The 913,350-nt window shown below is 55.8% G+C and carries 872 protein-coding genes, 17 tRNA genes, 7 rRNA genes, 3 other RNA genes, 7 pseudogenes, 1 riboswitch and 1 other annotated feature (2 of these 908 cut by a window edge); of the genes and pseudogenes, 531 read left to right on the forward strand and 375 right to left on the reverse strand.

Annotated features, from left to right (window positions below):
- Both malP and malQ read left to right on the forward strand, forming a co-directional pair.
- Window positions 1–85, forward strand: partial view of a maltodextrin phosphorylase gene (malP, locus tag D5067_RS01605; RefSeq protein ID WP_119937590.1) — the 3' end only. Its footprint begins 2,309 nt before the window's first position; only the last 85 of its 2,394 coding nucleotides appear in the window; its start codon lies off the left edge, out of view; it ends in the stop codon at window positions 83–85.
- Window positions 86–94: 9 nt separating this feature from the next.
- Window positions 95–2,176 carry a 4-alpha-glucanotransferase gene (malQ, locus tag D5067_RS01610; protein ID WP_119937591.1) on the forward strand — a complete coding sequence of 694 codons (2,082 nt, stop codon included), beginning with the start codon at window positions 95–97 and terminating at the stop codon, window positions 2,174–2,176.
- 86 nt (window positions 2,177–2,262) lie between these two features.
- On the opposite strand, the gene gntT is transcribed toward malQ, so the two are convergent.
- From gntT to gntX, 3 genes are all read right to left on the reverse strand, one after another.
- Window positions 2,263–3,579, reverse strand: coding sequence for a gluconate transporter (gntT, locus tag D5067_RS01615; protein ID WP_119937592.1), 1,317 nt, complete (start codon window positions 3,577–3,579; stop codon window positions 2,263–2,265).
- Between the two features lie 394 nt (window positions 3,580–3,973).
- Window positions 3,974–4,549, reverse strand: a complete 576-nt coding sequence (nfuA, locus tag D5067_RS01620; RefSeq protein WP_014072124.1) for a Fe-S biogenesis protein NfuA — start codon at window positions 4,547–4,549, stop codon at window positions 3,974–3,976.
- Between the two features lie 61 nt (window positions 4,550–4,610).
- Window positions 4,611–5,294: a DNA utilization protein GntX gene (gntX, locus tag D5067_RS01625; RefSeq protein WP_119937593.1), complete on the reverse strand. Its 684-nt coding sequence runs from the start codon at window positions 5,292–5,294 to the stop codon at window positions 4,611–4,613.
- 36 nt (window positions 5,295–5,330) lie between these two features.
- Between gntX and bioH the strand changes: the two genes are divergently transcribed.
- On the forward strand, window positions 5,331–6,104 hold the full coding sequence (gene bioH / locus D5067_RS01630; RefSeq protein ID WP_119937594.1) for a pimeloyl-ACP methyl ester esterase BioH: 774 nt from the start codon (window positions 5,331–5,333) through the stop codon (window positions 6,102–6,104).
- Between the two features lie 111 nt (window positions 6,105–6,215).
- Window positions 6,216–6,485, forward strand: a complete 270-nt coding sequence (locus tag D5067_RS01635; RefSeq protein ID WP_119937650.1) for a YdgH/BhsA/McbA family protein — start codon at window positions 6,216–6,218, stop codon at window positions 6,483–6,485.
- 33 nt (window positions 6,486–6,518) lie between these two features.
- Here the strand turns inward: D5067_RS01635 and feoC are convergent, their stop codons facing one another.
- The 5 genes from feoC to greB all read right to left on the reverse strand — a co-directional run bounded on the left by feoC (window position 6,519) and on the right by greB (window position 12,524).
- Complete coding sequence (feoC, locus tag D5067_RS01640; protein ID WP_119937595.1) at window positions 6,519–6,755, reverse strand: [Fe-S]-dependent transcriptional repressor FeoC; 237 nt, start codon at window positions 6,753–6,755, stop codon at window positions 6,519–6,521.
- Between the two features lie 11 nt (window positions 6,756–6,766).
- Window positions 6,767–9,085, reverse strand: coding sequence for a Fe(2+) transporter permease subunit FeoB (gene feoB, locus D5067_RS01645; RefSeq protein ID WP_119937596.1), 2,319 nt, complete (start codon window positions 9,083–9,085; stop codon window positions 6,767–6,769).
- A 29-nt stretch (window positions 9,086–9,114) separates the two neighbouring features.
- On the reverse strand, window positions 9,115–9,342 hold the full coding sequence (gene feoA, locus D5067_RS01650; protein ID WP_010436417.1) for a ferrous iron transporter A: 228 nt from the start codon (window positions 9,340–9,342) through the stop codon (window positions 9,115–9,117).
- 290 nt (window positions 9,343–9,632) lie between these two features.
- Window positions 9,633–11,963, reverse strand: coding sequence for a Tex family protein (locus tag D5067_RS01655; RefSeq protein WP_119937597.1), 2,331 nt, complete (start codon window positions 11,961–11,963; stop codon window positions 9,633–9,635).
- A gap of 87 nt (window positions 11,964–12,050) precedes the next feature.
- Window positions 12,051–12,524, reverse strand: coding sequence for a transcription elongation factor GreB (gene greB / locus D5067_RS01660; protein WP_119937598.1), 474 nt, complete (start codon window positions 12,522–12,524; stop codon window positions 12,051–12,053).
- A 228-nt stretch (window positions 12,525–12,752) separates the two neighbouring features.
- Between greB and ompR the strand changes: the two genes are divergently transcribed.
- Entirely contained in the window at window positions 12,753–13,472 is a 720-nt protein-coding gene (ompR, locus tag D5067_RS01665; protein ID WP_001157751.1) for an osmolarity response regulator transcription factor OmpR, read from the forward strand.
- Window positions 13,469–14,815, forward strand: a complete 1,347-nt coding sequence (envZ, locus tag D5067_RS01670; RefSeq protein WP_119937599.1) for a two-component system sensor histidine kinase EnvZ — start codon at window positions 13,469–13,471, stop codon at window positions 14,813–14,815. Before ompR ends, envZ begins: the two co-directional genes overlap by 4 nt.
- A gap of 92 nt (window positions 14,816–14,907) precedes the next feature.
- Here the strand turns inward: envZ and pckA are convergent, their stop codons facing one another.
- Window positions 14,908–16,524 (reverse strand): phosphoenolpyruvate carboxykinase (ATP), encoded by a 1,617-nt coding sequence (gene pckA, locus D5067_RS01675; RefSeq protein ID WP_119937600.1) that lies wholly within the window; start codon window positions 16,522–16,524, stop codon window positions 14,908–14,910.
- 376 nt (window positions 16,525–16,900) lie between these two features.
- Here pckA and D5067_RS01680 point away from each other — a divergent pair, with 376 nt between their 5' ends.
- Entirely contained in the window at window positions 16,901–18,658 is a 1,758-nt protein-coding gene (locus D5067_RS01680) for a DUF4153 domain-containing protein (protein WP_119937601.1), read from the forward strand.
- Between the two features lie 122 nt (window positions 18,659–18,780).
- Here the strand turns inward: D5067_RS01680 and hslO are convergent, their stop codons facing one another.
- From hslO to D5067_RS01700, 4 genes are all read right to left on the reverse strand, one after another.
- Window positions 18,781–19,659: an Hsp33 family molecular chaperone HslO gene (hslO, locus tag D5067_RS01685; RefSeq protein WP_119937602.1), complete on the reverse strand. Its 879-nt coding sequence runs from the start codon at window positions 19,657–19,659 to the stop codon at window positions 18,781–18,783.
- Window positions 19,660–19,682: 23 nt separating this feature from the next.
- Window positions 19,683–20,084, reverse strand: a complete 402-nt coding sequence (gene hslR, locus D5067_RS01690; RefSeq protein WP_119937603.1) for a ribosome-associated heat shock protein Hsp15 — start codon at window positions 20,082–20,084, stop codon at window positions 19,683–19,685.
- A complete protein-coding gene (gene yrfG, locus D5067_RS01695; protein ID WP_119937604.1) occupies window positions 20,081–20,764 on the reverse strand; it encodes a GMP/IMP nucleotidase in 684 nt (227 codons plus the stop codon). The genes hslR and yrfG overlap by 4 nt, the downstream gene beginning before the upstream one ends.
- Before the next feature lie 63 nt (window positions 20,765–20,827).
- Window positions 20,828–22,966 carry an intracellular growth attenuator family protein gene (locus D5067_RS01700; protein WP_119937605.1) on the reverse strand — a complete coding sequence of 713 codons (2,139 nt, stop codon included), beginning with the start codon at window positions 22,964–22,966 and terminating at the stop codon, window positions 20,828–20,830.
- A gap of 320 nt (window positions 22,967–23,286) precedes the next feature.
- Here D5067_RS01700 and nudE point away from each other — a divergent pair, with 320 nt between their 5' ends.
- The gene (gene nudE / locus D5067_RS01705; RefSeq protein WP_008503041.1) at window positions 23,287–23,847 is read left to right on the forward strand and encodes an ADP compounds hydrolase NudE; all 561 of its coding nucleotides are present in this window, start codon (window positions 23,287–23,289) and stop codon (window positions 23,845–23,847) included.
- A gap of 88 nt (window positions 23,848–23,935) precedes the next feature.
- Here nudE and mrcA read toward each other — a convergent pair whose 3' ends face one another.
- On the reverse strand, window positions 23,936–26,488 hold the full coding sequence (gene mrcA, locus D5067_RS01710; RefSeq protein ID WP_119937606.1) for a peptidoglycan glycosyltransferase/peptidoglycan DD-transpeptidase MrcA: 2,553 nt from the start codon (window positions 26,486–26,488) through the stop codon (window positions 23,936–23,938).
- A gap of 120 nt (window positions 26,489–26,608) precedes the next feature.
- Between mrcA and D5067_RS01715 the strand changes: the two genes are divergently transcribed.
- The 12 genes from D5067_RS01715 to trpS all read left to right on the forward strand — a co-directional run bounded on the left by D5067_RS01715 (window position 26,609) and on the right by trpS (window position 36,566).
- Complete coding sequence (locus D5067_RS01715) at window positions 26,609–27,385, forward strand: type IV pilus biogenesis protein PilM (protein ID WP_119937607.1); 777 nt, start codon at window positions 26,609–26,611, stop codon at window positions 27,383–27,385.
- Window positions 27,382–27,876: a PilN domain-containing protein gene (locus D5067_RS01720; RefSeq protein WP_119937608.1), complete on the forward strand. Its 495-nt coding sequence runs from the start codon at window positions 27,382–27,384 to the stop codon at window positions 27,874–27,876. The genes D5067_RS01715 and D5067_RS01720 overlap by 4 nt, the downstream gene beginning before the upstream one ends.
- 3 nt (window positions 27,877–27,879) lie before the next feature.
- Window positions 27,880–28,341, forward strand: a complete 462-nt coding sequence (locus tag D5067_RS01725; RefSeq protein WP_162844788.1) for a HofO family protein — start codon at window positions 27,880–27,882, stop codon at window positions 28,339–28,341.
- Between the two features lie 40 nt (window positions 28,342–28,381).
- Window positions 28,382–28,732 carry a HofP DNA utilization family protein gene (locus D5067_RS01730; RefSeq protein ID WP_374208570.1) on the forward strand — a complete coding sequence of 117 codons (351 nt, stop codon included), beginning with the start codon at window positions 28,382–28,384 and terminating at the stop codon, window positions 28,730–28,732.
- Window positions 28,644–29,882, forward strand: coding sequence for a DNA uptake porin HofQ (gene hofQ / locus D5067_RS01735; protein ID WP_119937610.1), 1,239 nt, complete (start codon window positions 28,644–28,646; stop codon window positions 29,880–29,882). Before D5067_RS01730 ends, hofQ begins: the two co-directional genes overlap by 89 nt.
- 287 nt (window positions 29,883–30,169) lie before the next feature.
- Window positions 30,170–30,691 carry a shikimate kinase AroK gene (gene aroK / locus D5067_RS01740; protein ID WP_010436374.1) on the forward strand — a complete coding sequence of 174 codons (522 nt, stop codon included), beginning with the start codon at window positions 30,170–30,172 and terminating at the stop codon, window positions 30,689–30,691.
- Between the two features lie 57 nt (window positions 30,692–30,748).
- Entirely contained in the window at window positions 30,749–31,837 is a 1,089-nt protein-coding gene (gene aroB, locus D5067_RS01745; RefSeq protein ID WP_119937611.1) for a 3-dehydroquinate synthase, read from the forward strand.
- 92 nt (window positions 31,838–31,929) lie between these two features.
- Window positions 31,930–33,216, forward strand: a complete 1,287-nt coding sequence (gene damX / locus D5067_RS01750) for a cell division protein DamX (protein ID WP_119937612.1) — start codon at window positions 31,930–31,932, stop codon at window positions 33,214–33,216.
- A 67-nt stretch (window positions 33,217–33,283) separates the two neighbouring features.
- Window positions 33,284–34,096 (forward strand): adenine-specific DNA-methyltransferase, encoded by an 813-nt coding sequence (gene dam / locus D5067_RS01755; RefSeq protein ID WP_119937613.1) that lies wholly within the window; start codon window positions 33,284–33,286, stop codon window positions 34,094–34,096.
- Window positions 34,097–34,137: 41 nt separating this feature from the next.
- Entirely contained in the window at window positions 34,138–34,815 is a 678-nt protein-coding gene (rpe, locus tag D5067_RS01760; RefSeq protein WP_119937614.1) for a ribulose-phosphate 3-epimerase, read from the forward strand.
- The gene (gene gph / locus D5067_RS01765; protein ID WP_119937615.1) at window positions 34,808–35,569 is read left to right on the forward strand and encodes a phosphoglycolate phosphatase; all 762 of its coding nucleotides are present in this window, start codon (window positions 34,808–34,810) and stop codon (window positions 35,567–35,569) included. Before rpe ends, gph begins: the two co-directional genes overlap by 8 nt.
- A complete protein-coding gene (trpS, locus tag D5067_RS01770; RefSeq protein ID WP_119937616.1) occupies window positions 35,562–36,566 on the forward strand; it encodes a tryptophan--tRNA ligase in 1,005 nt (334 codons plus the stop codon). Before gph ends, trpS begins: the two co-directional genes overlap by 8 nt.
- A 142-nt stretch (window positions 36,567–36,708) precedes the next feature.
- Here trpS and D5067_RS01775 read toward each other — a convergent pair whose 3' ends face one another.
- From D5067_RS01775 to nirB, 4 genes are all read right to left on the reverse strand, one after another.
- Window positions 36,709–36,879, reverse strand: a complete 171-nt coding sequence (locus tag D5067_RS01775; protein WP_008503029.1) for a YhfL family protein — start codon at window positions 36,877–36,879, stop codon at window positions 36,709–36,711.
- A 143-nt stretch (window positions 36,880–37,022) separates the two neighbouring features.
- Window positions 37,023–38,396 carry a siroheme synthase CysG gene (gene cysG / locus D5067_RS01780; RefSeq protein WP_119937617.1) on the reverse strand — a complete coding sequence of 458 codons (1,374 nt, stop codon included), beginning with the start codon at window positions 38,394–38,396 and terminating at the stop codon, window positions 37,023–37,025.
- 135 nt (window positions 38,397–38,531) lie between these two features.
- Window positions 38,532–38,858, reverse strand: a complete 327-nt coding sequence (gene nirD / locus D5067_RS01785; RefSeq protein ID WP_119937618.1) for a nitrite reductase small subunit NirD — start codon at window positions 38,856–38,858, stop codon at window positions 38,532–38,534.
- Window positions 38,855–41,398: a nitrite reductase large subunit NirB gene (gene nirB / locus D5067_RS01790; protein ID WP_119937619.1), complete on the reverse strand. Its 2,544-nt coding sequence runs from the start codon at window positions 41,396–41,398 to the stop codon at window positions 38,855–38,857. Before nirB ends, nirD begins: the two co-directional genes overlap by 4 nt.
- A gap of 240 nt (window positions 41,399–41,638) precedes the next feature.
- On the opposite strand from nirB, the gene D5067_RS01795 reads away from it, so the two are divergent.
- Window positions 41,639–42,955, forward strand: a complete 1,317-nt coding sequence (locus D5067_RS01795) for a cytosine deaminase (RefSeq protein WP_119937620.1) — start codon at window positions 41,639–41,641, stop codon at window positions 42,953–42,955.
- A gap of 3 nt (window positions 42,956–42,958) precedes the next feature.
- Here D5067_RS01795 and tsgA read toward each other — a convergent pair whose 3' ends face one another.
- The gene (gene tsgA / locus D5067_RS01800; RefSeq protein ID WP_119937621.1) at window positions 42,959–44,143 is read right to left on the reverse strand and encodes an MFS transporter TsgA; all 1,185 of its coding nucleotides are present in this window, start codon (window positions 44,141–44,143) and stop codon (window positions 42,959–42,961) included.
- Between the two features lie 278 nt (window positions 44,144–44,421).
- Between tsgA and ppiA the strand changes: the two genes are divergently transcribed.
- From ppiA to argD, 4 genes are all read left to right on the forward strand, one after another.
- Entirely contained in the window at window positions 44,422–44,994 is a 573-nt protein-coding gene (gene ppiA, locus D5067_RS01805; protein ID WP_023309471.1) for a peptidylprolyl isomerase A, read from the forward strand.
- A 107-nt stretch (window positions 44,995–45,101) separates the two neighbouring features.
- Window positions 45,102–45,686: a putative adenosine monophosphate-protein transferase Fic gene (locus D5067_RS01810; RefSeq protein WP_119937622.1), complete on the forward strand. Its 585-nt coding sequence runs from the start codon at window positions 45,102–45,104 to the stop codon at window positions 45,684–45,686.
- Window positions 45,687–45,715: 29 nt separating this feature from the next.
- Window positions 45,716–46,279: an aminodeoxychorismate synthase component 2 gene (gene pabA / locus D5067_RS01815; protein WP_119937623.1), complete on the forward strand. Its 564-nt coding sequence runs from the start codon at window positions 45,716–45,718 to the stop codon at window positions 46,277–46,279.
- A gap of 86 nt (window positions 46,280–46,365) precedes the next feature.
- The gene (gene argD / locus D5067_RS01820) at window positions 46,366–47,586 is read left to right on the forward strand and encodes a bifunctional acetylornithine/succinyldiaminopimelate transaminase (RefSeq protein ID WP_210433805.1); all 1,221 of its coding nucleotides are present in this window, start codon (window positions 46,366–46,368) and stop codon (window positions 47,584–47,586) included.
- Here argD and D5067_RS01825 read toward each other — a convergent pair.
- Window positions 47,583–49,670 (reverse strand): YccS/YhfK family putative transporter, encoded by a 2,088-nt coding sequence (locus D5067_RS01825; protein ID WP_119937625.1) that lies wholly within the window; start codon window positions 49,668–49,670, stop codon window positions 47,583–47,585. The two genes, argD and D5067_RS01825, sit on opposite strands and share 4 nt — an antisense overlap.
- Window positions 49,671–49,726: 56 nt before the next feature.
- Window positions 49,727–50,359 carry a cAMP-activated global transcriptional regulator CRP gene (gene crp / locus D5067_RS01830; protein WP_000242758.1) on the reverse strand — a complete coding sequence of 211 codons (633 nt, stop codon included), beginning with the start codon at window positions 50,357–50,359 and terminating at the stop codon, window positions 49,727–49,729.
- Window positions 50,360–50,670: 311 nt separating this feature from the next.
- Here crp and D5067_RS01835 point away from each other — a divergent pair, with 311 nt between their 5' ends.
- Window positions 50,671–51,075 (forward strand): OsmC family protein, encoded by a 405-nt coding sequence (locus D5067_RS01835; protein ID WP_119937652.1) that lies wholly within the window; start codon window positions 50,671–50,673, stop codon window positions 51,073–51,075.
- Between the two features lie 86 nt (window positions 51,076–51,161).
- On the opposite strand, the gene D5067_RS01840 is transcribed toward D5067_RS01835, so the two are convergent.
- Genes D5067_RS01840 through D5067_RS01850 form a run of 3 tightly spaced genes read right to left on the reverse strand, consistent with a single transcriptional unit; the run spans window position 51,162 to window position 53,299 of the window.
- A complete protein-coding gene (locus tag D5067_RS01840; protein WP_119937626.1) occupies window positions 51,162–52,031 on the reverse strand; it encodes a phosphoribulokinase in 870 nt (289 codons plus the stop codon).
- A 30-nt stretch (window positions 52,032–52,061) separates the two neighbouring features.
- A complete protein-coding gene (locus tag D5067_RS01845; protein WP_119937627.1) occupies window positions 52,062–52,280 on the reverse strand; it encodes a YheU family protein in 219 nt (72 codons plus the stop codon).
- Window positions 52,277–53,299, reverse strand: a complete 1,023-nt coding sequence (locus tag D5067_RS01850; RefSeq protein ID WP_119937628.1) for a hydrolase — start codon at window positions 53,297–53,299, stop codon at window positions 52,277–52,279. Before D5067_RS01850 ends, D5067_RS01845 begins: the two co-directional genes overlap by 4 nt.
- Before the next feature lie 228 nt (window positions 53,300–53,527).
- Here D5067_RS01850 and mdcA point away from each other — a divergent pair, with 228 nt between their 5' ends.
- The 8 genes from mdcA to mdcH all read left to right on the forward strand — a co-directional run bounded on the left by mdcA (window position 53,528) and on the right by mdcH (window position 60,578).
- The gene (gene mdcA / locus D5067_RS01855; RefSeq protein WP_119937629.1) at window positions 53,528–55,183 is read left to right on the forward strand and encodes a malonate decarboxylase subunit alpha; all 1,656 of its coding nucleotides are present in this window, start codon (window positions 53,528–53,530) and stop codon (window positions 55,181–55,183) included.
- A complete protein-coding gene (locus D5067_RS01860) occupies window positions 55,183–56,040 on the forward strand; it encodes a triphosphoribosyl-dephospho-CoA synthase (protein WP_119937630.1) in 858 nt (285 codons plus the stop codon). The genes mdcA and D5067_RS01860 overlap by 1 nt, the downstream gene beginning before the upstream one ends.
- A gap of 9 nt (window positions 56,041–56,049) precedes the next feature.
- Window positions 56,050–56,349: a malonate decarboxylase acyl carrier protein gene (mdcC, locus tag D5067_RS01865; RefSeq protein ID WP_119937631.1), complete on the forward strand. Its 300-nt coding sequence runs from the start codon at window positions 56,050–56,052 to the stop codon at window positions 56,347–56,349.
- On the forward strand, window positions 56,342–57,175 hold the full coding sequence (locus tag D5067_RS01870) for a biotin-independent malonate decarboxylase subunit beta (protein ID WP_032662309.1): 834 nt from the start codon (window positions 56,342–56,344) through the stop codon (window positions 57,173–57,175). The genes mdcC and D5067_RS01870 overlap by 8 nt, the downstream gene beginning before the upstream one ends.
- A complete protein-coding gene (mdcE, locus tag D5067_RS01875; RefSeq protein ID WP_119937653.1) occupies window positions 57,175–57,975 on the forward strand; it encodes a biotin-independent malonate decarboxylase subunit gamma in 801 nt (266 codons plus the stop codon). Before D5067_RS01870 ends, mdcE begins: the two co-directional genes overlap by 1 nt.
- 127 nt (window positions 57,976–58,102) lie before the next feature.
- The gene (locus D5067_RS01880; protein WP_119937632.1) at window positions 58,103–59,062 is read left to right on the forward strand and encodes an AEC family transporter; all 960 of its coding nucleotides are present in this window, start codon (window positions 58,103–58,105) and stop codon (window positions 59,060–59,062) included.
- 2 nt (window positions 59,063–59,064) lie between these two features.
- The gene (locus D5067_RS01885; protein ID WP_119937633.1) at window positions 59,065–59,682 is read left to right on the forward strand and encodes a malonate decarboxylase holo-ACP synthase; all 618 of its coding nucleotides are present in this window, start codon (window positions 59,065–59,067) and stop codon (window positions 59,680–59,682) included.
- Complete coding sequence (gene mdcH, locus D5067_RS01890) at window positions 59,682–60,578, forward strand: malonate decarboxylase subunit epsilon (protein ID WP_119937634.1); 897 nt, start codon at window positions 59,682–59,684, stop codon at window positions 60,576–60,578. The genes D5067_RS01885 and mdcH overlap by 1 nt, the downstream gene beginning before the upstream one ends.
- Window positions 60,579–60,663: 85 nt before the next feature.
- On the opposite strand, the gene D5067_RS01895 is transcribed toward mdcH, so the two are convergent.
- Window positions 60,664–61,596 carry a LysR family transcriptional regulator gene (locus D5067_RS01895; protein WP_119937635.1) on the reverse strand — a complete coding sequence of 311 codons (933 nt, stop codon included), beginning with the start codon at window positions 61,594–61,596 and terminating at the stop codon, window positions 60,664–60,666.
- A gap of 15 nt (window positions 61,597–61,611) precedes the next feature.
- On the reverse strand, window positions 61,612–63,516 hold the full coding sequence (locus D5067_RS01900; RefSeq protein ID WP_119937636.1) for an ABC transporter ATP-binding protein: 1,905 nt from the start codon (window positions 63,514–63,516) through the stop codon (window positions 61,612–61,614).
- 138 nt (window positions 63,517–63,654) lie between these two features.
- Between D5067_RS01900 and kefG the strand changes: the two genes are divergently transcribed.
- The 4 genes from kefG to slyD all read left to right on the forward strand — a co-directional run bounded on the left by kefG (window position 63,655) and on the right by slyD (window position 66,910).
- Complete coding sequence (kefG, locus tag D5067_RS01905) at window positions 63,655–64,206, forward strand: glutathione-regulated potassium-efflux system ancillary protein KefG (protein ID WP_162844789.1); 552 nt, start codon at window positions 63,655–63,657, stop codon at window positions 64,204–64,206.
- A complete protein-coding gene (kefB, locus tag D5067_RS01910; RefSeq protein ID WP_119937638.1) occupies window positions 64,206–66,011 on the forward strand; it encodes a glutathione-regulated potassium-efflux system protein KefB in 1,806 nt (601 codons plus the stop codon). The genes kefG and kefB overlap by 1 nt, the downstream gene beginning before the upstream one ends.
- A gap of 13 nt (window positions 66,012–66,024) precedes the next feature.
- A complete protein-coding gene (locus tag D5067_RS01915) occupies window positions 66,025–66,225 on the forward strand; it encodes a YheV family putative zinc ribbon protein (RefSeq protein ID WP_029741376.1) in 201 nt (66 codons plus the stop codon).
- A 94-nt stretch (window positions 66,226–66,319) separates the two neighbouring features.
- A complete protein-coding gene (slyD, locus tag D5067_RS01920) occupies window positions 66,320–66,910 on the forward strand; it encodes a peptidylprolyl isomerase (protein ID WP_119937639.1) in 591 nt (196 codons plus the stop codon).
- Window positions 66,911–67,041: 131 nt separating this feature from the next.
- On the opposite strand, the gene D5067_RS01925 is transcribed toward slyD, so the two are convergent.
- The gene (locus D5067_RS01925; protein ID WP_010436296.1) at window positions 67,042–67,260 is read right to left on the reverse strand and encodes a protein SlyX; all 219 of its coding nucleotides are present in this window, start codon (window positions 67,258–67,260) and stop codon (window positions 67,042–67,044) included.
- A gap of 238 nt (window positions 67,261–67,498) precedes the next feature.
- Here D5067_RS01925 and fkpA point away from each other — a divergent pair, with 238 nt between their 5' ends.
- From fkpA to bfr, 11 genes are all read left to right on the forward strand, one after another.
- Entirely contained in the window at window positions 67,499–68,317 is an 819-nt protein-coding gene (gene fkpA / locus D5067_RS01930) for an FKBP-type peptidyl-prolyl cis-trans isomerase (protein ID WP_119937640.1), read from the forward strand.
- 166 nt (window positions 68,318–68,483) lie between these two features.
- On the forward strand, window positions 68,484–69,206 hold the full coding sequence (locus tag D5067_RS01935; protein WP_023333674.1) for a helix-turn-helix transcriptional regulator: 723 nt from the start codon (window positions 68,484–68,486) through the stop codon (window positions 69,204–69,206).
- Window positions 69,206–69,592: a sulfurtransferase complex subunit TusD gene (gene tusD / locus D5067_RS01940; RefSeq protein WP_119937641.1), complete on the forward strand. Its 387-nt coding sequence runs from the start codon at window positions 69,206–69,208 to the stop codon at window positions 69,590–69,592. Before D5067_RS01935 ends, tusD begins: the two co-directional genes overlap by 1 nt.
- A complete protein-coding gene (tusC, locus tag D5067_RS01945; protein WP_119937642.1) occupies window positions 69,592–69,951 on the forward strand; it encodes a sulfurtransferase complex subunit TusC in 360 nt (119 codons plus the stop codon). The genes tusD and tusC overlap by 1 nt, the downstream gene beginning before the upstream one ends.
- 7 nt (window positions 69,952–69,958) lie before the next feature.
- Window positions 69,959–70,246, forward strand: coding sequence for a sulfurtransferase complex subunit TusB (gene tusB, locus D5067_RS01950; RefSeq protein WP_119937643.1), 288 nt, complete (start codon window positions 69,959–69,961; stop codon window positions 70,244–70,246).
- Between the two features lie 124 nt (window positions 70,247–70,370).
- Window positions 70,371–70,745, forward strand: a complete 375-nt coding sequence (gene rpsL / locus D5067_RS01955; protein ID WP_000246815.1) for a 30S ribosomal protein S12 — start codon at window positions 70,371–70,373, stop codon at window positions 70,743–70,745.
- A gap of 96 nt (window positions 70,746–70,841) precedes the next feature.
- Entirely contained in the window at window positions 70,842–71,312 is a 471-nt protein-coding gene (gene rpsG, locus D5067_RS01960; RefSeq protein ID WP_004106370.1) for a 30S ribosomal protein S7, read from the forward strand.
- Window positions 71,313–71,408: 96 nt separating this feature from the next.
- Window positions 71,409–73,523 (forward strand): elongation factor G, encoded by a 2,115-nt coding sequence (fusA, locus tag D5067_RS01965; RefSeq protein ID WP_119937644.1) that lies wholly within the window; start codon window positions 71,409–71,411, stop codon window positions 73,521–73,523.
- A 69-nt stretch (window positions 73,524–73,592) separates the two neighbouring features.
- Window positions 73,593–74,777, forward strand: a complete 1,185-nt coding sequence (gene tuf / locus D5067_RS01970; protein WP_243544814.1) for an elongation factor Tu — start codon at window positions 73,593–73,595, stop codon at window positions 74,775–74,777.
- A gap of 178 nt (window positions 74,778–74,955) precedes the next feature.
- A complete protein-coding gene (gene bfd, locus D5067_RS01975; protein ID WP_101738389.1) occupies window positions 74,956–75,150 on the forward strand; it encodes a bacterioferritin-associated ferredoxin in 195 nt (64 codons plus the stop codon).
- 72 nt (window positions 75,151–75,222) lie between these two features.
- Window positions 75,223–75,699 (forward strand): bacterioferritin, encoded by a 477-nt coding sequence (bfr, locus tag D5067_RS01980; RefSeq protein WP_119938531.1) that lies wholly within the window; start codon window positions 75,223–75,225, stop codon window positions 75,697–75,699.
- On the opposite strand, the gene D5067_RS01985 is transcribed toward bfr, so the two are convergent.
- The gene (locus D5067_RS01985) at window positions 75,683–76,156 is read right to left on the reverse strand and encodes a prepilin peptidase (RefSeq protein WP_119938530.1); all 474 of its coding nucleotides are present in this window, start codon (window positions 76,154–76,156) and stop codon (window positions 75,683–75,685) included. The genes bfr and D5067_RS01985 overlap by 17 nt on opposite strands.
- Before the next feature lie 381 nt (window positions 76,157–76,537).
- On the opposite strand from D5067_RS01985, the gene rpsJ reads away from it, so the two are divergent.
- From rpsJ to D5067_RS02140, 31 genes are all read left to right on the forward strand, one after another.
- Window positions 76,538–76,849 (forward strand): 30S ribosomal protein S10, encoded by a 312-nt coding sequence (gene rpsJ / locus D5067_RS01990; protein WP_001181005.1) that lies wholly within the window; start codon window positions 76,538–76,540, stop codon window positions 76,847–76,849.
- A gap of 32 nt (window positions 76,850–76,881) precedes the next feature.
- Window positions 76,882–77,511 carry a 50S ribosomal protein L3 gene (rplC, locus tag D5067_RS01995; RefSeq protein WP_042714858.1) on the forward strand — a complete coding sequence of 210 codons (630 nt, stop codon included), beginning with the start codon at window positions 76,882–76,884 and terminating at the stop codon, window positions 77,509–77,511.
- A gap of 10 nt (window positions 77,512–77,521) precedes the next feature.
- Entirely contained in the window at window positions 77,522–78,127 is a 606-nt protein-coding gene (rplD, locus tag D5067_RS02000; RefSeq protein ID WP_003031119.1) for a 50S ribosomal protein L4, read from the forward strand.
- On the forward strand, window positions 78,124–78,426 hold the full coding sequence (gene rplW, locus D5067_RS02005) for a 50S ribosomal protein L23 (RefSeq protein ID WP_097164996.1): 303 nt from the start codon (window positions 78,124–78,126) through the stop codon (window positions 78,424–78,426). The genes rplD and rplW overlap by 4 nt, the downstream gene beginning before the upstream one ends.
- Window positions 78,427–78,443: 17 nt before the next feature.
- On the forward strand, window positions 78,444–79,265 hold the full coding sequence (rplB, locus tag D5067_RS02010) for a 50S ribosomal protein L2 (RefSeq protein WP_119938529.1): 822 nt from the start codon (window positions 78,444–78,446) through the stop codon (window positions 79,263–79,265).
- Between the two features lie 16 nt (window positions 79,266–79,281).
- A complete protein-coding gene (rpsS, locus tag D5067_RS02015) occupies window positions 79,282–79,560 on the forward strand; it encodes a 30S ribosomal protein S19 (protein WP_001138117.1) in 279 nt (92 codons plus the stop codon).
- 14 nt (window positions 79,561–79,574) lie between these two features.
- Entirely contained in the window at window positions 79,575–79,907 is a 333-nt protein-coding gene (gene rplV, locus D5067_RS02020; protein ID WP_002919773.1) for a 50S ribosomal protein L22, read from the forward strand.
- Between the two features lie 17 nt (window positions 79,908–79,924).
- Window positions 79,925–80,626 (forward strand): 30S ribosomal protein S3, encoded by a 702-nt coding sequence (gene rpsC, locus D5067_RS02025; protein WP_000529945.1) that lies wholly within the window; start codon window positions 79,925–79,927, stop codon window positions 80,624–80,626.
- 12 nt (window positions 80,627–80,638) lie between these two features.
- Entirely contained in the window at window positions 80,639–81,049 is a 411-nt protein-coding gene (gene rplP / locus D5067_RS02030) for a 50S ribosomal protein L16 (protein WP_002919759.1), read from the forward strand.
- Window positions 81,049–81,240, forward strand: coding sequence for a 50S ribosomal protein L29 (gene rpmC / locus D5067_RS02035; RefSeq protein WP_006817276.1), 192 nt, complete (start codon window positions 81,049–81,051; stop codon window positions 81,238–81,240). Before rplP ends, rpmC begins: the two co-directional genes overlap by 1 nt.
- Entirely contained in the window at window positions 81,240–81,494 is a 255-nt protein-coding gene (gene rpsQ, locus D5067_RS02040) for a 30S ribosomal protein S17 (protein WP_008503489.1), read from the forward strand. The genes rpmC and rpsQ overlap by 1 nt, the downstream gene beginning before the upstream one ends.
- A 166-nt stretch (window positions 81,495–81,660) precedes the next feature.
- On the forward strand, window positions 81,661–82,032 hold the full coding sequence (gene rplN / locus D5067_RS02045; RefSeq protein WP_004160583.1) for a 50S ribosomal protein L14: 372 nt from the start codon (window positions 81,661–81,663) through the stop codon (window positions 82,030–82,032).
- Between the two features lie 10 nt (window positions 82,033–82,042).
- On the forward strand, window positions 82,043–82,357 hold the full coding sequence (rplX, locus tag D5067_RS02050) for a 50S ribosomal protein L24 (protein WP_003863287.1): 315 nt from the start codon (window positions 82,043–82,045) through the stop codon (window positions 82,355–82,357).
- Between the two features lie 14 nt (window positions 82,358–82,371).
- Window positions 82,372–82,911 (forward strand): 50S ribosomal protein L5, encoded by a 540-nt coding sequence (rplE, locus tag D5067_RS02055; RefSeq protein ID WP_001096206.1) that lies wholly within the window; start codon window positions 82,372–82,374, stop codon window positions 82,909–82,911.
- A gap of 14 nt (window positions 82,912–82,925) precedes the next feature.
- Window positions 82,926–83,231 carry a 30S ribosomal protein S14 gene (rpsN, locus tag D5067_RS02060; protein ID WP_003863291.1) on the forward strand — a complete coding sequence of 102 codons (306 nt, stop codon included), beginning with the start codon at window positions 82,926–82,928 and terminating at the stop codon, window positions 83,229–83,231.
- Window positions 83,232–83,261: 30 nt separating this feature from the next.
- Window positions 83,262–83,654 (forward strand): 30S ribosomal protein S8, encoded by a 393-nt coding sequence (gene rpsH / locus D5067_RS02065; RefSeq protein ID WP_006178918.1) that lies wholly within the window; start codon window positions 83,262–83,264, stop codon window positions 83,652–83,654.
- A 12-nt stretch (window positions 83,655–83,666) separates the two neighbouring features.
- The gene (gene rplF / locus D5067_RS02070; protein ID WP_006178917.1) at window positions 83,667–84,200 is read left to right on the forward strand and encodes a 50S ribosomal protein L6; all 534 of its coding nucleotides are present in this window, start codon (window positions 83,667–83,669) and stop codon (window positions 84,198–84,200) included.
- A gap of 9 nt (window positions 84,201–84,209) precedes the next feature.
- The gene (gene rplR / locus D5067_RS02075; protein ID WP_003863297.1) at window positions 84,210–84,563 is read left to right on the forward strand and encodes a 50S ribosomal protein L18; all 354 of its coding nucleotides are present in this window, start codon (window positions 84,210–84,212) and stop codon (window positions 84,561–84,563) included.
- A gap of 14 nt (window positions 84,564–84,577) precedes the next feature.
- Window positions 84,578–85,078 carry a 30S ribosomal protein S5 gene (gene rpsE, locus D5067_RS02080; protein ID WP_003863299.1) on the forward strand — a complete coding sequence of 167 codons (501 nt, stop codon included), beginning with the start codon at window positions 84,578–84,580 and terminating at the stop codon, window positions 85,076–85,078.
- 6 nt (window positions 85,079–85,084) lie between these two features.
- Complete coding sequence (gene rpmD / locus D5067_RS02085; protein ID WP_003863301.1) at window positions 85,085–85,264, forward strand: 50S ribosomal protein L30; 180 nt, start codon at window positions 85,085–85,087, stop codon at window positions 85,262–85,264.
- Window positions 85,265–85,267: 3 nt separating this feature from the next.
- Complete coding sequence (gene rplO / locus D5067_RS02090; protein WP_003863304.1) at window positions 85,268–85,702, forward strand: 50S ribosomal protein L15; 435 nt, start codon at window positions 85,268–85,270, stop codon at window positions 85,700–85,702.
- A gap of 7 nt (window positions 85,703–85,709) precedes the next feature.
- A complete protein-coding gene (gene secY, locus D5067_RS02095) occupies window positions 85,710–87,041 on the forward strand; it encodes a preprotein translocase subunit SecY (RefSeq protein ID WP_014171896.1) in 1,332 nt (443 codons plus the stop codon).
- Between the two features lie 31 nt (window positions 87,042–87,072).
- Window positions 87,073–87,189 (forward strand): 50S ribosomal protein L36, encoded by a 117-nt coding sequence (gene rpmJ / locus D5067_RS02100; RefSeq protein WP_000868187.1) that lies wholly within the window; start codon window positions 87,073–87,075, stop codon window positions 87,187–87,189.
- Between the two features lie 146 nt (window positions 87,190–87,335).
- The gene (rpsM, locus tag D5067_RS02105) at window positions 87,336–87,692 is read left to right on the forward strand and encodes a 30S ribosomal protein S13 (RefSeq protein WP_003863308.1); all 357 of its coding nucleotides are present in this window, start codon (window positions 87,336–87,338) and stop codon (window positions 87,690–87,692) included.
- Between the two features lie 16 nt (window positions 87,693–87,708).
- Entirely contained in the window at window positions 87,709–88,098 is a 390-nt protein-coding gene (gene rpsK, locus D5067_RS02110; protein ID WP_003863312.1) for a 30S ribosomal protein S11, read from the forward strand.
- 33 nt (window positions 88,099–88,131) lie between these two features.
- Window positions 88,132–88,752, forward strand: coding sequence for a 30S ribosomal protein S4 (gene rpsD / locus D5067_RS02115; protein ID WP_003863314.1), 621 nt, complete (start codon window positions 88,132–88,134; stop codon window positions 88,750–88,752).
- Between the two features lie 25 nt (window positions 88,753–88,777).
- Window positions 88,778–89,767, forward strand: coding sequence for a DNA-directed RNA polymerase subunit alpha (locus tag D5067_RS02120; protein ID WP_002919219.1), 990 nt, complete (start codon window positions 88,778–88,780; stop codon window positions 89,765–89,767).
- A 40-nt stretch (window positions 89,768–89,807) separates the two neighbouring features.
- Window positions 89,808–90,194, forward strand: coding sequence for a 50S ribosomal protein L17 (gene rplQ, locus D5067_RS02125; protein WP_001216372.1), 387 nt, complete (start codon window positions 89,808–89,810; stop codon window positions 90,192–90,194).
- 106 nt (window positions 90,195–90,300) lie between these two features.
- Entirely contained in the window at window positions 90,301–90,669 is a 369-nt protein-coding gene (locus D5067_RS02130) for a DnaJ family domain-containing protein (RefSeq protein ID WP_119938528.1), read from the forward strand.
- A gap of 2 nt (window positions 90,670–90,671) precedes the next feature.
- A complete protein-coding gene (gene zntR / locus D5067_RS02135; RefSeq protein ID WP_119938527.1) occupies window positions 90,672–91,103 on the forward strand; it encodes a Zn(2+)-responsive transcriptional regulator in 432 nt (143 codons plus the stop codon).
- A gap of 57 nt (window positions 91,104–91,160) precedes the next feature.
- On the forward strand, window positions 91,161–91,403 hold the full coding sequence (locus tag D5067_RS02140; protein ID WP_119938526.1) for an alternative ribosome-rescue factor A: 243 nt from the start codon (window positions 91,161–91,163) through the stop codon (window positions 91,401–91,403).
- Here the strand turns inward: D5067_RS02140 and mscL are convergent.
- The 5 genes from mscL to def form a co-directional block, all read right to left on the reverse strand.
- Window positions 91,377–91,790: a large-conductance mechanosensitive channel protein MscL gene (gene mscL, locus D5067_RS02145; protein ID WP_119938525.1), complete on the reverse strand. Its 414-nt coding sequence runs from the start codon at window positions 91,788–91,790 to the stop codon at window positions 91,377–91,379. The genes D5067_RS02140 and mscL overlap by 27 nt on opposite strands.
- A gap of 145 nt (window positions 91,791–91,935) precedes the next feature.
- Window positions 91,936–93,312, reverse strand: a complete 1,377-nt coding sequence (gene trkA, locus D5067_RS02150) for a Trk system potassium transporter TrkA (protein WP_119938524.1) — start codon at window positions 93,310–93,312, stop codon at window positions 91,936–91,938.
- A 22-nt stretch (window positions 93,313–93,334) separates the two neighbouring features.
- Entirely contained in the window at window positions 93,335–94,621 is a 1,287-nt protein-coding gene (gene rsmB / locus D5067_RS02155) for a 16S rRNA (cytosine(967)-C(5))-methyltransferase RsmB (RefSeq protein ID WP_119938532.1), read from the reverse strand.
- A gap of 52 nt (window positions 94,622–94,673) precedes the next feature.
- Complete coding sequence (gene fmt / locus D5067_RS02160) at window positions 94,674–95,621, reverse strand: methionyl-tRNA formyltransferase (protein ID WP_119938523.1); 948 nt, start codon at window positions 95,619–95,621, stop codon at window positions 94,674–94,676.
- A gap of 22 nt (window positions 95,622–95,643) precedes the next feature.
- Window positions 95,644–96,153: a peptide deformylase gene (gene def, locus D5067_RS02165; protein ID WP_119938522.1), complete on the reverse strand. Its 510-nt coding sequence runs from the start codon at window positions 96,151–96,153 to the stop codon at window positions 95,644–95,646.
- A 127-nt stretch (window positions 96,154–96,280) separates the two neighbouring features.
- On the opposite strand from def, the gene dprA reads away from it, so the two are divergent.
- Genes dprA through D5067_RS02195 form a run of 6 tightly spaced genes read left to right on the forward strand, consistent with a single transcriptional unit; the run spans window position 96,281 to window position 100,065 of the window.
- Complete coding sequence (dprA, locus tag D5067_RS02170; RefSeq protein ID WP_119938521.1) at window positions 96,281–97,405, forward strand: DNA-protecting protein DprA; 1,125 nt, start codon at window positions 96,281–96,283, stop codon at window positions 97,403–97,405.
- On the forward strand, window positions 97,377–97,850 hold the full coding sequence (gene smg, locus D5067_RS02175; RefSeq protein ID WP_119938520.1) for a DUF494 family protein Smg: 474 nt from the start codon (window positions 97,377–97,379) through the stop codon (window positions 97,848–97,850). Before dprA ends, smg begins: the two co-directional genes overlap by 29 nt.
- Before the next feature lie 27 nt (window positions 97,851–97,877).
- Window positions 97,878–98,432, forward strand: coding sequence for a DNA topoisomerase family protein (locus D5067_RS02180; protein ID WP_119938519.1), 555 nt, complete (start codon window positions 97,878–97,880; stop codon window positions 98,430–98,432).
- Window positions 98,425–98,997 carry an L-threonylcarbamoyladenylate synthase type 1 TsaC gene (tsaC, locus tag D5067_RS02185; protein WP_162497952.1) on the forward strand — a complete coding sequence of 191 codons (573 nt, stop codon included), beginning with the start codon at window positions 98,425–98,427 and terminating at the stop codon, window positions 98,995–98,997. Before D5067_RS02180 ends, tsaC begins: the two co-directional genes overlap by 8 nt.
- A gap of 4 nt (window positions 98,998–99,001) precedes the next feature.
- Complete coding sequence (gene aroE, locus D5067_RS02190; RefSeq protein WP_119938517.1) at window positions 99,002–99,820, forward strand: shikimate dehydrogenase; 819 nt, start codon at window positions 99,002–99,004, stop codon at window positions 99,818–99,820.
- Window positions 99,817–100,065: a DUF1488 family protein gene (locus tag D5067_RS02195; RefSeq protein WP_119938516.1), complete on the forward strand. Its 249-nt coding sequence runs from the start codon at window positions 99,817–99,819 to the stop codon at window positions 100,063–100,065. The genes aroE and D5067_RS02195 overlap by 4 nt, the downstream gene beginning before the upstream one ends.
- Here the strand turns inward: D5067_RS02195 and D5067_RS02200 are convergent.
- Window positions 100,041–100,595 carry a gamma carbonic anhydrase family protein gene (locus tag D5067_RS02200; RefSeq protein WP_119938515.1) on the reverse strand — a complete coding sequence of 185 codons (555 nt, stop codon included), beginning with the start codon at window positions 100,593–100,595 and terminating at the stop codon, window positions 100,041–100,043. The genes D5067_RS02195 and D5067_RS02200 overlap by 25 nt on opposite strands.
- 471 nt (window positions 100,596–101,066) lie before the next feature.
- Between D5067_RS02200 and D5067_RS02205 the strand changes: the two genes are divergently transcribed.
- From D5067_RS02205 to rrf (D5067_RS02230), 6 genes are all read left to right on the forward strand, one after another.
- Window positions 101,067–102,606: ribosomal RNA gene (locus tag D5067_RS02205) — 16S ribosomal RNA — on the forward strand.
- 87 nt (window positions 102,607–102,693) lie between these two features.
- A tRNA-Glu gene (locus tag D5067_RS02210) sits at window positions 102,694–102,768 on the forward strand.
- Window positions 102,769–102,962: 194 nt separating this feature from the next.
- Window positions 102,963–105,868 (forward strand): 23S ribosomal RNA (locus D5067_RS02215).
- Window positions 105,869–105,944: 76 nt separating this feature from the next.
- Window positions 105,945–106,060 (forward strand): 5S ribosomal RNA (gene rrf, locus D5067_RS02220).
- Window positions 106,061–106,074: 14 nt separating this feature from the next.
- Window positions 106,075–106,150: transfer RNA gene (locus D5067_RS02225), tRNA-Thr, on the forward strand.
- Between the two features lie 43 nt (window positions 106,151–106,193).
- Window positions 106,194–106,309 (forward strand): 5S ribosomal RNA (gene rrf, locus D5067_RS02230).
- Together the 16S, 23S and 5S rRNA genes with 2 tRNA genes alongside form the textbook arrangement of a ribosomal RNA operon.
- Window positions 106,310–106,415: 106 nt before the next feature.
- On the opposite strand, the gene D5067_RS02235 is transcribed toward rrf (D5067_RS02230), so the two are convergent.
- From D5067_RS02235 to D5067_RS02265, 7 genes are all read right to left on the reverse strand, one after another.
- A complete protein-coding gene (locus D5067_RS02235) occupies window positions 106,416–107,174 on the reverse strand; it encodes an amino acid ABC transporter ATP-binding protein (RefSeq protein WP_119936753.1) in 759 nt (252 codons plus the stop codon).
- Between the two features lie 7 nt (window positions 107,175–107,181).
- A complete protein-coding gene (locus D5067_RS02240; protein WP_119936754.1) occupies window positions 107,182–108,285 on the reverse strand; it encodes an amino acid ABC transporter permease in 1,104 nt (367 codons plus the stop codon).
- 9 nt (window positions 108,286–108,294) lie between these two features.
- Entirely contained in the window at window positions 108,295–109,476 is a 1,182-nt protein-coding gene (locus D5067_RS02245; RefSeq protein ID WP_119936755.1) for an amino acid ABC transporter permease, read from the reverse strand.
- A 67-nt stretch (window positions 109,477–109,543) separates the two neighbouring features.
- On the reverse strand, window positions 109,544–110,569 hold the full coding sequence (locus D5067_RS02250; RefSeq protein ID WP_119936756.1) for an amino acid ABC transporter substrate-binding protein: 1,026 nt from the start codon (window positions 110,567–110,569) through the stop codon (window positions 109,544–109,546).
- 478 nt (window positions 110,570–111,047) lie between these two features.
- The gene (locus D5067_RS02255) at window positions 111,048–111,269 is read right to left on the reverse strand and encodes a lipoprotein (RefSeq protein WP_006178893.1); all 222 of its coding nucleotides are present in this window, start codon (window positions 111,267–111,269) and stop codon (window positions 111,048–111,050) included.
- A gap of 250 nt (window positions 111,270–111,519) precedes the next feature.
- On the reverse strand, window positions 111,520–114,633 hold the full coding sequence (locus D5067_RS02260; RefSeq protein ID WP_119936757.1) for an efflux RND transporter permease subunit: 3,114 nt from the start codon (window positions 114,631–114,633) through the stop codon (window positions 111,520–111,522).
- An 11-nt stretch (window positions 114,634–114,644) separates the two neighbouring features.
- Window positions 114,645–115,784, reverse strand: coding sequence for an efflux RND transporter periplasmic adaptor subunit (locus tag D5067_RS02265; RefSeq protein ID WP_119936758.1), 1,140 nt, complete (start codon window positions 115,782–115,784; stop codon window positions 114,645–114,647).
- Between the two features lie 396 nt (window positions 115,785–116,180).
- Between D5067_RS02265 and envR the strand changes: the two genes are divergently transcribed.
- The gene (gene envR, locus D5067_RS02270; RefSeq protein ID WP_119936759.1) at window positions 116,181–116,828 is read left to right on the forward strand and encodes an acrEF/envCD operon transcriptional regulator; all 648 of its coding nucleotides are present in this window, start codon (window positions 116,181–116,183) and stop codon (window positions 116,826–116,828) included.
- Here envR and D5067_RS02275 read toward each other — a convergent pair.
- The 14 genes from D5067_RS02275 to acuI form a co-directional block, all read right to left on the reverse strand.
- Window positions 116,823–118,907, reverse strand: coding sequence for a putative bifunctional diguanylate cyclase/phosphodiesterase (locus D5067_RS02275; RefSeq protein ID WP_119936760.1), 2,085 nt, complete (start codon window positions 118,905–118,907; stop codon window positions 116,823–116,825). The two genes, envR and D5067_RS02275, sit on opposite strands and share 6 nt — an antisense overlap.
- Before the next feature lie 139 nt (window positions 118,908–119,046).
- Window positions 119,047–119,211 (reverse strand): DUF2556 family protein, encoded by a 165-nt coding sequence (locus tag D5067_RS02280; RefSeq protein WP_119936761.1) that lies wholly within the window; start codon window positions 119,209–119,211, stop codon window positions 119,047–119,049.
- Window positions 119,212–119,389: 178 nt separating this feature from the next.
- Window positions 119,390–119,686 (reverse strand): DNA-binding transcriptional regulator Fis, encoded by a 297-nt coding sequence (fis, locus tag D5067_RS02285; protein WP_000462905.1) that lies wholly within the window; start codon window positions 119,684–119,686, stop codon window positions 119,390–119,392.
- Between the two features lie 23 nt (window positions 119,687–119,709).
- Window positions 119,710–120,675: a tRNA dihydrouridine synthase DusB gene (dusB, locus tag D5067_RS02290; protein WP_119936762.1), complete on the reverse strand. Its 966-nt coding sequence runs from the start codon at window positions 120,673–120,675 to the stop codon at window positions 119,710–119,712.
- A 330-nt stretch (window positions 120,676–121,005) separates the two neighbouring features.
- Window positions 121,006–121,746 (reverse strand): carbonic anhydrase, encoded by a 741-nt coding sequence (locus tag D5067_RS02295; protein ID WP_119936763.1) that lies wholly within the window; start codon window positions 121,744–121,746, stop codon window positions 121,006–121,008.
- Between the two features lie 137 nt (window positions 121,747–121,883).
- Window positions 121,884–122,765, reverse strand: coding sequence for a 50S ribosomal protein L11 methyltransferase (gene prmA / locus D5067_RS02300; protein ID WP_119936764.1), 882 nt, complete (start codon window positions 122,763–122,765; stop codon window positions 121,884–121,886).
- Window positions 122,766–122,776: 11 nt separating this feature from the next.
- Complete coding sequence (panF, locus tag D5067_RS02305) at window positions 122,777–124,228, reverse strand: sodium/pantothenate symporter (protein ID WP_119936765.1); 1,452 nt, start codon at window positions 124,226–124,228, stop codon at window positions 122,777–122,779.
- Entirely contained in the window at window positions 124,218–124,460 is a 243-nt protein-coding gene (locus D5067_RS02310) for a YhdT family protein (protein WP_119936766.1), read from the reverse strand. Before D5067_RS02310 ends, panF begins: the two co-directional genes overlap by 11 nt.
- Window positions 124,461–124,567: 107 nt before the next feature.
- Complete coding sequence (gene accC, locus D5067_RS02315) at window positions 124,568–125,917, reverse strand: acetyl-CoA carboxylase biotin carboxylase subunit (protein ID WP_119936767.1); 1,350 nt, start codon at window positions 125,915–125,917, stop codon at window positions 124,568–124,570.
- A 10-nt stretch (window positions 125,918–125,927) separates the two neighbouring features.
- On the reverse strand, window positions 125,928–126,392 hold the full coding sequence (gene accB, locus D5067_RS02320; protein ID WP_119936768.1) for an acetyl-CoA carboxylase biotin carboxyl carrier protein: 465 nt from the start codon (window positions 126,390–126,392) through the stop codon (window positions 125,928–125,930).
- 21 nt (window positions 126,393–126,413) lie between these two features.
- The gene (gene aroQ / locus D5067_RS02325) at window positions 126,414–126,866 is read right to left on the reverse strand and encodes a type II 3-dehydroquinate dehydratase (RefSeq protein WP_119936769.1); all 453 of its coding nucleotides are present in this window, start codon (window positions 126,864–126,866) and stop codon (window positions 126,414–126,416) included.
- Window positions 126,867–127,099: 233 nt separating this feature from the next.
- The gene (gene msrQ / locus D5067_RS02330; protein ID WP_119936770.1) at window positions 127,100–127,699 is read right to left on the reverse strand and encodes a protein-methionine-sulfoxide reductase heme-binding subunit MsrQ; all 600 of its coding nucleotides are present in this window, start codon (window positions 127,697–127,699) and stop codon (window positions 127,100–127,102) included.
- Window positions 127,700–128,701: a protein-methionine-sulfoxide reductase catalytic subunit MsrP gene (msrP, locus tag D5067_RS02335; RefSeq protein WP_119936771.1), complete on the reverse strand. Its 1,002-nt coding sequence runs from the start codon at window positions 128,699–128,701 to the stop codon at window positions 127,700–127,702. It abuts the gene before it with no gap.
- 77 nt (window positions 128,702–128,778) lie between these two features.
- The gene (gene acuI, locus D5067_RS02340) at window positions 128,779–129,753 is read right to left on the reverse strand and encodes an acrylyl-CoA reductase (NADPH) (RefSeq protein ID WP_119936772.1); all 975 of its coding nucleotides are present in this window, start codon (window positions 129,751–129,753) and stop codon (window positions 128,779–128,781) included.
- Between the two features lie 183 nt (window positions 129,754–129,936).
- Here acuI and csrD point away from each other — a divergent pair, with 183 nt between their 5' ends.
- The 8 genes from csrD to tldD all read left to right on the forward strand — a co-directional run bounded on the left by csrD (window position 129,937) and on the right by tldD (window position 142,189).
- Complete coding sequence (gene csrD, locus D5067_RS02345) at window positions 129,937–131,877, forward strand: RNase E specificity factor CsrD (protein WP_119936773.1); 1,941 nt, start codon at window positions 129,937–129,939, stop codon at window positions 131,875–131,877.
- Between the two features lie 281 nt (window positions 131,878–132,158).
- Window positions 132,159–133,202 (forward strand): rod shape-determining protein MreB, encoded by a 1,044-nt coding sequence (gene mreB / locus D5067_RS02350; protein WP_000913396.1) that lies wholly within the window; start codon window positions 132,159–132,161, stop codon window positions 133,200–133,202.
- A 62-nt stretch (window positions 133,203–133,264) separates the two neighbouring features.
- Complete coding sequence (gene mreC, locus D5067_RS02355) at window positions 133,265–134,269, forward strand: rod shape-determining protein MreC (RefSeq protein ID WP_119936774.1); 1,005 nt, start codon at window positions 133,265–133,267, stop codon at window positions 134,267–134,269.
- Window positions 134,269–134,757, forward strand: a complete 489-nt coding sequence (gene mreD, locus D5067_RS02360) for a rod shape-determining protein MreD (protein ID WP_119936775.1) — start codon at window positions 134,269–134,271, stop codon at window positions 134,755–134,757. Before mreC ends, mreD begins: the two co-directional genes overlap by 1 nt.
- 9 nt (window positions 134,758–134,766) lie before the next feature.
- Window positions 134,767–135,360, forward strand: coding sequence for a Maf family protein (locus D5067_RS02365; RefSeq protein ID WP_119936776.1), 594 nt, complete (start codon window positions 134,767–134,769; stop codon window positions 135,358–135,360).
- Window positions 135,350–136,819, forward strand: coding sequence for a ribonuclease G (gene rng, locus D5067_RS02370; protein WP_119936777.1), 1,470 nt, complete (start codon window positions 135,350–135,352; stop codon window positions 136,817–136,819). The genes D5067_RS02365 and rng overlap by 11 nt, the downstream gene beginning before the upstream one ends.
- A gap of 42 nt (window positions 136,820–136,861) precedes the next feature.
- Window positions 136,862–140,659: an AsmA2 domain-containing protein YhdP gene (gene yhdP, locus D5067_RS02375; protein ID WP_119936778.1), complete on the forward strand. Its 3,798-nt coding sequence runs from the start codon at window positions 136,862–136,864 to the stop codon at window positions 140,657–140,659.
- Between the two features lie 84 nt (window positions 140,660–140,743).
- Window positions 140,744–142,189, forward strand: coding sequence for a metalloprotease TldD (tldD, locus tag D5067_RS02380; RefSeq protein WP_119936779.1), 1,446 nt, complete (start codon window positions 140,744–140,746; stop codon window positions 142,187–142,189).
- A gap of 48 nt (window positions 142,190–142,237) precedes the next feature.
- Here tldD and D5067_RS02385 read toward each other — a convergent pair whose 3' ends face one another.
- The gene (locus D5067_RS02385; RefSeq protein ID WP_119936780.1) at window positions 142,238–142,852 is read right to left on the reverse strand and encodes a YagU family protein; all 615 of its coding nucleotides are present in this window, start codon (window positions 142,850–142,852) and stop codon (window positions 142,238–142,240) included.
- A 217-nt stretch (window positions 142,853–143,069) separates the two neighbouring features.
- A complete protein-coding gene (aaeR, locus tag D5067_RS02390) occupies window positions 143,070–143,996 on the reverse strand; it encodes an HTH-type transcriptional activator AaeR (RefSeq protein ID WP_119936781.1) in 927 nt (308 codons plus the stop codon).
- Between the two features lie 179 nt (window positions 143,997–144,175).
- On the opposite strand from aaeR, the gene aaeX reads away from it, so the two are divergent.
- The 5 genes from aaeX (at window position 144,176) to D5067_RS02415 (ending at window position 149,129) form a co-directional block, all read left to right on the forward strand.
- Window positions 144,176–144,379: a p-hydroxybenzoic acid efflux pump operon protein AaeX gene (aaeX, locus tag D5067_RS02395; protein ID WP_003860416.1), complete on the forward strand. Its 204-nt coding sequence runs from the start codon at window positions 144,176–144,178 to the stop codon at window positions 144,377–144,379.
- A 7-nt stretch (window positions 144,380–144,386) separates the two neighbouring features.
- Window positions 144,387–145,319 carry a p-hydroxybenzoic acid efflux pump subunit AaeA gene (aaeA, locus tag D5067_RS02400; protein ID WP_119936966.1) on the forward strand — a complete coding sequence of 311 codons (933 nt, stop codon included), beginning with the start codon at window positions 144,387–144,389 and terminating at the stop codon, window positions 145,317–145,319.
- Between the two features lie 5 nt (window positions 145,320–145,324).
- Window positions 145,325–147,292, forward strand: a complete 1,968-nt coding sequence (aaeB, locus tag D5067_RS02405; RefSeq protein ID WP_119936782.1) for a p-hydroxybenzoic acid efflux pump subunit AaeB — start codon at window positions 145,325–145,327, stop codon at window positions 147,290–147,292.
- 88 nt (window positions 147,293–147,380) lie between these two features.
- Window positions 147,381–148,835: an NAD-dependent succinate-semialdehyde dehydrogenase gene (locus tag D5067_RS02410; protein WP_119936783.1), complete on the forward strand. Its 1,455-nt coding sequence runs from the start codon at window positions 147,381–147,383 to the stop codon at window positions 148,833–148,835.
- An 18-nt stretch (window positions 148,836–148,853) separates the two neighbouring features.
- Window positions 148,854–149,129 (forward strand): barstar family protein, encoded by a 276-nt coding sequence (locus tag D5067_RS02415; RefSeq protein WP_119936784.1) that lies wholly within the window; start codon window positions 148,854–148,856, stop codon window positions 149,127–149,129.
- A gap of 57 nt (window positions 149,130–149,186) precedes the next feature.
- On the opposite strand, the gene yhcN (D5067_RS02420) is transcribed toward D5067_RS02415, so the two are convergent.
- The 3 genes from yhcN (D5067_RS02420) to argR form a co-directional block, all read right to left on the reverse strand.
- Window positions 149,187–149,453: a peroxide/acid stress response protein YhcN gene (yhcN, locus tag D5067_RS02420; protein WP_119936785.1), complete on the reverse strand. Its 267-nt coding sequence runs from the start codon at window positions 149,451–149,453 to the stop codon at window positions 149,187–149,189.
- A 102-nt stretch (window positions 149,454–149,555) separates the two neighbouring features.
- On the reverse strand, window positions 149,556–149,819 hold the full coding sequence (gene yhcN / locus D5067_RS02425; RefSeq protein WP_119936786.1) for a peroxide/acid stress response protein YhcN: 264 nt from the start codon (window positions 149,817–149,819) through the stop codon (window positions 149,556–149,558).
- Window positions 149,820–150,196: 377 nt separating this feature from the next.
- Window positions 150,197–150,667 (reverse strand): transcriptional regulator ArgR, encoded by a 471-nt coding sequence (gene argR, locus D5067_RS02430; protein WP_010436133.1) that lies wholly within the window; start codon window positions 150,665–150,667, stop codon window positions 150,197–150,199.
- 389 nt (window positions 150,668–151,056) lie between these two features.
- Between argR and mdh the strand changes: the two genes are divergently transcribed.
- Window positions 151,057–151,995: a malate dehydrogenase gene (gene mdh, locus D5067_RS02435; RefSeq protein ID WP_119936787.1), complete on the forward strand. Its 939-nt coding sequence runs from the start codon at window positions 151,057–151,059 to the stop codon at window positions 151,993–151,995.
- Between the two features lie 93 nt (window positions 151,996–152,088).
- On the opposite strand, the gene degS is transcribed toward mdh, so the two are convergent.
- The 3 genes from degS to zapG form a co-directional block, all read right to left on the reverse strand.
- Complete coding sequence (degS, locus tag D5067_RS02440) at window positions 152,089–153,156, reverse strand: outer membrane-stress sensor serine endopeptidase DegS (protein WP_119936788.1); 1,068 nt, start codon at window positions 153,154–153,156, stop codon at window positions 152,089–152,091.
- 92 nt (window positions 153,157–153,248) lie between these two features.
- Window positions 153,249–154,616 (reverse strand): serine endoprotease DegQ, encoded by a 1,368-nt coding sequence (degQ, locus tag D5067_RS02445; RefSeq protein WP_119936789.1) that lies wholly within the window; start codon window positions 154,614–154,616, stop codon window positions 153,249–153,251.
- A gap of 171 nt (window positions 154,617–154,787) precedes the next feature.
- Complete coding sequence (gene zapG, locus D5067_RS02450; protein ID WP_119936790.1) at window positions 154,788–155,186, reverse strand: Z-ring associated protein ZapG; 399 nt, start codon at window positions 155,184–155,186, stop codon at window positions 154,788–154,790.
- 189 nt (window positions 155,187–155,375) lie between these two features.
- On the opposite strand from zapG, the gene zapE reads away from it, so the two are divergent.
- The 11 genes from zapE (at window position 155,376) to nanQ (ending at window position 164,587) form a co-directional block, all read left to right on the forward strand.
- Window positions 155,376–156,500: a cell division protein ZapE gene (zapE, locus tag D5067_RS02455; RefSeq protein ID WP_119936791.1), complete on the forward strand. Its 1,125-nt coding sequence runs from the start codon at window positions 155,376–155,378 to the stop codon at window positions 156,498–156,500.
- Window positions 156,501–156,790: 290 nt separating this feature from the next.
- Complete coding sequence (gene rplM, locus D5067_RS02460; RefSeq protein WP_006178824.1) at window positions 156,791–157,219, forward strand: 50S ribosomal protein L13; 429 nt, start codon at window positions 156,791–156,793, stop codon at window positions 157,217–157,219.
- Window positions 157,220–157,234: 15 nt separating this feature from the next.
- Entirely contained in the window at window positions 157,235–157,627 is a 393-nt protein-coding gene (gene rpsI / locus D5067_RS02465) for a 30S ribosomal protein S9 (protein ID WP_003860436.1), read from the forward strand.
- A gap of 308 nt (window positions 157,628–157,935) precedes the next feature.
- Window positions 157,936–158,574, forward strand: coding sequence for a stringent starvation protein SspA (gene sspA / locus D5067_RS02470; protein WP_014071978.1), 639 nt, complete (start codon window positions 157,936–157,938; stop codon window positions 158,572–158,574).
- 5 nt (window positions 158,575–158,579) lie between these two features.
- Entirely contained in the window at window positions 158,580–159,077 is a 498-nt protein-coding gene (sspB, locus tag D5067_RS02475) for a ClpXP protease specificity-enhancing factor (RefSeq protein ID WP_119936792.1), read from the forward strand.
- Between the two features lie 92 nt (window positions 159,078–159,169).
- On the forward strand, window positions 159,170–159,952 hold the full coding sequence (nanR, locus tag D5067_RS02480) for a transcriptional regulator NanR (protein ID WP_119936793.1): 783 nt from the start codon (window positions 159,170–159,172) through the stop codon (window positions 159,950–159,952).
- A 125-nt stretch (window positions 159,953–160,077) separates the two neighbouring features.
- Window positions 160,078–160,971, forward strand: coding sequence for an N-acetylneuraminate lyase (gene nanA / locus D5067_RS02485; protein ID WP_119936794.1), 894 nt, complete (start codon window positions 160,078–160,080; stop codon window positions 160,969–160,971).
- Window positions 160,972–161,082: 111 nt separating this feature from the next.
- Entirely contained in the window at window positions 161,083–162,573 is a 1,491-nt protein-coding gene (locus D5067_RS02490; protein ID WP_119936795.1) for an MFS transporter, read from the forward strand.
- 4 nt (window positions 162,574–162,577) lie between these two features.
- Window positions 162,578–163,282, forward strand: a complete 705-nt coding sequence (locus D5067_RS02495) for an N-acetylmannosamine-6-phosphate 2-epimerase (protein ID WP_119936796.1) — start codon at window positions 162,578–162,580, stop codon at window positions 163,280–163,282.
- The gene (gene nanK, locus D5067_RS02500; RefSeq protein WP_119936797.1) at window positions 163,263–164,123 is read left to right on the forward strand and encodes an N-acetylmannosamine kinase; all 861 of its coding nucleotides are present in this window, start codon (window positions 163,263–163,265) and stop codon (window positions 164,121–164,123) included. Before D5067_RS02495 ends, nanK begins: the two co-directional genes overlap by 20 nt.
- Window positions 164,120–164,587, forward strand: a complete 468-nt coding sequence (gene nanQ / locus D5067_RS02505) for an N-acetylneuraminate anomerase (RefSeq protein WP_119936798.1) — start codon at window positions 164,120–164,122, stop codon at window positions 164,585–164,587. The genes nanK and nanQ overlap by 4 nt, the downstream gene beginning before the upstream one ends.
- A gap of 34 nt (window positions 164,588–164,621) precedes the next feature.
- Here nanQ and D5067_RS02510 read toward each other — a convergent pair whose 3' ends face one another.
- Both D5067_RS02510 and gltB read right to left on the reverse strand, forming a co-directional pair.
- The gene (locus tag D5067_RS02510; protein ID WP_119936799.1) at window positions 164,622–166,040 is read right to left on the reverse strand and encodes a glutamate synthase small subunit; all 1,419 of its coding nucleotides are present in this window, start codon (window positions 166,038–166,040) and stop codon (window positions 164,622–164,624) included.
- A gap of 9 nt (window positions 166,041–166,049) precedes the next feature.
- Window positions 166,050–170,510, reverse strand: a complete 4,461-nt coding sequence (gene gltB / locus D5067_RS02515) for a glutamate synthase large subunit (RefSeq protein WP_119936800.1) — start codon at window positions 170,508–170,510, stop codon at window positions 166,050–166,052.
- A 687-nt stretch (window positions 170,511–171,197) separates the two neighbouring features.
- Between gltB and mnmL the strand changes: the two genes are divergently transcribed.
- A complete protein-coding gene (mnmL, locus tag D5067_RS02520) occupies window positions 171,198–172,139 on the forward strand; it encodes a tRNA modification radical SAM protein MnmL/YtqA (RefSeq protein ID WP_119936801.1) in 942 nt (313 codons plus the stop codon).
- Here mnmL and D5067_RS02525 read toward each other — a convergent pair.
- Window positions 172,119–173,621, reverse strand: coding sequence for a helicase HerA-like C-terminal domain-containing protein (locus D5067_RS02525; protein WP_119936802.1), 1,503 nt, complete (start codon window positions 173,619–173,621; stop codon window positions 172,119–172,121). The two genes, mnmL and D5067_RS02525, sit on opposite strands and share 21 nt — an antisense overlap.
- Window positions 173,622–173,758: 137 nt before the next feature.
- Between D5067_RS02525 and D5067_RS02530 the strand changes: the two genes are divergently transcribed.
- A complete protein-coding gene (locus tag D5067_RS02530) occupies window positions 173,759–175,396 on the forward strand; it encodes a glycerone kinase (RefSeq protein ID WP_119936803.1) in 1,638 nt (545 codons plus the stop codon).
- A 90-nt stretch (window positions 175,397–175,486) separates the two neighbouring features.
- On the opposite strand, the gene ahr is transcribed toward D5067_RS02530, so the two are convergent.
- The 5 genes from ahr to pepA form a co-directional block, all read right to left on the reverse strand.
- Complete coding sequence (gene ahr, locus D5067_RS02535; RefSeq protein WP_119936804.1) at window positions 175,487–176,506, reverse strand: NADPH-dependent aldehyde reductase Ahr; 1,020 nt, start codon at window positions 176,504–176,506, stop codon at window positions 175,487–175,489.
- 83 nt (window positions 176,507–176,589) lie between these two features.
- Window positions 176,590–177,093: a GNAT family N-acetyltransferase gene (locus D5067_RS02540; RefSeq protein ID WP_119936805.1), complete on the reverse strand. Its 504-nt coding sequence runs from the start codon at window positions 177,091–177,093 to the stop codon at window positions 176,590–176,592.
- Window positions 177,094–177,216: 123 nt separating this feature from the next.
- Entirely contained in the window at window positions 177,217–180,072 is a 2,856-nt protein-coding gene (locus D5067_RS02545) for a valine--tRNA ligase (protein ID WP_119936806.1), read from the reverse strand.
- The gene (holC, locus tag D5067_RS02550) at window positions 180,072–180,515 is read right to left on the reverse strand and encodes a DNA polymerase III subunit chi (protein ID WP_119936807.1); all 444 of its coding nucleotides are present in this window, start codon (window positions 180,513–180,515) and stop codon (window positions 180,072–180,074) included. Before holC ends, D5067_RS02545 begins: the two co-directional genes overlap by 1 nt.
- A gap of 118 nt (window positions 180,516–180,633) precedes the next feature.
- Window positions 180,634–182,145: a leucyl aminopeptidase gene (gene pepA, locus D5067_RS02555; protein ID WP_119936808.1), complete on the reverse strand. Its 1,512-nt coding sequence runs from the start codon at window positions 182,143–182,145 to the stop codon at window positions 180,634–180,636.
- Between the two features lie 265 nt (window positions 182,146–182,410).
- Here pepA and lptF point away from each other — a divergent pair, with 265 nt between their 5' ends.
- The 5 genes from lptF to mtgA all read left to right on the forward strand — a co-directional run bounded on the left by lptF (window position 182,411) and on the right by mtgA (window position 188,670).
- Window positions 182,411–183,511: an LPS export ABC transporter permease LptF gene (gene lptF, locus D5067_RS02560; RefSeq protein WP_119936809.1), complete on the forward strand. Its 1,101-nt coding sequence runs from the start codon at window positions 182,411–182,413 to the stop codon at window positions 183,509–183,511.
- Window positions 183,511–184,593 carry an LPS export ABC transporter permease LptG gene (gene lptG, locus D5067_RS02565; RefSeq protein WP_119936810.1) on the forward strand — a complete coding sequence of 361 codons (1,083 nt, stop codon included), beginning with the start codon at window positions 183,511–183,513 and terminating at the stop codon, window positions 184,591–184,593. The genes lptF and lptG overlap by 1 nt, the downstream gene beginning before the upstream one ends.
- Before the next feature lie 135 nt (window positions 184,594–184,728).
- Entirely contained in the window at window positions 184,729–187,062 is a 2,334-nt protein-coding gene (arcB, locus tag D5067_RS02570) for an aerobic respiration two-component sensor histidine kinase ArcB (protein ID WP_119936811.1), read from the forward strand.
- 232 nt (window positions 187,063–187,294) lie between these two features.
- Window positions 187,295–187,948 (forward strand): isoprenoid biosynthesis glyoxalase ElbB, encoded by a 654-nt coding sequence (elbB, locus tag D5067_RS02575; protein WP_119936812.1) that lies wholly within the window; start codon window positions 187,295–187,297, stop codon window positions 187,946–187,948.
- Window positions 187,945–188,670: a monofunctional biosynthetic peptidoglycan transglycosylase gene (gene mtgA, locus D5067_RS02580; RefSeq protein WP_119936813.1), complete on the forward strand. Its 726-nt coding sequence runs from the start codon at window positions 187,945–187,947 to the stop codon at window positions 188,668–188,670. The genes elbB and mtgA overlap by 4 nt, the downstream gene beginning before the upstream one ends.
- Window positions 188,671–188,707: 37 nt before the next feature.
- Here mtgA and npr read toward each other — a convergent pair whose 3' ends face one another.
- The 11 genes from npr to D5067_RS02635 form a co-directional block, all read right to left on the reverse strand.
- Window positions 188,708–188,980 carry a PTS phosphocarrier protein NPr gene (gene npr / locus D5067_RS02585; RefSeq protein ID WP_003861872.1) on the reverse strand — a complete coding sequence of 91 codons (273 nt, stop codon included), beginning with the start codon at window positions 188,978–188,980 and terminating at the stop codon, window positions 188,708–188,710.
- Window positions 188,977–189,831, reverse strand: a complete 855-nt coding sequence (rapZ, locus tag D5067_RS02590; RefSeq protein ID WP_119936814.1) for an RNase adapter RapZ — start codon at window positions 189,829–189,831, stop codon at window positions 188,977–188,979. The genes npr and rapZ overlap by 4 nt, the downstream gene beginning before the upstream one ends.
- A gap of 45 nt (window positions 189,832–189,876) precedes the next feature.
- On the reverse strand, window positions 189,877–190,368 hold the full coding sequence (ptsN, locus tag D5067_RS02595; protein ID WP_119936815.1) for a PTS IIA-like nitrogen regulatory protein PtsN: 492 nt from the start codon (window positions 190,366–190,368) through the stop codon (window positions 189,877–189,879).
- An 82-nt stretch (window positions 190,369–190,450) separates the two neighbouring features.
- Window positions 190,451–190,738, reverse strand: a complete 288-nt coding sequence (gene hpf, locus D5067_RS02600) for a ribosome hibernation promoting factor (protein ID WP_119936816.1) — start codon at window positions 190,736–190,738, stop codon at window positions 190,451–190,453.
- A gap of 22 nt (window positions 190,739–190,760) precedes the next feature.
- Window positions 190,761–192,194, reverse strand: a complete 1,434-nt coding sequence (gene rpoN, locus D5067_RS02605) for an RNA polymerase factor sigma-54 (protein ID WP_119936817.1) — start codon at window positions 192,192–192,194, stop codon at window positions 190,761–190,763.
- Between the two features lie 47 nt (window positions 192,195–192,241).
- Window positions 192,242–192,967, reverse strand: a complete 726-nt coding sequence (gene lptB, locus D5067_RS02610; RefSeq protein ID WP_119936818.1) for an LPS export ABC transporter ATP-binding protein — start codon at window positions 192,965–192,967, stop codon at window positions 192,242–192,244.
- Window positions 192,968–192,973: 6 nt separating this feature from the next.
- On the reverse strand, window positions 192,974–193,528 hold the full coding sequence (gene lptA, locus D5067_RS02615) for a lipopolysaccharide ABC transporter substrate-binding protein LptA (protein ID WP_119936819.1): 555 nt from the start codon (window positions 193,526–193,528) through the stop codon (window positions 192,974–192,976).
- Window positions 193,497–194,072: an LPS export ABC transporter periplasmic protein LptC gene (gene lptC, locus D5067_RS02620; protein ID WP_119936820.1), complete on the reverse strand. Its 576-nt coding sequence runs from the start codon at window positions 194,070–194,072 to the stop codon at window positions 193,497–193,499. Before lptC ends, lptA begins: the two co-directional genes overlap by 32 nt.
- Entirely contained in the window at window positions 194,069–194,635 is a 567-nt protein-coding gene (gene kdsC, locus D5067_RS02625; protein WP_119936821.1) for a 3-deoxy-manno-octulosonate-8-phosphatase KdsC, read from the reverse strand. Before kdsC ends, lptC begins: the two co-directional genes overlap by 4 nt.
- 14 nt (window positions 194,636–194,649) lie before the next feature.
- Window positions 194,650–195,636, reverse strand: coding sequence for an arabinose-5-phosphate isomerase KdsD (kdsD, locus tag D5067_RS02630; protein WP_119936822.1), 987 nt, complete (start codon window positions 195,634–195,636; stop codon window positions 194,650–194,652).
- A 13-nt stretch (window positions 195,637–195,649) separates the two neighbouring features.
- Complete coding sequence (locus D5067_RS02635; RefSeq protein ID WP_119936823.1) at window positions 195,650–196,627, reverse strand: calcium/sodium antiporter; 978 nt, start codon at window positions 196,625–196,627, stop codon at window positions 195,650–195,652.
- Between the two features lie 226 nt (window positions 196,628–196,853).
- On the opposite strand from D5067_RS02635, the gene mlaF reads away from it, so the two are divergent.
- From mlaF to murA, 7 genes are all read left to right on the forward strand, one after another.
- Complete coding sequence (mlaF, locus tag D5067_RS02640) at window positions 196,854–197,666, forward strand: phospholipid ABC transporter ATP-binding protein MlaF (protein ID WP_119936824.1); 813 nt, start codon at window positions 196,854–196,856, stop codon at window positions 197,664–197,666.
- Between the two features lie 7 nt (window positions 197,667–197,673).
- Window positions 197,674–198,456 (forward strand): lipid asymmetry maintenance ABC transporter permease subunit MlaE, encoded by a 783-nt coding sequence (gene mlaE, locus D5067_RS02645; RefSeq protein ID WP_119936825.1) that lies wholly within the window; start codon window positions 197,674–197,676, stop codon window positions 198,454–198,456.
- Window positions 198,457–198,460: 4 nt separating this feature from the next.
- Entirely contained in the window at window positions 198,461–199,009 is a 549-nt protein-coding gene (mlaD, locus tag D5067_RS02650) for an outer membrane lipid asymmetry maintenance protein MlaD (protein ID WP_119936826.1), read from the forward strand.
- 18 nt (window positions 199,010–199,027) lie between these two features.
- Complete coding sequence (mlaC, locus tag D5067_RS02655) at window positions 199,028–199,663, forward strand: phospholipid-binding protein MlaC (protein WP_119936827.1); 636 nt, start codon at window positions 199,028–199,030, stop codon at window positions 199,661–199,663.
- Complete coding sequence (gene mlaB / locus D5067_RS02660; RefSeq protein ID WP_119936828.1) at window positions 199,663–199,956, forward strand: lipid asymmetry maintenance protein MlaB; 294 nt, start codon at window positions 199,663–199,665, stop codon at window positions 199,954–199,956. The genes mlaC and mlaB overlap by 1 nt, the downstream gene beginning before the upstream one ends.
- 126 nt (window positions 199,957–200,082) lie before the next feature.
- Window positions 200,083–200,337, forward strand: a complete 255-nt coding sequence (gene ibaG / locus D5067_RS02665; protein WP_042322109.1) for a BolA family iron metabolism protein IbaG — start codon at window positions 200,083–200,085, stop codon at window positions 200,335–200,337.
- Between the two features lie 51 nt (window positions 200,338–200,388).
- Window positions 200,389–201,648, forward strand: a complete 1,260-nt coding sequence (murA, locus tag D5067_RS02670; RefSeq protein WP_119936829.1) for a UDP-N-acetylglucosamine 1-carboxyvinyltransferase — start codon at window positions 200,389–200,391, stop codon at window positions 201,646–201,648.
- 63 nt (window positions 201,649–201,711) lie between these two features.
- Here murA and sfsB read toward each other — a convergent pair whose 3' ends face one another.
- Together sfsB and ispB are read right to left on the reverse strand one after the other, a co-directional pair.
- Window positions 201,712–201,999, reverse strand: coding sequence for a DNA-binding transcriptional regulator SfsB (gene sfsB / locus D5067_RS02675; RefSeq protein ID WP_119936830.1), 288 nt, complete (start codon window positions 201,997–201,999; stop codon window positions 201,712–201,714).
- Window positions 202,000–202,229: 230 nt separating this feature from the next.
- Window positions 202,230–203,201: an octaprenyl diphosphate synthase gene (ispB, locus tag D5067_RS02680; protein WP_119936831.1), complete on the reverse strand. Its 972-nt coding sequence runs from the start codon at window positions 203,199–203,201 to the stop codon at window positions 202,230–202,232.
- A 257-nt stretch (window positions 203,202–203,458) separates the two neighbouring features.
- Here ispB and rplU point away from each other — a divergent pair, with 257 nt between their 5' ends.
- The 4 genes from rplU to cgtA all read left to right on the forward strand — a co-directional run bounded on the left by rplU (window position 203,459) and on the right by cgtA (window position 206,299).
- Complete coding sequence (gene rplU, locus D5067_RS02685) at window positions 203,459–203,770, forward strand: 50S ribosomal protein L21 (RefSeq protein ID WP_095284390.1); 312 nt, start codon at window positions 203,459–203,461, stop codon at window positions 203,768–203,770.
- A gap of 19 nt (window positions 203,771–203,789) precedes the next feature.
- Window positions 203,790–204,047 carry a 50S ribosomal protein L27 gene (gene rpmA / locus D5067_RS02690; protein WP_004385076.1) on the forward strand — a complete coding sequence of 86 codons (258 nt, stop codon included), beginning with the start codon at window positions 203,790–203,792 and terminating at the stop codon, window positions 204,045–204,047.
- Between the two features lie 95 nt (window positions 204,048–204,142).
- A complete protein-coding gene (locus D5067_RS02695; protein WP_119936832.1) occupies window positions 204,143–205,108 on the forward strand; it encodes a DMT family transporter in 966 nt (321 codons plus the stop codon).
- Between the two features lie 15 nt (window positions 205,109–205,123).
- On the forward strand, window positions 205,124–206,299 hold the full coding sequence (gene cgtA / locus D5067_RS02700; RefSeq protein WP_119936833.1) for an Obg family GTPase CgtA: 1,176 nt from the start codon (window positions 205,124–205,126) through the stop codon (window positions 206,297–206,299).
- Window positions 206,300–206,333: 34 nt separating this feature from the next.
- Here the strand turns inward: cgtA and pmrB are convergent, their stop codons facing one another.
- Genes pmrB through dacB form a run of 3 tightly spaced genes read right to left on the reverse strand, consistent with a single transcriptional unit; the run spans window position 206,334 to window position 209,472 of the window.
- Window positions 206,334–207,377, reverse strand: a complete 1,044-nt coding sequence (gene pmrB, locus D5067_RS02705) for a two-component system sensor histidine kinase PmrB (RefSeq protein ID WP_119936835.1) — start codon at window positions 207,375–207,377, stop codon at window positions 206,334–206,336.
- The gene (gene pmrA, locus D5067_RS02710) at window positions 207,374–208,036 is read right to left on the reverse strand and encodes a two-component system response regulator PmrA (protein WP_119936836.1); all 663 of its coding nucleotides are present in this window, start codon (window positions 208,034–208,036) and stop codon (window positions 207,374–207,376) included. The genes pmrB and pmrA overlap by 4 nt, the downstream gene beginning before the upstream one ends.
- Before the next feature lie 2 nt (window positions 208,037–208,038).
- Complete coding sequence (dacB, locus tag D5067_RS02715; protein WP_119936838.1) at window positions 208,039–209,472, reverse strand: serine-type D-Ala-D-Ala carboxypeptidase; 1,434 nt, start codon at window positions 209,470–209,472, stop codon at window positions 208,039–208,041.
- Between the two features lie 247 nt (window positions 209,473–209,719).
- Between dacB and greA the strand changes: the two genes are divergently transcribed.
- Window positions 209,720–210,196: a transcription elongation factor GreA gene (greA, locus tag D5067_RS02720; protein WP_119936839.1), complete on the forward strand. Its 477-nt coding sequence runs from the start codon at window positions 209,720–209,722 to the stop codon at window positions 210,194–210,196.
- 151 nt (window positions 210,197–210,347) lie between these two features.
- Here the strand turns inward: greA and yhbY are convergent, their stop codons facing one another.
- Window positions 210,348–210,641 carry a ribosome assembly RNA-binding protein YhbY gene (gene yhbY, locus D5067_RS02725; protein WP_032614629.1) on the reverse strand — a complete coding sequence of 98 codons (294 nt, stop codon included), beginning with the start codon at window positions 210,639–210,641 and terminating at the stop codon, window positions 210,348–210,350.
- A 127-nt stretch (window positions 210,642–210,768) separates the two neighbouring features.
- Between yhbY and rlmE the strand changes: the two genes are divergently transcribed.
- From rlmE to D5067_RS02755, 6 genes are all read left to right on the forward strand, one after another.
- Window positions 210,769–211,395 (forward strand): 23S rRNA (uridine(2552)-2'-O)-methyltransferase RlmE, encoded by a 627-nt coding sequence (gene rlmE, locus D5067_RS02730; RefSeq protein WP_010436004.1) that lies wholly within the window; start codon window positions 210,769–210,771, stop codon window positions 211,393–211,395.
- 102 nt (window positions 211,396–211,497) lie between these two features.
- Window positions 211,498–213,432: an ATP-dependent zinc metalloprotease FtsH gene (gene ftsH, locus D5067_RS02735; RefSeq protein WP_119936841.1), complete on the forward strand. Its 1,935-nt coding sequence runs from the start codon at window positions 211,498–211,500 to the stop codon at window positions 213,430–213,432.
- A gap of 98 nt (window positions 213,433–213,530) precedes the next feature.
- The gene (gene folP / locus D5067_RS02740; protein ID WP_119936842.1) at window positions 213,531–214,379 is read left to right on the forward strand and encodes a dihydropteroate synthase; all 849 of its coding nucleotides are present in this window, start codon (window positions 213,531–213,533) and stop codon (window positions 214,377–214,379) included.
- Window positions 214,372–215,709, forward strand: a complete 1,338-nt coding sequence (gene glmM / locus D5067_RS02745) for a phosphoglucosamine mutase (protein ID WP_119936843.1) — start codon at window positions 214,372–214,374, stop codon at window positions 215,707–215,709. The genes folP and glmM overlap by 8 nt, the downstream gene beginning before the upstream one ends.
- A gap of 224 nt (window positions 215,710–215,933) precedes the next feature.
- Window positions 215,934–216,266 carry a preprotein translocase subunit SecG gene (gene secG / locus D5067_RS02750; protein WP_003861803.1) on the forward strand — a complete coding sequence of 111 codons (333 nt, stop codon included), beginning with the start codon at window positions 215,934–215,936 and terminating at the stop codon, window positions 216,264–216,266.
- A 9-nt stretch (window positions 216,267–216,275) separates the two neighbouring features.
- Window positions 216,276–216,362 (forward strand) — tRNA-Leu (locus D5067_RS02755).
- Window positions 216,363–216,540: 178 nt separating this feature from the next.
- On the opposite strand, the gene argG is transcribed toward D5067_RS02755, so the two are convergent.
- Window positions 216,541–217,887, reverse strand: a complete 1,347-nt coding sequence (gene argG / locus D5067_RS02760) for an argininosuccinate synthase (protein ID WP_119936845.1) — start codon at window positions 217,885–217,887, stop codon at window positions 216,541–216,543.
- Between the two features lie 286 nt (window positions 217,888–218,173).
- Between argG and D5067_RS02765 the strand changes: the two genes are divergently transcribed.
- The 12 genes from D5067_RS02765 to mtr all read left to right on the forward strand — a co-directional run bounded on the left by D5067_RS02765 (window position 218,174) and on the right by mtr (window position 231,860).
- Window positions 218,174–218,250 (forward strand) — tRNA-Met (locus tag D5067_RS02765).
- Window positions 218,251–218,457: 207 nt separating this feature from the next.
- Window positions 218,458–218,910, forward strand: coding sequence for a ribosome maturation factor RimP (rimP, locus tag D5067_RS02770; protein ID WP_148102658.1), 453 nt, complete (start codon window positions 218,458–218,460; stop codon window positions 218,908–218,910).
- A gap of 28 nt (window positions 218,911–218,938) precedes the next feature.
- Window positions 218,939–220,441 (forward strand): transcription termination factor NusA, encoded by a 1,503-nt coding sequence (gene nusA, locus D5067_RS02775; protein ID WP_119936847.1) that lies wholly within the window; start codon window positions 218,939–218,941, stop codon window positions 220,439–220,441.
- 24 nt (window positions 220,442–220,465) lie between these two features.
- Entirely contained in the window at window positions 220,466–223,156 is a 2,691-nt protein-coding gene (infB, locus tag D5067_RS02780) for a translation initiation factor IF-2 (RefSeq protein WP_119936848.1), read from the forward strand.
- 89 nt (window positions 223,157–223,245) lie between these two features.
- On the forward strand, window positions 223,246–223,650 hold the full coding sequence (gene rbfA / locus D5067_RS02785; protein ID WP_003024988.1) for a 30S ribosome-binding factor RbfA: 405 nt from the start codon (window positions 223,246–223,248) through the stop codon (window positions 223,648–223,650).
- Window positions 223,650–224,600 (forward strand): tRNA pseudouridine(55) synthase TruB, encoded by a 951-nt coding sequence (gene truB, locus D5067_RS02790; protein ID WP_119936849.1) that lies wholly within the window; start codon window positions 223,650–223,652, stop codon window positions 224,598–224,600. Before rbfA ends, truB begins: the two co-directional genes overlap by 1 nt.
- A 155-nt stretch (window positions 224,601–224,755) precedes the next feature.
- A complete protein-coding gene (rpsO, locus tag D5067_RS02795; RefSeq protein ID WP_002434239.1) occupies window positions 224,756–225,025 on the forward strand; it encodes a 30S ribosomal protein S15 in 270 nt (89 codons plus the stop codon).
- A 242-nt stretch (window positions 225,026–225,267) separates the two neighbouring features.
- Window positions 225,268–227,403, forward strand: a complete 2,136-nt coding sequence (pnp, locus tag D5067_RS02800) for a polyribonucleotide nucleotidyltransferase (protein WP_119936850.1) — start codon at window positions 225,268–225,270, stop codon at window positions 227,401–227,403.
- Between the two features lie 110 nt (window positions 227,404–227,513).
- Window positions 227,514–228,398 (forward strand): lipoprotein NlpI, encoded by an 885-nt coding sequence (gene nlpI / locus D5067_RS02805; protein ID WP_119936851.1) that lies wholly within the window; start codon window positions 227,514–227,516, stop codon window positions 228,396–228,398.
- Between the two features lie 107 nt (window positions 228,399–228,505).
- Complete coding sequence (gene yrbN / locus D5067_RS02810) at window positions 228,506–228,586, forward strand: protein YrbN (protein WP_097397692.1); 81 nt, start codon at window positions 228,506–228,508, stop codon at window positions 228,584–228,586.
- The gene (locus D5067_RS02815; RefSeq protein ID WP_119936852.1) at window positions 228,579–230,474 is read left to right on the forward strand and encodes a DEAD/DEAH family ATP-dependent RNA helicase; all 1,896 of its coding nucleotides are present in this window, start codon (window positions 228,579–228,581) and stop codon (window positions 230,472–230,474) included. The genes yrbN and D5067_RS02815 overlap by 8 nt, the downstream gene beginning before the upstream one ends.
- Before the next feature lie 141 nt (window positions 230,475–230,615).
- The gene (gene mtr, locus D5067_RS02820; RefSeq protein WP_119936853.1) at window positions 230,616–231,860 is read left to right on the forward strand and encodes a tryptophan permease; all 1,245 of its coding nucleotides are present in this window, start codon (window positions 230,616–230,618) and stop codon (window positions 231,858–231,860) included.
- 89 nt (window positions 231,861–231,949) lie between these two features.
- On the opposite strand, the gene D5067_RS02825 is transcribed toward mtr, so the two are convergent.
- The 3 genes from D5067_RS02825 to ubiU all read right to left on the reverse strand — a co-directional run bounded on the left by D5067_RS02825 (window position 231,950) and on the right by ubiU (window position 234,917).
- The gene (locus D5067_RS02825) at window positions 231,950–232,957 is read right to left on the reverse strand and encodes a luciferase-like monooxygenase (protein WP_119936854.1); all 1,008 of its coding nucleotides are present in this window, start codon (window positions 232,955–232,957) and stop codon (window positions 231,950–231,952) included.
- A 78-nt stretch (window positions 232,958–233,035) separates the two neighbouring features.
- Complete coding sequence (locus D5067_RS02830) at window positions 233,036–233,914, reverse strand: U32 family peptidase (protein ID WP_119936855.1); 879 nt, start codon at window positions 233,912–233,914, stop codon at window positions 233,036–233,038.
- A 7-nt stretch (window positions 233,915–233,921) separates the two neighbouring features.
- Window positions 233,922–234,917 (reverse strand): ubiquinone anaerobic biosynthesis protein UbiU, encoded by a 996-nt coding sequence (gene ubiU, locus D5067_RS02835; protein WP_119936856.1) that lies wholly within the window; start codon window positions 234,915–234,917, stop codon window positions 233,922–233,924.
- Between the two features lie 220 nt (window positions 234,918–235,137).
- Between ubiU and ubiT the strand changes: the two genes are divergently transcribed.
- Together ubiT and D5067_RS02845 are read left to right on the forward strand one after the other, a co-directional pair.
- Window positions 235,138–235,662: a ubiquinone anaerobic biosynthesis accessory factor UbiT gene (gene ubiT / locus D5067_RS02840; protein ID WP_119936857.1), complete on the forward strand. Its 525-nt coding sequence runs from the start codon at window positions 235,138–235,140 to the stop codon at window positions 235,660–235,662.
- Window positions 235,656–236,159: a GNAT family N-acetyltransferase gene (locus tag D5067_RS02845; protein WP_119936858.1), complete on the forward strand. Its 504-nt coding sequence runs from the start codon at window positions 235,656–235,658 to the stop codon at window positions 236,157–236,159. The genes ubiT and D5067_RS02845 overlap by 7 nt, the downstream gene beginning before the upstream one ends.
- Here D5067_RS02845 and D5067_RS02850 read toward each other — a convergent pair.
- On the reverse strand, window positions 236,146–236,475 hold the full coding sequence (locus D5067_RS02850; protein ID WP_119936859.1) for a GIY-YIG nuclease family protein: 330 nt from the start codon (window positions 236,473–236,475) through the stop codon (window positions 236,146–236,148). The genes D5067_RS02845 and D5067_RS02850 overlap by 14 nt on opposite strands.
- A gap of 14 nt (window positions 236,476–236,489) precedes the next feature.
- On the opposite strand from D5067_RS02850, the gene D5067_RS02855 reads away from it, so the two are divergent.
- Window positions 236,490–236,924: a YhbP family protein gene (locus D5067_RS02855; protein ID WP_119936967.1), complete on the forward strand. Its 435-nt coding sequence runs from the start codon at window positions 236,490–236,492 to the stop codon at window positions 236,922–236,924.
- Here D5067_RS02855 and D5067_RS02860 read toward each other — a convergent pair.
- Window positions 236,904–237,422 (reverse strand): type 1 glutamine amidotransferase domain-containing protein, encoded by a 519-nt coding sequence (locus tag D5067_RS02860; RefSeq protein WP_119936860.1) that lies wholly within the window; start codon window positions 237,420–237,422, stop codon window positions 236,904–236,906. The genes D5067_RS02855 and D5067_RS02860 overlap by 21 nt on opposite strands.
- 129 nt (window positions 237,423–237,551) lie before the next feature.
- Between D5067_RS02860 and D5067_RS02865 the strand changes: the two genes are divergently transcribed.
- The gene (locus D5067_RS02865; protein ID WP_119936861.1) at window positions 237,552–238,196 is read left to right on the forward strand and encodes an NAD(P)H-binding protein; all 645 of its coding nucleotides are present in this window, start codon (window positions 237,552–237,554) and stop codon (window positions 238,194–238,196) included.
- A gap of 40 nt (window positions 238,197–238,236) precedes the next feature.
- Window positions 238,237–239,274, forward strand: coding sequence for a permease (locus D5067_RS02870; RefSeq protein ID WP_119936862.1), 1,038 nt, complete (start codon window positions 238,237–238,239; stop codon window positions 239,272–239,274).
- A 51-nt stretch (window positions 239,275–239,325) separates the two neighbouring features.
- Here the strand turns inward: D5067_RS02870 and dolP are convergent, their stop codons facing one another.
- From dolP to D5067_RS02890, 4 genes are read right to left on the reverse strand one after another with little or no spacing between them, the layout of a single operon-like run.
- Entirely contained in the window at window positions 239,326–239,901 is a 576-nt protein-coding gene (dolP, locus tag D5067_RS02875; protein WP_119936863.1) for a division/outer membrane stress-associated lipid-binding lipoprotein, read from the reverse strand.
- 9 nt (window positions 239,902–239,910) lie between these two features.
- The gene (diaA, locus tag D5067_RS02880; protein WP_003861754.1) at window positions 239,911–240,501 is read right to left on the reverse strand and encodes a DnaA initiator-associating protein DiaA; all 591 of its coding nucleotides are present in this window, start codon (window positions 240,499–240,501) and stop codon (window positions 239,911–239,913) included.
- A 20-nt stretch (window positions 240,502–240,521) separates the two neighbouring features.
- Window positions 240,522–240,917 (reverse strand): YraN family protein, encoded by a 396-nt coding sequence (locus D5067_RS02885; RefSeq protein WP_119936864.1) that lies wholly within the window; start codon window positions 240,915–240,917, stop codon window positions 240,522–240,524.
- A complete protein-coding gene (locus D5067_RS02890) occupies window positions 240,875–242,995 on the reverse strand; it encodes a penicillin-binding protein activator (protein WP_119936865.1) in 2,121 nt (706 codons plus the stop codon). The genes D5067_RS02885 and D5067_RS02890 overlap by 43 nt, the downstream gene beginning before the upstream one ends.
- Before the next feature lie 62 nt (window positions 242,996–243,057).
- Here D5067_RS02890 and rsmI point away from each other — a divergent pair, with 62 nt between their 5' ends.
- Entirely contained in the window at window positions 243,058–243,921 is an 864-nt protein-coding gene (gene rsmI, locus D5067_RS02895; protein ID WP_119936866.1) for a 16S rRNA (cytidine(1402)-2'-O)-methyltransferase, read from the forward strand.
- Between the two features lie 67 nt (window positions 243,922–243,988).
- Here rsmI and D5067_RS02900 read toward each other — a convergent pair whose 3' ends face one another.
- The 11 genes from D5067_RS02900 to kbaZ form a co-directional block, all read right to left on the reverse strand.
- A complete protein-coding gene (locus D5067_RS02900) occupies window positions 243,989–245,878 on the reverse strand; it encodes an alpha-galactosidase (protein WP_119936867.1) in 1,890 nt (629 codons plus the stop codon).
- A gap of 15 nt (window positions 245,879–245,893) precedes the next feature.
- Window positions 245,894–247,066 (reverse strand): MalY/PatB family protein, encoded by a 1,173-nt coding sequence (locus D5067_RS02905; protein WP_119936868.1) that lies wholly within the window; start codon window positions 247,064–247,066, stop codon window positions 245,894–245,896.
- A gap of 12 nt (window positions 247,067–247,078) precedes the next feature.
- Window positions 247,079–248,650, reverse strand: coding sequence for a maltose/glucose-specific PTS transporter subunit IIBC (malX, locus tag D5067_RS02910; protein WP_119936869.1), 1,572 nt, complete (start codon window positions 248,648–248,650; stop codon window positions 247,079–247,081).
- Window positions 248,651–248,766: 116 nt separating this feature from the next.
- The gene (kbaY, locus tag D5067_RS02915; protein WP_119936870.1) at window positions 248,767–249,639 is read right to left on the reverse strand and encodes a tagatose-bisphosphate aldolase subunit KbaY; all 873 of its coding nucleotides are present in this window, start codon (window positions 249,637–249,639) and stop codon (window positions 248,767–248,769) included.
- Window positions 249,640–249,651: 12 nt separating this feature from the next.
- Complete coding sequence (locus D5067_RS02920; RefSeq protein WP_119936871.1) at window positions 249,652–250,800, reverse strand: SIS domain-containing protein; 1,149 nt, start codon at window positions 250,798–250,800, stop codon at window positions 249,652–249,654.
- A 246-nt stretch (window positions 250,801–251,046) separates the two neighbouring features.
- Window positions 251,047–252,180 (reverse strand): N-acetylglucosamine-6-phosphate deacetylase, encoded by a 1,134-nt coding sequence (gene nagA, locus D5067_RS02925; RefSeq protein ID WP_119936872.1) that lies wholly within the window; start codon window positions 252,178–252,180, stop codon window positions 251,047–251,049.
- Window positions 252,177–252,611: a PTS galactosamine/N-acetylgalactosamine transporter subunit IIA gene (gene agaF, locus D5067_RS02930; protein WP_119936873.1), complete on the reverse strand. Its 435-nt coding sequence runs from the start codon at window positions 252,609–252,611 to the stop codon at window positions 252,177–252,179. The genes nagA and agaF overlap by 4 nt, the downstream gene beginning before the upstream one ends.
- A 16-nt stretch (window positions 252,612–252,627) precedes the next feature.
- Window positions 252,628–253,506, reverse strand: coding sequence for a PTS N-acetylgalactosamine transporter subunit IID (gene agaE, locus D5067_RS02935; protein WP_029739649.1), 879 nt, complete (start codon window positions 253,504–253,506; stop codon window positions 252,628–252,630).
- Window positions 253,496–254,275, reverse strand: a complete 780-nt coding sequence (gene agaW, locus D5067_RS02940; RefSeq protein ID WP_023309308.1) for a PTS N-acetylgalactosamine transporter subunit IIC — start codon at window positions 254,273–254,275, stop codon at window positions 253,496–253,498. The genes agaE and agaW overlap by 11 nt, the downstream gene beginning before the upstream one ends.
- 10 nt (window positions 254,276–254,285) lie before the next feature.
- On the reverse strand, window positions 254,286–254,759 hold the full coding sequence (gene agaV / locus D5067_RS02945) for a PTS N-acetylgalactosamine transporter subunit IIB (protein WP_119936874.1): 474 nt from the start codon (window positions 254,757–254,759) through the stop codon (window positions 254,286–254,288).
- Window positions 254,760–254,779: 20 nt separating this feature from the next.
- Window positions 254,780–256,075, reverse strand: a complete 1,296-nt coding sequence (kbaZ, locus tag D5067_RS02950; RefSeq protein WP_119936875.1) for a tagatose-bisphosphate aldolase subunit KbaZ — start codon at window positions 256,073–256,075, stop codon at window positions 254,780–254,782.
- 247 nt (window positions 256,076–256,322) lie between these two features.
- Here kbaZ and D5067_RS02955 point away from each other — a divergent pair, with 247 nt between their 5' ends.
- Window positions 256,323–257,126 (forward strand): DeoR family transcriptional regulator, encoded by an 804-nt coding sequence (locus tag D5067_RS02955; RefSeq protein ID WP_119936876.1) that lies wholly within the window; start codon window positions 256,323–256,325, stop codon window positions 257,124–257,126.
- A gap of 73 nt (window positions 257,127–257,199) precedes the next feature.
- Here D5067_RS02955 and garD read toward each other — a convergent pair whose 3' ends face one another.
- A complete protein-coding gene (garD, locus tag D5067_RS02960; protein ID WP_119936877.1) occupies window positions 257,200–258,771 on the reverse strand; it encodes a galactarate dehydratase in 1,572 nt (523 codons plus the stop codon).
- 412 nt (window positions 258,772–259,183) lie between these two features.
- On the opposite strand from garD, the gene D5067_RS02965 reads away from it, so the two are divergent.
- The 11 genes and pseudogenes from D5067_RS02965 to D5067_RS03015 all read left to right on the forward strand — a co-directional run bounded on the left by D5067_RS02965 (window position 259,184) and on the right by D5067_RS03015 (window position 271,977).
- The gene (locus D5067_RS02965) at window positions 259,184–260,518 is read left to right on the forward strand and encodes an MFS transporter (RefSeq protein ID WP_119936878.1); all 1,335 of its coding nucleotides are present in this window, start codon (window positions 259,184–259,186) and stop codon (window positions 260,516–260,518) included.
- Window positions 260,519–260,533: 15 nt separating this feature from the next.
- On the forward strand, window positions 260,534–261,304 hold the full coding sequence (gene garL, locus D5067_RS02970) for a 2-dehydro-3-deoxyglucarate aldolase (RefSeq protein WP_119936879.1): 771 nt from the start codon (window positions 260,534–260,536) through the stop codon (window positions 261,302–261,304).
- Between the two features lie 20 nt (window positions 261,305–261,324).
- Window positions 261,325–262,215 (forward strand): 2-hydroxy-3-oxopropionate reductase, encoded by an 891-nt coding sequence (gene garR / locus D5067_RS02975; protein ID WP_119936880.1) that lies wholly within the window; start codon window positions 261,325–261,327, stop codon window positions 262,213–262,215.
- A gap of 76 nt (window positions 262,216–262,291) precedes the next feature.
- On the forward strand, window positions 262,292–263,437 hold the full coding sequence (gene garK, locus D5067_RS02980; protein ID WP_119936881.1) for a glycerate 2-kinase: 1,146 nt from the start codon (window positions 262,292–262,294) through the stop codon (window positions 263,435–263,437).
- A gap of 32 nt (window positions 263,438–263,469) precedes the next feature.
- Window positions 263,470–263,849, forward strand: an RNA gene (gene rnpB, locus D5067_RS02985) — RNase P RNA component class A.
- Between the two features lie 663 nt (window positions 263,850–264,512).
- Window positions 264,513–265,433, forward strand: a complete 921-nt coding sequence (gene tdcA, locus D5067_RS02990) for a transcriptional regulator TdcA (protein ID WP_119936882.1) — start codon at window positions 264,513–264,515, stop codon at window positions 265,431–265,433.
- 100 nt (window positions 265,434–265,533) lie between these two features.
- Window positions 265,534–266,523: a bifunctional threonine ammonia-lyase/L-serine ammonia-lyase TdcB gene (tdcB, locus tag D5067_RS02995; protein ID WP_119936968.1), complete on the forward strand. Its 990-nt coding sequence runs from the start codon at window positions 265,534–265,536 to the stop codon at window positions 266,521–266,523.
- Window positions 266,524–266,532: 9 nt separating this feature from the next.
- Entirely contained in the window at window positions 266,533–267,864 is a 1,332-nt protein-coding gene (gene tdcC / locus D5067_RS03000; protein WP_119936883.1) for a threonine/serine transporter TdcC, read from the forward strand.
- 30 nt (window positions 267,865–267,894) lie between these two features.
- Window positions 267,895–269,103, forward strand: a complete 1,209-nt coding sequence (gene tdcD, locus D5067_RS03005; protein ID WP_119936884.1) for a propionate kinase — start codon at window positions 267,895–267,897, stop codon at window positions 269,101–269,103.
- 15 nt (window positions 269,104–269,118) lie between these two features.
- Window positions 269,119–271,413, forward strand: a complete 2,295-nt coding sequence (gene pflB / locus D5067_RS03010) for a formate C-acetyltransferase (protein WP_119936885.1) — start codon at window positions 269,119–269,121, stop codon at window positions 271,411–271,413.
- A gap of 153 nt (window positions 271,414–271,566) precedes the next feature.
- Window positions 271,567–271,977, forward strand: a pseudogene (locus D5067_RS03015) (Spy/CpxP family protein refolding chaperone).
- Window positions 271,978–272,052: 75 nt separating this feature from the next.
- On the opposite strand, the gene D5067_RS03020 reads toward D5067_RS03015, so the two are convergent.
- From D5067_RS03020 to D5067_RS03030, 3 genes are read right to left on the reverse strand one after another with little or no spacing between them, the layout of a single operon-like run.
- Window positions 272,053–272,538: an Hcp family type VI secretion system effector gene (locus D5067_RS03020; RefSeq protein ID WP_119936886.1), complete on the reverse strand. Its 486-nt coding sequence runs from the start codon at window positions 272,536–272,538 to the stop codon at window positions 272,053–272,055.
- Between the two features lie 21 nt (window positions 272,539–272,559).
- Window positions 272,560–272,877 (reverse strand): DUF1493 family protein, encoded by a 318-nt coding sequence (locus D5067_RS03025; RefSeq protein ID WP_119936887.1) that lies wholly within the window; start codon window positions 272,875–272,877, stop codon window positions 272,560–272,562.
- A gap of 2 nt (window positions 272,878–272,879) precedes the next feature.
- On the reverse strand, window positions 272,880–273,329 hold the full coding sequence (locus D5067_RS03030) for an STM2901 family protein (RefSeq protein ID WP_119936888.1): 450 nt from the start codon (window positions 273,327–273,329) through the stop codon (window positions 272,880–272,882).
- Window positions 273,330–273,670: 341 nt separating this feature from the next.
- Between D5067_RS03030 and D5067_RS03035 the strand changes: the two genes are divergently transcribed.
- Window positions 273,671–275,002 carry an SLC5/6 family protein gene (locus D5067_RS03035; RefSeq protein WP_119936890.1) on the forward strand — a complete coding sequence of 444 codons (1,332 nt, stop codon included), beginning with the start codon at window positions 273,671–273,673 and terminating at the stop codon, window positions 275,000–275,002.
- 20 nt (window positions 275,003–275,022) lie between these two features.
- Complete coding sequence (locus D5067_RS03040; RefSeq protein WP_119936891.1) at window positions 275,023–276,327, forward strand: L-cysteine desulfidase family protein; 1,305 nt, start codon at window positions 275,023–275,025, stop codon at window positions 276,325–276,327.
- 79 nt (window positions 276,328–276,406) lie between these two features.
- Here D5067_RS03040 and D5067_RS03045 read toward each other — a convergent pair whose 3' ends face one another.
- On the reverse strand, window positions 276,407–277,108 hold the full coding sequence (locus D5067_RS03045) for a pirin family protein (protein WP_119936892.1): 702 nt from the start codon (window positions 277,106–277,108) through the stop codon (window positions 276,407–276,409).
- 104 nt (window positions 277,109–277,212) lie between these two features.
- Between D5067_RS03045 and yhaJ the strand changes: the two genes are divergently transcribed.
- Complete coding sequence (gene yhaJ / locus D5067_RS03050) at window positions 277,213–278,115, forward strand: DNA-binding transcriptional regulator YhaJ (RefSeq protein ID WP_119936893.1); 903 nt, start codon at window positions 277,213–277,215, stop codon at window positions 278,113–278,115.
- A 41-nt stretch (window positions 278,116–278,156) separates the two neighbouring features.
- On the opposite strand, the gene D5067_RS03055 is transcribed toward yhaJ, so the two are convergent.
- From D5067_RS03055 to D5067_RS03105, 11 genes are all read right to left on the reverse strand, one after another.
- Complete coding sequence (locus tag D5067_RS03055) at window positions 278,157–278,522, reverse strand: DUF805 domain-containing protein (protein WP_119936894.1); 366 nt, start codon at window positions 278,520–278,522, stop codon at window positions 278,157–278,159.
- Window positions 278,523–278,629: 107 nt separating this feature from the next.
- Window positions 278,630–279,616, reverse strand: a complete 987-nt coding sequence (locus tag D5067_RS03060; protein ID WP_119936895.1) for a glutathione S-transferase family protein — start codon at window positions 279,614–279,616, stop codon at window positions 278,630–278,632.
- A 72-nt stretch (window positions 279,617–279,688) separates the two neighbouring features.
- The gene (locus D5067_RS03065; protein WP_003862651.1) at window positions 279,689–280,081 is read right to left on the reverse strand and encodes a DoxX family protein; all 393 of its coding nucleotides are present in this window, start codon (window positions 280,079–280,081) and stop codon (window positions 279,689–279,691) included.
- 253 nt (window positions 280,082–280,334) lie between these two features.
- Window positions 280,335–280,631: a YqjK-like family protein gene (locus tag D5067_RS03070; protein WP_119936896.1), complete on the reverse strand. Its 297-nt coding sequence runs from the start codon at window positions 280,629–280,631 to the stop codon at window positions 280,335–280,337.
- Window positions 280,628–281,026: a phage holin family protein gene (locus tag D5067_RS03075; RefSeq protein WP_119936897.1), complete on the reverse strand. Its 399-nt coding sequence runs from the start codon at window positions 281,024–281,026 to the stop codon at window positions 280,628–280,630. Before D5067_RS03075 ends, D5067_RS03070 begins: the two co-directional genes overlap by 4 nt.
- Before the next feature lie 2 nt (window positions 281,027–281,028).
- Entirely contained in the window at window positions 281,029–281,334 is a 306-nt protein-coding gene (locus D5067_RS03080) for an ElaB/YgaM/YqjD family protein (RefSeq protein ID WP_008503141.1), read from the reverse strand.
- 29 nt (window positions 281,335–281,363) lie between these two features.
- Entirely contained in the window at window positions 281,364–281,732 is a 369-nt protein-coding gene (locus tag D5067_RS03085) for a DUF1090 domain-containing protein (protein ID WP_119936898.1), read from the reverse strand.
- 143 nt (window positions 281,733–281,875) lie between these two features.
- Entirely contained in the window at window positions 281,876–282,259 is a 384-nt protein-coding gene (gene mzrA, locus D5067_RS03090; protein WP_119936899.1) for an EnvZ/OmpR regulon moderator MzrA, read from the reverse strand.
- 2 nt (window positions 282,260–282,261) lie between these two features.
- Window positions 282,262–282,924: a DedA family general envelope maintenance protein YqjA gene (yqjA, locus tag D5067_RS03095; protein ID WP_119936900.1), complete on the reverse strand. Its 663-nt coding sequence runs from the start codon at window positions 282,922–282,924 to the stop codon at window positions 282,262–282,264.
- A gap of 344 nt (window positions 282,925–283,268) precedes the next feature.
- Window positions 283,269–284,045 (reverse strand): transcriptional regulator ExuR, encoded by a 777-nt coding sequence (gene exuR / locus D5067_RS03100; RefSeq protein WP_119936901.1) that lies wholly within the window; start codon window positions 284,043–284,045, stop codon window positions 283,269–283,271.
- A 182-nt stretch (window positions 284,046–284,227) separates the two neighbouring features.
- Window positions 284,228–285,526 (reverse strand): MFS transporter, encoded by a 1,299-nt coding sequence (locus D5067_RS03105; RefSeq protein ID WP_119936902.1) that lies wholly within the window; start codon window positions 285,524–285,526, stop codon window positions 284,228–284,230.
- Between the two features lie 476 nt (window positions 285,527–286,002).
- Here D5067_RS03105 and uxaC point away from each other — a divergent pair, with 476 nt between their 5' ends.
- Both uxaC and D5067_RS03115 read left to right on the forward strand, forming a co-directional pair.
- Window positions 286,003–287,415: a glucuronate isomerase gene (gene uxaC / locus D5067_RS03110; protein ID WP_119936903.1), complete on the forward strand. Its 1,413-nt coding sequence runs from the start codon at window positions 286,003–286,005 to the stop codon at window positions 287,413–287,415.
- Window positions 287,416–287,432: 17 nt separating this feature from the next.
- Window positions 287,433–288,920, forward strand: coding sequence for a UxaA family hydrolase (locus D5067_RS03115; protein ID WP_119936904.1), 1,488 nt, complete (start codon window positions 287,433–287,435; stop codon window positions 288,918–288,920).
- A 78-nt stretch (window positions 288,921–288,998) separates the two neighbouring features.
- Here D5067_RS03115 and sstT read toward each other — a convergent pair whose 3' ends face one another.
- From sstT to D5067_RS03135, 4 genes are all read right to left on the reverse strand, one after another.
- On the reverse strand, window positions 288,999–290,240 hold the full coding sequence (gene sstT, locus D5067_RS03120; RefSeq protein WP_119936905.1) for a serine/threonine transporter SstT: 1,242 nt from the start codon (window positions 290,238–290,240) through the stop codon (window positions 288,999–289,001).
- A gap of 240 nt (window positions 290,241–290,480) precedes the next feature.
- Window positions 290,481–291,446 carry a TerC family protein gene (locus tag D5067_RS03125; protein WP_119936906.1) on the reverse strand — a complete coding sequence of 322 codons (966 nt, stop codon included), beginning with the start codon at window positions 291,444–291,446 and terminating at the stop codon, window positions 290,481–290,483.
- Between the two features lie 250 nt (window positions 291,447–291,696).
- Window positions 291,697–292,695, reverse strand: a complete 999-nt coding sequence (locus D5067_RS03130; RefSeq protein WP_119936907.1) for a Gfo/Idh/MocA family protein — start codon at window positions 292,693–292,695, stop codon at window positions 291,697–291,699.
- A gap of 70 nt (window positions 292,696–292,765) precedes the next feature.
- Window positions 292,766–293,269: a YgjP-like metallopeptidase domain-containing protein gene (locus tag D5067_RS03135; RefSeq protein WP_119936908.1), complete on the reverse strand. Its 504-nt coding sequence runs from the start codon at window positions 293,267–293,269 to the stop codon at window positions 292,766–292,768.
- Window positions 293,270–293,352: 83 nt separating this feature from the next.
- On the opposite strand from D5067_RS03135, the gene rlmG reads away from it, so the two are divergent.
- On the forward strand, window positions 293,353–294,489 hold the full coding sequence (rlmG, locus tag D5067_RS03140; protein WP_119936909.1) for a 23S rRNA (guanine(1835)-N(2))-methyltransferase RlmG: 1,137 nt from the start codon (window positions 293,353–293,355) through the stop codon (window positions 294,487–294,489).
- A gap of 74 nt (window positions 294,490–294,563) precedes the next feature.
- Here rlmG and D5067_RS03145 read toward each other — a convergent pair whose 3' ends face one another.
- The 3 genes from D5067_RS03145 to lsrR form a co-directional block, all read right to left on the reverse strand.
- On the reverse strand, window positions 294,564–296,585 hold the full coding sequence (locus D5067_RS03145; protein WP_119936910.1) for an NADPH-dependent 2,4-dienoyl-CoA reductase: 2,022 nt from the start codon (window positions 296,583–296,585) through the stop codon (window positions 294,564–294,566).
- 157 nt (window positions 296,586–296,742) lie between these two features.
- Window positions 296,743–298,335 carry an autoinducer-2 kinase gene (gene lsrK, locus D5067_RS03150; RefSeq protein ID WP_119936911.1) on the reverse strand — a complete coding sequence of 531 codons (1,593 nt, stop codon included), beginning with the start codon at window positions 298,333–298,335 and terminating at the stop codon, window positions 296,743–296,745.
- 33 nt (window positions 298,336–298,368) lie between these two features.
- Window positions 298,369–299,340, reverse strand: a complete 972-nt coding sequence (gene lsrR / locus D5067_RS03155; RefSeq protein ID WP_023295481.1) for a transcriptional regulator LsrR — start codon at window positions 299,338–299,340, stop codon at window positions 298,369–298,371.
- Window positions 299,341–299,555: 215 nt separating this feature from the next.
- On the opposite strand from lsrR, the gene lsrA reads away from it, so the two are divergent.
- The 6 genes from lsrA to lsrG are packed head-to-tail and all read left to right on the forward strand — an operon-like array spanning window position 299,556 to window position 305,241.
- On the forward strand, window positions 299,556–301,043 hold the full coding sequence (lsrA, locus tag D5067_RS03160; RefSeq protein WP_119936912.1) for an autoinducer 2 ABC transporter ATP-binding protein LsrA: 1,488 nt from the start codon (window positions 299,556–299,558) through the stop codon (window positions 301,041–301,043).
- Window positions 301,040–302,071, forward strand: a complete 1,032-nt coding sequence (gene lsrC, locus D5067_RS03165; RefSeq protein ID WP_119936913.1) for an autoinducer 2 ABC transporter permease LsrC — start codon at window positions 301,040–301,042, stop codon at window positions 302,069–302,071. The genes lsrA and lsrC overlap by 4 nt, the downstream gene beginning before the upstream one ends.
- On the forward strand, window positions 302,072–303,049 hold the full coding sequence (gene lsrD / locus D5067_RS03170) for an autoinducer 2 ABC transporter permease LsrD (RefSeq protein WP_119936914.1): 978 nt from the start codon (window positions 302,072–302,074) through the stop codon (window positions 303,047–303,049).
- 1 nt (window position 303,050) lies between these two features.
- Window positions 303,051–304,052 (forward strand): autoinducer 2 ABC transporter substrate-binding protein LsrB, encoded by a 1,002-nt coding sequence (gene lsrB, locus D5067_RS03175; RefSeq protein WP_119936915.1) that lies wholly within the window; start codon window positions 303,051–303,053, stop codon window positions 304,050–304,052.
- Window positions 304,053–304,063: 11 nt separating this feature from the next.
- Window positions 304,064–304,951, forward strand: coding sequence for a 3-hydroxy-5-phosphonooxypentane-2,4-dione thiolase (lsrF, locus tag D5067_RS03180; RefSeq protein ID WP_119936916.1), 888 nt, complete (start codon window positions 304,064–304,066; stop codon window positions 304,949–304,951).
- Window positions 304,948–305,241 carry a (4S)-4-hydroxy-5-phosphonooxypentane-2,3-dione isomerase gene (gene lsrG, locus D5067_RS03185; RefSeq protein WP_044597614.1) on the forward strand — a complete coding sequence of 98 codons (294 nt, stop codon included), beginning with the start codon at window positions 304,948–304,950 and terminating at the stop codon, window positions 305,239–305,241. The genes lsrF and lsrG overlap by 4 nt, the downstream gene beginning before the upstream one ends.
- A 96-nt stretch (window positions 305,242–305,337) precedes the next feature.
- Here lsrG and D5067_RS03190 read toward each other — a convergent pair whose 3' ends face one another.
- Complete coding sequence (locus D5067_RS03190; RefSeq protein ID WP_119936917.1) at window positions 305,338–306,027, reverse strand: B3/B4 domain-containing protein; 690 nt, start codon at window positions 306,025–306,027, stop codon at window positions 305,338–305,340.
- A 42-nt stretch (window positions 306,028–306,069) separates the two neighbouring features.
- Between D5067_RS03190 and D5067_RS03195 the strand changes: the two genes are divergently transcribed.
- Window positions 306,070–306,672 (forward strand): helix-turn-helix domain-containing protein, encoded by a 603-nt coding sequence (locus D5067_RS03195; protein WP_119936918.1) that lies wholly within the window; start codon window positions 306,070–306,072, stop codon window positions 306,670–306,672.
- An 85-nt stretch (window positions 306,673–306,757) separates the two neighbouring features.
- Here D5067_RS03195 and ygjG read toward each other — a convergent pair whose 3' ends face one another.
- Complete coding sequence (ygjG, locus tag D5067_RS03200) at window positions 306,758–308,137, reverse strand: putrescine aminotransferase (RefSeq protein WP_167456769.1); 1,380 nt, start codon at window positions 308,135–308,137, stop codon at window positions 306,758–306,760.
- Between the two features lie 434 nt (window positions 308,138–308,571).
- On the opposite strand from ygjG, the gene D5067_RS03205 reads away from it, so the two are divergent.
- Together D5067_RS03205 and D5067_RS03210 are read left to right on the forward strand one after the other, a co-directional pair.
- Window positions 308,572–310,092, forward strand: a complete 1,521-nt coding sequence (locus tag D5067_RS03205) for a methyl-accepting chemotaxis protein (RefSeq protein WP_119936920.1) — start codon at window positions 308,572–308,574, stop codon at window positions 310,090–310,092.
- A 239-nt stretch (window positions 310,093–310,331) separates the two neighbouring features.
- Entirely contained in the window at window positions 310,332–311,891 is a 1,560-nt protein-coding gene (locus tag D5067_RS03210; RefSeq protein WP_119936921.1) for a methyl-accepting chemotaxis protein, read from the forward strand.
- Here the strand turns inward: D5067_RS03210 and D5067_RS03215 are convergent.
- Window positions 311,888–312,382, reverse strand: a complete 495-nt coding sequence (locus D5067_RS03215) for a PadR family transcriptional regulator (RefSeq protein WP_119936922.1) — start codon at window positions 312,380–312,382, stop codon at window positions 311,888–311,890. The genes D5067_RS03210 and D5067_RS03215 overlap by 4 nt on opposite strands.
- Before the next feature lie 146 nt (window positions 312,383–312,528).
- Here D5067_RS03215 and D5067_RS03220 point away from each other — a divergent pair, with 146 nt between their 5' ends.
- On the forward strand, window positions 312,529–313,293 hold the full coding sequence (locus tag D5067_RS03220; protein ID WP_119936923.1) for a siderophore-interacting protein: 765 nt from the start codon (window positions 312,529–312,531) through the stop codon (window positions 313,291–313,293).
- Here the strand turns inward: D5067_RS03220 and D5067_RS03225 are convergent, their stop codons facing one another.
- Window positions 313,294–314,463, reverse strand: coding sequence for a J domain-containing protein (locus tag D5067_RS03225; protein ID WP_119936924.1), 1,170 nt, complete (start codon window positions 314,461–314,463; stop codon window positions 313,294–313,296).
- 474 nt (window positions 314,464–314,937) lie between these two features.
- On the opposite strand from D5067_RS03225, the gene D5067_RS03230 reads away from it, so the two are divergent.
- On the forward strand, window positions 314,938–315,552 hold the full coding sequence (locus D5067_RS03230) for a Fic/DOC family protein (protein WP_119936925.1): 615 nt from the start codon (window positions 314,938–314,940) through the stop codon (window positions 315,550–315,552).
- On the opposite strand, the gene D5067_RS03235 is transcribed toward D5067_RS03230, so the two are convergent.
- Together D5067_RS03235 and D5067_RS03240 are read right to left on the reverse strand one after the other, a co-directional pair.
- The gene (locus D5067_RS03235) at window positions 315,549–315,707 is read right to left on the reverse strand and encodes a hypothetical protein (protein ID WP_162844785.1); all 159 of its coding nucleotides are present in this window, start codon (window positions 315,705–315,707) and stop codon (window positions 315,549–315,551) included. The genes D5067_RS03230 and D5067_RS03235 overlap by 4 nt on opposite strands.
- A gap of 159 nt (window positions 315,708–315,866) precedes the next feature.
- Window positions 315,867–315,942 (reverse strand) — tRNA-Ile (locus D5067_RS03240).
- Window positions 315,943–316,067: 125 nt separating this feature from the next.
- Between D5067_RS03240 and mug the strand changes: the two genes are divergently transcribed.
- Window positions 316,068–316,574, forward strand: a complete 507-nt coding sequence (mug, locus tag D5067_RS03245; protein WP_119936926.1) for a G/U mismatch-specific DNA glycosylase — start codon at window positions 316,068–316,070, stop codon at window positions 316,572–316,574.
- 30 nt (window positions 316,575–316,604) lie between these two features.
- On the opposite strand, the gene D5067_RS03250 is transcribed toward mug, so the two are convergent.
- The 5 genes from D5067_RS03250 to rpsU form a co-directional block, all read right to left on the reverse strand.
- Window positions 316,605–318,602 carry a TonB-dependent receptor domain-containing protein gene (locus D5067_RS03250; RefSeq protein ID WP_119936927.1) on the reverse strand — a complete coding sequence of 666 codons (1,998 nt, stop codon included), beginning with the start codon at window positions 318,600–318,602 and terminating at the stop codon, window positions 316,605–316,607.
- 10 nt (window positions 318,603–318,612) lie between these two features.
- Entirely contained in the window at window positions 318,613–319,662 is a 1,050-nt protein-coding gene (gene yncE / locus D5067_RS03255) for a 7-bladed beta-propeller protein YncE (RefSeq protein WP_119936928.1), read from the reverse strand.
- 161 nt (window positions 319,663–319,823) lie between these two features.
- Window positions 319,824–321,665, reverse strand: a complete 1,842-nt coding sequence (rpoD, locus tag D5067_RS03260; protein WP_119936929.1) for an RNA polymerase sigma factor RpoD — start codon at window positions 321,663–321,665, stop codon at window positions 319,824–319,826.
- Between the two features lie 153 nt (window positions 321,666–321,818).
- Window positions 321,819–323,564 carry a DNA primase gene (gene dnaG / locus D5067_RS03265; protein ID WP_119936930.1) on the reverse strand — a complete coding sequence of 582 codons (1,746 nt, stop codon included), beginning with the start codon at window positions 323,562–323,564 and terminating at the stop codon, window positions 321,819–321,821.
- A 115-nt stretch (window positions 323,565–323,679) separates the two neighbouring features.
- A complete protein-coding gene (gene rpsU / locus D5067_RS03270; protein ID WP_001144069.1) occupies window positions 323,680–323,895 on the reverse strand; it encodes a 30S ribosomal protein S21 in 216 nt (71 codons plus the stop codon).
- Between the two features lie 236 nt (window positions 323,896–324,131).
- On the opposite strand from rpsU, the gene tsaD reads away from it, so the two are divergent.
- Entirely contained in the window at window positions 324,132–325,145 is a 1,014-nt protein-coding gene (gene tsaD / locus D5067_RS03275; protein ID WP_119936932.1) for a tRNA (adenosine(37)-N6)-threonylcarbamoyltransferase complex transferase subunit TsaD, read from the forward strand.
- Window positions 325,146–325,188: 43 nt separating this feature from the next.
- Here tsaD and ureG read toward each other — a convergent pair whose 3' ends face one another.
- The 9 genes from ureG to D5067_RS03320 form a co-directional block, all read right to left on the reverse strand.
- The gene (ureG, locus tag D5067_RS03280) at window positions 325,189–325,806 is read right to left on the reverse strand and encodes an urease accessory protein UreG (RefSeq protein ID WP_119936933.1); all 618 of its coding nucleotides are present in this window, start codon (window positions 325,804–325,806) and stop codon (window positions 325,189–325,191) included.
- Between the two features lie 9 nt (window positions 325,807–325,815).
- On the reverse strand, window positions 325,816–326,490 hold the full coding sequence (locus tag D5067_RS03285) for an urease accessory protein UreF (RefSeq protein WP_119936934.1): 675 nt from the start codon (window positions 326,488–326,490) through the stop codon (window positions 325,816–325,818).
- Window positions 326,490–327,029, reverse strand: coding sequence for a HupE/UreJ family protein (locus D5067_RS03290; RefSeq protein ID WP_119936935.1), 540 nt, complete (start codon window positions 327,027–327,029; stop codon window positions 326,490–326,492). The genes D5067_RS03285 and D5067_RS03290 overlap by 1 nt, the downstream gene beginning before the upstream one ends.
- Before the next feature lie 9 nt (window positions 327,030–327,038).
- On the reverse strand, window positions 327,039–327,497 hold the full coding sequence (gene ureE / locus D5067_RS03295) for an urease accessory protein UreE (protein WP_119936936.1): 459 nt from the start codon (window positions 327,495–327,497) through the stop codon (window positions 327,039–327,041).
- A gap of 9 nt (window positions 327,498–327,506) precedes the next feature.
- On the reverse strand, window positions 327,507–329,210 hold the full coding sequence (gene ureC, locus D5067_RS03300) for an urease subunit alpha (RefSeq protein WP_119936937.1): 1,704 nt from the start codon (window positions 329,208–329,210) through the stop codon (window positions 327,507–327,509).
- The gene (locus tag D5067_RS03305) at window positions 329,203–329,517 is read right to left on the reverse strand and encodes an urease subunit beta (RefSeq protein WP_119936938.1); all 315 of its coding nucleotides are present in this window, start codon (window positions 329,515–329,517) and stop codon (window positions 329,203–329,205) included. The genes ureC and D5067_RS03305 overlap by 8 nt, the downstream gene beginning before the upstream one ends.
- Window positions 329,518–329,527: 10 nt before the next feature.
- Window positions 329,528–329,830, reverse strand: a complete 303-nt coding sequence (locus D5067_RS03310; RefSeq protein WP_014071807.1) for an urease subunit gamma — start codon at window positions 329,828–329,830, stop codon at window positions 329,528–329,530.
- A gap of 10 nt (window positions 329,831–329,840) precedes the next feature.
- The gene (locus D5067_RS03315) at window positions 329,841–330,668 is read right to left on the reverse strand and encodes an urease accessory protein UreD (protein WP_119936939.1); all 828 of its coding nucleotides are present in this window, start codon (window positions 330,666–330,668) and stop codon (window positions 329,841–329,843) included.
- Between the two features lie 145 nt (window positions 330,669–330,813).
- Window positions 330,814–331,827 carry an alpha/beta hydrolase gene (locus tag D5067_RS03320; protein ID WP_119936940.1) on the reverse strand — a complete coding sequence of 338 codons (1,014 nt, stop codon included), beginning with the start codon at window positions 331,825–331,827 and terminating at the stop codon, window positions 330,814–330,816.
- Between the two features lie 147 nt (window positions 331,828–331,974).
- On the opposite strand from D5067_RS03320, the gene D5067_RS03325 reads away from it, so the two are divergent.
- Complete coding sequence (locus D5067_RS03325; protein WP_119936941.1) at window positions 331,975–332,397, forward strand: MarR family winged helix-turn-helix transcriptional regulator; 423 nt, start codon at window positions 331,975–331,977, stop codon at window positions 332,395–332,397.
- A 40-nt stretch (window positions 332,398–332,437) separates the two neighbouring features.
- On the opposite strand, the gene D5067_RS03330 is transcribed toward D5067_RS03325, so the two are convergent.
- Window positions 332,438–333,904 (reverse strand): MFS transporter, encoded by a 1,467-nt coding sequence (locus D5067_RS03330; protein ID WP_119936942.1) that lies wholly within the window; start codon window positions 333,902–333,904, stop codon window positions 332,438–332,440.
- Between the two features lie 92 nt (window positions 333,905–333,996).
- Entirely contained in the window at window positions 333,997–334,611 is a 615-nt protein-coding gene (plsY, locus tag D5067_RS03335; protein WP_119936943.1) for a glycerol-3-phosphate 1-O-acyltransferase PlsY, read from the reverse strand.
- 107 nt (window positions 334,612–334,718) lie between these two features.
- Between plsY and folB the strand changes: the two genes are divergently transcribed.
- Window positions 334,719–335,087 carry a bifunctional dihydroneopterin aldolase/7,8-dihydroneopterin epimerase gene (folB, locus tag D5067_RS03340; RefSeq protein ID WP_119936944.1) on the forward strand — a complete coding sequence of 123 codons (369 nt, stop codon included), beginning with the start codon at window positions 334,719–334,721 and terminating at the stop codon, window positions 335,085–335,087.
- Window positions 335,088–335,192: 105 nt separating this feature from the next.
- Entirely contained in the window at window positions 335,193–336,014 is an 822-nt protein-coding gene (gene bacA, locus D5067_RS03345) for an undecaprenyl-diphosphate phosphatase (RefSeq protein WP_119936945.1), read from the forward strand.
- Between the two features lie 13 nt (window positions 336,015–336,027).
- Here bacA and D5067_RS03350 read toward each other — a convergent pair whose 3' ends face one another.
- Entirely contained in the window at window positions 336,028–337,269 is a 1,242-nt protein-coding gene (locus D5067_RS03350) for a multifunctional CCA addition/repair protein (RefSeq protein WP_119936946.1), read from the reverse strand.
- Between the two features lie 60 nt (window positions 337,270–337,329).
- Complete coding sequence (locus tag D5067_RS03355; RefSeq protein WP_119936947.1) at window positions 337,330–337,950, reverse strand: TIGR04211 family SH3 domain-containing protein; 621 nt, start codon at window positions 337,948–337,950, stop codon at window positions 337,330–337,332.
- Window positions 337,951–338,187: 237 nt separating this feature from the next.
- Between D5067_RS03355 and D5067_RS03360 the strand changes: the two genes are divergently transcribed.
- Genes D5067_RS03360 through hldE form a run of 3 tightly spaced genes read left to right on the forward strand, consistent with a single transcriptional unit; the run spans window position 338,188 to window position 343,833 of the window.
- On the forward strand, window positions 338,188–339,486 hold the full coding sequence (locus D5067_RS03360; protein ID WP_119936948.1) for a CYTH domain-containing protein: 1,299 nt from the start codon (window positions 338,188–338,190) through the stop codon (window positions 339,484–339,486).
- 20 nt (window positions 339,487–339,506) lie between these two features.
- Entirely contained in the window at window positions 339,507–342,362 is a 2,856-nt protein-coding gene (glnE, locus tag D5067_RS03365) for a bifunctional [glutamate--ammonia ligase]-adenylyl-L-tyrosine phosphorylase/[glutamate--ammonia-ligase] adenylyltransferase (protein WP_119936949.1), read from the forward strand.
- Between the two features lie 40 nt (window positions 342,363–342,402).
- Window positions 342,403–343,833 carry a bifunctional D-glycero-beta-D-manno-heptose-7-phosphate kinase/D-glycero-beta-D-manno-heptose 1-phosphate adenylyltransferase HldE gene (gene hldE, locus D5067_RS03370; protein ID WP_119936950.1) on the forward strand — a complete coding sequence of 477 codons (1,431 nt, stop codon included), beginning with the start codon at window positions 342,403–342,405 and terminating at the stop codon, window positions 343,831–343,833.
- Window positions 343,834–343,948: 115 nt separating this feature from the next.
- Here the strand turns inward: hldE and ubiK are convergent, their stop codons facing one another.
- On the reverse strand, window positions 343,949–344,245 hold the full coding sequence (gene ubiK / locus D5067_RS03375) for a ubiquinone biosynthesis accessory factor UbiK (RefSeq protein WP_014071796.1): 297 nt from the start codon (window positions 344,243–344,245) through the stop codon (window positions 343,949–343,951).
- A 120-nt stretch (window positions 344,246–344,365) separates the two neighbouring features.
- A riboswitch (FMN riboswitch) is annotated at window positions 344,366–344,516 on the forward strand.
- A gap of 106 nt (window positions 344,517–344,622) precedes the next feature.
- Here ubiK and ribB point away from each other — a divergent pair.
- Window positions 344,623–345,276, forward strand: a complete 654-nt coding sequence (gene ribB / locus D5067_RS03380; protein ID WP_023309208.1) for a 3,4-dihydroxy-2-butanone-4-phosphate synthase — start codon at window positions 344,623–344,625, stop codon at window positions 345,274–345,276.
- A gap of 44 nt (window positions 345,277–345,320) precedes the next feature.
- Here ribB and D5067_RS03385 read toward each other — a convergent pair whose 3' ends face one another.
- The 5 genes and pseudogenes from D5067_RS03385 to zupT all read right to left on the reverse strand — a co-directional run bounded on the left by D5067_RS03385 (window position 345,321) and on the right by zupT (window position 351,335).
- On the reverse strand, window positions 345,321–346,382 hold the full coding sequence (locus D5067_RS03385; RefSeq protein ID WP_119936951.1) for a fimbrial protein: 1,062 nt from the start codon (window positions 346,380–346,382) through the stop codon (window positions 345,321–345,323).
- A gap of 1 nt (window position 346,383) precedes the next feature.
- Window positions 346,384–347,126: pseudogene (locus D5067_RS03390) on the reverse strand (fimbrial biogenesis chaperone).
- A gap of 9 nt (window positions 347,127–347,135) precedes the next feature.
- On the reverse strand, window positions 347,136–349,574 hold the full coding sequence (locus D5067_RS03395; protein WP_119936952.1) for a fimbria/pilus outer membrane usher protein: 2,439 nt from the start codon (window positions 349,572–349,574) through the stop codon (window positions 347,136–347,138).
- A 76-nt stretch (window positions 349,575–349,650) separates the two neighbouring features.
- Complete coding sequence (locus tag D5067_RS03400; protein ID WP_119936953.1) at window positions 349,651–350,211, reverse strand: fimbrial protein; 561 nt, start codon at window positions 350,209–350,211, stop codon at window positions 349,651–349,653.
- A gap of 350 nt (window positions 350,212–350,561) precedes the next feature.
- A complete protein-coding gene (zupT, locus tag D5067_RS03405; protein ID WP_119936954.1) occupies window positions 350,562–351,335 on the reverse strand; it encodes a zinc transporter ZupT in 774 nt (257 codons plus the stop codon).
- Between the two features lie 196 nt (window positions 351,336–351,531).
- Between zupT and ygiD the strand changes: the two genes are divergently transcribed.
- Window positions 351,532–352,320, forward strand: a complete 789-nt coding sequence (gene ygiD / locus D5067_RS03410) for a 4,5-DOPA-extradiol-dioxygenase (RefSeq protein ID WP_119936955.1) — start codon at window positions 351,532–351,534, stop codon at window positions 352,318–352,320.
- Window positions 352,321–352,399: 79 nt separating this feature from the next.
- Here the strand turns inward: ygiD and D5067_RS03415 are convergent, their stop codons facing one another.
- The 3 genes from D5067_RS03415 to tolC all read right to left on the reverse strand — a co-directional run bounded on the left by D5067_RS03415 (window position 352,400) and on the right by tolC (window position 355,860).
- Window positions 352,400–353,560 carry a glutathionylspermidine synthase family protein gene (locus D5067_RS03415; protein ID WP_119936956.1) on the reverse strand — a complete coding sequence of 387 codons (1,161 nt, stop codon included), beginning with the start codon at window positions 353,558–353,560 and terminating at the stop codon, window positions 352,400–352,402.
- Between the two features lie 2 nt (window positions 353,561–353,562).
- Entirely contained in the window at window positions 353,563–354,228 is a 666-nt protein-coding gene (locus D5067_RS03420; protein ID WP_119936957.1) for a DUF1190 family protein, read from the reverse strand.
- Between the two features lie 153 nt (window positions 354,229–354,381).
- Window positions 354,382–355,860, reverse strand: a complete 1,479-nt coding sequence (gene tolC / locus D5067_RS03425; RefSeq protein ID WP_119936958.1) for an outer membrane channel protein TolC — start codon at window positions 355,858–355,860, stop codon at window positions 354,382–354,384.
- A 203-nt stretch (window positions 355,861–356,063) separates the two neighbouring features.
- On the opposite strand from tolC, the gene nudF reads away from it, so the two are divergent.
- The 5 genes from nudF to parE are packed head-to-tail and all read left to right on the forward strand — an operon-like array spanning window position 356,064 to window position 360,472.
- Complete coding sequence (nudF, locus tag D5067_RS03430) at window positions 356,064–356,696, forward strand: ADP-ribose diphosphatase (protein WP_119936959.1); 633 nt, start codon at window positions 356,064–356,066, stop codon at window positions 356,694–356,696.
- Window positions 356,693–357,115, forward strand: coding sequence for a DUF1249 family protein (locus D5067_RS03435; RefSeq protein WP_045330081.1), 423 nt, complete (start codon window positions 356,693–356,695; stop codon window positions 357,113–357,115). Before nudF ends, D5067_RS03435 begins: the two co-directional genes overlap by 4 nt.
- A 27-nt stretch (window positions 357,116–357,142) precedes the next feature.
- Window positions 357,143–357,970, forward strand: coding sequence for a 3',5'-cyclic-AMP phosphodiesterase (gene cpdA / locus D5067_RS03440; protein WP_119936960.1), 828 nt, complete (start codon window positions 357,143–357,145; stop codon window positions 357,968–357,970).
- On the forward strand, window positions 357,970–358,551 hold the full coding sequence (yqiA, locus tag D5067_RS03445; protein ID WP_119936961.1) for an esterase YqiA: 582 nt from the start codon (window positions 357,970–357,972) through the stop codon (window positions 358,549–358,551). The genes cpdA and yqiA overlap by 1 nt, the downstream gene beginning before the upstream one ends.
- Before the next feature lie 28 nt (window positions 358,552–358,579).
- Window positions 358,580–360,472: a DNA topoisomerase IV subunit B gene (gene parE, locus D5067_RS03450; RefSeq protein WP_119936962.1), complete on the forward strand. Its 1,893-nt coding sequence runs from the start codon at window positions 358,580–358,582 to the stop codon at window positions 360,470–360,472.
- A gap of 59 nt (window positions 360,473–360,531) precedes the next feature.
- Here the strand turns inward: parE and D5067_RS03455 are convergent, their stop codons facing one another.
- The 3 genes and pseudogenes from D5067_RS03455 to D5067_RS03465 all read right to left on the reverse strand — a co-directional run.
- Window positions 360,532–362,628 (reverse strand): fimbria/pilus outer membrane usher protein, encoded by a 2,097-nt coding sequence (locus D5067_RS03455; RefSeq protein ID WP_235843294.1) that lies wholly within the window; start codon window positions 362,626–362,628, stop codon window positions 360,532–360,534.
- 82 nt (window positions 362,629–362,710) lie between these two features.
- Entirely contained in the window at window positions 362,711–363,145 is a 435-nt protein-coding gene (locus D5067_RS03460; protein ID WP_119936964.1) for a DUF1090 domain-containing protein, read from the reverse strand.
- 250 nt (window positions 363,146–363,395) lie between these two features.
- Window positions 363,396–363,542 (reverse strand): annotated as a pseudogene (locus D5067_RS03465) (N-acetyltransferase); the annotation flags it as partial.
- A gap of 497 nt (window positions 363,543–364,039) precedes the next feature.
- Between D5067_RS03465 and D5067_RS03470 the strand changes: the two are divergent.
- Window positions 364,040–364,360 carry an alpha/beta hydrolase family protein gene (locus tag D5067_RS03470; protein ID WP_308446510.1) on the forward strand — a complete coding sequence of 107 codons (321 nt, stop codon included), beginning with the start codon at window positions 364,040–364,042 and terminating at the stop codon, window positions 364,358–364,360.
- Window positions 364,361–364,447: 87 nt separating this feature from the next.
- Window positions 364,448–364,843, forward strand: coding sequence for a DUF4354 family protein (locus D5067_RS03475; RefSeq protein WP_119936965.1), 396 nt, complete (start codon window positions 364,448–364,450; stop codon window positions 364,841–364,843).
- A gap of 196 nt (window positions 364,844–365,039) precedes the next feature.
- Here D5067_RS03475 and D5067_RS03480 read toward each other — a convergent pair whose 3' ends face one another.
- From D5067_RS03480 to D5067_RS03490, 3 genes are all read right to left on the reverse strand, one after another.
- On the reverse strand, window positions 365,040–368,207 hold the full coding sequence (locus D5067_RS03480) for an ATP-binding protein (protein WP_243544816.1): 3,168 nt from the start codon (window positions 368,205–368,207) through the stop codon (window positions 365,040–365,042).
- Window positions 368,194–368,829 (reverse strand): response regulator transcription factor, encoded by a 636-nt coding sequence (locus tag D5067_RS03485; RefSeq protein WP_243544817.1) that lies wholly within the window; start codon window positions 368,827–368,829, stop codon window positions 368,194–368,196. The genes D5067_RS03480 and D5067_RS03485 overlap by 14 nt, the downstream gene beginning before the upstream one ends.
- A 251-nt stretch (window positions 368,830–369,080) precedes the next feature.
- On the reverse strand, window positions 369,081–371,210 hold the full coding sequence (locus tag D5067_RS03490; RefSeq protein ID WP_119936270.1) for a TonB-dependent siderophore receptor: 2,130 nt from the start codon (window positions 371,208–371,210) through the stop codon (window positions 369,081–369,083).
- A 384-nt stretch (window positions 371,211–371,594) separates the two neighbouring features.
- Between D5067_RS03490 and D5067_RS03495 the strand changes: the two genes are divergently transcribed.
- From D5067_RS03495 to D5067_RS03515, 5 genes are read left to right on the forward strand one after another with little or no spacing between them, the layout of a single operon-like run.
- Window positions 371,595–372,407 carry an ABC transporter ATP-binding protein gene (locus D5067_RS03495; protein WP_023306964.1) on the forward strand — a complete coding sequence of 271 codons (813 nt, stop codon included), beginning with the start codon at window positions 371,595–371,597 and terminating at the stop codon, window positions 372,405–372,407.
- Window positions 372,404–373,387 carry a FecCD family ABC transporter permease gene (locus D5067_RS03500; RefSeq protein WP_119936269.1) on the forward strand — a complete coding sequence of 328 codons (984 nt, stop codon included), beginning with the start codon at window positions 372,404–372,406 and terminating at the stop codon, window positions 373,385–373,387. The genes D5067_RS03495 and D5067_RS03500 overlap by 4 nt, the downstream gene beginning before the upstream one ends.
- A complete protein-coding gene (locus D5067_RS03505) occupies window positions 373,384–374,424 on the forward strand; it encodes a FecCD family ABC transporter permease (protein WP_119936268.1) in 1,041 nt (346 codons plus the stop codon). Before D5067_RS03500 ends, D5067_RS03505 begins: the two co-directional genes overlap by 4 nt.
- Before the next feature lie 9 nt (window positions 374,425–374,433).
- Window positions 374,434–375,384 carry an iron-siderophore ABC transporter substrate-binding protein gene (locus D5067_RS03510; RefSeq protein ID WP_119936267.1) on the forward strand — a complete coding sequence of 317 codons (951 nt, stop codon included), beginning with the start codon at window positions 374,434–374,436 and terminating at the stop codon, window positions 375,382–375,384.
- Window positions 375,381–376,256 carry a MurR/RpiR family transcriptional regulator gene (locus D5067_RS03515; RefSeq protein ID WP_119936266.1) on the forward strand — a complete coding sequence of 292 codons (876 nt, stop codon included), beginning with the start codon at window positions 375,381–375,383 and terminating at the stop codon, window positions 376,254–376,256. The genes D5067_RS03510 and D5067_RS03515 overlap by 4 nt, the downstream gene beginning before the upstream one ends.
- Window positions 376,257–376,344: 88 nt before the next feature.
- On the opposite strand, the gene D5067_RS03520 is transcribed toward D5067_RS03515, so the two are convergent.
- Entirely contained in the window at window positions 376,345–377,184 is an 840-nt protein-coding gene (locus D5067_RS03520; RefSeq protein WP_119936265.1) for a helix-turn-helix transcriptional regulator, read from the reverse strand.
- Window positions 377,185–377,350: 166 nt separating this feature from the next.
- On the opposite strand from D5067_RS03520, the gene D5067_RS03525 reads away from it, so the two are divergent.
- Genes D5067_RS03525 through D5067_RS03535 form a run of 3 tightly spaced genes read left to right on the forward strand, consistent with a single transcriptional unit; the run spans window position 377,351 to window position 381,678 of the window.
- Window positions 377,351–379,165 carry a DUF2264 domain-containing protein gene (locus tag D5067_RS03525; RefSeq protein WP_119936264.1) on the forward strand — a complete coding sequence of 605 codons (1,815 nt, stop codon included), beginning with the start codon at window positions 377,351–377,353 and terminating at the stop codon, window positions 379,163–379,165.
- 32 nt (window positions 379,166–379,197) lie between these two features.
- A complete protein-coding gene (locus tag D5067_RS03530) occupies window positions 379,198–380,463 on the forward strand; it encodes an oligosaccharide MFS transporter (protein WP_119936263.1) in 1,266 nt (421 codons plus the stop codon).
- A gap of 27 nt (window positions 380,464–380,490) precedes the next feature.
- Window positions 380,491–381,678, forward strand: a complete 1,188-nt coding sequence (locus D5067_RS03535; protein WP_119936262.1) for a glycoside hydrolase family 88 protein — start codon at window positions 380,491–380,493, stop codon at window positions 381,676–381,678.
- 31 nt (window positions 381,679–381,709) lie between these two features.
- On the opposite strand, the gene lysM is transcribed toward D5067_RS03535, so the two are convergent.
- The 5 genes from lysM to qseB form a co-directional block, all read right to left on the reverse strand.
- A complete protein-coding gene (gene lysM / locus D5067_RS03540; RefSeq protein ID WP_015571878.1) occupies window positions 381,710–382,150 on the reverse strand; it encodes a peptidoglycan-binding protein LysM in 441 nt (146 codons plus the stop codon).
- Between the two features lie 153 nt (window positions 382,151–382,303).
- A complete protein-coding gene (locus tag D5067_RS03545) occupies window positions 382,304–382,618 on the reverse strand; it encodes a putative quinol monooxygenase (protein WP_119936261.1) in 315 nt (104 codons plus the stop codon).
- Window positions 382,619–382,648: 30 nt separating this feature from the next.
- Window positions 382,649–383,230, reverse strand: coding sequence for an NAD(P)H-dependent oxidoreductase (locus tag D5067_RS03550; protein WP_119936260.1), 582 nt, complete (start codon window positions 383,228–383,230; stop codon window positions 382,649–382,651).
- 105 nt (window positions 383,231–383,335) lie between these two features.
- On the reverse strand, window positions 383,336–384,673 hold the full coding sequence (qseC, locus tag D5067_RS03555) for a quorum sensing histidine kinase QseC (protein ID WP_119936259.1): 1,338 nt from the start codon (window positions 384,671–384,673) through the stop codon (window positions 383,336–383,338).
- Complete coding sequence (qseB, locus tag D5067_RS03560) at window positions 384,670–385,329, reverse strand: quorum sensing response regulator transcription factor QseB (protein WP_119936258.1); 660 nt, start codon at window positions 385,327–385,329, stop codon at window positions 384,670–384,672. Before qseB ends, qseC begins: the two co-directional genes overlap by 4 nt.
- A 138-nt stretch (window positions 385,330–385,467) precedes the next feature.
- Between qseB and D5067_RS03565 the strand changes: the two genes are divergently transcribed.
- The 5 genes from D5067_RS03565 (at window position 385,468) to D5067_RS03585 (ending at window position 392,927) form a co-directional block, all read left to right on the forward strand.
- Window positions 385,468–385,869 carry a YgiW/YdeI family stress tolerance OB fold protein gene (locus D5067_RS03565; protein ID WP_119936286.1) on the forward strand — a complete coding sequence of 134 codons (402 nt, stop codon included), beginning with the start codon at window positions 385,468–385,470 and terminating at the stop codon, window positions 385,867–385,869.
- Window positions 385,870–385,987: 118 nt separating this feature from the next.
- A complete protein-coding gene (gene parC, locus D5067_RS03570) occupies window positions 385,988–388,246 on the forward strand; it encodes a DNA topoisomerase IV subunit A (protein ID WP_119936257.1) in 2,259 nt (752 codons plus the stop codon).
- A gap of 163 nt (window positions 388,247–388,409) precedes the next feature.
- Window positions 388,410–389,147 (forward strand): 1-acylglycerol-3-phosphate O-acyltransferase, encoded by a 738-nt coding sequence (gene plsC, locus D5067_RS03575; protein ID WP_119936256.1) that lies wholly within the window; start codon window positions 388,410–388,412, stop codon window positions 389,145–389,147.
- 59 nt (window positions 389,148–389,206) lie between these two features.
- On the forward strand, window positions 389,207–390,619 hold the full coding sequence (gene ftsP / locus D5067_RS03580; RefSeq protein ID WP_119936255.1) for a cell division protein FtsP: 1,413 nt from the start codon (window positions 389,207–389,209) through the stop codon (window positions 390,617–390,619).
- 130 nt (window positions 390,620–390,749) lie between these two features.
- Window positions 390,750–392,927: a YgiQ family radical SAM protein gene (locus D5067_RS03585; RefSeq protein WP_119936254.1), complete on the forward strand. Its 2,178-nt coding sequence runs from the start codon at window positions 390,750–390,752 to the stop codon at window positions 392,925–392,927.
- A gap of 96 nt (window positions 392,928–393,023) precedes the next feature.
- Here D5067_RS03585 and dkgA read toward each other — a convergent pair whose 3' ends face one another.
- Together dkgA and yqhD are read right to left on the reverse strand one after the other, a co-directional pair.
- A complete protein-coding gene (gene dkgA, locus D5067_RS03590; protein ID WP_119936253.1) occupies window positions 393,024–393,851 on the reverse strand; it encodes a 2,5-didehydrogluconate reductase DkgA in 828 nt (275 codons plus the stop codon).
- Between the two features lie 105 nt (window positions 393,852–393,956).
- Window positions 393,957–395,120 carry an alcohol dehydrogenase gene (yqhD, locus tag D5067_RS03595; protein WP_119936252.1) on the reverse strand — a complete coding sequence of 388 codons (1,164 nt, stop codon included), beginning with the start codon at window positions 395,118–395,120 and terminating at the stop codon, window positions 393,957–393,959.
- A gap of 195 nt (window positions 395,121–395,315) precedes the next feature.
- On the opposite strand from yqhD, the gene D5067_RS03600 reads away from it, so the two are divergent.
- On the forward strand, window positions 395,316–396,215 hold the full coding sequence (locus tag D5067_RS03600; RefSeq protein ID WP_119936251.1) for an AraC family transcriptional regulator: 900 nt from the start codon (window positions 395,316–395,318) through the stop codon (window positions 396,213–396,215).
- 44 nt (window positions 396,216–396,259) lie between these two features.
- Here D5067_RS03600 and yghB read toward each other — a convergent pair whose 3' ends face one another.
- A complete protein-coding gene (yghB, locus tag D5067_RS03605) occupies window positions 396,260–396,919 on the reverse strand; it encodes a DedA family general envelope maintenance protein YghB (RefSeq protein WP_119936250.1) in 660 nt (219 codons plus the stop codon).
- Window positions 396,920–397,062: 143 nt separating this feature from the next.
- Window positions 397,063–398,250, reverse strand: coding sequence for a cystathionine beta-lyase (metC, locus tag D5067_RS03610; protein ID WP_119936249.1), 1,188 nt, complete (start codon window positions 398,248–398,250; stop codon window positions 397,063–397,065).
- 251 nt (window positions 398,251–398,501) lie between these two features.
- On the opposite strand from metC, the gene exbB reads away from it, so the two are divergent.
- Both exbB and exbD read left to right on the forward strand, forming a co-directional pair.
- A complete protein-coding gene (exbB, locus tag D5067_RS03615) occupies window positions 398,502–399,233 on the forward strand; it encodes a tol-pal system-associated acyl-CoA thioesterase (RefSeq protein ID WP_119936247.1) in 732 nt (243 codons plus the stop codon).
- Between the two features lie 4 nt (window positions 399,234–399,237).
- A complete protein-coding gene (gene exbD, locus D5067_RS03620) occupies window positions 399,238–399,663 on the forward strand; it encodes a TonB system transport protein ExbD (protein WP_010435590.1) in 426 nt (141 codons plus the stop codon).
- Between the two features lie 39 nt (window positions 399,664–399,702).
- On the opposite strand, the gene D5067_RS03625 is transcribed toward exbD, so the two are convergent.
- Complete coding sequence (locus tag D5067_RS03625) at window positions 399,703–400,143, reverse strand: cytoplasmic protein (protein ID WP_374208607.1); 441 nt, start codon at window positions 400,141–400,143, stop codon at window positions 399,703–399,705.
- A 4-nt stretch (window positions 400,144–400,147) separates the two neighbouring features.
- Window positions 400,148–400,552, reverse strand: a complete 405-nt coding sequence (locus D5067_RS03630; protein WP_119936245.1) for a hypothetical protein — start codon at window positions 400,550–400,552, stop codon at window positions 400,148–400,150.
- 102 nt (window positions 400,553–400,654) lie between these two features.
- On the opposite strand from D5067_RS03630, the gene D5067_RS03635 reads away from it, so the two are divergent.
- The gene (locus tag D5067_RS03635) at window positions 400,655–401,158 is read left to right on the forward strand and encodes an ESA_00282 family adhesion-associated protein (protein ID WP_119936244.1); all 504 of its coding nucleotides are present in this window, start codon (window positions 400,655–400,657) and stop codon (window positions 401,156–401,158) included.
- Window positions 401,159–401,239: 81 nt separating this feature from the next.
- Window positions 401,240–401,728, forward strand: coding sequence for a TIGR00645 family protein (locus D5067_RS03640; RefSeq protein ID WP_119936243.1), 489 nt, complete (start codon window positions 401,240–401,242; stop codon window positions 401,726–401,728).
- A 68-nt stretch (window positions 401,729–401,796) separates the two neighbouring features.
- On the opposite strand, the gene D5067_RS03645 is transcribed toward D5067_RS03640, so the two are convergent.
- Entirely contained in the window at window positions 401,797–402,837 is a 1,041-nt protein-coding gene (locus D5067_RS03645; protein ID WP_119936242.1) for an aldo/keto reductase, read from the reverse strand.
- Window positions 402,838–402,919: 82 nt separating this feature from the next.
- Between D5067_RS03645 and yghX the strand changes: the two genes are divergently transcribed.
- Complete coding sequence (gene yghX / locus D5067_RS03650) at window positions 402,920–403,807, forward strand: YghX family hydrolase (protein WP_119936241.1); 888 nt, start codon at window positions 402,920–402,922, stop codon at window positions 403,805–403,807.
- Window positions 403,808–403,855: 48 nt separating this feature from the next.
- Here the strand turns inward: yghX and D5067_RS03655 are convergent, their stop codons facing one another.
- Entirely contained in the window at window positions 403,856–406,447 is a 2,592-nt protein-coding gene (locus D5067_RS03655) for an autotransporter outer membrane beta-barrel domain-containing protein (RefSeq protein WP_119936240.1), read from the reverse strand.
- A gap of 507 nt (window positions 406,448–406,954) precedes the next feature.
- On the opposite strand from D5067_RS03655, the gene D5067_RS03660 reads away from it, so the two are divergent.
- Both D5067_RS03660 and D5067_RS03665 read left to right on the forward strand, forming a co-directional pair.
- Window positions 406,955–408,502: a methyl-accepting chemotaxis protein gene (locus D5067_RS03660; RefSeq protein WP_119936239.1), complete on the forward strand. Its 1,548-nt coding sequence runs from the start codon at window positions 406,955–406,957 to the stop codon at window positions 408,500–408,502.
- A gap of 104 nt (window positions 408,503–408,606) precedes the next feature.
- The gene (locus D5067_RS03665) at window positions 408,607–408,894 is read left to right on the forward strand and encodes a DUF2623 family protein (RefSeq protein ID WP_119936238.1); all 288 of its coding nucleotides are present in this window, start codon (window positions 408,607–408,609) and stop codon (window positions 408,892–408,894) included.
- On the opposite strand, the gene fucR is transcribed toward D5067_RS03665, so the two are convergent.
- The 3 genes and pseudogenes from fucR to D5067_RS24095 form a co-directional block, all read right to left on the reverse strand.
- The gene (gene fucR, locus D5067_RS03670; protein WP_119936237.1) at window positions 408,876–409,592 is read right to left on the reverse strand and encodes an L-fucose operon activator; all 717 of its coding nucleotides are present in this window, start codon (window positions 409,590–409,592) and stop codon (window positions 408,876–408,878) included. The two genes, D5067_RS03665 and fucR, sit on opposite strands and share 19 nt — an antisense overlap.
- Entirely contained in the window at window positions 409,589–410,572 is a 984-nt protein-coding gene (locus D5067_RS03675) for a sensor domain-containing diguanylate cyclase (RefSeq protein ID WP_119936236.1), read from the reverse strand. The genes fucR and D5067_RS03675 overlap by 4 nt, the downstream gene beginning before the upstream one ends.
- A gap of 123 nt (window positions 410,573–410,695) precedes the next feature.
- A pseudogene (locus tag D5067_RS24095) lies at window positions 410,696–410,806 on the reverse strand (glycine zipper family protein); the annotation flags it as partial.
- A 164-nt stretch (window positions 410,807–410,970) separates the two neighbouring features.
- On the opposite strand from D5067_RS24095, the gene D5067_RS03685 reads away from it, so the two are divergent.
- The gene (locus D5067_RS03685) at window positions 410,971–412,023 is read left to right on the forward strand and encodes an ABC transporter substrate-binding protein (protein WP_119936235.1); all 1,053 of its coding nucleotides are present in this window, start codon (window positions 410,971–410,973) and stop codon (window positions 412,021–412,023) included.
- Entirely contained in the window at window positions 412,023–412,706 is a 684-nt protein-coding gene (locus D5067_RS03690) for a molybdate ABC transporter substrate-binding protein (protein WP_119936234.1), read from the forward strand. The genes D5067_RS03685 and D5067_RS03690 overlap by 1 nt, the downstream gene beginning before the upstream one ends.
- Before the next feature lie 76 nt (window positions 412,707–412,782).
- Here the strand turns inward: D5067_RS03690 and yghU are convergent, their stop codons facing one another.
- Complete coding sequence (gene yghU / locus D5067_RS03695; protein WP_119936233.1) at window positions 412,783–413,649, reverse strand: glutathione-dependent disulfide-bond oxidoreductase; 867 nt, start codon at window positions 413,647–413,649, stop codon at window positions 412,783–412,785.
- Window positions 413,650–413,894: 245 nt separating this feature from the next.
- Between yghU and D5067_RS03700 the strand changes: the two genes are divergently transcribed.
- Genes D5067_RS03700 through D5067_RS03720 form a run of 5 tightly spaced genes read left to right on the forward strand, consistent with a single transcriptional unit; the run spans window position 413,895 to window position 419,277 of the window.
- Entirely contained in the window at window positions 413,895–415,484 is a 1,590-nt protein-coding gene (locus tag D5067_RS03700; RefSeq protein ID WP_119936232.1) for an ABC transporter substrate-binding protein, read from the forward strand.
- 44 nt (window positions 415,485–415,528) lie between these two features.
- Window positions 415,529–416,482 (forward strand): ABC transporter permease, encoded by a 954-nt coding sequence (locus D5067_RS03705; protein WP_119936231.1) that lies wholly within the window; start codon window positions 415,529–415,531, stop codon window positions 416,480–416,482.
- 5 nt (window positions 416,483–416,487) lie between these two features.
- Entirely contained in the window at window positions 416,488–417,333 is an 846-nt protein-coding gene (locus D5067_RS03710; RefSeq protein WP_119936230.1) for an ABC transporter permease, read from the forward strand.
- Entirely contained in the window at window positions 417,326–418,303 is a 978-nt protein-coding gene (locus D5067_RS03715) for an ABC transporter ATP-binding protein (protein ID WP_119936229.1), read from the forward strand. Before D5067_RS03710 ends, D5067_RS03715 begins: the two co-directional genes overlap by 8 nt.
- The gene (locus D5067_RS03720) at window positions 418,300–419,277 is read left to right on the forward strand and encodes an ABC transporter ATP-binding protein (RefSeq protein WP_119936228.1); all 978 of its coding nucleotides are present in this window, start codon (window positions 418,300–418,302) and stop codon (window positions 419,275–419,277) included. The genes D5067_RS03715 and D5067_RS03720 overlap by 4 nt, the downstream gene beginning before the upstream one ends.
- Before the next feature lie 78 nt (window positions 419,278–419,355).
- Here D5067_RS03720 and D5067_RS03725 read toward each other — a convergent pair whose 3' ends face one another.
- On the reverse strand, window positions 419,356–419,904 hold the full coding sequence (locus D5067_RS03725; protein ID WP_119936227.1) for a DsbA family protein: 549 nt from the start codon (window positions 419,902–419,904) through the stop codon (window positions 419,356–419,358).
- A 153-nt stretch (window positions 419,905–420,057) separates the two neighbouring features.
- Here D5067_RS03725 and gss point away from each other — a divergent pair, with 153 nt between their 5' ends.
- Window positions 420,058–421,920, forward strand: a complete 1,863-nt coding sequence (gene gss / locus D5067_RS03730; protein ID WP_119936226.1) for a bifunctional glutathionylspermidine amidase/synthase — start codon at window positions 420,058–420,060, stop codon at window positions 421,918–421,920.
- A gap of 52 nt (window positions 421,921–421,972) precedes the next feature.
- On the opposite strand, the gene pgaD is transcribed toward gss, so the two are convergent.
- The 4 genes from pgaD to pgaA are packed head-to-tail and all read right to left on the reverse strand — an operon-like array spanning window position 421,973 to window position 428,112.
- On the reverse strand, window positions 421,973–422,407 hold the full coding sequence (gene pgaD, locus D5067_RS03735; protein WP_119936225.1) for a poly-beta-1,6-N-acetyl-D-glucosamine biosynthesis protein PgaD: 435 nt from the start codon (window positions 422,405–422,407) through the stop codon (window positions 421,973–421,975).
- Entirely contained in the window at window positions 422,404–423,735 is a 1,332-nt protein-coding gene (gene pgaC / locus D5067_RS03740) for a poly-beta-1,6-N-acetyl-D-glucosamine synthase (RefSeq protein WP_119936224.1), read from the reverse strand. The genes pgaD and pgaC overlap by 4 nt, the downstream gene beginning before the upstream one ends.
- A complete protein-coding gene (gene pgaB, locus D5067_RS03745) occupies window positions 423,728–425,665 on the reverse strand; it encodes a poly-beta-1,6-N-acetyl-D-glucosamine N-deacetylase PgaB (protein ID WP_119936223.1) in 1,938 nt (645 codons plus the stop codon). Before pgaB ends, pgaC begins: the two co-directional genes overlap by 8 nt.
- A gap of 8 nt (window positions 425,666–425,673) precedes the next feature.
- Complete coding sequence (gene pgaA / locus D5067_RS03750) at window positions 425,674–428,112, reverse strand: poly-beta-1,6 N-acetyl-D-glucosamine export porin PgaA (protein ID WP_119936222.1); 2,439 nt, start codon at window positions 428,110–428,112, stop codon at window positions 425,674–425,676.
- A 672-nt stretch (window positions 428,113–428,784) separates the two neighbouring features.
- On the opposite strand from pgaA, the gene D5067_RS03755 reads away from it, so the two are divergent.
- On the forward strand, window positions 428,785–429,312 hold the full coding sequence (locus D5067_RS03755; RefSeq protein WP_119936221.1) for a helix-turn-helix domain-containing protein: 528 nt from the start codon (window positions 428,785–428,787) through the stop codon (window positions 429,310–429,312).
- Window positions 429,313–429,737: 425 nt separating this feature from the next.
- Entirely contained in the window at window positions 429,738–430,160 is a 423-nt protein-coding gene (locus tag D5067_RS03760; RefSeq protein WP_235843279.1) for a coiled-coil domain-containing protein, read from the forward strand.
- A gap of 140 nt (window positions 430,161–430,300) precedes the next feature.
- On the opposite strand, the gene D5067_RS03765 is transcribed toward D5067_RS03760, so the two are convergent.
- Together D5067_RS03765 and D5067_RS03770 are read right to left on the reverse strand one after the other, a co-directional pair.
- Window positions 430,301–430,376 (reverse strand) — tRNA-Phe (locus D5067_RS03765).
- Window positions 430,377–430,471: 95 nt separating this feature from the next.
- A complete protein-coding gene (locus D5067_RS03770) occupies window positions 430,472–431,185 on the reverse strand; it encodes a DUF554 domain-containing protein (RefSeq protein ID WP_119936219.1) in 714 nt (237 codons plus the stop codon).
- 181 nt (window positions 431,186–431,366) lie between these two features.
- Between D5067_RS03770 and D5067_RS03775 the strand changes: the two genes are divergently transcribed.
- The gene (locus tag D5067_RS03775; protein ID WP_119936284.1) at window positions 431,367–433,502 is read left to right on the forward strand and encodes an ornithine decarboxylase; all 2,136 of its coding nucleotides are present in this window, start codon (window positions 431,367–431,369) and stop codon (window positions 433,500–433,502) included.
- Window positions 433,503–433,601: 99 nt separating this feature from the next.
- On the opposite strand, the gene D5067_RS03780 is transcribed toward D5067_RS03775, so the two are convergent.
- Together D5067_RS03780 and D5067_RS03785 are read right to left on the reverse strand one after the other, a co-directional pair.
- Entirely contained in the window at window positions 433,602–434,294 is a 693-nt protein-coding gene (locus tag D5067_RS03780; RefSeq protein WP_119936218.1) for a response regulator, read from the reverse strand.
- Entirely contained in the window at window positions 434,284–435,921 is a 1,638-nt protein-coding gene (locus D5067_RS03785) for an ATP-binding protein (RefSeq protein WP_119936217.1), read from the reverse strand. Before D5067_RS03785 ends, D5067_RS03780 begins: the two co-directional genes overlap by 11 nt.
- Before the next feature lie 334 nt (window positions 435,922–436,255).
- On the opposite strand from D5067_RS03785, the gene D5067_RS03790 reads away from it, so the two are divergent.
- From D5067_RS03790 to citG, 8 genes are read left to right on the forward strand one after another with little or no spacing between them, the layout of a single operon-like run.
- Window positions 436,256–437,617 carry a 2-hydroxycarboxylate transporter family protein gene (locus tag D5067_RS03790; RefSeq protein WP_119936216.1) on the forward strand — a complete coding sequence of 454 codons (1,362 nt, stop codon included), beginning with the start codon at window positions 436,256–436,258 and terminating at the stop codon, window positions 437,615–437,617.
- Between the two features lie 17 nt (window positions 437,618–437,634).
- Entirely contained in the window at window positions 437,635–438,498 is an 864-nt protein-coding gene (locus tag D5067_RS03795; RefSeq protein ID WP_119936215.1) for a fumarylacetoacetate hydrolase family protein, read from the forward strand.
- Window positions 438,499–438,508: 10 nt separating this feature from the next.
- Entirely contained in the window at window positions 438,509–439,531 is a 1,023-nt protein-coding gene (citC, locus tag D5067_RS03800; RefSeq protein WP_119936214.1) for a [citrate (pro-3S)-lyase] ligase, read from the forward strand.
- 16 nt (window positions 439,532–439,547) lie between these two features.
- Window positions 439,548–439,841 (forward strand): citrate lyase acyl carrier protein, encoded by a 294-nt coding sequence (citD, locus tag D5067_RS03805; RefSeq protein WP_119936213.1) that lies wholly within the window; start codon window positions 439,548–439,550, stop codon window positions 439,839–439,841.
- Window positions 439,838–440,713 (forward strand): citrate (pro-3S)-lyase subunit beta, encoded by an 876-nt coding sequence (citE, locus tag D5067_RS03810; protein WP_119936212.1) that lies wholly within the window; start codon window positions 439,838–439,840, stop codon window positions 440,711–440,713. The genes citD and citE overlap by 4 nt, the downstream gene beginning before the upstream one ends.
- Before the next feature lie 10 nt (window positions 440,714–440,723).
- Window positions 440,724–442,247, forward strand: coding sequence for a citrate lyase subunit alpha (gene citF / locus D5067_RS03815; RefSeq protein WP_119936211.1), 1,524 nt, complete (start codon window positions 440,724–440,726; stop codon window positions 442,245–442,247).
- Window positions 442,244–442,783, forward strand: a complete 540-nt coding sequence (gene citX, locus D5067_RS03820; RefSeq protein ID WP_119936210.1) for a citrate lyase holo-[acyl-carrier protein] synthase — start codon at window positions 442,244–442,246, stop codon at window positions 442,781–442,783. Before citF ends, citX begins: the two co-directional genes overlap by 4 nt.
- Complete coding sequence (citG, locus tag D5067_RS03825) at window positions 442,761–443,564, forward strand: triphosphoribosyl-dephospho-CoA synthase CitG (protein ID WP_119936209.1); 804 nt, start codon at window positions 442,761–442,763, stop codon at window positions 443,562–443,564. The genes citX and citG overlap by 23 nt, the downstream gene beginning before the upstream one ends.
- 79 nt (window positions 443,565–443,643) lie before the next feature.
- On the opposite strand, the gene D5067_RS03830 is transcribed toward citG, so the two are convergent.
- From D5067_RS03830 to mutY, 4 genes are all read right to left on the reverse strand, one after another.
- On the reverse strand, window positions 443,644–444,900 hold the full coding sequence (locus D5067_RS03830) for a nucleoside permease (protein ID WP_119936208.1): 1,257 nt from the start codon (window positions 444,898–444,900) through the stop codon (window positions 443,644–443,646).
- A gap of 282 nt (window positions 444,901–445,182) precedes the next feature.
- Window positions 445,183–446,259 (reverse strand): membrane-bound lytic murein transglycosylase MltC, encoded by a 1,077-nt coding sequence (gene mltC, locus D5067_RS03835; RefSeq protein ID WP_119936207.1) that lies wholly within the window; start codon window positions 446,257–446,259, stop codon window positions 445,183–445,185.
- A 124-nt stretch (window positions 446,260–446,383) separates the two neighbouring features.
- Window positions 446,384–446,656, reverse strand: coding sequence for an oxidative damage protection protein (locus tag D5067_RS03840; protein ID WP_003862425.1), 273 nt, complete (start codon window positions 446,654–446,656; stop codon window positions 446,384–446,386).
- Between the two features lie 26 nt (window positions 446,657–446,682).
- Entirely contained in the window at window positions 446,683–447,735 is a 1,053-nt protein-coding gene (mutY, locus tag D5067_RS03845; protein ID WP_168192645.1) for an A/G-specific adenine glycosylase, read from the reverse strand.
- Window positions 447,736–447,879: 144 nt separating this feature from the next.
- Between mutY and trmB the strand changes: the two genes are divergently transcribed.
- The 3 genes from trmB to D5067_RS03860 are packed head-to-tail and all read left to right on the forward strand — an operon-like array spanning window position 447,880 to window position 449,698.
- The gene (trmB, locus tag D5067_RS03850) at window positions 447,880–448,599 is read left to right on the forward strand and encodes a tRNA (guanosine(46)-N7)-methyltransferase TrmB (RefSeq protein WP_119936205.1); all 720 of its coding nucleotides are present in this window, start codon (window positions 447,880–447,882) and stop codon (window positions 448,597–448,599) included.
- Window positions 448,599–448,925, forward strand: a complete 327-nt coding sequence (locus D5067_RS03855) for a YggL family protein (RefSeq protein WP_028014375.1) — start codon at window positions 448,599–448,601, stop codon at window positions 448,923–448,925. The genes trmB and D5067_RS03855 overlap by 1 nt, the downstream gene beginning before the upstream one ends.
- 56 nt (window positions 448,926–448,981) lie before the next feature.
- Entirely contained in the window at window positions 448,982–449,698 is a 717-nt protein-coding gene (locus tag D5067_RS03860) for a YggN family protein (RefSeq protein WP_119936204.1), read from the forward strand.
- A 75-nt stretch (window positions 449,699–449,773) separates the two neighbouring features.
- Here the strand turns inward: D5067_RS03860 and D5067_RS03865 are convergent, their stop codons facing one another.
- The 6 genes from D5067_RS03865 to D5067_RS03890 all read right to left on the reverse strand — a co-directional run bounded on the left by D5067_RS03865 (window position 449,774) and on the right by D5067_RS03890 (window position 453,514).
- Entirely contained in the window at window positions 449,774–450,136 is a 363-nt protein-coding gene (locus D5067_RS03865; RefSeq protein ID WP_119936203.1) for an endonuclease domain-containing protein, read from the reverse strand.
- Between the two features lie 63 nt (window positions 450,137–450,199).
- A complete protein-coding gene (gene hemW, locus D5067_RS03870; protein ID WP_119936202.1) occupies window positions 450,200–451,342 on the reverse strand; it encodes a radical SAM family heme chaperone HemW in 1,143 nt (380 codons plus the stop codon).
- Window positions 451,335–451,928, reverse strand: coding sequence for an XTP/dITP diphosphatase (locus D5067_RS03875; protein WP_119936201.1), 594 nt, complete (start codon window positions 451,926–451,928; stop codon window positions 451,335–451,337). The genes hemW and D5067_RS03875 overlap by 8 nt, the downstream gene beginning before the upstream one ends.
- Before the next feature lie 3 nt (window positions 451,929–451,931).
- Window positions 451,932–452,228: a DUF167 family protein YggU gene (yggU, locus tag D5067_RS03880; protein ID WP_014885193.1), complete on the reverse strand. Its 297-nt coding sequence runs from the start codon at window positions 452,226–452,228 to the stop codon at window positions 451,932–451,934.
- Window positions 452,225–452,791, reverse strand: coding sequence for a YggT family protein (locus tag D5067_RS03885; RefSeq protein ID WP_023333348.1), 567 nt, complete (start codon window positions 452,789–452,791; stop codon window positions 452,225–452,227). Before D5067_RS03885 ends, yggU begins: the two co-directional genes overlap by 4 nt.
- A 21-nt stretch (window positions 452,792–452,812) precedes the next feature.
- Complete coding sequence (locus tag D5067_RS03890) at window positions 452,813–453,514, reverse strand: YggS family pyridoxal phosphate-dependent enzyme (RefSeq protein WP_119936200.1); 702 nt, start codon at window positions 453,512–453,514, stop codon at window positions 452,813–452,815.
- Between the two features lie 17 nt (window positions 453,515–453,531).
- Between D5067_RS03890 and D5067_RS03895 the strand changes: the two genes are divergently transcribed.
- Window positions 453,532–454,512, forward strand: coding sequence for a type IV pilus twitching motility protein PilT (locus D5067_RS03895; protein ID WP_119936199.1), 981 nt, complete (start codon window positions 453,532–453,534; stop codon window positions 454,510–454,512).
- A gap of 10 nt (window positions 454,513–454,522) precedes the next feature.
- Here D5067_RS03895 and ruvX read toward each other — a convergent pair whose 3' ends face one another.
- The 8 genes from ruvX to metK all read right to left on the reverse strand — a co-directional run bounded on the left by ruvX (window position 454,523) and on the right by metK (window position 461,600).
- Window positions 454,523–454,939 (reverse strand): Holliday junction resolvase RuvX, encoded by a 417-nt coding sequence (ruvX, locus tag D5067_RS03900; protein WP_014171567.1) that lies wholly within the window; start codon window positions 454,937–454,939, stop codon window positions 454,523–454,525.
- Complete coding sequence (locus D5067_RS03905; RefSeq protein ID WP_119936198.1) at window positions 454,939–455,499, reverse strand: YqgE/AlgH family protein; 561 nt, start codon at window positions 455,497–455,499, stop codon at window positions 454,939–454,941. Before D5067_RS03905 ends, ruvX begins: the two co-directional genes overlap by 1 nt.
- A 74-nt stretch (window positions 455,500–455,573) precedes the next feature.
- Window positions 455,574–456,521, reverse strand: a complete 948-nt coding sequence (gene gshB, locus D5067_RS03910) for a glutathione synthase (protein ID WP_119936197.1) — start codon at window positions 456,519–456,521, stop codon at window positions 455,574–455,576.
- Window positions 456,522–456,540: 19 nt separating this feature from the next.
- Window positions 456,541–457,272: a 16S rRNA (uracil(1498)-N(3))-methyltransferase gene (gene rsmE / locus D5067_RS03915; RefSeq protein ID WP_119936196.1), complete on the reverse strand. Its 732-nt coding sequence runs from the start codon at window positions 457,270–457,272 to the stop codon at window positions 456,541–456,543.
- A 52-nt stretch (window positions 457,273–457,324) separates the two neighbouring features.
- Window positions 457,325–458,032 (reverse strand): deoxyribonuclease I, encoded by a 708-nt coding sequence (gene endA / locus D5067_RS03920; RefSeq protein WP_119936195.1) that lies wholly within the window; start codon window positions 458,030–458,032, stop codon window positions 457,325–457,327.
- A gap of 94 nt (window positions 458,033–458,126) precedes the next feature.
- Window positions 458,127–458,624, reverse strand: a complete 498-nt coding sequence (locus D5067_RS03925; protein WP_119936194.1) for a SprT family zinc-dependent metalloprotease — start codon at window positions 458,622–458,624, stop codon at window positions 458,127–458,129.
- A gap of 60 nt (window positions 458,625–458,684) precedes the next feature.
- The gene (gene galP, locus D5067_RS03930; RefSeq protein ID WP_119936193.1) at window positions 458,685–460,082 is read right to left on the reverse strand and encodes a galactose/proton symporter; all 1,398 of its coding nucleotides are present in this window, start codon (window positions 460,080–460,082) and stop codon (window positions 458,685–458,687) included.
- Window positions 460,083–460,445: 363 nt separating this feature from the next.
- Window positions 460,446–461,600, reverse strand: a complete 1,155-nt coding sequence (metK, locus tag D5067_RS03935; RefSeq protein ID WP_119936192.1) for a methionine adenosyltransferase — start codon at window positions 461,598–461,600, stop codon at window positions 460,446–460,448.
- Between the two features lie 492 nt (window positions 461,601–462,092).
- Between metK and yqgB the strand changes: the two genes are divergently transcribed.
- From yqgB to speB, 3 genes are all read left to right on the forward strand, one after another.
- Window positions 462,093–462,224, forward strand: a complete 132-nt coding sequence (yqgB, locus tag D5067_RS03940) for an acid stress response protein YqgB (RefSeq protein ID WP_127312443.1) — start codon at window positions 462,093–462,095, stop codon at window positions 462,222–462,224.
- An 8-nt stretch (window positions 462,225–462,232) separates the two neighbouring features.
- Window positions 462,233–464,209: a biosynthetic arginine decarboxylase gene (speA, locus tag D5067_RS03945; RefSeq protein WP_119936190.1), complete on the forward strand. Its 1,977-nt coding sequence runs from the start codon at window positions 462,233–462,235 to the stop codon at window positions 464,207–464,209.
- A gap of 263 nt (window positions 464,210–464,472) precedes the next feature.
- Window positions 464,473–465,393, forward strand: coding sequence for an agmatinase (gene speB, locus D5067_RS03950; RefSeq protein ID WP_006811917.1), 921 nt, complete (start codon window positions 464,473–464,475; stop codon window positions 465,391–465,393).
- A 3-nt stretch (window positions 465,394–465,396) separates the two neighbouring features.
- Here speB and D5067_RS03955 read toward each other — a convergent pair whose 3' ends face one another.
- The gene (locus D5067_RS03955) at window positions 465,397–466,608 is read right to left on the reverse strand and encodes an MFS transporter (RefSeq protein WP_119936189.1); all 1,212 of its coding nucleotides are present in this window, start codon (window positions 466,606–466,608) and stop codon (window positions 465,397–465,399) included.
- Window positions 466,609–467,022: 414 nt separating this feature from the next.
- Between D5067_RS03955 and D5067_RS03960 the strand changes: the two genes are divergently transcribed.
- The 14 genes from D5067_RS03960 to D5067_RS04025 all read left to right on the forward strand — a co-directional run bounded on the left by D5067_RS03960 (window position 467,023) and on the right by D5067_RS04025 (window position 479,718).
- Complete coding sequence (locus D5067_RS03960; protein ID WP_023333340.1) at window positions 467,023–467,346, forward strand: Rieske (2Fe-2S) protein; 324 nt, start codon at window positions 467,023–467,025, stop codon at window positions 467,344–467,346.
- Window positions 467,343–467,651, forward strand: a complete 309-nt coding sequence (locus tag D5067_RS03965) for a recombinase-like helix-turn-helix domain-containing protein (RefSeq protein ID WP_119936188.1) — start codon at window positions 467,343–467,345, stop codon at window positions 467,649–467,651. Before D5067_RS03960 ends, D5067_RS03965 begins: the two co-directional genes overlap by 4 nt.
- Window positions 467,652–467,661: 10 nt before the next feature.
- Window positions 467,662–468,684 carry a Rieske 2Fe-2S domain-containing protein gene (locus D5067_RS03970; RefSeq protein WP_119936187.1) on the forward strand — a complete coding sequence of 341 codons (1,023 nt, stop codon included), beginning with the start codon at window positions 467,662–467,664 and terminating at the stop codon, window positions 468,682–468,684.
- Window positions 468,684–469,433 (forward strand): SDR family oxidoreductase, encoded by a 750-nt coding sequence (locus D5067_RS03975; RefSeq protein ID WP_119936186.1) that lies wholly within the window; start codon window positions 468,684–468,686, stop codon window positions 469,431–469,433. Before D5067_RS03970 ends, D5067_RS03975 begins: the two co-directional genes overlap by 1 nt.
- A gap of 12 nt (window positions 469,434–469,445) precedes the next feature.
- The gene (locus tag D5067_RS03980; RefSeq protein WP_119936283.1) at window positions 469,446–470,234 is read left to right on the forward strand and encodes an IclR family transcriptional regulator; all 789 of its coding nucleotides are present in this window, start codon (window positions 469,446–469,448) and stop codon (window positions 470,232–470,234) included.
- A 78-nt stretch (window positions 470,235–470,312) separates the two neighbouring features.
- A complete protein-coding gene (locus tag D5067_RS03985) occupies window positions 470,313–471,239 on the forward strand; it encodes a VOC family protein (RefSeq protein WP_119936185.1) in 927 nt (308 codons plus the stop codon).
- Window positions 471,236–472,423, forward strand: a complete 1,188-nt coding sequence (locus D5067_RS03990) for an NAD(P)/FAD-dependent oxidoreductase (protein ID WP_119936184.1) — start codon at window positions 471,236–471,238, stop codon at window positions 472,421–472,423. Before D5067_RS03985 ends, D5067_RS03990 begins: the two co-directional genes overlap by 4 nt.
- Before the next feature lie 25 nt (window positions 472,424–472,448).
- Window positions 472,449–473,705: an MFS transporter gene (locus tag D5067_RS03995; protein WP_119936183.1), complete on the forward strand. Its 1,257-nt coding sequence runs from the start codon at window positions 472,449–472,451 to the stop codon at window positions 473,703–473,705.
- A 10-nt stretch (window positions 473,706–473,715) separates the two neighbouring features.
- Entirely contained in the window at window positions 473,716–474,246 is a 531-nt protein-coding gene (locus tag D5067_RS04000) for a cupin domain-containing protein (protein WP_119936182.1), read from the forward strand.
- 9 nt (window positions 474,247–474,255) lie between these two features.
- Window positions 474,256–475,026, forward strand: coding sequence for an alpha/beta fold hydrolase (locus tag D5067_RS04005; RefSeq protein ID WP_119936181.1), 771 nt, complete (start codon window positions 474,256–474,258; stop codon window positions 475,024–475,026).
- Window positions 475,010–475,804 carry an SDR family oxidoreductase gene (locus tag D5067_RS04010; protein WP_119936180.1) on the forward strand — a complete coding sequence of 265 codons (795 nt, stop codon included), beginning with the start codon at window positions 475,010–475,012 and terminating at the stop codon, window positions 475,802–475,804. The genes D5067_RS04005 and D5067_RS04010 overlap by 17 nt, the downstream gene beginning before the upstream one ends.
- 9 nt (window positions 475,805–475,813) lie before the next feature.
- Complete coding sequence (locus tag D5067_RS04015) at window positions 475,814–476,584, forward strand: aspartate dehydrogenase (RefSeq protein WP_119936179.1); 771 nt, start codon at window positions 475,814–475,816, stop codon at window positions 476,582–476,584.
- A gap of 9 nt (window positions 476,585–476,593) precedes the next feature.
- Entirely contained in the window at window positions 476,594–478,063 is a 1,470-nt protein-coding gene (locus tag D5067_RS04020) for an aldehyde dehydrogenase (protein ID WP_119936178.1), read from the forward strand.
- Window positions 478,064–478,077: 14 nt separating this feature from the next.
- Window positions 478,078–479,718, forward strand: a complete 1,641-nt coding sequence (locus D5067_RS04025; RefSeq protein WP_119936177.1) for a thiamine pyrophosphate-binding protein — start codon at window positions 478,078–478,080, stop codon at window positions 479,716–479,718.
- 89 nt (window positions 479,719–479,807) lie between these two features.
- On the opposite strand, the gene D5067_RS04030 is transcribed toward D5067_RS04025, so the two are convergent.
- Both D5067_RS04030 and loiP read right to left on the reverse strand, forming a co-directional pair.
- Window positions 479,808–481,076: an OprD family outer membrane porin gene (locus D5067_RS04030; protein ID WP_119936176.1), complete on the reverse strand. Its 1,269-nt coding sequence runs from the start codon at window positions 481,074–481,076 to the stop codon at window positions 479,808–479,810.
- Window positions 481,077–481,286: 210 nt separating this feature from the next.
- Window positions 481,287–482,045, reverse strand: a complete 759-nt coding sequence (loiP, locus tag D5067_RS04035) for a metalloprotease LoiP (protein WP_119936175.1) — start codon at window positions 482,043–482,045, stop codon at window positions 481,287–481,289.
- A 270-nt stretch (window positions 482,046–482,315) separates the two neighbouring features.
- Here loiP and tkt point away from each other — a divergent pair, with 270 nt between their 5' ends.
- The 11 genes from tkt to mscS all read left to right on the forward strand — a co-directional run bounded on the left by tkt (window position 482,316) and on the right by mscS (window position 494,726).
- Window positions 482,316–484,307, forward strand: coding sequence for a transketolase (tkt, locus tag D5067_RS04040; protein WP_119936174.1), 1,992 nt, complete (start codon window positions 482,316–482,318; stop codon window positions 484,305–484,307).
- 315 nt (window positions 484,308–484,622) lie between these two features.
- Window positions 484,623–485,066 (forward strand): PTS mannitol transporter subunit IIA, encoded by a 444-nt coding sequence (gene cmtB / locus D5067_RS04045; protein WP_119936173.1) that lies wholly within the window; start codon window positions 484,623–484,625, stop codon window positions 485,064–485,066.
- 27 nt (window positions 485,067–485,093) lie between these two features.
- On the forward strand, window positions 485,094–486,473 hold the full coding sequence (locus D5067_RS04050; RefSeq protein ID WP_119936172.1) for a PTS mannitol transporter subunit IIBC: 1,380 nt from the start codon (window positions 485,094–485,096) through the stop codon (window positions 486,471–486,473).
- 23 nt (window positions 486,474–486,496) lie between these two features.
- Complete coding sequence (locus D5067_RS04055) at window positions 486,497–487,774, forward strand: zinc-binding dehydrogenase (RefSeq protein ID WP_119936171.1); 1,278 nt, start codon at window positions 486,497–486,499, stop codon at window positions 487,772–487,774.
- Complete coding sequence (glpX, locus tag D5067_RS04060) at window positions 487,771–488,742, forward strand: class II fructose-bisphosphatase (RefSeq protein WP_119936170.1); 972 nt, start codon at window positions 487,771–487,773, stop codon at window positions 488,740–488,742. Before D5067_RS04055 ends, glpX begins: the two co-directional genes overlap by 4 nt.
- Before the next feature lie 15 nt (window positions 488,743–488,757).
- A complete protein-coding gene (locus D5067_RS04065; RefSeq protein WP_119936169.1) occupies window positions 488,758–489,267 on the forward strand; it encodes an MltR family transcriptional regulator in 510 nt (169 codons plus the stop codon).
- Window positions 489,264–489,974 carry a nucleoside/nucleotide kinase family protein gene (locus D5067_RS04070; RefSeq protein ID WP_119936168.1) on the forward strand — a complete coding sequence of 237 codons (711 nt, stop codon included), beginning with the start codon at window positions 489,264–489,266 and terminating at the stop codon, window positions 489,972–489,974. The genes D5067_RS04065 and D5067_RS04070 overlap by 4 nt, the downstream gene beginning before the upstream one ends.
- A 304-nt stretch (window positions 489,975–490,278) precedes the next feature.
- Entirely contained in the window at window positions 490,279–491,298 is a 1,020-nt protein-coding gene (epd, locus tag D5067_RS04075) for an erythrose-4-phosphate dehydrogenase (protein WP_119936167.1), read from the forward strand.
- 49 nt (window positions 491,299–491,347) lie between these two features.
- Window positions 491,348–492,511, forward strand: a complete 1,164-nt coding sequence (pgk, locus tag D5067_RS04080) for a phosphoglycerate kinase (protein ID WP_100779013.1) — start codon at window positions 491,348–491,350, stop codon at window positions 492,509–492,511.
- A gap of 92 nt (window positions 492,512–492,603) precedes the next feature.
- The gene (gene fbaA, locus D5067_RS04085) at window positions 492,604–493,683 is read left to right on the forward strand and encodes a class II fructose-bisphosphate aldolase (RefSeq protein WP_119936166.1); all 1,080 of its coding nucleotides are present in this window, start codon (window positions 492,604–492,606) and stop codon (window positions 493,681–493,683) included.
- Window positions 493,684–493,871: 188 nt separating this feature from the next.
- Complete coding sequence (gene mscS, locus D5067_RS04090; RefSeq protein WP_119936165.1) at window positions 493,872–494,726, forward strand: small-conductance mechanosensitive channel MscS; 855 nt, start codon at window positions 493,872–493,874, stop codon at window positions 494,724–494,726.
- Here the strand turns inward: mscS and D5067_RS04095 are convergent.
- On the reverse strand, window positions 494,701–495,807 hold the full coding sequence (locus tag D5067_RS04095; protein WP_235843277.1) for a type 2 periplasmic-binding domain-containing protein: 1,107 nt from the start codon (window positions 495,805–495,807) through the stop codon (window positions 494,701–494,703). The genes mscS and D5067_RS04095 overlap by 26 nt on opposite strands.
- 200 nt (window positions 495,808–496,007) lie before the next feature.
- Between D5067_RS04095 and argO the strand changes: the two genes are divergently transcribed.
- Window positions 496,008–496,643, forward strand: a complete 636-nt coding sequence (gene argO / locus D5067_RS04100) for an arginine exporter ArgO (RefSeq protein WP_119936164.1) — start codon at window positions 496,008–496,010, stop codon at window positions 496,641–496,643.
- Between the two features lie 93 nt (window positions 496,644–496,736).
- Window positions 496,737–497,471, forward strand: coding sequence for an oxidative stress defense protein (locus D5067_RS04105; protein WP_119936163.1), 735 nt, complete (start codon window positions 496,737–496,739; stop codon window positions 497,469–497,471).
- Window positions 497,472–497,513: 42 nt separating this feature from the next.
- Here the strand turns inward: D5067_RS04105 and argP are convergent, their stop codons facing one another.
- Complete coding sequence (gene argP / locus D5067_RS04110; RefSeq protein WP_119936162.1) at window positions 497,514–498,407, reverse strand: DNA-binding transcriptional regulator ArgP; 894 nt, start codon at window positions 498,405–498,407, stop codon at window positions 497,514–497,516.
- A gap of 127 nt (window positions 498,408–498,534) precedes the next feature.
- Here argP and rpiA point away from each other — a divergent pair, with 127 nt between their 5' ends.
- Both rpiA and serA read left to right on the forward strand, forming a co-directional pair.
- Complete coding sequence (rpiA, locus tag D5067_RS04115; RefSeq protein ID WP_062772996.1) at window positions 498,535–499,194, forward strand: ribose-5-phosphate isomerase RpiA; 660 nt, start codon at window positions 498,535–498,537, stop codon at window positions 499,192–499,194.
- 266 nt (window positions 499,195–499,460) lie between these two features.
- Entirely contained in the window at window positions 499,461–500,693 is a 1,233-nt protein-coding gene (gene serA / locus D5067_RS04120) for a phosphoglycerate dehydrogenase (protein ID WP_119936161.1), read from the forward strand.
- Between the two features lie 102 nt (window positions 500,694–500,795).
- On the opposite strand, the gene D5067_RS04125 is transcribed toward serA, so the two are convergent.
- From D5067_RS04125 to zapA, 3 genes are all read right to left on the reverse strand, one after another.
- On the reverse strand, window positions 500,796–501,392 hold the full coding sequence (locus tag D5067_RS04125; RefSeq protein WP_119936160.1) for a 5-formyltetrahydrofolate cyclo-ligase: 597 nt from the start codon (window positions 501,390–501,392) through the stop codon (window positions 500,796–500,798).
- Window positions 501,393–501,416: 24 nt separating this feature from the next.
- Window positions 501,417–501,600, reverse strand: a non-coding RNA gene (ssrS, locus tag D5067_RS04130) — 6S RNA.
- A 41-nt stretch (window positions 501,601–501,641) separates the two neighbouring features.
- Window positions 501,642–501,971, reverse strand: a complete 330-nt coding sequence (gene zapA, locus D5067_RS04135) for a cell division protein ZapA (RefSeq protein WP_006811891.1) — start codon at window positions 501,969–501,971, stop codon at window positions 501,642–501,644.
- Between the two features lie 167 nt (window positions 501,972–502,138).
- Between zapA and D5067_RS04140 the strand changes: the two genes are divergently transcribed.
- The 8 genes from D5067_RS04140 (at window position 502,139) to D5067_RS04175 (ending at window position 512,174) form a co-directional block, all read left to right on the forward strand.
- Window positions 502,139–502,717 (forward strand): YecA/YgfB family protein, encoded by a 579-nt coding sequence (locus D5067_RS04140; protein ID WP_125914856.1) that lies wholly within the window; start codon window positions 502,139–502,141, stop codon window positions 502,715–502,717.
- A gap of 31 nt (window positions 502,718–502,748) precedes the next feature.
- Window positions 502,749–504,062 carry a Xaa-Pro aminopeptidase gene (gene pepP, locus D5067_RS04145; RefSeq protein WP_119936282.1) on the forward strand — a complete coding sequence of 438 codons (1,314 nt, stop codon included), beginning with the start codon at window positions 502,749–502,751 and terminating at the stop codon, window positions 504,060–504,062.
- Window positions 504,059–505,237, forward strand: a complete 1,179-nt coding sequence (gene ubiH / locus D5067_RS04150; protein WP_119936158.1) for a 2-octaprenyl-6-methoxyphenyl hydroxylase — start codon at window positions 504,059–504,061, stop codon at window positions 505,235–505,237. Before pepP ends, ubiH begins: the two co-directional genes overlap by 4 nt.
- 12 nt (window positions 505,238–505,249) lie before the next feature.
- Window positions 505,250–506,452: an FAD-dependent 2-octaprenylphenol hydroxylase gene (gene ubiI / locus D5067_RS04155; RefSeq protein ID WP_119936157.1), complete on the forward strand. Its 1,203-nt coding sequence runs from the start codon at window positions 505,250–505,252 to the stop codon at window positions 506,450–506,452.
- 397 nt (window positions 506,453–506,849) lie between these two features.
- A complete protein-coding gene (gene gcvT / locus D5067_RS04160) occupies window positions 506,850–507,944 on the forward strand; it encodes a glycine cleavage system aminomethyltransferase GcvT (RefSeq protein WP_119936156.1) in 1,095 nt (364 codons plus the stop codon).
- A 23-nt stretch (window positions 507,945–507,967) separates the two neighbouring features.
- Window positions 507,968–508,357 carry a glycine cleavage system protein GcvH gene (gene gcvH, locus D5067_RS04165; RefSeq protein WP_006811885.1) on the forward strand — a complete coding sequence of 130 codons (390 nt, stop codon included), beginning with the start codon at window positions 507,968–507,970 and terminating at the stop codon, window positions 508,355–508,357.
- A 123-nt stretch (window positions 508,358–508,480) separates the two neighbouring features.
- Window positions 508,481–511,354, forward strand: coding sequence for an aminomethyl-transferring glycine dehydrogenase (gene gcvP / locus D5067_RS04170; protein WP_119936155.1), 2,874 nt, complete (start codon window positions 508,481–508,483; stop codon window positions 511,352–511,354).
- Between the two features lie 76 nt (window positions 511,355–511,430).
- Window positions 511,431–512,174, forward strand: a complete 744-nt coding sequence (locus D5067_RS04175; protein ID WP_119936154.1) for an SDR family oxidoreductase — start codon at window positions 511,431–511,433, stop codon at window positions 512,172–512,174.
- On the opposite strand, the gene D5067_RS04180 is transcribed toward D5067_RS04175, so the two are convergent.
- From D5067_RS04180 to D5067_RS04205, 6 genes are all read right to left on the reverse strand, one after another.
- Window positions 512,175–512,663: a protein disulfide oxidoreductase gene (locus D5067_RS04180; protein ID WP_374208608.1), complete on the reverse strand. Its 489-nt coding sequence runs from the start codon at window positions 512,661–512,663 to the stop codon at window positions 512,175–512,177.
- Between the two features lie 4 nt (window positions 512,664–512,667).
- Complete coding sequence (locus tag D5067_RS04185; RefSeq protein ID WP_119936152.1) at window positions 512,668–513,270, reverse strand: DsbA family protein; 603 nt, start codon at window positions 513,268–513,270, stop codon at window positions 512,668–512,670.
- A 1-nt stretch (window position 513,271) separates the two neighbouring features.
- A complete protein-coding gene (locus D5067_RS04190) occupies window positions 513,272–515,281 on the reverse strand; it encodes a protein-disulfide reductase DsbD family protein (RefSeq protein ID WP_119936151.1) in 2,010 nt (669 codons plus the stop codon).
- Window positions 515,282–515,329: 48 nt separating this feature from the next.
- On the reverse strand, window positions 515,330–515,689 hold the full coding sequence (locus D5067_RS04195; RefSeq protein ID WP_119936150.1) for a copper resistance protein: 360 nt from the start codon (window positions 515,687–515,689) through the stop codon (window positions 515,330–515,332).
- Window positions 515,690–515,813: 124 nt separating this feature from the next.
- Window positions 515,814–517,247, reverse strand: a complete 1,434-nt coding sequence (locus D5067_RS04200) for a 6-phospho-beta-glucosidase (RefSeq protein WP_119936149.1) — start codon at window positions 517,245–517,247, stop codon at window positions 515,814–515,816.
- A 116-nt stretch (window positions 517,248–517,363) separates the two neighbouring features.
- The gene (locus tag D5067_RS04205; protein ID WP_119936148.1) at window positions 517,364–518,095 is read right to left on the reverse strand and encodes a MurR/RpiR family transcriptional regulator; all 732 of its coding nucleotides are present in this window, start codon (window positions 518,093–518,095) and stop codon (window positions 517,364–517,366) included.
- Between the two features lie 50 nt (window positions 518,096–518,145).
- On the opposite strand from D5067_RS04205, the gene yqfB reads away from it, so the two are divergent.
- Complete coding sequence (yqfB, locus tag D5067_RS04210; RefSeq protein ID WP_119936147.1) at window positions 518,146–518,457, forward strand: N(4)-acetylcytidine aminohydrolase; 312 nt, start codon at window positions 518,146–518,148, stop codon at window positions 518,455–518,457.
- A 164-nt stretch (window positions 518,458–518,621) separates the two neighbouring features.
- Complete coding sequence (gene trhA, locus D5067_RS04215; RefSeq protein ID WP_119936146.1) at window positions 518,622–519,281, forward strand: PAQR family membrane homeostasis protein TrhA; 660 nt, start codon at window positions 518,622–518,624, stop codon at window positions 519,279–519,281.
- Between the two features lie 119 nt (window positions 519,282–519,400).
- Here the strand turns inward: trhA and ygfZ are convergent, their stop codons facing one another.
- Complete coding sequence (ygfZ, locus tag D5067_RS04220) at window positions 519,401–520,381, reverse strand: tRNA-modifying protein YgfZ (RefSeq protein ID WP_119936145.1); 981 nt, start codon at window positions 520,379–520,381, stop codon at window positions 519,401–519,403.
- Between the two features lie 291 nt (window positions 520,382–520,672).
- Between ygfZ and sdhE the strand changes: the two genes are divergently transcribed.
- The gene (gene sdhE, locus D5067_RS04225) at window positions 520,673–520,939 is read left to right on the forward strand and encodes an FAD assembly factor SdhE (protein WP_010435322.1); all 267 of its coding nucleotides are present in this window, start codon (window positions 520,673–520,675) and stop codon (window positions 520,937–520,939) included.
- On the forward strand, window positions 520,920–521,330 hold the full coding sequence (locus D5067_RS04230; RefSeq protein WP_119936144.1) for a protein YgfX: 411 nt from the start codon (window positions 520,920–520,922) through the stop codon (window positions 521,328–521,330). Before sdhE ends, D5067_RS04230 begins: the two co-directional genes overlap by 20 nt.
- Before the next feature lie 7 nt (window positions 521,331–521,337).
- Here D5067_RS04230 and fldB read toward each other — a convergent pair whose 3' ends face one another.
- Entirely contained in the window at window positions 521,338–521,859 is a 522-nt protein-coding gene (fldB, locus tag D5067_RS04235) for a flavodoxin FldB (protein WP_119936143.1), read from the reverse strand.
- A gap of 101 nt (window positions 521,860–521,960) precedes the next feature.
- Here fldB and xerD point away from each other — a divergent pair, with 101 nt between their 5' ends.
- From xerD to lysS, 5 genes are all read left to right on the forward strand, one after another.
- Window positions 521,961–522,857, forward strand: a complete 897-nt coding sequence (xerD, locus tag D5067_RS04240; RefSeq protein ID WP_119936142.1) for a site-specific tyrosine recombinase XerD — start codon at window positions 521,961–521,963, stop codon at window positions 522,855–522,857.
- Window positions 522,858–522,885: 28 nt separating this feature from the next.
- Window positions 522,886–523,599 (forward strand): bifunctional protein-disulfide isomerase/oxidoreductase DsbC, encoded by a 714-nt coding sequence (gene dsbC, locus D5067_RS04245; RefSeq protein WP_119936141.1) that lies wholly within the window; start codon window positions 522,886–522,888, stop codon window positions 523,597–523,599.
- A gap of 5 nt (window positions 523,600–523,604) precedes the next feature.
- Window positions 523,605–525,338, forward strand: a complete 1,734-nt coding sequence (recJ, locus tag D5067_RS04250; protein ID WP_119936140.1) for a single-stranded-DNA-specific exonuclease RecJ — start codon at window positions 523,605–523,607, stop codon at window positions 525,336–525,338.
- An 89-nt stretch (window positions 525,339–525,427) separates the two neighbouring features.
- A protein-coding gene (gene prfB / locus D5067_RS04255; protein WP_119936139.1) for a peptide chain release factor 2 occupies window positions 525,428–526,526 on the forward strand; the annotation gives its coding sequence in 2 pieces (ribosomal slippage) (window positions 525,428–525,502 and window positions 525,504–526,526; 1,098 coding nt in all).
- A gap of 9 nt (window positions 526,527–526,535) precedes the next feature.
- Window positions 526,536–528,053 (forward strand): lysine--tRNA ligase, encoded by a 1,518-nt coding sequence (gene lysS, locus D5067_RS04260; RefSeq protein ID WP_119936138.1) that lies wholly within the window; start codon window positions 526,536–526,538, stop codon window positions 528,051–528,053.
- Window positions 528,054–528,092: 39 nt separating this feature from the next.
- Here the strand turns inward: lysS and idi are convergent, their stop codons facing one another.
- Window positions 528,093–528,635, reverse strand: coding sequence for an isopentenyl-diphosphate Delta-isomerase (gene idi, locus D5067_RS04265; RefSeq protein WP_119936137.1), 543 nt, complete (start codon window positions 528,633–528,635; stop codon window positions 528,093–528,095).
- A gap of 162 nt (window positions 528,636–528,797) precedes the next feature.
- Between idi and actS the strand changes: the two genes are divergently transcribed.
- The 6 genes from actS to D5067_RS04295 all read left to right on the forward strand — a co-directional run bounded on the left by actS (window position 528,798) and on the right by D5067_RS04295 (window position 534,585).
- Window positions 528,798–529,541 carry an amidase activator ActS gene (gene actS, locus D5067_RS04270; RefSeq protein ID WP_119936136.1) on the forward strand — a complete coding sequence of 248 codons (744 nt, stop codon included), beginning with the start codon at window positions 528,798–528,800 and terminating at the stop codon, window positions 529,539–529,541.
- Between the two features lie 80 nt (window positions 529,542–529,621).
- Window positions 529,622–529,695, forward strand: a tRNA-Gly gene (locus D5067_RS04275).
- A 122-nt stretch (window positions 529,696–529,817) separates the two neighbouring features.
- Window positions 529,818–530,993, forward strand: coding sequence for an OmpP1/FadL family transporter (locus D5067_RS04280; protein ID WP_119936135.1), 1,176 nt, complete (start codon window positions 529,818–529,820; stop codon window positions 530,991–530,993).
- 63 nt (window positions 530,994–531,056) lie between these two features.
- The gene (locus D5067_RS04285) at window positions 531,057–531,686 is read left to right on the forward strand and encodes a helix-turn-helix domain-containing protein (protein WP_119936134.1); all 630 of its coding nucleotides are present in this window, start codon (window positions 531,057–531,059) and stop codon (window positions 531,684–531,686) included.
- 97 nt (window positions 531,687–531,783) lie between these two features.
- Entirely contained in the window at window positions 531,784–532,398 is a 615-nt protein-coding gene (locus tag D5067_RS04290; RefSeq protein ID WP_119936133.1) for an outer membrane beta-barrel protein, read from the forward strand.
- Window positions 532,399–532,602: 204 nt separating this feature from the next.
- A complete protein-coding gene (locus tag D5067_RS04295) occupies window positions 532,603–534,585 on the forward strand; it encodes an alkyl/aryl-sulfatase (protein WP_119936132.1) in 1,983 nt (660 codons plus the stop codon).
- Window positions 534,586–534,618: 33 nt separating this feature from the next.
- Here D5067_RS04295 and D5067_RS04300 read toward each other — a convergent pair whose 3' ends face one another.
- Window positions 534,619–535,503 carry an SDR family oxidoreductase gene (locus D5067_RS04300; RefSeq protein ID WP_119936131.1) on the reverse strand — a complete coding sequence of 295 codons (885 nt, stop codon included), beginning with the start codon at window positions 535,501–535,503 and terminating at the stop codon, window positions 534,619–534,621.
- A 67-nt stretch (window positions 535,504–535,570) separates the two neighbouring features.
- Complete coding sequence (locus D5067_RS04305) at window positions 535,571–535,960, reverse strand: YdeI family stress tolerance OB fold protein (protein ID WP_119936130.1); 390 nt, start codon at window positions 535,958–535,960, stop codon at window positions 535,571–535,573.
- A 139-nt stretch (window positions 535,961–536,099) separates the two neighbouring features.
- Here D5067_RS04305 and D5067_RS04310 point away from each other — a divergent pair, with 139 nt between their 5' ends.
- Genes D5067_RS04310 through D5067_RS04325 form a run of 4 tightly spaced genes read left to right on the forward strand, consistent with a single transcriptional unit; the run spans window position 536,100 to window position 538,583 of the window.
- A complete protein-coding gene (locus D5067_RS04310) occupies window positions 536,100–536,603 on the forward strand; it encodes a hypothetical protein (protein WP_119936281.1) in 504 nt (167 codons plus the stop codon).
- 9 nt (window positions 536,604–536,612) lie between these two features.
- The gene (locus tag D5067_RS04315) at window positions 536,613–537,059 is read left to right on the forward strand and encodes a DUF421 domain-containing protein (protein ID WP_119936129.1); all 447 of its coding nucleotides are present in this window, start codon (window positions 536,613–536,615) and stop codon (window positions 537,057–537,059) included.
- 11 nt (window positions 537,060–537,070) lie between these two features.
- Complete coding sequence (locus tag D5067_RS04320; protein WP_119936128.1) at window positions 537,071–537,586, forward strand: 2-oxo-tetronate isomerase; 516 nt, start codon at window positions 537,071–537,073, stop codon at window positions 537,584–537,586.
- Between the two features lie 10 nt (window positions 537,587–537,596).
- Complete coding sequence (locus D5067_RS04325) at window positions 537,597–538,583, forward strand: SDR family oxidoreductase (RefSeq protein ID WP_119936127.1); 987 nt, start codon at window positions 537,597–537,599, stop codon at window positions 538,581–538,583.
- Here D5067_RS04325 and D5067_RS04330 read toward each other — a convergent pair whose 3' ends face one another.
- The 7 genes from D5067_RS04330 to D5067_RS04360 form a co-directional block, all read right to left on the reverse strand.
- Window positions 538,584–540,209 (reverse strand): alpha-amylase family protein, encoded by a 1,626-nt coding sequence (locus D5067_RS04330; RefSeq protein ID WP_119936126.1) that lies wholly within the window; start codon window positions 540,207–540,209, stop codon window positions 538,584–538,586.
- A gap of 8 nt (window positions 540,210–540,217) precedes the next feature.
- Window positions 540,218–541,228 (reverse strand): cytochrome d ubiquinol oxidase subunit II, encoded by a 1,011-nt coding sequence (gene cydB / locus D5067_RS04335; protein WP_119936125.1) that lies wholly within the window; start codon window positions 541,226–541,228, stop codon window positions 540,218–540,220.
- Window positions 541,228–542,631: a cytochrome ubiquinol oxidase subunit I gene (locus D5067_RS04340; RefSeq protein WP_119936124.1), complete on the reverse strand. Its 1,404-nt coding sequence runs from the start codon at window positions 542,629–542,631 to the stop codon at window positions 541,228–541,230. The genes cydB and D5067_RS04340 overlap by 1 nt, the downstream gene beginning before the upstream one ends.
- A gap of 68 nt (window positions 542,632–542,699) precedes the next feature.
- Window positions 542,700–543,572, reverse strand: coding sequence for a manganese catalase family protein (locus tag D5067_RS04345; RefSeq protein WP_119936123.1), 873 nt, complete (start codon window positions 543,570–543,572; stop codon window positions 542,700–542,702).
- A 15-nt stretch (window positions 543,573–543,587) separates the two neighbouring features.
- On the reverse strand, window positions 543,588–544,094 hold the full coding sequence (locus D5067_RS04350; RefSeq protein ID WP_119936122.1) for a ferritin-like domain-containing protein: 507 nt from the start codon (window positions 544,092–544,094) through the stop codon (window positions 543,588–543,590).
- Window positions 544,095–544,156: 62 nt separating this feature from the next.
- Window positions 544,157–544,654: a YciE/YciF ferroxidase family protein gene (locus D5067_RS04355; protein ID WP_119936121.1), complete on the reverse strand. Its 498-nt coding sequence runs from the start codon at window positions 544,652–544,654 to the stop codon at window positions 544,157–544,159.
- Between the two features lie 89 nt (window positions 544,655–544,743).
- Window positions 544,744–544,929 carry a con-10 family general stress protein gene (locus tag D5067_RS04360; RefSeq protein WP_119936120.1) on the reverse strand — a complete coding sequence of 62 codons (186 nt, stop codon included), beginning with the start codon at window positions 544,927–544,929 and terminating at the stop codon, window positions 544,744–544,746.
- A 625-nt stretch (window positions 544,930–545,554) separates the two neighbouring features.
- Here D5067_RS04360 and yjdI point away from each other — a divergent pair.
- Window positions 545,555–545,785, forward strand: a complete 231-nt coding sequence (gene yjdI / locus D5067_RS04365) for a 4Fe-4S mono-cluster protein YjdI (RefSeq protein WP_119936119.1) — start codon at window positions 545,555–545,557, stop codon at window positions 545,783–545,785.
- Window positions 545,786–545,795: 10 nt separating this feature from the next.
- Window positions 545,796–546,068: a GNAT family N-acetyltransferase gene (locus tag D5067_RS04370; RefSeq protein WP_010435212.1), complete on the forward strand. Its 273-nt coding sequence runs from the start codon at window positions 545,796–545,798 to the stop codon at window positions 546,066–546,068.
- 35 nt (window positions 546,069–546,103) lie between these two features.
- Here D5067_RS04370 and D5067_RS04375 read toward each other — a convergent pair whose 3' ends face one another.
- Window positions 546,104–547,333 carry an amino acid permease gene (locus D5067_RS04375; RefSeq protein WP_119936118.1) on the reverse strand — a complete coding sequence of 410 codons (1,230 nt, stop codon included), beginning with the start codon at window positions 547,331–547,333 and terminating at the stop codon, window positions 546,104–546,106.
- A gap of 120 nt (window positions 547,334–547,453) precedes the next feature.
- Window positions 547,454–547,915, reverse strand: a complete 462-nt coding sequence (locus D5067_RS04380; protein WP_119936117.1) for a multidrug/biocide efflux PACE transporter — start codon at window positions 547,913–547,915, stop codon at window positions 547,454–547,456.
- Window positions 547,916–548,016: 101 nt separating this feature from the next.
- Here D5067_RS04380 and D5067_RS04385 point away from each other — a divergent pair, with 101 nt between their 5' ends.
- From D5067_RS04385 to D5067_RS04395, 3 genes are all read left to right on the forward strand, one after another.
- Window positions 548,017–548,883, forward strand: coding sequence for a LysR family transcriptional regulator (locus D5067_RS04385; RefSeq protein ID WP_119936116.1), 867 nt, complete (start codon window positions 548,017–548,019; stop codon window positions 548,881–548,883).
- A 93-nt stretch (window positions 548,884–548,976) separates the two neighbouring features.
- Window positions 548,977–550,155 (forward strand): acetyl-CoA C-acetyltransferase, encoded by a 1,179-nt coding sequence (locus tag D5067_RS04390; RefSeq protein ID WP_119936115.1) that lies wholly within the window; start codon window positions 548,977–548,979, stop codon window positions 550,153–550,155.
- Between the two features lie 317 nt (window positions 550,156–550,472).
- Complete coding sequence (locus tag D5067_RS04395; RefSeq protein ID WP_119936113.1) at window positions 550,473–551,156, forward strand: oligogalacturonate-specific porin KdgM family protein; 684 nt, start codon at window positions 550,473–550,475, stop codon at window positions 551,154–551,156.
- Between the two features lie 185 nt (window positions 551,157–551,341).
- On the opposite strand, the gene D5067_RS04400 is transcribed toward D5067_RS04395, so the two are convergent.
- Window positions 551,342–552,517, reverse strand: a complete 1,176-nt coding sequence (locus tag D5067_RS04400; RefSeq protein WP_119936112.1) for an oligogalacturonate lyase family protein — start codon at window positions 552,515–552,517, stop codon at window positions 551,342–551,344.
- A 298-nt stretch (window positions 552,518–552,815) separates the two neighbouring features.
- On the opposite strand from D5067_RS04400, the gene kduI reads away from it, so the two are divergent.
- The 3 genes from kduI (at window position 552,816) to araE (ending at window position 556,205) form a co-directional block, all read left to right on the forward strand.
- The gene (gene kduI / locus D5067_RS04405; RefSeq protein WP_119936111.1) at window positions 552,816–553,652 is read left to right on the forward strand and encodes a 5-dehydro-4-deoxy-D-glucuronate isomerase; all 837 of its coding nucleotides are present in this window, start codon (window positions 552,816–552,818) and stop codon (window positions 553,650–553,652) included.
- Between the two features lie 63 nt (window positions 553,653–553,715).
- On the forward strand, window positions 553,716–554,477 hold the full coding sequence (gene kduD / locus D5067_RS04410) for a 2-dehydro-3-deoxy-D-gluconate 5-dehydrogenase KduD (protein ID WP_042717044.1): 762 nt from the start codon (window positions 553,716–553,718) through the stop codon (window positions 554,475–554,477).
- Window positions 554,478–554,789: 312 nt separating this feature from the next.
- Complete coding sequence (gene araE, locus D5067_RS04415) at window positions 554,790–556,205, forward strand: arabinose-proton symporter AraE (protein ID WP_119936110.1); 1,416 nt, start codon at window positions 554,790–554,792, stop codon at window positions 556,203–556,205.
- Here araE and D5067_RS04420 read toward each other — a convergent pair whose 3' ends face one another.
- Window positions 556,206–557,201: a LacI family DNA-binding transcriptional regulator gene (locus D5067_RS04420; RefSeq protein WP_119936109.1), complete on the reverse strand. Its 996-nt coding sequence runs from the start codon at window positions 557,199–557,201 to the stop codon at window positions 556,206–556,208.
- A 235-nt stretch (window positions 557,202–557,436) separates the two neighbouring features.
- Between D5067_RS04420 and D5067_RS04425 the strand changes: the two genes are divergently transcribed.
- Together D5067_RS04425 and D5067_RS04430 are read left to right on the forward strand one after the other, a co-directional pair.
- Window positions 557,437–558,675: an MFS transporter gene (locus tag D5067_RS04425; RefSeq protein ID WP_119936108.1), complete on the forward strand. Its 1,239-nt coding sequence runs from the start codon at window positions 557,437–557,439 to the stop codon at window positions 558,673–558,675.
- Window positions 558,676–558,694: 19 nt separating this feature from the next.
- Window positions 558,695–560,128, forward strand: a complete 1,434-nt coding sequence (locus D5067_RS04430; protein ID WP_119936280.1) for a glycoside hydrolase family 32 protein — start codon at window positions 558,695–558,697, stop codon at window positions 560,126–560,128.
- 85 nt (window positions 560,129–560,213) lie between these two features.
- On the opposite strand, the gene D5067_RS04435 is transcribed toward D5067_RS04430, so the two are convergent.
- From D5067_RS04435 to D5067_RS04450, 4 genes are read right to left on the reverse strand one after another with little or no spacing between them, the layout of a single operon-like run.
- Window positions 560,214–561,500: an ABC transporter substrate-binding protein gene (locus D5067_RS04435; RefSeq protein ID WP_119936107.1), complete on the reverse strand. Its 1,287-nt coding sequence runs from the start codon at window positions 561,498–561,500 to the stop codon at window positions 560,214–560,216.
- A 13-nt stretch (window positions 561,501–561,513) separates the two neighbouring features.
- Window positions 561,514–562,641 carry an ABC transporter ATP-binding protein gene (locus tag D5067_RS04440; RefSeq protein ID WP_119936106.1) on the reverse strand — a complete coding sequence of 376 codons (1,128 nt, stop codon included), beginning with the start codon at window positions 562,639–562,641 and terminating at the stop codon, window positions 561,514–561,516.
- A gap of 12 nt (window positions 562,642–562,653) precedes the next feature.
- The gene (locus tag D5067_RS04445) at window positions 562,654–563,556 is read right to left on the reverse strand and encodes a carbohydrate ABC transporter permease (RefSeq protein ID WP_119936105.1); all 903 of its coding nucleotides are present in this window, start codon (window positions 563,554–563,556) and stop codon (window positions 562,654–562,656) included.
- Window positions 563,549–564,439 carry a carbohydrate ABC transporter permease gene (locus D5067_RS04450; RefSeq protein WP_119936104.1) on the reverse strand — a complete coding sequence of 297 codons (891 nt, stop codon included), beginning with the start codon at window positions 564,437–564,439 and terminating at the stop codon, window positions 563,549–563,551. The genes D5067_RS04445 and D5067_RS04450 overlap by 8 nt, the downstream gene beginning before the upstream one ends.
- A gap of 543 nt (window positions 564,440–564,982) precedes the next feature.
- On the opposite strand from D5067_RS04450, the gene wzz(fepE) reads away from it, so the two are divergent.
- The gene (wzz(fepE), locus tag D5067_RS04455; RefSeq protein ID WP_119936103.1) at window positions 564,983–566,122 is read left to right on the forward strand and encodes an LPS O-antigen length regulator Wzz(fepE); all 1,140 of its coding nucleotides are present in this window, start codon (window positions 564,983–564,985) and stop codon (window positions 566,120–566,122) included.
- A gap of 43 nt (window positions 566,123–566,165) precedes the next feature.
- Here wzz(fepE) and D5067_RS04460 read toward each other — a convergent pair whose 3' ends face one another.
- The gene (locus D5067_RS04460) at window positions 566,166–566,489 is read right to left on the reverse strand and encodes a cupin domain-containing protein (RefSeq protein WP_119936102.1); all 324 of its coding nucleotides are present in this window, start codon (window positions 566,487–566,489) and stop codon (window positions 566,166–566,168) included.
- Window positions 566,490–566,624: 135 nt separating this feature from the next.
- On the opposite strand from D5067_RS04460, the gene D5067_RS04465 reads away from it, so the two are divergent.
- A complete protein-coding gene (locus D5067_RS04465; RefSeq protein ID WP_119936101.1) occupies window positions 566,625–567,317 on the forward strand; it encodes an aspartate/glutamate racemase in 693 nt (230 codons plus the stop codon).
- Here the strand turns inward: D5067_RS04465 and D5067_RS04470 are convergent.
- Window positions 567,312–568,238 (reverse strand): LysR family transcriptional regulator, encoded by a 927-nt coding sequence (locus D5067_RS04470; protein WP_119936100.1) that lies wholly within the window; start codon window positions 568,236–568,238, stop codon window positions 567,312–567,314. The genes D5067_RS04465 and D5067_RS04470 overlap by 6 nt on opposite strands.
- Before the next feature lie 123 nt (window positions 568,239–568,361).
- Between D5067_RS04470 and lysA the strand changes: the two genes are divergently transcribed.
- Window positions 568,362–569,624: a diaminopimelate decarboxylase gene (gene lysA / locus D5067_RS04475; RefSeq protein WP_119936099.1), complete on the forward strand. Its 1,263-nt coding sequence runs from the start codon at window positions 568,362–568,364 to the stop codon at window positions 569,622–569,624.
- On the opposite strand, the gene D5067_RS04480 is transcribed toward lysA, so the two are convergent.
- The gene (locus tag D5067_RS04480; RefSeq protein ID WP_119936098.1) at window positions 569,594–570,631 is read right to left on the reverse strand and encodes a LacI family DNA-binding transcriptional regulator; all 1,038 of its coding nucleotides are present in this window, start codon (window positions 570,629–570,631) and stop codon (window positions 569,594–569,596) included. The genes lysA and D5067_RS04480 overlap by 31 nt on opposite strands.
- A 299-nt stretch (window positions 570,632–570,930) precedes the next feature.
- Between D5067_RS04480 and D5067_RS04485 the strand changes: the two genes are divergently transcribed.
- From D5067_RS04485 to D5067_RS04500, 4 genes are all read left to right on the forward strand, one after another.
- Window positions 570,931–572,256 (forward strand): PTS sugar transporter subunit IIC, encoded by a 1,326-nt coding sequence (locus tag D5067_RS04485; RefSeq protein WP_119936097.1) that lies wholly within the window; start codon window positions 570,931–570,933, stop codon window positions 572,254–572,256.
- A gap of 7 nt (window positions 572,257–572,263) precedes the next feature.
- Window positions 572,264–573,691, forward strand: a complete 1,428-nt coding sequence (locus tag D5067_RS04490; RefSeq protein WP_119936096.1) for a glycoside hydrolase family 1 protein — start codon at window positions 572,264–572,266, stop codon at window positions 573,689–573,691.
- A 78-nt stretch (window positions 573,692–573,769) separates the two neighbouring features.
- Window positions 573,770–574,543: a GntR family transcriptional regulator gene (locus D5067_RS04495; protein ID WP_119936095.1), complete on the forward strand. Its 774-nt coding sequence runs from the start codon at window positions 573,770–573,772 to the stop codon at window positions 574,541–574,543.
- Entirely contained in the window at window positions 574,540–575,016 is a 477-nt protein-coding gene (locus D5067_RS04500) for a GNAT family N-acetyltransferase (RefSeq protein WP_119936094.1), read from the forward strand. The genes D5067_RS04495 and D5067_RS04500 overlap by 4 nt, the downstream gene beginning before the upstream one ends.
- On the opposite strand, the gene galR is transcribed toward D5067_RS04500, so the two are convergent.
- A complete protein-coding gene (galR, locus tag D5067_RS04505) occupies window positions 574,977–575,993 on the reverse strand; it encodes an HTH-type transcriptional regulator GalR (protein ID WP_119936093.1) in 1,017 nt (338 codons plus the stop codon). The genes D5067_RS04500 and galR overlap by 40 nt on opposite strands.
- Before the next feature lie 621 nt (window positions 575,994–576,614).
- Between galR and aas the strand changes: the two genes are divergently transcribed.
- Entirely contained in the window at window positions 576,615–578,774 is a 2,160-nt protein-coding gene (gene aas, locus D5067_RS04510) for a bifunctional acyl-ACP--phospholipid O-acyltransferase/long-chain-fatty-acid--ACP ligase (protein ID WP_119936092.1), read from the forward strand.
- Window positions 578,767–579,960, forward strand: coding sequence for a lysophospholipid transporter LplT (lplT, locus tag D5067_RS04515; RefSeq protein WP_119936091.1), 1,194 nt, complete (start codon window positions 578,767–578,769; stop codon window positions 579,958–579,960). Before aas ends, lplT begins: the two co-directional genes overlap by 8 nt.
- A 93-nt stretch (window positions 579,961–580,053) precedes the next feature.
- Here lplT and D5067_RS04520 read toward each other — a convergent pair whose 3' ends face one another.
- From D5067_RS04520 to D5067_RS04535, 4 genes and pseudogenes are all read right to left on the reverse strand, one after another.
- Window positions 580,054–581,094: an NADP(H)-dependent aldo-keto reductase gene (locus tag D5067_RS04520; protein ID WP_119936090.1), complete on the reverse strand. Its 1,041-nt coding sequence runs from the start codon at window positions 581,092–581,094 to the stop codon at window positions 580,054–580,056.
- A gap of 131 nt (window positions 581,095–581,225) precedes the next feature.
- Window positions 581,226–581,444: a YgdI/YgdR family lipoprotein gene (locus tag D5067_RS04525; RefSeq protein ID WP_119936089.1), complete on the reverse strand. Its 219-nt coding sequence runs from the start codon at window positions 581,442–581,444 to the stop codon at window positions 581,226–581,228.
- 129 nt (window positions 581,445–581,573) lie between these two features.
- Window positions 581,574–582,266, reverse strand: coding sequence for a DNA mismatch repair endonuclease MutH (mutH, locus tag D5067_RS04530; protein WP_119936088.1), 693 nt, complete (start codon window positions 582,264–582,266; stop codon window positions 581,574–581,576).
- A 154-nt stretch (window positions 582,267–582,420) separates the two neighbouring features.
- Window positions 582,421–582,507: pseudogene (locus D5067_RS04535) on the reverse strand (hypothetical protein); the annotation flags it as partial.
- A 442-nt stretch (window positions 582,508–582,949) separates the two neighbouring features.
- Between D5067_RS04535 and rppH the strand changes: the two are divergent.
- The 12 genes from rppH (at window position 582,950) to recD (ending at window position 601,290) form a co-directional block, all read left to right on the forward strand.
- Window positions 582,950–583,480: an RNA pyrophosphohydrolase gene (gene rppH / locus D5067_RS04540; RefSeq protein WP_119936087.1), complete on the forward strand. Its 531-nt coding sequence runs from the start codon at window positions 582,950–582,952 to the stop codon at window positions 583,478–583,480.
- Window positions 583,481–583,492: 12 nt separating this feature from the next.
- The gene (gene ptsP, locus D5067_RS04545) at window positions 583,493–585,739 is read left to right on the forward strand and encodes a phosphoenolpyruvate--protein phosphotransferase (RefSeq protein WP_119936086.1); all 2,247 of its coding nucleotides are present in this window, start codon (window positions 583,493–583,495) and stop codon (window positions 585,737–585,739) included.
- Window positions 585,740–585,944: 205 nt separating this feature from the next.
- A complete protein-coding gene (lgt, locus tag D5067_RS04550) occupies window positions 585,945–586,820 on the forward strand; it encodes a prolipoprotein diacylglyceryl transferase (protein WP_119936085.1) in 876 nt (291 codons plus the stop codon).
- Between the two features lie 6 nt (window positions 586,821–586,826).
- On the forward strand, window positions 586,827–587,621 hold the full coding sequence (gene thyA / locus D5067_RS04555) for a thymidylate synthase (RefSeq protein WP_119936084.1): 795 nt from the start codon (window positions 586,827–586,829) through the stop codon (window positions 587,619–587,621).
- A gap of 185 nt (window positions 587,622–587,806) precedes the next feature.
- The gene (locus D5067_RS04560) at window positions 587,807–588,271 is read left to right on the forward strand and encodes a prepilin peptidase-dependent protein (protein WP_119936083.1); all 465 of its coding nucleotides are present in this window, start codon (window positions 587,807–587,809) and stop codon (window positions 588,269–588,271) included.
- On the forward strand, window positions 588,262–588,819 hold the full coding sequence (locus D5067_RS04565) for a prepilin peptidase-dependent protein (protein WP_119936082.1): 558 nt from the start codon (window positions 588,262–588,264) through the stop codon (window positions 588,817–588,819). The genes D5067_RS04560 and D5067_RS04565 overlap by 10 nt, the downstream gene beginning before the upstream one ends.
- Window positions 588,816–589,217, forward strand: coding sequence for a DUF2509 family protein (locus D5067_RS04570; protein WP_119936081.1), 402 nt, complete (start codon window positions 588,816–588,818; stop codon window positions 589,215–589,217). Before D5067_RS04565 ends, D5067_RS04570 begins: the two co-directional genes overlap by 4 nt.
- Window positions 589,202–589,525 carry a prepilin-type N-terminal cleavage/methylation domain-containing protein gene (locus D5067_RS04575; RefSeq protein WP_119936080.1) on the forward strand — a complete coding sequence of 108 codons (324 nt, stop codon included), beginning with the start codon at window positions 589,202–589,204 and terminating at the stop codon, window positions 589,523–589,525. The genes D5067_RS04570 and D5067_RS04575 overlap by 16 nt, the downstream gene beginning before the upstream one ends.
- 12 nt (window positions 589,526–589,537) lie before the next feature.
- Complete coding sequence (gene recC, locus D5067_RS04580; protein WP_119936079.1) at window positions 589,538–592,912, forward strand: exodeoxyribonuclease V subunit gamma; 3,375 nt, start codon at window positions 589,538–589,540, stop codon at window positions 592,910–592,912.
- 139 nt (window positions 592,913–593,051) lie between these two features.
- The gene (gene ptrA / locus D5067_RS04585) at window positions 593,052–595,934 is read left to right on the forward strand and encodes a pitrilysin (protein WP_119936078.1); all 2,883 of its coding nucleotides are present in this window, start codon (window positions 593,052–593,054) and stop codon (window positions 595,932–595,934) included.
- On the forward strand, window positions 595,931–599,473 hold the full coding sequence (gene recB, locus D5067_RS04590; protein WP_119936077.1) for an exodeoxyribonuclease V subunit beta: 3,543 nt from the start codon (window positions 595,931–595,933) through the stop codon (window positions 599,471–599,473). Before ptrA ends, recB begins: the two co-directional genes overlap by 4 nt.
- A complete protein-coding gene (gene recD / locus D5067_RS04595) occupies window positions 599,470–601,290 on the forward strand; it encodes an exodeoxyribonuclease V subunit alpha (protein ID WP_119936076.1) in 1,821 nt (606 codons plus the stop codon). Before recB ends, recD begins: the two co-directional genes overlap by 4 nt.
- A 34-nt stretch (window positions 601,291–601,324) precedes the next feature.
- Here the strand turns inward: recD and argA are convergent, their stop codons facing one another.
- Window positions 601,325–602,656, reverse strand: a complete 1,332-nt coding sequence (gene argA, locus D5067_RS04600; RefSeq protein ID WP_119936075.1) for an amino-acid N-acetyltransferase — start codon at window positions 602,654–602,656, stop codon at window positions 601,325–601,327.
- Between the two features lie 227 nt (window positions 602,657–602,883).
- Here argA and amiC point away from each other — a divergent pair, with 227 nt between their 5' ends.
- On the forward strand, window positions 602,884–604,137 hold the full coding sequence (gene amiC, locus D5067_RS04605; RefSeq protein WP_119936074.1) for an N-acetylmuramoyl-L-alanine amidase AmiC: 1,254 nt from the start codon (window positions 602,884–602,886) through the stop codon (window positions 604,135–604,137).
- A gap of 92 nt (window positions 604,138–604,229) precedes the next feature.
- On the opposite strand, the gene D5067_RS04610 is transcribed toward amiC, so the two are convergent.
- From D5067_RS04610 to D5067_RS04620, 3 genes are all read right to left on the reverse strand, one after another.
- Window positions 604,230–604,306 (reverse strand) — tRNA-Met (locus D5067_RS04610).
- Between the two features lie 44 nt (window positions 604,307–604,350).
- Window positions 604,351–604,427 (reverse strand) — tRNA-Met (locus D5067_RS04615).
- 44 nt (window positions 604,428–604,471) lie between these two features.
- Window positions 604,472–604,548, reverse strand: a tRNA-Met gene (locus tag D5067_RS04620).
- A 208-nt stretch (window positions 604,549–604,756) separates the two neighbouring features.
- On the opposite strand from D5067_RS04620, the gene mltA reads away from it, so the two are divergent.
- Together mltA and tcdA are read left to right on the forward strand one after the other, a co-directional pair.
- Window positions 604,757–605,854 carry a murein transglycosylase A gene (mltA, locus tag D5067_RS04625; protein WP_119936072.1) on the forward strand — a complete coding sequence of 366 codons (1,098 nt, stop codon included), beginning with the start codon at window positions 604,757–604,759 and terminating at the stop codon, window positions 605,852–605,854.
- Window positions 605,855–605,929: 75 nt separating this feature from the next.
- Window positions 605,930–606,742, forward strand: coding sequence for a tRNA cyclic N6-threonylcarbamoyladenosine(37) synthase TcdA (gene tcdA, locus D5067_RS04630; RefSeq protein WP_119936071.1), 813 nt, complete (start codon window positions 605,930–605,932; stop codon window positions 606,740–606,742).
- On the opposite strand, the gene csdE is transcribed toward tcdA, so the two are convergent.
- Window positions 606,727–607,173 carry a cysteine desulfurase sulfur acceptor subunit CsdE gene (gene csdE, locus D5067_RS04635; RefSeq protein WP_119936070.1) on the reverse strand — a complete coding sequence of 149 codons (447 nt, stop codon included), beginning with the start codon at window positions 607,171–607,173 and terminating at the stop codon, window positions 606,727–606,729. The two genes, tcdA and csdE, sit on opposite strands and share 16 nt — an antisense overlap.
- Window positions 607,173–608,378 carry a cysteine desulfurase CsdA gene (gene csdA, locus D5067_RS04640; protein ID WP_119936279.1) on the reverse strand — a complete coding sequence of 402 codons (1,206 nt, stop codon included), beginning with the start codon at window positions 608,376–608,378 and terminating at the stop codon, window positions 607,173–607,175. The genes csdE and csdA overlap by 1 nt, the downstream gene beginning before the upstream one ends.
- A gap of 192 nt (window positions 608,379–608,570) precedes the next feature.
- Here csdA and D5067_RS04645 point away from each other — a divergent pair, with 192 nt between their 5' ends.
- The 4 genes from D5067_RS04645 (at window position 608,571) to rlmM (ending at window position 611,591) form a co-directional block, all read left to right on the forward strand.
- Entirely contained in the window at window positions 608,571–608,798 is a 228-nt protein-coding gene (locus tag D5067_RS04645; protein ID WP_119936069.1) for a YgdI/YgdR family lipoprotein, read from the forward strand.
- Window positions 608,799–609,145: 347 nt separating this feature from the next.
- Entirely contained in the window at window positions 609,146–610,063 is a 918-nt protein-coding gene (gene gcvA / locus D5067_RS04650; RefSeq protein ID WP_119936068.1) for a glycine cleavage system transcriptional regulator GcvA, read from the forward strand.
- 39 nt (window positions 610,064–610,102) lie between these two features.
- On the forward strand, window positions 610,103–610,498 hold the full coding sequence (locus tag D5067_RS04655) for a DUF423 domain-containing protein (RefSeq protein WP_014071581.1): 396 nt from the start codon (window positions 610,103–610,105) through the stop codon (window positions 610,496–610,498).
- Window positions 610,491–611,591: a 23S rRNA (cytidine(2498)-2'-O)-methyltransferase RlmM gene (gene rlmM, locus D5067_RS04660; protein WP_119936067.1), complete on the forward strand. Its 1,101-nt coding sequence runs from the start codon at window positions 610,491–610,493 to the stop codon at window positions 611,589–611,591. The genes D5067_RS04655 and rlmM overlap by 8 nt, the downstream gene beginning before the upstream one ends.
- Window positions 611,592–611,630: 39 nt before the next feature.
- On the opposite strand, the gene xni is transcribed toward rlmM, so the two are convergent.
- The 5 genes from xni to queF form a co-directional block, all read right to left on the reverse strand.
- Window positions 611,631–612,389, reverse strand: coding sequence for a flap endonuclease Xni (gene xni / locus D5067_RS04665; protein ID WP_119936066.1), 759 nt, complete (start codon window positions 612,387–612,389; stop codon window positions 611,631–611,633).
- Between the two features lie 112 nt (window positions 612,390–612,501).
- A complete protein-coding gene (locus D5067_RS04670; RefSeq protein WP_119936065.1) occupies window positions 612,502–613,869 on the reverse strand; it encodes an L-serine ammonia-lyase in 1,368 nt (455 codons plus the stop codon).
- A 63-nt stretch (window positions 613,870–613,932) separates the two neighbouring features.
- On the reverse strand, window positions 613,933–615,222 hold the full coding sequence (locus tag D5067_RS04675) for an HAAAP family serine/threonine permease (protein WP_119936064.1): 1,290 nt from the start codon (window positions 615,220–615,222) through the stop codon (window positions 613,933–613,935).
- 514 nt (window positions 615,223–615,736) lie between these two features.
- The gene (gene ppnN / locus D5067_RS04680) at window positions 615,737–617,101 is read right to left on the reverse strand and encodes a nucleotide 5'-monophosphate nucleosidase PpnN (protein ID WP_119936063.1); all 1,365 of its coding nucleotides are present in this window, start codon (window positions 617,099–617,101) and stop codon (window positions 615,737–615,739) included.
- A gap of 116 nt (window positions 617,102–617,217) precedes the next feature.
- The gene (gene queF, locus D5067_RS04685) at window positions 617,218–618,060 is read right to left on the reverse strand and encodes an NADPH-dependent 7-cyano-7-deazaguanine reductase QueF (protein WP_119936062.1); all 843 of its coding nucleotides are present in this window, start codon (window positions 618,058–618,060) and stop codon (window positions 617,218–617,220) included.
- 69 nt (window positions 618,061–618,129) lie between these two features.
- Here queF and syd point away from each other — a divergent pair, with 69 nt between their 5' ends.
- From syd to D5067_RS04725, 8 genes are all read left to right on the forward strand, one after another.
- Complete coding sequence (gene syd / locus D5067_RS04690; RefSeq protein ID WP_119936061.1) at window positions 618,130–618,675, forward strand: SecY-interacting protein; 546 nt, start codon at window positions 618,130–618,132, stop codon at window positions 618,673–618,675.
- A gap of 632 nt (window positions 618,676–619,307) precedes the next feature.
- The gene (locus D5067_RS04695; protein ID WP_119936060.1) at window positions 619,308–619,637 is read left to right on the forward strand and encodes a YqcC family protein; all 330 of its coding nucleotides are present in this window, start codon (window positions 619,308–619,310) and stop codon (window positions 619,635–619,637) included.
- Complete coding sequence (gene truC, locus D5067_RS04700) at window positions 619,634–620,419, forward strand: tRNA pseudouridine(65) synthase TruC (protein ID WP_119936059.1); 786 nt, start codon at window positions 619,634–619,636, stop codon at window positions 620,417–620,419. The genes D5067_RS04695 and truC overlap by 4 nt, the downstream gene beginning before the upstream one ends.
- A gap of 15 nt (window positions 620,420–620,434) precedes the next feature.
- Window positions 620,435–620,884 carry a flavodoxin gene (locus tag D5067_RS04705; RefSeq protein ID WP_119936058.1) on the forward strand — a complete coding sequence of 150 codons (450 nt, stop codon included), beginning with the start codon at window positions 620,435–620,437 and terminating at the stop codon, window positions 620,882–620,884.
- A 359-nt stretch (window positions 620,885–621,243) separates the two neighbouring features.
- Window positions 621,244–622,599 carry a galactarate/glucarate/glycerate transporter GudP gene (gene gudP / locus D5067_RS04710; protein ID WP_119936057.1) on the forward strand — a complete coding sequence of 452 codons (1,356 nt, stop codon included), beginning with the start codon at window positions 621,244–621,246 and terminating at the stop codon, window positions 622,597–622,599.
- Window positions 622,599–623,939, forward strand: coding sequence for an enolase C-terminal domain-like protein (locus D5067_RS04715; protein ID WP_119936278.1), 1,341 nt, complete (start codon window positions 622,599–622,601; stop codon window positions 623,937–623,939). Before gudP ends, D5067_RS04715 begins: the two co-directional genes overlap by 1 nt.
- 15 nt (window positions 623,940–623,954) lie before the next feature.
- Window positions 623,955–625,292 (forward strand): glucarate dehydratase, encoded by a 1,338-nt coding sequence (gudD, locus tag D5067_RS04720; protein WP_119936056.1) that lies wholly within the window; start codon window positions 623,955–623,957, stop codon window positions 625,290–625,292.
- 77 nt (window positions 625,293–625,369) lie between these two features.
- Entirely contained in the window at window positions 625,370–626,509 is a 1,140-nt protein-coding gene (locus D5067_RS04725; protein WP_119936055.1) for a glycerate kinase, read from the forward strand.
- Between the two features lie 95 nt (window positions 626,510–626,604).
- Here the strand turns inward: D5067_RS04725 and barA are convergent, their stop codons facing one another.
- Window positions 626,605–629,364, reverse strand: a complete 2,760-nt coding sequence (barA, locus tag D5067_RS04730) for a two-component sensor histidine kinase BarA (protein ID WP_119936054.1) — start codon at window positions 629,362–629,364, stop codon at window positions 626,605–626,607.
- A gap of 57 nt (window positions 629,365–629,421) precedes the next feature.
- On the opposite strand from barA, the gene rlmD reads away from it, so the two are divergent.
- The 6 genes from rlmD to queE all read left to right on the forward strand — a co-directional run bounded on the left by rlmD (window position 629,422) and on the right by queE (window position 637,907).
- A complete protein-coding gene (gene rlmD, locus D5067_RS04735; RefSeq protein ID WP_119936053.1) occupies window positions 629,422–630,720 on the forward strand; it encodes a 23S rRNA (uracil(1939)-C(5))-methyltransferase RlmD in 1,299 nt (432 codons plus the stop codon).
- A gap of 51 nt (window positions 630,721–630,771) precedes the next feature.
- A complete protein-coding gene (gene relA / locus D5067_RS04740) occupies window positions 630,772–633,003 on the forward strand; it encodes a GTP diphosphokinase (RefSeq protein ID WP_119936052.1) in 2,232 nt (743 codons plus the stop codon).
- A gap of 66 nt (window positions 633,004–633,069) precedes the next feature.
- Window positions 633,070–633,861, forward strand: a complete 792-nt coding sequence (mazG, locus tag D5067_RS04745) for a nucleoside triphosphate pyrophosphohydrolase (protein WP_119936051.1) — start codon at window positions 633,070–633,072, stop codon at window positions 633,859–633,861.
- A 223-nt stretch (window positions 633,862–634,084) separates the two neighbouring features.
- Window positions 634,085–635,722 carry a glutamine hydrolyzing CTP synthase gene (gene pyrG / locus D5067_RS04750; RefSeq protein WP_119936050.1) on the forward strand — a complete coding sequence of 546 codons (1,638 nt, stop codon included), beginning with the start codon at window positions 634,085–634,087 and terminating at the stop codon, window positions 635,720–635,722.
- An 82-nt stretch (window positions 635,723–635,804) separates the two neighbouring features.
- Window positions 635,805–637,103 (forward strand): phosphopyruvate hydratase, encoded by a 1,299-nt coding sequence (gene eno / locus D5067_RS04755; protein WP_119936049.1) that lies wholly within the window; start codon window positions 635,805–635,807, stop codon window positions 637,101–637,103.
- Window positions 637,104–637,235: 132 nt separating this feature from the next.
- Entirely contained in the window at window positions 637,236–637,907 is a 672-nt protein-coding gene (gene queE, locus D5067_RS04760; protein ID WP_119936048.1) for a 7-carboxy-7-deazaguanine synthase QueE, read from the forward strand.
- A gap of 85 nt (window positions 637,908–637,992) precedes the next feature.
- On the opposite strand, the gene queD is transcribed toward queE, so the two are convergent.
- Window positions 637,993–638,358 carry a 6-carboxytetrahydropterin synthase QueD gene (gene queD, locus D5067_RS04765; RefSeq protein WP_119936047.1) on the reverse strand — a complete coding sequence of 122 codons (366 nt, stop codon included), beginning with the start codon at window positions 638,356–638,358 and terminating at the stop codon, window positions 637,993–637,995.
- Between the two features lie 303 nt (window positions 638,359–638,661).
- Between queD and cysJ the strand changes: the two genes are divergently transcribed.
- From cysJ to cysH, 3 genes are all read left to right on the forward strand, one after another.
- Window positions 638,662–640,467 carry an NADPH-dependent assimilatory sulfite reductase flavoprotein subunit gene (gene cysJ, locus D5067_RS04770; RefSeq protein ID WP_119936046.1) on the forward strand — a complete coding sequence of 602 codons (1,806 nt, stop codon included), beginning with the start codon at window positions 638,662–638,664 and terminating at the stop codon, window positions 640,465–640,467.
- Window positions 640,467–642,179 (forward strand): assimilatory sulfite reductase (NADPH) hemoprotein subunit, encoded by a 1,713-nt coding sequence (cysI, locus tag D5067_RS04775; RefSeq protein ID WP_119936045.1) that lies wholly within the window; start codon window positions 640,467–640,469, stop codon window positions 642,177–642,179. The genes cysJ and cysI overlap by 1 nt, the downstream gene beginning before the upstream one ends.
- 76 nt (window positions 642,180–642,255) lie before the next feature.
- Entirely contained in the window at window positions 642,256–642,990 is a 735-nt protein-coding gene (gene cysH, locus D5067_RS04780; protein ID WP_119936044.1) for a phosphoadenosine phosphosulfate reductase, read from the forward strand.
- A gap of 93 nt (window positions 642,991–643,083) precedes the next feature.
- Here the strand turns inward: cysH and D5067_RS04785 are convergent, their stop codons facing one another.
- A complete protein-coding gene (locus D5067_RS04785) occupies window positions 643,084–644,127 on the reverse strand; it encodes an aminopeptidase (protein ID WP_119936043.1) in 1,044 nt (347 codons plus the stop codon).
- 237 nt (window positions 644,128–644,364) lie between these two features.
- On the opposite strand from D5067_RS04785, the gene cysG (D5067_RS04790) reads away from it, so the two are divergent.
- From cysG (D5067_RS04790) to rpoS, 13 genes are all read left to right on the forward strand, one after another.
- On the forward strand, window positions 644,365–645,723 hold the full coding sequence (gene cysG, locus D5067_RS04790) for a siroheme synthase CysG (RefSeq protein ID WP_119936042.1): 1,359 nt from the start codon (window positions 644,365–644,367) through the stop codon (window positions 645,721–645,723).
- Window positions 645,724–645,732: 9 nt separating this feature from the next.
- Window positions 645,733–646,641, forward strand: a complete 909-nt coding sequence (gene cysD, locus D5067_RS04795; protein WP_119936041.1) for a sulfate adenylyltransferase subunit CysD — start codon at window positions 645,733–645,735, stop codon at window positions 646,639–646,641.
- Between the two features lie 9 nt (window positions 646,642–646,650).
- The gene (gene cysN / locus D5067_RS04800; protein WP_119936040.1) at window positions 646,651–648,075 is read left to right on the forward strand and encodes a sulfate adenylyltransferase subunit CysN; all 1,425 of its coding nucleotides are present in this window, start codon (window positions 646,651–646,653) and stop codon (window positions 648,073–648,075) included.
- Window positions 648,075–648,680: an adenylyl-sulfate kinase gene (gene cysC / locus D5067_RS04805; RefSeq protein WP_032643097.1), complete on the forward strand. Its 606-nt coding sequence runs from the start codon at window positions 648,075–648,077 to the stop codon at window positions 648,678–648,680. The genes cysN and cysC overlap by 1 nt, the downstream gene beginning before the upstream one ends.
- A gap of 58 nt (window positions 648,681–648,738) precedes the next feature.
- Entirely contained in the window at window positions 648,739–649,065 is a 327-nt protein-coding gene (locus D5067_RS04810) for a DUF3561 family protein (RefSeq protein WP_119936039.1), read from the forward strand.
- Window positions 649,066–649,231: 166 nt separating this feature from the next.
- Window positions 649,232–649,543, forward strand: a complete 312-nt coding sequence (gene ftsB, locus D5067_RS04815) for a cell division protein FtsB (protein ID WP_003862095.1) — start codon at window positions 649,232–649,234, stop codon at window positions 649,541–649,543.
- A 19-nt stretch (window positions 649,544–649,562) separates the two neighbouring features.
- Window positions 649,563–650,273 (forward strand): 2-C-methyl-D-erythritol 4-phosphate cytidylyltransferase, encoded by a 711-nt coding sequence (gene ispD / locus D5067_RS04820; protein WP_119936037.1) that lies wholly within the window; start codon window positions 649,563–649,565, stop codon window positions 650,271–650,273.
- A complete protein-coding gene (gene ispF / locus D5067_RS04825; protein ID WP_119936036.1) occupies window positions 650,273–650,752 on the forward strand; it encodes a 2-C-methyl-D-erythritol 2,4-cyclodiphosphate synthase in 480 nt (159 codons plus the stop codon). The genes ispD and ispF overlap by 1 nt, the downstream gene beginning before the upstream one ends.
- Window positions 650,749–651,798 (forward strand): tRNA pseudouridine(13) synthase TruD, encoded by a 1,050-nt coding sequence (gene truD / locus D5067_RS04830; protein ID WP_119936035.1) that lies wholly within the window; start codon window positions 650,749–650,751, stop codon window positions 651,796–651,798. Before ispF ends, truD begins: the two co-directional genes overlap by 4 nt.
- Entirely contained in the window at window positions 651,779–652,540 is a 762-nt protein-coding gene (gene surE, locus D5067_RS04835) for a 5'/3'-nucleotidase SurE (RefSeq protein WP_119936034.1), read from the forward strand. Before truD ends, surE begins: the two co-directional genes overlap by 20 nt.
- Window positions 652,534–653,160: a protein-L-isoaspartate(D-aspartate) O-methyltransferase gene (locus D5067_RS04840; RefSeq protein WP_119936033.1), complete on the forward strand. Its 627-nt coding sequence runs from the start codon at window positions 652,534–652,536 to the stop codon at window positions 653,158–653,160. Before surE ends, D5067_RS04840 begins: the two co-directional genes overlap by 7 nt.
- A gap of 115 nt (window positions 653,161–653,275) precedes the next feature.
- Complete coding sequence (gene nlpD / locus D5067_RS04845; RefSeq protein WP_119936032.1) at window positions 653,276–654,400, forward strand: murein hydrolase activator NlpD; 1,125 nt, start codon at window positions 653,276–653,278, stop codon at window positions 654,398–654,400.
- 60 nt (window positions 654,401–654,460) lie between these two features.
- Window positions 654,461–655,453: an RNA polymerase sigma factor RpoS gene (rpoS, locus tag D5067_RS04850; protein WP_013098493.1), complete on the forward strand. Its 993-nt coding sequence runs from the start codon at window positions 654,461–654,463 to the stop codon at window positions 655,451–655,453.
- Window positions 655,454–655,505: 52 nt separating this feature from the next.
- Here rpoS and D5067_RS04855 read toward each other — a convergent pair whose 3' ends face one another.
- Complete coding sequence (locus tag D5067_RS04855) at window positions 655,506–655,883, reverse strand: DUF4440 domain-containing protein (protein ID WP_119936031.1); 378 nt, start codon at window positions 655,881–655,883, stop codon at window positions 655,506–655,508.
- Window positions 655,880–657,082 (reverse strand): MFS transporter, encoded by a 1,203-nt coding sequence (locus D5067_RS04860; RefSeq protein ID WP_119936030.1) that lies wholly within the window; start codon window positions 657,080–657,082, stop codon window positions 655,880–655,882. The genes D5067_RS04855 and D5067_RS04860 overlap by 4 nt, the downstream gene beginning before the upstream one ends.
- A 109-nt stretch (window positions 657,083–657,191) precedes the next feature.
- Here D5067_RS04860 and D5067_RS04865 point away from each other — a divergent pair, with 109 nt between their 5' ends.
- Window positions 657,192–658,079 carry a LysR family transcriptional regulator gene (locus D5067_RS04865; protein ID WP_119936029.1) on the forward strand — a complete coding sequence of 296 codons (888 nt, stop codon included), beginning with the start codon at window positions 657,192–657,194 and terminating at the stop codon, window positions 658,077–658,079.
- On the opposite strand, the gene D5067_RS04870 is transcribed toward D5067_RS04865, so the two are convergent.
- Complete coding sequence (locus D5067_RS04870) at window positions 658,076–658,483, reverse strand: MarR family winged helix-turn-helix transcriptional regulator (RefSeq protein ID WP_119936028.1); 408 nt, start codon at window positions 658,481–658,483, stop codon at window positions 658,076–658,078. The two genes, D5067_RS04865 and D5067_RS04870, sit on opposite strands and share 4 nt — an antisense overlap.
- A gap of 172 nt (window positions 658,484–658,655) precedes the next feature.
- Here D5067_RS04870 and D5067_RS04875 point away from each other — a divergent pair, with 172 nt between their 5' ends.
- The 3 genes from D5067_RS04875 to D5067_RS04885 are packed head-to-tail and all read left to right on the forward strand — an operon-like array spanning window position 658,656 to window position 660,907.
- Complete coding sequence (locus D5067_RS04875) at window positions 658,656–659,258, forward strand: non-oxidative hydroxyarylic acid decarboxylases subunit B (RefSeq protein ID WP_119936027.1); 603 nt, start codon at window positions 658,656–658,658, stop codon at window positions 659,256–659,258.
- Window positions 659,248–660,675, forward strand: a complete 1,428-nt coding sequence (locus D5067_RS04880) for a non-oxidative hydroxyarylic acid decarboxylases subunit C (protein ID WP_119936026.1) — start codon at window positions 659,248–659,250, stop codon at window positions 660,673–660,675. The genes D5067_RS04875 and D5067_RS04880 overlap by 11 nt, the downstream gene beginning before the upstream one ends.
- Before the next feature lie 10 nt (window positions 660,676–660,685).
- Window positions 660,686–660,907, forward strand: a complete 222-nt coding sequence (locus D5067_RS04885; protein ID WP_003862116.1) for a non-oxidative hydroxyarylic acid decarboxylases subunit D — start codon at window positions 660,686–660,688, stop codon at window positions 660,905–660,907.
- A 92-nt stretch (window positions 660,908–660,999) separates the two neighbouring features.
- Here D5067_RS04885 and mutS read toward each other — a convergent pair whose 3' ends face one another.
- The gene (gene mutS / locus D5067_RS04890) at window positions 661,000–663,561 is read right to left on the reverse strand and encodes a DNA mismatch repair protein MutS (RefSeq protein ID WP_119936025.1); all 2,562 of its coding nucleotides are present in this window, start codon (window positions 663,559–663,561) and stop codon (window positions 661,000–661,002) included.
- A gap of 217 nt (window positions 663,562–663,778) precedes the next feature.
- Here mutS and D5067_RS04895 point away from each other — a divergent pair, with 217 nt between their 5' ends.
- Window positions 663,779–665,062, forward strand: coding sequence for a tyrosine-type recombinase/integrase (locus tag D5067_RS04895; RefSeq protein ID WP_119936024.1), 1,284 nt, complete (start codon window positions 663,779–663,781; stop codon window positions 665,060–665,062).
- 273 nt (window positions 665,063–665,335) lie between these two features.
- Here D5067_RS04895 and D5067_RS04900 read toward each other — a convergent pair whose 3' ends face one another.
- A complete protein-coding gene (locus D5067_RS04900; RefSeq protein ID WP_119936023.1) occupies window positions 665,336–666,595 on the reverse strand; it encodes a hypothetical protein in 1,260 nt (419 codons plus the stop codon).
- A 58-nt stretch (window positions 666,596–666,653) separates the two neighbouring features.
- Here D5067_RS04900 and D5067_RS04905 point away from each other — a divergent pair, with 58 nt between their 5' ends.
- Window positions 666,654–667,244 (forward strand): hypothetical protein, encoded by a 591-nt coding sequence (locus D5067_RS04905; protein ID WP_119936022.1) that lies wholly within the window; start codon window positions 666,654–666,656, stop codon window positions 667,242–667,244.
- Window positions 667,245–667,695: 451 nt separating this feature from the next.
- Here D5067_RS04905 and D5067_RS04910 read toward each other — a convergent pair whose 3' ends face one another.
- From D5067_RS04910 to D5067_RS04920, 3 genes are read right to left on the reverse strand one after another with little or no spacing between them, the layout of a single operon-like run.
- On the reverse strand, window positions 667,696–668,031 hold the full coding sequence (locus D5067_RS04910; RefSeq protein WP_119936021.1) for a hypothetical protein: 336 nt from the start codon (window positions 668,029–668,031) through the stop codon (window positions 667,696–667,698).
- Between the two features lie 30 nt (window positions 668,032–668,061).
- Window positions 668,062–668,421 (reverse strand): acyl-CoA dehydrogenase, encoded by a 360-nt coding sequence (locus tag D5067_RS04915; RefSeq protein ID WP_160117939.1) that lies wholly within the window; start codon window positions 668,419–668,421, stop codon window positions 668,062–668,064.
- Window positions 668,422–668,435: 14 nt separating this feature from the next.
- Window positions 668,436–668,963 (reverse strand): hypothetical protein, encoded by a 528-nt coding sequence (locus D5067_RS04920; RefSeq protein ID WP_119936020.1) that lies wholly within the window; start codon window positions 668,961–668,963, stop codon window positions 668,436–668,438.
- Between the two features lie 190 nt (window positions 668,964–669,153).
- On the opposite strand from D5067_RS04920, the gene D5067_RS04925 reads away from it, so the two are divergent.
- The 5 genes from D5067_RS04925 (at window position 669,154) to D5067_RS04945 (ending at window position 672,186) form a co-directional block, all read left to right on the forward strand.
- Window positions 669,154–669,528 carry a helix-turn-helix domain-containing protein gene (locus D5067_RS04925; protein ID WP_119936019.1) on the forward strand — a complete coding sequence of 125 codons (375 nt, stop codon included), beginning with the start codon at window positions 669,154–669,156 and terminating at the stop codon, window positions 669,526–669,528.
- Window positions 669,529–669,782: 254 nt separating this feature from the next.
- Window positions 669,783–670,172, forward strand: a complete 390-nt coding sequence (locus D5067_RS04930; protein ID WP_119936018.1) for a DUF2787 family protein — start codon at window positions 669,783–669,785, stop codon at window positions 670,170–670,172.
- Window positions 670,173–670,294: 122 nt separating this feature from the next.
- Window positions 670,295–670,756: a hypothetical protein gene (locus D5067_RS04935; RefSeq protein WP_119936276.1), complete on the forward strand. Its 462-nt coding sequence runs from the start codon at window positions 670,295–670,297 to the stop codon at window positions 670,754–670,756.
- Window position 670,757: 1 nt separating this feature from the next.
- Entirely contained in the window at window positions 670,758–671,210 is a 453-nt protein-coding gene (gene radC / locus D5067_RS04940) for a RadC family protein (protein ID WP_016248784.1), read from the forward strand.
- 46 nt (window positions 671,211–671,256) lie between these two features.
- Window positions 671,257–672,186: a tyrosine-type recombinase/integrase gene (locus D5067_RS04945; RefSeq protein WP_119936017.1), complete on the forward strand. Its 930-nt coding sequence runs from the start codon at window positions 671,257–671,259 to the stop codon at window positions 672,184–672,186.
- On the opposite strand, the gene D5067_RS04950 is transcribed toward D5067_RS04945, so the two are convergent.
- On the reverse strand, window positions 672,173–672,787 hold the full coding sequence (locus D5067_RS04950; RefSeq protein ID WP_119936016.1) for a hypothetical protein: 615 nt from the start codon (window positions 672,785–672,787) through the stop codon (window positions 672,173–672,175). The genes D5067_RS04945 and D5067_RS04950 overlap by 14 nt on opposite strands.
- 225 nt (window positions 672,788–673,012) lie before the next feature.
- Between D5067_RS04950 and D5067_RS04955 the strand changes: the two genes are divergently transcribed.
- The 6 genes from D5067_RS04955 to D5067_RS04980 all read left to right on the forward strand — a co-directional run bounded on the left by D5067_RS04955 (window position 673,013) and on the right by D5067_RS04980 (window position 683,821).
- Window positions 673,013–673,210 carry a helix-turn-helix transcriptional regulator gene (locus D5067_RS04955; protein ID WP_119936015.1) on the forward strand — a complete coding sequence of 66 codons (198 nt, stop codon included), beginning with the start codon at window positions 673,013–673,015 and terminating at the stop codon, window positions 673,208–673,210.
- Between the two features lies 1 nt (window position 673,211).
- On the forward strand, window positions 673,212–673,658 hold the full coding sequence (locus D5067_RS04960) for a hypothetical protein (protein ID WP_119936014.1): 447 nt from the start codon (window positions 673,212–673,214) through the stop codon (window positions 673,656–673,658).
- A 99-nt stretch (window positions 673,659–673,757) separates the two neighbouring features.
- Complete coding sequence (locus D5067_RS04965; RefSeq protein ID WP_119936013.1) at window positions 673,758–674,612, forward strand: hypothetical protein; 855 nt, start codon at window positions 673,758–673,760, stop codon at window positions 674,610–674,612.
- 641 nt (window positions 674,613–675,253) lie between these two features.
- Window positions 675,254–676,627, forward strand: coding sequence for a hypothetical protein (locus D5067_RS04970; RefSeq protein ID WP_210433795.1), 1,374 nt, complete (start codon window positions 675,254–675,256; stop codon window positions 676,625–676,627).
- Window positions 676,628–676,796: 169 nt separating this feature from the next.
- Window positions 676,797–679,865 carry a DISARM system SNF2-like helicase DrmD gene (drmD, locus tag D5067_RS04975; protein WP_119936011.1) on the forward strand — a complete coding sequence of 1,023 codons (3,069 nt, stop codon included), beginning with the start codon at window positions 676,797–676,799 and terminating at the stop codon, window positions 679,863–679,865.
- The gene (locus tag D5067_RS04980; protein WP_119936010.1) at window positions 679,865–683,821 is read left to right on the forward strand and encodes an Eco57I restriction-modification methylase domain-containing protein; all 3,957 of its coding nucleotides are present in this window, start codon (window positions 679,865–679,867) and stop codon (window positions 683,819–683,821) included. The genes drmD and D5067_RS04980 overlap by 1 nt, the downstream gene beginning before the upstream one ends.
- Here D5067_RS04980 and drmC read toward each other — a convergent pair.
- From drmC to D5067_RS05015, 7 genes and pseudogenes are all read right to left on the reverse strand, one after another.
- Window positions 683,818–684,636 carry a DISARM system phospholipase D-like protein DrmC gene (gene drmC / locus D5067_RS04985; protein WP_119936009.1) on the reverse strand — a complete coding sequence of 273 codons (819 nt, stop codon included), beginning with the start codon at window positions 684,634–684,636 and terminating at the stop codon, window positions 683,818–683,820. The genes D5067_RS04980 and drmC overlap by 4 nt on opposite strands.
- Window positions 684,637–684,648: 12 nt before the next feature.
- Window positions 684,649–686,529 (reverse strand): MrfA Zn-binding domain-containing protein, encoded by a 1,881-nt coding sequence (gene drmB, locus D5067_RS04990; RefSeq protein WP_119936008.1) that lies wholly within the window; start codon window positions 686,527–686,529, stop codon window positions 684,649–684,651.
- Between the two features lie 5 nt (window positions 686,530–686,534).
- A complete protein-coding gene (gene drmA, locus D5067_RS04995; RefSeq protein ID WP_210433794.1) occupies window positions 686,535–689,978 on the reverse strand; it encodes a DISARM system helicase DrmA in 3,444 nt (1,147 codons plus the stop codon).
- Window positions 689,971–691,218, reverse strand: a complete 1,248-nt coding sequence (locus D5067_RS05000; protein WP_210433793.1) for a DNA cytosine methyltransferase — start codon at window positions 691,216–691,218, stop codon at window positions 689,971–689,973. Before D5067_RS05000 ends, drmA begins: the two co-directional genes overlap by 8 nt.
- Window positions 691,215–691,430 (reverse strand): helix-turn-helix domain-containing protein, encoded by a 216-nt coding sequence (locus D5067_RS05005; protein ID WP_119936007.1) that lies wholly within the window; start codon window positions 691,428–691,430, stop codon window positions 691,215–691,217. Before D5067_RS05005 ends, D5067_RS05000 begins: the two co-directional genes overlap by 4 nt.
- A 275-nt stretch (window positions 691,431–691,705) precedes the next feature.
- Window positions 691,706–692,623, reverse strand: a pseudogene (locus tag D5067_RS05010) (IS3 family transposase).
- 397 nt (window positions 692,624–693,020) lie between these two features.
- Entirely contained in the window at window positions 693,021–693,251 is a 231-nt protein-coding gene (locus tag D5067_RS05015) for a SymE family type I addiction module toxin (protein ID WP_119936006.1), read from the reverse strand.
- 175 nt (window positions 693,252–693,426) lie between these two features.
- Here D5067_RS05015 and D5067_RS05020 point away from each other — a divergent pair, with 175 nt between their 5' ends.
- Entirely contained in the window at window positions 693,427–693,771 is a 345-nt protein-coding gene (locus D5067_RS05020; RefSeq protein ID WP_119936005.1) for a nitrous oxide-stimulated promoter family protein, read from the forward strand.
- Window positions 693,772–693,788: 17 nt separating this feature from the next.
- On the opposite strand, the gene flhA is transcribed toward D5067_RS05020, so the two are convergent.
- From flhA to hypA, 6 genes are all read right to left on the reverse strand, one after another.
- Window positions 693,789–695,861: a formate hydrogenlyase transcriptional activator FlhA gene (flhA, locus tag D5067_RS05025; protein ID WP_119936004.1), complete on the reverse strand. Its 2,073-nt coding sequence runs from the start codon at window positions 695,859–695,861 to the stop codon at window positions 693,789–693,791.
- Between the two features lie 63 nt (window positions 695,862–695,924).
- Window positions 695,925–696,935: a hydrogenase expression/formation protein HypE gene (gene hypE, locus D5067_RS05030; protein WP_119936003.1), complete on the reverse strand. Its 1,011-nt coding sequence runs from the start codon at window positions 696,933–696,935 to the stop codon at window positions 695,925–695,927.
- Window positions 696,932–698,053 carry a hydrogenase formation protein HypD gene (gene hypD / locus D5067_RS05035; protein ID WP_119936002.1) on the reverse strand — a complete coding sequence of 374 codons (1,122 nt, stop codon included), beginning with the start codon at window positions 698,051–698,053 and terminating at the stop codon, window positions 696,932–696,934. Before hypD ends, hypE begins: the two co-directional genes overlap by 4 nt.
- A gap of 3 nt (window positions 698,054–698,056) precedes the next feature.
- Complete coding sequence (locus D5067_RS05040) at window positions 698,057–698,329, reverse strand: HypC/HybG/HupF family hydrogenase formation chaperone (protein ID WP_119936001.1); 273 nt, start codon at window positions 698,327–698,329, stop codon at window positions 698,057–698,059.
- A complete protein-coding gene (hypB, locus tag D5067_RS05045; RefSeq protein WP_119936000.1) occupies window positions 698,320–699,183 on the reverse strand; it encodes a hydrogenase nickel incorporation protein HypB in 864 nt (287 codons plus the stop codon). Before hypB ends, D5067_RS05040 begins: the two co-directional genes overlap by 10 nt.
- A 3-nt stretch (window positions 699,184–699,186) precedes the next feature.
- On the reverse strand, window positions 699,187–699,537 hold the full coding sequence (gene hypA, locus D5067_RS05050; RefSeq protein ID WP_119935999.1) for a hydrogenase maturation nickel metallochaperone HypA: 351 nt from the start codon (window positions 699,535–699,537) through the stop codon (window positions 699,187–699,189).
- 211 nt (window positions 699,538–699,748) lie between these two features.
- Between hypA and hycA the strand changes: the two genes are divergently transcribed.
- The 9 genes from hycA (at window position 699,749) to hycI (ending at window position 707,527) form a co-directional block, all read left to right on the forward strand.
- Window positions 699,749–700,213 carry a formate hydrogenlyase regulator HycA gene (gene hycA, locus D5067_RS05055; protein ID WP_119935998.1) on the forward strand — a complete coding sequence of 155 codons (465 nt, stop codon included), beginning with the start codon at window positions 699,749–699,751 and terminating at the stop codon, window positions 700,211–700,213.
- 70 nt (window positions 700,214–700,283) lie between these two features.
- Window positions 700,284–700,892 carry a 4Fe-4S dicluster domain-containing protein gene (locus D5067_RS05060; protein WP_119935997.1) on the forward strand — a complete coding sequence of 203 codons (609 nt, stop codon included), beginning with the start codon at window positions 700,284–700,286 and terminating at the stop codon, window positions 700,890–700,892.
- Entirely contained in the window at window positions 700,889–702,703 is a 1,815-nt protein-coding gene (gene hycC, locus D5067_RS05065; protein ID WP_119935996.1) for a formate hydrogenlyase subunit 3, read from the forward strand. The genes D5067_RS05060 and hycC overlap by 4 nt, the downstream gene beginning before the upstream one ends.
- A gap of 1 nt (window position 702,704) precedes the next feature.
- Window positions 702,705–703,628 (forward strand): respiratory chain complex I subunit 1 family protein, encoded by a 924-nt coding sequence (locus D5067_RS05070; RefSeq protein ID WP_119935995.1) that lies wholly within the window; start codon window positions 702,705–702,707, stop codon window positions 703,626–703,628.
- A 15-nt stretch (window positions 703,629–703,643) separates the two neighbouring features.
- The gene (gene hycE / locus D5067_RS05075; protein ID WP_119935994.1) at window positions 703,644–705,353 is read left to right on the forward strand and encodes a formate hydrogenlyase subunit HycE; all 1,710 of its coding nucleotides are present in this window, start codon (window positions 703,644–703,646) and stop codon (window positions 705,351–705,353) included.
- A 9-nt stretch (window positions 705,354–705,362) separates the two neighbouring features.
- Window positions 705,363–705,905 carry a formate hydrogenlyase complex iron-sulfur subunit gene (locus D5067_RS05080; protein ID WP_119935993.1) on the forward strand — a complete coding sequence of 181 codons (543 nt, stop codon included), beginning with the start codon at window positions 705,363–705,365 and terminating at the stop codon, window positions 705,903–705,905.
- Window positions 705,905–706,672, forward strand: a complete 768-nt coding sequence (locus D5067_RS05085) for an NADH-quinone oxidoreductase subunit B family protein (protein ID WP_119935992.1) — start codon at window positions 705,905–705,907, stop codon at window positions 706,670–706,672. Before D5067_RS05080 ends, D5067_RS05085 begins: the two co-directional genes overlap by 1 nt.
- Window positions 706,669–707,079 (forward strand): formate hydrogenlyase maturation HycH family protein, encoded by a 411-nt coding sequence (locus D5067_RS05090; protein ID WP_119935991.1) that lies wholly within the window; start codon window positions 706,669–706,671, stop codon window positions 707,077–707,079. Before D5067_RS05085 ends, D5067_RS05090 begins: the two co-directional genes overlap by 4 nt.
- A complete protein-coding gene (hycI, locus tag D5067_RS05095) occupies window positions 707,072–707,527 on the forward strand; it encodes a hydrogenase maturation peptidase HycI (protein WP_119935990.1) in 456 nt (151 codons plus the stop codon). Before D5067_RS05090 ends, hycI begins: the two co-directional genes overlap by 8 nt.
- A gap of 88 nt (window positions 707,528–707,615) precedes the next feature.
- Here the strand turns inward: hycI and D5067_RS05100 are convergent, their stop codons facing one another.
- Window positions 707,616–709,040, reverse strand: coding sequence for a 6-phospho-beta-glucosidase (locus D5067_RS05100; RefSeq protein WP_119935989.1), 1,425 nt, complete (start codon window positions 709,038–709,040; stop codon window positions 707,616–707,618).
- 18 nt (window positions 709,041–709,058) lie between these two features.
- On the reverse strand, window positions 709,059–710,510 hold the full coding sequence (ascF, locus tag D5067_RS05105) for a PTS cellobiose/arbutin/salicin transporter subunit IIBC (RefSeq protein ID WP_119935988.1): 1,452 nt from the start codon (window positions 710,508–710,510) through the stop codon (window positions 709,059–709,061).
- 213 nt (window positions 710,511–710,723) lie between these two features.
- Here ascF and D5067_RS05110 point away from each other — a divergent pair, with 213 nt between their 5' ends.
- From D5067_RS05110 to D5067_RS05125, 4 genes are all read left to right on the forward strand, one after another.
- Window positions 710,724–711,737 (forward strand): LacI family DNA-binding transcriptional regulator, encoded by a 1,014-nt coding sequence (locus tag D5067_RS05110; protein ID WP_119935987.1) that lies wholly within the window; start codon window positions 710,724–710,726, stop codon window positions 711,735–711,737.
- 135 nt (window positions 711,738–711,872) lie between these two features.
- Window positions 711,873–712,418, forward strand: a complete 546-nt coding sequence (gene hydN, locus D5067_RS05115; RefSeq protein WP_119935986.1) for an electron transport protein HydN — start codon at window positions 711,873–711,875, stop codon at window positions 712,416–712,418.
- Between the two features lie 6 nt (window positions 712,419–712,424).
- Complete coding sequence (gene hypF, locus D5067_RS05120; protein WP_119935985.1) at window positions 712,425–714,641, forward strand: carbamoyltransferase HypF; 2,217 nt, start codon at window positions 712,425–712,427, stop codon at window positions 714,639–714,641.
- Window position 714,642: 1 nt separating this feature from the next.
- The gene (locus D5067_RS05125) at window positions 714,643–715,665 is read left to right on the forward strand and encodes a HoxN/HupN/NixA family nickel/cobalt transporter (protein WP_119935984.1); all 1,023 of its coding nucleotides are present in this window, start codon (window positions 714,643–714,645) and stop codon (window positions 715,663–715,665) included.
- Here D5067_RS05125 and D5067_RS05130 read toward each other — a convergent pair.
- The 4 genes from D5067_RS05130 to norV all read right to left on the reverse strand — a co-directional run bounded on the left by D5067_RS05130 (window position 715,638) and on the right by norV (window position 720,478).
- The gene (locus tag D5067_RS05130; protein WP_119935983.1) at window positions 715,638–717,302 is read right to left on the reverse strand and encodes an SgrR family transcriptional regulator; all 1,665 of its coding nucleotides are present in this window, start codon (window positions 717,300–717,302) and stop codon (window positions 715,638–715,640) included. The two genes, D5067_RS05125 and D5067_RS05130, sit on opposite strands and share 28 nt — an antisense overlap.
- 159 nt (window positions 717,303–717,461) lie before the next feature.
- Complete coding sequence (locus D5067_RS05135) at window positions 717,462–717,620, reverse strand: hypothetical protein (RefSeq protein ID WP_162844783.1); 159 nt, start codon at window positions 717,618–717,620, stop codon at window positions 717,462–717,464.
- A gap of 279 nt (window positions 717,621–717,899) precedes the next feature.
- Window positions 717,900–719,033, reverse strand: coding sequence for an NADH:flavorubredoxin reductase NorW (gene norW, locus D5067_RS05140; RefSeq protein ID WP_119935982.1), 1,134 nt, complete (start codon window positions 719,031–719,033; stop codon window positions 717,900–717,902).
- On the reverse strand, window positions 719,030–720,478 hold the full coding sequence (gene norV / locus D5067_RS05145; RefSeq protein ID WP_119935981.1) for an anaerobic nitric oxide reductase flavorubredoxin: 1,449 nt from the start codon (window positions 720,476–720,478) through the stop codon (window positions 719,030–719,032). The genes norW and norV overlap by 4 nt, the downstream gene beginning before the upstream one ends.
- Before the next feature lie 187 nt (window positions 720,479–720,665).
- On the opposite strand from norV, the gene norR reads away from it, so the two are divergent.
- A complete protein-coding gene (gene norR / locus D5067_RS05150) occupies window positions 720,666–722,180 on the forward strand; it encodes a nitric oxide reductase transcriptional regulator NorR (RefSeq protein ID WP_119935980.1) in 1,515 nt (504 codons plus the stop codon).
- On the opposite strand, the gene gutQ is transcribed toward norR, so the two are convergent.
- From gutQ to srlA, 7 genes are all read right to left on the reverse strand, one after another.
- On the reverse strand, window positions 722,177–723,142 hold the full coding sequence (gutQ, locus tag D5067_RS05155; RefSeq protein ID WP_119935979.1) for an arabinose-5-phosphate isomerase GutQ: 966 nt from the start codon (window positions 723,140–723,142) through the stop codon (window positions 722,177–722,179). The genes norR and gutQ overlap by 4 nt on opposite strands.
- Window positions 723,135–723,908: a glucitol operon DNA-binding transcriptional repressor SrlR gene (gene srlR, locus D5067_RS05160; RefSeq protein ID WP_119935978.1), complete on the reverse strand. Its 774-nt coding sequence runs from the start codon at window positions 723,906–723,908 to the stop codon at window positions 723,135–723,137. The genes gutQ and srlR overlap by 8 nt, the downstream gene beginning before the upstream one ends.
- A 63-nt stretch (window positions 723,909–723,971) precedes the next feature.
- Window positions 723,972–724,331 (reverse strand): transcriptional regulator GutM, encoded by a 360-nt coding sequence (gutM, locus tag D5067_RS05165; protein WP_119935977.1) that lies wholly within the window; start codon window positions 724,329–724,331, stop codon window positions 723,972–723,974.
- Between the two features lie 67 nt (window positions 724,332–724,398).
- A complete protein-coding gene (gene srlD, locus D5067_RS05170; protein ID WP_119935976.1) occupies window positions 724,399–725,178 on the reverse strand; it encodes a sorbitol-6-phosphate dehydrogenase in 780 nt (259 codons plus the stop codon).
- A gap of 14 nt (window positions 725,179–725,192) precedes the next feature.
- Window positions 725,193–725,555 carry a PTS glucitol/sorbitol transporter subunit IIA gene (gene srlB / locus D5067_RS05175; RefSeq protein WP_119935975.1) on the reverse strand — a complete coding sequence of 121 codons (363 nt, stop codon included), beginning with the start codon at window positions 725,553–725,555 and terminating at the stop codon, window positions 725,193–725,195.
- Between the two features lie 12 nt (window positions 725,556–725,567).
- Window positions 725,568–726,527 (reverse strand): PTS glucitol/sorbitol transporter subunit IIB, encoded by a 960-nt coding sequence (gene srlE, locus D5067_RS05180; protein WP_119935974.1) that lies wholly within the window; start codon window positions 726,525–726,527, stop codon window positions 725,568–725,570.
- The gene (gene srlA / locus D5067_RS05185; protein WP_119935973.1) at window positions 726,524–727,087 is read right to left on the reverse strand and encodes a PTS glucitol/sorbitol transporter subunit IIC; all 564 of its coding nucleotides are present in this window, start codon (window positions 727,085–727,087) and stop codon (window positions 726,524–726,526) included. Before srlA ends, srlE begins: the two co-directional genes overlap by 4 nt.
- A 272-nt stretch (window positions 727,088–727,359) precedes the next feature.
- Between srlA and mltB the strand changes: the two genes are divergently transcribed.
- From mltB to D5067_RS05280, 19 genes are all read left to right on the forward strand, one after another.
- On the forward strand, window positions 727,360–728,460 hold the full coding sequence (gene mltB, locus D5067_RS05190) for a lytic murein transglycosylase B (protein ID WP_168192644.1): 1,101 nt from the start codon (window positions 727,360–727,362) through the stop codon (window positions 728,458–728,460).
- A gap of 268 nt (window positions 728,461–728,728) precedes the next feature.
- Window positions 728,729–729,382: a metal ABC transporter ATP-binding protein gene (locus D5067_RS05195; protein WP_119935971.1), complete on the forward strand. Its 654-nt coding sequence runs from the start codon at window positions 728,729–728,731 to the stop codon at window positions 729,380–729,382.
- Window positions 729,379–730,239: a metal ABC transporter permease gene (locus tag D5067_RS05200; RefSeq protein ID WP_119935970.1), complete on the forward strand. Its 861-nt coding sequence runs from the start codon at window positions 729,379–729,381 to the stop codon at window positions 730,237–730,239. Before D5067_RS05195 ends, D5067_RS05200 begins: the two co-directional genes overlap by 4 nt.
- 14 nt (window positions 730,240–730,253) lie before the next feature.
- Window positions 730,254–731,132: a metal ABC transporter substrate-binding protein gene (locus D5067_RS05205; RefSeq protein ID WP_119935969.1), complete on the forward strand. Its 879-nt coding sequence runs from the start codon at window positions 730,254–730,256 to the stop codon at window positions 731,130–731,132.
- 128 nt (window positions 731,133–731,260) lie between these two features.
- Window positions 731,261–731,758: a nicotinamide-nucleotide amidase gene (gene pncC, locus D5067_RS05210; RefSeq protein ID WP_119935968.1), complete on the forward strand. Its 498-nt coding sequence runs from the start codon at window positions 731,261–731,263 to the stop codon at window positions 731,756–731,758.
- An 89-nt stretch (window positions 731,759–731,847) separates the two neighbouring features.
- Window positions 731,848–732,906: a recombinase RecA gene (gene recA, locus D5067_RS05215; protein WP_119935967.1), complete on the forward strand. Its 1,059-nt coding sequence runs from the start codon at window positions 731,848–731,850 to the stop codon at window positions 732,904–732,906.
- 68 nt (window positions 732,907–732,974) lie between these two features.
- Window positions 732,975–733,475 carry a recombination regulator RecX gene (recX, locus tag D5067_RS05220; protein ID WP_119935966.1) on the forward strand — a complete coding sequence of 167 codons (501 nt, stop codon included), beginning with the start codon at window positions 732,975–732,977 and terminating at the stop codon, window positions 733,473–733,475.
- Between the two features lie 131 nt (window positions 733,476–733,606).
- Window positions 733,607–736,234: an alanine--tRNA ligase gene (gene alaS / locus D5067_RS05225; RefSeq protein ID WP_119935965.1), complete on the forward strand. Its 2,628-nt coding sequence runs from the start codon at window positions 733,607–733,609 to the stop codon at window positions 736,232–736,234.
- 241 nt (window positions 736,235–736,475) lie between these two features.
- Window positions 736,476–736,661, forward strand: a complete 186-nt coding sequence (gene csrA, locus D5067_RS05230) for a carbon storage regulator CsrA (protein ID WP_000906486.1) — start codon at window positions 736,476–736,478, stop codon at window positions 736,659–736,661.
- A 342-nt stretch (window positions 736,662–737,003) separates the two neighbouring features.
- A tRNA-Ser gene (locus D5067_RS05235) sits at window positions 737,004–737,096 on the forward strand.
- A 4-nt stretch (window positions 737,097–737,100) separates the two neighbouring features.
- A tRNA-Arg gene (locus D5067_RS05240) sits at window positions 737,101–737,177 on the forward strand.
- A gap of 64 nt (window positions 737,178–737,241) precedes the next feature.
- Window positions 737,242–737,318 (forward strand) — tRNA-Arg (locus D5067_RS05245).
- A 29-nt stretch (window positions 737,319–737,347) separates the two neighbouring features.
- Window positions 737,348–737,424: transfer RNA gene (locus D5067_RS05250), tRNA-Arg, on the forward strand.
- Window positions 737,425–737,489: 65 nt separating this feature from the next.
- Window positions 737,490–737,566, forward strand: a tRNA-Arg gene (locus D5067_RS05255).
- A gap of 250 nt (window positions 737,567–737,816) precedes the next feature.
- The gene (gene yqaB, locus D5067_RS05260; RefSeq protein WP_119935964.1) at window positions 737,817–738,383 is read left to right on the forward strand and encodes a fructose-1-phosphate/6-phosphogluconate phosphatase; all 567 of its coding nucleotides are present in this window, start codon (window positions 737,817–737,819) and stop codon (window positions 738,381–738,383) included.
- The gene (locus D5067_RS05265) at window positions 738,380–738,808 is read left to right on the forward strand and encodes a YqaA family protein (protein ID WP_048957994.1); all 429 of its coding nucleotides are present in this window, start codon (window positions 738,380–738,382) and stop codon (window positions 738,806–738,808) included. Before yqaB ends, D5067_RS05265 begins: the two co-directional genes overlap by 4 nt.
- 83 nt (window positions 738,809–738,891) lie before the next feature.
- Entirely contained in the window at window positions 738,892–740,436 is a 1,545-nt protein-coding gene (gene gshA, locus D5067_RS05270; protein WP_119935963.1) for a glutamate--cysteine ligase, read from the forward strand.
- Between the two features lie 154 nt (window positions 740,437–740,590).
- Window positions 740,591–741,106 carry an S-ribosylhomocysteine lyase gene (gene luxS, locus D5067_RS05275; RefSeq protein ID WP_119935962.1) on the forward strand — a complete coding sequence of 172 codons (516 nt, stop codon included), beginning with the start codon at window positions 740,591–740,593 and terminating at the stop codon, window positions 741,104–741,106.
- Between the two features lie 53 nt (window positions 741,107–741,159).
- The gene (locus tag D5067_RS05280; RefSeq protein ID WP_119935961.1) at window positions 741,160–741,924 is read left to right on the forward strand and encodes an AraC family transcriptional regulator; all 765 of its coding nucleotides are present in this window, start codon (window positions 741,160–741,162) and stop codon (window positions 741,922–741,924) included.
- Here D5067_RS05280 and leuA read toward each other — a convergent pair.
- The 13 genes from leuA to D5067_RS05345 all read right to left on the reverse strand — a co-directional run bounded on the left by leuA (window position 741,911) and on the right by D5067_RS05345 (window position 756,730).
- Complete coding sequence (gene leuA / locus D5067_RS05285; RefSeq protein WP_119935960.1) at window positions 741,911–743,566, reverse strand: 2-isopropylmalate synthase; 1,656 nt, start codon at window positions 743,564–743,566, stop codon at window positions 741,911–741,913. The genes D5067_RS05280 and leuA overlap by 14 nt on opposite strands.
- Window positions 743,567–743,725: 159 nt before the next feature.
- Window positions 743,726–745,273, reverse strand: a complete 1,548-nt coding sequence (emrB, locus tag D5067_RS05290) for a multidrug efflux MFS transporter permease subunit EmrB (RefSeq protein ID WP_119935959.1) — start codon at window positions 745,271–745,273, stop codon at window positions 743,726–743,728.
- A gap of 16 nt (window positions 745,274–745,289) precedes the next feature.
- Entirely contained in the window at window positions 745,290–746,462 is a 1,173-nt protein-coding gene (gene emrA, locus D5067_RS05295) for a multidrug efflux MFS transporter periplasmic adaptor subunit EmrA (RefSeq protein ID WP_119935958.1), read from the reverse strand.
- Window positions 746,463–746,589: 127 nt separating this feature from the next.
- Entirely contained in the window at window positions 746,590–747,120 is a 531-nt protein-coding gene (mprA, locus tag D5067_RS05300) for a transcriptional repressor MprA (protein WP_119935957.1), read from the reverse strand.
- Between the two features lie 313 nt (window positions 747,121–747,433).
- Window positions 747,434–748,618: an MFS transporter gene (locus tag D5067_RS05305; protein ID WP_119935956.1), complete on the reverse strand. Its 1,185-nt coding sequence runs from the start codon at window positions 748,616–748,618 to the stop codon at window positions 747,434–747,436.
- A gap of 206 nt (window positions 748,619–748,824) precedes the next feature.
- A complete protein-coding gene (proX, locus tag D5067_RS05310; protein ID WP_119935955.1) occupies window positions 748,825–749,820 on the reverse strand; it encodes a glycine betaine/L-proline ABC transporter substrate-binding protein ProX in 996 nt (331 codons plus the stop codon).
- A gap of 9 nt (window positions 749,821–749,829) precedes the next feature.
- Window positions 749,830–750,900 carry a glycine betaine/L-proline ABC transporter permease ProW gene (gene proW / locus D5067_RS05315; RefSeq protein WP_119935954.1) on the reverse strand — a complete coding sequence of 357 codons (1,071 nt, stop codon included), beginning with the start codon at window positions 750,898–750,900 and terminating at the stop codon, window positions 749,830–749,832.
- A complete protein-coding gene (gene proV, locus D5067_RS05320) occupies window positions 750,884–752,095 on the reverse strand; it encodes a glycine betaine/L-proline ABC transporter ATP-binding protein ProV (protein ID WP_119935953.1) in 1,212 nt (403 codons plus the stop codon). The genes proW and proV overlap by 17 nt, the downstream gene beginning before the upstream one ends.
- A gap of 332 nt (window positions 752,096–752,427) precedes the next feature.
- Window positions 752,428–753,387 (reverse strand): class 1b ribonucleoside-diphosphate reductase subunit beta, encoded by a 960-nt coding sequence (gene nrdF / locus D5067_RS05325; protein WP_119935952.1) that lies wholly within the window; start codon window positions 753,385–753,387, stop codon window positions 752,428–752,430.
- 9 nt (window positions 753,388–753,396) lie between these two features.
- On the reverse strand, window positions 753,397–755,541 hold the full coding sequence (gene nrdE / locus D5067_RS05330; RefSeq protein ID WP_119935951.1) for a class 1b ribonucleoside-diphosphate reductase subunit alpha: 2,145 nt from the start codon (window positions 755,539–755,541) through the stop codon (window positions 753,397–753,399).
- Window positions 755,514–755,924, reverse strand: a complete 411-nt coding sequence (gene nrdI, locus D5067_RS05335; RefSeq protein ID WP_119935950.1) for a class Ib ribonucleoside-diphosphate reductase assembly flavoprotein NrdI — start codon at window positions 755,922–755,924, stop codon at window positions 755,514–755,516. The genes nrdE and nrdI overlap by 28 nt, the downstream gene beginning before the upstream one ends.
- Window positions 755,921–756,160 (reverse strand): glutaredoxin-like protein NrdH, encoded by a 240-nt coding sequence (nrdH, locus tag D5067_RS05340; protein WP_119935949.1) that lies wholly within the window; start codon window positions 756,158–756,160, stop codon window positions 755,921–755,923. The genes nrdI and nrdH overlap by 4 nt, the downstream gene beginning before the upstream one ends.
- Window positions 756,161–756,403: 243 nt before the next feature.
- Complete coding sequence (locus D5067_RS05345) at window positions 756,404–756,730, reverse strand: ElaB/YgaM/YqjD family protein (protein WP_119935948.1); 327 nt, start codon at window positions 756,728–756,730, stop codon at window positions 756,404–756,406.
- A gap of 158 nt (window positions 756,731–756,888) precedes the next feature.
- Here D5067_RS05345 and D5067_RS05350 point away from each other — a divergent pair, with 158 nt between their 5' ends.
- Window positions 756,889–757,233, forward strand: a complete 345-nt coding sequence (locus D5067_RS05350; RefSeq protein ID WP_119935947.1) for a DUF2002 family protein — start codon at window positions 756,889–756,891, stop codon at window positions 757,231–757,233.
- A 32-nt stretch (window positions 757,234–757,265) separates the two neighbouring features.
- Here D5067_RS05350 and alaE read toward each other — a convergent pair whose 3' ends face one another.
- Complete coding sequence (gene alaE, locus D5067_RS05355) at window positions 757,266–757,715, reverse strand: L-alanine exporter AlaE (protein ID WP_119935946.1); 450 nt, start codon at window positions 757,713–757,715, stop codon at window positions 757,266–757,268.
- A gap of 494 nt (window positions 757,716–758,209) precedes the next feature.
- On the opposite strand from alaE, the gene stpA reads away from it, so the two are divergent.
- On the forward strand, window positions 758,210–758,614 hold the full coding sequence (stpA, locus tag D5067_RS05360; protein WP_119935945.1) for a DNA-binding protein StpA: 405 nt from the start codon (window positions 758,210–758,212) through the stop codon (window positions 758,612–758,614).
- 37 nt (window positions 758,615–758,651) lie between these two features.
- On the opposite strand, the gene D5067_RS05365 is transcribed toward stpA, so the two are convergent.
- Both D5067_RS05365 and D5067_RS05370 read right to left on the reverse strand, forming a co-directional pair.
- Window positions 758,652–758,831 carry a GDFGVC terminal motif YodC-like protein gene (locus tag D5067_RS05365; RefSeq protein ID WP_119935944.1) on the reverse strand — a complete coding sequence of 60 codons (180 nt, stop codon included), beginning with the start codon at window positions 758,829–758,831 and terminating at the stop codon, window positions 758,652–758,654.
- A gap of 78 nt (window positions 758,832–758,909) precedes the next feature.
- A pseudogene (locus D5067_RS05370) lies at window positions 758,910–759,134 on the reverse strand (hypothetical protein); the annotation flags it as partial.
- A 171-nt stretch (window positions 759,135–759,305) separates the two neighbouring features.
- On the opposite strand from D5067_RS05370, the gene D5067_RS05375 reads away from it, so the two are divergent.
- On the forward strand, window positions 759,306–759,464 hold the full coding sequence (locus D5067_RS05375) for a YqaE/Pmp3 family membrane protein (protein ID WP_119935943.1): 159 nt from the start codon (window positions 759,306–759,308) through the stop codon (window positions 759,462–759,464).
- On the opposite strand, the gene D5067_RS05380 is transcribed toward D5067_RS05375, so the two are convergent.
- Window positions 759,461–760,390, reverse strand: coding sequence for a LysR substrate-binding domain-containing protein (locus tag D5067_RS05380; protein ID WP_119935942.1), 930 nt, complete (start codon window positions 760,388–760,390; stop codon window positions 759,461–759,463). The genes D5067_RS05375 and D5067_RS05380 overlap by 4 nt on opposite strands.
- Before the next feature lie 320 nt (window positions 760,391–760,710).
- Between D5067_RS05380 and D5067_RS05385 the strand changes: the two genes are divergently transcribed.
- The 7 genes from D5067_RS05385 (at window position 760,711) to D5067_RS05415 (ending at window position 769,191) form a co-directional block, all read left to right on the forward strand.
- Window positions 760,711–761,316: an ankyrin repeat domain-containing protein gene (locus D5067_RS05385; protein ID WP_119935941.1), complete on the forward strand. Its 606-nt coding sequence runs from the start codon at window positions 760,711–760,713 to the stop codon at window positions 761,314–761,316.
- A gap of 107 nt (window positions 761,317–761,423) precedes the next feature.
- On the forward strand, window positions 761,424–762,965 hold the full coding sequence (fdrA, locus tag D5067_RS05390; protein WP_119935940.1) for an acyl-CoA synthetase FdrA: 1,542 nt from the start codon (window positions 761,424–761,426) through the stop codon (window positions 762,963–762,965).
- Window positions 762,965–764,380 carry a YlbE family protein gene (locus tag D5067_RS05395; protein ID WP_210433792.1) on the forward strand — a complete coding sequence of 472 codons (1,416 nt, stop codon included), beginning with the start codon at window positions 762,965–762,967 and terminating at the stop codon, window positions 764,378–764,380. Before fdrA ends, D5067_RS05395 begins: the two co-directional genes overlap by 1 nt.
- Window positions 764,381–764,391: 11 nt before the next feature.
- Complete coding sequence (locus D5067_RS05400; RefSeq protein ID WP_119935939.1) at window positions 764,392–765,936, forward strand: xanthine permease; 1,545 nt, start codon at window positions 764,392–764,394, stop codon at window positions 765,934–765,936.
- A 119-nt stretch (window positions 765,937–766,055) separates the two neighbouring features.
- Window positions 766,056–767,012: a carbamate kinase family protein gene (locus tag D5067_RS05405; RefSeq protein ID WP_119935938.1), complete on the forward strand. Its 957-nt coding sequence runs from the start codon at window positions 766,056–766,058 to the stop codon at window positions 767,010–767,012.
- A 1-nt stretch (window position 767,013) separates the two neighbouring features.
- Complete coding sequence (locus D5067_RS05410) at window positions 767,014–768,393, forward strand: amidohydrolase family protein (RefSeq protein ID WP_119935937.1); 1,380 nt, start codon at window positions 767,014–767,016, stop codon at window positions 768,391–768,393.
- Between the two features lie 63 nt (window positions 768,394–768,456).
- A complete protein-coding gene (locus D5067_RS05415; protein WP_119935936.1) occupies window positions 768,457–769,191 on the forward strand; it encodes a class I SAM-dependent methyltransferase in 735 nt (244 codons plus the stop codon).
- On the opposite strand, the gene D5067_RS05420 is transcribed toward D5067_RS05415, so the two are convergent.
- Window positions 769,185–769,787 (reverse strand): short chain dehydrogenase, encoded by a 603-nt coding sequence (locus D5067_RS05420; RefSeq protein WP_119935935.1) that lies wholly within the window; start codon window positions 769,785–769,787, stop codon window positions 769,185–769,187. The two genes, D5067_RS05415 and D5067_RS05420, sit on opposite strands and share 7 nt — an antisense overlap.
- A 97-nt stretch (window positions 769,788–769,884) precedes the next feature.
- On the opposite strand from D5067_RS05420, the gene D5067_RS05425 reads away from it, so the two are divergent.
- Together D5067_RS05425 and D5067_RS05430 are read left to right on the forward strand one after the other, a co-directional pair.
- Window positions 769,885–770,772, forward strand: a complete 888-nt coding sequence (locus tag D5067_RS05425; RefSeq protein ID WP_119935934.1) for a LysR substrate-binding domain-containing protein — start codon at window positions 769,885–769,887, stop codon at window positions 770,770–770,772.
- A 20-nt stretch (window positions 770,773–770,792) separates the two neighbouring features.
- On the forward strand, window positions 770,793–771,974 hold the full coding sequence (locus tag D5067_RS05430) for an aminotransferase-like domain-containing protein (RefSeq protein WP_119935933.1): 1,182 nt from the start codon (window positions 770,793–770,795) through the stop codon (window positions 771,972–771,974).
- 46 nt (window positions 771,975–772,020) lie between these two features.
- Here the strand turns inward: D5067_RS05430 and nudI are convergent, their stop codons facing one another.
- The 5 genes from nudI to D5067_RS05455 form a co-directional block, all read right to left on the reverse strand.
- Window positions 772,021–772,446 carry a nucleoside triphosphatase NudI gene (nudI, locus tag D5067_RS05435; protein ID WP_119935932.1) on the reverse strand — a complete coding sequence of 142 codons (426 nt, stop codon included), beginning with the start codon at window positions 772,444–772,446 and terminating at the stop codon, window positions 772,021–772,023.
- 233 nt (window positions 772,447–772,679) lie between these two features.
- Window positions 772,680–773,849, reverse strand: coding sequence for a beta-barrel domain-containing protein (locus D5067_RS05440; protein ID WP_119936272.1), 1,170 nt, complete (start codon window positions 773,847–773,849; stop codon window positions 772,680–772,682).
- 10 nt (window positions 773,850–773,859) lie between these two features.
- Window positions 773,860–776,052 carry a type I secretion system permease/ATPase gene (locus D5067_RS05445; protein WP_119935931.1) on the reverse strand — a complete coding sequence of 731 codons (2,193 nt, stop codon included), beginning with the start codon at window positions 776,050–776,052 and terminating at the stop codon, window positions 773,860–773,862.
- A complete protein-coding gene (locus D5067_RS05450; RefSeq protein ID WP_119935930.1) occupies window positions 776,049–777,452 on the reverse strand; it encodes a TolC family outer membrane protein in 1,404 nt (467 codons plus the stop codon). The genes D5067_RS05445 and D5067_RS05450 overlap by 4 nt, the downstream gene beginning before the upstream one ends.
- 77 nt (window positions 777,453–777,529) lie before the next feature.
- On the reverse strand, window positions 777,530–789,571 hold the full coding sequence (locus tag D5067_RS05455; protein ID WP_119935929.1) for a BapA/Bap/LapF family large adhesin: 12,042 nt from the start codon (window positions 789,569–789,571) through the stop codon (window positions 777,530–777,532).
- Between the two features lie 771 nt (window positions 789,572–790,342).
- Between D5067_RS05455 and D5067_RS05460 the strand changes: the two genes are divergently transcribed.
- From D5067_RS05460 to D5067_RS05470, 3 genes are read left to right on the forward strand one after another with little or no spacing between them, the layout of a single operon-like run.
- Window positions 790,343–790,870, forward strand: coding sequence for a tetratricopeptide repeat protein (locus D5067_RS05460; RefSeq protein WP_119935928.1), 528 nt, complete (start codon window positions 790,343–790,345; stop codon window positions 790,868–790,870).
- 16 nt (window positions 790,871–790,886) lie between these two features.
- Window positions 790,887–791,408 (forward strand): RNA polymerase sigma factor, encoded by a 522-nt coding sequence (locus D5067_RS05465; protein ID WP_119935927.1) that lies wholly within the window; start codon window positions 790,887–790,889, stop codon window positions 791,406–791,408.
- Window positions 791,405–792,193, forward strand: coding sequence for an anti-sigma factor family protein (locus D5067_RS05470; RefSeq protein WP_119935926.1), 789 nt, complete (start codon window positions 791,405–791,407; stop codon window positions 792,191–792,193). The genes D5067_RS05465 and D5067_RS05470 overlap by 4 nt, the downstream gene beginning before the upstream one ends.
- On the opposite strand, the gene D5067_RS05475 is transcribed toward D5067_RS05470, so the two are convergent.
- From D5067_RS05475 to cspG, 3 genes are all read right to left on the reverse strand, one after another.
- The gene (locus D5067_RS05475; RefSeq protein WP_119935925.1) at window positions 792,175–792,726 is read right to left on the reverse strand and encodes a YceI family protein; all 552 of its coding nucleotides are present in this window, start codon (window positions 792,724–792,726) and stop codon (window positions 792,175–792,177) included. The two genes, D5067_RS05470 and D5067_RS05475, sit on opposite strands and share 19 nt — an antisense overlap.
- A gap of 96 nt (window positions 792,727–792,822) precedes the next feature.
- The gene (locus D5067_RS05480) at window positions 792,823–793,179 is read right to left on the reverse strand and encodes a KPN_00521 family repetitive protein (RefSeq protein ID WP_119935924.1); all 357 of its coding nucleotides are present in this window, start codon (window positions 793,177–793,179) and stop codon (window positions 792,823–792,825) included.
- Between the two features lie 260 nt (window positions 793,180–793,439).
- Entirely contained in the window at window positions 793,440–793,652 is a 213-nt protein-coding gene (gene cspG, locus D5067_RS05485; RefSeq protein ID WP_019212363.1) for a cold shock protein CspG, read from the reverse strand.
- 1,307 nt (window positions 793,653–794,959) lie between these two features.
- Between cspG and D5067_RS05490 the strand changes: the two genes are divergently transcribed.
- From D5067_RS05490 to D5067_RS05500, 3 genes are read left to right on the forward strand one after another with little or no spacing between them, the layout of a single operon-like run.
- Window positions 794,960–795,871, forward strand: coding sequence for a hypothetical protein (locus tag D5067_RS05490; RefSeq protein ID WP_119935923.1), 912 nt, complete (start codon window positions 794,960–794,962; stop codon window positions 795,869–795,871).
- Window positions 795,872–795,875: 4 nt separating this feature from the next.
- A complete protein-coding gene (locus D5067_RS05495) occupies window positions 795,876–796,202 on the forward strand; it encodes an STAS-like domain-containing protein (RefSeq protein ID WP_119935922.1) in 327 nt (108 codons plus the stop codon).
- Between the two features lie 9 nt (window positions 796,203–796,211).
- Window positions 796,212–796,871 (forward strand): hypothetical protein, encoded by a 660-nt coding sequence (locus D5067_RS05500; protein ID WP_235843272.1) that lies wholly within the window; start codon window positions 796,212–796,214, stop codon window positions 796,869–796,871.
- 6 nt (window positions 796,872–796,877) lie between these two features.
- Here the strand turns inward: D5067_RS05500 and D5067_RS05505 are convergent, their stop codons facing one another.
- From D5067_RS05505 to D5067_RS05540, 8 genes are all read right to left on the reverse strand, one after another.
- Window positions 796,878–798,044 carry a site-specific integrase gene (locus D5067_RS05505; RefSeq protein ID WP_119935920.1) on the reverse strand — a complete coding sequence of 389 codons (1,167 nt, stop codon included), beginning with the start codon at window positions 798,042–798,044 and terminating at the stop codon, window positions 796,878–796,880.
- Window positions 798,005–798,211 (reverse strand): excisionase, encoded by a 207-nt coding sequence (locus D5067_RS05510; RefSeq protein ID WP_071882644.1) that lies wholly within the window; start codon window positions 798,209–798,211, stop codon window positions 798,005–798,007. Before D5067_RS05510 ends, D5067_RS05505 begins: the two co-directional genes overlap by 40 nt.
- Before the next feature lie 34 nt (window positions 798,212–798,245).
- A complete protein-coding gene (locus D5067_RS05515; RefSeq protein WP_119935919.1) occupies window positions 798,246–798,815 on the reverse strand; it encodes a 3'-5' exonuclease in 570 nt (189 codons plus the stop codon).
- The gene (locus D5067_RS05520) at window positions 798,812–799,102 is read right to left on the reverse strand and encodes a hypothetical protein (RefSeq protein ID WP_119935918.1); all 291 of its coding nucleotides are present in this window, start codon (window positions 799,100–799,102) and stop codon (window positions 798,812–798,814) included. Before D5067_RS05520 ends, D5067_RS05515 begins: the two co-directional genes overlap by 4 nt.
- Window positions 799,099–799,296, reverse strand: coding sequence for a hypothetical protein (locus D5067_RS05525; protein WP_119935917.1), 198 nt, complete (start codon window positions 799,294–799,296; stop codon window positions 799,099–799,101). The genes D5067_RS05520 and D5067_RS05525 overlap by 4 nt, the downstream gene beginning before the upstream one ends.
- Window positions 799,284–799,823 carry an HD family hydrolase gene (locus D5067_RS05530; RefSeq protein ID WP_119935916.1) on the reverse strand — a complete coding sequence of 180 codons (540 nt, stop codon included), beginning with the start codon at window positions 799,821–799,823 and terminating at the stop codon, window positions 799,284–799,286. Before D5067_RS05530 ends, D5067_RS05525 begins: the two co-directional genes overlap by 13 nt.
- A 135-nt stretch (window positions 799,824–799,958) precedes the next feature.
- Window positions 799,959–800,789, reverse strand: a complete 831-nt coding sequence (locus D5067_RS05535; RefSeq protein WP_119935915.1) for a YfdQ family protein — start codon at window positions 800,787–800,789, stop codon at window positions 799,959–799,961.
- A 53-nt stretch (window positions 800,790–800,842) separates the two neighbouring features.
- Window positions 800,843–801,214, reverse strand: coding sequence for a YfdP family phage-associated protein (locus D5067_RS05540; RefSeq protein WP_023294084.1), 372 nt, complete (start codon window positions 801,212–801,214; stop codon window positions 800,843–800,845).
- A 125-nt stretch (window positions 801,215–801,339) separates the two neighbouring features.
- Here D5067_RS05540 and D5067_RS05545 point away from each other — a divergent pair, with 125 nt between their 5' ends.
- Window positions 801,340–801,990 carry a hypothetical protein gene (locus tag D5067_RS05545; protein ID WP_133302820.1) on the forward strand — a complete coding sequence of 217 codons (651 nt, stop codon included), beginning with the start codon at window positions 801,340–801,342 and terminating at the stop codon, window positions 801,988–801,990.
- Here D5067_RS05545 and D5067_RS05550 read toward each other — a convergent pair.
- A complete protein-coding gene (locus D5067_RS05550; protein WP_119935914.1) occupies window positions 801,933–802,628 on the reverse strand; it encodes an XRE family transcriptional regulator in 696 nt (231 codons plus the stop codon). The two genes, D5067_RS05545 and D5067_RS05550, sit on opposite strands and share 58 nt — an antisense overlap.
- 97 nt (window positions 802,629–802,725) lie before the next feature.
- On the opposite strand from D5067_RS05550, the gene D5067_RS05555 reads away from it, so the two are divergent.
- The 9 genes from D5067_RS05555 to D5067_RS05595 all read left to right on the forward strand — a co-directional run bounded on the left by D5067_RS05555 (window position 802,726) and on the right by D5067_RS05595 (window position 809,457).
- Entirely contained in the window at window positions 802,726–802,989 is a 264-nt protein-coding gene (locus tag D5067_RS05555; protein WP_119935913.1) for a helix-turn-helix domain-containing protein, read from the forward strand.
- A complete protein-coding gene (locus D5067_RS05560) occupies window positions 802,982–803,530 on the forward strand; it encodes a YmfL family putative regulatory protein (protein WP_119935912.1) in 549 nt (182 codons plus the stop codon). Before D5067_RS05555 ends, D5067_RS05560 begins: the two co-directional genes overlap by 8 nt.
- A gap of 172 nt (window positions 803,531–803,702) precedes the next feature.
- Window positions 803,703–803,882, forward strand: a complete 180-nt coding sequence (locus D5067_RS05565; protein ID WP_020690687.1) for a DUF4222 domain-containing protein — start codon at window positions 803,703–803,705, stop codon at window positions 803,880–803,882.
- Entirely contained in the window at window positions 803,872–804,726 is an 855-nt protein-coding gene (locus D5067_RS05570) for a conserved phage C-terminal domain-containing protein (protein ID WP_119935911.1), read from the forward strand. Before D5067_RS05565 ends, D5067_RS05570 begins: the two co-directional genes overlap by 11 nt.
- The gene (locus tag D5067_RS05575; RefSeq protein ID WP_119935910.1) at window positions 804,723–806,057 is read left to right on the forward strand and encodes a phage N-6-adenine-methyltransferase; all 1,335 of its coding nucleotides are present in this window, start codon (window positions 804,723–804,725) and stop codon (window positions 806,055–806,057) included. The genes D5067_RS05570 and D5067_RS05575 overlap by 4 nt, the downstream gene beginning before the upstream one ends.
- A gap of 102 nt (window positions 806,058–806,159) precedes the next feature.
- Complete coding sequence (locus tag D5067_RS05580; RefSeq protein WP_119935909.1) at window positions 806,160–806,852, forward strand: phage antirepressor KilAC domain-containing protein; 693 nt, start codon at window positions 806,160–806,162, stop codon at window positions 806,850–806,852.
- Window positions 806,849–807,910, forward strand: a complete 1,062-nt coding sequence (locus D5067_RS05585) for a DUF968 domain-containing protein (RefSeq protein ID WP_119935908.1) — start codon at window positions 806,849–806,851, stop codon at window positions 807,908–807,910. The genes D5067_RS05580 and D5067_RS05585 overlap by 4 nt, the downstream gene beginning before the upstream one ends.
- A gap of 16 nt (window positions 807,911–807,926) precedes the next feature.
- The gene (locus D5067_RS05590; RefSeq protein WP_119935907.1) at window positions 807,927–808,313 is read left to right on the forward strand and encodes an antiterminator Q family protein; all 387 of its coding nucleotides are present in this window, start codon (window positions 807,927–807,929) and stop codon (window positions 808,311–808,313) included.
- 148 nt (window positions 808,314–808,461) lie between these two features.
- Window positions 808,462–809,457: a pesticin C-terminus-like muramidase gene (locus tag D5067_RS05595; protein ID WP_119935906.1), complete on the forward strand. Its 996-nt coding sequence runs from the start codon at window positions 808,462–808,464 to the stop codon at window positions 809,455–809,457.
- A gap of 27 nt (window positions 809,458–809,484) precedes the next feature.
- Here D5067_RS05595 and D5067_RS05600 read toward each other — a convergent pair whose 3' ends face one another.
- Window positions 809,485–809,895 carry a hypothetical protein gene (locus tag D5067_RS05600; protein ID WP_119935905.1) on the reverse strand — a complete coding sequence of 137 codons (411 nt, stop codon included), beginning with the start codon at window positions 809,893–809,895 and terminating at the stop codon, window positions 809,485–809,487.
- A 149-nt stretch (window positions 809,896–810,044) separates the two neighbouring features.
- Here D5067_RS05600 and D5067_RS05605 point away from each other — a divergent pair, with 149 nt between their 5' ends.
- The 24 genes from D5067_RS05605 (at window position 810,045) to D5067_RS05720 (ending at window position 832,670) form a co-directional block, all read left to right on the forward strand.
- Window positions 810,045–810,260: a class II holin family protein gene (locus tag D5067_RS05605; protein WP_119935904.1), complete on the forward strand. Its 216-nt coding sequence runs from the start codon at window positions 810,045–810,047 to the stop codon at window positions 810,258–810,260.
- Window positions 810,260–810,796 carry a lysozyme gene (locus tag D5067_RS05610; RefSeq protein ID WP_119935903.1) on the forward strand — a complete coding sequence of 179 codons (537 nt, stop codon included), beginning with the start codon at window positions 810,260–810,262 and terminating at the stop codon, window positions 810,794–810,796. Before D5067_RS05605 ends, D5067_RS05610 begins: the two co-directional genes overlap by 1 nt.
- Window positions 810,793–811,308 carry a hypothetical protein gene (locus tag D5067_RS05615; RefSeq protein ID WP_119935902.1) on the forward strand — a complete coding sequence of 172 codons (516 nt, stop codon included), beginning with the start codon at window positions 810,793–810,795 and terminating at the stop codon, window positions 811,306–811,308. The genes D5067_RS05610 and D5067_RS05615 overlap by 4 nt, the downstream gene beginning before the upstream one ends.
- 159 nt (window positions 811,309–811,467) lie before the next feature.
- Entirely contained in the window at window positions 811,468–811,662 is a 195-nt protein-coding gene (locus tag D5067_RS05620; protein WP_119935901.1) for a hypothetical protein, read from the forward strand.
- A 253-nt stretch (window positions 811,663–811,915) separates the two neighbouring features.
- Window positions 811,916–812,404, forward strand: coding sequence for a DUF1441 family protein (locus tag D5067_RS05625; protein ID WP_119935900.1), 489 nt, complete (start codon window positions 811,916–811,918; stop codon window positions 812,402–812,404).
- Window positions 812,404–814,506, forward strand: a complete 2,103-nt coding sequence (locus D5067_RS05630) for a phage terminase large subunit family protein (RefSeq protein ID WP_119935899.1) — start codon at window positions 812,404–812,406, stop codon at window positions 814,504–814,506. The genes D5067_RS05625 and D5067_RS05630 overlap by 1 nt, the downstream gene beginning before the upstream one ends.
- Window positions 814,503–814,718 carry a DUF6148 family protein gene (locus D5067_RS05635; protein WP_001704123.1) on the forward strand — a complete coding sequence of 72 codons (216 nt, stop codon included), beginning with the start codon at window positions 814,503–814,505 and terminating at the stop codon, window positions 814,716–814,718. Before D5067_RS05630 ends, D5067_RS05635 begins: the two co-directional genes overlap by 4 nt.
- The gene (locus tag D5067_RS05640) at window positions 814,715–816,214 is read left to right on the forward strand and encodes a phage portal protein (protein ID WP_010429887.1); all 1,500 of its coding nucleotides are present in this window, start codon (window positions 814,715–814,717) and stop codon (window positions 816,212–816,214) included. Before D5067_RS05635 ends, D5067_RS05640 begins: the two co-directional genes overlap by 4 nt.
- The gene (locus D5067_RS05645) at window positions 816,141–818,174 is read left to right on the forward strand and encodes a ClpP-like prohead protease/major capsid protein fusion protein (RefSeq protein ID WP_374208582.1); all 2,034 of its coding nucleotides are present in this window, start codon (window positions 816,141–816,143) and stop codon (window positions 818,172–818,174) included. The genes D5067_RS05640 and D5067_RS05645 overlap by 74 nt, the downstream gene beginning before the upstream one ends.
- An 83-nt stretch (window positions 818,175–818,257) precedes the next feature.
- Window positions 818,258–818,584, forward strand: coding sequence for a DUF2190 family protein (locus tag D5067_RS05650; RefSeq protein ID WP_119935898.1), 327 nt, complete (start codon window positions 818,258–818,260; stop codon window positions 818,582–818,584).
- Between the two features lie 25 nt (window positions 818,585–818,609).
- A complete protein-coding gene (locus tag D5067_RS05655; protein WP_001704119.1) occupies window positions 818,610–818,852 on the forward strand; it encodes a hypothetical protein in 243 nt (80 codons plus the stop codon).
- A 9-nt stretch (window positions 818,853–818,861) separates the two neighbouring features.
- The gene (locus D5067_RS05660) at window positions 818,862–819,440 is read left to right on the forward strand and encodes a phage tail protein (protein ID WP_119935897.1); all 579 of its coding nucleotides are present in this window, start codon (window positions 818,862–818,864) and stop codon (window positions 819,438–819,440) included.
- Entirely contained in the window at window positions 819,437–819,838 is a 402-nt protein-coding gene (locus D5067_RS05665; protein WP_119935896.1) for a phage minor tail U family protein, read from the forward strand. The genes D5067_RS05660 and D5067_RS05665 overlap by 4 nt, the downstream gene beginning before the upstream one ends.
- A 9-nt stretch (window positions 819,839–819,847) precedes the next feature.
- Complete coding sequence (locus D5067_RS05670) at window positions 819,848–820,591, forward strand: phage tail protein (protein WP_112000960.1); 744 nt, start codon at window positions 819,848–819,850, stop codon at window positions 820,589–820,591.
- Window positions 820,592–820,601: 10 nt separating this feature from the next.
- The gene (gpG, locus tag D5067_RS05675) at window positions 820,602–821,033 is read left to right on the forward strand and encodes a phage tail assembly chaperone G (protein ID WP_119935895.1); all 432 of its coding nucleotides are present in this window, start codon (window positions 820,602–820,604) and stop codon (window positions 821,031–821,033) included.
- A gap of 50 nt (window positions 821,034–821,083) precedes the next feature.
- Window positions 821,084–821,356, forward strand: coding sequence for a phage tail assembly protein T (locus D5067_RS05680; RefSeq protein WP_235843270.1), 273 nt, complete (start codon window positions 821,084–821,086; stop codon window positions 821,354–821,356).
- Window positions 821,340–824,477 (forward strand): phage tail tape measure protein, encoded by a 3,138-nt coding sequence (locus D5067_RS05685; protein ID WP_119935893.1) that lies wholly within the window; start codon window positions 821,340–821,342, stop codon window positions 824,475–824,477. Before D5067_RS05680 ends, D5067_RS05685 begins: the two co-directional genes overlap by 17 nt.
- A 3-nt stretch (window positions 824,478–824,480) precedes the next feature.
- Window positions 824,481–824,828: a phage tail protein gene (locus tag D5067_RS05690; protein ID WP_119935892.1), complete on the forward strand. Its 348-nt coding sequence runs from the start codon at window positions 824,481–824,483 to the stop codon at window positions 824,826–824,828.
- Window positions 824,825–825,580 (forward strand): phage minor tail protein L, encoded by a 756-nt coding sequence (locus tag D5067_RS05695; RefSeq protein WP_119935891.1) that lies wholly within the window; start codon window positions 824,825–824,827, stop codon window positions 825,578–825,580. The genes D5067_RS05690 and D5067_RS05695 overlap by 4 nt, the downstream gene beginning before the upstream one ends.
- A gap of 1 nt (window position 825,581) precedes the next feature.
- Window positions 825,582–826,289 (forward strand): C40 family peptidase, encoded by a 708-nt coding sequence (locus D5067_RS05700; RefSeq protein ID WP_119935890.1) that lies wholly within the window; start codon window positions 825,582–825,584, stop codon window positions 826,287–826,289.
- A 33-nt stretch (window positions 826,290–826,322) separates the two neighbouring features.
- Window positions 826,323–826,736, forward strand: a complete 414-nt coding sequence (locus D5067_RS05705; protein WP_119935889.1) for a hypothetical protein — start codon at window positions 826,323–826,325, stop codon at window positions 826,734–826,736.
- Window positions 826,737–826,793: 57 nt separating this feature from the next.
- Complete coding sequence (locus D5067_RS05710) at window positions 826,794–827,384, forward strand: tail assembly protein (protein WP_119935888.1); 591 nt, start codon at window positions 826,794–826,796, stop codon at window positions 827,382–827,384.
- A 51-nt stretch (window positions 827,385–827,435) separates the two neighbouring features.
- Window positions 827,436–831,293, forward strand: a complete 3,858-nt coding sequence (locus D5067_RS05715) for a TipJ family phage tail tip protein (RefSeq protein WP_243544820.1) — start codon at window positions 827,436–827,438, stop codon at window positions 831,291–831,293.
- Window positions 831,294–831,359: 66 nt separating this feature from the next.
- Complete coding sequence (locus tag D5067_RS05720) at window positions 831,360–832,670, forward strand: tail fiber domain-containing protein (protein WP_119938495.1); 1,311 nt, start codon at window positions 831,360–831,362, stop codon at window positions 832,668–832,670.
- Between the two features lie 391 nt (window positions 832,671–833,061).
- On the opposite strand, the gene D5067_RS05725 is transcribed toward D5067_RS05720, so the two are convergent.
- From D5067_RS05725 to D5067_RS05735, 3 genes are all read right to left on the reverse strand, one after another.
- Window positions 833,062–834,120 carry a phage exclusion protein Lit family protein gene (locus D5067_RS05725; protein WP_133302845.1) on the reverse strand — a complete coding sequence of 353 codons (1,059 nt, stop codon included), beginning with the start codon at window positions 834,118–834,120 and terminating at the stop codon, window positions 833,062–833,064.
- A 291-nt stretch (window positions 834,121–834,411) separates the two neighbouring features.
- Entirely contained in the window at window positions 834,412–834,984 is a 573-nt protein-coding gene (locus D5067_RS05730; protein WP_119938493.1) for a TetR/AcrR family transcriptional regulator, read from the reverse strand.
- Between the two features lie 87 nt (window positions 834,985–835,071).
- Window positions 835,072–835,935: an arginase family protein gene (locus tag D5067_RS05735; protein WP_119938492.1), complete on the reverse strand. Its 864-nt coding sequence runs from the start codon at window positions 835,933–835,935 to the stop codon at window positions 835,072–835,074.
- A gap of 319 nt (window positions 835,936–836,254) precedes the next feature.
- Between D5067_RS05735 and D5067_RS05740 the strand changes: the two genes are divergently transcribed.
- Window positions 836,255–836,494, forward strand: coding sequence for a hypothetical protein (locus D5067_RS05740; protein ID WP_119938491.1), 240 nt, complete (start codon window positions 836,255–836,257; stop codon window positions 836,492–836,494).
- Window positions 836,494–836,814 carry a hypothetical protein gene (locus D5067_RS05745; protein ID WP_119938490.1) on the forward strand — a complete coding sequence of 107 codons (321 nt, stop codon included), beginning with the start codon at window positions 836,494–836,496 and terminating at the stop codon, window positions 836,812–836,814. Before D5067_RS05740 ends, D5067_RS05745 begins: the two co-directional genes overlap by 1 nt.
- Window positions 836,815–836,918: 104 nt before the next feature.
- Here D5067_RS05745 and D5067_RS05750 read toward each other — a convergent pair.
- From D5067_RS05750 to smpB, 3 genes are all read right to left on the reverse strand, one after another.
- Window positions 836,919–837,013 (reverse strand) — tRNA-Pro (locus D5067_RS05750).
- A 953-nt stretch (window positions 837,014–837,966) separates the two neighbouring features.
- Window positions 837,967–838,329, reverse strand: a transfer-messenger RNA (tmRNA) gene (ssrA, locus tag D5067_RS05755).
- An 89-nt stretch (window positions 838,330–838,418) separates the two neighbouring features.
- Window positions 838,419–838,901: an SsrA-binding protein SmpB gene (smpB, locus tag D5067_RS05760; RefSeq protein WP_006178063.1), complete on the reverse strand. Its 483-nt coding sequence runs from the start codon at window positions 838,899–838,901 to the stop codon at window positions 838,419–838,421.
- 156 nt (window positions 838,902–839,057) lie between these two features.
- On the opposite strand from smpB, the gene D5067_RS05765 reads away from it, so the two are divergent.
- Together D5067_RS05765 and D5067_RS05770 are read left to right on the forward strand one after the other, a co-directional pair.
- The gene (locus D5067_RS05765) at window positions 839,058–839,495 is read left to right on the forward strand and encodes a type II toxin-antitoxin system RatA family toxin (protein ID WP_199746135.1); all 438 of its coding nucleotides are present in this window, start codon (window positions 839,058–839,060) and stop codon (window positions 839,493–839,495) included.
- Window positions 839,485–839,772: an RnfH family protein gene (locus D5067_RS05770; protein WP_119938487.1), complete on the forward strand. Its 288-nt coding sequence runs from the start codon at window positions 839,485–839,487 to the stop codon at window positions 839,770–839,772. The genes D5067_RS05765 and D5067_RS05770 overlap by 11 nt, the downstream gene beginning before the upstream one ends.
- A 108-nt stretch (window positions 839,773–839,880) precedes the next feature.
- Here the strand turns inward: D5067_RS05770 and bamE are convergent, their stop codons facing one another.
- The 3 genes from bamE to nadK all read right to left on the reverse strand — a co-directional run bounded on the left by bamE (window position 839,881) and on the right by nadK (window position 842,983).
- Complete coding sequence (gene bamE / locus D5067_RS05775; RefSeq protein WP_014884883.1) at window positions 839,881–840,219, reverse strand: outer membrane protein assembly factor BamE; 339 nt, start codon at window positions 840,217–840,219, stop codon at window positions 839,881–839,883.
- A 138-nt stretch (window positions 840,220–840,357) separates the two neighbouring features.
- On the reverse strand, window positions 840,358–842,019 hold the full coding sequence (gene recN, locus D5067_RS05780; RefSeq protein ID WP_119938485.1) for a DNA repair protein RecN: 1,662 nt from the start codon (window positions 842,017–842,019) through the stop codon (window positions 840,358–840,360).
- An 85-nt stretch (window positions 842,020–842,104) separates the two neighbouring features.
- Window positions 842,105–842,983 carry an NAD(+) kinase gene (nadK, locus tag D5067_RS05785; RefSeq protein ID WP_119938484.1) on the reverse strand — a complete coding sequence of 293 codons (879 nt, stop codon included), beginning with the start codon at window positions 842,981–842,983 and terminating at the stop codon, window positions 842,105–842,107.
- A 122-nt stretch (window positions 842,984–843,105) separates the two neighbouring features.
- On the opposite strand from nadK, the gene grpE reads away from it, so the two are divergent.
- Window positions 843,106–843,699, forward strand: coding sequence for a nucleotide exchange factor GrpE (grpE, locus tag D5067_RS05790; protein ID WP_148102656.1), 594 nt, complete (start codon window positions 843,106–843,108; stop codon window positions 843,697–843,699).
- A gap of 52 nt (window positions 843,700–843,751) precedes the next feature.
- Here grpE and D5067_RS05795 read toward each other — a convergent pair whose 3' ends face one another.
- Together D5067_RS05795 and D5067_RS05800 are read right to left on the reverse strand one after the other, a co-directional pair.
- Entirely contained in the window at window positions 843,752–845,038 is a 1,287-nt protein-coding gene (locus D5067_RS05795) for an HlyC/CorC family transporter (protein WP_119938482.1), read from the reverse strand.
- 18 nt (window positions 845,039–845,056) lie between these two features.
- On the reverse strand, window positions 845,057–845,848 hold the full coding sequence (locus D5067_RS05800; protein ID WP_063865323.1) for a cytochrome C assembly family protein: 792 nt from the start codon (window positions 845,846–845,848) through the stop codon (window positions 845,057–845,059).
- 166 nt (window positions 845,849–846,014) lie between these two features.
- Between D5067_RS05800 and ffh the strand changes: the two genes are divergently transcribed.
- The 7 genes from ffh to D5067_RS05835 all read left to right on the forward strand — a co-directional run bounded on the left by ffh (window position 846,015) and on the right by D5067_RS05835 (window position 851,434).
- Complete coding sequence (ffh, locus tag D5067_RS05805) at window positions 846,015–847,376, forward strand: signal recognition particle protein (RefSeq protein ID WP_119938481.1); 1,362 nt, start codon at window positions 846,015–846,017, stop codon at window positions 847,374–847,376.
- Between the two features lie 116 nt (window positions 847,377–847,492).
- Entirely contained in the window at window positions 847,493–847,741 is a 249-nt protein-coding gene (gene rpsP / locus D5067_RS05810; protein ID WP_022649067.1) for a 30S ribosomal protein S16, read from the forward strand.
- A 15-nt stretch (window positions 847,742–847,756) separates the two neighbouring features.
- Window positions 847,757–848,296, forward strand: a complete 540-nt coding sequence (gene rimM / locus D5067_RS05815; RefSeq protein WP_119938480.1) for a ribosome maturation factor RimM — start codon at window positions 847,757–847,759, stop codon at window positions 848,294–848,296.
- 31 nt (window positions 848,297–848,327) lie between these two features.
- A complete protein-coding gene (gene trmD / locus D5067_RS05820) occupies window positions 848,328–849,095 on the forward strand; it encodes a tRNA (guanosine(37)-N1)-methyltransferase TrmD (protein ID WP_119938479.1) in 768 nt (255 codons plus the stop codon).
- A 43-nt stretch (window positions 849,096–849,138) separates the two neighbouring features.
- Complete coding sequence (rplS, locus tag D5067_RS05825) at window positions 849,139–849,486, forward strand: 50S ribosomal protein L19 (RefSeq protein WP_006178051.1); 348 nt, start codon at window positions 849,139–849,141, stop codon at window positions 849,484–849,486.
- A gap of 133 nt (window positions 849,487–849,619) precedes the next feature.
- Window positions 849,620–850,024, forward strand: a complete 405-nt coding sequence (locus tag D5067_RS05830; protein ID WP_119938478.1) for a DUF2946 domain-containing protein — start codon at window positions 849,620–849,622, stop codon at window positions 850,022–850,024.
- A gap of 39 nt (window positions 850,025–850,063) precedes the next feature.
- On the forward strand, window positions 850,064–851,434 hold the full coding sequence (locus D5067_RS05835) for a PepSY-associated TM helix domain-containing protein (protein WP_119938477.1): 1,371 nt from the start codon (window positions 850,064–850,066) through the stop codon (window positions 851,432–851,434).
- Window positions 851,435–851,436: 2 nt separating this feature from the next.
- On the opposite strand, the gene D5067_RS05840 is transcribed toward D5067_RS05835, so the two are convergent.
- From D5067_RS05840 to D5067_RS05855, 4 genes are all read right to left on the reverse strand, one after another.
- On the reverse strand, window positions 851,437–851,922 hold the full coding sequence (locus tag D5067_RS05840; RefSeq protein ID WP_119938476.1) for an OmpA family protein: 486 nt from the start codon (window positions 851,920–851,922) through the stop codon (window positions 851,437–851,439).
- Window positions 851,923–851,935: 13 nt separating this feature from the next.
- Window positions 851,936–853,156 carry a diguanylate cyclase DgcN/YfiN gene (gene dgcN / locus D5067_RS05845; RefSeq protein WP_119938475.1) on the reverse strand — a complete coding sequence of 407 codons (1,221 nt, stop codon included), beginning with the start codon at window positions 853,154–853,156 and terminating at the stop codon, window positions 851,936–851,938.
- A complete protein-coding gene (yfiR, locus tag D5067_RS05850; RefSeq protein WP_210433817.1) occupies window positions 853,149–853,685 on the reverse strand; it encodes a regulatory sequestration protein YfiR in 537 nt (178 codons plus the stop codon). Before yfiR ends, dgcN begins: the two co-directional genes overlap by 8 nt.
- Before the next feature lie 153 nt (window positions 853,686–853,838).
- Window positions 853,839–854,213, reverse strand: a complete 375-nt coding sequence (locus D5067_RS05855; RefSeq protein ID WP_119938473.1) for a DUF2799 domain-containing protein — start codon at window positions 854,211–854,213, stop codon at window positions 853,839–853,841.
- A 213-nt stretch (window positions 854,214–854,426) separates the two neighbouring features.
- Between D5067_RS05855 and aroF the strand changes: the two genes are divergently transcribed.
- The 3 genes from aroF to D5067_RS05870 are packed head-to-tail and all read left to right on the forward strand — an operon-like array spanning window position 854,427 to window position 857,598.
- A complete protein-coding gene (gene aroF / locus D5067_RS05860) occupies window positions 854,427–855,497 on the forward strand; it encodes a 3-deoxy-7-phosphoheptulonate synthase AroF (RefSeq protein ID WP_119938472.1) in 1,071 nt (356 codons plus the stop codon).
- Between the two features lie 10 nt (window positions 855,498–855,507).
- Complete coding sequence (gene tyrA, locus D5067_RS05865; protein ID WP_119938471.1) at window positions 855,508–856,629, forward strand: bifunctional chorismate mutase/prephenate dehydrogenase; 1,122 nt, start codon at window positions 855,508–855,510, stop codon at window positions 856,627–856,629.
- A gap of 60 nt (window positions 856,630–856,689) precedes the next feature.
- The gene (locus tag D5067_RS05870; protein WP_119938470.1) at window positions 856,690–857,598 is read left to right on the forward strand and encodes an SMP-30/gluconolactonase/LRE family protein; all 909 of its coding nucleotides are present in this window, start codon (window positions 856,690–856,692) and stop codon (window positions 857,596–857,598) included.
- On the opposite strand, the gene pheA is transcribed toward D5067_RS05870, so the two are convergent.
- The 4 genes from pheA to bamD form a co-directional block, all read right to left on the reverse strand.
- On the reverse strand, window positions 857,559–858,719 hold the full coding sequence (gene pheA, locus D5067_RS05875) for a bifunctional chorismate mutase/prephenate dehydratase (RefSeq protein ID WP_119938469.1): 1,161 nt from the start codon (window positions 858,717–858,719) through the stop codon (window positions 857,559–857,561). The genes D5067_RS05870 and pheA overlap by 40 nt on opposite strands.
- Window positions 858,720–858,749: 30 nt before the next feature.
- Window positions 858,750–858,875, reverse strand: a sequence feature (Phe leader region).
- Window positions 858,827–858,874 carry a pheA operon leader peptide PheL gene (gene pheL, locus D5067_RS05880; protein WP_100249759.1) on the reverse strand — a complete coding sequence of 16 codons (48 nt, stop codon included), beginning with the start codon at window positions 858,872–858,874 and terminating at the stop codon, window positions 858,827–858,829. Its footprint overlaps the feature before it by 48 nt.
- A gap of 103 nt (window positions 858,876–858,978) precedes the next feature.
- A complete protein-coding gene (raiA, locus tag D5067_RS05885; protein WP_008502470.1) occupies window positions 858,979–859,320 on the reverse strand; it encodes a ribosome-associated translation inhibitor RaiA in 342 nt (113 codons plus the stop codon).
- 270 nt (window positions 859,321–859,590) lie between these two features.
- Window positions 859,591–860,328 (reverse strand): outer membrane protein assembly factor BamD, encoded by a 738-nt coding sequence (bamD, locus tag D5067_RS05890; RefSeq protein ID WP_119938468.1) that lies wholly within the window; start codon window positions 860,326–860,328, stop codon window positions 859,591–859,593.
- Window positions 860,329–860,458: 130 nt separating this feature from the next.
- On the opposite strand from bamD, the gene rluD reads away from it, so the two are divergent.
- From rluD to D5067_RS05935, 9 genes are all read left to right on the forward strand, one after another.
- The gene (gene rluD, locus D5067_RS05895; protein ID WP_119938467.1) at window positions 860,459–861,439 is read left to right on the forward strand and encodes a 23S rRNA pseudouridine(1911/1915/1917) synthase RluD; all 981 of its coding nucleotides are present in this window, start codon (window positions 860,459–860,461) and stop codon (window positions 861,437–861,439) included.
- On the forward strand, window positions 861,436–862,167 hold the full coding sequence (gene yfiH / locus D5067_RS05900; protein ID WP_119938466.1) for a purine nucleoside phosphorylase YfiH: 732 nt from the start codon (window positions 861,436–861,438) through the stop codon (window positions 862,165–862,167). Before rluD ends, yfiH begins: the two co-directional genes overlap by 4 nt.
- A 129-nt stretch (window positions 862,168–862,296) precedes the next feature.
- Window positions 862,297–864,870 carry an ATP-dependent chaperone ClpB gene (gene clpB, locus D5067_RS05905; protein WP_119938465.1) on the forward strand — a complete coding sequence of 858 codons (2,574 nt, stop codon included), beginning with the start codon at window positions 862,297–862,299 and terminating at the stop codon, window positions 864,868–864,870.
- Window positions 864,871–865,299: 429 nt separating this feature from the next.
- Window positions 865,300–866,839, forward strand: a 16S ribosomal RNA gene (locus D5067_RS05910).
- An 87-nt stretch (window positions 866,840–866,926) separates the two neighbouring features.
- Window positions 866,927–867,001 (forward strand) — tRNA-Glu (locus D5067_RS05915).
- A 194-nt stretch (window positions 867,002–867,195) separates the two neighbouring features.
- A 23S ribosomal RNA gene (locus D5067_RS05920) occupies window positions 867,196–870,101 on the forward strand.
- A 76-nt stretch (window positions 870,102–870,177) separates the two neighbouring features.
- A 5S ribosomal RNA gene (gene rrf, locus D5067_RS05925) occupies window positions 870,178–870,293 on the forward strand.
- 127 nt (window positions 870,294–870,420) lie between these two features.
- On the forward strand, window positions 870,421–870,873 hold the full coding sequence (locus D5067_RS05930) for a DUF4385 domain-containing protein (RefSeq protein ID WP_119937499.1): 453 nt from the start codon (window positions 870,421–870,423) through the stop codon (window positions 870,871–870,873).
- Window positions 870,874–871,023: 150 nt separating this feature from the next.
- The gene (locus tag D5067_RS05935; RefSeq protein ID WP_119937498.1) at window positions 871,024–872,331 is read left to right on the forward strand and encodes an MFS transporter; all 1,308 of its coding nucleotides are present in this window, start codon (window positions 871,024–871,026) and stop codon (window positions 872,329–872,331) included.
- On the opposite strand, the gene D5067_RS05940 is transcribed toward D5067_RS05935, so the two are convergent.
- The 5 genes from D5067_RS05940 to trxC all read right to left on the reverse strand — a co-directional run bounded on the left by D5067_RS05940 (window position 872,328) and on the right by trxC (window position 878,049).
- Window positions 872,328–872,651 (reverse strand): YfiM family lipoprotein, encoded by a 324-nt coding sequence (locus D5067_RS05940; RefSeq protein WP_119937497.1) that lies wholly within the window; start codon window positions 872,649–872,651, stop codon window positions 872,328–872,330. The genes D5067_RS05935 and D5067_RS05940 overlap by 4 nt on opposite strands.
- Before the next feature lie 46 nt (window positions 872,652–872,697).
- On the reverse strand, window positions 872,698–874,053 hold the full coding sequence (gene pssA, locus D5067_RS05945; protein ID WP_119937496.1) for a CDP-diacylglycerol--serine O-phosphatidyltransferase: 1,356 nt from the start codon (window positions 874,051–874,053) through the stop codon (window positions 872,698–872,700).
- A gap of 109 nt (window positions 874,054–874,162) precedes the next feature.
- Window positions 874,163–876,826, reverse strand: a complete 2,664-nt coding sequence (locus D5067_RS05955) for a bifunctional acetate--CoA ligase family protein/GNAT family N-acetyltransferase (protein WP_119937495.1) — start codon at window positions 876,824–876,826, stop codon at window positions 874,163–874,165.
- A gap of 35 nt (window positions 876,827–876,861) precedes the next feature.
- Window positions 876,862–877,560, reverse strand: a complete 699-nt coding sequence (gene tapT / locus D5067_RS05960; RefSeq protein ID WP_119937494.1) for a tRNA-uridine aminocarboxypropyltransferase — start codon at window positions 877,558–877,560, stop codon at window positions 876,862–876,864.
- Between the two features lie 69 nt (window positions 877,561–877,629).
- The gene (gene trxC / locus D5067_RS05965; protein WP_119937493.1) at window positions 877,630–878,049 is read right to left on the reverse strand and encodes a thioredoxin TrxC; all 420 of its coding nucleotides are present in this window, start codon (window positions 878,047–878,049) and stop codon (window positions 877,630–877,632) included.
- A 204-nt stretch (window positions 878,050–878,253) separates the two neighbouring features.
- Between trxC and D5067_RS05970 the strand changes: the two genes are divergently transcribed.
- Window positions 878,254–879,384 carry a tRNA/rRNA methyltransferase gene (locus tag D5067_RS05970; RefSeq protein WP_119937492.1) on the forward strand — a complete coding sequence of 377 codons (1,131 nt, stop codon included), beginning with the start codon at window positions 878,254–878,256 and terminating at the stop codon, window positions 879,382–879,384.
- A 39-nt stretch (window positions 879,385–879,423) separates the two neighbouring features.
- On the opposite strand, the gene ung is transcribed toward D5067_RS05970, so the two are convergent.
- Window positions 879,424–880,113 (reverse strand): uracil-DNA glycosylase, encoded by a 690-nt coding sequence (gene ung / locus D5067_RS05975; protein WP_119937491.1) that lies wholly within the window; start codon window positions 880,111–880,113, stop codon window positions 879,424–879,426.
- 314 nt (window positions 880,114–880,427) lie between these two features.
- On the opposite strand from ung, the gene grcA reads away from it, so the two are divergent.
- Entirely contained in the window at window positions 880,428–880,811 is a 384-nt protein-coding gene (gene grcA, locus D5067_RS05980) for an autonomous glycyl radical cofactor GrcA (protein WP_119937490.1), read from the forward strand.
- 54 nt (window positions 880,812–880,865) lie between these two features.
- Here the strand turns inward: grcA and srmB are convergent, their stop codons facing one another.
- Window positions 880,866–882,194, reverse strand: a complete 1,329-nt coding sequence (srmB, locus tag D5067_RS05985) for an ATP-dependent RNA helicase SrmB (RefSeq protein WP_119937489.1) — start codon at window positions 882,192–882,194, stop codon at window positions 880,866–880,868.
- Window positions 882,195–882,326: 132 nt separating this feature from the next.
- Between srmB and trmN the strand changes: the two genes are divergently transcribed.
- The gene (trmN, locus tag D5067_RS05990) at window positions 882,327–883,064 is read left to right on the forward strand and encodes a tRNA(1)(Val) (adenine(37)-N(6))-methyltransferase TrmN (RefSeq protein ID WP_119937488.1); all 738 of its coding nucleotides are present in this window, start codon (window positions 882,327–882,329) and stop codon (window positions 883,062–883,064) included.
- Here the strand turns inward: trmN and nadB are convergent.
- On the reverse strand, window positions 883,049–884,668 hold the full coding sequence (gene nadB / locus D5067_RS05995) for an L-aspartate oxidase (RefSeq protein WP_119937487.1): 1,620 nt from the start codon (window positions 884,666–884,668) through the stop codon (window positions 883,049–883,051). The genes trmN and nadB overlap by 16 nt on opposite strands.
- 364 nt (window positions 884,669–885,032) lie before the next feature.
- On the opposite strand from nadB, the gene rseD reads away from it, so the two are divergent.
- The 12 genes from rseD (at window position 885,033) to acpS (ending at window position 894,472) form a co-directional block, all read left to right on the forward strand.
- The gene (rseD, locus tag D5067_RS06000) at window positions 885,033–885,098 is read left to right on the forward strand and encodes a rpoE leader peptide RseD (RefSeq protein ID WP_233606904.1); all 66 of its coding nucleotides are present in this window, start codon (window positions 885,033–885,035) and stop codon (window positions 885,096–885,098) included.
- The gene (rpoE, locus tag D5067_RS06005; protein ID WP_006176728.1) at window positions 885,095–885,670 is read left to right on the forward strand and encodes an RNA polymerase sigma factor RpoE; all 576 of its coding nucleotides are present in this window, start codon (window positions 885,095–885,097) and stop codon (window positions 885,668–885,670) included. Before rseD ends, rpoE begins: the two co-directional genes overlap by 4 nt.
- Window positions 885,671–885,701: 31 nt before the next feature.
- Window positions 885,702–886,352, forward strand: coding sequence for an anti-sigma-E factor RseA (gene rseA / locus D5067_RS06010; protein ID WP_119937486.1), 651 nt, complete (start codon window positions 885,702–885,704; stop codon window positions 886,350–886,352).
- A complete protein-coding gene (gene rseB / locus D5067_RS06015) occupies window positions 886,352–887,305 on the forward strand; it encodes a sigma-E factor regulatory protein RseB (RefSeq protein ID WP_119937485.1) in 954 nt (317 codons plus the stop codon). Before rseA ends, rseB begins: the two co-directional genes overlap by 1 nt.
- Entirely contained in the window at window positions 887,302–887,778 is a 477-nt protein-coding gene (gene rseC / locus D5067_RS06020) for a SoxR-reducing system protein RseC (protein ID WP_119937484.1), read from the forward strand. Before rseB ends, rseC begins: the two co-directional genes overlap by 4 nt.
- Before the next feature lie 185 nt (window positions 887,779–887,963).
- Window positions 887,964–889,763, forward strand: coding sequence for a translation elongation factor 4 (gene lepA / locus D5067_RS06025; protein WP_119937483.1), 1,800 nt, complete (start codon window positions 887,964–887,966; stop codon window positions 889,761–889,763).
- A gap of 16 nt (window positions 889,764–889,779) precedes the next feature.
- Window positions 889,780–890,754 carry a signal peptidase I gene (lepB, locus tag D5067_RS06030; RefSeq protein WP_119937482.1) on the forward strand — a complete coding sequence of 325 codons (975 nt, stop codon included), beginning with the start codon at window positions 889,780–889,782 and terminating at the stop codon, window positions 890,752–890,754.
- 222 nt (window positions 890,755–890,976) lie between these two features.
- A complete protein-coding gene (gene rnc, locus D5067_RS06035; RefSeq protein ID WP_119937503.1) occupies window positions 890,977–891,657 on the forward strand; it encodes a ribonuclease III in 681 nt (226 codons plus the stop codon).
- Entirely contained in the window at window positions 891,654–892,559 is a 906-nt protein-coding gene (gene era / locus D5067_RS06040) for a GTPase Era (RefSeq protein WP_119937481.1), read from the forward strand. Before rnc ends, era begins: the two co-directional genes overlap by 4 nt.
- Window positions 892,560–892,577: 18 nt before the next feature.
- Complete coding sequence (gene recO / locus D5067_RS06045) at window positions 892,578–893,285, forward strand: DNA repair protein RecO (RefSeq protein ID WP_119937480.1); 708 nt, start codon at window positions 892,578–892,580, stop codon at window positions 893,283–893,285.
- Between the two features lie 75 nt (window positions 893,286–893,360).
- Window positions 893,361–894,092 (forward strand): pyridoxine 5'-phosphate synthase, encoded by a 732-nt coding sequence (gene pdxJ / locus D5067_RS06050; RefSeq protein ID WP_119937479.1) that lies wholly within the window; start codon window positions 893,361–893,363, stop codon window positions 894,090–894,092.
- Window positions 894,092–894,472: a holo-ACP synthase gene (gene acpS / locus D5067_RS06055; protein WP_119937478.1), complete on the forward strand. Its 381-nt coding sequence runs from the start codon at window positions 894,092–894,094 to the stop codon at window positions 894,470–894,472. Before pdxJ ends, acpS begins: the two co-directional genes overlap by 1 nt.
- Here acpS and D5067_RS06060 read toward each other — a convergent pair.
- Both D5067_RS06060 and D5067_RS06065 read right to left on the reverse strand, forming a co-directional pair.
- A complete protein-coding gene (locus D5067_RS06060; RefSeq protein ID WP_010434061.1) occupies window positions 894,469–894,729 on the reverse strand; it encodes a YfhL family 4Fe-4S dicluster ferredoxin in 261 nt (86 codons plus the stop codon). The genes acpS and D5067_RS06060 overlap by 4 nt on opposite strands.
- Before the next feature lie 56 nt (window positions 894,730–894,785).
- Window positions 894,786–895,634 carry a MurR/RpiR family transcriptional regulator gene (locus D5067_RS06065; RefSeq protein ID WP_119937477.1) on the reverse strand — a complete coding sequence of 283 codons (849 nt, stop codon included), beginning with the start codon at window positions 895,632–895,634 and terminating at the stop codon, window positions 894,786–894,788.
- 118 nt (window positions 895,635–895,752) lie between these two features.
- On the opposite strand from D5067_RS06065, the gene murQ reads away from it, so the two are divergent.
- From murQ to tadA, 4 genes are read left to right on the forward strand one after another with little or no spacing between them, the layout of a single operon-like run.
- Entirely contained in the window at window positions 895,753–896,646 is an 894-nt protein-coding gene (gene murQ / locus D5067_RS06070) for an N-acetylmuramic acid 6-phosphate etherase (protein WP_119937476.1), read from the forward strand.
- Between the two features lie 11 nt (window positions 896,647–896,657).
- Window positions 896,658–898,022: a PTS transporter subunit EIIC gene (locus D5067_RS06075; RefSeq protein ID WP_119937475.1), complete on the forward strand. Its 1,365-nt coding sequence runs from the start codon at window positions 896,658–896,660 to the stop codon at window positions 898,020–898,022.
- Window positions 898,023–898,025: 3 nt separating this feature from the next.
- Complete coding sequence (gene yfhb, locus D5067_RS06080) at window positions 898,026–898,661, forward strand: phosphatidylglycerophosphatase C (protein ID WP_119937474.1); 636 nt, start codon at window positions 898,026–898,028, stop codon at window positions 898,659–898,661.
- A 56-nt stretch (window positions 898,662–898,717) separates the two neighbouring features.
- On the forward strand, window positions 898,718–899,224 hold the full coding sequence (tadA, locus tag D5067_RS06085) for a tRNA adenosine(34) deaminase TadA (protein ID WP_210433802.1): 507 nt from the start codon (window positions 898,718–898,720) through the stop codon (window positions 899,222–899,224).
- Here tadA and mltF read toward each other — a convergent pair.
- Window positions 899,112–900,662 (reverse strand): membrane-bound lytic murein transglycosylase MltF, encoded by a 1,551-nt coding sequence (mltF, locus tag D5067_RS06090; RefSeq protein ID WP_119937472.1) that lies wholly within the window; start codon window positions 900,660–900,662, stop codon window positions 899,112–899,114. The two genes, tadA and mltF, sit on opposite strands and share 113 nt — an antisense overlap.
- Window positions 900,663–900,929: 267 nt before the next feature.
- Between mltF and purL the strand changes: the two genes are divergently transcribed.
- The 5 genes from purL to glnB all read left to right on the forward strand — a co-directional run bounded on the left by purL (window position 900,930) and on the right by glnB (window position 909,247).
- Window positions 900,930–904,817: a phosphoribosylformylglycinamidine synthase gene (purL, locus tag D5067_RS06095; RefSeq protein WP_119937471.1), complete on the forward strand. Its 3,888-nt coding sequence runs from the start codon at window positions 900,930–900,932 to the stop codon at window positions 904,815–904,817.
- A 534-nt stretch (window positions 904,818–905,351) separates the two neighbouring features.
- Window positions 905,352–906,785, forward strand: coding sequence for a two component system sensor histidine kinase QseE/GlrK (gene qseE, locus D5067_RS06100; RefSeq protein WP_119937470.1), 1,434 nt, complete (start codon window positions 905,352–905,354; stop codon window positions 906,783–906,785).
- Entirely contained in the window at window positions 906,782–907,519 is a 738-nt protein-coding gene (gene qseG, locus D5067_RS06105; RefSeq protein WP_119937469.1) for a two-component system QseEF-associated lipoprotein QseG, read from the forward strand. Before qseE ends, qseG begins: the two co-directional genes overlap by 4 nt.
- Window positions 907,506–908,843 carry a two-component system response regulator GlrR gene (gene glrR / locus D5067_RS06110; protein WP_119937468.1) on the forward strand — a complete coding sequence of 446 codons (1,338 nt, stop codon included), beginning with the start codon at window positions 907,506–907,508 and terminating at the stop codon, window positions 908,841–908,843. The genes qseG and glrR overlap by 14 nt, the downstream gene beginning before the upstream one ends.
- A gap of 65 nt (window positions 908,844–908,908) precedes the next feature.
- The gene (glnB, locus tag D5067_RS06115; RefSeq protein ID WP_003860685.1) at window positions 908,909–909,247 is read left to right on the forward strand and encodes a nitrogen regulatory protein P-II; all 339 of its coding nucleotides are present in this window, start codon (window positions 908,909–908,911) and stop codon (window positions 909,245–909,247) included.
- 82 nt (window positions 909,248–909,329) lie between these two features.
- On the opposite strand, the gene hmpA is transcribed toward glnB, so the two are convergent.
- Window positions 909,330–910,520 carry an NO-inducible flavohemoprotein gene (gene hmpA, locus D5067_RS06120; RefSeq protein WP_119937467.1) on the reverse strand — a complete coding sequence of 397 codons (1,191 nt, stop codon included), beginning with the start codon at window positions 910,518–910,520 and terminating at the stop codon, window positions 909,330–909,332.
- Between the two features lie 303 nt (window positions 910,521–910,823).
- On the opposite strand from hmpA, the gene glyA reads away from it, so the two are divergent.
- Window positions 910,824–912,077, forward strand: coding sequence for a serine hydroxymethyltransferase (gene glyA / locus D5067_RS06125; RefSeq protein WP_119937466.1), 1,254 nt, complete (start codon window positions 910,824–910,826; stop codon window positions 912,075–912,077).
- A 54-nt stretch (window positions 912,078–912,131) separates the two neighbouring features.
- Here the strand turns inward: glyA and D5067_RS06130 are convergent, their stop codons facing one another.
- Entirely contained in the window at window positions 912,132–912,554 is a 423-nt protein-coding gene (locus D5067_RS06130; RefSeq protein WP_119937502.1) for a DoxX family protein, read from the reverse strand.
- A gap of 172 nt (window positions 912,555–912,726) precedes the next feature.
- On the opposite strand from D5067_RS06130, the gene D5067_RS06135 reads away from it, so the two are divergent.
- Window positions 912,727–913,350 carry the 5' portion of a 3-phenylpropionate MFS transporter gene (locus tag D5067_RS06135; RefSeq protein WP_119937465.1) on the forward strand. 510 nt of this gene lie beyond the right edge of the window, so only the first 624 of its 1,134 coding nucleotides appear in the window; the start codon lies at window positions 912,727–912,729; its stop codon lies beyond the right edge, outside the window.

A 913,350-nucleotide genomic window follows, 5' to 3' on the forward strand; every position in this document is an offset into this window, starting at 1 on the left:
TCTGAACACCGCGCGCTGCGGCATGTTCAGCTCTGACCGCTCAATCCGTGATTATCAGGCCCGTATCTGGCAGGCAAAACGCTAAGGAAGCGCGATGGAGAGTAAACGTCTGGACAGTGCCGCGCAGGCGGCGGGAATTAGCCTCAGTTACATCAATGCGCACGGCAAACCGCAGTCTATTGGTGCGGACACCAAAAGACGTTTGCTGGATGCCATGCACAAACCCGCCGCGGCAGCGTCGGGTGCGCCGGTGCCGAACGTGAAGGTTTTCACGGCGGGCAAGAAGATGCCGCTGGCGGTGGAGGGGCGCGGCGAGTTTAGCTGGCTGCTCACCACCGAAGAGGGGCATCAGCACAAAGGCCACGCTACCGGTGGCAAAACCTTAAACCTTCCGGCGAAGCTGCCGGAGGGCTATCACACCTTAACGCTTACCCAGGACGATCGCCGTTTTCACTGCCGGGTGATCGTCGCGCCAAAACGCTGCTACGAGCCGCAGGCCTTGCGCGAAGGCAAAAAGCTGTGGGGCGCCTGCGTGCAGCTCTACACCCTTCGTTCCGACAGCAACTGGGGTATCGGTGATTTTGGTGACCTGAAAAAGATGCTGGCAGATATCGGCGAGCGCGGCGGCGCGTTCATCGGCCTCAACCCGATCCACGCGCTTTATCCGGCCAACCCGGAGAGCGCCAGCCCGTATAGCCCGTCTTCCCGCCGCTGGCTGAACGTGATTTATATCGACGTTAACGCGTTAGATGACTTCAAAAGCAGCAAAGAGGCGCAGGCGTGGTGGAAGCTTGAGACCACGCAGCAGATGCTGAAGCAGGCGCGCGAGGCGGACTGGGTGGACTACTCCACCGTGACGTCCCTGAAGATGGCCGCGCTGCGCCTGGCGTGGAAAGGTTTTGCAAAGCGTAATGATGAGCAGATGTCGGCCTTCCGCCAGTTTGTGACGCGGGAGGGCGAAAGCCTCTACTGGCAGGCGGCCTTCGATGCGCTGCACGCGTATCAGGTGAAAGAGGACGAAATGCGCTGGGGCTGGCCGGTATGGCCTGAAGCCTATCAAACCGTTGATACTCCGGAAGTAAAAGCCTTCTGTAAAAAATATGCCGATGAGGTGGATTTCTACCTGTGGCTGCAGTGGCTGGCCTACAGCCAGTTTGCCGCCTGCTGGCAGGTGAGCCAGGGCTATAAAATGCCTGTCGGCCTCTATCGTGACCTGGCGGTTGGGGTAGCAGAAGGCGGGTCGGAAACCTGGTGCGACCGCGAGCTTTACTGCCTGAAAGCCTCCGTGGGTGCACCGCCGGATATTCTTGGCCCGCTTGGTCAGAACTGGGGCCTGCCGCCGATGGATCCGCACGTGATGGCGGCGCGCGGCTACGAGCCGTTTATCGACCTGCTGCGCGCTAACATGCAGAACTGCGGGGCGCTGCGTATCGACCACGTGATGTCCGTGCTGCGTCTGTGGTGGATCCCCTACGGTGAAACGGCGGACCACGGTGCATACGTGCAGTACCCGGTAGACGATCTGTTGTCGATCCTGGCGCTGGAAAGCCAGCGGCATCAGTGCATGGTGATCGGCGAAGATCTGGGGACGGTACCGGTTGAGATTGTCAGCAAGCTCCGCGACAGCGGCGTGTACTCGTATAAAGTGCTCTACTTTGAGAACGACCATGAGAAAACCTTCCGCGCGCCGCAGGCGTATCCGGAACAGTCGATGGCAGTCGCGACGACGCATGACCTTCCTGTGCTTCGTGGCTATTGGGAAAGCGGCGATCTGACGCTCGGCAAAACGCTGGGACTCTATCCTGATGAAGAGGTTCTGCGCGGCCTGTATCAGGACCGTGAGCTGGCTAAACAGGGCCTGCTGGACGCCCTGCACAAGCATGGCTGTCTGCCAAAACGTGCCGGGCATAAGGCGTCGCTGATGTCGATGACCCCAACGCTTAACCGCGGCCTGCAGCGCTATATTGCCGACAGCAACAGCGCCCTGCTGGGGCTGCAGCCGGAAGACTGGATTGATATGGCGGAGCCGGTGAACATCCCGGGGACCAGCTATCAGTACAAGAACTGGCGTCGCAAGCTGTCCATGACGCTTGAGAAGATGTTTGCCGATGAGCGGGTGAACAGGCTGATTAAGGATTTGGACAAGCGCAGAAAGGCGGTGGGTAAGAAGCGGTAGTTTCACCCTCACCCTAACCCTCTCCCAGGGGGAGAGGGAATAGAATGTAGGCCGGGTAAGCGTCAGCGCCACCCGGCTTTTTTACATCAAATCACCATATTCAACAGCAGTACCCCGACCAGACCGCACACGGAAATAATGGTTTCCAGCGCGGACCAGGACTTGATGGTTTCACCGATAGTCAGGTTGAAGTACTCCTTGAACAGCCAGAAGCCCGGATCGTTAACGTGAGAGAAAATTACGCTGCCGGAACCGACGGCGATAACCATCAGCTCAGGGCTTACGCCCGTGGTCGCAATCAGCGGTGCAACGATACCACCTGCCGTAATTGCCGCTACGGTTGCAGAGCCCAGCGCAATACGCAGAACGGCGGCAATAGACCACGCCATCAGCAGCGGGGAGACGTTGGTTTCATGCATCATGGCCGCGATGTATTTGTCCACGCCGCTGTCGACCAGAACCTGCTTGAACGCGCCGCCGCCGCCGATGATCAGAAGCATCATGGCGATGATTTTGATGGAGGAGGTCAGCGTGTCGTTGATCTGGTCCATTGAACGGCCGCGGTTCAGACCGAAGGTAAACATCGCAATCAGGACCGCAATCAGCGTTGCCATTACCGGGTCACCCAGGAATTCGGCAACGGACAGGAACGCGTGACCTTTTGGCAGAACCATCTCTGCGACAGCGCGCATCGCCATCAGGATCACCGGCACCAGCGACGTCCAGACGCTGACGCCAAAGCCTGGCATCTCTTCTTCGGTAAAGGTTTTGGCGCTGTACAGACCTTCCGGAATCGGCTTATCAATACCTTTCAGGAAGCGGGCGTAAACCGGGCCTGCCAGAATCACCGTTGGGATGGCCAGGATAGTACCGAACAGCAGGGTTTTACCCATATCGGCGTGGAAGATGGTGGCGATAGCGGTTGGGCCCGGGTGCGGCGGCAGGAAGCCGTGGGTAACGGACAGCGCCGCGGCCATTGGCACACCGACATACAGCAGCGGGATGTTAGCCGCCGCCGCAATGGTGAACACCAGCGGCAGCATCAGCACGAAGCCCACCTCGTAGAACAGCGCAAAACCGACGGTAAAGCCGGTCAACACGACCGCCCACTGGATGTGCTGTTTGCCGAATTTGGCAATCAGGGTGGTGGCAATACGCTGCGCGCCGCCGCAGTCAGCCAGCATTTTGCCGAGCATGGCGCCGAAGCCCATGATCAGCGCCAGGCTGCCGAGCGTGCCGCCGACGCCGGCCTTAATGGAGCTAATAACCTTAACCAGCGGCATACCCTGCATCAGACCGACTGCAAGTGCCACCAGAACCAGAGCGATAAACCCGTTCAGTTTGAAACGGATCATCAAGAGCAGTAATAACACAACACCGATAGCGACGATGACTAATGGCATGATTTACCTGGCCTTTGAATTGTTATGGGTAACGTCATTGTTTCAACGACAAATTCCGATTGTCCCAACTGGGAACAGAGCGTTAACGGCACTCATACTGATGCCTGCGAAACCATTAAGTTTAGCCGGCTGTTATAAGGGTGCTGAGTGCCCACGAGAATGATACGGGTAACATGATGTGATTGAGAATCACCCAGGCAGGTAAAATTTAAATTATGAGATGCAGGTCAACATATAGAGGGAGAGGTAAACGCAAAACGGTAACCCTGAGGTTACCGTTTTTAATGTTTTCACCCTCTCCCGTGGGAGAGGGCCGGGGTGAGGGCATCAGACCGCACTGTTTTTGTAGGCCCGGTAAGCGCAGCGCCACCGGGCGATACAGACGGGCACTGAATTAGTAGTAAGAGTGCTCGCCGCGCTGGTGCTCGGTCAGATCGCGAACGCCTTTCAGCTCGGGGAATTCGTTCAGCAGCTGCTTTTCAATCCCTTCTTTCAGGGTCACGTCGACCATGGAACAGCCGTTACAGCCGCCGCCGAACTGCAGGATCGCCAGACCGTCTTCGGTGATTTCCATCAGCGAAACACGGCCGCCGTGGCCCGCCAGCTGTGGGTTGATCTGCGACTGCAGCAGATACTCAACGCGCTCCATCAGCGGGGCATCGTCGGAGACTTTACGCATTTTCGCGTTTGGCGCTTTCAGCGTCAGCTGAGAACCCAGCTGATCGGTGACGAAGTCGATCTCCGCATCGTCAAGATACGGCGCGCTCAGCTCATCGACATACGCGGTGAGCTGTTCAAATTTAAGGGCAGTGTCAGTTGCTTCCACAGCGTCCGGAGGACAATAAGAGACACCGCATTCTGCATTCGGAGTGCCTGGATTGATCACAAACACGCGGATCTGCGTCCCTTCTTCCTGATTTGCCAGCAGTTTGGCAAAGTGCGCTTGTGCAGAATCGGAAATACGGATCATAGCTTTGGCCTAATAGTTGACTAAATTACCTGGGTATAATAATACGCCCAATGAAGAAGGGCTACAAGGTACGGCACAAACACCATACCTGAACCGACGCCGCGCCGCTTCGCAAAAGCAGTCGGGAAAGTTCAGCCACGGTGCTGCCCGTTGTGACGACATCATCCACGATGGCGATATGGAGCCCCTTAACCGCTAATTCAAGGCGAAAGGCATTTTTCAGGTTTCTTTTGCGCAGCCGCGCGTTGAGCTGATGCTGTATCGCCGTTGCCTGCACGCGCGTCAGCGCCGAGGCCGGGTAGCTACACCCCAGCCAGCGGGCGAGCGGACGGCAGAGCAGGTCACTCTGGTTATAGCCGCGCCGCCACTGTCGGCGGCGGTAGAGCGGGACATTCACGATCGCATCGACACGCGGCAGGGCGCGCGTTCGTCGCGCCTGTAAAACCGCCAGCAGCAGCAGGCGGGCAAGCGGCTGCGCCAGAACGCTTTGCCCGGCAAACTTCAGCTTATGGATAAGACCGCTCAGCGGCGGTGCATAATCATCAACCGCCACCAGCGCACTCCAGGGGGGCGATTTTTTCAGGCAGCGGCCGCAGGGGAGCGCGCGGCTGACCGCCGGTAAGCCGCACTGCGGACATCCGGCGATGCGTCCCTCCAGCGAGCGCGTACAGACGGAACAGAACCCCCACGCGCTCAGCGCAAGCGGCATTCGGCATAGCCAGCACAAGCCGGGCACTGTTAGCATGTACAACCTCCTTGTGAAAAAAGAGAACAGTAACTGATGAATAGGCTGTGGTGGCAGACCGTCGGAACGGGAAATTGTCATCTTGTGCTGCTGCACGGATGGGGACTGAATGCCGAAGTGTGGCATTGCGTAAATGAGGAACTCGCCTCGCATTTTACCCTGCACCTGGTGGATCTGCCGGGTTTTGGCCGTAGCCGCGGCTTTGGCGCGATGTCGCTTGACGAGATGGCGCAGCAGGTTCTGGACGCTGCGCCGCAGCAGGCCATCTGGCTCGGCTGGAGCCTGGGCGGGCTGGTGGCCAGTAAAATTGCTCTGGATCACCCTGAGCGCGTGCAGGCGCTGGTTACCGTGGCGTCATCCCCGTGCTTCAGCGCGCAGGAGGCGTGGCCGGGTATCAAACCTGACGTGCTGGCCGGGTTCCAGCAGCAGTTGAGCGAAGATTTTCAGCGCACGGTCGAGCGTTTCCTCGCGCTCCAGACCATGGGAACCGAAACCGCCCGTCAGGATGCGCGCACGCTGAAACAGACGGTGCTTTCCCTGCCGATGCCTGACGTGGAGGTGCTCAACGGGGGGCTGGAGATCCTGAAAACGGCCGACCTGCGCGAGCGGCTGATCGCGCTGACGATGCCGCACCTGCGGATTTATGGCTATCTCGACGGGCTGGTGCCGCGCAAAGTGGTGCCGCTGCTGGATGCGCTGTGGCCCGAGAGCGAATCCCTGGTCATTGCCAAAGCGGCACACGCGCCGTTTATCTCTCATCCCGCCGAGTTTTGCTCAGCGCTCAGCGCATTAAGTCAACGTTTAGCCTGATTATTCTGTGTCCAGCCTGGAAAAAGTGACGCACCGCAACAATACTCAATATATCGCTGCGGTTGTTCAGCAGACGATGATCAAAACAACAATCTAAGGAGAGTCATGGCTATGAAACTTGTCACAGGTATTGTTACATCTCTGGTTATTGGGTCACTGTCATTCGGCGCGTTGGCTGCAGAAGAGCTGGCTAAAGATAAAGTCAAAGAAATGAATCTGACCAAAGTGGGTGAGATCACGACCTCTGACACCACCGCACCAATGGACGCGAAACGCGAGTTGTCCAAGAAGGCGGACGAGCTGGGCGGGAAATACTACGTGATCACCAGCGCTGAGAAATACACCAAAGACGTGCGTGCAACCGCGGAAGTGTATAAGTAATACGATAAAGCCGGGCAGCGTTGCCCGGCTTTGTTAACGCAGCGACCACCACTCTCTGAGGCAGGCTTTTCCTTCCGGGCAGCTTTTACAACTGCCGGAGAGGCAGCCGTTCGCATCTTCCTGAATCCGTTCGGCTTTCCCCATCGCTTCCAGCCTTTCGAGCATGGCATCAATCATCGGCTGCGGCATGTGCAGGCTGAGGCTGAGCTGTTTCGCCTCCATTCGCCCCTGCAATGCCAGTAAATCCCGAACCTGAATCAACGATGCCATCCGTTTGCTCCTTAGTGACAGTCGCCCGCCGGGCTATCGCAGCAGGTGGCTGGGGTTTTACGCGTTGCAAGCAGGTTGATATCAACGCGGCTGCGCGCTCTGCGCAGCAGGCCAATCACCATCACGTTGAACAGAATCACCGCCAGGATGCAGACCAGGCTGTAACGCGGGTGCTGGCTGAAGTTAGCGGCCTGGTAGAAAACCGTCGACAGCGAGTAGGCGATGTTCAGCCCCCACAGGACGGAGAAGCCCATCCAGCCGCGGCTGGACTCTCGGGCAATCGCACCCATCACCGAAATGCACGGAATGTAGAGCAGCACGAAAATCAGGTAGCTGTAGGCCGCAGAGGCGCTGCCGAATTTCTCGCTCATCACGCCCATGGCGCCGGTCGCCATTTCGCCGTCGCCTTTGCTGGCCTCGATTGGGTTCGCCAGCACGCTCAGGCTGAAGGTGTCCTTCAGGCTCTGCCAGGTTTCTTCTACAGCGCCCAGCAGTTCGTCACCGAGGCTAAACTCTGCCGGATTAAAGTCCTGCTCCTGAATGTTCTCGGCGGTGTAAAGCGTGTTCAGCGTGCCAACCACCACCTCTTTCGCCATCGCGCCCGTAAACAGGCCGACGGTTGCCTGCCAGTTATCCTCATGCACCCCGATAGGTTTAAAGACGGGCGTAATCACGCGGCTCACGGAGGCGAGGGCAGAGTCGTTGATGTTATCTGCCGCCTGTCCGCTCAGGGTGAAGCTGTTCAGCGCGCTCAGGAAGATACTGACGATGACAATCACCTTACCGGCGCGCAGCACGAAGCCTTTCAGGCGCTGCCACGTCTGGATCGCCAGGCTTTTCAGATGCGGCACGTGATACACCGGCAGCTCCATGACGAACGGCGAGGCTTCGCCACGCATGATCGTGTGCTTCAGCATGAGGCCGGTCAGGATCGCCATCACGATGCCCAGCACGTACAGCGAGAAGACCGCCAGCGCGCCCTGCTGACCAAAGAAGGCCGCCGCAAAGACCGCGAAGATGGCCAGACGCGCGCCGCAGGACATAAACGGCGCCATCATGATGGTCATCAGGCGCTCGCGCGGTGCATCCAGCGTACGCGCGCCCATCACCGACGGCACGTTACAGCCAAAGCCGACGATCAGCGGGACGAAGGATTTGCCCGGCAGACCCAGCGCCTGCATCAGGCGGTCCATCACGAAGGCGGCGCGCGCCATGTAGCCGGAGTCCTCGAGGAAGGAGAGGAACAGGTACATCATGCCGATTTGCGGCACCAGCGGGAGAACGGTGTTAATACCGCCGCCGATCCCCTGGGCGAGGAAGATGGTTAGCCATTCCGGGAAATGGAGGGTGTAGCCCAGCCACTGAATGCCGTGCACGAATATCGCGACGGAACCGGCGTCGAATACAGGCTGTAGCGCGCCGCCGATGTTGATGGCGAGCAGGAACATCAGGTACATCACCAGTAAGAATACCGGCAGACCGAGGAAGCGGTTGAGCACAACTTTGTCCACGGCGGCGGTAAAACGGCTTGGCTCTGCCGTCAGGGCGTTGCTGACCACGTCGCAGATGGCGGCAATGGCCTGGTAACGCGCATCCGCGATGTGCAGGGCCGGGTCGTCCAGCTCGTCGCCGAGGCGCGCCAGCGCAGCGTCGAGTTTATTCGCCGCATCACCCGCGTAGGCGCGGCTGTAGATATCGCCTTCCAGCATCTGCAGGCCGAGCCACTGGCGCTGTTGCGCAGGCATGGATTTGTCCATCGCCTGCGCCAGGCTATCGGCTTCACGCAGCAGAGGCTGCGCGTAGTGCACCAGTTCAACGTCGGCGTTACCCGCGTGACGGTCAATGGCCAGCTTCAGAGCATCAATGCCGCGCGCGCGGGTCGAGACCAGCGGGACAACCGGGCAGCCCAGGCGAGCGGAGAGGGCATCAATATCAATGCGCAGCTTCTGCTTCTCTGCGATGTCGAGCATGTTGAGCGCCACGATGCAGGGAATACCCAGCTCAAGCAGCTGCAGCGTGAGGTAAAGATTACGCTCGAGGTTGGAGGCATCGACCACGTTAATCAATAAATCCGCATCGCCGCTTAAAATATAGTGGCAGGCAATCTGCTCATCGAGAGAGGTCTGGGAGGAAATCGTGGTTAATGAATAGGTGCCGGGCAAATCAACCAGAGTGACCTGATTGTCGGTCGTCGTGAACTGGCCTTCTTTACGTTCGACCGTTACGCCTGCCCAGTTTCCCACGCGCTGGCGGGAGCCGGTGAGCTGATTAAATAAGGTTGTCTTGCCGGAATTAGGATTACCAATTAAGCCAATCGTTAATTTTTTCATTGTATTAGACTCGTTAAACCGCTGGCGTGTTATTGAGATAAGGCTTCGACTTCAATTAACGCGAGGTCTTTCTTACGCAGGACCAGATTCACGCGTCGGGTTTCGATATGAACAGGATCGCCTAGCGGGGCAACGCGCACGACCTGGAAGGATGAGCCGGGCAGCATGCCCAGCGACAATAGCTTCTGCCGATAGGCCGGGCTAATTTCACGGGTAAAACCGGTAATTTTCCACGCACTGTCTGGAGTGAATTGCATAGCGCCTGATTCCACGAGAGGTTAAATAATCTACACCACGATGATAATGAGAATAGTTTTTATCAGCAATAATAAAACTGTGACGGGATGTTGTTGGCGGTATTAATTTGCTGCCAGCTTGACCTTGCTCAATATTTGCGGCGTTGAGGTGAAAATTAAAAGAAGGGTATTTGTTAACGGGGTGATAATTAGTGGTTTAAATATGGATATGCAATCGGTTTCATATATTTCGAATAATATTTCCCCTCTCCCCGGTGGGGAGAGGGTTAGGGTGAGGGGTATTAACAGCCTTAGCGTTTCTTACCCATTGCCGCCGCCAGCGCATCCATCATCGCGCTGTTGCCTGCAGGCTGAGCGTCACGCCCGCGCGGCTTCGCGGCTTTAGCCGCAGGACGCTGCTGCTCGCGACCGCCGCCGTTGCCGCCGCGGCGCGCGTTGGTTTCACCCGGCTGCTCGTCCAGGCGCATGGTCAGGGCGATACGCTTCCGCTGCAGGTCCACTTCCAGCACTTTCACCTTCACAATGTCGCCCGCCTTGACCACGGTGTGCGGGTCTTCAACGAACTTGTCGGCCAGGGAGGAGATATGCACCAGACCGTCCTGATGCACGCCGATATCCACAAAGGCACCAAAGTTGGTGACGTTAGTAACTGCGCCTTCCAGCACCATGCCCGGCAGCAGGTCGTTCATGGTCTCCACGCCGTCGGCAAAGGTCGCGGTTTTGAACTCAGGACGCGGATCGCGGCCCGGTTTTTCCAGCTCTTTGATGATGTCGGTAACCGTCGGCACGCCAAACTGCTCGTCGGTGAAATCTGACGCTTTCAGGTTACGCAGCGCGCTGCTGTCGCCCATCAGCTCTTTCAGCGCCTGCTGGGTGGCGGCCAGAATGCGCTCCACCACCGGATAGGCTTCCGGGTGAACGGTAGAGGCATCGAGTGGGTTATCGCCGTGGTTGATACGCAGGAAGCCCGCGCACTGTTCAAAAGCTTTTGGTCCCAGACGGCTCACCTTCAGCAGCTGCTGACGGTTCTGGAACTGGCCGTTCTCATCGCGCCAGGAGACGATGTTCTGCGCCATCATGCGGGTTAAGCCCGCCACGCGGGTCAGCAGCGGAACGGAGGCGGTGTTCAGATCCACGCCAACGGCGTTTACGCAGTCTTCCACCACCGCATCCAGCTTGCGCGCCAGCTGCGTCTGGCTCACGTCGTGCTGATACTGGCCCACGCCAATGGATTTCGGGTCGATTTTCACCAGCTCCGCCAGCGGATCCTGCAGGCGGCGTGCGATAGAGACCGCGCCGCGCAGGGAAACGTCCAGGTCCGGGAACTCCAGCGCCGCCAGTTCGGACGCGGAATAAACGGATGCGCCCGCTTCGCTGACGATCACTTTCTGCGCCGTCACTTTCGGGAACTGCTTCTGCACGTCGAGATAGAAACGCTCGGTTTCACGTGAGGCCGTACCGTTGCCGATGGCGACCAGCTCGACGTTGTACTTCTCGCACAGCGCCGCCACCGCGACGGCGGCTTTCGCTGCCTGACCGGTGTGCGGGTAAATGGTGTCGGTGGCCACAAGCTTGCCGGTGCCGTCAACCACCGCCACCTTCACGCCGGTACGCAGGCCCGGATCGAGGCCCATGGTCGCGCGCAGGCCGGCAGGGGCGGCCATCAGCAGGTCGTGCAGGTTACGGGCAAACACATTGATCGCTTCGTCTTCGGCGCGCTCGCGCACGGTGCCCATCAGCTCGGTTTCGAGGTGCATCAGTACCTTGATGCGCCAGGTCCAGCTCACCACGCCTTTGCGCCAGCTGTCCGCCGGGGCGTTGTTCAGGCGCAGGCCGAGGTGATCGGTGATGATCTGCTCGCAGTGGCTCTCTTTCGGCGGCTCGTCAAACTGAGGGTCGGCATTCAGGGAGAGCTGCAGCACGCCTTCGTTGCGGCCGCGGAACATCGCCAGCGCGCGGTGAGACGGCGCGGTAGAAATCGGTTCGTGGTGATCGAAGTAGTCGCGGAATTTCGCGCCTTCTTCCTCTTTGCCTGCCACCACGGTAGAGACGATGTGGGCATTCTTCCACAGATAGTCACGTACCTTCGCGAGCAGGGCGGCGTCTTCAGAGAAGCGCTCCATCAGGATGTAGCGCGCGCCGTCGAGGGCAGCTTTGATGTCCGCCACGCCTTTATCGGCGTCGATAAATTTGGCGGCTTCGGTGTCCGGGTCGTGAGAAGGCTCGTTCCACAGCAGGTCGGCCAGCGGCTCAAGGCCTGCTTCAATCGCAATCTGCCCGCGCGTGCGGCGCTTCGGCTTGTACGGCAGATAGAGATCTTCGAGTTCGGTTTTGCTCAGGGTGCCGTTAATGGCTTTTTCCAGGTCGCTGGTGAGCTTGCCCTGTTCGCCAATGGATTTGAGGATCGCCTGACGTCGGTCTTCCAGCTCGCGCAGGTAACCCAGACGGGTTTCCAGGTTACGCAGCTGCGTGTCATCCAGACCACCGGTGACTTCCTTACGATAGCGTGCAATAAACGGCACGGTGTTCCCTTCATCAAGCAGGCGAACGGCAGCTTCTACCTGTTCGGCTCTGGCCTGAGTATCACCCGCAATAATGCGGCAGAGCGAATCTTTCATCATGGCTTTATCATCTGTTGAGTCGAAAAATCAGGGGATAGTTATACGGGCTGACACGGCAAAATGCCAGCCGGGGAGGGCGCTCTCGGACTATTTAACGTACTCGATTTCGTTCACGTACCAGCTGGCTTCGCCGGACGGGGTCTGCACGACGGCAAGGTCACCCACTTCCTTCTTCAGCAGCGCGCGGGCCATTGGCGAGTCGATGGAGATGTAATCCTTACGACCAAAAATTTCATCGTAGCCGACAATGCGAAAGCGCAGGGTATTGCCGTCGTCGTTTTCAATCTCCACCCAGGCGCCGAAAAAGACTTTGCCCTCCTGCTGAGGGGAGTAATCGACAATTTTCAGGTGCTCAAGACACTTGGTCAGGTAGCGCACCCGGCGGTCGATTTCGCGCAGGCGTTTTTTGTTGTACTGGTAGTCAGCGTTCTCGCTGCGATCGCCCAGGCTTGCCGCCCAGGTGACCTTTTTGGTCACCTCAGGTCGCTCTTCGCGCCACAGGTAATCCATCTCTTTTTTGAGTTTTTCGTACCCTTCGCGGGTGATCAGGGGCGTTTTCATGGTGAAGCCTTTGCTGCCGGTTTGCTGTCTTGCGCACAATACGTACCACAGAGTGTAACAGACAGGATTAATAATGATTTATGTGATGAAATGAGCAGATAAGCTGCTGTTAAATATGCTTTGTAACAATTTCGACTAGAATTTATACCAGAATTAGCTGGTCGAATACGTGCACTTTTTTAGAATACGCTGTTACAAAGACAATCCGAACCTTTGGGAGTACACACAATGCAAGAGAACTACAAAATTCTGGTCGTGGATGACGACATGCGCCTGCGTGCGCTGCTTGAGCGTTATCTGACCGAGCAGGGCTTCCAGGTTCGTAGCGTCGCGAACGCTGAGCAGATGGACCGTCTGCTGACCCGTGAATCTTTCCACCTGATGGTGCTCGATCTGATGCTGCCGGGCGAAGACGGGCTTTCTATCTGCCGCCGTCTGCGCAGCCAGAGCAACCCGATGCCGATCATTATGGTGACGGCGAAGGGCGAAGAGGTTGACCGTATCGTGGGCCTCGAAATTGGCGCTGACGACTACATTCCAAAACCGTTTAACCCGCGCGAGCTGCTGGCGCGCATTCGCGCCGTGCTGCGCCGTCAGGCGAACGAACTGCCGGGCGCACCGTCCCAGGAAGAGGCGGTGATTGCCTTCGGTAAGTTCAAGCTGAACCTCGGCACCCGTGAGATGTTCCGTGAAGATGAACCAATGCCGCTCACCAGCGGCGAGTTCGCGGTACTGAAAGCGCTGGTCAGCCACCCGCGTGAACCGCTCTCCCGCGACAAGCTGATGAACCTGGCGCGCGGTCGCGAATACTCCGCAATGGAACGCTCCATCGACGTGCAGATCTCTCGTCTGCGCCGCATGGTGGAAGAAGATCCGGCGCATCCTCGTTATATTCAGACCGTGTGGGGTCTGGGCTACGTATTCGTCCCGGACGGTTCTAAAGCATGAGGCGAATGCGCTTCTCACCGCGAAGCTCGTTTGCCCGCACCCTGTTACTGATCGTCACCCTGCTGTTCGTCAGCCTGGTGACGACGTACCTTGTGGTGCTGAACTTTGCGATCCTGCCGAGCCTCCAGCAGTTTAACAAGGTCCTGGCCTACGAAGTGCGTATGCTGATGACCGATAAGCTGCAGCTGGAGGACGGCACGCAGCTGGTTGTCCCCCCGGCGTTTCGCCGTGAAATCTACCGCGAGCTGGGCATTTCGCTCTACTCCAGTGAAGCGGCAGAAGACGCTGGTCTGCGCTGGGCGCAGCACTATGAATTCCTGAGCCAGCAGATGGCGCAGCAGCTTGGCGGCCCGACGGAAGTCCGCGTTGAGGTCAACAAAAGCTCGCCGGTCGTCTGGCTGAAAACATGGCTGTCACCCAATATCTGGGTGCGCGTACCTCTCACTGAAATCCATCAGGGCGATTTCTCGCCGCTGTTCCGCTACACCCTTGCCATTATGCTGATGGCGATAGGGGGCGCGTGGCTGTTTATCCGTATTCAGAACCGACCGCTGGTCGACCTGGAGCACGCGGCGCTGCAGGTCGGTAAAGGGATTATCCCACCGCCGCTGCGCGAGTATGGCGCGTCGGAAGTGCGCTCGGTAACGCGCGCGTTTAACCATATGGCGGCAGGCGTGAAGCAGCTGGCGGATGACCGAACGCTGCTGATGGCGGGCGTCAGCCATGACCTGCGCACGCCCCTGACGCGCATTCGTCTGGCGACGGAGATGATGGGCGAAGAAGACGGTTACCTTGCCGAGTCCATCAACAAGGACATCGAGGAGTGTAACGCCATCATCGAGCAGTTCATCGACTACCTGCGCACCGGGCAGGAGATGCCGATGGAGATGGCCGACCTGAACGCCGTGCTGGGTGAAGTGGTCGCCGCTGAAAGCGGCTACGAGCGCGAGATTGATACCGATCTTCAGGTGGGCGAGATTCAGGTGCGTATGCACCCGCTCTCCATCAAGCGTGCGGTCGCCAACATGGTAGTCAACGCGGCGCGCTACGGTAACGGCTGGATCAAAGTCAGCAGCGGGTCTGAACTCAACCGCGCCTGGTTCCAGGTGGAAGACGACGGCCCGGGCATTAAGCCCGAGCAGCGAAAGCACCTGTTCCAGCCGTTTGTGCGCGGCGACAGCGCGCGCAGCACCAGCGGAACCGGTTTGGGCCTGGCGATTGTGCAGCGTATTGTGGATAACCATAACGGTCTGCTGGAGATTGGTACCAGCGAGCGGGGCGGGTTGAGCATTCGCGCATGGCTGCCGGTGCCGGTGACGCGGGGGCAGGTGAAAGAGAGTTAAAAAAGGGGGGGCCTGATGCCCTCACCCTCTCCCACGAGGAGAGGGAGAAAACATTAAAAAAGGCAACTTTCGTTGCCTTTTTGCTTTTACCTTTACCTTGGCCCCGCGCTCACCAGCGCAGCACCCGCCGGGGTGTCGGTGTACTTCTCGAAGTTCTCAATAAACAGCTTCGCCAGCGATTCCGCCTTCTCACGCCACTGCTCCGGTGAACCGTACGTATTGCGCGGGTCGAGGATATGCGTATCCACGCCAGGCAGCGACGTTGGGATCGCCAGGTCGAACATCGGCAGGGTGAAGGTTTCGGCGTCGTCCAGAGAACCATCCAGAATCGCGTCGATAATGGCGCGGGTATCCTTGATGGAAATGCGTTTGCCGGTGCCGTTCCAGCCGGTGTTGACCAGGTACGCCTGCGCGCCGGAGGCCTGCATGCGTTTTACCAGCACTTCCGCGTACTGCGTCGGGTGCAGCGACAGGAACGCCGCGCCGAAGCAGGCGGAGAAGGTTGGGGTAGGCTCCGTCACGCCGCGCTCGGTACCGGCCAGCTTGGCGGTGAAGCCGGAGAGGAAGTGGTACTGCGTCTGGCTTGCCGTCAGGCGAGAAACCGGCGGCAGCACGCCAAACGCGTCCGCGGTCAGGAAAATCACCTTCGTGGCATGGCCCGCTTTCGACACCGGCTTCACGATGTTGTCGATGTGGTAGATCGGGTAAGAGACGCGGGTGTTTTCGGTTTTCGAGGCATCATCGAAATCGATGGAGCCGTCGGCACGTACGGTGACGTTTTCCAGCAGCGCATCGCGGCGGATCGCGTGGAAGATGTCCGGCTCCGCCTCTTCAGACAGGCGAATGGTCTTCGCGTAGCAGCCGCCCTCGAAGTTAAACACGCCGTCGTCGTCCCAGCCGTGCTCGTCATCGCCAATCAGGCGGCGTTTTGGGTCGGTTGAAAGGGTGGTTTTACCGGTGCCGGACAGGCCGAAGAAGACCGCCACGTCGCCTTTTTCACCGACGTTCGCCGAGCAGTGCATCGAGGCGATACCGCGCAGCGGCAGCAGGTAGTTCATGACCGAGAACATCCCTTTCTTCATCTCGCCGCCGTACCAGGTGCCGCCAATCAGCTGGATACGCTCGGTCAGGTTGAAGGCGATGAAGTTCTCAGAGTTCAGGCCCTGCTCTTTCCACTGTGGGTTAGTGCATTTCGCACCGTTCATCACGATGAAATCCGGGGTGAAATCCTGCAGCTCTTCGTCGGTTGGACGAATAAACATGTTCTTCACGAAATGCGCCTGCCAGGCCACTTCGGTAATAAAACGGACGGAAAGTCGTGTGTCGGCGTTAGCGCCGCAGAAAGCATCAACAATGAACAGACGCTTGCCGGAGAGTTGGTGAGTGACGAGCCCTTTCAGATGCTGCCAGGTCTCCGGGGAGAGCGGTTTGTTGTCGTTCTTCCCTTTGCCCTTATCAGCCCACCACAGCGTATCGCGGGTGGTTTCGTCTCGGACGATATACTTATCTTTCGGCGAACGACCGGTAAAAATACCGGTATCGACGGCGATAGCACCAAGGTTCGTCAACACACCTCGCTCGTATCCTTCCAGTGCTGGATTGAGCTCTTCCTGATACAGCGTATCGTAATCGGGGTTGTAGACGACTTCCTGGACGTCGTGAATACCATAAGCCTTGAGATCTTGCGGGGTTAAACCAGTAACACGCATATCACTGCTCCTTAGCCAATATGTACTGCCTGAAATTGTAGGGTTTTTTTGAGGTTGTTAACCGCGACGGGGCTCATAGATTTACGTATCTGGACAAAACCCTTGCTAACGGAAAACGCTGCGACTCCAGTCACAGGGCAGGCGGATTATCGCAGGATTCCCTTTTTTGTTGGGGAAAATGTTCTTAAAAGGTTAAAGGCTGGTGATTTTATCCGAAGGAATGTGAATGTAATCGCATACACGTAAGAAAACTACGTAAGGGTTACAGTATGAAAAACGATTCACGTCTCTTGCTAAAAAGATTTCGGATTTTGGGGTGGACGCCAGTGAGTCCCGTTGGTGGGAGAATAGGCTTTTCGTGAATAAGGGATGAAAGATGGAAAACAGCGAAACGTTATCCCCTTCTACGCGCGCCGCTATCGTGCTGGCGGGCGCATTACAGGGGGTGATTTGCTATTTAATCACGTGGTATATCGACTACGCGAAATTGCCCTCAGATACGCTGTGGTTACTGTGCGTGATACCCGCCACCGTGATGATGACCACCACGTTCTCACTTTCAATTACCTCGATCAGAAAGCCGCTTTTGTGGCTGGCGCTGGGGATTATTGGCGTGGCTGTCGCGGGTATGGGGGGCTGGCTTAAGTGGAGCGTTGTCGGGCTGGAGAGTTGGGATATCAGAGATGCCGTGCTCTTTTTCGGCGTTCACCTTCTGCTGATGACGCTTTTCCTGCTGCCATGGCTTCAAAGGCGTCTGGAGCCCGCGTCCACGGATCCGTTTTACAGCGATTTCTACGATAAAAGCTGGCATAACGCCCTGACATTACTCCTCATTTTTGTTTCGAATGGCCTCTTCTGGCTGGTGCTTTTCCTCTGGGCTGAAGTGTTCGAACTCATTGGAATACGCTTTTTTGATCGCCTTTTCTTCAATACTGACTGGTTTATTTCAGTGGCGATTGGCGTGGTTTCGGCAAGTGCAGCAGTGCTGGCCCGCGTCCAGGTACGGCTGATTCTGGCATTGCAGAAGCTGCTCACGCTTATTGCAACTGGCCTGCTTCCCCTGATGGCAGCGCTGGCGCTGCTCTTTATTGGCGCATTGCCCTTTGTTGGCTTTGAGGCCATTTCAGCGCGGATATCCGCAGCGGGATTGTTAACCACGCTAGCACTATTGCTGCTATTTCTGGTAACGATAGTCTGGCATCCGCAACGTCAAGCGCTTCCTTACTTCGCCCACCTTCGTGGAATGGTTCGACTTGCCGTCGCTATCTCGCCTGCTTATCCCGTCCTCGCTGCCTGGGCGCTTTGGCTGCGTATTTCACAGTACGGCTGGTCGCCAGAGCGCCTTTACGGCGTGCTGATAACGACGGTGGCGCTTGTATGGGCCGTCGGTTTTTGCGTCAGCGTTGTGTTTAACCGCCGTGAACCGCAAAAGATTCAGGCGTACGTTACACCGGCCGCTGGTTTGCTTTCTCTCGCCTTCCTGATGTTGATCCACACCCCTGTGCTTGACCCGTGGCGTATCAGCGTTGCAAGCCATATGGCCCGCTATCAGGACGGCAGAATAACTGCGGATCAGGTTAGCCTGTACATGCTCAGCAACGCCGGACGAAAGGGTCGAGAGGCAATGCTCACGCTTCAAAACGATCCGCAGTTTACCGCTAACCCAAAACGCCAGCGTGAGGTAAAGGGGCTACTCTCCGGAAGTCGTGACGGGGCAGGGAAGATGACCGCTGCGATGCTGGAAAAACAGATCCAGCTTGCGCCGGGAATGGCCCGTCCTGATAAGGCATTGTGGCAAGCCATGCTCAGCAATCAGTATCGCTTTGAGAGCTGCGATAGCGCCCAGAGTAACTGTTTACTCATGCCGCTCGATCTAAACGGAGACGGCAAGCCGGAAGCCGTTCTATATCAATTTACCGATCGCACCATAATGGCCTACACACAAACCGATACAGGCTGGAGGATCGCCGGGGACGCGTGGAAAATGCCGGAGAGGTTGACCAGAGAAGAACTTGACCGCGCATTACGGCAGGGAAAGGTGAAATCTGTCGTGAAGCCCTGGGCGGATATTGAGATTTTCGGGGAACGTGTCGATATGAGTTACGACAGTTACAACAACGCGCAGTGGCGTTAGCGCTCTTTCTTGCCGGGTGGCGCTACGCTTACCCGGCCTGCAATTGGCAATAATATCAACATATTGCACAATTCATTGTAGGCCAGAGCAAGCATAGCGCCGCCGGGCGACAGGCTCAGATCTTAGTGAACCTGCGGATCCGCCGGGGAGGCGTTATTGCGGATCTCGGCGATATCCATCGAGTTGAACACATAGTGAGAACCGCAGTAGTCACAGTGCATATCGATTTCACCGTCTTCTGCCATGATGCTGTCGATCTCTTCATCCGGCAGAGTTTTCAACGCACCCGCACAGCGCTCGCGGGAACAGGTGCACTTAAACTCCACGGCCTGCGGATCGTATACCGTCACTTCTTCTTCGTGGTACAGACGCCACAGCACGTCTGTCGCAGAGAGGTTGAACAGCTCTTCCGCTTTGACGGTTTCGGTCAGGGTCGCCAGGTGTTCGAAATCATTGGTCTGCGCATCCTGAGCAGGCAGAACCTGCAGCAGCATACCGCCCGCAGCAGGCTGGCCATCCACTTCACCGGTACGAATGAACAGGCGGGTTGGCAACTGTTCGGAACGCATGAAGTAATCTTCCAGGCAGGCGGCCAGGGTGTCGCCTTCCAGACCCACAACGCCCTGGTAGCGCTCGCCTTCTTCCGGCGAAATGGTGATCACCAGGTAGCCATTGCCTACCAGCGTTTTCAGGTCAGCGTTTTCAGGAACCTCGCCCTGAACGCGCGCAACGCCGCGCATCTGCTGCTGGTTGTTACCGTTGATCACGGCCAGCGTCATTGGGCCATCGCCCTGCAGCTGCACAGTGATATCGCCGGCAAATTTTAGCGTGGCGGTCAGCAGGCTGGTGGCAACCAGCAGTTCGCCCAACAGGTTTTTTACCGGCAGCGGGTAGTTGTGGTTCTCCAGTATCTGTTTCCAGGTTTCGGATACGGTGACCAGCTCGCCGCGAACGGCGAATTGTTCAAACAGATAGCGGTGTAATTGGTCGTGTTGGGCCATTTTAGTCTCTCGTGCGGGTGAGGTTACTCGGTCTCACCGTGTTTAAATTTCATCAGATCGCGGCGCTCTTTTTTATCCGGACGCCGGTCCGGGTGAGGCATCGTCAGCGCATTCATCTTGCGCGCCAGCGCGGTCTTCTCGCGCTTCTCAATGCTTTGAGCCGTCTCTTCGTAAAGCAAAACGGCTTCGGTTGCGGGCCGCCGCTGTTCGGTAATGGCTTTCACCACCACCGTTTTTTCATCGTTGCCCTGGCGCAGCGTGAGCGTGGCATTCAGCTCAACCAGTTTGCTCGGCTTGCTGCGCTGGCCGTTGTAATGCACTTTTCCGCCGTCAACCATCTCTCGGGCAAGGGCACGCGTTTTATAAAAGCGGGCGGCCCACAGCCATTTATCCAGTCTTACCCCATCAGCGGGTTTTTCTTTCATGGCGTCTCCTTCACGGTGAGTGAGGGGATCATCCGGCGATAGTCGTTCATCCCCGGATGGCGAAGGTAGCTTTTATCCGCCAGTACAGAATCAGGGTTGGTGACGCCCAGACAATAGCGAATGCCAAACGTCGCGGCGGCATCCAGAATCGGTTCGCTGTCGTCGATAAATAGCGTACGTTCCGGCTGTAAGCCGGTCTTCTCCGCCACCGCATGCCACAACCGCTGATCCTCTTTCGGATAACCAAATGTGTGGGTGGAAAGTAATAAATCAAGGTGTGAAGAAAGACCCGTATGCTCAAGCTTCACGGCCAGATTATGCGGATGCGCGTTGGTCAGCAAAATACGGCGCTTGCCGCTTGCCTTCAGTGCATCCAGAAACGGGACCGTATCTTCGCGCAGCACTGCGCGAGGCCCCTGGGCGGTGGTCATGGCACAAATATCCAAACCGAGTCGCTCGCTCCAGTAGTCGAGACAGTACCATTTTAGCGTATGCTGCACCGCGCTATATTGCGAACGAATGAATTCCTGCGCTTCCGCCGGGGAGATGCCCTGCTGTTTACCGTACGTTTCCGGCACCAGCTGTTGCCAGAAGTAGTTATCAAAGGCGAGATCGAGCAGCGTGCCGTCCATATCCAGCAGGACGGTATCGACCTCCTGCCAGGCGATATCAAGATGCATAAGGGGAACTCCAGCCAGAAGAAACGTGCGCGACAGGGTAGCACAACTTGTCGCGCCGTGAGGTTATCCGATCAGGCTCTCTGGGGCAGGGATAAGTTTAGGATTGAGGCAATTTTCGTAGTACTGCTGGATCTCAGCCAGACGGGTACGGGAACGTTGATAGCGGCGTAAGGCCATAAAACCGTTCCAGAAAATGCACACCAGCATGGCCATCATCAGCAGGGAGGTGCCGATATAACGCCACAAACCTGCGCTATCCGGCATCCGGTGAAGGTCGATATGGCGGGTGCCGTTAGCATCGGTGAAGATCCCGGTCACAATCCCTTCCGCGCTGAATGGCGTCTGCATCAGCATCTGTGCCAGACGCTGAAACTCGCTCCACTGCTCCTGCGCAGGGTAGTCGTAGAGGGCAACCTGCGGATAAGGCTGATCGACCAGGTCGCTGCCTTCATCGCTGACAATCACAAACCCGCCCGGTGCCGGGCTGTTCAACGCCTGAGCCGCACGCGTGGTTTCTCGCATCACGAACGGCGCGGTGGAGGTTGCCACCAGGTTATCCAGCGATTCGGCGCTGACCGGACGCAGCAGCACGTTTACGCCGTCCAGCCGGCCCGCTTCAGCGCGTTTAACCAGCGCGTCCCAGTCCTTGCTGTTGCCCAGGTTCACCAGCGCGTTTTTAAGCCGCACGCACTCGTCCTGAGCGGAACACAGGTCTTCGGTTTTCAGTACGATTTCGCCAAAATCATCCAGCAACACCATGCCTGATTTTTGAATCGCCGAGCGCAGGGCAGGGCTGACGCGTGAATCATCTTCCGGTTTCGGATGCAGCTGGCGATTGACCGTCTGGGTCAGCGCGGTGGCTTTACTGACCACGTCGGATTCCGGCAGCGGCAGCGGCGGGGCTTCATTCCAGATAATTTGCGAGCAGTCGAACGGCATAAACGGCGAGTTCTGACGGGTGTTCCAGGCGCCTGGGGAGTGAATGTTGCACATACCGGTGCCTTTCAGGCGCAGCGTATCGCCCACGCGCACGCCGGCTTCTTCCAGCTGCTTAACGCTGGTGGCTTCTACGGTTTGCGCCCCTTTGATCCACGACAGGGTGAACTTGATCGGCATATCCAGCGGCACGAAAAGGAGCAGCATCCCAAAGACCAGCGCAGCGCCGCCGGCAATGACCGAGCTGCGAAGCCAGTGCTGGAGCGGGAAGTTTTTCACTTCGTCGTGCAGGGATAAATAGCGTCCCTGGCGCACCACATGGCGGTCGAGGTAGATATCGATATCCGTTTTATGCCCTAAATCCTGGGCAATCCACGGCTGCCAGTGGCGCGGGTAGATGAGGTCAATGATGCCGAGCGAGATGTTGTTGATATGCTCCTGATCGTTCTCGCCGAACAACCCCCAGCGCTTTGGCGTGCCGCGCAGGCAGTGAATTTCACGCAGGGACGCTTTCGCCGGAGGAGCAAAGAGGCCCCACAGCCCGGCGGCGAGTAACAGCACGGCGCCGCCTGCGAGCCAGGGGACGAACACGTCTGGCGTCAGCAGGCAGAAGAAAAAGAGCAGGAACGCGGCGACGATCAGCACCGCTTCACGAATGCCGTCCGGGCGGCTCAGGGCGTACTCTTCGTGCGTCTCCTGGCGAATGTTCAGCAGCTCGATCTGCTCAGTCTCTTCACCGCGAATGCTGGCCTGCGTTGCGCTCGCGCGTTCCAGCGCAAAGCGCGGCGCTTCCTGAACATATTCGCTCAGGGTATGGCCGTTAAGTGAGATAACCAGCGGCAGCGAATCGGTATGTATCAGCTCTACGCTGTTTTCATCGTTGATGTACTGTTCCCAGAAGGGAGGCAGATGCACCTCGACAGAATCGAGGTAATAGCGCCATTTATTGGGATCGTCGGTGGTAATACCGTAGCGGGTGATCGAGCGCGTCACGCACAGAACGGTGTCGCTCTGCGTGTTCAGATTGAGCGAGATCGGTGCCGCACTTGCCCCGGTTGGCCCAGGCGACTGCTGAGAACGGTTCAGGTTTTCAAGGTACTGTTCTACGGCGCCGCGCTCTTCTGGCGCCAGCTTACGCGTTGTTGCCCCTGCGAAGGCATTCAAAAAGGGCAACCGATATCGGCGCTGTATACGACGCCTGTATGTCCACCCTGCCACCAGCACAGCGGCTAGCATCGCAGCGAGAACAATCAAAATGGTGCTCATGCTTTCCCCATCTTACTTATCTTCAGGTGTAGTCAATTGCACCTTTAACATGAATGAGAGTCTGTGGTTGGCTATCGGCAAGTATGGAGTCGAGCTCGAGCATTTTGACGCGCATCCCAGTGACCGATGATGATAGCAAAGCCTGCCATGGCGCGATATCAGCAAATTCCTGGAAACATTTCAACCTCTTGACATTTGTTTTGAAATAGGGATTGATTCCTGTTACGTTGCACAAATGTAAATAAAGAACAATTGACATTGCCCAAACCGTGCGGCATATCGCACAATAAAGCCAGTTCACCCAGCAAAGACCCATCAAGATGAGCAAACCACTACAAAAACCCACCATTCTGAATGTTGAAACGGTTGCCAAATCGCGGCTGTTTAATGTTGAAAGCGTGGACCTGGAGTTCAGCAACGGTGTGCGTCGCGTTTATGAACGTATGCGCCCCTCTTCGCGCGAAGCGGTGATGATTGTTCCTATTGTCGACGACCATCTGATCCTGATCCGCGAATATGCAGTGGGAACAGAATCTTATGAGCTTGGGTTTTCGAAGGGGCTTATTGACCCAGGCGAGACCGTGTTTGAAGCCGCGAACCGCGAGCTAAAAGAAGAGGTAGGTTTTGGCGCGAACGAACTGTCGTTCCTGAAAAAGCTGAGTATGGCGCCGTCCTACTTTTCCAGCAAAATGAATATCGTGGTGGCCGAAGATCTTTATCCTGAATCGCTGGAAGGCGACGAGCCGGAGCCGCTGCCGCAGGTTCGCTGGCCGCTGGCGCACCTGATGGATTTACTGGAAGACCCGGACTTCAACGAAGCGCGCAACGTGAGCGCCCTGTTCCTGGTGCGCGAGTGGTTGAAGGGGCAGGGGCGGCTCTAGTGGCCTGATGCCCTCACCCCAACCCTCTCCCACGGGAGAGGGAGCACACACAAAAACGGCAACCAGAGGTTGCCGTTTTGCTTAGCTGTCAGAACAGCTCGTGCGTCTCGCCGTTATCAATCAGCTCCGTACCCACTTCATGCACCGCCTGCGTGGTGGGCTGCGTGCCTTCAATGAAATACTCTTCGCGGCTGTTACCGCCACTGGCGAGCTGTCCTGTGCTGCGGTCAATGTTGACCGTCACCACGCCAGGCGGAGGCGTCAGCGGCTGCTCCGGCACGCCTTCCAGCACGGATTTCATGTACGCATCCCAGGCCGGTTGTGCACTCTTCGCGCCGCCCTCGTAGCCGGAAATCTGATCTTTAATCGCGCCGGAAGCGGTGGTGCGGCCTAAATCCCGGCGGTGATCGTCAAAGCCGATCCAGACGGAAGTCACGACGCCCGGGCCATAACCGGAGAACCACGCATCTTTCGAGCTGTTGGTGGTCCCCGTTTTGCCGCCGATGTCGCGGCGCTGCAAATCACGACCCGCACGCCAGCCCGTACCCTGCCAGCCCGGCTCGCCGAAGATATTGGTATTCAGCGCGCTTTTAATCAGGAACGACAGCGGGGTGTTGATCACGTGCGGAGCGTACTCCTGCGCGCCGGTCTGTGCGACCAGCGCCTGGTTAGCCTGCTCGAGCTGTGGCTGCGGTACGGCGACGTTCTGCTGCTCCTGAGAGCGCGCGACGTCCTCCATGTCCTTGTTTTCAAGCACGTCAGACTTCTGCGTATCGCCGTATATCACCGGAATATCGCACTCAGGGCAGGCAATTTTCGGCTTCGCTTCGAACAGCACGCCGCCCTGGTCGTTCTCGATCTTACTGATGAAATAAGGATCGACCAGGAACCCGCCGTTGGCCATCACCGCGTATCCGCGCGCGACCTGAAGCGGCGTGAACGAGGCGGAGCCCAGCGCCAGTGATTCGGTATGGACGATATTTTGCGCCGGGAAGCCGAAGCGCTGCAGATACTCTGCCGCGTAGTCGACGCCCATCGCGCGCATCGCGCGAACCATCACCACGTTTTTCGACTGTCCCAGACCCTGACGAAGACGGATTGGGCCGGCATACTGTGCAGGGGAGTTCTTCGGCTGCCAGTCGGAGCCGGCACCGGCATCCCAGCGGGAAATCGGCACGTCGTTGAGGATGCTGGCAAGCGTCAGCCCCTTGTCCATCGCCGCGGTGTAGAGGAAGGGCTTAATGTTAGAGCCGACCTGACGCAGCGCCTGGGTGGCGCGGTTAAATTTGCTCTGGTTGAAATCAAACCCGCCGACCAGCGCCATCACCGCACCGTTTTGCGGGTTGATGGAAACCAGCGCAGAGTTGACGTCCGGCACCTGTGCCAGCCACCAGGTATCGCCCACCTGGCGAACCCAGATTTGCTGGCCCGTCTGCACCGCGTCGGTCACTTTACGCGGCGTCGGGCCTTGCAGGGTGTCAGAGCGATACGGGCGCGCCCAGCGGATCCCGTCCATGCGCAGCGAGACGGACGTCCCGTCAGCCATCATGGCGACCGCTTCCTGCGGATCGGCTTGTGTGACAACCGCCGGCAACAGTGGGCCATAGGTTGGCAGGGATTTTAGGGAATCCGTGATTTTCTTGCTGTCCCACGCGCTTTCGCCCACTTTCCACAGCACGTTCGACGGGCCGCGGTAGCCGTGGCGCATGTCGTAATCCATCACGTTGTTGCGGACCGCCTGCTGTGCCGCCTGTTGTACGGGGCGGGTCACGGTGGTGTAGACACGATAGCCATCTTCATAGGCCTTCTCGCCGTAGCGGCTCACCATCTCCTGGCGAACCATCTCGGTAAGATATGGCGAGGAGAAGGCGATTTCTGGCGCATGGTAGTTGGCATCAATGGCCATGTTACGCGCCTGGTCGTACTCGGCCTGGCTGATGTAGCCTTCGCTCAGCATACGGGACAGCACGACGTTACGACGCGACGTTGCACGGTCCAGAGAGTAGAGCGGGTTAAAGGTCGACGGCGCTTTCGGCAGGCCAGCAATGGTGGCCATTTCACTCAGGGTGAGCTGCTCAACCGGTTTACCGAAATAAACCTGTGCGGCAGCACCCACGCCATAGGCGCGATAGCCGAGATAGATCTTGTTGAGGTAAAGCTCAAGGATCTCGTCTTTGCTCAGCAGCTGCTCGATGCGGATCGCGAGGAACACCTCTTTGATCTTACGCATCAGCGTCTTTTCCGGGCTCAGGAAGAAGTTACGCGCGAGCTGCTGCGTAATGGTACTCGCCCCCTGTGACGCATGGCCGGAGAACAGCGCCACGCTGGCTGCACGGAAAATACCGACCGGATCGACCCCGTGGTGCTCGTAAAAACGGCTGTCCTCGGTGGCGATAAAGGCTTTCACCATCACGGGTGGAATTTGGTTTAAGGTCAGCGGGATACGGCGTTTTTCGCCATATTGCGCCATGAGTTCGCCATCGGCGCTATAGACCTGCATTGGGATCTGGAGCCGCACATCACGAAGCGTGGCGACATCAGGCAGCTGCGGCTCAATATATTTGTACAAACCATAAATCGAGCCTGCTCCCAGCAGAATGCAACAGACTGCAAGGATCAATAAATACTTTACGAACTTCACCGGAGATTTCCCATTTGGTTTCACTTGGGCAGTTTCTAAACAATCGCGCGGTAGTATAAAGGCAAGCCTGATTCATTGATATAGCCGTCGACCTGACGGGCGATAAGGAGATCGTGAAGTATGGCTTTCAAAACGTGGCAAACGGGCGTTCATATTCAACAAGATAAGGTGCATATCGTTGCACTGACCCGCGAGAAGGCAGGGTGGCGTTTACGGCGCTGGTGGGCCGTCCCTCTGTCGGAGGGCATCATCCGCGAGGGGAAAATTAGTAAGCCAGAACAGCTGGTTGATGCACTACGGGACTGGCGGCGCGCGCTGCCCCATCACCATCGGATATACCTCTCATTTCCCGCGGCGCGCACGCTGCAACGGTCGCTACCCCGCCCGTCAATCACCCTTCGCGACAGCGAGCAGGTCTCCTGGGTGGGTGCCACTCTTTCGCGAGAGCTGGAGATGTCCGCCGACGTGCTGTGCTTTGACTATGCCGAGGATACGTTCAGCAACACCTTTCACGTCACAGCGGCGCAAAGCAGGGAAGTCGACGCGCTGTTATCACTGGCGAAAACCCTCCGTTTGCGGCTAGCGGCTATCACGCCGGATGCAGGGGCGCTGCGCAATCTGCTCGCTTCGGTGGCACCTTTGCAGTGCGTTACCTGGCGGGACGAGAACCAGTGGCTGTGGGCGATGCGCCACCAGTGGGGGCGCCGCTTCACCACCGACGCGGCTGACGTCACGGAACTGGCCGCGCTGCTCGCGCTCTCTCCTGCAGACATCGCGCACTTTGATGCGGCTCGCGATCCCTGGGAAGCGGTGACGTGCTGCCAGCCGCCTTTACCCGAGAGCGGCGCTGATTTTACCGTCGCGCTGGCGTTAGCCATGAGCGAGGCGGCTGAATGAGCATGGCGAACTTATTACCGTGGCGACAGCAGCGCCGGGCGCGCTGCCTGCGATTCTGGCTTGCGCTATCTGCAGCCAGCCTGCTGATGATGCTGGCTGCAGGCTGGGGCGTGCGGACGATCTACGCTCTGAAAGCACGTGCGCTTCAATCCGAACTGGCGGCAATAACCGCGGTTCAACAGGCGCTGAAAACGCGCCAGCGCCCGGCCACGGAAACGGCTGAGGCCACGCCTGAACCGCCGGCTGTGAACTGGCAGCCAGCGCTGGAATCACTCGCTGATGCGATGCCCTCCCGGGCCTGGCTTTCAGGCTTACGTTATCAATCTTCCTCACTTGAGGTAACGGGATATGCCGCCGCTCTCCCGGCGCTTGCCGCCATGACGGAGGCGCTGAAGCAGGTCGCAGGTTTTAGCCCTGGTCACGCCGGTGCGCTGCAGCAGGATAGCCAGGGGCGCTGGGTATTCACTTTTCAGCTTAATCGCCGGGGGTAGGCCGTGGAGTACTTCGTACAACGCTGGCTGGCAAGCCGTCCTTCCGTGCGGCTGGTCTGCTGGTGCACCGCAGCGGGGGTTATCGGGCTGGCCGTCTGGGCGCTAACGGTTCGCCCAGCCTGGCGGCAGTGTGCCGAGCTTGGCGCGCTATCTCTGCGCGCCGCCCGGTCCAATGTCGCGCTGTGGCCGCAGGCCAGACGACATCCGCTGGTATCCGAGACGCGCGTGACGCAGGACATTCAGCCCTTTTCCCCTCTGGATTATCAGGGGAAAGGCACGAGGCTTGTGCACTGGAAGCCGCAGCAGAACGGCGGGGAATTGGCGTTGAGCGCCCCGTGGTCAGAAATTCCGGCGCTGTTTTCTCGTCTGGCGACGCAAGCGGTCAAGGTCAGGGCTTTTACCCTTGTGCCGGGGGAGGGGCAGCTACGCCTGAACCTGCAGCTGGAGACCGATCGTGCGCACTGAGCTTTGCTTGATTCTGTGTTCGCTGCTCTTTCTGACAGGCATGCGCGATCCCTTCCAGCCGCCGGAGGATAGCTGCTCGGTCGGGCAGCTCGCGCAGTGGCGCTATCAGGGGATGGCCAGCGGCAGCGCGGATACCGGATTTTTGCTGGATGCACAAAAGCGCTGGCACCGGGTGAAAAAAAATGAACGCTTATCGCCCGGCTGGAGGGTAAGCGCAATGGATAAACAAGAACTGACCGTTGATGTCGGCGACATGTGCGAGCCGACACGATGGACATGGCAACGAGAAGGAACGAAAGCGCGTGAAAATAAGGATACTGCTGTTGCTGACGGTACTGAGCCAGCCGCTGTTAGCCGCCGGGCCCAGGCCGGTTACCCTCGTGGTGGATGATGTCCCGATTGTGCAGGTGCTTCAGGCGCTGGTGGCGCAGGAGAGCCGAAATCTGGTTGTGTCGCCAGACGTGGCGGGCTCGCTTTCGCTGAATTTGACGCGGGTGCCGTGGCGCCAGGCGCTTCAGACGGTAGTGACCAGCGCCGGGCTTGTCCTGCGTGAAGAGGGCGGAATTTTTTATGTGCACACGGCGGCTTGGCAGCGCGAGCAGCAGGCGCGTAGGGAGCAGGAGCAGGCCAGGCGGCTGCTTGAGGCACCGCTGGTCTCACACACTATTCCGTTTACCTGGGCAGACGCCGGTGAGGTGCAAAAAGCCGCAGAGAAACTCCTGAGCCCAAAGGGAAGTTTATCCGTCGACAAGCGCACTAACCGTCTGCTGGTGCGCGATAACCAGACCGTGGTGGCGTCTCTCCAGCGCTGGGCGGAACAGATGGATCTCCCCGTCGATCAGGTGGAGCTTTCGGCGCATATCGTGACCATTAACGAAAAAAGCCTGCGCGAGCTGGGGGTGAAATGGAATCTTGCGGAGGCCACGGAGGCAGGCAAGGTTGGGCACGTCACGACCCTCGGTGCGGATTTGTCGGTCGCCAGCGCCACCACCCACGTCGGGTTTAACATCGGACGCATCAACGGCAGGCTGTTGGACCTGGAGTTGTCGGCTCTGGAGCAAAAGCAGCAGGTTGATATCATCGCCAGCCCGCGTTTGTTGGCCTCGCATATGCAGCCGGCCAGCATCAAGCAGGGGAGCGAAATACCGTATCAGGTCTCCAGCGGCGAAAGCGGCGCGACGTCCGTCGAGTTTAAGGAGGCGGTGCTAGGGATGGAGGTTACGCCGGTTGTATTGCCGGGAGGGCGCGTTCGCCTGAAACTGCATATCAGCGAAAATATGCCAGGGCAGGTGCTGCAGCAGGCGGATGGTGAGACGCTGGCGATTGATAAGCAAGAGATCGAAACGCAGGTGGAGGTCAAAAGCGGGGAAACGCTGGCGTTGGGCGGCATTTTTTCGCAAAAGAATAAAACCGGGAGTGATAGCGTGCCCGGGCTTGGAAAGATCCCCTGGCTTGGGCAACTGTTTCGTCATGACGGCAAAGACAATGAACGACGGGAGCTGGTGGTGTTTATCACACCAAGACTGGTAGGTATCCATTAATGGGAAACGATCCCCGCAATGATTTTGCATTCAGTTTGTTGCAGATGTTTGACGTGGGGCATGAATTAGCATACAAGGAGTACCGATTCGAGTTGGACTTACGCTCTTGTTGTCTTATGCGCCTGTCACGGTGATTTAATCAGTTGCCAAACAAGCCGTAGTATTGAGATAATTTTTAGTCTGACTCTCGCTCTATTGCATATGAGGTTTCAGTTCATGTCCTGCTACGCTGGGTGTCTGCGAAGCGGGGATTACCATTAACGAATAGTCTTAGTAGTACCGAAAAAATGGCAGAGAAACGCAATATCTTTCTGGTTGGGCCTATGGGTGCCGGCAAAAGCACTATTGGGCGTCAGTTAGCTCAACAACTCAATATGGAATTTTACGATTCTGATCAAGAGATTGAGAAACGAACCGGAGCTGATGTGGGCTGGGTCTTCGATGTAGAAGGCGAAGAAGGTTTCCGTGACCGAGAAGAAAAAGTGATCAACGAACTCACGGAAAAACAGGGCATTGTGCTGGCAACAGGCGGCGGCTCTGTGAAATCTCGCGAAACCCGTAACCGTCTCTCCGCCCGTGGCGTAGTCGTGTATCTTGAGACGACCATCGAAAAACAGCTGGCACGTACGCAGCGCGATAAAAAGCGCCCACTGCTGCAGGTTGAAACGCCGCCACGTGAAGTCCTGGAAGCCCTGGCCGGTGAACGCAATCCTCTGTACGAAGAGATTGCTGATGTGACCATTCGTACTGACGACCAGAGCGCTAAAGTGGTTGCAAACCAGATTATTCATATGCTGGAAAGCAACTGATTCTGGCTTTATATACACTCGCCTGCGGGTAAAAGCATTTAAGGTGGATGTCGCGTCATGGAGAGGATTACAGTTACTCTCGGGGAACGTAGTTACCCTATCACCATCGCGGCTGGTTTGTTTAACGACCCAGCTTCCTTCTTACCACTGAAAGCGGGTGATCAGGCGATGCTGGTCACCAACGAGACGCTGGCTCCGCTTTATCTCGACCACGTACGCAAGCAGCTTGAGCAGGCGGGCGTGAAAGTCGACAGTGTGATTCTGCCCGATGGCGAGCAGTACAAAAGCCTGACGGTGCTCGATACCGTCTTTACCGCACTCCTGCAAAAACCGCATGGTCGCGATACGACACTGCTCGCCCTCGGCGGCGGTGTTGTGGGCGATCTTACGGGCTTTGCAGCTGCCAGCTACCAACGTGGCGTGCGCTTTATTCAAATTCCCACCACCTTGCTGTCACAGGTCGACTCTTCCGTTGGCGGTAAAACGGCAGTTAACCATCCGCTGGGTAAAAACATGATTGGCGCGTTCTACCAGCCGGCATCGGTGGTGGTGGATCTCGACTGTCTGAAAACGCTGCCCGCGCGCGAACTGGCGTCTGGCCTGGCAGAAGTGATCAAATACGGCATTATTCTTGACGGTGAGTTCTTTACCTGGCTGGAAGAGAATATGGATGCCCTGCTGCGCCTCGACGGCCCGGCACTGGCATACTGCATTCGCCGTTGCTGTGAGTTGAAGGCAGAAGTCGTTGCCGCGGACGAGCGTGAAACCGGCTTACGTGCTTTACTGAATCTGGGGCATACGTTTGGCCACGCGATTGAAGCCGAAATGGGCTACGGCAACTGGCTTCATGGTGAAGCGGTTGCGGCCGGTATGGTCATGGCTGCGCGCACGTCTGAGCGTCTGGGCCAGTTCAAGCCGGAACAGACGGCACGCATTATTGCGCTGCTTGAACGCGCCGGTTTACCGGTGACGGGTCCGCATGAAATGTCTGCGCAGGCGTATCTACCCCACATGATGCGCGATAAAAAAGTTTTGGCAGGTGAGATGCGTCTGGTACTCCCACTTGCTATAGGGAAGAGTGAAGTGCGCGGCGGAGTGCCGCACGATGTCGTTCTTGGCGCTATCGCTGATTGTCAGCAGGCGTAACAACTAGAAAGGTCAGGCCACTTTAACCGGTGGTCGTTTAGCTTCAGGTGAAATGCAAAGTCGTTGGCATAAGCCTTTGAGTGGGGTGTTAAATGGATGAATTCAAACCAGAAGACGAGCTGAAACCCGATCCCAGCGATCGTCGTACTGGTCGTTCTCGTCAATCTTCAGAACGTGATAACGAGCCGCAGATCAACTTTGACGATGTTGATCTGGATGCAGACGATCGTCGCCCTTCGCGCAGCCGTAACGCGCGTGATGAGCGAGAAGAAGAGGATTATGAGTCCGAAGAAGATTCAATGGACGAAGAGCCTGTAGAGCGTCGCCCGCGTAAACGTAAAAAAGCGGCAGCGGCGAAGCCGGCCTCCCGCCAGTACGTCATGATGGGGCTGGGCGTTTTGGTTCTCGTGCTGCTGATTGTGGGCATCGGTTCCGCGCTAAAAGCACCATCAACGAATTCGACCGAGCAGACTGCACCTGCCGAGAAGAGCATCAACCTGTCTGGTAACGATGCTGCCGATCAGGCAAACGGTGCGCAGCCTGCGCCGGGCACAACATCCGCAGAGCAGACGGCGGGTAATACAACGACCCCGCAGGACGTTTCTCTGCCTCCTGTCTCTTCAACTCCGACTCAGGGACAAGCGCCTGTGACGCCAGACGGCCAGCAGCGTGTTGAAGTACAGGGCGATCTGAATAATGCACTGACGCAACCTCAAAATCAGGATCAGGTAAACAACGTCGTGGTTAACTCTACGCTGCCAACCGAGCCTGCAACCGTTGCGCCGATCCGTGGTGGTAATGCACAACCTCAAACCGCCGCAACGGAAACGAAACCACGCCAGACTCAGACTGCGCCGCGCCCTGAGCGCAAACAGGCTGTGATTGAGCCGAAACGCGAAGCAAAACCGCAGGCTGTTGCAAAAGCGCCAGAAGTGAAAGCGCCAGCACAAACTAAACCTGCCGTCAGCGAGCCGGTAAAAGCGCCAGCACCAACAGCGGCACCGAAAGCGACAGCGACCACGACGGCACCTGCAGCGACAGCAGCACCGGCGGCAACCGCTTCCGCGTCCAGCGCTGCGTCAGGTAAAACCGCGGGCAATGTCGGTTCTCTGAAATCTGCGCCATCCAGCAACTACACGCTGCAGTTGAGCAGTTCGTCTAACTATGACAACCTCAACGGTTGGGCGAAGAAATCGAACCTGAAAAACTACGTGGTTTATCAGACGACCCGCAACGGGCAACCGTGGTACGTGCTGGTGAGCGGTGTTTATGCCTCTAAAGATGAAGCGAAACGCGCTGTAGCGACACTGCCAGCCGATGTTCAGGCGAAGAACCCATGGGCGAAGCCGATTCATCAGGTGCAGGCCGATCTGAAGTAATGTTTAAAGCGCAGGATGCTGTCGGAGCTTTCTCCACAGCCGGAGAAGGTGTAATCAGTTAGTCAGCATGAAAAAAAATCGCGCTTTTCTGAAATGGGCGGGGGGGAAATACCCCCTGCTCGACGATATTAAAAAGCACCTGCCGAAAGGCGAGTGTCTTATCGAGCCGTTTGTGGGTGCTGGATCGGTGTTCCTGAACACCGATTTTTCTCGTTATATCCTGGCGGATATCAACAGCGACCTTATCAGCCTGTATAACATCGTAAAAATGCGTACCGATGAGTACGTCGATGAGGCGCGTAAGCTGTTTACCCCAGAGAACAACCACCCGGACCTTTACTATCAATTCCGCGCTGAGTTTAATCAGAGCCAGGATCCCTTCCGTCGCGCGCTGTTGTTCCTCTACCTGAACCGTCATGGCTACAACGGCCTGTGCCGGTATAATCTGCGTGGTGAATTCAACGTGCCGTTTGGACGCTATAAGCGCCCCTATTTTCCGCAGACCGAGTTGTACCACTTTGCGGAAAAAGCACAGAATGCAGAGTTCCACTGCCTCTCGTATGAAGCATGCATGGAACAGGCCGACGTAAACTCGGTGGTCTATTGCGATCCGCCTTACGCCCCGCTCTCTGCGACGGCGAATTTTACGGCTTATCACACCAACAGCTTCAGCCCTGCCGAGCAGGCGCGTCTGGCGGAGATGGCGGAAAAGCTGGTCAGCAAAAGAATTCCGGTGTTAATTTCGAATCACGATACCCCTGATACGCGCGAATGGTACAAAGCCGCGAAGCATTTTCAGGTCAAGGTGCGGCGTAGCATTAGCAGCAACGGCGGCACACGTAAAAAGGTGGACGAACTCCTGGCTCTTTATCGCCCCTGAGCCGTTTTGCCCGCCGGTAAATACATTTCAAGGAGATGCGGATGAAACAGTTTTTGATTGCTCCCTCAATTCTGTCGGCCGACTTTGCCCGCCTGGGTGAAGACACCGCCAACGCGCTTGCCGCGGGTGCGGATGTCGTCCATTTCGACGTTATGGACAACCACTACGTTCCCAATCTGACCATCGGCCCGATGGTGCTCAAGGCGCTGCGCAGTTACGGCATTACCGCACCGATTGACGTGCACCTGATGGTAAAACCCGTTGACCGCATCGTGCCTGATTTCGCGGCGGCGGGCGCCAGCATCATCACTTTCCATCCGGAAGCCTCCGAACACGTTGACCGCACGCTGCAGCTGATCAAAGAGAACGGCTGCAAGGCTGGTCTGGTCTTTAACCCGGCCACGCCGCTGAGCTATCTTGACTACGTGATGGATAAGCTCGATGTCATTTTGCTGATGTCCGTTAACCCGGGCTTTGGCGGGCAGTCATTTATCCCTCAGACGCTTGATAAGCTGCGTGAAGTGCGTCGCCGTATTAATGAATCTGGCTACGACATTCGTCTGGAAGTGGATGGCGGTGTGAAGGTGAATAACATCGGTGAAATTGCCGCAGCGGGCGCGGATATGTTTGTTGCAGGCTCTGCCATCTTCGACCAGCCGGACTACAAAAAAGTTATTGATGAAATGCGCAGCGAACTGGCAAAGGTAAGTCATGAATAAATTGCAGGCAACCCGGGGTATCGCATTTGACCTCGACGGCACGCTGGTCGACAGCGCGCCGGGCTTAAGCAGCGCCGTCGACCAGGCGCTGTATGCGCTGGAACTCCCCGTTGCGGGTGAAGAGCGCGTTATTACGTGGATCGGCAACGGCGCCGACGTGCTGATGGAGCGCGCGCTGACCTGGGCGCGCCAGGAGCGCGCATCGCAGCGTTCCGCACAGGGGAAACCGAGCGTCGATCACGCCGATATTCCTCAGGACGAGCAGCTGCGTGTGCTGCGCAAACTTTTCGATCGTTACTATGAAGAGAGCGTTGAAGAGGGCAGCTTCCTGTTCCCGGACGTTGCGGAAACGCTGAACGCGCTACATGCGAAAGGCTTCCCGCTGGGGCTGGTGACGAACAAGCCGACGCCGTTTGTCGCACCGCTTCTGGAAGCGCTGGGTATCGCGAAGTATTTCTCCGTGATTGTGGGCGGCGACGACGTGCAGAACAAAAAGCCGCACCCGGAGCCGCTGCTGCTGGTGGCGGGAAAATTATCCTTAACGCCTGCGGAGCTGCTCTTTGTCGGGGATTCCCGCAATGATATTCTGGCTGCCAGAGCGGCTGGCTGCCCTTCCGTGGGATTAACCTATGGCTACAACTACGGTGAGGCCATCACGCTGAGCGAGCCGGACGTTGTGTTCGATCGCTTCAAAGATTTATTGCCCGCACTCGGGCTTTCGCACAGTGAACATCAGGAATTGAAAAATGACTAAGCCCATCGTTTTTAGTGGCGCACAGCCTTCAGGTGAATTGACCATTGGTAACTACATGGGTGCGTTACGTCAGTGGGTCAGCATGCAGGACGACTACCACTGCATTTACTGTATCGTGGATCTCCATGCTATCACCGCGCGTCAGGATCCTGAGAAGCTGCGCAAAGCCACCCTTGATACGCTGGCGCTGTACCTGGCGTGCGGTATCGATCCAGAGAAAAGCACCATCTTCGTTCAGTCTCACGTGCCGGAGCACGCGCAGCTGGGCTGGGCGCTGAACTGCTACACCTATTTCGGTGAGCTGAGCCGCATGACCCAGTTCAAGGATAAATCCGCGCGCTACTCTGAAAACATCAACGCTGGCCTGTTTGACTATCCGGTGCTGATGGCCGCCGATATCCTGCTGTATCAGACCAACCAGGTTCCAGTGGGTGAAGACCAGAAGCAGCACCTTGAGCTGAGCCGCGATATCGCCCAGCGCTTCAACGCGATTTACGGTGATGTGTTTAAAGTGCCAGAGCCGTTCATTCCAAAATCCGGCGCGCGCGTAATGTCGCTGCTGGAGCCGACTAAGAAGATGTCCAAGTCAGACGATAACCGCAACAACGTTATTGGCCTGCTGGAAGATCCGAAATCGGTGGTGAAAAAGCTCAAGCGTGCAGTGACCGACTCCGAAGAGCCGCCGGTCGTGCGCTACGACGTGCAGAACAAAGCGGGCGTGTCTAACCTGCTGGATATCCTCTCCGGCGTAACAGGCCAGAGCATTCCTGAGCTGGAAAAACACTTCGAGGGCAAGATGTACGGCCACCTGAAAGGCGAAGTCGCAGATGCCGTTTCCGGCATGCTGACCGAGCTGCAGGAGCGCTACAACCGCTATCGCAACGACGAAGCCTTCCTGCAGAAGGTCATGAAAGACGGCGCGGAAAAAGCGAGCGCGCGCGCGTCCGAGACCCTGAAAGCGGTGTACGAAGCGATTGGGTTTGTTGCGAAACCTTAGGTAAAAGCAAAACGGTAACCACGTTACCGTTTTTAGGGTTTATTCCCTCTCCCTGTGGGAGAGGGCCAGGGTGAGGGCATCAGGCCGCACCACCAAAACTAAAAAACCGGGAAATCCCGGTTTTTTTACGCCTGAAAAATGCTTACTGCTGCGCCGCCGGGCCGCAACCGCCAATGATCTTCGAAATGGAGATCGCCGGGTGCAGCAGGTAATCGTAGCTGCAGTTATTTTTAGTGTTCTGTACGTGACCGGTGCAGGCCGTCAGAGTGGATAACAGGCCGACCAGAACGGCGGCTTTTGCCAGTTTGAACATACGCATTCCTTGTCTTAAAAACGAAAATTGGATGTAACTCAAGGGAATAAAGGGAAAAGTTCCACTTCGGGGCGGTATGTTATCGGTAGCGGTAAGAAGGGAGTAGTCCGCTTAAGGACTACTCGAAGAAGTGAGAGTATGCGTTAGTGGTTAGAGAACCAGTTCAGCTTGTCGCGCAGCTCAACCACGCGCCCCACCACAATCAGCGCCGGGCTTTCAACCTGCTGTGTCAGCTCACCGAGCTGCGTCAGCACGCCATCCACCACGCGCTGCGTAATGGCGGTGCCGTTTTCCACCAGCGCGACCGGCATATCTGCCTCCATGCCGTGTTCCAGCAGTTTCGCCTGAATAGTCGCGGCCTGGTTCAGACCCATGTAGAACACCAGCGTCTGCTTTTCAGCGGCCAGGTTATCCCAGTCCAGCTCGCTGCCGGTTTTCAGGTGGCCCGTCACCAGACGCACGCTCTGGGCATAATCGCGATGGGTCAGCGGAATACCGGAGTAGGCTGAGCAGCCAGAGGCCGCCGTAATGCCCGGCACCACGGAAAAAGGAATGCCCGCGTCGCACAGCGTTTCCAGCTCCTCACCGCCGCGTCCAAAGATAAACGGATCGCCGCCCTTAAGACGCACCACGCGTTTGCCCTTTTGCGCTTCACGCAGCAGGATCTGGTTGATCTCCTCCTGCGGTACACAGTGGTAGCCCGCACGCTTGCCCACGAATACGCGGTCAGCGTCGCGGCGCACCAGATTCATGATGTCATCGGACACCAGGCGATCGTAAACCACGATATCGGCCTGCTGGATCTGCTGCAGCCCTTTCAGCGTCAGCAAGCCCGCATCGCCGGGACCTGCGCCCACCAGCACCACTTCACCGCGGTGATCCAGCGGTTCGGTGAACAGCTGTTCGGTCGTCGCTTCAACCGCTTTTTTGTCCTGATTTGCCAGCGACTGCGCCAGCCTGTCGTTCACGAAAAATTTTTCCCAGAAGCGGCGACGCTCGCCGACGGTTGAGAAGCTTTGCTTCACGCGGGAGCGGAGCTGCCCGGCGTACTGCGCGATCTGACCCAGATGCTGGGGCAAAACGGCCTCCAGCTTTTCCCGCAGCAGGCGGGCGAGAACCGGCGAGCGGCCGCCGGACGATACCGCGATCATCAGCGGCGAACGGTCGATAATCGACGGCATGATAAAGCTGGCCTCTTTTGGCGCATCCACCACGTTACAGAAGATACGGCGTGCTTCGCAGGCGTCGCTGACGCGCTGGTTCACGGCATCGCTATCCGTGGCGGCAATCGTTAGCCAGCAGGTATCCAGCAGGGATTCATTAAACTCTCCCTGTTCCAGCGTAAGCATGCCTTCCTGTGCCCAGACCTCAAACTGCGGGGCGAAGGCGAGGGCGTTGACGGTGAGTCGGGCGCCCGCTTCCAGCAGCAGGCGCGCTTTGCGTTCAGCCACGTCGCCGCCGCCCACGAGCAGGCAGTCGCGGTTGCGTAATTGACAAAAAATCGGCAGGTGATCCACGACGTTACCTCGCAGCATTCATGGAGGGGGTAAGAATTGAGGTCAGGATAACAGCAGGGATCGTACAGAACATACGATTTTTCCTGCCGTTACCCATAAGGAGTCATTAGCCTTTCGTATTGAAAAGGCAGGAGGTTAAGCCTTCAGCTGCACCTTGCCGTCCTTCACGCGGGCGTCGTAGTGCTTCACAGAGTGGCTCTCATCTTCCATGCAGTGCCCGTCGCTCAGGCGGAAACGCTGCTTTTTCAGCGGGCTGGCAACCCACAGTTCGCCCTGATGCTCCGCAATCAAGCCGCGAGAGAGCACGCTGGCGTCGAAGAACGGGTCGATATTGCTGATGGCAAAGACCTGTTCATCGTGGCGAGGACGGAAAATCGCAACCTGCTCGTTGCCCAGCAGCGCACAGACGCCGGTTACCGGCAGAATGTCGTTAATATTGCAGATGTTTACCCACTGGCTCATGCGTTTTCCTCCACCAGAGTCACCGGAATACGTTCATAAGGTGTCGCCGGACGATGCTGTTCGCGCTCTGCCACTACCTGCACGTTCGGGTCGCGCTGGGTGCTGTTGATAAAGTGTTTGAAGCGCGTCTGCGCCGCCGGGGTGTTCACGGTTTCGGTCCACTCGCAGATCACCGCGTCGCGCAGGCGAGCCATCTCGGCTTCCAGCTGTTCGTTCAGGCCCAGCTTGTCGTCGATGATGACGGACTTCAGGTAGTCGATGCCGCCTTCAAGGTTGTCCAGCCAGGAGGCGGTACGGGTCAGCTTATCGGCGGTACGGATGTAGAACATCATGAAGCGGTCGAGATACTGAATCAGAGTGTCATGGTCGAGATCCGCGGCCAGCAGGTCCGCGTGGCGTGGCTTCATCCCGCCGTTGCCGCAGACGTACAGGTTCCAGCCTTTTTCAGTGGCGATGATCCCCACGTCTTTACCCTGCGCTTCCGCACATTCACGGGTACAGCCGGAGACGCCAAACTTCATTTTGTGCGGGGTACGAATACCTTTGTAGCGGTTTTCCAGCTCAACGCCGAAGCCCACGCTGTCGCCCACGCCGTAGCGGCACCAGGTGCTGCCCACGCAGGTTTTCGCCATACGCAGCGCTTTGGCATACGCGTGACCGGTTTCGAAGCCCGCTTCAATCAGCTGACGCCAGATTTCAGGCAGGTCATCCTTCTGCGCACCAAACAGGCCGATACGCTGGGAGCCGGTGATTTTAGTGTACAGGTTGTATTCACGTGCAATACGGCCCACCGCAACCAGACCTTCCGGGGTAATTTCGCCACCGGCAGAACGTGGGATCACGGAGTAAGTTCCGTCTTTCTGGATGTTCGCCAGGAAGTTGTCGTTAGTGTCCTGCAGCGGCGTGTGTTCCGGCGTGAGCACGTACTCGTTCCAGCAGGAGGCCAGCAGAGAACCGACGGTCGGTTTACACACTTCACACCCGTAGCCCTGGCCGTGCTTCGCCAGCAGTTCGTCGAAGGACCTGATGCCCTCCACGCGGATCAGGTGGTACAGCTCCTGGCGAGAGTAGGAGAAGTGCTCGCACAGGTTGTTGTTCACTTCGATGCCCTGTTTCGCCAGCTCGGCGTTCAGCACCTGAGTCACCAGCGGAATACAGCCACCGCAGCCGGTACCGGCTTTGGTTTCCGCTTTCAGTGCCGCAACGGTGTGGCAGCCTTTGTTGATGGCGGAAATCAGCATGCCCTTGGTGACGTCGAAGCAGGAGCAAATCTGCGCGCTGTCCGGCAGTTTATCCACGCCGATAGACGGCTTGCCGCTGGAGGCGTGGGCCGGGAGGATCAGTGCGTCCGGGTTTTCCGGCAGTTCGATGGCGTTTAACACCAGCTGCAGCAGGTTACCGAAGTCGCTGGTATCCCCGACCAGTACCGCGCCGAGCAGGGTTTTGTTGTCCTGGCTGACGATGAGGCGTTTATAGACCTCTTTGCTTTCGTCGAGGTAGACGTAGCTGCGTGAGTTCGGGGTACGACCGTGCGCATCGCCGATGCCGCCCACGTCGACGCCCAGCAGCTTCAGCTTGGTGCTCATGTCTGCGCCGGTAAAGGCGTTTTCGGTGCCGAGGATATGGTCAACGGCGACCTGCGCCATTTTGTAACCCGGCGCCACCAGGCCGTACACGCGGTTATTCCAGCTGGCGCACTCGCCGATGGCGTAGATATCCGGGTCGGAGGTCTGGCAGGAATCGTTAATCATGATCCCGCCGCGCTGCGCCACGGCCAGACCGCACTGGGTGGCCATTTTATCGCGCGGGCGAATACCGGTGGAGAAGACGATAAAGTCGACTTCCAGCTCGCTGCCGTCGGCAAAGCGCATGGTTTTACGCGCTTCAGTGCCTTCCTGAACGATCTCTTTGGTATTCTTGCTGGTGTGAACCTTCACGCCCATGCTTTCGATTTTACGGCGCAGCTGGTCACCGCCCATGTGGTCCAGCTGTTCAGCCATCAGCATCGGGGCAAATTCGATGACGTGGGTTTCAACGCCGAGGTTTTTCAGCGCGCCTGCCGCTTCCAGGCCCAGCAGGCCGCCGCCGACGACCGCGCCGCGGCGGCTTCGACGGGCGCAGTTTTCGATGGCTTTCAGGTCTTCAATGGTACGATAAACAAAGCAATCCTGCGTTTCCGAGCCTTTGATAGGCGGGATCCACGGGTATGAGCCAGTCGCCATGATCAGCTTGTCGTAAAAAACCGTGCGCCCGGCGCTGGAGTGGATCACTTTTTCCTGACGGTTGATGGTGATAGCGCGTTCGCCCACCAGCACTTTTACGCCATGCTTCTCATAGAAACCTTCACGCACCAGAGAAAGCTCTTCGGCGGTATGATGGGAGAAGTAGGAAGACAAGTGCACACGGTCGTACGCCTTGCGGGGTTCTTCACAGAACACGGTAATGTCGAAACGGTCAGCGTCGGCTTTATCGAGAAGATCCTCAATAAAGCGGTGGCCGACCATGCCGTTACCGATGATAGCGAGTCTGACTTTGCTCATTTTTGCCTCGATTTCTTTTCTATTACTGCCTACCTTAACGATTCAGCAGGGGCGCTTATTGATGCAAATCAAATACGCCTTAACCTACTCCTTAGTGGGTAGGGTGCTGATTTGTCAGGAAATTTATAAGTTATGGAAATCGCTGGCTTTTCGTTGTCGTCGATTTTGTGTACAAATTAGGGGCCTGATTTTTAAAAACAGGTACTCCTTAATTTCAGCTGCGTTTTTCGGGAGAAAGGTATGTCTACCACACCGCTTTGGCTTGTTCAGAACGTTCGTTTACCGGGTCAGGAAGGGCTGTGGCAAATCGCCATTGAGAACGGTCGTTTTGGCGACGTTACGCCGATGGACGATACCCACGTCGAAAGCTACGAGGTGTTGAACGCGCGAGGGGGGCTGGCGATACCGCCGTTCATCGAGCCGCATATTCACTTAGACACAACCCAGACGGCCGGCGAGCCAAACTGGAACCAGTCCGGGACGCTGTTTGAAGGCATTGAGCGCTGGGCCGAGCGCAAGGCGCAGCTCAGCCATGAGGATGTGAAAGCCCGCGCGTGGAAGACCCTGAAGTGGCAAATCGCCAACGGCATTCAGTTCGTCCGCACCCATGTGGATGTCTCTGACCCTACGCTCACCGCGCTGAAGGCGATGCTGGAGGTGAAGCAGGAGGTTGCGCCGTGGGTCACGCTGCAGATTGTGGCGTTCCCTCAGGAGGGGATCCTCTCCTATCCGAACGGTGCGGCGCTGCTGGAAGAGGCGTTAAAGCTCGGGGCCGACGTGGTGGGGGCGATCCCGCACTTCGAGTTTACCCGCGAGTACGGCGTGCAGTCGCTGCATATCGCTTTTGAACTGGCGAAGAAATACGACCGCCCGCTGGATATCCACTGCGATGAAATCGACGACGAGCAGTCGCGCTTTGTCGAAACCGTTGCGACGCTGGCGTATGAAGCCGGCATCGGCCCGCGCGTGACCGCCAGCCACACCACCGCCATGCACTCCTACAACGGCGCCTATACCTCCCGCCTGTTCCGCCTGCTGAAGATGTCGGGCATCAACTTTGTCGCCAACCCGCTGGTGAACATTCATCTGCAGGGGCGCTTTGACGACTACCCGAAACGCCGCGGCATCACCCGCGTGAAAGAGCTGCAGGAGGCGGGTATTAACGTCTGCTTTGGTCATGACGATGTTTTTGACCCGTGGTACCCGCTCGGCACCGGCAACATGCTGCAGGTGCTGCATATGGGGCTACACGTGTGCCAGATGATGGGCTATCCGCAGATCGACAGCGGCCTGAACCTGATAACCCACAACAGCGCCCGAACCTTTGGCCTGAGCGATTACGGTATTGAGAAAGGAAATCCGGCGAATCTGATCATCCTGCCTGCGGAGAGCGGGTTTGAAGCGGTGCGCTGTCAGGTGCCGGTGCGCTGGTCGATTCGTCAGGGACGCGTGATCGCTACGACGCAGCTGGCGCAGACGTGGATCCAGACGGACGTCGGGGGAGAAGAGGTGAGCTTTGCCAGAAACAGCCCCTCTGCAGAGCGCAAAGGGGCGTAGACATTAGTGAGACGCCGCTGCCGCGTTGTGCTGACGGTGGCGGGTCACGAAGCCCAGAACGAAGCACATGATGAACACCACGGCGTACAGACCGTTAGCGGTATGCAGCGCCGCCAGCGGGCCGCTGTGGGCCACGATCGGGCCAGTGACCACGAAGGTCAGCATGGTGCCGATGGTGCCGCAGGTCAGGACGAAGTTAACCAGCTTCGGCGAGGCGACTTTGGTCTGCAGCGAACCCAGCGTAATGATAGAGGTGTAAATCGCGCTGGAGAAAAAGCCCAGAGTCAGAATGAACCACGGCATATGCTCCGGCGAACCGTTGATGAACAGGTACATCAGCACGGTTGCCAGCCCCGCCAGCACGGTCAGAATGCGCTGCAGGTCGAAGAAGCGCAGGATGAAGCTAAACGCCCACATGCCGAACATGTAGGACATCCAGAAATCACTCACCAGCTGGCCCGCGTCGTTCAGGCTCATGCCCAGACCTTTTGCGTATTCCGGCACCCAGGAGATAAAGCCCAGCTGACCGAGGATGTAGCACAGGGCGGCAACGGAGAGGAACAGCACGCCGATGCCCCACTTTTCTTTCGCAACGGGCTCTGCGGTAGTTTGCGCTTTCTTGCCCAGCACCGGGAAGTCACAGCCGAAGGTCAGAATAAAGATCGCCACGTAGACCAGGCCAATGCAGGCATACACCCAGTACCACTCAATGCTGCGGGCCAGCAGAACGGCGGCGACCATTGGGAAGATCATACCGGCCATGCTGAAGAAGGAGTCGGTAAACAGCAGGCGCGCACCGCGCTGGCGGCCTTCGTACATGTGCGTAATCAGGAACGTCCCGATCGACATGGTGATCCCGCTGACCAGGCCCAGCACGAACATGGCGGCGGAGAACAAGGCGATGCTGTGGCTCAGCATCAGGCCCGCCACGGCGGCGACCATGAGCACAAAGCCAAAGCGCAGCTGGGTTTTCAGAGGGACAATTTCCATCAGCCAGGCATTCAGGAAGATAGAGATCAGGATCCCCGCGTTGAGGAAGGTGAAAGTGTTACTCATGCTGGAAACGGGCAGCTGGAAGTAGTCTGCGATATTTCCCATCACCATCCCGGTGACGATCACCAACGCGCCGGTCAGGGCGTAGGAGAAGAAGCTGATCCATGTGAGCTTGATGCGATTGCTGTTAGTCATGTCTGGCCTGTTCAGAAAAAGAAAAGCGCCCGTTGGGCGCTGAGAGCGGGCAGATTTTAGACTCGAAAGTGATCTATTTAAATCTTTTCAGAAAATTTTGATCATATTTGCATATTTTTGTGTGATTCAGATCACGTAAAATAGCGGCATTACCAATCGTTTGCGCGGTAACAACTGTTTCAATTTCGTAAAATTAGGTAAAAGGCTGGTCTCCGTTCATACTGCTCTTTAGAATCAAGCCATTCGCTTTTTATACTGCGCTTTGTTAAGGAATTCTCATGCTCAAATCAACACTGGCGGCTGTCGCAGCTGTGTTTGCTCTTTCTGCCGTTTCCCCTGCTGCGCTGGCAGCAAAGGGTGACCCTCACGTCTTGCTGACCACCTCCGCCGGGAACATTGAGCTGGAACTGAACAGCCAGAAAGCCCCTGTTTCTGTGAAAAACTTCCTCGACTACGTGAACAGCGGGTTTTACAACAACACCACGTTCCACCGCGTGATCCCAGGCTTTATGGTGCAGGGCGGCGGTTTTAACGAGCAGATGCAGCAGAAGCAGCCTAACCCGCCAATCAAGAACGAAGCCGACAACGGCCTGCTGAACAAGCGTGGCACCATCTCAATGGCGCGTACCGCGGATAAAGACAGCGCGACCAGTCAGTTCTTCCTGAACGTGGCGGATAACGCCTTCCTCGACCACGGTCAGCGCGATTTCGGTTACGCCGTTTTCGGTAAGATTGTGAAAGGAATGGACGTGGCCGACAAGATTTCTCAGGTGCCTACCCACGATGTCGGTCCGTACCAGAATGTGCCGTCAAAACCGGTCGTTATCCTCTCCGCAAAAGTATTGCCGTAATCGTCTTCCACACGGGCGGTTCACGTCCGTGTTCTTTAGCCCTCCCTGCGAAAGCGCGTTTTGCCGCTTATACTTGTGGCAAACGGACATCATCAGGGAGGCGTTAAGTGAAAAAACTCACCGACAAGCAAAAATCCCGTCTCTGGGAACAACAGCGTAACGTCAATTTTCAGGCCAGCTGTCTCCTTGAAAAAGGTAAGGGTCCCGCAGAACCTCAAATTGAGTCGCTGGAACTGGGGCCTTCTGCACCTGGGTTACCCCATCTGTGCCTCATTCACCGCCACTTATACCGCAGAGAGATGAAGCAGGCTGGCGAACTCCGCACCGCCGATATTTCTAAGGGCGACATTCCTTTTTGTCATTTCGAGTATATCGAGAAGATGGGTAACGACCTGATGGAAGCCCTGGAATACGACAAATATCTGGTCGGCCTTAGCAAAGCAGAATTTACAGACCGGATAAGCCATTACTATTGTGAAATCAATATGCTGCATCCTTTTATGAGCGGTAACGGCATTTCCCAGCGGATCTTCTTTGAACAGCTGGCGATCCACGCCGGTTACGTGCTGGACTGGCGTGATATCGATCCCGCGCAGTGGGTAGCGGCCAACCAGAGCGGTGCGATGGGTGAGCTAACCGCGCTGAACGCTATCTTTGCCAAAGTAGTGAGCGAAGCGCGGGAATCTGAGTAGAATAGGGCGGCATTTTTTCGGGAGCCGCCATGATTCTGCTGATTGATAACTACGATTCCTTCACCTGGAACCTTTACCAGTATTTCTGCGAGCTGGGCGCTGAGGTGGTCGTTCGCCGCAACGATGAGATAACCCTGGCAGATATCGAGACGCTGGCTCCGCAGAAAATTGTGATCTCACCGGGCCCCTGCACGCCGTCGGAGTCCGGTATCTCGCTTGATGCGATCCGCCAGTATGCAGGCACGCTGCCGATTCTGGGGGTCTGCCTCGGCCATCAGGCTATTGCTCAGGTCTTTGGCGCCACCATCGTGCGTGCCGCGAAAGTCATGCACGGCAAAACGTCACCGGTTATGCACGCCGGTACGGGCGTCTTCACAGGGTTAAATAATCCGTTAACCGTGACCCGCTACCATTCTCTGGTGATCGACCCGCCAACCCTGCCCGCGTGCTTTGAGGTGACCGCCTGGAGCGAGACGCAGGAGATCATGGGGATTCGCCATCAAGAGTGGGACCTGGAGGGCGTCCAGTTCCACCCGGAAAGTATTCTCAGCGAGCAGGGACATCAGCTGCTGGCGAATTTCCTCAATCGCTGAATATCTATTGCCATGCTGTGATTTTTTATGCATATTTTGTGATTATATTTTCACAACCAATGTGACAAAAAATGGATGGTCATGACATGGCAACTGAACAACCAGCAATTACCCGCGCGACATTCGATGAAGTCATTCTGCCGATTTATGCACCGGCTGAGTTTATTCCTGTAAAAGGGAAGGGCAGCCGCGTCTGGGATCAGGAAGGCAAAGAGTACGTAGATTTCGCGGGCGGCATTGCGGTGACGGCGCTGGGTCATTGCCATCCTGCGCTGGTGGAGGCCCTTAAAACCCAGGGCGAAACCCTGTGGCACACCAGCAACGTGTTCACCAACGAGCCGGCGCTGCGTCTGGGACGTAAGATCATCGATGCCACCTTCGCCGAGCGCGTGCTGTTTATGAACTCCGGCACCGAAGCCAACGAAACCGCCTTCAAGCTGGCCCGCTTCTACGCAACAACGCGCCACAGCCCGTACAAAACCAAAATCATCGCCTTCCATAACGCTTTCCACGGACGCTCGTTCTTTACCGTTTCCGTTGGCGGCCAGCCGAAATACTCCGACGGCTTTGGGCCTAAGCCTGCTGATATCATCCACGTGCCGTTTAACGATCTGCACGCGGTGAAAGCGGTGATGGATGACCACACCTGCGCGGTCGTCGTTGAGCCGATTCAGGGCGAAGGCGGCGTAACGGCGGCGACGCCGGAATTCCTGAAAGGGCTGCGCGAACTGTGTGACGAGCATCAGGCGCTGCTGGTGTTTGATGAAGTGCAGTGCGGCATGGGGCGCACCGGCGATCTGTTCGCCTATATGCACTACGGCGTGACGCCGGACATTTTGACCAGCGCGAAAGCCCTCGGCGGCGGCTTCCCGGTCAGCGCGGTGCTGACCACCCAGGAGATCGCCTCCGCGTTCCACGTGGGTTCTCACGGCTCCACCTACGGCGGTAACCCGCTGGCGAGCGCCGTGGCGGGCGCCGCGTTCGATATCATTAACACCCCGGAGGTGCTGAACGGCGTTAGCGCGAAGCGTGAGCTGTTCGAGAAGCATCTACAGCAGATTAACGATGAATATGATGTTTTCAGCGAGATCCGCGGCATGGGGCTGCTGATTGGCGCGGAGCTGAAGCCGCAGTACAAAGGCCGCGCGCGCGATTTCCTGCACGCTGCCGCGCACGAAGGGGTCATGGTACTTAACGCCGGACCGGACGTGATGCGCTTTGCGCCGTCGCTGGTGGTGGAAGAGAAAGATATTGAAGACGGGTTAAGCCGTTTTGCCGCGGCGGTCGAGAAGATCGTAAAAAGCTAATACTCGGTTCGCTTTAACACGCGCGTTAACCAAATGCCGTGATGCGGGCGCTGACGCCACGCCACCGACGAAATGGTGTGCATGGTGTTCAGATGCCCCAGAACGCGCTGCAGGTGCTGCTCCAGCGTGCTCATCGGCCCGTGGGTGAGCGTTTCCGGCGCTTCCAGAATATTCGAATCCCCGGACTCACCCGGTGCGTCATACTCCAGACGCTGCTGACACCTCTGCAGGGCAATTTCACACGACTGCAAATAGCGCTGCGCCAGGTCCGGCGTCAGCATGGTGTGCTCGCGCGCCAGCGTGGTCATGGCGTTAATATGCTCGACGATAAACTGGCTGTGGGTGACCCACAGCTTCATGTCCGCCAGATAGTGCGAGTTAAAGCCCGGCTCCTGCATCGCCTGGTTGAGCGAGTTGAACAGGGCGTTGTGCGCCTGGTTGACCTTCATGCGCTGGTAGGCCAGCGGGGAAGGCTTCGGATCGTCGCTCAGGATGAGACGAATAGCCTGCTGATCCGCTTCCAGCGCGTCGTGGGCGTTTTGCCTCAGTAATCCACTTTGCCACTGCGGCCACAGCCAGACCATGCCGCCGAAGGCAATCAGGCAGCCAATCAGGGTATCGACCAGGCGGGCAATAATGAATTGATCGCCGTTGAGCGTGAGCAGCTGCAGGGTGTACACCGCCGTGACCGTAAAGCCCACCGTCGCCCAGCCGTAGTTTTTGCGGATAATCAAATAGCTCATCATCGTGATCGCCAGCATCCCCACCAGCGTATAGCCTTCCGGCACGTGGAAGTGCAGCGTGGCGCCGGCAATAATCAGTCCGGCTAAGGTTCCGCCAGCCCGGTGGAAAATGCGCACCCGCGTGGCGCCGTAGCCGTTTTGCGTCACGAGCAGCACGGTCATTAAGATCCAGTAGGGCTTCGGCAGGTGCAGCGCCATGCCCATCAGGCTGGCGACGCTCAGCATCACGCTTATCCGCGCGGCGTTACGCAGCGCGGCAGATTTCAGTGACAGATAGCTTTTAAGCGCGGGCAGCAGCGGCAGGCGTTTTTGCTTATCGGCCATCAGGTCACGCGGGTAAAGCGGCCGCTGGGTACGCAGCACGCGCGCGATGCGGCTAAAGTGCCAGGCGGCAAACTGGCCGACCGGGTTTTCCGGGTGCTGACGGGCGATTTTCTCCAGCGCGCCGAGCTGTTTTTCCATGTTGAAGCGCGTGGGGTAGCGGTGATAGAGAATATCATCAGCCAGCACGCGCAGACGCGCCGATACCGTCTGGGCATTCCAGCGGATCACCGCTTCGGCGTGGCTGCGCTCGACCAGCTTTTGCACCTCCTCCGGATGATGCAGGCTTACGGAGATGTGCTCCTGCAGGTCCAGCCCCACCTGGAAGGTGCGCAGCAGCCGCTTATAGCCATGGTTTTTATTGGCGGCAAGCATGTGTAGCTGCTGATAGCACTGGCTGATTAAATCGACCACCTTTTGCTGACGGGCGAGCAGAGGCGGCAACGATTTCTCCGGGTCGGTGTGCTGGGTGAGCAGGGTATACTTTGCTTCGCAGTAGTCGGCAAGCTGCACGTAGAGCAGGCTAAGGGATTCACGCAGCGGCTGCTCCCGCCATAGCCAGAACCAGAACCAGTTAAACAGCCCGTACCACAGCGTGCCGAGGGCGTAGATGAGCAGCGGTTCCCACACCGGCATGTTGCCGGCGAGGCTAAGGGTGAAGATGGCGGCGATCAGCGAGGCGGGCAGCAGGCGAGCGTGAAGCGAACTGATCTCCGCCGTCACGCCCAGCGTCATCGCCAGCACGGTCAGGATCAGCGGCAGCGGAATATCGCGGGCGAGCAGGAGCTGTACGGCGAGGCTACAGCCGGCGAACAGGCAGCCACCGATAATCAGGCGTTTAAAAAAGCGTTTATGCGGCGTGTCCAGACCGGCGATGTTGCAGCAGGCGGGAACGAGGGAAAACAGCAGGCCTTGCTGAAGATGTCCGAGGATCAGGCCGACGGCCACGGGAAGGCACAACACCAACGTTTGTCGCAGTGCGTAGTTAACTTCCGGGTGATAGATCAGCCTGCGCCACATGGGGAATAGAGACAAAAACGGCGTGACACCTTGCGATGGCACGCCGTTTAACCGAATTAACGGGTTCCGTAGACCACGATGGTTTTACCGTGGGCGGAGATCAGGTTCTGGTCTTCCAGCATTTTCAGGATACGGCCCACGGTTTCGCGGGAGCAGCCGACGATCTGACCAATTTCCTGACGCGTAATTTTAATTTGCATGCCGTCCGGGTGGGTCATCGCGTCTGGCTGTTTTGCCAGGTTCAACAGGGTCTGTGCAATACGGCCGGTAACGTCCAGGAATGCGAGGTTACCCACTTTCTCGGATGTCACCTGCAGACGGCGCGCCATCTGCGAAGAAAGACGCATCAGGATGTCAGGGTTTACCTGAATCAGCTGACGGAATTTCTTGTAAGAAATTTCAGCCACTTCACATGCTGTCTTTGCACGAACCCAGGCGCTACGTTCCTGGCCCTCTTCAAACAGGCCCAGTTCACCGATGAAATCGCCCTGGTTCAGATAAGAAAGGATCATCTCTTTCCCTTCTTCATCTTTGATCAGCACTGCCACCGAGCCTTTAACGATGTAATACAACGTTTCCGCTTTTTCACCCTGGTGAATCAGCGTGCTCTTTGATGGGTACTTATGAATGTGGCAATGAGACAAGAACCATTCGAGAGTAGGGTCTGTTTGCGGTTTGCCAAGCACCATGCGCTGTTATCCTCTGTTATAAGCTGTCACCAGAGCCATAAGATGCATCCGGACTCTGGGGTTGCAATCGAATTCTTACCCATACCCTGGGAAGTCGGCTGTCGTAACGTTTCGCAGCCAGTAAAGTTTGATGTCCTCTGCATACATGTGTAACGTCAATGTATTACTGTAGCATCCAGAGTGTTTTAGCATAGCTTTTGCCGCGTGTCTCCTGGTGTCTCGCTTCAGCATGATGCAGGTCGCCTTCCGTTGCGAGAATTGTAACGCACGCGTAATCTGTCACCAAAAATGCAACGTTGGAGTTAATGAATATGCAAGCGCGTGTGAAATGGGTAGAAGGTTTAACGTTCCTGGGCGAGTCAGCTTCCGGACACCAGATTTTGATGGACGGTAACTCCGGCGACAAAGCGCCAAGCCCGATGGAAATGGTGCTGATGGCGGCGGGTGGCTGCAGCGCAATCGACGTGGTGTCGATTCTGCAAAAAGGCCGTCACGACGTAACCGATTGCGAAGTGAAGCTGACGTCAGAACGTCGCGAAGAGGCGCCACGCCTGTTCACGCACATTAATCTGCACTTTATCGTCACCGGCAAAGAGCTGAAGGACGCGGCGGTTTCGCGCGCGGTTGATCTGTCTGCGGAGAAATACTGCTCCGTGGCGCTCATGCTGGAGAAAGCGGTAAACATCACCCATTCGTATGAGGTGATCGAGGCCTAATCTTTTGGCGCGTGGCGCTTCGCTGACCCGCCCTGCAAAAGCATGACCGTAGGCCCGGTAAGCGCAGCGCCACCGGGCAAAACAACTCACGCGATCTGCTTCCCTTCCATCAGCCGCTGCACCAGCGGCGTCATGATCAGCTCCATCGCCAGCCCCATTTTTCCCCCCGGCACCACCAGCGTATTCATGTGCGAAATGAACGAGCCCTGCAGCATCGCCAGCAGCCAGGGGTAATCAATGCCTTCGAGGTTGCGGAAGTGGATTACCACAAAGCTCTCATCCAGAGACGGGATGGTTTTCGCCGCAAACGGATTAGAGGTGTCCACCGTCGGCACGCGCTGGAAGTTGATATGGGTACGGGAAAACTGCGGCGTCAGGAAGTTAATGTAATCCTCCATTGAGCGAACCACCGAGTCCATCACCGCCTCGCGCGAGTGGCCGCGCTCGCTAATATCTCGCGTCAGCTTCTGGATCCACTCCAGGTTCACGATCGGCACGACGCCGACCAGCAGATCCACGTGGCGCGCCACGTCGTGATGGGGCGTCACCACGCCGCCGTGCAGCCCTTCATAAAACAGCACGTCGGTCGGTTCCGGCAGCGGCTGCCACGGGGTAAACGTTCCCGGCACCTGGTTCCAGGGAACCGCTTCGTCGTAGGTGTGCAGATACTTGCGGGACTGCCCGGTACCGCTCTGCCCGTATTCGCGGAAGGTTTGCTCTAACAGCCCGAAATCATTGGCATCGGGCCCAAAATAGCTGATGTGTTTGCCCAGGTCGCGCGCCTTGCGGATGGCCATGTCCATTTCAGGGCGCGTGTAGCGGTGAAAGCTGTCGCCCTCCACCTCTGCCGCCCGGAGATTCAGCTGTGCGAAGATCTTGCGAAAAGCGAGGCTGGTGGTGGTAGTACCCGCACCGCTTGAGCCCGTTACGGCAATAACCGGATGTCTGGCAGACATAGCAACTCCCTGACTGGAAAGGTTTACAGATCAGCCGTGAAACGCGTTGCGGGGCATGATATTGACCGTCTCATGCAGTTCGGACCACACCAGCACCACGTCGCCGCTTTTCAGCTGGCGCTTAACATCGCTGACCTTTTGTTCAAGCGAACGCTCTTGTTCACCATAATCGGTGCCTTCACGTAATACAAAGCTTTCAATCAGATTATCGAGCGTTTCGGGAGACAGATCCTGCCAGGGGATAATCATTTTTTACCGTCCAGAAATGAGGTGAGCCAGTCGGGAATGCGCGTTTCCAGCCACATTTTGGGCCGGCGCAGCGTACCGCCAACAAAGCCAACGTGCCCGCCGTACTCGGTGAGCTGGTACTGCACGTTGGCCGGTAAATGGTCCGGTGCCGGAATAGAGTGATGATCCATAAACGGATCATCTTTTGCGTGGATGATCAGCGTCGGCGCGGTGATTTGATTCAACAGCGGCATGGCGCTGCACTGGCGGTAGTAGTCAATCGCATCGGCAAAACCGTGGATCTTCGAGGTAATCAAATCGTCAAACTCGCGCAAACGCTTCACGCGCTTGAGCTGCTGCAGGCTGACGGGGAGCGTATCCGGGTAGGCCTTAAGCTTGCGCGCGGCGTTGGCTTTCAGCAGGTTAAGCAGGTAGCGCTGATACACCCGTGAGAAGCCTTTTTCCATATGGTAGCTGCACTGTTCGAGCATAAAGGGGGCGGAGACGATAACCGCTGCATCCAGCGGCGCGGCGTTGCCCTCTTTTGCCAGCAGACAGGCCAGCATATTTCCGCCCAGGGAATAGCCCACCGCCGCCGTTGGCACCGTGCCAAAATTCTCTCTGAGCCAGTGTAAGAACCAGGTGCCGTCTTCGGTTTCACCGGAATGGTAAATGCGCTTCTGGCGATTCGGCTCACCGCTGCAGCCGCGAAAATGCATCACCACGCCAAGCCAGCCGCGGGCCTTCGCCGCCTGGATTAAACCGTGCGCGTAGGGGCTATGCAGACTGCCTTCCAGGCCATGGAACACCACCAGACGCGGCTTGTGCCGGGCCTGCTCGGGGTCCTCGCTCCAGGCGAGATCCAAAAAGTCGCCGTCCGGCAAATCCAGGCGCTGCCAGTGTGGGGTGAACTGCACCTTGCGGCGGATCAGGCGCGGCAGCATGGTTTGCAGGTGGGGGTTAGCCACGCCGCGCATGGGCACGAATTCGGCGCTGTCTTCGGCTGCAATGTCGAAGTCTGATGGAATGATTTGGGTCATAAGGGCGATGCTGATTCTTGTCAGAAATTTACTATACCTTCCGAATTGTACCCCGTTTAGCCTGGATTTCCGAAACATGAACTGATCCGGATCACAAATCTTTACCTTGATTATTACTCTCAGGCTAATGATTCCGCTCTACGCTTAATTGATGCCTTTCTCGCCAGAGCGCAAACTTTACTCAACGTTAGGCAAATCAGAATGATGTGCTGAATCAGGAGGTTAATAATGTTATCTGGGCAAACACCCACCCGGCAATGGAACACCCGACGCAGTGAAAAAGCGCGTCGTCTGGCGTCCGTACCGGTGCAGGGCAAGGTACTGCCAACCGGCGATCTTGTCGCCATGCTGGAAAAACTGATCGCACCGGGCGACAAAGTCGTTCTGGAAGGCAACAACCAGAAGCAGGCGGATTTCCTTTCCCGCTCGCTTGCAGAGGTGAACCCGCAAATCGTTCACGACCTGCATATGATTATGCCGAGCGTCGGCCGCAGCGAGCATCTGGACATCTTTGAAAAAGGCATCGCCCGCAAGCTGGACTTCTCTTTCTCCGGCACGCAGAGCCTGCGAATCTCTCAGCTGCTGGAAGATGGCCAGCTCGAAATCGGTGCGATCCACACCTACATCGAACTTTACTCCCGCCTCTACGTCGACCTCTCGCCAAACGTGGCGCTGATCGCCGGTTTTAAAGCGGACCGCAAAGGCAACCTCTACACCGGGGCGAGTACCGAAGATACCCCGGCGCTGGTGGAAGCCGCCGCGTTCCACGACGGCATCGTCATCGCACAGGTGAACGAGCTGGTGGACGACGAGTGCGACCTGCCGCGCGTCGATATTCCGGGCTCCTGGATCGACTACGTGGTGGTGGCCGACAAGCCGTTCTTTATCGAACCGCTGTTCACCCGCGACCCGCGCCTGATCAAGCAGGAACATATCCTGATGGCGATGATGGCCATCAAAGGCATCTACGCGGAGCACCAGGTGCAGTCCCTGAACCACGGCATCGGCTTTAACACCGCGGCGATCGAGCTGCTGTTGCCCACCTACGGTGAACAGCTCGGCCTGAAGGGAAAAATTTGTAAGCACTGGACGCTGAACCCGCATCCAACGCTGATCCCCGCCATCGAAAGCGGCTGGGTGGAAAGCGTGCACTGCTTCGGCGGCGAGCTGGGGATGGAAGAGTATATCCGCGCCCGTCCGGACGTGTTCTTCACCGGTGCCGACGGCTCCATGCGTTCCAACCGCGCCTTCTGCCAGCTGGCAGGTCAGTACGCGGTGGATATGTTCATCGGCTCCACGCTGCAGGTTGACGGCTACGCCAACTCCTCCACCGTGACCCGCGGTCGTCTTTCCGGCTTCGGCGGTGCGCCAAACATGGGCCATGACCCGCACGGTCGCCGTCATGCTACCCCGGCCTGGCTCAACATGATCACCGAGCCTGACCCAATGCAGCGCGGTAAAAAACTCGTGGTGCAGATGGTGGAAACCTTCCAGGCGGGCGTGAAGCCAACCTTCGTGGAAAAACTCGACGCCGTCGAGGTGGCCAAAGCCTCGGGGATGCCGCTGGCGCCGGTCATGATTTACGGCGATGACGTTACCCACGTGCTGACGGAAGAGGGGATTGCTTACCTCTATCGCGCCAAAGATCTGGAAGAGCGTCGTGCCATGGTTGCCGCCGTCGCGGGTATCACCGATATCGGCCTTGGCGTTGACGCCAAACGCGTGGCGGAACTGCGCCAGAGCGGAAAAGTGTTGTACCCGGAAGATATGGGTATCCGCCGCACCGACGCTACGCGTTCTCTGCTGGCAGCGGGCAGCGTGTCTGACCTCGTTGAGTGGTCCGGCGGTCTGTATAACCCACCTGCGAAATTCCGGAGCTGGTAATGAAACTTCTGCCCCAGATTCAGGTTGAAGGCGGTGCCGAATGGCTGGCGCGAACCGCCACGCAGTGTCTGATTGACGAAGCACGATTAAGCCCGAAACCCGGTCTGGTGGACAGCCGGGGGAACGGCGCGCACCACGATTTATCGCTTGCGCTGATGGAGCGCTCCGCGCGCAGCCTGACCCCTACGTTTCAGGCGCTGGCGCAGCAGAGCTGGCAGCGGCCGGCAGACATTGCGCTCCGGCAAACCGTCGGGCGTCTTGGCCGCGAAGGCGAGCAGGAGATGATGGCGGCCACCGAGGGCGTTAACACCCACCGCGGCGCAATTTGGGCGCTGGGGCTGCTGGTAAGCGCAGTCGCGATGCTGGGCGGGGAGGCAAATGCTCAGGCCGTCGCGAATACGGCGGCGCAGCTGGCAAAACTGCCGGACGATGCGGCGCCGAAAGTATTCAGCAAAGGCCTGCGCGCCACGCACCGCTACCGCGTGCCGGGTGCCAGAGAAGAAGCTCAGCAGGCGTTTCCGCACGTTATGCAGCGCGCGCTGCCTCAGCTTCGCCTCAGCCGTCTCAAAGGCAGCAGCGAAACGCAGGCCAGGCTCGACGCGCTGATGGCGATCATGACCTCCCTCACCGACACCTGCGTGCTGTCGCGCGCCGGCATGGAGGGGCTGGACGCCATGCAGAGCGGTGCCCGTGCGGTACTGAACGCCGGAGGTTGTGCAACGGCTGCGGGCCAGCAGGCGCTGGCGACCTTAGACCGTCAAATGCTCTCGCTCAACGCCTCGCCGGGCGGCGCTGCCGACCTGCTTGCCGCCACGCTGTTTCTCGACCGCGTCGAAACGCCTTATTCAAAGCATTAAGAGGATGTTATGGAAAAAATCACATTGACCGTGCCAGCCAGCCGCGCGTTAAGCGGCAGGGCGCTGGCAGGGGTTGTCGGCTCCGGGGATATGGAGGTGTTATTCGCCGCCGAACCGGGCCAGACCTTAACCATTGATATCACCACCTCCGTTGACAACAGCCGTGGTCGCTGGGAGGCGCTGTTCAACCGCCTGCAAACCGTCAGCAGCCTGCCCGCAGGGAAACTGACCATCCACGACTTCGGCGCGACGCCGGGCGTGGCGCGCATTCGTATCGAACAGGTTTTTGAGGGGGTGAGCCATGCGTGATGACAGCAGCTTTATCGAATTAAAAGCGCGCCAGCGCGCGCAGGCACTGCTGGATGACGGCAGCTACCGCGAACTGCTGGATCCGTTTGAAGGCATTATTTCTCCGTGGCTTGGGCCGCAGGGCATTGTCCCGCAGGCCGATGACGGCATGGTCGTCGCAAAAGGCACCATCAACGGTCAGCCTGCGGTCGTCGTCGCAATTGAAGGCGCGTTCCAGGGCGGCAGCATGGGCGAAGTGTCCGGCGCCAAAATGGCGGCGGCGCTGGAGCTGGCGGCGGAAGATAACCGCAACGGCATTCCGACTCAGGCGGTGCTGTGCCTCGAAACCGGCGGCGTGCGTCTGCAGGAGGCTAACCTCGGCCTGGCGGCGATTGCCGATATCCACGCGGCGATTGTTGACCTGCGCCGCTACACCCCGGTGGTCGGGATTGTGGCCGGGACCGTGGGCTGCTTCGGCGGGATGTCCATTGCGGCAGCGCTGTGCAGCTACCTGATAGTGACCCGCGAAGCGCGTCTTGGCCTCAACGGCCCGCAGGTTATCGAGCAGGAGGCGGGCATTGAAGAGTACGACTCCCGCGACCGTCCGTTTATCTGGAGCATGACCGGCGGCGAAGTGCGCTATCAAAGCGGCCTGGTGGATGCCCTTGTGGGTGACGGCGTGAACGCGGTGAAAGCGGCGATGAACGACGCGATTGCCAAAGGCGTGCCGGCGAAACACCGCACCGATAACTACGACGATTACCTGAACCGTCTGACGAATTTCGACACCCGCAAGCAGGCCGATGCCGAACAGATTAACGCGCTTTTTGCCCGGGAGGTGAAATGATGAGTAATTCAATAAGCCGTGGCGAGCTCTGGCTGGAAACCCTCGCCCCGAACGCCAAACGTGTCGAAGGGCTCTGCCTGTCCGTGCAGGCGGCAGACGGCGAGCTGAACGGCGAAGCGGTGCGTTTTGTTGCCGTGGTGCCGGATGCCAACAACCACTTCCCGCGCGCGGCGCAGGGTGAAGTCGGCCTGCTGGAAGGCTGGACGCTGGCGAAGGTGGTCAGCGAAACCGTCGCCGCGGACGCAGACAAGCCCGTCAAACGCCCGATTGTGGCGGTGATTGACGTCCCAAGCCAGGCCTATGGCCGTCGCGAAGAGGCGTTTGGTATCCATCAGGCGCTGGCCGGCGCGGCTGCCGCGTATGCTAACGCGCGTCTGGCCGGCCACCCGGTGATTGGTCTAATCGTCGGCAAGGCGATGTCCGGTGCGTTTCTGGCGCACGGCTACCAGGCCAACCGCCTGATCGCCTTTAACGACAAAGGGGTGCTCATCCACGCGATGGGTAAAGAGTCAGCGGCGCGCATTACCCTGCGTACCGTGGAGGCCCTGGAAAAACTGGCGGCAACCATTCCGCCAATGGCGTACGACATCAGCAACTACGCCACGCTGGGGCTGCTCTCTAACCTGCTGGACATCAGCAACCCGGATGCCCCATCCGATAACGATCTGGCGCAGGTGAAAACCACTCTGCAGCAGGCCATCAGTGACGCACGTCAGGACACCACCTTGAAAAACCGCCTGGGTGCTGACAACCGCCGCAGCTCGGCTCTCGTACGCGAACGTATGCGAGCAAGCTGGTAAGTAACAAGAGACCTGCCAGAGATGTACAACCCCGCGGGCGCGACCGTTGCGCCCGCGAGGAAGGCTGCATCCTGAAAAATAATAAACATCGCACCAGTGCTAAAACTTTTTTTACTACAGGTGATTTATGACTTACGTAATTGTTCATGCTCTTGCACCGATTTTCGTCATCATGCTGCTGGGATTCTGGGCCGGTAAGGCAAAGATGGTCGATAACAAAAATGTTTCCCTACTTAATATCTTCGTGATGGATTTTGCACTGCCCGCCGCGCTGTTTAGCGCTACCGTGCAAACGCCGTGGACCGGCATCGTGGCCCAGTCGCCGCTGATCCTGGTGCTCACCCTGGCGATGTGGATAACCTATGCGGCCATCTACTTCCTCGCCACCAAAGTCTTTAAAAAATCCCCGCAGGATGCGGCGGTGCTGACGCTTACCGTCGCCCTGCCAAACTACGCGGCGCTCGGTCTGCCAATTCTGGGCAGCGTGCTGGGTGAAAGTTCTTCGACGTCGCTGTCCGTGGCGGTCTCCATCGCCTGCGGTTCCGTACTGATGACCCCGTTCTGCCTGCTGATCCTGGAGCGCGAGAAAGCGCGCGCCGAGGGGAATAACTCGGGTTCAACGCTCTCCATGCTGCCGGTGCTGATGTGGCGTTCCATTAAAAAACCGATCGTGATGGGCCCGCTGCTGGGTGTGATCCTCTCCGCCATCGGCATCAAAATGCCTGAACTGGTGCTTGCCGCGATTAAACCGCTGGGGTTGTCCGCCACCGCTGCGGCGCTGTTCCTGACCGGGGTGATCCTCTCTGCCCGTAAGCTGCAGATCAACACCATGGTTATCACCTCAACCATCGCCAAGCTGCTGATTCAGCCAGCGATTGCCTGGGCGATTGTGCTGATCTTCGGCCTGCACGGCTCCGTGGCGATCACCGCTATCCTGATGATTGCGCTCTCCGCGGGCTTCTTCGGCGTGGTGTTCGGTAACCGCTTTGGCGTGCAGTCGCCGGATGCTGAAGCCGTGCTGCTGTTAAGCTCCGTACTGTGTATCCTGTCGCTGCCGCTGTTTATCTCGCTGACTTCAGGAATGTAATCATGACCACAACATTACGCCCGCACGACCTCATCTGGCTTACCGCGCGCGACGCGCTGGAAGGCATCACCGAATCCTGGGTGGAGGCGGCCTGGCATACCGGCCTGCCGGTGGTGGTGCGGCGTGATGTTGATAACGAAGGCCGCATTCCCGTTGGCGTGCGCGGCCTGCGTCGCGACCAGCGGGCGGCCGGATGGGTGAAGCCGGAAAACGTGTTGCGCGTGGTTTCGCCCGAGGATCTGAGCGTTGCCGCCGACCTGCTGCGTTCGCCCTTTATAACCCAGCCGCCGGTTCAGGTGGCGCTACAGCTTGCTCAGCAGGCGTGGCCGTGGACGTGGGGCATTACCGGCAGCACCGGCTATGCGCTGGCGACCGGTATTCCGGTGATTCATGCCGACAGCGATCTAGACCTGCTGATCCGCGCCCCGCACGCCGTTTCCCCTGATGCATTTGCTGGCTGGCAGTCTCAGCTTAGTCGGGCGCTGTGTCGGGCGGACACGCAGGTGGATACGCCCGAGGGCGGATTCGCGCTGGCGGAGTGGCTGCGAGACGGCAAAACGCTGCTAAAAACCCACCGCGGACCCCGTCTGGTGGCGGATCCGTGGCGCAGGGAGGAGTGATGAAAATACTGTTTACCTTTCCGGGGCAGGGCACGCAGCACGAAGGCATGCTGCAAAACCTGCCGGGAACGGAACTGACTCAGGCGCGCAAGGTGCTTGGCGCTGAGGTCGATAGTCTCGACAGCACCGCATCCCTGACCCATACCCGCGCGGTTCAGCTTTCGCTGCTGATTGCCGGCGTGGCCTGGGCGCGCGAGCTGGAACGCCGCGGCGTGTCGCCGGATATTGTCAGCGGGCTTTCCATCGGCGCTTACCCGGCGGCGGTTGTCGCAGGGGCGCTGGACTTCGCAGACGCGCTTACGCTGGTGGCGCTGCGCGGCGATCTGATGGAGCAGGCTTATCCGCACGGCTACGGCCTGACGGCCATCATGGGCTTAACCCTGCCGCAGGTGGAAACGCTGATTGAAGGCACCGGAACCTACGTTGCTAACCTGAACGCCGAAACGCAGATCGTCATCGCCGGAACCGATGACGGGATGGCGCAGGTCGCCGGGCGCGCGCTGGCGAAAGGGGCAAGCAAGGCCAAACGGCTTGCGGTCAGCGTGCCGTCGCACTGCGAGCTGCTGGCGGAACCGGCGAAAAAGCTGGCGTCGGCGTTTGAATCGGTCAGCCTTTCACGCCCGCGCTGCGCGTACCTGAGCGGCAGCACCGGGCGCGTGCTCTGGCAGCCGGAAAAGATAGCAGACGATCTGGCGATGAACATGGCGCGAACCGTGCGCTGGCAGGAGGCGGTCATTTCCGCTAACGAGCGCGAAGCGCGGCTGGCAATTGAGATGCCGCCAGGCGGCGTACTGACCTGCCTGACGCGTCAGGCGGCGTGGGAAGGGGAAACCATTTCGCTGGAGCGCAGCGGGGTAGACGTGGCGGTGCATCTGGCGGGGCGGCTTCAGCGATGAGTTTTTTGCCCGGTGGCGCTACGCTTACCGGGCCTACAATCCAGGAGTAGGCCCGGTAAGGCGCAGCCGCCACCGGGCACTAACATCAGGCGCCGTCCTGCAAACTGCGCGCATACATCCGCCCCTCGGCGGCTAGTGCCCGCAGGCTCGGGTCCTGCTCGCGGTTGCGGGCAAAGACGATGGCGATCAGCTGCTGCATCTGGTACGGCTCAGCCAGCTTCAACAGCTGCACCGAATTCTCATACACTTTCTTCATCCTGCCCGGCATCAGCGTAAAACCCACACCCGCCTGCACCAGGCTCAGCATCGAGAAAATATCATTCACGCGGGTGACAATTTCCGGCTCGAACCCGGCGATATGAAACGCCTCCTGAAACCCGGCATACGTGGCGAACCCTTCTGCCAGGGCGACAAACTTCTGGTCTTTGTAATCACGCAGATCCGCGGGCCCGCGGGTGTTCAGCGTGGCGGAAGCCGGTGCGGCAAGGAAAATATCGTCGTGGAACAGGGGCAGCACTTCGAGGCTGTTACGGTCAATGTCGCTTTCGGAGATGGAGATCAGAATCGCGTCCAGCGAGCCTTCGTCCAGCATATGCAGCAGGGTGTCGTTTGAGCCCATCGTCAGATCCATCTCCAGATCCGGACGGCGCAGCTTCATGCCCATAATCAGGCGCGGCACGGTTTCCAGCGTCAGCGAGTAGAGCGTCCCCACGCGCAGCCGCCCCTGGCCGATTCCGGCGATTTTGCGGGACTCTTCCAGCCCGCGCTCCATCACCTGCATCACCTCCTGGCAATACTCCAGCAGCGTCCACGCGGAGGGGAGCGCAATCAGGTTGCGCCCCTTGTGGGTAAAGAGCGGGCAGCGCACGTTCTCTTCCAGCGTGTGCAGCGCGCGGTGCACGCTCACGCCGCTCAGGCCCAGAGTTTCGGCGGTACGCGCGATATTCCCTTTCTCCATAAACGTCATGAAGATGCTGAGCTTGCGGAACGTAATCTCGCTCGTGATATCGAAACTCATAGCTCTCCCGGCGTGTTAGTCAGCCTGCAGCATCGCTTCCAGCTGCTCCTGCGCGTCCAGCCACGCCATTTCGCACTCTTCGAGGCTGGATTTGGTTTTCGCCTGCGTTTGCAGGCAGTCGGTCAGCTCAGCCTTGCGGCTCTGATCGTACAGCCCGCTGTCGCCCAGCTTCTCTTCAACGGCGGCAAGCGTGGCGTTGAGCTTTTCCATCTCTTTTTCAAGACGGGTAATCTCTTTACGCAGCGGCTGCGTCTGCGTGCGCAGCTCCGCTTCACGACGCTTCTGGTCTTTACGCGACTGCGCGCTGTTGGCGTTGTCCTTCGCTGACTCTTCCGGCTGGTTTTCCAGCTTCTGCACGTCCGTTAGCCACTGCTGATAGTCTTCCAGGTCGCCGTCGAACGGTTCGACTTTGCCGCCGTGCACTAAATAGAGATCGTCCGTGGTGGAGCGGATCAGGTGGCGGTCGTGCGAGACGACAACCAGCGCGCCTTCGAACTCGATCAGCGCTTCGGTCAGTGCCTGACGCATGTCGAGATCCAGGTGGTTGGTCGGTTCATCGAGCAGCAGCAGGTTCGGGCGCTGCCAGACGATCAGCGCCAGCACCAGACGCGCTTTTTCGCCGCCGGAGAAGCGCTCGGTGTTTTCGGTGACCTTATCGCCCTGGAAGCCGAAGCCGCCGAGGTAGTCACGCAGCTTCTGCTCCATCTCCTGCGGCGCCAGACGGGCCAGGTGCTGAATCGGAGATTCATCTGCGCGTAAAAATTCCAGCTGATGCTGTGCGAAGTAGCCCAGCTTGATGCCCTTCGCCAGGCCGATTTCTCCGCTGACCGGGTTAAGCTCGCCCGCGAGCAGTTTGATCAGCGTCGATTTACCGGCACCGTTACGTCCCAGCAGGCCGATACGGGAACCCGGGACCAGGTTGAGCTTGATGGAGTTGAGAATAATGCGGTCGGCATAGCCCGCGCTCACTTTTTCCATCTTCAGGAGCGGGTTTGGCAGGCTCTCCGGCTCGCGGAAGCTGAAGTGGAACGGGTTATCCACGTGCGCCGGGGCGATCATCTCCATGCGTTCCAGCATTTTGATGCGGCTCTGGGCCTGCTTGGCTTTTGAGGCCTTGGCCTTGAAGCGATCGACAAAGCTCTGCAGGTGCGCCACCCGCTGCTGCTGGCTTTCGTACATGGACTGCTGCTGGGCAAGGCGCGTCGCGCGCTGACGCTCGAAGGAGCTGTAGTTGCCGGTGTACTCGAACATCGTTTGCTGTTCGATATGAATGATTTTATCCACTACCGGGTCGAGGAAGTCGCGGTCGTGGGAAATCAGAATCAGAGTGCCCTGATAGCTCTTAAGCCACTTCTCCAGCCAAATAACGGCATCAAGATCGAGGTGGTTGGTCGGTTCATCGAGCAGCAGCAGGTCAGAGCGGCAGATCAGCGCCTGGGCCAGGTTAAGGCGCATGCGCCAGCCGCCGGAGAAGTCGCTGACCGGGCGTTCAAGCTGTTCGTTGCTGAAGCCCAGCCCGTGCAGCAGGCTGGAGGCGCGGGAGCGAATGGTCCAGGCGTCGATGGCGTCCAGCTTGCCGTGAACGGTAGCGATGGCGTGGCCGTCGTTGCGCTCGTTGGCGGCGTTAAGTTCCGCCTCGAGCTTGCGGTATTCACGGTCGCCGTCGATAACATAGTCGAGCGCCGGTTCGCTCAGCGCAGGCGTCTCCTGGTTTACCCAGGCAAGCTGCCAGTTACCCGGATAGGTAAAGTTACCGCCGTCAGCGCTAATCTCGTTTTTCAGCAGCGCCAGCAGGGTCGATTTACCGCAGCCGTTTTTGCCGACCAGACCCACTTTTTGGCCCGGGTTGATGGTAGCGGTCGCGTTATCCAGCAGGACGCGCACGCCGCGACGAATTTGTAACGAGGAGAAAACAATCATAGAAGCGCCGTATGTTCCGACTATGTTAATTTGTCATTATGATAATGTAAGGTGTGCGCCATTTTCCGCACCGGGCCGCCATGGTAGCCCAAAACAACGACGATACACAAAAACAGAAACACGACCGGGAGGGGAATGATGTCTCAGACAGCAAAAGTGCTGCTGCTGTATGCCCATCCGGAATCTCAGGACTCGGTAGCGAACCGGGTGCTGCTTAAGGCGGCTACACAGCTCAGCAACGTGACGGTGCACGATCTCTACGCGCACTATCCTGATTTCTTTATCGATATTCCTTACGAGCAGGAGCTGCTGCGTCAGCATGACGTGATTGTGTTCCAGCATCCGCTTTATACCTATAGCTGTCCGGCGCTGCTCAAAGAGTGGCTGGACCGCGTGCTGAGCCGGGGCTTTTCCAGCGGGGTGGGGGGCAACCAGCTCGCGGGAAAGTACTGGCGTAGCGTCATCACCACCGGTGAGCCGGAAAGCGCCTACCGCCATGACGGGCTGAACCGCTATCCCATGAGCGATATCCTGCGCCCGTTTGAGCTGACGGCAGCGATGTGCCGTATGCACTGGATGAGCCCGATTATTGTCTACTGGGCGCGTCGACAGCAGCCCGAGGCGCTGGCGAGCCATGCCAGAGCCTACGGTGAATGGCTGGCGTCACCGATTTCGGCAGGAGGCCGCTAATGGAAGGATCAAATCTGCTTCTTGCCGGCGTGCTGTTCTTATTCGCGGCGGTTGTTGCGGTGCCGCTGGCCGCACGTCTCGGCATCGGTGCCGTGCTGGGCTATTTGTTAGCCGGTATTGCGATCGGGCCGTGGGGGCTGGGGTTTATCAGCGATGTGGATGAAATTCTCCACTTCTCAGAGCTGGGCGTCGTCTTCCTGATGTTTATCATCGGCCTGGAGCTAAACCCGTCCAAGCTGTGGCAGCTGCGGCAATCTATTTTTGGCGTCGGGGCGGCGCAGGTGCTGTTCAGCGCGGCGATCCTTGCCGGGCTGCTTATGCTGACGGACTTCTCGTGGCAGGCGGCGACAATCGGCGGGATTGGTCTGGCAATGTCGTCCACGGCGATGGCGCTGCAGCTGATGCGCGACAAAGGGATGAACCGTAACGAAGCCGGACAGCTGGGCTTTTCCGTGCTGCTGTTCCAGGATTTGGCGGTGATACCGGCGCTGGCGCTGGTGCCGCTGCTGGCCGGATCCGGTGACGATCATTTCGACTGGGTGAAAGTCTCCATGAAGGTTCTGGCCTTCGCGGGGATGCTGATTGGCGGGCGCTTCCTGCTGCGTCCGGTGTTCCGCTTTATTGCCGCCTCGGGCGTGCGCGAGGTATTTACCGCCGCGACGCTGCTGCTGGTACTCGGGTCTGCTCTGTTTATGGACGCGCTGGGGCTGTCTATGGCGCTGGGCACCTTTATCGCCGGGGTGCTGCTGGCAGAGAGTGAGTATCGCCACGAGCTGGAGACCGCCATCGATCCGTTTAAGGGGCTGCTGTTAGGGCTGTTCTTTATTTCAGTCGGCATGGCGCTGAATCTGGGCGTGCTCTATACCCATCTGCTGTGGGTCGTTGCGAGCGTCGCCGTGCTGGTCGCGGTAAAAACGCTGGTGCTCTACGTGCTGGCGCGCGTTTACGGACTGCGCAGTTCGGAAAGAATGCAGTTCGCCAGCGTGTTAAGCCAGGGGGGAGAGTTTGCCTTTGTGCTGTTCTCCACGGCGTCGTCGCAAAAGCTGTTCAAAGATGACCAGATGGCGCTGCTGCTGGTGACGGTAACGCTGTCGATGATGACCACGCCGTTGCTGATGAAGCTAGTGGATAAACTGCTCTCCCGCCGCCTGAACCCGGCAGATGATGAAGACGAAGCCCCGTGGGTGGAAGATGATAAGCCGCAGGTGATTGTCGTGGGGTTTGGCCGTTTTGGTCAGGTTATTGGCCGCCTGCTGATGGCGAACAAAATGCGCATCACGGTGCTGGAGCGCGACATTAGCGCGGTCAACCTGATGCGCAAATATGGCTATAAGGTTTACTACGGGGATGCCACTCAGCTTGAACTGCTGCGTTCCGCCGGGGCGGAAGCGGCAGAGTCTATCGTCATCACCTGTAACGATCCGGAAGATACGATGAAGCTGGTGGAGCTATGCCAGCAGCATTTTCCGCATCTGCATATTCTGGCGCGCGCGCGCGGACGTGTTGAAGCTCACGAACTTTTGCAGGCGGGTGTGAAACACTTCTCCCGCGAGACCTTCTCCAGCGCGTTAGAGCTGGGGCGCAAGGCGCTGGTGTCGTTGGGCATGCATCCCCATCAGGCCCAGCGTGCCCAGATGCACTTCCGCAGGCTGGATATGCGGATGCTGCGCGAACTGATGCCGGTGCATAGCGACACGGCGCAGATCTCTCGCGTGCGGGAAGCGCGCCGCGAGCTTGAAGAGATTTTCCAGCGTGAGATGCAGCAGGAACGACGCCAGCTCGACGGCTGGGATGAATTTGAATAAAGGGTAACGAAAGATGGCTGTACGTAAACGCTTTATCGCGGGAGCAAAATGCCCGACCTGCCAGGCGCAAGATACTTTGGCCATGTGGCGAGAAAATAATATTGATGTTGTTGAGTGTGTTAAGTGTGGTCACCAGATGCGCGAGGTCGACAAAGAGGCCCGCGATCACGTTCGCAAAGAAGAGCAAGTGATCGGCATTTTTCATCCAGACTAGCGATATGCTCTGAGTTTTTTTAAGCTTAGGGGTACACAGGTGCAGATTTCCGCTACAATCTGCGCCTGTAATTTTCCCACGCTCAGGAGATATCATGAAAGTAGCAAAAGACCTGGTGGTCAGCCTGGCCTATCAGGTACGTACAGAAGACGGTGTGTTGGTTGATGAGTCTCCGGTGAGTGCGCCGCTTGACTACCTGCATGGTCACGGCTCCCTGATTTCTGGCCTGGAAACAGCGCTGGAAGGTCATGACGTTGGCGACAAATTCGACGTTGCTGTAGGCGCAAACGACGCTTACGGTCAGTATGATGACAACCTGGTTCAGCGCGTTCCTAAAGACGTGTTCATGGGCGTTGACGAACTGCAGGTTGGCATGCGCTTCCTGGCGGAAACTGACCAGGGCCCGGTACCGGTTGAGATCACTGAAGTTGAAGACGACCACGTTGTGGTTGACGGCAACCACATGCTGGCTGGCCAGAACCTGAAATTCAACGTAGAAGTTGTTGCGATCCGTGAAGCAACCGAAGAAGAACTGGCTCACGGCCACGTTCACGGTGCGAACGGTCACGACCATGACCATGATCACGGCCACGACGGCTGCTGCGGTGGTCACGGCCACGATCACGACCATGGTCACGACCACGGTAAAGGTGGTTGCGGCAACGGTGGCTGCGGCTGCCACTAATACCCGTCGTCTTTCAAGCCGCAGGTGCGTTGGCTGCGACTCGAAATCCATAGGGTATTTGACATGTAGGCCCGGTAAGCTTCGCGCCACCGGGTACAAAAAAAGCGGGGAAATCCCGCTTTTTTTACGCCTCAATAATGAGGTGGTGGCGTCTCTTCTGACTGAGAGGCAATGTGCGACGACTGTGTTGCCTTCACTTTTTCAGTGAGAAGTCGCATTAAATCGCGCAGTTTTGCCATTTCAAGCTCATGAGCGGTTACGGTCTGGTTTAGCTCTTCGATGGTGATGTCCTGAAAAGCCAGTCGGCTTTCCAGCTCAGCCAGTCTCGCTTCAATCAATGTGTCCTTCATGGTTCACCTCGTCAATGTCACACTCGCCATAATGGGCCTGCGGCGGCGAAGTTTAACTGAGTTTATCGTCAAGTGCAGTATCCATCCCTTTGGTAAGAAACTTATTTAAACAAAAATAGTCTGAAAAGAGGCGAGAATCGGGAGAGTCTGTCTGTAGATTTCTTCCGCAACGATTTATAGTACGTCACTCATTTACGTTTAATGCTGGGGTGAGAGTCCCCAGGCCCTGGAGATATGGATGAAATCACTGTTCAAAGTAACGCTGCTGGCGACCACGATGGCTGTCGCATTCAATGCGCCACTGTCTTTCGCAGCTGACACCGCTGCGAAGCCTGCTGCGACTGCAGACAGCAAAGCGGCGTTCAAAAATGACGACCAGAAATCCGCCTACGCACTTGGCGCATCTCTGGGTCGTTACATGGAAAACTCTCTGAAAGAACAAGAGAAGCTGGGCATTAAACTGGACAAGGCTCAGCTGATCGCGGGTGTTCAGGATGCATTTGCTGACAAGAGCAAGCTGACTGACCAGGAAATCGAACAGACTCTGCAGGCGTTTGAAGCGCGTGTGAAAGGCGCTGCTCAGACCAAGATGGAAGCCGACGCAAAAGATAACGAAGCGAAAGGTAAAGCCTACCGCGATACGTTTGCTAAAGAGAAAGGTGTAAAAACCTCCTCTACCGGCCTGGTGTATAAAGTCGAGAAAGAAGGCACCGGCGACGCGCCTAAAGACAGCGACACCGTTGTGGTTAACTACAAAGGTACGCTGATCGACGGTAAAGAGTTCGACAACTCTTATACCCGCGGTGAGCCTCTCTCCTTCCGTCTGGACGGTGTGATCCCGGGCTGGACCGAAGGTCTGAAAAACATCAAGAAAGGCGGCAAGATCAAGCTGGTCATTCCACCAGATCTGGCTTACGGCAAAACCGGCGTTCCGGGTATCCCTGCGAACTCTACTCTGGTCTTCGACGTAGAACTGCTGGATATCAAACCGGCACCGAAAGCGGATGCGAAACCAGAAGCACCGGCTGACGATAAAGCCGCAGCAGCGAAGAAGTAATGTCACAGAAACCGCCGCCTTTAAGGCGGCGGTTTTTTTTATTGTGGGGCAGATATAATTAACACTGGAAAGCGTTATACACGCTGTATTAATTTAGTTGTCCGTGTAGATAATGAGCCTGCCCTGAAAACCTAACGACAGGCTCCTGAAAAGGAGTGTTTTTTTCATGTCCAGGTCGCTTTTAACCAACGAAACCAGTGAGCTTGATTTGCTGGATCAACGTCCCTTTGACCAGACCGACTTCGATATCCTGAAATCCTACGAAGCGGTGGTGGACGGGTTAGCGATGCTCATTGGCTCCCACTGCGAAATCGTATTGCACTCCCTGCAAGATCTGAAGTGTTCCGCCATCCGCATTGCTAATGGTGAGCATACCGGCCGTAAAATTGGTTCGCCAATCACCGACCTTGCATTGCGTATGTTGCATGACATGACCGGCGCGGACAGCAGCGTCTCAAAATGTTATTTCACCCGCGCTAAAAGCGGCGTGCTGATGAAATCAGAAACAATCGCTATTCGAAACCGTGACCATCGTGTCATCGGTTTGCTGTGCATCAACATGAACCTTGATGTGCCGTTCTCACAAATCATGAGTACCTTTATTCCTCCAGAAACGCCTGATGTAGGCTCTTCTGTGAATTTTGCCTCCTCTGTTGAAGACCTGGTGACCCAGACGCTTGAGTTCACCATTGAAGAGGTGAATGCCGATCGCAACGTATCCAACAACGCCAAGAATCGTCAGATCGTGCTGAACCTCTACGAGAAAGGGATTTTTGATATCAAAGACGCTATCAACCAGGTCGCCGATCGACTGAACATCTCCAAGCACACGGTCTACCTTTACATTCGTCAGTTCAAAAGCGGCGATTTCCTGGGGCAAGACAAGTAATGCGTTTTGCATTAATGGTGACAGGCCCGGCGTATGGAACTCAGCAGGCCAGCAGTGCGCTGCAGTTTGCGCAGGCGCTGCTTAACGCCGGACATGAACTGGCTAGCGTCTTCTTCTATCGGGAAGGGGTGTATAACGCGAACCGGTTTACATCACCGGCAAGCGATGAATTTGACCTGGTGCGTGCCTGGCAGGCGTTAAATGAACAGCATGGCGTTGAGCTGCATATCTGCGTGGCGGCGGCGCTGCGCCGCGGTGTGGCTGATACGACCGAAGCAGAACGTCTCGGTTTACCGGGGGCAAACCTTCAGCCGGGGTTTTCGTTAAGTGGCCTGGGCGCACTGGCGCAGGCTGCGCTTACCTGCGACAGAGTGGTGCAATTCTGATGAAGCGTGTGGCGTTTGTTTTCACCTCCGCTCCTCACGGCAGCGCCTCCGGTAGAGAAGGGCTAGATGCGTTACTGGCGACATCGGCATTAAGCGAGGATATCGGCGTTTTCTTTTTAGGGGATGGTGTGTTCCAGCTGCTGGCGGGCCAACGGCCGCAGGCTATTCTTGCGCGCGATTACATCGCGACCTTTAAAGTACTGCCGCTCTACGATATTGAAACCTTCTACGTTTGCGCCGACTCGCTCACTGCACGTGGGCTACATGATAAGACGTCATTCGTGCTGGATGTGACGATCCTTGCCTCCGGTGCGTTGCGCGAACAACTTTCTCACTACGATACTGTTCTGACTTTCTGAGGCTGTCATGCTCCATACCTTGAGCCATTCACCCTGGCAATGTGATATCGACGCGCTAATGAGTATGCTGCGCGAAGGTGACGATCTGCTGCTGATTCAGGACGGTGTGGCGGCTGCACTGGAAGGCAGTCGTTTCGTTGAAATTCTCAACAGTGCCCCCATATCTCTCTCTGCGCTGAAAGACGATCTTGATGCGCGAGGTCTTACTGGTCAAATTTCATCCAAAATTAACGTGGTTGGCTATACTGATTTCGTTAATCTAACGGTAAAGCACTCCAGTCAAATGAACTGGTGATCCGAGATCGCTGTATATTTCTTGACACCTTTTCGACGTGGCCCTAAAATTTCGCGTCCTCATATTGTATGAGGTCGATTTATTACGTGTTTACGAAGCAAAAGCTAAAACCAGGAGCTATTTAATGGCAACAGTTAACCAGCTGGTACGCAAACCACGCGCTCGCAAAGTTGCAAAAAGCAACGTGCCTGCGCTGGAAGCCTGCCCGCAGAAACGTGGCGTATGTACTCGTGTATATACCACCACTCCTAAGAAACCAAACTCCGCACTGCGTAAAGTATGCCGTGTGCGTTTGACTAACGGTTTTGAAGTGACTTCCTACATCGGTGGTGAAGGTCACAACCTGCAGGAACACTCCGTGATCCTGATCCGTGGCGGTCGTGTTAAAGACCTTCCGGGTGTTCGTTACCACACCGTCCGCGGTGCGCTCGACTGCTCTGGTGTTAAAGACCGTAAGCAGGCTCGCTCCAAGTACGGCGTGAAGCGTCCTAAGGCTTAATGGTTCTCCGTTAAGTAAGGCCAAACTGATTTACCTTAATGTCACACTAAACTCTTTGAGTTTTGGACAATCCTGAATTAACAACGGAGTATTCCCATGCCACGTCGTCGCGTCATTGGTCAGCGTAAAATCCTTCCAGATCCGAAATTCGGATCAGAACTGCTGGCAAAATTTGTAAATATCCTGATGGTAGATGGTAAAAAATCTACTGCAGAAGCAATCGTATACAGCGCGCTTGAGACCCTGGCTCAGCGTTCTGGTAAAAATGAACTGGAAGCTTTCGAAGTCGCTCTCGACAACGTTCGCCCAACTGTAGAAGTTAAGTCCCGCCGCGTTGGTGGTTCTACTTATCAGGTTCCAGTTGAAGTTCGTCCGGTTCGTCGTAATGCTCTGGCAATGCGTTGGATCGTTGAAGCTGCTCGTAAACGCGGTGATAAATCCATGGCTCTGCGTCTGGCGAACGAACTTTCTGATGCTGCAGACAACAAAGGTACTGCAGTTAAGAAACGTGAAGACGTTCACCGTATGGCAGAAGCCAACAAGGCGTTCGCACACTACCGTTGGTAATCCCTTCGGAGTCATAGTCACCAGGCGGGCGCTTCAGAGAAGCCGCCCGCTCTGGGTTACTTAACTGAACGCCTAAAGAAACAAACGAGGAATCAAATGGCTCGTACAACACCCATCGCACGCTACCGTAACATCGGTATCAGTGCGCACATCGACGCCGGTAAAACCACTACTACCGAACGTATTCTGTTCTACACCGGTGTAAACCATAAAATCGGTGAAGTTCATGACGGCGCAGCTACCATGGACTGGATGGAACAGGAGCAGGAGCGTGGTATTACTATCACCTCCGCAGCGACTACTGCATTCTGGTCAGGTATGGCTAAGCAGTACGAACCGCATCGCGTAAACATCATCGACACCCCAGGCCACGTTGACTTCACCATCGAAGTAGAACGTTCCATGCGTGTTCTTGACGGTGCGGTAATGGTTTACTGCGCAGTTGGTGGTGTTCAGCCACAGTCTGAAACCGTATGGCGTCAGGCTAACAAATATAAAGTTCCACGCATCGCGTTCGTTAACAAAATGGACCGTATGGGTGCTAACTTCCTGAAAGTTGTTGGTCAGATCAAATCCCGTCTGGGCGCGAACCCTGTTCCGCTGCAGCTGGCAATTGGTGCTGAAGAAGGTTTCACCGGCGTTATCGACCTGGTGAAAATGAAAGCCATCAACTGGAACGAAGAAGACGCAGGCGTTACCTTCGTTTACGAAGATATCCCAGCTGAGATGCAGGACCTGGCTGACGAATGGCACCAGAACCTGATCGAATCCGCAGCGGAAGCTTCGGAAGAGCTGATGGAGAAATACCTGGGTGGTGAAGAACTGACTGAAGAAGAGATCAAAAAAGCTCTGCGTCAGCGCGTTCTGAACAACGAAATCATCCTGGTAACCTGTGGTTCTGCGTTCAAGAACAAAGGTGTTCAGGCGATGCTGGATGCGGTAATTGATTACCTGCCATCCCCGGTTGACGTTCCTGCGATCAACGGCATCCTGGACGACGGTAAAGATACCCCGGCTGAGCGTCACGCAAGTGATGAAGAGCCGTTCTCTGCACTGGCGTTCAAAATTGCTACCGACCCATTCGTGGGTAACCTGACCTTCTTCCGCGTTTACTCTGGTGTGGTTAACTCCGGTGACACCATCCTGAACTCCGTGAAAGCGGCGCGTGAGCGTTTTGGCCGTATCGTACAGATGCACGCTAACAAACGTGAAGAGATCAAAGAAGTTCGTGCGGGCGACATCGCTGCAGCAATCGGTCTGAAAGACGTGACCACTGGTGACACCCTGTGTGACCAGGACCACCCGATCATTCTGGAGCGTATGGAATTCCCAGAGCCGGTAATCTCCATCGCTGTTGAACCAAAAACCAAAGCTGACCAGGAAAAAATGGGTCTGGCTCTGGGTCGTCTGGCGAAAGAGGATCCATCATTCCGCGTATGGACTGATGAAGAATCTAACCAGACCATCATCGCTGGTATGGGTGAACTGCACCTGGACATCATCGTTGACCGTATGAAGCGTGAATTCAACGTTGAAGCTAACGTGGGTAAACCTCAGGTTGCTTACCGCGAAGCGATTCGTGCGAAAGTTACCGATGTTGAAGGTAAACACGCTAAGCAGTCTGGTGGTCGCGGTCAGTACGGTCACGTTGTGATCGACATGTACCCACTGGAGCCGGGCTCTAACCCTAAAGGTTACGAGTTCATCAACGACATCAAAGGTGGTGTAATTCCTGGCGAATACATCCCTGCTGTTGATAAAGGCATCCAGGAGCAGCTGAAAGCTGGTCCTCTGGCTGGTTATCCGGTTGTTGACATGGGTGTTCGTCTGCACTTCGGTTCTTACCACGACGTTGACTCCTCTGAACTGGCGTTTAAACTGGCTGCGTCTCTTGCCTTTAAAGAAGGCTTTAAGAAAGCAAAACCAGTTCTGCTTGAGCCAATCATGAAGGTTGAAGTAGAAACTCCTGAAGAGAACACCGGTGACGTTATCGGTGACTTGAGCCGTCGTCGCGGCATGCTGCGCGGTCAGGAATCCGAAGTAACTGGCGTTAAGATCCACGCTGAAGTTCCGCTGTCTGAAATGTTCGGATATGCAACTCAGCTGCGTTCTCTGACCAAAGGTCGTGCATCATACACTATGGAATTCCTGAAGTATGATGATGCGCCAAACAACGTTGCTCAGGCCGTTATCGAAGCCCGTGGTAAGTAATCCACAGGATTAAAACCTAAGTCCCGTGCTCTCTCCGAAGGGGAGAGCACTATAGTAAGGAATATAGCCGTGTCTAAAGAAAAATTTGAACGTACAAAACCGCACGTCAACGTTGGTACTATCGGCCACGTTGACCATGGTAAAACTACCCTGACCGCTGCAATCACTACCGTACTGGCTAAAACCTACGGTGGTTCTGCTCGTGCATTCGACCAGATCGATAACGCGCCAGAAGAAAAAGCTCGTGGTATCACCATCAACACTTCTCACGTTGAATATGACACCCCGACTCGCCACTACGCACACGTAGACTGCCCAGGCCACGCCGACTATGTTAAAAACATGATCACCGGTGCTGCGCAGATGGACGGCGCGATCCTGGTTGTTGCTGCGACTGACGGCCCTATGCCTCAGACTCGTGAGCACATCCTGCTGGGTCGTCAGGTAGGCGTTCCTTACATCATCGTGTTCCTGAACAAATGCGACATGGTTGATGACGAAGAGCTGCTGGAACTGGTAGAGATGGAAGTTCGTGAACTGCTGTCTCAGTACGATTTCCCAGGCGATGACACTCCAATCATCCGTGGTTCTGCTCTGAAAGCGCTGGAAGGCGAAGCAGAGTGGGAAGCGAAGATTGTTGAGCTGGCTGGCTTCCTGGATTCTTACATCCCAGAACCAGAGCGTGCGATTGACAAGCCATTCCTGCTGCCAATCGAAGACGTATTCTCCATCTCCGGTCGTGGTACCGTTGTTACCGGTCGTGTAGAGCGCGGTATCGTTAAAGTTGGCGAAGAAGTTGAAATCGTTGGTATCAAAGAGACTGTTAAGTCTACCTGTACTGGCGTTGAAATGTTCCGCAAACTGCTGGACGAAGGCCGTGCTGGTGAGAACGTTGGTGTTCTGCTGCGTGGTATCAAACGTGAAGAAATCGAACGTGGTCAGGTTCTGGCGAAGCCAGGCTCAATCAAGCCACACACCAAGTTCGAATCTGAAGTTTATATCCTGTCCAAAGACGAAGGCGGCCGTCATACTCCGTTCTTCAAAGGCTACCGTCCACAGTTCTACTTCCGTACGACTGACGTGACCGGTACCATCGAACTGCCAGAAGGCGTTGAGATGGTAATGCCAGGCGACAACATCAAAATGGTTGTTACCCTGATCCACCCAATCGCAATGGACGATGGTCTGCGCTTCGCAATCCGCGAAGGCGGCCGTACCGTTGGCGCGGGTGTTGTTGCTAAAGTTCTGGGTTAAGTTATTATCCCCGAATAAAAAAGGACGCTTCGGCGTCCTTTTTGTTATCTGTACATTCTGAACTCGTCACAAATGTACGAATTTTTTGTCTGCTCCCGCCACGTATTCTGACGCTTGTGCTATTGTAATCATAACCATTCTCACTTACACTTTGCGCATATTTTGAACGGGAGTGCGTATGTACGTTTGTTTATGTAATGGTGTGAGTGACAAAAAAATTCGTCAGGCCGTTCGCCAGTTCCAGCCACAGTCCTTCCAGCAGCTTCGCAAGTTTATTCCAGTGGGAAATCAATGCGGTAAGTGTGTTCGCGCAGCGCGTGAGATAATGCAGGACGAATTGATGCAGATCCCGGAATTCAAAGAGATCGCGTAAGCGCCTATCTTTTTTTTGACATCCCTGTAGCCCGATCTACGCTTCAATGAGTGGAAGCGGAGGGACTATATAATGAAAGGTGATGTTAAAATCATAAGTTATCTCAATAAATTATTGGGAAATGAGCTTGTCGCAATCAATCAGTATTTTCTCCATGCAAGAATGTTCAAAAACTGGGGACTGACTCGCCTCAACGATGTCGAATACCATGAGTCCATCGATGAGATGAAACACGCCGATAAATACATCGAGCGTATTTTATTCCTTGAAGGCATCCCCAACCTGCAGGATCTCGGTAAACTTGGCATCGGCGAAGATGTTGAAGAGATGCTACGTTCCGACCTGGCGCTAGAACTTGATGGCGCGAAAGATCTTCGTGAAGCCATTGCTTATGCCGACAGCGTCCATGACTACGTCAGCCGCGATATGATGATCCAGATATTGGCTGATGAGGAAGGACACATCGACTGGCTGGAAACCGAGCTGGACCTCATCAGTAAAATTGGCCTGCAAAACTACCTTCAGTCGCAGATTAAAGTGGAAAGTTAATCAGGTTTTGCCAGCCAACGCATAAACCCGCTGCCGCCAGAAATGGCCCAAAAGGCAGTGGGTTTTTTAATGTCCGTTTATCAGGGTTGAGCAAGGGCAGGATAAGCGCGCACAGAAGCGCCATTAGCGCCGCAACCAGGGCCAGCATCGGCAGCACGCACCAGCCATACCAGGCGCCCAAAGCACCCAGGTATTTCACATCTCCATAGCCCATTCCTTCATGTCGAAACATTAGCCGATAGCCCCAATAAATCACTGCAAATCCGGTGTAGCCGGCTATCGCCCCAACCACTGCGCTGGCGAGAAAATCAGGACGGAGGCAAAGCTGAAACAGCAAACCAGACCATAGTAGCGGGCAGAGGTATTTATCAGGAAGAATGCCGGACCGGATGTCTTCGCGAATCAGCAAACCAGTCAGACAAAAATAGACCATGAGGAAGGGAAGGTAAGTAAACATGCTGTAAGCCTCGAAAAGGATGTCAGCGTATCCTCTTCGCACTGCATGTCACCGGCAATGGGCTAAGTCAGAGAGTGCGCAGGGAGTTCAGAAGAAGAAGTGCAATGCGAGACATTGCGAGAAATGTTGCGAGGTGCTGCGCACTTCAAACCTTTCACGCCTAATTTCTAAACGGCGCTTGCGTCTGGCCCAGATTTACGTATAATGCGCGGGCTTGTCGTAATTGACGGCTGGTTCAATCTGAACCTGAGCGACGCATTTTGTTGCTTAACAATGCTCCCAATAGGGGGGCTACGTAAGAACGGTTACACTCTCCCATCAATCGTAATGGGTTTGAGTAGTGATCATTTTCGTTTATAAAATAATTGGAGCTCTGGTCTCATGCAGAACCAAAGAATCCGTATCCGCCTGAAAGCGTTTGATCATCGTCTGATCGATCAATCAACCGCGGAAATCGTCGAGACTGCTAAGCGCACTGGTGCGCAAGTCCGTGGTCCGATCCCGCTGCCGACCCGCAAAGAGCGCTTTACCGTTCTGATCTCCCCGCACGTTAACAAAGACGCGCGTGATCAGTATGAAATTCGCACTCACAAGCGTCTGGTTGACATCGTTGAGCCAACTGAGAAAACCGTTGATGCTCTGATGCGTCTGGATCTGGCTGCCGGTGTAGACGTGCAGATCAGCCTGGGTTGATCAGGTCATCGAGCGATTGAGAGGTTGATACAATGATTGGTTTAGTCGGTAAAAAAGTGGGTATGACCCGCATCTTCACTGAAGATGGCGTCTCTATCCCAGTAACCGTAATCGAAGTTGAAGCAAACCGCGTTACTCAGATCAAAGATCTGGCTAACGATGGCTACCGCGCTGTTCAGGTGACCACTGGTGCTAAAAAAGCTAACCGTGTAACCAAACCTGAAGCGGGTCACTTCGCTAAAGCTGGCGTTGAAGCTGGCCGTGGTCTGTGGGAATTCCGTCTTGCTGAAGGCGAAGAGTTCACCGTAGGTCAGGACATTAGCGTTGAGCTGTTTGCTGACGTTAAAAAAGTTGACGTAACCGGTACCTCTAAAGGTAAAGGTTTTGCTGGTACCGTTAAGCGCTGGAACTTCCGTACCCAAGACGCTACTCACGGTAACTCCTTGTCTCACCGCGTTCCGGGTTCTATCGGTCAGAACCAGACTCCGGGCAAAGTGTTCAAAGGCAAGAAAATGGCAGGTCAGCTGGGTAACGAACGTGTGACCGTTCAGAGCCTGGACGTAGTACGTGTTGACGCTGAGCGCAACCTGCTGCTGGTGAAAGGTGCAGTTCCGGGTGCAACCGGTAGCGACCTGATCGTTAAACCAGCTGTGAAGGCGTAAGGGGATAGCAATGGAATTAGTATTGAAAGACGCGCAGAGCGCGCTGACTGTTTCCGAAACTACCTTCGGTCGTGATTTCAACGAAGCGCTGGTTCACCAGGTTGTTGTTGCTTATGCAGCTGGTGCTCGTCAGGGTACTCGTGCTCAGAAGACTCGTGCTGAAGTAACTGGTTCTGGCAAAAAGCCATGGCGCCAGAAAGGTACCGGCCGTGCGCGTTCAGGTTCTATCAAGAGCCCGATCTGGCGTTCAGGTGGCGTGACCTTCGCTGCGCGTCCACAGGACCACAGTCAAAAAGTTAACAAAAAGATGTACCGCGGCGCGCTGAAAAGCATTCTGTCCGAACTGGTACGTCAGGATCGTCTGATCGTTGTCGAATCATTCTCTGTTGAAGCGCCTAAAACTAAGCTGCTGGCACAGAAACTGAAAGACATGGCTCTGGAAGATGTGCTGATCATCACCGGTGAGCTGGACGAAAACCTGTTCCTGGCCGCACGTAACCTGCATAAGGTTGACGTACGCGATGCGACTGGTATTGACCCGGTTAGCCTGATCGCCTTCGACAAAGTCGTAATGACTGCTGATGCTGTTAAGCAAGTTGAGGAGATGCTGGCATGATTCGTGAAGAACGTCTGCTGAAGGTGCTTCGTGCACCGCACGTTTCTGAAAAAGCGTCTGCTGCGATGGAAAAAACTAACACCATCGTTCTCAAAGTTGCTAAAGACGCGACCAAAGCAGAGATCAAAGCTGCTGTGCAGAAACTGTTTGAAGTCGAAGTCGAAGTCGTTAACACCCTGGTAGTTAAAGGGAAAGTTAAACGTCAAGGACAGCGTATCGGTCGTCGTAGCGACTGGAAAAAAGCTTACGTCACCCTGAAGGAAGGCCAGAATCTGGACTTCGTTGGCGGCGCTGAGTAAGTCGGAGGAGTAATACAATGGCAGTTGTTAAATGTAAACCGACATCTCCGGGTCGTCGCCACGTAGTTAAAGTGGTTAACCCTGAGCTGCACAAGGGCAAACCTTTTGCTCCGTTGCTGGAAAAAAACAGCAAATCCGGTGGTCGTAACAACAATGGCCGTATCACCACTCGTCACATCGGTGGTGGCCACAAGCAGGCTTATCGTATTGTTGACTTCAAACGCAACAAAGACGGTATCCCAGCAGTTGTTGAGCGTCTTGAGTACGATCCGAACCGTTCCGCGAACATCGCGCTGGTTCTGTACAAAGATGGCGAACGCCGTTACATCCTGGCCCCTAAAGGCCTGAAAGCTGGCGACCAGATTCAGTCTGGCGTTGATGCTGCAATCAAAGCAGGTAACACCCTGCCGATGCGCAATATCCCGGTTGGTTCTACCGTTCATAACGTAGAAATGAAACCAGGTAAAGGCGGTCAGCTGGCACGTTCCGCTGGTACTTACGTTCAGATCGTTGCTCGTGACGGTGCTTATGTCACCCTGCGTCTGCGTTCTGGTGAAATGCGTAAAGTCGAAGCAGACTGCCGCGCTACTCTGGGCGAAGTTGGCAATGCTGAGCATATGCTGCGCGTTCTGGGTAAAGCAGGTGCTGCACGCTGGCGTGGTATTCGTCCTACCGTTCGCGGTACTGCGATGAACCCAGTCGATCACCCACATGGTGGTGGTGAAGGTCGTAACTTTGGTAAGCACCCGGTATCTCCGTGGGGCGTTCAGACCAAAGGTAAGAAGACCCGCAGCAACAAGCGTACTGATAAATTTATCGTACGTCGCCGTAGCAAATAATTTTAGAGGATAAGCCATGCCACGTTCTCTCAAGAAAGGTCCTTTTATTGACCTGCACTTGCTGAAGAAGGTAGAGAAAGCGGTGGAAAGCGGAGACAAGAAGCCCCTGCGCACTTGGTCCCGTCGTTCAACGATCTTTCCTAACATGATCGGTTTGACCATCGCTGTCCATAATGGTCGTCAGCACGTTCCAGTCTTTGTAACCGACGAAATGGTTGGTCACAAACTGGGTGAATTCGCACCGACTCGTACTTATCGCGGCCACGCTGCTGATAAAAAAGCGAAGAAGAAATAAGGTAGGAGGAAGAGATGGAAACTTTAGCTCAACATCGCCATGCTCGTTCTTCTGCTCAGAAGGTTCGCCTTGTTGCTGACCTGATTCGCGGTAAGAAAGTGTCGCAGGCCCTGGACATCCTGACCTATACCAACAAGAAAGCTGCGGTATTGGTCAAGAAAGTACTGGAATCTGCCATTGCTAATGCTGAACACAACGATGGCGCTGACATCGACGATCTGAAAGTTGCGAAAATTTTCGTAGATGAAGGCCCAAGCATGAAGCGCATTATGCCGCGTGCGAAAGGTCGTGCAGATCGCATCCTGAAGCGCACCAGCCACATTACTGTGGTTGTGTCCGATCGCTGAGACTCTGGAGACTAGCAATGGGTCAGAAAGTACATCCTAATGGTATTCGCCTGGGTATTGTAAAACCATGGAACTCAACCTGGTTTGCGAACACCAAAGAATTCGCTGACAACCTGGACAGCGATTTTAAAGTACGTCAGTACCTGACTAAGGAACTGGCTAAAGCGTCTGTATCTCGTATCGTTATCGAGCGTCCAGCTAAGAGCATCCGTGTGACTATTCACACTGCTCGTCCTGGCATCGTGATCGGTAAGAAAGGCGAAGACGTAGAAAAACTGCGCAAGGTCGTAGCGGATATCGCTGGCGTTCCTGCACAGATCAATATCGCTGAAGTTCGTAAGCCTGAACTGGACGCTAAATTGGTTGCTGACAGCATCACTTCACAGCTGGAACGTCGCGTTATGTTCCGTCGTGCTATGAAGCGTGCTGTACAGAACGCAATGCGTCTGGGCGCTAAAGGTATCAAAGTTGAAGTTAGCGGCCGTCTGGGCGGCGCGGAAATCGCACGTACCGAATGGTACCGCGAAGGTCGCGTACCGCTGCACACTCTGCGTGCTGACATTGACTACAACACCTCTGAAGCGCACACCACTTACGGTGTAATCGGCGTTAAGGTATGGATCTTCAAAGGTGAGATCCTGGGTGGTATGGCTGCTGTTGAACAACCGGAAAAACCGGCTGCGCAACCTAAAAAGCAGCAGCGTAAAGGCCGTAAATAAGGAGCGTCGCTGATGTTACAACCAAAGCGTACAAAATTCCGTAAAGTGCACAAAGGCCGCAACCGTGGTCTGGCGCAGGGTACGGATGTTAGCTTCGGCACTTTCGGTCTGAAAGCTGTTGGCCGTGGTCGTCTGACTGCACGTCAGATCGAAGCAGCACGTCGTGCAATGACCCGTGCAGTTAAGCGTCAAGGTAAGATCTGGATCCGTGTATTCCCGGACAAACCGATCACCGAGAAGCCACTGGAAGTTCGTATGGGTAAAGGTAAAGGTAACGTGGAGTACTGGGTTGCCTTGATCCAACCGGGCAAAGTCCTTTATGAAATGGACGGTGTTCCGGAAGAGCTGGCCCGTGAAGCCTTCGGCCTGGCAGCAGCGAAACTGCCTATCAAAACCACCTTTGTAACTAAGACGGTGATGTAATGAAAGCAAATGAGCTGCGTGAAAAAAGCGTTGAAGAACTGAACGCTGAGCTGCTGAACCTGCTGCGTGAGCAGTTCAACCTGCGTATGCAGGCTGCCAGTGGCCAGCTGCAACAGACTCACCTGCTGAAGCAAGTGCGTCGTAATGTTGCACGCGTTAAGACTTTACTGACTCAGAAGGCGGGTGCGTAATGACCGATAAAATCCGTACTCTGCAAGGTCGTGTTGTTAGCGACAAAATGGAGAAATCCATTGTTGTAGCTATCGAACGTATTGTGAAACACCCGATCTACGGTAAATTCATCAAGCGTACGACCAAACTGCACGTACATGACGAGAACAACGAATGTGGTATCGGCGACAAGGTTGAAATCCGTGAATGCCGTCCACTGTCCAAGACTAAGTCCTGGACGCTGGTTCGCGTTGTAGAGAAAGCGGTTCTGTAATAGAGTACGCATTCTCAATACGAATAAACGGCTCAGCGATGAGCCGTTTATTTTTTCTACCCATATTGCAGAAGCGGTGTTATAATGCCGCGCCCTCGATATGGGGCTTTTTAACGGCTCTGATTTTAGAGTCTCAGGTAGTAGTTGACATTAGCGGAGCACTGAAATGATCCAAGAACAGACTATGCTGAACGTCGCCGACAACTCCGGTGCACGTCGCGTAATGTGTATCAAGGTTCTGGGTGGCTCGCACCGTCGCTACGCAGGCGTAGGCGACATCATCAAGATCACCATCAAAGAAGCAATTCCACGTGGTAAGGTCAAAAAAGGTGATGTGCTGAAAGCGGTAGTGGTGCGCACCAGGAAGGGTGTTCGTCGCCCTGACGGTTCTGTCATTCGCTTCGATGGTAATGCATGCGTTATTTTAAACAATAACAGCGAGCAGCCTATCGGCACGCGTATCTTTGGGCCGGTAACTCGTGAACTTCGTACTGAAAAGTTCATGAAAATTATCTCTCTGGCACCAGAAGTACTCTAAGGAGCGAATCATGGCAGCGAAAATCCGTCGTGATGACGAAGTTATCGTGTTAACCGGTAAAGATAAAGGTAAACGCGGTAAAGTAAAAAATGTTCTGTCTTCCGGCAAACTCGTCGTTGAAGGTATCAACCTGGTTAAGAAACATCAGAAGCCGGTTCCGGCCCTGAACCAACCAGGCGGCATCGTTGAAAAAGAAGCTGCTATTCAGGTTTCTAACGTTGCAATCTTCAATGCGGCTACCGGCAAGGCTGACCGTGTAGGCTTTAGATTCGAAGACGGCAAAAAAGTCCGTTTCTTCAAGTCTAACAGCGAAACTATCAAGTAATTTGGAGTAGTACGATGGCGAAACTGCATGATTACTACAAAGACGAAGTAGTTAACAAACTCATGACTGAGTTTAACTACAATTCTGTCATGCAAGTCCCTCGGGTCGAGAAGATCACCCTGAACATGGGTGTTGGTGAAGCGATCGCTGACAAGAAACTGCTGGATAACGCAGCAGCTGACCTGACAGCAATCTCCGGTCAAAAGCCGTTGATCACCAAAGCACGCAAATCAGTTGCAGGCTTCAAAATCCGTCAGGGCTATCCGATCGGCTGTAAAGTAACTCTGCGTGGCGAACGCATGTGGGAGTTCTTTGAGCGTCTGATCACTATTGCTGTTCCACGTATCCGTGACTTCCGTGGCTTGTCCGCTAAGTCTTTCGACGGTCGTGGTAACTACAGCATGGGTGTCCGTGAGCAGATCATCTTCCCAGAAATCGACTACGATAAAGTCGACCGCGTGCGTGGTTTGGATATTACCATTACCACTACTGCGAAATCTGACGAAGAAGGCCGTGCTCTGCTGGCTGCCTTTGACTTCCCGTTCCGCAAGTAAGGTAGGGTTACTGAATGGCTAAGCAATCAATGAAAGCACGCGAAGTAAAGCGCGTAGCTTTAGCTGATAAATTCTTCGCTAAACGCGCTGAACTGAAAGCGATCATTTCTGATGTGAACGCTTCCGACGAAGATCGTTGGAATGCGGTTCTCAAGCTGCAGTCTCTGCCGCGTGATTCCAGCCCGTCTCGTCAGCGTAACCGCTGTCGTCAAACAGGTCGTCCACATGGTTATGTGGGCAAGTTTGGGTTGAGCCGTATCAAACTGCGTGAAGCCGCCATGCGCGGTGAAGTACCAGGCTTGAAAAAGGCTAGCTGGTAATTACCAATTGAATCACGGGAGTAAAGACAGATGAGCATGCAAGATCCGATCGCGGATATGCTGACCCGTATCCGTAACGGTCAGGCCGCGAACAAAGTTGCGGTCACCATGCCTTCCGCCAAGCTGAAAGTGGCAATTGCCAACGTGCTGAAGGAAGAAGGTTTTATCGAAGATTTTAAAGTTGAAGGCGACACCAAGCCGGAACTGGAACTTACTCTCAAGTATTTCCAGGGTAAAGCTGTTGTAGAAAGCATTCAGCGTGTCAGCCGCCCAGGCCTGCGCATCTATAAGAAAAAAGATGAGCTGCCAAAAGTTATGGCTGGTCTTGGTATCGCAGTTGTTTCTACCTCTAAAGGTGTTATGACTGATCGTGCAGCGCGCCAAGCTGGTCTTGGTGGCGAAATTATCTGCTACGTAGCCTAATCGGAGGAAAGAATGTCTCGTGTTGCTAAAGCACCGGTCGTCATTCCTGCCGGCGTTGATGTAAAAATCGACGGTCAGGTTATTACGATCAAAGGTAAAAACGGCGAGCTGACTCGTACCCTCAACAATGCTGTTGAAGTTAAACATGCAGATAATGCTCTGACCTTCGGTCCACGTGATGGTTTCGTGGATGGATGGGCTCAGGCTGGTACCGCGCGTGCCCTGCTGAACTCAATGGTTGTTGGTGTTACCGAAGGCTTCACTAAAAAGCTTCAGCTGGTTGGTGTAGGTTATCGTGCAGCGATCAAAGGGAATGCAGTAGGCCTGTCTCTGGGCTTCTCACACCCTGTTGAGCATCCGCTGCCGGCCGGTATCACTGCAGAATGTCCGACTCAAACTGAAATCGTGCTGAAAGGCGCTGATAAACAGCTGATCGGTCAGGTTGCAGCAGATCTGCGCGCCTACCGTCGTCCTGAGCCTTATAAAGGCAAGGGTGTTCGTTACGCCGACGAAGTCGTGCGTACCAAAGAGGCTAAGAAGAAGTAAGGTAACACTATGGATAAGAAATCTGCTCGTATCCGTCGTGCGACCCGCGCACGCCGCAAGCTCAAAGAGCTGGGTGCAACTCGCCTGGTGGTACATCGTACCCCGCGTCATATTTACGCACAGGTAATTGCACCGAACGGTTCTGAAGTTCTGGTAGCTGCTTCTACTGTAGAAAAAGCTATCTCAGAACAATTGAAGTACACCGGTAACAAAGACGCCGCTGCAGCTGTAGGTAAAGCTGTTGCTGAACGCGCTCTGGAAAAAGGCATCAGCAATGTTTCCTTTGACCGTTCCGGGTTCCAATATCATGGTCGTGTCCAGGCACTGGCAGATGCTGCCCGTGAAGCTGGCCTTCAGTTCTAAGGTAGAGGTGTAAGATGGCTCACATCGAAAAACAGGCTGGCGAACTGCAGGAAAAGCTGATCGCGGTTAACCGCGTATCTAAAACCGTAAAAGGTGGTCGTATTTTCTCCTTCACAGCTCTGACTGTAGTTGGCGATGGTAACGGTCGCGTTGGTTTTGGTTACGGTAAAGCGCGTGAAGTTCCAGCAGCGATCCAGAAAGCGATGGAAAAAGCCCGTCGCAATATGATTAACGTCGCGCTGAACAACGGCACCCTGCAACACCCAGTTAAAGGTGTTCACACGGGTTCTCGTGTATTCATGCAGCCAGCTTCAGAAGGTACCGGTATTATTGCCGGTGGTGCAATGCGCGCCGTTCTGGAAGTTGCTGGAGTTCATAACGTTCTGGCTAAAGCATATGGTTCCACCAACCCGATTAACGTGGTTCGTGCAACTATTGATGGCCTGGAAAATATGAATTCTCCAGAAATGGTCGCTGCCAAGCGTGGTAAATCCGTTGAAGAAATTCTGGGGTAATTGACCATGGCAAAGACTATTAAAATCACTCAAACCCGCAGTGCAATCGGTCGTCTGCCGAAACACAAGGCAACGCTGCTTGGCCTGGGTCTGCGTCGTATTGGTCATACCGTTGAGCGCGAGGATACTCCCGCTGTTCGTGGTATGGTCAACGCGGTTTACTTCATGGTTAAAGTTGAGGAGTAAGAGATGCGTTTAAATACTCTGTCTCCGGCCGAAGGCTCTAAAAAGGCGGGTAAACGCCTGGGTCGTGGTATCGGTTCTGGCCTCGGTAAAACCGGTGGTCGTGGTCACAAAGGTCAGAACTCTCGTTCTGGCGGTGGCGTACGTCGCGGTTTCGAGGGTGGTCAGATGCCACTGTACCGTCGTCTGCCGAAGTTCGGCTTCACCTCTCGCAAAGCAGCGATCACAGCGGAAATCCGTCTGTCTGACCTGGCGAAAGTTGAAGGCGGCGTTGTAGACCTGAACACGCTGAAAGCAGCAAACATTATCGGAATCCAGATCGAGTTCGCGAAAGTGATCCTGGCTGGTGAAGTTTCTACTCCGGTAACTGTTCGTGGCCTGCGTGTTACTAAAGGTGCTCGTGCTGCTATCGAAGCTGCTGGCGGTAAAATTGAGGAATAAGTAGCAGATGGCTAAGCAACCGGGATTAGATTTTCAAAGTGCCAAAGGTGGATTTGGCGAGCTGAAACGCAGACTGCTGTTTGTTATCGGCGCGCTGATTGTGTTCCGTGTTGGCTCTTTTATTCCGATCCCTGGTATCGATGCCGCTGTACTTGCCAAACTGCTTGAGCAACAGCGAGGCACCATCATTGAAATGTTCAACATGTTCTCTGGTGGTGCTCTCAGCCGTGCTTCAATCTTTGCACTGGGTATTATGCCGTACATTTCGGCATCTATTATCATCCAGCTGCTGACGGTCGTTCATCCGGCCCTGGCAGAGCTGAAGAAAGAAGGGGAGTCTGGACGTCGTAAGATAAGCCAGTACACCCGTTACGGCACTCTGGTGCTGGCAATATTCCAGTCGATCGGTATTGCTACCGGTCTTCCGAATATGCCTGGTATGCAGGGCCTGGTGTTAAACCCGGGCTTTGCATTCTATTTCACCGCTGTTGTAAGTCTGGTCACAGGGACCATGTTCCTGATGTGGCTCGGCGAACAGATTACTGAGCGAGGTATCGGTAACGGTATCTCAATCATTATCTTCGCCGGTATTGTTGCGGGCCTCCCGCCAGCCATCGCCCATACTATCGAGCAAGCGCGTCAAGGCGACCTGCACTTCCTCCTGTTGCTGTTGGTTGCAGTATTAGTATTTGCAGTGACGTTCTTTGTTGTCTTCGTTGAACGTGGTCAACGCCGCATTGTGGTGAACTACGCTAAACGTCAGCAGGGTCGTCGTGTCTATGCTGCACAGAGCACACATTTACCGCTGAAAGTGAACATGGCGGGGGTTATCCCGGCTATCTTCGCTTCCAGTATTATTCTGTTCCCAGCGACCATCGCGTCATGGTTCGGGGGCGGGACTGGTTGGAACTGGCTGACAACAATTTCGCTGTATTTGCAGCCTGGGCAACCACTTTATGTGTTACTCTATGCGTCTGCGATCATCTTCTTCTGTTTCTTCTACACGGCGTTGGTCTTCAACCCGCGTGAAACAGCAGATAACCTGAAGAAGTCCGGTGCATTTGTACCAGGAATTCGTCCGGGAGAGCAAACGGCGAAGTATATCGATAAAGTAATGACTCGCCTGACTTTGGTTGGTGCGCTTTATATTACTTTTATCTGCCTGATCCCGGAGTTCATGCGTGATGCGATGAAAGTGCCGTTCTACTTCGGTGGAACCTCGCTGCTTATCGTTGTTGTCGTGATTATGGACTTTATGGCTCAAGTGCAAACTCTGATGATGTCCAGTCAGTATGAGTCTGCATTGAAGAAGGCGAACCTGAAAGGCTACGGCCGCTAAATGGTCGTCTGAGAAGTTACGGAGAGTAAAAATGAAAGTTCGTGCTTCCGTCAAGAAATTATGCCGTAACTGCAAAATCGTTAAGCGTGATGGTGTCATCCGTGTGATTTGCAGTGCCGAGCCGAAGCATAAACAGCGCCAAGGCTGATTATTTCGCATATTTTTCTTGCAAAGTTGGGTTGAGCTGGCTAGATTAGCCAGCCAATCTTTTGTATGTCTGTACGTTTCCATTTGAGTATCCTGAAAACGGGCTTTTCAGCATGGTGCGTACATATTAAATAGTAGGAGTGCATAGTGGCCCGTATAGCAGGCATTAACATTCCTGATCAGAAACATGCCGTGATCGCATTAACTTCGATCTACGGCGTCGGCAAGACCCGTTCCAAAGCCATTCTGGCTGCAGCGGGTATCGCTGAAGATGTTAAGATCAGTGAGCTGTCTGAAGAACAAATCGACACGCTGCGTGACGAAGTTGCCAAATTTGTCGTTGAAGGTGATCTGCGCCGTGAAATCAGCATGAGCATCAAGCGCCTGATGGATCTTGGTTGCTATCGCGGTTTGCGTCATCGTCGTGGTCTGCCAGTGCGCGGTCAGCGTACGAAGACCAACGCACGTACCCGTAAGGGTCCGCGCAAACCGATCAAGAAATAATCGGGGTGATTGAATAATGGCAAAGGCACCAGTTCGTGCACGTAAACGTGTAAGAAAACAAGTCTCTGACGGCGTGGCTCATATCCATGCTTCTTTCAACAACACCATCGTTACTATTACTGATCGTCAGGGTAACGCTTTGGGTTGGGCAACAGCCGGTGGTTCCGGTTTCCGTGGTTCTCGCAAATCTACTCCGTTCGCAGCTCAGGTTGCAGCAGAGCGTTGCGCTGAAGCCGTAAAAGAATACGGCATCAAGAATCTGGAAGTTATGGTTAAAGGTCCGGGTCCGGGTCGTGAATCTACTGTTCGCGCTCTGAACGCCGCTGGTTTCCGCATCACGAATATTACTGATGTGACTCCGATCCCTCATAACGGTTGTCGTCCGCCGAAAAAACGTCGCGTATAACGCTCCGTTTTTTAGGTTAGTTGGAGATAGAAAATGGCAAGATATTTGGGTCCTAAGCTCAAGCTGAGCCGTCGTGAGGGCACCGACTTATTCCTTAAGTCTGGCGTTCGCGCGATCGATACCAAGTGTAAAATTGAACAAGCTCCTGGCCAGCACGGTGCGCGTAAACCGCGTCTGTCTGACTATGGTGTGCAGTTGCGTGAAAAGCAAAAAGTTCGCCGTATCTACGGTGTGCTGGAGCGTCAGTTCCGTAACTACTATAAAGAAGCAGCACGTCTGAAAGGCAACACAGGTGAAAACCTGCTGGCCCTGCTGGAAGGTCGTCTGGACAACGTTGTATACCGTATGGGCTTCGGCGCTACTCGTGCTGAATCACGCCAGTTGGTTAGCCACAAAGCAATCATGGTAAACGGTCGTGTTGTTAACATCGCTTCTTATCAGGTTAAAGCGAATGACGTGGTTAGCATTCGTGAGAAAGCGAAAAAGCAATCTCGCGTGAAAGCCGCTCTGGAGCTGGCTGAGCAGCGTGAAAAGCCAACCTGGCTGGAAGTTGATGCTGGCAAGATGGAAGGTACGTTCAAGCGTCAGCCAGAACGTTCTGATCTGTCTGCGGACATTAACGAACACCTGATCGTCGAGCTTTACTCCAAGTAAAGCTTAGTACCAAAGAGAGGACACAATGCAGGGTTCTGTGACAGAGTTTCTAAAACCGCGCCTGGTAGATATCGAGCAAGTGAGTTCGACGCACGCCAAGGTGACCCTTGAGCCTTTAGAGCGTGGCTTTGGCCATACTCTGGGTAACGCACTGCGCCGTATTCTGCTCTCATCGATGCCGGGTTGCGCGGTGACCGAGGTTGAGATTGATGGTGTACTTCATGAGTACAGCACCAAAGAAGGCGTTCAGGAAGATATCCTTGAAATCCTGCTCAACCTGAAAGGGCTGGCGGTGAGAGTTCAGGGTAAAGATGAAGTTATTCTTACTCTGAATAAATCTGGCATTGGCCCTGTGACTGCAGCCGACATCACCCATGACGGTGATGTTGAAATCGTCAAGCCGCAGCACGTGATCTGCCACCTGACCGATGAGAACGCAGCTATTAGCATGCGTATCAAAGTTCAGCGCGGTCGTGGTTATGTGCCGGCTTCTGCCCGAATTCATTCGGAAGAAGATGAGCGCCCAATCGGCCGTCTGCTGGTCGACGCATGCTACAGCCCTGTAGAGCGTATTGCCTACAATGTTGAAGCAGCGCGTGTAGAACAGCGTACCGACCTGGACAAGCTGGTCATCGAAATGGAAACCAACGGCACAATCGATCCTGAAGAGGCGATTCGTCGTGCGGCAACCATCCTGGCAGAACAACTTGAAGCTTTCGTTGACTTACGTGATGTTCGTCAGCCGGAAGTGAAAGAAGAGAAACCAGAATTCGATCCGATCCTGCTGCGCCCTGTTGACGATCTCGAATTGACTGTCCGCTCTGCTAACTGCCTCAAGGCAGAAGCTATCCACTATATCGGTGATCTGGTACAGCGTACCGAGGTTGAGTTGCTGAAAACGCCGAACCTGGGTAAAAAATCTCTTACTGAGATTAAAGACGTGCTGGCTTCACGTGGTTTGTCTCTGGGCATGCGCCTGGAAAACTGGCCACCAGCAAGCATTGCTGACGAGTAACCGGATCACAGGTTAAGGTTTTACTGAGAAGGATAAGGTCATGCGCCATCGTAAGAGTGGTCGTCAACTGAACCGCAACAGCAGCCATCGCCAGGCTATGTTCCGCAACATGGCAGGTTCACTGGTTCGTCATGAGATCATCAAGACGACCCTGCCTAAAGCGAAAGAGCTGCGTCGCGTAGTTGAGCCGCTGATTACTCTTGCCAAGACTGACAGCGTTGCTAATCGTCGTCTGGCATTCGCCCGTACTCGTGATAACGAGATCGTGGCAAAACTGTTTAACGAACTGGGTCCGCGTTTCGCGAGCCGTGCCGGTGGTTACACTCGTATTCTGAAGTGTGGCTTCCGTGCAGGCGACAACGCTCCGATGGCTTACATCGAGCTGGTTGATCGTTCTGAATCGAAAGCAGAAGCTGCTGCAGAGTAATCTGCAGTAACGTAAAAAAACCCGCCTCGGCGGGTTTTTTTATATCCGCAGTATCCCCACATCTCTACAATGTTCGTATCTTTTATGTACACCGCTGGAGTTCATCATGTGGTTACTCGATCAGTGGGTGGAACGCCATATCAGTGATGCCCAACGAAAAGGTGAATTTGATAATCTTCCTGGAAGCGGTGAACCGCTCATGCTGGATGATGATTCGCATATTCCCCCTGAATTACGGGCGGGCTACCGCTTGCTTAAAAATGCTGGTTGTTTGCCTGCTGAGCTTGAGCAAAGAAGAGAAGCTGTTGAACTTGCCGATCTGCTTAAAAGTATTCGAAAAGACGATCCGCGACATACTGAACTTAGCCGCAGACTGATGTTGATGGAACTCAAGCTTCGCCAGGCCGGTATAAACACTGATTTTTTGCATGGTGAATATGGCGACAGGCTACTGCACAAAATGAATGAGGAATAGCCATGTATCGTATCGGTGAACTTGCAAAGCTCGCTAACGTAACGCCGGATACTATCCGTTACTACGAAAAGCAGCAGATGATGGATCATGAGATTCGTACAGAAGGGGGTTTTCGTCTCTATACCGACAACGATCTTCAGCGTCTGCGGTTTATTCGTTACGCGCGACAACTCGGCTTCACGCTGGAGTCGATCCGCGAATTGCTGTCGATCCGTGTCGATCCGGAACATCATACCTGTCAGGAGTCTAAAAGCATCGTCCGTGCCAGGCTCGATGAGGTCGAAGCACGGATCCAGGAGCTACAGACAATGCAGCGCTCCCTTCAAAGACTGAACGATGCATGCTGCGGTACTGCGCACAGCAGTATATATTGCTCTATACTGGAAGCCCTCGAGCAGGGAGCCTGTGGAGAACCTGAAACGCAGGGTTGTTGATTTTCAATTAACCCGAGTCTACACTTTCGGCGACATAAACTACGCTCAGGAGAGAAGATGAGCCGCTATCAGCACAAGAAAGGGCAAATTAAAGATAACGCCATTGAGGCATTGCTCCACGACCCGCTTTTCAGACAGCGAGTTGAGAAGAATAAAAAAGGGAAGGGAAGTTATCTGCGTAAAGACAAATATGCAAAACGGGGTAACTGGGAGGCCAGTGGCAAGCAAGCGAATCGCTTATTTACCACTGGCCTTCCTGCTTTTAGCTTTCGATCAGGAGCGGTTGTTCTGCTCTTTTAACAGATCGCGAATTTCAGTCAGTAAGACTTCTTCTTTAGTCGGTGCTGGCGGGGCGGCCGCAGGCTCTTCTTTCTTACGGTTAAGCTTGTTGATAAGCTTGATGGCCATGAAAATAGCCAATGCTACAATCACGAAATCAAAAATGTTCTGAATGAACACACCGTAATGCATTACGACTGCCGGGATATCGCCCTGTGCGTCGCGAAGCGTAACGGCGAACTGTTTGAAGTCAATGCCCCCGATTAATAGTCCCAGTGGTGGCATGATAATGTCGGCAACTAATGATGATACGATCTTACCGAACGCCGCACCAATAATGACACCCACTGCCAAATCTACCACATTCCCGCGCATCGCAAATTCGCGAAATTCTTTCACAAAACTCATTATGTTCTCCTTGTGCCAGCTGACGACTATAAGTTTAACAAATGATTAGCCAATTGCCATTGGGGATAAATAATCGTTATGAAAAATAAAAGACATAATAATTAGAGGGTTAATTAAAGGGTGCCTTTTCACGGCACCCTAATCATTACAGGAAGAATGGACTAGGCTGGAATAAACGTTCGACGTCGGTAATAAATTTTTTATCCGTAAGGAACATAATTACGTGGTCACCTTGCTCAATGCGTAAATTATCATTGGCGATCATGACGTCATTTCCGCGCACGACGGCCCCGATGATGGTGCCCGGCGGCAGTTTAATTTCATCAATTGAACGGCCGACAACCCGCGAGGTACTTTCGTCGCCATGCGCGACTGCTTCAATGGCCTCTGCGACTCCGCGGCGCAGAGATGAAACGCCAACAATATCCGCTTTACGAACATGGCTGAGTAGCGCGGAAATGGTTGCCTGCTGTGGTGAAATGGCGATATCAATGACGCTTCCCTGCACGAGGTCAACGTAGGCTCGACGCTGAATAAGCACCATGACCTTTTTCGCCCCCATGCGCTTAGCGAGCATAGCGGACATAATATTCGCTTCGTCGTCGTTGGTGACCGCAATAAACAGATCAACCTGATCGATATGCTCCTCGGCCAGCAACTCCTGATCCGATGCATCGCCATAAAATACGATCGTATTTTGCAGCTTTTCAGCGAGCTCAGAGGCGCGCTGCTGATCGCGTTCGATCAACTTCACGCTATAGTCTTTTTCCAGTCGATGTGCCAGACCCGCACCGATATTCCCACCGCCGACCAGCATGATGCGTTTATAGGGTTTTTCGAGGCGCTGAAGCTCGCTCATCACCGCGCGGATGTGCTGAGACGCGGCAATAAAGAAGACCTCATCGCCCGCCTCCACGATCGTTGAACCCTGTGGACGAATGGGCCTGTCGTGGCGAAATATGGCCGCGACGCGTGTATCGATATGCGGCATGTGCTCGCGCATTGTGGATAAAGCATTACCAATTAACGGGCCGCCATAGTAGGCCTTAACGACGGCCAGGCTGACTTTACCTTCGGCAAAGTTCACAACCTGGAGCGCGCCCGGATATTCGATCAAACGGTAAATACTGTCTATTACCAGCTGTTCAGGGGCGATGAGATGATCAATCGGCACCGCTTCAGAGTTAAACAGCTTTTCCGCATCCCTGACATAGTCTGGGGAACGGATGCGGGCGATGCGGTTCGGCGTGTTGAAAAGCGAATAGGCCACCTGACATGCAACCATATTGGTTTCATCCGAACTGGTGACGGCAACCAACATGTCAGCATCGTCTGCACCGGCCTCACGCAAAACACGCGGATGAGAACCGTGGCCCTGTACGACACGAAGGTCAAATTTGTCCTGCAGGACGCGCAGCCTGTCGCCATTGGTATCGACAATCGTGATGTCGTTGTTTTCGCCGACCAGGTTTTCGGCCAGCGTTCCACCCACCTGTCCTGCACCCAGAATGATAATCTTCATATCTCGTGACCTGTTCTCAACATCACTCTTTGATTAGCTTAGCGTAAAAGAAGCCATCACCCTCTTCAGCTCCCGGCAGGTTTTGCAGGCCAGGGCATTCCGGCGTGCCTGTCTCGCTTAACGCTGCATCAGGCGTGCGTTTGAGGAAGGCTGCAATCTGCTGACTGTTTTCTTCCGGAAGTACGGAGCATGTGGCGTAGACCAGCGTTCCGCCAGATTTCAGATGCGGCCAAATGGCATCAAGGATCTCGGACTGCAGCTGAACAAGCTCTGGAATATCACGATCGCGGCGCAGCCACTTGATATCAGGGTGGCGTCGGATTACCCCCGTTGCAGAGCAAGGAGCATCCAGCAAGATACGGTCGAACTGCGTTTTGCCGCACCATTCTTCAGGTTTACGTCCGTCACCTTGCTTGACCTGTGCCTTCATTCCAAGGCGCTTCAGGTTGTCGTAGACGCGCGAAAGACGCTGCTCATCAATATCCACTGCCATGACGCTGGCCTGCGGAGCAACTTCCAGAATGTGCGTGGTTTTTCCGCCCGGCGCGGCGCAAAGATCGAGGATCTGCTCACCATTTTTGGGTTCAAGCCAGCCCATACAACCCTGAGCAGAAGCATCCTGAACAGTCACCCAGCCTTCTTCAAAACCCGGTAGCGCATGTACAGGCGCAGGGGAGGCCATGCGTACAGCGTCAGGATAGGCTTGATGCGTGAACCCACTCATCCCGACGTCTTCCAGCAATGCCAGCCATGCGTCGCGGGTATGATGATTGCGGTTAACGCGCAGCCACATTGGGGGACGTTGATTATTGGCGTCAGCAATGTCTTTCCACTGCTGTGGGTAGGCTTTTTTAAGACGCTTCAGAAGCCAGTCAGGGTGGAGGAAACGTGTTTCACTCTGGGCAAATTCGGCCATGAGCTCGTCCTGCTGTCGCTGGAACTGACGCAATACGCCGTTGATCAACCCCTTGAGCTGAGGCCGTTTAACCGCAACAGCACCCTCAACCGTTTCAGCGAGCGCGGCATGAGGCGGAATGCGGGTATGAAGAAGCTGGTAAAAACCAACCATGATCAAATAATGGATAGTGCGCTGCTTGCCGGTCATAGGACGTGACATCAGCTTGCCGATCAACCATTCAAGCTGAGAAAGGGTGCGCAAAACCCCAAAGCACAGCTCCTGAAGCAGCGCTTTGTCTTTGTCAGAAACTTTTTGTTGCAGTGGAGGAAGGACATTGCTGAGTGACTGACCCTGCTCGACAACTTGCTCAACGGCCTGCGCCGCCATACTGCGTAAATTTTGTTTTTTCATAGCCGTAAAAATAAAAATGCCCGGATACACCGGGCCTTAATTATGGATAAGTTCAGGCAAGACGCTTGCCAGGGGTGAACCATTCGCGACGGGAATTTAACAAATCCTGGGCGCTCATTGCTTTCTTACCCGCAGGCTGCAGAGACTCAAGATTCAAGATGCCTTCCGCGGTTGCAACCTGAATGCCTTGCTTGTTGGATTCAATAATCGTGCCGGGTTCTGCTTTGGTATCACCATCAATTACGCTGGCTTTCCAGACTTTCACCGGCTGCCCGTCGATCGTCATCCAGCTCATTGGCCAGGGATTGAAAGCCCGAATACAGCGTTCCAGCTGAGCTGCAGACAGTGACCAGTCAATCTGCGCCTCTTCTTTGCTCAATTTTTCTGCATAGGTTACTAACGCTTCATCCTGAACTTCAGGTTTTGCCGTATTATCTGCAAGCTGCTGTAACGTCTCAATGAGGCCCTGAGGGCCCAGATCGGCCAGCTTATCGTACAGCGTCGCGCTAGTATCCTCAGCCGTAATTGGACAGGCCAGCTTGTGCAGCATGTCACCGGTGTCTAAACCTACATCCATCATCATGATCGTGACGCCGGTTTCAGTATCACCCGCCCAAAGAGAGCGCTGGATAGGCGCAGCGCCACGCCAGCGGGGAAGCAGAGAGCCGTGTACATTGACACAACCCAGGCGCGGCATATCAAGTACGGCTTTTGGCAAGATTAAACCGTAAGCCACGACCACCATGACATCAGCGTTCAGGTCAGCCACTAACTGCTGATTTTCTTGAGGACGCAAAGATGCAGGCTGGAAAACGGGTAATCCATGTTCTTCAGCAAGAACTTTAACCGGGCCTGGCGTCAGCTTTTTACCACGACCTGCCGGGCGATCGGGTTGGGTAAACACGCCAACAACCTCGTGACCAGAAGATAACAGCGCGTCAAGATGACGCGCTGCAAAGTCAGGTGTTCCCGCGAAGATAATACGTAGTGTTTTAGACACGTTTTTCCTTGTATCCGGGGCGTTATGCGCGAGTACGCATACGATCCAGTTTCTCTACTTTTTGACGAATTCGCTGCTGCTTCAGGGGGGAGAGGTAATCGATAAACAGTTTACCGACCAGATGATCCATCTCGTGCTGAATACAAATTGCCAGCAGGTCGTCTGCTTCCAGCTCGAACGGCTTACCGTCACGATCCAGTGCACGAATTTTTACTTTTTCTGCACGCGGTACTAAAGCGCGCTGCTCTGGAATAGACAGACAGCCTTCCTCAATACCCGTTTCGCCGCTCTTTTCTAGCAGTTCAGGGTTGATCAGCACCAGACGACCATCGCGATTCTCAGAAACGTCGATCACGATAATACGCTTGTGAATGTCCACCTGAGTTGCCGCCAGGCCAATGCCTTCTTCGGCGTACATGGTATCGAACATATCATCAACGATACGCTGAATTTCTGCATTCACTTCTTTAACCGGTTCAGCGACGATGCGAAGGCGCTCGTCCGGAATATGTAACACTTGCAAAACTGCCATAAATTTCCAGAGTCGTGTTCAGGAGTTGATAAGAATCTAACCTCTATTCTAGACAAATCCCCCATCGATTGACAGCATCAGTGACCAATCGCAAAGATTGCTGAGGCTGCCTATGGCAGGGAAAAGGATGACACCTACAGAGATATGGTTACGGCTTATCAACATCGGCTCACTCTATGGTGACGCTATGCTGGATGTTGCGCAGAAACTGCATCATCAGACAACAGTTGATGCCAGAGTTGTTAGAGACGCCGGGCTTTCAGCGCAGCACGTCAGGAAGTTCTTCTCACTCAGTGAGTATGAACTTGAGCACAGCCTGAGATGGCTGGAGCAGCCGGGCAATTACCTTTTACCTGCGACTCATTCCCTTTATCCGCCGCTGTTACGAACAATTCCTGATTACCCTGGTGCGCTTTTTGTGAGGGGGAATATCCACGCCCTGAATAGCCTGCAGCTTGCAGTGGTGGGTAGCCGGTCACCCTCCTGGTACGGTGAGCGATGGGGGAAAATAGTCTGCGAGCAGCTATCTCAATGTGGGTTCACTATTACCAGTGGGCTGGCATGCGGCATTGATGGGGTGGCGCATCGCGCTGCGTTATCAGTTAAAGGGTGTAGCGTTGCGGTTTTGGGAAACGGTCTTTTTAGTGTTTACCCCCGTCGGCACCAGACGCTAGCCGAACAGCTCATTGATGCAGAAGGGGCGATTGTTTCCGAGTTTTCACTCTCAACGCAGCCCAGACCGGGAAATTTTCCGCGTCGTAATCGCATCATTAGTGGGTTAAGTCAGGGCGTGCTGGTGGTTGAGGCAGCAATACGCAGTGGTTCGCTCGTCACTGCCCGGTGTGCTCTGGAACAAGGGCGTGAGGTTTTTGCGATTCCGGGACCGCTAGGAAACCCCGGGTGTGAGGGGCCACACTGGCTGATAAAGCAGGGGGCGACACTCGTTACCTGTACAGAAGACATTCTTGAGAATGTGCAACCTGGGCTGTTCAGGCTGCAGGATGATCCCGAAATGCGACATTATTCATCAGATCAGGAGGTGGTGGCATTGCCATTTCCCAAGCTCCTGGCTAACGTAGGAGATGAGGTAACACCTGTTGACGTTGTCGCTGAACGTGCCGGCCAACCTGTGCCAGTAACGGTAGCACAGCTACTTGAACTGGAGTTAGCAGGGTGGATCGCAGCTGTACCCGGCGGCTATGTCCGATTAAGGAGGGCATGCCATGTTCGACGTACTGATGTATTTGTTTGAAACTTACATCCACAACGAAGCAGAAATGCGCGTGGATCAGGACAAATTAACACGGGATCTTACCGATGCAGGATTTGAGCGGGAAGATATTTATAATGCGTTGATGTGGCTGGAGAAACTGGCTGATTATCAGGAAGGCCTCGCCGAACCGATGCAGCTTGCTTCAGATCCGCTTTCTGTACGCATCTATACCGCTGAAGAGTGTGAAAGGCTGGATGCCAGCTGCCGGGGATTCGTCTTATTCCTTGAGCAGATTCAGGTGCTAAACCTCGAAACGCGAGAAATGGTGATAGAGCGCGTCATGGCGCTGGATACAGCAGAATTCGAACTGGAAGACCTCAAGTGGGTGATCCTGATGGTTCTGTTTAACATTCCTGGCTGTGAAAATGCCTATCAGCAAATGGAAGAATTACTCTTTGAAGTGAATGAAGGTATGCTGCACTAAATCTCATGTGCAGCACCAAGAGTTGTTATGGCCAAATCAGCACTATTCACGGTGCATAAAAACGAGCCCTGCCCGCAGTGCGGGGCTGAACTTGTCATTCGGTCCGGGAAACACGGCCCGTTTCTCGGGTGTTCACACTATCCGGAATGTGATTATGTCCGTCCCCTGAAAAGCCAGGCGGATGGACATATCGTTAAAATTCTGGAGGGGCAGCCTTGCCCACTCTGCGGTGGCGAATTGGCGCTGCGGCAGGGTCGCTTTGGCATGTTTATCGGATGCAGCCGCTACCCGGAATGTGAACATACGGAACAAATTGATAAGCCAGATGAGACGGCCATTGCGTGCCCTCAGTGTCATAGTGGCCAGCTGGTACAGCGTCGCTCCCGTTTTGGTAAGAACTTCCATTCATGCGATCGCTACCCTGAATGCCAGTTCGTTATTAATTTCAAGCCGGTAGCGGGAACCTGCCCTCATTGCAATTATCCGCTGCTTATAGAGAAGAAAACCGCGCAAGGTATGAAACGCTTTTGCGCCAGTAAACAATGTGGAAAGCCGGTTTCGGCGGATCAAAACAGTGAATAATAACCTGCCATCAGGCTCCATTGCGCATGCGGTGGACGTCCTGAAAAATGAAGAAGTCATCGCCTATCCAACAGAAGCTGTTTTCGGGGTCGGCTGCGATCCCGACAGCGAGACGGCTGTAGGCCGTTTGCTTGAACTCAAACAGAGGCCCGTCGAGAAAGGATTAATTTTGATCGCTGCCAGTTATGAGCAGCTCAAGCCTTATATCGATGACTCGATGCTAACACCGGCACAGAGGGAGACAATCTTCTCCGCATGGCCAGGGCCGGTGACCTTTGTGTTTCCTGCTCAGCCTGGTACGCCGCGTTGGTTAACCGGGCGCTTTGATTCACTTGCCGTTCGCGTTACCGACCATCCGCTGGTGGTGGAACTGTGCCTGGCGTTTGGTAAACCGCTGGTCTCAACCAGTGCTAACCTGACCGGGTTACCGCCTTGTCGAACCACGGAAGAAGTGCTCGCACAGTTTGGCAATGATTTTCCGGTAGCTCGAGGTGAAACGGGTGGGCGCCTGAACCCGTCGGAAATTCGCGACGCTTTGACGGGCGAACGTTTTCGCCAGGGGTAATACGATGGAAGCTTATGCTGTTTTTGGTAATCCGATAGGGCACAGCAAGTCGCCGTTGATCCATCAGCAGTTTGCTGACCAGCTGCGCATAGATCATCCCTATGGTCGTGTTCTGGCACCTGTTGATGCATTTGTAGCGACACTCAATGCTTTTTTCGACGCTGGCGGTAAGGGGGCGAATGTGACAGTGCCCTTTAAGGAAGAAGCGTTCGAACGTGCGGATCAACTGACTGAGCGAGCTTCGCTTGCTGGTGCCGTGAACACGCTTAAGCGGCTTGAGGATGGTCGCCTTCTGGGTGACAACACTGACGGGATTGGTTTGCTCAGCGATCTGGAAAGACTGGCATTTATCAAACCCGGTTTTCGGGTTCTGCTGATTGGTGCGGGTGGGGCATCGCGGGGCGTGCTCCTTCCTTTACTTTCACTTGATTGTGCCGTGACCATTACTAACCGAACCTTCGCCCGGGCGGAGGAGCTGGCTACGTTATTCGCCCATACGGGGAGCGTTAGCGCTGCAGCCCTTGACGATCTTGCCGATCGCGAGTTCGATCTCATCATTAATGCGACCTCCAGCGGTATCAATGGCGAGGTGCCTGCGATCCCTGCTTCGTTGGTAAGTGCCCACGTCTATTTCTACGACATGTTCTATCAAAAAGGGAAAACGCCTTTTCTTAACTGGTGCGAACAGCATGGTGCGAAGCATCTGGCTGATGGGCTGGGCATGCTGGTGGGGCAGGCGGCGCATGCGGTACTGCTCTGGCACGGGGTGTTGCCTGCGGTAGAGCCGGTGATTGAAAAACTGAAACAGGAACTGACAGCGTGAACCAGGCGATTCACTTTCCTGACAGAGAAGCCTGGGATGAGGACAAGCAAGCGGTATGTTTCCCGGTGCTGGTACATGGAATGCAGCTGACCTGTGCAATCGACGGAGAAACGCTACTGCATCGCTTTGGCGGTTCCAATCCTTTAGAGGTGTTTTGCGAAAATCGCTGGGATCTTGAAGAGGAAGCCAGCGATTTAATACGCGATCAGCAGGAAGACGATCAAGGCTGGGTCTGGTTATCCTGATCCAGATAGTCATCTTTCCATTTCACGTAGTTGTTCGCCGAGTATTTTAACCCTTCGAGCTCCGCCTCTTTTAAAGGGCGGATCTGTTTTACCGGACTGCCTAAATAGAGATAACCACTTTCGAGTCGTTTATTTTGAGGGACCAGGCTCCCGGCGCCAATCATCACGTCATCTTCTACTATGACGCCATCCAGTAAAATCGAGCCCATTCCTACAAGTACCCGGTTACCGATAGTGCAGCCGTGGAGCATCACCTTATGGCCGACGGTAACATCTTCTCCAACGATAAGCGGATTCCCTTCCGGGTTGTATGAGGATTTGTGGGTTACATGCAGCACGCTACCGTCCTGAATATTGGTACGGGCGCCAATTGCCACATAGTTAACATCCCCCCTGATCGCAACCAGTGGCCAGATACTGACATCATCGGCCATACGAACATCACCAATGACCACGCTGCTGGCATCGATCATCACGCGATCGCCTTTTTGGGGGAAGAGATCTTTATAAGGACGTAATACTGCAGACATATCTACCTCGACAGATGAGCACGCTATACAAGACTTTGATCATATTTTGGGATCGAGGCAAGGCAAAATGCGTCAATATTTGTGCAGATCGGGCGGGATTTCAGCGAAAAGCGCGGAAAATCAGCAGTCGGAAAAAAAGATCTAAAAAACACTTGTGCTAAAAACTGGGATCCCTATAATGCGCCTCCATCGACACGGCAGATGTGAATCACTTCACAAACAACCGGGTCGGTTGAAGAGAAAAAATCCTGAAATAACGGGTTGACTCTGAAAGAGGAAAGCGTAATATACGCCACCTCGCAACGGTGAGCGAAAGCCGCGTTGCACTGCTCTTTAACAATTTATCAGACAATCTGTGTGGGCACTCAAAGTGACATGGATTCTTAATGTCTTCGGACAATAAATGAATACCAAGTCTCTGAGTGAACATACGTAATTCATTACGAAGTTTAATTCACGAGCATCAAACTTAAATTGAAGAGTTTGATCATGGCTCAGATTGAACGCTGGCGGCAGGCCTAACACATGCAAGTCGAGCGGTAGCACAGGGAGCTTGCTCCTGGGTGACGAGCGGCGGACGGGTGAGTAATGTCTGGGAAACTGCCTGATGGAGGGGGATAACTACTGGAAACGGTAGCTAATACCGCATAACGTCGCAAGACCAAAGAGGGGGACCTTCGGGCCTCTTGCCATCAGATGTGCCCAGATGGGATTAGCTAGTAGGTGGGGTAACGGCTCACCTAGGCGACGATCCCTAGCTGGTCTGAGAGGATGACCAGCCACACTGGAACTGAGACACGGTCCAGACTCCTACGGGAGGCAGCAGTGGGGAATATTGCACAATGGGCGCAAGCCTGATGCAGCCATGCCGCGTGTATGAAGAAGGCCTTCGGGTTGTAAAGTACTTTCAGCGGGGAGGAAGGCGATAAGGTTAATAACCTTGTCGATTGACGTTACCCGCAGAAGAAGCACCGGCTAACTCCGTGCCAGCAGCCGCGGTAATACGGAGGGTGCAAGCGTTAATCGGAATTACTGGGCGTAAAGCGCACGCAGGCGGTCTGTCAAGTCGGATGTGAAATCCCCGGGCTCAACCTGGGAACTGCATTCGAAACTGGCAGGCTAGAGTCTTGTAGAGGGGGGTAGAATTCCAGGTGTAGCGGTGAAATGCGTAGAGATCTGGAGGAATACCGGTGGCGAAGGCGGCCCCCTGGACAAAGACTGACGCTCAGGTGCGAAAGCGTGGGGAGCAAACAGGATTAGATACCCTGGTAGTCCACGCCGTAAACGATGTCGACTTGGAGGTTGTTCCCTTGAGGAGTGGCTTCCGGAGCTAACGCGTTAAGTCGACCGCCTGGGGAGTACGGCCGCAAGGTTAAAACTCAAATGAATTGACGGGGGCCCGCACAAGCGGTGGAGCATGTGGTTTAATTCGATGCAACGCGAAGAACCTTACCTACTCTTGACATCCAGAGAACTTTCCAGAGATGGATTGGTGCCTTCGGGAACTCTGAGACAGGTGCTGCATGGCTGTCGTCAGCTCGTGTTGTGAAATGTTGGGTTAAGTCCCGCAACGAGCGCAACCCTTATCCTTTGTTGCCAGCGGTTCGGCCGGGAACTCAAAGGAGACTGCCAGTGATAAACTGGAGGAAGGTGGGGATGACGTCAAGTCATCATGGCCCTTACGAGTAGGGCTACACACGTGCTACAATGGCGCATACAAAGAGAAGCGACCTCGCGAGAGCAAGCGGACCTCATAAAGTGCGTCGTAGTCCGGATTGGAGTCTGCAACTCGACTCCATGAAGTCGGAATCGCTAGTAATCGTAGATCAGAATGCTACGGTGAATACGTTCCCGGGCCTTGTACACACCGCCCGTCACACCATGGGAGTGGGTTGCAAAAGAAGTAGGTAGCTTAACCTTCGGGAGGGCGCTTACCACTTTGTGATTCATGACTGGGGTGAAGTCGTAACAAGGTAACCGTAGGGGAACCTGCGGTTGGATCACCTCCTTACCTTAAAGAACCTGCCTTTGTAGTGTCCACACAGATTGTCTGATGAATGTAGAGAAGCAAGACGGCTGCGAAGTCGAGACACTCCGTGTCCCCTTCGTCTAGCGGTTAGGACTCCGCCCTTTCACGGCGGCAACAGGGGTTCGAATCCCCTAGGGGACGCCACTTGCTGGGTGTGAGTGAAAGACACAGCCAACCGATATCTCAAAACTAACTCAGTGAGTTACGTTTGAGATATTTGCTCTTTAAAAATCTGGATCAAGCTGAAAATTGAAACGACACATCTTTAAGGGTGTGTTCGAGTCTCTCAAATTTTCGCAAGTCGATGATGTGTCGAAAGAGACATCTTCGGGTTGTGAGGTTAAGCGACTAAGCGTACACGGTGGATGCCCTGGCAGTCAGAGGCGATGAAGGACGTGCTAATCTGCGATAAGCGCCGGCGAGGTGATATGAACCTTTGACCCGGCGATTTCCGAATGGGGAAACCCAGTGTGTTCCGACACACTATCGTTAAGTGAATACATAGCTTAACGAAGCGAACCGGGGGAACTGAAACATCTAAGTACCCCGAGGAAAAGAAATCAACCGAGATTCCCCCAGTAGCGGCGAGCGAACGGGGAGCAGCCCAGAGTCTGAATCAGCTTGTGTGTTAGTGGAAGCGTCTGGAAAGTCGCACGGTACAGGGTGATAGTCCCGTACACGAAAGCACACATGCTGTGAACTCGAAGAGTAGGGCGGGACACGTGGTATCCTGTCTGAATATGGGGGGACCATCCTCCAAGGCTAAATACTCCTGACTGACCGATAGTGAACCAGTACCGTGAGGGAAAGGCGAAAAGAACCCCGGCGAGGGGAGTGAAAAAGAACCTGAAACCGTGTACGTACAAGCAGTGGGAGCCTACTTGTTAGGTGACTGCGTACCTTTTGTATAATGGGTCAGCGACTTATATTCTGTAGCAAGGTTAACCGTATAGGGGAGCCGAAGGGAAACCGAGTCTTAACTGGGCGTTAAGTTGCAGGGTATAGACCCGAAACCCGGTGATCTAGCCATGGGCAGGTTGAAGGTTGGGTAACACTAACTGGAGGACCGAACCGACTAATGTTGAAAAATTAGCGGATGACTTGTGGCTGGGGGTGAAAGGCCAATCAAACCGGGAGATAGCTGGTTCTCCCCGAAAGCTATTTAGGTAGCGCCTCGTGAACTCATCTTCGGGGGTAGAGCACTGTTTCGGCTAGGGGGCCATCCCGGCTTACCAACCCGATGCAAACTACGAATACCGAAGAATGTTATCACGGGAGACACACGGCGGGTGCTAACGTCCGTCGTGAAGAGGGAAACAACCCAGACCGCCAGCTAAGGTCCCAAAGTCATGGTTAAGTGGGAAACGATGTGGGAAGGCACAGACAGCCAGGATGTTGGCTTAGAAGCAGCCATCATTTAAAGAAAGCGTAATAGCTCACTGGTCGAGTCGGCCTGCGCGGAAGATGTAACGGGGCTAAACCATGCACCGAAGCTGCGGCAGCGACGCTTATGCGTTGTTGGGTAGGGGAGCGTTCTGTAAGCCGTTGAAGGTGTCCTGTGAGGGGTGCTGGAGGTATCAGAAGTGCGAATGCTGACATAAGTAACGATAATGCGGGTGAAAAGCCCGCACGCCGGAAGACCAAGGGTTCCTGTCCAACGTTAATCGGGGCAGGGTGAGTCGACCCCTAAGGCGAGGCCGAAAGGCGTAGTCGATGGGAAACAGGTTAATATTCCTGTACTTGGTGTTACTGCGAAGGGGGGACGGAGAAGGCTATGTTAGCCGGGCGACGGTTGTCCCGGTTTAAGCATGTAGGCGGGAGTTTTAGGTAAATCCGGAACTCTTCTAACGCTGAGGTGTGATGACGAGGCACTACGGTGCTGAAGTAACAAATGCCCTGCTTCCAGGAAAAGCCTCTAAGCATCAGGTAACACAAAATCGTACCCCAAACCGACACAGGTGGTCAGGTAGAGAATACCAAGGCGCTTGAGAGAACTCGGGTGAAGGAACTAGGCAAAATGGTGCCGTAACTTCGGGAGAAGGCACGCTGATGTGTAGGTGAAGTCCCTGCGGATGGAGCTGAAATCAGTCGAAGATACCAGCTGGCTGCAACTGTTTATTAAAAACACAGCACTGTGCAAACACGAAAGTGGACGTATACGGTGTGACGCCTGCCCGGTGCCGGAAGGTTAATTGATGGGGTTAGCGGCAACGCGAAGCTCTTGATCGAAGCCCCGGTAAACGGCGGCCGTAACTATAACGGTCCTAAGGTAGCGAAATTCCTTGTCGGGTAAGTTCCGACCTGCACGAATGGCGTAATGATGGCCAGGCTGTCTCCACCCGAGACTCAGTGAAATTGAACTCGCTGTGAAGATGCAGTGTACCCGCGGCAAGACGGAAAGACCCCGTGAACCTTTACTATAGCTTGACACTGAACACTGGTCCTTGATGTGTAGGATAGGTGGGAGGCTTTGAAGCGTGGACGCCAGTCTGCGTGGAGCCAACCTTGAAATACCACCCTTTAATGGCTGGTGTTCTAACGTAGACCCGTGATCCGGGTTGCGGACAGTGTCTGGTGGGTAGTTTGACTGGGGCGGTCTCCTCCCAAAGAGTAACGGAGGAGCACGAAGGTTAGCTAATCCTGGTCGGACATCAGGAGGTTAGTGCAATGGCATAAGCTAGCTTGACTGCGAGAGTGACGGCTCGAGCAGGTGCGAAAGCAGGTCATAGTGATCCGGTGGTTCTGAATGGAAGGGCCATCGCTCAACGGATAAAAGGTACTCCGGGGATAACAGGCTGATACCGCCCAAGAGTTCATATCGACGGCGGTGTTTGGCACCTCGATGTCGGCTCATCACATCCTGGGGCTGAAGTAGGTCCCAAGGGTATGGCTGTTCGCCATTTAAAGTGGTACGCGAGCTGGGTTTAGAACGTCGTGAGACAGTTCGGTCCCTATCTGCCGTGGGCGCTGGAGAATTGAGGGGGGCTGCTCCTAGTACGAGAGGACCGGAGTGGACGCATCACTGGTGTTCGGGTTGTCATGCCAATGGCATTGCCCGGTAGCTAAATGCGGAAAAGATAAGTGCTGAAAGCATCTAAGCACGAAACTTGCCCCGAGATGAGTTCTCCCTGACCCTTTAAGGGTCCTGAAGGAACGTTGAAGACTACGACGTTGATAGGTCGGGTGTGTAAGCGCAGCGATGCGTTGAGCTAACCGATACTAATGAACCGTGAGGCTTAACCTTACAACGCCGAAGCTGTTTCGGCGGACGAGAGACAGACAATCAAATTTCAGCCTTGATACAGATTTAACAGAATTTGCCTGGCGGCTTTAGCGCGGTGGTCCCACCTGACCCCATGCCGAACTCAGAAGTGAAACGCCGTAGCGCCGATGGTAGTGTGGGGTCTCCCCATGTGAGAGTAGGGAACTGCCAGGCATCAAATTTAGCGTGCTGATATGGCTCAGTTGGTAGAGCGCACCCTTGGTAAGGGTGAGGTCCCCAGTTCGACTCTGGGTATCAGCACCACTTTATACTTAGGTTAAAGTTCGGCAAGAAGTAAAAGAATTTGTCTGGCGGCTTTAGCGCGGTGGTCCCACCTGACCCCATGCCGAACTCAGAAGTGAAACGCCGTAGCGCCGATGGTAGTGTGGGGTCTCCCCATGTGAGAGTAGGGAACTGCCAGACATCAAACAAGTGAGAAGGCCATCCGAAAGGATGGCCTTTTTGCGTTTCTATGCTGCACAAACTGTAGGCCGGGTAAGGCGAAGCCGCCACCCGGCATAACAAACGATTAGTGAATCACCTGGGACAGGAACGCCCGAGTACGTTCTGACTTCGGATGCGCAAAAAACTCATTCGGTGGTGCCTGTTCGACAATTTCCCCACGATCCATAAAGATCACCCGATCAGCCACCGTTCTGGCAAACCCCATTTCATGCGTCACGCACAGCATTGTCATCCCGGATTGCGCCAGCCCAATCATCGTGTCCAGTACCTCTTTCACCATTTCCGGATCGAGCGCAGACGTTGGCTCATCAAACAGCATAATTTTAGGTTTCATGCACAGTGAGCGGGCGATGGCCACGCGCTGCTGTTGGCCACCCGAAATTTGTCCTGGAAATTTATTGGCATGCTCTGCGATACGCACGCGTTCCAGATAGTGCATTCCCAGGGCTTCTGCCTCCTTTTTCGGCATCTTTTGCACCCAAATTGGCGCCAGCGTGCAGTTTTGCAGAACGGTCAGATGCGGGAACAGATTGAAGTGCTGAAACACCATTCCTACCTCCTGACGCACGCGCTCGATATTGCGTATATCTTCATTAAGTTCAATACCGTCAACAACAATGCGCCCTTGCTGATGCTCCTCAAGATGGTTAATGCAGCGAATCGTTGTCGATTTTCCAGAGCCTGAAGGGCCGCAAAGTACGATCCGCTCACCCTGTTTTACTTTCAGGTTAATGTCTTTCAGGACGTGAAATTGTCCGTACCATTTATTGACGTTTTCCAGCGTAATCATCGCGTCGGCAGGTGTCATAGTAATCTGGCTCATAATTTCCTCAGTGCGGTGTACGCCCGGTGTTAAAGCGCTTCTCCAGATGCTGGCTATAGCGCGACATGCTAAAACAGAAGATCCAGTAGATCAGGGCAGCAAAGACATATCCTTCGGTGGACATACCCAGCCAGACAGGGTCAACGGTCGCCTGTTGCACACTGCTAAAGAGATCGAATAATCCAATGATGATCACAAGACTGGTATCTTTGAAGAGGGCAATGATCGTGTTCACCAGCCCTGGAATAACCAGCTTAAGGGCCTGGGGCAGGATCACCAGCCCTTGGGTTTTCCAGTAGCCCAGAGCTAAAGATTCAGCTGCTTCGTACTGGCCCTTAGGTAATGCCTGAAGGCCGCCGCGCACCACCTCAGCAACATAGGCTGACTGGAACAGAATCACCCCCACGAGGGCACGGATCAGTTTGTCTATGGTGGTACCTTCCGCCATAAACAGCGGCAGCATGACCGAAGACATAAACAGTACGGTGATAAGCGGAACGCCACGCCAGAACTCAATAAAGATGACGGAGAGTACGCGCACGACCGGCATTTTTGAGCGTCGGCCAAGGGCGAGCAAAATCCCCCACGGCAATGCGCCGGCGATCCCCACAGAAGCAATGATCAGTGTAAGCGTGAGGCCGCCCCACTGGCGGGTCTCAACACGCTCAAGCCCCAGGAAACCTCCGTACAGTAGCACCCAGACAATAATCGGGTAGGCAACTGCCCAGCAGGCGATATAGCGTCCGCGATGAGGCAGCTTTTTCCAGAACATTGCCGCAACAGAGAAGAGACCAATCGCCAGCGCCAGATTAATCCGCCAGCGCTGTTCATGCGGATACAATCCATACATGAACTGACCGAAACGCTCATGGATAAACACCCAGCATGCCCCTGCTTTCGTACAGTCAGCGCGGGTAGAGCCGACCCAGTTGGCTTGTAAAAAAGCCCAGTTGAGCAGTGGGGGGATCAATTCCCACATGAGCCAAAGGCAGACAATGGTCAGCAGGCTGTTGCTCCAGCTGGAGAAGAGGTTCTTTCGCGCCCACGTAATGGAACGTGTGCCTGTCGATTTGGCTGGACGCGCAGGGTGAGACAATATTGCTTTTGTCATCATGGCTCCTTAGCGCTCAACCAGTGCGATGCGACGGTTATAAAGGTTCATTAGCAGCGATATCACCAGGCTGATAATCAGGTAGACAGACATCGTGATGGCAATAGTTTCAATTGCTTGTCCGGTCTGGTTAAGCACGGTTCCGGCAAATAGCGACACCATATCCGGGTAGCCAATGGCCGCGGCCAGCGAAGAGTTTTTGACAACGTTGAGGTACTGGCTGGTCAGCGGTGGAATGATGACCCGCAGCGCCTGTGGAATTATGACCTGACGCAACGTTACGGTATTGGGTAAACCGAGCGAGCGCGCAGCCTCATGCTGCCCGTAAGGTACCGCCTGTATCCCCGCGCGAATAATCTCGGCAATAAAAGCAGAGGTATATATCGAAAGCGCCAGCGTCAGGGCTGCCAGTTCAGGGATTAACACCATCCCACCCTGGAAGTTAAAACCACGTAGATGCGGAACATCCCAGTGCAGCGCAGCGCCGGACAGCCAGTGTGCAACGAACGGCAGGCCGACAATAAGCGCTACCGCTATTGGCCATGTTTTACGAAGCTGTCCGGTTTTGACCTGGAGCTTACGGTGATAACGGAATAGCCCGACAGAAAGGATAAGTGCAATGGCAATGGCAGCGATAAAGGCGAAAAGCCCGTCGGCAGCCTCCGGTGAAGGAATATAAAGCCCGCGGTTACTCAGATAAAACAGGTCGAGAGCATCTACCGCCTGGCGCGGTCCTGGTAGGTTACGCAGCACGGCGAAATACCAGAAAAAGATCTGCAGCAGCGGAGGGATATTACGGAACGTCTCGATATAAATAGTCGAAAGTTTACGCAGCAGCCAGTTTTCGGACAGTCTGGCCAGGCCGATGAAAAATCCGAGTATGAAGGCAAACACGATGCAGAGCGCCGAAACCAGCAGCGTATTCAACAGGCCAACCACAAACACGCGTCCGTACGTATCGCCTTCCTGATAATCAATAAGATGCTGAACAATGCCAAAACCCGCGCTGCGATCCAGAAATGCAAAGCCGGATGTGATACCGCGATTATTGAGATTAGTAACCGTGTTATGGATTAAATAAACAACGACGACCACAACCGCAATGATAGCAATAATCTGGAATAGCCAGGCGCGGACCGCGGGATGAGAAAAGGATAACGATCCTTTTACGGCTGAGCGGCGATGGGACATAAAGAAACCTCGGTAACCATGACTCTGGAGTGGGCACTGCAGACGCAGTGCCCGTTACAACCGTTGCTTAACGTACAGGCGGTGCGTACTGAATGCCGCCGTTGTTCCAGAGATTGTTCTGGCCGCGTTTAATCTTAAGCGGGCTCTCCGATCCCACGTTACGCTCGAAGATTTCAGCGTAATTACCGACCTGTTTAACGATGTGATACGCCCATTTGTTATCCAGCTTCAGATCCTTGCCGAAATCACCTTCTTTGCCTAACAGATGCGCCATGTCAGGGGTGGACGGATTGGCGGCTTTCTCATCGACGTTTTTAGAGCTAATACCCATCTCTTCGGCATTCAGCATGGCAAACAGCGTCCAGCGCACGATAGAGAACCAGTCTTCATCACCGCGGCGAACGACCGGTCCAAGCGGCTCTTTGGAAATCACTTCAGGCAGGACGAGCCACTCGGCAGGGTTACTCAGCTTAATACGCAGCGCGTAAAGCTGTGACTGGTCAGAGGCCAGCGTATCGCAGCGCCCTGACTCCAGCGCTTTGGCTGATTCGTCTGAACGGTCGAACGTGACCGGGGTGTACTTCATGTTGTTCGCTTTGAAGTAGTCCGCGACGTTAAGCTCGGTATCGGTTCCTGCCTGAATACAGACGGTTGCACCATCCAGCTCTTTGGCGCTTTTAAGGCCCGCTTTATTGTGTGTAAGGAAACCGATGCCGTCATAATAGGTGACGCCGGTAAATGACATTCCCATTCCCGCATCCCGGGAGGAGGTCCAGGTGGTATTACGGGAGAGCATGTCCACTTCGCCAGACTGCAGCGCGGTGAAACGTTCTTTCGCCGTCAGCGGCGTGTATTTTACTTTGCTGTCATCACCGAAAACGGCTGCGGCGACGCCACGGCAGACATCGACATCAATGCCGGTAAATTTACCGTTAGCATCGGCATAAGAAAATCCAGGCAAACCGTCACTGATACCGCATTGTACAAAACCTTTCTTTTTAACGGCATCCAGCGTCGTGCCCGCGTGGACCTGACCTGCTACTGCAAACAACACACCTGCAGCGGCCAGGCTGGCTATCATCGTCTTTTTCATAATGCATCCTGTGTGGCGAATTTTATCGTTATGGAGGCGTTTTCAAACGCTTTTACCTGTCTGTGGCGTTGGCCAACGTTTATAAAGCAAACGTAATGCCAGGTTTTGCGTTTAAAGAAATTGCGGAGAATTAAACGCATCAAGCTGAGTGTAGACAGGGTTAAATAAACCGAGCGCCCTGAAATGGTGCGAAATTCCAACCTGCGCCACAAATCAGAGCAAAAGTTTGCTTAACTGTTAGATAAATCCGTCAGGTAGTTTCTGACGTGAATATTGGCAGGATCTTGAATGTACTTAATATGTGAAAAGCATCACGATAGAATCGATAATTTAAATAGTTAGATAATAATAATGTGATTATCAATCGACTTAAATTAAACACAGGGAAGAAAGAAGGGCGTTTTTTTTACTTACGTGCTACTGCTGCACTATTTAAAAGCAAAAGCGCGGACAACGCCGCGCTTTCAACAGTGTTTGGTTATTTAGTCAAGGCGACGATACCCAGCGTCAGACCAGCGATTGCCGCCGCTCCGCCTGCAATGGCACCTGCTGTTTCCCAGTTATCCTGCGTTGTGCCCTTCATACAGGTATTGGTGTGAACCAGACGGCCCTGATCGTCGTAAACCGGTACACACGGTGAATCGTGCGCGCATCCTGCAAGCAGCGCAGCGAGTAGTGCAACGGAAATGAATCTTTTCATGATGTTACCTCAGTATTTTCATTCATCCGCTATAAAGCCAAAGTGGCAATAAACGAATCGATGGCTATTTTACCACCGGCATAAGCCCACGTTGCAGGGGGAATAATCTCAAATTATGTAGATTGTAAAAATCATGGAGAAAAAGCGTTAGCCGAATAAATGCGTGGAGAAAGTATGGAGCTGGGACATTTTTTATATGATTTTTTTGCGTTAAATAAAAAGGCACCTGAGGCGCCCTTTTAGCTAACGATTAATCCTTATGGCTTGTAAACCGTCGTCGGACAACCACAAAGAAAACAGGCACGAAGAAAATAGCCAGCAGGGTAGCGGATAGCATTCCGCCCATTACGCCCGTCCCGACCGCATTTTGTGCGCCACTACCCGCACCGCTGCTAATGACCAGTGGCATGACGCCAAGAATAAACGCAAGAGACGTCATCAGGATAGGGCGCAGACGCATCCGCGAGGCTTCCAGCGTGGCTTCGATAATGCCCTTGCCCTCTTTATCCATAAGATCTTTAGCAAACTCAACAATCAGAATGGCGTTTTTGGCTGACAAACCGATCGTGGTGAGCAGACCCACCTGGAAGTAAACATCATTGTTCAGCCCGCGCAGCGATGCTGCGAGCAGCGCACCGATCACGCCTAACGGCACCACCAGCATAACTGAGAAGGGAATAGACCAGCTTTCATAAAGGGCCGCCAGGCACAGGAACACCACTATCAAAGAAATGGCGTACAGCGCAGGTGCCTGGTTTCCAGAAAGGCGTTCCTGATATGACATTCCCGTCCAGTCGTAGCCGATGCCAGAAGGCAGTTTCGACGCCAGGCTTTCCATCATCACCATGGCTTCACCGGTACTTTTACCCGGCGCAGACTCGCCGAGGATCTCCATTGACGGCATCCCGTTGTAGCGTTCCAGACGCGGTGAGCCATACACCCAGTGGGAACTGCTGAAGGCAGAGAACGGTACCATCTCGCCGTTTGCACTGCGCACATAGAGGTTATTAATATCACCGGGCAACATGCGGAAGCGTGCATCGGCTTGCACGTAAACTTTTTTCACTCGCCCATGGTCGATAAAGTCATTTACATAGGTGCCACCTAACGCAGTCGACACCGTCTGGTTAACATCAGAGAGGCTAATACCTAACGCCTGCGCCTTCTCCTGATCGACATCCAGCTTAAACTGAGGCGTGTCTTCCAGGCCGTTAGGACGCACGCGTACCAGCAGATCAGGATGCTGTTTTACCATGCCGAGAAGCTGGTTACGTGCCTGGGTCAGCTGCGTGTGTCCCAGGTTTGCCTGATCAATCAGCTCAAAGTCGAAGCCTGTAGCGGTGCCGAGCTCGATAATAGCGGGTAAGTTGAACGGGAAAACAAGACCATCTTTGATTCGGCTAAAGGCGCTTGTCGCACGGCTAACGATCGCTCCGACGCCATTTTCCTTACCCGGACGCTCTTCCCAGGGCTTCAGGCTCACGAAGGCAATACCCGAGTTTTGTCCCTGTCCGCTAAAGCTAAATCCGTTAACCGTAAAGACGGATTCAACGTTCGCCTTCTCCTTAGTCAGATAGTAATCCTGAACCTGATCGAGCACCTGCTGAGTCCGCATCTGCGTTGCGCCTGCAGGGAGCTGGACCATCGTCATAAACACGCCCTGGTCTTCTTCCGGCAGGAACGAGGTGGGTAAGCGCAGGAAGAGAACGGCCATCCCCCCTACGATGATGACGTAGACCAGCAGATAACGCCCCGTTTTACGTAAAATCCCGCTTACGCTGTTACTGTAATGTTCCACGCTTTTATCAAAGAGGGCGTTAAACCAGCCAAAGAATCCCCCTTTCTTTTCATGATGCTCGGTTGAAGCGGGTTTGAGCAATGTGGCGCAAAGTGCAGGGGTGAGGATCAACGCAACCAGCACGGACAGCGCCATCGCGGAGACAATGGTTAGCGAGAACTGACGATAGATAGCCCCCGTAGACCCGCCGAAAAATGCCATGGGAATGAACACTGCCGACAGCACCATGGCAATACCCACCAGTGCGCCCTGGATCTGCTCCATGGATTTCTGCGTTGCCTCTTTTGGCGGCAGCTTATCCTCAACCATCACGCGTTCGACGTTTTCGACCACCACAATGGCATCATCGACCAGCAGCCCTATCGCCAGCACCATCCCGAACATCGTGAGGGTGTTGATGGAGAAGCCAAAAGCCGCCAGTACGGCAAAGGTCCCCAGCAGCACAACCGGCACGGCGATTGTGGGGATCAGGGTAGCCCGCAGGTTTTGCAGGAACAGGTACATCACCAGGAAGACGAGGACGATCGCTTCAAACAGCGTTTTCACCACTTCGTGGATGGAGATCTTCACAAATGGCGTTGTGTCGTAGGGGTAAACAACCTTCAGTCCCTGGGGGAAGAACGGCTGTAGCTGCGCCAGCTTGCTCTTGATAGCTGACGCCGTATCCAGCGCATTTGCCCCTGTTGCCAGCTTGATCCCGAGTCCCGTTGCGGCCTGACCGTTGATTTTGGTGACCATGTTGTAGTTTTCACCACCCAGCTCAATGCGTGCCACATCCTTCAGATGCACCATTGAACCATCCTGATTCACCTTCAGCGTCACCCGGCCAAACTCGTCCGGCGACTTCAGCCGTGTCTGGGCAATAATAGAGGCGTTTAGCTGTTGTCCCGGCACAGACGGCGATCCGCCCAGCTGGCCCGCAGCAATTTGATCGTTCTGCGTTTTCAGCTGGTTAATCACATCCAGCGGTGTGAGCTGGTATTTATTCATCGCGTTGCTGTCCAGCCAGATGCGCATCGCATACTGCGCGCCAAACAGCTGAACATCACCCACTCCAGAGGTTCGGCTAATCGCGTCTTTTACGTTTGAGGCGACGTAGTCCGAGATATCATCCTGAGTGAGGTTTTTGTTATCAGAAACAAAGCCCGCTACCAACAGGAAGCTGCTGCTGGATTTCTCAACGCCAATGCCCTGCTGCTGCACTTCTTGCGGCAGTAATGGCATCGCAAGCTGAAGTTTGTTCTGAACCTGAACCTGAGCAATATCAGGATCGGTGCCCGACTCGAACGTCAGGGTGATGGTCACGTTACCGGCAGAATCGCTGGTGGAGGACATGTACATCAGGTTATCGATACCGTTCATGTTCTGTTCGATAACCTGCGTCACGGTATCCTGAACCGTCTGTGCGTCAGCGCCAGGGTAGGTTGCGGTGACGGCCACCGCAGGAGGTGCGATGGTCGGGTACTGTGCGACAGGCAGTTTTAAAATAGCCAGCCCACCCGCAATCATTAAAATAATGGCGAGTACCCAGGCGAACACCGGCCGTTGAATAAAGAAATTAGCCATGTAGTCGTCCCTTAACTGGCTGGAGTAGCGGCGGTATCAGGTGTCGCCACAACGGAGACGCCGGGGCGAACTTTTTGTAAGCCACTCACAATGACGCGATCGCCATTTTTCAGCCCTTCCGTCACCAACCAACGGTCGCCAATTGCCTGTGGCGCTACGACAGTGCGCGTCTCCACCTGGTTTTTATCGTTCACCACCAGTACGGTTGCATCACCGCGCGGTGTGCGGGTCACGCCCTGCTGCGGTATCAGAATGGCATCCGGCTGAGTGCCTTCATCAATACGTGCGCGGACAAACATACCCGGCAGAAGCATATGTTGAGGATTGGGGAAAATAGCGCGCAGCGTAATTGAGCCGGTACTTTCATCAACCGTGACATCAGAGAACTGCAGGGTGCCTTTCAGGGGATAGGGTTGGCCATTTTCCATCAATAGCTCAACGGAACGTGTGCCATCGCCTTTTTGCAGGCTGGTCTGTTTCAGGCGCATGAAATCACTGCTGGACTGCGTAACGTCGACATAAATTGGGTCGAGCTGCTGTACGGTAGCCAGCGCCGTAGATTGCCCATTCGTGACGAGCGCCCCTTCTGTGACGCTGGATTTGCCGATACGGCCGTCGATCGGCGATGTCACCCTGGTATAGGCAAGATTGATTCGCGCGCTTTCAACGCTGGCCTGCGCGGCAACGACGCTGGCGTCGGCCTGCTGTGCCGTTGCGACCGCCTGATCGTACTCCTGTTTGCTAACGTACTGCGTGCCGACCAGCGGGAGATAGCGCTTCACCGTCAGGCGAGCAATATTGGCTGCAGCCTGCGCTTTTGCCAGTTCGCCTTTTGCACTGTCATAGGCCGCCTGATAGGTGGCAGGATCGATTTGGTAAAGAGACTCACCCGCTTTCACATCGCTGCCTTCGGCAAAGTTACGACGCATAACGATACCGCTTACCTGAGGGCGAACTTCAGCGACGCGAAAAGCGTCGGTTCTGCCCGGCAGCTCAGTGGTTACCGCCAGCGGAGCGCTTTTGACCAGGTGAACGCTAACCTGAGGAGCCTGCGCCTGCTGGGGTTGATTTTCCTGCCCATCGCACCCGGCGAGCAGCAGGGCGCAGACAATAAAACCGGATAAGGGTAAAAGTCTGAAATGGTTCGTCATCACTGTTCCTTTAACTACCCGTTAACCGAAAAGTGCCGTTAATCGATGAGAGGGGTAGGGGCAATAAATAAAAATGTAGCTGCGTATAATAATGAGGGTATTTAATGTTTTTTAATTTATAAGTGCGAAGGCGCGACCCTTTGCAAAAAAATCAGAATTCAACCCGGTGTATTCGGCGATACACTTATGCCAAAGTAATGAGATAAATGATGTTTGATTTGATTATTTATATAGGTGATGAATGAGTTATTAAAATTCATTCGCCGTATTTATGAATTCATGGAATTGACTTTTTTTGTGCAAAAGTAAATCTTTTTCTGGTTAATACTTAACTGTACAAGCATCCGACTTTATCTCTTGATAGTGCATTAACCGTATGAGTAACGAGTAGCAACCATGGCGCGTAAAAAGAAAGAAGACGCTGAAAAGACCCGACAGCTGTTGATCGACGCGGCAATCGGGCAGTTTGCTACGCGCGGTGTGGCCAACACGACGCTGACGGATATTGCCGATGCCGCACGGGTGACGCGCGGGGCGGTTTACTGGCACTTTTCCAGCAAGGCGGAAATATTTAATGCCATTTGGGAACAGCAGCTACCGTTACGCGACATTATCGCGGAGAGGCTGTCACTATCAGAAAGTCATGATCCTTTGTTAAAACTTCGTGAGCAATTTATCACTGGCCTGCAGTATATTGCTCACGATCCTCGTCAGTGTGCGCTTCTACAAATTTTGTATCATAAATGTGAATTTAATAGCGATATGATTTCAGAGTGTGAAATTAGAAAACGTATTGGTTTTAATTACGAAAATCTTAGCAATACGCTGGGGGAATGTATTGCGCGCAATATCATCTCCCCTGAGGTTAATATTGATCTGGCAGCGATCGTATTTCATGGTTTTTTTAGCAGAATAATTAAAAACTGGTTAATGAATAGCGACAGTTTTAATCTTTACCAGCAGGCTCCTGCGCTGGTGGATAATATTATGGCGACACTGCATATCACGCGCGTGCCGCCCGTCATTTATGACACTGCTTCATGATGAGTGCCGGGGCGGAAGCAGGTCCCCGCGCTCGCAACGTTCTGCTATGGTTTGTGCCGTAACGGGTTTCCCCAACAGATAACCCTGAAGCGTGTTACAACCAAGCTCGGTCAGAAATTCCTGCTGAGCCTCGGTTTCAACGCCTTCCGCCACCACCTTCAGGTTCAGCGTTTTTGCCAGCGCGACAATCGCGGAAACAATGGTGGCATCTTCGCTTTCTCCGCTTAGCTCTTTCACGAAAGCACGATCGATTTTTAACTCGCACGCCGGTAACCGTTTGAGATAGAGCAGGCTTGAATATCCGGTACCAAAATCGTCAATCGACGCTTTCACTCCCGCATCCGTCAGCTCCGTGAGCACCCGCACGCTTTCATCCGGATTGCTCATTGCCGTCGTTTCCGTGACTTCCAGGATCAGCATTTCAGGCGGGACGTGATGGTGAGCCAGACAGTCGAGAACCGTCTTAACTAGCGAGGGCTGCTCAAACTGAAGCGTCGACAGGTTTACCGCCATTGACCAGTCCTGATGGCCCTGAAGATGCCACTCGCGCAGCTGACGGCAGGCTTCGTTGATGACCCAGTTGCCAATGGGAATAATCAGCCCGGTCTTTTCTGCCAGCGGCAGAAAAATGTCCGGTGCCAGCAAACCTTGTTTTGGATGTTGCCAGCGAATCAGGGCTTCAAATCCGAGCACCGGCCCTGCCGGGGCGTGGAATTTGGGCTGATAGAGCAGGCGAAACTCATCGCGATCGATTGCCAGCCACAGGTCATTCATAAGCTGAAGGTGCGTCTGTGCGAGCGTGTTCATCGACGGCTGGAAGAAGTGATAGCCGTTTCGCCCCATATGCTTCGTGTGGTACATCGCCGCATCGGCGTTAAACATCAGTTCGCGATCGCTCTTTCCGTCGTGCGGGTAGAGGGCAATCCCGATGCTGAGCGTCACGACCAGCTCATAGGGATCCAGGCTGAACGGGTTATCAATGGCGCGCACCAGCGCGTTGGCCAGCGAGGCCGCATCATCCGGGCCGTCGGTTTCGGCAAGCAGGACGAACTCATCCCCGCCGATACGGGCAAGCGTGTACTGGCCTTTCAGCGGCAGCAGCAGACGCTGAGTCACCTCGACCAGCAGCTTATCGCCGATGTCGTGGCCGTAGGCATCATTGATGGCCTTAAAGCCGTCCAGATCCATAAACATCAGCGCAAAGGGGTTACCTTCACGGTCCGCTTTGCTGATGGCCTGATCGAGCCGGTCCTCGAGCAGAATGCGGTTGGGCAGGCGCGTCAGCGTGTCATGCAGCGCCAGCTGAGCCAGCTCACGGTTAGCTTCCGCCAGAGAGGAGGCCAGCAAAGAGGTTCGCGCCTGAAGGCGGGCTTCCAGCATGGAGACCAGAAGCGAGATGCCCAGAATAGAGAGCGCCACGACGCTCACCAGCACCGCCAGCCAACTCCCGTTAATGCCGTGGTGATGGACCATTGTCGACATCGGGAACAGGGCGGCCTTCATGCCAGCGTAGTGCATCCCGGCGATGGCAATCCCCATAGTGATGGCGGCACCGAGGCGCATCAGCGCAACCTGTGCGGCTTCGTGGCGTAAACGGAACGTCAGCCACAGGGCGGCCAGGGACGCTGCAAGGGCGATCGCCACCGAAATAGCCACCCAGGTCTTGTCCCATACGATACCGGGCGTGACTTCCAGCGCGGCCATACCGGTGTAATGCATCGCGACGATGCCCATTCCCATTACCAGTGAACCGGGCAGCAGGCGGCGCAAACGAAGCTGCTCGCCGCTCACGAGCCACAGTGCGAACATCGATGAACTGATAGCGATGACCATGGAGAACACCGTCAGGGCGGCGTTGTAGCTCATGCCCATGGAGAGATCCATCGCCAGCATGCCGATGAAGTGCATGGCCCACACGCCAATTCCCATCGCGACACCGCCACCCGCCAGCCAGACGCGCGCCGCGACGCCCTGACTTCCGGCAACGCGACCAGCCATATTCAGTGCCGTATAGGACGCAAGGATGGCGACAACAAAAGAGATGACTACGAGGATTTGGTTGTATTGGCTAACCAGCATGGTCTGTTCAACTCGAGTGTGAAGTAACGCAAGAGCGGTTTGGAAGGGCGTGACAGTATCATCGTAAGATAACGACTAAAAGGCATTTAAATCCCTGTTTTTAATGGGTGATAGCGGGGTTTTCTGCGACGTTAGCGGCTCAATCGAGAGCCGAGCAATTGACGAGTTTTAACGGGTTGACGGAATTCATATTGCGACACTTATCGGTTTCGGTGCTCATCAGTTCAATCCACTGCATCAGCAGCGCATCGAAGATGAAAACTGAGATAGCAAAGACAACCAGCCACCAGTATTTACGAATCATAGTGTCATTCCGGGAGTAGAGGGCCTGTAATGTGCTGGAAATATACACGAAAAGTAGCGCTTTAAAAGCGGGAGACGCGAAGGTTTACAAAGCGTTGACGGTTGTGGGCGAGGGCAATAAAAAAGGCGCTTCCCCATGCCGGTTCGCGCCTTTTTAAACAACATTTCGCTAATCGAAATCAGTTCATGCCGTATTTTTTCAATTTCTTACGCAGAGTACCACGGTTGATACCCATCATCAGCGCAGCGCGGGTTTGGTTACCGCGGGTGTATTGCATCACCATGTCCAACAGTGGCTGTTCAACTTCAGCCAGTACCAGCTCATACAGGTCATTAACATCCTGACCGTTCAGTTGAGCAAAATAGTTCTTCAGTGCTTGTTTAACCGAGTCACGCAGGGGCTTTTGAGTCACCTGATCCTGGGAGTTAACGGTGGAAACGGTCAGTACGTCAGAATTTACGCGTTGTTCGAACATAGTTCTGTCAGCTCTTTATTTCATTACGCAAGATTTTCGAAGTATGCCTCCAACGCCTCCAGCTGTACGCTGGCATCCTCTATGGCGTTGAATGTGCGCCGAAACTGGTCATTTGGAGCGTGCTCCTGGAGATACCAGGATACGTGTTTACGCGCAATTCGGTACCCTTTTGCCTGACCGTAGTGGTCATGCAATTCCCGAACATGCGAACAAAGCAAGCGCTTAACCTCTGCCAGTGGCAGGGGGGCAAGCAGCTCCCCAGTGTCCAGATAATGCTGGATTTCCCGAAAGATCCAGGGTCTTCCCTGAGCGGCACGTCCTATCATCAGAGCATCAGCTCCCGTATAGTCGAGCACAGCTCTGGCTTTAAGCGGGTCAGTAATGTCGCCATTCGCGATAATCGGAATGGAAACTTTCTGCTTAACTTCCCGAATGCTGTCGTATTCAGCGTTGCCGTTGAACAAACAGGCGCGAGTGCGTCCATGTATGGTCAGGGCCTGAATGCCACAGTCTTCGGCCAGTTGGGCAATCTCTACACAGTTACGGTGTTCCGGCGACCAACCCGTGCGAATCTTCAACGTAACAGGAACGTCCACTGCGCTGACAACCGCCGTCAGGATTGACTTCACCTGGTCGGGGTATTGCAGAAGGGCTGAACCTGCAAGCTTGCGATTCACTTTTTTGGCCGGGCAACCCATATTGATATCAATAATTTGGGCGCCACTTTCCACGTTAATACGCGCGGCGTCTGCCATCTCTTCAGGCACGCTTCCGGCAATTTGCACGGTACGAATACCTGGTTCATCAACGTGCACCATCCGCAAACGGGACTTGTCGCTTTCCCAGACCTGCGGGTTAGACGACATCATCTCGGATACGGTTAAACCTGCTCCCATCTCGTAGCACAGCGTCCTGAACGGCCGGTCGGTAATACCTGCCATTGGGGCTGCGATCAGGCGATTTCTGAGCTGGTGGTGTCCGATGCGCATGAGTTAAGAAATGACCATACTGTGACTGCAAGGCGGCGTATATTACGCATTTTTTGCACGAGATGAAAGGCCAAACTTTGAACAATCCACTGTTGTAGATCAATGAACCGCCGCTAAGACTTTTCGGGGAAAATTATTAACCATTTAAATCATTAAGTTATATTAAAATGGTTATTTTATGGACGCTTACAATTTCCCGTAACTTCTCATCATTTCTGAATAAATGCATCGCGTAATCGGGATTATCTGCTGTTTTTAGCAGCAGATTATCCCGCTTCTGTGCGATCTGCGTCGCATTTTAGAACATGATTTCAGCGTAAAAATCAGGCGTTATTCAACGACGACGCGGCCATGAAGTGACTGTACCGGACGGTTATTATCGTGATGCATGGTGTGGGTGAATTTTTCTAACTGCTCCGCAGAGATTGTCAGCGGGTGCTTAAGGACAATCCAAGTTACCCCTTCTGAGCACGGCGGGGTAGTCAGCGAGCCGCTAAAGCGCCAGTAGGTTTTATTTTTGGGCAGGAGCTGATTCATATCGAGGTTTGGCTTAATGCTGATGTTCTGGTCAACCTGGCCGGGCATCACGCCCCACAGCTTTTCCAGTTCAGCGTTGGCCGCCCCTTTATCAAACATCACGGCAACCACCGCCAGTTCGCCGTTAGCGTTTTTATGCACCAGGTGCATTTCCATGGCGAATTTCTTACCGTGTATCGTGTTTTCACTTGGGGCGTGGAAATGGAACTGCTGTAAGGTCCAGGTTTGATTATCGAGGGTGATGTTATCGCGGGTTTCCGCCTTCTCGCTTGCCTGGATGGTATGGCCGTTGTTTGTCAGCGTAATGGGGCCTTCGCTGTAATGGGTTTGCAGCGGGGAAAGATGGGCCTTAGCGGTAGACTCAATGTCAATGGGAGACTGGTTCATCCCGCTTTGACAGGTCCTGTAGGCTTCATCCAGTTCGCCCCAGTGCTCTGGTGCGCCTTCTCCTTCGTAGCTCCAGTGTGATGCAAAAGCGGAAGTCGAGACCATGCTCAGCGCCAGCAGCGCTGCCTTGCCAGAAACGTGTTTCATAATATTCTTCCTGTGAATTTTATTATTCAAATCACAAATTACACATATGATTTGTGTGGTTATTTTACCGGAGACAGGCGAAAGGCGTGAGGATTATCGAAAGGAGAAAGGCGTGGTCAGATGACCACGCCAGATGCTTAGTTTTTACGCCCGGTAATACGGCACCACTCTTCTTTCTCAACCACAGGGTCGAGCGCGAAGAGATCGGCGTAGGCTTCGCAAACGCTGTCGGCCTGGCTGGCAAGAATACCCGAAAGACCAAGCAGACCGCCCTCAACGGGCAGCACGCTGATTAACGGCGCCAGTTCACGTAATGGGCCTGCCAGAATGTTTGCGACAACCACGTCGGCTTTCATGGCCTCTGGCTGCGCATCAGGCAGATACAGCTCCAGACGATCGGAGACGCCATTGCGTTCTGCGTTATCGCGGCTGGCCTGGATCGCCTGCGGATCGATATCGATCCCGATGGCTTTCGCCGCGCCCAGCTTCAGCGCCGCAATCGCGAGGATCCCGGATCCGCATCCGAAGTCGATTACGGTTTTGCCTTCCAGATCCAGGCCATCCAGCCATTGCAGGCAAAGCGAGGTCGTCGGGTGGGTGCCGGTCCCGAATGCCAGGCCCGGATCGAGCATCACGTTGACCGCATTTGCATCCGGCACGTCGCGCCAGCTCGGGCAAATCCACAGACGCTTGCCAAACTGCATTGGGTGGAAGTTGTCCATCCACTCGCGTTCCCAGTCTTTGTCTTCCAGCTGTTCGATTTTATGCACGAAACCCGCGCCCAGCAGGGGATGATTTTCCAGAATCGCGACCACCTCTTTCATGTCGGTTTCTGCATCGAACAGGCCGATAACGTCGGTATCACCCCACAGGCGCGTCTCGCCCGGCAGCGGCTCAAAGACCGGCGTGTCATGCGTGTCCTGGAAGGTGATTGAGACCGAGCCGGCCTCCATCAGCGCATCACTCAGCTCTTCGGCGTTAGCGCCGGTTGTGTTCAGTTTTAATTGGATCCACGGCATGGCAAAACTCTTTATTTATCAGTAGAAATCGTAGCGGGCTGTGAGACGGGCTGACCGAAACGGTTCCCAACCACAAACGCCAGTAAACTTAGCAGTAACGAAGGCACAATCGGGTGAAAGCCCAGGTACTGGATCTTGAAGGTTGCCAGTACCGCGTAAAGCACGCCGCCGACAATCATGCCGCTTAGCGCGCCCGCAGCATTGGCCCGCTCCCAGTAGAGGCCCAGCACCAGCGGCCACAGGAACACGGCTTCCAGGCCACCAAAGGCAAGCAAATTCAGCCAGATAATCATTTCCGGCGGACGCCACGCGGCCAACAGCAGCAGCGCCCCTAATACCAGGGTGATCGCGGCCGACATACGCTTCAGACGCCGTTCATTTTCCACCTGCTCAGGACGCAGGTTCAGGTAGAGATCTTTAATGATCGTAGCGGAACTTTGCAGCAGCTGGGCGTTAATCGTCGACATGATGGCCGCCATCGGTGCGGCAAGGAATATCCCGGCGGCAAAGGGAGGAAGCACTTTGACCATCAATGTTGGGATGACTAAATCGGGAACCGTCAGGTCGGGGATCACCGCGCGTCCTAACGCCCCTGCCAGGTGCATGCCGAACATCAGGATGGCTACCACAATGGTGCCAATGATGATGCCCTTATGCACCGCCTTGCTGTCTTTATATGAGATACAGCGCACGGCGGTATGCGGTAGGCCAATCACCCCAAAGCACACCAGTACCCAGAACGAGGTCATGAATGTCGGAGAAAGGATATCGTCGGCCCCCTGCGGAGAGACCAGTTTCGGATCGATCGCCTCAAGCGTTTCAACAGCATGGCTCAGGCCACCTGCAGCATGCACGATACCCACCAGCAGGACGATAGTTCCTATGAGCATGACCATGCCCTGCATCGTATCGTTCAGCACGCTGGCGCGGAATCCGCCAAAGGCGGTATAGAGCGCGATACTTACCCCGAAGATGATAAGACCCGTCTCGTAGGGAATACCCGCAGCCGTCTCCAGCAAACGCGCGCCGCCGATAAACTGCACCGTCATCGCACCGATAAAGGCCACCAGCAGGCTTAAGCTTGCCAGCCAGACCAGCAGACGGCTCTGATAGCGCGCAAACAGCATGTCATTAAGCGTGACGGCATTATAGCGACGTGCCAGGATAGCGAATTTTTTACCCAGAATGCCCAGTGAGAGCCAGACGGCAGGAAGCTGAATCATCGCCAGCAGCACCCAGCCTAACCCGTATTTATAGGCGGCACCGGGTCCGCCGATAAACGAGCTGGCGCTGATGTAGGTGGCAGTCAGCGTCATGGCCAGCACGACTCCGCCCATTGAGCGGCTGCCGAGGAAATACTCGTTCAGGAAGGTGCCGGTCGTTCTTTTGCGCATGGCATACACCGAGAGGCCGAACACGACGAGCAGGTAAGCAATCAGGGGCAGAATGACTTCAAGCTGCATCATCGTCCTCCAGCGGGATATCGCGATAAATGAACTTCACCATCGCCCAGCACAGTACAATAAACACCAGCGGCACGAGCAGGCACGCCATTTCAAACCAGTGCGGCAGGCCGGTGATGCCAATAGCGGAATCAGGTAAGTAAGCAGTTACTAACCATGCAGCAAGATAGAGAAGGGTCAGCCACAGCGCCCAGCGCGCTTCTTTATGGGCCTGAACAAAACGCTTGTCCATTTTTTGTCCCTTGTGGATGAAGAAAGCGGGGATTGTACATGATGGGGCCTGGCGATCCCCAGAAATAAAAAAGGCCGGTTACCCGGCCTTCTAACGTTGCAGCAGTCTTACTTCTCGTACATGCCGAGTTTCTTCTCAAGGTAGTGGATGTTAGTTCCACCATTCTGGAAGTGCTCGTCGCTCATGATACGCATCTGCAGGTCAACGTTGGTTTTGATACCGTCGATGATCAGCTCCTGCAGGGCGTTCTTCATGCGGGCAATCGCCACGTCACGGTTTTCGCCGTAGCAGATAAGCTTACCGATCATTGAGTCATAGTACGGCGGTACGGTGTAACCGGCGTAGATATGAGACTCCCAACGCACACCAAAGCCACCCGGCGCGTGGAAACGCGTGATTTTACCCGGGCTTGGCAGGAAGGTGTTCGGGTCTTCGGCGTTAATACGGCATTCTACCGCATGGCCTTTAACCACAACTTCTTCCTGCTTGATGGACAGAGGTTGACCGGCTGCAATACGCAGCTGTTCTTTAATCAGGTCAACGCCGGTGATCATTTCGGTCACAGGGTGTTCAACCTGAATACGGGTGTTCATCTCAATGAAATAGAACTCGCCGTTTTCGAACAGGAACTCAAAGGTACCTGCACCGCGATAGCCGATATCGACGCACGCTTTGGAGCAACGCTCGCCGATGTAGCGACGCAGTTCCGGGGTAATGCCCGGCGCTGGCGCTTCTTCGACAACTTTCTGGTGACGTCGCTGCATGGAGCAGTCACGTTCTGCCAGATAGATCGCGTTACCCTGACCGTCAGCCAGCACCTGAATTTCGATGTGGCGTGGGTTTTCCAGGTATTTTTCCATGTACACCATGTCATTGCTGAAGGCGGCTTTCGCTTCAGCTTTGGTCATGGAGATGGACTGAGCCAGTTCAGCATCGCTGCGCACAACGCGCATACCGCGACCGCCGCCGCCGCCGGACGCTTTGATGATAACCGGGTAGCCAATGCGTTTAGCATGAGCGCGGTTAGCATCCATATCGTCGGTCAGAGGGCCGTCAGAGCCGGGTACGGTTGGTACACCGGCTTTCTTCATTGCGGTGATTGCAGACACTTTGTCGCCCATCAGGCGGATAGTGTCAGCTTTCGGGCCGATGAAGATAAAGCCAGAGCGTTCAACCTGCTCAGCAAAGTTGGCGTTCTCAGAGAGGAAGCCGTAACCCGGATGAATTGCCACCGCGCCAGTGATTTCAGCGGCGCTGATGATAGCCGGGATGTTCAGATAGCTTTTTACGGACGGAGCCGGGCCAATACAGACCGTCTCATCCGCCAGCAATACGTGTTTTAAATCGCGATCCGCGCTTGAGTGCACAGCCACGGTCTTGATGCCCAGCTCTTTACAGGCACGAAGAATACGCAGTGCAATCTCGCCTCGGTTGGCGATAACAATTTTATCCAGCATGTTCGCCTCGTTACTCGATGACGACCAGCGGCTCGTCAAATTCTACCGGCTGACCACTTTCGACCAGAATCGCTTTTACAGTACCTGACTTGTCTGCTTCGATCTGGTTCATCATTTTCATGGCTTCAACGATGCACAGGGTATCGCCTACATTGACTTTCTGACCCACTTCGATGAAGGCTTTCGCCTCCGGGCTCGGGGTGCGGTAGAAAGTACCAACCATTGGGGAACGTACGATGTGACCACTGATTTCTGCGGCTGCGGCTGGTGCGGCTTCTGCTGCAGGTGCAACGGCAGCGGCAAGCGCAGGCTGCTGCATCATTGGCGTAGCATAAGCTTGCTGCATTACCGGGAAGCTAGCGGCTGGGGCTGCACGGCTGATGCGTACAGACTCTTCGCCTTCAGAAATTTCCAGTTCGGAGATGCCTGATTCTTCAACCAGCTCGATCAGTTTTTTAATCTTACGAATATCCATGAGTGGGTTCCGTACTCTTGTTTAGTGTGATTGTGACAAGCGTTTTACCGCTGTCTGTAAAGCGTATGAATAACCGTCCGCACCCAGTCCGCAGATAACACCGGCGGCGATATCCGACAGGTAGGAATGGTGGCGGAACGGCTCACGGGCGTGCACGTTGCTCAGGTGGATCTCGATAAACGGGATACTCACCGCGAGCAGTGCGTCGCGAATAGCGACACTGGTGTGCGTAAACGCGGCCGGATTGATCAGGATATAGTCCACATTGTCTTTAGCCTGATGAATACGGTCGATGATTGCGTACTCCGCGTTTGACTGAAAATGATCCAAATCGACGTTCAGCGACGCTGCTTCCGTTTCAAGACGGTTAACAATTTCACTCAATGTGAGCGAGCCGTACTTCTCTGGCTCACGGGTTCCGAGCATGTTGAGGTTCGGTCCGTTCAAAACTAAGATCTGGTATTTATCAGCCATTGTGCCGCTATCTCCTGCGATTCTCCGGTAAAAAACAAAATATACCTTCGATGCGCGATTGTCACCTAATCAGAGTCCGAAAACTCCATCAGGAAAACCAAAGTCGCACATTATAACGATTTCGTAGCATTTGGCAGCTAAATACTGGTCTTATCAGGGAAGATTATCAACCGCTATCGGAAAAAGATTCGCGGTTGATAAGTATTCTGCGGGAAAACGCACAGTTTCGCGAACTATCGCAACCACTGGCGGAACTTCTTGTAACGCCATGCTAAAAGCACCAAAGCCAGCAGCGCGTAGATGACGGGTTGCGGTGATAATATCTTCACTGACCACAGGTAGTGAATAGGGGCGAGGATCGCGACAAGATAGACGAAGTTGTGTAAAAGTTGCCAGCGCCTGCCCAGCTTTCGCTGTGCATATTGCGTTGATGTCACTGCGAGAGCCAGCAGAATCAGCCAGCTCACGATGCCCAACGTGAGGTAAGGGCGCGTAACCAGTTCCCGCCCTAGCAATGCCAGATTGTTAATACCCAACTCAAGCAGCGCGTAGCTGGTCAAGTGTATCGTTGCCCATGCAAAACACCATAGCCCCAAGAGCCGACGGGTGCGTATCAATAACGGCTGTTTAGCGTAGCGCGCCAGCGGCGAAATCAGCAAGGTGGCCAGCAAAAATTTCAGAGCCATCCGACCGGTAAAGTGTTGGATATCTTTTGCCGGGTCAGCGCTGAAGGCACCGTGACTCACTGCCCAGAACAGCCACACCAGAGGAAGCAACCCGGCCAGATGCAGCAGCACTTTCAGCCAGGTTATCTGCTTTGCGGTTAAACGCACTTAGAAATTCTCCCGTAAATTCAGCCCACGATAGAGAGAAGCCACCTCATCCGCGTAGCCGTTAAACAGCAGGGTTGGCTGACGCTTCACATCCAGCGCGCCGCCGGAGCCGATGAAACGCTCGGTAGCCTGTGACCAGCGCGGATGGTCAACGTGCGGGTTCACGTTGGCAAAAAAACCGTACTCGTCGGGGGCAGCCAGGTTCCAGGTGGTCGGTGGACGTTCGCGGGTGAGCTTAATGCTGACGATAGATTTAATCCCCTTAAAGCCGTATTTCCACGGTACGGTCAGGCGGATGGGCGCGCCGTTTTGCGGCGGAAGCGCTTTGCCGTAAACCCCAACGGTCAGCAGGGTGAGCGGATGCATGGCTTCGTCGAGGCGTAGCCCTTCGACATAAGGATACTCAAGCCCGCCGCCGATGAACCGATCCTTCTGGCCCGGCATCTCGTCCGGGGCGTAGCGCGTCTGGAAGGAGACGTATTTGGCGTTGCTGGTGGGTTCAACCAGCGCCAGCAGCTTGTGCAGCGGGAAGCCGACCCAGGGCACAACCATCGACCATGCCTCCACGCAGCGCATGCGATAGATACGCTCTTCCAGCGGGAAGCGGGTGGTGAGGTCGTGGTGATCCAGCGTGAGGGGTTTTGCCACCTCGCCGTCAATTTTCAGCGTCCACGGATCGGTTTTCATGCTGCCGGCGTTCGCGGCGGGATCGGCCTTATCCAGGCCAAATTCGTAGAAGTTGTTATAACCGGTGACTTTATCTTCCGGGGTCAGCGCCAGTTTATTTTGCCATTCGGCAGGCTTCGTGAAGGTGAGCGGTGCGCCGGAAGGGGCTTTCGGACGGTCGTTCCCTTTAAACCAGTCAAGCAGGTCGGCATGAGCCGCAGGGGAAAGCGTCAGTGCGGTGGCGCTGATGCCAAGCATTTTCAGGATCTGGCGGCGCTGTAACATAAAGACAGATTCAGACGTTACGTCGGCTTCCGTCAGTTTTCGGGTTTTCATGGCATCCTCCGTCAGGCGTTTTTCTAAGCATGACGGAGGAGACGGGTTAGCGCGAATATGTCACGAAAATTTGAAGATTACGCAATTTTCACCAGCGCACGGCCGTGGAACTGGTTGTTCATGATTTTGCTGGCATATTCGGGGGCCTGGCCGAGCGCGATCTCCGTTGCGCTCTGCGTGTAGAACGATTCCGGCAGGTCGCGCACCAGACGCTCCCATGCCTCCGCGCGGCGGGCGGCAGGCGTCATGACCGAATCCACACCCTGCAGGCGAACGTTGCGCAGAATAAATGGCATGACGGTTGTTGGCAGAGCAAACCCGCCCGCCAGGCCGCAGGCCGCCACGCAGCCGCCGTAGTTCATCTGCGCCAGCACTTTCGCCAGCACTTTGTCACCGACCGTATCTACCGCACCGGCCCAGAGCTGTTTTTCCAGCGGACGCGTCTCTGCGAACTCGTCGCGGCCAAGAATGCGGTTAGCGCCCAGCTGACGCAGGTAGTCATGGGTGCTTTCACGGCCCGTTACCGCCGCCACCTGATACCCCAGCTTGTGCAGCAGGGTGACGGCCGTACTGCCCACGCCACCGCTGGCGCCGGTCACAACGATCTCACCGGATTCAGGGCGAACGCCGGCATCTTCCAGCGCCATTACGCACAGCATGGCGGTAAAGCCCGCGGTGCCGACAATCATCGCTTTGCGGCCATCCATGCCTTTTGGCATGGGCACCAGCCAGTCCCCTTTTACTCGAGCCTGAGAAGCCAAACCGCCCCAGTGATTTTCACCCACTCCCCAGCCGGTAAGCAGCACCTCTTGCCCAGCGTGGAAGCGCGGATCTTCGCTCGTATGCACGCGGCCCGCGAAGTCGATACCCGGCACCATTGGGAAATTTCGGATAATTTTACCTTTGCCCGTAATGGCAAGCGCATCCTTATAGTTAAGGCTGGACCAGTCAACGTCGACGGTTACTTCGCCTTCCGGCAGGCGGCCCGGCTCAAGGGCTTGTACTGAGGCAAGCGTGTTGCCGTCCTGCTGTTCTAAGATCAAAGCCTGCATACAGGGTCCTCACTAGGTCTGATGATTGGAAAATAATTTCTGAAGACTATACTCGCTCAGTGAAACGCAATGCCGATTTAACGCAATAAATTGCCAGATACACCAGGTTTGGTAGTATGCCGCATCTAAAATGCAAGTTAGTACTTACTTGCTACCCCATCAACCCACGGAGTAATCTCAAGGATGCGATTAACGACGAAGTTCTCGGCTTTTATCACTTTGCTGACGGGGTTAACCATCTTTGTCACCCTGATTGGCTGCTCCCTGAGTTTTTATAATGCCATTCAGGACAAGCTGGTCAATCGGGTCCAGTCCGTTGCATCCGTTATCGATACTCGCCTGGTGACTAACTCATTTCCGTCGCTGTCGAGGGAGCTGGATGAGCTGATGGTGCCCGTTGACCTTGTTCGAATCGACATCATGCAGGGTCCGCACGAGGTGTTCAGCCACGTTCGTCAGGGAAGCTATCGACCTGCCGGAACGGTAAGCCAGTATCGCGAAGTGACGGTTCATTCGCTTAAGAACCCAGGCATGACGATCAGGATGGTCTATCTGGATCCCATGGCCAACTATTTCCGCTCCTTAATGACCACCGCGCCGCTCACCGTGGCCGTTGCTTTTATCGTTGTGCTGATCTTTCTTGCCGTCCGCTGGCTGCGTCGTCAGCTCTCCGGCCAGGAGCTGCTGGAAACGCGTTCGGTGCGGATACTTAACGGAGAGCGCGGTCCGCAGGTGCGCGGTTCGGTTTACGAATGGCCAACGCGAACCAGTAGCGCGCTGGACACGTTGCTCTCTGAAATTCAGTTCGCCAGCGAGCAGCGTAGCCGCATGGATACCCTGATCCGTTCCTACGCGGCGCAGGATAACAAAACGGGTCTGAACAACCGGCTGTTCTTTGATAACCAGCTGGCAACGCTGCTGGACGATCCTGAAAAGGTGGGAACGCACGGCGTGGTTATGATGATCCGCCTCCCTGATTTCGATCTGCTGCGCGACACCTGGGGCCGACGCGTGGCGGAAGAGAACCTCTTCACGCTCATCAACCTGCTCTCCACCTTTATTATGCGCTATCCCGGTTCGCTGCTGGCGCGTTATCACCGGAGCGACTTTGCCGTGCTTCTGCCTCACCGCACGCTGAAGGAAGCGGAAAGTATTGCCAGCCAGCTGCTGAAGGCCGTTGATTCGCTGCCGCAAAGCAAAATGCTCGACAGAGACGACATGGTGCATATGGGGATCTGTGCCTGGCGCGGCGGCCAGTCGACGGAGCAGGTGATGGAACACGCCGAGGCGGCAACACGCAATGCCGTGTTGCAGGGGGCGAACGGCTGGGCGGTCTATGACGATTCTCTGCCGGAAAAAGGGCGCGGAAACGTACGCTGGCGTACTTTGATTGAGCAAATGCTTAGCCGTGGTGGACCGCGTATTTACCAAAAACCGGCGGTCCAGAAAAATGGCCATGTACACCACCGCGAGCTGATGTGCCGTATTTTTGACGGTACCGAAGAGGTTATTTCTGCTGAATACCTGCCGATGGTCCTGCAATTTGGGCTCTCCGAAGAGTATGACCGCCAGCAAATTACCCGACTGATCCCCTTTTTATCTTTCTGGCCTGAAGAGAACCTCGCATTACAGGTCACCGTGGAGTCGTTAATTCGCCCGCGTTTCCAACGCTGGCTGCGCGATACCTTAATGCAATGCGAAAAATCGCAACGAAAACATATTATTTTTGAACTTGCTGAGGCAGATGTGGGTCAACACATCAGCCGGTTGCGTCCTGTGGTGCGTTTAATCAATGCGCTTGGGTCTCGCGTGGCGGTGACGCAGGCGGGGCTGACGTTGGTCAGTACCAGCTGGATCAAGGAGCTGGATGTCGAACTACTGAAGTTACATCCAGGGCTGGTAAGGAACATCGAAAAACGCACCGAAAACCAGCTGCTGGTCCAGAGCCTGGTGGAAGCGTGTAAAGGAACACAGACGCAAGTATTTGCCACGGGCGTACGCTCGCGAAGCGAATGGCAGATGTTGACAGAGCGCGGTGTGGCGGGCGGTCAGGGCGATTTTTTTGCCTCCTCTCAGCCGCTTGACACCAATGTGAAAAAATATTTGCAAAGATACTCTGTTTGACCTGCCGTTTAATTTGTTTTCACGTAGAATATCGCGCCTGTAGCTTTGAGTATGACGAGCAAAAAGCCAGTGAACGCCCTTTAACGGGTTACAAATGAAAGTGAGGAACGCTACTGTTTACTCAGCCCCGAGGGACTCCGGGGGCGAATTTGTAACAAAGGAAACGTACTGCACAAATTTTCACCGTAGCAGACGATTTTTGCGCCTTGTCGCTGATGCGTGTGGTTGGTAAAGTAAGCGGATTTTGTTTTCCGCCCCAGCTTTCAGGATTATCCCTTAGTATGTTGAAAAAATTTCGTGGCATGTTTTCAAATGACCTGTCCATTGACCTGGGTACCGCGAATACCCTTATTTATGTAAAAGGACAAGGCATCGTACTGAATGAGCCTTCCGTTGTGGCCATTCGTCAAGACCGTGCGGGCTCGCCAAAAAGCGTAGCGGCAGTCGGTCATGATGCGAAGCAGATGCTGGGCCGTACCCCAGGTAACATCGCCGCGATCCGCCCGATGAAAGACGGCGTTATCGCTGACTTCTTCGTGACTGAAAAAATGCTTCAGCACTTCATCAAGCAGGTTCACAGCAACAGCTTCATGCGTCCAAGCCCACGCGTTCTGGTGTGTGTACCGGTTGGTGCAACGCAGGTTGAACGTCGTGCAATCCGTGAATCCGCTCAGGGCGCAGGTGCGCGTGAAGTATTCCTGATTGAAGAACCTATGGCTGCGGCAATCGGTGCTGGCCTGCCAGTCTCTGAAGCAACCGGTTCTATGGTGGTTGATATTGGTGGTGGTACCACTGAAGTGGCCGTTATCTCCCTGAACGGCGTGGTGTACTCCTCCTCCGTGCGTATCGGCGGCGACCGTTTCGACGAAGCCATCATTAATTATGTGCGCCGTAACTACGGCTCTCTGATCGGTGAAGCCACCGCAGAGCGTATTAAGCACGAAATCGGTTCAGCCTACCCGGGTGATGAAGTTCGCGAGATCGAAGTTCGCGGCCGTAACCTGGCAGAAGGCGTTCCGCGTGGCTTTACCCTGAACTCCAACGAAATCCTGGAAGCGCTGCAAGAGCCGCTGACCGGTATCGTGAGCGCGGTGATGGTTGCGCTGGAACAGTGCCCACCAGAACTGGCGTCCGACATCTCCGAGCGCGGTATGGTTCTGACCGGTGGTGGTGCGCTGCTGCGTAACCTCGACCGCCTGTTAATGGAAGAGACAGGTATTCCTGTCGTAGTTGCAGAAGATCCACTGACTTGCGTCGCCCGTGGTGGTGGCAAGGCGCTGGAAATGATCGACATGCACGGCGGCGACTTGTTCAGCGAAGAGTAGTCGGGTTTGAGAGGGTAGCGATTCGCTACCCTTTCTCTCTGACGCGAGAATACGCATAGCCTATGAAGCCAATTTTTAGCCGTGGCCCATCGCTACAGTTTCGCCTTATTCTGGCGGTCCTGGTGGCGCTTGGGGTCATTATTGCCGATAGCCGCCTCGGTACGTTCAGCCAGATCAGAACGTACATGGATACCGCCGTCAGTCCTTTCTACTTTGTATCAAATGGTCCCCGTGAACTGCTTGACTCTGTTTCGCAAACGCTGTCTTCACGCGATCAACTCGAACTTGAAAACCGGGCGTTACGCCAGGAGCTGCTGCTGAAAAACAGCGAGCTGCTGATGCTGGGGCAATACAAGCAGGAAAACGCGCGTCTGCGCGAGCTGCTTGGCTCACCGCTGCGCCAGGATGAACAGAAAATGGTCACCCAGGTGATCTCCACCGTCAACGATCCGTACAGCGATCAGGTGGTGATCGACAAAGGCAGCGTCAACGGTGTGTACGAAGGCCAGCCTGTCATCAGTGACAAAGGTGTTGTCGGCCAGGTCGTGGCGGTTGCCAAACTGACCAGCCGCGTGCTGCTGATTTGTGACGCCACCCACGCGCTGCCGATTCAGGTGCTGCGTAACGATATTCGCGTCATTGCCGCCGGTAATGGCTGCACGGACGATCTGCAGCTGGAACACCTGCCGGCCAACACGGACATCCGCGTGGGCGACGTGCTGGTCACGTCCGGTCTGGGAGGGCGCTTCCCTGAAGGCTATCCGGTCGGTGTAGTTTCCTCTGTGAAGCTCGATACGCAGCGTGCTTATACCGTTATCCAGGCGCGCCCAACGGCCGGTTTACAGCGTCTGCGCTACCTGCTGCTGCTGTGGGGGGCCGATCGTAACGGCACCAACCCGATGACGCCTGAAGAGGTACATCGCGTGGCGAATGAGCGTCTGATGCAGATGATGCCGCAGGTTCTCCCTGCGCCAGATGCAATGGGGCCGCCGGCACCTGTACCCGCGCCTGCGACGGGCATAACGGATGCACCGCCACCCCCTAAAGTCTCCAGTGGGGGGCAGTAGTGGCAAGTTATCGTAGCCAGGGACGCTGGGTTATCTGGCTCTCGTTCCTCATCGCACTGTTGCTGCAAATCATGCCCTGGCCGGACGATCTTCTCGTTTTCCGGCCAAACTGGGTGTTGCTCATTTTACTCTACTGGATCCTTGCCCTGCCGCACCGCGTAAATGTCGGCACAGGTTTTGTGATGGGTGCCATACTGGATCTCATTAGTGGCTCTACGCTTGGCGTGCGCGCCTTATCTATGAGCATTATTGCGTATCTCGTCGCACTCAAATTCCAGCTCTTTCGTAACCTCGCGCTCTGGCAACAGGCGCTGGTGGTGATGTTGTTGTCGCTTGCTGCGGATATCGTTGTTTTCTGGGCAGAGTTTTTAGTGATCAACGTCTCTTTCCGACCGGAAGTGTTCTGGAGTAGTGTAGTTAACGGTGTGCTCTGGCCATGGCTGTTCCTGCTGATGCGTAAAATCCGCCAGCAGTTTGCCGTGCAGTAAAAGGTTTCTATGACGTCTCTCTATTTAGCTTCCGGCTCTCCGCGTCGCCAGGAGTTGCTCACGCAGTTGGGCCTCTCTTTCGAACGTATCGTTACCGGTATCGAAGAAAAACGTGCCGAAGGTGAAAGTGCCCAACAGTACGTTTCCCGCCTGGCGCGCGAGAAAGCACAGGCTGGCGTGGCGCAAACGTCGCGTGATTTACCGGTGCTGGGGGCGGATACCATCGTTATTCTGAACGGTGAGGTGCTTGAGAAACCGCACGACGCTGAACATGCGGCACGTATGCTGCGTAAAATGTCCGGGCAAACGCATCAGGTGATGACCGCCGTGGCGCTGGCGGATAGCCAGCAGGTGCTGGATTGCCTGGTCGTTACGGATGTCACGTTCAGAGTACTTACCGACGACGAGATCGCCGCTTACATTGCCAGCGGTGAACCGATGGATAAAGCAGGTGCATACGGTATTCAAGGGTTGGGTGGCTGTTTTGTCAGGAAGATTAATGGCAGCTATCACGCCGTAGTCGGCTTACCGCTGGTGGAAACGTATGAGTTGCTGAGCAATTTTAACTCACTGCGTGAGGGAAGGGATAATTATGACGGCTGAATTGTTGGTAAACGTAACGCCCTCGGAAACCCGTGTGGCCTACATTGATGGTGGCATTCTTCAGGAAATTCATATTGAACGTGAAGCGCGACGCGGAATAGTAGGCAATATCTACAAAGGTCGTGTCAGTCGTGTACTGCCGGGTATGCAGGCGGCTTTTGTAGATATTGGACTCGATAAGGCGGCATTTCTTCATGCCTCCGACATCATGCCGCATACCGAGTGCGTGGCGGGCGAAGAGCAAAAGCAGTTCGCCGTACGCGACATCTCCGAGCTGGTTCGCCAGGGTCAGGATCTGATGGTGCAGGTGGTGAAAGATCCGCTGGGTACCAAAGGCGCGCGCCTGACGACCGATATCACCCTGCCGTCCCGCTATCTTGTCTTCATGCCCGGCGCGTCGCACGTGGGCGTCTCTCAGCGTATTGAGAGCGAAACCGAGCGCGAACGTCTGAAGAAAGTGGTCAGCGCCTACTGTGACGAGCAGGGCGGGTTTATCATCCGCACCGCCGCGGAAGGGATCAGCGAAGACGATCTGGCGTCCGATGCTGCCTACCTTAAGCGCGTCTGGACCAAAGTGATGGAGCGTAAAAAACGCAACCAGACCCGCTATCAGCTGTACGGCGAGCTGGCGCTCGCGCAGCGTGTTCTGCGTGATTTCGCCGACGCGCAGCTTGACCGCATTCGCGTGGACTCCCGACTGACGTATGAAGCGTTGCTGGAGTTTACCGCCGAGTACATTCCGGAAATGCCGGGCCTGCTGGAACACTACTCTGGCCGCCAGCCTATTTTCGATCTCTTTGACGTCGAAAACGAAATCCAGCGCGCGCTGGAGCGTAAGGTTGAGCTGAAATCCGGCGGCTATCTGATCATCGATCAGACCGAAGCGATGACCACCGTGGATATCAATACCGGGGCATTTGTCGGCCATCGCAACCTTGATGACACCATCTTCAACACCAACATTGAAGCGACGCAGGCCATCGCGCGTCAGCTTCGACTGCGCAATCTGGGCGGCATTATCATCATCGACTTTATCGATATGAATAATGAAGACCATCGCCGCCGCGTGCTGCACTCGCTTGAGCAGGCGCTGAGTAAAGATCGCGTGAAAACCAGCATTAACGGCTTCTCGCAGCTGGGCCTGGTGGAAATGACCCGGAAACGGACCCGTGAGAGCGTGGAACATGTGCTGTGTAACGAGTGTCCTACCTGTCACGGACGCGGCACGGTAAAGTCGGTGGAGACCGTCTGCTACGAAATCATGCGTGAAATTGTTCGTGTCCATCATGCCTACGACTCCGATCGTTTTCTGGTCTATGCTTCCCCTTCGGTGGCTGAAGCACTGAAAGGCGAAGAGTCGCATGCGCTGGCAGAAGTGGAAATCTTTGTCGGCAAACAGGTTAAAGTGCAGATTGAACCGCTCTATAACCAGGAGCAATTTGACGTAGTAATGATGTAAACCGCAGTGCGCTGCGAGACCAAAGCTGACAAGGAGAGATGCGTGAGGCGATTGCCGGGGATTTTACTGCTTACAGGGGCAACGCTGGTGGTGATTGTCGCGTTGCTCGTGAGCGGGCTGCGCCTCGTTCTACCGCATCTCGACAGCTGGCGTCCGCAGGTGCTGGCGAAAATCGAATCAGCCACCGGCGTGCCGGTGGACGTGAGCCAGATTGACGCGAGCTGGCAGAACTTCGGCCCCACGCTTGATGTGCGGGATATCAATGCCAGCCTGAAAGACGGCGGCCATCTTAAAATCAAACGCGTCACCCTGGCGCTGGACGTCTGGCAAAGCCTGCTGCATCTGCGCTGGCAGTTTCGCGATCTCACCTTTTATCAGCTTCAGTTTTTGACCAATACTCCGCTGCGCAGCGGCGACAGCAATCAGGGTCTGGAAACCAACCGTTTTAGCGATCTCTTCCTGCGCCAGTTCGATCATTTCGATCTTCGGGACAGCGAAGTGAGCTTTATTACGCTCTCTGGCCAGCGCGCTGAGCTGGCGATCCCGCAGCTGACCTGGCTGAACGGGAAAGATCGTCACCGCGCCGAAGGCCAGGTGAACCTCTCCAGCCTGAACGGGCAGCACGGTGTGATGCAGGTGCGGATGGATCTGCGTGACGATGACGGCCTGCTGAACAACGGCAAGGTATGGCTGCAGGCCGACGATGTTGACGTCAAACCCTGGCTGGGTGACTGGATACAGCAAAATATGCAGCTGGAAACCGCCCGTTTTAGCCTCGAAGGCTGGATGACGCTGACGAAAGGGGAATTCGCCAGCGGTGACATCTGGCTGAAGCAGGGCGGCGCCAGCTGGAAAGGTGAAGATAATCAACATCAGCTCTCCGTTGATAACCTCACCGCACATATTACAAAAGAGCGAGAAGGCTGGCAGTTTGCTATTCCGGATACCCGCATCACCATGGACAGCAAACCCTGGCCACGCGGCGCGCTGACGCTGGCCTGGATGGCGGAGCAGGACGTCGGGGGCAACAGCAGCAAACGCAGCGATGAACTGCGCATCCGCGCCAGCAACCTGGATCTGGCCGCGGTGGAAGGGCTGCGCTCGATGGCGGCAAAACTCTCGCCGCAGTTGGGTGAAATCTGGCTGGCGACACAGCCAAGCGGGGACATCAGCGCGCTGGCACTGGATATCCCGTTACAGGCGACCGAGAAAACCCGCTTTCAGGCCACGTGGAAAGATCTCGCCTGGAAGCAGTGGAAACTGCTGCCGGGGGCCGAACACTTCAGCGGAAAGCTGGAAGGGAGCGTGGAAGATGGCAGGCTGACGGTCGATATGCGTAATGCCAAAATGCCTTACGAAACCGTCTTCCGGGCGCCTCTCGAAATTGAACAAGGCAACGCCACGCTTAACTGGCTGAAGAACGAAAAAGGTTTCCAGCTGGATGGCCGCGATATTGATGTAAAAGCCAAAGCGGTGCATGCGCGCGGAGGTTTCCGCTATTTGCAGCCCGAAGGGGATGAGCCGTGGCTGGGCATTCTTGCGGGCATCAGCACTGACGATGGCTCACAGGCCTGGCGCTACTTCCCGGAAAACCTGATGGGCAAAGCGCTGGTTGACTACCTGAGCGGCGCGATCCAGGGCGGCCAGGCCGATAACGCCACGCTGGTCTACGGCGGTAACCCGCACCTGTTCCCGTACAAACACAATGAAGGCCAGTTCCAGGTGCTGGTACCGCTGCGCAACGCTACCTATGCCTTCCAGCCTGAGTGGCCGCCCCTGAAAAATCTGGATATCGAACTCAACTTCCTTAATGACGGGCTGTGGATGAAGTCCGACAGCGTGGCGCTGGGCGGCGTAACGGCCAGCAACCTGACGGCAAACATCCCGGATTACTCTAAAGAGAAGCTGCTGATTGATGCGGATATCAACGGCCCGGGCAAGACCGTTGGCCCGTACTTTGAGGATACGCCGCTAAAAGACTCACTGGGGGCCACACTTCAGCAGCTGCAGCTGGATGGCGATGTGAATGCTCGCTTACATCTCGATATCCCGCTGGACGGCGAGATGACCACCGCGAAAGGCAATGTTCGCCTGAACAACAATAGCCTGTACATCAAGCCGCTCGACAGCACGCTGAAAAACCTCACCGGGCAGTTCAGCTTCGTGAACGGGAACCTGAAGAGTGAGCCGCTCACAGCCAGCTGGTTCAGCCAGCCCGTCAATATTGACTTCTCCACCACCGAGGGCGAAAAGGCTTACCAGGTAGCGGTTAATCTGGATGCCAGCTGGCAGCCTGCCAGAATGGACGTTTTGCCAAAGCCAGTCGCGGAATCGGTTAATGGTGCCGTTTCCTGGAACGGTAAGGTAGCTATCGACCTCCCTTATCACGCCGGAGCACGGTATAAGGTCGATATCGCTGGCGACCTGAAAAACATCAGCAGCCAGCTTCCCGCCCCGCTGGATAAAAAAGCCGGACAGCCGCTGCCGGTGAAGCTCAACGTTGATGGCAACCTCAATAGCTTCGAGCTAACCGGCAGCGCAGGCGGGACAAATCACTTCAATAGCCACTGGCTGCTTAACCGCAAGCTTACTCTCGACAGAGCCATCTGGACGACGGACAGTCGCACCACGCCGCCGCTGCCCGAGCAGGCAGGCATTGAACTTAACCTTCCTGCCATGGATGGTGCTGAATGGCTGGCGCTGTTCCAAAAAGGCGTGGGGCAAAACGTCGATCAAGCCGCCCAGTTCCCGCAGACTATCACCCTTCGCACGCCTGCGCTGACCCTGGGTGGACAGCGGTGGAATAACCTGAGCATTGTCTCGCAGCCGACGAGCAACGGCTCGAAGGTTGAGGCGCAGGGCAGGGAAATTAACGCCACGTTAAATATGCGCGATAACGCGCCGTGGCTGGCCGCGATCCGCTATCTCTACTACAACCCGACAGCCGCGAGCAGTAAAGATCCTGCTGGCCCGTCGCCGTTCAGTAACGCTTCACGGGTCGATTTCAGCGGCTGGCCCGATCTGCAGCTACGCTGCGCTGAATGCTGGCTGTGGGGGCAGAAATATGGCCGTATTGACGGCGATTTTGCCATTAAAGGCAATACCCTGAGCCTGACCGGTGGGCTGGTCGATACCGGCTTTGGTCGCCTGACGGCTGCGGGCGAATGGGTCAACAATCCTGGCGAGCAGCGCACCTCGCTGAAAGGCGACATCAAGGGTAACAAGCTGGACGCAGCGGCGAACTTCTTTGGCATCAGCACGCCGCTTCGCGGCTCGTCATTCGATGTGAATTACGATCTACACTGGCGCGCTGCGCCGTGGACGCCTGATGAAGCTTCGCTTAACGGCATCCTGAAAACCAACTTCGGTAAGGGTGAGATTGCCGATGTGAGCACGGGGCGCGCCGGGCAGATCCTGCGTCTGCTGAGTTTTGACGCGCTGCTGCGCAAGCTGCGCTTCGACTTTAGCGATACCTTCAGCGAAGGTTTCTACTACGATTCCATTCGCAGCACGGCGTGGATCAAAGATGGCGTTCTGCACACCGACGATACGCTGGTGGATGGCCTGGAAGCGGATATCGCGATGAAAGGCTCGGTGGATCTCGTGCGCCGGGAGCTGGATATGGAAGCCGTGGTGGCGCCGGAGATTTCTGCAAGCGTGGGCGTTGCGGCGGCCTTTGTGGTGAACCCTATCGTCGGTGCGGCGGTATTTGCCGCCAGTAAAGTGCTGGGGCCGCTCTGGAGCAAAGTCTCCATTCTGCGCTATCGCATTACCGGCCCGGTGGATAAACCACAGATTAACGAGGTGCTGCGCCAGCCGCGCAAAGATGCACAGCAATGATTTGACGTGGGCAGGTAATTGCCTCACTCTCAATAAATACGATCTTTTTACCGCCCCGGGCGGCAACGAACGAGTAGCAATACGATGAGTCTGAACCTGGTAAGTGAACATTTGCTCGCAGCGAACGGCCTGAGCCATCAGGACCTGTTCTCCATTCTTGGTCAACTGACCGAACGCCGACTCGACTACGGCGATCTTTATTTTCAGTCGAGCTATCACGAATCCTGGGTTTTAGAAGACAGCATCATCAAAGATGGATCTTATAACATCGACCAGGGCGTCGGCGTGCGTGCCGTAAGCGGCGAGAAAACGGGCTTTGCCTATGCCGACCAGATTAGCCTTGCTGCGCTGGAGCAAAGCGCTCAGGCCGCGCGCACCATTGTGCGTGATTCCGGCGATGGACGCGTGAAAACCCTGGGCGAAGTGCAGCACACGGCGCTGTATACCAGCATCGATCCGCTGCAGAGCATGAGCCGCGAAGAGAAGCTGGATATTCTGCGTCGCGTGGATAAAGTGGCGCGGGCTGCGGATAAACGCGTGCAGGAAGTGTCCGCCAGCCTGAGCGGTGTCTATGAACTGATTCTGGTTGCCGCTTCCGACGGGACGCTGGCAGCCGACGTGCGTCCGCTGGTGCGGCTGTCCATCAGCGTGCAGGTCGATGACGACGGCAAACGCGAGCGCGGCTCAAGCGGCGGCGGCGGTCGTTTCGGCTATGACTGGTTCCTGGGCGACGTTGACGGTGAAGCGCGTGCTGATGCATGGGCAAAAGAAGCCGTGCGCATGGCGCTGGTAAATCTCAATGCTGTCGCGGCGCCTGCAGGAGCATTCCCGGTTGTGCTTGGCGCTGGCTGGCCTGGCGTACTGCTGCACGAAGCGGTCGGGCACGGTCTGGAAGGCGACTTCAACCGTCGCGGAACCTCAGTGTTCAGCGGCCAGATGGGGCAACTTGTCTCATCTGAACTGTGCACCATTGTCGACGATGGCACCATGCTTGACCGCCGTGGCTCGATTTCTATCGATGACGAAGGAACGCCTGGCCAGTACAACGTACTGATTGAGAACGGCGTGCTCAAAGGCTACATGCAGGACAAACTCAACGCGCGCCTGATGGGCGTAGCGCCGACGGGCAACGGCCGCCGTGAATCTTACGCACACCTGCCGATGCCGCGCATGACCAACACCTACATGCTGCCGGGTCACTCCACGCCGCAGGAGATTATCGAATCCGTTGATTACGGTATCTTTGCGCCAAACTTTGGTGGCGGCCAGGTGGATATCACCTCCGGTAAGTTTGTCTTCTCAACCTCAGAAGCCTATCTGATTGAGAAGGGCAAAGTAACCAAAGCGGTGAAGGGCGCAACCCTGATTGGCTCCGGTATTGAAGCCATGCAGCAGATCTCGATGGTCGGTAACGATCTGAAGCTGGATAACGGCGTGGGCGTCTGCGGTAAAGAAGGGCAGAGCCTGCCGGTTGGCGTGGGCCAGCCGACGCTGAAAGTGGACAGCCTGACGGTGGGCGGTACGGCCTGATCTGAACAAGTATGAAAAAATGGCGCTACCAGGGGTAGCGCCATTTTTTTATCGTGCGTTACCCAGCGGGATCTCCGGATCGGGCTCGTGCGTGATGCGGTTACGTAAATCGCGACGAATAATCTCGATCGACCAGAACCAGATCAGATGCCCGACAATTTCTGATACATGCTCATACCACGGTAGTTCAAAGAGTGGAGGCGTCAGCCCCATTAGCGGGAATGAGATCATGTGAACAAACAGTTGAGCTAACGCGCCTGCCAGTAAACCTTGCCAGAGCTTAATTTTCGGGAACACTTCAGCAACAACGCAATATCCTACGGCGAAGATAATAGAAAAAATAATATGCGTTACGCCAACCGAGTTAAATATATGCCCGGCAAATGTGTAAACGGCTGCATTAGGATCGGCGATCCCCAGCCAGTCGCGTAGAAATACATAAGGGGGGTTAAGAAAATTGCGGGAGCAATCAATCTGGCTCGCTGCTCTTATTAGCTGCTCAGGTCCACACGCGGCGGTGAATAAATCCGTCGGGCTGCGCGGCGGCAGCGGCACTTCGGCTCCCCATTTGACAAAGGCGGAGACAATCCCTGCAATCAAACCTATGAAAGCGGCGAGTCCATAGCGCCTGCGGGAAGGCGGTGTTTGTTCAAATATATTCATTTCTGTTCCTTGTTTAATGTCATCCTGCGTAATACATTTTATTATTCATATTGGTAACAAATATATAACAGTCTGTTTTGGCAGACTATTGATAAGGTAAAGGGCTGAGGGTGATAGTGTCAATTCGCTATTCTTGATAGTAGGATGGGCTGCTTCTTAATGAGCCGGGGAATACCCCGAAAATATTTATGATTAATATATTTCCGGGATAATATTATTACTCTTTCCTTCGTCCCCGCATTCCCTGAAACAGCTCCGCCACCTGCACAAAATACTCGGTCAGATAGTTAATACAGACCTGAACCTTGAGCGGTAGCTTATCTTTTTCGGTATACAGGGCGTAGACCGGGCGCGGATCGGACTGGTAGCGCGGGAACAGGATCTCCAGCTCACCGCTGTTGATCTCGTTAATTACCCACATTAGCGGCACGTAGGCGATCCCTGCACCGGCAACCAGCCAGCGCGAGATGGTCATCGGATCGTTGGTCACAAACCGGCCTACCGGAAGCAGTTTGGTGGAGAGCCCTTCCGGGGCAATCAGCTCAAATTCATTATCCGGGCGAACGCTGTATTCCAGCCAGGAGTGGTTGCTGAGATCGGCGGGTTTTTCCGGGGTGCCGTACTGGGCCAGATAGCTTTTCGAGGCGCAAACCACCATCGGCATGCTGCCCAGTCGACGCGAAAAAAGACTGGAATCCTGCAGCGCGCCAACGCGGATCACCACGTCCAGGCCGTCCGCAATTAAGTCCGGCGCGGGAATACCCGTCACCAGATTTACCGTTAATCCAGGATACTCTTTCAGCATTTCCGCCGTCATGGCAGCGAGAACATTTTGTGCCATAGTTGAAGAACAACCAATGCGCAGCGTGCCGATAGGCGTGTTGTTAAAGGCGTAAAGCTGTTCGTGAACATCCTGGGCTTCATGCAGCATGCGGCGACAGCCCTGGTAGTAAATTTTCCCGGCCTCCGTCAGGCCGATGCTGCGGGTGCTGCGGTTGAGCAGCTTCACCTGCAGCTCATCTTCCAGTTTTGAGACGGTCTGGCTGATGGACGAGACGCTCATCTGAAGCTGGCGTGCAGCGGCCGTAAATGAGCCGAGTTCAACCACTTTGGCGAAAACGGACATGCGTTTTAAACGTTCCATTGTTAACTCTGGCTTAAAAGTGATTTAGATCACATATTATAGATAACAGCATAACAGTTACGTTAATATATTATTAATTACATAACGGCTGCGCCACTCTCGCCCGGCTTTTCTTGCTCTCCTGCGGCGGCGCGTGCTTAAAAATTCTGTAACCTGCACTCTCTCTTATCAAGGTCAACATGAGTCTGTTTCCCGTTATCGTGGTGTTCGGTCTGTCGTTCCCACCGATATTCTTCGAGCTTCTTTTATCACTGGCGATCTTCTGGCTGGTGCGCAAGGTGCTGGTCCCTACCGGGATCTACGATTTCGTCTGGCACCCTGCACTGTTCAATACCGCGCTGTATTGCTGCCTGTTTTATCTGATATCGCGCATGTTTGTCTGAGGTTGATGTGAAAACGCTAACAAGAAAAATCTCCCGCACTGCTATCACCATGGCGCTGGTCGTCCTGGCCTTCATCGCAATTTTCCGCGCATGGGTTTATTACACTGAATCACCGTGGACGCGCGATGCGCGGTTCAGCGCGGACGTGGTGGCAATCGCCCCTGACGTTGCCGGGCTGATTACGGCGGTGAATGTTCACGATAACCAGCTGGTGAAGAAAGACCAGGTGTTATTTACCATCGACCAGCCTCGCTACCAGAAAGCGTTAGAAGAAGCTGAAGCGGACGTGGCCTATTACAAGGCGCTGGCCGCGGAAAAACGCCGTGAAGCCGGACGTCGTAACCAGCTGGGCGTTCAGGCGATGTCCCGCGAGGAGATTGATCAGTCCAATAACGTGCTGCAAACCGTGTTACACCAGCAGGCGAAAGCCGAAGCAACGCGCGATCTGGCCAGGCTCGATCTGGAGCGTACGGTCATCCGCGCCCCCTCTGATGGCTGGGTCACTAACCTCAACGTCTATGCCGGTGAATTTATCACCCGTGGCTCCACCGCCGTGGCGCTGGTGAAGCAAAACTCTTTCTACGTGCTCGCCTATATGGAAGAGACCAAGCTGGAAGGCGTGCGTCCTGGCTATCGTGCTGAAATTACGCCACTGGGCAGTAACCGCGTCTTTAAAGGCACCGTCGACAGCGTTGCCGCGGGCGTGACCAACTCCAGCAGCGCTAACGATACCAAAGGCATGGCGACCGTGGACTCCAACCTGGAGTGGGTACGTCTGGCGCAGCGCGTTCCGGTACGTATTCATCTGGATGAGCAGCAGGGGAACCTGTGGCCTGCGGGTACCACCGCGACCGTGGTCATCACCGGCGAGAAAGACCGTGATGCCAGCCAGGACTCTTTCTTCCGTAAGCTTGCCCATCGCCTGCGCGAGTTTGGTTAATCGCTATGGGTATCTTCTCCATCGCCAGCCAGCACCTCCGCTTCGCCGTGAAGCTGGCGTGCGCCATTGTGCTGGCGCTGTTTGTTGGCTTTCACTTCCAGCTTGAAACACCCCGCTGGGCGGTGCTGACGGCCGCCATCGTCGCGGCTGGCCCCGCGTTTGCTGCGGGCGGCGAACCCTATTCTGGCGCCATCCGCTACCGTGGGATGCTGCGTATTGTCGGGACGTTTATTGGCTGTATCGCCGCGCTCACCATCATTATTTTGATGATCCGCACGCCGCTGCTGATGCTCATGGTCTGCTGCATCTGGGCCGGGTTCTGTACCTGGGTCTCCTCGCTGGTGAAAGTGGAGAACTCCTATGCCTGGGGGCTGGCTGGCTATACCGCGCTGATCATTGTCATCACTATTCAGACCGAGCCGCTGCTTGCCCCGCAGTTTGCCGTCGAACGCTGCAGCGAAATTGTGATTGGTATCGTCTGCGCGATTGTGGCGGATTTGCTGTTCTCGCCGCGATCCATCAAGCAGGAGGTCGATCGTGAACTCGATGCGCTCATTGTTGCTCAGTACCAGTTGATGCAGCAGTGCATTGCGCATGGTGACAGTGAAGAGGTCGACAAGGCCTGGAGCGGCCTGGTGCGCCGCACGCAGGCGCTGGAAGGAATGCGAAGCAACCTCAACATGGAATCTTCGCGTTGGACCCGCGCCAACCGCCGCCTTAAAGCGCTCAACACCGTCTCCTTAACGCTGATCACCCAGGCGTGTGAAACCTATCTGATTCAGAATACGCGTCCGGAAGTGGTCACTGATACCTTCCGCGAGCTGTTTGCCGAGCCTGTTGAAACGGTGCAGGACGTGCACAGGCAGCTTAAGCGTATGCGCCGGGTGATCGCGTGGACGGGCGAGCGCGACACCCCTGTGACAATCTACACCTGGGTAGGCGCCGCGACGCGTTACCTGCTGCTGAAGCGCGGTGTGATTAGCAATACCAAAATCAGCGCGGCAGAAGAAGAGGTGCTGCAGGGTGAGGTGGTGATCAAGGCGGAATCGGCTGAACGCCATCATGCGATGGTTAACTTCTGGCGCACGACGCTGGCCTGTATGCTCGGCACGCTGTTCTGGCTGTGGACCGGCTGGACGTCCGGCAGCGGCGCGATGGTGATGATTGCCGTTGTGACCGCGCTGGCGATGCGTTTGCCCAACCCGCGCATGGTCGCCGTCGACTTCCTGTACGGAACGATAGCCGCGCTACCGCTGGGTGCCTTCTATTTTCTGGTCATTCTACCGTCGACGCAGCAGAGCATGCTGTTGCTCTGTATCAGCCTGGCGGTCATGGCGTTCTTTATCGGGATAGAGGTGCAAAAGCGCCGTCTGGGATCGCTGGGCGCCCTCGCGAGTACCATCAATATCCTGGTGCTGGATAACCCCATGACGTTTCACTTCAGCCAGTTCCTCGACAGTGCGTTAGGGCAGCTGGTGGGCTGTTTCCTGGCGATGATGGTTATCCTGCTGGTGCGCGATAACTCGCAGGCACGTACCGGCCGCGTACTGCTGAATCAGTTTGTATCGGCTGCCGTATCGTCCCTGACGACCAACACCGCGCGCCGCAAAGAGAACCATCTTCCCGCGCTGTATCAGCAGCTGTTTTTACTGCTGAACAAATTCCCGGGGGATATCGCGAAGTTCCGTCTGGCGTTAACGATGATCATTGCCCACCAGCGTCTGCGAAATGCGCCAGTGCCGATCAATGACGATCTCTCTGCGTATCACCGCAAACTGCGGCATACCGCTGACCATGTGATCGCCGCCTCCAGCGATGACAAGCGGCGTCGTTACTTTACGCAGCTGCTGGAAGAGCTGGATGTCTACCAGGAAAAGCTGAAGACCTGGGAAGCGCCGCCGCAGGTGACCGAGCCGGTAGGCCGGCTGGTCTTTATGCTGCATCGCTATCAAAACGCCCTCACCGATAGCTGAGGAATGTCAAAAACCGACGCCAGAAGCGTCGGTTTTTTTGTGGCTATACTTATTTCTGCAGGCTCTAACATTCAGAAAGGGAGGACACATGACTACCCAGGCTCTTCAGGACCATATTCTTTTTCAGAACGGATATCTGGTTAACGGCATCTGGAAAACGCTCGACACGACGTTTGATGTCCTAAACCCGGCCACGGGCGAGACGATCGCAAAGGTGGCGAAGGCCGGTAAAGCCGAAACCGAAGAGGCCATTGCCGCCGCGACCAATGCCTTTCCCGCATGGCGTGCTAAAACCGCTAAAGAGCGTTCGGCGATCCTCTACCGCTGGTATGAGCTGATTATCGAAAATAAAAGCTGGCTTGGGCGGCTAATGACCACCGAGCAAGGTAAACCTCTGAAAGAAGCCGAGGGCGAAGTTGAATACGCGGCGAGCTTTATTCAGTGGTTTGCCGAACAGGCCAAGCGTGCCAACGGCGAGATCATTCCGCCGATCAAACCCGGCTCCCGCATTCTGGCTACCCGTGAACCTGTCGGGGTCGTTGCTGCCATTACGCCGTGGAACTTCCCGATGGCGATGCTCACCCGCAAGCTTGGCCCGGCACTGGCTGCCGGCTGCACGGGGGTCATTAAACCCGCGAACAACACGCCGCTCAGCGCCTTCGCGCTGCTGACGCTGGCGAAACAGGCCGGCGTACCGGATGGCGTCCTCAACGCGGTGGCGGGCAATACCCAGGAAATCAGCGACGCCATCATGGCCAGCCGCGACGTGCGTAAAATCTCATTTACCGGGTCAACCTCCGTGGGCAAAACGCTGGTGCGCAATGCTGCAGAGACAATGAAAAAAGTCTCGATGGAGCTGGGAGGAAACGCTCCGTATATCGTCTTTGAAGACGCGGATATTGATGCCGCTGTTAAAGGGGCGATTGCCAACAAATTCCGCAATGCCGGACAGGTATGCGTCAGCGTTAACCGCTTTTATATTCAGGAAACGGTTTACGACAAGTTTGTGAATCAGCTGGCTGATGCGGTGAAGGCGCTGAAAGTCGGCAACGGGCTGGAGGAGGGCGTGGTGGTTGGCCCGCTGATTGAATCTTCGGCCGTCGATAAAGTGCGTGAGCATGTTGACGATGCCGTTGCCAAAGGCGCGACCGTGCTTGCCGGAGGCGAACCGCACTCGCTTGGCGGCAACTTCTGGACGCCAACGGTGCTGGGCGACTGCCACGAAGGCATGAAGCTGGCGGAAGAAGAAACCTTTGGCCCCGTTGCCGCCTGCTTCCGCTTCACCTCGGAAGATGAGGTGATTATGCGCGCCAATAATACGCCTTTCGGGCTGGCGGCCTACTTCTATACGCAAAACCTGTCGCGCGTATTCCGCGTCTCGCAGGCCATTGAGAGCGGGATGATTGGTATCAACGAGTGTGCGGTATCAACGGAGCTGGGGCCATTTGGCGGGGTGAAAGAGTCCGGGCTGGGCCGCGAAGGTTCTGTACTGGGGCTGGACGAGTTTCTGGAAGTCAAAACCCTGCATATCGGGGGATTATAAAAGACGGGGTGGCAGGCAATGAAAATCTATACCTTTGATTTTGACGAGATCGACAGTCAGGAAGACTTCTATCGCGAATTTATTCGGGTGTTCAACCTGGATCAGAAAAGCGTGACTAACCTTGATACGCTGTGGGATGTCGTTACCGGTAGCCAACTGCCGTTACCGCTGGAGATCGAGTTTACCCATTTGCCTGAAAAGCTTCGCAGACGTTTTGGCGCGCTGATTCTGTTATTTGATGAAGCAGAAGAAGAGCTGGAAGGGCAGTTGCGTTTTAACGCGCGGCCGACATAAAAAAAGCCCCTGACCGGGAGGTCAGGGGCAAGTCGTATAATGAAATACGACGAGGGTTTATTTGTACAGTTCAGCTGTAGCGTGCCAGTGGTCACCCTGATTCAGTTCGGTGACGCGGTAGCTGCTGGCCCCTGCTTTTTCAGCTTTAGCCGCCAGTTCCTGACGGATGTCCATCGGAGAACCGGTAACGGATGTTACGGATACACTGCCCATAGGCTGTAGATTCTGCGCCTGGTCAGCATTCACCTGCGAAACGGCTGCGCTCGCGCCGAAAGAGAGAACGGATGCCAGGCCGAGGGTTGCGATGATAAGTTTGGTTTTCATAGTCTTTGCTCCTGAAAATTTACAACTCAACGGCGAGAAGGGTTGAACCGCTATTTTTATGCCTGGTGCCGTTGAGGGGTTACGTTTGGGTATAGCTAAAACTTATTTGTACAGTTCGGCGGTAGCGTGCCAGTGGTCACCGGTACGCGCTTCAATGATGCGATAAGATGACGCACCCTGTTCTTCCGCTTTCTTGTTCAGCATCTCGTGCATATCCATCGGTGACGTACCGATCGCACCTACAGATACCGTACCGATTGCCTGACGCGACTGTGCCTGATCGGCGTTGATGGAATCCGCTGCGAAAGCACCGAATGACAGGACGGACAGAACGCTCAGCGCTGCTACAGTAGTTTTGATTTTCATGATTCTTTACCTCGTCGAATTTTTTAGTGGGGTCTTGTTTCGTGACCCTCATCACAAAATCAAGTATACACTAATCACGCTAAAAATTAATACCAGACTAATTGTTTCGCTGGTAATTACGTGTTAACGGAACTATTTTTTATAACCAAAATGCATATAAATGATCATTTTATCGTCACATTTATAGGCTATGTCTAAATAAATCATATGGATATGAGACTTTGATTTTTTGTGCGATTTGCGGGTTTCGCATTCACCAAATGAATGTTAATGAGTAGTAAATAGCACTATTTGTCAAAGGAAGGAGCAGTGGAAAAAAGGGAGAAGTGCAGTGGGGGCAGAACAATCCCCGCAGCCGTATGCTACGGGGAGGGGGATTACAGTTCCTGTTCGAACAGAACCAGAATCGCTTCGTAGAGATCTTTTACGGAGAAACCGTTCGCCGGAGTGGTAAAGATGGTGTCATCCCCGGCGATAGTGCCGAGAATACCTTCTGCTTTACCCAGGGAGTCAAGCAGGCGGGCAATCAGCTGCGCGGCACCTGGACTCGTGTGGATCACGACAACCGCGTCGTTGTAGTCGATATCCAGAACCAGATTCTTCAGCGGGCTGGAGGTGGTCGGCACGCCAAGTTCAGCTGGCAGGCAATAGACCATTTCCATTTTGGCGTTACGGGTACGCACCGCGCCAAACTTGGTTAACATGCGGGAGACTTTCGACTGGTTAATGTTTTCGAAGCCTTGTTCCTGCAACGCCTGAACAATTTCTCCCTGAGAACTGAATTTCTCTTCTTTGAGTAGCGCTTTAAACGCTTTCACTAATTCTTCTTGCTTAGACGAGCTTCGCATAAGTCACCCGGAATATGACGATAGAAACAACATTATTATGCATGTGGATGAATTTTTATGCAAATTATCTACCAGGCGGTAGGCTGAAATAATGTTATGAAAGGGAGTGATTTTATCAGATTTCGTTATCGGAAAACATGCCTGGCTCACGCGACGCAAATAAGCCTAAAAGTAAATTAAATGTTATCAAAATGATGTTGTTTTGGTGGCTGGGCAGGGTGTATTGTAACCACCTCTTGATTCGTCACCCCCGGCTGGATGTTTACGAGGGTGAAAAGCGTGTGACCTCTAATTATTTAGCTACGAAAATTGTAATTATTTACCTGCTGAATTATGGTCGCCGCAACGGAGTTACAGATACTTAAGTTAACCATAATAAGGAGTTTAGGATGAAAGTCGCAGTCCTCGGCGCTGCTGGTGGTATCGGCCAGGCGCTTGCCCTACTACTGAAAACCCAACTGCCTTCAGGCTCAGAACTCTCCCTGTACGATATTGCTCCGGTAACCCCAGGCGTGGCGGTTGACCTGAGCCACATCCCAACGGCTGTGAAAATCAAAGGCTTCTCCGGTGAAGATGCGCGTCCTGCGCTGCAGGGTGCTGACGTTGTGCTGATTTCCGCAGGCGTGGCGCGTAAACCTGGTATGGATCGTTCCGACCTGTTTAACGTCAACGCAGGCATCGTGAAAAACCTGGTGCAGCAGATCGCTGAAACCAGCCCGAAAGCCTGCATCGGCATCATTACCAACCCGGTGAACACCACCGTTGCTATCGCAGCTGAAGTGCTGAAGAAAGCCGGTGTTTACGACAAGAACAAACTGTTCGGCGTGACCACGCTGGATATCATCCGCTCCAACACCTTCGTGGCCGAGCTGAAAGGCAAGCTGCCAACTGAGGTTGAAGTGCCTGTTATCGGTGGTCACTCTGGCGTGACGATCCTGCCTCTGCTTTCGCAGATCCCAGGCGTGAGCTTCACCGAGCAGGAAGTGGCCGACCTGACTAAACGCATCCAGAACGCGGGTACCGAAGTGGTCGAAGCGAAGGCGGGTGGCGGTTCAGCAACCCTGTCTATGGGCCAGGCGGCTGCACGTTTCGGTCTGTCTCTGGTTCGCGCTCTGCAGGGCGAGAAAGGCGTTGTTGAATGCGCTTACGTTGAAGGCGACGGCGAACACGCTCGCTTCTTCTCTCAGCCGCTGCTGCTGGGCAAAAACGGTGTTGAAGAGCGTCAGTCCATTGGCAAGCTGAGCGCGTTTGAACAAAACGCGATGGAAGGCATGCTGGATACGCTGAAGAAAGATATCACTCTGGGCGAAGAGTTCGTTAACAAGTAAAACGTCCTCTCCCTTTGTAGGCCGGGTAAGCGTAAGCGCCACCCGGCAAAAAAAACCGAAGCACAGGCTTCGGTTTTTTTATACACATACACATCAGTTTGTCGCCGGGTATTCCTGGATCGTCACCTGAATCGTCAGCTTCTTATCGTTACGCATGACTTCGACAGGGATGATTGAACCCGGACGAATTTCGGCCACCTGGTCCATTGTCTCAAGTGCAGAGACAGCTGGCGTACCGTTGACCGACACGATGACGTCATTAACCTGAATACCCGCGTTAGCTGCCGGGCCGCCAGGCGACACTTCGTTAACCACAATTCCCTGGATCTGATCGATGCCGCCGCCCTGCGAGTGCATTGGGGCAATCTCGCGTCCACCGATACCAATGTAGCCACGGATCACGCGGCCATCGCGGATCAGCTTGTCCATAATCTTGGTGGCCAGCTGGAAGGGAATAGCAAAGCCAATCCCTTCCGGCGTCTCGCCGTCATTGCTTTTATCGAACGAGAGGGTGTTGATCCCCATCAGCTCGCCCAGCGAGTTGACCAGCGCGCCGCCGGAGTTACCGTGGTTGATCGACGCATCGGTCTGCAGGAAGTTCTGCCGCCCGGACGGATTCAGCCCGATTCGACCGGTAGCGCTGATGATCCCCTGAGTGATGGTTTGGCCCAGGTTATAGGGGTTACCGATAGCCAGTACCACGTCGCCAATGTGTGGCGTCCGCTTGCGGTTAATCGGGATGGTCGGCAGGCCGCCCGTAGCGTTAATTTTCAGCACCGCGAGATCTGTCAGGCTGTCGGAACCCACCAGTAAGGCCTCAAACACGCGACCGTCCTGTAAGGCGACGATAATCTGATCGGCATCGTTGATGACGTGCTTGTTGGTAATGATGTAGCCGCGATCGTCCATAATTACGCCGGAACCGAGCGTGCGGATCTCCAGCTGGTTATGCGCTGAGCTGTTAAGGCCGCGGTTATAGACGTTAACCACGGCGGGTGCGGCACGGCGTACAGCCTGATTATAGGTGGCTGGCGTTTCATCCGTGCTGTCAAACTGGGGAGCCGTCAGCTTGTTGAACTGGCGTAAAGACGGCATAGCCACTAACAGCAGGCCAGCAACAATCAAACCGATGGCAATGGAACGAAAGAGCTTTAAAAGCATGATGCGCGTATCGTTAAAAAAGGAACGGTTTGCAGCATAGCATGAGTTATCCGGACATCACACGCAGCGGCGATGTCCGGAGTCGCAAATGGTTAGCGCAGTAAGATATAGATAGATTCGTTGCCGCGCATTATCTGCAGGGCAATGACCGACGGTTTATTCTCCAGCACCTTGCGCATCTCTGCGATAGATTGCACGCGAGTACGGTTTACGCCGATGATAACGTCGTCCTGATGCAGTCCCGCCTGCGCGGCAGGGCTACTCTTCTCGACGGTGTCAACGGTAATGCCTTTGGTGCCGTCTTTGAGCTGGCCGTCACTCAGCGTTGCGCCTTGCAGCGTTGGGGCAATCAGCTCAGCGCTGGCAGAGGAAGAGGTACTCTTATCCAGCGTCACTTCGACGTCCATCGGCTTACCCTCGCGGATCAGGCCCAGCTTCACCTTAGCGCCCGGTTCCGTGGTGGCAATCCGCGAGCGTAATTCTGCGAAGCTGCTCAGCGGCTTATCGTTAAGGCTCACAATCACGTCACCGGATTTTACGCCTGCTTTAGCTGAACCCGAGTTTGGCAGCACTTCACTGACAAACGCGCCGCGCTGGACGTTGAGCTTGAACGCTTTGGCGATATCCGCGCTCATCTCCATTCCTTTGATACCCAGCAGACCACGTTTGACTTCACCAAACTGAATGAGCTGTTGAGACAGGGTTTTCGCCATATTGCTCGGAATGGCAAAGCCAATCCCGATGCTGCCGCCGCCGGGTGCGAGGATGGCGGTGTTAATGCCAATCAGCTCACCGTTCAGGTTTAGCAGCGCGCCGCCGGAGTTGCCGCGGTTGATCGACGCGTCGGTCTGAATAAAGTTTTCCAGCCCTTCGAGGTTCAGGCCGCTGCGCCCCAGGGCGGAGATAATGCCGGAGGTAGCCGTCTGGCCCAGACCGAACGGGTTTCCGACCGCAACGGCAAAATCACCGACCCGCAGGGCATCGGAGTCCGCTATCGTAATTTGCTTCAGGTTGCTTGGGTTTTGCACCTGCAGTAGCGCAATGTCGCTCTGGTCATCGCCGCCAATCAGTTTGGCGTCAAATTCGCGTCCGTCATTCAGCTGGATACTGATTTTATCCGCCTGGTTGATGACGTGGTTATTGGTCAGCACATAGCCCTTGGCGGCATCAATGATGACTCCTGAGCCCAGGCCTTCGAAAGGCTGGGCCTGCTGGTCGGGCGCGTCATCGCCAAAATATTTCTTCAGTTCTTCAGGCACGCGCTGGCTTTGCCGCGCTGTTCCTTCCACTTGGACGCTGACCACGGCAGGCAGCACTTTCTCAAGCATCGGTGCAAGGCTAGGAATGGCGGCTTGTCCCGGCACCTGCGAAGGCAGAGCCGCGCCGGCGGGGAAGGACGCCGAGAGAGATAACCCGACACTTAACGCTAAAGCGCTCAACAGCTGGTTTTTTTTCTTCATTGATGCTGACTCTCGTATCCTGGAATGAAAGAAGAACGGCCCCAAAAACATCCTGATGTTATTGAATTTTAAACCGCTGAACAATGAGGTGTTTGACTAAATAATAGCTGGGGACGGGAAGAAAGAACGGGCGCAAGAGATGCGCCCGTAAAATATATTCAGGTTGTGCGATTAATCGCGTTTTGCGCCACCGCGCAGCAGGCCGGATGCGCCGTCAGAATAGTCACGTGGCATCTGAACCGGAGCCTGATCGTTGCCGGCTTCAGAGTCTGCCAGACGGTTGCGGAACGGGTTGGTCTCCGCTGTCAATTCCGGCAGCAGGCTGCTTGAGCTTTTTGCCATGTGTTGATACAGCTGGCGATAATCCGTCGCCATGTTGTCCAGCAGCTCGGCGCTACGGGCAAAGTGGCTGACCAGCTCTTCGCGGTATTCTTCCAGCTCGGCCTTGTTTTTTTCCAGCTCATACTGCAGTGACTGCTGCTGACGCAATTTGCGGTTACCGAAACGCATGGCCACAGCACCGATGACGACGCCGACGACTAAACCGATTAGCGCATATTCCCAGGTCATGAACTTCTCCCGTTGTCTTGTTGTTCCGTAGGGTGTTGGCTCGGCTCCTGCCTGTGCCTGATATTGCCACTATAACCGCTATTTCCGCAGAAGTGGAATCCTGACGTATCATCGCGTAGGGTAGAACGGCCTTTTTTTCATCAGTCACGCCCGCTGGTGAGGTTTAACTGAAGGAATAACAACAAGATTATGCAAAATCTGTCCCCCGCATCGCGATATCAACATGCCCTGAATGAGGGTTCACATCAGCCTGATGACGTTCAGCGTGAGGCGGTTAATCGTCTGGATTCAATTTACCAGGCGCTTACCGCACAACCCGCAGAAGCCGTGCAAAGCGGAGGGCTGAAAGCGGCGTTCGGACGCTTGCTTGGCAAAAAAGAGCCGCAGGCCACCACTCCCGCTCGCGGCTTATATATGTGGGGCGGCGTTGGACGCGGTAAAACCTGGCTGATGGATATGTTCTATCAGAGCCTGCCGGGGACGCGGAAGCAGCGTCTGCATTTCCACCGCTTTATGTTACGCGTTCACGAGGAGCTGACGGCGCTGCAGGGTAAAAGCGATCCGCTGGAGATTGTGGCCGACCGCTTTAAGGCCGAAACGGACGTACTTTGCTTTGACGAATTTTTTGTTTCCGATATTACCGACGCTATGCTGCTGGGCGGGCTGATGAAAGCGCTGTTTGCGCGTGGCATCACCCTGGTGGCGACGTCAAACATTCCGCCGGACGATCTGTATCGCAATGGCCTGCAGCGCGCGCGTTTCCTGCCAGCCATTGATGCTATCAAACAGTACTGTGACATTATGAACGTTGATGCCGGCGTGGATTACCGTCTGCGCACGCTGACCCAGGCCCACCTGTGGCTTTCGCCGTTGAACGCTGAAACGACAAATCAGATGGATAAGCTGTGGCTGGCGCTGGCGGGTGCAAAACGTGAGAACGCCCCAGAGCTTGAAATCAACCATCGTTCATTACAGACGCTGGGCGTAGAGAACCAAACCCTGGCCGTCTCCTTTGCAACGCTTTGCGTGGATGCCCGCAGCCAGCACGACTACATTGCGCTTTCGCGACTGTTCCACACCGTGATGCTGCTGGATGTCCCGGTGATGACGCCCCTGATGGAGAGCGAAGCGCGGCGTTTTATCGCTCTGGTGGATGAATTTTATGAGCGCCACGTTAAGCTGGTGGTCAGTGCAGCCGTTCCTTTATATGAGGTGTACCAGGGCGAGCGGCTTAAATTTGAGTTCCAGCGCTGCCTGTCACGCCTGCAGGAGATGCAGAGCGAAGAGTACCTCAAGCGCGAGCATATGCCATAAATGCCCCCCTCTCCCCGTGGGAGAGGGGCCGGGGGTGAGGGCACCAGACCGCAAATACTTACCCCCCGAAAAACCCATTCCAAATCGCATTTAAGGGTCGATCTTTGACCTCAACTTCTCTATAATCTTGCGACCCCACGTTACGAGAAGGTTTTTTTCCCAAAACTTTCTATGTGTCGGCATTTGCTATTCGAAGGGGTAGGTTTGCCGGACTTTGTCGTGTGAGCCTCAACTGACTAAACGTTTGGGTGTTCACCAACGTGTAACTTATTTATTTGGGTAAGCTTTTAATGAAAACTTTTACAGCTAAACCAGAAACCGTACAGCGCGACTGGTATGTTGTTGACGCGACCGGTAAAACTCTGGGCCGTCTGGCTACTGAACTGGCTCGTCGCCTGCGCGGTAAGCACAAAGCGGAATACACTCCGCACGTTGATACCGGTGATTACATCATCGTTCTGAACGCTGATAAAGTTGCTGTAACCGGCAACAAGCGTACTGACAAAGTGTACTATCACCACACCGGCCACATCGGTGGTATCAAAGAAGCGACCTTTGAAGAGATGATTGCTCGCCGTCCTGAGCGTGTGATTGAAATCGCGGTTAAAGGCATGCTGCCAAAAGGCCCGCTGGGTCGTGCTATGTTCCGTAAACTGAAAGTTTACGCAGGCAACGAGCACAACCACGCGGCACAGCAACCGCAAGTTCTTGACATCTAATCGGGATTATAGGCAATGGCTGAAAATCAATACTACGGCACTGGTCGCCGCAAAAGTTCCGCAGCTCGCGTGTTCATCAAACCGGGCAGCGGTAAAATCGTAATCAACCAACGTTCTCTGGAACAGTACTTCGGTCGTGAAACTGCCCGCATGGTAGTTCGCCAGCCGCTGGAACTGGTTGATATGGTAGAAAAACTGGATCTGTACATCACCGTTAAAGGTGGTGGTATCTCCGGTCAGGCAGGTGCGATCCGTCACGGTATCACCCGCGCTCTGATGGAGTACGACGAATCCCTGCGTTCTGAACTGCGTAAAGCTGGCTTCGTTACTCGTGACGCGCGTCAGGTTGAACGTAAGAAAGTGGGTCTGCGTAAAGCACGTCGTCGTCCACAGTTCTCCAAGCGTTAATCATTTTCTGCTTATGCAGAACGATTGGCGAAAAACCCGCTTCGGCGGGTTTTTTTATGGATAATGTGCAGGTTATCCACAACATGAATTGATATATCTCCTCTTTTTCCACATTTCCAGAATCCCCTCACCCCAAAGCCATCAAAATCTGGTAAACTATCATCCAATTTTCTGCCCAAATATCGGTGAATACTCGATTTTTGTTCGATTCTTGAACAATGTGTCTTCTCTGGGATGGGCGATACTTCATCTGGCTGGCCCCGTTGGGCCGGTAGCAGTATATATTCTGAATATACCTGGAGGTTTTCATGGCTGTCGCTGCCAACAAACGTTCGGTAATGACGCTGTTTTCTGGTCCTACTGACATTTATAGCCATCAGGTTCGTATCGTGCTGGCCGAGAAGGGTGTCAGTTTTGAGATCGAGCATGTGGAAAAGGATAACCCACCTCAGGATCTGATCGATCTCAACCCGAGCCAGAGCGTACCAACGCTGGTGGATCGCGAGCTGACCCTGTGGGAATCCCGCATCATTATGGAATACCTGGATGAGCGTTTCCCGCATCCACCGCTTATGCCTGTTTACCCTGTTGCACGTGGCGAAAGCCGCCTGTACATGCAGCGTATCGAGAAAGACTGGTACACGCTGATGAACGTTATCGTGAACGGTTCCTCCTCTGAAGCAGATGCTGCGCGTAAACAGCTGCGTGAAGAGCTGCTGGCTATCGCGCCAGTCTTTGGTCAGAAGCCTTTCTTCCTGAGCGACGAGTTCAGCCTGGTCGATTGCTACCTGGCTCCGCTGCTGTGGCGTCTGCCTACGCTGGGCGTTGAGTTCAGCGGCCCGGGTGCAAAAGAGCTGAAGGGCTACATGACTCGCGTATTTGAACGCGACTCTTTCCTGGCATCTTTAACTGAACCGGAACGTGAAATGCGTCTCGGCCGAGGCTAATAACTGTGGAAATGTCACAACTTTCCCCACGCCGTCCGTATCTGCTGCGCGCCTTCTATGAATGGCTGCTGGATAACCAGCTCACGCCGCACCTGGTTGTGGATGTGACGTTGCCGGACGTGCTGGTTCCAATGGAATACGCACGTGACGGACAGATCGTGCTGAACATTGCACCGCGTGCGGTGGGTAACCTTGAACTGGCAAACGACGAAGTGCGCTTCAATGCGCGTTTCGGCGGCGTGCCGCGTCAGGTTTCTGTGCCGCTGGCTGCGGTACTGGCGATCTACGCCCGTGAAAACGGTGCGGGCACCATGTTCGAGCCGGAAGCGGCATATGACGAAGATGTTGCCAGCCTGAACGACGACGACGCAACCGATGAACGCGAAAGCGACACGGTCATGTCGCTCATCGATGGCGATAAACCCGATCACCAGGACGACAACGACCCTGACGACGATCCGCCACCGCGCGGCGGCCGTCCGGCGCTGCGCGTCGTGAAATAATCAAACAGGCCCATTGGGCCTGTTTTGCTTTCCGCCCCCTCTGATTTCCTGTGTTATGATGAATTGTTTTCCTTCTACGGCACCGGACTGCAATGAAACCGACTGATCTTAAAGCTGAAAACTCTGATGAAACCATTGGCCGCAGCCTGCGACGTCGTCCGCTGGCGCGCAAAAAGCTGTCTGACATGGTGGAAGAAGAGCTGGAGCAGATGATCCGCCGGAAGGAATTTGCTCAGGGAGAACAGCTGCCCTCCGAACGCGAGCTGATGGAATTTTTCAACGTCGGTCGCCCCTCCGTGCGGGAAGCGCTGGCGGCGTTAAAGCGTAAAGGACTGGTGCAGATCAACAACGGTGAACGCGCTCGCGTCACCATGCCCTCTGCCGATACCATCATCAGTGAACTTTCCGGCATGGCGAAAGATTTCCTCGCCCAGCCCGGCGGTATCGCCCATTTTGAACAGCTGCGCCTGTTTTTTGAATCCAGCCTCGTTCGTTTTGCCGCTGAATTTGCTACCGATGATCAAATCGATCTGCTGACAAAGGCGCTGGAGATTAACAGCCAGTCGCTTGATGATAATGCGCTGTTTATCCGATCCGACGTTGATTTCCACCGCGTGCTGGCGGAGATCCCCGGCAATCCGATCTTTAATGCGATCCACGTTGCGCTTCTCGACTGGCTGATTGCCGCACGCCCAACGGTACCGGATTCAGAGCTTTACCGGCATAACGAAGTCAGCTATCGCCAGCATATTGCGATCGTTGATGCGATCCGCCGCCGGGATCCGGATGAGGCCGATCGCGCGTTGCAAACCCACCTCAACAGCGTTTCTGCCACCTGGCACGCCTTCGGGCAGCACGCCAAACCCAAAAAATAACGATCCGCTTTTAGTGAAGCAGATCGCAATATAAGCGTTCTGTATTCCACTGCTGCTTAATTGATCTGGTATAACAGGTATAAAGGTATGTCGTTATAATAAACACACGATCGATTGAGGTAACTATGGCAACGCAATTACGCGGCGTAATGGCCGCACTCCTGACCCCGTTTAACTCTGAGCAGATGCTGGATAAAGAAAGCCTGCGCCGTCTGGTGCAATTCAATATTGAACAGGGTATCGACGGGCTGTATGTCGGCGGTTCAACGGGCGAGGCTTTTGTACAAAGCCTTTCGGAACGGGAGCAGGTTATGGAGATCGTAGCGGAAGAGGCGAAGGGGAAAATTACGCTCATCGCCCATGTTGGCTGCGTCAGTACGGCGGAAAGCCAGCATCTGGCATCGGCCGCCGCCCGCGCCGGCTTTGACGCCGTGTCCGCCGTCACACCGTTTTACTATCCGTTCAGCTTTGAAGAACATTGTGACCACTACCGTGCAATTATTGACTCCGCTGATGGTTTACCGATGGTGGTTTACAACATCCCGGCGCTGAGCGGCGTCAAGCTAACGCTGGAGCAGATCAACACCCTGGTGACGCTGCCGGGCGTTGGCGCGCTGAAGCAAACGTCTGGCGATCTCTTCCAGATGGAGCAGATCCGCCGCGCGCACCCGGATCTGGTGCTCTACAACGGCTATGACGAAATCTTCGCTTCCGGCCTGCTGGCGGGTGCTGACGGTGGGATCGGCAGCACCTACAACATTATGGGCTGGCGCTACCAGGCGATTGCGAAGGCAGTTCGGGAAGGGGATAACGCCACCGCGCAGCGCCTGCAAAGCGAGTGCAACAAGGTTATCGACCTGCTGATCAAAGCGGGCGTCTTCCGCGGGCTGAAAACGGTACTGCACTACATGGACGTAGTTTCCGTGCCGCTGTGCCGCAAGCCGTTCGCTCCTGTAGACAAGAAATTCGTGCCGGAACTGAAAGCCCTGGCAGAGCAGTTAATGGCGGAAAAACGCTAACGCATTGCCGGTTGGCGCATTGCGTATCCGGCCTACAGAAACGCGAAACGTAGGCCGGATTTGGTGCAGTCACCATCCGGCAAACGACAAAGAAATCGTCGGGAGAGTAAAATGAGTATGTCTACCCAAAGCATCCCGTGGTACCGCCATCTTAGTCGCCCGCAGTGGCGCGCGTTCTCAGCCGCCTGGCTGGGATATCTGCTCGATGGCTTTGATTTTGTCCTGATTGCCTTAGTTCTGACGGAAGTCAAAAGTGAGTTTGGCCTGACGACGGTAGAAGCCGCGAGCCTGATTTCCGCCGCCTTTATTTCACGCTGGTTCGGCGGCCTGCTGCTGGGCGCCATGGGCGATCGCTACGGCCGCAAACTGGCGATGATAGCCAGTATTGTCCTCTTCTCTTTCGGCACGCTGGCCTGCGGTTTTGCGCCGGGCTACGTCACCCTGTTTATCGCCAGAATGGTGATTGGTATGGGGATGGCGGGCGAATACGGCTCCAGCGCGACCTACGTCATCGAAAGCTGGCCGAAGCATCTGCGCAATAAGGCGAGCGGTTTCCTGATTTCCGGTTTCTCCGTCGGCGCAGTGATCGCCGCTCAGGTCTATAGCCTCGTGGTCCCCGTCTGGGGCTGGCGCGCGCTGTTCTTTATCGGCATTTTCCCCATCGTGTTTGCCCTGTGGCTGCGCAAAAACATTCCTGAAGCAGAGGACTGGAAAGCGAAGCACGAAGGCAAAGCCCCGGTGCGCACAATGGTCGATATTCTTTATCGCGGAAAATTCCGCGTAATCAATATCCTGATGACCCTCTTTGCCGGTACGGCGCTGTGGTTCTGCTTTGCGGGAGAACTCAATAACGCCGGGCTGGTGGTGATCCTTGGCCTGCTGTGCGCCATCGTCTTTATCAGCTTTATGGTGCAAAGCAGCGGCAAACGCTGGCCGACGGGCGTCACCCTGATGGTGGTCGTGCTGTTCGCCTTCCTCTATTCATGGCCGATTCAGGCCTTGCTTCCCACCTATCTCAAAACCGAGCTGGCGTACGATCCGTCGACGGTGGCTACGGTGCTGTTCTTTAGCGGATTCGGCGCGGCGGTGGGCTGCTGCGTCGGCGGCTTCCTCGGAGACTGGCTGGGGACGCGCAAGGCTTATGTCTGCAGCCTGCTGGCCTCACAGCTGCTGATTGTCCCTGTATTTGCGATCGGTGGCACAAATATCTGGGTGCTGGGCTTGCTACTCTTTTTCCAGCAGATGCTGGGGCAGGGGATCTCGGGGATCTTACCCAAGCTTATTGGCGGCTATTTCGATACCGACCAGCGCGCTGCCGGGCTGGGCTTCACTTACAACGTCGGCGCGCTGGGTGGGGCAATCGCCCCGGTGACTGGCGCGCTGCTGGCGCAAAGTATGGAGCTTGGCACGGCGCTCGGATCGCTCTCCTTTGGCCTGACGTTCGTTGTGATCCTGCTCATCGGCCTGGATATGCCCTCGCGCGTTCAGCGCTGGGTCAGGCCGGAAGCGCTGCGAACGCATGATGCCATCGACGGTAAGCCACTGAGCGGTGCCATCCCTTTAGGCGCGGGCAAAGGTAGCCCGATCAAACACAAAGGATAACCTGATGTCCATAATTGAAACGCTACGTCAGAAACACGCAATCAGCGGCGGGCTGATTGTCTCCTGCCAGCCGGTGCCGGGAAGCCCGCTGGACAGGCCTGAGATTGTAGCCGCGATGGCGCTGGCGGCTGAGCAGGCCAATGCCATGGCCGTGCGTATTGAAGGGATTGCAAATTTGCAGGCCGCGCGTCCGCTGCTCAGGATCCCAGTGATTGGCATTATCAAACGTGACCTGGCCGATTCGCCGGTGCGCATCACGCCGTTTATTGACGATGTTGATGCCCTGGCGCAGGCAGGGGCAGACATTATTGCTTTTGACGGCACCGACAGGCGCCGACCCGCCACGCGTGATGCCATTGTTGCACGGATCCACCATCACGGGCGGCTGGCGATGGCCGACTGCGCATCGCTGGAAGATGGCCTTTACTGCCAGCGGCTTGGCGCCGAATTTATCGGCTCAACGCTTTCCGGGTACCTGACGGCTGAGACGCCGAAAGAACCCGATCTGGCACTGGTGCGTGCGCTGAGTGAGGCGGGCTGCCGCGTGGTTGCCGAGGGGCGCTATAACTCGCCGGAACTGGCGGCGCAGGCCATGCGTCATGGGGCATGGGCCGTGACGGTTGGCTCTGCCATTACCCGTCTTGAGCACATCTGCCAGTGGTTCAGTGACGCGATGCGCGAGGTGCGAAATGACCACCCTGGCTATTGATATCGGCGGGACCAAGCTTGCAGCAGCCTGGGTTGACGGCCAGGTCATTACGGCACGTCGGGAGTGTCCGACGCCCGCCAGCCAGACGCCGCGGGCGCTGCAGGAGGCGCTACGTACGCTGATCGCACCCCTCGTGGCGCAGGCTGAGCAGGTCGCCGTGGCATCGACCGGGATCGTCCACAACGGCATTCTGACGTCCATCAACCCGTCCAATCTGGGCGGGCTGGCCCAGTTTCCGCTGGTGGAGTTTCTGTCGGCAATAACCGACCTGCCTGTGATGGCAATCAACGACGCGCAGGCCGCTGCCTGGGCCGAGTTTTGCGCGCTGCCGGATGAGGGCGATATGGTATTCCTGACGGTATCCACCGGCGTGGGCGGCGGCGTTGTGCTTAATGGAAAGCTCCAGAGGGGCAGCGGCGGGCTGGCCGGGCATCTGGGCCACACGTTGGCGGACCCAAAAGGCCCCCTGTGTGGCTGCGGGCGAAGAGGCTGCGTTGAAGCTATTGCTTCAGGGCGAGGTATTGCCGCTCAGGCGCAGGGCGAGCTGGCAGGGCTTGATGCGAAAACGATCTTTAGCCGGGACACCGCGCAGGCCCGCAAGCTGGTGGCAAATTCGGCACAAACGCTGGCGCGACTCATCGCTGACGCTAAAGCCATCACCGACTGTCAGGTTGTCGTAGTCGGCGGCAGCGTGGGGCTGGCGCAAGGGTATTTGCCGCTGGTGGCAGAGTATCTTTCACAGGAGCCCGATGTGTATCAGGTCTCACTTAGGGCGGCACACTACCGCCACGATGCCGGGCTGCTGGGTGCGGCGCTGTTAGCACAAGGAGACGCACTATGATGATGGGAGAGCTGCGGTCGCTGGCGTCGTCGGGCCTGCCCGCCGTACTGGTGAATGCCCTCACGCTGGCCGTTGCCGCCCGGCCGCAGGACAAAGCGCCAGGCCATTATGAACTGCAGGGTGATGATGTCTTTATGAACGTCATGCAGTTTGCCACGCAAGGACCGGAGCAAAAGAAGGCTGAACTGCACGCGCAGTATATTGATATCCAGCTGCTGTTAGCCGGGGAGGAGCGCATTCTCTTTGGCGTTGCGGGTTCCGCGCGTGAGTGCGGGGAGATGCACAGCGCTGAGGATTACCAGCTTTGCAGCCGCATCGAAGGGCAACAGTCGGTAGTGCTAAAACCGGGGATGTTCGTGGTGTTTATGCCCGGAGAGCCGCACAAACCGGGGTGTGCTGTGGGAATCGAAGGAGAGATTAAAAAGGCCGTCGTGAAAGTGCGCGCCAGTCTGATAAGCGCATAAAATAAGCCGGATGGGTATCCATCCGGCTTATTGCTTAGACTTCCAGGTAGTTCAGAATGCCGTCAGCCGCTTTACGCCCTTCGGCAATCGCCGTCACCACCAGGTCGGAGCCGCGAACGATATCGCCACCGGCGAAGATTTTCGGGTTGCTGGTCTGGAACGCGTTATCGCTGCCTTCTGGCGCAATCACGCGGCCCTGCGAATCCAGCTCAACGCTGTGCTTCGCCAGCCACTCCATGCTGTGAGGACGGAAACCGAACGCCATCACTACGGCATCGGCCGGGATCACATGTTCAGAGCCTGCCACGATTTCCGCACGACGACGGCCTTTCGCATCCGGCGCGCCCATCTCCGTGCGCGCCATTTTCACGCCGCTCACTTTGCCGTTGGCATTCACTTCCACGCCCAGAGGCTGGATGTTGAACTGAAACTCCACGCCCTCTTCACGCGCGTTTTTCACTTCGCGCTTAGAGCCCGGCATGTTTTCTTCATCGCGACGGTAGGCACAGATAACGTGCGCCGCGTTCTGACGAATAGAAGTGCGTACGCAGTCCATCGCGGTATCACCGCCGCCCAGCACCACCACGCGTTTACCTTCCATGCTGACGAAAGGCTCTTCAGCGGTTTCGCCGTAGCCCATAATCTGCTTGGTGTTGGCAATCAGGAACGGCAGGGCGTCAAACACGCCCGGTGCGTCTTCGTTCTCCAGACCGCCGCGCATGGACTGATAGGTGCCCACGCCGAGGAACACGGCGTCGTAATCCTTCAGCAGGTCGTCGAGCTGCACGTCGCGGCCCACTTCCACGTTCAGTTTGAACTCAATGCCCATGCCGGTGAAGATTTCACGGCGACGGGTCATGACCTCTTTTTCCAGCTTGAAGGCCGGGATACCGAAGGTCAGCAGACCGCCGATTTCCGGATGACGGTCAAAGACTACCGCCTTCACGCCGTTGCGGGTCAGGACATCCGCACAGGCCAGGCCCGCCGGGCCTGCACCGATGATCGCCACGCGCTTGTCGGTTTGACGCACGCCGGTCATATCCGGACGCCAGCCCATTTCGAAGGCTTTATCGTTGATATAGCGCTCGATGTTGCCGATGGTCACCGCGCCAAACTCGTCGTTCAGCGTACAGGAACCTTCACACAGACGGTCCTGAGGACACACGCGGCCGCACACTTCCGGCAGGGTGTTGGTCTGGTGAGACAGCTCGGCGGCTTCAAAAATACGCCCTTCATTGGCCAGCTTCAGCCAGTTCGGGATGTAGTTGTGTACCGGACATTTCCATTCGCAGTATGGGTTACCGCAGGACAGGCAGCGGTCTGCCTGCGCTTTGGCCTGGCCTTCTGAAAACGGCTCGTAGATTTCAACAAATTCAATTTTGCGGATCTTCAGCGGTTTCTTTGGCGGATCAACACGCTGCAGGTCGATAAACTGGTATACGTTCTGGCTCATCTGAATTCCTTACTGCGCCTGCACGCGCAGCTCTGCTGCGCTACGACTACGGTGACCCAACAGGGCTTTAACATCGCTGGACTTCGGCTTAACCAGCGCGAATTTCGCTGAGAACGCCGGCCAGTTCGCCAGGATCTCTTCGCCGCGCGAAGAACCGGTATGCTGCACGTGCTCGGTAATCAAGCCGCGCAGGTGTTCTTCATGGATAGCCAGCGTTTCAACGTCCAGCACTTCCACCAGCTCCGGGTTCACGCGTTTGCGGAACTCACCGTCTTCGTCCAGGACGTACGCAAAACCGCCCGTCATGCCCGCGCCGAAGTTCACGCCGGTTTTACCCATTACGCAAACAATCCCGCCCGTCATGTATTCACAACCGTTATCGCCAATGCCTTCCACCACGGTGATAGCACCGGAGTTACGCACCGCAAAACGCTCGCCCGCGCGGCCCGCCGCGAACAGGCGACCGCCGGTCGCACCGTACAGGCAGGTGTTACCGATGATGCTCGCCTCGTGGCTGCGGAAGGCTGAGCCGACCGGAGGACGCACCGCCAGCAGACCGCCCGCCATGCCTTTGCCGACGTAGTCGTTGGCATCGCCGGTCAGGTACAGCTCAACGCCGCCGGCGTTCCACACGCCGAAGCTCTGACCCGCGGTACCGCTGAAGTGCGCGGTAATCGGGTCCGCTGCCAGCCCCTGGTCACCGTGCGTTTGCGCGATGTAGCCGGAGAGCGACGCGCCCACGGAACGGTCGGTGTTGCGGATATCAAACCAGAACGTTTTGCTCTGCTTCTCGTCCACGTAGCTTTTCGCCTGCTGCAGCAGCTGCGCGTTCAGCACGCCGTTGTCGAACGGCGGGTTCTTCTCGGTACAGAACACCGCTTTGCCAGGGTGCGGCTGGGCGGTTTCCAGCAGCTTAGACAGCTCAAGCTTCTGCTGCTTCGCCGTGAAGCCTTCCAGCTCTTTCAGCAGGTCGGTACGGCCAATCAGGTCTACCAGGCGTTTCACGCCCAGCTGCGCCATCAGCTCGCGAGTTTCGCGGGCGATGAAGTCAAAGTAGTTGGTCACTTTGAACGGCAGACCGTGATAGTGGTTCTTACGCAGCTTCTCGTCCTGGGTAGCAACGCCTGTTGCGCAGTTGTTCAGGTGGCAAATACGCAGGTATTTACAGCCCAAGGCAACCATCGGGCCGGTACCGAAGCCGAAGCTTTCCGCGCCGAGGATCGCCGCTTTAATGATGTCGAGGCCGGTTTTCAGACCACCGTCCACCTGCAGGCGGATCTTGTGGCGCAGGCCGTTAGCCACCAGCGCCTGCTGGGTTTCCACCAGCCCAAGCTCCCACGGGCAGCCCGCGTATTTCACGGAGGAGAGCGGGCTTGCGCCGGTACCGCCGTCGTAACCGGCGATGGTGATCAGATCCGCATAGGCTTTCGCCACGCCGGTGGCGATGGTGCCTACGCCCGGTTCGGAAACCAACTTCACGGAGATCATTGCCTTTGGGTTGACCTGCTTCAGGTCAAAAATCAGCTGCGCCAGGTCCTCGATAGAGTAAATATCGTGGTGCGGCGGCGGGGAGATCAGCGTTACGCCCGGCACCGAATAGCGCAGTTTGGCGATGTACGGGGTGACTTTATCACCCGGCAGCTGACCGCCTTCGCCCGGTTTAGCACCCTGAGCGACTTTAATCTGAATCACGTCGGCGTTGACCAGGTACGCTGGCGTGACGCCAAAGCGACCGGATGCCACCTGCTTGATACGGGACACTTTGTTGGTGCCGTAACGCGCAGGGTCTTCACCGCCTTCGCCGGAGTTGGAGTTGCCGCCGATGCTGTTCATGGCTTCCGCCAGCGCTTCGTGGGCTTCCGGGCTCAGCGCGCCGATAGACATTGCCGCCGTGTCGAAGCGTTTGAACAGTTCAGTGGCTGGCTCAACGTCGTCGATGCTGACAGCCTCATCGCCCGGGTTGACCGCCAGCAGATCGCGCAGCGTCGCGGCAGGGCGGTTGTTCACCAGCTCAGCGTACTGCTGATAATCACCGTATTCGCCGCTCTGAACCGCCTGCTGCAGCGTGCGCACCACGTCCGGGTTGTAGGCGTGGTATTCACCACCGTGGACGTATTTCAGCAGACCGCCCTGATCCAGCGGCTTACGTGCCAGCCAGGCGCGTTTCGACAGGTTCACCAGATCCTGCTGGAAGTCAGCAAAACCGGCCCCGCCGATGCGGCTGATCACGCCCTGGAAGCAGAGGTTAGCCACGTCATCATGCAGGCCGACCGCTTCAAACAGCTTCGAGCAGCGGTAGGAGGCGATGGTCGAGATGCCCATTTTGGACATGATCTTGTACAGGCCTTTGTTGATGCCGTTACGGTAGTTCAGCATCACCGCGCGGTAGTCTTTATCGATCGCGCGGGTATCGACCAGGCGTGCGAGCGTTTCGTAGGCCAGGTACGGGTAGATTGCCGTCGCACCGAAGCCTAACAGCACGGCAAAGTGGTGCGGGTCGCGGGCGCTTGCGGTTTCAACAATGATGTTGGCGTCGCAGCGCAGGCTCTTGTCGACCAGACGCGTCTGGATAGCGCCAACCGCCATGGGGGCAGGTACCGGCAGACGGTTTTTCGCGATATTACGGTCGGACAGCACCAGCAGAACGGTACCGTTACGCACCATCTGTTCGGCTTTGTCACACAGCGCGCTCACCGTCTCTTCGAGGGTCGCTTCGGTCACGTCGAACGTAATGTCGAGCGTGTCGGCGCGGTAGTGCTCCTCTTTCATGGTGGTGAGCTGCTTGAAATCAGAATACAGCAGGATCGGCGATTTAAAGGTCAGACGGTGCGCCTGGCCTTCGGCTTCGCAGAAGACGTTCATCTCACGGCCGATGCTGGTCGCCAGCGACATCACGTGCGCTTCACGCAGCGGATCGATTGGCGGGTTGGTCACCTGCGCAAACTGCTGACGGAAGTAGTCGTAAATAATGCGCGGCTGGCTGGAGAGCACGGCAAACGGGGTATCGTCACCCATTGAGCCGACCGCTTCCTGACCGTTTTCACCGAGCACGCGGATTACCGAGTCCAGCTCTTCCGCACTGTAGTTAAACTGTTTCTGGAAGCTTGCGAGCGTGTCGTCGTCCATTTCGCGGCTGCCGACCTCTTCGTCCGGCAGATCTTCGAACGGCACCAGACGACGGACGTTTTTCTCCATCCACTCTTTGTACGGATGGCGGCTTTTCAGGTCGTTATCGGTTTCCGCGGAGTGTAGAATACGCCCGCCACGGGTGTCGATAACCATCAGCTCGCCCGGACCAACGCGGCCTTTCTCAACCACTTCGTCAGGCTGGTAATCCCAGATACCGACCTCAGAGGCGCAGGTGATGAGCTTGTCTTTGGTGATGACGTAGCGCGCCGGACGCAGACCGTTACGGTCCAGATTACAGGCGGCAAAACGGCCGTCGGACATCACGATGCCCGCCGGGCCATCCCACGGCTCCATGTGCATGGAGTTAAAGTCGAAGAACGAACGCAGCTCGGGGTCCATATCCGGATTGTTCTGCCAGGCCGGCGGCACGAGCAGACGCATGGCGCGAACGATATCCATCCCGCCTGCCAGCAGCAGTTCCAGCATGTTATCCATTGAGCTGGAGTCTGAGCCGGTTTCGTTCACGAACGGCGCGGCGTCGTGCAGGTCTGGGATCAGCGGGGTCTGGAACTTATAGGTACGGGCGCGGGCCCACTGGCGGTTACCGGTGATGGTGTTGATCTCGCCGTTGTGCGCCAGGTAGCGGAACGGCTGAGCCAGCGGCCAGCGTGGAACGGTGTTGGTGGAGAAGCGCTGGTGGAACAGGCAAATGGCCGATTCCAGACGCAGATCCGCCAGGTCAAGGTAGAAGCGCGGCAGGTCAGCCGGCATACACAGACCTTTATAGATGTTCACCAGGTTAGAGAGGCTACAGACGTAGAACTCTTTATCGTCCTGGAGACGTTTTTCAATGCGGCGACGGGCGATAAACAGACGGCGCTCCATATCGCGCGGACGCCAGCCCGCAGGCGCATTAACAAAAATTTGTTCGATACGAGGCAGCGAGGAGAGGGCGATTTCACCGAGCACCCCTTCGTTGGTTGGCACATCGCGCCAGCCGACAATAGACAGGGTTTCACGCTGAAGTTCTTCTTCGACGATGCGGCGTGAGGCGGCAGCTTTTTCAGGATCCTGGTTCAGGAACAGCATACCGACAGCGTAGTTTTTGGCTAAACGCCAGCCGCGCTCTTCCGCCACGATGCGGAAGAAACGATCCGGTTTTTGTAGCAGCAGACCGCAACCGTCGCCGGTTTTACCATCAGCCAGGATGGCGCCACGGTGCTGCATACGGGCCAGTGCGTGAATAGCAGTACGCACTACCTTGTGGCTAGGTTCGCCTTCTATGTGGGCGATCAGGCCGAAACCACAGTTATCCTTCTCAAGGGATTTATCGTACAACATATCAGTGAACCTCCCCAGGCTCGTCGGGCTTCCCACTGAACTTAACCGTGGCGCACAGGCACAGAAAGAGCATGGCGACGGGGTTTGCGTTTCATACGCGTACCTCGCATTCGCCCTCTTAATATCCTTTTCGCGCAGGTAAACAAGTTTGAGGACTTGCTTCAGAGGGAATCTCAATTACTGCATAAATATGATGAGCAGGCTGCTCATCCAGAAAGCTTCCAGCGGATTTCCAACTTATCGGGAATTGGTACACAGGTCAAATGGCAATCTTATTTATACAAAAATGTGCTAAAGAGGTCTTATGCACTTGAATATAAACGGTATTTAAGTATTTTTACAAGCATCAAACCCCTCAGAAACAGGCTGCGGAGTGTGATCTGACTCACTATATGAAAGCGGTATTATCGATGTAGCATGCTGAATAGCGCTTTTATGGCAGAAGATTAATCTGGTGCTGGGTGGTAACCCGCATAAAATCACTGTTTTTCGGTCTTGACGCTATAACTTAAAAAAACCATCGGAACATAAGGAAAAGTAATCACGCCAGGCGTGAATGAAATTGCAGTAATCTTGAGTATTTATTCAAATAGATAAAAGCCGTCCAGGGCGATTGATCCAGGTCATCGCCGACTGAGGCTAAAAGTGGCAGGCTTGTCCCCTTTCTCCGGGACGGTCTATCAGATTATGCAGTTACAGAAATTAGTCAATATGTTTGGTGGGGATCTTTTGCAGCGCTATGGGCAAAAGGTTCATAAGCTGACGCTGCACGGCGGGTTTAGCTGCCCGAATCGCGACGGCACCATCGGGCGCGGCGGCTGCACCTTCTGTAACGTGGCCTCCTTTGCCGACGAAGCGCAGCAGCATAACTCCATTGCGGAACAGCTCGCCCATCAGGCCAGCCTGGTGAACCGCGCGAAGCAGTATCTGGCCTATTTCCAGGCCTACACCAGCACGTGGGCAGAGGTGCAGGTGCTGCGCTCCATGTACCAGCAGGCGGTCAGCCAGGCCAATATTGTCGGGCTGTGCGTGGGCACGCGCCCGGACTGCGTGCCGGAAGCGGTGCTGGATTTGCTCAGCGAGTACAAAGAGCAGGGATATGAGATCTGGCTGGAGTTAGGTTTACAGACCGCGCACGACAAAACGCTGCACCGTATTAACCGTGGGCATGATTTTGCCTGTTACCAGCGCACGACGCGCCTGGCCCGCGAGCGCGGGCTAAAAGTCTGCTCGCACCTGATTGTCGGTTTGCCTGGCGAAGGTCAGCAGCACGGGCTGGAAACGCTGGAAAGGGTCGTTGAGACGGGCGTGGACGGCATCAAGCTGCATCCGCTGCACATCGTGAAGGGCAGCATTATGGCCAAAGCCTGGGAAGCGGGGCGGTTAAGCGGCATCGAGCTCGACGAGTACACCGTCACGGCGGGAGAGATGATCCGCCACACGCCGCCGGAAATTGTCTACCACCGTATTTCGGCCAGCGCCCGCCGCCCAACGCTTCTGGCACCGCTGTGGTGCGAGAACCGCTGGACGGGGATGGTGGAAATCGACCGCTATCTGCAGGAGAACGGCGTGCAGGGTTCGGCGCTGGGCCGCCCGTGGATCCCGCGTCTACCGGCGACGGCCGCCTAACAGACTTCCCAGCATGCCGCGTACAATCTGATTCGTGACCTGCCGCGCCGCGCTCTTCGCCATAGTTTGCACCACGCCGTCGCGCTTGCCGCCGCGAGGGCCGGTGGTGCCGAACAGGATGTCTTTTAAACCGCCGAGAATACCGTCGTCCACGGCGACAGACTGCCCCTTAGCGGCAGGTGCATCCTGCGATTCGGTGGTCGCCTGTACGCCTTTTTGCAGCTTCTCAAACGCAGATTCCCGATCTACTTCCTCTTCATACTTCCCGTAAACCGGCGAGTGGTTAATCAGGCCGTTACGTTCATCGTCGGTAACGGGCCCCATGCGCGAGCAGGGGGCGATCACCATGGCGCGCTCCACGATGGAGGGGCTGCCCTTGACGTCCAGGAAGGAGATGAGCGCTTCACCAGTCCCCAGCGCCTGAATAGCGGCTTCGGTATCAAAGGCCGGGTTGGCGCGCATGGTTTGCGCAGCGGCCTTAACGGCCTTCTGATCTTTCGGCGTAAAGGCGCGCAGGGCGTGCTGCACGCGGTTACCGAGCTGGCCGAGCACGTTATCCGGGATATCCGACGGGTTTTGCGACACAAACCAGACGCCAACGCCTTTGGAGCGGATCAGGCGAATAACCTGTTCTATCTTATCCAGCAACACCTGCGGCGCGTCGTTAAACAGCAGGTGCGCTTCGTCAAAGAAGAACACCAGTTTGGGTTTTTCCAGGTCACCCGCTTCGGGCAGCTGTTCGTAAAGTTCAGAGAGCATCCACAGCAGGCTGGCGGCATAGAGCTTCGGCATTTGATAAAGCTTCTCTGAGCTCAGGATGTTGATAATGCCTTTGCCGCTGCTGTCGGTGCGCATCCAGTCTTTGATATCCAGCATCGGCTCGCCGAAGAAGTGCTCGGCACCCTGCTGCTCAAGCGTGAGCAGCCCACGCTGAATGGCCCCCACCGAGGCGCTGCTGATATTGCCGTACTGGTTCTGGAAGGATTTGGCGTTATCACCGATGTACTGGGTAATGGCGCGCAGATCTTTGAAATCAAGCAGCAGCAGTCCCTGGTCGTCGGCAATACGGAAGATGATATTCAGCACGCCGGACTGTACGTCGTTGAGGTTGAGGAGCCGGGCCAGCAGCAGAGGCCCCAGATCGGAGACGGTCGCGCGTACCGGGTGGCCTTTCTCACCAAAGATATCCCACACTACCACCGGATTGTTATGCGGCGTCCAGTCCGTGATGCCAATATTCTTCAGCCGATCGAGCAGTTTTTCAGAGGCCGTGCCTTCCTGCGCTACTCCGGTTAAATCGCCTTTCACATCGGCCATAAATACCGGCACGCCAATCTCAGAAAGCGACTCAGCCAGCTTTTGCAGCGTGACGGTTTTCCCCGTCCCGGTCGCGCCGGTGATCAGTCCGTGGCGGTTCGCCATCGCGGGCAGTAAAAAAAGCTCTTTTTCCAGCGTCCTGGCAATCAACAATGGTGTACTCATGATGCACGTCCTCACTTTGTCCTGGGTGGAGTATAGGCAACCTGGCGGCAATCTGGATGAGTAAATTCCTGAGATTGCGGCGTATTACGCAGCGCGGACTATGCTTTTGCATACGGTTCACACTATTTTGGGAATGTATGTCCAGATTCTTCTTTAACGATCGCAAACAACTGGTCAACGATGCTATTGAAGGCATTCTGATTTCTGCCCCGCACGCTAATCTCGTCAAACTCGATATCGATCCCGCCATCCGCGTCGTTGCGCGTAGCGACTGGGATAAAAGCCGCGTGGCGGTAATCTCCGGTGGCGGTTCCGGTCACGAGCCGGCGCACGCCGGGTTTGTCGGCAAAGGAATGCTTACGGCGGCGGTATGCGGCGACCTGTTTGCCTCGCCGAGCGTGGATGCGGTGCTGAATGCCATTGTGGCGGTGACGGGCGATCGCGGCTGTCTGCTGATTGTTAAAAACTATACCGGCGACCGCCTGAACTTCGGCCTGGCGGCTGAAAAGGCTAAACGTTACGGGCTGAAGGTCGAGATGGTGATTGTCGCAGACGACATCGCGCTGCCGGATAACAAACAGCCGCGCGGTATTGCCGGTACGGCGCTAGTGCATAAGATTGCAGGCTACGCGGCAGAGCAGGGCAAATCATTAAGCGAAGTGCGGGACATTGCGCAACAGGCCTGCGATAACCTCTGGAGCCTGGGCGTTGCGATGCAAACCTGCAACCTGCCGGGCAGCGATGATGAAGAGGGGCGCATCAAGCAAGGCCACGTGGAGCTGGGGTTGGGTATTCACGGCGAGCCGGGGGCCTCCGTCGTGGATACACAAAACAGCAAAGACATTATCGACACGCTGGTCACGCCGCTTAAGGCGCAGGCCGGTGAGGGGCGCTTTGCGGTACTGATTAACAACCTCGGCGGCGTTTCTGCGCTCGAAATGGCGCTCCTGACCAAAGAGCTGGCGCATTCGGCGCTGAAAAAGGACATTGGGTATTTGATTGGCCCGGCGCCTCTGGTGAGCGCGCTGGATATGAAAGGCTTTTCTCTGACGCTGCTGAAGCTCAACGATTTCTTCGAAAAGGCCATTCACGCCGAGGTCGAGACGCTGGGATGGCAGAAGCCCGTGCCGTTTGCATCTTTGCGTACCGTTGCGCATAGCGCTATTCACGATCGCGTGGAATATAGCCCGTCGGAAAACCCGCAGGTGAAGGAGTACGTCTCTTCGGTAACTAAGACGCTCATCCAGCTGGAAAATCGCCTTAACGCGCTGGATGCCAAAGTCGGAGACGGGGATACGGGATCCACCTTTGCGCAAGGCGCGCGGGATATTGCGCAGCGTCTGGAGGAGCATAAGCTCCCGCTTGATAACGTGTCGACGCTGCTGTTGCTGGTGGGCGAGCGTCTGGCCACGGTGATGGGCGGATCGAGCGGCGTGCTGATGTCGATCTTCTTTACCGCCGCCGGGCAAAAGCTTCACGAGGATCGGTCTCTGCCGGAGGCGTTGCTGAGCGGGCTGGCGCAGATGAAACAGTACGGTGGGGCCGATCTCGGCGATCGCACGCTGATCGATGCGCTGCAGCCGGCGCTGGAGGCGTTGCAGAAAGGCGATATCGAAGCAGCGGCGAAGGCCGCACAGCAGGGGGCAGAGGCAACGGCGAAAATGGAGAAAGCCGGCGCGGGGCGCTCGTCGTATGTGAATAAAGAGAATCTGGACGGGGTGATGGACCCGGGGGCGGTCGCGGTGGCAGAGGTGTTTTCTGCACTGGTGCGGTAGGTGAGAAACGCCCGGTGGCGCTGCGCTTACCGGGCCTACAAAATCGGATGTAGGCCGGGTAAGGCGAAGCCGCCACCCGGCAATGTCACATCAAAAATCCGCTTTCAACACCACGCGGTAGCGGGCTTTGCCGTCACGCACGTGCTGGATCGCTTCGTTGATTTTCGACATCGGATACAGCTCGGTGGTCGGTGCCACTTTGGTGCGCCCGGCAAACTTCATCAGCTTGCGCAACTCAAACGGCGTACCGGTCGCGGAGCCTGACACGCTGCGGTCGCCGCCGATCAGGGTAAACGCCGGGACCGGCAGCGGCTTCAGCACTGCGCCAACGGTGTGGAAGTTACCGCCGTGGGCCAGCGCTTCAAAGTACGGCTGCCAGTCGAGGTCGACGTTTACGGTATTGATGATCAGATCAAACTGACCCGCCAGCGCTTTCAGCGCGTCCGGATCGCGGCTGTTCACCACCTTATCCGCACCCATCGCCAGCACTTCTTTCTCTTTAGCCGGATTGGAGCTGAACGCCGTCACTTCGCAGCCCATCGCGTGCAGCAGCTTGATGGCGATATGGCCCAGGCCGCCAATACCAATGACGCCTACGCGGCTGGTGGCGGTGACATGGTGCATCAGCAGCGGTTTAAAGACGGTGATGCCCCCGCACAGCAGCGGCCCTGCGGATTCGATATCAATGCTGTCCGGCAGCGGGATGACCCATTGCCAGTCGGCGCGCAGCTTGTCGGCGAAACCGCCCTTGTTCAGGATAGTTGGCGTTGCGCCTTCAAGGCAGTTGATCTGGTTGCCGCTGATACAGGCGTCACAGTGGCCACAGCTGCGTGCCGTCCAGCCAATGCCCACGCGCTGGCCCACTTTCAGCCCTTTGTCCTGCGCGGCGCTACCGAGCGCTACGACGCGTCCAATGACTTCGTGTCCGGCAACCAGCGGATAGCTGGAGAAGCCCCATTCGTTGTCGATCATCGAGAGATCCGAGTGGCAGATCCCGCAGTAATCAACCTGTACTTCGACGTCTTCTGCTTTTAGTTCGCCCGCATCGTATTCGTACAGCTCAAGTTCTGCACCCGCCTGCGGTGCGGCGTAGCTTTTTATCTTCGACATCGTGTTTCCCCCGTTATGGTGTGAACTGAGAGTGTAGAGCATTCAGTTTACAGCCGCTTAACAGAAGAGGGCAGGAACGAAATTTACAGACTTTTCAGCATCCTGACTTCGCAATCAACGTGGCCGGTACAGCCCAGCGGCGCATCGATATGCTCAAAGCCAAGATGTTCATACAGGGCGATGGCCTCTTTGAGGAAGGCGGTGGTTTCGAGGTAACAGCGTTTGAAACCCTGGTTGCGCGCGTGTTCCAGGGCGACCAGCGCCAGCTTTTTCGCCAGACCCTGTCCGCGAACCGACGGCAGGAAATACATTTTCTGCAGCTCGCAAATATCTGGCTCGCTGCAGCTAAGTGGCGCCACGCCACCGCCGCCCACGACCTTGCCATTCTGCTCGATAACCCAGTAGGCATGGCCCGGCTGGCTGTACAGATGGAAAAGCTCATCGAGATTAGGATCGGCCACGGTATAGCCTTTATCGGCGGTCAGGCCATATTCGGCAGAAACGGTGCGGATCACGGCGGCGATAGCCGGGTTGTCCTGCTCAGTGATCCGACGCATCGTCGTCGCGACGGGTGTAATCACGCTCATAGCATTACTCATTACAAAAATTGACACATAACTGCTGTTAATAGCACCGCAGAAAGGGGAGTGCAAGCGAGGAGTTTTCAGGAAGGTTACCCCTTACGCCCTGAAGCGTAAGGGGTAAAAGCATTACAGCGCCGCGATAACCGCCTGCTGCTCAATCAGCTTGGTCTTCGCATCGGCGAAAGCAACCAGACGCTCACGCTCTTTGGCGATGACCGCCTCCGGCGCGCGGGCGACAAAGCCTTCGTTCGCCAGCTTGCTTTCGATTTTGCCAATTTCCACGTCGACTTTCGCCACTTCTTTCGCCAGACGCGCCAGCTCGGCGTCCTTGTCGATCAGGCCTGCCATCGGGATCAGCAGCTCGGCGCCGTCGATGATTTTAGTCACGGAAACCGGACCTTTGTCATCCGCAGGCAGCACGGTGATGCTTTCCAGACGCGCCATGGTTTTCAGGAAGGTGTTGTTCTCGCTGACGCGACGAACAGCCGCTTCGCTGCACCCGCGAAGCAGCAGCTCCAGCGGTTTGCCAGGGGCGATGTTCATTTCAGCACGGATGTTACGTACCGCAACGATAGCCTGTTTCAGCCACTCGGTATCCGCGGAAGCCGCTTCATCAACCTTAGCCGCATCGAATTCCGGGAACGGCTGCAGCATGATGGTATCGGCGCTGATGCCTGCAATCACCTTCACGCGCTGCCAGATGGTTTCGGTGATGAATGGAATGACCGGATGCGCCAGGCGCAGCAGACCTTCCAGAACGGTAATCAGCGTGTTGCGCGTGCCGCGCAGCTCCGCCTCGGTTCCGCCGTTCATCACCGGCTTCGCCAGCTCCAGATACCAGTCGCAGAACTGGTTCCAGGTGAATTCGTACAGGATGCCCGCAGCGATATCGAAGCGGTAGCTGTCCAGCGCCTCGCGGAACGCTTTCACGGTCTGGTTGAATTCTGCCAGGATCCAGCGGTCCGCCAGAGACAGGGACATTTCGCCGCCGTTGAAGCCGCAATCCTGATCTTCGGTGTTCATCAGCACGAAGCGGCTGGCGTTCCACAGCTTGTTACAGAAGTTACGGTAACCTTCCAGACGCTTCATGTCCCAGTTGATGTCACGGCCGGTAGAGGCCAGCGCCGCCAGGGTGAAACGCAGGGCGTCGGTACCGTGAGACTCAATTCCGTTCGGGAACTGCTTCTCGGTACGCTTACGGATTTTCTCAGCCAGCTGCGGCTGCATCATGTTGCCGGTACGTTTTTCCAGAAGGTCTTCCAGAGAGATACCGTCCACCATGTCCAGCGGGTCAATAACGTTACCCTTGGACTTGGACATCTTCTGGCCTTCGTCGTCGCGGATCAGGCCGGTCATGTAGACGGTATGGAACGGAACCTGCGGCTTGCCGTCTTCATCTTTGATGAAGTGCATGGTCATCATGATCATGCGGGCAATCCAGAAGAAGATGATGTCGAAGCCGGAAACCATCACGCTGGTTGGGTGGAACTGACGCAGCGCGTCGGTGTTTTCTGGCCAGCCGAGGGTGGAGAAGGTCCACAGCGCGGAGGAGAACCAGGTATCCAGCACGTCTTCGTCCTGACGCAGCGCAACGTCCGCGCTCAGGTTATTTTCCTGACGCACTTCGTCTTCGGTGCGGCCAACGTAGACGTTTCCTTCGTTGTCGTACCACGCCGGGATACGGTGACCCCACCACAGCTGACGGGAAATACACCAGTCCTGAATATCACGCATCCAGGAGAAGTACATGTTTTCGTACTGCTTCGGCACAAACTGGATGCTGCCGTTTTCAACGGCTTCAACCGCCGGTTTTGCCAGCACGTCGGCACGCACGTACCACTGGTCGGTCAGCATTGGCTCGATAACTACGCCACCGCGGTCGCCGTACGGCACGGTCAGATCGTGAGGCTTGACCTCTTCCAGCAGGCCGAGTGCATCTACGGCAGCAACGATGGCTTTACGCGCGGCAAAACGCTCCAGCTTCTGGAACTCAGCCGGAATGTCGCTTGAGTAAACGTCAGACTCTTCGCCTTTGGTGTCGTACACTTCTGCGCTTTCGCGGATATCACCGTCAAAGGTCAGAATGTTGATCATCGGCAGGGCGTGACGACGACCGACTTCATAGTCGTTAAAGTCGTGCGCAGGGGTGATTTTTACGCAGCCAGTGCCTTTTTCCATGTCGGCGTGTTCGTCGCCCACAATCGGAATACGGCGGTTCACCAGCGGCAGCACCACGAATTTGCCGATCAGATCTTTATAACGCGGATCTTCCGGGTTAACGGCCACGCCGGTATCGCCCAGCAGGGTTTCCGGACGGGTCGTTGCCACCACCAGGTAGTCTTTACCGTCTGCGGTTTTCGCGCCGTCGGCCAGCGGATAGCGGATGTGCCACATGGAGCCTTTAGACTCGCGGTTTTCCACTTCCAGGTCAGAGATGGCGGTGCGCAGCTTTGGATCCCAGTTTACCAGGCGCTTGCCGCGGTAAATCAGGTCTTCTTTATACAGGCGCACGAAGACTTCTTTCACGGCATTGGACAGGCCTTCATCCATGGTGAAGCGCTCGCGCTCCCAGTCCACGGAGTTGCCGAGGCGGCGCATCTGACGGGTAATGGTGCCGCCGGATTCCGCTTTCCACTGCCAGATTTTGTCGATGAACGCGTCGCGACCGTAGTCGTGGCGGGTTTTACCTTCTTCTGCGGCAATTTTACGCTCAACCACCATCTGGGTCGCGATACCCGCGTGGTCAGTCCCCGCCTGCCACAGGGTGTTTTTACCCTGCATGCGCTGGTAGCGGATCATGGTATCCATGATGGTTTGCTGGAAAGCATGACCCATATGCAAACTGCCGGTGACGTTCGGCGGCGGGATCATGATGCAGAAGGACTCTTTGCTTTCATCGCCGTTAGGCTTGAAATAGCCCTGCTGTTCCCAGTGCTCGTAAAGCGGCTGTTCGATATCGCGTGGGTTATATGTCTTTTCCATTATTTCCAGGTTGCCGTATTCAGGTTAAAACCAGCCAGGCGGTACGCTTTGTAGCGTTCGCGCGCCAGTTGTTTCAAAGATTCTTCGTGAGGGACAAAGTCTACCACTTCTGTGAAAGCGGTGGCAAAATCTGCAAAGTCTATCCGCAGGCTGATGAGAATATCGCGCGCGCTGCTGTTGCGCTTCTGCGGCCAGGCAATTTCTACCGGTGCACCGCCGCGCGGGCCTTCGCCTGACAGGTTGTGCGGCACAAAACTCTCCGGCGGGCGCGCCCATAGCGCTTCGTCGAGGCGAATCGCCTGCTGCTCATCTTCACAGGCAATCAACACGCGTTTGCCTGCGCGCCAACGTTCTGCGGCAATTTCACACACCAGTTGTTCAACGGCGCTAAGACCATCCTGATGGGTGTCGTTGTCCAGAAGGTAGAACGTTGCATTCTTCATATATGGGGCTTCTTGTCGTGGATTTAAATGCTAAGCCGGGTGGCGCTACGCTTACCCGGCCTACGGTTGAGTGACGCTGTAGGCCGGGTAAGGCGAAGCCGCCACCCGGCGTTTAACATCACTCGTCGCCGTTAAAACCCGCACGATTGAGCAGGAACTGCGACAGCAGCGCCACTGGACGACCGGTTGCGCCTTTGGCTTTACCTGAGCGCCATGCGGTGCCCGCGATATCCAGGTGCGCCCAGTTGTACTTGCGGGTGAAGCGAGACAGGAAGCAGCCCGCGGTGATTGCACCACCAGGACGGCCGCCGATGTTCGCCATGTCCGCAAAGTTGGACTCCAGCTGATCCTGGAACTCATCGCCCAGCGGCAGGCGCCATGCGCGGTCACCGGCTTGTTCAGACGCGCCGATAAGCTCGTGTGCCAGCGGGTTATGGTTCGACATCAGGCCGGTAATGTGGTGGCCTAGCGCGATCACGCAGGCACCGGTCAGGGTTGCCACGTCGATTACCGCTTCAGGCTCGAAGCGCTCAACGTAGGTCAGCACGTCGCACAGTACCAGACGGCCTTCGGCGTCGGTGTTCAGCACTTCAACGGTCTGGCCGGACATGGTGGTCAGTACGTCACCCGGACGATAAGCGCGGCCGCCAGGCATGTTTTCGCAGCCCGCCAGCACGCCAACCACGTTAATCGGCAGCTGAAGTTCAGCTACCATACGCATCACGCCATACACCGCAGCTGCGCCGCACATGTCGTACTTCATCTCGTCCATGCCTTCTGCAGGCTTGATGGAGATACCGCCGGAGTCGAAGGTCAGGCCTTTACCGACCAGCACAATTGGGCGCGCGTCTTCGGACGGATTGCCCTTGTACTCAATTACCGACATCAGGGATTCATTCTGGGAGCCGTTACCGACCGCCAGATAAGAGTGCATCCCCAGCTCTTTCATCTGCTGTTCGCCGATGACGCGGGTAATGACATTTTTGCTGTAGGCGTCGGCCAGCTGACGCGCCTGAGAAGCCAGGTACGCGGCGTTGCAGATGTTTGGCGGCATGTTACCCAGGTCTTTGGCTGCTTTAATGCCTGCGGCAATGGCCAGACCGTGCTGAATGGCGCGCTCGCCGCTGGTCAGCTCGCGACGGGTTGGCACGTTAAAGACCATTTTACGCAGCGGACGACGCGGCTCGCTCTTATTGGTCTTCAACTGGTCAAAACTATAAAGGCTCTCTTTTGCCGTTTCGACGGCCTGGCGAACTTTCCAGTAGGTGTTGCGGCCTTTGACGTGCAGTTCTGTCAGGAAGCAGACGGCTTCCATTGAGCCGGTATCATTCAGCGTGTTAATGGTTTTCTGAATAACCTGCTTGTACTGACGCTCGTCCAGCTCGCGCTCTTTGCCGCAGCCAATCAGCAGAATACGTTCGGACAGCACGTTCGGAACATGGTGCAGTAACAGCGTCTGCCCAGGTTTGCCTTCCAGTTCGCCACGGCGCAGCAGGGCGCTGATGTAGCCGTCACTGATCTTGTCGAGTTGTTCGGCGATCGGGGAGAGTCGGCGCGGTTCAAAGACGCCCACAACGATGCAGGCACTCCGCTGTTTCTCCGGGCTACCGCTTTTTACACTGAACTCCATGCACTACGCTCCTGAATCTTAAAGACAACGGCGGCAGCTACGGATAGAATTGAAACCTTTCGTAACTCATGTCCGCGGTTGTGGTGACTTCGTGTTAATCTTACGTTACTACGGTTTCGGCACGTCATTAAATGTTCTGAAGCGCGAATCCGCCGGGTTTTATAATCTTAGCGATGATTTCGACGACTCAAGAGAATAAATGACGTTTAAGCCATGAAACAAGCTAAATTCCTGCAAAAGACGAGTTTTAACGGGCGTATTTAAAGTGATAATCATAAGATATCTGGTGCGGGAGACGCTCAAGAGCCAACTGGCGATCCTCTTTATCCTTCTTCTGATCTTTTTCTGTCAGAAGCTGGTCAGGATCCTCGGCGCGGCGGTTGACGGTGAAATCCCAACAAATCTGGTGCTTTCTCTGCTCGGGTTAGGCGTGCCGGAAATGGCGCAGCTTATCCTGCCGTTAAGCCTTTTCCTCGGTTTGCTGATGACGCTCGGCAGACTCTATACCGAAAGTGAAATTACGGTCATGCATGCCTGCGGCTTAAGCAAAGCCGTGCTGGTAAAAGCGGCAATGGTACTGGCGTTGTTTACCGGGATCGTGGCTGCCGTGAACGTGATGTGGGCAGGCCCAACCTCCTCCCGCCACCAGGATGAAGTCCTGGCGGAAGCCAAAGCCAACCCGGGGCTGGCGGCGCTGGCACAGGGCCAGTTCCAGCAGGCCACCGACGGTAATTCCGTTCTCTTCATCGAAAGCGTTGACGGCAGCCGCTTTAACGATGTGTTTCTTGCCCAGCTGCGCACCAAAGGAAACGCCCGTCCTTCCGTGGTGGTGGCTGATTCTGGCCAGCTTGCACAGCGTAAAGATGGCTCTCAGGTAGTGACGCTGAACAAAGGCACGCGCTTTGAAGGCACGGCGATGCTGCGCGATTTCCGCATCACGGATTTCCAGAACTACCAGGCGATTATCGGTCACCAGGCGGTAGCGCTCGATCCGACCGACACCGAGCAGATGGACATGCGGACCCTTTTCAATACCGATACCGACCGCGCGCGGGCTGAACTGCACTGGCGAATTACTCTGGTATTCACCGTATTTATGATGGCGCTGATGGTTGTGCCGCTGAGCGTGGTCAACCCGCGCCAGGGCCGCGTGCTGTCGATGCTGCCGGCTATGCTGCTCTATCTGGTGTTCTTCCTGCTTCAGACTTCGATCAAGTCTAACGGTGGGAAAGGGAAGATTGACCCGATGATCTGGACCTGGGTAGTCAATGGTCTGTATCTGCTGCTGGCGGTGGGACTTAACTTGTGGGATACGGTGCCGATGCGTCGAATTCGCGCCCGCTTTACGCGTAAAGGAGCCATCTAATGCAGGCATTTGGCGTTCTTGACCGCTATATCGGTAAAACAATTTTTACCACCATCATGATGACGCTGTTCATGCTGGTTTCACTCTCCGGCATCATTAAATTTGTCGACCAGCTGAAAAAAGCCGGGCAGGGGAGCTATGACGCGATGGGGGCAGGGATGTATACCCTGCTCAGCGCCCCGAAAGATATTCAGATCTTCTTCCCGATGGCGGCCCTGCTGGGCGCGCTGCTGGGGCTGGGGATGCTTGCTCAGCGCAGCGAGCTGGTGGTTATGCAGGCATCGGGTTTTACCCGAATGCAGGTTGCGCTGTCGGTCATGAAAACCGCTATCCCGCTGGTGCTGCTGACCATGGCTATCGGCGAGTGGGTTGCGCCGCAGGGTGAGCAGATGGCGCGTAACTATCGTGCTCAGGCCATGTACGGCGGTTCTCTGCTTTCAACCCAGCAGGGGCTGTGGGCGAAAGATGGCAACAGCTTTGTCTATATCGAGCGCGTGAAAGGTGATGATGAACTGGGCGGTGTGAGCATTTACACCTTCAATGATGAGCGCCGTTTACAGTCTGTTCGTCACGCCTCCTCTGCGAAGTTCGACCCTGACCACAGGCAGTGGCGTTTGTCTCAGGTGGATGAATCTAACCTGAAAGACCCGAAACAGATCACCGGTACGCAGACGGTGTCCGGCACCTGGAAAACCAACCTGACCCCGGACAAGCTGGGCGTGGTAGCACTGGATCCTGATGCGCTTTCAATCAGCGGCTTGCATAACTACGTGAAGTACCTGAAATCGAGTGGGCAAGACGCCGGGCGTTATCAGCTCAATATGTGGAGCAAAATCTTCCAGCCGATGTCCGTCGCGGTCATGATGCTGATGGCGCTGTCGTTTATCTTTGGCCCGCTGCGTAGCGTGCCGATGGGCGTGCGCGTCGTCACCGGTATCAGCTTCGGCTTTGTGTTCTACGTCCTCGACCAAATCTTTGGTCCGCTGACGCTGGTTTATGGCATTCCGCCGATTATCGGTGCGCTGCTGCCGAGCGCCAGCTTCTTCCTGATCAGCCTCTGGCTGCTGCTGAGACGTTCCTGACAGACCTCTCCTCGCTCCCGTTTCCCCGGGAGCGAGGCTAATCTCCTGTTTCATCCCGCACTTTTTCTCACAACCTTCAACGCCGCGCCGCGAATTTGAGTATTATTGAGCGATAACGTCGTGAAGGGATCCTCTATGAAGCAAATTCGAATGCTTGCCCAGTATTACGTCGACCTGATGATGAAGCTTGGGCTGGTGCGTTTCTCCATGCTGCTGGCTTTGGCGCTGGTTGTTCTGGCGATTGTCGTGCAAATGGCAGTCACCATGGTTCTGCATGGCCAGGTCGAAAGTATCGACGTGATCCGCTCTATTTTCTTCGGCCTGTTGATTACCCCCTGGGCGGTCTATTTCCTCTCCGTGGTGGTTGAGCAGCTGGAGGAGTCTCGCCAGCGTTTATCAAAACTGGTGGATAAGCTGGAAGAGATGCGCGAGCGCGATCTCAAGCTTAACGTCCAGCTGAAGGACAATATTGCGCAGCTGAACCAGGAGATTTCGGACCGCGAGAAGGCGGAAGCCGAACGACAGGCCACGCTGGAACAGCTGAAAATCGAAATGAAAGAGCGTGAAGTCACGCAGATCCAGCTCGAACAGCAATCCTCTTTCCTGCGCTCCTTCCTGGATGCCTCACCGGACCTGGTGTTCTACCGCAATGAAGATAAAGAGTTTTCCGGCTGTAACCGCGCGATGGAGCTGTTGACCGGGAAAAGCGAAAAGCAGCTGATTAACCTTAAGCCGCAGGACGTCTATTCCGAAGAGGCCGCAGCGAAAGTGATGGAGACCGATGAAAAAGTCTTCCGCCACAACGTGTCGCTGACCTATGAGCAGTGGCTGGACTATCCCGACGGGCGCAAAGCCTGCTTTGAAATCCGTAAGGTGCCGTACTACGACCGCGTGGGGAAACGTCACGGCCTGATGGGCTTTGGCCGTGATATTACCGAGCGTAAGCGCTATCAGGATGCGCTTGAGCGCGCCAGCCGTGACAAAACGACCTTTATCTCTACCATCAGCCACGAGCTGCGTACGCCGCTGAACGGCATTGTGGGGTTGAGCCGCATTCTGTTGGATACCGACCTGACCGGCGAGCAGGAAAAATACCTCAAAACGATCCACGTTTCCGCCGTCACGCTGGGCAATATCTTCAACGATATTATCGATATGGATAAAATGGAGCGCCGTAAGGTCCAGCTCGATAACCAGCCGGTTGATTTCACCGGTTTCCTGGCTGACCTTGAGAACCTTTCGGGCCTGCAGGCCCAGCAAAAGGGGCTGCGCTTCGTGCTGGAACCGACGCTGCCGTTACCGCATAAAGTGGTGACAGACGGCACGCGCCTGCGTCAGATCTTGTGGAACCTTATCAGCAACGCCGTGAAGTTTACCCAGAAGGGGCAGGTTGCGGTGCGGATCCGCTATGACGAAGGGGACATGCTGCACTTCGAGGTTGAGGACTCGGGCATCGGTATTCCGCAGGAAGAGCAGGATAAGATCTTTGCCATGTACTATCAGGTGAAGGACAGCAACGGTGGTAAGCCGGCAACCGGCACCGGAATTGGCCTGGCGGTATCAAAACGTCTGGCGAAGAGCATGGGCGGCGATATCACCGTTGCCAGCCATCCGGGTAAAGGGTCCACCTTTACGCTGACGGTGCATGCGCCAGCGGTGGCGGAAGAGGTAGAAGATACCTTTGATAACGACGATATGCCGCTGCCGGCGCTGCACGTTCTGCTGGTGGAAGACATTGAGCTGAACGTGATTGTCGCGCGTTCCGTGCTGGAAAAACTGGGCAACAGCGTGGACGTGGCGATGACCGGTAAGGCCGCGCTGGAGATGTTTACCCCGGGCGAATACGATCTGGTTCTGCTGGATATTCAGCTCCCGGATATGACCGGGCTGGATATCTCCCGTGAGCTCACGAGCAAATATGCCGCTGACGAGCTGCCGCCGCTGGTTGCGCTGACGGCGAACGTGCTGAAGGATAAAAAAGAGTACCTCGATGCCGGTATGGATGACGTGCTCAGTAAGCCGCTGGCAGTGCCTGCACTGACTGCCATGATCAAGAAGTTCTGGGATACCTGTGATGAAGAGGAGAGCACCATGACGTCTGTTGATAGCGCGAAGGTTCAAACGCTGCTCGATACCGCAATGCTGGAGCAGTATATCGATCTGGTTGGCCCGAAGCTGATTACCGATGGCCTGGCCGTATTTGAGAAAATGATGCCGGGATATTTGAGCGTGCTGGAGTCGAACCTGACGGCGCGTGACCAGAAAGGCATTGTTGAAGAGGGGCATAAGATTAAAGGCGCAGCCGGTTCGGTGGGGTTACGCCATCTCCAGCAGCTGGGCCAACAGATTCAATCCCCTGATTTACCTGCATGGGAAGATAACGTAGGTGAATGGGTCGAGGAGATGAAACAGGAGTGGCAGAACGATGTGGCGGTATTAAAAGCCTGGGTGGATGCCAGAAAAAAATGACCCCGGCTTAACCGGGGTGCGCGAATACTGCGCCAACACCAGGGAAATCGTGGCTGCGCCGGATTTATTTGTGTTGTTTTCGCTTGGACGCCGCCTGAATAATGAGGCCGCACGCAGATAAGATAGCAAATCTTAAATGGTTTGTTACATGAATCAGTGAAATGTGTGAAGCATAGCGTTTTAATCAGAATTATTAATATGCTTCAGCGCGTTGGAGAGAAGGATCGTAAGAATGAAAAAGATCGGTGTCGTGCTGAGTGGTTGCGGCGTTTACGATGGTTCAGAAATACATGAAGCCGTATTAACGCTGCTGGCATTGTCCCGACGGGGGGCTGAGGTTGTCTGTTTCGCGCCGGATAAAAAACAGGCGGACGTCATTAATCATCTGACCGGCGAGCCGATGGCAGAAGCCCGCAGCGTGCTCATTGAAGCGGCGCGCATTGTCCGGGGCGAGATTCATCCGCTGGTGCAGGCGGACGCTTCGGCGCTGGATGCGCTAATTGTGCCGGGTGGTTTTGGCGCGGCCAAAAACCTCAGCACGTTTGCGGCTCAGGGGGCGGAATGTCAGATCGACCCGGATCTGAAAGCGCTATCGCAGGCCATGCATGCGGCCGGAAAACCACAGGGCTTTATCTGTATCGCACCGGCGATGCTGCCCCGAATCTTTGAGTTCCCCCTGCGCCTGACCATCGGAACGGATATTGATACCGCTGAGATCGTCGAAGAAATGGGGGGTGAACATGTCCCCTGTCCGGTCGATGACATTGTGGTCGATGAAGAGAACAAGATTGTCACCACCCCTGCCTATATGCTTGCGCAGAATATTGCCGAGGCGGCTACCGGCATTGAAAAGCTGGTGGACAGAGTGTTGGTTCTGACTGAATGAGCCGCAAATTCTCCGCGGGTGCGTGGCTAAAGCGCATCCTGCTACGTATTGTGCTCGTGCTGGCGGTGTTCTGGGGCGGCGGGATCGCCCTGTTCAGCATTCTGCCGGTACCGTTTTCGGCCGTGATGGTTGAACGTCAGCTCAGCGCATGGTTCACGGGGGATTTCAGCTACGTCGCCCACTCTGACTGGGTGAGCATGGATGAGATCTCGCCGTGGATGGGGCTGGCGGTGATTGCCGCAGAAGACCAGAAATTCCCGGAGCACTGGGGCTTTGACGTCGCGGCAATTGAAAAGGCGCTGGCGCATAACGAGCGTAATGAGAACCGCGTGCGCGGGGCATCTACGCTTTCACAACAGACAGCCAAGAATCTGTTTTTGTGGGATGGCCGCAGCTGGATGCGTAAAGGGCTGGAAGCGGGGCTGACGCTGGGTATCGAAACGGTCTGGAGCAAAAAACGGATTTTGACCGTTTACCTGAATATTGCCGAGTTTGGCGAGGGCGTATTTGGTGTTGAAGCGGCGTCACAACGTTATTTCAATAAACCAGCCAGCCGGCTAAGCATGTCAGAGGCCGCGCTGTTGGCTGCCGTTCTGCCGAACCCCATCAAATTTAAGGCTGGTGCGCCGTCAGGGTACGTGCGAAGCCGTCAGGCATGGATTATGCGCCAGATGCGTCAGCTGGGTGGGGAAGGGTTTATGGAGAGAAATAAGCTGATGTAGGGCGGGTAAGCGCAGCGCCACCCGCCAGAGACAGGGTTCAGTCTTCGTCAAACCCGGCGTTAAACAGGGCAATCACCGCCGCCAGCGCCTCTTCTTCCTGGGGACCGGTCGCCTCGACTTCAATCTGCCGGCCTTTGGCAGAGTCCAGCATCAGCAGTGCGATCACGCTGTTGGCCTCTGCCTCCGTGCCTTCATCGTTACGCAGCAGAACCTCCGCATCAAAACCCTGCATCAGTTCAAACAGCTTCATCGCCGGACGGGCGTGCATGCCCAGCTTGTTGGTGATTTCGACGGTCTGTTTTACGGTCATGTTTTACGTTTTTCCAGCGTGCGATGACGGGACTGAACGTTCTTCCCGCGCGAGCGGAAATAGTCGGCCAGCTGTTCGGCAATATAGACCGAACGATGTTTACCGCCGGTACAGCCAATCGCCACCGTCAGGTAGCTACGATTGTTTGTTTCCAGCATCGGTAACCATAGCTCAAGGTAGCTGCGCGTCTGGTAAATAAAATTGTGTACTTCTGTGTGCCTGTCGAGGAAGGCCGCCACGGGCTTATCCAGACCGGTCATTGGACGCAGTTTGGGATCCCAGTGCGGGTTCGGCAGGAAGCGTACGTCGAAAACATAATCCGCATCGATAGGTATGCCGTGCTTAAAGCCGAAGGATTCAAACACCATCGTCAGCTCGCGCTCACGCTTGCCGAGCAGGCGGGTACGCAGCATTTCTGCCAGCTCGTGCACGGACATTTCTGAGGTGTCGACAATCAGATCGGCACGGGAGCGCAGAGGCTCAAGCAGATCGCTCTCTTCATCGATGGCGCTTTCCAGAGAGAGATTTTTACTGGAGAGCGGGTGCAGACGTCGGGTATCGCTGTAGCGACGGATCAACGTGTTGCGGTCAGCATCAAGGAACAGCAGCTGCGGCGAGAAGCACTCCGGCAGATTGCTCATTGCCTGCTCAAACACTTCGGGTGATTCAGGCATGTTACGGACGTCAATGCTGACCGCCGCAGAGATTTGTCTGTCCGCAAGCGTCCGTGCCAGTTCGGGTAACAACACGACGGGCAGGTTATCTACGCAGTAAAAGCCCATATCTTCCAGCGCGCGCAGGGCCACGGACTTTCCCGACCCTGAACGGCCGCTGACAATCATCAACACCATGTTCCGTTTCTCCTCAGGACAACAGATGTAAACGCCATCCCCCGATTATGCATTATCCTGATTGCCTTCTGCTTCGGTGATTATCTGGTATAGCTCTTCATCACTTTGGGCTGAGCGCAGGCGACGACAAATGGTTTTATCGGCCAGACGTTTGGCAACCAGCGACAGCGTATGAAGATGCGTTTTCGTCTGGTCGGCCGGCACCAGCAGCGCGAAGAGGAGATCGACGGGCTGGTTATCAATGGCGTCGAAGGCGATAGGCGTTTCCAGCTGGACAAATACGCCGACGGCACGCAGGGTGTCCTCTTCCAGTTTGCCATGCGGGATCGCAATGCCATTGCCGATGCCGGTACTGCCCATTTTTTCACGGGTCAGGATCGCTTCAAATACTACCTGTGGCGGCAGGCCCAGCTGCTTTGCGGCCAGTTCACTGATGATCTCCAGCGCACGTTTTTTGCTCTGGCAGTGAACGCCACTGCGGGTACATTCCTGGTTCAGGACATTGCTCAGTTGAAGAGCGGAATCGTTGTTCATCATAATTTCACCTAAGCGCTAACCGTACAAATGGCCTGTTGTGTTTTACAACAGGCCGTCCTGCACCCGTTAACTGCCCGGACAATTAGTGTTGTTTCAGTTTATCTTTATGTTTATTAAGCTGTCGCGCAAGCTTATCAATCAAGCCGTCGATAGCCGCGTACATGTCTTGCCCTTCCGCACTGGCATGGAGTTCACCCCCGTTCACGTGCAGGGTTGCATCCGAGATATGAGTCACTTTCTCCACTTTCAACACAATATAGACCTGATTGATCCTTTCGAAATACTGCTCGAGCTTCGCGAACTTCGTGTTCAGGAAATCGCGTAATGCTTCGGTGATCTCGACATTGTGTCCTGTGATGTTGAGCTGCATAGTGTCTTCCTTATCGGTTGTGTCAGACCAGCTGTTTACGCTGGTTAGACGGCGGAATGGATAAAGACTCTCGATACTTCGCAACAGTACGACGTGCCACCATAATACCCTGGTCGGACAGCATGGTGGTTAACTTACTGTCACTCAGTGGCTTCGCGGGGTTTTCCGCGGCGATCAACTTCTTCACCAGCGCACGGATTGCCGTCGACGAGGCTTCGCCTCCGCCCTCGGTACTCACATGGCTTGAGAAGAAATACTTAAGCTCAAAAATACCGCGCGGACTGTGCAGATACTTCTGCGTGGTCACGCGAGAAATGGTTGATTCGTGCATCTCGACGGCCTGGGCGATATCCGCCAGTACCATCGGTTTCATAAACTCTTCGCCCTGCTCAAAGAAAGCCTGCTGCTGCTCGACAATACAGCGGCTTACGCGCAGCAGCGTATCATTTCGGCTCTCCAGACTTTTGATCAACCAGCGTGCTTCCTGCAGATTGCTGCGAATGTACTGATTGTCGGCGTCATTACGCGCGCTGGTGCACATGGAGGCATACTGCTGGTTGATTTGCAGGCGAGGGATGCTGTCAGAATTCAGCTCTACGACCCAGCGGTCGTTATGTTTTCGCACCAGCACATCGGGGATCACATATTCGGGTTCGCCGGTCTGGATCGACTGGCCGGGGCGCGGATCGAGGGATTGGATCAGGTTAACCGCTTCTTTCAGCACCTCTTCCTTCAGGCGCGTGACGCGCATCAGGGTGCGAAAATCGTGGTTTGCGAGCAGATCGAGATGGCTGCTGATGATCACGCGGGCTTCGTCAATCCACGGCGTCTCTTTGGCAAACTGAGACAGCTGGATCAGCAGGCAGTCGCGGAGATCTTTTGCGGCCACGCCGACCGGGTCGAAACGCTGAATGCGCTTCAGCACGGCCTCGATCTCTTCGAGTTCGATCTCATCGTTGCCGATGCTTTCCAGAATGTCGTCCAGCGTGACGGTCAGATAGCCGGTGTCATCCACGGCATCGACAATGGAGGTCGCAATAGCGCGATCGGTATCGGAGAAGGGAGTCAGTTCAACCTGCCACATCAGGTAATCCTGCAGCGACTGGGTGGTTTCTCCCTGATAGACCGGCAGCTCGTCGTCCTGGTAGTCTGCACGCGTGCCGGAAGGGGTCCCGGCGGTGTAGATTTCATCCCAGCTGGCATCAAGCGGAAGCTCATCCGGCATCTCTTTTTGTTCGAGTGCATCAACGGAGTCGAGCGTTTCAGTGTCTTGTGTTTCCTGGGTATCTACCTCGTCATGAAGATCGGTTTGCTCCAGCAGGGGATTACTGTCCAGCGCCTGCTGGAGCTCCTGCTGGAGTTCTAACGTGGACAGCTGCAGCAGACGGATCGCCTGCTGTAGCTGCGGCGTCATTGCCAGTTGTTGGCTGAGCCTTAATTGCAAACCTTGCTTCATGTTCAGAGCATTTTTCTCCGGTCCGGCGTTATGTTACCTCTACCCTATCAGAGTCTGAAGTCTTCCCCAAGGTACACGCGCTTAACATGCTCATCTTCGAGGATCTCTTGCGGTGTTCCGTGGGCGATCAGATGGCCCTGGCTCACGATATAAGCACGTTCACAGACGGCCAGCGTTTCACGGACGTTGTGGTCGGTGATCAGTACGCCAAGCCCGCTGTCACGAAGGTGCTCGATAATACGTTTGATGTCGATAACGGAGATGGGGTCAACGCCCGCGAAGGGTTCATCCAGCAGGATGAATTTCGGGTTTGCTGCCAGCGCGCGTGCAATTTCCACGCGGCGACGTTCCCCCCCGGACAGCGCCTGCCCGAGGCTGTCGCGCAGGTGTTCGATATGAAACTCTTCCATCAGCTCGTTGGCACGATCGTGGCGCTGTTCGTTAGTCAGATCGTCACGGATCTGCAGAACGGCCATCAGGTTATCGTAGACGCTCAGGCGACGGAAGATTGACGCTTCCTGAGGCAGATAGCCGATACCACGACGCGCGCGGGCATGCAGCGGCAGCAGGCTGATGTCTTCATCATCAATGATAATGTTGCCTGCATCGCGTGGCACTATACCCACCACCATATAGAAGGTGGTGGTTTTACCCGCACCGTTAGGGCCAAGCAAACCGACAATTTCACCGGAGTTGACAGTCAAACTGACGTCTTCGACGACGCGACGGCCCTTATACGCTTTCGCGAGGTTTTTTGCAGTTAATGTTGCCATAACGAATTAGTTACTCTTCTTTTGTGCCGGAGCCTGGCCTTTGCCTTTATCCTGCAGCTGCGACGGAACAAGCACGGTAGTCACGCGTCTGCCTTTCTCGCTGGAGGCCTGCATTTTCTGCTCTTTCACCAGATAGGTGATCTTGTCGCCGGTGATATTGCTGTCCAGCTGTTCCAGATAGGCGTTGCCTGTCAGGATGACCAGATCTTTTGCCAGCTCGTAATGCATATGCGACGCCCGGCCTTTAACCGGTTTGCCGTTGTCCTGCATCTGGTAAAACGTGGCCGGGTTGCCATAGCCATCGATAATCTCTTTGCCCTGTTCGCCACCCGGACGGGTAACGACCACTTTGTCGGCATTGATTTTGATCGTGCCCTGGGTCATCACGACGTTGCCGGTAAAGGTGACGACGTTACCCTGCATGTCCAGAGACTGCGTATCGGATTCAATGTGAATCGGCTGCTCAGTATCGCCAGTGACAGCAAGCGCGGGAAGACTGGCTGCCAACAGTGCGCTGGCGATAATAGCTTTAAGGCTGAGTTTGTTTGTTTTGAATTTCATAGGAGGTTCTAACCTTTTCAATCAGCTCGGCGTTTTTGCTGCGTAAGTTCCCGCGCATTCTCAGACCGCTGGAATTAAATGTTGTGCCATACAGTGTGACCAGATCCTGCGACGTGACATCCTGGGTGACCAGGTTTATCTGGGCATTATCCGTCGTGATTTTGCGCAGTTGAGAGTCTGCGGTCAGGGCGTTGACTTCAACGTGGCCATACAGATAAAGCATACGGTCATTCGTCAGTTTTGCCCGGTCAGATTTGATCGACCACGTCGGGACTTTGTTCGTATCAAATGTGGTCATCAACGGTTGGGTAAACCACGAGATGCCGTCATCTGAAAAATATTCGACATGCTGGGCAATCAGGCGATAGTTCAGGGCGCCTTCCGGGCTATACACCACCGTGTCACTGTGATCGCTTTTGTAGGTTGGCTCGCCGGTATTGACCGTTTCTGTTTGCGGATCGTCACGGTCCGCAAGGTTCACGCCAATCAGTATTAGCGCGACAAGCGTCAGCAGAATGATAACCCAGCGTCTGGTTTTACTCATATCGATTGCCCTTTGGCCTCATCAAGCTTGCCCTGCGCCAGCAAAAGCAGATCGCAGACTTCACGGACCGCTCCGCGCCCCCCGTTGATATGGGTGACGTAGTCAGCGCGCGGGATCAGCAACGGATGCGCATCGGCAACGGCTATGCTCAGACCCACTTCAGCCATCACTGGCCAGTCGATCAAATCATCCCCAACATAGGCCACGTTCTCAGGTGCGACAGCCAGTTTTCCCAGCAGGTCGTTAAAAGCAACCATCTTGTCGGATTGCCCCTGATACAGATGGGTAATGCCCAGCGTTTCGCAGCGGTCTTCTAATAGTTTAGCTTTCCGGCCGGTGATGATAGCAACTTCAATGCCGGACGTGAGCGCGCAGCGAATACCGTATCCGTCGCGCACGTTAAATGCTTTCAGCTCTTCGCCGTTATTGCCCATGTAAATCAGGCCATCGGAGAGCACGCCATCCACATCGAGGATCAACAGACGGATGTTTTCCGCCTTTGCCATCATGCTGGTGCTTACCGGGCCATAACAGGTTGCAAGGGATGCACCCGCATTACTCATTGTCTTATCCTTCATTACACTACGCCTGCGCGCAGAAGATCATGCATATGTACCACACCCAGCAGTTGGTCGCCATCGGCAACCATCACTGCGGTGATATGACGGGACTGCATCAGGTTCAGCACATCCACCGCGAGGATGCCCGAACGCACGCGGATCCCGCCCGGCGTCATCACATCCGCGATGCCCAGCGTGCGGACATCTACGCCCATATCGAACACCCGACGTAAGTCACCGTCAGTAAAAACACCTTCAATCTTCATCTGGTCATCACAGATCACCGTCATGCCCAGATTTTTACGGGTAATTTCCAGCAAAGCATCGCGCAGGGAAGCCCCTTTAGCGACGCGAGGGATCTCATCCCCGGTGTGCATAATATCGTTAACCCGAAGCAGCAGCTTGCGTCCTAACGCACCGCCAGGGTGAGAGAGCGCGAAATCTTCAGGAGTAAAACCCCGGGCCTCGAGCAGCGCGACCGCGAGGGCATCGCCCATCACGAGCGCCGCCGTCGTGCTGGAGGTGGGGGCAAGGCCAAGCGGACACGCCTCTTTAGGCACCTTCACGCACAGATGAATATCGGCCGCGCGGCCCATACTGCTTTCCGGGCGGCTGGTCATGCAAATCAGGGGCACCTGGAGCCGCTTCAGTACCGGGATCAGCGCCAGGATCTCATTGGACTCGCCGGAGTTCGACAGCGCGATAACGACATCATGTGGGGTAACCATGCCCAGATCGCCGTGTGCGGCTTCACCTGGGTGAACGAAGAACGATGACGTTCCCGTGCTGGCAAAGGTTGCCGCCATTTTGCGCCCGATGTGGCCGGATTTGCCCATCCCCATCACCACGACTTTACCGGCACAGTGGAACAGTTTCTCACATGCCAGATTAAAATCCTGATTAATATACTGATCTAACTGCGCCAGACCTTCACGTTCAATCTCCAGTACGGCTTTGCCTGCTTTCTGAAAGTCAAAACCCGGCTGCAATTCTATTTGCGACATAATGCTTTTCCATTTACCCAGAGAGAAGAGGCGAAAGCCAGTACAGCATCGCCATCCATACGATAAATCCACCTGTCAGCAGCGCGCCTGCGCCTTTGCCAATCTGACGTTTCCGCCGCCAGCAGAGCAGGGCGAAAATAACGCTGACCAGCAGCATCACTCCGTAATCGCGCGTAAATGCCATGGGGTTAAACGCCCCCGGTGAAATCAGGGCGGGAAGGCCCATTACGATGGCGATATTAAAAATGTTGGAGCCGATGATATTGCCAATCGCAATATCGTCTTCACCTTTACGCGCGCCCGCGATGGCCGTGGCCAGCTCTGGCAGGCTGGTGCCGATGGCAATGACCGTCAAACCTATCGTCAGTTCGCTCATGGCGAAATAGTTCGCCAGCACCGTTGCGTTATCGACCACCATGCGGGTAGCCATCGGCATGATGATGAGTGCGATACCAAGCCACAGCAGCGCTACGGGCAACGTCCCTTCGCGCGGGAGTTCGGCGACCTGCTCACGTGTCAGGCTGTCATTACCCTGTTTTTCAGCCTGGCGGGCGATTTTAACACTATACAGCAGCCAGATCCCGGCGAGCGCGAGCAGGAAAATGCCATCGTCATAGCTCAACACGCCATCATAAAGCACGTAGCCTGCCAGCAGGCTTACAATTAACATTAGCGGCAATTCACGACGCAGAACATCAGAATCCACGCGAAATGGATGCAGCAGCGCGGCTAGGCCTAAAATCAGTAAAATATTGACGATGTTCGAGCCAATCGCGGTGCCGATAGCGAGATCAACCTGGCCATGCAGTGAGGCTGACACGGACACAATAATTTCAGGCAGCGACGTGCCAACGCTGACCACTGTCATCCCAATAATGATGGGCGGCATGCCGATAAGCCGACACAGTATTGATGCAGCAAAGACTAAACGGTCAGCACTGTAGACCACCAAAAGTAAACCAATTATTAACAGTGCTGTTGCTAAAAGCATCAAAAGTCCTTTCTTCAGGTATACTTGCCGGTCCACCGCGCATAATGTTGGCGCTGCATACAGTCTGAGACGTAACGAATTCTTAATTTTGACTTTATGCGCCGGAAAAGTAAAACAAATGCCAGCTTTCGCTAACCTCAACGGCTAATATTCTGTAAAAATGTTGGGTTTAGGGCTGATTTAAGCGTAATGCTTAACGTTAAGCAGGGTAAGAAAGGAACCATAAATGAGCCAATCTATGGCGAATTTAGTCGATGTCCGCGGTGTCAGTTTTTCTCGCGGCAACCGATTGATATTTGATGATATTTCTCTGACCGTGCCGCGTGGAAAAATCACCGCCATCATGGGGCCGTCAGGGATCGGCAAAACGACATTGCTGCGTCTTATTGGCGGGCAAATCCCCCCGGACGGTGGCGAAATTCTCTTTGACGGGGAAAACGTCCCGGAGATGTCACGCTCGCGTCTGTATACTGTCCGCAAGCGTATGAGCATGCTTTTTCAGTCGGGTGCGCTGTTCACCGACATGAACGTCTTTGATAACGTAGCCTACCCGCTGCGTGAGCATACCAGCCTGCCGCCAGAGCTGCTGAAAAGCACCGTCATGATGAAGCTTGAGGCCGTGGGGCTGAGGGGCGCGGCAAAATTGATGCCGTCTGAACTCTCTGGCGGTATGGCTCGCCGCGCCGCGCTGGCGCGTGCTATCGCACTGGAACCTGATTTAATCATGTTTGACGAACCTTTCGTCGGGCAGGACCCTATCACCATGGGCGTGCTGGTGAAGTTGATATCTGAATTAAACAGTGCGCTGGGCGTCACCTGCATCGTGGTGTCTCACGATGTCCCGGAAGTCCTGAGCATTGCTGATTACGCCTACATCGTGGCAGACAAAAAGATCGTCGCACACGGTAGCGCCCAGGCGCTGCAGGAAAATTGCGATCCGCGCGTGCGGCAGTTCCTGGACGGGATTGCGGATGGGCCTGTGCCGTTCCGTTATCCATCAGGCGACTATCGTGACGATTTATTGGGAATAGGGAGTTAAGCCACTCATGCTGTTAAATGCGTTGGCCGCTCTCGGACACCGTGGCGTAAAAACCATCAGGACGTTCGGGCGTGCCGGATTGATGTTGTTCAACGCGCTGGTCGGCAAGCCGGAATTCCGCAAGCACGCGCCTTTGCTGGTGCGGCAGCTTTATAACGTCGGCGTGTTGTCGATGCTCATTATAATCGTTTCCGGTCTGTTTATCGGTATGGTACTTGGGCTGCAAGGCTATCTGGTGCTGACAACCTACAGTGCGGAAACCAGCCTGGGAATGCTGGTTTCGCTCTCCCTGCTGCGCGAGCTGGGTCCGGTTGTCGCGGCACTCCTGTTCGCAGGGCGTGCCGGGTCTGCATTAACGGCCGAAATTGGCCTGATGCGGGCGACCGAGCAGCTTTCGAGCATGGAAATGATGGCGGTTGATCCGCTGCGTCGCGTGATCTCCCCGCGCTTTTGGGCGGGCGTGATTTCGCTCCCGCTGCTGACCATCCTCTTTGTCGCGGTCGGTATCTGGGGCGGATCGTTAGTTGGCGTGCACTGGAAAGGCATTGATGCCGGTTTCTTCTGGTCTGCAATGCAGGATGCCATCGACCTGCGGATGGATCTGGTTAACTGTCTGATTAAGAGCGCGGTCTTCGCCGTTACGGTCACCTGGATCGCCTTGTTTAACGGTTACGATGCTATCCCGACGTCGGCGGGCATTAGCCGTGCTACTACACGTACTGTCGTTCATTCGTCGCTGGCCGTACTGGGTCTGGATTTTGTGCTCACCGCACTGATGTTTGGGAATTGAGTTCATGCAAACGAGAAAAAATGAAATTTGGGTCGGTATCTTCCTGCTGCTGGCTCTGCTGGCCGCACTGTTTATCTGCCTGAGAGCGGCGGATATTACCTCTATCCGCACCGAGCCGACTTATCGCATTTATGCCACCTTTGACAATATCGGCGGCCTGAAGGCACGCTCCCCGGTGCGCATTGGCGGCGTGGTTATCGGGCGTGTGTCAGACATTACGCTTGATGAGAAAACCTATCTGCCGCGCGTCGCAATGGATATTGAAGAGCGCTATAACCACATCCCGGATACCAGCTCGCTGTCTATTCGCACCTCCGGCCTGCTGGGCGAGCAATATCTGGCCCTGAACGTGGGTTTTGAAGATCCTGAGCTGGGAACGACTATCCTTAAAGACGGTAGTGTGATTCAGGATACGAAGTCAGCCATGGTGCTGGAAGATATGATTGGTCAGTTCCTTTACAACAGTAAAGGGGATGATAAAAAGTCTGACGATGCCCCTGCGCAGAGTGAAGACCCTACCAACGTTGCGCCGGCCCCTGGTGCCGCGAATTAATTTCAGGAGAAGTCATTCATGTTTAAACGACTGTTAATGGTTGCCATGCTGGTTATTGCCCCTCTCACTGCGGTACACGCTGCGGATCAGAGCAACCCGTACAAACTGATGGATGAAGCGGCGAAGAAAACCTTCGATCGTCTTAAAAATGAACAATCTAAGATTCGTGCGAATCCTGACTACCTGCGCGACGTGGTCGATCAGGAACTGCTGCCTTACGTCCAGATTAAGTATGCCGGCGCGCTGGTGCTGGGCCGTTACTACAAAGATGCCACCCCTGCTCAGCGCGAGGCCTACTTCGCCGCGTTCCGTGAATACCTGAAACAGGCTTACGGCCAGGCGCTGGCGATGTATCACGGTCAGACCTATCAGATTGCCCCTGAACAGCCGCTGGGTGATGCGACCATTATCCCTATCCGTGTGACCATTGTGGATCCTAACGGTCGTCCTCCGGTTCGCCTGGACTTCCAGTGGCGTAAAAACAGCCAGACCGGTAACTGGCAGGCATACGACATGATTGCGGAAGGTGTCAGCATGATCACCACTAAACAGAATGAGTGGAGCGACCTGCTTCGCACCAAAGGCATTGATGGCCTGACCGCTCAGCTGCAGTCTATCTCTCGTCAGAAAATTTCCCTGGACGAGAAAAAGTAATGTTGCAGCAACTGAGCTGGTCGCGTGAGGGGGAGACGTTAAAGCTGACGGGGGAGCTCGATCAGGATCTGCTGAACCCGTTATGGGATGCGCGTCTGAATGCGATGCAGGGCGTAACGCTGATTGATTTAAGCGGCGTCACGCGGGTGGATACCGCCGGCATTGCTCTGCTCGTGCATCTGGTTGCCGCAGGCAAAAAGCAGGGAACCCAGGTTGCGTTTACGGGGATGAGCGACAACGTTGTGACGCTTGCTCAGCTTTATAATCTGCCTCAGGATGTATTACCTCGTTAATATTTTCAGTGCGTTACTTCTGAAAGCCCCGACAGTTTCATCGTTGGGGCTTTTTGCTTGTTTAAGACGGCGCCACTTTGCTCTAAGATGTTGGGCTTGTTTTCACTATCAGATGATGTAGAACCCATGGAAAATAATGAAATCCAGACAGTGCTGATGAATGCACTCTCCCTTCAGGAAGCCCACGTCTCTGGCGATGGCAGTCACTTCCAGGTTATTGCTGTGGGTGAGATCTTCGACGGTATGAGTCGTGTGAAGAAACAGCAGGCTGTGTACGCGCCGCTGATGGAATACATTGCGGATAACCGCATCCACGCCCTGTCGATTAAAGCCTTTACCCCGCAAGAGTGGGCGCGCGATCGCAAACTAAACGGTTTTTGAGCCGGGGGCCACAGGGCCCGCGGCACGGTTGAATTCATAAGAGAGTTAACAATGGACAAATTTCGTGTACAGGGGCCAACGCGTCTCCAGGGCGAAGTCACAATTTCAGGCGCGAAAAACGCCGCGCTGCCTATCCTCTTCGCTGCACTGCTGGCGGAAGAGCCGGTAGAGATTCAGAACGTACCGAAGCTGAAAGATATCGACACGACCATGAAGCTGCTCGGTCAGCTGGGTACGAAAGTAGAGCGTAACGGTTCGGTCTGGATTGACGCCAGCAACGTTAACAACTTCTCAGCCCCCTACGATCTGGTGAAAACCATGCGTGCATCCATCTGGGCGCTGGGCCCGCTGGTGGCGCGTTTTGGTCAGGGCCAGGTTTCTCTGCCAGGCGGTTGTGCCATCGGCGCACGTCCTGTTGACCTGCATATATTTGGCCTGGAAAAGCTGGGCGCAGAGATCAAGCTGGAAGAAGGCTACGTTAAAGCCTCCGTCAATGGCCGCCTGAAAGGCGCGCACATTGTCATGGACAAAGTGAGCGTGGGCGCGACCGTTACCATCATGTCGGCAGCGACGCTGGCCGAAGGGACCACCGTCATTGAAAACGCCGCGCGTGAGCCGGAAATCGTGGATACCGCGAATTTCCTGGTCGCGCTGGGTGCGAAGATTACCGGCCAGGGTACTGACCGCATCACCATCGAAGGCGTTGAGCGTCTGGGTGGCGGTGTTTATCGTGTTCTGCCTGACCGTATCGAAACCGGTACGTTCCTGGTGGCAGCAGCCATTTCTGGCGGCAAAATTGTTTGCCGCAACGCCCAGCCTGATACGCTGGATGCCGTTCTGGCGAAGCTGCGCGATGCGGGTGCGGATATCGAAACCGGTGAAGACTGGATTAGCCTGGATATGCACGGTCAACGCCCGAAAGCGGTTAACGTGCGCACGGCGCCACATCCTGCTTTCCCGACGGACATGCAGGCGCAGTTTACTCTGCTGAACCTCGTTGCAGAAGGCACGGGTTTCATTACAGAGACGATTTTCGAAAACCGCTTTATGCACGTACCGGAACTGATCCGTATGGGCGCGCATGCAGAGATCGAAAGCAATACGGTTATTTGTCATGGCGTTGAAAAACTGTCGGGTGCACAGGTGATGGCGACCGATCTTCGTGCGTCTGCAAGCCTGGTACTGGCGGGTTGTATCGCGGAAGGTACGACCGTTGTTGACCGTATCTACCACATCGATCGTGGCTATGAGCGTATTGAAGACAAACTGCGCGCGCTGGGTGCAAATATCGAGCGTGTGAAGGGCGAGTAATCGTTCCGGCACCCCCCTGCCGGAAATGGCCGGGGGATTGCTGTTCCTGTCAAACTGAGTACATCAGTTCTGGTGTGCTTTCTTTGTTTTGCTCTGGCGCATCATGCGTGTTCTGTCGATAAATTCATGCGTAATGGGGTCGTGATAGCGTGACGGCCAGATTATCCATGGGTGCGTGTCCAGCGCTGTTGCAATAATCAATTCTCCCTTTGGCCACGGGCGGGTCAGCGCGTTTGCCAGCGTCGACGAACTCAGCCCGTTACGACGAGACTCAGCCGCCAGTGACGTCCCTTTTTTACGCAGAGCCGCAATAATATCTGCGGAATGCCAGTCGATAAATTTCGTATCCATAATGCTGTCCTTGTGTGGGTAATCGTCCACGTCTCTTCTGGTGAAAAGACAGCGTTACTATACCCATTTCGAACGGGTGTTCTAAAAAGTTCACGTTACGGGAAGCAATATTCAGAATAAGACATGGCTTTATTCATGCCGCCTGTAAAGTGATGATTTAACACGAATATGGAATTTATCAGATCTTATTGAAACCTCCCCGCAGAGGCTGCGGGGAGGTGGTGGAGGGATTAACGGTCGCGCTGAACGGCGATATGGGCAAGGCCGATCAGGGCCTCACGCCATGGGCTATCCGGGATCACCTGAATGGCTGCAATGGCTTTGTCGGCCTCTTCTTCAGCGCGCTGACGCGTCCACTCCAGCGATCCGCAGATCGCCATTGTTTCCAGTACAGGTTCCAGAAGATGTCGACCATTTCCTTGTTCGATCGCTTCGCGGATCATTTTTGCCTGGTCTGGCGATCCGTTACGCATCGCATGCAGCAGCGGCAGGGTTGGTTTACCTTCGTTGAGGTCATCCCCGACGTTTTTTCCCAGCGTTTCGCCATCAGCACTGTAGTCCAGCAAATCATCAATTAGCTGGAAGGCGGTGCCAAGGTAGCGGCCATAATCCTGCAGCCCTTTTTCCTGGGCTTCGGTGCAGCCAGCCAGAATGCCAGAACATTGCGCGGCTGCTTCAAACAGGCGCGCCGTTTTGCTGTAAATCACGCGCATGTAGTTTTCTTCAGTGATATCCGGGTCGTTAACGTTCATCAGCTGCAGGACTTCCCCTTCCGCGATAACGTTAACGGCTTCAGACATCACTTCCAGCACTTTCAGCGAGCCAAGGCTGGTCATCATCTGGAAAGCGCGGGTATAGATAAAATCACCCACCAGAACGCTGGCTGCATTGCCAAACGCCGCGTTTGCTGTCGCTTTACCCCGGCGCATGTCAGATTCATCCACCACGTCATCATGAAGAAGCGTGGCGGTATGGATAAATTCGATCAGTGCCGCAATCATGACGTGGGCATTTCCCTGATACCCAACGGCTCTGGCGGCCAGGATAGCAATCATCGGGCGAATGCGTTTACCGCCGCCGCTGACGATGTAATAGCCCAACTGATTGATTAGCTGAACATCAGAGTTGAGTTGCTCCAGGATTGCTGCATTCACACCCGCCATATCTTGCGCGGTTAACTCGTTGATTTTTTCTAAATTCATCGCAAAAGCCGGGCTTTTTATCCTGTTTATCCCACACGAGGTGAGTTCACAAAGGGTTTCGGTTTATCAATAGTATTGCTGATTGTACTGAAAAAACGGCTCAGATAAACGTTACCGTACGTGTTGTGTTTTTTTTCTTCATGTATTGATGGTAGCACTTGTCAAAGGCTCGCGTTTTGCGTAATATTCGCGCCCTATTGTGAATATTTATAGCGCACTCTGATTCATACGAGGATGTGCGCGGAAGCGGAGTTTATATGTACGCGGTTTTCCAAAGTGGTGGTAAACAACACCGAGTAAGCGAAGGTCAGACCATTCGCCTGGAAAAGCTGGACATCGCAACTGGCGAAGCTGTTGAGTTCGCTGAAGTTCTGATGATCGCAAACGGTGAAGAAGTCAAAATCGGCGTTCCTTTCGTTGATGGCGGCGTTATCAAAGCTGAAGTTGTTGCACACGGTCGTGGCGAGAAAGTTAAAATCGTTAAGTTTCGTCGTCGTAAGCACTACCGTAAGCAGCAGGGCCACCGTCAGTGGTTCACTGATGTGAAAATTACTGGCATCAGCGCCTAAGACCTGAGGAGAGATTTAAATGGCACATAAAAAGGCTGGCGGCTCCACACGTAACGGTCGCGATTCAGAAGCTAAACGCCTTGGCGTTAAGCGTTTCGGTGGCGAATCCGTTCTGGCGGGTAGCATCATCGTTCGTCAACGTGGTACCAAATTCCACGCTGGCAACAACGTAGGTTGCGGTCGTGACCACACTCTGTTTGCTAAAGCAGACGGTAAAGTGAAATTTGAAGTTAAAGGCCCGAACAACCGTAAATACATCAGCATCGTTGCTGAGTAAGGTTTTCTCGGTCCGGTAACGGATTAAAGCCCCGCAACGTGTTGCGGGGCTTTTTACATTGGAAACCCGGAAAATTTTCTGTAGGGAAAACGGGCATGAAGCAGCAGGCCGGCATTGGTATTCTTTTGGCGATCACCACCGCAATGTGCTGGGGTGCGCTGCCAATTGCAATGAAGCAGGTACTGGAAGTGATGGAGCCACCTACGGTGGTGTTTTATCGCTTTCTGATGGCGAGTATTGGCCTGGGGGCTATTCTGGCCGTCAAAGGTAAGCTTCCACCTCTGCGCATCTTCCGTAAACCGCGTTGGCTGGTCCTGCTGGCTATCGCGACGGGCGGTCTGTTCGGTAACTTCATTCTGTTCAGCTCTTCCCTGCAATATCTCAGCCCGACGGCGTCGCAGGTAATTGGTCAGCTTTCACCGGTGGGTATGATGGTGGCCAGCGTATTTATCCTTAAGGAGAAGATGCGCGGGACGCAGGTTGTCGGGGCGAGCATGCTGCTCTGTGGCCTGGTGATGTTCTTCAACACCAGCCTGGTTGAGATTTTCACCCGCCTGACGGATTACACCTGGGGTGTAATTTTTGGTGTGGGAGCAGCAACGGTCTGGGTGAGTTACGGCGTCGCGCAAAAGGTGTTATTGCGTCGTCTGGCCTCACAGCAGATCCTCCTTTTATTGTACACTTTGTGTACAATAGCATTATTGCCATTAGCAAAGCCGGGTACGATCGCCCAGCTTAGCGACTGGCAACTGGCGTGCCTGATTTTTTGTGGGCTGAATACGCTGGTCGGTTATGGCGCGCTAGCCGAAGCAATGGCGCGTTGGCAGGCAGCGCAGGTGAGTGCATTAATTACGCTCACACCGCTGTTTACGCTGTTATTTTCAGATTTGTTATCAATGGCCTGGCCCGATGTTTTCATCAAGCCGATGCTCAACCTGTTGGGCTATCTCGGTGCGTTTGTCGTGGTTGCGGGCGCGATGTATTCCGCCATTGGCCATCGTCTTTGGGGACGTTGGCGCAAAAATGAAGCGGTTGTAGTGATCCCCCGCTCAGGCGAATGAGTTACGGAGAGTAAAATGAAGTTTGTTGATGAAGCGACGATTCTGGTCGTGGCAGGTGATGGCGGTAACGGTTGTGTTAGCTTCCGCCGTGAAAAATATATTCCTCGTGGCGGCCCTGACGGCGGCGACGGTGGAGATGGTGGCGATGTGTGGCTGGAGGCGGATGAGAACCTCAACACGCTGATCGACTACCGTTTCGAAAAATCTTTCCGTGCTGAACGTGGTCAGAATGGCCAGAGCCGCGACTGTACCGGTAAACGCGGTAAAGACGTCATTATCAAAGTGCCTGTCGGGACCCGCGTTATCGATCAGGGTACCGGCGAAACCATGGGTGATATGACCAAACACGGTCAGCGCCTGATGGTGGCAAAAGGGGGTTGGCACGGTTTGGGCAACAGCCGCTTCAAATCGTCTGTTAACCGTGCGCCGCGTCAGAAAACAATGGGAACGCCGGGCGACACCCGCGATCTCCAGCTTGAACTGATGCTTCTGGCTGACGTTGGCATGCTGGGTATGCCGAATGCGGGTAAATCGACCTTCATTCGCGCGGTGTCTGCTGCGAAACCGAAAGTGGCTGATTATCCATTTACCACACTGGTACCGAGCCTTGGCGTCGTCCGTATGGACCACGAAAAAAGCTTTGTTGTCGCTGATATTCCGGGTCTGATCGAAGGCGCGGCAGAAGGCGCAGGCCTGGGTATTCGCTTCCTGAAGCACCTTGAGCGCTGCCGCGTACTGCTGCACATCGTTGATATTAACCCTATCGATGAGTCCGATCCGGTAGAAAACGCCCGTATCATCATCGGCGAGCTGGAAAAATACAGCGAGAAACTGGCAGGCAAGCCGCGCTGGTTAGTCTTCAACAAAATTGACCTGATGGATAAAGCCGAAGCGGAAGCAAAAGCGAAAGCCATTGCTGAAGCCATGGGTTGGGAAGATAAGTACTACCTGATCTCTGCGGCAAGCCAGGTTGGCGTAAAAGACCTCTGCTGGGATGTGATGAGCTTTATCATCGAGAACCCAATTGTTCAGGCGGAAGAAGCTAAGCAGCCTGAAAAAGTCGAATTCATGTGGGATGACTACCACCGCGAGCAGCTCGAAGAGATGGAAGCTGAAGAGGATGATGAAGACTGGGACGATGACTGGGATGAAGACGACGAAGAAGGCGTCGAGTTCATCTACAAGCATTAATACCTGCAAGAAGCCCCTGTTAAGGGGCTTTTTTTTACACCAGCGTTGACGGTAGCCAGCAGCTGGCGATGAGACCGCCCTCAGCGCCGTTCTCCAGCGTTAAATCGCCGTGGTGGAGCTGAAGGATGCGTTGCACGATACTCAGCCCCAGCCCGCTCCCACCGTAGCGCTGGTCAAGCCGACGGAAAGGTTTAGTGATCGAATGCCGATGCGCTTCGTCAATACCTGGGCCCTGATCGATGACGCTAACCTGTGTACCGCCGTTCAGCTCCGCCAGCTTCACCGTAATCGTTGTCCCTGTCGGGCTATAACGGCCGGCATTCTCCAGCAGATTCCGCAGCATGAGGCGTAAAAGCACGGGGTCACCCTGAACCGTCAGCGGGCATTTTGCTGGCCAGATTACCGTATGCTCTTTGGCTTCGTGCTCAAGGCTAAGGGGGGCGATGATATCGTCCGTCCAGTTAACGGTATTGTAGTGGCCGCTTGCCATCGCTTGCCCGGCGCGTGCGAGCATCAGCAGCTGTTCAACCGTGTGCATCAGCTGATCGATGCGGCTAATTAAGGGAGCGGCCTGTGGCGATCCTGACTGAGCCATTAATTCAAGATGCAGCCTGATGCCCGCAAGAGGCGTTCGTAACTCGTGTGCGGCATCCGCGGTGAACAGACGCTCTTGCTGAATGGTGTGATCAAGACGCGCCAGCAGCTGGTTTAGCGACGTCGTAACAGCGCCAATCTCTTCCATGTCGGAATACATTGGCAGCGGGGTCAGATTGTCGGCAGAGCGGTTAGCGAGACTGTCACGTAATTGGTTGAGGGGCCGGGTTATCCAGGTGACGGCCCAGAATGAGAAGAGCAGGGTAAAGCCCACCATCACCAGGGAAGGCACCAGCAGCGAGGCTATCGCTTCACGGATCTCTTTCTCAACGTGGTTGTTGCGCGCTTTAGCAGACAGCGTTTCATTTACCAGAAAGCCAATCTGTTCCCGGCTTTCATGCCATAGCCAGACCACGCTGATTAACTGGAAAAAGAGAAGAATAACCGCCAGCAGCACCATCAATCGCCGACGCATGCTGTTCATTTTTGGCTCTCCAGACGGTAACCCACGCCGCGGACGGTTTTAATACGATCTTTGCCCAGCTTACGGCGCAGGTTATGAATATGAACCTCAAGGGTGTTTGACCCCGGATCGTCCTGCCAGGAATAGATGTCCTGCTGCAGCGTTTCACGGTGTACGGTTTGTCCGCTGCGCATGATGAGGCGCGTCAGCAGCGCAAACTCTTTAGGCGTGACTTCGACAGGCTGGGATTGACGAAGAACCTGCTGAGTCTGCAGGTTTAGCGTAATATCGCCGTCGGTCAGCAGATTATCGCTGTGGCCCTGATAGCGGCGGATCAGCGCCCGCGCGCGCGCCTGCAGCTCGGCAAGCGCGAAAGGTTTCACCAGGTAATCGTCCGCACCTGAATCCAGACCGTTGATGCGGTCTTCAATGGCATCCCGAGCCGTAAGGATCAGCACCGGGTTTTCCACACCCCGGCGGCGCCACTGGCTCAGCAGCGTGGCGCCATCTTTGTCCGGCAGGCCTAGATCGAGGATCACCAGGCTGTATTCACCGCTCTGGATCAGCGCATCGGCCTCTGCCGCCGTGGCGGCACAGTCGAGAGCGTATCCCTCATTCGTTAGCGCCAGCGCCAGCCCTTCCTGCAATAACAGATCGTCTTCAACTATGAGGAGTTTCATCGCTAGTTATTCTGGTAGATGTCCTTGTAAAGCCTGCTTTCGAAGCGCACCAGAGGAATACGGCGATTACGCTGGTCAGCGGGTTCGACGGCATAGCCGGAAAGATACTGCACGAACGCCATGCGTTGTCCGCTGGCCGTCGTGATAAAGCCCGCAAGGTTATAAACACCCTGCAGTGAACCCGTTTTGGCCGACACTTTGCCATCCACACCTGCGGCATGAAGGCCCGCGCGGTACTGAAGTGAACCATCGTGACCCGCCAGCGGCAGCATCGTAATGAAGTTTAGCTCAGCGTCATGTTGTGCAATGTACTGAAGCACTTGCATCATGGTTGCCGGCGAGATCAGGTTGTGGCGCGATAACCCGGAGCCATCGACGGAGAGGGTATTGCCGAGATCGATCCCTGCCTGCTGGCGCAGGATCTGACGTACGGCGTCGGAGCCGGCCCGCCAGGTGCCCGGAACGCCGAAGCGCGCGTGACCAATCATGCGGAACACCGTGTCGGCAATCATGTTATCCGATTTTTTCAGCATAATCTTAAGCAGATCGTGCAGCGGTGCGGACTGCTTGCTGGCAATAATGTTACCCGGCTGATTAACCTGCGTCTGACGGAGCAGGGTGCCGGTATAGGTAATACCAGCCTGTTTCAGTTCGTCTTTAAGAATAGCGCCGGCATAGCCCGCACCATCCTGAATGGCGAAGGCCAGCGGCAGCGGATCCGCACGCTGCGTCAGACAGCCGGTGAGCGTGAACCGGTTAAGGTCGCCTGGCACCACGTCCAGTTCGCAATACTGCGCATCCGGCGACCCTTTTGCCAGCGTACGAACCTGGCTGAACATCGTTACCGGATAGTAAGAGGCCACGCGGATAAACGCTAAATCATCCGGCTTGGGTGCGCTGTAGAGCGATACAGAAAAGCAGTTACGGTCAACGATAGCGGCGGCAGGCGGTGCGCTAAAGCACTGCGTCATGTCATTCCACGGCCAGCCTGGCGCTTTATCGTGGCTGGCGAAAATGGAGGTATCGATCAGCACGTTGCCATCAATCTTCTGCACGCCAGATTTTTTCAACACCGCTACCATATTGCGGATATCCTGACGCTTGAAGGTCGGGTCTCCGCCAAAGCGGGCAATGAGATCGCCCTTCAGTTCGCCACCCTCGACGTTACCTTTTGTTTCCAGGGTGGTGGTAAAACGGAAGTCAGGGCCAAGCTGGAGCAGGGCGGCGAGGGCAGTGATCACCTTCTGGGTACTGGCAGGCAGCGCCATCTGTTGACTGTGATAGTCAATCTCGGGAGCCTGTGCGCCAACCTTCTGCACCATCAGGGCAAGGTTCGCGCCTGCGGGCAGCTGATTAATGTACTCATCAACATTCGCGGCCTGGGCGGTGAACGTTATACTGGTAGTCAATCCGATGATAAAACTGGAAAATCGCATAATCTCGCGCTAACAACCCGAAAACAAACCGTCATACTACGGTGCATAGCACTGCAAAGTAAACGATGACCCATAGTGAACTTCGCGGTAAAATGCGTATCAAATTGAAAAATTGCTGCTGACCTGGGGCGCTGCACCCGGGTCGGTTTTCTTTTTGCTTCTGGCCCGCTCGCGGTTTGATGTCCGTGGGGCTGGGGCCGGAGCAGGTAATGCTGCTCCCAACAGGAATGTTTAAGAGGTATAACAAATGCAAGCTATTCCGATGACCTTACGTGGTGCCGAAAAACTGCGCGAAGAGCTGGATTTCCTGAAATCCGTTCGTCGCCCTGAAATCATCGCCGCTATCGCGGATGCGCGTGAGCATGGCGATCTGAAAGAGAATGCTGAATACCACGCCGCGCGTGAGCAGCAGGGCTTTTGTGAAGGCCGTATTAAAGATATCGAAGCCAAGCTCTCTAATGCACAGGTTATCGACATCACTAAAATGCCAAACAATGGTCGCGTGATCTTTGGTTCAACCGTGCAGGTCCTGAACCTGGATAATGACGAAGAGCAGACTTACCGCATTGTGGGTGATGATGAGGCGGACTTTAAGCAAAACCTGATTTCGGTGAACTCCCCGATTGCTCGTGGCCTGATTGGCAAAGAGCAGGATGATGTGGTGGTGATCCGCACCCCTGGCGGTGAAGTGGAATACGAAATTATTAAGGTCGAGTACCTGTAATTCGCTTCTCCGCTAAGATGTTGATACATTGTAAAGAAAAGAAAAAGGCCGCATAGCGGCCTTTTATCAACTCAAGGAGCGTGGCATTTTGCTCACCTGCTGACAGAAATCCCTCGTTTTACACAGAAAATGTGTGCAATTCAGGATATCCTTAGCGTGGCAGCGAGATTTTACGCTCTTTAGATGGGCGATAGAGCACCAGCGTTTTACCGATGACCTGTACATTACAGGCGCCGGTTTCGCGCACGATGGCTTCCACGATCAGGGTTTTAGTGTCTCTGTCTTCAGAGGCGATTTTCACCTTGATCAGCTCGTGGTGTTCCAGCGCTTGTTCAATCTCGGCAAGCACCCCTTCGGTCAAACCATTGTTGCCAAGCATAACTACAGGCTTGAGCGGATGTGCCAGACCTTTAAGGTGCTGTTTTTGTTTAGTACTCAGATTCATCGTATATTTTTGCTTACGTTGGGATTGAAAACGGTTCATTCTACCGCCATCTCCCTTATATCGCCAAATAGCAGCGTAGAAATTTACGTCAAAGGTAAGCAACGATGAACCCGGACGGAAAAGTTAAATGACAGGTAAAAAGCGTTCTGCCAGTTCCAGCCGCTGGCTTCAGGAACACTTTAGCGATAAATATGTTCTGCAGGCGCAGAAAAAAGGGTTGCGTTCCCGCGCCTGGTTTAAACTTGATGAAATACAGCAAAGTGACAAACTTTTTAAGCCGGGGATGACGGTTGTCGACCTCGGCGCCGCGCCTGGCGGATGGTCCCAGTATGCGGTAACGCAGATTGGCGGTGCGGGTCGAATCATCGCATGCGACCTTTTGCCAATGGATCCCATCGTCGGAGTCGACTTCCTTCAGGGCGACTTTCGTGATGAATTAGTGCTGAAAGCGTTACTTGAACGTGTGGGTGACAGTAAGGTCCAGGTTGTCATGTCTGATATGGCACCAAATATGTGTGGAACACCGGCGGTGGATATCCCCCGCGGCATGTATCTGGTGGAGCTAGCGTTAGAAATGTGTCGTGATGTACTAGCGCCTGGTGGTAGTTTTGTTGTGAAGGTGTTTCAGGGCGAAGGTTTCGAGGAGTACCTTAAGGAAATTCGCTCCCTGTTTGCGAAGGTTAAAGTTCGTAAGCCGGACTCTTCCCGGGCGCGTTCCCGAGAAGTGTATATTGTAGCGACCGGGCGAAAATGATAACCGGTAGATTTCAGGCGAAAGTTTGAATGAAACTGGATATAGAGTATCCTGACGCTGTTTTTAACACAGTTGTAATGTGAGGTTAATCCCTTGAGTGACATGGCGAAAAACCTAATTCTCTGGCTGGTCATTGCCGTTGTGCTGATGTCAGTATTCCAGAGCTTTGGGCCCAGCGAGTCGAATGGCCGCAAGGTGGATTATTCTACCTTCCTGCAGGAGGTCAATCAGGACCAGGTTCGCGAAGCGCGTATCAACGGACGTGAGATCAACGTTACCAAGAAAGATAGTAACCGTTACACGACCTACATCCCGGTGAACGATCCTAAGCTGCTTGATAACCTTCTGACTAAAAACGTCAAAGTGGTAGGTGAGCCGCCAGAAGAACCGAGCCTGTTGGCTTCTATCTTCATTTCCTGGTTCCCGATGCTGCTTCTTATCGGCGTCTGGATCTTCTTTATGCGCCAGATGCAGGGCGGCGGTGGCAAAGGTGCCATGTCGTTCGGTAAGAGTAAGGCGCGTATGCTGACGGAAGACCAGATCAAGACCACGTTTGCCGATGTCGCAGGTTGTGACGAAGCAAAAGAAGAAGTGGGCGAACTGGTTGAATACCTGCGTGAGCCGAGCCGTTTCCAGAAACTGGGCGGTAAGATCCCGAAAGGCGTTCTGATGGTTGGTCCTCCTGGTACCGGTAAAACCCTGCTGGCGAAAGCCATCGCGGGCGAAGCGAAGGTGCCGTTCTTTACTATTTCAGGTTCTGACTTCGTAGAAATGTTCGTGGGTGTGGGTGCATCTCGTGTGCGTGACATGTTCGAACAGGCCAAGAAGGCAGCGCCGTGCATTATCTTCATCGATGAAATCGATGCCGTAGGCCGCCAGCGTGGCGCAGGTCTGGGCGGTGGTCACGATGAACGTGAACAGACGCTGAACCAGATGCTGGTTGAGATGGATGGCTTCGAAGGTAATGAAGGTATTATCGTTATTGCCGCGACTAACCGTCCGGACGTACTTGACCCAGCGCTGCTGCGTCCAGGCCGTTTCGACCGTCAGGTTGTAGTTGGTCTGCCAGATGTTCGCGGTCGTGAACAGATTCTGAAGGTTCACATGCGTCGCGTACCGCTGTCGCCAGATATCGACGCGGCAATCATCGCGCGTGGTACTCCGGGCTTCTCCGGTGCAGATCTGGCTAACCTGGTCAACGAAGCTGCACTGTTTGCCGCTCGCGGTAACAAGCGCGTGGTCTCTATGGTGGAGTTCGAGAAAGCGAAAGACAAAATCATGATGGGTGCGGAACGTCGCTCCATGGTGATGACGGAAGCGCAGAAAGAGTCCACGGCATACCACGAAGCAGGCCATGCGATTATCGGTCGCCTGGTGCCGGAACACGATCCGGTGCATAAAGTGACGATTATCCCGCGCGGTCGCGCACTGGGTGTGACGTTCTTCCTGCCTGAAGGCGACGCGATCAGCGCCAGCCGTCAGAAACTGGAAAGCCAGATTTCAACCCTGTACGGCGGCCGTCTGGCAGAAGAGATTATCTACGGTGTGGAACATGTTTCTACCGGTGCGTCCAACGACATTAAAGTCGCGACAAACCTGGCGCGTAACATGGTGACCCAGTGGGGCTTCTCCGACAAGCTTGGTCCACTGCTGTACGCAGAGGAAGAGGGTGAGGTGTTCCTGGGCCGTTCCGTAGCGAAAGCGAAGCATATGTCCGATGAAACGGCACGTATCATCGACCAGGAAGTGAAATTACTGGTGGAACGTAACTATGCACGCGCACGCCAGATCCTGAACGACAATATGGACATCCTGCATTCGATGAAAGATGCGCTCATGAAGTATGAGACCATCGATGCTCCGCAGATTGACGACCTGATGGCTCGCCGCGACGTGCGTCCGCCAGCAGGCTGGGAAGACCCAGGCGCTTCCAACAATTCTGACAACAATGGCACCCCGCGTGCACCGCGTCCGGTCGATGAACCGCGTACGCCAAACCCGGGCAACACCATGTCAGAACAGTTGGGCGATAAGTAAGTCACTGCTGTTGACGAAACTGTCTGTACCTCAAACCCTGGAGCTTGCTCCGGGGTTTTTCTTTTTTGTTTAACCATATCAATACCAGGGATTTGAACATGAAACTATTCGCCCAGGACTCGCATCTCGATCTCTCGCATCCTCATGTGATGGGGATCCTGAATGTTACCCCTGACTCCTTCTCCGACGGCGGCACGCATAACACGCTTATCGAAGCGGTAAAGCACGCAAATTTAATGATCAATGCGGGTGCCACCATCATTGACGTCGGCGGTGAATCGACGCGCCCAGGTGCGGCGGATGTTTCTGTGGAAGAAGAGCTGGCACGCGTGGTGCCGGTAGTTGAAGCTATTGCACAGCGTTTCGAAGTGTGGATTTCTGTTGATACCTCCAAGCCTGAAGTCATTCGTGAAGTAGCGAGAGTGGGCGCTCACATTATTAATGATATCCGCTCGCTGACCGAGCCAGGTGCGATAGAGGCGGCAGCGGAAACCGGCCTGCCGGTTTGTCTGATGCACATGCAGGGCCAGCCGAAAACGATGCAGGAAGCGCCTAAGTACGAAGATGTCTTTGCCGATGTGAATCGCTTCTTTATTGAGCATATTGCACGCTGCGAACGTGCGGGTATCGCAAAAGAGAAATTGCTGCTCGACCCGGGGTTCGGTTTCGGTAAAAATCTCTCCCACAACTATGAGCTGCTTGCGCGTTTATCGGAATTTCATCAGTTCGGCCTGCCGCTGCTGGTGGGTATGTCGAGAAAGTCGATGATTGGGCAGTTGCTGAATGTGGGGCCGAGCGAGCGTCTGAGCGGCAGCCTGGCGTGCGCGGTGATTGCAGCGATGCAAGGCGCGCATATTATTCGTGTCCATGACGTCAAAGAAACAGTAGAAGCCATGCGTGTGGTAGAAGCCACACTGGCAGCGAAGGAAAAGAAACGCTATGAGTAACCGTAAATATTTTGGTACCGATGGTATCCGTGGGCGCGTAGGCGATGCTCCAATCACCCCTGATTTTGTTCTGAAGCTGGGCTGGGCGGCTGGTAAGGTACTGGCGCGTCATGGCTCCCGTAAAATCATCATCGGCAAAGACACCCGCATCTCTGGCTATATGCTAGAGTCCGCGCTGGAAGCGGGCCTCGCCGCAGCGGGGCTGTCTGCCTCCTTTACGGGGCCAATGCCTACGCCTGCTGTTGCCTATCTGACGCGTACCTTCCGTGCGGAAGCGGGGATTGTTATTTCGGCTTCCCACAACCCATTCTATGACAACGGTATCAAGTTCTTCTCTATCGACGGCACCAAGCTGCCTGACGAAGTAGAAGAGGCGATTGAAGCCGAAATGGAAAAAGAGATCACCTGCGTCGACTCGGCTGAGCTGGGTAAGGCAAACCGTATTGTTGATGCGGCAGGCCGTTACATCGAATTCTGTAAAGGGACTTTCCCGAACGAATTGAGCCTGGCCCACCTGAAAATTGTGGTGGACTGCGCTAACGGTGCGACCTACCACATTGCGCCTAACGTCTTCCGCGAGCTGGGCGCGAAAGTGATCACCATCGGCTGCGAGCCGGACGGCCTGAACATCAATGAAGAAGTGGGCGCGACGGACGTTCGTGCTCTGCAGGCACGCGTGCTGGCGGAGAAAGCCGATCTCGGTATTGCCCTCGATGGCGACGGCGACCGCGTGATCATGGTTGACCACGAAGGTAATAAGGTCGACGGCGATCAAATCCTCTATATCATCGCCCGTGAAGGACTGCGTCAGGGGCAGCTGCGCGGCGGCGCGGTTGGCACGCTAATGAGCAACATGGGCCTGGAGCTGGCGCTGAAGCAGCTGGGTATCCCGTTTGTTCGCGCGAAAGTGGGTGACCGCTACGTGCTGGAAAAACTGCAGGAGAAGGGCTGGCGCATTGGCGCGGAAAACTCCGGCCACGTGATCCTTCTCGACAAAACGACCACCGGTGACGGCATCGTGGCTGGCCTGCAGGTTGTGGCTGCCATGGCGCGCAACCACATGAGCCTGCACGATCTCTGCAGCGGCATGAAAATGTTCCCGCAGATCCTGGTTAACGTGCGTTTCACCGCCGGCAACGGCGATCCGCTGGAAAGTGATAACGTGAAGGCCGTTATGGCTGACGTTGAAGCTGCACTCGGCAATCGCGGACGCGTGCTGCTGCGTAAGTCGGGTACTGAGCCACTGATCCGCGTGATGGTTGAAGGCGAAGACGAAGCGCAGGTAACTGAATACGCACACCGTATTGCTGATGCAGTAAAAGCTGCATAACATTTCACGGTAAGTGTTTAAAAAGGCGGCGCTAGTCGCCTTTGTTTTAAGCAATTAATGGCTTTTTGCTGTTTTTTTCCGCAGTTGATACAATGCGTCAAAAATGCCCTTGCGAAGGTCATTCGCTTTGGTTAGTATTCACACCCGCTTCAGTGGGAAACACGAAATCCTGCTAATTGGTCGAAGCATTGGTATGCGGCAAATCCGCAAGGAACAGGTTGATTATGTACGAAGCTCTTTTAGTTATTTTCCTTATTGTAGCCATCGCTCTTGTAGCGCTGATCATGCTGCAGCAAGGTAAAGGCGCTGATATGGGAGCCTCCTTCGGAGCAGGCGCTTCCGGTACGCTGTTTGGTTCAAGTGGTTCTGCGAACTTCATGACCCGCACCACGGCGATTCTGGCTACGCTGTTCTTCATCATCAGTCTGGTGCTGGGTAATATCAACAGCAACAAGACCAGTAAAGGAAGCGAGTGGGAAAATCTGAGCGCGCCAGCGAAAACTGAGCAAACTCAGCCAGCTGCACCGGCTAAGCCGACCAGCGATATCCCGCAGTAAGTATTCAGTACCGAGGTGGTGGAATTGGTAGACACGCTACCTTGAGGTGGTAGTGCCCTAACGGGCTTGTGGGTTCGAGTCCCATCCTCGGTACCAATATTCCAGAAGAAAGACGTCGAAAGACGTCTTTTTTTGTTTGTGCTTTTTGCCGTTCGTAGGCCCGGTAAGCGCAGCGCCACCGGGCAAAATGGCGGGTGGCGCTGCGCTTACCCGCCCTACAAAATCCAAATAAAAAAGGCGCCCATTGGGCGCCTTCTGCATTTCTCAGTAACGACTATTTCTTGTCGCTGTGTTCCAGATTCTCAACCTGCGGCAGGCCGTTACCCGTGTTGGCGGAGAGCAGGCCATTTTCAATGTAGTTGAACAGCTTCTCACGGGTGTCGGTAATATCCAGGTTACGCATGGTCAGCTGGCCAATACGGTCGTCAGGAGAGAACACGGAATCACCTTTCTCCATGGTCAGACGTTCTGCTTTATAGGTCAGGTTGTCAGACACGGTGTTCAGGATGGAATAGTCGTTGCCGCGACGCAGTTCCAGCGTCACTTCGCCGGTGATCGCGCTTGCTACCCAACGCTGCAGCGCATCACGCAGCATCAGTGCCTGAGGATCGAACCAGCGGCCCTGATACAGCAGTTTACCCAACTGACGACCATGAGAGTGATACTGCTCGATGGTGTCTTCATTGTGAATACCGGTCAGCAGACGCTCGTAAGCGATATGCAGAAGCGCCATCCCCGGGGCTTCGTAGATGCCACGGCTTTTCGCTTCGATGATACGGTTTTCAATCTGATCGCTCATGCCCAGGCCGTGACGACCGCCGATGCGGTTTGCTTCGAGCATCAGCTCTACGTCGTCAGAGAACGTTTTGCCGTTCAGCGCAACCGGATGGCCGCGTTCGAAGCGTACGGTCACTTCTTCTGCCTGGATTTTGACGTTTTCGTCCCAGAACTTAACGCCCATGATCGGGTTAACGATTTTCACGCTGGAGTTCAGGAACTCCAGGTCTTTTGCTTCGTGCGTTGCACCCAGCATGTTGGAGTCGGTGGAGTAGGCTTTCTCAACGGACATTTTATAGTCAAAGCCGCAGGCGATCATAAACTCGGACATTTCATGACGGCCACCCAGCTCATCGATGAAGTCGGTATCCAGCCACGGTTTGTAAATCTGCAGTTCGGCGTTGGTCAGCAGGCCATAACGATAGAAACGTTCGATATCGTTGCCTTTATAGGTGCTTCCGTCGCCCCAGATGTTCACGCCATCTTCTTTCATGGCAGCAACCAGCATGGTGCCGGTGACGGCACGGCCCAGCGGGGTGGTGTTAAAATAGGTCAGGCCGCCGGTGGTGTTATGGAAAGCGCCGCACTGGATAGCCGCAATACCTTCGGCAACCAGCTGCTTACGGCAGTCAATCAGTCGTGCGTTCTCTGCGCCATACTCCATGGCACGACGAGGGATCGCGTCATAATCTTCCTCATCCGGCTGACCCAGGTTCGCAGTATATGCATAAGGAACCGCTCCCTTTTGGCGCATCCACAGCAGTGCAGCGCTGGTATCCAGGCCGCCAGAAAAAGCGATGCCAATACGTTGTCCAACCGGAAGATGCTTGAGAATCGTCGTCATAAAATAAAACCCTGCTTGATTGACTGATTAGAGACCGCTTTCGCTCTCGATGCATGTTTATGCAAAATAAGTGAGTATTCATTTAATCATCTTTTGTCGATGACCGAAAGAGAAGCCTGCATTTTTTGTAAAAAATTCCCTGTGTTTACCCTGACCGAAGTTAGGTTGACAGGTGGGGTCAACTATCAATATACTAAACGCCGATTTTACGTCCCGTCTTCGGTACCAAATCCCAGCATTATTTGCAAATTCTCACCAAAACGCGTAGAATTTGCCACGTTTCAGGCGCGGGGTGGAGCAGCCTGGTAGCTCGTCGGGCTCATAACCCGAAGGTCGTCGGTTCAAATCCGGCCCCCGCAACCACTTTCCCATAAAGTTCTTTTTCAAATATACTGTGAAGACCTAGAGGCTTCGTAGCTGGATTTGAAAAAATTCTTTCAGAAAGTGCTCCAGGCCACAGTTGTGGCTATAGGGTTCAGTTATCTAAAGCCCCGATTTATCGGGGTTTTTTGTTATCTGACTACAGAATAACTGGGCTTTACGCCCTTTTTTTATGTCTTGGGGGTGGGCTTGTCCACATTAGAGCAAAAATTAACAGAGATGATTACTGCACCGGTCGAAGCACTGGGCTACGAACTGGTTGGCATCGAATTCGTTCGCGGCCGCACATCGACGCTGCGCATCTATATTGATAGTGAAGATGGCATCAATGTTGATGATTGTGCTGATGTTAGCCACCAGGTCAGTGCCGTAATGGATGTTGAAGATCCGATTACCGTTGCGTACAACCTGGAAGTTTCCTCACCTGGCCTCGATCGTCCGATGTTTACGGCCGAACACTATGTGCGCTTTACCGGTGAAGAAGTGGCTCTCGTTCTGCGTATGGCCGTACAAAACCGCCGCAAATGGCAGGGTGTCATCAAAGCCGTTGAGGGCGAGATGATCACGGTGACAGTCGAAGGCAAAGATGAAGTGTTCGCGCTGAGTAATATCCAGAAGGCGAACCTGGTTCCCCACTTTTAACAGTCTGGATTGAGGTGAAAAGCCCGCGATGAACAAAGAAATTTTGGCTGTTGTTGAAGCCGTCTCCAACGAGAAATCACTGCCGCGTGAGAAGATTTTCGAAGCGCTGGAAAGTGCACTGGCTACAGCAACCAAGAAAAAATACGAACAAGAGATCGATGTCCGCGTAGAAATCGATCGTAAAAGCGGTGACTTCGATACATTCCGTCGTTGGGTAATCGTAGAAGAAGTGACCCAGCCGACCAAAGAGATCACCCTGGAAGCTGCACGTTACGAAGACGAAAGTCTGAACGTGGGCGAGTACGTTGAAGATCAGATTGAATCTGTTACCTTCGACCGTATCACCACCCAGACCGCGAAGCAGGTCATCGTACAGAAAGTGCGTGAAGCTGAACGTGCACTGGTTGTCGATCAGTTCCGCGATCAGGAAGGCGAAATCATCACCGGCGTGGTGAAGAAAGTTAACCGCGATAACATCTCTCTGGAAATTAAATCCGAAGGGCTGCCGGGTAACGCTGAAGCTGTGATCCTGCGTGAAGATATGCTGCCGCGTGAAAACTTCCGTCCAGGCGACCGTATCCGTGGTGTTCTGTACGCTGTGCGTCCAGAAGCGCGTGGTGCGCAGCTGTTCGTGACCCGTTCTAAACCAGAAATGCTGGTAGAACTGTTCCGTATCGAAGTGCCGGAAATCGGCGAAGAAGTTATCGAAATTAAAGCAGCGGCTCGCGATCCAGGTTCCCGTGCGAAAATCGCGGTGAAAACCAACGACAAGCGTATCGACCCGGTCGGTGCTTGCGTGGGTATGCGCGGTGCGCGCGTTCAGGCGGTCTCTACCGAACTGGGCGGCGAGCGTATTGATATCGTTCTGTGGGACGACAACCCGGCGCAGTTCGTGATCAACGCAATGGCTCCGGCTGATGTGGCGTCTATCGTTGTTGACGAAGACAAACACACCATGGATATCGCTGTAGAAGCGGGCAACCTGGCGCAGGCGATCGGCCGTAACGGTCAGAACGTACGCCTGGCGTCACAGCTCAGCGGCTGGGAACTCAACGTAATGACCGTTGATGACCTGCAGGCTAAGCATCAGGCTGAAGCCCATGCGGCGATCGATACCTTCACCAAATACCTCGATATTGACGAAGATTTCGCCACTGTTCTGGTTGAAGAAGGTTTCTCTACGCTGGAAGAACTGGCCTATGTGCCAATGAAAGAGCTGCTGGAAATTGACGGTCTGGATGAAGCGACCGTTGAAGCCCTGCGTGAACGCGCTAAAAACGCACTGACCACCCTGGCACTGGCTCAGGAAGAAAGCCTTGGCGATAATAAGCCGGCTGATGACCTGCTGAATCTGGAAGGTCTTGATCGTGCGATTGCGTTCAAGCTGGCTGCCCGTGGTGTTTGTACGCTGGAAGATCTCGCTGAGCAAGGCGTTGATGACCTGGCTGATATCGAAGGTTTAACCGACGAGAAAGCCGGCGAACTCATCATGGCCGCACGTAATATTTGCTGGTTCGGCGACGAAGCGTAATAAACTGTAGCAGGAAGGAACAGCATGACTGATGTAACTGTAAAAACGCTGGCTGCTGAGATTCAGACTTCCGTGGACCGCCTGGTACAGCAATTTGCTGATGCAGGGATCCCGAAGTCCGCTGATGACTCAGTGACCGCGCAAGAGAAACAAACCTTATTATCGCACCTGAACCGCGAACACGGTTCGGCGCCTGATAAACTGACGTTACAGCGTAAAACGCGCAGTACGTTAAATGTTCCAGGTACCGGTGGCAAAAGCAAATCGGTACAAATCGAAGTCCGCAAGACACGCACCTTTGTAAAACGTGATCCGCAAGAGGCAGAACGCCTTGCCGCGGAAGAGCAGGCACAGCGTGAAGCGGAAGAACAAGCTCAGCGTGAGGCAGAAATTACTGCCAAACGTGAGGCAGAATTAAAAGCTGAACGTGAGGCCGCAGAAAAAGCGAAGCGCGATGCCAGTGATAAAGCGAAGCGTGACGCGGCGGAAAAAGACAAAGTGAGCAATCAACAGACTGACGAAATGACCAAAACAGCCCAGACGGAAAAAGCCCGTCGTGAAAATGAAGCGGCCGAACTGAAGCGTAAAGCGGAAGAAGAAGCTCGCCGTAAGCTGGAAGAAGACGCACGTCGTGTTGCTGAAGAAGCGCGCCGTATGGCAGAAGAAAACGAGAAGAACGGTATCAATCCTGTCGAGCAGACAGAAGACACCAGTGATTATCACGTAACCACTTCTCAGCACGCACGCCAGGCAGAAGACGAAAACGACCGCGAAGTTGAGGGTGGCCGTGGCCGTACCCGCACCGCGTCGAAAACTGCCCGTCCTCAGAAGAAAGGCAATAAGCACGCTGAATCCAAAGCCGATCGCGAAGAAGCGCGTGCAGCGGGTCGCGGTGGTAAAGGCGGTAAGCGTAAAGGTTCCGCTCTGCAGCAGGGCTTCCAGAAGCCCGCTCAGGCCGTTAACCGTGACGTTGTGATTGGCGAAACCATCACCGTTGGCGATCTGGCGAACAAGATGGCGGTTAAAGGCTCTCAGGTCATCAAAGCGATGATGAAGCTGGGCGCAATGGCCACCATCAACCAGGTTATCGATCAGGAAACCGCACAGCTGGTTGCCGAAGAGATGGGCCACAAAGTTATCCTGCGTCGTGAAAACGAGCTGGAAGAAGCAGTAATGAGCGACCGTGACACTGGCGCAGCGGCTGAACCGCGTGCACCGGTTGTGACCATCATGGGCCACGTTGACCACGGTAAAACCTCTCTGCTCGACTACATTCGTTCTACTAAGGTTGCCTCCGGCGAAGCGGGTGGTATTACCCAGCACATCGGTGCTTACCACGTAGAAACCGATAACGGCATGATCACCTTCCTGGATACCCCAGGCCACGCCGCGTTTACCTCAATGCGTGCTCGTGGTGCTCAGGCAACGGATATCGTTGTGCTGGTTGTTGCTGCTGACGATGGCGTGATGCCACAGACCATTGAAGCTATCCAGCACGCGAAAGCGGCGCAGGTGCCTCTGGTTGTTGCAGTTAACAAAATCGATAAGCCAGAAGCCGATATGGACCGCGTTAAGAACGAACTGTCTCAGTACGGCGTTATGCCGGAAGAGTGGGGCGGCGAAGCGCAGTTCATCCCTGTATCTGCTAAAGCAGGTACCGGTATCGACGACCTGCTGAACGCAATCCTGCTGCAGGCTGAAGTACTTGAGCTGAAAGCGATTCGTAACGGTATGGCGAGCGGTGCGGTCATTGAATCCTTCCTGGATAAAGGTCGTGGTCCGGTTGCAACCGTTCTGGTTCGCGAAGGTACGCTGAACAAGGGCGACATCGTTCTTTGCGGCTTCGAATACGGTCGCGTTCGTGCGATGCGTAACGAACTGGGTCAGGAAGTGCTGGAAGCAGGTCCATCCATTCCAGTGGAAATCCTGGGTCTGTCCGGTGTTCCGGCTGCCGGTGACGAAGTGACCGTTGTGCGTGACGAGAAGAAAGCGCGTGAAGTTGCACTGTATCGTCAGGGCAAATTCCGTGAAGTTAAGCTGGCTCGTCAGCAGAAATCTAAACTCGAGAACATGTTTGCGAACATGACCGAAGGCGAAGTTCACGAAGTGAACGTCGTACTGAAAGCCGACGTTCAGGGGTCTGTGGAAGCGATCTCCGACTCCTTGCTGAAACTGTCTACCGACGAAGTTAAAGTGAAGATTATCGGTTCTGGCGTAGGTGGTATCACCGAAACCGACGCAACCCTGGCTGCAGCCTCTAACGCTATCCTGGTTGGCTTCAACGTTCGTGCGGATGCGTCTGCGCGTAAAGTGATTGAATCCGAAAGCCTGGATCTGCGCTACTACTCCGTCATCTATAACCTGATCGACGAAGTGAAAGCAGCGATGAGCGGCATGCTGTCTCCTGAGCTGAAACAGCAGATCATCGGTCTGGCTGAAGTACGTGACGTGTTCAAATCACCTAAATTCGGTGCGATCGCGGGCTGTATGGTTACCGAAGGTAACATCAAGCGTCACAACCCAATCCGCGTACTGCGTGACAACGTGGTTATCTACGAAGGCGAGCTGGAATCCCTGCGCCGCTTCAAAGATGACGTTAACGAAGTCCGTAACGGCATGGAATGTGGTATCGGCGTTAAGAACTACAACGACGTTCGCGTTGGCGATATGATCGAAGTGTTCGAGATCATCGAAATTCAGCGTACTATCGCTTAATTACCGATTGTAAGCCGGGATCGCCTCGCGCCACCCGGCAATAATTTTAAAAAGGGGCTTTAGCCCCTTTTTTGTCTGGAGAATTTATTATGGCGAAAGAATTTGGTCGCCCTCAGCGCGTAGCGCAGGAAATGCAGAAAGAGATCGCGCTCATTCTGCAACGTGAAATTAAAGACCCACGCGTGGGCATGATGACCACCGTCTCTGGCGTGGAAATGTCTCGCGACCTGGCGTATGCCAAAGTGTTCGTGACCTTCCTGAATGACCAGGACGAAGCGGCCGTCAAAAATGGCATTAAAGCGCTGCAGGAAGCGTCTGGCTTCATCCGTTCACTGCTCGGTAAAGCGATGCGCCTGCGTATCGTGCCTGAGCTGACCTTCTTCTACGACAACTCGCTGGTCGAAGGTATGCGCATGTCCAACCTGGTGACCAGCGTGGTGAAACACGACGACGAACGTCGCGTTAACCCAGCGGACGACAGCAAGGAGGACTGATGAGTCGTCCTCGTCGTCGTGGTCGTGACGTGCACGGTGTGCTGCTGCTGGATAAACCCCAGGGCGCATCCAGCAACGACGTGCTGCAGAAAGTGAAGCGTATTTTTAACGCCAACCGCGCGGGCCATACGGGCGCGCTGGATCCGCTAGCGACCGGTATGCTGCCGGTTTGCCTGGGGGAGGCGACAAAGTTTTCCCAGTACCTGCTGGATTCCGATAAGCGTTATCGCGTTATCGCTAAATTAGGCCAGCGCACGGACACCTCCGATGCGGATGGCCTGGTCGTCGAAGAGCGTCCGGTGACCTTCAGCGCTGAGCAGCTTGATGCTGCGCTGGAGAGCTTCCGGGGCGAGACGATGCAGGTGCCGTCGATGTATTCGGCGCTGAAATATCAGGGCAAGAAACTCTACGAGTACGCGCGTCAGGGCATTGACGTCCCGCGCGAGGCCCGTCCGATTACCGTGTATGAGCTGCTGTTCATTCGCCATGAAGGCGATGAGCTGGAGCTGGAAGTGCACTGTTCGAAAGGCACCTATATTCGTACCATCATCGACGATCTCGGTGAAAAGCTGGGCTGCGGCGCGCATGTGATCTACCTGCGTCGTCTGGCTGTCAGCAAATATCCGGTTGAGCGTATGGTGACGCTTGAGCAGCTTCGCGAGCTGGCTGAACAAGCTGAAGCGCAGGGGATTGCCCCGGCAGATTTGCTTGACCCACTGCTGATGCCGATGGACAGTCCAGCAGCAGACTTTCCGATCGTTAATCTTCCTTTAACATCGTCCGTTTACTTTAAGAACGGGAATCCGGTTCGCACAACGGATGCCCCGCTGGAAGGTCTGGTACGCGTGACCGAAGGTGAAGAAGGGAAGTTTCTCGGCATGGGTGAAATGGATGGTGAAGGACGCGTTGCGCCGCGCCGTCTGGTTGTTGAATACCCGGTCGAAGGCTAACGGCGATTGCGGCTCATCTTGCGATAAGCAGGGGAGACGAGTAGAATATCGCCGCTTAACGATCTGCAAATTGTTTAACAATCTGCTGGTCGTATACTGGGATTGCTGAATTAGAGATCGGCATCCTTACATTCTTTATATTCTGGAGTTTGAAAATGTCTCTAAGCGTTGAAGCTAAAGCTAAAATCGTTTCTGAGTTTGGTCGTGGTACTAACGACAGCGGTTCTACCGAAGTTCAGGTTGCACTGCTGACTGCACAGATTAACCACCTGCAGGGTCACTTTGCAGAGCACAAAAAAGATCACCACAGCCGTCGTGGTCTGCTGCGTATGGTTTCTCAGCGTCGTAAACTGCTCGACTACCTGAAACGTAAAGATGTTGCACGCTACACCTCGCTGATCGAGCGTCTGGGTCTGCGTCGCTAAGTCTTGCGAGTTTCAGAAAAGGGGGCCTGATGGCCCCTTTTTTCAACCAGACGGCAGCAATTCACTGGAAACTATTGTATTGTTGCTATAAATGATCTTCATTGCAGAGGTTCGCGCGGCTAATGAGAGGCTTCACCCATGGGGGTGTCGGTTGTCATTAGTCGCGAGGATGCGAAGAAGGTCGGGTTAAATCGTCAGCACGCCGGTGGTGTGCTGTCAAACATTTAAGAAAGGACAGAACTTTGCTGAATCCGATCGTTCGTAAATTCCAGTATGGTCAACATACCGTCACGCTGGAAACCGGCATGATGGCACGTCAGGCGACTGCTGCCGTTATGGTAAGCATGGATGACACCGCGGTATTCGTTACCGTTGTGGGCCAGAAAAAAGCAAAACCAGGTCAGGACTTCTTCCCGCTGACCGTTAACTACCAGGAGCGTACCTACGCTGCCGGTAAAATCCCGGGTGGTTTCTTCCGTCGTGAAGGCCGTCCAAGCGAAGGCGAAACCCTGATCGCGCGTCTGATTGACCGCCCGGTTCGTCCGCTGTTCCCGGAAGGCTTCGTAAACGAAGTTCAGGTTATCGCGACCGTTGTTTCCGTTAACCCACAGGTTAACCCGGACATCGTTGCTATGATCGGCGCATCTGCGGCCCTGTCACTGTCTGGTATTCCATTCAATGGCCCAATCGGTTCCGCGCGCGTTGGCTACATCAACGACCAGTACGTACTGAACCCAACTCAGGAAGAGCTGAAAGAAAGTAAGCTGGACCTGGTTGTTGCCGGTACTGAAGCAGCGGTTCTGATGGTTGAATCCGAAGCTGAACTGCTGAGCGAAGATCAGATGCTGGGCGCTGTGGTATTTGGCCACGAGCAGCAGCAGATCGTTATCCAGAACATCAACGACCTGGTGAAAGAAGCCGGTAAACCACGTTGGGACTGGCAGCCAGAAGCGGTGAACGAGGCGCTGAACGCACGCGTTGCTGCACTGGCAGGCGCACGTCTGAGCGATGCCTACCGCATCACCGACAAACAAGAGCGTTATGCTCAGGTTGACGTCATCAAATCAGAAACCATCGCAACGCTGGTAGCTGAAGATGAATCCCTGGACGCTAACGAGCTGAGCGAAATTCTGCACGCTATCGAGAAAAATGCCGTTCGTAGCCGCGTGCTGGCAGGCGAACCGCGTATCGATGGTCGTGAAAAAGACATGATCCGTGGTCTGGACGTTCGTACTGGCGTGCTGCCACGTACTCACGGTTCCGCACTGTTCACCCGTGGCGAAACGCAGGCGCTGGTTACCGCGACCCTGGGTACCGCACGTGACGCGCAGAACATCGACGAACTGATGGGCGAGCGCACTGACAGCTTCCTGTTCCACTATAACTTCCCTCCGTACTCCGTAGGCGAAACCGGTATGGTGGGCTCTCCGAAGCGTCGTGAAATTGGTCACGGTCGTCTGGCGAAGCGCGGCGTGCTGGCAGTGATGCCAGAAGCTGATAAATTCCCGTACACCGTTCGTGTGGTTTCTGAAATCACCGAATCTAACGGTTCTTCTTCTATGGCTTCCGTGTGTGGTGCCTCTCTGGCGCTGATGGATGCAGGCGTGCCTATCAAGGCTGCTGTTGCGGGTATCGCGATGGGTCTGGTGAAAGAAGGCGACAACTTTGTTGTTCTGTCTGACATCCTGGGCGACGAAGACCACCTGGGCGATATGGACTTCAAAGTAGCGGGTTCCCGCGACGGTATCTCTGCGCTGCAGATGGATATCAAAATTGAAGGTATCACCAAAGAGATCATGCAGGTTGCTCTGAACCAGGCTAAAGGTGCACGTCTGCACATCCTGGGCGTGATGGAACAGGCGATTAACGCGCCGCGCGGCGACATTTCTCAGTTCGCTCCGCGTATCCACACCATCAAGATCAATCCAGACAAGATCAAAGACGTTATCGGTAAGGGCGGTTCTGTTATCCGTGCTCTGACCGAAGAGACCGGCACCACTATCGAAATCGAAGATGATGGTACTGTGAAGATCGCAGCGACCGACGGCGAGAAAGCGAAATTCGCTATCCGTCGCATCGAAGAGATCACCGCAGAGATCGAAGTGGGCCGTATCTACGCAGGTAAAGTGACCCGTATCGTTGACTTTGGCGCATTCGTTGCCATCGGTGGCGGTAAAGAAGGTCTGGTTCACATCTCTCAGATCGCTGACAAGCGCGTTGAGAAAGTGACCGATTACCTGCAGATGGGTCAGGAAGTACCGGTTAAAGTTCTGGAAGTTGACCGCCAGGGCCGTATCCGTCTGAGCATCAAAGAAGCAACCGAGCAGTCTGCTGCCGCTGCGCCGGAAGCTCCGGCTGCTGAACAGCAGGGCGAGTAAGGTTGCCATTAGCCCTCCGCTCTTGCGGAGGGCTTATTATCAGGCAGGACGCCTTGTTAAGCCGCCGGGGGACAGGACGTTCATCCAATAGTTGTCTTCGGGAGTGGGAAATGAAGCCTTTTTTGCGCTGGTGTTTCGTTGCGACAGCTTTAACGCTGGCAGGATGCAGCAACTCTGCCTGGCGTAAGAGCGAAGTCCTCGCAGTGCCATTGCAACCGACTTTGCAGCAGGAAGTGATTCTGGCACGCATGGAACAAATTCTTGCCAGTCGGGCTTTAACCGATGACGAACGCGCACAGCTTTTATATGAGCGCGGAGTGTTGTATGATAGTCTCGGTCTGAGGGCATTAGCGCGGAATGATTTTTCACAAGCGCTGGCAATCCGACCTGATATGCCTGAAGTATTCAATTACTTAGGTATATATTTAACGCAGGCAGGCAATTTTGATGCTGCCTATGAAGCGTTTGATTCTGTACTTGAGCTTGATCCAACTTACAACTACGCGCACTTGAATCGCGGTATCGCATTGTACTACGGCGGTCGTGATAAGTTAGCGCAAGATGATCTGCTGGCGTTTTATCATGACGATCCTAATGATCCTTTCCGTAGCCTGTGGCTTTATATCGTTGAGCAGAAGCTTGATGAGAAGCAGGCCAAAGAAGCACTGAAACAGCGCTTCGAGACATCGGACAAGGAACAATGGGGATGGAACATTGTCGAGTTCTACCTGGGGAACATTAGCGAAGCAACGCTGATGGAACGCCTCAAGGCGGACGCAACGGATAACACCTCGCTCGCTGAGCATCTCAGTGAAACCAACTTCTATTTAGGTAAGTACTACCTAAGTCTGGGGGATATGGACAGCGCTACGGCACTGTTCAAATTAGCGGTTGCTAACAACGTACACAACTTCGTTGAGCACCGTTATGCATTGTTGGAATTATCGCTCTTGGGCCAGGAGCAAGACGACCTGGCAGAATCGGACCAGCAATAGCTGACGACATAAACATCAGCCCGTAATCTTTTGATTGTCATCACCTTAACTGGTGAGGGCGTTGTTGTTCGTCAATACACCTACTTTGAGCCGGTTCACACTTTTCAATGAAAATTGCTAATCATTTTCACGATGAGCTAAGTAGACTGGCCGCCATTAATATCGAGGCACTTGTACTACATGGCTGAATTCGAAACCACTTTTGCAGATCTGGGCCTGAAGGCTCCTATCCTTGAAGCCCTTAACGATCTGGGTTACGAAAAACCATCTCCGATCCAGGCTGAGTGTATCCCACACCTGCTCTCTGGTCGTGACGTGCTGGGCATGGCCCAGACTGGTAGCGGTAAAACTGCAGCATTCTCGCTGCCGCTGCTGAACAACATTGATTCGGACCTGCGTGCACCGCAGATCCTCGTCCTGGCTCCAACCCGTGAACTGGCTGTTCAGGTTGCTGAAGCAATGACGGAATTCTCTAAACATATGCGCGGCGTAAACGTGGTAGCCCTGTACGGCGGCCAGCGTTATGACGTGCAGTTACGCGCCCTGCGCCAGGGCCCACAGATTGTTGTCGGTACGCCGGGCCGTCTGCTGGATCACCTGAAGCGCGGTACTCTGGATCTCTCTAAGCTGAGCGGTCTGGTACTGGATGAAGCAGATGAAATGCTGCGTATGGGCTTCATCGAAGACGTTGAAACCATCATGGCGCAGATCCCGGAAGGTCACCAGACCGCTCTGTTCTCTGCAACCATGCCAGAAGCAATCCGTCGCATTACCCGCCGCTTCATGAAAGAGCCGCAGGAAGTGCGCATTCAGTCCAGCGTTACCACTCGCCCGGATATCAGCCAGACATTCTGGTCTGTACACGGAATGCGTAAAAACGAAGCGCTGGTACGTTTCCTGGAAGCAGAAGATTTTGATGCGGCGATCATCTTCGTACGTACCAAAAACGCGACCCTGGAAGTGGCTGAAGCCCTGGAGCGTAGCGGCTACAACAGCGCAGCGCTGAACGGCGACATGAACCAGGCCCTGCGTGAGCAGACTCTGGAGCGTCTGAAAGACGGTCGTCTGGATATTCTGATTGCAACCGACGTGGCAGCACGTGGTCTGGACGTTGAGCGTATCAGCCTGGTTGTAAACTACGACATCCCAATGGATTCTGAGTCTTACGTTCACCGTATCGGTCGTACCGGTCGTGCGGGTCGTGCGGGCCGTGCGCTGCTGTTCGTTGAGAACCGCGAGCGTCGTCTGCTGCGTAACATTGAACGCACCATGAAGCTGACCATTCCAGAAGCTGACCTGCCAAACGCAGATCTGCTGGGCAAACGCCGCCTGGAAAAATTCGCCGCGAAAGTACAGCAGCAGCTGGAAAGCAGCGATCTGGATCAGTACCGTGCACTGCTGTCGCAGATTCAGCCTACCGCTGAAGGCGAAGAGCTGGACATGGAAACCCTGGCTGCAGCACTGCTGAAAATGGCTCAGGGCGAACGTAGCCTGATCGTGCCACCAGATGCGCCAATGCGTCCTAAGCGTGAATTCCGTGACCGTGACGATCGTTTCGAACGTCGTGGCGACCGTAATGACCGCAATGACCGTGGCCCACGCGGTGACCGTCCAGAGCGTGGTGGTGAAGACCGTCCACGTCGCGAGCGTCGTGACGCTGGCGAAATGGAACTGTACCGCATTGAAGTTGGCCGTGATGACGGTGTGGAAGTTCGTCATATCGTTGGCGCGATCGCTAACGAAGGCGACATCAGCAGCCGTTACATTGGTAACATCAAGCTGTTCGGTACTCACTCCACCATCGAACTGCCAAAAGGCATGCCGGGCGAAGTACTGCAGCACTTTACGCGTACTCGTATCCTGAACAAGCCGATGAACATGCAGCTGATGGGTGATGCACAGCCTCGCACTGACCGCGGCGGCGAACGTCGTGGCGGTGGCCGCAGCTTCGGTGGCGAACGTCGTGAAGGCGGTCGTAGCGAAGGTCGTGGTGAACCACGTCGTTTCTCAGGCGAACGCCGTGAAAGCCGTGGCCCACGTCGTGACGACAGCTCAACCCGTCGCCGTGACGCGTAAGCATTACGCCACTGACGTAAAGTAATATATACAGCCCCGATACACGCTATCGGGGCTTTTTTTATTCCTTTTGTACTCTTGTACTGGTACAGTGCTGCACATTAAAATGTAATCCACATTTTTGACTGGAGAAAAGGCTGTATGGCGACACTAACCACCACCCAAACGTCACCTTCGCTGCTTGGCGGCGTGGTGATCATCGGCGGTACCATCATTGGTGCTGGGATGTTCTCCCTGCCCGTGGTCATGTCCGGTGCGTGGTTCTTCTGGTCGCTGGCCGCGCTGGTCTTCACCTGGTTCTGCATGCTCCATTCCGGGCTGATGATCCTCGAAGCAAACCTGAACTACCGTATTGGCTCCAGCTTCGACACCATCACCAAAGATCTGCTGGGCAAAGGCTGGAACCTGGTGAATGGGATTTCTATCGCGTTTGTTCTCTATATCCTCACCTACGCGTACATTTCAGCGAGCGGCTCGATTCTGCATCACACCTTTTCTGAGATGTCGCTGAACGTACCGGCGCGTCTGGCGGGGCTGTGCTTTGCGCTGGCTGTGGCGTTTATCGTCTGGTTAAGTACCAAAGCGGTGAGCCGAATGACGGCGATCGTGCTGGGCGCAAAGGTTATCACCTTCTTCCTGACCTTCGGCAGCCTGCTGGGTCACGTCACGCCAGCGACGCTGTTTAACGTGGCGGAAGTGAACACCTCCTACACGCCGTATTTGCTGATGACCCTGCCGTTTTGCCTGGCGTCGTTTGGCTATCACGGTAACGTGCCGAGCCTGATGAAGTACTACGGCAAAGATCCGCGCACCATCGTCAAGTGTCTGGTGTACGGTACGCTGCTGGCGCTGGGGCTGTATGTGATTTGGCTGCTGGGGACGATGGGCAACATCCCGCGTTCGGAATTTATCGGCATTGCCCAGAAGGGCGGAAACATCGACGTGCTGGTTCAGGCCCTGAGCGGCGTACTGAACAGCCGCAGCCTGGATCTGCTGCTGGTTGTGTTCTCTAACTTTGCGGTGGCGAGTTCATTCCTCGGCGTGACGCTGGGCCTGTTTGACTATCTGGCGGACCTGTTTGGCTTTGATGATTCTGCGATGGGGCGCTTCAAAACCGCGCTGCTGACCTTCCTGCCGCCGATTGTGGGCGGTCTGCTGTGGCCGAACGGTTTCCTGTACGCCATCGGCTATGCAGGGCTGGCGGCAACCATCTGGGCGGCGATCGTACCGGCGCTGCTGGCTCGCAAATCACGCAAACGCTTCGGCAGTCCTAAATTCCGCGTCTGGGGCGGCAAGCCGATGATTGCGCTAATTCTGGTGTTTGGCGTTGGCAACGCGCTGGTCCACGTGCTGTCGAGTTTTAATTTGTTGCCTGTGTATCAGTAAGCCTTTTGTGCCGGATGGCGGCTACGCCTTATCCGGCCTACTCGCTCCCGTAGGCCCGGTAAGCGTAGCGCCACCGGGCGAAACAATGGCTACCCCACCAACTCTTCTTTCACCTGCATCGCCAAATCAAACGAATGCAAACGCGCCTGGTGATCGAAAATCTGGCCGTTGACCATAATCTCATCCGCCTGCGTTTCGCGCAGCACCGCGTCCAGCCCGTGGCGCACTTTCGCCTTATCGCCCACCAGCGACATGCTCAGCGCCTGCTGAACGCCATACTGCTCCGAGGCTGACCACAGCTGATGCATATTCTCCACCGGCGGCGGCAGCTGGCCCGTCTCGCCGCGACGCAGATTCATAAACGCCTGCTGCATCGAGGTAAACAGGAATTCCGCATCACGGTTGCTGTCGGCAGCAATGATATTGATACACACCATCGCGTACGGTTTTTCCAGACGCTCGGACGGTTTAAAGTTCGTGCGATAAAGATGCAGCGCCTGATGCAGCATATCCGGCGCGAAGTGTGAGGCGAACGCAAACGGCAGCCCCAGCTGTGCGGCGAGCTGGGCGCTATACAGGCTTGAGCCTAACAGCCACACCGGGATCTTCTCGCCGTAGCCCGGTACCGGGCGCACGTGCGGGTTCGGATCGCGCGCGTCGAACCAGTCCACCAGCTCGGCCACGTCGCGCGGGAAGTTGTCGATATCGCCGCTCATATGGCGGCGCAGGGCGCGCATGGTCGGCTGGTCACTGCCCGGCGCGCGGCCAAGCCCCAAATCGATACGGCCCGGATAAAGGGTATTCAGGGTGCCAAACTGCTCGGCAATCACCAGCGGGGCGTGGTTCGGCAGCATCACGCCGCCGGAGCCAAGGTGCAGGGTGGTGGTGTTTGCCGCCAGATAGCCAATCAGCACCGACGTGGCGGCGCTGGCGATGCCCACCATGTTGTGGTGCTCCGCCAGCCAGTAGCGGTGGTAGCCGCGCTTTTCGGCCAGCTGAGCGAGATCGAGAGAGTGCGAAAAGGCTTCTCGAGCCGAGGAGCCCTGAGGGATCGGCGCCAGATCCAGCACCGAAAACGGAATGGTTTTGTCAGTCATAACAGCTCACTTTGTCGACGGTGAATCTATAATACTGCATTAAAAAATGATAACCGTTGTTAACAAAGTGAGCCTTTTTTACGCCTGCAGCTCCAGGCCGGCCAGACGCTTCCAGTAGCCGTTGCAGTCGCTGTTAGCCTTAAGCGGCAGCGGTGAGGCGCCGTTCTCATTGGCGCGGAAGGCGTCCAGCATCGCGAACACGCTGGTATCGAGCGGTGACAGACGCACCATGTCCACCAGCCCGTCCATCGACGCCAGCTCGTTGCCGAGGTTATAGACATAGCCGCTCATGGTCTGAATGCCGTTTAGCACAAACACCTGCTGGTTTTCCTGCGAGAGCATGCTGCGGCCGTTCGGATACTTAATGCAGCAGGTTTCGCACTCGTCTTTTGGACGATCTTCCGAGCGCGCGGTAAAGCAGCGGGCGGAATACGCCAGCGGCAGATGGCCGTAGCTCAGCACTTCAACTTCAAACTGATGGCGAATGCCCAGGTCTTCGCACTGAGCCAGCAGGTTTGCCAGCCAGTCGCGGGAAAGCTCTACCGGCATACACCAGCGCGTCATTCCCTGCTTGAGCAGCAGGCGCAGCGTCACGGCGTTGTAGCAGTTCAGCGCATGGCCCGCGACAAACGGCAGCCTGCGTTCGGCGCACATGTTTACCACGCCCAGGTCGCTTGCCTCCAGCAGGAACTCGCCGTTCTCAACATAGCGCTTCAGCTCGCCCAGTTCGGAAGACGCCTGCACCAGCGCGAGCGTCGAGAGCACAACCTGCTTGCCGCTCCCGGCGAGGCTTTTAGCCATATCCAGCCAGTCGCCCACTTTGGTGGCGCGGCGCTTGCTGCACACCGCTTCGCCGAGGTAAATCACATCGGCGCTGCTGGCGGCGGCCTGTTGATAAAAATCTTCCAGCGTCTCTTTTGGCCAGTAGTACAGCACCGGCCCTAATGAATATTTCATGGTTATCTCACTGCCATTTACGGTGATACGCGCCAAGCGTGGTTTGCGTGCCTTCGGACATCGAGCCGAGCGTCGCCATCCAGGCCGGCTGCGGGGCGTAGTTCTGCGGGTCCGCCATGCAGCGGTCGATGGCCTGACGCCAGACCTTCGCCACCTGGCTCACGTAGGCCGGGCTGCGCTGGCGGCCTTCGATTTTCACCGAGGCAATATTGGCGGCCAGCAGCTCCGGCAGCAGCTCCAGCGTGTTAAGGCTGGTCGGCTCTTCCAGCGCGTGATAACGCTCGCCGTCGACCAGATAGCGGCCTTTACACAGGGTCGGATAACCCGCGTTTTCACCGTCCTGATAGCGGTCGATCAAGACGTCGTTCAGGCGCGACTCCAGCCCCTGCGGCGTTTGCTCCCAGCGGACAAAGCGCGCGGGCGAGCAGGCCCCAACGGTATTTGGCGATTCGCCGGTTAAATAGGAGGAGAGATAGCAGCGGCCTTCGGCCATGATGCACAGGCTGCCAAAGGCAAATACCTCCAGCGGCACTGGCGTGACGCGCGCGAGTTGCTTAACCTGATGAATTGAGAGTACGCGCGGCAGCACCACGCGGGCGACGTCAAAGTTTTGATGATAAAAACGCACGGCCTCTTCGTTAGTGGCAGATGCCTGAACAGAGACGTGGCGCTCAATATGCGGATAGCGTTCTGCCGCATACTCAAGCATGGCGAGGTCGGCCAGGATCAGCGCATCGGCGCCCAGCTGTGCCGCCATGTCCACCGCGCGCTGCCAGCGGGCGTAGCCGTCAGGATGGGCAAAGGTATTGATGGCGATATGCAGCTTACGGCGATGCTGGTGAACGAAGTTAACGGCTTCCTGAAGCTTCTTCTCCGTAAAGTTAAGGCCAGCAAAATGGCGGGCGTTGGTGTCATCCTTCAGCCCGATATAGACCGCATCGGCCCCATTTTCGATGGCCGCCTTAAGCGCCGGAAGGTTTCCGGCAGGGCAGAGCAGCTCCATAATTTGTCCTGATGTTGTCGATCGCAGAGATCGCAAAAATGTTAACGAGCTGGGATTTTAATTAACCCATGCGCGACAATTTTTGATTTAAGGCAGCTAATGGCGTATTGATGGCACCAATAATGCGCTATGCCGGAGAAGGGTTTGTTGATTTACGCCGCTATGTTCTTCTCTGGATATGGCAAAATAGCAGGACTATTGATATCAGGGAGTAAAGCTCGTGCTGGAGAAACTGCGTTCACGTCTCGTACAATTTGGTCCATCAATGCTGAGCGTGCCGGTAAAACTGGCGCCGTTCGCGCTTAAATGTCAGGTGCTGGAGCAGGTCCTGAGCTGGCAGTTCCGTCAGGCGCTGCAGGATGGCGAGCTTGAGTTTCTGGAAGGGCGCTGGCTGAGCATTAACGTCCATGATATCGGGCTGCGCTGGTTTACCTCCGTTGAGAATGACCAGCTGATCGTGCGCGAGTCCGCCGAGGCGGATGTGAGCTTTAGCGCCAACGCCAGCGATCTGCTGATGATTGCCGCACGCAAGCAGGATCCGGATACGCTGTTCTTCCAGCGCCGTCTGGTGATTGAAGGCGACACGGAGCTGGGCCTGTACGTGAAAAATTTGATGGATGCCATTGAGCTGGAGCAGATGCCGAAAGCGCTGCGCGTGCTGTTGATGCAAATGGCAGATTTCGTTGAGGCTGGGTTAAAAACCCCGCCGGACAGTAAACATACTTCAGTAGGTGAGCCATGCTGATTCGAGTCGAAATTGGGATTGATGCACCGGGTATCGATGCATTGTTGCGCCGTTCCTTTGCGAGCGATGCGGAAGCCCAGCTGGTCCACGATCTCCGCGAAGACGGCCTGATCACGCTGGGGCTGGTTGCTACCGATGATGAAGGCCAGGTTGTCGGCTATGTCGCCTTCAGCCCGGTGATCGTTCAGGGCGAAGATCTTCAGTGGGTAGGAATGGCACCGCTGGCGGTTGATGAGAACTATCGCGGTCAGGGTCTCGCTCGCCAGCTGGTCTATGAAGGGCTGGACTCGCTGAATGAGTTTGGCTATGCCGCCGTGGTCGCGCTGGGCGATCCGGCGTTCTATGGCCGCTTAGGCTTCGAGCAGGCGGCGCATTACGATCTGCGCTGCCGCTGGCCGGGCACCGAGTCCGCGTTCCAGGTTCACCGGCTGGCGGATGACGCGCTTAACGGCGTGAACGGCCTGGTGGATTACCACGACCATTTCAATCGCTTTTAATCAGGCTTTCGCGTAGCGCCTCAAAGGAGCCGTCTCCGGTCACGAGGCGCTCTTTCTGGCGCTTCGTGAGCTGCTTGATGCGGTATTCCAGTCTAAGCGCCAGCGATCTGTCGCCCACGGCCGCGGAAAAGGCCAGCCGTAATTCCCCTTTGCCCCGCAGCGCTTTTGCGCCTTTCCCCGTTTGATGCTGTAAAAAACGCCGCGCCACATCGGTGGTGATCCCGGTGTAGAGTGCGTTATCAGCGGTTCGGACAAGATAGAGAAACCAGCACACGGTAAACAGATTCAGTATGTTAAGGTGAACGCACCATAGCATGAGAGAGAATGAAAATGGAAACACTGGCCGCCATTAGCCGCTGGCTGGCGAAGCAGCATGTCGTCACCTGGTGCGTCTACGACGAGGGTGAGATGTGGTGTGCAAACGCGTTTTACGTCTACGATCCCGAGCGCGTGGCGTTTTACGTCATGAGTGAAGACACCACGCGGCATGCGCAGATGACGGGTCAGCAGGCACAGGTAGCGGGCACGGTTAACGGCCAGCCGAAAACCGTCGCGCTGATCCGCGGGGTGCAGTTTAAAGGTGAAATTCGCCGCCTGGACGGGGAAGAGAGCGACGCGCAGCGTATACGCTACACGCGTCGCTTCCCGGTTGCGGCTGTGCTAAAGGCCCCGGTGTGGGAAATCCGCCTCGACGAGCTGAAATTTACCGACAACACCCTGGGCTTTGGCAAGAAGCTGCATTGGTTACGTCCCGAGCAGGCGTAGCGCTTCGCGGTTGAACGCTGGCAGATCGTCCGGGGTCCGGCTGGTGATCAGCTGGTCCTTATCGTTAACGACCTCCTGATCGTAAAACTCGGCCCCCGCATTTTTTAGATCGATAACGATCGGCTTCACGGCGGTGAGCTTACGCCCCCGAACCACCTCTGCGCTGATCAGCAGCTGCGGGCCGTGGCAGATGGCAAACACCGGCTTACCGGTGCCGACAAAGTCACGGGTGAAGGTAACGAAGCGCTCATCCCCGCGCAGGGAATCCGGTGAATGGCCGCCGGGTAACAGCAGGGCGTCGAAATCGGACGGGCTGACGTTATCAATTGACTCGTCAATCTTCACGCTGGCTTCGCCCTTGTGGCCCTTCACGGTTTTGCCCGCTTCTTTATCAATGGTGATGACCTCATGTCCCGCCTTGCGGAACGCCTCTGCAGGAGAGGTGAATTCTGAATCTTCAAACTCGTCGGTAATCAAGACTGCGATTTTCTTGCCCATGCTTCCTCCGTTGTTTTGGGTTCAGACTGATTTTTCTCCGCTTGTGGTAAATACTTACCTGTAACAGACTTCTAAGTGTGGTAGACCACGCTGAGTTCGCAAACGGACAATTCTGTAAAGGGGAATATGATGAGCCAGGTTTTGATTACGGGCGCCACCGGGCTGGTGGGCGATCATCTTTTGCGGCTGCTGATTCAGGATCGCCATGTAAACTACATTGCCGCCCCGACGCGTCGCCCGCTGTCGGATATCTCCGGCGTCTTTAACCCGCACGATCCGCAGCTGACGGACGCGCTGGCGCAGGTTCAGGATCCCATCGATATTGCCTTCTGCTGCCTCGGCACAACGCGGCGCGAGGCGGGGAGCAAGGAGGCGTTTGTCCATGCCGACTACACGCTGGTTGTGGATACGGCGCTGACGGCCAAAAAACTCGGTGCGAAGCATTTCCTGGTGGTGAGCGCGCACGGTGCAAATGCCGGCTCGCCTTTCTTCTACAACAAGGTGAAGGGCAAAATGGAGGATGCGCTCATCGCGCAGAAGTGGGAACGCCTGACGATCGTACGCCCCTCGATGCTGCTGGGCCATCGCGACGAGCGCCGGTTTAACGAGTCGATATTCGCGCCGCTGTTCCGGATCCTTCCCGGTAACTGGAAGTCCATCGAGGCGCGGGATGTGGCGCGCGCGATGCTAAAAGAGGCGCTTTCGCCCTCGCAGGAAGGCGTGAACATCATCCCTTCGGCAAAACTGCGTGAAATCGCGCAGGGCGAGGCGTAAACTCCCCCGGCTAATTACATTACACTCTCCGGGGAATGGTATGACTGGTCAGTCTTCGTCTCAGGCGGCTACACCTGTTCAATGGTGGAAGCCCGCACTCTTCTTTCTTGTGGTCATTGTTGGCCTCTGGTATGTGAAATGGCAGCCGTACTACGGCAAAGCCTTCACCGCTGCCGAAACGCACAGCATCGGAAAATCTATTCTTGCTCAGGCTGATTCCAGCCCGCTTCAGGCGGCATGGGATTACGCCATGGTCTACTTTCTTGCCGTCTGGAAAGCGGCCGTCCTTGGCGTGATTCTGGGGTCACTGATTCAGGTGCTTATTCCGCGCAACTGGCTGGTGAAAACCCTGGGGCAGCCGCGCTTTCAGGGGACGCTGCTGGGCACAATCTTCTCTCTACCGGGCATGATGTGCTCCTGCTGCGCCGCGCCCGTGGCCGCAGGGATGCGCCGTCAGCGCGTGTCGATGGGCGGCGCGCTGGCGTTCTGGATGGGTAACCCGCTGCTCAATCCGGCAACCTTGGTGTTTATGGGCTTCGTGCTCGGCTGGCATTTTGCCGCCATCCGCCTGGCTGCCGGGCTGGTGACGGTGCTGGTCGTGGCGACGCTGGTGCAAAATCTGGTGAAGGATAAGGCGCCTGAGTCTGCCACGGTGGAGCTGGACATCAGCGAGCCGCAGGGCGGATTCTTTGCCCGCTGGGGTAACGCGCTGTGGCAGCTCTTCTGGAGCACCATCCCGGTGTATATCCTTGCGGTACTGGTTCTTGGCGCAGCGCGCGTCTGGCTGTTCCCCCATGCGGACGGCGCTGTCGATAACACCCTGCTGTGGGTGGTTGCGATGGCGGTGGCCGGCTGCCTGTTTGTGATCCCAACGGCGGCAGAAATTCCGATTGTCCAGACCATGATGCTGGCGGGAATGGGCACCGCGCCTGCGCTGGCGTTGCTGATTACGCTGCCTGCGATCAGCCTGCCGTCGCTAATCATGCTGCGTAAGTCATTCCCGGCGAAAGCCCTATGGCTAACCGCGGGGCTGGTGGCGTTGAGCGGGGTGATAGTGGGGAGTATTGCTTTGCTGTAAAAAAAAGCCCGGTGGCGGCTGGCGCTTACCGGGCTTACTGTCAGATGTGGGTTACTGGATATAGGTAAACGCGGTGGTGACGTGCTTCACGCCGCTCACCCGGCTGGCGATATCTGCCGCCGCTTTCCCTTCACGTTCGGTTACCAGACCCAGCAGGAACACTTCGCCGTTTTCGGTGGTTACCTTCACGTTTGAGGATTTCACCTGGTCCGATCCCAGCAGCTGAGAACGTACTTTGGTGGTGATCCAGGTATCGGAAGACGCATCGCCCAAACCAATCGGCTGGCCCTGACGCACCTCGTTAAACACTTCCGTCGTACCTTCTACCCCCATCGCAATCTGTTTCGCGCGGGAGGCGAGCTCCATATTTGGTGCCTGGCCTGCCAGCAGCACTTTGCCCTGATACGCCGTTACGTTGATGCGCGCTTCTTTCTTAATCTGTTCATCTTTGGACAGCGCGCTGTTGACGCGCAGCTCAAGCGTGCCGTCATCAACCTGCGTCCCAACGGTACGCGGATCGGTCGCCGCTTTGGTGCCTACAGCTGCGGTACCGACGACGGCCGCAGCGATACATCCCTGAAGCAGCAGTGCAGACATAAGGACTGCGAGGGTCGATAAAGCCTTCATGAAAACTCCTTAATCATCCTGGTGAGGGAAAAGCGTGTTATCGATCAGGTCGCATAAGCAATTTACCGTCAGCATATGCATTTCCTGTATACGCGCGCTACGGTGAGACGGAATGCGAATTTCCACATCCTGCGGCCCGAGCAGACCCGCCAGCTCACCGCCGTCATAGCCGGTTAACGCAACGATGGTCATATCGCGGGTGACCGCTGCCTCAACGGCTTTAACGATATCCCGGCTGTTACCGCGGGTGGAAATCGCCAGCAGCACGTCCCCGGCATGGCCCAGGGCGCGCACCTGCTTCGCGTAAATCTCGTCATGCAGACGATCGTTTGCAATCGCTGTTAAGACCACATTATCGGTATTTAGTGCAATGGCAGGTAAACTGGGACGTTCTGTTTCGAAACGGTTAATCATACTGGCAGCAAAATGCTGTGCGTTGGCGGCCGACGTGCCATTGCCACAACAGAGGATTTTGTTGCCGTTCAACAGAGACTGTACCAGCGTCATCGCTGCGCGGGAGATCGCGTCCGGGAGGGCTTCTGCCGCTGCAATCTGCGTTTGAATGCTTTCTGTGAAGCACACTTTAATTCTTTCGAGCACGTTATCCCTTTAAATCTCAATTATGCGTCTTCGCCAAAAGCGTTTTTGAGCCATTCGATCTCATTTCCGGTGAAGGCTATCACATCGAAACGGCAATCCACAGTATCAAAACTTCCATTATGGCGGGCAAGCCACAAGTGGGCAGTCTGTAATAATTTTTGTTGTTTGGCGAGCGTCACGCTGGCGGCAGCACCGCCAAAACGGGATGACTGTCGAAAGCGTACTTCAACAAACACGGTGACCTGACCGTCTTTCATGATCAGATCGACTTCGCCGCCACGCCCGCGGACGTTAGCGGCGATAAAGCGCAGTCCTTTGCCTTCAAGCCAGCGACGCGCTTTCAACTCCCACGCGTCACCGGTCTCTTTACGGCTTAACTGGCCGGGACGATTTGCCCCTGCTGGTATTTGAGCCATGATAACTTCCTGTTAATCACACAGTCCTGAGTGGCGGTCAGATCGCCGGTGTTGCCGTTGAGCTCAAAGCCCGGCACCTGGCGCATCTGGGTAAAGTGGTTTGCCAGCGCCCACGCGTCCACGCCCATGGCGTACAGACGCGCCAGCGAGTAGTCGTTACGTACTGCCCCAAGCGCCTGCTGCATCAGCGCCGGGTTGCTGCCCGCCAGCATAGGGATTTCACTGTACTGCAGGCCGTCCATCTCCAGACGGAAATCCGGGCCTGCGGTGCCCTGCGCGCTGCGCGAGCTGGCGTAGAGCGTTGCGCCGCTCTGGCTGCCGTTACGCATGGCAATCATCGGCTTGATGAAGGCGATCTCTTCCGGCGTAGCGACAATATAGGCCGCATCCACTTTACCCCCCCCGCTGATTTGCGCGTCGGTAGGTGGTGCAGGAATGGTCAGGCCGCCGATGGTCACGCCCTGCTGCTGCGGCAGGCTGGCGGATACCGGGCTGCCGTTCAGCGCAATGCCCGCACCGCCGTTAACGCCCGCTCTCAGCTCAGAGGCGGAACCAAATTTCTGCTGCAGCACCACGCCACCGCCGAGCGTTTGCCACTCCTGAGCAAAGGCGTTTGCCACGCGATCGCCCAGCGCGCTGCGCGGGATCAGCAGCAGAGGAGCCTGTTTACCCTGTTCGTGAATATGACGCGCCGCGTCGCGGGCTTCATCTTCCGGCGAGAGAGCGAAGTAGCAGATGTTGGCGCGGTTTTGCACGTTCTCCGGCTGGTTGAGCGCCAGCACGTTCAGCGTGGTGTTGCTCTTCATCAGCTCTTCCACGTTGTTTTTCAACAGCGGGCCGACAACGATGCTCGCGCCATCTTTCTGCACCTGCGCCAGCACCTGATCGAGCGGCTGTGAGCTGGTGTCGTAGATTTTCAGCTCGGCGCCCGGGTTCGCGGCGGGGGTTGCCGCGGTCTGTGGCTGTGCTGCAGGCTGCTGTTCTGCAGGCGCGGCTTGAGGCTGCGGTTGTTCAGCCGTGGCCGGGGCGGAGGTTTCTGCAGGCGCTGGAGCAGCAGGTGGCGTCGTCGGCGCGGTGACCGGGTTCTGCAGGGTCCCCTGCGCAGGCGTTTGCGCCGTGGTCAGGTCGCTGGTCTCTGCGACAGACGGGCTGACAACGTCATTCACGTTGGCCGCCTGCGCGGCCTGCTCCGGAACGGCGCTGCCGGTTACCGCTGCGGTGCCGTTTTTCGCCGCTTCAAAACCTTGCTGAATGGTACGGCCAAATACGGCCGCCTGACCGTTCAACGGCAGAAGCAGGGCGATTTTGCTGGTAGAGGCTGGCTTAAAGTTCTGCACGTTCACCAGCTGGGTTGGCAGCATTTTCGCGCCCGGGTTTTGCGGGTAGCGGGTCTGCCAGTCGGTAATACCGGCTTTCAGCATGTTTGGATCGCTGCGGTTGGTCAACCACATCTGCTGCAGATCCAGCCAGCCCTGCAGCACGTTTTCGTCTGCATTAATGACCAGCGCCCGGGCCTGCTCCTGCGTCATAGACGCGAGTGCCTGCCAGGTGGCATCAATATTTTTCTGCTTGTCTGCACCGGCGAGCAGGGGTTCCTGCGCGATCAGCGCGCGCAGCAGCGTCAGGGAAGGACGACCGTCTTCGGCGGTAATGCCGGCTTGCCAGAAGCGAGCCTGCTGATTTTTGTCCAGCGCGCCGACATCAATGTCGCCGAGGATCTTTTTCGCGGATGCGTAATCTTTTAGCGCCACTTTCAGCTCTGCGGAGAGCAGGCCCTGCTCACGACGCTGGGCGTCGTTGAGATCCTGCGGCAGCTGGTTGAAGAGTTCGGCAGCCTGCTGGGTTTTGCCCTCATTCAGCAGTGCACGAATGGCGAGTAATTGCCAGTTGGTCTTGGTATCATTTGAGCTCTGCGACATTTGTTGCAGATAAAAACCAGAATCAGCCTGAGCCGAACCCTGCATATGGGCAGTACTCTGGTCGGGTGCCTGAGTGCCGCAGCCTGCAAAGATCAGGGCTGCCAGCAGGAGAGGCACGCTGCGCGCGGCTTTTGTTCGAAGAAACGTTAAGGGTACCATACTGTATCCAGTGATTTTTTTTACGCAATGCTCAATATTAAATCGGCAATACGGACTAAACAATGAAACAACACGAAACGGCAGATAATTCTCAAGGCCAGCTTTATATTGTACCTACTCCTATCGGGAATTTGTCTGATATTACCCAACGTGCGCTGACCGTTTTGCAATCTGTTGATTTAATTGCCGCTGAAGACACTCGTCACACCGGTTTACTCCTTCAGCATTTCGCGATTAGCGCCCGGTTGTTCGCCCTGCACGATCACAATGAGCAACAAAAAGCCGAAACGCTGGTGGCGAAACTGAAGGAAGGGCAGAACATTGCGCTGGTCTCGGACGCCGGTACGCCGCTGATCAACGACCCCGGCTACCACCTGGTGCGTACCTGCCGTGAAGCAGGCATCCGCGTCGTGCCGCTGCCGGGGCCGTGTGCCGCCATTGCGGCGCTGAGCGCTGCGGGTCTGCCGTCCGATCGCTTCTGCTATGAAGGCTTCCTGCCCGCCAAATCTAAGGGCCGCCGCGACGTTTTGAAGGATCTGGAAGCAGAGCCGCGTACCCTGATTTTTTACGAATCAACCCACCGCCTGCTGGAAAGCCTGGACGATATGGTTACCGTCTGGGGCGAATCCCGCTACGTGGTGCTGGCGCGCGAGCTGACCAAAACCTGGGAAACGATCCACGGCGCGCCGGTGGGCGAACTGCTGGCGTGGGTGAAGGAAGACGAGAACCGCCGCAAGGGCGAAATGGTGCTGATTGTCGAAGGACACAAGGCGCAGGAAGACGCGCTGCCCGCCGACGCGCTGCGCACGCTGGCGCTGCTGCAGGCGGAACTGCCGCTGAAGAAAGCGGCGGCATTAGCGGCGGAGATCCACGGCGTGAAGAAAAATGCGCTGTATAAGTATGCGCTGGAGCAGCAGGGGGAGTAAGCCCCTGCCGCCTGTTTCGCCGGGTGGCGGCTGCGCCTTACCCGGCCTACAGATCTTTATATGCCTTTTAGTTAACAGGCATTGCCTCAAACACCAGCGTTTCCAGCGGCTGCAGCGTAATCACCACCGCGTTTTGGTACTCCTCCGGTACGGTTACATTACTGCCGTACACCGCTTTCAGACTAAACTGCGCCGCGTTTCCTGTTGGGATTTCGAAATCTTTCGCCAGATCCAGGAAGTAGCTTTGCGGCTTATCCGACGGGTTACGCAAGCCGAAAATCGCTTTGTCCTTGCTCCAGGATGCCCAGCCGTAAACCTGCAGTGCGGTTGGGTCGCCGCCAATCCAGTGGGTATCCACCAGCACGCTGGCGTTATCTCGCGACCACTTCGCCGCCTGCGCCAGGGTGTCCCACTTCGCCTTATTCAGCATTGACGGTGTGATATACAGCTCCTGCAGCTGCGTGCCGGTCGCGAAATAGCTCCAGACCTGATCGGCAAAGTCGGCATCCGTTTGCACTTTCTCCAGGCCGTAATAGGCGTTCTCAGCGCTGACGATCCCGTGGTACATCAGCGAGTTCAGCGGGAACAGCGGGCCTTTGCGTACGATGGAGCGGTAAGTTTCGGCGTCGCGGTAGGTTATCCACTGCTGTACCGGCGTGCCGGGACCGTACAGGTTGATGTCATCCCCCTGGCGCCAGATTGAATCAGCGTAGAACAGCCAGGACGGGCTGGCGTCGGTGCCGGTGGTCAGGTTGATAAACAGGTCCGGGTTTGCGCTACGCATGTTATGCAGCAGGGCGATGGATGCGTCAAAATCCGATGCAAACGGACTGCCCTTAATGTGCGAGTTGGCATTGCCCATTCCGTCGAGCTTGAACGAGGTAATATGCTCGTTTTTGATCAGCTTAACGATCTGTTCATTGAAGTTTTTAAAGTAGTTCGGTCCCGATAATGCCAGCTTCCCGTCTACCGTTTCGAACCCGTACTCTTTTGCATGCGAGACACGAATATCGCGCGGTTTGTTATAACCGCCCCACGGCGAGAGCCATAGCCCGACGGAGCTGTGCAGGCTGTCGGCCTTCTCCCGTACCTTGCCAAAACCGTTGCTGAATGCCGGGCCGAAGAGCCAGCGCCCGGTGCGATCGTCCCAGCCGTCGTCCAGCAGGAACGCGTCCAGCGCTACACCGCGCCCGATAATAAATTCCTTATTCCATTCGTCCATTCGCCTGATTACATCCTGCTCGGAATAGGGCGTAAAGAAGCCGATGTCCATCCAGCTGTTGTAGTGCAGGTAAGGCTTATATGGCCGGGGACGCACGGCATCGATAAACTCGTTCACGCTGCGGCGCAGCTGGTTGGTTTCCGGGAAGGTGCCAAAATAAGTGGTATAGCTGACCGGCGTCTCCGGCAGAATCGGCGTTTTCAGTTCTACATTAAGGTTGGTTGTCGCTTCATAGGCGTAGGTATTGACGATCGGTTTATCCGGCAGGATGAAGAACGAATCAGCAACGATCGGTGAGCTATTGATCGCGCCGTCAACGTAAGGTGCCTGAGACTGCTTTTTGGTCGGGAAGAAGGTGATTTTCGCCACGTCTCGCGGCTGGCCCACCGCTAAAATGGTGTAGTCGATACTGGCGTATTTACCCTTCAGCAGGTTCAGCTTCACCGTCACGTTAAAATCCGGATGGGTGAAGTCAATGACGATTGCACCGTCCTGCTTTTCGACGTGCTTGATGGTGAAATCCGCGGTGTGGATTTTTGTCTCATCCGGCAGCGTCAGAAAGAACAGCTCCTGCGGCGTGAGCGGATGGTTAGCCTTATTGTCCTTAACCACTACCGTTGAGTTTGCATCGTCAAACGAAAGGGCAATATTGTCGTTCTTTAGCGCGTAGGTGGCAGCCAGAGCGCCATGAGAAACAGAGAGAGCCAGCAGCGAGAGAGTGAGCACTTTTTTCATCAGTTAAGATCCTAATCAGTAATGCTTCAGCATTCGGTTGATGGATTGCTCCAGCCAGTAGCGCTGGGTGCCGAAGTTAATCCGCAGGTAGTTTTCGCCGTTTTGCACGTAGTGGCTGCCGTCTTCAATCACGACACCGGCCTGCTGGGCGAAATGTTGGGTCAACGCTGTGGCGCTGCGGTCGTCGGCGCTTACGTCTATCCAGGCCAGATACGACGACTCCGGGTTCATCATCTTCCACGCCGGGAAGTGGGTCTGAATAGCGTCCGCAAGGTAGCGGGCGTTCCCTTGCAGATAGCCGTTCAGCGCGTCAAGCCAGGGCAGGCCGTGCTGGTAGGCCAGGATAATCCCCCATACGCCGAACATATTGGGTGAGGTAATCGAGTTCTTCTCAAGCTGCTGGCGGAAGCGCTGGCGCAGCGAATCGTCAGGGATCATGGAGTAGGACGTTTTCAGCCCGCCCAGGTTGAAGGCTTTATTTGGCGACGTCAGCACGATCAGGTTGTCCAGTGCGGCACAGCCCGAGGTCAGACAGCTGACGAACGTGCCGTCCAGAATATGCTCGGCGTGAACCTCATCGACCACCAGAATGGTGCCGTAGCGTTTACAGAGATCGGAGACCTGGCGTATCTCATCCGCGCGCCAGATCCTGCCCGAGGGGTTATGCGGCGAGCAGAAGAACCACAGTTTTGGACGGTGGGTTTTGAGCTGCTCTTCAATCAGATCAAAATCCAGCTGATAGCGGTTTTCTACCACGCGAAGCGGGTTAGCAAGCACCCGCACGCCCTGGCGGTGCGCCGCCATCGCAAAGGGATCGTAGACCGGCGTGTTCATCATCACGCTGTCGCCGGGCGAGCAGAACGCCTGGACCGTGTAATGCAGCGTGGAGACGGTGCCGTAGGTCAGGGTGATCCACGACTTCTCCACCTCAACCTGATGACGCGTGCGCTGGAAGGCCATCACCGCGTCGTAAAATTCGTCGAAGCACCAGGTATAGCCAAAGGTGCCGTGCTCCACGATGCGCTGGAAGCCTTCAATAACGGCCGGCGGCGAGGTGAAATCCATATCTGCGATCCACAGCGGGATAAACCCCTGCGGGACATCCCCGAAGCGCGAGCAGACAAACGCATGATCCCATTTACGGCACTTATCGCTTTTACGCTCGATGATTTTATCGAAATCAAACACAACAACCCCCTGTTAGATTAAGGCTTCAATGCCGGTTTTGACGCTCTGCACCTGAGGGCCGATGATCACCTGCACGCTGTGAGCATCCAGCACCACCACCGACAGAGCGCCAGCCGCTTTCAGCGCCTGCTGATCGATAAGCCCCATCTCCTTCACCACCAGGCGCAAGCGGGTGATGCAGTTGTCGAGCGACTCGATATTCTCTTTGCCGCCGAGCGCACGCAGGATAAGCCCGTGATCGTATTTCGATTTTCCACGCGCGCGGGTGTTGGCTTCGACGGCCTGCTGCGCGCCCTGCGCGTCCACCTCACGGCCCGGCGTTTTGATATCGTGTTTGAGGATGTACCAGCGGAAGACGAAGAAGTAGATGGCAAACCAGGCAATGCCCACCGGGAACAGCAGATACCATTTGGTCGACATCCCCTGCATCACGCCGAAGATCAGCAGATCCAAAATCCCGCCGTCGGTGTTGCCGATGGTTACCCCCAGCAGGGCCATCACCATCAGCGCCAGGCCCGACATCACGATATGGAAGGCGTAAAGCGCGGGGGCGATAAACAGGAACAGAAACTCAATCGGTTCTGAAATACCGGTAACGACGGAAACCAGCACGCCGGAAAGCAGCAGCCCCTTAATCACCGGGCGGTTTTCCGGACGCGCGGTGCGGTAGATGGCGTACGCCACGGCAGGCAGGCCAAAGATAAAGGTCGGCATAAAGCCTTGCGAAAGAAACGCGGTAACGTGCGGGCTAAACGGCAGTCCGGCTTTCAGCTCGGCGTAGAAGATATTCAGCGCGCCGGCCACTTCATGGCCGTTGACCATCTCAATGCCGCCTGCCGGCGTGAAGCGCACCATCGCCAGCAGAATATGGTGCAGACCAAAGGGTTTAAGCAGCAGCACGCCTACGCCGTAGAGGAACGGTCCGAAAACGCTGGTGCTCTGGATGATATGACCAATTCCGGCAATCCCCAGCGCCACGTATTCCCACAACAGCGGGATAAACAGCCCGACCAGCGACAGCGTGAGTGCGCTAATGATGGGCACGAAACGAATGCCGCTAAAGAACGCAAAGGCGTCATGCAGCACCGTGTCCTGAAAACGCTCGTGCAGGAAATAGACGATCACCCCCACCACGATGCCGCCCAGCACGCCCATCTCCAGGGTCTGGATCCCCAGCACGATCGATTGTCCTACCTGTCTCATGGTGGCGGCGTCGGCAAGCTGGTGGGTGGCGGTCAGGTAGTAGTTGATGCTCATGTTCATCAGCATGTAGCCAACGAACCCGGCAAAGGCGCCCACGGCCTTGTTGCGTTTGGCGAGGCCCATCGGGATCGCCATGGCAAACATCAGCGGCAGATAGGTAAAGGCGAAGCCGCCCACCATGGCGATAAAGCCAAAGGTTAGCTGCGTTAACTCGCCGCCCAGAAAGGGAAAACTTTTAATAGTTGAAGGGCTGGTGACGGAGCTACCGATACCCAGCAGCAACCCCATAAAGGCCAGCAGAGAGACCGGGAACATAAACGTCTTTCCCAGGCTTTGGAAAAATTCCCACGCTTTCGATTTAAACGACTTTTCCTGTGTCATGTAGGGACTCCTCGGATTTTTAGGATAATGGAAGGCGCTGTCCGGCTTAAGGACGCGCCTTCATATTTGCGAGGCTTATAGTTATTTTTTAGGTATTGATGTAATGCGCGATGGGATCAGGCTTCGGCAGGAAGCAGGAGCCGGTTTGCCGAGCCGCAAACGGCGATCTTGCTTCTGACCACCTCTTTCATGGCGTCCATGCCGACCCGCATGTAGAAGCGCGGATCGTTACCCTGCGGGTTTTCGGCAAACCAGGCTTTAACCGCGTCAGAGAAGGCAATTTTCAGTTCGGTAGCCACGTTGACTTTGCACACGCCCAGCTCGATGGTGCGGCGCACAAACTCATCCGGCACATCGCTCGCGCCGTGCAGCACCAGCGGTACGGTGACCACTTCGCGGATTTCCGCCAGCCGCTGGAAGTCAATTTTCGGGCGTTTGGTATACAGGCCGTGCGCGGTGCCGATGGCGACGGCAAGGCTATCTACGCCGGTCAGTTCGACGAAGCGTTTCGCCTCCTGCGGATCGGTGAGGAACGCGCTTTCGGCGTCCACGCTCATGTCATCTTCCACCCCGCCCAGACGTCCCAGCTCGGCCTCGACGCTGCAGTCGTTGAGGTGGCAGAAATCGACCACCGACTTCACCAGCTTCACGTTTTGTTCAAACGGATAGTGACTGCCGTCGATCATCGCGCTGCGCACGCCGGCGTTGACCTTGCGGCGGATATCATCCAGCGATTCGTGGTGATCGAGGTGCAGCGCCAGCGGCATGTCGTAGGTGAGGGAGTACGCGCTGCACAGGGCGTAGATCTCTTCGAGCGCAATATGCTTAAAGGTACCCGGCGTGCCTGCGAGGATCACCGGGGATCGCATTTCGCTGCAGACTTCAAGGATCGCCTGGATCGTCTCCGCGTTGTGGATGTTGAACGCCGGTACGGCGTAGCCTTTTGCCTGCGCGTCCTGCAGAAGATATTTGGTAGAAATAATACTCATGATCCGATCCTCTTAAGCCTGCCACGGATGAATAACAACGCCCTGAACTACCCGGTTGACCGTGCCGCTGGCCGATGGCGTATCGGGCGTATTGCCTACGCTGAGCGACTGAGTGAGTGCAAAGACCTGGGCATACATCAGGAAGCAGAACGCCTGTTCCATATCGATAAACGGCCGTGAAGGCGGCAGCAGGATGTGCGGACCCGCTTCAATCACCGGATCGCTTTCAGCGGCGATGGCGACGACGCGCAGGGCCTGACGATCGCGGCGCAGCTCGGCCAGCAGATCCAGATCGTACTGACGCGTATACGGATGGCTGGAGATAAACACCACCACCAGCGTTTCGCTATCGACCAGAGACTTAGGCCCGTGACGGAAGCCCGTTGGGGAGTCGTAAAATGCCGCCAGCTTGCCCGCCGTCAGCTCCAGCACCTTCAGCGCCGATTCGCGCGCCGCGCCCTGCAGGCCGCCGCTTCCCAGATAGACAACGCGCTTCCACGGCTCGCAGCCAAAGACGCCGTGGCTGAAATCGCCGAGTGAGGCGAGGATCGCCTGACAGCGATCTGCCACGTCGCGGAAGGTGTGGCTATTGATCGTTTCCGGAGCGAACACGGCCAGACAGCTTGCCATCATGGTGGTGATGCTGCTGGTCATCGCGAACCCGCGATCGTGCGTTTCGGCAGGCATCAGCAGGGCACAGGCGTTATCGCTGTCGACGGCGTTCTGGTACAGGCTCCCCGCCTCGTTGCAGGTAATCGACAGGTGGTAGCACTCCGGCACGAACTGATTTGCCAGCTCGACGGCCGCGACGCTTTCCGGGCTGTTGCCGGAGCGGGCAAACGAAATCAGCAGCAGCGGATGCGCAGGGCTGAAGTAGTCCATCGGGTTCGTGACCAGATCGGTTGTTGGGACGGCAGTGAAGTTTTTCCCCGTGTAGCTCGCGAGCCAGGGAGAAACGATATCGCCGATAAAGGCGGACGTGCCCGCGCCGGTCAGGACGATCCTCAGATCGTCCTTGCGCAGCAGCGGCGTCAGGAAACTGTCGATTGAAGCACGCAGGCTATCGATGTTGTTAAGCGAGCGGATCCAGCTGGCAGGCTGCTGGCGGATCTCTTCCTCGGTCCAGGTGCCGGTTGTCGCGGCGGTAGTGGTGTGTGGCATAACTCAGTCCTTAGTCGTGTGAATTCCACATCAGACGCTGGCAATCGTGTCGCTATCTTTCGTTTCGTTTCACTTGTTCACTTAAGCAGTTAAATAAAATCTATAGAAAAGAAATCGAAACTTCAATGGAAGAAAAGAAATAAAACGAAAAGTGTGATCGTGAAAGGAAAGGGAAAGTTTAAGGAAAGGAAAAGAAAGGCCTTACGATCGGGTGCCGTAAGGCCAACAGGAGACACAATGAAAGGGCTAAAGGGGGAGAGCCTGGCCCTGAATCCAGATCTGCTGGAGGTGTAAACCCCCGTCCAGCGCAATGATATTGGCGCGTTTACCCGGGGCTAAGGATCCGAGCTGACCGTCAATGCCCAGCAGCCGGGCAGGGTGCAGCGAGGCCATATGTATAGCGTCTTCTGCGGTGACGCCCGCATACTCCACCATATTCCTGACCGCAGCATCCAGCGACAGCGTGCTGCCCGCCAGCCCGCCGGAGCCGGTTCGAACCACGCCGTTTTGCATCGAGACCTCTTCACCACAGAGCGTATACCGTCCGTCAGGCATACCTGCCGCCTGCATGGCATCGGTAATCAGCACCACGCGATCCTGCGCGCAGCAGCAGCATAAGCGCATCGCCCCGGGATGGACGTGGTGGCCGTCGGCAATCAGCTCCAGCCACGCCCGTTTGTCCGTCAGCCCTGCGCCGACCATGCCGGGCTCTCTGTGGTGCAGCCCCGTCATGCCGTTGTAGCAGTGAACCAGCCCGCTGGCACCCGCATCAAACGCGGCAAGAGTTTGCCGGTACGTGGCAGCGCTGTGGCCCAGCATCACGCGTATCCCGCGCTGTTTAAGATGATGAATGGCCTGCAGCGCGCCGGGCTTTTCTGGCGCGAGCGCCACCACCCGCAGCGTGCCCTGTGAAACGTCAACCAGCCTGTCCAGCTCGGCGATATCCAGCTCCCGGAACAGCTCAGGCGGATGCGCCCCTTTGTTCTGCGGCGTAAAGTATGGTCCTTCAAGATAGCTGCCCAGGATCTGCGCGCCGGGGCCGCCGGACTGACTGCGCCGGGCGATACGCATCAGCGCGGCGTGGATGGCCTCCAGCGGCGCGGTCACGGTGGTGGGCAGAAATGCGCCCACGCCTTCGCGGGCTTTATGCATTGCCAGGGTGTCCAGCACGTCGGGCGCATCATCCATGACGTCCACGCCCGCGCCGCCGTGGACGTGCGTATCGATATAGGCCGGGCAAAGCCGCTCCGCATCGCGCGTCATAACGCCCGCCGGAATGGGTTCAATCGCCGCAACCGTGCCGCTTTCAATGCGTAGCTGATGGTCGTCCAGCCAGCCCTGTTCGGTCAGCACCCGTCGTGCGCGCAGCAGCTGGCTCATATCCCTTCCTCGGCAGGGGCTTCCTCGCGACAGCGCCCCAGCTCGTCCACCAGGCTCGTCAGGCCGCGGTGTCCGCACTCCAGCGCCTGCAGACGAAACGCCTCGCTGCTTAATCCGTCGCGCTCCAGCACCATCTCCAGCAGCAGCTGCAGGTTGGTGCCGGTGATCACTTCGCTGCCCTGCCTTTGCATCGCGAGCGTTGACGCCACGCGGAACGGCGTGCCGCCGAGCAGGTCGGTGAGAAACACAATATCGTGCTGCGCATCGAGTTCGCTCACCGCCTGCTCAAGCTGAGCGGTCAGCCGCGCGGTGGTGGAGGTTTCCGGAAAATCGATGGCGATAAACTGCGGCTGCTCGCCGAGGATCTGCTTCATCGCCTGCTCAAGCCCGCTGGCAAACCCGCCGTGACCCGTCAAAATAATGCCTAACATCGCAACCTCTTTGCTTTTACAGGAAGTGACAGAATTTGCCGACAACGCCCAGCAGCACGGTGATACCGATCAGCCGCAGCGGGCTCCAGCCGCGGCGTACCAGCCAGAACATGGTCAGGGTGTAGACCAGCGGCAGGAACGCGGGCATCAGCTTGTCGATGACGTCGGCCTGAAGCTTGACAACGGCATCACCCGCCTTGATTTCGAGCGTGGTATTGAGGCGAACGTAGGTTGCCACCAGCGCGCCGATCACCGTCATCCCGACGATAGACGCCGCGTGGCCGACCTTTTTGGTGTTGGCTTTAATCAGCGGAATGGCCGCGACGCCCATCCGGTAAGCGTAGTGCGCCAGGCCAAAACGCAGGCCGAGGTGAACCACGTTAAACAGTACGATAAAGACCACCGCCCCCAGAATCGACCCTTGCAGCGCCAGGCTGGCACCAATACCGCCGCAGATGGGCAGCAGGGTTAGCCAGAACATGGCGTCGCCGATGCCGCCGAGCGGCGCGCCGACGGCAATTTTGGTGCTCTGGATGCTGTTCACATCCTGCTTGGACCGCTCCATCGCCAGAATGATGCCGATAACAAAGGTCACCAGAAACGGGTGGGTGTTAAAGAAGCCCATATGGCCTTTCATCGCCCGCGCCAGGTCCCGCTTGTTGGTGTGGATCTTTTTCAGCGCGGGCAGCAGCCCGTACAGCCAGCCGGAGGCCTGCATACGTTCGTAGTTGAACGAGGCCTGCAGCAGCATGGAACGCCAGGCCACGCGGTTAATATCCTTTTTCGTCAGCTCGGCACCGATGTTTTGGTCTTCGTAGACGTTTTCATTCACGCCGGTCAGCAGCGTTTCTTCGCTTTCAGACACGCCCGGCAGGGTAGTTTGGTTAGATGCCATCTTCGAATTCCTCTTTCTGGGCTGCGGGAGCCGTCGGTTCAGGTGATTTACGCATCAGGTCGATCAGCGCCATGGCCAGCGCGGCCGCCGCAATCGCCAGCACCGGAAGCTTGAGCCAGGCGGCGGCGACAAAGCCGATAATGAAGTAAGGGATGTAGACGTTTTTCATCATGATCTTCAGCAGCACGGCGAAGCCGATGGCTGGCATGATCCCGCCCGCGACGCCGAGGCCGTCAATCAGACGCGCTGGCAGGACGTCAATGGCGGTTTTCGCATGTTCCGCACCGAAGTAGATCGGCAGGAACGCGCACAGAAAATAGAAGATGCCGAGCGCCAGCAGCGCAAGATAGTTAACCCGTTCAATACCGTTGGTGTCTGCATTGGCCGCCATGCGATCGCAGCGCGACATGACGCCGGACATCACCGAGAAGAGGAACGTAATCCCCATCTGAACCGCCACGGCAAACGGCACGGCGACGCCAACCGCGACTTCTGGCTTCACGCCGGTGCTGATGGCAAATGCGGTACCCACGATGGTGCCGATAATGACGTTCGGCGGCTGGGCACCGGCGAGCGGGGCCAGCCCCATCCAGACCAGCTCTAACGTACCGCCGGTCAAAATGCCGGTGTGCAGATCGCCCAGAATCAGGCCGACCAGCGGCCCGAGTACCACCGGGCGGTGCATGTGCGTTAACCCGTTAAACATATCCAGACCGGCGATAAAGGCGAGTATGCCCAACCCCAGCGCCTGCAACAGACTGATTTCCATTGTGAATCCCTCAGAGCAGTTTAAAGAGATCCAAAGCAGTTTCTGTTGGAACGCCCTGAACGAAGCATTCCACACCGGCCGCTTTCAGGCCGTTGAACGCGGTGATATCGTTCGCGTCGACAGAGACCGTTTTGGCAATTTGTTGTTTGCCACTGGCGTAGTGCATGTTTCCGACGTTAATACGGGTAATGGGCACGCCGCCCTCAACCAGCTTCAGAAAATCGGCGGGTGATTTGCAGACCAGCAGGATTTTCTGGCGGTCAGCGGCGCGGTGAATGTTGTCGATGACCTTTTGCAGCGACCAGAAGCGCACGGCGATCCCTTCCGCGAGCACCATTTCCATCAGGTTCTGTTGAACCGGATCCTCAGCGACCTCATCGTTAGCGACCAGCACCAGGTTTGCCCCCGCAAACCCCACCCACTGCACGCCCACCTGACCGTGGATTAGGCGTTCATCGATGCGGCATAAGACAATGTTTGGCATAGCGTTTTCCTCTTTTTTAATTATGCGCTTTGAGTCGTTACGCCTTCGCAGGCGGCGTGGTACTGCTGGAGTATGTCCTGAATGTGGTCGATGATGAGTTCCCGCGGCGTTGACTTGAGAGCGCCCTCGCGAACTTTGCCGTACTGCAACGGCAGGTACTGGCTGATCAGCGGCAGAGGAATAGGCTGGTCTGCCAGGTTACGCACCAGCCGCTCAAAGGCGTCGTCAATCTCGCCGTCCGGCCAGTAGTAGCGCACGCGGTCAGAGTAGCTGTAGCCGCGCGCCAGGCGGCGCGCGTTGCCGTCACCGTGATAATGGTTTTGCCAGTATTCCGGGCGGTCGAGCATGACGTTTTCCAGCACGTGACGCAGGCCGGAGCTGGCTTTTGCCGGCAGCAGCTCCTCTTCAATCGCGGCCAGCGAGAACAGCGCCTCGCGCAGGGCGAAGGTCAGGGCGGGGCCAACTTTCAGAATCGCAAAGTGATCGTTGACCAGCTGGCGCAGCGCCTGTGGGGTCTGGTAGTCGGTGGAGTGCGCTTCAAACACCAGCGTATCGTAGGCTTCAACCATTTTGCTCAGGGCAACGGCTTTCTGCGGCTGATAGTCGCAGACGTGCGCGTGGTCGAACTCCACGCCAGGCTGAACCACCAGGCCAATAATGCGCGGCCAGATGTCGCTTAAGCCTTCCTTTTCGAACGCGTGGCGGTGCGCTTCAAGCGTGGCGCGTGCCGCGTCCGGCGTGGTGACGGCAAGTTCAGTGAGCGTCTCGTGCGCGCCACCCGGAACCGGCACTTCCGTGCCGATAACGTAGACCAATTCGGCAGCGCCAAACTGCTCGAGGCTGGTCGCTTCAGCAATTTTCGCCAGTCGCGCGGCGCGCTCGGCGACGATCGCGTCGGTTAAAGGAACGGGATCGTCCTTGCAGGACATGCTGCAGTCGAGATGGATCTTCTTAAACCCGGCGGCCACGTAGCTTCTGATCAGATCGTCGGCGTTCGCCATCGCCTGCAGCGCGGGCAGGTTTTGCCAGCGGTTTGGGCCTAAATGATCGCCGCCGAGGATCAGCTGCGACGTCGGGAAACCCAGTGATTCCGCTAGCCTGCAGACAAACCCGTGAAAATCGGCGGGCGTCATGCCGGTATAGCCGCCAAACTGATCTACCTGGTTGGAGGTGGCTTCAATCAGCAGGGGCGTTTGGTGTGACTGTGCGTAACGAATTGCGGCTTCAAGTACCAGTGGATGTGCGGAACAAACGGCATAAATCCCGTTTGCATTCCCCCGTTTATGTCGTTCCACCATTTCTGTCAGATGTTTCACTTTCCTCTCCGTTTCGGATGGTAATGATATTTATCTTTCGTTTTGTTTCATTTGATACTGCATCATGGTGTTATAAAAATAAAACGAAAGATAATAGTTTTCCGATCTGTTTCACAAAAGAAACATAATGAAAGGTTTCAGCTGCTGCTAAGCTTACGTCTGAAGGCCAGACAGGACTTGCATTCCCGTAAAAGAAAGGCCTTAATAGGCAAAACGAAATGAAACGAAAGTTTATTAAGGAGCTCGTATGAGCAGCACCGATTCATCTGCGGAGAAGCGCATCACCGGCACCAGCGAAAGGCGGGAGCAGATCATTCAGCGGTTGCGGGCGCAGGGAAGCGTGCAGGTTAACGATCTTTCTCATTTATACGGCGTGTCGACGGTGACGATCCGCAACGATCTGGCGTTCCTGGAAAAGCAGGGCATCGCCGTGCGCGCCTACGGCGGCGCGCTGATCTGTGAAGGCAATGCACAAGGCATTGAGCCGTCTGTGGAAGACAAAAGCTCGCTGAATACGGCGGTAAAACGCAGTATTGCGCAGGCAGCCGCGGAACTGGTAAAGCCCGGACACCGCATTATTCTGGATTCCGGTACCACGACGTTTGAAATCGCCCGTATGCTGCGCCAGCACACGGACGTGATTGCAATGACCAACGGCATGAACGTTGCGAACGCGTTGCTGGAAGCTGAAGGGGTGGAATTGCTGATGACCGGTGGGCATTTGCGCCGTCAGTCACAATCTTTCTATGGAGACCAGGCGGAGCAGTCGCTGCAAAATTACCATTTTGACCTGCTGTTTCTGGGCGTCGACGCCATCGATCTCGATCGCGGCGTGAGCACGCACAACGAGGATGAAGCCCGTCTGAACCGTAAAATGTGCGAGGTGGCGGAGCGTATTATCGTTGTCACTGACTCCAGCAAATTTAACCGCTCGAGCCTGCATAAAATCATCGATACCCAACGGATTGATATGATTATTGTCGATGAAGGCATTCCGGCGGAGAGCCTGGAAGGATTACGTAAGAGCGGGATTGACGTGGTGCTGGTTTAAGGGGGGCTTTCCCCCTCACCCTAACCCTCTCCCACAGGGAGAGGGTACCGTTCGATGCGGTTGGGAATATGAATCACGTCACCGGTGCCGGGTTAAACACCGCCAGCTGGTTATGCAATCCCCATTGGTCAGAGAAGGTTTTTTTCCGCCCGCTCGCCACGTCCAGAATGAAGTGGAACAGCTTCCAGCCGACGTCCTCAATGCTCTCTTCTCCGGTGGCGATGGTGCCCGCGTTGATGTCCATTAAGTCATACCAGCGGTTTGCCAGCTCGGTGCGGGTTGCCATTTTAATCACCGGCACCGCCATCAGGCCGTACGGCGTACCGCGTCCGGTGGTGAATACCTGCACCGTAATACCGGATGCTACCTGCTGCGTGCCGCAGACGAAATCGCTGGCCGGCGTTGCCGCGTATATCAGGCCGCGTTTCGTCGGGCGCTGGCCCGGGGAGAGCACTTCCACAATCGCGCTCTGGCCGGATTTGGCAATCGACCCGAGCGCTTTTTCCACCACGTTTGCCAGGCCGCCTTTCTTATTGCCCGGCGACGGGTTGGCGCTGCGGTCGGTTTGGCCCATATCGAGATAGTTATCGTACCAGGCCATCTCTTCCAGCAGGCGCTTGCCCACTTCTTCGTTGACGGCGCGCGGCGTCAGCAGGTGGATGGCGTCACGCACTTCGGTCACTTCAGAGAACATCACCGTGGCGCCGCAGCGTACGAACAGATCGGACGCATAGCCTACCGCCGGGTTGGCGGTGACGCCGGAAAACGCATCGCTGCCGCCGCACTGGGTTCCCACGACCAGATCAGACGCCGGGCAGGTTTCGCGCTGGCGCTTGTTGAGCTTGTCCAGATGACGTTCAGCTACCTGAAGAATATCGTCGACCATTGATTTGAAGCCGACGTGGTGTTCGTCCTGCAGACGCACGATGCTGGCCTCGTCGACCGGAATGGCTTTGACATCTTCGGTGCCCTGCAGCAGACGCTCAGGCTGCAGCTTTTCGCAGCCCAGACCAATCACCATCACCTCGCCGCCAAAGTTCGGGTTGAGCGCGATATTGTGGATTGTGCGAATAGGCACCACCGCCGCGGGCGCGTTGATCGCCACGCCGCAGCCGTAGAGGTGGTTCAGGCCCACCACGCCGTCGACGTTCGGGTATTTCGGCAGCAGATCGCGCTCGATGATTTTGACTACGTAATCCACCACGCCCGCCACGCAGTGCACGCTGGTGGTAATACCGAGCAGGTTCTTGGTGCCGACGCTGCCGTCTGCATTGCGGTAGCCTTCGAAGGTATAGCCTTCCAGCGGCGGCAGCGGCTCAGGCACGCGCGTAGCCAGCGGCAGGGTGTTAAGCGGCGGCGCTTTTGGCAGTTCCACCAGCGACTCCTCAATCCAGCTTCCCTGCGGGATGGCGCGAACGGCATAGCCAATCACTTCACCGTAGCGCACGATTTCACCGTGAGCCGGGATATCCACCAGCGCGACTTTATGTCCCTGAGGAATATGCTCAACCAGTTCCAGCCCGTCCGGGAACCGGGTTCCCGCTTTTAAGCCGTTGTCGTTAACAATAATCGCCACGTTATCGGTGTCGTGTACTTTTATATAGAACGCCGTCGGCGATGCTTGTCGAATTTCAATGTCGGCCATTGTTCAGTATTCTCCAGCAAAGTGTCTGATAATAAATGCAGCCAGATAGATATTTATTTTCTTATTATAAAAATAAAGACGCTGCTTTCTTAAATAAAGAATGTCAGGACTTTGAGTATAAAAATGTGATCCTGATCACTCCCTAATGCGAGACGTCACGCCCTTTAGCCGCTAATCGCTGATTCTGTGCATCAGCGCCCAACGTGTTGTGCATATGCTCAAAATATTATTGATGATAGCCGTTATAATTGAGCGTTATTACAATGTGCAGACAGCGGGTGATGATTATACTGAATCACGATTTCATTGCGTCTGGTTAATTACCTGATATTGCCTGCTATCGATAAATAATCAGGGAATACTCCTTCTAAAAATTATAAATATAACTATCGATGTGCCTGAGGAAATAAACATGATACTGGATACCACTGTAGAATCGAAAAAGGGTGTACCCACCCGATATTTAATTCTGCTGATTATTTTTATCGTCACGGCCATTAACTATGCTGACCGTGCAACGCTGTCGATTGCCGGTACCGAGGTGGCGAAAGAGCTGCAGTTAAGCGCCGTATCTATGGGGTATATCTTCTCCGCGTTCGGCTGGGCTTACCTGCTGATGCAGATCCCCGGCGGCTGGCTGCTCGATAAGTTCGGCTCTAAAAAGGTTTACACCTACAGCCTGTTCTTCTGGTCGCTGTTCACCTTCCTGCAGGGCTTTGTGGACGTCTTCCCGCTGGCCTGGGCGGGCGTATCAATGTTCATCATGCGCTTTATGCTCGGCTTCTCGGAAGCGCCGTCATTCCCGGCGAACGCCCGTATCGTGGCGGCCTGGTTCCCGACCAAAGAGCGCGGCACCGCGTCTGCGTTATTTAACGCGGCGCAGTATTTCTCGCTGGCAATCTTCTCGCCGCTGCTGGGCTGGCTGACCTTCGCCTGGGGCTGGGAACATGTCTTCACCGTCATGGGCGTGATTGGTTTCGTGCTGACCGGCGTATGGGTGAAGTACATCCATAACCCGACCGACCATCCGCGGATGTCCGAGCAGGAGCTGACGTTCATCACCGAAGGTGGCGCCGTGGTCGATATGGATCACAAAAAGCCGGGCGTACAGGCTGCGAGCGGCCCGAAACTCCACTACATCAAACAGTTATTGACCAACCGCATGATGCTGGGCGTCTTTTTTGGTCAATACTTTATCAACACTATCACCTGGTTCTTCCTCACCTGGTTCCCGATTTATCTGGTGCAGGAAAAAGGGATGTCGATTCTGAAGGTGGGCCTGGTGGCATCCATTCCCGCGCTGTGCGGCTTTGCCGGTGGCGTGCTGGGCGGGGTGTTCTCGGATTACCTGATTAAGCAGGGCAAGTCGATAACGCTGGCGCGTAAGCTGCCGATTGTGCTGGGCATGCTGCTGGCGTCGTCCATTATTCTCTGTAACTACACCAACAACACCACGCTGGTGGTTGCCCTGATGGCGCTGGCCTTCTTCGGCAAAGGCTTTGGTGCGCTGGGATGGCCGGTCATTTCCGACACCGCGCCAAAAGAGATTGTTGGCCTGTGCGGCGGCGTGTTTAACGTCTTTGGTAACGTGGCGTCTATCGCGACGCCGCTGGTAATTGGTTATCTGGTCAGTGAACTGCATTCGTTCAACGCGGCACTGGTATTCGTTGGCTGTTCAGCGTTGATGGCGATGTTCTGCTACCTGTTCGTGGTAGGCGACATTAAACGTATGGAATTGCAGAAATAAGCAAAGGTATAAGCGATGAGTAACGATATCTTCCCGAATAAATTTAAGGCAGCCCTCGCGGCGAACCAGATCCAGATTGGCTGCTGGTCTGCCCTGGCAAACCCCATCAGCACCGAAGTGCTGGGCCTGGCCGGATTCGACTGGCTGGTGCTGGACGGCGAACATGCGCCTAACGATATCAGCACCTTTATCCCGCAGCTGATGACGCTGAAGGGCAGCCAGAGCGCGCCTGTGGTGCGTGTGCCGACGAACGAGCCGGTGATCGTCAAGCGCCTGCTGGATATCGGCTTCTACAACTTCCTGATCCCGTTCGTGGAGACCGAAGAAGAAGCGGTGCGGGCCGTGGCCTCTACACGCTATCCGCCAGAAGGCATTCGCGGCGTGTCCGTATCGCATCGCGCCAACATGTTTGGCACCGTGCCGGACTACTTCGCGCAGTCCAACAAGAACATCACCATTCTGGTGCAGATTGAAAGCCAGCAGGGCGTTGATAACGTCGATGCCATCGCCGCAACCGACGGCGTAGACGGCATTTTCGTTGGCCCAAGCGATCTGGCGGCTGCCTTCGGCCACCTGGGCAATGCGGGTCATCCGGACGTGCAGCGCGCCATCCAGCACATTTTCGCCCGCGCCAAAGCGCACGGCAAACCGTGCGGCATTCTGGCCCCGGTTGAAGCGGATGCACGCCGCTACCTGGAGTGGGGCGCAACTTTTGTTGCCGTGGGCAGCGACCTCGGCGTATTCCGCTCCGCCACGCAGAAATTAGCAGACGCTTTTAAAAAATAACCATCATTGAGGAAAAAATTATGACGCTGAAAGTGGGTTTTATTGGCCTGGGTATCATGGGCAAACCAATGAGCAAAAACCTCATTAAAGCAGGTTACTCACTGGTGGTTTCCGACCGTAATCCAGAAGCTGTTGCAGAAGTCATTTCTGCCGGCGCAGAAGCGGCCTCCACGGCTAAAGCCATTGCCGAGCAGTGTGATGTGGTCATCACCATGCTGCCAAATTCCCCGCACGTAAAAGAAGTGGCGCTGGGCGAAAACGGCATTATCGATGGGGCAAAACCGGGCCTGGTGGTGATTGATATGAGTTCTATCGCCCCGCTGGCCAGCCGTGAAATCAGCGAGGCGCTGAAGGCGAAAGGCGTCGATATGCTCGATGCGCCGGTGAGCGGCGGCGAGCCGAAAGCCATCGACGGCACGCTGTCGGTGATGGTGGGCGGCGACAAGGCGATTTTCGACAAGTACTACGACCTGATGAAAGCCATGGCCGGTTCCGTGGTGCACACCGGTGAAATTGGCGCAGGCAACGTCACCAAGCTGGCGAACCAGGTGATTGTGGCGCTGAACATCGCGGCGATGTCTGAAGCGCTGACTCTGGCAACCAAAGCAGGCGTAAACCCGGATCTGGTTTATCAGGCGATCCGCGGCGGCCTGGCGGGCAGCACCGTGCTGGATGCCAAAGCGCCGATGGTGATGGATCGTAACTTTAAGCCCGGTTTCCGCATCGACCTGCACATTAAAGATCTGGCGAACGCGCTGGACACCTCCCACGGCGTGGGCGCGCAGCTGCCGCTGACCGCCGCCGTCATGGAGATGATGCAGGCGCTCCGTGCGGATGGTCTGGGTACTGCCGACCACAGCGCCATCGCGTGCTACTACGAAAAACTGGCGAAAGTGGAAGTCTCTCGCTAATAACGTCGTGCCCGGTGGCGCTGCGCTTACCGGGCCTACGGTCCAGGCCGAAAATGTGCAGTAACAGGCTACAACTATGAAAATCGTAATCGCTCCAGACTCTTATAAAGAAAGCCTCTCTGCCACCGAGGTAGCTCAGGCGATAGAAAAAGGATTTCGGGAAATTTTCCCCGATGCACTTTATGTTTCTGTGCCTGTCGCTGACGGTGGAGAAGGTACAGTCGAAGCGATGATTGCTGCCACCCAGGGCGCGGAACAGCACGCCGTTGTTACCGGGCCTATGGGGGAGAAAGTCAACGCCTGCTGGGGGATGTCCGGCGACGGCAGCACGGCGTTCATCGAGATGGCGGCCGCCAGCGGCCTGGCGCTTGTGCCTCACGCGCAGCGTAACCCACTCGTCACCACCTCACGCGGTACCGGGGAGCTTATCCTCAGCGCGCTGGATAAGGGCGCGCGCAATATTATTATCGGCATCGGCGGCAGCGCCACCAACGATGGCGGCGCCGGTATGATGCAGGCGCTGGGTGCGAAGCTTACGGACGCCAACGGCACGGAGATCGGCTACGGCGGCAGCAGCCTGATGGCGCTTAACGGTATTGATGTATCAGGGCTGGATGCGCGGCTTAAGGGCTGCGCAATCCGCGTGGCCTGCGACGTCACCAATCCGCTGGTGGGGGAGAAGGGGGCGTCACGCATCTTTGGTCCACAAAAAGGGGCGACCGAGGGGATGATCCTCGAACTGGACGCCAACCTTAGCCACTATGCGGACATGATCAAAAAATCCCTGCATATTGACGTTAAACACGTCCCGGGCGCAGGGGCCGCGGGCGGGATGGGAGCGGCCTTGATGGCTTTCCTCGGCGCGGAGCTCAAGAGCGGGATTGAGATTGTTACCCAGGCGCTCAATCTTGAAGAGCATATTCACGACTGCACCTGGGTGCTGACGGGCGAAGGGCGGATCGACAGCCAGAGCATTCACGGTAAAGTGCCCGTTGGCGTGGCAAACGTCGCCAAGAAATACCATAAGCCGGTGATCGGGATCGCCGGCAGCCTTACCCCGGACGTGGGCGTAGTCCACCAGTACGGTATCGACGCCGTGTTCAGCGTCCTGAGCAGTATCGGCTCGCTCGAAGAGGCATTCCGCGGCGCTTATGACAATATTTACCGCGCCTCGCGCAATATCGCCGCCACTTTGCAGGTGGGGATGCACACCCAAGGGTGACAGCGGGGCGCAAACCCTCTATACTTCGCGCCGAAGCTGACCAGACAGTCGCCGCTTCGTCGTCGTCCCCTTTCGGGGGGAGACGGGCGGAGGGGAGGAAAGTCCGGGCTCCATAGGGCAGGGTGCCAGGTAACGCCTGGGGGGGAAACCCACGACCAGTGCAACAGAGAGCAAACCGCCGATGGCCCGCGCAAGCGGGATCAGGTAAGGGTGAAAGGGTGCGGTAAGAGCGCACCGCGCGGCTGGTAACAGTCCGTGGCACGGTAAACTCCACCCGGAGCAAGGCCAAATAGGGGTTCACATGGTACGGCCCGTACTGAACCCGGGTAGGCTGCTTGAGCCAGTGAGCGATTGCTGGCCTAGATGAATGACTGTCCAACGACAGAACCCGGCTTATCGGTCAGCTTCAACTTCTTACAGAACCCCGCTTCGGCGGGGTTTTTGCTTTCTGTACTCCCGACAATGTTTACAAATGATACCAATTCTCAATTTTGCGACGTGAAGCACATTTCACTGCTTAACGGATTAATGAATACATTCATCCTCCGTTGGCGATCGAAATCACAAAATTTAACGCTAAAAAATGTGAATTTTACAGCGTTGTGGATTTGTTATGGTTGTTATTGAACTGGATGTTATTTTTTTCTTATTTGATATGCATATATTGAAATTCAAAACATTTACCCTGTGAATGTGTGACCTGCCCCACTTTTTCCGTTACTGCAGCAAAATCATTATTACCATATTTGATAAAGCACAAAAATGTTTTAAACAAATAATGACTGTTTATTAACCTTTAATTGTCTGAAAGATAGTCTTTATTGCTATTTATTAATTGAAAAAATTCACGAAGGTTATTGGCATAAAATAAAGTTATTACTGCCCATTTTGTTGATCAATATCAGCGTAATGACGTGTTTTTATTAAATTAATTTATTGATTTATAATGATTTTATTATCTTTTTGAACCCTAAAGGGAAAAGGTGAAGAGACAAATTGTGAGTAACAGCACATACCCCCTTAAACACTATTAGGTAGAATTCGCTCCGTCATAGGGAAATAAGCGCAGAATATTATGAACACTATTATTCTACCGAAAACACAGCACCTCGTGGTATTTCAGGAAGTCATTAAAAGTGGCTCCATAGGTTCTGCTGCCAGACAGCTGGGTTTGACGCAGCCGGCGGTCAGTAAAATTATCAGCGACATCGAATCCTACTTCGGCGTGGAAGTGATGGTTCGCAAGAACACTGGCGTAAAACTGACTGCGGCAGGCCAGGTTCTGCTGTCCTATTCTGAGTCGATCACCCGTGAGATGAAGAACATGGTGAGCGAGATTAACAGCCTCAGTTTTAGCACCGTCATGGACGTCTCCTTTGGCTATCCGTCGCTGATTGGCTTCACCTTCCTGTCTGAGATGATCAAAAAATTCAAGGAAGTGTTCCCGAAAGCGCGCGTCTCGATGTATGAAGCACAGCTCTCTTCGTTCCTGCCCGCCATTCGCGACGGGCGCCTTGATTTTGCCATCGGCACGCTGAGCGACGAAATGCTGCTGCAGGATCTTCACGTCGAGCCGCTGTTTGAATCCGAGTTTGTGCTGGTTGCCAGCAAATCACGAACGTGCACCGGCCCGACGACACTGGCATCGCTCACGCATGAACAGTGGGTGATGCCGCAAACCGATATGGGCTACTACAAAGAACTTCTGACCACCCTGCAAGACAACCACATCAGCATTGAAAACATCGTCCAGACCGATTCCGTCGTCACCATTTATAACCTTGTCCTCAATGCCGATTATCTGACGGTTATTCCCCGCGACATGATTGCGCCGTTCGGCTCCGACCAGTTTATTGTTCTGCCGGTTGAAGATGAATTACCCGTGGCGCGTTATGCCGCCGTGTGGTCAAAGAATTACAGCATTAAAAAATCAGCGTCAGTCCTGGTTGAGCTGGCGAAGCAATATTCGTCGATGAATATCGAAAGTCGACGATGAATTTTTAGATCCAATTTTAAAAACACCCAGAGCCTGGCATTCTAACGCTCTGATACCCTGACTTTGCCTGAAAACAATGAATTATTATAACGAGGATATTATGCACATTACCTACGATCTCCCTGTAACCATTGAAGATATTCAGGACGCCAGAAAACGACTGGCAGGAAAAATTTATAAAACCGGTATGCCGCGCTCAAATTATCTCAGCGAACGCTGTAAAGGTGAGATATTCCTTAAGTTTGAAAATATGCAGCGTACCGGTTCGTTCAAAATTCGCGGTGCGTTTAATAAGCTAAGCTCGCTGACCGATGCGGAAAAACGTAAAGGCGTTGTTGCCTGTTCGGCGGGAAACCACGCCCAAGGCGTGTCGCTCTCCTGCGCCATGCTGGGTATCGACGGTAAAGTGGTGATGCCGATGGGCGCGCCGAAATCCAAGGTTGCCGCCACGCGCGACTACTCGGCAGAAGTGGTGCTCCACGGCGAGAATTTTAACGACACCATCGCCAAAGTGAGCGAAATCGTCGAGATGGAAGGGCGTATTTTTATCCCACCGTACGATGACCCAAAAGTGATTGCCGGGCAGGGCACCATCGGCCTGGAAATCCTCGAGGATTTATACGACGTGGATAACGTCATTGTGCCTGTCGGCGGCGGCGGTTTAATTGCCGGTATTGCAACGGCCATTAAGTCCATCAACCCAACCATTAATATTATCGGCGTGCAGTCTGAAAACGTTCACGGTATGGCGGCGTCGTATCAGGCCGGAGAAATAACGAACCACCGCGTTACCGGCACATTAGCGGACGGTTGCGACGTTTCTCGCCCGGGTAATTTAACCTTCGAAATCGTTCGCGAATTAGTCGATGACATTGTGCTGGTCAGCGAAGACGATATTCGCAACAGCATGATTGCACTTATTCAGCGAAATAAAGTGGTTACGGAAGGCGCAGGCGCGCTCGCCTGCGCGGCGTTAATAAGCGGCAAGCTCGATAGCTATATTCAGGGCCGAAAAACCGTCTGCATTATTTCCGGGGGCAATATCGATCTCTCCCGTGTTTCCCAAATTACCGGCTTCGTTGACGCATAAAGGTGACCTATGAGCAACACAGAAAGCATTATCGTTGGCCAGACAAAAACGTCCACCTGGCGTAAGTCTGATACCACCTGGACGCTTGGCCTGTTTGGCACCGCCATTGGCGCGGGCGTGCTGTTCTTCCCCATTCGTGCAGGCTTCGGTGGCCTGATCCCCATCCTGCTGATGCTGGTTCTTGCCTTCCCGATCGCGTTCTACTGCCACCGCGCGCTGGCGCGCCTGTGTCTGTCAGGCAGTAACGTCTCGGGCAACATCACCGAAACGGTAGAAGAGCACTTCGGCAAAACCGGCGGGGTGGTGATCACCTTCCTCTACTTCTTTGCGATTTGCCCGCTGCTGTGGATTTACGGCGTCACCATTACCAACACCTTCATGACCTTCTGGGAAAACCAGCTTCAGCTGCCCGCGCTGAACCGCGGCTTTGTGGCGCTGTTCCTGCTGCTGCTGATGGTCTTTGTTATCTGGTTTGGTAAAGACCTGATGGTGAAGGTGATGAGCTTCCTGGTGTTCCCCTTTATCGCCAGCCTGGTGCTGATTTCCCTGTCGCTGATCCCGTACTGGAACTCTGCGGTTATCGACCAGGTTAACCTGAGCGATATCGCCTTCACCGGTCATGACGGCATTCTGGTCACTGTCTGGCTGGGGATCTCCATCATGGTCTTCTCCTTCAACTTCTCGCCTATCGTCTCGTCCTTCGTGGTGTCCAAGCGCGAAGAGTACGAACCTGAGTTCGGGAAAGAGTTTACCGAGCAGAAATGTTCCAAAATCATTGGCCGCGCCAGCCTGCTGATGGTGGCCGTGGTGATGTTCTTCGCCTTTAGCTGCCTGTTCACGCTCTCTCCGCAGAACATGGCGGATGCCAAAGCGCAGAACATTCCGGTGCTCTCTTATCTGGCAAACCACTTCGCGTCGATGTCGGGCAGCAAATCAACGTTCGCAACGGTGCTGGAATACGGCGCGTCCATCATCGCGCTGGTCGCTATCTTCAAATCCTTCTTCGGCCACTACCTCGGCACGCTGGAAGGGCTGAACGGTCTGGTCCTGAAATTCGGCTACAAGGGCGACAAGAAGAAAGTCTCCGTGGGCAAGCTGAACACCATCAGCATGGTCTTCATCATGGGCTCCACCTGGGTCGTGGCCTACGCCAACCCGAACATTCTGGACCTTATTGAAGCCATGGGCGCGCCAATCATCGCCTCTCTGCTGTGCCTGCTGCCGATGTATGCCATCCGCAAAGCGCCGGCGCTGGCGAAATACAAGGGCAGGCCGGAAAACATCTTCGTGACCGTTGTCGGCATGCTGACCATCCTGAATATCGTTTACAAACTGTTCTAACCCAAAGCTCAGGAAGAGCGGAGTCACACCATGATTGAGTTTCCGGTTGTACTGGTTATTAACTGCGGATCGTCCTCTGTTAAGTTTTCAGCGCTTGACGCAACGACCTGCGATGCCCTGATGACGGGCATTGCGGACGGCATCAACACTGAACAGGCCTTTATTGCCGTGAACGGGGGTGGGCCAGCCAGACTGGCTCACCAGGACTACGAAGGGGCGCTGGCAGCCATCGCCCTGGAGCTGGAAAAACGCAACCTGATGAGCAGCGTGGCCTTGATTGGCCACCGCATCGCTCACGGCGGCGAGCTTTTCAGCGAGTCGACCCTGATCACGGAGCAGGTCATTGCGCAGATCCGCGAAGTCTCCCCGCTGGCACCGCTGCACAACTACGCCAACCTGAGCGGCGTAGAGGCGGCAGAGAGGCTGTTCCCGAACGTTCAGCAGGTGGCCGTGTTTGATACCAGCTTTCACCAGACGCTGCCTCCTCAGGCCTATCTTTACGGGCTGCCGTATCGTTATTTCGAGGAGCTGGGCGTGCGTCGCTACGGCTTCCACGGCACCTCTCACCGCTACGTGGCGGCGCAGGCGCACGCGCTTCTCGGGCTCTCCCCCGATGACAGCGGCCTGGTGATTGCCCATCTCGGTAACGGGGCGTCCATCTGCGCGGTGCGCAACGGCGAAAGCGTCGATACCTCCATGGGGATGACGCCGCTGGAAGGGCTGGTGATGGGTACGCGCTGCGGCGACGTGGACTTCGGCGCGATGGCGTGGATTGCCCAGCAGACCGGCCAGTCGTTTGAGGATCTGGAACGCGTGGTCAATAAAGAGTCCGGGCTGCTGGGGATCTCCGGCATCTCCTCTGATTTACGCGCGCTGGAAAAGGCCTGGCACGAAGGTAATGAACGGGCCGCGCTTGCCATCCGCACCTTCGTCCACCGCATTGCGCGGCACATTGCGGGTCACGCCGCGTCGCTGCACCGCCTGGATGGCGTGGTCTTTACCGGCGGCATCGGTGAAAACTCAACGCTCATTCGCGGGCTGGTGGCGGAACGCCTGGAGGTGTTCGGTATCACCCTCGACGAGGCCAAAAATGCCCTGCCGGGCAGCGCGGGTGAGCGCGTGATCTCCACCGTTTCCTCCCGCGCGGCCTGCGCGGTGATCCCAACCAACGAAGAAAAAATGATCGCGCTGGACGCCCTCCGTCTTGGGAAGGTCACCCCGGCCGCGGCTTACGCCTGATTAAGCGAGAATCACATGAATGTAACGATCGATACGGGCGTCGCGCCCTACAGCGACGCATGGGCCGGGTTTCGCGGTGAAGAATGGAAAAACGCCGTCAACGTGCGCGATTTTATTCAGCATAACTACACCCCTTATGACGGCGATGAAGCTTTCCTCGCGCAGGCGACGCCAGCAACGACGGCGCTGTGGCAGAAGGTAATGGTCGGCATTCGCCAGGAGAACGCTACCCACGCGCCGGTGGATTTTGACACCAACATTGCCACCACCATTACCGCCCACGGGCCGGGCTATATCGACCAGGACCTGGAGACGATCGTCGGCCTGCAAACCGATAGGCCGCTCAAGCGCGCGCTGCACCCGTACGGCGGGATCAACATGATCCGCAGCTCCTTTGAAGCGTACGGTCGCGAGATGGATCCGCAGTTTGAATATCTGTTTACCGACCTGCGCAAAACCCACAACCAGGGCGTATTCGACGTCTACTCCCCGGACATGATGCGCTGCCGTAAGTCCGGCGTGCTCACCGGCCTGCCGGACGGCTACGGGCGCGGGCGCATCATCGGCGACTACCGCCGCGTGGCGCTGTACGGCATCCGCTATCTGGTGCGCGAGCGCGAGCTGCAGTTCGCCGATCTGCAGGGCAGGCTGGAGCGCGGTGAAGATCTCGAGGCCACGATCCGCCTGCGTGAAGAGCTGGCGGAGCACAGGCGCGCGCTGCTGCAGATCCAGCAGATGGCGGCGAACTACGGCTTTGATATTTCGCGCCCGGCGATGAACGCGCAGGAAGCGGTGCAGTGGGTCTATTTTGCCTACCTTGCCGCGGTGAAATCCCAGAACGGCGGGGCGATGTCGCTGGGGCGCACGGCCTCGTTCCTCGATATTTACATGGAACGCGACCTGCAGGCCGGACGTCTGAACGAGGTGCAGGCGCAGGAGCTGATCGACCACTTCATCATGAAGATCCGCATGGTGCGCTTCCTGCGCACGCCGGAGTTCGACACGCTCTTCTCCGGCGATCCGATCTGGGCGACGGAGGTGATCGGCGGCATGGGGCTGGACGGCCGCACGCTGGTCACCAAAAACAGCTTCCGCTATCTGCACACGCTGCACACCATGGGGCCTGCACCGGAGCCGAACCTGACGATCCTCTGGTCTGAACAGCTGCCGATCGCGTTCAAGAAATACGCCGCGCAGATGTCTATCGACACCTCATCCCTGCAGTATGAGAACGACGATCTGATGCGTGCCGACTTCAACAGCGATGACTACGCCATCGCCTGCTGCGTCAGCCCGATGGTGATCGGCAAGCAGATGCAGTTCTTCGGCGCGCGCGCCAACCTCGCCAAAACGCTGCTGTACGCGATCAACGGCGGGGTGGACGAGAAGCTGAAGATCCAGGTCGGGCCTAAAACCGAGCCGCTGCTGGACGACGTGCTGGATTACGACACCGTAATGGCGAGCCTGGATCACTTTATGGACTGGCTGGCGGTGCAGTACATCAGCGCGCTGAACCTCATTCACTACATGCATGATAAGTACAGCTACGAAGCCTCGCTGATGGCGCTGCACGATCGCGACGTGTATCGCACTATGGCCTGCGGCATAGCCGGTCTGTCGGTGGCGGCGGACTCCCTTGCGGCCATCAAATACGCCACGGTGAAGCCGGTGCGCGACCACACCGGCCTGGCGGTCGATTTTGTCATCGAAGGTGACTACCCGCAGTACGGCAACAACGACGACCGCGTGGACAGCATCGCCTGCGACCTGGTGGAGCGCTTTATGAAGAAAATTCAGGCGCTGCCAACCTACCGCAACGCGGTCCCGACCCAGTCGATCCTGACCATCACCTCTAACGTGGTTTACGGCCAGAAGACCGGGAACACGCCGGACGGACGCCGCGGCGGCACGCCGTTTGCCCCGGGTGCAAACCCGATGCACGGGCGCGACAGAAAGGGGGCCGTGGCCTCGTTAACCTCGGTCGCCAAGCTGCCGTTCACCTACGCCAAAGACGGGATCTCCTACACCTTCTCCATCGTGCCGCAGGCGCTGGGCAAGGATCAGATGGTGCGCAAAACCAACCTGGTGGGGCTGCTGGACGGGTACTTCCACCATGAAGCGGCCGTTGAGGGTGGGCAGCACCTGAACGTCAACGTTATGAACCGGGAGATGCTGCTGGATGCAATTGCCCATCCGGAGAATTATCCAAACCTGACCATCCGCGTTTCTGGCTATGCGGTGCGGTTTAACGCCCTGACGCACGAGCAGCAGCAGGACGTCATTTCGCGGACGTTCACCCAGGCACTATAGCGAAAGCCAGTCGCCGGGCCCCCTTCTGCTAAGGGGGCCTTTTTTTGCCCGCTAAACATACAAATTTGTTTATATAATTAATCACACATATTCATCCGCTCTTGAAAAACAATGCGCCTGTATTTCCCTGTAACAGCATGTAAGGACAGTAAGATGATGAAAATGACCCGTATTGCTTTGGTTGCTGCGTCACTGGCGGTGTGCAGTTTTACGGCACAGGCGGCCAATATTGAAGCAGCGCCATCGCCGTCGCAGGATCCGCTGGTGCAGCATCTGAAGCTCAGCAGCGATCAAGTAAAGAAAATCGAAGATTTGCACCAGAATCTGGAACAGAATGTCAGTAAGATCCCGATGACCGGGGTAAAGGACGGTGCGCTAATTGATATGTTCCAGGCCGGTAAATGGGACTAAAGCACGGTGAAAAGCCAGCTTGCTGCTTTTAGCAAAATTGAAGAGCAGACTCGTTATTACCGGGTGAAATATTACTTCGACGTCAGCCAGGTATTGACGCCGGAGCAGCGTAAGCAGATTAGAACCGATATGGCTAACGCATTGGCAGAGTGATCCTGGATTCAACTGTATAAAATGAAACCTCACAGAATCGCTTTAATTGGATTCTGTGAGAATAAATTTTGAACATCATGCCGACGTACGTTCATTCCATGCATCAACAAACTGAATATTGCCGTCACAATAGGTCCAGGTCGCTTTTTCGTAGCGCAATTGAATAGATTCAAGATGACCAGTACTAGGGCAATTACGTGTATCGTTAACAATAGGGGAGATAGAGACAACTTTTACACCTTCCAGCTCCGTTCTAAAATATTCAACTTCCCAACCTGCATCATTAATTCGGTAATATCTAATCTCAACCTTCTTAAGGTTTTGCCCTGTCGCTACCGCCTTATAAAGATAGGGAGATGAGCTATCAATCTCCTTCTCGAACAGGAAAGGAGCATGTTTCCTCGTTCCGGTTAATCTTCCGGAGAGTGGATCGGCTGGAATACTCAAATTATGGGTCAAGCCTCTAGTTTCAACACTCCCTTCACGATCCTGAACATCACATGAACCTTTAATGAGTGAGCCACCGTCGTCATATAACCAAATGTGAACAGGTACGGCCATTATAAAAACTCCTTTTATAAATCAATCGTGTATCCATTTACCTGCTTGTACCGCTTCGGCAAACATTCTTACCGTCAATGGCTTTGATATTTGCTTAACCGGTTCTTTAGTGAACCATTTCCTGAAAAACCAGGTTTGAGTCCATGGGAAATAATTTTTAGTGTTAACTTCGATAAGATACTCTTTTTCGAATCTCTCAATAGCATATACAATATCATCCAGATCGGTGTAATCCTGTAAAACATCATCTATCTCAAGCGGAATTCTCTTGCCCGCAAATGTTCCTTGTTCTGGTAAATTGTCCCTGAAGAATTTTAAAACATCAGCTTCACTGTTCATCTTCACCAAATCCGGTCTTTTGGGTGAGCAATCGTATTATATTTTGAAAGCGTTTTGTAACTTATCATAGCAACATCTGCAGCAAATATGGTTATCCCTAGTGCAGGTATCCATCGGCCAATGAACGCACCTAAGTTTTTGGTATACATTGGTTTTCTGTATTTAAAGCTTGCTAGTGTAATTGTAGGTAGTCGGTGTGGAAGCTGTACATTCAGTAGATCTCGGAGGTATTTAGATGCTACAGATGTGCCTATTGTAGCCGTTTCCGGTTTTGTTCTGGTTTCAAGTATAGGTAAACCAAGAATGATAGTGGCCATCATTACTGCATCCTTTAATCCGCCGAACTGTTCATCGGTGGCATCCAGAAAAATCCAAAAAAATAACTCAGATGCGGAGATGTTACATACACCTTTATAAAAGTATGTTCCATTGAATTCTTCAACGGTGTCCATAGTATAACCATCAGGTGGTTTGTTGAGCTGCCATCCTATAAAAAATAAAGGGCTGAGAGTAGGACATTCATCTTTATAAATTCCGAAATATTCTCGTTGTAAGGATGATATGATTTTTTGAGCTGTATCACCTTTAGAAAATTTTGTCTGCGTTTTTGGATTTCATAGAATTTTTTACTCGGAATGTAGAAAATCCTTATAAACATTGTGACTTTTTTCTCCCTCGCTAAGGATATGATTTTCACACATCAACAATAAGCACCTGCTGCTCTGATTCGCAATCGCTGGCGATCGGAAACCTATAAAAACAACTGTTTACCCTACAAATAAGCGAGTGCCCAATGGATACGGCAACAAACAGCAGTGTGATCGTGAGTGATTCCCCCGCGGCAAGGCGAGCGGGAATGAGTGACAGCGAATGGCGAGAGGCGATTAAATTCGACAGCACCGATACGGGCTGGGTCATCATGAGTATCGGGATGGCTATCGGCGCGGGGATTGTTTTTCTCCCCGTGCAGGTAGGATTAATGGGGCTGTGGGTATTTTTGCTCTCATCAATAATTGGCTATCCGGCCATGTATTTATTCCAGCGTCTGTTTATTAATACGCTGGCGGAGTCACCGGAATGCAAAGATTATCCGAGCGTGATAAGCGGTTATTTGGGTAAGAACTGGGGCATCTTATTAGGCGCGCTCTATTTTGTGATGCTGGTGATCTGGATGTTTGTCTATTCCACTGCCATCACCAACGACAGCGCCTCCTATTTACACACCTTCGGCGTAACCGAAGGGCTAGCGTCTGAAAACCCTTTCTACGGCTTATTCCTGATCTGCATTCTGGTGGCGATCTCCTCACGTGGTGAAAAGCTGTTGTTTAAAGTCTCCAGCCTGATGGTGCTTACCAAGCTGTTTGTGGTTGCGGCGCTGGGGCTGTCGATGATTGGCCTCTGGCATTTAGCCAACGTAGGTATGCTACCGCCGATGGGCCTGTTGATTAAAAACGCCATCATTACGCTGCCTTTTACCTTAACCTCAATTCTCTTTATCCAGACCCTGAGCCCGATGGTCATCTCCTATCGCTCACGGGAAAAATCAGTTGAAGTGGCGCGCCATAAAGCGCTGCGGGCGATGAATATTGCCTTTGTTGTGTTGTTTGTGACGGTCTTTTTCTATGCTGTCTCTTTCACCCTGGCGATGGGGCACGATGAGGCGGTAAAAGCCTACGAGCAGAATATTTCCGCCCTCGCGATCGCGGCGCAGTTTATCAGCGGCGACGGCGCGGGCTGGGTCAAAATCGTCAGCGTGATCCTCAATATTTTCGCCGTCATGACCGCCTTCTTCGGCGTCTACCTCGGTTTTCGCGAGGCTACGCAGGGCATTGTGATGAATATCCTGCGCCGAAGAATGCCGACGGAGAAGATCAACGAGCGCACCGTCCAGCGCGGCATCATGCTGTTCGCTATTCTGCTGGCCTGGAGCGCGATAGTGTTAAACGCTCCCGTGCTCAGCTTCACCTCTATTTGCAGCCCGATTTTCGGCATGGTGGGCTGTCTGATCCCTGCATGGCTGGTCTACAAAGTTCCGGCGCTGCACAAATATAAAGGCGTATCGCTGGTGATTATCGTCATCACCGGGCTGCTGCTTTGTGTTTCTCCTTTCCTCGCATTCTCCTGAGGGCAAATAAGGTCGTAACGATGTCTGAGCTAACAAATCCTTTATGGAATCATTTTATTCGCGCGGTGCAGGAAGAGGTTAAACCTGCGCTTGGGTGTACGGAGCCTGTCTCACTGGCGCTGGCCTGTGCGATAGCCGCAGAGCAGCTATCCGGTGAGATCACGCAGGTTGAAGCGTGGGTGTCGCCAAACCTGTTGAAGAATGGGCTTGGCGTTACGGTGCCGGGTACGGGCATGGTCGGGTTGCCCATTGCGGCGGCGCTGGGCGCCATTGGCGGTAATGCGCAGGCCGGGCTGGAGGTGCTGAAAGATGCCTCAGCTGAGGCGCTGGCGCGCGCTAAATGCCTGCTGGCCGAGGGTAAGGTACAGGTGACGCTACAGGAGCCTTGCGATGAGATTCTCTATTCCCGCGCCTGCGTTTACGCGGGTGACGCCTCGGCAATGGTCACCATCGCCGGCGGGCATACGCGGGTGGTGGAGGTGGTGCGACAGGGCGAAACCTGTTTCACGCTTGGCGATCTTCAGGGCGAGCGTAGAGACGATCCGCTGAAGGTCCTTTCCAGCGTCTCGCTGTCGCAAATCCTCGAGTTTGTGGAACAGGTTCCCTTTGAGGCGATCCGTTTCATCCTGCAGGCGGGGCGGTTGAACGATGCGCTATCCCGTGAAGGACTCAGCGGAAAGTGGGGGCTGCACATTGGCGCAACGCTCAGTAAGCAGCGCTCGCGCGGATGGATGGCGCAGGATTTGGGCTCAGACATTGTTATCCGTACCAGCGCAGCCTCGGATGCCAGGATGGGCGGCGCGACGTTGCCAGCGATGAGTAACTCAGGCTCCGGTAATCAGGGGATCGCGGCCACCATGCCGGTTGTCGTGGTTGCTGAGCACGTTCAGGCCGATGACGAACGGCTGGCGCGGGCGCTGATGCTTTCGCATCTAACGGCAATCTATATTCACTACCAGCTTCCACGTCTGTCGGCGTTATGTGCAGCGACAACCGCTGGAATGGGCTCAGCCGCAGGGATGGCGTGGCTGATGGGCGGAGACTACCGGACAATTTCAATGGCGATAGGTAGCATGATCGGGGACGTTAGCGGGATGATCTGTGACGGCGCCTCTAACAGCTGCGCAATGAAAGTCTCAACCAGCGTCAGCAGCGCATGGAAAGCGGTGATGATGGCGCTGGATGATACTGCCGTGACGGGCTACGAGGGGATTGTGGCGCACGATGTGGAGCAATCCATAGCCAACCTGTGTTCGCTTGCGTGTCGCTCGATGCAGGAAACGGATCGGCAGATTATTGCGATTATGGCAGGAAAAGTGTCGTGATTTAATCCAACCCGTTCCCCTCACCCTAACCCTCTCCCACAGGGAGAGGGAACCGATCGAGCGAGGGGGCGTGTTTATCTTAAACCGGCAAATCAATCAGCAGCGCGCGCAGCGGCGTATCCGCCACCAGGGTAATATTCGCTTCGTCACGAATAAACGCCCCGTCGCCGCAGGTGAGCGCTTCTTTCTCTTCCGTGTGCGTCACCGCATGCACGGTCCCGTGAATCGACTGCAGATAGGCGCGCGGGCCGTGGAGCTGGAAGCTCGCCTGTTCGCCTTTCTTCAAATCGATATGATGCAGCCACACCTGCTGGCGCAGCTGCAGGCTGCCTTTGCTGCCGTCCGGCGACGCAATCAGCTGCTGCTTATCGCCGGCTAAATCTATCTTCTGCACCAGCGGGTTTTCCCGCTCTGGGCAGGCATCCAGCCACAGCTGCATACGGGTCAGCGTTTTGTCTTTGCTGAGGTTATGCTCGCTGTAGCTTATGCCGGGCTGCGTGGAAATTAATAACGCTTCGCCAGCCTTTGCCTGGACATGATTGCCCTCGCTATCGCGGTATTCTGCCTCGCCTTCCAGGATCAGGTTCAGGATATCGACTTTCGGGTACGTACGCGGCTGGAAGGAGGCGCCCGGGGCGAGCACTTCCTGATTCAACACGCGCAATGAAGCGTAACCGAGGAGTTTTGGGTCAAAGTAGTGTCCAAAGGAAAAGGTGTAGCGGGCCTGCAGCCAACCGAAATCGGCTTGTCCGCACTGTTTAGCTGTTCTTGTCGTAATCATAAACTTGACCTCTCTTTACACTAAAACAATGGTAAAGGTATGGACGCTGCATTGTTAGCCAGATATTCTGCCCGGTATGTTCAAATTTCCTGAATGAGAACGAGATGGCTAAAGAGAGAGCATTGACGCTTGAGGCGCTTCGCGTCATGGACGCGATAGACCGGCGTGGCAGCTTTGCCGCTGCGGCAGATGAACTGGGGCGCGTTCCGTCTGCGCTGAGCTATACCATGCAGAAGCTGGAGGAAGAGCTGGACGTGGTGCTTTTTGACCGCTCCGGTCATCGAACAAAATTCACCAACGTTGGCCGTATGCTGCTGGAACGTGGACGGGTGCTGCTAGAAGCGGCGGACAAACTCACCACGGACGCCGAAGCGCTGGCGCGCGGCTGGGAAACGCATCTGACGCTGGTGACCGAAGCACTCGTGCCCACAGAAGCGCTGTTCCCGCTGGTAGACAGGCTGGCCGCAAAAGCCAATACCCAGCTGTCGATCATCACCGAGGTGCTGGCAGGCGCGTGGGAGCGGCTGGAGACGGGCAGGGCGGATATCGTGATTGCGCCGGATATGCACTTCCGCTCTTCGTCTGAAATCAACTCCCGCAAGCTTTATAGCGTGATGAACGTCTACGTCGCCGCGCCGGATCACCCGATTCATCACGAGCCGGAGCCGCTCTCTGAAGTGACGCGCGTGAAGTATCGCGGCGTAGCGGTAGCAGACACCGCGCGCGAGCGCCCGGTGTTAACGGTACAGCTGCTGGATAAACAGCCGCGTTTGACCGTCACGTCGCTGGAAGATAAGCGCCAGGCGCTGCTGGCGGGATTGGGCGTGGCGACGATGCCTTATCCGTTTGTTGAAAAGGATATTGCCGAAGGGCGGCTGCGCGTAGTCAGCCCGGAATACACCAGCGAAGTGGATATTATTATGGCGTGGCGACGCGACAGCATGGGCGAAGCCAAATCGTGGTGCCTTCGCGAAATACCAAAGCTCTTTGCCCACCACAATAAATAATATCGTAGGCCCGGTAAGCGTAAGCGCCACCGGGCTCTGATTTACATGCCGGCTTTCGGGTCCGGACCAAAGCGGTTTTCACCCGGCGTGCCGTTCTGGCAGTTGAAGATCAAAATCACGATCCAGCCAATGACCGGAATCAACAGCAGCAATAACCACCAGGCTGAACGATCGGTATCATGCAGGCGGCGGAACTGCACGGCCCAGGAAGGCAGCAGAATAAACACGCCGTAAATTGACGTCAGAATGCCTTCACCCCCCGCCCGTTCCCAGCCAAGAATTTTATCGATAATGCCCAGCACCATGATGAGAACGAAGTTCACCAGAATGAACATCCAATATTCTTTGCGGCGGGCGCGGCCACCAAATCCAACGTAGTTGCGCAGTACTTTTAAATACCAGTCCATTTTTCCTTGCCTCTTTAATCAGTCAATCACTTGTTTTCTAAGCGATCGAGGTAAGGATAGATGGATATGATGAATTAAAAAAGGGTATCTATTGATACCCTTTATATTTATCCGAAGCGGACGTCGCGCCCGTGCGGTTCATCCAGATCCTGCCACGGGCCAATGGAGATAATGCCCGTTGGGTTAATGGTCTTATGGCTCCGGTAGTAATGGGTGCGGATATGGTCAAAATCGACCGTTTCGGCAATGCCCGGCATCTGGTAGATGTCGCGCAGGAAACCATACAGGTTCAGATAGTCGCTGATGCGATGCTTATCGCACTTAAAGTGGGTGACGTAGACCGGATCGAAGCGTACCAGCGTGGTCCAGAGGCGGATATCCGCTTCCGTCAGCCGATCGCCCGTCAGGTAGCGGTGCTGGCCGAGGATCTGCTCCAGACGCTCCAGGGATTCAAACACTTTCCCGACCGCTTCGTCGTAGGCTTCCTGGCTGGTGGCAAAGCCGGCCTTATAGACGCCGTTGTTTACGTTGTCGTAGATCCAGCCGTTAAGCTCGTCAATCTTGCCGCGCAGCTCAACCGGATAGTAATCCCCGGCGCGAGCGCCGTGCGCGTCAAACGCGGTATTGAACATGCGGATAATCTCCGCCGATTCATTGCTGACGATCGTCTGGTTTTTCTTGTCCCACAGCACCGGTACGGTGACGCGACCCGTGTAGTGCGGATCGGCGCGCAGATAAAGCTGGTAGAGGAAATCGTGGTGGTAAAGGTCATCGCCGGTGGCGGCAGGGAAATCACTGTCGAACGTCCAGCCGTTTTCCAGCATCAGCGGGTTCACCACCGAAACCGGAATGAGCGATTCGAGGCCTTTCAGTTTACGCACAATCAGCGTGCGGTGCGCCCACGGGCAGGCGAGAGAGACGTACAGATGATAACGATCTTTCTCCGCGGCAAAACCACTTTCTCCGCTTGGACCGGCTGCACCGTCAGCGGTAAGCCAGTTACGGAAGGCCGAAACAGAGCGCTTGAAGCGACCACCGGTGGATTTGGTGTCATACCAGACATCCTGCCAGACGCCGTCTACGAGTTGTCCCATTTTTTTCTCCTCCGTCAGATAGCAAAAGCGAGGAGATATCTCCTCGCTTTGAATTTATTCAGTATAGCGTGCTTACCACTTCTTATTCAGAAGGCGGTCGATGCTGTACGCGCCTGGACCCGTGATAGCCAGCAGCAGGAAGCCGCCTGCGATGGTCAGGTTTTTCATGAACATCAGGGAGTTCACGCCTTCAGCAAAGTTGCTGTGGAAGATGAACGCCGTCAGCAGGGTAAAGCCTGCGGTGAACAGTGCAGTGGTGCGGGTCAGGAAGCCGAACAGCACTGCCAGGCCGCCGCCGAACTCAAGCAGAATGGTCAGTGGCAGCAGGAACCCCGGCACGCCCATGGCTTCCATATACTGCTGGGTACCCGCATAGCCGGTGATTTTGCCCCAACCTGCGGTGATGAACAGAATTGGCATCAGAATACGCGCTACCAGTACACCAACATCTTCTAATTTTTTCATTTTACTCTCCAGGAAACCACATCAGCGGCTGAACTTTAAATGTGTGCAAATTCGGGTAGATACCGCGTCTTTGCTGTCGATGGAGAGAATCATAAACGGGGCGTGAGACAATTGTTAGCAAGGAAAACTGTCAATCTTTATCAAAGATATTGAGTAAGGGAGCGTGCGGGCTGGTGCCCTCACCCCATCCCTCTCCCACAGGGAGAGGGTGCAAAAACAAAAAACGGTAACCAGGGTTACCGTTTTGCTTTTATCACCGTAACTGCTGCTGACGAATCGTTGATTTCACCAGACGCCAGGCGCTCCAGGCACCAAAGCCGCGCCGTGCCCAGCGGATCAGCATATTAGGATGACGAACGGACCAGATAGCCATCACGCTGCTACCGACCAGCGCCCATGAGCGCAGGCTCAGGACGGTGTTCCAGCCGCGGTCAAATCGACGGGTTGATTCAACCCAGTCGCGACGGCTGGCGGCCAGATCCAGCCGCTGCTGCTGGATCTGGCTCAACAGATAGGCCTTTCGCTTTTGACGTTCGGCTGTGCTGCTCACGATTTATCATCCTCCAGCAGCGAACGATCGTTGGCTAACTCCTGGCGCGTATGGCGCAGGAAGGTGGACGTGCGCGCTTTGTGCAGCGTCCAGAGGCCGCCAATCAGTGCTGCAACCAGCAGAACGACGGTGGTGGCAATCATGGCATTGAGCCGATACTGCGGATCAATTGCCCAGATGATTAACACCATCAGGCTCATCAGACCGAAGGCGGCGAAGAGCATGGTAAGTCCAAGCATCAGCAGCATCTGGAAGAGATTCGCTTTCTCCTCTTCCAGCTCGACGACTGCCAACCGGACGCGCGTTTCGGCAATGCCGACCAGCGTGGTTAAAATACGCTGGCCGATACCGAGGACGTTATTAGCAGGCCCTTGTGCGTGACGAGGATCTTCCATAATCAGCGACGCGTCAGCAGAACACCAAGCACCACGCCCACTGCGGCACCAATGCCTACACCCGTCCATGGATTATCACGAACGTACTCATCTGCACGCGCGGCGGCTTCACGGGTCTGTTTTGCCAGCGCATCACCGGTTTCACCCAGGCGATAGCGGCTCTCTTTCAGCGCTTGCTCTGCTTTGCTGCGCAGTTTGCTGACTTCTTCTTTCGACTTATCGGCAGAAGAGTTCAGCACCTCTTCCAGGGTGTCCGCCAGGGATTTCAGCTCAGCGCGCAGATGTTCTGAAGTTGTATCTTTTGACATGATTCTCTCCTGTTAAGATTTCCGTTAACTTAATAATCGCGAGCTTCCAGCGCTTTCAGTTCGTCCTGCGCTTCTTGCAACTTCCTCTCGCGTTTAGCAATCTTATCCGCATCCCCTTTCTCTTTCGCTTCCTGCAGGTCTTGAAGGCGCTCGGCTATCTCGTCCTTTTGCTCAGCGATTTTTTTCTGATGATCGGCACGCAGCTTGCTATCCGTGCAATTGTCTTTCACTTCGCTCAGCGCTTTTTTCAGGCCGTCCACACGGTGCTGATTGTTATGCTTTTCGGCATAGCTGATTTCACGCTGAATATCCTTTTCTTTCTCCTGACAGAGAGAGGCGGCGAAGGATGCTGTGCTTAAAGAAAAAAGGGCCAGAGCCAGAGTGATGCGGTATTTCATTATCGAAACCTTCCATTGTGTTACGGCGTGAGCCGTGTTCCAAATTAATGCGAAGAACATCTGAGGGGTGCTCCGCATACTTAAGCATAGTAAGTAAACGGGGGATTCACCAAAGTGAGTGAAAAGATTCGGAATCCTGGTAATTATCCAAACCGATGCGACGTATCGCGTAACCGTGACATCCATGAAGCAACGTGGCTATCGTCATCCTGCTGAGCAATGATGTAACCCTGCGGCAGGGTTCGGTCAAGCACTGCTTTAGCCGCTGCGCTTTGTGCGCTTGAGTCAAATTTTATCAGCAGCACATCGTCCTGCGGCGTGATGCTCTTGAAGCGGATCCCGTTTGCGTCCAGGTGGTGCCAGACCGAAAAGCCGTCCGGCACGCTGGCACCCTGTTTGACAGGGCGGATAGCCAGCGTTGACTCTTGATGCTGTAACGCAGACCATACCACAATCAACGCGCTGAACATCATCAGCACGACCATGGCATAAGACAAGCGACGCAAAGAGATCCGGGGGGAAACCATGGTTAACCCCTGGCCCCGTATTTCTTTTTCCACAACACCACCAGCGAACCTACCAGACCGAAGACCAGAAGGACGACGGGCAGCAGCATCAGACACGACATGAGCTGGTCTTCGTATTTCATAAAGACCGGCGTTTTGCCCAGGGCGTAGCCCAGCGTGGTCAGGATCAGGACCCACAGCAGGCCGCTCATCCAGTTAAAGAACTGGAAGCGGGCGCTGCTCAGCCCGGAAAGCCCGGCGATCGTAGGTAAAAGGGTGCGAACAAACGCGATAAAGCGGCCGACCAGCAGCGCTGAAAGCCCGTGCTTGTGGAAAAGATGGTGCGCGCGCTGATGGTAATGCGCCGGAAGGTGCGAAAGCCAGTTTTGGACGAGCCGCGTATTGCCAAGCCATCGACCCTGAATGTAACTCACCCAGCAGCCGAGGCTGGCCGCTATGGTCAACAACACCACGGTCTGTGGGAAAGACATCGCCCCTTTTGCACAGAGTACGCCGACCAGAACCAGCAGGCTGTCGCCCGGTAAAAAGGCGGCCGGAAGCAGTCCGTTCTCAAGAAACAGGATCATAAACAGGACGAAATAGAGCATGCCAATCATGGAAGGGTTGGCCAGCGTTTCGAAATCCTGAGCCCAAAGGGCGTTCAGTAGTTGGGTCAAAAGTTCCATTCAGTGTTCCTGGAAATCGGTTAACGTCTCGCCTGTTATCCGGGAAAAACAGCACGGCGACGTTGTTATGATTTCATTATGGTCGCTCGCGGACACATTGAGGTGTGGCCAACACTGTTCCCTGTTAATTGGCTGGTTAGCAAGCACTAACTTACAAAATAACGAAGTGAATCCAATTGTAACAAAGCCCGACGTTCTGCGTCACAGAATTTGCAGGGGTGAAATGATTTTGGCGTAAGGCCGGGGAGGGAGCGAGGAGTTTTACAAAGGCTGACACTATATATGTTTTGCTTACCCCTGGGTCCCGAGAGGCGCAGCGAAGCGCCTGCCAGGAGAAAGGGAAACTATTTTGCCTGATTGGCCGCCGTATCGAGGTGAACGACAGGATTATCCGCAAAAAGATAGCGATCGGCGTTAAATTCGAAGTCGTCACTGGTTTCATTGAACAGCATCAGCTTGGTGTTTTCCAGGTGCTGCCACATGGCCAGCTTCGCGGCATGCGGATCTTTGCGAATCAGGGCTTTAAGAATCTGGTCGTGATCGTCACACCAGTTATCCACGGTGCGCAAATCAATATGATCGTGCAGTTTCTTCCAGTACGGGTTGTGAACGCGCTGAGTCCACATTTTTTCCACGATTGCGGCCAGCGCCGTATTCTGGGTTGCCAGCGCCACCTGAACGTGAAACTGAAGGTCCCATTCGGAATCGCGGAAACATTTTTCCTTACGCGCGTTCTCCTGAATTTCCATCAGCTTCATGATGTCCTGCTTGGTCACCTGGGTCGCCGCAAATTCCGCAATATTGCTTTCGATCAGCTGGCGAGCCTGGAGCAGCTCAAACGGACCGTAGCTGGCAAATTCCAGACTTTCGTCCGGTGCGGGGGAGTGTTTTGCCTGGTTTGAAATAACGTGAATACCGGAACCTTTGCGTACCTCAACGTAGCCTTCTACTTCCAGCATGATGATGGCTTCGCGCACCACCGTGCGGCTCACGCTTTTTTCGTCCGCAATAAAACGCTCAGCGGGAAGTTTATCACCAACAAGATAGACGCCTTGCTCAATGCGATCTTTCAGCTCGGCGGCAAGCTGTTGATATAAACGACGTGGTTCGGTGATTTCCATATGCGCTCCAGGCAGGGTACGGCGATATATTTGTTATACCACTTTTGCGCATCAGTCTCCAGATTCCGCCATGAAAAAAGCCGCTACAGAGCGGCCTTTAAATGCCCGGCGGCGCTTCGCTTGCGCGGGCCTACGGGGTTTGTAGGCCGGGTCAGGCGAAGCCGCCACCCGGCACTGCAGCGCTAACTCTGCGTTGCCGGCCCCCCAAGGGACTCTTTTGCCAGCTCGTCTGCGGATTTGCTTTTCAGCACCGTCCAGATAACTACCGCGCCCAGCAGGTCGAAGATAGCCAGTACCGCGAACAGCGGGCTGAAACCGATAGTATCTGCGAGCGCACCGACCACCAGCGCAAACATGGTGCTTGCGGTCCAGGCAGCCATGCCGGTCAGGCCGTTGGCGGTGGCCACTTCGTTACGACCAAAGACGTCGGAAGAGAGCGTAATCAGCGCGCCGGACAGGGACTGATGGGCAAAACCACCAATACACAGCAGACCAATTGCAACGTAAGGGCTGGTGAAGAGACCGATCATGCCCGGGCCAATCATCAGCAGCGCGCCCATGGTGACCACCATCTTACGGGAAACAATCAGGTTTACGCCGAACCAGCGCTGGAACAGCGGTGGCAGGTAGCCGCCGACGATACAGCCCAGGTCAGCGAACAGCATTGGCATCCAGGCGAACATGGCGATCTCTTTCAGGTTAAAGCCGTACACTTTAAACATGAACAGCGGGATCCAGGCGTTGAAGGTACCCCAGGCCGGTTCTGCCAGGAAGCGCGGCAGGGCGATACCCCAGAACTGACGGGTGCCCAGGATCTGCCAGACGGACATTTTTTTGCCGTTGTCGGTCTGGTGCTGAGATTCCTGACCATTAATGATGTAGTCACGTTCTTCTTCAGAAAGTTTTTTCTGGTCACGCGGGTGTTTATAGAAGATCAGCCACGCCATTGCCCAGGCAAAGCTCAGCACACCGGAGATGATGAACGCCATCTGCCAGCTGTGCATCACGATAGCCCACACCACCAGCGGCGGTGCAATCATCGCGCCGATGGAGGAACCCACGTTGAAGTAGCCTACGGCAATTGAACGCTCTTTTGCCGGGAACCACTCGGAGCTGGCCTTGAGGCCTGCCGGGATCATTGCTGCTTCAGCCGCACCGACCGCACCGCGCGCCAGTGCCAGACCGCCCCAGCTGCCTGCCAGTGCTGTTGCACCGCAGAAAACCGCCCATGCTACGGCGAAGAAGGCGTAACCGATTTTGGTACCCAGAACATCCAGAACATAGCCTGCAACAGGCTGCATGATGGTATAAGCCGCGGAATAAGCAGCAATGATGTAGGAGTATTGCTGCGTGGTGATATGCAATTCTTCCATCAACGTTGGAGCCGCTGCTGCCACGGTGTTACGCGTCAGGTAGCCCAGCACGGTGCCGAGCGTCACCAGTGCGATCATATACCAACGTAACCCTTTAATTTTACGCATGTAAAACCTCATCGTTATGTTATTTCCGTGCCGGGGCACGGCAACAACTCAACCGTTGCCGGGAGCTGTTCTGTAACGGGAGGGGCGTAACCGGGAAAACTTCCCGGAACGGCCCGAACCTTGCCATAAGTAATCGTGCATAAGTCGGTTTCCGTACCGTTAAATCCGATGTCTCTAACACCGGCAATGCATTCCGTCGGCTTATAGTTTGCGACGGCGAAAAGATAACTTGTCATACAACTTTAAAAGGTGAGTGACATCACAAAAGTGTGATTCTTTGTGGGGACATTATTCGGTTTGAATAAAGCCAGTACTGGCGCGGCCTGCGCGAGGGTTTACTCCATTTGGGGTAATTTATTTGTCGACGTTTATTGATCTAACTCACGAAAAAAACTTCGGTGGGTGGAAATTGGTGTGATAACTTTGCAGCATATGAACATACGCTTTCAGACGCTCTCGTTACGAGGAAGACGATAATGACGCCGTTTATGACCGAAGATTTCCTGCTAGATACTGAATTTGCTCGCCGCCTGTATCACGACTACGCAAAAGACCAGCCGATTTTCGACTACCACTGTCATTTACCGCCGCAGCAGGTTGCCGAAAATTACCGTTTCAAAAACCTGTATGACATCTGGCTGAAGGGTGATCACTATAAATGGCGCGCCATGCGCACCAACGGCGTGGCCGAGCGCCTGTGTACCGGTGACGCGACCGACCGCGAGAAGTTTGACGCCTGGGCGGCTACCGTGCCGCATACCATCGGCAACCCGTTATACCACTGGACGCACCTCGAGCTGCGTCGTCCGTTTGGCATCACCGGTAAACTGCTCTCCCCAACTACCGCGGATGAAATCTGGGATCAATGTAATGAGCTGCTGGCGCAGGATAACTTCTCCGCGCGCGGCATCATGAAGCAGATGAACGTGAAGATGGTCGGCACCACTGACGATCCTGTCGACTCCCTGGAGCACCACGCGGTCGTCGCTCAAGACGCCTCTTTTGATATCAAAGTGCTGCCAAGCTGGCGTCCGGATAAAGCCTTCAACATTGAGCAGGCCACCTTTAACGACTACATGGCGAAGCTGGCTGAAGTGTCTGACACCGACATTCGTCGTTTTGCCGACCTGCAGAGCGCGCTGACCAAACGTCTGGATCACTTTGCGGCGCACGGCTGTAAAGTGTCTGACCACGCGCTGGACGTGGTGCTCTTTGCCGAGTCTAACGAAGCCGAGCTGGACAGCATTCTGGCGCGCCGCCTGTCCGGTGAAGCGCTGAGCGAGCACGAAGTTGCCCAGTTCAAAACCGCTGTGCTGGTCTTCCTCGGCGCGGAATATGCCCGTCGCGGCTGGGTGCAGCAGTACCACATTGGCGCGCTGCGCAATAACAACCAGCGTCAGTTCAAGCTGCTGGGCGCGGACGTGGGCTTCGACTCCATCAACGACCGCCCGCTGGCGGAAGAGCTTTCTAAGCTGCTGAGCAAACAGAACGAACAAAACCTGCTGCCGAAAACCATTCTGTACTGCCTGAACCCGCGCGATAACGAAGTGCTGGGCACCATGATCGGTAACTTCCAGGGTGAAGGAATGCCGGGCAAGATGCAGTTCGGCTCCGGCTGGTGGTTTAACGATCAGAAGGACGGCATGGAGCGCCAGATGACGCAGCTGGCACAGCTGGGCCTGTTAAGCCGCTTTGTCGGCATGCTGACCGACAGCCGCAGCTTCCTGTCCTACACTCGCCACGAGTACTTCCGTCGCATTCTGTGCCAGATGATTGGCCGCTGGGTGCAGGCTGGCGAAGCCCCGGCGGATATCCAGCTGCTGGGCGAAATGGTGAGAAACATCTGCTTTAACAATGCGCGTGATTACTTCGCCATTGAACTGAACTAAGGCCGTTTGAGGTTGATATGCAATACATCAAAATCCATTCGCTGGATAACGTTGCCGTCGCGCTGGCGGATCTGGCCGAAGGGACGGAAGTCACTTTCGATAACCAGTCCGTCACGTTACGCCAGGCCATTGGACGTGGACATAAATTTGCCCTGATCCCCATTGCGAAAGGGGAGAACGTGGTGAAGTACGGCTTGCCCATCGGCCATGCGCTGGCGGATATTGCGCCGGGTGAGTACATTCATTCCCACAATACCCGCACCAATCTCAGCGATCTGGATGAGTACAGCTATCAACCTGATTTCCAGGCGGAAGCCGATCAGCCGGCGGATCGTGACGTTCAGATCTACCGTCGCGCCAGCGGCGAGGTGGGGATCCGCAACGAGCTGTGGATCCTCCCGACCGTCGGGTGCGTTAACGGGATCGCGCGTCAGATTCAGACGCGCTTCCTGAAAGAGACCAACGATGCCGAAGGCACCGACGGCGTGCATCTGTTTAGCCACACCTACGGATGCTCCCAGCTGGGCGACGACCACATCAATACCCGCACCATGCTGCAAAACATGGTGCGCCACCCGAATGCGGGCGCGGTGCTGGTGATTGGCCTCGGCTGTGAGAACAACCAGGTCGACGCCTTCCGCGAAACGCTGGGCGAGTTCGACCCTGAGCGCGTGCACTTTATGGTGTGCCAGCATCAGGACGACGAGGTGGAAGCGGGCCTGGAGCAGCTTCACCAGCTGTACGACGTTATGCGCCACGACAGGCGCGAGCCGGGCAAGCTGAGCGAGCTGAAGTTTGGTCTGGAGTGCGGCGGGTCTGATGGCCTGTCCGGGATCACCGCCAACCCGATGCTGGGCCGTTTCTCGGACTATACGATCGCCAACGGCGGTACCACCGTGCTGACCGAGGTGCCGGAGATGTTTGGCGCAGAGCGTATTCTGATGAGCCACTGCCGCGACGAAGAGACGTTTGAGAAAACCGTCACCATGGTGAACGACTTCAAACAGTACTTCATTGCCCACAACCAGCCGATTTATGAGAACCCGTCGCCGGGGAACAAAGCGGGCGGTATCACTACGCTTGAGGAAAAATCCCTCGGCTGCACCCAGAAGGCGGGCGCCAGCCAGGTGGTTGACGTGCTGCGCTACGGTGAACGCCTGAAATCGCATGGCCTGAACCTGCTGAGCGCACCGGGTAACGATGCGGTTGCCACCAGCGCGCTGGCCGGTGCCGGTTGTCACATGGTGCTGTTCAGCACCGGGCGCGGCACGCCGTACGGCGGGTTTGTGCCGACGGTGAAAATCGCCACCAACAGCGAGCTGGCGGCGAAGAAAAAACACTGGATCGACTTCGATGCGGGCCAGCTGATCCACGGCAAAGCGATGCCGCAGCTGCTGAATGAATTTGTCGATCTCATCGTGGAATTTGCTAACGGCAAGCAGACCTGCAACGAGAAGAACGACTTCCGCGAGCTGGCGCTCTTTAAGAGCGGTGTGACGCTTTAATCGGTGCGGCCTGATGCCCTCTCCCACGGGAGAGGGTACAAACACTAAAACGGCAACCTCAGGGTTGCCGTTTTGCTGTTAACCTCGCACGGCGTTCTTCGCCAAACGCGCGTCTTCCGCCTGGCACACGGCGGCGGTGAACATCACGTCAGTGGAGGAGTTGATCGCCGTCTCGCAGGAGTCCTGCAATACGCCGATGATAAAGCCTACCGCCACCACCTGCATGGCGATCTCGTTCGGGATGCCGAACATATTGCACGCCAGAGGGATCAGCAGCAGGGAGCCGCCCGCCACGCCGGATGCGCCGCAGGCGCAGAGCGCAGCAACCACGCTGAGCAGCAGCGCCGTTGGCAGATCCACGGGAATACCCAGCGTATTAACCGCAGCCAGCGTCAGCACCGTGATGGTAATTGCCGCCCCCGCCATATTGACGGTTGCGCCCAGCGGGATCGATACGGAGTACGTATCGCGATCCAGGTTCAGCTTCTCACACAGCGACATATTGACCGGAATATTCGCCGCCGAACTGCGGGTGAAGAAGGCGGTCACGCCGCTTTCGCGCAGGCACATCAGCACCAGCGGGTACGGGTTACGACGGGTCTGCAGGAACACCAGCAGCGGGTTAATCACCAGCGCTACAACGGCCATACAGCCGATCAACACCAGCAGCAGTTGAGCATAGCCCCACAATGCGCCAAAACCCGTTGTTGCCAGCGTCGATGCGACCAGACCAAAAATACCAATCGGTGCGAAGCGGATCACCACCGTCACAATAAAGGTCACGGCGTTAGAAACGTCGGTGATCAGGTTTTTAGTCGTGTCATTGCTATGGCGCAGGGCAAAACCAAGGCCAACCGCCCACACCAGAATGCCAATATAGTTGGCGTTAATCAGCGCATGAATCGGGTTTGCCACAATACTCATCAGCAGGCCGTGCACCACCTCAACAATACCCGCGGGCGGCGTAATGTCGGTTGCGCCGGTAGTCAGCTGCAGCGTGGAAGGGAAGATAAAGCTCACTACGACTGCAGTCAGCGCGGCGGAGAACGTACCCAGCAGGTACATCCACAGAATCGGGCGGATATTGGTTTTCTGCCCTTGCTGATGGTTGGCGATTGAAGCCATCACCAGCGTCAGAACCAGAACCGGCGCGACTGCTTTCAGGGCACCTACGAACAGCGTGCCGAGCAGGCCGGTGGCCTCGGCGGCAGGTTTTGAGATCAGTGCCAGCGCGACGCCGAGCACCAGGCCAACCAGTATTTGCTTAACGAGGCTGCCGCGCGACAGACGCGCAAACAGACCAGACGAGGATGCGGTCATGGAGATTCCTTAAGTGAAATTGCGTTCCATCCCGGATGTGCTCTAGGTCACATTTATGTCCGGATGTAAGTAAATGTTTGCCTGGTCGAGTATAGGGAAAGCGCGTACGGAGGGAAGCGTAAAATGCTGGATTTTACGTGTTGCATCATATTTTTTAACTACTTCGTTACAAAAGTGTGTTCACCCTCTCCCCGTGGGAGAGGGCCGGGGTGAGGGTATCAGCCCGCACCGAACGTTTTACTAAACCTGCTGCTTCTTATCGTGCTGGCGGTTAACCCAGGTATTGATAAGCAGCGTCACGATCAGAATGCCAAACACCACGCCGAGCGAAATGGCGATCGGGATGTGGTAGAAATCGACGATCAGCATCTTGATACCGATAAACACCAGAATCACCGACAGGCCGTACTTCAGCATCGAGAAGCGCTCCGCCGCGCCCGCAAGCAGGAAGTACATCGCACGCAGGCCGAGGATCGCAAACAGGTTAGAGGTCAGGACGATGAACGGGTCGGTGGTGACGGCAAAGATTGCCGGGATGCTGTCGACCGCGAAAATCACGTCGCTCAGCTCGACCAGAATCAGCACCAGCAGCAGCGGGGTGGCGAAGAGCAGGCCGTTCTTGCGCACGAAGAAGTGCTCGGTTTCGATCTTGTCCGTCATGCGCAGGTGGCTGCGGATCCACTTCACCAGCGGCTTCTCGCCAATGCCGGTTTCGTCTTCCTTCGCCAGCGCCATTTTGACACCGGTGAACAGCAGGAACGCGCCGAAGACGTACAGCAGCCATTCGAACTGGGTAATCAGCCAGCTGCCGGCGAAGATCATAATGGTGCGCAGAATAATCGCGCCCAGCACGCCATAGACCAGCACGCGACGCTGCAGGGCTGCCGGTACGGCAAAGTAGCTGAAGAGCATCAGCCAGACGAAGACGTTATCAACCGCAAGGGCTTTTTCAATCAGATAGCCGGTGAGGAAAGCGAGGGCCTGAGGATCGGCCACCGCGCGGCCTTCGGTTGAGGCCAAATACCACCAGAAGGCGGCACAGAACAGCAGAGAGAGGGTAACCCACACCAGGGACCAGGCCGCAGCCTGTTTGATGCTCATGCCGTGCGCGCCGCGACGACCCTGCAAAAAGAGGTCGATCGCCAGCATGATGAGCACGACAACCGCGAATCCGCCCCACAACATTGGAGTGCCGACAGAATGCATACTATTTTCCTTACACATAAAAAACAAAAACGGCCATGGTCAGAAGACGATAGCCGTTAGCTTTTTATGCATAGACCTCGCCTTCCGGCAAGGTCTCACTTACAACCACGAGGGTTGCCCGGCGACCGGATGCGTGTTTAACGCATCGTAATGACGATCCACCGGCGAAGAAGTTACTCCCCTTTGCAGGTAACAAAATATGTCAGACCATTGGTTTCGTCAATGGTCTGCACGGTTTCATTACACAGCTTTACGCGATCGCTTCCGCGCCTACGCCGTCTGCCGGGAACACCACGCCGGTCTGGCGGCGGATCTCCGTCTGCAGCTTCGCCGTGGTGCGGCTCACCGCAAGGCCTGGGTGATTCACTTCGTTGTCTTCTACCAGACGGGCGAAGACCTCTGCCTCATAGAGCATAGTGTTAATATGCTGAGGCTGCGTCAGCTCCTGCGCTTTGCCCCCGCGCGGCACAATGCTTACCTTCTGGCATTCCGAGATCTTCTCGATAACCAGCGAGCCGGCTTCACCCTGAATCTCGCTTGGCAGCACCGAATCGCTCACTTTGGAATGCTGCAGCGTGACGCTGAAATCACCGTAGTCCAGCACCACCAAACCGTGCGCATCCACGCCGCTTTCCAGCAGGCTGGCGGTGGCCGTCACGCCGTGCGGCTCGCCCCACAGCGCCACGGCGGAGGCCAGGCAGTAAAAACCGATATCCATAATCGAGCCGTTAGAGAAGGCCGGGTTGAAGGTATTTGGGTTTTCACCGTCCAGATAGCGCTGGTAGCGCGACGAGTACTGGCAGTAGTTGATAAAGGCTTTGCGCACTTTGCCAATTTTCGGCAGGGACTGCTGCAACAGCAGGAAGTTTGGCAGGCTCGCCGTTTTGAATGCTTCGAACAGCACCACCTGGTTTTCGCGGGCAAGCGCAATGGCGGCTTCCACTTCCTCGATATTTGAGGCCAGCGGCTTCTCGCAAATCACATGCTTTTTATGGCTCAAGAACAGCTTTGTCTGCGGGAAGTGCAGGGAGTTCGGGCTGGCGATATAGACCGCGTCAATGGCGTCGCTTTGCGCCATTTCGTCGAGCGAGGTGAACAGATGTTCTACCAGGTAGTCGTTCGCGAAGCTCTGCGCCTGCTCGAGGCTGCGGGAATAGACTGCAGTGAGCTTATATTTGCCGGTTTCGTGGGCGGCGTCGACGAACTGGCGCGTGATCCAGTTCGTACCGATGACTGCGAAACGTATCATAAACGTTTACGTACTCCGTAGCTGGGAACCTTTAGCCACTGTAGCACGGGATTATTGCAAAACCAGTGCGCTATTCCGCATTACCATTTAACGATAAATGCGTAAGCCATAGCCGGGTATCAAACTCCAGCTGGTGGTACTGCGGCTCCATATGGCAGCACAGGGAATAGAACGCTTTGTCGTGCTCTTTCTCTTTCAGATGCGCCAGCTCATGCACGACGATCATCCTTAGAAACGCTTCCGGCGCGTTACGGAACACCGTCGCGACGCGAATTTCGGCCTTCGCCTTCAGCCTGCCGCCCTGCACGCGGGAGATGGCGGTGTGCAGGCCGAGCGCGTTTTTCAGCACGTGGATCTTGTTGTCGTACATTACCTTGTTGATCGGCGGCGCGCTCTTCAGATATCGGCTTTTCAGATCCTGCGTATACTGCCAGAGGGCCTTATCGGTCGCGAAATCGTGCGTGCCGGGATAGCGTTTTTCCAGCACCGCGCCGAGCTTCTGCTCGGCAATCAGGCTGCGAACCTGAGTAAGTAAATGCTCCGGATAGCCCTGGAGATAAGTAAGTTGGTTCATCAACGCCCCAAATCGACAATAAAACGGGTATACTCACGCACCCTCTTCAGGGATACGCCAAATTTTACCATTCAGGAGGGCCGATGAGCCACTTAGACAACGGTTTCCGTTCACTCAACCTTAAACGTTTCCCGGAAACGGACGACGTTAACCCGCTCATGGCGTGGGAAGCGGCGGATGAATATCTGCTGCAGCAGTTGGATGAGACTGAAATCCGCGGCCCGGTTTTGATCCTGAATGACGCGTTTGGCGCCCTGGGATGCGCCCTGGCAGAACACACGCCTTACAGCATCGGCGATTCCTACCTGAGCGAGCTGGCGACGCGTGAAAACCTGCGCCATAACGACATCGAAGAGTCCAGCGTGAAGTTCCTCGACAGCACCGCGGACTACCCGCAGGCGCCGGGCGTAGTGCTGATCAAAGTGCCAAAAACCATGGCGCTGCTGGAGCAGCAGCTTCGCGCGCTGCGTAAAGTGGTGACGCCTGAAACGCGCATTATCGCGGGCGCCAAAGCGCGCGATATTCACACCTCGACGCTGGAGCTGTTTGAGAAAGTGCTCGGCCCGACCACCACGACGCTGGCCTGGAAAAAAGCGCGCCTGATCAACTGTACGTTCAGCGCACCGGAGCTGGCCGACGCGCCAGAGACCCTGAGCTGGAAGCTGGAAGGCACCGACTGGACCATCCACAACCATGCGAACGTCTTCTCCCGTACCGGGCTGGATATCGGCGCGCGTTTCTTCATTGAAAATCTGCCGGAAAACCTGGAAGGCGAAATCGTCGATCTGGGCTGCGGCAACGGCGTGATTGGCCTGACGCTGCTGGCGAAGAATCCGGACGCCAGCGTGGTGTTCAGCGACGAGTCGCCAATGGCGGTGGCCTCCAGCCGTCTGAACGTGGAAACCAACATGCCGGAAGCGCTGGACCGCTGCGAGTTTATGATCAACAACGCGCTGTCTGGCGTAGAGCCGTTCCGCTTCAACGCGGTGTTCTGCAACCCGCCGTTTCACCAGAAGCACGCCCTGACGGATAACGTCGCCTGGGAGATGTTCCACCACGCGCGCCGTTGCCTGAAAATCAACGGCGAGCTGTACATCGTGGCGAACCGCCACCTGGACTACTTCCACAAGCTGAAGAAGATTTTCGGTAACTGCACCACCGTTGCAACCAACAACAAGTTCGTGGTGTTGAAAGCGGTGAAGCTGGGGCGTCGTCGGTAAGATTGGGTATGTGCGGCCTGATGCCCTCACCCCAACCCTCTCCCACAGGGAGAGGGAGCAAACCCGGCAATGTCCTAGATCGCCAGAGCTAACTTCGTCCCCTGCGCAATTGCCCGCCGCGCGTCCAGCTCCATCGCCACGTCACATCCGCCAATCAAATGCACCGTTTTACCGGCTTCGCGCAGCGGATCCGCCAGATCCCGCTTCGGCTCCTGCCCGGCACATAGAATGACATTATCCACGCGCAGCAGCTGCGGCTCGCCGCCGATCGTGACGTGCAAGCCCTCGTCGTCGATCTTCTGGTAGCTTACCGCCGGGATCATCTTCACACCCCGTGACAGCAGGGTGGCGCGGTGGATCCAGCCCGTGGTTTTGCCCAGCCCTTCGCCAGGCTTGCTGGCCTTACGCTGCAGCATCACGATCTGGCGAGGGCTTTTCGGCAGCTGCGGCCCTTCCGGGCGTAGCCCGCCGGACTGCTTCAGGCTGGTGTCGATACCCCATTCCACGCAAAACTCGGCAATGTTCTGGCTGGTGGCCTCGCCCGGCTGGCTTAAGTACATGGCGGTGTCAAAACCGATGCCTCCGCAGCCGATAATCGCCACCTTCTCGCCAACCGGCGTTTTGTCACGCAGCACGTCCAGATAGCTCAATACCTTCGGATGATCGATACCCTCGATCGCAGGCAGTCGCGGGGCGATCCCGCTTGCCAGAATCACTTCATCAAAACCGATCAGATCCGGCGCGTTCACAAACCGGCTGAGTTGTAGATCGACGCCCGTCAGGTCGATCATCCGGCGGTAGTAGCGCAGGGTCTCGTAGAACTCCTCTTTGCCGGGGATCTGTTTGGCGATATTAAACTGGCCGCCAATCTCCGCCAGCGCGTCAAACAGCGTCACGCTGTGCCCGCGTGAAGCGGCATTCACCGCGAACGCCAGCCCCGCTGGACCCGCGCCCACCACGGCCAGGCGTTTTTTATTGACCGCCGGAACGACCGGCATTTTGGTTTCGTGGCAGGCGCGCGGGTTGACGAGGCAGGAGGTGACCTTGCCGACGAAGATCTGATCCAGACAGGCCTGGTTACAGCCGATGCAGGTATTAATCTCATCCGCCCGGCCGCTCTGCGCCTTGGACAGCAGCTCGGCATCCGCAAGGAACGGGCGCGCCATCGATACCATATCGGCATCGCCGCGTGATATCACATCGTCCGCCACCTGCGGGTCGTTAATGCGGTTAGTGGTGACCAGCGGAACGGACACTTTGCCTTTCAGCTTGCGCGTCACCCAGCTAAACGCCGCGCGCGGCACCGGCGTGGCGATGGTCGGGATGCGCGCTTCGTGCCAGCCAATGCCGGTGTTAATGATGGTGGCACCCGCGGCTTCAATCGCCTGCGCCAGCTGCACGGTTTCGTCGAACGTGCCGCCGCCCTCCACCAGGTCGAGCATCGACAGGCGGAAGATGATGATAAAGTCTGCGCCCGCACGTTCGCGCACGGCGCGCACCACCTCCACGGCAAAGCGCATCCGGCGGGCATAGTCGCCTCCCCATTCGTCGTCGCGCTGGTTGGTGCGGGCGGCGAGGAATTCGTTAATCAGGTAGCCTTCTGAGCCCATCACCTCAACGCCGTCGTATCCCGCCTCGCGCGCCAGCGCCGCGCAGCGGGCGAAATCGTCAATCAGCGCCAGGATTTCGTCGTGCTTAAGAGCATGCGGCGTGAAGCGGTTAATCGGCGCCTGAAGGGCCGACGGCGCGACCAGGTTAGGCTGATAGCTGTAGCGCCCGGTGTGCAGGATTTGCAGGGCAATTTTGCCGCCTTCTTTGTGTACCGCGTCGGTCACAATGCGGTGGTGCGGAAGCTGTGACGCATCGTTCAGGACCGCGCCGCCCTCCATCGTCACGCCTGAAGGCGCAGGGGCCACGCCGCCGGTCACAATAAGCGCTACGCCGTGTCGGGCGCGCTCGGCGTAGAAGGCCGCCAGACGCTCGGCCCCGTCCGGACGCTCTTCCAGACCGGTATGCATCGAGCCCATCAGCACGCGGTTTTTGAGTGTGGTGAACCCCAGATCGAGGGGGGCGAATAACGACGGGTAGCGGCTCATAGTCTCTTCCAGTGTAAAATTATTGTTATGTGGTCGGATGAGTTACTAATTTAGCCAGCGGCAGCGGAAAGGTAAAAGCGGGATCGAGTGATTGTGATAGATCTCAAAGAACTTCACCCCTCTCCCACGGGGAGAGGGGACGTAATCTCCCTCTCCCTCAGGGAGAGGGCCGGGGTGAGGGGGAACGTACTAACCCCGGTGCCTGCCACATCGACGTTGTCAGCCCGCTGTCCACCAGACCAAGCTGGTCGGCGTACACCGCCTGCCATTTCTGCATCATGCCGTCGTACAGCTCGCGGTGCTGCGGGTTCGGCGTAAACTCCCGGCTCCACTTCACCAGCCGCTCGCCCGTCGAGGCCATGTCCGCAAATAGCCCCGCACCTGTTCCGGCGGCAATGGCGCAGCCGAGCGCCGTCGCCTCTTTGACTTCAGGCACGCGTACCGGCAGCCCGGTGACGTCGCTTAAAATCTGGCTCCATAACGCACCTTTGGCTCCGCCACCCGCAAACACCAGGCTTTCAAACGTCACGCCGGAGAAGCGCGATATCTGCGCCAGGTTGCAGGCCGAGACGATCGCGGCGTTCTCTTCAAGCGCGCGGAACAGCGTCGCTTTGTTGCATTTTTCCGGGTCGATGGAGAGGTTAATAAACGACGGCGCGGCGTGGTACCACTGCTTGAAATGCATCGCGTCGGAGAAGATCGGCATCACCCCGTGCGAACCGGCGGGCACGCGGCTGGCCATCTCTTCGAGCAGGGAGTAGGTATCCATCCCCATTCTTTCGGCAATCAGCTTTTCCTCCGCGCAAAATGCGTCGCGGAACCAGCGCATGGTCAGCCCGGTAAAGAAGCTGATCGACTCCGCCTGCGCCATGCCGGGGATAACGTGCGGGTTAACGCGGATGTTCATGTCGGGGTCGGTACGCACCTGCGGCAGGTTCACCACCTGCTGCCAGAAGGTGCCGCCCAGCACCGCCGTTTGCCCGGCGCGGACCACGCCCAGCCCCAGACAGCCCAGCTGCACGTCGCCGCCGCCCATCACCACCGGCGTGCCCTCGCGAAGGCCGCACTGCTGCGCGGCCACCTTGGTGATAGCGCCCAGCACGGTGCCGGTCTCTTTCACCGGGGAGAGGATATCGGCGCGCAGCCCGGCCATGTCGAGCAGCGCCGGACGCCAGTCGCGGGAAAAGAGATCCAGCATGCCGGTGGTGCCCGCGTTTGACGGGTCAACCGCCAGCTCGCCGGAGAGTTTCGCCGCCAGCCAGTCGCTGATCATGGTGATGGTCGCGGCCCTGCGGTAGATGTCCGGGCGATGGTGCGCCAGCCACAGCAGGCGCGGCATGGCGCTCAGCGCCAGCGTCTGGCCGGAAACGTCATACACTTCGGATTCAAAACGGTCGTTGTGGATCTCTTTGAGTTCGGCCACTTCGCGGCTGGCGCGGGCGTCGACGTTGGCGCAGGCCCAGATGGCCTTGCCGCTGCGGTCATAAAGGACAATGCCTTCGCGCATCGAGCAGCAGGCGACGGACTGAATATCCGCCGCGCTCAGGTGCGCACGTTCCAGCGCCTGATGAATGCACCGGCAGGCCAGCTGCCAGTTGGTCTCGAGGTCGAATTCCATCGACCCCGGCACGTTCTCCACGCTCAGGTGCTTCCACTCGGCCTGGCCGACGGCAATCTGATTGCCCTGCAAATCGAAAATGACGGCGCGAACGCTGCCTGTCCCTGCATCTAACGCTAAAAGGTAACTCATGAGTTTGCCTCGTTGTTAGCGCAGGGCAGACTCTTATCCGGCCAGAGCCAGCACCGCGCGGGCTGTCGTTTCTTCCGTCACCAGGCCATTGATACGGCGACCCTTTAGTGCGGCATAAATCGCATCGGCTTTCTCTTCCCCTCCGGCCACGCCAACGATGGTGGGCAGCTGCGCCAGTTCATCGAGCGTGACGCCCAGCAGTTCTTTATGGATCTCCAGCTCCTCAACGCACTCGCCCTCGGCATTGAGGAAATAGCCGAGAATGTCGCCGACCGCGCCTTTGCGGGCGTACATCAGCTGTTCACCTTCGCTGATGTAGCCGGAGCGCAAAATCGTGGCATCGCGCCGCTGGTTCACCGAACCAATCCCGACTACCGCCACGTCGGCGGCGGTGGCGGCGAGGATCACGTCCCGCACGCTGGTTTCGCGTTTTAAGATCCCGGCAACTTCTGCGGAAGACACGCGAAGCGGGGCGGGGATCATGCTGACGCTGCATGCCGCGTCCAGCTGGCCGATACCGGTCATATACGGCCCGACGCCGCCGGAGAGCGTCACCAGGCGGATCTGCTGCGAGCTGATAAACCCGCTCAGGTGCTGAAGGCTGCTCATGGTAGTTTCACCGAATCCCACCGCCAGCAGCTGGCCGGGCTCCAGCACGCCCATCAGCGACTGCGCCGCGCCAATGCCGAGCCGCACGTTCATCGGCGGCGTATTTAACGCCGGCATCACGCGCACCAGCTTCAGACCAAAGCGCTGCTGTAGCTCGGTCTCCAGCGCCAGACAGCCCTCGTAGCGGGAGTTGATCTGCACGCGGATCACCCCGGACTGGCGGCCCTTCTCCAGCAGGCGAGAAATCTTCAACCGCGGCAGCCCGAGCCGCTCGCCGATGTCGTTCTGGGTCAGCCCGTCGTGGTAGTAGCACCAGGCCACGCGCGCCACCAGCTCCTCTTCCGCCAGTGCCAGCCCGGCAAACCGTCCTTCTTCCGCAGTGCGTTTATCGCTCATAGTTGAACTCTTATAAAAATTTAGATCATATGTTCGTGTTGGCGCGAAGGGAAAGTGTGAGCCACGCGACAAAACGGATCTTTTAGATCGTTTCTGCTTTATCTGTATCTCAATCGATAAAACTGTGATCCCTGCACGGTTGTAAATATAGTTCACCGACTACGCTTTTGAACATTATTAAATCTAAAAATCATTTGTTCAATAGCGGAGCGATGATGACACCACTTCTCGACGCGCGGAATATCAGCAAGCAGTACTCAGGCGTGCCGGTTCTAAAAGGCATAGAATTCACGCTGCTTGCGGGCCAGGTGCACGCGCTGATGGGCGGCAACGGCGCGGGGAAATCGACGTTAATGAAGATCATCGCCGGGGTCGAAACGCCGGATGATGGTGAACTTTCCGTCGAGGGGCAGTCATATGCGCGGCTTACGCCCGTGCAGGCGCACAGGTTAGGCATTTACCTGGTGCCGCAGGAGCCGCTGCTGTTTCCCAACCTGACGGTGCGGGAAAACATCCTGTTCCGCCTGGCGCGCGAACGCGATCTGGAAAAACGGCTGGCGGAGAAACTCCAGCAGCTGCAGTGCCAGCTTAACCTCGACGCCGCCGCCAGCACCCTGGAAGTGGCGGATCAGCAGATGGTGGAGATCCTGCGCGGGCTGATGCGCAACGCCAGGATCCTGATCCTCGACGAACCTACGGCCTCCCTCACGCCGGGCGAAACCGAGCGGCTGTTCCGCCAGATCCGCGCTCTGCAGGCGCTCGGCGTCGGGATTGTCTTTATCTCGCACAAGCTGCCGGAAATTCGCATGCTTTCAAGCCACGTCTCGGTGATGCGCGACGGCGCGGTAGTGCTGAGCGGCGAAACCGCGCAGTTTGACGACAGCGCGCTGATCGCCGCCATGACGCCGGTAAGCAGGGAGAAATCCCTTAGCGATACGCAAAAGCTGTGGCTGGCGCTGCCGGGCAACCGCCGCACTCAGGCGCAGGATTTCCCGGTGCTGCGGGTGGACGATCTCACCGGAGAAGGGTTTATCGATCTCAGCCTTGAGATCTACGCCGGGGAGATCGTCGGCCTGGCCGGTCTGGTGGGATCCGGACGCACCGAGCTTGCGGAAACGCTCTACGGCCTGCGGCCCGTGCGCGGGGGCCGCGTCTGGCTGGAGAATCAGGAGATTACCGGCGAGCCGGTAAGTTCACGTCTGGAAAAAGGGCTGGTCTACCTGCCGGAAGACAGGCAGGTGTCCGGCCTGTTTCTCGACGCGCCGATCCGCTGGAACACCGTGGCGCTGAACGAGCCGTCTCTCTGGCAGCAGCGCAAGCGGGAGTCTGCGGTGGTGGAGCGCTATCACCGGGCGCTGGGGATCAAGCTGAACCATGCGGATCAAACCGTGCGCACGCTCTCGGGCGGCAACCAGCAGAAGGTGCTGCTGGCGCGCTGTCTCGGGGCCAACCCTTTATTGCTGATCGTCGATGAACCGACGCGTGGGGTGGACGTCTCGGCGCGCGCGGATATCTACCAGCTGATAAAAAGCGTGGCGGCGCAGAACGTTGCGGTGCTGATGATCTCAAGCGATCTCGACGAGTTTCCCGGCCTTGCGGACCGGGTGCTGGTGATGCATCAGGGTGTGCTCAGCGGCGAGCTGCCGCGCCACGCCGTCAGCCTCGACAAGATGATGGCGCTGGCGTTCGGAGGGCAATCATGAAGACCTTACTCAAAAACCGCGAGCTGAGCGCGTTTCTCGCGATTCTGGCGCTGTTCGCCGTGCTGGTGGCGCTGAATCCGTCCTACCTGAGTTTACAGACGCTGGGGATGATCTTCGCCAGCTCGCAGATCCTTATCCTGCTGGCCATCGGCGCGGCGCTGGTAATGCTGACCCGCAATATCGACGTATCCGTCGGCTCCATCGTCGGGCTGTCCGCCATCGCCGTCGGCGTGGCGCTCAACAGCGGCTACAGCCTGCCCGTTTCCATTCTCTTCGCGCTGTCGACAGGCGCGCTGGCCGGGGCGTTCAACGGGTTCCTGGTGGTGGGGCTGCGCATCCCGGCGATTGTCGCCACCCTCGGCACGCTGGGGCTGTATCGCGGGGCGATGCTGCTGTGGACCGGTGGAAAGTGGATTGAGGGGCTGCCGCCGGGGCTGAAATCCCTCTCTGAGCCTGCAGCCGTCGGCATATCGCCGCTTGGTATGCTGGTATTAATTATCGCCGCCACAGGCGCGTGGACGCTGTCGCGCACCGCGTTTGGGCGTGATTTTTATGCTGTAGGGGATAACCTCGCCGCCGCGCGCCAGCTGGGCGTGGCGGTGAACCGCACGCGGATGATCGCCTTTACCCTGAACGGCATGCTGGCGGCCTGCGCCGGGATCGTCTTTGCCGCGCAGATTGGCTTTGTGCCCAACCAGACCGGCAGCGGGCTGGAGATGAAGGCCATCGCCGCCTGCGTGCTCGGCGGTATTTCGCTTCTGGGCGGCACGGGCACGCTGGTTGGCGCCTTCCTCGGGGCCTTCTTCCTGACCCAAATCGACACCGTGCTGGTGCTGTTCAGGCTCCCGGCGTGGTGGAACGACTTTATCGCCGGGCTGGTGCTGCTGGGCGTGCTGGTGCTCGACGGGCGCCTGCGCCAGGCGCTGGCGCGCCATCAGCGGGCGCTGAAGTACGGCCGCTTCCAGCCGGGTAACAAAGGGGGAAAACACGTCACCCCGTTTCCCAAACGCAAAAAAGAGGTGGCGTAAATGAGGCTTAACTGGGAAAGCGCGCTGCTTATTTTACTGGGGCTGGAGATCCTGCTCTTTGGCGCCATCAACCCGCGTATGCTCGACATCAACATGCTGCTGTTCAGCACCAGCGACTTCATTTGTATTGGCATTGTGGCGCTGCCGCTCACGCTGGTGATTATCAGCGGCGGGATCGACATCTCCCTCGGGTCGACCATCGGCCTGTGCGCCATTGCGCTGGGCGTCATGATGCAGGCGGGGTGGCCGATGGCTGTCGCCGTTCCATTGACGCTGCTGCTCGGCCTGCTGTGCGGATTATTTAATGCCGCGCTTATTCACTACACCGGCATCAGCCCCTTAGTGATCACCCTCGGCACCCTCTACCTCTACGGCGGCGGCGCGCTGCTGCTCTCCGGCATGGCGGGAGCAACGGGCTACGAGGGGATCGGCGGCTTCCCGGACAGCTTCACGGCCTTCGCTAACCTTACGGTGTTTGGCTTGCCGATCCCGCTGGTGCTGTTCGCGCTGATTACCGTCTTCTTCTGGCTGATTACCCACCGCGGGCGCTTTGGGCGTCACCTGTTTTTAATCGGCCAGAATCCTCGCGCGGCGCGCTATGCGGCGCTGTCGGTGAACGGTATGCCCTACGCGCTGTACGGGCTGGTGGGCGTGGCCTCGGCGATTGCCGCGCTGGTGATGGTCTCCTATTTCGGCTCCGCGCGTTCGGATCTGGGGCGCGATTTGCTGATGCCTGCGCTCACCGCCGCCGTGCTCGGCGGGGCCAATATCTACGGTGGGTCAGGTTCGGTTGTCGGTACGGCGCTGGCGGCGCTGCTGGTGGGCTACCTGCAGCAGGGTTTACAGATGGTCGGCATCCCCAACCAGGTGTCGAGCGCGCTGTCAGGGGCGCTGCTGGTTGTGGTGGTGATGGGACGTTCGCTGAGTCTGCACCGCGAGTGGGTGCGTTCTCTCTTTAGAAAACTATCCGGAGCGTAAGATGAAAACAAAACTGTTCGTCCTGGCAATGGCCCTCAGCTTCGCCTCGGCGCAGGCGGCGGACCGCATTGCCTTTATCCCGAAGCTGGTGGGCGTGGGCTTCTTCACCAGCGGCGGCAACGGCGCGAAAGAGGCGGGGAAAGACCTCGGCGTGGACGTGACCTACGACGGCCCGACCGAGCCCAGCGTCTCCGGCCAGGTGCAGCTCATCAATAACTTTGTCAACCAGGGCTATAACGCCATCATCGTCTCCGCCGTGTCGCCGGACGGACTCTGCCCGGCGCTGAAGCGCGCGATGCAGCGCGGCGTCAAGGTCCTGACCTGGGATTCCGACACCAAGCCGGAGTGCCGCAGCATCTACATCAACCAGGGAACGCCGGAGCAGCTGGGCGGCCTGCTGGTGGAGATGGCGGGCAGGCAGGTCACTAAACCGAACGCTAAAGTGGCGTTCTTCTACTCAAGCCCCACCGTCACCGACCAGAACCAGTGGGTGAAAGAGGCGAAGGCCAAAATCGAGAAAGATCATCCGCAGTGGCAGGTCGTGACGACCCAGTTTGGCTATAACGACGCCACCAAATCTCTGCAGACCGCCGAAGGGATCTTAAAAGCGTATCCGGATCTGGATGCGATTATCGCCCCGGACGCCAATGCCCTGCCTGCGGCGGCGCAGGCGGCGGAAAACCTGAAGCGGGAAGGTGTGGCGATTGTCGGCTTCAGCACGCCGAACGTGATGCGTCCGTACGTTGAGCGCGGCACGGTAAAAGCCTTCGGCCTGTGGGACGTAGTGCAGCAGGGCAAAATTGCGGTCAATGTCGCCGATCGTTTACTGAAAAAGGGCGATCTTAACGTGGGCGACAGCGTGGACGTAAAAGATATCGGCGCGCTGAAGGTCGAGCCGAACAGCGTGCAGGGCTATCAGTATGAGGCGAAGGGCAACGGCATCGTGCTGCTGCCGGAGCGGGTGGTGTTCACCAAAGAGAACATCAGCAAATACGATTTCTGACGGGGGAGAAAATGGCTGATTTAGACGACATCAAAGACGGCAAGGATTTTGGCATCGGCACGCCGCAGCAGAACGTGCCTTACACCCTGAAGGGCTGCGGCTCGCTGGACTGGGGCATGCAGTCCAGACTGGCGCGCATCTTCAACCCGCAGAGCAACCGCACGGTGATGCTGGCCTTTGACCACGGCTACTTTCAGGGGCCAACCACCGGCCTTGAGCGCATCGATCTTTCGATTGCACCGCTGTTTGGCGAAACCGACGTGCTGATGTGCACCCGCGGCATCCTCAGGAGCCAGGTGCCAGCCGCCACGAACAAACCGGTGGTGCTGCGCGCCTCCGGCGGTAACTCGATTCTGGGCGAGCTGTCCAACGAGTGCGTGGCGGTGGCGATGGAGGACGCCCTGCGCCTGAACGTCTGCGCGGTGGCGGCACAGGTGTATATCGGCAGCGAGTTCGAGCATCAGTCGATCAATAACATCATCAAGCTTGTCGATGCGGGGGCGCGCTACGGGGTGCCAACGCTGGCGGTGACGGGCGTGGGTAAAGAGATGGCGCGCGACGCGCGCTATTTCTCGCTGGCCAGCCGCATCGCCGCCGAAATGGGGGCGCAGTTCGTCAAAACCTACTACGTGGACGAGGGCTTTGAAAAAGTGACCGCCAGCTGCCCGGTGCCGATCGTTATCGCCGGGGGCAAAAAGCTGCCGGAGCACGAGGCGCTGGAGATGTGCTGGCGCGCGATTGACCAGGGGGCATCCGGCGTGGACATGGGGCGCAACATCTTCCAGTCCAGCGCGCCGCTCGCCATGCTAAAGGCGGTGAAAAAAGTGGTGCACGAGAACTGGAATGCCCGCGATGCGTTCCAGTTCTGGCAGGAAGAGAAACAGGGAGAAGCAAAATGAACGTGACGCTGGTGGAGATCAACATCAAGCCCGAGCGGGTGGACGAGTTTCTGGAGGTATTCCGCGCCAACCATGAGGGGGCAATCCGTGAACCCGGAAACCTGCGTTTTGACGTATTGCAGGACCCGAGGGTGAAAACCCGGTTCTTTATCTACGAAGCCTATAAAGACGAAGAGGCGGTGCTGGCGCATAAGCAAACGCCGCACTATCTGGCGTGCGTGGATAAGCTTGAGGAATTGATGTCGGAGCCGCGTAAGAAACGCAGTTTTGTGGGGTTGTTGCCGGAGTAACGGCCATGCCCGGTGGCGCTAACGCTTACCGAGCCTACGGGTACGAGGTTGTGTTGATTTTGTAGGCCGGGTAAGCGCAGCGCCACCCGGCGTTGTTCAGGCCAGCTCCAGCAGCTGCACCCGGGCCGTGGCCCCCGGCATCAGCCGCTGCAGGTTATTGATCAGCTCTTCTCCGGCCTCTTCCAGTGCCGCAAGTGGCATCGATGGCAAACTTTCAAGAATAAACCACATAGACGTCGCCTGGCTGTCCAGGCGGGTACGCACTCCCTGTCGCCAGTTCCAGCGGCGGCAGGTGACGCCGAGATCGTCGCGCCAGATGACTTCCCCCGGTTCCGGATGTTCCACCACCGGCTGGCCCTCTTTAAAGGTATCAAACGGCTCGCTGCCGTCGGCCAGCGTCAGGCGCGGCGCGCCCGAGTACGCCGCGAGATTTTCCCCACCCACCGGAATAGCGTAGCGAATACTCACTGCGTTATAGATATCCACGACCGGATCCAGCGACGGAAGAGAACCGTCTTTCAGTACCCGCTTGCGCAGGGCCGCGGCCGAGCAGGGCGTGCGTTTCGGTTTCGCGCCGAATGCTTTAAATACCTCATCCCAGGCGGCGAGATGATCTTCGGCCCAGGGCACATCATCATTCAACACCTGCTGGCAGGCCTGCGCCAGCGCGTCGGGTGCAACCTCCGGGCGGGTAATCGGGGCGGCTTCAACCAGAATGCTCAGCGCCCGAAAGCCGGGCGCAATTCCAGCGAGGCGCGAATCTATTGACGGCGTTACGCGAGACATAAATAATCCTGTATTGACTGTTTTATACCATGGTAGTGACTAATGACTGATAAAGTCAATATAATGACTTCGCAGGGTGCTGATGCTGCCCAGGTAAGCCTGGCCGTGGCGAACCGTATCCGCAGCTGGCGGAAAGAGAAAAAGCTGTCGCTGGACGAGCTTTCCCGCCGGGCCAGCGTCAGCAAAGGCATGCTGGTAGAGATCGAGAAAGGAACCGCTAACCCCAGCATAGCCATTCTGTGCAAGCTGGCCGCCGCGCTGGGCGCCTCGGTGGCGGATATCGTCAACGTCTCCAGCGAGCCGCTGGTGCATGTTATCGAAGAAGCGGCGATCCCGGTGCTGTGGCAGGGCGCTCAGGGCGGTTACGCCAGGCTGCTGGCCGGCACCGCGGGCCCGGACATGATTGAGCTGTGGCAGTGGGAGATGCAGCCGGGGGAGCGCTTTACCTCTTCGGGACATCCGACGGGAACCTTTGAGCTGCTGCACGTGAACGAAGGCGTTTTATCGCTGACGGTGGACGAGACGGTGACCCAGATAAACCAGGGCGCGTCGGCGGTGGCGAAAACGGAAGCAGCGCACGGCTATGCCAATGAAGGCGACACCGTGCTGCGCTTCACCATGACGGTGGCGGAGTTTCACCGATAAAAAGCAGCCCGGTGGCGCTACGCTTACCGGGCCTACATATGCAGTATTTTGTAGGCCGGGTAAGCGTAGCGCCACCCGGCGTTGTTTACGCCTCTTCCACGCTTACCCGCAGGGCTGCCAGCGCCTTACGCGCCGCTTTCAGCACCTGCTCACACTGCTCAATCGTCAGCGTCAGCGGCGGTTCGATGCGGATAGTCTTCGAGTTGTTGAGCGTGCCGGCCACCAGCACCCGCTGGCGGAACATCTCGCTCGCGAAGCTATAGCCGGTTTCGTTATCGACAAACTCAATCGCCATCAGCATCCCTTTCCCACGCGCGTCCTGCACCAGGTCCGGATACTCGCGGCCCAACTGACGGAAGCCGTCCAGCAGCATGTCGCCTTTCTGCTCCGCCTGCGCGGGCAGGTTTTGCTCAAGCAGCACGTTGATGGTCGCCAGCGCCGCCGCACAGGCCAGCGGGTTGCCGCCAAAGGTAGTGGTATGCAGGAACGGGTTATCGAACAGCACCGAGAACACCTCTTCCGTTGCTACCGTCGCGCCAATCGGCATCACGCCGCCGCCGAGCGCCTTCGCCAGGCACAGAATGTCCGGCTGAACATTCTCGTGCTCGCAGGCAAACATCTTGCCGGTGCGGCCCATGCCGGTCTGCACTTCGTCGAAGATCAGCAGTGCGCCAAACTCATCGCACAGCTGACGCACGGCAGGCAGATAGCCCTGCGGAGGCAGGATCACGCCGCCTTCGCCCTGAATGGGCTCCAGGATCACCGCCGCCACGTCGTCGCCGGTTTTACGGCATTCGCTCAGCAGGGCGCGCATCGCGTTAATGTCGCCAAACGGCACGTGGCGGAAGCCCGGCAGCAGCGGCATAAACGGTTTGCGGAAGGTCGATTTGGCGGTCGCCGACAGTGCGCCCAGAGATTTACCGTGGAACGCGCCGCTGGTGGCGACAAAGGTGAATTTCCCGCGCGGCGACTGGTACGCTTTGGCGAGCTTAAGCGCCGCTTCGACCGATTCCGTGCCGCTGTTGCTAAAGAAGCTGTACTTCAGCTTGCCGGGCGTTAAGGCCGCCAGCGTTTTCGCGAGCATGGCGCGAAGCGGGTCGAGCAGTTCCTGGCTATGGAGAGGTTGTTTCGCAAGTTGATTCTGTACGGCGGAAACCACTACTGGATTACGGTGCCCCACGTTGAAAATGCCAAAACCACCCAGGCAATCTATAAACTCCTGTCCCTGGGTGTCGACAAGCGTGTTGAGACTTCCCGCTTGCCACTCTACGGCTCCGTAATCCCCGCCGGCGGTAACAGATTTGCGATACTCCAAAAACCCTGGGTTCACATGCTCTTTAAAGTAGTCAATGACCTCTCTGTTAAGCTGTTTCATCTCCTCATGATCGAGCGTTCGCTTCTCAATGAGATTCAGTGCGTGCGCGGTACAGGCAAGAGCCGAGGCGCTGGAAGGTAACCTGTTCAAAATATGCTCCCGGGGATCGCGTATCACATGATACTGGTTTAAGTATTGCAGGGATTACGCCACTTCCGAGGGCTTAGCGAAAATCGGGATAAACGCCAGGTTAACATTATGTTGCACAATATTTAATCACGGAGAGGCAAACCAAACGGGATGAAGGCATGACGCGGTGGGCTTAGGCTTTTTGCCGAAAGGGGGCATGCGCACCGGTGTGGTGCATGGGCTGCTTCTTAAGTGGGCGTTAACACATCATGCTTTGTGAGTAATTTCTTTGCGAAAGTATTTTAAATCAATCAATTATAAAATCTTACAAAAAGTGCGGTTTAACTGAAATTTGCGATCCCGATCGGATTTAACAACTAAAGATAAATTGTTTACCGCCGAAAAAACAATAAACCACAAAATTAACATTCGAATAACCTGCAAGGAATGCCTGCATGTCCTCTCCTGCCTTTGTCACCCAGAACGAATATCTCCTGGACGATGACACCACGCTCATGTCGACCACCGATCTCGACAGCTACATGACCCACACCAACGATACTTTCGTACAAGTAAGCGGTTACTCCCTCAAGGAACTTTTGGGACAACCGCACAACCTGGTGCGCCACCCCGATATGCCAAAAGCCGCCTTTGCCGATATGTGGTACACGCTGCAAAAGGGGGAGCCGTGGAGCGGGATCGTCAAGAACCGCCGCAAAAATGGCGATCATTACTGGGTACGCGCCAACGCCGTACCCATGGTGCGCCGCGGGCAGGTGACGGGCTATATGTCGATTCGCGCGAAGGCGACGGCAGAAGAGGTTGCGGCCGTGGAGCCGCTCTATAAAGCGCTGAATGAAGGCCGTTGCAGCAAGCGCATTCACAAAGGGCTGGTGGTCAGAAAAGGCTGGCTCGGCAGGCTGCCGGCTCTGCCGCTGCGCTGGCGAGTGCGCGGGGTGATGGCGGTGGTGTTTGCGGCACTGGCGGCAACGCTGGCGGCAACCTCTGCGGCCTGGGCTGCTTATGCCGCCGTCGCCGTTGTTATGCTGCTGGGGACGCTGCTGTTTGAACAGCAGATTGTTCGCCCGGTGGAAAACGTAGCGCGACAGGCGCTGAAGGTGGCAACCGGCGAGCGCAACAGCGTGCAGCACCTGAACCGCAGCGATGAGTTAGGGCTGACGCTGCGCGCCGTCGGGCAGCTGGGGCTGATGTGTCGCTGGCTGATCAATGACGTTTCAAGCCAGGTGGTGAGCGTGCGCGACGGCAGCGACAGGCTGGCGCAGGGCAATGAGGATCTCAACGACCGCACGCGCCAGACCGTCACCAACGTGCAGCAGACCGTGGCGACGATGAACCAGATGGCGGCGTCGGTCCAGAGCAATTCGGAAACCGCCGCTGAGGTGGACAAGCTCTCCGTCGCGGCCAGCAGCGCGGCAACGAAGGGCGGGAACGCGATGCAGACGGTGGTAAAAACCATGGACGACATTGCCGACAGCACCCAGCGGATAGGATCCATCACCTCGCTGATTAACGACATCGCTTTCCAGACCAACATTCTGGCGCTAAACGCCGCGGTTGAGGCAGCAAGGGCCGGTGAGCAGGGCAAGGGCTTTGCGGTGGTGGCAGGTGAAGTGCGCCATCTCGCCAGCCGCAGCGCCAACGCGGCGAACGACATTCGTAAGCTGATCGATGCCAGCGCCAGCAAGGTACAGTCCGGCTCCGATCAGGTTCACGCGGCGGGCCGCACCATGGATGATATTGTTGAGCAGGTGAAAAACGTCACCCAGCTTATCGCCCAGATCAGCCACTCCACCTCTGAACAGGCCACCGGGCTGTCGGAATTAACCCGCGCCGTGGCGGAACTGGATGGCATCACCCAGAAAAATGCCGATCTGGTAGAAGAGAGCGCGCAGATCTCTGCCATGGTGAAGCACCGAGCCGGGCGTCTTGAAGATGCGGTAACCGTGCTCCACTGAGTCGTTTTATGTTTTGGCAAAGCCGTTTATTTCCTTTAGGGATAAACGGCTTTTTCTTTTTCTGAATTATCAAGGTTGTTAAATAAATATTAAATAACTAAAAAACGCCGGTTTTTTTATTCCTCCCCCTGCGCTTACTCGACGTCGCTAAAGAAAAAAACGATCAAAGTCATAAAGTTAGCGAAAAAGTTACCGATAACGGTGATCGTCTGAGAAATAATCACATCGATGGAGTAAATATGTTCTTACATGACGTAAAGATCGGCACGAAATTATTTCTGGCGTTTGGGTTCTTTATTGTTCTGATGGTGGTGAGCGCGAGTCTTTCCCTGCTGAGCCTGAACCGGGCGAACAACGGAATGCAAACCATCATCAGCAGCGATTATCCAACCACGGTAAAAGCCAACCAGCTAATCGACAATTTCCAGGAATTTATCAGCACTCAGCAGCTCATGCTGCTGGATGAGCAGGGGACGTATACGGCGCAGTCACAGCAGCGCTTAAAGGAGATCAGCGAGCAGATCACCGTGATCCTCGGTGAGCTGAACAACGCGCTGCAGGATGCAAAATCCCAGCAGGTGCTGGCGGATATCCGGGATGTGCGCCAGCAGTACCTGGATTCGCGCTACCGTATTTTGCAGGCGGTACAGGATAACGATCGTGCGGGTGCCATCCGGGAGATGATGACCAAAACGATTACCGTTCAGCAGGCCTACAAAGCGAAGGTGCAGGCGCTGATTGCCATTCAAAACGGCGAAATGCAGAGCGCAGGCGCGCAGGTCGACGATGACTTCCGAACCAACCGCCTTGTGCTGATCCTGATCACCCTCTTCAGCGTGGTGGTGGGCAGCGTGATTGGCTGGTTTATCGTGCGCTCCATCACCCGCCCGCTGGGACAGGCGGTGAACTTTGCGGAAGCCATTGCCGACGGCGATCTGACCGGCAGCATTGCCTCTCATGGTAAAGACGAAACCGGCCTGCTGCTTACCGCGCTGATGGAGATGAAGACCCGCCTGCTGGACATCGTCCAGCAGGTGCAGACCGGTTCGGAGAACATCTCCAGCGCTGCGGCGCAGATTGTCGCGGGTAATCAGGATCTGGCCGCGCGCACGGAGGAGCAGGCCAGCTCCGTGGAACAGACGGCTGCCTCGATGGAGCAGATCACCGCGACGGTGAAAAATACCGCGTCGCACACCGGAGAAGCGACCACCCTTTCCGCCGGTGCCGCGACGGTTGTCAAAAATAACGGTGAGATGATGAAACAGGTGACCAGCAAAATGCGCCTGATAAACGAAACGTCTAACCGGATGTCCGACATTATCGACCTGATCGACGCCATTGCCTTCCAGACCAACATTCTGGCGCTCAACGCGGCGGTCGAGGCGGCGCGTGCGGGCGAGCACGGCCGCGGCTTTGCGGTGGTGGCGGGCGAAGTGCGCCAGCTGGCGCAGAAAAGCGCGTCATCGGCGAGTGAAATTCGCCAGCTGATTGAAAGCTCAAGCAGCCAGACCCAGGACGGGATGAACCTGGTCGAGAAGGCCAGCGGGCTGATCAACGGGATGGTTGGCAACGTGGAGGAGATGGACGTGATTCTGCGCGAGATCCGTCAGGCCAGCCACGAGCAGACGGAGGGCATCTCGCAGATTAACAGCGCGATTGGCCTGATTGACGCCACCACCCAGCAGAACTCCGCGCTGGTGGAGGAGTCCGTTGCGGCGGCGGCCTCGCTGAACGAGCAGGCGATGCACCTGAAGGCGCTGGTTCACGTCTTCCGCGTGAGCGAGCACGCGCTGGCTTAATCCAGCTGGGAGATCTCCAGCGCCGCGCGGTCGATTACGCCGATAATCTGCTTGAGCTGCGCGTCGCTGAGCTCTCCCTGGTTTACCTTCAGGTCCAGCACCGCTTTAAAGTTATCCAGCGCCCGCTTCATCTGCGGGTTTTTGCGCAGCTGGAAGCCGACGCTGCGGGCTTTAATACGCACCTGAATCTGTTCCAGCTGTTCCCGGTTATCGTCCAGCCAGCGTTGTCCTTCGACGGTAATCGCAATCTTCTTGCGGCCGTTCTCTTCTTCGGTAATGGTGATAAACGACCGATCCTGCAGGTAATCCAGGGTCGGGTAGATCACGCCGGGGCTCGGGGTATAGTTCCCCTGCGTCAGGTTCTCGATCGCTTTGATCAGCTCATACCCGTGGCTCGCGTTACGCGTCAGGATATCCAGGATCACCAGCCGCAGGTCGCCGTGGCCAAAGAATCGTGGACGGCGCCCGCCGCCGTCGTGTCCGTGTCGCATAGTGAACCTCTGAAATTGATATATCTAAACTATATCTTAGATATATTCAGATGCAATCTAAAAGATCTTGCATTCTTGGTTAATAGCAATCATTATCATCTAAAATTAATTTAGATATATCGTATTCACCTGAGAAGGGCATAAAAATGACATCAACCCGTTACCCTCAACGTGTCCGCAACGACCTGCGCTTTCGCGAGCTGAACGTGCTCCGCGTTGAGCGCGTTACCGCTGGCTTCCAGCGCATCGTTCTCGGCGGCGAGGCGCTGGAGGGCTTTAGCTCCCGCGGTTTTGACGACCACACCAAGGTCTTTTTCCCCGCACCGGGTACCTCCTTTGAGCCGCCGGTAGTCACGGATGAGGGCATCAGCTGGGGTGAAGGCGTGCGCCCGCAGGCGCGTGACTATACGCCGCTGTATGATGAAGTGAATCATGAGCTGGTGCTCGACTTCTTCATTCATGCGGGTGGGGTGGCCAGCAGCTGGGCTGTCGCGGCGAAGCCCGGCGACAAACTCACTATCGGCGGGCCGCGCGGTTCGCTGGTGGTGCCGGAAGATTACGCCTGGCAGCTCTACGTCTGCGACGAGTCCGGCATGCCCGCGCTGCGCCGCCGTTTAGAGGGCATCGCAAAACTGCCGATCCGCCCGAACGTACGTGCGGTGGTCACCGTGAGCGATGCGTCTTATAAGGATTATCTGGCTCACCTGAGTGAATTCAACATCACCTGGGTTGTGGGCCACAGCGAACAGACGGTGGCGGAGCATCTGGCCGCGCTATCCGTGCCGGAGGCGGATTATTTTATCTGGCTGACCGGGGAAGGGAAGGTGGTTAAAAACCTGAGCCGTCAGTTTGAAACCGACGCAATTGACCAACAGCTGGTGCGTGCCAGCGCATACTGGCACGCGAAATAATCAGGCCGCTGAATCCAGCTGCGCTTCGCTTACCTGATGTTCGAGCGAGGCGCGGACCTCGTGCAGCGCTTTCTCCTGCTGAGCAAAGTAGGCTTCCATATTGTTCAGCGAGGAGACCAGCAGCCAGGACTCTTCTTTCTCCAGCTCCGCCAGCTCGTTCACCAGGGTGTCGATTTGCTCGCGAACCTGCGCCATTTTTTTGCGGATACGCTCCAGGTCGTTCAGCCTGTCGCTCGCCATCAGCGGCTCAAAGCCCTGTTGCAGGCGCGCCACCAGCGAGCGAATGGCCTTAACGTCGCCGCGCTGTTTGGCCTGGTTGAGCTGCACCATCATGGTATTGGCTTCTTCTTTCAGATCGTCCGCAACCAGATCCGGGTGGCACAGCCTGCTCGCCTGACGCCACAGCCGCTTCAGCTCGTTCCGATCCTCTTCCGAGAGATCTTTCCCCTTGCGCAGACGCACTTCGGCATCGTGATGCTGTTCGCGGTACTTCTCATACTCGTCGTGGGCCTCATCGCACGCCTGACGGGCAGGCTCTTCTTCACGGGTTAAGCCACTCTCCAGCTCCAGCGCTTCGGCCAGCAGATTGGCAATCAGACTGCTTTGCTGCTGCAGCTGTTTGCGCGCGTCTGCGGCCTGTACGGAATCGGCAGGCAGATCGCGCCAGCGCTGGGTGAGCGTTGCCAGCACCTCTACGGCCTGCGCCATATAGCGCTGGCAGCGGCGATAATCCTCTTCACGACGACGCGCCTCCGCCTGCTGACGACGCAGATTTAGCTCGGCCAGCGTTTTACGCAGGGCGAGGATCTGCTGCATCAGCGGCCCGAGGCGGGAGAAATAGAGATCGTTGAACTCATCAAGCTGCTGTACGCGGGCGTTGCGGCGGTCAATAAGATCGCGCAGACGCTCCTCCAGCGCCTTCAGCTCCAGCTTGCTGGCCGCCACCTGCGGATCGCGCCACGGGGTAACGGCGCGCTGGCTCTGTAGCCATGCGGTGATGGCTCTAATGGCAGCGGTGTAATTCTTCTGCTCAAGCGCCACGACGATTGCCTGTAGCTCATCGTCAAACGCTTCATTTTTCAGCCGCGTCAGCTGGCTCTGGATGATGTCGTCATCTTCCAGTTCGATGGCATTTTTAATGATTTCTAGCCGTTTGATCGGTGTGCTCATGATGCCTTTCGCTCTGGCGCTTAAGTATTTGAGTTAAGGTTAGTTGTTGTAAAAGCTACAGGAAATAATACACACGGATGATGATCGGCGCGATGGGGGATTTCTTTAGTTTTTAGGGTTTGTGAAAGAGTTAGGGGTATGTATCGGCGATTATGGAAGGAGGATCGCAGAAGCTAGATGTGGTCAGGGAATTCGCTTTTTTGAAAGGCAGGGGCAGGAGTAAGTTGAGCGTGTTGCAGGAGAACTTGCATCCGCCTACTTATCCTGGGCTGTTGAATTTTAAATAAGATTTGTGAATGTACCCGCAGGTATTACTGAGTAATACACTCGTTATGCCTGTGATCAGAGGGTCTGGCTGTATTGCTTCAGGGCATGGTGTATATGCTGCGGAATTCATTACGGGATCCATACTTAACGCATAAGTCGACGTGAAGTGAGGCTGGCGATAATGTCACTCTTAAGGGAGAAAATGGCTTGGCAAAGTACACTTTAAATTCCGTAGAAGAGCGCTATCAGCCTGGGTCGAACGAAGCAGTACTTCTCAATAAGCTGGGGATCGTTGATTCACAGGAAATGGAAGAACTTGAGTCTGGCTTGTTATTAATTCTTTATGAAAAGTTGTTCATTACCAATCATATCCCTGACGTGATGACATTTGGACACATATCAGACTGGCATCGTCAATGGCTAGGGAATGTTTATGAATGGGCGGGAAAGTTGCGCAATACGAATTTGGCGAAAGGTGGCTTCCAGTTTGCTTCTGCGGATCGAGTCCCCGGGCTGTTAAGCGAATTTGAAGAACGGTTTCTTACCCGAGTTACGTTTCTGGATGCTCTTTCTCGACCTGAGCTTGTTACTTTCCTGGCTGAATGCCATGTTGAATTTATTTTGATCCACCCGTTTCGTGAGGGAAATGGGCGTTTGTCGCGTTTAATATTCGACGTTTTATGCGTACGAGCAGGACAAGGAATACTGGATTACAGTTTATGGGACATGCATAAAGATTTTTACTTCAAGGCGATACAGGCAGGCATGTCCGGAAACTACACGCCTATGATCCGGCTGGTAAGTGATATCCTGCCACATTAACGTGCAAGGCCGATGGTTTTGGCACGTGATAGATTACGCTTGAGCTGCTGCTCAATTTTTTGAACTGACTCACCTGTTTCAATTGCCGTCGAGCTTGCAACTGAGCGATAGATCTGTGATTTAGTGACTCGCGCTGGGGTTGATTGTTTGGTCATTTCAGAACCTCTTTTTTCGAGATTGTAGTTTCAGGGAGTAAGGTCTGCAAGCGGGAATGCATCATTCCTACATTGCGAATGTCATTCATATTATCTCTGTGAAGTATCACATGAGAAAAGCAAAAGGGCCGGAGATTTCTCTCCAGCCCTTGCTGTATTTGGTGGCCCCTGCTGGACTTGAACCAGCGACCAAGCGATTATGAGTCGCCTGCTCTAACCACTGAGCTAAGGGGCCGTGGCGGTGAATTATAAAGTAACTCCCCTCAGCAATCCAGCCATTCACACCTGCCTGCTGTTTTTATAAACAATGCATAATCAATCCTTTATACTTCCTTAACGATGTATCGATTGGGAGTAAAGATGATCAACGACATTCTGGCCCCCGGCCTGCGGGTGGTATTCTGTGGAATCAACCCCGGCAAGTCCTCGGCGCACACCGGTTTTCACTTCGCCCATCCTGGAAACCGCTTCTGGAAAGTGATCTATCAGGCAGGGTTTACCGACAGGCTCCTGAAGCCTGAAGAAGAGCAACATCTGCTGGATACGCGCTGTGGGATTACCATGCTGGTCGAGCGCCCCACGGTGCAGGCAACGGAAGTAAACCTGCATGAGCTGCGCACGGGCGGGCGTGAGTTGATCAGGAAAATTGAAGACTATCAGCCTGCGGCACTGGCGATCCTCGGCAAGCAGGCCTACGAGCAGGCTTTCAGCCAGCGCGGGGCGCAGTGGGGCAAGCAGAGCATCATGATTGGCGTGACGCAGGTGTGGGTGCTGCCGAACCCAAGCGGGTTGAACAGGGCGACGCTGGATAAGCTGGTTGAGGCGTATCGGGAACTTGATGAGGCACTCATGGTGCGCGGGCTGTAACAGCCGGAGCCAGAGGCTCCGGCGTCATTATCAGAACTCGACGCGTGCGCCCATGTTGTAGCGGCGTCCTTCCAGGATGGAGGACTGGTTGTAGGACGTTTTGTAGATTGGGTTCACGTCGAACAGGTTGTAGACCCCCGCCATCAGCGTGGTGCGCTTGTTGAGGTGGTAGCGTGCGCCTAAATCGATCAGCGCATAGGCCTCGGTTGATGTTGATTTGCCGGTGTTCGGCGTATTGCTGCGCCAGCTGGCTTTGCTCCACAGCTCAAGGTCGTTAAGCGCGTTCCACGTGAGTGACAGGTTGGCCATGCTGCTCGGGAATTCGTTCAGCGCCTCACCCTTATACTGGCCGCTTTTTTGTTCGCTGTGGGTATAGGTATAGTTTGCGTTTGCCTTCAGCGCGGCCGTTACCTGCCAGTCACCGTTCAGCTCCAGACCATAAATCTCCGCGTCGCTGACGTTGAAGTACTGAGAGACCTCTTCCGCTTCATACCCGTTGTAAATACACTTCTGCGTGGCGGTTGCCGTACAGATGGTGTAATCGCTGATCTTGTCTTTGAATTTGGTGAAGAACACGGTGGCATCCAGCGCGAGGGAGTCCTCTTGCCAGTAGACGCCCAGCTCGGTGTTGACGCTCTGCTCAGGCTTCAGGTCATCGTTCCCGATGCCGATAAAGGAATACGGATAGGCGCCGTAGACGCTGGTGAAACCTTCGTTGTTCTCACGCAGATCCGGTTTTTTATAGCCTGCCGATACGCCGCCCTTCAGCGCCCAGCTTTCATCAATGGTCCAGTTACCGTAGAGTTTTGGCGTCACGTGGTAGCCAAAGTAGCTGTCGTGATCCAGACGTGCCGAGGTTGTCAGCGTGAAGTCAGGCACCATCATCCACGCGTCTTCGGCAAATACCGCCCAGCCGTTACGGGTGATTTTGCTCACCGGCGTGACGCCCGGCACCTCTTTGTCTTCGATGCCGAAGGTGTCGTCCAGCTCGTTGCGGGTGAAGTTGATCCCCAGCGTCAGCTTGTGGTCGCCAAGCGAGAAGGTATTCGCGCTGTTGGCCTCATAGTTACGCTGCTTGATAAACTGTGAGTCCATGCCCGGCACGCGGTATTCGGTTTTAGCGTTCTCGTAGCTGACGAAATTTTTTACCTCCAGAAGATCGTCACCGTACCAGGCGTGCTGAGACAGCGACGCCGCGTCGCGATCAAAATCCCACTCCCAGGCTTTATCGTTGTGCGATTTTTCCTGATGGCCTTTGACGACGTTCAAATCCCAAAGCTGGGTGTCTGTCGGCGACATACTGATGGTCGCATCCAGGTTGCCGGCCTGGTGCTTTACAAAGCGCTCGTCGTTCTGGCTGTCGTCATCGCGACGGTCAAGATAATCCGCCGCCACGCTTACCCCGAGCTTGCCCGGAATGACCGGCCCCATCAAAAAGGCGTTGGTCTGGTTGGTGTTGCCGTACTCGCTCTTCTCCTGCAGGAAGTAGTTGTTTTCCAGCACGCCGGTCCATGCATCCAGGCTGTAGCCCTTTTTGGTAATGACGTTGACCACGCCGCCGATGGAGTCCGATCCATACAGGGAGGACATCGGCCCGCGGATCACCTCGATGCGCTCGATGGCGGCAAGCGGCGGTAAAAAGGCCGCTTCGGTGCCGATATGGTGCCCGTAAGGGCGGGACTCACGCGTTCCTTGCTTGATCCCGTTCACCATGTAGGAGGTATAGGTCGAGTCCATGCCGCGCATCTGGACGTCGCCCGTGGCAAGGCTGCCGTTACCGTTGCCCACTAAGACGCCGGGCATCTCGCGAAGCGCTTCGGTGACGTTCTGGTTGGAGCGGGTGTTCAGCTCTTTCTCGCCAACGACGGAGATGGTCGCGGGCGCCTCGCGGCGCTCCTGCGCGAAGCCGGTGGCGGTGACCACGAGCTGATCTTCACCGGCAGGCGCGGTCTCTTCCGCGAAAACCGCTGCGGGTAGGGTGGCGAGGGCGAGCGAAATCGCCAGTGCCGTATGTGTCTGGTTAATCACAACGCCATCCTCAAAATTGGGTTAAATCGAGTTTAAGCACGTAGTCTGCCTTGCTGGCTTTCTCATCCTGCTTCACGCTGACAAAGAGCGTTTTACCGTCAGGTGAAAGCACCATGCTGTTCGGCATGGCTGCCGTTTTGATGGTGTGCTTCAGGCCGTAGGTGCTGGCATCGATAACGCTTATCTGACGGGCGTTGCGGTGGGTGACGTACACTTCGTTGCGCGCAGCATTGTAGACCGCGGCGATAGAGTTCGGGGTAGGCACGCGATGAACGATCTTACCGCTGTCGAGTTTTACAACCAGCACGTCGGCGGTATTGGTGTCCGCTATAAAGCCAATGCCCCTGGCGGTGTTCAGAGCGATGTTCAGGAAGTAGTGTTTAGGTTCAGCTGGGTCAACCTTCACGCGGGAGAGCTCCCGGGAGGTCTTGCCATCCAGGGTAATCAGTTCGCCGCTGCCGGTGACGGCATACACTTTGTCGCCCGCTTCATCGACGGCAAAGCCGACCGGATCCCTCTGTTTCAGGGTGTGCAGAAGCTGCTGATTTTGCGTGTCGACAACCCACAGCACGCCTTTATTTTCGCTGCCAATGCCGGAGACATAGAGGCGGTTATGTTTTTTGTCGAGAACCACTTCGCGAACGTGGGCCTTACTCTCAGCATCCGCAAGCTGCAGGGTTTTGACCTCTTTGTTGGTGCGCGTATCCAGCAGGGTGACTGAGCCATCCAGCGCGTTGCCTAACCAGAGGATATGGTTCGGCTCATCCAGGGAGACGGCAAAAGGACGGCGTTGCGTGGTTATACGCTGATCGATCTTCAGCGAGCCGGCTGAAAGCCTGAAGACTTCCCCGGCCGTTTTGTCTTTGTCAAAAGAGGGGGCTGAGGCCGCATAGAGAGATTTCTGCCCGGCGTCATACGCCAGTTCATAGACCCCGTGGCCCAGAGGCTGAGACGCGAACTGCGCCTCGGTGAAGTCCTTCGCCAGAGCAGTACCAGCATGCACTGACAGAGAAAGGGCGAGCGCGCAGAGGGAGTAGTTTTTTAATGTTCTGAAATTCATGTAATTTTTCTTTACAGTAGTTTACGAAAAGAAAAATGATAATGAAAATAAGTATCATTTACAATTGCATCTATGTGTGGATGCCCCTACCAACTTTTGTACTGTGGGGAAAAAACCCAAAAAAAAAGCTCCCATAAGGGAGCTTTCATTTTCAGGACCGATTAGTCGTCCAGGAAGCTACGCAGCACTTCAGAGCGGCTTGGATGACGCAGCTTACGCAGCGCCTTCGCTTCGATCTGACGGATACGTTCGCGGGTAACGTCGAACTGTTTACCCACTTCTTCCAGCGTGTGGTCGGTGTTCATGTCGATACCGAAACGCATACGCAGCACTTTTGCTTCACGGGCGGTCAGGCCAGCCAGAACGTCGTGCGTAGCAGCACGAAGGCTCTCGGTGGTCGCAGAGTCCAGCGGCAGCTCGAGGGTGGTATCCTCGATGAAATCGCCCAGATGCGAATCTTCATCATCACCGATTGGTGTTTCCATGGAGATAGGCTCTTTTGCGATCTTCAGCACTTTACGGATCTTGTCTTCCGGCATCAGCATGCGCTCAGCCAGCTCTTCCGGCGTCGGCTCGCGGCCCATCTCTTGCAGCATCTGGCGGGAGATACGGTTGAGCTTGTTAATCGTCTCAATCATATGCACCGGAATACGGATGGTGCGCGCCTGGTCTGCGATAGAGCGGGTGATCGCCTGACGGATCCACCAGGTAGCATAGGTGGAGAACTTGTAACCACGACGGTATTCAAACTTATCAACCGCTTTCATCAGACCGATGTTACCTTCCTGAATCAGATCCAGGAACTGCAGGCCACGGTTGGTGTATTTCTTGGCGATAGAGATAACCAGACGTAAGTTCGCTTCAACCATCTCTTTCTTCGCACGGCGCGCTTTCGCTTCACCGATAGACATGCGACGGTTGATGTCCTTCACCTGCTCAATGGTCAGGCCGGTTTCTTCTTCAATTTGCTGCAGTTTCATCAGGCCGCGCTGCACGTCTTCTTTCACGTCGAGCAGTTTTTCAGACCACGGCTTGTTCATCGCGATAGCGGCGTTGAACCAGGTTTCGCTGGTTTCGTTGCCGGTGAAGAGGGTGATGAAGTTCTTCTTCGGCATTTTGCACTGTTCAACACACAGCTTCATGATGATGCGTTCCTGGGTACGCACGCGATCCATCATGATGCGCATGCTGTTAACCAGGTAATCGAACTGTTTTGGCACCAGGCGGAACTGTTTGAAGACTTCAGACAGTTTCAGGATCTCTTCCTGAGCGGCAGCGTGGCTGCGGCCTTTTGCCTTGATGGTGTCGCGAGCCAGTTCGTACTGGGTACGCAGCTCACCAAATTTCTCACGCGCCAGCTCAGGGTCGATGCTGTTGTCATCGTCGCTGTCGTCTTCTTCTTCCTCATCCTCTTCTTCTTCGTCATCCATCTCTTCCTGAGACAGTTCAGAACCGACGTGAGTGGCGGTTGGCGCCATATCTTCTTCAGCGTTCGGGTCGACAAAGCCGGTGATAAGGTCGGACAGGCGAGCTTCTTCCGCTTCAACGCGATCGTACTGCTCCAGCAGATAGGTGATCGCTTCCGGGTATTCAGCAACAGAGCACTGAACCTGGTTGATCCCGTCTTCGATGCGTTTAGCGATGTCAATTTCGCCTTCGCGGGTCAACAGCTCAACGGTACCCATTTCGCGCATGTACATGCGGACCGGGTCAGTGGTACGCCCGATTTCAGATTCCACGCTGGACAGTACCTGTGCAGCAGCTTCTTCCGCATCTTCGTCAGTGTTGTTGGAGGTTTCAGCCAGCAACAGATCATCGGCATCCGGTGCTTCTTCCATCACCTGAATGCCCATGTCATTGATCATTTGGATGATGTCTTCGATTTGGTCTGAATCGACGATATCTTCCGGCAGATGGTCATTGACCTCGGCATAGGTCAGATAGCCTTGCTCCTTACCGCGTTGGACAAGAAGTTTCAGCTGTGACTGCGGGTTTTGCTCCATAAGACGGTATCCACACTTAATTCGTTTGATTGGTGTCGGCGATGGGGCTGCCAACCTTTAAAGCGAGGGCGTACTTATATTTTTGCCGCTGCCTCTCAGTGCGGCTGCCGGGGGCTTCCCGATCGATATTCGGCACTTAAGCCGTTAAATTTTTTATTTCTTCGCCAGTTCCTGGTTTAACATCCAGAGCTCCCGGCGTTCTTCGCTGCTTAAGCCATGTGTGCGCTCGCGAGCTATCAACTCTTCCTGGCGCAACTCAAGCATCGAATCAAACATATGGTTGAGTGAGTCGGTGAAGGTTTTTTCTGCGATATCCTTATCTGCTATATCGTCCCACATCGACAGTTTTTCAAGGGTAGCGGCCTCTTTTGTGCCACGATAATGTTCTAAAAGTTGTCCGGTGGTCAGACCTGGCTGCGACAAACAAGTGTTGACCAATTCTGAAAATAAGCCAAGCCCGGGCAGCTTTTCATGGTTCAAACCCGCCAGCGACGGCACCTGCGGAGCAAGTTCGGGGTTTTGCACCAGTAACCCTATCAGTATACGCATGGTTGTGCGTTTTAGCTGAGGCGCGGGGCGAACCGAGCCGTTTTCAGCCTGTTTTGGCATTAAACGTTCAAGCTGGCTGTCATCCAGAATGCCGAGCTTGTTGCCTAACTCCTGACGCAGATAGATGCGCAGCGTTTCGCCGGGCACCTGGCTGATTAACGGCAGCGCCAGCGTACTGAGCTGCGCGCGCCCGTCAGGGGTACTCAAATCGACCTGCGGCATCAGGCTGTTAAACAAAAACGTGGAGAGCGGCTGAGCCTGCTCCATCCGCGCTTCAAACGCCGCTTTGCCCTCTTTACGCACCAGCGTATCCGGGTCTTCACCGTCGGGCAGGAACATAAAGCGCAGCTGACGCCCGTCGGTCATATAAGGTAGCGCCGTTTCCAGCGCGCGCCAGGCGGCATCGCGTCCGGCACGGTCACCGTCGTAACAGCAGATGACGTTGTTGGTCACCCTGAACAGTAGCTGAATATGATCGGCGGTGGTGGACGTACCTAACGACGCAACGGCGTAGTTGATGTCGTACTGCGCCAGCGCCACGACGTCCATATAGCCTTCGACGACCAGAAGACGCGGAGGTTCCGCATTATTCTGCTGCGCCTCATAAAGACCGTAAAGCTGGCGGCCTTTATGGAAAATATCGGTTTCCGGGGAGTTGAGGTACTTCGGCATGGCGTCACCCAGCACGCGACCACCAAACCCAATCACCCGGCCACGCTTGTCGCGGATCGGGAACATTACCCGTTCACGGAAGCGGTCGTAGCTTCGTCCCTGGTCGTTAGTGACCAGCATGCCTGCATCGATGAGGGATTTACGATCTTCGCTATTGCCGCCAAAACGCTTTAACACGTTGTCCCAGCCGGGCGGGGCGTAACCAATAGCGAAACGCGCAATCACATCGTCGCTCAGTCCGCGCTTGTTCAGATACTGACGCGCAGGCTCAGCCGCAGAGTGCTTAAGAGACTGTTGATAAAACGAATTCAGGCCATCCATCAGTTGATACAGCGTTTGCCGCTGATGGCGCTCGATCTGACTTGGCCCACTGCCCGCTTCATACGGCACTTCAAGGTTGTGCATCGCCGCCAGCTCTTCGACGGTTTCAACGAACTCGAGCTTGTCGTAGTTCATCAAAAAATCGACGGCATTACCGTGTGCGCCACAGCCGAAGCAATGGTAGAACTGCTTTTCACCGTTTACGGTGAAGGAGGGGGTTTTTTCGTTATGGAACGGACAGCACGCATGGTAGTTCTTGCCCTGCTTTTTTAGCTTTACCCGCGCGTCGATGAGATCGACGATGTCGGTTCTGGCAAGCAGGTCATTGATAAATACGCGTGGGATTCTTCCGGCCATATGCCCCAAAATTTTAAGCGACTTATAAACGAAAACAAGCCGCGCATTCCTTCCGGAAGCACGGCCTTACGACTATTACTCTGTCTGTCAATTGAGGGCTTTGGCCCTCAACCAATTAGTACAGACGAGTACGGCGTGCGTTTTCGCGAGCCAGTTTCTTCGCGTGACGTTTCACTGCAGAAGCTTTAGCGCGCTTACGTTCGGTCGTTGGTTTTTCATAAAACTCACGACGACGAACTTCAGCCAGAACACCTGCTTTCTCGCATGAACGTTTGAAGCGACGCAGTGCAACGTCGAACGGCTCGTTTTCACGTACTTTAATTACCGGCATGTAACTCTCACCTTTAATAAATTCGGTTTGCCGCTGGCATCAACGCCAGCTTATTTCAAAATGGTGCGGAATTTTACTGCAAATGCTGCTGCTTTGTAAAGCACCGATGCGATTTTGAAAGGGACTTTAATAAGGGTGAGGAGTATACACGAGCCTTCTTCCTGGGGCGAACAAAGTTTTACATCAACCCGCCCAGGCTCTACACTGCGCGGTATTGAAACGAGGTAAATCAAGTCATGCGTGTACTGGGTATTGAAACATCCTGCGATGAAACCGGCATCGCCATTTACGACGACGAAAAAGGGCTACTGGCCAACCAACTGTATAGTCAGGTGAAATTGCATGCTGATTACGGCGGCGTCGTGCCTGAACTGGCCTCTCGTGACCACGTGCGTAAAACGGTTCCCCTGATTCAGGCGGCGCTGAAAGAAGCGGGATTAACGGCAAAAGAGATTGATGCAGTGGCGTATACCGCAGGCCCGGGCCTGGTCGGCGCGCTGCTGGTTGGCGCGACGGTGGGTCGTTCACTGGCGTTTGCGTGGGATGTTCCGGCGATCCCGGTTCACCATATGGAAGGGCATCTTTTAGCGCCGATGCTGGAAGACAATCCGCCAGAGTTTCCGTTTGTTGCGCTGCTGGTTTCCGGCGGCCATACGCAGCTGATTAGCGTAACGGGGATTGGCAAGTACGAGCTGCTGGGCGAGTCGATCGACGATGCGGCCGGTGAAGCCTTCGACAAAACCGCCAAGCTGCTGGGCCTGGATTATCCGGGTGGCCCGATGCTGTCGAAAATGGCCGCACAGGGAACGGAAGGGCGCTTTGTCTTCCCGCGCCCGATGACCGACCGTCCGGGGCTGGATTTTAGCTTCTCCGGCCTGAAGACGTTCGCGGCCAATACTATCCGCAATAATGATAACGACGAGCAGACGCGTGCCGACATCGCCCGTGCGTTTGAAGATGCGGTGGTGGATACGCTGATGATCAAGTGCAAGCGCGCGCTGGATCAGACCGGCTTCAAGCGTCTGGTGATGGCCGGCGGCGTGAGCGCTAACCGCACCCTGCGCGCGAAGCTCGCCGAGATGATGCAAAAACGCCGTGGAGAGGTGTTCTACGCCCGCCCGGAATTCTGTACCGATAACGGGGCGATGATCGCCTACGCGGGTATGGTGCGCCTGAATGCGGGCGCGACGTCCGACCTGAGCGTGTCCGTGCGTCCGCGCTGGCCGCTGGCGGAACTGCCGGAGGCGTAACCCTCACCCTAACCCTCTCCCACAGGGAGAGGGGATCATAGGACTATACCCGCAGCATCCCTTTCTCTTCCAGAAACGCAATAATCGTCGCTAAACCGTCACCCGCCTTCAGGTTGGTAAACGTCCACGGACGATCGCCGCGCATGCGGTTGGTGTCGCGCTCCATCACCTCCAGCGACGCACCGACGTACGGCGCGAGATCGGTTTTATTGATCACCAGAAAATCGGATTTGGTGATCCCCGGCCCGCCCTTGCGCGGGATTTTTTCCCCTTCGGCCACGTCGATGACGTAGATGGTCAGATCCGCCAGCTCCGGGCTGAAGGTCGCGCTCAGGTTGTCCCCGCCGCTTTCAACGAAGATCAGGTCCAGATTACCGAACTTTTCGCTTAGCGCTTCCACTGCCGCCAGGTTCATTGAGGCATCTTCGCGAATGGCGGTATGCGGGCAGCCGCCCGTCTCCACGCCGACGATGCGCTCCGGCGCCAGCGCGCCCGCTTCGGTCAGGATGCGCTGATCCTCTTTGGTGTAGATATCGTTGGTCACGACCGCGAGATGGTACGTGTCGCGCATCGCCTTGCAGAGCGCTTCCAGCAGCGCCGTTTTGCCCGATCCTACCGGGCCGCCCACGCCGACGCGCAGGGGAAGTTTGTAATCAGCCATGTTGACTCCTCAGGAACGGAATAGTCGTGAATATTGGGTTTCGTGTCGCGCGGAGGCGATGGCGGACAGCGGCGTTGCTGCCCCCAGCGCGCCGTCGCTACGTAAAAATGCCTGTTCAAAGCCAGTGGCGTAGTGGTCGCTCAGTTCGATAATCAGCTGCTGCGCGGCCTGCTGCCCAAACGGCACCAGCTTGACGCCCGCCATGACCGCGCTCTCCATCCAGCTGTAGCCGAGGCTCAGCGCCAGCTCGCGCGCGCTAATGCCCCAGCGCACGCCGAGCCAGGCCATGCCGCCGAGCTGGCTCTGCATAAACAGCGGCAGCCATTCGGGCGGACAATCCGGCTCCCAGCTCTTAATCAGTCGCGTAAAGGCCGCCCCGCGATTGCGCTCTTCTTCTCGCAGCTCGCGCGTTTCCCGGCAGGCGAGAAGGTATGCCGTCCAGCGTTTTGCATTTGTAAGATCGCGTTGCTCACAGGCCTGATAAAGACGGATAAACAGCGGCAGATCGACGCAGAAAAAGCTCTGCTCCATCTGCTGAATTTGCCAGCGTTTAAAGGCCTCGGCGTCCGTGACCCAGCCCGCCTCAACGGCCCACTCCAGCCCCTGCGACCAGGTAAACGACCCGACCGGTAGGCTGCTGCTGGAGAGCTGCATCAGGCGCAGCCTCTGGCGGGCGTGCTCCATCAGCTCATCAGCGCCAGCAGGGCGGAGACGATCAGCCCGCCGCCGAAGGTTTTACGCAGGCCGTCGTGACGGCGCAGCAGCAGCCCTGCGGCAAAGCTGGCGCACAGCACCGTGGCGCTGGCCAGCATAAACCCGCTGGTGAAGAGCAAGAAGCTGTGGCCAGACATCTCCACGCCGTGCGCCCAGCCGTGGAACATCGCCAGGGCAGGCACCGCCAGCAGCAGGCGATTTTCAGTTTTAAACATCATCACGCCGGATACCGCCAGCGAGGCGATAATCAGCATCTCCATGCCGCTGAAGCCGCCGAGCAGGCTGCCCGCAATGGCGCCGACAAGCATCATCCCGAGGGTGGCGAACGGCAGCAGGAGTTTGCGGCCGCTCAGCGCCGAGAGCACGCCCGCGCCGGTCAGCATCAGCAGGTGATCGAGCCCGGTCAGCGGATGCAGAAAACCGGCCTGAAAGCTGTCGGTGCCGTGGCCGGGATGCGCGAGCGCGGGAACGGAAAAGGCCAGAAGCAGCAGGGGTAAATACTTACGCATGATTAATCCTTAATGTGAATGAGCGTGAGAGTGGCTGTGGGCATCGCTGGCATAAGCGCCCGCTTCCGGTTCAAACGGCAGGCTGGCGTAGGCCACCTCCAGCCCGAACTGGCGCAGCATGTCGTCGAGAACGTGGTCGTGGTGATAGCGCAGCTCGCCGGGCATGATCTGCAGCGGCACGTGGCGGTTGCCCAGGTGATAGCAGGCGCGGGCGAGCAGGAACGGATCGGCGCAGCGCACCACGGAAACTGACTCCGGGGCGGCGATCACCTCGACAACCTCGCTGCCGTCGTCGGTGGTCAGCAGGTCGCCCCCGCGCAGCAGCAGGCCGCGCGGCAGCATCAGCCCGGCTTCGCGGCCGTCGTTCAGCGATACGCGGGCGCGGCTTTTCACCCGTACGTCAATCGGCAGCGTGACGCTGGCGGTGACGGGGTGGGCATGGTCCAGGCGTTGGGTTAAGTAGATCATCATCACTCCTTAAAACAGGAAATAGCGTTGCGCCATCGGCAGAACGTCAGCCGGTTCGCTGGTTATCAGTTCACCGTCGACGCGCACCTCGTAGGTTTGCGAATCGACGGTGATATTCGGCTGCAGGCCGTTGTGGATCATGTCCGCCTTTTTCACCGTCCGGCAGCCTTTCACCACCGCGGTGGCGCTCTGCAGGTTGAGCTGCTGCGGGATGCTGTTCGCACTGGCGGCCTGCGAGATAAACGTCAGCCGGGTGGCATGACGCGCGGCGCCCAGCGATCCAAACATCGGACGGTAATGCACCGGCTGCGGCGTTGGGATCGAGGCGTTGATGTCGCCCATCGGCGCGCAGGCGATCATTCCACCTTTGACGATGGTGGCGGGCTTGACGCCGAAGAACGCCGGGGACCAGACCACCAGATCCGCCAGCTTGCCCGCCTCAATCGAACCGACTTCGTGGGCGATGCCGTGGGTGAGCGCCGGGTTAATGGTGTATTTGGCGACGTAGCGCTTCACGCGGAAGTTGTCGTTCTCGCCGGTCTCCTCCGGCAGCGCGCCGCGCTGGACCTTCATGCGGTGCGCGACCTGCCAGGTACGGATGATCACTTCCCCGACGCGGCCCATTGCCTGAGAGTCTGACGAGGTGAGCGAGAACGCGCCGATATCGTGCAGCACGTCTTCGGCGGCGATGGTTTCACGACGAATGCGGGATTCGGCAAACGCCACGTCCTCGGCGATATCCGGGTCGAGGTGATGGCAAACCATCAGCATGTCGAGATGCTCGTCGATGGTGTTCACCGTGTAGGGCAAGGTCGGGTTGGTGGAAGAGGGCAGAATATTCGGGTGCGCGCAGGCAGTGATGATATCCGGCGCGTGGCCGCCGCCCGCGCCTTCGGTGTGGAAGGTATGGATAGTTCGCCCGCCGATGGCCGCCAGCGTGTCTTCGACAAAACCTGACTCGTTCAGCGTGTCGCTGTGCAGCGCCACTTGAATATCCATTTCTTCCGCGACGTCCAGCGAGCAGTTGATCGCCGCAGGCGTCGCGCCCCAGTCTTCGTGGATCTTCAGCCCGATGGCGCCGGCGGCTATCTGCTCGCGCAGGGCATCAGGGTTTGAACCGTTGCCTTTGCCGAGCAGGCCGATATTCACCGGCAGCGTATCGGCGGCCTGCAGCATGCGGGCGATATACCACGGCCCAGGCGTGCAGGTGGTGGCGTTGGTGCCCGCCGCCGGTCCGGTGCCGCCGCCGATCATGGTGGTGACGCCGGAGACCAGCGCCTCTTCCGCCTGCTGCGGGCAGATCCAGTGGATGTGGGTGTCGATTCCGCCAGCGGTGACGATCTTCCCCTCGGCGGCGATGACTTCTGTTGCCGCGCCAATCGGGATCGTTACGCCGGGCTGAATGTCCGGATTACCCGCCTTACCCACGGCAAAGATCCGCCCGTTCTTCACGCCGATATCGGCCTTCACGATCCCCCAGTGATCGACGATCAGCGCGTTGGTCAGCACCAGATCCACGCAGCCGTCGGCGGTCATCTGCCCCTGGCCCATGCCGTCGCGGATCACCTTTCCGCCGCCGAACTTGACCTCTTCGCCGTAGACCGTGAGATCGTCTTCCACTTCTACCCAAAGCTCGCTGTCGGCCAGCCGCACTTTATCCCCGGTGGTGGGGCCGAACATATCGGCATACGCCCGGCGTGAAATCTCAGCCATGTTTCACCTCACCCATCACCTCGCCGCGAAAGCCGAAAATGCGCTGCGCCCCGGTGACCTGAACCAGCGTCACTTCGCGCTTCTGGCCGGGCTCAAAACGCACGGCGGTGCCCGCCGGGATGTTCAGCCGGTAGCCTCTGGTCGCTTCCCGATCGAACTTCAGCGCCGGGTTGGCCTCGTAAAAGTGGTAGTGCGATCCGACCTGGATCGGCCTGTCGCCGTGGTTTTCAACGATCGCGATCCGGGTTTTGCGCCCGACGTTGAGAGCAATATTGCCGGGCTGGACCCGGTATTCGCCAGGGATCATCATGAGCTCCTTAGACGATCGGGTTATGGACGGTGACGAGCTTGGAACCGTCCGGAAAGGTGGCTTCCACCTGAATATCCGGGATCATCTCCGGGACGCCCTCCATTACCTGCGCGCGCGTCAGGACGTGGCGGCCCGCCTCCATCAGCGAGGCGACGGTTTCGCCATCGCGCGCGCCTTCCATAATGAAGGCGCTGATCAGCGCGACCGATTCCGGGTAATTGAGCTTTACCCCGCGCGCAAGGCGGCGCTCGGCAACCAGCGCGGCGGTGAACAGCAACAGCTTGTCTTTTTCTCTGGGGGTCAGTTCCATAACGTTTCTCTTATGTCTGCCAGATACGCGGCGAACAGGCGGGTTTGGTGGTGAGAAGCGGGCGAAGCGACTGCCAGATATCGCGCATCACCCGCTGGCAAATCAGGTTGTCGTGGGAGAGAAAACGCACCGACAGCAGGCCATCGGTGAGCGTTGCCCCGGCATAATTTTCCAGAGGTGAGAGCCGCTCGCGCACCGCGTCGAGGTGATTTTCCGTAGCCGGATAAAAAAGCAGAGTGCCCAGCCACGGATGCCCGGCGACGGGTGCGAGATCGCCGTCGCTAAGATGCAGGCGCTCAATCAGGCGCGGCTCGTCATCTACCCACACCTCAAGGCGGCTCTCCAGAGTGCCGTGGCTGAAGGTTTCGTTTATCACCGGGCGGCCCAGGCAGTACAGCTCCCACGCCAGCAGCGTGCTGGAGGCCTTCAGGTGAAAAACGGAGCGCAGCGCGGCATTCGCGCCGGGAAAAATAATCGTGTCCTGCGGCAGCCACTCCAGGATGGAGTCTTCATCGAGATAAAAATGCTGGCTCAGACGAGCCTGCGGGCCGCTGCTGCGATAGAACTTGCTGGCGCCGGGCATGGTGATAAGCACATGGCTTTTGGCGTCCAGCTGAACGGAAATGTCCAGCGTATCGCCGCCCACAATCCCGCCGGGCGGGTGCAGCAGGTAAAGGTGGCAGGTTTCCCCTTCGGGATAAAACGGACGCTGGACGGTAAGCGGCCCGACGTGATGAGCGGAGTGCAGGAGGGTTTTCTCAGGGGTGTGACGAAACTGCAGGGCAAGCGACGCCTGCCAGCCTTTATACGTATTATCAGTGACCTGAGCTGCTAACATGCTGCATCCATCTGCTCATCATCGGGGTCGTTTCAGTATGCCCTGGCAGAAATGAAGGCTGTCATATGAGTCGCTTATGGATGGTCGGGCAGGAGAAATAAAAAAGCACGGCCCGGGGCCGTGCTCTGTGTAGAGAATGACGATCCTATTTCAGGTGTTCATGCAATGCGGCACCGGCCTGCTCAAGCGCAACGTTAACCGTTGGCTCATGGCTCAGCGGGTTAAGCAGGCCGTAGTCGTGGATCATGCCGTTATAGCGCGTGACGGTCACCGGGACGCCAGCCGCATCCAGCTTACGCCCGAATGCTTCCCCTTCATCCCGCAGAACGTCCAGCTCAGCTGTCTGAATCAGCGTCTCGGGGAAGCCTTTCAACTGCGCGGCGCTGGCGCGTAGCGGAGAGGCAAGGATATTGTTGCGATCGGCAGCGCTGGTGGTGTAGTTATCCCAGAACCATTTCATCATGTTTTTCGACAGGAAATAGCCATTTTCGAACTGGTTATACGAGGCTGTATCAAAATTCGCATCGGTAACCGGCCAGAGCATGACGTTGTAGCGAATTTTTGGCCCATTAAATTGTTTTGCCTGCAGAGCCACGGAAGCCACCATATTGCCGCCCACGCTGTTACCAACCAGACCCAGACGGCTACCGTCTACGCCAATTTCCTGACCGTGCTCGGCTACCCATTTTGTCGCTTCATAGGCCTGATTAATGGCTACCGGGAAATGAGCCTCAGGTGACGGGGTGTAATCAACGTAAACCGCTGCGGCACCCGACGCACGAACCAGGTCGCGGATTAAACGCTCATGGGTAGGGAAATCACCCAGTACCCAGCCGCCGCCGTGAAAGAACATAAATGCGGGTAGCGTGCCGCTAGCATTCTCAGGTTTCACTATTTTCAGTTTGATCGCCTGGCCATTTACCTGGATCGTTTTTTCAGAAACCTGAGCGGGCGGCAGTTTGGCGCCTTGCTGCGCGCCGATCAGCACCTGGCGGGCTTCCTGCGGGGTCATCTGCTCCATTGGCTTACCCTTGCCAGAATTCAAAACGTTAAGAAATGCCTGTACCCCTGCGGTCGGTGTAGGGGAAGTGGTGGTTTGAGCGGATGCCGCGGCTGACGCGAAGACGGAAGAAACCAGGATGGCGGTTAATGTTTTCATGATGGTACCTCTTTAAATGAAATTGACTGGATAAAATAACTGTATAGTGCGCTACTTAATTGCTGATGTAATACTTGCGCGCAAGATACTTTTAGTCAAACGTTATTTATAATTTTTTTAGACAACAGATTCAGAGTGAATAGAAAAATGAAAGAAAACAAAACGCTAGATGATTTGCTTTGCTTCTCGCTCTACTCAGTCACCAATGCGTTCATTCGTCAATATCGCCCCCTGCTGCAGGAAATGGATCTGACCTATCCACAATTCGTTGTTCTGATGGCGCTGTATGAGAAAGACAACATCCCGCTTCGCGATCTCAGCGATAAGACGTTTTTTGATTCGGGCACATTGACCCCGCTTGTACAAAAGCTTGAGGCAAAAGGATTTCTCAACCGTATCGCGGTTGTGGGGGATGAAAGGATGAAAAATGTCGTACTGACAGAAAAGGCTGACGCAGTGAAAAAACAGGTGATGGCGCTGCCGGATCGGATTCGCTGCAGCATGCGGATGAATGATGACGAGCTTGAGTTGCTAAAAAAACTCTCCCGAACGCTGCTGGACGATTTGTAAGCACGCTTCGGTGGGGTGAACCCACCGAAGTGACGTGTCGTTAGCGATAATCCTCCGCATCCACATCATACCCGGAAGGCTCCCACCGGATCGCCAGCAGCGAGGCCAGGCCGATAAACGGTGCCAGGGCAATCACCCAGAACACGGCGGTATCAAGAGACGCGACCAGCAGCGGGAACAGGAACAGTGAGAGCGTCGAGCTGCTGCGCATCAGCGTCTGGTTAAGCCCCACGCCCACGCCGCGCAGCGAGGTCGGGTAGCTCAAGGACGCAAACGTCATGGTATGCGCGCCCGGACCAAACCCCTGACCGAACAGGAACAGCGCCAGCATCGAAACAGCAAGCACGCCTTCAGAGGCACCTTCCGGTCGGCCTACCAGCGCCAGCCCCAGCAGCGCCACGAGCTGGCAGGCGTAACCGGCAAGCGACATCCGCCACGCGCCGAAGCGCGGCACGTAGCGCACCGCCAGTAATCCACCGACAAACGCAAACAGCAGGTTAAGCGCCAGCGAGATCAAAATGGTTGTCAGCATCGACTGCACAAAGAAGCTGGAGATGATGACCGGCAGGCCAAAGGCCACGGCGTTGTAGGCAAACGAGGAGACCACCGACAGCAGCGTGGCGAGGGTGGTACGCCGCAGATAAATGCCCCGGAACAGGTTCAGGTAGTTCGACCATTTGGCCCTGTTAACCACCGGCGCAGGCTGGTCAAGCGCATCCTGCGGCACGTGGGCGTTGATGTTGTACGACTGCCGCAGGATGGACGCCGCCTCCTTCAGGTTGCCCTGATTCGCCGCCCAGACCGGTGATTCGCTCATATAGCGGCTGCGAATGGCGATAATCACCAGCGCGGGCACGGCGCCGAAGCCGAGGATCAGGCGCCAGAGCCAGCCGCTGTGGCTTTCCGGCAGCACGGCGTAGAAGAAGAGCACCAGCAGGTAGGAGATGCTGATGGCCGCATACCAGGTGGGGCACCACATCGCGACGCTGGAGGCCTTATTCCCCGGTCCTTTTAGTTTGGCGAACTCGCTGAGAAACGCCATCGCCACGGGAAGGTCGATCCCCACGCCGAGCCCCATCACGAAGCGCGCGCCCGCCAGCACATATTCGTTTGGAGCGAGAGCACAGGCGATAGCGGCGACGACAAAGAACACCATGTCGGCCATAAACACGCGGTAGCGCCCGATTTTATCCGTGAGATAGCCGCCGAGCAGCGCCCCGACGATGGCACCAAAGGTAATGGCCGACGCCACCATGCCGGTGCCTGCGGGGGTTAAATTAAATTCGCGTGTAATGTCTTTGATGCCAAACGCCAGCGCGCCGAGATCGTAGGCATCAAGGAAAATACCGCCCAGTGCGATACCCACCACGATACGGGCGTTGGCCCGGCCCTGAGAACCGTCGTTAACCAGACGTGAAACGTCCGATGCGCTGCGCACCCACCTGATGTCGCCATCCGGGGCGTTTCCTGCCGTTGAAAGGGGAGTTGAATCTGTGATTTCTGCCATTTTCTTTTTGTGTGGTTGTGTTGTGTACCTAACAGTTACCACAGGCAGAAGGTGACCAAAATCACATTTGGTTATAAGGCATAACGAACGGTTTATTTAGCGTCTTTCTTTTTACGCTTGAGCTTTGTCCAGATCTTCGTTTCCTGACGCCGCCACAGGCGCTGAATATTGTCGTGATGACGCAGCAGGATCAGACAGGAGAGCATCGACACCGGGAAGGTGAACTGCGGTTTAAACCACCACACGTAGAACGGTGCAATCAAGGCGCTGACGATGGCCCCCAGCGACGAGTAGCCGCTCAGAAGAATGGTGAGCAGCCAGGTTCCGGCCATTACGCCTGTCAAATCCCAGCCGATAGGCGCAATAGCACCAAAGGCCGTTGCGACGCCTTTGCCACCTTTGAAACCGAAGAAGACGGGCCAGATATGGCCGACGCAGGCGGCGATGGCGATAAGGCCAAGCCAGAACGGCGTAACGCCCAGCGCATAGGCGCCCCAGACGGGAAGCATTCCTTTCAGAACATCAAAAATCAAAACCGCTACGGCTGCTCCCTTGCCGCCAATTCGTAGTACATTGGTCGCCCCGGGATTCCCGGAGCCGCTGGCGCGTGGGTCAGGCAACCCGGCGATGCGGCAGACCAGAATGGCGCTGGAGATTGAGCCGCAAAGGTAGGCGAGGATAATCATTCCAGGCGCGATTGCACTCATAACGCTGTTCCGTTTTGAAAATGTATCTGTATTCTCAGCATCTGTGGATAATACGCATAATTCGCCGGAAGTGGTATCCGGTTTAGCCAAAAAGCAGGCAGGTCGTGATGGATATTGTATTTATAGAGCAACTTTCGGTAATCACCACTATCGGTGTTTACGACTGGGAACAGACCATTGAGCAGAAGCTGGTGTTCGATATCGAAATCGGCTGGGATAACCGCACGTCGGCAAAAAGCGATGACGTGAAGGACTGTCTGAGCTATGCCGACATCAGCGAGGCGGTTGTCGGCCACGTGGAAGGACAGCGTTTTGCGCTGGTGGAACGCGTGGCGGAGGAAGTGGCCGAGCTGCTGCTGGGCAAGTTCAACGCACCGTGGGTGCGCATCAAGTTAAGCAAGCCGGGGGCCGTTGCGCGCGCCGCCAACGTAGGCGTGATTATCGAGCGTGGCACAAATCTGAAAGAAAAGATTTAACGTCATAATCGCTAAACCATTTTACGTTATACCGGTCTTAAAATCGTATCTTTCACGGTAGCCGTCGCGGCGACCGTTTTTTTATATCTTTTTAGGGGTTTATAGATGAGCGATATGCACTCGCTGCTGGTGGCGGCAATACTGGGTGTGGTCGAAGGATTGACGGAGTTTCTGCCGGTTTCCAGTACGGGCCATATGATTATCGTTGGCCACCTGCTGGGCTTTGAGGGAGATACCGCAAAGACGTTTGAAGTGGTCATTCAGCTCGGTTCTATTCTGGCGGTTGTGGTGATGTTCTGGCGTCGTCTTTTTGGTCTGATCGGCATCCACTTTGGTCGTTTACCGCAGCGTGAAGGCGAAGGCACTGGCCGCCTGACGCTTATCCATATCCTGCTCGGTATGGTTCCGGCGGTGGTGCTGGGTCTGGTCTTCCACGATACCATCAAGTCGCTTTTCAACCCGATTAACGTCATGTACGCGCTGGTGGTCGGCGGCTTCCTGCTGATTGCGGCGGAAGTGCTGAAGCCAAAAGTACCGCGGGCCGAAGGGCTGGACGATATGACCTATCGTCAGGCGTTTATAATTGGCTGCTTCCAGTGTCTGGCCCTGTGGCCGGGCTTCTCCCGTTCAGGGGCAACGATTTCTGGCGGGATGCTGATGGGCGTAAGCCGCTATGCGGCGTCTGAGTTTTCCTTCCTGCTGGCCGTGCCGATGATGATGGGGGCGACGGTACTCGACGTCTACAAGAGCTATCACTTCCTGACGGCAGGCGATATTCCGATGTTCGCCGTGGGCTTTGTCACCGCCTTTATCGTGGCGCTGGTCGCCATCAAAACCTTCCTGCAGCTGATTAAGCGTATCTCGTTCATTCCGTTCGCGATCTACCGCTTTATCGTCGCGGCTGCGGTCTACGTGGTCTTCTTCTGATGACCGACTGCCCTCAGTCTTTCGGCTGAGGGCAGCGCTGTTCCTTCCAGGCCGCGACGGCGTCAATCCGTCGTTTGGTCATCTCTTCCCGAATCTCCGGGCCTTTAAATCCTGCCTCAACGACGTCTTTCGTCGGCACCGCTTTCGCCACTTCCCAGGCTTCACGCAGCAAACGCCCCTGCGGATAATCGCAGGCTTCAAACCCGGTACGCCCGCGAACGTCGGCTTCGCTGGTGAGCGCGATTTGCTCCACGCGCTGCGGCTTGCGCCAGGCGTCGATGTTGTCGAACAGCTTAACGATGGTTGCCGGTTTCAGGATCGGGAAGGTATGGATCAGGTCATGGAATTCCGCCACCAGTTTTGCCAGGTCGCGGATTTCATTAGGGACGCGCAGACGCTGGCAAATCCCTTCTACCAGCTTCACGCCCGCCGGACCGTGTCCGTGGTGGCGGGGCCAGAGTGCCTTTGGCGTTAAGCCTTTGCCGAGATCGTGGCAGAGGGTGGAAAAGCGCACGTCCACCTCCGGGCTGAGCATGGCGGCCATGCTTAGCGTCATCAGGGTGTGCACACCGGTATCAATTTCCGGGTGCCATTTCGCCGGGGCCGGTACGCCAAAGAGGTTATCTACCTCCGGGAACAGCACTTTCAGGGCGCCGCAGTCGCGCAGCACCTGGAAAAAGACCTGCGGGTTGCGGGTGGTGAGGGCGTTTTCCGTCTCTTTCCAGACGCGTTCCGGCGTCAGGTGTTCCAGCTCGCCCGCCTCGGTCATCGCGGTCATCAGCGCCATCGTCTCGTCGGCGATGCGGAAGCTCAGGTGGGCGTAACGGGCTGCGAAACGCGCCACGCGGAGCACGCGGAGCGGATCTTCAGAAAAGGCAGGGGAGACGTGACGCAAGATACGGTTGCGCAGGTCGTCCTGACCGCCGTAGGCGTCAATAATGTGGCCGTGTTCATCCTGGGCCAGGGCGTTAACGGTGAGATCGCGGCGCAGGAGATCTTGCTCAAGCGTCACGTCCGGCGCGGAATAGCAGGTAAAGCCGGTATAGCCTGAACCGGATTTTCGCTCTGTCCGTGCCAGGGCATACTCTTCTCGGCTTTCAGGATGCAGAAAAACAGGAAAATCGCGGCCTACCTGCTGGTAGCCCGCGTCAAGCATCTCTTCGGGCGTGGCACCGACCACAACCCAGTCCTTATCTTTGACCGGCAGACCTAACAACGCATCACGTACCGCACCACCGACCAGATAACTCTTCACGCCAACACTCCCGTTTTCTCTTTTCGCAAGATGATACGTAAGTGTGGCAGAGAAGACGAGTTAGTTCATCCAGCGGTCTTTACGTTTACGGCTTGGGATGAGGTGTGGAAGCACCAGACCCAGCACCAGACCGACGCCCAGCACGCCGCCGCCGTACATAAACCACTGCATAATGATGGTGCGCTGTTTGTCATCGAGCTGAAGATTGGCGGCGCTCACTTTCTTCTGCGCGACAATCAGCTCATTTTTCAGCTTCTGGTTCTCTTCTTTCAGACCATTGATCACGCCGTCGCTCTGCGCCACTTTCTGCTGCATCTCTGCCGTGCGCTGGTTCCAGGTGTTGTCGATGTTGGTCAGCTTGTCGGTCAGGGTTTTCACCTGATTTTCCAGATCCGGCACGCGGGTGCGCAGGCTGGGCACGTTGCTCAGCTCTTTCAGAGGGATCCACGAGGTACGGCCGGTACTGTCGCGGACCTGGCCATAGTTAGTATCCGCATTGGTTTGTAACAGAACCACTTCCTCGCCGGCATTCACCGTGCCCACGAGGCGATAATTGTCCCCGGGGCCGCTTCGTACCCAGGTGTTAAGTTCATCAGAAACGTAACGCTTCTCTTCAGCGTGGACCGCGGTCGCGGCGCTAAAAGCGAGTAAAGTAAGTCCAATCAGGCGTAATTTAAGCATATCAGTCGTTATTTTCATAAATAGTGGAACGATAGTAGTGGTATCAGTGTCGCTACGCAAAGGATTCATCATCAATCGGAATCATCTGTGTCGTGATATCCACACCTTCAAACTTTTACGCCCGTCAAATTGCTCATTGCGTGGCAATTTGGCGCAAAATACTATGTACTGACACATAAATGGCGAGGAAGTTCGCCTTCATCGACGCGTCTGTGACGCACGCAAAAGTACAAGGCTATGGCACAAGAAATCGAATTAAAGTTTATCGTCGAAAAAGACAGCGTTGACGCGCTTCGTCAGCATCTGAACACGCTTTCTGGCGAACACCATGAACCGGTACAGCTGCTCAACATTTATTACGAAACGCCGGACCGCTGGCTGCGCAGTCACGATATGGGCTTGCGTATTCGCGGCGCGAACGGGCGCTACGAGATGACGATGAAAATTGCAGGCCGCGTGGTCGGCGGTTTGCATCAGCGTCCCGAATATAATATCGACATCAGCAAGCCGGAACTTGAGCTGGAACGTTTCCCGGCGGAAGTGTGGCCCGAGGGGACGCTCCCGGACACGTTATCTGCAGAGGCACAGCCGCTGTTCAGCACCGACTTCTGGCGTGAAAAATGGCTGGTAACGGAAGGGAAGAGCCGCATCGAAATCGCCCTGGATCTGGGTGACGTGAAGGCCGGCGAATTCCAGGAACCCATTTGCGAGCTGGAGCTTGAACTTCTCGAAGGTGACGCGAACGACGTGCTGAAGCTGGCGCGGAAACTGGTTAATCAGTCCGGTTTACGTCAGGGCAGCCTGAGTAAAGCGGCTCGCGGTTATCACTTGGCCGCCGGAAATGCGCCGCGCGTGCTGAAAGAGACGACCGTGCTGCGTGTTGCTCCGAAAGCCAGCGTTGAACAAGGTATGGAAGCGGCGCTTGAGCTGGCGCTTTCCCAGTGGCTGTACCACGAAGAGCTGTGGGCGCGGAATGTGAAAAACGCGAAAACGCACGTGCTGGCGGCGATGGGCCTGGTGCGTCATACCCTGGCGCTGTTTGGCGGCATCGTTCCTCGTAAAGCAAGCGCTCACTTACGTGACCTGCTGACGCAAACCGAAGCGCTGATGCTCTTCGACGTCTCGGCGCAAACGGCGATCTACAGCCCGCAAGCGGCTACGGCGAAACTGGCGCTGACCGAGTTTCTGGTAACGCGCGGCTGGCGCACGTTCCTGGATGCGAAGGCCGAAGCCAAAATCGGGGATAACTTCAAGCGGTTTGCGGATACCCATCTTTCCCGTCATGCCGCCGAGCTAAAAACCACCTTTGCATACCCGCTGGGCGACCAGTATGGCGATCAGCTTCCCCGTCTTTCGCGCAATATCGACAGCATGTTGCTGCTGTCTGGCGCCTATGAGGGCAAAGCGCAGGTCTGGCTGGAGGACTGGCAGGGGCTGAAGCATGCCATCGAAACCCGCCAGCATATTGAGATTGAGCATTTCCGTAACGAGGCCATTTCGCAGGAGCCGTTCTGGCTGCACAGCGGAAAACGTTAACTCTGGCAAGGAACCCTATAATGCCGCTTTCTTCGCAGTTAGAGCAGCACTGGCAGACCGTTTGCGAACGTCTGCCTGAGTCATTACCGGCATCATCGTTAAGCGAGCAGGCCAGAAGCGTGCTCATCTTCAGTGATTTTGTGCAGGAAAGTATTACGGCCAACCCTGACTGGCTGGCGGAGCTTGAGAGTTCGCCCCCGCAGGCCGAGGAGTGGCGGCATTATGCGGGCTGGCTGCAGGCCGATCTTGACGGCGTAGCGGATGAGGCGACGCTGATGCGCGTGCTGCGCCAGTTCCGACGTCGGGTAATGGTTCGTATCGCCTGGGCCCAGTCTCTGGAGTTGGTAAGCGAAGAGAGCACGTTGCTGCAGCTGAGCGAGCTGGCGCAGACGCTGATTGTCGCCGCGCGCGACTGGCTCTACGCCGCCTGCTGTAAAGAGTGGGGCACGCCGTGCAGCGAGGAAGGGGTTCCTCAGCCGCTGTTGATCCTGGGTATGGGTAAGCTCGGCGGCTGCGAGCTGAATTTTTCCTCCGATATCGACCTGATTTTTGCCTGGCCGGAGAACGGCTCCACGCGCGGCGGTCGTCGCGAGCTGGATAACGCCCAGTTCTTTACCCGCCTCGGTCAGCGTCTGATTAAAGCGCTGGACCAGCCAACGCAGGACGGCTTTGTCTATCGCGTGGACATGCGTCTGCGTCCGTTCGGCGACAGCGGCCCGCTGGTGCTGAGCTTTGCGGCGCTGGAAGATTATTACCAGGAGCAGGGGCGCGACTGGGAACGCTATGCGATGGTTAAGGCGCGGATCATGGGCGACAGCGACGACGCTTACGCCAACGAGCTGCGCGCGATGCTGCGCCCGTTCGTCTTCCGTCGCTATATCGACTTCAGCGTGATCCAGTCCCTGCGAAACATGAAAGGGATGATTGCCCGCGAAGTGCGTCGCCGTGGGCTAAAAGACAACATCAAGCTCGGCGCGGGCGGCATTCGCGAGATCGAATTTATCGTCCAGGTCTTCCAGCTTATTCGCGGCGGACGCGAGCCTTCCCTGCAGTCCCGCTCGCTGCTGCCGACGCTGAGCGCCATCGAGCAGCTTCATCTGTTACCGGAAGGCGATGCGAAAACGCTGCGCGAGGCCTATCTGTTCCTGCGCCGTCTGGAAAACCTGCTGCAAAGCATCAATGACGAGCAAACGCAGACCCTGCCAGCCGATGAGCTGAACCGGGCGCGTCTGGCCTGGGGCATGCACGTGAACGACTGGGCAGCGCTGACAGAAAAACTGGATGCCCACATGGCGGGCGTGCGCCGCATCTTTAATGACCTGATCGGCGACGATGAGGGTGAATCGCAGGACGATGCGCTCTCCGAGCACTGGCGCGAGCTTTGGCAGGACGCGCTCCAGGAAGATGACACGACGCCGGTGCTGACGCACCTGAGCGACGACGCGCGTCATCGGGTGGTGGCGCTGATCGCGGATTTCCGTCTTGAGCTGAACAAGCGCGCCATCGGCCCGCGCGGCCGCCAGGTGCTGGATCACCTGATGCCGCACCTGCTGAGCGAGGTCTGCTCCCGCGCAGACGCCCCGGTGCCGCTGTCGCGCATGATGCCGCTGCTGAGCGGGATTATCACGCGTACCACCTATCTTGAACTGCTGAGCGAATTCCCCGGCGCGCTCAAGCACCTGATTTCCCTCTGCGCCGCGTCGCCGATGGTGGCCAACAAGCTGGCGCGCTACCCGCTGCTGCTGGACGAACTGCTCGACCCGAACACGCTGTATCAGCCGACGGCGACCGATGCCTACCGCGATGAGCTGCGTCAGTACCTTCTGCGCGTGCCGGAAGAGGACGAAGAGCAGCAGCTGGAGGCGCTGCGCCAGTTCAAGCAGGCCCAGATGCTGCGCGTGGCGGCGGCGGATATCGCCGGAACGCTGCCGGTGATGAAAGTGAGCGATCACTTAACCTGGCTGGCGGAGGCGATCATTGACGCCGTCGTACATCAGGCGTGGGTGCAGATGGTGGCGCGTTACGGGCAGCCGACGCACCTGACCGAGCGTGAAGGCCGCGGCTTTGCGGTAGTTGGCTACGGCAAGCTCGGCGGCTGGGAGCTGGGGTACAGCTCCGATCTGGACTTAATCTTCCTGCACGATTGCCCGGTTGACGTGATGACCGACGGCGAGCGTGAAATCGACGGGCGGCAGTTCTACCTGCGCCTCGCCCAGCGCATTATGCACCTGTTCAGCACCCGCACGTCGTCGGGCATTTTGTACGAAGTGGACGCGCGTCTGCGTCCGTCCGGAGCGGCGGGCATGCTGGTGACCTCAACGGAGTCCTTTGCCGATTACCAGAAGAGCGAAGCCTGGACGTGGGAACATCAGGCGCTGGTGCGCGCCCGCGTGGTGTATGGCGATCCGCAGCTCAAAACGCAGTTTGACGTCATCCGCAAGGACGTCATGACAACGGTGCGAGAGACGGCAACATTGCAAACAGAAGTGCGGGAAATGCGCGAGAAAATGCGTGCGCATTTAGGCAATAAGCATCGCGATCGCTTTGATATTAAAGCCGATGAGGGCGGAATTACCGATATTGAGTTTATTACCCAGTATCTGGTGCTGCTGCACGCGCACGACAAGCCGAAGCTGACCCGCTGGTCCGATAACGTGCGCATTCTGGAACTGCTGGCGCAAAACGACATTATGGACGAGCAGGAAGCGCAAGCCCTGACGCGCGCCTATACCACGCTTCGCGATGAGCTTCATCATCTGGCCTTACAGGAACAGCCGGGCCACGTGTCGCTGGACTGTTTTGCGGATGAACGTGCGCAGGTTACGGCAAGCTGGCAGAAATGGCTGGTGGAGCCGTGCGTAACAAAACAAGTGTGATATTATCGCGCGCAAATTGTGAATCTTTCTGGAGTCAGGAATGAAAGTAACACTGCCAGAGTTTGAACGTGCTGGGGTTATGGTTGTCGGTGATGTGATGCTGGATCGCTACTGGTATGGGCCGACCAGCCGTATTTCCCCGGAAGCACCGGTGCCGGTGGTTAAGGTCGACACCATTGAAGAGCGTCCTGGCGGCGCGGCAAACGTGGCGATGAACATCGCTTCTCTTGGCGCGCATTCGCGTCTGGTGGGCTTGACCGGTATCGACGATGCGGCGCGGGCGCTGAGCAAGTCGCTCTCGGACGTGAACGTGAAGTGCGACTTCGTTTCTGTTCCGACACACCCAACCATTACCAAGCTGCGCGTGCTGTCGCGCAACCAGCAGCTGATCCGCCTCGACTTTGAAGAAGGTTTTGAAGGCGTTGACCCTGAGCCGCTGCACGAGCGCATCAACCAGGCGCTGGGCAGCATTGGCGCGCTGGTGCTGTCAGACTACGCCAAAGGCGCGCTGGCCAGCGTGCAGACGATGATCCAGCTGGCGCGTAAAGCTAACGTGCCGGTGCTTATCGATCCGAAAGGCACCGAGTTTGAGCGCTATCGCGGCGCGACGCTGCTGACGCCAAATCTGTCTGAGTTTGAAGCGGTGGCGGGCAAGTGCAAAACCGAGCAAGAGCTGGTTGAGCGCGGCATGAAGATTATCACTGATTTCGAACTCTCTGCGCTGCTGGTGACTCGCTCCGAGCAGGGGATGACGCTGCTGCAGCCGGGCAAAGCACCGCTGCATATGCCGACTCAGGCGCAGGAAGTGTATGACGTGACCGGCGCCGGCGACACGGTGATCGGCGTGCTGGCGGCGACGCTGGCAGCGGGAAACTCGCTGGAAGAGGCGTGCTACTTCGCTAACGCCGCGGCGGGCGTGGTTGTCGGTAAGCTCGGGACCTCAACCGTGTCGCCAATTGAGCTGGAAAACGCGGTGCGCGGTCGTGCCGATACCGGTTTTGGCGTCATGGCCGAAGACGAGCTTAAAGCGGCCGTCGCTGCCGCGCGCAAGCGTGGTGAAAAAGTGGTGATGACCAACGGCGTGTTCGACATCCTGCACGCGGGCCACGTTTCGTATCTGGCGAACGCGCGCAGGCTGGGCGATCGCCTGATTGTGGCGGTAAACAGCGATGCGTCGACGAAGCGCCTGAAGGGTGAAACGCGTCCTGTGAACCCGCTCGAGCAGCGTATGATCGTGCTCGGCGCGCTGGAAGCGGTGGACTGGGTGGTGTCGTTCGAAGAAGATACCCCGCAGCGCCTGATTGCCGGTATTCTGCCGGACCTGCTGGTGAAGGGCGGCGATTATAAGCCGGAGCAGATCGCGGGTAGCGAAGAGGTCTGGGCCAACGGCGGCGAGGTGATGGTGCTCAACTTTGAGGACGGGTGCTCAACCACCAACATCATCAAGAAGATCCAGAAAGACAGTCAGTAAAAAACGGGCCGATTGGCCCGTTTTTTTATGTCGGATGGCGGCTGCGCCTTACCCGACCTACGCGTTCATATAGGCCCGGTAAGGCGTAGCCGCCACCGGGCACAACAGGCCGCACTTACTCCTGGTCATCCACTGGCGGAATGGCCGGTGCTGGCTTCACCTCTTCCGGGGCATTACGGTTTTCCAGCTCGGTCAGACGCTGTTCCAGCAGCGCCAGCTTTTCGCGGGTGCGCAGGAGAACCTGGGTCTGCACGTCGAACTCTTCACGGCTGACTAAATCAAGGCGAACCAACTGCGCCTGCAGCGTCTGGCGGATTTTTTTCTCAACGTCATCACCAAACTCACGAATGCCTTTCGGCATGGACTCGTGAACCTGACGCGCGATCTGCTCAATTTTCTTTGGGTCAATCATTGTCGTTTCCCTTGATGAAAAGGTGTTAGTGTCCATTGTAGCGCGTCATGCCGCGGGTTAAACAAAATTGTTTGATGCTTATGCATTGCCCAGGGTAATCAATAGCGTTATATTTATCTCGCTTATTCTCAGGGCGGGGCGAAATTCCCCACCGGCGGTAAATCAGCGTAACGCTGAAAGCCCGCGAGCGCTTTGGGTGAATTCTCAAAGGTCAGCAGATCCGGTGTAATTCCGGGGCCGACGGTTAGAGTCCGGATGGGAGAGAGTAACGATCCAGTCGGGCTTGGGCCCGCTCACGTTATCTTTTTGCCGCTTATACGGCGCTCCTAAGACTGCCCTGATTCTGGTAACCATAATGTTAATGAGGTTTTTTTACCATGAATCAGACGCTACTTTCCTCTTTTGGCACTTCAACTCAACGTGTTGAACATGCACTGGATGCACTGCGCGAAGGCCGCGGTGTGATGGTGCTTGACGATGAAAACCGTGAAAACGAAGGCGACATGATTTTCGCCGCCGAAAACATGACCGTTGAACAGATGGCGCTGACCATCCGTCACGGCAGCGGCATCGTATGCCTGTGTATTAACGAAGACCGTCGCAAGCAGCTCGACCTGCCGATGATGGTTGAGAACAACACCAGCGCCTTTGGTACTGGCTTCACCGTGACCATTGAAGCGGCGCACGGCGTGACCACCGGTGTGTCTGCGGCTGACCGTCTGACCACCGTGCGCGCAGCAATTGCCGATGGCGCTAAACCATCCGACCTGCATCGTCCAGGCCACGTTTTCCCACTGCGTGCGCAGGCGGGCGGCGTGCTGACTCGCGGCGGCCACACCGAAGCGACTATCGATCTGGTCACGCTGGCAGGCTTCAAACCTGCCGGCGTGCTGTGCGAGCTGACCAACGATGACGGCACCATGGCGCGCGCGCCGGAGTGCATCACCTTTGCGCGTCTGCACAACATGCCGGTCGTGACGATTGAAGACCTGGTTGAATACCGCCAGGCGCACGAGCGCAAAGCCAGCTGAAACAGCTGATGTGAAAAAGCCGGGGAAACCCGGCTTTTTTGTCTCTAGTGATAGTTAATTTTAAACAGTACCACCGTTTCGAACGGGCCGGACTGAATTGCCTTTCCCTCAACAGGCGATAACTCTGCCGTGTACGTTTGCTCGTACTGCAGGGAACTGCCCGTAAAATCAGCATACTCTTCATAGCGGTTGAAGGTGTAAGGCTGCGTCCCGTTGAGGATCCGCAGCTTCAGGCCGTTACCTATCAGCAGCGCCGTATCGTCAGCGCTGAGCGATTCCGCAGTATAGAAAGACGAATCCATCTTAAAGCCGTCTGAACATTGCGCATCCTGCACTTTGGTTGTTCGTACCGAAAACGTGCGGGTGCGCGTCTGCTGGTTCACGATATCGCGCGCGCTGAACGTGCCGAAATCGATCTCCTGATTCTCCGGGAAAATGCTAAACGTTGCCCCGCAGTCCAGTACGGTAATATTTTGCAAACCGTTGATGTGGTATTTGAGGTTTTTCGCGTCAACCATCTGGTTTACCCCCCCTTTGCCGTCGAACTGCACCACAACGTAATCGCTGAGCGAACTGACATATCCGTGGGGCGGCACAGCCTTAATTTTGACAAAAAGCCGTAATCGCGCGACGAACGTGCGCGTAACGTGAATGTCGTCCGGATTGCCGGAGCAGATGCGATTTTCCCAGCCCATCTGGCGGATTTGTGCCGGGGTATAAATAGTGATGCTGTTGTTATCCAGGCACTGGCGGGTATCCACGCCGTTGGGTTGACCTGTGGCATCGTAGTCCATGCCTTCATAGGTTACGCCCAGCTCATAGTAAGGGTCGGTGGCGGAAGGATAAGGGTTTACCCAGGCATAGACGTCTTCAGATTGAAAGCCGCTGGTGACGTTGTTGTCGCAGGTCACGGGAATTTTAATGTCATCGGATTCCCATATTTTTTGGCCAACCTGCGCGTTGCTGGGGATGGCAAAGGGTGAAATCGTTTTTGTCTCCTCAACGGGGCCGCCGGAGCCACCAAGATAACAGTTGAGCGCCAGCGCCTCCTTCAAGGGCAGGGTCGACAGCAGCAGGGTAAACAGAAGGTTAGCGAGCGTGCGCATCTTAATCGATCTTCCGTTCGGTGAGCGTACATGGGGCTGTTCCTCCGCACTGTACGTCGACCTTCTTCAGCGCCCCGTAATCGTCGATGTAGCCGATGCTGTAATAGCTGCCGTGATAGTCACCGGTTGAAATCGTGGCCGCCGCAAAAGGTGCGACCATCAGGCTATCAAAGCCCGGCAGCATGGTTATCGCATTCTTGCTGAGCCATGCGAGGGTAATGTAATACGGCGTTGGGTTACGCACGGCCAGCCCTTTCGCACTGGCGGTAATTTCCATGCGCATTTCTGCCAGCTCGCCCGGCCTTTTGGTAATCGCCTTCGGGCGCCAGAACAGCTTGATTCTGCTTTGCATTGCAACCTGCATGACGCTGCGTTCATCGCTTGCGCGGGTGCTTTTAGGCGGCACTTCGCGCAGATTGAAATAAAACAGCGTCTCCCGGTCTTTCCGTAACCGGCTGGTGGCGGCTTGCTTAACAATCCTCACCTGTGACGCCGAGCCTGCCTCAATGCGCTGAACAGGGGGAAGCGCCATAAAATGCGCATCTTCTTTGTGCCCATTTTCGTCTTCAATCCATGACAGGGCCAGATAAGGCAGCGCCTGACTTTGGTTTTCCACCTTCAGGCTGCTGGCCTTGTCGCTTTCTGGAAAGACAATGCGGTGCGGTCCAGGTTTATGGCTGCGTGAGTGGTGAACGCCGTGCCGAGCAGCATCAGGTAAAGGCTTTTAAGCGGGGTAAGTTTCATCATAGTTTCTTACTGGCAGGGCAGTATTAACTGCATACTGTTTTCAAGGTGTAAAGGTAACGAGAAGCGACACTGCTGATGCTCACCCCACGTCACGCGGAATTGTTGTTCGGGCTCGACGGCCCCCAGCCAGACGTGGCCATCATCAGCGACCATCCCAATCTGGCGGCCATTATCCAGCAGGCTAACAGCCGCGCCGAGCGGCGGCGCGCCCGATGCGGTTCGCAAAATGCCAGCGATATCGTGACCTGCACGAGTGGCAATCTGACGATAACCAATGGCTCCCTCAGTCCAGGTCGAGGTGACGACGCGGGTATCCACATCCACGCCCTCAGGCAGGTTGTTCAGATTGATCTGCACGCTGGCGGGGGAGTAGCTGGAAAACGAGGGTAAAACACCAACGCCAAACCGGTTGGTTTCATCCCTTGATGCGTTAAGCGGAATATTTCCCACGCCGTCGGTACCGATCATTACCCGCGGTTCGTTGCCGTAACTGCGACGGTGCAGAGCCGCCCCTTTCGTCGTTGAGGTAAGGGATCCGTTCCAGCTGGCGCTGAGGGAGTTATATTCATCAGCTTTATAGCTGCCGGAGAGGTTAAGATCGCCGAAGGCAGAGTAATGTTGGTAGTTGCCGCTGACCTGCGCGCCCGCGTTCGACTTTTCGCTTTCCGTACCCGCGGATACGCCCCATGTGTTATCGCGATCTGACGTGTCATACCACGATACGTTCTGGGTTAGCGTGTCGCTGTTGTGCAGGTCGTAATTCAGACGATGATCGGGGTCGAGCGGTACGCTCAGTGAAAGATAAAACTGCGTATCGTCGTCTTCATCTTCATAATGCGTCTTGCTCCATGACAGGGTAACGCCCAGGTTTTTCCAGCGGCCCAGGTCAAAGTTGTAGCCTGCGGTGACGCTGCCCGTTGTGGAGGGCGAATCGTTCCACCAGGTTTGACGTAGCATGTTTACATAGAGATTGAGTGACAGTGCCGAAATGTACTGGCTTGCCGTGACGCTCAACGTCTGTTTTTCAGACTGACGATCGTTGTTGTCATCATCCAGAAAACGGGCGTAGCTCAGGAATTGTGGGTCCGAATAGCGATAGCTGGCGAGCGTAAGCTGGCTGCCGGTGGTATCGAAGCGTTTACTGTAGTTGAAGCGGTAGCTGTACCCCGTCTGGCTATTCTCGCCGGGGAGCCGGCTGGTCGCCTGAGTAACATCGAAAGAGAGTGCGCCGAGATATTCCATATTTTGCCCGATACCCGCGGCGATCGAACGGTAACGATCGCCGTCGGCGAGCGTACCGCCATAGAGCGAGGTTTGTGACAGCATGCCCCATGAAAATTCGCCGCTCATAAAGGCGGTGTCTTCAACGTCATGAGAGGCATCTTTGCGGGCTTTTCCCCCCGCGAGTTTGTAGCGAACCTGCCCCTTACGCGTTAAAAAGGGGACCGATTCTGCAGAGACCTGGAAGGTGCTGACGCGCCCGTCCTCCTCCGTAACGTTGACGTCCAGCGTGCCCTGCACAGACTGATTAAGATCCTGAATAACAAACGGTCCGGGTGGGACTTTGCTTTGATAAATGATGCGATCGGCAAGTCTGACCGTTACCGTGGCGTTGGTTTGTGCTATCCCGGTAATTTGTGGCGCGTAACCACGCAGCGACCACGGCAACATGCGTTCATCGCTCATCAGCGAGGCACCGGTATAGGTGAACGCATCAAAAATGGCGGACTGGAAGTCCGTTTCACCGAGGGTCAGTTTCGCGCCGAGTGAAGGCAGGGGGCGGAACATATAGACGCGTGAAAAACGCCCATCGCTTTCTGAGCCTGCGTCAGTATGGGTCTGCGTATACTGGTAATCGCTGCGCAACCGCCACGCGCCCATGTTTGCGCCCGCAGTGCCGTAAGTGTTGGCGTTGTCTGTGCTGCTGCCGTCATTTGGCTGGTAATGACTGGCAAAAAGATTGTAGTCCAGCAGGAGGCCGGGCACGCCATTATCCCACGTTGAGGGTGGCATCCAGTCTGCCGCTCGGTACTGTAACCACGCCTGGGGAATACTGACCTTCAGCGTCTGGCTGGCCTGTTCAAACATAAACGTGATATCCGGCCTGGACGCGAAATCAACGCACCCCTCTTTTTCAGGCAGGCTGGCGCGGATGGTGTCCTGTAGAGCAAAGGTATCGGCCAGTTCTGATGGAATACAGACCTGCACCTCATTATTTATTTCTCGCCAGCGAAGCTGCCAACCATTGGCAAGCGGTATATTATTAATTGAAACGGTAACAAAATAGTTACCGGGAATCACGGCCATGGGGTCTTTAAAAAGGGATAAGTCAACGCTATTGCGCTGATCTTTATCTATTGCATTAATATTGAATTCAGTTGCGGAGGCAACGTTCGTCATTAACAGGGACGTAATGATGATTATCCATTGTAATTTATATGTCATCGTCCTGTTACTCAAAAAGATATAGAATGCCGGCTGACAGGCAGTGCCAGCCGGTTTATTCCGTGAGGTGATGTGTTTATTTGTACATCAGAATATAGTTAGCGGTGGCTTCAACCTGGCCGGCAGTGGCTGTTTTGCCTGTTGGAACCTCCATCAGCGCTTTGAAGTGCAGCGTCTGGGTCGTGGAACCTGCAAGCAGTGCCACTTCATTTGCTTCACCCAGCGTAATGTTGGATTCAGCGTTATCCAGAAGGCGAACACCGACGTTTTGAGCACCGCTTGCATAGGTGTTGCTCATCAGGCTGGTGTCAGCCGCGTCGGTTGCCGCACTGGTGAAGGTGACATCTACTTTGGTAATGGGGGTATCTGTTTCATCGTCTGGATCGTCAAGCTGGCAGTTTTCCAGGTTAATATCCACTGCGACAGGCGTGGATTTCTTGTTCGCATTGATAACTGCCGTCGTGACTTCGCCAAGATCAACTTCTTTATCCACGCTGTCCGGTGCAATGTTGCATGGCGCGTCAATAACTACACCTTTGAATTTGATTTTGCCTGACCCCTGGTCGTCCGCAAAAGCTGAACCTGAAAGGATAGCCGCCGTCGCAACCGCTAACAGTACTTTTTTACCCATATACATGAAAGTATCCTTTTTCAAATGAATTCATACTTTGAATAATAATTAAAACATCAATTTAAAATTATACCTTTGAAACAAAAGGGGCGCGATTAATGTGGCTTAAAGCTCGTTTTAGTGAGTTTTAATTAATAAGGTGAGGTTATTGTATTTGCCAGGTTTTTGAATGGGTTTTAACGTTATTGGAAATAATTAAATTTATATTTGAGAGAACGTCACCAATAAAAAGCGTCTGGTTTCGATTTATGGAAGGGGTTAAGTGATAACTTTAAATCAGTAATGTCTTTTTCACGATTTTTCTGAGCTTATATACCTCTTTCAGAGAGCCTCCGCCTAAGGCGGAGGCGAAACCGTTAGCCAATACCGGCTGCTTGCAGGAGCACCAGGCTTAATCCCATCACCGACATTCCGCACAGCACGCCGTAGCTGGGGTTGTTGTTCGGGTCGATCTCTTTCGCCAGCGGCATCAGTTCATCAACGGAGAGTGCGACCATGATACCGGCTACCGCCGCCATAATGGCAGCCATCACGACCGGAGACACCAGGCTTCCGAGGATCAGCCAGGCCAGCACCCCGCCGAGTATTTCTGCCATTCCCGAAATTCCCGCCCAGAATACGGCGGTACGTTTTGAGCCCGTGGCGGCGTAAACCGGCCCGGCAACGGCCAGTCCTTCAGGAATATTGTGCAACGCCACCGCCAGGGCGATTCCCAGGCCCATTTCAAGATTACTGCTGGCCGTCACGTAGGTTGCGACACCTTCCGGGAAGTTGTGCAGGCTGATACCGAGGGTTAGCAGAATGGCCGTGCGCTTGATGTTGCGCGGTGCTGGCGTAGCGCTTTTTTGCATCAAATCCTGTGGATGGGCATGAGGCAGCATGCGGTCGAGCGCAAAGTAGCCCAGCAGGCCAAAGATAAACATGCCGTACCCGAGAACCGGAGACATGCCTTCGGTACCCAGCGCGGCAGGCAGCATCTCCATCAGCGAAATCAACAGCATGATCCCGGCAGCAAAACCCAGCGAAAAAGCCAATACACGATTAGACGGCTTTTGACCGATCACGCCGAGGATCGCACCGATAAAGGTCGCGGCGCCTGCGAGTATGGTCAGGATCAAAGGGACTGACATGCACTGCTCCTTATGATAATGATTCTCATTAATATTAATGATTCATTGACCGCAAAGCGAGGGGAGAAATCCTGCTTTACATATTCCTTACATTCAAATTTCCTGATGATGATCTTCACGCTTATCAGCGTTCATCCTGTCTGAATTACGCGTAATGTAGAACCATCAAAATGACACCTTCTGTAAGGATATCACCATGTCTTCATCTCGTATGCCAGCACTGTTTTTAGGCCACGGTAGCCCAATGAACGTTCTGGAAGATAACGTCTATACCCGCGCATGGCGTCATCTGGGCGAGACGTTGCCGCGTCCGAAGGCCATCGTGGTGGTGTCTGCGCACTGGTTCACCCGTGGGACCGGCGTGACGGCCATGGAAGCGCCAAAGACCATTCATGATTTTGGCGGCTTCCCGCAGGCGCTTTATGATACGCATTATCCGGCGCCTGGTTCACCCGGTCTGGCGCAACAGCTGGTGGATCTGCTGGCACCCGTTCCCGTCGCGCTGGATAAAGAAGCCTGGGGCTTTGACCACGGCTCGTGGGGCGTGCTGATCAAGATGTACCCTGATGCCGATATCCCTATGGTGCAGTTGAGCATCGACAGCACCAAACCGGCAGCCTGGCACATGGAGATGGGGCGTAAGCTGGCAACGCTGCGCGATGAAGGCATCATGCTGATTGCCAGCGGTAACGTGGTGCATAACCTGCGCACGGCGCGCTGGCACGGTGAAAATACGCCGTATCCCTGGGCGACGTCGTTTAACGACTACGTGAAAGACAATCTGACCTGGCAAGGCCCGACGGAGCAGCACCCGCTGGTGAACTATCTGGATCATGAAGGCGGTTCGCTCTCTAACCCAACGCCGGAGCATTTCCTGCCGCTGCTGTACGTGCTGGGGGCGTGGGATGGTCAGGAAAATATTACGATCCCGGTCGACGGGATTGAGATGGGAAGCCTGAGCATGCTGTCAGTGCAGGTGGGGTGAAAACAGGCCCGGTGGCGCTACGCTTACCGGGCCTGTAAAACCGTAGGCCGGGTCAGGCGAAGCCGCCACCCGGCAGATCTTACTCCACAAAAATATGCGGATAGAACCGTGACAGATCCTGAGTGATCAGCGCGCGATCTTCGCGAATACCAATCCCGGCAGGCCGATCGTTGATAAGCCAGCTGCCAATCAGCGTATAGCTGTCGCCAAACTTCGGCAGCTGATAGAACTCCTGGACGATCATCCCTTCTTCGCCGTACGGCCCTTCAACCGCTTCCAGCGTTTTACCGTTTTCGATAATAGAGACGTTCGCCCCTTCGCGGGAGAAGATCGGCTTCACGACGTACTTGTCCATTTGCGGGTAATCATCTTCCGCAAAATAAGACGCGAGCAGGTTCGGGTGGTTCGGGAACATTTCCCACAGCATCGGCAGCAGGGCCTTGTTGGAGATAATGCTCTTCCAGGCCGGCTCCAGCCAGCGCACGCCCGCGTCTTCCAGCTTGGTGGAGAACATCTCACGCAGCATGTATTCCCACGGGTAGAGCTTGAAGAGGTTGCTGATGACCTGGTCCTGGGTGTCGGTAAACTGACCTTTTTCGCCCAGTCCGATGTCCTCGATGTAGAGGAACTCTGTCGCCACTTCCGCTTCGGCCGCGCAATCCTGCAGATACTGAACCGTACCGCGGTCTTCTTCCGTGTCGCGGCAGCACGCAAGGTGCAGCAGGCTGAAACCGTGCTGTTCACGCAGCTCGGCGAAACGCTCAATCAGCTTTTCCTGCAGGCTGTTGAACTGGTCGCTGCCTTCCGGCAGGTTGCCTGCGCTGGCCTGGTCTTCCAGCCAGATCCACTGGAAGAAGGCGGCTTCGTACAGGGAGGTGGGCGTATCGGCGTTGTTTTCCAGAAGCTTAGGTTCACCCACGCCATCCCACGCCAGATCGAGACGAGAGTAGAGTGAAGGCTGGTTGGTTTTCCACGACTGGCGCACGAAATTCCACGTGTGCTTAGGAATGCGGAATTTGGTCATCAGCGCGTCGCTCTCGATAACCTTCTCAACAACCTTCAGGCACATCTGATGCAGCTCGGCGGTGACATCTTCCAGCTTTTCAACCTGGGCGAGGGTGAGCCTGTAATAGGCATCTTCACACCAGTACGGTTCGCCGTACATGGTGTGGAAGTTAAAACCGTATTCCGTCGCTTTTTCGCGCCAGTCCGGGCGCTCAACAATACTGACTCGTTCCATGATCAGCCGCCCATTGAGCGAGTTGAGGAGCCGGTCGCGCTACGCTGCATGGTGGATTGCTTCGCTACAGATTCGCCAAACCCGCCGCGGGTGACCGTGCTGGTGGTCGCCGGCTTCGGTGCCATCGCTGTTTTAGGGACGGTCGTGGTACGGCCAGGCGTTGCCGCACCGTAGTTTTTACCGCTGGCGTCGGTATATTTACCGTATGCCGGGCTGTTTGGGTTTTTGGAGCTAAACAGCGGCTGCTGCTGATAGCCCGCGCCGCCGCTCATCATACGGCCCATCATGTAGCCCGCCATCAGCGGCATCCAGAAGCTGCCGCTGGATTGCGCCTGTGCCTGGTTTTCCGGCGCCATCCCTGCCTGAGCAGGCGCCTGCTGGCACTGGCCTTCGCCGAATTCCGCAACGCAATCTTCACGTGACGCGTATTTCGGTGCGGTACGCTCCGCTTCTTTCAGGGCGCTGTTATACGCGGTTGTACATTCTGCGGCTTTGCCGGTGGCAGCCGAGCAATCGTCCGCGTTTTGATACATCGAGACCGTTTCGTCGCTCTGCTCACAGCCTGCCAGCATAAAAACAGCCGTGATCGCAAAGGCGACAGGAGTGAGGTGGCGCGCGTTCCAGCTTTTGCGGAACGAGGCGTGATTAATCGTTTTTGTCCGTTTCATCTTTGTCTTCCTGGACCCAGTGGTTATAACGCTCAGGATAGAGGATGAGTGGTTGAAAATGAAGCGAAGAGGGGGATTAAGGGGGATCTTTACGTTGGCTTACGTTTGGATGTGATAGGGGTTCCCTCTCCCGTAGGAGAGGGAGGGTAATGCTTAGTTGCGGAACGGATTGTTACCGCTGCTGGCAGGTGCGGTTGTACGTGCCGTAGCAGGCTGTGCTGCTGGGACGCTGTTTTCACCGTTATAGTTATCAACGGCTGCGGCCTGCTGTGGGTTCTCCGGTGCAACGCTGTCTGGCGAGGTCGGAACCGGTTTGCCCAGCGTACTGTTCAGCATCTGCAGGTCCTGTTCGTTCAGCGTACCCAGGGCTTGCTTGATGTTCAGCTGGTTGATCAGGTACTGGTAGCGCGCGCTGGAGAGCTGCTGTTTCGCGTTATAGAGCGTGGTGGTCGCGTCCAGAACGTCAACGATGGTACGCGTACCCACGGAGTAGCCCGCTTCGTTCGCGTCCAGAGAACTCTGCGCAGAGACAACGGCCTGTTTATACGCGTTGATGCTGCTGATAGACGCGTTCACGTTGTTGAAGGACGAACGGACGGTCTGCACCACGTTGCGGTGTGCGCTTTCCAGCTGCTCGCTTGCACCAACAAAGTTGTACTGTGCCTGTTTCACCTGAGAGTTGACCATGCCACCCTGGTACAGCGGCAGGGAGAAGCTCAGGCCCACTTTATTTTGGCCCTGGTTGCTATCGTCATACTGGGCGGAATTTGTTTTAGAACCGCTGTAAGTTGTATCCGATACGCCGGTAGACGCGCTCAGGCTCAGGGTTGGCAGATGGCCATCCTGCGCCTGACGGATTTGCTCGCGGGCCAGGTCCTGGCTCAGACGTGCCTGCAGCAAGGCCAGGTTACGGTTTTCCGCTTCTTTCAGCAGAGAGTTAACCGCCTGCGGCTTGTCGGTTTTAAAGCTGTCCACGTTCAGGGAAGCCAGCTCAGGATAATAGTTGCCGGTGACCTGACGCAGCGATTCCAGCGCGTTATCAAGGTTGTTACGCGCGGTCACTTCGTTGGCCAGCACGGTATCGTACTGTGAACGGGCGTTCTGCACGTCAGTGATCGCGACCAGTCCGACGTTGAAACGCTGGGTGGTTTGATCTAACTGACGGTATACCGCCTGTTTCTGCGCTTCGGTGTAGGAGAGCGCGTCAATCGCGCTCAGCACGTTAAAGTACGCGGTGGCGGTGTTCAGGATCAGGGTTTGCTGATCGGTCTGATAGGTGACATCCTGAATGCCCGCGCTCTTTTCCTGCAGGGTCAACGCACGCCATTTGGACATATCAAACAGAGTCTGCGTTAACTGCAGTGAGGCGCTGGTGGCATTGGAGTTAACGCCGTTAGCGTCGCGAAAACCGTTGCTGTAGGTATAATCTGCACCTAAGCCCAGCTGCGGCAGCAGTGGACTACGTGCTTCATTAATCTTTTCAAACGCAGCATCACGATCGGCCGCTGATTTACGTAAATCAGGGTTGCCCAGACGTGCCTGCTGGTAGACCTGTAACAGGTTCTCTGCCTGGCTCATTGCACTGAAGCCCGTCAGGCTCAGGCCGATAAGGATGGGGAGCAATTTCTTCATTTGCATTCCTTGTTGTGAAGCAGTATTAGCGCTGATCTAATTAAAAATAATTGCCGATTCTAACAGAATCATCCACACCAAAAGGTTGGCGTTACGTGCCATCTGGCGGTAATTTGCACCAATCTACCATATAGCCTTACTTACGGCAGCTAAACAGCCTTGAAATTCACAATTTCATCACCATTGCTACCAGGACTCGACTCATGCAGAAAACAGATACCTTGCCAGTGACATTCGCCAAAAACGATGTAGAAATTATTGCACGAGAAACGCTATATAGCGGTTTTTTTTCAATGGATCTTTACCGTTTCCGGCATCGCCTGTTTAACGGTGAAATGAGCGGTGAAGTTAAACGCGAAATTTTTGAGCGCGGGCACGCTGCAGTCTTGCTACCCTTTGACCCAGTGCGCGATGAAGTTGTGCTGGTTGAGCAGGTTCGGATTGCCGCCTATGACACCAGCGAAACCCCGTGGCTGCTGGAGATGGTGGCCGGGATGATTGAAGAGGGTGAATCGGTCGAAGACGTTGCTCGCCGCGAGGCGCTGGAAGAGGCGGGTCTGGTGGTAGGCCGCACGAAACCGGTACTGAGCTACCTGGCAAGCCCGGGTGGCACAAGTGAACGCTCATCTATTATGGTGGGCGAAGTGGACGCCACGACGGCGGAAGGGATCCACGGTCTGGCAGATGAAAACGAAGATATTCGGGTTCATGTGGTGAGTCGGGAGCAGGCTTACCAGTGGGTAGAAGAGGGGAAAATCGACAACGCAGCGTCTGTCATCGCCCTGCAATGGCTACAACTGCATTATCAGACATTACGAAACGAGTGGACAAAATGAAGCGTTATACACCTGACTTCCCAGAAATGATGCGCCTGTGCGAAACCAATTTCGCACAGCTGCGCCGCCTGCTGCCGCGAAACGATGCACCCGGCGAAACGGTAAGCTATCAGGTGAGCAACGCGCAGTATCGTTTAACGATCGCAGAATCAACGCGTTACACTACGCTGGTGGAAATTGAGCAAACGGCGCCCAGCATTAGCTACTGGAGCCTGCCGTCGATGACGGTGCGTCTCTACCACGACGCGATGGTCGCTGAAGTGTGTTCAAGTCAGCAGATCTTTCGCTTCAAAGCACGGTATGATTACCCTAATAAAAAGTTGCATCAACGCGACGAAAAGCATCAAATTAACCAGTTTTTAGCTGACTGGCTAAGATATTGTTTAGCACATGGAGCAATGGCGATTCCGGTTTGTTAGCGTCATAAACCTACCTAAGGACACCATTTGGAAAGCCTGTTGAACCTGACTGTTGCTGGTGGGGCGCCAGTCAGGATATTGCAAATCACCGATACCCACCTGTTTGCCGAAAAGCATGAAACCCTGCTGGGCGTGAACACCTGGGAGAGCTATCAGGCGGTACTTAGCGCGATCCATGCCGAAAATCGTGCCTGCGATCTGATCGTCGCAACGGGCGATCTGGCGCAGGATCAATCCTCCGCAGCCTATCAGCATTTTGCTGAAGGTATCGCGAGCTTCAGCGTGCCGTGCGTCTGGCTACCGGGCAATCACGACTTCCAGCCTGCCATGTACAGCTCTCTCCAGGAGGCGGGTATTTCGCCAGCCAAGTGCGTGTTTGTGGGGGACCATTGGCAAATCCTGCTGCTCGACAGCCAGGTATTTGGCGTTCCGCACGGTGAACTGAGCGAGTTTCAGCTCGACTGGCTGGAGACAAAACTGGCCGCCGAGCCGGAGCGAAACACGCTGCTGTTGCTTCATCATCACCCGCTACCGGCGGGATGTAGCTGGCTCGATCAACACAGCCTGCGCAACTCTGCGGCGCTGGACAGGGTGCTGGTGAATTTCCCTCGGGTGAAAAACCTGCTGTGTGGTCACATTCATCAGGAGCAAGATCTTGACTGGAACGGCCGTCGGATGCTCGCCACCCCGTCTACCTGCGTGCAGTTTAAGCCGCACTGCGCCAACTTTACCCTGGACACCATCGCACCAGGCTGGCGCTGGCTGGAACTGCATGCCGATGGCACGCTGACGACAGAAGTGTGCCGGTTGTCAGGTGCTAAATTCCGTCCTGATACCGCTTCAGAAGGTTATTGATGTCTACGCTCCTCTATCTTCACGGGTTCAACAGCTCGCCGCGCTCCGCGAAAGCGACGCAGTTTCGCCACTGGCTGAGCGAGCGTCATCCGGACGTTGAGATGATCGTCCCACAGCTACCGCCTTACCCGGCGGATGCCGCGGAGATGCTGGAATCCATTGTCCTTGAACACGGCGGCGAATCCTTCGGTGTGGTCGGCTCCTCGCTGGGCGGGTACTACGCCACCTGGCTGTCACAATGCTTTATGCTGCCCGCCGTTGTGGTTAACCCGGCGGTACGTCCGTTTGAGCTGTTAAGGGACTTTCTCGGGCAAAACGAGAACCCCTACACCGGACAGCAATATGTGCTAGAGTCACGCCATATTTACGATCTCAAAGTTATGCAGGTAGACCCGCTTGAAGCGCCCGATCTTATCTGGCTGCTGCAGCAAACGGGTGATGAAGTGCTGGATTACCGCCAGGCAGTGGCGTATTACGCATCCTGCCGCCAGACTGTAGAAGAGGGCGGAAACCATGCTTTCACGGGCTTTGAGGATCATTTCACCCAGATTGTCGATTTTCTTGGACTGCACAGCCACTGACAATCAATGCGAATTGCTAGTTTAAATCATGACGCAAACCTATAACGCTGATGCCATTGAGGTACTCACCGGGCTTGAGCCGGTTCGCCGCCGCCCGGGGATGTACACCGATACGACGCGCCCAAACCACCTGGGCCAGGAAGTTATTGATAACAGTGTGGACGAAGCGCTGGCAGGCCATGCCAAACGCGTTGATGTCATCCTGCACGCCGATCAGTCGCTGGAAGTCATCGACGACGGGCGCGGGATGCCGGTGGATATTCACCCTGAAGAGGGCGTGCCCGCCGTTGAGCTGATCCTCTGCCGTCTGCATGCGGGCGGTAAGTTCTCCAACAAAAATTACCAGTTCTCCGGTGGCCTGCACGGCGTGGGTATTTCCGTGGTGAACGCCCTGTCTAAACGCGTGGAAGTGAACGTTCGCCGTGACGGCCAGGTTTACAACATCGCGTTTGAAAACGGCGATAAAGTGCAGGATCTGCAGGTTGTCTGCACGTGCGGCAAACGCAACACCGGTACCAGCGTCCACTTCTGGCCTGACGAAAGCTTCTTCGACAGCCCGCGTTTTTCTGTTTCTCGCCTGTCTCACCTGCTGAAAGCCAAAGCGGTGCTGTGCCCTGGCGTTGAAATCACCTTTACCGATCACGTTAACAATACCGCACAAACCTGGTGCTACGCCGATGGTCTGAACGACTACCTGTGCGAAGCGGTAAACGGCCTGCCGACGCTGCCGGAAAAACCGTTTGTCGGTAACTTTAGCGGCGACACCGAAGCGGTGGACTGGGCGCTGCTGTGGCTGCCGGAAGGCGGCGAGCTGCTGACGGAAAGTTACGTTAACCTGATCCCAACCATGCTCGGCGGGACGCACGTCAACGGCCTGCGTCAGGGGCTGCTGGACGCGATGCGCGAGTTCTGCGAATACCGCAATATTCTGCCGCGCGGCGTGAAGCTGTCGGCGGAAGATATCTGGGATCGCTGCGCCTACGTCCTCTCCGTGAAGATGCAGGATCCGCAGTTTGCCGGGCAGACCAAAGAGCGCCTGTCGTCGCGCCAGTGCGCGGCGTTCGTCTCCGGCGTGGTGAAAGACGCGTTTACCCTGTGGCTGAACCAGAACGTTCAGGCGGCAGAGATGCTGGCTGAAATGGCCATCTCCAGCGCCCAGCGCCGTCTGCGCGCCGCGAAGAAAGTGGTGCGTAAAAAGCTGACCAGCGGTCCCGCGCTGCCGGGCAAGCTGGCGGACTGTACCGCACAGGATCTCAACCGTACCGAGCTGTTCCTCGTGGAAGGGGACTCGGCGGGCGGGTCGGCCAAGCAGGCGCGAGACCGTGAATATCAGGCGATCATGCCGCTCAAGGGTAAGATCCTGAACACCTGGGAGGTCTCTTCTGATGAGGTGCTGGCCTCGCAGGAAGTCCACGATATCTCGGTAGCGATCGGCATCGATCCGGACAGCGACGATCTGAGCCAGCTGCGCTACGGCAAAATCTGTATCCTCGCGGATGCGGACTCCGATGGTCTGCACATCGCCACGCTGCTGTGCGCGCTGTTTGTGAAGCACTTTAAAACGCTGGTGAAAAACGGCCACGTTCACGTGGCGCTGCCGCCGCTGTACCGTATCGACCTCGGCAAAGAGGTTTACTACGCGCTGACGGAAGAAGAGAAGGCGGGCGTGCTGGAACAGCTGAAGCGCAAGAAGGGCAAACCGAACGTGCAGCGCTTTAAAGGGCTGGGCGAGATGAACCCGATGCAGCTGCGTGAAACCACGCTGGATCCGAACACGCGCCGTCTGGTGCAGCTGACGATCAGCGACGAAGACGAACAGCAAACCAACGCCATGATGGATATGCTGCTGGCCAAGAAGCGTTCGGAAGACCGACGCAACTGGCTGCAGGAGAAAGGCGATATGGCGGATATTGAAGCCTGATGCGCTGACCCTCAGCCTCTGGAGAGGCTGAGGGATTGGAGCACCAAACCACGATCGCATTACCGAACCTCTGTTTTTTCCGGTTTCAAAAATCGTAAATTCACAATAGCGCCGTCGGTGGGGACGGTTTCCAGCTCATTCACATCCATCGCTATTCCTTCGGGCAGGCTGAAGCTGTCAACCGTAATGCGGTTTACCCGCCACGGCGTAAGGTAACTGACCATGAGATCGCCTTTTGCGTTAGTGGTTGAGCCGAATTGATTATAAAACCCAATCCCTGCCGAACCGGGCACCTGAACCAGTGCCGCAGTACTCCCGAGCGTTTGCCCAAAGGCAACCCCCTCCTGGTATAACAGCACGCTGCCGCTGACGTCGCCATGATAGTCGCGCTGCGTGCCGCTGCGGGTCATGCTGACGTTCATTTCGCCGCTGTTGTACTGATAGCCAACACTGCTTTTCAGCGCATCGTTCCCGTGTTCGCTATGCTCCGCCGTCACGTCATAGCGCAGGCTGTAATCATCCAGCGCCGAGCCGCTGACGTTGATTCCATGCGTGTTCTTATCCCGGCTGGCGAGATCGGAAACCAACGCAACGTTGGTAAAGTGGCTGCCAACGCTAAACGGTATGCTGATGTTAATACCCAGCGTCGATTCCGGCGCGTAGTCGGCGTAACGATCGTAGCTTCCGTACAGCGATAGATCGACTTCCTGCCAGCTGGCGTCAAGACTCAGCGTGAGGCTATTGCTGCCGGCCTCGCGGCTGCGGGATTTCAGCCAGCGCCAGGAAAGGCTGAGGCTCGAGTTTTCGTCAAAGTTTTGCGTCAGCTCGACCAGGCCTTCACGCGTTCGCTGGGTGGTGTCATCATCCCAGCCCCAGGCCAGCATCGAGGCGCGGTTTAACCGCTCCTCGAGCGAACGATACTGGCTGCCGCGTGGATACCATTGAAGCTGGGCATTAAGGCTGGTTTCCGTTTGAATAAAGGTTTTTGCATAGCGCAGACGTCCAGCGCTGCCGCTGAACATTTTTCCCTGCTGACGGTAACGGGCGCTGCGCACGTCGGCAGACAGAGCGCCCCATTTCCCCATATTGCCGCCCACGCCAGCAACATGACTCGCGTAATTCTCACCCTGCTGTACGCCGCCAAAGACAGTGGTATGCGGTGCAACGCCCCAGGAGAGCGTGCTCTGCCAGAAACGGTCTTTATCCAGATCCACGCTGTGATAGGGTTTATAGCGTCCGGCAACCAGCTCGTAGCTGAACATTTTATGCTGCACCAGATTCGGCATAATCGAGTACGGAATCGAACGCGTGCGCTCGCTGCCGTCGCTTTCCTGGATCGTCAGCTCAAGATTGCCCTGCGAATCGGGCGGGTAGAAATCACGGATCACAAACGGCCCCGGCGGGACGTGGATGCGGTAGACCCGCTCGCCGTTCTGACGGAGGGTGATTTCCGCTTCGCTGCGCGCATAGCCGTTAATCAGCGGTGAATAGGGCCGCCAGCTGTCCGGGAACATCGCCTCATCGCTGGCGAGCGAAATACCACGGTAGGACATGCTGTCGAACAGGTTCGATGAGGTATAGCCATCGCCAATGTTAAGGCGCGATCGCATAGACGTAATGCTGCGCCATACGGAGGCGGAGTTACTGTAGGAGCCGTACTGCCTGTCGGCTTCTCGCCAGAATGTATTCTGGTAGCGCACGCGCCAGGGGCCGACGTTCAGGCCGTTCTCAAGCACCAGCGTTGCGTCAGTGCCCGGCGTATCCCAACGGTAGCGCGCACGTTGATTATTGACGTCCAGACGGTAGTTCACGAACAGAGCGTTCATCCCATCATCCCAACGGCTGGTGCTGATTCCGTTTTGCTGAGGGTTGAAGGCCTCTTCTGGAAATAATAGCGTGAGCAGGTTGGCATCCGGGCGATACCAGAACTGAAGATCGAAGCGGGTGGCAGAGTCGGAGGTTAAACACGCGCTGGCGTCCCAGTGAAGCTTATCAAGAACGAAGGTTTTTACGCCCCACTCTTCAAGAAGAGGACGCGTCAGGCAGGGTCTATCGGCATGAATATCAAGAAATATTGAGCCTTTATAGGCGTTGTTCAGAATAACCCATGTTTTTTCTTGAGCAGACGCAGCACTTGCCGTAAGTAACAGCGCCATGACTCGGATAACAGGGTGGATCCACATCTTTGCGTCAACATCGTGGGCAGCTTTGGCTACCCACGATTAGGCCCGCTATCGCTTACTTCTTCAGAGCCGCCAGCTCGGCGCGAGCCTGGCTCAGTTCCTGCTGGATTTCACGCAGATCCGCCTGTTTTTCTGCCAGTTTTTTCTGATACTTGGCGATCTTCTTAGCATCACCCTTTGCTTTAGCTTCTGCCAGATCGGCCTGAACTTCAGCAACGTCGCCACGTTTTTCAGCCAGTTTCTTCTCCAGCTTGCTCACGTCTTTCTGAGCATCAGCCAGCACGCTTGCGTTGGTACAGTGTGCTTTGACTTCTGCCAGAGCTTTTTTCAGGCCGTCCACTTTGTAAGTATTGCCATACTGCTGGGCAATCTTAATCTCTTTTTCCAGCGCGGCGCTTTTGGCTGCACAGGTCTCAGCGGCGTGTGCAGAAGCTGAAGCAAACATCCCTACGGCAGCAACGACGGTTAATACGGACACTAATTTCTTCATAGTCTTTCTCCTTTGTTGATGTATTGCCTGAGCTGATGCTCCGACAATCTCCTGTGAACAAAAGAGTACTGCAGCGCGGGTAGCCAAAACGATGCAGACGCGTCCTCATCGAATGTAGGACGCGGATTAAGATACCCTCTTGATTTGCAACCTTCTATTGAAGTCTAAAAGGATTCAATTTAGAGGGTAGGGGGTGTGAAGGTCAGCTTTGAGCGAAGAGCTGAGCGGGTATTGATGATTGTGCCAGGTTTTATCGCGTGTCAGCGTCTGAGTCCGTAATCGATTTACTCATATTGACACCCGTAATCCCGAATCCGCAGGTTTCATAAACATGCCGGGCACGAGTATTATCACCTGCGACACGCAATCTGATCTCTTTGAAACCTTTTTCCTGCAATTACTGAGCGTTTATCCATTCGTAGAACTTTGAGATTTGCCTCCCCTATGTGGCCTAATACTTGAGAGTGCCAAGCCTGCGGTAACGCCTTCGTTTCGGTCCTAAGGTCATAAAGCGACATAAAATCATTTCCTTTAATATTGTTTAGTCCGTTTATGAAATATAAATTCTCTTTCGCCATTTAATAAATATGGAAAAACACTTCAAAAAACTATCTATTTCATCTATATGCGATTAATTCTGACGTGGCAGAGGTGGCATTATGTTCTGCCAGAGTCATAGTTATCGCAGAGTCGATGGAGGTAATTGCGTCCGCTTATGGCTGTGAGTTCAATCGATGAATGCGTCAGTTTGAGTTTTCATATCGTGACATCGATGCTAATGAATAAGGGACGTCTGTCAGAACTCCTGCATGGTTCTTACGGCGCTTACTGCTGATTGATATTGGTTTTGTCATGAGCCACCTCTGGTTGAGCGTTTATTATCGGGAGGATCACATGAATATAGATCTGAATTTTGAAAGTCTGAATACACAAGCTCTACAGTACAATGCACGTGCTTCTGTGGAGAATTTTGATGCCTGTATGACCGAATATGCTGCACTCGCACAACAGGCTAAGCAACAAACCCCGGGTATTTATGATTTACGCTACGGGATGGCAAATGCGGAACGAATAGATGTGTTTCAGGCAAGTGTTCAACCGGTTCCATTGATGATTTTTATTCACGGTGGATACTGGCATTCCCTGCGTAAAGAAGAGGCCTGCTCAATGGCTCTACTATCATGGAGACCAATTACCGCAATCACGTGTCAGTAAATAATGTTTATTGAATTCGGGTTTAGCTTAACCTGATTAATCTGGTTGCAGAATGAGTGTTCGGTTTCTTACAAAAGGATATAGTAAATGGAAAAGCTGTCTAAGATTCTTCTATCATCGCTTGTTATGTTCTCATTTTCATCAGTAGCGGCTGAAGATTTACACAGTAAATTGATTATCCAGGCTATTCCATCCTCTGAGGGGACGGTTGTGATTGAAGGTCAGCCTAAGTATGAAAAAACGTTCAAGGTCGTTGTATACAGCAAAGTTAAACAGCCGATTGAATTAACAGGTTTTGTAGGCTGCTACAAAGCCTTTGATGATAAAGGCAAGGAGTTTGATGAGCGTACGGTTCAGGCAGATCTGCTTGGAACTCTGAAAGAAGGAGCTAAAGAAGGTGAAGTCTCTTTCATCAGCGACGATGAATCTGTCTACAATGCCAAATTTGTTAAATGGTCTTCGCATTGTCCACATCGTGCCTGATCAGAGTGACCAGTACCGGGTTTTGTGGATTAAACCGCCACAATGCCATTAGAAGTGTATTCAGCACGATCTCTTTTGTCATCAGGGACTGCATTGACCAGCCGACAACTTCCCGTGAGGACGGGTCAGCTTGTTAGCCACAGGGTGTCGCTGTCCTGCTTTGCCCTGAACATAGTCGTTAGCCTACAGAATCAACTCATTCTGTATAGCCGATAATACAAGGGAGTTGCCCCGTATCGTGCCAATGCTGTAGCGCGGCGCGAAGCTGCTCAAGTTCAGCTTCCAGCCGGTGAATGCCTTCGCTGTCCGGATTCTCTTCCTGCTCTTCGCAGCGCGCTACCAGCGTTGGCACGCCCAATAACGCGATACCACCGCGCAGCCTGTGCAGCGTCTCGCGCAGAGCGGTCTCCGGCGCGTTGTGCCATGCGCGTAACTGGGCGAGAGATTCATCAATGACGGAAATCTGGAGCGAAAGAAAGAGGGGCAGGTTTTCCCCCTCCAGCAGCTCTGGCGGCAGGTCGTACTCCGGCTGCGGTACATCGGGAACCGGAGCGGTGCTTTTGAGGGGCGCCAGGAGGTCGGTGAGCATACTGAGGGTTACCGGCTTGAACAGACAATCGCGCATTCCAGCCTCCCTGGCCTTTTCACGCACGCTCTCCCGCGCGTCTGCGGTCGCGCCAAAGATGGCCACTTCGGGATAGCGTCCCAGGATGATATGCGCCAGCTCAAATCCGCTCGTGCCGGGCATATTACAGTCGGTGATGACCGCATCAGGGCGAGCGTCCTTCAGCTTTTCCAGCGCCGACGTTGAGCCGTCGGCGCTGATGACGCGGTGACCGAGCCAGCTCAGCTGCTGGCTTAATACCAGCCTGCCCACGGGGTTATCGTCGACAATCATCACGCTCAGGGAAGCGCGGGAATGCTGTGAGGCGGGCCGTATATCAGAGACATCCTGCCGCCCTTCCATGACCGGCAGCGCAAGGGACACCGTGACCTTGGTTCCGCGGCCGGGCTCGCTGTCAATCGCTAAGCTGCCGCCCATCATTGTTGTCAGTGTGTGGCAGATATAGAGACCCAGACCGCTCCCCTGTGCGACGTTGGGTGTGTTGCCCTGAGCAAAGGGTTGGAACAACCGCTCCCGGGTGGCTTCATCAATACCTTCGCCGGTATCTTCAACGTCTATACGCAGCAGCAGATAGCCATCCTCGCGTGCGTCGAGCTGCACGCGGAGCGTTACCTGGCCGCTTTGGGTAAATTTGATCGCGTTCCCAACGAGGTTGACCAAAATTTGCCTGAAGCGGCTGCGATCGACAAGCACGTCCCCCTGCAGATCGGCATCACGTTCCAGTACAAATGCCAGCCCTTTTTGAGCCGCCATACCGTCGAACAGCATCGCGGGTTCCTCAATCAGTTTGCGCAGAGATGCGCGCTCGGGGCGCAGCACCAGGCGGCCTGACTCAATGCGCGACACGTCAAGAATATTGCCAATCAATAGCAGGAGCGCCTGGGCTGCGTCCCAGGCCACCTGCACCGACTGACGGTTTTGCTGCGTATCGCCAGGACGCTTCATGACCAGTTCCAGCATCCCGAGGATCGCGCCGATTGGCGTGCGGATCTCATGGCTCATGGTGGCCAGAAAAGCGCTCTTTTCCCGGCTGACGCGCTGAGCAAGACGCCTGGACTGACGCTGGGCAGTGATGATCCCCAGCATTTTCTGCCGGTAGCGCAGGTGGCGACGATAGCCGTAGCCGGCCACGACGAGGAGGAGGAATGCGGTAACCATGCCGACCGTTAACGCCGTGCTCAGAGCTATCTGCCTTGGCCCGGTCGAGTCGAAGCTACTGCCGGCGCTCCCGCCGCGGGTGAGGGCGTGAAGATCCTCCGGCGGAATATTGATAAGCGCTTTATTCAAAATGGTGATTAACGGCCAGGACTGACGCGATGCCCCGAACGAGAATCGCATCGGATCGATGTCAATACTCCCCAGAATACGCAGCGCGGCATACTCTTTTGTTGCCAGCAGCGCGTTGGCAACGATCAGCGGCATCGCCATCATCTCGCCATTGCCGTGAAGGATGCGGTTTAAGCCGCGTCGCCAGGTGTCGATTTTTTCCAGCTGGCCGCCGTTTTGCTTGCGCAGCCACTCTTCCGGCGACTGTCCGTCCAGACTGAGCACGCCGGGGTTCACCGCCTCGGGAGCATGATGCGCCTGCCCGACCATCACCCAGGAGTTATAGAGCCAGGTGCGGGTGGTCAGTAAATCAGAACGCCAGATATCCCCCTGCGTTACGCCTGCAACCAAATCCGCTTTACCCGCATTAACCGACTCCAGCGCCGCCCGCTGCGTGGAATAACGCTGGATGACAAAGTTAAACCCGGTGCGCAGCTGTAATGCGGTCAGAACATCGGCAATGATGCCGCGCATCTGGCCGCTTTCATCAAAAAAGGCGACCGGCGGGTTATCTTCCGCCACCGCCACCCGTATACGTTTGTGTTCGTTAATCCATTTACTTTCCAGCGAGGTAAAGGCCGGCTGCCGTTCGCTTAGTGAAAGCGGGATGCCGCCATTCCAGCGGCGGTGGATCTCTATGCTTGCGCCTTCCGGCAGCGCGGCCAGCACGTTATTGAGCACGTTGATCCAAATTTGCATCTTTGGCATCGCCGCAAAGGAATACCCGGAAACGGCAAAGGGCGAGTTAAGGGGCCGGATGCGTAAGTTGCTGATGTTCGACTGATTCACCAGATAGCGGGCGGTGACGCCATCGCAAAAGAAAAGATCAATTTTTCGAAATGCGAGTGCTTCAAGCGCGTGGCGCGGGGAATAGAACGGTATGATTTCCGCATTCGGATAGCGCTTCAGAACGCGCTGAGGATCGTAGCCCGGTGCGATAGCAATCTTTCTGACCGCATCATCCTGCGTGGCTTCGTTATTCACCACTTCCACAGCAGCGTTGGGGCTGTAGGGGTGGCTCAGTATCAGCCCCTGATTTTGCTGGTTATCGCTGGCCTGAGCGATGAAATCCGCTTTTCCTGAGCGTAACGCGTCCAGTGCATCGCTGTATTGTTGATAGCGAATAACCTCTATTTCGACGCCAAGATTATCCGCTGCCAGGCCGATGAAATCGGCGTTAATGCCGCCGTAATCATTAAGCCCGGTGGTAATGTCATAGGGCGGCGACATTGGCAGCCAGACGGCCAGGCGAATCTTGCGGTGTTCACGCACCCAGCGCCATTCGCTGGCGCTGAGCCCCGGATCGGCAATGACTTCCATACTGCGTGAAAGAAGCTTAAGAGGCTCCTGCGTCGTCGCACCTGTTACCGCATAAGCAACGAATAAGAGCAGCAGCCCGCTAAGAATTCTCATTGTCACCCTCCCTGAAAACCAGTGAGATAAGCTGATTGAGATCGTCGCAGCCGCATTTTTGCAGCATCCGGGATTTATAGGTGCTAATGGTCTTATTGCTGAGCATTAAGAGATCGGCGATCTCTTTGTTGCTCTTGTCCTGCTTCAGGTAATTGAGAACGGCAATTTCACGATCCGAAAAACGTCCTGACAGCGCGTCGGACGCATCGCTTTTTTCGTTAACCAGGGTGGCTTTGAACAGCGTTCCTTCGGGAAAACATTGATAGCCCGCCATAATGAGCCTGCACAATGGCTCAACGTTTTCCAGCGGCATATTCTTATTGATAAACCCCTGCGCCCCGGCGTGCAACGTTCTCAGTGCATATATACCCGCGGACTGGCTGGTAAAGACCAGTATTTTAAGCTCCGGGAAGTGTGTCTTAATACGCGGCAACAGGTCGAGACCATCGGCGTGTTTAAGCTCAAGATCCAGAATTAATAATTCCGGGCGCTGTTGATGCAGCTGGGAAAGCAGATTCTCACCCGTAGAGGTACTGACAATCATATCCCCGTGCTTTTCAAGAAGCACCTTCAATGCAAAGCAAATTGCTGGATGATCGTCTACAAGCAAAATCGAAATCATACTACCCCTTGTCCTTTTGGTGGCCTCGCTTACTCCATCGACCTGATGGGCGATATATTAATCAACAGCGGATAAGAACGATACAGAAAAGGGCGGGAATTAGGATTAAGGAAATTTTTAATATTTCAGCGCATTTTATCGGCGATAAAGAATTAAATTAAACGCTCAATAAATGAGCTGTCGGGGTAATTAAGGTGGGGGCGATTGAAGGAATCGGTCCGGCAGCCGAGCGCGCCACCGGACCCTTTTTATCAAAACTCCATCTTCACCGTAAACTGCACTTCGCGCGGGTCGCCAATCTGGTTGCCCAGGTTGTTGGTCGCGATAGATGACGTGTAGTAGGTCTTATCAAACAGGTTCTTCAGGTTCACCTGCAGCGTCACCGGATACTGCAGCTTCATCCTGTACGCTGCAAACGCATCCGCCACGAAATAGCCCGGCAGATAATAATCCGCACCGTTAGTCGCTGAGCGGCGGCTTACGCCGTGCCCGCCGCCGCCGAGCGTCAGGATATTCCCGGCAAACGCATTGTGAATATCGTAGGTCAGGAACAGGGAGCCGGTATGGCGCGGTACGTTCGGCAGCGGTTTACCCGCGTAGTCCGGGTCTTCCAGCACCTTCGCATCGGTATAGCCGTAGCTGGCGATAATGTTGGTGTTCTCGGTCAGCGACCCCGCAAGATCCACTTCGACACCCTGCGAGCGCACGCGGCCCGCGGTTTTGGCGACGGTTTCATCACCGACGCTCTCGGTGTACAGCACGTTGCGCTTGTGAATATCAAACAGCGCGATGTTAGCTGTAATGCCGTCGAACAGGTCGAATTTAGCGCCTATTTCATACGCGTTCGACGTTTCTGGCGGGAGGTCGCCGATGTAGCTCGCAATTGACGACTGCGGCATAAACGTCTGGGAATAGTTGGCAAACAGGGAGACTGCCGGCGTGAGCTTGTAAACCAGGCCCAGCTTCGGCGTCCACTGGTCGTCGCGGCTGTCGGTGTTGACGTTAAACGGACGGCCTTTGCCCGCGTACTGGGTGTAATACTGGTAGCGCAGTCCGGCAACGGCGATCCATTTATCGGTCAGGTACAGCGCGTCCTGCGCGTAGGCGGAGTAACTCTCCTGCTTGATGGTTTGATCGCTGTCGGATGCCGAGACGGTGGTGCACTTGCCGAGGCTGCCGTAGCTCGGGTTGTAAATGTTGAAATCCTTAACGTTCTTACAGCGGATCATGTCCGTACGCAGCAGATCGTAATTCTCATACGACACGCCGGTCAGGATCTCATTGTAAAAGCCCGCGATGTCCACGTTCCCCTGCAAATCTGCCCGCGTTGTGTGCATACGCTGGGTCGAACCCTGGGTCGCATCCACGCGGCGGGTCAGGTTGCCGGTTTTTGAATCGTAGGCCATCACGCGCGCCTGGTTATCGCTGTACTTATCCTGGCTGTAGCTGTAGTCGAACTTCGCGGTCCACTGGCTGTTAAGGCGATACTCAGCGTTGAGCTGAGCGAGGTCGGACTGGCCGTCGGTCACGTTAAACGGCTCATCAAAGCGGGTTTTGCGATCGACGTCGACGGCCTTTTTGGTGTTGAGATCGAAGATCGTTCCGCGATCGAACGGCGTTTTATAGTCGCGATGCGAATAGAGCACGGTCACGGTGGCATCATCGCCGAACCAGGTCAAAGACGGGGCGATAAAGGTGCTGCGTTCGGTGCCGAAATTACGCCAGTAATCCTCGTCCTGATACTCCCCCGTCAGGCGATAGGCCAGACGCGTACCTTCGATCGGACCGGTGACGTCAAACTGTCCGGTACCGCCGCCAAAGCTGGTTGATGTGGCAGAAATGGAGCCGCCGAAGGTCTTCTCCGGGCGTTTTGTAACGACGTTAATCAGGCCGCCCGGGTCGAGAATGCCATAGAGCGTTGAGGCCGGGCCTTTCAGCACCTCCACGCGCTCGGTTGCGGCATTGAAGCTGCGCGGCAGCACGGTGCGCAGGCCGTTGGTCATGATCGAGCCGTCGCGGTTTGCGCCGAAGCCACGGCGGACGAAGGCATCCTGCGTGCCGCCCAGGGTGTTGGTCTGCACCACGTTGCTGACGTTATACAGCGCCTCGTCGAGCGTGGTCGCGTTTTGGTCTTCCAGCACTTTATCGCTGACGGTATTGATCACCTGCGGGATGTCCAGCATCGGCATGTTGGTCAGCGTGGCGGTGGAGGTGTTCAGGGGCTGATAGCCGCTGGTGGCGTCGGTGGAAGCGTAAGGATCGGCAGTGACGGTAAGCGTCTCACCGTCTTTTGCTGCTGCGTGCACCAGAGGCGCCATGAACAGGAGTGAAAAGAGCGCGCGCCCTTTTACCCCGGCGAATGAAGGTGTGAACTTAGCCATTACATCTGTTTTCCCAAAATATCCTGCGATGAAATGCTCGCGGAAGAATGTGTGAGTCATTGCCCTTACGGTCTGTCCGTTAGCCTCTACGACATCGGACTTGTAATTGAGAATCATTCAATCATGAGGAAATGTAGTAGTAAATGGAATAAATAAAAATTTCGCTACAGAGGTTTCTCTCTGGCAAATACTTTTTTCTTCCTCGTTTAAGGTATTGAAAATAAATAATAAAAATGAATTTTAATTTGTGCGTTGATGCTCAATTATCCCTGGGGTTTACAGGGTATATCTTCGCTTGACTACTACATGGCGCGGCGGCAAACTCACAAAAGAGAATGAGTTTTATTTTTATTTGTTGGTTTTTTTTCTTACGTTGGCGTTCACGTGGCTCACTACATCAAAAAGCCGGGACTGGTTCTTGAGAACCTCTCCGCGGGTTACCAGAAAAAAATCATCGTTGATGATATCTCCCTTGCGATCCCCCAGCAGAAAATGACCGTTCTGGTGGGCGCAAACGGCTGTGGAAAATCGACGCTGTTAAGTACCCTCGCGCGGCTGCTTCAGCCGCTCGGCGGCAGCGCGGTGCTGGACGGCAAAGCCATCCACTCGCAGCCAACCAAAGCGGTCGCCCGCCAGCTCGGGATCCTGCCGCAGTCTCCGCTGCTTCCAGAAGGGTTAACCGTATTTGAGCTGGTCTCGCGCGGACGTTTCCCCTGGCAGAACGTGATGCGCCAGTGGAGTGAGGAAGACGAACGGGCCGTGGAGGAGGCGTTACGCCTGACCGGGACGGCAGAGTTTGCCCATCATCTGGTTGAAAGCCTGTCCGGCGGCCAGCGCCAGCGCTGCTGGATCGCCATGGTGCTGGCGCAGCAAACGCCCTACATCCTGCTGGATGAACCCACGACGTACCTCGATCTTCGCTACCAGGTGGAGATCCTCGAACTGCTGCACACGCTGACGCGCCGGCACGGGCGCACCGTGGTGGTGGTTCTGCACGATCTCAACTTCGCCGTGAACTACGGTGATTCGCTGGTCTTTTTACGTCAGGGAAAGGTTGAGGGGGTACTGCATGAGGGCGACGCCTGCACGCCGGAGCTGATCAAAGCGGTGTTTGATGTCGACGTGCATATGTCGGTTAACCCGCTGACCGGCAAGCCGTTCTTTATGCCGTTCCGTCAGGCTGTCGACAAACCATGATGCGCACGTCTGTGGCCTTTATTCTCTTTACGCTGCTGCTTCTGGCAGGCGCGATTGCGCACCTGAGCATCGGGGCGCGCGTTATCGCCCCCCGGACGGTAATAGACGCATTATTCCACTTCGACCCGCGCAATTTTGAGCATAGCGTGATCGTCAGGCTGCGCTTGATGCGGCTGTGCGCCGCCCTGGTGACGGGCGCGGCGCTCGGCGTCGCGGGCGTGCTGCTGCAGTCAGTGATCCGCAACCCGCTCGGCGAGCCGCATATCCTGGGGCTGAATGCAGGGGCGGCGCTGGCGGTGGTGCTGACGAGTGCCCTCGGGCTGTCGCTGCCGTTTGGCCGCCCTCTGATAGCCGCAGCCGGCGCCGCCGCGCTTTTTTTGCTGGTGCTAACGTTCTCCTCATCCGGGCGTACCGGTCTCACGCCGATGAAGGTCACGCTGTGCGGCGTGGCGATGTCGGGGTTTGCCTCGTCGATTACCGCCACGGTGTTGATTCTGGATGAACAGACGCTGCTGGCCATGCGCACCTGGCTGGCGGGGGATCTGGCGGGAGTCATCGGCGAGACGATCGCTAGCGCCGCGGGGGCCGCTGCCGTGGGTTTTGCGCTGGCGCTCTGGCTGTCGCCGTCGCTGAACATGCTGGCGCTGGGGGACAGAATGGCGCAGGGGCTTGGCGTGTCGCTGCTGAAAACGCGCCTGCTCGCGCTGCTGGCCATTGCCCTGCTGTGCGGCGCGGCGGTTTCAGTTGCCGGACCGATCGGGTTTATCGGGCTCGTGGTGCCGCAGCTGATTCGCCGTCTGGTATCGGTGGACCTGCGCGTGATGGTGCCGCTTTCAGCCCTCTGCGGGGCGCTGGTTCTGCTGATGGCGGATATCGCCGCCCGCACGCTGTTTACGCCGTATGAGCTGGCAACCGGCGTGATGACTGCGCTGGTCGGCGCGCCGGTCTTTATCCTTATGGCGTCAAGGATGTTCAAATGAACCGGGCTGGATTGAGGGCTGTACGGTTTTCCTTCTTCTCGGCGCTGGTTCGCCCGAAGGCGCTGCTGTATCTGGCCGTATTATCGCTTGCCGCTCTCCTGCTGCTGAGTTTCGGCCTGACGCACGGCTCGCTTCCCATTCCCGCCTCCGCGATTGGACGTGCGCTGTTTGCGCCCGAAAGCCTGACGGCGGAGGCGCGCTACATCGTGATGGATATCCGCCTGCCGCGCCTGCTGATGGCGGTGCTGTGCGGCGCGATGCTCGGCATGGCGGGGGCGGCCATGCAGTCCATTACCCGCAACGGCCTTGCTGACCCCGGTCTTATCGGCGTGAAAGAGGGCTGCAGCGCGGCGGTACTGCTGCTGATTTTTCAGTTTCCTGCGCTGGGGCCGTACTGGCGTCCACTTATCGGCATGGCCGGTGGGCTGCTGACCGCGCTGCTGGTAGTGGCGCTGGCGCGTGATATCTCGCGCCCGCGGTTCATCCTGATCGGCATCGGCGTGTCATGGGCGTTTGCCGCCGCGATGGGGGTCTTTATGACGACCGCCGACGTGCGCGACGTCCAGACGGCGATGCTGTGGCTGGCGGGGAGCCTGCATGCGGCAAGCTGGACGCTGGTCAGCATCGCTGCTGCCTGGACAGTGCCGGCGTTTGCGCTGCTGCTCTTTACCGCGCGCGCCGCAGACGTAGCCCTGCTCGGCAACCACACTGCGACGGGGCTGGGCGTGCGAACATCACGCCTCGCGCTGCTGCGCGTGTTTGCCCCCGTGGTGCTCACCGCGGCCTGCGTCTCCTGCGTGGGGAGTATCGGCTTTGTCGGGCTGATTGCCCCGCACATGGCGCGCCTGCTGCTGCGCGGAGGGCAAACGGCACTGCTGACCGGAAGTGCCGTGCTGGGTGCGCTGCTGGTGCTGGCGGCGGATAACGTCGGGCGGCTGGCGTTTCTCCCGCTGCAGCTGCCGGCGGGAATTGTGATTTCACTGATTGGCGGGCCGTTTTTCCTGCTGCTGCTCTGGCAGCGTCGGGATCGATTTTAGGGGATAGAAATGCGCGTATTTTTTGCAATGCTGGCGCTGGTGGGTTTTGCCGTAGGGGCGGCAGAGTCGACGCAGACGTTTACTGACGACCTGAACCGCAACGTGGTGGTGCCGGTTAACCCGAAGCGGATCGTCTCCCTGCACGATCTGGATATCACCATTCCGCTGATTGAGCTTGGCGTGCCGCCGATCGCCAGCCATGGCCGCACCCGACCGGACGGCAGCCATTTTCTGCGCTCCAGCGGCATGCTGACGGGCATCGATTTTGATAATTCCGACATCAAATTCATCGGCACCGCGGATATCGATATTGAAGCCATCGCCGCGGCGAAGCCGGATCTTATCATCACCGAGCCGACCCGCAACACGCCGGTCGAACAGCTGGAAAAAATTGCCCCGACGGTGAGTATCGATCACCTCGACGGCGGCGCGCCGGAGATCTACCGCAAGCTGGCGCAGCTTACCGGGACAAAGGCGCGGCTGAAGATTCTGGAGCGTCGCTATCAGGAGCAGATCGAGGCGCTAAAGGCGACCATCGATACGAGCAAGCTGACCGTCTCGGTGATTCAGGCCAATCAGGGCAAAATCAACGCCATGCACAGCTACCACTCGCTTGGGCGCGTGCTGCGCGACGCAGGGTTCAGGTTCCCGCCGCTGATTGAGAGCATCCCTGAGGGCGGGCGCATCGACGTCAGCGCCGAGCGCCTGCCGGAGCTGGATGCTGATTTTGTCTTTGCCACCTGGCGCGGGGACACCGGCGGGAAACCGCAGGACGAGCTGGCGGCGATGGATGCGGTGATGCCGGGCTGGTGCCAGTTTCTCAACGCCTGCCGAACCGGGCATTACGTGCTCATCTCCCGCGAGGAAGCGATCTCAAATTCATTTGCCTCGCTGGGGCTGATGGCCGCGCAGGTGCAGTCGCAGATAGCGGGCCGTCCGCTGCCGGAGGCCGCTCGATGATCCGAAAAATTGATGTCTACGGCGACCGCCTCCGCTCGCGGGCGCACCAGCTGACGCCACGCCTGCTGCAGGTGGCGAGCTATATCAATGAAAATCGTGAAGCGGTTATGGAGCAGACGGCAATGGAGATTGCCGCTGTGCTACACACCTCGGACGCCACCGTGGTGCGTGCCATTCAGGCGCTTGGGTTTGGCGGGCTGCGGGATCTCAAGCAGACCCTGGAGCAGTGGTTTGGCCCGGTGGTCACCTCCAGCGAGAAGATGTCCACGACGGTAAACACGCTTACCAGCGACGTCGACGCGAGCATCGATTTTGTGCTGGAAGGCCATCAGCACACCTGCGCGGTGTTGTCCGAACCGGGCAACCGCTACGCGATGGCGCAGGCGGTGTCGCTGCTGGCGCAGGCGAGACAGGTCGCTATTTTTGGCATTGGCGCATCCGGCATACTGGCTGAATACACCTCGCGACTGTTTAGCCGTATAGGCCTGCCTGCGATCCCGCTCAACCGCACCGGTATTGGCCTCGCCGAACAGCTGATTGCCCTACAGCGCGGTGACGTGCTGGTAATGATGGCGCAAAAATCCGCGCACCGGGAGGGGCAGACCACGCTGCGCGAAGCGAAGCGCCTGGGTATTCCCACCATTTTGCTGACCAACGCCACGGACTCGCGCTTTAGCAAAGAGGCGAGCGTAGTGATCCACGTCCCGCGCGGCGGCGAGAAGGGCAAAATCCCGCTGCACGGCACGGTGCTGCTGTGCCTGGAGATGATTATTCTGTCCGTCGCCTCCACCGAGCCGCAGCGCACCATCAAGTCGATGAAGCGCATCAACGAGTTACACCGTGGATTAAAGCCGGGGAAGAAGAGTGCTTAAAACACATGCCGGGTGGCGGCTACGCCTTACCCGGCCTACAGGCTGAGTAGGCCCGTGCAAGCGAAGCGCCGCCGGGTAATAAAGCCGCTCATTGGTCAGCATGGTTCTTCCTGTACTGCAGCGGCGTCTCGCCGATCCCCTTCTTAAATGCGCTGATAAACCACGTCACGTCGGAAAAGCCCGTCTGCGCGGCGATGTCTCGCACGCTCGATTCCGTGTGAAGCAAACACTCGCAGGCCTTGCGCAGCCGTAAGGTATTCAGATAGTCGTGGATCTTCTCGCCCGTTTCCGCATGGAATTTTCGCGACACGTAGCTGCGCGATTTCCCCAGCTCTTCGGCCAGCGCGTCGAGGCGAAACTTCTCCTGATAGTGCTCGTCCAGCCAGAACATCACCCGGCTGGCGATCCCCAGGCTGCTGCCCGGTGCGCCGTCACGGTCGTCGGGCAGCATCGCAAACAGGCTAATCAGCAGCCCGGCGATGCTCTCGCCGTTCATCGGCGACGGATAACAGCTCAGCAGATGGTCGACATGGTGACGGCAATGCGCCAGGTCCGCGACCCACGCTTCCCCGCCGCGGCGCGATAGCCGCTCCAGCCGCTGCCGGGTCTGCGGGAAATCGCGCAGGGTTTTCAGCACGGCATGATGATCGAGATGGATAATCGTGCGCCGGTAAATCGCCTCGGCCTGGGCGTCCACCATCACCTTGTGCAGGGTAAACGGCGGGAAGAAAAAGAGCCGCCCGGGGCGCATGGTGTAGTGGCGGTTATCAACAATTGCCACGCCAAAGCCTTCTTCCACATAGAGAATTTCCAGACACTGATGCCAGTGGTGGTAACGCACCGTGTTGGCAAACAGGCGGCTGTACGACACGACGGTGTCGTTTAAGGTAATCAGCTCCAGACGGTCGGATGTCGGCGTGTCGCGCATAGTGCAATAAAACTCAACTTTTTCCCGTAACAACCACGTTATAAACCACCTTTTTAAATTTTCTCAACTGCAGGTTTATTCATCGCTCGCACCTGTGACATGGCTAACATTTCTGCCCCTTGCGGATTCACTATGCTTTGCCGCAGTTGATTACGAGGGCAAACCAATGTGGGCGGCAAATAAAGAAAAATCAAATCCGTTGTCTTCACGACAGGACGTGGCGGCGCATTTAAACGCGATGCTGGGCGCGCTGGATAAGCAGTTTCCGGCAGAGCGTTCTCGGTTTTCTCTGGGCGAGACCTGTGCGCACTACGCGACGGATATTGCGCAGATGGAAGGACTTTCCCGCGCGCTGTGGGGGCTGTTTCCGCTGATGGCGGGCGGTGACGCCACGCCGTTTATCGATAAGTACATAACGGCCATCAGGCTCGGGACCGATCCGCAAAGCGCGGATTACTGGGGTGAAACCGGCCCGTACGACCAGCGGCTGGTAGAGATGGCGGCCTACGGTCTGGGATTGTGCCTGCTGGGTGACAAACTCCTCGAGCGCTTCACCGAGAGCGAGGTGATGAACCTGCACGCCTGGCTCAGCCAGATTACCGACGCGCAAATGCCGGACAGCAACTGGAACTACTTCGCCATTATGGTTCAGCTCGGCTTCAAACGCGCCGGGCTGCCCTATGACCAGCGGGCCATCGACCGCCGCTTTGCGCTAATGGACGCCTATTATCTGGGGGACGGCTGGTACTCCGACGGCCCGGGCCGCCCGAAGGACTACTACATCTCCATGGCGTTCCACTTCTACGGGCTCATCTACGCCACCCTGAGCGGTGACGAGGCGAGTGCGGAGGTGCTGCGCGAGCGCTCGCGCCTGTTTGCCGAAGACTTTATCTACTGGTCCGCCGCCGACGGCGCGTCGGTGCCGTTTGGCCGCAGCCTGACCTACCGCTTTGCAATGGTTGCCTTCTGGAGCGCGGCGGCTTTTTCCGGGCTGAACGTATTCACGCCGGGCATTGTGAAGGGCATTATCCTGCGCCATTTGCGCTGGTGGCAGCAGAAGCCGATTACCGACCGCGACGGCATTCTGACCCTCGGCTTTGCCTGTCCGAATCTGGCGATGTGCGAAGATTACAACTCCCCCGGTTCGCCATACTGGGCGCTGAAAACCTACCTGATTCTGGCGCTGCCGGAGGCGCATCCCTTCTGGCAGGCCGACGAGCAGCCGCTGCCCGCGCTGGCCGAAAAGCATGTGATCCCACATGCCCGGCAGATCCTTGTCCATGCGGAAACGTCGCAGCACGTGACCATGCTCACCGCCGGACAGCTTGAGCTGAACAACTACGTCAACACGGAAGCTAAATACACCAAGTTTGCCTACTCCAGCCGCTTTGGTTTCACCATTGAGCGCGGGCGTTTTGGCCTGAAGCACGCCGCCTGCGACTCGATGCTGCTGCTGGCTGAAGGAGACGATTATTTCCGCGGTCGCCGCGAATGTGAGGACGTTCGTGTGGATGAAAACTACATCTACTCCCGCTGGTCGCCGTGGCATGACGTGCACATCGACACCTGGCAGGTGCCGTTTGGGGAGTGGCATCTGCGCCTGCACCGCATCAACAGCGCGCGTAACCTGCAAACGGCGGAAGGCGGTTTTGCGGTGATGAAAACCGAGCACCGGATCCGCGAGCGCGGCTGTTATCTGGCAGCCGAGAACGGCAGCAGCGTGATCGTCGATCTGTCGCCCGCCATCACGCGCCTGCCGGACAGCATCGTTACGCCGCCGAACAGCAGCATCATGTTCCCGGAGTGTGCCTCCATTCCGCTGTTAAAAACCGATCTCCCGCAAGGGGAAAGCTGGCTCTGTTGCGCCGTCATTGCCAGCGGAACACAACACGATGCGGTAACGCCGCAGCTGAATATCACCCAAAACCAGGTCGTTATTCGCGATCCTGGAAGCGAACGCCAGCTGTCGTTCACATTATAAAAACTCTGGCCCTACACGTCGGCGAGGATGATATGAAAAGTACATCTACAACAAACAGAACCGAATATTACAAAATCAGCAGCTTTATATTTCTCTATTTCTTTACGTGGTCTGCCAGCATTGGCCTACTGGCCATCTGGCTCGGTCAAAAAGCCAACCTGAGCGGCTCGGTTATTGGGACCGTATTTGCGGTAAACGGTATTTTCTCCGTCATTCTTAAACCCATCTACGGCTATATTCTCGATAAAATCGGCATGAGCAAATACCTGCTCTATTTTGTGGTCGCCATGTCGGCCCTGATGGCGCCGTTCTTTATCTACGTGTATCAGCCGCTGTTAATGTCCAACACCCTGCTGGGGATAATTATCGGCGCGCTCTATTTAAGTTTTGCCTGGTACGCGGGCGTGGCGGCGTGTGAATCCTATTCCGACCGCTTTAGCCGCCTGAACGGCATGGAGTTCGGGCAGATCCGCATGTGGGGGTCGCTCGGCTGGGCGGTGGCGTCTTCGTTCTCCGGCCTGCTGTTTAACCTCTCGCCGGCGTATAACTTCATCATGGGCAGCGTGGCCTCGGTAGTGATGCTAATTGTCCTGCTGAGCCTGAAAGTGAACACTAACTCCGTTCACGCCGGTGACGTCCTGACCAAAGAGAAAATTGCCCCATCGGACGTTTATGCCCTGCTGCGTAACCGCAAATTCTGGGCCTTCTGCCTGTACGTGGCGGGCGTGGCGTGGATGATGTTTATCGCCGAGCAGCAGTTCTCGCGCTATTTCGTCACCTTCTTCGACGATATTCACCAGGGCAACGCGGTGTTTGGCTATTTGGGCACCGTGCAGTCCGGCATGGAGTTCGTCATGTATATGGTGATCCCGCTGTTCGTCAACTTTATCGGCGCCAAGCGCGGGCTGTTAATTGTCGGGCTTGTGGTGGGGGCGCGTCTGATTATTTCCGGCATGTGCGATTCGCATCTGCTCATTTCCGTGCTTAAACCCCTCTACGGTCTGGAAATCTGTCTGCTGCTGGTCTCGGTATTTAAATATATCGCCGAGCATTTCGATAAGCGCGTAAATGCCACCATGTATTTACTGGGCTATCAGGCAATGCTGTACGTCGGTAACGTCGTGGTCTCCTCGCCTGCGGGATATATGTATGACCGCATCGGGTTTGAACAAACCTATATCGTCATGGGCGCTACCGCGCTGACCTTTACCCTTATTTCTGCCTTTACGTTATCCGCCTGCCAGAGTAAATGGCGCGGAGCCCGCGCGCTGAACGTAGCAGAAACCTCAACACAATAATTACGCCGTCAAAGAAGGAACCGAAATATGTTAAGTCGTATCAAAGAGGAACGCCTGCCTGCGATTGCCGCGCCCGTTGACCCACGCGCATTTAGCGATGAACTGAGCACGGCACGCCGCCACGTTCTCGACCTGATCAGCCGTCATTTAACGGAATTTGGCGAGCAGTTCCCGGCGGAAACCTGTAAGGACGGTTTTTATCCGCTGACCGACAACGTGGAGTGGACCACCAGCTTCTGGACCGGCCAGCTGTGGCTGGCGTGGGAGATGAGCGGCGAGGCGAAATTCCGCGCGATGGCGGAAAAAAACGTGCGCTCGTTCGGCCTGCGCATCGCCGGGCGCAGCGACACCAACACCCACGATCTAGGCTTCCTGTATACGCTCTCCTGCGTAGCGGCCTGGCGGCTGACCGGGAACCGCGAGGCGCGCGGCTTCTCGCTGCTGGCGGCGGAAGCCCTGCTGGAGCGCTTCCATGAGAAGGCGAAGATCATTCAGGCGTGGGGCGATCTCTCTGACCCTGAACAGGCCGGACGCATGATCATCGACTGCAACATGAACCTGCCGCTGCTCTACTGGGCAACCGAGCAAACCGGCGATCCGCGCTTTGCCGACGCCGCAAAAGCGCACGTCATGCAGGCGGCGACGTATCTGATTCGCGAAGATGCCTCGACGTTCCACACCTACTATATGGATGTAAACACCGGCGCGCCGCACTACGGCAATACCCAGCAGGGCTACGCCGATGACTCATGCTGGTCGCGCGGGCAGGCGTGGGGCATTTACGGCTTCCTGCTGAGCTATATCTACACCGGTGACGAGACGATGATCGCCCTGTCGAAGCGGCTGGCGAACTATTTCCTCAACCGCCTGCCGGAAGATAGCGTCTGCCACTGGGATCTGGCGCTGGTGGGTACGGACGCGCTGCGCGATTCGTCCTCAGCGGCAATCGCGGTATGCGGTCTGCTGGAGCTGGTGAAGCATCTTCCGGTCACGGATCCGGATCGCGAGCGCTATCTGGAGTGGGCGAAAGGGATCATGTCGTCGCTGACGAAACAGTATCTGATGGGCAAAGACGAGAAGGGCAACGGGCTGCTGAAGCACTCGGTGTATCACCTCGCGGGCAATAAGGGCGTGGACGAGTGTGCGAGCTGGGGAGATTACTTCTACGTTGAGGCGCTGGTGCGCTTCACGCAGAGCTGGAAGCTGTACTGGTAAAACAGCCGGGGGTAAGTCCCCGGCTATGCGGTTACGCTTTCGGAATACGCAGCGTCTGGCCGGGATAAATTTTATCCGGGCTGGAGAGCATCGGGCGGTTGGCCTCGAAAATCTTGTTGTACTGGTTGGCATCGCCGTACACGGTTTTGGAGATGGCGCTCAGGGTATCGCCCGATTTCACCGTGTAGTAAGTGGCTTCATCTTTGGCATCGGTGGCGGTGATGTTGTTCTCCACCTCGCTCACGCCGGCGATGTTACCCACGGCAACCTGGATTTTCTCTTTCTGCTCTTGCGTCAGCCCGTCACCCGTCACGCTGGCTTTGCCGTCGGTAACGGTGACCTGGACGTTATCCGCGCCAGGAATATTCAGCTTTTTCAGGTGCTCGGTGACTTTGTCGCTCTGACCTTTATGATCGGTCAGGTTATCCCACAGCTTTTCGCCTGCTTCTTTTACGAAGTTAAAAAGACCCATTCCATCCTCCTGTTAACAATGAAGTCAGAATAAGCATAGCAGTTGAGTATTAAGATGATACAAAAAGCCCGGCGGCGCTAGCGCTTACCGGGCCTACGAGTCAGGTTTTGTAGGCCGGGTAAACGCAGTGCCACCCGGCAAATTCCACGAACCTTAAACCCCTTGCTCCAGAATTCGGATATGGGTATCCAGCACGTCACCTTTTACCGCCTCACTCCACGCTTTCATGTGCGGAGTTTGCAGGTGCGCTTCGAGGTGCGCCACGGTTTCCCACAGTTCAACCATCATGATGGAGTCCGGCGCGGTCGCCTGGAAGCTGGCATCGGTGGCTGCATCTACCAGCGGCGCATAGCCGTGGCAGCCTTCTTCTTCAAGTACGGTCGGGATAATCTTCGCGAACTGATCCAGCAGCGCCTGGCGGTGATGTTGACCTGGACGAGTACGAATTTCAGCAATTACGGTAAGCATGGTTAACTCCTTCTAATTCCAGGTTACCAGTTAAGCAAAAATTGTCGCGAGATGCTTGCGATATTCTGCGATATAGCTCGGGACATCAGGCATTTTAATCACGTCGTTGACGATAAAGGTCGGCAGCGGATCCATGCCCAGGAACTGGTTTGCCTTGTGGAACGGCAGATACGCGCCGTCGACGCCCACACCTTCGAAGAACTGATCTTTCTCGGTAAACGCTTCCATCGGGGCGTTCCAGGTCAGGGAGAGCATGTATTTTTTGCCCTGAATCAGGCCACCGGAGCCGTATTTTTTAGACGCGTCAGAGCGGGTGCGGCCGTCGCTGGCATACAGCGAGCCGTGACCTTCGGTGAACACGTCATCCATGTATTTTTTCACCGTCCACGGCGCGCCCATCCACCAGCCCGGCATCTGCCAAATGACCACGTCAGCCCACAGGAAGTTCTGTACTTCGGCTTTCACGTCATAATCGCTGTCCGCGCGAACGACCTTAACATCATGCCCGGCGTCGCGCAGGAAACCGTCCGCGACCTCGGTCAGGGTGTCATTCAGCTGGCCTTTTGAGTGTGCGAATTCTTTCGCGCCGTTGATAATCAGAATGTTGCTCATTATTTGTCCTCGGTGTTGAGAGTATGCCGGGTATTCTACGCGCGAGGACGGAGCGGAAAAATGAGCAAAATGTGCAAAGTCTTTTGCCTGAGCAGCAATAATACGCTACCAGCTGATCCCGGCTTCAAACCCACCGCCAGCCGCATTCTTCAGGGAAACGCGCATGCCGTGAAGCGCAGCAATGCGTTTCACAATGGATAACCCCAGGCCGCTGCCGGTGGCGTCTTGCCCCGGAGGACGATAAAAACGCTCGCCAATACGCGCCAGCGCTTCAGGCGAAATACCCGGGCCGTTATCCCGTACGGTAAAGCCGCGCGCGTTCAGCGTTACGTCCACCACGCTCCCCTTCGGGCTGTAGCGGATGGCGTTATCCAGCAGATTACGCACCAGCAGGCTCAGCAACAGCTGTTGACCCGGGCGTTTACTCTCCGGCGCGTTGAGGTTCAGGCGAATGTCGATACCCGCCTGCTGCGCGGGATGATAAATATCCATAACCGCCGACTGCAGTAAATCGGCTATCGCGATCGGCTCAACGTCGTCGAGATTGTCGAGCGAGTCGAGCCGCGAAAGCGTAAGAAGCTGATCCACCAGCCGGGAAGCGCGGTCGATACCGGCATGCAGCTGCGCCAGCGCTTTTGCCTGCGCCTGCGGATCGTCCAGATACAGCTGCGCCACGTCGGTTTGCACCTTCAGGGCGGCCAGCGGGCTGCGCAGCTCGTGGGCGGCATCGGAGGTGAAGCGACGCTCGCGGCTCATCATCTCGCGGGTGCGGGTAAACAGGTGGTTTAGCGCGTCCAGCAGCGGGCGCACCTCTGTCGGCACCCCCTCCGTCGGCAGGTTGTCTGTGGCATCCGGAGAGCGTGAACGCAGGGTTGTCGCGAGCTTTTTCAGCGGCTTCAGCTCGCGGCTCAGCAGCAGGATTAGCAACAGCAGCATAACGGGCAGCGCCACCAGCCACGGCGTAAGCTGCGAGCTCACCACGTCCAGCGCCATGTCCTGGCGGTACTCCCACTCCTGGCCGACCACCACGCGGTATTTACCGTCAGGCGACGTCAGCCATAAAAATCGCCACTCGTCGCTATCGTCCTGAAGCCGTCCGTCGTCAAAGCCGTCGCGGCGGTAGTGGTACGGAATATCGCGCCCGTTTTCACCGTCGTTGAGGATCATGCTGCCGTCGGCGCTGAAGATGGCGAAGGCCAGCGCGTCATCGTCCAGATGCCCGTGTTTGGCTTTTTTGGGCACCTCGCGCATGCGCTCCGGCGCGTGAAGCTCGTCCAGTTCCATCGTCAGCAGACGTTTGGCAAACAGCATCTGCTGGGTATCAAAGAGCTTATCGAGCTTATGCGTCGTCTGCTGCCAGGCGACCAGGCTTGCGGCAAACCACGCCGCCAGAGAAAGGATCAGGAAGAGCAGCGTCAGGCGGAGCTTCAGGCTCAGTTTCATGCGTCACCCAGGGTATAGCCGATGCCGTGCACGGTGCGGATAAACTCGCTCCCGAGCTTGCGGCGAAGGTGATGGACGTGGACCTCTACGGCGTTACTGGAGACATCGTCATCCCAGCCGTAGAGCTTTTCTTCAATCATCCTGCGGGGCAGCACGCGGCCAGCATTGCGCATCAGCAGCTCCAGCAGGGCGAACTCTTTTGGCTTGAGGGTCAGCGTTTCGCCATTAACCGTGGCGACGAGGCCTGTGGGATCCAGCGTCACCTTACCGTGACGCAGCTCGCTGCGCGCCTGACCGTGGCTGCGGCGCACCAGCGCTTCAAGGCGCGCTGCGACTTCGATCAGGGCAAACGGCTTGCAGAGATAATCATCCGCGCCCATGCGTAGACCGTCGACGCGCTGGTTCAGCGCATCCCGCGCCGTCAGTATCAATACCGGCTCGCTGCGCCCACTCTCACGCCAGGCACGGAGGATCTCAAGCCCGTCAATTCCCGGCAGCGTCAGGTCCAGCACCACGGCATCATAGGGCGCGGTATGCAGCGCGGCCTGGCCGGTTTTCCCGTCGGTAAACCAGTCTACGTTAAACCCCATTTTGCTTAATCCCGCTTTGATGCCGTCGCCGATGAGCCTGTCGTCTTCTACCAGTAAAATGCGCATGTTCCCTCCTTGATGCCGTCAGTAAACCCTCTGAATCAACGTGCGTACAGTAAAAATAAATAAATTTTCCCCTTAAGAAGTTGTTAAGGATTACCCTGTTTAATGGACTGCGAAACCATATTAAAGGGAGAGATTAAGATGAAAAAATTCGCTGCTATTGCTGCCATCATGATGATGACCACGGCCCCTGCTTTTGCTGCACAGGGCGGATTTAACGGCCCGTCTGCCACCGCGAGCCAGACGCAAACCCAGCAGGGCGGTTTTGTGGATAACAATGCCAACCTGACCACGGCGGCCAAGGTGAAAGACCTGAAGGACGATGCCTGGGTGAAGCTGCGTGGTAACATCACCGAGCGCCTGTCCGATGACCGCTACACCTTCCGCGATGAAACCGGCACGGTGGTCGTTGAGATTGACCACAAACGCTGGAACGGCGTAACCGTCAGCCCGCAGGACAAGGTTGAACTTCAGGGGAAAGTTGATAAAGACTGGAACGAGTTTGAAATCGACGTGAAGCAGGTTATCAAGCTGAACAAATAACCCCGAAAGGGCCGCTTATCCGGCCCTTTTTCTTTGTGACTCAACTCGTCAGATAAGGTAGTATCTGCGGCAATATTGCCTGAAACCCTTCGGTTTCTGAGTTGAGGAATCACACGTAATGAGCGATATGGCAGAGCGCCTCGCGCTACATGAATTCACGGAAAACGCCTACCTGAACTACTCCATGTACGTCATCATGGACAGGGCGTTGCCGTTTATCGGAGATGGCCTGAAGCCCGTTCAGCGCCGCATCGTCTATGCGATGTCCGAGCTGGGGCTGAGCGCCAGCGCCAAGTTCAAGAAATCCGCCCGTACCGTCGGTGACGTACTGGGTAAATACCATCCGCACGGCGACAGCGCCTGTTATGAAGCGATGGTGCTGATGGCTCAGCCGTTCTCTTACCGCTACCCGCTGGTTGACGGGCAGGGGAACTGGGGGGCGCCTGACGATCCGAAATCCTTCGCCGCGATGCGTTATACCGAATCCCGCCTGTCCAAATACGCCGAAGTGCTGCTGGGCGAGCTGGGCCAGGGGACGGTCGACTGGGTGCCAAACTTCGACGGTACGATGCAGGAGCCAAAAATGCTGCCCGCGCGTCTGCCGAACATCCTGCTGAACGGCACCACCGGTATTGCGGTCGGTATGGCGACGGACATCCCGCCGCACAACCTGCGTGAAGTGGCGAAAGCCGCCATCACCCTGATTGAACAGCCGAAAACCTCGCTGGACGAGCTGCTGGATATCGTGCAGGGGCCGGACTATCCGACCGAAGCGGAGATCATCACCTCGCGCGCGGAAATCCGCAAAATCTACCAGAACGGCCGCGGCTCCGTGCGCATGCGCGCGGTGTGGAATAAAGAAGACGGCGCAGTCGTCATCACCGCGCTGCCGCATCAGGTTTCCGGCGCGAAAGTGCTGGAACAGATTGCCTCCCAGATGCGCAATAAAAAGCTGCCGATGGTGGACGACCTGCGCGACGAATCCGACCACGAAAACCCGACCCGTCTGGTGATTGTGCCGCGCTCTAATCGCGTGGACATGGAGCAGGTGATGAACCACCTGTTCGCCACCACCGATCTGGAAAAAAGCTACCGCATCAACCTGAACATGATTGGTCTGGACGGTCGCCCGGCGGTGAAAAACCTGCTGGAGATCCTCACCGAATGGCTGGCCTTCCGCCGCGATACGGTGCGCCGTCGTCTGAACCACCGTCTGGAAAAAGTGCTTAAGCGCCTGCATATCCTCGAAGGTTTGCTGGTGGCGTTCCTTAACATCGACGAAGTGATTGAGATCATTCGTACCGAGGACGAGCCTAAGCCCGCGCTGATGTCGCGCTTTGGCATCAGCGAAACCCAGGCCGAAGCCATCCTTGAGCTGAAGCTGCGTCATCTCGCCAAGCTGGAAGAGATGAAGATCCGCGGTGAGCAGAACGAGCTGGAAAAAGAGCGCGATCAGCTGCAGGCGATTCTGGCGTCCGAGCGCAAGATGAACACCCTGCTGAAGAAAGAGCTGCAGGCCGATGCTGACGCCTTTGGCGACGACCGTCGTTCTCCGCTGCACGAGCGCGAAGAGGCGAAGGCGATGAACGAGCACGACATGCTGCCGTCAGAGCCGGTAACCATCGTGCTGTCGCAAAGCGGCTGGGTGCGTAGCGCCAAAGGGCACGACATCGACGCCCCGGGACTGAGCTACAAAGCGGGCGACAGCTTCAAAGCGGCGGTGAAAGGCAAGAGTAACCAGCCGGTGGCGTTTATCGACTCCACGGGCCGCAGCTACGCCATCGACCCGATCACGCTGCCGTCTGCACGCGGGCAGGGTGAACCGCTGACCGGCAAGCTGACGCTGCCGCCGGGCGCCTCCGTTGACCATATGCTGATGGAAGCCGATGAGCAGAAACTGCTGATGGCCTCTGATGCGGGCTACGGGTTTATCTGTACCTTTAATGACCTCGTGTCGCGCAACCGTGCCGGTAAAGCGTTAATTAGCCTGCCGGACAACGCCCGCGTTATGACGCCGCTGGTGATCGAGAACGAGAGCGATATGCTGCTGGCGATCACCTCCGCGGGACGTATGCTGATGTTCCCGGTCAGCGACCTGCCTGAGCTGTCAAAAGGGAAGGGCAACAAGATCATTAACATCCCGTCGGCGGAAGCGGCAAAAGGCGAAGATGGCCTGGCGCATCTCTTCCTCCTGCCGCCGCAGAGCACGCTGACCATTCACGTCGGCAAGCGTAAAATCAAGCTGCGCCCGGAAGAGTTGCAGAAGGTGGTGGGCGAGCGCGGACGCCGCGGTTCACTGATGCGCGGCCTGCAGCGAATCGATCGCGTGGAGATTGACTCTCCGGCGCGCAGCAGCGCGGGCGACAGCGAAGAGTAATCTGCTCAATCCCCCTCTGTGTCAGAGGGGGAATTTCCATAAAATTTCCCGTAAAAACGTTGTTAATTCGTGCGTTGCGATTAACAATACGCGCTCGTAATAAAGTCCTTACCTGGCCACAGGTGAAGTATAATTGTCAGCTGTTGGGGCTTCAGAGGTCGCTATGCTATACATTGTTCGTCTCGTTATTACCGTTATCTACTGCATTCTGGTCTGTGTTTTCGGCTGCATCTATTGCCTGTTCAGTCCGCGTAATCCGAAGCATGTCTCGACCTTTGGTCACATGTTCGGCCGTCTTGCGCCACTTTATGGCCTGAAAGTTGAAAAACGTCTGCCGGAAGGCGCCGAGCATTTCGGCAATGCCATCTATATCGCTAACCATCAGAACAACTACGATATGGTGACGGCTGCAAACATCGTTCTGCCGCCGACGGTGACCGTGGGGAAAAAGAGCCTGCTGTGGATCCCGTTCTTCGGCCAGCTTTACTGGCTCACCGGTAACCTGCTTATCGACCGTAATAACCGCGCAAAAGCACACAGCACCATTGCGGAAGTGGTGAACCATTTTAAGAAACGCAAAATCTCTATCTGGATGTTCCCGGAAGGAACGCGTAGCCGCGGTCGCGGCCTTCTGCCGTTTAAGACCGGCGCGTTTCATGCTGCAATTGCGGCAGGCGTTCCAATTATTCCCGTGTGCGTTTCCAATACATCGAATAAGATTAATCTTAACCGTCTGAAAAACGGGCTGGTGATTGTGGAAATGCTGCCGCCGGTGGATACCAGTAAATACGGTAAAGATCAGGTGCGCGAGCTGGCGACACACTGCCGCGAACTGATGGCGCAGCATATTGCGCAGCTCGACAAAGAAGTCGCAGAGAGAGAAGCCGCCGGTAACGTTTAAGCCGGCGTTTAAAGGGAAAACGAATTCCCGCGTTGTTAGTCGTTTCAGATGGAGCTTATATGTCACTCAGTCGGCGTCAGTTTATTCAGGCTTCGGGTATCGCCCTTTGTGCGGGCGCGATGCCGCTGACAGCCAGCGCCGCCGGGCAGCAGCAGCCGCTGCCCATTCCGCCGTTGATTGAATCCCGTCGTGGGCAACCGTTATTCCTGACCCTGCAGCGCAGCCACTGGTCATTTACCACTGGGACGCGCGCGTCCGTCTGGGGGATTAACGGGCGCTACCTCGGGCCAACCATTCGCGTCTGGAACGGGGATGACGTTAAGCTGATTTACAGTAACCGCACCACTGAAAATGTCGCCATGACGGTCAGTGGCTTGCAGGTTCCCGGGCCGCTGATCGGTGGCCCGGCAAGGATGATGTCGCCTAATGCAGACTGGGCGCCCGTGCTGCCGATCCGCCAGAGCGCAGCGACGCTGTGGTATCACGCGAACACCCCTAACCGCACGGCGCAGCAGGTTTACAACGGCCTGGCCGGGATGTGGCTGATTGAAGATGAGGTCAGTAAGTCTCTGCCGATCCCGAACCACTACGGTGTGGATGATTTCCCGATCATTATCCAGGACAAGCGCCTTGATAACTTCGGTTCGCCGGAATACAGCGAGCCGGGCAGCGGTGGCTTTGTCGGTGACTCGCTGCTCGTCAACGGGGCGCAAAGCCCTTATGTCGAGGTCTCGCGCGGCTGGGTGCGCCTGCGCCTGTTGAACGCTTCAAACTCGCGCCGCTACCAGCTGCAGATGAGCGACGGCCGCGCGCTGCACGTGATTTCAGGGGATCAGGGTTTCCTGCCTGCGCCGGTTTCCGTTAAGCAGCTGGCGCTCGCGCCGGGCGAACGCCGTGAAATTCTCGTGGATATGACCAACGGGGACGAAGTGTCTCTGACCTGCGGTGAGGCGGCGAGCATTGTGGACCGCATTCGTGGCTTCTTTGAGCCGTCGAGCATTTTGGTTTCTACGCTGGTATTAACCCTTCGCCCGACCGGCCTGCTGCCGCTGGTGACGGACAACCTGCCGATGCGTCTGCTGCCGCAGGAGATCCTCAACGGATCGCCGGTGCGCAGCCGCGATATCAGCCTGGGCGACGACCCGGGCATTAACGGTGCGCTGTGGGACGTGAACCGCATTGATATTACCGCTCAGCAGGGCACCTGGGAACGCTGGATGGTCCGCGCGGACATGCCGCAGTCGTTCCATATTGAAGGGGTATCGTTCCTGATCCGCAACGTCAACGGGGCGATGCCGTTCCCGGAAGATCGGGGCTGGAAGGACACCGTCTGGGTGGATGGCCAGGTTGAACTGCTCGTTTACTACGGCCAACCGTCGTGGCCGCACTTCCCGTTCCTGTTCCACAGCCAGACGCTGGAGATGATGGATCGCGGATCGGTAGGGCAGATACTGGTGAATCCGGCACCGTAACTGCTTTTCTCCCTCTCCCTGTGGGAGAGGGTTGGGGTGAGGGCAACAGCCCGCACAATACCCCTTCATTTCCCACATTAATCCAGCGTATAATCCCGCTCCTTTTGTCTATTTTTTCTTCGGAAGCATTATGAGCGCAATTTCCCTGATCCAGCCGGATCGTGACCTCTTCTCCTGGCCGCAGTACTGGGCGGCCTGCTTTGGACCGGCGCCATTCCTGCCGATGTCCCGTGAAGAGATGGACCAACTGGGCTGGGACAGCTGCGATATCATTCTGGTGACGGGCGATGCCTACGTCGACCACCCGAGCTTTGGCATGGCGATCTGTGGCCGCATGCTTGAAGCGCAGGGCTTCCGCGTGGGGATCATCTCCCAGCCGGACTGGAACAGCAAAGACGACTTTATGCGTCTGGGCAAACCGAACCTGTTCTTCGGCGTGACCGCAGGCAACATGGATTCGATGATCAACCGCTATACCGCCGACCGCAAGCTGCGCCACGACGACGCCTACACCGCCGATAACGTGGCGGGCAAACGTCCGGACCGCGCAACCCTCGTTTACACCCAACGATGCAAAGAAGCATGGAAAGACGTGCCGGTCATCCTGGGCGGCATTGAGGCGAGCCTGCGCCGTACCGCGCACTACGACTATTGGTCCGATACCGTGCGCCGTTCGGTGCTGGTGGATTCCAAAGCCGACATGCTGATCTTCGGCAACGGCGAGCGTCCGCTGGTAGAAGTGGCGCACCGTCTGGCGCAGGGCGAGCCCGTTGGCGAGATCCGCGACGTGCGCAACACCGCGATCATGGTCAAAGAAGCGCTGCCGGGCTGGAGCGGGGTAGATTCCCGCATTATCGATATGCCGGGCAAAATTGACCCGATCCCGCATCCGTACGGCGAAGATCTGCCGTGCGCGGATAACAAGCCGGTTGAGCCGAAAAAAGCCGAAGCTAAAGCCGTTGTGGTACAGCCGCCGCGTCCGAAGCCGTGGGAAAAGACCTATGTTCTGCTGCCGTCCTTTGAGAAGGTCAAAAGCGACAAGGTGCTCTACGCTCACGCCTCGCGTATCCTGCACCACGAAACCAACCCGGGCTGCGCCCGCGCGCTGATGCAAAAGCACGGCGAGCGCTATATCTGGGTCAACCCGCCGGCGATCCCGCTCTCTACCGAAGAGATGGACAGCGTCTTTGCCCTGCCGTACAAGCGCGTGCCGCACCCGGCGTACGGCAACGCGCGTATCCCGGCGTATGAGATGATCCGCTTCTCGATCAACATCATGCGCGGCTGCTTCGGCGGCTGCTCCTTCTGCTCCATTACCGAGCACGAAGGCCGTATCATTCAGAGCCGCTCCGAGGATTCGATCGTCAACGAGATCGAAGCCATTCGCGACTCGGTGCCGGGCTTTACCGGTATTATCTCCGATCTGGGTGGCCCAACGGCGAACATGTACATGCTGCGCTGCAAGTCGCCGCGCGCGGAGCAAACCTGCCGTCGTCTCTCCTGCGTCTATCCGAGCATTTGCGAGCATATGGACACCAACCACGAGCCGACGATCAACCTTTACCGTCGCGCGCGCGACCTGAAGGGCATCAAGAAGATCCTGATCGCCTCCGGCGTGCGTTACGACATCGCCGTAGAAGATCCGCGCTACATCAAAGAGCTGGCGACCCACCACGTCGGCGGCTATCTGAAGATTGCGCCGGAGCACACCGAAGAAGGCCCGCTGTCGAAAATGATGAAGCCGGGCATGGGCAGCTATGACCGCTTTAAAGAGCTGTTCGATACCTATTCGAAGCAGGCCGGTAAAGAGCAGTACCTGATCCCGTACTTCATCTCCGCGCACCCGGGTACGCGTGATGAAGACATGGTGAACCTGGCGCTGTGGCTGAAGCAGCGTCGCTTCCGTCTCGACCAGGTGCAAAACTTCTACCCGTCGCCGCTCGCGAACTCGACGACCATGTATTACACCGGCAAGAACCCGCTGAGCAAGATTGGCTATAGGAGTGAAGACGTGGTGGTGCCGAAAGGGGATAAACAGCGTCGTCTGCATAAGGCGCTGCTGCGCTACCACGATCCGAAAAACTGGCCGCTGATCCGCCAGGCGCTGGAAGATATGGGTAAAAAGCACCTGATCGGCTCGCGTCGTGACTGTCTGGTACCGGCGCCGACGCTGGACGAGATGCGCGAAGCGCGTCGTCAGAACCGCAACACGCGCCCGGCGCTGACCAAGCACACGCCGATTGTGCATCAGCGTTCGAACGGTGGGGCTACGGGGACGAAAAAAGCGGGAAAACGTAAGATCGGTTAAACCTGTGACAATGCCCGGTGGCGCTGCGCTTACCGGGCCTACAGGTCAGCGCGTAGGCCGGGTAAGGCGAAGCCGCCACCCGGCTTTTTTACGCGATTATCCGCCAAACTGATCCGGATCCGGCCCAAGCCGCTTGCCCTTATCCAGCTTCGCAATTTCACCCAGCTCATCTTTGTCCAGGCGGAAGTCCCAGACGTCGAAGTTCTCGGCGATGCGCGACGGCGTGACCGATTTCGGGATCACCACCAGACCGCTGTCCAGATGCCAGCGAATGACGATTTGCGCAGGCGTCTTGCCGTATTTATCCGCCAGTTCGCGGATAATTTTCTGGTCAAAGACCCCTTCGCCGCCCTGAGCCAGCGGGCTCCAGGACTCGGTCTGGATCTTGTGGGTGGCGTTCCAGGCATGCAGCTGGCGCTGCTGCATCAACGGGTGCAGCTCAATCTGGTTGATCACCGGCGCCACGCCCGTTTCGTCAATCAGCCGCTGCAGGTGATGCACCTGGAAGTTACACACCCCAATGCTTTTCACCAGCCCCTCTTTTTGCAGCTCAATCATGCCCTTCCAGGCATCCACATAATGATCGATAGCCGGAACGGGCCAGTGCATCAGATACAGGTCGACGAAATCGAGCTGGAGCTTATCCAGGCTTTCCTGCAGGGCTTCATGAGGGCGTTTCTGATCGTCATTCCACAGCTTGGTGGTAATGAAAAGCTCATCGCGGGCAACGCCGGCGCTGGCAAGCGCTGTGCCCACGCCGTCCTCATTTTTGTATGCGGCGGCGGTATCAATCGACCGATAGCCGACTTCAAGTGCTTTATGAATGGCGGAGACGACCTCGTCGTTACCGGCTTTCCATACGCCGAGCCCCAGCTGGGGCATTACGTTGCCGTCCTGAAGCTTGATTACGGTTTGGTTTGCCATTATTCCTCCTTCATTTGCCATCCGTCGGGGGCGAACCCCCGACGGCGTGTGTGCATTAAGTCTGGACGAAATGTCAAAAAACGAAAGGCGGGATGACAAAAACGCTTAGCGCGCCGCTTCGTAGATACGACGGCTCACGTCCAGCGTGATGTCGCCATGCTCGCCCAGCTGGGTCATGCCGTGCTCTTCAAGTTTTGCCAGCAGAGCAGGGATAGAGCTGCCGTCCAGACCGTAGCCAGACAGGCGCGTTGGCACGCCCAGGCCTTCAAAGAAGCTGCGGGTCGCTTCGATGGCGGCATCGATACGCGCGTCGTCAGAACCCTCGTTGATGTTCCACACGCGCTCTGCGTACTGCAGCAGTTTGGCGCGTTTGGTATCGCGTTTTTCGTTCCACAGAGCAGGCAGAACGACCGCCAGCGTCTGGGCATGGTCCAGACCGTGCATCGCCGTCAGCTCGTGGCCCAGCATGTGGGTGGCCCAGTCCTGAGGAACGCCAGCGCCGATCAGGCCGTTCAGCGCCTGAGTCGCTGCCCACATCACGTTGGCACGTACGTCATAGTTTTCCGGCTCTTTCAGCGCTTTCGGACCATCTTCGACCAGCGTCAGCAGAATGCCTTCTGCAAAACGATCCTGAATTTTACCGTCAACCGGGTAGGTCACGTACTGCTCAACGGTATGAACAAACGCATCGACCACGCCGTTCGCTACCTGACGTGCAGGCAGGGTGTAGGTGTAAACCGGATCCAGGATAGCGAACACGGGCTGAACGTGTTCGTTCATAAAGGCCTGCTTATCACCGGTGGTTTTGCGGGAGATAACGGCACCTTTGTTGGATTCAGAGCCGGTCGCTGGCAGAGTCAGCACGGAGCCCATCGGGATCGCGCTTTTGATATCGCTGCCGCGGGTTTCCAGAATATGCCACGGGTCAATGCCGTCAGCGTAGTGAGCGGCCGCCGCGATGAACTTGGTGCCGTCCAGTACGGAACCGCCGCCAACGGCCAGCAGGAAAGTGACGTTCTCTTTGCGGGCAATTTTGACCGCGTTCATCAGCGTTTCATAAGATGGGTTTGGCTCGATTCCGCCAAACTCACGCACGTCCAGACCTTCCAGGGCGCTGTAAACCTGATCCAGCACGCCGGTTTTTTTCACGCTGCCGCCGCCGTAGGTGATCAGCACGCGGGCGTCGGCTGGGATCTGCTCGCGCAGGTCGGCAATTGCGTCTTTACCAAACAGGATGCGGGTTGGGGTGTGTAGATTAAAGTTGTTCATTGCTCGTTCCCTTGTGTGGGTGAAAAACCGCGGTGGCGCAGATGGCTACCTGATGCTGCACATTGTGGCGGCCCGGCGCTATCCTCTCAATGCACATTCCTGCCGATGTCTTGCCCATTTCTACAGAGTGCTGGAGGATCCACAAAAAAATGCGCACACTGTACAGGTCGAAAACCGTACCCGGAGCCAGAGAAAATGAACCGCGATGACATCTGCTTTCAGCTCACGTCGCAGATTAAGAGACTGATAGATAAAGATAATGCTGTGGGAGAGCTGCTGCCGGATATTCGCCTGCTCTATGGCACACAGCCGGGGACGCGAACGCCGGTGATGTACCAGCCGGGCATCGTTTTTCTCTTTTCCGGCCATAAAATTGGCTATATCAACGAGCGGGTGTTTCGTTACGACACCAATGAATACCTGCTCCTGACGGTACCTCTACCCTTCGAATGTGAAACGTTCGCGACAGAGGCGGTTCCGCTGGCCGGTATTCGCGTCAACGTCGATATCCTCCAGCTGCAGGAGCTGCTGATGGAGATTGGAGAAGACGAGCTGTTCCAGCCCTCAATGGCCGCGAGCGGCATCAACTCTGCGACCTTATCGGATGACATTCTGTGCGCCATTGAACGCCTGCTGGACGTGATGGAGAGGCCGCTGGACGCCCGTATTCTCGGCAAGCAGATTATCCGCGAAATTCTCTACCACGTGCTGCTGGGGCCGGGAGGCGGGGCGCTGCTGGCGCTGGTGAGCCGCCAGACCCATTTCAGCCTGATCAGCCGCGTGCTGAAGCGCATTGAAAGCCAGTACACGGAAAACCTGAGCGTTGACCAGCTGGCGGCAGAAGCGAACATGAGCGTTTCGGCGTTCCACCATAACTTCAAATCGGTGACCAGCACCTCGCCGCTGCAGTACCTCAAAACCTACCGGCTGCATAAGGCGCGTATGCTGATGATCCACGACGGTATGAAGGCCAGCGCGGCGGCGATGCGGGTTGGGTATGAAAGCGCGTCGCAGTTCAGCCGGGAGTTTAAGCGCTACTTCGGCGTTACGCCGGGGGAAGATGCGTCGCGCATCAGAACGATGCAGGGAGCGTAGGTTTTTTCCCTCTCCCCTATGGAGAGAGGGTCAGGGTGAGGGGATCACGCGCTGCAGTACTTCTTCTTAATCACCACCGCAATCGTCCCCACCAGGCCGGCAACCAGCAGGAAGAGCGGCAGCACCATCAGGAAAGTCATCACCTGGTCTTCATGACGCTTCACGAACGGGATCATATTCAGCGCATAGCCCAGCGTGGTGACCACGCCAACCCACAGCAGGGCGCTCAGCCAGTTGAAGAACTGGAAGCGGCGGTTCGACAGCCCGGAGATACCCGCCATCGTTGGCAGCAGGGTGCGAACAAAGGCCAGAAAACGCCCGGCCAGCAGCGCCAGCAGACCATGGCGATCGAACATGCAGGTCGCACGCTGATGATATTTATGCGGCAGCTGAGCCAGCCAGCCTTTTACGACGCGGGTATTCCCGAGCCAGCGGCCCTGCAAATAGCTCAGCCAGCAGCCCAGGCTGGCTGCTGAAGTGAGGATCACCATCGTCGGTGCGAAATCCATGACGCCCTTACCGATTAACGCCCCTGCGAGCAGCAGCAGGCTATCACCGGGGAGAAACGAGGCTGGCAGCAGTCCATTTTCCAGAAACAGGGTCGCAAACATCACGAAATAGACAATACCCACTACGTGCGGGTCCGCCAGCGCGGCAAAATCGTGTTGCCAGAGCGCAGCGATAATATCTTGAATAACAGCCATGGACTTTCCTGTGGAACAGCAGATATAGCGCTATTGTACTCCCAATTTCGCCCGTCGGGTTTGATCGCGGGCGCAAGTCATGCAGACTTTTCGGGCTGCAGTGTTAACTAAAGCGTCCAGGGGAGTACATTTCAGGCTGCACTCTACACGATACGTTCAAACCCTGCCGCTAAATCCGCAATCAAATCGTCAACATTTTCTAAACCAATATGCAGACGAATCAAGGTTCCGCTGAAATCCACCTCGCCGCCAGGCCGCAGCGCCGCAATCTGTTCCGGCTGGTTTGGCAGGATAAGAGATTCGAACCCTCCCCAGGAGTAGGCCATGCTGAAGAGGGTAAAATTATCCAGATACGCTGCCAGCTCGTCGTTACTCAGCCGTTTTTTCAGCACGAACGAGAACAGGCCGCTGCTGCCCGTAAAGTCACGCTGCCAGAACGCGTGGCCTTTGCTGCCCGGTAGCGCCGGGTGATTCACGCGCTCAACCAGAGGATGCTGCACCAGCCACTCGGCGACTTTCAGGCTGCTTTCATGATGCTGACGCAGGCGAACGCCCAGCGTGCGAATACCGCGGCTGGTCATGTAGGCGGTGTCTGCATCAACCATCTGGCCCATCAGGTAGGCATTTTCACGCAGCTGATCCCAGCAGCGGGCGTTGGACACCGCCGTGCCGATCATGCCGTCGGAGTGGCCAATCAGGTATTTCGTTGCCGCCTGAATGGAGATATCAATATCGAACTCCAGCGCCTTAAACAGCACGCCCGCCGCCCAGGTGTTGTCGATCATGATGATCGCCTCCGGCGCTTTGCTGCGCACGGCCTTCACGATGGCAGGGACGTCATGCACTTCCATGGTGATTGAGCCGGGAGATTCCAGGAACACGATGCGCGTGTTCGGCTGAATAAGTTCGGCAATACCTTCACCGATGAGCGGGTCGAACCAGCCGGTGGTCACGCCAAGCTTGCTGAGGATCCTGGTGCAGAAGTCCTGGCTTGGCTCGTAGGCGGTGTTGGTCATCAGGATATGGTCGCCCTGTTCGACAAACGCCAGAATGGTATTGGCCACAGCCGCCGCGCCGCATGGGAACAGCGCACAGCCCGCGCCGCCTTCCAGCTCGCACATGGCTTCCTGTAGTGAAAAGTGGGTTAGCGTGCCGCGACGACCGTAAAACAGCCCGCCTTTGGCGCGATTACGCGTGGCGATTTTTTTCTCCTCCACAGTATCGAATACCAGCGAGGAGGCCCGTTGAATCACGCTGTTGACCGATCCCTGGGTATATTGCTTGCTGCGTCCGGCCTGCACCAGCGTGGTATCAAGATGCTTCTTTGTCATGTTCGCCAACCCTGTTTTTATACGTCTGGACGTCCAGACTACCACGATTGTAAAAATCTGCACCCGCCTGCTTATCGAATAAGCAGAAAATTTTATGAAAAATACGCATAAGAAATTTTTACTGCGTAAGCGCAAGGAAAGTGAGCGAAAATTACGGCAGTATGTAAATACTAATGAGAACTACTATCAATTCGACGACGTTTTGATATTATTACGCTCAGATTTTGTGATTTGCGTCCTGGAGATACAGAGTGGGTAATAATTTGATGCAAACGGATCTCTCCGTTTGGGGCATGTACCATCATGCTGACATCGTGGTTAAGATTGTGATGATCGGCCTGATTCTGGCGTCCGTTGTCACCTGGGCTATTTTCTTCAGCAAGAGCGTTGAGCTTATTTCGCAGAAGCGCCGCCTCAAGCGCGAGCAGCAGCAGCTGGGCGAAGCCCGCTCGCTGGATCAGGCTTCTGATATGACTTCATCCTTCCACGCCAAAAGCCTGACGTCCTTATTAGTGAACGAAGCGCAGAACGAGCTGGAACTGTCCGAAGGCAGTGAAGATAACGAAGGCATTAAGGAACGCACCGGCTTCCGCCTGGAGCGTCGCGTTGCCGCCGTGGGGCGTCATATGGGCCGTGGCAATGGCTATCTGGCGACTATCGGTGCTATCTCTCCGTTCGTCGGCCTGTTCGGTACCGTCTGGGGCATCATGAACAGCTTTATCGGCATCGCGCAGACCCAAACCACCAACCTGGCGGTTGTGGCGCCGGGTATCGCAGAAGCGCTGCTCGCTACGGCAATCGGCCTGGTCGCGGCGATTCCAGCCGTTGTTATCTATAACATCTTCGCGCGCATGATCGGCAGCTACAAAGCGACCCTCGGCGACGTTGCCGCCCAGGTTATGCTGCTGCAAAGCCGCGATCTGGACCTCAATGCCAGCGCCGCTAAACCGGTGCATGCGGCGTCTAAACTGCGCGTAGGTTGATTGTATGGCAATGCGTCTTAACGAAAATCTGGACGATAACGGCGAAATGCACGAAATCAACGTGACGCCGTTCATCGACGTCATGCTGGTGCTGCTGATTATCTTCATGGTGGCAGCGCCGCTGGCAACGGTTGACGTAAAGGTGAATCTGCCCGCGTCTTCTAGCCAGCCGCAGCCGCGCCCGGAAAAGCCGATTTACCTGTCGGTAAAAGCGGATAAATCCATGTTCCTGGGCAACGACCCGGTGACGGATGCCTCTGTTATCCCGGCGCTGGATCAGCTTACCGGTGGGAAGAAAGACACCACGGTCTTCTTCCGTGCGGACAAAACCGTTGATTATGAAACCATGATGAGGGTAATGGACACGCTGCATCAGGCGGGGTACCTGAAGATTGGTCTGGTCGGCGAAGAGAAAGCGGCCGCGAAATAAAACGAAGAGCTGGCGAAAGCCAGCTTTTTTTTGCCTGTACTACGGATGTTTTTTGGCTTCAGCCGGGCCGGCAGGGGACGGGTCGTCGTTGAGCGCCACAAAGGTGACGTTCGAGGTGCGGTAATCGCCCTCGGACAATTTGCGGCTCAGACGCAGCGTGGCGGTCTCTCTCGCCAGCAGATACTGGTAGTTGGCCTCCAGACGCCCCAGGAGCTTCTCTTTGAGCTCAGGGCGCTGTTCGATGATGGCATTCATCACCGCGCCGTAAATCTCTTCTTTGACCTGCAGCGCGTAAATCTCACGTCGGTTCTGCCATTTCAGGCGAACCAGCGTCGCCGGGATAGAGACCAGGTCCTGCGTTATTCGCGTTATCTCGGCGTTCTTACTCTTTTTTAACGCCTCGAGATTCTGCTTTAAGATAAATTCATCACTTTTTTTATCATCTAAAGTCAAATAAACGTTATTATCTTTAACTTCCATCACGTTAATCTTCCCCCAGGTTATAAAAGACAAGGGTGTTTTTTTCACGCGTAATTAAGTTAAGCCAAATTTCATTACCGGCTTCATTTATTTCTTTGGTTTTTTCGGTAATTATTTGACTTAGCGTCTGGGCATCTATTTCGCCCTCGGCCTGCAGGTCGTCCAGCAGGTGAACAAAGGCTTCGATTTTTACTGCGCGAAATAAGCGGTCTTTTATATGGCGATCGTGCTCTTCCAGCAACATATTACGGGATTTCCCGCTTTGGGAAACACCAATTAATATCTCTGGCTCATAATCGGAGAGCGTTCTTTTTCCCTGAGTGAAATTAGCCTTTTTTTCTGCTTCCGTCGAAGGCTGTTCCACAGGCGCAATGTGGTACTTAGCCGGGACAAGATTGTCGGGCAGCATTTAGATTTCCTTTAATTTCAAAAGGGTGGGGTCGGTAAAGGCGTGAGATTCGTTGACAATAACATGAGGCAATTTTAAAATCAAAAAAAATGGAGCCTACCCATGAACAGCATTTTTTTCACGGTCATTACATTACTATTACTGACCGCTGGCGTTCTTTTATTGATGCAAGAGTTCAATAAACCGAAAGTGTCGAAAGACGCCAGCGAACTGCCACAGCCTGAACTGATGACAAAAGAGGAAGGGGAAGACCATTTCTCGGTATTGATGAACGCGGTGACCCCTGTTTGGTACTGGCGGGTCAACCACGAATATATCGACTTTCTTCATGCGACAATTAAACGTATGAAAATGACAGAAATTAATGATACGCCGGGGCTATTTGACGCACAGCGTCGCTGCAGCGATCTCAACTCGGCGGTGTATAAATATTACGACAACATCAAAAAGCGCTGTCTTAACGGTGAGAAGGTCTCGTATTCCGATTTAGACGTACTCAACCTGCGTCAGTGTTTTCGCGAATTCAGCCTCGAAGCCTACCCGGAGCTGGTGGTGCTGGTCTGGCCGGAGTATGCGCGTCCGGAAGTGAACCCAGAGGACGTGTAGGCGTTGTGTTGGTTAGTTGTTGCAAACAGTCAGCGCCGTTGAGATATACTGGGCGCTGGTTTCGTTTGCAGACAGGACTTTATGGAACGCTTCTTTGAAAACGCAATGTACGCTTCTCGCTGGATACTGGCGCCCGTCTATTTTGGCCTTTCCCTGGCGCTTGTCGCGCTGACGATTAAGTTCTTCCAGGAAATTTTACACGTTCTGCCCAATATCTTTTCCATTGCCGAAGCGGATTTGATTCTGGTTCTGCTGTCGCTAGTGGATATGACGCTGGTGGGCGGCCTGCTGGTGATGGTGATGTTTTCCGGCTATGAAAACTTTGTCTCCCAGCTAGATATCGCTGCGCACAAAGAGAAGCTAAGCTGGCTCGGCAAAATGGACGCCACGTCGCTGAAGAATAAGGTGGCCGCGTCGATTGTCGCCATCTCCTCTATTCACCTGCTGCGCGTGTTTATGGACGCCAAGAACGTCCCGGATAACAAACTGATGTGGTACGTGATTATCCACCTGACGTTCGTGCTGTCGGCGTTTGTGATGGGGTATCTGGATAAGATCAGTAAGAAGTAAATATACCTTACCCCTCACCCTAACCCTCTCCCCGTGGGAGAGGGGCGGGGTGAGGGCATCAGGCTGCACTATTTATCCGACGACGCCTGCCATAAATTCAACTCCCCATCCGTAACATGCTGGTCAATCCGCGTAAGCTCATCGTCCGTAAAGCGCAGGTTATTCAGCGCCTGAACGTTCTCTTCCAGCTGCTCCGGGCGGCTCGCGCCAATCAGCACAGACGTCACCCGTTCGTCCTTCAGCAGCCAGCTTAGCGCCATCTGCGCCATCGTCTGCCCGCGGGCATGGGCCATTTCGTTGAGCAGCCTGAGGCTATTGAGGTTGGCTTCGGTGAGCATCTTCTCCGTCAGGCCGCGCACTTTTTTACCTTCGCGCTGCATACGTGAACCTTCAGGAATACCGTTCAGGTATTTCCCGGTCAACAGCCCCTGCGCCAGCGGCGTAAAGGCGATACAGCCGGTGCCGTTCACCGCCAGCGCGTCCAGCAGACCGGTTTTATCGACCCAGCGGTTAAGCAGGTTATAGGAAGGCTGATGGATCAGCAGCGGTATTTTCCACTCGCGCAGCAGCCCGGCCATTTTCTGCGTGCGCTCCGTGGAGTAGGAGGAAATGCCCACGTACAGCGCCTTTCCGCTCTGAACGGCGTGGGCCAGCGCGGCGGCCGTCTCTTCCATCGGCGTGTTTTCATCCACGCGGTGGGAATAGAAAATATCAACGTACTCTACGCCCATTCGCTTCAGGCTCTGGTCGAGGCTGGCGAGCAGGTATTTTCGCGAACCGCCCGAACCATAAGGACCCGGCCACATGTCGTAACCGGCTTTGGTGGAAATAATCAGCTCGTCCCGGTAGGCGGCAAAATCTTCGCGCAGCAGGCGGCCAAAGTTCTCTTCCGCACTGCCCGCCGGCGGGCCGTAGTTGTTGGCGAGGTCAAAATGGGTAATGCCGAGGTCAAAGGCTTTACGCAGCAGCGCGCGCTGTGAGTCGAGGGGCTGGACGTGGCCGAAGCTGTGCCACAGGCCAAGCGAGAGCGCCGGTAGGCGCAGGCCGCTTTTCCCGCAGTAACGGTACTGCATGCTTTCATAGCGGCCGGAGTAGGGGTGCCAGGACATGATGTCTCCTTTCGTGTCGATGAATTTTCGAAACAGCGTTTTCATTCTATGCTTATCAAATCACAAATTTTGGAGATAAGCGATGACGCGCCTGACTGCCAAAGACTTTCCCCAGGAACTGCTCGATTACTACGACTATTACGCCCACGGTAAAATCACCAAACGTGAATTCCTCAGCCTTGCGGCGCGCTACGCCGTGGGCGGCGTGACGGCGCTGGCGCTGTTCAATATGCTTAAGCCCAACTATGCCCTGGCAGAGCAGGTGAAATTCACCGACCCGGATATCCTTCCGGAATACATCACTTACCCGTCGCCGAACGGTCATGGCGAGGTGCGGGGGTATCTGGTGAAGCCTGCCAAAGCAACCGGGAAGGTGCCCGCGGTGGTGGTGGTACACGAAAACCGCGGTCTTAATCCCTATATCGAAGATGTGGCGCGACGCGTGGCAAAGGCGGGGTACATTGCACTGGCACCGGACGGGCTAAGCTCGGTAGGCGGGTATCCGGGCAACGACGAAGAGGGAAAAGTGCTTCAGCAGAAGGTCGATCCGACAAAGCTGATGAACGACTTCTTTGCCGCCGTCGAGTTTATGAAAAAGCACCCGGATGCGACGGGTAAAGTGGGGATCACCGGTTTTTGCTACGGGGGCGGCGTCTCGAATGCGGCGGCAGTCGCTTACCCGGAGCTGGATTGCGCCGTGCCGTTTTATGGGCGTCAGCCTGCGGCTGCCGATGTGCAGAAGATAAAAGCGCCAATTTTGCTTCACTATGCTGAACTCGATAAAAATATTAACGAGGGGTGGCCCACCTATGAATCAGCGCTTAAATCGAATAATAAGATCTACGAAGCCTATGTCTATCCCGGCGTAAACCACGGATTTCACAACGATTCCACCCCAAGGTATGACGAGCCCGCGGCGGAGCTTGCCTGGAAACGTACGCTGGGGTGGTTTGAGAAATATTTACGATAAACAGCCGTATGCCCGGCAAGCTCGCGCCACCGGGCAATGAGGTTATATTCAGAAGCTGTAGCTCATACCCGCCTGCACGCTGGCATCGTTATCTACATCACCGGTTCCTACATACACGCCCGTGTTAAGCGTAAAGTTATGCGCGATGGTGGCATTAATGCCTGCCCCGAAGATGCCCATCGTGTTGTTATGGCCTGAGGTGTTGTGGTAATCCGCCGCCTGAATGTCGGTATCATCGCTAAACTCTTTCTGGAAACGAGCGTCGATCCATGGCATCACCTTCACGTTCTTGTTCAGATCGCTAAGGGTGGTGGTCAAACGAACGCCGGCGCCGCCGTTCCAGGAGGAAACCTGGCTGTCGGCAAAGGTCACTTCGCGGTCAGAGAAGCCGTTCGCCCTGGTCTGATCCCAGCCTAAGGTGGCGTAGGGTTGCAGCAGGGTTTCGCCCGGCAGCAGCACGTTCACACCGGTGCGGGCCTGCGCCATGTAAAGGCTGCCGTCGGTAGAGCCGTTCAGCGCTTCCGTCATGCCGCTGGTATCACCCGTCACGTTACTGGCAGACAGGGTGTAACGCATATCGCCATAGCTGAAGCTGCCGTCAGCAAACAGGCCCCATGTTCTGCCGTTCAGCGCCTGCTGCCAGCCGCCGTACAGGCTGTAGTAGTTACCGTAAACGCTGTCCTTAAAGCTGTCTGCACCCGCGCTGGTATCCTGCACGCGGCTGCGTGTCCAGGCCAGGGCGATACCCCCGGTGACGCTATCGCCGTTGTTCAGGTGCGTCGTCCAGTCCACGCCGCCCTGAGCCCCCTGGGTGATGCTCTTATAGTCGACGTCGTTGCTAAAATTACCGTTCTGGTAGAGGAAATCACCCCAGACCTGCGCGCCGTCCTGCTGCACGCCCAGCAGGTTCGCCAGATGCACCTGGTTCATATGGTTGCTGATGTCATCCGCAACCTGATGCCCTGCCTGCTCGGCGGCATCCAGACCGGCAACCAGCCCCTGAACGTCGCTCGCGAGATCGCCCTTCTGGCTGTTAAATTCGATATTCCAGCTCTGGCTGTTATCCGCGGCAAGCATTGTCTGTGGTGCGTTATCAGCGGCGACGATATTCAGGCTGTTATCGTAGTTATAGGCGCCGCTGCGGTTTTCGACATTCTGCTGACCGTTGGTAAAGGTTGCTGCAGCATAATTCTCCGGCGCGCTGCTGCCGGACGTGGTGAATGTCCCAAGAATAACGTTGCGCTGATTCTGCGCGGACGGGGTAATACTGTTCACGATCACCGCGTTATTGGCTCCGGTAATCGTACCGAAGTTCACAAAGCTGTCGGTGCTCATATTAACCAACGCATTGCTGCCGGTGGTGGCGGCAGTCAGAATAGAGCCGTTTTGCAAACTCCAGCTGGTTGCATCGTTAATTTTATCGATGGCAATGCTGTTATCGCTGGTGGTATTCACCGTCTCGAACTGGCTTATTTCCCCGGAAACGGAGCTGCCGGCATCCATTGAGAGAGTATCGCTGCCGTCGCCGCCGTCAACATTGCCGTTAACGTGGGAATTATTGGTGAGCACGACGGTGTCATCACCCGCACCGGTCGTAATATCGCCGTTTACGGTGGCGTTATTCTGCATCGTGATGGTCGTGCTGCCGCTATTCTGGCTGGTATTGATCGCGCCATTAACGGTGCTGTTATCCACCAGAATGGCGTTCGTGGAATTGCCCTCCAGGGTAATATTCCCCTTCACCACGCTGTTATTTGTTAACGAGAGACTGGTGGTGCCGTTTTCATTGATGATGCCAACGTCTCCGGTCACGCTGCTGCTGTCCATCGTCAGCGAGTCGGCGGTTTTCCCATACATCGCGATGGCAACGTCGCCAAACGCATCCAGATTGATGTCGCTGAAGGGCTTGTAATCACTCAGTTTTACCGCCAGGGTATCGATGTTCTGCGCAATTTCACTCTGGCTGGCATCAACGGACGCGTTGGTCAGCGTAATACGCGTATCAGATTTATCGCTACCGGCGTAAATACCGCCTTTATCCAGCGTGCTGTTGCTCATGGCAATGTTTTGCGCACCGGCACCTGCGCTCACAATACTCCCATGCAGCGCGCTGCCGTTCTGGATATTCACGGTATGATAACCTTTATCCATCGGGTCGAGGTAAATCGCGGAGCCCATCATATAGGCTTTATCCCCTTCGTAGCTTCCCGCGCTGTTTTCGCCGTTCAGGGTTGAATTATCGACGGTTACGGTGGTGTTGGTCGTCGCGCCAATATTCCCCGATTCAATCATATCCACCGTTGCGCCGTTATTCAGCGTGATATTAACCGTACCGCCGTTACTGCCCTGAATATAATGGCCGGACATATCGGTGCCGGAAACGGTTAATGACTGCACGTCACCCGTTTTCCTGTGGCCGTCCATGAAAATATTGGTTGCGGTAGCGTCAGCCATAATAGCATTCGTCACGCCTGGATTTTGATAGAAGCTGCCGTCGGTATATGTCGATAAACCGCAGGTCTGCGTTGTTACGCCGTCCTTGCAGGGTGTGGCGGCCGTCATGGTTGCCTGAGCGCCAAAAGAGGTTAAAGCGACTAATACACACTGCGAAAGCAGCGTGCGGTTCATTAATTTGCGCATATATCATTCTCTGGATTAATAGAAAGCTGTCTGCGCCTTTTTAAATGAATTTATGAAATTTAAGAACTTTCTTAAGGGTAAAGGATGTAATGAAATTTAAACGTTATCAGGCCCCCGACTGGCGGTGATTAAATAAATAGAACTAATTTAAAAAACAAAATGCATTCATATAACAAATGGTATTGAGTGATTAGCGTGCAAACTATAAGGTTTCTATGCACAAAATGCGGTTCCTCAGAGGTAAAAATGTCGCGCAACATAACCCTTTAGGATTACATGGTTAATTTAATGCGCATCTGTTTTACATTTCATCATCTGCGGAAATGGAAAAACATGTATTTAGCAGGCGGATCTTTCGCCTTGCGATTATCGTTTCTCGTACAGCGTCAGAACAGGAAAGTTTTTTATAAAATTACGCACGAAAGAGTATAACTTCCCCCGTTTCTGCCGATAACGAGGGTAGTACTCGCCTCTGGGCGAATCCACCCTCACGGCAAGGAATACTCTATGCAGATGCTTCGCAATTTCACGATCCGTTTCGTCATGCTGACGATACTGGGGATCTTTTGTTTAATGTGGGCAGGGGTAGGTCTGTACAGCACCTGGTCACTGTCCCGCGTTTCCGATGGCAACGAGGTTGACCGACAGCTGGTAAAACAGATGACGGTGCTCAGCCAGGGTAACGATCAATATTTCCGATTCGTTACGCGCCTGAGCCGCGCAATGGAAACCAAAGCCGCAGGCGGCACGCCGGACCTCGCCTCTGCTCAGCAGGCGCTGGATAATATGAGCAAGAAGCTGGCCGAGATGAAGGCCATCTCGCCTGGCCCAATGGATGAACAGGTTTCTGCGCAGGTGTTAAGTGCCTGGCAGGCGCTGCTCGATCGGGGCGTCACGCCGCAGATGCAGCAGGCGAAGCTGGGCTCGCTGGACGGCTATCGCCAGCAGGCTAATAACGTCACGCCACCGCTGAGCCGCGCGTTTGGTTCTGCGGCTGAAAACTTCAATAACGCCGCGGCGAAGGCGCTCGACAGCACTCGCGTGGTGGTTGATGGCCTCACCAGCATGACCCGCACGGTAATCATCACCGCTACGATTATTGGCCTGCTGATCCTGCTCTTCACCGACCGCTACCTGGTGGCGATGCTGGTGAAACCGCTGGATCGCATCCGCCATCAGTTCCGCCAGATTGCGCAGGGCGATCTCAGCCAGCCGATTGAGCCCTTTGGCCGCAACTGCGTGGGGCAACTGGTGCCGCTCCTGAGCGCTATGCAGGACAGCCTGCGTGAAGCGGTCAGCACCATCCGTTCCGGCAGCGAAAATATCTGGCGCGGGGCAACGGAGATCTCAAGCGGGAACAACGATCTTTCGTCGCGTACCGAAGAGCAGGCTGCGGCGCTGGAAGAGACGGCGGCGAGCATGGAGCAGCTCACGGCGACCGTAAAACTGAACGCCGAAAGCGCACGTCAGGCCAGCGAGCTGGCGGATGTTGCCTCGACCACGGCCAGCCGCGGCGGCTCGCTGGTGGAGGATGTGGTCACCACCATGAGCGGCATTTCTGCCAGCTCGAAGAAAATTGCCGAGATCACCACCGTGATTAACAGCATCGCCTTCCAGACGAACATTCTGGCGCTCAACGCCGCGGTTGAAGCCGCGCGCGCGGGCGAGCAGGGCCGCGGCTTTGCCGTGGTGGCGGGGGAGGTGCGTAACCTGGCAAGCCGAAGCGCCAATGCGGCGAAAGAGATTGAAGGGCTGATCGCCGATTCGGTCTCCCGCGTCGAGCAGGGCGCGCAGCTGGTTAACGACACGGGCACCACCATGGAAGCGATTCTGCGCGACGTGACCGAAGTGACCACCATCATGAAGCAAATCGCCTCTGCCTCTGAGGAACAGAGTAAGGGCATTTCTCAGGTGGGCATCGCCATTACCCAGATGGACGGCGTGACCCAGCAGAATGCCTCGCTGGTGGAGCAAGTCTCCGCAGCGGCTGCCGCACTTGAACGCCAGACTGAAGACCTTCAGCGCTCGGTACAGAAGTTCCGCCTCTCAGCCTAATCTTCCCTTCCATCAAAGGCCGCATCGCTGCGGCCTTAATTTTCACTAGCCAGCGCTCAAAATATCGCTATATAATTTTATATATAACGATTGGGGGTATCGCGATGGATAACCATTTTGGCAAAGGGTTGATGGCGGGAATGCGGGCCGCACAGGCCGATACTGCAAAAAACGTGGCACATTTTTGTTCAGACTATAAGCGTGGCTTTGTTCTGGGCTTTTCGCACCGGATGTTTGAGAAAACCGGCGATCGCCAGCTCAGCGCGTGGGAGGCGGGTATCCTGACGCGTCGTTACGGGCTCGACCGGGATATGGTGATGGACTTCTTCCGGGAAAATCACTCCAGCGCCGCGCTGCGCTACTTTATGGCGGGCTATCGTCTGGAAGGGTGAGCGTCGGTAATGACCTGCGTCACCTGCGAGACCAACCCAATCTTCACGTCGCTCGAACGCTGGAGCTTGCTTTTATCGATCAGCAGCAGCGACTGGCTGGCGCGGCCAAGCAGCTGTGTTTTAAAGGCTGCGTTGTGCTCCACCGGATCCCACATCGTGCCCTCCTCATCGACGCCCTCACACGAGAAGATGAACAGGTCTATCTCCAGCCCTTTAAGCTGGGTGACCAGTGCGGGATTCACGTAGCAGCGGTATTTTCGCTCAAGCGTGCCGCCCGAACAGATAAGCGTAATGCGCTCGCGCCTGGCCATTTCGTGGCAGATGGGCAAGCTGTTGGTAAACACGGTCAGTTCGATATCCGGTAGCTGGCGGGCAAGGTGAAAACAGGTGGAGCTGGCATCCAGCGCCAGCGTCATGCCTTCGCTGATCCAGTCCAGCGCGTGGCGGGCAATGTCGGCTTTATCGGCATAATGGCTCTTCAGGCGCGCGCCGAAGGGTTCCCCACCGTCCCGGCTGTCTGGTTGAATCAGGCGTGCGCGTCCATGCTGCCGCAGGATCTTGCCCTGCTGCTGCAGCCCGTTCAGGTCACGGCGGATCGTCTCTTTACTGACGGCGAGCGTTTGTGCAAGCGCATCGGTGGTCAGCCAGTCGCAGCCGCTCAGCAGTTCCACGATATGCTGCTGGCGGGTCTGCTTCATGCGTCGGTCCCCGTTCGCGAAACGGAAAGAAGCGTGCTGCCAATCGCCACCCCGTTTTTCCCGGTGTGTTTGATCTGATACATCGACTGGTCAGCCCGCCGGAGTGCGTTCACAAAATCATCCTGAATATGCACCTCGTCGATACCAATCGACGCGCCGACGCGCGCCTCGCCGTTATCCAGCTCGAACGGCGTTAAGGCCGCCCGCAGGCAGCCGTGCGCCGTGCTGTTCACCAGCAGGCTGGCGAGCGGGAAGGGCAACAGCAGGACAAACTCATCCCCGCCGAGCCTGCCCACAACCGTGCCTGCCGGGCAGCTCCCGCGCAGGCGCTGGCTGAGCTGGATGAGGAGCTCATCGCCGCTGCGGTGGCCGAAGGTGTCGTTGACGGTTTTAAAGTCGTCGAGATCGATAAACGCCACGCACAGCGGACCCGCTGCTTTCAGCTGCTCAAAATGTTTAATCAGGGCGTGGCGGTTGGCAAGCCCGGTGAGCGGATCGTGGTTGGCGAGCTGCGCGAGCTGTTCCTCGTACTGCTTCTCTTTGGTCATGTCGATGTGGGTGCCGGTAACCTTGAGAGGGTTGCCCTCCGCGTCCCACTCCGTCACGCGGCCGCGATCCAGTACCCAGGTGACGGTGCCGTTTTTGTGCTGCATCCGGTGCAGCGCTTCATAGAAGGGGGTTTTGCCGTGCAGGTGATCGTAAAACGCGTCCAGCACCTGCTGTTTATCGTCCGGGTGAAGATGCTCACGCCAGATGTCAAACTGGGCGCTCAGCTCTTTTGGCTGGTAGCCAAGCATCGAGCCCCAGCGCCGATTATAAATAATCAGTTTTCCCGTTGGCACGTCAAGCTGCCACAGGCACAGGCCCGTGCCGTCAAGCGCGGCGCTGAGCTTGCTGCGGGCGTCACGCGCCAGCCTGGCAAGCCGGGCATTGTGCTTCTTCAGATTCTGAATCTGCTGCTTGAGCGCCTGTTCTGACATGCGTAGGTTCTTAGGGAAATAAGAATGATTCTTGCCAGTTTATTCGGCAATGTAAATATGATGTTGAAAAAAGAGGGGGATTTGCATCAGAGATAAAAAGGCCGCGCAAACGCAGTAGCCGCCGGCACCAATCGCTGCGCCCGCTACCGCACCGGGGGCGGTTTTATCCATTGCCATGCCTGAGGTCGAAACCAGCAGTGCGCTGAGAATAAGCGTCGTTTTGAGGTGTTTCATAACCGCTCCTTGTAGTGGGAAATCGTACAACGCGCGGAAGTCTGCCAGCCTGCCCGTATTTCCGGTTGGCCAATAATGGTTGTTTTTCCTACCCACAAAGCACACCGCGACGCGATGACGCTATCGCTGTATAATTATGTTTATAACGAAAATGTGAGGACATTATGACACAGCGCTTTTGGCAGGCAGTCGCGTTTAGCGCACTGATTTTACTTCCGTTATCATCTCAGGCATCCCGCCAGATAACCGACCAGATTGGCCGTACCGTCACCATCCCTGACGACGTAAACCGCGTGGTGGTGCTCCAGCATCAAACTCTTAACCTGCTGGTGCAGATGAACGCTACCGACAAAATCGTCGGCGTCATGGCGAACTGGAAACAGCAGCTGGGCGATGGTTACGCTCGCTTAGCCCCCGAGCTGAGTCAGAAAGCCGCGCTCGGCGATCTCACCCACGTAGACCCGGAAAAGCTGGTGGCGCTGAAGCCACAGGTGGTGTTCGTCACTAACTACGCGCCGCAGGAGATGATCGACAAGATCGGCAGTCTGGGGATCCCGGTGGTGGCGATTTCCCTGCGCCACGATGCCGCCGGTGAAAAAGCGAAACTGAACCCAACGATGGCGGATGAAGAGCAGGCCTACGATCTGGGGCTGCGTGAAGGCATCACCCTGATTGGCGAGATCGTCAATAAACAGCCGGAAGCCAAAGCGCTGATCGACGCGACCGACAAAGGCCGCAGGATGGTCAGCGATCGCCTGAAAGACATCCCGGCGGAAAAACGCGTTCGCGCCTACATGGCTAACCCGGAGCTCACCACCTACGGCTCAGGAAAATACACCGGCCTGATGATGGCGCACGCCGGGGCGGTTAACGTGGCGGCGGCAACGATTCAGGGCTTTAAAACGGTGGCGATGGAGCAGGTGATTGCCTGGAACCCTCAGGTGATTTTCGTGCAGGACCGCTATCCGTCCGTAGTCAATGAGATCAAAACCGGCGCGCAGTGGCAGACTCTCGACGCGGTGAAAAACCAGCGCGTGTACCTGATGCCGGACTATGCCAAAGCCTGGGGCTACCCGATGCCGGAAGCGATGGGTATTGGTGAACTCTGGATGGCGAAAAAGCTCTACCCGGAGAAGTTTAAGGACATCGATATGCGCAAGGTGGCGAACGACTGGTATCAGCGCTTCTACCGCACGAACTATCAGGGAATCGACTGATGCGCGTGCTGGCGGCGGGCAGTCTGCGGATGGTGTGGCAGAGCTTGCTCGCGCATTTTCCTGAACCGGTTGAAACGCATTTCGGCCCGGCGGGGCTGCTGCGGGAACGTATTGAAGCGGGCGAGGAATGCGATCTCTTTGCCTCGGCTAATCTTGCACATCCGCAGGCGCTACTGGCCTCAGGGCGGGCGCTGTCCGTGGTGCCGTTTGCCAGTAATCAACTTTGTCTGACCGTGCGCAGCGACGTGCTGCGCGAAGAGGATGACTGGCTCTCCGTGCTCACGCGGGGCGATTTACGCATTGCCACCTCCACGGCGGGCGCCGATCCCTCCGGGGATTACACGCAGGAGCTGTTTACCCGTATGGGTGGGGCTGGCGAAGCGGTACGTGCTCGGGCGATGGCGCTGGTGGGTGGGCATGATTCTGCGCCCATTCCGGCAGGTAAACTGGCGGCGGAGTGGATAATCCTTGGTGGACAGGCTGAGGTGTTTGTCGGCTATGCGAGCTATGCTGCAAAACTACGGGAAGTTGCCGGACTGACGGTCATTGATATTCCGGCGCGAGTTAATCCGCGTGCGGAGTATGCCAGCGCGGTGGTGACGGCACAGGGGAACGCGCTGGCGGATTATCTGGTGTCGCAAAAGGCAAAGGCGATCCTGCTGAATGCAGGGTTCGGCGTGTAATTTCGCCGGGCGGCGCTGCGCTTACCCGGCCTACCTTCATTCCCTCTCCCCGTGGGAGAGGGTTAGTGTGAGGGCATCAGGCCTGGCGTTTATCTTCCGTATTGGTATCAAAATCGCTCGCCGCATGGCGCTCGTGTAGCTGCTCGTTCAGCTCGCCGTTGGTGCGGTTTACGATACGTCCGCGCTTCACGGCCGGACGGTTCGCAATATCTTTGGCCCAGCGCTGCACGTTGGTGTACTTCTCCGCATCCAGGAACTCGGCGGCGTTATAGACGCTGCCGAGCGCCACGCTGCCAAACCACGGCCAGATCGCTATGTCCGCGATGCTGTACTCTTCACCCGCCACGTAGCGGCCGCGCGCCAGCTGTTTATCCAGCACGTCGAACAGGCGCTTGGCTTCCATGGTAAAGCGGTCGATAGCGTACTCAATCTTCACCGGAGCATAGTTGTAGAAGTGGCCGAAACCGCCGCCGAGGAACGGGGCCGCGCCCTGAAGCCAGAACAGCCAGTTCAGCGTTTCGGTCCGTCCCGCCGGATCTTTTGGCAGGAAGTGGCCAAATTTCTCGGCCAGATAGAGCAGGATGCTCCCGGATTCAAATACGCGCGTTGGCGGGTTCGTGGAGTGGTCACGAAGCGCCGGTATTTTCGAGTTCGGGTTCACGTCGACAAAACCGCTGGAGAACTGATCCCCGTCACCGATGCGAATTAACCATGCGTCGTATTCGGCCCCTGTTACGCCCAGCGCCAGCAGCTCTTCGAGCAGGATGGTGACCTTCTGGCCGTTCGGGGTGCCCAGAGAGTAAAGCTGCAGCGGGTGCGAACCGACAGGCAAATCCTTCTCATGCGTCGCGCCGGAGATCGGGCGGTTGATGTTGGCGAACGCGCCGCCGCTGTTCTTATTCCATTCCCACACTTTAGGTGGCTGATACGTGTTGTCTGACATGTTGACCTGCCTTTTGAGTGATGTGTTGAGGCAGTGTAGCAGGAGATTTGTGAAGGGTTTAACGAACTGAGCGCAATTAATTAACCGCTATTCCTTCTGGCGCTTATATATATCAAAAGCGGTATAAGCTTAATCGAAAATCGCATTTTCATTGTTAATGCGTAAAACCCGAAAGCTGAATATGATGCTTCAACATAAATAAAAGACGCAGTAGTAAATACTTTATCAGGCAAGGAGTTAGTGAGATGCGTAAGCTTCTGTTATCGGCAGTGGTAGTATCGCTCGCCTTAGGTCTGGCCGGCTGTGATGATGCTAAAAATAAAGAAACAAACAATGCGCCAGCGGCAAAAAGCGACGCGCCAAAAGAGGGCGGCTCGCTGATTATTGGGATAACCTCCGGCGACCCGCTAGCCGTCAACCCGCTCTACGCCAGCGACCGCACTACCCTAACCATCATGCAGGCGCTGTATGCCCCGCTGTATAGCTTTAACGACGGTAAAATTGAGTGGGGCCTGGCAGAAAGCCTGACGCCCTCTGCCGATAACCTCAGCTATACCCTGACGCTGAAACCGAATCTGAAATGGCAGGACGGTCAGCCGCTGACGGCGGACGACGTGGTCTTCACCTTCAACAAGCTGCTGGAAGCCAAACAGCATAGCTTCTTCCGCAGCATGTTCACGTACGGCGGCAAGCCTGTAGAGGTGAGTAAGGTCGACGAACGCACCGTTAAGTTCACATTGCCTCAGGTCAGCGCAGCCTTTACCGGAACGCTGGTGCAGATCTACCCGATCCCGCAGCACGTGTTCGCCGGTGAAGGCGATCTGGAAAAGAGCACGAAAAACGATGCGCCGGTCGGCTCCGGCCCGTTCAAATTTAAAGAGTATCGCGCCGGGCAGTATTACGCCCTGACGCGCTTCGACGATTACTGGAACGGCAAACCTAAGCTCGATTCCGTCACCTATCGTTTCGCTAAAGACAGCAACTCCGCCAATCTTGCGCTGCAAAACGGTGAAATCAACCTCAAGATGGTTGACCCGCAGGACGTGAACCGCCTGAAAAATACCGGTAAGTTTGACTTCGTGGTCTACCCTGAAGGGCGTCTGGCCTATATGACCTTCAACCAGAACGTGCCGGTCATGAAGAGCAAAGAGCTGCGCCAGGCCATCGCCTATGCCATCAACAAAGACGAGCTGACCCAGACGGCGTTTACCTCGCTGGACTACGCCAAACCGGCAACGTCGTTCCTGACGCCGGACACGCTCTACCAGACTTACGACGTCGAACAGTACAAATTCAACCAGCAAAAAGCCAAAGATCTGCTGAAGGCCTCCGGCGCGCCGGAAAACCTGAAGCTGCGTCTGGCCTACGTCAACACCAACAAAACCCAGGAGAGCCAGGCGCTCTACATTCAGCAGGCGCTGAAGGGGATTGGCGTGAACGTGGAGCTGATGCCGCTGGATTCTAACGCCATGTCCCAGCGCAGCCTCGATATGAACAACACCGCGTGGGAGCTGAACCTCGGCGGCTACATCATGGGGTCAGAGCCGGACGGCTACAAATCGCTGTTTATGAGCAACGAGGCCTACAACTACGCGCACTACAAAAATCCGCAGTTTGACGCTCTGTGGGATAAAGGCGCGGTTGAAGCCGATGCCGCGAAGCGCGCCGATATCTACAAGCAAATTCAGCAGACCGTGGCGAACGAGATGACCTACTACCCGATCGCCTACACCAATGCGACCGTCGCCGTGGATAAACGCTTCGGCGGCACGCAGGAAGCGGAGCCGAAGCCCGTTTATCTATTCCAGGATCTGTCAAAAATTTATCAAAAATAAGCTGTTGCCCCGGTCGCAGGATCGGGGCCTTTTAAGGGCACGTCGTGAACACACTCCTCACGCGTCGGCTGCTGCAGCTGCTGCCGATGCTTTTCTTTATTTCGCTGGTGGCGTTTTTGCTGGTCAAGCTCGCGCCCGGCGATCCCGTGGCGGCGTACATTACGCCGCGTATGGCCCCGGAAGATATCGAGCGCATTCGCCAGAGCCTGGGGCTGGATAAGCCGCTGGTAACGCAGTACGTTCTGTGGCTGAAAAACGTCCTGCAGGGCGATCTCGGCTATTCCCTGATCTACCACCGCCCGGTGCTGGAGATGATTGCCGAGCGCATTCCGGCCACGCTGGGGTTAATGGGCGCATCGCTGCTGCTGGCGATCGTGCTGGCGATCCCGCTGGGGCTGCTGGCGGGCGCGTTTAAGCACCGCTGGCTGGATCATGTGCTGAATTTATTTGCCTATATCGGCATCTCGGTGCCCATTTTCTGGTTCGGCATTCTGCTCATCACCGTGTTTGCCGTACAGCTTAACTGGTTACCCAGCATGGGGATGCGCACCATCGGCATGGACGATAACTGGCTCGACGTGGTGCGCCACGGCGTGCTGCCGTGCATCGCGCTGACCTTTTACAACCTCTCAAGCTACGTGCGCTACATCCGTTCCAATACCATCTCCCAGCTTTCCGCCGACTACGTGCAGACGCAGCTGGCGTACGGCGCCACGCGCACCAGTATTCTGTTCCGCCATGTGCTGAAAAACGTGCTCCTGCCGGTCATTACCCTGTTCGGGCTGTCGTTCGGCGAGCTGGTGGTGGGCGCGTATGTGACAGAAAGCGTCTTCTCCTGGCCGGGGATGGGCCTGCTGGGGATCCAGTCGATCACCTCGCTGGACTATCCGCTGATCATGGCGATCATTATGCTTTCGTCGATGATGCTGATCGTTGGCAACCTGATCGCCGACTTACTCTATCGGTTCGCCGATCCCCGCATTCGCACGCTGAGGTAGCCCGGATGAGCAGACGCTGGCAGCAGGTTCGTCACCAGCTGCGCCGCAACCGTCCGGCGCAGTTCTCATTATTTATGCTTTTTATCTTCGTCATCGCCGCGCTCTGTGCGGGCTTAAGCCCGTACGATCCGGACCACATGGCGCTTGGCGCCCGCACGTTACCCCCGGACGCCGTCCACTGGTTCGGCACCGACGAGTACGGGCGCGACTACTTCACCCGCGCGCTTTACGGCGGGCAGATCTCGCTGATGGTCGGTTTTCTGGCAATGATCTTTTCGACGCTGATTGGCACGATCGTGGGTACCGTCAGCGGCTATTTTGGCGGCTGGCTCGATAACCTGATGATGCGTACCGTCGACATTCTGATGGCGATCCCCGCCTTCTTCCTGCTTCTAGTGGTGAACGCTTACCTCAAGCCGGGCGTGGATAATATTATCCTGATCATCAGCCTGCTGACGTGGATGAACATGTCGCGTCTGGTGCGTGCTGAAACCCTGTCGGTGAAAGAGCGCGAGTATGTACTGTATGCCCGCGCGTCGGGCGAGTATCCGCTGCGCATTATCGTGCGCCACATTATCCCCGGCGTGCTGCCGACCATTATCGTGGCCGCCACGCTCAATATCGCCTCCGCGATTTTGATGGAGTCCACCCTGAGCTTCCTGGGGCTGGGCGTGCAGGCGCCTGCCGCCTCGTGGGGGAGTATGCTCAATAATGCCCAGTCGTACATCGGTGAAGCCTCCTGGCTGGCGATGTTCCCGGGCATTTTGATCCTGCTGACAGTGTTCAGTTTCAACGTGTTAGGCGACGTGTTCCGCACCGCCTTTGAGCCGGGAGCGAACCGCGATGAGTAGCTTATTAGAGATCGATAACCTGCACACCACCTTCCGCACGCGCGACGGCGACGTTCACGCGGTGCGCGGCGTGAGCTTTTACGTTCAGCCGGGAGAACTGGTTGGCATCGTCGGGGAGTCCGGATGCGGGAAAAGCGTGACCTGTAAGTCGATCGTTCAGCTGCTGGGGAGCAACGGGCGGATCGCTGGCGGCAGCATTCGCTTCCAGAATGACGATCTGGCGCAGAAAACGTCCGAGCAGATGCGCGCCATTCGCGGAAACGAGATCGCGATGATTTTCCAGGATCCGATGACCGCCCTGAACCCGGTGCTCACTGTCGGCAAGCAGATGTCTGAGATCCTGGTGCGAAATAAAAAGCTGTCGAAAAAAGCGGCCAAAGCGGCAGCAATAGCCATGCTGGATCAGGTGGGCATTGCCGAAGCTGAACGCCGCTACCATCAGTATCCGCACGAGTTCAGCGGCGGAATGCGCCAGCGCGTGATGATTGCCATTGCGCTCTCCTGTAACCCGAAACTGCTGATTGCCGATGAACCTACCACCGCGCTGGACGTGACCATTCAGGCACAAATTCTGCGCCTGCTGAAAAGCCTGCAGCAGCAGACCCGGACCGCCATTTTGCTGATTACGCACGATCTCGGCGTGGTGGCGCAGGTATGCAGCCGCGTGGTGGTGATGTACGGCGGGCTGGTGATGGAAGAGGGGAGCGTGGAGGACATTTTTTACCGTCCTGCGCATCCGTACACCCAAGGGCTGCTGGCTTCACTGCCGCGCCCGAATGAGGTAAATCAGCGTTTATCCCCTATCGAAGGTACGCCGCCAGGCTTGCTTAATCCGCCGCCGGGATGCCCGTTCGCCGAACGTTGCCCCAAACGGATGCCGCAGTGTGAACGGCAACCCACTTTTTACGCTACCGGAGAGGGCCATCGCGCCGCCTGCTGGCTATGGGCAGATAAGGAGATTCAGGCATGAGCGAACAACGTGAACCTTTGGTGAGCGTGCGTGAGCTGCGCAAACACTATCAGCTGAACGCTGGCCTGCTGCGCAAAGGCGTGGCGGTGAAGGCGGTCGATGGCGTGAGCTTTGATATTCAGCGCGGGGAAACGTTCGGCCTTGTGGGGGAGTCCGGCTGCGGCAAATCGACTCTCGGTCGCGCGATTTTACGCCTGTTCGACATCACGTCCGGTGAGATCCACTTTGCCGGGCAGGAGATTGCCCACGCCCGAGAAAAAGAGCTTAAGCCGCTGCGCAAGCGGATGCAGGCGATTTTTCAGGATCCGTATTCGTCGCTGAACCCAGGTATGACCGTGCAACAGCTGGTGGCCGAGCCGATGCAGATCCACGGCTACAGCCGTGAAGAGCAGCGGGAACGTACTGAAACGCTGCTCTACAAGGTGGGGCTTAAGCAGGAACACCTTGAACGCTTCCCGCACGAGTTCAGCGGCGGGCAGCGTCAGCGTATCAGCATTGCGCGGGCGCTGTCCGTGCGCCCGGAGTTTGTGCTGTGCGATGAGCCTCTCTCGGCGCTGGACGTCTCGGTGCAGGCGCAGGTGGTGAATATCCTGCAGGATCTTCAGCAGGAGCTGGCGCTGACCTATCTGTTCATCGCCCACGATCTGTCGATGGTGCGCCATATCTCCAGCCGTATCGGGGTTATGTACCTCGGCAAGCTGGTGGAGGTTGCGCCCGCGAATGAACTCTATCAGCACCCGGCTCATCCCTACACCCGCGCGCTGCTGGCGGCGGTTCCGCAGCCGGATCCGCGCATCAGGAATCTCGACGAGGCCACCCTGCGGGGAGAAATTCCGGGGCCAACCTCGCCGCTGCCGGGCTGTCATTTTTGCAGCCGCTGTCCGCACGCCATGCCGGTTTGCCAGACGCAGGAGCCTGCGATGCAGGAGATTGCGCCAGGGCATTTTACCGCGTGCTGGTTGTTTAAGATTTGAGCCTTGAATGCGCCGGGTGTCGTGTTTTGTAGGCCGGGTAAGGCGCAGCCGCCACCCGGCATGACAGGCCGCACAGCGCTATCCCAACACCCGCGTCGCCCAAACCTCAACGTCATCGCCGCTGCCTAAATCCGCCTGCACCAGGCCGTTAACCATAAACGTCGGTGAGACGTGAATACCGTTCTGACGCGCGTATTTGCAGTGCCATTTGATCGCATTCTGCAGTTCCGGGTGCGCAAAGGCCTGTGCAACCTGCACTCCGCTGTAGCGCTCAATTCGGGCGATAATCTCTTCCGGCGTGGCCTGCATATTCGGGCCGCTGCAGTGGTCGGTAAACTCAAACTCCTCCCGATGGTCGGCCACCGCCTGCATCACTTTACGCGCGGCGGCTTTGCCGTCCGCCAGCGTGGATGCCGCCAGAATGCAGCGAACTATCACCCCGGAAAACAGGTGCCACGGCTGGGACTGTAAACGGATTTTGACCGTGACATTGTCTTCCCCGGCCCGTTCCAGAAACGCGTTTAACTTATTAAAAGCTTTTACCGAAAAAGGGCAGGTCGGTTCCAGGAACACCTCAAAGATTCGCGGGCCGTGGCCCCATTCCAGCGCTTGCGCCTGTACGCTCATGTTGACTCCTGATGTTGTGAATTTTAGTCATTGTTGCGACGAATAATTTGCCACGCAGGTGTATGATAAATCCACCTCTGTCAGGTTAATCACAACGTGCAGACGACGACAACCCCTCAAAAAATTGCCGCCTGCCTGTTTTAGGTTGGATACATGCGTAAAGGAAAGTTAAGCAGTGACGCTCCATTTGGGACGTTGTTAGGCTATGCGCCGGGTGGCGTGGCGATTTACTCTTCAAACTACGGCAGCCTCGATCCGCGGAAATACCCGGAAGACGCGGATTTTCGAAGCTATATCGGCAACGAATACATGGGCCACAAGTGGCAGTGCGTTGAGTTTGCCCGCCGTTTCCTGTTTCTCAACTACGGTTTTGTCTTTACCGACGTCGGCATGGCGTGGGAGATCTTCTCCCTGCGCTTTTTGCGTCAGGTGGTGAACGATAACATTCTGCCGCTGCAGGCCTTTGCCAATGGTTCAAAACGCGCCCCGCAGGCCGGGGCGTTGCTGATTTGGCAAAAGGGCGGTGAGTTTCACGAGACTGGCCACGTTGCCGTCATCACCCAGCTGTTGGGCGACAAGGTGCGCATCGCGGAGCAGAACGTCATCCACTCCCCGCTCCCGCTGGGGCAGCAGTGGACGCGCGAGCTGCGCCTGAGCGTTGAGGACGGCCGCTACACCCTCCATGACACCTTTAACGATACCGAAATTCTTGGCTGGATGATCCAGACAGACGACACCGAGCACAGCATTCCCCAGCCGGAAATCGACGGTGAGCTGCTGAAAATAAGCGGTGCGCGGCTCAAAAACAAGCGTCAGTTCGACGGCAAATGGCTCAACGAAGACGACGCCCTGCAGCAGGCGTACGTTCGGGCGAACGGTCACGTGATCAATAAAGATCCCTGCCAGTATTTCACCATCACCGAAAGCGCCGAGCAGGAGCTGATCAAGGCGACCAACGAACTGCATCTGATGTACCTGCACGCGACGGACAAAGTGCTTAAGGACGATAACTTACTGGCACTTTTCGACATCCCGAAAATTCTCTGGCCGCGCCTGCGTCTCTCCTGGCAGTGGCGTCGCCACCATATGATCACCGGTCGTATGGATTTCTGCATGGACGAGCGCGGCATCAAGGTGTACGAGTACAACGCCGATTCCGCGTCCTGCCATACCGAGGGCGGGTTAATTCTGGAAGAGTGGGTGAAAAACGGCTATCGCGGTAACGGCCATAACCCGGCGGAAGGGCTGCTGGAAGAACTTACCGGCGCCTGGAAGCACAGCCACGCGCGTCCGTTTGTCCACATCATGCAGGACAACGACGTCGAAGAGGATTACCACGCGCTCTTTATACAGCGTTCGCTGATGCAGGCAGGGTTTGAAACCAAAATTCTGCACGGGCTTGAGGCGCTAAGCTGGGATGCCGCCGGGCAACTCATCGACGAGGAAGGCCGCCCCGTCAACTGCGTGTGGAAAACCTGGGCGTGGGAGACGGCGATTGAGCAGATCCGCGAGGTGAGCGAAACCGAATATGCCGCGGTGCCGATCCGCACCGGGCATCCGGAAGGAGAGGTGCGCCTGATAGACGTCCTGCTGCGCCCGGAAGTGCTGGTCTTCGAGCCGCTGTGGACGGTGATCCCCGGCAACAAGGCCATCCTGCCGGTGCTGTGGCAGCTGTTCCCGAACCATCGCTACCTGCTGGATACCGATTTTGAGGTCAACGAGCTGCTGAAACAGACCGGCTATGCCGCTAAACCCATTGCCGGGCGCTGCGGCAGCAATATCGATCTCATCAGCGCCCAGGACGAACTGCTGGATAAATCCAGCGGCAAGTTTGTTGACCGTAAAAACATCTACCAGCAGCTGTGGTGCCTGCCGAAGGTCGACGGCAAGTACATTCAGGTTTGTACCTTTACCGTGGGCGGCAACTATGGCGGAACCTGCCTGCGCGGGGATGACTCGCTGGTGGTGAAGAAAGAGAGCGATATTGAGCCGCTGATTGTGGTTAAAGATAAGTAGTTCACACCCGCGATAAAAAAGCCCCCGCAGGGTATCCTGCCGGGGCTTTTTATTACTGTTCTTCCTCTTCCTGTTGTTCGCTTACCTTCAAATCAATAATCCGGCCAATCTGGTCGTGGTACACCGTCAGCAGGTTGTACTGGCTCATCTCGGAGATGATCTGCGGTGAAACATTAAAGCTGCGGGCCAGCTCCTCCTGGTGAAAATAGCCCGGCTGACGCCGCCTCACGTGGGCGCGGCGGCGGTTGTACTGATACCACAAAATCAGCAGCCAGCCGTTGAGCGCGGCGAACAGTAAATAGATCAATACCGTATTAAAGGACGCGATAATCACGCCCCAGCGGTGGTCGCTCTCATCGGTTAGCTGCATCCAGAGCCGGGCATACAGGAAAAACAGAAATCCTCCCCAGGCCACCAGCGTTAACGCGGCATCGAAAAGACGTGGCAATAGCCGATGCTCGGTCAAAATTAAGGTATTTTCGTTCATTGAATGCTTCCTTTTCCCCGGTCCGGACTGATCCAGCGCGCGCGAGCGCGCTGGCGTTTAAGCATGACTTTTGGAAATGCGACGAGGGTGGTGAACAGGCCGATCATCCAGTACACCATCGGGAACCAGATCACCCAGAAAAGCGAACTGGCCACTCTTCGTTCATAGCGTCGCTCGATGAACAAGCTGACCAGGAACTGCAGCAGACACATCACGCCCAGCAGCAGCCCGGTAAACTCCGGTGGAAAAAGGCTCTCCACGGTCAGCCTGGCGGGAACAGGCGCAACCTGGCTGAGGAGGAACAGCAGCACCGTCATCGCGTACGCGAAGGCCCACAGCGTTGACAGCGCGTACTCCATAAACAGCGGCCACATGCGGTGATGCTCCCAGCGCACAATCCTGCGCAGGTTGACCAGAAACACCTCCGCGCCTCCCTGGGCCCAGCGCAGACGCTGTTTCCACAGGCCCTTCAGCGTCTCCGGCATCAGGATCCAGCACAGCGCCCGCGGCTCGAAAAAGATATCCCAGTGGCGCAGCTGGAGCTTCCAGCTGATGTCGATGTCTTCGGTGATCATGTCCGGGCTCCAGTACCCGACGTCCGCCAGCGCCTGTCGTCGAAAGGCGGCGATGACGCCGGAGACGGTAAAGACCCGGCCATAGATCCGCTGCGTCCGCTTAATAAGCCCAATGATGGAGGAGAACTCGCCCACCTGAATGCGGCCAATCAGCGTGGAGCGCGTGCGAATGCGCGGGTTTCCGGTGACCGCGCCGACGTGGGGGTACTGAATCAGCGGGGCCACCAGATAAGCGGCGGTGTCGCGATCGAGCAGGGCGTCGCCGTCAATGCAGACCAGCAGATCGCCCCGGGCCGCCGCCGCCCCGGCTTTGAGCGCCAGTGCTTTCCCCTGGTTCTCCGCGAGGTTAATCACCCGCAGGCGCGGCTGTTCCTGCGCCATCGCCTGCAATACCTCCGCCGTGTTGTCAGACGAGCCGTCGTTGATGGCGATCACTTCTATATTTTCATACCGCTGATCCAGCGCGGCGCTGATGGTCTCCCGGGCATTTCGTCCCTCGTTGAAGCAGGGGATAAGAATGGAGATGAGCGGCTCGCCGGCGAGCGTCGGGGCGGGCGTGTCTTTATCCCACGACCAGTGGCGTTCAAGCTGAAACCAGAAATAGAGGCCGCCGGTTATCCAGAGCACCGACATGAACAGCGGCCAGAAGAACACAAAATCCAGAATCAGTTCGCCGGTAAAGAGGGCGGCCACGCCTAACGGCAACCCGAATACCAGACATAAAATAGAGAATGCGATAATCCGATCAGTCATTGTCAGGGTACCAGTACGAAGAAAATTCAGGCCTGATGCGTGAGATATCAGGTTGGTTGTTGAGGAAGTCGTCGGGGTAGTAACCGTAATTTTTGACGCCGTTCAGCTGGAGCACGCGCATCCACTGCGCAAGCTGGCTATCGGACACGGCGCGCTGCGGTTTCTGGTCCCAGTCCCTGGCCTGCAGCTCGAAAATGGTTTTTTCGAGCGCGCCGGGGCGCGTGGCGACCGCGTTAACCAGGCGCGTAAGCCAGGCATCGCTCTCGTCTGCCGGAACGGACTCCATCAGCGGCATGGCCATTGGCACCGTCCAGTCATACTCCGCCAGAAAATCATCAAGATTCTGCGCGAACCACGCCTCGCTTTCGGGCTGCAGAATGGGTAAGGCGAACATGTTGCGGGCGGTTTTTATCTGCGGGCCACGGATATGCTTTACCGCCAGGCTCAGGGCGTGGGTAAACCCGATAAGCCGTTGGCTTTTCTGGCGCGTGGTGTCCTGTCCGGCATCGTCCACGTCCGTCAGCACCGCATCGTCATGGAACAAAATCCCATTGAAGCTGGCATACCGGGCCAGATCTTCATAGATATCCGTTACCTGCTGGTGCACCTGCGGGTCCCACGGGGAAAGCCGGATATAGGGCTCGGTGGCTTCGCGCAGCTGGCCGGTTTGACGATCCCGGCGCTGCACGCGCGGCAGGGAAGGATCGAGATCGAACGAGAGCACCGGCATCCACGCGAAGACTTTTACCCCCGCGCGGGTTTGTAGCTGCCAGGCGACAAAATTAAAGAGGTCGGCCCGAACCGGCAGCCGACGGTTGGGGAAATAGAGCGCCTTGATCCTGCCGTCGCCCTGCGGGTCGGCAAACGCCTGCAGGAAAACGTGGCTGATTTTCATGTCATAGACCCGCTGGATCAGCCTGTTGATGTTTTGGGTCTGCTGGGCCGGATCGGGATCGTAAACGTAGTCGAGATCGACGTGCATGACGCGCACGGGATCGCGCTCCTGAACCTGGCTTACCGTACTGGCAAACGCCTTGAGCGAGGGATTTCCGGCGATCAGCAGGCGGGGGATGTTGCTCAGATCCTGCAAATTCCCCAGCCCGTCCTCAAGGGTAAAGGCCAGCTGATAACCCTGCTGCCTGGCGATAGCGAGCGACGTACCGTTGGCGGCGCCGTAGGGCCAGACCCAGGCACGCGGCGCCTTGCCCGTCACCTGCGTGATTTTTTCAGTTACTTTGCGAACGTCATCGCCGATCCGCTGGCTGAACTGCTGGTCGGTTTCATAGCGGCCCGTGGCTTTGTCATAAAAGCGGTTGGCGATCGCCGGTTCCCGGCTGCCCTGCGGGTTGGCCGGAATGCCGTAATGCGAAGCCCAGGTATGCGATCCGATCTCAATCAGCGGGGACTGGCTGAGCTCGCGCACCATTTCCCACGTCGCGAAGCGATCGCGGGGCGTCATCAGGCCGCCGAAGTTAACTTTTTGATTTGCCGGCGTATCCACCCAGCTGCCCACCGGCGCCCACAGCGCAGGAACGTTCCACGCCTGAAGCAGCGGCCAGACGCGGGTATAAAAGCTGCTGTAGCCGTCGTCAAAGCTGAGCAGAACGGCTTTTGGCGGCAGCGTTTTTTTCCCGTCATGGGCATCGAGAATGTCCTGCACGCTGACGGCGTTATAGCCGTTGTGCAGAAGCCAGCTTATCTGCTCGTTTAACGCGCTGGTGCGCACGGAGAGGTAGCGCTGATCGGCGGCATCGTCTTCGACGTCGTGGTAGGCCAGGACCAGAAACTGGTTCTCCGGCCAAGGTTTACTCGCCTCCAGCTGCGGCCGCGCTTTGGGCGCAATGAACGAGATCGCCTGCGCGCAGACGCTCGCGCTGAGGCAGAGCCAGCCGAGGAGTATCAGGCTCACGGAAAAACGTGTGTTCAGCATATTCATCCTTAAAAGCGTAAAGTCGCGTCAAACGTGACGGAGAGGTTGCTCTCGCGTTTGCCGTCGTAAGGGCGTTTATCCCAGTTCAGCATCACGCCGGTATCAATAACGTTGTTCCACTGAACGCGTTGGCCGTAACCCAGCAGGGCGATGGCGCCGGCGGACTGATTTTTCTGCCAGTAGCTGCCCCCTCCCGCCACGAACTGCTGGCTCCAGAGGGTGTCGTAATGGCGGACCATTTCATGGTCAACGGCCAGGGCAGCGGTCACGGACAGATCCCGCGCCGGGTTGTAATAGAGCGTGTCCCGCAGGCTGTTTTTACTGGCGGCGATCCCCGGTTCGAGATCCAGCGTCAGGGACGGGGTCTGCCAGAGACGCTCCTTACCCGTGAGGCTGTATTCCTGGCGACGGTTACGATCGGAGAAGCGGCTGAGGGCGGCGCTGAACTGGTACTCCCGCCGTTCGTTTTGATACCAGCGCACCCCGCCTTCACCCCGGTTGGCGCCGATCCCGTTGCGTAACGCCCGCAGAGGCGTGGTGCGCGACAGGCGTTCAAGGCTGCCGCTGACCTGCCAGCTATCGGTCACAAAGTACGTTGTTGAGAGGCGAGCGCCCGGCTTGTTTGCCCCGTGATAGCGGTTGCTGGAGAGCTCGGCTTCGAGCTGGAGGTCGCGTGGCCGCCATTCGACGCCGCCCAAAAGGTGACGGCTGGTGCCTTTGCCCTCATCGAAATTACTCTGCGCATAGCGGGTGCCTGCAAACAGCCGCCAGCTGTCCGCTACGGGTGGGCCATAGAGCGTGGCGTCCCAGCTCAGGTCGTGCGTCCCGCTGACGGGGCTATCGGAGTGCAAGCCCTTGCTTGCGTTGAGGCGCAGTTCGGACATGTGGTGGACCGTTCGGAGCCTGTCGAGACGCCTGGCGCTGCGATCGGCTGGCGCGCGAGCCAGCACGTCGTCGGCCAGTAAATCCATCTGTCGCCACTCCTGCAGATCCATCGCGACGTAGGCCTGCTGCTGCTCGAGTTCCAGATTCGATGGCTCCAGGGCCTCCGCCGTTTTCAGCTTTTGCTCGGACGCGCGCGGCAGGCCCCGAGCCTGAAGCAGGGTGGCGTAGTCAATCTGTAACCCCTGATTGCCCGGCGCCGCTGTCGCCAGACGGTGCGCCAGCGTTTCGGCTTCCGGCAGGGCATTCGTCGCCAGCAAATAGTTAAAGCGAAGCGACTGCCCGGTAAGCCACCGATCGTTCGGCTGAGGGGTAGGGGAGCCGAAATCGTAGCGGGTCCAGGGGACGTTGCGGGTCTGGCGCTCAACGTACTGGCGGGCGGACTGATACTGTCCCGTATCCAGCCAGGCGTAGAAAAGCGCGTGCTCCTCGTCCTGCGGGTCGGAAGCGTATTGCGGATAGCGTTGCAGAAGCGCGAAGGCGGCGGCCGCGTTTTTCTCCTGCAGATACGCGGAGATGACCCAGCCGATTGCCCAGCCCGGCACCGGATGCTGGGCTGCCGTAAGATCCTGATATTCGCTAATCACCCGTGGGTAATCGGCATGGGCGTACAGCGCGCCAAGCCTGTCGATACGCGCAAGAACGACGTCTTCCGCCGCCTGCGGATCGTTTTGCCAGCGAGCAAGCAGGGCGTCGTAACGATTCAGCGCAGATTGCGCAAGCTGCAGGCGCTCCTTTTCTGTTCTGCCAGGCACATCGGCAAGGCGAACCCGTTCGGCGGCGGCATTACGCTCAAGACGACGACGCTCCGAGGGAGGCAGCGTCACGCTTTGTGAAAGCTGGAGCGCGGGGGTATTCACCCGGTTATCCTTAAGCGAGTCGATCAGCTCGCTGAGGAGCGCTTTATTCTCGGGGGCGATATTCAGCGCGCGGGTGTCTGCCAGCAGCCGATCCCAGCTTTTTCCCTGGCGTAACCAGACATAGGAGAGCGTCTGAAGATGCGCCTGAGAGGGATTTTCCGCCACCAGCCGTCGGGCTTCCTGCAGGGCAAGCGTATCCATGCGGGCATCGGCCAAGGTTTTGATGTAGCCGATACGATAATCATCATTATCCGGCGCAAGGCTACGCGCCTCTTTCCAGAGCGCCAGGGCCGACTGCCACGCCTTTTGATTTCGCCTGGATTGCGCGACGGCAGCAACGCCACGGGCGGGCAGCGGCATATAAATGCCGTAACGCTGCCAGACCTGAATAACCTCGTCATCATGACCCGCCCAGGCTGCAACCTGTAACCAGTCCGCAACTTGTTCAGGCGTCAGGGCATGCTGCTGCTGATAACGCTGAAGATAATCGAGAAACGGCGTGTAATTACCGTTACGCGCCTGTTGAATCTGTTGCTCATAAACGGATTCAGTCGCCTGAGCCAGAACAGGAAAGAGGAATAACAGAAACAATAATGTTGGGGCGCGATAAAAGAATAACGTATTGAAGCGAAGCGATCTTTCCATATCTATTTGCCATTTGTTTATCATGAATCCATTGCATAACACGGCCGCCTTTAAACTCAGCGTTAAAGGCCATAAATGAGAACATTAAATCTGAATGCAGTTATGTTACGGGGTACTTACCTAAAGGTAATTATGGATCCTTATCTCAGTGGACTGGGTGAAAGCTAATGTACACCTGATATGTTGCCGGATAAATATGTTGAAAAGCGGCTGTGTCGTTTTGAGATAATTCTGGATTGAGCGCTTAATGATGATTATTTTGAATTGGTGAGTTATTTGTAACTTATTGAAAAAATTGCGTTTTATTTTTATTGTGACAGTTTTTTATATATTTTCAATGCTGCTTATCTGTGTCAATTAAAGTACTTTCTGGTGCATGTTTGGGAAGTTTCATGACAAAAATTCTTAATGTTTAGAGAAGTGACTTTTCTGCGATTGTTTTTTATTTATAATTAATGGCAGCCATTGAATGATAGTCTATAGGAAGTCTTCCTCATCAATGTCTGTATTGAGGGATGTCCAAAGCCAGAATACATTTATCGTTAATATAACAGCGCTATAAAACGAAGGCGGCCTTCTTTCCGAGGGATCGTTCTTGCTTTAATCTAAAAGGGATGGTTAGTGGCAACTTCAATAGTGTTAGTGACTCAGGATCGCTACCTTGTCAGGGGGATGCGGATATTTTTTCCGGATATTATCCTGCTCGACTCGATTGACAGAAACATATTTGATAACGGTGCAGATGAATATTCTGTATTGATTGATAGTCGTTCTCCGCTCCGTTTATATGATTACCTGATACGCCATCCGGCCCGAACGAAAAAAACAATCTGCTGCGTTATGCTTGATATGCGGCACCGCGAGGAGAATCTGCTCAGCATGAAGCTCTTTATGAACACGCCGCTCACCGCGCCGGATATGGCGTCGCTATTTAATCTGGTTCTCAATATGAAGGGCAGGCGTCTGACCACGAAGTGGCTGCTTAACATACGGCTTAGCACGCACGAAGCGATCATGCTGCGGTTGCTGCGGGCAGGGATGTCGATGGAAGCCATTGCCGATGAGCTGAATACGTCGGTGAAAAGTCTCTATCGTAAACGCACGGCGCTCTCGGAACGCCTGGGGGCAGAGAACTTCAACGAGGCGTGTTTGTTCATTTTTAAAAACAAACTGCTGAACGCGGGTGGGAACGATCCCTAGGTTGGGGTGAATCCAAAAGTATAAAACTGACTTGCGGGCGGTATTCTGAGTTCTAAGAAAACTGGAAGCGGACAACATCCTTGTTTTAGCTATCGATTTACTCTGGCTCAAAACGAGAGAAAGGACGTTGTAATGGACACGGTTGAAGAGACTGGTTGGAAACTTTCTGATGCTACATGATGAGCAAGAATTGTTAGATTACCTCACTGAGAATTACAGTGACCGTAAATCTCCGGCAAAGAAAGAATGGACCTTCCAGGAGCATTTCAATCTCATACCTGAGTTCGACGGTTTCCATAGGGTTTTCGTTAGGGTTAATGAAAAACGAATAGTATCTGCTGCGCTTTAACCCCGTTTATGAACTGCCTGAGGCTAAGCCATGTGTTTTATCCTGAGCGGGTGATACCAGAAGGAGACTCCTGGAAGTGATTGAAAAATTTAAAAGGACGTTAGAAATGAATAAATATCTGTCTGGTCTGTGTGTTGTTTCTTTTTTTTATTTTTCTTCAATAGGTTACGCGCACTCTGCGGGTCTAAATAAAGTTCAGGTTAGTATCGACCCCCACATCTCTACTAGAGGATATATCCCGGTAATTTCTGGTGCAGATGAAATCGAGTCTTCTGATTTCAGGGAGTCGGATCTAAAGGAGATGCAGGATAGCCTGAGGAAGATGAAGTCCGACAACAGCAAAGTCGATGAGCTAACTCAGAAGGTTTTACAGCTTGAGAGAAAGAATTCTGAGCAGGAGAGTAAGATCGAGCGATTGCAAAGAAGCCTTGATGACATGAAGCGGAGCAACGACAACCTTTCAAATCAGGTCAGCAATTTATCCGGCAAAATTAAGTGATAAAAAAGAGCCACCGCCTGTATTAACTTACCGGGCTATTAGCGTAAGCGTGCCTGCATTAAAGCCACGCTTATCAGCGCCCAGAAATCGGCCGTAGCCATATAGCAAAAACCCGCCTTTTGGGCGGGTTCTTTAAATAGTGGTGCCCGGACTCGGAATCGAACCAAGGACACGGGGATTTTCAATCCCCTGCTCTACCGACTGAGCTATCCGGGCAACGGGGCGCATTAAACCCGATTCGCTCTCCGTCGTCAACGAAAAATGTTGTTTTCGTTACGGACTGCACACTCTCTCACCAGTTCGCTGCAATCTTATGCGAAAAAATGCGTCCAGAGCGCAGAAAGCGGCATGGCGAGCAGCAGGGCAGGCAGCATATTCACCACCGCAAACATCTTGATTCCACAGATGCGTAGTCCTGTTGCCAGCAGCAGCAGGCCGCCGACGGCGGTAAAGTCTGCCATCATCGCCGGCGTGGTCAGCGGCAGGATCAGCGTGGCGCAGGTGGCAAGCGCCAGCTGAATCAGCAGCATGGGAACGGAAATCGCGGCGACGGCGATACCGAGCGTGGTGGCGAAAATAGTGGCGGTAAAGAAATCGAGAAATGCTTTGGCAATCAATATGCTGGGGTCACCGGTCATCCCTTCCTGCATGGAACCAAAAATCCCGGTGCCGCTCGCGCAAAACAGAATAATAATGGCAACATAGTTTTGGATAAACGATTCGTGCGTGCCGTTTTTCGCCTTGCCCGGGCGGGCAATCAAATTTTTGGCTTTGCCTACCGCGCTGTTGATGCCCTTTTCCAGGTAGCAGAACTCGCCGATCAGCGCGCCCAGCAGGGTCGCCAGCACCATCACCGGCAGGTTGGCGCATTTAATCACTAAAAGAATACCGATACCCAGTGATGCCAGCCCAAATATCGACGGCATAGAAGAGCGAATACGCTCCGGTAACCGCTGGCTTAATACTGCGCCCAGTACGCCGCCCAGTAATACGGCACCGGCGTTAATAAATGGCCCGATAACCACAGTTAACTCCTGTTATTTAATCATTGATATTGCATTATTATGGCACGCCAGCGCTGCGCAGAGCTTAGCTTTGGGTGGTTTTGTGCATACTGATTCTTTCTTGCACCTCAAAATAAAAGGTGACATGATTGCGCGAATTTTCTCCTCCCTGTCTCACCGTTCGGTGAGGGTAACTGCGCTTATGAAAACCATGAAAATTGCCGTCAGCCGCGAGCTGGTCTCCATTGTGTCCACGCACCGGGAAAAGGTGACGCTGGACAGCACCGATTTTACCGATGTGGCGGCAGTCGTCATTACGGTCGCTGAAAGCTATAGCGGCATTCTCGCGCTGCTGAAACGCACGGGCTTTCAGCTACCGGTCTTTATGTTCTCGCAAGAGCCAGAAGCCGTTCCTGATGGTGTCACGGCGGTTATTTCGGGTAAAGCACAGGAATTCCTGGAATTAGAATCCGCGGCCTGCCGGTACGAAGAGAATCTTCTGCCGCCTTTTTTTGACACGCTGAGTCAGTATGTGGCGATGGGCAACAGTACGTTTGCCTGTCCGGGACACCAGCACGGCGCATTCTTCAAAAAACACCCGGCCGGGCGGCAGTTCTATGATTTTTTCGGTGAGAACGTCTTTCGCGCCGATATGTGCAACGCCGACGTGAAGCTCGGAGATTTATTGATCCACGAGGGTTCTGCCAAGCACGCGCAAAAGTTCGCGGCAAAAGTCTTCAATGCGGATAAAACCTACTTCGTGCTTAACGGCACGTCTGCCGCCAATAAAGTGGTCACCAATGCGCTGCTGACCCGCGGTGACTTGGTCCTGTTCGATCGTAACAACCATAAATCAAACCACCACGGCGCGCTCGTCCAGGCCGGCGCAACCCCGGTCTACCTTGAGGCCGCGCGTAACCCGTTCGGCTTTATCGGCGGGATCGACGCGCACTGTTTTGATGATGCGTACCTGCGAGAGCGGATCCGCGAGGTCGCGCCGGAGAAAGCCGCGGACGCGCGTCCGTTCCGCCTGGCGGTTATTCAGCTTGGCACTTATGACGGTACGATCTACAACGCTCGCCAGGTGATCGACAAGATCGGCCACCTTTGCGATTACATCCTCTTTGACTCTGCCTGGGTGGGCTACGAGCAGTTTATTCCGATGATGGCGGAGACGTCCCCGCTGTTGCTGGAACTGAACGAGAACGATCCGGGGATTTTCGTGACCCAGTCGGTGCATAAGCAGCAGGCCGGGTTCTCGCAAACCTCGCAGATCCATAAAAAAGACAATCACCTTCGCGGTCAGGCGCATTTCTGCCCGCACAAGCGGCTGAACAATGCTTTTATGCTGCATGCCTCCACCAGTCCGTTTTATCCGCTGTTTGCGGCGCTGGACGTGAACGCCAAAATTCACGAAGGGGAAAGCGGGCGCAGGCTATGGGCGGAGTGCGTCGAGCTGGGCATTGAGGCGCGTAAGGCGATCATCGCCAACTGCCATATGATCAAGCCCTTTGTTCCACCGGTGGTGGCGGGGCGGCCGTGGCAGGATCATGCCACTCACGCCATTGCCAGCGAGCTTCGCTTCTTCAGCTTTGAGCCGGGCGCGAAATGGCACGGCTTCGAGGGCTATGCGCCTGAGCAGTATTTTGTCGATCCCTGCAAGCTGCTGCTGACCACGCCGGGCATCGATGCGGAAACCGGCCACTACACCGGGTTCGGCATTCCGGCGACGATTCTTGCGCACTATCTGCGTGAAAACGGCATCGTGCCGGAGAAGTGCGACCTTAACTCGATTCTGTTCCTGCTGACGCCTGCCGAAAGCAGCGAGAAGCTGGCGCAGCTGGTGGCGATGCTCGGCCAGTTTGAGCAGCATATTGAAGACGACACCCCGCTGGCGGACGTGCTGCCGACCATTTACCAGAAATACCCGGTGCGTTATCGAGATTACACCCTTCGCCAGCTGTGTCAGGAGATGCACGATCTGTACGTCAGCTTTAACGTAAAAGATCTGCAAAAAGCGATGTTCCGCCGGGAGAGCCTGCCTGCAGTAGTGATGAACCCGCAGGACGCCAACCGGGAGTATATTCGCGGGAACGTAGAGTTAGTGCGCATTCGGGATGCCGAAGGGCGCATTGCCGCAGAAGGCGCGTTGCCGTATCCCCCTGGCGTGCTGTGCGTGGTACCAGGTGAAGTTTGGGGCGGGGCGGTTCAGCGTTACTTCCTGGCGCTGGAGGAGGGCATCAACATGCTGCCGGGCTTCTCGCCGGAACTGCAGGGCGTGTATAGCGAGAAGGACGCGGATGGGATCAAGCGGCTGTATGGGTATGTATTAAAGTAGACCCCCTCACCCTAACCCTCTCTCCAAAGGGGAGAGGGGATTGCACGGAGCCGTCTTTTCACCCTCGCCCCTTTGGGGAGAGGGCCGGGGTGAGGGGAGTTAAGCCGCACTACGCTTGTACATCCTCCTCGGATGCCCAATCTTCCCGTAGAGCATCTCCACCGTCAGAAACCCCGCCTCCACGCAGTGCTCCAGATAGCGCCGCGTCGTGGTTTTGCTTAAGCCCGTTTCGCTCACCACCTCGTCCACCGAAAAACAGTGCGTCGCCCTGGCGTTAAACAGCGTCTGCACCCGCGCCAGCGTGTTCTCTTCAATGCCTTTGCTGCCGTTGTCCTGGCGGTAGTTTTTTGCCTGCAGCAGATAAAGCGAATCCACGTTCTGCTGGTCGACAATCTTCCAGACGCGCTGCTGCTCGGCAAACTGCACAAACCGCTCCAGCGACTGGCTGAGCCGTTTCCAGGAGACGGGCTTGAGGATGTAGTCGAAAGCGCCGTTGCGGATGGCCTGGCTGCAGGTGTCCATATCGCTGGCGGCGGTGATAAAAATCACCGAGCAGTTGGCGCGGATCAGCATCGGGTTGCTGATAAGCGTGATGCCCTTACCGTCAGGCAGGTAGTTATCCAGCAGCATCAGCTGCGGCCGTTTGCTTTCAAGCTGAAGATGCGCGTCCGCCAGCGACGAGGCAATCCCGACCAGCCTCAGTCGCGGATGTTTACTGATTAACTCCGCGTGCAGCTGCGCCAGCTCGTTCTCGTCTTCAACAATCAATACGTCGATAAGTTCATGTAGCATAATCAGTATCTTCCAGTTCCTGTGCGGGACGCCGGGCGGTTCCCGTGGCGGGAATAAACAGTGAGAAAATGGCGCCGCGCGGCGCGTTATCCGCCACTTCGATGGCGCCGCCCGCCTGCGTGACGTAGCTTTCAATCAGGTACAGGCCAATGCCGTGATCCCCGCGGGTTTTGGTGGTGATGCCGCGTTCAAATATCCGCTCGCGGATCTCCGGTTTGATGCCAATGCCCTGGTCGGCGACTTCAATGATGAGTTCCTGCTCGCCCAGTTTTATCAGCACGTCAACCGGCGCATGCGGGAGCGGAGAGCGCTGCGTCGCTTCAATGGCGTTATCCAGCAGGTTCCCGATAATCGAGATAAGTTCCGATTCAAGCAGCGGCAGGAAAGGTTTATCCATGCGGCAGGCCGGGTCGAAACTCAGCTCCACGCCTTTTTCGCGGGCGCGCGCGGTTTTGCCTAACAGCAGGCCGCAGAGCGTCGGGGAGCTAAAGCGCGACGAGATAAAGTCCAGCAGCTCCTGCGCGTGCTCAGACTGCGCCTGAATAAAGCCGATGGCTTCTTCATAGCGGCCCAAATGCAGCAGGCCGGAAAGGGTAGTCATCCGGTTAAGCTGCTCGTGGCGCATGATGCGCAGGTTATCGACATAGCGCTTAACCTGGCTGAGCTGGGCGCTGAGCGAGTCGATCTCGTTGCGATCGCGGAAGGTGATCACCCAGCCCTGGAGCGAATCTTCCAGCATGATCCTTACCCGGCTGGCAATCACGGTGAGGTCGTTGAAGCGGCAGATCTCATCGTGGGTATCTTTCATCAGCATGGTCTGGGCTGTGAAGAACGGAACCGGGTCGATCACCTGGCTAATCAGCTGTCCGCGAAGCTCCCGGGCAGGCTGGCTCAGGCCGAGCAGCTTGCGCGCCGCCTGGTTGATCACCTCAATGCGCAGATCGTCATCAATGGCGATCACCCCTTCGTAGATGGACTCCATCATCGCCTTTTGCTGGCGCACCAGCAGGCCGATTTCGCGCGGCTCAAGGGAGAAGATCTGCTTCTTAATGCTGCGGGTGAAGAACCACGAGAAGATAAACAGGGCGATCAGCAGCAGAACGGCGGCAATCAGAATGTTGACCACCTTGTTGACGGTGATGGTATCCAGATAGCTGGTGAGATACCCCACGGAGACAATCCCCACCACCTGCCCGGCGTCGTTAAAAATGGGCGCTTTGCTGCGCAGCGAAATGCCCAAACCGCCCTTGCGGATGGTGGTGGTGCTTTTGCCGTGCAGAACCTCTTCGTTGTCTCCGCCAACCAGAGTGGTGCCCACCCGGTCGGCAAACACGGAGTGAAACAGATGCAGCCCTTTATTATCGCCAATCACAATAAAGCTGGCGTCGCTGTGCGCGGCTATTTTCTGCATGAAATCATGGATCGCATTGATATCTTTCTGCGCAACTGCATTTTGCAAATTAGGAATAAGCGCAATTTCTTCTGCCTGTATTTTTGCGCGCGTACTCATTTCCTGATAAAGCTGCCTGCCAACGTCAACGTAATAATATCCGCCCAGCAGTGCGAACAGCACCGAGAAAAAGGCAACCAGCGAAACAAACAGCTTGATCTGAAACGATACTTTCATAACTATCACGCGAGGTATCAAGAAGTCTGGCTAATATATCATCTTTTTTCATATGGATACCTGCTTTGCCGAAAACTTGTGATCCCTTGCACAGCACGCCCTGTAAAAGAATTTTCCGATCATAACCCGAAAATTTTAAATGTTATTTGTTTGTTCGTTTTAGAAAAGAAACCATAAAAACCACGCCCATAAATAAGCTATAAATCACATTAAATAAAAGAAACCATTAAAACCATAGCTGCCATTAAAACTTCGCTTTTAATATGCCATCCCTCACATAAAGTAAGCCTTTGTGACTCTAAGCTGAACGCACAAAATAACCAAGGGGCTTATTATGAGCACAACTGACGATTCTTTCTCTGTTACCCACGACCCGATTGAAATTCAGCGACCTTCGCTCAAAGAGCGCTGGTGGCATATTATGGATACCTGGAAAATCGGGATTATTCCTCTGCCGCTGTTTGTGTTGGCGGGCGCGCTGATTGCCATTGATTGCCTGGGCGGAAAACTGCCGAGCGATATCGTGGTGATGGTCGCAACGCTGGCGTTCTTCGGCTTTGCCTGCGGCGAGTTCGGCAAACGCTTGCCGATTGTCGGCAAGCTCGGCGCGGCGGCGATTTGCGCCACCTTTATCCCTTCCGCGCTGGTCTACTATGGCCTGCTGCCGGACGTGGTGGTCGAGTCCACGACTAAGTTCTACAAATCTACCAACATTCTCTATCTCTATATCTGCTGCATTATCGTCGGCAGCATCATGAGCATGAACCGCACGGTGCTGATTCAGGGCTTCCTGCGCATCTTCTTCCCGATGCTGTGCGGTGAAATCGTCGGCATGATTGTCGGCATGGGCGTGGGTATAGCGCTGGGCCTTGAGCCGTTCCAGATTTTCTTCTTTATCATTCTGCCGATCATGGCGGGCGGCGTCGGGGAAGGGGCGATCCCGCTCTCCATCGGCTATGCCACCCTGCTGCACATGGACCAGGGCGTGGCGCTCGGTCGCGTGCTGCCGATGGTGATGCTCGGCGGCCTGACGGCGATCATCATCTCCGGCTGCCTGAACCAGCTTGGTAAACGCTATCCGCATCTGACCGGCGAAGGCCAGCTGATGCCAAACCGCGCGAATGCCGATGCTACCGTCGCTCAGCCCGCGTTTTCCGGCAAAACGGACGTCACCACCATCGCCTCCGGCGCGCTGCTGGCGGTGCTGCTCTACATGCTGGGCATGCTCGGTCACAAGCTGATTGGCCTGCCTGCCCCGGTCGGCATGCTGTTCATGGCGGTGCTGGTTAAGCTCTGCAACGGCGCCTCTCCGCGCCTGCTGGAAGGCTCCCAGGTGGTGTACAAATTCTTCCAGACCTCCGTGACCTACCCGATTCTGTTTGCCGTCGGCGTGGCCATCACCCCGTGGCATGAGCTGGTGGCGGCGTTCACCGTCAGCAACCTGCTGGTGATCGTCAGCACCGTTTCCGCGCTGGTGGCAACGGGCTTCTTCGTCGGCAAAAAGATTGGCATGCACCCGATTGATGTCGCCATCGTCTCCTGCTGCCAGAGCGGGCAGGGCGGCACCGGCGACGTGGCGATCCTGACCGCAGGCAACCGCATGAGCCTGATGCCGTTCGCCCAGATTGCTACCCGAATCGGCGGGGCGATTAACGTCTCAATCTCACTGCTGATTCTGGGCAACTTCCTCGTTTAAGTCTTCAGGAAAGAACAATGAAACTCGCAAGCTTTTTATACCAGGGAAAACGCAGCTACGGCATCGTCCAGGCCGACGGCGTGATTGATTTAGGCCGCCGTCTCGGCGACCGCTACAGCGACCTCAAGGCGCTGCTGCAGGGCAACGGGCTGGCGCAGGCCACCCGCTATATTAACGACGCGGTGGACGTGCCGCTGAGCGCCATCACCTTCTTACCGGTGATTGTGCAGCCGGAAAAAATCCTCTGCGTGGGCATGAACTACGCCGACAAGCGCAAGGAGTTTGACCAGCATAACCCGGCACCGACGCTGTTTGTCCGCTTTCCGGATTCACAGACCGGCCACAACGAGCCGGTGCTGAAGCCGCGCCATTCCAGCGAATTTGACTACGAAGGCGAGCTGGCGGTGATCATCGGCAAAGGCGGGGAGAACATCAGCCGCGACGACGCCCTGCGCCACGTGGCGGGCTACAGCTGCTACATGGACGGCTCCGCCCGCGACTGGCAGCACACCTGGTTCACCGCCGGTAAAAACTGGCGTCAAACCGGGGCGTTTGGCCCCTGGATGGCGACGGCGGACGAGATCCCGGACCCGCACCGGCTGGCGATCCGCACCTGGCTGAACGGTCGCATGGTGCAGGAAGACAACACCAGCAGCATGATCCACAAGGTTGCGGAGCTGATCGAGTACATCAGCACCTTCACCCGCCTCAGCCCGGGCGACGTGATCATCACCGGATCCCCGGGCGGGGTGGGGAAAAAGCGTAACCCGCCGCTGTTTATGAAGGAGGGGGATCGCATTGAGGTGGAGATCGAGCATATCGGTCATCTGAGCAACGTGATTATGGAAGCGCCGGCCGTTGGGCTTGCGGCGGCACACTGAGTAAGGCGACATGAACAGTCAACCCATCGATTTTCGCCACACCGTCGTGGCGAAACACCCTGAACGCTTAAGCCAGATCCGCTACCTGCTGGCAGACAGCGGCCTCGGCCTGGACAACGACATCACGCTGTTTGTCGAAGCCTGGTCCGGCGCGCAGCTGGTGGGTTGCGCAGGGCTTGCCGCCAACGTCATCAAATGCGTGGCGGTCAACGAACGGCTTCGCGGCGAGAACCTCAGCGCGCGGCTGCTGGCAGAGGTGGAAAATGCGGCGCTGGAGCGCGGCCATTTTCACCTCTTCCTCTGCACCCGCCCCTGCAACCGGGAGCGGTTTGCCCGCAGCGGCTTCTGGCCGATTGCCCAGAGCGGGAACAACGCGGTGCTGATGGAGAACACCCCGCAGGGGATCGAACGCTACTGCCGCTCGCTCAGCGCCAGGCGCAAGTGCGGAGAAAACATTGGCGCGATAGTGATGAACGCCAATCCGTTCACCCTCGGCCACCGCCATCTGGTGGAGCAGGCGGCGACGCGGTGCGACGCCCTGCATCTGTTCGTGGTGCGGGAAGACGCCTCGTTCTTCCCGTTCAGCGCGCGCCTCGAGATGGTGCGCGCGGGCGTGGCGCATCTGCCGAACGTGGTGGTGCATGAAGGCTCGCAGTACATCATCTCCCGCGCCACCTTCCCGGCCTACTTCCTGAAGGAGACCGGCAGGGTGCAGCAGGCGTGGAGCGAGATCGACGTGCTTATTTTCCGGGACTTCATCGCCCCGGCGCTCGGCATCACCCATCGCTTTATCGGCTCGGAGCCGTTTTGCGATATCACCCGCCAGTACAACCAGACGCTGCACGACCTGCTGGCCTCGCACGTTGAGGTGGTGGAGATGCCGCGCATCAAGGCCACCGGTAACGCCATTTCGGCGTCCGAAGTGCGCCGCTTACTCAAGACACAGCAGTTTTCCCGGATCCGGGAGATTGTCCCGGACTCCACCTTCGCGCACCTTGAAGCACATTTTCGTGCGGGTGCGGAAGTCGCTTAACTATCAGGAATTTATCATGAAAATTGTAAGGGAGGCGCTGGCCGGAACGCAGGAGTCCAGCGACCTGATGGTGAAAATCGCCCCCGCTCACGGCGAGCTGGAGGTTGTCATCCACAGTAAAGTGATTAAGCAGTTTGGCGAGCAGATCCGCCAGGTGGTCAACGACACGTTGCGCGCCATGAACGTGCACCAGGGACTCATCATCATTGAAGACAAAGGGGCGCTGGACTGTGCGATCCGCGCCCGCCTGCAGAGCGCGCTGATGCGTGCCGCCGACGAGCAGGCCATCAGCTGGGGGGCGCTGAAATGAGCAAACTCCGCCGCAGCATGCTGTTCCTGCCGGGCGCCAACGCCGCCATGCTCTCAACCGCCTTTATCTACCGTCCCGACTCCATCATGTTTGACCTTGAGGACGCCGTTGCCCTGCGCGAGAAGGACACCGCGCGCATGCTGGTGTTTCACGCGCTGCAGCACCCGATGTATCAGGATATCGAAACCGTGGTGCGCATTAACCCGCTCAGCACGCCGTTTGGCCTGCTGGATCTGGAGGCCGCCGTCCATGCGGGCGTGGACGTGATCCGCCTGCCGAAAACCGACACGCCGGACGATATCTACGAGCTGGAAGGCCACCTCGAGCGTATCGAACGCGAGTGCGGGCGCGAGGTCGGCTCCACCCGCGTGATGGCGGCGATTGAGTCGGCGATTGGCGTCATCAACGCCGTGGCGATTGCCCGCAGCTCCCCGCGCCTCATCGGGATTGCGCTGGCCGCCTTTGACTACGTGATGGACATGCAGACCGAGCGCGGCGACGGCACCGAGCTGTTCTACGCCCGCTGCGCCGTGCTGCACGCGGCCCGCGCGGCGGGCATCGACGCCTTCGACGTGGTGTGGTCAGACGTTAACGACGAGGCCGGGTTCCTGCGCGAGGTCGATCTGATCCGCAGGATGGGCTTTAACGGCAAATCGCTGATTAACCCGCGCCAGATTGACCTGCTGCACAACGCCTACGCCCCGACTCAGGAAGAGGTGGATCACGCCAAAAGGGTGATTGAGGCGGCAGAAGAGGGCGAACGTAACGGCCTCGGCGTGGTGTCGCTCAACGGCAAAATGGTCGACGCCCCGATTATTAACCACGCGCAGGTGGTGCTGGAACGCGCGGCAGCTTCCGGCGTGCGTCGGTAAGGATAAAATAATGAATCAGACAGAACTTCTTCACGTGAATTTTCCCCATCTGCGGGACCTGAAGCCTTTTGATACCGCCCATAGCGCCACGCCGTGGCTGGCGGACAGCGAGGCGAAACACAGCCGCAAGCTCTGCGCCTCAGTTGAAGAGGCCGTTAAGCGCTGCGGCCTGCAGGACGGAATGACCCTCTCCTTCCACCATGCGTTTCGCGAAGGCGACCGGGTGATCAACTCCGTCGTGGCGCTGCTGGCGCAAATGGGCTTCAAAAACCTGACGCTGGCCTCCAGCTCGCTGATGACCTGCAACGACGCGCTGATCGAGCATATTGAAAGCGGCGTTATCACCCGGATTTACACCTCCGGAATGCGCGGCAGGCTGGCGGACGCCATTTCCCACGGGCTGATGGACGAGCCAGTGCAAATTCACTCCCACGGCGGGCGCGTGAAGCTGCTCCAGGACGGCGAGCTGAATATCGACGTGGCGTTCCTCGGCGTGCCGTGCAGCGATGAGTTTGGCAACGCCAACGGCACGCACGGTAAATCGTGCTGCGGCTCGCTGGGCTACGCGATGGTGGACGCGCACTTTGCCCGCAAGGTGGTGCTGCTCGCAGAAGAGCTGGTGCCTTTCCCGAACATGCCCGCCAGCCTGGTGCAGGACCAGGTGGACTACATCGTGCAGGTTGAGAGCGTGGGCGACCCGGCGAAAATCAGCGTCGGCGCGGCGCGCGTCACCAGCAACCCGCGCGAGCTGATGATCGCCCGCTACGCGGCAGACGTCATTGAACACTCCGGCTACTTCAAACCGGGCTTTTCGATGCAGACCGGCTCCGGCGCGGCGGCGACCGCCTGCACCCGCTTTATGGAAGAGAAGATGGAGCGCGGCGGCGTGAAGGCGCGCTTTGCGCTCGGCGGCATCACCGGCAGCCTGGTAGATTTGCACGAGAAGGGGCTCATCGAAAAGCTGCTCGACACCCAGTGCTTTGACGGCCAGGCGGCGGCCTCGCTGGCGCGCAACCCGAACCACGTGGAGATCTCCACCAACGTCTACGCCAACCCCGGCAGCAAGGCGGCAAGCTGCGACCAGCTCGACGTGGTGATCCTCAGCGCCCTGGAAATCGACGTCGATTTCAACGTCAACGTGATCACCGGCTCCGACGGGGTGATGCGCGGCGCGTCCGGCGGGCACTGCGACGTGGCCGCCGCGGCAAACCTGACCATTGTGGTCGCGCCGCTGCTGCGCAGCCGTATTCCGACGGTCGTGAAGCGGGTTACCACGCGCCTCACGCCGGGCGAAAGCATCGACGTGCTGGTCACCGACCACGGGATTGCGGTCAACCCGGCGCGCCCGGAGATCCGCGAGCGCCTGCTGGCGGCGGGGCTCAGCGTTGTGGATATCAGCGCGCTTTACGAGCGGGCGATTTCCCTGACCGGCGTACCGAAGCCGATTGAATTTACTGACAAAATCGTCGGAGTGATCCGCTACCGCGACGGCAGCGTGATCGACACCGTGCGACAGGTGAAGGAGGAAGTATGATTTCAGCGACACCCGTGTGGACGGGTGTCGGCCTGAACGAACTGCTGGCGGCGAAAGATCGCCGCGCGGCGCGCCAGGCCGACATGCTCACGCACTATCAACAGCCGGTAATTTCCCTCACGCTGGTCACGCCCGGGGAAATTAAAGACAGCCTGCGCTATCGCAACACCATGGGCGTGGCGCTGCAGATGTGTGACCAGCTGCTGTGGGAGAACCGCTGGCAGGTGCTGGACCGCCAGGTGCTGTGGCTCCCGACCGGGCCAGAAGCCCTGTGGTGCGTGGCCCATCCGGCGGCGGAAATCAAAGCGCACTGTGCGGAGCTGGAGCAGACGCACCCGCTCGGCAGGCTGTGGGATCTGGACGTGATCTGCCCTCAGCACGGCCACGTCGGGCGTCAGTCGCTGGGGGCGAATCTCAGACGCTGCCTGATCTGCGACGAGCCCGCGCACGCCTGTTCCCGCTCGCGGAAGCATCCCGTTGAGCAGGTGGTTTCCCGCATAGAGAAGACGATCGATGACTGGTTTGCTCGCGACTAAGCCGCGCCCGGCTGACGTGCCCGCGCTTGCCGAAGCGGCGCTGTGGCAGGAGCTGGATCTGACGCCCAAGCCGGGGCTGGTGGACAAGCTCAATAACGGCTCCCATCGCGATATGGACCACGCGCTGTTCGTCCGCAGCATTGCGGCGATAACGCCGTGGTTTTCGCGCTTTGCCGAGCTGGGTAACGCGCATGCGGATAAACCCGCCGCCGGGCAGCTGGGGATAATCCGTCCGATGGGGATGGCCTGCGAGCAGGCGATGTACGCCGCAACGGGGGGAGTGAACGCGCACAAGGGCGGGATTTTCGCTCTCGGCCTGCTCTGCTTTGCCGCCGGGCGTGTGAAAAATATCTCCGCAGACAGCCTCTGCTGTGAGGTAAGTAACATCTGCCGCGGGCTGGTTTCGCGGGAACTCGGCGGGCGCAGCGGGCAGGCGACGGCGGGCGAGCGGCAGTATCAGCAGTACGGCTTAACCGGCGCGCGCGGCGAGGCGGAAAGCGGCTTTGCCACGGTGCGTAAGGCTTTGGATGCGTGGAACGGTCAGTCGCTTCACGGCCTGCTGTTGCGCCTGATGGCGGTGAATCAGGACAGCAATCTCGTTTCGCGCGGCGGCATTGATGGGCTGCGCTACGTCCAGGGCTACGCGCGGGAATTACTGGCTAACGGCTGGGACCGCGAGGCGTTGCTTAAGATGGATAAGGCATTGATTGAACGCAATCTGAGCCCGGGCGGCAGCGCGGATTTGCTGTCGGTGGGGTGGGTGCTGTCTGCAATAAAATAGCCGGGTGGCGGCTTCGCCTTACCCGGCCTACGGCCTGGTTTTGTAGGCCCGGTAAGCGCAGCGCCACCGGGCACAACAATCAATGCGCTATCGGCTGCGCACCGTTCGGCACGCGAACGTGCTTGTACTTGAACAGCGCGATGAACGCGAAGAACAGCACCAGCGAGTACGCCGCGAAGATCAGCCACACGGGCTGCCAGTTGGTGATGCCGTTGGTGGTGTACATCTCAACCACTTTACCGCTCACCACGCCGCCCAGAATACAGCCGAAGCCGTTGGTCATCATCAGGAACATGCCCTGCGCGCTGGCGCGGATTTCAGGCTTCACCTCTTTTTCCACAAACACCGAACCGGAGATGTTGAAGAAGTCGAAGGCGCAGCCGTAAACAATCATCGACAGAACCAGCAGCACGGTGCCGAACGGGCTTGGATCGCCGTAGGCGAACAGGCCGAAGCGCAGCATCCAGGCGGCGATACTGATCAGCATGACGTTCTTGATGCCGTAGCGGCTCAGGAAGAACGGGATGGTGAGGATGAACAGCGTCTCAGAGATTTGAGAGATGGACATCATCACCGACGCGTGCTCAACGATAAAGCTTCCGGCGAACAGCGGATTGTTATCGAAGCTGTGCAGGAAGGTGTTGCCGAACATGTTGGTGATCTGCAGCTCCGCGCCCAGCAGCATGGAGAAGATAAAGAAGATCGCCATGCGTCTGTTTTTAAACAGCGCGAACGCGTCCAGGCCGAGCATTGAGCTCCAGCTCTGGTTTTTCTGCTGGTTAGACACCGGGATGTGCGGCAGCGTCAGGGTGAAGATTGCCAGCACCACGGAGAGCGCGGCACCGATATAGAGCTGCATATGGCTCAGTTCAAAGCCCGCAAAGCTCACACCCCACATCGCCATGATAAAGCCGATGGTGCCCCAGATGCGGATAGGCGGGAAGTCGGTCACGATGTCCATGCCCGCAGACTTGATGCGGTGGTAGGAGATGGTGTTGATCAGGCCAAGCGTTGGCATATAGGCCAGCGAGTTGAGCAGGATCACCATGAACATCGCCCCCGGCGTGGTCACTTCGGCCGCCATAAACAGCGTCCCCGCCCCCACCAGATGGCAAAGCATGTACAGCCATTTCGCACTTAACCATTTATCCGCCACGATACCCAGCAGCGTTGGCATGAAGACAGCTGCAATACCCAGCGAGCTGTAAACGGCACCGATAGACGCACCGTCGAACTTGAGCGTCACAAACATATAGGAGCCGAGTGTGGTCAGCCAGCTACCCCACAGGCAGAACTGCAGAAACGACAAGATTTTAAGCTGCAGCTTAAGGTTCATGTTACTTTCCTCACAAGTGAGCGGGAGATATGTTGTTTTGGGAACATTCAGGGTTGTTATTTGATGCGATTCTATCAGCTGGCAACGATATGTTTTGTTACTTCCCGCAAAAAAATGCAATCCACATTAACTTGCAGTTTAAATTGTGATGCAAATAACATTTTCGTATGGATGGGGTGAGTGAGTGCGGCCTGATGCCCCCTCACCCTAACCCTCTCCCAGAGGGAGAGGGAACTTGAATACCCTCTCCCTCTGGGAGAGGGCAGGGTGAGGGGTAGCTTTTTAGCGGCGACGGTAGTTCTTCTGCGCCGTATTCACCTTATACAGATAGCGGCGGGATTCGCCTGACGGATGGCGGGTGGTCAGCGTTGAGTACACGTCCCCCGGCGCCATGCTGTTGATGATGTTCGCAGCCTGCACCTTGTCATTTGAGAAGACGCGCAGCACGCTGCCCGCACCTCCGTTGTAGGCCGTAATCACCGCATAGCGGCGCGACGTTGGGTTATCAATGCCGCTCAGGTAGACATTGTTCAGCATCGCCAGGTAGGCGGTGCCGGTATCAATGTTGCTCTGCGGATCGAACAGGTAGCTGCGGCTCGGCGTGCCGGATTTCCCCTGCGAGCGGAACACGTCCTTCCCGGCGCTGTGCTGCACAACCTGCATCAGCCCCAGGGCGTCGGAGCGGCTCACCGCGTAGGGGTTGAACGACGATTCGGTCTGCATGATCGCCAGAATCAGCGACTCTTCTACGCCGTACTTACGCGAAGCCTGGCGCACCATGCCCAGGTATTTATGCGCACGCTTGTCGAGGTGGTTCGGCACCAGGTTGATGGTAACGCTGTAGATAATCTTCAGGCCGTTGGTGCGGCTTTTGAGACGCGTCTGCAGCAGATAATCTGCGAATTTTGTGGCACGCCCTTCCCAGCGGATAGCCTGTCCGGTCTGATCGACAACCTGACCGTACAGGAACGGCTCTTTGGAGATGGTAACGTCGTCGGCATCGGAGTAGAGATCGATAGAGCCCGGATCGTCACCCATCAGCAGGGTTTTGATAATCGCCTGCCGTAAATGTGCCGCAGGTTCAGTGCCCGCAATGGTCTCAATGGTGATCGTACCGTCATCAAAGTTGATGTGGCTACGCGTTTGATAGGCGTCAGTGTATTTAACGTAGTCCTTAGGTCCGGCAATAAGAACTTCGTTAAATCCCCAAATATTTTCGATGTTGTGGGCAAACTGCCCCATCAAAATGTCAAAACCGTTGGTGTCCTTAACCCAGGCTTCGTTATAGCTATCGCCCTTATTGGAAGAACAAGACACAAGCAACGGCGCAACAAGAGCTAGCGCTAAAAGTTTTTTCATCATTCCGGGAGTGCGTGTTGTGTTTGCTTAGTCGTTGCTTTCGCCGGGTGGCGCTTTGCTTACCCGGCCTACAACACCGTAGGCCCGTGCAAGCGAAGCGCCGCCGGGCACCAGCAGCGCGATATTATTTTTCCGGCGGCGTATAGCCTTCGATGTGCACGTCTTTGCCTTCGAACAAGAAGTTCACCATTTCCTGTTCGAGCAGCTTGCGGTGTTCCGGGTTCATCATGCTGAGTTTTTTCTCGTTAATCAGCATGGTCTGCTTTTTCTGCCACTGTCCCCAGGCCTCTTTGGAGATCTCGTTGTAGATGCGCTTGCCCAGGTCCCCCGGGTAGAGCTGGAAGTCCTGGCCTTCAGCGTCACGCTGCAGGAAAGTACAAAAAATCGTTCTGGCCATACTCATTCCTCTTTTTGTTGTCGATGCTAAACCATTGCACCGGCACGTAATTGTTGTAACAGGCGCTCCACGGGAGCCGCCAGTCCGACTGATGGCGGTTGCGCTAAGTTATACCAGAGAGCGGTTCCTTCATCTATGCAGGAGGTGAAGGAGGACACGGGAAGCCACATTGGCACAATATCCAGGTGGAAATGGCTAAAGGTGTGGCGAAACGCCGTCTGCTGCGTGAGGGTATCGGCGGCAATCCCGCGCTGTTTGAGCCATTCCCGCAGCAAATCTTCATTTTCAAACTGTGGGAAGCAGTATAGACCACCCCACAGGCCGCTCGGCGGACGCTGGGCGAGAAACACCTCGTCACCGTTTTGCATCAGCAGCATGTATCCGGTGCGCTCCGACAGCGTCTGCTTCGGCTTTTTGCCCGGGTATTGCGCCCACGAATGGTTGGCATACGCCACGCAAATATTATTCACCGGGCAGAGCTCGCATTTGGGTTTTGAGCGCGTGCAGACCATCGCGCCGAGATCCATCATCGCCTGGTTAAAACGCTCCACGCCTTTCGCCGGGGTGACCTCTTCACTTATTTCCCAAAGACGTTTTTCAACGTCCTTCTTCCCCGGCCAGCCGTCGACGGCGTAGCAGCGTGCCAGCACGCGCTTCACGTTGCCGTCGAGGATCGGGAAATGTTTGCCTAAAGACAGGGAGAGGATTGCGCCAGCGGTGGAGCGCCCGACGCCGGGGAGATCGGCTACCTCGTCGAAGGTTTCCGGGAATTTGCCGTTATGGCGCGTGGCGACCTGCTGCGCGGCCTTGTGCAGATTGCGCGCGCGGGCGTAATAGCCCAGGCCTGTCCACAGGTGCAGCACCTCGTCTAACGGCGCGTTTGCCAGATCGGTGACCGTCGGGAAGCGCGCCATAAAACGCTCGAAGTAAGGAATGACCGTGGCAACCTGCGTTTGTTGCAGCATCACCTCGGAGAGCCATACTTTGTAGGGCGTTTTTTCAATTTGCCAGGGCAGGGTTTTTCGCCCGTATTTGTCGTACCAGTCCAGCACCTGGGCTGAAAATTGAGAGGCTTGCATGGTCATCGATTCACATAATCAGGGACGCAGATTGCAGCACAGCGTCAATCTGCTGTAAACCGGATCTTTCCCATGCTTGCATAGAAGCCTTAACTTTGGATAATGCCCGTTTCCCGAACACTCTCACAAGCAGACAACTCTTTTATGAAAAACGACGTCATTTCACCGGAATTTGATGAAAACGGTCGCCCGCTGCGCCGTATTCGCAGCTTTGTCCGCCGTCAGGGCCGCCTGACAAAAGGGCAGCAACACGCGCTGGACAACTACTGGCCGGTGATGGGCGTTGAGTTCACTGAACAGCCTGTCGACTTTGCCAACCTGTTTGGCCGCGAAGCGCCCGTTACGCTGGAGATCGGCTTCGGCATGGGCACCTCGCTGGTGGCGATGGCAAAAGCGCGCCCTGAGCAGAACTTCCTCGGTATTGAAGTGCACTCGCCGGGCGTGGGCGCATGCCTGGCAACGGCGCAGGAAGAGGGCGTTGAGAACCTGCGCGTGATGTGCCACGACGCGGTGGAAGTGCTGCACAAAATGATTCCTGACAATTCTTTGAACATGGTTCAGCTCTTTTTCCCTGACCCGTGGCACAAAGCACGTCATAATAAACGCCGTATCGTTCAGGCGCCGTTTGCCGAGCTGGTGAAAAGTAAGCTTAAACTGGGCGGCGTCTTCCACATGGCGACCGACTGGGAACCTTATGCGGAACATATGCTGGAAGTCATGTCGTCGCTGGACGGGTATAAAAACCAGTCTGAAAGCAATGACTATGTACCGCGTCCGGACTCACGTCCGGTGACAAAATTTGAACAGCGTGGCCATCGTCTTGGCCACGGCGTATGGGACTTAATGTTCGAGAGGGTGAAATAATGGCAAAGAATCGTAGCCGTCGTCTGCGTAAAAAGATGCACATCGAAGAATTCCAGGAAGTGGGCTTCTCCGTTGCCTGGCGTTTCCCGGAAGGCACCAGCGTTGAGCAGATCGATCAGGACGTTGATGCGTTCATCAATGAGGTGATCGAGCCAAACAAGCTGGCCTTTGACGGGAGCGGCTATCTGGCCTGGGAAGGTTTGATCTGCACGCAGGAAGTCGGTAAATGCACCGAAGAACATCAGGCGCTGGTCCGCAAATGGCTTGAAGAGCACAAACTGGAAGATGTCCGCGTCAGCGAACTTTTTGACGTTTGGTGGGACTAATAAAGCAGAACGGGGCCAGCAATAGCTGGCCCATTTTGTCTGAGGGAGTGTTGAAAATGCGCAAAACGTTGCTGGCTGTTGCTTTACTGGCAATCGGATCCACCGCCCATGCGGAGTATAAATGTAGCGTCACCCCGCGTGACGACGTGGTGTTAAGCCCGCAAACCGTGCAGGTGAAAGGCGAGAACGGCAATCTGGTGATTACGCCGGATGGCAACGTGACGTTTAACGGCAAACAGCAAAACCTGACCGCCGCTCAGCGCGAGCAGGCGAAGGATTATCAGGCCGAGTTACGCACCGCACTGCCGTGGATTAACGACGGCGCGCTGACGCGCGTTGATAAAAGCCGCGTGGCGCTGGACAAAATCATCACCAAAGAGGTGGGTGAAAGCAGCAACATGCGCACCCGCCTGACCAAGCTGGACAAGCAGCTGAAAGAGCAGATGAACCGCATCATCGAGAATCGCACCGACGGCCTGACGTTCCACTATAAGGCGATTGATGAAGTGCGTGCCGACGGCCAGCAGCTGGTGAATCAGGCGATGGGCGGTATCCTGCAGGACAGCATCAACGAGATGGGCGCGCAAGCCGTACTGAAAGGCGGCGGTAACCCGCTGCAGGGCGTGCTGGGCAGCCTGGGCGGGCTGCAGACGTCGATTCAGAACGAGTGGAAAAATCAGGAAGCTGATTTCCAGCAGTTTGGCAAAGACGTGTGTAAACGCGTGGTGTCGCTGGAAGATAGCAGGAAGGCGCTGGTGGGGACGCTGAAGTAAGGTCTCTGCGCGCTGGGCCCCTCACCCTAACCCTCTCCCCAAAGGGGCGAGGGAATGGTTTGCTCCCTCTCCCTTTCAGGGAGAGGGCCGGGGTGAGGGTTGTAGCATTTGCAGTATCTCAAGGATCCTTGCTAACACCGCCTCTTCGTTATCCCAGAGTTCGTTGTTCCAGAAACGAATGACGTACCAGCCTTTTCGATTTAGCCAGAGCGTCCTTTGACGATCGTATTCCTGCTTTTCATCATGTTGCCCACCATCCAGCTCAACGGCCAGACGAGCCGAGCAGCAGGCGAAATCCAGAATGTAGTGACCAACCGGATGCTGTCGGCGAAATTTATGATTTTCGAAACGGCGGCTGCGAAGTAAATACCAAAGCCGTCTTTCTTCTTTTGTCAGCTCACGTCTGAGCTGTTTTGCGTATGAACGAGTAATTTCCATCCCCACACTCTGCCAGCCTTTCCCTCAGCCGGCAGAACGGGATGCAAAATCCTGAATCAGCCTTCAGGATTCTTCGGCGAGGAACAGCTCAAGAAGGGAGTTTAAGAACAGCTTGCCGTGCTCAGTTATCTGCCAGTACGCATCGCACTCGGTCAGATACCCCTGCGCCAGCGCCTCGTCAATCTGCGGACGGATCACCGACTCCGGCATCCCGGTGTACAGCACAAACTCCGCGCGCGGTGCGGCTTCCAGCAGACGGAAGCGGTTCATGAAGAACTCAAACGGCTTGTCCGCCGCCTCGACGTCGTGCTGACGCTCAAGATAGCGGCCTTCCATATACCCGCGCGGGTGGCGGGTTTTGGCGGTACGCAGAATGCGCCCGTCCGGGAAGGTCACCTTGCCGTGCGCGCCGCAGCCAATCCCCAGATAATCGCCAAAGCGCCAGTAGTTCAGGTTGTGCTGGCACTGATAGCCCGGCTTCGCGTACGCGGAGGTTTCGTACTGCTGATAGCCCGCAGCGGTCAAAAGCCTATGGCCCTGCTCGAAGATATCCCACAGCGCGTCGTCGTCCGGCAGCACCGGCGGGCGGGAGCCGAACAGCGTGTTTGGCTCAATGGTAAGCTGATACCACGACAGGTGCGGCGGGTTCAGTTCAATCGCCTGGCGCAGGTCGTCCAGCGCCTCGTCGAGCGACTGGTCCGGCAGGCCGTGCATCAGATCGAGGTTGAAGCTGCGAAGATTAAGCCCCGTTGCCAGGTTCGCCGCGCGCTTTGCCTCTTCCGGGCCGTGAATACGCCCCAGACGCTTCAGCTTCGGCTCGCTAAAGCTCTGCACGCCAATGGAGATACGGTTCACGCCCGCACGCTGATAGTCGACAAAACGGTCGGCCTCAACGGTGCCGGGGTTGGCCTCCATCGTAATTTCAGCATCCGCCGCCAGGTTCAGACGCGCGCGCACGCCGTCCAGCAGCGTTTGCATCGCCGGGCCTGAAAGCAGGCTCGGCGTACCGCCACCAATAAAAATGGTCTTAACTTCACGTCCCTGTGCGTAAGGTACATCGGCGTCCAGGTCGGCCAGCAGATGCGCAACGTAGTCATCGTGCGGCACTTCACCCTTCAGCGCGTGCGAGTTGAAATCGCAGTACGGGCATTTCTGCACGCACCACGGGATGTGAATATAAAGACTCAGAGGTGGCAAATTAGCCATTACGTAACGCTTCCAGTAACAGTTTCAGTGCGCGTCCACGATGGGAAATCGCGCTTTTTTCTTCGCGGGTCAGCTCCGCGGCGGTTTTGCCCTCGGTCGGGACAAAGAAGATCGGGTCGTAGCCAAAGCCGCCGTTGCCAGCCGCTTCGCGGGTAATCACGCCCGGCCAGCTGCCGTGGCAGACGATCGGCGTCGGGTCGTCTGCGTGACGCATATAAACCAGCACGCAGTGGAACTGCGCGGTGCGCTGTTCGTCAGGCACATCTTTCAGCGCGACAAGCAGCTTTTCCAGATTCTGCCGGTCGGTTGCGTCTACGCCGGAATAGCGTGCAGAGTAAATGCCCGGCGCGCCGCCGAGAAAATCCACGGCCAGGCCGGAGTCGTCGGCAATTGCAGGCAGGCCGGTGACCTGTGCAGCATGGCGCGCTTTCAGGATCGCGTTCTCGATAAACGTCAGGCCCGTCTCTTCGGCGGACTCGACGCCAAGCTCGGTCTGCGCCATCACGTCCAGCCCAAAATCATTTAACAGCGAGGCAAGCTCGCGCACTTTACCGGCGTTACCGGTAGCGAGAACAACGTTCTGCATGGTTTAGTCCTGTTCTGTCAGAGCCGCGACTTCCGTCGGGATAGATTGCGGATTGAGGATTTTTACCTGTTTGTGCCGCCCAAGTTCACCTTTTTCAATGATGACCTGGCTTTTGGCAACGCGAAACTGTTTGGCCAGATATTTGGTCAGATGCGCATTGGCCTGGCCGTCAACCGGTGGCGCGGTGATGGCGACTTTTAGCTCGTCGCCATGCAGTCCAACTATAGAGTCCCGGCTGGCTTTCGGCTGAATGTACAGCCGTAAAACCAGCCCGTCGGCGCAGGTGCTTACTGCACTCATAGCGCCATCCACAGCCCCGGCAGCAGCATGTTGCCAGTGGCCTGCAACAGCTCGGCAATCCCCATATTGGCCACATACAGCAGCAGCACCAGGATCATCGGGGAGAAGTCGATCCCGCCCATTGAAGGCAGCAGGTTGCGAATCGGGCGCAGCAGCGGTTCAGTCAGCTGGATCAGGGCATATTCCACCGGACTCCGTCCCTGGCTCACCCAGCTCATGATCGCCATCACCAGCAGCACCCAGAAGATCAGTGACCCGATGGTTTTAATCAGGATCAGAACGGCAGCAATCCAGATAATGGGCTGGAAGGTGATAACCATAAACAGCACGATCGCCTTGATAACGCTAAGAATAAAGGCGACCAGCAGCGAGGAGCTATCGATAGGACCCATTGCCGGAATAATGCGGCGCAGCGGCCCAACGACAGGTTGCGTAATTTTTACGACAAACTGCGAGAACGGATTGTAAAAATCACAGCGGGCCCACTGCATCCAGACGCGCAGCAAAAGCGCCATCGTATACAGCTCAAGCACCGTTGAGAGCAGGAAAGTCAACGTCTTCATGGCGTTCCTCAGGTTTCCTTATTATTTTGAGTAGTCGCGCGCACCGAAAATTGCCGTGCCGATGCGCACCATAGTGCTGCCTGCCGCGATGGCGGCTTCCATATCATCCGACATGCCCAGAGAAAGCGTGTCTACCGATTCATAGCGCGCTTTAAGCGCCTCAAATGCTACAGCCATTTGCTGTGCCACGGCAAACTGCCTTTCATAACTTGACTCAGGTGCCGGAATTGCCATCAGCCCCCGCAGGGTTAAGCGGGGCAGGGCGGCGACTTCTGCCGCCAGCGCGTCCAGTTCCCCCAGCGCAATGCCGGATTTGCTGTTTTCATCGCTGATATTAATTTGAATCAGCACGTTAAGCGCGGGCAATTCTGCCGGTCGCTGCTCGTTCAGACGTGTGGCAATGCGCAGACGGTCGACGGTATGGCACCAGTCGAAGTGCTCCGCGACCAGCCGGCTTTTGTTCGACTGCAGCGGGCCAATAAAGTGCCACTGCAGGTCTGCATTCCCCTGCTCCTGAAAGTGGCGGATTTTGTCCACCCCTTCCTGCACGTAGTTTTCGCCAAATGCCCGGTGGCCAGCCTCAATCGCTTCTGCGATGGTGCTCGCAGGCTTGGTTTTGCTGACTGCAAGCAACGTAATTTCTTCTGAAGCCCGGCCGCAACGCGTTGCGGCGGCTGAGATTTTGTCCCGGACCTGTGCCAGGTTATGCGCAATGTCGTTCATTTTCCGAGGAGTAGTCTATGGATGTGGAAGAAATTGTGGCCCTTAGTGTAAAGCATAACGTCTCCGATCTACACCTGTGCAGTGATTCGCCTCCGCGCTGGCGCAGATTAGGCCGGCTCGAACCGGCACCCTTTCCGCCCCCCGATGTCGACGCGCTATTAAAAGCGTGGCTCAACGACGAACAGCAGGGGGCATGGTGGGCAAACGGGCAGGTGGATTTTGCCGTCACCCTCGCAGGCAATCAGCGTCTTCGCGGCAGTGCGTTTACGCACATGAAGGGCGTGTCGATCGTCTTGCGACTGTTGCCGCTCGCCTGTCCACAGCTTTCAACCTTGGGTGTCCCCCGGGCGATCCCGGAGCTGCTCTCAAATGACAGCGGCCTGATACTGGTCACGGGCGCGACCGGCAGCGGTAAATCGACCACCCTCGCCGCTATGGTCGATTTCCTCAACCACCATACTGACGGGCATATTCTGACGCTCGAAGATCCGGTTGAGTTTATGTATCAGAGTGAGCGTTGCCTGATCCAGCAGCGGGAGGTAGGCCAGCATAGCCCGTCCTTTGCCGAGGCGCTGCGTGGTGCGCTGCGTGAAGATCCGGATGTCATCCTGCTGGGTGAGCTACGCGACAGTGAGACGATCCGCCTGGCGCTGACGGCGGCAGAGACCGGGCATCTGGTGCTCGCGACCCTGCACACGCGCGGAGCGTCGCAGGCCATAGAGCGGCTGGTGGACACCTTCCCGGCGCAGGAGAAAGATCCGGTGCGTAATCAGCTGGCAGGCAGCCTGAGAGCGGTTCTGGCGCAAAAGCTGCGTCAGGACGTACAGGGCGGGCGCGTGGCGCTTTATGAACTGTTGGTGAACACCCCGGCGGCGGCAAACCTGATCCGCGAAGGCAAAACGTGGCAGCTTCCCGGCATCATTCAGACCGGCCAGCAGGCGGGAATGCAAAACTTTGAGCAGAGCCTGGCAGAGCGGCGGGCGCAGGGGCGGCTATAGGCCCCGGCGCTCAGTAACCCTGTTCGAAATAGCTTTCGAGGATGATGACGGCAGAGGCTGAATCCACGCTGCCTTTGTTCAGCGCCCGAAAGCCGCCGTGCTCAAACAGGCCAGCGCGCGCCTCGACGGTGCTCAGACGCTCGTCGTGCAGTTTGACCGATACGCCAAAGCGGCCGTGAATTTTGTTAGCGAACTTGCGCGCGCGGGCGGTGAGCGGCTGTTCTGTGCCGTCCATGTTCAGCGGTAACCCGACGATCACGTCGTCTGGCTGCCACTCTTTCAGCAGGCGTTCGATAAGGTTCCAGTCAGGCGTGCCGTCGCTGGCCTTTAGCGCCGTCAACGGGCGCGCTGTGCCCGTGATGCGTTGACCCACGGCGACGCCGATGCTTTTGGTGCCGAAATCGAAGGCCAGAAGCGTTCCGCTCATTATGCGTGCCCCGCGACGCCAGGCATGGTCAGAATATCAATGCCAATCAGTTTTGCCGCGTCACGCCAGCGATCGGCGATGGGGGTTTTGAACAGAATGTTCATATCTGCAGGAGCCGTCAGCCATGCGTTATCGAGGATCTCTTGTTCCAGCTGGCCTTTTTCCCACGAGGCGTAGCCCAGCGCAACCAGCACTTCAGACGGCTGATTCGCGGTTCCGAGCGTTTCAAGCACGTCGCGAGAGGTAGTGACAACGGTATTATCGGAGATGCGGATACTGGAAGAGAAAATCGGCGGCGTATGGAGGATAAAACCACGATCTTCAGCGAGCGGGCCGCCAAGCATTACCGGTTTATCGAGACGGATCTCCGGCAGGCGCTCTTCAGTGGCGATCTTCAGCTTGTCCAGAATCCCTTCAACCTGCAGGTTTTCCAGCGGCTTGTTGATGATGATCCCCATCGCGCCGTCTTCATTATATTCACAAATATACACTACGGAGCGGCGGAAAATCGGGTCCTGGAGAGCAGGCATGGCAATAAGAAAGTGATGCTGTAAATTCATTGTCAGAGGTACTGTTTCCTGGTTTAAAAAGCGACAGCGCCCAGTATGGGGACAAACTCAGGCGCTGTCACAGGTTATTTCTGTAAACGTTTTTCGATAGCGTCCATCAGCATTCCGGTGATCGAAATCGGGAATTCCGCTTCAATTTCACGAATGCAGGTCGGGCTGGTAACGTTCACTTCGGTCAGGCGATCGCCGATGATGTCCAGGCCAACGAAGATCAGGCCTTTGGCTTTCAGCGTAGGGCCAACGCGGCGGGCAATCTCCCAGTCGCTTTCGGTCAGTGGACGCGGCTCACCGCGACCGCCGGCCGCCAGGTTACCGCGGGTTTCGCCGCCCTGCGGAATACGCGCCAGGCAGTAAGGCACCGGTTCGCCATCCACTACCAGCACGCGCTTATCGCCGTCGACGATAGCAGGCAGATAGTTCTGCGCCATGCAGTAACGCGTGCCCAGCTCGGTCAGGGTTTCGGCAATCACGCCAATGTTCGGGTCGCCTTCCTTCACGCGGAAGATAGACGCGCCGCCCATGCCGTCCAGCGGCTTCATGATGATATCGCGGTGCTTCTGCCAGAACTCTTTTAGCTGTGCCTTGCTGCGCGTTACCAGTGTTTCCGGCGTCAGGTCTGAGAACCAGGCGGTGTAGAGCTTCTCGTTACAGTCGCGCAGGCTCTGCGGCTTGTTGACGATCAGCGTGCCTTTCTCTTCTGCGCGCTCAAGGATATAGGTGCAGTAGATGAACTCGGTATCGAAAGGCGGATCTTTGCGCATCAGGATCGCATCGAGATCGGCAAGCTGGATATCCTGCTCGGCGCCGAAGTCGTACCATTTGTCATAGTTCTGCTCGACGTTAACGATGCGGGTACGCGCGCGGGCTTCACCGTTGATCAGGTAGAGATCGTTCATCTCCATATAGTGGAGCTCATAGCCGCGACGCTGTGCTTCCAGCAGCATGGCGAAGCTGGAATCTTTCTTGATGTTAATGTTTGCGATGGGGTCCATCACGATGCCGAGCTTGATCATGTTCTTCTCCGTTAATGGGTCAACCCAGATCGCCAAACCGTACCTGTAGCGCGGTAATGGCTGTGAGTGCCGTTGTCTCAGTGCGCAGAACGCGAGGTCCCAACAGAATATCAGTAAACTGGTAGCGTGCCGTCATCGCAATTTCGTCAGCCGACAGGCCGCCTTCCGGGCCAATCAGCAGGCGTACGCGCTCGACGGGCAGCGGCAGCGTATTGATGCTGGCGCTGGCGCGCGGATGGAGATTGAGCTTCAGGCCGCTCTCCTCTTCCGCACACCAGGCTTCCAGGTCCATCGCCGGACGGATCTCCGGAATACGGTTGCGGCCGCTCTGTTCACACGCCGCAATGGCGATTTTCTGCCACTGCTGGATTTTCTTGTTCAGACGTTCCGCGTCCAGTTTAACGCCACAGCGCTCAGAAAAAAGTGGCGTAATGAGGCTTACGCCCAGTTCAATGGATTTCTGAATGGTGAATTCCATCTTCTCACCGCGCGACATCACCTGGCCCAGGTGAATGTGCAGCGGCGATTCACGGTCATCCACGTCGCCGCGCAGCACCTTAACGTGCACGCTTTTTTTATCCGCACGGGTGATATGTGCGTCGAAAACCTGATTGGACCCGTCAAACAGCTGTATTGCCTGGCCTGCGCCCATGCGCAGCACGCGGCCAACGTGGTTGGCGGCTTCATCAGACAGGGCTATTTCGCTGCCTGCGGTAATCAGTTCAGGGTGGTAGATGCGAGGAGTGCGCATAGTCAGAAATTCCGTGTGTAATGCAATATAGGCGAATTGCCGCTAGTGTAGGTTAGCTCTTTTGCGCCTGGCAAGCCCGCTGGACGTAAGGGTTATGATTCCCCTGGACTTTAGCGATGCGTTCGTCGCGCTGGCATTCCCACTCCGTCACCGGATACTGCTTGTCCCAGGCATTAAACAGCTGAGTTTGCTGGCGGGACAGGTTGAGTTCGTAACGGTCGCGCATATAGAAATAGGTGCGGGCAATGCTGCCGCGCGCGCGGGCCGGTGGCTCAGCGACCTTCTCTTTGAAATCCACCTTCATGGCGCACTGTCCGTACTGGCCTTCGCCGCCGTTCCACTGGCTGTACATAAAGTTGCCGCGATCGCCGTTCACTTCGCCCACCGCAGGCTGTAGGTTGTGCATATCGCTTTCCATCTGACGGTAGACCGGATCTTTGGAACAGTTTTTGCGTCCGCCATCCTGCCAGCACTGGCGCTGATGGCCGAACTGCCATGCCGGAACCACATGTTCCCATTCAATTCGGCTGGCGCGGTTCTCGTTTTTGCGTACCTGATAGCCGCAGGACTGGAGATCAACAACGCCCTTCTTGCCCTGCCAGTTAATTTTGCAGCCGCAGTAAAAATCGCCGGGTACATCGGCGTTAACCTTAACGCCCGCGGCCTTAGCCTGGGAGAAACTGTGAATACCGTCGGCCAGAGCGTGGCCGGAGAGCGCCGTCGCCAGGAAGGCAACCGCGAGAGAGAAATTACGGGACATCTTACACTCCGTGTCAAAACGAGCCCGCAACGTAACGAATGTTGTTTCTGTATGCAATCAGTCAGATCAGGAAAGTTCCTGATAGTTCTTATAGTTACTCTGCAACCAGCGGTTCGCCGCACTTTACGCAGCGGTAGGTCGCTTCACCGCGCACCACGCGGTTATGGCGCCGGACGGTAAGCTGATGCTGCTGGCACCGGCAGCGGTAGGGGAACGTATTGGTGCGTACTGATTCAAGCTCGAACTGATGGGTGCGGCGAGCCGGAACGCCAAGCACGGCTTCCATCATCCACTTCCACTCTTTCCCGTGCGGCGCCACGCGGCCAAAATGCTTCCACACCAGAAGATGCGCCAGCTCGTGAGGAACCACTTCATCGATAAACGCCTGCTGGTTTTCCATCATCAGCACCGGATTCAGGCGGATCTCATAGGATTCCAGCCAGGCCGTTCCGGCAGAGGTGCCGCGCTGCTGATAGACGAGCTTTGGCTCAGGGTAATTGCGGCCAAGCTTCAGGTTGGCCTGGGCAAGTTTTTCCCGCAGGCTGCGCATAACGGCTTGCTGAATGGCGATGGGGAGACGGGGAGCTTTCATAGGGGCAGAGCATAAAGCGCGAAGCGGGGAGGCGCAAGAGGCACCTCCCCGACAGGGTGATTAGTCGTGTGCGCCAATCTCGCGCAGCGGACGACCTTTCATCAGGTTACGTTCGATGTGTTCCAGCGAAACGTGTTTGGTTTCTGGAACCAGCCAGATAGTCAGAACAATAAAGAACAGGTTCAGACCAGAGTAGACCCAGAAGGTGTTGGCGTTGCCCAGGGTGTTGAGCATGGTCAGGAACGTTGCGCCGACGATCATGTTGGCAATCCAGTTGGTCGCGGTAGAGCAGGTGATACCAAAATCACGTCCCTTCAGCGGCTGGATTTCAGAGCACAGCACCCAAATCAGCGGACCGGCGCTCATCGCAAATCCGACGATAAACATCAGCAGCATTGCCACGGCAAAGTACTGTGCGCTCGGTGAGTGAATGCCTACATGCATCATGGTGCCGAGCACGCCCATCCCGACGGCCATCACCAGGAAGCCCAGCGTGAGCGTTGGCTTGCGTCCCCAGCGGTCAACCAGGCCGATAGCGATAAAGGTCGCCAGCACGTTGGTCAGGCCGACGATAACGGTGCCCCACATCTGCTCGGTGGTATTGGTATACCCCGCCAGCTCAAAGATTTTTGGCGCGTAGTACATGATGACGTTCATCCCGGTGAACTGCTGCATCACCTGCAGGAGCACGCCAAGGAACACCGCGCGGCGGAAGTTGCTGTTCTCTTTGAACAGCGCCCAGCCGGACTGCTTCACCTGCAGGCTTTCGCGGATCTCTTCCAGCTCGTTTTTGGCCTCTGCGCTGGTATCGCGCAGGCGCAGCAGCACGCGTTCCGCGTCGTGGAAGCGGCGTTTGGCGGCAAACCAGCGCGGGCTGTCCGGCAGGAAGAACACGCCAATCAGCAGCAGAATGGCCGGGATGATGATAACGCCCAGCATCCAGCGCCATGCGCCGCTGTAGCTAAAGGCGGTATCCGAGAGATAGGCACCCAGAATACCGATGGTGATCATCAGCTGATACATCGAAATCATGCTGCCGCGGATTTTCTCCGGCGCGATTTCAGACAGGTACAGCGGAGCAGTATACGACGCGACGCCAACGGCCAGGCCGAGCAGCACGCGGGAGACCAGCAGCACTTCAACGTTCGGTGCGGCGGCAGAGAACAGCGAACCGGCAACGAACAGGATCGCGCCGATCATCAGGCTCTTTTTACGCCCGAGCTTGAAGGAGAGCCAGCCGCTGCCGACGGCACCGACGGCCGCACCAAACATCATGGAGCTTACGACCCACTCCTGGGTGTGAGCGCTAATCTGGAACTCGTCGGTAATGAAGGGTAGTGCACCGGCAATCACGCCGATATCCAGGCCAAAGAGTAATCCTGCCAGGGCTGCGAGGAAGCAGACGAAGAAGGTCATCGCCTTGTTGGACGTACGCCCCTGTTTTTTATTGTCAGGCATTATGCCCTCCAGTTGGGTTATCAGTTTTGTCGATGTTAAGGGTAGGTGAGTGATCCGTAAAAATATGTGAGACAAATCACATTGGTGTAATCGGTTACACTAACGTGCAACCGTAAATATTATTAAAGCTTTGAAAATATAGAGGTAAAAGCGGTGATGCGCATCGCGTTTATTTCAATTTCAGACTTAACTGAAATGAAATGTAACAGCAGAAGAAAGGCGATCGCGCAAAGGGATTATTCTGAAAGCGGGATATATTTGGCGTGGTGTAAACGGTTTCAAATATTACCGGGTAAGGCGCAGCTGCCACCCGACACAAAAAAGGCCAGCACAAAGGCTGGCCTGTTTAACGCTGCGAGTCGATTACTTCAGACCGGCAGCATCACGCAGCAGGGCGGCTTTGTCGGTTTTTTCCCATGGGAAATGTTCACGACCAAAGTGACCGTATGCCGCGGTTTCCTTGTAGATTGGGTGCAGCAGATCCAGCATCTGAATCAGGCCGTATGGACGCAGGTCGAAGAACTCGCGCACCAGCAGGGTCAGCTGTTCTGAAGGCACTTTTTCAGTACCGAAGGTTTCAACCATGATGGAGGTGGGTTCCGCCACGCCGATTGCGTAGGAAACCTGAATCTCACAGCGGTCAGCCAGGCCTGCAGCAACGATGTTTTTCGCAACATAACGTGCAGCGTATGCGGCAGAGCGGTCAACTTTAGACGGGTCTTTACCGGAGAACGCGCCGCCACCGTGACGCGCCATACCGCCGTAGGTATCAACGATAATTTTACGACCGGTCAGGCCGCAGTCGCCCATTGGTCCGCCGATAACGAAGCGTCCGGTTGGGTTGATGAAGAATTTTGTCGCAGAGCTCAGCCATTCGGTCGGCAGAACCGGCTTGATGATCTCTTCCATCACTGCTTCCTGCAGGGATTTCTGGTCAATATCTTCAGAGTGCTGGGTAGAGAGAACCACCGCATCAATACCGACGATTTTACCGTCGTCGTACTGGAAGGTGACCTGGCTTTTCGCATCCGGGCGCAGCCACGGCAGGGAGCCGTTTTTACGCACTTCAGCCTGACGCTGCACCAGACGGTGTGCGTAGGTGACAGGTGCTGGCATCAGCACGTCGGTTTCGTTGGTCGCGTAGCCGAACATCAGGCCCTGGTCGCCTGCGCCCTGTTCCAGCGGATCGGCACGGTCAACGCCCTGGTTAATGTCCGGGGACTGCTTGCCGATGGCGCTCAGTACCGCACATGAATTGGCATCAAAGCCCATATCAGAATGTACATAACCGATCTCACGCACCGTGTTGCGGGTGATCTCTTCGATATCAACCCATGCGCTGGTGGTGATCTCACCGCCAACCAGAACCATGCCGGTTTTGACATAGGTTTCACACGCTACGCGCGCTTTAGGATCCTGGGTCAGGATCGCATCCAGCACCGCATCGGAGATTTGGTCAGCAATTTTATCAGGATGTCCTTCTGATACGGACTCGGACGTAAACAGGTGTTTTGCCATTTTTTATTTCACCTAAGAGGAATTTGGTTAGCTCAAGCTGCTGTGTGGAATAGCCATAGGAGATAATTCTACCAAGGCCTGCAGGATTTTGACACTGGCAGTCTGAGTGTTAATCAGTATGGATGGATTAACATCTGGACGTCTATTTTAGGTCACTTCTTCACCCGATTTCCAGTTTTTTTTGACTCACCTCTCACTGCGTTGAAAACACGGCTGGAAATATTTCCTGACGGCGCTGGCAACGGGCGCATTTTTGTTTTGCTTTTTAGCCACCTTCTCGGTATAAAACGCGGCGCGCGGAACGCGATCGCGCAACCCGCATTTTAGTCTGCAAACCTGCCGATGTTAGACCCATCTCGGCGCTTCTCAGGATCTTCAGAGACGCTTGCGTGCTCTGAAAAACTGAACAAGGGCGCTCTTGTTTATACAAGAGTTTTCTCGTGGTTTCGCCGAACCTGTCATACAGAGTTCGGATACGTGTTTTACAATGATATGAATAAGAAACCGGTCGCACGGTCTGGATTTCAGCATACTCTGCTGGGAAACGGAGCCGTTTATGGGTTGTTATCGCCGTATAACGCTGCGATAGTAGTCAACTGTTTTACACTTAATACAAAGAGTTGAGGTTCGCTATGTCTGACGACATGTCTTCTTTTTCGCCTTCGTCAGCGGGCGAACAGGGTGTACTACGTTCTATGCAGGAGGTTGCGATGAGCTCCGAGGAAGCCAGCAAGATGCTGCGCACCTACAATATTGCCTGGTGGGGCAATAACTACTACGACGTCAACGAGCTGGGCCACATCAGCGTTTGCCCGGACCCTGACGTTCCTGACGCGCGCGTGGATCTCGCCAAGCTGGTGAAAGCCCGTGAAGCGCAGGGCCAGCGTTTGCCTGCACTGTTCTGCTTCCCGCAGATCCTGCAACATCGCCTGCGTTCCATCAACGCCGCCTTCAAGCGCGCGCGTGAATCCTACGGCTATAAAGGCGACTACTTCCTGGTTTACCCGATCAAGGTCAACCAGCACCGCCGCGTGATTGAATCCCTGATCCACTCCGGCGAACCGCTGGGCCTGGAAGCAGGCTCTAAAGCGGAACTGATGGCCGTTCTGGCGCACGCGGGCATGACCCGTTCGGTGATCGTCTGTAACGGCTATAAAGACCGTGAATACATTCGACTGGCGCTGATTGGCGAAAAGATGGGCCACAAGGTCTATCTGGTTATCGAGAAGATGACCGAAATCGCTATCGTGCTGGAAGAGGCCGAGCGTCTGAACGTCATCCCGCGCCTCGGCGTGCGTGCGCGTCTGGCGTCGCAGGGTTCCGGTAAATGGCAGTCCTCCGGCGGCGAAAAATCCAAGTTCGGCCTTGCGGCGAACCAGGTGCTTCAGCTGGTGGAAATCCTGCGCGAGCGCGGTCGTCTGGACAGCATTCAGCTGCTGCACTTCCACCTCGGCTCGCAGATGGCCAACATTCGCGACATCGCCACCGGCGTGCGTGAATCGGCGCGTTTCTACGTTGAGCTGCACAAGCTCGGCGTGAATATTCAGTGCTTCGACGTGGGCGGCGGCCTGGGCGTGGACTACGAAGGTACCCGCTCGCAGTCCGACTGCTCCGTGAACTACGGCCTGAACGAATACGCTAACAACATCATCTGGGCGATTGGCGATGCCTGTGAAGAGAACGGCCTGCCGCACCCGACGGTGATCACCGAATCCGGCCGCGCGGTGACCGCGCACCATACGGTGCTGGTCTCTAATATCATCGGCGTTGAGCGTAGCGAAATCACCGAAGCGACGCCTCCGGCAGACGATGCCCCGCGTTCCCTGCAAAGCATGTGGGAAACCTGGCAGGAGATGCACGAGCCGGGCACGCGACGTTCCCTGCGTGAATGGCTGCACGACAGCCAGATGGACCTGCACGATATTCACGTGGGCTACTCTTCAGGCACCTTTAGCCTGCAGGAGCGCGCGTGGGCGGAGCAGCTCTATCTCAACATGTGCCATGAAGTGCAGAAGCAGCTCGACCCGAGCAACCGCGCGCACCGTCCGATTATCGACGAGCTGCAGGAGCGTATGGCGGACAAAATGTACGTCAACTTCTCGCTGTTCCAGTCGATGCCGGATGCCTGGGGTATCGACCAGCTGTTCCCTGTTCTGCCGCTGGAAGGGCTGAACCACGCTCCGGAACGTCGTGCGGTGCTGCTGGACATCACCTGCGACTCTGACGGCGCTATCGACCACTACGTTGACGGCGACGGTATTGCAACGACGATGCCAATGCCGGAGTACGACCCGGAGAACCCGCCGATGCTGGGCTTCTTTATGGTCGGCGCGTATCAGGAGATCCTCGGCAACATGCACAACCTGTTCGGTGATACCGAAGCGGTTGACGTGTTCGTCTTCCCTGACGGCAACGTGGAAGTTGAGCTGTCTGATGAAGGGGACACCGTGGCGGACATGCTCGAATACGTTCAGCTGGATCCGAAAAAACTGCTCACCCAGTTCCGCGACCAGGTGAAAAACACCGGTCTGGACGACGCGCTGCAGCAGCAGTTCCTGGAAGAGTTTGAAGCGGGTCTGTACGGGTACACCTACCTGGAAGACGAGTAAGGCATCCGCCTTTCCCCTCACCCCAGCCCTCTCCCCAAAGGGGAGAGGGTGTTCAATTTCCCTCTCCCCTTTGGGGAGAGGGTTAGGGTGAGGGGCAAAGACCGCACAATGCCCTATACTCTCTTGAACCCGTATGAATTACCGGCGATAATTCGCCCCAATTAGCGATTTACGAATCAATCCCTTCCTCGTCGGGCTTAACGACGCGGAAGGGATTTTTTTTCATCTGTTTTTAATGTATCGACTTTATAAGAGGTCAGGACATGAGCACTTTAGGTCATCAGTACGATAACTCTCTGGTATCTAACGCGTTTGGTTTTTTACGCCTTCCAATGAACTTCCAGCCGTACGACAGCGACGCTGACTGGGTGATCACCGGCGTACCGTTCGACATGGCAACGTCCGGTCGCGCGGGCGGGCGTCACGGCCCGGCAGCAATCCGTCAGGTGTCTACTAACCTGGCATGGGAGCACAACCGCTTCCCGTGGAACTTCGACATGCGCGAGCGCCTGAACGTGGTGGACTGCGGTGACCTGGTGTACGCCTTCGGCGACGCGCGTGAAATGAGTGAAAAGCTGCAGGCGCACGCCGAGAAGCTGCTGGCAGCCGGCAAGCGCATGCTCTCCTTCGGCGGTGACCACTTCGTGACCCTGCCGCTGCTGCGCGCCCACGCAAAGCACTTCGGTAAAATGGCGCTTGTGCACTTTGATGCGCATACCGACACTTATGCGAACGGCTGTGAGTTCGACCACGGCACCATGTTCTACACCGCGCCGAACGAAGGCCTGATCGACCCGAACCACTCGGTGCAGATCGGTATCCGCACAGAGTTCGACAAAGACAACGGCTTCACCGTGCTGGACGCGGGCCAGGTTAACGATCGCGGCGTGGACGATATTCTGGCTCAGGTTAAGCAGATCGTCGGCGACATGCCTGTCTACCTGACCTTTGACATCGACTGCCTGGATCCGGCGTTTGCACCTGGTACCGGTACCCCGGTCATCGGCGGCCTGACCTCAGACCGCGCGATCAAGCTGGTCCGCGGCCTGAAGGATCTGAACATCGTCGGAATGGACGTGGTAGAAGTGGCTCCGGCCTATGACCAGTCCGAGATCACCGCGCTGGCCGCGGCGACCCTGGCGCTGGAAATGCTCTACATTCAGGCGGCGAAAAAAGGCGAATAAGCCTTACGCGCTCACTGCTGCTGCGCGACGCATGCGCAGCAGCAGCATTCCGCCCGCCAGCAGGGTGATAACCTGCGACACCACCAGAACCGAAAAGCCTGAGCTTACCGACCCCACCGATTTCATCACCATCCCCATCAGCAGCGGAATAAACGCCGCGCAGATATTGCCGATCCCATTAATAATGCCGTACGCGCTGCCCACCGCCTCCCGCGCGGCGTGATGCTGGATCACCGCAGGAATAGCCGCCCCCTGAAGCCCCCAGAACACGTTGGCAGACAGCATAAACAGCGCGAGCCATGCGGGCTGATGGCTGAGCATCAGGGCTACCACGGAGAGTGCCGTCAGCGTGCCGCCCACCACAAACAGCACCGGGGCCTGCTCCGGACGCATTTTGTCGAGCAGCACGCCGCCCAGAAACTTTGACCCCAGGCTCAGCAGGAAGGGAATGGCCGCAAGCATGCCCGTCGCGTGCAGCGAGAAGTGGTGTTCATCACGCAGCCATGCGGGCAGCCACGCGCTGCTGCCCCACAGATAGCTCAGCGTGGCGATTTCAACCAGCAGGATCCTGCCCAGCAGCGGCGTTTGCCAGGCCAGCGTGAAGGTGCGAACAAACCCCGGTTTTTTCATCGTCACCGGGCTACGCGGCGCGGGCAGAAAACGCCAGATGAGCCCGCCGCCCAGCACCAGATTCATCACCGCCAGCGCGTAAAAAGACCCGGCCCAGCCCAGATTCGCCATCAGCCAGGTGACCAGCGGAAAGCCCACGGCCAGCCCGAGAGAGACGCCCAGCGCGGTGACGGCGTTGGGTTTGCCGATCTCTTGCGCGCTAAAGTTATCGCTGATAAAGCGCGTTTTCAGCGAAAAGAGCGGCCCTTCGGCAATGCCTAAAATCAGGCGTGCGACGAGCATCCCCATCAGCGAGCCAAGCAGCGGTGAAACCGCGCAGACCACGGCCCAAATCGCAATGCTGCTTAACAATCCCTGCCGGTAATGGAGCTTGCTTTCAATAACCGGCGTTAATAATAAAGCCGAAAAGCCATAACCCAGCAGAAAGCAGGTCATCAGCATTCCCTGTAACATTCTGTTTTCATTTAGCTGAAAATGTTCGGCAAATTCCGGATTTAAAATCATTACCGAGATATTTACCCGGTCGATGTAGGAAATAATAATCAGTAATAACAGTGCGATTGTGCCTTGCCATCTTGCCGTCATCATGCCCGCCTTACGCTTTTATCTGTTTATATTTTTATCAGTGTGATTGTCACGGGGCTAAAATGGTTCATGGGTGAAACTCATTGTTTATTAACAATAAATAAAAATTAAGTTTCACAGGTGAAACACTGAAGATGTGACGTTACTTTATTTTTAAGGAACAAAAAGAAAAGAAGTCAATATGTTTTATTAAAAATGACAGGCCATTAAGAAATCGTATTTATCACGGCGTAATAATGAAAATTTCATATCGCTGCATTTTTTCGTGATCCTTTGCACACTTAGTTAATTAATTGCCGATCGATTAACAAATTCTTCACACTTGCGCTTGACGAAACATTCATCGCTTTTATATTGACCGTATTAAATAAGAAACAGAGTTTCATATATGAAACAAAAGCCTGGAGGATCGTGATGAGCTGGATAGGCGTATGTGACGCAGAACAAGTACAGGAAGATTTCCCTTTTAGCGGCAGCGTAGACGGCAAAGAGATCGGCGTTTACCTGATTGACGGTGAATATTACGCGCTGGAAGACGTATGCCCGCACGCTTATGCCCTGCTGAGCCAGGGCTTTGTGGAGGACGGAAAAGTTGAATGTCCCCTGCATGAGGCGGTATTCGACGTTAAAACCGGCCAGTGCCTGCACGGTCCCGGCGGCCGGAACCTCAACCGCTACCCGGTACGGGTCTTTGAAAATCAAATCCAGATAACCTTCGTTGAGGAGACGGTGGCATGAGCGACACCCTGAATTTTAACCCGGCGCTGCCGGAAAGCCGCCAGTTTACCCCGCCGGCAGAGGGCGGTAACGGCGCAATCCACAAGCCGGGTGATTACACCAACCTGATCTGGCAGACCCGCAGCCGCGAGCCGGAAAGCTGGGAAGTGAATCTTATCGCCACGCTGGAAGAACTCTTTGAACAGGGCGTTGAAACCCTACCGGAGCTGGTCAACGGGCTGAACGCGGTGCGCATGCACGACCAGCAGGGCGAGCCGTGGAGCGACGCCAGCTTCCAGGCATTCTTACAGGTTAACGGCTACTGAGGGCAACGCGATGACGACGACCGTACAAAACTATCTCGATAAAGGCCTGCGCGGCCTCTGGTATCCGGTACTGGCAAGCTGGGAAGTGCAGTCTGCTCCTGTGGGCATCACCCGCCTGGGCGAGCAGATTGTGGTCTGGCGCAACAAAGACGGCCAGCTGCAGGCGCTGGAAGACCGCTGCCCGCACCGCGGCGCGCGCCTGTCGATGGGCTGGAACCTCGGCGACCGCATCGCCTGCTGGTATCACGGCGTGGAGGTGGCGGGCAACGGCGAAGTAAAGGACGTGCCCGCCGTGGACAAATGCCCGCTGGTCGGCCAGCAGTGCGTGCGCAGCTATAACGTGCAGGAGGCGCACGGCGCCATCTTCCTCTGGTTCGGCGTTACCGCTGACCAGCAGCCGGACGAGCTGACCTTCCCGGATGAACTTGCCGACACGGAGAACTTCAGCAACTTCCTCTGCACCGCCGCGTGGAAGTGCAACTACCAGTATGCGCTGGAAAACGTGATGGACCCGATGCACGGCACCTATCTGCATTCGTCCTCGCACTCGATGGCGGAAGGGGATCGCAAGGCCGACATGGTGCTCCAGCCGACCAAAACCGGCTTTATTTTCGAGAAAAAAGGGCAGAGCGGCGTCAACTTCGACTGGGTGGAGCTGGGCAACAGCGGCACCTGCTGGATGCGCCTCTCCATTCCGTACAAGAAGCGCTTCGGACCTGGCGGCCACTTCTTCATCGTCGGCATGGTGGTGCCGGAAGATAACGACAACTGCCGCGTCTTCTTCTGGCGCATCCGCCGCGTGCAGGGCTGGCAGCGCGATATGTGGCGCTTCATGTACCGCAACCGTCTGGAAAAACTGCACTGGGAAGTGCTGGAGCAGGACCGCGTGGTGCTGGAAAGCCTGGCCCCAAACGCCCGCGACCATGAATATCTCTACCAGCACGACGTTGGCCTTTCCCGCCTGCGCCGCATGATGCAAAAGGCCGCAAAAGAGCAGATGGCCGCGCGCGAAGAACAGCAGGGTGCCGCCTGATGAACGGGCTGCTGAGCGGAAAGCGCATCGTGGTGACCGGCGCCGCGCGCGGGCTGGGCTACCACTTTGCCAAAGCCTGCGCGGAGCAGGGTGCGAAGGTAGTGATGTGCGACATCCTCCAGGGCGAGCTGGCCGAAAGCGCCCACGGGCTGAGCGAGCAGGGCTATGCGATCGAATCGCACGCTATCGATCTGGCCGATCCGCATTCTATTGAGCAGGCGTTTAGCGCCATTGGCGAGCAGGGGCCGATTGACGGCCTGGTCAACAACGCGGCGATGGCGACCGGCGTGGGCGGCAAAAATATGCTCGATTACGATCCGGACCTGTGGGACCGCGTGATGAGCGTGAACGTCAAAGGCACCTGGCTGGTCACGCGCGCCGCGGTGCCGCTGCTTCGCGAAGGGGCGGGCATTGTGAACGTGGCGTCCGACACCGCGCTGTGGGGCGCGCCGCGCCTGATGGCCTACGTCGCCAGCAAGGGCGCAGTGATTGCCATGACCCGCTCGATGGCGCGCGAGCTTGGCGAAAAGCGCATTCGAATCAACGCCATCGCGCCGGGCCTGACCCGCGTCGAGGCAACCGAATATGTGCCCGCCGAACGCCATCAGCTCTACGAAAACGGCCGCGCGCTCGCGGGGGCGCAGCAGCCGGAAGACGTCACCGGCAGCGTGGTCTGGCTGTTAAGCGATCTGTCGCGGTTCATCACCGGACAGCTGATCCCGGTCAACGGCGGTTTTGTCTTTAACTGAGGTATGGCGATGATGGCAAACGATCGGGAAGTGAAGTATCTGGTGCCGGGGCTGGAGCGCGGTTTACAGCTGCTGTTGGCCTTTGGCGAGCAGCATCGCGAACTGACCTTTGCCGAGCTGCACCGGCTGGTGGATATGCCGAAGGCGACCGCCTACCGCGTAGTGCAGACGCTGGAATATATGGGGTTTCTGGAGCGTAACGCGCGCACCAACACCTTCTCGCTGGGCATGAACGTGCTGCGCCTGGGCTTTGAGTACATCGCCTCGCTTGACGTGGCGCAGGTTGGCCAGCCGGTCATCGAGCAGCTGCGCGACCTGAGCCAGTGCAGCAGCCACCTGGCGATCCGCGACGGGCGCGACATTATCTACATCGCCCGCGTCAGCGCCGCCGGATCGCGCATTAATCAGGTCAGCATCGGCACCCGCCTGCCGGTGCACTGCACCTCGCTGGGCCGTATGCTGCTGACCGATATTTCCCGCGCCGAGTTTGAACAGCTGTTCCCGCACGAGCGCCTGCCGGGCAACGCGCCGGGGCAGCTTCACGATCGCGAAGCCCTGTGGCAGATGGTGCAGCAGGACAAAGCCCGCGGGTACGTGATCGGCGAATCCTTCTTCCGCCACGGCATCTCCTCCATCGTCTACCCGGTGTATGACCGAAGCGGACGCGTGGCGGCGGTGGTCAGCATTCTGGTGCCGTCGGAGGAGATCCCGCAGACCGACCGCGAGCGCCTGCAAAACGAGGTTCGCCTCGCGGCGGATAAAATTTCTGGCTTCTTAGGGTATCTGTCACAGGCCAGTTAAATCAGTGAGTTAACGTCAGGCGCTTTGCTGCGTCGGGCATGTTTTACGCCCAATTTGGGCCAGATGAGGCAACGAACGATGAGTGTAACCGGAATTGAAAAGCTGGAATTTGGCGTAGAAGACCTGACGCACTGCGCCAAATTTATGCGTGATTTTGGCCTGACGGGCGATGCCAGCGGCCAGCGTTTTACCACCCTGAGCGGCGCGCGCGTGGAGCTTAACCCCATCGACAGCCCCGACCTGCCGCCGGCGTTTGAGGCGGGCAACACCCTGCGCCGCATGACCTGGGCGGTTGCCAGCCGGTCAGATTTGGACGCGCTGCGCCCGAAGCTGGCGCAGCAGCCCGGCTTTCGCGAGGTGGGCGACGCGCTGGAGTGCCTCGACCCGAACGGCATGACGCTGCGTGTTCAGGTGACCCAGCAGACCGACGTGGAGCTTAACGTCGAGCCGATTAACCAGTGGGGCGACGCCCGCCGGATCGACACCCCCAGCCCGGTTTACGATCGCGCCCAGCCGATCAACGTAGGGCACGTGGTGTTCTTCGTGGAGGAGCTGGCGGCGGTAGAAAAGTTCTACCGCGAGGTGCTCGGCTTCCAGGTTTCTGACCGCTACATCAACCGCGCCGTGTTCCTGCGCTGCGGCGCGCGCGGCGGCCATCACAACCTGTTCCTGCTGCAGCTGCCGAACCGCAGGCGCGGCCTGAACCACGTGGCCTTCACCGTGCGCGACATCCATGAGGTGATCGGCGGCGGCATCGCGATGAATAAAAATGACTGGAGCACCTTTATCGGGCCGGGCCGCCATCCGGTGTCGTCGGCGTACTTCTGGTACGTCAACAGCCCGACCGGCGGCGCGTTCGAGTATTACACCAACGACGACTACCTGACCGAGAACTGGCAGCCGCGCGAGCTGGAGCACTCGCTGGTCTCCTTTACCGAATGGGCGGTGGAAGGTGGGATTGACCACGACACGCGCCGCCAGCAGAAAAAGCCGGAGGCGGTATGACGTCGCGCATTGTCATTATCGGCGGCGGCCAGGCGGGCGGCTGGGCGGCGAAAACCCTTCGCGACGAAGGCTTCGAGGGCGAGATTTGCGTGGTGGCAGAAGAGGCGTGGGATTTCTACGAGCGTCCTCCGCTTTCAAAAGCGTCTCTGCTGGAGCCGGACGCGGCGCTCCCGAGACTGTTTACCGACGAGGCGCAGCGGGCGCTGAACCTGACCTGGCGCCGTCCGCTGCGCGCGGAGCAGATCGACCGCGAGGCGAAAACGGTGCGTTTGAGCAACGGTGAACGCCTTAGTTACAACATCCTTTTGATCGCCACCGGAGGGCGGGCGCGCCTGCCGGGTGAGGCGTGGGCAGCGCATCCGCAGGTCTATACCCTGCGCCACTGGCATGACGCGCAGCGCCTTAAAGCGCGTCTCGCGGAAAGCCAAACTCTGGCGATTGTCGGCGGCGGCTGGATCGGCCTGGAGATTGCCGCGTCCGCGCGCAGGAGCGGCGTGACGGTCACCCTGTTCGAGCAGCAGCCCGCGCTGTGTATGCGCTCGGTAAGCGGCGAGGTGTCGCAGCGCTTAGAGGCACTCCATCGCGAGCAGGGCGTGGATATCCGTACCGGCTGCGGCGCGCTGGAGCTGGAGGACGATAACGGCCTGCCGGTTATCCACTGCGACGGCCAGCGTGAAACCTTTGATGCGGTGGTGGTGGGGATCGGCGTCGATCTCAACCTGGAGCTGGCCCGCGATGCGGGGCTGAAAACCGAGCGCGGGATCGTCGTGGATGCCCAGGGGCGAACGTCCGATCCGTTCATCTTTGCCGCGGGCGATGTGGCCCAGCACCATCGCTACGGCCTGTGCATTCAGTCGTGGGCGTTTGCCCAAAATCAGGCGGTGGCGACGGCGAAAGCGATGCTCAACCCCGATGCGCCGGGCTACGACGACGCGCCGTGGCTGTGGTCGGATCAATACCAGCACAACATTCAGATCCTGGGCATTCCGCAGCCGGGGAGCACAACGGTAGCGCGCGAAGATTCGCTGTTCTTCTCGCTGGACGAGAGTGGGCGGCTGACGCAGCTGGTGGCGTTCGACGATGCGCGCACCGTCAAGCTGGCGAAGCGCTGGATGGCGGCGGGGCGGGATCTGTCCGACGTGCCGCTCGGCGACCCGACCTTTTCACTGATGTCACTGCGATAGCTAACCCGCACCCGTAGGGGGAGAGATGACCACATTAGAGACCAACGCCGCGCCCGTTGAGGCAAGCGGTGAGGGAACCCGCACGCCTGAAAAAGCGGTGCGCTGGGCCATCCCGCTGTCGCTGCTGGCCTGCGTGCTGCTGGCGTTTTTCGACAAAATCAGCATTGCGGCGCTGTTTTCCGACACCCATTTCCAGCAGGCGATGGGCATCGATTTCGACACCACGCGCCTCGGCATTCTGATGAGCGCCTTCCTGCTGAGCTACGGCTTTTCGTCGGTGTTTTTAAGCGGACTGGGCGACAAGATTGCGCCGCTGCGCCTGCTCACCGGAATGATGGCGGTGTGGTGCGTGCTGATGGTGGCGATGGGCTTCACCCATAACTACACGCTGATGATCGTCCTGCGCATTCTGCTGGGCGTGGCGGAAGGGCCGCTGTTCCCGCTGGCCTTCGCCATCGTGCGCCACAACTTCCCGCAGCATCTGCAGGCGCGCGCCACCATGCTCTGGCTGCTGGGCACGCCGGTGGGCGCGGCGATCGGTTTTCCCCTTTCCATCTGGCTGCTGAATACCTTCGGCTGGCAGAGCACCTTCTTCGTGATGGCAATGCTCACCGTGCCGGTGCTTCTCTTTGTGCGCATCGGCCTGCGCGGGATCCGCCTGGAGGCGAAGCCCGGCACTTCGCAGGCGTCTCAGGACGAACGCCGTGCCGCGCGGCGCGAGCTGTTCGTCAGCCCGCACTTCTGGATTATCTGCATCTTTAACATCGCCTTCCTGACCTACCTGTGGGGCATCAACGGCTGGCTGCCGGGCTACCTGATTAAGGGCAAGGGCATTCATCTGGAGCACGCGGGCTGGCTGTCGTCGATGCCGTTCATCGCCATGCTGGCGGGGGAGGTCATTGGCGCGTGGCTTTCGGACAGGGTCGATAAGCGCGCGGCGGCCTGCTTTATCTCGATGGCGGGCGCGGCGGTGGGGCTTACGGCCGTAATGCACCTCGATTCCCCGCTGGCCGTTATCGCGGCGATGAGCTTCAGCACCTTTATGTGGGGCACCGGCGCGCCCAACATTTTCGCCCTGCTGGCGAAGGCCACCCATCCGCGGGTGAGCGCCACGGCGGGCGGTATTTTCAACGGGCTGGGAAACTTTGCGGGCGCGCTGTCGCCGGCGGTGATGGGCGCGCTTATTGCCTTCACCCACAGCATGGATTCCGGGCTGATTTTTCTGGCGGTGATGGCGGCGGTGGGCTGCGTCCTGTTACTGCCGCTGCTGAGACGTTACTGAGGAGAGTGTCATGACTGATTCAACCGTAACCAACACTTCAGGCATCAAACCTGACCACCTGACGATGGAAGAGTGGGTCGAGTCGCGCATCGCGCGCTTCGAGGGCCGCAAGTACGACTGGAACGCGCTGAAGTTCCAGGCCGACTTTGACCCGAAATACCGCCGGGCGCAGATGCGCTACATCGGCACCGGCGCAACGGGCGTGGCGAACGACACCAACACCGTGCAGGCGGACCATTTTACCTTCTCCACCATGGTGCTGCCGTCGAAGTGCGAAGGGCCGCTGCACCTGCACGACGACGTGGAAGAGGTGTTCTTCATGCTTAAAGGGCAGATCACGCTGATGATCCAGGACGGTGATAACTACACCGAAACCGTGCTGCGCGAGCGTGACCTGATCTCCGTTCCTGCGGGCATCTATCGCGGCCTGTTTAACCACGGGGAAGAAGAGGCGCTGATGTGCGTCATGCTGGGGACTAACAGGCCGGAAATCCCGACCTACCCCGCCGATCATCCGCTTTCCAAAGTGAAGCGGAACTAAGGGGGCATGATGACGGGTTTTCGTGAACAGGGTAGCGGCATTCCGCTGATGCTGCTGCACGGCATCAGCTCGGGCGCGGCCTCCTGGCACAAGCAGATGGCGCTGGACGGTTATCGCGTGCTGGCGTGGGACATGCCCGGCTATGGCGAAAGCCCGATGCTGGCCGTAGAGCGGGCAAGCGCGGGGGATTACGCCGACGCGCTGGCGGCGATGCTTGACCGTGCGGGCGTCTGGCAGGCGGTGCTGGTCGGCCATTCGCTCGGCGCGCTGGTCGCCAGCGCCTTTGCGGCGAAGTTCCCGGATCGCGTCATCCATCTGGTGCTGGCAGACGCCGCGCAGGGCTACGGCAACGCCGCGCCGGAGCAGCGCGAGCAGGTCTGGCGCAGCCGCGAACAGCAGATGGCGCTGGGCGGCGACATTCTCGCGCAGACCCGCGCCGCGAAGCTGCTGCGCCCCGGCGCGCGTGCGCAAGATGTTGCCACCGTGGCGTCAGGAATGCGCAAGCTGCGCCCGGAAGGCTACCTCGCCGCCGCGTGGATGCTGGCGCATGACGATATCCACGGCTGGCTCTCGCGCTACTCCGGCAATTTTGAAGTCTGGTGCGGCGAGCAGGATGCAATCACGCAGCCCGAGCTGGTGCAGGGGCTGGCGCTGCGCTACGGCATGCCGTTTGTCGCCATTCCGCAGGCCGGGCACGCCAGCTATCTCGATAACGACGCGTTTTTTAACCAACAGCTTTTACGCATTAACGAAGAGGTGCGCGATGAATGCACACATTGACGGCCGCGTGGCGGTCGTTACCGGCGGTTCGTCCGGCATTGGCTTTGAAACGCTGCGCCTGCTGCTGGGCGAGGGGGCAAAAGTGGCTTTCTGCGGCCGCGATCCGGACCGTCTCGCCAGCGCCCGCGCGGCGCTGCAAAACGACTACCCCGACGGGGAGATTTTCGCGTACCGCTGCGACGTGCTGAAAGCCGACGAGATTCAGGCCTTCGCGGACGCGGTGCAGGCCCGCTTTGGCGGGGCGGATATGCTGATCAACAACGCCGGGCAGGGCTACGTGGCGCACTTCCACGACACCCCTCGCGAGGCGTGGCTGCACGAGGCCGAGCTGAAGCTGTTCGGGGTGATCAACCCGGTGCAGGCGTTTCAGCCTCTGCTGGAGCAGTCCGACATCGCCTCTATCACCTGCGTGAACTCCCTGCTGGCGCTGCAGCCGGAGGAGCACATGATCGCCACCTCCGCCGCCCGCGCCGCGCTGCTGAACATGACGCTCACGCTTTCCAAAGAGCTGGTGGGCAAGGGCATTCGCGTCAATTCCATTCTGCTCGGCATGGTGGAGTCCGGGCAGTGGCAGCGCCGCTTTGAGAACCGGGCGGACAAAAGCCAGAGCTGGCCGGAGTGGACGGCAGATATCGCGCGCAGGCGCGGCATTCCGATGGCGCGCCTCGGCAAGCCGCAGGAGCCCGCGCAGGCGCTGCTTTTCCTCGCCTCGCCGCTGGCCTCGTTTACCACCGGCGCCGCGCTGGACGTTTCCGGCGGCTTCTGCCGCCACCTGTAAGGACGCATCATGAAAAAGGTTATGTTAATTGGGTTTGGCGCCATGGCGCAGGCGGTGATTGAGCGTCTGCCTGCGGGCGTCGCGATCGGCTGGATCGTCGCGCGTGAGTCTCACCACGCGGCGATCCGCGCGCAGTTTGGCGATGACGTGGTGGCGCTGGCCTCCCCGATGGACTGCGCGCAAAGCCCCGATCTGGTGCTGGAATGCGCCAGCCAGCAGGCGGTGGCGCAGTATGGCGAAGCGATTTTAGGGCGCGGCTGGCATCTGGCAGTGATCTCCACCGGTGCGCTGGCGGACAGCGCGCTGGAGCAGCGCCTGCTCGCGGCGGGCGGCAGGCTGACGCTGCTCTCCGGCGCGGTTGCCGGTATCGACGGGCTGGCGGCGGCGAAAGAGGGCGGGCTTGAACGCGTGACCTATCAGTCGCGTAAAAGCCCGGCCAGCTGGCGCGGCAGCTACGCCGAGCAGCTTATCGATCTCAATTCTGTTTCTGAAGCAAAAGTCTTCTTCGAGGGCAGCGCCCGCGAGGCGGCGCGCCTGTTCCCGGCCAACGCCAACGTGGCGGCGACCGTGGCGCTCGGCGGCGTGGGGATGGACAACACCCGCGTGCAGCTGATGGTCGACCCGACAACGAAGCGCAACACCCACACGCTGCACGTGGAAGGCATGTTCGGCGAGTTCCATCTGGAGCTGAGCGGCCTGCCGCTGGCATCTAATCCTAAAACCTCCACCCTGGCGGCACTGAGCGCGGTGCGCGCCTGCCGCGAGCTGGCCCTGAGCTGAGGAGTGACGATGGACGATCTTAAGATTTTTATCGGCGGCCAGTGGCGACGCGGCGGCGGCAGCCCGATGCAGAGCCACTTCCCGGCTGACGGGTCGCTTAACGCGACGTTAAATGCGGCAAGCCTCGACGATCTGCAGGACGCGATTGAGGCCGGAGAGCAGGCCTGGCGCAATCCGGCGTGGCGCAGCAGCCTGCCGCACGTTCGCGCGAAGATCCTGCACAAGGTTGCCGATCTGATTGAGTCCCGCGTGGACGAACTGGCGCAGATGCAGAGCCGCGATAACGGCAAGCCGCTGGCGGAAGCGCGCGGGCTGGTAATGAGCGCGGCGGGAACGGCGCGCTACTTTGCCGCCGCCTGCGAGCTGCTGGAAGGGGAACTACCCACGCCGCGCCAGCCGGATCTGCTGACGCTGAGCCGCTATGAGCCGCTCGGCGTGGTAGCGGCCATCACGCCGTGGAATTCGCCGATTGCCAGCGAGATGCAGAAGGTCGCGCCGGCCATTGCTGCCGGTAACGCGGTGATCCTCAAGCCCGCCGAAGCCACGCCGCTGATGGCGCTGGAGCTGGCGCGGATTTTCGAACAGGCCGGGCTGCCCGCCGGGCTGCTGAGCGTGCTGCCGGGCAAAGGTTCGGTGATTGGCGATGCGCTGGCGCGTCACCCTAAAGTGCGAAAAATTTCCTTTACCGGCGGCACCACCACGGGCCGTCATCTGGCGCACGTGGCGGCGGAAAAGCTGATCCCGGCCTCGCTGGAGCTGGGCGGCAAATCGCCGACCATCGTGCTGGAGGATGCTGATATCGAACAGGCCGCACGCGGGATCTGCTATGGCATTTTCAGCTCGGCGGGGCAGGCGTGTATCGCCGGATCGCGGCTGTTTATCCACGAGAGCATTTACGCCCCGCTGATGGCGAGGCTGCTGGAATTAACTCGCGGGCTGCGCGTCGGACACCCGTTTACCGACGGCGTGCATGTCGGACCGCTGATCGGCGAAAAACATCGCCAGAGCGTGATCGAGTACGTCGAACTGGCGAAGCGTGAAGGGGGCCGCGTGCTGTGCGGCGGTGAGATACCCGCCGATCCCGCTCTGGCGAACGGCAGCTTCTTCCTGCCCACGATTATCGAGGGGCTGAGCAACGGCGCCCGCGCGTGCCGGGAGGAGATCTTCGGCCCGGTGCTGGTGACGATGCCGTTTCGCGATGAAGCCACGCTTATCCGCGAGGCGAACGACTCGGTTTACGGCCTGGCGGCGGGGATCTGGACCCGCGATACGGGGCGTGCCCTGCGGTTAAGCGACCAGCTGGAAGCGGGAACCGTGTGGATCAACACCTACAAAGTTTTTGCGATTTCGACCCCGTTCGGGGGCTTTAAAGAGAGCGGTCTGGGCCGCGAAAAGGGCATTCAGGGGCTGAAAGCCTGGATGCAGCAAAAGAGCATATATCTGGCGACGGGTAACAGCGTCAACCACTGGTGCGACTGAGAAAAGGGTGAGCAATGAGCGAAATGATAACCGTCGGCGACGCCATCGCCAGAACGCTGGAGCAGTATCAGGTTGAGGCCATCTACGGCGTCATCTCCATTCACAACCTGCCGATCGCGGATGCGGTTGGGCAGCGCGGGAACATCCGCTTTGTGCCCGCGCGGGGCGAGGCGGGGTCCGTCACCATGGCCGACGCCCACGGGCGCTTTTCCGGCCTCGGCGTGGCGCTGACCAGCACCGGCGCGGGCGCAGGTAACGCGGTAGGCGCGCTGGTGGAAGCCATGAACGCCTGCACGCCGCTGCTGCATTTAACCGGACAGGTGGAGAAAGCGTGGCTGGATGCCGACACCGGGTTTATCCACGAAACCCGCGATCAGCTGACCTTCCTCAAGGCCAGCTCAAAGCGGGCGTACCGCATCAGCAACGCTAACCAGGCGATGGCCATTCTGCATAAAGCCATTCAGGAGGCGCAGACGCCGCCGTGCGGGCCTGTCTCGGTGGAAATCCCGATTGATATTCAGGGTGCCAAAATCCCCCTATCGCTGGTGACCGCGCCGATTAAACCGGCGTCGGTTGCGAGCGTGGATGCGGCCGTTGTCGATACGCTGTGGACGCAGCTTAAGCAGGCAAAACAGCCGCTGCTGTGGCTGGGGGGCGGGGCGCTGGGCAGCGCTGACGCGGTGAAAAAGCTGGCGGATGCGGGCATCACCGTGATTTCCAGCACCCACGCGCGCGGCGTGCTGCCGGACGGCCACCGCGCCAGCCTGCGGGCGTTCCACAACTCGCCGTCGGTGGAGGCGCTCATTGCGCAGTGTGATTTTACGCTGGTCGCCGGTTCACGTCTGCGCAGCAACGAAACCCGCTCCTGGACGCTTGAGCTGCCGTCCCCGCGCGTGCAGATTGATATCGACCCGGCGGCGGCCAGCCGTAACTACCTGATGGACAACACGCTGGTCGCCGACTGTTCCGCCTTGCTTGGCGCGCTTGCAGACAAAATTCAGGGCCGCGAGTGGGGCTGTGCCCGATGGGATGCGCAGGTGCAGCAGGCGGTTGAGCAGGCCGGGCAGGGGCTGCGCGAGCAGTGCGGCGCCTACGCGAAGCTCAACGACGCCATCGAGAAGGCGCTGCCCAAGGACGGCCTGCTGGTGCGCGATATTACCGTCTCCGGCAGCCTGTGGGGCAGCCGACTGTTCCGCGCCAACGGTCCGCTAATGAACATTCACTCTCTCGCCGGGGCGATTGGCATGGGCCTGCCGATGGCGATTGGCACCGCGATTGCCAACCCGCAGCGTAAGGTGGTGGGGCTGGTGGGCGACGGCGGTCTGAGCCTGAACCTGGGCGAGCTGGCGACGCTGGCGCAGGAGAGAGCCAACGTGACGCTGCTGGTCATGAACGACGGCGGCTACGGCGTGATGCGCGGTATTCAGGATAAGTATTTCGGCGGGCGTCAGTATTACAACGAACTGCATACGCCGGACTTTACCCTGCTGGCGCAGGCAATTGGCCTGCAGGCGTGGAGCGTTGAGCGGGCCGAGGATTTTGATGCGGTGATGACGGAGGCGCTGGCGATGCCGGGGCCGTCGGTGGTGGAAGTGAGGATGGGGCAGATTGGCGCGCTGAAGTTTGCGGGGCCGCCGCAGAAGACGCTTTACTAGCTGTTTCCACTCACCCCAACCCTCTCCCACAGGGAGAGGGTGAAAACTGTAGGCCGGGTAAGGCGAAGCCACCACCCGGCTTTTTTTCATCAGAACACGTTAAACGGGTATTCCACGTAGGCGCGGATCTCATCCCCGCCCACGTTATAGTCGCTGGCGTTGCTGGAGACGCGCAGCACGGAATAGCGCAGTTTCAGCTTCAGATCTTTCGCCGGGCCGTCCTGCACCTGGTACTGGACCTGGTTAAACCACTCGTGCTCTTTGCCGTTGCTGGTTTCAGACGTTTTAATGTTGTCGCCGCGGACGTAGGCCGTGGTCCAGCTCAGGCCCGGCAGGCCGAGGCCGCCGAAGTCCAGACCGTACGACGCCTGCCATGAGCGTTCATCTTCGCCGTTGAAATCAGACCAGTAGGAGTTTGCCAGCCAGATGGTGTTGCCGCCGTCACCCACGCCACCCCGATCGCGGTAGCCTCCGTAGTTGTAGCCGGTGCTGCCGCTGCTCTGCTGGTACGCCACCTTGAAGGTGTGAATATCCCAGATATAGCTCGCCGCCAGGCTCCAGATGGTGTTGCTGCGCCCGGTGTCCAGGCTGTCTGCGTAGCCCTGATCCAGACGCGAGTTGTAGCCGTTGAAGTCGAGCACCAGCTGCTGCCCGGTGCTGAACGGCTGTTTGAAGTTCATGCCCAGATACTGCTTGTTCATTACCTCTTCGTTATGAGAGGCATACAGCGCGCCGCTGAACTGGTCGTTGAACTGGTAGCTCGCGCCGCCGAAGGAGAAGCGCTTCAGGCCGCTGTCGTGGCGATCGTCGCTTTTACGCTGCTGGTCGGTGAAGTAGCCTGCGTTGACTTCCAGACCGTCGATCTCTTTGGAGGTCAACATCGTACCGGTGTAGCTTTCAAACAGCAGTCGGGAGCTGTCGGCATTGACGATGGGCAGCTCAGGACGCTGGTTTCCGTAGCTCAGCACGGTGTTGGAGATGCGCATTTTGGCCGTCGCGCCAAACTTAGCCAGATCGGATTTTGCCCGGCCGTCGTCTTCCTGCTTGAAGAAGTCGATGCCGCCCGCGCCGCTCTTGCCGCGGCCTCCATCCAGACGCACGCCATACTGTGCAATGCCGTCCACGCCGAAGCCCACCAGCCCTTCGGTGTAACCGGATTCAAAGGTGGCGATGATGCCCTGGCCCCATTCGGCTTTATCCTGCTGGCCCTGATGATAATCACGGCTGATATACGCATTGCGTAAAAACAGGTCTAAATGGCTGTCGTCAATAAAACCCTGGCTGTCAGATTGCTGGCTTGCAGCGACGGGTAATGCGGCAAATAAGCTTAAAGCGATTAACGATAATTCTTTTTTCACGGAGGGAACGTCTCTGTCTGAATATAGTAATTTAATTAACTGCGCGTTTGATAATTACCGGAAAGGTTAACGATTGCAATAATTATGTGACCAGGTATTTCAGCGGTGGAACGTAGATTCTGCGGGGGCTGGAGAGCTGTTATCGATACGTGCGGTTAAATTGGCAATTCATGCGAAATAAAAGGGAGGCAACCGTGCCTCCCGATAATATTATTTAATTCCGTCAGCGGCCATGCGGTCGCGAATATGCTGCGCGCGCTCAACCGAGGCCGGGTGATCGTCAAACATGGAGCTTTGACGGCCCTCTTCCAGCTTGGCCAGTTTTTCGAAGCTGGTGGCTAAACCTGATGGATTGATGCCGCGTTTGCGCAACAGATCGTAGGAGTAGTCGTCCGCCTCGGACTCCTGGCGCTGGGAGAACTGCGAGTTGACCAGCTTCTCGCCCATGTCGCCAATCTGAGACTGAGACAGGCTGCCGACGATGCCGCCCGCGGAGGCCGCCGCCGCACGAACGGCGTTAGTACCCAGCGCAACCTGCATGCCTTTCTTCACGTGGCCGAGCGCGACGTGGCCCATTTCGTGGCCGATAACCGCTTCAACTTCGTTGTCGGTCATCATGTCCATCAGCCCGCTGTATACGCGGATACAGCCGTTTGCCATCGCGAAGGCGTTCACGTCTTTCGCCACGTAGACTTTATAGTTCACCGGCTGGCCGTTGATGTTGTCGCCCAGGGCGGAAGCAATCTTATTCAGACGCTGCGTATAGGTACTGTTAGCCGGGGCGAGGGTGGCTTTTGCATCCATATCTTTACAGGCCTGGTCGCTCAGCGTTTTAACCTGCTCATCGCTCAGGGAATACGCCTGGAAGGCCTCGGCCCCTGACGACATCAGACCGTTAGAATCCATATTTTGACAGCCGCTCAGCAGGAGCGTTGTACCCAGGGCCAGCACTATTGCACGCATTTTCATTATGTTGCTTCCGTACTCGTTAATCTGAATAAAATCCGAAAAGTGCACCGTCAGCGAAGCCGGTGAGGCTAAGTATAAGGAATATCGACAGGGGCGGGCGAGTAGATTGCGCAACATGCGAGCATGATCCAGAGATTTCTTAACACGCAAAAGAATGCTCCATGTACATGACTTGCGGCTTGGGTTACATTGTTGGCACTTTTTTCCGGCGTAGCCCAAAACGCGCTGTCGTCAAGGGCATGGCCTTTAACAGTCCGATCTGGAGTTAAAATGTCCTCACGTAAAGAGCTTGCTAATGCTATTCGTGCGCTGAGCATGGACGCAGTACAGAAAGCCAAATCCGGCCACCCAGGGGCCCCTATGGGTATGGCTGATATCGCCGAAGTCCTGTGGCGTGATTTCCTGAACCACAACCCGCAGAACCCGTCATGGGCTGACCGCGACCGTTTCGTGCTGTCCAACGGCCACGGCTCTATGCTGATCTATAGCCTGCTGCACCTCACCGGCTACGACCTGCCAATCGAAGAGCTGAAAAACTTCCGCCAGCTGCACTCCAAAACCCCGGGTCACCCGGAAGTGGGTTACACCGCTGGCGTTGAAACCACCACCGGCCCGCTGGGTCAGGGTATTGCTAACGCTGTGGGTATGGCGATTGCCGAGAAGACCCTTGCGGCACAGTTCAACCGCCCTGGTCACGATATCGTTGACCACTTCACCTACGCGTTCATGGGCGACGGCTGCATGATGGAAGGCATTTCTCACGAAGTGTGCTCCCTGGCAGGTACCCTGAAGCTGGGCAAACTGGTTGCGTTCTATGACGACAACGGTATCTCCATCGACGGTCACGTTGAAGGCTGGTTCACTGACGACACCGCAGCACGTTTCGAAGCCTACGGCTGGCACGTTGTGCGTGGCGTTGATGGCCACGATGCTGACTCGATTAAACGTGCGGTAGAAGAAGCGCGTGCGGTCACGGATAAACCATCCCTGCTGATGTGCAAAACCATCATCGGCTTCGGTTCTCCTAACAAAGCGGGTACGCATGATTCCCACGGCGCACCGCTAGGTGATGCGGAAATCGCGCTGACCCGTGAAGCGCTTGGCTGGAACCACCCTGCATTCGAAATCCCGTCTGACATCTATGCGCAGTGGGATGCAAAAGAAGCGGGTCAGGTGAAAGAAGCGGCCTGGAATGAGAAATTCGCGGCCTATGCGAAAGCGTTCCCACAGGAAGCGGCTGAGTTCACCCGTCGTATGAAAGGCGACATGCCGTCTGACTTCGACGCGAAAGCGAACGAATTCATCGCTAAGCTGCAGGCGAACCCGTCCAAAATCGCCAGCCGTAAAGCGTCCCAGAATGCGATCGAAGCGTTCGGTCCGCTGCTGCCTGAATTCCTCGGCGGCTCCGCTGACCTCGCGCCTTCTAACCTGACCATCTGGTCTGGTTCTAAAGCAATCAACGAAGATACCGCCGGTAACTACATCCATTACGGCGTGCGTGAATTCGGCATGACCGCGATTGCGAACGGTATCTCCCTGCACGGTGGTTTCCTGCCGTACACTTCTACCTTCCTGATGTTCGTCGAATATGCACGTAACGCCGTGCGTATGGCTGCGCTGATGAAACAGCGTCAGGTGATGGTCTACACCCACGACTCCATCGGTCTGGGCGAAGATGGCCCTACTCACCAGCCGGTAGAGCAGGTGGCTTCCCTGCGTGTGACCCCGAACATGAGCACATGGCGCCCATGTGACCAGGTTGAATCCGCAGTGGCGTGGAAATACGGCGTTGAGCGTCAGGACGGCCCAACCGCACTGATCCTCTCCCGTCAGAACCTGGCCCAGCAGGATCGTACCGAAGAGCAGCTGGCAAACATCGCGCGCGGTGGCTACGTGCTGAAAGACTGTGAAGGCCAGCCAGAGCTGATCTTTATCGCGACCGGTTCTGAAGTTGAGCTGGCCGTAGCGGCGTGGGACAAACTGTCTGCCGAAGGCGTTAAGGCGCGCGTGGTTTCCATGCCGTCTACCGACGCGTTCGACAAGCAGGATGCCGCTTACCGTGAATCCGTTCTGCCTAAAGCGGTATCCGCTCGCGTGGCAGTGGAAGCGGGTATCGCTGACTACTGGTTCAAATACGTGGGCCTGAACGGCGCCATCGTCGGGATGACCACCTTCGGTGAGTCTGCTCCGGCAGAGCTGCTGTTCGAAGAGTTCGGCTTCACCGTTGAGAACGTAGTCGCTAAAGCGAAAGAGCTGCTGTAATCCTCTTTGTAAGGCAAAACGGGTCGCTAAGGCGGCCCGTTTTTATGTTCAAGATGAATTATGTTTGAATAAACAATCCTTTTTTAGTGACCTTCATCCCAATTATGCAATGTAGTCACCTTTATAAGATGCAATCAAGATCACATAAACACACTTGCTTTTTTATTTATACATTACAACAAACTGTTTTTATTGCTTTTAATAAAACAGAGAAGTAAGCCTTCGCTCATTCCTCCCCGTTTGATTTCATTCCACCGCAGGCGTATTTTATTTTTAGCGATACGTTGTACCCTAAAAATAAAATAAGGATTATATATGCGGCTAATTGATTATTTCCCTGAATCCTCTATTTCAATAAAACCTGTAGCACAAAACTGGCAGGAGGCTATTGATTTTTCCATGTCGTCATTGCTGCAACATCATTATATCAATGCTGAATATATTGAGGCGATTAAAAGCTCGACGCTTATCAATGGTCCCTATTATATCCTGGCGCCGGGCGTAGCAATGCCCCATGCACGTCCGGAGTGTGGTGCATTAAAAACAGGTATGTCATTAACGCTTCTTAAACAGGACGTGCAATTTTCGAAAGAAGATGAACCCGTAAAGTTACTCATTGGTTTATCGGCGGCGGATGCGGATTCACATATCGGTGCTATTCAGGCCTTAAGCGAATTATTATGTGATGAAGATAGTCTGTCAGCATTGTTAACCGCTAAATCAGAAAAACAGCTGGCGGATATTATCGCTCACGCATAATTATTTTTTCCTTTACAGGACATTATTATGGAACACAAGTCTGCTCGTGCAAAGGTCCAGGCTTTTGGGGGCTTTTTGACTGCGATGGTCATCCCCAATATTGGCGCTTTTATTGCTTGGGGATTTATTACCGCATTATTTATTCCAACCGGCTGGATGCCAAATGAGCACTTCGCTAAAATTGTCGGCCCGATGATCACCTATTTACTGCCGGTTATGATTGGCTCAACCGGCGGACACCTGGTTGGCGGCAAACGTGGCGCGGTCATGGGGGGGATCGGTACTATCGGCGTAATTATCGGCGCGGATATTCCTATGTTCCTCGGCTCAATGATCATGGGGCCACTCGGCGGTCTGGTGATTAAGCACATCGACCGGCTGCTGGATAAGCGCATTCCCGCTGGTTTTGAGATGGTCATCAACAACTTCTCGCTGGGCATTGCCGGCATGCTCCTCTGCCTGCTGGGGTTTGAAGTGATCGGCCCTGCGGTGTTAATTGCCAATAACTTTATCAAAGAATGTATTGAAGCACTGGTGCATGCGGGCTATTTGCCGCTGCTGTCGCTGATTAACGAACCGGCTAAAATCCTGTTTCTGAATAACGCTATCGATCAGGGGGTTTATTATCCGCTGGGAATGCAGCAGGCGTCCGAGACGGGAAAATCCATCTTCTTTATGGTGGCTTCCAACCCTGGGCCGGGATTAGGTCTGCTGCTGGCTTTTACTTTTTTTGGCAAAGGGATGGCGAAGAAGTCAGCGCCCGGCGCGATGATTATCCACTTCCTGGGCGGCATTCACGAGCTCTATTTCCCTTACGTACTGATGAAACCGCTGACGCTGATTGCGATGATCGCTGGCGGCATGAGCGGAACGTGGATATTTAATTTGTTGGGCGGCGGGCTGGTTGCTGGCCCAAGTCCGGGTTCGATTTTTGCCTATCTCGCGTTAACGCCTAAGGGTGCTTTTCTCGCAACGATTGCTGGCGTAACGGCAGGCACGCTGGTCTCTTTTGCAGTCACCTCCCTGATCTTAAAAATGGATAAAAGCCATGAAGCTGAAACGGAAGATACTTTCGGTGATTCTGCCAAAGCCGTAAAAGCCATGAAGCAGGAAGGCAAGTTTTCTTATCGGGATATTAAGCGCATCGCTTTTGTCTGCGATGCCGGAATGGGCTCCAGCGCTATGGGCGCGACGACGTTCCGTAAGCGTCTGGAAAAAGCCGGGCGAGATATCGAAGTAACACATTACGCCATCGAAAATGTGCCTGACAACGCGGACATTATTGTTACCCATGCCAGTCTGGAGGGGCGCGCTAAACGAGTCAGTGACAAACCGTTGGTGTTGATAAAAAACTATCTCGGCGATCCGCAGCTTGACGATCTCTTTAAGCAATTAACGGCGAATTAATCTAACTTGTTTCTGGAGTCAATATGAAAACGAAAGTGGCTGCCATTTATGGCAAGCAGGATGTACGTATCCGCGAATTTGAATTGCCCGAAATAAACGACAATGAACTTCTGGTGAGCGTAATTTCCGACAGCGTCTGTTTATCCACCTGGAAGGCGGCGAAATTAGGCAGTGAACATAAACGCGTGCCGGACGATCTGGAGAACCATCCGGTTATTACCGGGCATGAATGCGCCGGGGTGATTGTTGAGGTCGGGAAAAATCTGGCCGATAAATATAAAAAAGGTCAGCGCTTTGTATTACAACCGGCTATGGGATTGCCGAGCGGTTATTCTGCCGGCTACAGCTATGAATATTTTGGCGGCAATGCGACGTATATGATTATCCCTGAAATCGCGATTAATTTGGGCTGCGTTTTACCTTATCACGGCTCCTATTTTGCGGCAGCTTCGCTGGCTGAACCGATGTGCTGTATTATCGGTGCGTATAACGCCAATTATCATACGACGCAATATGTCTATGAGCACCGGATGGGCGTGAAGCCGGGAGGGAACATAGCGCTTCTTGCCTGCGCCGGGCCAATGGGGATTGGCGCTATTGATTATGCGATTAACGGCGGAATTCAACCCTCGCGCGTTGTGGTGGTGGATATTGATGAGGCCCGCCTCGCGCAGGCAAAAAAATTACTGCCGGTTGCGCTGGCGGCTCAAAAGGGCATTGAACTTATTTATGTCAATACCTCCGGAATGGAGAACCCTGCCGCTGCGCTACGCGCGCTGACGGATAATGCCGGCTTTGACGACGTGTTTGTCTATGCCGCAGTTCCTGCGGTCATCGAACTGGCGGACGATCTTCTCGCCGAGGACGGGTGCCTGAATTTCTTCGCCGGACCAACGGACGGCAATTTCAAGGTGCCGTTCAATTTTTACAATGTCCATTACAACAGTACGCACGTGGTGGGCACCTCGGGCGGCTCGACGGAAGACATGAAAGAGGCGATTACGCTGAGCGCAACGGGCCAGCTTCAGCCGTCGTTTATGGTGACCCACATCGGCGGCCTCGATGCAGTGCCCCACACGGTGCTCAATCTGCCGGACATTCCTGGTGGCAAGAAGCTTATCTATAACGGAGTCACCCTGCCGTTAACGGCCATTGCCGATTTTGCCGAAAAAGGCAAAACCGACCCGCTGTTCCGCGAGCTGGCAAGGCTGGTGGAAGAGACCCATGGCATCTGGAATGAAAAAGCAGAGCGCTATCTTCTGGCGCAGTTTGGGGTGGATATTGGGGAGGCTGAGGCATGATGTCTCTGGCGTGGCCGCTCTTTCGCGTGACCGAACAGGCGGCGCTGGCCGCCTGGCCGCAAACCGGGTGCGGCGATAAAAACCGGATCGACGGGCTGGCGGTAACCGCCATGCGCGAGGCGCTAAACGCGATAGCGATTCGCGGGCGTATTGTCATCGGCGAAGGTGAGATCGACCATGCGCCAATGCTGTGGATTGGTGAGGAGGTCGGAAGTGGCGTTGGCCCGGCGGTGGATATTGCCGTCGATCCCATTGAGGGCACCCGCATGGTAGCGATGGGACAAAGCAATGCGCTGGCAGTGATGGCGTTCGCCCCGCAGGGAAGCCTGTTTCATGCCCCTGATATGTATATGAAGAAACTGGTGGTTAATGCCGCGGCGGCGGGGGCAATCAGCCTTGAGCTCCCGCTGGCGGAGAACCTTCGCAACGTTGCCCGGGCCCTGGGCAAGCCGCTTGAGCATCTGCGGATGGTTACGCTGGACAAACCGCGCCTGCAAAATGCTATCGCCGAGGCGACACGGATGGGGGTGAAAGTGTTCGCTCTGCCCGATGGTGACGTCGCTGCCAGCGTACTGACCTGCTTACAGGATAATCCCTATGATCTGATGTATACCGTAGGCGGTGCGCCAGAAGGCGTGATCTCCGCCTGCGCGGTGAAAGCGCTGGGCGGCGATATGCAGGCGGAGCTGATCGACTTTTGTGAAGCGAAAGGAGAGAGCCCTGAGAACCATCGGGTTGCTATGCAGGAGCACCGTCGTTGCGCGGAGATGGGCGTGGAGGTCAATCGTATCTATACCCTGGAGGAACTGGTGGGGGGAAATGACATTTTGTTCAGCGCGACGGGCGTGACGGGAGGCGATCTGGTTAAAGGTATTCAACAGGCTGCGAAGGGTGTACGCACGCAAACTTTACTGATCGGCGGCGCAGACCGAACGTGTAATATAATAGACTCTCTGCATTCATGGTGATTTATCGAGATACAAATGACGACGCTGACAGAAGACGATGTGCTTGAGCAACTGGATGCTCAGAATAACCTCCTCGCATTTATGACGACGGCACAGTCTTTTTTACTCCAGGGCATTAAATGTTTTCTGCCGTCGCTGTTTGTCGATAACGATGAAGAGATCGTGGAATATGCAGTGAAGCCGTTACTCGCCCAGAGTGGGCCGCTTGATGATATCGACGTGGCGCTACGCTTAATTTATGCGCTGGGAAAAATGGACAAATGGCTCTACGCAGACATTACGCATTTTTCTCAGTTTTATCAGTATCTGAATGAACAGGATGCGGTCCCGGGCTTCGCCGATGACATCACCTGGGATTTTATCAGTAACGTCAATTGTATCACCCGTAACGCGACGTTATACGGCGCGCTGGAGTCGATGAAATTTGCTGATTTTGCCGCATGGTCTGAGGTTCGCTTTACCGCGATGATCAAAACGGCGCTAACCCTGGCGGTAACGACAATTTTAAAGGAACTGACGCCGTGAAAATTGGGCTAAAGGTCAATGGGCTACACGTAGAAGCACACTATCCTGATGACGAAATTGAAAATGTTCATAAGCCTTTGCTTCGTCAGCTGGCGAAACGGCATTTCGACAGCCCCAGCAGACGAACGATTGTTTTTCTCAGCGCCCCGCCCGGTACGGGCAAGTCCACGCTGACCGCCTTCTGGGAATACCTCTCTCATCAGACGGAGGGGCTCGCTCCGATTCAGACGTTGCCAATGGATGGTTTTCATCACTACAACGTCTGGCTGGAAGCGCATAACCTGCGCGCGTACAAAGGCGCCCCGGAGACCTTTGATGTTGACAGGCTGGCGCAACATCTGCGGCAGATAAAAGAGGGCGACGGTACCTGGCCGCAGTATGACCGGCAAACGCACGACCCTGTCGAAGGGGCGATCGTGGTAACGGCACCCATCGTGATTGTTGAGGGTAACTGGTTACTGCTCGATGATGAACGATGGCGAGCGCTGATAGAATACTGTGATTTTTCATTGTTTATTCGCGCGCCTGCCGAAGCATTACGCACGCGCCTGGTGGGACGTAAGCTGGCCGGGGGGCTCTCTCTGACCGATGCCGAAGCGTTTTATGCCCGCACCGATGGGCCAAACGTGGAACGGGTTCTGCGTCATAGCCGACCTGCCCGCGTGGAGCTCAGCATGTCGGCAAACGGGGAATACCGTCTCGTCTGATCCTGTGTGACTCTCAGGGGGCCGTTTCGCTGGGGCATCGCTCGACCCGCCGCGTTTCACGTGGCGGGAAGAATAGGGGTTATTCCGGAAAAATGTGATGGAGATCAGATAAAATCGCTCTTAATCTGGACAGACATTCCTTTTATTCCCCGATTCGCTTATTCTTGCTGAAGCGTTTCAGTCGATTAAATGTTCGACAATTGACCAATCAATCGCAGTTTGTGATAGCAAGGATTCCCCTTCGGGCGTCGCTGGATTACTCTTTCAGCCACCTCAAACTCAGGGATAGCTTTGCAGGAGATCTATGACCGTACGCGTAGCGATTAATGGCTTCGGTCGCATCGGGCGTAACGTGGTTCGTGCTTTATATGAATCCGGGCGTCGTGCGGAAATCACCGTGGTGGCAATCAATGAACTGGCGGATGCTACGGGCATGGCGCATTTGTTGAAATATGACACCAGCCACGGCCGCTTTGCCTGGGACGTTCGCCAGGAAAGAGAACAGCTGTTTGTCGGTGATGATGCGATCCGCGTGCTGCATGAAAGCAGCATTGAAGGGCTACCGTGGCGTGAACTGGGTGTGGATGTGGTGCTGGACTGTACCGGCGTGTACGGCAGCCGTGAACACGGCGAAGCGCACCTGAAAGCGGGCGCGAAAAAAGTCCTGTTTTCCCATCCCGGCAGCCACGATCTTGACGCCACCGTCGTCTTCGGTGTGAACCAGCATGAGCTGGAAGCTGAACACCGCATTGTCTCCAACGCCTCCTGTACCACCAACTGCATTATTCCGGTCATCAAACTGTTAGACGATGCGTATGGCATTGAATCCGGCACCGTAACCACGATTCACTCCGCCATGCACGATCAGCAGGTTATCGACGCCTATCATCCGGACTTACGACGCACTCGCGCGGCGAGTCAGTCAATCATTCCGGTGGATACTAAACTGGCTGCAGGGATCACCCGAATTTTCCCGCAGTTTAACGACCGTTTCGAAGCGATTGCCGTGCGCGTTCCAACGATTAACGTCACCGCAATCGACCTCAGCGTAACGGTAAAAAAACCGGTAAAAGCCTGCGAAGTCAACCTGTTGCTGCAAAAAGCGGCACAGGGTGCATTTCATGGTATAGTTGACTATACGGAATTACCGTTGGTCTCAGTAGATTTTAACCACGACCCGCACAGTGCCATTGTTGACGGTACGCAAACGCGAGTCAGTGGCGCACACCTTATCAAGACGCTGGTCTGGTGTGATAACGAATGGGGCTTTGCTAACCGAATGCTCGACACCACGTTAGCAATGGCCGCGAAAGGTTTCAGGTAAGACGCATCGTGCGTCTGCAAAACTTTAAGAATCAACGAGAGGATTCACCATGTCTGTAATTAAGATGACCGATCTGGATCTGGCAGGTAAACGCGTTTTCATCCGTGCCGATCTGAACGTACCGGTTAAAGATGGCAAAGTGACCAGCGACGCGCGTATTCGTGCATCTCTGCCAACCATCGAGCTGGCTCTGAAGCAGGGCGCTAAAGTGATGGTAACCTCCCACCTGGGTCGTCCAACTGAAGGCGAGTACAACGAAGAGTTCTCTCTGCTGCCGGTTGTTAATTACCTGAAAGACAAACTGTCCAGCCCGGTTCGCCTGGTGAAAGATTACCTGGACGGCGTTGAAGTTGCTGCCGGTGAACTGGTTGTTCTGGAAAACGTTCGCTTCAACAAAGGCGAAAAGAAAGACGACGAAGCGCTGTCCAAAAAATACGCTGCACTGTGCGACGTATTCGTGATGGATGCATTCGGTACTGCTCACCGTGCGCAGGCTTCTACCCACGGTATCGGTAAATTCGCAGACGTTGCTTGCGCAGGTCCTCTGCTGGCTGACGAACTGGAAGCACTGGGTAAAGCACTGAAAGAACCAGCGCGTCCAATGGTCGCTATCGTTGGCGGTTCTAAAGTTTCTACCAAACTGACCGTTCTGGATTCCCTGTCAAAAATCGCTGACCAGCTGATCGTTGGCGGTGGTATCGCGAACACCTTCGTTGCCGCTCAAGGCCACAACGTCGGTAAGTCCCTGTACGAAGCGGACCTGGTTGACGAAGCGAAACGCCTCCTGACCACCTGTGATATCCCAGTCCCAACTGACGTACGCGTAGCGACCGAGTTCTCTGAAACCGCTACCGCGACCCTGAAATCTGTAAACGACATCAAAGATGAAGAGCAGATTCTGGACCTGGGCGACGTTTCTGCACAGAAACTGGCTGATATCCTGAAAAACGCAAAAACTATCCTGTGGAACGGTCCTGTTGGCGTGTTCGAATTCCCGAACTTCCGCAAAGGTACTGAAATCGTTGCTAACGCAATCGCAGACAGCGAAGCGTTCTCTATCGCAGGCGGCGGTGACACCCTGGCAGCTATCGACCTGTTCGGTATCTCAGACAAGATCTCCTACATCTCCACTGGCGGCGGCGCATTCCTCGAGTTCGTGGAAGGCAAAGTACTGCCGGCAGTAGCAATGCTCGAAGAGCGCGCTAAGAAGTAAGCCATTCAAGGGCAGGGAAACCTGCCCAATTTTCAGCGCGCTTTTAAGAGCACGCATCTTTTCTAACGGCCGAAGATACAGGACTAAGCAACATGTCTAAAATTTTTGATTTCGTAAAACCTGGCGTTATCACCGGTGATGACGTACAGAAAGTGTTCCAGGTAGCTAAAGAAAACAACTTCGCTCTGCCAGCAGTTAACTGCGTGGGTACCGACTCCATCAACGCCGTACTGGAAACTGCAGCCAAAGTTAAAGCTCCAGTTATCGTTCAGTTCTCTAACGGTGGCGCTGCGTTCATCGCAGGTAAAGGCGTGAAAACTGACGTTCCTCAGGGCGCTGCAATCCTGGGTGCTATCTCTGGTGCGCACCACGTACACCAGATGGCTGAACACTACGGTGTTCCAGTTATCCTGCACACTGACCACTGCGCGAAGAAACTGCTGCCGTGGATCGACGGCCTGCTGGACGCGGGTGAAAAACACTTCGCGGCAACCGGTAAGCCACTGTTCTCTTCTCACATGATCGACCTGTCTGAAGAGTCTCTGCACGAAAACATCGAAATCTGCTCCAAATACCTGGCGCGCATGGCCAAAATGGACATGACTCTGGAAATCGAACTGGGTTGCACCGGTGGTGAAGAAGACGGCGTGGACAACAGCCACATGGACGCTTCTGCACTGTACACCCAGCCAGAAGACGTTGACTACGCGTACACCGAGCTGAGCAAAATCAGCCCACGCTTCACCATTGCGGCGTCCTTCGGTAACGTGCACGGCGTTTACAAACCAGGTAACGTGGTTCTGACCCCGACCATCCTGCGTGATTCTCAGGAATACGTGTCCAAGAAACACAACCTGCCGCACAACAGCCTGAACTTCGTCTTCCACGGCGGTTCCGGTTCTTCTGCTCAGGAAATCAAAGACTCCGTAAGCTACGGCGTAGTGAAAATGAACATCGATACCGATACCCAGTGGGCAACATGGGACGGTATCCTGGGCTACTACAAAACTAACGAAGCTTACCTGCAGGGTCAGCTGGGCAACCCGAAAGGCGAAGACCAGCCGAACAAGAAATACTACGATCCGCGCGTATGGCTGCGTGCTGCCCAGACTTCAATGATCACGCGTCTGGAGCAGGCATTCAAAGAACTGAACGCGGTTGACGTTCTGTAATTTGAGCTGCTAAACGCCTCAGAAAGGTCCGCAAACGCGGGCCTTTTTTTATGCCTTTTCAATAGCCTGATATCTCCGTTTTTGTGATCTGTTTGGCAATATCGTCGCTTTTTGTTTACCCTTTACTGACCTGCCTGTCTCTCTATGGGATGGTTTTTTGTGATTTGGTTTAGCAAAAGGATGGATGAATGGAAGATCTCGGTGTAGTAGATGGCATCAACAACGCGGGAACCTGGCTGGTGCGCAACCAGGCTCTCCTGATTAGCTATGCAGTGAATATTGCGGCAGCGATTGCCATCATTGTCGTGGGGATGATAATTGCCCGTACGGTTTCAAGAGGCGTCAACCGCGTCATGCTGGCTCGTCATATCGACGCAACCGTTGCTGATTTTCTTTCTGCGCTGGTGCGTTACGGGATCATCGCCTTCACCCTGATTGCGGCAATGGGCCGTGTCGGCGTACAAACCGCTTCGGTCATTGCCGTGCTGGGTGCCGCCGGTTTGGCCGTGGGTCTGGCACTTCAGGGCTCGCTGGCAAACCTTGCGGCTGGCGTGCTGCTGGTGACGTTCCGACCTTTCCGCGCCGGGGAATATGTCGATCTCGGCGGTACAGCGGGTACCGTGCTGAACGTGCAAATTTTCTCCACCACGCTGCGCTCGGCGGATGGCAAAATTGTTATCGTGCCAAACAAGAAGGTCATTGATGGCAACATCACCAACTTCTCACGCGAGCCGGTTCGCCGTAATGAACTCCTCATCGGGGTTGGCTATGATTCCGATACCGAGCTGGTGAAAAAGCTGATTACCGATATTATCGAATCAGATGACCGCATTCTTAAAGATCGCGAAATGACCGTTCGCCTGAACGAGCTGGGCGCGTCATCCATTAATTTTGTGGTGCGCATCTGGAGTAAAAGCGGCGATCTGCAGAACGTTTACTGGGATGTACTGGAACGCATCAAGCGTGACTTTGACGCCAACGGCATCAGCTTCCCGTATCCGCAGATGGATGTGAACTTCAAAAAAGTGAAAGAAGCTGACTAACGTCCGTCAGCTCAGACAACGCCCGCATTTCATGCGGGCGTTTAGCCTCAAGCAGCAGGCGTAGCTCGTGCATCAATTTGCCTGCGTCCCTATTACCCTTACTTTCCTGTTGTCGTACCCATTCTTCCTGAACCTCTTGATATCGCGTTGCTTTCTGCCATTCCATTTGCTCATCACGGCTCAGAAGATGGAGCTTAGCGCCTTCGTTTTCCAGACGCGCGGTGAGAGAAGCCAGCCCGCTGTCCAACGCCGCACCGAGTTGTTTCTCTGTGGTTTCGGCTGCACGACGAATAGCAAGACGATCCCGCTCGTCCAGTGCGTTTAAGGTGTCCTTATTTATAACCAGAAGATAGATATGCCCCAGCCAGAGCGCAGGAGAATAATGAATGTAGGGCGCAGCGCGCTGCGCATGTATGTCATCTCCGCTATCGAGATTCACCATAAGGCCATTCAACTGTCCCGCGCGCAACGCGTCGGTAATCTTGTCATTCCAGGGCATTGCCAGGGTAACTCCGCCCGCATTGCGCAAAAATGACTGATGCCAGAAGCTGGCCGTTCGCCATTTTGTTCCCTCTAGCTGATTCAGCTCAACGTCTGGCTGACGGGTAAAGAACCCGACCGGATACCCCAGGAAGAACTGCAGATTCACCAGGTTATTCTGCCCAAGCTCGCGGGCAAACTGAGGGTGTTGCTGGAACACGCGATGAAAGAAGCTCACCTGAGCCTCGCCGTTTTCAGGCCCCAGGGGAAAGCTTTTGAATATTTGATGAAGCGGCAGTTGCTCAGCCGTATATTCAGGGACAACGATGCCAATATCAGCTCTGGTGCCCTGGCCAAGCGTATTTAGCGCATTGTAACTACTTGATATATCGCCTTCCCAGTGGGCTTCAATTTTCAGGCGGCCTTGCGATTCTTTTTCAATCTCACTAAAGAAAACGTTTTTTATAAATTGCGTACGCATATTGCCGTACGGTTCGTGGTCCGTGTAACGAAGTATCTTTTCTGCACTCGCTATGGTCGGAAATGCCGTTAAGAGCGCAAAAATGGCGGAGATGACCGTTGCAACGCCTTGATGTTTCATATGATTTCCTGTGAGATTTTTTCGGCCTGTAGCAATACAGCATACGCCGGGTCTCGCGAGGACTGCTTTTATAAAATCTTAATAGTGCATACAGCAGTATTTTATTAGTGATTCTAATTAATCATTAAAATTTTAAATTTTATCTAATGATGTTCACGCAGTATAGTCTGCACGTAGAGAAAACTGTCTGAGAGTTATCAATGTTAACTTACTATTTTCAAGGGCTTGCATTGGGTGCGGCCATGATCCTTCCCCTCGGCCCGCAGAATGCGTTTGTGATGAACCAGGGCATACGCCGTCAGTATCACCTGATGATTGCGCTGCTGTGCGCGGTCAGCGATTTACTGCTAATTTGCGCCGGGATATTTGGCGGCAGCGCCCTGCTGATGCAGTCGCCGTGGCTGCTGGCGCTGGTCACCTGGGGCGGAGTGGCATTCCTGCTGTGGTACGGTTTCGGCGCTCTGAAAACGGCGATGAGCAGCAACCTCGAACTGGCAAGCGCGGAAGTGATGAAGCAGGGGCGCTGGAAGATCATCGTCACCATGCTGGCTGTTACCTGGCTTAACCCGCATGTCTATCTTGATACCTTCGTGGTGCTGGGCAGCCTGGGTGGGCAGCTGGACGTTGAGCCAAAACGCTGGTTCGCGCTCGGCACGGTGAGCGCCTCTTTCCTCTGGTTCTTTAGCCTTGCGATTCTGGCCGCGTGGCTGGCCCCCCGTCTGCGCACCGCGAAAGCGCAGCGCATTATCAACACGCTGGTGGGACTGGTTATGTGGTTTATCGCCTTCCAGCTGGCGAAAGAGGGGATTCATCACGTACAGGGTTTGTTCAACTAAGCGTTTGTCTTATGGACATCTTCATAAGACGCGCTAAGCTTGCTGGCATGCGCCCTGGTATCAGGGCACTCTTCGCAACATGGAGGAATGACAGTGAAGTTTAAAGTGATGGCCCTGGCGGCATTGGTTGGTTTAGGTGCGGTGTCGGTGCAGGCGAATGAACTGCCAAACGGCCCGCACATCGTCACCTCAGGCACCGCAAGCGTGGACGCGGTACCGGATGTTGCAACCCTGGCAATTGAAGTGAACGTGGCCGCAAAAGATGCTGCTACCGCCAAGAAACAGGCAGACGATCGCGTTGCGCAATATCTCTCTTTCCTTGAGCAAAACGGCGTAGGTAAAAAAGATATCAGCTCCGCTAACCTGCGTACCCAGCCGGATTATGACTATCAGAACGGCAAAAGCATTCTGAAAGGCTACCGTGCCGTGCGTACAGTGGAAGTGACCGTGCGCCAGCTTGATAAGCTGAATTCCCTGCTGGACGGCGCGCTGAAGGCGGGTCTGAATGAAATTCGCTCCGTGTCACTGGGCGTTGCGCAACCGGAGAAGTACAAAGACGAAGCGCGTAAAGCGGCAATTGATGATGCAGTTCATCAGGCGCAGCAGCTGGCGTCAGGCTTTAAGAGCAAGCTCGGCCCGGTGTATAGCGTGCGTTATCACGTCTCTAACTATCAGCCAAGCCCGATGGTGCGGATGATGAAGGCGGATGCCGCGCCGGTTTCTGCTCAGGAAACCTACGAGCAGCCGACCATTCAGTTCGACGATCAGGTTGATGTGGTGTTCCAGCTGGAGCCTGCTGCGTCAGAGCAGCCGAAACCCGCTCAATAATCTGCAGGCCGGGCAGGCGATAGCGCCACCCGGCTTTTCTTTCTAATCCTGCCTCAATACCTTATGCCCGAACGCCAGCAGCGCGTCAGTGACGTTGCGCATCATGCGGCTTTCCGGCGCAAAACGGTGCCAGTACAGCATCCGGCGCTGATACAGGCCCGGCGTTAAGTCAATCAGCTCGCCGCTTTTCAACTCTCGCTCAATCTGCAGGTGTGGGATCATGCAGCAGGTCGTGCCCTGGCGTGCGAGCTGCACAAAGGCTTCAGACGAGTTCACGATGTGGCACGGCACGCTGCCCGGCGGCAGATCGAAGTTTTGCTGCAGGAAGGCCTGATGCATGTCGTCCAGATGGTCAAAGGCGACGGCAGGCGCTTTCAGCAGCGCGGCGCGGGTGACGCCGTTCGGGAAGTAGCGATCGGCAAAGGCTTTTGAACCGACAAACAGATAGTCCAGCGCGCCCAGCTGATCCACCAGACAGCTTGGCAGCGCCTGAGGCTGGATACTGACGGCCCCAACCACTTCGCCGCGGCGCAGGCGCTCCTGAGTGCGGGTTTCATCTTCTACCTGCAAATTCAGTCGGATAGGAGAATCGGCCAGCACCGGCGCAAGCGCAGGCAGCAGCCAGGTTGCCAGACTGTCGGCGTTCACCGCCAGCGAGAGCAGCAGCGGCGTAGAGCCGGTCTGTTCGTCTCCCAGCCACTCGTCTTCCAGCAGCTCAACCTGACGCAGCAGGGCAAGCAGCTTTTGGCCTTGCTCCGTTGGACGCGGCGGAACGGTACGCACCAGCAGCGGTTGCCCGAACATGTTTTCAAGCTGTTTGATACGCTGTGAGACGGCGGACTGAGTAATACACAGCTTCTGCGCCGCGCGCTCAAAACCGCGTTCACGAATAACCGCATCAAGTGCCTGTAGTGTTCTGTAGTCCGGACGTTTCATTGCTCTGGCTGACTCCTTAATTTTGCTTAATCTGCACTATGACACAATTTTCCCTTCGTGACAGACGAATTCCACCCCACGTGTTCTATAATGCGCCCTAAGTTTTCACACCACAGGCAAAACGATCATGACGCAGGATGAACTGAAAAAAGCAGTAGGATGGGCCGCTCTCCAGTACGTACAGCCGGGCACCATTGTGGGTGTTGGCACCGGGTCAACGGCGGCACACTTTATCGATGCATTGGGCACGATGAAAGGGCAGATCGAGGGCGCTGTTTCCAGCTCCGATGCTTCCACGGAAAAGCTGAAAAGCCTCGGCATTACCGTTTTTGATTTGAATGAAGTGGATCGTCTGGGGATTTACGTGGACGGCGCGGATGAGATAAACGGCCATATGCAGATGATCAAGGGCGGCGGCGCGGCGCTGACGCGTGAAAAGATCATCGCGTCTGTTGCAGACAAGTTCATCTGTATCGCGGATGCCTCCAAGCAGGTAGATATCCTCGGTAACTTCCCGCTGCCGGTTGAAGTGATCCCGATGGCCCGCAGCGCGGTCGCGCGCGAGCTGGTGAAGCTGGGCGGCCGTCCGGAATACCGCCAGGGCGTCCTTACCGATAACGGTAACGTGATCCTTGACGTTCACGGCCTGGAAATTCTCGACGCGATAGCGCTGGAAAATGCCATTAACGGCATTCCGGGCGTAGTCACCGTAGGGTTATTCGCCAACCGTGGCGCGGACGTCGCGCTGATTGGCACCGCTGACGGCGTGAAAACCATCGTAAAATGATCTGACGGGGGGAGTCCTCCCCCCGCTTAAAAATTTTTGAAAAGCTAAATTCGGTGACTTGTGTCACGTTTTTGCGCCTCTTTTGCCGATCCTGCCGCTTTCGTAAATTTGCACAGCATTTTCCTCTGTCATTTTGCCCTGTATGACTTTTCTTCAGAGTGCCGACGCAAACGTTCATATTGCTGCAATAGTTTTTTTTGATATGTTGGCTATAGCGGATTCAAATCCAGCACAACATCAGTTCAGACAAAAACAGGGTCGGGTAAATGGCAAAGGTATCACTGGAGAAAGACAAGATTAAATTCCTGCTGGTCGAGGGCGTGCATCAAAAAGCAATCGATAGCCTTCGTGCGGCAGGGTACACCAACATCGAATTTCACAAAGGCGCGCTCGATACCGAAGAGCTGAAAGCGTCCATCCGTGATGCCCACTTCATTGGCCTGCGATCCCGCACTCACCTGACTGAAGACATTATTGCTGCGGCGGAAAAGCTGGTGGCTATCGGCTGTTTCTGCATCGGCACCAACCAGGTTGACCTGAACGCTGCCGCTAAACGCGGTATTCCCGTCTTCAACGCCCCGTTTTCCAACACCCGCTCCGTGGCGGAGCTGGTGATTGGCGAACTGCTGCTGCTGCTGCGCGGCATTCCTGAAGCCAACGCCAAGGCGCACCGCGGCGTGTGGAACAAGCTGGCGTCCGGCTCTTTCGAAGCGCGCGGCAAGAAGCTTGGCATTATCGGCTATGGCCACATCGGCACCCAGCTCGGCATTCTGGCTGAATCTCTCGGCATGCATGTCTTCTTCTACGACATTGAAAGCAAGCTGCCGCTGGGCAACGCTACTCAGGTTCAACATCTGTCTGACCTGCTTAACATGAGCGACGTGGTGAGCCTGCACGTTCCGGAAAATGCCTCAACCAAAAACATGATGGGAGCTGAAGAGCTGGCGCTGATGAAGCCGGGCTCTCTGCTGATCAACGCCGCGCGCGGTACGGTTGTCGATATCCCCGCGCTGGCGGATGCCCTGAAGCGTAAACATCTGGCAGGTGCGGCGATTGACGTCTTCCCGACGGAGCCTGCCACCAACAGCGATCCGTTCACCTCTCCGCTGTGCGAGTTCGACAACGTGATCCTGACGCCGCACATCGGCGGCTCCACGCAGGAAGCCCAGGAGAATATCGGCCTGGAAGTGGCGGGTAAGCTGAGCAAATACTCCGACAACGGTTCGACGCTCTCTGCGGTTAACTTCCCGGAAGTGTCTCTGCCGCTGCACGGCGGCCGTCGTCTGCTGCACATTCATGAAAACCGTCCTGGCGTGCTGACCGCCATCAACCAGATCTTCGCAGAGCAGGGCGTCAACATTGCCGCACAGTATCTGCAGACGAACTCGCAGATGGGCTACGTGGTGATTGATATCGAAGCGACGGAAGAGGTTGCCGAGAAAGCGCTGCAGGGCATGAAGGCGATTCCGGGGACGATTCGCGCGCGTCTGCTTTACTGATTGTGCGGTCTGTGGTGTCGGGTGGCGGCTACGCCTTACCCGACCTACAGAGTCCGAGGAATGATGTAGGCCGGGTAAGGCGTAGCGCCACCCGGCTTTATTCTACCAAAGCCACGTTTTACTGGGCGTCACCACCGCCGGCAACGGCACATCCCACTTCTCCACCGGTAATGCCTCCACGCCCTGACAATCATGCGCGTAACCCACCGGCTGTAACCCATGCTGCTGCCAGTTTTGCAGCGTCCTGTCGTAAAAACCGCCGCCCATCCCTAAGCGCTGACCCTGTTCATCAAACGCTACCAGCGGCGTAATCAGCACATCCAGCCCGGAGAGCGGCAGCACGTCGCGTACGTCAAGTTTAGGTTCGGTGATTTTCAGGCGGTTCACCACCAGCTCGCTGTGCGGATGGTAGTGCAGAAACAGCAGGTTTCCCGGGCTGAATGGATGAAGGACCGGCAGATAAACTTTCTTCCCGGCGCGCCAGAGCTGCTCTATGAGCGGCTGCGTATCCAGCTCGCCGTCAAACGAGAGAAACAGGGCCACGGTGTTTGCCATCAGCACGGGCGGATAGGCCATCATACGCGCGGCGGCCTGCTGGGCGAATTCGGATTGTTGCTCGGGCGTTAAGGCACGACGACGCTTGCGAATTAACTGACGGATGTCCTGGCGTGAAGCAGAAACTTCAGGGAATTGGGTCATGGTAGTCGGTAGAAGAAAAGAGAGGGAATCTCCGAGATGCCGCCGCAGGCTGTAACCCTTGAACCCTTGGTTCAAGGTGAATGTGTCGTCATAGTTTTAAGGCTTCTCGGACGAACCGAGCATGCTCACCAACCATGGAGCGCCACATTCTTGTGGTATGAAATATCGGCTCAGGGGACTGGCCCGCTTGCGAACATCTCAGAGAAATTTTGTCTTCCCAGTTACTCTACCATAGTCAACTGGGAAGTGTTATTCAAACTTTGGTCCCGGTCTTTCGGGATTGCGACCTTGATCAAGTAGTGCCTGTTCAATGGTCTGCTGGAGCATTTTAATGCGCTGCTCCATGCTAGCCGCGTAGTCGCGGGTCTTCGCTTTTTCCTGAGTCAGTTCATAGCTGATGTTCAACGCGGCGATGAAAACCAGCTGCTCAGTATTTGTGACTCTAGTGCGTTCTTTTAGATCTTGCAACCGCTGATTCAAATCGTCCGCGGCCTGATTCAAAGCATCCCTTTGTTCAGGCGGACAATTCACTCGCAGTGAACGGCCAAAAATCTGGAGATCGACGGGTTGTGCAGACATGCCACCTTCCTGCTGATTGACTGCGCTACCTTCGCTTACGGCCCCGGGGGCTGCGAAGGGGCGACACTATAGCTACCCTGATGTGAAGATACAAGCCCTTTTCTGGTATCACCAGGGTCCAAAGTGGTAGCATATCATGAATCTTCCCTCAACGATGACGAATGCGCATGTCTATACAGAACGAAATGCCTGGTTACAAGGATTTAAACCAGTTACTGAACCAGCAGGGCGTGGGTTTAACCCCTGCTGAAATGCACGGTCTGATCAGTGGCATGCTGTGCGGTGGAAACAGCGACAGCTCCTGGCAGCCGCTGATCCACGACCTCACGAATGAAGGGCTGGCGTTTGGTCACGAGCTGGCGGAAGCGCTGCGTAAAATGCACGCGACGACCAGCGATTCGCTGGAAGACGATGGCTTCCTTTTTCAGCTTTATCTGCCTGACGGCGACGACGTCAGCGTGTTCGATCGCGCAGACGCCCTCGCCGGTTGGGTAAACCACTATCTGCTGGGGCTGGGCGTGTCTCAGCCGAAGCTCGATAAAGTGACCGGCGAGGCGGGTGAAGCGATCGACGACCTGCGCAACATTGCGCAGCTTGGCTACGACGAAGACGAAGACCAGGAAGAGCTGGAAATGTCTCTCGAAGAGATTATCGAGTACGTGCGCGTGGCGGCGCTGCTGTGCCACGACACCTTTACGCGCTCGCAGCCAACCGCGCCGGAAGTCAGAAAACCAACCTTACATTAAGAAAAATAACGCACAGGAGGGTGTCATGGTTATCTCGAATCAAGAGTATTCACGCCGTCGTCAGGCGCTGTTAGCCAGCATGCAGCCGGGAAGCGCCGCGCTGATTTTTGCCGCGCCCGAAGTGACGCGCAGCGCCGACAGCGAATACCCCTATCGTCAAAGCAGCGATTTCTGGTACTTCACCGGCTTTAACGAGCCGGAAGCGGTGCTGGTGCTGATTAAGAGCAATGACACCCATAACCACAGCGTGATTTTTAACCGCGTGCGCGATCTGACGGCCGAAATCTGGTTTGGCCGCCGCCTGGGGCAAGAGGCCGCACCGGAAAAGCTGGGCGTTGACCGCGCGCTGGCCTTTAGCGAAATCAACCAGCAGCTTTACCAGCTGCTCAACGGTCTGGACGTGCTGTATCACGCCCAGGGCGAATATGCCTATGCGGACGAGATTGTCTTCACCGCGCTGGACAAGCTGCGTAAAGGCTCGCGACAGAACCTCTCTGCACCCGCCACGCTGACGGACTGGCGTCCGGTGGTGCACGAGATGCGCCTGTTCAAGTCTGAAGAAGAGCTTGCGGTGATGCGTCGTGCGGGTGAAATCAGCGCCCTGGCACATACCCGTGCGATGGAAAAATGCCGTCCCGGCATGTTCGAATATCAGCTGGAAGGCGAAATTCAGCATGAGTTTAACCGCCACGGCGCGCGCTTCCCGTCCTACAACACCATTGTCGGCGGCGGGGAAAACGGCTGCATTCTGCACTACACCGAGAACGAAAGCGCGCTGCGCGACGGTGACCTGGTGCTGATAGACGCGGGCTGCGAATATCTTGGCTACGCGGGCGATATCACCCGAACGTTCCCGGTGAACGGCAAATTCTCACCCGCTCAGCGTGAGGTTTACGACATCGTACTCGACTCTCTGGAAACCGCGCTGACGCTGTTCCGCCCGGGCACCTCCATTCAGGACGTGACAGGCGAAGTGGTGCGCATCATGATTACCGGCCTGGTAAAACTCGGCATCCTGAAAGGGGATGTCGACGTGCTAATTACCGAAAATGCCCACCGCCCGTACTTTATGCACGGCCTGAGCCACTGGCTGGGTCTGGACGTGCATGATGTGGGCGCGTATGGCCCCGAGCGTTCGCGCGTGCTGGAGCCGGGCATGGTGTTAACCGTTGAGCCGGGCCTGTACATCGCGCCGGATGCCGACGTGCCGGAAGCCTATCGTGGCATTGGCATTCGCATTGAAGACGACATCGTCATCACCGAAACCGGCAACGAAAACCTGACCGCGACCGTGGTGAAAAAAGCGGACGACATTGAGGCGCTGATGGCAGCGGCACGCGTATGAGCGCGATCATCGTTGGCGGCGGGATGACCGGTGCCACGCTGGCGCTGGCAATTTCGCATCTGACGAAAGGCCAGCTCCCGGTCCATCTTGTGGAAGCCGTTGCCCCGCAGGCGACGAACCACCCCGGTTTTGACTCGCGCGCCATTGCCCTGGCGCAGGGCACCTGTCAGCAGCTTTCACGCATTGGTATCTGGCAGGCGATTGCCGACTGCGCTACGGCGATTAACACCGTGCACGTCAGCGATCGCGGCCATGCCGGGTTTGTGACGCTGGATGCGCAGGATTACCGTATTGAAGCGCTTGGGCAGGTTGTAGAGCTGCATGATGTTGGCCTGCGCCTGTTCCGTTTGTTACAGGATGCGCCAGGCGTAACGCTGCACTGTCCGGCACGCGTGGCCAGCTTTAGCCGCAGCGAAGACGCGGTCAGCGTGACGCTGGAAAACGGGTCCGTTCTTGACGGCCAGCTTCTGGTGGCGGCAGACGGTTCGCGTTCTGCGCTTGGCACCCGGTGCGGCGTTGAGTGGCGACAGCAGCCTTACGGGCAGGTCGCCGTTATCGCGAACGTCTCCACCGCAGGAGCACACCGCGGCAGGGCGTTTGAGCGCTTCACGCAGCACGGCCCGCTGGCGATGCTGCCGATGTCGGACGGGCGCTGCTCGCTGGTGTGGTGTCACGCCCAGGACAGGGCCGATGAGGTGAAGTCCTGGTCCGACGAGCGCTTCTGTACGGAGCTGCAAAAAGCCTTCGGCTGGCGGCTGGGTAGGATCACCCATGCGGGAAAACGTTCGGTTTATCCGCTGTCGCTGACCACGGCCTCCCGGTCAATATCCCACCGCGTCGCGCTGGTGGGCAATGCCGCCCAGACGCTGCACCCGATTGCAGGACAGGGTTTCAACCTTGGCCTGAGGGACGTGATGAGCCTCGCCGAGTCGCTGGCGCAGGCATGGGGCGAGCAAAAAGACTGCGGCGCGTATACCGTATTAAGCCATTATCAGAAGCGTCGCCAGACCGATAAAGAGGCGACAATCGGCGTCACCGATGGGTTAGTCCATCTGTTTGCCAATCGCTGGGCACCGCTGGTTGCGGGTCGCAACCTCGGGCTGATGGCGATGGAACTGTTCATTCCGGCACGTGACGTGCTGGCGCAGCGGACCCTTGGCTGGGTCGCGCGTTAAGGAGTTATCACCGTGCAAAATGTTGATGTTGCCATTGTTGGCGGCGGAATGGTCGGGCTGGCGCTGGCCTGTGGTTTACAGGGCAGCGGCCTGCGCGTGGCCGTGCTGGAGCAAAAAGAGCCACAGCCCGTCGCGCACGATGCGCCGCCTGAACTCCGCGTGTCGGCGATCAATGCCGCCAGCGAAAAACTGCTGGCGCATATTGGCGTCTGGGACGATATCGTTGCGCAGCGCGCCAGCTGCTATCACGGAATGGAAGTGTGGGACAAAGACAGCTTCGGCCACATTGCCTTTGACGACGAAAGCATGGGCTACAGTCATCTGGGCCACATTATTGAGAATGCGGTGATCCATCACGCGCTGTGGCGGAAAGCGCAGCAGTGCAGCGACGTAACGCTGGTGGCGCCTGCGCAGCTGCAGCAGGTCGCGTGGGGCGAAAACGAAGCCTTTATCACTCTGCAAAGCGGCGATATGCTGACCGCGCGTCTGGTCGTCGGCGCAGACGGCGCCAATTCATGGCTGCGCAGCAAGGCGGATATTCCGCTGACGTACTGGGATTACCGCCATCACGCGATGGTAGCGACAATCCGCACCGAAGAGCCGCACGGCGGCGTGGCGCGGCAGATTTTCCATAACGACGGCATCCTGGCCTTCCTGCCGCTGAGCGATCCGCATCTGTGCTCCATCGTCTGGTCTTTAGTGCCTGAGAAAGCGCAGCTGATGCAGGATGCTACTCCGGACGCCTTCAACCAGGCGCTGTGCGTGGCGTTTGATAACCGCCTTGGGCTGTGCACGCTTGAAAGCGAGCGCCAGGTGTTCCCGCTAACCGGGCGCTATGCGCGTCAGTTTGCGGCGCACCGTCTGGCGCTGGTGGGCGATGCGGCGCATACCATTCATCCGCTGGCCGGGCAGGGCGTCAACCTTGGCTTTATGGACGCGGCGGAGCTGGTCGAAGAGCTGCGCCGCCTGCACCGTGAAGGTAAGGACATTGGTCAGCATCTGTATCTGCGTCGCTATGAGCGCAGCCGCAAGCACAGCGCGGCAATGATGCTGGCGGGAATGCAGGGCTTCCGCGAGCTGTTTGCCGGGGCAAATCCGGCCAAAAAGCTGCTGCGCGATATCGGCCTCAAGCTGGCCGACACCCTTCCCGGCGTCAAACCCCAGCTTCTCCGTCAGGCGATGGGGCTTAACGATCTGCCGGACTGGCTTAAATAATATTGACCCCCGTCACACTATAATTTCCCGGCCTCTGCGCCGGGTAAATTCCCTCGTTTGAAATATTCTAATTCCACGCTGTTTTTCGCATTAGATAATCTAATGTCGCGTTTATTATCGTGAGGAAATTCAGCCCATTTTTCCGCACGAAATATCACCATGTGCTAAATCCTGTTAGATCATTGTTAATTTTATGCGGGTTTAATCGCATTTTCCCAGTGAATAACTCTGTAGGCTTTTCAGCGTTTTTTGGTCATAAGCTAATGTGATGACCCGTTTTACCTTATGGTTAACCGCCGGGTTCGGTGGTAAGTTCAGGTAAAAGAGAACGTTTGCGTCGGCGCCAGGAAACGGGGCCGATACCGGGTTTCACGGTGAATTTTTCAACGAGGACAAGATGGCTCAACAGACTCCTTTGTACGAACAACACGTGTTGTGCGGCGCCCGCATGGTGGACTTCCACGGCTGGTTGATGCCGCTGCACTACGGGTCGCAGATTGATGAGCACCACGCGGTGCGCACCGATGCCGGTATGTTCGACGTGTCCCACATGACGATTGTCGATCTGCGCGGTAGCCGCACCCGGGAGTTTTTGCGTTATCTGCTGGCAAATGACGTCGCCAAACTGAAGACGCCGGGAAAAGCGCTCTATACCGGCATGCTCAATGCCTCGGGCGGCGTGATTGATGACCTTATCGTCTATTACTTCACTGAAGATTTCTTCCGCCTCGTTGTAAACTCCGCCACCCGCGAAAAAGACCTCTCCTGGATCACCCAACACGCCGAACCTTACGCCATCGATATCACCGTCCGCGACGATCTGTCGCTGATCGCCGTGCAGGGGCCAAACGCGCAGGCGAAAGCCGCATCTCTGTTTAACGACGAGCAGCGCAAAGCCACCGAGGGCATGAAGCCGTTCTTTGGCGTGCAGGCGGGCGATCTGTTTATCGCTACCACCGGCTATACCGGTGAGGCGGGCTACGAAATTGCGATGCCGAACGAGAAGGCCGCTGATTTCTGGCGCGCGCTCGTAGAAGCGGGCGTGAAGCCAGCGGGTCTGGGCGCGCGCGACACGCTGCGTCTGGAAGCGGGCATGAACCTCTACGGTCAGGAGATGGACGAAGGCGTCTCCCCGCTGGCGGCCAACATGGGCTGGACCATCGCATGGGAACCGGCTGACCGCGACTTTATTGGCCGTGAAGCGCTGGAAATGCAGCGCGAGAAGGGTACTGAACAGCTGGTTGGCCTGGTGATGAAGGAAAAAGGCGTACTGCGCGGCGAGCTGCCGGTGCGCTTCACCGATGCCGACGGCAACCATCGCGAAGGTGTGATCACCAGCGGAACCTTCTCCCCGACGCTCGGCTACAGTATTGCCCTGGCACGCGTTCCGGCGGGCATTGGCGAAACGGCGGTGGTGCAAATTCGCAACCGTGAAATGCCGGTCACCGTGACCAAACCGATTTTTGTTCGCGCCGGTAAGCCGGTCGCCTAATTCTTTTTATCAGGAGAACTTCAATGAGCAATGTGCCAGCAGAACTGAAATACAGCAAAGAACACGAGTGGCTGCGCAAAGAGGCGGACGGCACTTACACCGTAGGGATCACCGAGCACGCGCAGGAGCTGCTGGGCGACATGGTGTTTGTTGACCTGCCTGAAGTGGGCGCAACCGTCAGCGCAGGCGACGACTGTGCCGTGGCGGAGTCCGTAAAAGCGGCTTCTGACATCTACGCCCCGGTAAGCGGCGAAATCGTTGCCGTGAACGACGCGCTGAGCGATTCACCGGAGCTGGTCAACAGCGAGCCGTATGAAGGCGGCTGGATCTTCAAGATCAAAGCCAGCGATGAGGCGCAGGTTGCCGCGCTGCTGGACGCGACCGCGTACGAAGCGCTGTTGGAAGACGAGTAATCAGTAATCCCCCTCTCCCTTTGGGAGAGGGCAGGGGTGAGGGTGCCCATCTTCCCCTCACCTAACCCTCTCCCTTTGGGAGAGGGAACTTAAATTCACTGCACGTTTCAGGAACCATCGCTCATGACACAGACTTTAAGCCAGCTTGAAAACCGTGGCGCCTTTATTGAACGTCACATTGGGCCGGATGCTCAGCAACAGCAGGAGATGCTGAAAACGGTTGGCGCGGATTCATTAAACGCACTGATCGGCCAGATCGTGCCAAAAGACATCCAGCTTGATACGCCGCCGCAGGTAGGTGAAGCCACCACGGAGTTCGCCGCGCTGGCGGAGCTGAAGGCCATCGCCGGCCTCAACAAGCGCTATAAGTCTTACATTGGCATGGGCTACACCAACGTGCAGCTGCCGCCGGTTATCCTGCGCAACATGCTGGAAAACCCGGGCTGGTACACCGCTTACACCCCTTATCAGCCAGAAGTGTCTCAGGGCCGCCTGGAAGCGCTGCTGAACTTCCAGCAGGTGACGCTGGATCTGACCGGGATGGATATTGCCTCCGCTTCGCTGCTGGATGAAGCGACCGCCGCCGCCGAAGCGATGGCGATGGCCAAACGCGTGAGCAAGCTGAAAAATGCCAACCGCTTCTTCGTCGCGGCGGACGTGCATCCCCAGACGCTGGACGTGGTGCGCACTCGCGCTGAAACCTTCGGCTTCGACGTGATTGTCGATGACGCAGACAAAGTGCTGGATCACCAGGACGTCTTCGGCGTGCTGCTGCAGCAGGTCGGTACCACCGGTGAAGTGCACGACTACGGCGCGCTGATTGGCGAGCTGAAGTCCCGCAAGGTCATCGTTAGCGTTGCCGCTGATTTTATGGCGCTGGTGCTGCTGACGGCACCGGGCAAACAGGGTGCGGATATTGTCTTCGGCTCTGCGCAGCGCTTTGGCGTGCCGATGGGCTACGGCGGCCCGCACGCGGCGTTCTTCGGCGCGAAAGATGAATTTAAACGCTCCATGCCTGGCCGTATTATCGGCGTCTCGAAAGATGCCGCCGGTAACACCGCGCTGCGCATGGCGATGCAGACCCGCGAGCAGCACATCCGCCGCGAGAAAGCGAACTCCAACATCTGTACCTCGCAGGTGCTGCTGGCCAACATTGCCAGCCTGTACGCCGTGTTCCACGGTCCGGCTGGCCTGAAGCGCATCGCCAACCGTATTCACCGTCTGGCGGATATTCTGGCCTGCGGCCTGCAGAAAAATGGCCTGAAGCTGCGCCATGAACACTATTTTGACACCCTGTGCGTAGACGTAGCGGACAAAGCCGCCGTGCTGGCGCGTGCGGACGCGGCGCAAATCAACCTGCGCAGCGACATCCATAACGCCGTGGGCATTACCCTTGATGAATCCACTACCCGTGAGGATATCGTTAACCTGTTTAACGTCCTTCTGGGCGACGCGCACGGTCTGGATATTGATACGCTGGACAAAGACGTGGCGCACGACAGCCGTTCAATTCAGGCAGGCATGCTGCGTGACGATGCGATCCTGGCGCACCCGGTCTTCAACCGCTACCACAGCGAAACCGAGATGATGCGCTATATGCACTCTCTGGAGCGCAAGGATCTGGCGCTGAACCAGGCGATGATCCCGCTGGGATCCTGCACCATGAAGCTGAACGCCGCGGCAGAGATGATCCCCATCACCTGGCCGGAGTTCTCCGAGCTACATCCGTTCTGCCCGGCCGGGCAGGCGGAGGGGTATCATATGATGATCAACCAGCTCTCCGACTGGCTGGTGAAGCTGACCGGCTACGACGCGCTCTGTATGCAGCCGAACTCCGGCGCGCAGGGTGAATACGCGGGCCTGCTGGCGATCCGTCACTATCACGAAAGCCGCAGTGAAGGTCACCGCGATATCTGTCTGATCCCAAGCTCCGCCCACGGCACCAACCCAGCTTCAGCCCAGATGGCGGGGATGGAAGTGGTGGTGGTTGCTTGCGATAAAAACGGCAACATCGATCTGGCCGACCTGCGTGCGAAAGCCGAGCAGGCGGGCGATAAGCTTTCCTGCATCATGGTGACCTACCCGTCAACCCACGGCGTGTACGAAGAGACCATCCGCGAAGTGTGCGAAGTGGTGCACCAGTTTGGCGGTCAGGTTTACCTCGACGGCGCGAACATGAACGCTCAGGTGGGTATTACCTCTCCGGGCTTTATCGGCGCGGACGTGTCGCACCTGAACCTGCATAAAACCTTCTGCATTCCGCACGGCGGCGGCGGCCCGGGCATGGGCCCAATCGGCGTGAAAGCGCACCTGGCCCCGTTTGTACCGGGCCACAGCGTGGTGCAGATTGAAGGCATGCTGACCCGTCAGGGTGCGGTCTCTGCGGCACCGTTCGGCAGCGCTTCTATCCTGCCAATCAGCTGGATGTACATCCGCATGATGGGCGCGGAAGGGCTGAAGCAGGCGAGCCAGGTAGCGATCCTCAACGCCAACTACATTGCGACTCGCCTGAAGTCCGCCTTCCCGGTGCTCTATACCGGCCGCGACGGTCGCGTGGCGCACGAGTGCATTCTGGATATTCGTCCGCTGAAGGAGCAGACCGGCATCAGCGAGCTGGATATCGCCAAGCGTCTGATCGACTACGGCTTCCACGCGCCAACCATGTCCTTCCCGGTAGCAGGTACGCTGATGGTTGAGCCAACGGAGTCTGAGAGCAAAGCCGAGCTGGACCGCTTTATCGACGCGATGCTGGCGATCCGCATGGAGATCGACCGCGTGCAGGACGGCGAGTGGACGCTGGAAGATAACCCGCTGGTTAACGCCCCGCACACCCAGCACGAGATGGTGGCAGAGTGGAACCACGGTTACTCCCGCGAGCTGGCGGTGTTCCCGGCAGGCGTGGCAAACAAATACTGGCCGACCGTGAAGCGTCTTGATGACGTCTACGGCGACCGTAATCTGTTCTGCTCCTGCGTGCCGATGAGCGAATATCAGTAATCATCCGCTGTCATAGGGTATGTTGTAGGCCGGGTAAGGCGGAGCCGCCACCCGGCTTTTTTATTGGGAGAAGACAATGGCAATAGCACTGGTCACCGGCGCCAGCCGTGGCATCGGTAAAGCAACCGCGCTCCAGCTGGCAGGCGAAGGCTACACCGTAGCGGTAAACTTTCACCACAACATCACGGCCGCGACTGAGGTTATCAACCATATCGTGGAGGCGGGCGGTAAAGCCTTTGCCGTGCGCGCGGACATCAGCGATGAAGCGCAGGTGATGGCGATGTTCGACAGCATCGATCGCGAAGGCGAGCCGCTGAAGGCGCTGGTAAATAACGCGGGCATTCTGTTTGAACAGTCCACCATCGAAAGTCTTTCAGCCGAACGCATCAACCGCGTGCTGGCGACCAACGTCACGGGCTATTTTCTCTGCTGTCGCGAGGCGGTAAAACGTATGTCGCATAAGCACGGAGGCAAGGGCGGTGCCATCGTAAATGTCTCCTCGGCGGCGTCACGGCTGGGCGCTCCGGGTGAGTATGTTGATTACGCCGCCTCTAAAGGCGCGGTGGACTCGCTGACGACCGGCCTGGCGCTGGAAGTGGCAGCCCAGGGCATTCGCGTCAACTGCGTGCGTCCCGGGCTGATTTATACCGATATTCACGCCTCCGGCGGCGAGCCGGGGCGCGTGGATCGGGTGAAGGCGATGCTGCCGATGCAGCGTGGCGGCCAGCCGGAGGAGGTCGCTCAGGCCATTGCCTGGCTGCTGAGCGACAAAGCCTCCTACGTGACCGGCAGCTTCCTCGAGCTTGCGGGCGGCAAGTAACTACCAGGACGCCAGCCACAGCCGCAGGCGCATGCCCCAGGCGCTGGTCCAGCCGGTGGTGATTGACTTCACCTCGCCGTGAGAGATCGTCACCAGCGTCGGCGTGACCTGCACATCCCACCGGCGCGCCAGATCGCCGCTGGCGTCGTTGACCGTCGGCAGCGCCATTTTCTTCTTCGCCAGCCATCTCTCCAGCTTGGCGTCATCGCCCGAGCGTAGCGCAACCGACAGCACGTTGCCGCCGTCGGCGGCAAGCGCCGCCACGGAGGGCGTGGTGTAGCGACACACGCCGCACCAGGTTGCCCAGACGTAGACCAGCAGCGGACGCTCCTTGCTCATGGCGGTGAGATCGACGGGCTGACCGTCCAGGGTATGCAGCGATGTCGCAGAGAAATTCTGCGGCAGCGCGGGCTGGCGGAAATAGTCCACCGCCACGCTGACGACAACGCCAATCAGCAGCCACAGGGCCAGCTCGCGCGCCAGGCGCATCGCCTTATTTGCCACGAGCTTGCGCCAGCTGCTCTTTCACCAGCGCCTCCAGATCGTCATAAGGAATGGCACCCGCCACCATTTGATCGCCAATGATGGTCGCTGGGGTGCCCTGAATATTCAGCACCTGCGACAGGAGCAGGTTCATCTTCAGCGAGTCCATGGTTTTTTCATCCGTCCTGATGCTGTCCGTAGCGGTCTTCGCCTGCGCCGCCGCGATGCTGGCATCATCGTGATACCCTTTTTTCATCATCAGCCGCTGGTGCAGCGGCCAGAACTTATCGGGCTGCTGACGCCACGTTGAGAGCGCCGCTTTGGCGGCATTTACCGAGCTTTGCCCCTTGAACGGCAGCAGCTTAACGATGAGCTGCACATCCGGGTTCTCCTGCACGATTTTCTCCAGCATCGGGTCGAACTGCTTGCAGTAGGGGCAGTTGTAGTCCGTGAAGGAGACTATGGTCAGCTTCGGCGCTTTTGCGCCGGTTCGCGGGCTGTTGGGGTCGTTAAACAGCAGTTCTGCCAGCTGGTCATTTGAAGATTGATCTGACGGCGCAGCGAGGCTGAACGTTGATAACGACAGCAGAAGTAAGGCAACGAAGGCTCTCATTTTATTTTCCTTTCGCATCGGACAGGGCGGTTAACACCGCGTCGCGGCTTAATAGCGCAGGCAGCACGTGGCCCTGCGGCAGTCCCGGTCCATAAATCTGGTTAAACGGCACGGCGGCGCTGCCGCGCGTGGTTAAGAACTGGCTAATGCTGGCTGAAGGGCGGCTCCAGTCTCCGCGCAGGGCAACGACATCCGGAGCGGAAAGCGCGTCCTGTACGTCGTCGCGCAGCAGCACGTTGTATTTATTGGCTTTACAGGTCACGCACCAGTCGGCGGTGACGTCGACGAAGACCCGCTTGTTTTCTGCCTGCGCGCGGGCAATGGCCTGCTCGCTGAGCGGCTGCCAGTTCACCCGATCGTGACGGGAGTTATCCCCACCGGAAGCGGTAACAAATGCGACGGCGCCTGCCGCCACAAAGGCTAACGCTCCGGCGCGGAGTGCGGTTTGCCAGCGGTAGCGCCAGGCGGTGGCCAGCAGCAGAGCGAGGATTAGCACCACCACCAGCGTAATGACGGGCAGGATACCGATGTGCACCCCCAGCAGGCTCAACAGCCACAGGGACGAGCCGAGCATCATCAGGCCGAGAGCGACCCGCACAACGTTCATCCAGCGTCCCGGACGCGGCAATTTCTGCGCCAGCCCCGGCCAGGCCGCAACCAGCAGCCACGGCAGGCTCATGCCGATACCCATCGCAAAGAAGATGCCCCACAGCAGAGGAAGCGGCGCTGCCAGCGCCACCGACACGGCCGTACCGAGAAACGGCGCGGTGCAGGGCGTCGCGAGCAGCGTGGCAAAGGCGCCCTGCCAGAAATGGCCAGCAAGCCCGTTGCCGCCGCGCGTGGCGAGGAACGTGCTGGTACCGGAAGGGAGACGGATCTCAAATAACCCCAGCAGGCTGGCGCTGAACAGCACCATCACCAGCGCCATCGCGCCAATAAACCACGGGTTCTGGAACTGGATCCCCCAGCCGAGCGCCTGATTGCCTAAACGCAGCACCGTCATCATCAGCGCCAGCGCGAGGAATGAGGCAACAATTCCTGATACCGACGCAAGGAACTGCCGGCGTACCTGGCCGCGCGCCTGCCGTTCGGTTTGCATCAGCGTGCCGAGCTTCATGGCCAGCACGGGCAGCACGCAGGGCATGACGTTGAGAATCAGGCCGCCCGCCAGCGCCATCAGCAGCACCCAGCCTAACGAGAACGCGGGCGCGGGGGCGCTCTGCCCGATAGTCAGGCTGGACTCCTGCGCCTGGCCGCTATCCGCCAGGACCAGCGACAGCTGCTTTCCGCTGAGGTTGGGCGCGGCTTCGCCCCAGCTGTCCGTTACCGGCACGGTGGCAACAAGCGATCCGTCGCGCACGGAAAAAGCGGGTCTGCCAAAATCGACGTCGTCCATGCCGTCGATAAACAGCGACGGTTCCTGCCAGCCCGCGTCACGCTGCGCGGTAACGGTCAGCTTTCCGGCGGCGTAGCGGGCGCTGAGCGATGACGTTAATCCGCTGCTGAGCGGCAGCGTGCCCATCGCCCGGCTGTAAGCGTAATCAAAGTCGCCGCCCGTGCTGGACGTCAGATCCAGCGAGAACGGGTAGTCGGTCAGCACGCAAACGTTGCTGCAGGTAGAGAGCGTCAGGACGCCGTCAAGACGTTCAGGGACCTTGCCGTGCAGGATAATCGGAAAACTGACGTCGCCGTGATATCCCTGCGTGGTGATACCCGCTACGTCAAAACGCTCGGGCGTGGGCCAGCGCCAGGTCGCCTCCACCGGCTGATGCCAGCGAATGGCAGGCGCAATCCCACCCTCTCCCGGCGAGCGCCAGTAGGTTTTCCAGCCTTTTTGCAGGGCGACATCAAGCAGCAGGCGGGTTTCGCCGCTGTTTTCGGTTTGCGCGCGCAGCCTGACGCTGGCGTGCTGATTATCGGCGGCGCGCAGCCAGCCGCTGTCGGCGGCCTGGCTGAGGGGCAGCCAGAGCCAAAGCAGGCAGACCAGCAGTCGCCTGAATACTGTTAACATAAATTTTCTCCATGAATGATGAATTAACCTGGTGTATCAGGCAAAAACTCACTCACGGAAGACGCAGAGTCGCAGATGCACCCGTAGTCGGGGCGGGGATATCACGCGGGGAGGCCACAGCCGTTCGCGGCGCGGCGGATTAGCAGCCAGCAGCGCCAGCAGCAGAGTAACGGCGAAGAGTGCACTTTCAAACAGCACCGGGGGAACCGCCATCAGCGATTTGGCGCTAAGCTCGCACGGCGTAACCGGCGCCTCTGCGCTCTCCTGGCCCTGCTGGACGGACTGGCTTGTGGCGGTGAGATTGAGGACAAGCGCATGCATCCCGGCCATTCGCTGAGCGGTGCATATCATCACCACCAGACAGGCCAGGGCTACCAGCAGGATAGCGTTGCGTTGTCGCTTAATCATGTTCGCCTCAATTATTCACGAGGCTTATCTTATAGGGCACAGGCTTTTTGGCAACGCCAAAGCTGTAAAGAAGTGTCTGGAAGGAAAGGAATTTGCCCTCTCCTGAGCAGGAGAGGGCGGTGCATTACAGGGTTTCGCCGTTGCTGGCTATCACGGTTTTGTACCAGTTAAAGCTCTTTTTACGGGAGCGGGACATATCACCCGTACCGTCGTCGTGCTTGTTCACATAGATAAAACCATAGCGCTTGCTGTACTGGCCGGTGGTGAAGGAGACGCAGTCGATACAGCCCCACGGGGTGTAGCCCATCAGGTCAACGCCGTCGTAGGTCACCGCTTTGATCATCTCTTCCACGTGGGCGCGCAGATAGTCGATGCGGTAGTCATCGTTGATGCTGCCGTCCTCTTCCACTTTATCGTAAGCGCCGAAACCGTTCTCCACGATAAACAGCGGCTTTTGATAACGCTCATACAGTTCACACAGGGCATAGCGCAGCCCCACCGGGTCAATCTGCCAGCCCCAGTCGGAGGCCTTCACGTGCGGGTTCGGCACGCTGCCTTCGAAACCGGAAATCGCGTCCCCGGTACCGCCTTCCGCCTTAACCGCGTTGGTCATGTAGTAGCTGAAGCCCAGGTAGTCGCACGTCCCATCACGCAGGATCTGCTCATCGCCTGCTTCCATCCTGATGGAGAAACCGCGGCGCTCCCACTCGTTCAGCACGTAGGACGGGTAGTAGCCGCGCAGCTGGACGTCGGTAAAGACATAGCGCTCGCGCATGGATTCCTGTGCGAACATCACGTCTTCAGGTTTGCAGGAGAACGGATAGAGAGCAACCATGGCCAGCATGCAGCCTACTTTCATCTCCGGATTAATGCGGCGTGCGGCTTTCACCGCCAGCGCGCTGGCCACGAACTGGTGGTGCAGCACCTGATACATGGTCTCTTCCGGGTTGTCGTGCTCGGTATACACCACGCCGGAACAGCAGTAGCCGAACAGCGGCGCGCGCCAGTTACGCTGGTTGTTAATCTCGTTGAAGGTCATCCAGTATTTGACCTTGCTTTTGTAGCGCTCAAACACGACTTCAGAGAAGCGTACAAAGAAATCGACCACCTTACGGTTGGTCCAGCCGCCGTATTCCTGCACCAGGTGCAGCGGCATTTCAAAGTGGGAGAGGGTGATCACCGGCTCGATGTTGTACTTCAGCAGCTCGTCAAACATGTCGTCGTAGAACTGCAGCCCTTCTTCGTTCGGCTGGGTTTCGTCGCCTTTCGGGAAGATGCGCGTCCAGGCAATGGAGGTGCGGAAGCATTTGAAGCCCATCTCGGCAAACAGCTTGATGTCTTCTTTGTAGCGGCCGTGGAAGTCGACGGCTTCGTGGTTCGGGTAGTATTTCCCGTCGATAACTTCCTGGGTGATTTCACGCGGCACGCCGTGCGCGCCGCCGGTCAGCACGTCGCAAATGCTTGGCCCTTTGCCGCCTTTGTTCCAGCCGCCTTCAACCTGGTGAGCCGCAACCGCGCCGCCCCATAAAAAATCTTTCGGTAAGGTGAGTTTTTTCATCTTTGCTATTCTCAAGTCATGGCTTAATGAAATCGAGTCTAGCAAAGCGTATTTAAATGTCACGATATAACAATTAACGCGAAATGTGATTTGTCACATCAAAAAAACAGGGTGTTTTATTCCGTTAATTTCTTCGCCAGCTTACGCCCCAATGATTCCAGAATATAAATGACGGGGATTTGGGTAGTAATATCGTACACGCCACCGATACGCGTTTGGGGAACGTGCCAGGAGAGGTTAAAGTCGGCCAGCTTTGCCAGACGTGAGTGCTCGTGGCTGGTGATGGAGAGTACTTTACAGCGGTGCAGGCTGAACTGGCTGGCGAAGCGTAAGATCTCTTCGGTCTCCCCGGAAACGGAAAGTACAATAGCCAGCGCATTTTTAGCCATATCATTGGTGACCGGGAAATAAGGATCGTCAATATGGTTGCTGAATTTACCAATATTTGAAAAGAAGCGTGCGCCATATTTCGCCAGCGAGCCGGAAGTGCCCGCCCCGACGAATATAATTCGCTCGGAGGATAAAATAATATTTACAGCGTCATCCAGTAACGCATCGAACTCTTCATTGTTGACGCTTTTGAAAAAGCTGATAATTTCACTGGCACCGAAATTTGCCTGCTGGGGTTCATTCTGCTCTAAATAGAGCTTGAAGCGCACGCGAAATTCAGAGTAGCCCTCGCAGTTGAGCTTGCGGCAGAAGCGCAGGATCGTGGTGGTTGAGACGCCAGCCGCGTCCGCCAGCTCGCGGATGGTCATGTACGTTACTTTGTCACGGTTCTTGATGACATAGTTGTAGACCATCATCTCAAGGTTATTGAGACCGGCAATGGCGGAATGGGAGAACATGCTCACTGTGGCTACACTCACTCATCAGACTTTCTTCAGGGAATAATAACATGCAGCCTAACGACATCACTTTTTTTCAACGCTTTCAGGATGACATTCTGGCCGGGCGTAAAACCATCACCATTCGCGACGAAAGCGAATCCCATTTTAAGAAGGGCGACGTGCTGCGCGTTGGGCGTTATGAGGATGACGGCTACTTTTGCACCATTGAAGTGACCGGCACGTCAACCGTTACGCTGGATACGCTCACCGAAAAACACGCGGAGCAGGAAAACATGACCCTGGAGGCGCTCAAAAGCGTGATTGCGGAAATCTACCCTCATCAGAACCAGTTTTATGTGATTGATTTTAAATGCCTTTAATAAAAAAAGAACGTGTGTTAGCTGAAATAAAACTGTAACTATCTGATTGTAAATTAGAGTTGTTAGATTTGATTTTATTTTAGCGAACAGGTGTTCACTGGAATCATTCTCAGTTAGCATAGCCATACGATGAATAATCATCTTTAGTTTTCCCGGAGTTACCTATGGTGAACAAGCCATTAATCGCACAGGGATATTCGCTGGCTGAGGAAGTAGCCAACAGCATCAGCCACGGCATCGGCCTGGTTTTTGGGATAGTCGGTTTAGTATTGCTGCTGGTTCAGGCGGTGGACACCAACGCCAGCGCGATGGCGATAACCAGCTACAGCCTGTACGGCGGGAGCATGATCCTGTTGTTCCTGGCCTCCACGCTGTATCACGCGGTCCCGCATCAACGGGCCAAAACCTGGCTCAAAAAATTCGACCACTGCGCGATCTATCTTCTGATCGCGGGTACCTACACCCCGTTCTTGCTGGTGGGATTAAACTCGCCGCTGTCCCGTGGCCTGATGATCGTGATCTGGAGCCTGGCGCTGCTGGGGATCCTGTTTAAGCTGACCATTGCGCACCGGTTCAAAATACTGTCGCTGGTGACCTATCTGACGATGGGCTGGCTGTCGCTGATTGTCGTTTATCAGCTGGCGATAAAGCTGGCGGTGGGGGGCGTAACCCTTCTGGCGGTGGGCGGCGTGGTCTACTCGCTGGGCGTGATTTTCTACGTCTGCAAGCGTATTCCGTACAACCATGCTATCTGGCACGGCTTCGTGCTGGGGGGCAGCGTATGCCACTTTTTGGCGATTTATTTGTATGTGGGGCAGGTGTAGTTTTTTGCCACCGTGCGGGCTGAAGCCCTCACCCCGGCCCTCTCCCTGTGGGAGAGGGGGAACACCAAACCTGCATCGCCCGGTAAGCGCAGCGCCACCGGGCGATACAGGCAGCACATTTATTCTTCCAGCGAATACGGCAGCGGCTCGATGCTCAACGTATTGGCATCGTCACGCACGCGGAACACGCTGTCGGCTTCCATGTCGTTATTCATCACCACCTGAACCAGAACACGACCATCATCCAGCTGCACGGCGGCTAGCACGGTGCCGGTACGACGCCAGTTTTCACCCATCTTCAGCTCGAGATCTTCACCCGCTTCCGGTACGCGGCTGGCGTGTCCTGCAAGCGTCCACAGGGCGCGCTTGTTGGCACCGCGGAATTTCGCACGCGCGACCATCTCCTGGCCGGTGTAGCAGCCTTTCTTGAAGCTGATACCGCCCAGCGCCTGCAGGTTCGTGGCCTGAGGAATAAACTGCGCACTGTTTGCCGCGTCAATCACCGGTAAACCCGCTTCAATGTTCAGCGCCAGCCACTGCTGGCTGTTGTTCAGCTGCGCTTCACCGCGCAGCGCCTCGGTGACGCGTTCAGCCGTTGCCACATCCGTCACCAGCAGGAAACGCTCAGCCGGGTGTTCAAACCACAGAATCGAGGTGGCGCCTTCACTGACGACCTGTTTTTCCGCATCCGGCAGTTCGACAAAGAGGTTTTTCAGCGAAGCACGTGCCTGGAAGCCCGCGACGCCCAGCAGAACGTGTTCGTCGTCAGGGGCAATAGTGACCTTAGAGAAGACCGCGTACTTTTTCAGTTCAGCGAGCTGGGCGTCACGCAGGCTGCGGCGTTCAATATAGGCAAAGCCGTCCTGACGGCGGAACACGCGCAGGTTGCTCCACATTTTACCTTTTGGATCGCAGTGGGCAGCCAGCAGATGCTGGTGTTCAGTCAACTGGGCGACGTCGGCCGTCACCTGACCCTGAATGTATTTTTCGGCATCGGCACCGGTGAGCGTCGCCAGCGCCCAGTCATCAAGAGTAATCAGCGTCAGCGGCAGACGCGCAGAGGCGGCGGGCTGGCGAGGAGAAAATGGAGTAAAAGCCATAGTGATGTCCTGAATTGCTTAACGCTTTGATAATACCTAATGGTAAAAGAGACTGTATTCATTGCAAGCGCTTTCAGCAGGCCATTTGTGCCTTAGGCAACTTCTGCGTAGCGCCACGCAAAAATGTGTATCCTCTGTCTTTGTAGGGATTATTCTGGAAGCCTGCTCGACGTTCGCAATATTCCAGTAAAGAAACGGTCAAAAACACGTTACACTAGCTACTGTTCCCGAGAGAATAAAGAACACTGAACGGGATACCGACTGTGCCAAACGTAATGCAGGAAACAGAACATGGATATTAACAACAAGGCCCGTATTCACTGGGCGTGCCGTCGCGGCATGCGTGAACTTGATATCTCCATCATGCCTTTCTTCGAATATGAGTATGACAGCTTAAGCGATGACGATAAGCGTCTGTTTGTTCGCCTGCTAGAGTCTGACGATCCTGATTTATTCAACTGGCTGATGAATCACGGCAAGCCCGCCGACACCGAGTTGCAACGGATGGTGCAATTAATTCAAACACGGAATCGGGAACGTGGTCCTGTGGCAATCTGATCTTCGCGTCTCATGGCGCTCGCAGTGGATGTCTTTATTGCTCCACGGCCTGGTCGCGGCTTTTGTTTTACTGATGCCGTGGCCGCTTAGCTACACGCCGCTGTGGCTACTGCTGCTGTCGTTTGTGGTCTTTGACAGCGTGCGCAGCCAGCGCCGGATCAATGCCCGTCAGGGTGAAATCAAACTGCTGATGGATTCGCGTTTGCGCTGGCAGGGAAAAGAGTGGGAAATTATCGGCACGCCGTGGATGCTGAGCGCCGGTATGATGCTAAGGTTGCGTCAGCTTGAGGGAGGCCGCCGCCAGCACCTGTGGCTGGCTGCCGACAGTATGGATGCGGCCGAATGGCGTGAACTGCGCCGGATGATATTGCAGCAACCGACGCAGGACTAGGTTCGCGTCAGCTGAACTTCTCTGCCATCTCGCCCAGTATCTGCTCGCACCAGTTTTCCAGACGCTCATCGCTGAGATCGTACTGGTTGGTTTCATCCAGCGCGAGCCCAACAAACAGCTGGCCGTCAGCAATAATCGGTTTTTTGCTCGTAAACTCATAGCCTTCCGTAGGCCAGTAGCCAATAAACGTCGCGCCCTTTGGTGCCAGTTTGTCGTGCAGCATGCCGAGTGCGTCCAGGAACCACTCGCCGTAGCCTAGCTGGTCGCCCATGCCGTACATCGCAATGATTTTGCCGTCGAGGTTGAGGGCATCGAGCCCATCCCAGATGGCTTCCCAGTCTTCCTGAATCTCACCAAAATCCCATGTTGGGATGCCGAGGATAAGCACGTCGTACTGCTCCATCAGCGTGAGCGCATCATCTTTCAGGTTATGCAACGTCACCAGCTCGGGGCCGATGATGTCGCGAATTTTTTCCGCCGCCATTTCGGTGTAGCAGGTGCTGGAACCATAGAAAAGACCAATATTCATCGCGTAACGTTCTCAATTCTTGCTATGACATTGCGCGTAGTGTACCAGAAACCGATGGCATTCAGGCATAATGCCCGGATTGCAGAACCAAAGGGGCTGAAGTGGAAAAGGATCTCGCACTCATCGAACAGTTTCTTGACGCGCTGTGGCTGGAGAAAAACCTGGCCGAAAACACGCTCAGTGCCTATCGACGTGACCTCACCATGCTGGTGGAGTGGCTGGCGCACCGCGAACTGACGCTTGAGAGCGCCCAACGTGACGACCTGCAGGCCCTGCTGGGTGAGCGGATGGAGGGCGGCTATAAGGCGACCAGCTCCGCGCGCCTCTTGAGCGCAATGCGTCGCCTGTTCCAGCACCTCTATCGCGAAAAGATCCGTGCGGACGATCCCAGCGCCCTGCTGGCCTCGCCTAAACTCCCGCAGCGGCTGCCGAAAGATCTCAGCGAAGCACAGGTTGAGAGATTATTACAGTCGCCCGCTGTTGACGTGCCGCTGGAGTTACGCGATAAAGCGATGCTTGAACTATTGTATGCTACCGGTTTACGTGTTTCTGAACTGGTCGGCCTGACGATGAGCGACATTAGCCTGCGTCAGGGCGTGGTGCGCGTAATAGGGAAAGGGAACAAAGAACGGCTGGTACCGCTGGGTGAAGAGGCGGTGTACTGGCTGGAGACGTATCTGGAGCATGGCCGACCGTGGCTGCTGAACGGCGTCTCTATTGATGTGCTGTTCCCGAGCCAGCGCGCGCAGCAGATGACACGACAAACGTTCTGGCATCGCATCAAGCATTACGCCACACTGGCAGGAATAGACAGTGAAAAGCTGTCGCCGCACGTTTTGCGTCACGCCTTCGCGACGCATCTGTTGAACCACGGCGCGGATTTACGCGTGGTGCAGATGCTGCTGGGGCACAGCGATCTATCAACGACGCAAATTTACACCCATGTCGCGACGGAACGCCTGCGGCAGCTACACCAACAGCACCACCCTCGCGCGTGAGTGCCGACGAATTGTAACAGGATCACATATGAAAAAGTCTTTTGCGCTGTTCACCCTGCTGGCAGCTTCGTTTACCGGTTTTGCCCATGCAGATGATGCAGCCATCAAACAGTCTCTGACAAAACTTGGCGTCTCCAGCAGCGACATTCAGCCCGCGCCCGTCGCCGGAATGAAAACCGTCTTGACCAACAGCGGCGTGCTGTACGTGACCGAAGACGGGAAGCACATCATTCAGGGGCCGATGTACGACGTAAGCGGCGCGCAGCCGGTTAACGTAACTAACCAGCTGCTGATGAAAAACCTGAACGCGCTCGAAAAAGAGATGATTGTCTACAAAGCGGCGCAGGAAAAGCACGTCATTACCGTCTTCACCGACATCACCTGCGGCTACTGCCACAAGCTGCATGAAGAGATGAAAGACTACAATGCGCTGGGCATCACCGTGCGCTACCTGGCCTTCCCGCGCGCGGGCGTGCAGAGCCAGCCAGAACAAGACATGAAGGCTATCTGGTGTGCGAAAGACCGCAACAAAGCCTTTGACGATGCGATGAACGGCAAAGGCGTTAAGCCCGCGTCCTGTGATATCGATATTGCGAACCACTATGCGCTGGGCGTGCAGTTTGGCGTCACCGGTACGCCAGCTATCGTGCTGAGCAACGGCTATGTGGTGCCGGGCTATCAGGGGCCAAAAGAGATGAAAGAGTTCCTCGACGCGCATCAGAAACAGACTGCTGGTAAATAATTCGCGTGAAAGCCCCGATAAAATTGCGTCGCCGCGAAGCGGTTGAAGATGCCGATTTACCAGCCGATCTTTCCCCCCTGCTGCGGCGGCTCTATGCCAGCCGCGGCGTGCGAACGGCCAGCGATCTCGAACGTAGCGTCAAAGGCATGCTGCCCTGGCAGCAGCTGAGCGGCGTCGAAAAAGCGACAGAGATGCTCTACGACGCGTTCCGTGAAGGGACGCGGATTGTCGTGGTGGGGGATTTCGACGCCGACGGCGCAACCAGTACCGCGCTGAGCGTGCTCAGCCTGCGCGCGCTGGGCTGCGATAACGTCACCTATCTGGTGCCGAACCGCTTCGAAGACGGCTACGGGCTGAGCCCGGAAGTGGTCGATCAGGCGCATGCGCGTGGTGCGCAGATGATCCTGACCGTGGACAACGGGATCTCCTCCCACGCGGGTGTCGATCATGCGCACGCGCTCGGGATCCCCGTGCTGGTGACCGATCACCACCTGCCGGGGGAAACCCTGCCAGCCGCTGAGGCCATCATTAACCCGAACCTGCGCGACTGTGATTTCCCTTCGAAATCGCTGGCGGGCGTCGGCGTGGCGTTTTATCTGATGCTGGCGCTGCGTACGCTGCTGCACGGTAAAGGCTGGTTCGAATCGCGCGGTATTGCCGTGCCGAACCTGGCCGAATACCTTGACCTGGTGGCGCTGGGCACCGTCGCGGACGTCGTTCCGCTGGACACCAATAACCGTATTTTGACCTGGCAGGGATTAAGCCGTATCCGTGCGGGCAAGTGTCGTCCAGGCATTAAGGCTCTGCTCGAAATCGCCAATCGCGATCCGCTCAAGCTGGCGGCAAGTGATTTGGGCTTTGCTCTCGGGCCGCGTCTGAACGCCGCCGGAAGGCTGGACGATATGTCCGTCGGTGTCGCACTCCTGCTGGTCGACAACATCGGCGAAGCGCGCGTGCTTGCCAACGAGCTGGATGCGCTGAACCAGACCCGCAAAGAGATTGAGCAGGGTATGCAGGCCGAAGCGCTAACCCTGTGCGAGAAGCTCGAACGCAGCGGCGACACGCTGCCGGGCGGTCTGGCGATGTACCATCCCGAGTGGCATCAGGGCGTCGTCGGTATTCTGGCCTCGCGCATCAAAGAGCGCTTCCACCGCCCGGTGATTGCCTTTGCACCGGCTGGCGACGGCACGCTGAAAGGCTCGGGTCGCTCGATTCAGGGACTGCACATGCGCGATGCGCTGGAGCGTCTCGACACGCTGTACCCGAACCTGATGATTAAGTTCGGCGGCCACGCAATGGCGGCAGGCCTGTCGCTGGAAGAGGCGAAGTTCGACGAGTTTCAGCGTCTGTTCGGCGAGCTGGTGACGGACTGGATTGATCCGGCCCTCCTGCAGGGCGAGGTGGTCTCAGACGGGCCGTTATCCGCGGCTGAGATGACCATGGAAGTGGCGCAGATGCTGCGTGACGCCGGGCCGTGGGGGCAGATGTTCCCGGAACCGCTGTTCGACGGGCGTTTCCGCCTGCTGCAGCAGCGTATTGTAGGTGAACGTCATCTCAAAGTGATGGTTGAGCCGGTAGGCGGCGGCCCGCTGCTCGACGGTATCGCCTTCAACGTTGATACCTCTGTTTGGCCAGACAACGGCGTGCGCGAAGTTGAGCTGGCCTATAAGCTCGATATTAACGAGTTTCGTGGTAACCGCTCCCTGCAGATCATCATCGACAATATCTGGCCAATTTAGCGTCAGTAAAGCTACAAAAAAGGGCGTGGATTCGGTACAATCCCGCTCTTATCACCGCATTTTGACAAGCTCATAAAAGAAAACAGACCATGTTTGAAATTAATCCGGTAAAAAACCGCATTCAGGACCTCACGGAGCGCTCTGACGTTCTTAGGGGGTATCTTTGACTACGATGCCAAGAAAGAGCGTCTGGAAGAAGTAAACGCCGAGCTGGAACAGCCGGACGTCTGGAACGAACCTGAACGCGCACAGGCGCTGGGTAAAGAGCGTTCCTCCCTTGAGGCCATCGTTGATACGCTGGATCAAATGGCGCAGGGTCTGGAAGATGTTTCTGGTCTGCTGGAGCTTGCTGTCGAAGCTGAAGACGAAGAAACCTTTAACGAAGCCGTTGCAGAGCTCGACGTTCTGGAAGAGAAGCTGGCGCAGCTGGAATTCCGCCGTATGTTCTCCGGCGAATACGACAGCGCCGACTGCTATCTCGATATTCAGGCCGGTTCTGGCGGTACAGAAGCGCAGGACTGGGCGAGCATGCTGGCGCGTATGTATTTGCGTTGGGCAGAAGCGCGCGGTTTCAAAACCGAAATCATCGAAGAATCTGAAGGTGAAGTCGCGGGTCTGAAATCCATCACCATTAAGATTATTGGTGATTACGCCTACGGCTGGCTGCGTACTGAAACCGGCGTTCATCGCCTGGTACGTAAGAGCCCGTTCGATTCCGGCGGCCGCCGTCATACCTCCTTCAGCTCCGCGTTTGTTTACCCGGAAGTGAAAGACGATATCGATATCGAAATCAACCCGGCCGACCTGCGAATCGACGTTTACCGCGCATCCGGTGCGGGTGGTCAGCACGTTAACCGTACGGAATCGGCGGTGCGTATTACCCACCTTCCAACCAACACGGTTACGCAGTGCCAGAACGACCGTTCCCAGCATAAGAACAAAGACCAGGCCATGAAGCAGATGAAAGCGAAGCTTTATGAGCTGGAAATGCAGAAGAAAAATGCTGAGAAACAGGCGATGGAAGACAACAAGTCTGACATCGGCTGGGGCAGCCAGATCCGTTCTTACGTCCTTGATGACTCCCGCATCAAAGACCTGCGTACCGGGGTTGAAACCCGTAACACGCAGGCGGTGCTGGACGGCAGCCTGGACCAATTTATCGAAGCAAGTTTGAAAGCAGGGTTATGAGGAACCAACATGTCTGAACAACAAGCACAGGGCGCTGACGCGGTAGTCGATCTTAATAACGAACTGAAAACCCGCCGCGAGAAGCTGGCAGCGCTGCGCGAGCAGGGCGTGCCTTTCCCGAACGATTTTCGTCGTGACCATACCTCAGACCAACTGCACGCAGAATTCGACGGTAAAGAGAACGAAGAGCTGGAAGCGCTGAACGTTGAAGTGTCTGTGGCTGGCCGCATGATGACCCGTCGTATCATGGGTAAAGCGTCCTTCGTGACCTTACAGGACGTTGGCGGCCGCATTCAGCTGTACGTCTCCCGTGACGACCTGCCGGAAGGCATCTACAACGAGCAGTTCAAGAAGTGGGACCTGGGCGATATCCTGGGCGCGAAGGGTAAGCTGTTCAAAACCAAAACGGGTGAACTCTCTATCCACTGCACCGAGCTGCGTCTGCTGACCAAAGCCCTGCGCCCGCTGCCGGACAAATTCCACGGCCTGCAGGATCAGGAAGCGCGCTATCGCCAGCGCTATCTGGACCTCATCTCTAACGATGATTCCCGCAAGACCTTCAAAATTCGCTCGCAGATCATGGCCGGTATCCGCCAGTTCATGGTGAACCGCGACTTTATGGAAGTGGAAACCCCAATGATGCAGGTGATCCCTGGCGGCGCGTCTGCGCGTCCGTTCATCACCCATCACAACGCCCTGGACCTCGACATGTACCTGCGCATCGCGCCGGAACTGTACCTGAAGCGTCTGGTGGTCGGTGGCTTCGACCGCGTGTTCGAAATCAACCGTAACTTCCGTAACGAAGGTATCTCCGTTCGTCATAACCCAGAGTTCACCATGATGGAACTCTATATGGCGTATGCGGATTACAAAGATCTGATCGAACTGACCGAATCCCTGTTCCGTACTCTTGCGCAGGACATTCTGGGCACCACTGAAGTGCCTTACGGTGAAGAAGTCTTCGACTTCGGCAAGCCGTTCGTCAAGCTGACCATGCGCGAAGCGATCAAGAAATACCGTCCGGAAACCGAGATGGCTGACCTGGATAACTTCGACTCTGCCAAAGCCATCGCGGAAAGCATCGGTATCAAGGTTGAGAAGAGCTGGGGTCTGGGCCGCATCGTGACCGAGATCTTCGAAGAAGTCGCCGAGGCACACCTGATTCAGCCGACCTTCATCACTGAATATCCGGCAGAAGTGTCTCCGCTGGCGCGTCGTAATGACGAGAACCCGGAAATCACCGATCGCTTTGAGTTCTTCATCGGCGGCCGTGAAATCGGCAACGGCTTTAGCGAGCTGAACGATGCAGAAGATCAGGCGCAGCGCTTCCAGGATCAGGTTGATGCGAAAGCGGCAGGCGATGACGAAGCGATGTTCTTCGACGAAGACTACGTGACCGCGCTGGAGCACGGCCTGCCGCCAACTGCGGGCCTGGGTATTGGTATCGACCGTATGGTTATGCTGTTCACCAACAGCCACACCATTCGTGACGTGATCCTGTTCCCGGCGATGCGTCCGGTGAAGTAATCCGTAATGACGTAAAAAAAAGCCCCGAAAGGGGCTTTTTTATTGCGCCGCGAAAGACTTAAGCTTTTCGCGCGCGGTTGTGGCTTCCATTACCATCCACGGGCTAAAGGCCCACGGAGTCGCATCCAGCGCGCGGAATAACGCTTCCAGCTCAACCCACTGGTGATCCATCACTTCTTCTTCATTTATCGTGATTTCGCCGGTGATGCGAGCGGCAAACACCGGGCATATTTCATTTTCGACAATTCCGGAAGGGTCGGTTTCACGATAACGAAACTCAGGCGCAATGGCGGTAATAGCCGTAATCTCAGCACCCACTTCGAAGCGGCAGCGGCGGATAATCGCCTGTTCAAGCGCTTCCCCTGACTGCGGGTGCCCGCAAACGGAGTTGGTCCAGACGCCCGGCCAGGCTTTTTTGTTCAATGCGCGTCGGGTGATCAGACATTCACCTTTGGCGTTAAATAGCCAGGAGGAGAAGGCCAGATGCAGCGGGGTCTCGGAGGTGTGTGCCGCGTACTTCTCCTGAGTGCCAATCACCCCTCCCTGGTCATTTACCAAAATAACGTGTTCTTGAATACTCATTGATGCTCCAGTGCCAAAATGCTGAACGGTTCAACGCCATTCGCGTCATTATTATACTGCATTCTTATACGAACGGTTTGGCCCACAGAGCGGAAAAGGGCTGACCCATATCAGCCAGGGCTGGTATCATGGTGCGCCATTCACGCTGACCGAGGATCTGTTTTGTTTGCAGGAAGCCTGACGAGAAACCCCATCACTGCTATTTTCTGCCTGACGTTGACGCTGCTTCTTGCGGGGTGCTCGGGTAGTAAATCCTCGGACATGGGTAGCTATTCCGGTGCGGTGTACACCGTTAAGCGTGGGGATACGCTGTACCGCATTTCGCGCGCAACGGGGACCAGCGTGAAGGATCTGGCGCGCCTCAACGGCATCTCGCCGCCCTATACCATCGAGGTAGGGCAGAAACTGAAGGTTAACGGCAGTTCCTCTTCGGGTAAAAAGTCCTCATCTAAAGGCAAAACCGCCAAAGTCACGCCGTCTTATCAGGTGCCAAAATCCTCCTGGCCACCTGTCGGACAGCGCTGCTGGATCTGGCCTGCCAGCGGTAAAGTGGTGGCGCCGTACTCCCTCTCTGAGGGGGGCAATAAAGGCATTGATATCTCAGCCGCGCGCGGAACGCCGGTCTATGCTTCTGGTGCCGGCAAGGTGGTCTACGTGGGTAACCAGCTTCGCGGCTACGGCAACCTCATCATGATAAAGCACGGTGAAGACTATATTACGGCCTACGCCCACAACGACACGATGATGGTCAATAACGGGCAGAACGTGAAGGCGGGGCAGAAGATTGCGACCATGGGCAGCACCGGCACGGACTCGGTGAAGCTGCATTTCCAGATCCGTTATAAAGCGACGGCCATCGATCCGCAGCGCTATCTTCCGGCGCAGGGCAGCAAACCGAAGTGCTAAGTGATTATTTAATCGCCACTTAGTGGTGAAGAGGCTTGTATGGAGATGCGTAAGGTCTATAATGCTTTACGCACCTCAAAGCGGGCGTAGTTCAATGGTAGAACGAGAGCTTCCCAAGCTCTATACGAGGGTTCGATTCCCTTCGCCCGCTCCAGATTTTCGCATAACGTCGTTCTGACAAACTCCCCCAAATTTAAAATTAAACCCCCTTTCTTTTTACGTGTATTGATCCCACTGATATACCTGTCGGCAAATTTCTTTTCCCGAGGATTGCTGATGAAAACTCGAATACTCCTGTGCGCTGGCTTATTGGTCGCCTCATGCGCCCATGCCAGCGCGCTTTATTTTTATGAAACCGGCACAGAAGACACCGCGCTGGCAGGGGCGGGGCAGGCTGCACGCGCTCAGGATGCCTCAACGATAATGACCAACCCGGCGGGCATGACGCGGTTGCCCGACCATATGGTCACCGGCGGGTTACAGGTTATGGATGGCTCCATCGACTATCAGTTGAAGAATGATGCGCAGAAAAGCCCAGGCGATGTCATGAAGACGGTGCCCAACGCCAGCGCCTTTTATAGCCAAAAAGTCACGGACAAACTGTATGCCGGAATCGGCCTGTTCGGTAATTACGGCCTCGGGATTGATTACGGTAACTGGGCGGGCGACCGGTTGATTAAAAAGAGCACCATGGCGGCGATGACGCTCAGCCCGTCGATGGCCTACAAACTTAACGATCGTCTCTCGATAGGAGCATCCGCCAATATCAATTACGGCTTTCTATCACTCACGCGCAACGTTAACGACGACGATCGTCAGCAGCACGATCGTGACTGGGCAATGAGCTACCGCCTCGGTGTATTGATGCAGCTTACCGACCAGACGCGCGTCGGCATCGCCTGGAACAGCCAGACGGATTACGGTTTCGATATTAACGGTAAAGCGCGTTTGCCCAATGGCGCATATGACCTTCCTGTCTCGGCTCAGGTGCGTGCGCCGCAGCAGCTAATGTTCAGCGTCGTGCATGATATTAATCATCAGTGGTCGCTAATGGGCGACCTCGGCTGGCAGGACTGGAGCCAGTTCGGCGCACCGCAGGTCACCGTGGATGGAAAAAAGCTGAACAATACCAGCCGCATGAAAGATACGTGGCACGGTGCCGCAGGCGTGCAGTATCGCCCAACGGAGCGGTGGCGTTTGAACGCCGGCGTGGCATTCGACAGCTCGCCGTATCGAAGCCAGAGTGATGTGGCGCTGACGCTGCCTGCCGGGGATGAGTGGCGATTCGGTACGGGGGCACAGTATCAAATTACACCCGCGAGCAATATCGGTGTGGCCGTAGAATATCTTCATATGCAGTCATCACAGGTGAAATCACCCTCCGCATTTAAAGGACGCTACGGTAGTCCCCATCTTTGGTTTGCCAGCGTAAACTATAGCTATCAGTTTTAATTCGGTAACTGTTTAAATTATAGGGTCTATACTGGCAGTTACCTGCCGCAACAAGGTCATGACATGCATATTTTACCGCCTGTTCGTCCTGAACAGTCTATTGCACGACTGACCGCAATCCTTGAGCCGATTGCGGAGAAAGTGAAGCTCGTCCCGCGAAAGCGAATAACCTGGAGCCGGAATGGTCACCAGCAGATGTATCTGTTTCTGGAGGGGGAACTCTCTTTACTCCGCGCTTCTGATGGGCTGCTGTTGGTTACGGTTTACGAGCCGCACCTGTTCGGGATCGCGGAGATGATCCAGCCCACGCAGGGCCACATTCTTCGGGCGGAAACGGCGTCGACTATTCTGCGGGTGGATGCGGAGCAGGCTGCTAAACGCTTTCGCGAAGAGGGGGTTTGGGAGGACGTTGCTGCACTATTATCCTACCACACGGCCTATCTTATCTACCGGGATGCGCAGGTGGTGCAACAACGAACGTATTCTGTTATTCGTAATCATCTTCAGGAGATGATATTACTGCCCGAGGAAGCCCGGTTGCGCACAACCATTCTTGACTATATTCAGGACCGCACGCTATTGTCTCGCAGCAGTATTCTAAATGTCCTCTCGGCGCTCAAGCAGGGTAAATACATCTCTTTTAAACGCGGTGGTTATTTGCTGGCGGTGGAACATTTGCCAGAGTCTTTTTAAGTAAATTTAAAATTAAACATATAATCAATTAACGCTCCTCCCGTTTGCCTTTATCGTTTGCTTACTGAAAACATTCAACAGAGCAAACGGGATTTCCATGAAAAAGACACTTGTCGCTTTAGTTATTATCAATGCGTTTACCGCCACCACTGTATTTGCCGCCGCAGATGCAGGCACCTGGTATAGCGGGGCGAAATTCGGCTGGTCGCACTATTTTGATACCAATACTGGCGAGAAAGCGGTCGGCGGTAATAACGGCTCGACTCACTTTGATATTGACCACGATAATGTCGGTGGCGGTGTTTATACCGGCTATCAAATTACACCATGGCTTGCCGTTGAAGGTGGCTATGATTACTTAAGCAATATGCAGATAAAAGGGCAGCAGGGGGCGGGCGGGCAAATGAAAGCTCAGGGCCTGCAGATGTCGCTTAAAGCCAGCTACGCCGTGACGGACGGTTGGGATATCTATGGTCGCGCCGGTGCGATGGGCTATCGTGCCGAATCTGATGTGAGTGGTCACAATCGTTTTGAAACCGGTGTGCGCCCGCTCGCTGCGGTCGGAACCGAGTATGCGTTCAACAAAAACTGGGCGGGCCGTCTGGAATACCAGTGGGTCAGCAACGTGGGGAATGCTAATCAAATTGGCGTCAGCAGCGATATCAGCTCCGTTTCGGCAGGGTTGACCTACCGCTTCGGTCAGCACGATTAATATTCTTTGCATTCTCGTTGATAAAAAGCCCGGCGGCGTCAGTAGCCGGGCTTTTTAACATTTAGCCCGCAAGGAGAGGCTGAAGGACAATATGGCTATTTTGCAGGTCAGCTTCATTTATTTTTAAACGTATTAACGGTGGGTGAGGAAATACGCAAATGTTAGCCTTGTTTCATCGAATTTATTCTCACCCGTCGAGGAAATATGAAACTTAATACACTCGTAAGCGCAATGACCGTTGCCGGTCTGTTATCCACATCGGTGGTGGCTTTCCCCGCCATGGCACAAGAGATGGCGAAAGAGGCGACCGCCAGCACAAAAAACAGCAACGAAGCACTGTACGGTCAGCTGCCTTTTTTTGATAAAACCGATTTTAGTAATGCGCATAAGGGCTTTATTGCCGCCCTGCCGCAGGATGTGATTAAAGGCGAAAAAGGGAATGTTATCTGGAACCCGCAGCAGTACGCTTTTATTAAAGAAGGGCAAAAAGCGCCCGCTACGGTTAACCCAAGCCTGTGGCGTCAGGCGCAGCTGATTAACATCAGCGGTCTGTTTGAAGTTACCGACGGCGTGTACCAGATCCGTAACCTTGATCTGTCGAATATGACCATCATGGAAGGAAAAGAGGGCATCACGGTTATCGATCCGCTGGTCTCTGCCGAAACCGCGAAAGTGGGGATGGATCTCTATTATAAAAATCGCGGCAAGCGTCCGGTGGTCGCGGTGATTTATACCCATAGCCACGTTGACCACTACGGCGGCGTGCGCGGTGTGGTAGACGAAGCCGATGTGAAAGCCGGTAAGGTGAAGGTCTATGCGCCGGCGGGCTTTATGAATGAAGCGGTCTCCGAGAACATCATGGCCGGGAATGCGATGAGCCGCCGCGCCAGCTATATGTACGGCAACCTGCTGAAGCCTGATGCAAAAGGGCAGGTCGGCGCCGGGCTGGGCACAACGACCTCTGCCGGTACGGTGACGCTGATCGAGCCGACGAACTATATTACCGAGGATGGGCAGAAAGAGGTCATCGACGGCCTGACCTATGACTTTATGATGGCGCCGGGCTCTGAGGCCCCATCCGAAATGCTCTGGTACGTTGAAGAGAAGAAGATGATTGAAGCGGCAGAAGATGTCACCCACACGCTGCACAACACCTACTCGCTGCGCGGAGCGAAGATCCGCGATCCGCTGGCGTGGTCTAAATACATCAACAGCGCCATTGAACGCTGGGGTGATAAGGCCGAGATTATTATGGCGCAGCACCACTGGCCAACCTGGGGTAACGACAACGTGGTGAAGCTGATGAAAAATCAGCGTGATATGTACCGTTACATCAACGACCAGACGCTGAGGCTGGCCAACAAGGGCCTGACGCGCGACGAAATCGCGGCCAATTTTGCCCTGCCGGACGGGCTGGCGAAGTCCTGGTCCAGCCGCGGCTATTACGGTTCGGTAAGCCATGACGTGAAGGCTACCTACGTGTTCTATCTTGGCTGGTTCAACGGTAACCCGGCGACGCTTGACGAGCTGCCACCGGTGGATGCGGCGAAGAAATACGTCGATTACATGGGCGGTGCCAGCGCCATTCTGGAGAGAGCCAAAACCGATTACGCTCAGGGCAACTACCGCTGGGTGGCGCAGGTGGTGAGTAAAGTGGTGTTTGCTGAGCCAACCAACAAAGCGGCGCGTAATCTGGAAGCCGACGCGCTCGAACAGCTGGGATATCAGGCGGAGTCTGGACCGTGGCGCAACTTCTACCTGACCGGCGCGCAGGAGCTTCGCAACGGCGTTCAGAAATTGCCGACGCCGAATACGGCCAGCCCGGACACGGTTCGCGCCATGTCTCCGGAAATGTTCTTTGACTTCCTCGGCGTACATATCAACGGCGTGAAAGCGGCGAATGCAAAAGCCGTCTTCAACGTAAACCTCGGCAAGGATGGTGGGCAGTACAAGCTGGAGCTGGAGAACGGCGTGCTGAACCACAGCGCGAATACCGTGGCGAAAGAGGCGGATGCGTCTATTACCCTCAGCCGCGAGACGCTGAACAACATCATTCTTAAACAGACAACGCTCAAGCAGGCGCAGGAGAAGGGCGACGTCACGGTTACCGGCAATCAGGCGAAGCTGGATGAGCTGCTAAGCTACATGGACAGCTTTGATTTCTGGTTCAATATCGTCACTCCGTAGACGTAAAAAAGGCTGCTCGCGCAGCCTTTCGTTTTAGATCGTCCCGTCGCCGCCGTCCGAGCACCACACCTGCCCGGAGGTAAATGAACACTCATCAGAGGCTAACGTTACGTACAGCGGCGCGATTTCAACGGGCTGTCCCGGGCGCCCCAGCGGAGAACTCTCACCAAAATGCTTCACTTTTTCCTGCGGCTGCCCGCCGCTCGGCTGCAGCACGGTCCAGTACGGCCCCGGTGCGACCGCGTTAACGCGTATCCCTTTTGGACCCAGCTGTTTCGCTAAGGCCTTGGTAAACACCGCCAGACAGGCTTTAGTCTGCGCGTAATCAAGCAGCACGGCGCTCGGCTGCACCGCCTGTACGGAGGAGGTGTTGATGATTGTTCCTGGCGCTTTGAGGTGGCGCAGTGCCGCCTTTGTTATCCAGAAAGGGGCGTAAACGTTTGTTTTAAACGTGGCATCGAAATCCTCGGTCGTGAGTTCTTCCAGTGATTCCCGATACTGCTGGCGACCGGCGTTATTGACCAGGATATCCAGTCCGCCCAGTTGAGACACGGCCTCTTCGACCAGATTCTGGCAAAACGTCTCGTCCCGAATGTCCCCCGGAAGCGCAACGGCGTTCCGTCCTTCTGCCTTAATCAGCGCGATCACCTCGACCGCGTCGTCTTCCTCTTCCGGCAGATAGTTAATGGCCACATCGGCGCCTTCGCGGGCGTAGGCTATCGCCACGGCGCGGCCAATACCGGAGTCGCCGCCGGTAATGAGCGCCTTTTTGCCGGCGAGTCGGCCATGCCCTTTATAGCTTGTTTCCCCGTGGTCAGGCACCGGCTCCATTTCAGAGGCCAGGCCCGGCGGCGTTTGCGGCTGCTCGGGGAACGGAGGGGTTGGGTAAGCGTTCGTACGTTGTGTTGTATCACTCATAGCTGACTCCTTACAGGCCAAGGGGTGAGATTTGATGGATAGTTACAGCGTTAACGCTTCGCTGAATTTACTTTTGCAGACGATCGACGCGTACCACGGGAGGAGATGCCTTTTTATCAAGCGAACCGTTAATACTGATCATCTGATCGGGTTTGACGGTTCTGTCGTCAAATACCGCTTTCGGGATAACGACGTCGATTTTCCCTGTTTTATCCTGGAAAACATACTTATCGCCGCTTCCGTCAATCAGGTTTCCGCGCAGTGAAATCGATGCGCCGTCATGCATCTCTTTTGCCTGCGTAATGGTCATGATACGGGCGTCGTCTGTACCACGATAACCGTCATCCAGCGCGTGAGGTGGCGGGGGGGCTTCGCCCTTTTGTAACCCACCGTTATTATCTGCCCAGGCGGCAGGGGCGAGTAATATTAATAAGGCTGAAATGACTGATAATTTCATTTGATATCCTTCATTTTGGCTGTCTTGACTTATTAAGTATTATTGCTATTCCTTTATGTGGCAAATGTGATAAGTCCTAAAAGCATTTTTCTATGGAAATCATAACGTTCAGTAAATAAGCGAAACGGTGATGGCACAGATGAATCGTAAAAATGAAAAGTTGCCCGGCATAAATGAAAGTTATCGCTTGCTGACGTTCGAATATGCATTTCGTCAGACGGGTTTTATCGTGTTGTTAGGTATTATTGCGGCCGCGACTTTCGGTTTTTTTTCGAGCGGAATCGTAAGCGATACCGAAAAAACAAATTCGGCAAAAACGCTGACGATTAACTACGAGCGCTTCGGACGGCGTGACACGGAGTTTCCGATACAGATTGCGTTTCCGGTTAAGACCCCGGGAAAGTACGCGATCGCTATGACGCGCGAGGATCGGGAAGCTTACGAACCTGGCAGCATCTGGCCACAGCCGGACAGCATGTACAGCCGGGGTAATACGCTCGTCCTGGTCTATAACAACCTGGATAAGAATGAAAAATTCGCCATCCAGCTGTTTTTAACGCCCTCGAAAGCGGGTAAGTGGACAAATACGCTGCGTGTCAACAACGAGCCCGAAATACCTTTCTGGCAGGTTATTTATCCTTAGGAGACGAACATGGATATGGTCTTTCGTGCTCTGGCTATTTATCTGTTTCTGGTGGTGGTATTCAAGGTTGCCGGGCGGCGTGCCTTGCTGCAGATGACGAGTTTCGACCTGATATTGCTCTTAATTATCAGCGAGGCGACGCAGCAGGCGCTATTGGGTGAGGATTTTTCGGTCACCGGAGCCATGATTACAATAACAACGCTGGTGGTGGTGGATATAATATTTGGCCTGATGAAGAAATATTTTTCACCCGTTGAAAATATTCTGGACGGTACGCCGGTTATTCTGGTGGAAAACGGTGTTCCGCTCGCAGATAAGTTGAAGAAAGTTGATGTTTCCTGCGATGATATTCTTGTGTCAGCCCGCCAGAATAACGGCATTACCGAATTCGCTAAAATCAAATACGCTATTCTTGAAAGGAATGGTCATATTTCAATCATTCCTTTTGAAAATTAAGAGGCACCCTTATGAGCAATCTGGATCACGATAAAAACCAGACCACGGGCGAGCTCACCAAAAAGCTGTCAACGAAACTGACGGATTTAGGGCTTCGCTTAACCACGGCGGAATCCTGCACCGGCGGCAATCTGGCGGTCGCGCTCTGCGCTGAGGAGAACACGGCAGAGTTCTATGATGTCGGGATGGTGGTGTTCAGCGATGAGGCCAAGGAGAGGATCCTGGGCGTACGTCGCGAAACCCTTGAGCGCTTCACCGCCGTCAGTGAGCAGACGGTCACCGAAATGGCCGCAAAAATTCGCGAGATTGCCGAGGCCGATATCAGTATCGCCATCAGCGGGTACGCTGGACCGGAAGGGGGCGACGACGGTACGGCAGCAGGTACCGTCTGCTTCGCCTGGAATTTACAGGGGCGTACGGAAACTAGCACCGTGCTCTTTTCAGGAGAATGTCAGGACGTGGTGGAAAAAGCGGTCCGCTATTCATTAACGGAGCTGATCGGGAAGCTTTCGGGCTTGACGTCATGACGGAGGGGATATGGCCGTAATTGTCATAACCGGGGGGACGGCAGGCGTGGGTAAAGCCACGGCGCTGCACTTTGCCAAAGCGGGGTATGACGTGGGCATTATTGCCCGCGACGCAGAGAGCCTGCACTCTACCCAGGAGGAGCTGCGCCGTTTTGGCGTCAAGGCCTACGCCGTTCAGGCCGACGTGGCGGACAGCCAGGCCGTGGTCGACGCGGCCAACGACATCGAGTATCGCCTGGGCGCCATCGAGGTGTGGGTCAACAACGCGATGGGCGCCGTGCTGGCACCGTTTCGTACCATGACGCCCGACGAGTTTCGCCGCGTCACGGAGGTCACCTATCTGGGCTACGTGAACGGCACCCGCGCCGCGCTGGAGCTGATGGTGCCTCGGGATCGCGGCGTCATTATTCAGGTGGGTTCCGCGCTGGCCTACCGCTCCATTCCCCTGCAGTCTGCCTACTGCGGCGCGAAAGCGGCCATTCGGGGGTTCACCGACGCCGTGCGCACCGAGCTGATGCACGAAAATAGCCGGGTGGCGATATCAATGGTGCAGATGCCGGGGCTCAACACGCCGCAGTTTGAGTGGGCGAGGAATAAATTTGCCTGGGCGATGCGCCCCGTTCCGCCCGTCTTCCAGCCCGAAGTGGCGGCCAGCGCCATTTTTAAGGTGGCGCAAAAACCGGTGCGCGAGCTTTGGGTCGGCAGCAGCACCATCCAGTCGATTGTCGGGCAGTTCCTGTTCCCCAGTTTTCTCGATCGGCTCATGGTCAGGAAAGCCTGGGAAGGGCAGATGACCGATACGCTGAACGCCGAAGATCGTCAGGATTACCTCGACCGGCCGGTCAACGATCTGCACAAAATCCACGGGCGTTTTACAGACGAAGCGAAGAACCGCGCCGCAACCATGACCTCCGGCGTGCCGGGGAAGGTAGTGCTCGGTTCGCTCGCGGTGGCGGGCGTGGTTCTGGCTCGTCTGCTGTCCACCCGGAAAAAATAGTCAGCGCAGCGCGGTGCGGTTGGTCCAGAACCAGCGGTAGCCGTAGCCGCTGAGGCTCAGCTCAACCGCTTTGCCGGGGAGTAGCGCATCATCGTAACGTTTGTCTGCCAGACAGGCGGTCCAGGCGGCGTGCCGGATCCCTTTGGCGACGAACGTAACCGGTTTGTCGCTAAAGTTTACGAAGGTCAGAATGCTGCGTTCGTCGGCCTCGTAGTAAATCCCCAGTACGGCATCGTTATCCACATTGATGAGCCGAAACGGCGCAACGGCGATTTCCGGAAACTCCGAGCGCGTGTTAGCGATATCAATAATCCGGTGCAGGAGCGAGCTGCGGTGCAGAAGCGAATCCGCCACGTTGACTTTGTGATAGCGGTAGGGGCCGCGATCGATGATGGGGGCGATAAATGCGTCAGGATCGGCATCCGAAAATCCGCCGCCCTGCGTGCCCGCCCACTGCATCGGCGTGCGTACGGCGTAGCGCTCTTCCAGCGCCAGATCGTCTCCCATGCCGATCTCATCCCCGTAGCGCATGACCGGCACGCCGGGCAGAGAGAACAACACCGCATGGCAGAACGCCAGCCGCTTCCGATCGCCATTCAGCATCGGTGCCAGACGACGGCGGATCCCGCGCTGATACACGTTCATATTTTCATCCGGCGCGAAGGTGTCGAGCACGATCTGTTTGGCTTTTTGACCAATGCCCTCAAGGTCCAGCTCGTCGTGGTTGCGCAGCCAGTTAGCGAAGCAGCAGGAGTCCGGAGGGACGATCATTTTCTTCACCGCGTTGCGCAGCGGGCGGGCGCTCTTCTCGGCCAGGCTGACGTAGAAGTACTTGTTAAGCCAGAAGTTCAGCACCAGGTTAAGGCGATCGTTATCGCCAAAGTAGTCTTTATATTCCTCTACCTCGACATCCACTTCGCCAAGCAGGATCGCATCCGGGTTATGTTGCTCAATCAGCTGACGCATGTGCTCCAGGATCCACAGCCCCTTTTTCTCCTCCCCACGCCCGGCCTGCTTAGTCAGGTGAGACGCCGCATCAAGGCGAAAGCCCGATACGCCGAGCTTGAGCCAGAAGAGGATGATGTTGTCGATCTCTTTGAGCACGGCAGGCGAGGCGAGATTGAGGTCCGGCTCATGGCGATAGAACATGTGCCGGTAGTATTGCCCGGCCTCGTCGTCCCATGACCAGACGCTCTTCTCGACGCCGGGGAACATCGGCGGCGTATCGTCATCGTCGTTATCTGACCACAGGTAATAGTCGCGAAAGGGGGACCGCGGGCTGCGGCGGGCCTGTTGAAACCAGGGATGCGCGTCCGAGGTGTGCTGGATCAGCAGCTCGATAATCACCTGCATGCCCAGCTCGCGGGCCTGCTCGATAAACGCGATGATATCCTTCAGTTTTCCAAAACGCGGGTCGACCTGCAGGTGGTCGCTAACGTCGTAGCCTTCATCCAGAAACGGCGTCAGATAAAACGGGGTGATCCAGATAACCGTTGCCCCCATCCGGCGAATGTAGCGCAGCTTTGCCCCAATTCCGGCGATGTCTCCGCAGCCATCGCCGTTCAGGTCGTAAAACAGGGCGGTATCAATCTGGTAGATAATGGCTCGTGTATGCCAGCCTGCCATAGCGCACCTCAGTGATAGCCTTCCGTATCAGACACTTTGCCCCGGAAGACGTAGTAGCTCCAGGCGGTGTACACCAGAATCACCGGAATAATCAGCAGCGTCCCGACCAGCATAAACAGCTGGCTGGCAGGCGGTGCGGCGGCCTCCCACAGGGTAATGCGCGGCGGAATAATGTGCGGCCACAGGCTGATGCCCAGCCCGCTAAAGCCGAGGAAGATCAGCCCGAGCGTCAGCAGGAACGGGCGGGCATGGCTGTTCGGATTGCGGGTCAGCCGCCAGATCAGCAGGCTAAATACCGCCACCAGAATGGGGACCGGCAGGAACCAGAAGAAATTCGGCAGGGTGAACCAGCGGTCGGCCACGTACTGCCAGCCAAGCGGCGTCCAGATGCTCACCACGGCGATGACCACCATCAGCGCCAGCAGCACGTGGCGGGTCAGCTCGCGCATGCGGGTTTGCAGCGCGCCTTCGCTTTTCATGATGAGCCAGGTGGTCGCCAGCAGGGTATAGGCGACGATCAGCCCCAGCCCGCAGAACAGGTTGAACGGCGTCAGCCAGTCCAGCGATGAGCCCACGAAGCGGCGGCCTTCCACGTCGAAGCCGTTGATCATTGCGCCCACGACGATACCCTGGCTGAAGGTGGCGAGCAGCGATCCGCCCGCAAAGGAGTAGTCCCAGAATTTGCGGTGTGACGGCGTGGCCTTAAAGCGAAATTCAAACGCCACGCCGCGGAAGATCAGGCCAATCAGCATGGCGGTAAGGGGAATGGTCAGTGCATCCACAATCACCGCATAGGCCAGCGGAAAGGCGCCGAATAACCCCGCGCCACCGAGCACCAGCCAGGTTTCGTTTCCGTCCCAGACCGGCGCGACGCTGTTTACCATCACGTCGCGCTCTTTGGCATCGCCGACAAAGCTGAAGAGCATCCCAATCCCGAGGTCAAAGCCATCCATAACGATGTACATCAGCGTGGCAAAGACGATGATCGCAAACCAGATAACCGAGATATCAACGCCCATCAGCTTCTCTCCTCTTCAGGAACAGATTCAGCGGCAGACAGCGGACGGGCAGGGGTGCCCGAGGTGTTAGAGGTCAGCGTGCCAACAGGCTGCGGCCCTTTCTTAATTAGCCGGACGAGATAGACATAGCCCACGCCGAAGACCGAGCAGTAGACCACGATGAAGGCCAGCAGGCTGATGCTCATCTGCAGCGTGCTGTGCAGCGATACGGCGTCTATCGTGCGCAGGTAGCCGTAAACCACCCACGGCTGACGGCCGACTTCGGTGGTCACCCAGCCTGCCAGCAGCGCGAGCAGCCCGGCGGGCCCCATGCACAGGGCAAACCAGTGGAACGGGCGCGAGTGGTATAGCCGGTGTCGATAGCGCAGCCAGACGCTGAGCGCGCCGAGCGCAATCATCAGCAGCCCCATCCCGACCATAACGCGGAATGACCAGAAGACAATCGTGGAGTTCGGGCGATCCTCTTTCGGAAAATCTTTCAGGGCGGGAACCTGTTTATCCAGGCTGTGCGTCAGGATCAGGCTGCCGAGCGCGGGGATCTCCAGCCCGTATTTGGTGCGCTCCTCGTCCATGTCAGGCACGCCAAACAGCAGCAGCGGCGTGGCTTCACCCGGCGGGTTCTCCCAGTGCCCCTCGATGGCCGCAATCTTGGCGGGCTGGTGCTCCAGCGTGTTCAGACCGTGCATATCGCCCACCACGGCCTGGATGGGGGCGACAAGCAGCGCCATCCACATTGCCATTGAGAACATTTTGCGCACGGCGGGGGTGTCGTTACCGCGCAGCAGGTGCCACGCGCCTGACGCGCCTACGAACAGCGCGCTGCTGAGGAACGCGGCAATCGACATATGAATCAGCCGGTACGGGAAGGAGGGGTTAAAGATGATGGCCAGCCAGTCCTCGGGGATCACCTGCCCGTTCTGAATACTGAAGCCCTGCGGCGTGTGCATCCAGCTGTTGGAGGCGAGGATCCAGAAGGTGGACATCAGGGTGCCCAGCGCTACCATGCAGGTCGCGAAGAAGTGTAGCCCGGGGCCGACCTTGTTCCAGCCGAACAGCATCACGCCCAGGAAACCGGCTTCAAGGAAGAAGGCGGTGAGCACTTCATAGGTCAGCAGCGGGCCGGTGATACTGCCCGCAAACTGGGAAAACCCGCTCCAGTTGGTGCCGAACTGGTAAGCCATCACCAGCCCGGAAACCACGCCCATGCCGAAGTTAACGGCAAAAATCTTTAGCCAGAAATGGTACAGCGAGCGCCAGACGTCGTTTTTGGTGCGCAGCCACATGCCTTCGAGCACCACCAGATAGCTGGCGAGACCGATGGTGATCGCAGGAAACAGAATATGAAACGAGACGGTAAAGGCGAACTGTATTCTGGCAAGATGAAACGCATCGAGTTCGAACATGGGCCGTACCTCGGGAACAGAGGGCGAACGAGTAATGCCAGGCAGCGCGGGCTGCCTGGCAAAACCGATTACGGTTTTTTCTTACCTGCGCCAAGCTCGGCGCCGGTTAGCGGATCGGCGTTGGGATCGGACTTCGTGCGTGCAGACATCGCTTTTACCAGCGTAGCCTGCTCTTTCGTCAGCGTAACGCTTGCACTGCCGTCACCACCGTCGACCGCTGGCTGGGGAGATTCCACGTAGTCGAAGTGCTTATCGCTGTTCCAGCTTCCGCGAACTTCTCCACCTTCAGACATATTGTAGTACTTGTTGGTGTACTCCTGGATCGGCGGCAGTTTGCCGGGCGGAAAATTATTACGAATGGACTGGAGCGCCTTCTCGAAAGAGAGCTGATGCGCCGCCTCACGCGTCATCAGAAACGCCAGCGCATCCTTAACGCCCGGATCGTCCGTCACGTTGATCAGCCGCTCATAGATGATCTTGGCTCTGGCCTCTGCCGCCACGTTAGAGCGCAGGTCGGCGGTTGGCTCACCGATGGTGTCAATATAAGCCGCGGTCCAGGGGACGCCTGCGGAGTTGGTCAGCGGCGTGCCGCCCCCGTAAAGCAGCGACGTGATGTGGCTGTCGTTGCCGTTTTCGGTCATGGACCGATACAGTTCCGCTTCGCTTTCAACGCCTTCGGCCAGCTCGCCTTTTGCCCCTTTGTTAAGCATACCGACCAGGGTGCCGATGATTTCAAGGTGGCTTAACTCTTCGGTGGCAATATCCATCAGCATATCTTTACGGCCAGGATCGTCGTCGCTCAGCCCCTGAGTGAAGTAGCGGCAGGCGGCGGCAAGTTCGCCCTGCGGCCCGCCGAACTGCTCCAGCAAAAGGTTAGCCAGGCCCGGGTTCGGTTCGGCAACGCGAACCGTATACTGCAGTTGTTTTACGTGTCGGAACATACATTCTCCCTCTTGTTATTTTTTCGCTTCAACGCCGTCCGCATCAGAGCGCAGCAGGAACTGTTCCGTCGTCTGTGGAATGTGGCGAATCAGCCAGTCGGCCATTTCGCGCTCTTCCGCAAGGATGGTCTCAATGGCGGGGACCGAGGCGGTATCACCCGCTTTTTTGGCCGCCGCCAGCAGGGAGGTGTAGCAGGCAATTTCGAACTGCTCGAAGACGTAGCCGCTGATGGAGCCTTTTACGATCTCATCGGAAGGGAACATGCCGCCAATGGACTGACCCAGTGCCGCCATTTTGCTCATTGAGTCTTTTAAAACCGAACGTGAAATATCATTGCGGTCGAGAATTTCCTCCAGCAATGTAATTTGGCGTTTTGTCTCATTAATATGTTGTTCAATGCGGGCACGTAAATCAGGATAATTTTCAATACGGCTGGCCATTGATTCCAGCATCGATTCGGCTTGCTTTTCCATCGCATGGGCATCGCGCAGCCAATCATGGTAGTGTTCTACATGATTCATAATAAACTCCTGTGAGTTATTTGATCTAATTAAATGCTGATGCTCATTTATTTCCGGAGGGGTTAACCTTTTTGGGCTTTTTGGTTAATATTGCCAACGGCCAGATCGGTTAATTTAAGATCGGTTTCTTTCTCTTCTTCCAGCGTTTCGGCGAGAAGTTTAACGGCTTTTTTATAGCCAAGCTGTTCTGCTAATGTCGCCAGGGTACCGTAGCTCGCTATTTCATAATGCTCGACTTTTTGCGCCGCAGCGATTAATGCCGCATCGCGCACTTCATTTTTCTCTGTACTCTCAATGACTTCGTTTGCTTCTTCAATCAGGCCTTCCATTGCCACGCATTTCATGCGCTTTAATTTAAGACCGGATTCCTGCTCAATAATTTGGTCTATACGCTCAATTTGTCCCTGCGTCTCTTCAAGGTGTGCCGTAAACGCGGCGCTAAGCTGTTCGCTTGATGCGGCGCGGGAAAGTTTGCTTAGGGCACGAGTCAGCTGCTTCTCAGCGCTGTAGGTATCCGACAGGAGGTGAATAAAGACGTCTTCGATACTTTTCATGTTCATATTTATGTTCCCGTTAAATAAGTAAAGGGTACTGCGAGCCACCAGGCCCGCAGCATGCTCTCGGTTATTTATTTGAGACTTAAATAAGATCAGGAATTATCAGATTTACGGCCTCCGCCGTGACTATTCTGTCCCCCTTTCTTACCTGCTTCAGACGCGCGTTGCGGATCGTTTTTGAAATTACCGCCGCTATGCTGGCCACCTTTCTTACCAGCTTCTGATGCTTTATCTCGGTCTTCTGCGAAATTACCGGAACCACCACGATGCTCTGCCATATATCAACCCTCTTGTTGCGTTTATGTCAGGAGATACGATTTTTATTTCGTATCAGTTGTCGTTCAGGTATTAACACTAGCCGTTATATCGAAAGAGTCAAACTGCAGTTTCGCTTTATTTTTGTGCTCCCACGTGCAGCGCTGAAATATACCGCTTCGTTGGCTTTGGGCTAAATGCTTTATAAAGCATCGATATATCCTCCGCTTACCCCTTTGATTTCTAAAAAACTGCCGCTCAGCGCTGGGTTTATAATCCTAAACCAGACGTGAGTTTTAATTACATGAGTTTACAAAGCGCCGTCTGAGCGTGGCCGGAATATTGGGATTTTTCTTAAAATGGCTGCGAGTGGAGGAATTTTCTACTGGATACTTCTTTGTGAGTAAATGACATTCATTGCGGCGAAAATATTATTTCGCTATTCGTTAAATATTTACGATGAAAATAATTTTATTATTTTTAATAAAAGGCGTGATTATTCCGCAGCGTTAATGTGGGAATGTATTTCTCATTATTCAGTCAGGCTGAATAATGTTTGCCGTGAGAGCCACCGCTTACGGTCTTACCGGTGCTCCCTTTACTGTGCTATAACCCATTCATCAACATAATAACAACAGAGGCAATGTCATGGATAAAGAGCTACTGGACGCGGGCTACCGGGCCTATACCGGTGAAAAAATTGACGTCTACTTCAACACGGGGATCTGCAAACATTCGGGAAACTGCGTCCGCGGCAGCGCGGCGCTTTTTAACCTGAAGCGCAAGCCGTGGATCGTTCCGGATGAAGTGGATGTAGACACAGTCGTACGCGTGATTGATACCTGCCCGAGCGGCGCGCTGAAGTACCGCCAAAAATAAGCGAGGAACCATGGATATTCTGGAAGGCCATAACAAATTTTACGTAAACGATGCAGACGGCAACCAGGTTGCGGAGATCGTTTTTGTCCCGACCGGCGAGCACCTGAGCATTATCGAACACACTGACGTAGACGAGAGCCTGAAAGGGCAGGGTGTGGGCAAGCAGCTGGTGGCGAAGGTGGTAGAGAAGATGCGCGGTGAGAACCGTAAAATTATCCCGCTGTGCCCCTTTGCTAAGCACGAGTTTGATAACACGCGGGAATATGACGATATTCGCGCGTGAATTAAATGCCCGGCGTTGCGCCGGGCACTGCGGATTCACCCCACAAACATCACCGACACGCACAGCACGCCGACGATCAGCGTCAGCAGGTTGCCGAAGGAGCGATACTGTTTCAGCGACGGGATCAGGTACGTTGACAGCGTCGGCATGATAAACAGGATCATGGCGATAAGCGGTCCGCTGATGGCGTAAATCATTGAGATCGCGTTCGGGTTAATGCAGCAGACCACAAAGGTAATCAGCGACACGCCCAGAATCGAAACGGCGCGGTTAAAGGCGCGGCTCTTCTTCACCCCCACCTGGTTAAGGCCGGATTTCACAATCTCCGTCGCCCCTTCAATCACCCCAAAATAGGTGCCGAGGAACGATTTCGACATCGCGATAATCGCCACAATAATGCCCGAAATGCCCAGCCAGGCCGGAGAAGAGGGCATCATCGACAGTGCGGACAGGATCGTAACCCCTTCCTCCTTCGCCGCCACGATATACGACGGCGGAATGGAGAGCAGGCAGCTGAATACGAAGAACAGCACGCTCAGGCAGATGATCAGGTACGCCACCTTCATGATTTTTTTGCATTTACCCATGGCCTCGTCACCGTATTTCTCACGACGGTCAACGGCAAACGTCGAGATAATCGGGGTATGGCTAAAAGCGAAAACCATCACCGGGATCGAAATCCACACCTGATGCAGCGTATGTTGGTCGAACGCCATCTGGCTGGTAAGCAGCGACGGCTGCCAGCTGCCGGTCAGGTAGAGCGAGACAAACAGGAAATAGGCAATCAGCGGGAACACCAGAAAGCCCATGACCTTGATGGTGATATGCCGCCCCATCAGGAAGATCAGGTTCAGCACCAGCACCACGCCAAAACTCACCAGCATGCGCACGCCGGTATCGACCGTCATCCGTTTCGCCAGCTGCTCGGTGAAGGAGTTGGTTATCGCCACGGCATAAATCAGCACCACCACGAAGAAGGCGACGAAGTAGAGCGTGGTGATCAGGTTTCCGATCTTCTTACCGTAGTAATGCGAAACGGCTCCGGTGATCCCTTCGCTGCCTTTCGTCTTTGCCGACAGGATAAATTGCGCCAGCGCTTTATGCGGCCAGTAGGTTAATGGATACGCCACAAGGGCGGTAATAAGCAGGACAATTGCGCCTGCGGAGCCGAGCTGAATGGGCAGGAATAGCGTTCCTGCGCCCACGGCCGTGCCATAGAGGGCGAAACTCCAGAGAGTCTCTTCTTTAGACCAAATTTTCGACATTAGAGCAACGTATCAACTATAAAACGAACAAAAAGGAGTGCAATTTACCATAATTATGCGGAGAGGGGGCGTTTGCTTCGTGAAGAGAGTGGCCGGAACGGGTGTCCGGCCAGCGTGGTGTTAGCCTGCGAGGGCGCGCCGCTGCTGGCGGCGCTTGATTACTTTCTCGCGCAGGGTGTCATACGCCCAGTTATAGAACATGGTATACGGCAGGAAGAACAGGAAGAAACCGATTTCCAGCGTGAATGCCTGGAGCAGCGTCACGCCCAGTACGGCAGCGACGATGGTCACGCCAATCACGATAAAGCCGCATTCGAACCCTAACGCGTGTAGGGCGCGCACCTTCGCCGTGCGCGGAACGCGCTGAACGGGCCAGAAGCGGTCAAAGCCGACGTTATAGATAATGTTCCAGAGCATCGCGGTGGTGGCCAGGATAATGGTTAGCCCGCCCATTTCGACCACGGAACGCTGCATTAACCACGCCGCCGTCGGGGCGAGGATCGCGGTGGCAATCCCTTCAAAGCAGACGGCGTGAAAGATCCGCTCCGGCAGTTTTCGTTGGAGTGCATCCTGATGTTGCATAGTGACCTCATTAATTCGCCGGTATGGGCGTTGATGCGGCCTATTTTTATCGCAAAAGATGATATATAAAAGATGGTATCCATCGATAAAATAGATACATCATGCGCTACTCCCCCGAAGCCCTTACCGCCTTTGTTGAAACGGTTGCTGCCGGTTCCTTTTCCGCCGCCGCGCGTCGCCTGCGTAAAAGCCAGTCTACCATCAGCACCTCCATTGCTAACCTTGAGGCCGACCTGGGGTTTGATCTGTTTGACCGCTCGGCGCGCCAGCCGGTATTAACCGCCCAGGGGGAGCAGGTGCTGGGGTATGTACAGTCGATCCTCGCCGCCAGCGCGCGTCTCGACGAGCTCGCCGTTTCATTAACGGCGCAAACGGAGGCGCGGCTGACGTTCGTCCTTTCCGATACGCTGAACCCTGACGTGCTGGAAGATCTGATGAAGCAGTTCGACCGGCGTTTTCCCCATACGGAATTCGAATGTCTGATTGGTGAGGAAGAGGATGTTATCGACCTGCTGCAGAAGGAGCGGGCGCAGGTTGGGCTGACGGAAGCGCGCGACGGCTACCCAACGGATATCGGCGTGACGCGGCTTCCCCTGCAGACCCGGATGGCGATCTACGTATCGGCGGAGCACCCCCTTGCCGGACAGCACGAGGTCAAGGCCGATGAACTTCACGGCTGGCGCGAGCTGCGGCTGAGTACCTATCTCGAACGCGAGGCGACGCTCGCGCGCGGGCCGGTCTGGTCAGCGCCGAATTACCTGTTACTCTTGAGTATGGCCGTACAGGGATTCGGCTGGTGCGTGTTGCCGTGCGCGCTGGTGGAGGAGTTCGCGGCGGCGAAATCACTGGTGCAGCTGAACGTACCCGGCTGGCCGCGCGCGATCGGTATCGATCTGCTGTGGAACAAGCGATCGCCTCCCGGCGTTGCCGGAAGCTGGCTGCGCCAGTATTTGCAGGACGCACGTTAATCCTTGTGATTAAACTCACTAATTTTAAACAATTACGATAATTGTTGATAACAATCCTCTACTATCCTCCTGTCATTTAGCACAGAGGTCGTGATGAAAGATGTCGTTATAGTGGGTGCGTTGCGTACGGCTATCGGCTGTTTTCAGGGAGCGCTGGCGCGTCACTCTGCCGTCGATCTGGGCAGCGTGGTGGTGAAAGCGCTGGTGGAACGCAGCGGGATTGCCGGACATGAAATTGATGAGGTGATCCTGGGCCAGGTTCTGACCGCCGGCGCGGGGCAAAACCCTGCCCGTCAGGCGGCGCTGAAGGGCGGCTTGCCCAATACCGTCTCCGCGATCACCATCAACGACGTCTGTGGCTCCGGGCTAAAAGCGCTGCACCTTGCTACCCAGGCCATTCAGTGCGGCGAGGCGGATGTGGTTATCGCCGGCGGGCAGGAGAACATGAGCCGGGCTCCCCACGTGCTGACCGACAGCCGCACCGGCGCCCAGCTGGGGAATAGCCAGCTGCTCGACAGCCTGGTGCACGACGGCCTCTGGGATGCCTTCAACGATTATCATATGGGCGTGACGGCGGAAAACCTGGCGCGTGAATACGGCATCAGCCGTGAGCTTCAGGACGCCTGGGCGCTCAGCTCGCAGCAAAAAGCCCGCGCCGCCATTGACGCCGGGCGCTTTCGTGACGAGATCGTTCCTGTCACCACCCAGCGTCAGAACGGTGACACCCTGGTGGTGGATACCGATGAACAGCCGCGCACCGATACCAGTGCCGAAGGGCTGGCAAAGCTCAACCCGGCGTTTGAGACGCTCGGTTCGGTCACGGCGGGCAATGCCTCTTCCATCAATGACGGTGCCGCCGCCGTGATGATGATGAGCGAAAGCAAAGCGCTCGAGCTTAATCTTCCCGTGCTGGCGCGAATCAAAGCCTTCGCCAGCGTGGGGGTTGATCCTGCCTTCATGGGGATCGCGCCGGTGTATGCCACGCGCCGCTGTCTGGAACGCGCCGGCTGGCAGCTTTCCGAGGTGGATCTGATTGAAGTCAACGAAGCTTTTGCCGCCCAGGCCATCTCGGTGGGCAAAATGCTGGAGTGGGATCCGCTGCGGGTCAACGTCAACGGCGGAGCGATTGCGCTCGGTCATCCGATTGGCGCATCCGGCTGCCGCATCCTGGTGTCCTTAGTCCACGAAATGAAAAAGCGTAACGCCCGTAAGGGGATCGCCACGCTCTGCATCGGCGGTGGGCAAGGGGTGGCGCTGGCCATCGAGCGGTAGTATTCGTTCAGCTTAAGAGAACCTCCCGCCGGGAGGTTTTTTTTTACATTCAGAACGAGATATTTACCCTTATCAGTTCATTCTTAGGCATAAATTGAATAATCGCGCGCTTAATTATTTGCCTCGTTAACGGCTTACTGTGATCTCTCCCCGGAAATTTACCCTTAAGTTCCCCTTTTTGTTGATGGGGCTCACGTCGATCTTTGCCAAAAAAAATGAAACAAATAATTACGATCCTGGTCACTAAAATAACGTTATATAAAAAATAAACTGCAGTTCCATAAAAACGAAACGTTATTTTAATTGAGGGTTTTTTCATGTTTAAGAAATCTCTGGCTCTTGCTTCCCTTATTGGTGCATCTTTCGCGGCTAACGCTGTTACCGTCGATCTGCGTCATGAATACATCGACAGCGGCTCGAATGCGGACCGCGTCTCGGTCTCGCACCGCTTTGCAAACGGCTTAGGTTTTTCTGTGGAAGCAAAGTGGAAGTCAGGCGGCGATAAGGCCGACCAGCCGTTTGCGGACGTAGTGGGTAACGGCCATGAAGACCAAATTAGCTGGCGCTGGAAAGCGACTGACAATATTGCGCTGACGCCGGCGTTCACGATTGAAAGTAATGACAGTCGTACTATCTATAAGCCGAACCTCCATTTGCAATATAGCTTCGATAATGGCTTCTACGTGGCGGCACGTTACCGTTATGAATATACCCGCTATCCATCTAGCGCCAATAAAGAAGATGACAAAGTGAACCGTGGCGATGCCTGGGTAGGTTGGGTATTAGGCGACTGGCGTACCGAGCTGAACTATGTTTACGCGAAAAGCTCTGAGGGTATGATTCGTAATAACAACAAAGATTATTCGAACGAATATAACGCCAAGCTGGCGTACAAATGGGATAAGAACTGGGCGCCGTATGTTGAAGTGGGTAACGTGGGCGTGAAAGAGACCGACGAACGCCAGACCCGTTTCCGTTTAGGCGTAGCGTACTCCTTCTAATAATCCTGCTCCTTTTCTAAAAACCGCCGGGTGGCGCTGCGCTGACCCGGCCTGCTTTGATCCCTCCCATTTCACTCTGTAGGCCCGGTAAGCGTTAGCGCCACCGGGCAAAACGCGCGCACCAGGCCCAAAAAAAAGCCCTCCACAAAGGAGGGCAAGGCCAGTTACAGAAACACTAACTCAAATCATGCTTGCAACATTTCAGGTTGCTCGGGGAGTTTCGCGATATAGAGCGCCGGCTTGCCGTCTTTATCGGAACTGTACAGCACCGCCTTATCATCCGGAGTAAAGGAGGGATGCGGGTGGGTGACCTGGCGGCTGTTGGCCACCGTCGCCCAGGAGGTATCGTGACGGGCGATGCGGAAATAGGCTTTCTTCGCCACGTCAAAAGCATAAAGGTACGGATCGTTATCGATGGTGTAACCGCCGGTGTCCTTCACATCAACCGGTGTGCCGGAACCGTCGCCCACCAGCAGCGTGCCGTCGAAGTTGCTCATCAGGTGTGAGCAGGCAGGCATCTGCATTACTTCTTCGTTCACGCCGGTGTCCGGGTTAAAGCTGGAAATAGTGCGGCCCTGTTGGCCTTTTAGATAGGAGACGTACACCAGCGCAGAACCGTTCGGCACCCAGAATTCATGCGTGCAGCTTTCACCTTCGGCGTGCTCTTTGACCTTACGCACGTTGCTGCCGTCTTCGTTGACCAGCCACATGCGGGCATCGACCAGATCGTGCGGGCCTTCATGACAAAACGCGACCGTACTGTCATCAAACGGGCGATAGATCGGGTGCCCCAGCCAGTTCTTCTCTTCATGGACGGTGGAGCTTGCGCCAGTTTTCAGATCCACGCGCAGCAGGCGGCAGTGCGGCCCTTTGTGGAAGAAATCGTGGAAAATTTTCCAGTCATTGAGCGGCGTCCAGTCGCTTCTGGCGATCTCAATGCCGACCAGTTTGGTGCAGTCGCTGTTGGCGACCCAGGTGCCGTAACCGACCCACTCATCAGAGACGCGATACACTTCGCGCTCCACCAGCGTCTGCAAATTCACTTCCAGCAGGGTGCGATCGTTTTTCACGTAGTAGAAGGAGGTGTCATCGGGCGAGAGGAAGCCGCCGAAGGTGTTATCGCCCGCGCCTTCCGTCAGCTGTAGCGCCTCGGCGTTCTTCAGATCCAGAAGGTAGTAGTTCCAGTGGCCGTCGAACTCGCCTGCGAACAGCAGGTGGCTACCGTCATTAAAGAAGCACTTCTGGTAAAAGTAGTTGCGATGACAGGTTACTTCCGGGGGGGTCAGGCGGGTGACTTCCACGCCTGTATCCGGATCGCGGCTGACCTCGTAGTTCAGCTTGACCCGCATACCTTTAGCCATAGTGCACTCCTTTGTAGAAAAGATGAGTTAAAAAGTTGGTATTAAATTATCAAAACATCGTTTCAATATGTGTGACTGAAGGCGCAATTCGCGAGAATCATTGATGCGAATTATATCCTCCTGGCATTATCGTGATCGAAACACCATTTCCGGCATTAAGATGCAGAAAAAGTGAAACGTTGTTTTAAATGTAATTGAAATGCCCAATTTCAGCGGATATTATGTGCTCATCAAGAAAACGGAACGTCGTTTCGTTAATTATCTTTGCCTACGGGCACGACTAATTCTGGAGGTTACCGTGGACATCAGACAAAGCATCCACAGCGCGCATGCGAAAACGCTGGATACCCAGGGGCTGCGCGACGAGTTTTTAGTTGAGCAGGTGTTTGAGGCTGACAGGTATACCATGGTCTACAGCCATATCGACCGCATCATTGTGGGCGGGATTATGCCCGTCGCAAAAACCGTCTCGGTGGGCGGTGAGGTGGGCAAACAGCTGGGCGTGAGCTACTTTCTGGAGCGCCGCGAGCTGGGCGTAATTAACATCGGCGGGCCGGGCACCATCACCGTCGACGGGCAATGCTATGAGATAGGCCATCGCGACGCGCTGTATGTCGGAAAAGGGGCGAAAGAGGTGGTCTTTGCCAGCATCGACAGCGCGAAACCGGCGAAGTTTTACTACAACTGCGCCCCGGCACACAGCACCTACCCAACGAAAAAAGTGACGCCAGCGGACGTAGCGCCGGTCACGCTCGGGGATAACCTCACCAGCAACCGCCGCACCATCAACAAATATTTCGTTCCGGATGTGCTGGAAACCTGCCAGCTCAGCATGGGGCTGACCGAGCTTGCGCCGGGCAACCTCTGGAACACCATGCCGTGCCACACGCACGAGCGCCGCATGGAAGTCTATTTCTACTTCAACATGGATGAAGACGCCTGCGTGTTCCACATGATGGGACAACCGCAGGAAACGCGCCACATCGTGATGCACAACGAGCAGGCGGTGATTTCTCCAAGCTGGTCTATTCACTCAGGCGTGGGAACGAAGGCCTACACCTTTATCTGGGGTATGGTCGGTGAGAACCAGGTCTTTGATGACATGGACCACGTCGCTGTAAAAGATCTGCGCTAGTCGCGGGCAGTTAAGCATAAACCTGCCTGTTCGTGACAGGCGCTGAAAGATTAAGGAACAAACATGATTCTGGATGCATTTTCTCTGCAGGGTAAAGTGGCTGTGGTTTCCGGTTGTGACACCGGTCTGGGCCAGGGTATGGCGTTAGGTCTGGCGGAAGCGGGCTGTGATATCGTCGGTATCAACATCGTTGAGCCAACGGAAACCATCGAGCGCGTCACCGCGCTGGGCCGTCGTTTCCTGAGCCTGACGGCCGACCTGCGTAAAATCGACGCTATTCCGGAGCTGCTGGATCGTGCGGTAGCGGAATTCGGCCATATCGACATTCTGGTGAACAACGCCGGCCTGATCCGTCGTGAAGACGCGATTAACTTCAGCGAGCGCGACTGGGACGACGTGATGAACCTGAACATCAAGAGCGTGTTCTTTATGTCTCAGGCGGCGGCGAAGCACTTCATCGCGCAGGGTAAAGGCGGCAAGATCATCAACATCGCTTCCATGCTCTCCTTCCAGGGCGGCATCCGCGTGCCGTCTTACACCGCATCGAAAAGCGCGGTGATGGGCGTAACCCGTCTGCTGGCAAACGAGTGGGCGCAGCACAACATCAACGTCAACGCGATTGCGCCGGGCTACATGGCGACCAACAATACCCAGCAGCTGCGCGCTGACGAAGAGCGTAGCGCGGCGATCCTTGAGCGCATCCCTGCGGGACGCTGGGGTCTGCCGAGCGATCTGATGGGGCCGATTGTGTTCCTGGCATCCCCGGCATCGGACTACATCAACGGTTATACCGTGGCCGTCGACGGCGGCTGGCTGGCGCGTTAATTCTGCCCGTAATAAGAACCTCTGCCTGATGGCGGAGGTTTTTTTTGCTCAAAAATTACGGTAGTCCATATCGATAAAGACGAAAAATCCATACTGAAAAATCATAAATGACGGTAATCACACTTTTATTGCTTAAATATTAGTTAATTAGTAAAAATGCGCGAATATTCATTATTCATTGAAATTGTAATGTCCATCACAGAACGCAGTGGCGTAGCGAATTAATCCATATCTTCGCGAGTTCCGGCCTGACACTTTTCCTCGCTTTCTCGTAATTTCACTTAACGAATTTCGCTGTTCAGGCAGGAAACTATGACTTCTATAAATGACTCTACCTTAATGCCCGCTGCGCTACGCGATACCCGCCGCATGAACCAGTTTGTCTCTATTGCGGCCGCCGTGGCCGGTTTGCTGTTCGGCCTGGATATCGGCGTGATTGCCGGTGCGCTGCCGTTTATTACCGATCACTTTACGCTGAGTAACCGCCTGCAGGAGTGGGTGGTCAGCAGCATGATGCTCGGCGCGGCCATAGGCGCGCTGTTCAACGGCTGGCTGTCGTTCCGTCTTGGCCGCAAATACAGCCTGATGGTCGGGGCGATTTTGTTTGTGGCAGGCTCTATTGGCTCCGCGTTTGCCAGCAATGTTGAAGTCCTGCTGCTTTCCCGCGTGCTGCTCGGCGTGGCGGTGGGGATTGCCTCCTACACCGCGCCGCTGTATCTCTCCGAGATGGCGAGCGAGAACGTGCGCGGCAAGATGATCAGTATGTATCAGCTGATGGTGACGCTCGGCATCGTGCTGGCGTTCCTCTCCGATACCTACTTCAGCTACAGCGGCAACTGGCGCGCGATGCTGGGCGTGCTGGCGCTGCCTGCACTGCTGCTGATTGTGCTGGTGATTTTCCTGCCGAACAGCCCGCGCTGGCTGGCGCAAAAAGGGCGCCACGTGGAGGCGGAAGAGGTGCTGCGTATGCTGCGCGACACCTCGGAAAAAGCGCGCGAAGAGCTGAACGAAATCCGCGAAAGCCTGAAGCTGAAGCAGGGTGGCTGGGCGCTGTTTAAGATTAACCGCAACGTACGCCGTGCGGTGTTCCTCGGTATGCTGCTGCAGGCGATGCAGCAGTTTACCGGGATGAACATCATCATGTATTACGCGCCGCGCATCTTCAAAATGGCCGGGTTCACGACCACCGAGCAGCAGATGATTGCCACGCTGGTGGTGGGGCTGACCTTTATGTTCGCCACGTTCATTGCGGTATTCACCGTGGACAAAGCCGGGCGTAAACCGGCGCTGAAAATCGGTTTTAGCGTGATGGCGATCGGCACGCTGATCCTCGGCTACTGCCTGATGCAGTTTGATAACGGCACCGCGTCAAGCGGGCTGTCGTGGCTCTCCGTCGGCATGACCATGATGTGCATCGCCGGCTATGCGATGAGCGCCGCGCCGGTGGTGTGGATCCTCTGCTCTGAGATCCAGCCGCTGAAATGCCGTGATTTTGGCATCACCTGTTCGACCACCACCAACTGGGTATCGAACATGATCATCGGCGCGACCTTCCTCACGCTGCTCGATTCAATTGGCGCTGCCGGAACCTTCTGGCTCTACACGGTGCTGAACGTGGCGTTTATCGGCGTGACGTTCTGGCTGATCCCGGAAACCAAAGGCGTGACGCTGGAGCATATTGAACGCAAGCTGATGGCGGGGGAGAAATTGCGGAACATCGGCATCTAGCTATAGCGACTCGCGGGGTAGCCACGGGCTGGCGACCCGCACGGTTTCACGATGGCTGTCGCCGTTAATAATATGCAGGGCGCTCAGGCGCCCGATTTCATAATGCGGCAGCTGCACCGTTGAGAGCGGCGGTAAGAACAAATCGCCGATCCCCACCATGTTGTCATACCCCACAACTGCTACATCCTGTGGGATACGCAAGCCCTGTCCCAGCAGCGTCTGATAGACCATAAACGCAATGCGGTCGTTGCCGCAAATCACGGAGTCGAAAAGCGGTTTTCGCTGCTGAATATGCGCCAAAACAATGGCAGGAATATCGCGATAGTGTTCATCGCCGTAATCCATATAGCAGTGATCCAGCGAGTTCGGATCTATCCCCGCTTCCCGACAGGCAAGTTCCAGCCCCTCACGACGGCGGAGGGTTGCCAGATGGTTAGCCGGCAGGTGCAGGCATAGCGGACGGCGGTAGCCCGCGGCCAGCAGAGCCTGTACCGCAGAAAACTGGCCCTGCCGATCGTCCGGGATATAGCTTGGCACCGGATCGTGCAAACTCTCGCAGTTTGCCAGCACGCAGGGGAGGGTCAACAGCTTTGCGGGAAGCGGCACCTTGCGCAGCCCCATGGTCGTATAGATTATTCCGTCCGGGCGATGCGAGAGCAAAAGGTCGACAATAGTTTCCGGGCTATCGTCGGAAAACATGTTGACCACAAAGCTGTTCCAGCCGTGCGCCCGCGCGGTTTCCTCAATCGACAGCGTAATGTCTACCGAAAACGGCGTCGTTACTGTGTCCAGCGCCAGCACCCCAATGGTGTTCGGCATGGCGTGAGCCCCGCGAATTTTTTTCGCCGACAGGTCGGGCACGTAATGGGTCTGCTCGATAGCGGCCTGAACCCTCGCCAGCGTCTCCGGTTTCAGCCTTTCCGGGCTGTTCAGCGCGCGGGAAACCGTCATCAGTGACACATTGGCCAGCTTTGCCACATCCTTAAGCGATGCCATATTGATTACTCCGCCATTGCCGTCTTAGAACTACGTTGCTGATTAAAAAGGTCGTTCGATATTCTATCGCACACCTACCGGGTGTGCTGGAGAGAAATAGTTGATCGCGATCGCACCTCTTTAATGTTAACGTTAACTTTTGTGATTAACATCATGAATTTCAGCAAAATGACATGTGTTAGGTCGTTTGTTAACGTTACCATTCGCGACATTACTCCAACATGAGAATGCCACGATGAAAACGCATCACTCTCAAAACTATCCCTTATTAAGTGCGTTACTGTTTTTCTTCTTTGTTTGTTGGTCCTCTTCCGGATCGCTGCTCTCTATCTGGCTGCACCAGGAGGTCGGGCTCAAGCCGGGGGATACCGGCATTATCTATGCGGTGCTCTCCGTCTCCGCGCTGTTTGCACAGGTCTGCTACGGTTTTATTCAGGACAAGCTCGGCCTGCGTAAAAATCTGCTCTGGTATATCACCGTACTGCTGATCCTCTCTGGCCCCGCCTATTTGCTGTTTGGCTACCTGCTTAAAATTAACGTGCTGCTGGGCAGCATTTTCGGCGGGATTTATATCGGCCTGACCTTTAACGGCGGCATCGGTGTTCTGGAGTCCTATACCGAGCGTGTGGCACGACAGAGCCAGTTTGAGTTTGGCAAGGCGCGGATGTGGGGCTCGCTGGGCTGGGCGGTGGCGACGTTCTTCGCGGGTTTACTCTTCAACATCAACCCAAAACTCAACTTTGCTGTGGCAAGCCTATCTGGCCTGGTCTTTTTCGTTTTGCTGGCGCGGCTGCGGGTTTTCTCTGCCTCGCAGGCGATGGAAGAAGCGGTGGCGGGCGGTAAGGTGACGCTGGAAGACGCGCTGCGCCTGCTGACACTGCCGCGCTTTTGGGCGCTGGTGTTCTTCGTGATCGGCACCTGCATTTACGGCGTTTACGATCAGCAATTTCCGGTCTACTTCTCTTCTCAGTTTCCGACGCTGCAGGAAGGGAACGCCATGTACGGCTATCTGAACTCGTTCCAGGTCTTTCTGGAGGCGGCGGGGATGTTCTGTGCGCCATGGTTCGTCAACCGCATCGGTGCGAAAAACGGCCTTATTTTCGCCGGAATGGTGATGGCGGCGCGCATGGTTGCTTCCGGGCTGGTGGAAGGTCCGCTGCTTATCTCCATCACCAAACTGTTGCACGCGGTAGAGTTGCCGATCCTGCTGGTCGCTATCTTTAAATACAATAGTCTGCACTTCGACAGACGTCTCTCATCCACGCTGTACCTGGTGGGCTTTGCGTGCACCAGCTCGGTTATTGCCACCGTACTTTCGCCGCTGGCGGGCTACAGCTACGAGAAGTACGGCTTCGCCCAGTCCTATCTGATTATGGGACTGCTGGTGTTCAGCACCACCTTTATCTCCATCTTCCTGCTGCGATCCGCCAGGTCGTCTTCCGATCCGCTGGTCTCGCAACCTTCCGCTATATGAAACGAAAAGAGTGAAAACGATGATGTACACCATTTCCAACGCAGAACAGGAACTACAGGCTAAACGCGAGGCGCTGAACGTAAGATGGTATCCGCGCTACCACCTGGCCGCCCGTGCGGGCTGGATGAATGACCCGAATGGGCTGGTATGGTTTGACGGCTGGTACCACGCGTTTTACCAACACCACCCGTATTCGACAGAATGGGGCCCAATGCACTGGGGGCATGCGCGCAGTAAAGATCTGGTGCACTGGGAACATTTGCCGGTGGCGCTGGCCCCGGAAGGCCCGGAGGACAAAGACGGGTGCTTCTCCGGTTCGGCAGTGGTTGATGGCGATACGCTGGCGCTGATTTACACCGGGCATAAATTTCATGGCGATCCCGGTGATGAGGCCAACCTTTATCAGGTCCAGTGTCTGGCGACCAGTCGCGACGGTATTCACTTTGAACGTCAGGGTATTGTGGTGGAAACACCTGCAGGCATGCATCATTTCCGCGATCCGAAAGTGTGGCGCGAAGGGGATGCCTGGTACATGATCGTTGGCGCTCGCGACGGTGATACCGGGCAGGTGCGGCTGTATCGATCGGCCGATCTGCGCCAGTGGCACGACGCGGGCGTTCTTGATGAAGCCGAAAAAGAGATGGGCTATATGTGGGAGTGCCCGGATTTCTTCACCCTCAACGGCAAGCGCGTTCTGATGTTCTCTCCCCAGGGGCTTGCGGCAAACGGCTACCAGAACCGCAATCTGTTCCAGAGCGGGTATCTGCTCGGTGAGTGGCAGCCAGGGCAGGCGTTTGTCCGCGAAGGCGGCTTTGTTGAAATGGACCACGGCCACGACTTTTATGCCCCGCAAAGTTTCCTGACGCCAGATGGCCGGCGCATTGTCATTGGCTGGCTGGACATGTGGGAGTCGCCGCTGCCGGAGAAACAGGACGGGTGGGCGGGCATGCTTTCGCTGCCGCGCGAGCTGAGCCTGAGCGCGGATAACCGCCTGCAAATGCGTCCAGCTAAAGAGGTGGAGGGGATGCGCGGTGCCTGGTTCCCGTGGCCGGTCACCACGGTGAAAAACCAGCAGAGCGTGATGATGGAAAACGGCGGGGCGCTGGAAGTCATCCTTCACTGGGACTGTGCCAACAGCAGCGCCGAGCAGTACGGACTGCGTTTCGGTGATGGCCTGCGCGTCTATGTTGATGCGCAGATGCAGCGGCTGGTGCTGGAGCGCCACTACCCGCAGTTTGGCCTGTGCGGCATGCGCAGCGTGCCCTTAACCGAAGGGAAGGCGCTGACGCTGCGGCTGTTCTTCGACAGTTCGTCGGTGGAAGTTTTTGTTAACGACGGTGAGGCTTGCCTGAGCAGCCGTATTTATCCGGACGCTGACCGTCGGGATTTAGCGTTATTCGCCTGGAGCGGTTCGGCCGTTTTAACCGAAGCCGGTGCCTGGCAGCTTGAGTAACCTCTGATACCGCTGTGCCTTTCCGGATCGCGGAGAGGCACAGCTTGTCGCCCTGCTAAGCGCAGGACGAGCAGGGAGGAGACGCTTAGCGCATCGCGCGTTTCAGGATGCGTTCAGCCTGACGCTGGAAGTCAGCGGCGGCCTCTTCCACGCTTTTCTGGCCGTAGTCGATGTACTGCAGAGAGGTGCCGAACTGGGCCACAATCTGCGGATCGTCAAAGTAAGGCGACACGGAGAGTTTGGCGGGCAGAGACTGCGCCAGACGCAGGCCGGCAACGGACGGATCGCTCTCTTTGATGGTGCCGTCTTCGGTCAGGAACTGCACCGCCGCTTTGCTCAGCGGTACGCCGCGCTCCAGGCCCAGCGTATCCACCCCCTCTTTGCTGTTCAGCAGGAAGTTAATCAGCTTCGCCGCCGCTTCTGGGTTTTTGGTCGATTTACCGATCGACAGCATCTGCGCCGGTTTGAAGAACAGGCCCGCATCGGTTGCGCCCGGCAGCATTGGGTAGCTGCCCAGCGCCAGCTTCGCCGGCGGCTTCAGGTTGTCGGAATATTTGTTGATGGTGGAGTTCCACATATAGGTGCCGCCCCATTCGCCCTGGATCCACGGCTTCATCTCATACATGTTGCTCTTGCCAAACGAGGCATAGTATTTGGTATCCGGCATCACGTGGCTGTCCACCAGCTTTTTGTAGGTCTGGAAGAACTCCACCCACTGCTCTTTGCTGTAGGCGAATTTTTTGGTTTTCTCGTCCACGGCGGGAATGTTGTACTTCTGGATCATGTACGAGTTCAGCAGCGCCAGCGTGTCCTGGTGCTCCAGCACCACCGGATAGTACTGCTTGCCGAGCTTGCTCTCGAACGTCTTGCCCGCGGCCATCAGCTCGTCCCAGGTTTTCGGGTATTCAACGCCCGCTTTTTTCCAGGTCTCGTCGTTGAAGTAGAACACGCGCGCGGTCACCGAGATCGGAATGCCGTTCAGCTTGCCGTTCACGGTGGTGGACTGCAGCTCTTTCGGATCGAACTGCGTCAGGTCAATGACGTCCTTCATCTTGTTCAGATCGTAAAAGCCGTCGCCGGTTTTGGAGAAGATCGGCAGCCAGTTCCAGTTGGTCTGCATCACGTCCGGCTCGGTGCCGCCCGCAATCTGGGTGGTCAGGCGGGAGAGATGGCCGTCCCAGCCGGTGTATTCAGCCTTCACGTTGATGTCCGGGTTCTGCTTATGGAACTCTTCCAACGCTTTCAGCGTGACCTGGTGACGACCGTTGCCGCCCCACCAGGACATACGTAAATCAACATCTTGCGCCATCGATGGCAGCGCGGTAAGGCCCAGGGTAGCGGAGATTGCTGCGCTTAAAAGCACTTTTTTCATTTTTATAACTCCATCAGAGAGAGATGTTCTGCTCGGTTTTTGCGTCAAAAATATGACACTTATTCATATCAAACTTGAAGTACACCTTACGGTGAAGGCCTTTGTCGATCATTGGCTTAGCTTCATCGGAAGGAATTCGGGCGGTCAGCTCGTAGTCCGCGACTTTCAGGTACACGAAGAATTCGTGGCCCATGTTCTCGACCCGCACCATCTCGCCGCTGCAGCCGCCGTCCTGGAACGGTTCGTCAGAGAGCGACACGAATTCCGGGCGCACGCCGTAGAAGACCTCCTGACCGGCCCAGGCGGACACTATCTCCTGCTTCCCGGCGTTTAGCGGCATGGTTTCATTGCCGATGGCAATATGCAGCTGGCCCGCGTTGTCCACCAGCTGACACTTGCGAATGTTCATCTCCGGCGCGCCGATAAAGCCCGCCACGAACATGTTCTTCGGCTTGTGGTAGAGGTTATCTGGCGTATCCACCTGCATGATGTGACCCAGCTTCATCACGCAGATGCGGTCGCCCATGGTCATCGCTTCGGTCTGGTCGTGCGTCACGTAAACGGTGGTCGCCGGTTTGCCAGAGGCCTTCAGCTGCTTGTGGAGGTCAGAGATACGGATGCGCATTGAGGCGCGCAGCTTGGCGTCCAGGTTAGACAAAGGTTCGTCAAACAGGAACACGTCCGGCTTTTTCACAATCGCACGGCCTACGGCCACGCGCTGCGCCTGGCCGCCGGAAAGCTGGCGCGGCAGACGGTCCAGCAGCTCATCCAGCTCAAGGATTTTGGCCGCTTCATTTACCTGAGCTTCAATCTGATCTTTCGGCAGCTTGCTCAGCTTCAGACCGAAGGCCAGGTTTTCGCGCACGGTCATGTGCGGATAGAGCGCGTAGTTCTGGAACACCATCGCAATCCCGCGCTCTTTCGGCGCGAGGTTGTTCACAATCTTCTCGCCAATACGCACTTCGCCGCCGCTGATGGTCTCCAGCCCGGCCAGCATGCGCAGGGTGGTGGATTTAGCGCAGCCGGACGGTCCGACGATCACCATGAATTCCCCTTCAGCGATCTTAAGGTCGATAGCATGTACCGCTTTGAAGCCGTTGGAGTAAACCTTTTCCAGTTTGTTGAAGATAACTTCAGCCATGATATTTCCCTCTTAACCTTTAATTCCGCTGCTGGTGACGCCCTGTACGAAGTAGCGCTGTGCCAGGAAGAAGACAATGATGGATGGCAGAATGGAGATGCTCGCCATTGCCAGAATTTCGTTCCACGGCGCACCTTCGGTGACGTCGATGGACATTTTCAGAGCCAGTGCAATCGGGTATTTGTCCACGCTGTAGACGTAAATCAGCGGCCCGATGAAGTCGTTCATAGACCACATGAACTGGAACAGCGCGACGGAGATAATGGCCGGTTTCAGGATCGGCACCACCACGTACCACAGCACCTGGAAGGAGTTACAGCCGTCAATTTGCGCCGCTTCTTCCATGTCACGCGGTACGCCGCGCAGGAACTGGATCAGCATGAAGACGAAGAACCCTTGCGTAGCGAAGGCCAGCGGCAGGTACAGCGGCATATAGCTGTTCAACATGCCCATTTCACGGAACATCAGGTACTGCGGGATCAGCAGCACGGTGCTTGGCAGCAGCATCGTGGTGATGAGCGTGGCGAACCAGAATTTCTTCCACGGGATCTCGAAGCGGGCAAAGCCGTACGCCACGATGGTGGAGGAGATAATGGTCAGGATCACTTTCGGGATCACATACTTAAAGGTGTTCAGCATGTAGTGGCCGAAGTTGTATTCGGTCCCGGTTTTCCAGCCGTTCACGAAGCCATCCCAGGTCGCGTGGGCAGGCCAGAGGCTCAGGGTGGTGAAGATCTCGTGGTTCGGTTTGAACGACGCCGAGAACATCCACACCAGCGGATAGAGCATCAGCAGGCCGACAAGCAGCAGGATCACGTAGCGAATACTGGCGTTGATTTTCTCTCTGCGCAGCGTGCGGGCGACTTCGCGCTCGGCAACGCTTCGTGCCGTGGAGAGTTGTTGGATATCAGCCATTTTTGCCTCCTTTATCGGCGGAGTAGAACACCCAGTATTTCGAAGACTTAAAGGCGATACCGGCAAAGACGGCGACCACCAGGAACAGAACCCACGCCAGCGCTGCGCCGTAGCCCATATCGAAGTATTTGAACGCGGTGTCGTAGATGTAGAGCGAGAACAGGTAGGTCGAATAGGTTGGCCCGCCGCCGGTAATCACGTACGGCCCGGTAAATTCCTGGAACGCCTGGGTGGTCTGCATAATGAAGTTGAAGAAGATCACCGGCGTAATCAGCGGTACGGTCACTTTTGTGAACATCTGCCATTTGGATGCACCGTCGATCATCGCCGCTTCATACTGCGACTGCGGAACGTTTTGCAGCGCGGCCAGGAAGATGACCATCGCGGAACCGAACTGCCAGACGCGCAGCAGGGTGACGGACATCAGCGCCAGCGACGGCTCGCCGAGCCAGTTCACCGGGTCAAAACCAAATACGCCAATAAAGCTGTTCAGCAGGCCATCGATGGCAAACAGCGCGCGCCACAGTACGGCAATTGCCACGGAGCTGCCGAGGATTGACGGAATATAGTAGGCGGTACGGAAGAAACCGATGCCGCGTAATTTAAAGTTCAGAACAAACGCAATCCCTAATGCGAAGGCGAGCTTAAGCGGGATGGTCAAAAATACGTAGGCAAAGGTAACGCCCATGGATTTCCAGAAGAGAGTGTCCTCGGTAAACATGTAGCGATAGTTCTCGATGCCGTTAAAGACCGGCGGACTCATCAAATCGTAATCCGTAAAGCTGAGGAAAAACGATGAGACGAAGGGGAAAGCCGTAAAGAGTATCAACCCAATTATGTAGGGTGATATCCACGCTAACCCCAGCAGCTTGTTTTCATTCATACATACCTACCTGGCGATCGATGGTTAAAACGGAATCTGCATTTGTTACGACGTCTCACGCCCGCACAGCACGGCATAAGAAACAATAATCCGGGTGGTGCACACAGCACTTACTTCATTTAACTTTGTTTTATAAGTGTTTTTTTAAGATATCTTGTCTGCGTACGGCATGGGTTTCAAATCATACGAACCGCTGTTCTTGAATACTAAAACGCCGTTTTATTTTATTTTATTGCTATTTATTTCTACGTCATTCGCTTAATGATGGAAATGTGATCAAGGTCGAAACGCTGTTTCAATAAGGTGAGGCAGGTGGCATTTTTGACTTTCAGGGGAAGGGCGCGGTCAACTTTCAGGTGCGTTGGGAAGAAAAATGAGAGGGGGATAATTAACAATGAAATTGTGAATACGGTAACTACTAATTCTGATAGTCGGTGCACAGTTAGGGCAAACTCACGTTCAGATAATTCTTACTTTCTTGTATCATCAGGCCACCCGAACCCATCGGCAGAAATTTACTGCATCCTAAAAAGAAGAACGGTTATGTCAGCAATGGACTTCAAAAAAAATACGGACCTCGATTTTCCCCGTTATGCCTCCCCGGCAATCAGTTCTAAAGAGATCGACCTTCTGGGATTATTAGATATCCTGCTGGCGGCAAAAAAACGTATCGTCGCCATTGCATTTGCGTTCGCCCTTGTGGGCCTGGCCATCGCGTTTTTAATCCCGCAAAAATGGACCAGCAAAGCCGTGATTACCCCGGCGGAGCAGACGCAGTGGAACCCGCTGAGCCAGATGCTGGTGGCGCTGCAGGTGCTGGATGTGGACGTGAAGGTAAGCCGCCCGGACGTCTTTAACCTGTTTATCAAAAAATTCCAGTCGCAGTCATTGCTCGAAGAGTACATGAAGAGCTCGCCTTACGTGATGGCCCAGCTCGACGGCACGGAGATCGACCCGCTGGATCTGCACCGCGCCGTGGTGAATATTTCAGAGAACATGAAAGCGAAAGATAACGTGCAGGTAAAAGACGCCGATAAAGCGCCCTACGTATCCTGGACGCTGAGCTTTACCGCGCCGACGGCAGGTGATGCGCAGACCGTGCTCACTGGCTACATCGACTATATCTCCCGCATCGTTGAGCAGGAGACGATGGTGAATATTCGTAACCAGATCACCCTGAAAACGAAAGTGGTAAAAGAGCAGCTGGAGCTGGACCGCGTGCGTTTAACCAATATCCATAATACTAATCTTCAGCGTCTGAATTACTCCCTGGAAGTGGCTAATGCAGCGGGTATTAAGAAGCCGGTTTACAGCAACGGCCAGGCCGTGAAAGACGATCCGGACTACTCCATCGCGCTGGGTGCGGATGGCATTGCGCAGAAACTGCAGATTGAAAAGAACCTGAAGGACGTGGCAGAGCTGAACGCCGATTTCCAGAACCGTGAATACTATCTGACTCAGCTGGAAAAATTGTCCGTTGAGGACGTGACGCTTGAGCCGTTTAAATACCAGCTTTCACCGTCAATGCCGGTGAGGAAAGACGGTCCGGGTAAAGCGCTGATCGTGATTCTGGCGGGAATTCTGGGCGGCCTGTTTGCGTGCGGGAGCGTCCTGCTGCGTGAGGCAATGCACTCGCGTAACCCGCTTCCTGAGCCGATCGCGCCTGAGCCGGTAACGGAATAACGCGGGGACAGATAAATAAGGCGCTGATGACAGCGCCTTTTGTTTATTTGAGGAAGTCTTCGCGAACCGGCGTAAAGGTGTCCAGCAGCGTGCCCGGCTTCAGGCATACGCAGCCGTGCATAACGTGCGGCTCTTTGTAGAGCGTATCCCCGGCGGTCACGACATGTTTTTCTTCACCGATGGTGAACTCGAACTCGCCCGAGAGCACATAGGTTAATTGCTCGTGCGGGTGATTGTGCATCGGGCCGATCGCTCCCTGCTCAAAGTTGACTTCAACCGCCATCATCTTACCGTCATGCGCCAGAATACGACGCGTCACGCCGTTGCCGAGATCGTCCAGCGTGGTCTCTTTGTGGAAAATAAACATATCTTCGCCTTTTATTCACTGAAACATTGTTTCATTTAATTTATATCACCCTGCATTAAAAAGAAACGATGCGACAAAGAACTGGAAACAGGATCACAAGTTTGCTTCACTGGGATAAACATATAAGGAGGGATGATGAAAACGATTGGCCTGTTAGGTGGGATGAGCTGGGAATCGACCATCCCCTATTATCGCCTGATTAATGAAGGCGTGAAGCAGCGCCTGGGCGGGCTGCACTCAGCCAGCCTGCTGCTGCACAGCGTGGATTTTCATGAAATTGAAGCCTGTCAGTCCAGCGGCGACTGGGAGAAAGCCGGAGAAATACTGGCAGACGCCGCGCAGGGGCTGGAGCGGGCGGGCGCGCAGGGCATCCTGCTGTGTACCAATACCATGCACAAAGTTGCGTCACAAATAGAATCGCGCTGTGCGCTGCCGTTCCTGCATATCGCGGATGCGACCGGGCGCGCCATACGCGCATCCGGAATGTCACGGGTGGCGCTGCTGGGCACACGCTACACCATGGAGCAGGACTTCTATCGCGGGCGGTTGCACAGCGAGTTTGGCATTGAAAGCCTGATCCCGGATGACGCGGACCGGGCGCGCATCAATCAGATTATCTTCGACGAGCTTTGTCTCGGCACCTTCAGCGAAACGTCCCGCGCGTACTACGTCAGCGTTATCGAAAGGCTCGCGCAGCAGGGAGCGGAAGGGGTGATCTTCGGCTGCACGGAGATCGGTCTGCTGGTGCCGGCCGAGCGAAGCGCCATTCCGGTATTTGACACCGCGGCTATCCACGCCGCCGATGCCGTCGAGTTTATGCTGTCATAGGGGGTTTTGCAGGTCAGGTAAGCGAAGCGCCACACGACGCGCGTGCTCGGTCAAATGCCCGGTGAACGCGTCCACCAGCGCCGAAGCCGGACGGTGCAGGGGGCGAATAAGGCTCACGGTGAAGGGAACGGAAACGCTAAAACGGCGGATGACGATCCCGCTTCCGGCATAGTCCAGCGCCGTGAGGGGATTGACGACCGCGACGCCCACGCCCGAGCGCACCATGGCGCAAATTGACGCCGCGCTGTGCGTTTCCACCACCATCCGCCGCTTCACCTGATGCTCGGCAAACAGCGTGTCCAGCAGCTGACGGTAGCTGTCGGTTTGCGACAGGCTAATATAGTTCTCGCCGTGGAAATCCGCAGGGGTAAGCACCTCTTTGCAGGCGAGGGGATGGCCGGCGGGCAGGACGCAGACTTCGTCTAACGAAAGCAGCTCCGTGCGCGCCGTGCCGGCAGGCGTGGCGAGGGTTTCCGTCAGCCCAAGATCGTGGCGCTGGGCCGACAGCCACTCTTCCAGCAGCGGCGACTCCTGCGGCACGATGGTGAGATTGACCTCCGGGTAGCGGGCCAGAAAAGGCTGCAGCAGCGCTGGCAGGAACGACTGTGAAAAAACGGGCAGGCAAACGATGGACAGCTCCCCCTGGCGAAACTCGCGCAGGCTCTCTGCCGCGCTGACAATTCTGTCCAGCCCGTACCACGAGCGCTGCACCTCTTCAAACAGCCGCAACCCCTGAACCGTGGGATGCAGCCTGCCGCGCGCGCGTTCAAATAACGTTAACCCCAGCACCTTTTCGAATCGCGCCAGCTCGCGGCTGACCGTCGGCTGCGAGGTGTGCAGCATCTGCGCGGCTTCGGTGAGATTGCCGGTGGTCATCACGGCGTGAAAAATCTCGATATGGCGGAGGTTAACGGCGGGCATAAGGCACCTGTTGGCTGAACGTTATCCATATCATTTTTGCATAGACTCACGATAAAACGATATTTTTTATTCTCTTCAGGCTGTGGCGTAATCATAAAAAAATGTGATTGCCCGGAGAAGACCATGCCACGCCCGCTGAACCAGACTGATACCGATTTGAACGCCGACAACCTGCTGCGCCTGCCTGCTGAATTTGGCTGCCCGGTGTGGGTGTATGACGCGCAGATAGTTCGCGAAAAAATTGCCGCCTTACATCAGTTTGACGTGGTGCGTTTTGCCCAGAAGGCCTGCTCCAATATTCATATTCTGCGCCTGATGCGCGAGCAGGGGGTGAAGGTGGACTCCGTGTCGCTGGGCGAAATCGAACGCGCGCTGGCGGCCGGGTTTGACCCGAAAGCCGACAGCGATGCCATTGTCTTTACCGCCGACCTGATTGACGAGGCTACGCTTACGCGCGTCCACGAGCTGCAGATCCCGGTCAACGCCGGATCTGTAGACATGCTGGAACAGCTCGGGCAGGTCTCGCCCGGCCACCGCGTCTGGCTGCGCGTCAACCCGGGGTTTGGCCACGGCCACAGCCAGAAAACCAACACCGGTGGCGAAAACAGCAAGCACGGCATCTGGTATGCCGATCTGCCTGCCGCGCTGGCGGTGCTGCAGCGCTACGGCCTCAAGCTGGTGGGCATTCACATGCACATTGGCTCCGGCGTGGATTACGGTCACCTTGAGCAGGTGTGCGGGGCGATGGTGCGCCAGGTCGTGGACTTCGGCCAGGATCTGGAGGCGATCTCCGCCGGCGGCGGGCTGTCTATTCCCTACCGCGAAGGTGAAGAGGCGATCGACACCGATCACTATTACGGCCTGTGGAGCAACGCGCGCGACAAAATCGCCGCCCATCTGGGTCATCCGGTGAAGCTGGAAATTGAACCGGGCCGTTTCCTGGTGGCAGAGTCGGGCGTGCTGGTGTCGCAGGTGCGCAGCGTGAAGGAGATGGGCAGCCGTCACTTTGTGCTTATTGATGCAGGCTTCAATGACCTGATGCGTCCGTCCATGTACGGCAGCTATCACCATATTACGGCCCTGGCCGCCGACGGTCGCGACTTGATCAACGCCCCGCGCGTTGAGACGGTGGTGGCCGGCCCGCTGTGTGAATCCGGGGATGTGTTTACCCAGCAGGAAGGCGGCAAGGTGGAAACCCGCGCGCTGCCTGAGGTGAAGCCGGGAGATTACCTGGTCCTGCATGATACCGGTGCGTACGGGGCGTCTATGTCCTCAAACTACAATAGCCGCCCGCTGCTGCCGGAAGTGCTGTTTGATAACGGCGTGGCGCGGCTTATCCGCCGTCGCCAGACCATTCAGGAGCTGCTGGCTTTAGAACTCATCTGAGTAAAGTACGGCCCCGTTGTCACCGAGTCGCGCAGGACCAGCGTGCCGGTAAACGGCGGGATCGCTTCGACCGGCTGGTTCTTCGCCAGCCGGATCGCCTGATCGATAGCGGTCACGATCATGCTGTCTATCGGCAGGTAGACCGACGATAGCGCGGGCTCCAGCCATTTCGCGCTGGGAGCATCATCGAAACCAAACAGCGAAATATCCTGTGGGATCTTCAGCCCGGCCTGGTGTAATGCTTTGGAGGCGCCCAGCGCCATATCGTCGTTACAGGCAAACAGGGCGCTAAACGAAACCTTCTCGTCGATAAGCTCCTTGCACAGCTCGTAGCCGCGCGTCATTCCCGCATCGCCGTACTTAATCCGCCGCTCGTCGAGACGAATACCGTGCTTTTCCAGCGCTTTGCGGTAGCCCATCAGGCGCGCTTTGCCGGTCGGGGTGTGGATTGGCACGGTCATGCAGGCGATCTCGCGATGCCCCTGGCTTATCAGATAATCCACCGCTTTGAAGGCGGCATCCTGCTGTTCGAAGAAGACGCAGCGATCCGCCGCCTGGCTGACTTCACGGTTGATCACCACCAGCGGCGTTTGCACGCTGTCGATCAGCTTCATGATCGCCTTTTCGCTCATGTAGCGGGTGTACAGCACGATGGCGTCGCACTTGCGATCGGCCAGCATCTGCACCGCCTGTTCTTCCTGCTCCGGCGCATCGTGGCCGTCGGTGACGATCAGCTGTTTACCGTGCGTTTCCGTCTGCCGCGAGGCCTGCTGCAGCAGGCGGCCAAAGTAAAAACCGTCGAACGTTGAAACCACCAGACCAATGCTGTTGCTGGTCTGGTTAGCCAGTGAACGCGCGAGAAAGTTAGGCCGATAGCCCAGCTCTTCCATCGCAGCAAACACCTGCTTTCGCGTACTCTCTTTAACCTGACCCGTGCCGTTCAGCACGCGCGAGACGGTGGCCTTCGACACGCCCGCACGCAGTGAGACATCCAGCATTGTTGCCATTCGAAATTCCTGCTTCCACGTTATGTTCTGCAGTTTAACACAGACCTTACGGCGCATAAGCGACGCGGGACGGGCAAAACCCCATGAGGATCACGCTTTTCGGTAACGATCCTTCCGCGCGGAATAAATGGCTGAAAGTGGTATGCCAAATTGGTCATAAATCGCAATCTGGAATACCTCTGGCGGCGTTGAGAGCTTAATCACAGAACAATTATCGTCATAAAGCTATTTTTGGTATGCCAATAGTATCCGGCTGTACACCTTATTCAATAAAAGCCCTTTTACTGAGGTATTACCCTATGGCATTACAGGAAAAACTGATCGACGCTCTGGGCAGTTTTGCCACCAAATTCAACAGCTATCGCTACATCATGGCGATCAAGTCCGCCTTTATCACCCTAATGCCGGTCATCATCGTTGGGGCATTCTCGGTGCTGATCTCCAACATGGTCCTGGATCCGAAAAACGGCCTGGCGAGCTTTCAGTCGCTGTCGTTTCTCGCCGCGCTAAAGCCGATCACCAGCGCGCTAAACTACGCCACGCTTAACTTCCTTAACATCGGCGCGGTGTTTTTGATTGGCGTGGAGCTGGGGCGCATTAACGGGATCAAATCTCTGTTTCCCGGCCTGCTGGCGGTCATCTGCTTTATCTGCGTCACGCCGACCACGGTAGAAATGCTGGTGGACGGCGAAATGCACGTGGTGAAAGACGTGCTGCTGCGCCAGTTCTCCGATACCCGCAGCCTGTTCCTCGGCATGTTTATCGCCATTCTCTCCGTTGAGGTTTACTGCTGGCTGGAAAACCGCAAAGGTCTGAAGATTAAGATGCCGGATACGGTTCCGCCTAACGTGGCGGCGTCGTTCTCAGCCCTGATCCCGGCGATTATCACCACCACCGCGATTGCCACCTTTGGCTTCGTTTTCCACCAGCTTACCGGCATGTATCTTTACGACGCGGTGTACCAGGTGGTGCAACAGCCGCTGGAGCGCGTGGTGCAAAGCTTGCCGGGTATCCTGCTGCTGATGTTTGTCGCCCAGCTGTTCTGGGTGATTGGTATTCATGGCAATCAGATGATCAAGCCAATCCGCGAGCCGCTGCTGCTGGGGGCAATCACCGTCAACATGAGCGCCTTTGAGCAGGGCAAAGAGGTGCCGAATATCATCACCATGCCGTTCTGGGATGTGTACATGAGCATTGGCGGTTCCGGCCTGACCATCGGCCTGCTGATCGCAGTGATGATTGCCACGAAGCGCAAAGAGATGAAGGAGATCGCCAAGCTCTCCATCGGCCCGGGCCTGTTTAACATTAACGAGCCGGTTATCTTCGGTATGCCAATCATGCTTAACCCGATCCTCGCCATTCCATTCATCATCACCCCGCTGGTGACAGGCTCGATAGGCTACTTTGCGACGGTAACCGGCTTTGCCGGCAAAGCCGTGGTGATGGTGCCGTGGACCACGCCGCCGCTGATTAACGCCTGGCTTTCTACCGCAGGCTCGATGGGGGCGGTGATTACCCAGCTGATCTGCATCGTGACGGCGGTGCTAATTTATCTGCCGTTTGTGAAGATTGCCTCACGCCGTGCGGAGCAGGCCGCGCTGCAACACGCCACCGACAACCCATGAGGATGTGATGAGCACAAAACAGATAGCTATTCCGCAGGATTTCATTCTGGGCGCGGCCGCCTCGGCCTGGCAAACCGAGGGCTGGAGCGGCAAAAAGCCGGGGCAGGATTCGTGGCCCGATCTCTGGTACAAAAACGATCGTCACGTCTGGCATAACGGCTATGGCCCGGCGGTGGCGACCGATTTTATCAACCGCTTTCGCGAAGACGTGGCCCTGATGAAGCAGGCGGGGCTGACGCACTACCGCACCTCCATTAACTGGTCGCGCTTTCTCACCGATTATGAAAACGTGACGGTGGATGAAGAGTACGCCGCATATTACGACGCGCTGTTCGACGAAATGCACCGTCAGGGCATCGAACCGATGATCTGCCTTGAGCATTACGAGCTGCCGGGCGTACTGCTGGAAACCTATGGCGGCTGGGCGTCGAAGCATGTGGTTGAGCTGTTTGTCCGCTATGCGGAAAAGGTGTTTGACCGCTACCACGGAAAAGTGACCCGCTGGTTCAGCTTCAACGAGCCGATTGTGGTCCAGACGCGCGTCTATCTCGACGCGCTGCGCTGGCCGTATGAGCAAAACACCGCCACATGGATGCAGTGGAATCACCATAAGGTGCTGGCGACGGCAAAGGTTGTGAAGCTGTTCCGCGACAGAGGGTATGGCGGGTCGGTTGGCTGTATTCTCAACCCGGAAGTGACCTATCCGCGCTCCCGCGCGCCGCATGACGTCAGGGCGGCAGAGATCTACGATCTGTTCTATAACCGCGTGTTCCTGGATCCGCTGGTGCACGGGCGCTACCCGCCGGAACTCTTCACCCTGCTTGAGCAGCATCAGGTTGAGTGGGACTACACGGCGGACGAGCTGGCGCTGATCGCCGAAAATACCGTGGACGAGCTGGGCATCAACCTCTATTACCCGCACCGCGTCAAAGCGCCTTCCCGCGCCTGGCATCCGGACACGCCGTTCCACCCGGCCTATTACTACGAGCCGTTCGAGCTGCCGGGGCGGCGGATGAACACCTCCCGGGGCTGGGAGATCTCCCCGCGCATCATCTACGACATGGCGATGCGAATTAAAAATGACTACCGCAACATCGACTGGTTCGTGGCGGAAAGCGGGATGGGCGTTGAAAACGAGGCGCAGTTCCGCAATCGTGACGGCATTATCGACGATACGTACCGCATCGACTTTATCAGCGAGCACCTCTACTACACGCTGCTGGCGCGTGAAGAAGGGGCAAACTGCCACGGCTATATGCTCTGGGCGTTCACGGATAACGTTTCCCCGATGAACGCCTTTAAAAATCGCTACGGATTAATTGAGATCGATCTCGATAACAACCGCGCCAGACGGGCAAAAAAATCGGCCGCCTGGTTCAGGCAGCTGCGCGACGAGCGCGTGCTAACCCTCAGCGTTGACGATGAATGGAAGTGAGCCTTCTGGTAAAATAGCGCACAAACTGGCCGGGAGGACGCCCGGCCTGCGCATTAACTGAAAAACACAGGTGAAAACGTGGATAAGGCTGTCATCCTGCCGGAAAGAAAACAGTACCAGGAAATTGGCGAGGATTTACGGGCGCAGATTATCCAGGGGCACTATCCCGTTGGGTCGCGCCTGCCGCCGGAGCGCAACATTGCTGAGACCTATGGCGTCAGCCGCACCATCGTGCGAGAGGCACTGCTGATGCTGGAGCTGCAGGGCACGGTGGATATTCGCCAGGGCTCCGGCGTCTACGTGATGCGTATTCCTGAAGAGCACGAAAACGAGGAAGAGCGTTTCCTCAACAGCGACGTAGGCCCTTTTGAGATTTTGCAGGCGCGCCAGCTCCTCGAAAGCAACATCGCCGCCTTTGCTGCCAAAATGGCAACGCGCGCGGATATCGACAACCTGCGCCGGATCGTCGAGCAGGAGCAGCGGGCCATTGCCGCCGACGACAACAGCCAGGATAACAACAAGATGTTCCACCTGGTGCTGGCGGGGGCGACGCAAAACCAGATGCTGCTGGCAACGGTTGAGAGCGTCTGGCATCACATGGACAGCAGCCCGCTGTGGCAGCAGTTCAACGTCCATATTGCCAGCCGGGCGTATCGCCTCAAATGGCTGGGCGACCGGCAAACCATTCTCGCCGCGCTGCGCCGTCGTGACGTGATGGGCGCCTGGCAGGCGATGTTCCAGCATCTGGAAAACGTGAAAAAGAGCCTGCTCGAGCTGTCGGATGAAGATGCGCCAGATTTTGACGGCTATCTATTTGAATCAGTTCCTGTGTTTCAGGGAAAACTGATGTGAACATTCTGCCGCTTCACGCCGCGCCGCAGTTTGCGGAACAGGTGATCGACTGGATCTGGGAGGCCTTTGGCGACGGGCTGCCGCGTGAATTTTTCCAGAGCGTTGTCGATCACAGCCAGACGCCGGATGCACTGCCGATAACGTTCATTGCCGTTGAGGGCGAACAGCTTCTCGGTACCGTAGGGCTATGGCGTTGCGATCTCATTACGCGCCAGGATCTGTATCCGTGGCTGGCTGCCCTGTATGTGAATGAGGCGGCGCGAGGAAAAGGGCTGGCGGGGAAGCTTCAGGAGCATGTCATCGCCTGTGCCGCGCAGGCCGGGTATACCGAGCTGCATCTGTGGTCCGCCTGCCGCGACTTCTATGAACGCTACGGCTGGCGGTACATCGGCGATGCGCTGGAATACCCGAACACAACGGTTCACCTTTATCGTTATTCGCTCTGCGCCTCGGCAAGCGATACAACCGAGTGACGGCGCACGAGCGTCGGGCTAAACAGATGGGTGATGTCCGGCGGCTGGCGCTGTTCGGCTAGCGCCAGCGCCAGCTCTGCGGCCTGCGTCGCCATGGTAACGATCGGATAACGCACGGTCGTCAGGCGAGGGCGCACGTAGCGCGAGATCAGCACGTCATCAAAGCCAATCAGGGAAATCTCTGCCGGCACCTCGATGCCATTATCGTTCATAACCCCCATCGCACCGGCGGCCATGGAGTCGTTATAGCTCGCCACCGCGGTAAAATTACGCCCGCGCCCTAACAGTTCCGTCATCGCCTGTTCGCCACCGCTTTCGTCGGGCTCACCGTAGGCCACCAGCCGGTCGTTGCACGGCAAACCGTTTTCGCGCAGCGCGTCGTAATAGCCCTGAAGGCGATCTTCCGCATCCGAAATAGGGTGGTTAGAGCAGAGATAACCAATGCGGGTATGGCCCTGCTGGATCAGGTGACGGGTTGCCAGCCACGCGCCGTAGCGGTCGTCGAGCGCCACGCAGCGTTTTTCAAAACCGGGGATAATGCGGTTGATGATCACCATGCCGGGGATTTGCTTCATCAGATGGATCAGCTCGGCATCGGGGATCATCTTGGCATGCACAACCAGCGCGGCGCACCGGTGGCGGATCAGCTGCTCGATGGCCTGGCGTTCTTTTTGTTCGTTGTGGTAGCCATTGCCGATCAGTAAAAAATTGCCCGTCTGGTACGACACCTGTTCAACGGCTTTTACCATCGCACCAAAAAACGGGTCAGACACATCGCCCACCACCAGACCAATAGTTTCGGTAGACTGCTGCGCCAGCGCGCGGGCGTTGGCGTTAGGGTGATAGTTCAGGTTTTCCATGGCGTCCTGAACGGCCTGGCGTGATGCGTCACTGGCTTTAGGGGAGTGGTTAATCACGCGGGAGACGGTCGCGACGGAAACACCTGCCAGACGAGCCACATCCTTAATTGTCGCCATTTAATACCTTCTTATTAGGGGTAAGCGTTTACACACTAACTAGTGTTGCGGAAAAGCGGCGCGCATTCAAGGGGAGCGGGACAACACCCTTGACAAACGTGACGCAGAACACCCCCTGCTTGTGTAATCGTTACACGGGCAGTCGTGTCAAAATAATGTCAATCCGAACCTTTAGTTACACTTTGCCTCAGGCTGTTGCGATTGTCCGATGGCTAAGATATCGAAGGGATTGATAGAGTCGAGATCCCAGAGGTATTGATAGGTGGAATCAGCTCCGGTTGATTAACACGATTTACACCAACCTGCGTTTTTACGCAGGTTTTTTTTGTCTGTAAGTTCAACCTGTAACAGCAAACGATAATATTCACACCTGGTTGCACTTAGGCTCATTCCCTTGCGTTTTCCCGCTGGCGAAGCCGGTAGTGAAAAGCCACAATCAAGATCCCAGAGGTATTGATTGGTGAGAATTCTTAGTACGGTTTCGTACTCATCTCTTGCACCAGCCTGCGCGGATGCGCAGGTTTTTTTTCGCCTCAATTTTTGCTGTCGCTCCCTCCCGACTTCTCGTGTAATCTGCCACCATTGAATAACCCTCCACACTGGCTGGCAAAGGGAGTTGAAATGCTTTTTGGGTTCTTCCGTACACTGTTTCGTATCCTCTTTCGCATTCGCGTCACTGGCGATACCCAGGCGCTGTCTGGCGAGCGCGTTCTCATCACACCAAACCACGTTTCCTTTATTGATGGCATATTGCTGGCGCTGTTTCTGCCCGTGAGGCCCGTATTCGCCGTGTACAGCTCCATCAGTGAAAAATGGTACATGCGCAGGCTGGCGCCGCTGATCGACTTTGTTCCGCTCGACCCTACAAAACCGATGATGATCAAACATCTGGTGCGCCTGGTTGAACAGGGCCGTCCGGTGGTCATCTTCCCGGAAGGGCGCATTTCGGTGACGGGCTCGCTGATGAAAATCTACGACGGCGCGGGGTTTGTGGCGGCGAAGTCAAAAGCGACTGTCGTACCGCTGCGTATTGAAGGGGCGGAATTGACCCACTTCAGCCGCCTGAAAGGGCTGGTGAAGCAGCGTATGTTCCCAAAAATTACTCTGCATATTTTGCCACCGACGTCATTACCGATGCCTGAGGCGCCGCGAGCGCGCGATCGCCGCAAAATCGCCGGTGAAATGCTGCATCAGATTATGATGGAAGCGCGGATGGCGGTACGTCCACGTGAAACACTGTATGAATCGCTGCTGTCGGCGCAGTATCGCTATGGCGCAAAGAAAAACTGCATTGAAGACATCAACTTCACGCCGGATACCTACCGCAAGCTGCTGACCAAGACGCTGTTTGTGGGCCGTATTCTGGAGAAGTACAGCAAGCGGGGCGAAAAAATAGGCCTGATGCTGCCCAACGCGGGCATCAGCGCGGCCGTGATTTTCGGTGCCGTTTCTCGCGGGCGCATTCCGGCGATGATGAACTACACCGCAGGCGTAAAAGGGCTGACCAGCGCCATCACTGCGGCGCAAATCAACACGGTGTTCACCTCCCGCCAGTTCCTTGATAAGGGCAAGCTGTGGCACCTGCCGGAACAGCTGACGCAGGTGCGCTGGGTCTTCCTTGAGGATTTGAAAGCCGACGTCACCACGGGCGACAAGCTGTGGATTTTTGCACACCTGCTCGCGCCGCGTCTGGCGCAGGTTAAGCAGAAGCCGGAAGACGACGCGATTATCCTCTTTACCTCAGGCTCTGAGGGCAACCCGAAAGGCGTTGTTCACAGCCACAAGAGTATTCTGGCGAACGTCGAGCAGATCAAAACGATCGCTGACTTTACCGCGAATGACCGCTTCATGTCGGCGCTGCCGCTGTTCCACTCCTTCGGTCTGACCGTCGGCCTGTTCACGCCTCTGCTGACCGGGGCTGAAGTGTTCCTCTACCCGAGCCCGCTGCACTACCGCATCGTGCCGGAGCTGGTGTATGACCGTAACTGTACTGTGCTGTTCGGCACCTCGACTTTCCTGGGGAACTACGCGCGCTTCGCTAATCCGTATGACTTCTTCCGCGTGCGCTATGTGGTTGCGGGGGCAGAAAAACTGCAGGACAGCACGCGCCAGATTTGGCAGGACAAGTTTGGCCTGCGCATTCTGGAAGGCTATGGCGTCACCGAGTGCGCGCCTGTCGTGTCGATCAACGTGCCGATGGCGGCGAAGCCGGGCACGGTTGGCCGTATTCTTCCGGGGATGGATGCGCGTCTTCTGGCGGTGCCGGGCATTGAGGACGGCGGCCGTCTGCAGCTGAAGGGGCCAAACGTGATGAACGGCTATCTGCGCGTGGAGAACCCCGGCGTTCTGGAAGCGCCAACAGCGGAGAACGTCAATGGTGAGACCGAGACCGGCTGGTACGACACCGGGGATATTGTCCGCTTTGACGAGCAGGGCTTTGTGCAGATCCAGGGACGCGCTAAACGCTTCGCTAAAATTGCGGGTGAAATGGTTTCTCTTGAAATGGTAGAGCTGCTGGCAACCGCGGTGTCTGCTGATAAGCTACACGCGACCGTCGTGAAGAGCGATGCCAGTAAAGGCGAGGCGCTGGTGCTCTTTACGACAGACAGCGAGCTTAAGCGCGACCAGTTGCTTAAGCATGCGCGAGAGCACGGTATTCCTGAGCTGGCGGTGCCGCGGGATATTCGCTACCTCAAGCAGCTTCCGGTACTGGGCAGCGGCAAGCCCGATTTCGTGACCCTCAAAGGCATGGTTGAAGAGGCGGAACAGCAAAATGCGTGAGTCAGTGCACACTAACCCATCTATCTGGTCGAAGGGCATGATGGCCGTCATTGCCGCCCAGTTTCTTTCTGCCTTTGGTGACAACGCCCTGCTGTTTGCCACCCTGGCGTTACTGAAGGCCGAGTTTTACCCGGACTGGAGCCAGCCGATCCTGCAGATGGTGTTTGTGGGTGCTTACATTATCTTCGCGCCGTTTGTGGGGCAGGTAGCAGACAGTTTCCCGAAAGGCCGGGTAATGATGTTTGCCAACGGTCTCAAGCTGTTGGGGGCCGCGAGTATCTGCTTCGGTATCAACCCGTTTATTGGCTACACGCTGGTGGGCATCGGCGCGGCCGCCTACTCGCCAGCCAAGTACGGCATTCTGGGCGAGCTCACGACGGGCGATAAGCTGGTGAAGGCCAATGGCCTGATGGAGTCTTCTACCATTGCCGCGATCCTGATTGGCTCTGTCGCTGGCGGGGTCCTGGCGGACTGGCACGTGCTTGCCGCACTGGGCGTCTGCGCCGTGGTATACGGCGGGGCGGTCGTCGCTAACCTGTTTATTCCCACACTGCCGGTGGCGCGTCCGGGGCAATCCTGGCGTTTTAAACCGATGACCGGCAGCTTCTTCAACGCCTGTCGCGTGCTGTGGCGCAACGGTGAAACGCGCTTCTCACTGATGGGAACCAGCATGTTCTGGGGCGCGGGCGTGACGCTGCGTTTCCTGCTGGTGCTGTGGGTGCCGGTGGCGCTGGGCATCACGGACAACGCCACGCCAACCTACCTGAATGCGATGGTCGCCGTCGGGATTGTCGTCGGAGCGGGGGCCGCGGCGAAGCTGGTGACGCTCGAAACGGTTGCGCGCTGTATGCCGGCGGGTATTTTGATCGGCGTTGGCGTGCTGTTCTTCTCGCTCCAGCATGCGCTATTGCCAGCGTACGTGCTGCTTATTCTGATCGGTATTCTGGGCGGCTTCTTCGTGGTGCCGCTGAATGCGCTTCTACAGGAGCGCGGCAAGCAGACCGTAGGGGCCGGAAATGCCATTGCCGTGCAAAACCTTGGTGAAAACATGGCGATGCTGCTGATGCTGGGGCTTTACTCGCTGGCGGTCAAGGTGGGGCTGCCTGTCGTCGGCATTGGCGTCGGGTTTGGCGCGCTGTTTGCGCTGGCGATTACCGGGCTCTGGGTCTGGCAGCGTCGTCGTTGATAAGTGCGGCCTGATGCCCTCACCCCGGCCCTCTCCCTGTGGGAGAGGGGGCAAACCCTAAAAACGGCAACGTGCGTTGCCGTTTTGCTTTTATCACGGTGCAGGATAAGTATATACCTGATGCACCGCTTCAATCTCCGCTAACACTTCTTCGCTCAGGTTCAGATGGAAACTTTCAACGTTTGTTTTCAACTGTTCCATCGTCGTTGCGCCCAGCAGCGTACTCGCCACAAACGGCTGACGACGCACGAAGGCGAGCGCCATCTGCGCCGCATCGAGACCGTGACGTCTGGCGATATCCACATAGGCCGCGACGGCTTTCTGCGTCTGCTCGCCGCTGTAGCGGGTAAAGCGGCTGAACAGGGTGTTACGCGCCCCTGCAGGCTTCGCGCCGTTCAGGTATTTACCCGTCAACGTACCAAATCCCAGACATGAATAGGCGAGGAGCTCTACTTCTTCATACTGCGAGACTTCAGCCAGACCTACTTCATAGCTGCGGTTCAGCAGGCTGTAGGGGTTTTGAATGGTGACGATGCGCGGCAGATCGTGTTTATCGGCAAGATGCAGGTAACGCATCACGCCAAACGCCGTTTCGTTCGAGACGCCAATGTAGCGGATTTTGCCCGCGCGCTGGCACTCCGTCAGGGCTTCCAGCGTTTCCAGCAGGCTGACGGCCGGTGCGCTTTCGTTCCAGGTGTAGCCGAGCTTGCCAAAGCAGTTGGTTGGGCGCTGCGGCCAGTGCACCTGGTAAAGGTCGAGATAGTCAGTTTGCAGCCGCTTCAGGCTGGCATCCAGCGCCGCGCGGATATTCTTACGATCGAGGATCTGGTTAGGGCGGATCCCGGCATCGTTATTACGTGAGGGACCGCTGACCTTCGAAGCCAAAATCAGCTTCTCGCGGTTGCCGCGTTTTGCCAGCCAGTTGCCCACGTAGGTTTCGGTGAGACCCTGCGTTTCCGGGCGTGGGGGGACAGGGTACATCTCTGCCACGTCAATCAGGTTAATGCCCTGGCTGACGGCGTAATCGAGTTGTGCATGGGCATCGGCTTCGCTGTTTTGTTCACCAAATGTCATGGTGCCCAACCCCAGTTGGCTGATCTCCAGAGCGCTGTGGGGGATACGGTGATAATGCATAGCCGGCTTCCTTCATTAAAATTCAGACAGCGTCAGGAACCTCCCGACAAAGGAATATAAACATGGCAGAGGGGAAGCAAAAGGGGAAGGAAAAAATCTTACAGGCCAGCAAGCCGCTGACCTTTATCTGTTTATCGCTCGATGATTTGTGAAACTTCGTCGCGATTAATCTGCATATTGTTACCTGACTGATCGCGATAGCTCACCAGACCGGTATCATCGTCGACTTCGGGTTTGCCATCGGTCAGGATCATACGCCCATCTTTTGTCGCCATGACGTAATCACTGCTACAACCCGATACCGCAAACGCTAAACCGACTGCTGAAATTAACACTGCCCATTTTTTCATCGTTATCATCCTCACCTGGCTCGTATCAAATCATAGTGTAGTAATAACCTGATATTTCGACAGGAGGAAGGGGGAGAATCTTAAAAACCAGGCGATTGTGTTAAACAGAGCCCAATTTTCGTTAAAAAACTACGTTTTTAGTAAGAAATGGCGAGCCAGCAGTGCGCCCGTGAAATTCTTTTTGAGATAAAAGCCGCGAGGTAGGGTGAGTATCGGCTCACCGCGCGAGCCTACGGCCTCCGTGAGCGCCTTGCTGTTTGCCGCTTTAGGCCGGATCTGTAACACTTCGCCGTGGCGGGCGGTGATACGTTCAACCTGACCCAACACGATCATATCCATCAGTTCTTCCCAGTCCTGACTTAACTGCCTCTCTTCCGCTTCATCGGGGCTCCAGAGCAGGGGGGCACCGACGCGACGTTCCGCGAGCGGGATCTGCCTGTCTCCCTCTACCGGCACCCACAGCACCCGCTTTAGCTTATGGCGAACGTGGCTGGTTTCCCAGGTCACACCGCTATTGCCCGTTAACGGCGCAACGCACACGAACGTGGTCTCCAGCGGTCGTCCCTGGCTGTCTACAGGTATCGTTTTCAGCTCAACGCCAAGGGCCGCAAAATCCTGTTCCGGTTTACTGCCCGCGCTTGCGCCAAGCCACAGCTCAAGCAGCATGCCAATCCAGCCTTTATCGCGCTTAAGATCCTGGGGTATGGGCAAGTTTGCCATTGCGGCCAGTTCTCCAAGTGAAAAGCCCGCCAGACGCTGCGCCTGGTGTAACAGCTGGGCTTCACTGGCTGGTGCAGACAACAGCGGCGCAAGAGAATGCATGATGTTAACCTTTTGATTAAAAAATGTACTGAAAAACTATCCCCTGTGGATAGAGTTTAACTTTTTCTGAGTAAACATGCCATGTGTATGATTTATAGGTTATTTTATCATGTTAATTTCAGTTTGCAGTCGACAAAAAACAGGTTTTTCAAATCTGGTCACTGACAATAAACAGGATCTTACACCATGTTATCCACAGAAAAGTGGGATAACTGGGAATAACCCCTACTACTGTTTCGATTTACAGCCTTGACGTGCGACGAAAATCGAATTTTCACACAATTTGTGCCTAACTTATTGGCACAATCTGTGGATAAAACCGACGCTGTTCGATCTTTCATCAGTACAAGGATCTCTGATGTGACGATCGTCACGTTATTTGCCTTTTGGGGGCTGTAAATGCCTTTAATTACATGAATTATAAGTTATTATTTAATGGCCTTCGCTAAGGCCTTTTTTACCCTTATCAGGTTGTCCATCGGTAATTCCATACTTCTTCACAACTATATCCACAGAAAAGGTGAATAAAATTGGCTTCGTTACGGCTTATCTGTTTATAACTCGGCCCCTATTTGTGAGTTATTCAAATGTTATTAGGTTGCAGGCCTGTAAGAGAGTGGTTTACCGCCTCTCAGTAGTGTGAAACAATCATTCATATATAAGGTTTAGTTTGGGGTAGTCCGGTGATTGATGACGATGGCTACCGCCCAAACGTAGGAATAGTAATTTGTAATCGCCAGGGCCAGGTTATGTGGGCAAGGCGATATGGTCAGCACTCCTGGCAGTTCCCGCAAGGTGGGATCAACCCGGGAGAGTCCCCAGAACAAGCGATGTACCGGGAGCTGTTTGAAGAGGTTGGTTTAAGCCGAAAAGATGTTCGCATCCTGGCTTCGACCCGCAACTGGTTGCGTTACAAGTTACCGAAACGTTTGGTGCGTTGGGACACAAAGCCGGTTTGTATCGGCCAGAAACAAAAATGGTTTCTGCTGCAGTTGGTGGGCAACGATTCAGATATCAATATGCAAACCAGCAGTACGCCGGAGTTTGATGGCTGGCGCTGGGTAAGCTACTGGTATCCTGTTCGTCAGGTCGTGTCGTTTAAACGCGACGTTTACCGTAGGGTGATGAAAGAGTTCGCAAGTGTTGTTATGCAGCTTCAGGAGGCTCCTCCTAAGCCGCAGAACGCACCTGCCTGGCGACGTAAAAGAGGTTAAGCTACGCAAATCATGCTCACCCGCCTGCGAGAAATAGTCGAGAAGGTTGCCAGTGCGCCTCGCCTGAACGAGGCGCTGAATATTCTGGTGACAGACATCTGTCTTGCGATGGAAACCGAAGTCTGTTCGGTGTATCTGGCCGACCATGACCGGCGTTGCTACTATCTGATGGCGACCCGTGGTTTGAAAAAACCGCGAGGCCGCACGGTTACGCTTGCGTTTGATGAAGGTATTGTTGGGCTGGTTGGGCGTCTTGCTGAACCCATCAACCTTGCCGACGCGCAAAAGCACCCCAGCTTCAAATACATCCCCTCCGTAAAAGAAGAGCGTTTCCGCGCGTTTCTTGGCGTACCTATTATTCAGCGTCGTCAGCTGCTGGGCGTGCTCGTTGTTCAGCAGCGTGAGCTTCGCCAGTATGACGAAAGCGAGGAGTCCTTCCTCGTCACGCTTGCCACGCAGATGGCCGCGATCCTCTCCCAGTCTCAGCTGGCTGCCCTGTTTGGTCAGTATCGCCACACGCGAATTCGCGCGCTTCCGGCCTCACCGGGCGTGGCGATTGCAGAAGGCTGGATGGACGCCACGCTGCCGCTGATGGAGCAGGTTTACGAAGCCTCTACGCTTGATCAAGCCCTCGAGCGTGAACGCCTCACCGCCGCGCTGGAAGAGGCGGCAAATGAGTTTCGTCGCTACAGCAAGCGTTTCGCCGCGGGTGCGCAAAAAGAGACGGCGGCCATATTTGACCTCTATTCACACCTTCTCTCCGATGCGCGCCTGCGCCGCGAGCTGTTTGCTGAGGTGGATAAAGGTTCGGTGGCGGAGTGGGCCGTTAAAAAAGTCATCGAGAAATTTGCCGAGCAGTTTGCAGCTCTGACCGACGGTTATCTCAAAGAGCGTTCAGGTGATTTGCGTTCGCTGGGGCAGCGTCTGCTGTTCCACCTCGATGATACTATTCAAGGGGCGAATGCCTGGCCAAAACGCTTTGTGCTGGTTGCCGATGAACTCTCAGCAACCACCCTGGCTGAATTGCCGCAGGACAGGCTTGCCGGGGTCGTCGTTCGCGATGGCGCCGCTAACTCTCATGCCGCCATTATGGTCCGCGCGCTCGGCATCCCGACGGTGATGGGCGCAGATATCCAGCCGTCGGTTTTGCACCGACGCACGCTGGTGGTGGACGGGTACCGCGGCGAGCTGTTGGTCGATCCTGAGCCGGTTCTCCTTCAGGAGTACCAGCGTCTCATCAGTGAAGAGAATGAATTAAGCAAGCTGGCGGAAGATGACGTCAACCTGCCTGCGCAGCTTAAAAGCGGCGAGCGGGTTAAGGTGATGCTTAACGCTGGCCTGAGTCCTGAACATGAAGAGAAGCTCGGCAGCCGTATCGACGGCATCGGACTCTACCGAACCGAAATTCCCTTTATGCTGCAGAGCGGCTTCCCGTCTGAGGAGGAGCAGGTCGCGCAGTATCAGGGCATGCTACAGATGTTTAACGACAAGCCGGTCACGCTTCGTACCCTGGACGTTGGGGCCGATAAACAGCTGCCCTACATGCCGATCAGCGAAGAGAACCCGTGCCTCGGCTGGCGCGGGATCCGCATTACGCTCGATCAGCCGGAGATCTTCCTGATCCAGGTTCGCGCCATGCTGCGCGCGAACGCGGCGACGGGCAACCTCAGCATTTTACTGCCGATGGTCACCAGCATTGACGAGATCGATGAGGCAAAACGCCTGATCGAGCGCGCAGGCCGGGAAGTGGAGGAGATGATCGGCTATGCGATCCCTAAGCCGCGTATTGGCGTGATGCTCGAAGTGCCGTCAATGGTCTTTATGCTTCAGCAGCTGGCAAGCCGCGTAGATTTTATCTCCGTCGGGACCAACGATTTGACGCAGTACATTCTGGCCGTTGACCGAAACAATACTCGCGTCGCCAGTATATATGACAGTCTGCATCCGGCGATGCTTCGGGCATTAGCGATGATCGCCCGTGAGGCGGAACAGTACGATCTCGATCTGCGCCTGTGTGGTGAAATGGCAGGGGATTCGATGTGCGTCGCGATCCTGATTGGCCTGGGGTTCCGTCACCTGTCCATGAACGGTCGTTCAGTCGCGCGCGTGAAGTATCTGCTGCGTCACATCGACTTCGATGATGCCCGCGAATTAGCGGCACGCAGCCTTGAAGCCCAGTTAGCGACCGAAGTACGACACCAGGTGGCGGCCTTCATGGAGCGTCGCGGCATGGGCGGCCTGATCCGCGGCGGCCGCTAATTTGCCTTTCTCCTTCTCCCTGGGGAAAGGGTTGGGGTGAGGGCATCAGGCCGCACAATACCCTATACACATCTTTTACATCTCAGGCGCATCCTCCGCGACCACCTTATGCTATTATTCGCAACCTTGGAGCACCTGCCAACGGCGGGAATGCAATTCTACCGCTGTCCACTTTCAGCGGAATAACAACATCTTGTGGTGACAGATGAACAGTGGCTATCTGCATTTTCCGGAATTTGATCCGGTCATTTTCTCAGTAGGACCTGTCGCGCTTCACTGGTACGGTTTGATGTACCTGGTAGGCTTTATTTTTGCTATGTGGCTCGCGGGCCGTCGCGCCGGTCGTCCCGGAAGCGGCTGGACGAAAAACGAAGTGGAGAACCTGCTTTATGCCGGCTTCCTCGGCGTTTTCCTGGGTGGCCGTATCGGCTACGTCCTGTTCTATAACTTCCCGGTATTCCTGAACGATCCGCTCTACCTGTTCCGCGTCTGGGACGGCGGCATGTCCTTCCATGGCGGCCTGATCGGTGTGATCCTCGTGATGGTGATTTTCGCCAAACGGACCAAACGCAACTTCTTCCAGGTCGCTGATTTTATTGCTCCGCTGATCCCATTTGGGCTGGGCGCAGGTCGTCTGGGCAACTTTATCAACGGCGAACTGTGGGGGCGCGTCGATCCGAGCGTGCCTTATACCATGCTGTTCCCGGGCTCTCGCGCCGAGGACATGGCATTGCTGCCGTCTCATCCTGAGTGGCAGACTCTTTTTGACACCTACGGCGTTCTGCCGCGCCATATGTCTCAGCTTTATGAGCTGGCGCTGGAAGGCGTGGTGCTGTTTATCATCCTGAATCTCTTTATCCGCAAGCCGCGTCCGATGGGGGCTGTCTCCGGCCTGTTCCTGATTGGCTATGGCGCATTCCGTATCATCGTCGAGTTCTTCCGCCAGCCGGATGCACAGTTTACCGGCGAGTGGGTACAGTACATCAGCATGGGGCAGATCCTCTCCATTCCGATGATTGTCGCGGGTGCCATTATGATGATTTGGGCGTATCGTCGTCGTCCACAGCAACAACTTTCCTGAGGAACCATGAAACAGTATCTTGAATTGATGAAAAAAGTGCTCGATGAGGGCACGCCGAAAAACGACCGCACCGGCACCGGTACGCTCTCTATTTTTGGCCACCAGATGCGCTTCAACCTGCAAGAAGGCTTTCCTCTGGTGACGACAAAGCGCTGCCACCTGCGCTCGATCATTCATGAACTGCTCTGGTTCCTGCAAGGCGATACCAACGTTGCTTATCTGCATGAAAACAACGTCTCCATCTGGGATGAATGGGCAGATGAAAACGGCAATCTGGGCCCGGTTTACGGCAAGCAGTGGCGCGCCTGGCCAACGCCTGATGGCCGCCATATTGACCAGATCACCACCGTGTTAAACCAGCTGAAAAACGATCCGGACTCGCGCCGCATTATCGTTTCTGCCTGGAACGTGGGTGAGCTGGACAAAATGGCGCTGGCACCGTGCCACGCGTTCTTCCAGTTCTATGTGGCTGACGGCAAGCTCTCCTGCCAGCTCTATCAGCGCTCCTGTGACGTGTTCCTCGGCCTGCCGTTTAACATTGCCAGCTATGCGCTGCTGGTGCACATGATGGCGCAGCAGTGTGATCTTGAGGTCGGTGATTTTGTCTGGACCGGTGGTGATACTCACCTTTACAGCAACCACATGGATCAGACGCATCTTCAGCTGACCCGCGAACCGCGCGCGCTGCCGAAGCTGGTCATCAAACGTAAACCTGAATCAATCTTTGACTATCGCTTTGACGATTTCGAGATTGAAGGGTACGACCCGCACCCTGGTATCAAAGCGCCTGTTGCTATCTGATACGGCAAAATACTCACACAACCGGTTCTTTTTAGCGCCGGTTTTTTTTCGCCCTCATTTTATTTTTCGAGCCGTTTTCCAGAAAGAATGCAACGTGCTGCAACGAGAGACATTCTCTGGATAACCGCTCGTAAAGCCCTGAGTTGCGCCTCGCCGCTTCACCGAAATTTCGCCACACTCCCGCCATGAAAAAAGAGAACGGCTTTACGTTAATCGAAACCCTTGTCGCCATCTCGCTGACTGTGATTCTGAGCGCAACGGGTCTCTATGGCTGGGACAGCTGGCAACAGCGGCAGCGGCTCTGGCAGACCGCTAGCCAGGTGCGTGATTTCCTGGTCTTTCTGCGTAACGACGCGAACCGCCACAACCGTGACCACACCCTTGCTCTTCTGCGGGACGGTAAAACAGCGTGTTTAGCGAGTTCTGTCGTTTCGGACTGCGAGAGTGGCAGCCCCTTTGTGATTAAGCCGCTCTGGCCAGAGGTTGTGATTAGCGAGATCACCCCGTCGTTGGGGTTTTATGGATTAAGAGATACCGCATGGGCCGGGCGGATACGGCTGAACAGCCGCGCGGGGGAATGGCTGGTGATGGTCTCAAACGGAGGGCGGATCAGAATGTGCAATACCGCAGGAGAAGGAACATGTCGATGAACCAGCACGGTTTCTCATTGACGGAAGTCCTTATTGCGATGGCGATAAGCAGCATCTTGTTACTCACTACTTCGCGTTTTTTACCCGGCTTGCAACGCGCTGTGTTGTTGCAATCCGGCCAACAGGAGCTTGAAGAGGAGGTCTGGCAGCGCCTGTTCGCCATCGGTAAGCAGCTTCAGAGAGCGGGTTACTGCGCAGGGCAATGCCAGGGGGAAGGTCTGGTCATCGGCCGGAAGGGTCAGTGCGTGATAGCGCAATGGGATGCCAACAGCAACGGAAGCTGGGACAGCTCGGTCACGGAAAACGACCGCGTGGGGTTCCGCCTCGATTCTGGCGCGCTGGAGACGCAGCGGGGTGCGGCCTCCTGTGAAGGGAAGGGCTGGGAAAAACTCACCGATCCGGACAGGCTCGTGATCCAGCAGTTTTTCGTGAGCAAAGAGGTTAAGCCGGGCTTCGCGCCAGAGTTAAGTATCGAATTATCGGCAGTGCGCAAAGGCGAACCCACTCCTTATTCCGCCCGCTATACCGTGACGGGGTTCAATCTGTGAATCGCCAACGGGGAATGTCATCGCTGGCTTTCGTTCTGCTATTGCTGGTGCTCGGTACGTTGAGCCTCACCGGCCTGAATCAGCAGCTGGCGTCGTTCCACTCGCTGGTAAACGGTGAGAGCGTCTCCCTTCGAGAGCAGGCTGCCGTACAGTCCGCGCTGGAGTGGGGGCGCGTTCAGCGCTGGTTGATACAGCCTGAGCAACAGTGCAAACAGATGCAATCATTGCGGGTCTGTTTGCGGGTACTGAGCGAGGGGCGGGCACTGCTGATAGCCGGAGATAATGACCTGAGGCTGTGGCGAGGAGGCGAAATCATGCAAGGACAGGTACAGTTTTCTCCCCACGGCTGGAGTGACTTCTGCCCGCTTAAGGAAAGTGCGTTATGCCGGCTGCCCTGAACAAACAGAAAGGATTTAGCATGGTTGAAGTCCTGCTTGCGATGATGCTCCTGGTGGTGGTGGTGACCGCATTGTCCGGATACCACCGCGCGCTGGCGGCTCGATTTGCGACGCTGAATCAATATCGACAGCTCTGGCACAACGCATGGAGCTTGTCCCAGCTCTCGACATTCGCGCTGCCAGCAGGCTGGCAGGCCAGCCGGGTGCAGACAACGCACGCCAGATGTGTCAGCATCACGGTCACACTTATTTCTCCTCTGGGGCGACGCGGCGAGATGACGCGTCTGCATTGCCCGGTTAGCCAGTAGTCGGGAGCGTCTATGTTAAGGGTCTACCACTCAAATCGTCTGGATGTGCTGGAAGCACTGATGGAATTTATCGTTGAACGCGAGCGTCTCGACGATCCTTTTGAGCCAGAAATGGTGCTGGTGCAGAGCACCGGCATGGCACAGTGGCTGCAGATGTCGCTTTCGAAGAAATTTGGCATTGCGGCAAACATTGAATTCCCTCTGCCCGCGAGCTTTATCTGGGAGATGTTTGTGCGCGTGCTGCCCGACATTCCTGAGCAGAGCGCCTTTAACAAGCAAAGCATGAGCTGGAAGCTGATGGCACTGCTCCCGGATATGTTAACGCGCGATGAGTTCACCATGTTGCGCCACTATCTCAACGACGATAGCGACAAGCGTAAGCTGTTCCAGCTGGCGTCGCGTACCGCCGACCTCTATGACCAGTATCTGGTTTACCGTTCCGAATGGTTAATTCGCTGGGAAGCTGGGGAATTCGTGGACGGGCTACCCGAGGCGCAAATCTGGCAGGCTCCGCTGTGGAAAGCGCTGGTGGAGCATACGGAAAAACTCGGACAGCCTAAATGGCACCGTGCGAACCTGTACGATCGGTTCATCTCGATACTCGAAAATGCGACGGTTCGCCCTGCAAGGCTGCCGTCACGCGTGTTTATCTGCGGTATCTCTGCCCTGCCGCCTGTCTACCTGAAAGCGCTTGAAGCGCTGGGTAAACACGTTGATATTCACATTCTCTTTACCAACCCGTGCCGGCACTACTGGGGCGATATTCAGGATGCGCGTTGGCTTTCGCGGCTGGTTACCCGCCAGAGAAAGCGGCTCTTCGAGGAACGCTCGGTTCCGCTGTTCAAAGACAGTGAAACCGCCGCACAGCTTTTTGATGATGAGGGTATTCAAAACCTGCCGAATCCGCTGCTTGCCTCCTGGGGCAAGCTGGGGCGCGATTACATCCACATGCTCTCCGATATCACCTCCTCAGGCGAGGGTGATGTGGATGCGTTTGTGGATATTACGCCGGATAGCCTGCTGCATAACATCCAGCTGGATATTCTGGAGCTGGAAAATCGCGCCATTGCCGGGGTCACCGCCGAGGAGTTTGCCCGTAGCGATAAGAAGCGAAAACTGGAGCCAGAGGACCGCAGCATCATCATTCACGTTTGCCACAGCCCGCAGCGTGAAGTTGAAATCCTGCATGACCGCTTGCTGGCAATGCTGCAGGACGATCCCACCCTGACGCCGCGGGATATCGTGGTCATGGTGGCGGATATCGACAGCTATAGCCCGTTTATCCAGGCCGTTTTCGGAAGCGCCACGGGCGATCGCTATCTGCCTTACGCTATTTCTGACCGCCGTGCTCGCCAGTCGCATCCGGTACTGCAGGCATTTGTTTCTCTTCTGTCACTGCCGGACAGCCGCTTTGTCTCAGAAGATGTGCTGGCGTTGTTGGATGTCCCCGTGCTGGCAGCACGTTTTGACATCAACGAAGAGGGGCTGCGCTACCTTCGCCAGTGGGTCAATGAATCCGGCGTTCGCTGGGGAATTGATGACGATAACGTCCAGGAATTTGAGCTGCCGCCTACGGGTCAGCACACCTGGCGGTTTGGCCTGACGCGCATGCTGCTCGGCTACGCCATGGAGAGCAGCCAGGGCGAGTGGAATGAAGTATTACCCTATGACGAATCCAGCGGATTAATCGCGGAGCTGGTTGGTCATTTATCCTCGCTGCTGATGCAGCTAAACCACTGGCGGCGAGAATTGATGCAGCCGCGTCCGCTCGAGGCATGGCTGCCGGTGTGCCGTGAAATGCTCAACGACTTCTTCTTGCCGGACAGCGAAACCGAAGCGGCAATGGCGCTTATTGAAAAGCAGTGGCAGGCCATCGTCGATGAGGGCGTCAACTCGCACTACGCTGAGGCGGTTCCTTTAACGCTCCTGCGTGATGAACTAACGCAGCGTCTCGATCAGGAGCGCATCAGCCAGCGCTTCCTTGCCGGGCCGATCAATATTTGCACCCTGATGCCAATGCGCTCTATCCCCTTCAAGGTCGTCTGTCTTCTGGGGATGAATGACGGCGTTTATCCGCGAGCGCTGGCACCGTTAGGTTTTGATCTCATGAGCCCTCAGCCAAAGCGGGGCGACCGTAGCCGTCGCGATGATGACCGTTACCTTTTCCTTGAGGCGCTTATCTCCGCGCAGAATAAACTCTATATCAGCTACATTGGGCGCTCGATCCAGGACAACAGCGAACGGCTCCCCTCGGTACTGGTGCAAGAGCTGGTGGACTATATCGGGCAGAGCCACTATTTGCCGGGCGATGAAGAACGCAATTGCGACGAAAGCGAACGGCGGGTGAAGGCGCACATCACCTGTTGCCATAGCCGTATGCCGTTTGACCCGGTGAACTATGTTGCAAATGAACATCAAAGCTACGCGCGCGAGTGGCTTCCGGCGGCGAAGCAGGAGGGAAGGGCGCACGCCGATTTCATTCAGGAGCTTGACGCGCGGCCAATTGACACCCTGACCTTCGAACAGCTCCAGCGGTTTTGGGCGCATCCGGTACGGGCATTTTTCCAACAGCGGTTACATGTCAACTTCCGCTCTGAAGAGAGCGAAATCCCTGACTCTGAACCCTTTGTCCTTGATGGGCTGGAGCGGTATAAGCTCAATGCTCAACTTTTGAATGCGTTAGTCGATCAGGAAGATGCCGCTAAGCTCTTCCGCCGCTATAAGGCCTCCGGGTTACTACCCTATGGTGCTTTTGGGGAAATCGTCTGGGACGCGCAGTGCCAGGAAATGAAAACCCTGGCTGACCGGGTGATTGAGTGCCGACAGCCCGGCAAAAGCATCGAAATCGATCTTACCTGTAACGGCGTGCAGCTTACGGGCTGGTTGACCCAGGTCCAGCCTGACGGGCTGCTGCGCTGGCGGCCATCAATGCTTAGCGTTTCACACGGTTTGCAACTCTGGCTCGAACATCTTGTCTACAGTGCTTGCGGTAACCAGGGCGAAAGCAGGTTATTTGTGCGTAAGGACGGGGAATGGCGCTTCCCGCCAATGGATACCGAGCAGGCAGCGGCATGGCTGGGGGTGTACATTGAAGGCTATCGTCAGGGAATGAACAAACCCCTGCTGCTCCTCCCCGAAAGTGGGGGGGCATGGATAAAAGCCTGTTACGACGCGCAGAATGATGCCATGTTAACGGATGACGCTTCGCTGCAAAAAGCGCGCGGTAAGTTTTTACAGGCCTATGAAGGAAACATGATGGTGCGCGGCGAAGGAGAGGATGTCTGGTATCAACGTTTATGGCGAACGCTGGAGCCCGAATACTATGACGCTATCACGGAAGAGGCGCAGCGCTACCTGTTACCGTTGTTCAAATTTAATCAGTCCTGAGTGCTGTATAAAAATTGCACAGGTTTGGGTGTTCATTTATGATGCATTTCTTATCACGGACTGATGTACCACTAGAAAGAGATGCTGGCCCGTCCAGCACGCACTTTGTTAATGATGTAGCCGTGATAAAGAGGTCGTAATGCCAGGCAGCACCTTGTTTAAAGCGTTTGTTTTGTTTGTCGCCCTTTGGGCTCCCATCACTCAGGCAGATTCCGGTTGGCAACCCGTTCAGGAAACTATCCGTAAGAGCGAAAAAGATACCCGCCAGTATCAGGCGATCCGCCTTGATAACGGGATGACCGTGCTGTTGGTTTCCGATCCGCAGGCGGTAAAATCCCTTTCGGCGCTGGTTGTGCCCGTCGGCTCGCTGGAAGATCCTGAAGCACACCCAGGGCTGGCGCACTACCTCGAACACATGACGCTGATGGGGTCGAAAAAATACCCACAGCCCGATAGCCTGTCTGAATTCCTGAAAATGCATGGCGGCAGCCATAACGCCAGTACGGCGCCGTACCGTACGGCGTTTTACCTCGAAGTGGAAAACGATGCGCTGGCAGGGGCGGTTGACCGTCTGGCTGATGCTATCGCTGCGCCACTGCTGGACAAAAAGTACGCCGATCGCGAGCGTAATGCCGTCAACGCCGAACTGACCATGGCTCGTACCCGAGACGGTATGCGCATGGCGCAGGTGAGCGCCGAAACCATTAACCCGGCACACCCAGGTTCGCGCTTCTCTGGCGGTAACCTTGAGACGCTGAGCGACAAACCGAATAGCCCGGTGCTCGACGCGCTTCATGCATTTCGTGATAAATACTACTCCGCCAACCTGATGAAAGCGGTCATCTACAGCAGCAAGCCTTTACCTGAGCTCGCCAGCATGGCGGCACAGACTTTTGGTCGGGTGCCGAATAAAAACATCGCGCTGCCGAAGATTGACGTTCCGGTCGTGACTGACGCGCAAAAAGGGATCGTGATCCACTACGTTCCCGCCCTGCCGCGAAAAGTATTGCGCGTGGAGTTTCGTATCGATAACAACACCGCCCAGTTCCGCAGTAAAACCGACGAGCTGGTAACCTATCTTATCGGCAACCGTAGCCCGGGCACGCTGTCTGACTGGCTGCAAAAGCAGGGGCTGGTTGAAGGCATTCGAGCCGACTCCGATCCCGTGGTGAACGGTAACAGCGGCGTGCTGGCCATTTCCGCCACCCTTACGGATAAAGGCCTGGCAAACCGTGACGAAGTGGTTGCAGCAATTTTCAGCTACCTCTCTCTGCTGCGTGATAAAGGCGTTGATAAACGTTACTTTGACGAGCTGGCGCACGTGCTGGATCTCGACTTCCGCTATCCCTCCATTACCCGTGATATGGATTACGTAGAGTGGCTGGCAGATACCATGATCCGCGTACCGGTGGCGCATACCCTGGACGCCGTCAATATTGCCGATCGGTATGATGCAGAGGCGATAAAAGCGCGTCTGGCGATGATGACGCCGCAAAATGCCCGAGTCTGGTATATCAGCCCGAACGAGCCGCATAACAAAACGGCGTATTTCGTTGAAGCGCCTTACCAGGTTGATAAGATCAGTGAGCAGACCTTCGCGGGCTGGCAGAAAAAGGCGGGCGAGATTGCGCTGCAGATGCCGGAGCTGAATCCTTACATTCCGGATGATTTCTCGCTGATTAAAACCGCGAAAGAGTATCCGCATCCGGCGCTGATTGTTGATGAGCCGACGCTGCGCGTGGTGTACGCTCCAAGCCGCTATTTTGCCAGCGAGCCGAAGGCGGACGTCAGCGTAGTGCTGCGCAATCCGAAGGCGATGGACAGTGCAAAAAATCAGGTGATGTTTGCGCTCAACGATTACCTCGCCGGCATCGCGCTGGATCAGCTCAGCAACCAGGCGGCAGTGGGGGGCATTAGCTTTTCAACCAATGCCAACAACGGTTTGATGGTGAATGCGAACGGCTATACCCAGCGTTTACCACAGCTTTTCCAGGCCCTGCTTGAGGGCTATTTCAGCTATACGCCAACGCAAGAGCAGCTTGAGCAGGCCAAGTCGTGGTATGCCCAGATGATGGATTCCGCTGAGAAGGGCAAAGCTTACGATCAGGCCATCATGCCTGCGCAGATGGTATCGCAAATTCCGTACTTCCAGCGTGCAGATCGCCGGGCGCTGCTGCCATCCATCTCGTTAAAAGATGTGCTGGCTTACCGTGATGCGCTGAAAACCAATACTCGCCCGGAATTCCTCGTAGTTGGCAATATGAGCGAGGATCAGGCTAAAACGCTGGCGCAAAATGTGCGAACTCAGCTGGGCTCAAAGGGTGACGAATGGTGTCGTAACCAGGACGTGCTGGTTGAGAAAAAGCAGAATGTCATTTTCGAAAAAGCGGGGAGCAGCACCGATTCCGCGCTGGCCGCCGTCTTTGTACCTACGGGCTATGACGAGTTTACCAGCACAGCGCAAAGCGCCGTGCTCGGACAAATTATTCAGCCGTGGTTCTACAACCAGCTGCGTACAGAAGAGCAGCTTGGCTATGCGGTCTTTGCCTTTTCAATGAACGTGGGCCGTCAGTGGGGGCTGGGCTTCCTGCTGCAAAGCAGCGATAAACAGCCCGCCTACCTCTGGCAGCGCTATAAGGCTTTCTTCCCGCAGGCAGAAGAAAAACTGCGGGCCATGAAGCCGGAAGAGTTTGCCCAGATCCAGCAGGCGGTTATCGCGCAGGTGATGCAGCCACCGCAGACGCTGGGTGAGGAAGCGTCACAGCTGAGCAAAGATTTTGATCGCGGTAATATGAAATTTGATTCACGTGATAAAGTAGTGGCAGAGATAAAACAGCTGACGCCTCAGAAGGTTGCCGATTTCTTCCATCAGGCGGTGGTCAAGCCGCAGGGGATCGCCATTCTTTCACAGGTTTCCGGCAGCCAGAACGGGAAAGCGGAGTATGTGGACCCGAAAGGCTGGACCGTCTGGAAGAGCATCAGCGCGCTGCAGCAATCTATGCCCTGGAGTAAGAAAGAATGACCGATACCGCTGAGTCCCTTGATCCCTTACGTTTACCTCTACGGGGTGAAAGGTTGATTGAAGCCTCAGCGGGAACGGGAAAAACCTTTACCATCGCCGCGCTCTACCTGCGCCTGCTGCTGGGTCTTGGCGGTAACGCGGCTTTCCCACGCCCGCTAAGCGTGGAAGAGCTGCTGGTCGTCACCTTCACCGAAGCGGCCACGGCAGAGCTGCGCGGACGTATTCGCGCAAACATTCATGAACTGCGTATCGCCTGCCTGCGACAAAGCACGGATAACCCTCTCTACGCGAGTCTTCTGGAAGAGATTGCTGATAAGCAGCAGGCTGCACAGTGGCTTCTGCTTGCCGAGCGGCAGATGGACGAAGCTTCGGTGTTCACCATTCACGGTTTTTGTCAGCGCATGCTGAGCCTGAATGCATTTGAATCCGGCATGCTGTTTGAACAGCAGCTAATCGAAGATGAGTCTCTACTGCGCTATCAGGCCTGCGCGGATTTCTGGCGTCGTCATTGCTATCCGCTTCAGCGTGATATTGCCGAAGCGGTTCATGCATTATGGAAAGGCCCGGAAGAGCTTCTGCGCGCTATTGACCGCTATCTTCAGGGTGAAGCGCCGGTGATTAAATCTCCGCCGCCCGCGGACGAAACGCTGGCCTCCCGCCATGAAAAGATCGTCGCGCAAATTGCTGCCTTAAAGCAAAAGTGGAATGCCTCCGTTGGTGAAGTTGAGTCGATCATTGAAAATTCAGGCATAGACAGGCGCAAGTTTAACCGTGGAAACCAGGGGAAGTGGATCGACAAGATTAGCGCCTGGGCGCAGGAAGAGACGCGAGGCTACCAGCTCCCGGATGCGCTGGAGAAATTCTCTCAGCGTTTTTTGGTTGAGCGGACCAAAGCCGATGGCATCGTCCCTGAGCATCCGCTGTTTGTAGCCATTGAAACACTCCTTGCTGAGCCTTTGACGCTCAACGACCTGATGATCACCCGTGCGATGACGGAAATCCGCGAAGCGGTGGCGCGGGAAAAGCGCCGCCGGGGTGAGCTCGGGTTTGACGATATGCTCAGTCGTCTGGACGCCGCGCTGAGCAGCGAAAACGGTGAAGCCCTTGCCGCCGCAATTCGCACCCGTTTTCCGGTGGCGATGATCGATGAATTTCAGGATACCGACCCTCAGCAGTACCGTATTTTCCGCCGCATCTGGCAGCATCAGCCTGATACTGCCCTGCTGCTGATTGGTGACCCAAAACAGGCCATTTACGCCTTCCGCGGCGCTGATATTTTCACCTACATGAAAGCACGAAGCGAGGTGGCGGCGCACTATACGCTGGACACAAACTGGCGTTCGGCTCCTGGTATGGTTGAAAGCGTTAACGCGCTGTTCAGCCGGATGGAGGCGGCCTTCATGTTTAAGGAAATCCCTTTCCTACCCGTACAATTTGCCGCCAGGAATGCCTCACTGCGCTTTGAATATAAAGGCACAGCGCAGCCTGCGATGAATTTCTGGCTGCTCGACGGTGAGGGCTGCGGCGTAGCGGACTATCAAAATGCGATGGCGCAGCACTGTGCCGCGCAAATACGTGACTGGCTAAGCGCGGGTGCGCGCGGAGAGGCCGTTCTGTGGCGGGGCGAACAGGCTCGTCCCGTTAAGGCCTCGGATATTACCGTGCTGGTGCGCAGCCGTCAGGAAGCCGCGTTGATCCGCGACGCGCTGACCTTGCTGAATATTCCTTCCGTGTATCTCTCAAACCGCGATAGCGTGTTTGAAACCCTTGAGGCCCAGGAGATGCTGTGGCTGCTTCAGGCGGTACTGACGCCAGAGCGCGAAAGTACGCTTCGCAGCGCGCTGGCTAGCGCCATGCTGGGGCTGAATGCCCGGGATATCGACGCCCTGAACAACAACGAGGCCGCCTGGGATGCGGTGGTAGAAGAGTTTGTTCACTATCGGGAACGCTGGCTTAAACGCGGCGTGATGGCCATGCTGCGCGAGCTAATGGCCCAGCGCCAGATTGCGGAGAACATGCTCGCCACGGCCGGCGGTGAACGTCGTCTGACCGATATCCTGCACATCAGCGAGCTGCTGCAGGAAGCGGGCACGCAGCTGGAGAGCGAACACGCCCTGGTGCGCTGGCTTTCACAGCAAATCGCCGATCCGAACAGCAACGCCTCCAGCCAGCAGATGCGCCTCGAGAGCGATAAGCATCTGGTGCAAATCGTCACTATTCACAAATCTAAAGGTCTCGAATATCCGCTGGTCTGGCTGCCGTTTATCGCCAATTATCGGGTGCAGGATCAGGCGTTTTACCACGATCGTGACTCCTTTGAAGCGGTACTCGATCTCAGTAACGCAGAGTCCAGCGTGGAGCTCGCTGAGGCCGAACGTTTAGCGGAAGATTTACGCCTGCTCTATGTGGCGTTAACCCGCTCTGTCTGGCACTGTAGCCTGGGAATTGCCCCGCTGTTTCGCCGTCGCGGTGAAAAAGCGGGGGAGACCGATTTCCATTTGAGCGCGCTGGGGCGGCTTATTCAGCTCGGCGAGCCAAAAGATGCGGCGGGGCTGCGCCTGTGCCTCGAATCACTTTGCAATGACCATATTGCCCTGCATATCCCGTCATCGCCCGACAGCAGCCGCTGGCAGATGCCAGAGCAGCGCGAGACCGAGCTGAACGCCCGGCAGATTGTTCGCACCCTTGCTGACGACTGGCGGGTCACCAGCTATTCCGGCCTGCAGCAGCACGGGCAAAGCCTCGCGCAGGACCTGATGCCAAAACTGGACGTAGATGCCGCAGGGGTGGGTGACGTGCAGGACGAACCCGTGCTGACGCCGCATCAATTTCCGCGCGGCGCCTCACCGGGAACCTTTTTGCACAGCCTGTTTGAAGAGCTGGATTTCACCCAGCCTGTTTCAGCGGAGTGGGTGCTGAAGATGTTGCAGAGCGGAGGCTATGACGCGCGGTGGCAGCCGGTTCTAACCGACTGGGTAAGCGCCATTTTGCACGCCCCGCTGACCGAGCAGGGTATCTCCCTGAGCCAGTTAACGGCAAAAGACAAGCAGGTGGAGATGGAGTTTTATCTCCCTATCGCCAGCCCGCTGAAAGCCGACGCGCTGGATGCGCTTATCCGCGAACATGACCCGCTGTCGGCCGGTTGCCCGCCGCTCAATTTCCGCCAGGTTCAGGGAATGCTGAAAGGGTTTATCGACCTGGTCTTCCGTCACGAAGGGCGTTACTACCTGCTGGATTACAAATCGAACTGGCTGGGCGAAAACAGCGAAGCCTATACCCCGCAGGCCATGGCATCCGCTATGCAGATGCATCGCTATGATTTGCAGTACCAATTGTACACCCTGGCGCTGCATCGTTATTTAGGTCATCGCATTGCCGATTATAGTTATGAAGAACACTTTGGCGGCGTCATCTATCTCTTCTTGCGCGGAATTGACCCGGCTGACCCGCGATCCGGTATTTTCAGCACTCGTCCGGAAGTGGCGCTGATTGAAAAGATGGATAGCCTGTTTGCCGCAACCACGGAGGAGGTCGCATGACGATGCAAAAATTATTGCTGGATGCGGTTGAGCAACGTTTGCTGCGCCAGCTGGACGTCCAGTTTGCGATGATGGTGGCAGATGAACAGCCCGCCGTGATGCTTGCCGCCGCAATGCTCAGTAAAGACGCGGGCGAGGGGCACGTCTGTCTGCCGCTTTCGCGCCTTGCGGTTGACGAGACGGCGCACCCCGCTCTGCAATCCTGTTTCGCCCTGCTCGGTGAGACGGTGGACTGGCAGGACGTTTTGCAGCGTTCTCCCGCCGTGAGCTGTGGAGACATTCAGACGCCAGTCATCCTCACAGGCGGCCGTTTATACCTCAACCGGATGTGGCGCAACGAGCTGACGGTCGCGCGCTTTTTCAGCGAGACCAATGTTTCACTGCCGTGTGAGGAAAAGCAGTTCCGGCAAACGCTGGATGCCCTGTTCACGTCAACTGAAGCCAGCGACTGGCAAAAAGTGGCGGCCGCCGTGGCGTTAACGCGGCGGATTTCGGTGATTTCGGGAGGCCCGGGAACGGGGAAAACGACCACCGTGGCAAAGCTGCTCGCCGCGCTGATTCAGCTCTCGGGGGAGCAAAAATGCCGTATCCGCCTGGCGGCACCTACCGGAAAAGCTGCGGCTCGCCTGACGGAATCGCTGGGCGGCGCAATGCAAAAGCTGCCGCTTACCGAGGCTCAGATTGCGTTATTGCCTAATGAGGCCAGCACGCTCCACCGTTTACTCGGTGCGCAGCCGGGTAGCCAGCGTCTGCGCTATCATGCCGGAAACCCGCTGCACCTGGACGTGCTGGTGGTGGATGAAGCGTCGATGATCGATCTGACGATGATGTCACGGTTGATTGATGCCCTGCCTGCGCACGCCCGCGTCATTTTCCTGGGCGATCGCGACCAGCTTGCTTCCGTTGAGGCCGGAGCGGTGCTGGGGGATATTTGTACCTATGCCAGCCAGGGCTACACCGCTGGCCGAGCAGAGGAGTTATCGCGGCTCACGGGATGTCAGCTTGAAGGCAACAGCAGCCCGCTGGCGGGTGCGCTGCGCGACAGCCTGTGCCTGCTGCAGAAAAGCTACCGTTTCGGCAGCGACTCCGGAATTGGTAAACTGGCGGCGGCAGTAAACAGGGGCGATCGTCAGGCCACGCGCGCCGTGTTTGACGGCACCTTTACCGATATTGAGAAAAAATCGCTGCAGACCGGGGAAGAGTATCAGACGATGCTGAACGATGCCCTGCAAGGGTATCAGCACTTCCTGACGTGCGTGAAAGAGCAACGTTCGCCCGAGCAGGCTATTGCGGCGTTTGGCGAGTACCAGCTGCTGTGCGCGTTGAGGGAAGGGCCCTTTGGCGTCAGTGGCCTCAATGACAGGCTGGAACAGCTCCTGGCCCAGAAGCGAAAAATCACCCGTTTACCGCACTCGCGCTGGTATGAGGGGCGGCCGGTGATGATCTCCAGAAACGACAGTGCCCTCGGGCTGTTTAACGGGGATATCGGGATCGCACTCGATCGCGGAAACGGGCTTCGCGTCTGGTTCGTGATGCCGGACGGCAGCGTGAAGTCCGTTCAGCCAAGCCGTCTGCCTGAGCACGAAACGGCCTGGGCGATGACGGTACACAAATCTCAGGGATCAGAATTCAACCATGCCGCGTTGATCCTGCCGACTCAGCTCTCGCCGGTCATTACCCGTGAGCTGATTTACACCGCCATTACCCGCGCGCGCCAGCGCTTGTCGCTGTACACCGATGAACGCGTACTGGTGCAGGCGATTGCCGCCCGTACGGAACGGCGAAGCGGGCTGAGCGCCCTCTTCGAGGCCGGTTAAGGACATGCCCTCGCCGGACGGCGAGGGCTGAGGGTTAGCCCAGATCGGCCATCAGCACCTTGGAACGGCGCTGGTAGTTGTACATCTCTTTCTTACTTTCCGGCAGTGAATCAATATCTACCGGCGTAAAGCCGCGTTCCTGGAACCAGTGGATGCTGCGCGTGGTGAGCACGAACAGCTTGCTCAGGCCGATTTGTCGCGCCTGAGCCGCCACGCGCTCCAGCAGCATTTCACCGCGCGATGAGCTGCGGTAGTCAGGGTGCACGGCCACGCAGGCCATTTCACCAATTTTCTCCTCCGGGAAAGGATAGAGCGCGGCGCAGGCGATGGTCAGGTTATCGCGCTGAATAATGGTGAACTTGTCGATCTCCATCTCCAGCTGTTCGCGGGAGCGACGAACCAGGATGCCCTGCTGCTCCAGCGGGCGAATAAGTTCCAGAATACCGCCGATATCGTTGATGGTGGCGCGACGGATCTGCTCGGCGCTCTCCATCACAATCTGCGTGCCGATACCATCGCGGGAGAACAGCTCCTGCAGCAGGGCACCGTCTTCCTGATAGCTGATCAGGTGGCTACGGCGCACGCCGCTGCGGCAGGCCTTCACCGCGCCGCGCAGAAAGCGCACGGTGCCGGAGTGATAGTCACTTTGCGCTTCCAGCTCTTCCACGCGGGCCTGGGCTTCATTCGGGAAGAGTTCCGGCACAATAACCCCTTCATCATTTACCACGCCCTGTGAGGAGCAAAACCCAATCATTTTTTCCGCCTTCAGCTTGATGGCGAGCTGGGTAGCGATCTCTTCAGACGTCAGGTTAAAGCTTTCCCCCGTCACGGAAACGGCAACCGGTCCCATCAGCACGATGGCACCGCTGTCCAGCTGACGATGAATGGCTTCCTCATCGATGCGACGGATACGGCCGCTGTGGCAATAATCCACGCCATCGTCCACGCCAAGCGGCTGAGCGATGATGAAGTTGCCGCTCACGACATTAATATGCGCCCCCTGCAGCGGCGTGTTGTTCAGGCTCATCGACAGGCGAGCGGTGATATCGAGCTGCAGCAGACCCGCCGCCTGCTTAACCAGCTCAAGGGTTTTCGCATCGGTTACGCGGGTATGTTTATGGTAAATCGGCTCATGGTGGTGCGCGGCAAGGTTGGCATCAATCTGCGGGCGAGCGCCGTACACCACCACCAGGCGGATCCCGAGGCTGTGCAGCAGGCCAATGTCATTGACGATGCTGGAAAAGTTTTCATGCTCAATGGCTTCACCGCCGAGCATGATGACAAACGTTTTTCCCCGATGGGCGTTGATATAGGGAACAGAATGGCGGAATCCCTCGACCAGTTCGGTTCTACGTTCCTTCACCATGACACAACCCTTAATGAATGTTTATTCGTAATTTCTGTATTTTTATTCGATTGTGGCCGAGTGTGCAAGCCTAAATTTTCTGCGACACACAGAAACTAATAAGTAATCTGTGCGTTAGCGTATGATTGTTTACCCTTTTATAGATGACAGTTTATGCGTCATTCGTTAAAGTTTTCGGTCAATTTGGACGTTTTGTACATCTGTTAGATTTCTTGCTCGGGAGAAGCATGTCGGGATCCAATTCAGCAATAAGCCGTCGCCGCTTGTTAAAAGGGGCGGGGGCAATGTGGTTGCTTAGCGTCAGTCAGGTGGGCCTTGCCGCGACAAGTCAGGTGGTGGCGGTGCGCGTCTGGCCATCGTCGACCTATACGCGCGTGACGGTAGAATCCAATCGGGTACTGAAATATAAGCAATTTGCCCTCAGTAACCCTGAGCGTGTTGTCGTGGATATCGAAGGCGTTAACCTGAATTCGGTTCTGAAAGGCATGGCGGCGCAAATCCGCGGCGACGATCCGTTTATCAAATCAGCGCGCGTCGGGCAGTTCGATCCGCAGACCGTGCGCATGGTGTTTGAGCTGAAGCAGAACGTCAAGCCACAGCTCTTCGCGTTAGCGCCTGTTGCGACCTTCAAAGAGCGTCTGGTGATGGATCTCTACCCGGCCAATGCCACGGATATTCAGGATCCGCTGCTGGCGCTTCTGGAGGATTACAATAAAGGCGATTTGCAGCGTCAGGTTCCTCCTGCGCAAAGCGGCCCGCAGCCGGGCAAAGCAGGGCGCGATCGCCCGATTGTGATCATGCTCGATCCGGGCCACGGTGGCGAAGACTCCGGCGCGGTGGGGAAATATCGCACGCGTGAAAAAGACGTAGTGCTGCAAATTGCCCGTCGCCTGAAAGCGTTGATTGATAAAGAAGGCAATATGCGCGCCTATATGACGCGCAATGAAGACGTCTTTATTCCGCTGAAGGTCCGGGTGGCGAAAGCGCAGAAGCAGCGCGCGGATCTGTTCGTGTCGATCCATGCGGATGCGTTTACCAGCCGCCAGCCGAGCGGCTCGTCGGTGTTTGCGCTCTCCACCAAAGGCGCGACCAGTACCGCAGCAAGATTCCTGGCTGACAGCCAGAACGCCTCTGACCTCATTGGTGGCGTGAGTAAAAGCGGCGACCGCTACGTCGACCACACCATGTTCGATATGGTGCAGTCGCTGACCATTAACGACAGCCTGAAGTTTGGTAAAGCGGTGCTGGGCAAGCTGGGCGGCGTTAATAAGCTGCACAAAAACAGCGTTGAACAGGCCGGATTTGCGGTACTCAAGGCACCGGATATCCCGTCAATTCTGGTAGAAACCGCGTTTATCAGTAACGTTGAAGAGGAGCGTAAGCTCAAGACGGCAAAATTCCAGCAGGAAGTTGCGGAGTCGATTCTGGCGGGGATACGGGCGTATTTCTCTGACGGGGCGACGCTGGCGCGACGCGGGTAAATCTTGCAGCCGGGTAAACGCCCGGCAAATTCACAAACGACAGATACAAAAAAACACCCTTTATTTAGGGTGTTTATTGTTTTTAGAAGTATTGGTTGCGGGGGCCGGATTTGAACCGACGACCTTCGGGTTATGAGCCCGACGAGCTACCAGGCTGCTCCACCCCGCGTCCGTCTTTCTACTCATGTAGAAACTTACTTCTTCAAATTTGATTGGTTGCGGGGGCCGGATTTGAACCGACGACCTTCGGGTTATGAGCCCGACGAGCTACCAGGCTGCTCCACCCCGCGTCCGTCTTTCTACAGTCGTAGAAGATACTTCATCAAATTTTAATTGGTTGCGGGGGCCGGATTTGAACCGACGACCTTCGGGTTATGAGCCCGACGAGCTACCAGGCTGCTCCACCCCGCGTCCGTGGATGCGCACTATACTCGGATAGGTTTGTGATGCAACCCCTTTTTCACATTAATCATGATTTTGTATGCAAATTGAACGACATGGCTCTGTTTGGACTATTTTTTGCGCAAAATTTGGCAAAGGGCATGCGATCGCATTTCAATAGCCCTGGCGGTTTGTTATCTTCATCACGCGGATAAAGGCAACTTAAAGACGAGATATAATGAAAGGACGTTGGGCGAAGTATCTAATGACAGGCGCAATGGTGGCTATTCTTGCGGCCTGCTCTTCTAAACCGACCGATCGCGGTCAACAGTATAAAGACGGGAAGTTATCCCAGCCTTTCTCTTTAGTTAACCAGCCTGACGCCGTGGGCGCACCGATCAACGCCGGAGACTTCTCCGAGCAGGTCTATCAGATCCGCAACGCCTCACCGCGCCTGTATGGCTCACAGAACAACATTTATAGCGCCGTACAGGACTGGCTACGTGCGGGCGGCGATACGCGAAATATGCGCCAGTTTGGTATTGATGCCTGGCAGATGGAAGGGGCGGATAACTACGGTAACGTCCAGTTCACGGGCTACTACACGCCGGTTATTCAGGCGCGCCATACCCGTCAGGGTGAATTCCAGTACCCGATTTACCGTATGCCGCCAAAACGTGGCCGCCTGCCGTCGCGCGCAGAGATCTATTCCGGTGCGCTCAGTGACAACTATATTCTGGCCTACAGCAACTCGCTGATGGATAACTTCATCATGGACGTTCAGGGTAGCGGCTACATTGATTTCGGTGACGGTTCGCCACTTAACTTCTTCAGTTACTCCGGTAAAAACGGCCATGCCTACCGCAGTATTGGTAAGGTGCTGATCGACCGCGGTGAAGTGAAGAAAGAAGATATGTCGATGCAGGCGATCCGCGAGTGGGGTGAAAAACACAGCGAAGCCGAAGTGCGAGAGCTGCTGGAGCAAAACCCGTCGTTCGTCTTCTTTAAACCGCAAAACTTTGCGCCGGTGAAAGGGGCAAGTGCGGTACCGCTGATTGGCCGCGCGTCTGTGGCCTCCGATCGTTCTATTATTCCCGCCGGCACCACGCTCCTTGCGGAAGTCCCTGTGCTGGATAACAACGGCAAATTCAGCGGTCAGTACGAGTTGCGCCTGATGGTGGCGCTGGATGTGGGCGGTGCCATCAAAGGCCAGCACTTCGATATTTATCAGGGTATTGGCCCTGACGCAGGCCATCGCGCAGGCTGGTATAACCACTATGGACGCGTCTGGGTGCTGAAAACCGCAGCAACGAGTGGCAACGTATTCAGCGGCTGATTATGGTATTCTGAGCGCAATACGGATTCATATTCAGGGTGAGGAAAACCTCACCCTTTTTACATCTGAGGTTTTATGTCTGTGGTAATCAGCGATGCCTGGAGTCAGCGTTTCGGCGGCACGGCACGTTTATATGGTGAAAATGCCCTGCAGCTGTTTGCTGATGCAAATGTCTGCGTTGTCGGCATTGGCGGCGTGGGTTCCTGGGCGGCGGAAGCGCTGGCGAGAACGGGAATAGGCGCAATCACGCTGATTGATATGGATGACGTCTGCGTCACCAACACCAACCGTCAGATCCACGCCCTGCGCGATAGCGTAGGCCTGGCGAAATCGGAGGTGATGGCGGAGCGCATTCGTCTCATCAATCCGGAGTGCCGCGTGACGGTGATTGATGACTTTGTGACGGCAGATAACGTTGCGGAGTACATGAGCAAAGGCTACAGCTACGTGATTGACGCCATCGACAGCGTTCGTCCCAAAGCGGCCCTGATCGCATACTGCCGTCGCTATAAGGTTCCGTTGGTGACAACCGGCGGTGCGGGCGGTCAGATCGATCCGACGCAGATCCAGGTCGCCGATCTGGCTAAAACCATTCAGGATCCGCTGGCGGCCAAACTGCGCGAGCGGCTGAAAAGCGACTTCAGCGTGGTGAAGAACAGCAAAGGCAAGCTGGGCGTGGACTGTGTGTTTTCGACCGAAGCGCTGGTTTATCCGCAGGCGGACGGTTCAGTGTGTGCCATGAAAAGCACGGCGGAAGGGCCAAAGCGGATGGATTGCGCCTCCGGTTTTGGCGCGGCCACCATGGTGACCGCGACGTTCGGCTTTGTGGCGGTGTCTCATGCCCTGAAGAAGATGATGGCGAAGGCGGAGCGTCAGGCCTGTGCCTGACGCGCTGCGTCGAGTACCGCGTCGCTGAGCGCGATCAGGCCCTGATCGCGCGAGGCGCTCAGCTGCGCACGTAAACCCAGTTCGTCGAATAACGCCAGCGGAGCGCGTGCCAACAGATCGGCGGCGCTTTTGCCTTCCACGGCGGTCAGCAGTACCGCCAGCAGGCCGCGAACGATGCGACCTTCGCTGTCCCCAAAGAAGTGCATCTTGTCACCGGATACGCTAAACCCCAGCCAGACGCGATTTTCGCAGCCCGGGATCTCTTTTGCCTGCGCTTTCAGCTCGTCAGACAGGGCGGGGAGTTGTTTACCCAGCAGGATCAGCTGTCGATATTTATCCTCCCACTGCGTGAGCGGAGCGAAGGTCTGTTTTAAGGTCTCTTCGGTGATTGTGGTGCCGAACGGATGTCCGGCCAGAGCTGAGCGAGTCATTAATCCACCAGTAATTCAAGCGCGCGGTCGACGGCGGCAACCAGCGCGTCGACATCACTTTTTGTATTGTACGGCGCGAAGGACGCACGCAGCGTACCGCTCACGCCAAGGGCCGCCAGCAGCGGCTGTGCACAGTGCTGTCCTGCGCGCAGGGCGATGCCATACCCGGCCAGCAGCGTCACCATATCGCTATGGTGAACGCCCGCGAAATCAAAGGCTAGCAGGCTTGAATCTTGCACGCGGAACGAGCGAAACCCCGGACGCTTTTTGAGTTCTTCTTCTGCCAGGGTTGCCAGCCCCCGGCTCCAGCTTTCAGCCTGAACGACGTCAGTCTCTGCCAGCCATTCCAGCGCCGCGCTGAGGCCGATGACTCCGGCCACGTTCGGCGTCCCGGCTTCCAGGCGATAAGGCACCTCTTGGGTTTTAAAGCCGTCGAAGGTTACCTCGGTTATCATCTTGCCGCCCCCGAGCCACGGCGACATTTTCGCCAGCAGGTCAGGCTTGCCGTACAATGCCCCAATGCCGGTTGGCCCGTAGAGCTTATGTGCTGAGAAGGCGTAGAAATCGATATCCATCGCCTGAACATCCGCCGGGAAATGCACTACCCCCTGCGCGCCATCCACCATTACCACCATGCCGCTGGCGTGGGCGATCTCAATAGCCTGAGCCAGATCCGGGCAGCCGCCGGTGACGTTAGACATCTGCCCCAGGGCCAGAATGCGGCTGCGGGAGGTGATCAGTTCAGGTAAGCGCGCCACGTCCGGCAGAAAATCGGCACCCAGCGGGAGCTTAACGACGCGTGCACCCGTTTGCTCCGCAACCATCAGCCAGGGGACCAGGTTTGCGTGGTGCTCGGCTTCGCTGACGATAATTTCATCTCCCGGCTGCAGCATCGGGCGGGCATAGCATTGAGCCACCATATTGATGGCCTCGGTCGTCCCGCGCGTCCAGACGATATTTTTTCCGCTTTCGGCGTTTATCAACCGTGCAACCTGATCGCGTGCGGCCTCGTAGCGCGCGGTAAGGCGCTGCGCTTCGGCAAACTGGCTGCGATGTACGTTGCCTGCGCTCAGGCTGTAAAACTGGTTTGTTGCCTCGATAACCGCCTGTGGCTTTAACGCCGTGGCGGCGCTGTCAAGGTAGATGCCGGCATCGGCCAGCGCCGGAAACTGTGCGCGAAACTGCGCGGGACTGAAAGCGTTCATGGAATTCCTCATGTCGATAGAGAGATCGTCGCGCAATTTGAACGGCAGGGCAAGGAGGTTGATATCTATCAGATTCGTCTGCATATCCTGGCGACCTCAGAAAAGCAGGTTATGCTAAATAGTGTTAGGCGGATGTTTTAGCCTGTTATAAATCGAGGTTTGAATAGCATTAATTGCTAAAGGAGAATAATCATGAATAAGACAGCTGCAATCATTTCTGCCTGTGCGTTTACTTTTGCCCTGAGCGCCTGTTCTGGTAACAACTACGTGATGCATACAAATGATGGTCGTTCTATCGTTTCGGAAGGGAAACCGACAACCGATAATGATACCGGAATGATTTCATACAAGGATGCTAACGGGAACAAGCAGCAGATCAATCGCACGGACGTGAAAGAGATGAAAGAAATCCAGCGTTAACAGATCGATAAGCAAAAAAAAGCACCGCAAATTGGCGGTGCTACATTAATCACTATGGACAGACAGGGTAAATGTACAGGAAGTGAAAAATTGGTAGCGTTGCTACCGTGGTCTGAATCGCAGACCAATTGCAAACACAACAACACAACATCACAACCGTAAGCCAAAAGCCCTTCAGAACACGCATTCCAAAAAACTTTTCGTTCCGGCTCAGGAAGTGCCGCCACTATAGGTATTTGCTGGTAGTTCCTCAACGGACAAATTATAATGGCTCAGATTAAAAAAACTAATAGGTTAAGCGTTGTTTCCTATATGTTAAATCCCGTTAACATCTAAGCCTGATACCCATGTCGAAGCGATTGCCACCCCTTAATGCATTACGTGTTTTTGATGCAGCAGCACGTCACCTGAGCTTCACCCGCGCAGCCGATGAGCTTTTTGTGACACAGGCCGCAGTAAGTCACCAAATCAAGTCTCTGGAGGATTTCCTGGGCCTTAAGCTGTTCCGTCGGCGCAACCGTTCGTTGCTGCTGACCGAAGAGGGTCAAAGCTATTTTCAGGATATTAAAGAGATTTTTTCCCAGCTTACTGAAGCCACGCGCAAGCTGCAGGCGCGCAGCGCTAAAGGCGCACTGACCGTAAGTTTATTGCCCAGTTTTGCGATTCAGTGGCTGGTGCCGAGACTCACAAGCTTTAACTCAGCTTATCCGGGAATTGACGTCAGAATCCAGGCGGTGGATCGTCAGGAAGACAAGCTGGCAGACGATGTGGATGTCGCCATTTTTTATGGCCGCGGCAACTGGCCGGGCTTGCGCGTCGAGAAATTATACGCAGAATATCTGTTACCGGTCTGTTCGCCTTTATTGCTGACGGGCGAAAAAGCGCTGAAGACTCCCGCCGATTTAGCGAAACATACGCTTTTACATGATGCTTCTCGCCGCGACTGGCAAACTTATACCCGGCAATTAGGTCTGAGTCATATAAACGTGCAGCAGGGACCCATCTTCAGCCACAGTGCGATGGTGTTACAGGCTGCTATTCACGGACAGGGCGTGGCGTTGGCAAATAACGTTATGGCGCAGTCCGAAATTGAGGCAGGCCGTCTGGTTTGCCCATTTAATGATGTTCTGGTCAGCAAGAATGCATTTTATCTGGTTTGTCATGACAGTCAGGCAGAACTGGGTAAAATAGCCGCCTTCAGACAGTGGATACTGTCCAAAGCGGCAAATGAGCAAGAAAAATTCCGCTTCAGGTATGAACAATAACTTTTGTGTGCCGAGCACGCATCACTTTAGGATCGAAACATGACCAGCCGATTCATGCTGATTTTTGCCGCGGTGAGTGGCTTTATTTTTGTCGCACTGGGCGCCTTCGGCGCGCACGTGCTAAGCAAGTCTTTAGGTGTTGTAGAGATGGGCTGGATCCAGACCGGTCTGGAATACCAGGCGTTCCACACCCTGGCAATTTTTGGGCTGGCGGTTGCGATGCAGCGCCGTATCAGCATCTGGTTTTACTGGAGTAGCGTATTTCTGGCGCTGGGTACCGTGCTGTTCAGCGGTAGCCTGTACTGCCTTGCACTCTCGCATTTGCGCCTGTGGGCGTTTGTTACTCCTGTCGGCGGCGTCTGCTTCCTGGCGGGATGGGTATTAATGTTTATCGGAGCTATCCGTCTGAAACGCAAGGGCGTTGTTCATGAATAAGGTTGTTTTATATTGTCGCCCGGGGTTTGAGAAAGAGTGCGCCGCGGAAATTACGGACAAAGCCGCGAAGCGTGAAGTCTTCGGTTTTGCCCGCGTAAAAGAGAACGCGGGCTATGTGATATTCGAATGCTATCAGCCTGAAGATGCAGACAAGCTGGCGCGCGAGCTGCCGTTCAGCTCGCTGATCTTCGCTCGCCAGATGTTTGTGGCCGGTGAGTTGCTAAAAGATCTGCCGCCGGAAGACCGCATCACGCCGATTGTGGGCATGCTGCAGGGCGTGGTGGAGAAGGGCGGCGATCTGCGCGTTGAGGTTGCAGACACCAACGAAAGCAAAGAGCTGATGAAGTTCTGCCGCAAGTTCACCGTACCGCTGCGCGCCGCGCTGCGTGAAGTGGGCGTACTAACGAACTACGAAACGCCGAAGCGTCCGGTGGTGCATATCTTCTTTATTGCTCCGGGCTGCTGTTACACCGGCTACTCCTACACCACAAATAACTCTCCGTTCTTTATGGGCATCCCGCGCTTACGGTTCCCGGCGGATGCGCCAAGCCGTTCAACGCTGAAGCTGGAAGAGGCGTTCCACGTCTTTATTCCGGCGGACGAGTGGGATGAGCGCCTGGCGAACGGCATGTACGCGGTCGACCTTGGCGCGTGCCCGGGCGGTTGGACGTATCAGCTAGTGAAACGCAACATGTGGGTTTCGTCTGTCGATAACGGCCCGATGGCGCAAAGCCTGATGGATACCGGACAGGTCACCTGGCTGCGAGAAGACGGTTTCCGCTACCGCCCAACGCGCAACAACATCTCATGGATGGTGTGCGATATGGTTGAGAAACCAGCGAAAGTGGCTGCATTGATGGCGTCATGGCTGGTGAACGGCTGGTGCCGTGAGACGATCTTTAACCTCAAGCTGCCGATGAAAAAACGCTACGAGGAAGTGTCTCAGAACCTGGCCTACATTCAGGAACAGATGGACGAGCACGGCATTAACGTGGTCATCCAGGCGCGCCAGCTTTATCACGACCGCGAAGAGGTGACGGTACATATTCGTCGCTGGTGGGCGGCAGTGGGCGGGCGTCGCGACGAACGATAGACCCCTCACCCTAACCCTCTCCCCATAGGGGAGAGGGAACTAACTGCGTTCTAACCTTAACTGCTGCAAATTCCCGTCCAGCTGCAAATCAGTCTGTAGCGTCGCCACATCCCGGCAGATAAACGCCATCTCTTTATGCGCCTCCAGCTTTTTGCGCCATTTTTCCGGCACCTCATCCAGCCGGGCGTAAATCCCTTCCAGACTCTGAAAGTCCGTTAACAGCTGTGCGGCACTCTTCGGCCCAATACCTGCCACACCCGAAATTTTTGAACTGCTGATCCCCGCCAGCCCCCAGTAGTCGGGGAGTTGCCCGGGCGCGACGCCGAACTCAGCGGCGATAAAGGGGGCATCAAGCCAGCGTTTTTGAAAGTAGTCGCGAATGCGAATATCCGGGGAGAGCAGCTGGCAGTAGCCCTTATCGGTAGAGACGATGGTCGCCTGGTGACCGGCGCTCGCGACTTTGACGGCCAGCGTTGCCGCCAAATCGTCCGCTTCATTACCGTGCGCACCCCAGCAGGGGACGCCGCGCTGTTCAAAGGCTGCACGCAGGGCGGGCATTTCAGCGTGTAGATCGTCCGGCATCGGCGCGCGGCCGGCCTTGTAGTCGGGTAAACGCTGGTGTCGCCAGCCGGTATTACGCGCTTCGTCGTCAAACACGGCAACGACGTGCGTGGGTTCACTGTGGCGAATAAGCTGCTCCAGCGCGTGCAGGCAGGTGTCCTTACAGGGGGTGCCTTGCACCGCATGGATACGGCGGATTAGGTTGAGCGCATCAACGATAAGCAAATGAACGGCCACAGATAATCTCCCTTCTATCTAATGGATAAAGGGTAACACTGACCGCAGCATGAAACTATGAATGGTGGGGAAAACGGGAAGAAGCCTCGCAAAACGAGGCTTCCCGAGAGGCTTAATCGCAGGTCACGATTTTCATCGCCAGGCCGCCGCGAGAGGTTTCGCGGTATTTGGCGTTCATGTCTTTACCCGTTTCGTACATGGTTTCGATAACCTTATCGAGACACACGCGCGGTTCGCTAGTGCGGCGCAGCGCCATACGGGCCGCATTTACCGCTTTTACCGAAGCAATAGCGTTACGCTCGATGCACGGCACCTGTACCTGACCGGCAACCGGATCGCAGGTCAGCCCCAGGTTATGTTCCATACCGATTTCTGCCGCAATACACACCTGAGTCGGGCTTGCGCCCAGCAGCTCGGCCAGACCCGCAGCCGCCATCGAGCAAGCCACGCCGACTTCACCCTGACAGCCCACTTCCGCACCGGAAATGGAGGCGTTCATTTTGTACAGTGAACCAATCGCGCTGGTGACCAGCAGGTAGCGCGCCAGTGAGTTTGCGTTCACTTCGCGGATGAACTTGTCGTAGTAAGCCAGTACGGCCGGAACAATACCGCACGCGCCGTTGGTTGGCGCGGTGACGACGCGGCCGCCCGCGGCGTTCTCTTCGTTCACCGCCAGCGCGAACATGTTGATCCAGTCGACAACGGCCATGGGGTCGGTCGTCGTTTTGTCGGCGCTAACCAGCATACGGCGCAGCGCAGCCGCACGGCGCGGAACGCGCAGTTTGCCCGGCAGCACGCCTTCGGTAGTGATCCCGCGCTCGATACCGCCGCGCATCACGTCCCAGACGTTCGCAAAGTGCTGCTCCAGCTCTTCCTTACTGTGCAGCGCCAGCTCGTTTTTCATCATCAGGCCGGAGAGGGAAAGCCCCGTTTCCTGGCAGTGGCGCTGTAAATCCGCCGCATTTTTGTACGGATAAGGCACTTCAACAGCAGAACTGTTGGTTTGACCAAAGTGGTCTTCGTCGACGATAAAACCGCCGCCGATAGAGTAATAGGTTTGGCTGTACACCGCTTTGTCGCCGGCCAGTGCGGTAATACGCATGCCGTTTTCGTGCAGCGACAGGTTGTCGGCATGGAAGTTCATGCAGCGATCAACCGGGAATTCAACTTCATGCTCGCCGTTCGCCAGCAGCAAACGACTGTGGGTGTTCACATCCTGGATGAAGCCAGGGATCGCATCAATATCAACGGTATCCGGCAGGTTTCCCGCCAGGCCCATGATAATGGCGATATCGGTATGGTGGCCTTTACCGGTCAGGGAAAGGGAACCGTATACATCGACAACCACGCGGGTGATGTCGTGCAAAATGCCGCGTGCAATCAAGTCATCCGTGAATTGTTTACCGGCTTTCATTGGTCCGACAGTGTGAGAGCTGGAAGGACCAATACCGATTTTGAAAATATCGAATACGCTAATCATGATGCGTCCATTGCTATCAGTCAGAGGGGAGGAGTGCGCCGCCCGGGGACGGCGCAGGAGGTATTAGCTGAACAGCGAGTAGAAAATCGCGGAGATGGCAATCAGGCCCATAATCACAACGAACACGTTGCTGATATGGCCGCTGTATTTACGCATCGCAGGCACTTTCTGAATCGCGTACATCGGCATCAGGAACAGAATCATCGCGATAACCGGGCCGCCCAGGGTTTCAATCATGCCCAGGATGCTTGGGTTCAGGGTCGCTACCGCCCAGGTGGTGAGCAGCATGAACAGCGCAGTGATTTTGTTCAGCTTGTTGATTTCAATGCTCTTGCCTTTACCGCGCAGAGATTTAATCACCATACCGTTAAAGCCTTCGCGAGCGCCCAGGTAGTGGCCCAGGAAGGATTTGGTAATCGCGATAATCGCGATGATAGGTGCCATCCACGCAATTACCGGTGCGTTAAAGTGGTTTGCCAGGTAGGACAGAATGGAGATGTTCTGCTCTTTCGCCGCAGCCAGGTCCGCTGGGGAGAGGCTCAGCACGCAGCTGAACACGAAGAACATAACGGTCAGCACCATCATGACGTGAGCGCGAGCCAGGATGCTGGAACACTTCTTCTCTGCACCGTTGCCGTACTCTTCGCGCTTCGCAACCGCGAAGGAGGAGATGATCGGCGAATGGTTAAAGGAGAACACCATTACCGGGATTGCCAGCCACAGGGTCAACAGCAGGCCGTTACCGGTCGCGGATGCGCTGCTCAGAGACAGGGTTTCCAGCGCGGCGCCGTTCCACTGTGGGATCAGGTAGCAGGCCAGCACCATCAGGGCAATAACGAATGGGAACACCAGGATGCTCATCGCTTTAACGATCATCTGCTCGCCGAAGCGCACGATGGTCATCATACCCACGATCAGGATCAGGGACAGAATGGCGCGCGGTGGCGGCGTCATGTGCAGCTGGTGCGCCATGAAGCTTTCAACGGTATTGGTGATTGCCACGCTGTAAACCAGCAGAATCGGGTAAATCGCGAAGAAGTAGAGCAGGGTAATCAGTTTACCTGCGCCGACGCCGAAGTGCTCTTCAACCACTTCAGTGATGTCTTCGCCCGGATTTTTACCGGACAGCACGAAGCGGGTTAAGCCGCGGTGTGCAAAGAAGGTCATCGGGAACGCGATGATGGCCATGATGATCAGCGGGATCAGACCGCCGACACCTGCGTTGATAGGAAGGAACAGTACACCAGCGCCGATTGCCGTGCCGTAAAGGCCAAGCATCCACATGGTATCCGTTTTGCGCCAACCGCTTCGGGAATCAATCGAAGCAACGGTGCTGGTTTGAGTGGTTTCCATCTGTATCTCCTGGAGGAAGCAAATTGTCAGGCTTTTTAGTCAAATCCGATGAAAAAGTGCCTGACGGTAATATGAAATTCGTTCAGTGACGGTTTTTTAATAATTTTCGCCCGTAACTATTGGCGGGCGGAAAGATACATTCTAGTTATGAATCCTTCAGTGATCCTGATCCCAAATGCAATAATCCACTCTCTATGTGGGCATGTTTAGACCATTTATCTGTTAAAAAAACATCAAAGAGAATTTACGGGCGCGAAGGCTATCATTAACGACATGTAGCCTGAAAGGCTGGGCAGTAAGTTAGGAGAGTTACGCTGTAAAGAAATGGGTTTTTAGTATTTTCTCGCAGGTAATTTAGATTAAGGCTGATAAATTACGGTCTTCAAATCGAAGTAATCGTTTGCGTTGGCGCTACGTTTGTTCAATTTATAAGACAACGCAATGAATGAGTTCAGTAATAAAAAAGCCGGATCGCACGTGATGCGATCCGGCTTGTGCTGGTCATGAAAGAGCGTTATTTGATGATTTCGTAGCAAGGAATGTAGGCTGAGCCCGGCAGCTTCATGCGGTGCTGGGCGACAAAGCCCTGCAGCATGTCATCCATGCGGCGCATCATCTCACTGTCTCCGTGGATCTTATACGGCCCGAACTCCTCGATAGCGCGGATCCCCACCTCTTTTACGTTGCCCGCCACGATGCCCGAGAAGGCACGTCGCAGGTCGGCGGCCAGCACTTCCACCGGCTGGTCAGGGTAGAGTTTCAGGTTGGCCATATTCTCGTGAGAAGGCTCGAACGGCACCTGCAGGTCTGGCGCGATGCGGATTGACCAGTTAAAGCTGTAGGCATCTCCGGTATCGCGGCGGTTCTCTTTCACCAGCGGCATCGCTTTCTTCATCAGGCGCGCCACTTCCGCAGCGTCGTCAATGATGATGCGATAGTGGCTGCGCGCGGCTTCGCCCAGGGTATGCACGATAAACTCATCCAGCACGCGGAAGTAGTCTGCGCTCTCTTTCGGACCGGTCAGGATCAGCGGCAGAACCTGATTTTTGTTGGCCGGGTTCATCAGAATGCCCAGCAGATAAAGCAGTTCTTCCGCCGTGCCTACGCCGCCTGGGAAGATGATGATGCCGTGGGCAATACGGACAAACGCCTCAAGACGTTTTTCGATATCCGGCATGATTATCAGCTCGTTAACCAGAGGGTTAGGTGGCTCAGCCGCGATGATGGACGGCTCTGTCATCCCGATAAAACGCCCTTCTTTATAACGCTGCTGCGCGTGTCCCACGGCGGCGCCTTTCATCGGTGCTTCCATCGCGCCGGGGCCACAGCCGGTACAGATGTTAAGCTCACGCAGGCCAAGCTGAGTACCCACGCGGCGGGCATAGAGATATTCGGTTTCGTTAATTGAGTGTCCACCCCAGCAGACGACCATATTTGGTGCTTCGCCAACGTGCAGCGCACGGGCGTTACGCAAAATAGAGAAGACCAGGTTGGTGATATGAACCGAGCTTTCCAGGTCAAGATGCTGGAAACGCCCCGCGTTGCTGATCTGGCCGTTAACGAACAGGATGTCGCGCAGCACGGCAAACAGGTTGGCCTGCAGCGAGCGAATAATACGCCCGTCGACAAAGGCCTCTTCCGGCGGGTTGATGACCTCAAGCTTCACGCCGCGCTCGCGGCGCAGCACGTTGATGTCGAAGCTTTCGAAGCGGGACAGCAGCTCTTTACTGTTGTCGGTGAGGCTTCCGGAGTTCAGAACGGCAAGTGAACAGTTACGAAACAGTTGATAAAGGTCGCTACTGGCGGTGCGTTTAAGCATGTCCACTTCCAGCTGCGACAACATATCCATTGAGCCAAGCGGGCTAATGTGTGTAATCAAGTGAGCTCCTTACGGGACATTTATCGTCTTTCCCTGTTGATTACAATAGCCCTGGCTTATGACGTTTCACAACCTAAAGCGCGGAATAGACTGCGCATATTGTGAAAATATTTATATTACTGCCGGACAAGCCGACCGGTGGCAGGCACAAAATCGGTATTGGTGCGCCACGGGTTGATGTCCAGACCGCCGCGGCGGGTGTAGCGCGCATAAACGCTCAGCTTTTCCGGCTGGCAGAAACGCATAACGTCGTTAAAGATGCGCTCCACGCACTGCTCGTGGAATTCATTGTGATGGCGGAACGACACCAGATAGCGCAGCAGCTTTTCACGGTCGATTTTTGGGCCGCGATACTGGATCTGCACCGAGCCCCAGTCAGGCTGATGGGTGATCAGGCAGTTAGACTTGAGCAGATGGCTGACCAGCGTCTCTTCAATCACCTTGCCGCACGCTGCGTTTTCGAGGTAGTCGGTGCTGAATTCATAGCTATCCACCTCGATATCCTGATCGTCGATGCAGGCGCCGTTGAAGTGGGCGACAGGCTGCCCTTCCAGCTCATTCAGACGATACAGCGAAACCGCCACGTCGCCCTGCGCGCAGGCGCGTAAATCCCGCTCCAGCGTGCGCTGTACGTCGTCCCAGCTGTCGAATTTGGTCTGGTTAAAGCTGTTGAGATACAGCTTGAAGCTTTTGGATTCGACGAGGTTAACGCTGGCGTAATCCAGCTCCACGTGGCCGACGGCCACCTGCGGCAGGCCGCGCGCGTTAAGCCAGGAGAGTTCGTACAGCGTCCAGATATCGCCGCCGACAAACGGCAGCGCGTCGGCGTGCAGGCCCAGCGGATCGCGGTTGAGGCTGCGCGGAACACCCTGCAACAGGCTTGCATCGTAGGTGTCGCGGTAATCGGTCGATTTACCCAGCGTTAAGCCCGTTAACGCCTGATGATTTTCGTAAGACATGTTTCATAACCACTTTACAGGTACACTTAGGGGCTGAGTTTATCCTGTCTTACAAGAAGAGAGAAATCCGTGGATATCGAAACTGCAAATGCCCTTACGAGCTTCACGACCCGCTACTGCGACGCATGGCATGAGAAGCAGGAAACGTGGCCGCAAAGCGCTGATTTATATGGCGTGCCATCACCGTGCATAATCTCAACTCTTGATGACAGCGTGCTCTGGCAGCCTAAAGCCTTTACGGGCGAGGCTAATGTAAATGGAGTTGAACGGGCAATGGGCCTTGTGGTACAACCACCGGTTCACGCGTTTTACACCACGCAGTTTGCGGGGGATATGGCCGCGCGCTTTGCCGACATATCGCTAACATTGCTGCAAACCTGGAGCGAAGACGATCTCCAGCGCGTTCAGGAAAACCTGATTGGCCATCTGGTCACGCAAAAACGCCTTAAGCTTTCACCGACTCTCTTTATTGCCACGCTCGACAGTGAACTGGACGTTATTTCCGTCTGTAACCTTTCCGGCGAAGTGATTAAAGAGACCATCGGCACCCGCAATCGCGACGTTCTCGCCCCCTCACTTGCGGATTTCCTCACCCGACTTGAGCCGCTTCTGTAATCCATCATGCTATAGCGCGTGTGAGAGATCTCTTACAAGGTTTGTGAGAGATCGCTGAGTCATTCAGTAATATCTTAACGGTGTAAAATAAACAAATTCATATTTTTCAAATTGTTAATTGGGTATTGTGCCGTGTGAGAAGGGTACGTGTTGCTTACACTGCTGTGAGAGTGGGTTGTAAGACGAAGCGGAATAGCGGATTCTATCTCCGTCGACAGGAAGCCGACACGAGAGATGAACATCAGGATGATGGCATTTCTCACGAAGGACCCGCCAGGATGGCGTTGCAGGAAGGCTTCTGGATGAAGCGAAGCGGATCGCGCAGGATGCGTAAGGGACACCTCCAGGAAGGAGAATGTGAGCCGGTCAGGATGGTCGGTGGGTCAGGAAGGCCAGGATGTTTCAGGATGAAACAAACACGTCAGGACGATGTGAGCAGGATGCAGCGGTAGACGGATGACTAGGCCTTCGGGCATCAGGAAAAGTTGTCACGGATGAGCAGGGAGCACAAATTGTAGCTGGAATGCTGCGAAACGAACCGGGAGCACTGTTTTTACAGTGCTCCCTTTTTTTATTTATGCCTTCTGCAATGCTATGCTGCGCGCCGATCATTTTTTCAGTTGAGGTTTTTCATGACGCAACACGATAGCGTTCGTGCTCAGTTGCACGCCATCGAAGCACTCTTGCGCCAACATCAGCTGTGGCAGGAGACTGCGCCGCAGCCTGAAGCGTTCGCAAGCACCCAGCCTTTCTGCCTGGATACCCTTGAGCCGTTCGAGTGGCTGCAGTGGGTGTTGATCCCCCGCATGCACGCTCTGCTGGATGGGCGTCATCCGCTTCCGCAGAATTTTGCGGTTGCGCCCTATTATGAAATGGCGCTGGATGCGACGCACCCGGCGCGCGTTGTCGCGCTGGTTGAGTTAGAGCGCCTGGATGCGCTGTTTGCCGGTAACGATGCATGACGATTGAGATCCTCTATCAGGACGAGTGGCTGGTGGCGGTGAATAAACCGTCGGGCTGGCTGGTACACCGCAGCTGGCTGGATCGCGACGAGAAAGTCGTGGTCATGCAGACCGTACGCGATCAGATTGGCCAGCATGTGTATACCGTCCACCGTCTGGACCGCCCGACCTCCGGCGTGCTGCTGATGGGGCTGTCCAGCGAAGCGGGGCGGCTGCTGTCGCAGCAGTTTGAACAGCACCAGATGCAAAAGCGCTACCATGCCATTGTGCGCGGCTGGCTGACGGATGCCGCAACGCTGGATTATCCGCTGGTGGAGGAGCTGGACAAAATTGCCGATAAATTTGCGCGGGCTGATAAAGAGCCTCAGCCTGCGGTGACCGATTATCGCGGCATGGCGACAACCGAAATGCCGGTGGCCACCGGTAAATTTTCTACCACGCGCTACAGCCTGGTTGAGCTTTTGCCTAAAACTGGACGTAAACACCAGCTTCGCCGCCATCTGTCACACCTGCGTCACCCGATCATTGGCGACAGCAAACACGGCGACCTGCGTCAGAACCGCAGTGCGGCCGAGCACTTTGGCTGCGGCCGTCTGATGCTGCACGCAAGCGAGCTTAGCCTGACGCACCCGTTCACTGGCGAACCGCTGACTATCCGCGCGGGGCTGGACTACGTCTGGATGCAGGCGCTGTCACAGTTTGGCTGGCTGGGACAACTCCCCGAAAATGAAAGGGTTGAGTTTGCACCGGGCAACGTTCAGGATGAACAACACGCGCATTAAGTAAGGGAGTAAAGCATGGCTGAAGTAGGCATTTTTGTCGGCACGATGTACGGCAATTCGTTGCTGGTAGCGGAAGAAGCCGAAGCGATCCTCGCCAACCAGGGCCACAAAGCCACGGTTTATGAAGATCCGGAGCTGGCAGACTGGGAAAAGTATAAAGACAAATACGCTCTCGTCGTCACGTCTACGACCGGGCAGGGCGATCTGCCGGACAGCATCGTGCCGCTGTTTCAGGGTATCAAAGACCAGCTTGGCTATCAGCCTGACGTTCACTACGGCATCATTGCCCTGGGCGACAGCTCCTACGCCAACTTCTGCGGCGGCGGCAAGCAGTTCGACGCGCTCCTTCAGGAGCAAAGTGCCCAGCGCGTCGGCGAGATGCTGCTGATTGATGCGGGCGAACACCCGGAGCCCGAAAGCGTATCGAACCCGTGGGTTGAGCACTGGGCCACGCTTCTCAAATAACACTCTGCCCGGCGGCGCTTCGCTTGCGCGGGCGTATGGGTTTGTAGGCCGGGTCAGGCGAAGCCGCCACCCGGCAACGAAACCGCACGAAAACCTCAATTCCGTGAACCATCTTCCACTGCTTTGGGCTTATGCCCCAAACCACGTCTCACGCCTCCTTCAATGTTGTGTCGATGCACGGTGAGGCAGAGCGCCACTCCTTCATATACTTTCCCCGTCAGTTACAAAAAAAGGCAGTGCTTCCCTATAAAACGGCATTAAGCCGTACCAAAACTGCCCAATACTAACCTCTCATTCTGATTACCCTACAGGTGCTGTACAGAATGAACCGGCGAAAGCCAGGATTCAGGAGTGCAACTATGAGTACATTAAGCCAGGCTGCGAGCAGCGCGGAAAAGCGCACTAACGCACGCTACTGGATAGTGGTGATGCTGTTTATCGTCACGTCCTTCAACTATGGTGACCGCGCCACGCTGTCGATTGCCGGTTCAGAAATGGCAAAAGATATCGGGCTTGATCCGGTTGGCATGGGTTACGTTTTCTCTGCGTTTTCATGGGCCTATGTTATCGGCCAAATCCCCGGCGGCTGGCTGCTCGACCGATTCGGCTCGAAGCGCGTCTATTTCTGGTCCATCTTTATCTGGTCGATGTTCACCCTGCTGCAGGGCTTCGTCGATATCTTCAGCGGCTTCGGCATTATCATTGCGCTCTTCACCCTGCGTTTCCTGGTGGGCCTGGCGGAAGCGCCGTCCTTCCCCGGCAACAGCCGCATCGTCGCGGCCTGGTTCCCGGCGCAGGAGAGAGGAACGGCGGTAGCCATTTTTAACTCCGCACAGTACTTCGCGACGGTTATCTTCGCACCGATCATGGGCTGGCTGACGCAAGAGGTGGGCTGGTCACACGTCTTCTTCTTCATGGGCGGACTTGGGATCGTCATTAGCTTCGTGTGGCTGAAAGTGATCCACGAGCCAAACCAACACCCTGGCGTGAACAAGAAAGAGCTGGAGTACATTGCGGAAGGCGGGGCGCTGATCAATATGGATCAGAAGAGCGCCAAAGCGAAAGTGCCGTTCAGCCATAAATGGGCGCAGATCAAACAGCTCGTCGGCTCGCGCATGATGATCGGCATCTATCTGGGCCAGTACTGCATCAACGCCCTGACCTACTTCTTTATCACCTGGTTCCCGGTTTACCTGGTGCAGGCGCGGGGCATGACGATCCTCAAAGCGGGCTTCGTTGCCTCTGTTCCGGCGGTCTGCGGCTTCGTGGGCGGGGTGCTCGGGGGCGTGATTTCCGACTGGCTGATGCGCCGTACCGGTTCACTGAATATCGCGCGCAAAACGCCTATCGTGCTCGGCATGCTGCTCTCGATGACCATGGTGTTCTGCAACTACGTCAACGCGGAGTGGATGATTATCGGCTTTATGGCCATGGCATTCTTCGGTAAAGGCATCGGTGCGCTGGGCTGGGCGGTGATGGCGGATACCGCGCCAAAAGAGATCAGCGGCCTGAGCGGCGGCTTGTTCAACATGTTCGGTAACATTTCCGGGATTATCACCCCAATTGCTATCGGCTACATCGTCGGGACGACCGGTTCCTTCAACGGCGCGCTGATCTACGTAGGGGTTCATGCTCTGGTGGCGGTACTGAGTTATCTGGTGCTGGTGGGCGATATCAAACGTGTAGAACTTAAACCTGTTGGGGAGCGCGGATGATGACAACGCAATCAAGCCCGGTCGTGACGGAAATGAAGGTCATTCCGGTGGCGGGGCAGGACAGTATGCTGCTCAACATCGGCGGCGCGCATAGCGCCTGGTTTACCCGCAACATCGTGGTGCTGACCGACAGCGCGGGCAATACCGGCGTGGGCGAAGCGCCGGGTGGAGAGGTGATTTACCAGACGCTGGTAGACGCAATACCGCAGGTTGTCGGGCAGGAAGTCGCGCGTCTGAACAAGGTGGTTCAGCACGTCCATAAGGGCAACCAGTCGGCAGATTTTGACACCTTTGGCAAAGGCGCGTGGACGTTTGAACTGCGCGTGAACGCGGTTGCCGCGCTGGAAGCGGCCCTGCTGGATTTACTCGGTAAGACACTGAATGTTCCGGTCTGTGAACTGCTCGGGCCGGGTAAGCAGCGTGATGCAGTTACGGTGCTGGGCTATCTGTTCTACGTTGGCGATCGCACCAAAACCGATCTTCCTTATCTGGAACGTTCTCCTGGCAGCCACGAATGGTATCGGCTGCGCCATCAGGAGGCGCTCTCCAGCGAGGCGGTCGTGCGCCTGGCGGAAGCCGCGCAGGATCGCTACGGCTTTAAAGATTTCAAGCTGAAAGGCGGCGTGCTGCCGGGCGAGCAGGAAATTGAGAGTGCCCGCGCGCTGAAAAAGCGCTTCCCGGACGCGCGGATCACCGTCGATCCGAACGGCGCATGGCTGCTGGATGAGGCCATCACGCTCTGCAAAGGCCTGGGCGATGTACTGACCTATGCAGAAGACCCGTGCGGCGCCGAGCAGGGCTTTTCCGGTCGCGAGGTAATGGCGGAGTTCCGCCGCGCAACCGGCCTGCCGGTAGCGACCAATATGATTGCCACCAACTGGCGCGAAATGGGCCACGCGGTGATGCTGAACGCGGTGGACATTCCGCTGGCGGACCCGCACTTCTGGACGCTCTCTGGCGCCGTGCGCGTGGCGCAACTCTGCGACGACTGGGGTCTGACCTGGGGCTGCCATTCCAACAACCATTTCGACATTTCGCTGGCGATGTTTACCCACGTCGGTGCGGCAGCGCCGGGTAATCCAACCGCCATCGATACCCACTGGATTTGGCAGGAGGGAGAAACCCGTCTGACCAAAAATCCGCTCGAGATCAAAAATGGCAAAATTGCCGTGCCGGATGCGCCGGGGCTGGGCGTGGAGATTGACTGGGATCAGATCCACAAAGCCCACGAGGCGTATAAAAAGCTGCCGGGCGGCGCGCGTAACGACGCGGGCCCGATGCAGTACCTTATTCCCGGCTGGACATTTGACCGTAAGCGCCCTGTTTTTGGACGTCACTGATAAAAGGATTGCACGATGAGCACATTTTCTACCCCTGTAGTCACTTCCATGCAGATCGTTCCGGTTGCGGGCCATGACAGCATGCTGATGAACCTGAGCGGTGCGCACGCGCCGTTCTTTACCCGCAATATTGTGATAATCAAGGATAACTCCGGCCATACGGGCGTAGGGGAAATACCGGGCGGCGAGAAGATCCGCAAAACGCTGGAAGACGCGATTCCGCTGGTCGTAGGCAAAACGCTGGGTGAATACAAAAACGTTCTGAACGGCGTGCGTAATACCTTTGCCGACCGCGATGCGGGCGGCCGCGGTCTGCAAACGTTTGACCTGCGCACGACTATCCATGTGGTCACCGGCATCGAAGCCGCCATGCTGGATCTGCTAGGCCAGCACCTGGGGGTAAACGTTGCCTCTCTGCTGGGCGACGGCCAGCAGCGCAGCGAAGTGGAAATGCTCGGCTATCTGTTCTTTGTCGGCAACCGCAAACTGACGCCGCTGCCGTACCAGAGCCAGCCGGACGAGAAATGCGACTGGTATCGCGTTCGCCACGATGAAGCTATGACCCCGGATGCGGTGGTGCGTCTTGCCGAAGCCGCTTACGAAAAATATGGCTTCAATGATTTCAAACTGAAAGGCGGCGTGCTGGCCGGTGAGGAAGAGGCACAAGCTATCACCGCGCTGGCTAAACGCTTCCCGCAGGCGCGCGTCACGCTGGATCCGAACGGCGCCTGGTCGCTCAATGAAGCGATCGCCATCGGCAAGCAGCTGAAAGGCGTGCTGGCCTACGCAGAAGATCCGTGCGGTGCCGAGCAGGGGTTCTCCGGTCGTGAAGTGATGGCGGAATTCCGTCGTGCCACCGGTCTGCCAACCGCGACCAATATGATAGCTACCGACTGGCGTCAAATGGGCCACACGCTCTCCCTGCAGTCTGTCGATATTCCGCTGGCGGACCCGCACTTCTGGACGATGCAAGGCTCGGTTCGCGTGGCGCAGATGTGCCATGAGTTCGGCCTGACCTGGGGCTCGCACTCGAATAACCATTTCGATATCTCGCTGGCGATGTTTACCCACGTGGCGGCAGCTGCGCCGGGCAAAATCACCGCTATCGACACCCACTGGATCTGGCAGGAAGGTAACCAGCGCCTGACCAGGACACCGTTCGAGATCAAAGGCGGTATGGTGCAGGTGCCTGCTACGCCGGGGCTGGGCGTTGAGCTGGATATGGACCAGGTGATGAAAGCGCATGAGCTCTATCAGAAACACGGGCTGGGCGCGCGTGACGATGCGCTGGCGATGCAGTATCTGATCCCTGACTGGACATTCGACAACAAGCGTCCATGCATGGTACGATAAACGCACTGGGACCGCTCCCATGGGCGGTCATTTACGTGGTGTATGCTTAACGTAATCAACATGCGTAAGGATGGCTTATGAAAATTGTTATCGCACCGGACTCGTATAAGGAAAGTTTGAGCGCGCTTGAGGTCGCGACGGCGATTGAAAACGGTTTTCGCGAAATTTTTCCGACGGCAGAGTACGTCAAACTTCCGGTTGCGGATGGTGGAGAAGGGACCGTGGAAGCCATGGTCGCGGCCACTCATGGGCGTATTGTCCCCGTATCCGTCACCGGCCCGCTGGGTGAGCGCGTTGACGGTTTTTACGGGCTTTCCGGTGACGAGCAGAGCGCGTTTATTGAGATGGCGGCGGCAAGCGGTCTGGAGCTTGTCACGCCTTCCAGGCGTAACCCGCTGCTCACTACCTCGTGGGGAACGGGTGAGCTCATCCGCCATGCGCTGGATGCGGGCGTTAAGCATATTATTATCGGTATTGGCGGTAGCGCGACGAATGACGGCGGCGCGGGCATGGTGCAGGCGCTGGGTGCAAAGCTTCTGGATGCCGAAAAACAGCCTATCGGGCAGGGCGGCGGCGAGCTGGCGCGTATTGAGCATATCGATCTCTGCGGGTTAGATAAACGTCTGGCAGACTGCCGCATTGAAGTGGCGTGCGATGTCACCAACCCGCTACTCGGTGAAGAGGGCGCCTCTGCGGTGTTTGGCCCGCAGAAAGGGGCGACGCCGGAGATGATTATTACTCTGGACAAGGCGCTGGCCCATTACGCAAGGGTGATCGCCCGGGATTTAGATATTGATGTTGTCAGTCTCGATGGCGGCGGCGCGGCGGGTGGCATGGGGGCGGCGCTTTACGCCTTTTGCGGCGCGCAGCTGCGCCAGGGCATTGAGATCGTGACCGATGCGCTACACCTGGCCGACCAGGTGGCCGATGCGGATTTGGTGATCACGGGAGAAGGTCGCATCGACAGCCAGACGATCCACGGCAAAGTCCCTGTGGGCGTGGCGAAAGTGGCGAAACGCTTTAACAAACCCGTTATCGGTATTGCAGGAAGCCTGACGGCGGACGTTGGTGTGGTACACGATCACGGCATTGATGCGGTGTTTAGCGTGATCTACACGATCTGCTCACTGGAAGACGCGCTTGAAAATGCCAGCAAGAATGTGCAGATGGCCGCGAGGAATATCGCGGCAACGTTAAAAGCGGGGCAGGGAATGTAGTTCTCCCTCTCCCCGTGGGAGAGGGGCGGGGTGAGGGCATCAGGCCGCACCCGCACCTGTAGGCCCGGTAAGCATAGCGCCACCGGGCTTTTACCTCAGTTCCCCAACACCTTCATCGCTTCCCGCGTCACGTTATCCATTTCATCCAGCAGCTCCAGAAACTCAGGCTCAAGCTCAGTTTCTGGGGTACCGGCGCGGAGCTGCTGTTCAAGCAGCTGACAGAGATTTTTCAGGCGCGGCACGCCGCTGTAGCCGCAGCTGCCGTGCAGCTTGTGGATGGCCTCCAGCAGTTCTTCAGGATTTTCGCCCACCAGCTGCTCTTCGACTTTATTACGAATTTCCGGCAGGAAAGCGACCAGCATTTGCAGCATGTCGCGCGCCAGGTCCGGTTTACCTGCCGCCTGGCGCAGCGCCAGCTGCCAGTCAAAGGTGGCGTTGTGGTTAACGCTTATCTCGACCGGTTCGCTGGACACCGTGTAGGTCCCACCGATGTGCCCCGGCTTATAGCGTAACAGCAGGCTATTCAGTTTTTCTTCGTCAATGGGTTTTGCCAGATAGTCATTCATCCCCGCGCTCAACAGCTTCTCTTTCTGGCCGGCCATCGCGTGGGCGGTGACGGCAATCACCGGCGTTTGCTGCTGATGCGGAAGCTGGCGGATCAGCTCGCAGGCGCGAATGCCGTCCATACCCGGCATCTGAATATCCATCAGAATCAGATCGAACTGCATCTGTTTAGCGTGTTCTACCGCCTCGGCCCCGCTGGTGCAGAGCTCGACGTGCTGGACCTGATCTTCAAGCAGCACGCCAATCAGCTTCAGGTTTGCCGGGTTATCATCCACCGCCATCACGGTCATCGGCAGCTTATGTTCGTCATGAACCAGCGGCAGGGCCTGGTGCGTTAGACGACAGTATTCTGTCAGCGCAGGCAGAAGACGCGTCGCGGTGAGGGGTTTTAGCAGGCAGGCCGCCGCCCCATCGTTTTTTAACTCTTCCGCATTGATTTGCGCGTGACACGGCAGCGCCAGCAGCAGGTAATCAGTCATCGATGCCGCTTTCGCCAGACGCTCCTGCTGCATGGTCAGCTCGCCCGTAAAGGTCACCGGAATACCCATCAGCAGGATATCGTAATGCTCGATGGCCAGCGCAGAGAAGGTAGAACTGTAGACAACCTCCAGCGGCGTGGTGCTGAGCACGTCCAGCGTACACTGCGCCGCTGCGGCGTTTGGCTCGACGTAGGCCAGGCGCATCCCTTTCAGGCAGTCAGTGACCGGGCCATCGGCCAGTACATTCGTGTTGAGGTCAAGATTGATATGGAACCAGAAGGTTGATCCGCGGTTTGGCTGGCTATGGAAGGAGATATCCCCGCCCATCTCTTTCACCAGTTTTTGGGTGATCACCAGCCCAAGCCCGGTACCGCCGTGGCGGCGGGAAATGCTGGCGTCCGCCTGACGGAACGCCTGGAACAGACGCGACTGGTCGCGCTCCGGTATACCGATGCCCGTGTCCCGAATCTGGACTTCAATCTGAACTTTGTTGTTACTGAGCGCCCGTTTTTCGACCAGAATGTCGATATTCCCGCTTTCGGTGAACTTAATCGCGTTACCTACCAGGTTGGTAATAACCTGCTGCAGGCGCAGGGGGTCACCAATGACGTTATCCGGCACGTCGTTCTTAATATTGAGCGTCAGCTCCAGCCCCTTATCATGCGACGAGTGGGCAAGAAGCGTTACCACTTCATCCAGCGTGCTGCGCAGGGGGAACGGAATGCTCTCCAGGATCAGCTTGCCCGCTTCCAGCTTGGAGAAGTCCAGCACGTCATTAATGATGGCCAGCAGGTTATTGGCCGAGCGCTCGATGGTGTGCAGGTGATCGCGCTGCGTCGGGTTAAGCTCGCTTTTCAGCGTCAGACGGGTAAAGCCAATCACGCCATTCAGCGGCGTGCGCAGCTCGTGGGACATATTTGCAAGGAATTCGGATTTAATACGCGCCGCTTCCTGGGCGCGTTTTTTTGCCAGATCCAGCTCAACGTTCTGGATCTCCATCTGTTCCAGCGTTTCGCGCAGGTCGGACGTCGCCTGGTCGACGTTGTGCTGCATCTCTTCGTGATACGCAGCCAGCGACATTGCCATCGAGTTGATGCCGTTTTTCAGCATATCCAGCTCGCCCAGCATAAACCCTTCCACGCGGCTGTCGAGCTGCCCACGGCGGATGCGGTCAACGGTATTAACCATGTTGCGTATGGGTCCCGTCACATCGCGCATCAGTCGCCAGCCGAAGATCAGCGCAATCCCGATGCAGAACAGCATCATCATGCCGGAGATGAAAATTTCTTTGTACTGCTGCAGTCGGACTGACTTGAGATCCAGCTCCAGCGCCACATATCCCAGCATATTGCTGCTGGTCTTGGCGTCAGACTGGGCTGATTCATCGGGCGAATAGCTTTCCGAGATGATTGGCGTGCGCAAAATCATGATATCCCCGCGCCGCAGCACCGTGAGGTGGCGCGGGAACGGCGTCCCGTCCGGGATTTTCAGGGCCGTAGGATCGAGTTGAAAATTCGAGGTAACAAACAGGCGGTTATGCTCATCGTACACGGAAATCGCGCGCACGATGTCCGAATGGCGGCGGTGAAGCACGCTGATTAACTGACCAATAGATTCGCGATTTTGCAGGTTCATCCCATACTCACTGGAGACGGCGAGCGGCTCGATAATGCTGGCTCCGGCGTCTTCCAGCTGCCTCTGCAAATCGTTATAGCGATGCACCACAAAGAAGATACTCAGCAGCAAACCGATGAGAACGGTGGGGGCGAGGATCAAAATCATCATGCGCGCGCGCAGGCTGTAGTTGGTCATGGCGTTCCGTTATGGGACAATTAAGATAATTATGTATATGTGAGAAATATCTCGGCGATGGCGCAATTCTACTCTGCAAAGCGACGCGTGACGACGCGTCAGATCATAACTGTTGAAGCCACTGACCTTGACCCCTTTGGTCAGGGGGTTGCACGTCACAACGGCAAGGCCTTGTTTATAACAGGTTTGCTGCCTGGAGAACGAGCAGAAATTACCCTGACGGAAGATAAACGCCAGTATGCGCGCGGCCAGGTGAAGCGTCGACTCAACGACAGCCCTGAACGCGCGGTCCCTCTCTGCCCCCATTTTGGCGTCTGCGGAGGGTGTCAGCAACAGCACGCCAGCGTAGATTTACAGCAAAAAAGTAAAAGCAGCGCGCTGGCGCGTCAGCTTAAGCACGAGGTTAACGCCATTATCGCCGACCAGCCCTGGGGCTACCGCCGTCGTGCTCGTCTGAGCCTCAGCTACCAGCCTAAGACGGAGCGGCTGGATATGGGGTTTCGTAAAGCCGGCTCCAGCGACATTGTCACGATAAAGCGGTGCCCCATTTTGGTGCCCCAACTTGAGGCATTGCTCCCGGACGTGCACTTCTGTCTGTCCGGGCTCGAAGGGGTTCGCCATCTTGGGCACGTCGAGCTGGTTCTGGCCAACAATGGCCCGCTGATGGTCGTGCGTCATACTGCGCCTCTTACGAAAAAAGACCGTGAAAAACTGGAACGCTTTTCGCATTCTCACGAGCTGGCGCTTTTCCTTGCGCCACAAAGCGAGATACTTGAGCAGGTTACGGGAGACGCCCCCTGGTATGCGTCAAACGGGCTACGCTTAACGTTCAGCCCAAGAGATTTCATTCAGGTAAACGACGGCGTGAATCAGCAGATGATTGAACAAGCGTTGTCGTGGCTGGATGTACAAAAGAGCGATCGGGTGCTGGATCTGTTCTGCGGGATGGGTAACTTCACGCTGCCGTTGGCGCAGAAAGCAGCCAGCGTGGTGGGTGTTGAAGGCGTTGAGGCGCTGGTGGCTAAAGGGCGGGAGAACGCGCGACAGAACGGTTTGCAAAATGTGACATTCTTTCATCAAAACCTTGAGGATGATGTCACTCAGCAGCCGTGGGCGAAACAGGGGTTTGATAAAATTTTGCTCGACCCGGCACGTGCTGGTGCCCCGGGCGTAATGGCACATATTATTAAGCTCGCGCCGAAGCGTGTGGTCTATGTTTCCTGTAACCCGGCGACGCTTGCCCGAGACAGCGAGGCATTAATCAGTGCGGGTTACCAGATTCAGCGTCTGGCAATGCTGGACATGTTCCCGCACACTGGACATCTGGAATCGATGGCGTTGTTTGAGCACATCTAATTTGTTTGGCTTGCCGACTTCGGCAGGCCCTGGTCCCTAAAGGAGAGGACAATGGTTGCGGTAAGAAGTGCACATCTTAATAAAGCTGGTGAGTTTGACCCACAAAAATGGATCGCAAGTCTGGGAATTTCCAGCCAGCAGTCGTGTGAACGCTTAACCGAAACCTGGGCCTACTGTCTGCGTACCACGCAGGGACACACCGATGCTGAACTGCTGCTGTGGCGCGGTATCGAAATGGTCGAAATCTTATCCATGCTCAACATGGATATCGAAACGCTGCAGGCTGCGCTCCTGTTCCCGCTGGCCGATGCGGACGTGGTCTCGGAAGACGTGCTGCGAGAAAGCGTCGGTCAATCCGTTGTCTCGCTGATTCACGGCGTGCGGGATATGGCCGCTATCCGCCAGCTCAAAGCCGCGCAAACCGACTCCGTCTCATCAGAGCAGGTAGATAACGTCCGCCGGATGCTGCTGGCAATGGTGGATGACTTCCGCTGCGTGGTGATCAAGCTGGCTGAGCGCATTGCCCACCTGCGGGAAGTGAAGGATGCGCCAGAAGACGAACGCGTGCTGGCGGCCAAAGAGTGTACAAATATTTATGCACCGCTGGCGAACCGCTTAGGTATCGGTCAGCTGAAGTGGGAGCTGGAGGATTACTGCTTCCGCTATCTGCATCCGGCGGAATACAAGCGCATTGCTAAGCTTCTGCACGAACGCCGTATCGACCGCGAGCACTATATCGACGAATTCGTCGGCGGCCTGCGCCAGTCGATGAAAGAAGAGAACGTGCGCGCCGAGGTGTATGGTCGACCAAAACACATCTACAGCATCTGGCGTAAAATGCAGAAAAAACACCTCGCCTTTGACGAGCTGTTTGACGTGCGCGCCGTACGTATTGTGGCGGAACGTCTGCAGGACTGCTACGCCGCGCTCGGGATAGTGCACACTCACTTCCGCCATCTGCCGGACGAGTTTGATGACTATGTCGCAAACCCGAAACCTAACGGCTACCAGTCTATTCACACCGTTGTGCTTGGCCCTGGCGGCAAAACGGTTGAAATACAGATCCGAACGAAACAGATGCACGAAGACGCCGAGCTGGGCGTGGCCGCGCACTGGAAATACAAAGAGGGTACCTCGGGCGGCGCGCGTTCCGGCCACGAAGACCGCATTGCCTGGCTGCGTAAGCTGATTGCGTGGCAGGAAGAGATGGCCGACTCCGGCGAAATGCTCGACGAAGTGCGCAGCCAGGTCTTTGACGACCGCGTGTACGTCTTTACGCCGAAAGGCGATGTTGTCGATCTGCCAGCCGGTTCAACGCCGCTCGACTTCGCCTACCACATCCACAGCGATGTGGGGCACCGCTGCATCGGTGCGAAAATCGGCGGACGCATCGTGCCGTTCACCTACCAGCTGCAGATGGGCGATCAGATTGAAATCATTACCCAGAAGCAGCCGAATCCAAGCCGCGACTGGCTGAACCCGAACCTCGGTTACGTCACCACCAGCCGCGGGCGCTCGAAAATTCACGCCTGGTTCCGCAAGCAGGATCGTGACAAAAATATCCTTGCCGGTCGCCAAATCCTGGACGACGAGCTGGAGCATATCGGGATCAGCCTGAAAGAGGCAGAGAAGTTCCTGCTGCCGCGCTACAACTTCAACGAGCTTGACGAACTGTTAGCGGCGATTGGCGGGGGTGATATCCGTCTCAACCAGATGGTGAACTTCCTGCAGGCGCAGTTCAATAAGCCAAGTGCGGCAGAGCAGGACGCCGCCGCGCTTAAGCAGCTTCAGCAGAAAACCCACGCCCCACAGCAGCGCAGCAAAGACAATGGCCGCGTGGTTGTAGAAGGTGTCGGGAACCTGATGCACCACATTGCGCGCTGCTGCCAGCCCATCCCGGGTGACGATATTGTCGGCTTTATCACCCAGGGGCGCGGGATCTCCATACACCGCTCAGACTGCGATCAGCTTGCGGAACTGCAGTCCCACGCGCCGGAACGTGTGGTGGATGCGGTATGGGGCGAAAGCTACTCTGCCGGCTACTCGCTGGTGGTACGCGTCACCGCAAACGACCGTAGCGGGCTTCTGCGTGATATCACAACCATTCTCGCTAACGAGAAGGTCAACGTGCTTGGGGTGGCCAGCCGCAGCGATACCCGTGAACAGCTTGCCACCATCGATATGACCATCGAAATCTATAACCTGCAGGTGCTGGGCCGCGTGCTTGGCAAACTGAACCAGGTGCCGGATGTGATTGACGCCCGTCGTCTGCACGGCGGTTAAGCACACTCTTCTGTAGGCCGGGTAAGGCGACGCCGCCACCCGGCATTTTTTTATCAGGACAAATTTATGACTCAAATCGACCGCCTGCTCGGCATTATGAAACGCCTGCGCGACCCGGAAAACGGCTGCCCGTGGGACAAAGAGCAGACTTTCGCCACCATCGCGCCTTACACCCTCGAAGAGACCTATGAAGTGCTGGATGCGATTTCACGCGAGGATTTTGAAGACCTGCGCGGCGAGCTTGGGGACCTGCTTTTCCAGGTTGTGTTCTATGCCCAGATGGCGCAGGAAGAGGGGCGTTTTAATTTTAACGATATTTGCGCCGCCATCAGCGACAAGCTGGAGCGCCGCCATCCGCATATCTTCGCAGATGCCGCTGCTGGCAGCAGCGACGACGTGCTGGCCCGCTGGGAGCAGATCAAAAGCGCCGAGCGCGCTGAAAAATCTCAGCACTCCGCGCTGGACGACATCCCGCTGAACCTGCCTGCGCTGATGCGCGCGCATAAAATCCAGAAACGCTGCTCTGCAGTTGGCTTTGACTGGAACTCCCTTGGCCCAGTGCTTGAAAAAGTGCATGAAGAGATCGACGAAGTGATGCACGAAGCGCAGCAGGCCGTCGTGGATGAAGCAAAGCTGGAGGAGGAGATGGGCGACCTGCTCTTTGCCACCGTCAATCTTTCGCGCCACCTGGGGGTAAAGGCGGAAACTGCCCTGCAAAAAGCCAACATTAAGTTTGAGCGACGCTTCCGTGAGGTTGAGCGTATTGTGGCCTCGCGCGGGCTGGAAATGACGGGAATCGACCTCAATGCGATGGAAGAAGTCTGGCAGGAAGTAAAACGCCAGGAACATGATCTCTAACGGAATTTTGCGATCAAGCGCAATTTGTGTGATTTTTTAAATGACAAGCGCTTGATTTGCGTCAAAAACATTTACCCAAAAGGGGCTATTTTCTCACTCCTTATGTTTGTCATTGCCTGGAAAGGAGACGGAGAATGAAAGTTTGTGGCGCTCGCCGTGTTCGGGTATACTACTTTCCCGTCCTGGTTATTCCATCGTTTCACCCTAACTTCTCAGGTTCAGCATGACAACGAACTATATTTTTGTGACCGGCGGGGTCGTATCCTCTCTGGGTAAAGGCATTGCCGCAGCCTCCCTCGCAGCCATTCTTGAAGCCCGTGGCCTCAATGTGACCATGATGAAACTGGATCCGTACATCAACGTCGATCCGGGCACCATGAGTCCAATCCAACACGGGGAAGTGTTCGTTACTGAAGACGGCGCTGAAACCGATCTGGATCTTGGCCACTACGAGCGTTTCATTCGTACCAAAATGACCCGTCGCAATAACTTTACGACCGGTCGTATTTACTCCGACGTGCTGCGTAAAGAGCGCCGTGGTGACTATCTGGGCGCAACCGTTCAGGTTATCCCACACATCACTAACGCCATTAAAGAACGCATTGTTGCCGGTGGCGAAGGCCACGACGTGGTGCTGGTTGAAATCGGCGGTACGGTAGGTGACATCGAATCCCTGCCGTTCCTCGAAGCGATTCGCCAGCTGGCGGTAGATATTGGACGTGAACACGCGCTGTTCATGCACCTGACGCTGGTGCCGTATATGGCAGCCGCAGGTGAAGTGAAAACCAAGCCGACTCAGCACTCTGTTAAAGAGCTGCTCTCCATCGGTATTCAGCCTGACATCCTGGTTTGCCGCTCCGATCGTGCGGTTCCAGCGAACGAACGTGCGAAAATTGCATTGTTCTGTAACGTGCCGGAAAAAGCCGTTATTTCAATGAAAGATGTCGATTCCATTTATAAAATCCCGGGCCTGTTGAAATCACAGGGCCTGGACGATTATATTTGTAAACGATTCAGCTTGAACTGTCCGGACGCTAACCTGTCTGAATGGGAACAGGTTATCTATGAAGAAGCCAATCCGGCAGGTGAAGTGACTATCGGTATGGTCGGCAAGTACATTGAACTGCCGGATGCCTATAAGTCAGTCATCGAAGCGCTGAAACACGGTGGTCTGAAGAACCGCGTCTCCGTCAACATCAAGCTGATTGATTCACAGGATGTTGAAACGCGTGGCGTCGAAATTCTGAAAGATCTGGACGCTATCCTCATCCCGGGCGGCTTCGGCTACCGCGGTGTTGAAGGCAAGATTGCCACCGCACGCTTTGCGCGTGAAAACAATATTCCATACCTCGGCATTTGTCTGGGTATGCAGGTTGCGCTGATCGAATTTGCGCGCAACGTAGCGGGAATGGAAAACGCGAACTCTACGGAATTTGTGCCAGACTGTAAGTACCCTGTAGTGGCGCTTATCACTGAATGGCGCGACGAAGAAGGTAACGTCGAAGTCCGTACCGAGAAGAGCGATCTGGGTGGCACGATGCGTCTTGGCGCACAGGCCTGCCAGCTGTCCGACGATAGCGTGGTTCGCAAGCTGTATGGCGAATCAACCATCACCGAGCGCCATCGTCACCGCTATGAAGTCAACAACATGTTGTTGAAACCAATTGAAGCTGCGGGTCTGCGTGTTGCGGGCCGTTCCGGGGACGATCAGTTAGTCGAGATCATCGAGGTGCCTAACCATCCATGGTTTGTTGCCTGCCAATTCCACCCGGAATTTACTTCAACCCCACGTGACGGGCATCCGCTGTTTGCAGGCTTCGTGAAAGCCGCCAGCGAGTACCAGAAGCGTCAGGCGAAGTAAAAAAAGTTAGAACGGCAACGCGTACCTTTGGTACGCGTTGTTTGTCTGGAGTTTTAGTTTAACTTGTACTGAGGAAAATCTAATGTCCAAAATCGTTAAAGTCATCGGTCGTGAAATCATCGACTCCCGTGGTAACCCGACCGTTGAAGCCGAAGTTCACCTGGAAGGTGGTTTCGTTGGTATGGCTGCTGCTCCATCAGGTGCTTCTACTGGTTCCCGCGAAGCGCTGGAACTGCGCGATGGCGACAAATCCCGCTTCCTGGGCAAAGGCGTACTGAAAGCGGTTGGCGCTGTAAATGGTCCGATTGCTCAGGCAATCCTTGGCAAAGACGCCAAAGACCAGGCTGGCATCGACAAGATCATGATCGATCTGGACGGTACTGAAAACAAATCTAACTTCGGTGCTAACGCAATTCTGGCTGTTTCCCTGGCGAACGCCAAAGCAGCAGCAGCAGCGAAAGGCCAGCCACTGTTCGAGCACATCGCTGAACTGAACGGCACCCCAGGCAAATACTCTATGCCAGTACCAATGATGAACATCATCAACGGTGGTGAGCACGCGGATAACAACGTTGATATTCAGGAATTCATGATTCAGCCAGTTGGCGCGAAATCCCTGAAAGAAGCGGTACGTATGGGTTCTGAAGTGTTCCATAACCTGGCTAAAGTTCTGAAAGCTAAAGGTATGAACACTGCTGTGGGTGACGAAGGTGGCTACGCGCCAAACCTGGGTTCTAACGCAGAAGCACTGGCTGTTATCGCTGAAGCGGTTAAAGCAGCAGGCTACGAGCTGGGCAAAGACATCACCCTGGCGATGGACTGTGCAGCGTCTGAATTCTACAAAGACGGTAAATACGTTCTGGCTGGCGAAGGCAACAAAGCGTTCACCTCTGAAGAGTTCACTCACTTCCTGGAAGACCTGACCAAACAGTACCCAATCGTTTCTATCGAAGACGGTCTGGACGAGTCTGACTGGGATGGTTTCGCATACCAGACCAAAGTACTGGGCGACAAAATCCAGCTGGTTGGTGACGATCTGTTCGTAACCAACACCAAGATCCTGAAAGAAGGCATCGAGAAAGGCATCGTTAACTCCATCCTGATCAAATTCAACCAGATCGGTTCCCTGACCGAAACTCTGGCTGCGATCAAAATGGCGAAAGACGCTGGCTACACCGCTGTTATCTCTCACCGTTCTGGCGAAACTGAAGACGCTACCATTGCCGACCTGGCTGTGGGTACCGCTGCAGGCCAGATCAAAACCGGTTCTATGAGCCGTTCTGACCGTGTTGCTAAATACAACCAGCTGATTCGTATCGAAGAAGCGCTGGGCGAAAAAGCACCATACAACGGCCTGAAAGAGATCAAAGGCCAGGCATAAGCCTGAACTTTCGTTCTTCTGAGAAACCCGCTTCGGCGGGTTTTTTTATGTCTGAGCTAAAGCAGCTCTCGCACATGACCTTAAGGGCAACATCTGCGATAATTACCGTTCACCCCATTAACAGAGTTGACTATGCAGTACCCGATTAACGAGATGTTCCAGACCCTTCAAGGCGAGGGTTATTTTACCGGCGTTCCCGCCATATTTATTCGTTTACAGGGATGCCCGGTTGGCTGTGCCTGGTGTGATACCAAACACACGTGGGATAAACTCGCAGATCGGGAAGTGTCGCTGTTCAGTATTCTGGCTAAAACCAAAGAGAGCGATAAATGGGGCGCGGGAAGCGCAGAAGATCTGCTGGCCATTATCGGTCGTCAGGGCTGGACGGCGCGCCATGTGGTCATCACCGGCGGCGAACCCTGCATTCATGACCTGACGTCGCTGACCGAGTTGCTCGAAAAAAATGGCTTTAGCTGCCAGATCGAAACCAGCGGAACCCATGAGGTTCGCTGCTCCCATGCGACCTGGGTAACCGTCTCACCAAAAGTGAACATGCGCGGGGGCTACGACGTGCTGTCTCAGGCGCTGGAGCGCGCGGATGAGATAAAACATCCGGTAGGGCGCGTGCGCGATATCGAAGCGCTGGACGAACTGCTGGGGACGCTGACGGATGAAAAACAGCGCGTTATTGCGCTACAGCCGATCAGCCAGAAAGACGACGCGACGCGTTTGTGTATTGAAACCTGTATCGCGCGCAACTGGCGCCTGTCGATGCAGACGCACAAGTACCTGAATATTGCATAAAAAAACCCGGAGGCGCTTGCGCTTTCCGGGCCTGCGATCCAGCCTTTTGTAGGCCGGGTAAGGCGAAGCCGCCCCCCGGCATGCATCACTCTCCGCGATACACGCAGCCTGCGGTGCAGGTCTCTTTGATCGTTACCGCGCTCAGCAGCGGAATCAGCGGTTTCATCTGGTCCCAGATCCATTTCGCCAGCACTTCGCTGGTCGGGTTTTCAAGACCCGGAATATCATTCAGATAGTAGTGATCCAGACGATCGTACGTCGGCTTAAAGGCCGCTTTCAGTTCAGCGAAGTCGATGATCCAACCGGTATGTGGATCGACTTCACCCGTGATTTCAAGACGCACCATAAACGAGTGTCCGTGCAAACGGCCACATTTATGCCCGGCTGGGACGTGTGGAAGATGGTGTGCGGCTTCGAAGATGAAATCTTTAAACAGTGTGGTGGACATCATAGCTCTCAGTAATGCGGAAAAAACCGCCGCATAGTACCGGAAAGCACATTTTTTAGCATTAACTAAAACGGCCTTTACCTTCATGCCTACCGAATCGAAGAAAATGACTGGTTTTTATGGTTATTATTCAATGGATTAGATAATCGTTTTTATCGTTAAGAACGATAACTAAAACAGGTTAGTCCATTTGGTTATTTATTATTTCCATCCCTTCTTTAATTGTTATTATCCTCGCCGTTAACCTTATCTTCAGTTTGGATTTACTCGCTTAAAGTCCGCTTGGCTACTGGAACATAACGACGCATGACAACACAGGCCCCACCTTCAAACCTGCTTCCCCTGAACCCGGAGCAGCTGGCGCGCCTTCAGGCTGCCACCACTGATTTTTCACCCACTCAGCTTGCCTGGGTCTCCGGCTATTTCTGGGGAATGCTCAACCAGCAGCCGGGTGCTGTCGCAACAGCTCCCGCCGCAGCGGTTGAAATTCCTGCCATTACGCTCATCTCCGCCTCGCAAACCGGCAACGCCCGCCGCGTGGCAGAAGCGCTGCGTGATGATTTGCTCGCCGCTAAACTGAACGTGAACCTGGTGAACGCCGGGGATTATAAATTCAAACAAATCGCGTCAGAAAAACTGCTGGTGGTTGTGGCCTCAACGCAGGGTGAAGGTGAACCCGCTGAAGAAGCGGTGGCGCTGCACAAGTTCCTGTTCTCGAAAAAAGCCCCCAAACTGGACGGTACCGCTTTTGCCGTGTTCGGCCTTGGCGATACCTCGTATGAGTTTTTCTGCCAGTCCGGTAAAGACTTTGACAGCAAGCTGGCGGAGCTCGGCGGTGAACGCCTTCTGGACCGCGTGGATGCGGATGTGGATTACCAGCCTGCCGCCGCTGAATGGCGCGCACGCGTGGTTGAGGTGCTGAAAGCACGCGTGCCGAAAGAAACCTCCGCGCAGGCTGCTGTTACCGCAACCGGTGTCGTGAATGACATTCACACCAGTCCGTACACCAAAGAAGCCCCGCTAACCGCAAGCCTGGCGGTTAACCAGAAAATCACCGGCCGTGATTCTGAAAAAGACGTGCGCCATATTGAAATCGACCTGGGCGATTCCGGCCTGCGCTATCAGCCCGGCGATGCGCTGGGCGTCTGGTATCAAAACGATCCGGCGCTGGTGAAAGAGCTGGTTGAGCTGCTGTGGCTGAAGGGCGACGAGCCCGTCACCGTGGAAGGCAAAACGCAGCCGCTTTCCGAAGCGCTGCAGTGGCATTTCGAGCTGACGGTCAATACCGCGAATATCGTCGAAAACTACGCCACCCTGACCCGCAGCGAGTCCCTGCTGCCGCTGGTGGGCGACAAAGCGAAGCTGCAGCATTACGCCGCGACGACGCCAATTGTCGATATGGTGCGTTTCTCTCCGGCTCAGCTGGATGCAGACGCGCTGATTGGCCTGCTGCGCCCCCTGACGCCGCGCCTCTACTCTATCGCCTCTTCGCAGGCGGAAGTGGAGAGCGAAGTGCACGTTACCGTTGGCGTAGTGCGTTATGACGTTGAGGGCCGCCCTCGCGCGGGTGGGGCATCAAGCTTCCTGTCAGACCGTGTCGAAGAAGAGGGCGAAGTACGCGTCTTTATCGAGCACAACGACAACTTCCGCCTGCCGGCCAACCCGGAAACCCCGGTGATTATGATTGGCCCGGGTACCGGCATTGCGCCGTTCCGTTCCTTCATGCAGCAGCGTGCGGCAGACGAAGCGCCGGGTAAAAACTGGCTGTTCTTCGGCAATCCGCACTTCACTGAAGATTTCCTCTACCAGGTTGAGTGGCAGCGCTACGTTAAAGAAGGCGTGCTCTCGCGCATCGATCTGGCCTGGTCCCGTGACCAAAAAGAAAAAGTATACGTACAAGACAAACTGCGCGAACAGGGCGCAGAGCTGTGGCGCTGGATCAATGACGGCGCCCATATTTATGTCTGCGGCGACGCCAATCGCATGGCGAAAGACGTTGAGCAGGCTTTGCTGGAAGTGATTGCCGAATTCGGCGGTATGGATGCCGAAACGGCGGATGAATTTTTAAGTGAGCTGCGCGTTGAGCGCCGTTATCAGCGAGATGTCTACTAATGAGCGAAAAACATCCTGGCCCACTGGTGGTCGAAGGCAAACTGACGGATGCCGAGCGTATGAAGGTAGAGAGTAACTACCTGCGCGGTACCATTGCCGAAGATTTAAATGACGGTCTGACCGGCGGTTTCAAAGGCGACAACTTCCTGCTGATCCGTTTCCACGGTATGTACCAGCAGGACGACCGCGATATCCGCGCCGAGCGTGCTGAACAGAAGCTGGAGCCGCGTCACGCGATGCTGCTGCGCTGCCGCCTGCCGGGTGGCGTCATCACTACCAAACAGTGGCAGGCGATTGATAAATTCGCCCATGACAACACCATTTACGGCAGCATCCGCCTGACAAACCGTCAGACCTTCCAGTTCCACGGTATTCTGAAAAAGAACGTGAAGCCGGTTCACCAGATGCTGCATTCCGTGGGTCTGGACGCGCTGGCGACCGCCAACGACATGAACCGTAACGTGCTCTGCACCTCGAACCCGTATGAGTCAGAGCTGCACGCCGAAGCCTACGAGTGGGCGAAGAAGATCTCTGAGCACCTGCTGCCGCGCACCCGCGCCTATGCGGAGATCTGGCTCGATCAGGAAAAAGTGGCGACCACTGACGAAGAGCCGATCCTCGGCCAGACCTACCTGCCGCGCAAGTTCAAAACCACGGTAGTGATCCCGCCGCAGAACGATATCGATCTGCACGCCAACGACATGAACTTCGTGGCGATTGCCGAAAACGGCAAGCTGATTGGCTTTAACCTGCTGGTGGGCGGCGGCCTGTCCATTGAGCACGGTAACAAGAAAACCTACGCCCGCACCGCGAGCGAATTCGGCTACCTGCCGCTGGAGCACACGCTGGCAGTAGCGGAAGCGGTAGTGACGACCCAGCGCGACTGGGGTAACCGTACCGACCGTAAAAACGCGAAAACCAAATACACCCTGGAGCGCGTGGGCGTTGAGACGTTTAAAGAAGAAGTGGAGCGTCGCGCGGGCATCAAATTTGAGCCGATCCGCCCTTACGAATTTACCGGTCGCGGCGATCGCATTGGCTGGGTAAAAGGCATCGACAATAAATGGCACCTGACGCTGTTTATCGAAAACGGCCGAATTCTGGACTACCCGGGCCGTCCGCTGAAAACCGGTCTGCTGGAAATTGCTAAGATCCATAAAGGCGAGTTCCGCATCACCGCCAACCAGAACCTGATCGTTGCCGGCGTGCCGGATAGCCAGAAGGCGAAGATCGAGAAGCTGGCGCGCGATCATGGGCTGATGAATGCGGTCAAACCGCAGCGCGAAAACTCGATGGCCTGCGTGTCGTTCCCGACCTGCCCGCTGGCGATGGCGGAAGCAGAACGTTTCCTGCCGTCGTTCACCGATAAAGTGGAAGCGATTCTGGAAAAACACGGCGTGCCCGAAGAGCATATTGTGATGCGCGTGACCGGCTGCCCGAACGGCTGTGGCCGTGCGATGCTGGCTGAGCTGGGCCTGGTGGGTAAAGCGCCAGGGCGTTACAACGTGCATCTTGGCGGTAACCGCAGCGGGACGCGGATTCCGCGGATGTATCGCGAAAATATCACGGAACCGGAAATTCTCGATTCCGTTGACGAGCTTGTCGGGCGCTGGGCGAAAGAGCGCGAAGCGGGTGAAGGCTTCGGCGACTTTACGGTGCGTGCGGGCATCATTCGCCCGGTGCTCGATCCCGCGAGGGATTTCTGGGAGTAACATCCCGACGGTATTACAGGTGTTGTAGGCCGGGCAAACGCAGTGCCGCCCGGCAAAACAGGCAAGCGAGGTTCTTATGTCCGTACTCGATCTAAACGCCCTTAATGACCTGCCAAAAGTCGAACGCATTCTGGCGCTGGCAGAAACCAACGCCCAGCTGGAAAAGCTGGATGCCGAAGGGCGTGTGGCGTGGGCGCTGGAAAACCTGCCGGGAGACTACGTGCTCTCGTCGAGCTTTGGTATTCAGGCGGCGGTCAGCCTGCATCTGGTGAATCAGATCCGCCCGGACATTCCGGTGATCCTCACCGATACCGGCTACCTGTTCCCGGAAACCTACCAGTTTATCGACGAGCTGACGGACAAGCTCAAGCTGAATCTGAAAGTCTACCGCGCGGAGCAAAGCGCGGCCTGGCAGGAGGCGCGCTACGGCAAACTGTGGGAGCAGGGCGTTGAGGGCATTGAGAAGTACAATGAAATCAACAAAGTCGAGCCGATGAACCGGGCGCTGAAAGATCTGAACGCGCAAACCTGGTTTGCAGGCCTGCGCCGCGAGCAGTCCGGCAGCCGGGCGACGCTGCCGGTGCTGGCGGTTCAGCGCGGCGTATTTAAAGTGCTGCCGATTATCGACTGGGATAACCGCACTGTGTATCAGTACCTGCAAAAACACGGGCTTAAGTACCATCCGCTGTGGGACCAGGGCTATCTGTCGGTGGGCGATACCCACACCACGCGCAAATGGGAACCGGGAATGGCAGAAGAAGAGACGCGATTCTTTGGGCTGAAGCGCGAGTGCGGATTGCACGAAGGATAATGTCGGTTCGCCCGGTGGCGCTGCGCTTACCGGGCCTACAAAGGTACGAAACGTAGGCCCGGTAAGGCGTAGCCGCCACCGGACTTAACTACCTCAGGCTTTCCCCGCTTTTGCCAGCTCCTTCACCAGCGGCAGCATGACCTTCACTACGTCGCGGCTGCGGTGTTCAATCCGCTGCGGCAGCGCGCGATCAATGTGCTGCTGATTGTCCAGCCTCACGTCGTGCCAGCTTGTCCCGTCCGGGAAGGCTTTGCTTTTGCTGCGCTGCTGATAGCCATCTTTCTTGCCAAGGCCCCAGTTGGTCGCTTCGACGTACAGCACAGGAATGCCCGCTTTATCGAAGACTTCCCCGTCGTTGCAGCAGCCTGTCCCTTTTGGATAATCCGGATTTCCGCCAGGGTTAGTGGTGGCATAAACGCCATGGCTGCGCGCAATTGCCAGCGCCCGATCGCGGGTGAGTTTGCGTACGCTGCTTGGCGTACTTTGCCCGCTGTTGAAATAAAGCCTGTCGCCAACAATTAAGTTATCGAGATTAATCACCAGCAGCGTATTTTTCTTCTCTTCATTGCTCATGCGCTTAAGGAGATTCTCAGCGCCGAGTTTTCCTTCTTCTTCACCGCTGGTTGCAATAAAGCGAATGCCGTACTGCGTCGGAATATTTTTCATTCGTTCAGCCAGCTCAAGCATTACGCCCAAACCCGCTGCGTTATCGTCCATTCCCTGCAGCGTCAGCCCGCCGAGGTTATTATCGGTATCGGCATCGCTCATCGGGGCGAAGGTGTCCAGATGCGCCATAATAATGATCTGTTCGGGCGCCTTCCCTTCGTGCGCAGCGATAACCGTACTGCCGGTCACGTTGTGCCAGTTTTTCGTTTTATTGCGTGAGGTATAGATGTAGCGGCTGTGAAACGAGCGGATATCGCTCTGGTAGCCCATGTCGGCAAACTGCTGGCGGATATAGTCAGCAGAGAGCATCTCCGCAGGGGTGCCGGTCATTCGTCCAGGAAAGACCGTAGCAATATGCCGCGCCTGCATATTGGCGATGTCACCGTACGGTTGGTTTTTTGCCTGAGCCGGAAGGATAAAGCAAACGCCGAGCGCCAGGGCAGCAATACGGTGGCGCATTGCGGAAAACATAGTGAGTCCTTAAAAACTGAGCAAAATTTTAACCCGCTTAGTATGAAACTGCGATCGTGCAGACACAATTTGAATTGCTCTTAAATGCCCGAAATTTCGCGGGTTAAGCACTTTTTGATATTTGCTTTCCCATGGCGTTATTCCATTGAGTAACTACTCATTCCAATTCGTAATTTCATTCGCTCTAAGCCGCCCCCTATAGTCCCACTATTGCTTGTTGTTAGTGAGTTGTTGCCTGTGGACTATCTGCCCTTATTTGCTGCGATTAAAGACAGGCCTGTGCTGGTGGTTGGCACGGGTGAGATTGCCGATCGCAAAATCGCATTTCTGCATCGTGCGGGTGCGCAGGTGCGGGTTGTTGAAGAGGCTGATTTCGACGAGTCACAAATCGACAGCGTGGTGCTGGTAATTGCCGCAACCGAAAACCGCGAACTCAACCGCCGGGTTTCTGACGCGGCGCAGGCCCGCCACCGGCTGGTAAACGTGGTGGATGACCAGCCTTTATGTTCGTTTATCTTCCCGTCGATCGTTGACCGCTCTCCGCTGCTGGTCGCCATCTCATCCGGCGGTACCGCACCGGTGCTGGCGCGCGTGCTGCGGGAAAAAATCGAAGCGTTGCTGCCGACAAGCCTCGGGCGTATGGCAGAGAAAGCCAGCTACTGGCGTAATCACCTGAAAACCCGCCTGACCAGCGTGACGGAACGCCGTCGCTTCTGGGAGCGCGTGTTCCGCGGCCGTTTTGCCAGCCTGATGCATGCCGGGAATGAAACCGCAGCGCAGAAAATTCTCGAAGACGAACTGGATAACCCCGGCAGCAGCGGCGGGGAAATTATTCTGGTCGGCGCAGGGCCGGGCGATGCCGGGCTGCTGACGCTGCGCGGCCTGCAGGTGCTGCAGGACGCAGACGTCGTGTTCTACGACCATCTCGTCACCGACGGCGTGCGCGAGCTGATCCGTCGCGACGCGGAGCAAATCTGCGTGGGGAAACGCGCGGGTGAACACTCCGTACCCCAGCATGACACCAACCAGATGCTCATTGCCGCAGCGAAAGCGGGCAAAACCGTGGTGCGCCTCAAAGGAGGCGATCCGTTCATCTTTGGTCGCGGCGGCGAAGAGCTGCAGGCCGCAGCCGAAGCGGGCGTGCCGTTCCAGGTCGTGCCCGGCATCACGGCGGCGTCAGCGGTGACGGCCTACGCCGGTATTCCGCTTACGCATCGCGATTTCGCCCAGAGCGTGACCTTTGTGACCGGACACTACAAGGCCGACAGCGCGCCGCTCGACTGGACGCACCTCGCCCAGAGCCGACAAACGCTGGCTATTTACATGGGCACGATGAAGGCCGCAGACATCAGCGAGCAGCTTATTCGACACGGTCGCGATGCAGCGACGCCTGTCGCCGTGATCTCCCGCGGCACGCGCGTCGATCAGCACGTCGCTATCGGCACGCTTCACGATCTTGCAACCCTGGCGAAAGACGCCCCCATGCCCGCCCTGATCGTGGTGGGTGAAGTGGTGCAGCTGCACAGCACGCTCGCCTGGTTTCAACACACAACCGACACAGAAGGCTTTGGTTCTTCTGTCGTAAATTTGGCTTAAGGAACGGTTATGGACCAAAAACGACTGACTCACCTGCGGCAACTCGAAGCGGAAAGTATCCATATTATCCGCGAAGTGGCTGCTGAATTCTCAAACCCGGTGATGATGTACTCCATCGGCAAAGACTCCAGCGTGATGCTGCACCTGGCGCGTAAAGCGTTTTACCCGGGTACGCTGCCGTTCCCGCTGCTGCACGTGGATACCGGCTGGAAATTCCGCGAGATGTACGAATTCCGTGACCGTACCGCAAAAGCCTACGGCTGCGAGCTGCTGGTGCATAAAAACCCGGAAGGGGTGGCGATGGGGATTAACCCGTTCGTGCACGGTAGCGCCAAGCACACCGATATCATGAAAACCGAAGGGCTGAAGCAGGCGCTGAACAAATACGGTTTTGATGCGGCCTTCGGCGGCGCGCGCCGTGATGAAGAAAAATCCCGTGCCAAAGAGCGTATCTACTCTTTCCGCGATCGCTTCCACCGCTGGGACCCGAAAAACCAGCGCCCTGAGCTGTGGCACAACTACAACGGCCAGATTAACAAAGGCGAAAGCATTCGCGTCTTTCCGCTCTCTAACTGGACCGAGCTGGATATCTGGCAGTACATCTACCTGGAAAACATCGAGATCGTTCCACTTTACCTGGCGGCAGAGCGCCCGGTGCTGGAACGCGACGGCATGCTGATGATGATCGACGACGATCGCATCGACCTGCAGCCGGGTGAAGAGATTAAACAACAGATGGTGCGTTTCCGCACCCTCGGCTGCTGGCCGCTGACCGGCGCGGTGGAATCCAGCGCGCAAACGCTGCCGGAGATCATCGAAGAGATGCTGGTCTCGACCACCAGCGAGCGACAGGGCCGCGTGATCGACCGCGACCAGGCAGGCTCCATGGAGCTGAAGAAACGTCAGGGTTATTTCTAAGGAGCCGCCATGAACACCACTATTGCTCAACAAATCGCTGATGAAGGCGGCGTAGAAGCCTATCTGCACGCGCAACAGCATAAAAGCCTGCTGCGCTTTCTGACCTGCGGCAGCGTGGATGACGGGAAAAGCACCCTGATTGGCCGCCTGCTGCACGACACCCGCCAGATTTATGAAGACCAGCTCTCTTCTCTGCACAACGACAGCAAGCGTCACGGTACCCAGGGCGAAAAGCTCGACCTGGCGCTGCTGGTAGACGGACTGCAGGCGGAGCGCGAGCAGGGCATCACCATTGACGTGGCCTATCGCTACTTCTCCACCGAGAAGCGCAAATTTATCATCGCCGACACGCCGGGGCATGAGCAGTACACCCGTAACATGGCGACCGGTGCCTCCACCTGCGAGCTGGCGATCCTGCTGATGGACGCCCGTAAAGGCGTGCTGGATCAGACCCGTCGTCACAGCTTTATCTCCACGCTGCTGGGAATCAAACACCTGGTGGTGGCGGTGAACAAAATGGATCTCGTCGACTACAGCGAAGAGACCTTCAACCGTATACGTGAAGAGTACCTGACCTTTGCCGAGCAGCTGCCGGGCAATCTCGATATCCGCTTCGTGCCGCTCTCTGCGCTTGAAGGGGATAACGTCGCGTCCCAGAGCGCAAACATGCCCTGGTACAGCGGCCCGACGCTGCTGGAAGTGCTGGAAACCGTTGAGATCCAGCGCGTGGTCGACACCCAGCCGATGCGTTTCCCGGTGCAGTACGTTAACCGTCCGAACCTCGATTTCCGCGGTTTCTCCGGCACCATTGCCTCTGGCTCGGTGAACGTCGGTCAGCGCGTAAAAGTGCTGCCGTCAGGCGTGGAATCGTCCATCGCCCGCATTGTCACCTTTGATGGCGATCTGCCGGAAGCGGGGGCAGGTGAAGCGGTCACGCTGGTGCTGAAAGACGAAATTGATATCAGCCGGGGCGACCTGCTGGTCGATGCGAGCGAATCGCTGGCAGCCGTTCAGGGGGCTGCCGTAGACGTGGTGTGGATGGCCGAGCAGCCGCTGACGGCAGGCCAGAGCTACGACATTAAAATTGCGGGCAAGAAAACGCGTGCCCGGGTGGACGGCATTCAGTTCCAGGTGGACATCAATAATCTGACTCAACGCGACGTGAGCGAGCTGCCGCTGAACGGCATTGGCCTGGTTGATCTGACCTTCGACGAGCCGCTGGTGCTGGATCAGTATCAGCAGAACCCGGTCACCGGGGGGCTTATCTTTATCGACAGGCTGACCAACGTCACCGTTGGCGCCGGCATGGTGCGCGAGCCAAACGAGCAGGCGGCCGTGGCGTCTGAATTCAGCGCCTTTGAGCTGGAGCTGAACGCGCTGGTGCGTAAGCACTTCCCGCACTGGGGCGCACGCGATCTGCTGGGAGGCAAGTAATGGCCGCCCACGATGAGAACGTCGTCTGGCATCCTCATCCGGTCACCGTCGCCCAGCGCGAACAGCTCCACGGTCACCGTGGGGTTGTGCTGTGGTTTACCGGGCTGTCTGGTTCGGGTAAATCCACGGTGGCAGGCGCGCTGGAAGAGGCGTTGCATCAGCAGGGCGTGAGCACGTACCTGCTGGACGGCGACAACGTGCGTCACGGCCTGTGCAGCGATTTAGGCTTTAGCGACGACGACCGCAAAGAGAACATTCGCCGGGTTGGTGAGGTTGCCAGCCTGATGGCGGATGCCGGGCTGGTGGTGCTGACCGCGTTTATCTCGCCCCACCGCGCGGAGCGCCAGACGGTGCGCGAACGCGTGGGTCAGGATCGCTTTATCGAGGTGTTTGTCGATACGCCGCTGGAGATTTGCGAAGCGCGCGACCCGAAAGGGCTGTACAAGAAAGCGCGTGCCGGAGAACTGCGCAACTTCACCGGAATTGACGCGGTATACGAAGCGCCTGAATCCCCTGAGATTCACCTGGAAGGTCAACAATTGGTAACAAATTTAGTAAGCCAATTATTAGACCTGCTCAGACGGGACGATATTATCAGATCCTGAGACGGTATCGTTCGGGATCTGTCTTCCCGAACGATGAGTCACGGTCACAGGATTAGCTATGCGCAACAGTGAAAATTACATTATTACCACAGTGTCGGAGCCGATAACGCCCGACGACGAGACGACATGGTCCTTTCCTGGGGCCTTCGTCGGCTTCGTCGCGTGGTTGCTGGCGCTGGGCATTCCTTTTCTCATCTACGGTGGGAACACGCTTTTCTTCTTCCTCTACACCTGGCCCTTCTTCCTGGCACTGATGCCCGTCGCGGTTGTCGTCGGCATTGCGCTGCATTCTCTCCTCAATGGCAAACTCCTTTACAGCGCCGTTGTCACGATTGTGACGGTGGTTCTGATGTTTGGTCTGTTATTTTTGTGGCTCATGGGCTAACTTCAGCCATAATTCAAACCGTAACCAACTGTGTGACGATATTGTGCAGGGCGATTCTGCGGAAAAAATGTGGTACATTTGCCCGCGATGTTGCGGCATCTCTGTTACCCCGGCGTAGTGTCCTGGGGAAGTCTTGGGATGAGGATGCCGTTTTTCAGGGGGCAGGATGGGTAAACTAACGCTGCTGTTGCTGGCTTTGCTGGTCTGGCTGCAATATTCGCTGTGGTTCGGTAAAAACGGGCTGCACGACTATAGCCGGGTGAGCGATGACGTCGCGGCCCAGCAGGCAACAAACGCTAAACTTAAGGCGCGTAACGATCAACTCTTTGCTGAAATTGATGACCTCAATGGCGGGCAAGAGGCGATTGAGGAACGCGCGCGCAATGAACTCAGTATGACTAAGCCGGGCGAAACCTTTTATCGTCTGGTTCCGGATGCGTCTAAACGCAATCAGGGCTCAGCACAAAACAATCGATAATCAGGCCCAGGATTACGACATGGCAGTAACTTTTTCGGACGTATGCGCCGTGGTGCCGGCCGCAGGTTTTGGCCGGCGCATGCAGACAGAATGTCCCAAGCAGTACCTCTCGATTGGCGATAAAACGATCCTCGAACACTCCGTGGCGGCGCTGCTGGCGCATCCACGGGTGACGCACGTCGTGATCGCCATCAGCCCAGGCGATGCGCGTTTCGCGCAGCTACCGCTGGCAAACCACCCGCAAATTACCGTCGTTGACGGCGGCGCCGAACGCGCCGACTCCGTGCTGGCGGGCATTCAGGCTGCGGGTCACGCGCAATGGGTGCTGGTCCATGACGCCGCGCGCCCGTGCCTGCATCAGGACGATCTTGCGCGTCTGCTGGCCCTCAGCGAAACAAGCAGGGTCGGTGGCATTCTCGCCGCTCCGGTGCGCGATACCATGAAGCGCGCCGAGCCGGGCAGGCAGGCCATCGCCCATACCGTTGAGCGCGTCGATCTCTGGCACGCGCTGACGCCACAGTTTTTCCCCCGCGAACTCCTCCATGACTGCTTAACGCGTGCGCTTAAAGAGGGCGCGACCATCACGGACGAAGCCTCCGCGCTGGAGTATTGCGGTTTTCACCCTGAGCTTGTTGAAGGACGCGCTGATAATATAAAAGTGACGCGCCCGGAAGATTTACAGCTCGCGGAATTTTATCTTACCCGTTCGACCCATCAGGAGAAGGCATAATGCGAATTGGACACGGTTTTGATGTACACGCCTTTGGCGGAGAAGGCCCAATTATCATTGGCGGCGTACGTATCCCTTACGAAAAAGGGCTGCTGGCGCATTCTGATGGCGACGTGGCGCTACACGCCTTAACCGATGCCTTGCTCGGTGCTGCGGCACTCGGCGATATCGGCAAACTGTTCCCGGACACCGACCCGGCGTTCAAAGGGGCAGACAGCCGTGAGCTGCTGCGCGAAGCCTGGCGCCGTATTCAGGCCAAAGGCTACGCCCTGGGTAACGTTGACGTAACGATCATCGCGCAGGCACCGAAAATGCTGCCGCACATCCCGCAGATGCGCGTGTTTATCACTGAAGATCTGGGCTGCCACATGGATGACGTTAACGTCAAAGCCACCACCACCGAGAAGCTGGGCTTTACCGGTCGCGGCGAAGGCATTGCCTGTGAGGCCGTTGCGCTGCTGGTGAAGGCGGCAAAATGACAGACTTCGACGACCTGACGTATCTGCACGGTAAACCACAGGGAAGCGGCCTGCTGAAAGCCAGCCCGGAAGATTTTGTGGTGGTGGAGGATTTAGGCTTTGAGCCGGACGGTGAAGGCGAACATCTCCTGGTGCGTATTCTGAAAAACGGCTGCAACACCCGGTTTGTGGCCGACGCGCTGGCAAAATTCCTCAAAATTCACGCCCGTGAAGTCAGCTTCGCCGGGCAGAAGGACAAACACGCCGTCACCGAGCAGTGGCTCTGCGCGCGCGTGCCTGGCAACGTAATGCCTGATTTAAGCAAATTTGAGCTTGAAGGCTGTAAAGTGCTGGAGTACGCCCGCCACAAGCGCAAGCTGCGTCTGGGGGCGTTGAAAGGTAACGCCTTTACCCTGGTGCTGCGTGAAGTAACCAATCGCGATGACGTTGAGAAGCGTTTAAACGCGATTAACGAACAGGGCGTACCGAACTACTTTGGCGCACAGCGCTTTGGCATTGGCGGCAGTAACCTGCAGGGCGCGCTGCGCTGGGCGCAAAGCGATGCCCCGGTGCGCGACAGGAATAAACGCAGTTTTTGGTTGTCGGCAGCACGCAGCGCGTTGTTTAATCAGATTGTGAGCGAACGACTGAAAAAAACGGACGCGAATCAAGTTGTTGTCGGCGATGCGCTACAATTAGCGGGACGCGGAAGCTGGTTTGTGGCAACGGCTGAGGAAATGGCCGATGTCCAGTCGCGCGTGGAGGCCAAAACCCTGATGATTACCGCCGCGTTGCCCGGTACGGGCGACTGGGGGCCGCAGGGGGATGCGCTGGCCGCCGAGCAGGCCGCCGTGGCGGATGCGCCAGAATTACAATCATTGCTGGTGCGGGAAAAAGTCGAAGCGGCACGCCGTGCGATGCTGCTCTACCCGCAGCAGTTAAGCTGGAACTGGTGGGATGACGTGACCGTCGAGTTACGCTTCTGGCTGCCGGCAGGTAGCTTTGCCACCAGTGTTGTCAGGGAACTTATCAACACGTCGGGTGATTATGCGAATATTGCTGAGTAACGATGACGGGATCCATGCGCCGGGCATTCAGACGCTGGCGAAACACCTCCGTGAATTTGCGGATGTGCAGGTTGTGGCACCCGATCGTAACCGCAGCGGGGCGTCTAACTCATTGACGCTCGAGTCGTCGCTTCGCACCTTTACCTTTGATAACGGCGATATCGCCGTGCAGATGGGCACGCCGACGGACTGCGTCTTTCTCGGCGTGAATGCGCTGATGCGTCCGCGTCCGGATATTGTGGTCTCGGGTATTAATGCCGGACCGAATCTTGGTGATGACGTTATCTATTCGGGCACCGTGGCGGCAGCAATGGAAGGCCGTCATTTGGGTTTCCCGGCGCTGGCGGTGTCGTTAAACGGCCACAAGCACTACGACACGGCGGCAGCGGTGACCTGTTCTCTCCTCCGTGGGCTGGGGCGCGAACCCCTGCGTACCGGTCGTATCCTGAATATCAACGTGCCTGACCTGCCCCTTGATGAGATCAAAGGGATCCGCGTGACGCGCTGCGGCAGCCGTCATCCAGCCGATCAGGTGATCCCGCAGCAGGATCCCCGCGGCAACACCCTTTACTGGATCGGTCCTCCGGGTGAAAAATGCGATGCCGGGCCAGATACTGACTTTGCCGCTGTGGATGAAGGGTACGTTTCCGTTACGCCGCTGCACGTAGATTTAACCGCTTATAGCGCGCATGAGGTGGTGTCGGACTGGTTAGATCGGGTCGGAGTGAACGTGCAATGGTAAGTAAACGTGTACATGCGCTTCTGGAACAACTGCGTGCTCAGGGGATCACGAACGAGCATGTACTGGATGCGCTTGCTCAGGTTCCCCGTGAGAAGTTTGTAGACGAGGCGTTTGAACACAAAGCGTGGGAAAACGTGGCGCTGCCCATCGGGCAAGGCCAGACCATTTCGCAGCCCTACATGGTGGCGCGCATGACGGAGCTGCTGGAGCTAACCCCGGAATCCCGCGTGCTGGAAATTGGCACCGGCTCGGGGTACCAAACCGCGATCCTGGCGCATCTGGTTCACCATGTATGCTCAGTTGAGCGTATCAAAGGGTTACAGTGGCAGGCGCGCCGTCGCCTGAAACAACTTGATTTACATAATGTTTCGACACGCCACGGCGATGGATGGCAGGGTTGGCAGGCTCGCGCCCCGTTTGACGCCATCATCGTCACGGCGGCGCCACCTGAAATTCCCGCTGCGCTTCTGGCGCAGCTTGACGAGGGTGGCATTCTTGTTTTGCCCGTGGGGGACGAACAGCAGCTGTTGAAGCGCGTTCGTCGGCGCGGCGGCGAGTTTATTATCGATACCGTAGAAGCCGTGCGCTTCGTCCCCCTTGTTAAGGGGGAGTTGGCCTGAGACTCGGATTTATCCAGGGTTATTAAGGCAAATTCAGCGTATGGTGTGGCGCAAAAGGTTCGTGCCATCACGGTTATTTTAAGTCACTGGTAGTTAACACATTCCTGGGGGATAAATGAGCGCGGGAAGCCCAAAATTCACCATCAGCCGTGTTGCGGCATTATCACTGGTTTCTCTATGGCTGGCAGGCTGTACAAGTTCGAATAACGCGCCTGCGCCGGTAAGCTCCGTCGGCGGGAACAGCGGATCGGGTAACACGTCCAGCGGAATGTTGATCACCCCTCCGCCTAAAATGGGCGCGTCTACGGCGCAGCAAACTCCGCAGATCCAGCCTGTTCAGCAGCCTGTATCCCAGCCAACACAAATACAGCCAGTGCAACAGCCTGTTCAGACCGAAAATGGCCGCATAGTGTATAACCGTAAGTATGGGAACATTCCGAAAGGAAGCTATACGGGCGGCAGTACCTATACGGTGAAACGCGGCGATACGCTCTTCTACATTGCCTGGATCACCGGGAACGATTTCCGTGACCTGGCACAGCGTAATAACGTGCAGGCCCCGTATGGACTGGAAGTCGGACAAACGCTTCAGGTTGGCAACGCGACGGGTACGCCGCTCACGCCGGGTAACTCTGTTTCTGCTGCCGACGTCACGGCGCAAAATAACAGCGTTAAGCCTGCACAAAAAACCACCACGGTAGTTGCTTCGCAACCTGTAATTACGTATTCTGAGGATTCAGGTGATCAGAGTGCTAACAAAATGTTGCCGAATAATAAAGGTACTGCGACGGTTGTCACAGCACCGGTTACGGCACCTGTGGTTAGCTCTACCGAGCCGACTGCCAGCAGTATGAGTTCCAGTTCGCCAATCTCCACCTGGCGCTGGCCGACTGACGGTAAGGTTATCGAGAACTTCTCTTCCTCCGAGGGGGGAAATAAAGGGATCGATATCGCAGGAAGTAAGGGACAGGCTATCATCGCGACCGCAGACGGACGCGTTGTGTATGCCGGTAACGCTCTGCGCGGTTACGGTAATCTTATTATCATAAAACATAACGATGATTACCTGAGTGCCTACGCCCATAACGATACAATGCTGGTCCGGGAGCAACAAGAAATCAAGGCGGGGCAGAAAATCGCTACCATGGGTAGCACCGGCACCAGTTCTACACGCTTGCATTTTGAAATTCGTTACAAGGGGAAATCCGTAAACCCGCTGCAGTATTTGCCGCAGCGATAATTTGACGGGGCATGCCAGCCAGGATGTCTCGTTCAGGGATCACGGGTAGGAGCCACCTTTATGAGTCAGAATACGCTGAAAGTTCATGATCTAAATGAAGATGCGGAATTTGATGAGAACGGAGCAGAGGCTTTTGACGAAAAAGCCTTAGTAGAAGAGGAACCCAGTGATAACGATTTGGCTGAAGAAGAGCTGTTATCGCAGGGCGCCACACAGCGTGTACTGGACGCGACTCAGCTTTACCTTGGGGAGATTGGTTACTCCCCACTGTTAACGGCCGAAGAAGAAGTCTATTTTGCACGTCGTGCTTTGCGTGGAGATGTTGCCTCGCGCCGCCGCATGATTGAAAGTAACTTGCGTCTGGTCGTGAAAATTGCCCGCCGTTACGGCAATCGTGGTCTGGCTCTGCTGGACCTGATTGAAGAGGGCAACTTAGGTCTCATCCGCGCAGTTGAGAAGTTTGACCCGGAACGCGGGTTCCGTTTCTCAACCTACGCGACCTGGTGGATTCGTCAGACCATCGAACGGGCAATTATGAACCAAACCCGTACGATTCGACTGCCGATCCACATCGTCAAAGAGCTGAACGTCTATCTGCGTACCGCGCGCGAGTTGTCCCATAAGCTGGACCACGAGCCAAGTGCGGAAGAGATCGCCGAGCAGCTTGATAAACCGGTTGATGACGTAAGCCGTATGCTGCGTCTCAACGAGCGCATTACCTCAGTTGACACCCCGTTGGGTGGCGACTCCGAAAAAGCGCTGCTGGATATTCTGGCCGATGAAAAAGACAACGGCCCGGAAGACACCACGCAGGACGATGACATGAAACAGAGCATCGTCAAATGGCTGTTCGAACTGAACGCCAAACAGCGTGAAGTGCTGGCACGTCGTTTCGGTTTACTGGGGTACGAAGCTGCGACACTGGAAGACGTCGGCCGTGAAATTGGCCTGACCCGCGAACGTGTTCGTCAGATTCAGGTTGAAGGTCTGCGTCGCCTGCGTGAAATCCTGCAGGGGCAAGGGCTGAACATCGAAGCGCTGTTCCGCGAATAAGCAACCATTCGTCAAAAAAGGCCCGTCGTGAGACGGGCCTTTTTCTTTTGCGCTACGGCTGCGCCGTTTCATGCAGCAAACGCCAGGTAATGTTGTTTCCTTCCTGATTAAGCACCGCGGTTGACCAGCGCACGTTGACGGGCTGATCCGGCCGGGTTTGCGTTTCGCGATAGTGAAGTACCGCGCCGTTATCCCATGCTTGCAGCGTCGTTAACGCATCGATGGTAATTTTCAGGCCAGGTCGGCTCGCGCGCTGCGCGTCAAGGAAGCTGACCAGGGCGCTGTGGTCTAAGTGGGCACCGCTCGGTGGAACCATCAGAAAGTCCGGGCGGAAACGGGCGGCCAGGGCGGCTACATCACCTTTTCCTGCACCTAACCAGTTCTCAAGTGCGACGTGGATGTCGATAATTTCATGTTCGAAATGCGTCATGGTTTCTCCTGATGCAGCTGCGTAAGCACCTGCGCGTTGTTAAGACGGAAAACGTAAAGTACCGGCAGTAAGGTCATGGCTGCGGCAAAGATAAACATCCCGTGCCAGGCGGCGAGCGGAGCAAGACAAGCCTGCATGGTGCTCAGCACCTGGGCCAGCAGCAGGGCGCCGGCAAAAAAGCTCAGCTGGCGATTAAGGTTCCACAGCGCGCTGGCATCAGGCATATCCTCTTGTCGCGTTGTCAGAAAGGCGCTGCTCTGAGCCGTGCTGCTGCACAGGCTTCCTCCTGCGCCCATCAGCGTAAACGCAACGACGGGCAGCAGCGTGGCTGAACTGACGTTAATCAAAAGCAGAATGCCCGTCGCCTGCAAAAGGCAGCCAATGACGACCAGAGGCCGGGGGCCGATACGGTTGAAATAGCGTCCCGTCGCCGTAATGGCGATAAAAGATGCCACCGACCAGGGCAGCATAAGCATGCCCGTTGCGCTGGGCGTCATGCCCGCTTCGCTCTGAAGGTAATACATTCCCGTTACGTTTACGCCAATAAAGATGCCGGGTACGCACAAATAGATCAGCATGGAAAAGCGCATCAGCGGGTTCGCCAGCAAAGAGAGGTTCAGTAGCCTGGCTGTTTTAACCGGCGGCGCTTCAGTTTTGAGCCACGCGCAGGCCAACGCGAAAGTAACGATAGCGACGGGTAGCGTGGCAAAAAATATCCAGCGCCAGCTAAAAGCTTGAACCAGCGCACCGCCCACCGCCGGGGAACAGGCAGGGGCAAGCAGTGCGACCAGCATCACCGCCGAGGAGAGTCTGGCGCGTTCGTGAGGCTTGAACTGTTGCCAGGTCAGCGCCTGTCCGACCGGGATCAGCAACCCGCCACCGACGCCCTGCAGCGCGCGCCAGGCAATCAGACTTTCCAGCGAAGAGGACAGTCCCGCCGCCGCTGAGGCCGCGCTGAAGAGGACCAGGGAGAGAAGAATGATGCGCTTCGGCCCGAGGCGGCGCGTCAGGATGCTGCTGAAAGGGATGACGAGCGTCAGGCCGGCAGTGTACCCGTTACTCACCCATGCAAGCGCGGAAGGGGTGGCGTTAAACGCGTGAGCCATTGCCGGAAAGGCGACGCTGGCGATAAACATGTTAATCAAATCAAGGAACAAGCCAAGCAGAAAGACCAAGGCAATTTTGCTGCGATACGTCATGGTGGATCCTCCGGTGAGGTGGCGTATCGTATCGGCCCGCACGCCGCGGATAAACGCGACAAAGCACGATATACTGTCAAAAATATTTTGACAGTAAGCAAGGAAAACTATGCTCAATTTACACCGTACGGCGATGTTCATCGCCGTAGCGGACACCGGTAGCTTCACCACTGCGGCGGAGGCGATGGGGCTGACAAAAGCGGTCGTCAGTTTCAATATTCGTCAGCTTGAAGAGGAGCTGGGGGTTACGCTGCTGCTGAGGTCCACCCGACGCCTGACGTTGACCGAGGCGGGAAGGCTGTTTCATCAGCGAAGCGTGAGGCTTTTAAGGGAGGCTGAGCAACTGCAGGATGACGTACGCGCCAACCATACCGGTCTGACGGGGGATTTTCGGATCACCACTACGCCCGAGTATGGCACGCAGGTCGTCGTTCCTTTGCTGGCTGAATTCAGTCAGCAGCACCCAGACCTTCGCGTGCGTCACGTCTCGTCCTCTTTGCATGCTGACCTTATCTCAGAGCGCTTTGACGTCGCCATCCGGCTGGGAACGCTCGCAGATTCGCGCTACCGCGCCGCATTGATTACCACCTTTAATATAGTGCCCGTGGCGACGCCGGGTTGGCTGGTAAATCATCGGGTGGCGTCGCTGGAACAGCTGGCAGAAGCCGACTGGATTATTCACGAGCGCCTGGCTTCGCCGCTGCGCTGGCAGGTAAAGGACGCCGATGAAAGACCGGTTTCCTTTGAGATTAAGCACGCACCGCGCCTGTATGCAGACAGCGCGCAGGTGCTGATGGCTTTCGCCCTGGCGGGCGGTGGAGTAGCGCTGCTGCCTGAGTGGCTGGTGCGAAACGCCCTGGATGCGGGAGATCTGGTATCGCTCTTACCGGAATATACGTTTGCTCAGCAGGGTATCTATGCCGTCTATCCCGATGCCCGGCATGTGCCCGCGAAAGTACGAACCTTTATCGATTTTATGCGCGCCAGGGTTAATTAATCAGGCATCATCTTTTTAATAAGCGCTGCAAATTGCTCCCGTTCAGCCCCGCTGAGGCGCCCTAAAAACGCCTCATCGACCTCGTTCCCAATCGGCTTACAGCGCTCAAGCAAGGCTTTTCCATCAGCCGTCAGGAAGATAAACCGGCGACGCTTATCGGCAGGGTCGTGCTCGCGCTTGACCAGGCCGCGCGCCTCCATGCGGCTGAGCATTTCTGCCAGCGTCGCCTTGGTGCTAACTGCGACTTCCGTCAGTGCGACCTGCTCAATGCCAGGATTTTCCGCAATAGACCGCATTACCGCGTATTGCGGCTTGGTAAGCTCTGGCAAAGCATGTTGCCAGTGGGCGGTATGCTGTTGAAAAAGCTGGCGTAACAGGTGAAACGCTTCTTGTCTAAGCTCCATGAACACTCCGACGAAAAATAACTTCCTCTATGATAGCCGCTATCGCCCGGGATTTTAACGCGGGAGTTTTTAGCAATTCGTGTGATCGCATACGAACGATCTTGTCAGAAGACCGATCCGGGAGTAGTTTACTCATAATGTTCGTATGCGAACAAATGAATTGAGGTGTTGAATGAGATTGATAGTGGGAATGACCGGCGCAACGGGGGCGCCGCTGGGCGTGGCGCTGCTTGAGGCGCTGCGCGAAATGCCAGAGGTGGAGACCCATCTGGTGATGTCTAAGTGGGCGAAGACCACCATTGAACTGGAAACGCCCTATACGGCACAGGACGTTGCCGCGCTGGCGGATGTTGTCCACAGCCCGGCCGATCAGGCTGCCACAATCTCATCCGGCTCGTTTCGTACCGAGGGCATGATCGTCATTCCGTGCAGCATGAAAACGCTGGCGGGTATCCGTTCGGGCTATGCCGAAGGGCTGGTGGGGCGCGCGGCTGATGTCGTCCTGAAAGAGGGGCGCAAGCTGGTGCTGGTTCCCCGTGAGACGCCGCTCAGCACTATCCATCTTGAGAACATGCTTGCCCTTTCGCGCATGGGCGTGGCGATGGTGCCCCCTATGCCCGCGTACTACAACCACCCGCAAACCGCCGATGATATTACCCAGCATATCGTGACCCGCGTGCTCGATCAGTTTGGTCTGGAGCATAAAAAAGCGCGTCGATGGAACGGCCTGCGGGCGGCTAAACATTTTTCACAGGAGACAAAAGATGGCATTTGATGATTTGAGAAGCTTCCTGCAGGCGCTCGAAGAGCAAGGGCAGCTGCTGAGAATAGAGGAAGAGGTTAACGCTGAGCCGGATCTGGCGGCGGCCGCTAACGCCACTGGCCGCATTGGCGACGGCGCGCCCGCGCTGTGGTTCGACAATATTCGTGGCTTCACCGATGCCCGCGTGGTGATGAACACCATCGGCTCCTGGCAGAACCACGCTATTTCGATGGGGCTGCCCGCGAATACGCCGGTGAAAAAGCAGATTGACGAGTTCATTCGCCGCTGGGATAAATTTCCGATTGCGCCAGAGCGTCGCGCTAACCCGGCGTGGGCGCAGAATACCGTAGACGGTGAAGACATCAACCTGTTCGATATTCTGCCGCTGTTCCGCCTGAACGACGGCGACGGGGGTTTCTATCTCGATAAAGCGTGCGTCGTCTCGCGCGATCCGCTTGACCCGGATCACTTCGGCAAGCAGAACGTCGGGATCTATCGCATGGAGGTGAAGGGCAAGCGTAAGCTCGGCCTGCAGCCGGTGCCGATGCACGATATTGCGCTGCATCTGCATAAAGCGGAAGAGCGTGGTGAAGATCTGCCGATTGCCATTACCCTGGGCAACGACCCGATCATTACGCTGATGGGTGCAACGCCGCTGAAGTACGATCAGTCCGAGTACGAAATGGCCGGCGCGCTGCGCGAAAGTCCGTATCCGATTGCGACCGCGCCGCTGACCGGGTTCGATGTGCCGTGGGGTTCTGAAGTGATCCTGGAAGGGGTGATTGAGGGGCGTAAACGGGAAATTGAAGGGCCGTTTGGTGAATTTACCGGACACTATTCCGGTGGCCGTAATATGACGGTTGTGCGTATCGATAAAGTCTCTTACCGCACGAAGCCGATTTTTGAATCCCTTTACCTGGGCATGCCGTGGACCGAGATCGACTACCTGATGGGCCCGGCAACCTGCGTGCCGCTCTACCAGCAGCTGAAAGCTGAATTCCCGGAAGTGCAGGCGGTAAATGCCATGTACACCCACGGCCTGCTGGCCATTATCTCCACCAAAAAACGCTATGGCGGCTTTGCCCGTGCCGTTGGGCTACGCGCCATGACCACGCCTCACGGTCTGGGCTACGTGAAGATGGTGATCATGGTGGATGAGGACGTCGACCCGTTCAACCTCCCGCAGGTGATGTGGGCGCTGTCGTCGAAGGTGAACCCGGCGGGGGATTTGGTGCAGCTACCGAACATGTCGGTGCTGGAACTTGACCCAGGCTCCAGCCCGGCAGGTATAACCGACAAGCTGATTATTGATGCCACCACGCCTGTGGCGCCGGACAACCGTGGTCACTATAGCCAGCCGGTACAGGATCTCCCTGAAACCAAAGCCTGGGCTGAAAAATTGACCGCGATGCTGGCAGCACGCCAATAAGGAGGAAATGATGATTTGTCCACGTTGTGCCGATGAGCATATTGAAGTGATGGCGACGTCACCGGTGAAAGGTGTCTGGACCGTCTACCAGTGCCAGCACTGTCTGTATACCTGGCGTGATACCGAACCCTTGCGCCGTACCAGCCGAGAGCACTATCCGGAAGCGTTCCGCATGACGCAGAAAGATATTGACGAGGCGCCGCAGGTGCCGACGATCCCGCCGCTGTTGTAAAAAAAAGCCCGGTGGCGCTGCGCTTACCGGGCCTACGGTTTTGTAGGTCGGGTAAGGCGAAGCCGCCACCCGACAAAACAGACCGCAGAAAACTAAACCAGACTCTTCAACCGATAAATCCACTCCAGTGCCTGACGCGGCGTCAGCGAATCCGGGTCGAGGTTCTCCAGCGCTTCGACGGCAGGCGACGTCTCTTCCGCAGGCGCCAGCAGCGACATCTGCGTGCCATCAACCTGCGTGGCCGCCGCATTTGGCGACAGGCTTTCCAGTTCACGCAGTTTCTGACGCGCGCGTTTGATCACGTCTTTTGGTACACCCGCCAGTGCCGCAACGGCCAGACCATAGCTTTTGCTCGCTGCGCCATCCTGCACCGTGTGCATAAAGGCGATCGTGTCTCCGTGTTCCAGCGCGTCGAGGTGGACGTTGGCTACGCCCTCCATTTTCTCTGGCAGCTGCGTCAGTTCGAAATAGTGCGTGGCGAACAGGGTCATTGCTTTGATTTTATTGGCCAGGCTCTCAGCGCAGGCCCACGCCAGCGACAGGCCGTCATAGGTCGACGTACCGCGTCCGACTTCGTCCATCAGCACCAGGCTGTGTTCCGTCGCGTTATGCAGGATGTTGGCCGTTTCAGTCATCTCAACCATAAAGGTTGAGCGTCCGCTTGCCAGATCGTCCGCCGCACCCACGCGGGTAAAGATACGGTCGATTGGCCCAATCTCCACGCTTTGCGCGGGAACGTAACTGCCGATGTACGCGAGGAGGGCGATTAGCGCCGTCTGGCGCATATAGGTACTTTTACCGCCCATATTCGGACCGGTAATGATCAGCATTCTTCGCTGAGGCGCGAGGCTCAGGGGGTTAGCGATGAACGGCTCGTGGAGCACCTGTTCCACTACCGGATGGCGACCTTCGGTAATGCGAATGCCGGGCTTATCGGTAAAGGTCGGGCAGGTATAGTTCAGCGTTTCAGCACGCTCGGCCAGGTTTACCAGCACGTCCAGTTCTGCCAGCGCGCCGGCGCTTAGCTGCAGATCTGCCAGGTGCGGCATCAGCATGTCAAACAGCTCGTCATACAGCTGTTTTTCCAGCGCCAGGGCTTTGCCTTTCGAGGTGAGAACCTTGTCCTCGTACTCTTTCAGCTCTGGAATAATGTAGCGTTCAGCGTTTTTCAGCGTCTGACGACGCACGTAGTGGATAGGCGCCATATGGCTCTGCCCGCGGCTGATCTGGATGTAGTAGCCATGTACCGCGTTATATCCCACCTTGAGGGTGTCGAGGCCCAGACGTTCGCGCTCGCGGATTTCCAGCTTATCCAGGTAGTCCGTTGCGCCGTCGGCCAGCGCGCGCCATTCGTCCAGCTCTTCGTTGTAGCCGGGAGCAATCACGCCGCCATCGCGCACTAAGACCGGCGGCGCGTCAATGATGGCGCGCTCCAGTAATTCACGCAGTTCGGTGAACTCGCCCATCGTCTCGCGAAGTTTCTGTACCGGCGCGCTATCGACGTCACGCAGCTGGGCACGCAGCTCCGGTAACTGCTGGAACGCATGACGCATGCGCGCAAGATCGCGTGGGCGGGCTGTGCGCAGTGCCAGGCGGGCAAGAATACGCTCAAGATCGCCGACCTGACGCAGCACCGGCTGCAGTTCGGTATAGCTATCCTGCAAGGCGGCAATGGTTTGCTGGCGCCCCATAAGCGTAGCGGTATCGCGAACCGGCATATGCAGCCAGCGTTTCAGCATGCGGCTACCCATCGGCGTCACCGTACTGTCGAGGACCGACGCGAGCGTATTTTCTACGCCACCCGCCAGGTTCTGCGTGATCTCCAGGTTACGGCGCGTGGCCGCATCCATGATGATGCTGTCCTGCTGACGCTCCATGGTGATAGAGCGAATATGCGGCAGAGAAGTACGCTGGGTATCCTTCACATACTGCAGCAGGCAGCCCGCTGCGCAGAGCCCGCGTGGCGCGTTTTCTACGCCAAAGCCAATCAGGTCTCGCGTGCCAAACTGCAGGTTCAGCTGCTGGCGTGCGGTCTCAATCTCAAATTCCCACAGCGGACGACGGCGCAAACCGCGGCGTCCCTCAATAAGCGCGGTCTCGGCGAAGTCTTCGGCGTAAAGCAGTTCAGCCGGATTGGTACGCTGGAGCTCTGCGGCCATGGTTTCACGGTCAGCCGGTTCGCTCAGGCGAAAACGCCCGGAGCTGATATCCAGCGTTGCGTAGCCAAACCCTTTGCCATCCTGCCACAGCGCAGCCAGCAGGTTATCCTGACGCTCCTGCAGCAAGGCTTCATCGCTGATGGTGCCGGGCGTGACGATGCGCACGACTTTGCGCTCAACCGGGCCTTTTGAGGTGGCCGGGTCGCCGATCTGTTCGCAAATAGCGACGGATTCACCCTGGTTCACCAGTTTCGCCAGATAGTTTTCTACCGCGTGATGCGGGATACCTGCCATAGGGATGGGTTCGCCTGCCGATGCGCCACGTTTGGTCAGCGAGATGTCGAGCAGCTGCGATGCGCGCTTAGCATCGTCATAAAACAGCTCGTAAAAATCGCCCATACGGTAAAACAGCAGAATTTCCGGATGTTGTGCTTTCAGCTTCAGATACTGCTGCATCATGGGGGTGTGGGCGTCGAAATTCTCTAGTGTACTCATCAGTTTATGATATCCATTTTCTTAAATTTTAATGAGTTAGTGATGTTTGTTGTTCTCATTGAGTTTCACTTTGTCTCATTGGATCTCAGGAAATCCTACATTTAAATGTAGGTTAAAGTGTAGCTTGCCAACCTATAGCCTGGTAGAATATGGCTACATACAGCACAACCTACATTTCGTTTCATAAATGCGTAGGGAGCATGATAACGGAGTCTTTATGGCAGGAAAACAAGAGGCAAAGCCACTTTCGTTTAAAGCGGTAGAAATGATGAAGCCTGGCGACAAAGATAAGGCTGATATAGGCGAAAATCGTGGCTTACGTGTCTCCTGCGGTGCAACTGGGGTTAAGTCTTTTTTCTACCGTTACACAAGTCCTCTGACTGGCAAGCTTGCTCAGGTTAAAATTGGTAACTTCCCGCAGACTTCTCTCGCCGCTGCACGTCTTAAACTCCACGAATTAAAGCTCCTCCGACAGGAAGGTCGGTGCCCTGCGACTGAACTCAAAAAAGATAAGCTCCAGCGTGCGATTGAATCTGAACAAGCTAAGATCCCTGAATTGACCGTACAGGGATTAGTTGAACTGTATCTTACTGAACGTATTGAGGATCGTAAAACGAAGGACGGAAAGATCATACCCGGTGCCAGAAAGCCGAAAGGGCAGGCTGAGGTTCGTCGTACTCTCTATGGTGACGCTGTTAAAAGCTTAGGAACCCGGAATGCTGCTGAGATTACGCGCCAGGATGTCATTAATTTAATCAATGGCATTGTAGCTCGAGGGGCAACCGTACAGGCAGGGAATGTACTGAGGGAGCTTTCACTTGCATATGAATTTGCAATTGGCCTCGGGCGCTTTGATGACAGTTTTGCGAATCCAGCGTTGTTAGCAAAATCCAGCTTACGACAGACAAGAATCAAGCTCACAAATGGACGTGGAACACGAGTACTGAGTGAGGACGAGCTTGCAAAATTCCTTAAATGGCTTCCGGGTTCGGCTTATACGCCAACGATCAAAAACGTGTTACGTCTGACTCTCTGGACTGGGTGTCGTACCGGTGAGGTCTGCAATATGGCATGGAAGGATGTTGATCTTGAAAAAGGTACTATCCATCTGCGAGAAACCAAAACAGGAGTAGAGCGCTACGTACAGTTATCTGATCAGGCAATCGACTTTCTCAAAGTACTACGGCTTACCTCCGACAAATATCTGTTTCCTTCGCAAGCCACTAAGAAGCCAATTCAGCAGAAGTATTTAACTGAAAACTCATGGCGTTTACGTGAAAGCGGCCAAATGCTTGATATACCTCATTGGACACCCCACGATCTACGTCGTACAGTGCGAACAGGCTTATCTCGTTTGCAGTGTCCAAATGAGGTAGCAGAGGCCGTATTGGGGCATACACGTGGCGGCGTTGAAGGGATTTATAACTTGTATAAGTATGATGCTGAGTGTAGGAAGTGGTTACAGGTGTGGGCTGATTATTTAGATAAGCTAATTGTATGAGCGCTTTAGTTAATACTTATATTTTACAATAAAGTGGATCTATAATTGATTTTACTTTAATCTTATATGTATTGCTAATTTGGTATGTTATGCTTTTTTATCTATGTTAGAGCGATAGAGATTAATCATAAAAATATAAAATTGGATTTATCTTAAGGAATTATGCTCTATAAGCAATGAGTGCAAGGGAATTTCTATATGTATGTTACTACATGTGCGGATAACAAAAATCGTATCGGGTATATTGATTGGGTTATATAAAATGATGATGTTTTATGCATTATAAGAATTAACAAAGTTAATTCTTATAATGGGCAGGTGAGATAAATTCATTTTATCTAATGCTTCGGTCATCAAACACGGCTGCTTCCTTGCTATGACATTAAGAAAGTCATTTTTGCACCATATATTATTATTTCCAATGCCATTGCACATTTTGTATTTTAACAATGGACACATCCAATCTCCATTTCTCAATGATTGAATTAGTAAGCTTTCAACATATAGATAAATGAAATTATTGGATCTGAATCTGTCTGGGACAGCAGATCTATGTTCACCCGTTTCATTTATTAATACAGGCATTCCAATTTCACTAAAATATTCTTCCATTTTGAATTTAAGTGTCATAGGGTCGAGATTAAATAAAAAGTGGAAGATGAAAAAGTTATTCCCATCTTTAAAATTATAGTTAAAAACATAATAAATCCATTCCCGAATAGTGAGGAATTGATCTCCTTTATAACACTCACTAAAGTATTCTAGGTGACTTTCTTTTCTTCGTGATAATTTAGATGATGCATTTTCAGAAAAGTTACCCTTTGAATTCCATTGATAAGATTTAAATAAATCGTAAGCACTATTATGAATGTCAGAATATATTATTTTATTTTTAAAGTCTTTTGAAATAAAAAATAACTGATTCACAGGGTTGTCATTATATAAGCAAAACTCAACTAGTAATATTTTTGTTGAGTCGGATAACTCACCAAGGCCAAGATAATCCAATACAAGATCGACTATTTTATAGGGTATGTCGTAGTAGTTTTTTTCAGGCCATCTTTTATTTTCAATCTTACGAGTAATGAATTCTATTAAATCTTTTGCACTAAGGGTGCATTCCATGTCGGTCGATGATTTTAAAATATACTTATGTACGTTAATGTCATTAATCGAAGGTTCCGATACTTTATTATGACTGATTACAGTGCCAAAATTTTTAATGGCTTGTTGTTCTCCCCAAGTGAAATCATATTGTTGAGATAAAGTGTGATAATCATCCGGCCAATTATAAAAAGGAACGGTTATTTGTTTGGCTTTAATTGCTGATATTGAAAAGTAGTATCTCTCAAGGCTTGAAAAAGTTGATTGCCTTATAAGGTATGGGAGGGTGATATCCTGTATGAAATGGAGAAACTCATGAAAAAGAGTGGCATCATCAAAGTCGATATTTTTTCTTATTTCTGTTGAAGAATAAGAGAAAATTGTGTATCTAGAAGGGATGTAGTAAGCGGAAGTGATATTTTTTACCATTAGATGCTCTTATGAACCTAAAATTGTCTTCACTAACAACCAGAAAGGAAACTATAGTATGACAGCAAACTGGCTCACAGAGATAGCAGAAAAAGACTATGAAAGCAAGTTGTTTCATAATGCATTTGGGGTTATTATATATACTAATGCCAACGCATTGATGAGAAAGCTTATTGAAGATGAACATTATTGGGACGCATTACATGATAGGTCAGGAGAGAAGTGGAATATATATTGTCTGAAGGCTTCAAAGGGTAAAGATGAATTTCCGCCAATGCCGCGAGGTTCAATGGGAATGATGGTTCCAGTTTGGAAGGAACCAAGGGAAAATAAGGAGTTGTTGGAATTATTTGAAATAAATAACACAAAAGATGCACACTTCGTATTTTTCCATTTTGATGAGGATAAATCTATTATATTTAGGAAAACCTTGATTGAAGAAAGTAGTGTTGAAGGAATGTTTAATGAAGTAAAAAAATTAATAGATGAATACACGGGTATAGTAGAAGGTGTTTTTCCTGAGAATTCTCAAGAGGGGACTAGTATGCATATATATGCGGAGTCAAAGTTGTCTCTAGATGGTCGGGTTAAGTTTTTAAAAAAAATAATATCAGTTGCAAGAAATTTTAAATTCTTGATTCCGAGCTGAATAGCAAGTCCTGTAATTAAAATTTTGTATTTGTCTGTTTTTTATATCTTCACTCCAACAACGGAGACAGGCAAATTATGGGCAAAAGAAAATCAGGGCCTTTGTGGCTGAACTGTCTTAAGGTCTTAAAATCTAAGCCGATCTCAATCGGTTTTCACACTGGCTAACGAAATCAATCGCCGAAACGGCGCTCAATGCTGAAATGACTGGCTACCTCGGGCCTGAGAAATATGCTATAAAACCGGGATAGAACAAACGTAATGGTTCTTCTAAAACCCCTCTCTATGATGACGGCGAGATTGAACGGATTCATACCGAGTGACCGTGAAAAAACTTTATCGAGTTCGGTGACCGCCAGAACGATCACCTTTAATACGTGGGTAGTTACACCGAATTATGGATAAGCTCGGTCATTATCTCCACAAAATATTTCTTATGTTAGCTAAGATTACTATAAACCCGATACATTTATATAGAACTGGCCTTTACCATTATCTGTTTTCTGAATACGGTAAGTTATTGGCAGTGAGTCTTTCAGATTTGGTTTTGTAAACGTTAAATCAGCCGCACACTGATAAACATCCAGACCCGATTCATGGCTAGTTGTTCTGATATTTTCTACTGTAATCCGCACATCCTTATCCAGTGTCATACCTTTCTCGATTGTCTTTCTTGCAATATCTACGACCAGATTTTTAGCATCATCACTACTGCATTTCGGTGTTTTCTCGCCACAGCCAGCCAGTAAACCAGCTGCAATTAAAGACAGAAGCATTGCTTTTTTCATCTGTAGTTCCTTCGTTGATTAACGATACTTTTACTTCTTATTAAATAGGCCATCCATTACGCCTGTCGCAGAAGCCCCGCAGTATCCTTCGCAGCCACGAGTTATAACGCTAGTCTTGCCATTATTCAGTTCACTGATTACCGCAACACACTGGCTGGTATTATCATTCCACACCCAGCGACGCTTCTGATTTTCTCCGGCTGCTATTTGCTGAGCAGCACCTTCCATATCGCACACGCCCGAACCATCCCCTGTTGAGGCATTAATGTTAAATTGAGCGTTACCTTGTCCCGGATTCAGAGTAAGCACTGCTCCGGGCTTTACGTACTGCGTAGCCGCAGCAGGAAGCGTCGTAGCAAGCATCAATAAGGCCATTAATTTTCTGTTCATTATTTAATTCTCTGTTAAGTGATACGGATATTTTTGGCGATTTTTCCGAGAGTCAGCGGTCTGCGCTTCTCTACAAAGAAATAGACCACGTTGAAAGCTGATTTACGATGATTCCCCCTACCAAGCGAAGGCCAGTTACGGAAGGATTCAATCTGTTCTTCTGAATAGGGTGTGTCTGAGAAGTCGAACAGCACAAGCAGGGCTTTGCCATCATGCTTCATCAGTTTCTTAACTTCTGTGCTGTTGACAGTCGAGGAGACATTGGAACGTGCTGCCGTTGGTTTACGAACAGCAAACTCAACAGCCACGCCGTCAATAACAAAATCAATATAACCATGCCCTGAGACGCTACCGGGTAGCTTGCTTTTCACTTCCGGGGACACATTGTCGGCAAACCAACCCAGTAGATAGCAGCGAACCAGTGGTAGCAACTCACGTTCGCTGCATTCATTCAGGCGCAGAGTCTTAACAAACTCAGGGCGGTAGAGGGAACTAAAAAAGTATGCAAAGCATTCCGTTATCTCATTAATGGTGGTTGCCACGATTTTCTCCCTATCCAGCCACCGTTGATTTAAGAGCGTGCCGGGCCATGGTTCGGACCAGCTCAGCCAACTCGTTTAATGTTTGCTGTCTATAAGTGATTATTTAAGTGATTTTATGTCCATTAGTGATGTTCATGCAAGAGTAAAAAGGCCCCAGACTTCCTTTTATGGACTTACTGGAGATCATGTGATGGCTAAGCTCGTGGCAGATTCAGCGGATAAGCTGGTAGGGCAGCGTATTCAGACTAGGCGTAAGGAAGCTGGGTTAACCGCAGCTGACCTAGCGGAAACGATTGATATTTCTCAGCAACAGCTTTCCCGTTATGAACGTGGAACCAATAAGATCAATATTGCTCATTTGGTTAAGATTGCTGTTGCTTTAAAGACGCCGATAAGTTGGTTCTTTATTGACTGTATGGATGATTTCAACTTTGATAACATGCAACCTAAGTATGTGGCTGGGCTTGATACAGAACTGAAGCAACGACTAGATCAGATTTGGATAAAACTTGATCATGATAAAAAGAAAAGTTTGATTCTGTTCCTGGATGAATTCACAAAGTAAAACTAGTCCCTAAGTGAAACTATTTGCATTCAATGTATATTTTTGGTAAAATGTCATTACTGGATAGTGTCATGTCATTCAGTTGCTAATACACCAAATTAATAACCTATGTGCTAACTTCATTCTATATCCCCTCTGTCGGGAGGGCACTTGTTATCTAAGTGTCCATTATGGGAAATTAGCGATGGTGTGATTAACCTAAAATATACTTTGGAATAAATATGATTAATATTATCCGTCAGGAAGGGATTTCTATGCCCGTAAATCAGGAGTTCATTAATCTTATATTCGCTGAGATATCCAGAAAACCTCCCGTCAGCCTGAATGTTCGTGCCGTTATTTTATCATTCAAAGATGTCAGTTATAGTGCTGAAAACGGTGGTTTTCACCCTGTAGAGTTCAGACTGACTTCCAGAAATGATGAGTGGTATTTCGATTACATCACTGACTTCAAGTATATGGGGCTGTATTCTGAACTTGAAAAAGATATTGATTTTAGCTGGAGCCAGCGTTATGTATTCCTTTCTTATGTTGGTGATTTACCACTAGGAGAAGGACGCGACATTTTCGCGTTATGGCAGCGTAACTTTATTCACTATCACTTTCTGAATACCTACACCCTCAACGTTATGTGGGAAAGCTAATCTCACCGCACTGATTGATCATTATTACAACGGAGATATTATCTGTGACTGCAAACAGAGGGATACGTGCGTCTGTACAAGGGGAACTCGATTGTCTGTGTGGCGCGTACAGTCTGGTTAATATGCTGAGCTGGCTTTATGACGGCAGGGTGAAGCGAAAAGCACTTATAAACCGACTTCTCCAGGCATATCAACAACGATGGCCATTGCATGAATGGCTTACTGAAGGAATTGATGAAAACCGACTCGACTTGCTAATTAAGCAGGTGTTGGAGAAGGGACACTATCACCGCCATTTCCCGGTTGAAATCACTAAACCCTTCGAAGGAAAGCGGGGTCTGTCAGACGGACGACTTTTCAGTGAAATGCAGCGGTTTCTGAACGTCAATGATCATTCCCGTCTTATCATGCTCAGCGACCAGTTTCACTGGTCCCTTCTGATCAAAATGGATGAAGAAACGCTCTGCTTCTTCGACAGTAACGGGCGAACCACCATGCCCCGTAAAGCTTTCTCCCTGCGTACTGGCGTAACCCGCCGCCAGCTGTTTCCCGACGCTATTTACTTCATTGAACGGGAGTTCTGAAATGACCATGTTTACCCAGCGTGAAACCCGTATCCTTGACCAGGCGCGTGATATTATCAGCCGGTACTACCAGCGTGGCGTTCAGCTCTGTTCCCCTGATGATGTTCGACGGTGCGTAATGGTTGAGCTGGCACCGCTTGAACATGAAGAGTTTGGCATCATCCTGCTCGATAATCAGAATCAGCTGCTGCACCGTGAAATCCTGTTCAGGGGGACGTTAAACTCGGTCAGCGTTCACCCCCGTGAAGTTATCAAACGCGTACTGAAACATAACGCCGCCGCAGCCATCCTTGTCCACAACCACCCCAGCGGCGAGCCTGAACCCAGCCGTTGCGATATCAAGTTGACTAAAAAACTACAGGAGTTGCTGGAAATGCTGGATGTACGGTTACTTGACCACTTTATCGTGGCGGGGACTGAAACGGTGTCGATGGCTGAGCGGGGGCTCGTGTGATGCTGAAAGTTACCTGGTTTAATGTACGTTATTACGGGTTAGGCGCATGAACAGGACAGCGTTACGTCAGGTCGTTTCGGTGGTACAAACAACCGTGTTTGATGCGTATATTGGCGGTCTGGCACCATCGGGGCGGCGAGGTATCACCAGTCTGTTAAACCGCAGCGCCAGCATACTTAAACACGGTGCGGATGCAGTTGGTTATCCGTGGGAACAACTTAACTACGCCGCCGTCGCTAAAGTACGTGCGGCACTGCTGGATGACGGTTACGCCGTGTCGTCGGTGAACATGGCACTGTCAGCACTCCGGGGCGTGGCGCAGACAGCCTTTAACCTCAATTATATGGATGCCGAAACGCTCGCACGTATCCGGTCAGTTAAGCGCGTGAGCGGCGATATCCAGCGTAAAGGAAGGGCATTAGACAGGCAGGAAATCCGTGCGCTGATTCAGGCCGCTAAACAGCATCCGCAGCATGTACGGCGCTGTCGTGATACCGCCATTGTGCTGACGCTTTGTGGAACGGGGCTGCGGGCCGGGGAACTGGTCAAACTTGAGCGCCGGGACTATGACAATGGCATCCTGACAGTCAGACAGGGAAAGGGGCGTAAATACCGTGAAATCCACGTGGCGGATGCAGTGGATAAGGCTATTCGCGCGTGGCTGAAAGTTGGTGCAGACGAGGCTGACAGTGCGTTGTTTAGGCGAATTCAGCGCAACGGGAAAGTCGCCAGCCAACCGCTGACTACGACCGGGTTAACGGGTATCCTGGCTGAGTTACAGCAAACGGCAGGTATAGCACGTTTCACCCCGCATGATATGCGGCGGACCTTCATTACCCGCTTACTGGAGCAGGGTGTGGATATCAACACCGTCCGCCAACTGGCAGGTCACAGCGACATATCCACGACAACCCGCTATGACTGTCGTGGTGAGAGCATGAAAATCAGCGCCAGTAAACTCATCAGGTGTTTTTAGCTGTTGAGCCGTTGCCAGACTCGGCTTCATTTTTATCTTCAGCACTTAACCGCGCATACTTTTGATTCTGGACTTTAATCAGTGCATTGATATTTTCAGGCTGAAGCATCCACGCAACATCCTCACGCGCCCATTCTTTACCGTCAGAGAGACGTTTTAACCGGGGTTTCCATATTCCATACTCATTAAGTTTTTTTGCTACCGAAGCATATTTCTCACGATCTGACTCCCCCGTATGAAGCTTGTCAAAACGACCTTTTACAAGCTGGTAAACAGTATAGATTTCCAATGCCTTAGGGGACCTGGCTGGAACTATCATGGGGTACTCCTCCAGCCCATAAATCCCGTTTAGCTCTCCCTCATTGAGCAGGTCATTAAACATGTGATTCACGCATGCGCTCAGCACATCCGCCGCTTTCTCTGCATCGAATTTATCCGGGCTAAAACCCGCTCCCGTCAGCTTCCGGGCAATCAGCGCCAGCTTTTGCCGTGTATCCCGCCCCAGATAGAGCTTCTTCTCCAGAAATTCAAAGACCTCGTTACTGCTTTTCCGTTCCCGGTGGCATTTAGCGTCAGCCTTGTTACTTGGGTTACCAATCACAGGTCACCTCCATGATAATTTTTTGTGCAAAATATCATCATTGAGCCTCAGTGGTAAATGGCTTCTTTATGTGACCGTTTCGGAGACAGAAATAAGTGCTCTCGAATGACATTCATATGAAAGATGCCCTGAACGTGCTCAACGATGGCATCGTTGAGTGAATCCTTACCTTTTTTGGTGGTTGTAAATAACCCCGCTCCTGAAACAGCTCAAAGGAGCACAAGCATGAATACCAACCGTATTTTGCGTAAAAAAGAGGTACTTCATCTGACGGGGATCTCGTCAGCGACGTTATACCGACTCATCTCGAAAGGATTCTTTCCTTTGTCAAAGAAGCTAACGGGCGACAGTGGTCGGGCGGTGGGCTGGCTGGAAAGCGATATCAATAACTGGGTTAACAGCCGTATGTCGGCGGGAGAATAAAATGAAAGAGATAAAATCAAAAAAACGCGCGGCGAAAAAAAACTCAGTTCCCTGGTTCGAAACCATGGGGAGGCAGGTTGGGTTATCTGAACGTATCATTGCGGCCATCGTCAGGGAACAACAGGCGCGGATACGCAAACTTAACCGGCGATCTGCACAGATTTTGTCTGATGCCATCAAGGAAGCAGATCCGGGGTGGGGGGAGAAGTACAACATATACGGTAAACTCGCGTGCATGCTTGACAGGTGTCAATACATTCCATGCGGGAGCGCGGCCTGTGCGCAATGTACCGCGGCGAAACAATTGCATTATCAGGGCGTCTCAGTGGGGAGCAGTGTACCGGGTCATACGACGTTACATTTAGCGTATTTAACGCCGACGAATGAGTATTATTTTTCTGGCTGGACTGCTACTGACTTAGTGACACGGCATGAGGATGGTTGTTAATACGCAACAGACCCCACGATGTTGTCTGAATACAAACTGACCAGTCACCCTGCTGCTTTACGCTGGCAGCAGGGTGAGCTATACCGCCAGGAATACTCAATGAACGACGCTTATTATTTCAGAACGTCTGATCCGGATCAGATCCGCCACGCCCCCTCACACCTTGAGAGGGTAAGTAAAGCCTTTCCCGCTGTTGTTACGCAGCAGGAAAGTGAGCATGAACGGCAGCGTCTTATTCATTTGCTGGATACCCTGAACGACAGGGTGCCCGGCTGTGATGTCATTGCCCAAAAACTCAGGCAGTGCAGAAACGGATCTCCATGCAACAGTCTTATATGCCCGCATTGCCAGCGGGAACGCATTCTGGCGCAACTGGCGATGTTGTCCGTCCCGCCGGGGAATTCAGCAGAATACGTGGGAGTGGTCCTGTTTTTCAACAAGGATACGCAAACTCCGCCGCCATGGAAGAACACCGATGCGCTCAGGGCGCAAATCGGTCGTTACAAGCAGAGGATAAGCCGGGTACTTAACCGCCTGGGGTACGCCGGTCCGGCCACAGGCACCTTTAGTATGATGCGCCATATGCCTGATGGCCCAGAAGCGCGTATTTTCTGGGTTCCACAGTTGTGTTTATTCCTGCCCAATGACAGTACGTTGATTAAGGGGCTAAAAGCGCATATGTCGCGAAGTGGTGGGGCATTCATTGATTCGTCGACTGTCAACACGCCGGTGATTGGGCTCAGGTATAAAGACCCCGCAAGGCTGCTTTCATGCGCCCTGAATCCAGTCTGGCACAAAGCAGATTACACACTGACTGATAAAGGCGCTCTTGTTAAGTCAAGAATTGAGCCACTGAAAGGCCGGACACTGTTAAAAAGCCTGCTTACCCTGGACTCACTCGGAACAGGTGCCGTTTCTTTTTCGTTTGGGCAACCGCCAGGGAAAGTGCACTGATTTACCGGTAATGCAGCAACTGCAATGCAGTTCTGCGGTTGATTAAATTGCAGTGGAACGACGAATAACAGCGGCGACCACTGCAATATTGTTGTTGTAAAACTGCAGCACTGGCCAGTGATTTTGATGGTGTTGATGCACTTTTAAATTCCAACTGTTCCGATTTTAACGTAACCGTATGTTTTATTAAGGGTCTTACGGATGCCTCTGCGCACCCGATCCTTGCCATCAACTGACGAGTTAGCGCATCTACGAGGGCTTTTTGCGTTTCTGCCAGTGAATATTCTACACACAATGGGGGGAGCGGTCAGCGAGCACCATTGCCATTGAGCGCAACGGAGAGCCTGGGGAAATGTAGCACTACGGAGGTCTCATCCCCTTCCACTGTTATAAAACGACACGGCGAGCGAGCGCAGCGAGTGAGGGAAGGCGTCAGCCTGACTAGGGGGAGAGATTTGCGACCGGAGTGGAGCAAATCATGGGCGGAGCCCATCCTCGCGACTGGGGTTTTGACTTTCAAATTGCCTGACTTAAAAACTGGTGAAATGGTCTGCGTAAGAGTCCGCGTAATGTTCAATGTAATAGCTGATGCAACAACACCATGCTGAGACGGGGCCGTGAATACAGAAAAGGATTATCCAGTGAAGATCCCTAAGTGGGTTTATGACCGTATTACTGAAATAACGGATTATGTCGTGGGGGATACGCAATGGGCGGTCACCCGGCGGCAGACATTACGGTGGTTCCTGGCCCACATATGGCTGGAAACAGACGATGATGGCTGGACTATATGCACTGTCCGAGATATCCGTAGCAGCTACGCCAGCCTTCTAAGTGAATGTGAGATCAATTACCAGGGGGAGTGCTTTATGTCCACGCTAACTGATTTCCTGCCGACACTGTCGGATATTGAACTTCGTGCAGGGAAAGCGAGCAAAGACCCGGAAAAGCGTAGAGCCAGTGCATGGCGGTTCAATCCCAAGTGGACTATGTGTGATGAGGCTCAATTGGGCAAGCTAAATTTGGTTGACCTTGAAACCGGTGAGTCTGTCAGTTTCAAAGATCTGCTTAAGGCGAACGGGAAAGCTCCTAGGCATGCGATAGATGTTGAGAAGCGTCAGACTGACCTAAAACAAAGGGAAAAGGCGTTCCTGGGCAAGGTTACGCGGGGGCGCATGCACATCAACTTGGTGAAGGAATTACGTGGCCGGGAGCCTGATTCCTATTACCATGCAGGAATACGCAGCCTTAACCATCTCTACAATGGCAGGATTGAGGGACAATATGTCACTTATGACCATCATTATCGTCTGACGTTTGGAGGGCGGTATTACGATCAAGCTTTCCAGAATCTGCCCAATGAGTTTAAAGCTAAATTTCGGACCGGGTTACTCAACTATGACATCGAAGCCTGTAATCTGGCCTGTCTGAACCATCTGTTCAGACAGTATGACGTCGATTATCGTGTGAAGTCATCGATATATAAAACCATGATGGAACATACCGGGCTGAGCCGTAAACAATGCAAACAGATGGTCCATACCACCACCTACAGAATTGGGCGTGTGACTATTGGTGTTAATGATGGCCTTGGGGCAAAAGTGTATCAGTGGTGCGGTAATAGGAGGAAAAAGGCACTGAAGATCCTGCGTTGGTGGAACCAGTATGTCAGCCCGTTGAGATGCTCACTCGAGTCATTGCTGGAGCGTGTGCATGACGCACACCGCAAAAGTTGTTCATCACCGCGTAACTATCACAGGTACGCCAATGAAGTCGGATTAATACTGGATCTGAATAGTGAGGAGTATCAGCGTGAAAAGACTCACCATCAGCAATATGCGCGAAATAAGGCACTGTTGGCGTTTATGATCTGTGGTGTGGAGCAGGCGTATATCCGTGAGGTAGTCAGTCTGAACCCTGGTCGTGTCTGCATGCTCGATCACGATGGGGTAGTGGCAACGGGCGCGCTTTCACTGCCGGACTGGCATGGTTTCACAATGAAAGAAAAGGAGTAAAGGGCTACTGTATCAGAATTGAACTGGGGCGCAGAATTCAGTAAGCCACAACAATATGAACGGAGAAGCCAAGGTGAATGAAAACAGAAATTACTGTACTATCGCAGCACTTATCTCGGATTGAAGCTTAGTCAATCTATTTTCATCTTGAACAGAACAGATAAAAATTATGTCAGAGATCGGCGCAGCGCCCGAGCAGGGCCAAATCGTCAAACTACGCCACAAGATATGGGCAGTAACCGCAGTAAATATCACCAAAGCTCAAACAAAACATTTGATACATAGGCTCTCTCTGGAATGTTTGAGTGATGATGCGCTTGGCGAAAATATCCAGGTGATTTGGGAACGAGAAATCGCTCCTGCAGTTGTCGAATCAACCTCTTTGCCTTGTATCACAGGTCACGACGATCCGATCCTCTTTGATGCATTTATTCGTTCTCTTCAGTGGAGCGCAAGCTCGTTGGCTGTTGGCGATATTCTGCAAGCCCCCTTCCGTGGTGGTGTACAGATGGAAGAGTATCAGTTGGCGCCTGTTATCCGCGCGAATAATATGCCCAGGGTTCGACTTTTGCTGGCAGATGATGTTGGTCTGGGTAAAACCATTGAAGCGGGCTTAGTCACTCAAGAACTGATCCATAGCCATCGAGCAAGTCGTGTACTCATTGTTTGTCCGGCGCACTTACGAATTAAATGGGTTGATGAGATGGCTGAAAAGTTCGGCCTCGAGTTCAATATCATCGATCGAGATTCCGTTCTAAAAATGCGGAAGGAGTACGGACCTAGTATTAACCCTTGGGCCAGCTTTCCTCGTCTTGTGACCTCAATTGATTATCTCAAGACAGAGCACCCTCGCCGTTTGTTTGATGAGTTTATTCGGCGAAGACTAGAAGAAAGTCCTAACAACAGGCCCTGGGATTTGCTGATCCTCGACGAGGCTCATAACGCAGCACCGTCTGGCAAAAAACAATATGTCCGAGACTCTGAGCGCACATCGCTGTTGCGTTCGATTTCTGAACAATTCGAACACAAGATGTTTCTCACCGCTACACCCCATAATGGTTATCGTGAGAGTTTTACAGGCCTGCTGGAGATTCTGGACAATCTTCGTTTTTCTCGTGGCACTGGCATTGATAAGACGCAGCTTTCAGCCGTTACGATTCGACGTCTGAAAGAAGACATCACCAACCCAGACGGCTCACTGCGCTTTCCAAAGCGTGTAATCATGCCTAGAGATGAAATAATAGACCCACAGCTGTATGTCACACTAGACCATGAAGAACAACGTCTATTCAATCTTCTAAATACTTACACTGAAAGCCGATTGACCTCTGTCGACAAACGTTCTGAACGCCCTCTACAGTTCATCCTAACGTTGCTGAAAAAACGAGCTTTATCTTCACCATTGGCGCTACGCGAGAGCCTTATCGTACACACAGAAAATGCTGGCATTAGGGGTGAGCTTGGTATTGGCGAATCATTGTTTAACAGCTTCGAGCAAAAAGAATTGGAAGACTGGAGCGATGATGAAGATAAAGAGGACAACCTAGAGGCTGCGACAAGAGCCGCCTCCAAATTGATTTTAGAGCTGTCAGCAGATGAGAAGGAAATGCTTCAGCGTATGTTTGAAATTGTTGATACGCAGGTATCACATTTTTCAATTCAGGAAGATAGCAAGGCGGCAGCGCTAATCGGGTGGATCAATAGAAGTCTTCGCGATGGCGATCAATGGAATGGCGAACGTGTCATTATCTTCACAGAATATAAGCACACGCTCAATTATTTAGAACGGATTCTTGAAAAGCATGGATTCCTTGATTTCACCAGAACCATCATTGGCGGCATGAAAGACTCTGATCGGCAAAAGATCAACGATGAATTTCAATCACCAAACAACGAAACTAATATCCGTATCTTACTCGCTACGGATGCTGCCTCTGAAGGCGCCGATTTTCAGAAGCACTGCCGGAATCTGATTCATTATGAAATCCCCTGGAACCCGACCCGACTTGAGCAGCGTAACGGCCGTGTAGACCGTCACGGGCAAAAAGCAGACGAAGTTCGCATTCATCACTTTGTGTTTAAAAACCAAGAGGACTCCGAGTTTCTTAAACTTATCGTCGATAAAGTCGAAACTATAAGAAATGATCTAGGCAGCGTTGGTGCTTTAATAGCAGATAACGTAAGAAAGAAAGCGCTGGGACAAGCTGTTAACCTTGCTGCCATTGATGATGACGCTCGCAGACGGCTTGCACGAGAAGAAATGGCGCTAGAAGCTCGGGATAATGAAAGCGTCACGCAAATGGTCGATGCTTTGAACCGAGCTCGCAGTGCACTTGATATCTCTGAAAGTAATCAGCTTGACCTGCTATGCCAAGCGTTGAGTCTGGAAGGCTGTACTGAAGCAATCATGGATTTGGGTGATGGCGAGTTTTCATTAATACACGTGCCAACGGCTTGGACAGAATGTAAAGCCTACGTCAGCACAGACTACCTACAAAAGCGTTTTTCATTTAATCGAGACAAAGCTCGTGCAGATGATGCAGTGGGTATTGTTCACCTTGATCATCCACTCATGCGACGGGCAATTTCTACCTTTCGAGTGCAGATGTGGGGAGTTCAATCAACCAAAAACCAGTTAAACCGTGTAACCATCACAGAATCCTCCAAGATTATTGTACCTGTCATCATTGCCTGGGGACGTTTAGTATTGCTGGGGCCAGAAAATAATCGACTCCACGAAGGATTAGTCCGCTGTTCGCTCTTAATTCAGGAGAACACTCTTGTCCCGCAAGCAGTTGCTCGACCGGATGATGCGATTTATTTTACGGGCTATCTAGAGAGCGTAAAGGCACTTATTGCACCGCTTATTGAAGCTATTACGCAACAGCTTTCGAACGCTGCCACAGAAGAAACTAAAGTATTAATCACTACTCTAAATGAGCGTGGCGAGGTGGCCCGTAAACATGCACAAAGCCTATCGACAGAACGAGTTATGGCAATTCGTAAGGCTATCAAAGATTGGCAGAGTCGCTCTTTGGAGATGCAGTTACAGTTTGTGTTTGATGACGAAGAGCAAGATCAGCGAGAGCAGGATTTAATTGCCCTACAATACAGACTTGAACAGCTTGAACAAGAACGAGAAGCTGAGCCAAAACGCCTAAGAAATTTGTATAAGGTTACAAACAAAAAAATGTATCCGGTTGCACTAGAGGTAATTTTGCCTAAGGGGATTTACTGATGGCAATCAATAAACGTATCGCAAACCGGCAGCACCGCTGGCTTTCCAGTGTTGAAATTACCGGTGTCGTATTAAGCGAACCCGTTCTCGCTGATGTAGGCAATTTTCGCTCGCTCGATAAGGCAGAAATTGCAGTATTCAGAAAGCAGCGGGAAATCTGGAATCTGCCTAAGGGTATGGTGGCAGGAAATGGCCAGCCCGCCTGGATTAACTTTATCCTCGAAGACTTTCTCGGTCTCAAAGACAAAGACTACTGGCAGGTAGGGGCGGCAATTCCAGCTGACAGGGTGGTTAACCTGCACGAACAGCAGGAAGTTCTACGCCCAACTCGCGTATTGCTCGATGAAGGCAACATGGTGATGTTGGTGCTGGAAGTGCCACGCGAGCAATCACTGGATAAGCCTTGGCTGCAAGACAAAGGCCGCTGGAAGGCATCGCCCACCACCAAATTCGAACGCTTATTGCGTGAAACAGGTGCTGAACTCGGCTTGCTTACCAATGGCGAAGCCTGGCGCTTGTTGGTGGCGTCACCTTCAGAAACCACCTCATGGATGACCTGGACAGTTCAAACCTGGAATGACGACACAAATACTCTAGCGGCGTTTAAGGATTTATTAGGTGAATCACGTTTCTTTGCAGGGCCGCGCGATCAGGTCATTCTTGAACTGATTAAAAAAAGCCGTCAGCGCCAGTTGGATGTGGCAGATCAGTTGGGTAATCAAGTACGCGAAGCCCTACAAATTCTGGTGCATGAACTGGATAGAACTGATGCCGAGTTGGGCGGCCAATTTCTGGAGGGATACAGCGAAGCGGAAGTATTTGAGTCTAGCGTTGCCTTTATCATGCGCTTGCTGTTTACCCTCTATGCCGAAGAAAATGGTTTGCTGCCCCATGGTAATGTCACTTACGACTGGGCCTATGGCGTATTGCACCTACTCACTGAGCTTGAGGAAACTAGCCGTCTGGCGCCAGAAAAACTAAAACATTCCTATGCTGCCTATGCACGCCTGTTAGCTAGCGCGCGTATATTACATGATGGCAGTGTAGACCCGGATATCCGCATTGCCGCTCACGGCGGCCAATTGTTTGACTCTGACCGTTCACCATTGTTGGAGGGCCGGGCGAAGAATGGTAAATGGCTAACAGAGGTGCCGGAACCGCCTAAGGTCAGAGATGCGGCCATCCGCGATATTCTGCGCAGCCTGAAATATGCCAAAGCCGATGGTGTGCGCCAACTGGTGAGTTATCGTACGCTGGCCGTCGAGCAAATTGGCCATATGTATGAAGGCTTGCTTGATCGCCGCGTGGCCAGAGCACCCATCAACCAAACTCTGCTGCTGTTGCAAGGAGGCCCGAAGATCGACGAACCCGCCCCCGTGAATGCAAGCGAGTTTGTCGGGCTTAACGAAGCTGCGCTGATCAAAGCCATAGCCCAGTTCACCAGTAAAACGGCAGGCACTATTAAGAAGGTATTGGAACGCAACGAAGAGCGACAAACATTGGTGAACCTCGGCACCGATGATGCTGAGTTGCTAGCGCAAGCAAAACCGGTTGAACGCTTTCTACAACCTCTGGGCATAGTGCGGCCCGGTGGCCTATATGTCACCCACGGCCAAGAACGCCGGTCCAGCGGGGCTCACTATACGCCGCCAACTCTGACCGAGCCGGTGGTACGCCGCACTTTAGAACATCAGGTCTATGTGAACGTGGAAGAAAAACCCGGTTTATTGGTTGAACCAAGGTTAATTAAAAACCCGCAGGAGATTCTGGCCCTTAAGGTCTGTGACCCAGCCATGGGCTCCGGTGCATTTTTGGTGCAAGCCACCCGTTATTTGGCTGAGCGACTTGTGGATGCTTGGGAGCGCATAGCAGCCGCACAGCCAGACAGCATTTTAACCATGCCCTTTGGTACCCTTTCGCAGGGGGAGGCCAGCGAAAACCTGATGCCGGAATCTCGTGAGGAACGTGTTGTATTCGCTCGTCGTTATGTGGCGGAGTATTGTATCTACGGTGTTGATATCAACAAGCTCGCAGTTGAAATGGCTAAGCTATCGCTTTGGTTAACAACGTTATCCAATGATCGCCCTTTTACTTTTCTAGATCATTCACTCAAACATGGGAACTCTCTAGTTGGTCTTACTCCGGCGCAGATTAGTGAATTCACTTGGAAGCAGGTTAGTAATAAGTTCGGCCCGCTGTTTGCGAATAAGCCTGAGCAAGAAGTCAAAAAGGCAGAGCAACACCGTAAAGCGATTCATCACATTGCCGATCAAGATTTCGTCAGCAAAGAAAAGGAAAACAGTATAGCCGAAGAAGCCCTTGCTAGTATTCGCCTAAGGGCGGCCTTGGCGATCGCAGCGTTTTTTGATGGCGCTAGTACCAAACAACGTGAAGCTAAGTTAATAGAATATCGCTACTGGCTAGAGCGTTTGGGTAAAGACGAAAAGGCGTCAGTCGAAATAGAGACGATTGTTCGCGGGCTGACGACCGGTGAAAAGGCCATTATTCCATTTTTCTGGGAGGTGGAGTTTCCAGAGGTCTTCCATCGTGACAACTGTGGGTTTGATTGCGTAATAGGCAATCCTCCATTTCTAGGAGGGAAAAGAATAAGCACTGAGCTTGGCAAAGATTTCGCAACTTGGACGTCTAGTTTTGAAGAAATGAATGGCAACGCTGATTTAGCAGCTCGGTTTTTTAGAAAAGGATTTGAGCTAATCAACAAAACTGGATCTCTTGGCTTTATATCAACAAACACCATTGCTCAAGGAGACACGCGGCGAGGCGGCCTTCGTTGGATTTGCAAAAATGGTGGTAGAATTTACTACGCGGACAAGAGGGTTAAATGGCCAGGAAAGGCAGCGGTGATTGTAAGCCTAATCTGTATTACAAAAGAGTTTTTCTCCAAGGTATACCTCAACGGTAATCCAGTTGAACAAATCACGGCATTTCTATTTCATGAAGGAAGTTCGGATGATCCACACAAACTAAATTCAAACTCTGAATTGGGATATGTTGGCTGCGATATCAAAGGACAAGGATTTCTTTTTGACGACAAGGATCCACTTTCTTCGCGGAGAGGTCTGGCCGATGAGTTGATTATTCGAAACCCAAAGAATGGCGAGTGTATTTTCGACTATATGAGTGGAGAGGAAATTAATGACACCGCTGATCATACCCCTGCTCGTAAAGTAATTTTCTTTGGAGAGATGACTTTACAAGAGGCCAAAGAATGGCCTGATTTGTTAAAAGTTGTCGAAGAAAAGGTTAAGCCCGAAAGGGAATCAAAAAGTAAAGAATTAGCCGAATGGGATTGGTGGAGATTTTGGCGACCAAGGAAAAAACTTAGAGACAAAATTGCAAATCAAGATCGCATAATTGCGTTATCAAGGGTTAGTCCTTGGGGGGCTATGGCGTTAGTTTCTACAGCACCGATCTATTCGGAAGCCGTTGTCGTTATAACACTAGAAGACCACGCTTCATTTGCTGTACTTCAATCAAACATACACAACCTGTGGAGCAGATTCTTTAGCTCATCGATGAAAGATGACCTAAGGTATAGTGTTGAGGATTGCCTTGAGACTTTCCCCTTCCCAGCAAGCTGGAAAGAAAACTCAGCCTTATTAAAAATTGGATCAGAACTTGAAGAGCGACGAAAACAATATATGGTGAGCAATTCGATTGGTCTTACAGAATTCTACAATCGAATTCATTCACCTGAGAATACATCAAAAGAAATTCTAAGCCTCAGAAATCTCGTTCACGAAGTTGATAGATGCGTTTTTGACGCATATGGCTGGAATGATATTCAACCAGAGTTTGATTTTTTTGAGGAATATGAAGTTCCAGAGGGGAAAAAGAAGCCTTGGCGATATCGCTGGCCAGACGAAACTCGTGAACAAGTTCTTTCCCGCCTACTTTCACTTAACAAAGAAAGATATCAGCTAGAACAAAGCTAAGCATTATAAGGCACAAGGACATCCTTGTGCCTTAACAATTCAAAATGCTCCGCAATCCGTTCACTGGGTTGACCCTGTGCCCGAACGCCCATTTCCATATTGCGATCCAGCGCATACATGGTGAGGTTAGCCGAAGTGACTAACGCATCGTGACGATCTGCAACTAGCACCTTGGCGTGTAGTTTAAGGTACTTATCGTCAGCAGGGATTTTCCAGGTGAGCAGTTTGGGAAGCGCCACACCATTCGGCCACAAGGCAATCAGGGTATCGCGGTTGTTTTTGCCGTAGCCTTTTTCGCCCTCGTCCAGCACCATGGTGACCTTTACACCTCGCGCGACGGCATGAGCTATCAACTCGATGATGTCATTGATGATGCCTTCGTAATCCTCCTTTCCCGCCAACCAATAGCCCACAACCAAAAGTTCTGACTCCGAGGCAGAGATAATATCCTGTACCACCTGACGGGTGGCGCGCAGGTACGAACCTTCCACTTTGGGGCCGGTCCAGACCACTTCGGTTTGCGTAGCTTCGCCTTCTGTTAGCAGCACAGCCTCTTTCAGCGCAGCCAACTGCAGGGCAAAGGCACCATTAGTGAGTGCCGAACATTCATTAGCCCAAATGGCGATCACATTTGAAAGTGCGCTTTGCACTGCACCACGCCCAGATGCAAGTTTGGCGATGGTGGCGGAGCCCGACTGTGCGCTTAGTACACACCTCTCCACCCCAGAGAGCACCTCGCCAAAGGCACCTGCATTTATCAACTGGCGTACTGCCTGCGCTAAAACATAGGCAGATTTATCTCTGATAGCAGACATGGCTACTCCCCGTTATTTGAAGTAGGCCATATTGCTGTATGCCATGGTGGGCACCAGGAAGTTGCGATCCAAAAAGCGGTTAAATGCCTCACAAGAAGTCTCTGGTGCCAGCACGCAGGCATGGCAAGCAGCCCCGTTAATGGTGGCATGTACATCGGGTTGGTGGTCTGCACACAGAGGGTCTGATGAGCAGCGTTTAGCATTTTCCAATGCGTTGTGTATTAAATTCGGGAAACGTTCTTTAGTGCCAAGATCCACCAGACCACCTAAGCTGCCTTCGGAATCCGCGCTGGCGGTGTACAACAGTATTCCGGCCATTTTGCGCTCGGGATCGGTACTGCTGTAGATACGCTCACGAACCGACGATTCGGAATAGCCGCAATCCAACGCCAATTGGCGCATCAGTACATGGGCCAGACTGTGCAGCAACACATAACGCGCGCCGGGGAAGTCATCTGCATCCACACCCCGCTCAGCGGCCCATTCTTTGTATTTTTGCTCGATGGCGGCAGCGCGCTTTTGTACGGCAGGCTCCTTTTCCCAAGCAGTTAATGCTTCTTCTTTTAACTCCAAGAAGATACCTTCACCACGTACCTCGACGGCTGGCAACCAATCCTGCCGCTCTTTATAGATGGGCGCACGCGAGGCTCCCATACCGTCGTCATCCATGCCCGAAGCGTAATCGATGCGGGTAAAGCTGGTGAGTGCGCGCACTTCCAGAAGTTTGCGGGCCAGAACGATGCGATCAACTTTATCAGCGAGGAAATCGGGCACTTCGCCGGCTTCGAGAAAAAAGTCGGATTGATCGCCTTGGTTGCTGCCTTCGATATTGCGGAAGGCGTTCCACTCCGGCAGACGCAAATCAATCTCATCAGTTTCTATTTCGCCACGCTCTTTCAACAGGGTTTGCCAAATATCTTCGGCTTTGAACTCTGTTAGCGCTGGAAACATTTCCATATCCAGCAGTGTTTGCAGTTTTTCCTGTGAATCGATCTTTTCAACCTGATGTTGCGGACATTTCTTCAATGCCTGGCCAATCGGGCTGGCTGCCTCTTTAATTGATAAGGCGCTGCGCACCAAGGGGAACCATCCGTTTGTGGCACCGCGTTGAATCGCCCGTAGCTGACCAGTGTGTTTACACTCATGCGGATCTTTGTTTTTTATCCCCAGCCAAGGACGCTTGCGGGTACATTCACCCAAGGCAAGACTGCGGTTTTCGCCAAACGCATCACTTACGCTTCGTTTCTTTCCACAAGCACAATAGACCCATATATCTGAAACCGAGCCGGTCGTACCAGAATAAACCAACTGCATGCGCTGCCTGCACGGATCACCAGCATCACGATGCACGTAAGCATGCCATGGGAAATCATCTATATGCCCACTCGGGCAAGCCACAACGAATGGCGCAGGTACAGTAGGCGCCCGCTTACCTTTACCACGTCCCGAACAGTTTGGAGCTTTACACTCAATTTCTTGCGTGATGTCGTTGTAACGGCATAGGTGATTGAAATTAGGATCTCCGCCATATTCCTTTTTCAGTTTTTCGGTTCTGTTCTCCGAAGAGGGGTATCCATATTTCAAACCTTTATACTCAGACAAAGTTGCGCAATTCGGGTTGCTACATACTTGATACCTTGGAAAAACACTAACAGGGACGGTTCCTTTTTTATATCCAAACCCACTACTTACAGGCTCAGCTTGAAAGAATCGGCTTACTCTAAGGGCTCGCTCTAATCGAGGCTCCCGAACCACCAACTCCTCCTGAGGTCGCCAGGTATCTATGCCAGAGACGATGACCGACAAAGTTTGTAGATCGACAATCGCACCGGGGCCAAATGTGGTGATTACCTGACTGGGACGAACGTCGCCAATCGCTCTTTTACTCGACATCCGTGTTACTCCTCATCGCTCAGATAAAATGCCGCTGTTGGCTCAACTTCCCGCAGTGATCCGGGGGTATACCATTGGCCTTCGTTATCAGTACCCGACGTTTTCAGCAAAACCCGGGCATTGTTTGGTGGGCGCTCGCCACTTTTCAGCCAAGAATAGCGCAGCAGGTCATCTGCATAGTGTGCCCAATCATCTCGGCTGGACATCAGGCGTTCGTTAACCAGTTTGGCGTTTTTCTTGCCGACCAAGTCAGCTGCGCGCAAGGTAATGTCGGTGATCATCAAATCTGTTCCAGGCACTGCAGGATCAAAATTCTGGGCCTGCACTTCTCTCGCCATATTTTGGCCACCCAAACGCTGCATCGCAGCGAAGGCGCCACGCAAACCACGATCTAATGCGCGAGAAGAAAAAGGCGTGACACTGATGGCTTCCACATACCGGTAAAGCGCTGCATGGTAGCCTCGGAAGTGTTCGTAATGTGAAAGATCACGCGCACCCAGCCAGTTATACATGGTAATGACCAATCCTGGGTGTTTGCGACCTACGCGGCTGGTTGCCTGAATGTATTCAGCGGTGCTTTTAGGCTGGCCAGTTACGACCATGAGACCTAAGCGGTCAATGTCTACACCAACTGAAATCATATTGGTGGCCAGCAAGACATCAACTGGGTGCTGCTTACCCTGCTCGCGTGGAAATCTGTTATCAAGACGTTTTAACAGACCAGGGATACGCCAGGAATCCAGTCGACTGGTCAGCTCATCAGGATCATTGATATAGCGTTGCGGGAATCCTCGCTGCTGGGATAAATAGCGAAGACGCTTCTTAATGTCGTCTTCAACCAGACGACGAGCGCCGCCCAATGCGCGCAGACTGTTGAAGTAGCCAACAACTGTTGCATAAGGGTCTGCGGCTTCATGGTCTCGCGTAATTTCGGCTTCACCCGCTGCCAACAGCGCTGCATAAACACGCACCAACAAGGTTTTGGTACTGGAGCCAGGGGCGTTCAATCCGACATAGAGGCGGCCGGCAGTTTTGTCGTCATCCTCTTTAATTTCCTGCTCTTTGGCAAAGAAGGAATCTTTAGATGACAAACCGCTAGGAGGAAAGATCGATAGGTCGCGGTTGTAGAGCTGACGAATTTGCTCGCGAGCTCGGCGAATGGTCGCAGTAGAGGCAATAATCTTAGCCGGTATCGAAACACCAGTTTCGACTTCCACCCGGGTGAGAAAATCTACTGCAGTCTCGTATAGGCCGACCATGGTACCCAGTGGGCCAGAGATCAGGTGCAATTCGTCTTGAATAATCAATTCTGGTGGCACCAACCGACGTGCTCGCTGAGCGTCTTTGACGACACGCTGGTTTGGCTTTTCACCATGCCCTGGCGTTAGATGCCCGTAGGTTGGGCTATATCTGTCGCGCAGGCCGAAGAGTGCCTGAGTTTCGCCCTTGAAGGGCATGCGAGCAAATTTGTCCACTGTAGCAATAACCAGTGAAGGACACTCGCGGTAGATTTCGTCATCGACAACAACAACTGGTAAACCTTGATCATTTGACTTACGTGCACAGAATTCGCACTTTGGATTGGGGCACCGAACAAGTGTTCTTAGCCGCACATTATCAAAATCGTAAGTTTGATTTTCAGGTTTGCCTTGCTGGGTTACCAGTGAGGTGCCGCAGCGAGGGCACGACACCAACTGAACCGGACTACCATCTCGTGGTTTTTTGCCTTCGTCTAAATCTTCCAACGCCTTTCCAGATGCTTTGGCATCGTTTGGCGTAGTTGCTTTACCCACCCAAAGGCCAATTTTAAAGGGCTCCTGTCCCCACTTTTCAGAATTGCTCTTACGCACTAATTCACAGGCGCAGATTAGTGCCGTGGCTCGTTGAAACTGCTGGACCGTAAGTAGGCGCAAGGTATAGCGCATGATGATGGAAACGCCAGCGCTGGAGTCTAGGCCATTAACATCGCCGCGCAAGCGCCGATAGGCTAGTGTAAATGCCGCGAGCCCGAGATAGGCCTCCGTCTTACCACCACCCGTTGGGAACCAAAGTAGGTCAACGAGTTTGCGGTCTGCTGCAACTTTCTCTCCGGATTTGGGTTTATTCACCATACTGGCGATGTTGAGCAAGATGAAGCCCATCTGGAACGGACGCCAAGTACGGTTGCCCGAATTATTAATATCTTCGTCGAAAGGCGATCCAACTGTTTTTCCATCAGCACTATCTTTTGTGCGGCCTGCCCAAATGGCGTGAATGCGCTGATCCCACATAACGTGATTGGAAAATAAAAATGCCTCAAACGCATTATTCTCGTCTCTGATTAGCTCCAGTCCTTCACGCATTCTTCGGGCAGCATCTTTGCAGCACTCAATAAGCACCTTAGACGTATCAATATTTTCAGGCGTCGAGTTAAAGGGCACTCTCTGCGTTTCCGCTTTTCTATCGGCCACCCATTTCTCGTAGGTCAGTACGAGCGGTTCGATAGCTTGGAACAAATCATTGGGCGTTGCGCATTGGCTTAGCTCCCACATATCCAAGTTAAGACCGGAAATCGCTCCACTTTGGGCTATCAGGCTTGGCACTTCGAAGTTCGGAATAAAATCCGTGAATAATAGGCTGGCGCGGTCACGGGTGACGTTTAGGCCATCCCATCCTGCAGCGACCCCGTGCCCTGTGGCGAATTCTTTGGCATCACGATAGAGCATATTGGCTGCCGCAATTTCAGGATCTTTAGATATGTCTTTATCGAAATCTTTGGCGATGAAGATCGGGTATTTGTCAGCCCCAAACACCTGTAGTTTTGGTTGCATTAACCATTGTTGATCTTTTGCTTTGTCAGAATCGTCACCTTTAGGTCGGCGATTTACCAGAAATAAACTGACCGCCTTGGCGCCATCAATATGGTGAACAACACCCTCCAGAAAAACCTGACCATCACCGTCGCCATCTTCTCCTTGATGTCTAAAGCCATCTGGAGTAACAGTGACTGACGCGGGCGCATTGGATTTTGATAAGGGAATCGGACTCAGTTTGCCAATTTTATCAACCGGTATGCCCTCTACTAAAACGGATCGCTGATAGCGTTTCCAATAGGTGCGGTCTTCAGATGAATGTTTTTCGCGGCGATAGTCGCCCCAGAAAGCATTGGCATGGATGGTTTTTGTTTCCAGCGAAACCAGAAAGGACAGTCCCATAGATGAAGGGCTAAAGCCTACAATGAGCGGAGGTTGTGATTCGTACCCTCCACCCTCATCATCGTCATTGCCCGCAGCTAGTTCATCTTTTTCATAGTCGGGAATTTCAGACTTGAGGGGCGCCAAACGACCTATGATATATCGGGTTGTCGGAAATTCATTGATTGACTCGTCAGCTGTTGTTGGCCCCATTAATTCCCGCTCGAGAGCTTCTAGAATTCGTGAGCGCGACTCTCGTTTGCTGCTATCAGGCATTGGCTTGTTCCTTTTGTTCGCGTTTTTGTGCTCTTGGACCTTTTCCTGTTCCTGGGTGGGCATCGTGAGTGCCACTTAAAGACAGGTATTTTTTCGGTACTGCTTTAGGCTTTTCCGGTGGTGGGCAATCGTTACGTCTTTTAGGAATCAAATTCAGCTTTTTACGAACACGCTCACCAAAGAACTGGCGCCGAATTTCCAAGCCAAAAAATTCGCCAATTGCCGGCGGAACCGCATTTCCAATTTGCATGTGCGCCGCACGTCGATCTCCGGAAAACTGAAAATTATCAGGAAAAGTTTGTAGGCGGGCTAGTTCACGAATCGAAAGTAGTCTGCCTTTCCAGTGGAAAGGTCCTGTTGCTGGGCCTGGCTGAGCTTGAATCGTCCAACTTGGTTTGTCTTTCGCGAGCTTTAAAAGAAATGACCAAAAGCGAGTTCTCCAACCGAATAAGGGAAGCCCACCCATTTTCTCGGTATGCCAGAGGTAGTTTTGGCCTTCAGGAATTGTTGGTAAAAGCTCCGCCCATTTGCCTGAAGGTTTAACCTCATCCAACCAAATATCGACATCCAAATCGCCAATCGAATCCCACGTAGTTAAATGAGGTTGCCCATGACCATTTAGTTTATCAGGATCGAAATGCGTTGGCGCAGGCAGTTTAAAATGCTTTCCATCTCTGTTGGCAACGATAAATACACGTTCTCGTGACTGAGGAACACCATAGTCAGCTGCGTTTAGAGATATTACATGTGGATGGTAATTAGTTTTTTTCGCTCGATTGATCTTGTTCAGCTCATTTACCAACAGTTGTAACCCTTCATCCTTGTCGGAATAAGCAATGCCTTTGACGTTCTCAAGCAATATCACTTCCGGCTGTGCTTCGCGGACGATATCGAGATAGGCCTTCAGGGTTTTAGCTCTCGGGTCGGTTAGTCGATCAGTATCGCCTGTAACCCAATATCCAGACTTGGAAAATGGCTGGCAGGGCGGCCCACCGGCAAGCAGGGTCAACTCTTTGGGCTTTAGTCCTGACTGTCTTAACAATTCACTGGGAGCCAATGCATGAATGTCACCCGGTGAGGCAAGTTTCCACTTGGGGTGGTTTAAAGCGAGAGTTTGCTGTGCAATGGGATCAATTTCTACGCAGAGCTTGTTAGTAAATCCGGCTGCGCTCAGCCCTAAGTCTAAGCCTCCGGCTCCGCTAAACAAGGAAATCATGGTTTTTGCCTGCTTACTACTCATGTATTGTTCTCGCCTTTTTGATATTCGAGCAGCTCGCCTACAGAAACGGAGAGATACTCACAGAGAGTATTAATCGTTTCTAAATCAATCCTCACCAGGGTCTCGTGATACATCCTCGTCAGGGTCCCCCTGTTTATCCCAGTGTCTCGCGAAACATCTGAAATTTTGAGTCTCCGCTCCCCCATCAACCTAGAAAGATGGCTTTTGATCATCCAAGATACCTATTATGACCTGCAAGAGGTAATTTTCGTCTGTTTGTGCTCACTTTACGTTATTAGATGATATTAGGGCAAGTTGCCAACATCACAGCATATTAGTCATTAGGTGTGGAGATATCGTACTGAATCGACTCTAAGTAGTTATTATTCTAGGCATCTTCACGATGCCCACTTCTGGCACTCAGCAGACGTTCGTAGAACTTACATGCTGTACACCGAAAGCTTTTTGGAAAGGTATGTGATCCCACCCATGTAATGTGGACACAGCCCTAAGCGAGATTTTCGTTTTCAAATTGTACCGGGCTGAGACCGTCACAGGCACTGTGACGACGCCACCGATTGTAATCACACTCGATATAATTAAACACCGTCGTCCGCATTATTTCCCGGCTGATAAAGCGTTCCTCGTGGATACACTCTACTTTCAGCGAATGAAAGAAGCTTTTCGCACACGCATTATCGTAGCAGAAACCTTTTGCGCTCATGCAGCTGTGCAGGCTATGCCGCTTCAGCAATACCTGATAATCCGCTGTTCAGTACTGGTCACCACGGCTTGTATGAACGATAACTGACTGGGCTGAACTTCTGGCTGGCTTTCGCCCGCAGTTCCTGACTGCGCAGTTTGGCGGCGATGGTTTTGAAATTGTATTCAGGCAGTTCTTCGGCGAGACGAGGCACACCATAACGCTGCTATGCCCCAGTGAATGCCTGACTGACAGCAATATCACAGATGAGTGTCAACGAGCCGGAACTGGTGGTTTGGGCTGGCTTGATGGCGACGTTTGAGCCGCGCATACAAACCGCTTCGGGCAATCCGGAGCACGCGACACACGGCTTTGACGCTGAACTCAGCCTGATGCTTTTCGATGAAGACATACTTCATTTAAGGCGCTTCGCGAAGTCTGTCGCGGCCTTTTGGAGAATGGCCAGCTCCTCTGCCTGCTCAGCCAGTTAGCGTTTGAGGCGGGCATTTTCAGCAGTCAGTTTGTTCTCCTGTTCTGAGGATGTCATTTGCTGCTGTTGTTTACTGCGCCAGTTGTAGAGCTGTGATTCATACAGGCTGACTTCACGGGCGGCGGCAGCGACACCAATACGCTCAGCCAGTTTCAGTGCCTCATCGCGGAATTCGGGTGTGTACTATTTACTGGCTGTTTTGCTGTTTTGCTGGTTGATGCTGGTTTTGTCATGAGTAATCGACCTCTGGTCGAGAGTTTACTCACTTAGTCGCGTGTCAACTAATAGTGGGTAGGATTAATGAAGTGGGAGGGGGGCCTGCAGGGCTTTGAAGTATATGGCTAAGCGTGCTGAACAAAAATTCCAGCAACTATGAGCATCTGATATTCACTGCTCACATATTCTATAGGTAGAATTGTAGGTTTAAATAATATATAAATAAATATCTATATTATTCAATAATAAAACACCAATGCATCATCGGCGTATGTGCGTCGAAATTGTCGATTGTGCTCATGGAGTTATGATGTCCATTTCTTTGAAAATAAACCGTTTTGATCGGCTCAGTGGCCGTTTGTTCCTTCTATTGTCGCATGAAAAAAAGGTACGGCGCAGAAAAATGTCGTGGCTTTACGAGCCGCCTTCCGACATTAATTCGATAACAATTTTTCCATGCTCTACGCCCACTCTGACTCTGGAATGGGTCGTAAACCCCGCCTCTTCAAGCCAGTCTCCTTTTAAGCTCAGCGCCGCATGCACGCTGTAGCGCTTCGGTATCTTGGTTTTGCGGTCTTCATGGCGCTTTCTAAAATATCCTACTGTTAAATGGCGATAGGGTTTGCCGATCGTGAACTCATGCATAGGGTCTCCAGACAACACGGACAAAGGTCATTTCTGATGCCTGTATAAAATACCAGTGATTATCGGTCTGTGCAGAGCTAAAACTGGAATCAGGCGTCAGGAAATGAAATGCAACCGCTGAAATCCGGTGGTGAAAGATGTATTATTAATACACTTTATTATTCGGTAATCCGTTATGTCCGGTAAACGCATCTCACGAGAAAAAGAGACCATCGCGAAAATGATCGCGTTGTATGAAAAGCAGTGCCCGCAGGCATCTCAGGAGGAAGGGCATTATCAGGCGCTCAACGCGTATGCCGATAAGCGCCTGGATAAGTGTGTTTTCGGTGAGGACAAGCCTGCCTGCAAGCAGTGTCCGGTACACTGCTACCAGCCTGCCAGACGTGAAGAGATGAAGCAGGTTATGCGCTGGGCCGGTCCGCGTATGTTATGGCGTCACCCGATCCTGACCATCCGCCATCTCATCGACGATCGCCGCCCGGTACCGGAATTACCGGAAAAATACCGTCCGAAAAAGTAACGTTTCTGTACCGAAGGTTAAACCAGGCTCTCTTTATCAATCCCGAGGCGTTTCATGCGTGAGAGCAGGGTGGTGCGCTTCAGCCCGAGGCGTTGGGCTGCCCCCTTCGGCCCGGCCACCACGCCGTTGGTCTCCTTGAGCACGCGCATAATCAGCTGATACTCATCTTCGCCTTCCTGCGCCACTTCTGCCGCGACGGGGGGCTCCTCTGGCAGCGAGACCTCAGGCAGCGACAGCTGCAGCACGCTGCCCCGCGTCAGGAGCACCGCGCGCTCAATGACGTTCTCCAGCTCGCGTACGTTGCCCGGCCACTCCATAGAGGAGAGGATGCGCAGCGTCTCGGCAGGAATACTGTCGATATTGCGTCCCATCCGACGCGCAATCTTGGCGGTGAAGGCTTTCACCAGCAGGGGGATATCCTCCGGGCGCTCGCGCAGCGGCGGCAGGCAGATTGGGAAGACGTTAAGGCGATAGTAGAGATCGCTACGAAACTCGCGGTCGGCGACCATTTTTTTCAGGTCGCGGTTGGTGGCGGCAATCAAACGCACGTCGGTTTGAATCAGCTTGTTGCTGCCGAGACGCTCAAACTCCTGCTCCTGCAGGACGCGAAGCAGCTTAGGCTGCAGCTCAAGCGGCATGTCGCCCACCTCGTCGAGGAACAAGGAGCTTTTGTCCGCCAGTTCGAAACGCCCCAGCCGCTGGCTGCTGGCCCCGGTAAAGGCTCCGCGCTCGTGGCCGAACAGGTCGCTTTCCAGCAGGCCCGCGGGCATTGCCGCGCAGTTCATCTTCACCATCCGGCGGCTGTTGCGGTTGCTCAGGTTGTGGATGGCGCGGGCGATCAGCTCCTTGCCGGTGCCGGTTTCACCCAGAATCAGCACGGTACTGTCGCTTTGCGCCACCATCTCAACCTGCTTGAGCACGCTGTACATGGCGTCGCTGCGCCCGATGATTTCGCCAAACTCGCTGTCGACGTTGTTAAGCTGCTCGGTCAGGGCCAGGTTTTCGTCCACCAGCCGCTCCTTCAGGCGGTGGATCTCCTGATAGGCGAGGGCGTTATCCAGGGCGATAGAAATACGCTCGGCAATCTGGCGCAGCAGCTTGAGGTTGGCGGTGGTGAATACGCCTTCCTCACACTGCGCCAGCTTAAGCACGCCCAGCATGGTGTTGCCGGACATCAGCGGCAGCAGGCACAGGGTCTGAATTTTATTGCCCCAGGTGTTAAACAGCATCCGCTCGTAGGGCGCCACCGGATCCTGCTCGCTGAGGTTAAGCAGCAGGATCTCCTTGCTTTTAAACACCCGTTCGGAGAGCGTACCCGCCTCATCGACTTCGCTCTGCTCGTGGGCCGGGTTGGCCTCATCGAGGTAGTGCGTGGAGTAGATATTCAGCTTGCCCTTGCGGTGGCCGCGCAGGGCAATGCTGATGGCGTCGATTTTGAAATAGTGGTGGATCTCTTTCGACACTTCGCTGACCAGCTCGTCCATGTCGAGGCGGGAGAGCACGGCGTTGGTGATGGCGACCAGAATGCGGAAGTTGTCACGCTCGCGGCTCAGCAGGTCGTAATCCACGTTGTTAGTGACGCGGCTTTGGATCTGCTCTGCCACCACGGCCACAATCTGGGTGAAGGTGTGCAGGCGCTCGTATTCCGCCTCGGTCCAGGGCTGGTCCGTGTTGCGGATAAATTCGCAGCCGCCAAAGATGTGGCCTTCCGCCGCCAGAGGCAGCATGCAGTAATGGCCAAAGGGCTGGTAAAGGCTGCCCTCGACCAGCATCGGCCATGCCTGCCGGAACTCATTGAAGCTGCAGTGCAGCACTTCCGGGCGAGAGAGGATGCGGCGCACCGGACCGTGCGCCAGATAGGTTTCGTCTTCGTATTCGAAGGCTTTGCCGTTGTCGCGCGTTGAATAATAGCTCGCCCGATGGGTTCCGCTATGCCAGAGCACGATGGCGGCGCTGTCCGCCAGCGCGGATTGCCTGACCAGACGCGTCAGGGCATCGCTCAGCGAACCGAGATCGGGCTGCTGTAAAAGTGTGCGCGTGATATCAAACAGGCCCTGCTGTCCAAGATCGCTCATCGGTGTATACGGCATTATTGCTTTCCAATAGAAACTGGCGAAAAGATAAATTCAGTGCTGGCCGCTTATGGTGCGGCTCTAGCAGATACGGGGTAACGGCTCAGCGTGCGGAAGATCCAGCGTACGCTTAACGCCATACAGTCCGGCCAGGCGCACCCCTTTGCGCTCAACCACCTCGCCGATGATTGCCGCGTCTTTCCCTGAGGGATGCGCGCGCAGCTGTTCAAGAACGGCCTCCGCTGCCGAGCGTTCAACGCCAATCACCAGCTTGCCTTCGTTAGCAAAGTTTAGCGGGTCAAGGCCCAATAGCTCGCACAGCCCGCGGACGGCAGGTTTAACCGGCAGACCGCGCTCGGTCAGTTCGATCCCGTACCCGCAGCTAGCGGCGAACTCGTGCACCACGGCGTTGACGCCGCCTCGCGTCGCGTCGCGCAGGGCTTTTACCCCCGGAATGGCGCGCAGTGGCTGAATGAGCGGAGTAAGCACCGCGCAGTCGCTGCGCAGTTCACCGTCCAGCCCCAGACCTTCGCGCAGGTTCAGAATGGTCGCCCCGTGGCACCCGAGCGTTCCGCTGACGATCAGCACGTCGCCCGCGGCAAGCTGCTGCGCGCCCCAGTGAATGTCGGCAGGTATTGCCCCCATTCCGGCGGTGTTGATGAACAGCTTATCCGCCGCGCCGCGCTGCACCACCTTGGTATCACCGGTGACGATAGCGATCCCCGCCTCGCGCGCGGTGTGCGCCATGCTGTTCACCACCGCCGCGAGCGTCTCCATCGGCAGCCCCTCCTCGAGGATAAACCCGCAGGAGAGGTAGCGCGGGAGTGCGCCGCTAACGGCTACGTCGTTCGCCGTGCCGCAGACGGCGAGCTTGCCGATATCCCCGCCCGGGAAGAACAGCGGATCGATCACGTAGCTGTCGGTGGAGAACGCCAGCCGGTCGCCCTGCGCGGTCAGCGTGGCGAGGTCAATGCGTGCCTGATCTTCCTGTTCGGCCAGCCAGGGGTTGTTGAATGCCTCCATGAACAGCTGATTGATCAGCTGCTGCATCGCCTGACCGCCGCTCCCGTGCGCCATTTCAACCGTGTTCATGCTTCACACTCCTGATTGCGATACTGATACCACGCGGCGCACGCCCCTTCGGAGGAGACCATCAGCGCGCCAAACGCGGTTTGCGGGTTACAGGTGTTGCCAAATAACGGGCAGTGATGAGGTTTGCATTTGCCGGTGAGCACCTCACCGCACCGGGCGCGCGGATCGTCGCACACCTGCTGAGGCTGCGGGCGGAAATGCGCTTCAGCATCGAACGCGTGATACGCGGGCGTAAGGCGCACGCCGGATTCGGCAATCAGCCCCAGGCCGCGCCACTCGCTGTCGCCTTCAACGCGAAATACGTCGGCTATCGCCTGCTGTGCGAGCGCATTGCCCACATCAGGCACCACGCGGCGATACTGATTTTCCACCGTGCTCGTGGCCGCTATTTTCTGCTCAACCAGCATGGTCACGCCTTGCAGTAGATCAAGCGGTTCGAATCCAGCGACAACTAATGGGCGATCGTACTGTTCGGTAATAAAACCGTAGGCTTTTGTACCGATAACCATGCTGACGTGCCCCGGTGCCAGAAAGGCGTCAATACCGTTGCCCGGCTCCTCCAGCAGGCTGCGCAGCGTCGGGATGAGCGTGATGTGCTGGCAGAAAAAGAAAAAGTTGTCGAGCTTACGCGCTTTTGCCTGCTGGAGCGTGATGGCGGTGGCGGGCATGGTGGTTTCGAAGCCGAGGCCGAAAAACACAACCCTGCGCGCGGGGTTGTCCGCTGCCAGCGTCAGCGCGTCCATCGGCGAGTAAACAATACGTACGTCCGCGCCGCGCGCCTTCGCCTGCAGCAGCGATCCCTTTTTCCCGGGCACGCGCATCGCGTCGCCGAAGGTGCAGAAGATGACGTCCGGCTGGCTGGCTATCTCAATGCAGCTGTCGATGCGGCCCATCGGCAGAACGCACACCGGGCAGCCGGGGCCGTGGATAAACTCGATGTTCTCCGGCAGCAGCTGGTCGAGGCCAAACTTGAAGATGGCGTGGGTATGCCCGCCGCACACCTCCATGATCCTAAGCGGTTTTTCTTTCGTGTAGCTCAGCAGCGCCGCGCGCGTTTTCAGGTGCCCGATAAGCTGCATCACCTGCTCCGGCGCGCGGTATTCATCAACGTAGCGCATGGGTTAACGCTCCTCGCCAAATAACAGCGCGCCGACGTCGGGCTCTACGTCGAACATGTTTTGCAGGGCGTCGAGCGTGTCGCGGGCTTCCGCTTCGTTAATCACGCTCATGGCAAACCCCACGTGCACCAGCACCCACTGGCCGAGGCGCGATGCGCCGGTTTCATCGGTGCTGCCCACCAGCGTCAGATCGACATCGCGCAGGATGCCGCAGACCTCCACTTTGGCCTGATTCCCGTCAATGGAATGGATTTGTCCCGGTACGCCTATGCACATCGTTCACTCTCCAGCCAGTTCAGCCAGGCGTCCATGCCGTCTCCGCGCGTGGCGGAGACCAGCAGGATCTCAATGTCCGGGTTCACCTCCCGGGCGTAGGCCATGCACTTATCCACGTCAAAGGTCAGGTACGGCAGCAGGTCGACTTTGTTGAGCAGCATGATGGAGGCCGCGGCGAACATATGCGGATATTTCAGCGGCTTGTCTTCACCTTCCGTCACGGAGAGCACCGCCACCTTGTGTCGTTCGCCAAGATCGAAGCTCGCCGGGCAGACCAGGTTGCCGACGTTTTCAATAAACAGGATGCCCTTATCCGCCAGCGGCAGGCGCGATGCGGCATCGGCTATCATCTGCGCGTCCAGGTGGCAGCCCTTGCCGGTGTTGACCTGAATCGCCGGAGTGCCGGTTTCGCGGATGCGCGCGGCGTCGTTTACCGTCTGCTGATCGCCTTCGATCACCGCGCATGGCGTATGCGCGTTCAGGCGCCTGAGCGTTTCCGTCAGCAGCGTGGTTTTGCCGGAGCCGGGGCTGGAGACCAGGTTTAGCACCAGCTGATTGCGAGCGGCAAAGCGGGCGCGGTTGCGGGCGGCGAGCCGGTTATTTTTGTCCAGCACGTTGATCTCCACCTCCAGCATCTGGCGCTGGCTCATGCCCGGCGCGTGGGTTCCCGCCTCGCCGTGGCCGTAGTGCAGATCGCCTGCGGCGGATTGCTGCGGGGCGAAGGTAATACCGGTCAACGCCGCAGCGGGACGCGGGGCAGGCGAAAAGGGCGCGGAGCGAAACGCGGAGTGAGGACGGTGTTCATCCCCTTCTATATACAGGTTGCCTTCGGCGCAACCGCAGGTGCTACACATACTTTACTCCTTCTCGATTTCGAGGCGTTGGATCTGCATGCCGTCGTCCGCCACGATGCGCAGCCCGGCGCTCTGGCACTGCGGACAGCGCTGAACCTTCGATGACAGCAGCGTGACGTACTGCTGACACTGCTCGCACCAGCACTCCGCCTGCTGCTCGTCGATATGCAGCTCGCAGCCCTCCGCCAGCGTGCCGCGGCACACCAGCTCAAAGCAGAAGGTGAGGGCGCTGATTTCGACGCAGGAAAACGCGCCGACCTTTAGCCAGACGCCGGTGACGCGCTTCGCGCGGTTTTGCACTGCCTGCTGTTCGATAAGTTCCAGGGCCCGCTGGCAGAGGGTGATTTCGTGCATGACGCCTCCTCAATGATTTGCGCCATTGAATGCAATAACGGTGCCAGCTTGGTTTTTGTCAGGGCGTGACGATGTCAACGCTGTCGAAATGACACGTCGACACGCCGGTAATGACAGCGCCAGTATTACTAAACCATTTGAAATTCAATGCGTTAAAAACTGGCACGGAATCTGCTTAACAGCGGCTATCTCCATTCAGCGGATACCTTCTATGACTATTTGGGAAATTAGCGAAAAAGCGGATTACATCGCGCAGCGTCACCAGCAGCTGCAGGATCAGTGGCACCACTACTGCAACTCTCTGGTTCAGGGGATCACCCTGTCGAAAGCCCGCCTGCACCACGCCATGAGCTGTGCATCGCAGGGGGATATGCGCTTTGTGTTATTTGGTCACTTTACGATTAACGTCACCCTGGCAGAGAGCTTTAACAGCCACACCATTGAGTACTACCTCGAAACAAAAGAGGGGGAAAAACAGTGTATTGCGAAGGCGCAGCTGATGGCCGACGGCATGGTGGACGGACATGTCAGCAACCGCGATCGCCAGCAGGTGCTTGAGCACTATCTGGAGAAAATCGCGCCGGTTTATAACGTTCTCTACACCGCGGTTGAGCATGATTTACCGGTCAATCTGAAGCAGCTGATGGACGGAAAATCCTCGGCGCACGTGGCCTGAGTATCGAGTGACGAGACGTGTCGATACGACAGTTTTTCGTCAAAAATGACCATCACCAGAGGATTGCCCGGTGAACCGTTTTGTAATTGCTGACTCGACGGTCTGTATTGGCTGTCGAACCTGTGAGGCGGCGTGTTCGGAAACGCACCGCCTGCACGGGCTACAGTCCATGCCGCGCCTGCGCGTCATGCGTAATGAGAAAGAGTCTGCCCCGCAGCTCTGCCACCACTGTGAAGATGCGCCCTGCGCGGGCGTTTGCCCGGTTAACGCCATCACCCGCGTTGACGGCGCCGTCCAGCTGAATGAAAGCCTGTGCGTCAGCTGCAAGCTGTGCGGCATCGCCTGCCCGTTCGGCGCCATTGAATTTTCCGGCAGCCGCCCGCTGCATATCCCGGCGAATGCCAACTCCCCGAAAGCGCCGCCTGCGCCACCCGCTCCGGCGAAGGTGAGCACGCTGCTGGACTGGGTGCCCGGCATCCGCGCCGTGGCGGTGAAGTGCGACCTGTGCAGCTTTGATGAGCAAGGCCCGGCCTGCGTACGTACCTGCCCGACCAAAGCGCTGATTCTGGTCACCATTCGCGATATCGCCCGCACCAGCAGGCGCAAGCGCGAGCTGACCATTAATACCGACGTCGGCGATCTTTCGCTTCTGCAGGCGCTTAACGAGGGGGCGAAATGAACGCCATCACCATGATTAACAGCGCCGTGGCGTACTTTGCCGCTGCCGCCGTGCTGGCGCTGATCTGCTCTTTTCATAAAACCCTGAGCGGCTGGGTCGCCGGTATCGGCGGCGCGATCGGAAGCCTGATGACGCTGGCGGCGGGCGGCATCGTCCTGCTCGGCGGGCAACCCGTTGCCACACTCATGCCGCTGATCCGCCACACCGTGGCGATTACGCCGCTGAACGCCATCTGGCTGGTAACCTTTGGCCTGTGCGGGCTGTTTATCAGCCTGTTCAACATCGACTGGCACCGCCATCAGCACGTCTTCGCCAACGGCCTGCTGGTCAACCTGCTGATGGCGACGGCGGTCTGCTCCGTTATTGCCGGCAACCTCGGCGCGCTGGTGGTGATGGCCGAGATTATGGCCCTGTGCGGCGTGTTCCTCACGGGCTGTAGCGCCTCCGGCAAGCTGTGGTTTGCGCTCGGGCGCCTTGGCACCCTGCTGCTGGCGCTGGCCTGCTGGCTGGTGTGGCAGCGCTTCGGCACGCTGGACTTTGCCGCGCTTCACGGCCAGGCGCTGGGCAATGACGTCTGGGTTCTCGGCATCGTCGGTTTTGGCCTGCTGGCCGGGATTATCCCGCTGCACGGCTGGGTACCCCAGGCGCATGCGAACGCCTCTGCACCGGCCGCTGCCCTGTTCTCCACCGTCGTCATGAAGGTAGGGCTGTTCGGTATTCTGAGCATCACGCTGGCCGGCGGACAGCCTCCGCTGTGGTGGGGCATCGTGCTGCTGCTGGCAGGTATGGTCACCGCGTTTGTCGGCGGGCTGTACGCGCTGATGGAGCACAACATCCAGCGCCTGCTGGCGTACCACACCCTGGAAAACATCGGCATTATCCTGCTCGGAATGGGCGCGGGCGTGACCGGGCTGGCGCTTAACCAGCCGGCGCTGATTGCCGCCGGGTTTATCGGCGGTCTGTATCACCTCATCAACCACAGCCTGTTTAAGAGCACGCTGTTCCTCGGCGCGGGCAGCGTCTGGTTCCGCACCGGCCATCGCGATATTGAAAAGCTGGGCGGGATTGGCAAAAAGATGCCGGTCATTTCACTCGCGATGCTGGTAGGGCTAATGGCGATGGCCGCGCTGCCGCCGCTGAACGGCTTTGCCGGGGAGTGGGTGATTTATCAGTCCTTCTTCGCGCTCGGTCAGAGCGATGTCTTTATCGCACGCCTGCTCGGCCCGCTGCTGGCGGTCGGCCTGGCGATTACCGGCGCGCTGGCGGTGATGTGTATGGCCAAAGTTTACGGCGTCACCTTCCTCGGTGCGCCGCGCACCCGTGAAGCTGAAAACGCCTGCTGCGCGCCGGTACTGATGGGCGTGAGCGTGGTCGCGCTGGCGCTGTGCTGCATCGCGGGCGGGGTCGCCGCGCCGTGGCTGCTTCCGCTGCTGGGCAACGCCATTCCTCTGCCGCTGACCACGGCGCATACCGTCGTTTCTCAGCCGATGGTGGCGCTGCTGCTGGTCGCCGCGCCGCTCCTGCCGTTCGTGCTGATGCTGTTCTTCAGGCGTGACCGTCTCGCCTCCCGCTCGCGCGGCGCGGCGTGGGCCTGCGGCTACGAACACGAGCAGTCGATGGTCATTACCGCCCACGGCTTCGCCATGCCGGTGAAGGAGAATTTCGCCGCCGTGCTGAAGCTGCGCCACTGGCTAAATCCGGTGGATTGGGTACCCGGCTGGCAGAGCGCCGCCGCGCCCGCGCTGTTCCGCCGTCTGGCGCTGATCGAGCTGGCGGTGCTGGTGGTCATTGTGATTTCACGAGGAGCCTGACATGAGTCTGTTACTGGCAATACTTCAGGCGCTGGTGCTGTTCGCCGCTGCGCCGCTGCTGTCGGGCATCACGCGCGTGGCGCGCGCCCGAATGCACAACCGTCGCGGGCCCGGCGTGCTCCAGGAGTACCGCGATCTCTTCAAGCTGCTTTCTCGGCAGAGCGTGGCACCCGACGCCGCAGGCTGGGTCTTTCGCCTGACGCCGTTCGTGATGGTCGGCGTGATGCTGACCATCGCCACCGCGCTGCCGGTTGTGACGGTGGGCTCGCCGCTGCCGGCGCTTGGCGATTTGATTACGCTAATCTACCTCTTCGCCATCGCCCGCTTCTTCTTTGCGATTGCGGGCCTGGATACCGGTAGCCCGTTTACCGGCATCGGCGCCAGCCGCGAGGCGATGCTCGGCGTGCTGGTGGAGCCGATTCTCCTGCTGGGGCTGTGGGTTGCCGCGCAGGTCGCAGGTTCCACCCATATCAGCTTTATCACCGACACCGTTTACCACTGGCCTGTGGCGCGCTCGATCCCGCTGGTGCTGGCGCTCTGTGCCTGCGCGTTTGCCACCTTTATTGAGATGGGCAAACTGCCGTTCGATCTGGCGGAAGCGGAGCAAGAGCTGCAGGAAGGGCCGCTTACCGAATACAGCGGCTACGGCTTTGCGGTGCTGAAGTGGGGCATCAGCCTCAAGCAGCTGGTGGTGCTGCAGATGTTTGTCGGCGTCTTCTTCCCGTGGGGGCAGATGACCCACTTCTCCGCGGGCGGCCTGGTGCTGGCGGTTGTTGTTGCCGCCCTCAAGCTGCTGGTCGGCGTGCTGGTGATTGCCCTGTTTGAAAACAGCATGGCGCGCCTGCGTTTTGTGGAAACGTCACGCATCACCTGGGCCGGTTTTGGTTTTGCATTTTTAGCGTTCGTCTCCTTGCTGGTGGCGTGATTAAAGAGAATTTTTATGTCTGAAGAAAAGAAAGGTCAGCAGTATCTCGCCGCGTTGCATCAGGCTTTCCCCGGCGTGGTGCTGGAGGAGTCCTGGCAAACCAAAGACCAGATAACCGTCACCGTAAAGGTGAACTATCTGCCGGAAGTGGTGGAGTTTCTCTACTACCAGCAGGGCGGCTGGCTGTCGGTGCTGTTCGGCAACGACGAGCGCCAGCTGTGCGGCAACTATGCGGTGTACTACGTGATGTCGATGGAGCAGGGCGAGAAGTGCTGGCTTACCGTACGCGTCGAAGTCGACCCGAACAAGCCGGAATACCCGTCCGTCACGCCGCGCGTGCCCGCCGCCGTCTGGGGCGAGCGCGAAGTGCGCGATATGTACGGCCTGGTGCCGGTCGGCCTGCCGGACGAGCGCCGCCTGGTGCTGCCGGACGACTGGCCGGACGAACTCTACCCGCTGCGCAAAGACAGCATGGACTACCGCCAGCGCCCGGCGCCGACCACCGACAGCGAAACCTACGAGTTCATCAACGAGCTGGGCAGCAAGAAGAACAACGTGGTGCCGATCGGCCCGCTGCACGTCACCTCCGATGAACCGGGCCACTTCCGCCTGTTCGTTGACGGTGAAAACATCATCGACGCCGACTACCGCCTGTTCTACGTCCACCGCGGCATGGAAAAGCTGGCGGAAACCCGAATGGGCTACAACGAAGTGACGTTCCTCTCTGACCGCGTGTGCGGCATCTGCGGCTTCGCCCACAGCACCGCCTACACCACCTCGGTGGAGAACGGCATGGGGATCGTGGTGCCGGAGCGCGCGCAGATGATCCGCGCCATTCTGCTGGAGGTGGAGCGCCTGCACTCGCACCTGCTCAACCTCGGCCTGGCCTGCCACTTCGTCGGCTTTGACTCCGGGTTTATGCAGTTCTTCCGCGTGCGCGAAGCGTCGATGAAGATGGCGGAGATCCTCACCGGGGCGCGCAAAACCTACGGCCTGAACCTGATCGGCGGGATCCGCCGGGACCTGCTGAAGGACGACATGATCCAGACCCGCCTGCTGGCGCAGCAGATGCGCCGCGACGTGCAGGAGCTGGTGGACATGCTGCTCAGCACGCCAAACATCGAGCAGCGCACCGTCGGCATCGGCCGTCTTGACCCGGAAATCGCCCGCGACTTCAGCAACGTCGGCCCGATGGTGCGCGCCAGCGGCCACGCGCGCGACACGCGTGCCGATCACCCGTTCGTCGGCTACGGCCTGCTGCCGATGACCGTGCACAGCGAGCAGGGCTGCGACGTCATTTCGCGCCTCAAGGTGCGCATCAACGAGGTGTTCACCGCCCTGAACATGATCGACTACGGTCTGGATAACCTGCCGGGCGGCCCGCTGATGGTGGAAGGCTTCACCTACATCCCGAACCGCTTTGCCCTCGGCTTTGCCGAAGCGCCGCGCGGGGACGATATCCACTGGAGCATGACCGGCGACAACCAGAAGCTCTACCGCTGGCGCTGCCGCGCGGCCACCTACGCCAACTGGCCGACGCTGCGCTACATGCTGCGCGGCAACACGGTGTCCGACGCGCCGCTGATCATCGGCAGCCTCGACCCGTGCTACTCCTGCACCGACCGCATGACCGTCGTGGACGTGCGCAAGAAGAAAAGCCAGGTGGTGCCGTACAAAGAGCTTGAGCGCTACAGCATCGAGCGTAAAAACTCGCCGCTGAAATAAGGACTCGCCATGTTTACCTTTATCAAAAAAGTGATCAAAACCGGCACGCAGACCAGCAGTTACCCGCTGGAGCCGATGCCGGTGGATAAAAACTTTCGCGGCAAGCCGGAGCACAATCCGCAGCAGTGCATCGGCTGCGCGGCCTGCGTCAACGCCTGCCCGTCGAACGCCTTAACGGTGGAAACGGATCTCAAAACCGGCGAGCTGGCCTGGCAGTTCAACCTCGGGCGCTGCATCTTCTGCGGCCGCTGCGAGGAGGTCTGCCCGACGGTGGCCATTCGCCTGTCGCAGGAGTACGAGCTGGCGGTGTGGAAGAAAGCGGATTTTCTGCAGCAGTCGCGCTTTGAGCTGTGCAGCTGCCGCGTCTGCCAGCGCCCGTTCGCCGTGCAGAAAGAGATCGACTACGCCATCGCGCTGCTGCAGCACAACGTCGACGCCCGCGCGGAGCATCACCGGGAAAGCTTTGAAACCTGCCCGGAGTGCAAGCGTCAGAAGTGCCTGCTGCCGTCCGACCGTATTGATATCACCCGCCATATGAGAGAGGCCAGCTGATGGAAAACCTACTGGGCCCGCGCGACGCAAACGGCATTCCGGTGCCGATGACGGTGGACGAATCCATCGCCAGCATGAAGGCGTCGCTGCTGAAAAAAATCAAACGCTCGGCCTACGTCTACCGCGTGGACTGCGGCGGCTGCAACGGCTGCGAGATTGAGATCTTCGCCACCCTGTCACCGCTGTTTGACGCCGAGCGCTTCGGCATCAAGGTGGTGCCGTCCCCGCGCCATGCGGACATTCTGCTGTTTACCGGGGCCGTCACCCGCGCCATGCGCTCGCCCGCGCTGCGCGCCTGGCAGTCCGCGCCGGACCCGAAAATCTGCATCTCCTACGGGGCCTGCGGCAACAGCGGCGGCATCTTCCACGACCTTTACTGCGTCTGGGGCGGCACCGACAAAATCGTGCCGGTGGACGTCTACATCCCGGGCTGCCCGCCGACGCCTGCCGCGACGCTGTACGGCTTTGCGATGGCGCTCGGCCTGCTGGAGCAGAAAATCCACGCGCGCGAGCCGGGCGAGCTGGACAGCCAGCCCGCGGTCATTCTGCACCCGGACATGGTGCAGCCGCTGCGGGTGAAGGTTGACCGCACGGCGCGCAGGCTGGCGGGCTATCGCTACGGCCGTCAGATTGCCGACGACTATCTGCGCCTGCTGAGCCAGGGCGACCATCAGGTGGCGCGCTGGCTGGAGGCGGAAAACGATCCGCGCCTCAATGAGATCGTGGCAAACCTGAACAGCATCGTCGATGAGGCGCGTATCCGATGAGTGAAACGGTGGTGTTCAGCCAGCTGAGCCGTAAGTTTATTGATGAGAACGATGCCACGCCGGATGCGGCGCAGCAGGTGGTCTATTACAGCCTGGCGATTGGGCACCACCTCGGGGTGATCGACTGCCTGGAGGCCGCGCTTAGCTGCCCGTGGCCCGAGTACCTGGCGTGGATCGCCACGCTGGAGGAGGGCAGCACGGCGCGGCGCAAAATGGAGGGCGTGCCGAAATACGGCGAGATCGTCATCGATGCCAACCACATTGTGATGCTCGCCAACGCTTTTGACGCCGCGCTCGTCAGGCAAACCCCCGAGCAGCAGGCGTGGAGCAAAACGCTGCTCAGCATGCTGCATGATATTCATCACGAGAGCGCCATCTACCTGATGGTGAGGAGATTACGTGACTGACGTTTTACTGTGTGTCGGCAACAGCATGATGGGCGACGACAGCGCGGGCCCACTGCTGGCAGAGATGTGCGCCGCGAACCCGCAGGGCAGCTGGGTGGTTATCGACGGCGGCAGCGCGCCGGAAAACGACGTGGTCGCCATTCGCGAACTGCGCCCGGAGAGGCTGTTAATCGTCGATGCCACCGATATGGGGCTCAACCCCGGCGAGATCCGCCTGATTGACCCGGACGACATCGCCGAGATGTTTATGATGACGACGCACAATATGCCGCTGAACTACCTGGTCGATCAGATTAAAGACGACGTGGGCGAGGTGCTGTTTTTAGGGATTCAGCCGGACATTGTCGGGTTCTATTATCCGATGACGCCGCCGGTGAAAGAGGCGGTGGAAGTGGTCTATTCACGGCTAGCGGAGTGGGTTGGGGACGGAGGTTTTTCTCAGCTCTGAGCAGTGCCGGGTGGCGGCTTCGCCTTACCCGGCCTACCAAACCCATCTCCCTCTCCCTGTGGGAGAGGGCTGGGGTGAGGGCAACAGGCTACTCCAGATCCCCCCCGTTACTCGCAATCACCTTCTTATACCACCCGAACGATTTCTTGCGCCTGCGGTCCAGCGTGCCGTTCCCCGCGTCGTCGCGGTCAACGTACACAAACCCGTAGCGCTTGCTCATCTCGCCCGTTGAGGCCGATACCAGGTCAATGCAGCCCCAGGTGGTGTAGCCCATCAGCGGCACGCCGTCCTCAATGGCGTCGCCCATCGCGCGGATATGCTCGCGCAGGTAGCTGATGCGGTAGTCGTCGTTAATCTCGCCGTTGGCGTCAATTTCGTCTTTCGCGCCCAGCCCGTTTTCCACCAGGAACAGCGGCTTCTGGTAGCGGTCGTACATCATGTTCATGGTGATGCGCAGGCCGAGCGGGTCGATGCCCCAGCCCCATTCGCTCACCTGAATGTGCGGGTTGCGCAGGGACTTGACGATGTTCGCGGCGCTGGTGTTGCCCGCGTTCATGTCCGCCGACGCGCAGCGCGAGGCGTAATAGCTGAACGAGACAAAGTCGACGGTGTTTTTTAACAGTTCGTCGTCGCCGGGATCTTTCACAATCACCACGCCTTTCTCGCGGAACACGCGGGCAGAGTAGGCTGGATAACTGCCGCGCGCCTGCACGTCGATAAAGAACAGGTTCTCACGGTCTTTCTCCAGCGCCATCCACACGTCTTCCGGCTTGCAGGAGTACGGGTAGAAGTTCCCGCCCGCCAGCATGCAGCCGACCAGGTTTTCCGGGTTCACCTCGTGGGCAATTTTGGTCGCCAGCGCGCTCGCCACCAGCTCGTGGTGCGCGGCCTGGTATTTCACCTGATCTTCGTTTTCGCCTTCCTCAAACACCAGCCCCGCGCCGGAGAACGGGCTGTGCAGCATGATGTTGATTTCGTTGAAGGTCAGCCAGTATTTCACCAGCCCGTTGAACTCCTCGAAGCAGGTGCGGGCGTAGCGGGCGAAAAAATCAACCATCCTGCGGTTGCGCCACGAGCCGTACTCCGTCACCAGGTGCATCGGCACGTCGAAGTGGCAGAGCGTCACCAGCGGCTCGATGTTGTATTTTTTGCACTCCTCAAACACCGCGCGGTAGAAGGCAATACCCTCTTTGTTCGGCAGCGGCTCGTCGCCGTTCGGGTAGAGGCGGCTCCAGGCAATCGAGGTGCGGAACACCGTAAAGCCCATCTCCGCCATCAGGGCGATGTCTTCTTTGTAGCGATGGTAAAAATCAATCGCCTCGTGGCTTGGGTAAAACTCGTCCTCACGCAGCGAAAAATGCTTTTCCTTACCGACCTTCACCGCCAGGCGATTCGCGCCGTGGGGGATCATATCGACCGTCGTCAGCCCTTTGCCGCCTTCACGGTAAGCCCCTTCACTCTGGTTAGCGGCAAGCGCGCCGCCCCATAAAAATCCTTGTGGAAAAACAGACATTCTTACCTCGCTTTCAATTTATGCTTGTGCCGCTTTGGCCTGAACCGGTGCGGTCTGCAGGGCGCGCGCTTTTTCGGCGTCGTCTTCGACCGGAATATCCTCAAAGCCGAGTATCAGGGTCAGAACGAATGACAGCACCACCGCCAGCCCCATCACGCCAAACACCCAGACGATGGTCATTGGGTTGGCCGGGTCGAAGAACTGCACGCTGGTGAACAGCCCCGGTGCCGCCATTGAGTGGCTGGCAAGACCGGCCATGCCCGCTACCGCGCCGCAGATAAAGCCGCTGATCAGGCTCGCAATCAGCGGACGTTTCAGGCGTACCGCCACGCCGTACAGCGCCGGTTCAGAGATCCCCGCCATGATGGCGGAGGCCGCCGCCGCCAGCGCCGTCTGGCGCAGCTCCGGGTTTTTGGTTTTCCACGCTACCGCCAGCGATGAGCCGCCGAGCGACAGGTTGGCGCCGATTTCCGACGGCATGACCATCCCCTCTTTGCCCGTTTCGGCAATGGTTTGAATGATAGTCGGCGTAAACACGCGGTGCATCCCGGTCATCACCAGCAGCGGCCACAGCGCGCCCATAATGGCGACGGAGAGCCAGCCCAGATAGCCGTGAATGGTGTAGACCAGCGCGGAGATGGCGCTACCGATCCAGATCCCCAGCGGGCCAATCAGCACGATGGCGAGCGGGGCGGCAATCAGCACGATCAGCATCGGCTTGAGGAAGTTTTTCGTCACCGCCGGGGTGATGCGATCCACCCAGCGCTCGATATACGACAGGCACCAGGTCATCACCAGTGCCGGAATGACGGTATAGGTGTACTTCACCGCAGTCACCGGGATAAAGGCGAACTCCACGTGCTCGCCCTGCGCGGCTTTCGCCATCAGCTCGATAAAGCTCGGGTGCACCAGCACGCCCGCGATGGCGATCGCCAGCGACATGTTGGTTTTGAACTTCACCGCCGCCGAGGCCGCCACCATCAGCGGCAGGAAGAAGAACGCGCCGTCGCCGATGACGGTCAGAATGGTGAGCGTCGGCGCGCCTTTTGGCAGCACGCCGGTCATCTCGAGGATCATCGCCAGCAGCTTGACCATCGAGCCGCCGATAATCGCTGGGATCAGCGGGGACATGGTGCCGATCAGCGCGTCGAGGATCCCGGCGCCAATCCGGCGTAATGTCATTTTCTGCGGCCCTTCCGGTACGGCAGGCTGCAGGCTGGTTGGCAGCAGACTCACGACTTCGCGGTAGGCCTGAGAGACGGTGTTGCCAACGATCACCTGGCACTGGTTATCGTTGCGCACCACGCCGAGCACGCCGCTGATGCTTTTGAGGCGCGCGGCGTCGGTGAGGCTTTCGTCCTTCAGAACGAAGCGCAGACGCGTCATGCAGTGGGTGACGGCGACAATGTTCTCTTTGCCGCCCAGCGCGCTGACAACGTCGTTCGCCAGCGCGGCGTAATTTTTGGCCATCGGATGTGATCCTGTTATCGTTGTGAGAAATGTAGGAAACCGGTTCCACATAATCATCATGAGTTTCTTTGAACGAAACAAGATCGCTTTTTGACCATTTTTTCGTTTCGTGATGAAGATCGCAATGAGGCATTGAAAGCGTGATTTCGCCGCTGCGACAATTTTTTTGCAGTGCAGTACACTGCGCCCATCAGTTACAAACGGAATAACAACATGACCACGATGCTGGAAGTGGCGAAGCGGGCAGGCGTTTCGAAAGCGACGGTCTCCAGGGTGCTGTCCGGGAATGGCTACGTCAGCCAGGAGACCAAAGACCGGGTGTTTCAGGCCATCGAAGAGAGCGGCTATCGCCCCAATTTGCTGGCGCGAAACCTGGCGACCAGGCGTACCCAGACGCTGGGTCTGGTGGTGACCAACACCCTCTATCACGGCGTCTACTTTAGCGAACTGCTGTTCCACGCCGCGCGGATGACCGAAGAGAAGGGGCGCCAGCTGATCCTTGCGGACGGCAAGCACAGCGCCGAAGAGGAGCGCGAGGCCATTCAGTATCTGCTGGATATGCGCTGCGATGCGGTGATCATCTATCCGCGCTTTTTGAGCGTGGAGGAGATGGACGAGATCGTCGAGAAGTGCGAGCAGCCGATTATGGTGCTCAACCGCCGCCTGCGGAAACACAGCAGCCACAGCGTCTGGTCCGATCATAAAGCCTCCAGCCAGGAGGCGGTAGCGCAGCTGATTGCGAAAGGGCACCGGGATATTGCGTTTATCACCGGCTCGCTCGATTCCCCGACCGGGGTTGAGCGCCTTTCCGGCTACAGGGACGCACTGGCACAGCACGGTATTCCGCTGCGCGAGGGGCTGGTTGCGCAGGGGAAGTGGAACCCGGCCAGCGGCGCGGCGGCGGTGTCTGAACTGCTCGCTCGCGGCGAACGCTTTACGGCGCTGGTGGCGAGCAACGACGACATGGCAATCGGTGCCATAAAGCAGCTCCACGATAGCGGCATCGCCACGCCGCAGGCGGTATCGGTGGTTGGCTTTGACGACGTGGCCATCGCGCCGTATACGGTGCCGTCGCTCTCCAGCGTGCGCATTCCGGTGACGGAGATGATCAAAGAGACCATCAGCCGCCTGATCTTCATGCTCGACGGCGGCGATTTTACATTTCAGCAAACCTTCTCCGGTGAGCTTGTCCTGCGCGACTCCGTGATTGACGGCCCGCACCGCTGACGTCGACAGCCGTCATCGTCATAAGTGACGATGACGGCACCTCTGCCTTTTCTGTAAATCTAATTATTTCAATAGTTTAAAAACTGGCACGGTTTATGAATAGCTCCGCGCATGACTGTTATGCTGGAGAAGCAGATGAACCGTTTTATGATGGCCGATGCCAGTAAGTGTATTGGCTGCCGGACCTGTGAAGTCGCCTGTGTTGTTTCCCATCAGCCGGATCAGGATTGTGCCTCCCTGACTCCGGACGCTTTCCTGCCGCGTATTCACGTCATTAAGGGCGTGAATATCTCAACCGCCGCGATTTGCCGTCAGTGCGAAGACGCGCCGTGCGCCAACGTCTGCCCGAACGGGGCAATTAAGCGCGAGAAAGGCTTTGTGCACGTGATGCAGGAGCGCTGCATCGGGTGTAAAACCTGCGTTGTCGCCTGCCCGTACGGCGCGATGGAGGTGGTGGTACGCCCGGTTGTGCGCAACAGCGGCATGGGGCTGAGCGTGCGCGCAGAGAAAGCCGAAGCCAACAAATGCGACCTCTGCTACCACCGCGAGGCGGGTCCGGCCTGTATGGAAGCCTGCCCGACGCACGCGCTGGTGTGCGTGGATCGCGACAAGCTCGAACAGATGAGTGCCGAAAAGCGTCGACGTGCGGCATTCGACACCTCGTCGTCACTGCTGTTTTAACCTGCGATGAGCGGTAACGGCGTACAGCTGCGGGTGCGCGGCAAGGTGCAGGGCGTGGGGTTTCGGCCCTTCGTCTGGCAGCTTGCGCGCCAGCTTGAGCTAACGGGCGATGTCTGCAACGACGGAGAGGGCGTGCTGGTGCGCCTCGCGGGTAATGGGGGGGCCTTTACCGCGAGGCTGCATCAGGAGTGCCCGCCGCTGGCGCGCATTGATCGCGTTGAAACGCAGCCGTTCACCTGGGCGCAAGTGCCGGACGCGTTCGTTATCCGCCACAGCGCGGGCGGGGCGATGGACACCCAGATAGTGCCGGATGCCGCCACCTGTCCGGCGTGTCTGTCTGAAATGCGCGACCCCCGCGAGCGCCGCTATCGCTACCCGTTTATCAACTGCACCCACTGCGGCCCGCGGTTTACCATTATTCGCGCCATGCCCTATGACCGTCCGGCCACGTCGATGGCCGCATTTCCCCTCTGCGTGCCGTGCGAGACGGAATACCGTAACCCGGCTGACCGACGCTTTCACGCCCAGCCGGTGGCCTGCCCGGACTGCGGGCCAGCGCTGGAGTGGCGTGCGGGCGACACCCTGAGCACCCGAGACGCTGCGCTGCAGGCGGCGGTGGCGATGCTGAAAAACGGCGGCATCGTTGCGGTCAAAGGGCTGGGCGGTTTTCATCTCGTCTGTGATGCGCAAAACCCACAGGCGATACTGAAACTGCGATCACGCAAGCAGCGCCCGACGAAGCCGCTGGCGGTGATGATCCCGGATGCGGACGGCCTGCCGGCGTCTATCCAGACGCTGTTACGCTCCTCCGCTGCGCCGATTGTGCTGACGCCAAAAGCCTCTCTTTCCGCGTTCCCCGAGGAGATTGCGCCGGGACTGAACGCGATCGGGGTGATGCTTCCCGCGAACCCGCTGCAGCATCTTCTGATGATGGATTCCCGGCGACCGCTGGTAATGACCTCCGGCAACCTTAGCGGCAGGCCGCCGGCCATCAGCAACGAGCAGGCGATGGATGAGCTCAGCGACATCGCGGACGGCTTCCTGCTGCACAACCGCGACATTCTGCAGCGAATGGATGATTCGGTGATGGATCGGGACGGCGCGATGCTGCGCCGCGCGCGCGGTTTTGTGCCGGATGCCATCATGCTGCCTGCGGGTTTCGAGAATATACCCGCCATGCTATGCACCGGCGCGGAGATGAAAAACACCTTCTGCCTGGTGCGTGGCAACCAGGCGGTGCTGAGCCAGCATTTTGGCGACCTCGGCGACGAGGGGGTCGAAGCGCAGTGGCGCGGCGCGCTCTCGACGATGCAGGACATCTACGCCTTCCTGCCCGAGAAGGTGGTGTGCGACGCCCATCCTGGGTATCGCGCGCGCCGGTGGGCGCAGGCGCAGGCGCTGCCGGTCGAAACCGTGCTGCACCATCACGCTCACGCCGCGGCGTGCCTGGCGGAAAACGGCTGGCCGCGCGGCGGGGGCGACGTCATCGCGCTGACGCTGGACGGAATTGGCATGGGGGAAAGCGGCGCGCTGTGGGGCGGGGAGTGTCTGCGGGTCAACTACCTTGAGTGCGAGCGCCTGGGCGGGCTGCCTGCCGTTGCGCTGCCCGGTGGCGACCTGGCGGCGCGGCAGCCGTGGCGAAATTTGCTCGCCCACTGCCTGGCGTTTGTCCCTGACTGGCAGCGCTGCCCGGAAACAGGCGGCGTGCAATCACAAAACTGGCCGCTGCTGGCGACGGCGATTCAGCGCGGTGTTAATGCGCCGCTGGCCTCGTCGTGCGGCCGGCTGTTTGATGCGGTCGCCTGCGCGCTGGGCATCGACGCGCAGCGCTACGAAGGCGAAGCGGCGTGCAGGCTGGAAGCGCTGGCCTCGCGGTGCGCGGGCGTCGACCATCCGGTGACGCTGGACGCGGATAACCTCGCGCTTTTCTGGCAGCAGTGGCTGGCCTGGCAGGCAGAGCCCTGCGAGCGCGCGTGGGCGTTTCACGATGCGCTGGCAAAAGGGCTGGCGGAGCTCGCCGCGTCCCATGCCCGACGCTTGTCGCTGTCGACAATCTGCTTCAGCGGCGGCGTAGTACACAACCGCCTGCTGCGCGCGCGCCTGCGCGAGTATTTGGCGGATTTTACCCTCCTTTTTCCCCATCATCTGCCCGCAGGTGACGGGGCGATCTCCTTCGGGCAGGCGGTGGTTGCCGCTGCCCGGTCATGTTCACAAGGGATTTAAAATGTTACGACTCTTACGCAATGAACCTCGCGCAGCGCTCCTGCTGCTGGGACTGGTAATGGCTAATCTGCTCGCCTGGGGATGGGCGTGGCGCACGTTCAGCGGCAGCACGGCGCTGATGGCGGCGAGCCTGCTGGCGTGGTGCTACGGGCTGCGCCATGCGGTAGATGCGGACCACATCGCCGCGATTGATACCGTTACGCGTAAGATGATGCAGCAGGGCAAACGCCCGTCCGGCGTGGGGGCGTGGTTCTCGCTGGGGCACTCCACCATCGTGGTGCTGGCCTCCATCGCCATCGCCGCTACCGCGACGGCGTTTCAGAAAAACATGGCATGGTTCCACGAAACGGGCAGCCTGATTGGCACCGCCGTTTCCGCCACCTTCCTGCTGGCGATGGCGCTGGTGAACATGGTGATCCTGCGCGGCGTCTGGCGCAGTTTTCAGGCGCTGAAACACGGCAGGCCTGTGCAGGGCGACATCACGCTCCCTGCCCAGGGCGGCGTCATGAACTGGCTGTTTGGCAAAACCTTCCGCCTGGTGAATAAAAGCTGGCAGATGTACCTGGTCGGCTTCCTGTTCGGGCTGGGGTTCGATACCGCCACGGAAATTGGCGTGCTCGGGATCTCTGCCGCCAGCGCCTCCAGCGGGATGTCGGTATGGGCAATCATGATCTTCCCGGCGCTCTTTGCCAGCGGGATGGCGCTGGTGGATACCCTCGATAATCTGCTGATGGTGGGCGCCTACGGCTGGGCTTTCAATAAACCGCAGCGCAAGCTCTACTACAACATGACCATCACCGGGACCTCCGTGGTGGTGGCGCTGTTTATCGGCGGGCTCGAAGCGCTGGGCCTGCTGATGGATAAATTCTCCCTCAGCGGCGGCGTCTGGGATCTGATCGGCGCGGTCAATGACAACCTGGGCAACGCCGGATTCGTGGTGGTCGGGCTGTTCGTTGCCTGCTGGCTGGTCTCTATGGTCAACTACCGCTGGCGCGGCTACGACGCGCTGGTCGTGCGTTCCTGAGCGGGCGGCAGCCAGGCGCGGGTGAAATCAAGCCAGCCGCTGGCCGTCAGCACGATCCCCTGTACGTTTTCAAGGGTGTTGATGCGATAGCGATAGTGGAACAGCGGCGTGCAGGCGCCGCTTTCCAGCAGACGTTGAAAGAAGGCGGGAAGGCGTGTTCTCAGCGTTTCCTCGCTTTCGCAGTAGGCCATCAGCGTCTGCTTTGCTTTTTGCCAGGCGGTCTGCCCCAGCGCGGTGGCCCAGGCGGGCTCTTCGGTAAACCACTCTGCCAGCGCAAACTCCGGCACCTCACCTGCCAGATAGTCCCCCAGTAAAATATCCCCCTGCGCCAGCGCGTCGGGCGCGTGCCACTCTTCACGGTCTTTCCAGCGGACAGCGACGTCGCAGCCGCGCTTTTTCAGGCGCGTTTGCAGCATGCTGGCCAAATCGCTCAGCCCCGGCGTGTCATAACAGACAAGCGAAAGGGTGGCTGGCAGCGTCACTTCGCACGCATCGGGAAAGGCGGGCGTCGCGATGCCGGGCAGAATTTCCGTGCGGGTATCGACATCCTCCCGACGGAGGTGCTGTTGATTAATATGCTGAATTTCCTGACGCAGCCAGGCGGCCAGCGGCTGCGGCAGCCCGGCGTTCAGCATCAGCCAGGCAAACCCGCCGCTGGTGGAGGTGACGGACTCCCGGGCATTTTCACCTTTGCCCACGGTGATCCACGCGGGTTTTTCCGCCTCGCTACGGGTTCGCCAGAACTCTATCGCCTGCAGCAGCGGGTGCGCCGCAAAGTACCACGGCTGACGCTCAAGGCGCAGGTAGTGCGAGTGGTGATGGGCAATAGCAAAGGGGCCCGCGCCGATAGTCGGCTGCTGCGGATGCGGCAGGCGACAGGCGTGATGCGCGAGACGGTGCGCCAGCATGGCATCGGGCGCGTTAAGCGCGATCTCCAGACACCAGGGGGCGACAAGCGACACCGTTTGAACGTGCGCCAGCCCCGCGCCGCGCGCCGGATCGGCCAGCATCTGCTCAATTGCGCTGAGAATATCTTCATCGCTGATGGCCTGCCCGTTATGCCAGTGCGCCCCGCTGCGCAGGTAAAAGCGCCAGGTGAGCCTATCTTCGCTGGCTTCCCAGTGGTGGGCTAAATCGGGCTCGGGCTGCGGATGGCCGGGCGTATAGCGCGTCAGCCCCGCGTGAACCGCGCAGATAATATGCTGTTCCGCGCGTCGACGGTGAAGGGCGGGGTGCAGCGAGGAAAGCGGGCGATACCACGGAATGCGCAGCGTCGGCTGGTGCTTAAGCCATTTGCCGCCTAAAAACGGGGTGATGATATGATGCAGGCTCGCCGGATCGCCGTCGGCCAGCTGCAGCGCGCTCTGATAATCCCCCTTCTCCAGGCAGGCGTGCATCAGCGGTATGCTCAGCTCGCTGGTGGTAGCAAGGCAGTGCAGCGTAGCACGGTGTCCGCGCCCCGGCTGCGCGCGCCAGGTTAACCACCCGCTCTGCGCAAGCTGGCGTAGAAGCGTGCGGGCATGACGTTCGCTGCACAGCGCAACCTCGGCGACTTCCGCAATGGTCGTCGGCCTGGGCTCGGATCCGTAGTGCTGATAAAGCCGTTGATACTGACGGATTTTCTGAAGCTGGCGCATAGCGGCATACCGGTAAAAAAGGGATGCTGAGAGTGTAGGATTTTTTTGCGGAAGAAAAAGTGCTGGTTTACGTAAAGTGTTCCGGTTTTGCCCGGCGGCGCTGCGCTTGCGCGGGCCTACGGGCTTTGTAGGCTGGGTAAGCGTAGCGCCACACGGCGATTATCGCTCATGTTTACTGACCGGCATCATCAGCTCACGCAGGCGCTCAATGCGCGCCTCCGGGCTCAAATAAAGCCAGCGAAATAAAATATGTTCAGCAGGCTTCGCTTCTTTGAAATAACGAGAAAGATAATTGAGTTCTTTATTAAAAGTCGCCATGATTTGCCTCCGGCTGATTAATTCCCTTTCAGGGTAAGCCGGGTGCAAATAATAAAACAGGGTGATGTTTTTAAGCTGTTCCGCATTTATATATTGATGGAAATAATAAATAAAGGATTGATAGCGATGATTTATCTAATTTGTATTTATCTCATGAATAGGGCGCGCAAAAAAAAAAGCCCCGGGACATCGGGGCGGCGAACAATAAAATCCAAAGGTTAAGTAAGCGTGGCCGTGCTGTAGGCCGGGTAAGCGAAGCGCCACCCGGCAAAGCGAGGGTTAAGCAGGTATCAATTTCAGCAGCGCGAAAGCTTCTTTCATCCGATCTTCACTGACGACAAAAGCGCGTAGTTGACCCTCATTATCTGCACCGCGCGCCACCATGCCCTGCGGCTCAATGGCGATATTCCAGTTCAGATCCTGACGCTGCGTTTCACCGGCAAGGTGGAGCGGTAACTCCGGCGTTTTAACCTTCACCAGCATGGCGGGTAATTTCAGCGGCGCGCTGCCGCCGAGCAGATTTTTAGCCAGATACATGGCGCTTAATTGAATCGGCTGCAGGAACGGCAGCACCTGACCGTTAATCTCGGCGCAGTCGCCCAGCGCGTAAATATCGGGCTGCGTGGTTTGCAGGTAGCTGTCCACCTTCACGCCACGGTTTGTTTCTGCCCCTGCACGATGCGCCAGCGCAATTTCCGGGCGCAGGCCCGTCGCCGCGATAACCACGTCTGCGTCAACGCTGCGGTTGCGGTCGAGCGTAGCGCGAATACCGCTCCCGGTTTTCGTCAGACCCTGTAGCTGAGATTTCAGCAGCAGATGCACGCCCATGTCGGTCAGACGATGCTGTAAGCGGCTGCTCACTTCTGCGGGCATCAGCGCCGACAGGATGCTGGCAGCATGATCGACCAGGGTAACGGATTTACCCGCACGGCAGAAATCCATCGCCAGTTCGGTGCCAATTAAACCGCCGCCGACAATCATTACCCGCTGCGCGTCACGAAGCCCCGTTTCGCTGGCCTGATACTCCTGCTGGCTGTTCAGCGTGATCATCAGCTCACGGCCCTCAACAGGCGGCACAAAGGCGGAAGCCCCCGTCGCCAGCACCAGCCTGTCGTACTGCCAGGATTTATCTTTCGCTTTCACCACGCGTGCAGCGGCGTCGATATCGGTGACCCAGGTGTACGGGAACAGGCGCAGGTTAAACTGTTCCGCGAACTCCCCCGCCGTCTGGCGGGTGAGGTCTTCGGCGCGCTGATTCTGGCTCATCACGTGGCTTAAATCCGGCTTGTTGTACTCGTCCATGCTGTCGGCGGCAATCACCGTCAACGGCACGCTGGCGTCCTGTTTGCGGATATTTTTCACCAGCTGGCGGGCGGCAAAGCCCGAGCCGATGATGACGATACCGTTGCTCATTTTGCCTCCGTACCCAGTTCGTCAAAGACGTCTTTACCGAGTGAACATTCCGGGCAGAGGAAGTTGTCCGGCACGTCGCTCCACGGTGTCCCCGGGGCAACATCCTGCAGCGGCTCGCCCAGTTCCGGGTCGTAAATCCACTGGCAGACGCTGCACTGCATGCGTGGGCCGAGGTCCGCGGCTGCCGCGGCGGCACAGGCGCAGGCTTCCTGCTGTTCGGTGGGTTTAGCAGCCGCTTCCGGCAGCGGAGCGAGCGCCCACTGACGTGCAATGTCGCGGCCGTGCTGGCGGCAGATTTCCAGCGCGTCGATATCCGGACGCCATTTCGCCTTCAGGCTCAGGGACATTTCAAAACCGGCATCCTGCAGACGGGTAGACAGACGGTCTACCGCGCCGCCGCTCCAGCCGTGGGAGCCAAACGCGCTGGCGCGCTTGTTGCGAAAGCGCAGGCCGGTCATCTCTTCTACCAGGCCGGCAATTTTCGGCATCATTACGTTGTTCATGGTGGAGGTGCCCACCAGCACGCCCTTGGAGCGGAAGACGTTGGTCAATACCTCATTCTTATCGCTGCGCGCCACGTTGAAGATTTTTACCGCCACGTTCGGGTCAACTTCGTTGATGCCCTGGGCAATAGCGTCCGCCATCATGCGGGTATTGTTGGACATGGTGTCGTAGAAGATTGTGATGCGGTCTTCCTGATAGTCCGCCGCCCACTTCAGGTACAGCTCGACAATCTGGGTTGGGTTCTCACGCCATACCACGCCGTGGGAGGTGGCAATCATGTCTACCGGCAGGTTGAAGCCGAGGATCTCGGTGATTTTTGGCGTCACCAGGCGGCTGAACGGCGTCAGGATGTTGGCGTAGTAGCGCTGGCACTGCTCGAAGAGTTCGGTCTGGTCCACTTCGTCATTGAACAGGCGCTCGTCGCAGTAGTGCTGGCCGAAGGCGTCGTTGCTGAACAGCACCGCGTCGCCTGTCATGTAGGTCATCATGCTGTCCGGCCAGTGCAGCATCGGCGTTTCAACGAAGATCAGCTGTTTGCCGTTGCCGATATCCAGCGAGTCGCCGGTTTTCACGGTGTGGAAATTCCACTCCGGATGGTGGTGGTGGCCGTTGATGGAGTCGATGGCGTTAGTGGTGCAGTAAATTGGGGTGTTCGGAATGTAGGACATCAGCTCGGTCAGCGCGCCGGCGTGGTCCTCTTCCGCGTGGTTGATGATGATGTAGTCGATAGCGTCCAGGTCGATTTCGCTGCGCAGGTTCTGCACGAACTCGCGGCTGAACTTGTGATCGACCGTATCGATCAGCACGTTTTTACCTTCACGAATGAGATAGCTGTTGTAGCTGCTGCCGCGCAGGGTTTTGTATTCCGTCCCGTGAAAATCACGCACTTCCCAGTCACGTTGACCAACCCAATGAATGTTATTTTTAACCAGAATAGACATAGCAACCTCAGTTTAATACGGTGTGTTCAAATAAGATGGTTTAGCTATATCAAGTTGCGTGCCAACTTTTTATTTATATGATTTTAAACAGTTTTTAAGTTTATCATTCTTTATGGGTAGTCATTATGACTATCTTAATAATGGTCATTATGACATTATGAATTGTCAAAAAGACTATGAGGTGCAGATGAGCTTTTCCGTAGACGTGCTGGCGAAGATCGCCATTGAGCTGCAAACCGGTATCGGCCATCAGGACCGCTTTCAGCGGCTGATCTCCACGCTGCGCCACGTGCTTGAGTGTGATGCATCGGCCCTGCTGCGCTATGAAGGGCGACAGTTTATTCCGCTGGCCATCGACGGGCTGGCGCAGGACGTGCTGGGGCGGCGCTTTACCCTCGAAGGCCACCCGCGTCTGGAAACCATCGCCCGCGCGGGGGACGTGGTGCGTTTCCCGGCGGACAGCGATCTGCCCGACCCGTACGACGGCCTGATCCCGGGGCAGGAGAGCCTGAAGGTGCACGCCTGTATCGGGCTGCCGCTGTTTGCCGGCCAAAACCTGATTGGCGCGCTAACGCTCGACGGCATGTCGCCGGACCAGTTTGATACATTCAGCGACGAAGAGCTGCGCCTGATTGCGGCGCTGGCCGCCGGGGCGCTGAACAATGCCCTGCTTATTGAACAGCTGGAGAGCCAGAACATCCTGCCCGGCAGCCCGGCGGCGTTTGAGCAGGTCGCGCACACCGAGATGATCGGTCTTTCGCCGGGCATGGCGCAGCTCAAAAAGGAGATTGAGATTGTCGCCGCCTCCGATTTAAACGTGCTGATTTTCGGGGAAACCGGCACCGGTAAAGAGCTGGTGGCGAAATCGATTCACGAAGCCTCGCCGCGCGCGGTCAACCCGCTGGTGTACCTCAACTGCGCGGCGCTGCCCGAAAGCGTGGCGGAAAGCGAGCTGTTCGGCCACGTTAAGGGGGCGTTTACCGGGGCCATCAGCAACCGCAGCGGCAAGTTCGAAATGGCCGATAACGGCACGCTGTTTCTTGATGAAATCGGCGAGCTGTCGCTCTCGCTGCAGGCCAAGCTGCTGCGCGTGCTGCAGTACGGCGATATCCAGCGCGTGGGAGATGACCGCAGCCTGAGAGTAGACGTACGCGTGCTGGCAGCAACCAACCGCGACCTGCGGGAAGAGGTGCTGGCGGGCAATTTCCGTGCCGACCTGTTCCACCGCCTGAGCGTGTTCCCGCTCTCCGTTCCGCCGCTGCGCGAGCGTGGTGAGGACGTGGTTCTGCTGGCCGGATTTTTTTGCGAGCAGTGTCGGCTCAAAATGGGACTTTCTCGCGTGGTGTTAAGCCCGGGGGCGAGAACGCACTTGCTGAGCTACGGCTGGCCGGGCAACGTGCGCGAGCTTGAGCATGCGATTCACCGCGCGGTGGTACTGGCGCGGGCGACGCGCTCGGGCGATGAAGTGGTGATCCACGCGCAACATTTTGCCCTGCATGATGAGAGCGTACAGGCGGTTGCTCCGGCTGTACCGGAAATTGCCAATGAGAATCTGCGTGAAGCAACAGAGGCGTTTCAGCGTCAGATGATTACCCGCGCGCTGGAACTGAACAACCGCAGCTGGGCGGCGTGCGCGCGGGCGCTGGAAATGGACGTCGCCAACCTGCACAGGCTGGCGAAGCGTCTGGGGCTGAAGGGTTAAATAATCCCGGCCTGGTAGAAGTCCTGCAGGTTGATGGCCCCGCACAGCCTGCCGCTTTCATCCACGACCGGAGCGGCGGCGATTTTGCGTTTCATCAGCACCTCTTTGGCCTCAATGGCGCGGCTTTCTGCGTTCAGCGTCAGCCCGCCTTTGGTCATCGCTTCAGAAACCCGGGTTTCCAGCTTGCCGCCACCTACCAGCCAGCGGCGGAGGTCGCCGTCGGTAAAGACGCCGTTGACGTGCCCGTTCTCATCGCACACCGCGACCAGCCCCAGCCCGGTGCGGCTCAGCTCCAGCATCGCGTCCATGACGCTGGTGTCGAGTTTGACCTGCGGAATGGCATCGTCGGTGCGCATCAGGTGGTGAACCTTGTTGAGCAGGCGTGCGCCGAGCGCGCCCGCCGGATGCGAGCGGGCGAAATCTTCTTCGTTAAAGCCGCGCGCCTGCATTACAGCCATTGCCAGCGCGTCGCCCATCATCAGCGTGTTGACGGTGCTGGAGGTCGGGGCGAGATGCATCGGGCAGGCTTCACGCTCAACGGAAATATCCAGCGTGGCCTTCGCTGCCAATGCCAGCGGCGAGCGGGATTTGCCGGTCATCGCCAGCAGGGCAACGGACTTCTCCTGCAGGCGCGGAATGATGAGATCTAACTCTTTGGCCGCACCGGAATAGGAGATAAACAGCATCACGTCGCGGCTTTCGATCATTCCCAGATCGCCGTGCAGCGCTTCGGCAGGATGGACGAAGAAGGCCGGGGTGCCGGTGCTAGCAAGCGTTGCGGCAATCTTCTTGCCGATATGGCCGGATTTACCAATCCCCGCGACGATCACTTTGCCTTCGCACTGAATAATGGTGTTTGCCGCGCGGACAAAATCGTCGCCCAGACGTTCCGGCAGGCGGCTGGCCTCCTGCAGTTCCAGCATTAAGGTATGGCGGCCCGTTTCTAACAGAAAATCACTCATCTCTCTCTCCGGTTACGATCACGTCGATTCCTTTCTCTTCCAGCGCTTTTTTGAACGCCGGGTCGATGCCCGCGTCGGTGATCAGCTTATCGACGCTTTCAAGGCTACAGACGATATTAGGGCTTTTGCGGCCAAATTTTGACGAGTCAGCCATCAATATCACTTCCCGCGCGGCGTTACACATCGCTTTACTGACGCTGAACACCTCGTTGAAGGTGGTGACGCCCGCGTTCAGGTCGATGCCGTCGGTGCCCATAAAGAGTTTATCAAAACTGAAGTGGTCAAAGGCGTTCTCCGCCAGCTGGCCGTGAAATGACGCCGATTTTTTACGGAAGGTGCCGCCGGGCATCAGGATGGTTTGCTCGCTGTCGAACTCGGACAGGGCATTGACGATATGCAGGCTGTTGGTCATCACCGTGATGTTGTTAAAGCGGCTGAGCATCGGGATCATCTGCAGGACGGTGCTGCCCGCATCAAGAATAATGGAGTCACCGTCGTGGATTAACGTGACGGCGGCTTCCGCAATCAGCGCTTTCTGGTGCGTATTGATCAGCGTTTTGTGGTCGATTGGCGGATCGGCTTCGTCTTTATTCAGCACAACGCCGCCGTAGGTTCGAATGACTGCGCCAGAGTTTTCGAGCAATACCAGGTCCTTGCGTATTGTCGTGCCGGTGGTGTCAAAGTAGTGGGCCAGATCCTCTACCGAACATTTTCCCTGCTTTTGCAGATGCTCAATAATGGCCGCCTGCCGCTGACGTGGTTTCATAGGCGCTTCGTTCCTTACGTTGCGAAATGATAATTTCGCAAGCATATAGCTTTCACAACGAAATTATCCATGTTTCAGATTAAGCGCTAATGATAGTGCATTCTGACAGAGCGAATCATGGGGAAAGATCACATCAGGCTGCAATTCCTGCAGCGAAATGCCGTTGATCGCCTGGATTTTCACCGGGCGGGCGAAGACGGTTATCCCGCGCATGACGAGCGAATCGCAGACGCGGTTGTTTTCATCCAGCGCAATCGCCACCACTACGCGCGGCTTAAAGCGGCCGCCGGAACGCCCGACGCCTACGCGGCCTTTCTGGCACAGGGCGTCAAACGCGCGGTTAAACTGGTGGATCTGCCAGCCGCCAAACGCCATCTGGCACAGCCAGGCGAGGGCGGCGACGGTGATGAGTGCGGTAACCATATTGACTCCTTGTTTTGTTCCCTCTCCCACAGGGAGAGGGTTAGGGTGAGGGCATCAGGCCGCTCGATTAGAACATGACCTGCCCGCCGGTCACGTTGATCGACTGCCCGGTGCAGTAAGACGCCTTCGGGCTGGCGTAAAACAGCAGCATGTTCAGCACGTCCTGATAGTCGCACCCGCGCTTCAGCGGCACTTTATCGATGTAATACTGCTCCACCTCGTCGGCGCTAATGCCGAGCTTGGTGGCATACTGCGGCAGCAGGGACTGGAACATCGGCGATTTGAGCAGGTTGCCGAGCATCAGCGAATGCACGGTAATGCCGTACTCGGCCAGATCCAGCGCCAGAGACTGCGTCAGCCCCACGCCGCCAAACTTCGCCGCGCTGTAGCCGGAGTTATGCTTGCTGCCCACTTTGCCCGATTTCGAGTTGATCTGAATGATGCGGCCCTGAACGCCGTCGCGGATCATCAGGCGCGAAAACTCGCGTGCGCAGAGGAAATAGCCCACCAGGTTCACCTGCAGCGAGCGGTCAAAATCCCCCAGCGCGAAGTCGCTGATAAACGCCGCTTTCGCAATCCCCGCGCTGTAGACCAGCAGGTCGGTACGCCCGAAGATTTCGTCCACGCCGCGGGCGAGCGCCATCACGCTCTGCTCGCTGGTGGCGTCGGCCCCAAATCCGTAGGCCCTCCCTTCACCAAACTCGGTGTTGATGGTGTCCGCCACGCGGGCGGCTTTTTCACTTTGAATGTCCACTACCGCTACGCGGTAACCCTCTGCGGCAAGCCCACGGCTGAGGAACTCGCCTAAGGTTTGTCCTCCACCAATGACAACGGCAACCTGACTCATGTGATTCTCCTTAATTACGCAACAAATTTTAACGTGCAGCCTGGGGTAACGGCCTGCGGAACGGGGCCATCGACGTGAACCGTACCGGGGTACTCCGCCCGCGGCTGGCCGTCAAAACGCAGGGTGATATGCCCCAGCTCGCGCAGGTTTTGTTCGGCTACGTCGCCGACGGCGGTGACGGCATAGCGCGCCTCGCCCAGCTCCAGCTGGCTGCCGGCCTTCAGCTCACCGCTCAGCTCGCCGTGGCAGTGGATAAAACAAAACTCTTCGATATCCGCCGGGGCGCCTTCACGGAAGGTGATCAGCATCTGGTCGCTTAAGGCATCGGCCGCGCTCTGGCCGATGCGGGTAATGGTGGTCTGGTAAATCACGGTCATCGCAGGAACCTCTTATTGATAAATAAAGCCGGAGACAAACCAGGCAATCAGCACCGTTGGCGCGCCCGTCAGGAAGCGGCTCACCAGCACGGAGGGTACGCCCACGCGCACGGTGTCCTGCCGCGCTTCCGCCAGCGACAGCCCAACGGGGATGAAGTCGCACGCCGCCTGGGCGTTAATGGCAAACAGAGCGGGCAGGGCGAGGTGTGGAGGAATGTTTCCCAGACCAATCTGCACCCCAATCAGCACGCCGATGACCTGGGCAATTACCGCGCCCGGGCCGAGGAACGGCGACAGCAGCGGGAAGGAGCAGATCAGCGCCAGCGTCACCAGCCCGAGCGGGTGGCTGGCGAGCGGGGCGAGGCCGTGGGCAATCCAGTCGCCCAGGCCGGACGCCATGATGATGCCGATCAGCGCCGAGACGAACGCCATAAACGGCAGTATGGTTTTCAGCACCGTGTCGATGGTGTCGCGCCCGGACTGGAACAGCACCGCCACGGCGGAACCCATCCCCATCCCGACCTTCGCCAGCAGGCCGTCGCTCTGTTCGGTGATTTTCTTGCTGGTGTCGTACTCGCGCGGAGCCGCTTTTTGCGGCGCGGGAGTCCCATTCACCAGCGTGATGTTGTCCTCCCTCACGCCTGAGACGTAAATGTCTTCAAGGATGTACTGCGCCAGCGGGCCTGACTTACCGGTGGCGTGAATATTCACCGTCGGAATGCGCCGCTTCGGATAGATGCCGCAGCGCAGGGTGCCGCCGCAGTCGATCACCGCCACGCCGATTTCCGCTTCCGGCGGTTCGCCTTCTTTGAAGCCGTCAACCGCTTCCCAGCCGCTCAGCTCGCGCAGCTTATCGACGATCGCCGGGCGCGTGCCCGCGGTGATGTAAACGATCTTTTTGCCTTCGGTGGCGTCGAACTCCAGCGGGCCGCCCCAGCCGCCCGTGCCTTTCTCAATGCGGATCCGGCTCATGCTGTGGCTCCTGAAAGTTGGACTTTCTGTTCAAGCTGGATGCCCATTTTTTTCTCGAAAATGGCGGTGGTGAGGTCCGTTACCCAGCCGCGGAAGAAGTTGGTGACCAGGCCGACGAGCAGATAGCTTACCGCCAGCGGGCCGAGCGGCAGGCCAAGCGTAGTCAGACCGCTGGCAATGCCGAGATAGACAAACAGCTCGCCGGGGTTGATGTGCGGGAACAGGCCGTTCATCGAGTGGCAGCTGTAGGAGGCGGCTGCGTAGTAACTCGGCTTGTACTTTTCCGGCATAAAGCGGCCGAGGCTTAAGGTCATCGGGTTACAGAAAACGAAGGTGCCGATAAAGGGCAGGACGAGGTAGCGTGATACCGGGTTCCCGGCACAGCGCTGGGCGAAGCGTTCAATGCGCTGCTGGCCGATAAAGTTAATCAGGGCGTTCATGATCACCAGCAGGCTGATCAGCAGGGGCAGGATCCCGGTCACCATGCCGGTGAACACCTCTCCGCCTTTCTGAAACAGCCCGATGAACCACTCGGCGCCGTGGGTGATGGTTTCTATCATTCTTCTCTCCTCAGGACGTATTGTTATTGTCTGGCTGGCGCTAATAATAATCACTTTGAAAGGTTTTAAAGTGTTAAATAGATCTCACAATGAAAGAAAAATGGATTATTTTGAAAGTTAATTGATGGGGTGAATCAATTTTGGTTGAAAAAAATGCAGATTTGCGTTGGGGGACGTAAAGATTTGGCGGAGAAGATGAGTACCGCTTCCTTGAGGAGACGGGGATGCTTTACCATAATGGGTTCTTACCGAACTCGTTAAATGGATGTCCCATGTTCAAGCGTCGTTACGCAGCGCTGTTGCCTGCGCTTATTCTGCTGTCCGCCTGTAGTAGCAAACCTAAGACCGAAGCTGTTCAGCAAACGGCTGGCGCGCCATCCGGAGGATTCCTGCTGGAGCCGCAGCACAATATGATGCAGATGGGCGGCGACTTCGCAAACAACCCGGCGGCCGAGCAGTTCATCGACAAAATGGTGAGCAAGCACGGCTTTGACCGCCAGCAGCTGCATGAAATTCTCTCTCAGGCGAAGCGTCTCGACTACGTGCTGCGCCTGATGGACCGCCAGGCACCGACGGCACAGGTGCCGACCGGGCCAAACGGCGCGTGGCTGCGCTATCGTAAACAGTTTATTACCCCGGACAACGTGCAAAACGGCGTGGTGTTCTGGAATCAGTATGAAGATGCGCTCAACCGCGCGTGGCAGACCTACGGCGTGCCGCCGGAAATCATCGTCGGGATCATCGGTGTGGAAACCCGCTGGGGCCGCGTGATGGGCAAAACCCGCATCCTCGACGCGCTGGCGACGCTCTCCTTCAACTACCCGCGTCGCGCTGAATATTTCTCCTCCGAGCTGGAGACCTTCCTGCTGATGGCGCGTAGCGAGCAGGACGATCCGCTCGACCTGAAAGGGTCGTTTGCCGGGGCGATGGGCTACGGCCAGTTTATGCCGTCTTCCTATAAGCAGTATGCGGTCGACTTTAACGGCGACGGGCACATCAACCTGTGGGATCCGGTTGATGCCATCGGCAGCGTGGCGAACTACTTCAAAGCCCACGGCTGGACGCCGGGCGGCCAGGTTGCCGTGCAGGCGAACGGCGAGGCGTTTGGTCTGGAAAACGGTTTTAAAACCAAATACAGCGTTGCGCAGCTTACGGCGGCTGGCTTAACGCCGACCCAGCCGCTGGGCAATGTCGACCAGGTGAGCCTGCTGCGTCTGGACGTGGGAACCGGGTATCAGTACTGGTTCGGTATGCCGAACTTCTACACCATTACCCGCTATAACCACAGCACCCACTACGCAATGGCCGTATGGCAGCTGGGGCTGGCGGTTGCGCAGGCGCGCGTGCCGGCGGCGTCACCGTTTAGTCAGTAAGTCACTTTATTCCCCCTCTCCCTGTGGGAGAGGGCTGGGGTGAGGGCACCCGCGCGCACCCTTCTTCCCGCAGAAACATTTCGCCATACTCCCATTTCACTCCTGTCGTTTACATCTTCATTGTCTTTCATTATTGTTATGTTATAACGTTTTATAAAATCAAGGTGCACATGTCGCTGTTTTCTCTCTCATCCCCCGCTCGGCTGCTGCTTGCGCTGGTACTCATTCTGTTTCTCGGGCTGGCCGTGCGCTGGGCGGTGGCGCTGCCATGATCGTGATGAACGAACTGGTCGCGGGTTATGACCGCGAGCCCGTAACGCATCCTCTGTCTGGCGTAATTGAGCGCGGGAGTATGACCGCGATTATCGGCGCCAACGGCTGCGGTAAATCCACGCTGCTCAAAACGCTTGCCGGGTTTATCCCGCCCGTCAGCGGCCGTTTCCGCTGGCAGGGTAAGCGTCCGGTGATTGGCTGGCTGGCGCAGCGCCACGCGCTGGAGGCGCAGTTTCCGCTGACGGTGCAGGACGTAGTCAGCATGGGCTGCTGGCCGCGCATATCGCTTTTTTCCGGTTTTCGTCGCGAGACGCGGCTGCGGATTGCCTGCGCGCTTGAGCGCGTCGGGCTGGAATCCATGGCGTTATCCACCATTGATGAACTCTCGGGCGGACAGTTTCAGCGCATGCTCTTTGCCCGCGTACTGGTGCAGCAGGCGCCGCTGGTGATGCTCGATGAGCCCTTTACCGGCGTCGATGAAGCCACCTGTAACGTGTTAATGGACTTGATGCTGGAGATGTATATGCAGGGGCAGACCCTGCTGGCGGTTCTGCACGACAGCGAGCGCGTGTCGCGCCACTTCCCGCAGACGTTACGGCTGGACGCTGATATTCCTCAATGGAAAACCGAGCGGGTGAGGGTGGCATGATCTGGCATCTCTTTTTTCAGCCGTTCATTGAGTACGGCTTTATGCGCCGCGCGCTGGCGGTTTGCCTGGCGCTTTCCGTGAGCACGACCGCGCTGGGCGTATTTCTTCAGCTGCGCCGGATGAGCCTGATGGGCGATGCGCTCTCGCACGCTATTTTACCCGGCGTTGCGGTGGGGTATCTGCTGAGCGGCATGTCGCTGCTGGCAATGAGCATCGGCGGCTTTGTTGCCGGAATTATGGTTGCGCTGGTGGCGGGGCTGGTCAGCCGCCGCACGCCGCTTAAAGAAGATGCCAGCTTTGCCGGGCTTTATCTTGGATCGCTGGCGCTGGGCGTTACGCTGGTGTCACTGCGCGGTTCGAACGTTGACCTGCTGCACCTTCTCTTTGGTTCTATCCTCGCCGTGGATAACGACGCCGCGCTGTTTGTGGTGGGCGTGTGCATGTTTACGCTAATCACGCTGGCGATTTTTTATCGCGGGCTGGTGACCGAGGCTTTTGATACTGCCTGGCTGCAGGTTAACGCTCGCTGGTTGCCCGGCGCGCTGCACGGGCTGTTTCTGGCGCTGCTGGTGCTAAACCTTGTGGCCGGTTTTCAGGTGCTCGGCACGCTAATGGCCGTCGGGCTGATGATGCTGCCGGCCGTGGCGGCGCGCTGCTGGGTGCGCACGCTGCCGGCATTGCTTCTGATGGCGGGTATCAGCGGCATTTTCTGCGCGTGGCTGGGGCTGAGCCTCTCCTGGGCGGTGAGTTTACCTGCAGGACCGTCCATCGTGCTGACCGCCAGCGGTCTGTTCTTTATCTCTATTTTATGTGGCACGCGAAGCCAGCTTGCTGGCAGCCTGCGTGCGCTTTTTTAACGCAAGGGGAAATGATGAAACGTACAGGGTTAGCCGTGGCGCTCGCGCTTGGGATGATGTCGCAGGGAGTGATGGCGAAAACAATCAATGTGGTGACGAGCTTTTCGATTCTCGGGGATATCACGCAGGAGGTGGGGGGTGACCACGTTAGGGTGACGACGCTGGTCGGCCCGGACGGCGATCCGCACACCTTTGAGCCGTCTCCGAAAGATAGCGCGGCGCTCAGCAAGGCTGACGTGGTAGTAGTCAACGGCCTGGGGCTTGAGGGCTGGCTCGACCGTCTGGTGAAAGCGTCCGGGTTTAAAGGCCAGCTGGTCGTGGCCTCGACCGGCGTGAAGACGCACACACTGGAGGAGGATGGCAAAACCGTCACCGACCCGCATGCGTGGAACAGCGCGGCGAACGGGGCGCTGTACGCGCAGAATATTCTTTCGGGGCTGGTAAAGGCTGACCCTGAAGATAAAGCGGCGCTTGAGGCTTCCGGTAAACCGTATATTACGCAGCTCACCGAACTGGACGGCTGGGCCAAAACGCGCTTCAGCGAAATCCCGCAGGCGAAACGAAAAGTACTGACCAGCCATGATGCGTTTGGCTATTTCAGCCGCGCCTACGGCGTGACCTTTATGGCGCCGCAGGGGCTGTCGTCTGAAAGTGAAGCCAGCGCGGCGCAGGTAGCGGAGATCATTAATCAGATTAAAGCCGACGGCGTGAAAACCTGGTTTATGGAAAACCAGCTCGACCCGCGACTGGTGAAACAGATAGCCAGCGCCACGGGCGCGCAGCCGGGTGGCGAACTTTACCCGGAAGCGCTGTCGGCTAAAGGCGGCGTGGCGGACAGCTACGTTAAGGCGTTCCGCCATAATGTGGTTACGATAGCGAACGGCATGAAATAAAAAGCCAGAGCCGGTGCGCCCGCATCGGCTTTTTTCTGAAGCCCCCTCGTAAAACCTGAAGCGCATCCCCACATCTGAAGAGAAAGTGCTATCTTGTGCAGCACGTTTTTCCGATGCCTGGAGCGAGTATGACTGACCATGAATTGATGCAGCTTAGCGAAGTGGTAGGGCTGGCGCTTAAGCAGCGTGGGGCGACCATCACGACGGCTGAATCCTGTACCGGTGGCTGGGTCGCCAAAGCGATCACGGACATTGCGGGCAGTTCCGCCTGGTTTGAACGCGGTTTTGTGACCTACAGTAACGAAGCTAAAGCACAAATGATTGGCGTACGAGAAGCGACGCTGGAACAGCATGGTGCGGTCAGCGAACCGGTGGTGATTGAGATGGCCATTGGGGCACTCAAAGAGGCGAGAGCAGATTACGCCGTTTCCATTAGCGGCATCGCAGGGCCGGACGGCGGCAGCGACGTTAAGCCCGTCGGCACCGTCTGGTTTGGCTTCGCGACCGCAAAAGGTGAGGGGATCACCCGCCGGGAGTGCTTCAGCGGCGACCGCGAAAGCGTGCGTCGTCAGGCCACCGTTTATGCGTTAAAAACGCTCTGGCAACAATTTCTACAAAATACTTGATACTGTATGACCATACAGTATAATTGCACCAACAGAACAGAAATCCACGGTGAAGCGCAGTTGCTTCTCCCGGCATGACAGGAGTAATAATGGCTATCGACGAGAACAAACAGAAAGCGTTGGCGGCAGCACTGGGCCAGATCGAAAAGCAATTCGGTAAAGGCTCCATCATGCGCCTGGGTGAAGACCGTTCCATGGACGTGGAAACCATCTCCACCGGTTCGCTTTCTCTTGATATCGCACTGGGCGCGGGCGGTTTGCCAATGGGCCGTATCGTAGAAATCTACGGGCCGGAATCCTCAGGTAAAACTACCCTGACTCTGCAGGTTATTGCTGCGGCACAGCGCGAAGGTAAAACCTGTGCGTTTATCGATGCCGAGCACGCGCTGGATCCAGTGTATGCCCGCAAACTGGGTGTCGATATCGACAACCTGCTGTGCTCCCAGCCGGATACCGGCGAGCAGGCACTGGAAATCTGTGATGCGCTGGCACGCTCCGGTGCGGTTGACGTCCTTGTAGTCGACTCCGTTGCTGCACTGACGCCTAAAGCGGAAATCGAAGGTGAAATCGGTGACTCTCACATGGGCCTCGCGGCACGTATGATGAGCCAGGCGATGCGTAAGCTGGCCGGTAACCTGAAACAGTCCAACACGCTGCTGATCTTCATCAACCAGATCCGTATGAAAATTGGCGTGATGTTCGGTAACCCGGAAACCACTACCGGTGGTAACGCGCTGAAATTCTACGCCTCTGTCCGTCTGGATATCCGCCGTATTGGTGCGGTGAAAGATGGCGACAACGTGGTGGGTAGTGAAACCCGCGTGAAGGTCGTGAAGAACAAAATTGCAGCACCGTTTAAACAGGCTGAATTCCAGATCCTCTACGGCGAAGGTATCAACTTCCTCGGCGAGCTGGTTGACCTGGGCGTGAAAGAGAAGCTGATTGAAAAAGCGGGCGCCTGGTACAGCTACAACGGCGATAAGATTGGTCAGGGTAAAGCGAATGCAATCTCCTGGCTGAAAGATAACCCGGCTGCAGCGAAAGAAATTGAGAAGAAAGTGCGTGAACTTCTGCTGAACAACCAGGACTCCAAACCTGATTTCGTGGTTGATGCCGCGGATGCTGAAGAAACCAACGAAGACTTTTAAATCTTTCGTTTAAAAATGAAGGGCTGCTCATGCGGCCCTTTTTGCATTTCTGAATCAGCAGGTTTTTTATGAGTGAATCCACAGCACGTCGACCCGCCTATGCCCGCTTGCTGGATCGCGCCGTGCGCATTCTTGCCGTGCGTGACCACAGCGAACAGGAGCTGCGGCGAAAACTGTCCGCCCCCGTGATGAGCAAAAATGGGCCGGAGGAGATTGATGCCACGGCAGAAGATTACGATCGTGTGATTGCCTGGTGCTATGAGCACAGCTATCTGGATGATGAGCGTTTTGCCTCTCGTTTTCTCGCCAGCCGTGGCCGTAAAGGATATGGCCCCGCGCGTATCCGTCAGGAGCTAAATCAGAAAGGCGTTGCCCGCGAATCCATTGAAAAGGCGATGCGCGAATGCGATACCGACTGGTGCGAGCTGGCAAAAGAACAGGCGATTCGGAAATACGGTGAACCGCTGCCGCGTGAATTTTCAGAAAAAGTCAAAATCCAGCGGTTTTTGCTCTACCGCGGCTTTCTGATGGAAGATATTCAGGATATCTGGCGTAATTTTGTCGATTGAGCGCATGAGGGATTTTACTTCCCACTAAAGAAAACTTATCTTATTCCCACTTTTTCCAGTAGCTGGTCCGTCCAACTGTTTACAGATACAGACCTGCTGCGACATTTCGTTAGTTTGATTTCAGGATAATTATGAGCAAGAGCACCGCTGAGATCCGTCAGGCGTTTCTCGACTTTTTCCATAGTAAGGGACACCAGGTTGTTGCCAGCAGCTCCCTGGTACCGAACAATGATCCGACTCTGCTGTTTACCAACGCCGGGATGAACCAGTTCAAGGATGTTTTCCTTGGTCTCGACAAGCGTAATTATTCCCGCGCCACAACCTCACAGCGTTGCGTGCGTGCGGGCGGTAAACACAACGACCTGGAAAACGTCGGTTACACCGCGCGCCACCATACTTTCTTCGAAATGCTGGGTAACTTCAGCTTCGGCGACTACTTCAAACACGATGCTATTCAATACGCGTGGGAACTGCTGACCGGTGAAAACTGGTTCAACCTGCCGAAAGAGCGTCTGTGGGTTACGGTTTATGAAACCGATGATGAAGCGTTCGAAATTTGGGAAAAAGAGGTTGGTATCCCGCGCGAGCGTATTATCCGCATCGGCGATAACAAAGGCGCACCTTACGCGTCTGACAACTTCTGGCAGATGGGTGACACCGGCCCTTGCGGCCCGTGCACCGAAATCTTCTACGATCACGGCGACCACATCTGGGGCGGCCCTCCGGGAACCGCTGAAGAAGATGGCGATCGCTACATTGAGATCTGGAACATCGTCTTCATGCAGTTCAACCGTCAGGCTGACGGTACCATGGAGCCACTTCCGAAGCCGTCCGTTGATACCGGTATGGGTCTGGAGCGTATTGCGGCGGTTCTGCAGCACGTTAACTCCAACTACGACATCGACCTGTTCAGCACGCTGATCAAGTCCGTCGCGGAAGTGACCGGTGCGACCGATCTCAGCAACAAATCGCTGCGCGTTATCGCAGACCACATCCGTTCCTGTGCGTTCCTGATCGCCGACGGCGTGATCCCGTCGAATGAAAACCGTGGCTATGTGCTGCGTCGTATCATTCGTCGCGCAATTCGTCACGGCAACATGCTGGGCGCGAAGGACACCTTCTTCTATAAACTCGTTGGGCCACTGATTGGCGTGATGGGTGCTGCCGGTGATGAGCTGAAACGCCAGCAGGCGCAGGTTGAACAGGTTCTGAAAACTGAAGAAGAACAGTTTGCTCGTACCCTGGAGCGCGGACTGGCGCTGCTGGACGACGAACTGTCTAAGCTCAAGGGCGACACGCTGGATGGCGAAACCGCTTTCCGCCTGTACGACACCTACGGCTTCCCGGTTGACCTGACGGCTGACGTTTGCCGCGAGCGCAACATTAAAGTTGACGAAGCGGGCTTTGAAGCCGCGATGGAAGAGCAGCGTCGTCGTGCGCGTGAATCCAGCGGTTTTGGTGCCGACTACAACGCGATGATCCGCGTTGACGGTGCGTCTGAATTCAAAGGCTATGAAGCACTGGAGCTGACCGGCAAAGTGACCGCCCTGTTTGTTGACGGTAAAGCGGTAGACAGCATCAGCGCGGGTCAGGATGCGGTTGTGATTCTGGATAAAACCCCGTTCTATGCGGAATCTGGCGGTCAGGTTGGCGATAAAGGCGAACTGAAAGGCAACGGCTTTAGCTTCAGCGTTAGCGATACCCAAAAATACGGTCAGGCCATTGGCCACCAGGGCAAGCTGGTTTCCGGTTCTCTGAAAGTGGGCGAGGGCGTTCAGGCTAACGTTGATGAAGCTCGCCGCGCGCGCATTCGCCTGAACCACTCTGCAACGCACCTGATGCACGCCGCCCTGCGCGACGTGCTGGGTACGCACGTTGCTCAGAAAGGGTCTCTGGTAAACGACAAAGTGCTGCGTTTCGACTTCTCTCATTTCGAAGCGATGAAGCCTTCTGAAATCCGTGCAGTGGAAGATCTGGTGAACGCGCAGATCCGCCGCAACCTGCCAATCGAGACCCACATCATGGAGCTCGAGGACGCGAAGAAAAAAGGTGCAATGGCGCTGTTTGGTGAGAAATATGACGAACGTGTTCGCGTATTGAGCATGGGCGACTTCTCTACCGAACTGTGCGGCGGTACCCACGCATCGCGCACCGGTGACATCGGCCTGTTCCGCATCGTATCTGAATCAGGTACGGCGGCAGGTGTTCGCCGTATTGAAGCGGTAACCGGTGAAGGTGCCATTGCCAGCCTGCACGCGCAGAGCGATCAGCTGCACGATATCGCGCAGCTGCTGAAAGGCGATAGCCAGAACCTGGGCGAGAAAGTGCGCGTTGCGCTGGATCGTACACGTCAGCTGGAAAAAGAGCTTCAGCAGCTGAAAGAACAGGCTGCAGCGCAGGAGAGCGCAAGCCTCTCCAGCAAAGCGGTAGATATTAAGGGCGTCAAACTGCTGGTCAGCGATTTGGCCGGCGTTGAGCCTAAGATGCTGCGTACTATGGTCGACGATCTGAAGAACCAGCTCGGTTCCACAGTTATCGTGCTGGCGACGGTAGCAGAAGGTAAGGTTTCTCTGATTGCGGGCGTCTCTAAGGATGTGACCGACCGTGTGAAAGCAGGGGAGCTGATTGGTATGGTCGCCCAGCAGGTGGGCGGCAAAGGTGGCGGTCGTCCGGACATGGCGCAAGCCGGTGGTACGGATGCGGCGGCACTTCCCGCGGCATTGGCCAGCGTTGAAAGCTGGGTAAGCGCGAAACTGTAATAACTACAAAGCACAAGCAGACGCCATAGCGGTAACGTTATGGCGTCTTGTTCACTGCGCTATCGATAACGATAAAGTCAGGTTGAGTTTGTGTATATCGGCTAAACTTACGTTTAACAGAATGTGATGCCGTGACTGCTTACACTTTACGTGTTTGTCATCGCTTACTTTTTGGCGTTATATGATGGATAATGCCGGGATACAAGAGACCCGACTCTTTTAATCTTTCAAGGAGCAAAGAATGCTGATTCTGACTCGTCGAGTTGGTGAGACCCTCATGATTGGGGATGAGGTCACCGTGACAGTTTTAGGGGTAAAGGGTAACCAGGTACGTATTGGTGTGAACGCCCCTAAAGAAGTATCTGTCCACCGTGAAGAGATCTACCAGCGTATCCAGGCTGAAAAATCCCAGCAGTCCAGTTACTGATATTATCGCGTCTCGCTGTCGGGCGAGACGCAACCTCTCCTGCATTTTTCCTCTCTAAAGTTACCATTCGATTTCAATCGATGCGTTTTTAACCACTCTTTAAACCTTATCTCGTCCAAACTCCCACCTTCCTGTAAGAGTTTACTGTGAAGATGTCTGCAAAATCCGCTTATAAAACACCCTCTTTGCGGCTTTTACATGCGAATTGCGTGTGATTTGTGCAAACGGAAAAAGGTTGTGGAAAATTGTTTGACTTATAAGTCCCAGAAAGTAATATATGCGCCACGCAGCGACGAGAAGCTCTTAACGAGTTACTCGAAGCACTCGAAAGAGGCGTTGTGTGGTGAGGTGGCCGAGAGGCTGAAGGCGCTCCCCTGCTAAGGGAGTATGCGGTCAAAAGCTGCATCCGGGGTTCGAATCCCCGCCTCACCGCCATTTTGCATCCGTAGCTCAGCTGGATAGAGTACTCGGCTACGAACCGAGCGGTCGGAGGTTCGAATCCTCCCGGATGCACCATCTATTACTTCATATTGCTTTCGAAGTGATATGAGTATCGTGTAGTACAGTAGTAAATCCCGATGCATCCGTAGCTCAGCTGGATAGAGTACTCGGCTACGAACCGAGCGGTCGGAGGTTCGAATCCTCCCGGATGCACCATTTACTATTTCTGAGAGCAGTACCCTGATGCATCCGTAGCTCAGCTGGATAGAGTACTCGGCTACGAACCGAGCGGTCGGAGGTTCGAATCCTCCCGGATGCACCATCTTTTACTTTGTGTTGCTTTTGAAGTGATACCGAGTATCAGCAGTAACAGTAGTAAATCCCGATGCATCCGTAGCTCAGCTGGATAGAGTACTCGGCTACGAACCGAGCGGTCGGAGGTTCGAATCCTCCCGGATGCACCATATTCTCCAGGATAACAGCGATGCTGTTGTTTTAAGGTCTGCGAGTTAATCGCAAGCACCAGGGAGGATAACGTTGCTTTAGCAACGGCCCGCAGGGCGAGGCGTAAGCCGAGTAATCCTCCCGGATGCACCATATTCTCCCCCTTTGTTTATTCCTTCGACGTTCCGTCAGCAATCACACTCTCTGTCAGCGACAAAAATCCCCGTTTACGATAAAGTAATGTTTTGTTAATCGTTTAGCGAGAGCACGATGTACGCACAGTATGACGGTTTGATCTTCGATATGGATGGCACCATCCTTGATACCGAACCTACGCATCGTAAAGCCTGGACTGATGTCCTCGGGCGTTACGGCATGCGTTTCGACCTTCAGGCGATGATTGCCCTCAACGGATCCCCAACCTGGCGCATCGCGCAGGCCGTGATTGAACTCAATCAGGCCGATCTCGACCCGCACCTGCTCGCACGTGAAAAAACCGATGCGGTAAAAGCAATGCTTTTAGATACCGTGCGTCCATTGCCACTTATTGATGTGGTAAAAGAGTGGCACGGCAGACGTCCCATGTCGGTGGGAACGGGCAGCGAAAGCGCGATTGCAGAAGCACTGCTTAATCACCTTGGCCTGCGTCACTATTTTTCTGCCGTGGTTGCCGCCGATCATGTTAAACATCACAAGCCCGCTCCGGACACCTTCCTGCTCTGCGCAGAGTTAATGGGTGTCCCCGCGGCGAAGTGCGTGGTGTTTGAAGATGCCGATTTTGGCATTCAGGCCGCGCACGATGCCGGGATGGCGGCGGTGGACGTTCGCTTACTGTGAGTGACGCGCTGTCACTTGCCTCATTATTCGCCAGCAGTTTCTTAAGCGCTACGCTCTTGCCGGGAAATTCGGAAGTGGTGCTGGTGGCGATGCTGTTGTCCGGCGTGAGTCAGCCCTGGTTGCTGGTATTAATAGCAACAATGGGTAATAGCCTTGGAGGGCTGACTAACGTTATTCTTGGGCGTTTCTTTCCGCTACGCGAAAAATCGCGCTGGCAGGAAAAGGCAGTCGGCTGGCTAAAACGCTATGGCGCTGCCACGCTGTTATTAAGCTGGATGCCTGTAATAGGTGATTTGCTGTGTCTGCTGGCGGGATGGATGCGCATCTCCTGGGGACCGGTGCTCTTTTTTTTGTGCCTTGGCAAGGCGTTACGCTATGTTTTGTTGGCGTGGGTAACGCTACAGGGTATGACGTGGTGGCACTAATTGGTGGAATGAATTCGCGACCTTCAATCGTCAACCATTACAATTATGCTGAGTGACAATTTTTTGACAGGCGGGAGGTCAAATTGATCCCGGACGTATCACAGGCGCTGGCCTGGCTGGAAAACCACCCTCAGGCTCTGAAGGGTATTCAGCGAGGTCTTGAGCGCGAAACGCTGCGCGTTAACGCGGATGGCAGCTTAGCGACAACGGGTCATCCGAAGGCGTTAGGCTCGGCGTTGACACATAAATGGATCACAACGGATTTCGCCGAAGCGCTGCTGGAGTTTATTACGCCGGTGGATGGTGATGTCGATCATATGCTGACGCTGTTACGCGACGTCCATCGCTTCACCGCCCGTAATCTGGGCGACGAGCGTATGTGGCCGCTGAGCATGCCGTGCTACATCGAGCAGGGTCAGGAGATTGAGCTGGCGCAATACGGCACCTCGAATATCGGTCAGCTGAAAACGCTTTACCGTGAGGGGCTAAAAAACCGCTATGGCGCGTTAATGCAGACCATTTCTGGGGTGCATTACAATTTCTCCCTGCCTCTGGCATTCTGGCAGGCGAAATGCGGTGAAACGGATAAAGAAGCCATCTCCGCGGGCTATTTCCGCCTGATCCGCAACTACTACCGTTTCGGCTGGGTTATTCCTTATCTGTTCGGCGCGTCCCCGGCGATCTGTTCATCTTTCCTGCAGGGAAAACCGACAACGCTGCCGTTCGAGAAGACCGAGTGCGGGATGTACTATCTGCCGTACGCGACTTCCCTGCGCCTGAGCGATCTTGGCTATACCAATAAATCGCAAAGCAATCTCGGTATTACGTTTAACGAATTGCACGAATATGTGGCAGGATTGAAGCGGGCGATCAAAACCCCGTCAGAAGAGTACGAGAAAATCGGCCTCGAAAAAGACGGCAAACGCCTGCAAATCAACAGCAACGTGCTGCAGATTGAAAATGAGCTTTACGCGCCGATTCGTCCGAAACGCGTGACCCGCAGCGGCGAAACGCCGTCGGATGCGCTTCAGCGCGGTGGCATTGAGTACATCGAAGTGCGTTCGCTGGATATCAACCCGTTCTCACCGATTGGCGTTGATGAACAGCAGGTGCGTTTCCTGGACTTGTTTATGGTCTGGTGCGTACTGGCAGATGCGCCGGAAATGAGTGCGGATGAACTGCTCTGCACGCGCACCAACTGGAACCGCGTGATTCTGGAAGGTCGCAAGCCGGGCCTGACGCTGGGTATTGGCTGTGAAACGGCTCAGTTCCCGCTGGCTAAAGTCGGTAAAGATCTGTTCCGTGACCTGAAGCGCGTTGCTAAGACGATGGACGATGTCTACGGTGGTAAAGCGTATCAAGAGGTTTGCGACCAGCTGGTTGAATCTTTTGATAACCCTGAGCTGACGTTCTCGGCGCGCATTCTGCGTTCGATGATCGATCAGGGTATTGGCGGAACCGGACGTGCGCTCGCGGCAGAATACCGTGAGATGCTGATGCAGGAGCCGTTGGAAGTCTTAAGCGAAGCGGATTTTGTGGCGGAACGCGATGCGTCCGTCGTACGTCAGAAAGAGGTCGAAGCGGCGGATACGGAGTCGTTTGAGGCGTTTCTGGCGAAGCAGGCTTGAGCTGAAAAAGAAAAAGGCCACATCGCTGTGGCCAAAATATACATCTCTGAATTCAGGGATGATGATAACAAATGCGCGTCTTTCATATACTCAGACGCGCATTCTGTAGAAGAGTTCAGTTTATTTTAAAAAAAATCACTATCGGAGGTGACGTATGCCGTTATTAGATAGCTTTACTGTCGACCATACCCGTATGGAAGCACCTGCAGTCCGCGTGGCGAAGACCATGCATACCCCGCACGGCGACACGATCACCGTTTTCGATCTGCGCTTCTGCGTGCCGAACAAGGAAGTGATGCCTGAGAAAGGCATTCATACCCTGGAACACCTGTTCGCCGGTTTCATGCGCGATCACCTGAACGGCAACGGCGTTGAGATCATCGATATCTCTCCGATGGGCTGCCGTACCGGCTTCTACATGAGCCTGATTGGCGTGCCTGACGAGACGCGCGTTGCAGATGCGTGGAAAGCGGCGATGCAGGACGTGCTGAAGGTGAAAGAGCAGAACCAGATCCCCGAGCTGAACGTTTACCAGTGCGGTACGTACCAGATGCACTCTCTGGAAGAAGCGCAGGAGATCGCCCGCCATATCATCGAACGTGACGTTCGCGTGAACAGCAACGACGAGCTGGCGCTGCCGAAAGAAAAGCTGCAGGAACTGCACATCTAGTGCACCTTTTCCCTCTCCCTCAGGGAGAGGGTAGGGTGAGGGTTATTTAGCCCGTGACCACAACCTCAACCTTCTCCTTTACCCATCGACCGCTTGTTCCGTTCGCACATGATTACGTTCATGGCGACAGCGAGCCCTGGCACCAGCACGACTGCGCGCAGCTCCTGCACAGCCTGAGCGGTGTCGTGAGGGTGGATACCGCCTCTGGCAGTTGGGTCGTTCCGCCCGGTCGCGGCGTCTGGCTGCCTGCCGGCACACGGCACGCGCTTCGAATCAGCGGTAACGTTGCCACCCGAACGCTGTTTATCGATCCGCTTGCGCGCGCCGATCTCCCGGCAACCTGTCAGATCGTGCAAATCTCCCCGTTGCTACGCGAGCTGATCCTCGCCTCCCTTTCGCTTCCTGAATCGTACTCGCCCGGCAGTCGCGATGAACGGGTCTATGAGCTGATCCTCGATGAGATCCGCACTATGCCTGTGCTCCCGTTTCACCTGCCGGAGCCGGAAAGCGAGCCGTTACGCCACCTTTGCCAGCAGATACGGCAAGCCTCGGGGGAAAGCTGGAGCAGTCTGCAGGCCGCGAGCATGATGGGCATGAGCGAGCGCACGCTGAACCGCCATTTTCAGCAGCAGACCGGATTACGCTACAGCGAGTGGGTACGAAGGGCGCGACTGCTGGAAGCATTAGTTCGGCTGGCGCAGGGCCAGCCGGTGCTGCGCGTGGCGCTGGATCTGGGCTACGGTAGCCACAGCGCGTTCACAGCGATGTTCCGCCGGGTGATGGGTATCTCACCCAGCGACTATTTTAAGAACGACTGACGGCGTTAAAGAGCGCCTGAATCGACGCGCGCGCCACGTCGCTGTCAATCCCCACGCCCCAGCGGCTGCTGCCGTCCTGGAACAGGCAGCAGATATAGGCGACTGAACGGCTGTCGCTGCGCTCACCCAGCGTATGTTCGTGATAATCCTTAATCACAAACGGCGCGTTCATCCAGCGGCTCAAACCCTGAGCCGCGGCGGATAACAGCCCGTTACCCTGGCCTTCGAGCTGGCGCATTCCCCCCTGCGTGGCGACGCTGGCGGTCAAACGCAGCTGGCCGTCCTGCTGGCTGTCGCTGCGATACGATTGCAGCGCAAAGTGCGGCGTGGCTACCAGGCCGTAGCGGCTGCGGAACAGCTGCCAGAGTCTAGTTTGCGTCATCTCTTTCCCGTGGCTGTCGGTTTCCTGCTGCACGTGCTGGCTAAAGTCCTGCTGCAGGGCGCGGGGCAGTTTCAGGCCATGGTTCTGTTCGATGAGCCACGCGCTGCCGCTTTTGCCCGACTGGCTGTTCACGCGGATCACCGCTTCGTAAGTACAGCCAATATCCTGCGGATCGACCGGGAGATAAGGCATTTCCCAGCGCGCGCCGGGCTGACGGGCATCAAAGCCTTTTTTGATAGCGTCCTGGTGCGAGCCGGAGAAGGCGGTATAGGCCAGCCGGCCCGCCCACGGATGGCGCGGGTGCACCGGCAGCTGGTTGCAGGCTTCCACCACCTCCACCACCCGGTTCATATCGCTAAAGTCCAGATTCGGGCTAACGCCCTGACTGTAGAGATTCATTGCCAGCGTCACAAGGCAGACGTTGCCCGTGCGCTCGCCGTTGCCAAACAGGCAGCCTTCGACGCGGTCGGCGCCTGCCATCACCGCCAGCTCCGCGCTAGCCACGCCGGTACCGCGATCGTTATGCGGGTGCACGCTAATACAGACATCGCTGCGGCGGCTGAAGCGGCGGCAAAAGTACTCAATCTGGTCTGCATATACGTTCGGCGTGCTCACTTCGACGGTGGCGGGCAGGTTGATCACCATCGGGCGTTCGGCGCACGGCTGCCAGATTTCTGCCACCGCTTCACAAATCTCCAGCGCAAATTCCGGTTCGGTAAAGCAGAAGGTTTCCGGGGAGTACTCGTACTGCCAGCGGGTGTCCGGGTTCTCTTCGCACAGCGTGCGGATGAGGCGCGTGGAGCGCGCCGCCAGCTCAACAATTTGCGCTTTTTCCATGCCAAACACCAGGCGGCGGAACAGCGGGGCGGTCGCGTTGTACAGGTGCACGGTGGCCTGTTTCGCGCCGCGCAGGGACGCAAAGGTGCGGATAATAAGATCTTCCCGCGCCTGGGTCAGCACCTGTATGGTGACGTCATCCGGGATTCGGTTCTCTTCAATCAGCAGGCGGACAAAGTTGAAGTCCGTCTGTGACGCTGACGGGAACGCAACCTCAATTTCTTTAAACCCGCAGCTCAGCAGCAGATCCCAGAACTGCAGTTTGCGCACGCTGTCCATCGGTTCGGCAAGCGCCTGATTGCCGTCGCGCAGGTCGGTCGAGAGCCACCGCGGGGCACGGGTGATGCGTTGCTCCGGCCAGCGACGGTCGGGAAGGAAAACGGCGGGGTAAGGTTGGTATTTGTCGGCGGGTGTGTTCAGCATGATGCGCTCCTGTTGTCTTTTCACTATCGTGAAGGGATTTCAGGAGCGCTGCTTTATCGGAACTGACAATCGCTGTCGCGTTCTGGACAACCGGGATGATGGCCCGGTTATCGTAGGCCGGGTAAGGCGTAGCCGCCACCCGGCAACCGGCGCACAGGACTAGTGCGCGCCTCCACCTCCGCTACCGGCACCAAACGGCGGTTTAGCAAACCACACCAGCCCCAGCAGGACGATAAAGATCCCTGCGGATATCCAGAAAATCTCGTTGGCAGAGATAATCAGCCCCTGGTTGGTGATCTGCTGGGCTATCCACCCTGACGCCTGCTGCTCCGTCATGCCCATTCCCTGCAGCTGGCTATACATCTGCTGAGAGTTTGGGTTGAACGGGTTCACCGCTTCGGTCAGCTGCGCATGGTGCAGTGATTCGCGGTTGGTCCACAGCGTCGTGGTGATGGACGTGCCAATCGAGCCCGCCAGCGTTCGCGTAAAGTTCGACAGGCTCGATGCCGCCGCCATGCGCTCAGGCGGTAGTCCCGAAAGCGTGATGGTGGTGAGCGGCATAAAGAAGCACGCCACGGCAAAGCCCTGAATAAACTGCGGCCACGCGGAGGCACCAAAGTCCATCCCCGGTTCGAACGTGTACGCGCGCCAGTAGAAGCACACGGCGTACATGATGAAGCTGAACGTCACCAGCCTGCGCATGTCGAGCTTGTGGGCGAAGCGGCCGATAATCGGCGACAGCAGGACCGGGATCAATCCCACTGGCGCAGAGGCCAAACCAGCCCAGGTTGCGGTATAGCCGTATACCTCCTGCAACAGCTGCGGCAGCAGAACGATCGCGCCGAAGTAGAGCATGTAGGCGAGGCTGATACACAGGCAGCCGATGGTGAAGTTTCGCGACTTGAAGAGCGAGAGGTCGACTATCGGGTTATCGTCCGTCAGCTCCCAGACAATCAGGAAGCTAAGCGACACCACCGCGACGATGGTCAGGATGATAATCTCCCGGGAGTTGAACCAGTCCAGCTCTTTACCCTGGTCGAGCATTACCTGCAGGCTACCGATGCCGACAACCAGCAGCGCCAGACCAATGGCGTCGATACGCCGCTGTTCCGTTCGCGTTTCCCGGCCACGCAGCGACTGCAGCGTCATCATTACCACGATGGCGCCAATGGGGACGTTGATGAAGAAGATCCAGCCCCAGTGGTAGTTATCGCTGATATACCCGCCGAGGATCGGCCCGCAAATCGGCGCGACAATCACGGTCATTGACCACAGCGCCAGCGCGATGGAGCGCTTGGCGGGCGGGTAGTTGTTCAGGAGTAAACTCTGCGACAGCGGGATCAGCGGCCCGGCAACGATCCCCTGAATGACGCGGAAGAAAATCAGCATCGTCAGGCTGTTGGACATGCCGCACGCCCAGGAGGCGATAACGAATAAGATCGTTGACCACAGGAACAGCTTCACCTCACCGACGCGCTTCGCCAGCCAGCCGGTGATCGGAATGGAGATGGCGTTTGCCACCCCGAACGAGGTAATGACCCAGGTCCCCTGGCTCAATGACGAGCCAAGGTTCCCGGCGATCGTGGGGATCGCCACGTTTGCGATGGTAGAGTCCAGCACCTGCATGAATGTCGCCAGCGACAGCGCAATGGTCATGATGACCAGCTGCGCGCCTTCCAGCGGTTTTTGCGGCTTTTGCTGTTGCATAACGCTCACCTTCGGATTAACCGGCGTTTGCCTTCACGATGTCATCGATCAGCTTGTTGACCGGATCGAGGCTAATTTCACGGGCGTTACTTTCATAAGCCGGGGTGCTGCGAACCTGGCTTGCCAGGATCTGTCCATCGCGGTTGGCGGTATCCACCGTCACCAGCGTGGAAAGGCCAATACGCAGCGGATGGTCCGCCAGCTGTTTTGCATCCAGCTCGATACGCACGGGCAGGCGCTGAACCACTTTGATCCAGTTGCCGGTGGCGTTCTGCGCAGGCAGCAGGGAGAAGGCGCTGCCGGTCCCCATGTCCAGGCCGACGACTTTACCGGTGTACTTGACGTCATCACCGTAGATGTCGCTGACCACGGTCGCGGTCTGGCCAATGCGCATATGGGCAAGCTGCGTCTCTTTGAAGTTCGCATCCACCCACAGATTGTTCGCCGGAACGACCGCCATCAGCGGCGTCGTGGTGCTAATCTGCGCGCCAGGCTGAACGGAACGGCGGGAGACGTAGCCGGTCATCGGGCTGACGATTTTGGTACGCTGCAGGGCAAGCCAGGCGTTTCGCACTTCGGTCGCCGCCTGTTTCACCGCTGGCTGGTTTTCCAGGCTGGTGCCCAGCACCATCGCCTGGTTAGCGTTGTACTGCTGGATCGCCACGTCCAGCTGAGCCTGCGCGCTGGCAACGGCATCGCGGGCGTGCTGCAGCTCTTCACGGCCGATCAGGTTGGCGGTGCCGAGAGGAACACGGCGATTGAGGTCGCTCTGCGCCTGCGCCAGTGCGGTTTTCTGCACGTCGATGCTGGCCTGAAGCTGCTTGCTGTTGATCATCAGCTGGCGGGTCTGACGAACGCTGGACGCCAGCTCCGTCTGTGCTTTTTCAAACGCCTGTTGGGCGTCGGTCGGATCGAGCGTGACCAGCACATCGCCTTTTTGCACAAAGTCGGTATTGTCAGCCCAGACTTTCGTCACGCTGCCCGACACCTGCGCCATAATTTGTACCTGGTTCCCTGCCACGTATGCGTCGTCTGTCTCTTCAACATGACGCAGTACTAAAAACCAATAGATCCCATATGCCACGGCAATAATAATAAAGAGCAAGGTCAGGACAAGAAGGGCGCTCTTGCGTTTGCCTTTCTTATTGACCGGTTGCTGCGGGGTAGTGTTCTCCGCATTTGCGCTCATTGTTGTTCTCCACGATCTTTTTATTTTCACATCGGCTGAGCCGACCTGTTGTCAGAAAGGCCAGCAGTGTGACGTGCTGGCCTGTCAGTTTCTTTTTTAAATCTGGATTGTCGAGCGTGTCTTCGCGTTAGCGCAGCGCCTCAAGAACGGCACCGTCTTCATCCATCTGATCCAGACGGGTGAGCAGCTTGCGAGTGATGTGCTCAAGCTGGTCGCGCTCGGCGGTGCTGAGGGCAGACCAGAGTTGGTGCAGACAATTGTGCTGAGGTGGAAGCACCTCACGCAGGAATTCGTGACCTTTGTCGGTCAGCTGCAGATGCAGGCAACGGCGATCGTTGTCGCTTTCACGGCGTTCAATCCAGCCGCGCTTTTCCAGCTCGTCAGCAATGCGGGTTGCGTTGGTGCGGGATGAACCCAGCGCGCAGCTCAGCTCAGACGGCTGAATGCTGTGATTTTCCTGAGACTCCAGCGTAATTAACGCCATAAACAACGTCTCGTTAATCCCTTGAGCTTTCAGCATTTTATTACGATTATCCAGCAGCTTACCCTGCATGTGCATGCACAGGCGGGTCAGCAGGATTTCCTGGTACGGGAACTCCTCATGACGACTGGCGCGGAATTTAAGCATTTGTTCAATGGGCGTAAACGAACTATCCATTTGGGCATAACCTCATTAATTACAGCCGATATAGTAACGATAGTGACAAATAATGTAAATGAATTATTTGTGCGGTTATATCCGCCAAACGTATGTCACCATCAGAAAGCGCCGGGTAAGTCCGTGACCCGGTAGGCACAGAAAGCGTAGGGTGTGAACCCGAAGAGGAGAGGATGTGAGGACTGGGGTCTGAACTATTCATGCCGGTAGTAAATATGTCACCCACATTAAAATTACTGGGATAAATGATTGCGTTTACATTAACAGATGCAGGGCCCCTTTACACCCTAAGAGGCCCAAAGCAATGTAAAACTTAGTTAATCGCTTCCTGACGATGATACCCGCGCCACCATACAAGCAGGTTCAGCGCGGCGACGACGGCTCCAATCGTACACACGCCTGTCCAGCCCGCATGCTGCCATGCCGCCGCCGAAATTAATGAGCCCGCCGCCCCGCCGATGAAGTAGCTGGTCATGTACCCGGCGGTAAGACGGTTACGCGCGTCCGGCTTCACGCGGTAGATAACCGTCTGGTTGGTGATGTGCACGCCCTGAACGGTGAGGTCGAGCACCAGAATCCCGACGATCAGCGCCAGCACCGAGACGTGCCCGTACCAGATAGCCGCCCAGGAGAGCAGCAGCAGCACCAGACCGGCAGAGGTGGTCATATGCGACTTGCCTTTATCAGCCAGCCCGCCGGCCGGACGCGCGCCCAGCGCGCCTGCGGCACCCGCCAGACCAAACAGGCCAATGACCCCTTCGGAATAGTTAAACGGCGGTGAGGCCAGCAGAAAGGCCATCGACGTCCATAAGATGCTGAAGTTGGCGAAGGTGAAACAGCCAAGCAGCGCGCGGGTGCGCAGCAGCTTGTCCTGCGTGAAGAGGCTGAACACGGAGGCCAGAAGCTGCGGGTAGTTCAGGTTATTTTCTGGCTTCACTTTTGGCAGCCCGCGCCACAGCGCCAGCGCCATTACCGCCATCAGCACGCTTGCCACCCAGTAAACGGTACGCCAGCCGCCCAGGCTTGCCAGCAGCCCGGCAACGGTTCGCGCCAGCAAAATCCCGAGCAAAAGTCCGCTCATAATAGTGCCGACCACTTTGCCGCGTTTTTCCGGTGAGGCGAGCGTGGCGGCCAGCGGCACCAGGATTTGCGCGACGACCGAGAACAGCCCCGTCAGCGCGGTGCCAATAATCATCATCGTCAGCGACTGGCTGCTGGCGGTGATCAGCATGCCGCCCGCTGCAAGAAGCGTCATAGAGACAATCAGCATCCGGCGTTCAAACATATCGCCGAGCGGGACGAGGAACAGCAGCCCCGCGGCATAGCCCAGCTGCGCCGCCGTGACGATAAAGCCGGCCGAGCTGGCGGAAAGGTTAAAGGCGCGAGCGATGGTATCGAGCAGAGGTTGCGCGTAATAGTTGCTGGCGACCGCCAGACCCGTTGCCACGGACATTAAAAGGATGAGTGCGGGGCTAAGCCCTTGAGTTGTTTTTGTCATTAGTTTCAGGAATCGTTAGTTGAGTGATTATATTTCCGGAAACCATAATAACCAATGATGGTGAATGTTGGGGGATTGTTACGTGCTGGATTGTGCGGTTTAGGTTGGGTGCGGTTTGATCCCCTCACCCCGGCCCTCTCCCAGGGGGAGAGGGTGGTCATCGTTCCCTCTCCCCCTGGGAGAGGGTTAGGGTGAGGGAAAATGTTTTACTTCTGCGCCGCAAGCGCCTCTTTCACCCAGCCGTCAAACTGCTGCTGGTGGGCCTTGATCCAGCCGTCGACGTGGCCTTTCACATCCGCTTCAGACGACTTGCCGTCATGCATCATGGCGTTCTGAGCGTTGATATCCGCCAGCGGAAGCTTCATTACCGAGAACAGCTTCGCTGCCGCCGGGTTTTTCTCCGCCCACGCCTTGTTGGCTACGATATGCATGGTGTTCACCGGGAAGCCGTAGTTCATGCCGTTCGGCAGTTTGGTGTCGATATCTTTCTGCTCGCCCGGAAGGGAGGAGAACGGCACCTGCAGCCACACCACGTCTTTACCCGGCTTCAGCACGTCGCTCACCCAGTATGGGGTCCAGGTGTAGTAGATAACCGGTTTTCCTTCTTTAAAGCGGGCAATGGTATCGGCCATCATCGCGGAGTAGTTGCCGTGGCTCACGTCCACGGTCTTGGCCAGATCGAACGCTTTGTTCTGGTGGTTAATCACCGCTTCACAGCCCCAGCCCGGCGAGCAGCCCATCATGTCGGCTTTGCCGTCACCGTTGGTATCGAACAGTTTGGCGATCTTCGGATCTTTCAGCTGCTCAATATTGGTGATGTGGTACTTATCGGCGGTTTTCTTGTCGATCAGATAACCCTGCGCCGCGCCGGTTACGAAAGTGCCTTCGCGATAGAATTTCTTGTCGCCACCGGCGGCGGCGTACATATCGTCATGCAGCGGCTGCCAGTTCACGGCGGTAAAGGTGGCATCGCCGGAGGCAATCGAGGTATAGCCGACGTTGTAATCCACTTCGCTGGCGGTATTCACCGTATAGCCCAGCTTTTCCAGCGCGCGGCTGACAATCTGGGTCTGGAAGGACTCTTCCGAAATAGTGCTCTGAACCGGCTGCACGGTAATGCCTTTGCCAGGCAGGTCAGCTGCAAATGCGCTGGTGGAGACAAGGGTCGCAAACGCTGTGGCAAAAAGTACGTTATGTCGCATCGTTGTTCCTTATTTTGATTTCGTGAAAGGGCGGGTGAATAACCCGACAGGGCCAGTGGTATACCAGCGACGGTTGCCGCGACTGCGTGAATCACGACCGACAGCCTGGGTGAGGCGGTCAAGAATGATGGCGAGGATCACAATGCCGACGCCGCCGACGGTTGCCAGCCCCATATCGAGGCGGCCAATACCGCGAAGCACCATCTGACCCAGACCGCCAACGGCGATCATCGAGGCGATCACCACCATCGACAGGGCCAGCATCAGCGTCTGGTTAACGCCGGCCATAATGGTTGGCATCGCCAGCGGGAGCTGAACCTTAAACAGCATCTGGCGCGGGCTGGCGCCGAACGAGCGTGACGCTTCAATCAGATCCGCAGGCACCTGGTTAATCCCCAGGATGGTCAGACGAATAATCGGCGGCAGGGCGAAGATAATGGTCACCACCACGCCCGGCACGTTGCCGATGCCGAACAGCATTACGATAGGTACCAGATAAACGAACGCCGGGGTGGTCTGCATCGCATCCAGCAGCGGGCGAATAATCTTCGCCGCCCTCGGGCTGCGCGCCAGCCAGATCCCCATCGGCAGGCCAATCACCACGCAGAAGAGCAGGGCGGTCAGCACCAGCGCCAGGGTGATCATCGCCTGAGACCACGCGCCAATCGCGCCAATGGCAATCAGCGAGATCAGCGTGGCGATCCCCATCCCTGCGCTACCAAACTGCCAGGCAATCAGGGAGAACAGGATAATGGCGACGGGCGCAGGCATGCCCAGCATCAGCTGCTGGAAGCCGTTGAGGATGTAATCCACCGGCACGCGGATCCCCTGGAAGACCGGACGGAAGTGGGTGACCACCCAGTCGATCCCTTCCGTGACCCAGCTGTCCAATGGGATCAGCGTTTTGTGAAACGGATCCATAATATTGAAGTGTTCTGGCGCAGGTGCAGGTGCGCTGTTGAGCCAGTCTGCCGTACCGCCGCCATCGGCAGGGGCGGGCGTGGAACCCCACGCATCGGCAGATTGTGCCGCGCTGTCCGCTGCTTCAGCGGTGCCCCATGGGTTAGATTGATCGGTCATTGTTTGCCCCCTCGCGATCTAAAGCCTGCAGCAGCATCCGTTTTGAGATGATGCCGACATATTGTTGTTCTTCACCGACTACCGGCACGGCACAGGGTGCCTGGCCCACGTGAGAAAGCAACTCGCTGAGCGGCGTTTCGGCGTCCACGGCAAGCGGAGCGTCGATTAACGCCGCATCGATGCCCTGGTTCTCGCCAAGGGCGGTTTTCAGGGAGTCGATGGAGACAATGCCAACAAATTTATTGCCGCGTTCAACCAGATAACCGTATTCGCGGTCTTCATCCTGCAGCAGCTTAAGCGCGGAGCGCGGGCCGAAGCCTGGCGTTTTACGGATAATGCCGTTCGGGGTTCGACGGGCAATATCCTTGGCGCTAAAGACCTGGCTAATATCCACGCCGCGGAAGAAGGTGCGGACATAATCATTCGCCGGATTATTCAATATTTCATCCGGCGTCCCGACCTGCACCACTTCACCATTTTGCATAATGGCAATACGGTCGCCAATGCGCATGGCTTCATCCAGATCGTGGGAAATAAAGACAACGGTGCGCTGATGTTTGGCCTGTAATTTTACCAGCTCATCCTGCATCTCTGTGCGAATTAACGGATCGAGGGCCGAGAAGGCTTCATCCATTAATAAAATGTCCGGGTTAATCGCTAATGCGCGGGCTAATCCCACGCGCTGACGCATGCCGCCAGAAAGTTCATCCGGATAACCGTGGGCGTAATTTTCAAGCCCAACCTGACGCAGCGCGTCGAGCGCTTTTTCATGACGTTCCTGAGCAGGCACGCCCGCTAATTCCATACCAAAGGCGGTATTATCCAGCACCGTCATGTGCGGCATCAGTGCGAATGACTGGAACACCATCGCAATCTTCTTTCTGCGCACCTCGCGAAGCTCTGCGTCTGATATTTTGGCGATATCCACGCCGTCAATCAGCACCTGTCCGCGGGTGGGTTCAATCAGGCGATTGAGAAGGCGAACCATAGTGGATTTACCCGAGCCGGATAACCCCATGATGACGAAAATCTCGCCTTCTTCAATGGCCAGACTGGCGTCTTTAACGCCAAGCGATAGCCCTGTTTTTTCCAGAATTTGCTCTTTCGAAAGTCCTTTTTCGATATATTTGAACGCGCGCTGTGGATGCTCGCCAAATACTTTATAAAGATTTTTCACTTCTAATTTAATTGCCATGCAATAGAGAGTGTCCTGTTATTTGTTTATGTCGATATGATTACCATGGTAAATAGTTAACTGGCATTACCCTAACATACTGAGAATCTGAGACAACCCTGACCCCGCCGATGGCATGAATTTTGCCGCAAGCGAAACGGCTGAATTTCCCATGAGTAAAGGGCTGAGGGCGGTTTGAATTTTTCTGAAATTTTTACTGCAGCATCGGGAAATATCACCTGAATCGGCGTGATTCAGGTGAATATGAAGCGGAAATTACAGTGTAGATGGCGTAGAGATATTAGGGAGGAAATAATGGATTTATATTAAATTAATGAACGTTAACCCGTTCATTAAAAATCCCAGTCCTCATCTTCCGTCTCCACCGCTTTACCCATCACGTAGGACGAGCCAGACCCCGAGAAGAAGTCATGATTTTCGTCGGCATTCGGCGACAGCGCCGCCAGAATGGCCGGATTTACCTCCGCCATTTCAGGCGGGAACAGCGCCTCATAGCCAAGGTTCATCAGCGCCTTGTTGGCGTTGTAGCAGAGGAAAGCCTTCACGTCCTCTTCCCAGCCGCTGCCGGCGTAAAGTTCCTCGGTATAGCGCAGCTCGTTGTCGTACAGATCCATCAGCAAATCGAGGGCGAAGCCTTTCAGTTCTTCACGCTTCGCCTCGCTGACTTTCTCCAGCCCTTTCTGGTACTTATAGCCGATGTAATACCCGTGCACTGCTTCATCCTTGATGATGAGACGAATCAAGTCGGCGGTATTGGTGAGCTTGCCCCGGCTGGACCAGTACATGGGCAGCCAGAAGCCGGAATAGAAGAGGAAAGATTCCAGAAACACGCTGGCGATCTTTTTCTTCAGCGGCTCGTCGGCCCGATAGTATTCCAGCACAAGGTCTGCCTTTCGCTGCAGCGACGCGCTCTCTTCGCTCCAGGTGTAGGCCGCATCCACGTCTTTGGTCTGGCACAGCGTCGAGAAAATCGAGCTGTAGGAGCGGGCATGCACCGCCTCCATAAAGCTGATATTCGACATCACCGCCTCTTCGTGCGGCGTCAGCGCGTCATGCATCAGCGCGGGGGCGCCGACCGTGTTTTGAATAGTATCCAGCAGCGTCAGGCCGGTAAAAACGCGGATCGTCAGCTGCTGTTCGGCGTGACTCAGCGTTTGCCAGGCCGGAATATCGTTTGAAAGCGGCATCTTCTCCGGTAGCCAGAAGTTGCTGGTCAGGCGGTTCCACACCTCCAGGTCTTTATCGTCCTGAATTTTGTTCCAGTTAACGGCACTCACGCGTGACAGTTTCATCCTTTCTCCTTACAGCGCGCAGGACACGCAGCCTTCAATTTCGGTGCCTTCCAGCGCGAGCTGGCGCAGGCGAATGTAGTAGAGCGTCTTGATGCCTTTCTTCCAGGCGTAGATCTGCGCCCTGTTGATATCCCGCGTGGTGGCGGTATCCGGGAAGAACAGCGTCAGCGACAGCCCCTGATCCACGTGCTTCGTTGCCTCGGCGTAGGTGTCGATGATCTTTTCCGGGCCGATCTCGTACGCATCCTGATACAGCGCCAGGTTCTCGTTGGTCATAAACGGGGCAGGGTAATAAACGCGGCCGGTTTTACCTTCCTTACGGATTTCGATTTTTGACACGATCGGATGGATGCTCGACGTGGCGTGGTTGATATAGGAAATCGATCCGGTCGGCGGCACCGCCTGCAGGTTCTGGTTATAGATGCCGTAGCGCATTACGTCGTCACGCAGCTGCTGCCACATCTCGCGGGTCGGAAGGGCAACCCCCGCGCGGTCAAACAGTTCGCGCACTTTTTCGGTTTTTGGCTGCCAGCTGCCTTCAAGGTACTGGGTGAAATAGGTCCCGCTGGCGTAGCGCGACTGCTCGAACCCCGCGAACCGCTGGTTACGCTCGCGCGCCAGCATCATTGAGGTATGCAGCGCGTGCCAGGTGATGGTGTAGAAATAGAGATTGGTGAAATCCAGCCCTTCGGGGCTGCCGTAGGCGATGCCCTCGCGCGCCAGATAACCGTGCAGGTTCATCTGCCCAAGGCCGATGGCGTGTGAGGCGGCATTGCCCGCGGCAACAGACGGCACGCTGCGGATCTGGCTCATGTCCGATACCGCCGTCAGCCCGCGAATGGCGGTCTCAACCGTGCGGCCAAAATCGGGCGAGTCCATGGTGTGGGCAATATTCAGCGAGCCGAGGTTGCAGGAGATATCTTTGCCGATCTCCGCGTAGTCCAGGTTTTCGTCATAGGTTGAGGCACTGTTGACCTGCAAAATCTCCGAGCAGAGATTACTCATGTTGATGCGCCCGGCAATCGGGTTCGCGCGGTTCACCGTATCCTCAAACATGATGTAGGGATAGCCGGACTCAAACTGAATTTCTGCCAGCGTCTGGAAGAAATCACGGGCGTTGATGTAGGTCTTGCGAATGCGATCGTCGGCAACCAGCTCGTCGTACAGGTCGTTTATCGCCACGTCGCCAAAGGCTTTGCCGTAAATACGCTCGATGTCATACGGCGAGAAGAGCGCCATCTCGGCATTCTCTTTGGCGAGTCTAAAGGTGACATCCGGGATCGTCACGCCCAGCGACAGGGTTTTGATGCGGATCTTCTCATCGGCGTTTTCACGCTTGGTATCCAGGAAGCGCAGGATATCCGGGTGGTGCGCGTGGAGGTAGACCGCGCCCGCGCCCTGACGTGCGCCAAGCTGGTTGGCATAAGAGAAAGCATCTTCCAGCATCTTCATCACCGGGATCACCCCGGAGGACTGGTTTTCGATGCGCTTAATCGGCGCGCCCGCTTCGCGCAGGTTCGAGAGCAGAAACGCCACGCCGCCGCCGCGTTTAGATAGCTGCAGCGCCGAGTTCACCGCGCGACCGATCGACTCCATATTATCTTCAATGCGCAGCAGGAAGCAGGAGACCAGCTCGCCGCGCTGGGCTTTACCGCAGTTGAGGAAGGTGGGGGTGGCCGGCTGGAAACGCCCTGACAGGATCTCATCGGTCAAACGTCGCGCCAGCGTCTCATCGCCCTGCGCCAGCGTCAGCGCCACCATCACGGTACGGTCCTCAAAGCTTTCGAGGTAGCGTTTGCCGTCGAAGGTTTTCAGCGTATAGCTGGTGTAATACTTCCATGCGCCAAGAAACGTCTGGAAACGAAAACCGCTGGTATGGGCCTGCTCAAACAGCGTCACCACAAAGCCGCGATCGTAGCGGGCGAGGACGCGCTCGTCGTAGTAGCCTTCCTGGACCAAATATTCAAGACGTTCACGCTGGCTGCCAAACGTCACGGTATTCGGGCGGACGTGGGCGGCAAAAAAGGCGTCCACCGCGTCATGGTCCTTGCCAAACTGGATGCGCCCCTCGCGGTCATAGAGGTTAAGCATCGCGTTTAATGCGTGGTAATCCGGCGTCGCCTGAATTACGCGTTCTGCGGTTGTCGTTGCCAAAATTCGTTTACTCCTTTACGCACGTTCTCTACGTCCTGCTGTGTTCCCATCAGTTCAAAACGATAGAGATACGGCACGCCGCATTTTTGAGAGATGACATCCCCGGCGCGGCCAAAGGCGTCGCCAAAGTTGCGATTGCCCGCCGCAATCACGCCGCGGATACGCTCCCGGTTATGGGGATCGTTAAGAAAGCGGATAACCTGACGAGGCACTGCTCCCGCCGTTCCGCCACCGCCATAGCTGGGCACGATTAAAATGTAAGGTTCGTCTACCCGTATGCGCTCGCGCTCGTTAAGCGGAATGCGAATGGCGGGCAGCCCGACGCGCTCGATAAAGCGGAGCGTGTTTTCCGAGCTGCTGGAGAAGTAGACCAGCCCACTCATGCACTGACGGCCTGAGCGGCAAGACGGTTAATCATGTCCGGTCGGAAGCCGGACCAGCTGGTTTCCCCCGCAACGACAACGGGAAGCTGGCGAAAGCCTTGCGCGCGCAGGGTATCGGCAGCGTCCGGGACCAGGTCGATATTCACCATTTCAAACGCTACGCCGCGGCTTTCCATTGCGCGTTTGGTGGCGTGGCACTGAACACAATCGTTACGAGTGTAAATAATAATGCTCATGATTCGTATTTCCATTTAGAATGAAGGGCTGGCGCGATTTGTCGCGTCAGGTTGTGTGTATCTTGCTAAAGGGAATACTAGATGTAGTTGTGATAAGTTTCAACCATACAAGATATGGGAAATTTAGATTGATGATGCCCCGGTGATGAGCACAGCGGGGCAGGGCAGGCTGTGCGGGTTTTTCAGGCGAGCGGGCAAAGAAAAGCCCCGGCGCCAGAGGCTGCCGGGGCTGACTGACTGCGCTTACTTACGCAGGCTAAGCAGCGCGCCGACAAAAATACCGACGGCGGCTACGGTTCCCAGCGTACAAAGTGGTTTTTCACGTACGAAGGTCGTCGCACAGCTGGCCATGTCGCAGGCCGCCTGGGTGGTGCGCGAGCGGCCATTCATTTTGGCACGCGTCTCACGCAGCAGAGACTGAGCCTTACGTTTCGCGGCATCTGCTTCGTCCTTCGCATCAGAGCCCCAGGACTTCAGCACGTCTTCCAGCGTGTCCGCTAATTGGCTGACATCATTACGAATATCCTGAGCGTCGTCGTTAATTTCGTTTCGGTTCGGTCTGTTAAACATACGATCCTCCATAATTTGTGTTCCCGTTTAGTTTAGTCCAGAAATTTAATATCTGAAGCCTGTCACGCCTTATCGGGGCGTTTATGGAATATTCTGAAAGCCCTGCTAATGCTGAATACTGTAAGGTTGCCGGGCAGGAATGATAATGAGGAAGAGATATGTATTTACGACCCGATGAGGTGGCGCGCGTTCTTGAAAAAGCGGGATTCACCATGGATGAGGTAACATCAAAAGCGTATGGATATCGCCGTGGCGAGAATTACGTTTATGTGAACCGTGAAGCAAGAATGGGGCGCACCGCTCTCATTATTCACCCGACGCTGAAAGACAGAAGTCAGTCATTTGCTGAGCCTGCCTCGGATATTAAAACCTGCGATCATTATCAGCAATTTCCGCTCTATTTAGGCGGTGAAAGGCATGAGCATTATGGTATTCCGCACGGTTTCAGCTCGCGAATGGCGCTGGAGCGGTTTCTGAAGGGACTGTTTGGCGACGTTCAATAACTCTGCGACTGGCATTCGCCAGTCGCTTCACATCACGCCTTCGCCTGGCTGTACTGGCTGACTTTAAACAGGCGGCGACAGTAGTCGAGAAAATAGCCGTATACCGCACCCATCAACATCGAAATCACAATGTTTGAGCTGACCGCTGCAGCGATTTGATGCCAGTCTGCACCGACGACCAGCAGAATAGCGACGTAAACCGGCGACTGGAACGTCACGTATGCCAGCACGTCTGCCAGGTTTTTCACCCAACCCGCCGGGCTAAGGCGTCGGGCAAGACGCATCACCGCATCACGGTATAAACCGTAAGGCCATGCAATAACGATGTTGACCGGGATCGCCACCAGACGAGAAGAAAGCGACTGCTCGAAGGACATTCCGGAGAGGAATATTTCAATCAGCATGTTCACGACGGAACAGTAGACAACCATCGCGAAAGTATCCGCTACCGCATGGCGCAGGCGGGACTGCGGTGAGAACATGTCTGAACTCCTTGAAAAGCGCAAAAGGTGACGTTTAACCCGTTAATCTTAGTGGTTTAGGTTGGTTTGTTTGACGTGTATAGCGTATCTCTCTGGCTTTAAACTAACAACTAGTGATTAATTTTTATTTGTGCGCATTTTTTCAACAAAAATCTCTAAAGATGGTTGTTTTTTGCTCGTTTCGTTATTTTGTCTCTTATGTATGATTTTATCTATACAAATCAGTGTATTGAAATTTTAAATCCTGGGCGTGTGTAGCGAAGAGAGGGGCGCAGCACGGCGTTCTTTGATTTGGTTTAAAAGCGACCTTTTATATTGGTGGGGTGATTTATTCTTACTGATTTATGTATGCCGATTCTCTGATATTTAAATTTACTCTTTAAAATATTTACATTAATGGCAAAAAGGGCCAATGGGTGGATATCAGAGGAGAAATCAATTATTCTGTTTGTTGATTTTTCGATTTATCCACAATGAAAAGGTTTTCAATATATATGTCTCTGACGTTACAGAATCTTAATAATATCCGCACGCTTCGTGCGCTGGCGCGTGAATTATCCATGGACGTTCTGGAAGAAGTGCTGGAAAAAGTCAGGATTGTCGCGGAAGAAAAACGCAGCGAGCAGGCGGAGTTCGAGCAGCAGCGTGCTGAGCAGCAGGATAAAATTAACGCCCTGCTGGAGCGAATGAAAGCTGACGGTATTTCCCCGAGCGATCTGCTGGGCACAGACCTGGCGCAGGCCGGTCAACCAGCGAAAAAACGCAAAGCGCGTGAAGCTAAATATCGCTTTATTGACGTGAACGGTGAAGAGAAAACCTGGACCGGTCAGGGCCGTACGCCGAAGCCAATCGCGAGCGCGCTGGCAAACGGTAAATCACTGGATGATTTCTTGATCTAATCCGTAGGCCGGGCGGAATATCCGCCCGGTTGTCAGATCAGCAAACGCCGAAATCACCCGATTCGGTGTACAGCGTCACGTCTGCTGCTTTCAGGGTGTACGTCTCGCCTTGTTCATTGCTGGCCTGTACCGCCACAATGCTTTCACCATTCACTTCAAGAACCTTCAGTTTTGGGCCGCCCTGACGCGGCTGTACATAATCACCAACAGAAAACATAACACCTCCTCTCGTTAAGCGATCTTCACCTTAGCCCACGTCCGGCGCAGGGTACAGCGTTAATCTTTCAGGTACTGCTTATGAGGTACGCCGGTTCCACGGCATCACTTTCAACAGCCTGGCCATACCGCAAAAACCGGTCACCCCGGCAAACAGCAGGCCTGCCCCCACATGCACCTGACGCATCAGGGGAAGCGGCTGCGATCTGTCTTCAACCGTCGGCAGCCCGGCCTGTTTCCAGCCCTGAATTCCGCCCTCAACCACGTATGCCTGTGCCGGCGATGCCGCCTGCGCCAGGCAGGCAGGTCGGGATAGGTCTGACAAGTACAGCATTTAAAGCCCATCTTCAGCCAGTGTAAAGAGGGTAAAAGCGGGTAAAAGGTCGCGAGTGAGATGACAGTTGCCGATACACTGGCTACGCTTAGAGTATGTACTCTTTTTTATTTTCAATTGGTTAGCTTGCACGGAGTTGTTATGGGTTTTTGGCGTATTGTTTTCACGATCGTTCTGCCGCCGCTGGGCGTGCTGCTTGGCAAAGGTTTCGGCTGGGCATTCCTCCTGAATATCCTTCTGACCCTGCTGGGGTATATTCCCGGTCTTATTCACGCTTTTTGGGTTCAGACCAAAAGCTAGGCGCGCCAGAGTAAATCGCTGTAGATCCCGGTCAGCACCCCTTCAGGCCCAAACTGCTGTTTGATCCAGCGCGTGACCTGGCCGGTCGCCGCATGCTGTGTGGCAAGCAGCATGCGCGAGTCCTGACGCGGGTTATTGATACGCCGCGCAATCAGCAGACCGTCCTCCACCGCCTCTCGCACCATATATTCCGGTAAAAAACCAATGCCTTCCCCCAGGATCTGACACTGGCATTTGGTGTTGAAATCCGGCACCAGAATGGCCTCCTGCCCGTGAAGAAGCCAGCCGACCTTCTTATTGATGGTGTGAGCAGTATCTTCCACCATGATATTCGGATAAAGGCGGAGCTGGCTTTCCGCTATTGGCTCCGGCGTAAACGCCAGCGGATGCGACGGGGCAATCGCAAAGACCCAGCGTATGGCGCCAATCTCGGTGTAGTCAATGCCGCCGCCGTCGAGCAGCGTATCCGGCGCGCCAATGGCGATATTGGCCTGGTTATTAATGATCGAATCCCAGACGCCGTTGTACACCTCGGTCGTTACCGTGATCTGGCAGGTGGGGAACTGTTTTTTCAACACCTGCAGCAGCCGGGCGGTATGGCGTGGCGTATATAAAAGCTGGTTGATACAGATGCGCACCCGCGTTTCGATCCCCTGGGAAATGGTATCTATCCCGCGCTTGATGGCGTGGAAGTCATTCAGCAGGTCGGTGGCTTTGCGGTAGAAGTAAAAGCCAGACTCGGTCAGCTCGATGCTGCGCGTGTTACGCACAAACAGCACTACGTCCAGCCCGGTCTCCATACGCTTAATGGTGTAGCTGATGGCCGAGGTGGTGACGCCCAGCTCGGCGGCGGCCTTGCTGAAGCTGCCAAAGCGCGCTGCGGTGGTGAAGGCCAGCAGGTTCTCTTCGGTAAAGATGGAATTCATATTACGGCTCCGTGTCGCCATCAGTTTTGAACATATTTTAACAACACTGTTACACCGCATTTGAAGCCGATCACAGTTCTGACTATTTCATGAAAGCCGCGCCATATAAGGCTTTATCAGGCATAAGCATAATGCAGTCTGAAACGCTAAAACGCGGTCAAACATAAGAAAAAGGTTGCACGGACGCACATTTTGACCTGACTGTTGAATTTACCTCAACAATGAATTGGCTGTCGATGAATCCTTTTTAAGCGGATTCTTTTCTGACCAGGCTGTTGCTATTCTCAGGTCATCAGAAGTGAATCATCGGGAGTCTGAATATGTCTGAAAATGAACTCGTTACTGAATTTCTGCTGTCGGCAGAGCAGGGCAACGTTGATGCCCTAAAAGCCTGCCTGGATAAAGGTGTGGATATTAATGCCACCAACCGCCAGAAAAGAACCGCCATTATTATTGCCAGCCTCAAAAAACAGTATTCCAGCGTTGAGTTTTTAATTTCTGCCGGCGCGGATATCGATCGGCAGGACCACACCTGCTTCAACCCTTTCCTGATTAGCTGCCTGACCAACGATCTCACCCTGCTGCGCCTTGTCCTTACGGCTAAACCGGATCTCGATCGCCTGACGCGTTTCGGCGGCGTGGGCATCACGCCTGCCAGCGAAAAGGGGCACGTTGAGATTGTGCGCGAGCTGCTGGAAAAAACCGATATCAACGTCAACCATACCAACTTTGTCGGCTGGACGCCGCTGCTGGAAGCCATCGTACTCAACGACGGCGGCGCGAAGCAGCAGGAGATCGTCAAGCTGCTGCTGGACAACGGCGCAAACCCGCACATGACCGATAAATACGGTAAAACCCCGCTCGAACTGGCGCGGGAAAAAGGCTTCGACGCGATCGCTGACCTGCTGCTGGCGGCAGGCGCATAACGTCTCCGGCCAGCTTTTTCCGGCTGGCCGTTAATCAAAAACGCATTTTTACCGACGTGCATTTTGCACGACGGCGGCCCCCTTTTATCCGCATTCTGGAGAAAATAATGCCAACCAAAATCGTTATAAAAAAGAACACCTATTTTGATTCGGTGTCATTGATGTCCGTTTCCACCAAAGCCAATAAGCTGCCGGGCGTTGAACAGGCATTTGTGGCAATGGCGACGGAAATGAATAAAGGCGTCCTAAAAAATCTCGGGCTATTAACGCCGGAATTAGCGGAAGCCAAAAACGGCGATCTGATGATCGTAATTAAAGGCGACGCGGCGAATGATGAAACGCTGGCGGCCATTGAAGCCTTATTCATTCGTAAAGAGAGCGCGGGCTCCCATGAGGCGCGCTACGCGACGACTGCCAGCGCCAAAACCCATCGCCCTGAGGCAAACCTGGCGGTGATATCGGTAAACGGCACCTTCGCCGCACGCGAAGCGCGCCAGGCGCTGGAAAACGACCTCAACGTGATGCTGTTTTCCGACAACGTATCGCTCGACGACGAGCTGGCGCTGAAGCAGCTGGCGCATGAGAAAGGGCTGCTGATGATGGGGCCGGACTGCGGCACCGCCATCATCAACGGCGCGGGACTATGCTTTGCTAACGCGGTGCGCCGCGGCTCGATTGGCATCGTCGGCGCATCCGGCACCGGCAGCCAGGAGCTGAGCGTGCGCATTCACGAATTCGGCGGCGGCGTATCGCAGCTGATCGGCACCGGCGGCCGCGATCTGAGCGAAAAAATCGGCGGCCTGATGATGCTCGACGCCATCGAGATGCTGGAGGCCGACGACGCCACGCAGGTGATTGCGCTGATCTCCAAGCCGCCCGCGCCAGCCGTGGCGGAGAAAGTGCTGGACCGCGCGCGCGCCTGCCGCAAGCCCGTGGTCGTCTGCTTCCTTGGGCGCAACGAACCGCCAGCCGATGAAGACGGCCTGCAGTTTGCGCGCGGCACCAAAGAGGCCGCGCTGAAGGCGGTCCTGCTTAACGGCATCAAAAAAGAATCCCTCGATCTACACCCGCTCAACTGGCCGCTGATTGAAGAAGTGCGCGCCCGCCTGACCCCGCAGCAAAAGTACATACGCGGCCTGTTCTGCGGCGGAACGCTGTGCGACGAGGCGATGTTCGCGGCGCTTGCGAAATTCGACGACGTCTACAGCAACATCCAGCCGGATCCGTCTAAGCGCCTGAGCGACATCAGCGTCAGTAAAGCCCACACCTTCCTCGACTTTGGCGACGACGACTTCACCAACGGCAAACCGCACCCAATGATCGACCCGACCAACCGCATCAGCCGCCTGCTGCAGGAGGCGCGCGATCCGGAGGTGGGCGTCATCGTCATGGACTTCGTGCTGGGCTTCGGCGCGCACGAGGATCCGGTCGGCGTGATGCTCGACGCCATTAAGGAGGCGCAGGCGATTGCGAAGGCCGATAACCGCCCTCTGGAGATCCTTGGCTACGTGCTCGGCACTGACCAGGATCCGCAATCGCTGGCGCAGCAGTGTCAGCTGCTGACCGACGCTGGCGTTATCTGGGCCAGCAGCAGCACCAATACCGGATTACTGGCGCGCGAATTTGTCTGCAAAGGGGAGAAAGCATAATGACCACCTTATTCAACCAGCCGCTGAACGTCATTAACGTCGGCATCGCAATGTTCAGCGATGACCTCAAAAAACAGCATGTTCCCGTGACCCAGCTCGACTGGACGCCGCCGGGGCAGGGCAATATGCAGGTCGTTGAGGCGCTCGACCAGCTGGCGGAAAAACCGCTGGCGGAGAAGATCGCCGCCGCTAACCAAATCGCCCTTGAGCGCATTATTCAGTCCCATCCGGTGCTGGTGGGCTACGACCAGGCCATTAACGTTGTGCCGGGCATGACCCGCACCACCATTCTGCACGCCGGTCCGCCCGTCTCATGGGAAAAGATGTGCGGGGCGATGAAGGGCGCGGTCACCGGGGCGCTGGTGTTCGAAGGGCTGGCGACGGATCTGGACGACGCGGCAAGGCTGGCAGCTTCAGGCGATATTACCTTCTCGCCGTGCCACGAGCATGACTGCGTGGGCTCGATGGCGGGCGTCACCTCCGCGTCGATGTTTATGCACATCGTTGAAAACAAAACCTACGGCAACCGCGCCTTCACCAACCTCAGCGAGCAGATGGCGAAGATCCTGCGCATGGGGGCCAACGACCAGAGCGTGATCGACCGTCTGAACTGGATGCGCGACGTGCTCGGCCCGATGCTGCGCGACGCAATGAAGATTATCGGCGAAATTGACCTGCGCCTGATGCTGACCCAGGCGCTGCACATGGGCGACGAGTGCCACAACCGCAACAACGCCGGCACCACGCTGCTGATCCAGGCGCTGACGCCGGGGCTGATTCAGGCGGGCTATCCGGTGGAGCAGCAGCGCGAGGTATTCGAGTTTGTCGCCAGCAGCGACTACTTCTCCGGCCCGACGTGGATGGCGATGTGTAAGGCCGCGCTGGACGCCGCGCACGGCATTGAGTACAGCACCGTCGTCACCACCATGGCGCGCAACGGCTACGAGTTTGGCCTGCGCATTTCGGGCCTTCCCGGACAGTGGTTCACCGGCCCGGCGCAGCAGGTGATCGGCCCCATGTTCGCGGGCTACAGGCCGGAAGACTCCGGGCTGGACATTGGCGACAGCGCCATCACCGAAACCTACGGCATCGGCGGCTTTGCCATGGCGACGGCCCCGGCAATCGTTGCGCTGGTGGGCGGCACGGTGGATGAAGCCATCGATTTCTCCCGCCAGATGCGCGAAATCACGCTTGGCGAAAACCCGAACGTCACCATTCCGCTGCTCTCCTTTATGGGCATCCCTACCGCCATCGACGTCACCAAAGTGGCGGGCAGCGGCATTCTGCCGGTGATCAACACCGCCATTGCCCACAAAGACGCGGGCATCGGCATGATTGGGGCGGGCATCGTTCACCCGCCGTTTAGCTGTTTTGAAAAGGCGCTGTTGACCTTCCGCGATCGCTACTTTTTATAAGGCAAGCATCCATGAAAAACATGAAACTGGAGTGGAAAAGAGGTGACTGGGCGGCCTATTTCGGGTTGATGACCAACAACCTGACCAATTTGCTGACCATGATGGGGCTGCTCATTTTTGTCGTCGGCATCCCGAAGGAGATTGTTTATGGACGCATCGCGCCCGCCTTCGGGCTGGCGGTGCTGGTCGCGAGTATTTGCTACGCATGGTTCGGCCTGCAGATGGCGCGCGCCACCGGACGAACGGACGTTACCGCGCTACCGTCCGGCCCGAGCGCGCCGTCGATTTTTACCGTGACCTTCCTGGTGCTGATGCCCGTTTATCAGCAAACGGGCGATGCGGATTTTGCTATCCAAATCGGCCTGGTGTGGTGTTTTGTTGAAGCGATGATCCTGGCGGGCGGTTCGTTCCTGGGGGAAACCATCCGCAAGATGATCCCGCGTACCGTGCTGCTGTCGTGCCTGTCCGGTTTAGGCCTGCTGCTGCTGGCGATGAACCCTATGCTGCAGGCGTTCGAAGCGCCGACCGTGTCGTTTATCGTGCTGCTGCTGATCTTCATCAACTGGTTTGGCAAAAAGCCGATCTTCGCCAAAATCCCGACCGGCCTGCTGCTGCTAATTGCCGGTACGGCGCTGGCGTGGATTTCCGGCCTGCAAAGCCCGGAGGCGATCAAAGCCTCGATGTCGTCGTTCGGCTTTAACCCGCCGCAGGTGCACGTGGAAGGTTTCCTGCAGGGCCTGCCGCACGCCTTGCCGTACCTGGCCTCTGCCGTCCCGCTGGGGCTGGCGAACTACATCTTTGACCTTGAAAACATCGAAAGCGCCCACGCGGCGGGCGATCCCTACCCAACCCGTAAGGTGATGCTGGCGAACGGCCTGGCCTCCATGCTCGGCTGCCTGATGGGCAACCCGTTCCCGGTGACGGTCTACGTTGGTCATCCCGGCTGGAAAGCGATGGGGGCCAGCATCGGCTACACGCTGGCCTCGGGCGTGACCATGTTCATCGTGCCGCTGTTCGGTCTGGGGGCGTTTATGCTCGCCATCATTCCGATGACCGCCATCGTGCCGATACTGGTGTTTATCGGCGTCGTGACGGCCAACCAGGTGGTCAGGGAAACCCCCAAGGTAGAGGTGCCGGTGATCTTCATCTGCCTGTTCCCGTGGATCGCCAACTGGGCGCTGACCATGATGAACAGCGTGATGGGGGCGGCAGGCACCAGCGCGGCGAAAATCGGTACCGATGTGCTGCACAGCAAGGGGATCTACTACGAAGGGCTGATGCATCTCGGCAACGGCGCACCGCTCGCCAGCATGCTGTGGGGCTGCATCGCCATCTTCTCCATCATCAATAAGCCGCTGCGCGGTGCCGTTGCGGCAGCCGTCGGCGCGCTGCTGGCGCTTTTCGGCGTCATCCACGCCCCGGTGGTGGGCTTTGCCGAAGGCAGTTCCCTGATGTTCGTTACGGCCTACCTGATGATGGGCGGCATGTTCGTGGTGAAGCATTTCCTCGATAGCCGGGAAGCGGCGAGCGCTGCGGCACCGGTTTCTGAGTCCTGATAATGCCTGATGCCCTCACCCTAACCCTCTCCCACAGGGAGAGGGAACGTTAATCCCCCTCTCCCTGTGGGAGAGGGCCGGGGTGAGGGCACCAGAACGCACCTTCTAAAGGAAACAAAATGAAAGAACTCATGGTCGTCGCCATCGGCGGCAACAGCATTATCAAAGACAACGTCAGCCAGTCGGTTGAACATCAGGTGCAGGCGGTGAAAGCGGTGGCTGAGTCGGTGCTCGAAATGCTGGCCTCCGACTATGACATTGTGCTCACCCACGGCAACGGCCCTCAGGTTGGGCTGGATCTGCGCCGCGCCGAAATCGCCCACGAGCGGGAAGGGCTGCCGCTGACGCCGCTGGCCAACTGCGTGGCGGATACCCAGGGCGGCATCGGCTACCTGATCCAGCAGGCGCTGAACAACCGCCTGGCCGCGCGCGGCGAGCAGAAGGCGGTCACGGTCGTTACTCAGGTTGAGGTGGATAAAAACGATCCCGGCTTCACGCACCCGACGAAGCCTATCGGCGCGTTCTTCAGCGAGGCGCAGCGCGATGCGCTACAGCTCGCGCACCCGGACTGGCATTTTGTTGAGGATTCCGGTCGGGGCTACCGCCGCGTGGTGGCTTCCCCGCAGCCGCTGCGGATTGTCGAAGCGGACGCCATCAAGGCGCTGACGCAGAAAGGCTTTGTGGTGATCGGCGCGGGCGGTGGCGGTATTCCTGTGGTTCGCAGCGAGCAGGGAGATTATCAGAGCGTCGACGCGGTGATTGATAAAGATCTCTCCACCGCGCTGCTGGCGCGCGAAATCCGCGCCGACGTGCTGGCGATCACCACAGGCGTCGAGAAAGTGTGCGTTAACTTCGGCAAGCCGAACCAGCAGGCGCTGGATACGGTCAGCGTGGCGCAGATGACGCGCTACATGGATGAGGGCCACTTCCCGGCAGGCAGCATGCTGCCCAAAATCGTCGCCTCGCTGGAATTTTTAAAACACGGCGGCAGGCGCGTGATTATCACCTCGCCGGACTGCCTGCCCGCGGCGCTGCGCGGAGAAACCGGTACCCACATCGTTAATGAAGGAAGATAAGATGACTGAAAATAAAAGCCGCCGTGAGTTTATCAGCCAGAGCGGCAAAATGGTTACCGCCTGCGCGCTGTTTGGCGCCACCGGATCCGTCGCGTATGCTGCTGATTCCACGAAGGCAACCTGCGAGACCGGCAAACCAATGAACGTCACCGCACCACACTATTACCTCGACAACGTGCTGCTGGAGGCCGGATTTAACGTCGACGGCGGCGTAGCGACAGGCACCCGCACCGAGCTGAAAACGCTGGAGATTAAAGACGGGAAGATCGTCGCCCTGCGCGACAATAACAGCCACGCCGACGCCACGCTGCCGCACTATGATGCGGGTAAAAAGCTGATGCTTCCGGCGATGCGCGACATGCACATCCATCTGGATAAAACCTTTTACGGCGGCCCGTGGCGCTCGCTGAACCGTCCGGTGGGAACGACCATTCAGGATATGATCCGCCTGGAGCAGAAGCTGCTGCCTGAGCTGCAGCCCTACACCCAGGAGCGTGCGGAAAAGCTTATCGATCTGATCCAGTCGAAAGGTTCCTCCATCGCCCGCAGCCACTGCAACATTGAGCCGGTTTCTGGCCTGAAAAACCTGGAAAATTTGCAGGCGGTGCTGGCTCGCCGCAAAGCGGGTTTTGACTGCGAAATCGTCGCCTTCCCGCAGCACGGCCTGCTGCTGTCAAACTCTGAAAAGCTGATGCGCGAGGCGATGCAGGCCGGGGCGCACTACGTGGGCGGGCTGGACCCGACCAACGTCGACGGCGCGATGGAGAAATCCCTCGACACCATGTTCCAGATTGCGCTGGACTACGACAAAGGGGTGGATATTCACCTGCACGAAACCAGCCCGGCGGGCGTGGCGGCGGTAAACTACATGGTGGAAACCGTGGAAAAAACGCCGGCGCTGAAGGGGAAACTCACCATCAGCCACGCCTTTGCGCTGGCCACGCTCAACGAGCAGCAGGTGGATGAGATTGCCACCCGCATGGCGGCGCAGCAGGTGACGATTGCTTCCACCGTGCCGATTGGCACCCTGCACATGCCGCTGAAGCAGCTTCGCGAGAAGGGCGTGTTTGTCATGACGGGAACCGACAGCGTAATCGACCACTGGTCGCCGTACGGCCTGGGGGACATGCTGGAAAAAGCTAACCTCTATGCGCAGCTCTATATCCGCCCGAACGAGCAGACGCTTTCCCGCGCGCTCGGCATCGCCACCGGCGACGTGCTGCCGCTGAACGACAAAGGCGAACGCGTGTGGCCAAAAGCGCAGGACGACGCCAGCTTTGTGCTGGTAGACGCCTCCTGCTCCGCCGAGGCCGTGGCGCGTATTTCCCCGCGCACCGCGACGTTCCACAAGGGAAATCTGGTCTGGGGCACCGTGAGCTAAAAGCGAGCCGCCACCCGACAATGCCGTATACTGCTCTGCATATTCATCAAAGAGGGATCTGCTATGGCACAAAATATCTACGACAACCCGGCCTTTTTCGAGGGCTACGCCCGGCTGCCGCGCTCCGTGCAGGGGCTGGACGGCGCGCCGGAGTGGCCCGCGCTGAAAAACATGCTGCCGGGTTTAACCGGCAAATCGGTTGTCGATCTCGGCTGCGGCTACGGCTGGTTCTGCCGCGCGGCGCGCGCGCTGGGCGCTTCTGACGTCACGGGCGTTGATATCTCAGAAAAGATGCTCGCCCGCGCGGCTGAACTGACCGATGACCCACAGATTCACTATCAGCGTAGCGACCTGGAATCTCTCAGTCTCACCGAGAACAGCCTCGATCTGGTCTACAGTTCGCTGGCGCTGCACTACCTGCCGGAGCTGGATACCCTGTTCGCGAAGGTTCAGCGTGCGCTCAGGCCGGGCGGCAGCCTGGTCTTTTCCATGGAGCACCCGATTTACACCTGCGCCACCCGTCAGGGCTGGTTGACCGACGACAGCGGCGAGCGGTTTTGGGGCGTGAACCATTATCAGGACGAAGGCCAGCGCGTCAGCAACTGGCTGGCGGACGGGGTGATTAAATATCACCGCACGCTGGGCACCACGCTCAACGCGCTAATCAAGGCCGGACTGACGATCGATGAGGTCAACGAATGGGGCCCAGCGCAGGCGCAGATTGACGCCTGGCCCGCGCTGGCCGAAGAGGCTGAACGCCCGATGCTGGTGCTCATCGCCGCCCGTAAGGCTCAGTAACCCACCTTGTAAACCCGCCCGCTCTGCACGCCTTCCACGCTGCGGCGATAGGCCAGCGCAACGGTGGCGGCGGGCACGCTTTCAAAGCCCGGAAAGAAACCGTCGTACGCCTCGGCGGATTCGGTCAGCACCGTCGGGCTGATCAGGTTGATGCGAATACCGCGCGGCAGCTCGCAGGCCGCGGCGCGCACAAACCCTTCCAGCGCCGCATTTACCGTGGTGGCATTCACGCCCTGTGCGATCGGCTCATGTGCCACAATCCCGCTGATGAGCGTAATTGAGCCGCCTTCGTTCAGGTAGTGCTGCCCGGTCAGCGCCAGGCGAACCTGCCCCAGGAGCTTATCCTGAAGACCCTGGTTGAAGTCGCTGTCCTTCATGGTCGCGAGCGGGCCAAAGTGCAGGCCGCCGCTGGCGGAGACAATCGCATCCACCGGGCCGATCTTTTCAAACAGCGCCTGGACGCTCGCCTGCGAGGTGATATCCACCTGATAATCTCCCTGCGTACGCCCGACGCGGATGACCTCGTGGCGACGACCTAACGCCTCTGTGACTGCACGACCGACCGTACCGCTGGCACCAATAATGACGATTTTCATAGCCGACTCCTCATGTTGTGAGCCTTCATTCTTTAATAAATTAAATGTCGGATAAACTGGGCTAAAGTTAGATGATTGCTAACCAGGAGTTTGGAATATGGATAAGCTTCGCAGCATGGAGACGTTTATCGCGGTGGTGGAAAGCGGCAGCTTCACCGCGGCGGCGGCACGGCTGGAGATGTCGGCGGTGATGGTGGGAAAGTACGTTGCGCTGCTGGAATCCCGGCTCGGCACGCGCCTGCTGGAGCGCAACACGCGCCGTCAGAGCCTGACGGATGCCGGACGGGTCTATTTCGACGAGGCGAAGCGGGTGCTTGAGCAGGTCTCCATTGCTGAAAATGCAGTCGAGCGGCTGCGTGCCGCACCCGCCGGGACGCTGCGCGTGACGGCGCCCACCTCCTTTGGCAGCTGCGTGATTGCGCCTCTCACCGCTACGTTTTTACAGCGCTACCCGGACGTCCGCGTGGAGCTGGACCTCACCAACCGAATGGTGGATCTGGTGGATGAAGGCGTCGATTTGGCGATCCGCATCGGCGACGTTCGCAATGACGATCTGGTGGCGAAATACCTCTGCCCCTACAACATGGTGATCTGTGCCGCGCCGGACTATCTAGCGCGCCACGGCACGCCGCAAACGCCCGACGATCTGGTGGATCACCTGTGTCTTTCACACACGGTGTGGACGGCACGTAACGAGTGGCGGCTGCCGGGCGTGGAAGGGGAGGTGCGCTGGAAGCGGGATGCGATCTTAAGATGTAACGACGGCTACGGTTTACGCATGGCGGCGCGAGCGGGGGCGGGGCTGTTGCTACAACCGGAAGTGCTGGTGGCGGAAGAGCTGGCAAGCGGCAGGCTGGTGCGGGTGCTGGAGCAGTACACGCCCGCGCCGAGGCCGGTGCATTTATTGTGGCGTCAGGATTTACGTCAACTGCCTAAGCTTACGGAATTTATCGCCCATATTCTGCTAAGATTGGGCACAATATAAAAAAAGAAGGTAATCAAAGAATGTCTGCAAACAAACTCGCCAGCAGCGCGCAGGGCCTGCAATCATCTGCCATCCGTGAATTATTAAAACATAGCAAAATGGCAGGGGTGATTTCGCTGGGCGGGGGTATCCCTAATCCCGATCTGTTCGACCACGAAGGGCTTAAAATTGCTGCCGATGCCGTCTTATCACAGCATTTTGGCGAGGCGTTCCAGTACGGCCTGACCGAAGGCGTACCGGGACTGCGGGAAGAGATTCAGCGCATCTGCGAAGGGCGCGGGATCCGCTGCAAGGCGGATGATGTGGTGGTGACCTCCGGTTCGCAGCAGTCTCTCGACGTGCTGGCGCGTGCATTAATCAACCCAGGCGATACCGTTGTTGTTGAGCGCCCTACCTATCTCGCCGCATTACAGGTATTTGGCCTGGCGCAGGCGAATTTTGAATCCGTTGGCACCGACGGCGACGGAATGAAAGTGGATGAACTTGAAGCGCTGGTGGCAAATAAGCCGATTAAAGCGGTCTATATTGTTCCGACGTTTGGTAACCCGGGCGGGGTTACGCTTTCTGAAGCGCGCCGTAAACAGCTGGTGGAATTATCAAAGCGCTATGATTTCGTTATTATTGAAGACGATCCCTACAGCGAAATTAATTATACCGAGGAAGTGTTCCGCCCGTTAATTGCCCACGCCAAAGATATCGGCAATGAAGATAACGTGGTTTACACCTCCACCTTCTCGAAAATCCTCGCGCCGGGCACCCGCGTGGGCTGGGTGCTGGTCCCCGAGTGGCTGAAACGCGCGGTGGTTAACCTGAAGCAAACCACCGATCTGCACACCAGCACGCTGTCGCAGATGATGACCTATGAGTACCTGAAAACGGGGCGTCTGGCCGGGCAAATTACGATGATCCGCGAAGCGTATCGCCAGAAATACCAGACGTTTGCGAATGAGCTGGAAGCCGAGCTGGGCGATGTGATGTCGTTCCACAAGCCAAAGGGCGGCATGTTCCTGTGGGCGAAAATGAACAACGGCATCAACACCACGAAATGGCTGGAAAAAACGTTGAGCAACGGTGTGGTATTCGTGCCGGGCGAGTTCTTCTACTGCAACGAGCCGGACCACACGACGCTGCGTATGTCGTTTGTGACGCCAACGGATGAGCAGCTGATAGAGGCAGTGAGACGCCTGAAAATCTCGCTGTAAACGAACTGCGCATAACGGCGACGGTGTCGTTATGCGCAGACCTTCCTTACAGCAGCCCTTTCTGTGCAAATGTCAGACGAGTGGCTTCATTCAGATCCAAATCGTGTAATGACGCCGGGCGAACCCATGCAACTTCCTGAAACTCTTCGTTAAACGTCACCTCACGGTTGGCGCTGATGCAGTCGAAGATCAGGTAAATCATATATATCTCTTCCGTAGTGCCGTCGGCGTAAGTTTTCACTCGAATATCATCGCGAAACGCCCACGGCTTCACGTCGGTAATCTCCAGCGCCTCGCCCAGCTCCTCGCGGATTTCCCGGCGCAGCGCCTGCTCCATCGTTTCGCCTGGCTCCATTCCTCCACCGGACAGCGCCCACTGGCCGGGGAACACGCCGCGATCGTCGGCCATTTTGCACAGCAGATAGGCCCCGTCGTTCTGAATGATGGGGCAGACAATGGTACGTTGGCGCATGGTTTCTTCCTGAAAATGAGTTTGGGCTACTTTATCAGATGCGGGGTGCTGGGTGTGTTAGGCAGCGTCATATTTAAGCCTCCTGGGCGACAAGGTTTTGTTGTAGATTCAGCCAGCATTCAACGCTGGAAAACGCGATGCCTCTTGATATTTTATGATATTGATGCGGCCTAATGCCCTCACCCCGGCCCTCTCCCACAGAGAGAGGGAGAAAACCGTAGGCCGGCAATGTATCACCGCTCACGCAACGCCTCTTTCGCCCGGTTAAACGGCTTGATCATATAATCCAGCACCGTTTTTTCCCCGGTCTTGATATCCACCGTCGCGATCATCCCCGGCACAATCGAAAAATGCCGTCCCGCTTTGTTCACCAGGTAATCCTGACCGGTACGGATAAACACCCGGTAATAGAACACCTCCGGCTTGGCTTCGTCCTGAATGGTGTCCGGCGAGATGGTTTCCACCACGCCGTGCAGCCCGCCGTAGATGGCGTAATCGTAGGCGGTGATTTTGACCAGCGCTTCCTGGTTTGGATGGATAAAGGCGATATCGCGCGGGGACAGGCGGGTTTCAATCAGCAGGTGATCGTCCACCGGCACAATCTCCATCAGCTCACCGTTGGGCGGGATGACGCCGCCGATGGTGGTGACTTTGATATTTTTCACGATGCCGCGCACCGGGGATTTTACCGTCAGGCGGGTCACCGAATCTTCCCGCCCCTTGAGAATAGCCGAAACCATATCCACTTCCGCGTTGGCTTTGGATAACGCCTCGCGCGCCTGGACGTAATACTGCGAGCGGACGTCGGTAAGCTTAAGTTCCAGATCGCTCTTCTGCCGCTGCAGGCGCAGCACTTCCACGTGGCTGGCGGCGCCGGTTTTCACCAGCCGCTGGGTGATCGCCAGCTCTTTATTGGCAAGATCTAACGCCGAGCGCAGCTCGCGCTGGGTGTCCTCAAGCTGCGCGCGGCGAGAGTTGTAGAGCCGGGTTTCGGTGCCCGTCAAATCCGTCCATTTCGCCAGCGAGGGCGGAAACTTCAGCGGCAGATCGTTCACTTCGGCATAAAGACGCGCGCTGGAGGCCAGCGATGCCCGGTAGCGCGCGGCGCTTTCACCCACGTTCGATTCGGAGCGGGTCGGATCGAGCCGCGCCAGAACCTGTCCGGCCTGCACCTGATCGCCTTCATGAACGTTAAGCTCGGTGAGGATCCCGCCGTCAAGAGACTGTAAAACCTGCTCGCGCGAGCTGGGGACCACTTTGCCGGTTCCGGTTGAGACCTCATCCAGCACGCCAAACCACGCCCAAATGCCAACGGCAACAAACATCAACAAAGAGAAAAAAACAATCCGCCGCGCACCGGTGTAGCCGCTTTCAGATTCGAGAGCGTTGTCCAGGTCTTCCATTGCCGCAACGTCACGCTGACTGATTTTCATTTTTCCACTCCCGTCCGGTTGCCTGCTGCTGTTGCTGCATGCGGCTGTTGCTCAGCGCCTGTGCCTTCGGTGCGTCCATCACCAGCATGCCCTCTTTCAGTACCACCACGCGCTCGACCAGCTCCAGTACCGGCACGCGGTGCGTGGCGACGACCAGCGTGCGGTTGCCAAGCCAGGCCCCCAGACGCTGGATAAATTCCCGTTCGGTGTGTTCATCCAGCGAGGCGGTGGGTTCATCCATCAGCACGATATTGGGGTCGCGCAGCAGCATACGCGCCAGCAGAATGGACTGTCGCTGTCCGCCCGAAAGCCCCACGCCGTTCTCCATAATCGGGTAGTCCAGCCCCTTCGGCAGCTTTTGCACAAAGCCCGACGAGCCGCACATCTCCAGCACCTCGAAAATCTCTTCGTCGGTGGCGCGCGGCATGCCGAGGGTGATGTTCTCTCGCAGGGTGCCGTAAAACAGCCGCGCGTTCTGGGTCATAAAGCCGACGTTACGCCGCACGTCCGCCACGTCCAGGTGCGGCAGGCTGAAGTTGTCGAGCCGCAGTTCGCCACCCGCCAGATCCATCCCGCCCGCCATCGCCTGCAGCAGGGTTGATTTGCCCGCGCCGTTGCGCCCGAGGATCGCCACCTTCTCGCCCGGTTTGATCTCCAGACGGTTGATGCGCAGCGCCATGCGCGGATCGTCCGGGTGATAGCGGAACTGCGCCTGCTCGAACAGGTAATGCCCGCGCAGCACGTCCTGGCGGATCGGCGTCTCTTCGCGCTGGTTCTCGGTGGGCAGCTGCATGATGCTGTCCAGCCCTTCCTTCGCCGCTTTCACCTGCTGCCAGCGGGCGAGCACGCCGCACAGGGTCGCCATCGGGGCGATCATCCGCGAGGCCAGCATCGAGGCGGCTACGACGGAACCGGTGGTTAAGGTGCCCTCTATCACCATCGGCGCACCGACCACGATGACGCCGGCATAGACGAGGCTCTGGATGGTCATCCCCCAGCTGATCAGGTTCTGCGTGAGCTCGCGGGTGCGCAGGCCGGACTCGGCGGTGATCTGAATGTAGCTGTTCCACTGCTGTAAAAAGCGGTTTTCCGCCTGCATCAGCTTGATGTCCTCCAGCCCCTGCACGCTCTCCACCAGCACCGCGTTGCGCAGGGTGGATTCATGCGCTGACTGCTTCGCCAGCTCGGCCAGCTTCTTTTGCAGCAGCAGGCCGGGCAGCACCATGATCACCGCCGCGACCGGGGCGATCCACGCCAGCTGCGGAGCGATGATCGCCAGTACCACCACGAACAGGAGAAAGAACGGCAGATCGACGATCGTTGAAATGGTCGAGGAGGTGACCATCTCGCGGATCTGCTCCAGCTCGCGCAGCTGGGAGATAAAGCTGCCGGTAGAGCGGGGGATCGCGCTGTTGCGCAGGCGCAGGGCGTGGCCGAAGACGCGATCCGACACGCGCAGATCCGAGCGTTTGCCCAGCAGATCCATAATGTGCCCGCGCGCCACGCGCAGCACGAAGCCGAACAGCGTGGCAATCAGCACCCCGATGGTCAGGACGTAGAGCGTCGGGTAAGACTGGGCGGGGATCACCCGGTCATACACCTGCATGGAAAAGACAATGCCGGAGAGCGACAGTACGTTGATAAACAGCGCGGCGAGCATCACCCAGCTGTAGGGGCGCAGGTCGCGCATCACCAGACGGTAGAGCCAGTCCGGGCGGTACTTCGAGATGTAGGCGTCCACGCGGCTGTCCTTCAGCGCCGCCAGCGGGCGCAGGGCGATCACGTGGCGGATGGCGGGCAGCATCGCGCTCATCGACAGGCGGTTGGAGTGCGTTTTGTCGTCGAAAAAGCTGACCTCAAGGGTGTCCTCGCCGTCAAAATGTTCAATGACGCCGATTTTGCCTTCACTCAGCTCCACAACGACGGGTAAGCGCCAGCTGTTGATGGACTGCTGATCCGCCGTCAGCAGCTGAAAGGAGAGCCCCGCCTCGCGGGCAAGCTGGGTGAGGGCGGGCACCATCGGCTTGCCTTTCAGCCACGGCGCGCCGGCCATCAGCGCGCCGGGCGAGCAGGCGACGCGATAGCGCGTGGCGACGTAGCCGAACGCCTGCGCCCACTGCTCAAGAGCCTCATCCGTCATGTTTTCACCCTGCGGGATATCGCGTTGCTTCATGGCTGGATCTCCACGGTCTGGATGGTGCGGTTTTCAAGATCGAACGCGTGACGCAGACGCCCGGTGTTGTACAGGCAGTTCAGCTGAAGCTGGTGCAGCTGCCCGGCGGTTTGCTGCTGGGTGAAGCGGGCCTGATAGACCTCCTGCTCGGCGTTGAGGACGTCAAGCAGCGGGCGGGAGCCGAGGTCGAGATACTGCTGCTGATACAGCTCGCGGGTGCGGGCGCTGAGCGCCTCCTGGCGGCCCTGAATTTGCAGCGTGCTCATCAGGCTCATGACCTGGCTGCGCGCTTCCAGCAGCTTTTGCCGCACGTCGAGGCGCGTGCGCTGGATGGTGGATTGGGCTGACTCCACCGCGTGTCCGGCGGCGTTACGGCGTGCCGTCAGGCCGCCGCCCTGGTAGAGCGGCATCTGCACTTTCACCCACGCCGAGTACTGGGTGCGATCCCGCGTGTCGTTGCCGGAATAGCGGTCGTTCAGGTAGTGGCGCACCTCCGGCTCCAGCGAGACGGTAGGGGTCATTTGCGCGTTGGCATAGTCGAGGTTGGCCTGAGCGACGTTCGCCTGCGCCCAGGCCGCTAATACGGCAGGGACCAGGCGATCGTCCGGCTCGGCGATGTCGCAGCTGCGGGCAAGGCCTTTCGGGACGTCGTTGCTGACGTCGTTCAGGTTGTTCCAGCCGAGAAAGCTCATCAGCGTGGCGCGGGAGCTGTCGAGGCTTGCCTGATACTGCATCAGCTGCGCGCGTGCGCCTTCGATACGGGCATCGGTCTGCACCACGTCAGAAAGCGAGGTTGCCCCTTCGTCATTGCGCAGTTTCGTCAGTTTCCCGATGGCGGAGAGGGCCTCCAGCTGCTCTTTGGCGGTGTCGACCATCTGCTGCCAGGTCTGCACCTGCACCATGGCGATGGCGGTATCGTGGGCGATGGTATCGATGCTCACCAGCACGTTGGCCTGCTGCTGGGCGACGCCCGCGCTTTCGGCGCGCACCTGGCTGGCCACTTTGCCGAAGTCGTAAAGCATCTGTGAGAGGGAAAGCACCAGAGAAGGGGTAAAACCGTTATCGCTGCCGTCGTGGGTGTAGCCATTCTCCATCCCGGCGTTAACCTGCGGATAGTATTTCGATTTGGCGACGTCGACGTTTTCGCTCTGCTGGTAAAGCTTTCCCACCGCTTCACTGATGGCGGGGTGCCAGGTCACGGCGCGGTTAACCGCTTCGCCAAGCTGGAGCGTGCCGGGAGCGGCGTTGCCCGGCACGGGGGCCACGCGACCATTAAGTGAAGGGAGTTCCTGGGTTTCGCTCAGTTGTCCGGTATTGATCATTGCCGCCGGGTTGGCGGCCGTTGCGGGCACAGATATCAGGCAGCACGAGAGCCACCAGTAAGGCATCTTCTTTCCCATGTCTTATCCCTAATAAAAGAGTACAGCTTTATTGTTTATGCCCGGGCGCTGCTGCGCCCGGGTCATTTGGTTTGCTATCAGGTAATGATGTGCTGCTGGTTAACAAGCTCGTCGTAGGTGGTCTGAACGCCATCAAGCGTAACGAGTGCAGATTTAGTGTAGGCGGCCCCCGTGCCGTCACGGTCGATAGAGATCACAGTATTGCCACCGCTTTGCGAAACAGAGACATAGTTGCCCAGCGTCGAGGCGCTACCGTTCCAGCCCACCAGCAGATCGCCGATGTCGATTTTGTCTCCCTGTGCCAGTGAGAAGTTGGTCCAGTGATCGCCCACCGTGCTGCTAACGTTGCCCGCCGTGGCGTTGCCTGCCGCGTTGTTCAGTACCTGGTAAATCAACGTGTCCGCGTAGGCCGTGCCGGTGATCACGTCGTTATGCTCAGAGCTGATGAACTGCGGCGCCATGTTAATGGTCAGCGAGGCGGTGTCCGTTTTGCCCGCCGCATCGGTCAGGGTGTAGTTAAAGACCTCCTTCGAGGTGATGGTGGCGAGCGAAACGCCGCTGTTCAGGGTGTAGGTGTAGTGGCCGTCTGCGCCAATCGCCAGCGTGCCGTAATGGCCGACGATATTGACGGTGGCGCTGCCGGTGTACGGATCCAGCGTGGTGGTCACGCCGTTGTAGCCGGTTACGCTCAGGCGGGTATCCACCGAGTGCAGCTGATCCATCGCCCCGGCGGAGTCGGTGCCGTCAAAGATGTTGCCGTTGACGGTGTGGCCGCTGGTGGAATCAAACTGGGACAGCGAGTAGCTGGTGCCGGTGACGCTCGGGGTGATAGTAACCGGGCCTGCGCCGAGTGCAGGTAAGCTACCCGTGTAGCTCAGCGTATAGGTGCCCGCGTTAAGATCCAGACCGGTTACGGCGATATCCGCATTGCCCCCCAGCAGCAGACCGCCTCCGAACGACCCCGTTTTGAGGGTGGTTCCACCCTGCGAAATCGTCCAGTTGACCGTCAGCCCGCCCAGCGTCAGAAGTGATGCCACGTTAAAGTGCAGTACAATGTCGTGCAGGGCAGTGTTGGCATCCACGACAAAGGTACCGCTGCCGCTACCCGAGGTGGAGGACAGCAGTGCAGCGTTCCAGCTCGCACTTCCCACGCTGGTATCCGAGTAGCCCGCGGTGTGGTGCACCGAGGTAACGTCGAGAACATGGCTGATATCGTTCACCGCATCCATCGCCCGCGCGGTTGGGGTGATGTTCAGCGATGCGGTGTCCTTCGCTCCGTTTGGCGCTTTAATGGTATAGACGAAGGTATCCGGCGTGCTGATGTGATCGGCACCGACGCCGGACTTCAGGGTATAGGTATATTGCCCTGACGAGTTGATGGTCAGCGTACCGTATTCCCCGACGATGGTCGTCAAGCCGCTGTTGTTGACCGCCACGCCGTTCACTTCCGAAACGACGGTGCCGGATGGCGCAATGTCGTCCGCCAGCACGTCACCGGTGGTACTTGCGCTGACGCTCGACACGCTGTAGACGTGATCTTCCAGCACGTTCAGCGTATAGCCCGTCAGGGCGGTGATGCCCGCGGCGGTGTTAAGCAGGAACAGATACTCTCCGGACGGCAGGTTCAGCGTCAGCGTTGACGAGGTTCCGCCCAGCAGCGGCGCGCGCAGCCAGCCCGGCTGGACGCGCATCTGCTCAAAGGTCTGGGTGGCGTCGTTGAACTTATACACGTACAGGTCAAACACCGACGCCAGGGCCACGCCGCCGACGGAGGCCTGGATGGTCATGGTGCGGGTGGTACCTTCCTCCACGCTGTAGATGATCGGGTTGCTCAGGTCATCCAGCAGGTTCAGCCCCAGCGTACTGCCAAGATTGACGCCCACGACGGTGAAGCCGCCCTGCGAGGAGGTCCCGTTATTGATTTCATGCACGGTAGTGTCAAAGGTCAGCGACGCCGTGTTGTCCACCGCCACAACGCTGTTAGCGGTGGTGCCTGCGCCCAGAGACAGCACCAGGTTTGCCGACGCGCTGGTGCCGTTGTGGGTAATGGTGTAGGTGAAGCTCTCCGTGCGGCCAACCACCGAGGCGCTGGTATTGGTCAGGCTATAGGTGTAGCTGCCGTCCAGGTTAATGGTCAGGGTGCCGTACTGCCCCTGAATCACCGTGCCGTCCGCAGTCACGCTGGTGGTCACGCCCAGGGCATTGGTCACCGCAGTCACCGTGGTGCCCGCCGGGGCGTTATCGCTGCCGGTAGTTGGGTCAACGTCGAGAATAACGTTCCCGCCGAGGCTGGTATCGCCTGTCACAGTACCTGCACTGGTCTCTTTTACCCCTACATCAATGCTGGTGTAAGAGCCGGTTGCCAGCAGGTTGGTGTTGTAGCTCAACACGCGATACTGACCGCTGGCAAGGCCGTTCAGGTTCAGGGAGACGCCGGTTGCCCCCAGGGTGAGCAGGTCTGCGAACTGCGGCTGGCCGGTATCCACCACCGTGGTCCAGGTCCCGTTCACGCTATCGAAACGCTGCACCACCAGCTCAAGGGTGTTGAGCAGGGACAGCACCGCGCCGGTGGCGTTGGCATTGACCGCGATATCCGCGTTGCCGCCGCTACCCACCGTGAAGCCGACCTGTGCGGTATCGTTGCCGAGCAGGGTCAGCACGTTGCCGAGCGCACCCACCAGCAGGAAGCCGTAGTCGCTGTACTGCGAGTTAGTGACGGTTGCCGTGGTGCTGATATCCAGCTCCTCGACGTTGCTGCTGGCCGACAGGGGAACCACTGGCGCGAGGACCGATCCCGGCAGGGAGGGGTTGCCCGCGGCATCCGTTGCGGTGATTTGCAGCGTCTGGCCTTCGGTCTGCTTGTTGAGGAAGGTATAGCTGTAGGTGCCGTTGCTCCCCGCCGTGGTGGTGACCGTGGAGCCATCCGCCAGGCGAATCGAAACGGTACTGCCCGCTTCGGCATTCCCCGTCAGCACGCTACCGTCGGCGTTAAATACGCCGGTAGGGGTGTTGGGGGCCGTGATGTCAACAATCACCGTCGTGGCCGTGGAGATCGGCCCGGTTCCCGTACCGTTAGCCGCCGAGGCGGTAAAGGCGTGCGAGCCTTCACTCAACGCCGGCGTGGTGAAGGTCCAGTTGCCCGACCCGTCCGCCACGACCGTACCCATCGACACGCCGTTGTTATACAGCGTGACGGTGGAATTCGGCTGCGCCGTGCCGCTCAGGGTTGGAGTTGTGTCATCGGTGGTCTTACCGTTGGTCAGATTCCCGGTGATGGTGCCAGCGTTATCGTTGATGGTGGCGATAACCGGCGCGTTCGGCAGGGTAGTGAAGGGGGCCGTGACCGAGGCGCTGGAACCGGCGTTACCCGCTTTATCAGTGGCGAAGGCCAGCAGCGTTTCACCTCCGGTCTGCGCCGGGCTGATGGTGACGTTAAAGCTGCCGCTGCCGTCTGCCGTTGCCGTCCCCAGAACCGTCCCGGTGCTGCTGGTGATGGTCACCGTGCTGCCCGCTTCGGCCGTACCGGTGACGTGCGTCCCGTTGGTGATGACGGCGAGCGCCAGCGGCAGCGCAGGCGGCGTCACATCCACGGTAATCGAGCTAATTGACGACGCCGGGCTGGTGTTGCCCGCCGCATCGGTCGCGGTGGCGGTGAAGTTATGCTGTCCTTCCGTCAGCGCGATGCTGGTCTGCGGCAGCGTCCAGCTGCCGCTGGCGTCGGCGGTTACGGTACCCACGAGCGTGGTGCCGTCGTAAATGCGCACGGTAGCGTTAGCTTCTGCCGTGCCGTTAAGCGTTGGACGCGTATCGTTCGTCGGGTTATTGCCGGTAATCGGCCCGGTGACGGTGCCCACATCATCGACAATCGAACTGATAACCGGCGCGTTCGGCACCGTTGCGTCAACAACGATCGCAAAGCCCGTCGTCGGCGCGCTGACGTTGCCCGCCGCGTCGGTTGCTCTGACGGTCAGCGTGTGTGGGCCGTCCGCCAGGGCGGTGGTTGGGGTGAAGCTCCAGGTGCCGCCGGTGGCGACCACGCTGCCAATCAGGGTGGTGCCATCGTAGATATTTACCGTAGAACCGGCTTCTGCGGTGCCGTTGAGGGTAGGCAAGGCATCGTTGGTCAACTGACCGTTGGTCAGATTGACGGTTGCGCCGACATCATCGACAACGGAAGTGAGAACCGGTACGGCGGGCGGTGTGGTATCCACATTCACCACGAAGTTACCGGACGAGGTGCTCACGTTACCCGCCGCATCGGTTGCCGTTGCGGTGAGGGTATGGTTACCGTTTGCCAGCGGCGTGGTGAGCTGAATGGACCATTTACCGTCCGCGCCCGCCGTGGCCTGACCAATCTGCGTGCCGTTCTCAAACAGACGCACGACGGCGTTGGCCTCGCTGGTGCCGTTGATCGTCGGCAGCGTATCGTCGGTGACCTGACCGCTGCCGAACGAGCCGGTAATCGTGCCCTGATCGTCAACGCCCTGGCTAATGATTGGCGCGACGGGGGCGACGTTATCCACCACCACCGTGAACCCAGCCGACGGCTGGCTGAGGTTACCTGCCGCATCGGTCGCCGTCATCGTCAGCGTATGGCTGCCGTTGGCCAGAGGAGTTGTTGGCGTAAAGGTCCAGTTTCCTGAGCCATCAGCCGTCGTCTGGGCTATTAGCACCCCGTTGTCGTAGATACGGATCGCGGCGTTGGCTTCTGCCGTCCCCGCCAGGGCAGGCTGCGTATCATTGGTCGACTGACCGTTGGTCAGCGTCCCGGTCGACGGCTGCTGATCGTCGGTGACGGTGATAATCACCGGCGGGTTCGGGATGCTGGTATCGACGGTCAGATCGAACAGCGCGGAGCCGGTGCTGGTATTCCCCGCCGCGTCTGTCGCCGTGAGAGTCAGTGAATGCGGTCCATCTGCCAGCTCGGTAGTCGGCGTGAATGTCCAGGTACCCGAAGCATTCACCACTGCGGTACCTATCTCCACGCTGTTATCAAAGATATGAACAGTGGAGCCAATTTCCCCTGTGCCGTTGAGGGTTGGCAAGGCGTCATTGGTTGCCGAACCGGTCGTTAACGCCCCGGTGACCGGGCCGATATCGTCAACCACGCTGGTGATAACCGGCGCGGTCGGGCCGACGGTATCAACGGTAAGATTGAAGACCGGGGAGTTGGCGGAGACGTTGCCTGCCGCATCGCTGGCGTTAATGCGGAGGCTGTGCGGGCCTTCCGTTAGCACGGTGGTCGGCGTCCACGTCCAGGTACCGTCGCCGTTTACGGTGACGGTGGCGATTTCATTGCCGCCATCCAGGATATGGATAGTGGAGCCCGCCGTGCCCGTACCGGCAAGGGTTGGGGTGTTGTCATTGGTGACCTGGCCCGACGTCAGCGTACCGTTTACGCCGCCCGGGACATTATCCGTCACGGTGTTCAGGACCGGCGTCGTCGGCGCGACGGTATCAACAATAACGTTGTACGAATTGGATGAGGTGCTGACGTTACCCAGCGGGTCGGTAGCGATAACGCTGAAGGTGTGGCTACCTTCAGCCAGCGGCGAGGCCGGCGTGAAGGTCCAGGCGCCCGATGCGTTGGCCTGCACGGTGCCAATCTGGATAGCCCCTTCGAAAATGGCAATGGTGCTGTTGGCCTCCGCCGTGCCGGACAGCATCGGGGTGGCATCGTTGGTTGTCCCACCGTTCGGCACGTTGACAACCGTGCCCACGTTATCCTCTGCGCCTGTAATCACCGGCGTGGTCGACACCGTATCGACGACGATGGCAAACGGCGGGGAGGCAGGGCCCTGGTTACCGGCGGGATCGGTCGCGCGGATAGTGAGGCTATGGGTATCGTTGCTGAGCGCCGTCGAAGGCGTAAAGCTCCATGCGCCCGTTGGGCCCACCAGTGCGGTGCCAAGCAGATTACCGTTATCGTAAACGGAAATGGTGTCTCCCGGCGTCGCTGTGCCGCTCAGCGTTGGCCGATCGTCGTTGGTTGACTGCCCGTTAGCCAGCGGGCCCGTGCCGGGGCCGACATCATCCGTGACGGCGCCAATGGTCGGTGCCAGCGGCGCGGTTGTATCGATCGTGACGGTTGCCGCAGGGGAGAGACCGCTGGTTTGCCCTCCTAGCGTTGCGCTAACCTCAAAGCGGTGTAATCCCTCAGTGAGCGAGCTAGCCGGGGTATAGCTCCAGGTGCCGTTGGTTGCGACGACCGTATCCAGGAGGACGCCATCCAGATAAATGTTGACGGTACTTCCTGTCTCGGCGGTGCCGTTAAGCGTCGGAGCGTCGTCATCGGACGTTTTACCTTTAACGTCACCAGTAAGGCTGCCGACGTCATCAATAATGGTGGTGATAACCGGAACCGCGGGCAGCTCTGGGGTATCAACGACGGTAAACGGCGCGTCTGGGCTGCTGTTTCCGGCAGCATCGGTCGCGGTGACCTGCAGCGTGACAGCGTTGGTTTGCGCAGGCGTCAGGGCGATAGAGAAGGTGCCGTCAGCCTCTGCAACGCCTGTACCGATAATGGTGCTGCCATTGCGTACGACGATCGTTGTACCGGCTTCAGCCGTACCGGTGAGAGGCGTGCCTTGTTCAGAAAGGGCCAGAGCGGTTGGCGCGCCCGGCGCCTGATTGTCCACTGTCACGTCAACCGTGGTCGAGGATGAGGTGTTGCCTGCCGCATCCTGGGAGGTGACGACAAGGACATGGTCGCTATTGTCAGCCAGGGCCGGGTCTGGTCTCCATGTCCAGGTGCCGTCCGTCTGGACAACGGCGGTTACTGCAGAAGGCGTACCGTCAACGCTGACGACGATGGTCGTGCCGGGTTCGCCGGTGCCGCTCAGCGTTGGCCGGGTCTCCTGAGTATAGTGAGTGCCATCAACAAGATTGCCAGTGACCTCCGTCACCAGAGGTGTGGTCGGTGGCACGGTATCAATGGTGACGGTGTAAACCCCGCTGGTGCCGCTCACGTTACCGGCCGCATCCACGGAAGAGGCGGTCAGCGTCAGTTTTCCATCCGGCAAGGTACTGTCTGGTACATATGACCATACGCCGCCTACAACGGTGACGCGGTCGATTTCTACGCCGTTGTTATAAAGAATGATCTGGTCACCGCTCGTTCCGGTACCGGCGATGAGTGGCAAATTATTATTGGTTGTGCCGCCTGACGCGACACCGCCAGCTGCCGTGATGTCCGGCGTCGCGGATGGCGTGGTATCCACGCTGAATGCGAGCCCAGTGGACGGATCGGAAACGTTACCCGCTTCATCCGTTGCGGTAGTGGTAATAGCGTGGCCGGCTTCGTCAAGAGGAGAGTCCGCGTCTGGTCGCCACGTCCATTTACCGTCCGCGCCAACGGTTACCTGGCCAATCTGTACGGCAGTATCACCGTTAACGCTATCGTAAATAGTGATGACGTCGCCAGGCGTGCCCGTGCCGTTAAATACCGGACGGTCATCGTTGGTCGTCGTGCCGGGCGCGATTGCCCCCGTGATCTGATCGACGTTGTCGGTGATGGTCGGCGCGGCTGGGGTATCCGGCGCTTCGGTATCGATGGTGATCTGAATCGGCTGCGATGGTGCACTTTCGTTACCGGCGCCGTCCTTCGCGGTGACGGTCAGCGTCAGGTTGTAGGTACCGTCGTCCAGGCCGCCCGGCGGCGTCCAGGTCCAGGTGCCGCCCGGCGGGATCACCACGGTGCCCAGTATGTCATCCCCGTTATAAATGGTAATGGTGTCGCCCGCGGTGCCCGTTCCGCTCAGCGTTGGGTTGGTATCACGCGTGATGTCGCCCGAGCCAAGCGTAACGTCTGTTCCATCCGGATTCACGACAACGGCCGGCGTGTCCGGCGTGTCCGGCGCCAGCGTGTCGACTCTGATAATAATCGGGTCGGACGTCGTCGTTGTCCCCGCGCTGTTGGTGGCAACCACGGTCAGCGTATGCGTGCCATCCGTCAGCGGCGAGGTTGGCGTGAAGGTCCAGTTCCCGGCACCATCCACCGTGGCGGTGCCGATCGCGTTGGCTCCGTCAAAGACGGTAATGGTCGTCCCCGGATCGGTGGTTCCTGTTATGAGAGGCAAGGCGTCATCGGTTAAATCGCCGTTGTTCACCGCCCCCTGAATAGGGCCAACGTCATCGGTAATACTTCCAATCGCAGGTGCAGACGGTGCTTCGGTGAAAATGTTCAGCGCAAAGTCTGCGGAAGGAGAACTCTTGTTTCCTGCGGCATCGGTGGCGGTCGTCGTCAGCGTATAATTACCGTCAGGAATAACAGCCGTTGGCGTGAAGGTCCAGGCTCCGTTCTGCCCAACAACGACGGTACCGAGAGGGTTTCCGTCAAGAAGAATGGTGATCGTCGATCCGGGTTCACCAGAGCCGTTAAGCGTAGGGCGGTTATCGTTCGTCAACTGTCCGCTGGTAATGGCTCCGGTCACGCCTGCTACATCATCTACCACGCTACTGACGACCGGCGCGTTAGGAGCCAGCGTGTCGACGGTAATGCTCCAGCTATTGGAGAGCCCGGTGCTATTTCCGGCGGCATCGGCGGCGGAGGTGGTAAAGGTATGTCCGCCCTGGCCCAGCGCAGGCGGCGTAAAGCTCCAGTTACCGCTTCCGTCGACCTGGACGGTGTCCACCAGCCTGCCATTGTCGAAGATGGAGATGATGGAACCTGCCTCACCGGTTCCGCGGATCAGCGGAGTCGTGTCATTGGTGATGGCATTATTGGCAAGCAGCCCGGTGTTAGCTTCGACGTTATCTTCCAGCGAAATAATCACCGGCAGGGACGGCGGGGTGACATCAGGGGCGTTAACCGGCGCGGAATCCCCGATATTGCCCGCAGGATCTTTGGCGCTGACGTCCAGGGTCTCGCCATTTTTCTGCGGCGGCGTGAGGGTCACCGTGAAGTTGCCGCTATCATCGACGCTGCCCGTGCCGAGGGTGGTGGTGCCTTGTTTAACGGTGACCGTGGTGCCAGGCTCTGCGCTCCCGGTCAGCGTGGTGCCATCCGGGCTAACGACCAGCCCGGTTGGGGCATCGGGCGCCGTGGTGTCCGGCGCCGTGATTTCCGCGTTCGGGCTGGTATTGCCCGCGTCATCTTTCGCGGTGACGTCCAGCAGCTGGCCGTTGTTTTGCGCAGGGCTTAATGGAATGGTGAATGTGCCGTCCGTATCCACCGGGCCTGAGGCGACCGTGGTGCCGTCCGGATATTTGATGGTAACCGTGCTTCCTGGTTCAGCATTCCCGGAGATGCTGGTGCCGTCGGGAGCAATCACAACGTTGGTTGGTGCGTTCGGCGCCGTGATGTCCGGGGCGTCGGCATCGGTACCGGTGCTGCCGTTACCCGCTTTGTCGGTTGCCGTGACGGTCAGGGTTTCACCATTTTTCTGCGGGGTGTTCAGCGTCACCGTAAAGCTGCCGTCGTTCCCGGCAACGGCGGTACCAAGGGTGATGCCGTTCGCATCTTTAACCGTAACGGTGCTGCCCGCCTCCGCGGTTCCCGTTACCTGCGTGCCGTTGGCAGAGACCGCGACGTCGTCCGGTGCCGGAGGCGAAACGGTATCGACGATAATGTTAAACGAGATTGAATCCCCGCTGGTGCCCGCTGGGGTGGTCGCCGTCGCGGTGATAATGTGTGTGGCATCAAGCAGTACGGTTGAAGGGAAACTCCACGCCCCGCTGGCATCCGCCACGACGGTGCCGATGAGGTTGCCGTTGTCATAGATGGTAATGGTGGCATTCGCGACGGAGGTCCCGCTGATCAGCGGGGTGTTATCATTGGTTGCCTGGCCAAAACCGATGGAAACGGGATCGGCGCCGTTGTCATTGTCCACGCGGATGATGATCGGCGTATCCGGGAAGCCCGAGTTGCTGGCATTAAACTGCGTTGAATTTCCGACGTTCCCAGCCGCATCTTCTGCAACAGCAGTAAGCGCTTTTCCGTCAGTCTGTGCTGGTGAAACACGCACGGAAAAATGGCCATCCGCTCCAGCGATCCCCTGTCCGATTAAGGTGGTACCGTCATAAATTGAGACGGTGCTGCCTGCCTCTGCCTGACCGGTGACAAAAATACCGGTATCCGCCATCGGGTCGACCTGAGGCGGCGCCGGTGGCGTGGTGTCGACAATGAAGTTGATCGGTTCGGAAGGCGAGCTCTGATTGCCTGCCGGATCGGTTTCGCGAACGGTGATGGAGTGTGGTCCATCAGCCAGCGGCGTAGTTGGCGCGTAGTTCCACAAACCGTTTGAACCCACGGTGACGGTTGCAACCGGCTGGCCGTTATCATAGATGGTGATTTTATCACCGGGCGTACCTTGCCCGCTCAGGCCAGGGCGGGCGTCATCCGTTCTTTCACCATTCTGTACGGCCCCCACAATCGTGCCTTTGGCGTCATCGACAATGACGACCGCGGGGGTCGCGGGTGGCGTAATATCCACGGTAAAGCTAAAACTTCCATTTGCCGACGTCGTGTTACCCGCCGCGTCCGTTGACGTCAGCGTTATCTGATGGGTACCTTCCGCGAGATCTGTCGTTGGCGTAAAGGCCCAGGTCCCGTTAGCGGAAACGGTTGTTTTACCTATCAACACCCCTTTGTCATAGACGGAAATAACCGTCCCTGCCTCACCTAATCCACTGAATGTAGGACGAGTGTCGTCAGTGACCTGACCGTTAGTCAGGGGGCCTTTGATCGTTCCGACGTCATCCGTCACGCCGCTCAAGCTCGGCTCCACTGGCGCAGACGTGTCGACAATAACGTTGTATCCGCCGGAGGCGGCACCGGTATTTCCAGCAGCATCGGTAGCTTTTGCGGTGAACTGATGACTGCCTTCGCCGAGATTACCCTCAGGTGTAAACGTCCATTTCCCCGTGGCATCGGCTTTTACGGTTCCAATGTAAACGCCTTTATCGTACAGGGTGACAGTTGAGTTCGCTTCCGCGGTTCCGGTGAGGGTAGGGCGTGCGTCGTTGGTACTGCCGCCGTTACCAACGGTGCCAGTAGTGGGGTTAACGTCGTCAGTGACGCTGGTTATAACAGGTGCCTGAGGCGCAAGGGTATCCACAACAACCGAGACCGCGCCGGAGGCCGGGCTGGTATTTCCTGCCGCATCCGTTGCCGTTGCCGTGAGGGCATGAGACCCCTCTGCCAAAGCACTTGGCGGCGTGAAGGTCCATTTGCCTTCGGCGTCAACCTTTGTAGTGCCAATCGCTTTACCATTGTCGTAAAGGGTAATCGTGGCGCCAGGTTCGCCGGTGCCGCTCATCGTGGGTTTTGAATCATTGGTAGCCTGGCCGTTGCCGACGGGGCCGGTCAGCGTGCCGACATTATCATTCACCAGAACAATATCTGGCGCGTCGGGTGCGGTGATATCAGGTGCGGTGGCGTGCGCCTCTTTACTGATATTCCCTGAGGCGTCAGTGGCGGTTGCACTAATCTCCTGGCCGTTCGTCAGCGGGGTACCGAGGTCTATCGTGAACGAGCCGTCACTGCCCGCTTTACCGCTACCTATCACGTTACCTTCACTGTCTTTCAGTGTGATGGTACTGCCCGGTTCCGCCCTGCCGGTGACGGTTTTTCCATCGCCTGAAATTTGCAAACTGGTAGGGGCATCTGGTGGTGTCGTATCTGGGGTGTTTGGGTTCCCAGGGTTCCCTGGATTGCCAGGGTTAACGTTGTTGTCGTCATCGCCGCCACCACCGCCACCACCACCGCTGCCTGCCGCGACGGCAATCCCGCCTGCGACGGCTAAACCACCTAATACCCATGGCCAGACGGCTGCGCCACCGGCATCGCTGCCTGATGCTGCCAGTAAGACGTCGGTGGAGGCGATAGATTCGTACGTCGCAGCGCCGGTAGGGTCCGCAATCCACCACAGTGCGCCATCGCTTTCGGCGAGCACCAGCTGGCTCGCGCCCTCTGCATCAGTGACGTAAAAATTCTTGAGCGTGATCACCTCGCCGGAGTTGAGCGTTATGACCAGATCGTTCCCACTGCGGGCGTATTGGGCGATATCAGATCGCTCAACATGAAGCTCAACGATGGAGGAATGACTCAGAGTGACCTGTGTGCCATCCGTGGTGGTTTCCACGCCAGTGAGTTTCGAGATAACAGAGATTTGGCTCATATAGTTATTACTCCAGCAGAGTTGTCATGGACGGCGTGCAGGACATGGCCATCTCTATGCGGAGGGTAAAGCGGGCCCCGGCGGAGTCGCTGTTATTTAAGCAGCACTCACCGTAACTTTTTTTGGGGCGACCGATGCCCGCCAGCATCAAGAGTGGCAACATCAGATTGAAACGCATTATTTACGACGAAAAATAACGTCTTTTAATTTGTTGTGATATTTAAATCCCTGTGATTTATGTAGGAATTAAAGTAATTCGGTATAAAAATGATATAGCTATAAATGTCTGAATATGCAAATTAAGCTTCTGTAAACCCGGTGCGTTTCATTGTAGAGGGAATTAATTCATTTAATGATTATATCTGATTTGACGCGGAAAGCCGCGCCAGACTGGGCTGTAGGGCGTTTCCGCAATCCGCAGCAGGCAAGTTAATCGAAGCGGTAATAATCATTTTCTTTAAATGTTTTATTGTGAATTTTAGATAAGTTTATTGGTGCTTAATTTGTATTTAAGTTAGGGTGAAATCTTTGATGCAGAATATATTATATTTATGATCAGCGTTAAAATATATTTCCGCGGGTGTTTGATGTTCTGCTATACAGCCAGAATTAATAATCTGCCGTTAGCAGGTAATTAAAAAATAACCGCAATTATCCTCGCTGAGGATACGACGTTGGTATGACTTTTGGGGAATGCTCATAATAACAATGAATAAAACGTGAGGTTCAGGCGTTAACTCACGTCCTGCCACACTCACTCTGGAGTAAAAAATGAAGACGTCGAGTTATCTTGCGATCCCCGCATTGATTTTATGCCTGCAAACGACACACGCGCTGGCGATGGGCAATAATGATACTAACAGTAAAACCCCCGACTGCCCGGCCGGGCAGGTGTACGACAGCACCAGCAAACAGTGCGTGCCGGAGAAATCCAGCCGACTGAGCGATGTAGACAAAACCAACTATGCCTACCATCTGGCGAAGAAAGGTGAATATCAGGCGGCGCTGAACCTGCTTGATTCGCTGAAAGACGGCAACACCGCAGAAGCGTGGAATTACCGGGGCTATGCCACCCGTAAGCTCGGCCGTACGGATGAGGGGATAGGTTACTACCAGCGCTCGCTGGCCATTGAACCTCAGTATGCCAAAGCCAGAGAGTACCTTGGCGAAGCGTGGATGGTCAAAGGGCGGCCAGACCTGGCGAAAGCGCAGCTGAAGGCCATTGCCGGGATCTGCGGAGAAACATGCGAAGAGTACCGGGATTTGCAGGCCGCGATTAACGGCCACCCGGAATCGTGAGGTCCACGCGGAGGGAATGCAAATCGCTACCAGTGACGTTCGCCAACAGTTAGCGGCACATCTTTCACGCCTGTGGCGCTACGGGCTGGTGTTGTCGCGAAACAGGGATATCGCCGAAGAGCTGGTGCAGTCCACCTGCGTGCGTGCGCTTGAAAAAAGCAGCCAGTACGCGCCTGGCACGCGTATCGACAGGTGGCTTTTCACCATTCTTCACTCCATCTGGATATCCGAGCTTCGGGCGCGGCACGTCCGGCTGGGGCAGGGGTTTGTGCCCAGCGACGAGCTGCTGGCCCCGGATACGCGTGAACAGGATGAGACGCGCCTGCACTACCACAGGATCATGCAGCGGGTTAACGCGCTCCCGGAAGCGCAGCGCAACGCGGTTTTTTTAGTCTATGTCGAAGGATTTACCTATCAGGAGGCGGCTGAGACCTTATCCGTGCCGATTGGCACGGTGATGAGCCGGCTGGCGACGGCGCGCGCGACGCTGGCAAAATCGGTCGTTCTCCCCCCTCCGATAAAGGAGAGACGCTCGTGAAAGCGCAACGTTTTACGCCGCCGTACAGCGACGAGGCGATCGTGGCCTGGATAGATGGCGAGATGTGCCGTGCCGATGCCGAGTCCTTTGAAGCAAGGCTCAGAAGCGATGAGCTGTTGTCAGGGCGTACGGCAGAGTTGATGAAGAGTAATCAGGATTATCAGGGGGCGTTTGCCGCCGTACTGGATGAGGCTCCGCTGGCGCGAATGCACGCCCGGCTGGGTACGCTTTCGGCACAGCCTGCAGCCTCGGCGCAGGGCGTAAGCCGACGGGCATTGATTGCTGCATCGGTCAGTTTTCTGGCGCTGGGCTCCACTGCGGGATATCTGTTCCGGCCGTCTTCCGCGGAGGCTGATGAGCATGCCCACATTCGTGACCTGGAAGCGCAGTACATGTCGCTGTATAGCGCGGAAACGCTGGTGGATATGGACAGCGCCACGCCTGTTATCCAGCGAGGGCTGGCTCGGGCATCAGAGGATCTTGGCCTCCCGCTGCTGGCGTCACAGCTTAGGCTGCGCGGAGCCGAGCTTAAAATGGCGAGAATGCTGCGGTACGACTCCATTTCGATTGCGCAGATCGCCTGGTTAAGTGCCGACTACGGCCCGATGGCATTGTGTGTCTCACCGACGGAGCAGGGGGCGACAACCGCCCTTCATCAGGAGCAGCGGCACGGTATGAACCTGGTCTGGTGGCATCACGCGGGGTATCAGTTTGTCCTGATTGGCCGTAATCCGCTGCCAGCGTTAAAGGGAAGCGCGCAGCAGCTTTATGATGCGTTAGCCTGAATCGCTATTGAGATGGCAATTCGGTCATCGACCACCATGGCGAATTTATCCATGCCGTAGGCCGCACGTGAAATCGCCGTTTTGGCATCCAGTATGAGGGGCTGCGCGTGCGGGTCCTTCACCACCGCCTCCAGGATCACCGGGCGGGACAGGGCCCTGACGGTCAATGTCCCGAATACCCTGTACTGCCCGTTTCCTCTTGAGACCACGCGTGTGCTGGTAAACTCGATGGTGGGGTACCGCGCAGAGTCAAAGAACATGTCGCTTTTCAGCTGCCAGGTGAGCAGGCTATTTGACGCAACCAGCGTCTTCAAGGGTATGGTAACGTGAATATGGTCGTCAAAATCATTTTCCGGATTGAGGGTTACGTCGCCCGTCACGCCGCTGAGCCTGGCCCAGGAGAGGATACCGCCGAAGGCATGCCATGATAGCCGAATCGCCGTGTTATCGGTGTCGATGACGTAGCGCTGTGGCGCCGCATACAGGCAGGGGGATAACAGCAAACAAGCAAAAAAGGCCAGCAGGCGAGGCATGGGGGTTCTCCGTTAAGCGCGCTCAGTGTTAACGCATGACGCGCTGTTTTTATTCGGAGAAATAAAAAAGGCCGCTTGCGCGACCTTTCGGAGGGGTTATTCAGTGACTTTCTTTTCTAACTCACTGGCACCCTGCTTGGTTTTATTCCAGCCTTTTTCAGTGCCTTCTTTGGTGGCATCCCACCCTTTCTCGGTACCTTCTTTGGTTTTGTGCCAGGCTTTCTGCGAATCTTCGCTCACCTTGCTACCAAAGCTTTCGCTTTTCCCTTCAGCGGCATGCTCTTTCTTGAGCTTCAGCTGTTCACCTTTATGCTGCTCTTCGTGCAGTTTTTGCTTCGCCTCGTTGGCGTTAGCCTTAGCCGCAGCGACGGTGTCATCGGTTGCATGTGTGGTCGCAGCAAACACTGGGGAAGCCAGTAGAACAGCAGATAATGCGATAATTGTTTTTTTCATAATGTCCTCATTTAACGTTATCGGTTATGAGCGTGATTCAGCATGGCACAGGCGAAGCGGGAAGGCTTTAGGAAAAAACTGTAATTGAATCAATGCGGTTTGTTAGGATTTCTCCGAGAAGCCTTCGAAGAAAGGTATTGCAGCCATAAAAAAACGCCCCCGACCAGTTAAGGCCAGGGGCGTTTTTTTTAACACGTTCACTTATCTGCTCAGGCCAGTGCCGTCATCGCTGTCGTAAGCGTCCGTGTCGTTATCGGCAATTAAAGCGCGACGACGTTTGCGGCAGCCGGACCTTTGGCACCATTCTCAATCGAGAACTCAACCTTCTGGCCTTCGTCGAGCGTTTTATAATCGTTGCTCTGAATGGCAGAGAAATGAACAAAAACATCTTTGCTGCCGTCAGCCGGCGAAATGAAGCCGAAACCTTTGTCAGAGTTAAACCATTTTACTAAACCAGTCATTTTATTAGACATAGATACTTCCTTTAATTTTCTTGAGCCACATGTTGTGGCGAACATGGCCTGCTTGCAGATGAGGACTTACTGGGCACTTAGGAGGAGGCTCATGAAGAAGAGTATCTGAGGATAACGCTTGAAATGAGGACTGCTTTACTAAAACTGCTTTCATAAGGTCTGTATGCCAAACCGATGACGCATAGTGGACTCATGTGAGTTGATAAGCAAGGGTAATTTTGTCAGTAATCTGTTGGGGAAATTTACAATTGAAAAAGAGGGGGAGTAGTCTTAAAAGCCCTGACCATTGCAGCCAGGGCTTTTAAGGTACTACACACTTCAGATTTAACATTAATGGACTTAATTAGGTGATACAGCTATTTATACTACTTTTAAATGTACCCGTTCATTACAGATAATATTGGGCATTAATACTAAAAGCCTCCCTCTATTTATCTCGTTAAACACCGCCTGCGCTTTGATAACCTAAGCGTGGCAACTTAAACAAGCACATCACCCATCGCGACATATACTCTTTGATGCGTTGCCTGCTGCTGATACGGTTACCATCAAAAACGAATCCGTCAGCATTAACTAAAAAAAACAAGGCCTTACATCGTCGCGCTAACACTACCATTTTGCGAACCAGCACAATCACTACGAGGCCTGAAAGCGAACTACATCCCAAACTACAAACTTCGTGGCCTGTGAAGCAAAATGGCTTTACCCAGAACTTCTATCAATTCACTACGTTACTTACTACTTTCATTGTGCTGTTGAGTACCAATTTACATATTTGAGATTCAAGGTCAATACTGTTTTTTTTAACATGTTTTTATTAACAGCTTTAGTGATTATGCAGCATCCCGCTACTTATTGTGGCGAGGGACTGGCAACGTCCACAACTGGCACAGAACAGGCTGTCATCTTAGCTTTGGCGGCTTTGATTTCCTTACCAGTGAGTGGCTCAGTTTTTGTTGCCTTCGGACTTCGCGGGACAAATTGAGGGCACAAAAAAGCCCGCAGGGCTTGCGCCGTGCGGGCTCTTAGGACTTCATTGGATGACTCTGGTAATCACCGATGGAGAATTTTGGTGGAGCTGGCGGGAGTTGAACCCGCGTCATTTAATTCATATCTAATTGAAAGTAAACTATAATTTATCTTGAAGGATATGTGCGTATACTTTACGTGCATATTCCTGTCCTTGGTTGGTCTTACTGCTGTTCTGTATCTCGTTACCAGTTTTATAAGATGGGTGTTGAGAACTACAAAAAACTTTAAAAATAGTGGATAATTCTCAATCCTTTATGCTTATAAATGAATCCTGTATGACAACATTGGTGCCGCCAACAAAGTTTTGCATCTATTCAGATGATTCAAGGGCAGGAACTCTTAAGTTCATCAACTCTATCGAGTCGATTGGTGTCAAGAACAAAGGCAAAGTCACTGTAGATCTCAGCAAGGTTAAATTTGCTTCTGCTGCTGCATCTGTTCTCTTTTTTGCCATTGTTAACAGAGCTCAGTTTCTTACGAAAGATCCGAATTTCATACGTTTCGTTTGGCCCAAAAAAGACGAGAATCCAGAGGGGCATCGCTGGATAGTCAGTACAGGCCTTGCTCGAGCTTTACTTGCCGGTACCGACGAAAAGCTTAAGGCACTTACTCGTGAGGAACGTTACTTCCAATCAGCTGTCGAACCTTTTGAGCATATTGTTGATACTGTAGTAATGCTGCAAAAAAAAGCTGTCTTAAATGATGATCAGCTTGGTTTGCTACTTACGGCGATCAGCGAAGCGTTGCTCAATGTTTCACACCATGCTTATGAAGATGTGGCCTTTAAAGGGGATCTGGTTCTTCTTAAAGGAAAGCGCTGGTGGCAGTGTGCTTGGTTCAACCCTGAAGAGAACCGGGTAGTTTTCATAGTTTGTGACCTCGGTTTAGGGATTTTTAAGAGTTTCATGCCTGAAGACGATGGTCTTAGCATTCAAAACGAAGTATCTTCTGTAGAAAGGGCTATGCTAGTAGGAGAGTCTCGGTTTGTTGGTGCAGGCCGTGGCAATGGTTCAGAAGATATCAAACGCCCGATTGGTGTCGGATGTGAAGATGATGAAACACTGCTAATCCTAACAGGACGTGCTCGCTACAACTATAATTCTAATGACAGTTGTCCTCGGTGTGAGAGACTTACTGAATACATACCAGGAACTTTACTACAGTGGTCGCTGGTTCCCAGGAGATGAATTTATGAGAAACATCGTCATTGCGAAGGAGTTCTCCCGAACACCATTCGGACGCTACACAACTGATAGTCCTAACAGTGCTGAACGCTTCCGTAGGGACTTTCTGGTTCCAGCGTTGAGAGGTGAGGAGAAGGAAGTTGTAGTTGACTTCCGAGGTATAGCTTTGGGCGTAGGTTCCTCTTTCTTGGAAGAGGCATTCGGTGGACTTATCCGAAAAGAAGGCTTACCAAAAGCTAACATCAAAGCGCGGCTCGTAATTAAAAGTGACGTTCCCTTTTATAAAGAGCAGATAGACAAATTTATCGATTTGGCTCAACCGGAACGAGCATAAGGGCAATAGTTGAACACTGCATCACCTGAATTGATTTTAGTTCAACTTGCCCCGCATTCTGAACCGCCCGTGTCAATTATTGCTCAAATCGGACAGTATTCTTGGTGCATCACCTTAGTTGGTCTTTGCATCGCTCTGTTTGGGTGGCGAGTTGCTTACCAAAACTCGATAAGGCTTGCCACTCGCTCAGAGTCAAAGTCCATTATTGATTCAGTATCGAAGCTGGTTATTGAAATATCTGATCTTTCGATAGATTTTTGGCTTAACAAATCTTCTCCTATAGATACAAACGTCGGGTCTGAACAACAAGATACAGAACGCCTGGCTAAAGCTAATCAGTCATCTAGCTACTTATTCAATGTTTTAGCTAAAGCACAGCAGATTTCTAAACTTTCTGAAGTTTTAGCCCTTCGCGGGCTTACCATCCCTGATAATTTGCTCTCAATAGTTATGGAAAAAACAACCCTGGACTGCGAGACCGCTTATCAACTGGACTCTGGTTTACGTACCATACGATCTCAAGAGATTGTTAGTGCATGTATGCAAGTTATTCACGCACTATATGAAACGTTCCAGTTTTACCACCCTCCGGCGAAACGAGAGACTTTCTGGCAATCGATAACTCGAAGATATTCTGAGATGGACGACTGGCATAACAGTCTAAAGTAAAGGTCCTTACGGACCTTTTTTTTCGATACTTGTGTTACCGTCATATTCAGCTAGGTACGATCCATAGTGTCGGAATAACATTTCTGGTCCTTTGTGCCCCATTTGGGTCGCAAGCCAGAATAGGTTAGCCCCCTGGCTAATATGCCGCGTGGCAAAAGTATGTCGGGTCTGATAAGGGTTACGATATCTAATCCCTGCTTTACGTAGAGTCGGAACCCATGCTTTCTTCCTGATAGCATCTGCACTTGCCCAAGCTTTTCCTGTTTTAGGATCCTCAAACACTGTCGCATCTTTCATGAACGAGAACGGCTTCTGGCTTGACAAGGCAAGCATCGCTTCGTTCGTTAACTCTATCTTTCTAGTGCCAGCCTTGGTTTTTGTACCCTTGGTTATACCAGCAACGCTGGCGCTTTGAACGTGAGCTGTCTTTTGGATAAAATCAATATCTTTCCATCGAAGTGCGCATAGCTCTGAGCTGCGCATTCCTGTATGGATCGCAAATCTGAACAGGTTTTCCCACTGCTTATTGCCAGCTGATGTTAAAAGGGCATCTACTTCAGCAGGTGTTAGTGGGTCAACAATGTAATCATTTTCTGTCTCAGTCTCTTTGCTCCGGTATCGTGAAGCTGTGACCAGAGATACAGGGTTTATTTGTAAAACTCCATCAGTTATAGCTTCATCAAGTGAGGAGCGCAGAAACGATAACTGGTTACGTATCGTCTTCAATGTTGTTTTCTGATTCTGGATCCATGTTTTTAATGCTGCCGGCGTTAACTCACTGGCCGGGAAAATGTGAAGTTCAGACAGTGCGCTACGGCATTTTTTATACCCGCCAATGGTGGAGGGGGAAAGATTCCTCGTTTCGCAGATCTTCAGGTATTCATCGAGATACATTTTCACTGTTTTCCCGGTCGCAGCATTACCGAAAATTTTTAACCTCACCGAACGAGGGAAATACTCAGCGTAGATAAATGTTCCACGCTCGATTTTGTTGTGGATTTCGCCGAGCGTACGCTCGGCATATTTAAGGTTTTTGTTGTTCACTTCTAGATTTGAAAGGGGTTCTCTGCATTTCACCCCCTTGTATGTGAACGTTATATTGATGGTTTCACCACTACTGTGCTTCCTGATGGTTACGCCGCGTGGGAGTTTAGGCGATTCTTTCGTGCCCATTTTGCAACCTCACTAAGATCTATCCATCTCTCCTTAACGCCTTCAACTTTAAGCACCTGCACCCCTTCACGCCAAACACCGCGCTGTACACGCTTATTGATTGCATCAGGGGTTTCGCCAGTCTCTTTGCAATAAGTTGAGATGGGAACACAATCGAGGCTCAGCATATACTTCTCCATTAACCCGGCTGCACCCGAGTAATTATTTGTCGCTGGTTGTAGTGATCAGTTTTTGCCAAATTGCTGACACATATTTTGCCTGATGTCGCGCATCAGCTAGGGCATTGTGCTCATCCCCAATGAACGGCATGTCACGCTTCGGATCGAAACCAACACTGCGACCGAGCGTAACAATAGTGCGCACATCATGATCGTTCCAAAAGGCCCAAGGGCAAATGTGGCCGGCGCGTTCGTAAGCTCCACGCAGAATTACATTGTCAAAAGTGGCACCGTTACCCCAAACTTTCATGTATTTTGGATTATCTGCGTGCCGGTGAATGAAATGGCTCAGTTCCGATAGTGCATCAGTGATAGGCAGCGCATCATCAACAGAAATAGCTGAGCGCGCTTCCGGGCTTTGATTGAGCCACCAGAGAATAGTATCTCCGTCAGGTACCGCGCCTTGATCCATTGCGCTTTCAAGCGAGACGGCTGTATAGAATTCTTGACCAAGCTCGCCTGTTTGAGGGTTAAAAAATACAGCACCAATTGAAACGATCGGCGCGTTTGGTTTTTTTCCCATTGATTCGAGGTCAATCATTAAGTCGTTCAATTGCTTTCTCCATTGTTAATTCTTATCTTTTGATTCACTGGGGGGCTGTAGCGCGAGTCGGCTTTGTCGCTGACGTGGCAAGAATGAGCTCCGTCAGGACGAGTACAAATTTTCCCGCACCTATCACATGCCAATACTGCTTCCAGCTCCGCGATCCGCTCCTCTGCTTTTGAAAACTGAACGAGAAGTTCTTCAGCTAACGTCACACGCATCACTACCTTCTGACAGTCGTGGCGTTTGGCTCTGGCGATTGTGCCGCGCAGAGACGCATATTTGTTGGCGGTCATTGGATGGACTCCTGACGAAGATGGTTAATTTCGGCGTCAAGGCTCATTCGCTGGTCCATCGATTCCGTCAAGGCGGCAAATGTAACGTCCAGGCGAGTGGCCACTTCACGCATCAGGGAGGCTTCTGCTGGTGGCAGTTTCCCCGCCGCAGCATGGGCTGCGGCGACCAGTTCTTTTATCTTCATGCGAGGCATGCGCGTGATTCCGTAAGCTCTTTGAAACGATTAATGAACAAGCCATATGCCTGGCCTGGGCGAAGAGGGACGATCTGGATTATGTCGCTGGCCGGTATACCTTCAAGGCAAGGCCAGATTGAACCGTCGTCGATATCCAGATCGCGGCGTTCCGTGGCAAGCATCACCAGATCGGCGTATTTCACTACCGCTGACATATAAGGGGTGATGCCGAATTTGGCCCGGATCAGTTGCTCTACCCGCTCTTCAATGCGACGGTAATCTGGAAGCAATACCTTCAGGGGGGCAGGGATGTCCTGGCAATACGCTTCTGCTGCATCATGCATCAGGGCTTCAAAGGCGAACTCTGGCGGAACGAGCTGGCTGCACAGCACAGAGTGCTGGGCCACGCTGTAAAATTCCGGCAGATGGCCACTGAAGCGGCAGATATGGGAAAGCGCGGTCGCAATATCCTCGATCTCTACATCGTCAGCGGTTGAATTGAGGTAATCGAACTTCTTACCTGAAAGTGTCTGGATAAAACTCATCGTCTTTTCTTCTCCATATTTGGCAGCTGCACCTGCGCCAGTTTTTGGTTGTACGAATCCCTCGCCATTGGCGATTAATAAAGGGAATTACGCTTCAATAAATCCCCGCGGCGCCGGGGATTTAATGCAGAGAAATTACGCTTTAAAGTTACCGATAAAGGTTTCAACCGGCTTGTCGGTGAACTTCTCGATCAGCAGGTCACGGAACTCGTTGGCGATAGCTTCTTCCTGGGCTTCCAGTTGAACGATGCGGAGTACAAACACCGGTTCCCCGCTTTTAAGCAGGCTGTTACGCAGGCTAAAGCGGCGTTCGCCCAAGCCTTCATATGGGACGCATTTGAACTCAAAGGCTACAGGCATGACGTCTTTACTGCTGGCTTCAACACTCTGCATCAGGGACTTTCTGCCGCCAAAATCTTCGTCTTCATGAGCTGCTTCCGTGACTTGTTTGATATTGACGCGACGAACGGCACCAGCTGCCTGCGCGATGGACAACACATTCCCGTCGGCATCAAATGCGCTCAGGAAGTCGGCCCAGTCCTCCAGCCATTCAGCAATTTCCTTCTGGCCCAGTCGATCGCCATTTACCTGAAGTAGAGCTCGGAATGGCGCTGTCTTTTTGAGGGTGATAGATGCGACGTTATCAGCATGGCCAGGGTTAGTCAGAGTACCGATATTGAAGACGGAGCGTGCGGTCATGTTGTCAGCATCGATAAAGCATCGCGCTGGTTCGGCTTCGTTGGCATAGCCAGTTGCATAACGCACAAAGTCAGGAATGCTGGTTGTGGTCATGGCACCGCGGAAACGAAAACGCTCCAGATCGAAACGCTCAAGGCTCTCTACGTTTACGCCATCAGGGAGCAGGGCAGTAGGGCATGCTGTTTCTTTAACTGCAGTAAGGTGATAACCGGAAAGAACAAGGTCTTTCACCTGCTGCAGGGCATTGCCGTCTAAAATCTGGGACATAAAATTTCCTTAATATGTGGTCATAGGGATGTCAGTGATTTGTCTGCTGCGGATCACTGTGCCGCTTTAAGCTTTCCGTCAACGCCGCCGTTGATCCCGAACAGCTGCCCCTGATCTTCCTGCAGGATGGTCAGCTTGCCGCCTTTGTTAACCCACATTGGTGTTTCGGTGGTGTCTTCTTCGGAGGCTTTACCGCGCGGGGTTGGGGTGACGTAGTTCAGCTTGTGCTTGATCTTGACGCGCTTCTCTTCGACGGAGTTACCCATACGCTCAATATCAAAGGTGAGGACTACTTTGCCTTTGGTACCGTTATTCAGAACGCCAAGCGCGGTAGTGTTTAAAGCTGCCGCGATCTTGTTCATGAACACGCCGGCATCCAGTTCGCCCAGGAAATCGGGCACTACGGTCATGCGGTCACTACTCATGGTTTAACCCTCTGTGAGGCGGCTGCCACCGCCAGTGGAACTTCTCCATACACAACAGAAAAGGGCACCTGCGCTTCGGCTATGGGTAGGAGGTCCATTTCCATAGCGCCCGGGTGGATTGGGGAATGAGCCCGTCGCCCGGTGATGCCCTTGTCTCTTGTGTAAAAAAGGTGCCCACCGATGTGATGGGCAAAGACTACACACAGCAAAGAAGTTGTTGTGGCGGTGGTGCCTCCACCTGCCGGACCGGCCAGAACCGGCGACGCTACACCACAAGAAACGTATTCATTTCAAAAGTTGAAATAAAAACTTGTTGGCCTCGTCACGTGCGCAGAGCCGCATTACCACAACTGGAAGCGCACTCTTTTGGTAACAAACCTGCCCCCGCAGTGAAAGAGAGAAGGAGTGCGCTTTCACGTTGTGCCCTTAAAAAGCTGGCTGTCACCCTCAAGGGGAAAGTGAGCAGCCAGAACAGGGATCACTTCTTATTGCTTTGGCCTGCTTTTAACCACATCAGGCGCGGTGGTAAGCCATTTGCGAATCATCCGGTCATTCATACGCCACCGGCGGCTACTTCGTGGGCTTCCTGCCTGTTCGCTGTTGATGAAAATGAAGATAAAAGATATTTGCGAAATGCGCAAGAAATAAAATGCGTAAAACGCAATTTGAAGGGCGTAAAAAAACCGCCGTGTAGGCGGTTATTTGTTCTTAAGGGATGTTATCCGTGCCGTTTAACTGACTGCGACTGGCTGATCATTACCTTGCCGAAAACGTAAAATCTGTCTTCATTGGACTTATCCACTGACCACTCACGATATTTAGGGTTATCGGAAATGACAAGAATTTTATCTGGGATCATCTGTAATCTTTTGACGTAAATTTTATCATCAAAACCAAAGACATAAATCCCATCACTATCAAACTCATTGATCGAAATATCAACGAATATCAAATCACCTGGTTCAATGGTATCAGCCATACTGTCACCACGAACGTTAATCACTTTGACCGTATCTGGTGTTCTCCCGCCAAATAACGCGGCGGCTCTTTCATTGTTGTACTCAATGGACCTGATGACATCGACGACATCACTACCTTGTATATGGCCCATGCCAGCACTGGCGCTGACATCGAGCAACTCGACTCTAAACACAGGGTCACCCTCTCCATAAGCTGGATTTTTACCACTGGATTTACATACAGTAGTTTCATTTGGAGACGGTGTAAAGAGTTCTGCCACGCTAACACCAAGTGCCGTAGCATATTTGCTAAGCGATTGTTCAGTAAATGACTTTTGTTTTCCTGTCTCAACCCGTGAGACGTTCGCACCGTCAATACCTACAGCTTCAGCAAGATCTGAAATTTTCATGCCCTTTTCGAGGCGTAATTCTCTGATGCGGTTTCCTATGTTCATGCGTCCATTACAGTTTTTTTTTGCGTGATATGCAAAGCAACTTGCGCAAGTCGTAACTACACATTAATATGCGTAATGCGCAATTACAGGGGGCATTATGCAATCACCGTTAAGGAATTTGCGAAAGTCGCAAGGTTTAACTCTCTCTCATGTGGCAAACATGGTGGACATTGATCCAGCCAACCTAAGCCGAATTGAAAGGGGCCAACAAATCGCATCACTGGATGTAGCTGAAAGGCTTGTGAAGTTTTATTCGGGCCAAATTGATGAGCTCCAAATCTTGTACCCGCACCGTTATACGCAGGCTACAGAAACTGGGGCAGCATCGGTACCACAGGAAAAAGGGGAATGCCGTGGGTAAAGAACCTGAATGGAAAGTAGATAAGCAGCCAGCCTGGCTGGTGGCCGCAATCAAAAAAACGATCACCGAGCTTCCGGGCGGTTATTCCGAAGCTGCTGAGTGGTTGGGTGTGACCGAGAACGCGTTGTTTAACCGACTGCGTACCGATGGCGATCAGATCTTCCCGCTCGGTTGGGCGATGGTGCTTCAACGTGCTGGTGGTTCAAACCACATAGCAAACGCTATTGCACGTCACTCGAACGGTGTTTTTGTGCCATTGGTTGACGTTGAAGAAATAGAGAACGGTGATATCAACCAGCGTCTTATGGAGTCAGTGGAGTGGATCGGCAGGCATTCGCAATACGTTCGTAAAGCTACCGCTGACGGCGTTATTGATGCTCAAGAACGCGCCCAGATTGAAGAGAACAGCTATCAGGTGATGGCTAAGTGGCAGGAACATTTGACGCTGCTTTTCCGTGTGTTTTGTGCGCCGGAAAAAGGTGACGCCCGCGAGTGTGCAGCTCCGGGCGTCGTGGCAGACAAATCTTGTATGGAGAAGTAATCCGCATGACCAGTTTAACGGCTTTTAACCGTTTACCGCAACTCAGGATGATCCCGGTACCGGGCGCTCCGTTGTTTCGGTATGAACGCAGAATAGCAAACCGCTGGGTGCCATGTAACCACAGTCGGGCGGTCTCAATTGTGGGGGTTTACTACAGGAAGGCGAAACGCTTATGCGCGAAGTTAACCGAAGGTTCAAAGACCACAGAGGGATCCCCGTTCGGGTTATCAGGTGGGAGCCAGAGACTCAACGAGTTATCTACCTGCGGGATGGTTATAACCACGAATGTTTCAGCCCGCTCGAACAATTCAAGCGCAAGTTTACAGAGTTAAAGGACGACCATGAGCACTAAATTAACGGGTTACGTTTGGGACGCTTGTGCCGCTTCTGGCATGAAGCTGTCCAGCGTTGCCATCATGGCGCGTCTGGCAGACTTCAGCAGTGATGAAGGGGTTAGCTGGCCTTCCATCGCTACCATCGCGCGCCAGATTGGTGCTGGTGAGAGCACGGTTCGCACAGCCATATCTCAGCTGGAAAAAGACGGTTGGCTAACCCGCCAGCAGCGCCGTAAAGGCAACCGTAATGCATCGAACGTTTACCAGCTCAATGTTGCGAAATTGCAGGCTGCTGCCTTTTCTCACCTGTCAGATTCTGACGCATCAAAATCTGATGCCTCAAAAACCGACGCGTCAAAATCTGAGGCATCAAAAAACGATGAAAAAGGCGGTTTTCACCCGTCAGAATCTGGGGGGGATCCGTCAGTAAATACAATTTCTGATCCATCAGTTAAAAAACCTTCTTGTCCGGTTGCGCCGCAACCAGACCCTGAAGTGATGATCACCGATAATGCCATCCTGGTTCTGAATCATCTGAACCTGGTTAGTGGCTCACGATACCAAAAATCAAAAACTTCTCTGGAAAACATCCGTGCTCGTTTGCGTGAAGGTTACACCGTTAGCGACTTACAGCTGGTGATCGACCTTAAGCATGAGCACTGGAACGGCAATGACGTGCAGTACCAGTACATGCGTCCTGAAACGCTCTTCGGTCCGAAAAAATTTGAAGGTTATCTGCAAAGCGGGATCCGCTGGGACAAGAAGGGGCGGCCACCGCGTGACAGCTGGGGCGAAAAGAAACATGACCCGATGAAGTTCGGTCCGGTTGATAGCAAGATTCCAGAGGGGTTCAGAGGATGATGGAAAATAAATACTGCCGTGCACTGGCTGAACTCCGTTCAAAACCAGCACACGAGCTGAAAGAGGTCGGTGATCAATGGCGCACTCCGGATCTGTTGTTTTGGGGGATCAATGCGATGTTCGGCCCTCTGGTGTTGGACCTTTTTGCCGACGACAGCAACGCGAAGTGCCCAGCATGGTACACGGCTGAAGATAATGCCCTGACGCAGGATTGGTCAGAGCGGCTGGCAGAACTCGGTGGTGCCGGGTTTGGCAACCCGCCTTACAGCCGCTCTCACTACCACGCCAAGCAGGCGGTTACCGGAATGACCCACATCATTAACCACGCTATGGCAATGCGAGAAAAGGGGGGTCGGTACGTTTTTCTCATTAAGTCTGCGACCAGTGAGACGTGGTGGCCGGAAGAGGCAGATCACGTCACATTCATCCGTGGCCGAATTGGTTTCGATCTTCCTCAATGGTTCGTGCCGAAAGACGAAAAGCAGCAGCCCACCAGCGCATTTTTTGCTGGCGCTATTGTGGTCTTCGACAAGACATGGCGGGGAGAGCGTTTCAGTTACATCAACCGCACCGATCTGGAGGCCAAAGGCCGTGCTTCGATGTCGCTGGCCCAATTTGCAGTGGGAAGAACGCAAACTGATGCGGTACCGGAGCTGGAAGCTGAGGTTAAGCCGGAGAAATCAGAGGCAGAACTGCCATTAACCCAAAAAGCCATTCTGGAAACCAGTGGTGTAGAGGCTTGGGCCTGTGTTGTCGCGGCGTTCGGCGAGAAAGATGAGTACACCTTCAGCGAGTCAAAGTTTGGTCATACCTGGGCTGCCGACTCTCTGGAAAACCCTGAATTTACCAATGTTTCACCGCTGACGATCGACAGAGCGAAAAAGCTGATCAGCGAGAGCATCCTGGTAGGTGTTAATGCATGGCTGGAAACATTGCCCTTTGATAGCGATGACGTGAAACAAGACATGTCAGAGCGGTTACGCACGGTTGCCGTTGAGTCTGCGAAAGAATACGGCATTAACCACAGTGAATTCATCGCGACCATGGAAAGCCTGGATAAAGCCAAATGGTCAAATATTCGGTGGATCCGCGCCCATGTCCGTGAGACGCAGGAATCAAAGGACAAGGCGTTAAACGAATCGCGCGTTTGGCCTCTTGAGGTTGGACTGGTGTTTAACCAGATTGAAGGGGCTGAAGCTCTACCTGTTTCACAACAGAACAAGCTGAAAGCCAATATCAACCAGCTGTGGCTCGAACGTATGCCGACGAGTGAAATTATCACGACCGCTGGTGGTCTCTTCAACAGCATGCAGGGGGCCGTCAATGCGTGAAATTATCGTTGATAACTTTTCTGGTGGCACAGGTAGGGGCAAATCTTCTGAATTATGTGCAAATCAAAAGGCGGGTGCAGCCGCCTAATATGGAGAAATAGCATGAATCAGTTAACCGCAAAGGGTGTTGTGACAATGTCCAGCCGTGAAATTGCCAGGCTGGTGCAGAGCAAACATGGTGATGTGAAGCGCTCAGCTGAGCGCCTTGCATCTGCTGGTATTTTAACCGCGCCGTTGGCGCACACCCCCTACACACACCCGCAAAACGGACAAACATACGAGGAGTATTGGTTCAACAAACGTGATTCTCTGGTGATCGTCGCCAGGCTATCGCCAGAATTTACCGCCGCTGTTGTCGATCGCTGGCAAGAACTGGAGAACAGTCAGGCCGTAAGTGTCCCGCAAACATTGCCGGAGGCATTACGTCTCGCCGCGGATCTGGCAGAGCAGAAAGAACAACTCAGCCAGCAGTTAGCCGCTGCCGCGCCGAAAGTTGAGTTTGTCGATCGATATTGTACTGCTAAAGGCTCAATGTCTTTCCGCCAGGTGGCAAAGCTGTTGCAGGCCAAAGAGACCGATTTCCGCTTGTTCCTCATTGAGAGCGGCATTTTGTACCGGCTTAGTGGAGTGCTGACACCGCGGCACCAGCATATTGCTACCGGGCGGTTTGAAATGAAAACTGGCACTACGAGCGAAACAAACTACGCCTTTAGCCAGGCACGTTTTACACCCAAAGGCATCGAGTGGATCGGCGGCTTATGGACGGCACACATCGCTAAGGGGCATGCCGCGTGAGAGGACTGTTTACAGCCGAGACTGTTCCGCGCCTGGGGCTTGTGGTGTTAAAGCCTGGTAGCGAACTGATGTCTCTGTTTCAACAGGGGCGTGTGCTGGTGGAGCCTCAGCCAAAAAGCATGGCTGGGCTTCCATCGGGGCTCGTCCCTGATGCCAGGCAGCCGCTGGCAGAAGATAAGTCCCTCGAGGAATTCTTCACCGACGAGAGAGTTATCCGTGCAGCAGGCGGTTTGTCCGGGTTGGAAACTTGGTTAGAGCGTAACGTGAAGGAATGCCAGTACCCGCACACTGATTATCACCATCATGAGCTGGTAACGATGCGACATCCCCCTGGATCAATGTTGCTCTGTTGGCATTGCGATAACCAGCTGCGCGAGCAAACCACCGCGGCGCTGGCAGAACTGGCCCGGCGTAATCTCATTAACTGGCTGATCAGTTCTATCCTGTCTTCGCTTGGCTACAACAACGAGCGTGAACTATCCCTCGGTGAATTGTGCTGGTGGGCCGTTTATTCAGGCATTGCTGATGCAATCACGGAAAGGATGGCCCAGCATGCGCTTCGCTTACCGGATGAGCCGTTATTATCCGTTTATCGCGAAAGTGACATTGTGCCGATGCCACCGACAAAAAACATTTTGCAGAAGAATGTCACCCCTGCGGTAACGGCTGCGCAATTAAAGCATGGAACAAATCAGGAAGTGGCCTATGACCAGCCACAGGTTCTGGCTCTGCATGCGGATCCTGAATCCCCTGAATCATTCATGTTGCGCCCAAAACACCGCAGGTGGATGAATGAGGACTATACCCGGTGGGTTAAAACCCAGCCCTGTGAAAGTTGCCGGCGGCCAGCTGATGATCCACATCATGTTGTTGGTCACGGTATGGGCGGTACCGCTACAAAAGCACATGATTTGTTCGTGATCCCTCTGTGCAGAGAGTGTCACGACAAACTACATGCCGATTTAACAGCGTTTGAGAAAAAACACGGTACTCAGTTGGAGTTGTTGTTCCGGTTTATTAATCGAGCGCTGGGAATCGGCATAATAAGAAAAGGCTAGTGTATGGAGAAAATTTATGCGTGATATTCAGGTGGTGCTTGAACGCTATGGTTCTTGGGCTTCAAGTGCGGGGAATGAAATTTACTATTCATCTATTGCTGCTGGATTTAAAGGTTTACTTCCATCCACAAAGAAAAGTAGACCTTCATGTTGTGATAATGATGGTCTTATCATTAATACTGCCATGTCTCATTTAAAAAAACATGATCCTCATTTATGCATGTTAATTGAGTGGTATTACATACTTTGTATACCTGTAAGAAGTATAGGCACAAAATTAGGTGTTTCTCATACACATGTTCTGAAAAGGCTACAAGCTGCAGAAGGTTTTGTTGATGGATGTCTATATGGCCTTGGCGAAAGACTTGAGATAGAAAACGAATGTCAGAAAGAAGTGGTGTGAAAGGCATTAAAAAAATAGTTGTGGAATTCCAAAAACAGTTTTAATGTGTCTGTAGTGGTTATTTCCACTGTTCAAACATACCCTGCCTTTGGCGGGGTTTTTTGTTTTTGTGATTTATAAATTTCATTTTGAATATTAAGGATGTTTTATGTCTGAAGATACTATGGTTGTTAACGCTTATCCTGTAACACCGGGCTGGACAGGAAGTTCATATCCTGGTGGAGTATCTATACCCACTTGGAGCCTACCTGTTCCGCATGTTTCTAACATTGGTCATCATAGTAATTTTAACGTAGTGTCGATCGGTACGGATATTTTCGATACAACTCCTCGTAAGGATAGTAAGATTGATCCAGTAACGGGTGAAATTGCGTATGATGATATTGTGTCCATCGAACGTGGGGATCAGCGAGTTCTCATTGTTGAAGTAAAAATGACGGCTGCCCTAGAGGAGTTAAAAAAACTGGGCACTGTCTGGAAAAAAGGTTCAATGTACCTGATCGTTGGTAACGGTGATCGTCTAAAATTCAAAGATGTTGGTCAAATGATTGACTTTATTAATAATTCAAATCGTATTGCCAATGAGACATTTATCAGAGCAAAAGAAGGATTTTCTGCCACGGGCTATGTCCCTAAAAACGCCGCAAAACAACCCGATGTAAATTCAGGTGTTACGATTGGAATTGGTGTTGATTTAGGCGGCAAAACAAAAGATTCAATGCTGAATGATGGAGTATCAAAAGAGTTTGTTAAGCTGCTAGAACCTTATCTTGGTCTCAAAGGTAAGGCAGCCCAAGATAAATTGACAAAATCACCACTTGTTATTACTGAAACTCAGGCAATGGATTTGTCTAAAAACTATATCAATAGATTTTCTTCTGGAGTAGCTAGTAAATATCAGACAGCAACTGGAAGCAATTTCTCAAAGTTACCGCTGGGAACTCGGACTGCGATTGTCAGTGTGAGTTACCAATACGGGCAGAATTTGGCAGCTGCAACCCCTGAATTCTGGAAGCAAGTCACTTCAGGTAGGTGGGCAGATGCCGTAAAAAATCTTAATAACTTTAAAGATAACTTCCCAACTCGTAGGCAATCAGAGGCTGCACTTATCCAGGCTGATATTACTGCCGGGAAGTTAAAATAATGAAAAAGGAGGGGTTCCCTCCTTTATTTATTTGCATTGAGTACTGTCAGGTGACTCGGAAATTACTGAATATTTCCCAGTTTTATTTTTTACAAGTGTTAATAGTGTGACTGATTTATAACTTGCTTTAGTTGGGTTTGCATAGTCGTAGAAACAAGCACTTAATTTACTTCCGTTAACTTTCAGATTTGATACTGAAAAAGTCCAAGAATTTTCTTTATTGGTCAACCCATAAATAGTCTGGTCTTCATATTTTACAGGAATGTCGAATCCCATAGCAGGTAATGTCTCGCCTTTCTGAGGAGAACGAGGGGAAAGAGAATTCCTAAAAGTTGAAATGTCAATATTTTCAATAAGTTGATTTAAAGGGGCAGTTGCATGTGCACTGTTTTGAAAGAGTGCCATAAAACTTAGTAACGCAAAATATTTTTTTCTCATTACTGAACCTCAGTGAACTAGATGTGTTATCAGGTATTTAGGTTAATGATAATCATTCTAAATGATGTAGTCACATCAGTCATCCTTGTCATGACTTTTTTGGCGATTGAAATTCATCAAAAAACACCCGCATGCAGCGAGGTGAGAGCATGTCTCAAATGGACAAAATAACTACTGGCATTTCCTACGGCGCCTCGGGAGGTAGTGCCATTTACTGGGTTAGAAGGCTTCTCGACGGCTACACACCTGAACAGTGGGCAGCGATAGGTGTGATCGGTAGTTTACTGTTCGGTTTGCTTACCTTTCTTACCAACCTCTATTTCCAAATCAAAGCGGATCGCCGCAAAGCTGCACGGGGTGAATGATGTCGAACAAAGCAAAGCTCAGCGCAGCAGTGCTGGCGCTTATCGCGTCAGGTGCATCTGCACCACTCATTTTCGATCAATTCATCAGCGAGAAAGAAGGCAATGCGCTGGTGGCCGTTGTTGATCCGGGTGGGGTCTGGTCTATATGTCACGGCGTGACCGTTATCGATGGCAGGGGTGTTGTTAAAGGCATGACGGCCACTGAGGAACAATGCCGGAAGGTTAACGCTACTGAACGCGAAAAGGCATTAGCCTGGGTTGATCGCAATATCAAAGTTCCTCTGACAGAGCCACAGAAGGTGGGTATCGCCTCCTTCTGCCCGTACAACATCGGTCCCGGTAAATGCTTCCCTTCGACATTCTATCGGCGCATCAATGCAGGTGACCGCATAGGTGCATGCGAGGCAATTCGCTGGTGGATTAAGGACGGTGGACGAGATTGCCGTCTGACTAAAGGCCAGAAGAATGGCTGTTATGGGCAGGTCGAGCGGCGCGATCAGGAAAGTGCGCTGACGTGCTGGGGGCTGGACCAATGAGAATTAATCCGGGTCTTATCGGCGTTGTCGTTATTGCTGGCCTTTCGGTCGCTCTTGTTAAGAGTTGCTCCGACGCCAGTAGCCTTCAGAGCGATAACGACGTTTTGCGAAGTGACAACTCTTTGCAGGGGCAGGTTATTGCCACCCAGGCATTCAACTTCAATCGATTCAATCAGGTTGCAGAAAATGCTAACAGGCTTAACTCCCTGATCGACACCAGCACCGAAGAAACCGTAATCGAATACCGGGAGATTCTCCGCCGTGAAAAAACCTGTGATCTGCCTGTTCCTGCTGACATTGCTGGTGGGCTGCTCGAATACGCGTACCGTTTACGTTCCAGCGCAATGCACGCCGATACCAGCAGAACTGATACAACCGATGATCGTTCCTCTTCCTCCAACTCAATAACATACTGCCAGGCCGTTCTCTGGATTAAGCCGCTGTTGGCGGTGATTGAAAAGGCGAACGTGAACTTTGAAGGTATCCGGCAAATAGAACAAAAACGCAAATAAAACTTATCCCCTTATGAGGATATGAAAGTGACTATCCCTACAAGGGGATAAAGAGATTAAAAATTACCTGACCTATCAATGATGGCCTTGAAAATTACGGGGATATAAACGCATAATTTCTTTAGCCCTCCGTGTCGGTAGGGTATTAAGGGGATTATTATGCTTGATAATTATTATTTTGATAAGAATGGCTTTCAGCAAAAAAAAGAAATTAAGCGCGAGATTGCTGTAGCTGCAGTACTTGAAATAATTAAAGTTTCTGCAGGACACTCGCCAACCCACGTAATCATATCTGCTCTCAAAAATGAAGTAGATGAAGCAGCAGATGCAATACAGCAAGTGCTTGATAAATAAAATATTAATGTCTAATTAAACCGCTTTCTGGCGGTTTTTTTCTTTTCATCATTAATGGTAAAAATACGGCATGTGTTAACAATTGTCGTTTGTACGGGTCCTCCCGAAGAAGAGGCCTACCACGGGGCGGCTGGCTCGCGGGAAACGGCTAGTTTTTCGGATCCAGGGTCATCATCATCATGTGTGCAGGTCTTTGATTTAATTAGAGGCCATTTTCGCAAGATGTCGAATCGTTCAAAAAGTGTTCACCATCATGGACCAGGAAATTGCCACTTTAAAACTCAATATCAACCAGCTGGCAGGGATAACCGGCGTACACCGTCAGACGGTTGCCGCGAGACTGAAAAATGTCGAACCCGCGCCTGGCAGCAACAGCAAATTAAAGCTTTATCTGGTGACTGACATTCTGACAGAACTGATGATCCCTACCGTTTCGGCCAATATCAATGATATGCCCCCCTCTGACAGGTTGTCGCACTGGAAAGCAGAGAACGAGAGGCTGAAGTTCGAACAGGATACGGGTCAGTTAATACCTGCAGATGAAGTGGCGCGAGAATTCTCATTGATGGCGAAAGCCGTCGTCATGGTACTTGAAACCCTCCCGGATGTGCTCGAACGCGACTGTGCTTTAACGCCTGCTGCGGTAGTTCGTGTGCAAAGCGTTATCGATGATCTGCGCGACCAGATGGCGGAGAGGGTGCAGGACGCTGAAAAAGAGGAGGAAGAGCCTGAGGAGGACTGATGGCAAAGCGGGCATCCGCCAGGGACATCCGCCGCGATGTTTCCGGTATTCTACGAGCCCCGCGTCGTATGCCGGTGGCCGATGCGGTCAGTACTTATATGCGCGTGCCAATGGGGGCGGGAAACTCAGTTCCATGGGATCCGGATCTGGCACCCTATGTGATTGAGCCGATGAACTGCCTGGCATCGCGTGAATACGATGCGGTGGTGTTTGTGGGCCCGGCGCGAACGGGTAAAACCATCGGGCTGATTGACGGCTGGATTGTTTATAACGTTGTCTGCGATCCGGCAGATATGCTTGTGATTCAGGTTTCTGAGGAAAAAGCGCGCGAGCATTCCAAAAAACGCCTGGACCGTACTTTTCGCTGTAGCCCTGAAGTTAAAACCCGGCTAAGCCCAAGACGTAACGATAACAACGTCTACGACCGAACATTTCGCGCCGGTAACTATCTGAAGCTGGGCTGGCCATCCGTCAATATCATGTCGTCCTCGGACTATAAAAGTGTGGCGCTGACGGATTATGACCGCTTTCCGGAAGATATCGACGGGGAGGGGGATGCTTTTTCACTGGCATCGAAGCGTACCACGACATTCATGTCCTCCGGGATGACGCTGGTTGAAAGCTCGCCCGGGAGGGATATCAGAGACACAAAATGGCGGCGCTCCACGCCCCATGAAGCCCCTCCGACCACCGGAATTTTATCGCTCTATAACCGTGGTGACCGCCGTCGTCTGTACTGGCCATGCCCGCATTGCGGCGAATATTTCCAGCCGGAAATGGACAATATGACCGGGTACCGCGACAGCAGCGATCCTGTGCTTGCCAGCGAAGCGGCTTTTCTACAGTGCCCGGCCTGTAAAGGCAGGATCACACCGGACATGAAGCGTGCGCTTAACATGAAATGTGTCTGGCTCCGGGACGGGCAAACCATCGACAGGAAAGGCCAGGTTAGCGGTGATGGCCGTCGTTCCCGTATTGCCTCCTTCTGGATGGAAGGTCCGGCAGCCGCTTACCAGACCTGGGCGCAGCTTATTTATAAGTTCCTGACCGCCGAGCAGGAATATGAATCCACGCGCAGCGAAGAAACCCTGAAGACGGTGATCAACACCGATTTCGGCAGGCCCTATTTGCCGCGGGCCAGCATGGAGCAGCGTAAAAGTGAATTGCTCGAGCAGCGTGCCGAAGAAGTCCCAAAACGTTCGGTACCGGACGGCGTGCAGTTTCTCACTGCGACCGTGGACGTGCAGGCCGGGCGCAACCGGCGCTTTGTTGTGCAGATTACGGGTTATGGAAGTATGGGTGAGCGCTGGATAGTTGACCGTTACAACATCCGGCATTCGCTGCGCTGCGACGGCAACGGGGAAAGCATTCAGGTGGACCCGGCGAGCTATCCGGAGGACTGGGATCTTTTACTCACCGACGTCTTTGATAAAACGTGGCCACTCACAACTGACCCGTCAAAGGGCATGCGGCTGATGTCGATGGCCGTGGACTCAGGGGGCGAAGATGGCGTGACGGATAATGCCTACAAGTTCTGGCGCAGATGTCGCCGTGAAGGGCTGGGTAAGCGTATCTATCTCTTCAAGGGGGACAGCGTCAGGCGTAGCAAACTTATCCAGCGAACGTTTCCCGACAACACGGGCAGATCAACGCGCCGCGCACAGGCGACGGGTGATGTGCCTCTTTATCTTCTCCAGACCGATGCCCTTAAAGACCGGGTGAATAATGCGCTGTGGCGTGATTCACCCGGCCCTGGCTATGTGCATTTCCCCGCCTGGCTGGGCAGCTGGTTCTATGACGAACTGACGTATGAGGAACGCTCTAATGAAGGGAAATGGAGTAAGCCCGGCCGGGGCGCAAACGAAGCATTTGACCTGCTCGTTTATGCCGACGCGCTCGCCATTCTTAGTGGTTACGAAAAAATCAAATGGCCGTCTGCTCCTGAGTGGGCACGGCGGGAAACGTGGATCGAGGACACGCAGACGGAAGCTGGCGAAATGCCATCCCCGCCGCCTGCGCCGAAATCTAAATCAAAACCAAAACGTGAGAAGCCCGTAACCGAGCAGGCTAATCCTTGGTCATCGTCAGGAGGTTGGGTGTGAATCCAGCAGATATTCAAAACATGATCGACCGCTACGCTGCAGCCGAGCTGTCTGTTCTGGAGGGGAAATCAATCACTTTCAACGGGCAGCAGATGACGCTCGAAAACCTGTCGGAAATCAGAAAAGGCCGTCAGGAATGGGAGCGACGACTGGCAACGCTCAATAACAAACGCCGCGGGCGACCCGGCTACAGGCTGGCGAGGTTTGGATGAGTTTTTTAGATGATGCAATTGGCCTGTTTTCACCAGGCTGGAAAGCCTCACGCCTGCGTGCCCGCGCAGTTATTAAGGCGTATGAGGCGGTAAAGCAAACGCGTACCCACAAAGCCCAGAAGGAAAATCGTTCAGCCGATCAGCTCAGCCAGATGGGGGCGGTTTCACTGAGGCAGCAGGCGCGCTGGCTGGACAACAACCACGATCTGGTGATTGGCGTTTTCGACAAGCTGGAAGAAAGGGTGGTTGGTGCGAAGGGCATCATTGTTGAACCGCATCCGATGCTGACTAACGGGAAGATAGCTAAAAAGCTGGCCACTGATATCCGCAGAAAGTGGGGCGAATGGTCCGTAAGACCCGATGTTACAACCCAGTTTACCCGCCCCATGCTGGAGCGGCTGATGCTGCGAACGTGGCTCCGGGACGGTGAGGTATTTGCTCAGCTGGTTCGCGGTACCGGAAATGGTCTTCAGCCGGTTGCTGGCGTGCCGTTCTGGTTGGAAGCGCTGGAGCCGGACTTCGTGCCGATGAACAGTGATGCCGCCACCCAGCTCAATCAGGGCGTTTTTGTCGATAACTGGGGGCGCCCGAAAAAATATCAGGTCTATAAAAGCCTGCCAGTATCCGGGCGTCAGTTCGATACCAAAGAGATAGATGCAGAAAACATGCTTCATCTCAAATTCACACGACGCCTGCACCAGACCCGCGGAACGTCTCTTTTGTCAGGTGTTCTGATGCGTCTGAGCGCGCTGAAAGAGTACGAGGACTCGGAGCTTACCGCTGCCAGAATTGCTGCCGCACTCGGCATGTATATCAAAAAAGGCGACGGACAGAGCTTCGAGTCTGATTCCAGCAGCGATGACCGCGAGCTAATGATTCAGCCCGGTATGCTCTATGACGAGCTGCAGGCCGGGGAAGAAATCGGGATGATTAAATCCGATCGCCCGAACCCTAACCTCGAGTCGTTTCGTAACGGACAGCTGCGTGCCGTGTCCGCCGGCAGTCGCCTCAGCTTTTCCAGCACATCCAGAAACTACAACGGCACGTACAGTGCCCAGCGGCAGGAGCTTGTCGAGTCAACCGACGGATATCTGATTCTTCAGGACTGGTTCATCGGTTCAGTGACCCGGCCCATGTACCGAGCCTGGCTGAAGATGGCTATTGCTGCCGGAGAAATCAAGCTGCCGAGAGGCATCGATATGGACTCGCTTTATAACGCGGTTTATTCGGGGCCCGTTATGCCGTGGATTGACCCCGTTAAAGAGGCGAATGCCTGGAAAACGCAGATCCGCGGCGGTGCTGCTACTGAATCCGACTGGATACGTGCCAGCGGTCGCAACCCGGATGATGTTAAGTCACGCCGTAAAGCGGAGGTTGACGAGAACCGTGAACAGGGCCTGGTGTTTGACACCGACCCCGCCAATGATAAAGGAGGCACCAGTGCCGAAGCCAAAGAACCGGGCGCGCCACCGTCCGAAAGCCAGCGCAAAAAGTAATTCGTGGTTCCGCATGCAGGCCAGCAATAACAGCGAGGCCGACATTTTTATTTATGACGAAATCGGGTACTGGGGCGTAACGGCGAAACAGTTCGTCAATGATCTCCGGGCACTTGGGGACGTCACCCATATCAACCTTTATATCAACTCGCCCGGTGGTGATGTCTTCGACGGTATTGCTATCTATAACGCGCTGAAGCACCACGGCGCGGCGATTACCGTGCATATCGACGGTCTGGCGGCCTCCATGGCCTCGGTGATTGCGATGGTAGGCAATCCGGTCATCATGCCTGAAAACACGATGATGATGATCCATAAGCCCTGGGGGTTTGCTGGTGGTGACGCGAGCGATATGCGCGACTATGCGGATCTTCTCGACAAGGTTGAATCCGTTCTTATCCCGGCTTATGCGCAGAAAACCGGAAAATCCACCGAAGAAATTGCGGCAATGCTGGAGGACGAAACCTGGATGAACGGCAGCGAGTGCCTTGAACTGGGTTTTGCCGACCAGGTGACACCATCCCTTCAGGCTATGGCCTGTATTCATTCAAAACGTATTGAGGAATTTGAAAAAATGCCAAAAAGCATTCGCAACATGATCACCCCGCCGCGCAACACTACCCAGCGTGACCCGGTTATTACCCAGCCTCAGGCACCGCAGGCAAAAACAGACCCGGCACCGGATGAAAATGCGATCCGCGCGCAGGTGCTGGCTGAACAGAAAGCCCGTGTAAATGGTATTGGCGATCTCTTCGCTATGTTCGGCAACAAACATATTGAGTTACAGAACAAGTGTATTGCCGATCCTGAATGCTCTGTTGCGCAGGCAAAAGATTTGCTGCTGACCGAATTGGGTAAATCAGCCACGCCATCCAACAAAACTACTGATGCGCATATTTACGCCGGGAACGGCAATTTCACGGGTGACGGTATTCGCCAGGCGCTGATGGCGCGCTGCGGGTATGAAAATCAGGAACGGGATAACGTTTATAACGGCATGACCCTTCGTGAATATGCCCGTATGGCGCTGACTGAGCGCGGTATTGGCGTATCCAGTTATAACCCGATGCAAATGGTTGGCCTGGCACTAACGCACAGCACTTCAGACTTTGGCAATATCCTGCTGGATGTGGCGAACAAATCTCTGTTGCAGGGCTGGGATGAGGCGGAAGAAACCTTCCAGGAGTGGACTAAAAAAGGACAACTATCTGATTTTAAGACCGCTCATCGTGTTAACCTGGGTGGTTTCTCTTCGCTGCGCAAGGTGCGTGAAGGTGCGGAATACAAATATGTCACCACAGGGGACAAAGGCGAAACCATCGCGCTGGCAACCTACGGCGAAATCTTTTCGATAACCCGGCAGGCCATCATTAACGATGATCTCAGCCAGCTAACCGATGTACCGATGAAAATGGGTCGCGCCGCCAAAGGCACTATTGGCGATCTGGTATACGACATCCTTACCAAAAACCCGAAACTTTCAGACGGGAAAGCGTTGTTCCATGCCGACCATAAAAACCTCTCTTCTGGTGCGATTTCGGTGGCTGCGCTCGATGACGCGCGCAAATTGATGCGCCTGCAAAAAGAGGGCGAACGAGCGTTGAACATTCGTCCTGCCTATGTGCTGGTTCCTATTGGTCTGGAAACACTTGCTAACCAGACCATTAAATCGGCCAGCGTGAAAGGGGCCGATATCAATTCCGGTATCGATAACCCGATCCGCAATTTTGCTGAAGTCATCGCTGAACCTCGCCTGGATGCTGCTGACGAAAAAGCCTGGTATCTGGCAGCTGCTCGCGGAACTGACACCATCGAAGTGGCCTATCTGAACGGCGTTGATACACCTTACATCGATCAGCAGGAAGGCTTTACCACTGATGGTATCGCCACGAAAGTGCGTATTGATGCCGGTGTGGCGCCGCTGGACCATCGCGGCATGACCAAATCCACTGGTCAGTAAAAAAACAGTCCTGACAAACAGACGCCCGTAAGGGCTTTTTTTATACCTGAAACCAGCCCCGCAAGGGGCTGAATGGAGAAGTTATGGCTAAGAACTATGCGCAGGACGGGAAAACGATCCCTCTGGTAAACAGTGGTGCAACCGATGTTCACAGCGGCGACCCGGTTGTTGTTGGAAAACTTATCGCGGTGGCAATTACCGATATCCCGGCTGGCGATATCGGGGACGGTTTTACTGAGGGTGTTTTCCTCCTGCCAAAAGTATCCGCAGATGCGGTTACTGCCGGGGCGCAGGTGTATCTGAAGGACGGCAAAATCACGTTCGAAGAGACGGACGCCGATGCCGCGGGCATCGCCTGGGAAGATGCAGGGGCAAACACCACCGTTATTGAAGTTAAGATCAATGCCTAACCCCTTTGACCGGATGGCGGCGCGCATGGACGCGGCCACCATAAAAAAGATGGGAAAGACAGCGATCATCAATGGCAGCAGCTATGACGTTGTTCCCGCCGAGCAGCTCGAGGAGATGGGGCCATTGTCGGGAACAGGTACTTCGCTGGTGGTTTTCTCTGAGCTTTACCAGCCACGCCGAAATGACAGTGTCGACTACGACGGTAAGAACCTGATCGTTACCCGCTATGACATGTTCAACGGAAAACCCCGCATCCATCTCGAATGAGGAGGCGCTATGTCTGTGAAAGGACTGGAAAGGGCTATTCAGAACCTGAACAGCCTCAGCCGGTTAATCGTTCCTGAGGCAACCGCAAAAGCACTTAACCGGGTGGCCAGCAGAACGATAAGCCAGGGGAGCAAAGCTGTAGCGAAAGAAGCAACAGTTGATGATAACCGGAAAAAGGGGCTCCCGGTTCGTCTGGTCCGCCAGCGTTCCCGTCTGCGCAAGGCCCGTCACGATCGCCCGGTCGCGTCGATAAAAATTAACCGAGGTAATCTTCCTGCGATAAAGCTCGGCACGGCGAGCGTCCGGCTCTCGCGTAAAAAAGGGGCAAAAAACGGAGCGGGCAGCGTCCTTAAAATCGGGCCCTATACCTTTCGTAACGCTTTTATCCAACAGCTTGCGAACGGGCGCTGGCAGGTCATGCGGCGCGTAGGTCAGGCCCGTTATCCGATTGATGTGGTCAAAGTTCCTCTTGAGACACCCCTCACCGTGGCCTTCACCGCTATTTCAAAACGCCTTATTGAAAGCGATATGCCCAAAGAATTTTCCACAGCCCTGAAAAACCAACTGAGGATCCACCTGAAGCGATGAACAGACACAGCGCAATTCGTGCAGCCATTCTGGCAAAACTGAAAGCCGAGATCACCGACACGGTCACCTGGTTTGACGGGCGCCCTGTTTTTCTTGAAGAGCAGGATCTTCCTGCCGTGGCTGTATACCTTTCTGACGCGGAGTACACCGGCGATTCGCTTGACGAAGATTCGTGGCAGGCGGTTGTTCACATCGAGGTATTCCTTAAAGCCTCCAGCCCCGACAGCGCGCTTGATTCCTGGATGGAAGAGAGGGTGTATCCGGCAATGGCCTTCATCCCGGACCTGACCGAACTGGTCGAGACGTTCACCCCGCAGGGTTATGACTATCAGCGGGATGATGAAATGGCCACCTGGGGTTCAGTCGATTTCACGTACTTAATCACCTATTTAATTTAAGAGGTACTTATGCCTACTCCAAACCCGCTGGCCCCCGTGAAAGGTGCCGGTACCACACTCTGGCTATACACCGGAACGGGCAACGCTTTCGCTAACCCACTCTCGGATATCGACTGGAACCGCCTGGCGAAAATTAAAGAGCTGACGCCGGGCGAAATGACCGCCGAATCGTATGACGACACTTACCTCGACGACGAGGATGCCGACTGGAACGCGACGGCTCAGGGGGCAAAATCTGCTGGCGATACCTCGTTCACCCTCGCCTGGAAGCCGGGCGAAGAAGGGCAAAAAGACCTGGTCGCATGGTTTATTGATGGCTCGGTACGCTATTACAAAATCAAATACCCGAACGGTACCGTCGACGTTTTCCGCGGCTGGTGCAGCAGCCTGGGTAAAGCCATTCCGGCAAAAGAGGTCATTACCCGTACAGCGAAAATCACCAATACCGGCAAGCCGGAACTGGCTGAAGAAAGCGGTGCGCCGAATATTTCTGTTACTGGCGTGACCCTTGATAAAGCCACGGCCAGCGTGGCCGCCGGAATGACCACAACGCTCAATGTGACGGTTAATCCTGTCAGCGCCTCTGATGCCTCGTTCCGCGTGGCAACCTCTGATGGGGCTAAAGCGACCGTTACCGTTAGCGGAACTACGATCACCGTGACGGGGGTGGCGGCCGGTACTGCTGACATCATTGTTATGACCAGCGACGGTAATTTCGTTGCGGTCTGCAAAGTCACCGTAACTGCAGCGTAAGGAAGGACGCATGTTTCTGAAAAAAGAGAAGTTCACCTGGCAAACAGAATCCCTGACCATCTTCGAGCTGTCGGCGCTTCAGCGTATTGAGTACATCACGTTTATGGCCGCAGAGGAAAAAGCCGTCAGCGCTGACAGCGATGGCATCAGCGATCAGCAAATGACGGCCAGGCTGATTGGCTCAAATATTCGCTGCGGTGCGCGTTTGATCGCGATGTCTTTGTGGCATAACGATCCGGCTGGCACGGATGTGGAAACGCTTTATCAGCAGGTCCTTAGCGGCTGGCCGCCGGAGGCGATCGGTAAAGCAGAAATGCAAATAAAGCTGCTCTCCGGCATGCTCGTTCCGGTTGATGATGACAGCGTTGCCGATTCAGATGCCTCTGCGGAGGCCGAAAGCGCTGAACCCGTTACGGCGGAAAAGCCCTTGCCAGCGAGCTGAAGTTTGTCCTGAATCTGGCGCGCGAGTTCGGGCGACCCGACTGGCGCGCCATGCTGGCTGGAATGACTTCCAGTGAGCTGGGCGACTGGCACCAGTTCTACCGGGAGCATTATTTTCAGGACGCGCAGCTCGATGCGCATTTCTCAGAGCTGCTTTATTCCATCTCCACTCTTTTCTTCCGCGATCCGGAACTTACCCCCGCACATTTCAGCCTGCTGTCTCCTTCCGGTATCGTCATAAACAATGATGAGCCGGATGATGATTCGCTGATGGCCGCAGCTGAGGGGATAACAGGAGGTATCCGATATGGCCCAGCAGATTAGCGATCTGGTCATCAACCTTGACGTCGACAGCGCCACGTTTAGTGAGCAGGTTGCCCGCATAAAGGGCCAGCTAACCGGGATGGCTGAGGACTCTGAAAAAGCCCAAACGCGAATGCAGCGCGCTTCCGAGCGGCAGGCGGCTGCGTTTAAAACCGTGGGCGACGCTGGCGCGGCGGCTGCCGCAGATATGAAATCCCGCCAGTCGGCCGCAACAGAAGGGCTGACCAAAGACTGGCAGAACGTTTCTAAGTCCGTTGATGAAACTCACCGCCGCGTGACCGAGCTTAATCAGCGCATGCGTGAAAATGACGGGCAGTCCGCAGCGCTTGCCCGCCGACAGGATGAACTGGCGGCATCATTTTTCCGCCAGATTGACGGCGTTCGCCAGCTCAATGGTGAAACACAGTCGCTTGCGAACGTGCAGGCGCGCTTTCGCGCAGCCAGGGCGCAGGGCAATATCACCCAGCAGGATTATCTTGCCCTTATTTCCCGCACCACGGCCCGGCAAAAAGAACTTCAGATCGTGGAGGAAAAATCGGCCGCCGCGCGTACGCGATTCCTCAGCCAGTTGAAGCAACAGGTTGCAGAGCAAAAACTCTCCGGTACCGAGCTGCTGCGCATGAAGGCGGCGCAGGTTGGTGCCAGCGATGCGGCTGAAGTCTATATCCGCAAGCTCGAAGCTGCCAAAGTTGCCACGCACGGCCTGGGGCTGCAAAGTGCTGCCGCACGGCAGGAGCTGGGGATACTGATCGGCGAGGTCATGCGCGGTAACTTTGGCGCGCTGCGCGGATCCGGGATCACGCTGGCCAACCGGGCAGGGTGGATAGACCAGCTTCTGTCGCTGCGCGGTCTTGGGATCGCCGGCATGGTCGGAGGGATTGCCGCGGCGGTATTCGGGCTTGGTAAAGCCTGGTATGACGGCAGCAAAGAGTCTGAGGAATTTAACAGGCAGCTGATCCTGACCGGGAACTACGCGGGGAAAACGTCAGGGCAGCTGCAGGCGCTGGCGCGCTCGCTGGCAGGTAATGGCATCACGCAGCATGCCGCTGCAGGCGTGCTGGCGCAGGTCGTTGGCAGCGGCGCGTTCAGCGGTAATGACGTCAGCATGGTCAGCAATGTTGCCGCCAGGCTGCAGCAGGCTACCGGGCAGGCCGTTGACGAAACCATAAATCAGTTTAAACGCCTGAAGGATGATCCGGTTAACGCGGTCGCGACGCTCAATGATTCCCTGCACTTTCTGACGGCCACCCAGTATGAACAGATTGCCTCTGCTCAGGCGCTGGGGGATTCGCAAAAGGCCGCCGAGCTGGCCATGAGGGCATATTCCGACGCGGTCATTCAGCGTGCCGGTGCGGTCGAGGATAATCTCGGAACCCTCGAAAAAGCCTGGAACTGGGTGAAAAGTGCCGCCTCCGGTGCGTGGGATGCAATGCTGGGCGTTGGGCGTAATCCTGACACCGCGATGAAGCGCCAGGACTCTTTTGCTGAATGGCAGGCAGCAGAGAAAGAGTACCGCGCGCTTTCCAGCAATCTTAAGGTCGACCCGGATTATGCCGGTAACAACGTTCTGCAAAAAGCTGATGCGGAAAGACTGAGAAACGCGCGCCAGCAGGTGGAGCTGAAAAAACAGGCTTACGATCTTGCCGATCAGCAATACGCCCAGGAAGGGCTGGCAGCCGCGCGGGAAAAAATGCGAACGGACCAGCAGGCTCAGGCAATCCGCAGCCAGCAGCAGTTCAACCAGCTGGTGGAGTCCGGCGCGACGGCGGCAGAAAAGCGTGCTTCAGCAGAGAAAAAGCTCAGTCAGCTTATTGAGAAAAACCGCCAGGATGCGAAAGACGGTGTCGCCACGCTGTGGACTGAAAAGGACATTGCCGCAGCTCGCGCCGGGATTGAAAAGCAGTGGAAGGATCCCAAAACGCCGAAAGGCAAAAGCTACTCAACGCCCGCCGGGGACAAAGCCGAGGAAAAGGCGCAGGCCGAACTTCTTACCCTTCAGGCCCAGCTTAAAACGCTTGAGCAGCATACCAGCGTGAACGACGTCATAAGCAAACAGCGTCAGGATCTCTGGCAGACTGAAAATCAGTTCACCGTTCTGCAGGAGGCCGCGGGGCGTCGTCAGCTTACGGCGCAGGAAAAATCCCTGCTGGCGCACAAGGAAGAAACGCTCGAGTACAAGCGGCAGCTGGCCGACCTGGGCGATAAGGTTGCCAGCCAGCAGAAGCTCAATCAGCTGGCCGATCAGGCCGTGAAGTTTGAGCAGCAACAAAAAGCCGCGAGGGCGGGTTTGAAGGCTCAGTCTGAGGGTGTTTCCAGCCGACAGGCCGGGAGAGAATCAACCTTAGAGCGTCTCAGCGAAACCTATGCCTACAATCCGGCAGCGCAGAAAAAGGTGCTTGAAGATCAAAGGGCAACTTTTGCGGATGAAGATGCCCTTCGCGCGAACTGGCTGGCCGGAGCTAAGCAGGGCTGGGCTGAATATCAGGATTCAGCAACAAACGTTTTCAGCTCGGTACAGCAAATTTCTCAGGCCACATTCACCGGGCTGGCGGGCCAGCTCACCAGCCTTGTGACAACCGGCAAAGCCAGCTTCAGGGACTTCACCACCTCGATCCTCAAAATGATAGTAAACGTTATTAACCAGCTTCTGGTGGCTTATGCCATCCAGAGTGCAATGGGCTGGATAAGTAGCGGAACTAATACGGCCTCTGCAGGACAGTCATTCGCGGTACCGTCTTTCCGGCCCCCTGGCTACGACGTGGGTGGTTACACAGGGCATGGTGGAAAGTATGAGCCTGCCGGTGTTGTCCACCGGGGAGAGTTCGTCTTCACCAAAGAGTCAACCAGCCGTATTGGTGTAAGCAACCTTTATCGGCTTATGCGTGGGTACGCCACGGGCGGTCTGGTAGGGGGGGGTAATGCAGCTGCTGGTATGGGGGGCGTGAGTGTTTACGCTCCTGTTTCAGTTACAACCGGACAATCCAGCGACCAGAAGCAGCAACAAAATGGTGGTGCACTCGCTCAGGCTTACCAGAAAGTGGTCGATCGCTCTGTGCGGGATGGGATAGCCCGTGAAATAAGACCTGGTGGGATTATCTGGAATGCTAATAAACAGAGGTAACTAATGGCCATAGAGCATTTTGGCTGGCGCATTCAGGCCGCCAGTCAGCCGACGCTGAGCAGTAAAGACACCATCAGAACGGCACAGTTTGGCGATGGGTATAAACAGGTGAGCGGGTCGGGTCTGAACGATGAGGTGTTGAATTATGCCTTCTCTTTTACCGGCGATCCGGTTACAGCCAGGGAGATTCATGCCTTCCTCCGGAGACATAAAACAACATCGTTCTCGTTCACTCCGCCAGGCGGTGAGTTGACGTTGTGGCGCGTAGAGGCAGACAGCCTGCAGCGAGTCACACTGAATAAAAAAGTTGAAACCGTTACTGCAACTTTCGAACAGGCATTCAAACCATGAGCTTAAACGCAGATTATCAAAAGCTGGAGCCCGGCAGTGAGGTAAGGCTCTTTGAAGTGGACGGAAGTGCTTTTGGGGTGGGTGAGATTTTACGATTCCACGCCTACAACATTCCTCATACTGAACAGGAGATTCTCGCAGCAGGCGGAGATGAAACCAAACTTCCTGCCAAAAGTATCTGGTGGCAGGGGGAAGAGTACTCGGCCTGGCCGTGCCAGATTGAAGGTATAGAGACGTCAACGGATGGCAACTCAGCCCAGCCGAAGCTTTCAGTTGCCAACCTGGATAGTTCGATCACCGCATTATGTCTTGCCTATGATGACCTGCTGCAGGCTAAGGTGACGATCCATGACACGCTGGCAAAATACCTTGATACGCAGAACTTTCCAGACGGCAATGCTACGGCAGACCCTACGCAGGAAAAGCTTAAGGTGTTCTACATCGATGCCAAAAGCAGTGAGACGAACGAGATTGTGGAATTTACGCTTTCCAGCCCGATGGACTTGCAGGAGCTGATGATTCCAACACGCCAGCTGCATTCTCTGTGTACCTGGTGCATCCGGAACAAATATCGAACCGGCGACGGCTGTGATTATGTCGGAACGCGCTATTTCGATAAGCACAATAATCCGGTTGACGATCCTTCGAAGGATGAATGCAACGGAACGCTGTCTGCCTGCAAACTTCGACATGGAGATGCTAACGAACTGCCGTTTGGTGGCTTCCCGGGCACGTCTTTGATCAGGAGTTGATATGCGTCAGAAAACCATCGATGCGATTATGGCACATGCTGCCGCTGAATATCCTCGTGAGTGTTGCGGCGTGGTGGCGCAGAAAAGCCGCGTTGAACGTTATTTCCCGTGCCGGAATCTTGCCGCGGCGCCGGAGGACAATTTTGCCCTTTGCCCCGAAGACTATGCAGCTGCTGAGGACTGGGGAACGGTGATCGCCATCGCACACAGCCACCCTGACGCTACGACGCAACCAAGCGAACTGGATAAAGCGCAATGCGATGCAACGCTTTTACCCTGGCACATCGTAAGCTGGCCGGAGGGGGATTTACGCACCATCCAGCCGCGCGGAGAATTGCCGCTGCTGGAGCGTCCGTTTTTGCTTGGCCACTTCGACTGCTGGGGGCTGATAATGAGCTATTTCCGGCAAACGCATGGTATCGAGCTCCATGATTATCGGGTGGATTATCCCTGGTGGGAAAGCGACTATTCTGACAACTTTTATCAGGATTGCTGGTATGAGTGCGGATTCCGTGAATTCGACGGGCCACCGAAACCCGGCGATATGGTGATCATGCAGGTCCAGGCTGATAAGTGGAATCACGCGGGAATTCTTCTGGAGGGCAATATGCTGCTGCACCATCTGTACGGACATCTGAGCCAGCGCGTGCCGTATGGTGGCTACTGGCAGGAAAGAACGATGAAGATTCTCCGTTACAAATCTCTGTGATAACCTTTTGTAAAAACCAGAGGGGATAGGGATATGAAAAGAATATTAATTTTAGCCACCATATTCATGGTTGCTGGTTGCGCTACTAAGCCGGTAACAAATGAGCAAGCACAAGATGTTCCAGCAAAACAGGTCATCAATAATACACTATTAGTTAAGAAAGAAGGCGCAGGAAAGGTAATTATCAAACGTGACTCTGGTTTTATGGGCAGTGCATGCATGACAAGAGTTTATGTTGATGGAAAGGAAATCGCGGACTTAGACACTGCTCAAAAGGTAACTCTCTATCCAAAAGTTGGAGATCATATCTTTAGCGCTTGGCCTAAAGGGATGTGTGGCGGAGGCATGAGTGAGCAGTCAGGTAAGGTGACCGAAGACAATGTGCTTATGTTCAGGATTGGATACGGAACTAATGGTGATTTTGGTATATACCCCACAGCTTTTTAATTAAAATAAACATTTAAAACCTCGCTACGGCGGGGTTTTTTATTATGAGAGGTAAGAATGTCTGAAATAATGACTCGAATTGAACTTGGTGGTGCACCGGGTAAAATATTCGGTAAAACTCATCAGCGGTTAATCAATAAGGTATCGGAAGCCGGGACGGCTCTAGCGAAAACAATTCCTGGGTTTGAAAGCTATATGATCAATAGTCAGCGCCGAGGGTTAACTTTTGCAGTTTTTAAAGGAAAGAAAAACATAGGTATAGATGATTTGGGATTTCCTGTCACTGGTGAAGTGATAAGAATTGTACCAGTAATCATTGGAAGTAAAAAAGCAGGGCTACTTCAAACGATATTAGGAGCTGTTATTGTGGCAGTGGGGGCTATTGCAACTTTCGGGTTCGCCCAAACCTGGGGGGTTAACGTAATGATTGCCGGGGGAGCCATGATCGCTGGTGGAGTTGTTCAAATGCTATCGCCTCAGCCTACAGGGTTAGCTAGCAAACAAAGCGCAGATAACCGTGCATCGTATGCGTTCGGCGGTGTGACAAACACCGCCGCGCAGGGGTACCCGGTACCGCTCCTTTATGGCCGCCGGCGAATAGGCGGAGCGATTATTTCTGCCGGAATTTATGTCGAAGATCAGCAGTAGATAATTAACTTTTTTCAGGCCACCTTCGGGTGGCTTTTTTATGGGCGCAATATGGCTACAGATAAAGTGTTAAAAGGCCGCAAGGGCGGCAGCTCCAGTTCACGAACCCCTACCGAACAGCCTGATGATCTGCAATCTGTAGCGAAGGCAAAAATCCTCATTGCGCTTGGGGAAGGGGAGTTTGCAGGACAGCTAACCGACAAAGATATCTACCTGGACGGAACGGCGCTGGAGAATGCTGACGGCTCCCAAAACTTCAGTGGCGTTTCGTGGGAATTTCGCGCAGGGACTCAGGCCCAGAAGTACATTCAGGGTATTCCCGGTACCGAAAACGAAATCAGCGTGGGAACTGAGGTGTCAAGTTCCACAGCCTGGACGCGCACGTTTACCAATACGCAGCTTTCAGCAATTCGCCTGCGCCTGAAATGGTCCTCGCTTTTCAAGCAGGAGGACGACGGCGATCTGGTCGGTTACTCTGTTAATTATGCGATTGACCTGCAGACTGACGGCGGCGCATGGCAGACGGTACTCAATACAAGTGTGACCGGAAAAACGACGTCTGGTTACGAGCGCAGCCACCGTATCGATTTACCGCAGGCTGGCAGCACCTGGACAATCAGACTGCGTAAGATTACTTCTGATGCCAACAGCGCGAAGATCGGCGACACGATGACGCTGCAGAGCTTCACTGAGGTGGTTGACGCCAAGTTACGCTATCCCAACACAGCGCTACTCTACATCGAATTCGATTCCAGCCAGTTTAACGGCTCAATCCCGCAGATATCCTGCGAACCACGCGGCCGCGTTATCCGCGTTCCTGATACTTACGACCCCGAAACCCGCACCTATAGTGGTACATGGACCGGGGCGTTCAAGTGGGCGTGGACAGATAATCCAGCCTGGATTTTTTACGATCTGGTTGTCACCGACCGTTTCGGACTGGGTGATCGTCTTACTGCTGCGAATATTGATAAATGGACGCTTTATCAAGTGGCGCAATATTGTGATCAGCAGGTGCCCGACGGTAAAGGCGGTAGCGGCACAGAGCCGCGCTATATCTGTAATGTATACGTTCAGGAAAGAAACGACGCCTATACAGTGCTGAGGGACTTTGCTGCCATATTCAGGGGGATGACGTACTGGGGCGGAGATCAGATTGTAGCACTGGCGGATATGCCCCGCGATGTGGACTTCAGCTACACACGTGCGAACGTTATTGATGGGCGGTTTAATTATGCGAGCAGCACGTCAAAAACACGATATACATCTGCGCTTGTATCATGGTCCGATCCGGACAATGCCTATGCAGATGCGATGGAGCCAGTTTTTGAGCAGGCACTTGTGGCGCGTTACCGAGGGTTTAACCAGCTCGAAATGACAGCCATCGGTTGTACCCGACAGTCGGAGGCGAACAGGAAAGGGCGCTGGGGGATTCTGACAAACAATAAGGATCGCGTGGTTTCGTTTGATGTTGGGCTTGACGGAAACATTCCGCAGCCGGGCTACATCATTGCCGTGGCAGACGAGCTGCTTTCCGGAAAGGTTATGGGCGGCCGCATCAGCGCCGTTAACGGTCGCGTTATCAAACTTGACCGCGTGGCAGATGCAGCAGCGGGTGACCGCCTTATTCTCAACCTACCCTCCGGAGCGTCGCAGAGCAGGACCATTCAGGCTGTGAACGGGGAATCAGTCACAGTCACCACGGCATACAGTGAAACGCCACAAACCGAAGCTGTTTGGGTGGTTGACTCGGACGAGCTCTATGCGCAGCAGTATCGTGTTGTCAGCGTCTCTGATAACGGGGATGGTACTTTCTCAATCACCGGCGCGTCGCACGACCCGGATAAATATGCCCGTATCGATACCGGAGCCATCATTGACCAGCGGCCGGTGAGCGTGATCCCGCCGGGCAACCAGTCGCCGCCTGCGAACATCGTGATCAGCTCGTTTTCTGTGGTGCAGCAAAATATCAGCGTCGAAACGATGCGCGTGAGCTGGGACCAGGCGCAGAACGCTATCGCCTATGAAGCGCAATGGCGCCGCAACGACGGAAACTGGGTTAACGTGCCGCGCAGCTCCACCACGTCATTCGACGTCCCCGGGATTTATGCAGGGCGCTACCTGGTGCGCGTGCGCGCAATCAATGCCGCAGAAATCTCGTCCGGATGGGGCTATTCAGAAGAGAAAACGCTGACGGGGAAAGTGGGCAACCCACCGAAGCCGGTTGGCTTCATCGCTTCTGAAAACGTGGTATTCGGTATCGAGCTGAACTGGGGATTCCCGGCTAATACCGACGACACGCTGAAGACGGAAATTCAGTACAGCCTGACCGGTACCGAGGACGATGCGATGCTGCTGGCCGATGTGCCTTATCCGCAGCGCAAATATCAGCAGATGGGCCTTAAGGCTGGGCAGATTTTCTGGTACCGCGCGCAGCTGGTGGACCGCAGCGGCAACGAATCAGGGTACACAGAATGGGTGCGAGGACAGGCCAGCATCGATGTTTCCGACATCACAGATGTGATCCTGGAGGAAATTAAAGACTCCGATACGTTCAAAGACCTGATCGAGAACGCGGTGGACAGCAATGAAAAAATTGCTGGCATGGCTGACGACATCAAACAGGCCAACGATGAACTTGAGCTGCAGGCGCTGGCCATCAAAGAAAATGCTGACGGGCTGGCCCAGGCCGAAGTTAAGATTGATGAAATTTCTGTCTCTATGGACGGCATGACGGGCGGGGTGAAGAACTCAGCCATTGCCATTATCCAGAACGGGCTGGCGCAGGTGGCCACGCGTAAAAGGCTATCCGCAACGGTCGCCGGTAACAGTGCGCAGCTGGATCGTATTGATGAGGTAATCGTTAACGAGAAGGAGGCAACGGCGCGCTCGCTGCTGAGCCTGCAGACGGACGTCAACGGTAACAAGGCATCCATCAACAGCCTGAATCAGACGTTCTCCGACTATCAGCAGGCTACGGCCACGCAGATAAACGGCATAACGGCGACGGTGAACGGGCATACCTCAGCCATTACAACTAACGCTCAGGCGATAGCGAACGTAAATGGCGACCTGAGCGCGATGTACAACATCAAGGTTGGCGTCTCCAGCAACGGGCAGTATTACGCCGCGGGGATGGGGATCGGCGTTGAGAATACGCCATCCGGCATGCAGTCGCAGGTTATCTTCCTGGCTGACCGTTTCGCGGTGACTCACCAGGCCGGAGCGACCGTTACGCTTCCGTTCGTTATTCAGAACGGGCAAACGATAATCCGGGACACAGTCATTGGTGATGGGACAATCAGCAACCTAAAAATCGGCAGCTACATCCAGTCGACAACCTGGGACGGGACAGGGAACGTTGGCTGGCATATCAACAAATCCGGTTATGCAACATTCAATAATGTGACCATCCGTGGAACTGTGTATGCAACCAATGGGAGTTTTACCGGAGAGATAAATGCAACGAGTGGAAAATTCAAAGGCACGGTTGAGGCAACAAGTTTCATTGGCGACGTAGCTAACGGTTATGTGTTTGCAGATACGGAAATGACTGCGGGAAATACCGATACAAAAAGGTCGTTCAGATATACTGACAGCACTACAGGCTCCCTGGACAAACAAGTACTCGTTATGTGTATGATTGATTCATATCGTCCAGCTACAGCAGGCACTGCGAGAGTAACGGTCACTATCGCAGGTGCATCTAAACAGTTTGTCGTTCAGTTAAGTAATCAAGGGGTTTCTGCATACAGCACAACAGATTGCTCAGCAATTATATTTTCTGTAAGAACATCAGCCAGAGTAGTTGATTGCTCTATTGTTGCGAGGGCTGAAGGTGGTGGCGTATCAATTAAATCGCCTGCGATGTTAATTATGCGAGGCACCGGTTCGTTTACACAGTTGTAATTACGATAATGAATTTACTGTTCTCAAACCCGCTATTTGGCGGGTTTTTTATTGTCTGGAGAAAATATGCTTTATAACACTGGAACTATAGCCATTAACGGAAATACTGCAACTGGCACCGGCACGAACTGGACAGCACCAGCCAGCCAGGTCCGCGCTGGCCAGACGATTATCGTGATGTCTAACCCGGTACAGCTGTTCCAGATTTCAACCGTGAACAGCGCCACGTCAATGACAGTTACGCCTAGCGCTTCCCCGGCGCTGAGCGGCCAGAAGTATGGAATCCTTGTGTCAGACAATATCTCGGTCGACGGCCTTGCGCAGGCCATGTCACAGCTCATCAAAGAGTACGACGAGAATATTGGCGCGTGGGAGACGTTCGCCACCACCTCGGCGAACCAGAGCATCACCGTTACTATCAACGGCAGCCCTGTAACGATCCCCGGAATCGGTAAACTTGCGCAGAAAGGGAGCAATGGTGCGCTTGCAATCGCCGACGGCGGGACCGGGGCAACGAAGGCAGAAGACGCTCGCACAAACCTCGGTTTAGGAGATACCAATACAGCGAACTTCGCAAGCCTCGAAATTGGTGCCAAAAAAGCCTCTACTGCCAGCTACGTTGATTTCCATTTCTTGGGCACTAATGACTATGACGCGCGCATCCTGTGCGGCGGCAACTCTAATGGTGCGATAGGGAAAGGAGACTTCACATTCTACGGCGGAAAATACGTTTTCATTGGCGACAGCTTCGAATTTCGTAACCCTATTACCTGTCAGAACAGCATTAGCGCCTCTGCAAAAATTGCGACCACTTCTGATATGGAGTGCAAAACTAAAATTGCTGTTTTAGCTTCAGCTGACAATCAAAATGCCCACCTGTGGTTTTATGGTACCGGAGGGGCATCCAGGGGGGTAATTTATTCCAGCCAAACAGGAATTATTCAGATCCGACCTGACAACAATGATAATGGCGGCTCTAACGGTTACTCGTTTGCATTTGGAGCCGATGGTAAGTTTACCTGTGTCACGATGAATCAGACCTCGGATGAGCGAGTAAAATTCGATAAAGAGCCCATCAGTAACGCTCTTGATAAGATTTGTTCCCTGACGGGTTATACGTTCGGCATCCAACTGACTGAATCGGAATCGGTGCACAGCGCAGGCATTATCGCTCAGGATTTAGAAAAAGTGTTGCCCGTTGCTGTGAGTTCTGGCGCAAACGGCATTACTCCGACCGGAGAAGAGATTAACGATCTCAAAACCGTGGACTACAGCGCAATGAGCGCACTGTATGTTGAGGCCATGAAGGAGCTGGCCAACCGGGTAAAAAGCATAGAGAGTGAGCTTGCCGGACTCAAAGCCCGATCCGCGATATAGTGTATTAGCTCAGACTTGACCTGACAGTTTTATCTGGCAGCAGACTATCAAATCTGACAGTCTGCTTTGAGCGATGAGCGGATGTTAATTTGGGGTTGTACGCCGGAACCGCCGAAAATTCCGTGACGAATAATTTTTGCGGTTGTCTGCCTGTACGTAAGACCGCCGTCAACCGGACAGTAAAGAAATGGCCGTTTGGAACGAAAAATCACTGACCGCAGCGTCTCACATAGCTGGTAGGGATAAATTCTCACTCACGGCACCATAAACGTACACGTCAGCACATGCAAAACATGCTTCAAAATTCGACTAATTCACTGCGCCAGTAATTTCGGCGGTTCCTGCAAAGAACCCCTATATTATGCGAATTGTTAATTAACACTGAGCAGCATTATTTTTCCTGTGTATCATCATTCAAATCTGGTGCAGTCCGAAGTACATTCGTGAAGTTGAGAAGCATTTTTTTTGTGCCAAAAGTGAACATCTCAGAGATTTCAGATGAAATGCTATCCCAAATAAAAATGATATGCCTCAAATACTCAACAACTCCAGGCCGGTTCAATGTACCTTCGATAAGATAATGTTCAGGAATACCCTCCATTATTCCAGTCTTTCTTATCCAGAACAGTCCAACCCTGTTGGCCGATTCAACACCTGCAAGCACATAACTACGACGTTGATCTGTGTTTGTAATAGAAAGTATTTCAAAAATTAAAGGCACGATCATTTCAAGCCTTACGAATGGCCTAGGATGTGTACCAACTGGTTCTGTTTGAACCTCATAAAATTTTTCGCCTTGAAAACGGTGTAACATTAATGATATACCACATGTCAAAAAGCAAATTGCCAATTCGCAATTTTCATTAATGGCAAGTTGTCGAACAATTTCTACTACACACATGTATGTGGAAAAATAATCGGCTGCAAGTTCAGTTGCGTGCCAAATGGCAGATGCATCGTTATTGTCTGATGATAAATTATTTAAGTGAATTTCAGACATTACATTAATATCGGAGCTATACCTGTTCCTTATAAATAAATGACCCTGAGTTAAGTGTCCTAACTCATGAAAAAAAACCCATGTCAAACCTGCTAGAAAAATGTTTTTAGTGAAATTAGTTTTATCCCACTCATCTCTTAATGTGGTAAAGTTGGTTTGCCCGTTAAACCACATATCATAAGCTTCGTCATCTTTACCCGAGTGAACATAATCTACAAAAGCAGCAGCATCATCATATAATGATCGGATTAATTTATATGTGATTGATATAGCATGCCTTGGTGGTTCATCACGCTCTGAGTAAACTAAAGCTCTTGCGTTCACAATATCTGTAGTTTCAAATTGTAAAGCGAGACTGCCATTAATTTCTTTATAGTAATGATCATTCAAATCTTCAGTAATAGAAGACAAAACACTTGTAGCCCAGTTGTATAGCGCGATACTTTCCATTTGGCACCATTAGAAAATTTGTTATGTATTTCTATTTTTTGAAAAATCACTTTTTAAAAAGTGGCCATATGCATAACTGAAAACTGCGTTGTCACTGTCAAAATCATTTGACGTTATGGCTTCCCATCCCCTCAACCACTTGTGCCTAATGCGCCACTTATGGGGTCCGCTTGGAAAACGGAAAATAGCCTACGTTAAGCCTGTTTTTTAAGCAAGCATGACAGGCAGTTTTGAGCGAAAAGCGGACCTTTGTGATTAGAGCGCAATCGTTTTGACTGAACCGGTGTAGCATTATTTCAATAATTTTGACATTAGCTCAAAAAACGTAGGCAAATCGCGAGTGAAAGAGAAGGATGCGTTAATAGCCTTGCGCGCGATTAAACCATCAATAAAGGCAAAAAGGATTATCGTGACTTCCTCAAGGTGAATATCCTTGCGAAACTCTCCCGCCGCAATACCGTCCGCGATAATTCCCGCAATACTTTGCCGCATGACGGTATCACTGGAGATATACGTTTTCTGCAATTCAGGGTTCCGCGCAGACTCCGCCATGATTTCAACCCACAGCTGATGGGTAACCGGATAGCCTACATCGCTTATGCACGAAGTAACCTGCGCGCAAAGGCGCTCGTAGTAAGTGCCGTTAGACGGAGCACTATGAGCGGTCAAAGCAGAATTTTGCTCTTCAAGAACGATTGCCTTGATAAGGTCATCCTTGCTTTTGAAGTACGTGTACATCGCTCCCTGGCTGATCCCTGCCCGGGTAGAAATTTCACGTACGCTTGTCGCACTAAAGCCTTTTTCTGCAAAGCAGGCTGCGGCAGCGGTAATCAGCTTATGGTAGGTTTCGGTTTTCTTTAACATGTTGACTACTATTTTTTAATCCAGGGCACCGGCGTAAACGCGTTTTTTTCTGGAGCCAGTGTTGAACTCTGACCCCAGAATCAGATATTACTTCATAAGCGGTAACGCACTGAGCATATTCTTCAGATTCAGCATATCCCAGGGTAAATGTTCAGCAAGTGTAAGGCCGACAGGTTCCGCTTTTGAGGTTGCCTGAGCTATCAGATTCAGAACATCGTCAATGGATAGTTTACCTTCTGCAACATCACCAAAGTCATGTACTCCTCTGCCGGGCATGGCGAAAAGAACCGAACGGAACAGTGACGGATCGAGAACGTCCAGATCTATGTGTATTGCCAGATGTTCAATATTTTCTCTCTTGATCCATTCAGTGACGTCTTTAGCGTCGTTTTTAACCTTTTCAGGACCTATCGTCTCAATGCCATGATTGGCAAGGTATTCAGATTCATAAGGCAGTGGATCGTGGATACCTGCAATCATTATTTTTGTAGGGTTAAGTCTGGTTGATACATGAGCAACTAAATCCTTATCACCGGTTCCAATTAGCGCTCCAAGAACATGGGCATGGGCGTTCGGATATTGTCTTGCAGTCTGCACGTCAGGATGAGAGTCAATCCAGAGCACACCCAGTTTATCACCGTATTTATTGAGGAGATGGGCAAAAGGAGCCAGTGACACCAGGCAATCGCCACCAAAAACGACAATTGAATCGGGATCATGTTTCTTAATCAGAGCGGCTGCATCGCTTTGCTGCCTGACAATTTGAGGCTTAGCAGTGATGCCATCCACTTTATCAAGCGGCTCCGCTGTGGGCTCATCTACAGGAACTGACTCAACGGGGCCATCCGATTCGGGGGAAAGATACGAGAGAAGAAGCGACCCAAGATGATAGGGGGGATTATTACCACCCTGCCATTGTGGAAATAAAAGTCTGAGCGTTTTACTAGTCATAATTTACCTTCGCTTGTTTTAACAACGGACTGATTTGAGTGAGTCACCACCCATAATTGAATGAACGCTCATTCATTTTTGCGCACTCATCGTTTTCACGCAAGCAGCACGGCACATTAAGTTAACCTAAAGGGAAAAAATCATTTCTGCAGACTGGTTTCAACCAAAGTCCGCTTATGGCACAGAGCGGACTGTCAGCTTAGGTTAAGCCCTGTGCAGCAACTTGCACACGGAGGGAAATTGATAGCTAATACCTGTATTGACCAATAGAGCTGTCAATATGATACTGTGTTTATGTACAGTATTTTGTGGGGTGAATATGCCACGCACAGCAGATATACAGACAGCATTTCAATCGGCTATACAGCTTAATCCAAAGGGCTACCGCTACCTGAGCACTGACAGCTTCATCGGGAAATTGAGGGAGTTCAGCTGGCACTTTAGCCGTGCCGATGCAAACGCATGGATTGAGCGTTACCAGCCTGACTTCGCCGACAAGACCACCGACGGCAGTGATAACCGTTACTGGATCCTGCGCAACATGGGGAGGGTTTTCTAATGGGATTTCCCTCGCCGGCCATGGATTACGTTGAGCAACGATTATCACCTGTCGTTCTCTGCAGTATAGGACCTGATAGCAGGGTGCTTGAAACTGAAGTTGGGTACGCAGTCATTGAGCCTGTTACGAAGAAGACACAGGGTGATGTGTTGTTGATCCTCTGTGACGGGCATACGCAATTCGCAAAATTGATGGGGAAGGCACTCATCACTGATGATGGGGAGGCGATAGAGGGAACCGCTCTGGAAGAGGTTGGGGTCTTAGGGCGGGTAACGTTTTTTATACACCGTACACAACAAGATGATTGCCCGGTCATGTAGTGCAAAATGACGTGAATAATTCCCCCATTTTTCCCCAATACTTCCCCGTGCGAAATTTAGACAAGAAAAAACCAGCCGTAAAAGGCTGGTTTTAAATGTGTTTTTGGTCGGCACGAGAGGATTTGAACCTCCGACCCCCGACACCCCATGTCAGTGATGAATATTGGAATAGAACTCGTATCCTCGATTTACTACTCCGATGATGATACTGATTACAGCGGCACCAATGATGAGTGGGTGTTCTTTTGCTCTAGTCAATAGCCAATATGGATGGAAGCTTCTTGGCTTATACCAACGAGAATTTGTTTCGAGGCTTTTGTCATTAATTCGTTCGGCTATGTTGCATAAGATATCCACTTTGCGGAGAGTGGACATTTCTAGTTTTCTATACTCACCATTAACATATGCATCAGCTTCTTCTTGGCCTGTCATAACGTCTTTATCAGCAATATTATTCTTTTCAACAAGTGCCATCAATCTTCCGGCCCTGCCGTTTTTTGCTGTATGATCTATATAGTTACGTCCGTAAATTGAAGTTGTTGCTCTTGCAAGATCCAACTTTCTATCGTCTGTCAGCACAAATGGTTCTCCGCCAAGCACTGCATATCTATGCTGCAAGGCCTGAAAACCATAGTTATTATCACGCATGTTCCAATGAAGGAAAGTGCAGTTGCCGTAACGCTTTAAAAAGGCGAAGAAATTATCAAGAAGGTCCTTCTCGAGAATATCAAGATTAGCCGGATTTGATATGTCGAGCTTCAGTAGCTCAGCTGACCGATTTAGCGCCCAGTGGTCTGTTTGTGCATTGCCTAAGTTACGCACAGCTATCGATGTTATCCTAGTCGACTTTCCGCCATGAACATCATAAAAAGATTCGCATGAATAATGGATTACATAGCAATGTAATGCATTAGCGAAACATTTATGTATAGAGGCAACGCTTTCTTCACGATCTTTGATTTGTTGTTTGATTGACGAAGACATTTTGAACCTCTATGCAAAAAAACCCGCATAAGCGGGCTTTCATGTCACTCGGGAGCCGCGGCTCCTTTGCGTATCCTTTTTTGTCCCCTCACCGTCTGGTCGGTGTCCTGCTGAGACTACTAACTTCCTGTTATTGCCAGTGACGTCCTATCACTGTCCAATCATGATTGGTGGAGCTGGCGGGAGTTGAACCCGCGTCCGAAATTTCTACATCCTCGGTACTACATGCTTAGTTTGTCTTTACATTCGCACGCCAGCTGCGGACAGACACGCCACTAACGAACTAGCCTGATTAGTTTTAGCACTTCAACCCCAGGCAGGGCATCCGCGCGATCTCTTTTGGGTTTGACCTCTCTTGATCCCCGTCTTAAGAGCGGAAGCTAGGGAGAGAGGGCTCTTAGCAGGTTATTAAGCTGCTAAAGCGTAGTTTTCGTCGTTTGCGACTATTTTTTTGCGGCTTTTTACGAGGCAAACCGCCCCTCGGCATGCACCTTGGGTTTCGCAAATCCCGTCGAATCCAGAATCAGCCCCAATAGTGTTGAACTGAGTATACCAGATTTCACTTCCTGGTTACCAGCCCGAAACGCTAACTTATTGAATAGTACAATAAGTGCGCAGAATCAACGTCCTGCGTTTTTCATGATACGTGCTTTGTCGAGCTGCCACTCACGTTCTTTCAGATCAGTACGCTTGTCGTGCTGTTTCTTACCTTTTGCAACGCCGATTTTCACTTTGCACCAGGCATTTTTCCAGTACATAGAGAGCGCAACCACGGTAAAGCCTTCACGGTTGATACGTCCGTAGAGGGATTCCAGTTCACGCTTGTTCAGCAGCAGTTTACGGGTGCGCGTTGGATCGCACACGTAGTGTGAAGAGGCGACGGTCAGCGGCGTAAAGTTCGCGCCGAACAGGAAGGCTTCGCCATCTTTCAGGATCACGTAGCTATCGCCAATGTTTGCCTTCCCGGCACGCAGCGATTTCACTTCCCAGCCCTGTAACGCAAGGCCAGCTTCGAATTCTTCTTCGATGAAATACTCGTGACGAGCACGCTTGTTTTGCGCAATGGTCGCCGAGCCTGGTTTATGTGCTTTTTTCTTCGTCATAGTTGTCGTAAAGCCGTCGGTAATCTGATTTCAAAAAGTCACCTCATCGCGTCCTGTGAGGTCTAACGCGCTATATTAGCACGAGATGAGGCTTAGCGTTTTTTTAACAGGTGATAAATGTTATAATTTGTCGGTTGTGTGACCATGGAAAATGCTATGCCTCAGATTAGCCGTACTGCGCTTGTCCCTTACAGCGCGGAACAAATGTATCAGTTAGTGAACGATGTTAACGCTTATCCGCAGTTTATTCCGGGATGTACCGGCAGCCGGGTGCTGGAATCTGGCCCGACTCAGATGACTGCGGCAGTCGATGTCTCCAAAGCGGGGATCAGCAAGACGTTCACCACCCGCAATACGCTGACCGATAATCAGAGTATTTTGATGCATCTGGTGGATGGCCCGTTTAAAAAGTTGATGGGCGGCTGGAAGTTTACGCCTCTGAGCGCGGATGCCTGCCGGATCGAATTCCATCTGGATTTTGAGTTTACCAATAAGCTGATTGAGCTGGCATTCGGCCGCATCTTTAAAGAGCTGGCTTCCAATATGGTTCAGGCATTCACCACCCGCGCCAAAGAGGTTTACAGTGTCGCATAAGATTGCCGTGGAAGTGGTGTACGCGCTACCGGAGAAGCAATACCTGCAGCGCGTAACCCTGGAAGAGGGGGCGACCGTTGAGGCAGCTATTCGTGCTTCCGGCATACTGGAACTGCGTAGCGACATTGACCTGGCGAAGAATAAAGTCGGGATTTATAGCCGTCCGGTAAAGCTTGCTGATGCGCTGAAGGATGGCGATCGGGTTGAGATTTATCGTCCGCTGATTGCTGATCCGAAAGAGCTGCGCCGTCAGCGAGCGGAAAAATCGGGTAAGTAACGCTTTCTCCCCCGGTGGCGCTTCGCTTACCGGGGCTACGATTCTGCGTAAGAATTCAGATACAAAAAAGGTGCTCATTGAGCACCTTTTTGCGTTTCTGACGATGGATTATTTGGTCAGGGCAGGCTTGTTGTCGATGTTGGTCAACACACCGGCGCTGCTGAAAGTCAGCGTCAGGGTCTGCTGGGTCACGTCTTCATGGCCTGGCTGCTGACGGAATACATAGAACCAGGTATTTGTGCCGAATGGATCGGACATCATCGGGGTTCCCAGTGCATAAGCGACCTGCTGTTGTGTCATCCCCACACGGATTTTGGACACATCGTTAGGGGTAAGGTAGTTCCCCTGGTTGATGTCAGGACGGTAAACCACTTTCTCCAGAGTGGAACAGCCTGCGGTCAACATCAGAAGAACCGCTGCGGCAGCGGTCAGCATTTTACAACGCATAGTGATTTGATTCCTTTTCGGGCCCGAGCAGAACGCGGCTCATATGTAATATGCCGATGATAATAGACCTTGCCCCACTTTGAAACCGGTCTGGCGGCGTTTTTGTTGTTCTCTATGACCCTGAGATCCCGAAAAAGTTTATGCCGCCAGCAGTTCTTTCGCGTTTGCGAGGGTGTTACGGGTGACTTCGCTACCACCAAGCAGGCGTGCCAGCTCCTGCAAGCGGGAGCGTTTATCCAGCGGTTTCATGTGCGTTTCGGTCATTTCGCCATCCGTTTCTTTGCTAACGATAAAGTGATGATGACCACAGCCCGCAACCTGCGGCAGGTGGGTAACGCACATGACTTGCGTTGATTCACCCAGCTGACGTAACAGTTTACCCACCACGGCAGCCGTCGGACCGCTGATCCCTACGTCTACTTCATCGAAAATCAGCGCCGGAGTTTCCATCTTACGTGCGGTAATTACCTGAATCGCCAGGGCGATACGCGACAGCTCGCCGCCCGAGGCGACTTTAGAAATCGCCTGTAAAGGCTGTCCCGGGTTCGTGGTTACGCGGAATTCGATGCGATCTGCACCTTCCGCCGTCAGGTGATTCTCTTCGAAGCGGACATCGATAGTGAACACGCCGTGCGGCATGGCCAGCGCGTGCATGCTTTCGGTGATGTGCTGGCTTAATTCCTGCGCATAGTGCAGGCGTATATCATGCAGCTGTTTCGCCGTGGCCAGTGCCTGCTGGTGGTGCAGGTTCACCGCCAGAGATAGCGTTTCCTGTGAGTCAGCCTGATCGTCGAGCTGCTGTTGCTCATCAAGCAGAGACTGATAGAAGACGGGGAGCTCTTCCGGCGTAATGTGGTGCTTACGCGCCAGCGAAATCTGACGGGAAATACGCTGCTCAAGTTCGAACAAACGGTTCGGGTCGAGATCCAGACGTTCACAGTAGTGGCGCAGCTCGTCACCGGCTTCAGAGATTTGAATCGCAGCCTCTTCAAGCATGTCCAGTACGCCAGAAAGTTTGCTGTCCATTCCTGCCAGTTCAGTCATCAGCTGGCGCACGTTATAAAGCTGGCTTTGAAGATTGACGTCTTCGCCATCGGCCAGCAGGTTCAGCGCGGTCTGGCTGGTTGAGAGCAGGTGGCCGCTGTTGGCCAGACGTTTGTATTCTTCGTCGATCTGCTCAAACTCACCCGCCTGCGGGGCAAATTCGTTTAGCTCTTTTAATTGATATTCCAACAGCTCCGCGCGGGCAGTCCGCTCCTGGCTCTGCTGCTGATGCTGCGCGAGTTCACGGCAGCTCAGGTGCCACTGGCGATAGTGCTCCGCCATCAGCTGAGTAAGTGCGTGCTCACCTGCATAGCCATCAAGCAGGGCTTTCTGCTGCTCGGGCTTGATGAGCTGCTGGTGCGCGTGCTGACCGTGGATCTGGATAAGCAGCTGGCCGAGCTCGCGGAGCTGTGAAAGAGGGACCGCTGTACCGTTGATAAAGCCACGGGACCGTCCGTCGCTGCTGATCACGCGGCGAAGTAAACACTCACGCCCGTCTTCAAGCTGGTTCGCTTCCAGCCAGCGCAGCGCTGCTGGGGTGTCTTTCAGGGAGAAGCGGGCGCAGAGGTCTGCACGGGTTGCGCCCCGGCGCACCATGTCACCCTCTGCGCGGCCGCCAAGGCACAAGCCGAGGGCATCAATGGCAATGGATTTACCTGCGCCGGTTTCCCCGGTAATCGCCGTCATGCCGCTGTGGAAGTCGATTTCAAGCTCACGAACAATGGCAAAGTTGCTGATGGTCAGTTGTGCCAGCATAATTGTTTTCCTGTATGAAAAACCATAACTGTGTTTACATACAGTATAAACTGGTTTTTTATACAGTAAAGTGCTGGATGCAAAATCAGAACAATTTTTTTGACCAGCCAAGCTTGGAGCTTAATGTGTTGAAATAACTGTAATCTTTCGGGTGGATAAGATTCAGGTGGTAATCACAGCGGCGGATGAGCACGTCTTCCCCTTCCTGGATGGGCAGTGCGATTTGGCTGTCGCAGCTGATCTCAAGATCATTACGGCGATGCGAGAAGCGCAGGCGTATCGTGCTGTCACCGTTAATCACCAGCGGTCGGGCGGAGAGCGTGTGCGGGAACATCGGCACCAGAGTGATGGCATCAAGCGACGGCGTCAGGATTGGCCCCCCGGCGGAGAGCGAGTAGGCGGTAGAGCCCGTCGGCGTCGAGATGATCAGCCCGTCCGAGCGCTGCGAGAAGGCAAAGATTTCGTCGATATAAACTTCGAACTCAATCATGTGCGCCACTTTACCGGGGTGGAGAACCACTTCGTTAATAGCGGTGCTGATGCGCTTCGGGCAGTCCTGCTGGCAGACCTGCGCTTCAAGCAGAAAACGTTTTTCACTAATATAGTGGCCTTCCAGCACGTCGGCAAGCTGCTGTTGGGCGTTATCCGGGTCGAGGTCGGTCAGGAAACCGAGATTGCCGCGGTTGATGCCGATAACCTTAATGTCGTAGCGAGCCAGGGTCCTGGCCGCACCCAGCATATTGCCGTCGCCGCCGACCACCACGGCGAGATCCGCCTGTTGGCCGATTTCCGCCAGCGTGCCGGTTTTGACGCCCTTAAGCTGCAGCTCCTGGGCAATTTGTTGCTCAACCATCACTTCATAGCCTTTGCCACACAGCCAGCGATACAACATTTCATGTGTCGTCAATGCGGTAGGGTGACGCGGATGCCCGACGATCCCAATACACCTGAAATGATTATTCATTTTCTGGAGGTCCTTGTGCCTGATGAATGATGACAATCTGTCTTGTTCCCTTGAATCCCGGAAACTGATCCCCATAATAAGCGAAGTTAGCGAGATGAATGCAGAAAAACGCGGAGAAATTCATGAGTAGTAAAGAACAGAAAACGCCTGAGGGGCAAGCCCCTGAAGAAATTATCACGGAACAGCACGATAACGTTGAGGCCGTAGAGTCAGACGCGTCTGCTGAGCAGGTGGACCCGCGTGATGAAAAAATTGCCAATCTGGAAGCTCAGCTGGTAGAAGCGCAAAATCGTGAACGCGATGGCGTGCTGCGCATCAAAGCGGAAATGGAAAACCTGCGTCGCCGTACTGAACTGGACGTAGAAAAAGCGCATAAATTTGCGCTGGAGAAATTCGTCAACGAACTGCTGCCGGTGATCGATAGCCTGGATCGCGCGCTGGAAGTGGCGGATAAAGCGAATCCTGACAACGCGGCCATGATCGAAGGTATTGAACTGACGCTGAAATCCATGCTTGATGTTGTAGGTAAGTTTGGCGTGGAAGTGATTGCCGATACCAACGTACCGCTGGATCCAAACGTTCACCAGGCGATTGCGATGGTGGAGTCAGAAGACGTTGAAGCCGGTAAAGTGCTGGGCGTGATGCAGAAAGGTTATACCCTGAACGGCCGTACTATTCGCGCCGCGATGGTGACGGTGGCGAAAGCGAAAGCGTAATTTGCCTGCCCGTAGTGCCGGGTGGCGTCTTCGCCTTACCCGGCCTACAACATTACTCGGCGATACTTTCGCGTAGCGGTTTAACGGGCAGGACCTTCACCTGCTTAATCATGTTGTCCTGTACGTCCAGGATATCAATATCGTATTGCTCAATTCGAACCCGCGTACCTGCCGCCGGGATCTCTTCCAGCGCTTCCAGAATCATGCCGTTCATCGTCCGTGCTTCATCTTCCGGCAGATGCCAGTTAAAGGCTTTGTTCAGTTCACGGATGTTCGCGCTGCCGTCAATCAGCACAGAGCCATCGTTTTGCGGCGTCACTTCTTCTGCAAGGGAAGGGGACATTGAGGTCGTGAAGTCACCGACAATCTCTTCCAGAATATCTTCGACCGTTACCAGCCCCTGAATATCGCCGTACTCATCGACCACCAGGCCGACTTTCTTCTTATTGCGCTGAAACTTCACCAGCTGCGTGCTGAGGGGAGTGCCTTCCGGCACGTAATAAATCTCGTCAGCGGCGCGGAGCATGACCTCTTTGGTGAACTCGTTTTTCTCAGTCATCAGGCGATAGGCTTCACGCACGCGCAGCATGCTGATGGCGTCATCCAGCGAGTCGCGGTAAAGCACAATGCGTCCGTGCGGTGAGTGCGTCAGCTGACGAACAATGGCCTTCCAGTCGTCGTTGATATCAATCCCGACGATTTCGTTACGGGGCACCATGATGTCGTCAACGCTCACCTTTTCCAGATCCAGCACCGACAGGAGCATATCCTGGTTGCGACGGGAGATCTGCGAGCGGGATTCATTCACGATGGTGCGCAGCTCGTCTTTGCTGAGCGCGCTGCTGATGGTGACGTCCGCTTTGATACCGACCATGCGCATCAGCAGGCGAGTGACCATATTCAGCAGCCAGACCAGCGGCATCATCAGAATTAACAGCGGCGCCAGCAGGAAGCTGCTCGGATAGGCAACCTTCTCCGGATAAAGCGCGGCGACGGTTTTTGGCAGGACCTCAGCAAACACCAGAACCACAAACGTCAGTACCCCGGTCGCAATGGCGACGCCGGCGTTGCCGTACAGGCGCATCCCGACGATGGTGCCCAGCGCAGAGGCGAGTATGTTCACGAGGTTGTTCCCGATAAGCACCAGGCTAATCAGGCGGTCTGGCTTGCGCAGCAGCTTTTCAACACGACGTGCGGCGCGGTTACCCTGCTTAGCGCGGTGACGTAACCGATAGCGGTTCAGCGTCATCATGCCGGTTTCCGAGCCGGAGAAATAGGCGGAGATGACCACCATGACGATCAGCGTAACGATCAGCGTGGTGGTAGAGATGTGTTCCAGGGGGAACTCCTTTGTTACTTAGCCAGCAAATTGCTGTATGAAGCGGCTGCCAAAATAGGCAAGAGTAAGAATGCCTGCGCCCGCTACGTTGAACCAGACCACGCGACGACCGCGCCAGCCTTCATGATAATGGCCCCATAACAGGACAATATAGACAAACCACGCGATGATGGAGAGGACCGCTTTATCGATATTCTCCACGCTGAACAGGTTCTTCATATAAAACAGTCCAGTGCAGAGCGTTAACGTCAGCAGAACCACACCCACCTGAGTGATGTGGAACATCTTACGCTCTATCACCATCAGCGGCGGCATCTCATGATTAAAGGCCAGCTTTTTGTTCTTCAACTGGTAGTCAATCCAGGCAAGCTGCATGGCGTAGAGCGCGGCAATGATCAGCGTCGCGTATGAGAACAGCGACAGGCCAATATGCACTAACATTCCCGGCGTGGCTTCCAGATGCGTAATGAATTCATTAGGCATGAAGGTGGCTAAGGCGAGGTTGATCAGCGCAAAGGCGTATATGATCGGCAGCAGCAGCCAGCCTCGGTTCTTGGAGGCGACAATGGTCATTACCGTACAGATCATCAGGCTGACCAGCGAGCCCACGTTCAATACGCTCAGGTTTTGCACGCTGCCGTCGCCAGGAATGATGCGCGATTCCAGCGCAAAAGCATGGCTTATCAGTGCGATCACCGCCGAAAGAATAGCCATGCGCCGCCAGCCGCTGTTTTTTTGCAGCAGGCCAGGAATGATCAGCGCGAGGCTGACAGAGTAGGCAACAAGGGCGATCAGTGCGAAAACAGGCATATAGGCGTCGACAGTTGTCTTAATAAGAAAGAGAAGCAGTATAACGTTACGTGACGCGTGCTCCAACCGTTGCATAACAACAAAGGCGCCTTCATGTTATACTCCGGCAAAATTCTGTGTATGTGTCGCTCATGCGACCCAACGTTTCTACCCCAGGCGAGAGACAATGTTTGATAATTTAACCGATCGTTTGTCGCGCACGCTGCGCAACATCAGCGGCCGCGGACGCCTTACCGAAGAAAATGTTAAAGAGACGCTGCGCGAAGTTCGCATGGCGCTGCTCGAAGCCGACGTGGCGCTGCCGGTCGTGCGTGATTTTATCAGCCGCGTTAAAGAGAAAGCGGTTGGTCATGAAGTTAACAAAAGCCTGACCCCGGGCCAGGAATTCGTCAAAATCGTTCGCCAGGAACTGGTTGCGGCGATGGGCGAAGAAAACCAGGTATTGAACCTGGCCGCTCAGCCTCCGGCTGTTGTGCTGATGGCGGGCCTGCAGGGTGCGGGTAAAACGACCAGCGTCGGTAAGCTGGGTAAATTCCTGCGCGAGAAGCACAAGAAAAAAGTGCTGGTGGTATCTGCCGACGTGTATCGCCCGGCGGCGATTAAACAGCTGGAAACCCTGGCTGAGCAGGTGGGCGTAGATTTCTTCCCGTCCGACGTTGCTCAGAAACCTGTCGACATCGTTAATGCCGCGCTGAAAGAAGCGAAGCTGAAATTCTACGATGTGCTGCTGGTGGATACCGCCGGTCGTCTGCACGTTGACGAAGCGATGATGGACGAAATCAAGCAGGTGCATGCTTCTATCAACCCGGTAGAAACCCTGTTTGTTGTTGATGCCATGACCGGTCAGGATGCGGCCAATACCGCAAAAGCGTTTAACGAAGCGCTGCCGTTAACCGGTGTCGTATTGACTAAAGTGGACGGCGATGCCCGCGGCGGTGCGGCGCTCTCCATTCGTCATATCACCGGTAAGCCGATCAAGTTCCTCGGCGTCGGTGAGAAAACCGAAGCGCTGGAGCCGTTCCATCCGGATCGTATTGCCTCCCGTATCCTCGGCATGGGCGACGTGCTGTCGCTGATTGAAGATATCGAGAGCAAGGTTGACCGCGCCCAGGCGGAAAAGCTCGCCAGCAAGCTGAAAAAAGGTGACGGATTCGATCTGACCGACTTCCTGGAACAGCTGCGTCAGATGAAAAACATGGGCGGCATGGCAAGCCTGATGGGCAAACTGCCGGGCATGGGCCAAATTCCTGATAACGTGAAATCGCAGATGGATGACAAGGTGCTGGTGCGCATGGAGGCCATCATCAACTCGATGACGCTGAAAGAGCGTGCGAAGCCAGAGATCATCAAAGGTTCCCGCAAGCGCCGTATCGCGGCGGGTTGCGGCATGCAGGTACAGGACGTAAACCGCCTTCTGAAGCAGTTCGACGACATGCAGCGCATGATGAAGAAAATGAAGAAAGGCGGCATGGCGAAGATGATGCGCGGCATGAAGGGCATGATGCCACCCGGTTTTCCTGGGCGATAATCGCTTTTGAGATTGCTTTTTGCCCGAAAATGAGTAAAATTTTCGGGCTTTTAATATGACACCCGGGCTCCGTTCCTCGATGGGGCCCGGTTGTTTTATTCACACAAGAGGATGTTATGGTTACTATTCGTTTAGCTCGTCACGGCGCTAAAAAGCGTCCGTTCTACCAGGTTGTTGTAACTGACAGCCGTAATGCACGCAACGGCCGCTTCATCGAGCGCGTTGGTTTCTTCAACCCACTGGCCTCTGGCGCAGAAGAAGAAACTCGTCTGGATCTGGATCGTATCGCTCACTGGGTTGGCCAGGGCGCTACTGTTTCCGATCGCGTTGCTACGCTGATCAAAGCAGCAAACAAAGCAGCTTAATCTGTCACGGTGGTCATGATGAGCAATAAAGCACCTGTTGAACCGATCGTATTGGGAAAAATGGGTTCTTGCTACGGTATCCGTGGTTGGCTCAGAGTGTTTTCCTCCACTGAAGACGCTGAAAGCATTTTTAATTACCAGCCCTGGTTTATCCAGAAGGCCGGTAAGTGGGAAGAGGTCGAGCTGGAAAGCTGGCGTCACCACAATCAGGATATCGTCATCAAGCTGAAAGGCGTTGACGATCGTGATGCCGCGAATGCGCTGACTAATTGTGAAATTGTCGTGGATTCGTCGCAGTTGCCGCAGCTGGAAGCGGGTGACTACTACTGGAAAGACCTTATGGGTTGCCAGGTGGTCACTACCGACGGCTACAGCCTGGGAAAAGTCATTGATATGATGGAAACCGGGTCAAATGACGTTCTCGTCATTAAGGCAAACCTGAAAGATGCATTTGGCATCAAGGAGCGGTTGGTTCCGTTCCTCGATGGACAGGTTATCAAGAATGTCGATCTCACTACTCAAACGATTGAAGTAGATTGGGATCCTGGTTTTTAAATTCTCCGGATAAACGGTAAAAGACGGCGCTATGTGGATTGGCATAATTAGCCTGTTTCCTGAAATGTTCCGCGCGATTACCGATTACGGGGTAACTGGCCGGGCAGTAAAAAATGGCCTGCTGAACATCCAGAGCTGGAGTCCTCGTGACTTTACTCATGACCGGCACCGTACCGTGGACGATCGTCCTTACGGCGGCGGACCGGGGATGTTAATGATGGTGCAACCCTTACGGGACGCCATTCACACAGCAAAAGCCGCGGCAGGTGAAGGCGCAAAGGTGATTTATCTGTCACCTCAGGGACGCAAGCTTGATCAAGCGGGCGTGAGCGAACTGGCGACGAATCAAAAGCTGATTCTGGTCTGTGGACGCTATGAAGGGATAGATGAGCGCGTAATACAAACCGAGATTGACGAAGAATGGTCTATCGGCGATTACGTTCTCAGCGGTGGTGAGTTACCCGCAATGACGCTGATTGACTCTGTTGCCCGGTTTATTCCGGGTGTACTGGGACATGAAGCTTCGGCAACAGAAGATTCGTTTGCCGATGGATTGCTGGACTGTCCACACTATACTCGACCTGAAGTGTTAGAAGGGATGGACGTCCCGGCAGTGTTACTGTCTGGAAACCATGCCGAGATACGTCGCTGGCGCTTGAAGCAGTCGCTGGGCCGAACCTGGCTTAGAAGACCTGAACTTCTGGAAAACCTGGCTCTGACTGAAGAGCAAGCAAAGTTGCTGGCCGAGTTCAAAACTGAACACGCGCACCAGCAGCATGAACATGAAGGGAATGCGTAATACGCTCCCGAATATCAGTTTACCCAGGATAAGAGATTAAATTATGAGCAACATCATTAAGCAAATTGAACAAGAGCAGATGAAGCAGGACGTACCTTCCTTCCGTCCAGGTGACACCGTGGAAGTGAAAGTATGGGTTGTTGAAGGTTCCAAAAAACGTCTGCAGGCATTCGAGGGCGTGGTTATCGCTATTCGTAACCGCGGTCTGCACTCTGCATTCACTGTTCGTAAAATTTCCAACGGCGAAGGCGTTGAGCGTGTCTTCCAGACTCACTCTCCGGTAGTTGACAGCATTGCTGTTAAACGTCGTGGTGCTGTACGTAAAGCTAAACTGTACTACCTGCGTGAGCGTACTGGTAAGTCAGCTCGTATCAAAGAGCGTCTGAACTAAGATTCGCTTAAGCAACATCCTGTTAAAAAGGGCTGGCCGAGAAGGTTGGCCCTTTTTTTATTCCACCGCACCTCTCGCATTAACCCTTTCGACATAAATCATTTACAATGCTTGCCTCTTTTGTGGAGGATAAGTGGATAACGTACTGCATCAGCACGGCTGGAAACGCGCAGCGGCATTGACCGCGCTGTTTGCGATCCTGCTGATCGTGATAGCCCCGCTTATCTCCGTCTCGCTGCAAAAAGATCCCATGAGCGTCATGCCGGGTATGCATCATGATATGAGCATGATGTCGATGGATGAACATCATGGCGACATGCAGCATTCCATGCCCGTTGACCACGCGGAGGCCTGCGGCTACTGCGTGCTGCTCGCCCATGTGCCGGGCATGATGCTGGCGCTGATCGTCCTGCTGAGCATAGTATTGCAAAGGCTCTGCGTTAAGCCGCCTCGCCAGACGGTCAGCCACTGGCACTTTTTCCCTTGGCTCTATCCCGATACCCGCGCCCCGCCGCATAGGTTTGCTTTTTCCCTTTAAAAATAAAATCGATAACTTTTTGCCTTAAAAAGGAAAAGTATGACTACCTGCACTCCGCGCGCGGCATGGGGAAACCTGCTGCGTCGACTCCATTTCTATGTCGGGCTGTTTGTCGGCCCGTTTATCTTCTTTGCCGCACTGACCGGTACGCTGTATGTGGCGACGCCGCAGCTGGAAAATGCGGTTTATCGTCAGGCGCTTCACTCGGACGCCGTGGGTGAGCGGCAGCCGCTGGCAGAGCAAATTGCCGTGGCGGAAAAAACGGTGGGTGACGATCTCCGTTTACATGCCGTCCGCCCGGGCCTGACGAATGGCGAAACCACCCGGGTGATGTTTGCTGACCCGGCGCTAGGGCCGTCTGAACATCGTGCCGTTTTTGTCGATCCGGTAAGCCTTGCGGTGCGTGGAGACATGACGGTTTACGGCACCAGCGGGATCCTGCCCCTTCGCCAGAAAATTGATTACTTGCACAATTCGTTAATGATGGGCGATGCCGGGCGGCTCTACAGTGAACTGGCTGCCTCCTGGATGTGGGTTTCCGCCCTGGGGGGGATTGGCCTGTGGTTCTATACCCGACCAAAGCGCCGGATGAACAATCGCTTTCAGCATCGCCGTCGTCTGCACGTCATCCTGGGCTGGAGCCTGCTGGGGGGAATGCTGTTATTTTCCGCAACCGGGCTGACATGGTCCCAGTGGGCAGGGGGGAACGTTGATAAACTGCGCGCCGGGATGAACTGGCTGACGCCGCAGGTGAATACGACGCTCTCCGGTGCGCCGGCGGTGATGGACGAACACGCCGAACATCGCGGTCACCACGGTGGGATGGAAATGCCCGAGATGACGACAGAGCTGGCGAAGTTTGACGGCGTATTGCGCGCCGCCCGTTATGCAGGGATCGAGGCCAGCAGGCTTGAGATCCGCCCGGCAAGAATGCCTGGTCAGGCCTGGACGGTAACGGAAATCGATCGTAGCTGGCCTACGCAGGTGGATGCCGTTGCGGTTGATCCGAACACCATGCTGGTAGCCGACAGAACCCGGTTTGATGATTTTCCGTTAATGGCAAAACTCACCCGCTGGGGCGTGGATTTCCATATGGGGATCTTGTTTGGCCTGGTTAATCAGCTGGTACTCATCGCGTTTGGTACTGCCCTGTGCGTGCTGATTATATGGGGATATCGGATGTGGTGGATGCGGCGCCCTAAAAAGTCAGCAATCAGTCCCGTGCAGACGCTCTGCCAAAGCTGGCTGGCGTTGCCGCGTTGGGGAAGGGGGGCGACGCTGGTACCAGGCGTACTGCTGGGGCTGGCGCTGCCGGTAATGGGCGTTAGCCTGGCGGTGTTTATTATCATTGACTGGCTGCGCTGGCGAGCGGCATCAGGCGTGTCGCTCGCCGAATCGTCCGCTAAATAAACTTACGGCGTGCTGATGACCACCGCAACGCGGCGGTTTTCAGCGCGCCCTTGCGCGGTGCTGTTGCTGGCCACAGGGTATTTTTTGCCTAACCCCCGGGTAGTCAGATTGCTACGCGGAATGTCAGCGCCTTTCGCCCATGCGTCTGCAACGACATTTGCGCGCTTTAGCGAGAGCGCTTCATTGTAACTCTCTTCACCGTAGTTATCCGTGTGGCCATCCATGCGAGCATGGTTTAAGCCGGTTGCGGCCAGGCGTGAAGCCATCGTTCCGATCTGCGTTTCACTGTCCGGACGCAGTCTGGCGTCATTTTTATCAAACAAGATTTTGTCCGACAGCCCAAGCGACCAGTCGCCGTTCAGTTCGTTAAAGCCGTAGGACTTCATTGCCGCAATTTGCTCGGGTGAGAATTTGCCTTCAGGCGGCGTCTGGCAACCTGCGAGAAACAGGGATGCCAGTAATAACGGCGTGAAGTGTCGCTTTAACATATCGTATTCCTTTCTAAGATATTGTTTTTGTTCGCTGGTTTTTAACCTGGTACATATTGCGGTCGGCTTGCTCCAGTAATGCTTCCAGAGAGGCATTTTCCCACGCCAGAGCAAAGCCAATGCTGAGTGACATTGATGCAGTGTGCCCGTTATGCAGGTCAAACGGACGGATAAACTGCTGCGAAAGCGCAGCACAAATGTGTTGAACATCAGATTCAGAGTGGACGCCATACAGCACCATCGCGAACTCATCGCCGCCAAGGCGGTATGACTGATGTCGCTTATCACCGAATTCCACCATTCGGCTGGCGACTTCAATCAATACGCAATCGCCTGCCGCGTGCCCCCAGGTATCGTTGATGAACTTAAAATTATCGCCGTCGAGGAAGAGCAGGGCGGAGTTTGTTTTTGCTGAAGTGTCGTTCATGAGTGCCGCGATGCTGTTACGGAATGCCGCACGGTTCGCAAGACCCGTCAGCGGATCGTGCATGGCCGTGCGCATGAGCTGGGCATTCTTGGCCTGAAGCTTAAGCTGCCACTCTTCCATTTCATCCAGCAGGCTGTTGAAGTCTTCGCCAAACTGGTGGAACTCTTCAATACGTCCAGCCTTTACCCGGCGGGAGAAGTTGCGGTTGGTGCGTACGTCATGGACGACATCGGTAATGTTCTGCATCGCCGTGACCATACCGTGGTGAAGCGAACGTGTAAGCGTGATTGCCACGGCAGAGGCAAGAAGAATACATCCGGTGAGGACGGCAAACGACATCCAGATAAAATGGCTGATGAGGCTGTCACGCGCCGTCAGGCGAATCTCACCAATCATGTTACCGTTATGTATGATGGGCTGGGAGACAGGGAGCGGGAACAGCCAGCGGCTGACCAGCGCGCCCAGCGTGTCCGTGTTTTCGTCCGGGTTCCATGACCAGTGGGCAAAGCGTTTTTTACGAACGTTGAGGACTTCTGCTTCGGCAAATTGTCCTTGCTTGCCAAGGGTCGCAAGCGTTTCGTTAGCCGCCAGCGGATCGTTGAAAACCAGAGAGGCTTCAAGGCTGTGGCTCATGGTTGCGCCGGTTAATTCGAGATTTTTTTGCGCGTATTGCTTTAATGTCACCACGGAAGCAAAACACAGCAACAACCATATAAACGTCATTGTTATTGTGACGCTTAGCATGCTGATGCGCCGCAACGTTCTTTTAAACGTTGGACGCGATGTTGAAGTGAAATCCTTATTCATGCTTCTTATTCCGTGCAAGCATTAATACATCCGGATTGACTCTTACGCCGCTGCGAGACAGCGCATCAAGATTGACGGAAAACCTAACCCGGTTATCTTCAATTATCAGGCAAAATGCACTGCCAATAACACATTCCGGATTCTGCTCTGAGATTAATAGCAACGCTCTGCCCTGATACTGGCTAATTAAATCAAGTTGTTGTGCAGGAGTTTCATTCCCGAAATAAATAGCGTCACACATTGCTGCCAGCGCTTCCCGATCGTTATGCACAATGACGGGGGTATAAGGCAACTCGCTTTGTCCCTCTTCACTGCTAAGCGCCCGAGTATAGCGAGATGAGGCATAAACACAGAGCCTGGGCTGCCCGGAAAGCGACGGCCATCGGGTATAGCTAACGATACCTGAGACTATAGTACGCACTGACTTATCGGTTTCTGCGAGGGTATTCGCAACCGCTGAACCAGCCGTAAGGAGCAGTATGAGCACCAGAGTGAGTCGGAAAAAAGGGATCAAGAATGAAATTCTCACCAGAATCTGCCATGTCGCTCTGGAAATAGATGTCCTTAAGAGTTGTTGGCAGAATACCATTGTTTATCAAAGCCGTCATTATGTCAGCAATGCAACCGGGTTGACTTAGGTTAAATCTTACAGTTGTATATATTCTGATGGTTAAAGATTAAATCAATTAAGCCTGCTGGCCTTCATGCTTTCGTCTATCCCTTGCTGCCAGGCCGCGTGCAATTTTGCCGCATTTTCGGTGGCATCGCAGCTGGCGGGAAATGATTTGCCTGCTAATCCCCAAGCATGAATAAAGCCTTCTTCACACACTTTCTTCTGACCGTCCGCATAGCCACGGAGATATTCGCTGCGATCGACATTGGGATCGTTAAAATTATCGGCCAGTGCTCGATTATCTTTAACGGGAGCGCCGTTCATTGCATCTTCTTTCCCCGCGCCAAACCAGTCAGGGCTCGTCCAGTCTGGCTGGAAAGTGTAAGGATTAATCTTGCAGCTCGATAAAAACAGCGACAACAGCAACAGAGCGAGTAAACGCATAGCCATTCTCCTTTTTCTTCAGCATAGCCTGGCCATTCAAACTTGGTGTGTAATTTTAAGTTTACATATATCCGCGCTGTTTTTTGCATTAAATTGGTTTGTGTAAAGTAATGTGTACGTATTTTGGATTGAAATCTTTACTTGTTGTGGTATCGTTGTTCCACCTCTTTGAGGAAACCCACTATCGCAAACGAGTTTTACAGGATCGCAATCATGCAAAAAGACGCGCTGAACAACGTACATATCACCGATGAACAGGTTTTAATTACCCCGGATCAGCTGAAAGCAGAATTCCCGCTGAGCGTTGCGCAGGAAGCTCAAATTGAGCACTCTCGCCAGACTATCTCTGACATCATCGCTGGCCGCGATCCGCGCCTGCTGGTGGTATGCGGTCCTTGCTCTATTCACGATCCTGAAGCCGCCATTGAGTACGCTCGTCGATTTAAAGCATTAGCGGAGGAGGTCAGCGATAGCCTCTATCTGGTGATGCGCGTCTATTTTGAAAAGCCACGCACTACCGTTGGCTGGAAAGGGTTGATTAACGATCCGCACATGGATGGCTCGTTTGATGTGGAAGCAGGCCTGAAGATTGCGCGTCGCCTGCTGGTTGAACTGGTTAGCATGGGGCTACCGCTGGCAACCGAAGCGCTGGATCCGAACAGCCCGCAGTACCTGGGCGATCTGTTTAGCTGGTCCGCGATTGGTGCGCGTACCACCGAATCACAAACCCACCGCGAGATGGCGTCTGGTCTCTCGATGCCGGTCGGTTTCAAAAATGGCACTGATGGCAGCCTGGCAACGGCAATTAACGCCATGCGCGCCGCGGCGATGCCGCACCGTTTTGTTGGTATCAATCAGGCGGGCCAGGTTTGTCTTCTGCAAACACAGGGCAACCCGGATGGTCACGTGATCCTGCGCGGCGGTAAAGCGCCAAACTACAGCCCGGCGGACGTAACGCAGTGTGAAAAAGAGATGGAACAGGCGGGACTGCGCCCGGCGCTGATGGTAGATTGCAGCCATGGTAACTCGAATAAAGATTACCGTCGTCAGCCTGCGGTTGCGGAATCTGTGGTTGCACAGATTAAAGATGGCAACCGTTCTATTATCGGACTGATGATTGAGAGCAATATCCATGAAGGCAATCAGTCATCTGAACAACCGCGTAGCGCGATGAAGCACGGCGTGTCCGTTACGGATGCCTGCATAAGCTGGGAAACCACCGACGCGCTGCTGCGTGAGATCCATAAAGATTTAAACGGCCAGCTGTCGTCACGTCTGGCTTAAGAGGTTAGCTATGGTTGCTGAATTGACCGCACTACGCGATCAAATTGATGAAGTGGATAAGGCGCTGCTGGACCTGCTGGCGCGCCGTATGGCACTGGTTGCCGAGGTAGGTGAGGTTAAAAGCAAATACGGCCTGCCGATTTACGTTCCGGAACGCGAAGCCTCAATGCTCGCCTCACGACGTAAAGAAGCGCAGGCGCTGGGCGTCTCGCCGGATTTAATTGAAGATGTGCTGCGCCGTGTGATGCGCGAATCTTACTCCAGCGAAAATGACAAAGGCTTTAAAACCCTGTGTCCGTCGCTGCGCCCGGTGGTGATTGTGGGCGGCGGTGGCCAGATGGGGCGTCTGTTTGAAAAAATGCTGACGCTTTCTGGCTACCAGGTGCGCATTCTTGAAAAAGAGGACTGGGCGCACGCTCCCGAACTCATGCGCGATGCGGGGATGGTTATCGTCAGCGTGCCGATCCACGTGACCGAGCAGATTATCGGGAAACTCCCGGCGCTACCGGAAGACTGTATTCTTGTCGACCTGGCCTCGGTGAAAAACGGCCCTCTGCAGGCCATGCTGGCGGCGCATACCGGCCCGGTGCTCGGCCTGCATCCGATGTTTGGCCCTGACAGCGGCAGCCTGGCGAAGCAGGTTGTCGTCTACTGTGACGGCCGCCAGCCTGAAGCGTACCAGTGGTTCCTGGAACAGATTCAGGTATGGGGCGCACGTTTGCACCGCATCAGCGCCGTTGAGCACGACCAGAACATGGCGTTTATTCAGGCTCTGCGCCACTTTGCGACCTTTGCATATGGGCTACATCTTGCGGAAGAGAATGTACAGCTTGAACAGCTGCTGGCGCTCTCCTCGCCAATCTATCGCCTGGAGCTTGCAATGGTTGGGCGTCTGTTTGCGCAGGATCCGCAGCTTTACGCCGATATCATTATGTCGTCCGAGAACAACCTCGCGCTGATCAAACGCTACTACCAGCGCTTTGGTGAAGCGATTACTCTGCTGGAGCACGGCGATAAACAGGCGTTTATCGACAGCTTCCGCAAGGTTGAACACTGGTTTGGTGACTACGCGACGCGTTTCCAGAGCGAGAGCCGCACGCTGTTGCGTCAGGCAAATGACAGTCGCCAGTAATGCAATGATGTATATACTAAAAGCCAGCAATGCTGGCTTTTTTCATTTTGGGGAACTGTCATGGCTGAACCACAGCTGCTGTTGAATTACACGGGGCATCTGCCGGAGTGCCCGACGTGGAGCGCAGAAGAGAACGCACTCTACTGGGCGGATATCCTGGAAGGCGAGATCCACCGCTACCATCTGCCCACGGCAGAACACACGGTTCTTTCATTCCACGAAGAGGTGGGCTGTTTTGCGCTGCGTGAGCGCGGCGGGTTTATTGTAGCGATGCGGACGGGCATCTGGCTTACCGATAAACACGGCCTTCTCCGGAGTAAGGTGTGTGATAACCCGTCTAATCCGCAGCTTGCGCGGTTTAACGATGGGGGCACCGATTGTCAGGGGCGTTTCTACGCCGGGACGTTCTGGGGGCCGGGAGATTATAACGGCGCGATGCTGATGCGGATCGATAACGATCTGACGCCGAAAGTGATCCAGTGCGATATTCACGGGCACAACGGGTTAGCCTTTAGCCCGGATCAACACTGGATGTTCACATCCGATACGCCGAATGGGGTCATTTACCGAACGCCGCTTGATGAGCAGGGTGAACCCGGTAAACGCGAGGTATTTCGCCGGTTTAAAGAGGGCGAAGGGATACCTGACGGTGCGGCAATGGATATAGAGGGCTGTTACTGGAGCGCACTGTTTGACGGCTGGCGCATTGCGCGCTTTTCATCGCAGGGTGAGCAGCTGGAAGAGTATCGCTTACCGGTGCGTTGCCCGACGATGGTCTGCTTCGGCGGCGACGATATGAAAACGCTGTTTATCACGACCACGCGGGAAAATATGGAGGCGGATGAAGTGGCAAAATACCCGCTCTCAGGCGCTATCTTCACCCTGCCCGTGAGCGTGGCAGGGATGAAGAAAAGCCGCTTTATCGAACGTTACGCCGGGTCAACCGGGACCACGTTCTCGCTCGGATAGCAGCCCAGCACTTTCATGGAGCGGGTGATCTCGCCGAGTTCGCGCAGGGCTTTCTGCATGGATACAGATTCCAGGTTGGCCTGGATGTCGAGATAGAACATCTCTTCCCACGGATTGCCGTTAATCGGACGGGATTCCAGCTTCGTCATGATCAGGTTGTGGTTACGCAGTACCAGTAGCGCTTCAACCAGGGCGCCTGCCTGCTGGCCGGTGGCCATCAGCAGCGTGGTTTTAGCCGGAACCTGATCCGAGACGTCAATGGCTTTACGCGCCAGCACCACGAAACGGGTGATGTTCTGCGTCTGGTTGGCCAGATTACGCTCCAGCACCTGCAGGCTGTACAGTGCACCACCCGCTTCGCTGCCGAGTGCAGCAACCGTTGGGGAATTCGCCTGCGCCACTTTCTCCATCGCAGCAGAGGTGCTCTCGGTGTACTCAATTTTCCAGTGCGGATAGCGGTTCAGGAACTGGCTGCACTGCTGGAACGGCTGCGGGTGGCTGTAGACCGTTTCAATTTTGCTCAAGTCGGTTGAGCCAGAGACCAGCACGCAGTGGTCGATCGGGATCGTCAGCTCACCAACCAGCGACAGGCTGGTGTGCTGCAGCAGATCGTACACGTCGTTAATGGCGCCTGAACTGGTGTTCTCAATTGGCACCACGGCATAATCAGCCTGGCCGGTTTCTACCTGATTGAAAATATCGGCAAACTTCGCGCAGCCGCTCTCGATGAACTCTTCGAAATGGCGAGCGGCGTACTGACGTGCCGCGAGGTGAGAATAAGAGCCTTTTGGACCCAGGAAGGCGACCCGGGCGGAGTGCGGGTTAGTCTTGTTCAGGTGTTGTTGCAGCAGGGCTTGCTGAGTCAGTACGGAGTCTTCGATGATGAGCTGGAACAGACGGGTAATGTAATGGGCATCCAGGTGATGGGCTTTGCCGAGTTGGATCAGACGCTCCAGCAAATCACGCTCGCGGTCGATGTCGCGAACGGGGCGGTGGGAGTCCAGCTTGGCTTTACCCACCTCAACGGCAAGCGTGCGGCGTTCTGCCAGTAGCGCCAGCAGTTTTTCATCGAGTGCGCTGATTTTTACTCGCAGATCCAGTAACGGGTTTTCCGGTGTCATAGTGTTGTCTGTCTCGTTTTATCGTTATCAATAAAAAAGGCCCCCCGGTGTGGGAGGCCTTGTTGTTCGTCTTCGCATTCTTTATCACACGACGAAACGCCTCCCAGTCAGGGGAAGGTAAAAAAGAATGCGAAGAAGAACGGCGTAAGTTTCATAAAGTCATCCTGAGATTGATACCGTTAAAGTACCCGTACTGTTTTCACCCTGTCAATAAAAAACGCGCCCGAAGGCGCGTTGGCGGTACACTCAATTTAAAGGATTACTCTTCTTCAACTTCTTCCGCGAAGCTGGCGTCTTTCACCGATGTTGTGGCGCGACGAGCTTCACCTTTGTGTTGCACTTTATTGAGCTGCCGTTCCAGCTTGTTGATCAAATCGTTAATAGCCGTATACATATCTTCATGTTTTGCGCTGGCGACCAGATGGCCGTTTGGAGTATTGATAGTTGCGTCAGCGATGAAACCTTGCGGCTCCTTAGACAGAATGATATGCGGGTTAATCAAATGAGTTTGCCATTTATCCAGTTTGGCGAGACGGTCTGCGACGTGCTGGCGAATTGCCGGAGTAATTTCCATTTGTTTACTGGTAATGTTCATTGTCATAAATTTTACCTCTTGTCTTTCCGTCTTGGTGATTCCAGCATACCCCACCCAATGTCAAAATGTGTGATTTAAATCACGTTATTTTGTCGGTTTTTGTCAGGGAATCTTTTTTGTGAGGCAGGGCAGGAAGAGGGGATTTTTACCTTGTCGAAGTCTAAAATTGCGGTCATAGTTGATAGGATGTGCTGAGGCTAAACCGCTTCAGCGAGCGACAGAAACGAATAAAAAAACGGCAGCCCCCGATGCTGCCGTTTTGCATTGGAAGAGATATCAGGTGTTGCTGCTATTCGCGGCGATGATTTTCGCCACTTTTTCTGCCTGCGCATCCATCTGCATTTTACGGTATGCATTTTCCATCAGCTTCAGGCCGTCACGCGTTGCCTGAGTATCCGGGTAGTCACGCAGCATGCCTTCTACACGGTTAACCACAGCGACCCATGCGCCACGGCGGGTATAATATTCCGCTACGGAGTATTCGTATTTCGCCAGACGATCTTTCAGGAACACCAGACGCTTGGTGGCATCGGTGATGTACTGGCTGTTCGGGTAGCCGCGTACCAGTTTGGAGAAGTCGTTGAAGGCATCACGTGCATGCTGTGGGTCACGGTCAGAACGATCCACGCCGAAGAAGCCCTGAAGTGCACTGTCATCCAACGCCATATTGGTCAGGCCGCGCATATACATGACATAATCGATGTTAGGATGAGTCGGGTTCAGACGGATAAAGCGATCGATGGTAGCCTGAGCCAGCGGTAAATCAGCATTTTTATAGTAGGCGTAGATGAGATCTAACTGTACCTGCTGCGAATAGGGGCCAAATGGATAGCGATTATCCAGCGCTTCCAGTTGCGTTATCGCCTGTTTCCAGTTACCGTCCTGCAGTTTTTGTTGTGCAGTCGCATAGATTTCATTCGGCGGATTGTCAGGGACCTGTTCATTCGAACCGGAGCAGCCCACCAAAGCCAGGCTCAACGTGGCCGCTGCCACCAGATATTTCATGCGCGTCATGACGTTTTGACTTTCCTCAAATGTTTGTCCGGGAGAATCTCTTTCCTGCTCCCGATTAAGACCAGCTACAATAGCACACTATATTATACGGCGAAGCCGTAAAACCCAACGTTAAACGAAGAAGCAGTTTATGGCACAACGAGTAGAACTCACCGCAACAGTCTCCGAAAATCAGCTCGGTCAACGCTTAGATCAAGCTTTGGCCGAATTGTTCCCTGATTATTCGCGTTCACGCATAAAAGAATGGATCCTGGACCAGCAGGTTCAGGTTAACGGCAAAGTCTGGGACAAACCAAAAGAGAAAGTGTTAGGTGGGGAAGCTGTCGCCATCAATGCTGAAATCGAAGAGGAAGTGCGCTTCGAGCCGCAGGATATCCCACTGAATATCGTTTATGAAGATGACGACATTCTGGTCATCAACAAGCCACGGGGTCTGGTTGTTCACCCTGGTGCGGGTAATCCTGATGGCACCGTGCTTAACGCACTTCTCCATTATTATCCGCCGATTGTTGACGTGCCGCGCGCCGGTATCGTTCACCGTCTGGATAAAGACACTACCGGTCTGATGGTGGTGGCAAAAACCGTTCCTGCCCAGACGCGTCTGGTGGAATCTCTGCAGCTGCGCGAAATCACGCGTGAGTACGAAGCGGTGGCGATTGGTCATATGACCTCTGGCGGCACGGTTGAAGAGCCGATCAGCCGTCACCCAACCAAGCGTACTCATATGTCGGTGCACCCGATGGGCAAACCGGCGGTGACGCACTATCGCATCATGGAGCACTTCCGTATACATACGCGTCTGCGGTTGCGTCTGGAAACCGGACGTACGCACCAGATCCGCGTCCACATGGCGCACATTACCCATCCGCTGGTGGGTGACCAGGTGTACGGTGGCCGTCCGCGTCCGCCAAAAGGTGCATCGGAGGAGTTCATCGGCGTACTGCGTAAATTCGATCGCCAGGCGCTGCACGCCACGATGCTGCGTCTGTATCATCCAATTACCGGCATTCAGATGGAATGGCATGCGCCAATCCCTGAGGATATGGTTGAACTTATCGACGCAATGCGCGCTGATTTTGAAGAACATAAGGATCGCGTGGACTGGTTATGACCAAACTGATTGTTCCGGAGTGGCCGCTGCCTGAAGGCGTGGTGGCCTGTAGCTCGACCCGTATCGGCGGCGTGAGCCAGGGTGCATGGGAATCCCTGAATCTGGGCGCGCATTGTGGCGATAGCCTGGATCACGTCGAGGAGAACCGCAAGCGTCTTTATGCTGCGGGGAACTTGCCGTCGAAACCGGTCTGGCTTGAGCAGGTACACGGCAAAGATGTGCTGACGTTGGCGGGGGAACCCTACGCCTCTAAACGTGCCGATGCCTCTTATAGCAATACTCCCGGAACAGTTTGCGCCGTAATGACAGCCGATTGCCTGCCGGTGCTGTTTTGCAATCAGGCGGGGACAGAGGTGGCCGCCGCCCACGCGGGCTGGCGTGGTCTGTGTGAAGGCGTGCTCGAAGAGACCGTCGCCTGCTTCAACGATTCCCCGGCTAACATTATCGCCTGGCTTGGCCCGGCCATTGGCCCTCAGGCGTTTGAAGTCGGGGCTGAGGTGCGCGAAGCCTTCATGGTAAAAGATCCTCACGCGGTGAGTGCCTTCGTACCTGTTGGGGAAAAATATCTGGCCGATATTTACCGGCTTGCCCGCCAGCGCCTGAATAATGCTGGCGTGACGCAGATCTTCGGCGGCGATCGCTGTACATTCACCGAAAAGGGTGATTTTTTCTCCTATCGCCGCGACAAGACGACGGGTCGTATGGCAAGTTTCATTTGGCTGATATAACCTAAAGAATCAAGACGATCCGGCACGTGCCGTTTTCTTTTCACATAATTCAGGTCATTAACCTTGAATAATTGAGGGATGACCTCATTTAATCTCCAGTAGCAAATTTGACCTGTTATGGGAGGAGTTATGCGTCTGGATCGTCTTACTAATAAATTCCAGCTTGCTCTCGCCGATGCCCAGTCTCTCGCACTGGGGCACGACAACCAATTTATCGAACCTCTTCATTTAATGAGCGCCTTGCTGAATCAGGAAGGGGGATCGGTACGTCCGTTATTAACGTCTGCCGGCATTAATGCTGGCCAGTTACGCACCGCCATCGATCAGGCTCTGAGCCGTTTACCGCAGGTAGAAGGTACCGGCGGCGACGTTCAGCCGTCTCAGGATCTGGTGCGCGTGCTTAACCTTTGCGACAAGCTGGCGCAAAAACGTGGGGACAACTTTATTTCGTCAGAGCTGTTTGTTCTGGCGGCGCTTGAATCACGCGGTACCTTGACCGACCTGCTAAAAACTGCCGGCGCAACCACTGCCAATGTGACTCAGGCGATTGAGAAAATGCGCGGAGGTGAAAGCGTGAACGATCAGGGAGCCGAAGACCAACGTCAGGCTTTGAAGAAATTTACGGTCGATCTGACCGAGCGTGCTGAGCAGGGCAAACTTGACCCGGTTATCGGCCGTGATGAAGAGATTCGTCGTACCATCCAGGTACTGCAGCGCCGTACCAAAAATAACCCTGTGCTGATTGGTGAACCCGGTGTCGGTAAAACCGCCATCGTTGAAGGCCTGGCGCAGCGTATTGTGAACGGCGAAGTGCCGGAAGGTCTGAAAGGCCGCCGCGTGCTGGCGCTGGATATGGGTGCGCTGGTGGCGGGTGCAAAATACCGCGGTGAGTTCGAAGAGCGACTGAAAGGCGTGCTGAACGACCTGGCGAAACAGGAAGGCAACGTTATCCTGTTTATCGACGAACTGCACACCATGGTCGGAGCCGGTAAAGCGGACGGCGCGATGGATGCCGGGAACATGCTGAAACCTGCGCTGGCGCGCGGTGAACTTCACTGCGTCGGTGCCACTACGCTGGATGAGTACCGTCAGTACATTGAGAAAGATGCTGCGCTGGAACGTCGTTTCCAGAAAGTGTTTGTTGCTGAGCCAAGCGTTGAAGATACCATCGCGATCCTGCGTGGCCTGAAAGAACGCTATGAACTGCACCATCATGTGCAGATCACTGACCCGGCCATCGTTGCGGCCGCGACGCTTTCGCATCGTTATATCGCGGATCGTCAGCTGCCGGATAAAGCCATCGACCTGATTGATGAAGCCGCATCCAGCATTCGTATGCAGATTGACTCAAAACCGGAAGAGCTGGACCGTCTGGACCGACGCATCATTCAGCTCAAGCTGGAACAGCAGGCGCTGAAGAAAGAGTCTGATGAAGCCAGTAAGAAACGCCTTGATATGCTGAACGAAGAGCTGGACGACAAAGAGCGTCAGTACTCTGAGTTAGAAGAAGAGTGGAAAGCGGAGAAAGCTTCCCTTTCTGGCACCCAGACGATCAAAGCAGAACTGGAACAGGCCAAAATCGCTATTGAGCAGGCGCGACGCGTTGGCGATCTGGCGCGTATGTCTGAACTGCAGTACGGCAAAATTCCTGAGCTGGAGAAACAGCTTGAGATTGCGACGCAGTCCGAAGGCAAAACGATGCGTCTGCTACGTAATAAAGTGACGGATGCAGAAATTGCTGAGGTGCTGGCTCGCTGGACCGGTATTCCGGTGGCACGCATGCTCGAAGGCGAACGCGAAAAACTGCTGCGTATGGAACAGGACCTGCACAACCGCGTAATTGGCCAGAACGAGGCGGTTGAAGCGGTTTCCAACGCTATCCGTCGTAGCCGTGCAGGGCTCTCTGACCCGAATCGCCCAATTGGTTCGTTCCTGTTCCTGGGGCCAACCGGTGTCGGTAAAACCGAGCTGTGTAAAGCGCTGGCTAACTTTATGTTCGACAGTGATGACGCCATGGTGCGTATCGATATGTCCGAGTTTATGGAGAAACACTCCGTCTCGCGTCTGGTCGGTGCGCCTCCGGGATACGTCGGCTATGAGGAAGGGGGTTATCTGACTGAAGCGGTGCGCCGTCGTCCTTATTCCGTCATCCTGCTGGATGAAGTGGAAAAAGCGCATCCGGATGTGTTCAACATTCTGCTGCAGGTACTGGATGATGGTCGTCTGACCGACGGGCAGGGAAGAACGGTCGATTTCCGTAACACGGTGGTGATCATGACCTCGAACCTGGGTTCCGATTTGATTCAGGAACGTTTCGGGGAACTGGATTATGGTCATATGAAAGATCTGGTGCTTGGCGTGGTTAGCCAGAGCTTCCGTCCCGAGTTCATTAACCGTATTGATGAAGTGGTGGTATTCCATCCTCTGGGTGAGAAACATATTGCATCGATTGCGCAGATCCAGCTGCAGCGTCTGTATAAACGTCTTGAAGATCGGGGATATGAAATCCACATCTCTGACGATGCGCTGAAACTGCTGAGCGAGAATGGTTACGATCCGGTTTACGGGGCTCGTCCACTGAAACGAGCTATCCAGCAGCAGATCGAAAACCCGCTGGCGCAACAAATTCTCTCCGGGGAGTTGATTCCGGGCAAAGTTATCCGCCTGGAAGCCAACAACGATCGCATTGTGGCAGTGCAGTAAGTCACAAAACACAAAAACGAGCCGCCTGCGGCTCGTTTTTGTTTAAAAACCAGGCGAAAATTGAGGTCTGGGGCGAGATTTGCCTGGAAATTGAGCGGTCAGTAAATAATTTTCACTTTATACTTGCGGCTTCGTAATTACTCCCTATAATGCGCCTCCACTGACACGGAACAACGGCATACACGCCGCCGGGTCAGCAGAGAATAGCGAAAATTATCGCTTGACTCTGTAGCGGGGAAGCGTAATATGCACACCCCGCGCCGCTGAGAAAAAGCGAAGCGGCACTGCTCTTTAACAATTTATCAGACAATCTGTGTGGGCACTCAAAGTGACATGGATTCTTAATGTCTTCGGACAATAAATGAATACCAAGTCTCTGAGTGAACATACGTAATTCATTACGAAGTTTAATTCACGAGCATCAAACTTAAATTGAAGAGTTTGATCATGGCTCAGATTGAACGCTGGCGGCAGGCCTAACACATGCAAGTCGAGCGGTAGCACAGGGAGCTTGCTCCTGGGTGACGAGCGGCGGACGGGTGAGTAATGTCTGGGAAACTGCCTGATGGAGGGGGATAACTACTGGAAACGGTAGCTAATACCGCATAACGTCGCAAGACCAAAGAGGGGGACCTTCGGGCCTCTTGCCATCAGATGTGCCCAGATGGGATTAGCTAGTAGGTGGGGTAACGGCTCACCTAGGCGACGATCCCTAGCTGGTCTGAGAGGATGACCAGCCACACTGGAACTGAGACACGGTCCAGACTCCTACGGGAGGCAGCAGTGGGGAATATTGCACAATGGGCGCAAGCCTGATGCAGCCATGCCGCGTGTATGAAGAAGGCCTTCGGGTTGTAAAGTACTTTCAGCGGGGAGGAAGGCGATAAGGTTAATAACCTTGTCGATTGACGTTACCCGCAGAAGAAGCACCGGCTAACTCCGTGCCAGCAGCCGCGGTAATACGGAGGGTGCAAGCGTTAATCGGAATTACTGGGCGTAAAGCGCACGCAGGCGGTCTGTCAAGTCGGATGTGAAATCCCCGGGCTCAACCTGGGAACTGCATTCGAAACTGGCAGGCTAGAGTCTTGTAGAGGGGGGTAGAATTCCAGGTGTAGCGGTGAAATGCGTAGAGATCTGGAGGAATACCGGTGGCGAAGGCGGCCCCCTGGACAAAGACTGACGCTCAGGTGCGAAAGCGTGGGGAGCAAACAGGATTAGATACCCTGGTAGTCCACGCCGTAAACGATGTCGACTTGGAGGTTGTTCCCTTGAGGAGTGGCTTCCGGAGCTAACGCGTTAAGTCGACCGCCTGGGGAGTACGGCCGCAAGGTTAAAACTCAAATGAATTGACGGGGGCCCGCACAAGCGGTGGAGCATGTGGTTTAATTCGATGCAACGCGAAGAACCTTACCTACTCTTGACATCCAGAGAACTTAGCAGAGATGCTTTGGTGCCTTCGGGAACTCTGAGACAGGTGCTGCATGGCTGTCGTCAGCTCGTGTTGTGAAATGTTGGGTTAAGTCCCGCAACGAGCGCAACCCTTATCCTTTGTTGCCAGCGGTCCGGCCGGGAACTCAAAGGAGACTGCCAGTGATAAACTGGAGGAAGGTGGGGATGACGTCAAGTCATCATGGCCCTTACGAGTAGGGCTACACACGTGCTACAATGGCGCATACAAAGAGAAGCGACCTCGCGAGAGCAAGCGGACCTCATAAAGTGCGTCGTAGTCCGGATTGGAGTCTGCAACTCGACTCCATGAAGTCGGAATCGCTAGTAATCGTAGATCAGAATGCTACGGTGAATACGTTCCCGGGCCTTGTACACACCGCCCGTCACACCATGGGAGTGGGTTGCAAAAGAAGTAGGTAGCTTAACCTTCGGGAGGGCGCTTACCACTTTGTGATTCATGACTGGGGTGAAGTCGTAACAAGGTAACCGTAGGGGAACCTGCGGTTGGATCACCTCCTTACCTTAAAGAACCTGCCTTTGTAGTGCTCACACAGATTGTCTGATGAATGTAGAGAAGCAAGACGGCTGCGAAGTCGAGACACTCCGTGTCCCCTTCGTCTAGCGGTTAGGACTCCGCCCTTTCACGGCGGCAACAGGGGTTCGAATCCCCTAGGGGACGCCACTTGCTGGGTGTGAGTGAAAGACACAGCCAACCGATATCTCAAAACTAACTCAGTGAGTTACGTTTGAGATATTTGCTCTTTAAAAATCTGGATCAAGCTGAAAATTGAAACGACACATCTTTAAGGGTGTGTTCGAGTCTCTCAAATTTTCGCAAGTCGATGATGTGTCGAAAGAGACATCTTCGGGTTGTGAGGTTAAGCGACTAAGCGTACACGGTGGATGCCCTGGCAGTCAGAGGCGATGAAGGACGTGCTAATCTGCGATAAGCGCCGGCGAGGTGATATGAACCTTTGACCCGGCGATTTCCGAATGGGGAAACCCAGTGTGTTCCGACACACTATCGTTAAGTGAATACATAGCTTAACGAAGCGAACCGGGGGAACTGAAACATCTAAGTACCCCGAGGAAAAGAAATCAACCGAGATTCCCCCAGTAGCGGCGAGCGAACGGGGAGCAGCCCAGAGTCTGAATCAGCTTGTGTGTTAGTGGAAGCGTCTGGAAAGTCGCACGGTACAGGGTGATAGTCCCGTACACGAAAGCACACATGCTGTGAACTCGAAGAGTAGGGCGGGACACGTGGTATCCTGTCTGAATATGGGGGGACCATCCTCCAAGGCTAAATACTCCTGACTGACCGATAGTGAACCAGTACCGTGAGGGAAAGGCGAAAAGAACCCCGGCGAGGGGAGTGAAAAAGAACCTGAAACCGTGTACGTACAAGCAGTGGGAGCCTACTTGTTAGGTGACTGCGTACCTTTTGTATAATGGGTCAGCGACTTATATTCTGTAGCAAGGTTAACCGTATAGGGGAGCCGAAGGGAAACCGAGTCTTAACTGGGCGTTAAGTTGCAGGGTATAGACCCGAAACCCGGTGATCTAGCCATGGGCAGGTTGAAGGTTGGGTAACACTAACTGGAGGACCGAACCGACTAATGTTGAAAAATTAGCGGATGACTTGTGGCTGGGGGTGAAAGGCCAATCAAACCGGGAGATAGCTGGTTCTCCCCGAAAGCTATTTAGGTAGCGCCTCGTGAACTCATCTTCGGGGGTAGAGCACTGTTTCGGCTAGGGGGCCATCCCGGCTTACCAACCCGATGCAAACTACGAATACCGAAGAATGTTATCACGGGAGACACACGGCGGGTGCTAACGTCCGTCGTGAAGAGGGAAACAACCCAGACCGCCAGCTAAGGTCCCAAAGTCATGGTTAAGTGGGAAACGATGTGGGAAGGCACAGACAGCCAGGATGTTGGCTTAGAAGCAGCCATCATTTAAAGAAAGCGTAATAGCTCACTGGTCGAGTCGGCCTGCGCGGAAGATGTAACGGGGCTAAACCATGCACCGAAGCTGCGGCAGCGACGCTTATGCGTTGTTGGGTAGGGGAGCGTTCTGTAAGCCGTTGAAGGTGTCCTGTGAGGGGTGCTGGAGGTATCAGAAGTGCGAATGCTGACATAAGTAACGATAATGCGGGTGAAAAGCCCGCACGCCGGAAGACCAAGGGTTCCTGTCCAACGTTAATCGGGGCAGGGTGAGTCGACCCCTAAGGCGAGGCCGAAAGGCGTAGTCGATGGGAAACAGGTTAATATTCCTGTACTTGGTGTTACTGCGAAGGGGGGACGGAGAAGGCTATGTTAGCCGGGCGACGGTTGTCCCGGTTTAAGCATGTAGGCGGGAGTTTTAGGTAAATCCGGAACTCTTCTAACGCTGAGGTGTGATGACGAGGCACTACGGTGCTGAAGTAACAAATGCCCTGCTTCCAGGAAAAGCCTCTAAGCATCAGGTAACACAAAATCGTACCCCAAACCGACACAGGTGGTCAGGTAGAGAATACCAAGGCGCTTGAGAGAACTCGGGTGAAGGAACTAGGCAAAATGGTGCCGTAACTTCGGGAGAAGGCACGCTGATGTGTAGGTGAAGTCCCTGCGGATGGAGCTGAAATCAGTCGAAGATACCAGCTGGCTGCAACTGTTTATTAAAAACACAGCACTGTGCAAACACGAAAGTGGACGTATACGGTGTGACGCCTGCCCGGTGCCGGAAGGTTAATTGATGGGGTTAGCGGCAACGCGAAGCTCTTGATCGAAGCCCCGGTAAACGGCGGCCGTAACTATAACGGTCCTAAGGTAGCGAAATTCCTTGTCGGGTAAGTTCCGACCTGCACGAATGGCGTAATGATGGCCAGGCTGTCTCCACCCGAGACTCAGTGAAATTGAACTCGCTGTGAAGATGCAGTGTACCCGCGGCAAGACGGAAAGACCCCGTGAACCTTTACTATAGCTTGACACTGAACACTGGTCCTTGATGTGTAGGATAGGTGGGAGGCTTTGAAGCGTGGACGCCAGTCTGCGTGGAGCCAACCTTGAAATACCACCCTTTAATGGCTGGTGTTCTAACGTAGACCCGTGATCCGGGTTGCGGACAGTGTCTGGTGGGTAGTTTGACTGGGGCGGTCTCCTCCCAAAGAGTAACGGAGGAGCACGAAGGTTAGCTAATCCTGGTCGGACATCAGGAGGTTAGTGCAATGGCATAAGCTAGCTTGACTGCGAGAGTGACGGCTCGAGCAGGTGCGAAAGCAGGTCATAGTGATCCGGTGGTTCTGAATGGAAGGGCCATCGCTCAACGGATAAAAGGTACTCCGGGGATAACAGGCTGATACCGCCCAAGAGTTCATATCGACGGCGGTGTTTGGCACCTCGATGTCGGCTCATCACATCCTGGGGCTGAAGTAGGTCCCAAGGGTATGGCTGTTCGCCATTTAAAGTGGTACGCGAGCTGGGTTTAGAACGTCGTGAGACAGTTCGGTCCCTATCTGCCGTGGGCGCTGGAGAATTGAGGGGGGCTGCTCCTAGTACGAGAGGACCGGAGTGGACGCATCACTGGTGTTCGGGTTGTCATGCCAATGGCATTGCCCGGTAGCTAAATGCGGAAAAGATAAGTGCTGAAAGCATCTAAGCACGAAACTTGCCCCGAGATGAGTTCTCCCTGACCCTTTAAGGGTCCTGAAGGAACGTTGAAGACTACGACGTTGATAGGTCGGGTGTGTAAGCGCAGCGATGCGTTGAGCTAACCGATACTAATGAACCGTGAGGCTTAACCTTACAACGCCGAAGCTGTTTCGGCGGACGAGAGACAGACAATCAAATTTCAGCCTTGATACAGATTTAACAGAATTTGCCTGGCGGCTTTAGCGCGGTGGTCCCACCTGACCCCATGCCGAACTCAGAAGTGAAACGCCGTAGCGCCGATGGTAGTGTGGGGTCTCCCCATGTGAGAGTAGGGAACTGCCAGGCATCAATTAGAAGAACCCCGTACCGTAAGGTGCGGGGTTTTTTGCTTTGTACGCGTGAAACATACCGGCTGGCAGCTTCATCCTGGCGGGCCTACAATTGTTAAAACCATTTTAACAACGGTGCCGCTTTGACACGTCCATTTGATTATCAACAAGATTTTGCCAGCATCAACTTCCGTGACCATCCTGAGCTCTACCAGGTTGGGCGAGGAGAACAAGGTGTACTGATTGTTGAGCCTTATAAAAGTGAAATCCTTCCGCACTGGCGCTTCAAAAATGCAGACGCTGCAGCGCGCTCGGCAAAAGAGATATATGCCCTGTTTGAAGAATATCGGCAGCAAAACGACTTTGTAGGCATGGATATGGCAAGGAAGTTCATACAGATGGGATATACGCGTGCTCGACGATACGCCAATCATAAAAGTGGGAAAAAGTACGACCGGGATCGTAAGGTCAAACCTCTTGAACGCGATCCTGTAAAAGCAGAAGCTGCTGCGGTATTTAAAGAGTGGTGGGATAAAATCCGCGCGGATAATGATTATCTGCGTAGAAAAAAAGCGCATCAGCGCGAGTGGGGTTAATTAATATGCCCGCTTATAATTCAATACCCGATCGACTTCACAAAACGAAATGAAACACATTGGAAACATTTTATTTACCTAACGATCCGTTTTAAATCCGGTTTTACTGTGGGAGGGCAATGGCCCGCAATGTGAGACAGGGGATTTAAAATGACAGAAACCGTAGCAAGTACAGATACGGAAAACACAAACTTAACAGGCAAGGACACTCGTCGAAGAGTTTGGGCAATCGTTGGGGCATCATCGGGGAACCTTGTAGAGTGGTTTGATTTTTACGTCTATTCATTCTGTTCGCTCTATTTTGCGCATATCTTTTTCCCATCCGGCAATACCACAACACAGCTTCTGCAAACCGCAGGCGTATTTGCCGCCGGATTCCTGATGCGCCCTATTGGAGGTTGGCTGTTCGGCAGAATCGCTGACAGAAGAGGGCGCAAGACCTCAATGCTCATATCCGTTTGCATGATGTGCGTTGGCTCGCTGGTGATCGCCTGCTTGCCGGGGTATGACGTAATCGGAACATGGGCACCGGCGCTGCTATTGCTGGCTCGTCTGTTCCAGGGCCTCTCCGTTGGCGGCGAGTACGGCACCAGCGCCACATACATGAGTGAAGTGGCGGTTGAGGGGCGAAAAGGCTTTTATGCATCATTCCAGTATGTAACGCTTATTGGCGGGCAACTGCTTGCTTTGCTGGTTGTCGTGATCCTGCAACAAATTCTTAGCGATGAAGATTTACGCGCCTGGGGCTGGCGTATCCCGTTTGCAATGGGCGCTGCTCTGGCTGTTGTGGCTCTGTGGCTGCGTCGCCAGCTAGATGAAACGTCCCAACAGGAGGTCAGGTCGCTGAAGGAAGCGGGCTCCATGAAAGGGCTTTGGCGAAACCGTAAAGCTTTTATGATGGTTTTAGGTTTTACCGCTGCGGGGTCGCTGAGCTTTTATACCTTCACCACCTATATGCAAAAGTATCTGGTTAATACGACCGGGATGCACGCCAATGTTGCAAGCGTGGTCATGACGGTTGCTCTGCTGGTGTTTATGCTGATTCAGCCCATCATCGGTGCTCTGTCGGACAAAATTGGTCGCCGCAACTCGATGCTGATTTTTGGTGGTTTGCTCACTCTGGGTACCGTTCCGCTGTTAACCGCGCTGCAGCATACCACCTCGCCTTATGCTGCCTTCGGCTTAATCATGGTGGCACTTGTTATAATCAGCTTTTACACGGCGATCAGCGGTATTTTAAAAGCGGAGATGTTCCCGGCTCAGGTCCGCGCTCTGGGGGTTGGGCTCTCGTATGCGGTGGCTAATGCGCTTTTCGGCGGTTCTGCGGAATACGTTGCGTTGTCCCTTAAATCCTGGGGAAGTGAGAACACGTTCTTCTGGTACGTCACCGTGATGGGGGCGCTGGCATTTGTTGTGTCTCTGATGCTGCATCGCAAAGGAAAGGGCATTCGTCTTTAATAATGCGCCATCTGCCACACGGCATAGCCGGTCGTTGCGCCGGCTACATCCCATGCAAAATCCTTCCAGCTCCAGCCGCTTCCCGCAGAGCGGCTGTCCCACAATTCTTTAGATGCCCCCAGGCTTACTGAGAACATCAGGCCGATAGCCGCGCTTCGATCCCGACTGTATCCCTGATGCTGCGCATACTCATTACCCGCAGCGGACAACATGGCTGAAGCGAGAAAATGCTGGGCTTTATCCTGACCTGACCAGCTATCGTTTGCCATATGGCTGCAGCCGGTGAGGGCAAGCGTGGTGAGGAGGAGAGGGATGCGCATCGAAGGGCTCCATAAAAAAAGCCCCGTCGATGACAGGGCCTGTGCATTACAGAATACGACTGATAAGGCGGTCAATACGGATCCGACGTAAACGACGAATGAGCTTGCGGACCTTAACCGGATAATCGGCAATGCTTTGCAGATCGCGGTAATGACGAACCACCGTCGTATGCGTGCGGATGAGTTCCAGCTCGCGATCGCGTTTTGCGGCCAGTTCATGCTGCGGATCGTGGATCAAAATGGCGTTTTCCAGATCCAGGCGCCAGGCCCGCGGGTTCAGGTTATTACCGGTCAGCAGCATCCATTCATCATCAACCCACATACCTTTGAGATGGTAGGTGTTGTCTTCATCTTTCCACAGACGCACGACCAGCTGGTCGGTGTTCACGTAGTACTGTAAACGACTCAGGAAGCGGCGCAGGTTGATCTCATAAAGATAAGGGAGTGCGCCGATGATCTTGAAAGGCTGGTCTTCCGGGATGAAAAAGTCGTTTGCCGTTTTATCCCCTACGATGATTTCCACCTTCTTGCCGTCACGCAGCAGCTGGATGATGTTACGCACCAGCACGGCGGGCAGGTTGAAGTAAGGAGTGCAAATCGTGAGCTTCTGCTCTGCGCAGGGCATAAGATGGTAGATGGTTTTATTAAGCAGACTCGATTTACCTAAACCGACCAGCGGGGTAACGGATAATTCTTCGTTATTGGCATCGCCCTGGAAATAATAGACCGCGTCGCGCAGTTCCTGACGGAAAGAGCGAACGTCGTTTTTGATTTCAGGACTTTTGGGGCGATTTGGATCGTCAAGACGGTTTACACCACGACCGTGAACCAGGTTCTTATCGACCCAGTTAAACATAATGTCTGCCATCTGCGGATTACGAATCAGATGGTAGCGGTCATAGCGATACTTATCGAGCTGATGCAGGTAAACGTCATTCAGGCTCGCGCCGCTGTACAGGACGCTGTCATCGATGATGAAGCCTTTAAAGTGCAGTACACCGAGTGCTTCCCGCGTATTAACCGGTACGCCATAAACAGGCACGTCAACGCCAGGGTTTTCCTGCGCCGTGCGGCAGTACCAGTCTGCGTTTGTATTAGATGCTGCTGCGCCAATGCGGCCGCGCTGGCCGCGGTGCCAGTCAACCAGCACGCGAACATCCAGCTCGGGACGAAGACGTTTGGCTTCATAGAGCGCGTTCAGGATCCCGCGCCCACCTTCATCTTGTTCGAGATAGAGTGCCACAATGCAGATGCGTCGCGTGGCGCTGGCAATCTTTTCCAGAAGCGTTTCCCGAAAATGATCGGGAGCGTAAAAGAACTCTACATCATCAACTGACTGAGAAATCTTCGGTAGTTGAGCAAGGTGTTGTTGATGTTTATTGCGCTTAAATTTTGACAACATCACAGTGCGTTTCTTCTCTGTTCATTGAAGGGTTGTCTGTACTATGCAAACAACATAAGCGGACAATGATAACCCAGTGCTGAGCAAAGTGGGTAACATTTCCAGTAGCTTACTCTTGCTTATCGGTTGATATCAGGCTGAGAGACAGGGAAACAATCCCTTCATCCAGCTGGATATCAACGTCAAAACCAAGCTTTCGCGCCAGTGTTACCATGCCTCGATTATTGGGCATAGTAATGCCATTCAGGCGTAACAATCCGTGATCGCGCGTATAGCTGATGAGTTTTTCCAGCAATCGCCGGCCAAGGCCCAGCCCCTTCAAATCGGAACGCACCAGCACGGCAAACTCTGCGTCCACGTTATCCGGATCGGAAATAGCACGCGTCACCCCGAGGATCTCATCACCCTGGACGGTATGACGCACGGCAACAAACGCCATTTCTCGATCGTAGTCGATCTGGGTCATATTGGCTAAATCATCATGGGTAAATTCGTTGATTTCGCTAAAGTAGCGATAATAGAGATCTTCTTTGGTGACCAGGGAGATAAACTGCCGCAGCTGAGGTTCATCTTCAGGCAATATTGGGCGAAAAAGCGCCCGCTCACCGTTCTTCATCTCGACCCACTCTTCAAGCTGAAGAGGGTATGGACGTATCGCGAGGCGGCTCTCCCTGTCCCCTTCGAATGACGCAATATCCATCGTCACGTCCAGAGCGGTGAACTCATTGCCGGAGGCGAGCAGGGGATGAATATCCAGCCGCTGGATCTCAGCGCAATCAACAATCAGGTTAGACACCTGGACCAGGAACTGGCTTAATCCGGCAATATCAAGCGGGCGCAACGCGCTTCGGCCACGAATTTTCTTACTCTTAATCGCCTGGATAACCAGATAGCGTGCCAGGTTCATGTTCAGCGGAGGCAACGCGACAACGGCCTGCTCCTCAGGGCGCCATTCCACACCGCCTTCTCCAAGCATGATGAGCGGGCCAAAGACCGGGTCATGTTCAACCACCACCCGCAGCTCCTGCGCGCCTGCACGATTAGCCATGCTTTGTACCTGCAGCCCGTGGATCCTTGCCTGTGGCCAGGTCATTTTAACGCGATCGATAATGGCATCAGCTGCTTGCTGGACTTCCGTCGCGGTACGTAGATACAGCATCACGCCCTGTACGTCTGACTTATGTGGGATATCCGGAGAGCGAAGCTTCAGCGCAACCGGATAGCCGATTTGCTCGGCGATATGCACCGCCTCGGCGCTGTCGCTGGCAATCCAGGTGGGCAGGGTTTGCATCCCGTAGCTGCCAAGAATGGGTTGCACTTCATGAGTATCCAGCGACGTCGCGCCTTCATTGATAGCCTGCTGCAATAGCCTGTGAACATCTGCTGAATTGGCGGTCAAGTTACCCGGCAGGGCCGGTGTCTCACGAAGCTGCTTCTGATTACGGCGATACTCCACCATATGCATAAAGGCAGTAATTGTGCCCTCAGGAGTGCGATACGTTGGCAGACCCGCTTCGCTAAACAGGCGACGAGCCTCCAGAGAGGAATACTCGCCGCACCAGTTGGTTAAGAGCGTGACGTATTTTCCGCGCGGATGGCTTTTCACTGCTTCGATAAGGTCTCGCGCACTTTCACTGCCCGGTGCCACCGCGCTCGGCGAGTGAATGATCATCAGCGCATCGAAATCCTGGCTGTCCAGTAAAATAGTAATGGCCTTAATGTAGCGATCGCTGCTGGCATCGTCGCGTAAATCGAGTGGATTACCCGGCGACACGCTGTCTGGCAAAGCATCGTGCAGGCGCTGGAGCGTCTCTTCGCCCAGCGTTGCCAGCTTGCCATTGCGTAGCCACAGCTCATCCAGCGCCAGCGCGGCAGGCGCGGCCCCGTTGCTGACAATCATTAACTTCTCACCGCGTAGCGGCCGCATATGGCTTAGCGTCTCGACGGCGGAAAAAAGCTCGTGTGTATCCTGTACCCGCAGCAGGCCCGCACGCTGGATCGCAGCGTCCCAGGCGGGGTCCATCCCAGAATGTGAATGCAGCAAACGCTGTGCCGCAGGGCTTCGCCCACTTTTGATCACCAGAATGGGTTTATTGCGGGATGCGCTGCGCGCAGCCGACACAAAGCGGCGGGCATCGCTTATATGCTCAAGATAAAGAAGGATGGCACTGGTTTTGCTGTCTCTTGCGAGGAAATCCAGCAGTTCATCAACGTCGATATCCAGGCTGTCGCCCAGGGCGATGAAGTAGGAGAAACCCATTTCTCGCTGCTGGGCCCAGTCGAGGATAGTGTTCGATACGGCTGCAGACTGAGAAATAAACGCCAGCTTGCCCTTACGGATAGGAACGGGAGAAAAACTGGCATTCAGTCCCTGCCAGGGGGCGAGGAGGCCCAGGCTGTTCGGGCCAAGAATGCGCATTTGATAACGGCTGGCACACGCGAGCAGCTCGGGCTGCTGTTCAGGCGGCGACGAGAGGATTATGCAGGTTTTACACCCCTTCTCGCCAAGCGAACCAAGCAGTTCAAGATTCCGTTTCGCATGCGTACAAAGCACGGCAAGGTCGGGAACGAAAGGCAGACTCTGAACATCCGGCCACGCAAGCACCCCCTGAACGGCTTTATAAGCCGGGGTAACGGGCATGACAGGGCCATTAAATCCGCCGGCCAGCAGGTTGCGCATCATCAAATAACCGGCGCGATCGGGTTTCATTGATGCGCCAATAACGGCAATAGATTTTGGACGTAGTAGCGCTTCTAACCCTCGCTGGCTCATGCAGGCCTCCTGTGAATGCAAGCGACCTGATGATTTTAAACGCTTTCTGCTTCCGTTGCTGTGACGCTGGCCTTATGAACGGTTTTTCCCGCCAGGTAGCGCTCGCGAAAACAGGTGAAATGGTTACCAAGAGCGCTGGCAGCAACGGTGTCTCCCGCCAAATCCAGAAGCGCAATCGCCACTTCGGCCGTGCAATATTGGCCGTCAGCGTGGGCTTCGCGCAGTCGATAGGCCGAAACGCGCGATAAATCAACGGAAATGACGGGTAGGGCATCGAGATAAGGACTTTTACGGAACATTTTTCGCGCTTCGGTCCAGGTGCCGTCAAGCATAATAAACAGCGGCGGCTTGCCGGATGGCGGAGTGGAGAGGACCTGACGCTGCTCCCCGGCGTAGGAGGCGGGGAAAACGACCATGGGCTGATAGTCCGGGTTTGCAACCAGGTCGAGCAGCGCTTGCGGCGGCTCGGTCCGCGACCACTGAAACGCGGCGGTGTCGGGCAGAATATCAGCGATAAGACGCCCCGTATTGCTCGGCTTCATCGGTTCGGTGTCAAACATGACCAGACAAAAGCGGCTTTCCGCAGTGCTCGGCGTCAGCGTCTCGCACAGGCAAACTTTCAGCGGCAGCAGGCAGCGCTGGCAGCGGCGGATACGGTTGCCACGGGCGAGGAACGGGCGGGTCGCGCGCGCAAGGCGTTCGGCGCGTAATTGAAGTACAGCGTTATCAGTCATGGGCGAAGTGCAGGAAAAACCCTATTTTCGCAGAGGCGAGAACGGGGCACAAGATGCGGCCCGTGAATGTTACAGCGATTCGTTTAACCAGCTATCAAAAGGTGCTTTCGGGACTGCACCGTTGAGCATGTCGATGACCTCACCGTTCTTGAAAATCATGATGGTTGGGATGCTGCGAATGCGAAAACGCGCGCTGAGTTCGCGCTCGGCCTCGGTGTTCACCTTCACGAAGCGCATCTTACCGCTGCGCTCTTCCGCCACATCTTCAAAAATTGGCGCAAAGCTGCGGCATGGGCCACACCACGGTGCCCAGAAATCGACCACCACAGGAAGATCGTCCTTGAGGAGTTTGTCCAGCGTAGCACCGGTTGCGTTAATCACATCGCCTTCAAATAGTTCGTGACCACAACGCCCGCATTTCGCGCCCTCATCAATCCGATCGTCCGGAATGCGATTGAGAGCCTGACAGTTGGCACATACGGTATTCATAACTAACCTCTGATAGAGCCGTGGGACAGCGGCAGAACGCCGGTAATGTTTCTAATATGTTACATATTATCAATGAGCCTGTTTGAAACGACAATGCGTTTTATTCAATGAGAACAATAGTCACAGGCTTTTGTACGAAATTATGGCTATGCGCTGGCACATCGGGTAATCTGCGCGCTTCGCGCAGCGCTGGTGGAGAAAAGCATGAACGACGAAATGAAAAACAAAAGCGGCAAGGTCAAAGTGATGTATGTCCGCAGTGATGATGACTCTGATAAACGCACCCAAAATCCGCGTACCGGAAAAGGTGGCGGGCGTCCGGCGTCTTCTCGTGCAGACGGTGGCCGTCGCCCCGCCCGCGATGACAAAAATTTCCGCGGTGATGACCGCAAGCGTGACGATCGCAAACGCGATGACCGTCCGCGTTCCGATCGCCCACGTAGTGACCGTCCACGCGACGATCGTCCGCGGGATGACTTCTCACGTGATAACGCCTCACCGTGGCGTACCGTTTCTCGCGCCCCTGGCGAAGAGGCACCTGAAAAGGCCGATCACGGCGGTATCAGCGGTAAAAGCTTTATCGATCCGGAAGTGTTGCGCCGTCAGCGTGCTGAAGAGACGCGTGTTTACGGTGAGAACGCCTGCCAGGCCCTGTTCCTGAGCCGACCAGAGTGCATCGTCCGCGCCTGGTTTATCCAGAGCGTGACCCCACGCTTCAAAGAAGCACTGCGCTGGATGGCCGCTAACCGTAAAGCCTACCATGTGGTGGATGATGCCGAGCTGACGAAAGCCTCCGGTACTGAACACCACGGCGGCGTCTGCTTCCTGATCAAAAAACGTAACGGCACCACCGTTCAGCAGTGGGTAAGCCAGGCGGAAGCCGATGACTGCGTGCTGGCGCTGGAAGACGTGGGCAACCCGCATAACCTGGGCGCAATGATGCGCAGCTGCGCGCACTTTGGCGTGAAAGGCGTACTGTTGCAGGATGCTGCACTGCTGGAATCCGGTGCGGCTATCCGTACTGCTGAAGGCGGAGCTGAGCATGTTCAGCCGATCACCGGCGATAGCGTTCTGGATGCCATCGAGCAGTTCCGTAAAGCGGGCTACTCCATTGTGACCACCTCCAGCCATGCTGGTACGCCGCTGTTTAAAGCGACGCTGCCACGTAAAATGGTGCTGGTACTGGGCCAGGAGCGTGATGGTCTGTCTGATGCTGCGCTGTCCAGCGCCGATCTGAGCGTCTCTATCGACGGCACAGGCAATGTAGAAAGTCTGAACGTTTCCGTTGCAACCGGCGTGCTGCTGGCCGAATGGTGGCGTCAGAATAAGGCGTAAGCCTTTTATGTGCCGGGCCTGACCCGGCACATTCACATCCTACTCGCTCTCTGCCGGTAACACTGGCATCCAGTCAATTGGCGTTTCGCCACGCTTTTCCAGCCATTCATTTGCCAGAACGAAGTGATTACTGCCAAAGAACCCGCGATGAGCAGACAGCGGCGACGGGTGCGGTGCTTTCAGCACGTGGTGACGCTGCCGGTCGATAATCGCGCCTTTCTTCTGCGCGTGCGATCCCCAGAGCAAAAACACGACGCCTTCGCGATGCTCGTTGATCAGGCTGATGACTTTGTCCGTGAAGGTTTCCCAGCCGAGGCTGGCATGGGAATGTGCCTGGCCGGCGCGTACGGTCAACACGGTGTTGAGTAACAGCACCCCCTGACGAGCCCAGCTTTCCAGATAACCGTGCTTAGGGCGCGTGAATCCTGGAAGGGTGCCCTCCAGCTCTTTATACATGTTCAGCAGAGAAGGGGGGATGGCGATGCCCGGAAGCACGGAAAACGCCAGACCATGCGCCTGGCCCGGCCCGTGGTAGGGATCCTGGCCGAGAATGACCACTTTTACATCGTTGAGTTCGGTGTAGCGAAAAGCGTTGAACACATCTTTCTGCGGCGGATAAATCGTCTGGCCAGATTGCCGTTCGGCCGCCACCGTTGTAAGAGTATTAATAAAGTAAGGCTGCTGTTTCTCTTCTGCCAGCACATCATGCCACGTTAAGGGGGTCGTCATCTCGCTCTCCTGCGAATCTCAATCTGCCTCTAGCTTAACCGCTAAACCCCGGGCGGCAAAATTCCCTGCGGAAATTTCCGCTAAGCCCTTAAATTTTATTTGATAATGTGCAGATTGGGTTGAAATAAGGAAAGGCTGGAATTGATCTAAAACAATAAAATCAAACCACACTCTTTATGTGGTTGGTGTTTTTGTTGATTTAAATCAATAAATCATGGGTGGCTGGGTGATATATATACATGCAAGAAACAATGGTTTTACCAATTGGCCGCATGAGGCCGACACCAGTTAATGTAGCCTAAGGGAGGCATAACATGATTACGGGTATCCAGATTACTAAAGCTGCAAATGACGATCTGCTCAACTCTTTCTGGCTGCTGGACAGCGAGAAAGGCGAAGCGCGCTGTGTAGTAGCAAAAGCGGGTTTTGCTGAAGATGAAATCGTTCCGGTAAATAAACTGGGCGAAATCGAGTACCGTGAAGTTCCAATGGAAGTGCAGCCGGAAGTCCGCGTGGAAGGTGGTCAGCACCTGAACGTTAACGTTCTGCGCCGCGAAACCCTGATGGATGCCGTTGAACATCCAGAAAAATATCCGCAGCTGACCATTCGTGTTTCAGGCTATGCGGTGCGTTTCAACTCGCTGACCCCAGAACAGCAGCGTGATGTTATCGCGCGTACCTTTACTGAAAGCCTGTAAGGGTTATCGCCACGGGGGTGGCATAAAAAAGCCGGGGAATTCCCCGGCTTTTTTTTACTCTTCTGTTTGCGAGTCAGGCGTAGAAGTACTCGGCTTACGGCGCTTACCAACGTTTTTGGTGTCGCGGTGGCGTTGCTTAACGCGCGGCTTCTCTTTTTCTTTCTCTTTTCTCTCTGCACGTTTCGCGAGCGCTTTCTTGGACGGCTTGCCCGTCATTTTTTCACTCGGCGCACGGGTGGTCGGGCGAAGCTCATCAATGACGCGAGCCTTCAGCGGCTCATCAACGTAGCGACCAATTTTCTGCAGCAGCAGATAGTCATGGGCCTCGACGAGAGAAATCGCAATACCCTTACGACCCGCGCGACCGGTACGGCCAATACGGTGCAGATAGGTATCACCGCTGCGCGGCATATCGAAGTTAATGACGTGGCTTACGTCAGGGATGTCGATCCCGCGCGCCGCGACGTCGGTCGCGACCAGCACGTTCACGCGACCATCGGTCAGACGCTTAATGCCTTCGGTACGCTTAGCCTGAGCCATCTCGCCTTCGAGATAACAGTTATTGATCCCCGCAGAACGCAGCAATCCCGCCAGCTCATGCACGCGCTCACGCTTACGCACAAATACGATGGTGCGGGTCGCGTCTTCCTGCTGCAGCAGGTGTTTCAGTATCTCAACCTTGTGCTCAAGGTTATCTGCGCGGTAATACCACTGGTGGATCTTCTTGCGCTCACGCGTGGATGGCGTGGCAGACACTTCGACCGGATCTTCCAGCAGACGTTCTGCGAAATCTTTAATCGCATCCCCTTCCAGGGTTGCAGAGAACAGCATCGTCTGGTTACGCCAGCGCGTTTCACCCGCGATGTGCTCGATATCCTGCGCAAAGCCCATGTCGAGCATACGGTCGGCTTCGTCGAGGATCAGCGTTTCAACCGCGCGGCAGTCGAAGTTTTCTTCTTTAATGTACTGCAGCAGACGACCCGTCGTTGCAACGACGATGTCCTGGTTTTCGCTGAACACTTCGGCGTGGTTCATGTACGCAACACCGCCCGTGATGGTGGCGATATCCAGATGGGTATTCGCCGCAAGCTCACGTGCGTGTTCGGCAACCTGCATCGCCAGCTCGCGCGTCGGCGTAAGGATCAAAACGCGCGGCGGGCCTGATTTTTTACGTGGGAAGTCGAGCAGATGCTGCAAGACAGGCAGCAAGTAGGCTGCTGTTTTCCCCGTGCCGGTTGGCGCAGAACCGAGCACATCGCGGCCCTCAAGCGCAGGCGAAATGGCCGCGGCCTGAATGGCGGTCGGGCGTGTAAAGCCTTTGCTCTCTAGTGCTTTGAGCAGGCTTTCATCGAGTTCAAGTTCGGAAAAAGTCGTTACAGTCATGTTCTACCTCTGTGTGGGGCGCTGATTATAGACGTTACGGCTGTAATCTTCATCTGTTTGTATGGATATCGCTTTTCGACCACTTCGCTTTCCCCTATGCTACTCCAGTTTCACTTAGAAGGTTGCCCCGACATGTCTCAACTCAAAGCGCAGCTGCGCCGCGATGGCTTTACGTTTAAACAATTTTTTGTGGCTCACGATCGCTGTGCGATGAAAGTCGGTACCGACGGTATTTTACTGGGAGCCTGGGCACCTGTCGCAGGCGTTAAGCGTATTCTGGACATTGGCACCGGAAGCGGACTGTTGGCATTAATGCTGGCGCAGCGCACGGATGATAGCGTCACCCTTGATGCGGTTGAGCTGGATGCGCAGGCGGCCGATCAGGCCAGTGAAAATGCAGCAGAATCTCCGTGGGCGGCCCGTATCAAAATTGAATGTGCGGATGTGCTGGCCTGGGCGCCCGATCAAACCGCACGTTACGACCTGATCGTCAGCAACCCACCGTACTACGAGCCCGGCGTTGAGTGCGGCACGCCAGAACGTGAACAGGCTCGCTATACCCGCTCGCTGGACCACAAGTCGCTGTTAACCAGTGCGGCAGAGTTGATCTCAGAAGAGGGATATTTCTGCGTGGTGCTGCCAGAAAGTACCGGCAATACGTTTATCGAGATTGCCCGGAACATCGGCTGGAGCTTACGTCTGCGTACCGATATTTCAGATACCGAAGGGCGCTTGCCGCACCGCGTGCTATTGGCGCTCTCGCCAAAAGAAGGGGAGTGCTTTAACGACAGGATGGTGATCCGTGGGCCAGACCAGCGTTACTCCGAAGATTACACCGCTCTGACCCAGGCATTTTATCTGTTTATGTAAGCCTGCGGGGACAACACCGACGGGCCGGATTCAGCCAGCTGGTCGGGGTAGTCCAGCGTATAGTGCAGGCCTCGGCTCTCTTTACGCATCATCGCGCAGCGCACGATAAGCTCAGCAACCTGCACCAGGTTACGCAGCTCCAGCAGATTATTGGACACGCGAAAGTTGGCGTAATATTCATCAATCTCTTGCTGCAGCATCGTAATGCGCCGCAGGGCGCGCTCAAGGCGCCTGGTGGTTCGCACAATTCCTACGTAGTCCCACATGAACAACCGAAGCTCATGCCAGTTGTGTTGAATGACGACCAGCTCATCCGGGTTCTCAACGCGGCTTTCATCCCAGCCCGGCAGACATTCAGACTGACGGGCGTAAGGCATGCGTTTGGTAATGTCTTCCGCCGCTGACCAGCCGTAGACCAGGCATTCCAGCAGTGAATTGGACGCCATGCGGTTCGCACCGTGTAGGCCGGTATAACTCACCTCGCCGATGGCATAAAGCCCATCCACGTCGGTGCGCCCGTGGTCATCCACCATTACGCCACCGCAGGTATAGTGGGCGGCAGGCACTATCGGCACCGGATCGCGCGTCAGATCGATACCCAGACCCAGCAGCTTTTCATAAATCATCGGGAAATGCTGACGAATAAATTCAGCGGGCTGATGGCTGATATCCAGATACATGCAATCCACGCCCAGACGTTTCATCTCATGGTCGATGGCGCGAGCGACGATATCGCGCGGGGCCAGTTCGCCCCTGGCATCAAAGTCAGGCATAAAGCGGGAGCCGTCAGGACGCTTCAGGTAAGCACCTTCTCCCCGCAGGGCTTCCGTCAGCAGGAAGTTACGCGCCTGCGGATGGAACAGGGCCGTTGGATGGAACTGATTGAATTCGAGGTTCGCCACGCGGCAACCGGCACGCCATGCCATGGCGATCCCGTCGCCGGAGGCAATGTCCGGGTTGGTGGTGTATTGGTAAACCTTGGAGGCACCGCCTGTGGCCAGCACGACGGCTTTTGCCCGACAGGTTTCCACCTTTTCTTTATTACGATTCCAGACCCATGCACCGACTACACGACGCGTGCCGGGCAGGCCAATTTTATCGGAGATAATCAGGTCAACCGCATTGCTGCGCTCCAGTACCTGAATATTGGGATGGCTCAGCGCCTTGCTGACCAGGGTGGTTTCAACTTCTCTCCCGGTCGCATCTGCCGCATGCAGGATCCGGCGATGGCTGTGGCCACCTTCACGCGTCAGATGATAGCTCTCTTCACCGTTTGGCTGAGTCTGCGTATCAAACAGTACACCCTGGTCGATAAGCCACTGAACGCAGTGCCGGGCGTTGCTGGCGACAAACTCCGCGGCGTGCGCATCCACAATCCCGGCACCGGCGATGAGGGTGTCTTCGACGTGCGAAGCAATGCTGTCCGTTTCATCAAACACGGCGGCAATACCGCCTTGCGCGTAATAGGTTGAACCCTCGCTCATCGGCCCTTTACTCAGCACGATAACCTTTTGGTGTTCGGCCAGCCGCAGCGCCAGCGAGAGCCCGGCAGCACCGCTGCCGATGATCAGTACATCACAATGGAGTTCTGTAGTTGTGTTCATATTGGCTTGTTTAATTTACTAAACACGGTCTGGCGAGAATAGCACCTGAATGCGAGATATCGCACGTTTTTTTTAACCAGCGTTACAATGGCTAAACGGTTAGCGCGGGATTAAAAAGAGGTAAATCAACGAAAATATTTTGCGAAGCAGATCGTTAGCGTCAGATTTTGTGGTGAAATAAAGCCCGTGTTGCGTTACTCTTCTGACAGTAAAGTTGATGTTTCTTGTCAGAAAGTGGGTACGTATCGTGAACAGACTTATAATGAGAGAAAATGAACGGTCTGCGGCGCGATGAACAAAAACAAAGGCGTGACGGAACTTATTGAAGAACAGACGCTCTAACTCGGTGCTTGCTCAAAGTGCAGTGCTTATAGAGTGGCGTTTCGACAACGCGTGGAATTTAGGTTTGGGGAGACATTACCTCGGATGAGCGAGCAGTTAACGGACCAGGTCCTGGTTGAACGGGTCCAGAAGGGAGATCAGAAAGCTTTTAACCTACTGGTGGTGCGCTACCAGCATAAGGTGGCGAGTCTGGTTTCTCGATATGTACCGTCAGGAGACGTTCCTGATGTAGTACAAGAGTCTTTCATAAAGGCCTATCGCGCGCTGGATTCTTTCCGGGGAGATAGTGCTTTTTACACCTGGCTGTATCGTATTGCAGTCAATACAGCTAAGAATTATCTGGTTGCTCAGGGCCGTCGTCCACCTTCTAGTGATGTGGACGCAATCGACGCCGAAAACTTTGAAAGCGGCGGCGCGTTGAAAGAAATTTCGAACCCTGAGAACTTAATGTTGTCAGAAGAACTGAGACAAATTGTTTTTCGCACGATCGAGTCGCTCCCGGAAGATTTACGCATGGCAATTACGTTGCGGGAGCTTGATGGTCTAAGCTATGAAGAGATAGCGGCTATCATGGATTGTCCGGTCGGCACGGTACGTTCTCGAATTTTCCGTGCGCGAGAAGCCATTGATAATAAAGTTCAACCGCTTATCAGGCGTTGACGATAGCGGGATACTGGAAAAGGTATTAGGCATGCAGAAAGAAAAACTTTCCGCTTTAATGGATGGTGAAACGCTGGATAGTGAGCTGCTCAACGAGCTGTCTCAATCTCCTGAAATGCAAGAGACCTGGGAGAGCTATCATCTCATCCGTGACACCCTGCGCGGTGATACCGGTGAGTTTCTCCATTTCGATATCTCAGCACGCGTCATGGCGGCCATTGAGAACGAGCCTGTTCATCAGACCACCCCGCTGATTCCTGAAGCTCAGCCCGCACCTCACCAGTGGCAGAAAATGCCCTTCTGGCAAAAAGTGCGTCCGTGGGCCAGCCAGCTTACCCAAATGGGCGTGGCTGCGTGCGTATCGCTTGCAGTTATTGTTGGCGTCCAGCACTATAACACTCAGTCTGAAGTCAATCAGCAGCCTGAAGCGCCAGTGTTCAACACACTGCCGATGATGGGCAAAGCCAGCCCGGTTAGCCTGGGCGTACCGGCAGATGCTTCCGCAAGCGGCGGTCAGCAACAGCAGGTACAGGAGCAGCGCCGTCGTATCAATGCGATGTTGCAGGATTACGAGTTGCAGCGTCGTCTGCACTCTGAACAGCTTCAGTTTGAGCAGGCACAAACCCAGCAGGCTGCCGTTCAAGTGCCCGGAAACCAAACTTTAGGAACGCAATCGCAGTAATGAAGCAACTTTGGTTCGCCATGTCTCTGATGGCGGGTAGCCTGTTCTTCTCTGCCAACGCCTCGGCTGATGTTTCATCCGGGGCGTTGTTGCAGCAAATGAATCTGGCCAGCCAGTCACTCAATTACGAGTTGGCATTTATCAGCATTAATAAGCAGGGCGTCGAGTCGTTACGCTATCGCCATGCCCGTCTTGATAACCAGCCGCTCGCCCAGCTTTTACAGATGGATGGCCCGCGTCGGGAAGTCGTCCAGCGTGGGAACGAAATCAGCTATTTCGAGCCTGGCCTTGAGCCTTTCACGCTGAATGGCGATTACATCGTTGATTCCCTGCCGTCGCTTATCTATACCGATTTCAAGCGTCTTGCACCTTACTACGATTTTATCTCGGTAGGGAAAACGCGCATCGCCGACAGACTGTGTGAAGTCATCCGCGTTGTCGCGCGCGACGGCACGCGCTATAGCTACATCGTCTGGATTGATGCAGAAACCAAGCTGCCTATGCGCGTTGACCTGCTGGACCGTGACGGTGAAACGCTGGAGCAGTTCCGCGTCATCTCCTTTAGCGTTAACAGCCAGGTCGGCAACAGTATGCAGAATCTGGCCAAAGCCAGCCTGCCGCCGCTGCTTTCTGTTCCTGCCGGTGATTCAGTAAACTTCAACTGGGTACCTTCCTGGATCCCGCAAGGGTTTAGCGAAGTCTCCAGCAGCCGACGACAGCTTCCGACCATTGAAACGCCGGTTGAATCACGCCTCTATTCAGATGGTTTGTTCAGCTTCTCGGTGAACATCAACCGCGCGACGGCAAACAGCGCCGAGCAAATGCTTCGTACTGGCCGCCGGACGGTGAGCACCACGGTACGCGATAACGCTGAGATCACTATTGTCGGAGAGTTACCGCCGCAAACGGCGAAACGTATTTCTGACAGCATTAAATTTAAGGCTGCACAATGATTAAAGAGTGGGCCACGGTGGTCTCCTGGCAGGATGGCGTTGCCCTGGTCAGTTGTGACGTTAAAGCATCATGCAATAGCTGTGCTTCCAGAGCCGGCTGCGGCAGCCGCGTGCTGAACAAGCTGGGGCCGCAAACCTCACATACCATCGCTGTTCCGAGCGAACAGCCGCTGGTGGCTGGGCAGAAGGTCGAGCTGGGTATTGCCGAAGGCAGCCTGCTGACCTCCGCGGTGCTGGTTTATCTCTCTCCGCTGGTGGGGCTGTTTGTCATGGGCGGCATTTTCCAGATGTTGTTCAATACCGACGCGGCGGCAATGTGTGGTGCTGCTCTGGGTGGCGTTGGCGGATTTTGGCTTGCAAAGGGCTTATCCCCCAGGCTGGCTGCTCGAGAGGAATGGCAACCCGTCATCCTTAGCGTTGCGCTCGGTCCAGACCAGCTTCGTGTGGAAACGCTCTCTTCTGAGGCCCGGTGATCTACCGGGCTTTATTATTATTTACATCTCAAAAAAGAAAACGCCGTTCCTTCGCGCTATGCTTGGCGCTAAGTGCATTTCCAGGTTACGGGGATGTAGTGTAGAATGCTGCGTTTTCGCACTGAAAAACGTCAGGCTAAGAACAGCGGCCTCCAGGAATTCGTAAGGCATAATTATTTAACTATATGAAGAACATACGTAACTTTTCGATCATTGCTCACATTGACCACGGTAAGTCGACGCTGTCTGACCGTATTATCCAGATTTGCGGTGGCCTGTCTGATCGTGAAATGGCAGCCCAGGTTCTGGACTCCATGGACCTGGAACGCGAACGCGGTATTACCATCAAAGCGCAGAGCGTGACGCTCGACTATAAAGCGGCTGATGGTGAAACCTACCAACTGAACTTTATCGACACCCCAGGCCACGTTGACTTCTCCTATGAAGTTTCACGATCGCTGGCGGCCTGTGAAGGCGCGCTGCTGGTGGTGGATGCCGGGCAGGGCGTTGAAGCCCAAACCTTGGCGAACTGCTACACCGCGATGGAAATGGATCTCGAGGTCGTGCCAGTTCTGAACAAAATCGACCTGCCTGCCGCCGACCCGGAGCGCGTAGCGGAAGAGATTGAAGACATCGTTGGCATTGATGCGACCGACGCGGTGCGCTGCTCTGCGAAAACCGGCGTGGGGGTTCCTGATGTGCTGGAACGTCTGGTGCGAGACATCCCGCCACCGGAAGGTGACCCTGATGCACCGCTGCAGGCGCTGATCATCGACTCCTGGTTTGATAACTATCTCGGCGTTGTCTCGCTGGTGCGTATTAAAAACGGCACCATGCGCAAAGGCGACAAAATTAAGGTGATGAGTACCGGTCAGGTTTACAACGCTGACCGCCTGGGCATCTTCACGCCAAAACAGGTTGACCGTACCGAGCTGAAATGCGGCGAGGTAGGCTGGCTGGTCTGCGCCATTAAAGATATCCTCGGCGCACCGGTGGGCGATACCCTGACGCTGGCGCGTAATCCAGCGGACAAAGCGCTGCCAGGCTTCAAAAAGGTGAAGCCACAGGTATATGCAGGCCTGTTCCCGGTCAGCTCCGACGACTACGAGAACTTCCGCGATGCGCTCGGCAAGCTGAGCCTCAACGATGCGTCCCTGTTCTATGAGCCGGAAAGCTCAACGGCGCTGGGCTTCGGCTTCCGCTGCGGCTTCCTCGGCCTGCTGCACATGGAGATCATTCAGGAACGTCTGGAGCGTGAATACGATCTGGATCTGATCACCACGGCACCGACCGTAGTCTACGAAGTGGAAACCACCTCGAAAGAGGTTATCTACGTCGATAGCCCGTCCAAGCTTCCGCCGCTGAACAATATTCACGAGCTGCGCGAGCCGATCGCAGAGTGTCACATGCTGCTGCCACAGGAGTTCCTGGGCAACGTTATCACCCTGTGTATCGAAAAACGTGGCGTCCAGACCAACATGGTTTACCACGGTAACCAGGTGGCGCTGACCTATGAAATCCCGATGGCGGAAGTGGTGCTCGACTTCTTCGACCGTCTGAAGTCTACCTCTCGTGGCTATGCGTCACTGGATTACAACTTCAAACGCTTCCAGGCGTCCAACATGGTGCGCGTTGACGTGCTGATCAACAGCGAGCGCGTTGATGCCCTGGCGCTGATCACCCACAACGACAATGCGCCTTACCGCGGTCGTGAGCTGGTTGAGAAGATGAAAGAGCTGATCCCGCGTCAGCAGTTTGACATCGCGATCCAGGCGGCCATTGGCAACCACATCATCGCGCGTTCTACCGTGAAACAGCTGCGTAAAAACGTTCTGGCGAAATGCTATGGCGGCGACGTCAGCCGTAAGAAAAAGCTGCTCCAGAAGCAGAAAGACGGTAAGAAGCGTATGAAGCAGGTCGGTAACGTTGAGCTGCCGCAGGAAGCATTCCTTGCCATTCTGCACGTTGGCAAAGACGGCAAATAACCCTTAAGGAGTTGGCATGGCGAACATGTTTGCCCTGATCCTGGTCATCGCCACCCTGGTAACAGGTCTGCTGTGGTGTCTGGATAAGTTTATCTTCGCCCCGAAACGCCGTGAGCGTCAGGCTGCCGCCCAGGCAGCCACTGGCGATGGGCTGGATGCGAAAACCCTGAAGAAAGTCGGCCCGAAACCGGGCTGGCTGGAGACGGGTGCATCGGTGTTCCCGGTGCTGGCGATCGTGCTGGTGGTGCGTTCGTTTATCTACGAACCGTTCCAGATCCCATCAGGCTCAATGATGCCAACGCTGCTGATTGGCGATTTTATTCTGGTAGAAAAGTTTGCCTACGGCATTAAAGATCCTATCTACCAGAAAACGCTGATCGAAACGGGCCATCCGAAACGTGGCGACATCGTGGTGTTCAAATATCCGGAAGATCCGCGCCTGGACTACATCAAGCGCGCGGTGGGTCTGCCGGGAGATAAAGTCACCTACGATCCGGTATCCAAAGAAGTGACCGTCCAGCCGGGCTGCAGCTCGGGCACGGCATGTGAAAACGCGCTGGCAATCACTTACTCGAACGTTGAGCCGAGTGATTTTGTGCAGACCTTCGCCCGTCGTAACGGCGGTGAAGCCACCAGCGGTTTCTTCCAGGTTCCGAAAAGTGAGACCAAAGAGAACGGCATTCGTCTGGTTGAGCGTAAAGAGACGCTGGGCGATGTGACCCACCGTATTTTGACGGTGCCTATTGCTCAGGATCAGGTCGGGATGTATTACCAGCAGCCGGGGCAGCAGCTTGCGACCTGGATTGTTCCGCCGGGACATTACTTCATGATGGGGGATAACCGCGATAATTCCGCGGACAGCCGTTACTGGGGCTTTGTGCCGGAAGCGAATCTGGTGGGTAAAGCGACCGCGATTTGGATGAGTTTTGAGAAGCAGGAAGGCGAATGGCCGACCGGTGTACGTCTGAATCGTATTGGTGGGATCCATTAATTCTCGCTAAATGAACGCGTAGCCGCTTTATTTAGCGGCTACGTGAATTATTTCAGCGATAAATCTCTTCGAACTAACGACATCCCCTGCCGTTGTGTATAGAATATTTCCCCGAAGTTTAAGGTTGGCCCTGCAAGGGTGCCACGGCACACGAAACCGCGTTGGTTTTCTCAGGTCGGTTTCGTGTGCTGCATTTTTGACGCATTCATTTATTGGTATCGCATGAACCCCATCGTAATTAATCGGCTTCAACGGAAGCTGGGCTACACTTTTCAACATCAGGAGTTATTGCAGCAAGCATTAACCCACCGCAGTGCCAGCAGCAAGCACAATGAGCGCCTCGAATTTTTAGGCGACTCTATTTTAAGTTTTGTGATTGCGAATGCGCTTTATCATCGTTTCCCACGCGTGGACGAAGGTGATATGAGCCGCATGCGCGCCACGCTGGTAAGGGGTAACACCCTGGCGGAAATCGCACGCGAATTTGAACTGGGCGAATGCCTGCGTCTGGGGCCGGGTGAGCTGAAAAGCGGCGGCTTCCGTCGTGAATCTATTCTTGCCGACACGGTCGAAGCATTAATCGGTGGCGTGTTCCTGGACAGCGATATCCAGACTGTAGAAAAACTGATCCTGAACTGGTATCAGAGCCGCCTGGACGAAATCAGTCCGGGAGATAAACAAAAAGATCCTAAAACGCGTCTGCAGGAATATCTGCAGGGCCGTCATCTGCCGCTGCCATCCTATCTGGTGGTGCAGGTGCGTGGCGAAGCGCACGATCAGGAATTTACCATCCATTGCCAGGTCAGTGGCCTGAGTGAACCGGTGGTGGGCACAGGTTCTAGCCGTCGCAAGGCGGAACAGGCTGCCGCCGAACAGGCGTTAAAAATGCTGGAGCTGGAATGAGCGAAGAAAAAACCTATTGCGGATTTATTGCCATCGTCGGACGCCCGAACGTTGGCAAATCCACCCTGCTGAATAATCTGCTTGGGCAGAAAATTTCCATCACCTCTCGTAAGGCGCAGACCACGCGTCACCGCATCGTCGGTATCCATACTGAAGGCGCGTATCAGGCGATCTACGTCGATACCCCGGGCCTGCACATGGAAGAGAAGCGTGCCATCAACCGCCTGATGAACAAAGCGGCGAGCAGTTCGATTGGCGACGTAGAGCTGGTGATTTTCGTCGTGGAAGGCACCCGCTGGACGCCGGACGACGAAATGGTGCTGAACAAGCTGCGTGACGGCAAAACGCCGGTAATCCTCGCGGTCAACAAAGTTGACAACGTGCAGGAAAAAGCTGACCTGCTGCCGCACCTGCAGTGGCTGGGTAGCCAGATGAACTTCCTCGATATCGTTCCGCTGTCCGCAGAGACCGGACTGAACGTGGATACCATCGCGGGTATCGTGCGCAAGCATCTGCCGGAAGCCATTCATCACTTCCCGGAAGACTACATCACCGATCGTTCCCAGCGCTTTATGGCGTCTGAAATCATCCGTGAAAAGCTGATGCGTTTCCTGGGCGCCGAGCTGCCGTACTCCGTAACGGTGGAGATCGAGCGCTTCCAGACCAACGAGCGCGGTGGCTACGACATCAACGGCCTGATCCTCGTTGAGCGTGAAGGGCAGAAGAAGATGGTCATTGGCAACAAAGGCGCCAAGATCAAAACCATCGGTATTGAAGCCCGTAAAGACATGATGGACATGTTTGAAGCGCCGGTTCACCTCGAACTGTGGGTGAAAGTGAAATCTGGCTGGGCCGACGATGAGCGTGCTCTGCGCAGCCTCGGTTACGGCGAAGATCAGTAACTCAAGACGACGAGTATAATGGAAGGTTGGCAGCGTGCCTTCGTTCTCCATAGTCGTCCCTGGAGCGAAACCAGCCTGATGCTGGACGTCTTCACGGAAGAGTCGGGCCGCGTGCGCCTTGTTGCGAAAGGCGCACGTTCCAAACGTTCTAACCTGAAAGGTGCCTTACAGCCTTTCACGCCGCTGCTGGTACGCTTTGGCGGGCGAGGGGAAGTCAAAACCCTGCGCAGCGCTGAAGCCGTCTCTCTGGCGCTTCCTCTTTCTGGCATCACGCTCTACAGCGGTCTGTATGTCAACGAGCTTATCTCCCGCGTTCTTGAACATGAGACCCGCTTCTCGGAACTTTTCTTCGATTATCTGCACTGTATCCAGGCTCTTGCTGGCGCAACCGGCACGCCCGAACCCGCGCTGCGCCGCTTTGAACTGGCGCTGCTGGGGCACCTGGGTTACGGCGTTGATTTTCTGCACTGCGCGGGGAGCGGCGACGAGGTTGAAGACTCAATGACCTACCGCTATCGCGAAGAGAAAGGCTTTATTGCGAGTATCGTGGTGGATAACAGCACCTTTACCGGACGGCACCTGAGGGCGTTATACGAGCGAGAGTTTCCTGATGCTGATACTTTACGTGCGGCAAAGCGCTTTACCCGCATTGCGCTCAAGCCGTATCTTGGTGGCAAGCCCTTAAAGAGCCGCGAATTATTCAGGCAGTTTGTGCCAAAACGTTAACCTTTTACCCCTCACTACAGCCCTCTCCCGGAGGGAGAGGGGGAAGAGAAATGAACCAAAATACCGAGGATTGTCATGGCTGAATTACTGTTAGGCATCAACATCGATCACATCGCTACCCTGCGCAATGCGCGCGGTACGGCGTACCCCGATCCGGTTCAGGCAGCGTTTATTGCCGAGCAGGCTGGCGCCGACGGCATTACCGTCCACCTGCGTGAAGACCGTCGCCATATCACCGATCGCGACGTCCGTATCCTGCGCCAGACCCTGGATACCCGCATGAATCTCGAAATGGCGGTTACCGAAGAGATGCTGGCCATCGCCTGCGAGACGAAGCCGCACTTCTGCTGCCTGGTGCCGGAAAAGCGTCAGGAAGTGACGACCGAAGGGGGCCTGGACGTGGCGGGGCAGCGCGACAAAATGCGCGATGCATGCCAGCGCCTGGCCGATGCCGGCATCCTGGTCTCGCTGTTTATCGATGCCGATTTTGATCAGATCAAAGCGGCTGCGGACGTCGGCGCACCCTATATCGAAATTCACACCGGCTGTTATGCCGATGCCAAAAATGACGCCGAGCAGGCGAAAGAGCTGGAGCGTATCGCTAAAGCGGCTACGTATGCAGCAGGTCTGGGTCTGAAGGTTAACGCCGGTCACGGCCTGACCTACCACAACGTCAAGGCCATCGCCGCGCTGCCGGAAATGCACGAGCTGAACATCGGCCACGCCATTATTGGCCGTGCGGTGATGAGCGGACTGAAAGAGGCGGTATCAGAGATGAAACGCCTGATGCAGGAAGCGCGTCAGTAATGGCCATACTGGGCTTAGGCACCGATATCGTCGAAATAGCCCGTATTGAAGCGGCGATCGCCCGTAGCGGCGATCGTCTCGCAAGACGCGTGCTGAGCGATAACGAGTGGGCCATCTGGGAAGCGCACCAGCAGCCGGTCCGTTTTCTGGCAAAGCGTTTTGCGGTTAAAGAGGCGGCAGCCAAAGCCTTCGGTACGGGGATCCGTAACGGCCTGGCGTTTAACCAGTTTGAAGTGTTTAACGATGAGCTGGGGAAACCGCGCCTGCGCTTATGGGGCGAGGCGCAAAAGCTGGCAGAGAAGATGGGTGTGAATCACATGCACGTGACGATAGCGGATGAGCGCCGCTATGCCAGCGCCACGGTGATTATCGAAAGTTAAAGTTTGTCTGCGTGATGCATCAGCACAAACTTATCCCACAGCTGCTCTTCGTTCTCGACGTGTGCCGGATCCTTAAGGATTGTATTAGGGATTGGGCACACCTTCTGGCAGGTCGGCGTTTCATAGTGGCCGATGCATTCGGTGCAGCGGTCGCTGTTAATCTCATAAATGCTGTCACCCATCGAAATCGCCTGGTTAGGGCATTCGGGTTCGCACATATCGCAATTGATGCATTTTTTGGTGATTAACAGCGCCATCAGGAAATTCTCAGAACCAACACAAACAGGGCGGGCATTATATGCGCATTCCCTACTCAAACCAATTTTTTTACCAGCTCTTCGCTGTGGCGGATACGTTCCGGCGCGCGTTCAAGATCCTGCTGCACCAGCGCCATAAACAGCAGGTCCGTCAGCATCATCTGCGCGCTGGTTGACGAGATAGCCGCGCTGCGCGTGGCCTGCTCTTCTGCGATCGTATACAAACAGCGCGTTGCCCGCTGCTGCAGGGCATTGGGGGTGAAACCGGTGATCGCCAGAATCTTGCCGCCGACGCGCAGGGCTTCATCAGTGGCCATGTTGATTTCGCGACGTTCGCCCGAATAGGAGATAGGCAGCAGCAAATCGTCAGGATCCATCGCCTGTACGGTCGCGAGCAGGGCATGCATGTCGTGCTCGGAAATCGCGTTATAGCCAATTTTTGTCAGCTTCCAGCCGAAGTTACGCGCCACTAATCCGGACGCACCTATCCCGGTCAAAATGATACGCCGCGCCCCGCGCAGCATCGCTACGCTCTCCAGCAGCTTCTCCTCGGTATTCACGTCCAGCGTGGCATGCATCGCCGCCACGTTCTCTTTAATGAGTTTTTCGCCCACCAGGCGCATCGGGTCATCGCCGCGAATCTGGTTGTGGACCGGCATCGACTGAGGATTAGGGTTACTCGCCAGCGCTTCACTGAGTGCCAGCTTCAAAGCTGGAAAGCCCTTAAAGCCAATCTTTTGGGCGAATTTCACCACGCTTGACTGGCTCACGCCGGCTTCACTTGCCAGCTGCTGTGAACTGAGGTGGCGCGCGCGGTCAGGCTGCGAAAGCAGAAAATCCGCCAGCTTCTTGTCGCTTTGGGCAAAGCCTGCGTAACGCTGGCGAATGCGAATTAAACAGTTCATAGGATCTCCTGGCGAAAATGTGATTACCTGCGCAAATACGGATTTTGCTCGCCTGAATGAATTTTATATTCCATTATAGTGTGATTATTATGAATTAAAAATTCTTGAGGTACAAAAGATGAATCTTGGCTCACTTGTTTCAGAAACGCGCAACCCGCAGACGATGGATCTTGACGCGCTCTCCACGCTGGAGTTGGTTAACCGTTTTAATCAACAGGATACGCTGGTCGCGCAGGCAGTGAAAGAGACATTGCCTGAGGTTGCGAAGGCCGTCGATGCGGCAGCGGCCGCGCTGAAGGCCGGTGGACGCATTATTTATATGGGGGCCGGCACCAGCGGGCGCCTCGGGGTGCTTGATGCCTCAGAATGCCCACCGACCTTCGGCGTGCCGCACGGTCTGGTGGTGGGGTTAATAGCCGGGGGCCCAGGCGCGCTGCTGAAAGCGGTTGAGGGGGCGGAAGACAACAGGCAGCTCGGCGAAGATGATCTAAACGCCCTGAGCCTGACCGCGCAGGATCTGGTGGTCGGGCTGGCCGCATCCGGGCGCACGCCGTACGTGATTGGCGGCCTGGAATATGCCAACCGGACGGGCTGCACCACCGTGGCCATCTCCTGTAACCCCGGCTCGCCGATTGCGCAGGTGGCGGACATTGCCATCTCTCCCGTCGTCGGTCCAGAAGCGCTCACCGGCTCCACGCGTCTCAAATCTGGGACGGCACAGAAGCTGGTGCTCAATATGATCTCCACCGGGGCGATGGTGAAGTTCGGCAAGGTTTATCAGAACCTGATGGTGGATATGCAGGCCACCAACGTCAAGCTGGTGGACCGAGCCTGCCGCATGGTGGTGGAAGCGACGGGGGCAAGCCGTGAAGAGGCCGAAGCCGCTCTTAAACAAACCGACCATGAGGTTAAGCCAGCCATTCTGATGATTTTAAGCGGTCTGGACGCGGCGGCGGCGAGAGCAAAACTCGATGCGCATCATGGATTCTTACGGGCTGCATTAGAAAACTAACAGAGGCGTGTATGGAAAAAACAGCAGCGCTCGCCAGCGGCATCCTGCAGGGGATCGGCGGAGAACAAAATATTCAGCGTCTGGAAAACTGCATGACGCGCGTGCGCGTCGAGGTGCATGACGACGAACGGCTCGATCTGGCGCGGCTTAAGCAACTCCCCGGCGTGAGCGGCTACGTAAAGCAGGGGCAGCAGCATCAGCTGATTGTTGGGCCCGGTAAAGCGGCGAAGGTCGTCGACGCTATGCGCGCGCTGATGGTGGGAGGAGACGCAACGGCCTCCTTTGACGATGCCGAGCGCACTAAAGCCCAGGCAAAAGCCAAATACAAAGCCCCGATGAGCGACGCGCTGCGGCAGCTGGCGAACGTCTTTATTCCGCTGATCCCGGCGTTTATTGCCTCGGGGCTGATAACCGGGATTATCAACATCCTCAAGCGCCCGGATATTGTCGGGGACTTTGCCACCCACTATCCGAACCTGCTGGGTATTCTCGGGATCTTCGGCAGCGCGGTGTTCGCCATCATGAACATTCTGGTCGGGGTGAACACCGCGAAGGTGTTTGGCGGATCGCTGGCCATGGGCGGCGTTATGGCGGGGATCCTGTCCAGCCCGCAGCTGGCGCAGATTACGCTGTTTGGCGAGGCGCTACAGCCCGGCCGGGGCGGGGTGATTGCGGTGCTGCTGGTGGTCATCCTGATGTGCTGGATTGAAAAACGGCTTCGCGCAGTCCTGCCCGGGTCGATCGAGTTAATCCTTAACCCGCTGCTGACCACGCTGATTACCGGCAGCGTAGCCATTGTGGCGCTGCAGCCGCTGGGCGGTTGGATCTCTGAGGCAATAGCGCACGGTGCATCTCTGGCTATCGACCGCGGCGGCCTGTTAGTGGGCGCTGTGCTCTCCGGCACCTTCCTGCCGTTAGTGCTGACGGGTCTGCATCAGGGGCTGGTTCCCATCCACGTCGAGCTGGTGCAGGCGCACGGCTATAACGCGCTTCTGCCGATCCTGTCGATGGCGGGCGTGGGGCAGGTCGGTGCGGCTATCGCCGTGCTGATGAAAACACGCAACGCGCGCCTCAAAAAGGTCATCAAAGGGGCGCTGCCTGTCGGATTGCTCGGAATTGGCGAGCCGCTGATTTTTGGCGTTACGCTGCCTTTAGGTAAACCTTTTCTCGCCGCTTGTCTCGGGGGCGCCGTGGGCGGGGCGCTGGTCAGCTACTGGAAAGTGGCAACCGTCATCACCTTTGGTATTTCCGGTTTACCGCTGGCATTAACCATCGTGACCGGAAAAGTCATGCTCTATCTGTTAGGCTATTTAGTAGCGGTGATCGCCGGGTTCCTGTTTACCTGGCTGTTAGGATTCAACGACCCAGAGGAGTAAGGTTTGGCAAATCACGAGCGTCGCGTTGTTTTTTTCGACCTGGATGGAACGCTGCATCAGCAGGATATGTTCGGCACCTTTATGCGCTACCTGCTGCGGCGCCAGCCTCTGAATGCGCTGCTCGTCTTACCGCTTTTACCCGTAATTGGCATCGCGCTGCTGGTCAAAGGCCGGGCAGCGCGCTGGCCCATGAGCCTGCTGCTGTGGGGATGTACCTTTGGCCACAGCGAAGCGCGGCTCAAACAGCTCGAACAGGATTTTGCGCGCTGGTTCCGCGGCCACGTTGCCGCGTTTCCCGTGGTTCAAAACCGCCTCACAAACTACCTTGATGCTAACGATGCCGACATCTGGCTAATTACCGGCTCGCCGCAGACGCTGGTGGAGCAGGTCTACTTTGATACGCCATGGCTACCGCGCGTCAATCTCATCGCCACGCAAATCGCGCGCGGCTACGGCGGCTGGGTGCTGACCATGCGCTGCCTGGGTCATGAAAAGGTCGTCCAGCTGGAGAAACGCATCGGTACGCCGCTGCGCCTGTACAGCGGCTACAGCGACAGCAAGCAGGACAACCCGCTGCTCTACTTTTGCCAGCACCGCTGGCGCGTCACGCCATCGGGCGAACTTCAGCAACTCGAATAGTCTTATCTATAGCGGGTGTGTATAATGCCGCCCGCTTTCGACTGGAGTATAAATCGTTGTCCAACCCTGAACACAATCACGAATACTGGATGCGCCACGCGCTAACGCTGGCCCAGCGCGCCTGGGATGAGGGCGAAGTGCCCGTAGGTGCCGTGCTGGTTTATAACAATCAGGTGATTGGGGAAGGCTGGAACCGTCCGATTGGCCGCCACGATCCTACCGCGCACGCCGAAATTATGGCGCTTCGCCAGGGGGGACTGGTGCTGCAAAACTATCGCCTGCTCGATACCACCCTGTACGTCACGCTGGAGCCCTGCGTGATGTGTTCGGGGGCGATGGTACACAGCCGAATCGGAACCCTGGTTTTTGGCGCGCGGGATGAAAAAACCGGCGCGGCGGGTTCGCTGATGGACGTGCTCGGCCATCCGGGCATGAACCATCAGGTGCAGACTATCGGTGGGGTACTTGCACCAGAGTGTTCGGGTCTGCTGAGTGACTTCTTTCGAATGCGCCGGCAGCAGAAAAAGCAACAAAAGGCAGTATTGAACCAGCCGGGCGATTAAGTTCGTCCGGAGCAACCGCCGGATAGCTCTGCGCAAGCTGTTGCGCCTCTGCCGCCTCTTTTTCCTTCTCACGCAGATAGCCCACCAGGCTAATCTGGTATTTACGAATGTTTTCCACGTAGGCGTAGGCCTCATGCCCGCGCGCATAGCCGTAGGTCAGCTTGTTGTACCACGGCTTCTGGCTCAGCAGCGGCAGGCGCTGTTTAACGTCAGACCAGCTGTCCGGGTTGCCTTTGGTTTTGGCCGTCAGCGCGCGCGCATCCAGCATGTGTGCATAGCCCATGTTGTAAGCCGCCAGCGCAAACCAGATCCGCTCTTCTTCCGGCACCGTTTCCGGCACCTTCGCCATCATATCCTGCAAATACTGCGCGCCGCCGCTGATGCTCTGTTCCGCATCGGTACGGTCGTTAACGCCCAGGCTCAGCGCGGTATTCTTGGTCAGCATCATCAAGCCACGTACGCCGGTCGGAGAGGTGGCCTGTGCGTCCCAGTGCGACTCCTGATACGAAATGGCCGCCAGCAGCTTCCAGTCAATCTCCTGGGCGTACTTTTCGAATAACGGCTGCAGGTCCGGCAGCACGCTGTCCACGGCGCGCAGGAAGGTGCGGGTATCGACGTAATCAAAATCATCCCCGTGTCCGAGGTATTTCTCTTCAAGACGCGCCAGCGTGCCGTCTTCATTGATGGTGTTATAGAAGTCGAGCATGGCTGCAGAAAGGGTTTGATCGTTGTCGAGCTGGGTAAACCAGGTCACCGGCTGTTCGTCCGTGACGTCCAGCGCCACGGCAATTTCAGGATGAACGCGCTGAAACAGGCTGATCGCCACCGAATCGGCAATGGTATAGGGCAGTTTTTTGTCTTTTACCTGCTCCAGCAGCTCGGTGGTGCCCAGCTTTGCATCGACTTTCCAGCTGAGGTCGGGATACTTTTTCTCTTTAAGGGCGCGCAGGTCGTCAATGACGACGTGACCGGGAGCAATCGTCAACTGCCGATCGTTAAGGGTGGCAAGCGAGCGCGGGCGCAGGCTGCCGACGCGGTACACCAGCTGTTGCGAAACGGAATAGTAGGTTGGGCCCGGCTGATAGTTCTTGCTGCGTTCGCTGTTGTAGACCAGCCCGGCTGCCAGGATATCAGCGTCGTCGTTGTCCAGGTCATCAAACAGCTGGCTGATGTTTTGCCGTACCGTGACTTTCAGCTTTACGCCAAGGTAGTCCGCAAACTGCTGGGCCAGTTCATAATCCAGACCAATAGTTTTGCCGTTGATATCGCTGTAAATCAGCGGAGAGGAGAGCGTACTGACGCGCAGCTCCCCCCGCTCCTGAATGGCGGCGATACGGTTTTCGGCTTTGCCGAACCAGGGGATAGAAGGCCAGAGGGCCACTGCCAGCAGCAACGTAACAATGCCGATGAGCAGATAATTAATCTTTAATTTTTTCAATTAGTTAATTCTCTGCGACGCCGGATGCCTCAGTATGCTGTAGCCATGTTAAGAATAAGGTTTGCCATTGATTGAGCGGCATTTTGCGCAAACTTGCGCCAGTTGGCAACCAATTAGAGAGACAGGTCACATCTATTGTTAAACGTCCGTACTGATTTTATTTCGACGCAAACGGTTTCGTCGGCGCTCAGGATTCACTATAATGACGCCCGTTTTCCCCCCTTGCGCACACTGTAAGCGCCCCGGCGCTTCGAAGACGAGAGACTTATGATGGAAATTCTGCGTGGTTCGCCTGCACTGTCTGCCTTCCGTATTAACAAACTGCTGGCACGTTTTCAGGCAGCCGACCTTCCGGTAAGCAATATTTACGCTGAGTATGTCCATTTTGCTGACCTGAATGCCCCCCTGAATGCAGAGGAGCGCGAACAGCTGGAACGCCTGCTCAAGTACGGCCCAAGCCTGAGCAGCCACACGCCAACCGGTAAACTGATCCTGGCGACGCCGCGTCCGGGCACCATCTCCCCCTGGTCTTCTAAAGCCACCGACATCGCCCACAACTGCGGTCTGAGCCAGATTAACCGTCTGGAACGCGGCGTAGCGTACTACGTTGAAGCCTCTACCCTGAGCGACGCGCAGTGGCAGGCGGTTGCCGCCGAGCTGCACGACCGCATGATGGAGAGCGTGTTTGCCTCTCTCGACGACGCGCAGAAGCTTTTCTCTCACCATCAGCCTGCACCGGTACAGAGCGTTGACCTGCTGGGGCAGGGCCGTCAGGCGCTGATTGACGCCAACCAGCGTCTCGGCCTGGCGCTGGCGGATGACGAAATTGACTACCTGCAGGACGCGTTCGTTAAGCTGAACCGCAACCCGAACGACATCGAACTCTACATGTTCGCGCAGGCCAACTCCGAGCACTGCCGCCATAAGATTTTCAATGCCGACTGGGTCATCGACGGGGAACAGCAGCCGAAGTCGCTGTTCAAAATGATTAAAAACACCATGGAGAAAACCCCTGACCACGTGTTGTCCGCCTATAAAGACAACGCCGCGGTGATGGAAGGTTCCGAGGTGGGCCGCTTCTTCGCCGATCGCGAAGCAGGGCGCTATGACTTCCATCAGGAGCCTGCGCATATCCTGATGAAAGTCGAAACCCATAACCACCCGACGGCGATCTCCCCGTGGCCGGGTGCGGCGACCGGCTCCGGCGGTGAAATCCGCGACGAAGGTGCAACCGGTCGTGGTGCTAAGCCGAAAGCGGGTCTGGTCGGCTTCTCCGTTTCCAACCTGCGTATTCCGGGCTTTGAACAGCCGTGGGAAGAAGACTTCGGCAAGCCAGAACGCATTGTGACCGCGCTGGATATCATGACCGACGGGCCTTTGGGAGGCGCGGCCTTCAACAACGAATTTGGTCGTCCGGCGCTGAACGGTTACTTCCGTACCTACGAAGAGAAAGTGGACAGCCACAACGGCGAAGAGCTGCGTGGCTACCACAAGCCGATCATGCTGGCGGGCGGGATCGGCAATATCCGCGCCGATCACGTGCAGAAAGGCGAGATCGTCGTGGGCGCGAAGCTGATCGTGCTCGGCGGCCCGGCGATGAACATCGGCCTGGGCGGCGGGGCGGCATCTTCAATGGCCTCCGGCCAGTCTGATGCCGATCTGGACTTCGCCTCCGTACAGCGCGATAACCCGGAGATGGAACGCCGCTGTCAGGAAGTCATCGACCGCTGCTGGCAGCTGGGCGATGCCAACCCGATCCTGTTCATCCACGACGTGGGCGCGGGCGGCCTGTCTAACGCCATGCCGGAGCTGGTGAGCGACGGCGGTCGCGGCGGTCGCTTCAACCTGCGCGACATCCTGAACGATGAGCCAGGCATGAGCCCGCTGGAAATCTGGTGTAACGAATCCCAGGAACGTTATGTGATGGCGGTTGCGGCCGACCAGCTGCCGCTGTTTGACGAGCTGTGCCGCCGCGAGCGCGCGCCGTACGCCGTCATCGGTGAAGCGACCGAAGAGCTGCACCTCTCCTTAAGCGACACCCATTTCGACAACCAGCCTATCGACCTGCCGCTGGACGTCCTGCTCGGCAAAACGCCGAAGATGACCCGCGACGTTACAACCCGTAAAGCGGCGGGCAAAGCGCTGGATCGTCAGGGCATTACCGTTGCCGACGCGGTTAACCGCGTGCTGCACCTGCCCGCCGTGGCGGAGAAAACCTTCCTTGTGACCATCGGCGACCGCACCGTGACCGGTATGGTATCGCGCGACCAGATGGTCGGCCCGTGGCAGATCCCGGTGGCTAACTGCGCCGTGACCACCGCCAGCCTCGACAGCTACTACGGCGAAGCGATGGCGCTGGGCGAACGCACCCCGGTGGCGCTGCTAGACTTCGCCGCCTCTGCCCGTCTGGCAGTGGGTGAAGCGCTGACCAACATCGCCGCGACGCAGATTGGCGACATCAAGCGTATCAAGCTTTCCGCAAACTGGATGGCCGCAGCCGGTCACCCTGGCGAAGATGCTGGCCTGTATGAAGCCGTGAAAGCGGTGGGCGAGGAGCTGTGTCCAGCCCTCGGCCTGACCATTCCGGTGGGTAAAGACTCTATGTCGATGAAAACCCGCTGGCAGGAAGGCAGCGAGCAGCGCGAGATGACCTCTCCGCTGTCGCTGGTGATCACCGCATTTGCCCGCGTGGAAGATGTGCGTCACACCGTTACGCCGCAGCTTTCGACCGCAGATAATGCCCTGCTGCTGATTGACCTGGGTAAAGGCCACAACGCGCTGGGCGCCACCGCGCTGGCGCAGGTTTACCGCCAGCTCGGCGACAAGCCGGCCGACGTGCGCGACGTTGCCCAGCTGAAAGGCTTCTACGATGCCATCCAGGCGCTGGTGGCGCAGCGTAAGCTGCTGGCCTACCACGACCGTTCCGACGGCGGCCTGCTGGTGACGCTGGCAGAGATGGCCTTCACCGGCCACTGCGGCGTGGAAGCGAACATTGCTACCCTTGGCGATGACCGTCTGGCTGCGCTGTTTAACGAAGAGCTGGGTGCCGTCATTCAGGTACGCGCCGAAGATCGCAACGCGGTGGAAGCCCTCCTGGCGAAGCACGGCCTGGCAGACTGCGTGCACTATCTGGGTAAAGCCGTTCAGGGCGACCGCTTCGTCATTGAAGCAGACGGCCACGCGGTGTTTAGCGAAAGCCGCACCACGCTGCGCATGTGGTGGGCGGAAACCACCTGGCAGATGCAGCGCCTGCGTGACAACCCGGAATGCGCCGATCAGGAGCATAACGCGAAGGCCAACGACAACGATCCTGGCCTGAACGTGAAGCTCTCCTTCGACATCAGCGACGATATCGCTGCGCCGTACATTGCGACCGGCGCGCGTCCGAAGGTGGCGGTGCTGCGCGAGCAGGGCGTTAACTCCCACGTTGAGATGGCGGCTGCCTTCCACCGCGCGGGCTTTGACGCTATCGACGTCCACATGAGCGACCTGCTGGCCGGGCGTACCGGTCTGGAAGATTTCCAGGCGCTGGTGGCGTGCGGCGGCTTCTCCTACGGCGACGTGCTGGGCGCGGGCGAGGGCTGGGCGAAGTCCATCCTGTTCAACAGCCGCGTGCGCGACGAGTTCGAAACCTTCTTCCACCGTCCGCAGACGCTGGCGCTGGGCGTGTGTAACGGCTGTCAGATGATGTCTAACCTGCGCGAGCTGATCCCCGGCAGCGAAGCCTGGCCGCGCTTCGTGCGCAATCAGTCTGACCGCTTCGAAGCGCGCTTCAGCCTGGTGGAAGTGACCCAAAGCCCGTCTCTGCTGCTGCAGGGAATGGTCGGTTCACAGATGCCAATCGCCGTTTCCCACGGCGAAGGTCAGGTAGAAGTGCGTGATGCTGCGCATCTGGCTCAGCTGGAGAGCAAAGGCCTGGTGGCGCTGCGCTTTGTCGATAACTTTGGCAAGGTGACAGAAACCTACCCGGCAAACCCGAACGGCTCGGCCAACGGTATCACGGCGGTGACCAGCGAAAGCGGCCGTGCGACCATCATGATGCCGCACCCGGAACGCGTGTTCCGCACCGTGAGCAACTCATGGCACCCGGAAAACTGGGGCGAGGACAGCCCGTGGATGCGTATCTTCCGCAACGCGCGTAAACAGCTGGGTTAAGTTTTAGCACCCTAACCCTGTAGGCCCGGTAAGCGTAAGCGCCACCGGGCTTTTTTATGCGTGTCGCAAAACTGCGACAAAGAGGGTATACGACTGTCTCTAAATGGAGACATTTAACCCATTGATTTATATATAACAGGACAGGTTCCCGTTAAGGTGTTGCTTAATAGCGACACTTAGCCTGGAAATCATTCAGCAGATAATTAACAGGTTAAATGGCTAAAAATCATATATTTCAATGTGTTAATAATTTGTTTTGCATTCTGGCACGGCTGTTGCATAATATTAACCAGTGGCTCATTCACCCTCTTATGTCAGCCCCTTCGGGACGCGCTACATAAACTTCGAATGACGCACAAAAAGGTGCCTGCCGTCCAACTACTGATCATAGCGATGCTTTATCAGGCCAGGGCGAAACGTCGAGTAAGGCACCGCCTCATTTCACAACAAAGCCGGGTTTTTACCCGGCTTTGTTGTATCTGCAGGGCAGACTCAGTTACGCTCTCACCAAACCCACATTTAGAGAGTCATGTGTTGAAACGCTGGCCCGCTTTCCCCCGCTCCCTGCGTCAGCTCGTTATGATGGCGTTTCTGCTGATTCTGCTGCCCCTGCTGGTTCTGGCGTGGCAGGCCTGGCAAAGCCTGAATGCACTGAGCGCGCAGGCAGCGTTAACGAACCGCACCACGCTCATCGACGCCAGGCGCAGCGAAGCGATGACCAACGCCGCGCTGGAGATGGAGCGCAGCTATCGCCAGTATTGCGTGCTGGATGACCGCACGCTTGAGAAGGTCTATCAAAATCAGCGTAAACGCTACAGCGAAATGCTGGATGCGCATGCAGGCGTTCTGCCGGATGACAAACTCTACCAGGCGCTGCGTCAGGATTTGAACGATCTGGCGCAGCTGCAGTGTAAAAACAGCGGTCCGGACGCCGCCGCTGCCGCACGCCTGGAAGCCTTTGCGAATGCCAATACGGAAATGGTTCAGTCGACGCGCACGGTGATCTTCTCTCGCGGACAGCAGCTCCAGCAGGAGATTGCCGAGCGCGGCCAGTTCTTTGGCTGGCAGGCGCTGGTGCTATTCCTGGTCAGCCTCGGGCTGGTGCTGCTCTTTACCCGTATGATTATCGGCCCGGTAAAAGGCATCCAGCGGATGATTAACCGCCTGGGGGAGGGAAAGTCCCTTGGGGATACGGTTGTTTTCAAAGGTCCGCGCGAGCTGCGTTCGGTAGGCCAGCGTATCATCTGGCTTTCAGAGCGTCTGGCGTGGCTGGAAACACAGCGCCATCAGTTCTTACGCCATATTTCACATGAGCTTAAAACGCCGCTTGCCAGCATGCGCGAAGGCACGGAGCTGCTGGCCGACGAGGTGGCGGGGCCGCTGACCTCTGAGCAAAAAGAGATTGTTGATATTCTGGACGCCAGCAGCCGCAATTTGCAAAAGCTGATTGAGCAGCTGCTGGACTACAACCGCAAGCTGGCGGACGGCGCGGTGGAGCTGGAAAACGTGGAGATCGAACCCCTCGTGGATATGGTGATCTCCGCCCACAGCCTGCCAGCACGAGCTAAAATGATGCATACCCATGTGGATCTCAACGAGCCTGCCTGCCTTGCTGAGCCCATGCTGTTAATGAGCGTACTGGATAATCTTTATTCCAATGCGGTGCACTATGGTACTGAATCCGGTAACATTTATATCAGAAGCTATTTGCAGGGGCCGCGGGTGTTTATTGAGGTTGCTAATACCGGCACCCCGATCCCGGATGATGAAAAAACGATGATTTTCGAGCCCTTTTTCCAGGGAAGTCATCAGCGAAAAGGTGCGGTAAAAGGAAGTGGTCTGGGGCTCAGTATTGCCCGCGACTGCATACGACGCATGCACGGTGAACTCAACATCGCCACGGACGAACGTTCAGATGTGTGTTTTCGTATCGAACTGCCTCTTGAGCCGGAAAAATCAATGAAATGAATCTATGTCTGGTGAGTATGTCACACGTCTTTTTCCGCGCCATACGCGCGGTGTTTTCCAGCAAAACGTTACGCCTGAGCCTGCCTGGTTTACTTCTGGCGGGATGTGTTTCCCATCCTCCGCAGAGCGCGATTAGCGATAAACAAGAGGATAAATGGCCAGAAAATCAGCTGGCCGATTTCCTGTCCACCCGCTGTGAGGATATCTGGCATCTGTCGGGACACGACGTCGAATCCAATCCGCTGTTCTGGCTGCGTGGCATTGACTGTGCCCAGCGTCTGGCGCCGGTTGAAGCCCGTGCGCAAGCGGCGATGCTGGCGGACAATACCTGGCAGGATGCGTTCAAGCGCGGGATCGTGCTGGCGGATGCCAAAATTACCCCCGTTGAACGTCGCGCTAATATTACCCGTCTCGATACGTTCGTGATGAATATTCCCACGCAGGTGCGTCCGGTTTATCAACTCTGGCGGGACGGCCAGACGCTGCAGCTGCAATTATCTGAAGAGCGTTCGCGTTACAGCAGGCTTCAACAGTCAACGGATGGCGAGCTGGATACGCTGCGCCAGCAGCAGGACTCGCTGCGCACCCAGCTTGATACCACCACGCGCAAGCTTGAAAACCTGACCGATATCGAACGACAGCTTTCGTCGCGTAAATATCAGCCCGGTAGCTCATCTGCGGTGCCGGACAGCGACACGCAGAAACAAGAGGATGTGAAGCATGACGAGCCGTAAACCTGCCCATCTGTTACTGGTCGATGACGATCCCGGGCTGTTAAAGCTGCTGGGGATGCGCCTGGTCAGTGAAGGCTACAGCGTTGTCACCGCCGAAAGCGGGCAGGAGGGGCTGAAGGTGCTCAGCCGCGAGAAGATCGACCTGGTGATCAGCGACCTGCGGATGGACGAAATGGACGGCATGCAGCTATTCACTGAGATCCAGAAGCAGCAGCCAGGCATGCCGGTGATCATCCTGACGGCACACGGCTCGATCCCGGATGCGGTTGCCGCGACGCAGCAGGGCGTCTTTAGCTTCCTGACCAAGCCGGTGGACAAAGACGCGCTCTACAAGGCCATCGACAGCGCCCTCGAGCATGCCGCGCCCTCGAACGATGAAGCCTGGCGAGAGTCCATTGTCACGCGCAGCCCCATCATGCTGCGCCTGCTCGAACAGGCGCGGATGGTGGCGCAATCTGACGTCAGCGTGCTGATTAACGGCCAGAGCGGAACGGGGAAAGAGATCCTCGCGCAGGCGATCCACAACGCCAGCCCGCGCGCTAAAAATGCCTTTATCGCCATTAACTGCGGCGCTCTGCCGGAGCAACTGCTCGAGTCTGAGCTGTTTGGTCACGCGCGCGGCGCCTTTACCGGGGCGGTGAGCAGCCGTGAAGGGCTGTTCCAGGCGGCGGAGGGCGGCACGCTGTTCCTCGACGAGATTGGCGATATGCCTGCGCCGCTGCAGGTTAAGCTGCTGCGCGTGCTGCAGGAGCGCAAGGTTCGCCCGCTTGGCAGCAACCGCGATATCGATATTAACGTGCGCATTATCTCCGCCACCCACCGGGATTTACCCAAAGTGATGGCGCGCAACGAATTCCGCGAAGATCTCTACTATCGCCTGAACGTGGTGAACCTGAAGATCCCGGCGCTGGCCGAGCGGGCGGAAGACATTCCCCTGCTGGCGAACCACCTGTTGCGCCAGTCCGCCGATCGCCACAAGCCCTTCGTTCGCGCGTTCTCCACCGATGCGATGAAGCGGCTGATGACCGCAGGCTGGCCGGGCAACGTGCGCCAGCTGGTTAACGTGATTGAGCAGTGCGTTGCGCTGACGTCGTCGCCGGTGATCAGCGACGCGCTGGTGGAGCAGGCGCTGGAAGGGGAAAACACTGCCCTACCTACGTTTGCCGAAGCGCGTAATCAGTTTGAGCTTAACTATCTGCGCAAGCTGCTGCAGATAACCAAAGGCAACGTGACCCACGCGGCGCGAATGGCCGGGCGCAACCGTACCGAGTTCTACAAGCTGCTGTCGCGCCACGAGCTGGAAGCAAACGATTTTAAAGAGTAGTGCCGTATGGTACTGTGAGCAATCGATTACGAGGCAGCTTACAGGCAAGAGTTTAAGGACCCACCATGAAAAAGATTGATGCGATTATTAAACCTTTCAAACTGGATGATGTGCGTGAAGCGCTGGCGGAAGTCGGCATCACCGGGATGACAGTAACGGAAGTGAAAGGTTTTGGTCGTCAGAAGGGCCACACCGAGCTTTATCGTGGCGCAGAGTACATGGTCGACTTTCTGCCGAAAGTGAAAATTGAAATCGTGGTCAGCGACGATATCGTGGATACCTGTGTCGATACCATTATCCGCACGGCGCAGACGGGTAAGATTGGCGACGGCAAAATCTTCGTCTTCGACGTAGCCCGCGTGATCCGTATCCGTACCGGTGAAGAAGACGACGCGGCAATCTAACATTGCCAACGGTGTTGAAGGCCGGGTAAGGCGCAGCCGCCATCCGGCAAAAAAAAGCCCCTCGAACGAGGGGCTTTTTGCGTTACAGCACCTTATGCGGCCCGAAGCACTCATAATGAATGTTGTCTTTATTCACGCCCAGCTCAACCAGCTGCTTCGCGGCATACTGCATAAACGCCACCGGCCCGCAGACGTAAAACTGCATATTCGGCGCGCTAAACGCTCCTTCCATCTGGCTTAAATTCATCAGACCTTCGCTGTCGAAACGTGCTGCAGCGCGGTCAGCGTCCGTCGGCAGGCGATACCAGGTGTGGGCGGTAAAGTGCGGCAGGCCTGCCGCCAGCGCGCTCACTTCATCCGCAAACGCGTGCACGTCGCCGTTCTCCGCGGCGTGGAACCAGTTGACCTGCGCGCCGTGGCTGGATCTTGCCAGCGTATCCAGCATGGCGAGCATCGGCGTTTGACCTACTCCTGCAGAGATCAGCGTCACCGGGGTATTGGCTTCAACGGCCATAAAGAAATCGCCCGCTGGCGCTGCCAGGTGAACCACATCGCCCACGCTGGCGTCGTTGTGCAGCCAGGTAGAAACCTGACCGCCGTCTTCACGTTTCACCGCAATGCGGTAGCCTTTACCGTTTGGCGTACGGGTGAGCGAGTACTGGCGAATCTCCTGATGTGGGAAACCTTCTGGCTTCAGCCATACGCCCAGATACTGGCCCGGCTGGTAATCCGCCACCGGCTTGCCGTCAACCGGCTCAAATTCGAAGCTGGTGATCAGCGCGCTACGCGGGGTTTTCTCAACGATGCGGAACGCGCGGGTGCCCTCCCAGCCGCCGCTCTTGCTGGCGTTTTCGCTGTAGATCTGCGCTTCACGGTTAATAAATACGTTCGCCAGCACGCCGTATGCCTTGCCCCAGGCATCCAGCACCTCCTGGCCCGGGCTGAACATTTCGTCAAGCGTCGCCAGCAGGTGGCTGCCCACGATGTTGTACTGCTCAGGCTGGATCTGGAAGCTGGTATGTTTCTGCGCGATTTTTTCTACCGCAGGCAGCAGGGCCGCCAGGTTTTCAAGATTACTGGCGTAGGCCGCAATGGCATTAAACAGGGCTTCACGCTGATCGCCGTTACGCTGGTTGCTCATGTTGAAAATCTCCTTGAGCTCCGGATTGTGCGTAAACATGCGATCGTAAAAATGGGCGGTCAGCTTAGGGCCGGTTTCAACCAGCAGGGGAATAGTCGATTTAACGGTAGCGATGGTTTGAGCGTCTAACATAGCAGCTTCCTTCAAATGTTACTTTAATGATGTATTTTAAATGCATCTTATAAAAATACCCCTGCAATGTAAATGGTTCTTTGCATCATGAAATATGTGCATCACAAACCTGAAAAGAAATCCGTTGAAAACGGCGAGGGCTTTATCGCTCAAACCCTTGCGTGGCGCCAAGGAAAACGTTTGCGTAAAATCGTTTGTCAAGACCTGTTATCACACAACTATTCAGTTATACTGTTGCCCGTCGTCCAACAGGACTGCCTTTTCAGGCCAAAATTTACTTGTTAGCTGAGTCAGGAGATGCGGATGTTAAAGCGTGAAATGAACATTGCCGATTATGATGCCGAACTGTGGCAGGCTATGGAGCAGGAAAAAGTACGTCAGGAAGAGCACATCGAACTGATCGCCTCCGAGAACTACACCAGCCCGCGCGTCATGCAGGCGCAGGGTTCTCAGCTGACCAACAAATATGCTGAAGGTTACCCGGGCAAGCGCTACTACGGCGGCTGCGAGTATGTTGATATCGTTGAGCAGCTGGCGATTGACCGTGCCAAAGAGCTGTTTGGCGCAGACTACGCTAACGTACAGCCGCACTCCGGCTCCCAGGCTAACTTCGCGGTTTACACCGCGCTGCTGCAGCCGGGCGATACCGTGCTGGGTATGAACCTGGCGCAGGGCGGCCACCTGACTCACGGCTCCCCGGTTAACTTCTCCGGCAAACTGTACAACATCATCCCTTACGGTATTGATGAGTCCGGTAAAATTGACTACGAAGACATGGCGAAGCAGGCCAAAGAGCACAAGCCGAAAATGATCATCGGCGGCTTCTCCGCCTACTCCGGCGTGGTTGACTGGGCAAAAATGCGCGAAATCGCAGACAGCATCGGTGCTTACCTGTTCGTTGATATGGCGCACGTTGCGGGCCTGATTGCTGCGGGCGTTTACCCGAACCCGGTTCCACACGCTCACGTTGTGACCACCACCACCCATAAAACCCTTGCGGGTCCACGCGGTGGCCTGATCCTGGCGAAGGGCGGTGACGAAGATCTGTATAAGAAACTGAACTCTGCCGTGTTCCCAAGCGCGCAGGGCGGCCCGCTGATGCACGTTATCGCCGCGAAAGCGGTAGCGCTGAAAGAAGCGATGGAGCCAGAGTTCAAAGTTTACCAGCAGCAGGTTGCTAAGAACGCTAAAGCGATGGTGGAAGTGTTCCTGAGCCGCGGCTATAAAGTGGTGTCTGGTGGTACTGAAAACCACCTGTTCCTGCTGGATCTGGTTGATAAGAACCTGACCGGTAAAGAAGCTGACGCTGCCCTGGGCCGCGCCAACATCACCGTGAACAAAAACAGCGTGCCTAACGATCCGAAGAGCCCGTTCGTGACCTCCGGTATCCGTATCGGTTCTCCGGCCGTGACTCGCCGCGGCTTCAAAGAAGCGGAAGTGAAAGAGCTGGCGGGCTGGATGTGTGACGTTCTGGACAACATCAATGACGAAGCGGTTATCGAGCGCGTTAAAGGTAAAGTTCTGGATATCTGCGCACGCTTCCCGGTTTACGCATAATCCTTCTGCCCTGCAGAAATAAAAAAGGCCGCTCTTGCGGCCTTTTTTTATGCTTTACCGTCGGTCAAGGGAGATGGCTCCCGGCCCGGTAATCGCCAGCAAAATAAACGCGCCGGCGATACTGACGTTCTTGTAGAAGTTAATCATATTAGGCACAACCGCATCCCCGGTCATATCCCAGTAATGGTGGCCAATCACCGCCGTTCCCAGGGTATAGAAGATAAAGAGCACCGCGATGGGGCGGGTAAAAAAGCCCAGCACAATCAGGATTGCAGCGGGGACCTCCATCACGACCGCAATGATGGCTGCCAGCATCGGCGCAGGTGCCCCAAGCGACGTCATGTACTGTACGGTGCCGCTAAATCCCGTCAGTTTTGGATAACCAAAAATAATAAACAGAACAACGATGGCGATACGGGCAATCAAAAGCAGGAAAGAACGTGAGGAGCCGAAATCAAAATAACGTAAGCTGTTCATGGCAAACGACCTCATCAGGCGATGTCCTTTAAACGTAATACAATTTTCCCGCTCTCGCCATACGCCGACCGCCTGTCCATCATGTTAATTTATCGTTAATTTATAGCACGCTAACGGCTTGCTAAAGTCAGGGATTAACGCCAGACTATCGCCTCCATTTCGGGAGGGATTCATGGTCTTGCATTCCACGCGCTGGCTGGCGCTCAGCTATTTCACCTATTTCTTTAGCTACGGTATTTTTCTGCCCTTCTGGAGCGTCTGGCTCAAAGGGATTGGCCTTACGCCAGAAACCATCGGCGTCCTGCTGGGCGCAGGCCTGGTGGCGCGTTTCCTGGGCAGCCTGCTGATTGCGCCGCGGGTCAGCGATCCCTCCTTACTGATTAGGGCCGTGCGTATTCTGGCGCTGCTCACGCTGGTCTTTGTCGCCTGCTTCTGGGTAAGCCAGCAGTTTGCCTGGCTGATGGTGGTGATGGTTGGCTTCAACCTGTTCTTCTCGCCGCTGGTGCCGCTGACGGATGCCCTCGCGAATACCTGGCAAAAGCAGATCACGATGGACTACGGCCGCGTGCGCCTGTGGGGATCGATTGCCTTTGTGATCGGCTCCGCGCTGGTCGGTAAGCTGGTCAGCCTCTACGATTATCATGCGATCCTTGCCCTCCTGAGCGTCGGTATTGCCTCCATGCTGCTGGGCATGTTACTGCGCCCGTCGGTGATGCCGAAAGGGGAGAGCCGCCAGCAGGAGAGCGCGGGCTGGCCTGCCTGGCGAAGCCTGGTTGCCCAGAGCTGGCGCTTCCTG

It is taken from the genome of Enterobacter huaxiensis (genome assembly GCF_003594935.2).
Lineage (GTDB): Bacteria > Pseudomonadota > Gammaproteobacteria > Enterobacterales > Enterobacteriaceae > Enterobacter > Enterobacter huaxiensis.

Excerpts from the sequence above, each read along its gene's own strand:
- D5067_RS04310 (WP_119936281.1), top strand. The coding sequence starts at position 536,100 with ATGAATCGTAAAAATGAAAAGTTGCCCGGCATAAATGAAAGTTATCGC.
- hemW (WP_119936202.1), bottom strand. The coding sequence starts at position 451,342 with ATGGCTAATTTGCCACCTCTGAGTCTTTATATTCACATCCCGTGGTGC.
- D5067_RS05740 (WP_119938491.1), top strand. The coding sequence starts at position 836,255 with ATGCCACGCACAGCAGATATACAGACAGCATTTCAATCGGCTATACAG.
- D5067_RS05350 (WP_119935947.1), top strand. The coding sequence starts at position 756,889 with ATGTATTTACGACCCGATGAGGTGGCGCGCGTTCTTGAAAAAGCGGGA.
- D5067_RS05720 (WP_119938495.1), top strand. The coding sequence starts at position 831,360 with ATGCTTTATAACACTGGAACTATAGCCATTAACGGAAATACTGCAACT.
- D5067_RS04050 (WP_119936172.1), top strand. The coding sequence starts at position 485,094 with ATGGAACACAAGTCTGCTCGTGCAAAGGTCCAGGCTTTTGGGGGCTTT.
- nusA (WP_119936847.1), top strand. The coding sequence starts at position 218,939 with ATGAACAAAGAAATTTTGGCTGTTGTTGAAGCCGTCTCCAACGAGAAA.
- lysS (WP_119936138.1), top strand. The coding sequence starts at position 526,536 with ATGTCTGAACAACAAGCACAGGGCGCTGACGCGGTAGTCGATCTTAAT.
- D5067_RS02120 (WP_002919219.1), top strand. The coding sequence starts at position 88,778 with ATGCAGGGTTCTGTGACAGAGTTTCTAAAACCGCGCCTGGTAGATATC.
- argG (WP_119936845.1), bottom strand. The coding sequence starts at position 217,887 with ATGACGACGATTCTCAAGCATCTTCCGGTTGGACAACGTATTGGCATC.
- glmM (WP_119936843.1), top strand. The coding sequence starts at position 214,372 with ATGAGTAACCGTAAATATTTTGGTACCGATGGTATCCGTGGGCGCGTA.
- rpoN (WP_119936817.1), bottom strand. The coding sequence starts at position 192,194 with ATGAAGCAAGGTTTGCAATTAAGGCTCAGCCAACAACTGGCAATGACG.
- D5067_RS01850 (WP_119937628.1), bottom strand. The coding sequence starts at position 53,299 with ATGACCCAAATCATTCCATCAGACTTCGACATTGCAGCCGAAGACAGC.
- D5067_RS04180 (WP_374208608.1), bottom strand. The coding sequence starts at position 512,663 with ATGCGCCTGGCGCGCGAGCTGGCCCTGTGGCTGCTGATTGGCGTTGTC.
- D5067_RS05680 (WP_235843270.1), top strand. The coding sequence starts at position 821,084 with ATGCTGGCTGGAATGACTTCCAGTGAGCTGGGCGACTGGCACCAGTTC.
- D5067_RS03125 (WP_119936906.1), bottom strand. The coding sequence starts at position 291,446 with ATGCATTCTGTCGGCACTCCAATGTTGTGGGGCGGATTCGCGGTTGTC.
- D5067_RS05530 (WP_119935916.1), bottom strand. The coding sequence starts at position 799,823 with ATGAGTTTTATCCAGACACTTTCAGGTAAGAAGTTCGATTACCTCAAT.
- D5067_RS05425 (WP_119935934.1), top strand. The coding sequence starts at position 769,885 with ATGGATAAGCTTCGCAGCATGGAGACGTTTATCGCGGTGGTGGAAAGC.
- pmrA (WP_119936836.1), bottom strand. The coding sequence starts at position 208,036 with ATGAAACTCCTCATAGTTGAAGACGATCTGTTATTGCAGGAAGGGCTG.
- yggU (WP_014885193.1), bottom strand. The coding sequence starts at position 452,228 with ATGAGTGCAGTAAGCACCTGCGCCGACGGGCTGGTTTTACGGCTGTAC.
- D5067_RS02855 (WP_119936967.1), top strand. The coding sequence starts at position 236,490 with ATGGAAACACTGGCCGCCATTAGCCGCTGGCTGGCGAAGCAGCATGTC.
- bacA (WP_119936945.1), top strand. The coding sequence starts at position 335,193 with ATGAGCGATATGCACTCGCTGCTGGTGGCGGCAATACTGGGTGTGGTC.
- D5067_RS03470 (WP_308446510.1), top strand. The coding sequence starts at position 364,040 with ATGAATATAGATCTGAATTTTGAAAGTCTGAATACACAAGCTCTACAG.
- D5067_RS03600 (WP_119936251.1), top strand. The coding sequence starts at position 395,316 with ATGAACCGCGATGACATCTGCTTTCAGCTCACGTCGCAGATTAAGAGA.
- D5067_RS04395 (WP_119936113.1), top strand. The coding sequence starts at position 550,473 with ATGTTTAAGAAATCTCTGGCTCTTGCTTCCCTTATTGGTGCATCTTTC.
- D5067_RS03075 (WP_119936897.1), bottom strand. The coding sequence starts at position 281,026 with ATGGAAGATCCTCGTCACGCACAAGGGCCTGCTAATAACGTCCTCGGT.
- rseC (WP_119937484.1), top strand. The coding sequence starts at position 887,302 with ATGATTAAAGAGTGGGCCACGGTGGTCTCCTGGCAGGATGGCGTTGCC.
- D5067_RS03785 (WP_119936217.1), bottom strand. The coding sequence starts at position 435,921 with ATGAAAGTATCGTTTCAGATCAAGCTGTTTGTTTCGCTGGTTGCCTTT.
- D5067_RS02635 (WP_119936823.1), bottom strand. The coding sequence starts at position 196,627 with ATGCTTTTAGCAACAGCACTGTTAATAATTGGTTTACTTTTGGTGGTC.
- D5067_RS03210 (WP_119936921.1), top strand. The coding sequence starts at position 310,332 with ATGTTCTTACATGACGTAAAGATCGGCACGAAATTATTTCTGGCGTTT.
- degS (WP_119936788.1), bottom strand. The coding sequence starts at position 153,156 with ATGCTTTTAAAGCTCTTTCGTTCCATTGCCATCGGTTTGATTGTTGCT.
- rpmD (WP_003863301.1), top strand. The coding sequence starts at position 85,085 with ATGGCAAAGACTATTAAAATCACTCAAACCCGCAGTGCAATCGGTCGT.
- tyrA (WP_119938471.1), top strand. The coding sequence starts at position 855,508 with ATGGTTGCTGAATTGACCGCACTACGCGATCAAATTGATGAAGTGGAT.
- dprA (WP_119938521.1), top strand. The coding sequence starts at position 96,281 with ATGACACCTACAGAGATATGGTTACGGCTTATCAACATCGGCTCACTC.
- lsrC (WP_119936913.1), top strand. The coding sequence starts at position 301,040 with ATGAAGACCTTACTCAAAAACCGCGAGCTGAGCGCGTTTCTCGCGATT.
- D5067_RS03545 (WP_119936261.1), bottom strand. The coding sequence starts at position 382,618 with ATGCTTACCGTAATTGCTGAAATTCGTACTCGTCCAGGTCAACATCAC.
- rpmC (WP_006817276.1), top strand. The coding sequence starts at position 81,049 with ATGAAAGCAAATGAGCTGCGTGAAAAAAGCGTTGAAGAACTGAACGCT.
- mlaC (WP_119936827.1), top strand. The coding sequence starts at position 199,028 with ATGTTTAAACGACTGTTAATGGTTGCCATGCTGGTTATTGCCCCTCTC.
- alaS (WP_119935965.1), top strand. The coding sequence starts at position 733,607 with ATGAGCAAGAGCACCGCTGAGATCCGTCAGGCGTTTCTCGACTTTTTC.
- D5067_RS05205 (WP_119935969.1), top strand. The coding sequence starts at position 730,254 with ATGAAACGTACAGGGTTAGCCGTGGCGCTCGCGCTTGGGATGATGTCG.
- D5067_RS03220 (WP_119936923.1), top strand. The coding sequence starts at position 312,529 with ATGACATCAACCCGTTACCCTCAACGTGTCCGCAACGACCTGCGCTTT.
- loiP (WP_119936175.1), bottom strand. The coding sequence starts at position 482,045 with ATGAAAATGCGTGCAATAGTGCTGGCCCTGGGTACAACGCTCCTGCTG.
- D5067_RS03310 (WP_014071807.1), bottom strand. The coding sequence starts at position 329,830 with ATGGAACTGACCCCCAGAGAAAAAGACAAGCTGTTGCTGTTCACCGCC.
- D5067_RS05730 (WP_119938493.1), bottom strand. The coding sequence starts at position 834,984 with ATGTTAAAGAAAACCGAAACCTACCATAAGCTGATTACCGCTGCCGCA.
- rpsS (WP_001138117.1), top strand. The coding sequence starts at position 79,282 with ATGCCACGTTCTCTCAAGAAAGGTCCTTTTATTGACCTGCACTTGCTG.
- D5067_RS05715 (WP_243544820.1), top strand. The coding sequence starts at position 827,436 with ATGGCTACAGATAAAGTGTTAAAAGGCCGCAAGGGCGGCAGCTCCAGT.
- tsaD (WP_119936932.1), top strand. The coding sequence starts at position 324,132 with ATGCGTGTACTGGGTATTGAAACATCCTGCGATGAAACCGGCATCGCC.
- pepA (WP_119936808.1), bottom strand. The coding sequence starts at position 182,145 with ATGGAGTTCAGTGTAAAAAGCGGTAGCCCGGAGAAACAGCGGAGTGCC.
- D5067_RS04525 (WP_119936089.1), bottom strand. The coding sequence starts at position 581,444 with ATGAAAAAATGGGCAGTGTTAATTTCAGCAGTCGGTTTAGCGTTTGCG.
- kefB (WP_119937638.1), top strand. The coding sequence starts at position 64,206 with ATGGAAGGATCAAATCTGCTTCTTGCCGGCGTGCTGTTCTTATTCGCG.
- pgaD (WP_119936225.1), bottom strand. The coding sequence starts at position 422,407 with ATGAACGAAAATACCTTAATTTTGACCGAGCATCGGCTATTGCCACGT.
- D5067_RS02265 (WP_119936758.1), bottom strand. The coding sequence starts at position 115,784 with ATGACGAACCATTTCAGACTTTTACCCTTATCCGGTTTTATTGTCTGC.
- D5067_RS04870 (WP_119936028.1), bottom strand. The coding sequence starts at position 658,483 with ATGGAGCTTAGACAAGAAGCGTTTCACCTGTTACGCCAGCTTTTTCAA.
- ptsN (WP_119936815.1), bottom strand. The coding sequence starts at position 190,368 with ATGATGAACAACGATTCCGCTCTTCAACTGAGCAATGTCCTGAACCAG.
- D5067_RS04980 (WP_119936010.1), top strand. The coding sequence starts at position 679,865 with ATGGCAATCAATAAACGTATCGCAAACCGGCAGCACCGCTGGCTTTCC.
- csdE (WP_119936070.1), bottom strand. The coding sequence starts at position 607,173 with ATGACTCGCTCAGCTCTGGCCGGACATCCGTTCGGCACCACAATCACC.
- yqiA (WP_119936961.1), top strand. The coding sequence starts at position 357,970 with ATGTCTACGCTCCTCTATCTTCACGGGTTCAACAGCTCGCCGCGCTCC.
- D5067_RS03315 (WP_119936939.1), bottom strand. The coding sequence starts at position 330,668 with ATGTTAGCAGCTCAGGTCACTGATAATACGTATAAAGGCTGGCAGGCG.
- rpoE (WP_006176728.1), top strand. The coding sequence starts at position 885,095 with ATGAGCGAGCAGTTAACGGACCAGGTCCTGGTTGAACGGGTCCAGAAG.
- D5067_RS01715 (WP_119937607.1), top strand. The coding sequence starts at position 26,609 with ATGGCTTTCAAAACGTGGCAAACGGGCGTTCATATTCAACAAGATAAG.
- parE (WP_119936962.1), top strand. The coding sequence starts at position 358,580 with ATGACGCAAACCTATAACGCTGATGCCATTGAGGTACTCACCGGGCTT.
- dacB (WP_119936838.1), bottom strand. The coding sequence starts at position 209,472 with ATGCGATTTTCCAGTTTTATCATCGGATTGACTACCAGTATAACGTTC.
- D5067_RS02825 (WP_119936854.1), bottom strand. The coding sequence starts at position 232,957 with ATGACTGACAAAACCATTCCGTTTTCGGTGCTGGATCTGGCGCCGATC.
- pgk (WP_100779013.1), top strand. The coding sequence starts at position 491,348 with ATGTCTGTAATTAAGATGACCGATCTGGATCTGGCAGGTAAACGCGTT.
- tdcD (WP_119936884.1), top strand. The coding sequence starts at position 267,895 with ATGATTGAGTTTCCGGTTGTACTGGTTATTAACTGCGGATCGTCCTCT.
- D5067_RS02965 (WP_119936878.1), top strand. The coding sequence starts at position 259,184 with ATGATACTGGATACCACTGTAGAATCGAAAAAGGGTGTACCCACCCGA.
- rlmM (WP_119936067.1), top strand. The coding sequence starts at position 610,491 with ATGAATAAGGTTGTTTTATATTGTCGCCCGGGGTTTGAGAAAGAGTGC.
- D5067_RS04360 (WP_119936120.1), bottom strand. The coding sequence starts at position 544,929 with ATGGCAGAGCATCGTGGTGGTTCCGGTAATTTCGCAGAAGACCGAGAT.
- argO (WP_119936164.1), top strand. The coding sequence starts at position 496,008 with ATGTTAACTTACTATTTTCAAGGGCTTGCATTGGGTGCGGCCATGATC.
- yhcN (WP_119936785.1), bottom strand. The coding sequence starts at position 149,453 with ATGAAAACCAAACTTATCATCGCAACCCTCGGCCTGGCATCCGTTCTC.
- D5067_RS04025 (WP_119936177.1), top strand. The coding sequence starts at position 478,078 with ATGAGCGAAATGATAACCGTCGGCGACGCCATCGCCAGAACGCTGGAG.
- rseA (WP_119937486.1), top strand. The coding sequence starts at position 885,702 with ATGCAGAAAGAAAAACTTTCCGCTTTAATGGATGGTGAAACGCTGGAT.
- grpE (WP_148102656.1), top strand. The coding sequence starts at position 843,106 with ATGAGTAGTAAAGAACAGAAAACGCCTGAGGGGCAAGCCCCTGAAGAA.
- kduD (WP_042717044.1), top strand. The coding sequence starts at position 553,716 with ATGATTCTGGATGCATTTTCTCTGCAGGGTAAAGTGGCTGTGGTTTCC.
- D5067_RS05070 (WP_119935995.1), top strand. The coding sequence starts at position 702,705 with ATGAGTCTGTTACTGGCAATACTTCAGGCGCTGGTGCTGTTCGCCGCT.
- D5067_RS05540 (WP_023294084.1), bottom strand. The coding sequence starts at position 801,214 with ATGAGTAGTGACCGCATGACCGTAGTGCCCGATTTCCTGGGCGAACTG.
- D5067_RS04480 (WP_119936098.1), bottom strand. The coding sequence starts at position 570,631 with ATGGCAACAATGCTGGATGTCTCACTGCGTGCGGGCGTGTCGAAGGCC.
- dam (WP_119937613.1), top strand. The coding sequence starts at position 33,284 with ATGAAAAAAAATCGCGCTTTTCTGAAATGGGCGGGGGGGAAATACCCC.
- surE (WP_119936034.1), top strand. The coding sequence starts at position 651,779 with ATGCGAATATTGCTGAGTAACGATGACGGGATCCATGCGCCGGGCATT.
- D5067_RS04185 (WP_119936152.1), bottom strand. The coding sequence starts at position 513,270 with ATGAGAGCCTTCGTTGCCTTACTTCTGCTGTCGTTATCAACGTTCAGC.
- D5067_RS03905 (WP_119936198.1), bottom strand. The coding sequence starts at position 455,499 with ATGAATTTACAGCATCACTTTCTTATTGCCATGCCTGCTCTCCAGGAC.
- D5067_RS03630 (WP_119936245.1), bottom strand. The coding sequence starts at position 400,552 with ATGCTGCCCGACAATCTTGTCCCGGCTAAGTACCACATTGCGCCTGTG.
- raiA (WP_008502470.1), bottom strand. The coding sequence starts at position 859,320 with ATGACAATGAACATTACCAGTAAACAAATGGAAATTACTCCGGCAATT.
- ibaG (WP_042322109.1), top strand. The coding sequence starts at position 200,083 with ATGGAAAATAATGAAATCCAGACAGTGCTGATGAATGCACTCTCCCTT.
- degQ (WP_119936789.1), bottom strand. The coding sequence starts at position 154,616 with ATGAAGAAAAAAAACCAGCTGTTGAGCGCTTTAGCGTTAAGTGTCGGG.
- D5067_RS05080 (WP_119935993.1), top strand. The coding sequence starts at position 705,363 with ATGTTTACCTTTATCAAAAAAGTGATCAAAACCGGCACGCAGACCAGC.
- D5067_RS05590 (WP_119935907.1), top strand. The coding sequence starts at position 807,927 with ATGCGTGATATTCAGGTGGTGCTTGAACGCTATGGTTCTTGGGCTTCA.
- greA (WP_119936839.1), top strand. The coding sequence starts at position 209,720 with ATGCAAGCTATTCCGATGACCTTACGTGGTGCCGAAAAACTGCGCGAA.
- mltB (WP_168192644.1), top strand. The coding sequence starts at position 727,360 with ATGTTCAAGCGTCGTTACGCAGCGCTGTTGCCTGCGCTTATTCTGCTG.
- ftsH (WP_119936841.1), top strand. The coding sequence starts at position 211,498 with ATGGCGAAAAACCTAATTCTCTGGCTGGTCATTGCCGTTGTGCTGATG.
- D5067_RS05410 (WP_119935937.1), top strand. The coding sequence starts at position 767,014 with ATGACTGAAAATAAAAGCCGCCGTGAGTTTATCAGCCAGAGCGGCAAA.
- rpoS (WP_013098493.1), top strand. The coding sequence starts at position 654,461 with ATGAGTCAGAATACGCTGAAAGTTCATGATCTAAATGAAGATGCGGAA.
- ubiH (WP_119936158.1), top strand. The coding sequence starts at position 504,059 with ATGAGCGCGATCATCGTTGGCGGCGGGATGACCGGTGCCACGCTGGCG.
- prmA (WP_119936764.1), bottom strand. The coding sequence starts at position 122,765 with ATGCCGTGGATCCAATTAAAACTGAACACAACCGGCGCTAACGCCGAA.
- D5067_RS02275 (WP_119936760.1), bottom strand. The coding sequence starts at position 118,907 with ATGCTGGTTAGCCAATACAACCAAATCCTCGTAGTCATCTCTTTTGTT.
- D5067_RS03875 (WP_119936201.1), bottom strand. The coding sequence starts at position 451,928 with ATGCAGAACGTTGTTCTCGCTACCGGTAACGCCGGTAAAGTGCGCGAG.
- D5067_RS03530 (WP_119936263.1), top strand. The coding sequence starts at position 379,198 with ATGAAAAGTACATCTACAACAAACAGAACCGAATATTACAAAATCAGC.
- citG (WP_119936209.1), top strand. The coding sequence starts at position 442,761 with ATGACTGGTTTGCTCGCGACTAAGCCGCGCCCGGCTGACGTGCCCGCG.
- D5067_RS01835 (WP_119937652.1), top strand. The coding sequence starts at position 50,671 with ATGCAAGCGCGTGTGAAATGGGTAGAAGGTTTAACGTTCCTGGGCGAG.
- aaeB (WP_119936782.1), top strand. The coding sequence starts at position 145,325 with ATGGGTATCTTCTCCATCGCCAGCCAGCACCTCCGCTTCGCCGTGAAG.
- bfr (WP_119938531.1), top strand. The coding sequence starts at position 75,223 with ATGAAAGGTGATGTTAAAATCATAAGTTATCTCAATAAATTATTGGGA.
- D5067_RS01720 (WP_119937608.1), top strand. The coding sequence starts at position 27,382 with ATGAGCATGGCGAACTTATTACCGTGGCGACAGCAGCGCCGGGCGCGC.
- D5067_RS04705 (WP_119936058.1), top strand. The coding sequence starts at position 620,435 with ATGGCTGAAGTAGGCATTTTTGTCGGCACGATGTACGGCAATTCGTTG.
- gltB (WP_119936800.1), bottom strand. The coding sequence starts at position 170,510 with ATGTTGTACGATAAATCCCTTGAGAAGGATAACTGTGGTTTCGGCCTG.
- ureG (WP_119936933.1), bottom strand. The coding sequence starts at position 325,806 with ATGGCTGATTACAAACTTCCCCTGCGCGTCGGCGTGGGCGGCCCGGTA.
- hycA (WP_119935998.1), top strand. The coding sequence starts at position 699,749 with ATGACTATTTGGGAAATTAGCGAAAAAGCGGATTACATCGCGCAGCGT.
- D5067_RS03980 (WP_119936283.1), top strand. The coding sequence starts at position 469,446 with ATGGCAAACGATCGGGAAGTGAAGTATCTGGTGCCGGGGCTGGAGCGC.
- D5067_RS03965 (WP_119936188.1), top strand. The coding sequence starts at position 467,343 with ATGAGCGACACCCTGAATTTTAACCCGGCGCTGCCGGAAAGCCGCCAG.
- cysI (WP_119936045.1), top strand. The coding sequence starts at position 640,467 with ATGAGCGAAAAACATCCTGGCCCACTGGTGGTCGAAGGCAAACTGACG.
- D5067_RS04695 (WP_119936060.1), top strand. The coding sequence starts at position 619,308 with ATGACGCAACACGATAGCGTTCGTGCTCAGTTGCACGCCATCGAAGCA.
- lgt (WP_119936085.1), top strand. The coding sequence starts at position 585,945 with ATGAACAGTGGCTATCTGCATTTTCCGGAATTTGATCCGGTCATTTTC.
- ung (WP_119937491.1), bottom strand. The coding sequence starts at position 880,113 with ATGACGACCCCCTTAACGTGGCATGATGTGCTGGCAGAAGAGAAACAG.
- glnE (WP_119936949.1), top strand. The coding sequence starts at position 339,507 with ATGCCGCTTTCTTCGCAGTTAGAGCAGCACTGGCAGACCGTTTGCGAA.
- mdh (WP_119936787.1), top strand. The coding sequence starts at position 151,057 with ATGAAAGTCGCAGTCCTCGGCGCTGCTGGTGGTATCGGCCAGGCGCTT.
- rpmJ (WP_000868187.1), top strand. The coding sequence starts at position 87,073 with ATGAAAGTTCGTGCTTCCGTCAAGAAATTATGCCGTAACTGCAAAATC.
- D5067_RS03320 (WP_119936940.1), bottom strand. The coding sequence starts at position 331,827 with ATGAAAACATTAACCGCCATCCTGGTTTCTTCCGTCTTCGCGTCAGCC.
- D5067_RS02245 (WP_119936755.1), bottom strand. The coding sequence starts at position 109,476 with ATGTCCCATCGCCGCTCAGCCGTAAAAGGATCGTTATCCTTTTCTCAT.
- mltC (WP_119936207.1), bottom strand. The coding sequence starts at position 446,259 with ATGAAAAAACTTTTAGCGCTAGCTCTTGTTGCGCCGTTGCTTGTGTCT.
- D5067_RS05495 (WP_119935922.1), top strand. The coding sequence starts at position 795,876 with ATGAGAAACATCGTCATTGCGAAGGAGTTCTCCCGAACACCATTCGGA.
- rplN (WP_004160583.1), top strand. The coding sequence starts at position 81,661 with ATGATCCAAGAACAGACTATGCTGAACGTCGCCGACAACTCCGGTGCA.
- purL (WP_119937471.1), top strand. The coding sequence starts at position 900,930 with ATGATGGAAATTCTGCGTGGTTCGCCTGCACTGTCTGCCTTCCGTATT.
- proX (WP_119935955.1), bottom strand. The coding sequence starts at position 749,820 with ATGCGACATAACGTACTTTTTGCCACAGCGTTTGCGACCCTTGTCTCC.
- D5067_RS01985 (WP_119938530.1), bottom strand. The coding sequence starts at position 76,156 with ATGTTTACTTACCTTCCCTTCCTCATGGTCTATTTTTGTCTGACTGGT.
- D5067_RS03190 (WP_119936917.1), bottom strand. The coding sequence starts at position 306,027 with ATGTCTCGCGTAACGCCGTCAATAGATTCGCGCCTCGCTGGAATTGCG.
- D5067_RS02900 (WP_119936867.1), bottom strand. The coding sequence starts at position 245,878 with ATGAAAAAAGTGCTCACTCTCTCGCTGCTGGCTCTCTCTGTTTCTCAT.
- gpG (WP_119935895.1), top strand. The coding sequence starts at position 820,602 with ATGTTTCTGAAAAAAGAGAAGTTCACCTGGCAAACAGAATCCCTGACC.
- D5067_RS05970 (WP_119937492.1), top strand. The coding sequence starts at position 878,254 with ATGAACGACGAAATGAAAAACAAAAGCGGCAAGGTCAAAGTGATGTAT.
- D5067_RS01700 (WP_119937605.1), bottom strand. The coding sequence starts at position 22,966 with ATGAGCACCATTTTGATTGTTCTCGCTGCGATGCTAGCCGCTGTGCTG.
- srlD (WP_119935976.1), bottom strand. The coding sequence starts at position 725,178 with ATGAGTCAGGTTGCCGTTGTCATTGGTGGAGGACAAACCTTAGGCGAG.
- queF (WP_119936062.1), bottom strand. The coding sequence starts at position 618,060 with ATGTCTTACGAAAATCATCAGGCGTTAACGGGCTTAACGCTGGGTAAA.
- D5067_RS03285 (WP_119936934.1), bottom strand. The coding sequence starts at position 326,490 with ATGGAGCACGCCCGCCAGAGGCTGCGCCTGATGCAGCTCTCCAGCAGC.
- alaE (WP_119935946.1), bottom strand. The coding sequence starts at position 757,715 with ATGTTCTCACCGCAGTCCCGCCTGCGCCATGCGGTAGCGGATACTTTC.
- D5067_RS01795 (WP_119937620.1), top strand. The coding sequence starts at position 41,639 with ATGTCTACCACACCGCTTTGGCTTGTTCAGAACGTTCGTTTACCGGGT.
- D5067_RS03195 (WP_119936918.1), top strand. The coding sequence starts at position 306,070 with ATGACTGATAAAGTCAATATAATGACTTCGCAGGGTGCTGATGCTGCC.
- speA (WP_119936190.1), top strand. The coding sequence starts at position 462,233 with ATGTCTGACGACATGTCTTCTTTTTCGCCTTCGTCAGCGGGCGAACAG.
- D5067_RS02495 (WP_119936796.1), top strand. The coding sequence starts at position 162,578 with ATGTCCATAATTGAAACGCTACGTCAGAAACACGCAATCAGCGGCGGG.
- D5067_RS05835 (WP_119938477.1), top strand. The coding sequence starts at position 850,064 with ATGACTACCTGCACTCCGCGCGCGGCATGGGGAAACCTGCTGCGTCGA.
- D5067_RS03045 (WP_119936892.1), bottom strand. The coding sequence starts at position 277,108 with ATGATTACGACAAGAACAGCTAAACAGTGCGGACAAGCCGATTTCGGT.
- gph (WP_119937615.1), top strand. The coding sequence starts at position 34,808 with ATGAATAAATTGCAGGCAACCCGGGGTATCGCATTTGACCTCGACGGC.
- D5067_RS03715 (WP_119936229.1), top strand. The coding sequence starts at position 417,326 with ATGAGTAGCTTATTAGAGATCGATAACCTGCACACCACCTTCCGCACG.
- arcB (WP_119936811.1), top strand. The coding sequence starts at position 184,729 with ATGAAGCAAATTCGAATGCTTGCCCAGTATTACGTCGACCTGATGATG.
- agaW (WP_023309308.1), bottom strand. The coding sequence starts at position 254,275 with ATGGAAATCAGTCTGTTGCAGGCGCTGGGGTTGGGCATACTCGCCTTT.
- envZ (WP_119937599.1), top strand. The coding sequence starts at position 13,469 with ATGAGGCGAATGCGCTTCTCACCGCGAAGCTCGTTTGCCCGCACCCTG.
- rplP (WP_002919759.1), top strand. The coding sequence starts at position 80,639 with ATGTTACAACCAAAGCGTACAAAATTCCGTAAAGTGCACAAAGGCCGC.
- D5067_RS04015 (WP_119936179.1), top strand. The coding sequence starts at position 475,814 with ATGAAAAAGGTTATGTTAATTGGGTTTGGCGCCATGGCGCAGGCGGTG.
- era (WP_119937481.1), top strand. The coding sequence starts at position 891,654 with ATGAGCGAAGAAAAAACCTATTGCGGATTTATTGCCATCGTCGGACGC.
- rpsO (WP_002434239.1), top strand. The coding sequence starts at position 224,756 with ATGTCTCTAAGCGTTGAAGCTAAAGCTAAAATCGTTTCTGAGTTTGGT.
- D5067_RS01925 (WP_010436296.1), bottom strand. The coding sequence starts at position 67,260 with ATGAAGGACACATTGATTGAAGCGAGACTGGCTGAGCTGGAAAGCCGA.
- mtr (WP_119936853.1), top strand. The coding sequence starts at position 230,616 with ATGGCGACACTAACCACCACCCAAACGTCACCTTCGCTGCTTGGCGGC.
- ubiU (WP_119936856.1), bottom strand. The coding sequence starts at position 234,917 with ATGGAGCTGCTCTGCCCTGCCGGAAACCTTCCGGCGCTTAAGGCGGCC.
- accB (WP_119936768.1), bottom strand. The coding sequence starts at position 126,392 with ATGGATATTCGTAAGATTAAAAAACTGATCGAGCTGGTTGAAGAATCA.
- D5067_RS05505 (WP_119935920.1), bottom strand. The coding sequence starts at position 798,044 with ATGGGCACGAAAGAATCGCCTAAACTCCCACGCGGCGTAACCATCAGG.
- mdcC (WP_119937631.1), top strand. The coding sequence starts at position 56,050 with ATGGAAAAAATCACATTGACCGTGCCAGCCAGCCGCGCGTTAAGCGGC.
- D5067_RS02815 (WP_119936852.1), top strand. The coding sequence starts at position 228,579 with ATGGCTGAATTCGAAACCACTTTTGCAGATCTGGGCCTGAAGGCTCCT.
- acpS (WP_119937478.1), top strand. The coding sequence starts at position 894,092 with ATGGCCATACTGGGCTTAGGCACCGATATCGTCGAAATAGCCCGTATT.
- mutH (WP_119936088.1), bottom strand. The coding sequence starts at position 582,266 with ATGCATTCTCTTGCGCCGCTGTTGTCTGCACCAGCCAGTGAAGCCCAG.
- hpf (WP_119936816.1), bottom strand. The coding sequence starts at position 190,738 with ATGCAGCTCAACATCACAGGACACAATGTCGAGATCACCGAAGCATTA.
- D5067_RS02525 (WP_119936802.1), bottom strand. The coding sequence starts at position 173,621 with ATGAGTACACCATTGTTGATTGCCAGGACGCTGGAAAAAGAGCTTTTT.
- D5067_RS01870 (WP_032662309.1), top strand. The coding sequence starts at position 56,342 with ATGCGTGATGACAGCAGCTTTATCGAATTAAAAGCGCGCCAGCGCGCG.
- D5067_RS04520 (WP_119936090.1), bottom strand. The coding sequence starts at position 581,094 with ATGCATTATCACCGTATCCCCCACAGCGCTCTGGAGATCAGCCAACTG.
- nfuA (WP_014072124.1), bottom strand. The coding sequence starts at position 4,549 with ATGATCCGTATTTCCGATTCTGCACAAGCGCACTTTGCCAAACTGCTG.
- D5067_RS03055 (WP_119936894.1), bottom strand. The coding sequence starts at position 278,522 with ATGGACTGGTATTTAAAAGTACTGCGCAACTACGTTGGATTTGGTGGC.
- D5067_RS03655 (WP_119936240.1), bottom strand. The coding sequence starts at position 406,447 with ATGCGCAAATTAATGAACCGCACGCTGCTTTCGCAGTGTGTATTAGTC.
- D5067_RS05365 (WP_119935944.1), bottom strand. The coding sequence starts at position 758,831 with ATGTTTTCTGTTGGTGATTATGTACAGCCGCGTCAGGGCGGCCCAAAA.
- kdsC (WP_119936821.1), bottom strand. The coding sequence starts at position 194,635 with ATGAGTAATGCGGGTGCATCCCTTGCAACCTGTTATGGCCCGGTAAGC.
- qseC (WP_119936259.1), bottom strand. The coding sequence starts at position 384,673 with ATGAAACTGAGCCTGAAGCTCCGCCTGACGCTGCTCTTCCTGATCCTT.
- nirD (WP_119937618.1), bottom strand. The coding sequence starts at position 38,858 with ATGAGCCAGTGGGTAAACATCTGCAATATTAACGACATTCTGCCGGTA.
- ffh (WP_119938481.1), top strand. The coding sequence starts at position 846,015 with ATGTTTGATAATTTAACCGATCGTTTGTCGCGCACGCTGCGCAACATC.
- D5067_RS04345 (WP_119936123.1), bottom strand. The coding sequence starts at position 543,572 with ATGTTCCGACACGTAAAACAACTGCAGTATACGGTTCGCGTTGCCGAA.
- bamE (WP_014884883.1), bottom strand. The coding sequence starts at position 840,219 with ATGCGTTGTAAAATGCTGACCGCTGCCGCAGCGGTTCTTCTGATGTTG.
- accC (WP_119936767.1), bottom strand. The coding sequence starts at position 125,917 with ATGCTGGATAAAATTGTTATCGCCAACCGAGGCGAGATTGCACTGCGT.
- trmB (WP_119936205.1), top strand. The coding sequence starts at position 447,880 with ATGAAAAACGACGTCATTTCACCGGAATTTGATGAAAACGGTCGCCCG.
- D5067_RS05110 (WP_119935987.1), top strand. The coding sequence starts at position 710,724 with ATGACCACGATGCTGGAAGTGGCGAAGCGGGCAGGCGTTTCGAAAGCG.
- thyA (WP_119936084.1), top strand. The coding sequence starts at position 586,827 with ATGAAACAGTATCTTGAATTGATGAAAAAAGTGCTCGATGAGGGCACG.
- nrdI (WP_119935950.1), bottom strand. The coding sequence starts at position 755,924 with ATGAGTGGGCTGGTCTACTTCTCCAGCAGCTCGGAAAACACGCTCCGC.
- rsmE (WP_119936196.1), bottom strand. The coding sequence starts at position 457,272 with ATGCGCACTCCTCGCATCTACCACCCTGAACTGATTACCGCAGGCAGC.
- drmC (WP_119936009.1), bottom strand. The coding sequence starts at position 684,636 with ATGTCTGCTATCAGAGATAAATCTGCCTATGTTTTAGCGCAGGCAGTA.
- D5067_RS05645 (WP_374208582.1), top strand. The coding sequence starts at position 816,141 with ATGATAAAGGAGGCACCAGTGCCGAAGCCAAAGAACCGGGCGCGCCAC.
- gcvP (WP_119936155.1), top strand. The coding sequence starts at position 508,481 with ATGACACAGACTTTAAGCCAGCTTGAAAACCGTGGCGCCTTTATTGAA.
- sfsB (WP_119936830.1), bottom strand. The coding sequence starts at position 201,999 with ATGGATACGAAATTTATCGACTGGCATTCCGCAGATATTATTGCGGCT.
- D5067_RS05695 (WP_119935891.1), top strand. The coding sequence starts at position 824,825 with ATGAGCTTAAACGCAGATTATCAAAAGCTGGAGCCCGGCAGTGAGGTA.
- citC (WP_119936214.1), top strand. The coding sequence starts at position 438,509 with ATGAACAGTCAACCCATCGATTTTCGCCACACCGTCGTGGCGAAACAC.
- fis (WP_000462905.1), bottom strand. The coding sequence starts at position 119,686 with ATGTTCGAACAACGCGTAAATTCTGACGTACTGACCGTTTCCACCGTT.
- aaeX (WP_003860416.1), top strand. The coding sequence starts at position 144,176 with ATGAGTCTGTTTCCCGTTATCGTGGTGTTCGGTCTGTCGTTCCCACCG.
- gcvT (WP_119936156.1), top strand. The coding sequence starts at position 506,850 with ATGGCTCAACAGACTCCTTTGTACGAACAACACGTGTTGTGCGGCGCC.
- D5067_RS05445 (WP_119935931.1), bottom strand. The coding sequence starts at position 776,052 with ATGAAGCAACGCGATATCCCGCAGGGTGAAAACATGACGGATGAGGCT.
- D5067_RS04715 (WP_119936278.1), top strand. The coding sequence starts at position 622,599 with ATGACAACGCAATCAAGCCCGGTCGTGACGGAAATGAAGGTCATTCCG.
- uxaC (WP_119936903.1), top strand. The coding sequence starts at position 286,003 with ATGACGCCGTTTATGACCGAAGATTTCCTGCTAGATACTGAATTTGCT.
- D5067_RS02955 (WP_119936876.1), top strand. The coding sequence starts at position 256,323 with ATGAGCAGCACCGATTCATCTGCGGAGAAGCGCATCACCGGCACCAGC.
- D5067_RS04065 (WP_119936169.1), top strand. The coding sequence starts at position 488,758 with ATGACGACGCTGACAGAAGACGATGTGCTTGAGCAACTGGATGCTCAG.
- D5067_RS05725 (WP_133302845.1), bottom strand. The coding sequence starts at position 834,120 with ATGGAAAGTATCGCGCTATACAACTGGGCTACAAGTGTTTTGTCTTCT.
- trhA (WP_119936146.1), top strand. The coding sequence starts at position 518,622 with ATGGTGAACAAGCCATTAATCGCACAGGGATATTCGCTGGCTGAGGAA.
- nrdF (WP_119935952.1), bottom strand. The coding sequence starts at position 753,387 with ATGAAACTGTCACGCGTGAGTGCCGTTAACTGGAACAAAATTCAGGAC.
- D5067_RS04875 (WP_119936027.1), top strand. The coding sequence starts at position 658,656 with ATGAGATTGATAGTGGGAATGACCGGCGCAACGGGGGCGCCGCTGGGC.
- D5067_RS04005 (WP_119936181.1), top strand. The coding sequence starts at position 474,256 with ATGACGGGTTTTCGTGAACAGGGTAGCGGCATTCCGCTGATGCTGCTG.
- rpsJ (WP_001181005.1), top strand. The coding sequence starts at position 76,538 with ATGCAGAACCAAAGAATCCGTATCCGCCTGAAAGCGTTTGATCATCGT.
- tdcA (WP_119936882.1), top strand. The coding sequence starts at position 264,513 with ATGAACACTATTATTCTACCGAAAACACAGCACCTCGTGGTATTTCAG.
- secY (WP_014171896.1), top strand. The coding sequence starts at position 85,710 with ATGGCTAAGCAACCGGGATTAGATTTTCAAAGTGCCAAAGGTGGATTT.
- ubiK (WP_014071796.1), bottom strand. The coding sequence starts at position 344,245 with ATGATTGACCCAAAGAAAATTGAGCAGATCGCGCGTCAGGTTCACGAG.
- ribB (WP_023309208.1), top strand. The coding sequence starts at position 344,623 with ATGAATCAGACGCTACTTTCCTCTTTTGGCACTTCAACTCAACGTGTT.
- yhbY (WP_032614629.1), bottom strand. The coding sequence starts at position 210,641 with ATGAATCTGAGTACTAAACAAAAACAGCACCTTAAAGGTCTGGCACAT.
- D5067_RS04385 (WP_119936116.1), top strand. The coding sequence starts at position 548,017 with ATGCGCTACTCCCCCGAAGCCCTTACCGCCTTTGTTGAAACGGTTGCT.
- rpe (WP_119937614.1), top strand. The coding sequence starts at position 34,138 with ATGAAACAGTTTTTGATTGCTCCCTCAATTCTGTCGGCCGACTTTGCC.
- lysM (WP_015571878.1), bottom strand. The coding sequence starts at position 382,150 with ATGGGTCTTTTTAACTTCGTAAAAGAAGCAGGCGAAAAGCTGTGGGAT.
- dsbC (WP_119936141.1), top strand. The coding sequence starts at position 522,886 with ATGAAAAAGTCTTTTGCGCTGTTCACCCTGCTGGCAGCTTCGTTTACC.
- D5067_RS04400 (WP_119936112.1), bottom strand. The coding sequence starts at position 552,517 with ATGGCTAAAGGTATGCGGGTCAAGCTGAACTACGAGGTCAGCCGCGAT.
- D5067_RS05935 (WP_119937498.1), top strand. The coding sequence starts at position 871,024 with ATGACAGAAACCGTAGCAAGTACAGATACGGAAAACACAAACTTAACA.
- D5067_RS06075 (WP_119937475.1), top strand. The coding sequence starts at position 896,658 with ATGGAAAAAACAGCAGCGCTCGCCAGCGGCATCCTGCAGGGGATCGGC.
- D5067_RS05615 (WP_119935902.1), top strand. The coding sequence starts at position 810,793 with ATGAGAATTAATCCGGGTCTTATCGGCGTTGTCGTTATTGCTGGCCTT.
- dkgA (WP_119936253.1), bottom strand. The coding sequence starts at position 393,851 with ATGGCAAACCAAACCGTAATCAAGCTTCAGGACGGCAACGTAATGCCC.
- ompR (WP_001157751.1), top strand. The coding sequence starts at position 12,753 with ATGCAAGAGAACTACAAAATTCTGGTCGTGGATGACGACATGCGCCTG.
- truD (WP_119936035.1), top strand. The coding sequence starts at position 650,749 with ATGACAGACTTCGACGACCTGACGTATCTGCACGGTAAACCACAGGGA.
- D5067_RS04470 (WP_119936100.1), bottom strand. The coding sequence starts at position 568,238 with ATGCCCGCCGTTAACCTCCGCCATATCGAGATTTTTCACGCCGTGATG.
- pgaC (WP_119936224.1), bottom strand. The coding sequence starts at position 423,735 with ATGACTGATCGGATTATCGCATTCTCTATTTTATGTCTGGTATTCGGG.
- D5067_RS01885 (WP_119937633.1), top strand. The coding sequence starts at position 59,065 with ATGACCACAACATTACGCCCGCACGACCTCATCTGGCTTACCGCGCGC.
- lptA (WP_119936819.1), bottom strand. The coding sequence starts at position 193,528 with ATGAAATTCAAAACAAACAAACTCAGCCTTAAAGCTATTATCGCCAGC.
- D5067_RS02140 (WP_119938526.1), top strand. The coding sequence starts at position 91,161 with ATGAGCCGCTATCAGCACAAGAAAGGGCAAATTAAAGATAACGCCATT.
- D5067_RS05685 (WP_119935893.1), top strand. The coding sequence starts at position 821,340 with ATGGCCCAGCAGATTAGCGATCTGGTCATCAACCTTGACGTCGACAGC.
- D5067_RS04965 (WP_119936013.1), top strand. The coding sequence starts at position 673,758 with ATGAACGACGCTTATTATTTCAGAACGTCTGATCCGGATCAGATCCGC.
- bamD (WP_119938468.1), bottom strand. The coding sequence starts at position 860,328 with ATGACGCGCATGAAATATCTGGTGGCAGCGGCCACGTTGAGCCTGGCT.
- ppiA (WP_023309471.1), top strand. The coding sequence starts at position 44,422 with ATGCTCAAATCAACACTGGCGGCTGTCGCAGCTGTGTTTGCTCTTTCT.
- D5067_RS01680 (WP_119937601.1), top strand. The coding sequence starts at position 16,901 with ATGGAAAACAGCGAAACGTTATCCCCTTCTACGCGCGCCGCTATCGTG.
- D5067_RS03860 (WP_119936204.1), top strand. The coding sequence starts at position 448,982 with ATGCGCAAAACGTTGCTGGCTGTTGCTTTACTGGCAATCGGATCCACC.
- D5067_RS02200 (WP_119938515.1), bottom strand. The coding sequence starts at position 100,595 with ATGTCTGCAGTATTACGTCCTTATAAAGATCTCTTCCCCCAAAAAGGC.
- D5067_RS02235 (WP_119936753.1), bottom strand. The coding sequence starts at position 107,174 with ATGAGCCAGATTACTATGACACCTGCCGACGCGATGATTACGCTGGAA.
- D5067_RS05525 (WP_119935917.1), bottom strand. The coding sequence starts at position 799,296 with ATGCCTCGCATGAAGATAAAAGAACTGGTCGCCGCAGCCCATGCTGCG.
- D5067_RS02890 (WP_119936865.1), bottom strand. The coding sequence starts at position 242,995 with ATGGTACCCTTAACGTTTCTTCGAACAAAAGCCGCGCGCAGCGTGCCT.
- D5067_RS04350 (WP_119936122.1), bottom strand. The coding sequence starts at position 544,094 with ATGAATCATGTAGAACACTACCATGATTGGCTGCGCGATGCCCATGCG.
- D5067_RS04205 (WP_119936148.1), bottom strand. The coding sequence starts at position 518,095 with ATGTTCTCCCATTCCGCCATTGCCGGTCTCAATAACCTTGAGATGATG.
- garK (WP_119936881.1), top strand. The coding sequence starts at position 262,292 with ATGAAAATCGTAATCGCTCCAGACTCTTATAAAGAAAGCCTCTCTGCC.
- D5067_RS04370 (WP_010435212.1), top strand. The coding sequence starts at position 545,796 with ATGGATATTCTGGAAGGCCATAACAAATTTTACGTAAACGATGCAGAC.
- D5067_RS02510 (WP_119936799.1), bottom strand. The coding sequence starts at position 166,040 with ATGAGCCAGAACGTATACCAGTTTATCGACCTGCAGCGTGTTGATCCG.
- D5067_RS05955 (WP_119937495.1), bottom strand. The coding sequence starts at position 876,826 with ATGAGCCAGCGAGGGTTAGAAGCGCTACTACGTCCAAAATCTATTGCC.
- srlR (WP_119935978.1), bottom strand. The coding sequence starts at position 723,908 with ATGAAACCACGTCAGCGGCAGGCGGCCATTATTGAGCATCTGCAAAAG.
- araE (WP_119936110.1), top strand. The coding sequence starts at position 554,790 with ATGACTTCTATAAATGACTCTACCTTAATGCCCGCTGCGCTACGCGAT.
- D5067_RS04655 (WP_014071581.1), top strand. The coding sequence starts at position 610,103 with ATGACCAGCCGATTCATGCTGATTTTTGCCGCGGTGAGTGGCTTTATT.
- D5067_RS04435 (WP_119936107.1), bottom strand. The coding sequence starts at position 561,500 with ATGAAAAAAGTGCTTTTAAGCGCAGCAATCTCCGCTACCCTGGGCCTT.
- hypF (WP_119935985.1), top strand. The coding sequence starts at position 712,425 with ATGAGCGGTAACGGCGTACAGCTGCGGGTGCGCGGCAAGGTGCAGGGC.
- D5067_RS03145 (WP_119936910.1), bottom strand. The coding sequence starts at position 296,585 with ATGAGCCGCTACCCGTCGTTATTCGCCCCCCTCGATCTGGGGTTCACC.
- D5067_RS04450 (WP_119936104.1), bottom strand. The coding sequence starts at position 564,439 with ATGAATGAAAACAAGCTGCTGGGGTTAGCGTGGATATCACCCTACATA.
- D5067_RS04305 (WP_119936130.1), bottom strand. The coding sequence starts at position 535,960 with ATGAAATTATCAGTCATTTCAGCCTTATTAATATTACTCGCCCCTGCC.
- rplW (WP_097164996.1), top strand. The coding sequence starts at position 78,124 with ATGATTCGTGAAGAACGTCTGCTGAAGGTGCTTCGTGCACCGCACGTT.
- rpiA (WP_062772996.1), top strand. The coding sequence starts at position 498,535 with ATGACGCAGGATGAACTGAAAAAAGCAGTAGGATGGGCCGCTCTCCAG.
- argR (WP_010436133.1), bottom strand. The coding sequence starts at position 150,667 with ATGCGAAGCTCGTCTAAGCAAGAAGAATTAGTGAAAGCGTTTAAAGCG.
- D5067_RS04840 (WP_119936033.1), top strand. The coding sequence starts at position 652,534 with ATGGTAAGTAAACGTGTACATGCGCTTCTGGAACAACTGCGTGCTCAG.
- hycE (WP_119935994.1), top strand. The coding sequence starts at position 703,644 with ATGTCTGAAGAAAAGAAAGGTCAGCAGTATCTCGCCGCGTTGCATCAG.
- fbaA (WP_119936166.1), top strand. The coding sequence starts at position 492,604 with ATGTCTAAAATTTTTGATTTCGTAAAACCTGGCGTTATCACCGGTGAT.
- D5067_RS01935 (WP_023333674.1), top strand. The coding sequence starts at position 68,484 with ATGTCCAGGTCGCTTTTAACCAACGAAACCAGTGAGCTTGATTTGCTG.
- D5067_RS04855 (WP_119936031.1), bottom strand. The coding sequence starts at position 655,883 with ATGACGCATTTCGAACATGAAATTATCGACATCCACGTCGCACTTGAG.
- D5067_RS05855 (WP_119938473.1), bottom strand. The coding sequence starts at position 854,213 with ATGCGTTTACTCGCTCTGTTGCTGTTGTCGCTGTTTTTATCGAGCTGC.
- ygiD (WP_119936955.1), top strand. The coding sequence starts at position 351,532 with ATGTCTTCATCTCGTATGCCAGCACTGTTTTTAGGCCACGGTAGCCCA.
- D5067_RS04860 (WP_119936030.1), bottom strand. The coding sequence starts at position 657,082 with ATGACGTATCGCAGCAAAATTGCCTTGGTCTTTCTGCTTGGCTTGTTC.
- D5067_RS01895 (WP_119937635.1), bottom strand. The coding sequence starts at position 61,596 with ATGAGTTTCGATATCACGAGCGAGATTACGTTCCGCAAGCTCAGCATC.
- kbaY (WP_119936870.1), bottom strand. The coding sequence starts at position 249,639 with ATGAGTATTATTTCTACCAAATATCTTCTGCAGGACGCGCAGGCAAAA.
- rpsI (WP_003860436.1), top strand. The coding sequence starts at position 157,235 with ATGGCTGAAAATCAATACTACGGCACTGGTCGCCGCAAAAGTTCCGCA.
- D5067_RS04955 (WP_119936015.1), top strand. The coding sequence starts at position 673,013 with ATGAATACCAACCGTATTTTGCGTAAAAAAGAGGTACTTCATCTGACG.
- argD (WP_210433805.1), top strand. The coding sequence starts at position 46,366 with ATGGCAACTGAACAACCAGCAATTACCCGCGCGACATTCGATGAAGTC.
- D5067_RS05475 (WP_119935925.1), bottom strand. The coding sequence starts at position 792,726 with ATGCCTCGCCTGCTGGCCTTTTTTGCTTGTTTGCTGTTATCCCCCTGC.
- D5067_RS02870 (WP_119936862.1), top strand. The coding sequence starts at position 238,237 with ATGACTGGTCAGTCTTCGTCTCAGGCGGCTACACCTGTTCAATGGTGG.
- agaF (WP_119936873.1), bottom strand. The coding sequence starts at position 252,611 with ATGTTAGGCATTATTTTGACGGGTCACGGCGGGTTTGCCAGCGGGCTT.
- tapT (WP_119937494.1), bottom strand. The coding sequence starts at position 877,560 with ATGACTGATAACGCTGTACTTCAATTACGCGCCGAACGCCTTGCGCGC.
- gntX (WP_119937593.1), bottom strand. The coding sequence starts at position 5,294 with ATGCTAACAGTGCCCGGCTTGTGCTGGCTATGCCGAATGCCGCTTGCG.
- D5067_RS05580 (WP_119935909.1), top strand. The coding sequence starts at position 806,160 with ATGAATCAGTTAACCGCAAAGGGTGTTGTGACAATGTCCAGCCGTGAA.
- rsmI (WP_119936866.1), top strand. The coding sequence starts at position 243,058 with ATGAAACAACACGAAACGGCAGATAATTCTCAAGGCCAGCTTTATATT.
- D5067_RS03535 (WP_119936262.1), top strand. The coding sequence starts at position 380,491 with ATGTTAAGTCGTATCAAAGAGGAACGCCTGCCTGCGATTGCCGCGCCC.
- nanA (WP_119936794.1), top strand. The coding sequence starts at position 160,078 with ATGGCAACGCAATTACGCGGCGTAATGGCCGCACTCCTGACCCCGTTT.
- D5067_RS02410 (WP_119936783.1), top strand. The coding sequence starts at position 147,381 with ATGACTACCCAGGCTCTTCAGGACCATATTCTTTTTCAGAACGGATAT.
- exbD (WP_010435590.1), top strand. The coding sequence starts at position 399,238 with ATGGCAATGCGTCTTAACGAAAATCTGGACGATAACGGCGAAATGCAC.
- D5067_RS05595 (WP_119935906.1), top strand. The coding sequence starts at position 808,462 with ATGTCTGAAGATACTATGGTTGTTAACGCTTATCCTGTAACACCGGGC.
- lsrB (WP_119936915.1), top strand. The coding sequence starts at position 303,051 with ATGAAAACAAAACTGTTCGTCCTGGCAATGGCCCTCAGCTTCGCCTCG.
- yfiH (WP_119938466.1), top strand. The coding sequence starts at position 861,436 with ATGACCAAACTGATTGTTCCGGAGTGGCCGCTGCCTGAAGGCGTGGTG.
- D5067_RS05610 (WP_119935903.1), top strand. The coding sequence starts at position 810,260 with ATGTCGAACAAAGCAAAGCTCAGCGCAGCAGTGCTGGCGCTTATCGCG.
- D5067_RS05040 (WP_119936001.1), bottom strand. The coding sequence starts at position 698,329 with ATGTGCATAGGCGTACCGGGACAAATCCATTCCATTGACGGGAATCAG.
- pckA (WP_119937600.1), bottom strand. The coding sequence starts at position 16,524 with ATGCGTGTTACTGGTTTAACCCCGCAAGATCTCAAGGCTTATGGTATT.
- acuI (WP_119936772.1), bottom strand. The coding sequence starts at position 129,753 with ATGCAGGCTTTGATCTTAGAACAGCAGGACGGCAACACGCTTGCCTCA.
- D5067_RS05665 (WP_119935896.1), top strand. The coding sequence starts at position 819,437 with ATGAACAGACACAGCGCAATTCGTGCAGCCATTCTGGCAAAACTGAAA.
- D5067_RS06060 (WP_010434061.1), bottom strand. The coding sequence starts at position 894,729 with ATGGCGCTGTTAATCACCAAAAAATGCATCAATTGCGATATGTGCGAA.
- rpoD (WP_119936929.1), bottom strand. The coding sequence starts at position 321,665 with ATGGAGCAAAACCCGCAGTCACAGCTGAAACTTCTTGTCCAACGCGGT.
- lplT (WP_119936091.1), top strand. The coding sequence starts at position 578,767 with ATGCGTGAGTCAGTGCACACTAACCCATCTATCTGGTCGAAGGGCATG.
- rng (WP_119936777.1), top strand. The coding sequence starts at position 135,350 with ATGACGGCTGAATTGTTGGTAAACGTAACGCCCTCGGAAACCCGTGTG.
- D5067_RS02365 (WP_119936776.1), top strand. The coding sequence starts at position 134,767 with ATGACGTCTCTCTATTTAGCTTCCGGCTCTCCGCGTCGCCAGGAGTTG.
- trmN (WP_119937488.1), top strand. The coding sequence starts at position 882,327 with ATGTCTCAACTCAAAGCGCAGCTGCGCCGCGATGGCTTTACGTTTAAA.
- D5067_RS06065 (WP_119937477.1), bottom strand. The coding sequence starts at position 895,634 with ATGAACTGTTTAATTCGCATTCGCCAGCGTTACGCAGGCTTTGCCCAA.
- D5067_RS01730 (WP_374208570.1), top strand. The coding sequence starts at position 28,382 with ATGCGCGATCCCTTCCAGCCGCCGGAGGATAGCTGCTCGGTCGGGCAG.
- cgtA (WP_119936833.1), top strand. The coding sequence starts at position 205,124 with ATGAAGTTTGTTGATGAAGCGACGATTCTGGTCGTGGCAGGTGATGGC.
- queD (WP_119936047.1), bottom strand. The coding sequence starts at position 638,358 with ATGATGTCCACCACACTGTTTAAAGATTTCATCTTCGAAGCCGCACAC.
- rplV (WP_002919773.1), top strand. The coding sequence starts at position 79,575 with ATGGAAACTTTAGCTCAACATCGCCATGCTCGTTCTTCTGCTCAGAAG.
- D5067_RS03505 (WP_119936268.1), top strand. The coding sequence starts at position 373,384 with ATGAACCGGGCTGGATTGAGGGCTGTACGGTTTTCCTTCTTCTCGGCG.
- yghX (WP_119936241.1), top strand. The coding sequence starts at position 402,920 with ATGACGCGCCTGACTGCCAAAGACTTTCCCCAGGAACTGCTCGATTAC.
- D5067_RS05135 (WP_162844783.1), bottom strand. The coding sequence starts at position 717,620 with ATGGCGACTTTTAATAAAGAACTCAATTATCTTTCTCGTTATTTCAAA.
- D5067_RS05545 (WP_133302820.1), top strand. The coding sequence starts at position 801,340 with ATGAGCCCGTCGCCCGGTGATGCCCTTGTCTCTTGTGTAAAAAAGGTG.
- nanK (WP_119936797.1), top strand. The coding sequence starts at position 163,263 with ATGACCACCCTGGCTATTGATATCGGCGGGACCAAGCTTGCAGCAGCC.
- mprA (WP_119935957.1), bottom strand. The coding sequence starts at position 747,120 with ATGGATAGTTCGTTTACGCCCATTGAACAAATGCTTAAATTCCGCGCC.
- fkpA (WP_119937640.1), top strand. The coding sequence starts at position 67,499 with ATGAAATCACTGTTCAAAGTAACGCTGCTGGCGACCACGATGGCTGTC.
- D5067_RS04785 (WP_119936043.1), bottom strand. The coding sequence starts at position 644,127 with ATGTTTTCCGCAATGCGCCACCGTATTGCTGCCCTGGCGCTCGGCGTT.
- gshB (WP_119936197.1), bottom strand. The coding sequence starts at position 456,521 with ATGATCAAGCTCGGCATCGTGATGGACCCCATCGCAAACATTAACATC.
- drmA (WP_210433794.1), bottom strand. The coding sequence starts at position 689,978 with ATGCCTGATAGCAGCAAACGAGAGTCGCGCTCACGAATTCTAGAAGCT.
- D5067_RS03205 (WP_119936920.1), top strand. The coding sequence starts at position 308,572 with ATGTCCTCTCCTGCCTTTGTCACCCAGAACGAATATCTCCTGGACGAT.
- D5067_RS03585 (WP_119936254.1), top strand. The coding sequence starts at position 390,750 with ATGAGCGCAATTTCCCTGATCCAGCCGGATCGTGACCTCTTCTCCTGG.
- dnaG (WP_119936930.1), bottom strand. The coding sequence starts at position 323,564 with ATGGCCGGAAGAATCCCACGCGTATTTATCAATGACCTGCTTGCCAGA.
- hypD (WP_119936002.1), bottom strand. The coding sequence starts at position 698,053 with ATGCGCTACGTTGATGAATACCGCGCGCCGGAGCAGGTGATGCAGCTT.
- ispF (WP_119936036.1), top strand. The coding sequence starts at position 650,273 with ATGCGAATTGGACACGGTTTTGATGTACACGCCTTTGGCGGAGAAGGC.
- mreC (WP_119936774.1), top strand. The coding sequence starts at position 133,265 with ATGAAGCCAATTTTTAGCCGTGGCCCATCGCTACAGTTTCGCCTTATT.
- rplM (WP_006178824.1), top strand. The coding sequence starts at position 156,791 with ATGAAAACTTTTACAGCTAAACCAGAAACCGTACAGCGCGACTGGTAT.
- rpsQ (WP_008503489.1), top strand. The coding sequence starts at position 81,240 with ATGACCGATAAAATCCGTACTCTGCAAGGTCGTGTTGTTAGCGACAAA.
- D5067_RS03520 (WP_119936265.1), bottom strand. The coding sequence starts at position 377,184 with ATGCGCGACACGCCGACATCCGACCGTCTGGAGCTGATTACCTTAAAC.
- rseB (WP_119937485.1), top strand. The coding sequence starts at position 886,352 with ATGAAGCAACTTTGGTTCGCCATGTCTCTGATGGCGGGTAGCCTGTTC.
- D5067_RS01635 (WP_119937650.1), top strand. The coding sequence starts at position 6,216 with ATGAAACTTGTCACAGGTATTGTTACATCTCTGGTTATTGGGTCACTG.
- D5067_RS05380 (WP_119935942.1), bottom strand. The coding sequence starts at position 760,390 with ATGAATTCCATCTTTACCGAAGAGAACCTGCTGGCCTTCACCACCGCA.
- D5067_RS02295 (WP_119936763.1), bottom strand. The coding sequence starts at position 121,746 with ATGAAACACGTTTCTGGCAAGGCAGCGCTGCTGGCGCTGAGCATGGTC.
- ftsB (WP_003862095.1), top strand. The coding sequence starts at position 649,232 with ATGGGTAAACTAACGCTGCTGTTGCTGGCTTTGCTGGTCTGGCTGCAA.
- lptC (WP_119936820.1), bottom strand. The coding sequence starts at position 194,072 with ATGAGTAAAACCAGACGCTGGGTTATCATTCTGCTGACGCTTGTCGCG.
- smg (WP_119938520.1), top strand. The coding sequence starts at position 97,377 with ATGTTCGACGTACTGATGTATTTGTTTGAAACTTACATCCACAACGAA.
- sdhE (WP_010435322.1), top strand. The coding sequence starts at position 520,673 with ATGGATATTAACAACAAGGCCCGTATTCACTGGGCGTGCCGTCGCGGC.
- D5067_RS03085 (WP_119936898.1), bottom strand. The coding sequence starts at position 281,732 with ATGAAATACCGCATCACTCTGGCTCTGGCCCTTTTTTCTTTAAGCACA.
- clpB (WP_119938465.1), top strand. The coding sequence starts at position 862,297 with ATGCGTCTGGATCGTCTTACTAATAAATTCCAGCTTGCTCTCGCCGAT.
- glyA (WP_119937466.1), top strand. The coding sequence starts at position 910,824 with ATGTTAAAGCGTGAAATGAACATTGCCGATTATGATGCCGAACTGTGG.
- yjdI (WP_119936119.1), top strand. The coding sequence starts at position 545,555 with ATGGATAAAGAGCTACTGGACGCGGGCTACCGGGCCTATACCGGTGAA.
- D5067_RS04645 (WP_119936069.1), top strand. The coding sequence starts at position 608,571 with ATGAATAAGACAGCTGCAATCATTTCTGCCTGTGCGTTTACTTTTGCC.
- D5067_RS05620 (WP_119935901.1), top strand. The coding sequence starts at position 811,468 with ATGCTTGATAATTATTATTTTGATAAGAATGGCTTTCAGCAAAAAAAA.
- D5067_RS04865 (WP_119936029.1), top strand. The coding sequence starts at position 657,192 with ATGCTCAATTTACACCGTACGGCGATGTTCATCGCCGTAGCGGACACC.
- D5067_RS05490 (WP_119935923.1), top strand. The coding sequence starts at position 794,960 with ATGACAACATTGGTGCCGCCAACAAAGTTTTGCATCTATTCAGATGAT.
- rplS (WP_006178051.1), top strand. The coding sequence starts at position 849,139 with ATGAGCAACATCATTAAGCAAATTGAACAAGAGCAGATGAAGCAGGAC.
- rplU (WP_095284390.1), top strand. The coding sequence starts at position 203,459 with ATGTACGCGGTTTTCCAAAGTGGTGGTAAACAACACCGAGTAAGCGAA.
- D5067_RS05800 (WP_063865323.1), bottom strand. The coding sequence starts at position 845,848 with ATGCCTGTTTTCGCACTGATCGCCCTTGTTGCCTACTCTGTCAGCCTC.
- hydN (WP_119935986.1), top strand. The coding sequence starts at position 711,873 with ATGAACCGTTTTATGATGGCCGATGCCAGTAAGTGTATTGGCTGCCGG.
- pncC (WP_119935968.1), top strand. The coding sequence starts at position 731,261 with ATGACTGACCATGAATTGATGCAGCTTAGCGAAGTGGTAGGGCTGGCG.
- zapE (WP_119936791.1), top strand. The coding sequence starts at position 155,376 with ATGCAAAATCTGTCCCCCGCATCGCGATATCAACATGCCCTGAATGAG.
- D5067_RS03885 (WP_023333348.1), bottom strand. The coding sequence starts at position 452,791 with ATGAAGACGTTGACTTTCCTGCTCTCAACGGTGCTTGAGCTGTATACG.
- murA (WP_119936829.1), top strand. The coding sequence starts at position 200,389 with ATGGACAAATTTCGTGTACAGGGGCCAACGCGTCTCCAGGGCGAAGTC.
- D5067_RS01825 (WP_119937625.1), bottom strand. The coding sequence starts at position 49,670 with ATGTGGCGCAGGCTGATCTATCACCCGGAAGTTAACTACGCACTGCGA.
- yghB (WP_119936250.1), bottom strand. The coding sequence starts at position 396,919 with ATGGCTGTTATTCAAGATATTATCGCTGCGCTCTGGCAACACGATTTT.
- gcvA (WP_119936068.1), top strand. The coding sequence starts at position 609,146 with ATGTCGAAGCGATTGCCACCCCTTAATGCATTACGTGTTTTTGATGCA.
- citF (WP_119936211.1), top strand. The coding sequence starts at position 440,724 with ATGAATCAGACAGAACTTCTTCACGTGAATTTTCCCCATCTGCGGGAC.
- D5067_RS03480 (WP_243544816.1), bottom strand. The coding sequence starts at position 368,207 with ATGAGAATTCTTAGCGGGCTGCTGCTCTTATTCGTTGCTTATGCGGTA.
- garR (WP_119936880.1), top strand. The coding sequence starts at position 261,325 with ATGACGCTGAAAGTGGGTTTTATTGGCCTGGGTATCATGGGCAAACCA.
- rbfA (WP_003024988.1), top strand. The coding sequence starts at position 223,246 with ATGGCGAAAGAATTTGGTCGCCCTCAGCGCGTAGCGCAGGAAATGCAG.
- npr (WP_003861872.1), bottom strand. The coding sequence starts at position 188,980 with ATGACCGTAAAACAGACCGTCGAAATCACCAACAAGCTGGGCATGCAC.
- D5067_RS03035 (WP_119936890.1), top strand. The coding sequence starts at position 273,671 with ATGGATACGGCAACAAACAGCAGTGTGATCGTGAGTGATTCCCCCGCG.
- speB (WP_006811917.1), top strand. The coding sequence starts at position 464,473 with ATGAGCACTTTAGGTCATCAGTACGATAACTCTCTGGTATCTAACGCG.
- D5067_RS03720 (WP_119936228.1), top strand. The coding sequence starts at position 418,300 with ATGAGCGAACAACGTGAACCTTTGGTGAGCGTGCGTGAGCTGCGCAAA.
- D5067_RS05535 (WP_119935915.1), bottom strand. The coding sequence starts at position 800,789 with ATGTCCCAGATTTTAGACGGCAATGCCCTGCAGCAGGTGAAAGACCTT.
- mtgA (WP_119936813.1), top strand. The coding sequence starts at position 187,945 with ATGAGCCGCAAATTCTCCGCGGGTGCGTGGCTAAAGCGCATCCTGCTA.
- D5067_RS02415 (WP_119936784.1), top strand. The coding sequence starts at position 148,854 with ATGAAAATCTATACCTTTGATTTTGACGAGATCGACAGTCAGGAAGAC.
- lsrF (WP_119936916.1), top strand. The coding sequence starts at position 304,064 with ATGGCTGATTTAGACGACATCAAAGACGGCAAGGATTTTGGCATCGGC.
- rplF (WP_006178917.1), top strand. The coding sequence starts at position 83,667 with ATGTCTCGTGTTGCTAAAGCACCGGTCGTCATTCCTGCCGGCGTTGAT.
- D5067_RS04575 (WP_119936080.1), top strand. The coding sequence starts at position 589,202 with ATGCCGGCTGCCCTGAACAAACAGAAAGGATTTAGCATGGTTGAAGTC.
- mlaE (WP_119936825.1), top strand. The coding sequence starts at position 197,674 with ATGCTGTTAAATGCGTTGGCCGCTCTCGGACACCGTGGCGTAAAAACC.
- metK (WP_119936192.1), bottom strand. The coding sequence starts at position 461,600 with ATGGCAAAACACCTGTTTACGTCCGAGTCCGTATCAGAAGGACATCCT.
- aroK (WP_010436374.1), top strand. The coding sequence starts at position 30,170 with ATGGCAGAGAAACGCAATATCTTTCTGGTTGGGCCTATGGGTGCCGGC.
- fdrA (WP_119935940.1), top strand. The coding sequence starts at position 761,424 with ATGCCAACCAAAATCGTTATAAAAAAGAACACCTATTTTGATTCGGTG.
- D5067_RS03325 (WP_119936941.1), top strand. The coding sequence starts at position 331,975 with ATGAAAGAAAACAAAACGCTAGATGATTTGCTTTGCTTCTCGCTCTAC.
- srlA (WP_119935973.1), bottom strand. The coding sequence starts at position 727,087 with ATGATAGAAACCATCACCCACGGCGCCGAGTGGTTCATCGGGCTGTTT.
- D5067_RS03305 (WP_119936938.1), bottom strand. The coding sequence starts at position 329,517 with ATGATCCCTGGCGAATACCGGGTCCAGCCCGGCAATATTGCTCTCAAC.
- yncE (WP_119936928.1), bottom strand. The coding sequence starts at position 319,662 with ATGAATTTCAGAACATTAAAAAACTACTCCCTCTGCGCGCTCGCCCTT.
- norR (WP_119935980.1), top strand. The coding sequence starts at position 720,666 with ATGAGCTTTTCCGTAGACGTGCTGGCGAAGATCGCCATTGAGCTGCAA.
- D5067_RS05400 (WP_119935939.1), top strand. The coding sequence starts at position 764,392 with ATGAAAAACATGAAACTGGAGTGGAAAAGAGGTGACTGGGCGGCCTAT.
- rplQ (WP_001216372.1), top strand. The coding sequence starts at position 89,808 with ATGCGCCATCGTAAGAGTGGTCGTCAACTGAACCGCAACAGCAGCCAT.
- msrP (WP_119936771.1), bottom strand. The coding sequence starts at position 128,701 with ATGAAAACCCGAAAACTGACGGAAGCCGACGTAACGTCTGAATCTGTC.
- gcvH (WP_006811885.1), top strand. The coding sequence starts at position 507,968 with ATGAGCAATGTGCCAGCAGAACTGAAATACAGCAAAGAACACGAGTGG.
- ruvX (WP_014171567.1), bottom strand. The coding sequence starts at position 454,939 with ATGAGCGGAACGCTTCTGGCCTTCGATTTCGGCACCAAAAGCATCGGC.
- plsY (WP_119936943.1), bottom strand. The coding sequence starts at position 334,611 with ATGAGTGCAATCGCGCCTGGAATGATTATCCTCGCCTACCTTTGCGGC.
- D5067_RS04895 (WP_119936024.1), top strand. The coding sequence starts at position 663,779 with ATGGCAGGAAAACAAGAGGCAAAGCCACTTTCGTTTAAAGCGGTAGAA.
- feoA (WP_010436417.1), bottom strand. The coding sequence starts at position 9,342 with ATGCAATTCACTCCAGACAGTGCGTGGAAAATTACCGGTTTTACCCGT.
- rplR (WP_003863297.1), top strand. The coding sequence starts at position 84,210 with ATGGATAAGAAATCTGCTCGTATCCGTCGTGCGACCCGCGCACGCCGC.
- zapG (WP_119936790.1), bottom strand. The coding sequence starts at position 155,186 with ATGACCTGGGAATATGCGCTAATCGGTTTAGTCGTCGGCGTCGTCATC.
- yhaJ (WP_119936893.1), top strand. The coding sequence starts at position 277,213 with ATGGCTAAAGAGAGAGCATTGACGCTTGAGGCGCTTCGCGTCATGGAC.
- yqaB (WP_119935964.1), top strand. The coding sequence starts at position 737,817 with ATGTACGCACAGTATGACGGTTTGATCTTCGATATGGATGGCACCATC.
- D5067_RS05705 (WP_119935889.1), top strand. The coding sequence starts at position 826,323 with ATGAAAAGAATATTAATTTTAGCCACCATATTCATGGTTGCTGGTTGC.
- panF (WP_119936765.1), bottom strand. The coding sequence starts at position 124,228 with ATGCAGCTTGAAGTCATTCTGCCCCTGATTGCTTACCTGCTCGTCGTG.
- D5067_RS03135 (WP_119936908.1), bottom strand. The coding sequence starts at position 293,269 with ATGAACCAACTTACTTATCTCCAGGGCTATCCGGAGCATTTACTTACT.
- D5067_RS05520 (WP_119935918.1), bottom strand. The coding sequence starts at position 799,102 with ATGACCGCCAACAAATATGCGTCTCTGCGCGGCACAATCGCCAGAGCC.
- D5067_RS03460 (WP_119936964.1), bottom strand. The coding sequence starts at position 363,145 with ATGAAGAAATTAGTGTCCGTATTAACCGTCGTTGCTGCCGTAGGGATG.
- tusC (WP_119937642.1), top strand. The coding sequence starts at position 69,592 with ATGAAGCGTGTGGCGTTTGTTTTCACCTCCGCTCCTCACGGCAGCGCC.
- D5067_RS04905 (WP_119936022.1), top strand. The coding sequence starts at position 666,654 with ATGACAGCAAACTGGCTCACAGAGATAGCAGAAAAAGACTATGAAAGC.
- D5067_RS03780 (WP_119936218.1), bottom strand. The coding sequence starts at position 434,294 with ATGCTACATGAACTTATCGACGTATTGATTGTTGAAGACGAGAACGAG.
- D5067_RS03700 (WP_119936232.1), top strand. The coding sequence starts at position 413,895 with ATGCGTAAGCTTCTGTTATCGGCAGTGGTAGTATCGCTCGCCTTAGGT.
- D5067_RS05565 (WP_020690687.1), top strand. The coding sequence starts at position 803,703 with ATGCGCGAAGTTAACCGAAGGTTCAAAGACCACAGAGGGATCCCCGTT.
- cmtB (WP_119936173.1), top strand. The coding sequence starts at position 484,623 with ATGCGGCTAATTGATTATTTCCCTGAATCCTCTATTTCAATAAAACCT.
- mutY (WP_168192645.1), bottom strand. The coding sequence starts at position 447,735 with ATGCAAGCCTCTCAATTTTCAGCCCAGGTGCTGGACTGGTACGACAAA.
- D5067_RS03385 (WP_119936951.1), bottom strand. The coding sequence starts at position 346,382 with ATGCGCACGCTCGCTAACCTTCTGTTTACCCTGCTGCTGTCGACCCTG.
- malX (WP_119936869.1), bottom strand. The coding sequence starts at position 248,650 with ATGACACAGGAAAAGTCGTTTAAATCGAAAGCGTGGGAATTTTTCCAA.
- D5067_RS02310 (WP_119936766.1), bottom strand. The coding sequence starts at position 124,460 with ATGGACAAGCGTTTTGTTCAGGCCCATAAAGAAGCGCGCTGGGCGCTG.
- D5067_RS05015 (WP_119936006.1), bottom strand. The coding sequence starts at position 693,251 with ATGCATGAGTTCACGATCGGCAAACCCTATCGCCATTTAACAGTAGGA.
- D5067_RS02255 (WP_006178893.1), bottom strand. The coding sequence starts at position 111,269 with ATGAAAAGATTCATTTCCGTTGCACTACTCGCTGCGCTGCTTGCAGGA.
- ahr (WP_119936804.1), bottom strand. The coding sequence starts at position 176,506 with ATGTCGAAGATAAAAAGCTACGCCGCACCGCAGGCGGGTGCAGAACTT.
- D5067_RS03565 (WP_119936286.1), top strand. The coding sequence starts at position 385,468 with ATGAAAAAATTCGCTGCTATTGCTGCCATCATGATGATGACCACGGCC.
- D5067_RS05305 (WP_119935956.1), bottom strand. The coding sequence starts at position 748,618 with ATGACAAAAACAACTCAAGGGCTTAGCCCCGCACTCATCCTTTTAATG.
- D5067_RS04445 (WP_119936105.1), bottom strand. The coding sequence starts at position 563,556 with ATGGCTGATATCCAACAACTCTCCACGGCACGAAGCGTTGCCGAGCGC.
- zntR (WP_119938527.1), top strand. The coding sequence starts at position 90,672 with ATGTATCGTATCGGTGAACTTGCAAAGCTCGCTAACGTAACGCCGGAT.
- D5067_RS03645 (WP_119936242.1), bottom strand. The coding sequence starts at position 402,837 with ATGTCCTGGCACCCCTACTCCGGCCGCTATGAAAGCATGCAGTACCGT.
- trxC (WP_119937493.1), bottom strand. The coding sequence starts at position 878,049 with ATGAATACCGTATGTGCCAACTGTCAGGCTCTCAATCGCATTCCGGAC.
- leuA (WP_119935960.1), bottom strand. The coding sequence starts at position 743,566 with ATGCTGAACACACCCGCCGACAAATACCAACCTTACCCCGCCGTTTTC.
- argA (WP_119936075.1), bottom strand. The coding sequence starts at position 602,656 with ATGGTGAAGGAACGTAGAACCGAACTGGTCGAGGGATTCCGCCATTCT.
- rpsH (WP_006178918.1), top strand. The coding sequence starts at position 83,262 with ATGAGCATGCAAGATCCGATCGCGGATATGCTGACCCGTATCCGTAAC.
- D5067_RS04010 (WP_119936180.1), top strand. The coding sequence starts at position 475,010 with ATGAATGCACACATTGACGGCCGCGTGGCGGTCGTTACCGGCGGTTCG.
- greB (WP_119937598.1), bottom strand. The coding sequence starts at position 12,524 with ATGAAAACGCCCCTGATCACCCGCGAAGGGTACGAAAAACTCAAAAAA.
- cysD (WP_119936041.1), top strand. The coding sequence starts at position 645,733 with ATGGACCAAAAACGACTGACTCACCTGCGGCAACTCGAAGCGGAAAGT.
- tolC (WP_119936958.1), bottom strand. The coding sequence starts at position 355,860 with ATGAAGAAATTGCTCCCCATCCTTATCGGCCTGAGCCTGACGGGCTTC.
- D5067_RS05405 (WP_119935938.1), top strand. The coding sequence starts at position 766,056 with ATGAAAGAACTCATGGTCGTCGCCATCGGCGGCAACAGCATTATCAAA.
- bfd (WP_101738389.1), top strand. The coding sequence starts at position 74,956 with ATGTACGTTTGTTTATGTAATGGTGTGAGTGACAAAAAAATTCGTCAG.
- rluD (WP_119938467.1), top strand. The coding sequence starts at position 860,459 with ATGGCACAACGAGTAGAACTCACCGCAACAGTCTCCGAAAATCAGCTC.
- rpsU (WP_001144069.1), bottom strand. The coding sequence starts at position 323,895 with ATGCCGGTAATTAAAGTACGTGAAAACGAGCCGTTCGACGTTGCACTG.
- D5067_RS05090 (WP_119935991.1), top strand. The coding sequence starts at position 706,669 with ATGAGTGAAACGGTGGTGTTCAGCCAGCTGAGCCGTAAGTTTATTGAT.
- pmrB (WP_119936835.1), bottom strand. The coding sequence starts at position 207,377 with ATGAACAGCATGCGTCGGCGATTGATGGTGCTGCTGGCGGTTATTCTT.
- norW (WP_119935982.1), bottom strand. The coding sequence starts at position 719,033 with ATGAGCAACGGTATCGTCATCATCGGCTCGGGCTTTGCCGCCCGCCAG.
- D5067_RS05100 (WP_119935989.1), bottom strand. The coding sequence starts at position 709,040 with ATGTCTGTTTTTCCACAAGGATTTTTATGGGGCGGCGCGCTTGCCGCT.
- radC (WP_016248784.1), top strand. The coding sequence starts at position 670,758 with ATGACCATGTTTACCCAGCGTGAAACCCGTATCCTTGACCAGGCGCGT.
- gutQ (WP_119935979.1), bottom strand. The coding sequence starts at position 723,142 with ATGAGTGATTTTCTGTTAGAAACGGGCCGCCATACCTTAATGCTGGAA.
- D5067_RS05870 (WP_119938470.1), top strand. The coding sequence starts at position 856,690 with ATGGCTGAACCACAGCTGCTGTTGAATTACACGGGGCATCTGCCGGAG.
- mscL (WP_119938525.1), bottom strand. The coding sequence starts at position 91,790 with ATGAGTTTTGTGAAAGAATTTCGCGAATTTGCGATGCGCGGGAATGTG.
- D5067_RS04095 (WP_235843277.1), bottom strand. The coding sequence starts at position 495,807 with ATGAAACATCAAGGCGTTGCAACGGTCATCTCCGCCATTTTTGCGCTC.
- D5067_RS03360 (WP_119936948.1), top strand. The coding sequence starts at position 338,188 with ATGGCACAAGAAATCGAATTAAAGTTTATCGTCGAAAAAGACAGCGTT.
- D5067_RS04055 (WP_119936171.1), top strand. The coding sequence starts at position 486,497 with ATGAAAACGAAAGTGGCTGCCATTTATGGCAAGCAGGATGTACGTATC.
- D5067_RS05710 (WP_119935888.1), top strand. The coding sequence starts at position 826,794 with ATGTCTGAAATAATGACTCGAATTGAACTTGGTGGTGCACCGGGTAAA.
- trmD (WP_119938479.1), top strand. The coding sequence starts at position 848,328 with ATGTGGATTGGCATAATTAGCCTGTTTCCTGAAATGTTCCGCGCGATT.
- D5067_RS03105 (WP_119936902.1), bottom strand. The coding sequence starts at position 285,526 with ATGCGTAAAATTAAAGGGTTACGTTGGTATATGATCGCACTGGTGACG.
- D5067_RS03955 (WP_119936189.1), bottom strand. The coding sequence starts at position 466,608 with ATGACGGCAAGATGGCAAGGCACAATCGCACTGTTATTACTGATTATT.
- D5067_RS05640 (WP_010429887.1), top strand. The coding sequence starts at position 814,715 with ATGAGTTTTTTAGATGATGCAATTGGCCTGTTTTCACCAGGCTGGAAA.
- fldB (WP_119936143.1), bottom strand. The coding sequence starts at position 521,859 with ATGAATATTGGTCTTTTCTATGGTTCCAGCACCTGCTACACCGAAATG.
- rplC (WP_042714858.1), top strand. The coding sequence starts at position 76,882 with ATGATTGGTTTAGTCGGTAAAAAAGTGGGTATGACCCGCATCTTCACT.
- agaV (WP_119936874.1), bottom strand. The coding sequence starts at position 254,759 with ATGCCAAACATTGTCTTATGCCGCATCGATGAACGCCTAATCCACGGT.
- pflB (WP_119936885.1), top strand. The coding sequence starts at position 269,119 with ATGAATGTAACGATCGATACGGGCGTCGCGCCCTACAGCGACGCATGG.
- D5067_RS04190 (WP_119936151.1), bottom strand. The coding sequence starts at position 515,281 with ATGTTAACAGTATTCAGGCGACTGCTGGTCTGCCTGCTTTGGCTCTGG.
- feoB (WP_119937596.1), bottom strand. The coding sequence starts at position 9,085 with ATGAAAAAATTAACGATTGGCTTAATTGGTAATCCTAATTCCGGCAAG.
- D5067_RS04330 (WP_119936126.1), bottom strand. The coding sequence starts at position 540,209 with ATGGCAGGCTGGCATACACGAGCCATTATCTACCAGATTGATACCGCC.
- mlaB (WP_119936828.1), top strand. The coding sequence starts at position 199,663 with ATGTTGCAGCAACTGAGCTGGTCGCGTGAGGGGGAGACGTTAAAGCTG.
- gudP (WP_119936057.1), top strand. The coding sequence starts at position 621,244 with ATGAGTACATTAAGCCAGGCTGCGAGCAGCGCGGAAAAGCGCACTAAC.
- aroQ (WP_119936769.1), bottom strand. The coding sequence starts at position 126,866 with ATGGCTGATAAATACCAGATCTTAGTTTTGAACGGACCGAACCTCAAC.
- rpsE (WP_003863299.1), top strand. The coding sequence starts at position 84,578 with ATGGCTCACATCGAAAAACAGGCTGGCGAACTGCAGGAAAAGCTGATC.
- pheA (WP_119938469.1), bottom strand. The coding sequence starts at position 858,719 with ATGACACCGGAAAACCCGTTACTGGATCTGCGAGTAAAAATCAGCGCA.
- D5067_RS02540 (WP_119936805.1), bottom strand. The coding sequence starts at position 177,093 with ATGAGCGTGATTACACCCGTCGCGACGACGATGCGTCGGATCACTGAG.
- D5067_RS04000 (WP_119936182.1), top strand. The coding sequence starts at position 473,716 with ATGACTGATTCAACCGTAACCAACACTTCAGGCATCAAACCTGACCAC.
- D5067_RS05020 (WP_119936005.1), top strand. The coding sequence starts at position 693,427 with ATGTCCGGTAAACGCATCTCACGAGAAAAAGAGACCATCGCGAAAATG.
- mlaD (WP_119936826.1), top strand. The coding sequence starts at position 198,461 with ATGCAAACGAGAAAAAATGAAATTTGGGTCGGTATCTTCCTGCTGCTG.
- D5067_RS03640 (WP_119936243.1), top strand. The coding sequence starts at position 401,240 with ATGGAACGCTTCTTTGAAAACGCAATGTACGCTTCTCGCTGGATACTG.
- aroF (WP_119938472.1), top strand. The coding sequence starts at position 854,427 with ATGCAAAAAGACGCGCTGAACAACGTACATATCACCGATGAACAGGTT.
- yqjA (WP_119936900.1), bottom strand. The coding sequence starts at position 282,924 with ATGGAACTTTTGACCCAACTACTGAACGCCCTTTGGGCTCAGGATTTC.
- rpsP (WP_022649067.1), top strand. The coding sequence starts at position 847,493 with ATGGTTACTATTCGTTTAGCTCGTCACGGCGCTAAAAAGCGTCCGTTC.
- D5067_RS04175 (WP_119936154.1), top strand. The coding sequence starts at position 511,431 with ATGGCAATAGCACTGGTCACCGGCGCCAGCCGTGGCATCGGTAAAGCA.
- D5067_RS01845 (WP_119937627.1), bottom strand. The coding sequence starts at position 52,280 with ATGATTATCCCCTGGCAGGATCTGTCTCCCGAAACGCTCGATAATCTG.
- galP (WP_119936193.1), bottom strand. The coding sequence starts at position 460,082 with ATGCCTGACAATAAAAAACAGGGGCGTACGTCCAACAAGGCGATGACC.
- D5067_RS03290 (WP_119936935.1), bottom strand. The coding sequence starts at position 327,029 with ATGCGTAAGTATTTACCCCTGCTGCTTCTGGCCTTTTCCGTTCCCGCG.
- D5067_RS03960 (WP_023333340.1), top strand. The coding sequence starts at position 467,023 with ATGAGCTGGATAGGCGTATGTGACGCAGAACAAGTACAGGAAGATTTC.
- ftsP (WP_119936255.1), top strand. The coding sequence starts at position 389,207 with ATGTCACTCAGTCGGCGTCAGTTTATTCAGGCTTCGGGTATCGCCCTT.
- D5067_RS04935 (WP_119936276.1), top strand. The coding sequence starts at position 670,295 with ATGCTGAGCTGGCTTTATGACGGCAGGGTGAAGCGAAAAGCACTTATA.
- D5067_RS04810 (WP_119936039.1), top strand. The coding sequence starts at position 648,739 with ATGCGCAACAGTGAAAATTACATTATTACCACAGTGTCGGAGCCGATA.
- rplO (WP_003863304.1), top strand. The coding sequence starts at position 85,268 with ATGCGTTTAAATACTCTGTCTCCGGCCGAAGGCTCTAAAAAGGCGGGT.
- nlpD (WP_119936032.1), top strand. The coding sequence starts at position 653,276 with ATGAGCGCGGGAAGCCCAAAATTCACCATCAGCCGTGTTGCGGCATTA.
- hslR (WP_119937603.1), bottom strand. The coding sequence starts at position 20,084 with ATGAAAGAAAAACCCGCTGATGGGGTAAGACTGGATAAATGGCTGTGG.
- pgaA (WP_119936222.1), bottom strand. The coding sequence starts at position 428,112 with ATGGAAAGATCGCTTCGCTTCAATACGTTATTCTTTTATCGCGCCCCA.
- mdcH (WP_119937634.1), top strand. The coding sequence starts at position 59,682 with ATGAAAATACTGTTTACCTTTCCGGGGCAGGGCACGCAGCACGAAGGC.
- D5067_RS02260 (WP_119936757.1), bottom strand. The coding sequence starts at position 114,633 with ATGGCTAATTTCTTTATTCAACGGCCGGTGTTCGCCTGGGTACTCGCC.
- D5067_RS04485 (WP_119936097.1), top strand. The coding sequence starts at position 570,931 with ATGGCATTACAGGAAAAACTGATCGACGCTCTGGGCAGTTTTGCCACC.
- emrA (WP_119935958.1), bottom strand. The coding sequence starts at position 746,462 with ATGAGCGCAAATGCGGAGAACACTACCCCGCAGCAACCGGTCAATAAG.
- D5067_RS02490 (WP_119936795.1), top strand. The coding sequence starts at position 161,083 with ATGAGTATGTCTACCCAAAGCATCCCGTGGTACCGCCATCTTAGTCGC.
- D5067_RS03710 (WP_119936230.1), top strand. The coding sequence starts at position 416,488 with ATGAGCAGACGCTGGCAGCAGGTTCGTCACCAGCTGCGCCGCAACCGT.
- lsrA (WP_119936912.1), top strand. The coding sequence starts at position 299,556 with ATGACACCACTTCTCGACGCGCGGAATATCAGCAAGCAGTACTCAGGC.
- D5067_RS03475 (WP_119936965.1), top strand. The coding sequence starts at position 364,448 with ATGGAAAAGCTGTCTAAGATTCTTCTATCATCGCTTGTTATGTTCTCA.
- emrB (WP_119935959.1), bottom strand. The coding sequence starts at position 745,273 with ATGCAACAGCAAAAGCCGCAAAAACCGCTGGAAGGCGCGCAGCTGGTC.
- fusA (WP_119937644.1), top strand. The coding sequence starts at position 71,409 with ATGGCTCGTACAACACCCATCGCACGCTACCGTAACATCGGTATCAGT.
- gutM (WP_119935977.1), bottom strand. The coding sequence starts at position 724,331 with ATGGTTACCGCACTCATCACCGTCGCCGCCCTCGCCTGGCTGTGCCAG.
- D5067_RS03030 (WP_119936888.1), bottom strand. The coding sequence starts at position 273,329 with ATGGACACCGTTGAAGAATTCAATGGAACATACTTTTATAAAGGTGTA.
- tcdA (WP_119936071.1), top strand. The coding sequence starts at position 605,930 with ATGTCTGTGGTAATCAGCGATGCCTGGAGTCAGCGTTTCGGCGGCACG.
- elbB (WP_119936812.1), top strand. The coding sequence starts at position 187,295 with ATGAAAAAGATCGGTGTCGTGCTGAGTGGTTGCGGCGTTTACGATGGT.
- ispD (WP_119936037.1), top strand. The coding sequence starts at position 649,563 with ATGGCAGTAACTTTTTCGGACGTATGCGCCGTGGTGCCGGCCGCAGGT.
- hycC (WP_119935996.1), top strand. The coding sequence starts at position 700,889 with ATGAACGCCATCACCATGATTAACAGCGCCGTGGCGTACTTTGCCGCT.
- grcA (WP_119937490.1), top strand. The coding sequence starts at position 880,428 with ATGATTACGGGTATCCAGATTACTAAAGCTGCAAATGACGATCTGCTC.
- D5067_RS04490 (WP_119936096.1), top strand. The coding sequence starts at position 572,264 with ATGAGCACAAAACAGATAGCTATTCCGCAGGATTTCATTCTGGGCGCG.
- exuR (WP_119936901.1), bottom strand. The coding sequence starts at position 284,045 with ATGGAAATCACCGAACCACGTCGTTTATATCAACAGCTTGCCGCCGAG.
- cysC (WP_032643097.1), top strand. The coding sequence starts at position 648,075 with ATGGCCGCCCACGATGAGAACGTCGTCTGGCATCCTCATCCGGTCACC.
- rplD (WP_003031119.1), top strand. The coding sequence starts at position 77,522 with ATGGAATTAGTATTGAAAGACGCGCAGAGCGCGCTGACTGTTTCCGAA.
- D5067_RS03065 (WP_003862651.1), bottom strand. The coding sequence starts at position 280,081 with ATGAAAAAATTAGAAGATGTTGGTGTACTGGTAGCGCGTATTCTGATG.
- mdcA (WP_119937629.1), top strand. The coding sequence starts at position 53,528 with ATGTTATCTGGGCAAACACCCACCCGGCAATGGAACACCCGACGCAGT.
- D5067_RS04885 (WP_003862116.1), top strand. The coding sequence starts at position 660,686 with ATGATTTGTCCACGTTGTGCCGATGAGCATATTGAAGTGATGGCGACG.
- D5067_RS02240 (WP_119936754.1), bottom strand. The coding sequence starts at position 108,285 with ATGACAAAAGCAATATTGTCTCACCCTGCGCGTCCAGCCAAATCGACA.
- holC (WP_119936807.1), bottom strand. The coding sequence starts at position 180,515 with ATGAAGAATGCAACGTTCTACCTTCTGGACAACGACACCCATCAGGAT.
- murQ (WP_119937476.1), top strand. The coding sequence starts at position 895,753 with ATGAATCTTGGCTCACTTGTTTCAGAAACGCGCAACCCGCAGACGATG.
- srlB (WP_119935975.1), bottom strand. The coding sequence starts at position 725,555 with ATGACCGTGATTTACCAGACCACCATTACCCGCATCGGCCAGAGCGCG.
- D5067_RS05745 (WP_119938490.1), top strand. The coding sequence starts at position 836,494 with ATGGGATTTCCCTCGCCGGCCATGGATTACGTTGAGCAACGATTATCA.
- garL (WP_119936879.1), top strand. The coding sequence starts at position 260,534 with ATGAGTAACGATATCTTCCCGAATAAATTTAAGGCAGCCCTCGCGGCG.
- D5067_RS05420 (WP_119935935.1), bottom strand. The coding sequence starts at position 769,787 with ATGAAAATCGTCATTATTGGTGCCAGCGGTACGGTCGGTCGTGCAGTC.
- D5067_RS03550 (WP_119936260.1), bottom strand. The coding sequence starts at position 383,230 with ATGAGCAACATTCTGATTATCAACGGCGCGAAAGAATTCGCACACTCA.
- rsmB (WP_119938532.1), bottom strand. The coding sequence starts at position 94,621 with ATGAAAAAACAAAATTTACGCAGTATGGCGGCGCAGGCCGTTGAGCAA.
- citX (WP_119936210.1), top strand. The coding sequence starts at position 442,244 with ATGATTTCAGCGACACCCGTGTGGACGGGTGTCGGCCTGAACGAACTG.
- D5067_RS01775 (WP_008503029.1), bottom strand. The coding sequence starts at position 36,879 with ATGTTCAAACTGGCAAAAGCCGCCGTTCTGGTCGGCCTGTTATCCACT.
- tdcB (WP_119936968.1), top strand. The coding sequence starts at position 265,534 with ATGCACATTACCTACGATCTCCCTGTAACCATTGAAGATATTCAGGAC.
- endA (WP_119936195.1), bottom strand. The coding sequence starts at position 458,032 with ATGTCCCGTAATTTCTCTCTCGCGGTTGCCTTCCTGGCGACGGCGCTC.
- mug (WP_119936926.1), top strand. The coding sequence starts at position 316,068 with ATGATCAACGACATTCTGGCCCCCGGCCTGCGGGTGGTATTCTGTGGA.
- D5067_RS05375 (WP_119935943.1), top strand. The coding sequence starts at position 759,306 with ATGGGTTTTTGGCGTATTGTTTTCACGATCGTTCTGCCGCCGCTGGGC.
- D5067_RS04280 (WP_119936135.1), top strand. The coding sequence starts at position 529,818 with ATGAAAACTCGAATACTCCTGTGCGCTGGCTTATTGGTCGCCTCATGC.
- D5067_RS03395 (WP_119936952.1), bottom strand. The coding sequence starts at position 349,574 with ATGACATATAAATTACAATGGATAATCATCATTACGTCCCTGTTAATG.
- D5067_RS01860 (WP_119937630.1), top strand. The coding sequence starts at position 55,183 with ATGAAACTTCTGCCCCAGATTCAGGTTGAAGGCGGTGCCGAATGGCTG.
- D5067_RS03330 (WP_119936942.1), bottom strand. The coding sequence starts at position 333,904 with ATGGCAGAAATCACAGATTCAACTCCCCTTTCAACGGCAGGAAACGCC.
- D5067_RS05130 (WP_119935983.1), bottom strand. The coding sequence starts at position 717,302 with ATGCGCCAGCTTCAGAAAATCCGTCAGTATCAACGGCTTTATCAGCAC.
- tldD (WP_119936779.1), top strand. The coding sequence starts at position 140,744 with ATGAGTCTGAACCTGGTAAGTGAACATTTGCTCGCAGCGAACGGCCTG.
- dolP (WP_119936863.1), bottom strand. The coding sequence starts at position 239,901 with ATGAAGGCTTTATCGACCCTCGCAGTCCTTATGTCTGCACTGCTGCTT.
- zupT (WP_119936954.1), bottom strand. The coding sequence starts at position 351,335 with ATGTCAGTCCCTTTGATCCTGACCATACTCGCAGGCGCCGCGACCTTT.
- rpsG (WP_004106370.1), top strand. The coding sequence starts at position 70,842 with ATGCCACGTCGTCGCGTCATTGGTCAGCGTAAAATCCTTCCAGATCCG.
- mzrA (WP_119936899.1), bottom strand. The coding sequence starts at position 282,259 with ATGGTTTCCCCCCGGATCTCTTTGCGTCGCTTGTCTTATGCCATGGTC.
- queE (WP_119936048.1), top strand. The coding sequence starts at position 637,236 with ATGCAGTACCCGATTAACGAGATGTTCCAGACCCTTCAAGGCGAGGGT.
- parC (WP_119936257.1), top strand. The coding sequence starts at position 385,988 with ATGAGCGATATGGCAGAGCGCCTCGCGCTACATGAATTCACGGAAAAC.
- D5067_RS05005 (WP_119936007.1), bottom strand. The coding sequence starts at position 691,430 with ATGATCAAAAGCCATCTTTCTAGGTTGATGGGGGAGCGGAGACTCAAA.
- tdcC (WP_119936883.1), top strand. The coding sequence starts at position 266,533 with ATGAGCAACACAGAAAGCATTATCGTTGGCCAGACAAAAACGTCCACC.
- citD (WP_119936213.1), top strand. The coding sequence starts at position 439,548 with ATGAAAATTGTAAGGGAGGCGCTGGCCGGAACGCAGGAGTCCAGCGAC.
- recX (WP_119935966.1), top strand. The coding sequence starts at position 732,975 with ATGAGTGAATCCACAGCACGTCGACCCGCCTATGCCCGCTTGCTGGAT.
- D5067_RS05655 (WP_001704119.1), top strand. The coding sequence starts at position 818,610 with ATGGACGCGGCCACCATAAAAAAGATGGGAAAGACAGCGATCATCAAT.
- D5067_RS03995 (WP_119936183.1), top strand. The coding sequence starts at position 472,449 with ATGACCACATTAGAGACCAACGCCGCGCCCGTTGAGGCAAGCGGTGAG.
- D5067_RS02385 (WP_119936780.1), bottom strand. The coding sequence starts at position 142,852 with ATGAATATATTTGAACAAACACCGCCTTCCCGCAGGCGCTATGGACTC.
- D5067_RS03235 (WP_162844785.1), bottom strand. The coding sequence starts at position 315,707 with ATGACCAAACAATCAACCCCAGCGCGAGTCACTAAATCACAGATCTAT.
- D5067_RS04670 (WP_119936065.1), bottom strand. The coding sequence starts at position 613,869 with ATGATTAGCGTATTCGATATTTTCAAAATCGGTATTGGTCCTTCCAGC.
- hslO (WP_119937602.1), bottom strand. The coding sequence starts at position 19,659 with ATGGCCCAACACGACCAATTACACCGCTATCTGTTTGAACAATTCGCC.
- D5067_RS03455 (WP_235843294.1), bottom strand. The coding sequence starts at position 362,628 with ATGGCGCTGTTACTTACGGCAAGTGCTGCGTCTGCTCAAGAAAAAACA.
- sspA (WP_014071978.1), top strand. The coding sequence starts at position 157,936 with ATGGCTGTCGCTGCCAACAAACGTTCGGTAATGACGCTGTTTTCTGGT.
- tkt (WP_119936174.1), top strand. The coding sequence starts at position 482,316 with ATGTCCTCACGTAAAGAGCTTGCTAATGCTATTCGTGCGCTGAGCATG.
- D5067_RS04925 (WP_119936019.1), top strand. The coding sequence starts at position 669,154 with ATGGCTAAGCTCGTGGCAGATTCAGCGGATAAGCTGGTAGGGCAGCGT.
- ascF (WP_119935988.1), bottom strand. The coding sequence starts at position 710,510 with ATGGCCAAAAATTACGCCGCGCTGGCGAACGACGTTGTCAGCGCGCTG.
- D5067_RS03985 (WP_119936185.1), top strand. The coding sequence starts at position 470,313 with ATGAGTGTAACCGGAATTGAAAAGCTGGAATTTGGCGTAGAAGACCTG.
- slyD (WP_119937639.1), top strand. The coding sequence starts at position 66,320 with ATGAAAGTAGCAAAAGACCTGGTGGTCAGCCTGGCCTATCAGGTACGT.
- rplB (WP_119938529.1), top strand. The coding sequence starts at position 78,444 with ATGGCAGTTGTTAAATGTAAACCGACATCTCCGGGTCGTCGCCACGTA.
- D5067_RS01840 (WP_119937626.1), bottom strand. The coding sequence starts at position 52,031 with ATGTCTGCCAGACATCCGGTTATTGCCGTAACGGGCTCAAGCGGTGCG.
- zapA (WP_006811891.1), bottom strand. The coding sequence starts at position 501,971 with ATGTCTGCACAACCCGTCGATCTCCAGATTTTTGGCCGTTCACTGCGA.
- mnmL (WP_119936801.1), top strand. The coding sequence starts at position 171,198 with ATGCAGTTACAGAAATTAGTCAATATGTTTGGTGGGGATCTTTTGCAG.
- ptrA (WP_119936078.1), top strand. The coding sequence starts at position 593,052 with ATGCCAGGCAGCACCTTGTTTAAAGCGTTTGTTTTGTTTGTCGCCCTT.
- D5067_RS05415 (WP_119935936.1), top strand. The coding sequence starts at position 768,457 with ATGGCACAAAATATCTACGACAACCCGGCCTTTTTCGAGGGCTACGCC.
- yrfG (WP_119937604.1), bottom strand. The coding sequence starts at position 20,764 with ATGCATCTTGATATCGCCTGGCAGGAGGTCGATACCGTCCTGCTGGAT.
- galR (WP_119936093.1), bottom strand. The coding sequence starts at position 575,993 with ATGGCGACAATTAAGGATGTGGCTCGTCTGGCAGGTGTTTCCGTCGCG.
- D5067_RS02130 (WP_119938528.1), top strand. The coding sequence starts at position 90,301 with ATGTGGTTACTCGATCAGTGGGTGGAACGCCATATCAGTGATGCCCAA.
- D5067_RS02180 (WP_119938519.1), top strand. The coding sequence starts at position 97,878 with ATGGCCAAATCAGCACTATTCACGGTGCATAAAAACGAGCCCTGCCCG.
- aroE (WP_119938517.1), top strand. The coding sequence starts at position 99,002 with ATGGAAGCTTATGCTGTTTTTGGTAATCCGATAGGGCACAGCAAGTCG.
- recA (WP_119935967.1), top strand. The coding sequence starts at position 731,848 with ATGGCTATCGACGAGAACAAACAGAAAGCGTTGGCGGCAGCACTGGGC.
- folB (WP_119936944.1), top strand. The coding sequence starts at position 334,719 with ATGGATATTGTATTTATAGAGCAACTTTCGGTAATCACCACTATCGGT.
- glrR (WP_119937468.1), top strand. The coding sequence starts at position 907,506 with ATGACGAGCCGTAAACCTGCCCATCTGTTACTGGTCGATGACGATCCC.
- citE (WP_119936212.1), top strand. The coding sequence starts at position 439,838 with ATGAGCAAACTCCGCCGCAGCATGCTGTTCCTGCCGGGCGCCAACGCC.
- lsrK (WP_119936911.1), bottom strand. The coding sequence starts at position 298,335 with ATGAGTTACCTTTTAGCGTTAGATGCAGGGACAGGCAGCGTTCGCGCC.
- D5067_RS05125 (WP_119935984.1), top strand. The coding sequence starts at position 714,643 with ATGTTACGACTCTTACGCAATGAACCTCGCGCAGCGCTCCTGCTGCTG.
- proW (WP_119935954.1), bottom strand. The coding sequence starts at position 750,900 with ATGACCGATCAATCTAACCCATGGGGCACCGCTGAAGCAGCGGACAGC.
- amiC (WP_119936074.1), top strand. The coding sequence starts at position 602,884 with ATGTCGGGATCCAATTCAGCAATAAGCCGTCGCCGCTTGTTAAAAGGG.
- D5067_RS05555 (WP_119935913.1), top strand. The coding sequence starts at position 802,726 with ATGCAATCACCGTTAAGGAATTTGCGAAAGTCGCAAGGTTTAACTCTC.
- D5067_RS04460 (WP_119936102.1), bottom strand. The coding sequence starts at position 566,489 with ATGTTTATTTTCCACAAAGAGACCACGCTGGACGATCTCGGCAACGGC.
- lsrD (WP_119936914.1), top strand. The coding sequence starts at position 302,072 with ATGAGGCTTAACTGGGAAAGCGCGCTGCTTATTTTACTGGGGCTGGAG.
- D5067_RS03795 (WP_119936215.1), top strand. The coding sequence starts at position 437,635 with ATGAAACTCGCAAGCTTTTTATACCAGGGAAAACGCAGCTACGGCATC.
- D5067_RS04425 (WP_119936108.1), top strand. The coding sequence starts at position 557,437 with ATGAAAACGCATCACTCTCAAAACTATCCCTTATTAAGTGCGTTACTG.
- rlmG (WP_119936909.1), top strand. The coding sequence starts at position 293,353 with ATGAGCCACTTAGACAACGGTTTCCGTTCACTCAACCTTAAACGTTTC.
- cydB (WP_119936125.1), bottom strand. The coding sequence starts at position 541,228 with ATGGGCGTTGATATCTCGGTTATCTGGTTTGCGATCATCGTCTTTGCC.
- D5067_RS02830 (WP_119936855.1), bottom strand. The coding sequence starts at position 233,914 with ATGAAATATTCATTAGGGCCGGTGCTGTACTACTGGCCAAAAGAGACG.
- rplE (WP_001096206.1), top strand. The coding sequence starts at position 82,372 with ATGGCGAAACTGCATGATTACTACAAAGACGAAGTAGTTAACAAACTC.
- infB (WP_119936848.1), top strand. The coding sequence starts at position 220,466 with ATGACTGATGTAACTGTAAAAACGCTGGCTGCTGAGATTCAGACTTCC.
- D5067_RS02845 (WP_119936858.1), top strand. The coding sequence starts at position 235,656 with ATGCTGATTCGAGTCGAAATTGGGATTGATGCACCGGGTATCGATGCA.
- D5067_RS02865 (WP_119936861.1), top strand. The coding sequence starts at position 237,552 with ATGAGCCAGGTTTTGATTACGGGCGCCACCGGGCTGGTGGGCGATCAT.
- D5067_RS05480 (WP_119935924.1), bottom strand. The coding sequence starts at position 793,179 with ATGAAAAAAACAATTATCGCATTATCTGCTGTTCTACTGGCTTCCCCA.
- tsgA (WP_119937621.1), bottom strand. The coding sequence starts at position 44,143 with ATGACTAACAGCAATCGCATCAAGCTCACATGGATCAGCTTCTTCTCC.
- D5067_RS04355 (WP_119936121.1), bottom strand. The coding sequence starts at position 544,654 with ATGAACATGAAAAGTATCGAAGACGTCTTTATTCACCTCCTGTCGGAT.
- D5067_RS02850 (WP_119936859.1), bottom strand. The coding sequence starts at position 236,475 with ATGCTATGGTGCGTTCACCTTAACATACTGAATCTGTTTACCGTGTGC.
- qseG (WP_119937469.1), top strand. The coding sequence starts at position 906,782 with ATGAATCTATGTCTGGTGAGTATGTCACACGTCTTTTTCCGCGCCATA.
- D5067_RS05395 (WP_210433792.1), top strand. The coding sequence starts at position 762,965 with ATGACCACCTTATTCAACCAGCCGCTGAACGTCATTAACGTCGGCATC.
- D5067_RS04440 (WP_119936106.1), bottom strand. The coding sequence starts at position 562,641 with ATGGCTGAAGTTATCTTCAACAAACTGGAAAAGGTTTACTCCAACGGC.
- nadB (WP_119937487.1), bottom strand. The coding sequence starts at position 884,668 with ATGAACACAACTACAGAACTCCATTGTGATGTACTGATCATCGGCAGC.
- nudF (WP_119936959.1), top strand. The coding sequence starts at position 356,064 with ATGCAGAAAACAGATACCTTGCCAGTGACATTCGCCAAAAACGATGTA.
- rpsN (WP_003863291.1), top strand. The coding sequence starts at position 82,926 with ATGGCTAAGCAATCAATGAAAGCACGCGAAGTAAAGCGCGTAGCTTTA.
- yrbN (WP_097397692.1), top strand. The coding sequence starts at position 228,506 with ATGAAAATTGCTAATCATTTTCACGATGAGCTAAGTAGACTGGCCGCC.
- D5067_RS04380 (WP_119936117.1), bottom strand. The coding sequence starts at position 547,915 with ATGCAACATCAGGATGCACTCCAACGAAAACTGCCGGAGCGGATCTTT.
- D5067_RS02695 (WP_119936832.1), top strand. The coding sequence starts at position 204,143 with ATGAAGCAGCAGGCCGGCATTGGTATTCTTTTGGCGATCACCACCGCA.
- D5067_RS05385 (WP_119935941.1), top strand. The coding sequence starts at position 760,711 with ATGTCTGAAAATGAACTCGTTACTGAATTTCTGCTGTCGGCAGAGCAG.
- D5067_RS04300 (WP_119936131.1), bottom strand. The coding sequence starts at position 535,503 with ATGAGTGATACAACACAACGTACGAACGCTTACCCAACCCCTCCGTTC.
- D5067_RS03115 (WP_119936904.1), top strand. The coding sequence starts at position 287,433 with ATGCAATACATCAAAATCCATTCGCTGGATAACGTTGCCGTCGCGCTG.
- rnc (WP_119937503.1), top strand. The coding sequence starts at position 890,977 with ATGAACCCCATCGTAATTAATCGGCTTCAACGGAAGCTGGGCTACACT.
- recB (WP_119936077.1), top strand. The coding sequence starts at position 595,931 with ATGACCGATACCGCTGAGTCCCTTGATCCCTTACGTTTACCTCTACGG.
- def (WP_119938522.1), bottom strand. The coding sequence starts at position 96,153 with ATGGCAGTTTTGCAAGTGTTACATATTCCGGACGAGCGCCTTCGCATC.
- yqhD (WP_119936252.1), bottom strand. The coding sequence starts at position 395,120 with ATGAACAACTTTAATCTACACACCCCAACCCGCATCCTGTTTGGTAAA.
- kefG (WP_162844789.1), top strand. The coding sequence starts at position 63,655 with ATGTCTCAGACAGCAAAAGTGCTGCTGCTGTATGCCCATCCGGAATCT.
- D5067_RS03970 (WP_119936187.1), top strand. The coding sequence starts at position 467,662 with ATGACGACGACCGTACAAAACTATCTCGATAAAGGCCTGCGCGGCCTC.
- folP (WP_119936842.1), top strand. The coding sequence starts at position 213,531 with ATGAAACTATTCGCCCAGGACTCGCATCTCGATCTCTCGCATCCTCAT.
- glpX (WP_119936170.1), top strand. The coding sequence starts at position 487,771 with ATGATGTCTCTGGCGTGGCCGCTCTTTCGCGTGACCGAACAGGCGGCG.
- rpsK (WP_003863312.1), top strand. The coding sequence starts at position 87,709 with ATGGCAAAGGCACCAGTTCGTGCACGTAAACGTGTAAGAAAACAAGTC.
- dusB (WP_119936762.1), bottom strand. The coding sequence starts at position 120,675 with ATGCGCATCGGACACCACCAGCTCAGAAATCGCCTGATCGCAGCCCCA.
- D5067_RS05510 (WP_071882644.1), bottom strand. The coding sequence starts at position 798,211 with ATGCTGAGCCTCGATTGTGTTCCCATCTCAACTTATTGCAAAGAGACT.
- D5067_RS04200 (WP_119936149.1), bottom strand. The coding sequence starts at position 517,247 with ATGAAAAAACTCACCTTACCGAAAGATTTTTTATGGGGCGGCGCGGTT.
- glnB (WP_003860685.1), top strand. The coding sequence starts at position 908,909 with ATGAAAAAGATTGATGCGATTATTAAACCTTTCAAACTGGATGATGTG.
- D5067_RS06130 (WP_119937502.1), bottom strand. The coding sequence starts at position 912,554 with ATGAACAGCTTACGTTATTTTGATTTCGGCTCCTCACGTTCTTTCCTG.
- D5067_RS05570 (WP_119935911.1), top strand. The coding sequence starts at position 803,872 with ATGAGCACTAAATTAACGGGTTACGTTTGGGACGCTTGTGCCGCTTCT.
- D5067_RS04140 (WP_125914856.1), top strand. The coding sequence starts at position 502,139 with ATGTCTATACAGAACGAAATGCCTGGTTACAAGGATTTAAACCAGTTA.
- relA (WP_119936052.1), top strand. The coding sequence starts at position 630,772 with ATGGTTGCGGTAAGAAGTGCACATCTTAATAAAGCTGGTGAGTTTGAC.
- nudE (WP_008503041.1), top strand. The coding sequence starts at position 23,287 with ATGAGCAAACCACTACAAAAACCCACCATTCTGAATGTTGAAACGGTT.
- D5067_RS02885 (WP_119936864.1), bottom strand. The coding sequence starts at position 240,917 with ATGGCTCAAATACCAGCAGGGGCAAATCGTCCCGGCCAGTTAAGCCGT.
- D5067_RS03025 (WP_119936887.1), bottom strand. The coding sequence starts at position 272,877 with ATGAACAGTGAAGCTGATGTTTTAAAATTCTTCAGGGACAATTTACCA.
- D5067_RS04675 (WP_119936064.1), bottom strand. The coding sequence starts at position 615,222 with ATGGAAACCACTCAAACCAGCACCGTTGCTTCGATTGATTCCCGAAGC.
- D5067_RS05700 (WP_119935890.1), top strand. The coding sequence starts at position 825,582 with ATGCGTCAGAAAACCATCGATGCGATTATGGCACATGCTGCCGCTGAA.
- D5067_RS04340 (WP_119936124.1), bottom strand. The coding sequence starts at position 542,631 with ATGTTCGAACTCGATGCGTTTCATCTTGCCAGAATACAGTTCGCCTTT.
- D5067_RS01655 (WP_119937597.1), bottom strand. The coding sequence starts at position 11,963 with ATGATGAAAGATTCGCTCTGCCGCATTATTGCGGGTGATACTCAGGCC.
- bioH (WP_119937594.1), top strand. The coding sequence starts at position 5,331 with ATGAATAGGCTGTGGTGGCAGACCGTCGGAACGGGAAATTGTCATCTT.
- nanQ (WP_119936798.1), top strand. The coding sequence starts at position 164,120 with ATGATGATGGGAGAGCTGCGGTCGCTGGCGTCGTCGGGCCTGCCCGCC.
- malQ (WP_119937591.1), top strand. The coding sequence starts at position 95 with ATGGAGAGTAAACGTCTGGACAGTGCCGCGCAGGCGGCGGGAATTAGC.
- kdsD (WP_119936822.1), bottom strand. The coding sequence starts at position 195,636 with ATGTCGCAAATAGAATTGCAGCCGGGTTTTGACTTTCAGAAAGCAGGC.
- D5067_RS04960 (WP_119936014.1), top strand. The coding sequence starts at position 673,212 with ATGAAAGAGATAAAATCAAAAAAACGCGCGGCGAAAAAAAACTCAGTT.
- D5067_RS03855 (WP_028014375.1), top strand. The coding sequence starts at position 448,599 with ATGGCAAAGAATCGTAGCCGTCGTCTGCGTAAAAAGATGCACATCGAA.
- lepB (WP_119937482.1), top strand. The coding sequence starts at position 889,780 with ATGGCGAACATGTTTGCCCTGATCCTGGTCATCGCCACCCTGGTAACA.
- D5067_RS03840 (WP_003862425.1), bottom strand. The coding sequence starts at position 446,656 with ATGGCCAGAACGATTTTTTGTACTTTCCTGCAGCGTGACGCTGAAGGC.
- D5067_RS03355 (WP_119936947.1), bottom strand. The coding sequence starts at position 337,950 with ATGCTTAAATTACGCCTGATTGGACTTACTTTACTCGCTTTTAGCGCC.
- drmD (WP_119936011.1), top strand. The coding sequence starts at position 676,797 with ATGTCAGAGATCGGCGCAGCGCCCGAGCAGGGCCAAATCGTCAAACTA.
- csdA (WP_119936279.1), bottom strand. The coding sequence starts at position 608,378 with ATGAACGCTTTCAGTCCCGCGCAGTTTCGCGCACAGTTTCCGGCGCTG.
- D5067_RS05630 (WP_119935899.1), top strand. The coding sequence starts at position 812,404 with ATGGCAAAGCGGGCATCCGCCAGGGACATCCGCCGCGATGTTTCCGGT.
- D5067_RS04420 (WP_119936109.1), bottom strand. The coding sequence starts at position 557,201 with ATGGCATCGCTTAAGGATGTGGCAAAGCTGGCCAATGTGTCACTGATG.
- D5067_RS03675 (WP_119936236.1), bottom strand. The coding sequence starts at position 410,572 with ATGTCAGAACAGGCGCTCAAGCAGCAGATTCAGAATCTGAAGAAGCAC.
- mdcE (WP_119937653.1), top strand. The coding sequence starts at position 57,175 with ATGAGTAATTCAATAAGCCGTGGCGAGCTCTGGCTGGAAACCCTCGCC.
- rimM (WP_119938480.1), top strand. The coding sequence starts at position 847,757 with ATGATGAGCAATAAAGCACCTGTTGAACCGATCGTATTGGGAAAAATG.
- lsrR (WP_023295481.1), bottom strand. The coding sequence starts at position 299,340 with ATGAGCGATAAACGCACTGCGGAAGAAGGACGGTTTGCCGGGCTGGCA.
- trkA (WP_119938524.1), bottom strand. The coding sequence starts at position 93,312 with ATGAAGATTATCATTCTGGGTGCAGGACAGGTGGGTGGAACGCTGGCC.
- hypA (WP_119935999.1), bottom strand. The coding sequence starts at position 699,537 with ATGCACGAAATCACCCTCTGCCAGCGGGCCCTGGAACTTATCGAACAG.
- srmB (WP_119937489.1), bottom strand. The coding sequence starts at position 882,194 with ATGACTGTAACGACTTTTTCCGAACTTGAACTCGATGAAAGCCTGCTC.
- D5067_RS03525 (WP_119936264.1), top strand. The coding sequence starts at position 377,351 with ATGTGGGCGGCAAATAAAGAAAAATCAAATCCGTTGTCTTCACGACAG.
- D5067_RS03665 (WP_119936238.1), top strand. The coding sequence starts at position 408,607 with ATGGATAACCATTTTGGCAAAGGGTTGATGGCGGGAATGCGGGCCGCA.
- D5067_RS03130 (WP_119936907.1), bottom strand. The coding sequence starts at position 292,695 with ATGATACGTTTCGCAGTCATCGGTACGAACTGGATCACGCGCCAGTTC.
- D5067_RS05465 (WP_119935927.1), top strand. The coding sequence starts at position 790,887 with ATGCAAATCGCTACCAGTGACGTTCGCCAACAGTTAGCGGCACATCTT.
- D5067_RS04295 (WP_119936132.1), top strand. The coding sequence starts at position 532,603 with ATGAAACTTAATACACTCGTAAGCGCAATGACCGTTGCCGGTCTGTTA.
- D5067_RS05625 (WP_119935900.1), top strand. The coding sequence starts at position 811,916 with ATGGACCAGGAAATTGCCACTTTAAAACTCAATATCAACCAGCTGGCA.
- idi (WP_119936137.1), bottom strand. The coding sequence starts at position 528,635 with ATGAGTATTCAAGAACACGTTATTTTGGTAAATGACCAGGGAGGGGTG.
- D5067_RS05450 (WP_119935930.1), bottom strand. The coding sequence starts at position 777,452 with ATGGGAAAGAAGATGCCTTACTGGTGGCTCTCGTGCTGCCTGATATCT.
- D5067_RS03420 (WP_119936957.1), bottom strand. The coding sequence starts at position 354,228 with ATGAAACGGACAAAAACGATTAATCACGCCTCGTTCCGCAAAAGCTGG.
- D5067_RS01880 (WP_119937632.1), top strand. The coding sequence starts at position 58,103 with ATGACTTACGTAATTGTTCATGCTCTTGCACCGATTTTCGTCATCATG.
- D5067_RS05605 (WP_119935904.1), top strand. The coding sequence starts at position 810,045 with ATGTCTCAAATGGACAAAATAACTACTGGCATTTCCTACGGCGCCTCG.
- norV (WP_119935981.1), bottom strand. The coding sequence starts at position 720,478 with ATGTCTATTCTGGTTAAAAATAACATTCATTGGGTTGGTCAACGTGAC.
- D5067_RS04315 (WP_119936129.1), top strand. The coding sequence starts at position 536,613 with ATGGATATGGTCTTTCGTGCTCTGGCTATTTATCTGTTTCTGGTGGTG.
- D5067_RS03485 (WP_243544817.1), bottom strand. The coding sequence starts at position 368,829 with ATGATTTCGATTTTGCTTGTAGACGATCATCCAGCAATTTGCTTTGCA.
- csrD (WP_119936773.1), top strand. The coding sequence starts at position 129,937 with ATGCGATTAACGACGAAGTTCTCGGCTTTTATCACTTTGCTGACGGGG.
- argP (WP_119936162.1), bottom strand. The coding sequence starts at position 498,407 with ATGAAACGTCCGGACTACAGAACACTACAGGCACTTGATGCGGTTATT.
- lepA (WP_119937483.1), top strand. The coding sequence starts at position 887,964 with ATGAAGAACATACGTAACTTTTCGATCATTGCTCACATTGACCACGGT.
- nirB (WP_119937619.1), bottom strand. The coding sequence starts at position 41,398 with ATGAGCAAAGTCAGACTCGCTATCATCGGTAACGGCATGGTCGGCCAC.
- aaeR (WP_119936781.1), bottom strand. The coding sequence starts at position 143,996 with ATGGAACGTTTAAAACGCATGTCCGTTTTCGCCAAAGTGGTTGAACTC.
- lsrG (WP_044597614.1), top strand. The coding sequence starts at position 304,948 with ATGAACGTGACGCTGGTGGAGATCAACATCAAGCCCGAGCGGGTGGAC.
- D5067_RS04285 (WP_119936134.1), top strand. The coding sequence starts at position 531,057 with ATGCATATTTTACCGCCTGTTCGTCCTGAACAGTCTATTGCACGACTG.
- hmpA (WP_119937467.1), bottom strand. The coding sequence starts at position 910,520 with ATGTTAGACGCTCAAACCATCGCTACCGTTAAATCGACTATTCCCCTG.
- lptG (WP_119936810.1), top strand. The coding sequence starts at position 183,511 with ATGCAGGCATTTGGCGTTCTTGACCGCTATATCGGTAAAACAATTTTT.
- D5067_RS03225 (WP_119936924.1), bottom strand. The coding sequence starts at position 314,463 with ATGAGCACACCGATCAAACGGCTAGAAATCATTAAAAATGCCATCGAA.
- tusD (WP_119937641.1), top strand. The coding sequence starts at position 69,206 with ATGCGTTTTGCATTAATGGTGACAGGCCCGGCGTATGGAACTCAGCAG.
- D5067_RS02860 (WP_119936860.1), bottom strand. The coding sequence starts at position 237,422 with ATGGGCAAGAAAATCGCAGTCTTGATTACCGACGAGTTTGAAGATTCA.
- D5067_RS03060 (WP_119936895.1), bottom strand. The coding sequence starts at position 279,616 with ATGGGACAACTCGTAGACGGCGTCTGGCAGGATGTCTGGTATGACACC.
- D5067_RS02280 (WP_119936761.1), bottom strand. The coding sequence starts at position 119,211 with ATGATTCGTAAATACTGGTGGCTGGTTGTCTTTGCTATCTCAGTTTTC.
- D5067_RS05455 (WP_119935929.1), bottom strand. The coding sequence starts at position 789,571 with ATGAGCCAAATCTCTGTTATCTCGAAACTCACTGGCGTGGAAACCACC.
- D5067_RS05660 (WP_119935897.1), top strand. The coding sequence starts at position 818,862 with ATGTCTGTGAAAGGACTGGAAAGGGCTATTCAGAACCTGAACAGCCTC.
- nrdH (WP_119935949.1), bottom strand. The coding sequence starts at position 756,160 with ATGAGCATTATTATTTACACTCGTAACGATTGTGTTCAGTGCCACGCC.
- D5067_RS03725 (WP_119936227.1), bottom strand. The coding sequence starts at position 419,904 with ATGAGCGTACAGGCGCAAGCGCTGGAATGGGGCCACGGCCCGCGAATC.
- D5067_RS05430 (WP_119935933.1), top strand. The coding sequence starts at position 770,793 with ATGTCTGCAAACAAACTCGCCAGCAGCGCGCAGGGCCTGCAATCATCT.
- D5067_RS05600 (WP_119935905.1), bottom strand. The coding sequence starts at position 809,895 with ATGAGAAAAAAATATTTTGCGTTACTAAGTTTTATGGCACTCTTTCAA.
- D5067_RS05765 (WP_199746135.1), top strand. The coding sequence starts at position 839,058 with ATGCCTCAGATTAGCCGTACTGCGCTTGTCCCTTACAGCGCGGAACAA.
- metC (WP_119936249.1), bottom strand. The coding sequence starts at position 398,250 with ATGACAAAGAAGCATCTTGATACCACGCTGGTGCAGGCCGGACGCAGC.
- D5067_RS03215 (WP_119936922.1), bottom strand. The coding sequence starts at position 312,382 with ATGCGACACGGACACGACGGCGGCGGGCGCCGTCCACGATTCTTTGGC.
- D5067_RS01915 (WP_029741376.1), top strand. The coding sequence starts at position 66,025 with ATGGCTGTACGTAAACGCTTTATCGCGGGAGCAAAATGCCCGACCTGC.
- cysH (WP_119936044.1), top strand. The coding sequence starts at position 642,256 with ATGTCCGTACTCGATCTAAACGCCCTTAATGACCTGCCAAAAGTCGAA.
- eno (WP_119936049.1), top strand. The coding sequence starts at position 635,805 with ATGTCCAAAATCGTTAAAGTCATCGGTCGTGAAATCATCGACTCCCGT.
- barA (WP_119936054.1), bottom strand. The coding sequence starts at position 629,364 with ATGACCAACTACAGCCTGCGCGCGCGCATGATGATTTTGATCCTCGCC.
- D5067_RS04915 (WP_160117939.1), bottom strand. The coding sequence starts at position 668,421 with ATGAACAGAAAATTAATGGCCTTATTGATGCTTGCTACGACGCTTCCT.
- D5067_RS05650 (WP_119935898.1), top strand. The coding sequence starts at position 818,258 with ATGGCTAAGAACTATGCGCAGGACGGGAAAACGATCCCTCTGGTAAAC.
- aas (WP_119936092.1), top strand. The coding sequence starts at position 576,615 with ATGCTTTTTGGGTTCTTCCGTACACTGTTTCGTATCCTCTTTCGCATT.
- cysN (WP_119936040.1), top strand. The coding sequence starts at position 646,651 with ATGAACACCACTATTGCTCAACAAATCGCTGATGAAGGCGGCGTAGAA.
- rapZ (WP_119936814.1), bottom strand. The coding sequence starts at position 189,831 with ATGGTGTTGATGATTGTCAGCGGCCGTTCAGGGTCGGGAAAGTCCGTG.
- D5067_RS03435 (WP_045330081.1), top strand. The coding sequence starts at position 356,693 with ATGAAGCGTTATACACCTGACTTCCCAGAAATGATGCGCCTGTGCGAA.
- D5067_RS04880 (WP_119936026.1), top strand. The coding sequence starts at position 659,248 with ATGGCATTTGATGATTTGAGAAGCTTCCTGCAGGCGCTCGAAGAGCAA.
- D5067_RS03020 (WP_119936886.1), bottom strand. The coding sequence starts at position 272,538 with ATGGCCGTACCTGTTCACATTTGGTTATATGACGACGGTGGCTCACTC.
- D5067_RS03510 (WP_119936267.1), top strand. The coding sequence starts at position 374,434 with ATGCGCGTATTTTTTGCAATGCTGGCGCTGGTGGGTTTTGCCGTAGGG.
- D5067_RS04290 (WP_119936133.1), top strand. The coding sequence starts at position 531,784 with ATGAAAAAGACACTTGTCGCTTTAGTTATTATCAATGCGTTTACCGCC.
- drmB (WP_119936008.1), bottom strand. The coding sequence starts at position 686,529 with ATGTCGAGTAAAAGAGCGATTGGCGACGTTCGTCCCAGTCAGGTAATC.
- D5067_RS03635 (WP_119936244.1), top strand. The coding sequence starts at position 400,655 with ATGAACAGCATTTTTTTCACGGTCATTACATTACTATTACTGACCGCT.
- mreB (WP_000913396.1), top strand. The coding sequence starts at position 132,159 with ATGTTGAAAAAATTTCGTGGCATGTTTTCAAATGACCTGTCCATTGAC.
- D5067_RS04910 (WP_119936021.1), bottom strand. The coding sequence starts at position 668,031 with ATGAAAAAAGCAATGCTTCTGTCTTTAATTGCAGCTGGTTTACTGGCT.
- D5067_RS04900 (WP_119936023.1), bottom strand. The coding sequence starts at position 666,595 with ATGGTAAAAAATATCACTTCCGCTTACTACATCCCTTCTAGATACACA.
- nanR (WP_119936793.1), top strand. The coding sequence starts at position 159,170 with ATGAAACCGACTGATCTTAAAGCTGAAAACTCTGATGAAACCATTGGC.
- D5067_RS05735 (WP_119938492.1), bottom strand. The coding sequence starts at position 835,935 with ATGACTAGTAAAACGCTCAGACTTTTATTTCCACAATGGCAGGGTGGT.
- srlE (WP_119935974.1), bottom strand. The coding sequence starts at position 726,527 with ATGAGCCGGATCCGCATTGAGAAAGGCACGGGCGGCTGGGGCGGCCCG.
- D5067_RS04320 (WP_119936128.1), top strand. The coding sequence starts at position 537,071 with ATGAGCAATCTGGATCACGATAAAAACCAGACCACGGGCGAGCTCACC.
- yqfB (WP_119936147.1), top strand. The coding sequence starts at position 518,146 with ATGCAGCCTAACGACATCACTTTTTTTCAACGCTTTCAGGATGACATT.
- D5067_RS03400 (WP_119936953.1), bottom strand. The coding sequence starts at position 350,211 with ATGTATATGGGTAAAAAAGTACTGTTAGCGGTTGCGACGGCGGCTATC.
- qseB (WP_119936258.1), bottom strand. The coding sequence starts at position 385,329 with ATGCGCATTTTACTGGTAGAAGACGACAGGCTCATCGGCGACGGCATC.
- D5067_RS03975 (WP_119936186.1), top strand. The coding sequence starts at position 468,684 with ATGAACGGGCTGCTGAGCGGAAAGCGCATCGTGGTGACCGGCGCCGCG.
- lptB (WP_119936818.1), bottom strand. The coding sequence starts at position 192,967 with ATGGCAACATTAACTGCAAAAAACCTCGCGAAAGCGTATAAGGGCCGT.
- plsC (WP_119936256.1), top strand. The coding sequence starts at position 388,410 with ATGCTATACATTGTTCGTCTCGTTATTACCGTTATCTACTGCATTCTG.
- lysA (WP_119936099.1), top strand. The coding sequence starts at position 568,362 with ATGCCACGCCCGCTGAACCAGACTGATACCGATTTGAACGCCGACAAC.
- D5067_RS05840 (WP_119938476.1), bottom strand. The coding sequence starts at position 851,922 with ATGTTAAAGCGACACTTCACGCCGTTATTACTGGCATCCCTGTTTCTC.
- D5067_RS03865 (WP_119936203.1), bottom strand. The coding sequence starts at position 450,136 with ATGGAAATTACTCGTTCATACGCAAAACAGCTCAGACGTGAGCTGACA.
- epd (WP_119936167.1), top strand. The coding sequence starts at position 490,279 with ATGACCGTACGCGTAGCGATTAATGGCTTCGGTCGCATCGGGCGTAAC.
- D5067_RS05200 (WP_119935970.1), top strand. The coding sequence starts at position 729,379 with ATGATCTGGCATCTCTTTTTTCAGCCGTTCATTGAGTACGGCTTTATG.
- D5067_RS02250 (WP_119936756.1), bottom strand. The coding sequence starts at position 110,569 with ATGAAAAAGACGATGATAGCCAGCCTGGCCGCTGCAGGTGTGTTGTTT.
- recD (WP_119936076.1), top strand. The coding sequence starts at position 599,470 with ATGACGATGCAAAAATTATTGCTGGATGCGGTTGAGCAACGTTTGCTG.
- envR (WP_119936759.1), top strand. The coding sequence starts at position 116,181 with ATGGCGCGTAAAAAGAAAGAAGACGCTGAAAAGACCCGACAGCTGTTG.
- hypB (WP_119936000.1), bottom strand. The coding sequence starts at position 699,183 with ATGTGTAGCACCTGCGGTTGCGCCGAAGGCAACCTGTATATAGAAGGG.
- rlmE (WP_010436004.1), top strand. The coding sequence starts at position 210,769 with ATGACAGGTAAAAAGCGTTCTGCCAGTTCCAGCCGCTGGCTTCAGGAA.
- D5067_RS03895 (WP_119936199.1), top strand. The coding sequence starts at position 453,532 with ATGGATGTGGAAGAAATTGTGGCCCTTAGTGTAAAGCATAACGTCTCC.
- mutS (WP_119936025.1), bottom strand. The coding sequence starts at position 663,561 with ATGAGTACACTAGAGAATTTCGACGCCCACACCCCCATGATGCAGCAG.
- agaE (WP_029739649.1), bottom strand. The coding sequence starts at position 253,506 with ATGGCATCTAACCAAACTACCCTGCCGGGCGTGTCTGAAAGCGAAGAA.
- hypE (WP_119936003.1), bottom strand. The coding sequence starts at position 696,935 with ATGAACACGGTTGAAATGGCGCACGGGAGCGGCGGTCAGGCGATGCAG.
- rpsC (WP_000529945.1), top strand. The coding sequence starts at position 79,925 with ATGGGTCAGAAAGTACATCCTAATGGTATTCGCCTGGGTATTGTAAAA.
- rpsD (WP_003863314.1), top strand. The coding sequence starts at position 88,132 with ATGGCAAGATATTTGGGTCCTAAGCTCAAGCTGAGCCGTCGTGAGGGC.
- crp (WP_000242758.1), bottom strand. The coding sequence starts at position 50,359 with ATGGTGCTTGGCAAACCGCAAACAGACCCTACTCTCGAATGGTTCTTG.
- csrA (WP_000906486.1), top strand. The coding sequence starts at position 736,476 with ATGCTGATTCTGACTCGTCGAGTTGGTGAGACCCTCATGATTGGGGAT.
- flhA (WP_119936004.1), bottom strand. The coding sequence starts at position 695,861 with ATGCCGTATACACCGATGAGCGATCTTGGACAGCAGGGCCTGTTTGAT.
- stpA (WP_119935945.1), top strand. The coding sequence starts at position 758,210 with ATGTCTCTGACGTTACAGAATCTTAATAATATCCGCACGCTTCGTGCG.
- yqgB (WP_127312443.1), top strand. The coding sequence starts at position 462,093 with ATGAATAAGAAACCGGTCGCACGGTCTGGATTTCAGCATACTCTGCTG.
- D5067_RS05085 (WP_119935992.1), top strand. The coding sequence starts at position 705,905 with ATGGAAAACCTACTGGGCCCGCGCGACGCAAACGGCATTCCGGTGCCG.
- pgaB (WP_119936223.1), bottom strand. The coding sequence starts at position 425,665 with ATGCTGAACACACGTTTTTCCGTGAGCCTGATACTCCTCGGCTGGCTC.
- D5067_RS05550 (WP_119935914.1), bottom strand. The coding sequence starts at position 802,628 with ATGAACATAGGAAACCGCATCAGAGAATTACGCCTCGAAAAGGGCATG.
- ureE (WP_119936936.1), bottom strand. The coding sequence starts at position 327,497 with ATGATCTACTTAACCCAACGCCTGGACCATGCCCACCCCGTCACCGCC.
- D5067_RS04020 (WP_119936178.1), top strand. The coding sequence starts at position 476,594 with ATGGACGATCTTAAGATTTTTATCGGCGGCCAGTGGCGACGCGGCGGC.
- D5067_RS05575 (WP_119935910.1), top strand. The coding sequence starts at position 804,723 with ATGATGGAAAATAAATACTGCCGTGCACTGGCTGAACTCCGTTCAAAA.
- D5067_RS02545 (WP_119936806.1), bottom strand. The coding sequence starts at position 180,072 with ATGGAAAAGACATATAACCCACGCGATATCGAACAGCCGCTTTACGAG.
- D5067_RS03690 (WP_119936234.1), top strand. The coding sequence starts at position 412,023 with ATGCGCGTGCTGGCGGCGGGCAGTCTGCGGATGGTGTGGCAGAGCTTG.
- D5067_RS05940 (WP_119937497.1), bottom strand. The coding sequence starts at position 872,651 with ATGCGCATCCCTCTCCTCCTCACCACGCTTGCCCTCACCGGCTGCAGC.
- pdxJ (WP_119937479.1), top strand. The coding sequence starts at position 893,361 with ATGGCTGAATTACTGTTAGGCATCAACATCGATCACATCGCTACCCTG.
- D5067_RS04325 (WP_119936127.1), top strand. The coding sequence starts at position 537,597 with ATGGCCGTAATTGTCATAACCGGGGGGACGGCAGGCGTGGGTAAAGCC.
- D5067_RS04930 (WP_119936018.1), top strand. The coding sequence starts at position 669,783 with ATGCCCGTAAATCAGGAGTTCATTAATCTTATATTCGCTGAGATATCC.
- nadK (WP_119938484.1), bottom strand. The coding sequence starts at position 842,983 with ATGAATAATCATTTCAGGTGTATTGGGATCGTCGGGCATCCGCGTCAC.
- yghU (WP_119936233.1), bottom strand. The coding sequence starts at position 413,649 with ATGTCAGACAACACGTATCAGCCACCTAAAGTGTGGGAATGGAATAAG.
- mscS (WP_119936165.1), top strand. The coding sequence starts at position 493,872 with ATGGAAGATCTCGGTGTAGTAGATGGCATCAACAACGCGGGAACCTGG.
- D5067_RS03685 (WP_119936235.1), top strand. The coding sequence starts at position 410,971 with ATGACACAGCGCTTTTGGCAGGCAGTCGCGTTTAGCGCACTGATTTTA.
- smpB (WP_006178063.1), bottom strand. The coding sequence starts at position 838,901 with ATGACGAAGAAAAAAGCACATAAACCAGGCTCGGCGACCATTGCGCAA.
- mazG (WP_119936051.1), top strand. The coding sequence starts at position 633,070 with ATGACTCAAATCGACCGCCTGCTCGGCATTATGAAACGCCTGCGCGAC.
- D5067_RS02920 (WP_119936871.1), bottom strand. The coding sequence starts at position 250,800 with ATGCCACACACCACTACCGCCGCGACAACCGGCACCTGGACCGAGGAA.
- rplX (WP_003863287.1), top strand. The coding sequence starts at position 82,043 with ATGGCAGCGAAAATCCGTCGTGATGACGAAGTTATCGTGTTAACCGGT.
- aroB (WP_119937611.1), top strand. The coding sequence starts at position 30,749 with ATGGAGAGGATTACAGTTACTCTCGGGGAACGTAGTTACCCTATCACC.
- trpS (WP_119937616.1), top strand. The coding sequence starts at position 35,562 with ATGACTAAGCCCATCGTTTTTAGTGGCGCACAGCCTTCAGGTGAATTG.
- garD (WP_119936877.1), bottom strand. The coding sequence starts at position 258,771 with ATGGCCGACATTGAAATTCGACAAGCATCGCCGACGGCGTTCTATATA.
- recN (WP_119938485.1), bottom strand. The coding sequence starts at position 842,019 with ATGCTGGCACAACTGACCATCAGCAACTTTGCCATTGTTCGTGAGCTT.
- D5067_RS02530 (WP_119936803.1), top strand. The coding sequence starts at position 173,759 with ATGTCCAGATTCTTCTTTAACGATCGCAAACAACTGGTCAACGATGCT.
- proV (WP_119935953.1), bottom strand. The coding sequence starts at position 752,095 with ATGGCAATTAAATTAGAAGTGAAAAATCTTTATAAAGTATTTGGCGAG.
- D5067_RS04560 (WP_119936083.1), top strand. The coding sequence starts at position 587,807 with ATGAAAAAAGAGAACGGCTTTACGTTAATCGAAACCCTTGTCGCCATC.
- D5067_RS03990 (WP_119936184.1), top strand. The coding sequence starts at position 471,236 with ATGACGTCGCGCATTGTCATTATCGGCGGCGGCCAGGCGGGCGGCTGG.
- secG (WP_003861803.1), top strand. The coding sequence starts at position 215,934 with ATGTACGAAGCTCTTTTAGTTATTTTCCTTATTGTAGCCATCGCTCTT.
- D5067_RS04375 (WP_119936118.1), bottom strand. The coding sequence starts at position 547,333 with ATGTCGAAAATTTGGTCTAAAGAAGAGACTCTCTGGAGTTTCGCCCTC.
- hldE (WP_119936950.1), top strand. The coding sequence starts at position 342,403 with ATGAAAGTAACACTGCCAGAGTTTGAACGTGCTGGGGTTATGGTTGTC.
- D5067_RS03500 (WP_119936269.1), top strand. The coding sequence starts at position 372,404 with ATGATGCGCACGTCTGTGGCCTTTATTCTCTTTACGCTGCTGCTTCTG.
- ygfZ (WP_119936145.1), bottom strand. The coding sequence starts at position 520,381 with ATGGCTTTTACTCCATTTTCTCCTCGCCAGCCCGCCGCCTCTGCGCGT.
- D5067_RS05670 (WP_112000960.1), top strand. The coding sequence starts at position 819,848 with ATGCCTACTCCAAACCCGCTGGCCCCCGTGAAAGGTGCCGGTACCACA.
- sstT (WP_119936905.1), bottom strand. The coding sequence starts at position 290,240 with ATGACCGCATCCTCGTCTGGTCTGTTTGCGCGTCTGTCGCGCGGCAGC.
- D5067_RS03415 (WP_119936956.1), bottom strand. The coding sequence starts at position 353,560 with ATGGAACGAGTCAGTATTGTTGAGCGCCCGGACTGGCGCGAAAAAGCG.
- D5067_RS05195 (WP_119935971.1), top strand. The coding sequence starts at position 728,729 with ATGATCGTGATGAACGAACTGGTCGCGGGTTATGACCGCGAGCCCGTA.
- D5067_RS04195 (WP_119936150.1), bottom strand. The coding sequence starts at position 515,689 with ATGATTAAGCGACAACGCAACGCTATCCTGCTGGTAGCCCTGGCCTGT.
- cspG (WP_019212363.1), bottom strand. The coding sequence starts at position 793,652 with ATGTCTAATAAAATGACTGGTTTAGTAAAATGGTTTAACTCTGACAAA.
- D5067_RS05345 (WP_119935948.1), bottom strand. The coding sequence starts at position 756,730 with ATGTTTAACAGACCGAACCGAAACGAAATTAACGACGACGCTCAGGAT.
- gss (WP_119936226.1), top strand. The coding sequence starts at position 420,058 with ATGCGTAAAGGAAAGTTAAGCAGTGACGCTCCATTTGGGACGTTGTTA.
- ptsP (WP_119936086.1), top strand. The coding sequence starts at position 583,493 with ATGCTCACCCGCCTGCGAGAAATAGTCGAGAAGGTTGCCAGTGCGCCT.
- D5067_RS04945 (WP_119936017.1), top strand. The coding sequence starts at position 671,257 with ATGAACAGGACAGCGTTACGTCAGGTCGTTTCGGTGGTACAAACAACC.
- D5067_RS04390 (WP_119936115.1), top strand. The coding sequence starts at position 548,977 with ATGAAAGATGTCGTTATAGTGGGTGCGTTGCGTACGGCTATCGGCTGT.
- D5067_RS03830 (WP_119936208.1), bottom strand. The coding sequence starts at position 444,900 with ATGAACCTTAAGCTGCAGCTTAAAATCTTGTCGTTTCTGCAGTTCTGC.
- D5067_RS05440 (WP_119936272.1), bottom strand. The coding sequence starts at position 773,849 with ATGGAAGACCTGGACAACGCTCTCGAATCTGAAAGCGGCTACACCGGT.
- gntT (WP_119937592.1), bottom strand. The coding sequence starts at position 3,579 with ATGCCATTAGTCATCGTCGCTATCGGTGTTGTGTTATTACTGCTCTTG.
- D5067_RS03755 (WP_119936221.1), top strand. The coding sequence starts at position 428,785 with ATGCGGATATTTTTTCCGGATATTATCCTGCTCGACTCGATTGACAGA.
- D5067_RS03080 (WP_008503141.1), bottom strand. The coding sequence starts at position 281,334 with ATGTCAAAAGATACAACTTCAGAACATCTGCGCGCTGAGCTGAAATCC.
- ureC (WP_119936937.1), bottom strand. The coding sequence starts at position 329,210 with ATGGCTGAGATTTCACGCCGGGCGTATGCCGATATGTTCGGCCCCACC.
- damX (WP_119937612.1), top strand. The coding sequence starts at position 31,930 with ATGGATGAATTCAAACCAGAAGACGAGCTGAAACCCGATCCCAGCGAT.
- D5067_RS03890 (WP_119936200.1), bottom strand. The coding sequence starts at position 453,514 with ATGAACGACATTGCGCATAACCTGGCACAGGTCCGGGACAAAATCTCA.
- dgcN (WP_119938475.1), bottom strand. The coding sequence starts at position 853,156 with ATGAATAAGGATTTCACTTCAACATCGCGTCCAACGTTTAAAAGAACG.
- D5067_RS04430 (WP_119936280.1), top strand. The coding sequence starts at position 558,695 with ATGATGTACACCATTTCCAACGCAGAACAGGAACTACAGGCTAAACGC.
- D5067_RS05460 (WP_119935928.1), top strand. The coding sequence starts at position 790,343 with ATGAAGACGTCGAGTTATCTTGCGATCCCCGCATTGATTTTATGCCTG.
- fucR (WP_119936237.1), bottom strand. The coding sequence starts at position 409,592 with ATGAAGCAGACCCGCCAGCAGCATATCGTGGAACTGCTGAGCGGCTGC.
- ispB (WP_119936831.1), bottom strand. The coding sequence starts at position 203,201 with ATGAATTTAGAAAAAATCAACGAGTTAACCGCGCAAGATATGGCGGGT.
- D5067_RS03925 (WP_119936194.1), bottom strand. The coding sequence starts at position 458,624 with ATGAAAGCTCCCCGTCTCCCCATCGCCATTCAGCAAGCCGTTATGCGC.
- serA (WP_119936161.1), top strand. The coding sequence starts at position 499,461 with ATGGCAAAGGTATCACTGGAGAAAGACAAGATTAAATTCCTGCTGGTC.
- pssA (WP_119937496.1), bottom strand. The coding sequence starts at position 874,053 with ATGTTGTCAAAATTTAAGCGCAATAAACATCAACAACACCTTGCTCAA.
- mltA (WP_119936072.1), top strand. The coding sequence starts at position 604,757 with ATGAAAGGACGTTGGGCGAAGTATCTAATGACAGGCGCAATGGTGGCT.
- tusB (WP_119937643.1), top strand. The coding sequence starts at position 69,959 with ATGCTCCATACCTTGAGCCATTCACCCTGGCAATGTGATATCGACGCG.
- nudI (WP_119935932.1), bottom strand. The coding sequence starts at position 772,446 with ATGCGCCAACGTACCATTGTCTGCCCCATCATTCAGAACGACGGGGCC.
- pyrG (WP_119936050.1), top strand. The coding sequence starts at position 634,085 with ATGACAACGAACTATATTTTTGTGACCGGCGGGGTCGTATCCTCTCTG.
- D5067_RS01900 (WP_119937636.1), bottom strand. The coding sequence starts at position 63,516 with ATGATTGTTTTCTCCTCGTTACAAATTCGTCGCGGCGTGCGCGTCCTG.
- D5067_RS04125 (WP_119936160.1), bottom strand. The coding sequence starts at position 501,392 with ATGACCCAATTCCCTGAAGTTTCTGCTTCACGCCAGGACATCCGTCAG.
- D5067_RS03625 (WP_374208607.1), bottom strand. The coding sequence starts at position 400,143 with ATGGAAGTTAAAGATAATAACGTTTATTTGACTTTAGATGATAAAAAA.
- rlmD (WP_119936053.1), top strand. The coding sequence starts at position 629,422 with ATGGCGCAATTCTACTCTGCAAAGCGACGCGTGACGACGCGTCAGATC.
- rpmA (WP_004385076.1), top strand. The coding sequence starts at position 203,790 with ATGGCACATAAAAAGGCTGGCGGCTCCACACGTAACGGTCGCGATTCA.
- recC (WP_119936079.1), top strand. The coding sequence starts at position 589,538 with ATGTTAAGGGTCTACCACTCAAATCGTCTGGATGTGCTGGAAGCACTG.
- D5067_RS03660 (WP_119936239.1), top strand. The coding sequence starts at position 406,955 with ATGCAGATGCTTCGCAATTTCACGATCCGTTTCGTCATGCTGACGATA.
- yhcN (WP_119936786.1), bottom strand. The coding sequence starts at position 149,819 with ATGAAAATCAAAACTACTGTAGCAGCGCTGAGCGTTCTGTCCGTCCTG.
- truB (WP_119936849.1), top strand. The coding sequence starts at position 223,650 with ATGAGTCGTCCTCGTCGTCGTGGTCGTGACGTGCACGGTGTGCTGCTG.
- D5067_RS03790 (WP_119936216.1), top strand. The coding sequence starts at position 436,256 with ATGAGCACAACTGACGATTCTTTCTCTGTTACCCACGACCCGATTGAA.
- rpsL (WP_000246815.1), top strand. The coding sequence starts at position 70,371 with ATGGCAACAGTTAACCAGCTGGTACGCAAACCACGCGCTCGCAAAGTT.
- feoC (WP_119937595.1), bottom strand. The coding sequence starts at position 6,755 with ATGGCATCGTTGATTCAGGTTCGGGATTTACTGGCATTGCAGGGGCGA.
- cysJ (WP_119936046.1), top strand. The coding sequence starts at position 638,662 with ATGACAACACAGGCCCCACCTTCAAACCTGCTTCCCCTGAACCCGGAG.
- D5067_RS03490 (WP_119936270.1), bottom strand. The coding sequence starts at position 371,210 with ATGGCTAAGTTCACACCTTCATTCGCCGGGGTAAAAGGGCGCGCGCTC.
- nagA (WP_119936872.1), bottom strand. The coding sequence starts at position 252,180 with ATGAGCCAGCTGCTGCGCGCACGACGGGTGCTGACCGAACAGGGCTGG.
- D5067_RS03515 (WP_119936266.1), top strand. The coding sequence starts at position 375,381 with ATGATCCGAAAAATTGATGTCTACGGCGACCGCCTCCGCTCGCGGGCG.
- D5067_RS03775 (WP_119936284.1), top strand. The coding sequence starts at position 431,367 with ATGAAAACCATGAAAATTGCCGTCAGCCGCGAGCTGGTCTCCATTGTG.
- D5067_RS04725 (WP_119936055.1), top strand. The coding sequence starts at position 625,370 with ATGAAAATTGTTATCGCACCGGACTCGTATAAGGAAAGTTTGAGCGCG.
- luxS (WP_119935962.1), top strand. The coding sequence starts at position 740,591 with ATGCCGTTATTAGATAGCTTTACTGTCGACCATACCCGTATGGAAGCA.
- pabA (WP_119937623.1), top strand. The coding sequence starts at position 45,716 with ATGATTCTGCTGATTGATAACTACGATTCCTTCACCTGGAACCTTTAC.
- recO (WP_119937480.1), top strand. The coding sequence starts at position 892,578 with ATGGAAGGTTGGCAGCGTGCCTTCGTTCTCCATAGTCGTCCCTGGAGC.
- D5067_RS05000 (WP_210433793.1), bottom strand. The coding sequence starts at position 691,218 with ATGAGTAGTAAGCAGGCAAAAACCATGATTTCCTTGTTTAGCGGAGCC.
- D5067_RS03040 (WP_119936891.1), top strand. The coding sequence starts at position 275,023 with ATGTCTGAGCTAACAAATCCTTTATGGAATCATTTTATTCGCGCGGTG.
- truC (WP_119936059.1), top strand. The coding sequence starts at position 619,634 with ATGACGATTGAGATCCTCTATCAGGACGAGTGGCTGGTGGCGGTGAAT.
- D5067_RS04565 (WP_119936082.1), top strand. The coding sequence starts at position 588,262 with ATGTCGATGAACCAGCACGGTTTCTCATTGACGGAAGTCCTTATTGCG.
- mlaF (WP_119936824.1), top strand. The coding sequence starts at position 196,854 with ATGAGCCAATCTATGGCGAATTTAGTCGATGTCCGCGGTGTCAGTTTT.
- D5067_RS04465 (WP_119936101.1), top strand. The coding sequence starts at position 566,625 with ATGAAAACGATTGGCCTGTTAGGTGGGATGAGCTGGGAATCGACCATC.
- D5067_RS05690 (WP_119935892.1), top strand. The coding sequence starts at position 824,481 with ATGGCCATAGAGCATTTTGGCTGGCGCATTCAGGCCGCCAGTCAGCCG.
- nlpI (WP_119936851.1), top strand. The coding sequence starts at position 227,514 with ATGAAGCCTTTTTTGCGCTGGTGTTTCGTTGCGACAGCTTTAACGCTG.
- gudD (WP_119936056.1), top strand. The coding sequence starts at position 623,955 with ATGAGCACATTTTCTACCCCTGTAGTCACTTCCATGCAGATCGTTCCG.